849 protein-coding genes, 3 tRNA genes, 2 other RNA genes, 9 pseudogenes and 1 riboswitch (1 of these 864 only partly in view) are annotated in these 922,746 nt (G+C 30.0%); of the genes and pseudogenes, 448 read left to right on the top strand and 415 right to left on the bottom strand.

Annotated elements, in window-relative coordinates; all coding sequences use genetic code 11:
* Positions 1-401: the 3' end of a low specificity L-threonine aldolase gene (locus tag BTO04_RS04250; protein ID WP_087563314.1), read on the top strand. 619 nt of this gene lie to the left of the window's left edge; only the last 401 of its 1,020 coding nucleotides appear in the window; the start codon falls outside the window, past its left edge; it ends in the stop codon at positions 399-401.
* Here the strand turns inward: BTO04_RS04250 and BTO04_RS04245 are convergent.
* Genes BTO04_RS04245 through BTO04_RS04235 form a run of 3 tightly spaced genes read right to left on the bottom strand, consistent with a single transcriptional unit; the run spans position 398 to position 2,009 of the window.
* On the bottom strand, positions 398-889 hold the full coding sequence (locus BTO04_RS04245; RefSeq protein ID WP_087563313.1) for a hypothetical protein: 492 nt from the start codon (positions 887-889) through the stop codon (positions 398-400). The two genes, BTO04_RS04250 and BTO04_RS04245, sit on opposite strands and share 4 nt — an antisense overlap.
* 8 nt (positions 890-897) lie before the next feature.
* On the bottom strand, positions 898-1,512 hold the full coding sequence (locus tag BTO04_RS04240; RefSeq protein ID WP_087563312.1) for a hypothetical protein: 615 nt from the start codon (positions 1,510-1,512) through the stop codon (positions 898-900).
* A 2-nt stretch (positions 1,513-1,514) separates the two neighbouring features.
* A complete protein-coding gene (locus BTO04_RS04235) occupies positions 1,515-2,009 on the bottom strand; it encodes an RNA polymerase sigma factor (RefSeq protein WP_087563311.1) in 495 nt (164 codons plus the stop codon).
* A 123-nt stretch (positions 2,010-2,132) separates the two neighbouring features.
* Between BTO04_RS04235 and BTO04_RS04230 the strand changes: the two genes are divergently transcribed.
* From BTO04_RS04230 to BTO04_RS04205, 6 genes are all read left to right on the top strand, one after another.
* A complete protein-coding gene (locus BTO04_RS04230; protein ID WP_198342111.1) occupies positions 2,133-3,026 on the top strand; it encodes a MerR family transcriptional regulator in 894 nt (297 codons plus the stop codon).
* 62 nt (positions 3,027-3,088) lie between these two features.
* Complete coding sequence (locus BTO04_RS04225) at positions 3,089-4,552, top strand: NAD(P)/FAD-dependent oxidoreductase (protein WP_087563309.1); 1,464 nt, start codon at positions 3,089-3,091, stop codon at positions 4,550-4,552.
* Between the two features lie 4 nt (positions 4,553-4,556).
* Positions 4,557-5,402, top strand: coding sequence for a phytoene/squalene synthase family protein (locus tag BTO04_RS04220; RefSeq protein WP_087563308.1), 846 nt, complete (start codon positions 4,557-4,559; stop codon positions 5,400-5,402).
* Positions 5,402-5,845: a sterol desaturase family protein gene (locus BTO04_RS04215; protein ID WP_198342110.1), complete on the top strand. Its 444-nt coding sequence runs from the start codon at positions 5,402-5,404 to the stop codon at positions 5,843-5,845. Before BTO04_RS04220 ends, BTO04_RS04215 begins: the two co-directional genes overlap by 1 nt.
* Positions 5,845-6,519 carry a lycopene cyclase domain-containing protein gene (locus BTO04_RS04210; RefSeq protein WP_087563306.1) on the top strand — a complete coding sequence of 225 codons (675 nt, stop codon included), beginning with the start codon at positions 5,845-5,847 and terminating at the stop codon, positions 6,517-6,519. Before BTO04_RS04215 ends, BTO04_RS04210 begins: the two co-directional genes overlap by 1 nt.
* 87 nt (positions 6,520-6,606) lie before the next feature.
* The gene (locus tag BTO04_RS04205) at positions 6,607-7,401 is read left to right on the top strand and encodes a DUF3050 domain-containing protein (RefSeq protein WP_087563305.1); all 795 of its coding nucleotides are present in this window, start codon (positions 6,607-6,609) and stop codon (positions 7,399-7,401) included.
* A gap of 1,396 nt (positions 7,402-8,797) precedes the next feature.
* On the opposite strand, the gene BTO04_RS04200 is transcribed toward BTO04_RS04205, so the two are convergent.
* Positions 8,798-9,769 carry an IS110 family transposase gene (locus BTO04_RS04200; RefSeq protein WP_087565331.1) on the bottom strand — a complete coding sequence of 324 codons (972 nt, stop codon included), beginning with the start codon at positions 9,767-9,769 and terminating at the stop codon, positions 8,798-8,800.
* A 353-nt stretch (positions 9,770-10,122) separates the two neighbouring features.
* On the opposite strand from BTO04_RS04200, the gene BTO04_RS04195 reads away from it, so the two are divergent.
* The 6 genes from BTO04_RS04195 to hchA all read left to right on the top strand — a co-directional run bounded on the left by BTO04_RS04195 (position 10,123) and on the right by hchA (position 15,559).
* Positions 10,123-10,635, top strand: coding sequence for a hypothetical protein (locus BTO04_RS04195; protein ID WP_087563304.1), 513 nt, complete (start codon positions 10,123-10,125; stop codon positions 10,633-10,635).
* A gap of 855 nt (positions 10,636-11,490) precedes the next feature.
* Positions 11,491-13,212 (top strand): hypothetical protein, encoded by a 1,722-nt coding sequence (locus tag BTO04_RS04190; protein WP_087563303.1) that lies wholly within the window; start codon positions 11,491-11,493, stop codon positions 13,210-13,212.
* Positions 13,213-13,223: 11 nt separating this feature from the next.
* The gene (locus tag BTO04_RS04185) at positions 13,224-13,616 is read left to right on the top strand and encodes a hypothetical protein (RefSeq protein ID WP_087563302.1); all 393 of its coding nucleotides are present in this window, start codon (positions 13,224-13,226) and stop codon (positions 13,614-13,616) included.
* A gap of 186 nt (positions 13,617-13,802) precedes the next feature.
* Positions 13,803-13,898 carry a lycopene cyclase domain-containing protein gene (locus BTO04_RS15720; protein ID WP_368356375.1) on the top strand — a complete coding sequence of 32 codons (96 nt, stop codon included), beginning with the start codon at positions 13,803-13,805 and terminating at the stop codon, positions 13,896-13,898.
* Between the two features lie 109 nt (positions 13,899-14,007).
* On the top strand, positions 14,008-14,583 hold the full coding sequence (locus BTO04_RS04180; protein ID WP_087563301.1) for a Crp/Fnr family transcriptional regulator: 576 nt from the start codon (positions 14,008-14,010) through the stop codon (positions 14,581-14,583).
* Between the two features lie 73 nt (positions 14,584-14,656).
* The gene (hchA, locus tag BTO04_RS04175; protein WP_198342109.1) at positions 14,657-15,559 is read left to right on the top strand and encodes a glyoxalase III HchA; all 903 of its coding nucleotides are present in this window, start codon (positions 14,657-14,659) and stop codon (positions 15,557-15,559) included.
* 290 nt (positions 15,560-15,849) lie between these two features.
* On the opposite strand, the gene BTO04_RS04170 is transcribed toward hchA, so the two are convergent.
* From BTO04_RS04170 to BTO04_RS04115, 12 genes are all read right to left on the bottom strand, one after another.
* Positions 15,850-16,272, bottom strand: a complete 423-nt coding sequence (locus BTO04_RS04170) for a VOC family protein (protein ID WP_198342108.1) — start codon at positions 16,270-16,272, stop codon at positions 15,850-15,852.
* Between the two features lie 90 nt (positions 16,273-16,362).
* On the bottom strand, positions 16,363-17,637 hold the full coding sequence (argH, locus tag BTO04_RS04165; RefSeq protein WP_087563300.1) for an argininosuccinate lyase: 1,275 nt from the start codon (positions 17,635-17,637) through the stop codon (positions 16,363-16,365).
* A gap of 107 nt (positions 17,638-17,744) precedes the next feature.
* Positions 17,745-18,812, bottom strand: a complete 1,068-nt coding sequence (locus tag BTO04_RS04160; protein ID WP_087563299.1) for a M20 family metallo-hydrolase — start codon at positions 18,810-18,812, stop codon at positions 17,745-17,747.
* Positions 18,813-18,814: 2 nt separating this feature from the next.
* Entirely contained in the window at positions 18,815-19,591 is a 777-nt protein-coding gene (gene argB, locus BTO04_RS04155; RefSeq protein ID WP_087563298.1) for an acetylglutamate kinase, read from the bottom strand.
* Between the two features lie 96 nt (positions 19,592-19,687).
* The gene (locus tag BTO04_RS04150; protein ID WP_087563297.1) at positions 19,688-20,623 is read right to left on the bottom strand and encodes an acetylornithine carbamoyltransferase; all 936 of its coding nucleotides are present in this window, start codon (positions 20,621-20,623) and stop codon (positions 19,688-19,690) included.
* A 3-nt stretch (positions 20,624-20,626) separates the two neighbouring features.
* A complete protein-coding gene (proB, locus tag BTO04_RS04145) occupies positions 20,627-21,427 on the bottom strand; it encodes a glutamate 5-kinase (protein ID WP_087563296.1) in 801 nt (266 codons plus the stop codon).
* A 116-nt stretch (positions 21,428-21,543) separates the two neighbouring features.
* Positions 21,544-22,740, bottom strand: coding sequence for a glutamate-5-semialdehyde dehydrogenase (locus BTO04_RS04140; protein ID WP_087563295.1), 1,197 nt, complete (start codon positions 22,738-22,740; stop codon positions 21,544-21,546).
* Between the two features lie 17 nt (positions 22,741-22,757).
* Entirely contained in the window at positions 22,758-23,888 is a 1,131-nt protein-coding gene (locus BTO04_RS04135) for an aspartate aminotransferase family protein (RefSeq protein WP_087563294.1), read from the bottom strand.
* Positions 23,889-23,892: 4 nt separating this feature from the next.
* The gene (proC, locus tag BTO04_RS04130; RefSeq protein WP_302849210.1) at positions 23,893-24,717 is read right to left on the bottom strand and encodes a pyrroline-5-carboxylate reductase; all 825 of its coding nucleotides are present in this window, start codon (positions 24,715-24,717) and stop codon (positions 23,893-23,895) included.
* Positions 24,718-24,872: 155 nt separating this feature from the next.
* Positions 24,873-25,856 (bottom strand): N-acetyl-gamma-glutamyl-phosphate reductase, encoded by a 984-nt coding sequence (gene argC / locus BTO04_RS04125; protein WP_087563292.1) that lies wholly within the window; start codon positions 25,854-25,856, stop codon positions 24,873-24,875.
* Between the two features lie 87 nt (positions 25,857-25,943).
* Positions 25,944-27,119 (bottom strand): argininosuccinate synthase, encoded by a 1,176-nt coding sequence (locus BTO04_RS04120; RefSeq protein ID WP_087563291.1) that lies wholly within the window; start codon positions 27,117-27,119, stop codon positions 25,944-25,946.
* A complete protein-coding gene (locus BTO04_RS04115) occupies positions 27,116-27,733 on the bottom strand; it encodes a GNAT family N-acetyltransferase (protein ID WP_087563290.1) in 618 nt (205 codons plus the stop codon). Before BTO04_RS04115 ends, BTO04_RS04120 begins: the two co-directional genes overlap by 4 nt.
* A gap of 615 nt (positions 27,734-28,348) precedes the next feature.
* Between BTO04_RS04115 and BTO04_RS04110 the strand changes: the two genes are divergently transcribed.
* From BTO04_RS04110 to BTO04_RS04050, 15 genes and pseudogenes are all read left to right on the top strand, one after another.
* Positions 28,349-28,765 carry a DUF2141 domain-containing protein gene (locus tag BTO04_RS04110; RefSeq protein ID WP_087563289.1) on the top strand — a complete coding sequence of 139 codons (417 nt, stop codon included), beginning with the start codon at positions 28,349-28,351 and terminating at the stop codon, positions 28,763-28,765.
* 28 nt (positions 28,766-28,793) lie between these two features.
* Positions 28,794-30,158, top strand: coding sequence for a 2TM domain-containing protein (locus tag BTO04_RS04105; RefSeq protein ID WP_087563288.1), 1,365 nt, complete (start codon positions 28,794-28,796; stop codon positions 30,156-30,158).
* A complete protein-coding gene (locus BTO04_RS04100) occupies positions 30,158-30,481 on the top strand; it encodes a 2TM domain-containing protein (protein WP_087563287.1) in 324 nt (107 codons plus the stop codon). The genes BTO04_RS04105 and BTO04_RS04100 overlap by 1 nt, the downstream gene beginning before the upstream one ends.
* Positions 30,482-30,483: 2 nt before the next feature.
* Entirely contained in the window at positions 30,484-30,771 is a 288-nt protein-coding gene (locus BTO04_RS04095) for a 2TM domain-containing protein (RefSeq protein ID WP_087563286.1), read from the top strand.
* Between the two features lie 4 nt (positions 30,772-30,775).
* Positions 30,776-31,087 (top strand): 2TM domain-containing protein, encoded by a 312-nt coding sequence (locus BTO04_RS04090; protein WP_087563285.1) that lies wholly within the window; start codon positions 30,776-30,778, stop codon positions 31,085-31,087.
* A complete protein-coding gene (locus BTO04_RS04085; protein ID WP_087563284.1) occupies positions 31,077-31,412 on the top strand; it encodes a 2TM domain-containing protein in 336 nt (111 codons plus the stop codon). The genes BTO04_RS04090 and BTO04_RS04085 overlap by 11 nt, the downstream gene beginning before the upstream one ends.
* Before the next feature lie 4 nt (positions 31,413-31,416).
* Positions 31,417-31,728, top strand: a complete 312-nt coding sequence (locus BTO04_RS04080; RefSeq protein ID WP_087563283.1) for a 2TM domain-containing protein — start codon at positions 31,417-31,419, stop codon at positions 31,726-31,728.
* Between the two features lie 186 nt (positions 31,729-31,914).
* Positions 31,915-32,670 carry a LytTR family DNA-binding domain-containing protein gene (locus tag BTO04_RS04075; protein ID WP_087563282.1) on the top strand — a complete coding sequence of 252 codons (756 nt, stop codon included), beginning with the start codon at positions 31,915-31,917 and terminating at the stop codon, positions 32,668-32,670.
* 177 nt (positions 32,671-32,847) lie between these two features.
* Positions 32,848-33,222, top strand: coding sequence for a VF530 family DNA-binding protein (locus BTO04_RS04070; protein ID WP_368356304.1), 375 nt, complete (start codon positions 32,848-32,850; stop codon positions 33,220-33,222).
* 500 nt (positions 33,223-33,722) lie between these two features.
* Entirely contained in the window at positions 33,723-33,899 is a 177-nt protein-coding gene (locus BTO04_RS15305; RefSeq protein ID WP_198342107.1) for a hypothetical protein, read from the top strand.
* A gap of 251 nt (positions 33,900-34,150) precedes the next feature.
* On the top strand, positions 34,151-35,155 hold the full coding sequence (locus BTO04_RS04065; RefSeq protein WP_087563281.1) for a bifunctional oligoribonuclease/PAP phosphatase NrnA: 1,005 nt from the start codon (positions 34,151-34,153) through the stop codon (positions 35,153-35,155).
* A 329-nt stretch (positions 35,156-35,484) separates the two neighbouring features.
* Positions 35,485-35,541 (top strand): annotated as a pseudogene (locus tag BTO04_RS15715) (hypothetical protein); the annotation flags it as partial.
* An 18-nt stretch (positions 35,542-35,559) separates the two neighbouring features.
* Positions 35,560-35,733 carry a helicase HerA-like domain-containing protein gene (locus BTO04_RS04060; protein ID WP_157662428.1) on the top strand — a complete coding sequence of 58 codons (174 nt, stop codon included), beginning with the start codon at positions 35,560-35,562 and terminating at the stop codon, positions 35,731-35,733.
* Positions 35,734-35,941: 208 nt separating this feature from the next.
* Positions 35,942-36,502 (top strand): hypothetical protein, encoded by a 561-nt coding sequence (locus tag BTO04_RS04055; protein WP_087563279.1) that lies wholly within the window; start codon positions 35,942-35,944, stop codon positions 36,500-36,502.
* A gap of 206 nt (positions 36,503-36,708) precedes the next feature.
* A complete protein-coding gene (locus BTO04_RS04050; RefSeq protein ID WP_087563278.1) occupies positions 36,709-37,077 on the top strand; it encodes a cupin domain-containing protein in 369 nt (122 codons plus the stop codon).
* 72 nt (positions 37,078-37,149) lie between these two features.
* On the opposite strand, the gene folD is transcribed toward BTO04_RS04050, so the two are convergent.
* The 3 genes from folD to ffh are packed head-to-tail and all read right to left on the bottom strand — an operon-like array spanning position 37,150 to position 40,832.
* Entirely contained in the window at positions 37,150-38,031 is an 882-nt protein-coding gene (folD, locus tag BTO04_RS04045; protein ID WP_087563277.1) for a bifunctional methylenetetrahydrofolate dehydrogenase/methenyltetrahydrofolate cyclohydrolase FolD, read from the bottom strand.
* Positions 38,028-39,458, bottom strand: coding sequence for a hypothetical protein (locus BTO04_RS04040; RefSeq protein ID WP_087563276.1), 1,431 nt, complete (start codon positions 39,456-39,458; stop codon positions 38,028-38,030). Before BTO04_RS04040 ends, folD begins: the two co-directional genes overlap by 4 nt.
* Before the next feature lie 45 nt (positions 39,459-39,503).
* Positions 39,504-40,832 (bottom strand): signal recognition particle protein, encoded by a 1,329-nt coding sequence (gene ffh / locus BTO04_RS04035; RefSeq protein ID WP_087563275.1) that lies wholly within the window; start codon positions 40,830-40,832, stop codon positions 39,504-39,506.
* Positions 40,833-41,029: 197 nt separating this feature from the next.
* On the opposite strand from ffh, the gene BTO04_RS04030 reads away from it, so the two are divergent.
* On the top strand, positions 41,030-41,245 hold the full coding sequence (locus BTO04_RS04030) for a YwbE family protein (RefSeq protein WP_368356301.1): 216 nt from the start codon (positions 41,030-41,032) through the stop codon (positions 41,243-41,245).
* Position 41,246: 1 nt separating this feature from the next.
* Here the strand turns inward: BTO04_RS04030 and BTO04_RS04025 are convergent, their stop codons facing one another.
* The 4 genes from BTO04_RS04025 to mtaB are packed head-to-tail and all read right to left on the bottom strand — an operon-like array spanning position 41,247 to position 44,936.
* Positions 41,247-42,158 carry a lytic transglycosylase domain-containing protein gene (locus tag BTO04_RS04025; RefSeq protein WP_087563273.1) on the bottom strand — a complete coding sequence of 304 codons (912 nt, stop codon included), beginning with the start codon at positions 42,156-42,158 and terminating at the stop codon, positions 41,247-41,249.
* A 44-nt stretch (positions 42,159-42,202) separates the two neighbouring features.
* A complete protein-coding gene (locus BTO04_RS04020; protein ID WP_087563272.1) occupies positions 42,203-42,862 on the bottom strand; it encodes an alpha/beta hydrolase in 660 nt (219 codons plus the stop codon).
* On the bottom strand, positions 42,862-43,596 hold the full coding sequence (locus BTO04_RS04015) for a DUF6438 domain-containing protein (RefSeq protein ID WP_087563271.1): 735 nt from the start codon (positions 43,594-43,596) through the stop codon (positions 42,862-42,864). Before BTO04_RS04015 ends, BTO04_RS04020 begins: the two co-directional genes overlap by 1 nt.
* A gap of 5 nt (positions 43,597-43,601) precedes the next feature.
* The gene (mtaB, locus tag BTO04_RS04010) at positions 43,602-44,936 is read right to left on the bottom strand and encodes a tRNA (N(6)-L-threonylcarbamoyladenosine(37)-C(2))-methylthiotransferase MtaB (protein ID WP_087563270.1); all 1,335 of its coding nucleotides are present in this window, start codon (positions 44,934-44,936) and stop codon (positions 43,602-43,604) included.
* A 124-nt stretch (positions 44,937-45,060) separates the two neighbouring features.
* Here mtaB and BTO04_RS04005 point away from each other — a divergent pair, with 124 nt between their 5' ends.
* Entirely contained in the window at positions 45,061-45,558 is a 498-nt protein-coding gene (locus BTO04_RS04005; RefSeq protein ID WP_087563269.1) for a GNAT family N-acetyltransferase, read from the top strand.
* On the top strand, positions 45,555-45,872 hold the full coding sequence (locus BTO04_RS04000) for an antibiotic biosynthesis monooxygenase (RefSeq protein WP_087563268.1): 318 nt from the start codon (positions 45,555-45,557) through the stop codon (positions 45,870-45,872). Before BTO04_RS04005 ends, BTO04_RS04000 begins: the two co-directional genes overlap by 4 nt.
* Before the next feature lies 1 nt (position 45,873).
* Here the strand turns inward: BTO04_RS04000 and BTO04_RS03995 are convergent, their stop codons facing one another.
* From BTO04_RS03995 to BTO04_RS03960, 8 genes are all read right to left on the bottom strand, one after another.
* A complete protein-coding gene (locus tag BTO04_RS03995; RefSeq protein ID WP_087563267.1) occupies positions 45,874-47,016 on the bottom strand; it encodes a geranylgeranyl reductase family protein in 1,143 nt (380 codons plus the stop codon).
* Positions 47,017-47,047: 31 nt separating this feature from the next.
* Entirely contained in the window at positions 47,048-48,055 is a 1,008-nt protein-coding gene (locus tag BTO04_RS03990; RefSeq protein ID WP_087563266.1) for an endonuclease/exonuclease/phosphatase family protein, read from the bottom strand.
* A 2-nt stretch (positions 48,056-48,057) separates the two neighbouring features.
* Positions 48,058-48,906 (bottom strand): rhomboid family intramembrane serine protease, encoded by an 849-nt coding sequence (locus tag BTO04_RS03985; protein WP_087565327.1) that lies wholly within the window; start codon positions 48,904-48,906, stop codon positions 48,058-48,060.
* A 7-nt stretch (positions 48,907-48,913) separates the two neighbouring features.
* A complete protein-coding gene (locus tag BTO04_RS03980; protein ID WP_087563265.1) occupies positions 48,914-49,693 on the bottom strand; it encodes a rhomboid family intramembrane serine protease in 780 nt (259 codons plus the stop codon).
* Between the two features lie 2 nt (positions 49,694-49,695).
* Positions 49,696-51,510, bottom strand: coding sequence for a DNA mismatch repair endonuclease MutL (mutL, locus tag BTO04_RS03975; protein WP_087563264.1), 1,815 nt, complete (start codon positions 51,508-51,510; stop codon positions 49,696-49,698).
* Positions 51,510-51,785 carry a riboflavin synthase subunit beta gene (locus tag BTO04_RS03970; RefSeq protein WP_087563263.1) on the bottom strand — a complete coding sequence of 92 codons (276 nt, stop codon included), beginning with the start codon at positions 51,783-51,785 and terminating at the stop codon, positions 51,510-51,512. The genes mutL and BTO04_RS03970 overlap by 1 nt, the downstream gene beginning before the upstream one ends.
* 144 nt (positions 51,786-51,929) lie before the next feature.
* Positions 51,930-52,436 (bottom strand): 6,7-dimethyl-8-ribityllumazine synthase, encoded by a 507-nt coding sequence (ribH, locus tag BTO04_RS03965; RefSeq protein ID WP_087565326.1) that lies wholly within the window; start codon positions 52,434-52,436, stop codon positions 51,930-51,932.
* A 66-nt stretch (positions 52,437-52,502) separates the two neighbouring features.
* Positions 52,503-53,267: a tetratricopeptide repeat protein gene (locus BTO04_RS03960; protein WP_087563262.1), complete on the bottom strand. Its 765-nt coding sequence runs from the start codon at positions 53,265-53,267 to the stop codon at positions 52,503-52,505.
* A 114-nt stretch (positions 53,268-53,381) separates the two neighbouring features.
* On the opposite strand from BTO04_RS03960, the gene BTO04_RS03955 reads away from it, so the two are divergent.
* A complete protein-coding gene (locus BTO04_RS03955; RefSeq protein WP_087563261.1) occupies positions 53,382-54,461 on the top strand; it encodes a DNA replication/repair protein RecF in 1,080 nt (359 codons plus the stop codon).
* A 150-nt stretch (positions 54,462-54,611) separates the two neighbouring features.
* Positions 54,612-54,908 (top strand): DUF721 domain-containing protein, encoded by a 297-nt coding sequence (locus tag BTO04_RS03950; protein WP_087563260.1) that lies wholly within the window; start codon positions 54,612-54,614, stop codon positions 54,906-54,908.
* 205 nt (positions 54,909-55,113) lie between these two features.
* Here the strand turns inward: BTO04_RS03950 and BTO04_RS03945 are convergent, their stop codons facing one another.
* Positions 55,114-55,533, bottom strand: coding sequence for a nucleoside-diphosphate kinase (locus tag BTO04_RS03945; protein WP_087563259.1), 420 nt, complete (start codon positions 55,531-55,533; stop codon positions 55,114-55,116).
* Positions 55,534-55,611: 78 nt separating this feature from the next.
* On the opposite strand from BTO04_RS03945, the gene BTO04_RS03940 reads away from it, so the two are divergent.
* From BTO04_RS03940 to BTO04_RS03920, 5 genes are read left to right on the top strand one after another with little or no spacing between them, the layout of a single operon-like run.
* On the top strand, positions 55,612-56,640 hold the full coding sequence (locus BTO04_RS03940; protein ID WP_087563258.1) for a bifunctional oligoribonuclease/PAP phosphatase NrnA: 1,029 nt from the start codon (positions 55,612-55,614) through the stop codon (positions 56,638-56,640).
* The gene (gene gldI / locus BTO04_RS03935) at positions 56,630-57,160 is read left to right on the top strand and encodes a gliding motility-associated peptidyl-prolyl isomerase GldI (protein ID WP_087563257.1); all 531 of its coding nucleotides are present in this window, start codon (positions 56,630-56,632) and stop codon (positions 57,158-57,160) included. Before BTO04_RS03940 ends, gldI begins: the two co-directional genes overlap by 11 nt.
* 8 nt (positions 57,161-57,168) lie before the next feature.
* On the top strand, positions 57,169-57,870 hold the full coding sequence (locus BTO04_RS03930) for an FKBP-type peptidyl-prolyl cis-trans isomerase (protein ID WP_087563256.1): 702 nt from the start codon (positions 57,169-57,171) through the stop codon (positions 57,868-57,870).
* A 23-nt stretch (positions 57,871-57,893) separates the two neighbouring features.
* Entirely contained in the window at positions 57,894-59,051 is a 1,158-nt protein-coding gene (locus tag BTO04_RS03925; protein WP_087563255.1) for a peptidylprolyl isomerase, read from the top strand.
* Positions 59,051-59,611 (top strand): phosphatase PAP2 family protein, encoded by a 561-nt coding sequence (locus BTO04_RS03920; RefSeq protein WP_198342106.1) that lies wholly within the window; start codon positions 59,051-59,053, stop codon positions 59,609-59,611. The genes BTO04_RS03925 and BTO04_RS03920 overlap by 1 nt, the downstream gene beginning before the upstream one ends.
* On the opposite strand, the gene BTO04_RS03915 is transcribed toward BTO04_RS03920, so the two are convergent.
* Positions 59,600-61,603, bottom strand: coding sequence for an LTA synthase family protein (locus BTO04_RS03915; RefSeq protein ID WP_087563254.1), 2,004 nt, complete (start codon positions 61,601-61,603; stop codon positions 59,600-59,602). The two genes, BTO04_RS03920 and BTO04_RS03915, sit on opposite strands and share 12 nt — an antisense overlap.
* A gap of 168 nt (positions 61,604-61,771) precedes the next feature.
* Between BTO04_RS03915 and pheT the strand changes: the two genes are divergently transcribed.
* The 3 genes from pheT (at position 61,772) to BTO04_RS03900 (ending at position 65,967) form a co-directional block, all read left to right on the top strand.
* Entirely contained in the window at positions 61,772-64,198 is a 2,427-nt protein-coding gene (gene pheT / locus BTO04_RS03910) for a phenylalanine--tRNA ligase subunit beta (RefSeq protein ID WP_087563253.1), read from the top strand.
* Between the two features lie 45 nt (positions 64,199-64,243).
* Positions 64,244-65,275, top strand: a complete 1,032-nt coding sequence (locus BTO04_RS03905) for a quinone-dependent dihydroorotate dehydrogenase (protein WP_087565324.1) — start codon at positions 64,244-64,246, stop codon at positions 65,273-65,275.
* 65 nt (positions 65,276-65,340) lie between these two features.
* Entirely contained in the window at positions 65,341-65,967 is a 627-nt protein-coding gene (locus BTO04_RS03900; RefSeq protein ID WP_087563252.1) for a LysE family translocator, read from the top strand.
* Here the strand turns inward: BTO04_RS03900 and BTO04_RS03895 are convergent.
* From BTO04_RS03895 to BTO04_RS03885, 3 genes are read right to left on the bottom strand one after another with little or no spacing between them, the layout of a single operon-like run.
* The gene (locus BTO04_RS03895) at positions 65,952-67,142 is read right to left on the bottom strand and encodes a TIGR03862 family flavoprotein (protein ID WP_087563251.1); all 1,191 of its coding nucleotides are present in this window, start codon (positions 67,140-67,142) and stop codon (positions 65,952-65,954) included. The two genes, BTO04_RS03900 and BTO04_RS03895, sit on opposite strands and share 16 nt — an antisense overlap.
* 58 nt (positions 67,143-67,200) lie before the next feature.
* Positions 67,201-68,382, bottom strand: coding sequence for an aspartate aminotransferase family protein (locus tag BTO04_RS03890; RefSeq protein ID WP_087563250.1), 1,182 nt, complete (start codon positions 68,380-68,382; stop codon positions 67,201-67,203).
* Positions 68,383-68,384: 2 nt separating this feature from the next.
* Complete coding sequence (locus tag BTO04_RS03885) at positions 68,385-70,040, bottom strand: OstA-like protein (protein WP_232455948.1); 1,656 nt, start codon at positions 70,038-70,040, stop codon at positions 68,385-68,387.
* 227 nt (positions 70,041-70,267) lie between these two features.
* On the opposite strand from BTO04_RS03885, the gene BTO04_RS03880 reads away from it, so the two are divergent.
* Positions 70,268-71,704 carry an aminotransferase class V-fold PLP-dependent enzyme gene (locus tag BTO04_RS03880; protein WP_087563249.1) on the top strand — a complete coding sequence of 479 codons (1,437 nt, stop codon included), beginning with the start codon at positions 70,268-70,270 and terminating at the stop codon, positions 71,702-71,704.
* A gap of 382 nt (positions 71,705-72,086) precedes the next feature.
* Positions 72,087-73,883, top strand: coding sequence for a hypothetical protein (locus BTO04_RS03875; protein WP_087563248.1), 1,797 nt, complete (start codon positions 72,087-72,089; stop codon positions 73,881-73,883).
* 73 nt (positions 73,884-73,956) lie between these two features.
* Here BTO04_RS03875 and BTO04_RS03870 read toward each other — a convergent pair whose 3' ends face one another.
* The 6 genes from BTO04_RS03870 to BTO04_RS03845 all read right to left on the bottom strand — a co-directional run bounded on the left by BTO04_RS03870 (position 73,957) and on the right by BTO04_RS03845 (position 80,866).
* On the bottom strand, positions 73,957-75,228 hold the full coding sequence (locus BTO04_RS03870) for an adenylosuccinate synthase (protein WP_087563247.1): 1,272 nt from the start codon (positions 75,226-75,228) through the stop codon (positions 73,957-73,959).
* 40 nt (positions 75,229-75,268) lie between these two features.
* Positions 75,269-75,721, bottom strand: a complete 453-nt coding sequence (locus tag BTO04_RS03865) for a Fur family transcriptional regulator (RefSeq protein ID WP_087563246.1) — start codon at positions 75,719-75,721, stop codon at positions 75,269-75,271.
* Positions 75,722-75,793: 72 nt separating this feature from the next.
* On the bottom strand, positions 75,794-78,013 hold the full coding sequence (locus BTO04_RS03860) for a bifunctional (p)ppGpp synthetase/guanosine-3',5'-bis(diphosphate) 3'-pyrophosphohydrolase (RefSeq protein ID WP_087563245.1): 2,220 nt from the start codon (positions 78,011-78,013) through the stop codon (positions 75,794-75,796).
* A gap of 71 nt (positions 78,014-78,084) precedes the next feature.
* Positions 78,085-79,317, bottom strand: a complete 1,233-nt coding sequence (locus tag BTO04_RS03855; protein ID WP_087563244.1) for a M48 family metallopeptidase — start codon at positions 79,315-79,317, stop codon at positions 78,085-78,087.
* On the bottom strand, positions 79,318-80,064 hold the full coding sequence (gene ppgK, locus BTO04_RS03850; protein WP_087563243.1) for a polyphosphate--glucose phosphotransferase: 747 nt from the start codon (positions 80,062-80,064) through the stop codon (positions 79,318-79,320).
* 4 nt (positions 80,065-80,068) lie between these two features.
* Positions 80,069-80,866: an RNA methyltransferase gene (locus tag BTO04_RS03845; protein WP_087563242.1), complete on the bottom strand. Its 798-nt coding sequence runs from the start codon at positions 80,864-80,866 to the stop codon at positions 80,069-80,071.
* 155 nt (positions 80,867-81,021) lie between these two features.
* On the opposite strand from BTO04_RS03845, the gene BTO04_RS03840 reads away from it, so the two are divergent.
* Positions 81,022-81,222 carry a hypothetical protein gene (locus BTO04_RS03840; RefSeq protein WP_087563241.1) on the top strand — a complete coding sequence of 67 codons (201 nt, stop codon included), beginning with the start codon at positions 81,022-81,024 and terminating at the stop codon, positions 81,220-81,222.
* Between the two features lie 216 nt (positions 81,223-81,438).
* On the opposite strand, the gene BTO04_RS03835 is transcribed toward BTO04_RS03840, so the two are convergent.
* The 3 genes from BTO04_RS03835 to BTO04_RS03825 all read right to left on the bottom strand — a co-directional run bounded on the left by BTO04_RS03835 (position 81,439) and on the right by BTO04_RS03825 (position 86,874).
* Positions 81,439-82,734 carry an amidohydrolase family protein gene (locus BTO04_RS03835; protein ID WP_087563240.1) on the bottom strand — a complete coding sequence of 432 codons (1,296 nt, stop codon included), beginning with the start codon at positions 82,732-82,734 and terminating at the stop codon, positions 81,439-81,441.
* Positions 82,735-82,745: 11 nt separating this feature from the next.
* The gene (locus BTO04_RS03830) at positions 82,746-85,700 is read right to left on the bottom strand and encodes an amidohydrolase family protein (protein WP_198342105.1); all 2,955 of its coding nucleotides are present in this window, start codon (positions 85,698-85,700) and stop codon (positions 82,746-82,748) included.
* Positions 85,701-85,797: 97 nt separating this feature from the next.
* Complete coding sequence (locus tag BTO04_RS03825; RefSeq protein ID WP_087563238.1) at positions 85,798-86,874, bottom strand: DUF3810 domain-containing protein; 1,077 nt, start codon at positions 86,872-86,874, stop codon at positions 85,798-85,800.
* Positions 86,875-87,012: 138 nt separating this feature from the next.
* Between BTO04_RS03825 and dnaB the strand changes: the two genes are divergently transcribed.
* Together dnaB and BTO04_RS03815 are read left to right on the top strand one after the other, a co-directional pair.
* Positions 87,013-88,527: a replicative DNA helicase gene (dnaB, locus tag BTO04_RS03820; RefSeq protein ID WP_087563237.1), complete on the top strand. Its 1,515-nt coding sequence runs from the start codon at positions 87,013-87,015 to the stop codon at positions 88,525-88,527.
* A gap of 17 nt (positions 88,528-88,544) precedes the next feature.
* Positions 88,545-89,348, top strand: a complete 804-nt coding sequence (locus tag BTO04_RS03815) for a hypothetical protein (RefSeq protein ID WP_087563236.1) — start codon at positions 88,545-88,547, stop codon at positions 89,346-89,348.
* A gap of 162 nt (positions 89,349-89,510) precedes the next feature.
* On the opposite strand, the gene BTO04_RS03810 is transcribed toward BTO04_RS03815, so the two are convergent.
* Positions 89,511-90,476: a Gfo/Idh/MocA family protein gene (locus BTO04_RS03810; RefSeq protein WP_087563235.1), complete on the bottom strand. Its 966-nt coding sequence runs from the start codon at positions 90,474-90,476 to the stop codon at positions 89,511-89,513.
* Between the two features lie 199 nt (positions 90,477-90,675).
* Between BTO04_RS03810 and BTO04_RS03805 the strand changes: the two genes are divergently transcribed.
* From BTO04_RS03805 to BTO04_RS03780, 6 genes are all read left to right on the top strand, one after another.
* On the top strand, positions 90,676-91,860 hold the full coding sequence (locus tag BTO04_RS03805) for an asparagine synthetase B (RefSeq protein ID WP_087563234.1): 1,185 nt from the start codon (positions 90,676-90,678) through the stop codon (positions 91,858-91,860).
* Positions 91,861-91,956: 96 nt separating this feature from the next.
* Entirely contained in the window at positions 91,957-92,802 is an 846-nt protein-coding gene (locus tag BTO04_RS03800; RefSeq protein ID WP_087563233.1) for a transketolase, read from the top strand.
* 151 nt (positions 92,803-92,953) lie between these two features.
* Complete coding sequence (gene bshA / locus BTO04_RS03795; protein ID WP_087563232.1) at positions 92,954-94,090, top strand: N-acetyl-alpha-D-glucosaminyl L-malate synthase BshA; 1,137 nt, start codon at positions 92,954-92,956, stop codon at positions 94,088-94,090.
* 530 nt (positions 94,091-94,620) lie between these two features.
* Positions 94,621-95,946, top strand: a complete 1,326-nt coding sequence (locus tag BTO04_RS03790) for a dicarboxylate/amino acid:cation symporter (protein ID WP_087563231.1) — start codon at positions 94,621-94,623, stop codon at positions 95,944-95,946.
* Between the two features lie 16 nt (positions 95,947-95,962).
* Positions 95,963-96,799: a sulfurtransferase gene (locus tag BTO04_RS03785; protein ID WP_087563230.1), complete on the top strand. Its 837-nt coding sequence runs from the start codon at positions 95,963-95,965 to the stop codon at positions 96,797-96,799.
* 2 nt (positions 96,800-96,801) lie between these two features.
* Entirely contained in the window at positions 96,802-97,128 is a 327-nt protein-coding gene (locus BTO04_RS03780) for a hypothetical protein (protein WP_087563229.1), read from the top strand.
* 121 nt (positions 97,129-97,249) lie between these two features.
* Here the strand turns inward: BTO04_RS03780 and BTO04_RS03775 are convergent, their stop codons facing one another.
* From BTO04_RS03775 to BTO04_RS03760, 4 genes are all read right to left on the bottom strand, one after another.
* A complete protein-coding gene (locus BTO04_RS03775; protein WP_087563228.1) occupies positions 97,250-98,050 on the bottom strand; it encodes a type 1 glutamine amidotransferase domain-containing protein in 801 nt (266 codons plus the stop codon).
* Positions 98,051-98,124: 74 nt separating this feature from the next.
* Positions 98,125-98,709 (bottom strand): Crp/Fnr family transcriptional regulator, encoded by a 585-nt coding sequence (locus BTO04_RS03770; RefSeq protein WP_087563227.1) that lies wholly within the window; start codon positions 98,707-98,709, stop codon positions 98,125-98,127.
* 104 nt (positions 98,710-98,813) lie between these two features.
* On the bottom strand, positions 98,814-99,470 hold the full coding sequence (locus BTO04_RS03765; RefSeq protein WP_087563226.1) for an HAD family phosphatase: 657 nt from the start codon (positions 99,468-99,470) through the stop codon (positions 98,814-98,816).
* A 13-nt stretch (positions 99,471-99,483) separates the two neighbouring features.
* On the bottom strand, positions 99,484-99,900 hold the full coding sequence (locus BTO04_RS03760; RefSeq protein WP_087563225.1) for a thiol-disulfide oxidoreductase DCC family protein: 417 nt from the start codon (positions 99,898-99,900) through the stop codon (positions 99,484-99,486).
* Between the two features lie 181 nt (positions 99,901-100,081).
* Between BTO04_RS03760 and BTO04_RS03755 the strand changes: the two genes are divergently transcribed.
* Genes BTO04_RS03755 through BTO04_RS03740 form a run of 4 tightly spaced genes read left to right on the top strand, consistent with a single transcriptional unit; the run spans position 100,082 to position 104,369 of the window.
* Positions 100,082-100,774: an ABC transporter ATP-binding protein gene (locus tag BTO04_RS03755; RefSeq protein WP_087563224.1), complete on the top strand. Its 693-nt coding sequence runs from the start codon at positions 100,082-100,084 to the stop codon at positions 100,772-100,774.
* Between the two features lie 2 nt (positions 100,775-100,776).
* On the top strand, positions 100,777-102,006 hold the full coding sequence (locus BTO04_RS03750; RefSeq protein WP_087563223.1) for an ABC transporter permease: 1,230 nt from the start codon (positions 100,777-100,779) through the stop codon (positions 102,004-102,006).
* Positions 102,007-102,008: 2 nt separating this feature from the next.
* On the top strand, positions 102,009-103,226 hold the full coding sequence (locus tag BTO04_RS03745; RefSeq protein ID WP_087563222.1) for an ABC transporter permease: 1,218 nt from the start codon (positions 102,009-102,011) through the stop codon (positions 103,224-103,226).
* A 33-nt stretch (positions 103,227-103,259) separates the two neighbouring features.
* Positions 103,260-104,369 (top strand): efflux RND transporter periplasmic adaptor subunit, encoded by a 1,110-nt coding sequence (locus BTO04_RS03740; RefSeq protein WP_087563221.1) that lies wholly within the window; start codon positions 103,260-103,262, stop codon positions 104,367-104,369.
* Positions 104,370-104,421: 52 nt separating this feature from the next.
* On the opposite strand, the gene BTO04_RS03735 is transcribed toward BTO04_RS03740, so the two are convergent.
* Positions 104,422-105,234: a DUF1853 family protein gene (locus BTO04_RS03735; protein WP_087563220.1), complete on the bottom strand. Its 813-nt coding sequence runs from the start codon at positions 105,232-105,234 to the stop codon at positions 104,422-104,424.
* Positions 105,235-105,314: 80 nt separating this feature from the next.
* Here BTO04_RS03735 and BTO04_RS03730 point away from each other — a divergent pair, with 80 nt between their 5' ends.
* Positions 105,315-105,986, top strand: a complete 672-nt coding sequence (locus tag BTO04_RS03730; protein ID WP_087563219.1) for a DUF2461 domain-containing protein — start codon at positions 105,315-105,317, stop codon at positions 105,984-105,986.
* Positions 105,987-106,107: 121 nt separating this feature from the next.
* Here BTO04_RS03730 and BTO04_RS03725 read toward each other — a convergent pair whose 3' ends face one another.
* The gene (locus BTO04_RS03725; protein WP_087563218.1) at positions 106,108-107,445 is read right to left on the bottom strand and encodes an MATE family efflux transporter; all 1,338 of its coding nucleotides are present in this window, start codon (positions 107,443-107,445) and stop codon (positions 106,108-106,110) included.
* A gap of 104 nt (positions 107,446-107,549) precedes the next feature.
* On the opposite strand from BTO04_RS03725, the gene BTO04_RS03720 reads away from it, so the two are divergent.
* The 4 genes from BTO04_RS03720 to BTO04_RS03705 are packed head-to-tail and all read left to right on the top strand — an operon-like array spanning position 107,550 to position 110,192.
* Positions 107,550-107,945, top strand: a complete 396-nt coding sequence (locus tag BTO04_RS03720) for a thioesterase family protein (RefSeq protein WP_087563217.1) — start codon at positions 107,550-107,552, stop codon at positions 107,943-107,945.
* Positions 107,946-107,976: 31 nt separating this feature from the next.
* Entirely contained in the window at positions 107,977-109,098 is a 1,122-nt protein-coding gene (locus BTO04_RS03715; protein WP_087563216.1) for a DEAD/DEAH box helicase, read from the top strand.
* Position 109,099: 1 nt separating this feature from the next.
* The gene (locus tag BTO04_RS03710) at positions 109,100-109,723 is read left to right on the top strand and encodes a trimeric intracellular cation channel family protein (protein WP_087563215.1); all 624 of its coding nucleotides are present in this window, start codon (positions 109,100-109,102) and stop codon (positions 109,721-109,723) included.
* A gap of 4 nt (positions 109,724-109,727) precedes the next feature.
* The gene (locus BTO04_RS03705) at positions 109,728-110,192 is read left to right on the top strand and encodes a MaoC family dehydratase (protein WP_087565322.1); all 465 of its coding nucleotides are present in this window, start codon (positions 109,728-109,730) and stop codon (positions 110,190-110,192) included.
* Positions 110,193-110,231: 39 nt separating this feature from the next.
* Here BTO04_RS03705 and BTO04_RS03700 read toward each other — a convergent pair whose 3' ends face one another.
* Positions 110,232-110,666 (bottom strand): hypothetical protein, encoded by a 435-nt coding sequence (locus tag BTO04_RS03700; protein WP_087563214.1) that lies wholly within the window; start codon positions 110,664-110,666, stop codon positions 110,232-110,234.
* A gap of 168 nt (positions 110,667-110,834) precedes the next feature.
* On the opposite strand from BTO04_RS03700, the gene BTO04_RS03695 reads away from it, so the two are divergent.
* Both BTO04_RS03695 and BTO04_RS03690 read left to right on the top strand, forming a co-directional pair.
* Positions 110,835-111,230, top strand: a complete 396-nt coding sequence (locus BTO04_RS03695) for a hypothetical protein (RefSeq protein ID WP_157662427.1) — start codon at positions 110,835-110,837, stop codon at positions 111,228-111,230.
* Position 111,231: 1 nt separating this feature from the next.
* Entirely contained in the window at positions 111,232-111,432 is a 201-nt protein-coding gene (locus tag BTO04_RS03690; RefSeq protein ID WP_087563212.1) for a helix-turn-helix transcriptional regulator, read from the top strand.
* 40 nt (positions 111,433-111,472) lie between these two features.
* Here BTO04_RS03690 and BTO04_RS03685 read toward each other — a convergent pair whose 3' ends face one another.
* From BTO04_RS03685 to BTO04_RS03670, 4 genes are read right to left on the bottom strand one after another with little or no spacing between them, the layout of a single operon-like run.
* Positions 111,473-112,873: a TolC family protein gene (locus BTO04_RS03685; protein WP_198342104.1), complete on the bottom strand. Its 1,401-nt coding sequence runs from the start codon at positions 112,871-112,873 to the stop codon at positions 111,473-111,475.
* Positions 112,874-112,890: 17 nt separating this feature from the next.
* Positions 112,891-114,249, bottom strand: a complete 1,359-nt coding sequence (locus tag BTO04_RS03680) for an HlyD family secretion protein (RefSeq protein ID WP_087563211.1) — start codon at positions 114,247-114,249, stop codon at positions 112,891-112,893.
* Between the two features lie 5 nt (positions 114,250-114,254).
* Positions 114,255-115,919, bottom strand: coding sequence for a peptidase domain-containing ABC transporter (locus tag BTO04_RS03675; protein WP_087563210.1), 1,665 nt, complete (start codon positions 115,917-115,919; stop codon positions 114,255-114,257).
* 2 nt (positions 115,920-115,921) lie between these two features.
* Complete coding sequence (locus BTO04_RS03670; RefSeq protein ID WP_087563209.1) at positions 115,922-116,593, bottom strand: TetR/AcrR family transcriptional regulator; 672 nt, start codon at positions 116,591-116,593, stop codon at positions 115,922-115,924.
* A 245-nt stretch (positions 116,594-116,838) separates the two neighbouring features.
* On the opposite strand from BTO04_RS03670, the gene BTO04_RS03665 reads away from it, so the two are divergent.
* Positions 116,839-117,297, top strand: coding sequence for a cold-shock protein (locus tag BTO04_RS03665; protein WP_087563208.1), 459 nt, complete (start codon positions 116,839-116,841; stop codon positions 117,295-117,297).
* A 96-nt stretch (positions 117,298-117,393) separates the two neighbouring features.
* Here the strand turns inward: BTO04_RS03665 and aroB are convergent, their stop codons facing one another.
* Entirely contained in the window at positions 117,394-118,452 is a 1,059-nt protein-coding gene (gene aroB / locus BTO04_RS03660) for a 3-dehydroquinate synthase (protein ID WP_087563207.1), read from the bottom strand.
* An 88-nt stretch (positions 118,453-118,540) separates the two neighbouring features.
* On the opposite strand from aroB, the gene BTO04_RS03655 reads away from it, so the two are divergent.
* The 3 genes from BTO04_RS03655 (at position 118,541) to BTO04_RS03645 (ending at position 124,427) form a co-directional block, all read left to right on the top strand.
* Positions 118,541-119,701, top strand: coding sequence for a proline dehydrogenase family protein (locus BTO04_RS03655; protein WP_087563206.1), 1,161 nt, complete (start codon positions 118,541-118,543; stop codon positions 119,699-119,701).
* Positions 119,701-119,982, top strand: coding sequence for an LETM1 domain-containing protein (locus BTO04_RS03650; protein WP_087563205.1), 282 nt, complete (start codon positions 119,701-119,703; stop codon positions 119,980-119,982). The genes BTO04_RS03655 and BTO04_RS03650 overlap by 1 nt, the downstream gene beginning before the upstream one ends.
* Positions 119,983-120,509: 527 nt before the next feature.
* The gene (locus BTO04_RS03645; RefSeq protein ID WP_198342103.1) at positions 120,510-124,427 is read left to right on the top strand and encodes a M36 family metallopeptidase; all 3,918 of its coding nucleotides are present in this window, start codon (positions 120,510-120,512) and stop codon (positions 124,425-124,427) included.
* Between the two features lie 301 nt (positions 124,428-124,728).
* Here BTO04_RS03645 and BTO04_RS15175 read toward each other — a convergent pair whose 3' ends face one another.
* A complete protein-coding gene (locus tag BTO04_RS15175; RefSeq protein ID WP_157662426.1) occupies positions 124,729-124,878 on the bottom strand; it encodes a hypothetical protein in 150 nt (49 codons plus the stop codon).
* A gap of 353 nt (positions 124,879-125,231) precedes the next feature.
* On the opposite strand from BTO04_RS15175, the gene typA reads away from it, so the two are divergent.
* Positions 125,232-127,001 (top strand): translational GTPase TypA, encoded by a 1,770-nt coding sequence (gene typA / locus BTO04_RS03640; protein ID WP_087563203.1) that lies wholly within the window; start codon positions 125,232-125,234, stop codon positions 126,999-127,001.
* Positions 127,002-127,155: 154 nt separating this feature from the next.
* On the opposite strand, the gene BTO04_RS03635 is transcribed toward typA, so the two are convergent.
* Complete coding sequence (locus tag BTO04_RS03635; RefSeq protein ID WP_087563202.1) at positions 127,156-128,694, bottom strand: sodium/proline symporter; 1,539 nt, start codon at positions 128,692-128,694, stop codon at positions 127,156-127,158.
* Positions 128,695-128,984: 290 nt separating this feature from the next.
* On the opposite strand from BTO04_RS03635, the gene BTO04_RS03630 reads away from it, so the two are divergent.
* The 3 genes from BTO04_RS03630 (at position 128,985) to BTO04_RS03620 (ending at position 131,411) form a co-directional block, all read left to right on the top strand.
* Entirely contained in the window at positions 128,985-129,521 is a 537-nt protein-coding gene (locus tag BTO04_RS03630; protein WP_232455947.1) for a cysteine dioxygenase family protein, read from the top strand.
* A gap of 27 nt (positions 129,522-129,548) precedes the next feature.
* The gene (locus BTO04_RS03625; RefSeq protein WP_087563200.1) at positions 129,549-130,946 is read left to right on the top strand and encodes an aminotransferase class V-fold PLP-dependent enzyme; all 1,398 of its coding nucleotides are present in this window, start codon (positions 129,549-129,551) and stop codon (positions 130,944-130,946) included.
* A gap of 84 nt (positions 130,947-131,030) precedes the next feature.
* Positions 131,031-131,411 carry a hypothetical protein gene (locus BTO04_RS03620; protein WP_087563199.1) on the top strand — a complete coding sequence of 127 codons (381 nt, stop codon included), beginning with the start codon at positions 131,031-131,033 and terminating at the stop codon, positions 131,409-131,411.
* 216 nt (positions 131,412-131,627) lie between these two features.
* Here the strand turns inward: BTO04_RS03620 and BTO04_RS03615 are convergent, their stop codons facing one another.
* From BTO04_RS03615 to BTO04_RS03600, 4 genes are all read right to left on the bottom strand, one after another.
* Positions 131,628-132,275, bottom strand: a complete 648-nt coding sequence (locus BTO04_RS03615) for a bifunctional 2-polyprenyl-6-hydroxyphenol methylase/3-demethylubiquinol 3-O-methyltransferase UbiG (protein WP_087563198.1) — start codon at positions 132,273-132,275, stop codon at positions 131,628-131,630.
* Positions 132,276-132,580: 305 nt separating this feature from the next.
* On the bottom strand, positions 132,581-132,955 hold the full coding sequence (locus tag BTO04_RS03610) for a hypothetical protein (protein ID WP_087563197.1): 375 nt from the start codon (positions 132,953-132,955) through the stop codon (positions 132,581-132,583).
* A 63-nt stretch (positions 132,956-133,018) separates the two neighbouring features.
* Entirely contained in the window at positions 133,019-133,525 is a 507-nt protein-coding gene (locus tag BTO04_RS03605; RefSeq protein WP_087563196.1) for a hypothetical protein, read from the bottom strand.
* A 181-nt stretch (positions 133,526-133,706) separates the two neighbouring features.
* Entirely contained in the window at positions 133,707-134,078 is a 372-nt protein-coding gene (locus tag BTO04_RS03600; protein WP_087563195.1) for a transposase, read from the bottom strand.
* Positions 134,079-134,330: 252 nt separating this feature from the next.
* Between BTO04_RS03600 and BTO04_RS03595 the strand changes: the two genes are divergently transcribed.
* Positions 134,331-135,323, top strand: a complete 993-nt coding sequence (locus BTO04_RS03595) for an IS110 family transposase (protein WP_087562932.1) — start codon at positions 134,331-134,333, stop codon at positions 135,321-135,323.
* 335 nt (positions 135,324-135,658) lie between these two features.
* Here BTO04_RS03595 and BTO04_RS03590 read toward each other — a convergent pair whose 3' ends face one another.
* From BTO04_RS03590 to BTO04_RS03495, 22 genes are all read right to left on the bottom strand, one after another.
* Positions 135,659-135,922: a hypothetical protein gene (locus BTO04_RS03590; protein ID WP_087563194.1), complete on the bottom strand. Its 264-nt coding sequence runs from the start codon at positions 135,920-135,922 to the stop codon at positions 135,659-135,661.
* Positions 135,923-135,982: 60 nt separating this feature from the next.
* Complete coding sequence (locus BTO04_RS03585) at positions 135,983-136,279, bottom strand: hypothetical protein (RefSeq protein ID WP_157662425.1); 297 nt, start codon at positions 136,277-136,279, stop codon at positions 135,983-135,985.
* 143 nt (positions 136,280-136,422) lie between these two features.
* Positions 136,423-136,815, bottom strand: coding sequence for a nuclear transport factor 2 family protein (locus tag BTO04_RS03580; protein WP_087563192.1), 393 nt, complete (start codon positions 136,813-136,815; stop codon positions 136,423-136,425).
* A 327-nt stretch (positions 136,816-137,142) separates the two neighbouring features.
* Positions 137,143-138,720: an amidase gene (locus tag BTO04_RS03575; RefSeq protein WP_087563191.1), complete on the bottom strand. Its 1,578-nt coding sequence runs from the start codon at positions 138,718-138,720 to the stop codon at positions 137,143-137,145.
* A gap of 66 nt (positions 138,721-138,786) precedes the next feature.
* Positions 138,787-139,758, bottom strand: coding sequence for a prolyl oligopeptidase family serine peptidase (locus BTO04_RS03570; protein ID WP_087563190.1), 972 nt, complete (start codon positions 139,756-139,758; stop codon positions 138,787-138,789).
* Between the two features lie 52 nt (positions 139,759-139,810).
* A complete protein-coding gene (locus BTO04_RS03565) occupies positions 139,811-140,740 on the bottom strand; it encodes an MBL fold metallo-hydrolase (protein ID WP_087563189.1) in 930 nt (309 codons plus the stop codon).
* An 18-nt stretch (positions 140,741-140,758) separates the two neighbouring features.
* Positions 140,759-141,271: a hypothetical protein gene (locus tag BTO04_RS03560; protein ID WP_087563188.1), complete on the bottom strand. Its 513-nt coding sequence runs from the start codon at positions 141,269-141,271 to the stop codon at positions 140,759-140,761.
* 63 nt (positions 141,272-141,334) lie between these two features.
* Entirely contained in the window at positions 141,335-142,858 is a 1,524-nt protein-coding gene (locus tag BTO04_RS03555; protein ID WP_087563187.1) for a DUF3500 domain-containing protein, read from the bottom strand.
* A 176-nt stretch (positions 142,859-143,034) separates the two neighbouring features.
* The gene (locus BTO04_RS03550) at positions 143,035-144,054 is read right to left on the bottom strand and encodes a peptidyl-alpha-hydroxyglycine alpha-amidating lyase family protein (RefSeq protein WP_157662424.1); all 1,020 of its coding nucleotides are present in this window, start codon (positions 144,052-144,054) and stop codon (positions 143,035-143,037) included.
* Positions 144,055-144,199: 145 nt separating this feature from the next.
* Entirely contained in the window at positions 144,200-144,640 is a 441-nt protein-coding gene (locus tag BTO04_RS03545; RefSeq protein WP_157662423.1) for an alpha/beta fold hydrolase, read from the bottom strand.
* A 27-nt stretch (positions 144,641-144,667) separates the two neighbouring features.
* Complete coding sequence (locus BTO04_RS03540) at positions 144,668-145,048, bottom strand: alpha/beta fold hydrolase (protein ID WP_198342102.1); 381 nt, start codon at positions 145,046-145,048, stop codon at positions 144,668-144,670.
* A gap of 154 nt (positions 145,049-145,202) precedes the next feature.
* A complete protein-coding gene (locus BTO04_RS03535; RefSeq protein ID WP_087563183.1) occupies positions 145,203-147,425 on the bottom strand; it encodes a hypothetical protein in 2,223 nt (740 codons plus the stop codon).
* Positions 147,426-147,552: 127 nt separating this feature from the next.
* Positions 147,553-148,731 (bottom strand): DUF1624 domain-containing protein, encoded by a 1,179-nt coding sequence (locus tag BTO04_RS03530; RefSeq protein ID WP_087563182.1) that lies wholly within the window; start codon positions 148,729-148,731, stop codon positions 147,553-147,555.
* 679 nt (positions 148,732-149,410) lie between these two features.
* Entirely contained in the window at positions 149,411-149,890 is a 480-nt protein-coding gene (locus BTO04_RS03525; protein ID WP_087563181.1) for a hypothetical protein, read from the bottom strand.
* 263 nt (positions 149,891-150,153) lie between these two features.
* On the bottom strand, positions 150,154-150,306 hold the full coding sequence (locus tag BTO04_RS15170) for a hypothetical protein (RefSeq protein ID WP_157662422.1): 153 nt from the start codon (positions 150,304-150,306) through the stop codon (positions 150,154-150,156).
* Between the two features lie 281 nt (positions 150,307-150,587).
* On the bottom strand, positions 150,588-151,256 hold the full coding sequence (locus BTO04_RS03520; protein ID WP_087563180.1) for a response regulator transcription factor: 669 nt from the start codon (positions 151,254-151,256) through the stop codon (positions 150,588-150,590).
* Positions 151,253-152,005 (bottom strand): sensor histidine kinase, encoded by a 753-nt coding sequence (locus BTO04_RS03515; RefSeq protein ID WP_232455946.1) that lies wholly within the window; start codon positions 152,003-152,005, stop codon positions 151,253-151,255. Before BTO04_RS03515 ends, BTO04_RS03520 begins: the two co-directional genes overlap by 4 nt.
* Positions 152,002-152,625: a hypothetical protein gene (locus tag BTO04_RS03510; RefSeq protein WP_087563179.1), complete on the bottom strand. Its 624-nt coding sequence runs from the start codon at positions 152,623-152,625 to the stop codon at positions 152,002-152,004. Before BTO04_RS03510 ends, BTO04_RS03515 begins: the two co-directional genes overlap by 4 nt.
* On the bottom strand, positions 152,626-153,393 hold the full coding sequence (locus BTO04_RS03505) for a hypothetical protein (protein ID WP_087563178.1): 768 nt from the start codon (positions 153,391-153,393) through the stop codon (positions 152,626-152,628).
* Between the two features lie 108 nt (positions 153,394-153,501).
* Entirely contained in the window at positions 153,502-153,660 is a 159-nt protein-coding gene (locus tag BTO04_RS15165; RefSeq protein WP_157662421.1) for a hypothetical protein, read from the bottom strand.
* 797 nt (positions 153,661-154,457) lie between these two features.
* Positions 154,458-155,402 (bottom strand): carboxylesterase, encoded by a 945-nt coding sequence (locus BTO04_RS03500; RefSeq protein ID WP_087563177.1) that lies wholly within the window; start codon positions 155,400-155,402, stop codon positions 154,458-154,460.
* Between the two features lies 1 nt (position 155,403).
* Positions 155,404-155,967, bottom strand: coding sequence for a hypothetical protein (locus tag BTO04_RS03495; protein ID WP_157662420.1), 564 nt, complete (start codon positions 155,965-155,967; stop codon positions 155,404-155,406).
* Between the two features lie 544 nt (positions 155,968-156,511).
* Between BTO04_RS03495 and hisG the strand changes: the two genes are divergently transcribed.
* From hisG to hisIE, 9 genes are all read left to right on the top strand, one after another.
* On the top strand, positions 156,512-157,369 hold the full coding sequence (gene hisG / locus BTO04_RS03490) for an ATP phosphoribosyltransferase (protein ID WP_087563175.1): 858 nt from the start codon (positions 156,512-156,514) through the stop codon (positions 157,367-157,369).
* A gap of 62 nt (positions 157,370-157,431) precedes the next feature.
* Positions 157,432-158,715 carry a histidinol dehydrogenase gene (hisD, locus tag BTO04_RS03485; protein WP_087563174.1) on the top strand — a complete coding sequence of 428 codons (1,284 nt, stop codon included), beginning with the start codon at positions 157,432-157,434 and terminating at the stop codon, positions 158,713-158,715.
* A gap of 104 nt (positions 158,716-158,819) precedes the next feature.
* Positions 158,820-159,872: a histidinol-phosphate transaminase gene (gene hisC, locus BTO04_RS03480; RefSeq protein WP_087565319.1), complete on the top strand. Its 1,053-nt coding sequence runs from the start codon at positions 158,820-158,822 to the stop codon at positions 159,870-159,872.
* Between the two features lie 150 nt (positions 159,873-160,022).
* Entirely contained in the window at positions 160,023-161,159 is a 1,137-nt protein-coding gene (gene hisB, locus BTO04_RS03475; protein WP_087563173.1) for a bifunctional histidinol-phosphatase/imidazoleglycerol-phosphate dehydratase HisB, read from the top strand.
* Positions 161,160-161,234: 75 nt separating this feature from the next.
* Positions 161,235-161,828 (top strand): imidazole glycerol phosphate synthase subunit HisH, encoded by a 594-nt coding sequence (hisH, locus tag BTO04_RS03470; protein ID WP_087563172.1) that lies wholly within the window; start codon positions 161,235-161,237, stop codon positions 161,826-161,828.
* A 15-nt stretch (positions 161,829-161,843) separates the two neighbouring features.
* Complete coding sequence (gene hisA, locus BTO04_RS03465) at positions 161,844-162,581, top strand: 1-(5-phosphoribosyl)-5-[(5-phosphoribosylamino)methylideneamino]imidazole-4-carboxamide isomerase (RefSeq protein WP_087563171.1); 738 nt, start codon at positions 161,844-161,846, stop codon at positions 162,579-162,581.
* A 65-nt stretch (positions 162,582-162,646) separates the two neighbouring features.
* The gene (gene hisF / locus BTO04_RS03460) at positions 162,647-163,402 is read left to right on the top strand and encodes an imidazole glycerol phosphate synthase subunit HisF (RefSeq protein WP_087563170.1); all 756 of its coding nucleotides are present in this window, start codon (positions 162,647-162,649) and stop codon (positions 163,400-163,402) included.
* Between the two features lie 242 nt (positions 163,403-163,644).
* Complete coding sequence (locus tag BTO04_RS03455; protein WP_087563169.1) at positions 163,645-164,106, top strand: GNAT family N-acetyltransferase; 462 nt, start codon at positions 163,645-163,647, stop codon at positions 164,104-164,106.
* Positions 164,106-164,705, top strand: coding sequence for a bifunctional phosphoribosyl-AMP cyclohydrolase/phosphoribosyl-ATP diphosphatase HisIE (gene hisIE / locus BTO04_RS03450; protein ID WP_087563168.1), 600 nt, complete (start codon positions 164,106-164,108; stop codon positions 164,703-164,705). Before BTO04_RS03455 ends, hisIE begins: the two co-directional genes overlap by 1 nt.
* 1 nt (position 164,706) lies before the next feature.
* On the opposite strand, the gene BTO04_RS03445 is transcribed toward hisIE, so the two are convergent.
* The gene (locus tag BTO04_RS03445) at positions 164,707-166,203 is read right to left on the bottom strand and encodes a hypothetical protein (RefSeq protein WP_087563167.1); all 1,497 of its coding nucleotides are present in this window, start codon (positions 166,201-166,203) and stop codon (positions 164,707-164,709) included.
* Between the two features lie 150 nt (positions 166,204-166,353).
* On the opposite strand from BTO04_RS03445, the gene yiaA reads away from it, so the two are divergent.
* The 17 genes from yiaA (at position 166,354) to BTO04_RS03350 (ending at position 189,782) form a co-directional block, all read left to right on the top strand.
* Positions 166,354-166,839, top strand: coding sequence for an inner membrane protein YiaA (gene yiaA / locus BTO04_RS03440; protein WP_087563166.1), 486 nt, complete (start codon positions 166,354-166,356; stop codon positions 166,837-166,839).
* Between the two features lie 615 nt (positions 166,840-167,454).
* Complete coding sequence (locus tag BTO04_RS03435) at positions 167,455-168,378, top strand: EamA family transporter (protein ID WP_087563165.1); 924 nt, start codon at positions 167,455-167,457, stop codon at positions 168,376-168,378.
* Between the two features lie 142 nt (positions 168,379-168,520).
* Complete coding sequence (locus BTO04_RS03430) at positions 168,521-169,831, top strand: DEAD/DEAH box helicase (protein ID WP_087563164.1); 1,311 nt, start codon at positions 168,521-168,523, stop codon at positions 169,829-169,831.
* A 468-nt stretch (positions 169,832-170,299) separates the two neighbouring features.
* Entirely contained in the window at positions 170,300-171,517 is a 1,218-nt protein-coding gene (locus BTO04_RS03425; RefSeq protein WP_087563163.1) for an efflux RND transporter periplasmic adaptor subunit, read from the top strand.
* Between the two features lie 8 nt (positions 171,518-171,525).
* Positions 171,526-172,269: an ABC transporter ATP-binding protein gene (locus BTO04_RS03420; protein ID WP_087563162.1), complete on the top strand. Its 744-nt coding sequence runs from the start codon at positions 171,526-171,528 to the stop codon at positions 172,267-172,269.
* A gap of 9 nt (positions 172,270-172,278) precedes the next feature.
* Entirely contained in the window at positions 172,279-173,496 is a 1,218-nt protein-coding gene (locus tag BTO04_RS03415) for an ABC transporter permease (RefSeq protein WP_087563161.1), read from the top strand.
* Between the two features lie 160 nt (positions 173,497-173,656).
* The gene (locus BTO04_RS03410; RefSeq protein WP_087565318.1) at positions 173,657-173,959 is read left to right on the top strand and encodes a helix-turn-helix transcriptional regulator; all 303 of its coding nucleotides are present in this window, start codon (positions 173,657-173,659) and stop codon (positions 173,957-173,959) included.
* A 50-nt stretch (positions 173,960-174,009) separates the two neighbouring features.
* On the top strand, positions 174,010-174,249 hold the full coding sequence (locus BTO04_RS03405; RefSeq protein ID WP_232455945.1) for a thioredoxin family protein: 240 nt from the start codon (positions 174,010-174,012) through the stop codon (positions 174,247-174,249).
* Positions 174,250-174,321: 72 nt separating this feature from the next.
* The gene (locus BTO04_RS03400) at positions 174,322-175,299 is read left to right on the top strand and encodes a permease (protein ID WP_087563159.1); all 978 of its coding nucleotides are present in this window, start codon (positions 174,322-174,324) and stop codon (positions 175,297-175,299) included.
* Positions 175,300-176,887: 1,588 nt separating this feature from the next.
* A complete protein-coding gene (locus BTO04_RS03395) occupies positions 176,888-177,925 on the top strand; it encodes an OmpA family protein (protein ID WP_157662419.1) in 1,038 nt (345 codons plus the stop codon).
* Between the two features lie 86 nt (positions 177,926-178,011).
* Positions 178,012-178,578: a DUF6512 family protein gene (locus tag BTO04_RS15710; protein WP_087563157.1), complete on the top strand. Its 567-nt coding sequence runs from the start codon at positions 178,012-178,014 to the stop codon at positions 178,576-178,578.
* A 1,670-nt stretch (positions 178,579-180,248) separates the two neighbouring features.
* The gene (locus BTO04_RS03380; protein WP_087563155.1) at positions 180,249-181,808 is read left to right on the top strand and encodes a type I restriction-modification system subunit M; all 1,560 of its coding nucleotides are present in this window, start codon (positions 180,249-180,251) and stop codon (positions 181,806-181,808) included.
* Positions 181,808-183,106 (top strand): restriction endonuclease subunit S, encoded by a 1,299-nt coding sequence (locus BTO04_RS03375; protein ID WP_087563154.1) that lies wholly within the window; start codon positions 181,808-181,810, stop codon positions 183,104-183,106. Before BTO04_RS03380 ends, BTO04_RS03375 begins: the two co-directional genes overlap by 1 nt.
* A 144-nt stretch (positions 183,107-183,250) precedes the next feature.
* Positions 183,251-184,150: an Abi family protein gene (locus BTO04_RS03370; RefSeq protein ID WP_087563153.1), complete on the top strand. Its 900-nt coding sequence runs from the start codon at positions 183,251-183,253 to the stop codon at positions 184,148-184,150.
* A gap of 2 nt (positions 184,151-184,152) precedes the next feature.
* On the top strand, positions 184,153-187,056 hold the full coding sequence (locus BTO04_RS03365; protein ID WP_087563152.1) for a type I restriction endonuclease subunit R: 2,904 nt from the start codon (positions 184,153-184,155) through the stop codon (positions 187,054-187,056).
* A 1,910-nt stretch (positions 187,057-188,966) separates the two neighbouring features.
* A complete protein-coding gene (locus tag BTO04_RS03355; RefSeq protein ID WP_087563150.1) occupies positions 188,967-189,332 on the top strand; it encodes a GerW family sporulation protein in 366 nt (121 codons plus the stop codon).
* Positions 189,333-189,437: 105 nt separating this feature from the next.
* Positions 189,438-189,782 (top strand): carboxymuconolactone decarboxylase family protein, encoded by a 345-nt coding sequence (locus tag BTO04_RS03350; protein ID WP_198342101.1) that lies wholly within the window; start codon positions 189,438-189,440, stop codon positions 189,780-189,782.
* A 137-nt stretch (positions 189,783-189,919) separates the two neighbouring features.
* Here BTO04_RS03350 and BTO04_RS03345 read toward each other — a convergent pair.
* Positions 189,920-190,198, bottom strand: a pseudogene (locus BTO04_RS03345) (ABC transporter permease); the annotation flags it as partial.
* Between the two features lie 79 nt (positions 190,199-190,277).
* Between BTO04_RS03345 and BTO04_RS03340 the strand changes: the two are divergent.
* Positions 190,278-190,853: a Crp/Fnr family transcriptional regulator gene (locus BTO04_RS03340; protein WP_087563148.1), complete on the top strand. Its 576-nt coding sequence runs from the start codon at positions 190,278-190,280 to the stop codon at positions 190,851-190,853.
* Positions 190,854-190,914: 61 nt separating this feature from the next.
* Positions 190,915-193,239 carry a glycoside hydrolase family 3 N-terminal domain-containing protein gene (locus BTO04_RS03335; protein WP_087563147.1) on the top strand — a complete coding sequence of 775 codons (2,325 nt, stop codon included), beginning with the start codon at positions 190,915-190,917 and terminating at the stop codon, positions 193,237-193,239.
* A gap of 410 nt (positions 193,240-193,649) precedes the next feature.
* Here BTO04_RS03335 and BTO04_RS03330 read toward each other — a convergent pair whose 3' ends face one another.
* From BTO04_RS03330 to BTO04_RS03300, 7 genes are all read right to left on the bottom strand, one after another.
* The gene (locus tag BTO04_RS03330) at positions 193,650-194,771 is read right to left on the bottom strand and encodes an ABC transporter permease (RefSeq protein ID WP_087563146.1); all 1,122 of its coding nucleotides are present in this window, start codon (positions 194,769-194,771) and stop codon (positions 193,650-193,652) included.
* 83 nt (positions 194,772-194,854) lie between these two features.
* Positions 194,855-195,961, bottom strand: coding sequence for an ABC transporter permease (locus BTO04_RS03325; protein ID WP_087563145.1), 1,107 nt, complete (start codon positions 195,959-195,961; stop codon positions 194,855-194,857).
* A 109-nt stretch (positions 195,962-196,070) separates the two neighbouring features.
* Entirely contained in the window at positions 196,071-196,799 is a 729-nt protein-coding gene (locus BTO04_RS03320) for an ABC transporter ATP-binding protein (protein ID WP_087563144.1), read from the bottom strand.
* A complete protein-coding gene (locus BTO04_RS03315; protein ID WP_087563143.1) occupies positions 196,799-197,701 on the bottom strand; it encodes an ABC transporter ATP-binding protein in 903 nt (300 codons plus the stop codon). The genes BTO04_RS03320 and BTO04_RS03315 overlap by 1 nt, the downstream gene beginning before the upstream one ends.
* Positions 197,702-198,598, bottom strand: coding sequence for an HlyD family secretion protein (locus BTO04_RS03310; RefSeq protein ID WP_087563142.1), 897 nt, complete (start codon positions 198,596-198,598; stop codon positions 197,702-197,704).
* A gap of 8 nt (positions 198,599-198,606) precedes the next feature.
* The gene (locus BTO04_RS03305) at positions 198,607-199,857 is read right to left on the bottom strand and encodes a TolC family protein (protein WP_087563141.1); all 1,251 of its coding nucleotides are present in this window, start codon (positions 199,855-199,857) and stop codon (positions 198,607-198,609) included.
* 2 nt (positions 199,858-199,859) lie between these two features.
* The gene (locus BTO04_RS03300) at positions 199,860-200,474 is read right to left on the bottom strand and encodes a TetR/AcrR family transcriptional regulator (RefSeq protein ID WP_087563140.1); all 615 of its coding nucleotides are present in this window, start codon (positions 200,472-200,474) and stop codon (positions 199,860-199,862) included.
* Between the two features lie 180 nt (positions 200,475-200,654).
* Between BTO04_RS03300 and BTO04_RS03295 the strand changes: the two genes are divergently transcribed.
* Positions 200,655-201,995 (top strand): DEAD/DEAH box helicase, encoded by a 1,341-nt coding sequence (locus BTO04_RS03295; RefSeq protein ID WP_087563139.1) that lies wholly within the window; start codon positions 200,655-200,657, stop codon positions 201,993-201,995.
* A 50-nt stretch (positions 201,996-202,045) separates the two neighbouring features.
* Here BTO04_RS03295 and BTO04_RS03290 read toward each other — a convergent pair whose 3' ends face one another.
* The gene (locus BTO04_RS03290; protein WP_087563138.1) at positions 202,046-202,792 is read right to left on the bottom strand and encodes an arylesterase; all 747 of its coding nucleotides are present in this window, start codon (positions 202,790-202,792) and stop codon (positions 202,046-202,048) included.
* A gap of 31 nt (positions 202,793-202,823) precedes the next feature.
* On the opposite strand from BTO04_RS03290, the gene BTO04_RS03285 reads away from it, so the two are divergent.
* The 14 genes from BTO04_RS03285 (at position 202,824) to BTO04_RS03220 (ending at position 216,307) form a co-directional block, all read left to right on the top strand.
* On the top strand, positions 202,824-203,513 hold the full coding sequence (locus BTO04_RS03285; RefSeq protein ID WP_087565316.1) for an ABC transporter ATP-binding protein: 690 nt from the start codon (positions 202,824-202,826) through the stop codon (positions 203,511-203,513).
* Between the two features lie 45 nt (positions 203,514-203,558).
* Complete coding sequence (locus BTO04_RS03280; RefSeq protein ID WP_087563137.1) at positions 203,559-206,054, top strand: ABC transporter permease; 2,496 nt, start codon at positions 203,559-203,561, stop codon at positions 206,052-206,054.
* A gap of 214 nt (positions 206,055-206,268) precedes the next feature.
* Positions 206,269-207,804 (top strand): SDR family NAD(P)-dependent oxidoreductase, encoded by a 1,536-nt coding sequence (locus BTO04_RS03275; RefSeq protein ID WP_087563136.1) that lies wholly within the window; start codon positions 206,269-206,271, stop codon positions 207,802-207,804.
* A 66-nt stretch (positions 207,805-207,870) separates the two neighbouring features.
* Positions 207,871-208,065, top strand: coding sequence for a cold-shock protein (locus tag BTO04_RS03270; protein WP_087563135.1), 195 nt, complete (start codon positions 207,871-207,873; stop codon positions 208,063-208,065).
* 162 nt (positions 208,066-208,227) lie between these two features.
* On the top strand, positions 208,228-208,707 hold the full coding sequence (locus BTO04_RS03265) for a TspO/MBR family protein (protein WP_198342100.1): 480 nt from the start codon (positions 208,228-208,230) through the stop codon (positions 208,705-208,707).
* Positions 208,708-208,717: 10 nt separating this feature from the next.
* On the top strand, positions 208,718-209,377 hold the full coding sequence (locus BTO04_RS03260; protein ID WP_087563134.1) for a TetR family transcriptional regulator C-terminal domain-containing protein: 660 nt from the start codon (positions 208,718-208,720) through the stop codon (positions 209,375-209,377).
* Positions 209,374-210,684 (top strand): AarF/ABC1/UbiB kinase family protein, encoded by a 1,311-nt coding sequence (locus BTO04_RS03255; RefSeq protein ID WP_087563133.1) that lies wholly within the window; start codon positions 209,374-209,376, stop codon positions 210,682-210,684. Before BTO04_RS03260 ends, BTO04_RS03255 begins: the two co-directional genes overlap by 4 nt.
* The gene (locus BTO04_RS03250) at positions 210,685-211,302 is read left to right on the top strand and encodes a flavin reductase family protein (protein ID WP_087563132.1); all 618 of its coding nucleotides are present in this window, start codon (positions 210,685-210,687) and stop codon (positions 211,300-211,302) included.
* Positions 211,303-211,332: 30 nt separating this feature from the next.
* The gene (locus tag BTO04_RS03245) at positions 211,333-212,754 is read left to right on the top strand and encodes an SDR family oxidoreductase (protein ID WP_087563131.1); all 1,422 of its coding nucleotides are present in this window, start codon (positions 211,333-211,335) and stop codon (positions 212,752-212,754) included.
* A gap of 3 nt (positions 212,755-212,757) precedes the next feature.
* Complete coding sequence (locus BTO04_RS03240; protein WP_087563130.1) at positions 212,758-213,435, top strand: SDR family NAD(P)-dependent oxidoreductase; 678 nt, start codon at positions 212,758-212,760, stop codon at positions 213,433-213,435.
* 1 nt (position 213,436) lies between these two features.
* On the top strand, positions 213,437-213,967 hold the full coding sequence (locus tag BTO04_RS03235; RefSeq protein ID WP_232455944.1) for a CIA30 family protein: 531 nt from the start codon (positions 213,437-213,439) through the stop codon (positions 213,965-213,967).
* A gap of 25 nt (positions 213,968-213,992) precedes the next feature.
* Positions 213,993-214,535, top strand: coding sequence for a glutathione peroxidase (locus tag BTO04_RS03230; RefSeq protein ID WP_087563128.1), 543 nt, complete (start codon positions 213,993-213,995; stop codon positions 214,533-214,535).
* Position 214,536: 1 nt separating this feature from the next.
* Positions 214,537-215,022, top strand: coding sequence for an SRPBCC family protein (locus BTO04_RS03225; protein ID WP_087563127.1), 486 nt, complete (start codon positions 214,537-214,539; stop codon positions 215,020-215,022).
* Positions 215,012-216,307, top strand: a complete 1,296-nt coding sequence (locus BTO04_RS03220) for a deoxyribodipyrimidine photo-lyase (RefSeq protein ID WP_087563126.1) — start codon at positions 215,012-215,014, stop codon at positions 216,305-216,307. The genes BTO04_RS03225 and BTO04_RS03220 overlap by 11 nt, the downstream gene beginning before the upstream one ends.
* 112 nt (positions 216,308-216,419) lie before the next feature.
* Here BTO04_RS03220 and BTO04_RS03215 read toward each other — a convergent pair whose 3' ends face one another.
* From BTO04_RS03215 to BTO04_RS03195, 5 genes are all read right to left on the bottom strand, one after another.
* Positions 216,420-217,580 carry an iron-containing alcohol dehydrogenase gene (locus BTO04_RS03215; RefSeq protein WP_087563125.1) on the bottom strand — a complete coding sequence of 387 codons (1,161 nt, stop codon included), beginning with the start codon at positions 217,578-217,580 and terminating at the stop codon, positions 216,420-216,422.
* A 24-nt stretch (positions 217,581-217,604) separates the two neighbouring features.
* A complete protein-coding gene (locus BTO04_RS03210; protein WP_087563124.1) occupies positions 217,605-218,237 on the bottom strand; it encodes a nitroreductase family protein in 633 nt (210 codons plus the stop codon).
* Positions 218,238-218,247: 10 nt separating this feature from the next.
* A complete protein-coding gene (locus BTO04_RS03205; RefSeq protein WP_087563123.1) occupies positions 218,248-218,913 on the bottom strand; it encodes an NAD(P)H-binding protein in 666 nt (221 codons plus the stop codon).
* Between the two features lies 1 nt (position 218,914).
* On the bottom strand, positions 218,915-219,499 hold the full coding sequence (locus tag BTO04_RS03200; RefSeq protein WP_087563122.1) for a TetR/AcrR family transcriptional regulator: 585 nt from the start codon (positions 219,497-219,499) through the stop codon (positions 218,915-218,917).
* Positions 219,500-219,625: 126 nt separating this feature from the next.
* Entirely contained in the window at positions 219,626-220,525 is a 900-nt protein-coding gene (locus BTO04_RS03195) for an EamA family transporter (RefSeq protein WP_087563121.1), read from the bottom strand.
* A gap of 402 nt (positions 220,526-220,927) precedes the next feature.
* Here BTO04_RS03195 and BTO04_RS03190 point away from each other — a divergent pair, with 402 nt between their 5' ends.
* The 5 genes from BTO04_RS03190 (at position 220,928) to BTO04_RS03170 (ending at position 226,525) form a co-directional block, all read left to right on the top strand.
* Entirely contained in the window at positions 220,928-221,551 is a 624-nt protein-coding gene (locus BTO04_RS03190) for a MarC family protein (protein ID WP_087563120.1), read from the top strand.
* A gap of 358 nt (positions 221,552-221,909) precedes the next feature.
* Positions 221,910-222,101, top strand: a complete 192-nt coding sequence (locus BTO04_RS03185; protein WP_087563119.1) for a cold-shock protein — start codon at positions 221,910-221,912, stop codon at positions 222,099-222,101.
* A 163-nt stretch (positions 222,102-222,264) separates the two neighbouring features.
* The gene (locus BTO04_RS03180; protein WP_087563118.1) at positions 222,265-223,635 is read left to right on the top strand and encodes a CotH kinase family protein; all 1,371 of its coding nucleotides are present in this window, start codon (positions 222,265-222,267) and stop codon (positions 223,633-223,635) included.
* A 684-nt stretch (positions 223,636-224,319) separates the two neighbouring features.
* Positions 224,320-225,303 carry an acyl-CoA desaturase gene (locus tag BTO04_RS03175; RefSeq protein ID WP_232455943.1) on the top strand — a complete coding sequence of 328 codons (984 nt, stop codon included), beginning with the start codon at positions 224,320-224,322 and terminating at the stop codon, positions 225,301-225,303.
* 82 nt (positions 225,304-225,385) lie between these two features.
* On the top strand, positions 225,386-226,525 hold the full coding sequence (locus BTO04_RS03170; RefSeq protein ID WP_087563116.1) for an MFS transporter: 1,140 nt from the start codon (positions 225,386-225,388) through the stop codon (positions 226,523-226,525).
* A gap of 53 nt (positions 226,526-226,578) precedes the next feature.
* Here the strand turns inward: BTO04_RS03170 and BTO04_RS03165 are convergent, their stop codons facing one another.
* The 21 genes from BTO04_RS03165 to BTO04_RS03065 all read right to left on the bottom strand — a co-directional run bounded on the left by BTO04_RS03165 (position 226,579) and on the right by BTO04_RS03065 (position 249,100).
* A complete protein-coding gene (locus BTO04_RS03165) occupies positions 226,579-227,217 on the bottom strand; it encodes a thiamine phosphate synthase (protein WP_087565314.1) in 639 nt (212 codons plus the stop codon).
* Positions 227,218-227,239: 22 nt separating this feature from the next.
* The gene (locus tag BTO04_RS03160; protein WP_087563115.1) at positions 227,240-227,686 is read right to left on the bottom strand and encodes a redoxin domain-containing protein; all 447 of its coding nucleotides are present in this window, start codon (positions 227,684-227,686) and stop codon (positions 227,240-227,242) included.
* Positions 227,687-227,967: 281 nt separating this feature from the next.
* Positions 227,968-228,408 (bottom strand): heavy-metal-associated domain-containing protein, encoded by a 441-nt coding sequence (locus BTO04_RS03155; protein WP_087563114.1) that lies wholly within the window; start codon positions 228,406-228,408, stop codon positions 227,968-227,970.
* A gap of 20 nt (positions 228,409-228,428) precedes the next feature.
* A complete protein-coding gene (locus BTO04_RS03150) occupies positions 228,429-230,201 on the bottom strand; it encodes an efflux RND transporter periplasmic adaptor subunit (protein ID WP_087563113.1) in 1,773 nt (590 codons plus the stop codon).
* Position 230,202: 1 nt separating this feature from the next.
* Complete coding sequence (locus BTO04_RS03145) at positions 230,203-230,940, bottom strand: MauE/DoxX family redox-associated membrane protein (protein ID WP_087563112.1); 738 nt, start codon at positions 230,938-230,940, stop codon at positions 230,203-230,205.
* 3 nt (positions 230,941-230,943) lie between these two features.
* Entirely contained in the window at positions 230,944-232,212 is a 1,269-nt protein-coding gene (locus tag BTO04_RS03140) for a TolC family protein (protein WP_232455942.1), read from the bottom strand.
* Positions 232,202-235,957: an efflux RND transporter permease subunit gene (locus BTO04_RS03135; protein ID WP_087563111.1), complete on the bottom strand. Its 3,756-nt coding sequence runs from the start codon at positions 235,955-235,957 to the stop codon at positions 232,202-232,204. The genes BTO04_RS03140 and BTO04_RS03135 overlap by 11 nt, the downstream gene beginning before the upstream one ends.
* Before the next feature lie 108 nt (positions 235,958-236,065).
* On the bottom strand, positions 236,066-236,476 hold the full coding sequence (locus tag BTO04_RS03130) for a hypothetical protein (RefSeq protein ID WP_087563110.1): 411 nt from the start codon (positions 236,474-236,476) through the stop codon (positions 236,066-236,068).
* A gap of 42 nt (positions 236,477-236,518) precedes the next feature.
* Entirely contained in the window at positions 236,519-237,145 is a 627-nt protein-coding gene (locus BTO04_RS03125; protein WP_232455941.1) for a DEAD/DEAH box helicase, read from the bottom strand.
* Between the two features lie 112 nt (positions 237,146-237,257).
* Positions 237,258-237,893: a hypothetical protein gene (locus BTO04_RS03120; protein WP_087563109.1), complete on the bottom strand. Its 636-nt coding sequence runs from the start codon at positions 237,891-237,893 to the stop codon at positions 237,258-237,260.
* A gap of 511 nt (positions 237,894-238,404) precedes the next feature.
* On the bottom strand, positions 238,405-239,208 hold the full coding sequence (locus BTO04_RS03115) for a DNA/RNA non-specific endonuclease (protein WP_087563108.1): 804 nt from the start codon (positions 239,206-239,208) through the stop codon (positions 238,405-238,407).
* 9 nt (positions 239,209-239,217) lie between these two features.
* Complete coding sequence (locus BTO04_RS03110; RefSeq protein ID WP_087563107.1) at positions 239,218-240,162, bottom strand: hypothetical protein; 945 nt, start codon at positions 240,160-240,162, stop codon at positions 239,218-239,220.
* Positions 240,162-241,442, bottom strand: a complete 1,281-nt coding sequence (locus tag BTO04_RS03105; RefSeq protein WP_157662418.1) for a beta-carotene 15,15'-monooxygenase — start codon at positions 241,440-241,442, stop codon at positions 240,162-240,164. Before BTO04_RS03105 ends, BTO04_RS03110 begins: the two co-directional genes overlap by 1 nt.
* A gap of 4 nt (positions 241,443-241,446) precedes the next feature.
* A complete protein-coding gene (locus BTO04_RS03100) occupies positions 241,447-241,842 on the bottom strand; it encodes a hypothetical protein (RefSeq protein ID WP_232455940.1) in 396 nt (131 codons plus the stop codon).
* Between the two features lie 702 nt (positions 241,843-242,544).
* A complete protein-coding gene (locus BTO04_RS03095; protein WP_087563104.1) occupies positions 242,545-243,111 on the bottom strand; it encodes a type 1 periplasmic binding fold superfamily protein in 567 nt (188 codons plus the stop codon).
* Positions 243,112-243,121: 10 nt separating this feature from the next.
* Entirely contained in the window at positions 243,122-245,527 is a 2,406-nt protein-coding gene (locus BTO04_RS03090) for a TonB-dependent receptor (RefSeq protein ID WP_087563103.1), read from the bottom strand.
* A 27-nt stretch (positions 245,528-245,554) separates the two neighbouring features.
* A complete protein-coding gene (locus BTO04_RS03085) occupies positions 245,555-245,836 on the bottom strand; it encodes a hypothetical protein (protein WP_087563102.1) in 282 nt (93 codons plus the stop codon).
* Positions 245,837-245,876: 40 nt separating this feature from the next.
* A complete protein-coding gene (locus tag BTO04_RS03080; RefSeq protein WP_087563101.1) occupies positions 245,877-246,641 on the bottom strand; it encodes a TerC family protein in 765 nt (254 codons plus the stop codon).
* A 1-nt stretch (position 246,642) separates the two neighbouring features.
* The gene (locus BTO04_RS03075; RefSeq protein WP_232455939.1) at positions 246,643-247,122 is read right to left on the bottom strand and encodes a hypothetical protein; all 480 of its coding nucleotides are present in this window, start codon (positions 247,120-247,122) and stop codon (positions 246,643-246,645) included.
* A 2-nt stretch (positions 247,123-247,124) separates the two neighbouring features.
* Positions 247,125-248,468 (bottom strand): adenylosuccinate lyase, encoded by a 1,344-nt coding sequence (gene purB / locus BTO04_RS03070; protein WP_087563100.1) that lies wholly within the window; start codon positions 248,466-248,468, stop codon positions 247,125-247,127.
* 44 nt (positions 248,469-248,512) lie between these two features.
* Positions 248,513-249,100 (bottom strand): adenylosuccinate lyase, encoded by a 588-nt coding sequence (locus tag BTO04_RS03065; protein ID WP_157662417.1) that lies wholly within the window; start codon positions 249,098-249,100, stop codon positions 248,513-248,515.
* A gap of 109 nt (positions 249,101-249,209) precedes the next feature.
* Between BTO04_RS03065 and BTO04_RS03060 the strand changes: the two genes are divergently transcribed.
* Complete coding sequence (locus tag BTO04_RS03060) at positions 249,210-249,854, top strand: toxin-antitoxin system YwqK family antitoxin (protein WP_232455938.1); 645 nt, start codon at positions 249,210-249,212, stop codon at positions 249,852-249,854.
* Between the two features lie 52 nt (positions 249,855-249,906).
* Here the strand turns inward: BTO04_RS03060 and BTO04_RS03055 are convergent, their stop codons facing one another.
* Complete coding sequence (locus BTO04_RS03055; protein ID WP_087563097.1) at positions 249,907-250,899, bottom strand: fasciclin domain-containing protein; 993 nt, start codon at positions 250,897-250,899, stop codon at positions 249,907-249,909.
* Between the two features lie 187 nt (positions 250,900-251,086).
* Here BTO04_RS03055 and mnmA point away from each other — a divergent pair, with 187 nt between their 5' ends.
* The 4 genes from mnmA to BTO04_RS03035 all read left to right on the top strand — a co-directional run bounded on the left by mnmA (position 251,087) and on the right by BTO04_RS03035 (position 255,221).
* Complete coding sequence (mnmA, locus tag BTO04_RS03050) at positions 251,087-252,274, top strand: tRNA 2-thiouridine(34) synthase MnmA (protein WP_087563096.1); 1,188 nt, start codon at positions 251,087-251,089, stop codon at positions 252,272-252,274.
* A gap of 73 nt (positions 252,275-252,347) precedes the next feature.
* The gene (locus BTO04_RS03045) at positions 252,348-253,973 is read left to right on the top strand and encodes a S8 family serine peptidase (RefSeq protein ID WP_087563095.1); all 1,626 of its coding nucleotides are present in this window, start codon (positions 252,348-252,350) and stop codon (positions 253,971-253,973) included.
* A complete protein-coding gene (locus BTO04_RS03040) occupies positions 253,974-254,915 on the top strand; it encodes a nitronate monooxygenase family protein (RefSeq protein WP_087563094.1) in 942 nt (313 codons plus the stop codon).
* Positions 254,916-255,029: 114 nt separating this feature from the next.
* Positions 255,030-255,221 carry a cold-shock protein gene (locus BTO04_RS03035; RefSeq protein WP_087565310.1) on the top strand — a complete coding sequence of 64 codons (192 nt, stop codon included), beginning with the start codon at positions 255,030-255,032 and terminating at the stop codon, positions 255,219-255,221.
* Between the two features lie 174 nt (positions 255,222-255,395).
* Here BTO04_RS03035 and BTO04_RS03030 read toward each other — a convergent pair whose 3' ends face one another.
* From BTO04_RS03030 to BTO04_RS03010, 5 genes are all read right to left on the bottom strand, one after another.
* Positions 255,396-257,615 (bottom strand): M1 family metallopeptidase, encoded by a 2,220-nt coding sequence (locus tag BTO04_RS03030; protein WP_087563093.1) that lies wholly within the window; start codon positions 257,613-257,615, stop codon positions 255,396-255,398.
* A gap of 142 nt (positions 257,616-257,757) precedes the next feature.
* Entirely contained in the window at positions 257,758-259,887 is a 2,130-nt protein-coding gene (locus BTO04_RS03025; RefSeq protein ID WP_087563092.1) for a M1 family metallopeptidase, read from the bottom strand.
* Positions 259,888-259,948: 61 nt separating this feature from the next.
* Positions 259,949-260,446 carry a DUF6702 family protein gene (locus BTO04_RS03020; protein ID WP_087563091.1) on the bottom strand — a complete coding sequence of 166 codons (498 nt, stop codon included), beginning with the start codon at positions 260,444-260,446 and terminating at the stop codon, positions 259,949-259,951.
* A 29-nt stretch (positions 260,447-260,475) separates the two neighbouring features.
* A complete protein-coding gene (locus tag BTO04_RS03015) occupies positions 260,476-261,276 on the bottom strand; it encodes a hypothetical protein (RefSeq protein WP_087563090.1) in 801 nt (266 codons plus the stop codon).
* Between the two features lie 16 nt (positions 261,277-261,292).
* The gene (locus BTO04_RS03010) at positions 261,293-262,075 is read right to left on the bottom strand and encodes a carboxypeptidase-like regulatory domain-containing protein (RefSeq protein WP_087563089.1); all 783 of its coding nucleotides are present in this window, start codon (positions 262,073-262,075) and stop codon (positions 261,293-261,295) included.
* Positions 262,076-262,178: 103 nt separating this feature from the next.
* Between BTO04_RS03010 and pepE the strand changes: the two genes are divergently transcribed.
* A complete protein-coding gene (pepE, locus tag BTO04_RS03005; RefSeq protein WP_087563088.1) occupies positions 262,179-262,880 on the top strand; it encodes a dipeptidase PepE in 702 nt (233 codons plus the stop codon).
* A gap of 28 nt (positions 262,881-262,908) precedes the next feature.
* Here the strand turns inward: pepE and ribB are convergent, their stop codons facing one another.
* The 6 genes from ribB to tpx form a co-directional block, all read right to left on the bottom strand.
* A complete protein-coding gene (gene ribB / locus BTO04_RS03000; RefSeq protein WP_087563087.1) occupies positions 262,909-264,054 on the bottom strand; it encodes a 3,4-dihydroxy-2-butanone-4-phosphate synthase in 1,146 nt (381 codons plus the stop codon).
* Positions 264,055-264,057: 3 nt separating this feature from the next.
* Positions 264,058-265,503 carry an LptF/LptG family permease gene (locus tag BTO04_RS02995; protein WP_087563086.1) on the bottom strand — a complete coding sequence of 482 codons (1,446 nt, stop codon included), beginning with the start codon at positions 265,501-265,503 and terminating at the stop codon, positions 264,058-264,060.
* A gap of 61 nt (positions 265,504-265,564) precedes the next feature.
* Positions 265,565-266,221, bottom strand: a complete 657-nt coding sequence (locus BTO04_RS02990) for an outer membrane lipoprotein carrier protein LolA (RefSeq protein WP_087563085.1) — start codon at positions 266,219-266,221, stop codon at positions 265,565-265,567.
* A 1-nt stretch (position 266,222) separates the two neighbouring features.
* The gene (locus BTO04_RS02985) at positions 266,223-268,691 is read right to left on the bottom strand and encodes a DNA translocase FtsK (RefSeq protein ID WP_087563084.1); all 2,469 of its coding nucleotides are present in this window, start codon (positions 268,689-268,691) and stop codon (positions 266,223-266,225) included.
* A 43-nt stretch (positions 268,692-268,734) separates the two neighbouring features.
* A complete protein-coding gene (locus BTO04_RS02980) occupies positions 268,735-269,115 on the bottom strand; it encodes a diacylglycerol kinase family protein (RefSeq protein ID WP_087563083.1) in 381 nt (126 codons plus the stop codon).
* A 4-nt stretch (positions 269,116-269,119) separates the two neighbouring features.
* Positions 269,120-269,617 carry a thiol peroxidase gene (tpx, locus tag BTO04_RS02975; protein ID WP_087563082.1) on the bottom strand — a complete coding sequence of 166 codons (498 nt, stop codon included), beginning with the start codon at positions 269,615-269,617 and terminating at the stop codon, positions 269,120-269,122.
* Between the two features lie 129 nt (positions 269,618-269,746).
* Between tpx and BTO04_RS02970 the strand changes: the two genes are divergently transcribed.
* Complete coding sequence (locus BTO04_RS02970) at positions 269,747-271,126, top strand: MATE family efflux transporter (RefSeq protein ID WP_198342099.1); 1,380 nt, start codon at positions 269,747-269,749, stop codon at positions 271,124-271,126.
* A gap of 6 nt (positions 271,127-271,132) precedes the next feature.
* Positions 271,133-271,357, top strand: a complete 225-nt coding sequence (locus BTO04_RS02965; RefSeq protein WP_087563081.1) for a hypothetical protein — start codon at positions 271,133-271,135, stop codon at positions 271,355-271,357.
* A gap of 201 nt (positions 271,358-271,558) precedes the next feature.
* Here BTO04_RS02965 and BTO04_RS02960 read toward each other — a convergent pair whose 3' ends face one another.
* Positions 271,559-273,766, bottom strand: coding sequence for a DNA mismatch repair protein MutS (locus tag BTO04_RS02960; RefSeq protein ID WP_087563080.1), 2,208 nt, complete (start codon positions 273,764-273,766; stop codon positions 271,559-271,561).
* A 38-nt stretch (positions 273,767-273,804) separates the two neighbouring features.
* Between BTO04_RS02960 and BTO04_RS02955 the strand changes: the two genes are divergently transcribed.
* Complete coding sequence (locus BTO04_RS02955; protein ID WP_087563079.1) at positions 273,805-274,467, top strand: uracil-DNA glycosylase; 663 nt, start codon at positions 273,805-273,807, stop codon at positions 274,465-274,467.
* A 243-nt stretch (positions 274,468-274,710) separates the two neighbouring features.
* Here the strand turns inward: BTO04_RS02955 and BTO04_RS15160 are convergent, their stop codons facing one another.
* From BTO04_RS15160 to BTO04_RS02895, 13 genes are all read right to left on the bottom strand, one after another.
* The gene (locus tag BTO04_RS15160) at positions 274,711-274,851 is read right to left on the bottom strand and encodes a hypothetical protein (RefSeq protein WP_157662416.1); all 141 of its coding nucleotides are present in this window, start codon (positions 274,849-274,851) and stop codon (positions 274,711-274,713) included.
* An 18-nt stretch (positions 274,852-274,869) separates the two neighbouring features.
* Positions 274,870-275,730, bottom strand: a complete 861-nt coding sequence (locus tag BTO04_RS02950; protein WP_087563078.1) for a substrate-binding domain-containing protein — start codon at positions 275,728-275,730, stop codon at positions 274,870-274,872.
* Positions 275,731-276,600 (bottom strand): nucleoside phosphorylase, encoded by an 870-nt coding sequence (locus BTO04_RS02945; protein WP_087563077.1) that lies wholly within the window; start codon positions 276,598-276,600, stop codon positions 275,731-275,733.
* 1 nt (position 276,601) lies between these two features.
* On the bottom strand, positions 276,602-277,546 hold the full coding sequence (locus BTO04_RS02940; protein WP_087563076.1) for a DUF1835 domain-containing protein: 945 nt from the start codon (positions 277,544-277,546) through the stop codon (positions 276,602-276,604).
* Positions 277,547-277,595: 49 nt separating this feature from the next.
* Positions 277,596-277,919, bottom strand: coding sequence for a translation initiation factor (locus tag BTO04_RS02935; protein ID WP_087563075.1), 324 nt, complete (start codon positions 277,917-277,919; stop codon positions 277,596-277,598).
* 55 nt (positions 277,920-277,974) lie between these two features.
* Positions 277,975-278,922, bottom strand: coding sequence for an isopenicillin N synthase family oxygenase (locus tag BTO04_RS02930; RefSeq protein WP_087563074.1), 948 nt, complete (start codon positions 278,920-278,922; stop codon positions 277,975-277,977).
* A gap of 70 nt (positions 278,923-278,992) precedes the next feature.
* Positions 278,993-279,697, bottom strand: coding sequence for a DUF6048 family protein (locus BTO04_RS02925; RefSeq protein WP_087563073.1), 705 nt, complete (start codon positions 279,695-279,697; stop codon positions 278,993-278,995).
* Positions 279,678-280,136, bottom strand: coding sequence for a DUF6452 family protein (locus BTO04_RS02920; RefSeq protein ID WP_087563072.1), 459 nt, complete (start codon positions 280,134-280,136; stop codon positions 279,678-279,680). The genes BTO04_RS02925 and BTO04_RS02920 overlap by 20 nt, the downstream gene beginning before the upstream one ends.
* A 7-nt stretch (positions 280,137-280,143) precedes the next feature.
* Entirely contained in the window at positions 280,144-280,434 is a 291-nt protein-coding gene (locus BTO04_RS02915) for a 4a-hydroxytetrahydrobiopterin dehydratase (RefSeq protein WP_087563071.1), read from the bottom strand.
* A gap of 34 nt (positions 280,435-280,468) precedes the next feature.
* Positions 280,469-280,714 carry a hypothetical protein gene (locus BTO04_RS02910; RefSeq protein ID WP_087563070.1) on the bottom strand — a complete coding sequence of 82 codons (246 nt, stop codon included), beginning with the start codon at positions 280,712-280,714 and terminating at the stop codon, positions 280,469-280,471.
* A 37-nt stretch (positions 280,715-280,751) separates the two neighbouring features.
* A complete protein-coding gene (rlmD, locus tag BTO04_RS02905; protein WP_087563069.1) occupies positions 280,752-282,206 on the bottom strand; it encodes a 23S rRNA (uracil(1939)-C(5))-methyltransferase RlmD in 1,455 nt (484 codons plus the stop codon).
* A gap of 101 nt (positions 282,207-282,307) precedes the next feature.
* Entirely contained in the window at positions 282,308-283,000 is a 693-nt protein-coding gene (locus BTO04_RS02900) for an OmpA family protein (RefSeq protein ID WP_087565307.1), read from the bottom strand.
* Between the two features lie 16 nt (positions 283,001-283,016).
* On the bottom strand, positions 283,017-283,427 hold the full coding sequence (locus BTO04_RS02895; protein WP_232455937.1) for a hypothetical protein: 411 nt from the start codon (positions 283,425-283,427) through the stop codon (positions 283,017-283,019).
* Positions 283,428-283,707: 280 nt separating this feature from the next.
* Between BTO04_RS02895 and BTO04_RS15705 the strand changes: the two genes are divergently transcribed.
* The 3 genes from BTO04_RS15705 to BTO04_RS02885 all read left to right on the top strand — a co-directional run bounded on the left by BTO04_RS15705 (position 283,708) and on the right by BTO04_RS02885 (position 286,065).
* A complete protein-coding gene (locus BTO04_RS15705) occupies positions 283,708-283,893 on the top strand; it encodes a DUF6768 family protein (protein WP_368356373.1) in 186 nt (61 codons plus the stop codon).
* Positions 283,894-284,245: 352 nt separating this feature from the next.
* A complete protein-coding gene (rocD, locus tag BTO04_RS02890) occupies positions 284,246-285,526 on the top strand; it encodes an ornithine--oxo-acid transaminase (RefSeq protein WP_087563068.1) in 1,281 nt (426 codons plus the stop codon).
* Positions 285,527-285,627: 101 nt separating this feature from the next.
* Complete coding sequence (locus BTO04_RS02885; protein ID WP_087563067.1) at positions 285,628-286,065, top strand: DUF5362 family protein; 438 nt, start codon at positions 285,628-285,630, stop codon at positions 286,063-286,065.
* A gap of 71 nt (positions 286,066-286,136) precedes the next feature.
* Here BTO04_RS02885 and BTO04_RS02880 read toward each other — a convergent pair whose 3' ends face one another.
* Positions 286,137-288,725, bottom strand: coding sequence for an AsmA-like C-terminal region-containing protein (locus tag BTO04_RS02880; RefSeq protein WP_087563066.1), 2,589 nt, complete (start codon positions 288,723-288,725; stop codon positions 286,137-286,139).
* Positions 288,726-288,798: 73 nt separating this feature from the next.
* Positions 288,799-289,122 carry a YbaB/EbfC family nucleoid-associated protein gene (locus BTO04_RS02875; protein ID WP_087563065.1) on the bottom strand — a complete coding sequence of 108 codons (324 nt, stop codon included), beginning with the start codon at positions 289,120-289,122 and terminating at the stop codon, positions 288,799-288,801.
* A gap of 138 nt (positions 289,123-289,260) precedes the next feature.
* Here BTO04_RS02875 and BTO04_RS02870 point away from each other — a divergent pair, with 138 nt between their 5' ends.
* The 3 genes from BTO04_RS02870 (at position 289,261) to BTO04_RS02860 (ending at position 293,744) form a co-directional block, all read left to right on the top strand.
* Positions 289,261-291,360 (top strand): S9 family peptidase, encoded by a 2,100-nt coding sequence (locus BTO04_RS02870; protein WP_087563064.1) that lies wholly within the window; start codon positions 289,261-289,263, stop codon positions 291,358-291,360.
* A 62-nt stretch (positions 291,361-291,422) separates the two neighbouring features.
* Positions 291,423-292,418: a PLP-dependent cysteine synthase family protein gene (locus tag BTO04_RS02865; RefSeq protein WP_087563063.1), complete on the top strand. Its 996-nt coding sequence runs from the start codon at positions 291,423-291,425 to the stop codon at positions 292,416-292,418.
* Positions 292,419-292,496: 78 nt separating this feature from the next.
* Positions 292,497-293,744 carry a pyridoxal phosphate-dependent aminotransferase family protein gene (locus tag BTO04_RS02860; protein ID WP_087563062.1) on the top strand — a complete coding sequence of 416 codons (1,248 nt, stop codon included), beginning with the start codon at positions 292,497-292,499 and terminating at the stop codon, positions 293,742-293,744.
* 68 nt (positions 293,745-293,812) lie between these two features.
* Here the strand turns inward: BTO04_RS02860 and gcvT are convergent, their stop codons facing one another.
* The gene (gene gcvT / locus BTO04_RS02855; protein WP_087563061.1) at positions 293,813-294,898 is read right to left on the bottom strand and encodes a glycine cleavage system aminomethyltransferase GcvT; all 1,086 of its coding nucleotides are present in this window, start codon (positions 294,896-294,898) and stop codon (positions 293,813-293,815) included.
* Between the two features lie 291 nt (positions 294,899-295,189).
* Here gcvT and BTO04_RS02850 point away from each other — a divergent pair, with 291 nt between their 5' ends.
* From BTO04_RS02850 to ald, 6 genes are all read left to right on the top strand, one after another.
* Positions 295,190-295,414 carry a VF530 family DNA-binding protein gene (locus tag BTO04_RS02850; RefSeq protein WP_087563060.1) on the top strand — a complete coding sequence of 75 codons (225 nt, stop codon included), beginning with the start codon at positions 295,190-295,192 and terminating at the stop codon, positions 295,412-295,414.
* Between the two features lie 309 nt (positions 295,415-295,723).
* The gene (priA, locus tag BTO04_RS02845; RefSeq protein WP_087563059.1) at positions 295,724-298,165 is read left to right on the top strand and encodes a primosomal protein N'; all 2,442 of its coding nucleotides are present in this window, start codon (positions 295,724-295,726) and stop codon (positions 298,163-298,165) included.
* A gap of 403 nt (positions 298,166-298,568) precedes the next feature.
* Positions 298,569-299,129, top strand: coding sequence for an RNA polymerase sigma factor (locus tag BTO04_RS02840; RefSeq protein ID WP_087563058.1), 561 nt, complete (start codon positions 298,569-298,571; stop codon positions 299,127-299,129).
* On the top strand, positions 299,116-300,048 hold the full coding sequence (locus BTO04_RS02835; RefSeq protein ID WP_087563057.1) for a hypothetical protein: 933 nt from the start codon (positions 299,116-299,118) through the stop codon (positions 300,046-300,048). The genes BTO04_RS02840 and BTO04_RS02835 overlap by 14 nt, the downstream gene beginning before the upstream one ends.
* A gap of 47 nt (positions 300,049-300,095) precedes the next feature.
* On the top strand, positions 300,096-301,199 hold the full coding sequence (locus BTO04_RS02830) for a hypothetical protein (protein ID WP_087563056.1): 1,104 nt from the start codon (positions 300,096-300,098) through the stop codon (positions 301,197-301,199).
* Positions 301,200-301,405: 206 nt separating this feature from the next.
* Entirely contained in the window at positions 301,406-302,506 is a 1,101-nt protein-coding gene (gene ald / locus BTO04_RS02825; protein WP_087563055.1) for an alanine dehydrogenase, read from the top strand.
* 76 nt (positions 302,507-302,582) lie between these two features.
* Here the strand turns inward: ald and BTO04_RS02820 are convergent, their stop codons facing one another.
* On the bottom strand, positions 302,583-302,930 hold the full coding sequence (locus tag BTO04_RS02820) for a helix-turn-helix domain-containing protein (RefSeq protein ID WP_087563054.1): 348 nt from the start codon (positions 302,928-302,930) through the stop codon (positions 302,583-302,585).
* A 349-nt stretch (positions 302,931-303,279) separates the two neighbouring features.
* On the opposite strand from BTO04_RS02820, the gene BTO04_RS02815 reads away from it, so the two are divergent.
* The 5 genes from BTO04_RS02815 (at position 303,280) to BTO04_RS02795 (ending at position 308,225) form a co-directional block, all read left to right on the top strand.
* Positions 303,280-304,338 carry a M14 metallopeptidase family protein gene (locus tag BTO04_RS02815; RefSeq protein WP_087563053.1) on the top strand — a complete coding sequence of 353 codons (1,059 nt, stop codon included), beginning with the start codon at positions 303,280-303,282 and terminating at the stop codon, positions 304,336-304,338.
* 77 nt (positions 304,339-304,415) lie between these two features.
* Positions 304,416-304,895 carry an Lrp/AsnC family transcriptional regulator gene (locus BTO04_RS02810; protein WP_087563052.1) on the top strand — a complete coding sequence of 160 codons (480 nt, stop codon included), beginning with the start codon at positions 304,416-304,418 and terminating at the stop codon, positions 304,893-304,895.
* A gap of 116 nt (positions 304,896-305,011) precedes the next feature.
* Complete coding sequence (locus BTO04_RS02805; protein ID WP_087563051.1) at positions 305,012-307,000, top strand: thiamine pyrophosphate-dependent enzyme; 1,989 nt, start codon at positions 305,012-305,014, stop codon at positions 306,998-307,000.
* A 32-nt stretch (positions 307,001-307,032) separates the two neighbouring features.
* The gene (locus BTO04_RS02800; protein ID WP_087563050.1) at positions 307,033-308,040 is read left to right on the top strand and encodes an NADP-dependent oxidoreductase; all 1,008 of its coding nucleotides are present in this window, start codon (positions 307,033-307,035) and stop codon (positions 308,038-308,040) included.
* Positions 308,040-308,225, top strand: coding sequence for a CPXCG motif-containing cysteine-rich protein (locus tag BTO04_RS02795; protein ID WP_232455936.1), 186 nt, complete (start codon positions 308,040-308,042; stop codon positions 308,223-308,225). The genes BTO04_RS02800 and BTO04_RS02795 overlap by 1 nt, the downstream gene beginning before the upstream one ends.
* 309 nt (positions 308,226-308,534) lie before the next feature.
* Here BTO04_RS02795 and BTO04_RS02790 read toward each other — a convergent pair whose 3' ends face one another.
* The 3 genes from BTO04_RS02790 to BTO04_RS02780 form a co-directional block, all read right to left on the bottom strand.
* Positions 308,535-309,239 (bottom strand): pseudouridine synthase, encoded by a 705-nt coding sequence (locus BTO04_RS02790; RefSeq protein ID WP_087563048.1) that lies wholly within the window; start codon positions 309,237-309,239, stop codon positions 308,535-308,537.
* A complete protein-coding gene (locus BTO04_RS02785) occupies positions 309,236-310,432 on the bottom strand; it encodes a multidrug effflux MFS transporter (RefSeq protein WP_087563047.1) in 1,197 nt (398 codons plus the stop codon). Before BTO04_RS02785 ends, BTO04_RS02790 begins: the two co-directional genes overlap by 4 nt.
* 98 nt (positions 310,433-310,530) lie before the next feature.
* Positions 310,531-310,902 carry a DUF805 domain-containing protein gene (locus tag BTO04_RS02780; RefSeq protein WP_087563046.1) on the bottom strand — a complete coding sequence of 124 codons (372 nt, stop codon included), beginning with the start codon at positions 310,900-310,902 and terminating at the stop codon, positions 310,531-310,533.
* Between the two features lie 92 nt (positions 310,903-310,994).
* Here BTO04_RS02780 and BTO04_RS02775 point away from each other — a divergent pair, with 92 nt between their 5' ends.
* The 5 genes from BTO04_RS02775 to BTO04_RS02755 all read left to right on the top strand — a co-directional run bounded on the left by BTO04_RS02775 (position 310,995) and on the right by BTO04_RS02755 (position 315,653).
* Positions 310,995-311,252: a hypothetical protein gene (locus BTO04_RS02775; RefSeq protein WP_087563045.1), complete on the top strand. Its 258-nt coding sequence runs from the start codon at positions 310,995-310,997 to the stop codon at positions 311,250-311,252.
* Between the two features lie 85 nt (positions 311,253-311,337).
* The gene (locus BTO04_RS02770) at positions 311,338-313,440 is read left to right on the top strand and encodes a translation factor GTPase family protein (protein WP_087563044.1); all 2,103 of its coding nucleotides are present in this window, start codon (positions 311,338-311,340) and stop codon (positions 313,438-313,440) included.
* Between the two features lie 26 nt (positions 313,441-313,466).
* Complete coding sequence (locus BTO04_RS02765) at positions 313,467-313,850, top strand: hypothetical protein (protein ID WP_087563043.1); 384 nt, start codon at positions 313,467-313,469, stop codon at positions 313,848-313,850.
* Between the two features lie 181 nt (positions 313,851-314,031).
* Positions 314,032-315,285, top strand: a complete 1,254-nt coding sequence (locus tag BTO04_RS02760) for an ammonium transporter (RefSeq protein ID WP_198342098.1) — start codon at positions 314,032-314,034, stop codon at positions 315,283-315,285.
* Positions 315,286-315,311: 26 nt separating this feature from the next.
* Positions 315,312-315,653: a P-II family nitrogen regulator gene (locus BTO04_RS02755; protein WP_087563042.1), complete on the top strand. Its 342-nt coding sequence runs from the start codon at positions 315,312-315,314 to the stop codon at positions 315,651-315,653.
* A gap of 807 nt (positions 315,654-316,460) precedes the next feature.
* Here the strand turns inward: BTO04_RS02755 and BTO04_RS02750 are convergent.
* From BTO04_RS02750 to BTO04_RS02740, 3 genes are all read right to left on the bottom strand, one after another.
* Positions 316,461-318,140, bottom strand: a complete 1,680-nt coding sequence (locus BTO04_RS02750) for a PhoX family phosphatase (protein ID WP_087563041.1) — start codon at positions 318,138-318,140, stop codon at positions 316,461-316,463.
* An 82-nt stretch (positions 318,141-318,222) separates the two neighbouring features.
* Complete coding sequence (locus tag BTO04_RS02745; RefSeq protein WP_087563040.1) at positions 318,223-319,236, bottom strand: phytase; 1,014 nt, start codon at positions 319,234-319,236, stop codon at positions 318,223-318,225.
* A 2-nt stretch (positions 319,237-319,238) separates the two neighbouring features.
* Entirely contained in the window at positions 319,239-322,160 is a 2,922-nt protein-coding gene (locus BTO04_RS02740; RefSeq protein ID WP_198342097.1) for a TonB-dependent receptor, read from the bottom strand.
* 1,215 nt (positions 322,161-323,375) lie between these two features.
* Between BTO04_RS02740 and BTO04_RS02735 the strand changes: the two genes are divergently transcribed.
* The 4 genes from BTO04_RS02735 to BTO04_RS02720 all read left to right on the top strand — a co-directional run bounded on the left by BTO04_RS02735 (position 323,376) and on the right by BTO04_RS02720 (position 327,069).
* A complete protein-coding gene (locus BTO04_RS02735; RefSeq protein WP_157662415.1) occupies positions 323,376-324,701 on the top strand; it encodes an AAA family ATPase in 1,326 nt (441 codons plus the stop codon).
* A gap of 3 nt (positions 324,702-324,704) precedes the next feature.
* Positions 324,705-325,580 carry a DUF4435 domain-containing protein gene (locus BTO04_RS02730; RefSeq protein ID WP_087563038.1) on the top strand — a complete coding sequence of 292 codons (876 nt, stop codon included), beginning with the start codon at positions 324,705-324,707 and terminating at the stop codon, positions 325,578-325,580.
* 321 nt (positions 325,581-325,901) lie between these two features.
* On the top strand, positions 325,902-326,201 hold the full coding sequence (locus BTO04_RS15155; RefSeq protein WP_157662414.1) for a hypothetical protein: 300 nt from the start codon (positions 325,902-325,904) through the stop codon (positions 326,199-326,201).
* 151 nt (positions 326,202-326,352) lie between these two features.
* Positions 326,353-327,069, top strand: coding sequence for a T9SS type A sorting domain-containing protein (locus tag BTO04_RS02720; protein ID WP_087563036.1), 717 nt, complete (start codon positions 326,353-326,355; stop codon positions 327,067-327,069).
* Between the two features lie 169 nt (positions 327,070-327,238).
* Here BTO04_RS02720 and BTO04_RS02715 read toward each other — a convergent pair whose 3' ends face one another.
* The gene (locus BTO04_RS02715; RefSeq protein ID WP_087563035.1) at positions 327,239-328,231 is read right to left on the bottom strand and encodes an IS110 family transposase; all 993 of its coding nucleotides are present in this window, start codon (positions 328,229-328,231) and stop codon (positions 327,239-327,241) included.
* Positions 328,232-328,504: 273 nt separating this feature from the next.
* On the opposite strand from BTO04_RS02715, the gene BTO04_RS02710 reads away from it, so the two are divergent.
* The gene (locus BTO04_RS02710) at positions 328,505-329,098 is read left to right on the top strand and encodes a hypothetical protein (protein ID WP_087563034.1); all 594 of its coding nucleotides are present in this window, start codon (positions 328,505-328,507) and stop codon (positions 329,096-329,098) included.
* A gap of 131 nt (positions 329,099-329,229) precedes the next feature.
* Here the strand turns inward: BTO04_RS02710 and BTO04_RS15460 are convergent.
* Positions 329,230-329,454 (bottom strand): annotated as a pseudogene (locus tag BTO04_RS15460) (IS110 family transposase); the annotation flags it as partial.
* 391 nt (positions 329,455-329,845) lie between these two features.
* Here BTO04_RS15460 and BTO04_RS02700 point away from each other — a divergent pair.
* Complete coding sequence (locus BTO04_RS02700) at positions 329,846-330,487, top strand: DUF6266 family protein (RefSeq protein ID WP_087563033.1); 642 nt, start codon at positions 329,846-329,848, stop codon at positions 330,485-330,487.
* A gap of 156 nt (positions 330,488-330,643) precedes the next feature.
* On the opposite strand, the gene BTO04_RS02695 is transcribed toward BTO04_RS02700, so the two are convergent.
* Positions 330,644-330,913 (bottom strand): helix-turn-helix domain-containing protein, encoded by a 270-nt coding sequence (locus tag BTO04_RS02695; RefSeq protein WP_087563032.1) that lies wholly within the window; start codon positions 330,911-330,913, stop codon positions 330,644-330,646.
* A gap of 799 nt (positions 330,914-331,712) precedes the next feature.
* Between BTO04_RS02695 and BTO04_RS02690 the strand changes: the two genes are divergently transcribed.
* From BTO04_RS02690 to BTO04_RS02680, 3 genes are read left to right on the top strand one after another with little or no spacing between them, the layout of a single operon-like run.
* Positions 331,713-332,510, top strand: coding sequence for an alpha/beta fold hydrolase (locus tag BTO04_RS02690; RefSeq protein ID WP_087563031.1), 798 nt, complete (start codon positions 331,713-331,715; stop codon positions 332,508-332,510).
* A 1-nt stretch (position 332,511) separates the two neighbouring features.
* A complete protein-coding gene (locus BTO04_RS02685; protein ID WP_232455935.1) occupies positions 332,512-333,729 on the top strand; it encodes an ATP-binding protein in 1,218 nt (405 codons plus the stop codon).
* Positions 333,722-334,135 carry a response regulator gene (locus tag BTO04_RS02680; protein WP_087563029.1) on the top strand — a complete coding sequence of 138 codons (414 nt, stop codon included), beginning with the start codon at positions 333,722-333,724 and terminating at the stop codon, positions 334,133-334,135. The genes BTO04_RS02685 and BTO04_RS02680 overlap by 8 nt, the downstream gene beginning before the upstream one ends.
* A 235-nt stretch (positions 334,136-334,370) precedes the next feature.
* Here BTO04_RS02680 and BTO04_RS15455 read toward each other — a convergent pair whose 3' ends face one another.
* From BTO04_RS15455 to BTO04_RS02655, 5 genes are all read right to left on the bottom strand, one after another.
* On the bottom strand, positions 334,371-334,577 hold the full coding sequence (locus BTO04_RS15455; RefSeq protein ID WP_087563028.1) for a GDCCVxC domain-containing (seleno)protein: 207 nt from the start codon (positions 334,575-334,577) through the stop codon (positions 334,371-334,373).
* Entirely contained in the window at positions 334,577-335,164 is a 588-nt protein-coding gene (merTP, locus tag BTO04_RS02670) for a mercuric transport protein MerTP (RefSeq protein WP_087563027.1), read from the bottom strand. Before merTP ends, BTO04_RS15455 begins: the two co-directional genes overlap by 1 nt.
* On the bottom strand, positions 335,161-335,538 hold the full coding sequence (locus BTO04_RS02665; RefSeq protein WP_087563026.1) for a metalloregulator ArsR/SmtB family transcription factor: 378 nt from the start codon (positions 335,536-335,538) through the stop codon (positions 335,161-335,163). Before BTO04_RS02665 ends, merTP begins: the two co-directional genes overlap by 4 nt.
* A gap of 336 nt (positions 335,539-335,874) precedes the next feature.
* Complete coding sequence (locus tag BTO04_RS02660; protein WP_087563025.1) at positions 335,875-336,474, bottom strand: DUF6642 family protein; 600 nt, start codon at positions 336,472-336,474, stop codon at positions 335,875-335,877.
* A 357-nt stretch (positions 336,475-336,831) separates the two neighbouring features.
* Positions 336,832-338,145, bottom strand: a complete 1,314-nt coding sequence (locus BTO04_RS02655) for a T9SS type A sorting domain-containing protein (RefSeq protein ID WP_157662413.1) — start codon at positions 338,143-338,145, stop codon at positions 336,832-336,834.
* A gap of 1,128 nt (positions 338,146-339,273) precedes the next feature.
* Here BTO04_RS02655 and BTO04_RS02650 point away from each other — a divergent pair.
* Entirely contained in the window at positions 339,274-340,827 is a 1,554-nt protein-coding gene (locus BTO04_RS02650) for a hypothetical protein (protein ID WP_157662412.1), read from the top strand.
* A 499-nt stretch (positions 340,828-341,326) separates the two neighbouring features.
* On the opposite strand, the gene BTO04_RS02645 is transcribed toward BTO04_RS02650, so the two are convergent.
* The 3 genes from BTO04_RS02645 to BTO04_RS02640 all read right to left on the bottom strand — a co-directional run bounded on the left by BTO04_RS02645 (position 341,327) and on the right by BTO04_RS02640 (position 347,274).
* Positions 341,327-342,331, bottom strand: coding sequence for a BspA family leucine-rich repeat surface protein (locus BTO04_RS02645; protein ID WP_087563022.1), 1,005 nt, complete (start codon positions 342,329-342,331; stop codon positions 341,327-341,329).
* Between the two features lie 312 nt (positions 342,332-342,643).
* Complete coding sequence (locus BTO04_RS15300; protein WP_198342096.1) at positions 342,644-342,805, bottom strand: hypothetical protein; 162 nt, start codon at positions 342,803-342,805, stop codon at positions 342,644-342,646.
* 14 nt (positions 342,806-342,819) lie between these two features.
* Positions 342,820-347,274, bottom strand: coding sequence for a BspA family leucine-rich repeat surface protein (locus BTO04_RS02640; protein ID WP_087563021.1), 4,455 nt, complete (start codon positions 347,272-347,274; stop codon positions 342,820-342,822).
* Between the two features lie 431 nt (positions 347,275-347,705).
* Between BTO04_RS02640 and BTO04_RS15150 the strand changes: the two genes are divergently transcribed.
* From BTO04_RS15150 to BTO04_RS02595, 10 genes are all read left to right on the top strand, one after another.
* Entirely contained in the window at positions 347,706-347,870 is a 165-nt protein-coding gene (locus tag BTO04_RS15150) for a Lacal_2735 family protein (RefSeq protein WP_157662411.1), read from the top strand.
* Position 347,871: 1 nt separating this feature from the next.
* On the top strand, positions 347,872-348,276 hold the full coding sequence (locus BTO04_RS02635; RefSeq protein ID WP_087563020.1) for a DUF2452 domain-containing protein: 405 nt from the start codon (positions 347,872-347,874) through the stop codon (positions 348,274-348,276).
* The gene (locus BTO04_RS02630; RefSeq protein WP_087563019.1) at positions 348,258-348,566 is read left to right on the top strand and encodes a TIGR03643 family protein; all 309 of its coding nucleotides are present in this window, start codon (positions 348,258-348,260) and stop codon (positions 348,564-348,566) included. The genes BTO04_RS02635 and BTO04_RS02630 overlap by 19 nt, the downstream gene beginning before the upstream one ends.
* Before the next feature lie 23 nt (positions 348,567-348,589).
* A complete protein-coding gene (locus BTO04_RS02625; protein WP_087563018.1) occupies positions 348,590-349,681 on the top strand; it encodes an FAD-binding domain-containing protein in 1,092 nt (363 codons plus the stop codon).
* A complete protein-coding gene (locus BTO04_RS02620; RefSeq protein ID WP_087563017.1) occupies positions 349,678-351,138 on the top strand; it encodes a cryptochrome/deoxyribodipyrimidine photo-lyase family protein in 1,461 nt (486 codons plus the stop codon). Before BTO04_RS02625 ends, BTO04_RS02620 begins: the two co-directional genes overlap by 4 nt.
* Positions 351,135-351,266 carry a DUF2256 domain-containing protein gene (locus tag BTO04_RS02615; RefSeq protein ID WP_087563016.1) on the top strand — a complete coding sequence of 44 codons (132 nt, stop codon included), beginning with the start codon at positions 351,135-351,137 and terminating at the stop codon, positions 351,264-351,266. Before BTO04_RS02620 ends, BTO04_RS02615 begins: the two co-directional genes overlap by 4 nt.
* On the top strand, positions 351,267-352,751 hold the full coding sequence (locus BTO04_RS02610) for a cryptochrome/photolyase family protein (RefSeq protein WP_087563015.1): 1,485 nt from the start codon (positions 351,267-351,269) through the stop codon (positions 352,749-352,751).
* Positions 352,752-352,761: 10 nt separating this feature from the next.
* Positions 352,762-353,187 carry a hypothetical protein gene (locus tag BTO04_RS02605; protein WP_087563014.1) on the top strand — a complete coding sequence of 142 codons (426 nt, stop codon included), beginning with the start codon at positions 352,762-352,764 and terminating at the stop codon, positions 353,185-353,187.
* 68 nt (positions 353,188-353,255) lie between these two features.
* A complete protein-coding gene (locus BTO04_RS02600; RefSeq protein ID WP_087563013.1) occupies positions 353,256-354,515 on the top strand; it encodes an NAD(P)/FAD-dependent oxidoreductase in 1,260 nt (419 codons plus the stop codon).
* Between the two features lie 174 nt (positions 354,516-354,689).
* On the top strand, positions 354,690-354,944 hold the full coding sequence (locus tag BTO04_RS02595; protein WP_232455933.1) for a DoxX family protein: 255 nt from the start codon (positions 354,690-354,692) through the stop codon (positions 354,942-354,944).
* Between the two features lies 1 nt (position 354,945).
* Here the strand turns inward: BTO04_RS02595 and BTO04_RS02590 are convergent, their stop codons facing one another.
* From BTO04_RS02590 to BTO04_RS02555, 8 genes are all read right to left on the bottom strand, one after another.
* On the bottom strand, positions 354,946-355,299 hold the full coding sequence (locus BTO04_RS02590) for a DoxX family protein (protein ID WP_087563011.1): 354 nt from the start codon (positions 355,297-355,299) through the stop codon (positions 354,946-354,948).
* 332 nt (positions 355,300-355,631) lie between these two features.
* Positions 355,632-355,859, bottom strand: a complete 228-nt coding sequence (locus tag BTO04_RS02585; RefSeq protein ID WP_087563010.1) for a hypothetical protein — start codon at positions 355,857-355,859, stop codon at positions 355,632-355,634.
* A gap of 275 nt (positions 355,860-356,134) precedes the next feature.
* Positions 356,135-356,911: a glutamate 5-kinase gene (gene proB / locus BTO04_RS02580; RefSeq protein ID WP_087563009.1), complete on the bottom strand. Its 777-nt coding sequence runs from the start codon at positions 356,909-356,911 to the stop codon at positions 356,135-356,137.
* Position 356,912: 1 nt separating this feature from the next.
* Positions 356,913-357,719, bottom strand: a complete 807-nt coding sequence (gene proC, locus BTO04_RS02575; protein WP_087563008.1) for a pyrroline-5-carboxylate reductase — start codon at positions 357,717-357,719, stop codon at positions 356,913-356,915.
* Between the two features lie 58 nt (positions 357,720-357,777).
* Complete coding sequence (locus BTO04_RS02570; protein WP_087563007.1) at positions 357,778-357,969, bottom strand: hypothetical protein; 192 nt, start codon at positions 357,967-357,969, stop codon at positions 357,778-357,780.
* A gap of 40 nt (positions 357,970-358,009) precedes the next feature.
* A complete protein-coding gene (gene rpsU / locus BTO04_RS02565) occupies positions 358,010-358,207 on the bottom strand; it encodes a 30S ribosomal protein S21 (protein WP_087563006.1) in 198 nt (65 codons plus the stop codon).
* A gap of 78 nt (positions 358,208-358,285) precedes the next feature.
* Positions 358,286-358,474, bottom strand: a complete 189-nt coding sequence (locus tag BTO04_RS02560) for a hypothetical protein (protein WP_087563005.1) — start codon at positions 358,472-358,474, stop codon at positions 358,286-358,288.
* A gap of 662 nt (positions 358,475-359,136) precedes the next feature.
* Positions 359,137-359,619: a MarR family winged helix-turn-helix transcriptional regulator gene (locus tag BTO04_RS02555; RefSeq protein WP_087563004.1), complete on the bottom strand. Its 483-nt coding sequence runs from the start codon at positions 359,617-359,619 to the stop codon at positions 359,137-359,139.
* Positions 359,620-359,839: 220 nt separating this feature from the next.
* On the opposite strand from BTO04_RS02555, the gene BTO04_RS15700 reads away from it, so the two are divergent.
* The 10 genes from BTO04_RS15700 to BTO04_RS02505 all read left to right on the top strand — a co-directional run bounded on the left by BTO04_RS15700 (position 359,840) and on the right by BTO04_RS02505 (position 367,357).
* On the top strand, positions 359,840-359,995 hold the full coding sequence (locus tag BTO04_RS15700; protein WP_087563003.1) for a hypothetical protein: 156 nt from the start codon (positions 359,840-359,842) through the stop codon (positions 359,993-359,995).
* 58 nt (positions 359,996-360,053) lie between these two features.
* Positions 360,054-360,431: a hypothetical protein gene (locus BTO04_RS02545; protein WP_087563002.1), complete on the top strand. Its 378-nt coding sequence runs from the start codon at positions 360,054-360,056 to the stop codon at positions 360,429-360,431.
* Positions 360,432-360,595: 164 nt separating this feature from the next.
* On the top strand, positions 360,596-361,318 hold the full coding sequence (locus BTO04_RS02540) for a hypothetical protein (RefSeq protein ID WP_087563001.1): 723 nt from the start codon (positions 360,596-360,598) through the stop codon (positions 361,316-361,318).
* Positions 361,319-361,722: 404 nt separating this feature from the next.
* Positions 361,723-362,382 (top strand): ATP-binding cassette domain-containing protein, encoded by a 660-nt coding sequence (locus BTO04_RS02535; protein WP_087563000.1) that lies wholly within the window; start codon positions 361,723-361,725, stop codon positions 362,380-362,382.
* A 183-nt stretch (positions 362,383-362,565) separates the two neighbouring features.
* A complete protein-coding gene (locus BTO04_RS02530; RefSeq protein WP_232455931.1) occupies positions 362,566-362,853 on the top strand; it encodes a hypothetical protein in 288 nt (95 codons plus the stop codon).
* A 129-nt stretch (positions 362,854-362,982) separates the two neighbouring features.
* Positions 362,983-363,204: a PLDc N-terminal domain-containing protein gene (locus tag BTO04_RS02525; RefSeq protein WP_087562999.1), complete on the top strand. Its 222-nt coding sequence runs from the start codon at positions 362,983-362,985 to the stop codon at positions 363,202-363,204.
* A 181-nt stretch (positions 363,205-363,385) separates the two neighbouring features.
* Complete coding sequence (locus BTO04_RS02520) at positions 363,386-363,958, top strand: hypothetical protein (protein WP_087565303.1); 573 nt, start codon at positions 363,386-363,388, stop codon at positions 363,956-363,958.
* Between the two features lie 183 nt (positions 363,959-364,141).
* Positions 364,142-365,602, top strand: coding sequence for a choice-of-anchor tandem repeat GloVer-containing protein (locus BTO04_RS02515; RefSeq protein WP_087562998.1), 1,461 nt, complete (start codon positions 364,142-364,144; stop codon positions 365,600-365,602).
* A gap of 159 nt (positions 365,603-365,761) precedes the next feature.
* Positions 365,762-366,880 (top strand): alpha/beta fold hydrolase, encoded by a 1,119-nt coding sequence (locus tag BTO04_RS02510; protein WP_087562997.1) that lies wholly within the window; start codon positions 365,762-365,764, stop codon positions 366,878-366,880.
* A complete protein-coding gene (locus tag BTO04_RS02505) occupies positions 366,881-367,357 on the top strand; it encodes a cupin domain-containing protein (RefSeq protein WP_087562996.1) in 477 nt (158 codons plus the stop codon).
* A 129-nt stretch (positions 367,358-367,486) separates the two neighbouring features.
* Here BTO04_RS02505 and BTO04_RS02500 read toward each other — a convergent pair whose 3' ends face one another.
* Positions 367,487-367,906 carry a helix-turn-helix domain-containing protein gene (locus tag BTO04_RS02500; protein WP_087562995.1) on the bottom strand — a complete coding sequence of 140 codons (420 nt, stop codon included), beginning with the start codon at positions 367,904-367,906 and terminating at the stop codon, positions 367,487-367,489.
* Positions 367,907-367,994: 88 nt separating this feature from the next.
* Here BTO04_RS02500 and BTO04_RS02495 point away from each other — a divergent pair, with 88 nt between their 5' ends.
* The 6 genes from BTO04_RS02495 to BTO04_RS02470 all read left to right on the top strand — a co-directional run bounded on the left by BTO04_RS02495 (position 367,995) and on the right by BTO04_RS02470 (position 373,659).
* Positions 367,995-368,696, top strand: coding sequence for a hypothetical protein (locus tag BTO04_RS02495; RefSeq protein ID WP_087562994.1), 702 nt, complete (start codon positions 367,995-367,997; stop codon positions 368,694-368,696).
* A gap of 4 nt (positions 368,697-368,700) precedes the next feature.
* Positions 368,701-369,501, top strand: a complete 801-nt coding sequence (locus tag BTO04_RS02490; protein WP_087565302.1) for a hypothetical protein — start codon at positions 368,701-368,703, stop codon at positions 369,499-369,501.
* A 391-nt stretch (positions 369,502-369,892) separates the two neighbouring features.
* Positions 369,893-370,342 (top strand): GNAT family N-acetyltransferase, encoded by a 450-nt coding sequence (locus tag BTO04_RS02485; RefSeq protein WP_087565301.1) that lies wholly within the window; start codon positions 369,893-369,895, stop codon positions 370,340-370,342.
* 179 nt (positions 370,343-370,521) lie between these two features.
* On the top strand, positions 370,522-371,199 hold the full coding sequence (locus tag BTO04_RS02480) for a YiiX/YebB-like N1pC/P60 family cysteine hydrolase (RefSeq protein WP_232455930.1): 678 nt from the start codon (positions 370,522-370,524) through the stop codon (positions 371,197-371,199).
* Between the two features lie 296 nt (positions 371,200-371,495).
* A complete protein-coding gene (locus BTO04_RS02475; RefSeq protein WP_087562992.1) occupies positions 371,496-372,659 on the top strand; it encodes a DUF3095 family protein in 1,164 nt (387 codons plus the stop codon).
* Positions 372,660-373,122: 463 nt separating this feature from the next.
* Complete coding sequence (locus BTO04_RS02470) at positions 373,123-373,659, top strand: hypothetical protein (protein ID WP_157662410.1); 537 nt, start codon at positions 373,123-373,125, stop codon at positions 373,657-373,659.
* Between the two features lie 544 nt (positions 373,660-374,203).
* Here the strand turns inward: BTO04_RS02470 and BTO04_RS02465 are convergent.
* Positions 374,204-376,942, bottom strand: coding sequence for an outer membrane beta-barrel protein (locus BTO04_RS02465; RefSeq protein WP_087562990.1), 2,739 nt, complete (start codon positions 376,940-376,942; stop codon positions 374,204-374,206).
* A 228-nt stretch (positions 376,943-377,170) separates the two neighbouring features.
* Between BTO04_RS02465 and BTO04_RS02460 the strand changes: the two genes are divergently transcribed.
* Both BTO04_RS02460 and BTO04_RS15695 read left to right on the top strand, forming a co-directional pair.
* The gene (locus tag BTO04_RS02460) at positions 377,171-377,356 is read left to right on the top strand and encodes a hypothetical protein (protein WP_087562989.1); all 186 of its coding nucleotides are present in this window, start codon (positions 377,171-377,173) and stop codon (positions 377,354-377,356) included.
* A gap of 8 nt (positions 377,357-377,364) precedes the next feature.
* Positions 377,365-377,589 (top strand): NAD-dependent epimerase/dehydratase family protein, encoded by a 225-nt coding sequence (locus tag BTO04_RS15695; protein WP_368356371.1) that lies wholly within the window; start codon positions 377,365-377,367, stop codon positions 377,587-377,589.
* Positions 377,590-378,052: 463 nt separating this feature from the next.
* On the opposite strand, the gene BTO04_RS02455 is transcribed toward BTO04_RS15695, so the two are convergent.
* Positions 378,053-378,253 carry a hypothetical protein gene (locus BTO04_RS02455; RefSeq protein WP_087562988.1) on the bottom strand — a complete coding sequence of 67 codons (201 nt, stop codon included), beginning with the start codon at positions 378,251-378,253 and terminating at the stop codon, positions 378,053-378,055.
* 645 nt (positions 378,254-378,898) lie between these two features.
* On the opposite strand from BTO04_RS02455, the gene BTO04_RS02450 reads away from it, so the two are divergent.
* The 9 genes from BTO04_RS02450 to BTO04_RS02420 all read left to right on the top strand — a co-directional run bounded on the left by BTO04_RS02450 (position 378,899) and on the right by BTO04_RS02420 (position 385,630).
* Positions 378,899-380,119, top strand: a complete 1,221-nt coding sequence (locus tag BTO04_RS02450; protein ID WP_087562987.1) for a T9SS type A sorting domain-containing protein — start codon at positions 378,899-378,901, stop codon at positions 380,117-380,119.
* Between the two features lie 386 nt (positions 380,120-380,505).
* Positions 380,506-380,703, top strand: a complete 198-nt coding sequence (locus tag BTO04_RS15145) for a hypothetical protein (protein ID WP_157662409.1) — start codon at positions 380,506-380,508, stop codon at positions 380,701-380,703.
* 85 nt (positions 380,704-380,788) lie between these two features.
* Positions 380,789-381,481 (top strand): dGTP triphosphohydrolase, encoded by a 693-nt coding sequence (gene dgt / locus BTO04_RS02445; RefSeq protein ID WP_157662485.1) that lies wholly within the window; start codon positions 380,789-380,791, stop codon positions 381,479-381,481.
* Between the two features lie 12 nt (positions 381,482-381,493).
* Positions 381,494-381,724: a hypothetical protein gene (locus BTO04_RS15140; RefSeq protein ID WP_157662484.1), complete on the top strand. Its 231-nt coding sequence runs from the start codon at positions 381,494-381,496 to the stop codon at positions 381,722-381,724.
* 174 nt (positions 381,725-381,898) lie between these two features.
* Entirely contained in the window at positions 381,899-382,630 is a 732-nt protein-coding gene (locus BTO04_RS02440) for an NAD(P)-dependent oxidoreductase (RefSeq protein WP_087562986.1), read from the top strand.
* 244 nt (positions 382,631-382,874) lie between these two features.
* Positions 382,875-383,438 carry a TetR/AcrR family transcriptional regulator gene (locus BTO04_RS02435; protein WP_087562985.1) on the top strand — a complete coding sequence of 188 codons (564 nt, stop codon included), beginning with the start codon at positions 382,875-382,877 and terminating at the stop codon, positions 383,436-383,438.
* A 67-nt stretch (positions 383,439-383,505) separates the two neighbouring features.
* Positions 383,506-384,069: a carboxymuconolactone decarboxylase family protein gene (locus tag BTO04_RS02430; protein WP_087562984.1), complete on the top strand. Its 564-nt coding sequence runs from the start codon at positions 383,506-383,508 to the stop codon at positions 384,067-384,069.
* 68 nt (positions 384,070-384,137) lie between these two features.
* Positions 384,138-384,785, top strand: a complete 648-nt coding sequence (locus BTO04_RS02425; protein WP_087562983.1) for a DsbA family protein — start codon at positions 384,138-384,140, stop codon at positions 384,783-384,785.
* 131 nt (positions 384,786-384,916) lie between these two features.
* Entirely contained in the window at positions 384,917-385,630 is a 714-nt protein-coding gene (locus BTO04_RS02420; RefSeq protein ID WP_087562982.1) for a 3-ketoacyl-ACP reductase, read from the top strand.
* Positions 385,631-385,894: 264 nt separating this feature from the next.
* Here the strand turns inward: BTO04_RS02420 and BTO04_RS02415 are convergent, their stop codons facing one another.
* Both BTO04_RS02415 and BTO04_RS02410 read right to left on the bottom strand, forming a co-directional pair.
* The gene (locus tag BTO04_RS02415; protein WP_087562981.1) at positions 385,895-387,190 is read right to left on the bottom strand and encodes an MFS transporter; all 1,296 of its coding nucleotides are present in this window, start codon (positions 387,188-387,190) and stop codon (positions 385,895-385,897) included.
* A gap of 76 nt (positions 387,191-387,266) precedes the next feature.
* Positions 387,267-388,091 carry a M48 family metallopeptidase gene (locus tag BTO04_RS02410; RefSeq protein ID WP_087562980.1) on the bottom strand — a complete coding sequence of 275 codons (825 nt, stop codon included), beginning with the start codon at positions 388,089-388,091 and terminating at the stop codon, positions 387,267-387,269.
* Between the two features lie 127 nt (positions 388,092-388,218).
* Between BTO04_RS02410 and BTO04_RS02405 the strand changes: the two genes are divergently transcribed.
* The 3 genes from BTO04_RS02405 to BTO04_RS02395 all read left to right on the top strand — a co-directional run bounded on the left by BTO04_RS02405 (position 388,219) and on the right by BTO04_RS02395 (position 390,241).
* Positions 388,219-389,094, top strand: a complete 876-nt coding sequence (locus BTO04_RS02405) for a S9 family peptidase (RefSeq protein ID WP_087562979.1) — start codon at positions 388,219-388,221, stop codon at positions 389,092-389,094.
* Entirely contained in the window at positions 389,091-389,567 is a 477-nt protein-coding gene (gene msrB, locus BTO04_RS02400; RefSeq protein WP_087562978.1) for a peptide-methionine (R)-S-oxide reductase MsrB, read from the top strand. Before BTO04_RS02405 ends, msrB begins: the two co-directional genes overlap by 4 nt.
* A 131-nt stretch (positions 389,568-389,698) precedes the next feature.
* Entirely contained in the window at positions 389,699-390,241 is a 543-nt protein-coding gene (locus BTO04_RS02395; protein ID WP_087562977.1) for a DinB family protein, read from the top strand.
* Positions 390,242-390,351: 110 nt separating this feature from the next.
* Here the strand turns inward: BTO04_RS02395 and BTO04_RS02390 are convergent, their stop codons facing one another.
* From BTO04_RS02390 to BTO04_RS02370, 5 genes are all read right to left on the bottom strand, one after another.
* Positions 390,352-392,793 (bottom strand): M1 family aminopeptidase, encoded by a 2,442-nt coding sequence (locus tag BTO04_RS02390; RefSeq protein ID WP_087562976.1) that lies wholly within the window; start codon positions 392,791-392,793, stop codon positions 390,352-390,354.
* 170 nt (positions 392,794-392,963) lie between these two features.
* Positions 392,964-393,506 (bottom strand): DUF4252 domain-containing protein, encoded by a 543-nt coding sequence (locus tag BTO04_RS02385; protein ID WP_087562975.1) that lies wholly within the window; start codon positions 393,504-393,506, stop codon positions 392,964-392,966.
* A 60-nt stretch (positions 393,507-393,566) separates the two neighbouring features.
* Positions 393,567-394,100 (bottom strand): DUF4252 domain-containing protein, encoded by a 534-nt coding sequence (locus tag BTO04_RS02380; protein WP_087562974.1) that lies wholly within the window; start codon positions 394,098-394,100, stop codon positions 393,567-393,569.
* 43 nt (positions 394,101-394,143) lie between these two features.
* Positions 394,144-394,566: a hypothetical protein gene (locus tag BTO04_RS02375; protein WP_087562973.1), complete on the bottom strand. Its 423-nt coding sequence runs from the start codon at positions 394,564-394,566 to the stop codon at positions 394,144-394,146.
* Positions 394,553-395,062: an RNA polymerase sigma factor gene (locus BTO04_RS02370; RefSeq protein ID WP_087562972.1), complete on the bottom strand. Its 510-nt coding sequence runs from the start codon at positions 395,060-395,062 to the stop codon at positions 394,553-394,555. The genes BTO04_RS02375 and BTO04_RS02370 overlap by 14 nt, the downstream gene beginning before the upstream one ends.
* Before the next feature lie 159 nt (positions 395,063-395,221).
* Here BTO04_RS02370 and BTO04_RS02365 point away from each other — a divergent pair, with 159 nt between their 5' ends.
* A complete protein-coding gene (locus tag BTO04_RS02365; protein ID WP_087562971.1) occupies positions 395,222-396,673 on the top strand; it encodes a S41 family peptidase in 1,452 nt (483 codons plus the stop codon).
* Positions 396,674-396,731: 58 nt separating this feature from the next.
* On the opposite strand, the gene BTO04_RS02360 is transcribed toward BTO04_RS02365, so the two are convergent.
* The gene (locus tag BTO04_RS02360; protein WP_087562970.1) at positions 396,732-397,724 is read right to left on the bottom strand and encodes a patatin family protein; all 993 of its coding nucleotides are present in this window, start codon (positions 397,722-397,724) and stop codon (positions 396,732-396,734) included.
* Positions 397,725-397,770: 46 nt separating this feature from the next.
* On the opposite strand from BTO04_RS02360, the gene BTO04_RS02355 reads away from it, so the two are divergent.
* The 3 genes from BTO04_RS02355 to pepT are packed head-to-tail and all read left to right on the top strand — an operon-like array spanning position 397,771 to position 400,620.
* A complete protein-coding gene (locus tag BTO04_RS02355; RefSeq protein ID WP_087562969.1) occupies positions 397,771-398,814 on the top strand; it encodes an oxidoreductase in 1,044 nt (347 codons plus the stop codon).
* A gap of 4 nt (positions 398,815-398,818) precedes the next feature.
* On the top strand, positions 398,819-399,376 hold the full coding sequence (locus BTO04_RS02350; protein WP_087562968.1) for a hypothetical protein: 558 nt from the start codon (positions 398,819-398,821) through the stop codon (positions 399,374-399,376).
* 2 nt (positions 399,377-399,378) lie between these two features.
* Entirely contained in the window at positions 399,379-400,620 is a 1,242-nt protein-coding gene (gene pepT / locus BTO04_RS02345; protein ID WP_087562967.1) for a peptidase T, read from the top strand.
* Positions 400,621-400,767: 147 nt separating this feature from the next.
* On the opposite strand, the gene BTO04_RS02340 is transcribed toward pepT, so the two are convergent.
* On the bottom strand, positions 400,768-401,307 hold the full coding sequence (locus tag BTO04_RS02340; RefSeq protein ID WP_087562966.1) for a 1-acyl-sn-glycerol-3-phosphate acyltransferase: 540 nt from the start codon (positions 401,305-401,307) through the stop codon (positions 400,768-400,770).
* A gap of 46 nt (positions 401,308-401,353) precedes the next feature.
* Between BTO04_RS02340 and rmuC the strand changes: the two genes are divergently transcribed.
* Positions 401,354-402,676: a DNA recombination protein RmuC gene (rmuC, locus tag BTO04_RS02335; RefSeq protein ID WP_087562965.1), complete on the top strand. Its 1,323-nt coding sequence runs from the start codon at positions 401,354-401,356 to the stop codon at positions 402,674-402,676.
* A 365-nt stretch (positions 402,677-403,041) separates the two neighbouring features.
* Here rmuC and glyA read toward each other — a convergent pair whose 3' ends face one another.
* On the bottom strand, positions 403,042-404,316 hold the full coding sequence (glyA, locus tag BTO04_RS02330) for a serine hydroxymethyltransferase (protein WP_087562964.1): 1,275 nt from the start codon (positions 404,314-404,316) through the stop codon (positions 403,042-403,044).
* 195 nt (positions 404,317-404,511) lie between these two features.
* Between glyA and fahA the strand changes: the two genes are divergently transcribed.
* The 3 genes from fahA (at position 404,512) to BTO04_RS02315 (ending at position 408,086) form a co-directional block, all read left to right on the top strand.
* Positions 404,512-405,792: a fumarylacetoacetase gene (gene fahA, locus BTO04_RS02325; protein ID WP_087562963.1), complete on the top strand. Its 1,281-nt coding sequence runs from the start codon at positions 404,512-404,514 to the stop codon at positions 405,790-405,792.
* A gap of 240 nt (positions 405,793-406,032) precedes the next feature.
* Positions 406,033-406,563 (top strand): PspC domain-containing protein, encoded by a 531-nt coding sequence (locus tag BTO04_RS02320; protein WP_087562962.1) that lies wholly within the window; start codon positions 406,033-406,035, stop codon positions 406,561-406,563.
* 335 nt (positions 406,564-406,898) lie between these two features.
* Positions 406,899-408,086 carry a nitrate/nitrite transporter gene (locus tag BTO04_RS02315; protein WP_087562961.1) on the top strand — a complete coding sequence of 396 codons (1,188 nt, stop codon included), beginning with the start codon at positions 406,899-406,901 and terminating at the stop codon, positions 408,084-408,086.
* Positions 408,087-408,139: 53 nt separating this feature from the next.
* Here BTO04_RS02315 and BTO04_RS02310 read toward each other — a convergent pair whose 3' ends face one another.
* From BTO04_RS02310 to ytxJ, 8 genes are all read right to left on the bottom strand, one after another.
* Complete coding sequence (locus tag BTO04_RS02310; RefSeq protein WP_087562960.1) at positions 408,140-408,427, bottom strand: hypothetical protein; 288 nt, start codon at positions 408,425-408,427, stop codon at positions 408,140-408,142.
* A 112-nt stretch (positions 408,428-408,539) separates the two neighbouring features.
* Positions 408,540-409,508 carry a deoxyhypusine synthase family protein gene (locus tag BTO04_RS02305; RefSeq protein WP_087562959.1) on the bottom strand — a complete coding sequence of 323 codons (969 nt, stop codon included), beginning with the start codon at positions 409,506-409,508 and terminating at the stop codon, positions 408,540-408,542.
* Between the two features lie 9 nt (positions 409,509-409,517).
* Complete coding sequence (locus tag BTO04_RS02300; RefSeq protein ID WP_087562958.1) at positions 409,518-411,050, bottom strand: carbon-nitrogen hydrolase family protein; 1,533 nt, start codon at positions 411,048-411,050, stop codon at positions 409,518-409,520.
* A gap of 6 nt (positions 411,051-411,056) precedes the next feature.
* The gene (gene speB / locus BTO04_RS02295; RefSeq protein WP_087562957.1) at positions 411,057-411,998 is read right to left on the bottom strand and encodes an agmatinase; all 942 of its coding nucleotides are present in this window, start codon (positions 411,996-411,998) and stop codon (positions 411,057-411,059) included.
* Positions 411,999-412,014: 16 nt separating this feature from the next.
* Positions 412,015-413,463 carry an arginine decarboxylase gene (locus tag BTO04_RS02290; protein WP_087562956.1) on the bottom strand — a complete coding sequence of 483 codons (1,449 nt, stop codon included), beginning with the start codon at positions 413,461-413,463 and terminating at the stop codon, positions 412,015-412,017.
* 523 nt (positions 413,464-413,986) lie between these two features.
* A complete protein-coding gene (locus BTO04_RS02285) occupies positions 413,987-414,796 on the bottom strand; it encodes a sugar phosphate nucleotidyltransferase (protein ID WP_087562955.1) in 810 nt (269 codons plus the stop codon).
* A 296-nt stretch (positions 414,797-415,092) separates the two neighbouring features.
* A complete protein-coding gene (locus BTO04_RS02280) occupies positions 415,093-416,643 on the bottom strand; it encodes a DEAD/DEAH box helicase (RefSeq protein WP_087562954.1) in 1,551 nt (516 codons plus the stop codon).
* A gap of 54 nt (positions 416,644-416,697) precedes the next feature.
* Positions 416,698-417,102: a bacillithiol system redox-active protein YtxJ gene (ytxJ, locus tag BTO04_RS02275; RefSeq protein ID WP_087562953.1), complete on the bottom strand. Its 405-nt coding sequence runs from the start codon at positions 417,100-417,102 to the stop codon at positions 416,698-416,700.
* A 158-nt stretch (positions 417,103-417,260) separates the two neighbouring features.
* Here ytxJ and clpB point away from each other — a divergent pair, with 158 nt between their 5' ends.
* Positions 417,261-419,870, top strand: coding sequence for an ATP-dependent chaperone ClpB (clpB, locus tag BTO04_RS02270; protein ID WP_087562952.1), 2,610 nt, complete (start codon positions 417,261-417,263; stop codon positions 419,868-419,870).
* 125 nt (positions 419,871-419,995) lie between these two features.
* The gene (locus BTO04_RS02265) at positions 419,996-420,496 is read left to right on the top strand and encodes a histidine phosphatase family protein (protein WP_087562951.1); all 501 of its coding nucleotides are present in this window, start codon (positions 419,996-419,998) and stop codon (positions 420,494-420,496) included.
* Positions 420,497-420,633: 137 nt separating this feature from the next.
* On the opposite strand, the gene BTO04_RS02260 is transcribed toward BTO04_RS02265, so the two are convergent.
* Entirely contained in the window at positions 420,634-421,362 is a 729-nt protein-coding gene (locus BTO04_RS02260) for a DUF6503 family protein (protein ID WP_087562950.1), read from the bottom strand.
* 103 nt (positions 421,363-421,465) lie between these two features.
* Here BTO04_RS02260 and smpB point away from each other — a divergent pair, with 103 nt between their 5' ends.
* From smpB to BTO04_RS02235, 5 genes are read left to right on the top strand one after another with little or no spacing between them, the layout of a single operon-like run.
* The gene (gene smpB / locus BTO04_RS02255; protein WP_087562949.1) at positions 421,466-421,930 is read left to right on the top strand and encodes an SsrA-binding protein SmpB; all 465 of its coding nucleotides are present in this window, start codon (positions 421,466-421,468) and stop codon (positions 421,928-421,930) included.
* Positions 421,931-421,971: 41 nt separating this feature from the next.
* Positions 421,972-422,850: a geranylgeranylglycerol-phosphate geranylgeranyltransferase gene (locus BTO04_RS02250; protein ID WP_157662408.1), complete on the top strand. Its 879-nt coding sequence runs from the start codon at positions 421,972-421,974 to the stop codon at positions 422,848-422,850.
* Entirely contained in the window at positions 422,851-423,429 is a 579-nt protein-coding gene (locus BTO04_RS02245; RefSeq protein WP_087562947.1) for a Maf family nucleotide pyrophosphatase, read from the top strand.
* A 45-nt stretch (positions 423,430-423,474) separates the two neighbouring features.
* The gene (locus tag BTO04_RS02240) at positions 423,475-424,434 is read left to right on the top strand and encodes a transketolase family protein (RefSeq protein ID WP_087562946.1); all 960 of its coding nucleotides are present in this window, start codon (positions 423,475-423,477) and stop codon (positions 424,432-424,434) included.
* 46 nt (positions 424,435-424,480) lie between these two features.
* Entirely contained in the window at positions 424,481-425,092 is a 612-nt protein-coding gene (locus BTO04_RS02235) for a porin family protein (RefSeq protein WP_087562945.1), read from the top strand.
* Between the two features lie 75 nt (positions 425,093-425,167).
* On the opposite strand, the gene BTO04_RS02230 is transcribed toward BTO04_RS02235, so the two are convergent.
* Positions 425,168-425,971 (bottom strand): FKBP-type peptidyl-prolyl cis-trans isomerase, encoded by an 804-nt coding sequence (locus BTO04_RS02230; RefSeq protein WP_087562944.1) that lies wholly within the window; start codon positions 425,969-425,971, stop codon positions 425,168-425,170.
* Positions 425,972-426,050: 79 nt separating this feature from the next.
* On the opposite strand from BTO04_RS02230, the gene BTO04_RS02225 reads away from it, so the two are divergent.
* Together BTO04_RS02225 and BTO04_RS02220 are read left to right on the top strand one after the other, a co-directional pair.
* Positions 426,051-426,431, top strand: coding sequence for an RNA-binding S4 domain-containing protein (locus BTO04_RS02225; protein ID WP_087562943.1), 381 nt, complete (start codon positions 426,051-426,053; stop codon positions 426,429-426,431).
* On the top strand, positions 426,428-426,931 hold the full coding sequence (locus tag BTO04_RS02220) for a phosphoribosyltransferase domain-containing protein (RefSeq protein ID WP_087562942.1): 504 nt from the start codon (positions 426,428-426,430) through the stop codon (positions 426,929-426,931). The genes BTO04_RS02225 and BTO04_RS02220 overlap by 4 nt, the downstream gene beginning before the upstream one ends.
* On the opposite strand, the gene BTO04_RS02215 is transcribed toward BTO04_RS02220, so the two are convergent.
* Complete coding sequence (locus tag BTO04_RS02215) at positions 426,923-427,438, bottom strand: shikimate kinase (protein ID WP_087562941.1); 516 nt, start codon at positions 427,436-427,438, stop codon at positions 426,923-426,925. The two genes, BTO04_RS02220 and BTO04_RS02215, sit on opposite strands and share 9 nt — an antisense overlap.
* 95 nt (positions 427,439-427,533) lie before the next feature.
* Here BTO04_RS02215 and BTO04_RS02210 point away from each other — a divergent pair.
* The 3 genes from BTO04_RS02210 (at position 427,534) to BTO04_RS02200 (ending at position 429,093) form a co-directional block, all read left to right on the top strand.
* Positions 427,534-427,606, top strand: a tRNA-Lys gene (locus BTO04_RS02210).
* A gap of 48 nt (positions 427,607-427,654) precedes the next feature.
* A tRNA-Leu gene (locus BTO04_RS02205) sits at positions 427,655-427,738 on the top strand.
* A 62-nt stretch (positions 427,739-427,800) separates the two neighbouring features.
* Positions 427,801-429,093, top strand: a complete 1,293-nt coding sequence (locus tag BTO04_RS02200; RefSeq protein WP_087562940.1) for a site-specific integrase — start codon at positions 427,801-427,803, stop codon at positions 429,091-429,093.
* A 531-nt stretch (positions 429,094-429,624) separates the two neighbouring features.
* Here the strand turns inward: BTO04_RS02200 and BTO04_RS02195 are convergent.
* Entirely contained in the window at positions 429,625-429,981 is a 357-nt protein-coding gene (locus BTO04_RS02195; protein WP_087562939.1) for a hypothetical protein, read from the bottom strand.
* Between the two features lie 131 nt (positions 429,982-430,112).
* On the opposite strand from BTO04_RS02195, the gene BTO04_RS02190 reads away from it, so the two are divergent.
* The 6 genes from BTO04_RS02190 to BTO04_RS02165 all read left to right on the top strand — a co-directional run bounded on the left by BTO04_RS02190 (position 430,113) and on the right by BTO04_RS02165 (position 436,854).
* Positions 430,113-431,225 carry a tyrosine-type recombinase/integrase gene (locus tag BTO04_RS02190; RefSeq protein ID WP_087562938.1) on the top strand — a complete coding sequence of 371 codons (1,113 nt, stop codon included), beginning with the start codon at positions 430,113-430,115 and terminating at the stop codon, positions 431,223-431,225.
* Positions 431,226-431,373: 148 nt separating this feature from the next.
* Positions 431,374-432,489, top strand: a complete 1,116-nt coding sequence (locus tag BTO04_RS02185; protein WP_087562937.1) for a helix-turn-helix domain-containing protein — start codon at positions 431,374-431,376, stop codon at positions 432,487-432,489.
* Between the two features lie 95 nt (positions 432,490-432,584).
* Entirely contained in the window at positions 432,585-434,960 is a 2,376-nt protein-coding gene (locus BTO04_RS02180; RefSeq protein ID WP_087562936.1) for a TonB-dependent receptor, read from the top strand.
* Between the two features lie 61 nt (positions 434,961-435,021).
* On the top strand, positions 435,022-435,927 hold the full coding sequence (locus BTO04_RS02175; RefSeq protein ID WP_087562935.1) for a PHB depolymerase family esterase: 906 nt from the start codon (positions 435,022-435,024) through the stop codon (positions 435,925-435,927).
* A 181-nt stretch (positions 435,928-436,108) separates the two neighbouring features.
* Positions 436,109-436,642, top strand: coding sequence for a hypothetical protein (locus tag BTO04_RS02170; RefSeq protein ID WP_087562934.1), 534 nt, complete (start codon positions 436,109-436,111; stop codon positions 436,640-436,642).
* A 29-nt stretch (positions 436,643-436,671) separates the two neighbouring features.
* A complete protein-coding gene (locus tag BTO04_RS02165; RefSeq protein ID WP_087562933.1) occupies positions 436,672-436,854 on the top strand; it encodes a hypothetical protein in 183 nt (60 codons plus the stop codon).
* A gap of 285 nt (positions 436,855-437,139) precedes the next feature.
* Here BTO04_RS02165 and BTO04_RS02160 read toward each other — a convergent pair whose 3' ends face one another.
* A complete protein-coding gene (locus BTO04_RS02160) occupies positions 437,140-438,132 on the bottom strand; it encodes an IS110 family transposase (RefSeq protein WP_087562932.1) in 993 nt (330 codons plus the stop codon).
* 270 nt (positions 438,133-438,402) lie between these two features.
* Between BTO04_RS02160 and BTO04_RS02155 the strand changes: the two genes are divergently transcribed.
* The 9 genes from BTO04_RS02155 to BTO04_RS02115 all read left to right on the top strand — a co-directional run bounded on the left by BTO04_RS02155 (position 438,403) and on the right by BTO04_RS02115 (position 445,289).
* A complete protein-coding gene (locus BTO04_RS02155; RefSeq protein ID WP_087562931.1) occupies positions 438,403-438,930 on the top strand; it encodes a hypothetical protein in 528 nt (175 codons plus the stop codon).
* Positions 438,931-438,954: 24 nt separating this feature from the next.
* On the top strand, positions 438,955-439,509 hold the full coding sequence (locus BTO04_RS02150; RefSeq protein ID WP_087562930.1) for a hypothetical protein: 555 nt from the start codon (positions 438,955-438,957) through the stop codon (positions 439,507-439,509).
* 469 nt (positions 439,510-439,978) lie between these two features.
* A complete protein-coding gene (locus tag BTO04_RS02145) occupies positions 439,979-440,200 on the top strand; it encodes a helix-turn-helix domain-containing protein (protein ID WP_087562929.1) in 222 nt (73 codons plus the stop codon).
* Complete coding sequence (locus BTO04_RS02140) at positions 440,178-441,014, top strand: EcoRI family type II restriction endonuclease (protein ID WP_087562928.1); 837 nt, start codon at positions 440,178-440,180, stop codon at positions 441,012-441,014. Before BTO04_RS02145 ends, BTO04_RS02140 begins: the two co-directional genes overlap by 23 nt.
* Positions 441,015-441,050: 36 nt before the next feature.
* Positions 441,051-442,046, top strand: coding sequence for an adenine-specific methyltransferase EcoRI family protein (locus BTO04_RS02135; protein ID WP_087562927.1), 996 nt, complete (start codon positions 441,051-441,053; stop codon positions 442,044-442,046).
* Positions 442,047-442,103: 57 nt separating this feature from the next.
* Entirely contained in the window at positions 442,104-443,048 is a 945-nt protein-coding gene (locus BTO04_RS02130; RefSeq protein WP_087562926.1) for a site-specific DNA-methyltransferase, read from the top strand.
* A gap of 229 nt (positions 443,049-443,277) precedes the next feature.
* Positions 443,278-443,991, top strand: a complete 714-nt coding sequence (locus BTO04_RS15295) for a DUF6090 family protein (RefSeq protein WP_198342095.1) — start codon at positions 443,278-443,280, stop codon at positions 443,989-443,991.
* Positions 443,992-444,175: 184 nt separating this feature from the next.
* The gene (locus tag BTO04_RS02120) at positions 444,176-444,652 is read left to right on the top strand and encodes a cupin domain-containing protein (RefSeq protein ID WP_087565300.1); all 477 of its coding nucleotides are present in this window, start codon (positions 444,176-444,178) and stop codon (positions 444,650-444,652) included.
* Between the two features lie 130 nt (positions 444,653-444,782).
* Positions 444,783-445,289, top strand: coding sequence for a hypothetical protein (locus BTO04_RS02115; protein WP_087562925.1), 507 nt, complete (start codon positions 444,783-444,785; stop codon positions 445,287-445,289).
* 167 nt (positions 445,290-445,456) lie between these two features.
* Here BTO04_RS02115 and BTO04_RS02110 read toward each other — a convergent pair whose 3' ends face one another.
* Positions 445,457-446,449 carry an IS110 family transposase gene (locus BTO04_RS02110; RefSeq protein ID WP_087562924.1) on the bottom strand — a complete coding sequence of 331 codons (993 nt, stop codon included), beginning with the start codon at positions 446,447-446,449 and terminating at the stop codon, positions 445,457-445,459.
* 259 nt (positions 446,450-446,708) lie between these two features.
* Here BTO04_RS02110 and BTO04_RS02105 point away from each other — a divergent pair, with 259 nt between their 5' ends.
* On the top strand, positions 446,709-447,593 hold the full coding sequence (locus BTO04_RS02105) for a hypothetical protein (RefSeq protein ID WP_087562923.1): 885 nt from the start codon (positions 446,709-446,711) through the stop codon (positions 447,591-447,593).
* Positions 447,594-447,719: 126 nt separating this feature from the next.
* On the opposite strand, the pseudogene BTO04_RS15450 reads toward BTO04_RS02105, so the two are convergent.
* The 3 genes and pseudogenes from BTO04_RS15450 to BTO04_RS02090 form a co-directional block, all read right to left on the bottom strand.
* Positions 447,720-447,970, bottom strand: a pseudogene (locus BTO04_RS15450) (IS110 family transposase); the annotation flags it as partial.
* A 794-nt stretch (positions 447,971-448,764) separates the two neighbouring features.
* Positions 448,765-448,983, bottom strand: a complete 219-nt coding sequence (locus tag BTO04_RS02095; RefSeq protein WP_087562922.1) for a hypothetical protein — start codon at positions 448,981-448,983, stop codon at positions 448,765-448,767.
* A 346-nt stretch (positions 448,984-449,329) separates the two neighbouring features.
* On the bottom strand, positions 449,330-449,683 hold the full coding sequence (locus BTO04_RS02090; RefSeq protein ID WP_087562921.1) for a DUF4373 domain-containing protein: 354 nt from the start codon (positions 449,681-449,683) through the stop codon (positions 449,330-449,332).
* 1,748 nt (positions 449,684-451,431) lie between these two features.
* On the opposite strand from BTO04_RS02090, the gene BTO04_RS02085 reads away from it, so the two are divergent.
* Entirely contained in the window at positions 451,432-451,653 is a 222-nt protein-coding gene (locus BTO04_RS02085) for a helix-turn-helix transcriptional regulator (protein ID WP_157662406.1), read from the top strand.
* A 992-nt stretch (positions 451,654-452,645) separates the two neighbouring features.
* The gene (locus BTO04_RS02080) at positions 452,646-453,452 is read left to right on the top strand and encodes a carboxypeptidase-like regulatory domain-containing protein (protein WP_087562919.1); all 807 of its coding nucleotides are present in this window, start codon (positions 452,646-452,648) and stop codon (positions 453,450-453,452) included.
* Positions 453,453-453,541: 89 nt separating this feature from the next.
* On the opposite strand, the gene BTO04_RS15620 is transcribed toward BTO04_RS02080, so the two are convergent.
* The 10 genes from BTO04_RS15620 to BTO04_RS02035 all read right to left on the bottom strand — a co-directional run bounded on the left by BTO04_RS15620 (position 453,542) and on the right by BTO04_RS02035 (position 466,905).
* Complete coding sequence (locus BTO04_RS15620) at positions 453,542-453,670, bottom strand: hypothetical protein (RefSeq protein ID WP_302849205.1); 129 nt, start codon at positions 453,668-453,670, stop codon at positions 453,542-453,544.
* A 165-nt stretch (positions 453,671-453,835) separates the two neighbouring features.
* Positions 453,836-454,525: a peptidoglycan DD-metalloendopeptidase family protein gene (locus tag BTO04_RS02075; RefSeq protein ID WP_087562918.1), complete on the bottom strand. Its 690-nt coding sequence runs from the start codon at positions 454,523-454,525 to the stop codon at positions 453,836-453,838.
* A 60-nt stretch (positions 454,526-454,585) separates the two neighbouring features.
* The gene (locus BTO04_RS02070; RefSeq protein WP_087562917.1) at positions 454,586-456,853 is read right to left on the bottom strand and encodes an aconitate hydratase; all 2,268 of its coding nucleotides are present in this window, start codon (positions 456,851-456,853) and stop codon (positions 454,586-454,588) included.
* A 224-nt stretch (positions 456,854-457,077) separates the two neighbouring features.
* Entirely contained in the window at positions 457,078-459,855 is a 2,778-nt protein-coding gene (locus tag BTO04_RS02065; RefSeq protein WP_087562916.1) for a bifunctional aconitate hydratase 2/2-methylisocitrate dehydratase, read from the bottom strand.
* Positions 459,856-460,079: 224 nt separating this feature from the next.
* Positions 460,080-460,383: RNase P RNA component class A (gene rnpB / locus BTO04_RS02060), an RNA gene on the bottom strand.
* A gap of 188 nt (positions 460,384-460,571) precedes the next feature.
* Positions 460,572-461,714, bottom strand: coding sequence for a molecular chaperone DnaJ (gene dnaJ / locus BTO04_RS02055; protein ID WP_087562915.1), 1,143 nt, complete (start codon positions 461,712-461,714; stop codon positions 460,572-460,574).
* Between the two features lie 81 nt (positions 461,715-461,795).
* On the bottom strand, positions 461,796-462,344 hold the full coding sequence (locus tag BTO04_RS02050; protein WP_087562914.1) for a nucleotide exchange factor GrpE: 549 nt from the start codon (positions 462,342-462,344) through the stop codon (positions 461,796-461,798).
* Positions 462,345-462,449: 105 nt separating this feature from the next.
* The gene (murA, locus tag BTO04_RS02045; protein WP_087562913.1) at positions 462,450-463,763 is read right to left on the bottom strand and encodes a UDP-N-acetylglucosamine 1-carboxyvinyltransferase; all 1,314 of its coding nucleotides are present in this window, start codon (positions 463,761-463,763) and stop codon (positions 462,450-462,452) included.
* A 6-nt stretch (positions 463,764-463,769) separates the two neighbouring features.
* Positions 463,770-464,423 carry a DUF4290 domain-containing protein gene (locus tag BTO04_RS02040; protein WP_087562912.1) on the bottom strand — a complete coding sequence of 218 codons (654 nt, stop codon included), beginning with the start codon at positions 464,421-464,423 and terminating at the stop codon, positions 463,770-463,772.
* Between the two features lie 160 nt (positions 464,424-464,583).
* Positions 464,584-466,905 carry an ATP-dependent helicase gene (locus BTO04_RS02035; RefSeq protein WP_087562911.1) on the bottom strand — a complete coding sequence of 774 codons (2,322 nt, stop codon included), beginning with the start codon at positions 466,903-466,905 and terminating at the stop codon, positions 464,584-464,586.
* Between the two features lie 230 nt (positions 466,906-467,135).
* Here BTO04_RS02035 and BTO04_RS02030 point away from each other — a divergent pair, with 230 nt between their 5' ends.
* From BTO04_RS02030 to BTO04_RS02020, 3 genes are read left to right on the top strand one after another with little or no spacing between them, the layout of a single operon-like run.
* Positions 467,136-467,741 carry a SatD family protein gene (locus BTO04_RS02030; protein WP_087562910.1) on the top strand — a complete coding sequence of 202 codons (606 nt, stop codon included), beginning with the start codon at positions 467,136-467,138 and terminating at the stop codon, positions 467,739-467,741.
* Positions 467,741-468,460: a DUF3307 domain-containing protein gene (locus BTO04_RS02025; protein ID WP_087562909.1), complete on the top strand. Its 720-nt coding sequence runs from the start codon at positions 467,741-467,743 to the stop codon at positions 468,458-468,460. Before BTO04_RS02030 ends, BTO04_RS02025 begins: the two co-directional genes overlap by 1 nt.
* A gap of 3 nt (positions 468,461-468,463) precedes the next feature.
* Positions 468,464-468,976, top strand: a complete 513-nt coding sequence (locus BTO04_RS02020) for a hypothetical protein (protein ID WP_087562908.1) — start codon at positions 468,464-468,466, stop codon at positions 468,974-468,976.
* A gap of 52 nt (positions 468,977-469,028) precedes the next feature.
* On the opposite strand, the gene BTO04_RS02015 is transcribed toward BTO04_RS02020, so the two are convergent.
* Positions 469,029-470,978: a TonB-dependent siderophore receptor gene (locus BTO04_RS02015; protein WP_087562907.1), complete on the bottom strand. Its 1,950-nt coding sequence runs from the start codon at positions 470,976-470,978 to the stop codon at positions 469,029-469,031.
* A 78-nt stretch (positions 470,979-471,056) separates the two neighbouring features.
* Positions 471,057-471,282, bottom strand: a riboswitch (cobalamin riboswitch).
* A 74-nt stretch (positions 471,283-471,356) separates the two neighbouring features.
* Here BTO04_RS02015 and BTO04_RS02010 point away from each other — a divergent pair.
* The gene (locus tag BTO04_RS02010) at positions 471,357-472,397 is read left to right on the top strand and encodes a GMP reductase (protein ID WP_087562906.1); all 1,041 of its coding nucleotides are present in this window, start codon (positions 471,357-471,359) and stop codon (positions 472,395-472,397) included.
* Positions 472,394-473,530 carry an ABC transporter substrate-binding protein gene (locus BTO04_RS02005; protein WP_087562905.1) on the top strand — a complete coding sequence of 379 codons (1,137 nt, stop codon included), beginning with the start codon at positions 472,394-472,396 and terminating at the stop codon, positions 473,528-473,530. Before BTO04_RS02010 ends, BTO04_RS02005 begins: the two co-directional genes overlap by 4 nt.
* On the opposite strand, the gene BTO04_RS02000 is transcribed toward BTO04_RS02005, so the two are convergent.
* The 5 genes from BTO04_RS02000 to BTO04_RS01980 all read right to left on the bottom strand — a co-directional run bounded on the left by BTO04_RS02000 (position 473,527) and on the right by BTO04_RS01980 (position 480,370).
* Positions 473,527-474,216, bottom strand: a complete 690-nt coding sequence (locus BTO04_RS02000; protein ID WP_087562904.1) for an aspartate/glutamate racemase family protein — start codon at positions 474,214-474,216, stop codon at positions 473,527-473,529. The genes BTO04_RS02005 and BTO04_RS02000 overlap by 4 nt on opposite strands.
* Positions 474,217-474,436: 220 nt before the next feature.
* The gene (locus tag BTO04_RS01995) at positions 474,437-475,006 is read right to left on the bottom strand and encodes a hypothetical protein (RefSeq protein WP_087562903.1); all 570 of its coding nucleotides are present in this window, start codon (positions 475,004-475,006) and stop codon (positions 474,437-474,439) included.
* A 21-nt stretch (positions 475,007-475,027) separates the two neighbouring features.
* Complete coding sequence (locus tag BTO04_RS01990) at positions 475,028-477,766, bottom strand: DNA gyrase/topoisomerase IV subunit A (RefSeq protein ID WP_087562902.1); 2,739 nt, start codon at positions 477,764-477,766, stop codon at positions 475,028-475,030.
* A gap of 181 nt (positions 477,767-477,947) precedes the next feature.
* Positions 477,948-478,412: an ORF6N domain-containing protein gene (locus BTO04_RS01985; protein WP_087562901.1), complete on the bottom strand. Its 465-nt coding sequence runs from the start codon at positions 478,410-478,412 to the stop codon at positions 477,948-477,950.
* A gap of 101 nt (positions 478,413-478,513) precedes the next feature.
* On the bottom strand, positions 478,514-480,370 hold the full coding sequence (locus tag BTO04_RS01980; protein WP_087562900.1) for a DNA topoisomerase IV subunit B: 1,857 nt from the start codon (positions 480,368-480,370) through the stop codon (positions 478,514-478,516).
* A gap of 302 nt (positions 480,371-480,672) precedes the next feature.
* Between BTO04_RS01980 and lysA the strand changes: the two genes are divergently transcribed.
* From lysA to BTO04_RS01950, 6 genes are all read left to right on the top strand, one after another.
* Positions 480,673-481,929 carry a diaminopimelate decarboxylase gene (gene lysA, locus BTO04_RS01975; RefSeq protein ID WP_087562899.1) on the top strand — a complete coding sequence of 419 codons (1,257 nt, stop codon included), beginning with the start codon at positions 480,673-480,675 and terminating at the stop codon, positions 481,927-481,929.
* A gap of 98 nt (positions 481,930-482,027) precedes the next feature.
* Positions 482,028-482,642 (top strand): fumarylacetoacetate hydrolase family protein, encoded by a 615-nt coding sequence (locus tag BTO04_RS01970; RefSeq protein WP_087562898.1) that lies wholly within the window; start codon positions 482,028-482,030, stop codon positions 482,640-482,642.
* 9 nt (positions 482,643-482,651) lie between these two features.
* Entirely contained in the window at positions 482,652-483,164 is a 513-nt protein-coding gene (locus tag BTO04_RS01965) for a GNAT family N-acetyltransferase (RefSeq protein ID WP_087562897.1), read from the top strand.
* A 267-nt stretch (positions 483,165-483,431) separates the two neighbouring features.
* The gene (locus BTO04_RS01960) at positions 483,432-485,555 is read left to right on the top strand and encodes a Tex family protein (RefSeq protein ID WP_087562896.1); all 2,124 of its coding nucleotides are present in this window, start codon (positions 483,432-483,434) and stop codon (positions 485,553-485,555) included.
* Positions 485,556-485,572: 17 nt separating this feature from the next.
* Complete coding sequence (locus tag BTO04_RS01955) at positions 485,573-486,325, top strand: hypothetical protein (RefSeq protein ID WP_087562895.1); 753 nt, start codon at positions 485,573-485,575, stop codon at positions 486,323-486,325.
* 42 nt (positions 486,326-486,367) lie between these two features.
* A complete protein-coding gene (locus BTO04_RS01950) occupies positions 486,368-488,734 on the top strand; it encodes a type IA DNA topoisomerase (RefSeq protein ID WP_087562894.1) in 2,367 nt (788 codons plus the stop codon).
* 334 nt (positions 488,735-489,068) lie between these two features.
* Here the strand turns inward: BTO04_RS01950 and BTO04_RS01945 are convergent, their stop codons facing one another.
* A complete protein-coding gene (locus tag BTO04_RS01945; protein WP_087562893.1) occupies positions 489,069-490,271 on the bottom strand; it encodes a class I SAM-dependent RNA methyltransferase in 1,203 nt (400 codons plus the stop codon).
* A gap of 111 nt (positions 490,272-490,382) precedes the next feature.
* Between BTO04_RS01945 and BTO04_RS01940 the strand changes: the two genes are divergently transcribed.
* Positions 490,383-491,108: a class I SAM-dependent methyltransferase gene (locus BTO04_RS01940; RefSeq protein WP_087562892.1), complete on the top strand. Its 726-nt coding sequence runs from the start codon at positions 490,383-490,385 to the stop codon at positions 491,106-491,108.
* A complete protein-coding gene (locus tag BTO04_RS01935; protein WP_087562891.1) occupies positions 491,105-491,782 on the top strand; it encodes a ZIP family metal transporter in 678 nt (225 codons plus the stop codon). Before BTO04_RS01940 ends, BTO04_RS01935 begins: the two co-directional genes overlap by 4 nt.
* 128 nt (positions 491,783-491,910) lie before the next feature.
* Here BTO04_RS01935 and BTO04_RS01930 read toward each other — a convergent pair whose 3' ends face one another.
* Positions 491,911-494,094, bottom strand: a complete 2,184-nt coding sequence (locus BTO04_RS01930; protein ID WP_087562890.1) for a RecQ family ATP-dependent DNA helicase — start codon at positions 494,092-494,094, stop codon at positions 491,911-491,913.
* A gap of 143 nt (positions 494,095-494,237) precedes the next feature.
* Here BTO04_RS01930 and BTO04_RS01925 point away from each other — a divergent pair, with 143 nt between their 5' ends.
* The 4 genes from BTO04_RS01925 (at position 494,238) to lptB (ending at position 497,231) form a co-directional block, all read left to right on the top strand.
* Positions 494,238-495,206, top strand: coding sequence for an SIS domain-containing protein (locus BTO04_RS01925; protein WP_087562889.1), 969 nt, complete (start codon positions 494,238-494,240; stop codon positions 495,204-495,206).
* Positions 495,206-496,033 carry a twin-arginine translocase subunit TatC gene (tatC, locus tag BTO04_RS01920; protein WP_087562888.1) on the top strand — a complete coding sequence of 276 codons (828 nt, stop codon included), beginning with the start codon at positions 495,206-495,208 and terminating at the stop codon, positions 496,031-496,033. The genes BTO04_RS01925 and tatC overlap by 1 nt, the downstream gene beginning before the upstream one ends.
* Positions 496,008-496,349 carry a carboxymuconolactone decarboxylase family protein gene (locus tag BTO04_RS01915; RefSeq protein WP_087562887.1) on the top strand — a complete coding sequence of 114 codons (342 nt, stop codon included), beginning with the start codon at positions 496,008-496,010 and terminating at the stop codon, positions 496,347-496,349. Before tatC ends, BTO04_RS01915 begins: the two co-directional genes overlap by 26 nt.
* A 144-nt stretch (positions 496,350-496,493) precedes the next feature.
* Positions 496,494-497,231, top strand: a complete 738-nt coding sequence (gene lptB / locus BTO04_RS01910) for an LPS export ABC transporter ATP-binding protein (protein WP_087562886.1) — start codon at positions 496,494-496,496, stop codon at positions 497,229-497,231.
* Here lptB and BTO04_RS01905 read toward each other — a convergent pair.
* The gene (locus BTO04_RS01905; RefSeq protein WP_087562885.1) at positions 497,228-498,427 is read right to left on the bottom strand and encodes an ATP-binding protein; all 1,200 of its coding nucleotides are present in this window, start codon (positions 498,425-498,427) and stop codon (positions 497,228-497,230) included. The genes lptB and BTO04_RS01905 overlap by 4 nt on opposite strands.
* Positions 498,424-499,161 (bottom strand): phosphatidylcholine/phosphatidylserine synthase, encoded by a 738-nt coding sequence (locus BTO04_RS01900; protein ID WP_087562884.1) that lies wholly within the window; start codon positions 499,159-499,161, stop codon positions 498,424-498,426. The genes BTO04_RS01905 and BTO04_RS01900 overlap by 4 nt, the downstream gene beginning before the upstream one ends.
* Before the next feature lie 97 nt (positions 499,162-499,258).
* On the opposite strand from BTO04_RS01900, the gene BTO04_RS01895 reads away from it, so the two are divergent.
* The 3 genes from BTO04_RS01895 (at position 499,259) to BTO04_RS01885 (ending at position 502,553) form a co-directional block, all read left to right on the top strand.
* On the top strand, positions 499,259-500,242 hold the full coding sequence (locus tag BTO04_RS01895) for a YheT family hydrolase (RefSeq protein ID WP_087562883.1): 984 nt from the start codon (positions 499,259-499,261) through the stop codon (positions 500,240-500,242).
* 71 nt (positions 500,243-500,313) lie between these two features.
* Positions 500,314-501,384 (top strand): PorV/PorQ family protein, encoded by a 1,071-nt coding sequence (locus BTO04_RS01890; RefSeq protein WP_198342094.1) that lies wholly within the window; start codon positions 500,314-500,316, stop codon positions 501,382-501,384.
* 5 nt (positions 501,385-501,389) lie between these two features.
* Positions 501,390-502,553 carry a DUF4105 domain-containing protein gene (locus tag BTO04_RS01885; RefSeq protein ID WP_087562881.1) on the top strand — a complete coding sequence of 388 codons (1,164 nt, stop codon included), beginning with the start codon at positions 501,390-501,392 and terminating at the stop codon, positions 502,551-502,553.
* Position 502,554: 1 nt separating this feature from the next.
* Here the strand turns inward: BTO04_RS01885 and BTO04_RS01880 are convergent, their stop codons facing one another.
* The 25 genes from BTO04_RS01880 to BTO04_RS01760 form a co-directional block, all read right to left on the bottom strand.
* Positions 502,555-503,868, bottom strand: a complete 1,314-nt coding sequence (locus BTO04_RS01880) for an exopolysaccharide biosynthesis polyprenyl glycosylphosphotransferase (protein WP_232455972.1) — start codon at positions 503,866-503,868, stop codon at positions 502,555-502,557.
* A 65-nt stretch (positions 503,869-503,933) separates the two neighbouring features.
* A complete protein-coding gene (locus tag BTO04_RS01875) occupies positions 503,934-504,677 on the bottom strand; it encodes a glycosyltransferase family 2 protein (RefSeq protein ID WP_087562879.1) in 744 nt (247 codons plus the stop codon).
* Positions 504,670-505,959: a phenylacetate--CoA ligase family protein gene (locus BTO04_RS01870; protein ID WP_198342093.1), complete on the bottom strand. Its 1,290-nt coding sequence runs from the start codon at positions 505,957-505,959 to the stop codon at positions 504,670-504,672. Before BTO04_RS01870 ends, BTO04_RS01875 begins: the two co-directional genes overlap by 8 nt.
* The gene (locus tag BTO04_RS01865) at positions 505,959-506,969 is read right to left on the bottom strand and encodes a glycosyltransferase family 4 protein (protein ID WP_087562878.1); all 1,011 of its coding nucleotides are present in this window, start codon (positions 506,967-506,969) and stop codon (positions 505,959-505,961) included. Before BTO04_RS01865 ends, BTO04_RS01870 begins: the two co-directional genes overlap by 1 nt.
* Positions 506,962-508,284, bottom strand: a complete 1,323-nt coding sequence (locus BTO04_RS01860; protein ID WP_087562877.1) for an O-antigen ligase family protein — start codon at positions 508,282-508,284, stop codon at positions 506,962-506,964. Before BTO04_RS01860 ends, BTO04_RS01865 begins: the two co-directional genes overlap by 8 nt.
* Before the next feature lies 1 nt (position 508,285).
* Positions 508,286-509,362 (bottom strand): glycosyltransferase, encoded by a 1,077-nt coding sequence (locus BTO04_RS01855; protein WP_087562876.1) that lies wholly within the window; start codon positions 509,360-509,362, stop codon positions 508,286-508,288.
* Complete coding sequence (locus BTO04_RS01850) at positions 509,355-510,479, bottom strand: glycosyltransferase (RefSeq protein WP_087562875.1); 1,125 nt, start codon at positions 510,477-510,479, stop codon at positions 509,355-509,357. Before BTO04_RS01850 ends, BTO04_RS01855 begins: the two co-directional genes overlap by 8 nt.
* The gene (locus tag BTO04_RS01845) at positions 510,476-511,474 is read right to left on the bottom strand and encodes a glycosyltransferase family 2 protein (RefSeq protein ID WP_087562874.1); all 999 of its coding nucleotides are present in this window, start codon (positions 511,472-511,474) and stop codon (positions 510,476-510,478) included. Before BTO04_RS01845 ends, BTO04_RS01850 begins: the two co-directional genes overlap by 4 nt.
* Positions 511,464-513,014 carry a glycosyltransferase family 2 protein gene (locus tag BTO04_RS01840; protein ID WP_087562873.1) on the bottom strand — a complete coding sequence of 517 codons (1,551 nt, stop codon included), beginning with the start codon at positions 513,012-513,014 and terminating at the stop codon, positions 511,464-511,466. The genes BTO04_RS01845 and BTO04_RS01840 overlap by 11 nt, the downstream gene beginning before the upstream one ends.
* On the bottom strand, positions 513,011-514,150 hold the full coding sequence (locus BTO04_RS01835; RefSeq protein WP_087562872.1) for a glycosyltransferase family 4 protein: 1,140 nt from the start codon (positions 514,148-514,150) through the stop codon (positions 513,011-513,013). Before BTO04_RS01835 ends, BTO04_RS01840 begins: the two co-directional genes overlap by 4 nt.
* A 5-nt stretch (positions 514,151-514,155) precedes the next feature.
* A complete protein-coding gene (locus tag BTO04_RS01830) occupies positions 514,156-515,562 on the bottom strand; it encodes a hypothetical protein (protein WP_087562871.1) in 1,407 nt (468 codons plus the stop codon).
* Positions 515,563-515,574: 12 nt separating this feature from the next.
* Positions 515,575-516,411: a GNAT family N-acetyltransferase gene (locus tag BTO04_RS01825; protein WP_087562870.1), complete on the bottom strand. Its 837-nt coding sequence runs from the start codon at positions 516,409-516,411 to the stop codon at positions 515,575-515,577.
* Positions 516,401-517,315: a polysaccharide deacetylase family protein gene (locus tag BTO04_RS01820; protein ID WP_087562869.1), complete on the bottom strand. Its 915-nt coding sequence runs from the start codon at positions 517,313-517,315 to the stop codon at positions 516,401-516,403. Before BTO04_RS01820 ends, BTO04_RS01825 begins: the two co-directional genes overlap by 11 nt.
* A 6-nt stretch (positions 517,316-517,321) precedes the next feature.
* Entirely contained in the window at positions 517,322-517,978 is a 657-nt protein-coding gene (locus BTO04_RS01815; protein WP_087562868.1) for an acylneuraminate cytidylyltransferase family protein, read from the bottom strand.
* Positions 517,979-519,109, bottom strand: coding sequence for a UDP-N-acetylglucosamine 2-epimerase (gene neuC / locus BTO04_RS01810; protein WP_232455928.1), 1,131 nt, complete (start codon positions 519,107-519,109; stop codon positions 517,979-517,981).
* Positions 519,102-520,142 carry an N-acetylneuraminate synthase gene (gene neuB / locus BTO04_RS01805; RefSeq protein ID WP_087562866.1) on the bottom strand — a complete coding sequence of 347 codons (1,041 nt, stop codon included), beginning with the start codon at positions 520,140-520,142 and terminating at the stop codon, positions 519,102-519,104. Before neuB ends, neuC begins: the two co-directional genes overlap by 8 nt.
* 9 nt (positions 520,143-520,151) lie before the next feature.
* Positions 520,152-521,054, bottom strand: coding sequence for a glycosyltransferase family 2 protein (locus BTO04_RS01800; protein ID WP_087562865.1), 903 nt, complete (start codon positions 521,052-521,054; stop codon positions 520,152-520,154).
* A gap of 1 nt (position 521,055) precedes the next feature.
* The gene (locus BTO04_RS01795) at positions 521,056-522,075 is read right to left on the bottom strand and encodes a glycosyltransferase family A protein (RefSeq protein WP_087562864.1); all 1,020 of its coding nucleotides are present in this window, start codon (positions 522,073-522,075) and stop codon (positions 521,056-521,058) included.
* Positions 522,072-523,004: a glycosyltransferase family 2 protein gene (locus BTO04_RS01790; protein ID WP_087562863.1), complete on the bottom strand. Its 933-nt coding sequence runs from the start codon at positions 523,002-523,004 to the stop codon at positions 522,072-522,074. Before BTO04_RS01790 ends, BTO04_RS01795 begins: the two co-directional genes overlap by 4 nt.
* 22 nt (positions 523,005-523,026) lie before the next feature.
* Positions 523,027-523,947, bottom strand: coding sequence for a glycosyltransferase family 2 protein (locus tag BTO04_RS01785; protein WP_087562862.1), 921 nt, complete (start codon positions 523,945-523,947; stop codon positions 523,027-523,029).
* Positions 523,948-523,955: 8 nt separating this feature from the next.
* Entirely contained in the window at positions 523,956-524,846 is an 891-nt protein-coding gene (locus BTO04_RS01780) for a glycosyltransferase family 2 protein (RefSeq protein WP_087562861.1), read from the bottom strand.
* On the bottom strand, positions 524,843-525,745 hold the full coding sequence (locus BTO04_RS01775) for a glycosyltransferase (RefSeq protein ID WP_087562860.1): 903 nt from the start codon (positions 525,743-525,745) through the stop codon (positions 524,843-524,845). The genes BTO04_RS01780 and BTO04_RS01775 overlap by 4 nt, the downstream gene beginning before the upstream one ends.
* Positions 525,745-526,566: a class I SAM-dependent methyltransferase gene (locus BTO04_RS01770; RefSeq protein WP_157662405.1), complete on the bottom strand. Its 822-nt coding sequence runs from the start codon at positions 526,564-526,566 to the stop codon at positions 525,745-525,747. The genes BTO04_RS01775 and BTO04_RS01770 overlap by 1 nt, the downstream gene beginning before the upstream one ends.
* Positions 526,566-527,849: an ABC transporter ATP-binding protein gene (locus BTO04_RS01765; RefSeq protein ID WP_087562858.1), complete on the bottom strand. Its 1,284-nt coding sequence runs from the start codon at positions 527,847-527,849 to the stop codon at positions 526,566-526,568. Before BTO04_RS01765 ends, BTO04_RS01770 begins: the two co-directional genes overlap by 1 nt.
* Before the next feature lie 2 nt (positions 527,850-527,851).
* Positions 527,852-528,724, bottom strand: a complete 873-nt coding sequence (locus tag BTO04_RS01760) for an ABC transporter permease (RefSeq protein WP_087562857.1) — start codon at positions 528,722-528,724, stop codon at positions 527,852-527,854.
* A gap of 101 nt (positions 528,725-528,825) precedes the next feature.
* Here BTO04_RS01760 and ftcD point away from each other — a divergent pair, with 101 nt between their 5' ends.
* Entirely contained in the window at positions 528,826-530,508 is a 1,683-nt protein-coding gene (gene ftcD, locus BTO04_RS01755) for a glutamate formimidoyltransferase (protein ID WP_087562856.1), read from the top strand.
* A 248-nt stretch (positions 530,509-530,756) separates the two neighbouring features.
* Positions 530,757-531,227, top strand: a complete 471-nt coding sequence (locus BTO04_RS01750; protein ID WP_087562855.1) for a GNAT family N-acetyltransferase — start codon at positions 530,757-530,759, stop codon at positions 531,225-531,227.
* A 24-nt stretch (positions 531,228-531,251) separates the two neighbouring features.
* On the opposite strand, the gene BTO04_RS01745 is transcribed toward BTO04_RS01750, so the two are convergent.
* The 3 genes from BTO04_RS01745 to BTO04_RS01735 form a co-directional block, all read right to left on the bottom strand.
* A complete protein-coding gene (locus BTO04_RS01745; protein ID WP_087562854.1) occupies positions 531,252-531,740 on the bottom strand; it encodes a hypothetical protein in 489 nt (162 codons plus the stop codon).
* A 45-nt stretch (positions 531,741-531,785) separates the two neighbouring features.
* Positions 531,786-532,199, bottom strand: a complete 414-nt coding sequence (gene aroQ, locus BTO04_RS01740; protein ID WP_087562853.1) for a type II 3-dehydroquinate dehydratase — start codon at positions 532,197-532,199, stop codon at positions 531,786-531,788.
* A 72-nt stretch (positions 532,200-532,271) separates the two neighbouring features.
* Positions 532,272-532,796: a porin family protein gene (locus BTO04_RS01735; protein WP_087562852.1), complete on the bottom strand. Its 525-nt coding sequence runs from the start codon at positions 532,794-532,796 to the stop codon at positions 532,272-532,274.
* 167 nt (positions 532,797-532,963) lie between these two features.
* Between BTO04_RS01735 and xerD the strand changes: the two genes are divergently transcribed.
* A complete protein-coding gene (gene xerD / locus BTO04_RS01730) occupies positions 532,964-533,860 on the top strand; it encodes a site-specific tyrosine recombinase XerD (RefSeq protein ID WP_087562851.1) in 897 nt (298 codons plus the stop codon).
* 47 nt (positions 533,861-533,907) lie between these two features.
* Here the strand turns inward: xerD and BTO04_RS01725 are convergent, their stop codons facing one another.
* From BTO04_RS01725 to BTO04_RS01670, 12 genes are all read right to left on the bottom strand, one after another.
* Entirely contained in the window at positions 533,908-534,741 is an 834-nt protein-coding gene (locus BTO04_RS01725; RefSeq protein ID WP_087562850.1) for a prohibitin family protein, read from the bottom strand.
* Between the two features lie 498 nt (positions 534,742-535,239).
* The gene (locus BTO04_RS01720; protein WP_087562849.1) at positions 535,240-535,632 is read right to left on the bottom strand and encodes an acyl-CoA thioesterase; all 393 of its coding nucleotides are present in this window, start codon (positions 535,630-535,632) and stop codon (positions 535,240-535,242) included.
* Between the two features lie 72 nt (positions 535,633-535,704).
* The gene (locus BTO04_RS01715) at positions 535,705-537,732 is read right to left on the bottom strand and encodes a VWA domain-containing protein (RefSeq protein WP_232455927.1); all 2,028 of its coding nucleotides are present in this window, start codon (positions 537,730-537,732) and stop codon (positions 535,705-535,707) included.
* Between the two features lie 103 nt (positions 537,733-537,835).
* The gene (gene fabG, locus BTO04_RS01710) at positions 537,836-538,582 is read right to left on the bottom strand and encodes a 3-oxoacyl-[acyl-carrier-protein] reductase (protein WP_087562848.1); all 747 of its coding nucleotides are present in this window, start codon (positions 538,580-538,582) and stop codon (positions 537,836-537,838) included.
* Positions 538,583-538,679: 97 nt separating this feature from the next.
* Entirely contained in the window at positions 538,680-539,555 is an 876-nt protein-coding gene (gene sucD, locus BTO04_RS01705) for a succinate--CoA ligase subunit alpha (protein WP_087562847.1), read from the bottom strand.
* Positions 539,556-539,616: 61 nt separating this feature from the next.
* The gene (locus BTO04_RS01700) at positions 539,617-540,543 is read right to left on the bottom strand and encodes a UDP-3-O-(3-hydroxymyristoyl)glucosamine N-acyltransferase (RefSeq protein ID WP_087562846.1); all 927 of its coding nucleotides are present in this window, start codon (positions 540,541-540,543) and stop codon (positions 539,617-539,619) included.
* 6 nt (positions 540,544-540,549) lie between these two features.
* Positions 540,550-541,314 carry a class I SAM-dependent methyltransferase gene (locus BTO04_RS01695; protein WP_087562845.1) on the bottom strand — a complete coding sequence of 255 codons (765 nt, stop codon included), beginning with the start codon at positions 541,312-541,314 and terminating at the stop codon, positions 540,550-540,552.
* A gap of 8 nt (positions 541,315-541,322) precedes the next feature.
* Positions 541,323-541,889: an elongation factor P gene (gene efp / locus BTO04_RS01690; RefSeq protein ID WP_087562844.1), complete on the bottom strand. Its 567-nt coding sequence runs from the start codon at positions 541,887-541,889 to the stop codon at positions 541,323-541,325.
* An 83-nt stretch (positions 541,890-541,972) separates the two neighbouring features.
* Complete coding sequence (gene lpxA, locus BTO04_RS01685; protein ID WP_087562843.1) at positions 541,973-542,758, bottom strand: acyl-ACP--UDP-N-acetylglucosamine O-acyltransferase; 786 nt, start codon at positions 542,756-542,758, stop codon at positions 541,973-541,975.
* 3 nt (positions 542,759-542,761) lie between these two features.
* The gene (locus BTO04_RS01680; RefSeq protein ID WP_087562842.1) at positions 542,762-544,153 is read right to left on the bottom strand and encodes a bifunctional UDP-3-O-[3-hydroxymyristoyl] N-acetylglucosamine deacetylase/3-hydroxyacyl-ACP dehydratase; all 1,392 of its coding nucleotides are present in this window, start codon (positions 544,151-544,153) and stop codon (positions 542,762-542,764) included.
* A complete protein-coding gene (lpxD, locus tag BTO04_RS01675) occupies positions 544,153-545,187 on the bottom strand; it encodes a UDP-3-O-(3-hydroxymyristoyl)glucosamine N-acyltransferase (protein ID WP_087562841.1) in 1,035 nt (344 codons plus the stop codon). The genes BTO04_RS01680 and lpxD overlap by 1 nt, the downstream gene beginning before the upstream one ends.
* Positions 545,188-545,233: 46 nt before the next feature.
* Positions 545,234-546,457, bottom strand: a complete 1,224-nt coding sequence (locus BTO04_RS01670) for an HD domain-containing protein (protein ID WP_198342092.1) — start codon at positions 546,455-546,457, stop codon at positions 545,234-545,236.
* A 325-nt stretch (positions 546,458-546,782) separates the two neighbouring features.
* Here BTO04_RS01670 and BTO04_RS01665 point away from each other — a divergent pair, with 325 nt between their 5' ends.
* The 4 genes from BTO04_RS01665 (at position 546,783) to BTO04_RS01650 (ending at position 550,431) form a co-directional block, all read left to right on the top strand.
* Positions 546,783-548,330: a bifunctional response regulator/alkaline phosphatase family protein gene (locus BTO04_RS01665; RefSeq protein WP_087562839.1), complete on the top strand. Its 1,548-nt coding sequence runs from the start codon at positions 546,783-546,785 to the stop codon at positions 548,328-548,330.
* Positions 548,331-548,405: 75 nt separating this feature from the next.
* Complete coding sequence (gene tsaE, locus BTO04_RS01660) at positions 548,406-548,813, top strand: tRNA (adenosine(37)-N6)-threonylcarbamoyltransferase complex ATPase subunit type 1 TsaE (protein WP_087562838.1); 408 nt, start codon at positions 548,406-548,408, stop codon at positions 548,811-548,813.
* A 5-nt stretch (positions 548,814-548,818) separates the two neighbouring features.
* A complete protein-coding gene (locus tag BTO04_RS01655; protein ID WP_087562837.1) occupies positions 548,819-550,015 on the top strand; it encodes an alanine dehydrogenase in 1,197 nt (398 codons plus the stop codon).
* Between the two features lie 47 nt (positions 550,016-550,062).
* Positions 550,063-550,431 carry a DUF4258 domain-containing protein gene (locus tag BTO04_RS01650; RefSeq protein ID WP_087562836.1) on the top strand — a complete coding sequence of 123 codons (369 nt, stop codon included), beginning with the start codon at positions 550,063-550,065 and terminating at the stop codon, positions 550,429-550,431.
* A 27-nt stretch (positions 550,432-550,458) separates the two neighbouring features.
* On the opposite strand, the gene BTO04_RS01645 is transcribed toward BTO04_RS01650, so the two are convergent.
* Positions 550,459-550,743: a YdeI/OmpD-associated family protein gene (locus BTO04_RS01645; protein ID WP_087562835.1), complete on the bottom strand. Its 285-nt coding sequence runs from the start codon at positions 550,741-550,743 to the stop codon at positions 550,459-550,461.
* The gene (locus tag BTO04_RS01640) at positions 550,691-551,371 is read right to left on the bottom strand and encodes an RNA methyltransferase (RefSeq protein WP_087562834.1); all 681 of its coding nucleotides are present in this window, start codon (positions 551,369-551,371) and stop codon (positions 550,691-550,693) included. The genes BTO04_RS01645 and BTO04_RS01640 overlap by 53 nt, the downstream gene beginning before the upstream one ends.
* Positions 551,372-551,405: 34 nt before the next feature.
* Between BTO04_RS01640 and BTO04_RS01635 the strand changes: the two genes are divergently transcribed.
* Positions 551,406-552,089, top strand: a complete 684-nt coding sequence (locus BTO04_RS01635) for an NAD-dependent deacylase (protein ID WP_087562833.1) — start codon at positions 551,406-551,408, stop codon at positions 552,087-552,089.
* On the opposite strand, the gene BTO04_RS01630 is transcribed toward BTO04_RS01635, so the two are convergent.
* Together BTO04_RS01630 and BTO04_RS01625 are read right to left on the bottom strand one after the other, a co-directional pair.
* Positions 552,078-552,506: a glycosyltransferase gene (locus BTO04_RS01630; protein WP_087562832.1), complete on the bottom strand. Its 429-nt coding sequence runs from the start codon at positions 552,504-552,506 to the stop codon at positions 552,078-552,080. The two genes, BTO04_RS01635 and BTO04_RS01630, sit on opposite strands and share 12 nt — an antisense overlap.
* A gap of 58 nt (positions 552,507-552,564) precedes the next feature.
* Entirely contained in the window at positions 552,565-553,710 is a 1,146-nt protein-coding gene (locus BTO04_RS01625) for a response regulator (protein WP_087562831.1), read from the bottom strand.
* Between the two features lie 181 nt (positions 553,711-553,891).
* Here BTO04_RS01625 and BTO04_RS01620 point away from each other — a divergent pair, with 181 nt between their 5' ends.
* Genes BTO04_RS01620 through BTO04_RS01610 form a run of 3 tightly spaced genes read left to right on the top strand, consistent with a single transcriptional unit; the run spans position 553,892 to position 559,706 of the window.
* Entirely contained in the window at positions 553,892-556,981 is a 3,090-nt protein-coding gene (locus tag BTO04_RS01620) for a hypothetical protein (RefSeq protein ID WP_087562830.1), read from the top strand.
* Positions 556,981-558,195 carry a hypothetical protein gene (locus BTO04_RS01615; protein WP_087562829.1) on the top strand — a complete coding sequence of 405 codons (1,215 nt, stop codon included), beginning with the start codon at positions 556,981-556,983 and terminating at the stop codon, positions 558,193-558,195. Before BTO04_RS01620 ends, BTO04_RS01615 begins: the two co-directional genes overlap by 1 nt.
* Positions 558,189-559,706, top strand: coding sequence for a glycoside hydrolase family 2 TIM barrel-domain containing protein (locus BTO04_RS01610; RefSeq protein ID WP_087562828.1), 1,518 nt, complete (start codon positions 558,189-558,191; stop codon positions 559,704-559,706). The genes BTO04_RS01615 and BTO04_RS01610 overlap by 7 nt, the downstream gene beginning before the upstream one ends.
* Positions 559,707-559,722: 16 nt before the next feature.
* On the opposite strand, the gene BTO04_RS01605 is transcribed toward BTO04_RS01610, so the two are convergent.
* The 3 genes from BTO04_RS01605 to BTO04_RS01595 all read right to left on the bottom strand — a co-directional run bounded on the left by BTO04_RS01605 (position 559,723) and on the right by BTO04_RS01595 (position 562,497).
* Positions 559,723-560,904 carry a glycosyltransferase gene (locus BTO04_RS01605; protein ID WP_087562827.1) on the bottom strand — a complete coding sequence of 394 codons (1,182 nt, stop codon included), beginning with the start codon at positions 560,902-560,904 and terminating at the stop codon, positions 559,723-559,725.
* 44 nt (positions 560,905-560,948) lie between these two features.
* Complete coding sequence (locus BTO04_RS01600; protein WP_087562826.1) at positions 560,949-562,193, bottom strand: oligosaccharide flippase family protein; 1,245 nt, start codon at positions 562,191-562,193, stop codon at positions 560,949-560,951.
* Positions 562,194-562,296: 103 nt separating this feature from the next.
* Entirely contained in the window at positions 562,297-562,497 is a 201-nt protein-coding gene (locus tag BTO04_RS01595; RefSeq protein ID WP_087562825.1) for a hypothetical protein, read from the bottom strand.
* Positions 562,498-562,639: 142 nt separating this feature from the next.
* On the opposite strand from BTO04_RS01595, the gene BTO04_RS01590 reads away from it, so the two are divergent.
* Both BTO04_RS01590 and BTO04_RS01585 read left to right on the top strand, forming a co-directional pair.
* Positions 562,640-564,715, top strand: a complete 2,076-nt coding sequence (locus tag BTO04_RS01590; RefSeq protein WP_087562824.1) for a lipopolysaccharide assembly protein LapB — start codon at positions 562,640-562,642, stop codon at positions 564,713-564,715.
* Between the two features lie 386 nt (positions 564,716-565,101).
* On the top strand, positions 565,102-565,284 hold the full coding sequence (locus tag BTO04_RS01585; RefSeq protein WP_087562823.1) for a hypothetical protein: 183 nt from the start codon (positions 565,102-565,104) through the stop codon (positions 565,282-565,284).
* An 85-nt stretch (positions 565,285-565,369) separates the two neighbouring features.
* On the opposite strand, the gene BTO04_RS01580 is transcribed toward BTO04_RS01585, so the two are convergent.
* The 12 genes from BTO04_RS01580 to rpsF form a co-directional block, all read right to left on the bottom strand.
* Entirely contained in the window at positions 565,370-568,492 is a 3,123-nt protein-coding gene (locus BTO04_RS01580) for an ice-binding family protein (protein WP_087562822.1), read from the bottom strand.
* Between the two features lie 121 nt (positions 568,493-568,613).
* Complete coding sequence (locus BTO04_RS01575; protein WP_087562821.1) at positions 568,614-569,321, bottom strand: LytTR family DNA-binding domain-containing protein; 708 nt, start codon at positions 569,319-569,321, stop codon at positions 568,614-568,616.
* A 5-nt stretch (positions 569,322-569,326) separates the two neighbouring features.
* A complete protein-coding gene (locus BTO04_RS01570) occupies positions 569,327-569,644 on the bottom strand; it encodes a histidine kinase (RefSeq protein WP_087562820.1) in 318 nt (105 codons plus the stop codon).
* Between the two features lie 2 nt (positions 569,645-569,646).
* On the bottom strand, positions 569,647-570,690 hold the full coding sequence (locus BTO04_RS01565; protein ID WP_087562819.1) for an ATP-binding protein: 1,044 nt from the start codon (positions 570,688-570,690) through the stop codon (positions 569,647-569,649).
* Positions 570,690-571,835 (bottom strand): FIST signal transduction protein, encoded by a 1,146-nt coding sequence (locus BTO04_RS01560; protein ID WP_087562818.1) that lies wholly within the window; start codon positions 571,833-571,835, stop codon positions 570,690-570,692. Before BTO04_RS01560 ends, BTO04_RS01565 begins: the two co-directional genes overlap by 1 nt.
* Positions 571,832-573,817 carry a PAS domain S-box protein gene (locus BTO04_RS01555; protein ID WP_087562817.1) on the bottom strand — a complete coding sequence of 662 codons (1,986 nt, stop codon included), beginning with the start codon at positions 573,815-573,817 and terminating at the stop codon, positions 571,832-571,834. Before BTO04_RS01555 ends, BTO04_RS01560 begins: the two co-directional genes overlap by 4 nt.
* A 13-nt stretch (positions 573,818-573,830) precedes the next feature.
* Positions 573,831-574,370, bottom strand: coding sequence for a heme NO-binding domain-containing protein (locus BTO04_RS01550; protein ID WP_087562816.1), 540 nt, complete (start codon positions 574,368-574,370; stop codon positions 573,831-573,833).
* A 1-nt stretch (position 574,371) separates the two neighbouring features.
* Entirely contained in the window at positions 574,372-574,785 is a 414-nt protein-coding gene (locus tag BTO04_RS01545) for a response regulator (protein WP_087562815.1), read from the bottom strand.
* A gap of 146 nt (positions 574,786-574,931) precedes the next feature.
* Positions 574,932-575,399: a DUF6495 family protein gene (locus tag BTO04_RS01540; protein ID WP_087562814.1), complete on the bottom strand. Its 468-nt coding sequence runs from the start codon at positions 575,397-575,399 to the stop codon at positions 574,932-574,934.
* A gap of 72 nt (positions 575,400-575,471) precedes the next feature.
* Positions 575,472-575,918, bottom strand: a complete 447-nt coding sequence (gene rplI / locus BTO04_RS01535) for a 50S ribosomal protein L9 (protein ID WP_087562813.1) — start codon at positions 575,916-575,918, stop codon at positions 575,472-575,474.
* Between the two features lie 15 nt (positions 575,919-575,933).
* Entirely contained in the window at positions 575,934-576,236 is a 303-nt protein-coding gene (gene rpsR / locus BTO04_RS01530) for a 30S ribosomal protein S18 (protein WP_087562812.1), read from the bottom strand.
* Between the two features lie 3 nt (positions 576,237-576,239).
* Entirely contained in the window at positions 576,240-576,581 is a 342-nt protein-coding gene (gene rpsF, locus BTO04_RS01525) for a 30S ribosomal protein S6 (protein ID WP_087562811.1), read from the bottom strand.
* Between the two features lie 701 nt (positions 576,582-577,282).
* Here rpsF and BTO04_RS01520 point away from each other — a divergent pair.
* Positions 577,283-577,819, top strand: coding sequence for a hypothetical protein (locus tag BTO04_RS01520; protein ID WP_157662404.1), 537 nt, complete (start codon positions 577,283-577,285; stop codon positions 577,817-577,819).
* Positions 577,820-577,822: 3 nt separating this feature from the next.
* Here BTO04_RS01520 and BTO04_RS01515 read toward each other — a convergent pair whose 3' ends face one another.
* Both BTO04_RS01515 and BTO04_RS01510 read right to left on the bottom strand, forming a co-directional pair.
* A complete protein-coding gene (locus BTO04_RS01515; protein WP_087562809.1) occupies positions 577,823-578,638 on the bottom strand; it encodes a 1-acyl-sn-glycerol-3-phosphate acyltransferase in 816 nt (271 codons plus the stop codon).
* A 56-nt stretch (positions 578,639-578,694) separates the two neighbouring features.
* Positions 578,695-579,321 carry a CoA pyrophosphatase gene (locus BTO04_RS01510; RefSeq protein ID WP_087562808.1) on the bottom strand — a complete coding sequence of 209 codons (627 nt, stop codon included), beginning with the start codon at positions 579,319-579,321 and terminating at the stop codon, positions 578,695-578,697.
* 92 nt (positions 579,322-579,413) lie between these two features.
* Between BTO04_RS01510 and BTO04_RS01505 the strand changes: the two genes are divergently transcribed.
* Complete coding sequence (locus BTO04_RS01505; RefSeq protein ID WP_087562807.1) at positions 579,414-579,680, top strand: hypothetical protein; 267 nt, start codon at positions 579,414-579,416, stop codon at positions 579,678-579,680.
* Here the strand turns inward: BTO04_RS01505 and BTO04_RS01500 are convergent.
* The 4 genes from BTO04_RS01500 to cysS all read right to left on the bottom strand — a co-directional run bounded on the left by BTO04_RS01500 (position 579,677) and on the right by cysS (position 582,668).
* Positions 579,677-579,988, bottom strand: coding sequence for a DUF6787 family protein (locus BTO04_RS01500; protein WP_087562806.1), 312 nt, complete (start codon positions 579,986-579,988; stop codon positions 579,677-579,679). The genes BTO04_RS01505 and BTO04_RS01500 overlap by 4 nt on opposite strands.
* A gap of 14 nt (positions 579,989-580,002) precedes the next feature.
* Positions 580,003-580,857, bottom strand: a complete 855-nt coding sequence (lgt, locus tag BTO04_RS01495; protein WP_087562805.1) for a prolipoprotein diacylglyceryl transferase — start codon at positions 580,855-580,857, stop codon at positions 580,003-580,005.
* Between the two features lie 97 nt (positions 580,858-580,954).
* Positions 580,955-581,224, bottom strand: coding sequence for a membrane protein insertion efficiency factor YidD (gene yidD, locus BTO04_RS01490; protein WP_198342091.1), 270 nt, complete (start codon positions 581,222-581,224; stop codon positions 580,955-580,957).
* On the bottom strand, positions 581,190-582,668 hold the full coding sequence (cysS, locus tag BTO04_RS01485) for a cysteine--tRNA ligase (protein ID WP_087562804.1): 1,479 nt from the start codon (positions 582,666-582,668) through the stop codon (positions 581,190-581,192). Before cysS ends, yidD begins: the two co-directional genes overlap by 35 nt.
* 452 nt (positions 582,669-583,120) lie before the next feature.
* Between cysS and meaB the strand changes: the two genes are divergently transcribed.
* From meaB to BTO04_RS01470, 3 genes and pseudogenes are all read left to right on the top strand, one after another.
* Positions 583,121-584,188 carry a methylmalonyl Co-A mutase-associated GTPase MeaB gene (gene meaB / locus BTO04_RS01480; protein ID WP_087562803.1) on the top strand — a complete coding sequence of 356 codons (1,068 nt, stop codon included), beginning with the start codon at positions 583,121-583,123 and terminating at the stop codon, positions 584,186-584,188.
* A gap of 26 nt (positions 584,189-584,214) precedes the next feature.
* Entirely contained in the window at positions 584,215-584,634 is a 420-nt protein-coding gene (locus BTO04_RS01475) for a BLUF domain-containing protein (RefSeq protein WP_087562802.1), read from the top strand.
* 94 nt (positions 584,635-584,728) lie between these two features.
* Positions 584,729-584,917 (top strand): annotated as a pseudogene (locus tag BTO04_RS01470) (hypothetical protein); the annotation flags it as partial.
* Between the two features lie 122 nt (positions 584,918-585,039).
* Here BTO04_RS01470 and BTO04_RS01465 read toward each other — a convergent pair.
* Positions 585,040-587,571 (bottom strand): DUF559 domain-containing protein, encoded by a 2,532-nt coding sequence (locus BTO04_RS01465; RefSeq protein ID WP_087562801.1) that lies wholly within the window; start codon positions 587,569-587,571, stop codon positions 585,040-585,042.
* Between the two features lie 268 nt (positions 587,572-587,839).
* On the opposite strand from BTO04_RS01465, the gene BTO04_RS01460 reads away from it, so the two are divergent.
* Positions 587,840-594,175 (top strand): T9SS type A sorting domain-containing protein, encoded by a 6,336-nt coding sequence (locus BTO04_RS01460; protein ID WP_087562800.1) that lies wholly within the window; start codon positions 587,840-587,842, stop codon positions 594,173-594,175.
* A gap of 357 nt (positions 594,176-594,532) precedes the next feature.
* Here BTO04_RS01460 and rny read toward each other — a convergent pair whose 3' ends face one another.
* The 3 genes from rny to BTO04_RS01445 all read right to left on the bottom strand — a co-directional run bounded on the left by rny (position 594,533) and on the right by BTO04_RS01445 (position 596,926).
* Entirely contained in the window at positions 594,533-596,101 is a 1,569-nt protein-coding gene (gene rny / locus BTO04_RS01455) for a ribonuclease Y (RefSeq protein ID WP_087562799.1), read from the bottom strand.
* A 230-nt stretch (positions 596,102-596,331) separates the two neighbouring features.
* Positions 596,332-596,622 carry a cell division protein ZapA gene (locus tag BTO04_RS01450; protein ID WP_087562798.1) on the bottom strand — a complete coding sequence of 97 codons (291 nt, stop codon included), beginning with the start codon at positions 596,620-596,622 and terminating at the stop codon, positions 596,332-596,334.
* 13 nt (positions 596,623-596,635) lie between these two features.
* Positions 596,636-596,926 (bottom strand): hypothetical protein, encoded by a 291-nt coding sequence (locus BTO04_RS01445; RefSeq protein ID WP_087562797.1) that lies wholly within the window; start codon positions 596,924-596,926, stop codon positions 596,636-596,638.
* 166 nt (positions 596,927-597,092) lie between these two features.
* Here BTO04_RS01445 and BTO04_RS01440 point away from each other — a divergent pair, with 166 nt between their 5' ends.
* From BTO04_RS01440 to BTO04_RS01420, 5 genes are all read left to right on the top strand, one after another.
* Positions 597,093-598,775 (top strand): M23 family metallopeptidase, encoded by a 1,683-nt coding sequence (locus BTO04_RS01440; protein ID WP_087562796.1) that lies wholly within the window; start codon positions 597,093-597,095, stop codon positions 598,773-598,775.
* Between the two features lie 6 nt (positions 598,776-598,781).
* Positions 598,782-601,229, top strand: coding sequence for a TonB-dependent receptor (locus tag BTO04_RS01435; RefSeq protein WP_087562795.1), 2,448 nt, complete (start codon positions 598,782-598,784; stop codon positions 601,227-601,229).
* A 205-nt stretch (positions 601,230-601,434) separates the two neighbouring features.
* Positions 601,435-602,304 (top strand): RNA polymerase sigma factor, encoded by an 870-nt coding sequence (locus tag BTO04_RS01430; protein WP_087562794.1) that lies wholly within the window; start codon positions 601,435-601,437, stop codon positions 602,302-602,304.
* Between the two features lie 160 nt (positions 602,305-602,464).
* Positions 602,465-603,019: an SRPBCC family protein gene (locus tag BTO04_RS01425; protein ID WP_157662403.1), complete on the top strand. Its 555-nt coding sequence runs from the start codon at positions 602,465-602,467 to the stop codon at positions 603,017-603,019.
* A gap of 11 nt (positions 603,020-603,030) precedes the next feature.
* Positions 603,031-603,915, top strand: a complete 885-nt coding sequence (locus BTO04_RS01420; protein ID WP_087562792.1) for a haloalkane dehalogenase — start codon at positions 603,031-603,033, stop codon at positions 603,913-603,915.
* 222 nt (positions 603,916-604,137) lie between these two features.
* Here the strand turns inward: BTO04_RS01420 and guaB are convergent, their stop codons facing one another.
* On the bottom strand, positions 604,138-605,613 hold the full coding sequence (gene guaB / locus BTO04_RS01415) for an IMP dehydrogenase (RefSeq protein WP_087562791.1): 1,476 nt from the start codon (positions 605,611-605,613) through the stop codon (positions 604,138-604,140).
* Positions 605,614-605,866: 253 nt separating this feature from the next.
* Between guaB and BTO04_RS01410 the strand changes: the two genes are divergently transcribed.
* Positions 605,867-608,098: a TonB-dependent receptor gene (locus BTO04_RS01410; protein ID WP_087562790.1), complete on the top strand. Its 2,232-nt coding sequence runs from the start codon at positions 605,867-605,869 to the stop codon at positions 608,096-608,098.
* A 48-nt stretch (positions 608,099-608,146) separates the two neighbouring features.
* On the opposite strand, the gene BTO04_RS01405 is transcribed toward BTO04_RS01410, so the two are convergent.
* From BTO04_RS01405 to holA, 3 genes are read right to left on the bottom strand one after another with little or no spacing between them, the layout of a single operon-like run.
* The gene (locus tag BTO04_RS01405) at positions 608,147-609,673 is read right to left on the bottom strand and encodes a bifunctional UDP-sugar hydrolase/5'-nucleotidase (RefSeq protein WP_087562789.1); all 1,527 of its coding nucleotides are present in this window, start codon (positions 609,671-609,673) and stop codon (positions 608,147-608,149) included.
* Between the two features lie 9 nt (positions 609,674-609,682).
* Positions 609,683-610,540, bottom strand: coding sequence for a hydroxymethylglutaryl-CoA lyase (locus BTO04_RS01400; protein ID WP_087562788.1), 858 nt, complete (start codon positions 610,538-610,540; stop codon positions 609,683-609,685).
* 54 nt (positions 610,541-610,594) lie between these two features.
* A complete protein-coding gene (gene holA / locus BTO04_RS01395) occupies positions 610,595-611,596 on the bottom strand; it encodes a DNA polymerase III subunit delta (protein WP_087562787.1) in 1,002 nt (333 codons plus the stop codon).
* A 17-nt stretch (positions 611,597-611,613) separates the two neighbouring features.
* Here holA and BTO04_RS01390 point away from each other — a divergent pair, with 17 nt between their 5' ends.
* Positions 611,614-612,057, top strand: coding sequence for a type I restriction enzyme HsdR N-terminal domain-containing protein (locus BTO04_RS01390; RefSeq protein ID WP_087562786.1), 444 nt, complete (start codon positions 611,614-611,616; stop codon positions 612,055-612,057).
* A gap of 199 nt (positions 612,058-612,256) precedes the next feature.
* On the top strand, positions 612,257-613,255 hold the full coding sequence (locus BTO04_RS01385) for a glycosyltransferase family 2 protein (protein WP_087562785.1): 999 nt from the start codon (positions 612,257-612,259) through the stop codon (positions 613,253-613,255).
* Here the strand turns inward: BTO04_RS01385 and BTO04_RS01380 are convergent, their stop codons facing one another.
* From BTO04_RS01380 to nusB, 8 genes are all read right to left on the bottom strand, one after another.
* The gene (locus BTO04_RS01380; protein ID WP_087562784.1) at positions 613,256-613,876 is read right to left on the bottom strand and encodes an L-threonylcarbamoyladenylate synthase; all 621 of its coding nucleotides are present in this window, start codon (positions 613,874-613,876) and stop codon (positions 613,256-613,258) included.
* Positions 613,877-613,970: 94 nt separating this feature from the next.
* On the bottom strand, positions 613,971-614,672 hold the full coding sequence (locus tag BTO04_RS01375) for a response regulator transcription factor (protein WP_087562783.1): 702 nt from the start codon (positions 614,670-614,672) through the stop codon (positions 613,971-613,973).
* Positions 614,673-614,683: 11 nt separating this feature from the next.
* Entirely contained in the window at positions 614,684-616,252 is a 1,569-nt protein-coding gene (locus BTO04_RS01370) for a sensor histidine kinase KdpD (protein WP_087562782.1), read from the bottom strand.
* Positions 616,253-616,362: 110 nt separating this feature from the next.
* Positions 616,363-616,953 carry a dephospho-CoA kinase gene (gene coaE, locus BTO04_RS01365; protein ID WP_087562781.1) on the bottom strand — a complete coding sequence of 197 codons (591 nt, stop codon included), beginning with the start codon at positions 616,951-616,953 and terminating at the stop codon, positions 616,363-616,365.
* On the bottom strand, positions 616,954-617,892 hold the full coding sequence (locus tag BTO04_RS01360; RefSeq protein WP_087562780.1) for a CdaR family protein: 939 nt from the start codon (positions 617,890-617,892) through the stop codon (positions 616,954-616,956).
* Between the two features lie 104 nt (positions 617,893-617,996).
* Positions 617,997-618,314: a preprotein translocase subunit YajC gene (gene yajC / locus BTO04_RS01355; protein WP_087562779.1), complete on the bottom strand. Its 318-nt coding sequence runs from the start codon at positions 618,312-618,314 to the stop codon at positions 617,997-617,999.
* Between the two features lies 1 nt (position 618,315).
* Positions 618,316-618,780, bottom strand: a complete 465-nt coding sequence (locus tag BTO04_RS01350; RefSeq protein WP_087562778.1) for a DUF1573 domain-containing protein — start codon at positions 618,778-618,780, stop codon at positions 618,316-618,318.
* A gap of 53 nt (positions 618,781-618,833) precedes the next feature.
* Positions 618,834-619,772: a transcription antitermination factor NusB gene (nusB, locus tag BTO04_RS01345; protein WP_087562777.1), complete on the bottom strand. Its 939-nt coding sequence runs from the start codon at positions 619,770-619,772 to the stop codon at positions 618,834-618,836.
* A 272-nt stretch (positions 619,773-620,044) separates the two neighbouring features.
* Between nusB and BTO04_RS01340 the strand changes: the two genes are divergently transcribed.
* Positions 620,045-621,793, top strand: coding sequence for an ABC transporter ATP-binding protein (locus BTO04_RS01340; RefSeq protein WP_087562776.1), 1,749 nt, complete (start codon positions 620,045-620,047; stop codon positions 621,791-621,793).
* 86 nt (positions 621,794-621,879) lie between these two features.
* Positions 621,880-622,251, top strand: coding sequence for a PUR family DNA/RNA-binding protein (locus BTO04_RS01335; RefSeq protein ID WP_087565297.1), 372 nt, complete (start codon positions 621,880-621,882; stop codon positions 622,249-622,251).
* A gap of 137 nt (positions 622,252-622,388) precedes the next feature.
* Here BTO04_RS01335 and BTO04_RS01330 read toward each other — a convergent pair whose 3' ends face one another.
* Together BTO04_RS01330 and BTO04_RS01325 are read right to left on the bottom strand one after the other, a co-directional pair.
* Positions 622,389-623,441, bottom strand: coding sequence for an isochorismate synthase (locus BTO04_RS01330; protein WP_087562775.1), 1,053 nt, complete (start codon positions 623,439-623,441; stop codon positions 622,389-622,391).
* Between the two features lies 1 nt (position 623,442).
* Positions 623,443-623,859, bottom strand: coding sequence for a PaaI family thioesterase (locus BTO04_RS01325; RefSeq protein WP_087562774.1), 417 nt, complete (start codon positions 623,857-623,859; stop codon positions 623,443-623,445).
* 71 nt (positions 623,860-623,930) lie between these two features.
* On the opposite strand from BTO04_RS01325, the gene BTO04_RS01320 reads away from it, so the two are divergent.
* The 6 genes from BTO04_RS01320 to BTO04_RS01295 all read left to right on the top strand — a co-directional run bounded on the left by BTO04_RS01320 (position 623,931) and on the right by BTO04_RS01295 (position 635,169).
* Positions 623,931-624,431: a hypothetical protein gene (locus BTO04_RS01320; protein ID WP_087562773.1), complete on the top strand. Its 501-nt coding sequence runs from the start codon at positions 623,931-623,933 to the stop codon at positions 624,429-624,431.
* A gap of 168 nt (positions 624,432-624,599) precedes the next feature.
* Positions 624,600-625,499, top strand: a complete 900-nt coding sequence (locus BTO04_RS01315; RefSeq protein WP_087562772.1) for an ABC transporter ATP-binding protein — start codon at positions 624,600-624,602, stop codon at positions 625,497-625,499.
* 76 nt (positions 625,500-625,575) lie between these two features.
* Positions 625,576-626,421 (top strand): ABC transporter permease, encoded by an 846-nt coding sequence (locus BTO04_RS01310; RefSeq protein ID WP_087562771.1) that lies wholly within the window; start codon positions 625,576-625,578, stop codon positions 626,419-626,421.
* Between the two features lie 45 nt (positions 626,422-626,466).
* Positions 626,467-632,031 carry a T9SS type B sorting domain-containing protein gene (locus BTO04_RS01305; RefSeq protein WP_087562770.1) on the top strand — a complete coding sequence of 1,855 codons (5,565 nt, stop codon included), beginning with the start codon at positions 626,467-626,469 and terminating at the stop codon, positions 632,029-632,031.
* A 66-nt stretch (positions 632,032-632,097) separates the two neighbouring features.
* The gene (uvrB, locus tag BTO04_RS01300) at positions 632,098-634,086 is read left to right on the top strand and encodes an excinuclease ABC subunit UvrB (protein ID WP_087562769.1); all 1,989 of its coding nucleotides are present in this window, start codon (positions 632,098-632,100) and stop codon (positions 634,084-634,086) included.
* 192 nt (positions 634,087-634,278) lie between these two features.
* Positions 634,279-635,169, top strand: coding sequence for a DUF2971 domain-containing protein (locus BTO04_RS01295; protein ID WP_087562768.1), 891 nt, complete (start codon positions 634,279-634,281; stop codon positions 635,167-635,169).
* 173 nt (positions 635,170-635,342) lie between these two features.
* Here the strand turns inward: BTO04_RS01295 and BTO04_RS01290 are convergent, their stop codons facing one another.
* On the bottom strand, positions 635,343-635,906 hold the full coding sequence (locus tag BTO04_RS01290; protein ID WP_087562767.1) for a hypothetical protein: 564 nt from the start codon (positions 635,904-635,906) through the stop codon (positions 635,343-635,345).
* Between the two features lie 169 nt (positions 635,907-636,075).
* Between BTO04_RS01290 and BTO04_RS01285 the strand changes: the two genes are divergently transcribed.
* Positions 636,076-636,648: a Crp/Fnr family transcriptional regulator gene (locus BTO04_RS01285; protein WP_087562766.1), complete on the top strand. Its 573-nt coding sequence runs from the start codon at positions 636,076-636,078 to the stop codon at positions 636,646-636,648.
* Between the two features lie 60 nt (positions 636,649-636,708).
* Positions 636,709-637,437: an acyl-CoA desaturase gene (locus BTO04_RS01280; protein WP_087562765.1), complete on the top strand. Its 729-nt coding sequence runs from the start codon at positions 636,709-636,711 to the stop codon at positions 637,435-637,437.
* Between the two features lie 102 nt (positions 637,438-637,539).
* On the opposite strand, the gene sucC is transcribed toward BTO04_RS01280, so the two are convergent.
* The gene (gene sucC / locus BTO04_RS01275) at positions 637,540-638,739 is read right to left on the bottom strand and encodes an ADP-forming succinate--CoA ligase subunit beta (RefSeq protein ID WP_087562764.1); all 1,200 of its coding nucleotides are present in this window, start codon (positions 638,737-638,739) and stop codon (positions 637,540-637,542) included.
* Between the two features lie 319 nt (positions 638,740-639,058).
* Between sucC and BTO04_RS01270 the strand changes: the two genes are divergently transcribed.
* The 8 genes from BTO04_RS01270 to BTO04_RS01235 all read left to right on the top strand — a co-directional run bounded on the left by BTO04_RS01270 (position 639,059) and on the right by BTO04_RS01235 (position 648,831).
* Positions 639,059-641,545, top strand: a complete 2,487-nt coding sequence (locus tag BTO04_RS01270; protein ID WP_087562763.1) for a DUF5916 domain-containing protein — start codon at positions 639,059-639,061, stop codon at positions 641,543-641,545.
* A 96-nt stretch (positions 641,546-641,641) separates the two neighbouring features.
* Complete coding sequence (locus tag BTO04_RS01265; protein WP_087562762.1) at positions 641,642-642,310, top strand: ABC transporter ATP-binding protein; 669 nt, start codon at positions 641,642-641,644, stop codon at positions 642,308-642,310.
* Positions 642,311-642,315: 5 nt separating this feature from the next.
* Positions 642,316-643,080: a TIGR02757 family protein gene (locus BTO04_RS01260; RefSeq protein ID WP_087562761.1), complete on the top strand. Its 765-nt coding sequence runs from the start codon at positions 642,316-642,318 to the stop codon at positions 643,078-643,080.
* Positions 643,081-643,150: 70 nt separating this feature from the next.
* A complete protein-coding gene (locus BTO04_RS01255; RefSeq protein ID WP_087562760.1) occupies positions 643,151-644,635 on the top strand; it encodes a S10 family peptidase in 1,485 nt (494 codons plus the stop codon).
* 11 nt (positions 644,636-644,646) lie between these two features.
* Complete coding sequence (locus tag BTO04_RS01250) at positions 644,647-646,596, top strand: BatA domain-containing protein (RefSeq protein ID WP_087562759.1); 1,950 nt, start codon at positions 644,647-644,649, stop codon at positions 646,594-646,596.
* Positions 646,593-647,852 (top strand): dihydroorotase family protein, encoded by a 1,260-nt coding sequence (locus BTO04_RS01245; protein WP_087562758.1) that lies wholly within the window; start codon positions 646,593-646,595, stop codon positions 647,850-647,852. Before BTO04_RS01250 ends, BTO04_RS01245 begins: the two co-directional genes overlap by 4 nt.
* Before the next feature lie 4 nt (positions 647,853-647,856).
* On the top strand, positions 647,857-648,183 hold the full coding sequence (locus tag BTO04_RS01240) for a hypothetical protein (protein WP_087562757.1): 327 nt from the start codon (positions 647,857-647,859) through the stop codon (positions 648,181-648,183).
* 6 nt (positions 648,184-648,189) lie between these two features.
* The gene (locus BTO04_RS01235) at positions 648,190-648,831 is read left to right on the top strand and encodes an alpha/beta hydrolase (RefSeq protein ID WP_087562756.1); all 642 of its coding nucleotides are present in this window, start codon (positions 648,190-648,192) and stop codon (positions 648,829-648,831) included.
* A gap of 116 nt (positions 648,832-648,947) precedes the next feature.
* Here BTO04_RS01235 and BTO04_RS01230 read toward each other — a convergent pair whose 3' ends face one another.
* A complete protein-coding gene (locus tag BTO04_RS01230; RefSeq protein WP_087562755.1) occupies positions 648,948-649,223 on the bottom strand; it encodes a helix-turn-helix domain-containing protein in 276 nt (91 codons plus the stop codon).
* A gap of 156 nt (positions 649,224-649,379) precedes the next feature.
* Here BTO04_RS01230 and BTO04_RS01225 point away from each other — a divergent pair, with 156 nt between their 5' ends.
* Together BTO04_RS01225 and BTO04_RS01220 are read left to right on the top strand one after the other, a co-directional pair.
* Entirely contained in the window at positions 649,380-649,892 is a 513-nt protein-coding gene (locus BTO04_RS01225; protein WP_087562754.1) for a VOC family protein, read from the top strand.
* A gap of 227 nt (positions 649,893-650,119) precedes the next feature.
* On the top strand, positions 650,120-651,355 hold the full coding sequence (locus BTO04_RS01220; RefSeq protein ID WP_087562753.1) for a DEAD/DEAH box helicase: 1,236 nt from the start codon (positions 650,120-650,122) through the stop codon (positions 651,353-651,355).
* Between the two features lie 87 nt (positions 651,356-651,442).
* Here BTO04_RS01220 and BTO04_RS01215 read toward each other — a convergent pair whose 3' ends face one another.
* Positions 651,443-652,225, bottom strand: a complete 783-nt coding sequence (locus BTO04_RS01215) for an MBL fold metallo-hydrolase (protein WP_087562752.1) — start codon at positions 652,223-652,225, stop codon at positions 651,443-651,445.
* Between the two features lie 77 nt (positions 652,226-652,302).
* Here BTO04_RS01215 and BTO04_RS01210 point away from each other — a divergent pair, with 77 nt between their 5' ends.
* Genes BTO04_RS01210 through BTO04_RS01195 form a run of 4 tightly spaced genes read left to right on the top strand, consistent with a single transcriptional unit; the run spans position 652,303 to position 655,394 of the window.
* Positions 652,303-653,751, top strand: a complete 1,449-nt coding sequence (locus BTO04_RS01210; protein WP_087562751.1) for a nicotinate-nucleotide adenylyltransferase — start codon at positions 652,303-652,305, stop codon at positions 653,749-653,751.
* A 56-nt stretch (positions 653,752-653,807) separates the two neighbouring features.
* Positions 653,808-654,356: an RNA polymerase sigma factor gene (locus BTO04_RS01205; RefSeq protein ID WP_087562750.1), complete on the top strand. Its 549-nt coding sequence runs from the start codon at positions 653,808-653,810 to the stop codon at positions 654,354-654,356.
* Between the two features lie 32 nt (positions 654,357-654,388).
* Positions 654,389-654,928 carry a hypothetical protein gene (locus BTO04_RS01200; protein ID WP_087562749.1) on the top strand — a complete coding sequence of 180 codons (540 nt, stop codon included), beginning with the start codon at positions 654,389-654,391 and terminating at the stop codon, positions 654,926-654,928.
* A gap of 4 nt (positions 654,929-654,932) precedes the next feature.
* The gene (locus BTO04_RS01195; RefSeq protein ID WP_157662402.1) at positions 654,933-655,394 is read left to right on the top strand and encodes a sensor of ECF-type sigma factor; all 462 of its coding nucleotides are present in this window, start codon (positions 654,933-654,935) and stop codon (positions 655,392-655,394) included.
* Between the two features lie 36 nt (positions 655,395-655,430).
* Here BTO04_RS01195 and BTO04_RS01190 read toward each other — a convergent pair whose 3' ends face one another.
* The 7 genes from BTO04_RS01190 to idi all read right to left on the bottom strand — a co-directional run bounded on the left by BTO04_RS01190 (position 655,431) and on the right by idi (position 659,401).
* Complete coding sequence (locus BTO04_RS01190) at positions 655,431-655,625, bottom strand: hypothetical protein (protein WP_087562747.1); 195 nt, start codon at positions 655,623-655,625, stop codon at positions 655,431-655,433.
* Between the two features lie 121 nt (positions 655,626-655,746).
* Complete coding sequence (locus BTO04_RS01185; protein WP_087562746.1) at positions 655,747-656,007, bottom strand: hypothetical protein; 261 nt, start codon at positions 656,005-656,007, stop codon at positions 655,747-655,749.
* Positions 656,008-656,047: 40 nt separating this feature from the next.
* On the bottom strand, positions 656,048-656,740 hold the full coding sequence (locus tag BTO04_RS01180; protein WP_087562745.1) for an HAD family hydrolase: 693 nt from the start codon (positions 656,738-656,740) through the stop codon (positions 656,048-656,050).
* A 10-nt stretch (positions 656,741-656,750) separates the two neighbouring features.
* On the bottom strand, positions 656,751-657,482 hold the full coding sequence (gene kdsB / locus BTO04_RS01175; protein ID WP_087562744.1) for a 3-deoxy-manno-octulosonate cytidylyltransferase: 732 nt from the start codon (positions 657,480-657,482) through the stop codon (positions 656,751-656,753).
* Between the two features lie 10 nt (positions 657,483-657,492).
* Positions 657,493-658,464 (bottom strand): type I phosphomannose isomerase catalytic subunit, encoded by a 972-nt coding sequence (locus BTO04_RS01170; protein WP_368356255.1) that lies wholly within the window; start codon positions 658,462-658,464, stop codon positions 657,493-657,495.
* Positions 658,465-658,476: 12 nt separating this feature from the next.
* Positions 658,477-658,890: a 6-carboxytetrahydropterin synthase gene (locus BTO04_RS01165; RefSeq protein ID WP_087562742.1), complete on the bottom strand. Its 414-nt coding sequence runs from the start codon at positions 658,888-658,890 to the stop codon at positions 658,477-658,479.
* Positions 658,883-659,401, bottom strand: coding sequence for an isopentenyl-diphosphate Delta-isomerase (gene idi / locus BTO04_RS01160; RefSeq protein ID WP_087562741.1), 519 nt, complete (start codon positions 659,399-659,401; stop codon positions 658,883-658,885). The genes BTO04_RS01165 and idi overlap by 8 nt, the downstream gene beginning before the upstream one ends.
* A 109-nt stretch (positions 659,402-659,510) precedes the next feature.
* On the opposite strand from idi, the gene BTO04_RS01155 reads away from it, so the two are divergent.
* Positions 659,511-660,200 (top strand): peptidylprolyl isomerase, encoded by a 690-nt coding sequence (locus BTO04_RS01155; protein ID WP_087562740.1) that lies wholly within the window; start codon positions 659,511-659,513, stop codon positions 660,198-660,200.
* A 9-nt stretch (positions 660,201-660,209) separates the two neighbouring features.
* Here the strand turns inward: BTO04_RS01155 and BTO04_RS01150 are convergent, their stop codons facing one another.
* On the bottom strand, positions 660,210-661,409 hold the full coding sequence (locus tag BTO04_RS01150; RefSeq protein ID WP_232455926.1) for a sialidase: 1,200 nt from the start codon (positions 661,407-661,409) through the stop codon (positions 660,210-660,212).
* A gap of 1 nt (position 661,410) precedes the next feature.
* Positions 661,411-661,893: a TlpA disulfide reductase family protein gene (locus BTO04_RS01145; protein WP_087562739.1), complete on the bottom strand. Its 483-nt coding sequence runs from the start codon at positions 661,891-661,893 to the stop codon at positions 661,411-661,413.
* Positions 661,894-662,020: 127 nt separating this feature from the next.
* Between BTO04_RS01145 and BTO04_RS01140 the strand changes: the two genes are divergently transcribed.
* The 5 genes from BTO04_RS01140 to BTO04_RS01120 all read left to right on the top strand — a co-directional run bounded on the left by BTO04_RS01140 (position 662,021) and on the right by BTO04_RS01120 (position 667,781).
* Positions 662,021-663,613, top strand: a complete 1,593-nt coding sequence (locus tag BTO04_RS01140; protein WP_087562738.1) for a peptide chain release factor 3 — start codon at positions 662,021-662,023, stop codon at positions 663,611-663,613.
* A 7-nt stretch (positions 663,614-663,620) separates the two neighbouring features.
* A complete protein-coding gene (locus BTO04_RS01135; protein ID WP_087565295.1) occupies positions 663,621-665,177 on the top strand; it encodes a hypothetical protein in 1,557 nt (518 codons plus the stop codon).
* 70 nt (positions 665,178-665,247) lie between these two features.
* Positions 665,248-666,180, top strand: coding sequence for a peptidylprolyl isomerase (locus BTO04_RS01130; RefSeq protein WP_087562737.1), 933 nt, complete (start codon positions 665,248-665,250; stop codon positions 666,178-666,180).
* Between the two features lie 216 nt (positions 666,181-666,396).
* On the top strand, positions 666,397-667,263 hold the full coding sequence (locus tag BTO04_RS01125) for a YkgJ family cysteine cluster protein (RefSeq protein ID WP_087562736.1): 867 nt from the start codon (positions 666,397-666,399) through the stop codon (positions 667,261-667,263).
* Positions 667,264-667,427: 164 nt separating this feature from the next.
* Entirely contained in the window at positions 667,428-667,781 is a 354-nt protein-coding gene (locus BTO04_RS01120; RefSeq protein ID WP_087562735.1) for a response regulator, read from the top strand.
* Positions 667,782-667,905: 124 nt separating this feature from the next.
* On the opposite strand, the gene BTO04_RS01115 is transcribed toward BTO04_RS01120, so the two are convergent.
* Complete coding sequence (locus BTO04_RS01115; RefSeq protein ID WP_087562734.1) at positions 667,906-668,781, bottom strand: hypothetical protein; 876 nt, start codon at positions 668,779-668,781, stop codon at positions 667,906-667,908.
* Between the two features lie 142 nt (positions 668,782-668,923).
* Between BTO04_RS01115 and BTO04_RS01110 the strand changes: the two genes are divergently transcribed.
* Positions 668,924-670,450, top strand: coding sequence for a T9SS type A sorting domain-containing protein (locus tag BTO04_RS01110; protein ID WP_087562733.1), 1,527 nt, complete (start codon positions 668,924-668,926; stop codon positions 670,448-670,450).
* A 157-nt stretch (positions 670,451-670,607) separates the two neighbouring features.
* Here the strand turns inward: BTO04_RS01110 and BTO04_RS01105 are convergent, their stop codons facing one another.
* The 7 genes from BTO04_RS01105 to leuC all read right to left on the bottom strand — a co-directional run bounded on the left by BTO04_RS01105 (position 670,608) and on the right by leuC (position 681,665).
* The gene (locus BTO04_RS01105; protein ID WP_087562732.1) at positions 670,608-673,907 is read right to left on the bottom strand and encodes a reprolysin-like metallopeptidase; all 3,300 of its coding nucleotides are present in this window, start codon (positions 673,905-673,907) and stop codon (positions 670,608-670,610) included.
* Between the two features lie 85 nt (positions 673,908-673,992).
* On the bottom strand, positions 673,993-675,690 hold the full coding sequence (locus tag BTO04_RS15135) for a T9SS type A sorting domain-containing protein (protein ID WP_157662401.1): 1,698 nt from the start codon (positions 675,688-675,690) through the stop codon (positions 673,993-673,995).
* Between the two features lie 458 nt (positions 675,691-676,148).
* On the bottom strand, positions 676,149-677,204 hold the full coding sequence (gene leuB / locus BTO04_RS01095; protein ID WP_087562731.1) for a 3-isopropylmalate dehydrogenase: 1,056 nt from the start codon (positions 677,202-677,204) through the stop codon (positions 676,149-676,151).
* 99 nt (positions 677,205-677,303) lie between these two features.
* Positions 677,304-678,824, bottom strand: coding sequence for an alpha-isopropylmalate synthase regulatory domain-containing protein (locus BTO04_RS01090; RefSeq protein WP_087562730.1), 1,521 nt, complete (start codon positions 678,822-678,824; stop codon positions 677,304-677,306).
* A gap of 316 nt (positions 678,825-679,140) precedes the next feature.
* Positions 679,141-679,740 (bottom strand): 3-isopropylmalate dehydratase small subunit, encoded by a 600-nt coding sequence (gene leuD, locus BTO04_RS01085; protein WP_087562729.1) that lies wholly within the window; start codon positions 679,738-679,740, stop codon positions 679,141-679,143.
* Positions 679,741-679,810: 70 nt separating this feature from the next.
* Positions 679,811-680,116, bottom strand: a complete 306-nt coding sequence (locus BTO04_RS01080) for a four helix bundle protein (RefSeq protein ID WP_232455971.1) — start codon at positions 680,114-680,116, stop codon at positions 679,811-679,813.
* 148 nt (positions 680,117-680,264) lie between these two features.
* The gene (gene leuC / locus BTO04_RS01075; protein ID WP_087562728.1) at positions 680,265-681,665 is read right to left on the bottom strand and encodes a 3-isopropylmalate dehydratase large subunit; all 1,401 of its coding nucleotides are present in this window, start codon (positions 681,663-681,665) and stop codon (positions 680,265-680,267) included.
* 514 nt (positions 681,666-682,179) lie between these two features.
* Here leuC and BTO04_RS15615 point away from each other — a divergent pair.
* The 20 genes from BTO04_RS15615 to BTO04_RS00970 all read left to right on the top strand — a co-directional run bounded on the left by BTO04_RS15615 (position 682,180) and on the right by BTO04_RS00970 (position 709,656).
* Positions 682,180-682,314: a hypothetical protein gene (locus tag BTO04_RS15615; RefSeq protein ID WP_302849216.1), complete on the top strand. Its 135-nt coding sequence runs from the start codon at positions 682,180-682,182 to the stop codon at positions 682,312-682,314.
* A 48-nt stretch (positions 682,315-682,362) separates the two neighbouring features.
* Complete coding sequence (locus BTO04_RS01070; protein WP_087562727.1) at positions 682,363-682,572, top strand: hypothetical protein; 210 nt, start codon at positions 682,363-682,365, stop codon at positions 682,570-682,572.
* 30 nt (positions 682,573-682,602) lie between these two features.
* Positions 682,603-682,806 (top strand): hypothetical protein, encoded by a 204-nt coding sequence (locus BTO04_RS01065; protein ID WP_087562726.1) that lies wholly within the window; start codon positions 682,603-682,605, stop codon positions 682,804-682,806.
* A gap of 837 nt (positions 682,807-683,643) precedes the next feature.
* Entirely contained in the window at positions 683,644-684,372 is a 729-nt protein-coding gene (locus BTO04_RS01060) for a tRNA-uridine aminocarboxypropyltransferase (RefSeq protein ID WP_302849204.1), read from the top strand.
* A 237-nt stretch (positions 684,373-684,609) separates the two neighbouring features.
* A complete protein-coding gene (locus tag BTO04_RS01055; RefSeq protein WP_087562724.1) occupies positions 684,610-685,158 on the top strand; it encodes a GNAT family N-acetyltransferase in 549 nt (182 codons plus the stop codon).
* Positions 685,159-685,235: 77 nt separating this feature from the next.
* Positions 685,236-685,484 (top strand): hypothetical protein, encoded by a 249-nt coding sequence (locus tag BTO04_RS01050; RefSeq protein ID WP_087562723.1) that lies wholly within the window; start codon positions 685,236-685,238, stop codon positions 685,482-685,484.
* A gap of 110 nt (positions 685,485-685,594) precedes the next feature.
* Positions 685,595-686,545, top strand: a complete 951-nt coding sequence (locus BTO04_RS01045) for a DUF2157 domain-containing protein (protein ID WP_087562722.1) — start codon at positions 685,595-685,597, stop codon at positions 686,543-686,545.
* Positions 686,533-687,609, top strand: a complete 1,077-nt coding sequence (locus BTO04_RS01040; protein WP_087562721.1) for a DUF4401 domain-containing protein — start codon at positions 686,533-686,535, stop codon at positions 687,607-687,609. Before BTO04_RS01045 ends, BTO04_RS01040 begins: the two co-directional genes overlap by 13 nt.
* Positions 687,596-688,087 carry a GDYXXLXY domain-containing protein gene (locus BTO04_RS01035; RefSeq protein WP_087562720.1) on the top strand — a complete coding sequence of 164 codons (492 nt, stop codon included), beginning with the start codon at positions 687,596-687,598 and terminating at the stop codon, positions 688,085-688,087. The genes BTO04_RS01040 and BTO04_RS01035 overlap by 14 nt, the downstream gene beginning before the upstream one ends.
* 17 nt (positions 688,088-688,104) lie before the next feature.
* Positions 688,105-688,560: an N-acetyltransferase gene (locus BTO04_RS01030; RefSeq protein ID WP_087562719.1), complete on the top strand. Its 456-nt coding sequence runs from the start codon at positions 688,105-688,107 to the stop codon at positions 688,558-688,560.
* 927 nt (positions 688,561-689,487) lie between these two features.
* Complete coding sequence (locus BTO04_RS01020; RefSeq protein ID WP_087562718.1) at positions 689,488-691,002, top strand: 7TM diverse intracellular signaling domain-containing protein; 1,515 nt, start codon at positions 689,488-689,490, stop codon at positions 691,000-691,002.
* Between the two features lie 346 nt (positions 691,003-691,348).
* Complete coding sequence (locus BTO04_RS01015; RefSeq protein WP_157662400.1) at positions 691,349-691,768, top strand: hypothetical protein; 420 nt, start codon at positions 691,349-691,351, stop codon at positions 691,766-691,768.
* Positions 691,765-697,422 carry an FG-GAP-like repeat-containing protein gene (locus BTO04_RS01010; RefSeq protein ID WP_087562716.1) on the top strand — a complete coding sequence of 1,886 codons (5,658 nt, stop codon included), beginning with the start codon at positions 691,765-691,767 and terminating at the stop codon, positions 697,420-697,422. The genes BTO04_RS01015 and BTO04_RS01010 overlap by 4 nt, the downstream gene beginning before the upstream one ends.
* A gap of 975 nt (positions 697,423-698,397) precedes the next feature.
* The gene (locus BTO04_RS01000; RefSeq protein WP_087562715.1) at positions 698,398-698,598 is read left to right on the top strand and encodes a hypothetical protein; all 201 of its coding nucleotides are present in this window, start codon (positions 698,398-698,400) and stop codon (positions 698,596-698,598) included.
* On the top strand, positions 698,592-704,597 hold the full coding sequence (locus BTO04_RS00995; RefSeq protein WP_087562714.1) for a BspA family leucine-rich repeat surface protein: 6,006 nt from the start codon (positions 698,592-698,594) through the stop codon (positions 704,595-704,597). The genes BTO04_RS01000 and BTO04_RS00995 overlap by 7 nt, the downstream gene beginning before the upstream one ends.
* A gap of 125 nt (positions 704,598-704,722) precedes the next feature.
* Positions 704,723-706,279 carry an NAD(P)/FAD-dependent oxidoreductase gene (locus BTO04_RS00990; RefSeq protein ID WP_087562713.1) on the top strand — a complete coding sequence of 519 codons (1,557 nt, stop codon included), beginning with the start codon at positions 704,723-704,725 and terminating at the stop codon, positions 706,277-706,279.
* Positions 706,280-706,348: 69 nt separating this feature from the next.
* Entirely contained in the window at positions 706,349-706,786 is a 438-nt protein-coding gene (locus BTO04_RS00985; RefSeq protein WP_087562712.1) for a RimK/LysX family protein, read from the top strand.
* Positions 706,786-707,661, top strand: coding sequence for a 30S ribosomal protein S6--L-glutamate ligase (rimK, locus tag BTO04_RS00980; protein ID WP_087562711.1), 876 nt, complete (start codon positions 706,786-706,788; stop codon positions 707,659-707,661). Before BTO04_RS00985 ends, rimK begins: the two co-directional genes overlap by 1 nt.
* A complete protein-coding gene (locus BTO04_RS00975) occupies positions 707,651-708,601 on the top strand; it encodes a succinylglutamate desuccinylase/aspartoacylase family protein (protein ID WP_087562710.1) in 951 nt (316 codons plus the stop codon). Before rimK ends, BTO04_RS00975 begins: the two co-directional genes overlap by 11 nt.
* A 146-nt stretch (positions 708,602-708,747) precedes the next feature.
* A complete protein-coding gene (locus BTO04_RS00970) occupies positions 708,748-709,656 on the top strand; it encodes a hypothetical protein (RefSeq protein ID WP_087562709.1) in 909 nt (302 codons plus the stop codon).
* Here BTO04_RS00970 and BTO04_RS00965 read toward each other — a convergent pair.
* Both BTO04_RS00965 and BTO04_RS00960 read right to left on the bottom strand, forming a co-directional pair.
* On the bottom strand, positions 709,649-711,544 hold the full coding sequence (locus tag BTO04_RS00965) for an adenylate/guanylate cyclase domain-containing protein (protein ID WP_232455924.1): 1,896 nt from the start codon (positions 711,542-711,544) through the stop codon (positions 709,649-709,651). The genes BTO04_RS00970 and BTO04_RS00965 overlap by 8 nt on opposite strands.
* A gap of 18 nt (positions 711,545-711,562) precedes the next feature.
* Positions 711,563-712,039, bottom strand: coding sequence for a hypothetical protein (locus BTO04_RS00960; protein ID WP_087562708.1), 477 nt, complete (start codon positions 712,037-712,039; stop codon positions 711,563-711,565).
* A 407-nt stretch (positions 712,040-712,446) separates the two neighbouring features.
* On the opposite strand from BTO04_RS00960, the gene trmD reads away from it, so the two are divergent.
* The 9 genes from trmD (at position 712,447) to BTO04_RS00915 (ending at position 723,645) form a co-directional block, all read left to right on the top strand.
* On the top strand, positions 712,447-713,124 hold the full coding sequence (gene trmD, locus BTO04_RS00955) for a tRNA (guanosine(37)-N1)-methyltransferase TrmD (RefSeq protein WP_087562707.1): 678 nt from the start codon (positions 712,447-712,449) through the stop codon (positions 713,122-713,124).
* Entirely contained in the window at positions 713,117-714,595 is a 1,479-nt protein-coding gene (locus BTO04_RS00950) for a glycosyltransferase family 39 protein (RefSeq protein WP_087562706.1), read from the top strand. The genes trmD and BTO04_RS00950 overlap by 8 nt, the downstream gene beginning before the upstream one ends.
* A 107-nt stretch (positions 714,596-714,702) precedes the next feature.
* Positions 714,703-715,056, top strand: coding sequence for a 50S ribosomal protein L19 (gene rplS, locus BTO04_RS00945; RefSeq protein ID WP_087562705.1), 354 nt, complete (start codon positions 714,703-714,705; stop codon positions 715,054-715,056).
* A 765-nt stretch (positions 715,057-715,821) separates the two neighbouring features.
* The gene (locus BTO04_RS00940; RefSeq protein ID WP_087562704.1) at positions 715,822-718,047 is read left to right on the top strand and encodes an NADP-dependent isocitrate dehydrogenase; all 2,226 of its coding nucleotides are present in this window, start codon (positions 715,822-715,824) and stop codon (positions 718,045-718,047) included.
* Between the two features lie 162 nt (positions 718,048-718,209).
* Positions 718,210-720,588 carry a TonB-dependent receptor gene (locus tag BTO04_RS00935; RefSeq protein ID WP_087562703.1) on the top strand — a complete coding sequence of 793 codons (2,379 nt, stop codon included), beginning with the start codon at positions 718,210-718,212 and terminating at the stop codon, positions 720,586-720,588.
* Between the two features lie 4 nt (positions 720,589-720,592).
* Positions 720,593-721,423, top strand: coding sequence for a DUF4249 family protein (locus BTO04_RS00930; RefSeq protein WP_087565293.1), 831 nt, complete (start codon positions 720,593-720,595; stop codon positions 721,421-721,423).
* A gap of 166 nt (positions 721,424-721,589) precedes the next feature.
* Positions 721,590-722,402, top strand: a complete 813-nt coding sequence (murQ, locus tag BTO04_RS00925; RefSeq protein WP_087562702.1) for an N-acetylmuramic acid 6-phosphate etherase — start codon at positions 721,590-721,592, stop codon at positions 722,400-722,402.
* Entirely contained in the window at positions 722,399-722,641 is a 243-nt protein-coding gene (locus tag BTO04_RS00920; protein ID WP_087562701.1) for a DUF6095 family protein, read from the top strand. The genes murQ and BTO04_RS00920 overlap by 4 nt, the downstream gene beginning before the upstream one ends.
* Positions 722,642-722,646: 5 nt before the next feature.
* Positions 722,647-723,645, top strand: a complete 999-nt coding sequence (locus BTO04_RS00915) for a DUF6695 family protein (protein ID WP_087562700.1) — start codon at positions 722,647-722,649, stop codon at positions 723,643-723,645.
* A 6-nt stretch (positions 723,646-723,651) separates the two neighbouring features.
* Here the strand turns inward: BTO04_RS00915 and BTO04_RS00910 are convergent, their stop codons facing one another.
* Entirely contained in the window at positions 723,652-723,936 is a 285-nt protein-coding gene (locus BTO04_RS00910) for a hypothetical protein (protein ID WP_087562699.1), read from the bottom strand.
* A 473-nt stretch (positions 723,937-724,409) separates the two neighbouring features.
* Here BTO04_RS00910 and BTO04_RS00905 point away from each other — a divergent pair, with 473 nt between their 5' ends.
* A complete protein-coding gene (locus BTO04_RS00905) occupies positions 724,410-725,231 on the top strand; it encodes a hypothetical protein (RefSeq protein ID WP_087562698.1) in 822 nt (273 codons plus the stop codon).
* 174 nt (positions 725,232-725,405) lie between these two features.
* On the opposite strand, the gene BTO04_RS00900 is transcribed toward BTO04_RS00905, so the two are convergent.
* The 4 genes from BTO04_RS00900 to BTO04_RS00885 form a co-directional block, all read right to left on the bottom strand.
* Positions 725,406-726,752, bottom strand: coding sequence for an OmpP1/FadL family transporter (locus BTO04_RS00900; RefSeq protein WP_087562697.1), 1,347 nt, complete (start codon positions 726,750-726,752; stop codon positions 725,406-725,408).
* A gap of 129 nt (positions 726,753-726,881) precedes the next feature.
* A complete protein-coding gene (ettA, locus tag BTO04_RS00895; RefSeq protein ID WP_087562696.1) occupies positions 726,882-728,573 on the bottom strand; it encodes an energy-dependent translational throttle protein EttA in 1,692 nt (563 codons plus the stop codon).
* Positions 728,574-728,629: 56 nt separating this feature from the next.
* Complete coding sequence (locus BTO04_RS00890) at positions 728,630-728,812, bottom strand: CAL67264 family membrane protein (RefSeq protein ID WP_087562695.1); 183 nt, start codon at positions 728,810-728,812, stop codon at positions 728,630-728,632.
* A gap of 127 nt (positions 728,813-728,939) precedes the next feature.
* Complete coding sequence (locus tag BTO04_RS00885) at positions 728,940-731,576, bottom strand: valine--tRNA ligase (RefSeq protein WP_087562694.1); 2,637 nt, start codon at positions 731,574-731,576, stop codon at positions 728,940-728,942.
* Positions 731,577-731,899: 323 nt separating this feature from the next.
* On the opposite strand from BTO04_RS00885, the gene BTO04_RS00880 reads away from it, so the two are divergent.
* A complete protein-coding gene (locus BTO04_RS00880; RefSeq protein WP_087565292.1) occupies positions 731,900-732,304 on the top strand; it encodes a DUF1573 domain-containing protein in 405 nt (134 codons plus the stop codon).
* On the opposite strand, the gene BTO04_RS00875 is transcribed toward BTO04_RS00880, so the two are convergent.
* Positions 732,305-733,645 (bottom strand): aspartyl protease family protein, encoded by a 1,341-nt coding sequence (locus BTO04_RS00875; RefSeq protein WP_232455923.1) that lies wholly within the window; start codon positions 733,643-733,645, stop codon positions 732,305-732,307.
* Between the two features lie 147 nt (positions 733,646-733,792).
* On the opposite strand from BTO04_RS00875, the gene BTO04_RS00870 reads away from it, so the two are divergent.
* Together BTO04_RS00870 and murB are read left to right on the top strand one after the other, a co-directional pair.
* Positions 733,793-734,983: a pyridoxal phosphate-dependent aminotransferase gene (locus tag BTO04_RS00870; protein WP_087562692.1), complete on the top strand. Its 1,191-nt coding sequence runs from the start codon at positions 733,793-733,795 to the stop codon at positions 734,981-734,983.
* The gene (gene murB, locus BTO04_RS00865) at positions 734,984-735,994 is read left to right on the top strand and encodes a UDP-N-acetylmuramate dehydrogenase (RefSeq protein ID WP_087562691.1); all 1,011 of its coding nucleotides are present in this window, start codon (positions 734,984-734,986) and stop codon (positions 735,992-735,994) included. It abuts the gene before it with no gap.
* Between the two features lie 97 nt (positions 735,995-736,091).
* On the opposite strand, the gene BTO04_RS00860 is transcribed toward murB, so the two are convergent.
* The 9 genes from BTO04_RS00860 to BTO04_RS00825 form a co-directional block, all read right to left on the bottom strand.
* Positions 736,092-737,543, bottom strand: coding sequence for a CotH kinase family protein (locus BTO04_RS00860; RefSeq protein ID WP_087562690.1), 1,452 nt, complete (start codon positions 737,541-737,543; stop codon positions 736,092-736,094).
* Between the two features lie 27 nt (positions 737,544-737,570).
* Positions 737,571-737,744: a hypothetical protein gene (locus tag BTO04_RS15130; protein ID WP_157662399.1), complete on the bottom strand. Its 174-nt coding sequence runs from the start codon at positions 737,742-737,744 to the stop codon at positions 737,571-737,573.
* 273 nt (positions 737,745-738,017) lie between these two features.
* Complete coding sequence (locus BTO04_RS00855) at positions 738,018-738,311, bottom strand: hypothetical protein (RefSeq protein WP_087562689.1); 294 nt, start codon at positions 738,309-738,311, stop codon at positions 738,018-738,020.
* 149 nt (positions 738,312-738,460) lie between these two features.
* Positions 738,461-739,153: an SCO family protein gene (locus tag BTO04_RS00850; RefSeq protein WP_087562688.1), complete on the bottom strand. Its 693-nt coding sequence runs from the start codon at positions 739,151-739,153 to the stop codon at positions 738,461-738,463.
* Positions 739,131-739,754, bottom strand: coding sequence for a toxin-antitoxin system YwqK family antitoxin (locus tag BTO04_RS00845; RefSeq protein WP_087562687.1), 624 nt, complete (start codon positions 739,752-739,754; stop codon positions 739,131-739,133). Before BTO04_RS00845 ends, BTO04_RS00850 begins: the two co-directional genes overlap by 23 nt.
* Before the next feature lie 2 nt (positions 739,755-739,756).
* Complete coding sequence (locus tag BTO04_RS00840; RefSeq protein ID WP_087562686.1) at positions 739,757-740,488, bottom strand: YHYH protein; 732 nt, start codon at positions 740,486-740,488, stop codon at positions 739,757-739,759.
* Between the two features lie 170 nt (positions 740,489-740,658).
* The gene (locus BTO04_RS00835; protein WP_087562685.1) at positions 740,659-741,147 is read right to left on the bottom strand and encodes a hypothetical protein; all 489 of its coding nucleotides are present in this window, start codon (positions 741,145-741,147) and stop codon (positions 740,659-740,661) included.
* A gap of 5 nt (positions 741,148-741,152) precedes the next feature.
* Entirely contained in the window at positions 741,153-741,461 is a 309-nt protein-coding gene (locus tag BTO04_RS00830; protein ID WP_087562684.1) for a hypothetical protein, read from the bottom strand.
* A 63-nt stretch (positions 741,462-741,524) separates the two neighbouring features.
* Positions 741,525-742,103 carry an RNA polymerase sigma factor gene (locus tag BTO04_RS00825; protein WP_087562683.1) on the bottom strand — a complete coding sequence of 193 codons (579 nt, stop codon included), beginning with the start codon at positions 742,101-742,103 and terminating at the stop codon, positions 741,525-741,527.
* 200 nt (positions 742,104-742,303) lie between these two features.
* Between BTO04_RS00825 and BTO04_RS00820 the strand changes: the two genes are divergently transcribed.
* The 5 genes from BTO04_RS00820 to lipA are packed head-to-tail and all read left to right on the top strand — an operon-like array spanning position 742,304 to position 746,307.
* Positions 742,304-742,507, top strand: coding sequence for a membrane or secreted protein (locus BTO04_RS00820; protein WP_087562682.1), 204 nt, complete (start codon positions 742,304-742,306; stop codon positions 742,505-742,507).
* A gap of 13 nt (positions 742,508-742,520) precedes the next feature.
* Positions 742,521-743,624 (top strand): glycosyltransferase, encoded by a 1,104-nt coding sequence (locus tag BTO04_RS00815; RefSeq protein ID WP_198342089.1) that lies wholly within the window; start codon positions 742,521-742,523, stop codon positions 743,622-743,624.
* Entirely contained in the window at positions 743,615-744,181 is a 567-nt protein-coding gene (locus tag BTO04_RS00810) for an RNA polymerase sigma factor (protein WP_087562681.1), read from the top strand. The genes BTO04_RS00815 and BTO04_RS00810 overlap by 10 nt, the downstream gene beginning before the upstream one ends.
* Positions 744,178-745,398: an Nramp family divalent metal transporter gene (locus BTO04_RS00805; RefSeq protein WP_087562680.1), complete on the top strand. Its 1,221-nt coding sequence runs from the start codon at positions 744,178-744,180 to the stop codon at positions 745,396-745,398. The genes BTO04_RS00810 and BTO04_RS00805 overlap by 4 nt, the downstream gene beginning before the upstream one ends.
* 39 nt (positions 745,399-745,437) lie before the next feature.
* Positions 745,438-746,307, top strand: coding sequence for a lipoyl synthase (lipA, locus tag BTO04_RS00800; protein WP_087562679.1), 870 nt, complete (start codon positions 745,438-745,440; stop codon positions 746,305-746,307).
* A gap of 49 nt (positions 746,308-746,356) precedes the next feature.
* Here lipA and BTO04_RS00795 read toward each other — a convergent pair whose 3' ends face one another.
* From BTO04_RS00795 to BTO04_RS00750, 10 genes are all read right to left on the bottom strand, one after another.
* Positions 746,357-747,199: a DMT family transporter gene (locus BTO04_RS00795; protein ID WP_302849203.1), complete on the bottom strand. Its 843-nt coding sequence runs from the start codon at positions 747,197-747,199 to the stop codon at positions 746,357-746,359.
* A gap of 178 nt (positions 747,200-747,377) precedes the next feature.
* Positions 747,378-749,036: an alpha-amylase family glycosyl hydrolase gene (locus BTO04_RS00790; RefSeq protein ID WP_087562678.1), complete on the bottom strand. Its 1,659-nt coding sequence runs from the start codon at positions 749,034-749,036 to the stop codon at positions 747,378-747,380.
* A gap of 16 nt (positions 749,037-749,052) precedes the next feature.
* Positions 749,053-750,930, bottom strand: coding sequence for an alpha-amylase family glycosyl hydrolase (locus BTO04_RS00785; protein ID WP_087562677.1), 1,878 nt, complete (start codon positions 750,928-750,930; stop codon positions 749,053-749,055).
* A 9-nt stretch (positions 750,931-750,939) separates the two neighbouring features.
* Positions 750,940-753,360, bottom strand: coding sequence for a TIM-barrel domain-containing protein (locus BTO04_RS00780; RefSeq protein ID WP_087562676.1), 2,421 nt, complete (start codon positions 753,358-753,360; stop codon positions 750,940-750,942).
* A 2-nt stretch (positions 753,361-753,362) separates the two neighbouring features.
* Positions 753,363-754,322, bottom strand: a complete 960-nt coding sequence (locus tag BTO04_RS00775) for an alpha/beta hydrolase (RefSeq protein ID WP_087565289.1) — start codon at positions 754,320-754,322, stop codon at positions 753,363-753,365.
* Positions 754,323-754,406: 84 nt separating this feature from the next.
* Positions 754,407-756,338 carry a glycoside hydrolase family 13 protein gene (locus BTO04_RS00770; protein ID WP_087562675.1) on the bottom strand — a complete coding sequence of 644 codons (1,932 nt, stop codon included), beginning with the start codon at positions 756,336-756,338 and terminating at the stop codon, positions 754,407-754,409.
* 10 nt (positions 756,339-756,348) lie between these two features.
* Positions 756,349-758,655: a glycoside hydrolase family 65 protein gene (locus tag BTO04_RS00765; RefSeq protein WP_087562674.1), complete on the bottom strand. Its 2,307-nt coding sequence runs from the start codon at positions 758,653-758,655 to the stop codon at positions 756,349-756,351.
* 85 nt (positions 758,656-758,740) lie between these two features.
* The gene (gene pgmB / locus BTO04_RS00760) at positions 758,741-759,391 is read right to left on the bottom strand and encodes a beta-phosphoglucomutase (protein ID WP_087562673.1); all 651 of its coding nucleotides are present in this window, start codon (positions 759,389-759,391) and stop codon (positions 758,741-758,743) included.
* Positions 759,392-759,400: 9 nt separating this feature from the next.
* Positions 759,401-760,771, bottom strand: coding sequence for an MFS transporter (locus tag BTO04_RS00755; RefSeq protein WP_087562672.1), 1,371 nt, complete (start codon positions 760,769-760,771; stop codon positions 759,401-759,403).
* Positions 760,772-760,914: 143 nt separating this feature from the next.
* On the bottom strand, positions 760,915-761,937 hold the full coding sequence (locus tag BTO04_RS00750) for a LacI family DNA-binding transcriptional regulator (RefSeq protein ID WP_087562671.1): 1,023 nt from the start codon (positions 761,935-761,937) through the stop codon (positions 760,915-760,917).
* Between the two features lie 199 nt (positions 761,938-762,136).
* Between BTO04_RS00750 and BTO04_RS00745 the strand changes: the two genes are divergently transcribed.
* From BTO04_RS00745 to BTO04_RS00730, 4 genes are all read left to right on the top strand, one after another.
* Positions 762,137-765,049 (top strand): SusC/RagA family TonB-linked outer membrane protein, encoded by a 2,913-nt coding sequence (locus tag BTO04_RS00745; RefSeq protein ID WP_087562670.1) that lies wholly within the window; start codon positions 762,137-762,139, stop codon positions 765,047-765,049.
* A gap of 14 nt (positions 765,050-765,063) precedes the next feature.
* A complete protein-coding gene (locus BTO04_RS00740) occupies positions 765,064-766,953 on the top strand; it encodes a RagB/SusD family nutrient uptake outer membrane protein (RefSeq protein ID WP_087562669.1) in 1,890 nt (629 codons plus the stop codon).
* Between the two features lie 11 nt (positions 766,954-766,964).
* On the top strand, positions 766,965-768,287 hold the full coding sequence (locus BTO04_RS00735; RefSeq protein ID WP_087562668.1) for a SusE domain-containing protein: 1,323 nt from the start codon (positions 766,965-766,967) through the stop codon (positions 768,285-768,287).
* Between the two features lie 65 nt (positions 768,288-768,352).
* On the top strand, positions 768,353-771,136 hold the full coding sequence (locus BTO04_RS00730) for an alpha-amylase family glycosyl hydrolase (protein ID WP_087562667.1): 2,784 nt from the start codon (positions 768,353-768,355) through the stop codon (positions 771,134-771,136).
* Positions 771,137-771,582: 446 nt separating this feature from the next.
* On the opposite strand, the gene BTO04_RS00725 is transcribed toward BTO04_RS00730, so the two are convergent.
* Together BTO04_RS00725 and BTO04_RS00720 are read right to left on the bottom strand one after the other, a co-directional pair.
* On the bottom strand, positions 771,583-772,941 hold the full coding sequence (locus tag BTO04_RS00725) for a pyridoxal-phosphate dependent enzyme (protein WP_087562666.1): 1,359 nt from the start codon (positions 772,939-772,941) through the stop codon (positions 771,583-771,585).
* Between the two features lie 334 nt (positions 772,942-773,275).
* Positions 773,276-774,511, bottom strand: a complete 1,236-nt coding sequence (locus BTO04_RS00720; protein ID WP_087562665.1) for an ABC transporter permease — start codon at positions 774,509-774,511, stop codon at positions 773,276-773,278.
* A gap of 4 nt (positions 774,512-774,515) precedes the next feature.
* Here BTO04_RS00720 and BTO04_RS00715 point away from each other — a divergent pair, with 4 nt between their 5' ends.
* From BTO04_RS00715 to BTO04_RS00660, 12 genes are all read left to right on the top strand, one after another.
* Positions 774,516-775,775 (top strand): exo-beta-N-acetylmuramidase NamZ domain-containing protein, encoded by a 1,260-nt coding sequence (locus BTO04_RS00715; protein WP_087562664.1) that lies wholly within the window; start codon positions 774,516-774,518, stop codon positions 775,773-775,775.
* 434 nt (positions 775,776-776,209) lie between these two features.
* Positions 776,210-777,238, top strand: coding sequence for a DUF4200 domain-containing protein (locus BTO04_RS00710; protein ID WP_087562663.1), 1,029 nt, complete (start codon positions 776,210-776,212; stop codon positions 777,236-777,238).
* Positions 777,239-777,403: 165 nt separating this feature from the next.
* Positions 777,404-778,000: a hypothetical protein gene (locus BTO04_RS00705; RefSeq protein WP_087562662.1), complete on the top strand. Its 597-nt coding sequence runs from the start codon at positions 777,404-777,406 to the stop codon at positions 777,998-778,000.
* Positions 778,001-778,002: 2 nt separating this feature from the next.
* Positions 778,003-778,509: a TIR domain-containing protein gene (locus BTO04_RS00700; RefSeq protein WP_087562661.1), complete on the top strand. Its 507-nt coding sequence runs from the start codon at positions 778,003-778,005 to the stop codon at positions 778,507-778,509.
* Positions 778,510-778,680: 171 nt separating this feature from the next.
* Positions 778,681-780,606 carry an AAA family ATPase gene (locus tag BTO04_RS00695; RefSeq protein WP_198342088.1) on the top strand — a complete coding sequence of 642 codons (1,926 nt, stop codon included), beginning with the start codon at positions 778,681-778,683 and terminating at the stop codon, positions 780,604-780,606.
* 11 nt (positions 780,607-780,617) lie between these two features.
* The gene (locus BTO04_RS00690) at positions 780,618-781,106 is read left to right on the top strand and encodes a hypothetical protein (protein ID WP_087562660.1); all 489 of its coding nucleotides are present in this window, start codon (positions 780,618-780,620) and stop codon (positions 781,104-781,106) included.
* A complete protein-coding gene (locus BTO04_RS00685; protein ID WP_087562659.1) occupies positions 781,103-781,474 on the top strand; it encodes a TIR domain-containing protein in 372 nt (123 codons plus the stop codon). The genes BTO04_RS00690 and BTO04_RS00685 overlap by 4 nt, the downstream gene beginning before the upstream one ends.
* Before the next feature lie 520 nt (positions 781,475-781,994).
* Entirely contained in the window at positions 781,995-784,253 is a 2,259-nt protein-coding gene (locus BTO04_RS00680; RefSeq protein ID WP_087562658.1) for a lipopolysaccharide assembly protein LapB, read from the top strand.
* Between the two features lie 235 nt (positions 784,254-784,488).
* Positions 784,489-785,445, top strand: coding sequence for a ferritin-like domain-containing protein (locus BTO04_RS00675; RefSeq protein ID WP_087562657.1), 957 nt, complete (start codon positions 784,489-784,491; stop codon positions 785,443-785,445).
* 31 nt (positions 785,446-785,476) lie between these two features.
* Complete coding sequence (locus BTO04_RS00670) at positions 785,477-787,570, top strand: LodA/GoxA family CTQ-dependent oxidase (protein WP_087562656.1); 2,094 nt, start codon at positions 785,477-785,479, stop codon at positions 787,568-787,570.
* Complete coding sequence (locus BTO04_RS00665) at positions 787,567-788,706, top strand: FAD-dependent monooxygenase (RefSeq protein ID WP_087562655.1); 1,140 nt, start codon at positions 787,567-787,569, stop codon at positions 788,704-788,706. The genes BTO04_RS00670 and BTO04_RS00665 overlap by 4 nt, the downstream gene beginning before the upstream one ends.
* 163 nt (positions 788,707-788,869) lie before the next feature.
* Positions 788,870-789,691, top strand: coding sequence for a hypothetical protein (locus BTO04_RS00660; protein WP_087562654.1), 822 nt, complete (start codon positions 788,870-788,872; stop codon positions 789,689-789,691).
* Between the two features lie 536 nt (positions 789,692-790,227).
* Here BTO04_RS00660 and BTO04_RS00655 read toward each other — a convergent pair.
* Both BTO04_RS00655 and BTO04_RS00650 read right to left on the bottom strand, forming a co-directional pair.
* On the bottom strand, positions 790,228-790,428 hold the full coding sequence (locus BTO04_RS00655) for a hypothetical protein (protein ID WP_087562653.1): 201 nt from the start codon (positions 790,426-790,428) through the stop codon (positions 790,228-790,230).
* A 156-nt stretch (positions 790,429-790,584) separates the two neighbouring features.
* Positions 790,585-790,869 carry a hypothetical protein gene (locus BTO04_RS00650; protein ID WP_087562652.1) on the bottom strand — a complete coding sequence of 95 codons (285 nt, stop codon included), beginning with the start codon at positions 790,867-790,869 and terminating at the stop codon, positions 790,585-790,587.
* A gap of 144 nt (positions 790,870-791,013) precedes the next feature.
* On the opposite strand from BTO04_RS00650, the gene BTO04_RS00645 reads away from it, so the two are divergent.
* Positions 791,014-791,424 carry a TIR domain-containing protein gene (locus BTO04_RS00645; protein WP_087562651.1) on the top strand — a complete coding sequence of 137 codons (411 nt, stop codon included), beginning with the start codon at positions 791,014-791,016 and terminating at the stop codon, positions 791,422-791,424.
* Entirely contained in the window at positions 791,414-792,298 is an 885-nt protein-coding gene (locus BTO04_RS00640; RefSeq protein ID WP_087562650.1) for a DUF4231 domain-containing protein, read from the top strand. Before BTO04_RS00645 ends, BTO04_RS00640 begins: the two co-directional genes overlap by 11 nt.
* A 309-nt stretch (positions 792,299-792,607) precedes the next feature.
* Here BTO04_RS00640 and BTO04_RS00635 read toward each other — a convergent pair whose 3' ends face one another.
* Entirely contained in the window at positions 792,608-793,258 is a 651-nt protein-coding gene (locus BTO04_RS00635; protein WP_087562649.1) for a hypothetical protein, read from the bottom strand.
* 19 nt (positions 793,259-793,277) lie between these two features.
* The gene (locus BTO04_RS00630; protein WP_087562648.1) at positions 793,278-793,556 is read right to left on the bottom strand and encodes a hypothetical protein; all 279 of its coding nucleotides are present in this window, start codon (positions 793,554-793,556) and stop codon (positions 793,278-793,280) included.
* Positions 793,557-794,622: 1,066 nt separating this feature from the next.
* Here BTO04_RS00630 and BTO04_RS00625 point away from each other — a divergent pair.
* The 4 genes from BTO04_RS00625 (at position 794,623) to BTO04_RS00610 (ending at position 797,147) form a co-directional block, all read left to right on the top strand.
* Entirely contained in the window at positions 794,623-795,105 is a 483-nt protein-coding gene (locus BTO04_RS00625; RefSeq protein ID WP_087562647.1) for a hypothetical protein, read from the top strand.
* Positions 795,106-795,278: 173 nt separating this feature from the next.
* A complete protein-coding gene (locus BTO04_RS00620) occupies positions 795,279-795,626 on the top strand; it encodes a hypothetical protein (RefSeq protein WP_087562646.1) in 348 nt (115 codons plus the stop codon).
* Positions 795,627-795,704: 78 nt separating this feature from the next.
* Positions 795,705-796,031, top strand: coding sequence for a hypothetical protein (locus BTO04_RS00615; RefSeq protein WP_087562645.1), 327 nt, complete (start codon positions 795,705-795,707; stop codon positions 796,029-796,031).
* Between the two features lie 90 nt (positions 796,032-796,121).
* On the top strand, positions 796,122-797,147 hold the full coding sequence (locus BTO04_RS00610; RefSeq protein ID WP_232455922.1) for a proline iminopeptidase-family hydrolase: 1,026 nt from the start codon (positions 796,122-796,124) through the stop codon (positions 797,145-797,147).
* Positions 797,148-797,445: 298 nt separating this feature from the next.
* Here the strand turns inward: BTO04_RS00610 and BTO04_RS00605 are convergent, their stop codons facing one another.
* Positions 797,446-797,958, bottom strand: a complete 513-nt coding sequence (locus tag BTO04_RS00605; protein WP_087562644.1) for a fasciclin domain-containing protein — start codon at positions 797,956-797,958, stop codon at positions 797,446-797,448.
* Positions 797,959-798,251: 293 nt separating this feature from the next.
* Here BTO04_RS00605 and BTO04_RS00600 point away from each other — a divergent pair, with 293 nt between their 5' ends.
* Entirely contained in the window at positions 798,252-798,464 is a 213-nt protein-coding gene (locus BTO04_RS00600; RefSeq protein ID WP_087562643.1) for a hypothetical protein, read from the top strand.
* A gap of 231 nt (positions 798,465-798,695) precedes the next feature.
* Entirely contained in the window at positions 798,696-799,592 is an 897-nt protein-coding gene (locus tag BTO04_RS00595) for a hypothetical protein (protein ID WP_198342087.1), read from the top strand.
* 120 nt (positions 799,593-799,712) lie between these two features.
* Here BTO04_RS00595 and BTO04_RS00590 read toward each other — a convergent pair whose 3' ends face one another.
* Together BTO04_RS00590 and BTO04_RS15115 are read right to left on the bottom strand one after the other, a co-directional pair.
* A complete protein-coding gene (locus BTO04_RS00590) occupies positions 799,713-800,171 on the bottom strand; it encodes a helix-turn-helix domain-containing protein (RefSeq protein WP_087562641.1) in 459 nt (152 codons plus the stop codon).
* Between the two features lie 304 nt (positions 800,172-800,475).
* The gene (locus tag BTO04_RS15115) at positions 800,476-800,661 is read right to left on the bottom strand and encodes a hypothetical protein (RefSeq protein WP_157662398.1); all 186 of its coding nucleotides are present in this window, start codon (positions 800,659-800,661) and stop codon (positions 800,476-800,478) included.
* A 581-nt stretch (positions 800,662-801,242) separates the two neighbouring features.
* Between BTO04_RS15115 and BTO04_RS00585 the strand changes: the two genes are divergently transcribed.
* From BTO04_RS00585 to BTO04_RS00560, 6 genes are all read left to right on the top strand, one after another.
* Entirely contained in the window at positions 801,243-801,824 is a 582-nt protein-coding gene (locus BTO04_RS00585) for a DUF975 family protein (protein WP_087562640.1), read from the top strand.
* Positions 801,825-801,964: 140 nt separating this feature from the next.
* Positions 801,965-803,992, top strand: coding sequence for an alkaline phosphatase family protein (locus tag BTO04_RS00580; RefSeq protein WP_087562639.1), 2,028 nt, complete (start codon positions 801,965-801,967; stop codon positions 803,990-803,992).
* Positions 803,993-804,522: 530 nt separating this feature from the next.
* A complete protein-coding gene (locus tag BTO04_RS00575) occupies positions 804,523-805,617 on the top strand; it encodes an acyltransferase (protein ID WP_087562638.1) in 1,095 nt (364 codons plus the stop codon).
* A gap of 537 nt (positions 805,618-806,154) precedes the next feature.
* Entirely contained in the window at positions 806,155-806,490 is a 336-nt protein-coding gene (locus BTO04_RS00570) for a hypothetical protein (RefSeq protein ID WP_087562637.1), read from the top strand.
* 4 nt (positions 806,491-806,494) lie between these two features.
* Positions 806,495-806,929, top strand: a complete 435-nt coding sequence (locus BTO04_RS00565) for a hypothetical protein (RefSeq protein ID WP_157662397.1) — start codon at positions 806,495-806,497, stop codon at positions 806,927-806,929.
* 157 nt (positions 806,930-807,086) lie between these two features.
* A complete protein-coding gene (locus tag BTO04_RS00560) occupies positions 807,087-808,691 on the top strand; it encodes a T9SS type A sorting domain-containing protein (RefSeq protein WP_087562635.1) in 1,605 nt (534 codons plus the stop codon).
* Positions 808,692-808,968: 277 nt separating this feature from the next.
* Here the strand turns inward: BTO04_RS00560 and BTO04_RS00555 are convergent.
* Together BTO04_RS00555 and BTO04_RS00550 are read right to left on the bottom strand one after the other, a co-directional pair.
* Positions 808,969-809,310 (bottom strand): annotated as a pseudogene (locus tag BTO04_RS00555) (transposase); the annotation flags it as partial.
* 58 nt (positions 809,311-809,368) lie between these two features.
* The gene (locus BTO04_RS00550; RefSeq protein WP_087562634.1) at positions 809,369-809,569 is read right to left on the bottom strand and encodes a hypothetical protein; all 201 of its coding nucleotides are present in this window, start codon (positions 809,567-809,569) and stop codon (positions 809,369-809,371) included.
* Positions 809,570-809,973: 404 nt separating this feature from the next.
* Here BTO04_RS00550 and BTO04_RS00545 point away from each other — a divergent pair, with 404 nt between their 5' ends.
* Complete coding sequence (locus tag BTO04_RS00545; RefSeq protein WP_087562633.1) at positions 809,974-810,225, top strand: type II toxin-antitoxin system ParD family antitoxin; 252 nt, start codon at positions 809,974-809,976, stop codon at positions 810,223-810,225.
* Complete coding sequence (locus tag BTO04_RS00540; RefSeq protein WP_087562632.1) at positions 810,218-810,517, top strand: type II toxin-antitoxin system RelE/ParE family toxin; 300 nt, start codon at positions 810,218-810,220, stop codon at positions 810,515-810,517. Before BTO04_RS00545 ends, BTO04_RS00540 begins: the two co-directional genes overlap by 8 nt.
* A gap of 242 nt (positions 810,518-810,759) precedes the next feature.
* On the opposite strand, the gene BTO04_RS00535 is transcribed toward BTO04_RS00540, so the two are convergent.
* Together BTO04_RS00535 and BTO04_RS00530 are read right to left on the bottom strand one after the other, a co-directional pair.
* The gene (locus BTO04_RS00535) at positions 810,760-811,596 is read right to left on the bottom strand and encodes a sterol desaturase family protein (protein WP_087562631.1); all 837 of its coding nucleotides are present in this window, start codon (positions 811,594-811,596) and stop codon (positions 810,760-810,762) included.
* A gap of 408 nt (positions 811,597-812,004) precedes the next feature.
* Positions 812,005-812,529 (bottom strand): YkgJ family cysteine cluster protein, encoded by a 525-nt coding sequence (locus BTO04_RS00530; protein ID WP_087562630.1) that lies wholly within the window; start codon positions 812,527-812,529, stop codon positions 812,005-812,007.
* A gap of 88 nt (positions 812,530-812,617) precedes the next feature.
* On the opposite strand from BTO04_RS00530, the gene argS reads away from it, so the two are divergent.
* The 3 genes from argS to BTO04_RS00515 all read left to right on the top strand — a co-directional run bounded on the left by argS (position 812,618) and on the right by BTO04_RS00515 (position 816,982).
* On the top strand, positions 812,618-814,393 hold the full coding sequence (argS, locus tag BTO04_RS00525) for an arginine--tRNA ligase (RefSeq protein WP_087562629.1): 1,776 nt from the start codon (positions 812,618-812,620) through the stop codon (positions 814,391-814,393).
* Between the two features lie 224 nt (positions 814,394-814,617).
* A complete protein-coding gene (lpdA, locus tag BTO04_RS00520) occupies positions 814,618-816,006 on the top strand; it encodes a dihydrolipoyl dehydrogenase (RefSeq protein ID WP_087565286.1) in 1,389 nt (462 codons plus the stop codon).
* Positions 816,007-816,379: 373 nt separating this feature from the next.
* The gene (locus tag BTO04_RS00515) at positions 816,380-816,982 is read left to right on the top strand and encodes a hypothetical protein (RefSeq protein WP_087562628.1); all 603 of its coding nucleotides are present in this window, start codon (positions 816,380-816,382) and stop codon (positions 816,980-816,982) included.
* Between the two features lie 352 nt (positions 816,983-817,334).
* Here BTO04_RS00515 and rlmF read toward each other — a convergent pair whose 3' ends face one another.
* The 3 genes from rlmF to BTO04_RS00500 are packed head-to-tail and all read right to left on the bottom strand — an operon-like array spanning position 817,335 to position 820,518.
* Positions 817,335-818,204, bottom strand: a complete 870-nt coding sequence (gene rlmF / locus BTO04_RS00510; RefSeq protein WP_087562627.1) for a 23S rRNA (adenine(1618)-N(6))-methyltransferase RlmF — start codon at positions 818,202-818,204, stop codon at positions 817,335-817,337.
* Positions 818,205-818,260: 56 nt separating this feature from the next.
* Positions 818,261-819,853: a bacillithiol biosynthesis cysteine-adding enzyme BshC gene (gene bshC / locus BTO04_RS00505; protein ID WP_087562626.1), complete on the bottom strand. Its 1,593-nt coding sequence runs from the start codon at positions 819,851-819,853 to the stop codon at positions 818,261-818,263.
* 2 nt (positions 819,854-819,855) lie between these two features.
* Positions 819,856-820,518, bottom strand: coding sequence for a class I SAM-dependent methyltransferase (locus BTO04_RS00500; RefSeq protein WP_087562625.1), 663 nt, complete (start codon positions 820,516-820,518; stop codon positions 819,856-819,858).
* Positions 820,519-820,655: 137 nt separating this feature from the next.
* Between BTO04_RS00500 and BTO04_RS00495 the strand changes: the two genes are divergently transcribed.
* Positions 820,656-823,133 carry a M14 family metallopeptidase gene (locus tag BTO04_RS00495; RefSeq protein ID WP_087562624.1) on the top strand — a complete coding sequence of 826 codons (2,478 nt, stop codon included), beginning with the start codon at positions 820,656-820,658 and terminating at the stop codon, positions 823,131-823,133.
* A gap of 52 nt (positions 823,134-823,185) precedes the next feature.
* On the opposite strand, the gene rimO is transcribed toward BTO04_RS00495, so the two are convergent.
* Together rimO and BTO04_RS00485 are read right to left on the bottom strand one after the other, a co-directional pair.
* A complete protein-coding gene (rimO, locus tag BTO04_RS00490) occupies positions 823,186-824,544 on the bottom strand; it encodes a 30S ribosomal protein S12 methylthiotransferase RimO (protein ID WP_087562623.1) in 1,359 nt (452 codons plus the stop codon).
* A 124-nt stretch (positions 824,545-824,668) separates the two neighbouring features.
* On the bottom strand, positions 824,669-826,312 hold the full coding sequence (locus tag BTO04_RS00485) for an amidase family protein (protein WP_087562622.1): 1,644 nt from the start codon (positions 826,310-826,312) through the stop codon (positions 824,669-824,671).
* Between the two features lie 847 nt (positions 826,313-827,159).
* On the opposite strand from BTO04_RS00485, the gene BTO04_RS00480 reads away from it, so the two are divergent.
* From BTO04_RS00480 to BTO04_RS00405, 16 genes and pseudogenes are all read left to right on the top strand, one after another.
* Positions 827,160-827,954: a carbonic anhydrase gene (locus BTO04_RS00480; protein ID WP_087562621.1), complete on the top strand. Its 795-nt coding sequence runs from the start codon at positions 827,160-827,162 to the stop codon at positions 827,952-827,954.
* 161 nt (positions 827,955-828,115) lie between these two features.
* On the top strand, positions 828,116-828,541 hold the full coding sequence (locus tag BTO04_RS00475) for a hypothetical protein (RefSeq protein WP_087562620.1): 426 nt from the start codon (positions 828,116-828,118) through the stop codon (positions 828,539-828,541).
* Between the two features lie 216 nt (positions 828,542-828,757).
* Complete coding sequence (locus BTO04_RS00470; protein ID WP_087562619.1) at positions 828,758-829,138, top strand: carbonic anhydrase family protein; 381 nt, start codon at positions 828,758-828,760, stop codon at positions 829,136-829,138.
* Positions 829,139-829,436: 298 nt separating this feature from the next.
* Positions 829,437-831,536: an ATP-binding protein gene (locus BTO04_RS00465; protein WP_087562618.1), complete on the top strand. Its 2,100-nt coding sequence runs from the start codon at positions 829,437-829,439 to the stop codon at positions 831,534-831,536.
* Between the two features lie 161 nt (positions 831,537-831,697).
* Complete coding sequence (locus tag BTO04_RS00460; protein ID WP_087562617.1) at positions 831,698-832,489, top strand: TIGR02391 family protein; 792 nt, start codon at positions 831,698-831,700, stop codon at positions 832,487-832,489.
* Between the two features lie 11 nt (positions 832,490-832,500).
* Positions 832,501-832,761 carry a hypothetical protein gene (locus tag BTO04_RS00455; RefSeq protein WP_087562616.1) on the top strand — a complete coding sequence of 87 codons (261 nt, stop codon included), beginning with the start codon at positions 832,501-832,503 and terminating at the stop codon, positions 832,759-832,761.
* Positions 832,762-833,544: 783 nt separating this feature from the next.
* Positions 833,545-835,590 (top strand): hypothetical protein, encoded by a 2,046-nt coding sequence (locus tag BTO04_RS00450; protein WP_087562615.1) that lies wholly within the window; start codon positions 833,545-833,547, stop codon positions 835,588-835,590.
* Entirely contained in the window at positions 835,587-835,928 is a 342-nt protein-coding gene (locus BTO04_RS00445; protein ID WP_087562614.1) for a hypothetical protein, read from the top strand. Before BTO04_RS00450 ends, BTO04_RS00445 begins: the two co-directional genes overlap by 4 nt.
* Before the next feature lie 766 nt (positions 835,929-836,694).
* On the top strand, positions 836,695-837,222 hold the full coding sequence (locus BTO04_RS00440) for a hypothetical protein (RefSeq protein WP_157662396.1): 528 nt from the start codon (positions 836,695-836,697) through the stop codon (positions 837,220-837,222).
* Positions 837,223-837,372: 150 nt separating this feature from the next.
* The gene (locus BTO04_RS00435) at positions 837,373-837,882 is read left to right on the top strand and encodes a hypothetical protein (protein ID WP_157662395.1); all 510 of its coding nucleotides are present in this window, start codon (positions 837,373-837,375) and stop codon (positions 837,880-837,882) included.
* 20 nt (positions 837,883-837,902) lie between these two features.
* A complete protein-coding gene (locus BTO04_RS00430; protein ID WP_157662394.1) occupies positions 837,903-838,370 on the top strand; it encodes a hypothetical protein in 468 nt (155 codons plus the stop codon).
* Positions 838,371-838,561: 191 nt separating this feature from the next.
* Positions 838,562-840,088: a hypothetical protein gene (locus BTO04_RS00425; RefSeq protein ID WP_087562610.1), complete on the top strand. Its 1,527-nt coding sequence runs from the start codon at positions 838,562-838,564 to the stop codon at positions 840,086-840,088.
* Positions 840,060-840,755, top strand: coding sequence for a hypothetical protein (locus BTO04_RS00420; RefSeq protein ID WP_157662393.1), 696 nt, complete (start codon positions 840,060-840,062; stop codon positions 840,753-840,755). The genes BTO04_RS00425 and BTO04_RS00420 overlap by 29 nt, the downstream gene beginning before the upstream one ends.
* 238 nt (positions 840,756-840,993) lie before the next feature.
* Positions 840,994-841,296 carry a hypothetical protein gene (locus BTO04_RS00415; protein ID WP_087562608.1) on the top strand — a complete coding sequence of 101 codons (303 nt, stop codon included), beginning with the start codon at positions 840,994-840,996 and terminating at the stop codon, positions 841,294-841,296.
* Between the two features lie 456 nt (positions 841,297-841,752).
* Entirely contained in the window at positions 841,753-841,974 is a 222-nt protein-coding gene (locus BTO04_RS00410; RefSeq protein ID WP_087562607.1) for a PLD nuclease N-terminal domain-containing protein, read from the top strand.
* Between the two features lie 430 nt (positions 841,975-842,404).
* Positions 842,405-842,653, top strand: a pseudogene (locus BTO04_RS00405) (integrase core domain-containing protein); the annotation flags it as partial.
* A gap of 1,156 nt (positions 842,654-843,809) precedes the next feature.
* Here BTO04_RS00405 and BTO04_RS00395 read toward each other — a convergent pair.
* From BTO04_RS00395 to BTO04_RS00380, 4 genes and pseudogenes are all read right to left on the bottom strand, one after another.
* A complete protein-coding gene (locus BTO04_RS00395; protein ID WP_087562604.1) occupies positions 843,810-844,019 on the bottom strand; it encodes a hypothetical protein in 210 nt (69 codons plus the stop codon).
* A gap of 39 nt (positions 844,020-844,058) precedes the next feature.
* Complete coding sequence (locus tag BTO04_RS00390; RefSeq protein ID WP_157662392.1) at positions 844,059-845,381, bottom strand: hypothetical protein; 1,323 nt, start codon at positions 845,379-845,381, stop codon at positions 844,059-844,061.
* Positions 845,382-845,446: 65 nt separating this feature from the next.
* On the bottom strand, positions 845,447-846,799 hold the full coding sequence (locus tag BTO04_RS00385) for a hypothetical protein (RefSeq protein WP_087562602.1): 1,353 nt from the start codon (positions 846,797-846,799) through the stop codon (positions 845,447-845,449).
* A gap of 431 nt (positions 846,800-847,230) precedes the next feature.
* Positions 847,231-847,587 (bottom strand): annotated as a pseudogene (locus BTO04_RS00380) (transposase); the annotation flags it as partial.
* Between the two features lie 435 nt (positions 847,588-848,022).
* On the opposite strand from BTO04_RS00380, the gene BTO04_RS00375 reads away from it, so the two are divergent.
* From BTO04_RS00375 to BTO04_RS00345, 10 genes and pseudogenes are all read left to right on the top strand, one after another.
* Positions 848,023-848,730: a hypothetical protein gene (locus BTO04_RS00375; RefSeq protein ID WP_087562601.1), complete on the top strand. Its 708-nt coding sequence runs from the start codon at positions 848,023-848,025 to the stop codon at positions 848,728-848,730.
* Between the two features lie 5 nt (positions 848,731-848,735).
* Positions 848,736-849,011 carry a hypothetical protein gene (locus BTO04_RS00370; protein ID WP_087562600.1) on the top strand — a complete coding sequence of 92 codons (276 nt, stop codon included), beginning with the start codon at positions 848,736-848,738 and terminating at the stop codon, positions 849,009-849,011.
* A gap of 118 nt (positions 849,012-849,129) precedes the next feature.
* Complete coding sequence (locus BTO04_RS00365; protein WP_087562599.1) at positions 849,130-850,191, top strand: patatin-like phospholipase family protein; 1,062 nt, start codon at positions 849,130-849,132, stop codon at positions 850,189-850,191.
* Between the two features lie 19 nt (positions 850,192-850,210).
* Positions 850,211-850,981, top strand: coding sequence for a hypothetical protein (locus tag BTO04_RS00360; RefSeq protein ID WP_087562598.1), 771 nt, complete (start codon positions 850,211-850,213; stop codon positions 850,979-850,981).
* 606 nt (positions 850,982-851,587) lie between these two features.
* Positions 851,588-851,758 carry a hypothetical protein gene (locus BTO04_RS15110; protein WP_157662391.1) on the top strand — a complete coding sequence of 57 codons (171 nt, stop codon included), beginning with the start codon at positions 851,588-851,590 and terminating at the stop codon, positions 851,756-851,758.
* A 485-nt stretch (positions 851,759-852,243) separates the two neighbouring features.
* On the top strand, positions 852,244-853,413 hold the full coding sequence (lodA, locus tag BTO04_RS15445; protein WP_232455921.1) for a CTQ-dependent lysine 6-oxidase LodA: 1,170 nt from the start codon (positions 852,244-852,246) through the stop codon (positions 853,411-853,413).
* A 15-nt stretch (positions 853,414-853,428) separates the two neighbouring features.
* Positions 853,429-853,776: pseudogene (locus tag BTO04_RS15690) on the top strand (LodA/GoxA family CTQ-dependent oxidase); the annotation flags it as partial.
* A 78-nt stretch (positions 853,777-853,854) separates the two neighbouring features.
* Positions 853,855-854,376 carry a LodA/GoxA family CTQ-dependent oxidase gene (locus BTO04_RS15685; RefSeq protein WP_368356368.1) on the top strand — a complete coding sequence of 174 codons (522 nt, stop codon included), beginning with the start codon at positions 853,855-853,857 and terminating at the stop codon, positions 854,374-854,376.
* Positions 854,376-855,497 (top strand): lysine-epsilon-oxidase maturase LodB, encoded by a 1,122-nt coding sequence (gene lodB / locus BTO04_RS00350; protein WP_087562597.1) that lies wholly within the window; start codon positions 854,376-854,378, stop codon positions 855,495-855,497. Before BTO04_RS15685 ends, lodB begins: the two co-directional genes overlap by 1 nt.
* Before the next feature lie 53 nt (positions 855,498-855,550).
* Positions 855,551-856,351: a hypothetical protein gene (locus BTO04_RS00345; RefSeq protein ID WP_087562596.1), complete on the top strand. Its 801-nt coding sequence runs from the start codon at positions 855,551-855,553 to the stop codon at positions 856,349-856,351.
* 759 nt (positions 856,352-857,110) lie between these two features.
* Here BTO04_RS00345 and BTO04_RS00340 read toward each other — a convergent pair.
* Positions 857,111-858,037 (bottom strand): LysR substrate-binding domain-containing protein, encoded by a 927-nt coding sequence (locus BTO04_RS00340; RefSeq protein ID WP_087562595.1) that lies wholly within the window; start codon positions 858,035-858,037, stop codon positions 857,111-857,113.
* 369 nt (positions 858,038-858,406) lie between these two features.
* On the opposite strand from BTO04_RS00340, the gene BTO04_RS00330 reads away from it, so the two are divergent.
* The 5 genes from BTO04_RS00330 (at position 858,407) to BTO04_RS00305 (ending at position 863,518) form a co-directional block, all read left to right on the top strand.
* Positions 858,407-859,375, top strand: coding sequence for a sodium-dependent bicarbonate transport family permease (locus BTO04_RS00330; RefSeq protein ID WP_087562593.1), 969 nt, complete (start codon positions 858,407-858,409; stop codon positions 859,373-859,375).
* Positions 859,376-859,471: 96 nt separating this feature from the next.
* On the top strand, positions 859,472-859,771 hold the full coding sequence (locus tag BTO04_RS00325) for a hypothetical protein (RefSeq protein ID WP_087562592.1): 300 nt from the start codon (positions 859,472-859,474) through the stop codon (positions 859,769-859,771).
* Between the two features lie 164 nt (positions 859,772-859,935).
* Positions 859,936-861,282, top strand: coding sequence for a dihydroorotase (locus BTO04_RS00320; protein WP_087565285.1), 1,347 nt, complete (start codon positions 859,936-859,938; stop codon positions 861,280-861,282).
* A gap of 8 nt (positions 861,283-861,290) precedes the next feature.
* Positions 861,291-862,247 carry an L-threonylcarbamoyladenylate synthase gene (locus BTO04_RS00315; protein WP_087562591.1) on the top strand — a complete coding sequence of 319 codons (957 nt, stop codon included), beginning with the start codon at positions 861,291-861,293 and terminating at the stop codon, positions 862,245-862,247.
* A gap of 641 nt (positions 862,248-862,888) precedes the next feature.
* Positions 862,889-863,518, top strand: a complete 630-nt coding sequence (locus tag BTO04_RS00305; protein ID WP_232455919.1) for a heme-binding protein — start codon at positions 862,889-862,891, stop codon at positions 863,516-863,518.
* 81 nt (positions 863,519-863,599) lie between these two features.
* Here BTO04_RS00305 and ftsY read toward each other — a convergent pair whose 3' ends face one another.
* The 5 genes from ftsY to BTO04_RS00280 form a co-directional block, all read right to left on the bottom strand.
* Positions 863,600-864,574 carry a signal recognition particle-docking protein FtsY gene (gene ftsY / locus BTO04_RS00300; RefSeq protein WP_087562589.1) on the bottom strand — a complete coding sequence of 325 codons (975 nt, stop codon included), beginning with the start codon at positions 864,572-864,574 and terminating at the stop codon, positions 863,600-863,602.
* Positions 864,575-864,920: 346 nt separating this feature from the next.
* Entirely contained in the window at positions 864,921-865,073 is a 153-nt protein-coding gene (locus tag BTO04_RS00295) for a DUF4295 family protein (protein WP_087562588.1), read from the bottom strand.
* Positions 865,074-865,124: 51 nt separating this feature from the next.
* Complete coding sequence (gene rpmG / locus BTO04_RS00290) at positions 865,125-865,307, bottom strand: 50S ribosomal protein L33 (protein ID WP_087562587.1); 183 nt, start codon at positions 865,305-865,307, stop codon at positions 865,125-865,127.
* 27 nt (positions 865,308-865,334) lie between these two features.
* The gene (gene rpmB, locus BTO04_RS00285) at positions 865,335-865,574 is read right to left on the bottom strand and encodes a 50S ribosomal protein L28 (RefSeq protein ID WP_087562586.1); all 240 of its coding nucleotides are present in this window, start codon (positions 865,572-865,574) and stop codon (positions 865,335-865,337) included.
* An 88-nt stretch (positions 865,575-865,662) separates the two neighbouring features.
* Positions 865,663-866,904, bottom strand: a complete 1,242-nt coding sequence (locus BTO04_RS00280) for a competence/damage-inducible protein A (RefSeq protein ID WP_087562585.1) — start codon at positions 866,902-866,904, stop codon at positions 865,663-865,665.
* A gap of 105 nt (positions 866,905-867,009) precedes the next feature.
* On the opposite strand from BTO04_RS00280, the gene BTO04_RS00275 reads away from it, so the two are divergent.
* Positions 867,010-867,903, top strand: a complete 894-nt coding sequence (locus tag BTO04_RS00275) for a prolyl oligopeptidase family serine peptidase (protein ID WP_087562584.1) — start codon at positions 867,010-867,012, stop codon at positions 867,901-867,903.
* Between the two features lie 103 nt (positions 867,904-868,006).
* Here BTO04_RS00275 and BTO04_RS00270 read toward each other — a convergent pair whose 3' ends face one another.
* From BTO04_RS00270 to BTO04_RS00260, 3 genes are all read right to left on the bottom strand, one after another.
* Positions 868,007-868,615, bottom strand: a complete 609-nt coding sequence (locus BTO04_RS00270; protein ID WP_087562583.1) for a fumarylacetoacetate hydrolase family protein — start codon at positions 868,613-868,615, stop codon at positions 868,007-868,009.
* A gap of 137 nt (positions 868,616-868,752) precedes the next feature.
* Positions 868,753-869,622 carry a formyltetrahydrofolate deformylase gene (gene purU, locus BTO04_RS00265; protein ID WP_087562582.1) on the bottom strand — a complete coding sequence of 290 codons (870 nt, stop codon included), beginning with the start codon at positions 869,620-869,622 and terminating at the stop codon, positions 868,753-868,755.
* Positions 869,623-869,782: 160 nt separating this feature from the next.
* Positions 869,783-870,622, bottom strand: a complete 840-nt coding sequence (locus BTO04_RS00260; RefSeq protein ID WP_087562581.1) for a 1,4-dihydroxy-2-naphthoyl-CoA synthase — start codon at positions 870,620-870,622, stop codon at positions 869,783-869,785.
* Positions 870,623-870,691: 69 nt separating this feature from the next.
* Here BTO04_RS00260 and BTO04_RS00255 point away from each other — a divergent pair, with 69 nt between their 5' ends.
* Complete coding sequence (locus BTO04_RS00255) at positions 870,692-871,849, top strand: alpha/beta hydrolase-fold protein (RefSeq protein ID WP_087562580.1); 1,158 nt, start codon at positions 870,692-870,694, stop codon at positions 871,847-871,849.
* Between the two features lie 161 nt (positions 871,850-872,010).
* Here the strand turns inward: BTO04_RS00255 and BTO04_RS00250 are convergent, their stop codons facing one another.
* The 5 genes from BTO04_RS00250 to ffs form a co-directional block, all read right to left on the bottom strand.
* Positions 872,011-872,508, bottom strand: coding sequence for a DNA-binding protein (locus BTO04_RS00250; protein ID WP_232455918.1), 498 nt, complete (start codon positions 872,506-872,508; stop codon positions 872,011-872,013).
* Positions 872,508-874,163, bottom strand: a complete 1,656-nt coding sequence (menD, locus tag BTO04_RS00245; RefSeq protein WP_087562579.1) for a 2-succinyl-5-enolpyruvyl-6-hydroxy-3-cyclohexene-1-carboxylic-acid synthase — start codon at positions 874,161-874,163, stop codon at positions 872,508-872,510. The genes BTO04_RS00250 and menD overlap by 1 nt, the downstream gene beginning before the upstream one ends.
* A gap of 116 nt (positions 874,164-874,279) precedes the next feature.
* Positions 874,280-874,933: a fructose-6-phosphate aldolase gene (fsa, locus tag BTO04_RS00240; protein WP_087562578.1), complete on the bottom strand. Its 654-nt coding sequence runs from the start codon at positions 874,931-874,933 to the stop codon at positions 874,280-874,282.
* A gap of 199 nt (positions 874,934-875,132) precedes the next feature.
* Positions 875,133-875,936, bottom strand: coding sequence for an SDR family oxidoreductase (locus tag BTO04_RS00235; RefSeq protein WP_087562577.1), 804 nt, complete (start codon positions 875,934-875,936; stop codon positions 875,133-875,135).
* Between the two features lie 165 nt (positions 875,937-876,101).
* Positions 876,102-876,200, bottom strand: an RNA gene (gene ffs, locus BTO04_RS00230) — signal recognition particle sRNA small type.
* A gap of 175 nt (positions 876,201-876,375) precedes the next feature.
* On the opposite strand from ffs, the gene BTO04_RS00225 reads away from it, so the two are divergent.
* The 5 genes from BTO04_RS00225 to BTO04_RS00205 are packed head-to-tail and all read left to right on the top strand — an operon-like array spanning position 876,376 to position 882,804.
* Positions 876,376-876,897: a DUF4199 domain-containing protein gene (locus BTO04_RS00225; protein ID WP_087562576.1), complete on the top strand. Its 522-nt coding sequence runs from the start codon at positions 876,376-876,378 to the stop codon at positions 876,895-876,897.
* Positions 876,898-876,949: 52 nt separating this feature from the next.
* Positions 876,950-877,906 (top strand): glycosyltransferase family 2 protein, encoded by a 957-nt coding sequence (locus tag BTO04_RS00220; RefSeq protein WP_087562575.1) that lies wholly within the window; start codon positions 876,950-876,952, stop codon positions 877,904-877,906.
* 46 nt (positions 877,907-877,952) lie between these two features.
* Positions 877,953-879,221: a YncE family protein gene (locus BTO04_RS00215; protein WP_087562574.1), complete on the top strand. Its 1,269-nt coding sequence runs from the start codon at positions 877,953-877,955 to the stop codon at positions 879,219-879,221.
* Between the two features lie 38 nt (positions 879,222-879,259).
* On the top strand, positions 879,260-880,975 hold the full coding sequence (locus tag BTO04_RS00210; protein ID WP_087562573.1) for a phospho-sugar mutase: 1,716 nt from the start codon (positions 879,260-879,262) through the stop codon (positions 880,973-880,975).
* On the top strand, positions 880,975-882,804 hold the full coding sequence (locus BTO04_RS00205) for an ABC transporter ATP-binding protein (RefSeq protein WP_087562572.1): 1,830 nt from the start codon (positions 880,975-880,977) through the stop codon (positions 882,802-882,804). Before BTO04_RS00210 ends, BTO04_RS00205 begins: the two co-directional genes overlap by 1 nt.
* An 85-nt stretch (positions 882,805-882,889) precedes the next feature.
* Here BTO04_RS00205 and BTO04_RS00200 read toward each other — a convergent pair whose 3' ends face one another.
* Both BTO04_RS00200 and BTO04_RS00195 read right to left on the bottom strand, forming a co-directional pair.
* Positions 882,890-884,317 (bottom strand): CCA tRNA nucleotidyltransferase, encoded by a 1,428-nt coding sequence (locus BTO04_RS00200; protein WP_087562571.1) that lies wholly within the window; start codon positions 884,315-884,317, stop codon positions 882,890-882,892.
* Between the two features lie 4 nt (positions 884,318-884,321).
* Positions 884,322-884,882 (bottom strand): L-threonylcarbamoyladenylate synthase, encoded by a 561-nt coding sequence (locus BTO04_RS00195; protein WP_232455917.1) that lies wholly within the window; start codon positions 884,880-884,882, stop codon positions 884,322-884,324.
* A 93-nt stretch (positions 884,883-884,975) separates the two neighbouring features.
* Here BTO04_RS00195 and BTO04_RS00190 point away from each other — a divergent pair, with 93 nt between their 5' ends.
* Positions 884,976-885,779, top strand: a complete 804-nt coding sequence (locus tag BTO04_RS00190; RefSeq protein ID WP_087562570.1) for an alpha-1,2-fucosyltransferase — start codon at positions 884,976-884,978, stop codon at positions 885,777-885,779.
* Entirely contained in the window at positions 885,776-886,522 is a 747-nt protein-coding gene (locus tag BTO04_RS00185) for a glycosyltransferase family 25 protein (RefSeq protein ID WP_232455916.1), read from the top strand. The genes BTO04_RS00190 and BTO04_RS00185 overlap by 4 nt, the downstream gene beginning before the upstream one ends.
* Positions 886,523-886,529: 7 nt before the next feature.
* On the opposite strand, the gene BTO04_RS00180 is transcribed toward BTO04_RS00185, so the two are convergent.
* Entirely contained in the window at positions 886,530-887,282 is a 753-nt protein-coding gene (locus tag BTO04_RS00180) for a glycosyltransferase family 2 protein (RefSeq protein WP_087562568.1), read from the bottom strand.
* Positions 887,283-887,297: 15 nt separating this feature from the next.
* Positions 887,298-888,113, bottom strand: a complete 816-nt coding sequence (locus BTO04_RS00175) for a 2,3,4,5-tetrahydropyridine-2,6-dicarboxylate N-succinyltransferase (protein WP_087562567.1) — start codon at positions 888,111-888,113, stop codon at positions 887,298-887,300.
* A gap of 117 nt (positions 888,114-888,230) precedes the next feature.
* Here BTO04_RS00175 and ruvX point away from each other — a divergent pair, with 117 nt between their 5' ends.
* The 5 genes from ruvX to BTO04_RS00150 all read left to right on the top strand — a co-directional run bounded on the left by ruvX (position 888,231) and on the right by BTO04_RS00150 (position 891,512).
* Complete coding sequence (gene ruvX / locus BTO04_RS00170) at positions 888,231-888,641, top strand: Holliday junction resolvase RuvX (RefSeq protein WP_087562566.1); 411 nt, start codon at positions 888,231-888,233, stop codon at positions 888,639-888,641.
* 154 nt (positions 888,642-888,795) lie between these two features.
* Complete coding sequence (def, locus tag BTO04_RS00165; RefSeq protein WP_087562565.1) at positions 888,796-889,386, top strand: peptide deformylase; 591 nt, start codon at positions 888,796-888,798, stop codon at positions 889,384-889,386.
* 30 nt (positions 889,387-889,416) lie between these two features.
* Entirely contained in the window at positions 889,417-889,839 is a 423-nt protein-coding gene (locus BTO04_RS00160) for a DUF5606 domain-containing protein (RefSeq protein ID WP_087562564.1), read from the top strand.
* 61 nt (positions 889,840-889,900) lie between these two features.
* Positions 889,901-890,680, top strand: a complete 780-nt coding sequence (gene mazG, locus BTO04_RS00155) for a nucleoside triphosphate pyrophosphohydrolase (RefSeq protein WP_087562563.1) — start codon at positions 889,901-889,903, stop codon at positions 890,678-890,680.
* 106 nt (positions 890,681-890,786) lie between these two features.
* Positions 890,787-891,512: a (S)-benzoin forming benzil reductase gene (locus BTO04_RS00150; RefSeq protein ID WP_087562562.1), complete on the top strand. Its 726-nt coding sequence runs from the start codon at positions 890,787-890,789 to the stop codon at positions 891,510-891,512.
* Positions 891,513-891,604: 92 nt separating this feature from the next.
* On the opposite strand, the gene lon is transcribed toward BTO04_RS00150, so the two are convergent.
* Positions 891,605-894,079 carry an endopeptidase La gene (gene lon / locus BTO04_RS00145; RefSeq protein ID WP_087562561.1) on the bottom strand — a complete coding sequence of 825 codons (2,475 nt, stop codon included), beginning with the start codon at positions 894,077-894,079 and terminating at the stop codon, positions 891,605-891,607.
* A 186-nt stretch (positions 894,080-894,265) separates the two neighbouring features.
* On the opposite strand from lon, the gene BTO04_RS00140 reads away from it, so the two are divergent.
* The 5 genes from BTO04_RS00140 (at position 894,266) to BTO04_RS00120 (ending at position 898,224) form a co-directional block, all read left to right on the top strand.
* Positions 894,266-895,219, top strand: a complete 954-nt coding sequence (locus tag BTO04_RS00140) for a hypothetical protein (RefSeq protein WP_087562560.1) — start codon at positions 894,266-894,268, stop codon at positions 895,217-895,219.
* A gap of 101 nt (positions 895,220-895,320) precedes the next feature.
* Positions 895,321-895,887, top strand: a complete 567-nt coding sequence (locus BTO04_RS00135) for an RNA polymerase sigma factor (RefSeq protein WP_087562559.1) — start codon at positions 895,321-895,323, stop codon at positions 895,885-895,887.
* Positions 895,877-896,401, top strand: coding sequence for a hypothetical protein (locus tag BTO04_RS00130; protein WP_087562558.1), 525 nt, complete (start codon positions 895,877-895,879; stop codon positions 896,399-896,401). The genes BTO04_RS00135 and BTO04_RS00130 overlap by 11 nt, the downstream gene beginning before the upstream one ends.
* Positions 896,385-897,467 (top strand): hypothetical protein, encoded by a 1,083-nt coding sequence (locus BTO04_RS00125; RefSeq protein ID WP_087562557.1) that lies wholly within the window; start codon positions 896,385-896,387, stop codon positions 897,465-897,467. Before BTO04_RS00130 ends, BTO04_RS00125 begins: the two co-directional genes overlap by 17 nt.
* A gap of 22 nt (positions 897,468-897,489) precedes the next feature.
* A complete protein-coding gene (locus BTO04_RS00120; RefSeq protein ID WP_087562556.1) occupies positions 897,490-898,224 on the top strand; it encodes a head GIN domain-containing protein in 735 nt (244 codons plus the stop codon).
* 97 nt (positions 898,225-898,321) lie between these two features.
* Here the strand turns inward: BTO04_RS00120 and BTO04_RS00115 are convergent, their stop codons facing one another.
* Positions 898,322-899,497: a GlmU family protein gene (locus tag BTO04_RS00115; protein WP_087562555.1), complete on the bottom strand. Its 1,176-nt coding sequence runs from the start codon at positions 899,495-899,497 to the stop codon at positions 898,322-898,324.
* A 101-nt stretch (positions 899,498-899,598) separates the two neighbouring features.
* Positions 899,599-900,369, bottom strand: coding sequence for a choice-of-anchor V domain-containing protein (locus BTO04_RS00110; protein WP_087562554.1), 771 nt, complete (start codon positions 900,367-900,369; stop codon positions 899,599-899,601).
* Positions 900,370-900,623: 254 nt separating this feature from the next.
* Here BTO04_RS00110 and BTO04_RS00105 point away from each other — a divergent pair, with 254 nt between their 5' ends.
* Positions 900,624-901,190: an acyl-CoA thioesterase gene (locus BTO04_RS00105; protein WP_198342086.1), complete on the top strand. Its 567-nt coding sequence runs from the start codon at positions 900,624-900,626 to the stop codon at positions 901,188-901,190.
* A gap of 164 nt (positions 901,191-901,354) precedes the next feature.
* Here BTO04_RS00105 and BTO04_RS00100 read toward each other — a convergent pair whose 3' ends face one another.
* The 7 genes from BTO04_RS00100 to BTO04_RS00070 all read right to left on the bottom strand — a co-directional run bounded on the left by BTO04_RS00100 (position 901,355) and on the right by BTO04_RS00070 (position 907,796).
* Positions 901,355-902,224 carry a DUF5777 family beta-barrel protein gene (locus BTO04_RS00100; protein ID WP_087562553.1) on the bottom strand — a complete coding sequence of 290 codons (870 nt, stop codon included), beginning with the start codon at positions 902,222-902,224 and terminating at the stop codon, positions 901,355-901,357.
* Between the two features lie 4 nt (positions 902,225-902,228).
* Positions 902,229-902,774: a YceI family protein gene (locus tag BTO04_RS00095; protein ID WP_087562552.1), complete on the bottom strand. Its 546-nt coding sequence runs from the start codon at positions 902,772-902,774 to the stop codon at positions 902,229-902,231.
* A gap of 12 nt (positions 902,775-902,786) precedes the next feature.
* Positions 902,787-903,200 (bottom strand): hypothetical protein, encoded by a 414-nt coding sequence (locus BTO04_RS00090; RefSeq protein ID WP_198342085.1) that lies wholly within the window; start codon positions 903,198-903,200, stop codon positions 902,787-902,789.
* An 11-nt stretch (positions 903,201-903,211) separates the two neighbouring features.
* Complete coding sequence (locus BTO04_RS00085) at positions 903,212-903,565, bottom strand: cytochrome c (protein ID WP_087562550.1); 354 nt, start codon at positions 903,563-903,565, stop codon at positions 903,212-903,214.
* Positions 903,566-903,888: 323 nt separating this feature from the next.
* Positions 903,889-906,744, bottom strand: a complete 2,856-nt coding sequence (gene carB, locus BTO04_RS00080; RefSeq protein WP_087562549.1) for a carbamoyl-phosphate synthase large subunit — start codon at positions 906,742-906,744, stop codon at positions 903,889-903,891.
* Between the two features lie 105 nt (positions 906,745-906,849).
* Positions 906,850-907,011, bottom strand: coding sequence for a 50S ribosomal protein L34 (rpmH, locus tag BTO04_RS00075; RefSeq protein WP_087562548.1), 162 nt, complete (start codon positions 907,009-907,011; stop codon positions 906,850-906,852).
* 128 nt (positions 907,012-907,139) lie between these two features.
* Positions 907,140-907,796 (bottom strand): hypothetical protein, encoded by a 657-nt coding sequence (locus tag BTO04_RS00070; protein WP_087562547.1) that lies wholly within the window; start codon positions 907,794-907,796, stop codon positions 907,140-907,142.
* Positions 907,797-907,946: 150 nt separating this feature from the next.
* On the opposite strand from BTO04_RS00070, the gene BTO04_RS00065 reads away from it, so the two are divergent.
* The 4 genes from BTO04_RS00065 to BTO04_RS00050 all read left to right on the top strand — a co-directional run bounded on the left by BTO04_RS00065 (position 907,947) and on the right by BTO04_RS00050 (position 912,368).
* Entirely contained in the window at positions 907,947-909,560 is a 1,614-nt protein-coding gene (locus BTO04_RS00065) for a CTP synthase (RefSeq protein ID WP_087565280.1), read from the top strand.
* Between the two features lie 139 nt (positions 909,561-909,699).
* Positions 909,700-911,589, top strand: a complete 1,890-nt coding sequence (gene yidC, locus BTO04_RS00060; RefSeq protein ID WP_087562546.1) for a membrane protein insertase YidC — start codon at positions 909,700-909,702, stop codon at positions 911,587-911,589.
* Positions 911,590-911,785: 196 nt separating this feature from the next.
* Entirely contained in the window at positions 911,786-912,232 is a 447-nt protein-coding gene (locus tag BTO04_RS00055) for a GNAT family N-acetyltransferase (RefSeq protein ID WP_087562545.1), read from the top strand.
* A 63-nt stretch (positions 912,233-912,295) separates the two neighbouring features.
* A tRNA-Gly gene (locus BTO04_RS00050) sits at positions 912,296-912,368 on the top strand.
* A 38-nt stretch (positions 912,369-912,406) separates the two neighbouring features.
* Here the strand turns inward: BTO04_RS00050 and BTO04_RS00045 are convergent.
* The gene (locus tag BTO04_RS00045) at positions 912,407-913,063 is read right to left on the bottom strand and encodes a rhomboid family intramembrane serine protease (protein ID WP_087562544.1); all 657 of its coding nucleotides are present in this window, start codon (positions 913,061-913,063) and stop codon (positions 912,407-912,409) included.
* Positions 913,064-913,149: 86 nt separating this feature from the next.
* On the opposite strand from BTO04_RS00045, the gene BTO04_RS00040 reads away from it, so the two are divergent.
* A complete protein-coding gene (locus tag BTO04_RS00040) occupies positions 913,150-914,040 on the top strand; it encodes a lysophospholipid acyltransferase family protein (RefSeq protein WP_087562543.1) in 891 nt (296 codons plus the stop codon).
* Here the strand turns inward: BTO04_RS00040 and BTO04_RS00035 are convergent, their stop codons facing one another.
* The 4 genes from BTO04_RS00035 to rpsA form a co-directional block, all read right to left on the bottom strand.
* Positions 914,041-915,507, bottom strand: a complete 1,467-nt coding sequence (locus tag BTO04_RS00035) for an aminotransferase class V-fold PLP-dependent enzyme (protein WP_087562542.1) — start codon at positions 915,505-915,507, stop codon at positions 914,041-914,043.
* Between the two features lie 11 nt (positions 915,508-915,518).
* The gene (locus BTO04_RS00030) at positions 915,519-916,367 is read right to left on the bottom strand and encodes a hypothetical protein (RefSeq protein ID WP_232455915.1); all 849 of its coding nucleotides are present in this window, start codon (positions 916,365-916,367) and stop codon (positions 915,519-915,521) included.
* A 9-nt stretch (positions 916,368-916,376) separates the two neighbouring features.
* Entirely contained in the window at positions 916,377-917,768 is a 1,392-nt protein-coding gene (glmM, locus tag BTO04_RS00025) for a phosphoglucosamine mutase (protein ID WP_087562541.1), read from the bottom strand.
* 337 nt (positions 917,769-918,105) lie between these two features.
* A complete protein-coding gene (rpsA, locus tag BTO04_RS00020) occupies positions 918,106-919,926 on the bottom strand; it encodes a 30S ribosomal protein S1 (RefSeq protein ID WP_087562540.1) in 1,821 nt (606 codons plus the stop codon).
* Positions 919,927-920,167: 241 nt separating this feature from the next.
* Between rpsA and BTO04_RS00015 the strand changes: the two genes are divergently transcribed.
* Positions 920,168-920,797 carry a 7-carboxy-7-deazaguanine synthase QueE gene (locus BTO04_RS00015; RefSeq protein ID WP_087562539.1) on the top strand — a complete coding sequence of 210 codons (630 nt, stop codon included), beginning with the start codon at positions 920,168-920,170 and terminating at the stop codon, positions 920,795-920,797.
* Positions 920,798-920,948: 151 nt separating this feature from the next.
* Here BTO04_RS00015 and cmk read toward each other — a convergent pair whose 3' ends face one another.
* Entirely contained in the window at positions 920,949-921,638 is a 690-nt protein-coding gene (gene cmk, locus BTO04_RS00010) for a (d)CMP kinase (RefSeq protein WP_087562538.1), read from the bottom strand.
* A gap of 3 nt (positions 921,639-921,641) precedes the next feature.
* On the bottom strand, positions 921,642-922,667 hold the full coding sequence (gene porQ / locus BTO04_RS00005; RefSeq protein WP_087562537.1) for a type IX secretion system protein PorQ: 1,026 nt from the start codon (positions 922,665-922,667) through the stop codon (positions 921,642-921,644).
* Positions 922,668-922,746: the final 79 nt, after the last annotated feature.

Raw genomic sequence — 922,746 nt, 5'->3', positions numbered from 1 at the left:
TTGGCTCAATTTTATTAGGTTCTAAAGAACATATTGCAAAAGCGTTAAGAATTAGAAAATTGTTAGGCGGAGCAATGAGACAAGTTGGTTTTTTAGCAGCGGCAGGAATTTATGCTTTAGAAAATCAAGTTGAAAGATTGGCAGAAGATCACCAAAAAGCACAGTTAATTGGTGCCGTTTTATCTTCTTGTAATTATGTTACTAAAGTTGAAGAAATAGAAACTAATATTATTATCTTTTATGTTGATGAAAAAGTTGGAGACATGAATTTTATCAATAAAATGAAAGCAAAAAATATTTTATTAACACCAATGGGAGATGGGAAAATAAGAATTGTAACGCATCATGATTTCACAGATGTTATGTTAGAAAAACTATTATTAGAATTAAAAAATTTCTAGAAGTAAAAACGTACTATTGGTGAAATTGGAGATCCATACACACTTTTATTTTCATCATATAAAACATCATATCTTAACCCAAATGAAAACCTTCCTTTATTGTAGGCAGCTCCTAAATACAATGCAGGAAAATTAGTATTTATAGCACTAGAATTTGAAGCATCTTTTTGTTTTGCGAAAGAATGTTCAAATTCACCAGAAAGTTGTACTCCAATTACAGGAACTTGATATAGAGAAATAATACTTCCTCCGTATAAACTTGTAGATATTGTACCAAACTCGCTATAAATATAATTTAAACCAGCTCCTAAAGAAAAACCGTTATTAAAATCATAAACTGCACTTGGTGAAATACCTATGGTTGTTCTTGTTCCAAAACCAAGAGAAAATCCTCCTCCATAACGTACATTTTTCCAGAAATCAGTTTTTTGTTGAGCGCATGTTAACAATGATACACTTAAAAATAAAAGAAGAAGAATTTTTTTCATAAGGACCCTTAGTTTTTGCTGTCTAATTTAGCTAATTCTTTATAATTTCTGTTTAATTTTTTTAATAAAATTCCATATAGTAATTGATAAAACAACCATAAAAGACCTAAAATTAGTGCTGTTACAATAATTGTTAAAAGAATAATAAGTAGAATTTGTTTTGTATTTAAATCATCAAATTTTAAATTTATTGAAGCAATAGTAACCGTAAACATGATTAGTACCATATAACCTAGATTAAATAATACATAGTTTCTTACCGTTTTTCTAGTTTTAATAATTTTAGTCATTAATTTTCTTGTAGAATCCACTGCAGATATTCTTTTGTAATTCATATAAAACATCCACAAAAAGTAAAAAAGAATTATATATGCTATAATTTGAGAGTAGAAAATAAAACTTTCTAAGCCCATTTTTTCATATTCAGCATAAGCTTCATCCATATCTATTAAGAAATAGAGCGAGTTTAAAACTACAAACTCTAAGAGACCAATAATAAATATCCATTTTACAATTGATGACGATTTAGATTGTGCCATTTTATAGATTTCAACTGCAGAAAGCTTGTTCGCTTCTTCAGGTTGATTCTCCCAAGCTTTTTTATATTTATCTAATAAATCCATTTTTATGGGGTTAAAAATTTTTTTAATTTTTCTTTTGCTCTGGTCATTTTTACTCTTGCATTTACACTAGATATACCAAGTGTTTCAGAAATTTCCTTATAAGGTTTGTTTTCTAAGTATAATAAAATGAGCGCTTTATCAATATCGTTTAATTTATGAATTGCTTTATACAATGCTGCTAATTGTCTTTCTTCTGTATCATCATAATCAGTAGACTTTATTTTGTAAACTACGTCATTTATATCTTGTGTCTTTATAGTTCTTGTAGATTTTCTATATAATGAAATCGCTGTGTTTAAAGCAACTCTATACATCCAAGTACTAAATTTAGAATCCCCTCTAAATTTGGAATAATTTTTCCAAACTTGTATGGTGATTTCCTGGAACAAATCATTATGTGCATCTTGATTTGTAGTGTAAATCCTACAAATTTTATGAGCTATATTCTGATTTTTCTCAAAGTCCGATAAAAATTTAGCTTCTAAATCTTTTTGCACTTTTTCGTTTTAGTTAGTTTTCTTTATGAGTAGCTCAAAAGTATAAAATGTTACAATTCTTTTTAAAATATATTTTTATTTAAAAAAAAACATTTAGATTTGTTGAATAATAAATCAAATACATTGAACAATATTAAGCAAGATTTCACAATCAAAGACCTTGAAAATATTTCTGGCATAAAAGCACATACAATTCGTATTTGGGAGAAACGATATAATTTGTTAATTCCAAAAAGAACTGAAACTAATATTAGATTTTACACCCCGGAAGACTTAACTAAACTTTTAAATATTGTTTTATTAAACAATAATAATTTTAAGGTTTCTAAGATTGCAAAGATGTCTGATGAAGCTATTACGCTTCAGTCAAGAGAGTTGGCTTTTAAAACAGCAGTTAATGATGAGGCTATAAACGCTTTTAAGTTGTCTATGTTTCAATTTGATAAAGTGCTATTTAATAATTCTTACAACACATTATTACACAAAAAAACATTTCGAGAAATCTTTAAAGATGTTTTTATCCCTTTTTTAGAGAATATTGGTTTATTGTGGCATACTGAGACTTTACTCCCCGCACACGAACATTTCATTTCGAATCTAATTGCCCAAAAAATTCAATCGAATACAGAAAAACTGCAATACAATATTAATAATACAAATAAAACGTATGTATTGTTTTTACCTGAAAATGAAATACATGAATTAGGGCTTTTGTACTTGAATTATGAATTAGTTCTTAGAGGATTTCACACAGTTTATCTTGGGCAAAGTTTACCTTTAAATAATTTAAATTATTTTTTAGAGAGCGACAGAGAAATATGTTTTATAACATCTTTAACGATACAACCTTACGACGATAAAATTGAAAATTATTTCCAAGAGATTAATGAAATTATGAGTATTTCTAAAAATCAATTTATTGCAACAGGAAGAAAAGTTAATAAAGTTAAACATCTTAAATTAAATTCGAACATTCAATTTTATGATTCTATTCCAGACTTGTTAAAAGTATTATAATTAAATTCTTTCTTCTGTTATTTTGTTTGGTTATTTACTATCTTTGTTAAACAAAATAAAAAATGAATAAAAAGGTACATATTATTGGTTCTGGGTTTTCTGCATTATCAGCTTCTTGTTATTTAGCAAAAGAGGGGTTTGAAGTTATTGTTTTAGAGAAAAATAATACTTTAGGAGGTAGAGCAAGGCAGTATAAAAAAGAGGGTTTTACTTTTGACATTGGTCCTTCTTGGTATTGGATGCCAGATGTATTTGAACGTTTTTTTGCCGATTTTGGTAAAAAACCTTCAGATTATTATACATTGGATAAATTAAATCCTGGTTATGAAGTTTATTTTGGAGAAAATGATTCCGTTAAAATTTCTAGTGAATTAAAAGAGATTTACGATTTATTCGAAGAAACAGAAAAAGGAAGCGCAAAACACTTGAAGACTTTTTTAGATTCTGCAAAATCTAATTACGATACCGCTATTAAAGACTTAGTGTATAAACCGGGAGTTTCGCCCTTAGAATTAGTTAATACAACTACTATAGCAAGAGTTTCTCAGTTTTTTTCAACAATAAGAAAGCAAGTTAGAAAAAATATTAAGAGCAATAAATTAATCAAAATATTAGAATTTCCTGTTTTGTTTTTAGGAGCTAAACCCAACAATACTCCCGCATTTTATAATTTTATGAATTATGCAGATTTTGGTTTAGGAACTTGGCACCCAAGAGGGGGAATGTACACCGTTATTGAAGGAATGGTTTCTTTAGCAAAAAGTTTAGGAGTAACCTTTAAAACGAATGCTAATGTTGAAAAAATTATTACAGATACCGCTAATAATTTAACTGCTTTATTGGTAAATGGAGAAGAAATTAAAACAAACCTTGTTTTAAGTGGCGCAGATTATCATCATACAGAAACCTTGTTAGATAAAAATTTACGTCAGTATTCAGAAAAATATTGGGATAAAAAGACCTTTGCTCCTTCATCATTACTATTTTATGTTGGTTTTGATAAAAAAGTAAAAAATGTAAGCCATCATACCTTGTTTTTTGATACAGATTTTGATGCGCATGCAAAAGAAATTTATGACAATCCACAATGGCCAACAGACCCTTTGTTTTATGCAAACTTTACATCAATAACAGATAAAACTTCTGCTCCTGAAGGAAAGGAAGCTGGATTTTTCTTAATACCTTTAGCTCCAGGAATTGAAGATACAGAAGCCTTAAGAGAAGAGTATTTTCATAAAATTATAGATCGATTTGAGAAATTAACAAATCAAGAAGTAAAAAAACACGTTTTATTTAAGAAGTCTTTTTGTGTAAAGGATTTTAAAGAAGAATACAACTCATACAAAGGAAATGCTTACGGAATGGCAAATACGCTTTTACAAACAGCATTTTTAAGACCAAAAATAAAAAGTAGTAAAGCAAATAATTTGTATTTTACAGGGCAATTAACAGTTCCGGGACCTGGAGTTCCACCAGCATTAATTTCTGGAAAAATAGCATCAGAATTAATCATTAATAATCAATAATAAAATGAAAGAGTTATTTGATAGCGTTTCTAATGATTGTAGTAAACTAGTTACAAAAAGTTATAGTACCTCTTTTTCTTTAGCGGTAAAGATGTTGTCTCCCGTTATTAGAGCAGACATTTATAATATTTATGGTTTTGTTCGTTTTGCAGACGAGATTGTAGATACTTTTCATGAGTACGACAAAGAAAAATTAATGGCGCATTTTGAAAGAGATTATTATCTTTCAAAAGAGTTGGGTATTAGTTTAAATCCCATTTTAAATTCATTTCAGCAAACAGTAAGTAAGTATAATATTCCTGATGAAATGGTGCAAGCTTTTTTAAAAAGTATGAAAGCTGATTTATTTAAAACTGAATATGAAACCAAAGAAGAATATGACGAATATATTTATGGTTCTGCAGATGTTGTAGGGTTAATGTGTTTAAAAGTATTTGTGAATGGAAATGACGAAATGTATGATGAATTAAAAGATGCCGCAATGCGTTTAGGATCTGCTTTTCAAAAAGTGAATTTTTTACGTGATTTAAAAGATGATTATGAGGTTTTAAATCGTTCTTATTTTCCGAATATAAATTTAGGGGAATTAAATGCAGCTTCAAAACAACTTATTATTGATGAGATTGAGGCCGATTTCGATTTTGCTTATAAAAACGGAATTCTTAAACTGCCTGTTGAAGCAAAATTTGGAGTGTATATGGCGTATAGATACTACAGACGTTTATTAAAAAAATTAAAAGCCGTACCATCAGAAAGAATTATGGATACTCGTATTCGTATTTCAGACCCAATGAAAATAAATTTATTGGCAAGAAGCTACGTGAAATATAAATTAAATATTATAAAATAATGTTCGGACTAATTACTTTTGCTGTTTTTTTATTAATGGAAGGCATCACTTGGTGTACACATAAATTTGTAATGCATGGTTTTGGATGGTATTTGCATGAAGATCATCATCAACCAAAATACCAAGGTTTTGAGAAAAATGATGCTTTTTTTGTTGTTTTTGCCATTCCAAGTATTGCTCTATTCTATTACGGAACCTATACAGAGCACACCTATTTATTTTTTATAGGATTGGGTATTTTATGTTACGGATTGGCCTATTTTTTAGTGCATGACGTATTAATTCATCAACGTTTTAAATGGTTTAAAAACACCAATAACTTTTATTTAAAAGGATTAAGAAAGGCGCATAAAATTCATCATAAAAATATGAGGAAAGAAGATAGCCAATGTTTTGGAATGTTGTTTGTACCTTTTAAATACTTTAAAAAACCAAAAATTTAGTGTTTTTATACCTTCTTTTAAATTTAGGATCTTTTAGTATTCCATTTTTATATTCTTTCGAGAAAAAAATGAAATTCATAAAACATTGGAAAGCCGTGTTTCTTTCATTAACAATGGTTGCCACTGTTTTTTTAATTTGGGATGCTATTTTTACAGCAAATGGCGTTTGGGGTTTTAATGCGGATTATCATATGAATTTGTTGCTTTTTGGAATGCCAATAGAGGAGTGGATGTTCTTTTTTTGTATTCCGTATGCAAGCATATTTATACATTATTCTTTAGCCTATTTTAAACCAAACTTACTTTTATCAAATAAAGCAACACGTTTTATAACCTTGTTTTTTATCTTGATTTTAGTGCCAGTAATTATTCTAAATACAGATAAAGCATACACATTTGTAAATTACAGTTTTGTGGTTTTTGTTTTGTTGATGGGTTTCTTTTACGGAATAAAATACCTACAAAGATTCTATATTTCTTTTCTAATAATTTTAGTTCCGTTTTTTATTGTAAACGGAATTCTTACAGGAACAGGACTTGAAGAACCTGTTGTTTGGTATAACAATGCAGAAAATTTAGGAATCCGTTTAGCAACCATACCTATAGAAGATATTGGGTATGCTTTTACGATGATTTTTGGGAATGTTTTTTTGATTGAAAAATTTAAAAAATAGTTTATAATAAAAAATAATACCACCTAACTAGGTTTATAAAACATCAAATAAACCTATTAATTTTATACAAGTTTAATAAAAAAATAAATGAATAGAATATCCCACATTGAAAACGAAATAGCTGAATTAAGAAGTCAATTGCAGCGTCATAAGATTTATGGAAACTTTCAGCACATCAATGATATTAAAACCTTTATGGAAAATCATGTTTTTGCCGTTTGGGATTTTATGTCTCTTTTAAAAAATCTTCAAATAAACCTTACAACTGTTAAGACACCATGGACTCCTTCTAAGAATCCAACATTATCAAGGTTTATTAATGAAATTGTTCATGGCGAGGAAAGTGATATTAATGAATTAGGAGCCCCTAAAAGTCACTTTGAAATGTATTTAGAAGCAATGTTACAAGTAGGCGCAAATACAGATAAAATAAATTTTTTCATAAAACTGATTGAATCTGGACAATCCGTTAAACACGCATTAAAAGAAATAAATATTGATACTAGAGTAGCAGATTTTGTTAATTTTACATTTTCAGTGTTAGAAACCAACAAGCCACACCTTACTGCTGCTGCTTTTACTTTTGGAAGGGAAGATGTTATACCAGATATGTTTATTGAAATTCTGAATAAATTTGACACTAATAACGAAACTTATAACAAGCTAAAATACTACCTTGAAAGGCATATAGAACTTGATGGAGATGAACACGGCCCTCTTTCTCTTAAAATGGTGTCAGAGCTTTGTGGTACTGATGACCAGAAGTGGACAGAAACGTTAATGGTTGCAAAACAATCCTTAGAGAAAAGAATTGCACTTTGGGATGCCATTGATGATTTAATAAAAAAAGAAAAGCTAGCATACAAAACTGTAGGTATCTAATATTATAGATTACTTACTGTACCTAAATTGCTGCTTTTAAATTTAGGACCTTTTAGTATTCCATTTTTATATTCATTCGAGAAAAAAATGAGATTCATAAAGTAGTGGAAAGCCGTTTTTCTTTCATTAACAATAGTTTACACCTTTTTTTTTAATTTGGGATGCTATTTTTACAGCAAATTACGTTTGGGTTTTTAATGCGGATTATCATTTAAATTTGGTACCTTTTAGAATACCAATTTAGTAGTATATGTTCTTTTTTTTGCACGCTGTATGCAAGCATATTTATACATTATTCTTTAGCCTATTTTAAATAAAACTTACTTTTATCAAATAAAGCAACACGTTTCATAACCTTGTTTTTTATCTTGATTTTATTACCAATAATTATTCTAAATACTAGAAAAGCACACACATTTGTAAATTATGCTTTTCTAGTTTTTGTTTTGTTGATGGGTTTCTTCTACGGAATAAAATACCTACAAACATGCTATATACCTATTAAAGAAGCTAAAAAAAAGAAATACACCCATCTTTAGATGTAACAACCTATTAATGACAGATTTTTTTTTAAATGACATCACTAAAAAAACGGGTATTTATACGGTATATTTAGATACTTAAAGAGAGTAACTTCGCTCATTGTATTTTTAAGTATAAACAGCTCCATTTAGAACTCGAGCATATAGTACTGTAAAAAAAAACAGGAGTATTTTCGGAAATCTAAAGGTATAATTACGGTTTACCGCAAAGCTTATATTTACTTGAATAAAACAAATTGTTATAAAGCGTCAGTATATTCTACCATGCAGGTAAAATATAGGGTCATAAAATGTATAAATGAAAAAAAAAACAACTTTATCAATTCTAGGTATAATTTTATTGCTAATAGTTTCAATTAAACTCAATATTAATAATTCCAATAATAACATAATTAAAAGAAATAACTCAATTGTATATTTGTATAAGACAGGTACAAACACAGATTTAACTATTTTTATTTTCATGATTGTCTTATTTATTTACATTTTCATAAAGCTTATCAAAAAGTAAAACTTAACTCTATATGATTCTAGAAAATTCATTCGAATAAATAACTTGATAAAAAATCAAGTAAATAATTAGTAAAACAAACCTGAACAAATCAACAAATGTGTTTAGGAATTTGAGCAAGTTTGCTGAATTGAAAGACTCTGAAATATACTCGAACTCTAAAAATATAAATTGCGTAATGAAAAATCTTAATGAAGCATACAACCGAAATTAAAGAACTAAAAGCCAACAAAGAACTGAGCTAAAAAACAACGCTGTTCTTCATTAATTTTGTACACTATTATTCTAGGCTTAATTTTATAATTAAGCTTTTTTTGTTCATTTTTTTTTTAGATTTTATTTACTATTTAGCCACAAATACCGACACAAAAGTTGGATCATACCGATGCCCTGATTTTGCGATAGCAAAAGCCTGTTTTAATAGTTTATTAGAAACTGCTATCAGTGCTAGTTTTTTGGGCTGTCCTTTGTTTACAATTCGCTCGTAAATTTCTCTACACCCCTTGTTTTGCTTGCATGCTGTAAAAGAACACGGAAACAAAAGGTTTCGCAACTTTCTATTGCCAACCTTACTTATTCGGCTTCTACCTCTTACACTGCTACCAGATTCCCGTATTGTAGGCGTGATGCCTACATAACTATACAACTGTTTTGCATTCTCAAACTTATCAAAACCATCTGTTATTACAATCATAAATAAGGCGGTTTTAAGTCCTATTCCTGGAATGCTTGGCAACAATGTTAATTGTACTTGCTGTTCTTGTTTCACTAAAGATAGCAGCTTCTTTTCTATTCCTAAAATCTCTTTGTCTAAATACTTTTTAATTCGGACTAATGACCGGTAAACATATTTAGAAGGGATTCCTAAAACATCTTCTCCATGGATTTTATTCTTAGTGGCAGTTCGTTTCTTGATACAACTATCCATCAATCGAAACAATTGTAAGTATTCACTTTGAACATCTGTAAGTGCTTTATACAAAGGCACTTCATTAATTTTACCATATTCACAAATTGCTTTTGCATCACTTTTATCTGTTTTTACTTTTGCTAATTTCATCTGGATAAAACGCTTTACTGATAAAAGGTTTACTACCGAAACTAAAACACCTTGTTTAAATAAAAACTGAGCTAACCGATAATGATAGTAACCTGTTGCCTCCATTAAAACTAATGATTCTTTAGGAAGGCTTTTTAGAAAGGATTTAAAACCCGATAGATTATTTTTAAATTGATCATGGCCGCTTTTACTTCCATGAATATCAAATACATCTTTGCTAATGTCAACTCCAAAAATTTCCTTATATTTATTCATAAGAACTGATTTATGAAAGAATAACCTACTTTTACTCACAACAACTTGAAAACGAGATCTAGGTCTCACAGAACTGAACGTGATTTTTTAGTAGAAAAGAGAGCGGATTATCAATGTTGTCGAAGTCTAGGCTTCACCGTATATATTAACCTTAATGCGCTCTTTTATTCTTTCAGGTTATTTGCTTAAATTTATAAAATGTAAACTTAAGCCGTGTAAAAAAAAATGCTCGTAAAAGCCAGTTTACGAAAGTCCTCGCAGACTTTATCTAGTTTTTATTTGCTAAATTCGCTGCTTAAACACGCCACTATCCATACAGTAATATGTTAGCAAAAATTTAAAAACCAATAGATATGAACAAAATAATACTTACATCAATTAGCATAATTTTCGCTTGTAATTTAGTCTTCGGACAAACGAACAAAGAAAAATACGCAGAAGACGTAAAATCTGTAGATGCAATCATAAAAGCATATTATGATGTTGCTTCTGGTTCGAGTAGTGATCCTTGGGAATTTGAAAGAGATACATATATGCATTCTAAAAATGCACATATAATCTTCATACACGAAAATGGGAAAGCTGAATTTGTTGCATTGGAAGTATTACAAAACGAATTAAGGCTGTCCGAGAGAAAAGATTTCTATGAAAAAGAACTAAAAAGAAAGGTTAGTCAATTTGGAAATATCGTTCAAGTTTGGAGCGCATATGAAATAAGATACGAACCTGAAACTACTACAGGTGTTAGAGGACTGGTTAGTATTCAACTTCATTATGAAAATGGCAGATGGTGGATAGATGGTTGGACTAACGAAATGGAATCTGATAAAAATTCGTTAGTATCCGATTTTTTGAAGAAACAATAAATTAACCTTAATGCGCTCTTTTATTCTTTCTGATTATTTATCAAAAGTATTAAAAGACAAACTTAAGCCGTATAAAATTAAGCGCTTCCATGGTCTTTTTTAAAGGTTAATATTTATCTATTAAATTCATTTCTTATTCGTTGGTAAGTCTCTATTTACACGCACCTAATCTTATACAACACGTTATGCCATATAAAATAAGACAACTGAAAAAAGAGATGACCTTTTAAAATATTAAAACTGAGACCTAAGTAAAATTAAAATGAGACGAATAATTAAGTTCGTTTTGGTTTCTATCCGTTTTTTTTATAATCACTATTCTTAGCGTACATTTAATCTCATTGAACCTCACAAGACTTCTTCTTTAAATATTGTTATTACCTTTTTTTGGTTAACTGAAAACAGTGAGAAAACTAACGGTTTTCAGTGAGGAAAAAATTTCACCGTTTTCAGGGATTGACATGTTGTTGTTTTTGCTTTATGTTTGTAAAATGATTACAATGTTGGTCATAGAGCTATGAATGACTTAAAAGAAATCATTAAAATAACAACTTACTAAATGCTTTAAAAAATGATAAATATTATACTATTTATAGTTATGTTAATTTTAAAATGAAAGAATTATAGTTAAATCAGATGAAAAAAAGTACAGGCAAAAGAGAGCTGCAAAAAATGCAATTAATTTATACAATGAAGTAAGATTACATTTATCTTTAGACTATAAAATACCAAATAGGGTATATAAATTATCAGCTTAATTCAATTTTAACCTGTAGCCATATTTCAGGACAAGACATATTTTGCCAGTTTACTGGCTGAATTGAAAACTCAAAAATTATAGCTTAATTTATAAATATGAAAAAGAAGCAAAAAAGTAAAAATTTTCTAATATTCAGGCTTTTTCTCTTTGGAGTAACATTATTCTTATGGAATTGTACTTTAGAAGATAATGCTATTAAACCAGAAAGTATTGATTTCAATAATGTAAAAACAGTTTCCTTTAAAGATGCAATTGCACTCTTTAACTCTAAAAAAGAAAAAATTAAACTAGAAAGGGTTTATGCAAAAGGAACTAAAGATGAACTTGAAGTTACTCCAGATTGGAATACTTTGGAGTATAATGAGATTGCATATACTAATGCTCAACTTACAACTGCAAACTCTGAAATAAACAGAAATGGTCAATATAATAGTCAAATTTATTTTATTAGTGTTAACAATCATATACGAAACGTAGTTTTTACTATATGGAAAGATGATGTTGATAAAGATGGTAGTATTATAAATGGTCGTATCTATTTTAATGATTTAAAAGGTAAATTTATTGACGGATATCGTATTGAAAAAGGTGTTTTCACTAAACGTTTTGTTGTAAAAACACAAACTCAACAAGCTAGTTTCTTACCACTTTTATTTTTTCAAAGTTTAACAACAGAAGGAGATTGTTGGAACTCAGATACTCTAGGTGATTTTGATGAAGGTGTTTTAGATGAAGTAACTATTACAGCTTCAGGTGTTGGAAATAGTGATGGTAGCAGTACTGGGTCAGGCTATAGTAATAGTTATAATTGGTATTACACCTCTGGACCAGGAAGTACAGGATATGGTAATTATGTAAATGGAGCTACATCAAATGGTATTCCTACTGGTGGCAGTGGTGGAACTAGTTTATCTTCTGGTCAAGTAACCTCTGCTGCTGCTGCAATTTTAATGGCTAGTCCTGTTGACCCTGATGAAGAAGGAAAATGCCCTGAGGGTTATAAGAAAAACCCTACTACTGGAAAATGCGACTCTATTTGTTCTGGTGGGAAAATTTATGATACAGCCACTAAAGAATGTAATTGCCCTGAAGGAAAAAAAGAAGATGAAAATGGAAATTGTGTTGATGATTGCGATACTTCTAAAGAAGATTTAAAGAAAGTATTTCCAAATATGCCTGATAGTAAAGCTGAAACTCTTGCTAAAATTATAAATGATAAAGGTAGAGACTTTGGCATAGATAGTGATGAAGATTTATGGCATTTTCTAGCACAAGCAGGCCACGAAACAGGAGGTTTTAATAAATTAAGCGTTACTGAAAGTACTTATTGGACTACTGCAAGTAAACTAGCTATAACTTATTCCAAATTTACTATGGATTCTTTAAAAGCTAAATCTGATAAAAATCTTTATTATGCACCTGATTATTTAAAAAATTCATCTGGAGTTGCTAATATTGCAATGTGCTGTAAATTTGGAAATGGAAATGTAGCTAGTGGTGATGGTTATAAATATAGAGGTAGAGGAATATTTCAGTTAACATGGAAAGATAATTATAAAGCATTTAAAACTTGGTATAATAATAAATATGACCCAGATATTGATCCCGTTTCAAATCCTAATATTATAGCATCCAATGATACTTTAGCAGTTTTAAGTGGTCTCTGGTACTATAAAAAAAGAGTTGTTGATAAAATTATAATAAGTAGTTTAACCTCTGTTAGTAAAGTAACAAAACCAATAAACCCTAAATTGAAAGGATTAAAAGATAGAAAAAAGAAATTTCAAAAAGCAAAGGATTCAATTAATTGTAAATAAAATTAGAAATTATGAAAAATTTAAAAATAATATTAATAATAACTTTAGGTTTGACATTTGGGTGTAAAGCACAATCTCAAGAAGAACGATTTAAGACTTACAAATCTTTAATTATTGGAACTTGGGTTTCAGAAGAGGATTCATCCAATAAGATTGAGTTTTCATCGGATAATAAACTGAAAATATACATTGATAATACTTTAGAGGACACTACTGAATACGAAGTGACTTTAACTTGTAGCACAAGTTCAAATAATGCGTACGATGTTTTTTTGAAAATTCAAATAGATACAACAAGTTTCAATTGCGATATAATTAATAATATCATTACTGATTCTTTAGGTAAAACTACTCTATCAATAACAAATGAGAGAGGTCAGTTGGAAAAATACTTGAAACAATAAATACAAATCACAACAAAGAACTGAGCTAAAAAATAACGCTGTTCTTCATTAAATTTATTGCTAGTATAAGCCTATTTAAGATAATCCTTTCGGGCTTTCTATTCCATTCTTATTTGCTAAATTAGCTACTTAAACACGCAACTTTTCCATAAACAACAAGGTTAGCAAAATTTCTATTATTTAGAAATCCGTTTAGCAACAATACCTATAGAAGATATTAGGTATGCCTTTACAATGGTTTTGGGTAATCTATTGTTGATTGAAAAGTTTAAGAAGAAGTAGGGTTTGTTTCTAAAAGAATAATTCGCGAACTTCGCTAACTACGTTTATAAAATATTAAAATGTTTAATATTCATGTTAACGTTGTAAGTAATTATCCTAAAGACTAAAATTGGAAGCCTTAATCAATAAAATAAAAAGTAGTATAATTCTTAGCTCAAAGGCCGAAGAATATGTTGTTTCTATTGCAATAGAAAAGTCGGCTTCTAAAGGGGATGTTTTGATTCGACAAGGACAAGCTGTGAAGAATACATATTTTGTTAAAGACGGCTGCTTAAGAGCTTATTGTATTAATAAAAATGGGAAAGAGTACACCTTACAATTTGCGATCAAAAATTGGTGGATTAGTGATTTTATGGCTATCTACAATAATGAACTATCTACATTAACAATAGAGTGCATTACTGATTCAAATATAATCGAATTTAATGCTAAAAAATTGGATGGGATATATTCAATATTCCCTGAATTTGAAGCTTTCCAACGGAAAAACTTAGAGCGTCATGTAGTCAGTTTGCATAAAAGAATCTTAAATCAATTGCAACTAACTGCTACGGAGAGATACGATTTGTTTCTGAAACAATATCCCGATATTGAACAATACACTCCAAACTATCACATCGCATCTTATTTAGGCATTACACAACAAAGCTTAAGTCGTATAAGAATAGAAAATGCTAAAAAATAGTTTTCTTACCATAGGGTAAATTTTATCTTATACCAGCACTATACTTTTGTTTCAAATACTAAAAACAAAAATTATGATTAAGAAAATATTAATTGGATTAGCAAGTGTTATTCTACTTGCATTTATTGTAATCTATTTTATGGCTCAACCTAAACTAGAAGCGGATGGCTCGTATAGCCCTTCAAGTTTAGCTTTATCATTAGGAACAGTTTCTAAAACGGATTTTGAGGACATCAAGTACACAAAATACCAAGGAGACAAATCCAAGATTTTGGTGATTTTCACTGAGAAAAAAAACTTGGAGATGAAAAACGGTAAATTCTTTTCTACAGGAAATCACCCAATAGAAGCACTTGTGCCCATGTTACACCTTAAAAATGCAGGATTTGATTTTGAAATAGCTACGCCTACTGGTAAACCTGTTGTATTTGAAATGTGGGCTTTTCCTGAAGAAGACGCAAATGTAAAAGCAATTTACAACGAGTACAAATCGAGTTTTGAGCAGCCTAAAAAGTTAGCTGATTTTATTACGAATTCATTTGTAAATGATAGTTCTTATGCTGCTGTATTTGTACCAGGTGGCCACGGAGCAATGATTGGAATTCCAGAAGATAGAAACGTAGGGAAGGTATTGAATTGGGCATATCAAAGTGACTTGTTTACAATTACACTTTGTCATGGTCCAGGTGCATTATTATCTACTACACTTGATAATCAAAAATTTATTTACGATGGATATAAGATGGCTGTATTTCCGGACGCTGTGGATGAAATGACACCAATGATTGGTTATTTACCAGGACACATGAAAAACGGTGTGAGTGAAAGATTGAAAAAGTTAGGTGCTACTATTGTTAATACAGAATCTGATAAAACCGTTTGTGTTGACAGAAAATTAATCACAGGTGCAAGTCCTTTAGCTTCTAATGAATTGGGTAAACTTGCAGCCAATACATTATTGAAAGAATTGAAGTAAAAACCACTTATAAAATGGCGAAAAAGCAATATCGGTTTGGGTGTATACTCAAACCGTTTTTGCATTAAATTAAAAATTTTGCTGTCCACAAGGAACGTTCATTTAATCCGCTACTATTCTTATACTAGACCGTTAGCAAAATTTCTATTATTTAGGATATTTCTCTGCAATTTTATCCAAACTCAAATTAGGTATACTTCCTAAGTGAAAATGTTGTTTACCTAAATCTGGTTTATATGTTCCTGTTTGCGCTTGTCCACCAATTTTTTGGAAGGCTTCTCTAAAAGTTATTACTCATACAAAAATTTATCTTCAGTATTTTTTGATGAATATTCTACCAATTCCCATTCAAAACCTGCGTTATCATAATAATAAATTCTTTTTCTGAACTTCTCTATTGGAGTATCAATTCCTTTGTTATATCTAGCTTTAATTAGCTTTTTTTCAATGGCATCAATATTATTTACGACCAAACCAATATGATTACATCCGTAATTAATATAGGTTTGATTTTGCTTTTTTGGATTAGCACCTAAATGTGCTTCTTGCAAAGCAAAATAATATTCATTATTACCAATATGCATCCACCTTTTATCATTTAAAGGTTTTTCATCTTTCATTATTTTGAAGTCTGGAGCAACAATTTTAAGAAAAGATACAGCAGCGTCAATATCAGGAACTGTTATATTTACGTGTTCAATTTTGGTTATCATAATTAATATTTTATAGCAATATAAAAAATATTAAAACCGAATTGGTTTGTAAGTGATTGTAATTTTTGATGTTTCTATTTGTGATTTCTATTATTTAGGATATTTTTCTGCAATTTTATCCAAACTTAAATTATGAATACTTCCTACGTGAGAATGTTGTTTTCCTAAATCTGGTGTATACGTTCCTGCTTGTACTTGTCCACCAATTTTTTGGTAGGCTTCTCTAAAAGACATGCCTTCAACCACTAAATTATTAATGCTATCTACAGTAAATAAGTATTGATATTTCTCGTCATTCAAATCGATATCTTTTACAATAACTTGCTGAATAGAATAATTAAAGATGTCTAAAATGTCTTTTACATCTTCAAAAGCATTGATGATATTTTCTTTTAACAATTGATAATCTCTGTGATAACCTGTTGGTAAATTGTTGGTTATTAGTACCATTTCTGTATGTAAAGCTTGAATTTTATTACATTTTCCACGGATTAATTCAAAGACATCAGGGTTTTTCTTGTGTGGCATAATGCTACTTCCTGTAGTTAATTCATCAGGAAATGTGATAAAGTTAAAATTCTGACTCATGTACAAACAAACATCCATTGCAAAACGAGACATTGTGTTACACAAACCGCCTAAAGCAGAAGCAATAGAGCGTTCGCTTTTTCCTCTACTTAATTGTGCAGCAACCACATTGTATTTTAGCGTAGCAAAGTCTAATTCTTTTGTTGTTAATTCTCTGTCGATAGGAAATGAGCTTCCATAACCAGCAGCAGAACCCAAAGGATTTTGATCTACCACTTTAGCAACTGCATTTAGCATATAAACATCGTCAATTAATAGTTCTGCATACGCAGAAAACCACAATCCGAATGATGAAGGCATTGCAACTTGTAAATGTGTATACCCAGGTAATAAGCTTTCTTTATGCGTTTCTGCTAAACCTAAAAGTGTGTCAAAAAGTGTTTTTGTTTTATCATTTATAATTGATAAATTCTCTTTGTAATACAATTGAAGTGCAACTAAAACTTGATCATTTCTAGAACGTGCAGTATGAATTTTCTTACCAACTTCTCCTAATTTATTGGTTAATTCCCACTCAATTTTAGAATGTACATCTTCAAAAGAGGCTTCAATAACAAATGTTCCATTTTCAATATCAGCAGCTAATTCTTGTAATCCTCTTTTTAAATCTTTCAATTCATCAGCAGTTATAATACCAATAGATGCTAGCATTATTGCATGTGCTAAAGAAGCTTGGACATCATATTTTGCAATATGCATATCAATTTCTCTATCATTACCAACTGTAAAAAGTTCTATTTGTTTGTCTATTGAAAATCCTTTATCCCAAAGTTTCATAATTTCTATATTTTGTTGTCATTGCGAAGAATGAAGCAATCTCTTTTATTTAAAGTGAGATAACTTCGTCATATCTCCCTCTTTATGACGTTTTGTTATATTTTTTGTTAAACAATTACACGATTCAAGAGTTGAACATATATCTTTATTCCTTCTTCAATTTCTGCAAGATAAATAAATTCATTTGCAGAATGCGAACGCGTACTATCTCCAGGGCCTAATTTTAATGATTGACAACTTAATACGGCTTGATCTGAAAGGGTAGGAGAACCATACGTTTCTCTTCCCATTGCAATTCCTGCTTTTACTAAATCATGTTCTGTAGAAATAGAAGAGGAGTTTAATCGTAAACTTCTTGGTGTAATTTTAGTACAAGGAGATTGTTCTTGTAAAATGTCTGCAATTTCTTGATTTGAATAGGCATCATTTACACGAACATCAACAACTAAATCTACATGTGCAGGAACTACATTGTGTTGTTTACCAGCATTAATTTGAGTAACCGTCATTTTTACATCACCCAAAGCTACAGAAGGTTTTTCAAATTTGAAATCTTTAAACCATTGTAAAACTGCTATCGAATTGTAAATTGAATTGTTATTATTTGGATGTGCAGCATGACTTGGAGTTCCTTCTACAACGGCATCAAAAACAACCAAACCTTTTTCTGCAACAGCTAAATTCATTAACGTTGGTTCACCAACAATAGCAACATCAATAGGAGGAATGATTGATAACATACTGTTTAATCCATTGGGTCCACTGTTTTCTTCTTCTGCAGAAGCCACAATTACCAAATTATATTTCAAATTTTCTTGTGCATAAAAATTGGTAAAAGTGGCCATTAAAGAAACCAAACATCCACCAGCATCATTACTTCCTAAACCATATAATTTGCCATCTTCAACAATTGCTTTTAACGGATCTTTTGTATAAGCAGTGTTTGGATGCACAGTATCATGATGAGAGTTTAGCAACATTGTTGGTTTGCTTTCATCAAAATATTTATTGGTTGCCCAAATATTATTTTTTGTTCTTTTAAAAGGGATTTCATTTTCATTAAACCATCCTTCAATAAGTTTTGCTGTCTTTTCTTCTTCTTGTGAAAATGATTGTGTTTCAATCAAATTTTTTAAAAGAGAAATTGCATTTTCTGTTAATTTTTCGATGATCATTTTTATAATGTAATAGTTGTAAAATTATCGTTTTCTTGTGTTAACATAGACGTATTTCCAATATGTACTCTTGAGACACCGTTGTTTAAAGCATCAAAGCAATTGTCTAATTTAGGAATCATTCCATCAGTAATAATTTCATCCTCTAATAACACTTTATAAGTCTTAGAGTTGATGAGTTTTACCACTGAATTTTTATCATTAAAATCTCTTAAAACACCATTCAATTCAAAACAATAATAAATGGATGTTTCATAGATTTCGCTCATTCCAACTGCAATTGTACTTGCAATTGTATCCGCATTAGTATTTAATAATTGTCCGTTTCCATCGTGCGTTATTGCACAAAAAACAGGCGTAAAATCAGCTTTAATTAATTTATCAATAGCATTAGAAGCAACTTCTTTTACATCACCAACAAAACCAAAATCGACTTCTTTTACAGGTCTTTTTTCTGATTTTATACTGTTGATATCTGCACCTGTTAAACCAATGGCATCAATATGTAAAGCTTGTAATTTAGCAACCATATTTTTGTTTACCAAACCACCATAAACCATGGTAATAACCTCTAACGTTTCTGCATCTGTAACACGTCTACCATTTACCATTTTAGACTCAATTCCTAATTTAGATGCCATGTGAGTCGCTCTTTTTCCACCTCCGTGAACTAAAATTTTCTTCCCTTCTAAATTCGAAAATAGTTTTAGAAAATCATTTAAAGCGTTTTCATCTTCAATAATATTTCCCCCTATTTTTATGATTGATAGTTTTTCCATTGAGCTGAACTTATTTTGTTGCGTCATTGCGAGGAAGAATGACGAAGTAATCTGTTTTTAAATTATGAGATTGCTTCGTTCCTCGCAATGACGTTACTAATCTTCTAATATTTTTTTCAAAGCCAATTGTGCAGCATAGGTTCTGTTGTTTGCTTGCTCAATCACTAAAGAACTGTCGCTATCTAAAACAGCATCTTCAACAACTACATTTCTTCTAACCGGTAAACAATGCATAAATTTTGCAGTACCAATTTTTTCTTTGGTAATCATCCAATTAGGATCTGTATTTAGAACTTTCCCATAATCGTCATAAGAACTCCAGTTTTTTGTGTACACAAAATCGGCATCTTTAAAAGCTTCCTCTTGATTGTGATAAATTGGTGTGTCTTTTGTTATTTCTGGATTTAAATTATATCCTTCAGGATTTGCAATTACAAACTCAACATCCATTTTTTGCATTGCTTGTACAAAACTATTTCCAACAGCATGAGGTAACGCTTTAATATGTGGTGCCCAACTTAATACTACTTTAGGTCTTTTTTTGGTTGTATTTTCTGAAATAGTAATTGCATCTGTTAAACCTTGTAAAGGATGGCCAGTAGAACTTTCCATATTTATTACAGGAACGGAAGCAAACTTTACAAAAGAATTTAAAACCTGCTCAGATTCGTCTTTTGCTTTGTCTGTTAATGTAGGAAATGCTCTTACAGCAATTACATCACAATATTGAGAAACCACAGCTGCAGCCTCTTTAATATGTTCTGCAGTATTTCCATTCATAATCGTTCCATCGCCAAATTCAATTCCCCAAGCATCACCAGAAACATTCATAACAATAGGATTCATGCCTAAGTTTAAAGCTGCTTTTTGAGTACTTAAACGGGTCCGTAAACTTGAATTAAAGAAGAACAAGCCTAAAGTTTTGTTTTTTCCTAATTCGATATTTTTTAAAGGGTTTGCTTTAATTTCTTTGGCTTCTTCAATCCAAGAATTTATATTGTCAATGTCTTTTATGGATGTGTAATTTTTCATTTCTTACTGTTTATTAGCTGCTGAAATAAATTCAGCAGTACTTTTTATTTTTGTAAACGGAACCTTGTTTTCAAAAGCATTTGTGATAAAATTATCTTCTAAACCGTTCACAATCCACGTTTCTATATGTGCGTTTTTACTTATTTCTGCGGCTTCAATTTTAGATGCCATTCCACCACTTCCATGAGAAGATTTAGAATTGACAACTTCATTTTTTAAATCTTCAAAATTGAGGACTTCTTCAATGGTTTTTGGTGCATTATTTTTAATAGAGGCCTTGGTGTAAATTCCGTTGGTATTTGTCGCAATTATCAACAAATCTACCTTTAATAAAGTAGCCGTTAAAGCCGCTAATTTATCATTATCACCAAACTGAATTTCATCTGTTGCAACCGTATCGTTTTCGTTGATAATAGGAATGTAATTATTGTTTACTAAAACATTTATGGTATTTACAATATTGGTTTTACTTTGCTGTTTTTCAAAATCTGAATAAGAGAGTAGGCATTGAGAACTTAACAAACCATATTCTCTAAAAATTTCTTGATAAATTCTAATTAAATGAGGCTGACCAATAGAAGCCAAGGCTTGTTTTACAAAAATGGCTGATTGTTTGCTTTCTAATTTTACAAATTGTTTTGCAACTGCAATTGCACCAGAACTTACAATAATAAACTCACAAGTATCTTTGAGTTTTGCAATCTGATTTGCAATATCTTCAATTTTTCCTCTTGAAATATTATCCGTTTCTTTTGTAAGTGTATTAGAACCTACTTTTAGTAAAATGCGTTTCTTTTTAAGCATTATATTTAATTACATGTTTTGCTTCCTAATTTTCTATTTATTTTATGCTCGCAAAGTCGCAAAGGCGCAAAGTTTTTTACTACCAACTGCGACTAAAAAACTGCCAACTAAAAGAGTTAACTTCTAGTTTGGCCATTTCCATGAACGTACCATTTATTTGTTACCAAATGCTGTAAACCAATGGGTCCACGTTGGTGTAATTTGTCTGTACTTATTGCCAATTCGCCACCCAAACCTAATTGACTTCCATCTGTAAAACGAGTAGACGCATTATGATAAACAACGCCGGTATCTACGTTTTCCATAAATACTTTTGCTTTGTCACTATCTTTTGTAATAATTACAGAAGAATGACCACCAGCATACTTATTTATCATTGTAATTGCAGCTTCATTTGAAGCAATTTCTCCAACCACAATTTTATAATCTAAGAATTCTTCATACCAAACTTCGTTTGAAGCAATTTCTTCTAATTGATGATTTTTAGAAACGATTGCATCTCCTAAAACCTGAATTTTAGCTGTATTTAATTTTGATATTAATTTGTTGATGAATGCTTCTTTATTCGGTAAGTTTTCATCAATTAAAACTTTATCAACAGCGTTACAAGCGGATATTTTTGATTTTCCATTTAAAATAATAGCAATTGCAATCTCTAAATCTGCTTCTTTATCAACATACACAAAGTTATTTCCACGTCCACTAATAATAACAGGACAAGTAGCGTGCTGCTTTACAAAAGCAATTAAACGTTCTCCTCCTCTTGGTACAATTAAATCTACTTTTTGAGTTGGTTTTTCTAAAAATGCCTGCGTTTCAGTTCTGTTAAATTGTAAATATTCTACCCAATCTGTAGAAGCATTATTTTGTAGTAAAGCTTTGTGCCATAATTCAACAATTTTTAAGTTGGAATTTAAGGACTCTTTACCCCCTTTTAATAAAATCTTATTTCCAGATTTAAAAGTAATTCCTGCAGCTTCAACAGTAACATCTGGTCTAGATTCATAAATGATTAAAATCGTACCAAAAGAGGCTGTTTTATTATAAACTTGCATTCCATTATCATGTTTAAAACGAAAGCGTTCTACACCAACAGGATCTTCTTGTGAAGCCAAATGTTTAGCAGCAGCAATCATTTCATCAACCTTAGAATTATCAACTTTTAAACGATCAAACATCGAAATATCATCTCCTTTATACGCTTCTAAATCCTTTTTGTTGATGCTAATAATTGCGGCTCTTTCTTTCTCAAGAAGTTGCGCCATTGTTAGTAAAACATTGTTTCTTGTTTTTATGGATAATAATGTATTCATATATTTTATTGTCTTTTTTATTTATCTAAAGCTTTAATTAAAGCTTCAAAAAACTGATTGATATGTTCTTTTTTTACAGTTAAAGGAGGTAAGATTCTTAATAAATTTTTGTTTGCTGCTCCTCCAGTAAAAATATGATACTCATAAATTAATTTTTTACGTAAATCTCCTACTTCAAAGTCGAACTCTAGACCTAGCATTAATCCTCTTCCTTTAATATTTTTAATTTGAGGAATTGTTTTTGCAATTTTTATAAAGTATGCAGAGGTTTCATTCACATTGTCTATCAAGTTTTGTTCCTCAATTGCATTTAAAACCGATAAACCCGCAGCACAAGCCAAGTGATTTCCACCAAAAGTGGTTCCTAACAGTCCAAATTTAGCTTCAATAGAGGGATGAATTAAAATTCCTCCAATAGGAAAGCCATTTCCCATTCCTTTTGCAATAGAAATAATATCTGGCGTTACATTATAATGTTGAAAAGCAAAAAACTTTCCAGATCTTCCATAACCAGACTGCACTTCATCGGCAATAAAAAAAGTATTATTTGCTTTACACAACACATCAACTTCTTCAAAGAATTCTTTAGTTGCTTCATCTAAACCTCCAACACCCTGAATAAATTCAAGAATAACAGCACAAACATCTCCTTTTTTAAGTTCTCTTTTTACGCCTTCAATATCGTTTAAATTTAAAATAGTTACTTTTTGTTGCGCGTTAATTGGTGCAATTATATTTTTATTATCCGTTGCAGCAACAGCAGCAGAAGTACGACCGTGAAAACCATTTTTAAAAGCAATTACTCTAGATTTTCCAGTTTTAAAAGAAGCTAGTTTTAATGCATTTTCATTTGCTTCTGCACCAGAATTACATAAAAATAATTCGTAATCTTTACAACCAGAAAGTGCTTCTAATTTATCTGCTAACTCTTTTTGTAACGGATTCTGAATCGCATTTGAATAAAAACCCAATTTTGCAACCTGACTGGTAATTGCTTCTACATATTTTGGATGTCCATGACCAATAGAAATTACAGCATGACCGCCATATAAATCTAAATATTCAGTATTATTTTCATCATAAACAAATACACCTTTTGCAGAAACAGGTGTAACATCGTAAAGAGGATAAACGTTAAATAATGGCATTTTGTTAGTTTTTTATTTGGTTGATTTTATCAAATGATTTATTGATTCCTTTAATTAAAGAAGAGCTTAAACCTTGGTGTTCCATTTCATTTAAACCTTCTATTGTGCAACCTCCAGGAGTTGTTACTCTGTCTATTTCTGCTTCTGGATGATTGCCAGATTCTTTTAATAATGTAGCAGCTCCAAAACAAGTTTGCATTGCTAATTCATGCGCTTCATGCGCTTCAAAACCTAACTGAATTGCACCTTGCGTTGTTGCTCTAATTAAACGCATCCAAAACGCAATTCCGCTTGCACAAATTACAGTTGCGGCTTGTAATTGTTCTTCCGGAATTTCCATTGAAACGCCTAAACTGTTAAAAATAGTTTTTGCTAATTCAACTTTTTCTTTCCCTTTTGCATTTGGTGAAAGGCAGGTCATAGATTGTCCAACAGCAGCAGCAGTATTTGGCATAGAACGAATAATAAAAGTATCAGCACCTACAATAGCTTCAATTTTAGCAATTGAAAACCCAGTAATTACAGAAACTAAAACATGGTTTTTCTTTAAAAGTGGCTTTACACTTGTTAAAATATTTTCTAAATGTCTTGGTTGAATAGCAAAAATTAGAATGTCAGCATTTTTTACGGCTTCAGCGTTATCCGAAGTTAAAACAACTTCATTATATTCATTAAATGGACTTAAAGAATTGGTATTTCTTTTTGTTAAATACAAAGAGCTCACAACGTTATTTTTTAATAAACCTTTGGCTATTGATTGTCCTAAACTTCCTGCCCCAATAATTGCTACTTTCATGCTATTACTATTTTCAAAGTTAAAAAACTTGATCTTTATTTTGTCTGTCCTACAAAAGCAGGAATTTTATTTTTTGTGCGTTACTTTATCCTGAAGATATTCAGAACCAAGTTGCGCTTTACACGATGTTTTTTCATGCCGAATAGTTTAGCACAAAAAGGATGCCATTTAAATAGCGCACGCAACTACTAAAAATAATTCGCTTTTAAATTTAAACCTAAAGTTTCTTCAAACCCGTACATTAAATTCATATTCTGAATTGCTGTTCCAGAAGCGCCTTTTAATAAGTTGTCTATTGTACTTGTAATTAGTAATTTATTACCGTGTTTTTCTAAACCAATTATACATTTATTTGTATTCACCACTTGTTTCATATGAATGTCTGTATCAGAAACAAATGTAAAAGCTGCATCTTTATAATATTCTTTATACATTTTTTTTGCAGCATCAATAGAACCATCAAATTTGGTGTAGGTTGTTGCAAAAATTCCTCTAGAGAAATTTCCTCTATTTGGCATAAAATTAATTTCAGAATCAAAACGATCTTGTAATAGGTTTACTGTCTGATTAATCTCACCTAAATGTTGATGATTAAAAGCTTTATAGTGTGAGAAATTATTATCTCTATAGGTAAAATGTGTTGTTTCAGATAAAGAAGTTCCTGCACCAGTTGCACCTGTAACGGCATTTATATGAATATCATTATTCAATAAATGATTTGCAGCCAAAGGTAAAATTGCCAATTGCAAAGCAGTTGCAAAACAACCCGGATTTGCAATATGTTTAGCTGTTTTAATTTCCTCTTTATTCATTTCTGGTAAACCATAAACAAATTCTTTTCCATTAAAATTTTTATCTGCAATTAATCTGAAATCGTTACTTAAATCAATAATTTTTGTGTTCTCAGAAAAACTATTCTTTTCTAAAAAAGAAGTTGAGTTTCCATGACCTAAACATAAAAATAAGACATCAATATCCGCATTAATTTCATTGGTAAAACTAATTTCTGTAGCACCAATTAAATCTTGATGCACTTTGTACAATTTGTTGCCAGCATTAGAAGTACTGTACACAAAATTAATATTTGTTTCTGGGTGATTTAGCAACAATCTAATTAATTCTCCTGCTGTATAACCTGCACCACCTATAATTCCTACTTCTAAATTTTTCATTCTTAAAAATTGTTTAAAAGTTTAATTCTTTAATCGTGTAAAAGTCTGTTCTAAAATTTAACAGTTACACAGTTCAACAATTACACATTAATTATTTACTTGTCTATATATTTTATTCTGATTTCCTAAAATCTTAATAAATCCTTTAGCATCATCAGCAGTCCAAGCTTTATTTTCTTCACCATACGTGCTAAATTTACTAGACATTAAATCGTGATCAGAAATAATTCCATCCAAAGAAAAATGATATGGTTTTAGAGTTACAATAACATCACCAGAAACCATTTTTTGAGAACTTTGTAAAAAAGCTTCTGTATCTCTCATTACAGGATCTAAATATTGACCTTCATGTAAATGCATTCCGTAAAAACTAGACAAATATTCTTTGTGTTGTAATTGCCATTTTGTTAAGGTATGTTTTTCTAATAAATGATGTGCTTTTACCGTAATTAAAGCAGCAGCAGCTTCAAAACCAACTCTTCCTTTAGTACCAACAATTGTATCTCCAACATGAATGTCTCTACCAATGGCATATTTTGAAGCACTATTATTTAGATTTTCGATATTAACTTCTGGTTTGTTTTCTTGTCCGTTTAAAGCAACAAATTCACCATTTTTAAAAGTAAGTGTTACTTTTTCTTCACCTTCTTTTTCTAATTGAGAAGGATATGCTTCACTTGGTAAAGGTTTTTCAGATTTCAACGTTTCAACGCCTCCAACACTTGTTCCCCACAGTCCTTTGTTTACAGAATATTTAGATTTTTCCCAAGGCATATCAATTCCTTCAGATTTTAAATAATCTATTTCTTCTTGTCTTGTTAATTTCCCATCTCTAATTGGCGTAATAATTTTAATTCCAGGTGCTAATGTTTGAAAAATCATATCAAAACGTACTTGGTCATTTCCTGCGCCAGTGCTTCCATGAGCAATATATTCTGCACCAATACTCTTTGCATATTCTACAATTTCAATTGCCTGAATAATTCTTTCTGCACTTACAGAAAGCGGATATGTACTATTTTTTAATACGTTACCAAAAATTAAATACTTTACTACTTTGTTGTAAAAAGTGGCAATAGCATCAATATTTTTATAAGTTGAAACGCCCATTTTGTATGCGTTACTTTCAATATGAGAAATTTCTTCATCAGAAAAACCTCCCGTATTTACACTAACTGCATGCACATCATATTCTTTTGATAAACTTACTGCACAGTATGAAGTATCTAATCCACCACTATACGCAATTACTAATTTTTTCATTTTTTATCTTTTTTTAAAAACAATTGCTGTCTAAATTTTTTTAATTTTTCAAATCGGGTTTCTTTAACCTCTTTTGTTTCTTCTTTATTTTGTTTATTAGGATCATATAACATACCCGTACACAAACACATTTTTTGTTTTGTACGCGTTAAAACATCATAGTTTATACATGTTTGGCAACCTTTCCAAAAAGTTTGATCATCTGTTAATTCAGAAAAAGTTACAGGCTTATAGCCTAAATCGCTATTCAGTTTCATTACAGCCAAACCAGTGGTGATACTAAACACTTTTGCATCAGGAAATTTAGTTCTAGAATGCTTAAAAACTATTTGTTTTATCTGTTTTGCAAGTCCTATATTTCTATAATCTGGGTGTACAATTAAACCTGAATTGGCAACAAATTTTCCATGTCCCCATTGTTCTATGTAACAAAATCCAGCAAATTTACCATCGTCTAAAGCTATAACAGCATTACCGTTTTCCATTTTAGAAATAACGTATTCTGGTTTTCGCTTTGCAATTCCTGTTCCTCTATCTTGGGCAGCAACTTCAATAGTTTTGCAAATAATTTCTGCGTAAATACTATGTGTTTCGTTTGCAATTACAATTTCCATTGTATTGGTCTTTTAATCGTTATGTTAATTTGAAAATATCTTTGTTTAAATGCGAAATTGGACTCACCTAATTTCATAAAAGTCTAAGCACCCAAAGGGCGATAATTAAACCTACGTCGTACAATTTTATTGCTATTGTTTAAAATAACTGAGGATTGTAAGTAAGTTTTGTAAGAAAGATTCACGATAAAAAAATAAATGGTTAACTACTGTAATAGATGGCGTTGTTGCTATAGTAGACTCTTAGCGACGGCGGTTGCGTAAGCGCAAACTGGGACCTATTGTAGTACATAATTTATTTCTTCTTGAAGTAATCATGGTACGAAAGTATATAATTTTTCAAATGTATTAACATAAATGTATCGCTTTTTTATAAGTTTTATTAAATTTAAACAAAATTGCATTTTGAGTTGAATATTTATCAATATATATTCTAAATAATCCTTTATTGATAATTTATAAAACCTTAGAGGTGAAAAACCTTTACTATATATTGTCTTATTATATATAAATATTACAATTCATCCTAAAAAAAATACAGTTCGGTATTCTTTAATTTCAAAAATGTGCCTTCTGTTGCATCTTTGTACCATCAATAACCAATAAAAAAAAATCATGAAATTTTTAGCAGCAATTATTACCGTAATTATTTTATTTATTACAAATTCGATCTCGGCACAAAACAAAACAATTACGGCAACTGTAATAAATAGTACTTCAGATGAGGGTAAAGTGGGATTTGCTTTATACAATAAAGAAAATTTTAGAATGGAACCATTGCAAGCAAAACAATCTAAAATTTTAGATGGAAAAAGTATCGTTATTTTTGAAAACGTAAAAGCTGGAGAATATGCAGTTATTTGTTATCATGATAAAAATGAAAATAATAAAATGGATTTTCAAGCTAATGGAATGCCTTTAGAAGATTATGGCGCTTCTAATAATAAAATGAATTTTTTTGGCCCTCCAAGTTATGAGGATGCAAAATTTGTAGTTACTAATAAAAGTATTAAATTAGATATTAAATTTTAATAAATAGCACACAAATTAAAAAGGTAAAATGAGCGCTCAAAAAAATACATTTTCACTAATAGAATTAAAAAAAGGGCTTTTACTAACTGTAAAAATGACTTTAATTTTTGCAGCTTTCTTTTTTTTAATAAACGGAAATTATACGATAAAATCATTTTTTATGACGTTAGGTATTTCTGCAATGCATTCTTTTAGTTTGGGTTTAGGACAAGGTTTATTAAATGATTATTTAACAACTAAATGGGATTGGGTAACGCAAACCAATACTAGAGTTTGGGCAGGCATAATTGCTACGGTTTCTTATACAGTGCCTGTTATACTTATTATTCATTATGTTTTATATGTAAAAATATTTGGAAATAGTTTTGAGTCGCTTTTTAGTGAACGAATGATATGGAATCATTTATTCTGGATGATATTTACCTTTGCAATTTCAGCTTTTTTACATGCCCGAGGGTTTATGATAGAATGGAAAAAATCTGTAAGTAAAGAAACTACAAAACAAGAGATTGTCGCTAAAACAGAAACAGCAAAATTTGAGTCTTTAAAAAATCAATTAGATCCACATTTTTTGTTTAATAGTTTAAATGTATTAACGAGTTTAATTGGTGAAAACCCAAATCAGGCAGAAAAATTTACCACAAAATTATCTAAAGTATACAGATATGTTTTAGAACAAAGAAATAAAGATTTAGTACCAATTGAAGAAGAATTAAAGTTTGCAAAAACGTATATGGAATTGTTAGGAATGCGTTTTGAAGATGCGGTTCAATTTAATATTCCAGATGCTATAAGTAATAATGAGTTAAAAATTGTGCCTTTATCATTGCAACTTTTGTTAGAGAATGCAGTAAAGCACAATGTGGTTTCTACTTCTAAGCCACTAACAATTACAATTTATGAAGAAGATAATTATTTAATTATAGAAAACAATGTAAATCCTAAAGAAACAATAGGTAAAAGCACTAAAGTTGGTTTGCAGAATATTGCTGATAGATATGGATTAATCACTCTAAAAGGAGTGAAAATAGAAAATAACAACAAAACTTTTAAGGTGAGTTTACCGCTCCTTTATAAAATGAACGATATTATGTATACAGAAGATTTAGAAAATAGCAACTATGTAAAAGCAGTAGAAAGAGTAGAGAAATTGAAAGAGTTTTATCAAAATTTAGCTTCATACTGTTTAGTAATTCCTTTTTTAATTTTTATCAATTTAAAATTTTCACCAGGTTTTCACTGGTTCTGGTTTCCAATATTTGGATGGGGATTGGGATTAACTTTTCACTTTTTAGAAGTAAATAATTACACTATTTTCTTAGGAAAAAATTGGGAAGAGAGAAAAATTAAAGAAATGATGGATAAAGAGAACCAACATAACAGAACAAGATAATGGAAAAGGAATTCACTAAAGAACAGCAATATGTTCTGGCTCGTAAAAAAGTAGAAAAAATCAGTAAATTTTACAAGCATTTAGCAACGTATGTTATTGTAAATACATTTCTAAGTGCAATCTTTATTGTAGGAGATATAAATGATGGAGATACTTTTATAGAAGCTCTTTCTGATTACCATAATTATAAAATTTGTTTGTATTGGGGAATAGGAATCGCTTTTCAAGCATTAAATACTTTTGGTTTGAATCTGTTTATGAGCAAAGATTGGGAAGAGAAAAAAATTAAAAAATACATGGACGAACAAAATAATAGAAGATAGATATGGAATCTGGTTTTACAAAAGAACAGCGTTATTATAAAGCTCAAAAAAGAGTAAAAGACATTAAAGGATTTTATACGCATTTAACAGTTTACTGTATAATTATACCCGTAATTATTTTTATGAATCTAAAGTTTGAACCTCATTTTCATTGGTTTTGGTTTTCTGTTTTTGGTTGGGGATCAGGACTTTTAGTTCATTGGTTAACCGTTTTTGGGTTTAGGCTTTTAGGAATCGGAAAAAACTGGGAAGAGAAAAAGATTAAAGAATTTATGAACGAGAATACATAAAGTTATGCAACAAGGTTTTACTAAAGAACAAGAATACATCAAAGCAAAAAAGAGAGTGAAAGAAATAAAAGGATTCTATATTCACTTTTCTCTTTATGTTTTAATAATGCCAATTATAATTACAGTAAATCTGCTGTTTTCACCAGGATTTCATTGGTTCTGGTTTTCGTTATTAGGTTGGGGAGTTGGTGTTTTTTTTCATTGGATGGCTGTTTTTGGATTTAGAAAAATAGGTTTTGGAAAAGATTGGGAAGAAAAAAAGATTAAAGAGTTAATGGAAGAACAAAGTAAAAAAAATAGAAATCATGGACAATAATTTTACACAAGAAGCAAGTTATATAAGAGCCAAAAAAAGAGTGAAAGCTATAAAAGGATTTTATATTCACTTCATTGTTTATGTTTTAACAAACATTTTTTTAAGTGGAATTATCATATGGGGATTAATGAAAAGTGGCTATCGTTTTGAAGATACTCTTTCTAACTTCGGCGTTTATTCTACTTGGATTTTTTGGGGAATAGGAATGTTTTTTCACTGGTTAGGCGTTTTTGGTTTTAAATCTTTAGGTTTTGGAAGTGATTGGGAAGAAAAGAAAATTAAAGAATTGATGGATAAAGAAGAGCAACGAAGTAAAAATATCTAAAGCGATGGAAAACCTAAGTGAGAAAAAGTTATTAAGAGCAAAACGAAAAGTAGAAGAAATTAAAAAATTCTACAAGCACGTAGTTACTTATATATTGGTAAATTTGTTTTTAGCTTTTGTTTGGAATTTCTCGTTTAAAATAGTTGGAGATTTTAAAGTAAGTAATCAATTTGATGGCGATGGTTTTACGCAGGTTCCTATTTGGTTCATTTGGGGTTTTTTCTTGTTGTTTCATGCTTTAAAAACGTTTGGATATCTTAATCTATTTGGAAAAGATTGGGAAGAAAGAAAAATTAACGAATTTATGGAAGCGTAAAATAAGTTCCTCTTTATGTCATTCAGTAATGAGCTTTTTTAAGCGATTGAGGAATCTCAAAAGTTGATAAAATCTATTAAAAATTACAAATGTCAGACTGAGATTGTCGAAGTCCAACAATCCAACAATCCAACAATCCAAATATCTAAAAATCTAAAAATCAAAAATCCAATAATCTTTTAAAAAATGAACGTATTAATAATTGAAGATGAAAAGCCAGCAGCAAGGAGGCTAAACAGAATGTTGGCAGCATTAAGTATTGATGTTCAACAAATGTTGCATTCTGTAGAAGAGTCTTTAAATTGGTTGCAAAATAATGAACATCCAGATTTAATATTTTTAGATATACAGCTTTCAGACGGATTATCATTTGAAATTTTTGAAGAAATTGAAGTGAAATCTGCTATCATTTTTACAACTGCTTATGATGAATATGCATTAAAAGCTTTCAAATTAAATAGTATAGATTATTTACTAAAACCTTTAGATGAAGATGAATTAATAGTTGCAGTAGATAAATTTAAAACCTATCAGCATAAACATTCAGATGTTCAGGTAAATATTAATGACATACGTAAATTATTAATCAATCCTCTTGACCGGAAATTTAAGAAACGTTTTACAATTAAAATTGGCCAGCATTTAAAAATTATTCATGTAGATGAAATTGAATGTTTTTATAGCGAAAACAAAGCAACCTTTATTCATACAAAAGAAAATAGAAATTACTTGTTAGATAATTCTTTAGAATATTGGCAAGAACAATTAGATCCAGAACATTTTTTTAGAGTAAATAGAACTTTTATAGTACATATAAATGCTATAAAAGACATTATTACCTATTCTAACTCTCGTTTAAAACTCGTTTTACACTCTTATAATGAAACCGAAATTATTGTAAGTAGAGAACGTGTAAAAGAGTTTAAAAATTGGATTGACTGACGCAGTTAGTTGATTGCTAAAAGAATAAAACTTGTACTTAGCTAACTTGAATATAAAACATTAAAAATGAAGAAAATACAATTTCAACTTTATTTGATTTTTAATAATTGTTGGTTTATATTTTTATCGATTGAGTCATTTAATACTTAGAATTAATTAACAAACGATTTGCCAACAATGCACATAAAAACGAATCATCAGAACGAGTCTACTGATAAAAAGAATCAATCAGATCAACTTTTGGATACAGTATCCAATCCCGAGATGAATGAAGAACTGAATGAAGATAAACTAGTAAAAAGAAAGAGGAAACAAGCCACTGAAGAACAGCTAAACAACCCGTTTCACGGAGTGAAACTAGTCCAGGTTTTAGAACGTCTGGTAGCGCATTATGGTTGGGAGTATTTAGGGGAACGTGTAAATATTCGCTGTTTCAATAACAACCCTACTATGAAATCAAGTCTCGGTTTTTTAAGAAGAACAGCTTGGGCTCGAGAGCATGTTGAGGACGTCTATCTGGATATGTTAGAAGAAAAAATAGCCCCAAATTGAATAGTGAAAAAGTAAACGATTTTTCAACAATGTCTAAAAAAAGACTAAATAAAATGATTAGAGAAATCTAACAAACTCATAAACGAGATGACAAACATTGTGACATTGTGAATAATCAACCGTAACTTATTTTATAGCAGTGTATTCAGGTTTACCTCCAAAAAAACTTCAAATAATTTCATTTCCTACTCAATAATAAACCTAACTTTTGTGTTTTAAAAAAAAGAATGAAAGACAATATTACGTATTCTAATTCACTTTTAAAACCCGCTCTACATTCATTCAATAAAACTGAAATTATTGTAAGTAGAGAATGTGTAAAATAGTTTAAAAAATTGGATAGATTGATGACAGTCAGATTTATAATTTAGTTTGTTTCTAAAAGAATAAAACTCGAACTTCGTTAACAAAGACTATAAAACATTTAAACGTTGCATATTTGTGTTAATGTTACAATTTATTAAGGATTATATTTAAATATTAATTTAATACGAAAGAAAATGACAAATAAAAAAGAAGACAAGAGTACTTGGGCTATTGGAGGAGGAGTAATTATTGGTATTGGAGTTGGATTCTTTTTCTTGGAAAAATCACCTCTAGCATTTGTTGGATCTATACTTATAGGATTAGGAATTGGTCTATTAATAACTTCTATTATTTCTAGCAAAAACGGATAATTTTCTCAAAGTCATGAATTTCAATATCATTTAACCAATTACAATTTGCACTATATAATTTAGAACAATAGCAGAATTTAAAATATGTAACAGATCTACAAACATTCTAAACTTTCACAAGCATTAAACTGCTTAAAAAATTCACAGATTAGGTTAAAAACTTCAATTTTCTCGCCAATTTTAAAGTTACCTTTACGAGCTCTAAAAAAAATACAATTGCTATCGTATTAGCAATTGGCAAAATACACTACATGAATATTTACAAACAAATAGAGGCAGAAATTCAAGCTGCTTCAAATATCGTTATTACTGCACATAAATCGGCAGATGGAGACTCAATTGGGTCTTCTTTAGGTTTACTTCATTTTATAGAAAAATTAGGTAAAAAAGCCATTGTTTGTCATCCAGATAAAGCACCTGGTTTTTTAGATTGGTTAGATACTTCGGCTATTCTTTTAATGGATGAAAACCCTGAAGAAGTAACAGTAGAAATGCAAAAAGCAGATTTAATTTTCTGTTTAGATTACAATGCTACAAATAGAGTAGGACCAGAAATGCAAGTTTTGTTAGAAGAAGCAACTTGTAAGAAAATTATGATAGATCATCATTTAAACCCTGAAGATTTCCCTACAATAACTGTTTCTGAAACTACTGCTTCATCTACGTCTCAATTAATTGTAGATTTAATTGAACAATCTGGACATATAGATTTGTTAGACGAAAAAATAGGGACCCCTTTATACTTAGGTATTTTAACAGATACGGGTAGCTTTAGATTTAATTCTGTAAAACCACGGACACATGAGGTTTTAGCTAAAATTTTAGCAGCAGGAGTAGCGCATCATTTAATTCATGAAAAATTAAGTGATAATAATACAGAAAGTCGTTTACGTTTGCAAGGGTATGCAATGAGCGAAAAGCTAGATATTTTATATGAGCACAATGTTGCTATTATTTCTTTATCTAAAGAAGAATTGGCGAAGTACAATTACAAAAAAGGAGATACAGATAGTTTAGCAAATTTAGTTTTATCAATAAAAGGAATGAAAGCTGCCATTGTTTTTACTGAAAGAGATGGAATTATGAAAATTTCTTTCCGTTCTAAAGGAGCAGAAAACCCTGTAAATGTTTTAGCAAAAGAACATTTTAATGGTGGTGGACATGCAAATGCTTCTGGTGGAATGAGTGAGTTATCTGTAACAGAAACATTAGAAAAATTAAAAGGATTGATTCCAAAGTATTTTCAAAAAGACTAAAAATCATCTTTTAAAAAGACATTAAAAATTGCAAGAGGTTTTAGCTTAGTTCAAAAGTTAAAACCTCTTTTAATTCTGTCGAATTTGCATTTTGTTCCTTTGGGTAAATCAAAAGTTATCTTAATGCTAACTTTATCTAAAACTATTTCAAACTAAATCTTCAAATAATTTCTTAACTCTTAAACTTTCATTATTTTTATCAAAATTATGCGAATGGGGAAAAAGGAAGAATTTTTTGAATACATTAATAATGGTTACAAAACTAAAGGTGATTTTATTTCTTTAGGAGCAGCAATGTTAGGTAAAGAAACGATTATTCATTTGTAAAAATTCCTTTAAAAGCCTTAAACAGAGATGGTTTAATTGCTGTATCAACAGGAACTGGGGGAACCAAAACATTGCAAGTGTTAGCTGGAAATTTATCAGAAAAAGGAATTCCAACACCTTTGACAAGAACAATGTTTAGTGCGCCAATGAGTAGAGTGGATATTTTAACAAGTAAAGAGATAAAACAAGTTTTAGATACCTTTAGATTAATGCTAAAATATAATCAAGATTTAGATAGAGATAGCACTTAAAAAGGAAAAAGAAGAAAAAGAAAAGGAAAGATCTAGCAGCAGAAGAGCTACTACAACAAGAAGAAGTACAGCGCAAAACCCAATAATAAAAGTTTTAACAAGTGCAACTTTTATTAGAAGTGTTTTTGGGATCTTAAAAAAAGTAATGAAATAACATTTTAAAAAAAAGAACGTTTAATAAACGTGACTAAACTAAAAATAAAAAAGAATGATTAAAAAGAATGTTTTAGCAATTATATTATTTTCTCTAATTATTGTTGGTTGTACTAACAATAACAAGTTTAAAATTGAAAAAGGAAAAGTTGGCCAGATTACAACAAAAACAACAGTTTTAGACTTAGAAAATATCTTTAAAAACGATTCTATTATTAAAAATTTAAGCGAAGGAGCTTTAGGAGATAATTATTTTCAAGATGATGATGAATACTTAATTTTCGAAAAAGGAGGGAAGCACTTGCTAACAATTGTACCAAAAGAACAATTAGATTCAACTTCTACCATAAAAAGTTTAGAAATTCATGATTCACGTTTTAAAACTGATTCTGGAATTACATTAAACTCTAATTTTTCAGAAATAAATGCAAACAATAACATTAATAGAATAGAATCTACATTTTCATCAGCAACGTTATTTTTAGATGATTTAAACACAACAATAGCAATAGATAAGGAAGAATTAGGTTTAAAGGAATTTAGTACGCAAAAAGTTTCTTTAGAGCAAATTCCAGATTTAGCAAAGATGAAAACTTTTATTGTTTGGTTTAATTAAGGCCTATTTTGCGCAATTTTATTGAATGTTAAAACCGCGTTTTTCGCTATCTCTTTTATCACTGTGTCATTGCGAAGTTTACTTTTTTGTAAACTTTGGCAATCTCATTATTAGAAAGAGATTACTTCGTTTCACTCGTAATAACGCTTAGTTAGTAAAGTAATAAAAAGAATGCCATTTCAGTCGCTTACGTAAAACCTTTTAAGATGAAAAAAAAGTATACAATTCAAAAATCACCTTTTATAGTTCCAACAATTGATGGTAAACTGATAGAAGAACATTTTGGGAATGCAACAGATAAAAATTCTCAGATAAGTATTGCACATATGGTTGCGCCTTCTGGTTGGAATGAACCTTATCAAACGCCAAAATTTGATGAATATACATATATTATAAAAGGGAGGAAACAATTTATTATTGATGGAGAAACGGTAGTTTTAGAAGCAGGCCAATCAATAAAAATTGAAAAGAATACGAGGGTTCAATATTCGAATCCTTTTGATAATGAGTGTGAATATTTGGCAATTTGTTTACCTGCTTTTTCTATGGATTTGGTAAATAGAGAAGAAGAGTAAATTAGAAATTAAAATAAATAAAAACGAGCTAATAAAAATTAGCTCGTTTTTATTTATAAAGTAAGCGTAAAATTATTTTTCACTATTTCTTTTACATGCTAATAGCGTATTCTTAAGTAACATAGCAATTGTCATTGGTCCAACACCTCCAGGAACAGGAGTTATAAAATCTGCTTTTTTAGACACTTCTTCAAAAGCAACATCACCAACTAATCTAAATCCGCTTTTCTTAGAAGAATCTGCTAAACGAGTAATACCAACATCAATAACAGTTACGTTGTCTTTTACCATATCCGCTTTTAAAAACTCTGGAATTCCAATAGCCGCAACAATAATATCTGCTTGTAAAGTAAATTCTTTTAAGTTTTTTGTTCTACTATGACACATGGTAACAGTGGCATTACCAACTTTTCTTTTTTGTGATAATAAAATACTCATTGGGCTACCAACAATATGACTTCTTCCTAAAACAACAACATGTTTTCCTGAAGTCTCAACATTATATCTGTCTAGTAATTCTAAAATTCCAAATGGAGTTGCAGAAATAAAAGTAGGTAAGTTTAATGCCATTTTACCAACATTTGTTGGATGAAAACCATCTACATCTTTATCAGGGTTAACAGCCATTAAGATTTTCTGTTCATCTATATGTTTAGGCAAAGGTAGTTGTACAATAAAACCATCTATGTCTTTGTCTATATTCAAAATAGCAATCTCATTTAATAAATCTTCTTCTGTAGTATCTTCTGATAATCTAATTAAAGTAGAGTTAAAACCTACACGTTCACAAGCTTTTACTTTTGCATTTACATACGTAATACTTGCTCCATCATTTCCAATAATTATGGCTGCTAAATGTGGTGTTTCTTTACCTTCATTTTGAAGCACTCTAACTTCAAGAGCAATTTCTTCTTTAATATCGGCTGCTGTTTTTTTTCCGTCTAATAAGATCATTTTTTATCTAAAATATATATTGTAATAGTTATGTTTAAATTTTTGAATTCTTTTAATATAATATAATTTTTATCTAAAATATTCAATTCTTCATCAGATAAATTATAAACTGTGGAATTGAGTACATATTTGTTTTTTCCTGTAAATTTAGTAAAAGATTTTTTATCACCACTAAAATCGATAAAGTCTAAGGTTGTAAGGTTTGGAAAAAAACTTGCTACATTAGAGACATCTAGTTGTTCTCTCTTTAAATAATCTATAGCTTTAATTCTTAAAGAATGGTATGGAACATGTGCTAAAGTTGCATCCCAACCTTGAGATATACTCTTTGGATATATCCAAAAGTTTCCTGAAATTAAGCCAAAGAATAATAAACCGTATATGAGTTTTTTCTTTGTGTAATATTTTTTAATAACGCGCAATGTTAATAAATTAAGACAGATAAATGAAACAATAAAATATCTATGTCCAAAGGCATTTGTAGAAAATAAAACAGCTATAATTATAAAAAATACTGCAGTAATTGAAAGCAATAAAAGTTGTTTGTTTTTTGTTGATTTAATTATTTTTCTTCCAAAGACAAATAAACTCACAAGTAAAAAGAGCATCATAAATATTCTACCAAAATCTAAATATCTATGAATTAATGTAATAGTATTTTTAAAAAATATTTTTGGAGTAGCAACTTTCCATAAACTTGCCCAAGGAGAATCAGGATGTGTTTGTAGCCATCCTTTTGTTAATAGTCTCCAAATAACGAACGTAACTCCTGGTAAACTTCCTAAAAAATAGAATAATAAAAACTTTAAATTGAAAATTGATTTTATTGTCTTCTTTTCAATATATAATTTATTTAATATATCATATAAGAATATACCACCAAAAAGCATCATACTTCTAAAAGAGACAATACTTAGAAAAAATAGGCCAATAAATTTAAAATTATTGTTTTTGAATAGAATGCCATTCAATGTTAGTAAAAAGAAGAATACAATAATAACTTCAGGATTCACTAAAACTAGTTGAGTAGATAATGTAGGATCTATTATTACTAATAAGAAAGCTAATATTTGATGTTTTCTATCTTCAACAAAATGAAATATAAATTTATATAATTGATAGAAGACACCAATTTTAAACGGTAACATTAATAAATGACTAACCCATAATTTATGACCCAAAGCTTTCCATGATAGTGCTAAAAGAAACCCTAAAAAAGGAGGGTGACCAGGGTCAAATTCATTAGGGATGGTCCAGTTAAAAACAGAATTATGGAATAAATGATTTCCCATTTTTGAAGCAAACAGAACATTGTCCCAAAACATCCCATTATTATTGGAAACAAAAAAAACAGAAAAGCCTAAAAGAATAAAAATAAAGTTCTTTATTTTTTCAAACTTAGATGTGCTCAAAATATTATTAATCATTCCTTAAATTAAAAAAGGCTACTTTTTAAAGCAGCCTAAAATATATTATTTCATTCCTTGCATCATTTCCATCATTTTTTTACCACCACCACCTTGCATCATCTTCATCATTTTGCTCATCTGGTTAAATTGTTTCATTAATTGATTAACTTCATTTACAGAAGTTCCAGAACCTTTTGCAATTCTCTTTTTTCTACTAGCATTGATAGCCGTTGGTGTGCTTCTTTCTAAAGGTGTCATAGAATGAATGATAGCTTCGATTCCTTTAAAAGCATCATCATCTATATCTACATCTTTCATTGCTTTTCCAGCTCCAGGAATCATTCCCATTAAATCTTTCATGCTTCCCATCTTTTTGATTTGTTGAATCTGACTTAAAAAGTCATCAAAACCAAACTGATTTTTAGCAATTTTCTTTTGTAGTTTTCTAGCTTCTTCTTCATCGTATTGATCTTGAGCACGCTCTACAAGAGAAATAACATCTCCCATTCCTAAAATACGATCTGCCATTCTATCTGGATGGAATACATCAATAGCATCCATTTTCTCTCCAGTACCAATAAACTTAATTGGTTTATCTACAACAGATTTAATTGATAATGCGGCTCCACCACGTGTATCTCCATCTAATTTTGTAAGAACAACTCCATCAAAATTTAAAATATCATTAAAAGCTTTTGCAGTATTTACAGCATCTTGCCCAGTCATAGAATCTACAACAAACAATGTTTCTTGTGGGCTTACAGCTTTATGAATATTAGAAATTTCATTCATCATTTCTTTATCCACAGCCAAACGACCAGCAGTATCAATAATAACTACATTTTTACCAGTTGCTTTTGCGTGTTTAATTGCATTTTGAGAAATTTCTACAGGATTATTATTTCCAACTTCTGCATACACTTCAACGCCAATTTGTTCTCCAACAACTTGTAATTGATTTATTGCTGCGGGTCTGTAAACATCACAACCAACTAATAAAACTTGTTTTGCTTTTTTATCTTTAAGATAGTTTGCTAATTTTCCAGAAAAAGTAGTTTTACCAGAACCTTGTAAACCAGACATTAAAATTACTGTTGGTGAGCCACCAAGATTAACACCTACAGTTTCTCCACCCATTAATTCAGTTAGTTCATCTTTTACTAACTTTATCATTAATTGTCCAGGGTTTAACGTTGTTAAAACGTCTTGACCTAATGCTTTGGTTTGAACCTTTTTGGTAAATTCTTTGGCAATTTTAAAGTTTACATCGGCATCTAATAAAGCTCTACGAACTTCCTTTAATGTCTCTGCAACATTTACTTCTGTAATTTTACCATGTCCTTTTAAGGTGTGTAAGGCTTTATCTAATTTATCGCTTAAATTACTAAACATAATTTTGTGTTCTTTTTTTGGAAACACAAATATAATAATTGTGCTTGTTTTTATAGATAAGATTAATGAAAATCATAAAGAATAATTGATAACTTACTTTTTTTTGTATAATTTCAATATTTTGATAGCTAAATGGTGTTTATTTATCAAAATTAAATAGAGAAAAAGGAGAAATTAATTCTTCTCTACTTATTTTTGTGAAAAATATTAGAATAATGATTGATGCAAGAAAACTTTCAAATATTAAAATTGGATTATTTGTAGAAATAGTACAAAAACCACATCAAAGAACAGGGGAGTTAACAGAAGGTGTAGTTGGTAAAATACTTACAAAATCTACGTATCATCCTCATGGAATAAAAGTTCAACTTGAATCTGGAATTGTTGGTAGGGTTAAAAATAGTATAGAATAAATTATTCTACAGGTATTTTAATCTCATACAACCTTCTGCTTTTATTATTTAGTTTATTTTCTCTTAACCACGGGTTTTGAAGCTTTAACTGTTTGTAATTTGTTCCAAATTTCTTTGCAAAAGAAGCAATATTAGAAATTACAGTATCAACTTTAACCGTTCTTGTTTTTATTGAAGTATATAAATCCTCTTTTTCAAAAACAAAACCATACTTTTCTGGATTAGATAAAACTTCCTTTAAAGCAACAATTCTAAAAACATATCTTTCCGTTTCATCAGGCAAAAGGGCATCGTAATAACTCGTTACTTGTTGTGCGCTTAATCTTTCAAAAATTCTTCTATTTCCTGCATTGTAAGCAGCAGCAGCTAATGTCCAAGAACCAAATTTTTCTTTGGCATATTTTAGATAAATTGCAGCAGCTCTTGTAGATTTTTCTATATGAAAACGCTCATCTACATTGTCATTTATTTCTAATCCGAATTTTTTTTCTTTAGCTGTATTTGGTAGAAAATGCCAAAGTCCAGAAGCACTAGCAGAAGAAGGGTTGTCCATTAATAAACCACTTTCTGCAACTGCTAAATATTTAAAATCATCTGGTAAACCATATTCTTCTAACAAAGGTTCGAGAATAGGGAAATATTTATTAGCACGTTTTAATAATAATAATCCATTAGATTGCCAATAGGTGTTTACAAGTAACTCTCTATCCATTCTTTCTCTAATATTAGGTTTATGAACAGGGACTATTTCTCCAGAAAAATTTAAATTAGCAGGAAGTTTTAGCGCTTTTACTTTATAGTTTTCATGTGTATTAGATTCTGGATCTACATCAGATTTATTAATAGCATTAATAAATAAAATAGTAAGAAAAGTAATACTTAGTAATGATAATATACGTTGTGGGTTATTCATATCGTTGCAATTTTATAGTATAAAAGTATGGAAATAGACTGGTTTTAAAAAGTTAAAACGTCATCAATAATTTTTGATATCTTTTTAGCCTTTGTAAGAATCATAATATGTGTTCCTCCTTTTACTTCTATTGATTTATTAATGTTTTTTATTGGAAAAACAGTGTCTTTTGTTCCATGAATATGGATAATTTCTTCCAATGATTTTTTTTGTTCCCATTTTAAAACATTGTAAATAGACCAATTTAGATATGTTTCACCTCTAACATAAAGGTATTTTTTATAGGTTTCTGATTTTTTTTTAAGAGATTTTCCTAAGAAATATTGTGCATACTCTTCAAAATTAGTAATAATTTTAGTCGGAAAAAATTTATAAATTTTAGTAAATTTTGCCATTTTAAATCTTTTAGGCAACTCTTTACTAGTCTTAACACTAGATATGATAATAATTTTTTTTGTATCTAAGAACTTACTCATTTCTTGTACCATAATTCCGCCAAAAGATACACCAACTAAAACAGGTTTTTCTGCTTTAACATCACTGCTCATTCTCATCGCATAATTAGTAATATCTTCTTCTAAAGCTAAAGGACTTTTCCAAGAAAGATAATGCAATTCATACTTTTCTTCAGATAATTTTAAGTTTTTAAAAATTTCTGGTCCAGCAGCTAAACCAGGGATAAAATAAATAGCGATTTTTGTCATTATAGAATCAATTCTTTTTTTATTAAAATTTCTTCTAAATATTTATATGCATAAATTAATTCATCTGGCACATTTTTCCAAATTTTTATTTCTACCTGCTTCTTTTTATAGGTAATAAATGTACTTGGAAGATCTGCAATAGTTTTGTCTATAAATGCATCGGAATAGGTATTGAATGATGTTTGAGAAAACAGTCGCTCAACTTTTTTCAATTGCTTTTCTGTTAAAGTGAATTCGTGTTTTCCTTTTGTTGGCACATTTTCAATACCATTAAAAATTACTTTTCCGTCTTTAAAAAAAGTAATATCATACACTGAGCAATTTCGATAACAATGCGTTTTTCTTAATTTAACTAAAGTATTTTCTATTAAATATTTTGCCTTTTCTAAAGCTTCATTTGAGCTTATTTCTACAGTTGAAAAAACATTTGATTCTTTTAGTCTCTGTAACCAAAAATCTTCTTTATCTATAGGTACATTTATTGTGGCAGCTTTAAAGTATTGGTCATTAATAACTAATTCGTTCCAAATTAAACCACTATTTTCAATTAAAGATTTTGCATCTATAACATTTTTAGGGTTTTTAAGTACAATAAAAAGTTCTTGATACAATTTTTTTACTTCTTTAATAATTTCTTTTTTGACTTCTTTTTCTTGAAGTTGTTTTTCAATTTTTTGCTTTGGTAGATTACAGCTTAAAGCCAAAACAAAAAAGAATAATAGAAAAAGTTTCATATTTTTTATAAAGTTACAACATCTTCAATAAAATCAAATCGTACCAAACCATCTTCATCAATGTTTGTTAGTGCAATTTTGTGTATTGTATTTATTAATTCTGGGTTCCAAGGAGATTTAACTTTTACATAATTCTCTGTAAACCCGTTTATATAACCTTCTTTATTTTCACTTTCAAATAAGACATTTAATGTATTTCCTAGTTGGCTTTCATAAAAAGATCTACGCTTTTTTGCAGATAAACCACGCAACATTTTACTTCGTTTTGCTCTCACTTTTTTTGCGATAACGCCATCTATTTCTACAGCCTCTGTATTTGGTCTTTCAGAATATGTAAAAACATGTAAGTAAGAAATATCTAAATCATTTAGATAATTGTAAGTTTCTAAAAATAATTCATCAGTTTCTCCAGGGAAACCAACAATAACATCAACACCAATACATGCATTTGGCATCATTTCTTTTATTCTAGAAACTCTATTTGTATAAGTGCTTTTCATATAACGACGTTTCATCTTTTTCAATAATTCGTCGCTACCACTTTGTAAAGGAATATGAAAATGCGGAACAAAAGTGTTTGATTTTGAAACAAACGCTATCGTTTCATCTTCTAAAAGATTAGGCTCTATAGAAGATATTCTTAAACGATGAATTCCTTCAACTTTATCTAGTTCTTTAACCAATTCTAAAAAAGTATGCTCGTGTTTTTTGTTACCAAATTCACCTTTTCCATAATCCCCAATATTTACACCCGTTAAAACAATTTCTTTAATCCCTTTTTCTGATATTTCTTTCGCATTTTTAAGTACATTTTCTACGGTATCACTTCTAGAGATTCCTCTAGCCAAAGGAATTGTACAATAAGTACATTTATAATCGCAACCATCTTGTACTTTTAAAAAAGCACGAGTTCTATCTCCAATAGAATAAGAACCTACATAAAAATCGGCTTCAGATATTTCACAAGAATGGACTTCACCAATGTTATTTTTGGTTAAGTCATTTATATAACTGGTAACATTAAATTTTTCTGTTGCTCCTAAAACTAAGTCAACACCATCTACAGCAGCTAATTCTTCTGGCTTTAATTGTGCATAACAACCAACAGCAATTAAAAAAGCTTCGTCGTTTTTCTTTAAAGCAGATTTTACAATCGATTTAAAACGTTTATCAGCATTATCTGTAACAGAGCAAGTATTTATTACATAGATATCTGCTTTCTCTTCAAATTCAACCCTATTAAAACCTTCGCTTACAAAATTACGAGCAATGGTAGAAGTTTCAGAGAAATTTAATTTACATCCTAAAGTGTAAAATGCTACTTTTTTATCTGTGTTCATTTTTCCTGTTTTTTAACCTAAAAATAGAAACTTTAAATGAATAAATAATTTTTTAAAGTTCTTATAGTATATTTACAAAAGCTGTCTTAGACAGTTTAAGGAGTGCGAAAATACGATATTATTCATGATTTTTGAAACTGAAAAACTAATTGTTAGAAAACTAATTTTAGAAGATTTACTTGCTTTTCATGAGCTTGAAAGTAATCGCTTAGTCTTGAAATATGCAACAGGAGAGGTGAAAACTTTGGATGAAAATAAAATAGAACTTAATAAATTGACTGCTAAATATGATTTAGAGAATAATGATTTTTGGATTTATGCTATTGAAAGGAAATCTGACAGGAATTTTGTTGGTACTGTGGCATTCGTAAAAGATGGAGAAGATGATGAAATAGGGTACCGATTTCTACAAAAATATTGGGGAAATGGTTTTGGAACAGAGATCTGTGAGGGGGTAATTTTGTATTGTAAACAATTAGGAATGCCTAAAATAATAGGATATGTTGTTGATAAAAATATTGCTTCAGTTAAAATTTTAAAAACTTTTAATTTTAGAGTAGTCAACCATTTTATTAGTGATGATATTAAATTGCCAGAAACAAAATACGAATTAATTTTATGATAATAGATAAATTAACAACACCATATTACGCTGTAATTTTTTCTACAATTGTATCAGAAGATTTAGATGGGTATTTAGAAACAGCAGAAAGAATGGAAGAACTGGCTAAAGAGCAAAAAGGATATTTAGGAATTGAGTCTGCAAGAAATAAAATAGGAATTACAGTTTCTTACTGGCAAACTCTAGATGATATTGTTTTATGGAAAAACAATATAGAGCACACAGAAGCCAGAAATCTAGGAAGAGAAAAATGGTATAAAAAATACCAATTACGAATTTGTAAAGTTGAAAGTGAATATGGGTTTGAAAAATAAACTAAAAAAGTTTCTCTTTAATTTTTGCATTTAATTTCTCTGAAACATTTGTAGGAAAAGGTCTATCTCCATGTAAAATATCAACCATAACATCACTAAAATGTTGGCCATATTTTTTTAGTATAAAGTTTCTAATAGGATTATTATGATAAAAGAATTTAGACAAAGTAGCACCAGATTTTAATTCTGGTAATAATTTAATATTCAACTTTTCTAAATATTTTTTTTTTGCTAATTCTTTATTTAAACTACTTTCTATAATTGCTTCAGCTACATATTTTCCGCTTAAAATAGCATTAGATATTCCTTCTGCAGTAACTGGTTCTGCAAAACCAGCAGCATCACCAATTAAAAATACATTATTTTTTACAAATCCATCAGTTCTTGGTGCAATCGGAATTTGAAACCCATGTGCATCTTCCTTTATAATGTTTTTAATACCAAGTGTTTGTAAATACTTTTTGTAATAATCTTTAAGGTTAATTTTTCCTTTTTTTGTAGTTAACACTCCTAAAGATAAATGATTTTTCTTAGGAAAACTCCATGCATAACCATAAGGAACAGCATCAATATCAAAACGAACAGTTTTAGATAAACGTTTAAAATCTTCTTCAGAAACTTCTACTTCATATTCTAAAGCGGGTATTAATTTACGTGTATCTTCTTTCCAACCTGCCATTTTTGCTGTCGGACTTAAAACACCATCAGCTGCAATAATAAAATTTGCAGAAATATCTCCTTGAGAGGTTTTTAAAATAGATTTTTCATTTTTAAAATCAATACTTTTTAGCGTATGATTTTCTAATAAAGTGACGCCAAATTCTTTTGCTTTTTCAACAATTAAATTATCAAAAGCGTCTCTCATAATCATTGTTATGATAGGCTTTTTTTTAGTAGATTGATACTGAATTTTATTATTATTAAAGTAACTATTTACAGCAAAAAATTCACGTTCAATTACGTTGTCAATTTCAAAAGGCATGTTCTTTCTTCCTCTATTAACAAAACCACCACCACATGTTTTATATCTTGGTAAGGTCTCTTTTTCTATGATAACAGTAGAAATTCCCTGTTTACCTAAGTAAAAAGCTGTAGATGCTCCTGAAGGTCCACTACCAATTATTGCAACATCAAAGTGATTCATTTTCTATAATTTTAATGTGAAGGTAATGATTTTACCAATTAATTTTGGCTTGAACAGCGTAGTGGTCAGAAAATTTTTCTGAGAATGTAGAAAACTGATTTATAATAGCATTAGTGTCTGTTAAAATAAAATCTATTCTCAAAGGAAATTTATATTCAAATGTTTTTCCAAAACCTTTTCCAGCTTCAATAAAAGCATCTTTCTTGTCCTTAGAAATTTTATTGTAGACCCAAGAATATGCAGTATTATTAAAATCACCACAAACAACTTTTTTCCCTTTCCATTGTTGTTCGTGCTCTAAAAATTTAGCAGTTTGAGATCCTTGTTTTTGAAATGAATTGGTCACTCTTTTTAATAATTTTTCTGAATTTTCTTGTCCAAAATTTTCTTCATTTGGCCTTATTTTTAAAGACTGTAAATGCAAATTATAAAGCCTAATCGTATCTTTTTGCTTTACAATATCGACAAATATAATGTTATTAGCGGTTTCTTTAAAATTGAAAGATCCGGAATTTATAATTTTAAATTTCGAATAAATTGCCAATCCGAATTTACTTTTAGCATTTTTAGTTTTAATATATTTGTAAGGAAATGTAAGATTTATTTTCTTTTTTTGATAAAACTCTTGTAGTACTAAAACATCAGGATTCTGATACTTAATAAAAGCAAAACCATTTTTTTCTAAGGTATCTTTTTTATTGTCGAATAAATCGAATGTTTTTACGTTATAACTCATCACTTTTAAATCATTGTTTAAAGACGAATTTTTACCAGACATTTTGTAGAAGGGAGGTAAAAAGAACCAACCAATAACTAAAATAATAATGGAGAGAAAAAACTGTTTTTTTAGTGTAATTAACCAATAAATAACAAAAAGAAGATTTAAAATAATTAAAAACGGCACAAAAAGGCTTAAAACAGCAAAAATAGGAATTGTATTTGGAGATACAAAAGGCAGGAAATAAGAAAGTAACAACACTGTTGCTAAAAGCGAATTTACTAAGTATAAAATCTTGTCAACAAAAGATAAATTCTTCATATTTATTTTCCTTGTTTAAACAAAAAATCTTTTTCTGATTTGGTTAATGTATCGTAACCAGATTTACTTATTTTATCTAAAATAACGTCTATTTGTTGTTGATTTATAGAAGTGTGTTTTGTGCTTTGCTTCTTCTTTGGCGACTTGTAAACTGTTTTTAAAGGCTTTCTTTTCGTTTTAAATAATGATGAAATTTTGCTAAACAAGTTTAATCCTTTATTACTAGATTGATTTACATATAAATAGCCAAAAACACTTCCTCCTAAATGAGCAAAATGGCCACCAGCATTATTTCCTGCAATTCCTAAAACATCTAATAATATCCAAATTGCTGCCAAATGCCATAATTTTACAAAACCAATAAAGCGTATGTTTAGTTGATAATTAGGTATGTAGGTTGCTATTCCAATAAATATTCCTGAAATTCCTGCGGAAGCACCAACTAATACAGATGATTTACCTTCAAATAAAGGAAAATAATTTTGACTTAATAAATACAAAATTCCACCAAAGAAAGTACCTAATAAGTAAAATGTAAGTAATTGTTTTTGAGTGAAATATTCAATAAATAAATTACCAATAAAGTACAATGTAATTAGGTTAAATAAGACGTGTAAAAATCCGTCATGTAAAAACCCGTAAGAAATAATGGTCCATGGTTTTGTAAAAAAAACTGCATATTCTGCATCTAAAGAAAACCAATTTATAAGCCAATTTATTTCTCCTTTATACAAACCTTGAAAAACACTAAAAAGCAGTGTAGCGGCAAACACAGCAAGATTAATGTAAATTAGCTTTTCTACAATAGTGCCTTTTTTAAAGCGCGATTTTATGTCTTCTATAAAACTCATTTTATTATTAATTCCAACGTTTATTATCTGTTTTTTTCCAATACCAAGCAATTAAAAAACCAATTAAAGCCCCACCAACATGCGCAAAATGTGCTATGTTTCCAACAGAATATTTTGTCATTCCAAAGAATAAATCAAAAGCAATAATTATTGGAATAAAGTATTTTGCAGCGATAGGTATAGGTAAAAAGATCAATGCTAGTTTTGCATCTTTAAAATAGATTCCAAAGGCTACTAAAACTCCATAAACAGCACCAGAAGCACCCACTGCTTTTGTATCATAATAATTGCTAGCTTGTATTAAATCGTCTCCCAAACCAGGATAAACATTTAAGCTATTATTTGTAGATAATACGTTATTCGCTTTTTCAATAAATTCTGATGTAGTACTTCCAGAAAAGTCAAAAATTCGAGTAAGTTCACCATCTGTTATTCCAGCATTAATCAGTTGTTCATATAAACCGTTAAATTGATAATAATTAACCAAAGTATAAATTAACCCAGCTCCTAATCCTGCAGAAAAATAAAAGAAAATAAACTTCTTTTTTCCCCACATTTGTTCCAATGGTGTTCCAAATGCCCATAAACCATACATGTTAAAAAGTATATGTGCAAAACTACCATGCATAAACATGTGGGTAATATATTGCCAAAAACCAAAATGTTCATTTTGAGGAAAATGTAATGCTAAAATATTAGTAAGATCTAATTTTAAAAGTTGTGGAACAACAAATAAAATTACATTTATGATTATTAAGTGCTTTATTGCATCTGTAAGTTTATTCATTTCTAGCTATTAAATAATGAATCTATTTCGTTTAATGTTAGTGTTTTAAAAGTAGCTTTACCAAAAGGTGAAACTGTTGGCTCTTTGCAAGAGAACAAATTATTTACTAAACTTTCTTGTTCTTTTTCAGAAAGTAGCGTTCCTGTTTTTATGGATAAAGTTCTTGCAAATGATTTTGCCATTACATCAAAATGACTAAAACTTGCATCTGGCACTTCTAAATTAATATCGTTTAATAATTCTTCTAAAATAATGGTAATTTTACTTTCTGTTACAGAAACCGGTATTCCTTTTATAATAACACTGTCTTTGGTAAATTCATCAAAAGAAAAACCAGCATTTTCTAATTCTGTTTTAATTGTATAAATCATTTCTATTTCTGCTGATGAAAAAGAAATTTTTACGGGAAATAATAATTGCTGACTATTAGCTTCTTTAACGGTTATACTTTCTAAAAATTGTTCATATAAAATACGTTGATGCGCCAAAGATTGATTGATTAAAACGACTCCAGATTTTATAGAACTTAACAAGTATTTTCTTTGAATTTGAAATGTCTTCTGTGTTTTTATTTCTTGTTGATTTTCAAATAATTCTTCTTGTTTTTGCTCATCCGTAATGGCAACAGAAGTATATAACGATTCCCAACTTTCTGTTTGTTTTTCTCTTCTGTATGGAAAAGTAATTTCTTTTTGTTCTAATTCTTTAAACGGATTAAAATCTGGATCAACAGAAATTTGTGGTGTTTTTGTAGATTTTCTATTTGTGTTTAAATGATAAGAAGTATCTAGGTTAGCATCTCTATTAAAATCTAAAAGAGGCGCAACATTATATTGCCCTAAACTATGTTTAACAGTTGCGCGCAACATTGCGTACAATGCCTTTTCATTATCAAACTTTATCTCTGTTTTTGTTGGATGAATATTTATATCAATTGTGTTTGCAGGGACTTTTAAATACAAAAAATAGGAGGGATGAGAACCTTGTTCTAACAACCCATCAAAAGCATTTACAACAGCATGATTTAAATACGAACTTTTTATAAAACGATCATTTACAAAAAAGAATTGTTCCCCACGTTTTCTTTTAGAGAACTCTGGTTTTGCAACAAAACCTTCAATAGTTAAAATATCTGTTTGTTCTTGTATTGGAACTAATTTTTCATTCATTTTAGTACCAAAAATAGCAACAATTCGTTTTCTTAAATTACTACTTTTTAAATGATAAACTTCATTGTTATTATGATGTAATAAAAAAGAAATATTTGAGTGTGCTAAAGCTACTCGTTGAAATTCATCAATAATATGACGCGTTTCTATAGTATCTGATTTTAAAAAATTTCTTCTTGCAGGAATATTGTAAAACAGATTTTTTACAGACAAGCTTGTTCCTTTTCCTGTAGAAATAAAATCTTGAGAAATAATTTTACTTCCTTCAATTTTTAATTGTGCACCAAGTTCCTCGTTTTCTTGTTTTGTTTTTAACTCTACATGCGCAATTGCAGCAATAGAAGCTAAAGCTTCACCACGAAAGCCTTTGGTATTTAAGTTAAATAAATCTTCTGCTTTTTTTATTTTTGAAGTTGCATGACGCTCAAAACACATTCTTGAGTCTGTTGTACTCATGCCTTTTCCGTCATCAATTACTTGAATTAACGTTTTTCCTGCGTCTTTTAAAAGTAATTTTATATTAGTTGCTCCAGCATCAATAGCGTTTTCTAATAATTCTTTTACAACAGAAGCTGGGCGCTGAACGACTTCTCCTGCAGCAATTTGATTCGCAACATGATCTGGTAAAAGTTGAATAATATCAGACATTAATTCCTTTTAAATATAGATAAATCGAAATCTATGATGTACAAAAAGATGAAGACTAAGACTGCAATGATGATTAAGAGTGTTTTATTAACGCTTTTATCTGAGTTTTTTAAATCATCAATAGCATCACCGAATTTCCCTTTAATACCTTTGTTTTTACCAGCAGTTTTTCTAAACTGATCTAGTTTATGCTCTATTTTATAAGGACTTCCTTCTCCTTTATAATAACGAGGTTGGTAGTCAAATTTGTTATGTGTGCGTTTTAAAAATCCCATAGTTTTAGAAATAATTGATGAATATTGATTTAAATAAAATCAAATATGATACCAATTTTATAGTATTTCAAATTTACAGAATTAAAAGTAATTCCTCGAAAAATGAAGTTAAAAGTATTCTTAATTTTCTAAAAGTGTTTTTATTTAAAAACCAATACTTTCACTTTTGTTGTCTATATTTTTTATAGCAGCCATTTTTACAGCAGCAACAGCACATTCAATCCCTTTATTACCCAGTTTACCACCAGATCTATCTAAAGATTGTTGTTTTGTATTGTCTGTAAGGACACAAAAAATAACAGGAACATTGTATTTAATATTTAAATCTACAATTCCTTGTGTTACTCCTTCGCAAACAAAGTCGAAATGTTTTGTTTCTCCTTGAATTACGTTTCCTATGGCAATTATTGCATCAACTTGTTGAGATTCAATCATTTTTTTGCAACCAAAGACAAGTTCAAAACTCCCTGGAACATCCCAAGAAATAATGTTCTCTTTTTTTGCACCACAATCAATTAAAGCTTCAATTGCACCTTTTTGTAAGTTTTTTGTAATTTCTGGATTCCATTCAGAAACAACAATCCCAAATCGAAAAGATTTCGCATTTGGGATTGTAGCTGTATCGTAATAAGACAAATTAGTTGTTGCCATTTTTATTTCAATATTTGGTATTGAGTAATCAGTAAGCATTTGCTAACTGCAACTTTTTACTGAGAACTAGTTAGCGTATTTTGCTGCTGCAATAAACTTCTCTATATCTTTACCTTGGTCAGATTTAGAATAGTTCTCTTTAATTTGAGTAAATAATTTTTCAGCTTTATCAAATTCTTTTAAATGCATTGCCGTTTGACCCGCTTTGTATAAAAATAAAGGAGTAGTAAACTCATTTGATTTTTTATTTGCTGCTTTTTCGTAATAATTTAAAGCATCTTCCTGTTGATCGATATCTGAAAAAGCATCTCCAATTGCACCTAATGCAGTTGGGCCTAATAGTTCATCATCAGAATCAAATTTACTTAAATATTCAATTGCTTTATCATATTGCTTCATTTGTAAATATGAAATACCAGCATAATAGTTTGCTAAATTACCAGCATCAGTTCCACTATAAGAATCTGCAATATCTAAAAAACCATAATTACCATCTGCACCTTCTAAACTTAAAGTAAGTAAAGAATCGATACCAGAACCAGCAGTTGCAGCTTCATCAAAATAATTTCTTGGAAAAGCTAATTCATTAGAAGCAGCTAATTCATTTGGCTCAACTACATATTTATTATATCCTAAATAGGCTAAAAAGATAACAACAACAGTTATTAGAGAATAAAATAACGGTTTGCTATTTTTCTCTATCCATTGTTCAGATCTAGAAGCAGTTTCTTCTAAAGTGTTTAATACTCCAGCAGTTTCAAATTCTGATTCATCAATTTGATTTTCTTCTTTTTTACCTTCTGGTTTATATTTTTTCTTGTATGTAGCCATATTTCCTTAAAAATTAGTGGCGACAAAAATAGTTTTTTTAATTGGATTTTAAAAGCGGATAATTCGCAAAATTTTCAATAATTTGCAATTCCTTTTTAAAGCCATCATTTATTCATGTATTTACAGAAGATATCTTTAGTTAATTTTAAGAATATAGCATCGCAATCTTTTGATTTTCAGCAGAAAATTAATTGTTTTGTTGGAGATAATGGTGTTGGTAAAACCAATGTTTTAGACGCTATTTATTACTTGTCTTTTGCAAAAAGTTACTTTAATTCGGTTGCTGGACAAAATATTAAGCATGGAGAAGGTTTTTTTATGGTGGAAGGAGATTACCTTTTAAGCGATAGAAGCGAGAAAATTGTTTGTAGTTTAAAACGGGGTCAGAAAAAAGTATTAAAAAGAAATGGGAAGAGTTATGAGAAATTTTCTGAACATATTGGTCAACTACCTTTAGTTATTATTTCTCCTGCAGATAGAGATTTGGTAACAGAAGGAAGTGATACGAGAAGAAAATTTATAGATGGTGTAATTTCTCAACAAGATAAAAGGTATTTACAAGATTTAATTTCGTATAATAAGGTGTTAAGTCAAAGAAATGCGTTGTTAAAATATTTTGCTGCAAATAGAACTTTTGACGCCTTAAACTTAAGTGTTTATGATGATCAGTTAAGCGAATATGGTACGCGTATTTACGAAGTTAGGAAAGCTTTTTTAGAGAAGTTTATTCCTATTTTTAATGAAAAATATCAAATTATTTCTAATGATAAGGAAAGTGTTAATTTAGTATATAAGAGTCAGTTAAATGATTTTTCTATAAAAGAATTGTTGCAAAAATCATTAGAAAAAGATAAGATTATTCAATATACAACGTCAGGAATTCATAAAGATGATTTAAGTTTTGAAATTGGTGAGTATCCAATTAAGAAATTTGGCTCTCAAGGGCAGCAGAAATCATATTTAATTGCATTGAAATTTGCTCAGTTTGAGTTTATTAAACAACAATCTAGTGTAGTTCCTATTTTATTGTTAGATGATATTTTTGATAAATTAGATGAAGGTAGAGTGTCTCAAATTATAGATTTGGTAAATAATGATGAATTTGGACAAATATTTATAACAGATACACATCATGATAGAACAGAGAATATTTTAAAACAGAGTAACAAACCATACCAGATTTTTAAATTATAATGGCATTACGAGGAAGAATGACGAAGTAATGTGTTAATCAATAAAGAGATTGCCACATCATGCCCAAAAAGCATGATTCGGGATGACAAGTTAGAAAAAATACAAATAATTGGCGAATGGCCAAAAGCCAAAAGCTAAAAGCGAATAACAATGGCAAAAAGAGAAAACGATTCCTTTTCAGTAAAAGATTTAATGCAAAGTTTTATCAAAGAAAATAATTTGACGAAAGGAATGCAGAAATTAAAAATTGAAGAAACTTGGACTCAAATGATGGGGCCAGGAGTTGCAACGCATACAAGTTCTGTTAAACTACAAAATAAAACGTTAATAATTAGCCTTACATCGTCTGTTTTACGTGAAGAATTAAGTTACGGAAAAGAAAAAATCATTAAAATGATGAATGAAGAAATTGGAGATAACGTAATTTCTAAATTGATTTTGGTGTAAGTTTTAAGGATGCGCTAATATTAACATCAATATGGAACGTTTCAATGTTTATTTTGGTAGTTAGGGAAGTTTGAGTTTTTTTCTTTTACAAACAAACTAAATTCTCTACTATTTTTATCGTTTTAAATTATAAAAAAAAACTCGTAAACAATTAAGTTACGAGTTTTTACTAAATATATTTTAGACTAAGAGCTTCTAAAAATTCTTAGAATTTATCTCTACCAGAAAAATGGAAGTTACCTTCAATTTCTGCATTTTCGTCAGAATCAGAACCATGAACAGCATTTTCTCCCATAGAAGTTGCATATAATTTTCTAATAGTTCCTTCAGCAGCATCAGCAGGGTTTGTAGCACCAATTAAAGTTCTAAAATCTTCTACTGCATTTTCTTTCTCTAAGATTGCAGCTACAACGGGTCCTCTTGTCATGAACTCAACTAATTCTCCAAAAAACGGACGCTCATTATGCACTGCATAAAAAGCTTCAGCATCAGTTTTTGTCATTTGAGTTTTCTTTAAAGCTACAATTCTAAATCCTGCAGCATTCATTTTTTCTAATATTGCGCCAGTATGTCCGTTTTCTACAGCATCTGGTTTAAGCATTGTAAATGTTCTATTTGTTGCCATTATAAATGTTTTTTAAGTTTTCTTAAAATCGGCGCGAAATTACACAATTTTTTTAATTAAAGTGTATATTCGCAACTTATGATTTTAAAGGAATTAGACAGTTTAAAAACATTTCTAGAAAAACCAAGAAATATTGTTGTCATAGGACATAGAAATCCAGATGGAGATGCTATGGGTTCTACTTTAGCATTGTACCATTATTTTAATAAGAAAGGGCACAATACAACGGTTGTAGTTCCTAATGAATACCCAGATTTTTTACACTGGTTGCCAGGTTCTGATACTACATGTCGTTTTGATTGGCAAAACACACAATCTAAAAAAGCGATTGATACTTCTGATATTATTTTTCTGTTAGATTTTAATGCATTGCACAGAGTTGGTCATGATATGCAAAAGACATTAGAGAAGTACCCAAATGATTTTGCAATGATAGATCATCATCAACAACCAGATGATGTAAAATATATGTATTCTGATGTTACTATTTGTTCTACGTGTCAAATGGTATATCAATTTATTGAAATGAATAACGATTTAGATTTAATTGATAAAGACATTGCTACTTGTTTGTATACAGGAATTATGACTGATACAGGTTCTTTTCGCTTTCGTTCTACAACTAGTAAAACACATAGAATTATTGGTGATTTAATTGATAAAGGAGCAGAAAATGATAGAATTCATAATAACGTTTATGATTCTAATTCTTATGGAAGGCTTTTGTTGTTGGGACAAGCATTAAGTAACTTACAAATTTTACCAGAATACAAAACGGCTTTTATCACTTTAACAGATGAAGAAAAAAAGAAGTTTGATTTTCAAAAAGGAGATACAGAAGGTGTTGTAAATTATGCACTTTCTTTAAAAGGAATTATTTTTGCAGCTATTTTTATTGAAGATAACGATCAGAATAGTATAAAAATATCTTTTAGATCAAAAGGAAAATTTTCTGTAAATCAATTTGCAAGAAATCATTTTGAAGGTGGTGGACATGATAATGCAGCTGGAGGGAAATTTGATGGCTCAATAGAAGAAATAGTAACAAAGTTTAAAGCTTTATTACCTGAATATAAAATAGAATTAGAATTGTCTTATGAAAGTTAAAATACTATTTTTTCTTACTATTTTGTGTTTTGGTTGTTCTAAAGTAACACCTAGAAAACCAATAAACCCAAAACCATCAACTACGCTGTTAACTGAAACAATAGAAGAATCTAAAGTGTTAAATAAAATGGAGGACGAAAAAATTCTTCAATTAATAAAAAGAGATTCAACTAAAGCTTATACCGTTTCTTCAAATGGATTTTGGTATACATATATTACTAAAATAGAAGAGGAATTAAAAACTCCTAAAGCAGGAGATGAAGTAAGTTTCACCTATAATATTACAGATTTAAATGATGCTATAATTTATAGTAAAGAAGAGTTAGGTGTTAAAATTTATAAAGTAGACAAAGAAGATTTTATTTCTGCAATTCAGAAAGGAATAAAGTTGATGAAAGTGGGAGAAATTATTACATTTGTCATTCCTTCTTATTCTGCTTTTGGTATTTCTGGAGATGGAAATAAAATAGGAATAAATCAATCAATAAAAAGTACAGTAACATTAATAAGTATAAAATAAATTAAAAAATGAGAATTATTAAAAGTTTAGTAGCCATAACAATTGTAGCATCAATTTTTTCATGTGCAAATCAAAAAGCAGATGTTAAATCTTTAGAATCAGAAATAGATTCTGTTAGTTATGCAATTGGTTTAACAATGTCAGATCAATTAAAAAATGGGTTTGAAGATGTTAACAAAGATGTTTTAACACAAGCTATTAGAAATGGTTTAGATTCAACTAATTTATTACTAGAATCTAAAGAGATACAAAATGTTATAAAAAATTATTTTACAAAGAAAGCAGCATTACAAAAGAAAGAAGATTTACTGAAATCTGAGGTTTATAAAAAAGAAGGAGTTGCTTTTTTAGAAGCTAATAAAACAAAAGAAGGTGTTGTAACTACAGAAAGTGGTTTACAATATATTATCTTAAAAGAAGGAAAAGGAAAGAAACCAGTAGCAACCAGTAATATAAAAATTCATTACCACGGTATGTTAACTGATGGGACTGTTTTTGATAGTTCTGTAGATAGAAAAAAACCTTATGATTCAACAGCAAATCAATTTATAAAAGGGTTTAATGAAGGTTTACTTTTAATGAAAGAAGGAGCAAAATACAGATTTTTTATTCCTCAAGAATTAGCGTATGGACCATCACCAAGACCTGGAGTAATTAAACCTTATATGGCTTTAATTTTTGAAGTAGAGTTGTTAGAAATTAAAAAATAAGTAGCGTAATTAGCTAAAGAAAGATGAAACAAATTAAATATATACTTGCATTAACCGTTTTGTTTTCAGCATGTAAGTCTGCAAAATATGACGATTTAAATGATGGTCTTTACGCAGAAATACAAACAAGTAAAGGAAATATTTTATTAGAGTTATATGCAGAAAATACACCTTTAACTGTTAGTAATTTTGTTTCTTTAGCGGAAGGAAATAATCCTAAGTTACCAGATTCTATAAAAGGAAAATCATATTATGACGGTATTCGTTTTCATAGAGTCGTTAATAATTTTATTATCCAAGGAGGAGATCCTACAGAAACAGGAAGAGGAACGCCAGGTTATAGATTTGGAGATGAATTTCCTAGAGATACTGTAGGAGAATTATTATACAAACATAATGATGCTGGTATTTTGTCTATGGCTAATCCAGGACCAAATTCTAATGGAAGTCAGTTTTTTATAACTCATAAACCAATACCTCACTTAGATGGTAAACATGCTGTTTTTGGAAAAACAATTGTAAATTCTGCTGTTTTAAAAGGGTTAAAAAGTACAATTAAAGATTCCTTAAAGTTAGTTAAGTCTATTGATTCTATAAGAATGGCTGTTGTAAATAGCATTGTAAAAAATGATACAATACTCACTATTAAAATTATTAGAGTAGGCTCAAAAGCTGAAAATTTTAAAGCAGATAAAGTTTTTGAAGAAGAGTTTGTTAAATTTAATGAGTCTGAAAAAGAAAGAAACGCTGGTGTTCTTGAAGCTGAAAAAACTAGATATACTAAGTATTTAGAAGATAAAAAGGAATTTTTATCTGAAATGGGTGAAGCAAAAGCTACTAAAACAGCATCTGGTTTAAGAATTTTAAAATTAAAAAGTACTTCTGGTAAAAAAACGAATGCATATACACCACTTACTGCAAATTATATTTTGCATATAGCAAATGGTGAAAAAATTCAATCTACTTATGACACCGGAGGAAAACCATTTACTTTTCAGTTAGACGATGCGAAAAGACCTATGATTGCAGGTTTTAAAGAAGGTGTTTTAAAAATGAGAGAAGGAGAGAAAGCTAGATTATTTATTCCGTATTATATTGCATATGGAGAAAATAAGTTTGGACCTTTCCCACCAAAAGCTGATATTGTTTTTGAGGTAGAAATATTAAAAGTTGGTAAATAATGATTGAAAATATCCTAAATAAAGACAAAGAATTACTCATTTTTTTAAACAATTTAGGAACAGAACAATGGGATCCATTTTGGTTAGCAATTACGAACCAATTTCATTGGAGCCCATTGTTTATTTTAATTTTCTATTTGGTCATAAAGTCTTTTGGATGGAAAAGAGGTGGTTTTATGATTGTTTCTATGATATTGTTGGTTGCTTTTTCAGATCAATTTACAAACCTTATTAAGAATTCTGTACAGCGATTAAGGCCAAATAATGATCCAGAAATAAAACCCTTTTTAAGACATTTAATAAACCCACAGAGCTATAGTTTTACATCTGGACATGCAACTACATCTACCTTCTTTTCTGTTTTTGTAATTCTATTATTTAAACAAAAATACAAGCTTATTTACTTAATTTTATTATTCCCACTAATTTTTGCTTATAGTAGATTGTATTTGGGAGTACATTATCCAATAGATATTACAGTAGGAATTATTATAGGAGTTACTTTTGCAAACGGCTACTATTATCTATTTAAAAAAGTGGATAAAATATTATTCACTTAATTTTTTATTGTTAAAGTATAAGTACTTTGTAGAGTGATAGTAAGCAGATAATAAACTATCCATTTTCTGAGTTATAATAGGGTATTTACCTTTAATGTCTATTAACCCTTTTTTCTTTAAATTATACAAACCAGCAGTTTTTGTAATGTTAGTTTTAGAATAATATAAACTATCTTGAATTAGACCAGTTGCTGGCTCTCCGTTAATTTTTAAGTAAACAAAAGAAGCAGGTTTTGTAATCGTTGAATCCATTAAATTACTTCCTAACGTATAATTTGTATGATTAATTTTAGCCAAATTGGCTACAGTAGGAAATAAATCAATCAATTTTCCATTTTTAGAAATTGATTTTGGTTTTACAAATTTTGGTGCATGAATAAAAAACGGAACGTGTTGTAATTCAATGTTTAAATCAAATTCTTTAGCGTATTTATCTGTTCTTTTCATAGCCGTATTATGATCGCCAAAAAAGGCGAAAATTGTATTATCATAATACCCCGCTTTTTTAGCTCTTTTTAAAAACCGATTAATATTAAAATCTAAATAACGTAAGGCGTTTAATTGTGCAATAGATTTAAAACCAGAAGATGCCAAAAGTGGGGCAGAAATTTCATTTTCAGGAAGCGGTTTATACCCTTCTTTTTCATCCGGAACCGTAAAAGGCATATGATTAGATGCTGTTTGTATATAAGCAACAAAAGGTTTTTCTTGATGGTGTAATTTTACTAATTCTTTATCTGCTTCTTTAAAAAGTTCATAATCATCAATTCCCCAAACATCAGCTCTATTTTCTGTTTTATAACTTCCTTCTTCAAATATTTTTAATCCATTAATATTAGCTTGAAAAATTCCTCTAATATTTGCCCAGTTTGCACTCCCTCCTAAAAAATATAACTTCTCATAACCTTTAAATTGATCAAAAATAATTCGTTGATCAATTACCATAGGATTTCTAGATGCAGTTCTTACATTTTCAATATCTGGTAATCCTGTAATACTAGAAAAAACACTTGCTGCTGTTCCAGATTTATGAACATAAAAGTTAGAAAAATTAAGACTGGTTTTAATAATTGAATCCATTTTTGGAGTACTATTTATTGTGTTTCCATAAAAACTCATTGGTTTTACACCAACAGATTCCATCATTACAATTACAATGTTAGGCTTTTCTGTAAAAGTAGTATCAAAAACTACCTTTCTTTCAAATGAGATATTCTCTTTTGATAAACCAAATTGTTTCGCAATTACCGGATAATAATTTTTAAATTCTTTCATATTTACACCTTCACTTCTATAAGCAAAACTATCAAAGAAATAAATAACCGGATTTAAAGCAAACTGATTTACAGCGTTTTGTTTAGAAAAAAAAGCTTGACTCCAACGCAAAGGATAATGTGTAAAACTATTATAAACTCCAAAGGATAAGATTAAAAAAGTACTAATAAAATAGAATGCTTTTAGTTTTTTAGAAATCAAAACTTCAAAAGAACTATCAAACTGTTTATAGATGTACTTTGCAAAGAAATAGAGTATGAACCCAAGAATAATTAAGCTTAATAAACCTTTGTAAACGGGGTAACTTTCAACCAAAACTTGACCAGAAATCTTTAAATTAGTTAGAAAACGTAGCGAAGAAGCATCTAAACGAATGTTTAAATAATCGTAATAGCCAAAATCAATAAGATAGAATACAGTTAATATTAAAAAGGCCAAAACGGAGTATATGGCAGCTACTTTTTTATAAATACTTCTTTTAAAAAAATTATAATTAGCAATTATAATTAAAATTGCCATCGGAAAAAAAGTAAGAATTGCTAATTTTAAATCAAATCTAATTCCCAATAAAAAAGCTTTTCTAATTTCAATTGAAGAAGCCGTATTTAATTCTGCAAAAAAAAGATAAAAAATAACTCTAAATACAACAGCAAAAATAAATAAGAATAACACATTAGTAAAAATATACTTTATATAATTGGGAATTTTTTTTAACATCAAATATTTATTATTATCTGCAAAGATATTTATTTTATAACTATTAAAAATTGGTGTTAACACATTATTAACTCTTGTAAAAGAAACTTGTAATTTTTTTAGATTAATTAAGGGTTAAAAAAGGAGAATTTCAGTAAATTTGCATGCTAAAATCTTCAAGAAGAAAGAATGAAAATATCATATAACTGGTTAAAACAATTTTTACAAACAAATTGGGACGCTACTAAAACAGGTGAGTTATTAACTGATTTAGGTTTAGAGGTAGAAGGAATTGAAACCAAAGAATCTATTAAAGGGAGTTTGGAAGGAATCGTTGTAGGAGAAGTTTTAACGTGTGTTCAGCACCCTAATGCAGATAGATTAAAAATTACCACAGTAGATTTAGGAAATGGAGAACCTATACAAATTGTATGTGGAGCACCAAATGTAGCAGCGGGTCAGAAAGTACCGGTAGCAACAATTGGTACTGTTTTGTATGATGAAAATGGAGAAGGCTTTAAAATTAAGAAAGGAAAAATTAGAGGTGAAGAAAGTCATGGTATGATTTGCGCTGAAGATGAACTTGGCTTAGGAAAAGGTCATGATGGAATTCTAGTTTTAGATGCAGCATTGAAATCTGGAACAAAAGCAGCAGCTGTTTTTAATATAGAAATAGATTATGTTTTTGAAATTGGTTTGACTCCAAATAGAGCAGATGCCATGAGTCATTTTGGTGTTGCCAGAGATTTACGAGCTGGTTTAATGCAAAATGATATTAATTTAGAGTTAATATCTCCTTCAGTAGGTAATTTTCATGTTGATGAAAGAACGTTAAGAATTGACATAGATGTAGAAAATAGAGAATTAGCGCCGCGTTATTGTGGAATTACAATTACAGACGTTGAAGTAAAAGATTCACCAGAATGGATTCAAAATCGTCTAAAAGCAATTGGAATTACGCCAAAAAATAATATTGTAGATATTACAAATTATGTATTGCATGAATTAGGGCAACCTTTACATGCTTTTGATGCTCAGAAAATAAAAGGAAATAAAATTCTTGTAAAAACCTTAGAAGAAGGGACAAAGTTTACAACCTTAGATGAAGTTGAAAGAACATTAAGTGCAGAAGATATAATGATTTGTGATGCAGAATCTAATCCTTTATGTATTGCAGGAGTTTTTGGAGGAATTAAATCTGGAGTTACAGAACACACAACTTCAATCTTCTTAGAAAGTGCTTATTTTAATCCGGTTTCTGTAAGAAAAACAGCAAAACGTCATGCATTAAATACAGATGCTTCTTTTAGATTTGAAAGAGGAATTGATGTTAATTTTGCTGAATATGCGTTAAAACGTGCCGCGTTATTAATAGAAGAATATGCAGGAGGAAAAATGTCTTCAGATGTATTAGATTATTATCCAGAAAAACTAGAAGATTTTCAAGTTTTCTTATCCTATAAAAATGCAGATCGATTAATTGGACAAGAAATTCCAAGAGAAACAATTAAGAAAATTTTAGCTTCTTTAGAGATTAAAATTTCTAGTGAAACAGAAGGTGGTTTAGGTTTAACAATTCCTTCTTATAGAGCAGATGTTCAGCGTGAAGCAGATATTATTGAAGAGGTTTTAAGAGTTTATGGATATAATAATATTGAGTTTTCTCATAAATTAAATACATCAATTTCTTTTGATTCTACGAATGATGTAAAAATTGAAAATATTGTTGCAAATCAATTAACTTCTTTAGGTTTTAATGAAACAATGGCTAATTCGCTTACAAAAGCAGATTATATCAATTTATCAGAAAATTTAAATGAAGAACATAACGTAGAAATGTTAAATCCTTTAAGTAGCGATTTAAAAGTGATGCGTCAATCTTTACTGTTTAGTGGTTTAGAATCTGTGGTATACAATATCAATAGAAAGAATAATTCATTAAAGTTTTACGAGTTTGGTAAAACGTATCATAAATATGATGCAAAATACCAAGAAGATAAACATTTAACCCTTTTTGTAACTGGAAACAGAACTAAAGAAAATTGGAAAGTAGCGAATCAAAATTCAGATTTCTTTTATTTAAAAGGAATTGTAACTACTGTATTAAGTAGATTAGGAATAGATAACTTAAAAACGACGCCAACAAAATCAGATGTTTTTTCAGAAGGAATTTCATTGAGCTTAGGGAAGATTAAGTTGGTTGATTTTGGTGTTGTTAAGAGGTCAATTTTAAAAGAATTTAGCATAAAACAAGAAGTTTTATTTGCCGATTTTAATTGGGATACTATTTTGAAATTAGTTGGTAAAAAGAACGTTAAAGTATCTGAGTTGTCGAAGTTTCAAGCAGTAAAAAGAGATTTAGCTTTGTTGTTAGATGCTACAGTAGCATTTAAAGAAGTCTATAATTTAGCTTTTCAATCAGAAAAAAAATTACTGAAAAATGTAGATTTATTTGATGTTTACGAAGGAGATAAATTACCAGAAGGAAAAAAATCGTATGCAGTTAGCTTTTTATTACAAGACGAAACAAAAACGTTAGAAGACAAGCAAATTGATAAAATAATGCAAAAATTACAGCAAACATTCGAAAAGAATTTAGAAGCTGTTTTAAGATAATTTAGAAGCTCCATTTATTTGGGGCTTTTTTTATATTTAATGATTATGTATAAACTAATAATTCGCCCAATATTATTCTTATTCGACCCAGAAAAGGTTCATTATTTTACTTTTTCTTTGATTCGTTTTCTATGTAAAATTCCATTTGTTTCTGGAATCATAAGAAGCATGTATCAAATTAATGATGACAAACTAGCACGTACTTTATTCGGAATAACATTTAAAAACCCAGTTGGTTTAGCCGCTGGTTTTGATAAAAATGCAGTTTTATATAATGAATTGGCAAATTTTGGTTTCGGTTTTATAGAAATAGGAACTGTAACTCCAAAAGGACAAGTTGGTAATCCTACCAAAAGATTATTTCGTTTAAAAGATGATAAAGGAATTATTAATAGAATGGGTTTTAACAATGATGGTGTAGAAGCCGCAATAAAAAACCTAAAGAAGAATAAAGGTGAAATAATTATTGGTGGAAACTTAGGGAAAAACACATCTACTTTACCAGAATCCTATACAAATGATTATTGTGAAGTTTTTACAGAATTGCATCCTTATGTAGATTACTTTGTACTGAATGTTAGTTGTCCAAATGTTGGTAGTCATGCAAAATTAGATGATGTAGCCTATTTAAAAGAACTAATTACAGAAGTTCAAAAGCTGAATAATAAACAAGAAAAACAAAAACCAATCTTATTAAAAATTGCTCCCGATTTAAATAATCAGCAATTAGATGAAATTGTGGCATTGGTTGCAGAAACTAAAATTGATGGTGTAATTGCATCCAATACCTCTGTAAATAGAGAGGGTTTAAAGGTTTCTAAAGAACGTTTACAAGAAATTGGTAATGGAGGTTTAAGCGGACAACCAGTTAAAGATAGAAGCACAAAAGTGATTAAATATTTATCTGAGAAAAGTAATAAATCTTTTCCAATTATTGGAGTAGGAGGAATTCACTCTGCAGCAGATGCTTTAGAAAAACTGAATGCAGGTGCAGATTTGGTTCAGATTTACACAGGTTTTATTTATGAAGGTCCTAGCTTAATTAAGAAAATAAATAAAGCTATTTTAAATCAATAATTAGGTGACTTAATTTTTGTTAAGTTTACTATTTCTATATTGATAGGAATGAATATATATATTAAATGATAGAAACCTTATTCTCTTTTGTAATAGCTACTACTGTTTTGGCTTTTTCTCCAGGACCAGATAATGTTTTTGTACTTACACAAAGCATTGTAAATGGTAAGAAGTTTGGTTTAGCTACTGTTTTTGGATTGATGACAGGTTGTTTAATTCATACAACTTTAGTTGCATTTGGAGTTTCTGCTATTATTAAAGAAAATGATAATTTATTTTTTGCAATTAAACTCTTTGGATCAATTTACTTATTGTATTTGGCATATCAAGTTTTTAAAAGTGATGACAAAATTTTAATTTCTACAGAGAACGTTCAAGAAAAAACGACAAAACAATTATTTAAAACAGGATTTTTAATGAATGTTTTAAATCCGAAAGTTACTATTTTCTTTTTGGCTTTTTTTCCTAGGTTTTTGTTTTCAGAAACAATTTCAACTGTAATTCAGTTTTATATTTTAGGACTTCTCTTTATACTTGTTTCATTTACCGTTTTCTCTACAATAGCAATTCTTGCAGGTGCTATTTCATCTTATTTAAAACAACATAAAAAAGTTGGTTTTTATTTAAAATGGGGGCAAATAATTGTTTTTGTAGCAATTGCAATTTTCATATTGATTCAGTCTTCCAATTGATTTAAGTGTTTTGCCAATACAAAACCCATGCTAAAGCTACCTTGTAACAAATATCCTCCTGTGGGAGCATACCAATCTAACATTTCTCCAATTGCATAACAATTAGGTATCTTTTTACATTGAAAATTCTCATCAATTTCATCTAAAGAAATTCCGCCTAAAGTTGAAATCGCTTTATCAATTTTTTCTGAAGACTTTAGAAGAATGGGAAGCGATTTAATACTTTCTGCAAGTAAATCAAGATCTGAAAATGTTTCTTTATTTGTGAACTGTTTTAACAATCCAATGGAAGTTCTGTCTAGTTTTAAAACCTTTTTTAAAACATCAGTTACTTTAGATCGTTTAGCGTTTTTGTATTTAGCTTTTATTTGATCAACAGTCATTGTTGGTTTTAAATCTAAATGAATAACAACACTTTCTTCTGTAAGTAGTTTATCTTGAATTTTTTGACTTAAAGCATACATTGCATTTCCTTCAAGACCAAATTTAGAAATAACCAATTCTCCTTTAGAAAAATGATGATTAAAAGTCAAAGCAATATTCTTTAATGGTTTTCCTTCATGGGTAGTTATAAAATCGGTATTCCAATCTACTTCAAAAGCACAATTAGCGGCTCTAAATGGTACCACTTTTACACCACGCTCTTCAAAAGGTTTACTCCATTCTCCATCAGAACCAGTCACTTTCCAGCTTCCTCCTCCTAAAGCAAAAACAACAATATCAGTGTCAATATTTTCTGGATTTTCAAATTGTAGATCTCCTTTTTCATTCCAACCAATCCAATTTGTGTTTAGTTTAAATTCTATTCCTTTAGTTGCTATATGTTTTTTTATTTTATTGAGAACTTCAATTGGTTTCTGGTCTAAATCAGGAAAAACTCTGTTACTTGAGCCAATAAATGTTGGTATTTCAAGACGATTAAGCCATTTTATTAAATCTTCATTGGTAAATTGACGAAGTATAGAATCCATAAAATCACTTGGAAAATATTGATTTATAAATTCATCTATAGGAGCACTAAAAGTTAAATTCAATCCACCTTCACCAGCTACCAAAAACTTACTACCTACTATCTTCTTTTTTTCAAAAAGTGTCACTTTATACTTCTCTGTGTCTATTTGTGAAGCTAACATTAATGCTGCAGCACCACCTCCAATAATTGTCACGTTTTTCATAAAAATAAGGAGTTTTATTTAGGCTAAGTTATTAGAATAAGATTAAAAATGAAGGAAACTAGTTTAAAACTTCATCAATAGATTTTAAAAGTATTTTACAGCCTTCTATAATCTCTTCATCAGAAATTGTTAGTGGAGGCGTTATTCTCATTGCTTTTCCTTCAAACAATAAAAAGAAAAGAATTAATCCGTTTTCTAAACACTTATGAATGATTTTAGCAGCCAATTCTGGCGTTTCTACAATGGCAGCAAGCATTAAACCTTTGCCTCTAATTTCTTTAATAGCAGGATGTTGTAAATGCTTTTTTATAAGTTGTTCTTTTAATAGAGCTTGCGTAATTAAATCTTCAGCAATTATTTCATTTACAGTAGCTAAACCTGCTGCTGCAATTACAGGATGTCCTGCAAATGTAGAAATATGACCTAATTTTGGGTTGTCTTTTAACAAGCTCATCTTATCAAAAGAGGCAATAAAAGCACCAATGGGCATTCCGCCACCTAAACCTTTACCTGTAATTATAATATCCGGAATTACATTGTAATTTTCAAATCCCCAAAATTTACCTGTTCTTCCAATTCCTGTCTGTATTTCATCTAAAATTAATAACGCTCCAACTTCTTCACAACGTTTTTTTACTTTCGTCAAATAACCATTTTGTGGTTCTATAAAACCCGCGCCACCTTGTATTGTTTCTAAAATAACAGCAGCCGTTTTAGATGTTATTTTTGATAAGTCAGCTTCATTATTAAATGCAATAAAACGTATTCCAGGAATTAAAGGCCTAAAAGCTTGGTTTTGTCTTTCTACACCAGAAACACTCATAGCACCTTGCGTGTTTCCATGATAAGAATGTTTCGCAGCAATAATTTCTGTTCTTTCTGTAACCCTTTTTGCTAATTTTAAAGCACCTTCTGTTGCTTCAGTTCCTGAGTTTGTAATATAAACAGACGAAGAAGTTTCAGGTAAAGTAGCAGCTAATAATTTACATAACTCTACTTGAGGTTTTTGAATAAATTCTCCATAAACCATTACGTGAGAATAAGTGTCTAATTGATTTTTAATCGCTTCAGTTACCTTTGGATGATTGTGTCCTAAACTATTTACAGAAACTCCGGCAACAAAATCTAAGTATTTTTTTTCGGAAGTATTATAAATATAGCTTCCTTTTGCATGAGAAACTTCTATTGCAAGTGGGTGAGGAGAAGTTTGTGCTTGATATTTAAAAAAATCAGATTTCATAACTATTGCTTTTTAGTAGAGAAACCTAACTTTTCTTTTATCTCAGGTTTTGTTTTACCTGCTTTTTGCTTCAATTTTGATTTTTTTTCAACAATTGCAGAAGTGTTTTTTAAATCCTCTTTTTTAGTGGGCTCTTTTTCATTTTCATCATCTCTAATAAAAATATCTTCCCTCTTTTTAGGTTGTTCATTTTCGCGCCAAATAAAACCTTCAAGTACTCTTATGTCATCTGGTAATTTAGAAGGAGGATATGTTTTTCCATCAGAAGTATTTAAATATTTTATTGTTTCTATTACTCCTTTTTCTAAAGTGAACTCTATATTACTAGAAATTTCTTTGGTGATTGTTTCTAAAATATTTGTTTCTTCACTTCTATTAAAATAAACAGATTCTGCATTTCCTTTTACGAAAAGTAATCGGAGTTTATTCTTCTCAAATTTACCAAACATATTTCTACCTTTAATTTGATTGAAATCGTTTTCTGATAACGAATCTTTAGAAATAATAAAAGCATTATTTAATACTTTTAACGAATCTAATTTTTCTGTTTCTACATTAGAAAGTAAATGAATTGTATCTCCTGTAATTTGGTTTCTATCAGACCATAAAACAGGATTTTTAAACATTTTTGTTAACCCTGTAGCTTGGTTTGTATGAATAGAATCGCATTTTCCTTGCAAGTCAGACTTAAATATTTTTACGTTGTGGTACGTTCTTACAATTCGACTTTCAGCTTTACCTGTTACTAACAAAGTATCTCCATGAACAAACATAGAATCTTTATCTACAATTGAAATTGCAACTGCTTTTTTGATGATAAAAAGTGAATCTTTTAGTTCAAAAATTTCTGCATAATTTCCTTTTGTAATAAAATTCTGAATCGTATCAATGATGCTAATATTGTTGGTTGCTGATGCAAAACCTCTTTTTTTATCATAATACAAACTATCTCCTTCTACCGTTCTTTCTTTTAAATACAATTTTGCATTTTTAACAAAGTGAGAAATGTCTGTTTTTGTATTATAGAAACCTCTTTCGCAATAAATTCTATTCTCGTTTTCTGTATTTGTAATGGTTGATGGGCCATACAAATAAGTAAGACCAGATTCTGTATAATAATCTAAATGATTAGAAACTAAATTATGTTCAGGGTTTACAACAGTTACTCTTGTCGTTGCAGTAAATTTTTTATTTTCAAGGTAATAATTCCCTTTTTTACTTTTTAAAGTATTTGTAGTATCTTTTATAGTGGCAAAACTGTTGTAAAATAATTTCTGATTTAATCGATCAAAGTGAAGTGTATCAGAAGTCAACGTCATTGTTGGGTCTTTTAAAACAACATTTCCCCAAGAAAGTGCTTGTTTAGAATTTGCGTCATAATCAGAGTAATCACTGGTTTGTGTAATGGTATCACCTTGCTTAATTAATACGTTACCAATAGCTTTAAAGAAGTTTTTTTCTTTGAAAAAAAATGCTTTTTGACATGTTAGAATAATTCCGTCATGTTTAATTTTTACTTTTCCTAGCAGAACAGTTGCTCCCGGATATTTCTCTTCATCTGCAAATTGATATTCAGAATTTTCTATGATAATCTTTCTTGTTTGTGAAGAAAGAACGCATGTAGAAAATAAGAAAAATAAAAAAAATATTCTTTTCAAGATTTTGATTTTGAGACAAAAATAATGAAAAGAATATGGCTATCTGCTAAAGAAAAGTGAAATTTAATTGTAATCGAAATTTCATTATTTATTTACTAAAATAGATAAAGTGTTGAAATTTACATTTTCATAAAAATTAACCTATATTTTTAATAATTTTGTAAAAACATAATTTACTTTTACACAAAAATTAACCTGATTATTATAACTTTATAAAAAACAACATAATGAAATCACCTTTTGATTTATCTATTGAAGAAATGAAATCTTATGGTTATAAAATAGTAGATCTAATTGTAGCTCATTATTCTGAAGTTGAAAATAAAAAACCAGTGAGTAAAGCTTCTAGAGAAGAAATGGATACCATTTTTTTACAAGAAGCGCCAGAAAATGGAATGCCAGCAGATGAAGTTTTAGATTTTGTTATGGATAATGTGATGCCAAATAGTAATATTTCTACGCATCCAAAAGCTTTTTCTTTTGTGCCTGGTCCAAGTAATTTTATAAGCACAATGGCAGATTCTTTGGCAACAGGTTTTAATATTTTTTCTGGTGGATGGATTGTTTCTCCTTCTGCTGCAGAATTAGAAATTGTTACCATGAATTGGTTATTAAAAATGTTTAATTTTCCTGTAACCAAAGGAGGAGGAATCTTTACTAGTGGTGGCTCTATGGCGAATTTAACTGCTTTGGTAACAGCAAGAAGAATAAAATGTGGAAGTGATTTTTCTAAAGCAGTTATTTATTTATCAGATCAGGCGCATTCATCAAACATTAAAGCAATTAGAGTTATCGGTTTTAAAGAAGAACAAGTTAGAATAATTCCTACAGATTTAGAATTCAGGTTTAGCATCAATAAACTAAAAAATGAAATAGCAAAAGATAAGTTAGAAGGAAAATTGCCTTTCTGTATTATTGCTACTGCCGGAACCACAAATACTGGAACTGTAGACCCTTTAGATGCAATTGCAGATATTTGTGAAAAAGAGAATTTATGGTTTCATATTGATGGAGCTTATGGAGGTGCAGCAATTTTATCTAAAAAAGGAAGTAGGACTTTAAGAGGAATTGAACGTGCAGATTCTTTAACTGTAGATCCTCATAAATGGTTCTTTCAACCTTATGAAATTGGCTGTTTATTAGTGAAAGATGCTTCTTGGTTAAGCAATACTTTTAGTGAAAAACCTGAGTATTTAAGAGATATTGAAGGAAATGAATCTGAAATTAATTTTTATGATTATGGAATTCAACTAACAAGAAGATTTAGAGCATTAAAATTTTATATGTCTATTAAAACATACGGATTAAAGACATTTAAAAAAGCCATTTCTTATAATATTGATTTAGCAGAAGAGACAGAAGATTTCTTAAGAAAAAGTAAAAATTGGGAAATTGTATCTCCAGCAACTTTAGCGATTATCAACTTTAGATACAATCCTTTAGGTCTTAATTTGTCTGAGAAAGAATTAGATACCTTAAATCAGCAAATATCTGCTAAAGTAGTAGCCTCTAAGGAAGCTTTGTTGGTTACTACAGTTTTGCAAAATCAAATTGTGATTAGAATGTGTTTAATCAACCCAAAAACTACCATAAATCATATTAAAGAAACTTTAGAACAATGTAATTCGTTTGGTAAAGAGATTTTAAAGGAGTGGAAAAAATAGTTTTAAAATAAGGAATAACAGTTAATAATTATAATACAATTTTTGTAAAGAAAAGAAGTGAAATTAACTTTAACGACCTCACAATATTAAGCGATAAGTTTTTAATTATTTGCCTTTATTGGTTGATATAATTTGATCTGTTTTTATGAAAGAAACTAATTGAAGTATACTTACTAAGCAATCAAAAAAGTAGATTATAGTTTTTGGTTTTGTTCATAAAAAAGATAATAATAGAGTAAGTATTTAACTTGTAACCATCAACTTATAAAACAAAGCAATTAATGAAGTTTCATCGTTTCCGTATTTCTTTTTTAGTGTGATAAAAGTCATGTTTTTCAACTGTAAATATGAATACATTGCGTGCTTAAAAATAAATTAAATAATGAAAAACGCGCATTCATTCCATATTCCTGTAATGGGAATTGGATTCACAATAGATTCTCCATTAAAAGTAGCTCAATATGGTATAGACTCTGTAGTTTCTTTGGTTGATGACATTCTTATTGAGAAATTAAGAAAAATTTATAGCGAAAAATTAGAAGTTCCTTATAAAGAAATTTCAGACAAAGTAGATGATTTTAGAGCAAAAAGAATTACCTCTTATTTAAATTTTATCCAAGAACAAGCAGAAAAGAAATTTAATGCTTTAAAAAATGTAACTACAGAAACTACGGAAGCATTAAAAGATTATTTAGAAATGCTTCCAGAAAGTTCTATTCTTAGAAAAGAATTTACAAAACTTACCACTAAAGATTATTCTCCTTCAAAATTGAAAGATTGGGCACATGAGAATTTAACAATGGGAAGTATTGATGTAAATATCATGACTAAAATTGATAAAGAAAATTTTTTAAATAAAGAACAATTACCGGTAGAATATAATGATGCTCATGCAGCTCTTAGAGGGTATGCACAAAGTTCATTATCATCTTCATTGGTTTTATCTGCAGGATTAAATTCTCGTTTGTATTCTTACATTAGTAATTTTAGTGACTTTTATCCTGATGAAAATGGAATTATAAAAAAGAAAATTATTTTAAAAGTTAGTGATTATCGTTCTGCATTTATCCAAGGAAAAATTTTAGCAAAAAAAGGTTTATGGGTTTCTGAATACCGAATAGAATCGGGTTTAAATTGTGGAGGGCATGCTTTTGCAACAGATGGTTTTCTATTAGGACCTGTTTTAAAAGAATTTAAAGAAAAGAGAAGTGAACTAAAAAGTCAAATTCAAGAATTCGTATTTTCAAATATTAAAGCTGAAGGTAAAACGTTACCAAATACAGATTTAAAGTTAAAGATAACTGCACAAGGAGGTGTAGGAACAGAGGAGGAGCAAACTTTTTTATTGGAAGAATATAATATTGATTCTGTAGGTTGGGGAACTCCATTCTTGTTAGTACCTGAAGCTACAACGGTAGATGATGATACTTTAGAAAAATTAACAAAAGCCAAAGAAGAAGATTTGTATTTAAGTAATACATCTCCTTTAGGCGTGCCTTTTAATACGTTAAAAGGGAATACAAAAGATGTACAAAAAAAAATAAATATTGATAAAAATAGACCAGGAAGTTCTTGTCCTAGCAAGTTTATTGCTTTAAACAAAGAGTTTAAAGAGGCTGGTTTGTGCACTGCATCAAGAGAATATCAATATTTAAAAATAAACGAGTTAGAAACTTTAGAGTTTTCTAAAGAAGAAAAAACTAAAAAATACAATCAAATTATAGAGAAATCTTGTATTTGTGTTGGTTTAGGAACTTCAGCTTTAATTGTAAATAATGCGAGTACAGCCAAAACAGGTGCTGGTGTTTCTGTTTGTCCTGGTCCAAATATGGCTTATTATTCTAAAATTATGAGCTTAAAAAACATGACAGACCATATTTATGGAAGAGGGAATGTAATTGATAGAACAGACAGGCCTAATATGTTTATAAAAGAACTAAACCTTTATTTTGATTATCTAGAAAATAAATTAGAAGAAGTAAAGACTTCTATGGATAAAAAACAAAAGCGTTATTTAGTTAAATTTAATAAGAACCTTCAAGAAGGTATTGCTTATTATACTGAATTATTTTTAACTCAAAAAGAACGTTTTGTTGATACTAAAGAGATACTACTTGAAACTTTGGAAGTAAAAGGGAAACAATTACAGTGTATCAGTTTAGAAATAGAGAACTTATAACTATTAGGGTAAATTTAAAAAGCATCTTTTAATTTCTTAAAAGATGCTTTTTAATATATAAGATAGTGTAGAATTATCTTGTAATTGTTTGTTTTCTATCTGGACCAACAGAAACAATTTTTACGGGTACTCCCGTTTCTTTTTCTATAAAAGCAACATAATCCATTAAATTTTTAGGAAGTTGATCTGCAGAAGTCATTTTTGTTAAATCTTCATCCCAACCTTTAAATTCAGTGTAGTTTACAGAAACATTTTCTGGTTCAATATTATATGGAAAATGAGAAATCTCTTTACCTTTATAATTATAAGTCGTACATACTTTTAAAGTATCAAAACCAGAAAGTACATCACCTTTCATCATCATTAATTGTGTAACACCATTAACATCTACAGCGTATTTTAAAGCTACTAAATCTAACCAACCACAGCGTCTTGGTCTTCCAGTAGTTGCTCCAAATTCATGACCAATTCTTGCCATTTCTGCTCCATCATTATCAAATAATTCAGTAGGAAAAGGACCAGAACCAACACGAGTTGTGTAGGCTTTAAATATTCCAAAAACATCTCCAATTCTATTAGGTGCAACTCCTAAACCAGTACAAGCACCAGCGGCAGTTGTATTAGAAGAAGTTACAAAAGGATAGGTACCAAAATCAATATCTAACAAAGAACCTTGCGCTCCTTCTGCTAAAATTGTTTTTTTATCTTTTATGGCTTGGTTTAAAAAGGCTTCACTATCAATAAATTGTAAAGTTCTTAATTTATCAATTCCTTTACAAAATTCTGCTTCTAATTCTTTTAAATCATATTCTACTTTAACATCAAAGAATTCTAACATTTTAATGTGCTTTTCTGTTAAAGCATCATATTTTTCTTTCCAGTTGTCCATTTCTAAATCTCCAACACGCATTCCGTTTCTGCCAGTCTTGTCCATATAAGTTGGACCAATTCCTTTTAATGTAGAACCAATTTTTGCTTTTCCTTTAGAAGTTTCTGATGCTGCATCTAACAACCTGTGTGTTGGTAAAATTAAATGTGCTTTTCTAGAAATTAATAATCTAGAAGTATAATCTATATTATGTTTGTCTAAATTTTCTAATTCTTTTTTAAAAATTACGGGATCTATAACAACACCATTGCCAACAACATTTAAAGCTGTTTTATGAAAAATTCCAGAAGGAATTGTATGTAAAACGTGTTTGAATCCATCAAAAATTAATGTATGACCTGCATTTGGCCCACCTTGAAAACGTGCAATTATATCGTAATTTCTTGTAAGAACATCTACAATTTTACCTTTTCCTTCATCTCCCCATTGTAACCCTAGTAATAAATCTACTGCCATTAGTTGTGTTAATTTGTTGTTTGTGTTGTTGTATTATTGTTTAAGATTTGTCCTTTTTTGTTGTTCCGTAAAAATAAAGTGAATGATTAAGAATGTCAATATCAAAAACGTCTTCTATCGTTTTTTTAATAATTTGTATTCTAGGATCACAAAACTCTTTCACTTCTCCTGTATCTGTAAAAATTACATGATCGTGATTTTTATCAAAATAACTTTTTTCATAACGTGCCATAGATTGTCCATCAAACTGATGTTTTCTCACCAAACCGCAATCTAAAAGTAAATCTATTGTGTTGTAAAGAGTAGCTCTACTAACACGATAGTTTTTATTTTTCATTTTAATATACAAAGATTCTATATCAAAATGTTCTTCAGCCACATAGATTTCTTGAAGTATAGCATACCTTTCAGGTGTTTTTCTGTGTTTGTTATCTTCTAAATATGTAGTAAAAACTTTTTTAACTATTTCTTGATTCTCAAGAGCATTACCCATGTGCTTAATTTTTACGAAAAAACAAATTTACAGTTATTTCTGAACAAAATTCACTTTTTAAAAGAATGATATTTACAAAGTATTAACACGTTCTACTTTTTTAACACCTTCCAGTTGTTTTATGCTTTTAATTAACTTGTTTAGCTGCGGTGAATTCTTAACACTTAAAGACAGTTTTCCTTCAAAAACCCCTTCATCTCCAGCAATATTTATACTATGTATAAGAACGCCCATATTATTAGAAATGACACGTGTTAAATTGTTAATAATTCCTTGGTCATCTACTCCGTTAATATGTAAAATAGCTTTAAAATCTTGTTTTGTAGAGTCTATCCATTTTGCAAGTATTATTCTGTAAGCATAATGAGACTGCAAAGAAATTGCATTTGGACAGTTTTGTTTATGTACTTTAATTCCTTCATTTATTGTTAAGAAACCAAATACTTTATCTCCAGGAATTGGATTACAACATTTAGATAATTTATAATCTAATTTACCTTCCTCTTTTCCAAAAACTAAGGCATCATATTTGTCTGTAACTTCTTCTATATGGTGCTCTTGTTTGTTACTAGGGTTTCTTCTTAATTTTGTTTTAAAAAAGTTTAAAATAGTACTATTTCTTTGTGATACAAATGCTTTTAATTGTGTGTTATCAATTGCTCCGTTCCCAATTCTGTAAAACAAATCAAAACTTGTTCTTAATTTAAAATAATTAACTAATTCATTTACTGTTTTATCATTAAACGTAATTTTTAAATGACGAAGTTTACGTTGTAAAATTGCTTTTCCTTCTTCTGCAATTTTTTTCTCTTCATCTTTTAAAGCTGCCCTAATTTTGGTTTTTGCTCTTGCTGTAATAACAAAATCTAACCATCTAGCATTGGGCTTATTTGTAGAAGTTGTAATAACCTCTATTTGATCTCCACTTTTTAAGGTATGACTTAGCGGAACCAATTTTCCGTTTACTTTTGCACCTCTACATTTTAAACCAACATCTGTATGAATTGAAAAAGCAAAATCTAATGTTGAAGCATTTTTTGGAAGCGATATTAAATCACCTTTTGGTGTAAATACATAAATTTCTTTGGCATATAGGTTTAGCTTAAAGTCTTCTACAAAATCAACAGCATTTAAACTTTGAGTCTCTAACGTTTCCTTTAATCTATTTAACCAGCCTTCTAGACCTTCTTCTTTTGTTTCTACTTGTTTGTACTTAAAATGTGCGGCATATCCTTTTTCTGCTATTTCATTCATTCTTTCAGAGCGAATTTGTACTTCTACCCATTTTGCATCAGGGCCAACAACAGTAATATGTAAAGCTTCATAACCCGTAGATTTTGGTTGAGAAATCCAATCTCTTAAACGAGAAGGGTTGGGTTTAAAGTAGTCTGTTACAATAGAATAAATTTTCCAAGCATCAAATTTTTCATCAGTAGAAGTTGGGGTAAATATAATTCTTATAGCATATTTATCATACACTTCATCAAAAGTAACATTTTGACTTCTCATTTTTTTTCTGATGGAATAAATGGATTTGAATCGTCCTTTTATATCATATGAAAAATCTTCTTTGTCTAGGCCTTTTTTTAGTGTATCTGTAAATGTATCTAAATATTTTTTCTGATCTTCTTTACTTTCTTTAATTTTAGTTACAATATCATTAAAAACTTCTGGTTCTGTATATTTTAAACCTAAATCTTCTAGCTCTGTTTTAATATTATATAAACCTAATCTATGTGCTAATGGAGCATAAATATATAAGGTTTCTGAGGCAATTTTTACTTGTTTGTGTGCTGGCATTGCATCCATAGTTTGCATATTGTGCAATCTGTCTGCAATTTTTATTAAAATAACTCTTACATCATCATTTAATGTAAGCAGCATTTTTCTAAAATTCTCTGCCTGTATAGAGGCATCTTGTTCTTTATTTAAACGAGATATTTTAGTTAATCCGTTTACAATTCTTGCAATAGTTTCACCAAACAATTGCTCCATATCATCTAGCGTGTATTCTGTATCTTCTACAACATCATGTAATAAAGCTGCAGCAATAGAGGTAGCGCCTAAACCAATTTCCATCGCAACAATTTTTGCTACTGCAATTGGATGAAAAATATAAGGTTCACCAGTTCTTCTTCGTTGTTTAGAATGTGCATCTACGGCAATATCAAAAGCTTTTCTTATTAGTTCTTTATCTTCTTTTGATAAAACCTCATAAGTACCTTTTAACAAATTTTTGTAACGATTTGCTATTTCTTTATTTTCTTCTTCTATAGTTGCTGTATATGCCATAAATCCCGCTCTTAGATTTGTTTTATAAATCTAAAGTGAAATTAGGATAAAGAATTTTAACAAACAAGTAATTACTTTTCTAAATTTTTAATTCTTTCTAATAAAGTTGGATGAGAATAATGCATAAAAACATAGGCTGGATGTGGAGTTAAATTACTCAAACTATTCTTTGATAGTTTCTTAAGTGATGTAATTAATGGAGTCGCTCCAAAAGTTTCTTTCGCAAAATTATCTGCTTGATATTCAAATTTACGTGAAACATAATTCATGAATAAACCCGTAATTTCTGAAATTGGAGAATACAAAACCCCAAAAGCAATTAAACCGATATGAAAACTGGGTAGTGAAACTCCTAAAGCTTCAGATAAGACGGGTGATTTAATAAATAAGGATAAAATATACAAGGTAAAACCTGTGAGTAGGATAGAAGTAGTTAAATTAAAAAGGATGTGTTTTCTTTTATAATGTCCTACTTCATGCGCTAAAACTGCTACAATTTCATCAGTTTCTAAGTCGTTTATTAAGGTGTCAAAAAGTGTAACTCTTTTCTGAGAACCAAATCCAGAAAAATAAGCATTTGCCTTTGTAGAACGCTTTGAGCCATCAATTACAAAAACATTATCAAGTTTAAAACCAACATTTTTTGCATAATTCTCTATGGCTGATTTTAATTCTCCTTCTTCTAATGGAGTTTGTTTGTTAAATAAAGGAACAATCAATTTTGCGTAAAACATATTCATAAATATTGAAAAAACGGCGACTAATATCCATGCGTAAATCCAAAAATCTTTTCCTGCAAGTTGATAAAACCAAATAATAAGCGATATAATTCCTCCACCTAAAATAATACTCATAAACAAACCTTTTAATTTATCTAACCAAAATAATTTTCTAGTAGATGTATTAAAACCAAATTTTTCTTCAATCACAAAAGTCTTATAGTAAGAAAAAGGTGTTGTTAAAATATCTGAGCCTATCATTATAATTCCAAAGAAAATAAGCGCAACCAAAATTGAATTTTGAGAATAACTTCTTGCAAAATTATCTACTAATTTAAAACCATCAAAAAAGAAAAAAGCCAATGATAACAGTAATGAAAACAAAGAAGTAAATTTAGAAAACGTATAATTTGTCTTTTTATAAGCTTGTGATTTTTTGTATTCATCTTCATTATAGATGTCTGCTAATTTCTCCGAAATTTTGTCATCAAAATGTTTGGCATTTAAAGTATCTAAAATTTTATCGATGATAAAACTGATAATTAATATTGCTATTAAAATGTAGAATAAAGTAGTAGGATTCATTTATTTTGAGTGTTTTTGTTTGGCATAAATTGAAGCTCCAATAATACCTGCATTATTCCTGAATTCTGCTACTTTAACAGGAACATCTGTTGTTAAATGTTGTTTAAATTCATCGTGTTTTTTACTAATTCCGCCACCTAAAATTATTAAACTAGGAGAAAAAACAATTCTTATATATTCTAAAAGTTCATCAAATCGTAAAGCCCATTGTTTCAGTGTTAAACCTTCTTTTTTCCTTATTGAATCTGCTGTGTAAAACTCAATAATTTCGCCATTAGTATGTAGCATTTTTCCAATTTCTAAATTGGGAATTAACTTTCCTTCATAAAAAAAACCAGAACCAATTCCTGTTCCAATAGTAACAACAATAGTCACTCCTTTTTCATTTTTTCCTGCACCTAAACTTAATTCTGCAAGACCTGCTAAATCTGCATCATTACTTACATAAAAAGGAAGTTTACATTCTTTTTTAAAAAGCTTATCAACTTTAACGCCTAACCATTCTTTACTTAAGTTTCCTGGATGAATGCATTTACCATTAACAATGGTGGTAGGAAAACTACAGCCAACTGCTTTTTTCCAATTAAAATGTTCTACCATTTCTTTTACAACTTTAGAAATAGCCTCTGGTGTAGCCGGTTTTGGGGTTGGAATTCGATGTCTTTCAGAAATTAAATCTCCTGTTTTTGTATCTATTATGGCAGCTTTAATTCCTGATCCTCCAATGTCTATTCCTAGTGCTTTCATAAATTTAGTTTTTAAAGTCTCGTTGTCTTTTTGCTTCAAAAAGAATAATAGCAGCAGAAACAGAAACATTCATAGAATCTATTTGTCCTTGCATGGGTATCTTAATATTTTGAGTAGCTTTTTCTCTCCAGATTTCTGTTAAACCAGTTGCTTCTGTACCAACAACAATTGCAGCTGCTTTTGTGTAATTTTCTGTGTGATATTCGTTAGAGTTTTGCAAAGTTGCAGCATATATATTGATGTTGTTTTCTTGCAGAAAATCAATAATTTCTTCTGAAGTTCCTATTGCAATTTGATTGGTGAAAACACAACCAACACTCGATCTTATTATATTAGAATTATATAAATCACTTTTAGGATCTGCTATAAAAACGGCATCAATATTTGCAGCATCTGCAGTTCTTAATAATGCACCAATATTTCCTGGTTTTTCTAATCCTTCAGCAATTAAAATTAATGGTTTTTCATTCTTAAACTGAATGCTATTCAAGGAGAAATCTTTCGCTTTTGTAACCGCTATAATTCCTTCAGTAGAACCTCTATACGCTAATTTTTGATAGACTTCCTTCGCTATTTTTATTCTATTAATGTTGCTATTAAACAAGTGTAAAATTTCATCTTCAGAAATTACATCCTCTAAAAATAAAACAGTTTCGAAGTCATATTTTGCTGCTATTGCCAAAGAAATTTCTCTTTTTCCTTCAATAACAAACAAACGTTGTTTTTTACGTTCACGAGATTTCTCTTGCAGTTTTAGTAAGTCTTTAATATACTGATTGTGAATGCTTGTAATTTCTTTCAATGTTATTTTTTTAAAAAACAAATATACCTAATTGTAGGTATTGTTCATCTTCTCTTTTAAACAAATATTTGTAACATATTAATTGTAAAAACCACAAGATGAAATAAGTTAACTTATTATTACTTTTTGTTTCTATTACTTTTTTAAGTTTAGAAATGACAGCGCAAAGTGTAGAACGGTATACATATCATAGTACTGATGGTAATGTTTCCTTATATTATAAACAAAGTGAATATGGAGTAACTTTTAGAGCTTTAAACAAAAGAAATAAAGCTGTTTATGTTAAAGTTAATAATGTGAAAAGTACTTGGTCTAATGGTCAGAATCGTAAAAGACAGTACATATTGGTTTTGTGAAATCTGGAGTAGCTTCTAATTTAGATAATTATGCTAAAATAAAAGGATGGAGATTTTCTGGATGGGAATGGTCTGAAAAATCTTTTAAACGTTATTAAACAATACGATTTGTAAAGCAGTATTAAATGTATTTAAAATTCTATGAAAAGGAAAATGTAGTTTATTGTTAACTTTTTTTGATTAAAAAGGCTCGCAATTGCGAGCCTTTTTTTGTGATTATTTAGATTTATATTTATTGGAATAACGTTTCCAGAGTTTAGTTTGATGTGTTTCTAAACTAATTTTTCTCCCTTGAATAAAAGCTTCGGTTAAAATATTTCCTCTCATATCTAAGGCATCACCTTCAGAAATAAATAAGGTAGCATCTTTACCTGTTTCTAAAGTTCCAACAAGATTATCAATACCTAAAATTTTAGCTGTATTAGAAGTCAATAATTGTAAAGCAACTTCTTTATCTAAACCATGAGCAGCAAAAGTACCTGCATAAAAAGGCAAGTTTCTTGTATTCATACGTTCCATTTGACCTTCCATTCCTAAACTCACTAAAACACCTTTATCAGTTAAAACTTTAGCAATTGTGTAGGTATAATCATACGCATCATCTTCACTATTTGGATTTCTGTGAGGTCTATCTAGAATTACAGGAATATTATTTTTTACTAATAAATCTGCAACTTTTTCTGCTCCTTCACCATGAACTAGCACAATATCATCAATACCTAATTCTTTACTAATACGTATCGCATCTGTAATTTCTCTTTGTCCACTTGCATGAATAAAAAGTTTTTGAGAACCATTAAATAAACCAACTGTAGCTGTAAAAGGCAGGTTTTTTATTGATTTATCTCCAGCTAAATAGTTTTTAGCGTTGTTAAAATAAGATTTAATATTATCAATATTTTTCACATATTTTTTGTCCGGTTTTAAAGCAGGATCTTCTCCAAGCCACCAACGACCTCTGGTAAAACTACTTGGCCAATCTATATGAATTGCATCATCGGTTTTAATGCTTGCATCTTCCCAGTTCCAGGCATCCAATTGTACAATTGATGATGTTCCAGAAATTGTTCCTCCTCTTGGCGTAATTTGTGCCATTAAAACACCATTTGGGCGCATAGATTCTACAACTTTACTTTCTGCATTATAGGCTATTAAACTTCTAATATGCGGATTCATAGCTCCTGTTTCGCTTTCATCTGATGAAGCTTTTACAGCATCAATTTCTACCAAACCTAAAGATGCATTTGCAGCAATAAAACCTGGGTACACATGTTTTCCATTTGCTTTAATTATTTTTCCCATTCGTGCAATCTTTGTCATTGCACTGCCAACAAAAGCAATTTTACCCTCTTTAAACATGATTAAGGAGTTTGTAATTACTTTTCCATTTCCTAAATGAGCAGTTGCTCCTTCAATAGAAATTGCTTCTACTTGTTTATTTGCTGGTGTTTGTTGTGCTAAGATATTTCCTGATAAGAAGAAAAATAGCAGACTATATATAATTTTTTTCATAATTTTAGTTTTTATATTTCTTCAGTATCACAGTGAAAATCTCTGTCTTTTCTTTTCATAGGAACTTGTGTTTTACCACCGCTCATTTTTTCTTTTAACATCATGTTAATTAGCTTACTTTTTTCTGATTTCATTGCTGAACGTTTTTCTAAATCTTTAGCCAAATCAAAATAAACTTTTCCTTCGATAATTGTTTTTTCTACTTTTGCATAAATTGATAAAGGATGTGCATTCCAAAGAACAACATCTGCATCTTTACCAACTTTAATACTACCAACTTTATCATCTAAATGTAATAATTTAGCAGGATTAATAGTAATCATTTTCCAAGCTTCAAGCTCAGTCATTCCACCATATTTAATGGTTTTAGCAGCTTCTTGATTTAATCTTCTAGACATTTCTCTGTCATCAGAATTAATTGCAACTGTAATTCCTAAGTTTGCCATAATTGCAGCATTATAAGGAATCGCGTCATTTACTTCGTACTTATAAGCCCACCAATCTGAAAAAGTTGAAGCGCCAACGCCATGTTCTTTCATTTTATCAGCAACTTTATACCCTTCTAAAATATGCGTAAAAGTGTTGATTGTAAAGTTAAATTGATCTGCAACCTTCATTAACATATTAATTTCTGATTGTACATAAGAGTGACAAGAAATAAAACGTTCTTTATTTAAAATTTCGGCCAAAGTTTCTAATTCTAAATCTTTTCTATACGGGTTTCCGCTTTTCTTTAAAGCATCATATTCTTTAGCTCTTTGAAAATAATCTACATACACCTGTTCAACTCCCATTCTTGTTTGAGGAAATCTAAAACTGCTGTTTGAACGAGATTGTTTTACATTTTCACCTAAAGCAAATTTTATAAATTTAGGGGTGTTTTTGTAAATCATTTCATTGGCATTTTCTCCCCATTTTAGCTTTATAATTGCAGAACGACCTCCAATTGGATTTGCAGAACCGTGTAAAATTTGTACAGAAGTTACTCCTCCAGAAAGATTTCTGTATATATTAATATCTGTTGGGTCTACAACATCTTCAATAGTTACTTCTGCGGTAGAATTATGACCTCCTTCATTAATTGCAGAAGCTGCAATGTGTGAATGTTCATCTACAATTCCTGCTGTTAAATGTTTACCAGTTCCATCAATAATAGTTGCTCTTCTTGCTTTTAAGTTTTTACCTATTTCAGCAATTTTACCATCCTTTATTAAAACGTCTGTGTTTTCAAGTATTCCCTCATTTTCACTAGTCCAAACAGTCGTATTTTTCACTAAAATAGTTTCTTGTTTTGGTTGTGTAAAGTTTCCAAATCCTGAATTAGGATAACTAACAGTTTGTAAAACGATAGCATCGTCTTTAGCTTTTTTATCCTCTTTTTTCTTAGTTTCTTTTTTAACAATTTTTGCTGCTGACCAATTGGTTTCATTTCCTGCACTGTCAAAAGCAGTTCCTTGCATTACATTAAAATCGTTAACTGTTTGACCAAGCATTCTTGTAAATTCGTTTTCTTCATTTAAAGTGATAGAAATCCAATCCTCTTTATAAGAGAATTTCGATGTTACTTTTTTATCACCCATTTTTATAGCCCCCTTTTGTTTAGCTCCTTTTCCTGTGATAGATAAATCGTAGTTTTTGTTATTTACAGATAATTTATAATCACCAGAAATGTCTTTAATATCCATGGAGTTGATTACGTTTTTATCACCTTGAACCCAATTTTCATGAATTGTTGTCTTCGTGTCAAAAATAGCACCAGAAGTAATAATAAAATTCGCGTAACTTCCTATATTTAAGTTTCCAATTTTATCGTTTCCAATAATTTTAGCAGGTGTAGAAGTTAATGCTTCTAAAGCTTTCTCTTTGTCAAAACCATATTTTATTGCTTTTTGCAAGTTTTTATGAAAATCCTCTAACTTTTTTAACTTGTGAGTTGTTAAAGCAAATGTTACTCCGTTTTTAGAAAGTAAACTTAAGTTTGATGGCTCTTGGTTCCATCTACGCATATCACCTAAATCTACATTTTGTGCCAATAAAGGATTCGAAACATCATACGCAGCTCTATAATTAATAGGAATTATAAAGTTTGCGTTTGTTGCTTTAATATCGTTAATTCTTTCAAATTCATCACCAGAACCAACAATTGTATATTGAATACCAAATTCATCTCCAACTTTATCTGCTCTTAAGGCATCTAAATGACTTCCAGTTTCAAAAATTTGCAAAGCATTTTTATTACTATTTAAAGCTTCTAAAGACAAATCTTTATTTTTCATGTTTCCGGTAGCATACCAATCTGCATCTAAATAAGTTTGGCGTAATAAAGCCATTGCACCCATTCTAGATGTTGGATAACCTTGACGAGATAATGCACTTTTACTAAAAGATAAATATTGAGCAGATTTGCTGTCTAAAATCCTGTAAGCATCTGTAGAATTAGGGTTTAAAGCAACTAACATTCCACTTCCTCTCATAATTCCGTCTTGTAAATGAGTATTTACAACACCAAAACCAGCTTTTAAATAATCATTTGCTGTTTTGTTTTCAAATTTAAAAGAATTTGTAGCTTCAGTTTCCGGTCTAATATGATCGTTCCAATAATACCCTTTTCTCTCAGCATCATATTGAGGTTTACTACTTCTATTGGATCTAGTTCTTTTTGGTTTTGTAATTCCGAAGTTTGAATAGAGGTCAATAAAAGAAGGATACATTGTTTTTCCTTTTAAATCAATTGTTTTTGTTCCTGCAGGAATAGAAACAGATTTACCAACATTAAGAATTTTACCATCTTTAATAAGTAAAGTTCCTTTTTTTATGACTTTTTGAGGAGTTACATAAATAGTAGCATTGGTAAATGCAACTGTGGTGTTTTTGGATGTTTTTACGCCAGTATTTATTGGAAAATAATCTTGCGCTTGCAAAGAAATTGCCAATAAAAACGAGAATAATAAGAGTAGTTTTCTCATATAAGTTTGAATTAATTATTTGGATTAATTTCTAAATTTAATTAGAAGGAATTTGTAATATGTTAAAGTAATTTACTTTAACATAATTTTAAGAAGTCTAAATGTCTTTTTTAGACTCAAAATAAGAGATTAATAAATCCACAACATAATTGTAAGACTGCACACCTTTATCTTGGTTATTGGCTTTTAAATATGCATTATACCCTTTTTTAACAAGCGGTTCAAACGGATTTTTATAGTGTTGCCAAAACAAATAACTGGCATTAAAATCTTTAGCAATTCCTTTGTTTACTGTTTTCCAAAGTTCTTTTGATAAATTTTTGTCACGTTTTCTAATTTCTGAAATACAATACCCAAAAGCCATTCTATAACTTGCATATTTAAAAAACACATCATCATTATAATTAGCCGCTAAAAAACCAACAAAATTTGCTTCATTTTCTGCAGCAAACCCAATTTGATGCGCCATTTCATGACACGTTGTGGTTGGGTAACTTGTTTTGGGCATTTTATCATTTACTTGTGCTTCTCCTGTGAGCGGATTTAAATAACCAGAAGTCCCATTATAGGTTTGTAATAAACTCATTAAAGAGCTTTTTACCGATTTGTGTTTATATTTTAATTGCGGAAAATCATTTGATAAATGATCATAACCATAAACTGCCATTTCATACATTTCCTTTTCAGAATAGGGGTTTTCTACTTTTAAAGAAGCCTCTTTTGCAATTTCTAATTGATAATAATTTAGCTTTTCAATAATGTGTTCAGTAACTTTTTTTAATTGTTCAGTTGTATATTTAGTTTGCTCATAGCCTAAGTTTTTAGCCAAAGGTTCTCTGTAGTAATTTAATCCCCAAAAAAGATAAAAACAGCAATAAATAATTGATAAGATTGCTGTAAAATGAATAAACTTGTGAATCCCATTTTTAAAACGACTTTTAATCAATCTATATATAAAGCGAATAAAAATATATAGGAGGAATGCTAATAACAGATCTCCAACTGAAAAAGGTATCCAACCTAAAAGGATTCTAAAAAACGATGAAATGTAAGGGTAGATTCCGTTGGAATAATAACGTTCAATAAATTCAGGATTTCTTGCCACAACTTGCATTAAAAGCATTTGTATTGGCAGAAATAGTGTTAAAATTAGATGTTTTTTATTCCATTTCATTAGGGTAAAAATAGTGAATCAATTTAGAAGTTGACTGGTTATTAACAAGATAATAACATTTTTGTTTACAATAATTGTGCACAAATAAAAGTTAGAATTTAGAAAGAGCATCCAACCTAAAAAATTATATTTGTGTCCATGGAAAAAACGAATGCACTCGAAGGGAAAAAAATAGATAAATCAAGAATTATTAGTCTTGAGAAAGGTAAAATTCCACCACAAGCAGTAGAATTAGAAGAAGCTGTGTTGGGTGCAATGATGATTGATAAGAAAGGAATTGATGATGTTATTGATGTCTTAAGTGCAGATGCTTTTTATGATCAAAAACACCATGAAGTTTATGCAGCAATTTATGAATTGTTTCAAAATTCTGAACCAATTGACCTACTAACGGTTTCGAATCTATTAAAGAAGAACGGAAAGTTAGAGTTTGTTGGTGGTGATTTCTTTTTAATTCGTTTAACTCAAAAAGTAGCCTCTTCTGCCCACATTGAGTTCCATGCTAGAATCATTTTACAAAAATATATTCAACGTAAATTAATCTCAATTTCATCAGAAATTATAGAAAATGCGTATGATGAAAGTACAGATGTTTTCGAATTATTAGATGATGCTGAAGCAAAACTTTTTGAAGTTACCCAAGGGAATTTAAAGAAGAGTTCAGAAGCGGCAGGTTCACTTGTAAAACAAGCTTTAAAAAAGATTCAAGAAATTGGTAATTCGGAAGGAATGTCTGGTTTAGAGACCGGTTTTACCAAATTAGATGCATTAACTTCTGGTTGGCAACCATCAGATTTAGTAATTATAGCCGCACGTCCTGGTATGGGAAAAACGGCATTTGTAATTTCGATGGCAAAAAATATGGCAATCGACTTTAATCATGGTGTTGCAGTATTTTCATTAGAGATGTCTTCTGTACAGTTAATTACTCGTATGATTTCTTCGGAAACGGGTTTAACATCAGAAAAACTAAGAAAAGGAAATTTAGAACCACATGAATGGGAGCAATTAAACGTAAAAGTTAAGAAATTATCTGATGCGCCTATTTTTATTGATGATACACCCTCTCTTTCTGTTTTCGATTTACGTGCAAAAGCACGAAGGTTAGTATCACAACATGGTGTTAAAATTATTGTAATTGATTATTTACAATTAATGACAGCAGGTGGAAAAGCAGGTGGAAATCGTGAACAAGAAATCTCTATGATTTCGAGAAACTTAAAGGCTTTAGCAAAAGAATTAGAAGTTCCTGTAATTGCATTATCACAATTATCACGTGCTGTAGAAACACGTGGAGGATCTAAAAGACCTTTACTTTCAGATTTACGTGAATCTGGTGCAATTGAGCAAGATGCAGATATTGTATCGTTCATTTTTAGACCAGAATATTATGGAATGACAGAATGGGATGATGATGAACATACGCCATGTGAAGGACAAGGAGAATTTATTGTTGCAAAACACAGAAATGGTGGTTTGGATAATATTCGTTTGAAATTTACAGGACATTTAGCAAAATTCTCTGATTTAGAAGAAGGCTTTAGTTCAGAATTTCAATCTTCTATGAATGCAGATTTTCCAGATGATGTTTTTCCGGATCAAAGAATAGAAGCAAAAGATGCTTTTGGTGATGAAGATGAAATGCCGTTTTAATTTCATATTTTTATGAAATGAATGAAAAAAAAGGAAGTTTAAAAAAATGGATTTTAAGAAATGGTTATCCATTTGAAATGAAAGTTGCTAATTTATTTCAAAAGAAGGACTTTAAAATTACACAATCAATTCTCTATAAAGATATTGATACCAATAAATATAGGGAATTAGATATCATAGCATATTATGGTAAAATTGTAAATGGTGTTTCTTTTAATTTTTCCTTTGTTATAGAATGTAAAAAGTCAACTGATAAACCTTGGTTAGTTTTTAAGAATGATAAGTTAATAAATTCTAAGTTAGACCGTTTTAAGCCTTTTGCTACTAGAAATGCAGAAATTCTTTTTAATAATTCAAAAGTCAATGAAAACCAACAGTTAAACAATATATTTCCAGATATAAATAGTGCTGGTTATAATGTTGTTATTGCATATAGAGATAACAAAGATATAGCCTATAACTCTTCATTAAGCCTATTAAAAGCTTGTAGTTATATAAAGGATAAATTTAATGGTTCAGTTCTAAAACAGTGTAACTTTTATATTCCTTTAATCGTTATTGAAGGAGAATTATATGATGCAAGACTTAATGTTGAAGAAGAAATTGATTTTGAATTAGTTAATTTTTCAACGTTTATGAATACTAAAATTTTTAATGAAGAAGATTCTACAACTATTACAATTGCTTCATCAAAAAATCTTAATTATTTTATTGATGATTTAAAGCATAGTGTTGATTTGTTTTTTGAAAAATATAAAAATGAAATTGAGGAAGTTTCAAAATCTAATCCAACAAATGAAAAAACACCCTTTTTTGGGTGATTTATGAAAAAAAACCTAACAATACTTATATTTTTCTTAGTCTAAAACTAAATTTAGGCGTCTTTTTATATTTGTATCTATGAGTCATGGTCATCAGAAAAGCCATTTAAAAGCATGTAGAATTGTTTACTTTTATGGTTTATAGTATAACTGTTTAATCTTTTATTTAGTAAAAAGCTCCATTATTTTAATTACAGTTAAACCTTCTTTTATAGAGCAAGGGTTTTTATCTGTACCTAAAAAGTAGTTTACAGTTTGTGCAATCATTGGTTGTTGAATGTGTTTTGGATTTGTAAAATTAAATACTTCTTCATGTTCATCTGTTGATAAAAATACTTTTTCATTATAAAAAGAAAAAGTAATTGTTCCTTTTTCGCCATAAACTTTGCACTCATCTTTAATGTCTTTTTCAGCAGCATTAAAGTTCCAAATTCCTCTAAATTGAATTCCGTTTTTAAATTCGATAATTCCGTTTACAATATCATCAACATTGGTATTAGTTAATGAAGTAGCATAGCCTTTAGCGCTTTTAATTTCTCCAAAATAATGATACATTAAATCTATTTGATGTGGAGCAATATCATGAAAATAACCACCACCAGATATTTCTGGTTTTAATCTCCAATTTGTTTCTGTTTTAGCAATTATGTTGTTATTTTTAGATTGAAGAATTTGTATATCAGCAAACACTATTTTACCAATACTATTTGAATCTAGTAACTCTTTTACTTTTTCAAAAGCAGGCAATCTTCTCCTATAATGAGCAATTACTACTTTATCATTTTTAGTAACAATTTCATCCAATTCTTCTGCTTCAGAAAAATTTAATGTCATCGGTTTTTCTAAATACACAAATTTTTTAACAAGCAAACATTTTTTAACCATCTCTAAATGAGTTGATGGAGGTGTAGCAATGTAAACAGCATTTATTGTTGGATTATTTAATAATTCATCTACAGAATTATACCAAAAAGGAACCTGATGTCTTTTTGCAAAATCTTTTGCTTTTTCAGCATTTCTTCTCATCACTGCAATTAGTTTTGAGTTTTTTACTTTCTGAAATGCGGGTCCGCTTTTTATTTCGGCAACATCACCACAACCAATAATTCCCCAATTAACTGTATTCATTTTTTTATATAGATATTAAACTAGTAATTATTAAAATCAAAGATATAAACTTCATTTCTTTATAACATATAAAAAAAAATGTTAAAGAAATTATTGATGACAAGCTTTTTATTACATTTGAGAAATGAAAAATTTTCTATTAACTTTATTACTAATATTTTTATCAAACTCAATCTGGGCATCTTTTATATATGTACCTATGAGTCATGATAATCAGAAAAACCATTTAAAAGCATATGGAATTGTTTACTTTTCTTTAGAAGCAGGTTTAAAATCAAAATGGTTATTAAATTATGATGGAGGCGCATTTTTAATAGAAAATAATAAATTGGTAGAAAACGAATGTAAAATTCGGGGTGTTTCTTATCAAGTTATTTCTGATGCAAAGGCACAAATTATATTACAAGAAATTGCTGCTCCTTCTGCAAATCAAGATGCTGTAACCTTAGAAAAAGCACCTAAAATTGCGGTGTATTCTCCAAAAGATAAAATGCCTTGGGATGATGCTGTAACCATGGTTTTAACTTATGCAGAAATTCCTTTTGATGTAATTTATGATAAAGAAGTTTTGGAAGATAAGTTACTTTTATATGAATGGTTGCATTTGCATCATGAAGATTTTACAGGACAATATGGACGATTTTATGGTGCATTTAGAACTGCTCCTTGGTATATTGAAGGAAAACAACGTTCAGAAAAATTAGCAAAGGAATTAGGTTATGATAAAGTTTCTGAAGAAAAATTAGCAGTTGCAAAAAAGATAAGAGATTATGTTGTTGGTGGCGGATTTATGTTTGCCATGTGTTCTGCTACAGATAGTTTTGATATTGCACTTTCTACTGAAGGAGTTGATATTGCAGAAGCAATGTTTGATGGAGATGCCTCAGATTTTAATTATCAATCTAAAATTAATTATAATAAAACATTAGCCTTTAAAGATTTTCAGTTAATTAAAAACCCAACAACGTATGAGTTTTCTACGATAGATATGACTCGTAAACGTAAAATTCCAAAAACATCAGATTACTTTTCTTTAGGAGAGTTTTCTGCAAAATGGGATCCTGTTCCAACAATGTTAACGCAAAATCATACCGTTTTAGTAAAAGGTTTTATGGGACAAACTACTTCTTTTGATAGAAATATGGTAAAATCCAATGTGTTAGTTTTAGGTGAAAACAAAGTAAATAGAGAAGCACGCTATATTCATGGTACAAAAGGAAAAGGAATGTTTACATTTTATGGAGGTCATGATCCTGAAGATTACACACACAGAATAGGAGATCCAAAAACGGAGTTAGATTTACATCCAACTTCACCAGGATATCGATTAATTTTGAACAATGTCTTATTTCCAGCGGCTAAAAAGAAGAAACAAAAAACCTAGATTTTTTTACTGTTAATAATTTTTTAATAAAACTAACATAAAGCGAATACAAATCCAATCACTTTTGTATTTTTGCGAGCGTTAAAACAACAACAAATGCCAGCAACACAACAATTACAAGATTTTACACAACAAGTTAGAAGAGATATTTTAAGAATGGTACATGCCGTGAATTCTGGACATCCAGGAGGTTCTTTAGGCTGTGCAGAATTTATTACTTGTTTATATCAAGAAGTAATGGAATATTCTACAGACTTTACTATGGATGGTAATAATGAAGATTTATTCTTTTTATCAAACGGGCACATTTCTCCAGTTTTTTATAGTGTTTTGGCACATAGTGGATTTTTCCCTGTAGAAGAATTAGCAACATTTAGATTGTTAAACTCTCGTTTACAAGGCCATCCAACAACACACGAAGGTTTACCAGGAATTAGAATTGCTTCTGGTTCTTTAGGTCAAGGATTGTCTGTTGGTATTGGTGCTGCACAAGCTAAAAAGTTAAATGGCGATGATAAAATTATTTATACTTTACATGGTGATGGTGAATTGCAAGAAGGTCAAAACTGGGAAGCAATTATGTATGCATCAGCAAAAAAAGTTGATAATTTAATTGCTACTGTAGATTTAAACGGAAAACAAATTGATGGTGCTACTGACGATGTTTTACCAATGGGAAGCATCAGAGCAAAATTTGAAGCTTTTGGTTGGGATGTTTTAGATGTTGAAAAAGGAAATAATATAGATGCTATTTTAGCAGGTTTAGCAGCAGCTAAATCATTAACAGGAAAAGGAAAGCCAGTTTGTATTTTATTACACACAGAAATGGGTAATGGAGTAGATTTTATGATGCATACGCATGCTTGGCATGGTAAAGCACCAAGTGATGACCAATTAGAAAATGCTTTAGCTCAAAACCCTGCAACTTTAGGAGATTATTAATACTGAACGTGTTTCAGTATCTTTTCATATAAACCTACAATTTAATTTGTAGGTTTTTTTTATGCTTTTATTTAGATTTAAAATGTAAGATTACCTTTATCTTTACAACTAACAAATTAGAATTTAAATCATTTAATCTTTTCAATAATTTATGAAAATAGGAATTGTTTGTTATCCAACATTTGGAGGTAGTGGAGTAGTTGCAACTGAATTAGGAATGGCTTTGGCAGATAAAGGTCATGAAGTTCATTTTATTACTTATAATCAACCTGTTAGGTTAGATTTTATTTCACATCATTTACATTTTCATCAAGTAATTTTGGAAGAATACCCGTTGTTTCAGTATCAACCTTATGAATTAGCATTGTCTAGTAAAATGGTAGAAATTGTAGAAAAACACCAACTTGAAGTTTTACATGTTCATTATGCAATTCCTCATGCATATGCTGCTTACATGGCAAAACAAATGTTGAAAGAAAAAGGAATAGAGATTAAAGTAGTTACAACATTACATGGTACAGATATTACTCTTGTAGGAAGTCATCCAACCTATAAAACAGCTGTAGAATTTAGTATTAATAATTCAGATGTTGTTACCGCAGTTTCTAATAATTTAAAAGAGACTACAAACAGACTTTTTAATATTAAAAATGACATTAAAGTTATTTATAATTTTATTGATATAGAAAAGTATGATAAAGCGCAACATCAAGAATGTAAACGTTTAGCTTTAGCAAAACCAGAAGAACGTATTTTAACACATGTTAGTAATTTTAGGCCTGTAAAAAGAGTAGAAGATGTTATTAAAATATTTTATGAAATAAACAAAGAAATCCCTTCTAAACTTTTATTAATTGGAGACGGACCAGACAGGTTAAAAGCCGAAAATTTAGCAAATAAATTAAAAATTTCTGATGCTGTTTTGTTTTTAGGAAATAGTACAGAAGTTGCTAAAATTTTATGTTATTCTGATGTGTTTTTATTACCCTCTCAAACAGAGAGTTTTGGTTTAGCGGCATTGGAAGCAATGGCTGCTGAAACTGCTGTTATATCTACAAATACAGGTGGTTTGCCAGAGGTAAATATACATGGACAAACTGGATTTTTAAGCAATTTAGGTGATGTTAATGATATGGCTAAAAATGCAATTTCTATTTTAAAGGATGATGTAATTTTAGCGCGTTTTAAGAGTAATGCTAAAAAACACGCTAAAAAGTTTTCTATAGATAATATTTTACCCGTTTATGAAGAAATTTATACCTCTTGTTATAAAACGATTGCTAAATAAAAGAAAGCTCAAACTTAATGTTTGAGCTTTCTTTTATAATATAAGTAAGTAATTTATTTTCAAAAAAACTACTTCATATACTATTAAATCGGTTTTTTTTCTTAGTTCCTTCTAAAACCATACCAGCAACATTATCAATACTACTTCCATTTAGATCTTCATCTAATATTTTTTCTTAAAAGTGCTGTTTGTTTTTAGTTTTATTTCCACCTAATAAAACTACTAACCCAGAAGAATCAGTAACTTTATTTTTACGAGATTATTTTCCTAAAACTCCCATTAAAATTGAAGCTGCTATTTTAGTATGTTAGCAACATAATTCGCATTGAAACCTCATTTTTGCCCAATAACTTGTTAAACTCCTTGTTGCTTATTTCCTGAAATAGGAGCAATAATTCCCGACATTTTAATTTTTTTATAGTTAATAATTATAGTTAACTTAAAAATTAGACACAATATACAAATAAAGTCACTCAGAGTTTTAAATATTTTTTTACCTTTCAAGTTCTTAAATAATTTTAAACTACTGAATGAAAAAACTAGCATTACACTGGAAAATTTTAATAGGAATGGTATTGGGTATCATTTTTGGTTTTATAATGAATTCTGTTGATGGAGGAAAAGGCTTCGTAACAGATTGGATAAAACCTTTTGGAACAATTTTCATCAACTTATTAAAATTAATTGCAGTACCATTAATATTAGCTTCTTTAATTAAAGGAATATCAGATTTAAAAGATATTTCTAAGATTAAAAAAATGGGTTTAAGGACGATGGTGATTTATATGATGACTACTTTAGTAGCAATTGTTATTGGCCTTGGAATTGTAAATATTGTGAAACCAGGAGCTGGTATGTCTGCTGAAACAATAGAGAAAATTAAAGTTAAATATGAATCTTCTAATGAAGTTGTAGATAAGCTGGCAAAAGCATCTGCACAAAATGATGCAGGCCCGTTACAAGCACTAATTGATATCTTTCCAAGCAATATTTTTCAGTCATTGGGTAATGCAAGTATGCTTCAAATTATCTTTTTTGCTTTGTTTGTAGGAATTTCATTATTATTAATTCCAGAAAAAAAGGCAAAACCATTAATGGATTTTTTCGATTCATTAAATGAAGTAGTAATGAAAATGGTAGATTTAATTATGCTTTTTGCTCCTTATGCCGTTTTTGCACTATTAGCAAATGTTATAATTGCCTTTGATGATACAGAAATACTCTTAAAACTATTAGTTTATGCATTATGTGTAGTGGGTGGATTATTATTAATGATTGGTTTTTATTTAATATTAGTAAGTGTTTATACAAAAAAATCGCCTTTATGGTTTTTAAAACAAATAAGTCCTGCACAATTATTAGCATTTTCTACAAGTTCTAGTGCCGCTACCTTGCCAGTTACAATGGAAAGAGTAGAAGAGCATTTGGGAGTAGATAAAGAGGTTTCTGGTTTTGTTTTACCCGTTGGAGCAACTATAAATATGGATGGTACAAGCTTATACCAAGCAATTGCAGCAGTATTTATTATGCAAGTTATTTGGCCAGAGGGATTAACTTTTTCTAATCAATTAGTAATTGTTGCAACCGCATTATTAGCCTCTATTGGTTCTGCAGCAGTGCCAAGTGCAGGTATGGTTATGTTAGTTATTGTTTTAGAATCTATTGGTTTTCCAGAAGAATTATTACCAATTGGTTTGGCATTAATATTTGCTGTAGACAGACCTTTAGATATGTGTAGAACTACTGTAAATGTTACTGGTGATGCTACTGTTTCTATGATTATTGCAAAATCTTTAGGAAAATTACACGATCCAAAACCTAAAGAATGGGACGATAATTATGATAAAGTAAAATAATAGAACTTTAAATAAAATGTTTAATAAACCACTTGTTTCTGTAGATTGGTTGTACAGTAATTTAGATACTAATAAGTTAATTATTTTAGATTGTACAATTCCAAAAGTTACTGAAAAGACTAAATTAGAAGAGGTTAAAGAACAAATAAAAGGAGCTATTTTTTTTGATATAAAAAAGATTTTTTCCGATGTAAATTCACCTTTTCCAAATACAATTTTATCTCCGGATAAATTTGAAGAGAAAGCACAACAATTAGGACTAAATTCTGATAGTATACTTGTAGTTTACGATGATTTAGGTATTTATTCAAGTCCTAGAGTTTGGTGGATGTTTCAATTAATGGGGTTTAAGAATATTGCCGTTTTAAATGGTGGTTTACCTTTATGGAAATCAAAAAATTACCCTATAGAAACCCCAAAGAAACTTCAATTAAAAAAAGGAAATTTTAAGGTAGATTATCAACCAGGAAAAATAAAATTTACAAAAAATGTACTTTTAGCTATTGAAAATGATAAAATTCTAATTGCGGATGCCCGATCTAAAGACAGGTTTTATGCAAGAGAACTAGAACCAAGAAAAGAGATAAGAAACGGACATATACCAAATTCTGTTTCTTTACCTTTTAATGAAATTCTAGAAAATGGATTAATGAAATCAGTAGAAGAATTAACAGAAGCTTTTAGTAAAATAAATCAAAATAAAGAACAAATTATTTTTACTTGCGGAACAGGAGTTACCGCTTCAATTTTAGCTTTAGGCGCAGAATTAGCCGGAATTAAAAACTACTCAGTTTATGATGGTTCTTGGACAGAGTGGGGAAGTACAGACAATTTACCAATAGAAATAGATTAATTATGAATTTAGATTGGACCAAAAAAGAATTTGAAGCATATGTGCTTTTATACGCAGCTCATTGTAATTTTTTAGAAACAGAAGAAGAGCAAAATTATATACTTTCTAAAGTTGATGAACAGACGTTTCATAAGATTCATACAGAAGTTGTAGTAGATTCTGATAAAATGAATTTAGATAAAATTCAACAATATTTATCAGAAAATAAATTTTCAGAAAAAGAAAAAGAAGATTTACTAAGAGATATTAAAAATGTATTTTTTGCTGACGGTACTGTGGATGTTTTAGAGCGAAAAGTATTTTTTATTTTAAAGAAAATTATAAGTTAAAGTGTTCTCTTATACGTTTCTTAAGAAAATTATTTATTTTTTTATTACAAAATAAAAAAGAATAGCGACTTGAATTAAAACTCAAGTCGCTATTTCTTTTACATGTTGTTGTGAGTATTTTTTACTTTAATTTTTTTAATAATAATTCAGCAACTAATTCTGAAGACGCTGGATTTTGTCCAGTAATTAATAAGCCATCTTCTACAGCATAAGGATTCCAGTCTGCTTTTTTAGAGTAAATTCCGCCATTACTTTTTAGCATATCTTCTACCAAAAATGGTACTACTGATGTTAATTGTACAGCATCTTCTTCTCCGTTTGTAAATCCAGTTACTTTTTTTCCATTAACTAAAGAGGTTCCGTCTGTATTTTTTGTGTGTTTAAAAATAGCTGGAGCGTGACACACCGCAGCAACGGGTTTGTTATTTCTATAAAAACTTTCTATTAAAGCAATTGAGTTTTTGTCTTCAGCTAAATCCCATAAAGGTCCGTGTCCACCAGGATAAAATACCGCATCATAATCTGCTTCATTTACGGTTTCCAATTTTACTGTTTTAGACAAGATTTCTTGGGTTTCTTTATCACCATTAAATCTTACTGTTGCTGGAGTTTGAAAATCTGGAGAGGTACTTTTTGGGTCAATTGGAGGTTGCCCACCTTTTGGAGATGCTAAGGTGACTTCAACTCCATTATCTTTCATTACATAATAAGGTGTTGCAAATTCTTCTATCCAAAATCCTGTTTTTTCTCCTGTATTTCCTAAATCTTCATGGCTTGTTAATACAAATAATACTTTTTTCATTGCTGTGTTTTTTTCTGAGTTCGTGTTAAGTTTTTGTTCAGTAGCATTGCTTTCCTTTGTATTTTTACCACAAGATAAAATCAAAACTAGAGTCATTATCAATAGCGTTATTCTTTTCATTTTTAATAATTTTATATATGAAGTACAAAGCTATAAAGAAAATAACACCTAAAAATTGATGTATGATAATAAACTTACTCGTGCGCTAATTCTTTTCTAATTCTGCTTAAGCTTTCTGTTGTAATCCCTAGATAAGAAGCTATGTGGTAGTTTTTAACACTCTGTTCAATGTTTGGGTAAGTACTTATAAAAGATACATATCTTTCTTTTGCTGATTGTGCTAAACTTGCTAATATCCTTTTTTGAAAACTAGCAAATGCTTTTTCCATTTTTTTTCTAAAAAAGGTTTCTAATTGTGGAATTTTGCTATACAAAGCTTCCATATCTTTTTTGGAAATTTTATATAAAGCTGCATCCTGAATAGTTTCAATATTCATGAGCGCTTTCGTAGTTGTGAAAAATGCGGTATAATCACTTATCCACCAATCATTAATAGCGAATTGTAAGGTATGTTCTTTACCAGAATTGTCAATAAAATAGGTTCTTAAGCATCCACTATAAACAAAGTATTGGTTGCTTACAAGTTCCCCCGCATTCAGGAGTGCTGTGCCTTTTTTTAAATTGAGTTTTTCAAATTTACTTTCAATACTATTTACTTCTTCTTGCGAAAAAGAAATGTCTTTAAAAATTTCTGGTATTATTGATTTCTCGATGTTCATTTTAATTACTCACAACTTTAACGCTGAGATAATGTTCATTTTAATGACGTATATCTGAAGTTCGTTTTTTTGAATTAATAAATCAGTAGGGAAAACACCTGTTTTTAGAGGAGCTTTAGTAGTCTTTTAAAATTATTAATAATAAAATCTGCCTTTTCTAAAGTTTGATCATCAGCCATTGGGTTTTTAAATCCAAAAACAAAAATCCTTGCATCATTTGCAGCTTTAACACCGTTATCTGAATCTTCTATAACAATACAATTTTCTTTAGGAGTTTTTCCTAAAATAGCAGCTTTTTCAAATATCTCTGGATGTGGTTTTGAGGCAGTTAAATCGGCACCAGAAATTTTAGCTGTAAAAAATTCTTGTAAATGAAATCTATCAAAAACTCTATCAATATTTACCATTGCAGAAGAAGAAGCTAAAACTAAAGTTAACCCTTTATTATAGCAATGTTTTATAAGTTCTTCTATCCCTTTTACTAAATGTAAAGTAGGGTCATTTTCAAAGAAATTTACATATCTTTTTCTTTTATCTAAAACTAACTCTTCAGGATTTAAATCTAAATTAAAATGAGCAACTAATTTCTGAAAAGCATTAATGGTAGATGAACCAGTAAGGGTTTTATATAATTCATCAGAAACATTTACACCAATAGAAGTAAAGGTTTCATAATAGGCTTTTTTATGAATATCTTCTGAATCTATAATTACTCCATCCATGTCAAAAATGACACATTTTATATCTTTTGGTACTTTCATTTTTTATAATAAATTAGGATAAAAATTTAGCTTTTAATTTTGGTGATGGTATCATACAGTTTTCTTTTTTTCCAAACCATTTGTACCTGTTTTTTGCAATATAATCGTAAATAAAATCTCTAAAAGCTTCTGGGAATATCCAAAACAATTGTGTGACTTGCCAAAAACCGCCAAAATCATTCATAATTTTTAAAGCAGCAGTAGATTTTATATCGTAAGAAATACCTGGTTCATATAAAATAATAGAATCCATTTTAGAAATATCAATTTTTAATTGATCCAAAATTTGTTGTCCAGTTTCAGACTGTAAAGCAGTAAAAACGAAGGTGTTTTTTTTATCATTATCAATAACTTTAGTAACAGAAGTGTTACATAAATTACAAACTCCATCAAATAAAATTAACTTCTTATTTTTAGGTAAATCAACCATTTAAACCATTTTAAAATTAAGATTACAAATGTACTTTAACTTTTTTTAAATTTCTTGTAACATTTTTATTAATAAGACGTCTTATGTTCGTATTTGAAGTTTAAACTATTATTGTTTTTAACAAAAAATTAATAATAGTAGTTAATCTCTTTAGGTACTTTAGACTCAAATTAACTAACAAATGATTAGAATAGAAAAACTACATAAATCTTACCCAATTGGTAAAGATTCACTTCATGTTTTAAAAGGAATTGATTTACACATAAAAGAAGGGGAGTTTGTTTCTATTATGGGCTCTTCAGGTTCAGGGAAATCTACTTTATTGAATATTGTTGGCCTTTTAGATGAACACGATGCAGGTGATTATTTTTTAGATGGACAATTAATTAAAAATTTAAATGAAAAGAAAGCAGCAATTTTAAGAAATAAGTTTTTAGGTTTTGTTTTTCAGTCATTTAATTTAATATCATACAAAACAGCATTAGAAAATGTTGCTTTACCATTATATTATAAAGGAATTGCAAGGAAAGAGCGTTTAGAAATTGCGTTAGAATATTTAGATAAAGTAGGTATTAAAGATTGGGCAAATCATTTACCAAATGAACTTTCTGGAGGTCAGAAACAGCGTGTTGCAATTGCAAGAGCATTGGTTACCAAACCTAAAGTTGTATTAGCAGATGAGCCAACAGGGGCATTAGATTCTACAACTACAGATTCTGTAATGGACTTATTAAAGGACATTAATGATGAAGGAATGACCGTTTTTGTAATTACCCATGAAGAAGAAGTAGCAGATCAAACAAAAAGAATAGTTCGTTTAAAAGATGGTGTAATTATTAGTGATGAATTAGTGAAAAAACCTCAAGCCGTTTAATTATGTTTGATTTAGATCGTTGGAGAGAAATATTTCAAAGTATCAGTAAAAACAAATTGCGTTCAGCATTATCTGGTTTTACGGTAGCGTTTGCAATTTTACTTTTCACCCTGTTATTTGGAATTGGTAATGGACTTCAAAATACCTTTAAAAATGAGTTTGCAAAAGATGCAATGAACTCTATTTACATCTGGTCTAATTATACAACAAAAGCTTATAAAGGAAATCAAATAGGAAGAAGGGTTCAATTTAAAAATGATGATTTCACCTTTCTTAAAGAAAAGTTTGGAGATAAAATTCAAACTATTAGTCCAAGAATTCAAAGATCTTCAGAAGTAGTTTATAAAAATAAAAAAGATACTTATTCTGTTAGAGGAGTTTACCCAGAATATTATGTTTTAGAATCTGCAGAAGTAACAGAAGGTAGGTTTTTAAATTATAGAGATATACATGAAAGAGGTAAAGTAGTTGTTATTGGTAGAATGGTTGAAAAAGATTTATTCGGTCAATTAAGTGCATTTGGAAAACAGATTAATATTGGCGGAATTATCTATAAAATAATTGGTGTTTTTTCTGATCCGGGAGGAGATAGTGATGAAAGACATATTTATACTCCATTTTCTACAATGCAAAGACTATATGGTAATAATGATTATTTAGATGAATTTGGTATTACATATAACCCAGACTTAAGTATAGATGAGGCTATTGCATTTGGAAGTAAAATGCAAAGAGAACTTAAAAAGAAACATAATGTTTCACCTAATGATCAACGTGGTATTGGTTTAAATAATTATGCTTCAGGTAATAAAGAAGTTTCTGGAATGATGGTTGGTTTAGGTATTTTAATATTAGTAATTGGTTTTGGAACTTTAATTGCTGGTGTTGTGGGGATCAGTAATATTATGGTATACATTGTTAAAGAAAGAACAAAAGAACTAGGAATTAGAAAAGCTGTTGGAGCAACCCCTAAAGCAATTGTTGCAATGATAATGCAGGAAGCTATTTTTATTACTGCAATTTCTGGTTATGTTGGTTTAATGATAGGAGTAGGAATATTAGAATTATTAGGTCCAAGTTTAGAAAAGTATTTTATTTTAAATCCAGGCGTATCACAACCTGTAGTTATTGGAGCTACAGTAACCCTAATTTTAGCGGGTGTGATTGCAGGATATTTACCAGCAAAAAAAGCAGCAAGAATTAAACCAGTTATAGCATTAAGTGCAGATTAGATATGAGATTTTTATTTGAAAAAGATACATGGCAAGAAATTTATGATAGTATTCGTAAGAATAAGGGTAGAACAGCTATTACTATTTTTGGCGCGTTTTGGGGTATTCTTTTATTAGTAGGTCTTTTAGGAGCTGCAAAAGGAATTGAAAATAGCTTTAATAGTATGTTTGGTGATTTTGCTACAAATAGTGTATTTATGACCGGAAGTAGAACTTCTATGCCATTTAAAGGTTTTCAAGAAGGAAGACAAATAAATTTAAGGCTTGGTGATGTAGATAAAATTCGTTCAGAAATAGATGGAGTTCAATTTGTAGTGCCAAGAAATGCAACAGGAGGTCAAGTAATTCATGGTTTAAAAACAGGTAATTTTACAGTTTTTGGCGATTTTCCTTTATTAGATGAAGTACAAAAAAAGAACTTAATTGAAGGAAGGTTTATCAACCAAAATGACATTAATGAGAATAAAAAAATATGCATAATTAGTGAAGGAGTTTACAAAGAATTATATGATAAAAATGAACAATCTATAGGTACTTACATCAAAATAAGTGGTATAAATTATATAGTTGTAGGCGTTTATAAAACAAGTAGGTTTGAAGGGAAAAATAACATACATATTCCATTTAGCACTTTTAAATTAGTTTATAATAAAGGTGATAAATTTAGTTGGATGGTTGTTACTGGAAAAAAAGAGTTTGATATTGTTCAAGTAGAAGCAGATGTAAAACTTTTATTAAAAAACTTACATAAGATTCACCCAGAAGATAATAGAGCATTTAGAGGTTTTAATTTAGGTAAAGAAATATCTAAAGTTACTGATTTTTTAACAGGACTGAAAGCGTTAACTTGGATCGTTGGTGTTGCAACTTTAATTGCTGGAGTTTTTGCAATTGGTAATATTTTATTAATTACAGTAAAAGAACGTACTAAAGAAATTGGTATAAGAAGAGCCTTAGGAGCAACACCAAATAAAGTGAGACAACAAATTATTTTAGAGTCATTATTTTTAACATTATTAGCAGGATCTTTAGGTATTATTGCTGGAGGAGGAGTTTTAATGTTAATAGATAAATTTGATTTATTAGTAAACCCAACAGTAGATATTCCAATAGTATTAATAGCTTACTCAGTATTAGTAATACTAGGAACTTTAATAGGTTTTATACCAGCATATATGGCTACTGTAGTGAAACCAATAGACGCATTAAGAGAAGAATAAAAACCAAGTAATAAGAATAAATAGTCAACAAAAATGAAAAAAATAATAATCTTTGGAGGTATTGCATTAGCATTAATTGCTGTATTAGTATGGTTTGGCAAGAAAAATAGTGCTTCACCTATAGAATACGAAACAGAGAAAGCATTTAAAGCTACTATAATTAAAAAAAGCATTGCTACAGGTAAAGTTACTCCTTTAGAAGAAATTGAAATTAAACCACAAATTACAGGTATAATTGATAAAATTTTATTGTTAGAAGGAACAAAAGTTAAAAAAGGAGATTTAATTGCAACTGTAAGAGTTGTACCTAATGAGCAATCTTTAATTAGCGCTAAAGGTAGAGTAGATAATATTAAAATTGGACTGAATAATTCAAATGTTTCTTATAAAAGAAATAAAAATTTATTTGAAAAAGGTGTAATATCTAGAGCAGAATATGAAGCTATAGAGTTAACTTATAACCAAGCAAAACAAAATTTAACCAATGCTCAAAATGATTATTTAATCATTAAAAAAGGGTCTTCTGGTTCTGGAGCGTCTGCAAATACCAATATTATTGCACAAATGTCTGGTACAATTTTAGAAATCCCTGTAAAAGAAGGAGATCAAGTAATACAGTCTAACAATTTTAATGCAGGAACTACTATTGCATCTATTGCAGACATGAGTAAAATGATTTTTGAAGGAAAAGTTGATGAATCTGAAGTAGGGAAATTAGTAAATGGAACCAAAATAGAAATATCTTTAGGTGCGATAGAAAATAAAAAATTCCCAGCAGTTTTAAATTTCATTGCTCCTAAAGGAACAGAAGAAGCAGGAGCAGTTCAATTTAAAATAAAAGCAGATGTTTTATTAGATGATGAATATTTTATTAGAGCAGGTTATAGCGCTAATGCTGAAATTGTTTTAGAGAGAAAAGACAGCGTTTTATCAATTAAAGAATCTTTATTACAGTTTGATAGAAAAACTGAAAAGCCTTTCGTAGAAATAAAAAATGTTGAAGGAAAATTTGATAAAAAAGATGTGAAGTTGGGAACTTCTGACGGAGTAAATGTTGAAATTTTAGAAGGCGTTACAAAAGAAGATGAAATTAAAATTTGGAATAAAACTTCTAAAGAAGATGATGAGAAAGAAGATAACTAGCATATAGATTATCTTATAAAAAAAAGGAACTCAATTTTGAGTTCCTTTTTTTTTACCACCAAATTAAAAAGAATTTAGAAACTTCTCCATTTTGCTTTTTTATCCAACAAAGTGGCGAAAATTCTCTTTCTAAAATTAAGTTAGTTGCTTCTTTAAATTGATGAAAATTTAGCCAATCTACATTTTCATGCGGAATAATTAACCAATCTTTTTTTATAGGAACGTAAAATTTACAGTTTTTAAATTGCTCAATTTCTTTTTGATTCATGTAAAAACCAACAATACAATCCGTATTTATTTTTTCTAAATTAATTTTCTCTTTGGATAAAGGAACAAACAATTGTGCTTTAAAATATACTTGCTGTTTAATTTCTGAAGATTCTAATTTAATAGATTTTAAATAGTCAGAACATTCATTGGAGTAGAGAAGTGGTAATTGCTTTTCTTTAAGTTTGTTTAGTTTTTCTACCAGAGAATCTTTTCTATTTGGACCAATAAAACGCTCAATTTCAGTCACTCCAACATCAGCATCATATAGATAAAACTTGTAAATAACTTCTAAATGAATTGGTTTGTTATTCCTTGAAATAATTAAATCTAATTCTCCTAAAGTGATTTTATTTTGCTGAATTTGAACATTCTCACATAAAATAGAAATAGATTTCTCTTGCTTAAATTCAAAAGAAACAAAGCGTTCTATATATTTTCCAAGACGTAATTTCTCATCAATTTCTAAATCTATTTTTGTATAATTTACATCAATTTTAAACTGATGTAAATTATAAATAGCACTTTCATTCCACAAACAAGTTGTTTGTAGAAAGCCATCATATCTTTTTTGAATGTCTTTTGTTTTTTGATACATCTTAATTTTTCAAATTTACGAATTTATAATTTCCATTTATAGAATAATTTGTAAATTGAAAATCTAAAAAATTCATTACAATGCAATTTCAAAAAAACAGTTTTCAGTTTTTAAAGGATTTACAAAAAAATAATAATAGAGAATGGTTTACAGAATACAAACCCACCTTTACAGAGATTCAGAAACATGTAAAAGAAGTGTTTTTAGAAATACAGGAAAACTTAGAAAAACATGATGAAATAGATAAAATGAAGATCTATAGAATTTATAGAGATGTACGTTTTTCAAAAGATAAAACACCTTATAACCCAAGATTAGCAGTTTCTTACTCTCGATTAGGAAAACAATTACGTGGTGGTTACTTTTTTCAAGTAAAACCAGGTGAAACCTTATTAGGTGGCGGATTTTGGCAACCAGAAAAAGAAGATTTATTAAGAATTAGAAAAGAAATTGAACAAGATGCTTCAGAATTTCGAGCTATTTTAGAGGACAAAGACTTCTTAAAATATTTTGGAGGAGAATTTGGAGGAGATGAATTAAAATCAGCTCCAAGAGGTTTTGATAAAGAGCATAAAGACATCGATTTATTACGTAAAAAAGGATTTATTGCTACTAGACATTTTACGGATGCAGAAGTACTATCTCCCAACTTTTTAGAAGAATTAGATAATAGTTTTAAAGCTTTACGTCCGTTTTTTAATTTATTTAGTGATGTTTTAACTACTAATTTAAATGGAGAATCATTGGTGTAGTTTGAAAGTATCAAAGTTAAAAGTTTTTCATTTTTGCTAACAGCTAACAGCTAACAGCTAACAGCTAATAGCTAACAGCTAATAGCTAACAGCTAACAATGATCTATCTACTGCTAAAAAATCAATTTAAATTCTTCTTCATTTCTCTTTTTAAAACGATATATGTTATAATAGTTGCTAAAACATCACCAATAGCAAACGAATACCAAACACCATCAACTCCAAAATATAAAGGTAAAATATAGGCTAAAGGAATTAAGAAAACACCTTGTTTTAAAAGTGTTAAAAATAAAGCTGGCATTGCTTTTCCTGCTGCTTGAAAATAAGCAGACCCAACTAATTGAATGGCAATGATTGGAGAAACTAGAAATACTAAAATCATAGCTCTTGGCGTTTCTTCTAGCAACCTTGCATCCGTGGTGAAAATGCTTATAATTTCTTGAGAGAATGTGATGATTAAAATATAGATTGCTGCTGCAATTAAACATCCATAAATAATAGCTTTATTAATAGTTTCTTTTACTCTGTCGTACTTTTTTGCGCCGTAATTATAACCAGCAATAGGTAAAAAACCTTGTGTAATTCCCATAATTGGAAACAATGCAAACATCATAACTCTATTAATAATTCCAAAAATTGAAATAGAAATTTCACCTCCATATTTATAAAGCGAATAATTTAAAACAATCATTAAAACACTAATTGTTCCTTGTCTTACTATAGAAACTCCTCCTAACTCTACAATTTCACGCACTATTTTAAAGTCTAATTTAAAGTTCTTTGGAATAATTTTCAATTCACTTTTAGAAGAAATAAAGAAATATAAAATATACAAACCACAACTTGCATAAGCTATAGAAGTTGCTAAACCTGCGCCAAACATTCCTAAATTCATGTATTTAATAAAGATAATATCTAAAACAATATTTGCAACAGCAGGAACCATCATTGCATACATTGCAAACTTTGGTTTTCCTTCTGCTCTAATTACAGGGTTTCCCATCATAGCAAAAGCTAAAAAAGGAACACCATAAATAATTACATCAAAATATTCTTTTCCTGGAGTTAAAATGGCTCCTTTTGCCCCAAATAAAGTTAAAATTTCTGTGCTAAAAATATTCCCTAAAACAACAAATAAAATTGCTAAAACGGTTGTTAAACTAACTTGATTACCAAAAGTTAAAAGTGCTTTTTTACTATCGTTTTTTCCTAGAGCTCTAGAGATTATAGAACTTCCTCCAATACCAATTCCCATTCCTATAGAGGATATTAAAAATGCAATAGGCAAAACCACTGTAATTGCAGCAATTGCCAAAACACCAATCCATTGACCTACAAAAATAGTATCAACAATCATGTTTAAAGACATTACAAGAATTCCTATTGAAGCAGGACCCGCTTGTTTTATCAATAATTTACTAATTTTTTCTGTACCTAATTCTCCTGCTAATTGTTTCATAAGATTTGACAAATATCACCATAAATAAGAACTTCTTTGTAAATCCATTATCAAAAATTGTTATAGATATATTAAAATTTTTATGTTTGCTAAAATGAGTAGAAATGAATTCAGTTTTTAGTGTAAAATTTAAAGTACAAACATCTGATATTGATGACTTAAACCATGTAAATAATGTGGTTTATGTAAAATGGATGGATGAAGTTGCCTTTGAGCATTGGTCTTTTTTAACAAAAGATACTCCTTTACCAGAATATATTTGGGTTGTTGTAAGGCATGAAATAGATTATTTGAAACAGGCTGTTTTGGGAGATGAAATTACTGTAAAAACGTGGGTTGGCGAAACAAGAGGTTTTACATCTGCACGTTTAATGGAGTTTTACAAAAACGATGTTTTATTAGTAAAAGCCAAAACAGTTTGGGCAATGTTAGACGTAAAAACGTACAAGCCAACAAGAATTAGAGAAAATGTTTTAAAAATATTACAACGTCCTAAATAAAAGTATCTTTGCATAAAATTAGTAAGATACAATGTCAACATTTTCAGCTTTAGGAATAAGTCAAGAATATATAAAATCGATTAAAGAATTAGGGATTTCTACACCTTCAGAAATTCAAGAAAAAGGAATTCCGATTTTATTAAACTCTAAAACCGATTTTATTGGTTTAGCACAAACGGGTACTGGTAAAACAGCCGCTTTTGGTTTGCCAATATTACACCATATAGATTCAACATCAGATCATATACAAGCTTTAATTTTATCGCCAACTAGAGAGTTGGTGCAACAAATAAAAAAGCAACTTTTTAAGTTTACAAAATATAATGAAGATAAGATTTTTATAGAAGCCGTTTTTGGAGGAGAAAAAATTGACAGACAAATAGGGAATCTTAAAAGAACTACACATATAGTGGTTGCAACTCCTGGTAGATTAATAGATTTAATAGAACGTGGAGATATAGATATTAGTCATGTAAAAACAGTAGTTTTAGATGAGGCTGATGAAATGTTAAGCATGGGTTTTAAGCAAGATCTAAATAGAATCTTAAAATTCACAACAGAAAGTGATAGAAATACGTGGTTATTTTCTGCGACAATGCCAGAAGAGATAAAGAAAATTATTAAAACGTATATGGATGCAAATGCACCCAGAGTTGAAATAAGTAGAGACGCTATGGTAAATGCAAATATTAGACACCATTATGCGAAAACGACCATTAAAGAAAAAGCAGGCCATATTATTTCTTTTCTAGAAAAAAGACAATCTCAAAGAGGAATTATTTTCTGTAGAACAAAAGCTGGAGCTCAAAACTTAGCAAAACAATTAATTGAAGAAGGTTTTTCTACAGCTGCCTTAGAAGGAGATATGCAACAAAAAGAACGCGATAAAGTTATGCGTGCTTTTAAAAATGAAAGTTTGCAATATTTAATTTCTACAGATGTTTCTGCTCGTGGAATTGATGTTCGTGGATTAGAATTTGTAATTCATCATCAATTACCAGAACAATTAGAATACTATACGCATAGAAGTGGTAGAACAGCAAGAGCTGGAAAAACAGGAATTTCACTTGCTTTTATTTTACCCTATGAATTAGAACGAATTCATGAAATTCAAAAAGAATTAAATATCAAATTTACAGAAGTTACTATTTAATATGAATCTTATTTACGTTTTAGATATACTTGGAACGTTTGCTTTTGCAATTAGTGGAGCTTTAGTAGCTTCAAATAAAAAATTTGATTTATTTGGCGTACTAATTATTGCTTTTGTAACGGCAGTTGGAGGAGGAATGTTACGTGACGTTCTTATAAATGCGCATCCTATAAATTGGATTGGAGATTTAAATTATATCTGGACTATCTTTAGTGCTGTGATTTTTACTTTCTTATTTAAAAGTAAAATAGCTCCATTAAGTAAAACCATGTTTTTATTTGATACCGTTGGTTTAGGTGTTTTTACATTATTAGGTTTACAAAAAGGCTTGTCTTTTAATTTACATCCTTTTGTCTCATTAATAATGGGAATGATTTCTGCAGTTTTTGGCGGCGTTTTACGAGATGTTTTAACAAATCAAGTTCCATTAATTTTTCATAAGGAAATTTATGCTTCTGCTTGTTTAGCAGGAGGAATTACTTATTTAGTTTTAAATTATTTTGGATTGTCAGAAACCATAAATTTTGTTATTTCTGCTTCAGTAATTGTTTTAATTAGGGTGATTGCAATTAAATTTCAATTACAATTACCAAAAATTAAAGACGATTTATTCAGTAAAAACTAAAAAGATGAAAGCATTAGAATTTGAAAATTTTTCAGCATTTAAGTTAATGAAAGGAAAACAATTGCCTATTGGTAATTGGTATACTGTAACTCAAGAAATGATTAATGATTTTGCAAATGCAACTTTAGACAAACAATGGATTCATGTTGATGAAAAAAGAGCAGAGAAGGAGAGTCCGTTTAAAAGTACGGTTGCCCATGGATTTATGTCTGTTGCTATGATTTCTAAACTTTTAGAAGATTCATTTTCTATTAAAAGTGTAAAAATGGGTTTAAACTATGGATTAAATAAAGTTCGTTTTCCAAATCCTGTTCCAGTAAATAGCCAATTAAGAATGCTATCTGAAGTAAAAGAAATAGAAATGCTTTCAAATAACGGAATAAAAGTAACTTTCTCCTGTTATATAGAAATTAAAGGACAAGAAAAACCAGCTTGTGTAGCTGAGTTTATTGCTGCCTTATTTGAATAAAAAAAAGCTGCAATTTGCAGCTTTTTAAATTTTTAAGAATTAAGATAAAATTCCATCATCTACACATTTTTTAGAATACCAGAATAAGAAGAATCCAAGTATTACTACCATTAAAGGCATAATCATTCCTCCAGGACCATAAACATCCATTGCCTCACTAATAAAGAAGTTGTGAACCATTTGTACTACTATTCCTATTAAAGAAACAAGGAATAATTTTTTAGCAAGTTTTTTTCGCATCAATAATAAAATACAAGCAAAAAGACCTCCCCAAACAGCTAAAGCAAATGCAGCTGTTGCCCAAACAGGTACATTTTCATACAAAGGCTGTTGTTCTTTGGGTAAAGCAGCTTTCATTTCATCTGTCATAAAAGCTTGCCCTAAATACGCTAATACGCCCATTAAGTTCCATATTAAAGCGATTACACCAATCACCCAAAAAGAAGTAGCTGGCTTATTAGAATTATCTGTCATAATATTTAGTTTAATTGTTTGATATATTAAAAGTACTAAAAAAACTTGTATAAATTCTAAATGTAAAGTATATTTGTCATTATATAAAATAAACTTGTCTAATTGTAAAATAAAAAGATCATGTCTAAAATGTCTATTTGTGAAAGAGAAAGAAGTCAACTAGAAAAAATGAATAAATTTCAATTGGGTAATCAATATAAAAGAATAGGATATATTGTTGCAATTGGAAGTTTCATTTTAATGATTGCTAGAAAGTATTTTGAAGATTCTGAATGGATAAGACCAATTTTACACGGAATACTATTAATAGGTCTATTGCTAGTCTCGGTATCAAAAGAAAAAATAGAAGACGAGCTTATAGATAGTTTACGTTCACAATCTTATAGATTGGCTTTTATTTTGGCAATTGTGTATTCTTTAGTTCAGCCTTTGGTAAATTTTGGTGTTGGAACTTTGTTAAATCAAGATGATAAATTACAAGGATTTGATTATTTTCAAGTATTATTTTTTATGCTAATTGTGCAACTTATGTATTTTTGGAAACTTAAGAGAATGAATAATTAAGATGAAAAACACACTTAAAGTTCAGCGTGCTATTTTAGACTTAACACAAGAAAATTTGGCAAAAGCAATTGGTGTTTCTAGACAAACTATTAATTCTATTGAAAAGAATAGATATGTGCCTTCAACCGTATTAGCGTTAAAATTATCAGCAATTTTTAAAATTTCTGTAAATGAGTTCTTTACTTTAGAAGTAGAAGATTAAATCAATTTATGTGCTTATTTTATCCGCTTTAAAACGATAACTATTCTGCTATAGTTAGTACTACAGTTTTAAATAAATTAGCTTTTGTTTTAAGGAATGAATTTTCTAAATCGATTGCTTTTAATCTAGTTTCTATTAATTTAACCTCTCTATAATTTACTAAAAATAAAGAACTTTCACCTAAGAAAAATTTACGATCCTCTGCTTTTAATAACGTGGTATAATCTGCAACAATATTTTCTGTTAATGTATTTTGTAAAATGTAAGAATCTAGTTCTTGCTGAATGGCATTTATCTTATTTTTTATACTAATTTTTACAACTTCATTTTCAAATTTCTGGTCACTTAATTTAATTTTCGCCAATTTTAAATCCCCTCTTTCTTTTCTTAAAAATAAAGGTAATTTAAAGTTGATTCCTGCTTTATAATTTTGAGTATTTAAAGAATTAAATTGATTCCTATTTTGAGTTAAAAAATTATACTGAACATCTAGTTTGGGAAGTAAGTTGTTTAATTTTAAGTTTTTATCAATAGTCAAACTTTCAATTTTAAATCCTAAAGATTTTATTTTTGGGTGCTTATTAATGTCAAAATTAGCAGTATTAAACAGCGCAATTTTAAAAGTACTATTAATAGTATTTACTGTTTTAGTTTCTGGAATGATATTGTCTTGTAATTCTACAGGTGTATTATTTTTTAACCATAAAAAGTTAGAAAGTTCTAAAGAAGATTTTACAAACTTTATTCTAGATTTTTCTACATTTAACTTTCTTGTATTTAAATTTATTTTAGCTTCTGTAGTATCAATTGCTGGCTTTTCACCTTCAAAAAAAGCTCTTTTTGTGGCTTTAAACCGTATTTCAGCATTCTTTAAGAATTCTTGATAAACCCTTTTTTCATTATACGTTTTTAACCAGTTAAAATAAGAGATAGAAGCGTTATACAAAATTTCATTTACCAAAATTTGTTGTTCTTCTTTAGCCTGATTTATAAAAAATTTAGCCTGTTTTAAAGAAGCCATTCTTTTATTTATGAGCAATCCTTTTAATAATGAAACAGCAACTCCAGCACTGTACAATCCATCAGTTGGTACACTTGCCTCTGGGTTTAAATAAACACCTTCATTATTCTCAAAATTTGCTTTAAATTCAATTCCATAATATGTTGGTATTTTAAAAGCAGCATTTAATTTGTTATAATATTCTTTTTCTTTAAATTGTTTTTTATCGAAATCTACTTCAATTTTAGGATCAAAAGCACCTCTTGCTTTTAAAAGCTTTGCTTCACTTTTATTTATAACAAGATTTGCTTGTTTTACTATAGGGTGATAGTTTTTAACATACCCTAAATATTCAGATAAAGTCATTACGGATTCCACTTTATCTTGTGTAAAACCCATTGAACTAATACTTAAAAATGTAATTAAAATATACTTTTTCATATTATAATGAATTGATCTTATTTCTTTTTATCAGATGTACCTTTTTTACCATTTTCTGGTTGGTAATAGTTAGGAGGGAAGCTGTTAAGTTGTCTCCAAAGTTCAAACCAAATTGGCACATCTTCTAAAAGTGCAATAGTTCTAGCACCAGAACCAACTCTAATAGCTTTTGGCCAAGTGTGAACAGTATTGTCTGGAGCTAATAAAATTCTATATTTTCCGTTTTTACTAATAAAATTCTCTATAGCAACAACTTTTGCACCATAAGTACCATAGGAAGCATTTGGCCAACCACTAAATACAATTGCAGGCCAACCATCAAACTGAACACGAACTTTTTCACCAATATGTAATAAAGGTAAATCTATAGGTCTAACAAAGGTTTCAACAGCTAAATCATACTTTTCTGGCATTATCCCCACTAGATCTTCACCTGCTTTAAACGTGCCTCCAATACCCCCTTTTATTGCTTTATTTATAAACCCGTTTTGTGGAGCAGTAATATATAACAGGCTGTTTCTAACACTGTAATTACTTTTGCTATTTTCTAATTTAGATACTTGTGCTTTGGCATCAAAACCACTAGATTTTGCAGTAAACATTTCACTTTGAGCTTTAGATATTTTATCCGTATACGTTGCGTTAATTCTAGATAGTTCTAATTTTGCATTTAAAATATTGTTTCTACTCATTAATAACTTGTTCTCTTGTGAAATCAGTTTTGCCTGAGTAGACTGAAGTTTTAATCTTTTTTCTTCAACATCTTTTACCGCTTTTAAACCTTCGTCTTGTAATGTTTTGGTTCTATCGTATTGACTTTTAGCTATTGATATATTTGTTTTTGCAGCTTCAAAATCAATACTATCACTTTTTACTTTTAATTTAGACTGTAGTAATTTGTTTTTTGCTTGCTCATTTTTTAATTTTTGTTCTTGTTTTAACGCTACAATTTGCCTTTTTAAGGCATCAACTTTTCCTTTATACGCAATTACTGAAGAAGATTTTGCGCTAATTTGTTCACTTGTTCTTTCAATTAATTTACTATCAAAATACTCGCTTTTTACTTCAGAAATTCTTAAGATACGATCTCCTTTTTTTACAAAATCACCTTCCTGTACAAACCACTCTTCAATTCTTCCAGGAATTTGAGATTGAATTGTTTGTGGTCTTTGATTTGGATATAAAGTTGTGACTAGACCTTGGCCAGTAATATTTTGTGTCCAAGGTAAAAAAAGTGCAATTATACCAAGTACTGCAAAGACGAATAGAAATTTATTAAATGCTTTGTAATATTCTTTGGTGAAAATTATCTTACCAGATTTAAATTCTTTTAAATCAACAGTTTTATGCAATTGGTTGTTAGATATATTTAACATAGGGCCTAGTTTGTTGCTTTAATTTCACCTTTTTCTAAGGTAATTATTTGATTACATTGAGTTCTCCAACTCTTTTTACTACTTACAACAATTAATGCCCAAGGTCTTATAGGGTCTGTTAAATAGTTAATTATTTTTATAGTTTCATCCAAATTAAATTGATCTAAAGGATCTTCTAAAATCATTATTTTTGGTTGTTTTATAATAGCTCTTGCTAAGATTATTTTCTTTGCAATTGTAAAGGACATCTGTTTTCCTTCTGGATACAAAACAGTGTTTAAACCATTAGGTTGTTCTTTTAAAAACTTTGTTAATCCAACAATTTCCAGGGCATTATAAATAACTTCATCTTTAATATCCTTATTCGCAAAAACTAAGTTATCTCTTATGCTTCCTTCAAAAGGAGTTTCCTCAGAAAGTAATAAACCTAATTGAGATCGATAATGATTTAAATATAAACTTTTTAATGACAAATTATTGATATAGATATTTCCAGAAGTAGGTTCTATTACACCAGAAATTAAACGCAATAAGCTAGATTTTCCTGCTCCACTTTCACCTATTACTAAAATTCTGCTTTTAGGATTTAATGTTAAAGACACATTTTTAATAATATGTTTTTCTTTATTTTCAACACCATAATTAACCTCCTCTAATTCTACAGTTAACCCCTCCTTAAATAAAGGTCTTTCACCTTCTTGAGACTCTAATTCTTTGTCTACTACTTGGCCTATTTTTTCTATGGATGTAAGCACGTCATAAAAAGATTCTAAACCTATAATTAGTTTTTCTACAGAAGCAATTACTAAAAGAATAATAATTTCTGCAGCAACAAACTGACCAATATTCATTTCTTGATTTAGTACTAAAGCTCCACCAATCAATAATAAACTAGCTGTTACAATCACTTTAAAACCAATCATTTGAGTGAATTGTAAAATAAGTATTTTAAAATGATTTTCTCTTGCTTCTAAATATTTCTCTACTAAATCATCATTTTTTTGCAGTGCTAAACTGGTGTGTCCAGACAATTTAAAACTTACAACAGTTCTTGCTACTTCCTGAATCCAATGTGCAACTTTGTATTTTATTTTAGATTCTATTAAGCTCGTTTCTAAACCTTTTTGGGCAGTAAACTTAAAAACAATATAAATTAGAAGTAATAAAAGAATACCAAAAATGATAAAAAATGGATGGTAAAAAGAAAGTAGAATCAGGGCAAAAATAATTTGCAATAATGCTGTTGGTACATCAATTAATATTTTTGATAATCCTTTCTGAATTGTTAAGGTATCAAAGAACCTATTTGCTAATTCTGGAGGATAATAATTTCTTAATTCAGTCATTTTTATCTTCGGAAATCGATAACTTAATTCAAAAGAAGCTCTTGTGAAAATTCTTTGCTGAATCGTTTCTATGATTCTTAATTGCATTAATTGCAATGCTCCAGAAAAAATGACCCCTATAGTTACTATAATTACCAATACTACCCAAGAAGTAGAAATTTGAGCACCTTGTATTAAATTAATAATTGCTTGTATACCTAATGGTAGTGAAAGTGCTACGATACCTCCAAAAATTGCATAATAGAATATTTGAAAAATATCTTTTTTCTCTAATTTTAATAAACCAACAAATCTTTGCCATGGAGTTAATTGTTTGTTTTCCATATTTATTTGAGCGTGCTTTTAACTATTTGAATAAAAAAATTGGTAGGTGCTTGTTCTGTTTTACAGTTACTAATTAATGGAAAGTGTTCTCTTAAATAATGCTGGTGTAATGCACCTTCAATAACGGTACTTGCTAAACTTAAGGCAAAAGAATATTCTTTATCAACACTTAAAATCATATCACTAACTCTACATATTATTCTTTTGTATACTTCAAAGTATCCTTCTTTATTTTCTATGTCAACTTCTTTTGTTAAAAAAGATTTTGAGCTTTCATTTACAATAATTCTATATAAGATGGTTTCATTGATATGTGAAAAATTACTGTCTTCTTCTACCGTTCTAGTAACCACTGTTATTGCTCTTTCTAATTTTTCATTTACATCTAAAATACTATATGTTTCTATAACTAATTGATATTCTATCCAAGCCCAATACCATGAAGATAAGTAGAGTAGTAGTTTATGTTTACTTTCAAAATATCTATAAATAGAACTTTCATTAGAACTAATTTTGAGACCTAATTTTTTAAATGTAAAGTTTTCGAATCCAATTTCATTAATTAATAAAATACTATCCTCTATTATCCTTTTTCCTAATTTAGAGGTTTCTGGATCTTTGATAAAAATTTTATCTGATACAGAGATTTTTAATACAGATAATAAATTCTTCATATTTGTTTTATTTACTGCAAATATAATAGTATTACTATTAATGTATAATAGTTTTACTTTTTTTAATATAATTTTAACATCAATACGAAAACATTTTAATAATAATTCCCTAATAAATAGTATATTTGCACGATAAGACAGAATACACTCCAGTCATTACACTAGTTAGCGTTAGTTTAATTTTGAATTTCCAGTTAAGTATTTTTTCTTATCAGAAACAATAATTTAAAACTCTTATATTTTTAATGGCAAAGTCGCAACAAACATTTAGTAAAAGTGAAAAAGAAAAAAAACGTTTAAAAAAGCGTTTAGATAAGCAAAAGAAAATGGACGCTAGAAAAGCGACCAAAGATGAACATGGGTCAACTGGTATACAGTTTGCTTATGTAGATCATAATGGAAACTTAACAGATACTCCACCAGATCCAGATTTAAAAGTAGAAGTTGAGTTGGAAGATATTATGATTTCTGTGACTAAAAAAGAGGACTTGCCAGAGGAAGATCCTGTTAGAAAAGGTAAAGTATCCTTTTTTGATACTTCTAAGGGTTTTGGTTTTATTATAGACACGTTAAGTAATGAAAAGTATTTTACACACGTAAGTGGGTTAATAGATGAAATTGCTGAAAACGACAAAGTTTCTTTTGAATTAGAAAAAGGAATGCGCGGTATGAATGCTGTAAAAGTAAAGCAAATTAAAGCTTAAATTTAATTAAACATATAAGAAAAATCCTTTTCAATTTTGAAAAGGATTTTTCTTTGTATATAAAGGTTTCGTACTAATATAGTGTTCTCTTTAATGCTATTTATTATAAAAATATAAACTATCTACAATTAATTCTTCGCTTACTTTACAGTCTAATTTATGATTTTCAAAATCAGTAAGAAGCACAAAGTTTACTTGTCCATTAACATTTTTCTTATCATGTTTAAGTAGATCCATAATAGAAGAAAAATCATTTTTATCAAGTATTGTTCTATCGTAAATAGATAAAATAGTCTCTTTTAAAATGTTTAATTTATCTTCTGGAAAGTTTAAAAGTTTAGAAGAAATATAACTTTCACAAACCATTCCAATAGCAATTGCTTCACCATGAGTTAGGTTTTCTTTTGTGTTAGATTCTAAATAAAAAGACTCAATAGCATGCCCAATTGTATGACCAAAATTTAATATTTTTCGTAAGTTTTGTTCTTTAGGATCTTTTAAAACAACTTCGTTTTTTATTTCAATAGACCTATGTATTAAATCATTGATATTTAAATTTTTATTGTCTTTTATCTCGTTAAAGAGAGTAACATCATAGGTCACTCCGTATTTAATTATTTCGGCCATTCCAGATTTAATTTCTCTGGCTGTAACAGTCTCTAAATAATTAGTATCAATAAGTACCATTTCAGGATTAGAAAATAAACCAATTTGGTTTTTTAAGACGCCTAAATCAATACCTGTTTTTCCACCAACAGAAGCGTCAACAATACTTAATAAAGTAGTTGGAATATTTACAAAATCAATTCCACGTTTAAAAGTAGAAGCAACAAAGCCACCTAAATCTGTAATAACGCCACCACCTAAAGTAATTAATAAACTTTTTCTATCGCCACCTAACTCTGTAATAGCATTCCAAACTCCAATACAGGTTTCTATGTTTTTATTTACTTCACCGGCTTCAATTTCAATCACTTCAATACGAATGTCTGTAGCTAAATTTGGAATAAATTTAGGGTAACAATGCTCAAAAGTATTCTCATCAACCAAAATAAAGAGTGAAGAATAGCTTTTACTGGCTATTAAGTTAGAAAGTTTTGAATAGGCATTCTCTTGAAAAAGAACAGGATACGTTGCTGCTTGAATAGATTTCATCTAAAAAAATATTTAGTTGCAAATTAAAAAGAAAAAATTGAATAATTACGAGTCTATACATATCTTTGTTTTAATTAAAATTTAAATTATGAACCTTTTTGATAACACAGAAATAGCGTTTTCTTTAAAATCTGACTCAGAACTAGAACGTGCTTATTTTTTATTTAGAATGATACAAAACCAACCAATGGTAAGAATTGGTGCTGCAGTTACAAATTTTGCTTTAAAAGCGCATTTGCCCGTAGAAGGTTTAATTAGATCTACCGTTTTCGATCATTTTTGTGGAGGAGTTAATGAAGAGGACTGTTTGCCAATAATAGATAAAATGTTTACAAAAAACGTTCATGCTGTTTTAGATTACTCTGTAGAAGGTAAAGATCAAGAAGTTAGTTTTGATGGTGCTTTAGAAAAGGTTTTAAAAATTCTTAACTTTTGTGAAGAAAAAAAATCAATTCCGTTTGCTGTTTTTAAACCAACAGGATTTGGGCGATTTGCTTTGTACGAAAAAGTATCCGCAGGAAAATCATTAACGGATGATGAGCAAGCAGAGTGGAAAAGATTAGTTGCACGCTATCATAAAGTTTGTCAAGTAGCTGTAGAAAAAGATGTTCCTTTATTAATTGATGGAGAAGAAAGCTGGATGCAACTATCTGCGGATGTGTTGATTGAAGAGTTAATGGAAACGTATAATAAAGAAAAAGCCATTGTTTTTAACACGCTTCAAATGTACAGACATGACAGAATGGAGTATCTAAAAACGTTGCATGAAAAAGCAAAAGTAAAAGGATTTCATATCGGTATGAAACTTGTTAGGGGCGCTTATATGGAAAAAGAAAGAGCTAGAGCTAAAGAAAAAGGGTATCCTTCTCCTATTTGTGAAAACAAAGAGGCAACAGACAAAAATTACGATACTGCTACAAGATATATGATGGAAAATCCTAAAATGGCATTGTTTGTTGGCACACACAACGAAGATAGTTCTTATTTAGTGATGGAACTGGCAAAAAAATACGATATAAAAAAAGACAATAGTAATCTTTGGTTTGGTCAGTTATTTGGCATGAGTGATCATATAAGTTACAATTTGGCAAGTGAAGGTTATAATGTAGCAAAATATTTGCCATTTGGTCCTGTAAGAGATGTAATGCCGTATTTAATTAGAAGAGCAGAAGAGAACACATCTGTAGCAGGACAAACAAGTAGAGAGTTAAATTTAATAAAAACGGAGCGTAAACGTAGAAAAATATAATGACTTCGGTAGAGGAAATAAAAACGCTGCTGCTTAAAAATAAGTTAAGATTAGCTCAAGAATTAAAACAAAGCAAAGAAGCCGTTTATTTAATAAAAAAATCAACACATTCTCATCTAACAGAAGAAGAGAAAAAGAAAATTAAAATTCAATTGTTAGATATTAGCAAAGCAATACCCGCTTTTGCAGTTTTTATGTTGCCTGGAGGTGCACTTTTATTACCAATTTTAATAAAATTAATTCCAGATATTTTACCATCAGCATTTAAAGAAGATCTATAATTTAGGCGTTTCCTTTTCCTTAAAGCATCTAGGATAAAGGTCGCGCTTTCATACGATTATTGCCTTAGGTAAGAATAATTTCAAATTAAGAAATCTATAGTCTATCCTGTTAAGAACTCTGAGAAATAAAAAGAGGGAGGCTTTTGTTGATTTATATGCCGATTTTTTGATAAACTCAAGTTCCTTTAGCGCATCTAGAAGTATTGCTTCATTACTTTTCGTAAAAACACGCTCAAATAGTGTCTAAGTTTTGGTGGCAGTTCATAATAGCTGAGGTTTCTCTTTGGCACATAAATGGAGAATAGAACCCGCACTTCTGAAAAAAAAAACTAACTTTTTAATCCATTGTAATAAGTTTTACAAACATAAAAAATTAAGTTAAACCACATTCTGTAGTACTTATGTTGTGTTCTAAAACATTAAAAATCAAATTAAACCACATTTTGTTGTATCGATGTTGTAGTTAAATGTATATCTTTGGAAATATAAAACATAAACCATGTTTTAACTTAATCAAATTTTTAATTATGAAAAAAAATTTCCCCCGCATTTTATTAATACTTTTTATTCCTTGGCTTGGTTTTTCTCAAACCAATAAAGATGTTTCAGCAGAAACACTTATTCAAGAACATTTATCAACTTCGGCTAATAAGAGCCAAGTCCAGTCAATATCATACCAAATAAACAGAGATTTTGTAGAACCAGACACTAAAATTCGTAGAATTTATGCCGAGCAACAAGTAAATGGTATTAGTGTTAAAGGAGCAGTATTAAACCTTAATTATGCTGTTAATGGTAAAAAGGCAATAGTAGATTCATTTAAAAAAATGAATGTTAATACTAGTAGTCCTTCAATTAACGCAGAACGCGCCTTGCGTAATGCGATGATTAATTTAGGTGATTTTAACTCCAATAGTACATTGGTTAAAAAGGATGTTTCTAATAACCCTCAACAAGAAATAACGTTTGAAAAAGGGAACATAGCTGCAGACGATTTTAAAGCACGTTTAATTTACTTATCAGATGAAACAAATTCTGATAAAGTTAAGTTAACTTGGGAGACACAACTATATACAAAAGACCGTCAAAATTATTGGTTAGTTTATGTAGATGCAACCAATGGCGAAATAATAAGCAAGCAAGATTTGGTATTACATTGTTCTTTTGGAGGACTAGAATACGATTTCTCTGAGGCAGAATCTAAATTACACAAGCAGCATGAGCAACAAAGACACCTACATTCTGCTTTAGAGACGGAAAACAAAATTGAGGCTATAAAAAACAAAAATACATTTGGTTCTTTAAAAGAGTCTATGTTAGCTGTTGCAGTAGATCATAAATTCAAGGTGTTAGCATTGCCTGCTGAATCACCTATAGATGTAGATTTTAATGGAGAAAGCACACAAACTATGGTGTCCGTATCAGAAGCTGGTGATGCTGTTGCTTCGCCTTATGGGTGGACTAAATCTACAGGTGCTGAATTTCAAGATACTAAAGGGAATAATGTGTATTCTTTTTACGATCCCTCTCCTGGAATATTAGGAGGAGCTCCAATAGGTGTAACACCTCCAACAATTGCAGGTGGCGCTGGTGCTTCTACTTGGGATTATGTCTGGGATTTAACCAAAGAACCTGAATTTAATTCTCCAGGAACTCCCGACAATGCATTTCCAAATAGAGCTGCGGCAATTGTAAATCTTTTCTATATGAATAACATGATGCATGATATTTTTTATGGATTTGGTTTTAATGAAGAAAATCTAAATTTTCAAGAAGTTAATAGTTTTCCTGAAGAAAACATTGGAGATCGAGGAGGTCAGGGTAATGACGGTATTATAGCACAAGCGCAAGACGGTGGAGGTACTAATAATGCGAACATGTTAACGCTTAGTGATGGCGTTAATGGTCAAATGCAAATGTATCTATGGACACCTGCTGTTTTAGCAGACATGGTTTATATTTATCAAAATACATATGATGAAGATTATAATGTCGATGGAGGAATTCAATATGCAGCCGTACAAGGTTCTTTTCCCGGAGGTCCACAAGCGGATACTGATTTAGCTAAAGAAAGAGTAGGTAATTATGTTATTGTAGAAGGTAATAGTGCAGGAAGCACACCAGGAGGTTCTGAAGGATGTGGAGCTTCAGAAGCTTCAGGAACAGGGTTACCATATGATAATCAAGTTGAAGTAAATGGTAATATTGCAGTAATAGATAGAGGGTCTTGTTCTTTTGTAGAAAAAGTGGTAAGCGCACAAGAAAGTGGTGCAATTGCAGCTATTGTTATTAATAATGTACCTGGATCAGGTCCCGCAGGAATGGGAGGATCTGACACTACATCTTATTCAATAGACATACCAGCTGTAATGATTGGGTATGCTGATGGTAAGGAATTAAGAGAAGCAATTAGGGCAGCAAATGAAAATGGTGAAACTATTTCGGGAAAATTATTTTTAGATAGTGCAGTACCTCCTAAACGAGATGGTTCTTTTGATAATGGCGTTATTGCACATGAATATGGGCATGGTATTTCTACAAGATTAAGTGTTAGAGGCGGTACAGGATTAGGAACATTAAGTGGCGATGAAAAAGGTGGTGAAGGTTGGTCTGATTTTTGGGGACTTTATACAACACTTAGAGCAAATGATTTAGATGATGCAACTGCTAAGCACCCTAATGGAGTGTTGCCATCAAGAGGTATTGGTAATTATGTTACCTACAAAGATCCAACAGCGAGTGGTATTAGACCAAGGCCTTATAGTATAGATCCTAACATAAATGAATATACGTACGCAGGTTCAGTAAATGGTTTAGGTATAGCAGGTCCTGAAATTTCTGTTCCACATGGAGTCGGTTTTGTTTGGTGTAGTATGTTATATGAAGTATTTCAGGAGTTTGTAGACGTTTACGGATTTAACGATGATATTAAGGAGACTGGTTTAAATATAGATCTTACTGATGCAGCTCATTCAGGAGGAAATAATGTTTTTAATCGTTTAGTATTAGAGGGTTTAAAAATACAACCCGGTAGTGCAACATTTGCAGACAAAAGAGATGCTATATTAGCAGCCGATGCTTTGCTGTTTGGATCTGATGATGAATGTGGAGGAAGTGTGCATTCTAAAATAATTTGGAAAGGTTTTGCTAAAAGAGGTTTAGGTTTTCAAGAAGATGGTAATTACGGAACAAACGTTAGAGGAGATGAAAGAGATAGTTTTGTAATTCCACCTGCTTGTGGAGGTACAACTATTCCTACTATATCTGTAACACATTCTGCTCCATATTTAATAGCTTCTGGAGAAAATATTCAATATGAATTTACTGTTTTGGTTACTGATGGTATGGCAACAGATCTTGTTATTGTAAACCAATTGCCAACTGGAGATAATTTTACTTTTGTATCTGCAACAGATGGTGTTGAGCCAAATGCTTCAAATGAATTAATTTGGAATTTTGGAGATGTGCTAAGTGGTACTTCATTTGTTAAAACTGTAACTATTAAAACCAGTGAGACACCATTTACAACAATAAGTACATTATTTGAAATGGAATCTGAAAGTGGTGACGGTGTTGCTAGTTCAGGAGCAGGAGTATTTGAAGGATCTGCGGAAGATAAATGGGCTTTAAATACAGAGTCCTCTTATGGTGGAAATAAATCTTGGTTTGTGAAAAATCCAGATTTTTTCAGTGAACAATATTTAACATTTACTTTAAATGAAGCAACAGTTGCAGATGAAGAATTAGTGTTCTTTCATAAATACGCGACAGAGGAAGGCTACGATGGTGGTGACTTAGAATATACAACCAATGGTGTTGTATGGACTAAGATTGCTAAAGATGATTTCACAAAAAATGGATACAACGACATTGCTGATGACCAAAATACGCAAATGGTAGGTGCTATGTTTGGAGGGATTTCTAAAGGTTATATTCAATCTATTGCAAACTTACCTGCAGGAGTTACCGCTGTACGTTTTCATTTCGCTTCAGATGGTGGAACAGGCGCAACTGGATGGTGGATTGATGACTTAATGGTTGGTAGTACACCTACTTATGCACTTAGTGATGTTAAAGCTAGGAATTCTTTAGCTGCGCAATCTAGTTCATTTGGAAATGCAGTTGTAGCAGGTGATTATGCTACTTCGTTAATTATTAATAGTAATGCTTTAGCGGTAGATGATATTGAAGACTTGTTAACGTCAAAAGTTTCTCTAATTCCAAACCCTGCTCATGGTAAAGTAAGTATTGTTTGGTCTGATAATATTAGACAACCTTTTAAAGTAGAAATGGTAACTTTAGATGGTAAACTAATTAATGTATGGAACGTTAAAGAAAATACTGAAAAATTTAATATTAATTTAGATCAATATGCTAATGGTTTTTATATTCTAAAAATACAGCGTAATGATAGCGTCACGTTTAAAAAATTAATTGTTAACTAGTATATTATTAAATAGCAAGTTCTAAATAATCGATACAGATTATTAAAGGATTAAAATGAATTAGACCTGAACAATAAATTTATTGTTCAGGTTTTTTTTATTTATAAGTTTTACTTTTAACCGTATTTTGTGCATTCATTTTTTCAAGTGATAGCATATACTTAGATAAATGCGGTCTTTTTGTGGTGTAAATTTTAATAGCATTTTTTATTAAAGTTGGCTTTATGCAGATGGCATATTTAGCTATTTTAAAATAGCGTTTACTTGCTTTCTTTGCACTAAGGTTTTAGTATGTGGCTGTTTAAGTATGTAATAATCTTGTTTCGTTTAAAACAACACCTCTTATTGTTCCATTAATAAATGTAAAGGTTGCTAAATGATCACATGCTCCTTTTTCATAGTCTATTATAACTCTAAAAATTGCACGTTCAACATCTATAAAACCACGCAAGTAACTTTAATAATGTATTCACACATTACCAGAAGCCTACAGTGTTCCTGTTCTTTTGTATAGAAGTGCTCGCAGTTTACAAGCGATAACTATTTTAATTCAAAACAATTTACTAACTGCGCTATTAAATTTAAAAGAAGATTGTTTTCAATAGCATTTTTATAAAAATTTTTAATAAAATGATTGCATTAAAAGCTATTATTTTTTTAAAGTAATAGAATAATGAGTTGTTAAATTAGCATCTAACTTACAAATAATTGGGTTTCATTCTTTAATAATGAAAAATAAACACTTAGAGTTCGTATAAATTACATAGAAACAACTACTTTTGCACGAAATTTAAGAAATTAAGCATGCAAATCAGAAACATCGCTATTATAGCTCACGTTGATCACGGGAAAACAACATTGGTTGATAAAATTATAGATCAAGCAAAAATCTTAGACGATCGTAAAGAACGTACAGACTTATTGTTAGACAATAATGATTTAGAACGTGAAAGAGGAATTACAATTCTTTCTAAGAACGTTTCAGTTCAATATAAAGGAACAAAAATTAACGTAATTGACACTCCTGGTCACGCCGATTTTGGTGGTGAAGTAGAGCGTGTATTAAAAATGGCTGATGGTGTTTTATTATTAGTTGATGCATTTGAAGGGCCAATGCCACAAACTCGTTTTGTATTAGGTAAGGCTTTAGACTTAGGTTTAACTCCTATAGTTGTTGTAAATAAAGTAGACAAAGAAAACTGTACTCCAGACATCGTTCACGAAAAAGTTTTCGATTTAATGTTTGCATTAGAAGCAACTGAAGAGCAATTAGATTTTGCAACTGTTTACGGTTCTGCAAAAAACAATTGGATGAGTACAGATTGGAGAAACGAAACAGATAATATTATCCCTTTATTAGATGCGGTTTTAGAGTCTATTCCAGCAACTACTTACAATGAAGGTACACCACAAATGCAAATTACTTCTTTAGATTTTTCTGCTTTTACAGGTAGAATAGCTATTGGACGTGTATTTAGAGGAGATTTAGAAGTAGCTAAAGATTACATGTTATGTAAAGCGGATGGTTCTACTAAGAAAGTAAGAATTAAAGAATTACACGTATTCGAAGGAATGGGTAAAGTTCAAGTAGATAAAGTTCCTTGTGGAGATATTTGTGCAATTACAGGTATTGACGGATTTGAAATTGGTGATACCATTGCAGATTTAGAAAACCCAGAAGCATTACCAAGAACAGAGATTGATCAGCCTACTATGAGTATGTTGTTTACAATTAACAATTCTCCTTTCTTTGGTAAAGAAGGAAAATTTGTAACATCTCGTCACTTACGTGATCGTTTGTTTAAAGAATTAGAAAAAAACTTAGCATTAAAAGTAGAAACTACTGATAGTGAAGATAAATTTAACGTTTTCGGACGTGGAGTTTTACACTTATCTGTATTGATTGAAACAATGCGTAGAGAAGGTTATGAATTACAAGTGGGAAGACCACAAGTAATTCTTAAAATGGTTGACGGTAAGAAACATGAGCCAATGGAAACATTGTCTATTGATGTACCTGAAGAAATGGCTTCTAAAGCTATTAATTTAGTATCTCTTAGAAAAGGAGATATGTTAATTATGGAGCCTAAAGGAGATTTACAGCACTTAGAATTTTCAATCCCATCTCGTGGATTGATCGGTTTAAGAAATAGAATCTTAACAGCAACAGCTGGTTCAGCAATTATTAACCACAGATTTAGTGAATATGGTCCTTATAAAGGAGATTTTACCGAAGAAGTAAAAGGAGCTATTGTTTCTTCTGCAGCAGGTAAAGCAACAGCATATGCATTAAACCGTTTACAAGACAGAGGTCGTTTCTTTATCGATATTAACCAAGAGATTTATATTGGTCAAGTAATTGGTGAAAACTCTAAGTCTGATGAGATGGCTGTGAACTTAATTAAAGGAAAGCAATTAACAAACATGCGTAAATCTGGTACAGATGAAGCTATGAAAATTGCACCGAAAGTAGATTTCTCTTTAGAGGAAAATATGGAATACATTAAAGCGGATGAGTACTTAGAGGTAACTCCAGAAAGCTTACGTATGCGTAAGATTGTATTTAAAGGATAATTTACATTGTTTTTTACAAGTTTGATACTTTTGTAGTCAAAAGTGATTTTGATTGAATATGAATATCAAAATGAATAAATAGAAACAGTATATAAAATTAAAAAGCTCAAGTTTTAAACTTGAGCTTTTTTTATGAATTTTAGTCAAAATTATTCTAATCAGTTGTAGCATCAATTTCTTCAAGCATTTTAATGGCTGCTGCTCTAGGAGGATATTTTTTAGAGACCATATAACCAACAATGATTGCTACTGCAAAAGATGGGGCAAGCACATCAAGTGCTACAAAGTATTTGCCAACTGAAGCCATTTCTTTAAATACAAAATTAAATAGCATTACAGAGACAAACCCAGAAATCATAGAAGCTATAGCTCCTTTTTCTGAATAGCCTTTCCAAAAAAGTGTCAAAATAATTACAGGACAAAAAGTAGCAGCAATGCCAGACCAACCAAATAGTATTACCCAAAATATTTGCCGATCAGGAGATACGTAATTCATAATCATGGCAATTATTAATGCAGTAAAAGCCATAATAACTGTAGAAATTCTAGAAATTTTTGTTAAGCTTTCATCTTTTATATCGGGTCTAAATATTTTCTGATAAAAATCTCTGGTAATTGCGCTAGATGCTAATATCAGTAAAGAATCTATGGTTGACATAATTGCAGACAACACGATGGCAACAAATATTGCAACTAAAATTGTGGGTAAAAATTCTTCAGTAATCATGCTTAAAACATTATTACCATCATTTCCTAAAACTACCTCAGGATCTTGACCTTCTTTGGTAAAATAAATTCGAGCAAGAATTCCAATAGTAACCGCAGCAGCATCCGTAAGTAAGGTAAATGCAGTTGCTACCCATTTTCCTTTATCAACCTCTTTTTCATTTTTTATCGACATAAATCGAACATACACTTGCGGCGAACCTAAAAATCCAAGTCCAATCATAGAAAAACCTAATAGGGTAAAAAGATTCATCCAACCATCTGTACTTCTTCCCATTACTTGGGTTAAAGTTGGGTCTATTGCATTTAATCCTGCCGTAACACCAGCTCCATGGTCCATAGAAAACCAAACAACTATTGGTAAAAGTACTAAACCGAAAAACATGAGTAATCCTTGAAATAAATCTGACCATACTGCAGCTACAAAGCCACCAATAAAGATATAGGCTAACACAATAAAAAAGCCAATAAGAGCACCAATTTTATAGTCTATTCCTAGCATCGATTTAAAAGCAACGCCGGTAACGTCTATTTGAGAAGCTACATAAATTACAATAAAAACGACAAGAATAGACGCTGCTATAATTCTAAGGGTATGTGTAGAAGTTTTAAAATGACTTTGTAAATAATCTGGTATGGTAATAGCACCAAAAGCATCAGATCTTTTTTTGAAACGTTTCGCCATAAATTGCCATGATATAAAAACGCCAAGCAATTCACCAACAACAACCCAGTAACCAGAATATCCTGCCATTGCGCCCATTCCTGTCAAGCCTATTAAAAGCCAACCAGATTCTCCTGTAGCTCTTGCTGAAAATGCAACTGCCCAAAAGCCCATTTTTTTTCCACCAACATAATAATCACTCATGCCTTTAATGCGTTGCGAGGCTAAAATTCCGATTAGAAACAAAATACCTACATAAACTGTTAGCACAGCTATTTTAATCATAAAATTTTCGTCTTGCATAGTGGTATAATAGTTGTAGTTAATTGTTAGCGATTTGATATTCTCAAAATCTTTAATAATTCGGAATAAATGAATTTTCAAGATATTGAAAAATAGTCAAAAAAATAGGGATTTGATAAATTTTGGATTAAATAATTTAATAAATAGTTTAAAACTGAATAAAAAGAGTGAATATGCCTTATATTTGTAATAAGGAGTTTTTACTATTTATAAACTCAATTATTTAGTGAAATTTAGGGAATACCCTTGGATTTGTACAAGAATTGAACAAAAAAAAGACATACATTATCTTGAATTCTAACGAAAATAACACCACACCACTTCAAACTTTAAATGATTTAACAACAGCACTTTCCGAAGGAGAGAGGACGACTTACAATCACATTATACATTCCACTAAATTTAAAAAAGATACGTTTGATGCATATGTTTCTTGGTCTGATGAGTGTTATACCCGAAATTGTATTATAGATTCAGAAAAGTATGAATTAATTTTAATCTGCTGGTGTGAAGGTCATAAAACGGCAATTCATGATCATGGTGGTGAAGAATGTTGGGTAAAAGTTATTGAGGGTGAATTTGAAGAAACTATTTATAAGAAAGATGAAAATGGCGATTTAAAACTTTTTAAAACGGCTGTTTCAAAAGCGAATCAAATTACCTACATGAAAGATTTTATGGGTTTTCATCGTTTAGAAAACATCTCTAAAAAGAGAAGTATATCCCTCCATTTATACGCAAAACCAATTAGAACTTGTAATATGTTTGATGAAGCTTCAAAAACATTTATTAGTAAAAATTTGTGCTACACTACAATTGCAGAATAAATAACAATATAAAAAGAGAAAAACAGCATGTCTACTATAAAGAATGATTTAGCTTTATTTAATGAACTTGTAGAAGTTTTAATAAAAGAAGAAAAAATAAACCCGGTAGCAGAAAGAATAGATTCGAGTGAATTATACGAAACGATTGATCTTTCTTTAAATGATGGGGCAATGATTGATGACGATTTTAAAACGCTACTATCTGATGTTCTTATTGCTACCCCAAAAACAGCAACAAACTTATTTTTTAATCAGCTTTTTGGTGGTAGACAATCTAAAGCAATTTTAGGAGATTTATTAGCAGTCATGCTAAATAATAGCATGTATACTTATAAAGTTGCGGGCCCACAAGTAGGTATTGAACAAGAAATAATTAGACAATCTTGTGATTTAATTGGTTATGGTAAAAACAGTAATGGAACTTTTCCAACTGGGGGTTCTATGAGTAATTATATGGGTTTAATTATGGGGAGAGATGCTAAAGACCCTTCTTGTAGATTAAACGGAATGACAAAACCTTTGATTATTTATACGTCAAAAGAATGTCATTATTCAAATTCTAAAAACGCAAGTTTTGCAGGTATTGGTAGAAATAATATTCGTTATATAAAAGCAGATTCAAAAGGTAGAATGATTCCAGAACTCTTGGAAGCACAAATTTTAGAAGATATAGAAAATGGCGGAGTACCTACTTATGTAAATGCAACTGCAGGAACAACTGTTTTAGGGGCTTTTGACCCAATTGATAAAATTGCTGATATTACAGAAAAATATAAAATTTGGTTGCACGTAGATGGTGCATATTGTGGAAGTGTAATTTTTAGTGAGAAGTATAAACATCTTGTAAAAGGAGTAGAGAGATCTAACTCTTTTAGTTATAATGCGCATAAAATGCTTGGAACACCCTTAACATGTTCTATTATTTTAGTGAATGATAAAAAACATTTGCACGCTTCTTTTAGCAATGATGCAAGTTATTTATACCAAACAGACGGAGACGATTTTAATTTAGGAAAAACTTCTTTTCAATGCGGAAGAAGAAATGATGCTTTAAAATTTTGGACGCTATGGAAATCCATAGGAACAAACGGTTTAAAGCAAATTGTAGAACAACAATTTAAGTTGGCAGATGTTGCATTAGCGTATATTAGAAAGAACCCCGATTATACATTATATAGTTTTGATGATTCTATTTCTATTTGTTTCAATTATAAAAATATAGATCCAATGGCGCTTTGCACTGCTTTGTATGAGCATCAAGAAACCGTAGTTGGTTTTGGTTCTTTTGAAGAAGATACTTTTGTTAGATTGGTAACTATTAATGCAAATAATGGCAAAGAAGATATCTTAAACTTTTTTAAAGTTTTAGAGGCTTTTGTTGAGAAAAATCCAAATTTAGAAAAAGTGGCAGCATTTACTGTTTAACTCGTTTCAGAAAATTAAAATAAATAATACAAATACCTCACTTTTAGTGGTATTTTTTGTTGATAAACATTTTACCTTTGCAGTATGAGTGAATTTAAGCAACTTTTTGAAACATTACAACAAAGCCTTACAAATGATGAGTTTGTAAAACTAACGCTAAGCAAACCGCTTAGAAAGAGTGAAGGCTTGTTAAATGTATATATGCGTTTGTTTGTAATTGATGGTAAAGAAGTTTTCGAATTTAAACATAGATATGCTGAGGAATATAAATATAAGAAATTTACTCTTAGCGAAGCAACTGTTGAAATAGAAAAATTACTACTAGCAACTTTTAGAGCCGCTACTTTATTTACATTACGTGAAGATTTATTAGTAATGGTTTCTAAAAAGAAATTAGTTTCTTATAGAGAAAATGCACCAAGTTTTAAAAATAAATTACCAGAACTTCCTCCACAAGCAGAATAATTGTAATTTTACTCCTACATTAGAAAAACTACTCTAAGTAACAGTCTTTTATTACTATTTTGTGTAGTTATTTAGGTGATTTTACATCTAGTAAAATTATCATTTTTGTCTTTCTTAATGAGGAATGATCAGGTATCTTTATAAAACAAAAAAAGCTAAGTTTTAACTTGGCTTTTTTATTTCGGCTTATTTTCTAAGGTGTTGTAAACAGTTTTTTTATGATCTCTGAAAAATGGAAAGGTGAATTTCTTCTCCTCTTTTAGATGCATTATTCGTTGTATGAGAAATTTGTTTTAAACCATTTCTTTCAAACGATTTCATATAGTCATTATTCAAGAGCCAAGGCGGACCAATTTCATACCTTCTTTTTTCAGATTGTACTTCTGCGATAACAATTAGTTGACCATTAGAAGACACAAAGCTTGCTATGTTTTTTATTAATAATTCTTCATATTTTGGTGGTAGTGCTTGAATGGTAAAGATTTCTAAAACAAGATCAAATTTCAGAGACCAGTCAGAAATTCCTTCTAGTAAATCTGCTGTTATGAAGTCAACCTTAGATTTTGGGAATCTCTTTTTGCAGAGTGCTATGGCACTTTCTGAAACATCAAAAGCGGTAACTTTATATCCTTTAGCCTCCAATTCGATAGCGTCATCACCTAAACCGCATCCAACTACCAAAGCAGTCTTTTCATTTTCTGAAGGAAGCGTTTTATCTATCCAGCTTTTAAAAATTGGATGTGGAGCCATATTGGCCCAGGGAACTCCATTTCCTAATTTATTTGATTCGGCATAAAGAGTCTCAAACCAATCATTGGGTTTATTTTCTTCAACACCCAGCATATTTCTTATTTCTTCATTCATCTTTTCGTATGTTGTCTTTATTGTTTACAACGATTTTGTTGCTGATTTGTTGCGATTAAAAGTGCGATACACTTTTTGCCGTTGCGGAAAGATAATTAATTCGCGTAAATTCCGATTAAGGAATTCCCAAGTAATTAATTATACACGGCTTAAGTTTATCTTTTATACTTTTCGATAAATAATCAGAAAGAATAAAAGAGAGCATTAAAAAAGCTTAAATTCTTATTTAAGCTTATAGTAGTAGTGAGCAAAATTAATGAAGAAAAGAGTTGTTTTTTAACTCAGTACTTTATTGGCAAACGTTGTTATTTTAGTTTTTCCATTTCAAAGTTCAAATTAATTCCTGGCATGCCTTCAACAGTAGCTGTGCAGATAGCTTTTTGTCCTTCTATTTTGATTATTTCAACGCTAACTTTTTGCCCTTTCATATCTGGAGAGCCATTTAAATAAATCAATTCATAATTGCATTCGGACTTCCATTCGATTGTTGCTTCCAACGTTTCAAGACCATCAGCTGATTCTTTTTGAGTTTTTTTAGATCGACTTACAGTCGTAGTAGGGAGTTTATAGTTAATTCCTTCTGCTTTAAATGTTCCAATTTTAAAATCAACACAGGTTAAATTTTGTGATTGTACACAACTCGAAATCAACACAAGCGTAAAAAGATAGAGTGTTTTCATGTTTTTTGTTTAGTTTGTTTGTAATATTTGCTAGAGGTAATGTATTGTTAGGAAACGTTTTTTTTACTCCTTCATTAAAAACGCTGTTACTAATGAGTTTTTATCAGATTCCATTTGGTTAGTCCAGCTATCTATCCACCATCTCCCTTTTTCATAATGAAGTTGAATACTAGCCAATCCTCTATTATTTGTAATGGTTTCAGGTTTGTATCTTACTTCATATGCGCTCCAAACTTGAACGATATTTCCAAATTGACTAACATTTCTTTTTAGTTCCTTTTCATAGAAATATTTTCTCTCAGACATCCTTAATTCGTTTTGTAATGCCTCCAATGTGACTAATTCAACTCTCCCATTTTCGTCTAAAAAGATTATATGAGCATTTTTAGAATGCATATATGTATCTCTTTCAAATTCCCAAGGATCACTACTCGAACCAGAAGCAACATCATAATATGCTTTCATTATTGCATCTACAGATTTTACGTCTTCTGAGTATTTTTCATCGGTAGTTTGTCCTAAAATTGAAGAACAAATCATTAATGCAATAGCGAGTAGTATATTTTTCATAGTAGTTTAATGTCTTGTCCTGAAATACGGCTACAGGTTAAAATGGATATAATCTGTTATTCTAGGATTAAACGTTTATCGGCTCTTTTTTTATGCTTGTAATAAGCAGTACGTTTAAGTCCAAAACAATTAGATATGGTAGTTAAAGAAGCAAATCCCTTAGATTTCTCTTTAGCTTTGATTAGGGCTTTATCTTTAGCTTTTTTTTTAGTTCGGCAATAGATTTGTAGCCTAAATCTTCTGCAGCTACTTCTAGATAGGATTCTTCTATCATAGTATCGAGATCCTTTTTTAATAGTAGTTTTTTTAGCTGTTCAATTTCTTTTTGAAGCGTTTTAATTCTAGATATTTCGTCTTTAGTTTCCACTTTTACTCTGGTATTCATTAAGTCTTTACGATTGTACTTTTTAATCCATTCATTAACCGTTGTAGGTGCAATAGAATAGAGTTTGCAAAGTTCACTTTTTGTGTATTTTCCAGTACTACGTTCGGCTAAAATTTTTAATTTAAAAGGTTCACTGTAACGTCTAATTACTTTGTCATTTCTGTACATAATGTTTAAAATTACGCAGCCTTTATTCAGGACGGGTCAAAATGTGGTATAACGTGTTTCTTTAGTTTGTATTAAATATCTTTAGATAGAAAAAGAGGAGAACTATAACGTGTTTTAGATTTGAAGCTCCAGTACACGTACGAGTCCTCTCTTTCTATAAAGTTGCCAAGAACCATTTGGAATACCAGGAGTTAAATCTCCCGATAAAGGAAGTAGTTAAAGCAACATATTTATTCACTTAAATGTAAAAATATGAAAAATTACAAAGAAGTCGTAGGAATTGATGTATCAAAAAAAACAATTGATGCTTATTGTTATCAAGCTCAAGTTCACAAGGAGTTTAAGAATGATATTGTAGGTTATAAAAGCTTATTAAACTGGGTTTTAAAATCAACAAAAGGGGTTAGTGTTTTTTATTGTTTTGAGAATACGGGATATTATTCTTTAAAATTAGCACTTTATCTAAATAGTCAGAAGATTGTTTATGTAGAAGAAAGCCCATTGAAAATTAAGCGTTCCTCAGGTATTGTAAAAGAGAAAACAGATCGTTTGGATGCAAGTTTAATTGCTAGATATGGGTGGATTTATAGAGAAGAATTAATTCCAAGTACAGTTAAAAGTACAACCCATTTAGAACTTGGTAGATTATTAGCGTTAAGAGATCAACTAGTTAGAAACAATGCTGGTTTGAAAGGTACTTTAAAAGAGATGAAAGTATTTTTAACAAGTTCTACCACAGATGCAGGTTGTATCAGTTTAAAAAGAAGTATTGATTACTTATCTAAACAAGTAAAGGCAATAGAGATTAGAATAGAAGAGCTCATCTTTGATGATGTTTCAATGCAAAAAAATTATGAATTATTATCAAGTTTAAAGGGAGTTGGTTTTGTGGTTGCTTGTCAATTAATTTACCATACAGGTAATTTTACAAGATTTGATAATTGGCGTTCTTTCTCGAGTTATTGTGGAACAGCACCTTTTGCACATGAGTCGGGTACTAGTATAAAAAGAAGAAAGCAATGTCATTATTTAGGAGATAGAAAGATGAAAAGTTTATTAAGTATGGCAAGTATTTCTGCCATTCAACATGATAGTGAATTACGAATCTATTATAAGAGAAAGTTAGCGGAAGGAAAAGATAAAATGCTAGCGATAAATAATGTTAGAAATAAACTCATAGCTAGAGCATTTGCAGTAGTAAAAAGAGGAACTCCTTATGTAGTTCTTCAAAATTATGCAGCATAAAAAAAATAGTAACTTCTATTAGGATTTGATCTTGGAATACGTGCATGATTAGTTGTGTGTTTTGAGCATTGGATTTACTAAGTAAAGCACGAACGGCGAAATACCGAAGGAATTTTCCAACTGAGCTAAAACCAGCAATTAATTATAGATGGTGTTACCATTTCGTTGTTTTTTGTTTTCCAGCGTTTTAAAATTCAGAGTTTCAGTAAGTCATTCAGAAAGGTTTATTACAATAGTAAATATTCCGTTATTTGCTAAATTCAGAATATAATTCATTTCATAAATACTTCTCAATTCTGTGTTTTATTAACCTTTTAATTAGCGAGAGACTGTTCCTAAATTTTGGTGTTTTTTTTATTTTTAAAGTTTAGTATTAGTTCTTTTTTTTCATTCAAAGTAAACTCAGATACACTTTTGGTTATTCCATTGACATCACAAGGAAAATCTTGAAAATTATCCTCAAATATTTGTTCTTCTTCATTCCAAATAGGAATATTAACCTCTTTTGTACAAATATCTTCTTTTGTACAACTATTAAGGAATAAGAATGTTATTAAAACTCCAATTAAATGATGTAAAGTAAATTTTCCTAAATTCATTTTTTTTTTTTGAAAAAACTTATATCAAATCTCTGTTTAATATAAGTGGTTAATATTATGTTATTTTTGGTTTCCGTAGAACTTCTCACCAATGAATGGCAACTTATTTATATGAGTTACTTTTGCTCGTTTATCGTTCTTCTTTGACCGGATAAACGGAAGTTTTATGCTTTTATAACAATTTGTTTTATTAAAGTAAATATAAAATTTAGTACCATTGATCTCAACATGTTTAACAACGGCTTTATTTTCTCCATAAGGTGTATCAAAGGTAAAGATCGCTTGCATTTGAGCATTCGCTATTCCGCATATTGAAAAGCTGAAAAGTAGAATTAATGATGTGAAAATGTTTTTCATGATAATTGATTTTAATTATAATTAATGTTCCGGCTTTATGTACAGTGCCACTTTTCAGTTTACTGGTTTCCAAAATTTAAATGTACAAGTTTTATAGTAAAAATCTAAACTATAAATAACCCCATGCTATACACGGTAACCTTTTATTTCATTGGAGTGGAGTGAATAAATTCAATTTTCCAAAGCCCTTTTTCTTTGATAAATGAAGCACTTTCTAGGAATTTTACTTTAACCGTTTTGTCAGGTAATTCGAACTTACCAATGTTAATGTATTTTGTTCTTGCAGAGTTACAATCAACCTTTGTGTCAAAATTCATCAATTGAAATGATATTTCTGCAACACCACTAAAAGCTTGTACTAGACTGTCATTATTCCATATTGATCCATCCTCATAAATAACTAAGTCCGTTGTAGATATACTTTCAAGTTTTTCAAACTCTCTATCAGATAAGGCTTTAATAAAATCCTGAAGAATTCGTTCAACTACTTTCGGGTCATCTTTTTTACATTGTTTCGGTGAGCATCCTAAGAACAATAGGAAAGCAAAAATTATTTATAAATTTTTCATAATAAAATAGTTTAATTTGGTTGTTGTATTTTAACATAACATGGCAGTTATATTATATAACTCTGCAACTTACTCTATTTCGGAAATACAGAGGTGGCTTCGCTCTTTATCTAATTCATTATTAGAAAGATGGCTGTATCTATAAAAAAAACTTATTTACAACAGCACGTAAAATAAATATTTGGATGTACGCATAGTTAAATTTTGTTGACTGCAACAGCTAGCTAAATAGAGTAAGAATCCTATTTGCAAGAAATCTCAATATTTGATTCATTATTACTTTTTGTAAAGTGCTCAGTTCACATTTTTATTTTTAGCATCTGTTACCTCTTTTTTATTAAGTATTGGTGGTTTTCTATGCTTTGTTCCTTGCTCATATGAATAAGCAAGTTTAATTAAAGTTGGTTCTGCGTACATGCGTCCTAAAAATTGAAGTCCCGCAGGTAAATTACCAGGGCTAAAACCCATTGGAACCGTAAAGGCCGGTTGACCTGTATGTGGCGCAATTATTTGGTTGTTGTCACCTTTGTGCTCCTTTTCAAAATGTGCGATTCTTGCTGGTTTATTATTCCAAGTAGGGTATACAATGGCGTCTAGGTTTAAAGAGTCCATAACCACTTCTATGGCTTCTCTAAAAGCAATTCGTTTTATATCGTGGTAGGCATCTGAACATTTTATACTAGGTTCTTCCCATCGGCCAGAGGACTTGGCTTCTTCTGCTAAAACTTTCTTTGCAAACTCAGATTTGGTGCCAATTCTAATAATGTCTTCTAAGGTTTTTACCGTATCCCTTTTGACGTAGGTCGCTAAAAAAGATTCAACATCAGTTTTAAAGGTTGCGCACCATTGGTTTTTTCTTAAGTTCGCAAAATTAGGAATGTCAACTGGATCAACAACTGTAGCGCCAAGTGAATCTAAATCTAAAAGTGCTTTTTCAAATAACTTTTTAATATCTGGGTCTGTTTTATAATCACTTAGTTCTCTTAACACCCCTATTCTAGACCCTTTCAATCCGTTTTTTATTAAAAATTGTGTGTAATTTTTAGGTGTTTTGTTTATTGAATTTTTAGTGATGGAATCCTTTAGGTCGTATCCCACCATCACTTGCATTATTTTAGTTGCATCTTCTACCGTTCGGCACATCGGACCAACCACATCATTTCTTAAATATAACGGCACAATGCCTTCTCTACTAATCAAGCCCAAGGTTGTTCTGAATCCTACTAAATCACAATGCGAAGAGGGACCGCGAATGGAGTTACCCGTATCAGTACCCAAACCACCCAGTGCAAGATTGGAAGCCACAGCAGCGGCGGTTCCGCCACTAGAACCCGCAGGAACATAGGCTAGATTATATGGGTTATGGGTGGTTCCCATTGTAGAACTCTTTGTATGCTTAGCAGAAAAGGCCCATTCGGCCATATTAGATTTTGCAATAATAATAGCTCCGGCTGCAACTAATTTATTGATGACAAAAGCATTTTCTTTGGGGATATAATCATGAAGTGCTAATGATCCGGCAGTTGTTAGAAGGCCAACAGCATTGATATTATCTTTTATGACGATTGGTATACCATGAAGTGGAAGTAGCTTTTTTGTTTTTTGATAATCTGTGTCAAGTGCTTTGGCAATTGATAGTGCCTGAGGATTTATGATAGAAATGGCGTTAACAGCTTTATTTTTTTCTTTAATAGCAGTGAGATATGCTGCTACTAAATCTTGACTATTATAAGTACCAACTTTATAGGCCTTGTGAATGTCGGTTATCGTTATCTCTTCTAAGTTTATTTTTTTTGGTGGCTGATTTTTTTTACAACCAGCGATGCTAAAAACTAATAGCATCAAAATTGAAAGGGTTTTTAGTTTGGGCATTTTAATTTAATTTTTATTTTGTTCTAATAATAGCAAATTAATTATACAGGGTGTTATCTCGCTTTATTATTTGCTCAAATACGTATCAAACCAAGCCAAGGCTTCATCAACTCCTTTTGACGCATTCTTAAGTGTTGGGGAATGGTTTGTCTTTTCGAATTCAATAAAATTAGAGCGTACTCCTGCTTCTTGAAGTTTAGAATACATTAATTCACCTTGAATAAATGGTACTGTTGTATCTATATCGCCATGCATTATTAAAGTTGGCGGATCGTTTTTTGAGGCGTAATTAACTGGTGAAAATTCTTGATACTGTTCTGTAGATAGTTTCAAAAAATCCGCTTTACCCCATGTTTTTTGGTCATCTAAAACCATTTTACCTAAATCGCTAGGTGCTGCGAAAACTGCAATTGCAGCCACATCAGCATGATTCTTTTCCCAATCCAATTTGGCATCAAATAAGGGTACTTCAGGAGACAGACCAATAAGTAATGATAGATGGCCACTGGCACTGCCACCCCATAACCCTAAACGGGTTTTATCAACTCCATAATCTGAGGAATTATGCTTAATAAATCGAACGGCTCTTCTAACATGTGATACTATTTCAGACATTTCAAATTTCCGTCGACTTCCATGTCGTACTTCAAAAACAGTATATCCATTTAATACTAATTTTTTTGGACTTAAAATATGATACGTTTTTGATTTGGTCATTTCTTCATCTGTTGCAAATCTATAGGTACCGTTATCCTGTATTTTGAATGTGTCATATGGTGATTCCCAACCACCACTGTTTGTTAAAATCACACCAGCACCATTTGGTTTTGATGGGATATAAATATCAAAAGTCATTGCCATACCAAATTCGTGGCCATATACGACATCTTTGATTAATTTAAAATCGGGAATTACTGATTTTTCAATTGTAACTTGCTTTGATTTATTACGATCACAACCTACAGCAATAATGGCAAAAGTTAGAAGCAGGAATGTGATGATTTTTTTGGAGGAGAATTGATTGGTAGTTTTTGTCATAATTTTTTTTATTTTGAGTCCTCAAATGAGGCTGTAGTTTATAATTTTATAGCTAATGATTAATAGGCGATATTATGAAGTTTTTATGAACTTCGTTCGTTGGTGTATTTCCCAAATTAGTAAGCGCAAGTTGAAGTTCTTTTAAATCCTTGATAGTTAAGGGCAGTTTGTATTCTTGTGGATGGTAGGTAGATCCCATCGGATAGTCTATCCCATCAGTAGTTGACATTTCAATATGATTGCCTAGAATATAAGATATTTCATGATGTTCAGTAAAATTAACAAGCCTATTTATGCTCTTACCAAATGAATCCCAATCATCAACATACAATCGCCCTGGATAAAAAGTATCTCCAGTTAGCAATATCTTAGAAGAGGTGTCGTACACTGCTATAGAAGCTTTTTGATGGCCCGGAATAGGGATGATTTTTATTATTCTATTTCCAAGGTCGAGTTCAACAATATCTTCGGGCCAATTAAGAAACTGAAAAAAGTTCTTTACATATTCAATTCGTATTGGTACGACAGTTGTATTTGGTTTCCCCATAAACTGTCTGTCTGCTGCATAGTGATCATTATGGTTATGTGTATGGGCTACGATCAATTCAAGCTCTCCGTTTTTTTCAGACCAATCGTTAAGTATTCCATTTACTGTTTCATATAGTGGGAAAACATCCTCTTCTTGTGTTGCTCCTGTATCCATTAACAACGCCTTGTTGCCTCCAATAAAAAGGAACATGAAAGGTGCTTCGAAATGGGTGCATATGTTTTGACGCAGTATCCATGTATTGCTGTTGTATTGAACAACTTGAATAGGAGGGTTGGTGTTTTCTTTACAGTTTTCAGAGCCGTGATACCAATGTTGCGCATTTAGGTCAACGGTATTTTCCACTTCTTGTGTAAAGCTTAAAGTATAAGTAAACGCACAAATTATAACTAAATTTATCTTTTTAAACGTGAGCAAAGAGGTTTTTGTAATCATGGTATTTATTTTTCTTTACTATTTTTTTGTTAGGCTATCTGTTTTTTCACTTTGTGTCAACCAAGAAAGAATCCACCATCTATTACCATCGTGATATAATTGAACACTACTTATACCTTTCGCTTTAAAAGTTCCATCAACTTTCTCTTTTACTCCAAAAGTACTCCAAACGTTTGCGATGTTGCCATATTGATGTGTATCCCTTTCAATTTCATACTCCCAAATCCCTGGTTTAGTTTTTGCTGAGTTTTTATGAAAATCAAATACGTTTACTATATCATTATAGATTTTGTCGTTATCAGTGCCAGAAAATAGGATCAAAGCATTTTCATAATGTAAAGACTTATCTCTTTGAAAATTTATTGGTTCGCCAGCGGGGCCCGAAATAATTTCATAATATGCTTTAATAATACCATCAATGGTTTCTACATCTGCTTTTAGAGGGTAGTCCTTTTTATCTGACTCTTGCGCATTAGTTAGAAAGCATGAAAAAAGAAATACGGTCAGTAGTTTAATGAGTTTATTGCTCATGATAATTTTAATTAAATATTAATATTCGTGTTTACATTATTTTTTTGGCTAAAGAATAAGCATTTAATGCTTTTCATGTTTATGCTCTTTTTCTAAATGTTCTTTCAACAAATCCTTTCCATAATCATTGCCATTTGGTGTACGAACAACGGTGTGTACATGTGTTTTAACTGGCCCTGGTTTGGGTTTCGAATGATCATATAGGAATACAGGCGACTGATGGTCAAATTCAATTAAAATTACAGGACTGTGAATGCGGTAATAAAACGGACTGTTGATATGGCTACCTTGAATCCAAGTAAAATTGGTTTGGTTTAAATGATGTTTTACCGCTGCCATTTTAACCTTGGCCTGGCCGTCTTTTACATTATTCACATATTCTGCAATCAAATCAAGCAACAGCTCTTTTTGTTTTTTTGATAAATCATTGGCAGAAATCCCTGTTATAGGAACAATTTGATTGTCTCTAAAAGCTTCAGTTTGGTTAAGATCAAACTCTTTTTTGTTAAAAATTGTGGCTTTTTCCTTTTGTTTGTTATTGAGCGATAAATAAAAATCCAAGCCTTTTTGCTCTTCCATTTCAAAAGTGCGCAGCCCTTTATGATCTCCTGTTTCGACTAAATTTGGCTCAGAACCCATAAATGTGGGTGTCATTACAACTTGGTCACCTAGCACAAAGTAGTTAATGACCAGATGATGCCCTTCCATTTGCCAACCCCAAGGCTCCGTGTCAGAAGGCGTTCCCATGAAAGTAAACCAATATTTTTCACCTCCTAAATCTTTGCTTTCTGGTTCCAAGCTTGCTAAATAGACCTCCATTGTCATAATGTTTTTTGCTTTTTGTAGTCCTTGGGTACTTAAACTCTCTTTTAAAAAAGCAAGAGCGAGTTTTTTTTGTAGTGCATTTAAGTCTTCATAACAAACACCTGCTCTTTGCCAGTCATCTATATTGTGCCATCTTCTCCATTCATTTGATGCTATCGGGAACGTGCTTGCTGATTTTTGTTCTTTAGTAAGCGATGCAACAAAGGCGATGACCGCATTTTTAATAGGAGTTGTGGAGGAGCCTGTTTTTTTAATCGGGTATAGGTCTTCTAAGGGCTTTCCGTCTGTAGTAATACCTACATAGGGTTCAGTAAACATAGTGTTCTCTTCATCTGAATTGGGTTCTACAAAAAGCATTTTAGTCCCTTTTATTTTACCTTTTAAACCGTCAACAAAACCCCAGCTTTCAATTCTTTCTTGGATTTTATTTTTTTCCAGCACAAACGACCGTTCAAAATCAGACCTGCCTTGAGTGGTTGCATACCAATATGTAATAGTTTTACCCATCAAAGAGTCTGGGAAAGAGATGGTTTGTTGATAAAGCCCACCTGTGTTTGGGGATTTGGGAAATAGAGACCGTTGAATTTTTTGATCATCTGCATAAGGCCCAATAAACCATCCTATACCCACTGAGTATTTAATTGGTAGACTCGTTATTTTTAGTTTGAAAGTCACTTCATGACTTGAATTGACAACACTTTCTTGTGCATTTACAGTATTAAAAAATAGAAATGGGATCAGAATTAAGATTACTTTGTTCATTTATTTGAATTTTGTTGTACGATTGTTTGTTTTAATAATTATTTTTAATTCTTAAATCCGCCTAATATGCGTCGAATTACCGTTAAGATCTCTGCTATGAGTAGTTTCAAGGAGTTTTAGAAGTAGGCGAGAACAAGCTACTGAATTTAAGCCGTGTTGTGCATTCGTTAATTTTTTTAATCAGCTTTTTTTAATCGAAATTTTTGAATTTTATTCCCTAAAATATCACCAACATAAATACTCTCTTCATCATCAATTACAATGTCGTGATATCTAGATATTGGGCCATCATAAAAACTTGATCTACCAAATTGTAATTCTAGGTTGGTATTTAAATCAAAGCGAAAAATATCAGAGCCTTTTACTATAGTATCATTTACGAACATATAATCTATTCCGAACAGATAATCATTTTTACTGTCAATAGCAACAGAATATAGTTGTTCAGTGGTTTCATTCTGCCAAAGTGTAATAAAATTTCCTTTTGCATCAAATTTTTGAATTCTATTATTTTCACGATCTGCGACATAAATATTTCCATTCTTATCCAAATCAATTGCGTGTGGAATGTTAAACTCTCCTTCTTTATTTCCAAATTCCCCCCATTCAAAAAGGTACTTCCCGTCTTTAGAGAATTTTATAACTCTACTATTACCATAACCGTCACTAACATAAAATGAACCATCATCTGCAACAGCGACGTCTGTTGGAAGATAAAAATGAGATGTATCATTTCCAAAAAATCTAGCCTTACCTAATGTTAAAAGTAGAACTCCATCCGAACTGAATTTAAAAACTTGATGCAGACCAACATCTGTGACCCAGATATTGTTTTCATTATCAATCTCTAATCCATGGGGCATAACAAATAAATCAGCCCCCCAACTCTTTAAGATTTTCCCAGTTTTTTGGTCAAGAGTAAGGATCGTGTTTTCTTGAATTTTATCATCTGGAAAAGGTTCTTCCCAAACTCTACTTCCCCTATGAAAAACCATAATATTATTGTTAGAATTAATTGCCAGCCCGGTCGGATTTCCTAAAACGAGGTCTTCAGGTAAGTTTGGCCAATCTTTTACCAACTCATAAGAATCAGAGTGTATAACCTCTTTGGTTAGTTTGTTTTTTTTTGAATACTTACATCCGATAGTTAGAAGAATTGTTAGTAAGCACAAAAATTTTTTTGCTTTATTTTTCATTTTATTTGAAATTTTTATTTGATTTACCACCTTTATTGATTGTAAGATTTTCCGCTGTTGTACTATTTATTTTGAATACTTGATACTTAATTGTTTGCTTTATTTGTGAGCATAATTTTTATAGCTGGCTAACAAGAGTAGTCTCTTAAAACCTGCGAAAATCTTTCTTAAATGGTTTTGATAAAAAATTATTTACAACAGCATTAAATTTTATTGGGTCTGATGCTGGTGTAAAGAGTGTTTCTACCGGCATTATGTATAATTGATCTTGCGCTATATTTTTATATAGTTCTAAACTATGTTCCCCTTTAACAACATCTTTATCTCCAGCGATTATTAATACTTGTGCTTTAATTTTTGATAAGGCTGAGGTAGATATATTTGTTTCTTCTAGCACCTGATTATGACGCTGATTCTCTAAATTCCAATTTCTAGTGCTATCTTTTTGAATAAGTTTAGATTCAACAGTTTCTTTACCATTGATAAAGCGATCCATATAAGAAGCGTGCAAAGCTGTTGAATCAAAACGTAAATACGCACTTTTTGCTACAATATTTTTTACCTGTGATCTATTATTGATACCCATTTTTAATGCCATCGTACCGCCATCACCTCATCCGTATATAGATAAAGAATGTACTAAGCCCCCTAAATATTTTACAACAAGATCATAGGTCAACGAAGTTGTTTTTAATTTTGTTTTTCCATAAGCTCTATTATCAGCAATAATTACACGATATTTTTTTTTAAAATATTCAATCTGATTTCCTAACCATTTAATACTTCCATATTGTCCGTGTATTAGGAGCAAGGGTTCTCCTTTTACATATTCTTCATAATAAGTTTCAGTTCCGTTTAATTCAACATAGTTACCCACAGATTGGTTGTCTCCATAAGGAGTATCAAATTTAAAGTTCATTTTAACTTGAGTATTTGCTTTTGAAGAGCTTGAAAAGGTGAGCAGTAGTAGTAATAGTTTTATGGAGCTTTTCATAATAATATGTGTTATTAGTTGTTTGTTATATTTGTGCAACGGTGTGAAATGATTTTATTCATCATAATTTCTAATTAATTAAAAAATAGACTTAGAAATTCTAATTTTCTTGATAGTTTTTTGTGTCTTTTGTTTGAGGCAAGCAGAAAAACCCTCATTCATTTATTTTGTTAATAGGCCAATCGCCTTCCCTTTTTAAGAATAGGATGGATTTATCACGCATGATTTTAATGTCTTTGGCTATTTTGGTCTCTATGACTTTAAATTCTGGGGCTTTTGAAATAAGATCTGTTGTAATTCTATGTAAATCAAAATATACATTCGCTTTATCCTTTCTATTAAAATAAATTTCTTCCATACTATTTGAAGCCAATTTAGCATCACCAGACAAGCTGGCCCACTCTTTATAAGAATAAAGGAGCTTTGTTTTTTCTTTTTTTAGATCACCATTATATTCAAATTTAGACCTCAGTGCATTACCGTAAATCTCGGTTAAACGACTTGCTTGTTCAAGGTCTCCCGAATGCTTTAAAATTGCTGCTATCGAAGCAAGTCCATACATATTTTGATATGGAACAGTAGAGATTGTATCTGATAGGTAGATAGGATGGTATGTTTTAAGATAATTAAGGGCCTCTTTTGTTTTTCCCAAGTAATAAAAATTACTTATCCTATCATAAATAGGATCATATTTATCTCGTTTTATATTACGTTTTAGCAGTAGTTTATTTATTGTTTTGGCAGAGTTTGCTGCTTCATTTTGATGGAGAAAATTTTCTGCCTTTATCATATCAGCCTCAATATTCTCAGGATACAGGAGCATTATCTTTTCGGATAATTCGTCTACAAAATTAAAGAACTTTAAATCCATTGAAGTATATGCTAATATACTAATGACATTTAAATTTTCAGGAAATTGTTGATAGGCTTTATACGCAGTTATAAAAGCTTCATCTAATTTTCCATTAGGTTCAGCCCTTAGTAACCATACTAAATTTCCATGGGCTCTAATATAATTAGGATTAATTGCCACATTTTTTTCTGCAAATTCTAGGGCTTTTAAATAGTTTTCGTTGTCATAATAAATACCCTCCATATTCTCTATGACTGAAGGAGACAATGGATCGATGCGATAGGCTTTTTCTATTAATTCTGTTTTCAACGCAAGGTTGTCTTCTCCGGCAATATCAGCATAATATACTAGTATCTCAGGATTATTAGGTTCTAGGGCATAGGCTTTTTTTAATGCCTCTTTCCCCTTATCAAATTTTCTTTGAGTCCAAAAAGAATGGGCAACGGCAAGATGCGCTATCCCGCTTGTTTTATCTAGCAATAGGGCTTTCTCTGCATTGCTCTTAATGGCACTAATAGCTTCTTGATGATCAAGACTTCCAAAATCTTCTAACCGCGAATACGCCAATGCCAGATGACTATAGGCTAAGGAAAACTTTGGATCCAAGGTAATGGCATTTTTAAAATAGATGATGGCTTTTTCTAAATCTTTCGGTTGTTTGTTTCTACTTAATTGCAGGCCTTTAAGATAGGCTTCATAAGCTTCTGTATTTTTTGTAAGCGCTTTTTTTGTTTTAGATGCTGCCTCCTTACCTAGTAATTTTACTTTTAATTCCTTGAGAACTTCGTTCGAAATTTCGTCTTGAATTTTAAAGATACTTTCAGCCGAATAAGTTCTGTCATAGGTTTCAGACCACATATGGAAACCATCTGCCACTTTAATAAGCTGCGCAGTGATACGCATACTATTTCCAGATTTTCGAACACTTCCTTCTAAAATATGATCTACACGTAACTCGCTTCCTATTTTAACAAGATCGTCGTTTAGGCCTTTGTACTTAAAAGAAGAGGTACGCCCAGCAACTTTTAGGTCTTTTACTTTTGCTAGCACATTGAGTAATTCTTCAGACAAACCGTCGGAAAAATACGATTGATCTTGTTGCGGAGACATGTCTACAAAAGGTAATACTGCAATGGAAGCAGTACTCGTATCAACTTCATCGGCCACTTTTACATAAAAGACTCTATTAATGACTAAAAAAACAACCGCCAATGCTAAAACAGTAATCAGCAGTCTATTCAGTTTTTTACCTGTAGATTTATTTACAGCGGTGGTGATTGCGATACCTTCCGATTTTTTAATGCCTTCTGGAGTCAGCTCCAAAGCCCATGCAATAATAAGCGCAATAGGAAAGCCTATAAAGACTACCACAATAATAGTGGTAGCAAACCATCCGGGCAATGATAATGGTTCATCAATGGCGGTAACAATTTGAATGATTAACCATCCCGCAATGGCATAGGTTGTAGCTACCTTAAAAATATTACGTCGTTTTAATTCTGAAAGAAACTTGTTAAAATCCATACATACTAATTCTTTAATGCTTCAACATACATTGAAGTAATTAATTACCTAATAGCCTCTATGGTGTTAGGTTCTATTTGTATTCTACTTTAGCAAAAGAGATCATCTATCTGCTAATTATTTAGGTTTATAAATAGCTCAACCACCACTTGTCTTTATTATTGGCTTTATAAATCATATATTTTTTACTTAAAGGATATAGTAGTAGTACAACCCCTATCCAAACGAGACAGACTTTCCAAAGAGCGTAACCATAAGAATCCCTTAATCCTTCATCATCACCCGTTAAAATCATATCATGCCAATCACCACCAATAATCAATAAAACTAGAATTGCTAATAGGTGTAGTACAAAAATGTGTATAAAATAATAAAACAAAGGCACACGACCAAAGACCAAAAAGAAATTGGTTATTTTATTTTTTGTGTTTTCAAAAAGATATAAAAATAACATTGCTGGTCCCATAGTAATGCAAACGAATAACAACGATGGTGGATACTTGGTAACATTAAAAAAAGATAAAATTGTTTTTGTAGTCGTATTTTGGCTGCTCCACGGATATAAATCACCATAAAAATTCATGTACCTTAGAATAAAAAAAAGTGCAAGTAAACCAATACCTATGCGTAAAAGCCATTTTCTTCTTAGACTTACCTCGTATTCTTTTTGATAGAAGGTGCCAAATAAATAACCCAGAGCCATTAAACCAATCCAGGGAATCAATGGATAATTGACTAAAATTATATGACCTGGAATTGTTAGAATCTCTTTCTGCTTCATGAAGTACCAAATAATATTCTGAAAACTTTGACCTTCCATGACAATAAAATCTAATGCATTGTGACCAACAATTAAAAGGGTTCCAAGGGCTAAAAGCACTTTTTTTGGCAAAAAGATTAAAAAGGACAGGCATATCATACTAAAACCAATAGCCCAGATAACTTGAAGGTTTATAATACTATAGCTGAAATCGAAAAACCAGATAAAATTATTAACCACGATTTCTAGAAAAATCAACCATATTCCTCTTATTAAAAGAAATTTAAATAATTCAAATTTTGATTTTTTACTTCCATATAAAAATGCCGAAGTTCCTGCTAAGAATACAAATACTGGCGCACAATAATGCGTAATAAATCGGGTGAAAAACAGCAAGGGTGTTGTGGAGTCTATATCGGTAGGATGACTAAGAAATGAGTCATAATGAAAATAACCTCTTGTGTGGTCTAGTGCCATCAGTACCATAACAACCCCTCTTAAAATGTCTATAGATTCTATTCGATTAGATTTAATTTTAATTTGCATTTGAGCTCTGTTTAGGTTTGTAAGCACCAGTTTTTAACTCTTTTTTTTGCGGGGGTAACTAAAGTGTTAATTAAGGGCGAATATAGACACTTATAAAGCAATATTAGAAGATAGTAATAATTTCTTGAAATTGTTTGTGTTGGGTTAAGGGGAGAATCGTTTTAATTGGTAGTTGTTTTTACATGATAAGAAAGGCTAATTAAAAAAACGAAGCCATCTGAAAAATAAATAAAGTAGGTTTCTGTTTTTTTGAAAGCTTTACTAAATACGTTAATTTAGAGCTCTTATTTTATTCGAATTAATTGTGAATTACCATTTTTACTCATCTTTTCAGGGTTGTAAATTTCTCCTAATCGTTCTTTTTCTAATCTGATATTTAATAGTTCTTAATTTATTTCAATATCATTATTTATTTCCTACGAGGTGGTTTTTTAAAAAATAAAATTTTTTTATTCCGGCATCTAAAGAGTGATTGCTATTGAATTCCGTGTAAGCATCAATATTTTAAATAAAATTTATAGTTTGAATAAAATATAAATTCCCAATTTTCAGAGTTTTGAAGAGAGTTACAAATGCTCCAAATGTTGAAAATTTAAACCATACTTTAATTAGCTCCAGTGTTTTAGTGCCAAAACTTAACGAAGAGTTTACTTGTTTTTTAACTCAGTTCTTCTTAAGATTATTTCTTATAAATTACCCCGTCTTGCGAAATGGTTTGCCCTTCGCTTGTTCTCATTGCAGCGGTATAGTACAAGCAATTATTTTCAATTTTTGTTTTAGAGACTACAATTCCTTTATTTTCATTTACCCACTTTTTTTCTTTGCTCAATTCTGCTTTTGACGCGTCATAAGTCAGTCGATAAGTACAATCGTCAATCCATTCAATAATTTCATATTCAGGTTTTCCATTTCCGATTCCGTTTTTCCATTCGATTTGGGTCTTTTTTTCTCGGATTATAATATATTTCTGAATAGTAGTATCTCTTTCTGATTTTATTTCCGAAATACTGTCATTTTTAACAACGGTATATTTAGCCATTTCTTTCGTTTCGGGAATATAGAATTGTCCATGTTTAAAGTCAGCACAAGTCAAATCTTGAGCACATAAATTCAATCCAATTAAGCTCAATGCTATAAATAGTAATTTTGTTTTTTTCATATTATGTATACTTGTTTTTTATAAGGAAAGTGCGGTCTTGTGTGCGAGCATTTTCATTAAGGAAATTAGATGTAACACAAAAGCACTAGTCTTTGGCTTTAGCACTACCTAATGCATTTTTTATACCATGTTAGTAAATATTATTATTTATTTTTTTATAAATTTAATTGAATTTCCATTTTTTAACTTCATAAAGTAAAGCTCTCAATTTCAATTTTCTCATTATTCATTATCGTATCTTTTATAATTTCAGAATCTATCATTTAAACAGCAATAGTAGTTCCATCACTATTTTTAAGTCCTTTGTAAATAAGAACAGCTCTTACAGCATCTGCAGTATCATCTTTAATTGCTTTAGATGCTTTTAGTTGAGTTCCTGTTGGTAATTGGTATCCTTTTTGTAAATATTTACGCACTTTATCTATTAGATTTAATAATTGGTTTAATGTTTTTTGTGGTCTAAAATAATTCTAGTAATTTTCTTCTGTAGTGGTATTTATTGCTTCAAAATAGCCAATCATTGTAAGGAATTGGCTACTCTTTTCACTCTGTTGTCTTGGTTTTTTAGAACCCGCCAGCGGTCATTTATTTTTGAAACATCATTAATTTAACAATATGAATAGACAGAATTACCTTAGAATATTTGAGCGTATAAAATACTAAATTGAATTTTTCGCATTTATACTGTATGTAGCTTTTATGGAAGTGGGTGTATTTGATGTGCTATTGCATAAACAACTAATCCTACCGTGTTTTTAGCACTAGTTTTTTCTAAAACTCTTTGTCTATGCCCTTCTATGGTGCGTTTACTTAGAAATAATTGATCTGCAATTTCTTGGTTTGTATGTTCTAGACAAATTAATTTTAAAACTTCAATTTCCCTACCAGACAATTCTTCATTATTGCTTAATGCTAATTTTTTAGATTTGCTCTTCATGAATTTCATGAGCATTTCTTGATCCGTCTCCGTAAAATACACACCCGATTTACTAACAGATTCAATAGCGGTAAAAAGCATTTCTTTATTGGAGTTTTTAGGAATAAAAGCAGAAACGCCTAACTGAATCATATGCCCTAAAACGTTACTTTTGTAAAGAGAAGAAAGTATAATGATTTTTAAATCTGGATATTTTTCCTTCAAAGTTTCAGTCAATTCAAATCCATCCATGGGCTTCATTTGTATATCCACCAAAGCGATGTCTGGAAAATTTGACTCTGAAGTTTTTTCAAGTTCATTAAGAAATTCTAAACCATTATTGGAGGTTTTTATAACGTTTATGTGTGCCACATTAGAAAGTAAAAGAGAAATACCTTCGACGAACAAAGCCTCATCATCTACTAATGCTATATTAATAATTTTACTCATTGTGTTAAAACTTTAAGAATTAATAGTGAACCCTTGTCTTTTTTACTTTTCCATTTGCTATGTGCATTAAGTGATTGAATTCTACTGTTAATGTTTTTAAGACCCATACCTGTTTGGAGGCGGGAGTTGTCAAAACCGATACCATTATCAGACAAAATAATAACAAGTGAAGCATCTGTATCTCTAATATGAATCAGCATTTTAGTTGCTTTGGCATGTTTAATCACATTGCTCAAAAACTCTTGTATGATGCGATAGATTTGTACTTCAAAAGCGATAGATCTTTTTTTATACGTATGTTTAAATATTAATTGAACACAGAGGGATTGGTTTATGTTTGAAATTAAAGCTTCAATAGTAAGTATTAAACCAAATTTTTCTAAATTAATGGGGTACAAAGAATGAGAAATAGTTCTGGTAGTTTCAATTAATACTGGAATTTGTTGGGCAATTATTTCCTTTGATCGTTTGTTGTTCCATGTTTCTTCATTACTAATCCAAAGAGAGAGAATATTTAATTTGTTGCCTATATCATCATGCAGCGCTTCTGCAATCCGTTTTCGCTCATTTTCCTGAACATTCGTATATTGTATGGAGATTTCTTTTTGATGTTCCAATTCAAGTTGATGCTGCCGAGACTTTTCCCTTAATATTTTTTGAACAAAGGCTCTGTATGCGGCAAAAGAAGTTATTATGAGTATCGATAGTACGATAATCATAATAACTATATATTGGATGTTTACTATCATTTCTTTAATTTATAAAAGGTGAATATGAAACTACCATATAAGATGGAAGAAAGAATGTTGTTTATAATCCAAATATTAATGTTCATTTCTGTTAATTGATTAATCAATAAAAATAAAAACAAAGAGACCCCATAATACAGAAATAAAGCGATGTAAATAATAGAGAAGTGATTGTTTTCCTCAAGCTCTTTTAAATTTTTAATTAAAAGAATCGCTAATAAACAAAGAATGGTTAAATGAGAGATTATTTTACCATATCCGTTAGATGCATCATCATTAATAAACCATAAAATAGCAGACTCAATAAAGATGTAACCAGCAACCAATCCCTTTATAATTTTCCATTTTTTAGGTGCTTTTAACTCTTTTAAAAATATGCTCATTAATATCAAAAACTCTCCAACAAAGTATAAAGGGTAAAGGTAATGTGTGGTTTTGGTCTCTAAAATCGTAATTGAGAAATGATTAATTGCTTCTATTACAAGAATAAAACCTAAATAGATAACAACCCATTTACTTAGTTCATTATTCCGTATTTGTTTGCTGCTACAGCCGTATATAAATGCGGTAATCAATAAAAAATAAGATAAAATTATAGAAGTTAAAATATAATTATTCATCTAATCTAATAGAGTGAAGTTTGATTTCTCTTTACATAAAGGAGGACAAGGGCGTGCCAGATCTTCTGTGTTTGTTTCAGATGTTCCTTCGTTATTTTTTGCACGCATAATTTCTGTAGTACCCGCCTTATCAGCTATCGCTACAAAAATTAATATAGGTATCTGTGTTTGATAAATAGAAGAATGTTTAAAACCAAATAAGGCAACTACTTCACCTTGTTTTTGACCTTCTCTTGCTAAATCTGCAAAAGGTACTGTAAATACTCTAAATATGTTTTTACCACCAGCTTTATTACATTCATAATAAAACCAATCTAAACATTCATTTTTCCATTTTTCTATGTCTTTTACAGAAGCTCTTTCTGTAATAGTAGGCTCGTTGTAAGTTGGTAAATCAACTTCTTTCCAGTGTTTAGTAATTTCTAAATTTTTAGATAATGTTGTTTTTGATACAGTGGTTACCACATCTGTTTCTATTAATGTGATATCCTCTTTTAAATCTGTTAATTTTGTTGTTAGGTAGCTATCAAGGTCAATCTCTTTTCCTTTCTTATCTAACGGTACAACAATTAGAATAAATTTATCATTGTGTACACCAACATAAGTATGGAAATTACTGTTTTCATTGTTTCCTTTTATCCAGTCACAATCATCTTGTGTAAAATTAAATACAGCAGTAGGATCAATTATTTTTTTGACCTTTGAGAAGTCAGTTCTAGTTTCTTTCCATACATTAATTGCATGGGTACATTTTTGTTTTGAGAGCATAGTTTTACATTTTAATTTATTCTTTATTTGTAATGGTTTACAACGGTTTGTATAAACTGCGTTTTAATTCAGCTTATGCAGTGTTGTAGCCTGTTTATTTGTCTCTTTTCAATGAATCTCTATAAATTGGCCCGAAGCTAATATTGGTGGCATTGGAAAAACTGTAATAGGTGTAAAAGCATCAACTTTTTCTTCTTTTTTACTTTTTTGAGGATTACAAGCAAGCAACATTAAGACTGCACCTACATAAATAAAATAATTTTTCATTTTTTTTTTGTCATTATTAAATTGCTTGCAACGTATTATATAAAAACAAAAGCAAGTGTTATCAGTTAAACATCTCCAGATAGCACATCTTTTTTTTTGTTATTCTTTATTTTACAAACTTAACTATAGTTGGAAGGTTAAGTCTGCGGTTAACCGCAGTTATATATGTGACCTTCTACATTTAGACCTTCAAAGTCTCTTTTTTATTTCCAGATGTTGTTGTTAAATGGCATCCATTACTATATTTTTCTATGGTACGTATTTTGTATGAGTGCTTTCTTCTAACAATTTCCTACGAATACTATCTGTTCTTAATTTTTTTAAATCGTTAAAAATATTTTTTTATGGGGTTTGGAGAACGTGAGATAGCGTTTATTAAATCAAAATCTAAAGTTTTTAAGATAGCTTCGTTAATCCTATTCCATTCGTATGTAATAGTAGTTAAACCTCTTAAAACTTATAATATATATAAACCGTTGTCTGTTCTAAAACGACATAAATAGTATTTGTAAAAACGGCACTTTTATTATAATCTAGAAACTATTGTTAGCTTTTACTATTTATATATTTGTAACTAAAAACACTGAGGATTTATTTAATACAGGTTTTTAGAACATTTAGTAAAGTTATCTTTTTATAATTATTAAACAGTAGGTATCGATACCCGTTTTTTTAAATATAATTTTATTATATTAGCATTTTAGTTATCGCATAAATAGCTGATTTTCATTTAAATGAAAAAGCCCAAGATTTAAACTTGAGCTTTTTTTTATTTTGATAATTCTTTAGCGTTTCCTTTATTGCATAAGAAGCATAAGCATATTGTCAAAAACTTGTTTCTGTGTATCTCTATCTTTTTGAGTAATAGTATCTCGGCCTTCTAATCTGGTAACTACATGTAGTTCAGAGTCTATCATTTGAACATCAATAGTAGACCCATCACTGTTCTTAAGTCCTTTGTAAATAAGAACTGCACTTACAGCATCTGCAGTATCATCTTTTATTGATTTATACACTTTTAGTTGAGTTCCTGCTGGTAATTGGTACCCTTTTTGCAAATATTTACGTACTATATCTATTAGGTCTAATAATTCGTTTAATGTTTCTTGTGGTCTAAAATGATACCAGTAATTATCTTCTGTAGCGGTATTTGTTGCTTCAAAATAACCTATCATTGGGCCAACAAGTCCTATAAGAGTTAGTAATTTATCAGAAGGTATCACTATAGGGTCAATTAGAAAGATGTTTTTCATGCCGTTATCGGCTATTTTTCCACTTTTAATTAATTCTAATACCAACGGACATGCAGTAGAAGATCCTGCAAAGTTTATATTGGTATATCCTTTTTCACGAAGCGCGTTGTACTCTGTCATAATTGGTGTTTGCCAGTTTTTCCAAGTAGAATTTTTAAATTCTTTATACGTACGGCCATGTCCTCCTAAAAGTACTTGTGAAATTAAAATATTGGCATTCGCATCTGCATAAGTTCTAAATTCATCCCATTCAAAAGTAGTTGCAGAATACCCATGAACAGCAATAACAACGGGTGTGTTTTTTTGATCAGTAGTAGGATTGTTAATCGCTTTTGATACTAAGTATTTAGTAGGATTGTAAAGCGATGCATCAAAAATTTGATCTCCGTCTAACATGGTTGCATTATCAATTTCTGGATCACTAGAACAGCCAGTAAGTATCAATAATGAAATAACAAATAGTTTTAAAAGTATATTTTTAGTTTTCATATTATTTCTTTTTTAATAAGGTATAGTAAACACTCATTTGGTAAAAAACAGGATATAAAGTTCCTGGTCCAGAAGATCCATTTCCTGTATTTAAATTATAGCCTGCACTTAAATTAATTGTAAATGGCGCATCAAACTCATAAGAGATTCCTGCGTCTATTGAAAAAAGGAAAGCTGTGTTAGGGATTTCATCAAAAACATCAGCTTCATAATCAGCATAAAAATACCCAGTGTTTAATCTTGTAAAAGGTTGTAGTTTTTTTTGATACCGAAAATAATACCCCATATTTAGTAAGAAGTTATCTTGCTTAATAGCGTTTGTGCCCATTGCACTTCCAAGCCTTGTGGTTACATAACTAAACCCAAGATGAATGTGTTTATTCGAAATTTTAGGACTTGTAAAATCAACAGTAAATCCATTTTCCCAATAGAGTTTTTGGGTTTTTTGAGCACGGATACCTACTTTTACTTCTCCAAGCCAATCCCTTTTTTTATCTGGCGTTTGAGCTTGTAAACTGATAATAGAGGTCATAAAAATAAAGGCGAATACATGTTTCTTTATCATTTTAGTAATTTATAGGTTATAGTGGTATGTGAAAGTAATTGAAATGATTTTATTTTCGTAATTTTAATGCTATTTTTTTTAAAAAAATTATGTAAAAAATAGTTTTAATTAAGAAGTCTATATAGTGACCTAATTTTTATTTAATAGTTGTCAATTTACACTTTGTATTTATTAAAATAATACGTTTAAAGCCCTGTTTTATTAAATGAAAACTAAAAAAATTAAACAGATACTAAGAATTTGATAAATATTTCTATGAATCCTCTTTTTTATACAAATCAGTTGGTTTATTAATAATTTAATTTGGATATTTGCATAGAAATAAACAAGAACATGAACTTTATTCAAGTACATCATCATCATTTTTACAATTGCAGTCAAGCGATTTAAAAATGTATTGAATAAAAATCAAAATATTTATAAACCCGTTTGAGCAAATCAAACGGGTTTTTCTATTTCTAATAATAGAAATAGTTCCGATTTGATATCGGAATCTAATAAAATAGTAAGAGCCGTATTTGTTCAAGCATCAAACAAAAACAAAATGAATAAATTAAGAATTGCAGTACAGAAATCAGGAAGATTAAATGAAGATTCAATGAGAATCTTAAAAGACATTGGTATTTCTATAGACAATGGTAAAGATCAATTAAAAGCGGCTGCTAGAAATTTTCCAGTAGAAGTTTTTTACCTTAGAAATGGCGATATTCCTCAGTATTTAAGAGATGGAGTAGTAGATGCAGCCATTATTGGTGAGAATGTTTTAATAGAAAAAGGAAATGATATTGAGTTTATAGAACGTTTAGGGTTTTCTAAATGTAAAGTTTCTATTGCGGTGCCAAAAGAATCTGAAGCGAATTCGCTACAAGATTTAGACGGAAAAAGAATTGCAACTTCGTATCCAGAAACGGTTAAAAAATATTTAAAGGAATACAATATTGATGCACAATTACACATTATTAGTGGTTCTGTAGAAATTGCACCAAATATTGGTTTAGCAGACGGAATTTGTGATATTGTGTCTAGTGGAAGTACCTTATTCAAAAACGGATTAAAAGAGATTGAAGTTTTATTAAAATCGGAAGCAGTTTTGGCTGTTTCACCTTTAATTTCTGAAGAAGGAAAAGCTATTTTAGAGAAAATTCAGTTTAGAATTCAGGCTGTTTTAAAAGGACAAGCCTCTAAATATGTGTTATTAAATGCACCAAATGATAAATTAGAAAACATTCTAAAATTATTACCAGGTATGAGAAGCCCTACTGTTTTGCCTTTGGCAGAAGAAGGTTGGAGTTCTGTGCACACAGTAATTAGCAAAAATGAATTTTGGGAAATTATAGATGAGTTAAAAGAAAATGGAGCAGAAGGTATTTTAGTATGCCCTATTGAAAAAATGGTGCTGTAATTTTAAAAAACAATAAAATAAAAGACCCTGAATCAAGTTTAGGGTTGATTAACAAGCTCGTTATGAAAACAATTCTAAATCCACTTAAAAAAGAGTGGAAAAAAATATTAGAAAGACCTACAAAAACGGTTGATGATATTGAAAAAACAGTCAATCAAATTTTTGATGATGTAAAAAGAAATGGAGATCCCGCTGTACATAAATATACAGCACTCTTTGATGGTGTTTCTTTAGTAAATACCGTTGTTTCTGAACAAGAAGTTAAAGAAGCTATTGGTTTCGTTTCAGAAGAATTAAAAGAAGCTATTCAGTTAGCAAAAGCGAATATAACCAAATTTCATACGGCACAAAAGACAGAAAAAATACATGTAGAAACTGCAGAAGGAGTTTCTTGTTGGCAAGAAAAAAGACCAATTAATAAAGTTGGTTTATACATTCCTGGAGGAACAGCGCCTTTATTTTCTACCGTTTTAATGTTAGCAGTGCCTGCACAAATAGCAGGTTGTAAGGAAATTGTACTATGTTCACCACCAAATAAAGAAGGAAAAATTCACCCAGCAATTTTATACACTGCCAATTTATGTGGCGTTACAAAAATTATAAAAGTTGGCGGAATTCAAGCAATTGCAGGGTATACTTTTGGTACAGAAACCATTCCGCAAGTTTATAAAATATTTGGCCCAGGAAATCAGTTTGTAACGGTTGCAAAACAATTAGCAACCAAACATGGAGTTGCTATTGATATGCCTGCTGGTCCAAGTGAATTATTAGTAGTTGCAGATGATACTGCAAATGCGAGTTATGTAGCATCAGATTTATTAAGTCAAGCAGAACATGGAGCAGATAGTCAAGTTATTTTAGTTTCTACTTCTAAGAATTTAATTGATGAAGTGTCGAGTGAGATTCAAAAGCAACTTTTAGCGCTACCAAGAGTAGAAATTGCTACAAAAGCGATTGATAATTCGAAATCAATTCTTGTTGAAAATGATGAAGAAGCGCTAGATTTAATTAATGAATATGGACCAGAACATTTTATTGTTTGTACAAATAATAATGATTATTTCATTGATAATATAGAAAATGCAGGTTCTGTTTTTATTGGCAATTATACGCCAGAAAGTGCAGGAGATTATGCTTCAGGAACCAATCATACATTACCAACAAACGGATTTTCGAAAGCGTATTCTGGTGTAAATTTAGATAGTTTTACAAAAAGTATTACGTTTCAAGAAATATCTAAAAAAGGGATACAAACAATTGGGAATGCAATTGAGTTGATGGCAGAAGCAGAAGGGTTACAAGCCCATAAAAATGCAGTATCTATTCGTTTAAAAGATTTAAAATAGGTTATAAGATGTCTTTTTTGCGGAGGAAGAAATCCAAAGAAATGCGATGGCATAAAAATAAGTACGTATAGCTTCTCGTTTTTACGGGAATGACAAAAGTAGAAATGAAAGCAACATTCAATATCAATAATTTAGTAAGAGAAAACATTAAGTCTCTAAAACCGTATTCGTCTGCAAGAGATGAGTATAAAGATGTGAATATAAAAGAAATGATTTTCTTGGACGCCAATGAAAATCCTTTTGAAAATGGTGTAAATCGATATCCAGATCCGCAACAAAATAATGTAAAAGACGCGTTGTCTAAAATGAAAGGAGTTAATAAAAAAAACATCTTATTAGGTAATGGAAGTGATGAGGTTTTAGATTTGATTTACAGAGCTTTTTGTGAACCCAATAAAGATAATATCATCACATTACCTCCAACATATGGCATGTATTCTGTTTTGGCTAATATTAATGCAATTGAGAATAGAAAAGTTTTATTAACGGATGATTTTCAGCCACAAGTAAAACAGATTTTAAAAGCTGCAGATGCGAATAGTAAAATTTTGTTTTTATGTTCACCAAATAATCCTACTGGAAATAGTTTTACTGTTGAAACAATAAGAGAATTACTAATAAGATTTAAAGGATTAATAGTACTAGATGAGGCGTATATTGATTTTTCAGAGCAAGAAAGTTGGTTACATAAATTAAATAAATATCCTAATTTAATAATCACTCAAACGTTGTCTAAAGCTTATGGTTTAGCAGGAATAAGGTTAGGCGTTTGTTATGCTTCAGAAGAAATAATAGCAATATTAAATAACATAAAACCTCCTTATAACGTAAACGAGTTAACACAACAGAGAGCGTTAGTAAGATTGCAGAATTTAGACGAATTTAAAAATGAAGTTGCGCAATTAGTTAGCGAAAGAAAACGCTTAAAAAAGGAATTAGAGTGTTGTGTCTCTTTTATTGAAAAAGTATATCCTTCTGATGGAAATTTCTTATTGATAAAAGTAGATGATGCAACAAAACGTTATAACCAATTAATAAAATTAGGCGTTGTAATAAGAAATAGAACCAACCAACCTTTGTGTGAAAATTGTTTGCGAATAAGCGTTGGTGTGTGTGAAGAGAATCAACAATTATTAAGAAGCTTAAAGTCGCTTTAAAAATAAAAATAAAGTGTTGTTCGGAATGTGAATGAAATCAAAATTAGATTTCTTAATCGCTTAAAAAAGCTCATTTCGAAATGACAAAGAACGAATAGAAATATATTAAAAGATCCTAAAATAAGTTTAGGGTTGATTAAAAAGTGAATCATGAAGAAAGTATTATTTATAGACAGAGATGGAACCTTGGTGTTAGAGCCGCCTGTAGATTATCAATTAGATAGTTTAGAAAAGTTAGAATTTTACCCTAAAGTATTTCAATACATGGCAAAAATTGCTTCAGAATTGGACTATGAATTGGTAATGGTTACAAACCAAGATGGTTTAGGTACCGCTTCTTTTCCTGAAGCTACTTTTTGGCCAGCTCAAAATAAAGTAATGACAGCTTTTGAAAAAGAAGGCGTTGTTTTTACTGATGTTCATATAGATAAAACGTTTCCGCATGAAAATGCTGCAACAAGAAAGCCAAGAACAGGACTTTTAACAAAGTACTTTTCTGAGGAATATGATTTAGAAAATTCATATGTTTTAGGGGATCGTATTACAGACATGGAATTGGCTAAAAATTTAGGTGCAAAAGGTATTTACTTATCTGAAAATCCAGAACTAGGAGCAGATGAAATAGCAGCTTCTGAACAAGAAATTTTAGATTGTATTGCATTGACAAGTACAGATTGGTCTGAAATTTATGAGTTTTTAAAACTGAAAGATAGAGTTGCTGAAATTACTAGAAATACTAATGAAACTAAGATTTACATCAAAGTAAACTTAGATGGTTCTGGTAAGAATGATATTTCTACAGGTTTGTCATTTTTTGATCATATGTTAGATCAAATTGGTAGACATGGTGCGATGGATTTAACCATTAAAGTTGATGGAGATTTAGAAGTAGATGAACACCATACAATAGAAGATACAATGATTGCTTTTGGTGAATTGTTTAACAAAGCATTAGGAAATAAATTAGGGATAGAAAGATATGGTTTTTGTTTACCAATGGATGATTGTTTAGCGCAAGTTGCAGTAGATTTTGGAGGCAGAAATTGGTTAGAATGGGAGGCAGATTTTAAGCGTGAAAAAATTGGTGACATGCCAACAGAAATGTTTTTTCATTTGTTTAAATCTTTTACAGATGGCGCAAAATGTAATTTAAATATTAAAGCGGAAGGTATAAACGAACATCATAAAATTGAAGGTATTTTTAAAGCGTTTGCAAAAGCAATGAAAATGGCAGTGAAAAGAGATTCAAATAAGATGTTTTTACCCTCTACAAAAGGAATGCTTTAAAAAGTGTTGAATTATAAATTTTTAGTTTTGAGTGATTTTAACTTAAAACTAAACACTAAAAATTAAAAACTAATTATGAAACTCATAATTATAGATTACGGTGCAGGTAATATTAAAAGTATTCAGTTTGCCTTTAATAGGTTAGGAGTTGAAGCTGTTTTATCTAATAATATTGATGAAATTAGAGCTGCTGATAAAGTTATTTTCCCTGGAGTTGGAGAAGCAAGTTCTGCAATGAAAATGCTACAGGAAAGTGGCTTAGACAAAATAATACCTACTTTAAAACAACCTGTTTTGGGTATTTGTTTAGGGATGCAATTAATGTGTAATTCATCTGAAGAAGGAAACACAAAAGGCTTAGGTATTTTTAATACTACTGTAAAAAAGTTTTCAAGTGAGCTGAAAGTTCCTCAAATGGGATGGAATGTTATTAAAGACTTAAAATCTAGTTTATTTTCTGGAATTAAAGAAAATGAATTTATGTATTTAATACACAGTTATTATGCAGAACACTGTAAAGAAACTATTGCAGCTACAGATTATGGATTAAATTATGCTTCGGCATTACAACATAATAATTTTTACGGAGTACAATTTCACCCCGAAAAAAGTGGCGTTAAAGGGGCAGAAATTCTAGAAAATTTTTTGGAACTAAAAACCAACAACTAAAAACTAAAAACTATTTTGAGAATAATTCCAGCCATAGATATTATTGACGGAAAGTGTGTTCGTTTAACAAAAGGCGATTATAGCACTAAGAAAATTTATAATGAAAGTCCGTTAGAAGTTGCAAAAGAGTTTGAAGCAGCAGGAATCGAATATTTACATGTTGTTGATTTAGATGGTGCAAAAGCGAGTCAGATTATCAATCATAAAGTATTAGAGCAAATTGCTAGTAAAACCAATTTAAAGATTGATTTTGGTGGTGGTTTAAAATCTGATAAAGATTTAGAAATTGCATTTAATTCTGGTGCGAATCAAATTACTGGAGGAAGTATTGCTGTTAAAAATAGTGCCATTTTTGAAAGTTGGATTGAAAAATATGGCGCTCAAAAGATAATTTTAGGCGCTGATTTCTATCCAGACAATTCTGGAGGAAAGATTGCAACGAATGGTTGGCAAGAAGAAAGTTCTTTAGAGTTGATTCCGTTTATTAATGAGTATCAACAAAAAGGAATTCAATATATAATTTGTACAGACATCTCTAAAGATGGTATGTTACAAGGACCAAGTTTTGATATGTATCAACAGATTTTATCTGAAGTAAGTAACGTAAAGCTAATTGCTTCTGGTGGAATTTCAACTTTTGATGAATTGCCTAAGTTAGCAGAAATTGGTTGTGAAGGAGTAATTATAGGAAAAGCGATTTATGAAAATAAAATTAGCTTAAAACAGTTAGAACAATTTATATTAAACAAATAGCCTTTAGCTATTAGCGGTTAGCAATTTGCTAAAAGCTAAAAAGCCAAAAGCGAAAAGCTATAAGAATGTTAACAAAAAGAATAATACCTTGTTTAGATATTAAAAACGGAAGAACTGTAAAAGGGGTTAATTTCGTGAATTTAATAGACGCTGGAGATCCTGTAGTTTTAGCAAAGCAATATGCAGATTTAGGCGCAGATGAATTGGTTTTTTTAGATATTTCTGCAACATTAGAAGGTAGAAAAACCATGATAGAAATGGTACATCAAATTGCCGAACAAGTAAATATACCATTTACAGTAGGTGGAGGAATTTCTTCTGTTGAGAATGTAAATGAGCTATTAAAATGGGGCGCAGATAAAGTATCTATTAATTCATCTGCAGTAAAAAGACCCGATTTAATTAATGAGTTAGCAGAAAAATTTGGGAGTCAATGTGTGGTAGTTGCTATAGATGCAAAACAAATTGACGGAGAATGGTTTGTACATTTGGCGGGGGGAACAATTCCTACAGAAATTAAATTATTTGATTGGGCAAAAGAAGTTGAAGAACGTGGCGCAGGAGAGATTTTATTCACTTCTATGAATCATGATGGAACAAAAGCTGGTTTTGCAAATGAAGCTTTGGCACATTTATCAGGATTGTTAAATATTCCAATCATTGCTTCTGGTGGCGCAGGAACGATGCAACATTTTGTAGATACCTTTAAAGAAGGAAAGGCAGACGCAGCTTTGGCAGCAAGTGTTTTTCACTTTGGAGAAATTCCTATTTTAGAATTAAAACAAGAGTTAAAGAAAAATAATATTCCGGTGAGACTTTAGTCGAAATACTGAACTTGTTTTAGTATCTCATAAATAAAAAGCTCTCGATACAATTTCGATAAAAAATCGAAATCACTCGAACTGACAGAAATTAATAAAATAAAGATGTCATTCTGAATAGTACTGAAATCAAAATCTATTTTGATTCAAAGTAAATTGCGATGCAAATGAGGAGGAATCTCAAAAATAGATTTCTCAATCACTTAAAAAAGCTCATTTCGAAATGACATTTAAAATAAAAAATGAAAGAGTTACAACTTAGAAAATACGAAGACAAATATCATAAACAATTTAAAGACATCTCTTTAGATTGGCTGAATAAATATGACTTGTATGAAAAAGCGGATGATGATTTATTAGACAACCCTAATAAATATTTAGAAAAAGGGAGTTCAATTTTTTTAGCACACTTTAATGATAAAGTTGTAGGTACAATTAGTTTAATTCCTATTGATAAATATAAGTACGAAATATTAAAACTAGGGGTTGTTGACGGTTATAAAGGTTTAGGAATAGGTGCTAAATTAATGCAATTTTGTATCGATATTTGTATCGAGAAAAAGGTAAAGACAATTACATTAGAATCTAGTAGTCGATTAAAGGGTGCTTTAAAATTATATGAAAAACTAGGCTTTAAACATATAGAAATAGTAGATGCTCATTTTGAATCTGCTGACGTAAAAATGGAGTTAAAATTAAGATAATGGAGATAGATTTCAATAAAAATAATGACGGATTAGTACCAGCAATCATTCAAGATGCAACAACAAAAAATGTTTTGATGTTGGGCTATATGAATGAAGAAGCGTTTACTAAAACTAAAGAAACAAAATTAGTAACTTTTTTCAGCAGAACAAAAAATCGTCTTTGGACAAAAGGGGAAGAAAGTGGAAATGTATTGAATTTAGTTGATCTAAAACTAGATTGTGATAACGATACGTTATTGATTCAAGTAAACCCAAATGGACCAACGTGCCATAAAGGTTCTGATACCTGCTGGAATGAAGAAAACAAACCAAATTATGGTTTCTTTTCTACTTTAGAAGAGGTGATTACAGAGCGAGTTGCAAACAAAGACACTCAAAAATCGTATGTAGCCAGCTTATTTGCAAAAGGAATTAATAAAGTTGCTCAGAAAGTAGGTGAGGAAGCAGTTGAAACTGTTATTGAGGCCATGGATACTAATGATGAATTATTCTTATATGAATCTGCAGATTTGCTATTCCATTATTTAATGCTTTTACAGGCCAAAGGTTTCACTTTAAAAGATATTGAAGCTGAGTTAAAGAAAAGACATAAATAAATTAATTTTTTACCAAATCTAAAATGACCAAATACATCTCTTGTTTGGTCATTTTTGCTTTTAACCAAGCAAAGAAACTCATTATAAAAATATCTTCTTTGTCTTTTTCAATCCAGTCAAAAGAAGTTTTTACCTTTTCAAAAAAACTACTATTATTTACTATTTCGGGGTTTTTATAATAGATTTCTACTAGTTTTATAAATGAAATCACCCTATTTTGATTGATGTTTTCTAAATAATCGAAATATGACCTTTTAAAACTTAACAACCTTGAATCTACAATGTCCACGTTTCCTAAATCAATTTGAAGTAAAATTTCAATAATATTCTTTTTTATCAACCAATCAATTCCAATTTTATCTATATACCATTTGTCTGTATGATAAAATTTAGAAAACAATTTAGACGCAGCTTTAATATCTGCTTTTTGAAAATAAAATACGATTAAAGCCGTGGTTAATTTTATTTCTGAAAATAAATCGACACCTTTCTTTTGGTTTAAATTTTCTAATAAAAGAATCGCTTTTTCTGGATTATTGGTGTAATTCAAATTATAGGCTAATAACAATATGTATTTATTTTTAAAATTAGAATAATACTGTTTGTTATTTGCTTCCATGAAGAATAGCATTTTTTCTAAATACTTAAAAGATTCACAGAATTTTTTATTTCTAAAAAGCATATTAGCAATTAAATATAAGATTTCAATATGATAAAAATTTTGCTCTTTAATCGATTTATGATTTGAAACAATGTCATATGTTTCTAGAAGAAAAGATTCAGTATACCAATAATCGTAACTTTGTGAAGAAGATATATTTGTTATTTGTATTAATTGATACAAGGATTTAAATGATAAATCGTTAGAAATAGTAATATTTTCATCTTCTAATGATTTACCTATGAGTAACTTAATGTCAATTATTTTTTTTTGTTTATCAACTTCAAATAATACTTTTCTAATTTTTGCATACACAATATTTAATGATTCTTCTAGTTGATGTTGTTTTAGATTCTTTTTTTGTTCTAGTACCAACTCATCAATATTTATGGAAGGAATCTCATATGCATATTGAATCTTTGTGTGATAAATTTCATTTATAATTGTAAATAATTGATGTTCTTTTGCTATAATTATTGCTTTATCTAATATTTGATACCCTATTTTAATCTGTCCTTTTTTAAGAAAATTTCTTGCTGATAGAACCTGTTTTATCAATTGAATACCTAAAGAGTTTTCTTCTTTCATGCTCATATTCGCTGTAAAGTCTATCAAAGATTGAAACAGGCGCTTTCTTAAAGCATGCAATGCTACTTTATTTTGTTTCCTATATAATTCTACAGAGATTTCACTAGATGAAAGGTCTCCAGATAATAAGAGCTCAACTAATTGAATGTTTTTAGTATCCTTTCTTTTGTTTTTCTTTTCTAAATATACTATGAATTCTTGCTGTTTTTCTTTAGTTAAAGTAAATAATATTTCTCTTAAATTTATCATTATATCGTCAGTAAATATTGTTTAAAGGTACTAAATATAATAATACTGTTTTATTTATAATATTTTAAATCGTCAGTAATTTGATAAAGTAATATTTATAGAACTCAAAAAGGGTTGCAGTTTTGTGGTATACTTATAAAATTAAAAATTATGAATTATCAAACATCAGTTTCATCTAATGAAGAAACTAAAAAACAGTCAAAAAGAAATAAATTACAAAAAGAAGTAAATGAAAAACCAACTTCTGCTTATGTAGGCGCAACCTGGGGAGTTGTAATTATAGGATTGCTCTCTTATTGTATTGGTTTATGGAATGCAAGTATGGAGTTAAATGAGAAAGGGTACTATTTTGCGATCCTTTTAATGGGAATATATGCAGTAATATCGCTTCAAAAAGTAGTAAGAGATAAAGCTGAAAACATTAAAGTGAGTGATATGTATTATGGAATTAGTTGGGTTGTTGTAATTACCTCTTTGTTGCTGTTAATTATTGGGTTAAGAAATGCAGATTTAGAGTTAAGTGAAAAAGGATTCTATGCAATGTCTTATTTACTTAGTTTATTTGGCGCAATAACGGTTCAAAAAAACACGAGAGATATTGATTTTATCAACACTAAAACTGAAGAAGAAAAGTAGGTAGTTTGATACTGGATTTTTTAACAAAACCTCATAAGTTTAGGCTTGTGAGGTTTAAAAAATTCTAACTTTATGAAGAGATAAAATAAGATGAGTTCAAAATTTATAAATAATTTTGATACTATTAAGACATGGAGGCTGAATTAAAGGGAGGACATAAATAATTTGTTATATTTTATAGAGTCTAAGAAGTAATTTCAATTAAGATGTTTAACGTCAAAACAATCTTTCGTGTTTTTTTATTAATTTTAATTTTCACAAATTGTTCAAAATAAGAACCTGTACTAAAGAGCTTTATCGTTGAAGATAAAATAGAAGAAAAATTTACAATTAAACTTCGTGTTAAAGAGGGTAAGCTAGCATCTGGTTTAATTTGTGAACCTAAAAGTCTAGATATAGATTATACGGTATTATATAATTACGTAAGCAATGGTTCTAATTTTGATAATTACTTTAAATAGAATTCTGATGATACAAAAGCTTCCAAAGTAGTGGTGTATGGTATTAAAACAAATTATTATTAATTTGGTTCACTAATCATTTAAAATAATTTGTAATTAACAGTTGATTGATTAAAAATAATGCTTAAGATTGTATACGTAAACTTAAGTGTTAATGAAGAACTCAAAACTATTAATAATCATTTCTTTTTTATCAATTTATTTGGTTTGGGGATCCACCTATTTGTTTAATAAAATTGCGGTTACAGAACTGCCTCCATTTTTCTTAGCTTCTATACGTTTTACCATTGCAGGGATTCTAATAATGATAATTTCTAAATTATTGAAATTTAAACTAGCAATCACAAAAAAGCAATTCATCAATTCACTTATTGCCAGTTTTCTTTTTCTAGTTTATGGAAATGGGGTTTTTGTTTGGGCATTAAAATATGTTGATAGTGGTTTTGCCGCACTTTTAGCTTCAACACAGCCCTTATTCGTGCTGTTTTTAATGCGTTTAATTGATAGGAAACCAATGCAAAAAAAATCGATGATTGGTGTTGGTTTAGGTATTTTTGGAATGTATTTATTAGTGAGTCAGCAAGATATTACTGCTTCTGAAGGTAGTCTTTTAGGAATTTTTATGATTTTTACCTGTGTTTTAAGCTGGAGTTATGGAAGTGTTTTTGTTTCTAAAGCAGATTTGCCAAAAAACTTCTTTGTAACTACAGGATATCAAATGTTAATAGCGGGTTTACTCCTAGGTATTTCTAGTTTTGCCTTCAATGAAAATTGGATTTCTCCTTTAGCGTGGAGTTATAAAGTAAAGGTTGCTATGGTATTATTAATTGTATTTGGTGGTATCGTTGCTTTTACAGCTTTTAACTATTTACTTAAAGTAGTCTCAACAGAAAAAGTTGCAACTTCTGCCTATATAAATCCTGTGGTCGCTATAGGAATGGGTTGGTACTTTTTAGATGAAGTAATTACGTTACAATCTATTATTGCATCAATTGTTTTGTTAACGGGAGTCTATTTTATTAATTCTAGAAAAAGAAGACCTATTGCAAAGAAAGTAAATGCATCTCCAAAAGCTTAATCTTCTGTTATCTATAAATATATTCTGTTTATCAAAGCGTAATTTATTGATAACAAATAGCTGTTAATTATAGCGATAGTCAATAAAACTGTAACTATCTTTGCCGCTTTAAAAGAATTAATAGACTGATAAACTTTAAGCAATGGCAAATCAATTAAAAGATCAAGAAGAAATACTACATAAATTAAAGATTCAGGAATTAAATGCCATGCAAAAAGAGGCAATTTCTACTATTAATTCTAGTGAAAATACAATTTTATTATCACCTACAGGAACAGGTAAAACATTAGCTTTTGCTTTGCCTTTATTAAATACTTTAGATCCAGATCTTAATGAAGTGCAAGCATTAATATTAGTGCCTTCTAGAGAATTAGCAATACAGATAGAACAAGTAATTAGATCTATGGGTTCTGGGTATAAAGTAAATGCTGTCTATGGTGGTAGACCAATGTCTAAAGATAAGATTGAATTAAAACATACGCCTGCAATTTTAATAGGAACTCCAGGTAGAGTTTCAGATCATTTTACTAATGATCGTTTTTCTAAAGAATTTATAAAAACATTAATTTTAGATGAATTTGATAAGTCTTTAGAGGTTGGTTTTGAGTATGAAATGAGAGGAATCATTAATCAATTAAATTCGTTAACTAAACGTATACTAACCTCTGCAACACAGGGTGTTGAGGTTTCTGATTTTGTTGGTTTTACAAACCCAGTAGAAGTTAATTTTTTAGGTTCTAAAAAATCGAAACTAAACATAAAGATTGTTGTATCTCCTTCTAAAAATAAGTTGAACACGTTGTTGCATTTACTAAATCATATTGGTAATCAACAGGGAATAATTTTTTGTAATTTAAAAGATAGCATTCATACCGTAAGTTCTTTTTTAGAAACTAAAAACATTAGCCACGGTTGCTTTAGTGGAGGTATGGAGCAAAAAGATAGAGAACGTTCTTTAATAAAATTTAGAAACGGAACCAATCAAATTTTAATTGCTACAGATTTAGCTGCAAGAGGTATTGATGTGCCAGAAATGGAATATATAATTCACTACGAATTGCCTTCATTTAAAGAAGATTTTACACATAGAAATGGACGAACTGCAAGAGTTTCTTCAAAAGGAACTGCCTATGTATTAAAATGGAAAGATGAGCGTTTACCAGATTTTATAAAAAACATCAACATAGAAGATATTAGTAAACAAGCGGAAAGAAAACCTGTTTTTTGGGAAACTTTATTTATCTCAGGAGGAAGAAAAGATAAAATATCTAAAGGAGATATTGCTGGTTTATTCTTAAAACAAGGAAATTTAACAAAAGATCAATTGGGTACCATAGAGCTAAAGCAAGATTGTGCTTTTGTGGCTGTTCCTGTTACCATTGCTAAAGATTTAGTTACTAAACTAAATAATACACGTTTAAAAAAGAAAAAGGTAAGAGTTACAGTAATCTAAATTGAGAAGAACGAGTCTTCTTTTTTATTTTGAAATAATGTAAAGTGTAAAGTAGTTTCTTTTTCTACTGTTGAAGTTATCCAAACTTCAACAGTATACTATTTTACGATTCTTTCCATAATAGCCAACCCAATACCCGCATTTTTTGAGTTAAATTTTTACTTTTCAAAAGGTGAAAATATTTTTTATCAACGCCAATTTCATGCGCTGCATTTAAGCACTCAAAAAAGGTTTTACAAACAATCTTAGTATTAAAAAATAAGGAATGTCTTTAAAATAGATAAACCCCTTTTTAGAATAGCAATACGTCTACTATCAGTGCTGTTTCTGTTTTTAATTTTGAGTTACCAAGGCCTTTTTCTAATTATTTCAACTTTAGAATACTGATTTAAGTCATAGTTATTTTAGGTTCTTCAACCTACTTTTACTCTAAAATATGATATCATTTTTAAGTAAAAAAATTTAATTATGAAAAAATTAAAATGGATTCTTCCTATAGTTTTAATACTTGCTCTAATCGCTTATTTTTTTATAAAACCTCAGATTGATGCAAAAAACATTGCATATGTTTTTACGCCTTTAGAAAAAGGAAATATTGAACTGGCAGTATCTAGTACCGGAACTTTAGAGGCAATAAATACCGTAGAAATTGGAACTCAAATTTCTGGAACTATCAAAAAAATCTATGTAGATTATAATGATAAAGTGAAAGCGGGTGAGGTTTTAGCCGAAATGGATTTAAAATTATTAAAAACCAATTTAACAAGTGCTCAAGCTAATTTAGCAGTAAGTACGGTGCAACTAAACCAATGTACAGAAGAGTACAATAGAAGTAAAGCTTTGTATGAAAAAGGGGTCATCTCACAACAAGAATTTAGCAACTCTAAATATATCTATGAACAAGCTTTAAGTGCTAAAAAAGCTTCTTCAGCGGCTGTAAAAAACATACAAGTAAGTATTAACTATGCACACATTACATCTCCTATTAGCGGTACAGTAACAGAAAGAAGTGTAGAAGAGGGGCAAACCGTTGCAGCATCATTTTCAACACCAAAAATGTTTATCATCGCAGAAGATTTATCAAAAATGCAAATCTTAGCAGATGTAGATGAAAGTGATATTGGTTATATTATTAATAATATGCCCGTTCGTTTTAGTGTGCAAACCTATCCAGAGAAAAAATTTAAAGGAAAAGTGAGCCAAATTAGATTACAACCCCTTGAGATTAACAATGTAGTTAATTACCAGGTTGTTGTAGATGTAGATAATGATAAAGGGCTGCTGTTACCAGGAATGACAACCAATCTTGATTTTATAACAAGTACTGCAGAAGGTGTTTTTCTTATTAATAATTCGGCTTTTAGATTTAGACCTACTGAGAAAATGCTTAAAGAAGTAAAATCAATATTAGTATCAAAAAGTAAAACAGTACTTTTAGATTCTATACAAAAGCAGTTTATAAAAGCCATAAACACATCAGAAACATATACTCCTGCAAACTTTAAAAAAACATTACCAACCAATATTGATGGTTTTTTCTATCTAAATAATCTAAAAAAAATAGATTTTATGTTTGTTGAAATTGGAATAAAAACAGGCTTACAATCGGAAATTAGAAAACTCTTAGATGGTTCTGAATTGACGGAAGAACTAAAAGCGATTAATGGTATTAAATCAAAAAAATAATACTAAAAATGGCTTTAAAAAAAGTAATAGAAACGAAGAATTTAGGTCGTGTTTTTAAAAATGGCGACATAGAAGTCTACGCGCTTTCTGAAATTGATATTACCATAGAAGAAGGAGAATTTGTAGCAATTATGGGGTCTTCAGGTTCTGGGAAATCAACCTTATTACATATTTTAGGCTGTTTAGATACGCCAACTTCTGGACAATATTTTTTAGATGGTGTATATGTTAATGACTTGAATAAAAATGAATTAGCAGATATTAGAAATCAAAAAATAGGATTCATTTTTCAAAGTTACAATCTCTTATCAAGAACAACAGCTTTAGAAAATGTAGAATTACCATTGGTTTATGATAGAACTGGGCGTTTTTCAAATTCAAAAGAACTTGCAAAAAAAGCCTTAGAACAAGTAGGTTTGGGAAATCGTATTTATCATAAAACAAATGAACTTTCTGGAGGACAACAACAAAGAGTTGCAATTGCAAGAGCTTTGGTAAATAACCCGGCACTTATTTTATCTGATGAAGCAACAGGAAATTTAGATAGTAGCACCAGTATAGATATTGCCGATTTATTTGTGCATTTAAACAATGAAGGGAAAACGATTTTAATGATTACCCATGAACCAGAAATAGCACAATTTGCAAAACGAATGATTTACTTAAGAGATGGGCGTGTTTTAACAGATGAACTCATTAAGGAGAGAAGCACCAAAGAAAGTGCACTAAAAGAGTTAGAATTAAACGGATAATGAACGAGTATGAAACAATTGCTAAAAACATTTAAAGTAGCGTTTCAATCTATAAATAAAAACAGGACACGTAGTTTATTAACTGCACTTGGAATTATTATTGGAGTAGCCGCTGTTATAATGACAATTTCTGCAGGAGAAGGCGCAACACAAGCAGTACAAAATCAAATATCTGGTTTGGGTACGAACTTATTAATGATAAGTACCAAATCTGAACATAGAGCGGGAATAGAAGTAAGAATGGGAAGGCGAATAGATCAAAAGGATTTTGAAATTATACAAAAAAATTCAGTTTGGTTATCTAAACTATCTCCTTTAGTAGCGAATGGGGTAAAAGCAATTGGACCTAGTGGTAATAAGTCTACAACAATTTATGGGGTAGCTTCAGATTATTTTGATATTCTAAGTAGAGAAATTATTTCTGGAAGTGGTTTTACAAATGAAGATGTAAAAATTGCCCGTAAAGTGTGTGTCATTGGGAATACGATTAAGAAAGAACTCTATGATAATTTAGATCCAGTAGGGCAGCAAATAAGAATAAATAAAGTTCCTTTTACAATTGTAGGTCTTTTAAAAGAAGAAGGACAAGGCACCATTGGGCAAGATCAAGACAACATGTTAATTGCACCTTACACTACCATTCAGAACAGATTGTACGGACATGGAAGAGGGTATAATATGATTATGGCAAGTGCAATAAGCGAAGATCATATTTTAGATGCAGAAACTGAAATTACAGCGCTTTTAAGAGAATCTCATCGTATTTTAGAGGGGGAAGAAGATGATTTTGAAGTGACCACTCAAATAGAATTACAGGAAATTACAGGAAATGTAACCGGTATTTTAACCTTAATATTAGGGGCAATCGCTAGTATTTCACTTCTTGTTGGTGGCATTGGTATTATGAATATTATGCTCGTTTCAGTTACAGAACGTACAAGAGAAATTGGCACCAGATTAGCAATTGGCGCAAGAGAAACAGATATTTTAACGCAATTTTTAATTGAAGCGATTGTGCTGAGTTTAGCAGGTGGTTTTATAGGAATTTTACTGGGAATTGCAGGGAATCAAATTATTTATAAAGCCACCAATTTTTACATACCAACCGCTGTAAATTCTATTTTAATAGGGTTTGGTTTTTCTGTATTAGTTGGTGTCGTTTTTGGGTATTTCCCTGCAAGAAAAGCAGCAAAACTAAATCCTATAGATGCTTTAAGGTATGAGTAATCAAATTCATTTACAGGTGTAAGGTTTTTAAAAAATCTACTCCATATAATATAGAATTTACCAAAAATAAAGTAGTTGTTTCTTTCTATAAAATAAATTTCAAATATGATTTTTATCACATATCAACTTAAATACCTATCGTAAATTTACGATGGGTACTATGAAAAGAAATGGAGCATATATCGTTAATAAAACAGGAATTGAAGATTTAGCAAAATTTTCAAAAGCAGTAGAACATCCTACACGTATTGCCATTCTAAAACATCTTGATAACCATACGTGCTGTTTTACTGGAGATTTAGTTGGTTTATTGCCCATTTCTCAATCAACAATTTCTCAACATCTTAAAGAATTAAAAAAAGCGGGCCTTATTCAAGGAGAACTAAGACCACCAAAAATAAAGTATTGTATTCATCAAGACAATTGGAAAATTGCGAAAGCATTATTTAAACATTTTTTTTGATAGCTGTTTTTTAACAATTATAGCGTCTAATGGCGATAAACAAACATAATATGATGACCAAAATAATTAAAATATTAGGAACCGGGTGTCCAAAATGTCAATCAATGGCAAGTGTTGTAAAAGAAGTAGTTTCAGAAAATAATATTGATGCGTCTATTGAAAAAGTAGAGGACATTATGGAGATTATGAAATTTAATGTAATGGCTACACCCGCTTTGGTTCTAAATGATGTAATTCTAATAAAAGGCCGAGTGCCCTCTAAAGAAGAAGTATTGACTCTTTTAAATTAATTAAAACGACAATGCAGTATCATAAGGCATTGTCTACTTCAAATCAAAGTTGTTCAATAAATAAGCTAAAAAATGTTTGATTGGGTACAAAATATAGCAGATTGGTTGGTCTTTGATGTGTTGCATTTAAACAGAGGACAACATTTAGCAGCCGCCTTAAATTTTTTTATCTATGACACCACAAAGATTTTACTACTTCTTCTTATAGTCATCTTTTTTATGGGTATTGTTAATAGTTACTTTCCCATAGAAAAAGTTAAAAACTATCTATCAAGAAATAAATTATATGGCTTGCAATACCTTATGGCAAGTCTTTTTGGTGTGGTAACTCCTTTTTGTTCTTGTTCTTCTGTTCCGCTATTTATAGGTTTTGTAAGAGGCGGAATTCCGTTAGGTGTAACCTTTGCTTTTTTAATTACTTCACCTTTAGTTAATGAAGTCGCAATCGGACTTTTTATTGGCTTATTTGGTTTAAAAACCACAGTTATTTATGTCATTAGTGGTGTGCTTTTGGGTACAATATCTGGTAGTATCCTTCAATATTTAAAATTAGAACGCTATCTAACACCTTGGGTTAAAGAAGTATTAGCAAATGCACAAAGAGATCAAGATTTATTTAAAGCAGAAAAACAAACCCTACTGCAACGTTTGCCAATTATTTGGACAGAAGTGCTAAAAATTCTTAAAGGCATTATTTGGTATGTAATTATTGGAATTGCTATAGGAGGCGTAATGCACGGTTACATTCCAGAAGATTTTTTTCAAAAATATATGGATAAAGACAATCTCTTTGCTGTACCTATTGCTACTATTTTGGCGGTTCCAATGTATTCAAATGCATCAGGCATTCTACCAGTAGTGCAAGTATTAGTAGCCAAAGGAATTCCGTTAGGAACTGCTATTGCTTTTATGATGGGCGTTGTTGGCTTATCGCTACCAGAAGCAATGCTTTTAAAAAAAGTAATGACGCTAAAACTCATTGCTATCTTTTTTGGAGTGGTTACACTTTGCATTATTATTTCAGGTTATTTATTTAATATGCTATTATAAACGGTAAATGAATAGCAATATAAACGAACACTGTTTTAGTAATTGATGAATACAAACGTATTGGATTTTACACCAGTAAAAATTGAAGTAATCTCATAAGTTATAGTCAGAATCTAAACCCGACCTACTTTATTTTTTGTTAGAATTCAATTTCTATAGAACGGCAAGAATCCAAAGCATGTCCTCAACTTGATTGGGGAACCAGATAAAATGTCTGGATTCGTTAGTGGAATAGAAAGTAGAATTTTAGAAAAATAAAAGTAAGTCTAGATTTTTGTTTCTTTTCATCAATGGAAAAGAAAGTGAATAAAAACAGTTAAAGAGATTTCTCAATCGTTTTTAGTGTCACTCATTTCGAAATGACATTTTGGTATATTTAGTGTTTACTAGAAATGAACTACGAACCCTCATTGCGAGTGAGTTTACGACGATGAATCTCATAAATTATAGTTAGAATCTAAACCCGACCTATTTTATTTTTTGTTAGAATTCAATTTCTATAGAACGGCAAGAATCCAAAGAGTTTACGGTCTGGATTCGTTAGTGAAATAGAAAGTAGAATTTCAGAAAAATAAAAGTAAGTCTAGATTTTTGTTTCTTTTCATCAATGGAAAAGAAAGTGAATAAAGCAGTTAAAAAGATTTCTCAATCATTCCTAGCGTCACTCATTTCGAAATGACATTTTGGTATATTTAGTGTTTACTAGAAATGAACTACGAACCCTCATTGCGAGTGAGTTTACGACGATGAATCTCATAAATTATAGTTAGAATCTAAACCCGACCTATTTTATTTTTTACAAAAATTCAATTTTTAAGGAATGGAAAGTGTCCAAATAGCTTGCGGTCTGGACACGATAATGGATTAAAAGGTAGGATTTCAGAAAAATAAAATAAGTCTAGATTTTTTTGGTTCTTTTTTCATCAATGGAAAAAAGAATATAATACAACTTTTTTAAGTTGCCATAAATTGAAAATAATACGTCTGTGCTGAACTAGATTCAGTATGCATCAATGGAAAAGAAAGTGAATGAAAACAGTTAAAGAGATTTCTCAATCGTTCCTAGGGTCACTCATTTCGAAATGACATTTTGGTATATTTTGTGATTAATAGAAATTAAATACTAACTGTCATTGCGAGGACGCAGGACGCGGCAATCTCATGAAATAAGAACTACAGACAAACAGATTGCTTCGTGCGTCGCAATGACGATAGCGATAAACAGATTATTTTATTTCGACTGCTCTTAGTAGTGGCTAACTTCGCAATGATCTTAAGGTTTTGTGATTAAAATAGCAAAAGGTGCTTTAATAAACTACTTAATAAAAAGAAATATCTACTAAATACAAAATAAGCCTTAAAGATGTGTTTTAGGCCTTTTCTTAAGCCCTATAAAATTAATTATAAATTTATCTAAAATTTTGGGTGTAGTCTATTTTCTATCTGTAATTTATTTATTAACTTTAGTTTTTGAACTGCGCAACTAATCTTATACAAACCGTTGTTACACATTCTCTAATAGGTTATGTCAAATAAATTAACTTCAATTATTAAAATATGTTTCGGGCTATTATTTACATGCAGTAATTTGTATTCTCAAAATTTAGTACGCAATGGCAGCTTTGAGGAATCCAAGGTGTGTCCACCATTAAAAAATGCACCAATAATAGCAGATGGTTGGAAAAATGCTGGTCTTGGCTCTAGTGATCGCTACACAAAAAAATGTCTCGACAATAATAAACCCAATCCCCTTTTCGGTGTGCCTAAAAATGGGCATGGTATCTCAGAACCCAAAGAGGGTATTTCCTATGCTGGATTATTTCTTTACACTCAACCACAGGTTTGGAGAGAATATATTCAAACAGCATTAAAGCGTCCTTTGATATCCAAAACAAACTACTTGATTTCATTCTATTATAGATTAAGTTCTAAATCTGCATACGCTTGCGAAAACTTATCTATGGCGCTCACCACAAATGCAATACGGCAGGTTAAAACAATGCCAATTTCTTTTAAACCTCAGATAAACATAACAAAAGGGAACGCATCAAATCATAACAAAGGGTGGCAATATTACGAAGAGATATATGAAGCAAATGGTGGAGAAAGATTTATTACAATTGGTAATTTTGAAAGTAGAAATGCAATAGAAATACAAAAAATAAATCGCAGTACATTCCCCAAAGACGTTCTAAAAAATGGCCTAATTAAAGGTGCCTATTATTATTTTGATGATGTTGTAATTCAACGTATCCAAGAGGCAGTAGCTTCGAGCTTTGAAATTAATAAAGTGCTAAAATTTGAATGGGTCTATTTTAAGACAGACAAATCTGTGATAAATGAAAAAGGAACAAATGAATTGAAGGTATTGAGCAATTATCTTTCTGCGAATCCTCAATTAAAAATTAAAATAATGGCACATACAGATAATGTTGGGTCAGACAATTACAATTTAGAATTATCACAGAAGCGCGCTATGATAGTAGTCCATTTCCTAATTGCAAGTGGCATCTCTAAAAACAGAATAATTTCGGAATATTATGGAGAAAGTAAACCCATTGAATCAAATAATTCAGGTAAGGGAAAAGCTCTTAACAGACGAACAGAATATATTTTACATTACTAGATAACAAGTAGCACATCAACTAAAATAAAGAGTTGCCCCACAGAGAACATTACGTATTTAAGTTTGGCGTTGTAATCAATTAAAGGATGATGGTTAGCAATACAAATAAAGTTAAAAGATGGAGCATAGGAGGATTTTTTTTTATTGTTCTTCTTGGGGTTCTTTATCATTACCTATATGAATGGTCACATAAATGCGTACTTATTGGTGCGATTACTCCCGTAAATGAAAGTGTATGGGAGCACCTAAAATTAGGTCTTTGGGCAGTAATCTCATTTTCTGTAGTAGAATATTTTGCACTAGGTAAAGAAATAAATAATTATTTTTTTTCTAAAGCAGTGGGTGTGTTGCTTATTTCTTGCACCATTCTACTCATTTTTTACACGTACACAACGTTCCTAAATAGAACAATTCTTTGGGTAGACATTTCTTCCTATATAATTGGAGTACTAGTTTGCCAATTGTTTTGCTATAAAGTGTTTCAGTTAAAACACTCAAACAGGCTGAACATATGGGGGGTACTCTTATTAATTACCTTTTGTGTACTTTTTGCGGTGTACACATTTTACCCACCTCGCTTGGAGATCTTTAAAGACCATAATTCTAATACCTACGGAATAGAGACCAAAACAACGGATTACAATAAAAAATAAAGTACATTTTGATGTGCTTTATTCAAAACCGTTGAGCTTAATGAGACAAAAAGTGCTAAGATTATAATACATGTACTTTCTTTTGTGTTTTTGGTGCATATTATAAAAATATAAGACATAATGTACCCAATAAGAAAACTTGATAAACTTCCCTCTAAAAGAGAAAAAGTAGCCTTCTAGAAAAATAAAAGAAAGTCTATATATTTTATTGAATCCTATACTGAACTTGATTAAGTATTTATCAATGGAAAAGAAATTAAATAAAAGCAGTTAAAGAGATTTCTCAATCGTTCCTAGCGTCACTCATTTCGAAATGACATTTTGATATATTTGGTGATTACTAGAAATTAAATACTAACTGTCATTGCGAGGACGTAGGACGCGGCAATCTCATGAGTAGGAACACGGATGAAACAGATTGCTTCGTGCCTCGCAATGACGGTAAGGAGAAACAGATTGCTTCGTGCCGCAATGACGTTAAGTAGTTAAAATGACTTAAAACCTCAATAACCATGTGTTATTGAGGTTTTTTTATGCCTTTTTTTTACTTTTTCAGTAAAATTACGTCCGCATGTAACTTTCATCGCGTACGCATGCGATGTAAATTGCATGCTGATTGGGTAAAAGTTGCGTCCAAGTAACATAAATGACCCCTGTTATTGCGAGTGAACTTGTGCTGAGCGGAGTAGAAGTAAGGCAATCTTATTGCTTGAAGCTACAGATAAACAGATTACTTCGTCCTAAAATTCCTAGTAATGGCCTTTTTTTAAGGCACGAATACACGGGAAATAAACATGGATTTGTACATTTTTTTTTAAAAGTGGGTACTATTTTGGTGCTTGGCACGTAATTATTTGCGGTAATCCACATTTGTAACTGCGGTTTCCCGCAAGAGCGCACTGTTTTACCAAACTATCTTTGGTGGACACCTTAAAAAGTAAGGTATTCAATTACGGAATAAAAAAAATAGTTAAAGTTTAAAACACCTCATAAATACTAAGGCCACATGAAAAAAAGCATAATTAAATTTTTAATAACAGCTGTTTTTTCTTGAAAATTAATACACGTTTATATGCATATCCAACAGACAGGCATCAATAAATGGATGAAATTTCTATTTATAAATACGTGTAAATGTATAAACAAATAAACCTGTTTTTTTAAAAATGGGTATTAATACGCAAGGAGTTGCTAAAATTTAATGCTAATTTCACTAAGTTTTAACGTAAAAAAAATGGAAAAGTTTCGGTTGAAGCCGCTATTAATCGATAGTGTAAAAGTGGTTAAACTGTTTACTATTACTAGGATCAATATCCTAAAATAGATTTATAGTAGTGATTATTATGAAACGTGAATTTTAAAAAAAAAGATAACGATGAAAACAAAGACCAAGTCTATAAAAGTACTGATAGAAAACTCAATAACATTAGTAAAATAAATGCTATAGTTTTTGTGATTAGATGTATTCCTATTAATTTATTATAAAATTATTGATGATAAAAAAAATGAAAATTCTCGCACACAAAACCATTAGTCACAATTTAAACAAATCGAAAAATATACACAAACACAAGAAGCAAGCGCTTTAAAAAATAACATCCTTTTTTTCTTTCGCCTCCTTCAAAAGATTACCACACTTAAAGTTTTACAAAAAAAATGCTATTCCCCCCATGACCGAGCAAAAAGCACAACTAGAGCAACAACTTTGGATTATCGCCAATACCCTACGTGGTAAAATGGATGCCGATGATTTTAGGGATTACATATTAGGCTTCATTTTCTACAAGTACCTGAGTACTAAAATGGAACTCTATGCCAACGAAATACTAGCACCAGACCATCTTAATTTTAACCAAGTAGAAGGCCATGCGCAAGAAGCCGCTTTTATAGAAGCCATTAAAGATGCCGCACTAGACAAGCTAGGGTACTTCTTATTGCCATCAGAGCTGTTTAGTGAACTCGCAAAAAGAGGAAATGCAGGCGGAAAAAACGAATTTATATTGGGTGACCTTGCCAAAGTGCTCGCGCACATAGAGCAAAGCACCATGGGATCTGAAAGTGAAGAAGACTTTGGAAACCTATTTGAAGACTTAGATTTAACCAGCTCTAAATTGGGGAAATCTGAAAACGACAAAAACGAACTCATTGTAAAAGTACTCTCGCATTTAGACGAAATCGATTTTGACATTGCCAATACCGAAAGCGATATCTTGGGTGATGCGTACGAATACCTCATCGGGAAATTTGCCTCTGGTGCAGGAAAAAAAGCAGGCGAGTTTTATACCCCGCAACAAGTATCCAATGTGTTGGCGCAATTGGTAACCGTGGGTAAAGACAGACTAAAATCGGTGTACGATCCTACTTGTGGTTCAGGTTCTTTGTTATTGCGCGTTGCCAAACAAGTAAAAGAAGTAAGTGCGTTTTACGGACAAGAAATGAACCCAACCACGTACAACTTGTGCCGCATGAACATGATTATGCACGATGTGCATTACAAACGTTTCGATATTAAAAATGAAGATACCCTAGAGCGGCCACAACATACAGACCAACGTTTTGAAGCTATTGTAGCCAACCCGCCATTCTCTGCCAAGTGGAGCGCAAGCCCCTTGTTTATGAGTGACGACCGTTTTTCTAACTATGGAAAATTAGCACCAAGCTCTAAGGCCGATTTTGCCTTTGTGCAACACATGGTGCATCAGTTGGCCGATAACGGAACCATGGCGCTAGTGCTGCCACACGGTGTATTGTTTAGAGGAGGTGCCGAAGGGCACATTCGTAAGTACCTCATCCAAGACCGCAACTATTTAGATGCCGTAATCGGTTTGCCAGCGAACATCTTTTACGGAACTAGTATTCCTACCTGTATTTTAGTGCTAAAAAAAGAACGGTCCGAGGCGGACAACCTTTTATTTATTGATGCGAGTCAACATTTCGAGAAAATAAAAACGCAGAACTACTTGCGTGCCGAAGACATTGCTAAAATCATTGATACCTACAAAAACCGAACAGCCGAAGATAAATACAGCCATGTAGCCAAACTAACAGAAGTAGCAGAAAACGACTACAACCTCAACATACCACGTTATGTAGATACCTTTGAAGAAGAAGAACCTGTAGATCTGGCAACCGTTTCTAACGCCCTCAAAGCCATAGATACAGATATGACCACTACCGACGCCACCATAGCCGATTACTGTAAACAATTAGACATAGACACGCCTTTTTAATGAGTACCGCAACAACACATATGGATAACAAACCGTCATTGCAAGCCAGTCATTGCGAGGACGAAGAACGAAGCAAACGCAAGCAATCGCATCCTCTCGTTCCCGCATTAAGATTTAGTGAGTTTGATGGAGACTGGGAGAAAAAGAAATTAGGGGATGTAGGTAAAATAAGGATGTGCAAGAGAATTTTTAGCAGTGATACTACAGAAATTGGAGATATTCCTTTCTACAAAATAGGAACTTTCGGAAAACAGGCAGATGCTTATATATCTAATGAACTGTATTTGGATTATAGGGAAAGGTTTTCCTTTCCAAAAATTGATGATATATTAATGTCAGCCTCTGGCACTTTAGGAAGAACTGTTATTTATGACGGCAGCCCTTCTTATTATCAAGATTCAAATATTGTTTGGATAGACAATGAAGAAGAATTGATAACAAATTCATTTTTGTTTTATATATATCAAATAGTAAGATACGATTCTGAAGGAGGTACCATTCAAAGACTTTATAATAGTATTATTAATAATGCAAAATTTTCGAAGCCCTCCCTCCCCGAACAACAAAAAATAGCTTCCTTTTTATCTGCGGTAGATGAAAAAATACAGCAGCTCACCAAAAAGAAGGCATTGTTGGAGGACTACAAAAAAGGGGTCATGCAACAACTCTTCTCTGGCCAGTTGCGGTTTAAAGATGAGAATGGGAAGGACTATCCGGATTGGGAGGAGCAAAGATTTACTGAAGTTAAAAACTTAGTACATGGTGATGGAGATTGGATTCTATCTGAAAATTTAGGGAAAAATGAAAAATATTCAATAATTCAGTTAGGTAATATAGGGCTTGGAGAATTTATTGATAAAAAATTAAAAACATTATCAGAAGAGAATTTTGATGCAGTTAAAGGAACATTAATTAAAAAAGGAGATATACTTATTAATAGAATGGTCGATAATGATTTGAATGTTTGTTTATTTCCATATTCTGGTGATTATATAACAAGTGTTGATGTTTGTTGGATAAGAAGTGGTGAAGAAATTGATAATTCATTCATTTCGTTCTTAATTCAAACAAGAGAAAATCAAAAGAAACTATTAAGTCTTTCAAGTGGTTCAGGTCGAGTAAGAATTAGTAAGAAAAATCTTTTTGAACGATTTAAATTCCAATTGCCTTTACTTGAAGAACAACAAAAAATCGCTAGGTATTTATCGAGTATCGATACCAAAATAGAAGCAGTAACTCATCAAATAACCCAAACCCAAGCCTTTAAAAAAGGGCTGTTGCAGCAAATGTTTGTGTAGATATTTATTTGATAAGAAATAGTTAAAATTGATAAAACATGGAAAAAATTAATGAAAACTGTTATAATATTTGTACTTTTGTCGTAACAGTACTCGTGCTGCATACCGTAAGATCTGCTCACGAGTCATTTTTTTTATATAGCTATGGCAATTAAACCAGCCTTTACCATAGCGCAACAAGTACAACAACTCAAAACTAGAGGAATGTTGTTTCATAATGAGCAAGATGCTACTCATTATTTTTCTACAATTAGTTATTATCGTTTAAAAGGTTATTGGTGGGATACACAAAACGATAGGGTAAATCATACTTTTAAACCAAATACTTATTTCGAAACTATCATTGAAAGATATAATTTTGATAGACACTTACGTCTAATATTGTTTGATGCTATAGAACGTGTTGAAATAGCTTTACGTACCAAAATGATTTATCATATGTCATTAAAATATGGCGCATTATGGTATATAGATTGTAATTTATTTAATGACAATGTAAAACATGCATCGCATCTTACTCATATTTTTAGAGAATTTGATTATAGCCAAGAAATATTTAAAAAAGAGCATAAAAGGAAACATCCGCATCAAGACCCTGAAGCTTGGAAAATATTAGAAGTTGTTTCTATGGGCACGCTTTCTAAACTATATAAAAACTTAGCGCATCAAATACCAGAGAAAACAATAATTGCAAAAGAGATGGGTTTGCATATACACAGTGAATTATCTAGTTGGCTTGAAGCCATCGTTTATGTTAGGAATATTATTGCGCATCATTCAAGATTATGGAGTAGAAACATGGTTAAAAGGCCAAAGGATGATATTGCAACTCCAATGTTTGATTGGTTAGATCAGCCGTTAACAGATGTACAAAAAAAGAAACCTTTTTTAATAATTTCTACTTTAGTTTATCTAACAAACAAAGTAACACCAGGACATCATATAAAAGACAAATTATTAGAATTGTTCAATAACCATCCAGACGTACCAATCTATAAACTAGGCTTTTTAAATAATTGGAATAATCAATCAATTTGGAAATAAATATGACTCATCAATCAGAAGCCATCTTAGAAAATAACCTAATCAAACAATTAATTGGTTTAGGATACGCATCCGCCAAAATAATGGATGGTGCTGCCTTGGTTTCTAATTTAAAGAGGCAGTTAGAAGTATTTAATACAGCTAGTTACACTGATAAAGAATTTGATGGCATTCTCAACCATTTGGCCAAAGGCAATGTATTTGAAAAAGCCAAAACCCTAAGAGACCGCTTTAGCTTTACACAAGAAAACGGAGACATCGCCTATGTGCAATTCTTTGATTCAGAAAACTGGAACAACAACTTGTTTCAAGTAACCAATCAAGTCACCCAAGAAGGTTCGTTTAAAAACAGATATGATGTTACTTTGCTCGTCAATGGGTTGCCATTGGTACAAATAGAGTTAAAACGCAGAGGTTTAGAAATTAAAGAAGCTTTTAATCAAATTAATAGGTATCAAAAACATTCCTTTTGGAGCAATCATGGGCTGTTTCAATATGTACAGTTGTTTGTAATTAGCAATGGTGGCAACACCAAGTATTTGGCCAATAACGCGCTGCAATCGGTAAAACAAACCTTTTATTGGGCAGACGCCAACAATAAGAACGTTACCGAGCTTGTAGATTTTACTATTACTTTTTTAAACCCAGACCATTTGGGTAAAATGATTGCCAATTATATTGTTATTAACCAAACCCATAAAATATTAATGGTGTTTCGCCCCTACCAATACTTTGCTACCGAGGCGCTTATTAAACACGTAAAAACCAATACAGACAATGCCTATATATGGCATACCACGGGTTCGGGTAAAACCTTAACTTCCTTTAAAACGAGTCAGATTCTAATGGATTTGCCAGAAGTGTATAAAGTGGTGTTTGTATTAGATCGTAAAGATTTAGATTACCAAACCATGCAAGAATTCAATTCTTTTAAGGATGGAAGTGTAGATTCTACTGATAATACCAATAGTTTGGTCAATCAGTTTTTAGGAAAATTTAAAGATAAAAAAGGAGTAGCAAAAGATTCAGACCTCATTATAACCACCATACAAAAGCTAAACAATGCCATTTCGGGGAAGTACCGCAAGCAATTAGAGCCTTTAAAAAAGGAACGTTTTGTGTTTATTTTTGATGAATGTCATCGAAGTCAGTTTGGAGAAACACACGGAAGAATAACAGAATTCTTTGCTGAAAGTCAGTTATTTGGCTTTACAGGCACCCCCATATTTGCAGAAAATGCTTCTAAAAACGATTTAGGAAAACGGACCACCAAAGATTTGTTTGGCAACTGTTTACACAAGTATGTCATTACCGATGCCATTAGAGATCAAAATGTATTAAAATTTGGTATTGAGTATTACAGTGTTTTTAAACACAAAAACAAACCACAGTTTGATGAAATGGTAGAGGATATTAATAAAGAAGAAGTCTTTAATGATCCTCAATACATAGAAGGCGTTGCTAATTATATTATTGCAAACCACAAACGAAAAACATTTAATAAGGAATACTCTGCCCTATTTGCGGTAAGTAGTATAGATGCAGCTATAGCCTATTATGAGTTGTTTCAACAAAAGAAATTAGCAGGCGATCACGATTTACGCATCGCAACAATCTTTACCTATGGCGCCAATGAAGATGGTAAAGAAGCGCAAGATTATTTGCCTGAAGATACTTTAAAAATCGCTGCAGAAACGGAGCTTACCTATCAATCAAGTCATACACGTGATAAGCTAGAAGGTTTTATTGCTGATTATAATACGATGTTCGGCACCAGTTACACCACAAAAGATAGCACGCTGTTTGAGGGCTATTTTAAAGACATCAGCAAGCGTTTAAAAGAAAGAGAAAAACAAAACTTCAATGATGAGAAAGATCGATTAGACATTGTGATTGTTGTTGGTATGATGTTGACTGGTTTTGATGCAAAAAAGGTAAACACCTTGTATGTAGATAAGAACTTAAAGCAGCATGGTTTAATACAAGCCTTTTCGCGTACCAATAGAATATTAGGAGAACAGAAATCACAAGGAAACATCTTGTGCTTTAGAAACCTTAAAAAAGCGACTGATGATGCAATTACCTTGTTCTCGAACAAAGACGCCATAGAGGTCGTTGTGATGCCTGAATATGAAGACATCGCAAAGAAGTTTGACGCGGCTTTTAAAGAATTGAAAGAAATAACACCAACGTATCAAAGTGTAAACGATTTAGAAAGCGAAGATGAAGAGGCCGCTTTTGTACAAGCGTTTAGAAAACTAATGCGCACCTTGAATGTATTGCAATCTTACACCGATTTTGATTGGGATGCTTTACCGCTTAATGCACAAGAGTTTGAAGATTATAAAGGAAAATACCTGGATATCTATGAAAAAGTACAAAAAGAAGCCCAAAAAGAAAAGATTTCCATCTTAGACGCTATTGATTTTGAATTAGAATTGATTCACAGAGATCGTATTGATAGAAACTATATCCTAAAACTACTGAAAGACTTTAAAGAAGAAAAAGAGCCAAGTAAATCCGAAGCGCAGAAAAAAGCAATTATTGATTTATTAGGAGGCGATATTACCCTGAGAAGTAAGCGAGAACTCATCGAAAAATTCATTGAAGAGAACTTACCTCACATTCATGATGCCGATAAAATAGAGGACGAATTTGAACAGTATTGGCAAGATCAAAAAGTACAAGCGTTGCACAAACTTTGCGAAGAAGAGAACTTAGACGCAAAACAATTCAACGCATTAATAGAAAGTTATATCTACAATGGTCAAGAACCTATACGAGACGATATTTTTAAATGTTTAGGCAACAGACCAAGTATACTGCAAGCCAGATCAATTGGAGAACGTATTCTAGATAAAATGAAAGATTTTGTAGATGTGTTTGTGAATGGAATGATGGCGTAGTATTTTAGAAAAATAAAAGAAAGTCTATATATTTTATTGAAGCCTGTACTGAACTTGATTCAGTATTCATCAATGGGAAAGAAAGTGCATAAAAACAGTTAAAGAGATTTCTCAATCGCTCCTAGCGTCACTCATTTCGAAATGACATTTTGGTGTATTTCGTGATTACTAGAAATTAAATACTAACTGTCAATGCGAGGACAGTCGACGAAGCAATCTCATTAAATAAGAACTACAGACAAACAGATTGCTTCGTGCCTCGCAATGACGTTAAGATTTTATCATTACGATTGAGTTTACGACGATGAATCTCATGAATTATAGTTAGAATCTAAACCCGTCCTACTTTTATTTTTTACAAAAATTCAATTTTTAAGGAATGGAAAGTGTCTAAATAGCTTGCGGTCTGGACACGATAATGGATTAAAAAGTAGGCTTTCAGAAAAATAAAATAAGTCTCGGTTTTTTTGGTTCTTTTTTCATCAATGGAAAAAAGAATATAATATAACTTTTTTAAGTTGCCATAAATTGAAAATAATACGTCTATATTTTTTGATGAAGTCTGTGCTGAACTTGATTCAGTACGCATTAATGGAAAAGAAAGTGCATAAAAACAGTTAAAGAGATTTCTCAATCGCTCCTAGCGTCACTCATTTCGAAATGACATTTTGGTGTATTTCGTGATTACTAGAAATTAAATACTAACTGTCAATGCGAGGACAGTCGACGAAGCAATCTCATTAAATAAGAACTACAGACAAACAGATTGCTTCGTGCCTCGCAATGACGTTAAGATTTTATCATTACGAGTGAGTTTACGACGATGAATCTAATGACTTAAAGTTAGAATCTAAACCCGTCCTACTTTTATTTTTTACAAAAATTCAATTTTTAAGGAATGGAAAGTGTCTAAATAGCTTGCGGTCTGGACACGATAATGGATTAAAAAGTAGGCTTTCAGAAAAATAAAATAAGTCTCGGTTTTTTTGGTTCTTTTTTCATCAATGGAAAAAAGAATATAATATAACTTTTTTAAGTTGCCATAAATTGAAAATAATACGTCTATATTTTTTGATGAAGTCTGTGCTGAACTTGATTCAGTACGCATTAATGGAAAAGAAAGTGCATAAAAACAGTTAAAGAGATTTCTCAATCGTTCCTAGCGTCACTCATTTCGAAATGACCTTTTGGTATATTTCGTGATTACTAGAAATTAAATACTAACTGTCATTGCGAGGGCAGCCGACGAAGCAATCAAAACATCAACTAACTGCAATTTTAAAATGATTGTACTTATTTATTAATTCTAATTTAATAGGAGTATACTTTTTTTTGTAAACTGATATACGTCATTGCGTTAACGCTAAATTTTAGGTTCCTTTAGCTGAAAATAAAACAATGGTTTTCGCTATTATTCTAATTCTTTTCTTGATGCTGGTACTTTACTTATTATTTGTGCCTGCTGTATTGTACATCAATACAAGTACACATACGTATTACTTTTCATTAAAGGGAATTTTGAAACTAAGTTTGGAAAGCCATAAAGAAGAACTCTTACAAGTTAAATTGAATGTTTTTTTTTGACTTTTAATTTCTTTCCTCTTAAAGAAAAAACAGCGAAAGCAATTAGCCCTAAAAAGCAAAAGCAGGCTAAAAAACGGAAATCCCCTATAAGGCCTAAAACCTTATTTAAATTATTAAAATCATTTAAAGTAACACAATTTAGATTAGAGGTAGATACTGGCAATTGTATTTTAAATGCCAAGTTATTTCCTGTAATGGCACTGTTAAATTATTACAAACAAGGTTTTAATGTAAATTTTGAAAACAGAAATAAATTGGTCTTACAAATACAAAATAGACCTATCTATATAATTAAATCATTTATTAACAGTTAAAAACAAAAAATTATGGAATTACATTTTGAAGAATTATTAGGAAAGATTACAGATTTTATTAAATCTGAAGCAAAAACGGAAACTATTGTTGGTTCTCAGTTTGAATTAGGAGAGTTTAAATGTGTACCTGTGATTAAAGTAGGTATGGGATTTGGATCTGGAGGCGGAGAAGGCACAGATACAAAAGCAAAAGGACAAGGAATGGGCGCAGGAGCTGGAATTGGTATTGAGCCTATTGGTTTTTTAGTAAGTAGAGCTGATGAAATTTCTTTTTTAGCCGCAGGAAAAACAAGTGGTCTTGCTGCTGTATTTGATAAAGTACCTGGCTTAATTGAAAAATTGACTAAAAACAAATCTAAGGAAGAACAACCCGCTTAAAACAATAGGTATTTAAAGTCATTATGTTTCTTTAAATACGATAGTTGTTTTACGATGTGTTTACTTTTAAAATAAGGGTATCATTTATAAAATAAAAAAAAGGTTATGAAAGATTTTATGAAACACTATGAAGAAATTTCTTTGGGAATGGAAGCGATGGGGTTAAAAATACCAGCAACGATGACTGCTTTTGGTAAGCTGCATGAAACAGCTGTTACAGAAGGGGTGTTAACAACAAAAACAAAAGAGCTAATAGCGTTAGGAATTGCAATAACGGTGCGTTGTGACGGTTGTGTTGCTTTTCATGTACATGATGCGTTAAGAGCTGGAGCAACAGATGATGAAATAATGGAAACCATTGGTGTTGCTATTTTAATGGGTGGTGGACCGGCTGTTGTTTATGGTTGTGAAGCGATGGAGGCATTAAAACAATTTAAAGTGCTTGCTTAATTTACCTATTTTATCTCTAAATAATTAGTTATGAGATAGGTATTCATTATAAGAATATCTTATTTGCAATATCTTTCCTAAATTGTATGGTTTCAATTTAGGTTCCCCTAAATTTATTGCGTTAAAAGTCCAATCTTTTATGGTTGGGCTTTTTTCATACCTACGTTGGTTTTGTATGAACTTATAACAATGGCATCTAAAAGCGTTTTTAATTGTTGAGGTGGCCTGTTCTTAAAATCAGCTCTATGGAGCAGTACCATTCTCATTACTTCTATAAAATTACGTATTGGATTAAACACTGTAATTATTTGCGTCCATTTTGGCCTACTTTCAATTGGCGTGAATACGCTACGCATCAGCATAAAAAGAACCGTAAAAAACCAAGAAATAAAAATCGCTTGTTGTTGTGTTGCTGTAACGTTAGAAGTAGCGTTGTAATTTTTTGCAAGTTAGACTTCTTTATATCACGTATATTTGTATTATTATACTAGTAATATGTTTGATGACTATCTTAATAGATTAAATGAAATAAGCCCTTTAAGTGAAGAAACAAGAGTTTTACTTACAGAAAATATTAAATCACAACAGTTTAAAAAAGGGGAATTTATTTTAAATTACGGAGAAACGTGTAAGCACATCTATTTTGTAAATAAAGGCTTTATTCGTATTTTTTATTATAAAAACGGCGTAGATATTACAGAGTGGTTTGCAAGTGAAAAACATTTCTTTTTTTCAATTTCTAGTTATTTTAATGAAACACCCAGTAAGTTAATTATAGAAGTTATTGAAGATTCAGAAATTATTATGCACTCTAAAGCGGGTTTCGAAAAGTTAAGAAACAGCAATATAGAAATCACGAATCTTTATATCGAATTATTCTCTAAATCGTTAATGGGCTCTCAAAAACGAATGGAATCCATGCAATTTGAAACAGCAAAGGAACGGTACAAATCTTTATTAGAACAGAAACCATCAATACTTAAAAAAGTACCCTTACAATTTATTGCTACCTTTTTAGGAATCACAAAAGAAACTTTAAGTAGAATTAGAACAAAAAACCTCTTCTTTTGACATATGTCAATTGTCATCTCTAGATTGATATTTATTTTTGAGGAAACTAAATAATCTCAATATGAAAATAAGTATCATTCAACTATTTTTTTTAGCATTTACACTATCACTAAGTGCGCAGGTATCAGAAGAAAAAATAGATCAAATAATAGACGGTTTATCTTTAGAAGAAAAAGTGTATTTAGTACGTGGTACAGGAATGAACTTTGGAGGTAGAGAAGAAAAAAATGAAGCTCCAACAGCTACTGTTGGTTTAAATAATAATAAAATACCAGGTGCCGCAGGTACAAGTTATATTAATAAGAGAAACCAGTTTCCAGCCGTTGTTTTTGCAGACGGACCTGCAGGAATAAGAATTAGCCCTTTAAGAGAAAAACAACCAGATAATACCTTTTATGCTACTGCATTTCCTATTGGAACAAACCTTGCTTCTAGTTGGAATGTAGCACTGGTAAAGAGTATTGGACATGCTTTTGGGAAGGAAGGAAAAGAGTATGGAGTCGATTTTTTATTAGCCCCAGCTTTAAATATTCAGCGTAATCCATTAGGGGGAAGAAACTTTGAGTATTATTCTGAAGATCCAGTTCTTGGAGGTAAAATTACAGCAGCATTTGTTAATGGAGTTCAAGAAGAAGGTATTGGTGCAACGATTAAACACTTTGTAGCAAACAACTCAGAAACGAACCGTACAGAATTAAATACAGTTGTAAGTGAGCGTGCTTTGAGAGAAATTTATTTAAAAGGTTTCGAAATTGCAATAAAAGAAAGTCAACCTTGGTCTGTGATGTCTTCTTACAATAAAATTAATGGCGTTTATGCATCAGAAAGTGAAGCGTTATTAACTAATATTTTAAGAAATGAATGGGGATTTAATGGCTTTGTAATGACAGATTGGTTTGGTGGTAAAGATGCAGTAGCCCAAATGAAAGCAGGTAATGATTTATTAATGCCAGGTACAAATGCTCAATCTAACGCGATACTAGAAGCTGTTAAAAATGGAAGGTTAGACGAGAACATCTTGGATAGAAATATTAAAAGTATTTTAATTCAGTATTTTAAAACACCGTCATTTAAAAGCTATAAACCCTCTAGCAAACCAAATTTAGAAGCACATAAAACGTTAGCTAGAAATGCAGCTTCAGAAGGGATGATCTTGGTAAAAAACAACAATGCTTTGCCTATAAATAATAAGGTAAAAATTGCTTTAATGGGTATTACTTCTTATGAGTCTATAGCTGGAGGAACAGGAAGTGGAGATGTAAATAAAGCTTATATGGTTTCTGTTTTAGAAGGATTAGAAAATGCAGGTTTTAAAACTGACAAAAACCTATCTACAAAATATGAACACTATATTAAAACAGAGAAAGCAAAAATTCCGCCTAAAAAATTCTTTTTTGAATCAGATGTATTAGTGCCAGAAAAAATATGGACTAAAGAAGAAATAGAAGACATTGCAAATAAAAATGATATTGCTATTTTTACTTTAGGCAGAACATCTGGTGAGTTTAAAGATAGAGTAGTAGAAGCTGATTATAATTTAACAGCAAAAGAAGTAACGTTACTAGAAATCATCAGTACCGTTTTTAAGGCAAAAAATAAAAAGTTTGTTGTTGTTTTAAATATTGGTGGTGTTATCCAAACTGAGAACTGGAAGCATTTGCCAGACGCTATTTTACTTTCATGGCAAGCAGGGCAAGAACAAGGTAACGCAATTGCAGATATTATTTCTGGTAAAGTAACGCCATCTGGTAAACTGACTGTTACATTTCCAAAAACATTAGAAGATGTACCTTCAAGTAAAAATTTCCCTGGTCAAGTGTTAGATCCTAATGCACCTAAATCTAATAATCCTTTAGCAGGTATGCCATCAGAAGAGGTATATGAAGAAGGAATCTATGTTGGGTATCGTTATTTTGATACTTTTAATATAGAAACATCGTATCCTTTTGGATTTGGGTTATCCTATACAACTTTTGACTATTCTAACTTAAATGTTATTCAAAATGGAGATGATATAACACTAGAATGTACTGTTACAAACACTGGTAAAGTTAAAGGTAAAGAAGTAGTGCAATTGTATGTTGCAAGTCCTAAAAGCGCTACAAATAAGCCTTTAAAAGAGTTAAAAGGTTTTGCAAAAACGAAGGTTTTAGAACCTGGTGAAGCACAAACAATAATTATTAAAACAACTGTTGCTAATTTGGGGTATTATGATACCGCTTCTCATGCTTGGAAACTAGATAAAGGTACTTACCAATTGATAATGGCAAGTAATGTAAGTACTGTTAAGTTATCAAAAACAATTGAGTTAGACGCTAAAGTTATAGAAAAGACAGAAGCTTTATTAGCTCCAGTTGTACCAATAAATACATTTATTAATAAATAAAACACTAGCATTTTGCATTCTTTTATTCTATATAATTAATAGTACTATCTATTATTTAAAGGCCAGGTTATGGTACTTGGTCCTTTTTTTTTGTAGTCTGAATATATAGTTTTTAATGATTTATATCATATTTGTTTATTTTAGTTATTTCTACCTTTATAATGTAAAGCTAAAAAACCGCTATTATGAAGAGTTTTACGAAGTGTTAGGAAGCTATAGAAGCATTAAATTAATTTAAGAAATAGTATGTACATATGTTTTGCATACTATAAATACAATCCCTCCCCAACTCGAGTGTTAAAAGCCGAATCTAATTAAAGATTGGGCTTTTTTTTATACCTTAGTTGGTGTTGTATCAACTTATTACAGGAAGTCTGAATTAGATAATTAGGGTCTTTTTAGGTAGAAAATTAAGTTGTTTTTTTATAACTCCATACAGCCAAACCATTCATAACAATTGCATATAAAAGCGTTTTTAATCCTTGAGGTAGCACGTCATAAAAACCAGCTCCTTTAAGCATTACCATTCTCATTACTTCTATAAAATAACGTATTGGATTAAATTCTGTAATTACTTGCGCCCATTTTGGCATACTTTCAATTGGGGTAAACAAGCCACTCATCAGAATAAAAATAACCGTAAAAAACCAAGAAATAAACATGGCTTGTTGTTGTGTTTCTGTAAAGTTTGAAATAAACAAACCAATACCTAATATTACTAAAATATAGATAGAAGTATAGAGGTACATTAAAGGCAAACTCCCTAACATTGGTACATTAAAAATAAGTTTTGCAAGAATTAAACCAATAGTTAATAAAGCGATTCCTATTCCCCAAAAAGGAAATAATTTTCCAATTATAAATTGATGTTTTTTAATAGGAGTTACATTAATTTGCTCTAAGGTTCCTATTTCTTTCTCACGTACAATGTTCATTCCAGATAAAAACAACGTAATCATTGTTACCAATAAAACGAGTATTCCTGGTACCATAAAGGTTTTATAATTCAGGGTTTTATTATACCAAAAAGACGGAATGGTTGAAATACTTGTAGGCTTCAAAATCATGTCTGAAGGTTGCATTAAATTTGCGCTCACTTTTTTATTAAAATGCTGTAGAATTTGATTAATGTATACATTTTCTACACCTGCGGCTGCACCATCAATTGCATTAATTTTTACACCAATAGTTGTTCGTTTTTCTTTTACCAAATCTCGTTCAAAATAACGTGGAATCTCTAAAATTACATCTACATCACCTTTTAACATAGCATCATCTGCTATTTCTGTTGATGAGAAATGGGTAATTATATTAAAATAAGACGAAGCATCAAACTTTTCTATTAATGCTCTAGAAGTTGAGGTATGGTCATTGTCAATATAAGAAAACTTAATGTTCTTTACTTCAAAAGTAGCAGCATTAGATAATATAATAAGCTGAATTATAGGCAGTATAAAAATGATAGGAAGCATGCTTTTATTTCTAAAAATCTGCTTGAATTCCTTTTGTATAATGTATCCAATTGTTTTCATGGTTAATTCTTAATGCTTTCTAAATTTCTTTTTTCTATTCACTTTTTCTGACTTCCTACCGAGACTTAAAACGGAATACGATTTTACTCCAACCTAATTTTATATTTCTTAATACTTACACCGATAAAAAACAAGGTCATTCCTATTAAAATGAAGGTTTCTTTCCAAATAAAAGTAATTCCTACACCTTTTAGCATCACGCCTTTTAAAATGATGATAAACCATTTTGCAGGCACTATATTACTTATTATTTGTAAGGGTACAGGCATGCTAGAAATAGGAAAAACAAAGCCAGATAATAAAATTGTAGGCAGCATTAACCCCATTAAAGAAATCATCATTGCTGTTTGTTGCGTGTTTGAAATTGTTGAAATTAAAATACCCAATGATAAAGAAGTGATAATAAATAAAACACTTTCTACACCTAATAAAAACAGGCTTCCTTGAACGGGCATTTTAAAAATAAAGATGCCCAATAAAATAATAACGGCTGCATTAATTATTGATAAAAAAATATAAGGAACCACTTTACCAATAATTACTTGAAAAGGTGTTAAAGGGGATACCAATAGAATTTCCATAGTTCCTAATTCTTTTTCTTTAGTGATAGAAATTGAAGTCATCATTGCAGAAACCAGCATTAAAATAATGGTCATTACACCAGGTACAAACATAAAAACACTTTTTAATTCAGGATTATAAATCATATGTGTTTGTGCGAGTATCTGATAAGGAATAGGGTTGTTTTTATTTATTTCTTGCTGATATTTATGTAGAATAGCATTTGTAAAATTACTAATAGTATTGGCTGTATTTGGGTCTGTAGCGTCTGTTAACACTTGTATTGTAGCGTTACCCTCTTTTATTAGGTTTTTACTAAAATCTTTTTCGAAATTTAAAACAGCTTTTATTTTTCCTTTTTTAAAAGCAGCTTCAATATCCGCTTCACGCTCAATAAATTGATTGACACTAAAGTATTTTGAAGCAGCAATTTTATTGATAATTTCTTGTGTAGTTGCATCTTTAGAATGATCTAAAATAGCGATATCAACATTGTTAATTTCATTTGTAATAGCAAAACCAAATAATAAAATCTGAGCAATTGGCATTCCAAATAAAATAAATAATGAGCGTCTATCTCTAAAGATATGATAAAACTCTTTTATTATAAAACCTTTAAATCTTTTCATTTTTAATTGTTTCTCTCCGGTTTTGTTGATTTCCGAAGCTCTTTTTTAATTTTTTTTTTAACTGCAACTGCAACTGAATACTAATTACTGAATTCTGATTGTTCTTTTCTCAGCCTCTCGCTAATTTTAAAAACACCTCATTCATATTATCAGCATTAAACTGTTCTTTCAGTTTTGTAGGGGTATCTAAAGCTTCAATCTTTCCATTTACCATGATAGAAACACGATCGCAATATTCCGCTTCGTCCATATAATGTGTAGTTACAAAAATGGTGGTTCCATTATTTGCAGATTTGTAAATCATTTCCCAAAACTGTCTTCTTGTAATAGGATCTACACCACCTGTTGGTTCATCTAAAAAAACAATTTTAGGATTGTGTAATAAGGCAACTGAAAAAGATATTTTTTGTTTCCAACCCAAAGGCAAAGAGCCTACTAGTTGATTTACCACTTCTTCTAAACCTAATTCTTCTACTAATTGTTTTGTTTTTTCTTTAATATTTACGCGAGACAATCCATAAATACCGCCAAAAAAAGTAATGTTTTCTTTTACTGTTAAATCGTCATACAAGGCAAATTTCTGACTCATATAGCCAATGTTTTTCTTTATGCTTTCAGCTTGAGAATACACATCAAATCCTGCCACTTTTGCGTTACCAGAAGTAGGGGTAGAGATGCCAATTAGCATTTTCATCGCTGTCGTTTTTCCGGCACCATTTGCGCCTAAAAATCCAAATATTTCTCCTTTTTTTACTTCAAAAGAAATAGCATTTACAGCAGTAAAATCACCAAACATTTTGGTTAAACCTTGTACTTCTATGACGTTTTCTTGTTTCATTATTTTGCTAATTCCATAAAAGTATCTTCTATGGTTGCTTGTGTTTTGTTAATGGTACTATTTTCAAGTCCTTTTTCTTTTAAATACTGATGTAATTCATCTCTATTAAAATGAGTTCTTTGATCTGTATAATGCACAAATTCGCCAAAAGGATAAACGCTATATTGATGCTCGTAATTTTTAAGACTCACTATCAATTTATACATATTGTTAGCGCTTACATTATAAATCTGTTTAGGGTAATGTTTTACAATTTCTTGTGGTGTATCAATTTCTAAGATTTTACCATCTTGTATTAAGGCAATTCTATCACACAAAGCAGCTTCATCCATATAAGGCGTAGATACTAGAATTGTAATTCCTTTTTGTTGCAATCTTTTTAGCATTTCCCAGAATTCTTTTCTAGAAACAGGATCTACACCTGTTGTTGGTTCATCTAAAAACAACACTTTTGGTTTGTGAATTAAAGCACAACACAATGCTAGTTTTTGTTTCATTCCGCCAGACAACTTACCCGCTCTTCTATTTTTAAAAGGTGCTATCTGAATATAAATATCTTTGATTAAATCGTAATTTTCTTCAATAGTTGTTCCAAAAATAGTAGCAAAAAACTTGAGGTTTTCTTCAACTGTTAAATCTTGATATAATGAGAATTTCCCTGGCATATAACCAACATTTTGCCTAATCTCTTTATAGCTGTCTATCACATCAAAATCAGCAACAGTTGCGGTACCATTATCAGCAATTAAAAGCGTGGTTAAAATTCTAAACAAAGTTGTTTTTCCAGCGCCATCAGGACCAATCAGTCCAAATAATTCACCAGATTTCACATTAAAAGTAATGTCTTCTAATGCCTTTACTTCTTTATACCATTTAGATATATTTGTAACAGTAATACTCATTTAATTTTCTTCTGATAGCCACATTTCTGCAGGCATTCCTATTTTAAGACTTCCATCATTTACAACATCAATTTTTGCTGCATAAACTAAGGCAACACGTTCTTCTTTGGTCTGAATTATTTTTGGTGTAAACTCAGCTTCAGAAGAAACCCAAGTAATGATTCCTTTATAGTTTTTCATTGCTTCATTGTCATCAATTTTAACGGTAACTTCTTGGTTAATTTTTATTAAATAAAGTTGCGTTTCACTTATATAAACCCGCAATCTCATGGTACTTAAATCTGCTATTTTATAGAGTGGTTTTGCAAATGAAGCAATTTCATTAGGTTCAGCATATTTTACTAATACGGTTCCATTTATAGGGTTGATTATTTTACTTTTTTCAATTTTATTTTCAATTAGTTTAAGCTGTATATCAATACTTTTTAGTTCATTTATAACAGTAGCATTTTGAGTTTCTATGCTTCTAATTTGTTGCTTAATCACATTCATTTGTCCAATGATATCATCTAATTGTTTTTGAGTTCCTGCGTTGTCTTTTAGTAATTTTTCTGTTCTTTTTTTATTAATATCAGCAATTTTTAATTGTGCTTTTAATACATTTATTTGAGACAATACACCCCTGTATTTTGATCCAATTACACTTTTAGAAATCACTAATTGTTGGCGTTTTAATGTTAAAGTAATGGTGTCAATAAAACCTACAAAGTCTTCTTTTTTAAGTTGTTGACCTTCTTCTATAGAGAAAGACAATAGTTTGCCATTGCTTTCTGCTGACACTGTTATTTCAGTCGCTTCAAAATTTCCATAACCATCTGCTTTATGGTCTCCTTTTCTACAAGAAAACAGGGTGGTAGTTGCAATGGTTAAAACTGCTATTATTTTTATATATTTCATGATATTAATTATTGTCCTTTTATTGTTTTGTAATTTGCTCTAGCTAGTAAAAGTTTAATTTTATGTGTGCTTAAAGTGTTTTCATCTTCATATAAATTTGTTAATTCTGTAATATATTCTGAAGTAGAAATAACCCCATTTTTTAACTGAGATTCAGTTGATTTTAGCACCTTTTTTCTTAATTCAATGATTTCAATATCCGAGGTTATAAATTGCTCGATTTTATTAATTTCAATTTGTTGTTGTTGTAATTCTATATTGGTGTTTAGATTAAAAATTGCTGCTTCATTATCAATAATATCTTTATTAATTAATAAAGATTCACGTTGTTTTTTATTGGCATTCCAATCAAAAGGATTCCAATTTAACTTTACACCCACCACATAAAATGGTTGAAAAGAATTGTCTAGCATATTTAATCCTGGGTTTCCATAACCAGCATTCGCAAAACCAAATAATTTAGGAGCAGTTTTCTTAGAAATTAATCTTTCTGAAACTGTTATTTCTTCTTTTTTAAGTTGAAATAAATCCAATTCAGGGCGTATAATACTTGCTTGTAAATCAGTTGTTATTTCAGGATTTGTGAGTGTTAAATTTGTGTCGATATTTTTTCCAATAATAGAAGATAGCGTTTGTAATAAACTGCTTTTATTTAATTCTAATACTGTGAATTGTTGTTTTATTTTTAACAATTCAGCTTCTAAAACAAAAAGAGAACTGGGTAAAATAATTCCGTTTTTAACACCAGATTTTACTTCATTTAGTTTTGCTTTTAACTGCTCGTTTTTTGCGTTTAAAAGTGCGCTATTTTCTTGTAATAGTAAAACCGAAAAATAGAGTTGATTAATTTGCTTTTTTAGTTGATATAAATGAACATCAACTTGCTTTTGTTTTGTTTTTAAAGACGCTTTTTTTGCACTTAAAGAAGCATCAATTAAACCATCTCCAAATATGAACTGATTTGCAGAAAGTGTTGCTCTGTATTGATCTTTATTTAAAGGTGTTATTGTAGCATTTGGAATTGGCACTTCTATAACATCAGATTGATAGGTTGCTTGCGCAGAAAAATCTAATTGAGGTAGTCTTTCTGTAGCAATCACCTCTAAATCAATAGCATTTTGTTTTGCTAATAAATCATTTTGTTTTGCCAAAGGGTAATTCGTTTTCACTAAATTATAACATTCTTCTAATGTCAATTTTTCTTGTGAAAAAGAGCCAATTGACATCAACAAAAAAGTAAATAAAACTATTTTTTTCATTGTTACACTTTTATGGAATTAATAATAAAGTCTGCTACTTCCGTTTTACGGTCTTTTATAATTTGTTTAAACCTTGCATCATCTACATCTGTTAAAGCTTTAATTAAGGGTTTAGCTACAAAGGGAAAAATACTTAACGAAAGAATATTGATAAATAATTGTTCTGCATTAATGGGTTTTAAAATTCCTTTTTCGATATCAAAATCAACTTGTTTTTTGAACTTATCTAGATTAGGAAAACTGCTATTGTTCTCTTTCATGTTAATAATAAACGCTGGATTTCTATTTATTTCTTGAATAACAAAAGTTGGGATATATGGGTGTTTACTTATAAATGTGATGTAATTAGATGTAAAATTTCTAACTTTTTCTATTACTGAAGAATCATCATTTAAAATTTTATTAAGTTGTGGTGCTAACAAAGAAAAAGCATTTTTAAATACCGCTTCAAAAAGTAGTTGTTTACTTCTAAAATAATAATGCAACATTGCTTTATTGATGCCCGCTTCATTGGCAATCTCTTGCATTCTAGAACCATCCATTCCTTTTTGTTGAAAAACATTTTTTGCAGCTTCTAATATCTGGCCTTCCGTGTTTTCGTTCTTCTTTTTTGTCATAAATTAACTATATAGTTTAACCAAATGGTTAGTAAATGTATTAAATATTATTAACATGCTATTATCGTATTAATGATATCTCATTAAATACTAAAAAAAAGAAGTATAAATAGGTGAATAATATCTACTTGATAGTACATCCTATAAAAGTGTGGTTATCTTTGCAAAAAATATTTTTTCATGTCAAAACAGTTTTCAGATTTAGGAATTAGTACAGAATTACAACAAAGTTTATCCGCTTTAAAAATTACTGTACCTACAAGTATCCAAGAAAAGGTAATTCCGGTACTCTTAAATCAAAAAGAAGACGTGGTTGCTTTGGCAAAAACAGGAACCGGTAAAACCGCAGCTTTTGGCTTGCCTTTATTGCAATTAATTGATGTAGAAAACCCAGCAATACAAGCTGTAATTTTAACACCAACAAGAGAACTTGGGCAACAGATTTTTAATAATTTAACCTCTTTTGCAACAAACAGTCCTAAAATTTCGATGGCAGTTGTTTGTGGAGGAATTCCTATAAAACCTCAAATAGACCGTTTAAAAGAACCGACTCATATTGTTGTTGCTACTCCAGGTAGATTGGCAGATTTGGTAAAACGTGAAGCCATTAATATTAAAAACATTGCGTATTTTATTTTAGACGAAGCAGATGAAATGGTAACTGCTTTAAAAGAAGGATTGGATACTATTATTGCTGAAATTCCTAAAAAGAGAAGAACTTTATTATTTACTGCAACCCTGCCAGGAGCCATCAAACAAATGGTGAATAACTATATGTCTGCTGTTATTGTGCAGATTGAAGCAGATATGGAAACTGTGGGTCATCAAGGTATAGACCATCAATATGTAGTGGTAGAACCAATAGAAAAATTAAACGTATTACTTCATTTTTTAAATTCTAAAGAAGGCGAAAGAGGCATTATCTTTTGTAAAACAAAAGCAGCTGTTAACAAGCTTGCAAAGAATTTAGCGATTAACAAATTCTCATCGGGTGCTTTGCATGGAAGTTTAACACAGGGAATACGTGATCGTATTATGGGGCAATTTAGAGAAGGAAATATTGATATTTTGGTTGCTACCGACTTGGCAGCTAGAGGTATAGATGTAAAAGAGATTTCTTATGTTGTAAATTATCATTTACCAGATACATTTGAAGCCTATGTTCATAGAAGTGGACGTACAGCTAGAGCGGGAGCGAGTGGAGTATCATTATCTATTATTCAACAAGAAGAATTGGTTGATATTCCAGAATTTGAAGCTGCTTTAGATATTACTTTTAAACACTTTAAAAAGGCTGATGCTAAAAGTATTGAAGAAAACAATGGACTTTTATGGGCTAAGAAAATATTTAAAACAAAGCCAAATCGTACTGTTTCTGAAGATTTTAAAGCGAAGATAAAAACGATATTTCATCATCTAACAAAAGAAGAGTTAGTAGATAAAATTTTGTCTAATTATATTGCTGAAAACATTAAAACGGATGATACCTCAGTAGTTGTAAAGAAGAAAAAAAAGAAATAGATAGCTCATCAACTTTTTGTACTACTAGAAAGTTATGAATTAAAACCTCTTTATAAAGTAAGAATTGGTTCTAAAACTGTCCAAACATTATTCGCAAGAATTTTTTGTCCTTCAACTGTGGGATGAATCCCATCAGCTTGATTTAATGAAGGAATACCACCAACATCTTTTAGTAAAAACGGAATCAAATACAGTTTGTTTTTTTGAGCTAATTCAGGAAAAATAGTTCGAAACGCAGAGGTATAATCCTTTCCTATGTTTGGTGGAAGTTGCATGCCTGCCAAAATAATTTTAGTTGCCGCATTTTTTTTCAAAACAGCATTTATTATTGCTTGTAAGTTTTCTCTTGTTTCTTTTAAAGGAACACCACGTAAACCATCATTTGCGCCTAATTCTAGTACAAAAATATCTATCTTTTGATTGAGTACCCAATCAATTCTATTTTTTCCTCCAGCAGTAGTTTCACCGCTTAATCCAGAATTTATAACCGTATAATCTAACGAAAGTGAATCTATTTTAGCCTGAATAACAGCTGGAAATGAATCATTTATATCCTCCAATCCATAGCCCGCAGACAAACTATCTCCAAAAAATAAAATAGTTTTGGTGGTATTATTTTCTGACTCTTTAGTTTTAGATTCAATTGGGGTCTTTTTCATGGTCTCTTTCTGTTTTGCTGTATCGGATCCACAAGAGAGTATAAGTAGTAAAAATGAGAAATAACAAAACTTTAAGAAAATCTTCTTTATACGAGCATTCAAAATCAAAATCAATTGTTTATTTTTCAGTTTCAGCATTATTTGGCAGCATAAATATTAAATGAGTACTATGACAAAGATATTAAAGATAAGTGAACTAGAGAAAACATATACGAGTGGTTCAAAAAAACTAACGGTATTAACAGGTATTTCCTTTGATGTAGAAAAAGGAAGTATTTTTTCTATTGTTGGTCCTTCTGGAAGCGGTAAAACTACTTTGCTTGGTTTGTGTGCAGGCTTAGATTACCCAAGTGCAGGTACTATAGAATTGTGTGGAAGTAATTTAGAAGACTTAGATGAAGATGAACGTGCTCAATTACGGAACAAAGAAGTTGGTTTTATCTTTCAAAATTTTCAGCTATTGCCAACACTCACCGCTTTAGAAAATGTAATTGTACCCTTAGAATTACAAGGTCAAAAAAATGCAGCTAACGTAGGAATGGATTTGTTAAAAAAAGTAGGATTGGAAGATCGTTTTCATCATTATCCATCGCAATTGTCTGGCGGAGAGCAGCAACGCGTCGCCTTAGCGAGAGCGTTCTCTAACAATCCTTCTATCTTATTTGCAGATGAACCAACCGGGAATTTAGATGAAGAAACAGGAGAAAAAGTGATTCAATTACTTTTCGAATTAAATAAAGAAGCCGGTACTACCTTAGTCATTATCACGCATGATTTAGACTTGGCAAACAGAACACAACAAATATTAAGGTTAAAAGGAGGAAAGATCATGTCTAACGAAAAAACAACGGCCAATTAAATGCGCAATAAATCTTCTAAAACGTCAGTACAATGGCTCTTTAAAATGGCTTGGAGAGACGGTAAGGCAAGCCTTTCTAGATTGCTGCTCTTTATGGCCTCTATTATTTTGGGTATTGCTGCTGTGGTTTCCATTCAGTTGTTTAGTGAAAACTTAAAGGATAATATTAAAAATCAATCGAAGGCCCTAATGGGGGCTGATTTTATTATTGATAGTGAACAGCTTCCGTCTAAAAAAGTACAATCTATTATAGATTCTTTAGGTGTAGCAGCTTCTGAAGTGAATTTTGTTTCGATGGCTGCTTTTCCAAATAATGAGGGTACAAAATTAGTTAAAGTACGTGCCATAGAAGGTCCTTTTCCTTTATATGGAACGATAGATACAGCTCCAAAAAGTGCGGCATTACAGTATCAAGAATTAGGTGGCGCTTTGGTAGATGCAACATTAATGCTGCAGTTTAATTTAAAACCTGGTGATTCTATAAAACTAGGAGTACGAACATTTCCAATTATAGGATCTTTAAAATCGATACCTGGTAGCACCGCTATTTCTGGCGCTGTTGCACCACCCGTGTTAATTCCTTTACAATTTATAGAAGAAACCCAATTGCTACAAGTGGGAAGTAGAAAAGAGTATCAATACTTTTTTAAAGCACCACCAACAATGGATTTAGAGTTGTTGGATAAAAAAATAGACCCTATTTTAGATGCTGAAAATGCCGATTTAGATACACATACAAGCACGAGTGAACGCTTGGGAAGAAGATATGATAACGTAAGTAGATTTTTAAATTTAGCGGCTTTTATTGCACTTTTATTAGGTTGTGTTGGTATTGCAAGTTCTGTACATATTTATATCAAAGAAAAATTAAAGAATGTTGCCGTATTAAAATGTTTAGGAGCTACAAGAAAACAAACATTTTTAATCTACTTGCTACAAATTATAGGAATTGGGTTAATAGGCGGTATTTTAGGTGCTGTAATTGGTATTGGTTTGCAATATGCTTTTCCCTACATTTTACAAGGATTTTTACCCTTTGATGTAGAAATAGCTATTAGCGCACAGCCATTAATTATAGGAATTACATTGGGACTTTTAATGTCTGTATTATTTGCTTTGTTGCCTTTATTAGGAACTTGGTATGTTTCTCCGTTAGAAGTGTTGAGAGGAACTGATGAGAATTTGGTAAAACCAAGAAAAGCACGACTTTTAACCTTAGGAGCAATCGTTCTTTTTATCTTTTTATTTTCATTTTGGTTGTTAAAAAGTGCTTTAAATGGTTTCGTTTTTACCCTCGGTATATTGATTACGTTTTCTATTATGGCAGGAATTGCAAGCCTGTCTATGAAGGTCATTAAAAAATACTTTCCTACCAATTGGGGGTTTACAAAGCGCCAAAGCTTGTTAAACCTATACCGCCCAAACAACCAGACTATGGTACTCATTTTAGCCATAGGTTTTGGTACCTTTTTAATAAGCACCTTATACTTTACAAAAGATATTTTATTAGAAAAAACAGCCATTGAGAATACTTCTGACACGGCAAATGTTATTTTAATGGATGTTCAAACAGGCCAAAAAGAAGCCGTTATAAATACCATTATTCCTAAAGGTTTAGAGGTAATTGATAACATTCCCATTGTAACGATGAGAATGCATCGTATTAAAGGAGAATTGGTAAATGATATGCGTAAAGATTCTACGTTAAAAATGAATCGTTGGATTTTAAATCATGAGTTTAGAACAACGTATCGCCCGTCATTAATCGCTACTGAATCTCTTTTAGAAGGAACTTTTACCAACAAAGTAGCACAAGGTGAGTCTGTTTCAATTTCTATTGCAGACAACATTGCTAAAGATGCTGACTTAAAAATAGGAGATCAGGTTGTTTTTAATATTCAAGGAGTATTAATGGAAACAATAATAGGAAGTATAAGAAAAGTAGATTGGGGAAGCATGCAGTTAAATTTCTCTATTGTATTTCCAACGGGTGTTTTAGAAAATGCGCCACAGTTTAATGTATTAACCACGAATGTGCCAAATGCAGCAAGTTCTGCCGATTTACAAAGAGACTTGGTTAAAAGCTTTCCAAATATTTCAATTTTAGATTTACGCCAGATATATACGATCATTGAAGATATTTTAAGTAAAATTTCATGGATTATTAATTTTATGGCCTTCTTTAGTATTTTTACAGGTATTATTGTTTTAATAGGTTCTGTAAGAAATAGTAAATATCAGCGAATTAAAGAAAGCGTGTTGCTGAGAACATTAGGAGCAAAGAGTAAACAAATTTTGCAAATTACAGCGCTAGAATATGTGTATTTAGGAATCTTGGGTAGTTTGGTAGGTATTTTATTGTCTCTTATTAGTAGTCAATTATTAGCCGCTTTCTTATTTAAAGAACCTTTTATACCCTCTGCGGTTCCGTTTTTGGTGTTTCTACCAGGAATTACGTTACTAGTTGTATTCATTGGACTGAGTAATATTAGAAGCGTTTTAAAAAGTCCGCCGTTAGAAGTTTTAAGAAAAGAGGTGTAACTATTTTAATGGATGCGATACCCATATGAATTACAGCATTAAAAGTTGTGAATTCATGACGCAGCACATAAAAGTGTTATTATATTTGCCTAAAAATTATTTTAGTTTTAAAGACAGCGTGTTTCCTTTCTTAAATTAGGAATGGCGCTATTAACTCTAAACGATTTCAGTACACATTAAAAACAAGATACTTCGTTAAGCGGTTGTATCCCTTATGAGCGATAAAAAAACAAACTTAGATATAGAAAATTGTATTCTTACAATACAAAATCTATTAGACGATACCAATCAGCTTTTTGAATTACCAGAAGCGCAAAGAGTCGCACTTTTTAAAGTTGCTGGAGAATTGTCTAGACCAAATCGTGATGAATTTCAGCGACGAAGAAAAGACGCAAAAAAAGCGGCAAAACGTAAAATGATTGCTAAAGATACGCATGCTAGAAAATCTACAGGAATTAGATCTGCACGTGAATCAGCCTTATTTGTTGCACCAAAATTATTGGCAGCGGCAGAAATTACTGAAGAAACACCAGAATTAGAATCACCAAGAAACTGTTACGTTTGTAAAACCGTTTTTACAAAATTGCACCACTTTTATGATACCATGTGTACAGAATGTGGCGATTTAAATTATGCAAAACGTTTTCAAACGACAGACTTAAAAGATCAAGTAGCTGTAATTACAGGTTCTCGTTTAAAAATTGGGTATCATATTACATTAATGTTATTGCGTTCTGGAGCTACCGTTGTTGCTACAACACGTTTTCCTGCAGATTCTGCTATTCGATTTTCTAAAGAAGAAGATTACAAACAATGGAGTGATCGTTTGCATATTCATGGTTTAGATTTAAGACACATACCAAGTGTAGAGATTTTTTGTAATTACATAGAACAAAAATATGAGCGTTTAGATATTTTAATTAATAATGCAGCGCAAACGGTAAGAAGGCCTTCAGGTTTTTATTTCCATTTAATGGAAAATGAGAAATTACCTATTGATCAACTTCCAAAGTTGGCACAAACTTTATTAAAGGAGCACACGCACTGTTTACAAGAGTTATCAGATTTAAGTGTTCCTACTTCAAAGACAAGTAAAAATAATGTGCTTCCAGTAACTTGGCACGGACCAGAACCAGGAATTGGATTGCGAAATTCTGCAGCACTTTCTCAAATTCCGTATAGTTTTGACAATTCGTTACAAACTGCAGAGGTTTTTCCTGAAGGAAAATTAGATGCCGATTTACAACAAGTAGATTTGCGAAAAACAAACAGTTGGCGTTTAAAATTAGGTGAAATTGAAACTACAGAAATGGTAGAAGTACAATTGGTAAATGCAGTTGCGCCTTTTGTATTATGCAATCGTTTGTCTAATTTAATGATGAAAGAAAATACAGGTAAGAAACATATTATTAACGTTTCTGCTATGGAAGGGAAGTTTCATCGATTTAAAAAAGTAGATAGACACCCACATACAAACATGGCAAAAGCAGCCTTAAACATGCTTACACATACTTCTGCATCCACTTTTGCGAAGGCGGGTATTTATATGAATGCCGTTGATACAGGTTGGGTTACAGATGAAGATCCTGCAGAATTATCTAAAAAGAAAGTAGCAATACATGATTTTCAGCCACCATTAGATATTGTAGATGGAGCTGCTAGAGTTATGGATCCTTTAATTGATGGAATTAATACAGGAAAACATTGGTCTGGGAAATTTTTAAAAGATTACTTTCCTATAGATTGGTAGCCTTTTTATAATTTCTGGTACCATTATTTGAATAAAAATTAGTAGTATTAAATTATAGATAGATTTATATTTAATAAAGGAAACGTAAAATTTTTCAACGAGACCAAAGGGTTTGGATTTATAACTGAAGAAGGATCAAACGAAGAACATTTTGTGCATGTGTCTGGTTTAATCGATGCGATTAGAGAAGGAGACGAAGTAGAATTTGACCTTGCAGAAGGAAAAAAAGGATTAAATGCCATAAACGTAAAAGTTATTTAATACATATCATTACTGTTTAAAAGAAAAGTCCATCAATTTATTTGATGGGTTTTTCGTTTTATTTAGTGTAGCTTTACTAATCTACTGTTAAATAGCGCTACTAATTAATATTTTGTTCAACAATTACTGCTACTAGTTAAACAAAAAATCGTAAATTTGCATATGGAATTGAAACACAATAAAATAATTCGATTTTTAACTTTTATTATTTTCAACTTTTTAGCTTTAGCAATAGGAGTTGTATTAATGAAAGACGGACCACAAACAGATTGGTATTTATCTTTGAATAAAGCACCTTGGACTCCTGAAGGCTGGGTTTTTGGCGCTGCTTGGACAACAATTATGTTTTTATTTTCATTTTACATGACAAAATTGAGTTTTCTATTTAAATTTTTAGATAAAAAACTACTGACACTTTATACACTGCAATGGGTTTTAAATGTGAGTTGGAATTTAGCTTTCTTCAACCTACATTATACAAAGGTTGGACTTGTAGTGATTGTATTATTATGGTTGTTAATTGGTTATTTTACTTTTAAACATATCAAATCACTTAAATTATTCACTTTATTAATTGTCCCTTATTTAATATGGATGACAATAGCAACAAGCCTTAACGCTTATATCGTTTTAAATAATTAAAAATAAAAACATGGCTAGTAAAAAAAATATTACAGCAGAGAATATCATAGAATTATACATGGATGAAGTTTTGATGGAAGCACATGCCTCAAAATCTGTCTATGCATTTAGTAAGAAAAACAACTTTGAAGAAAATCAGTTTTATCAATTTTTTAGTGATTTTGAAGCATTAGAAAAACATATTTTCGCTGTTTTTTGTACAAAAACAATTGAATTATTATTAAAAAATGATGACTATAAAACGTATGATACTAAAAGTAAGCTCTTAAGCTTTTATTATACATTTTTTGAATTGTTAACTGCAAATAGGTCTTATGTTCACTTAAAATTAAAAGGAAATAAGAATAAATTAGAATCTCTAAAACAGCTTTCAAGTTTAAGAACAGCGTTTATTGCCTTTGTTTCTAAAGAGATTCATACAGATAACATGGATTTTAAAAATAAAACGATTAACAAAATTCAAGATAAAACGGTAACAGAAGCTGCTTGGTTGCATTTATTATTTACGTTGCAATTTTGGTTAGAAGACAGTTCTGAAAATTTTGAAAAAACAGATATTTTTATTGAAAAATCTGTAAAAGCAAGCTTCGATTTAAGAGATTTAACGCCACTGCAAAGTGTATTTGATTTTGCAAAATTTTTGTGGAAAGAAAAAAAGCCTACCGTATGAAAAATATAGACAGTATACCAACATCAAAAATACAACGTGCATCAAGGTTAGTTTCTACAGGGTTAAAAGTAGGAGTGAACTATGTAAAATACTATGGAGAAAAAATAGTTAAAACAGAAGAACAGGCAAAAGAAAAATTGAACGAGTCAAATGCAACTGATATTTATGATGGATTAAAAACCATGAAAGGTTCTGCTTTAAAGGTAGCTCAAATGCTAAGTATGGAAAAGAACATATTACCAAGAGCTTATGTAGATAAATTCTCGTTATCACAATTTTCGGTTCCACCTTTATCTCCACCTTTAGTGGTAAAAACGTTTAAAAAGTATTTTAAGAAAAACCCTTCAGAAGTATTTGATACTTTTTCTACACAATCTATAAATGCAGCAAGTATTGGGCAAGTGCATAAAGCAACAAAAAACGGCAAAAAATTAGCTGTAAAAATACAATATCCAGGTATAGCAGATAGTATTTCAACAGATTTGGCAATGGTGAAACCTATTGCTATGAAAATGTTTAATATTAGAGGTGAAGGCTCTGATGCGTATTTTAAAGAAGTTGAAAATAAGCTTACTGAGGAAACTAATTACATTTTAGAACTGGAACAAAGTAATGAGGTATCAGATAAATGTAGTAATATTCCCAATTTAAAATTTCCTAATTATTATCCAGAATATTCAACAAAGAGAATTTTAACGATGGATTGGATGGAAGGTGTCCATTTATCAGAATTTGTACAACAAGACAATTCATTAGAAGATTTAACTAAAATAGGGCAGGCGCTTTGGGATTTTTATATGTATCAATTACATATTTTAAGGAAAGTACATGCAGATCCTCACCCTGGAAATTTTTTAGTTTCTGATAAAACAGAGCTTATTGCCATTGATTTTGGTTGCATGAAAGAAGTTCCAGATAGTTTCTACATTCCTTATTTTGAATTGGCGATTAAAGAAAATATAGAAAATCCAGCCTTTTTTGAAGCAAAGTTATATGAATTGGAAATTTTAAGAGCAGACGACAACGCAGAAGAGAAAAAGTTCTTTACAACCCTTTTTCACGAAATGTTATCACTTTTCACACAACCTTTTCATGAAGAAGAATTTGATTTTTCAGATGGTATTTTCTTTGACAAAATAAGTGCATTAGGACAAAAATATGCCAAAAGTACAGAGTTAAGAAAAATGAATGGTAACAGAGGTTCTAAACATTTTATTTATATGAACAGAACCTTTTTTGGATTGTATAATTTAATGCACGATTTAAAAGCTACAAATATTCAAATCAATAATTTTAAAAATATTTAAATGTATTTAACTTTAGATGATATTAATAAATTAGACTATTTATATAAAATTAATTTAATCAATAGTGTCTCTGGTTTTAAATCGGCGAACTTAATTGCAACCAAATCAAAAGAGAATATAGCGAATGTTGCCGTTTTTAGTTCTGTTGTTCATTACGGTTCTAATCCACCTATTTTAGGTTTTGTATTAAGACCAAGTACTGTTATTAGAAATACCTATGATAATTTAAAAGAAACCGGTTACTATACGATTAATCATATACATGAAGGGATTTTAGAAGATGCACACCATACATCAGCAAAATATCCGTCAGAAATATCAGAATTTGATAAATCAAATTTAGAAGAGGAATATTTAGATGCTTTTCAAGCACCTTATGTAAAAGGTTGTGCTGTAAGAATGGGATTAAAGTATTTAGAAGAATACCATATAAAAGCGAATGACACTTTATTAGTTTTAGGTGAAATTGTACATTTATATATTGATGATCATTTAATTGAAGAAGATGGTTTTGTAAATTTATCAAAAGGAAAAACAGCAGCAATTAATGGGTTAGATGGATATTTTATTCCAGAAAACCATACTAGAATGACATACCAAAGACCCAAAAAGGATTAGAATTATTTAAAAATTTCTTAATTATATAATATGAAAATACTCATCACAGGTACAACAGGCTATATTGCTAAGCGACTAGCTTTAAAATTGTTAGAAAGCAACCATGAATTAGTATGTTGTGTCCGTGATTTGGATAGAATACCAGATGAAATTGAAAATCAAAAAAACGTTACGTTTTTAAAAGTCGATTTTTTAGATTTAGAAAACATTGAACTTCCAAAAGATATTGATGCTGCCTATTATTTAATTCATTCTATGGCAACAGATGCCAATAATTTTGAAGAATTAGAAAAACAATGTGCATTAAATTTTAAAAAAATAGTTGAAGAAACTAATTGTAAGCAAGTACTCTATTTAAGTGGAATTGTAAATGACGATTCACTTTCTAAACATTTAAGATCACGTTTTGAAGTAGAAAAAACGTTGCAATCAGAAAAGTATGGTTTAACAACATTTAGAGCAGGAATTGTAGTGGGAAGTGGTAGTGCCTCTTTTGAAATTATAAGAGACATTGTAGAGAAATTACCTTTAATGATTACGCCTAGGTGGTTAAATACAAAAACACAACCTATAGCAGTAAGAGATGTTTTATGTTATTTAGAATACGCTTTAAATAAAGCAGAATTATATAATAAATCTTTTGATATTGGAGGTCCAGAAGTATTAACGTACAAAGAAATGCTTTTGCAGTTTGGAGAAGTTAGAGGTTTTAAAAGATATATTTATACACTGCCTTTCTTAAGTCCAAAATTATCATCTTACTGGTTGTATTTTGTAACATCAACATCGTTTAACTTAGCGCAAGCCTTGGTTGATAGTATGAAAATTGAAGTGATTGCAAAACCAAATGATATCAATAAAATATTAAATATTGAACCAATAACGTACAAAGAATCTGTAGCACTCGCGTTTCAAAGAATAGAACAAAATGATGTAGTTTCTAGTTGGAAAGACGCAATGAGTAGTGGCGTTTTTAACGACCAATTATCAAAACATATTCAATTACCAGAATTTGGTTGTTTTAAGGATGAAAGAGTAAAAACAATTAAAGATGAAAATTATACTTTAGACAGAATTTGGTCTATTGGAGGTGAAAATGGTTGGTATAGTTTTAATTGGTTATGGAAAATACGAGGTTATATTGATAAAATTTTTGGAGGCGTAGGCTTAAGAAGAGGAAGAAGACACAATACACATTTAGAAGCTGGAGATCCGTTAGATTTTTGGCGTGTTTTATTAGCGGATAAAAAAGAAAAACGTTTGTTATTATTTGCTGAAATGAAATTGCCAGGAGAAGCTTGGTTAGAGTTTAAGATTATAAAAGGAAAACTACATCAACGTGCAGTTTTTAGACCTAAAGGAGTTTTAGGCCGTCTGTATTGGTATGCTGTTTTACCATTTCATGCCTTTATATTTAAAGGAATGATAAATTCACTAATAGATAAAAAATAAAGTATGAAAACAATTTTAATAATTGGAGGAAGTAAAGGTATTGGTAAAGCTTTGGCAGATTTACTTAAAGAAAGCCATAAGGTTATAACGATGAGTCGTTCTGAAATAGAAAACCAAGAAAGCAATACTCATTATGCGTTGGATATTTTAAAAGATGAACTTCCAGACATAGAAGAATTAGACGGATTGGCATATTGCCCTGGAAGCATCAACCTAAAATCTTTAACCCGTTTAAAGATTGAAGATTTTCAAAATGATTTCAACATCAACGTTTTAGGAGCTATAAAAGCAATTCAGAAATATGAAAAAGCATTAAGTAATAACAATGGTAGCGTTGTTTTATTTAGCACAGTTGCTACAAAGTTAGGGATGCCATTTCATGCAAGTATTGCAGTAAGTAAAGCAGGAGTAGAAGGCTTGGCAAAATCGTTGGCAGCAGAATATGCTACAAAAATTAGGTTTAATGTAATTGCACCAACAGTAACCAATACCAGTTTAGCAGCTCGTTTATTAAGAAATGAAAAACAGCAAGAAACGATGAAAGAACGTCATCCGTTAAAGAATTATTTAGAACCAAGTGAAGTAGCTTCTTTGGCTAATTATTTGCTTTCTGATGATGCAAAGTCCATTTCCGGACAAGTATTTCCTATAGATGCAGGGATTGTGAGTTTAAAGCTTTAAAATGAAAAATTTACTATTTATATTTTTTTTTATGATGATAAATAATGAGATTATAATTGCTGATTTTAATAAAAATACAGACACTAATTCTTGGTACATCACAAACGATAGCGTTATGGGAGGTCTTTCTACATCAAAAATGATATTAGATGAAGATGGAAATGGGGTGTTTACAGGCAGTGTGTCTACAGAAAATAATGGAGGATTTGCCATGATACGTTTACCTATAGATATTAATATTACAGAAAATTTAAAAGATGTTGTTTTAAAGGTTAAAGGCGATGGAAAAAAATACCAGCTTAGAATAAAATCAAATAGAAGTCAACAACATTGGTTTATTCAAACGTTTCAAACATCAACAAAAATGGAAGTCATAAAAATTCCTTTAAAAGATTTTTTTCCTTCATTTAGAGGCTATAAATTAAATATGGATAATTTTTCAGCCAATGAAATAAAAGAAATTGCAATTTTAATTGGAAATAAAAAAGACGAAAACTTTGAATTGACAATTGATAAAATTTCTTTGAATTAAAGAATTATACTATAATAGATTAATAATGAATATTTTTAAATTAGTACTTATAATGACACTTTTTAGCACAACAATAAAAGCACAAACATTAGAACCAAAAACACCAATTTATAACATTGAAATTAATGATATAAGTGGAGAACCAATACATCTAACAGACTACAAAGGCAAGAAAATACTATTTGTAAATGTAGCTTCAGAATGTGGTTTTACTGGGCAATATAAAGGTTTACAAGAATTGTATGACAAATACAAGGAGCAATTAATAGTTATTGGAGTTCCTTGTAATCAATTTGGTGGTCAAGAGCCAGGGAGTTCATCAGAAATTCAATCTTTTTGCTCTTTAAAATACGGAGTTACTTTTTTAATGACAGAGAAAATAGATGTGAAGGGAGATACTCAACATCCTTTATATACATGGTTAACAAAAAAGGATTTGAACGGAAAATCGAATTCAACTGTAAAATGGAATTTTCAAAAATATATTGTAGATGAAAAAGGACGATTTGTTGAATATTTTTATTCAATAACAAAACCTATGAGTTCTAAAATAACTAAATTATTATAAAATGGTTACTATAAAAAAACATTCTGGTATTTATACACTCACCACAAAACAAACTGTAAATGTGCCAATAACAGAGGCTTGGGATTTTTTTAGTTCACCACAGAATTTAGAAAAAATTACGCCAGAAGAAATGGGGTTTACAATAACATCAGAGGTAGATAAGAAAGCATACGAAGGGCAAATTATTACTTATAGAGTAGGAATTTTACCAGGGATAAAACAAAACTGGGTTACAGAAATTACAACGGTTAAAAAGAATGTTTTTTTTATTGATGAACAACGTTTTGGTCCTTATAAAATGTGGCATCATGAGCATTGGTTTGAAGAATTGCCTAATGGTAAAACATTAATGAGTGATAAAATATCATATAAACTTCCTTTTGGTTTTTTAGGAACAATTGCTCAAAAGTTATTTATAAAAAAGCAATTGACAACAATTTTTGAGCATCGTTTTAAAACCTTAGAAGACTTTTTTAATGAAAAATAAAGTTGCTATTTTTTGGTTTCGAAGGGACTTACGATTAGAGGATAATGTTGCTTTGTACAAGGCTTTAAATTCTGGGAACTTAGTACTACCACTTTTTATTTTTGATAGTGAAATACTAGACACTTTGCCTAAAAGTGATGCTAGACTTTCATTTATTTATAATTCTCTAAAAAACATAGACATTGAGTTAAAGGAAAATGAGTCTAGTTTGTTGATTAAAAAAGGGAATCCATTTCAAATTTGGAAGAAATTAGCTGAAGAATATACGATAGAATCCGTCTTTTTCAACAAAGATTATGAGCCTTATGCAATTCAAAGAGATAAAGAAATAGCAGCGTTTTTAGAATCAAAAAATATAAAAGTACAGCCTTATAAAGATCAAGTTATTTTTGAGGAAAATGATGTTTTAAAAAACGATAATACCCCATACACCGTATTTACACCTTATAAAAATAAGTGGTTAAAAAACTTTGATAGAGAAGTACATACTACCTTTTATGAGAGTGAAAATTGTAAGCATAATTTTTTTAAAGGAATTATTAATTTTCCAAGTATTGCTAGCTTAGGTTTTGAAGAAAGTACCATTAAAGTAAAACCATTTAACCTTTCTGATTTATCAAATTATGATGAAATAAGAAATTTTCCAGCGCTGTATAAAACCTCTAACTTATCTCCATATTTAAGATTTGGTTTAGTAAGTGCTCGTAAAATGGTAGTGGTTGGTTTAAGATCAAATGCAACTTTTTTAAGTGAATTGATTTGGAGAGAATTTTTTATGCAAATTTTGTATCACTTTCCTAAAGTAGTTACCCATAATTTTAAACAAAAGTACGATGTAATTCCTTGGAGAAACAATGAAGAGGAATTCTTAAAATGGTGTAAAGGAGAAACAGGCTATCCATTAGTGGATGCAGGTATGAGAGAGTTAAACAAAACAGGGTATATGCACAATAGAGTTCGTATGGTTGTTGCAGGTTTTTTATGTAAACATTTGCTTATTGATTGGAGATGGGGAGAAGCTTATTTTGCAGAGAAACTACTAGATTATGATTTATCAGCAAATAACGGAAATTGGCAATGGAGCGCAGGAACGGGTAGTGATTCTGCTCCTTATTTTAGGGTGTTTAATCCTTCTGAGCAATTAAAAAAGTTTGATAAAGACTTACAGTATACTAGAAAATGGGTAGAAGATTTTGATGAATTAACCTATCCACAACCAATGGTAGAACATAAGTTAGCAAGAGAAAGAGCGATAAAAACCTACAAAGAGGCTTTAAGTAATTAAATTATTTTTAAAAAGAGTACAAGAAAAATAATTTTAATATCTTATTAAAGATAAAAAGGTTGCGCTAATTAGCGCAACCTTTTTTTGTAAATAAATATTCTTGGTCTAAAAGTTAATAGGCCATTTTTACTATTTTTTCAACTTTATCAGGTGATAAAGATTTATGTTCCCCTAAAGCTATCCAACCACGTGTTGTAAAACGTTTTGCAATTTCTTCCGCAGTTCCTTTGTGCTCGTCAGTATAATCAGATAACTTAGTATCGATTCCTAATTTGTGAAAGAATGCTTCTGTTTTATCTATTGCATCATAGGCTTTCTCATCTTTACTACCTTCTTTAATTTTCCAAACACGTTCTCCATATTGTGCTAACTTTTGCTTTTTAGTTTCAAAATTAAACTTGTAATGACTTGGTATTATTACAGCTAATGTACGTGCATGATCAATACCATATAAAGCGGTTAATTCATGTCCTATTGCATGAACAGCCCAATCTGTTGGTACTCCTTTTTGAATTAATCCATTTAAAGCCATCGTACAACACCACATAAAATTAGAAGCAGCTTTATAATCTGTTGGATCTTTTAAAACTTTTGGTGCTATTTCTATAAGTGTTTGTAAAATACTTTCAGCAAAACGATCTTGCAATAAAGCACCTATTGGGTAGGTCATATATTGCTCTAAAACATGTGTAAAAGCATCTGCAATTCCGTTTGCTAATTGACGTTGTGGAATGGAAGCAATAACTTGAGGATCTAATATTGAGAATTCAGGAAATAAACCTGGTCCTCCCATAGATAATTTTTCTTTCGTTTCTGCTCTTGTAATTACGGCTCCAGAATTCATTTCAGACCCTGTAGCTGGTAATGTTAAAACAGTACCAAAAGGCATTCCTTTTTCAGTTCTAATATTTTTACTTAAAATATCCCAAGGTGTATCTCCTTCAAACAATGCAGCAGCAGATAAAAATTTAGTTCCATCAATTACAGAACCACCACCAACAGCTAATAAATAAGTAATATTTTCGTTCTTAATTACTTCTAAAGCTTCCGTTAATACTGCATATTCTGGATTCGCAGGAATTCCACCAAATTCAACAAGTTCTATATTCGCTAAAGCAGCTTTTACTTGCTCGTATATTCCGTTTTTCTTAATACTTCCTCCACCATAAAGTAGTAATACTTTGGCATTTTTAGGTATTTCGTTTTCTAATTTCTCTATTGTGTCCTTTCCAAAAATTATTTTGGTTGGGTTTTTAAATTCAAAATTGTTCATATTTTTTGATTTTTTATATTAAAACTATTCAATAACAGTCACTAAATCTTTCATAGGTTTTCTAACCTTTACAAGATTTACCAACCAATCTGCATCTTCTTTTCTATACCCTATTGGTAATAAAACGGTACTACGTAATCCTTTTTCGCGTAATCCTAATATTTCGTCTACTGCAGCAGGATCAAAACCTTCTAATGGCGTCGTATCTACTTCTTCATAAGCAGCAGCAATAATAGCAGCTGAAAAAGCAATGTATGCTTGTTTTGCTGCGTGATTAAAGTTTTCTTCTGCATCTTTCTGCGGATAAGAACCTAATAACATTTGGCGGTAATTTTCCCAACCTTCATTTTTAAAACCACGTATTTCGTTTGTTAAATCAAACATGTAGTTAATTCTATCTTCAGTATATGTATCCCAAGCAGCAAAAACGAGTAGGTGAGAGCAGTCTGTAATTACAGATTGGTTCCAAGCTATCGGTTTAATTTTTTCTTTAATTTCTTGATTCGTTATAACAATGATTTCAAAAGGTTGCAATCCACTAGATGTTGGCGCTAAACGTGCAGCTTCTAAAATACGTTCTATTTTATCTTCTGCTACTTTTTTACCATTCATTGCTTTTGCAGCATATCTCCAATTTAATTTGTCTAATAATTCCATATAATTTTTTTTAATTGTTTTTTGCGATTCTTTTTATCTCATTTGAAGTAATAATGACTTCTTCACTATTGTTGTTATTTGCTAAATTGAGCATTGCCTGTGCAATACTTTCAGCATTAATAATTTTGTATTGATTTAACTTTACAATAAATAAAGGTTGAATTATTTTAAAGACTACCAAACCTATCTTTTCTAGTATTCTACGTTCTTTACGATCGCCACCAATTAAAGAAGGTCTTAAAATAAAAGTATTTTTAACTTGTTTTTTTAGAACATCTTGTTCCATTTCTCCTTTTGTCTTGTTATAAAACACGGTACTATTTTTATTGGCTCCCAATGCTGAAACAACCAAAAAAGTAGGAATATTATTTTCTTTTGATAGTTGTGCAGCTGCCACAGGAATACCATAATCGATCTCTTTATAGCGTTTTTTATCTGGTGTTTTCTTAGAAGTTGTACCAATACAACAATACACTTCATCTGCTGTAAAATCTGCTTTAAATTGATCTAATTTTAAAAGATCACCTATAAACTGAATTACTTTATCTGGAAGTCCTTCAATTTTAGAACGAGAAAACAACTTGATACTTTCATACCTATCATCTTCTATTAATTTTTGAAGTAAAATAGCTCCTGTTAAGCCTGTAGCTCCTAATATAATTGCTGTTTTTTTCATATTATTTACACGTTTTTATACTACTCCAAGCAGATTGATATGCTTCTTCTAGATGAGTTTTATCTAAAGTAAAAGCACCACGTTCTTGCGTAATCATTAAAAAAGATAATGGATTTATAGAATATGCATACAACAAGTAATCTGAGATTGGTTTTATAATTCCTTCTTTTTTACCACGAGCCCAAAGGTTTAGTAGTGGTTGTAAATGCTTAATACCTGCTTGTCTACTTTCTTCATCAATCATAGGAGTATTGTCACATTGTGCTAAAAACATCGCATTTTCGCATTCTTTAAGTTTAAAATGTGCGATCCGTTTCCATATCAACTCAAAACCAGCTTCAACAGCCATATTTTCATCATAAGTTTCAAAAGCATAAGCTGTATAGGCTGCTTTTACTTCTATATATGTTTTGTTAACCAAGTCTTGTTTGTTTTCAAAATAGATATAAATAGTTGCAGGAGATACCTTCGCCATTTTAGCAATTTTACTCATAGGTGTTGCATGAAAACCATTATTGTTTACCAACTCTATAGTTGCTTTTATAAGTGCGTTCCGTTTGTCTATGCTTTTTTGAAGTATTGCCATATTTTTTGAAATCCTATGTAAAGATATCTAAAAATGAACGTTCATTCTTTTTTTTAACAAATATTTAATGATATCAAAATAAGAAAAATTGATGAGGGTAGAGCATCGGTTTTATAATGAATTATTTTAAGAATAGAGGATAAGAAAAACACCCAGTAGAATTCCAAAAAGAGGGACTAATTTTTTTCGTTTATTTCTTTCTTTAAAAATAAGTCCACCAATAACTACTGCAATAATAAGTTGACTTCTTTTTATTGCAGAAAGAAGCATAATTAAAGCTTCTGGGTCTTGGAGTGCTTTGAAATAAAAATAATCTGCAGCTTGTAATAATACACCAACAGCAATTATAGACCAACGAAATTTAAAATTATTTCTTTTTTCTTTATTCGGAAAAAAGGTAATTGATAAAATTATTAATAAGATAATAATCGTGTACCAACAGAACCAAAATTGAAGTGTTTGTGGCGTTAATGTTAACGTTTGAATTAAAAATTTATCATAAAGTCCAGAAGAAGCTCCAAGAAATGTAGCCCCAATTATAGCATAAATCCATTTGTTCTTTTTAAATACAATTCCTTCTTTTTTTCCTATTTTAGAATATAGAAATACAGAGAATATAATGAGGAAAAAACCAATCCATTGAAAAGGTGTTGGTTTTTCATTATAAATAAAAATAGCTCCTATAAATGTAAAAAAAGGTCCTGCAGATCTTATGGGAGTTACTATCGTTATAGGAAGGTTTTTTAAGGCTTGGTAAGCAAGAATCCAAGAGGCTGCCATAATCATTGATTTTATCATAATAAAACCATGATATTGCCAAGAAATATCATTAATGAAAAAACCAAGTTCTTTTAGGTATTCAGGAAAATAGTGGGAACCAATATAAAAAGGTAAAAAGACTAAAAAACCAGCAATCAATGTTCCTAATAATACAGGGAAAACTTCATTGTTATTTACTGCATGTTTTTTACATAAATTATGTAATCCTAAAAATAAAGCTGACAAAAGTCCTAAATACATCCACATGGCGGCAAATATAGACCATTTGTGGATTTTAAACTGTCAATTTTAACGATATAAATTAGGCGAATTTTAACAAAAAAAAGAAGGCAATTAAGGTGTTGAAAATCTGGTGATTATTCTTCTATTATTTCTCCTTTTTCTTCAACAATAATCTTTCCTCATTCTTTAATAGCAATTAAAACGGGCGCTAAATTTTTTACAAAATATCTTAAATAATTAGGTCCCGTAAATAGTTGTTTTTTAGCTAAAAATCTCCAATAATTTTTAATTCAATTATTTTTTCATAAAACGAAGATTAATTTAGAATTAATCACATAATTTGTTATATTGATAAAGCATCAAAAAAAATATTTTGGATGTAAAGAATGAATTCAATTTCTTTAAAAATTAATAATTTAACAATAAATGGATAACTTACTTACCTTTTCAATTACCGTGTTTACTGCTTTTTTTGCAATGACGAACCCAATATCAAACATGACTGTTTTTGTGTCCTTAACACAAGGTGCAGATAAAAAAACAAAAAGGGCGATCAATAAAAAATCTAATATCATAGCATTTATCATTGTAACTTTTTTTATTCTTTTAGGTAAATATATTTTTGAATTATTTAATATTAGTATTCCTGCCTTTAAAATTACGGGTGGTATTTTAATATTTTTTATTGGTTTTGATATGTTACAATCAAAACAATCTAATGTAAAAAGTATTAATCATGTAAATGTTGATGAAGATATTGCCGTTTCACCTTTGGCTATTCCTATTTTAGCAGGCCCAGGAACTATTGTTACTGCCATGAATTTTGTATCTAATGCAGCTCCTTTACAGATGTTCTTGGTAATTGCTATTTTTGGATCTATGAGTTTATTAACTTTTTACACCTTTAAATTAAGCGATCTTATTGTTAAAATAGTTGGTAATAATGTAATCTCTGTAATTGGTAAGATAATGGGGTTAATTATTGCAATAATTGGTACTGGTATGATTATTCAAGGGGTTAAAATTTCATTTAATTTAATCTCTCAATAAATTGAATCGCTTTAAATTAAGAAATCATATCATTTTTTGAGACAAAATTAGATTCAAGTATAAAGCGTTTGAGAACGTATCTATTATAAAGTCTTCTGAAAATTGTTTGCCAAGATTGGCTAAAGAATCTAAGCGAGATGATAATTAGATTTTTAAAAGTGGTTTTATTTTATATAGTTATTGTTAAATGTGCTAAAAAAGCAGGAAGTTTTTATTTATTATTAAGCCTCTTTTTTAGAGGTTATTTATTGTGTTTCGTAACATAAATTGAAAATAAGAAAATTTATATGTTATATTTTTAATAAATAGTATTATATTTGCAAATCAATATATTATAATTAAATTAAATTACATTAAGATGAGTAAAGGAACAGTAAAATTTTTCAATGAATCTAAAGGATTTGGATTTATCACTGAAGAAGGAGTAGAAAAAGATCATTTTGTACACATTTCAGGATTAGTAGACGAAATTCGTGAAGGCGATACAGTTGAATTTGATCTTCAAGAAGGAAACAAAGGATTAAATGCAGTTAACGTAAAAGTTATCTAAATATATACTTTAAGTTTTATAAAAACCCATCAATTTTATTGATGGGTTTTTTTTTGTCATTTTTTTAAGGTTTCAATTTAGCTTCTTGCTTTAGCCTTTAGAATTATTTATTGCCTGAATTAATTTATATAGTATATTTGAATTCATTTTTAGCTTTACTACAATGAAAACGATTACAAATAGTATACTATATAGTTTTATAATCCTTATTTTCTTCTCTTGTAATAAGGAATCTGATACTTTAAACGGACTCGTCATAGAAGAACCTCCTGTAGAAATAAAATTACCACATGTATTTATAAATACCAATGGAGCAAAAATTGTAGATGAACCTAAAGTTAATGCTGAAATGACTATTATTGTTGCTGACCAAATAGATTATACAGGAGCTATTGGTATAGAAATAAGAGGCTCTTCTTCACAAGGGTTTCCTAAAAAACAATTTGGTTTTGAAACCAGAGATGCTGCCAACGAAGATATTAATGTGTCTTTACTTGGCTTCCCAGAAGAAGAAGATTGGATATTATATGCGCCTTATAGTGATAAATCATTAATGCGAAACATGCTAATGTATGATTTGTCTAGAGAAATTGGACGCTATGCGAGTAGATCAAAATTTGTTTATGTTACTATAAACGATGCTTATAATGGAGTTTATATATTATTAGAAAAGTTAAAAAGAGATAAAAATCGGATTGATATTAATAAGTTAAAAGAAGATGAAAACAGTGGAGAATATCTTACTGGAGGATACATTTTAAAGGTGGATAAAGCAGGTGGTTCAAATGAAATGTTATATACAGATTACAATGCTATAACATCTTTATATCCTCCTAAAAATGCAACTGATGGACAAAAAATTCACTTAGTTTATGATACTCCAGATGAAGATGATATTACAACAGCGCAAAAAACCTACATAAGTGATTATATTGCTTCTTTTGAAAATGCATTAGCTAGTACCGATTTTGCTGACCCAGATAAAGGCTATAATGCTTATATTGATAGCCAGAGTTTTATTGAATTCTTTTTATTAAATGAATTATCAAACAATGTAGATGGGTATCGATTAAGTACATGGCTTACAAAAGATAAAAATGAGAAGCTTAAAATGGGACCTATTTGGGACTTTAATTTAGCTTTTGGAAATGCAGATTATTGTGGTGGTGGTGAAACTAATGTATGGGCATATAAATTTAATGAACGTTGTTCAAGAGATTTTTGGCAAGTTCCTTTTTGGTGGAGTCGTTTATTGGAAGATCCAGCATTTGTATTGCAATTAAAAGAGCGTTGGTTAGCATTGCGTAGTAATGAGTTTTCTAATCTTGCTATTTCTCAAAAAATTAATAGTTATATAGAAACGCTAACTTCCTCTGGTGCAATAGAAGAAAACTATGAAAAATGGCCCGTTTTAGGAGAATATGTTTGGCCCAATAACTTTGTAGGGAATACCTATTCAGAAGAAAAGGAATATCTTGTAAATTGGATTAATAATAGACTAAGTTGGTTAGACAAAGAAATTTATGGGCTGTAAGCGGCTTCATTTGAATTTGATAGTCAATAAGGAAACAAAGGATTAAACATATTTAACGTAAAAGTTGTCTAAATCGATACTTAAAGTTTTATAAAAGCCCATCAATAAAATTGATGGGATTTTTTTTTGTCATTTTTTAAGGAGTAGCTTCTTTTTAATATAAAAACGATTAGATCAATAATAAAGAACCTAGAGGTTTTAAAAGAGTTTCAATACTATTTCAAGTAAGTTCTATTGTAACGCTGTTTTCCTATTTTGAAGTATTTCAATTAAGGCATGCTTATTTTATAGCTTCATTTTACTAGGTATTATGTATGTGATTCTTGATTGGGAAATAATTTTTAAGTGAAATTCATTGTTATTTTTTTATCACTATAAATTTAATAATCACTAATTAAAGCATTATCTAAAAGTAGGAGTGTTATTTAACCTATATTTACAATATTAGTTGTTAAAGAGCTTTTTTATTTTTCCCCTTTGATTAATTCTTTGTTTTTTTCAATTTTTAAAATTCGTAATTCAGTTTAAAATTCTGATGCGTTGCAAAATTCTAATTAAAAAATTAATAGTATCGAAACTCCACAATTTTCAAGAGACATAAACCCCGACTTTTCTAAAACATTAAGAAAAAGGGTAAATACTTATTTTAAAACCAATAAAAAAAGCAGAAATGCCAATGCAACTATGGTAACAAAAACGGTTATCATGCTTTCTTTGTTTTTTGGGCCCTTAATATTACTAGGTACTGGTTCTATAACAGATATAAGGTTACTTTTTTTACTTTATATTATTAGTGGTTTTGGAATGTCTGGAATAGGAATGGGCGTAATGCATGATGCAATACATGGATCCTATGCTAAAAATATAACAATCAATACTCTTTTAAGCTATTCGTTTAATCTTATTGGTGGAAATGCAAGCGTTTGGAGAATACAGCACAATGTTTTACATCATACGTATACCAATATAGATCATGCAGATGACGATTTAAATGCACCTTATTTTTTGCGTTTTTCACCAAATGCAAAACACTATTGGATGCACCAATACCAACATATTTATATTTGGTTTTTTTATAGCTTATCTACTATTTCTTGGATTACTACAAAAGATTTTGTGCGCTTAAAGCGCTTTAGAGATATGGGGTTTTTAAACAAGAAAAACGAGTATAAAAAAACATTAATAGCCATGACGGCATGGAAAATATTTTATTACTCTTATGCATTAATTCTACCAATGATTATGCTTCCATTTTCATGGTATCTTATTTTATTGGCTTTTTTATGTATGCATTTTGTAACCGGACTTTTAGTAAGTATTGTTTTTCAAATAGCACATATAATGCCAGATACTACTTTTCCATTACCAGATGAACAAGGAATGATGAATAACAATTGGTATGGCCATCAGTTTGCAACAACAACAAATTTTTCTCCAAAAAGCAACATCCTATTTTGGTTAATTGGGGGCTTAAATTACCAGGTAGAACATCATGTTTTACCAGATGTGTGTCATGTACATTATAAAAAACTAACAAAAATTGTAGCAGATACTGCAGAAGAGTTTGGGATGCCTTACCATGTTAAAAAATCAATGTTACAAGCCATTATAGATCACACAAAAATGCTTAAACAATTAGGTGAAAAAGAAATAGTTGGTGTTGCTTAGATAAAATAACTTAAAAAATTAAATTTAAAATACCTTTCAATTCTTGGAAAGAATTATTTTTGCATTTAAATGTTTTTTATAAATGCAAGAAAGAAGTTTACAGCGCATTTCACTTTCAACCTATTTTTTATTATCAGGTATTTGTTTTTCTTCTTGGGCATCACGTATTCCAACAATAAAAGACAATTTTAATTTTAGTGAAGAACAATTAGGTAATATGTTAATGATAATGCCTGCGAGTGCTGTTATTGGTATTCCACTTTCTGGTTGGTTGGTGTCAAAATATGATAGTAGAATACCACAACAATTTTCCTATATATTCTTTTCTATATCACTTTTTTTAATTGGTATTGCTACCAGTTTACCCTTACTTATTTTCGCTTTATTTCTGTTTGCAATAAGTATAAGAATTATAAATATAGCGATCAATACACAATCTATTTCTTTACAAGAAAAATTTGAAAAACGGATTATTGGTTCTTTCCATGGTTTATGGAGCATTGGTGGAATAATAGGCGTTTTATTTACAACCTTAATGCTTAAACTAAACATTTCTATTCAAGCACATTTCTTAATGGTTGCTATTTTTACATTGATTACTATTTTTATTGCATATCCTTATTTAATAAAAAATGATAAGGCTAAAGATGGAAATAAATTTAAGTTAGGAAAGCCCAACAAGTACATTATGCTTTTAGGGTTAATGGTGTTTTTTGCTGCTGTTTGTGAAGGTGGAATGTACGATTGGAATGGTGTTTACTTTAAAGATGTAATAAAAGAAGAAGTTTTTACCTACGGATATTTACTTTTTATGATTTGTATGTCTATTTATAGATTAAGTATAGATAAGCTTATCGATTATTTTGGAATGAAAAAATTATATTTTTTAAGTTCCGTTTTAATAATGAGTGGAGTTTCAATTGCCGTAATTGTTCCTGCATTTTGGCCTGCACTAATTGGTTTTTGTTTGGTAGGTATAGGTGTTTCAGGTCTTTTTCCTATGACATTTATATTGGCAGGTAAAGCAAAAAAATATTCTATAGGAATCGTTATTTCAATCGTAGGAACTTATTCTACAATTGGTATGTTTTTAGGCCCTCCTTTAATTGGGTATTTAGCAGCGTCTTTTGGGTTGCAAAAAGCGTTTATCGTATTTATAATTGGTGGATTTATGTTTATTCCTTTAACGATAAGTGTATTTAATCATTTAAAAAAGATTTAAAACAACCTCAATAATTAGAACTAAAAATAATCTTTATACTAACGATTGATTCATTAAAACGTATGACGCTTCTCTTCGGTAGAAGATGCATTTAACAATTGATTAAATGTTTTTATGATATCAAAGTTTTTGGTAATTTCTTCAGATACTGCAACTCCAGAAACACCTGTTTCTAAAATACCTTTAACATCTTCTGTGGTAATGCCTCCAAAACCAATAATAGGTGTTTCGCTTTTTAAGGCTTCAGTAATTTCTTTATAACCATTTAAACCTAAAACAGGAGAAGTATTATTTTTATCTATAGCTCTAAAAGGACTTAAACTAATATAATCTACTTGTTTTTCAAGCAATGTTTCACAATCTTGTACCGTATTTGCTGTACCGCCAATAATTTGCCAAGTGAATACATGTATTCTAGCAATCGTAGGGCAGGTGTCTGTTTTTTCTAAATGTACACCATCTGCTTTTACTTCTTTTGCTATTTTATAATGCGAATTAATAATTAATCTTGTTTGAAAATGAGCTGTGATTTCTCTCGCTTCTTTTGCTAATTTTAAAAATATTTCGTCGGAAACACTTTTAAAATTTAATTGCACTAATTCTGCACCAGCTGAACACGCTTTTTGTATGTTCTCTATTTGCTCTTCTGCTGTGTTTCCTTGAGATATATAATGTAATTTAGATATAACCATGTTTTTGTTTCTATTATTGTGCTTATTCGTTATTATTTTTAACAAGACTTTCTAGCGCATAAAATAAACGATTTTGTGCATTATCTTGCGATCCAAAAAATGAACGAAACAGTTCTCCTTTTTCTGAAATTAGTACCCAATGTGGTGTCCCTTCTGCATTAAATTGGTCAAAAACCTTGTGATGTTCATCTATATAAATAGGAAACGGATTCTCGCCACTAGTAAAAACACTTTTAATAGTCGCTTTTGTTGCTTCTCTATTTACAAAATTAGCATGAATACCTAAAACTTGAATGGATGGATATTGTTGCTGAAATTCATAAGCCAAAGGAATTGCGCGTCCTGTACACCCCAAACAATCATTGTTATAAATAATTAGTAGCAACACTTTATTAGCATATACTTTCATTAAATCTATAGCAAAGCCATCTAAATCTAAAACAGGTATCGCTTGTATTATAGTATTCATTTTAAGGTTTATCTGTTTTACATATGTTTGCAAATTTAGGGATTTAATACGTTGAGTCGTTTTATTTATGAAGTTTCTTCTACCCTGTAAGGAAATCTAACTTTTTTGTGAGATGTATAAAATTCTTCAAAAAAAATAATAGCAGTCTTGTGAATACCTATTTTTTATGAATCTTAATATAGGAGGGGAGTTTACTCTTTTTAAATGGAATTTGTTTACTCGAATTTTAAAATAAAACCTATTAAAATGAACACATTTTAATAGGTTTTATTATTTTACTTTTAATGATTGTGAGTTGAATGATCTTTCTCTTTCATTTCACCAGCTAGATTCATCATCATTTCGTGGTCGTATTTACAACAACCAGGTAAATCTTTATAAGCTTCTTCACTTCCTGCAACTTTTTCTGTATCATAACCAGAGGCAGCAATTGCTTTATGAACTGACATTGCATCTGTTTTTGTAGCATCAAAAGATACATCAATTTTCTTTTTATCTACATCCCAAGTTGCAGTTCCTACACCTTCAACACCATTCGCTGCTTTTTCAATAGTGCTTTTACACATTCCGCAGTTTCCTCTTACACCAAAACTAATAGCGGTCATTGCAACCTCTTTTGAGACTTCAGTAGTTACCGTTTTTGTTTCTTTTTTGGCTTCATTTTTACAACTACTAAAACACATTGCAGTTATTAAAGCGACACTTAAAATTACTTTCTTCATTGTTTAAAATTTAATTGTTATTATTCTATTATTTGTTTTACTTCTCCACAGGTAAGCATTGCATTGCCAAAATAGGGGTTCACTACTTTTTCTTCCTTGCTTAACCAATAGGCACCTTTATTATTATCTGCCATAGGACAAAATTGATGATACACCTTTTCATTTATTCCAAATACTTCAATTGCATTTGTTATATAGGATGATACATGTTTAAAATGATTTCTTTGCTCTTTTATATTTGATGTTTTTGAAATTGAATTTGTTGCACTTTTTATTTCTTTTTCTAAGGTCATCCAATGCGTATGAGCCTTATTATCTGTTAATAGTTTAATATCAACTTTTACAAGATTCTCCAATAGTTTTTTTGCTTCTTTTATTACGTTTTTTGAATCATCTTTTACCAAAGCATCTTTTAGAAAAATATAGTCATTAAAAACAACTTTTAATTGATTTTGAAAGTCTACTGAAACTTTAATCCTTTCATTTTTATTAGACTGCTTCTCATTATTTAATGAAGCAGTCTCTTTCATTCCAAGATGTCCTTCATGACCAGTAGTTGTTTTACCACCTTCTTTATTCATCATTGATTTTTTACCTTGTAATTGTGCAGCCGCATCAACGGTGAACGTTCCATTTGTTACTATTTCATCACCATTATTCAAGCCTTCTAATACCTCATAATTATCAACAACTTTATTTCCTAAGGTGATTTCTTGCATTTCAAAAATAGGTTCATTAGGATTTGATTTCAAATATACTACAGAGCGTTTACCAGTCCATAAAATAGCTGAAGACGGTATTGTTACTACTTTTTCTTTGTTGGAAGAGATTCCTTTAATTTTTCCTTCAACAAACATTCCTGGTTTAAACTTGTTATGCTTATTATTTAATACAACTCTTACTGTTACTGTTCTTGTTTTAGTATTTAAAACGGGGTCTATAAAATCTACGTTCCCCTTAAACTCTTCATTTGCATAAGCATTTGTTGTTACTAAAATTTCTTGCCCTTTTTTGAACTTGTTTATTTGATTTTCATACACATCAAAATTACCCCAAACCGTATTTAAATTTGTAATTTTCAATAAGGATTGCCCTTGTTTGACATAATCACCTTGTGCTACTAATTTTTCAGTAACTGTGCCGGAAACTGTAGCATAAACCGGGAAATTTTCTATTACTTTACGAGATGTTTCAATTTGGTTTATTTGTTTTTCAGAAAGCTTCCATAATTTCAATTTATTACGAACTGCTTTATACAAGGCCGGTTGAGATTCCTTTAAAGAACTTGCAGTAATAAGTTCTTGTTGCCCAGCATATAATTCTGGTGAATAGATCGTTGCTAAAAGTTGCCCTTTACTAATTTTTTCTCCAGTAAAACTGATATTTAATTTCTCAATTCGTCCAGAGAAATAACTTACTTGAACAGCATTAGATTCTTCATTTTTAACAATTTTACCAGATAATTTTACAAAATTGTCCTTTTGATTGCTATTACCAACAACGGATGTTTGAATGTTAGCTAAAGACAAAGCATTTTCTGTTAACTTAAATTGATCTGCTGCCAAACCATCAGCACTCGTTTCTGCAGGAATTAAATCCATACCACAAATAGGACAATCTCCTGCTTCTGGTTGCATAATTTGTGGATGCATAGAGCAGGTCCATTTTTGGTTTTTTTCTGATACTTTATCGTGATTGTGTTCTGTTTCTTTACTTGATGAGTTGCCAAATAAGACCCAACCTAGTAGTAATCCAGCAGTTAATATTCCTATATAAACTATATATTTTTTCATTTTAAAAGATGTTTAATAACATTAGTACTGCCATGATTATCATAATAGCATTTTCAATAAATGTAGCTTCTGTCATTGGTAATTTTAAAGCTGTACCTAAGCAGGCACATTTAATCGATTTTTTATCTAATAAAGTTTTTGTGACACCAACAGTTGTAATTCCTAAAATAATCAAGGTTACAATTAACGCTATTTCAATTTCAAATCGCATTAAAAATAGTATTCCCAAAGCTGTTTCAATAAATGGATAGATCCAACCATAGATTGGAATTCTTTTAGCCAAAGGATCGTACATTTTAAAAGATTCTGGAAAGCCTTTTAAATCCAACATCTTAAAGAAGCTAAATACAATGTAAAATAAACCCATAAAATCGAGCATAAATTCGCTCCAACTCCAATCTTTATAATGCAAAAGAATACTTGCTATTCCTATATAAAAAATGATAAGTAAAAGCGGTTTTAATTGTTGTAGTTTGCTTTTTTCTGCTTCTATGGTAGCACTTGATGCACTCGATGGTGCAAACACGTTTTTTTCTAGCTTCTCTAGAAGTGTATATTTCTCTGGCAATGCTTTTTGTAGCACTTCTGTTGTAATATTTTTATCCATTGTAACTTCTGCTTCTCCTTTCTCAAGATGAATAGAAACATTGGTAACGTGTTCTATTTCGTTTAAATATTTTTCAACGGACGCTTTGCAACCTCCGCAAGTCATGCCTTCTATCGTATATGTATGTTTCATTTTTTACTGAGTTAAATAATTAATAATTGTGCTTTGCACATAGTAGGTTTTTACCGATTCTACTTGCTTCATTTGAAACTTCAATTGCAATTCCTGAATGTCTAAAACATCCTTAAAATCTATTGTTTCAGTTTCATAGCTTTTTATTAAAATGTCTTGTGCATTTTTAGCCTTTTTTAAGTTTTTGGATTGTGTTTTATGACTTATACGTGCAGAAATTCTATTATTAACAGCTTCGTCTAAGCGAGTTGTTAATTTGTTTAAACGTTCTTGTTTTTGAGATAAAATCTCTTGTTGTTGTAACTCGTTTTGTTTCGTTTTAGATTTGTATTTGTTGTTGAAAATTGGAATTGATATAGAAACCATAGGCATTATTATATCCTTACCATTGTCGCTAAAATCTAAATTTGGACGCTTCTCAACATTTATATAATCCAAACCAAAACCAATCATAGGACTGCTCTCTTTTTGGTTCAACAATTCAGATTGTTCTACTGAATAATAAAGCTTATCAAATTTTAGTAACTCAGGATGTAATGCTAAGTTTCCAGAATTGACTTCAAAATATTCTGAAGGAATTAACAACGCTGTAATCACATCAACCTTAATCTCTTTATCACGATTTAAAAGTTTATTAAAATTAGTTTGTTCGGCGAAATATTGTTGACGCAAAATAGCTGATAATTGTTGCATTTCATTTTGACGCATTTGTAAACGTAAAACATCTACTAAGGATGCTTTACCAACTTCGACAGATGTTAATGCTAAAGTCTCATAAGTTTTTAATAATTCAATATTTTCTACGAATACTTTTTGTTTTGCTTTGTTAGCATACAAATTGTAATACGATTGAGAAATTGAAGCCATTAGTTTTCTTTTGGCAATTGTAATATCTTCATATTTAGCATCTGCTAAGGAAGAAACGTAATTTTCTCTAGCCGTAATGTTTCCAAACCAAGGTAACATTTGTTTAGCAGATACTTTAAAGCGTTGCGCTCCTGTTCGTGTTTCTGGTGCACTCACAAAATAACCTACGCCAATTTCGGTATTTGGTAACGTATTTACTTCCTTCACTTTTTCAGAAGCTATAGTATATTGCAATTCAAACTTTTGAATTTCTGGGTTATTTATGAACGCTTCTTGTATGTAGGTATCTAATTCTTGACTTTCTGCTGAAAGAACAAAGAATAAAGAACAAAAAGCAAAAACTGTTTTTAGGATATTTTCTGTTTTATAGTTTTCCATGGTGCTAATTATTAATCTATATTCCATTCTCTTTTTTCTTTATTCTTTTTAAAATAAATTCTTCTCTCCAGCTAAATAAAACCGGGACAATAAAATAGGAGGTGATATCTATAATCATTCCTCCAAAAATTGGAATCGCCATAGGGATCATGATATCACTACCTCTTCCTGTAGATGTTAATACTGGAAGTAGTGCTAAAACGGTTGTAACGGTTGTCATTAAACAAGGTCTAATACGTTTTCCTGCAGCTTCTAATGTTGCCAAACGGATTCCTTTTTTATCAGAAGGTGTTTCTTTTTCAAAAGTTTGTGTTAAATAAGTGGCCATCACCACACCATCATCTGTTGCAATGCCAAATAAGGCTATAAAACCAACCCAAACTGCCACACTTAAATTAATGGTCTTCATATTAAATAGCACTCTTAAATTTTCTCCAAACAGGTTAAAATTCATAAACCATTCTTGACCATATAACCAGATCATTATAAAACCACCAGCAAACGCAACTGTAATACCCGTAAATATCATTAATGATGTTGAAACGGAACGAAATTGGAAATACAGAATTAAAAAGATAATAAGCAGTGCTAAAGGAACTACTACAGATAAGGTTTTTTCTGCACGCAATTGATTTTCGTAGGTTCCTGTAAATTGATAATTAATTCCTTTTGGAACCACTAATTGTCCTGAGTCGATTTTTTGCTGAATAAGTGCTTGCGCACTTTCAACCACATTTACTTCTGCAAAACCATCCAATTTATCAAAAAGTACATAGCCTACTAAAAAGGTGTCTTCACTTTTAATGACTTGCGGACCTTTTTCGTAACGAATAGTTGCCAATTCACTCAGTGGAACAGGATTTCCTTTTGAAACAGGTACATAAATACTTTTTAAATCGGCTGGATTACCACGTAATTCTCGTGGGTAACGTACACGAATTCCATAACGTTCTCTTCCTTCTACGGTTTGGGTTAAAACCATACCACCAACAGCTACTTTTAGTACATCTTGTACATCTTGTATAGAAATACCATATCTGGCAATTTTTTCTCTATCAATATCTATTAATAAATACGGTTTACCAACAATTCGGTCTGCAAAAACAGCTTCAACTTTAACGCCTTCAGATTGTTTTAAGATAGTTTCTAACTGCACACCAAAAGCTTCAATTTCTTTTAAATCTTGTCCTTTTACTTTAATTCCCATTGGTGCTCGCATACCTGTTTGCAGCATCACTAATCGTGTTTCAATAGGTTGTAGTTTTGGTGCAGAAGTAACTCCTGGTAATTTAGTAACGCTTACGATCTCATTCCAAATATCGTTTGGAGAATTAATTTTTGGTCGCCAATTGCGGTAGAACTTACCCTCGTTGTCTTCTATTAATTGAGAACGATGCACTTTAGTTAGTACAATATTTTTAGAGGAATTTGGATTTGCAATAAAGCGCCCATCTTTCAATTCAAATAAACCATCAGTATTCACTTTATAACGTTGACGCTCTCGATGTGCATTTAACATATATTCAGGTTTGTACTGAATCATGTTTTCATACATAGATAGTGGTGCAGGATCTAAAGGCGATTCTGTTCTACCCGCTTTACCAACTACCGTTTCAATTTCAGGAATACTCGCTACAGCCATATCCAGCTGTTGTAATACCCGTTTATTTTCTTCTACACCAGCATGAGGCATAGAAGTAGGCATTAGAAGAAATGAACCTTCATTTAAGGATGGCATAAATTCTTTTCCTGTATTTTTTAGAATATAAAAACCAAAAACAACTAGGGTAGTAGGTATCGTTAAAAACAATAACCGGTTATGCAATGCCCAATTTAAAATAGGTTTATAAAATTTTTGGAACAACATAAAAACACCTAACAACCCAAAACAAATAACACCTACAAACAACAGATTAAAGAAGATACTTTTATCAACTCCTAAAGGTCTCCAATACTCCGCTAAAAGAAAAACAATAGCGAATACTGAAATTATAATGTTAATAAGATTCTTATTAAGTGAAAAGGGAACGTTGAAAAGTGAAAAATTATAGGAATCCACTTTGACCTTTAAAAACCACAGCGCAACACAACCATAACCGATTAATAAAACCCCAATCCAATACCCAGAAATCATTATAATAAGTCCTAGAATTATAAGCATACTATTTAAAAGATAGCTTGTTGTTTTTCTAATAGTTACTTTTTTAAAGATCGCTGCAGCAAATGGTGGTATTAAAAATAATGCGATTATCAGTGCCGCAATTAGCGCAAAAGTCTTCGTAAAAGCTAAGGGTCTAAATAGTTTTCCTTCAGCACCAATCATTGTAAATACTGGCAGAAAACTGATAATGGTTGTTGCTACTGCTGTAACAATTGCTCCAGAAACTTCTGTTGTTGCATTATAAACAACTGTATTTATTGGTAAGCTTTCGGTATCTTCATCTATATGTCTTATGATGTTTTCCGATAGAATAACACCAACATCAACCATGGTTCCAATAGCAATTGCAATTCCTGATAGCGCTACAATATTAGCATCTACACCAAATAATTTCATCGCTACAAATACCATTAAAATAGCTACTGGTAATAAGCCTGATATTAAAATGGAAGCTCTTAAATTAAATACCATAACAATAATGACCAAAAGGGTAATCAAAATCTCTAAGGTTAAAGCTTCGTTGAGCGTGCCTAGTGTTTCTTGAATTAATTCTGATCTATCATAAAAAGGAACAATGGTAACTTGTGATGTGCTGCCATCCTTTAATACCTTAGTAGGTAAACCTGCACTTAATTGGCTAATCTTGCCTTTTACATTATTGATAACTTCCATTGGGTTTGCTCCATAACGAGCCACCACAACAGCGCCAACAACTTCAGCACCTTCTTTATCTAAAATTCCACGACGTGCTGCAGGACCTAAGGATACTTTACCAATATCTTTAATTCTAATGGACGTGTACTCTTCAGAAGTAACGACTGCATTTTCTATATCTTCAATAGATTTTACATACCCTAAACCACGCACTAAGTATTCAGCTTGGTTAATTTCTAAGGTTTGTGCGCCAATATCTTTATTACTTTCTTTAACAGCTTTTACAACTTGCTGTAAACTGATGTTGTATTGACGCATTAACTCTGGGTTCACATCTACTTGATATTCTTTAACATACCCGCCAATAGAAGCTACTTCAGATACACCGCTTGCAGATGACAAAGCATATTTTACATAGTAATCTTGTATACTTCTTAGTTCTTGTAAATCCCAACCGCCCGTTACATTTCCGTTTTCATCACGACCTTCCAACGTGTACCAGAATATTTGGCCTAATCCTGTGGCATCTGGACCTAAAGCAGGATTCACTTCTTCTGGTAGTAAGCCGTTTGGTAATGAGTTTAGTTTTTCTAATATTCGACTTCTGCTCCAATAAAACTCAATGTCTTCTTCAAAAATGAGATAGATACTTGAAAAACCAAACATAGATGAACTACGAATCGTTTTAACACCGGGAATTCCTAATAGTGAAGTGGTTAAAGGGTATGTAATTTGGTCTTCAATATCTTGTGGAGAACGACCCTCCCATTTGGTGAAAATAATTTGTTGATTTTCTCCTATATCAGGAATCGCATCTACGGATACAGGATTGCTTGGTAAAAAACCAGTATCCCAATTAAAAGGTGCGTTGATAGTTCCCCATCCTACAAAAAGAATAAGCATTAAAACTGCAACGAGTTTATTTTCTATTAAAAATTTGATGCTTCTATTTAGCATTAGCTTTGATAATTAAACAGTTAGACATTGATGTTCAAAAAACACCGAATACAAGAAATTATCCATATGAAATACATTCACTGGATAAAAAAGTCTATTGTTTAAAAATTAAATTAAATAGGTCTCGTCAAGTTTAAAGATTGGCCTAATAACGAGGGGCGGGTCATATTCTTCGTAAGAAACTCTATTTTCTAAAACTTCAAAAAGGGTATTGTAAGAGTATAAAAATGAAGCTATAAATAGTTGTTGTTCAAAAGAAATTTGATGAACCTGTACTTGTAATTCGTCTTGACCATCCACTACTAATTGCCTATCACTACAGCAATTCTTTTTTTTAATAGCACAGTCTTTAGTAGAAGAGTTTTCCATTTCCATGCCACATCCTTTTGCTTTCTGCAAAATGGCAGTTTCTACTAAAGTATCGCCACAATAATGCATATTTATAGCAAACGACATTGTAGAGAATAACACTACAAAAGCCATTACTAAGGACATTATTTTATGGAATACTTTTTTCATAATTAAACACGAAGTTATAAAAAATTTTATAAATTATAGTATCTAAAGGGCAACTGTTTTAGCGTATTGCATAAAATAAGACTCAAAACGTTTTAACGTTGGGTGCATTTTTTCTGAATAAATCACAAACTGACATTTATGAATACTTTGTGTAATAGCCATTATATCTGCAGAAGAAGCTGTTCTTGTTAAAAAGTCTGCATCATCAATACTAAAAATCTTTAATTGCGTGGTATTTAAACCTTCTAATAAAAGTAATTTGCTGGCTACTTTAGGTGTAGAAATCAAAATATCTATCCCTTCAAATATTTCTGATTTCAGCAATTCAATATGCTGCTTTTCATCACCAAAATAAACACGTAAAGTAGTACTTCTGGTATATTTATAAAAGGCATCATATAATTCTAATGCTGTTTGATTATCCTTTACAAGAACGAGGGCTCTTGGCGCAGTGCCAACTTCCTCACACTTTAACTTGTTTAAGGTAGTTAATATTAACGTGGTTGTTTTTCCACTATTTTCCGGAGCTGTACAATAGATATTAGCACCACTTTTTATTACAGGAATACTCTTTATTTGAAATGGAGTAGGTGTTGTAATTTCAAAATCTTCTAATTTCTCTTTTATTTGCGGATGTAATTTTTTGAAAGGCATCGGTAATACTAACATAACTGTATCGTCTAATTTTCTTATATAAGAGCGGCAAATATACAACTAAATACACGTACTTATTTTTTTCTATTACCCCTTTTTTAGTCAACAAAATTATGGAAATTAGCGTCTAAATAGTATTTAAATGTCTATAAATTATACTGTTTAGAATCGTAAACCAACTTAAAAAAAGAATAAAAGTAATTTTTTGAATTATAGGTAGCAGGTATAATAGTAACGCTAATTCATACAAAAAGTAGTTCATTAAAAATAATAAGAAACTGAAAACACCAAAGAGCGTAAGTTTAAAATAACCTATTTTATAGAGTTCATATAAAGCAATTAAATGGGCTATGGTTCCAAAAAAACCAGCAATACGAATAATTATATCATGATTTCCAGAAACCAAAAAAAGCAAAACCAACATAGAAAGAATACCCATAATTTGCATGAGCACTTGTAACTTGCTTTTTCTTGGGAATAACTTTATAAATAAAGTCCAAAATAATAGAATACTGAAACAGATTACTACTAAGGCAATACGTGCAAAAAGACGTGCTTGGTTTAGAGTTCCATCAATTTGATAGGTTTCTAACAGATCACATAAATAATTGTTTTTTAAACTGAAATTAAGATGGTCTGGTGCTACAAAAGATCCTCCAGTATATTGCAAGCTGGCAATAATATAAAAACATACAAAAAGAAATAGCCCCACAAAAGGTAGTATTACTAAGATCTTGTGTAGCTTCTTTATTGATTTAGCCATTATGTTAACCTTTATAGAATGTAAGTGACAAACAAATAAAGTTAAATGAAAAGTAGGAGGGCTGCTATGACATTAATCAGGTAGGTTTAGAATCAATTTATTAGAAAGAAATCCTTTTAAAAAAAACGTCATTGCGAAAGAGGAGCGACTGAAGTAATCTCTTTATACAACCTTAAATTACAACCCGACATGTTAGAATTCAATAAAAGATAAGAAGTCTAAATTTTTATTGAAATCTGTGCTGAATTTGATTCAGTATTTATCAATGAAATAATCATTATGAAAAGTGCTTGGTTTTAGAATACTTCATTACGATACTCGATATTAAAAGACCAAAGCATAATTAGTATAAGGCATCGGTATGATGCAACTTTTGTTTTGGTACTTGTGGTTAAATAGTAAATGAAATTTAAGAATAAAAGCTTAATTCTAAAATTAAGCCTAGCATAATAGTGTACAAAATTAATGAAGAACAGCGTTGTTTTTTAGCTCAGTTCTTTGTTATGGAAAATTATTTGTTATTTTTAGCCCCTGTGTGAGTTCGGCCAGTATTTAACCTCGTGAAAATTTTTAAATTATCATTTGCTTCGGCTCTAACTTGAATTGTATTATCTAATTTTTGATAAAAATCAATTCCTGTTCTTTCTTCTACTTCATTTATTGAAACAGCAAATGAATATATACTTTTATCTGATTTTTGATTTGGCATTATAAATGCAATACCTGTAATTTTATTGCCTTTAAAACTCAATAATGTTTTATAATATGCTCTGGGTACGGTAACATCATTATCACCTATTATATCAATTGGTCTTTGTAGAATAGGACCCGTAACTACTAATAACGAATCATTCATACTAGCCCAATAGCGCACTTTTTCTTCTAGCTTTTTCCATATACCACGATTAAATCCAGGGTTTTGCGGACTTATATTACTCATATAAAAACTTTCACTCATCGAATTTTTATTTTGAGACATTGTTTTTGCCGGTGCTAAATGACCTCTGTCATAGCCGCTGCCTTGATAATCATAAACCTGAGAAGAACCAGTTTGAACATAAGGATCTTCTTTAAAATTATTAGTTCGACTGATATTGTTCAATTTAGTACTAATTATTTTATAGGCTACCCATTCCGCTTGTTCATCTTCTTCACTATATGAAAGTGAATAATATTTGTGATTTATAACCACGCCGGTTGTAGAAGTTGGATAATATGTTACCAACTCTTTGGATAATGAATTTTTATCATTTTTCTTACCCTTATTACATGCAAAAGAGATAAAAAGAAAAAAAACTACAAATGATAATTTCATAATGAAGACTTAATTACTTAAAATAAATTCTTTAATAGAACTCTCTATATTACTTGGTAGTTCTGCTCCATAAACTTCAAACTTTTTAACTCCCATATTTCCCAACCAATCTTTCCAATATTTTTCAATTATATCTTTACCATATGGATTTCTTTTTCTGTCGTGGTTTTCAACCCCTAGTACAAGTACTTCTAAATCATTTAAACCATCTGTAGCCTGAATAAATCCAAATTTTTTTTCTTCAATAATTTCTTTCCATTTACTATTGTTCAAGCCATATTTCCTTAACTGTGAGGGGGTAATGTATGAGGTGAAATTTTCTTCTTTTAATTTGGTTTCTTCGTGATACACGTAACCATCTGTTATAATTATTAAAATATTTCGATTACATTCTTCTATGCAATATCTTTTAACTTTATCTTTAAAAAACCTCCAGATATCAGAACCTACATATTTATTATCTTTTTGGGCTAAACTATAAATTTCTTTAGGAAGAACATTATAATCAACTTTCATTTGTTCAATTACTTTTTTAGATAAATTTCTATCAAAATATTCTTTTAATTGTTTAGACTTTATATTTATCGTCTCGTCTAAAGGTGCTGGCTCAAAATAAAGTTGAATCTTGTCATTCATTAGAACAAGTCTTTTTTTCTCTATGTGTTGAATAAAGCTTTTAGAAATTACTTCTATATAACCTAAATCCCGATCTGAATATGACATTGTTTGGTTCGAGTATTTTTCATCACTTATCCTATCAGACAAATCAAGTAAAAGACTAATATTCAAATTATTATATTTATTTTTTAACAGATAATCTGGACACCCAATATTGGCTATATTTTTTGGTGCTTGTATTTCTTTTTTTACTTCACCTTTCTCAGCTTTACAAGAAATTAATATAATAACTGAGCTTACGAATACCAAATATGTTTTTGTTTTTAAAAATTTCATTATGATTCTGATAAAAATATTTTGTTTTGAACTTCTTGATTAGACCCTACTTCCTCAGCGTGTAACATATAAGTTTCATTACAACTATGGATTAATTCTTGTTTTTTTAAAGCTGAACCATGCAAATTTTGATTTATTGATGTAACCCAACCTTGCATATATTCTGATGCGTAAAGCTGATACTCCTTTACAGGAATAATTATTCCGTTTATTAATCTCTTCAATTCTTCAACCTTGCCTTTTAATTTTTCTAAATATTCTTTAATTGCATGAGTATTGGAAACTAACTTTTCAACTTCTTGCCTTTCAATTTTAATATTTGCTTTTCGTTGATTTAATGCTACGTTAATTTTATCCTTTTCTGCATGCTCTTTCATAAGAAAATCAAATACTAAACCCCAAATAATATAAACTAAAAAACCAGCAAAAATAATTCCCCAAAAAGCGACTGCCTGAAATGCCAACGACAAATCAAAATCTGGAGAATTTATTCCTTTTGATAATTCATATAAATTACTTTCTATTAAATACGCAAGTATTGCATCAAAAATAAATGTAACAACAAAAAGTGCGAATATTTTAAAACCATTAACTAAACTTTTCTTTTCTCCAAATATGTGTATTAAAAAACCTAATCCCATAAATACAAAAGGGATAAACGTTACAAACATTCCCTCTAGAGGTCCATCACTCCATGATTTTGTAAAAGCATTAGCATCTAAAATAGATTGAATTACACCGTCTCCAATTTCAAATTTCTTAAAAAAAGCAGAATAAGATGTAGATACATAGAATGTTATTAAATATAATGTAATAGGGATAAGTAATAAAACTCCAATCCAAAACTTAACTGAAGCACCTTTTTTAGCATCTATCCCATAATTTTCAGGATTTAAAGGAATATTAGTAATTTCTTGTTTTAAATTTTCAATTTTCACTCTTCTTTCCTCAATTTTTTCAGAAAGATTATCTAAAACAACTGATTTAGTTTTAATTTCAGTCTCTATCTCTGATTTTTCTAATAAATAAGGTTCATTATATTTAATTTGTTTAGATTCATTTTCTTTTTCTTCATTTTGAAATTTAGCATAAATAGCTTTCAAACTAATATTTAAAGCTATTCTATCTCCAAAATTTCTAGTGCTTTCCCTAAATCCGGATTCATGATAAGTTTGTTTTCTATCTCTTTCATCTAATTCAATTACTTTAGATTTTTTTTGAGTTATTTCTTTATCTTCTTTTTTGTAGACCTGAGTTAAATCTTTTAATTTTTTCATCATAGCATTATAATTCTTTTAAAACATCATCTAAACTAATTTTATTTTCAACTGCAGATAATAAGTATTCTGACAAATCAGTGACATTCTCGTCCTTAAAACCAAACATTTTAACATACTTAATTAATGTAGTTCTTTCATTTTCATCCACTTTACCATCTGCCCAAATCATCTGGCTTAATTGGTATAAATAAGTGATTTTTTCAACTACAGAGTCAGGAATTTTTGGTTGAACCAAAGTTGGGTTAAGTAGTAATTCATCTAATTTTGAGTTTAAAACACCCCTTTCTTCAGCAAAATCATAAAGCATTTTTAGCTCTAATGGATGGAAATTGTCGTCTGTAAAGGCCATACTATATAGTCTCAAGAAATGAGATTTTAAATCTTCTGAAATAGCAATCATAATTTTTATTTTATTAAACTATTTTTCATTCAAATGCGAATGTTTCTTTAGCTCAATTAGGTTTATACTAAAAATATTGGTGAAATTATTTGTAGTAGCAGTAACAAAATCATAGACTTACGTCATTAAAAGTACTTTTTTAAAAAATATTACATGTTTTTCTGTTTTTTTGGTTATTATATTCTGTTTTGTTTGTTTTTGTATAAAACAGTTAAAACTTACTCTTTAATTATCTTTTAGTATTCGCTTTTTCATAGTTTATTTTTTTTTAATATATATAAGAGAACAAAATTCTCAATTATTCTACTAAGAAAAGAAATAGTAGGCTCTTTTCACTAAGTATAAATACCTGTTTTGTAAATTGATGCTTTGTTTTTATCCTCTTGTTACGGTAAACCGCAGTTTAAACTGCAGATTTCCGCAATAAAAAAAGCGTTGCAGAAGCAACGCTTTAATAATAGTAATAGTAGAAATTTCAAATGTTAAAAAACACTCATTTTAGAATGACACTTTGTTAAATTTCAAAATTAATACCTAACACAATATTTCTTCCTTGGTCTTAAATACTTTAAAGAAAACAAAATATGTGCGATAATCTATTTTTGAAATATGAATTTAATCTAAAGCATTCATATAACAGAGTTGATTAAAATAAAAAAACAGCTAATAAATAGCTGCTTTTTTATTGAATATAGTAAAGTTTTATTGCACCGTGATATTAAAAACAACTTCTACATCTGTACTTCCTCCAGCATCTGCAGAGGTGTCATTATTTGGTTTTTTAGGTTCGTGCTTTAAGATAACGGTTAATGTTCCAGAACCTGCACTACCAGTTGTTAAAGAAGTTTCAATTCCTAAAGGGTTACCATTACCATCTGTATCAGTTTTAGTAATTGCTAATCCAGACACATTAGAATTATAGAAAAACTCATGTTCATCTGCTTCTGCTTTCACTTCTTCAGTAATATCTTCTGCTGGAGATTCTGTTTCATTTAATAATTCTATAACACCTGTATACGTCAGGTTAGTAGTTAAATTTCCAGAAACTGTGTATGTTCCATCATTTCCACCTTCACCATCAGGGTCACTAAAAGTTAACGTAACGATATTATTACCATTGGTTAAGGTGTATCTAACGGTAGTAATTAATTCTTCTTCACTGTCATAACCGTGGTCATCGTCATCATCAGAACAAGCTGTAAATGTTAAGACAGAGATGAATAATAAAGCTAATAATCTAGTTGTTTTTATTGCATTTGTAATTTTCATAATTGTTTGTTTAATAATTTATTTTAAGTTTTAGGTTATAGTTTCTTCCTAAATCATCCGTAAAATATCGTAATCTATTTAAATGTTCTCTGTACGATACATTGAACATATTTTCTATATTGAATTCTAATTTTAAACTCCCTTTGTTAAAAAGTTTAAATACTGCAGATGTATGTAAACCAAATAACGAATAGCTAGGAGGTGTTGAACTAATGTCCACAAAAACATTTTCTTGCAGTGTGGCATTATATGTAAAAAAGTTATAATCTGGATAGCTGTTTTGCTGTAAAATGGTTTTTTGACTTAAACGAATCGTTAACTGATTCAAATTAGCATTTATGTAGGATACACGATTACTGAAATTAGCAGCGGGCATGTGAATTAAAGGAATGTCATCTGTTAAGTTATCTCCTTGTAAAAGACTTAAACTACCTGAATAACTAAAATTAGTACTAATTTTCTTATTCACATCAATATCAATTCCAAAAATTTGCGCGGCAACTTGATTATATTCCCAAACTGGAAAAGCACCACGAATTGTGGTCGTAATTCCAATTGGAATCAACTGAGTAAAACCATTGATATGTTTGTAATAAGGACTAATTATAAATCCAAAATCGTTATTGTTTTTTTCTAAAGACAGCACAAATTTGTTAGCTATTTCTTTGCCAATCGTCAATAAACCTGTTTCAATTCTTGCAGCACTATGATGCAACCCATCACTAAATAATTCAGATGGATTAGGTACTCTAGATGCCAATCCATAATTAGCTAGTAACTGCATATTATTATCAAATTTCTTCGACAATCCTAAACTTGCAGATATGTTATGATATGTAAATCTTGGATTGGTAGGAATATCTGTACCACTAATATCACCATTTTCAAATTCTGGAAATAATTCGTCATAATTATAGGTTTCTTGCCAATCTGTAACATTGTATTCTTTTCTGGCATTTATATCAGAAAAATCATAACGAAAACCAGCACTTATTTCAGTGGTTTCACTTAAATTGTAATTTCCAATAGCATAGATACCAGCATCAAATTTATCAAAATCTGGAATTAACGGACTTGTGCCTGTCCCAGAAATTGCATCATTTTGCTGATAACGAAATAACAAACCTGTATTTATTTTTAAATCATCAAAATAATCTATTTGTAAATTGGGTTGAATGCTTGTGGTAAATAACCTTAAGTCAATAACGGGTGTGTTTTTTAAACCTCCTCTTCGTAAATCAAATTCTTTACGTCTATTAATTTGAAAATCGTACTGAACAGTTAATTTTCCAAAACCTTTGTACCGTTTGTAGGCTTCAATTTTTGCTAAATGATGCACAATTGACTGTTTTGGAGCATTAATAGTATAAGAAAAATCTTCAATAATCCTTGGTTGCTCGCTGTTTATTGCATTTACCAGATCGTTTACGTTACCAATATGAGAAGACTGTAAAATTCCAAACTCATTATTTACATAACTATAGTAAGCATCAAAACCTTTTTCAAAACTATTGTAACCAAACTGAACGGAACCATTTAAGCTTTTTATACCACTATTGGTTAGGTTATAATTGGGTGCTTCAAAGTCTCCAAATTGCTTGTAATTCATTTGAATTTTTGTGTAATATCCTGACTTATAAGTTTTAATTATTTCAGAATTTAAATTACCTCCCAAACCATTTGAATTAAAGGATGTTAAAGTACTCCCAAACAAACTGTCTTTAATAGCGTATTTTTTTGGCCTTAAAAGGATTAATCCACCTATAGCATCACTACCGTATTTTAATGTATTCGCTCCTTTTATGACATCAATCCTATCACTAGCATTAATATCGATATTGGGTGCGTGTTCATCTCCCCATTCTTGGTCATACATCCTTACATTGTTGTTAATAATTAAAAGTCTGCTGCTGTGTAAGCCATGAATCATAGGTTTTACAATAGAGTTACCTGTACTTAAGGCGGAAACACCACTAATCGTTTTTAACGCATCACCTAAAGATTTATCAGTAAACTGTTCTATTACTGCCTTTTTAATAGATTGTTCTACACTAGATTGTTCGGTTTTTGTACTTGCTTTAAGAATAACTTCATTTAATTCTTCTAAATGATGCTCTAAAAAAATGTCTTCGCTAATGTTCTTATTAATATCGATTGTAATTTGCTTTGTATCGCAAGAAAGATGTTTAATTTCTATAATAATTCTCCCTTTACATAAATTATTAATTTCGAAAACACCATCAATATCTGATGTTGTATATCTATTTAAATTTAGGACAAAAATTGATGCACCATATATTGGTGTTTTGTCGTGGAAATCGATAATTCTACCTTTAAAGGTAATGTTACAATCTTGTGCAGTTGTATTTGTACTTATACAATACAAAAATGCACACAAAAAAAATAGTCTTTGCATTTTAGTCTTTTATGTTCAAAAAAAAGTTTAAGCTTGAACATAAAGAGGTGGTCCTCTTAAATAAAACGATAATTGATAATGATTTTTTAAGAAACTATATTGTGAACTATTATTAGAAATTATAAAGTTTGTAATAATATTATAATCAGTAGTAGCTATAAAATAATCGCTTTGTTTTATAAGATGTAAATTACAATCGATATCTTTTTCGTGAATATGTTGTTCAATTTTAGAGTTACAAACAGCGTGTTCATGATTTAAAAAATCGTGAACAGAATTTATAGCTATTGGTAATAAGAATATTACCAATAAAAAGGTACCTATATGTTTTTTAAACTGCTTAATAATATTATTTTTTTCTCATTTTTAAATTCAACATTTCTACACCTAAAGAAAAGGCAATCGCAAAATACAAATATCCTTTAGGAATAACACCAACAGTTTTGTTAAATATTTCTGTGTGCGATAAATGAGCGCCTTCTGTAATTAACATAAAACCAATTAAAATTAAAAAAGAAAGTGCCAACATTTGAATCGTTGGATTTCTATTTACAAAATTACTAATGGGTTTAGAAAAAATCATCATAATGATAATAGAAATAATTACAGCAATTACCATAATTGTTAAAGCACCATTAACACCATTTGTCATACCAACCGCCGTTAAAATACTATCAAAAGAAAAAACAATATCAATTAAAACAATCTGAATAATCACATTTTTAAAAGAAATTACTTTAGGCGATTTTAGCACTTCTTCTTCATTGGTCTTTTCTACTTTTTGACGAATTTCATGCGTACTTTTATAGAGTAAAAACAAACCTCCTAGAAATAAAATAATACTTTGTCCGGTTAGTGCTGTTTTAAACCAACCATAATCTACTGCTAAAAAAGGTGCTTTTAATGCAATTAAATAAGAAACACTAAAAAGCAATAGTATTCTAGTTACCATTGCTAAAACTAATCCTAAAAGTGTTGCTTTTCTTACTTTGTCTTCTGGTAATTTATTTGCAGAAATAGAAATAAAAATGATATTATCTATTCCTAAAATAATTTCAAGAAAAGTTAGTGTTAATAGTGCAACCCAAGTATCTGCATGAGAAAATATTTCCATTTTATTTTACTTTATAAACGGTACCATCTTGTTTAAACTTACTAAAACCTATTTTAGCGGAAAAGCTATAAGAACTATCTGTAATTTTTGTTATTTGAACATAAATAGGATCTTTGTCTAATTCCCTTCTTGGCGATTTCATTCTTAGTGTATAGAAAAAATTATTTTTCCATTTGATGTATAACGTATCAATATGTTTTATTCTTTTTTCTGCTGAAACACTATCATTAGAAATGCTTACAATTTTATCATATTCTTCAATTTGAATGCTGTCAATTCTAGTAATAATTGTTTTACTATACCCTTTGCCAGCAGGAATTTCAAAAACTCCTTTTTTAAATTTATCTGAATTGTCTTTAATATCTGAATTACAAGATAAAAGAACAAAGAGCAAGGCAAAAAGAGATAAAATCACTTTACTTTTTGTTAGATTAAAAACAGCAATTTGTTTATTCTTTATTCTCTTATCTATATTTTTCATAATTATATTCCTGTATAATTTGCTGGTGTAATTGCTTTTAATTCTTGTTTAATTTCAGAAGAAACTTCTAAAGTATTAATAAAATTAGCAATGGATTTCTGATTAATTTTTTCGTTCGTTCTTGTTAATCCTTTTAATGCTTCATAAGGATTAGGATATGCTTCACGTCTTAAAATGGTTTGAATTGCCTCTGCAACAACAGCCCAATTATTCTCTAAATCTTGCTCAAATTTTTGTTTGTTTAACAATAATTTATTCAATCCTTTTATGGTAGATGTAAAAGCAATAATTGTATGTCCAAAAGGAACACCAACATTACGTAAAACAGTACTATCTGTTAAATCACGTTGTAAACGAGAAACAGGTAATTTAGCAGAAAGATGTTCGAAAATTGCATTTGCTAATCCTAAGTTTCCTTCAGAATTTTCAAAATCGATAGGATTTACTTTGTGTGGCATTGCAGAAGAACCTACTTCACCTGCTTTAATTTTTTGCTTAAAATAATCCATAGAAACATAGGTCCAGAAATCTCTGTCTAAATCTATAACGATTGTATTGATACGTTTTAAAGTATCAAACAAGGCAGCCATATGATCATAATGTTCTATTTGCGTTGTTGGAAAAGAATGTTGTAAGCCTAATTTTTCTTTCACAAAAGTACTTCCAAACGCTCTCCAATCTATTGTTGGATACGCAACTTTATGGGCATTAAAATTACCCGTTGCTCCACCAAATTTAGCTGCATTTGGTATGTCCTTTAATAATTTGAATTGTTCTTTTAAACGAACAACAAAAACATCTATTTCTTTTCCTAAACGAGTAGGAGATGCCGGCTGACCATGAGTTCTTGCCAACATAGAAATATCTTTCCAATCAATAACTAATTCTTGTAAACGCTCTAAAAGCTCAAAATAATGTGGCACATAAACGTCATTCATTGCTTCTTTAATAGAAAGCGGAATTGCCGTATTGTTTATGTCTTGAGAAGTTAATCCAAAATGGATAAACTCTTTGTGTTTCTGTAAACCTAAAACATCAAATTTTTCTTTGATAAAATATTCAACAGCTTTTACATCATGATTTGTAATACTTTCAATATCTTTTATTTTCTGAGCATCTTCTGCATTAAAATCGATATAAATCTTACGTAATTCATCAAATAAAGTAGTATCAAAATCTACTAATTGAGGTAAAGGAATTTCACAAAGCGCAATAAAATATTCTATTTCTACACGAACTCTGTATTTAATTAAAGCTTCTTCAGAAAAATAATCTGCTAATTTTGATATTTTACTTCTGTAACGACCATCAATAGGAGAGATGGCATTTAATTGTGTTAAATTCATTTTCAGTTATGTTGTTAACTGCAAAAATAAGGTTTTCAGCACATTTATAAAGTGGATTTTTGATGTTTTTCTATGAAAGCTAAAATCTGTTTTCCTCGGGCTTTACACCCTTTGCTTTCATGCATGATTTTTGTACTAATTAAATTTGAAAGTTCTGGATGAATCCACTCTTTTTCTAAACCAAATAAATATAAAAAAGTCATTGTATATGCTCTTACAGCAATTTTTTGAGGCGTAATTAACCAATCAAATCCTGTTTCTATAATAATATCTATCTGTGTAGAAGTAAGGTTTTTTTTGATTTGGTTTTCATTTTTAGAATAATATGCCGTTGCTAAATGCGCACAGATTTTTGCACAAGGTCTAATTGCACTATCAAATTTTACGGTAGTAATTTTTGCTGAAAATTCATCTAAATGAGGAAGTATCCATTCTAAGTGATGATGTGTGCAAATCCATTCTAAAATCCAGGCAGCTTTTATAGAAACTTTATTTTCAACATCAAAAGTGATTGCAACCAAATCTTTAAATAAATGCGAATCTTCTAACACAAAATTTGCTACTCTTTGACGGTTTACCCTTTTAGGGTTTTCCATATTATGGAGTTGCGTTGTTAAAAAATTAGGTTTCATTTTTAGTACGATTAATGTATATTTACTCTAAAATTCTATTTCAATGATAAAGATAAAAAGACTTGGTTTTATTTTTGTGTTTTTTGTTTGTTTTTTTGCAACGGGTAAGATGAATTCACAGACAGTCAATAAGTTTGATGGGAATAAAAAAAGAACAGGCGTCTGGAAAAAATACTATCCAAATAAAAGAATACGTTATGTTGGTCAATTTAAAGACGGAAATGAAGTAGGTGTTTTTAAGTTTTATGACATTACAAACTCTGACCATCCTGTTATCATAAAGTCATTTTCTGAATCTAGTGATTCCGTTTTTGTACAATTTTATACTATTTCTGGTACGTTACAAACAGAAGGTTTTTTAGATGATAGAAAAAGAATAGGGAATTGGAAATATTTTTATCCTGATGGAACCTTATTATCGGAAGAAAATTATGAAAACGGAAAACTTCATGGAGAACAATTAAATTATTATCCAAAAGGACAAGTAACTGAATTTGCTGTTTATAAAAATGGATTATTGCATGGAATTACTAGTAAATATTCTAGCAAAGGAATCTTAATTGAAGAAGTAGACTACAAAAACGGAAAACCTAATGGCATTGCTAAATACTTTGAATTGAATGGTAATTTAAAAGAAACAGGTGTTTACAAAGACGGAAAAAGAGTAGGAGAGTGGAACTATTATTTAGATGGAGAAATAGCTTCGGAAGAGGAACTAAAAAAAAATAAAAGAAAGGTTTATAAAAAACAGTAAACCCTCAAGGATGAACTTGAAGGTTTATGTTTAAAATAATTTTACCACGTAGTTATTTTAAAATAACTTTATCAATTGCGTGAATTACACCGTTACTTGCTTGCACATCTACCGCTATTATAGTACTAACTCTATCATTTGCATCTGTTAAAGTAGCTCCATCAGTTACATTCGCAGTAATGTCTCCTCCTAAGGTAGTAATGGTCAAACCATCACTAAGACTAGCTGCTAAAACATTTGCACCAGCAACAGCATGCATTTTTAAAGTTGCATTTAATGTTGTCTCATCGATATCGTCTAAAGAATCTACACCCAACTCTTCAAGCAAATCTATAAAAGCTTGATCTATTGGAGCAAATACAGTGAATGGAGCTGGGGCCGTTCCATTTGCTGTTGAAAGTGTTCCTACAAAATCAAAGGTTAAATCTGATCTAGTTAAGGCCGTTACTAAAACAGAAAAATTAGGATCTGCTGTTGCAAATGTAACTACTGTTGGTAAACCAATAACTGCATCAACGGCATGTATAGTTCCATTATCCACAGATACATCTGCAGTAGTTACTGAAGAAACTCCGTTAATAACAACACCGTCTGCTGTATTAATGTACAAACTCATACTGTTACCATTTGGTGTTGCTGTAGATAAGCTGCTTACATCATATCCAGTGGTTAAAGTAGAAGATACTGCATTTCCACTAACTACATGATTCAGTAATACTTGCGATAAAATATCGGTTGGTATATCACTTAAAGCATCAAAATTATTATCAGATAAAAAAGCTGTAAAAGCTGCATTGTTTGGGGCAAACACCGTGAAAGGTCCGTCACCAGATAAAACAACATCTAAGTTACCATCTGCAATTTGCAGAGCCTCTAAAAGAATACTATAATCTTCATTATTACTTACAAAATCTGCTATGGTATTGGTTGGTTCAATAACGGGCGGTGCTGGTGTATTTGTATCATTATTACTACAACTAACAAGAGTTATACATAATACCGTTAAAAAAAGTACCGTTTTTACTAAATTTTTAAATAATTTCATATCGAGGGTTTTTATGTTGTTTAACAAATATAGGTTTTTATTAAACAAAATAAATTAAATAGTTAACAATCTAATTAATTTTAACAAAAATTTAGTATTTTAAAAATTAAATTTCATGTTGATTCCTATTGTTATATCTTAATAAATAAAAATCTAATTCGTAACTTTGCATCTTCAAAATTAAGGAATGAAAAGAGTAGTTGTAGGTCTTTCTGGAGGTGTAGATAGTAGCGTAACCGCACATTTATTAAAAGAACAAGGATATGAGGTTATTGGCCTTTTTATGAAGAATTGGCATGATGACTCTGTTACTATTTCTAATGAATGTCCTTGGTTAGAAGATAGTAATGATGCAATGATTGTTGCAGAAAAACTAGGCATTCCGTTTCAAGTAGTAGATTTAAGCAATCAATACAAAGAACGTATTGTAGATTATATGTTTGATGAATACTCTAAAGGAAGAACGCCAAACCCTGATGTGCTTTGTAACCGAGAAATAAAGTTTGATGTTTTTATGGACATCGCTTTAAAGTTAGGTGCAGATTATGTTGCTACTGGTCATTATTGTAGAAAAGGTGAAGAAATTATTGATGGAAAACCAGTCTATAAGTTACTAGCGGGAAAAGATACTAATAAAGATCAATCTTATTTTTTATGTCAATTATCTCAACAACAACTTGTAAAAGCGTTGTTTCCAATTGGCGAATTAACAAAACCAGAGGTTAGAGAAATTGCAAAAGAAGCCGATTTAATTACCGCAGAAAAGAAAGATTCTCAAGGTTTGTGTTTTATAGGAAAGGTTAGATTGCCAGAGTTTTTACAACAAAAGTTACAACCAAAAGAAGGCGTAATTGTTACAATTCCTTCTGATTTTGAGCAGTATACTAAATCTGTTCCAAAATTTGAAAATAAAGAAGCCGAATTAAAATATTTTTCAACCAAGTTTTCTTACACAAAAGAAGACGGGAAAATAGTTGCGAAACATCAAGGAGCACATTATTTTACAAAAGGGCAACGTAAAGGATTAAATGTTGGTGGAACAAAAGAAGCGCTTTATGTTATAGAAACAGATGTTATAGAAAATGTAATTTATACAGGTGAAGGTAAAAATCACCAAGGTTTATATAGAAATGTATTGTTTGTTTCTAATGAAGAAATTCATTGGATTCGTGAGGACTTAACTTTAAAAGTTGGAGAAACAATGCAGGTTGAAGCAAGAATTAGATACAGACAAGCCTTAGAAAAAGCGACTTTACATAAAGTTGAAAGTGGTTTATATGTAGCGTTTACAAACAAACAATCTGCCATACAAGAAGGGCAATTTGTTGCTTGGTATCAGGATGAAGAATTGTTAGGTTCTGGAGTAATTTCTTAAAAATTCGCTATACTGTTTAAAAAAGTAGTAATTTGGACATGAATATTTAACTTAATAAAAAAATTAGACCCCCATGAAAAAATTATTACTCTTATTTACTTTTTTAATTTCATCACAATTTTTTGCACAAGAAGATGCTTGGGTCTATTTAAAAGACAAACCAAGTTTTGAAGCTTATTTAGCAACTCCCTTAAACATGCTGTCACAGCGTGCTTTAGACAGGAGGTCACGTCAAAATATTGCAGTAGATGTGATAGATGTTCCCGTAGATGATACTTACTACTCTCAGGTAAAAAGTGCTAGTGGAATTACGGTATTGGCAAAATCAAAATGGTTAAATGCAATACATGTATTTGGACAAGAAGTAGACATCAATAACCTAATCTCTAACTTTTCTTTTATTGAAAGTATAGAGTTTGCTGATGATGGTTTAAATGCAAATGGCAAAACAACGAAGCGCTCTTCAAAGACCAAACACAAAAATAAGTTTGCTGAAATGAAAGCGGATTATAATTACGGTGTAGCTGAAACTCAAATCACAATGCTGAAAGGCGATTTTTTGCATCAAGAGGGTTTTACAGGAAGTGGTATGCATATTGCCGTGATAGATGCGGGTTTTCCAAATGTAAATCAGTTACAAGCATTTCAAAAAATACGTGATAATAATCAGATTTTAGGAGGCTATGACTTTGTAAATAGAAATGAAAACTTTTATGCTGGTAGCAATCACGGAACAAATGTGTTATCTGATATTGCGGGTTATATAGATGGTGTATTTGTGGGTACGGCTCCTGATGCTTCATTTTATTTATTTATAACAGAAGATACCGCTAATGAAGTTCCTCTTGAAGAGAGCTTATGGGTAGAGGCGGCAGAGCGCGCAGATAGCTTGGGTGTCGATGTAATTAATACCTCTTTAGGATACACTACTTTTGATGACCCAAATTACAATTATTCATATGAAGATATGGACGGAAAGACGGCCTTTATTTCGCGTGGAGCAGACATTATAGCTTCTCGTGGAATGATATTGGTGACTTCTGCAGGAAACTCTGGAAGTGACTCTTGGAAATATATTGGAGCTCCAGGCGATGCAGCTTCTGTTTTTACAGTGGGTGCTGTAGATGCTGTCGAAGATATAGCATCTTTTAGTTCTTTTGGTCCGACTTCGGATGGTCGTGTAAAGCCTGATGTGCTAGCACACGGTGAAAATGTTTTTGTAATTGATCATCAAACGGGTACACCAAAGCCTTCTAATGGAACTTCTTTTTCTTCTCCAGTGATGACTGGTGTTGTAGCCTGTTTTTGGCAAGCGACTCCCCAACTAACAAGTACGCAAGTTATGCAGAAAATTCGGGAATCTGCAGACAGATATACCAATCCAGACGAACAATATGGGTATGGAATACCTGATTTTAAAACTGCATATGAAGCTGTTTTGAATGTTGATAAGCAAAACTTCATAAACACAACTACAATATATCCCAATCCTGTGAGCACTAGTTTTACACTAAAAATGAAAAGGAATGATTTAAATGGCGTAAATGTTAAAATTTACAATTTGCTTGGTAAGAAGGTATATGAAGAAGGAAATTTAAAAAGTAATGTACTGAATGTTTCAGTTTTGAATTCTGGAATTTATATTCTTAAAATTACAAGCGGAAAGTCACAAAAAACAATAAAGTTAGTAAAAAACTAAATGCAGCACAACATCACTAAACTATTCAATATACAATATCCTATCGTTCAAGGTGGAATGATTTGGGTTTCTGGTTACAAATTAGCTTCCGCAGTTTCAAATGCAGGAGGTTTAGGTTTAATTGGTGCAGGTTCTATGTATCCTGATATATTAAGAGCGCATATTCAAAAATGTAAAAAAGCAACTGATAAACCTTTTGGAGTAAATGTACCAATGCTGTATCCTGATATAGAAAAAATAATGGATATTATTGTTGAAGAAGAAGTAAAGATTGTTTTTACATCTGCTGGAAATCCAAAAACTTGGACTTCATTTTTAAAAGAAAAAGGAATTACTGTTGTACATGTAGTAAGTTCTGTAAAGTTTGCTTTAAAAGCGGAAGCAGCAGGAGTGGATGCTGTTGTTTGTGAAGGTTTTGAGGCTGGAGGACATAATGGGAGAGAGGAAACTACCACTTTTACATTAATTCCAATGGTAAAAGAGCAGCTTAAAATACCTGTTATTGCTGCTGGAGGAATTGGTACAGGTAGAGGAATGTTGGCAGCGATGGTTTTAGGTGCAGATGGTGTACAAATTGGAAGTAGGTTTGCAGCAACAGAAGAATCTTCTGCACATCAAAATTTTAAGAATACAATTGTAAATGTAAAAGATGGTGATACACAATTAACATTAAAAGAATTGGCACCTGTACGTTTGGTGAAAAATAAATTTTATCAAGACATACAAGCATTATATCAAAGAAATCCTTCAATTGAAGAAATTAAAGAATTGTTGGGAAGAGCAAGAGCAAAAAAAGGAATGTTTGAAGGTGACTTAGACAATGGCGAATTAGAAATTGGTCAAGTTGCAGGATTAATTCATGAAATAAAACCAGCTAAAATTGTTTTAAATGATATTGTTGAAGAGTTTAATCATGTTAAATCACTAGTAAACAGTCTTTAAGGTTTATTTTAAAATATATATAATATATTCTTGGTTTTACAAAAATTGGTATTATATTTGCACCTCTATAAAACGTTGTTAGTAATTAAATTAACAACACAATATTTTTTTATTATGAATAAAGGTACCGTAAAATTTTTCAATGAATCTAAAGGATTTGGATTTATCACTGAAGAAGGATCAGAAAAAGAACATTTTGTACATGTGTCAGGATTAATTGACGAAGTTCGTGAAAACGACGAAGTTGAATTTGACTTACAAGATGGTAAAAAAGGATTAAACGCAGTAAACGTAAGAGTATTATAATATATATCTATTACTAGTTAATTTTTTATCTAAAAGCCTATCAAATTTGATAGGCTTTTTTTTTATTCCTACTATTTAACAATTAGGAACTTAAATAAAAAAACCAGAGAAGTATATTTCTCTGGTTTAATTTAAATTAGTCTACCACTTTAAGATAGGCTTATAATAAAAGGTTTAGTTTTTAACTTTGCTTTTAAATTTATCAAATTGGTCAGCTTCTTTCTTTGGCCAGCTATTATTTGAAGTATCAATATCTGCAGTTTCTATATTTGGATCTACTTTAATACTCTTAATTTCTTGAGTAGAAGCAAAAACTCTAGTTACTTTGCCATCATCTTTCATCCAAATTTGTGCAGGGTATGTAACTTCTTTAGTTGTACCATCTGCATAGGTAAGTTCAACAATAATAGGCATTATTAAACCTCCTGGTTTTTCAAATTCTACAGAGTACATATATGAAGGCACCTCAGAAGTGTCATCTACATATTTATCCATAACACTAGGGTTGGCATCTTCTTTTTTATCAGTAATATATACTAAATCTCCTAAACCCTCAAAATAAGCTTTTGCTCTTGGGTTATTTTTAATCATTTCTGTAATTCTCTGGCTAGGTTTATCTGTAATATATAATGGTTTCACTTTTGCGATACCAATATCAGAAACATCTGTGGTGTAGAACCAACCTCTCCAGAACCAATCTAAATCCATACCAGAAGCATCTTCCATAGATCTAAAGAAATCTGCAGGAGTTGGGTGTTTAAACATCCAACGTTTAGAATACGTTCTAAAAGCATGGTCAAATAATTCTGGTCCCATAATAGTTTGTCTCAACATATATAAACCAGCAGCAGGTTTTGTGTATGCATTTGGTCCAAATTGTTTAACATAATCTCCTTGAGACATAATTGGCGATAAATTACTTTGATCACCACTCATATATTTTGTAATCTCTTTTGCAGGATTAGTAGCAAATAATTCTGGATCGTATTTTAATTCTGCTAAAATCTCTACAAATGAATTTAAACCTTCATCCATCCAAGTCCATTGTCTTTCATCAGAATTTACAATCATTGGAAAAAAGTTATGCCCAACTTCATGTATAATTACACCAAGCATCCCTTTTTTTGTTCTGTCAGAATAAGTTCCATCAGGATTTGGACGTCCAAAGTTGAAACAAATCATAGGATATTCCATTCCTTGATTTTTAGCATGAACAGAGATTGCTTTAGAATAAGGATAATCAAAAGTTAATTTTGAATATTCTATAAGTGTAGTCGCAACTGCTCTTGTAGAATGCTCTTCCCATAAAGGGTTTCCTTCTTTAGGATATAAAGAAACAGCCATTACTGATTTCCCGTTTACATTGGTAGCCATAGCATCCCAAATGTATTTTCTTGAAGAAGCAAATGCAAAATCACGAACTCTTTTTGCTTTAAATTTCCATGTTTTTGTATTTGTTGCACGCCCTTTTTCTGCTTTTTCAGCTTCTTCTTGAGTAACAATCATTACAGGGTTGTCATATGTTTTTCTAGCTTTTTCCCAACGTTTGCGTTGTGTTTTTGTTAAAACATCTTTCTCATTTTGTAACTCTCCAGTTGCATCTACAATGTGATCTGCGGGTACCGTTAAGTTTACTTCATAATCTCCAAATTCTAAAGCCCATTCACTTCGTCCCCAGAATTGCATATTTTGCCATCCTTCAACATTATTATAAACCGCTAATCTTGGAAAGAATTGAGCAATAGTATAGTTGTTATTTCCATCAGGGAAATCTTCAAAACCAGACCTACCGCCATCTTTAACAGAGTTATTGATTTTATAGTTCCATTTAATTCTGAATTTAAAAGTTTCACCAGGAGCTAATGCATTTGGTAAATTTATTCTCATCATTGTTTTATTAATAAAATGAGAAAGAGGTTTTCCATCAGTTTCAACTTTTTCTATATTAAAACCAAAACCATTTTTTCCTTTCATATAAGTACTCTGAAAGTTATCTGGAGTAATAAAAGCAGATGCGCCTGTAGATTTTGCTAAAGGAGTTTGAGAGTCGTCTGCTCTCATGTTTTGATCTAATTGCACCCATAAATATTCTAAATTATCTTTAGAATTGTTATGATATGTAATTTTTTCATCACCATACATATGGTTTGAATTTTCGTCTAAACGAATGTTCATCAAATAATCAACTTTCTGTTGAGAATATTGATGACCTGGAGCTCCTGATGCAGTATGCTGATCATTAGGAGTTGCCAAAACATCTTTCATTTGTCTGAATTTGTTTTGATCAATGTGTCCTTTTGGTGCTTCTTGTTTTTCTTCAGTTTTTTTGTCTTGTGCAAAAGCTGAAACAGCTACAAAAAAAATAGAAAGCACTAATAAAGTGAATTTTTTCATTTGTCTTAAGTTATTTTGAATTTGGGACCTAAATTAAGAATTAGTTAGGAATTATGTTAATGGATGTTAAAAATTTAACAAACCTTTACCAAAAAAAGCGATATGAATAACATATCGCTTTTTTTTTTAATATAAATTAAATTTAGTTTTTAAGTTTACTTTTAAATTTCTCAAACTTATTTGCTTCCTCTTTAGGCCAACTATTATTAGTAGTGTCTACATCTGCAGTTTCTAAATCTGGATCTATAACAATACTTTGTATTTCTTTAGTTGCAGAAAATACTTTAGTTACTTCTTTATCATTATATCTCCAAATTTGAGCAGGATATGTTTTTCTCTCTTTTGTTCCGTCTTTATAAGTAAACTCAACAATAATAGGCATCACTAAACCTCCTGGTTTGTTATAAGTAATTTCATAATGATATTTAGAATCTTCATTTTTTTCAGTTCCAAAACCTAAACCATTTGTAGTGTCTTCTGTAAAATTAACAGATCCATCTTCATTTTTATTTGTATAAAATTTCTTAACACTATCTATACCAATATCAGTTACATCGGTTGTATAGAACCAACCTCTCCAAAACCAATCTAAATCCATTGCAGAGGCATCTTCCATAGATCTAAAGAAATCTGCAGGAGTTGGATGTTTAAATTTCCATCTTTGAGAATACGTTTTAAAAGCATGATCAAATAACTCTTTGCCCATAATCGTTTCTCTTAAAATCCATAAAGCTGTTGCTGGTTTTCCATATGCATTGTTACCAAAACTGTAAACATTATCTCCTTTTGTCATAATAGGAGCAATTCTAGATTGATCTCCAGCCATATAATTCACTATATTTTTTGGATATCCTCTAGTTATTGGAAAATCTTTATCATAATCTAATTCTGCTAACATTTCCATATAAGAGTTTAAACCTTCATCCATCCAAGTCCATTGTCTTTCATCAGAATTTACGATCATTGGAAAAAAGTTATGTCCAACTTCATGTATGGTTACTTTTATCATTCTGTATTTTGTTCTATCAGAATACGTTCCATCAGCATTTGGTCTTCCAGGATTAAAACAAATCTGAGGATATTCCATTCCCATTTGTCCATCTACAGAAATTGCTTTGTGATACGGATAATCAAAAGTATATTTAGAATATGTTTTTAATGTTTGCGCTACAGCTTTTGTAGAGTGATCACCATATAATGGGTTTGCTTCTTTAGAATATAAAGAATATGCCATTACTGATTTGCCATTAATATCAACAGCCATTCCATCCCAAATAAATTTTCTAGAAGTTGCAAAAGCGTAATCTCTAACATTTTTAGCTTGAAACTTCCAAGTTTTAGTTTGTGTAGCGCTCGTTTTTTCAATCTTTTCAGCTTCTTCTTGAGTTCTAATAATTACAGGATTATCAAAAGTTTTTCTAGCTTTAGTTAACCTTTTTAACTCTTTTTTTGATAAAACTTCTTTTTCATTCATTAAAACACCTGTTGCTCCTAACATATGATCTTCGGGAGTTGTAATGTTTACTGTATAATCTCCAAATTCTAAAGCAAATTCACTTCTTCCCCAAAATTGATCATTTTGCCAACCTTCAACATTATCATAAACACATAGTCTTGGAAAAAATTGAGCAATTACATAGTTGTTATTTCCATCTTCTGGGAAATGCTCAAAACCAGATCTACCACCTTGCGTTCTATGGTTATTGATGTTATACCACCATTTAATTTTAAATGAAAATGTTTTACCAGAAGCTAAAGGTTTAGGTAAATTAATTCTCATCATCGTTTGGTTTATAGTATGAGACAAATTTTCACCATCTATATTTGTAACGCTCATTATTTTAAAACCACCATCAAAAGGTTTGTCAGAAAAAGTTCTATTATACCTGCTTTCGCTTATTTTTTCAGGAACTTTACTAGATTGAATATCAGGAGTTTTAGAGTCTGATGCACGCATATTTTGATCTAATTGTAACCATAAATAGGTTAATGCATCATCAGAATTATTATGATATGTAATTGTTTCATTCCCAGAAATTTTTTGATTATCATCATCTAAGACAATATCCATTACATAATCAACTTTTTGATGCGTATATTTTTTTCCTGGAGCTCCAGAAGCTGTATGCTGATTATTAGGCGTTGCTAATACATCTTTAAGTTGCTTAAACTTATTTTGATTTGTGTGTCCTTGTTTTGTTTCTTTTTGCTGTGCAAATACTGATGCAACTACAAAAAAAAGAGAAAGTACTAATACCGTAATTTTTTTCATTTGTTCTTGAATTAAAAGAGCGAACAAATTAAGGATAACTTATGGAAAAAGTTAAAAAGAGTTAAAATTTTAACAAACCTTTATCATTTTTAGCTGTAAGAAGAATACTTTTATGTTTTTTCCCAACTTTAGATTTAATTAAGTTTTGTTGTTTTGGGAAATAATCAATTAAAATTTTGTTTGTAATACCAATAGATTTTACGTGTTCTATATTTTCTATTTCTAGATAAAAATAAACCAAATCTCCATCATATTCTTTTCCTAAGTAGTTGAATTCCTTAGAAATATCATCAATTTTAAAGTGTAGTTTTTCATTTAGATATTTTTCAAAATAAATATCATTATCCTTTAATTCCTTTTCTGTAGTTAAATTTAAATCAATGGCGTATTTTTTATTTAAAGCCACTTCAATATCATCCATAAAAACATTAATTATTACTTGTACAGATTTAGCTTCAGGCTTATAAGTTATTTGCGTTAAACTTAAATAGTATTTATGAGCAGAGAACGAGAGAAGTGGAATAATTAATAAAAGAAAAAGTGTTTTTTTAATTGTCATGTTTTAAATAAATCAAATATTAAGCCAAATTACTCTTTTTTAATGATTTTTAAATAGCTAGCACTTTCATTATTTAAAATTTTTATTAGTTCTAGATTTTTTCCTTCTTTATGTAGTTTTTCAATTCCTAAAGGATTGCAGTATTCTAAAAAATGAAAATAATTATCTACAGGAATTTTTAATTTTTCAAAGAAAAATTTTTCTCCTAACTCTGATAATATTTTATATGGAAAGGCCTTTTTATATGCGAAATCTCTTCTTAAAGCCCATAATTTTTCAGAATACTTAAAAGGCATATTTATTGAAGCTCCTGCACCAATAAAGTTCATATTTGGATCTGTTTCTACCAAATGTGGTCTTACTCTTTTGTCTATATAATCATCTCCCTCTACAATTTTCATGTTTATTTCAGAAAAATCCATGAGTTTATTTAGCAAAGAATCTTTTTTATTAATAGGAACACTCTTAGAGTCAATGCCTAATCTACCAGCTAAGTGATGCCTTTTTAACTCAAAGGCATCTAGTTTATATACATTCAATTTTAAATAAACGGTTACAATGCTGTTATCAATATTATATTTATTTACAAATATTTTTTTTGACAAATGTTGTACAGAAGAGATGCTTAGAGAATCTCCAATAGAAACGAACATTCTAAATGTACCCTTGTCAGAAGAAAAAGTACCCTGATTGGTTCTTAAATTAATAATGTTTGCATTTTTAACAACACCCAAAGAATCTAAAATTTTACCATTAATAAGTACTCTTCTTTCTTGAGAAGAAATAGAAATTGGTATTAATAAAAAAATAAGAAGTAGTTTTTTTACCATACAGAAATCTTTTGACTTAGTTGTTCGTTAAATATAAATCCTCATTTTCTATTTTGTGAGGAAAACCTTTACTTTCAACCATTAATAGTCTTGTTAATTTTATAAAGTTATTTTTATTAAAAGTAGCAATTATATTTTTATCAATACAATAATTTAAGAAAGGATTTATATATTGTTTTTTTATTTTTAAATCAGTTATAAAAAAATCATCCGTAAAATAGCTTCTAATTTTTAAAAGAGTAGCATCTTCTTTTACAACTTTATTTAATTGTTTTTTACGGGTACTACTTCCGTTTAAACTATTTAATAAATTATCTAAACTCACAACAGCTCCCGATCTAATTTTTAAAATAGCATCCTCTTTTTTAACTTTTGTATTCGCATAAGGTAAATTCAATGTTTTTGCATTTACTACAGGTCCATTATTAGGCATAATGTCTTTATCTACATAAAAAATACTTCTTGGTTTTTCTAGTATAAATGCATCTAGAGCAACTGTATTTTCATTTAATTGAATCCTAAAATCAGTTTTTAAAATTACTTCTTTTGTTATTAAAATAAGTTTACCTTTTAAATTTAAGTGAGAAAAGTAAAGGCGATCACCAACTTTTATTGGAATTTCAAAAAAGCCATTATCATTGGTTATTGTACCAATATTTGTATCTTTATTAATGACATGAACATTAGATATAGGATTGTTTTCTAATACCACTTTACCTTGTTTCAGTGTTCTTTTTTCTTGTCCAAAAACATAAAAAGTACTAAAAAATAAAGTACATATAATAAGTAGTTTTTTCATGTCTACAAAGAAAAGCGCAGGTACTCTTAAAAATGTATTAATGGAATTGTAAACTTATGTTAAAGTAAAAAACCGTGTCTATAATTTTACTTATTTTTGAAATATGAAAAAAATGATTATTGCAAGTACGTCAACTATTCATGGAAGTGGATATTTAGAATATTTATTACCAACATTAAAAGTATTTTTTGTAGATGTAAAAACAATTCTTTTTATTCCTTTTGCAAGACCTGGAGGAATTTCTTATGATGAATATACAGAAATTGCTAAAAATGCTTTTTCAAAAATAGGTTTAGATGTAAAAGGAATTCATGAATTTGAAAACCCAAAAGAAGCTTTACAGAATGCTGAAGCAATTTTTACAGGAGGAGGAAATACTTTTGAACTTGTAAATCAAATCTATAAGACAGCTATTTTAGAAGAATTTAAAGCTGTTATAAATAGCGGAACCCCTTATTTAGGCACGAGTGCCGGAAGCAATATTTGCGGAGTTAATATAAAGAATACGAACGATATGCCAATTGTATACCCACCAAGTTTTAATACGTTTAAAAGTATTCCTTTTAATATCAATGCACATTATTTAGATCCTGTTGAAGGTTCTAAACATATGGGAGAAACAAGAGAAACACGTATTAAAGAGTTCCATGTTTTTAATGAAACTCCTGTATTAGGTTTACGAGAAGGTAGTTGGTTAGAAGTTCTTGACAATAAAATTACCTTAAAAGGAAAACTTACAGCAAGATTATTTCAGCAAAATAAAAAACCAATAGAGTTAGAAAGTGGAGTAGAAGTAAAAATTTAAAAGATTTACCAAAAAACCAAAAACGAATCTAGTAATTTACATAATCTACAATTTCTAAACCATAACCAATCATACCAACACGTTTGGTTTGTTTTGTGTTTGTAATTAATTTTAATTTACTGATGTTAATATCATGTAATATTTGAGCTCCAATTCCAAAATCTCTATTATCCATTCCAATTGAAGGAGCTTTCATTTCTCCATTTTCTTGGCTTTCTTTTAATAAATTTAAACGTTTTAATAAATTTTGAGATTGATTTTGTTGGTTAACAAACAAAATTGCACCTTTTCCTTCTTCATTAACAACTTGAAACATTTGGTCTAATTTCTTATCTGCATTATTTGTTAAAGTACCAAGAATGTCATTATTTACTAATGTTGAATTTACACGAGTTAAAACGGCATCATTTTTAGTCCAAACTCCTTTAGTTAATGCTAAATGGATTTGATTATTTGTTGTCTGTTGATACGCTCTTAACCTAAACTCTCCAAATCTTGTGGTAATAGTAAAGTCTTCTTTTTTCTCAATTAAAGAATCATGTTCCATTCTATAGGCAACTAAATCTTCAATAGAAACTATTTTTATATCAAACTTTTTAGCAACTTTTAATAATTGAGGTAAACGTGCCATTGTTCCATCTTCATTCATTATTTCTACAATAACACCTGCAGGCTGTAAACCAGCTAAACGAGCAAAATCTATTGCAGCTTCTGTATGACCAGTTCTACGTAAAACACCACCTTCTTTTGCTTTTAATGGAAAAATATGACCAGGTCTAGCTAAATCAAAAGGTTTTGTTTCTTTGGTTATTAATGCTTGTATCGTTAAAGCTCTATCTGCTGCAGAAATACCAGTGGTAACACCTTTACCACGTAAATCTACAGAAACAGTAAACGCAGTTTCCAAAGGATCTGTGTTATTGTTTACCATCATTTCTAGATCTAATTCTTTACAACGAGTTTCTGTTAATGGAGCACATATTAATCCACGACCATGCGTTGCCATAAAATTAATCATTTCTGGAGTTGCTTTTTCTGCTGCCGCTAAAAAATCGCCTTCATTTTCTCTATTTTCATCATCTACTACAATAATAATTTTACCATCTTTAATGTCTTGAATAGCATCTGCAATAGTATTTAATTTTGTGTTTTTTTGATTTTGTTGTATTGTCATAATTTAAGCGTCTTTTTTAGACATCAAATTTTTAAAGAAGTTTGTAATAGGTTGTGTAAAAGCATTAATATTAAAAAGGCCTTTGTCTCTTGTTGCTCTTCTTGTTAATAGAATTCCAATTGGTACCATTATAATAACGGCTATCCAAGAACCTAAAAATGCTGAAATAGAACTTTCTTCTGCTAAGTTTCTTCCAAAAGTATTTCCGAAAAAATAAACTACATAAACAGCAATCGCTAATATCATAGGCATTCCAAAACCACCTTTTCTAATGATGGAACCTAAAGGAGCTCCTATAAAAAAGAGAGTTAAGCAGGATAATGAAAATGCAATTCTATTATAAAACTCGGTATCGAAAAAATTTAAAGTTTTTCTTTTCCACTTTATAGTAGTCATGTTATTTTTTATGGAAGTTAAGGCTCTACTTGTTTTTGTTGTTGCAGAATTTAAAATTCTTATTTTATTTTGTAGATCAAAATTTTCTAAAACATTTAAGTCTGAATCTTTTGTTTTTAGTGAATCTGGATATTTATATAACTCTTTAGCAGAAACGCTAGAATATATATTTTTAGATTTTAATTTAAGAATTTCATCATAACTAGATTTTAAATCAGGAATTGTATCTTTTAACTGACTTAAGCTTAGCATCATATGGTTTTTTGTATGATTTTCTTTATCTAAATCACCATCACCTGAAACAGCAGAAATATCAATATTAAACTCATATTCATCAAAAGTAGCATTAGATGCTGCCATTTTTTTTCTTTTTACGGTAGATCTTGCAGATTTTACATGTTCTTCGTAGTAATAACCATTATATAAAATAAAGGTCATATACCTACTTCCTTCTTCTGAAATAATTTTTCCTCTTTCTGCAGTAATTACTTTTTGATTTCCTTTATTTCCTGTTAAATCATAAATTAAAACCTTTCTAAGAAGATTTTTTTCTTCACCGTATTTTTCTTCAAATTTTATTTGATAACCAGGGATATCACTATTAAAACTACCAGCAACCAAAGCCATTGCAGGCTTCTTCTTTTTTATATTTAAATATAAATTTTTTTGTTTTAATGTTGCGTATGGAAAAACATTATTTAAAAACAAAAAATTAATTCCGCTTAAAATAAGAGTTAGAAAAACTAAGGGTCTAACTAAACGTTGTAATGAAATTCCTGCAGATTTTGCTGCAGCAAATTCATAGTTTTCTCCTAAACTACCTAATGCCATAATTGATGATAACAAAACAGCAATTGGTAAAGCTTGTGGGGTAATTATTAAGGTAGTGTAATAAAGAAATTTTAAGATAAAAGGCAAGCTAATTCCTTTACCAGCAATGTTTTCAAACGTTTGCCAGAGAATTTGCATTACCAAAACAAAGAGCACAATAAGAAACGTTGCAACAAACGGGGTTAAAAACGTTTTTAAAATGTATTTATCTAAAATTTTCATTGTAGCAAAAGTAGTTTCTTAAAAGGAAAGATGCTACTAAATTTCTATTAATTGAAAAGTACTAGTCTATTGTGTAATTTTGGCTTAAATATTTAGTTTTATCAAAAGAGAAAAAACTTTCTGATAACATTTGATTACTTTTAAATTTAGTAATTGTAAATGTTGTTTTTGAACCATTACTTCCTGTCTGAATTAAATTATAAATGTGATGTGTTTTTGCATCTATACCTAATTCTACTTTAATAATATCAGAATTACTATCGATAGGATTTAACGTTACAAATTGAATTTTTCTACCATTTAAGTTTTTTAGTTTTCCCATTTCAAAATTATAACCTTCTTTGTAAAAAGTTAATAATTTTGAAGGATAAATAAAACCATCATCACCTCCTAAGTCTCCGTTAGTAATAGAAATTTCCTTTTCGTCATTATTAATTACATAGAGTTTTGTGCCATCGTAAATAAAATTATTACCTAGATAGTTTAAACTATACTTTTCTCCTTTTAAATTAATTTCTCCTCTAATTGGTGGTTCGTCTCCATCTTTAATTCCTGCATCTTCATTGCTTAAAGTTTGGCTAAAACCTATTAACATATTTTCATAAGCGCCCATTTTTGAAGAAACTTCGTCTAAAATAGATTTCGCTTTTTCTGCTTCTTGAGAAAAAGTAATTGTAGTAATAAATAAACTTAAAAATAAGATTCCTATTTTTTTCATTCTATGTGTTCTTTTCGTTTTCTAATAATTGTTCTAATGCGGTAAAATCTGTTACTAATACTTGTCTTGCTTTGCTTCCTTCAAAACCTCCAACAATTCCTGCAGCTTCTAATTGATCTATCAATCTACCTGCTCTATTATATCCTAATTTTAATTTTCTCTGTAAAAGTGATGCAGAACCTTGTTGCGCTATAACAATTATTTCTGCAGCTTCTTTAAACAGTTTATCTCTGTCTGCGATATCAATATCAATACTTGTGCCACTTTCTTCATCTACATATTCAGGCAATAAATAAGCTTCTGCATACGCTCTTTGTGATCCAATAAAATCGGTAATTTTTTCTACTTCTGGAGTATCTACAAAAGCACACTGAATTCTAACAATATCATTTCCGTTTGTATACAATAAATCTCCTCTACCAATTAATTGATCTGCACCACCAGCATCTAAAATGGTTCTGGAGTCTATTTTTGAAGTTACTCTAAACGCAATTCTTGCAGGAAAATTTGCTTTAATTATTCCTGTAATTACGTTTACAGAAGGTCTTTGAGTAGCCACAATTAAATGAATACCTATGGCTCTAGCTAACTGAGCCAAACGTGCAATTGGTGTTTCTACTTCTTTACCAGCAGTCATAATTAAATCTGCAAATTCATCAATAACTAAAACAATATAAGGCAAAAATTTATGTCCATCATTAGGATTTAATTTTCTAGCTTTAAATTTTGTGTTGTATTCTTTAATATTACGAACCATTGCATTCTTTAGCAAATCGTACCGATTGTCCATTTCTATACAAAGTGAATTTAAAGTATGAACAACCTTTGTTGTATCTGTAATAATTGCTTCTTCACTATCTGGTAATTTTGCTAAATAATGACGCTCAATTTTATTGAATAATGTTAATTCTACTTTCTTTGGATCTACTAAAATAAATTTAACTTCCGCAGGATGTTTTTTATATAAAAGTGATGTTAAAACCGCATTTAAACCAACAGATTTTCCTTGTCCTGTTGCACCAGCCATTAATAAGTGAGGCATTTTTGCTAAATCTACCACAAAGGTTTCATTAGAAATTGTTTTACCCAAAGCAATAGGCAATTCCATTGGAGATTCCTGAAACCTCTTTGATGAAATAACAGAATGCATAGAAACAATGGTAGATTTTTTATTAGGAACCTCAATACCAATGGTCCCTTTTCCTGGAATAGGAGCAATAATTCTAATTCCTAAAGCAGATAATGATAATGCAATATCATCTTCTAAGTTTTTAATTTTTGAAATTCTAATTCCTGCTTCTGGAACAATTTCATATAAAGTAATTGTTGGTCCAACAGTTGCTTTAATTTCTGCAATACCAATTTTATAATTTTTAAGTGTTTCTACAATTCTATCTTTATTGGCTTCAAGTTCTTCTGGATCAATTGAAATAGTTTCGTTATACTCTTTTAAGAGATTAAAAGTTGGGAATTTGAAATTACCCAATTCTAAAGTTGGATCAAATTCACCAAAATCTTTTACTAATTTATCTGATAAGTTTTGAGTAGAATGTTCTTCTTCTCTACCAATAGCAATATCAATTCCTATGTCATTAATATCAGCTACAGTTTCTTCTTTATTAATAGTAATAGGTTGTTCAACTTTTAATTCTGGTTTAGGTTCTTTTTCAATTTTTAAAGTTAGTTCTTCTTTTTTATTCGTAACATCAGAATGCTTAGCAATAGTAGGTTTTAAATTTTCAAGAGATAATTCAACGCCCGATTTTTCTTTTTTGTTAGAAGATACTGTTATTGGTTTTGTAGTTTCAGTTTTTACATCTTCAACAATACCATTTTCTGCTTTCTCTAATTCCTTCGCTTCTTTTTCTGCTCTTCGTTGTTTTATTTTTTCTATAAATTGATCAAAAGTTACTTTGTATTTAATAACTATGTAAGCAATAAAAAAGAATGCCAATACAATAGCTAAACCCGTTTTACCTATAAATGCTTGTAAAAAATCATTTATTTCAAAACCAATAATACCAGAAAAAAGCGCATATTTCTTATGTAAAAAACCAAATGTTATAGAAATCCATAACATGGCTAATAAAGCCCAATTCCAAGAGATAATTATCTTTGCTAATTTCTTTTGAATCAAAGAATACATCCCTGTTAAAAAAACTTGAAAAGCAATAATAAAAGCAGCAATACCAAATCCTTTATATATAAAAAAGTGACTTAAATTTGCACCAATTTTGCCTAATAAATTTTCACTTCTAACAGTTTTATCTGTCAGTTTTGTAAGTGTACTTTGGTCTTCTTGCCAGTTAAAGAAAAATGAGATAAAAGCAATTGCTAAAAAAAGTGAAAACAAGATTAAAAAAGAACCTAAAATAGTTTGAGCTTGTCTTGTTTTTAGAAACGAAAAAACACTCGGTTTTTTATCCGAAGAAATAGTTGTTTTTTTTGTGCTTTGTATTCTTTTAGCCATTAAAAGGATGGATGATTTTTAAAAAGTAAATATACGTATTTGCCTAAAATAATAAATTGATTTTAGGAATGTAAATAAAACCTACAATAATTAATGAAGTAAATGCAGCAAAGCTAGGTGCGCCAGCCGCAATATCTTTAATAAAACCAATTTTTTTATGATAATCTGGATGTATAAAATCTGCTATTTTTTCTATAGCAGTATTTAATGCTTCAGCAGTTAAAACTAACCCAATAACTAAAGATTGAAGCATCCATTCAATATTAGAAATATTAAAATAAAAGCCAAGAATAACTGCAATTAGCGCAAAAAATAATTGTGCTTTTATGCTGTCTTCAGTCTTAGCTAATAACCACATTCCTCTAACAGCAAACTTTATACTACGAAGTCTTCCTCTAATAAAACTATCTTTTGGGTTTTTCATGAAATTATATAGCCTTTAAAGCAGCTTCATAATTTGGTTCATCAACAATATCAGAAACTTGTTCTGTATATGTTACACTTCCATCTTTATCAATAATAACAATTGCTCTAGAATGTAAGTGGGCTAGTGGTCCGTTTGTAATTTCTAACGCATAGTCTTTACCAAAACTTCCGGTTGTAAAGTCTGATAACATTACTACATTTTCAATGCCTTCTGCACCACAAAAACGAGCTTGAGCAAATGGTAAGTCTTTAGAAATACATAAAACAGTTGTGTTTTCTAAATTTGCAGCTTTTTTATTAAACTCTCTTACAGAAGTTGCACAAGTTCCTGTATCTATACTTGGAAAAATGTTTAAAATTAATTTTTTACCAGCAAAATCTGATAAACTTTTTGGTGACAAATCTACAGCTGTTAAAATAAAATCTGGAGCTTTTGTTCCAACTTTAGGTAAATTTCCTACTGTATTTATTGCATTTCCTTTTAATGTGATATTTGCCATTTTATGTTGTTTTTTATAAATTCAAAAGTAACTAATTTTATCGGAATTACTCAATGAAAATTTGGGAACTTCGTACTTAATGATTCTTGCTTTAATATGTATCTTTGCACTCTGAAAATTAGAATTTAAGTGAATATTTCTCAATATACATCCGAGTTTAAATACAACTGGAAACTTGCAGCTCCTGTAATGTTAGGAATGTTAGGGCATACTTTTGTAAGTTTTGTAGATAATATTATGGTTGGCCAATTAGGAACCGCAGAATTAGCAGCCGTTTCTTTAGGTAACAGTTTTATGTTTATTGCCCTGTCTATTGGTATTGGTTTTTCTACTGCAATTACACCTTTAATTGCTGAAGCAGATTCATCAGATAATTTTGAACAAGCAAAATCTACCTATAAACATGGGTTATTTTTATGTACCACGTTAGGTATTTTATTATTCTTATTGGTTTTTTTCTCAAAACCTTTAATGTATTTAATGCAACAGCCAGAAGAAGTAGTAGCATTGGCAATTCCGTATTTAGATTTGGTTGCTTTTTCATTGATTCCGTTAATTATTTTTCAGGCAATAAAACAATTTAGTGACGGTATGTCTATGACAAGATATCCTATGTATGCTACATTAATTGCAAATATTCTAAACGTAATTTTAAACTATTTATTAATTTTTGGAAAGTTTGGTTTTCCAGAAATGGGAATTGTTGGAGCAGCTTATGGTACGTTAATTTCTCGTGTAATAATGGTAATTTACTTATGGTTACTTTTAAGAAATAAAGAACGCTCTAAACAAATTGTGAGAAATATAAAATTCTTTGTATTAGATGTTTTAATGATAAAAAGAATTATTAATTTAGGATCATTAAGTGCCATGCAAATGTTTTTTGAAGTAGCAATTTTTACGGCTGCAATTTGGTTAAGTGGTTTATTGGGAAAAAATCCGCAAGCAGCAAATCAAATTGCGTTAAATTTATCTTCTATGGCGTTTATGGTTGCCATGGGATTAAGTGTTGCTTGTATGATTAGAGTTGGTAACCAAAAAGGATTAGGAAATTATAAAGAACTACGTAGAATTACATTTTCTATCTTCTTGTTAGGCGTTTTACTCGCAATTTTCTTTGCATTATTATTCTTTTTATTTCATAAAAGTTTACCAAATTTATATGTAGATTTAAGTGACACAAAAAACTATGTAGATAATATGGAAGTAGTATCTATTGCTTCTAAGTTATTAATAGCAGCTGCTTTCTTTCAAATATCAGACAGCATACAAGTGCTTGTTTTAGGAGCCTTACGTGGATTGCAAGATGTTAAAATACCAACGATACTTACTTTTATTTCTTATTGGGTGGTAGGTTTTCCTGTTTCTTATTTTTTAGGAAAAGAAGATATGTATGGTAGTTTTGGTATTTGGTTAGGTTTATTAGCGGGCTTAACTACAGCATCTATTTTATTATTTATCAGATTTAATTCGCTAACTTTAAAATTAATAAAACAAAAACATAATTAAAATACAATGAACTTACCTAAATTTTTATTAGCAGATAACAGCCTTTTCCCTGAAGATATTTTTGTTTTACATACAGAATTTCCTCGTTTTATGATTAATTTAAAAGATGATGAAATTGAGTGGTTTGAAGACTTAACAGGAGAAAACGAAGAAGATATTACATCAGAATTAGCAGATTTAATGGATAAAGCTGGTGAATTCTATGACAAAGAAATGAAGGAGTTTGAATAATTCTATTTAGGAATAACAAACTTTTCTAACTCATTTTTTATTTCAAGTATTGTTATAAATTTTTGCTCTAAACAAAATAGGTGTAAAATTTGTATTTGACAGGTTCGCTAATAACTCGATTATAACGTCCGTTTTAATGACTTATAATCGCTGTTAGCGAAGTTATATTTTTTTGAGGGTAAAGTCAATACGTATAAATACCTACTTTTTAGCTCTTTCTACCAATTCTAAATTTAAGATAGATGTTTTAGTTGTAAAAAAACCATAGTTTATTACTACATTTTTCTTGTCAATTTTATCAATTGTACCTACAGAATTAGAATCTATAATACGTACTCTATCATTTATTTTATAATTGTATTCAGATTTTTCTTTTGCAACTTTTGCAGCTTCAATTTTTTTCTCCTTTCTAACTTCAACCACTTTTTCTAAAACTTCTTTTTCAACCTTTTTTATAACTTCTTTTATTTGTTTTTCTACAACTTTTGCTTTTTGTTTCTCAGATTTCGTTTTAGGATTTTCTGGGCTTTTCATTAAATGCTTTGTTTTTTCAGCAGTAACCCATTTATTAAAATTGGCATTAAATTCCTTTTTGTTATTAGTCTGAAAGTATTTATTAAGTAGCTCGTTTGTTTTTCTTCCTAACGAAAGCATTTTTTGGTTCTTATCATATAATTCTTGAAAACCAGCTAATTTCATTTGTACTTTATCTTCTTTTTCTTGTAAACTATCTAAATGTTCTTGTCCTTTAAATTTTTGTTGTTCAAGTTTATCAGAGTTTTTCTGTAGCCTATTTCTTTCTTTTTGAAGATTAGAAATGGTTTTATCTAATCTAATTTTTTCAGTTTCTACTCTCTTTTTCGCTTTGTTAATTAAGCTAAAAGGAATTCCGTTTTTCTGAGCAACTTCAAAAGTAAAAGAACTACCTGCTTGCCCAATAAATAATCTATATAAAGGCTCTAAAGTACGTTCATCAAATTGCATATTGGCATTGGTAACATTCTCTAATTCGTTTGCTAATACTTTTAAATTGGAGTAGTGGGTTGTAATAATTCCAAACGCTTTTTTATGATAAAACTCTTCTAAGAAAATTTCTGCCAAAGCGCCACCTAATTCAGGATCTGAACCAGTACCAAATTCATCAATTAAAAAAAGTGTGTTTTCATTACACTTGCGTAAAAAATAACGCATGTTTTTTAATCGGTAACTATAAGTACTTAATTGATTTTCAATTGATTGATTGTCTCCAATATCTGTTAGTACAGTGTCAAAAATATAGGTTTGACTGCGTTCATCAACAGGAATTAAAATACCACTTTGCAACATTATCTGTAATAAGCCAATGGTTTTTAAAGTGATGCTTTTTCCACCGGCATTGGGTCCAGAAATAACAATAACTTGCTGCCTTTCATTTAACTCAATACTTTGAGAAATGGTTTTTACATTCTGCTGTTTATTCTTTTTCCATAAAATGGGATGGTAAGCATCTTTAAAGTAAATCTTTTTTTCTTTCGATATTTTTGGTAAAATAGCATCCATTTCTTGTGCATATTTTGCTTTTGCACCAACAACATCAATATGAATTAAAAAAGTAAAATACGCTTTTAAAAGAGTAACCATAGGACGAATACTTTCTGATAAAACACGTAAAACTTTTACAACTTCTTGTTTTTCTTCATACACTAAATTTTGAAATTCTCTAGCGTATGCAAGTGTTGCTTGTGGAGCTATATAAACAATGTTACCAGATTTGGAAGAACCCAATAAACTACCAGGAACTTTTTTTCTGTACATTGCAGAAACGGCTAAAACGCGCTGATTATCTACAACCGTTTCTTTAATATCATCTAAATGACCAGCAGAAATTGCTCTAGACAAAGCACTTGAGAAACTAGCGCCAATTTTTCCACGTATATTATTTATATCTTTTCTTATTTGTTTTAAAGCTGGTGAAGCGTTATTTTTTACTTCTCCAGAAATATCAATGATTTGCTTTATTTCATCATCTACAAATGTTGTGAATTCAATTTGTTGAGATAATTCAAAAAAAGTTGGAAATTGAGTATTCAACTTTTTAAAAAATTTAATTAACTCATTAACAGTAAGAGAAGTAGTTGCTATTTTTAAAAAAGCATCTGTTTCTATAAAACTATTTTCTATCGCTAACCTTTTTACGCTTTCTAAAATATTGTCAAAACCATGATTAGGAATTCTGTTTTCACTCTGAAAAGAAGAAAGGTATTCATTTACTAAATGAAGTTCGTTAAAAAGAGATTTTCTATTTTCAATGGGTTTAATTTGAGCAACTTCTTCTTTGCCTAAACCAGAAATACAATGTTCTGCAACATGCTGTAAAACGGTTGTAAATTCTAAATCTTGTAATGTCTTTTCTGATATGTTTTTGCTCAAAATGGTATCTTTGATGATAAGTACAAAAATAATAAACAATGCAACAAAAAATGGCTGATAGTTGGAAAAATATTTTGCAATCAGAACTTGAGAAGCCTTATTATAAAGAATTATCAAATTTTGTAGTTTCAGAATACAAAAATCAGACTTGTTATCCGAAAGAACAGCATATTTTTGCCGCCTTTGATTATTGTGATTTTAATGATTTAAAAGTGGTAATTATTGGTCAGGATCCATATCATGGAGAAAACCAAGCAAATGGTTTGTGTTTTTCTGTACAAGATAATGTGAAGCATCCACCTTCATTAGTAAATATTTTTAAAGAACTTGCTACCGATTTGGGAAATGAATACCCACAAAGTGGGCATCTAGAAAATTGGGCAAAACAAGGTGTTTTATTACTAAATGCAACCTTAACAGTAAGAGCTCATGAAGCAGGAAGTCATCAGAAAAAAGGATGGGAAACTTTTACAGACCAAGTGATTTCACAAATTTCTAAAGAAAAAGAAAATGTGGTTTTTCTACTTTGGGGTAAATTTGCTGAAAGTAAAGCTAAATTGATAAACGGTAGTAAACACAAGATATATACAGCTCCACATCCATCACCTTTAGGTGCTTGGAGAGGTTGGTTTGGTAGTAAACATTTTTCTAAAACAAACGTTTACTTAAAATCAATAAATAAAACAGAAATTAATTGGTAGTTTTTTGACGAAGAATACATCAACTTCATCTAAATATCTTTTGATTGAAAGTAACTTTAGAGTTAAAAATGGATTCGAAAAACTTACTTATTTGTTTGAATTACTATAGTTTCTTCACAAGGTTTAAATGACAAGTTCTTTTATTTTTTTTTGGAAAATGTAGTGCTAAAACAAGTTCTGCATACAAAAAAAACCCGCTAAAAGGCGGATTCATTGAATTTGAAAATTAAGAAACAAACTGATTTATATTAAATCTGCTTGCTTTAGTGTTGTTTGAATAGTTGTTGAGCTATCTGCTAAGCCACAAGATTTACTTGTACTTCTACATGAAGAAAAGCTTAAGAGTCCTAAAATACAAATTGCAATAAATACTAATTTTTTCATTATTAATTGTTTTATAGGCTAAATGTACATGTTTTTTATGAACTCACCCGAATTTTTCTTCTTTTCAATAACGTTAAATGTTACCATCTTATTTTGAATGCGTGTAATTAAATTTTTAGTTATCGGCTTACCATCATTCCAGTCCGTAATTTTTAACCATTCTTGTATATCTTCCAATTTCTGCTCATACCTTACAGCTAAAGTGTTATCAATTTCACTAATTTTTTTAAAGTCTTTTGTTTGGTTATTAATAACATCCAACACTTTTTTAACTTCATCAAAATTATTTTCTAAAACTTCATTTCTAACAGCAACAACAAAACAAGGCCAAGGAGTGGGGCAGTCGTCAATTCTTCTTAAAGTTCCATTATCTACTAATGGTTTTGTTGTAAAATGTTCCCACATAAAATAATCTACTTCACCATTTGTAAGTGCATCAATTCCTCCTTGTAAATTATCAATAACTTTAAATTTAAGGTTTTTCACACTCCAGCCTTGATTATATGCATTTACAATTGCCATTAAATGAGAGCCAGAACCATATCTACTAATTGCAATCGTTGCGTGTTCTAAGTCTTCAATTTTTTTGAAAGAAGATTTTGCATCCACATGAATCCCCCATATTAATGGAGTGTTTACAAAAGTTTGTACAATTTTAGATGGATTACCAGCAGAAATATCTTTAATGATTCCTTCTGTTAAAACAATAGCGATATCAACTTCTCCATTACGCAATGCTTTACACATTTGACCTGTTCCTCCAGGAAAATCTTGCCAACGAAGGTTAATGTTGTGCTTTGTGTATTCTTTGTTTTTTAATGTTAAATACCAAGGGTAATTAAAGTGTTCTGGGACACCTCCAACTTTTAGGTTTGTCATTTACTCAACTAATTTCTCTAATGTATATTCAATTAATTCTGCAACAACGTTACCTGGGTTTTTACTAAACATACCATTTGCTCTATTCGCGATAATTGCATTTATAGAACACGCATTATGACCTAATAATTTAGACAAACCATAAATGGCAGAAGTTTCCATTTCTAAGTTCGTTATTCTATACTCTTTAAATTTGAAAGTATCAATTTTGTGATTTAAATTATTGTCTTGCAACGCTAATCTTAAAACTCTTCCTTGTGGTCCATAAAAACCTCCAGCAGTTGCTGTAATTCCTTGAAATGTCTGATCAGATTTTAAGATTTTTTCTAATTCTTTACTGTTAGAAATTAGTATTGGATATGCTTTTTTCTCACTCCAGTTGGTGTGTTTTACAAAAGCATTTTCTACTTCTGGGTTAGAAATTTCATGAACTTGATAGGAGTGAAGTAACCCATTTAAATCTAAACCATGAGAACCAATTACAAAAGAATCTACAGGAATATCATCCTGTAAAGAACCAGAAGTACCTATTCTAACAATATTTAAAGAAGTTAAGTGCTCTTTTGGTTTTCTTGTTTCTAAATCTATATTTACAAGTGCGTCTAACTCATTTAATACAATATCTATATTATCAGGTCCAATTCCTGTTGAAATTACAGAAAAACGTTTGTTTTTATAAGTTCCGGTTGTTGTTTTAAACTCCCGTTTTTGGGTAGTAAACTCTATTGTATCAAAGTGTTTGGAGATTTTATTAACTCGATCTTGATCGCCAACAAAAATAATATCTGTCGCAATATTTTCTGGTCTTAAATTTAAATGATAAACACTACCATCTGGATTTAAGATTAATTCAGATTCTCTTATACTCATTTTAAGATGTTATTTGTAACAATTTTTTGGATTCATCATTATACAAAAAACTGTATTTTTTTGAGCCTCCAAGATAAGAAATATCATTACGTAATTGTCCGTAAAAATTAATTTGATTCTCTAAAACTTGTTTTCCATTTTTAGAGAGTTTTACAGGGTTAAATGAAGAAAATAAATTTTGTAAACTATCAATTTTATTTTCATATTGTAAATCTCCAAAACCTAAATTTTTTTGATCTCTTAAAAGTTGGTTAACAAGTTGGTCTTTAGATGTTAATTTATTTTTTTGTACTGTTGTTAAAATAGTATTTTCTACATTGTTTAGACCATTTTTTATGGAAGGAAAACGTTGTAAATGAGCTTCTATAGCAGCAGCTAAATATTTAAATGGAGACATTGGATTGAATTGATTTACCGTTTCTAAACGAAGCGGACTCTCTGAACAATACAATTGCCAAATATAATCTGCATACTCAATATCATCTTCATTTAATACAATTCTATTTTTAAAATGATTATTTATTTGTTCTGGGTTTAACTGAGAAAGACCTAATAAGTCTTTAGACTTTTGAACTTTTCCGCTACAAACTAATGAAATATGATAGCCTTTTCTATAACGTTTTAACCAACTTATAACTGCAAGCATATTAATTTGACAAAATAAATCATGCTCAAACCATAAAACAATTTCTGATGCTTCTTTTTTATTACAAAGGTTTCTGTATTCTTTTAAAGTATAATCTATAAATTTTTTCTTAGAGACTTTATAGGATGTTTTGAAGAAATTAAATCTACTTTTCCAGAAAGTTTCACTACCAACATCTGTAATTGTTTGGCCTTCGCATAACATTTCTCTCCATGTTATAAAATCACCCGAAAAGTGTAGCTTTTTAAGATAATTTGTTGTAGAATCTCCGTTTGTAATATGTAAAATTGAAGTGCTCATAATTTTAAAAAACGTTTAGTATACTATTTTATTGTATTAAGAATACAAATTATCCTCCCACGCGTTTCACTTTAAAGCCTTTAGCTTTCAACATCGTCATTATTTTATCTCTATAATCTCCTTGTATAATAATTTTATCATCCTTAAAACTACCTCCAACACTCAGTTTTGTTTTAATTTCCTTTGCGAGGGTTTTAAAATCTGATGTTGCGCCAGTATATCCTTCTAAAATTGTAATTGGCTTTCCTTTACGTTTTTCGTATTTGCAAATTATTGGGTCATCTTGTAACCAAATAGTTGATTTTTCTTGAACAGCTTCAACGGTTTCTTCATGTTCTGGAAATAAGTTTTTTAATTGATCTTTGAAATCCATTTTTCTAGTATACAGTATTCAGTCGGCTTGTTACAGCCAATTGTTTAACTAAATATTATTTTTTAAGTCCTAATTCTTTTAAACGTTGATCTAAAAATTCACCAGCAGTAATATCTTCAAATTGTTTTGGATGCTCTGCATCGATGCAGTTTTCTAAAACATCAAGCTTCATTTCTGAAATAGGATGCATAAAGAAAGGAATTGAATAACGAGAAGTTCCCCACATTTCTTTTGGTGGATTTGTTACTCTGTGAATTGTAGATTTTAGTTTGTTATTACTATGGCGTGATAACATATCTCCAACATTAATCATCAATTCATTTGGTTCTGCAACGGCATCAATCCATTCTCCTTTATGATTTTTAACCTGCAAACCTTTTCCTTGCGCTCCCATTAATAAAGTAATTAAATTAATGTCTCCATGCGCTGCAGCTCTTTCTGCTCCTTTAGGTTCTGTTTGTATTGGTGGGTAGTGAATAGGACGTAAAATACTGTTCCCGTTTTTGATGTAATTATCAAAATACGTTTCTTCTAAACCTAAATGCAATGCTAAAGAACGCAATACATATTTAGCTGTTTTTTCTAACATTTGGTACGTTTCTTTACCAACTGCATTAAACTTGGCTAATTCGTTTACAGTAACGTTTTCTGGATATTCTTTTGCGTATTTTGAATCTGCACCTACATATTGTCCAAAATGCCAGAATTCTTTTAAATCTCCTTCTTTTTTACCTTTTGCAGATTCTTTACCAAAAGAAACATAACCTCTTTGACCTCCAATTCCTGGAATTTCATAGTTTTCTTTAACTTCTACGGGTAAGTCAAAGAAGTTTTTAATTTCTGAATATAAATCTTCAACAAGTTTATCATCTAAAAAATGACCTTTTAAAGCTACAAAACCAATGTTTTCGTATGCATGACCAATTTCATCTATAAATTTTTGTTTTCTATTTTTATCACTTGATAAAAAGTCGGCTAAATTTACACTAGGTATTTTATTCATATTCTGTAAGTTTTAATAAAACGAGGGCTAAAGTTACTAAAAATGGCTAAAATCAAAGAGGAATCGTCTTTTATTTATTAACAAAAGGAATTAAATAGGTAAGTGTATAATTGAAACCAAAACCAGTGTTACTTTCAAATATTCTATTAAACCCAGGTGCATAGAGTGTTTTAAAGTTTTCAGGGTCTTTTACACTCATTAGTATTTTATAAGAAACACTAAAGCTTACAAATAAATTATTGAGGGTTTCTACTTTTAAACCAAATACAAATTCAGACCAATGTGCATTTAAGCTAGTTGCTGTTTGTGGAACTGTAATTGTATTTGCTGGAAAATAGAGGCTATTTACATTGGGTGTGTAACTATTTAATGTTTGATCAAAAAGACTAAACCCATATCTATAACCTGCAATTATTTCATTATTCATATCTAACCAATTCTCATACGCATTAAAGTTGAAACCAATTCTTGCGTAACTTCCTTTTACTGTTGAGTTTGTGTAATCTTCTTTTGTTGTGTTTTCTTCAAAACCAACTTCTGCTGCGATAAAAAAACGTTTATTTACCCTATAGTCTCCAACAATTTCAAAACCACTATAAGAAGCATCAAATAGTGCTTTTATGGGTTTGCTGATATCCATTCCTAAACGAAATCCGTAAGCAGATTTATATACTATTGTGTCTTTTTCGGTTTCTTTTACTTCAGATTTTTTGTCTTGAGAAAACCCATCAACAAAAACAAAAAGAAGTGAAAAACTAATGAAATATTTGTACATGAGCTTCAGTTTGGTTTTCTATTGTTGTTAATGTTTCTGGTGTAAAACTTATAATCCAAGTAGTATCTGATGAAAAAGTAACTTCATTAAAATTAACTTTATAACCACAAGATCTAGATACATATTCTTCTTCTGTGGTGTAGTTAATGGTAAACTGATTTACAACATTTTCTTTTGAAAAATTATAGACAATTTCTGTGGCAAGACTATTTAAAGGTATAGTAATCGAGTTTATAGTCTGGTTTATATAAATACTGTCTGTTTTTCCTTCTGCCCAAACATATAATTCTCTAACATTTTTTAAAGTTTCTTTGTTTGTATCATCATAAAAATTGATAACTAAACTTGGTGTTACAGGATTTTTAAGACAAAAATCATCTTTTTCGCAAGCGGAAATAACGATGATTAAGAATAAAAGAGATAATATTGTTTTTTTCATAAATAGATTACTCTTCAACTTCTACAATAATATTAATAGCTTCTGCTAATTTAAAATCTAATTCTGTGACACCTTCAGCGTCATGAGTTGTTAATGAAATATCTAATGTATTATAGTTATTTGTCCATTCTGGATGATGGTTTAAAGCCTCACATTCAAAAGCAATTCTATTCATTGCAGACATACAATCTTTAAAATTATCAAACTCAAAATCTGTATGAAGCGCGTCATCATAATAATCCCAATCTGTTAAATTTTCTAATTTTTTATTTATTTCGAAATCTGTAAGTTTTTTCATCTTAATTTTTTTTAACAAATTATTAAATATATTTTTAATTCTCTTCAATTTGATCTATAACTTCTAAATCTTTAGGCGTATTCTTTAATAACTTCAACCCTAATTTAAAAAAAATTAGTGCAATTACTAAAGAGATAAAGGATCCAATAGTATAGCCAATTAAATAACCAAAACTATCAGATGTGAATGCACCTATAATTTCTGTTAATTGTTGTAAGAAGCCAAGACAAAAAATAAAAGATATAATAATAAAAATAACTCCTAAAATTCTTTTAATCATATCGTAAATATATTAAAACCAATATCTAAATTCCTTTTTAACTTTTCTCAAACAAAACCACCGTCTCAATATGAGAAGTATGAGGAAATTGATCTACCAAACTAATCTTTTTAATAGCATAACCAGCTTCAGCTAACAATTCTGTATCTCTTGCTTGTGTTGCAGGGTTACAAGAAACATACACCATTCTGTCTGCATTTAAATCGATAATTTTTTGCAAGGTTTTTGGTGCAATTCCTGCTCTTGCAGGATCTAAAATAATGGTTTTTATTTTGTCTTTATATTGTGGATGTGCTGTTAAGAATTTACCAACATCTGCAGCATAAAATTGTAAACCTTCTATGTTGTTTCTTTTTGCATTTTTCTCAGCATCTTTTACTGCAGAAGCCACAATATCTACACCTACTATTTTTACGTTTTCACTTCTAGAAGCAACAATTTGACCAATAGTACCTGTTCCACAGAATAAATCCATAACCACCGTATTGTCTACTTTAGATTTGTCTTCTAAAACATATTCTACAACTTTATTATATAATTTTTCTGCACATTTAGGGTTTGTTTGAAAGAAGCTTTTCATACTAATTTCAAAGTTTAAACCTAAAAGTTCTTCAACAATTTTGTCTTTTCCATAAATTAAATCAATACTTCCAGAAGTCGCAATTGTTCTATCTCCAGTTTCATCATTAATCGTATGCAATAATCCTGCAACTCTATCTCCAAATAATTCAACTAAATAGTTTGCAAATTTTTGTAAATCAAACCTATCTAATTCTGGTGATGTTGTTACTAGATTAAATAAAAGCTCATCTGTTTTGTATGATTTTCTTACAACAAAGTACCTGAAAAAACCTTCTTTTTTAGGACCATGCCAAGGTGCTAAACCAGTATCTATACAGTATTGTCTAATATTTTTTAGATTGTCTTCCATTTGTTTATCAAACAAACCAGAATCTTTCTCTAAATTATCTCCCATCCACCAAACGCCACGTCTTTTAAAACCTAAGGTAAATTCATCTTTATCGGTTTTGTTTACTCTGTCATAACCAATTGCAGAAAATCCATATTCCATTTTATTTCTATAATGAAAAACGTTTGGAGAAGCGATTAATTCATCAAATAAATCATCTATATTTTCAACTTTACCAATTCTTTTGAAAAGTGATAAAGTGCTCTCTTTTTTATATTTATGTTGTAAATCTACAGGTAATTGAATGTAAGGTGCTCCAGGAATATCTTGAAAAGGAACTTCAACTTCATCTTCAGACGGTTCTAAAACATCAATTAATTTAGCTTCCGCATAGTTTTTACTCGATTTATTAATTTGAGCCTTCACTAATTGTCCAGGTAACGTATTAGGAACAAAGATTACAAAACTACCTTCTTCAGACTTAATTCTTGCAATTCCTTTTCCTCCAAAAGCGTAATCCTCAATTTTTAATTCTAAAACCTGATTCTTCTTTACAAATTTATTTCGTTCTCTACGTGGCATTCTTAATTGTTTATGAGTTGCAAAATTAGGCAAAATATGGTATGATGAAACAAAAAAGACTACTCATTTGAGTAGTCTTTTTTATAATGTAATAATTTTATTTATTGTCCGGCTTCTTTTTCAGCTTGTTTTACCATTTCTTCATTTGCTACAATAGCAAACTCTACACGTCTATTTTTACTTCTTCCTTCAGCTGTTTCGTTAGAAGCGATAGGGTCATTTACACCTAAACCTTTGGTTTCAATTCTTGCAATGTCTATTCCTTTATCAGTTAAATAATTTTTTACAGAACTCGCTCTTTTTGCAGAAAGTGCTTGGTTATATTCAACGCTACCACTGCTATCTGTATACCCGTAAATAACAATATTTGTATTTTCATAATTATTAAGAACAGGAATTAATTTTTCTAAATTTGTTTTTGCAGTTGCTGATAAAGTAGCTTTATTAGTGTCAAATCGAACCGCATTTTCACCTAAAGTTAACATAATACCTTCACCAACTCTTTCTACTTCAGCACCAGGTAATGCTTCTTTAATTTCTCGTGCTTGTTTATCCATTTTGTTACCAATAACTCCACCAGTGACTCCACCAATAACTCCACCTAAAACGGCACCTAATTCAGAATTTTTTCCATTTCCTAAATTATTACCAATTACAGCACCTAAAATTGCTCCTGCAGCTGTACCAATACTTGCACCTTTTTGAGTATTACTTGCGTTTTTAACAGCTTCACAAGAAATAATACTTGTAGATATAAGTAGTACAGATAAACTATAAATTATTGTTTTTTTCATTGTATTTTTTTTATGATTATTTTCTTTTAAATGAGTAGGTAATATTTTTTGTTTCTCCTGCAACGTTAATTTTATCAATTAAATCGAAACTTGTTTCTGTTATATTGTTGATGCCTAAAACAAAACCATTGTTAACTTCTTTAGCCTTGTAATTATTGATAAACTTTAAAACAAAATTTCCATTTTTATTAATATACCAAGTAATTGGTGAACTAAAATCTTTACAAGTAGCAGCTGGATTGTTCATTTTCATTTCACCTTTATTATTGTTAGAAATAAAGCTCCATTCACTTCCAATAAGGCATTTAGAATCACCTAAATTAAAAGAAGTTACTTTTAAATAATCTGATCCAGGGAAGTTTATAGAAGTAATTGTAAAACTTCCTTTTAACATTCTTTCTTTTTTATTGTCTAATTTCGTATTCACTATCGAAGTGGATTTGCATCCAATTATGGCCGTTAAAAAGAAGAGAATATATACCGTTTTTTTCATAACTTATAAATTGTTTTTAAATGCAAAGTTACAGAAACTATAACATAATATTTTGTTTTTTAAAATACAAAAAACATTTTATATTCACTATTATTTTCGTGATTTATAGTACTTGTTTAATTGACTGTAAGTTGCTGTAAAATAAGTTGTTAATTGTGCTAGTTTTGAATATTATTTTTTTTTTAAAAGAAAATTAAACCTTTTTATTTAGGGCATCATTCAGTTTTTTAAAGTAGAAATCACAAAAGAGTTAATTACATGGAGTGTAGGAAGTATCCTCTTCTTTTTAGCTGTTCGTATGTTAAAAATAGTTGCTTGGATGCAAATGGATAAAAGTGCTTTGTTAGGAGAAATAAAAAGGTTACCGTTATTCGTTTTTTTATCTGCAAAAAAAGAGTAATTAAAAATGTATTTTGGGGTTTCCTGTGCGCATTAGCGATTGAAACGGTATCTTTTTTTTAAAAAATTGGGCTGTCAGGGTCAGTAACAAAGCAATCTCTCTTTTATTAATGAGATTACCACAGAAAGTAAAAATACTTTCTGTGCAATCATAAAACCAAAAAAAGGGATAGTGTAAAGCACTCCTTTTTTTTAGGGAATGCTCAAATAATTTTTATTTCACGTTATTATTTTACTACTTTTGTAAAACTACGAGGATGATTTCTTTCCCACGCTGAATTTTCGAAACTTTCGAAAGGATAAAGGTAGAACAGGAATGGTTATTTAATTATAAACATTTTAAAAAAATACAAATGGCTGTTTTAGCAAAATTAACTTCGCAAGAAGTAATCGAATTAGAAAACAAACACGGAGCACACAACTATCATCCACTTCCAGTGGTTTTGAGCAAAGGAGAAGGTGTTTATGTTTGGGATGTTGAAGGAAAAAAATATTATGATTTTTTATCTGCATATTCTGCAGTAAATCAAGGACATTGTCACCCAAAAATTGTGGATGCAATGGTAAATCAAGCAAAAACATTGACCTTAACTTCTAGAGCATTTTATAATGATATGCTTGGGAAATATGAGAAATTTGCAACCGAGCTTTTTGGTTTTGACAAATTATTACCAATGAATACTGGTGCTGAAGCTGTAGAAACTGCTTTAAAATTAGCAAGAAAATGGGCATATGAAGTTAAAGGAATACCTGAAAATAAAGCAGAAATTATAGTTTGTGAAAATAATTTTCATGGTAGAACAACTACTATTATTTCATTTTCTAATGATCCTGTTGCAAGAAAAAACTTTGGTCCCTACACAAAAGGGTTTATCAAAATAGAATATGATAATTTACAGGAATTACAAGAAACTTTAGAAAGTAGTAATAATATTGCTGCATTTTTGGTAGAACCAATACAAGGTGAAGCTGGAGTTTATGTGCCTTCTGAAGGATATTTAGCGACTGCTAAAAAAATGTGTGAAGAGTATAACGTTTTGTTTATTGCAGATGAAGTACAAACAGGAATTGCTAGAACAGGTCGTTTATTAGCAACTTGTGGTAACTGTTCTTGTGAAAATAAAAATTGTGAAGGAACACCAGAGATAAAACCAGATATTTTAATTCTTGGAAAAGCTTTGTCTGGAGGTGCTTACCCTGTGTCTGCTGTTTTGGCAAATGATAACGTTATGAATGTTATAAGACCAGGAAACCATGGTTCTACATTTGGTGGAAATCCAATTGCTGCTGCTGTTGCAATTGCTGCTTTAGAAGTTGTTGCTGATGATAAATTAGCGATAAATGCAGATAATTTAGGTGAAATTTTTAGAAAAGAATTATCTGATTTTGCAGAAATTAATAGTTTGGTGAAATCTGTAAGAGGAAAAGGTTTACTAAATGCTGTATTAATAAATGATACAGAAGATAGTTCTACAGCTTGGGATATTTGTATGAAATTACGTGATAACGGTTTATTAGCAAAACCAACACATGGAAATATTATTCGTTTTGCACCACCTTTGGTAATAAATGAAGCACAATTAATGGATTGTATCTCAATTATTAAGAATACAATTACAGAATTTAAGAAGTAATATTTTTTATTTTATAATATTTAGCCACAAATTAACAAATTTGTGGCTATTTTTTTTTTGCTATTTTTGATAAACTATTTATAAAGCAAACTAAAATTATTATGGAAAACCCGATTACACAATTAGAGCAATTAACTTTAACAAGTCAAGCTAAAAATTTTTTAAAAGAAACTGCAAGTTGGGCTAGATTTTTATCTATAATAGGTTTTATTGGTATTGGTTTAATGATTGTTTTGGCACTTTTTGCAACTACAATTTTTAATAATCTACCAAACATGCAAACGGTACCTTTTAATTTAGGTATTGCAATGACAATTACATATTTAATTTTTGCCGTTATTTATTTTTTTCCTGTGTATTATTTATTTCAGTTTTCTAAGAAGATGCAAAAAGCATTATCCACAAAAAATGATGCTACTTTATCTGATGCTTTTGAAATTTTAAAGTCTCATTATAAGTTTATGGGTGTTTTTACAATTATAGTATTATCCTTATATGTTTTAATAGTTTTAGTGTCTATGCTAGGATTTTTAGGTTAGAATAATGAGCGTACACCAAATAAAAAAAGGAAGCTATTTAGCTTCCTTTTTTTATTTTCAATACCCAAAAATTAATTATTTTTTTTCTTCTTAAATAAGTTTAAAACATCTTTTATTTTATCTGAAGTATCTTTTTTTGTTTTGGTAGAGTCGGCTTCTGTTGCCTTCTTGTTTAAAAGATTTGAAAGTGCGTCTTTTCCTTTGTCTAATAAACTTTCTTTTTGTTGCTGAATGAACTGATTCACCAGATTTGTTGTAGCTTGTTTTACATCGGTTTTTAAAGTAGGATTTCCAAAACTACCCGTTAACGTTGCATTTATAGGAACACTTTTAATTTTTTCAGCATCTTTTGGAGATAATTTTTGAATGTAATTTGTGATTTCTGTTCCTAAATATTTTGCAGGAACATCAAATTTTATAGTGTAATTCATAGCTTGGTCAAAACCATGAGTTCCTCCAATTTCCATCCTAATATCTTCATAACGTATTTGAAAAGGTTTTACGATAACTTCTCCATTATTAAAAGATAAATTGGCACTAGCTTCATTTAAATCTAATTTACCAACATCAAAAAAACCAACCTGGTTGTCTAAAAGAGAAAGTACTTTAGAATTACTTGCTTTTAATTTTGTATTTAATAATTGACCTAATAAATTACCAGAAATTGTTTTCAAATCAGGCGTCATTTCATCCGTCAAATTACCAGATAAATTAATTGTTGAATTTATTTTTCCTTCAATTGTTTTTGCAATAGGAGCAATAGACTTTAGCATTTCTAACTGAGAAAAAGACTCAGAAATGTTCAACTCTTTCAAATTCAAAGCCATTGTGAAATTAGACACTTTTTGTTTTGTAGAAACCAATCCATTCATGCCAATATTACCACCAAAGACATCCATTTTTAAGTTCTGCAAACGAACAGTTTCCTCTTTTACAATTAAAACTCCAGTAACATTTGATACGTCCATAGTATCATAAACTACTTTTTTTGCATTCGCAGAAAACGTACAATCTAAAAAGGAAGGGATTTTTAAAGCGTCACCTTTTTTAGTGTCATCATTTGTAGCGTTATCAGACATAAAATCTGACATTTTAAAAAGATTAGAATTTAATGTAAAATCTCCTTTTAAAACCTGATTTTTAAATAAGAACCCATAGAAATTATCAAGATTTCCTTTAATATCAAGATCAGAATCACCAGTTTTTGCTGTAAATTCTTTCAATTTTATTTGATTCGGATTAAAAATAATAGAAGTATTATCAATAAAAAAAGGTTTAGAAAATTCAATTCCTTCATATTTAAAATTACTCAAACTCATGTTCCCAGAATTTTTAATATTCTGATAGTTTCCTTTTTCAATAGAATTCATATCAAAAGCTGTAATTACAGCTACTTTTAAAATTCCAGTAAGCTTTTTATCTAAAGAAATTGGATACACTTTTGAAACATTTTCTAAATTAACATTTCCTTTAGCTTCTAAATTTATCTGTGGATTTTCAGCAATATTAAAAACCTTTCCGTTTGCGCTAAAAACGTCTTTATCAATTGTAAATGTTAGCTTTTCTATATTTACATACGTGTCATTTAAAAGCCCTGTTTTATTAACTATGTTGTAATTTATGTTAATATTTTGAACCGATTTTGGTAAATCAGCATATTTGAACATTGCTTTTTTTGATGCAAAAGAAATATCAAAAGCTGGAATTGTTTTTTCTGAAAGTGTTCCTTTTACAACACCGTTTATATTAAAATCACCTTCCGTTTTAATCGAATTTAGATTGCCAGCATATTCAGCAGGAATCAAAGCCAATAAGTTTTTAAATGAGGAAGTTGGTGTTTTAAAACTCAAATCATATAATTGATTTTCATCAACTAATTGTATAGAACCATTAAATTCTAAAGGTAATTGATTAATAAAGCCTGTGTTTTCTTTAAAAGTATATTTGCTATTTTTTAAATCGATTGCAATAATTGCATCTAAAGAAATAGCAAGGTTATTCATAAATTTTGTTCCGTCTTTTTCAAATGAAAGATTTGCCTTAGATTCTGTGTCTATTTCAAAAATGTCATCTTTAAAATTCCCTTTTCCAGAATGATAAATATTATCTAAACTCATTTTCATTTTTGAGTTTACATCAAAATAAGTAAATTTTAAATTTTCTGCCGAATATTCTTCAATATCAAAAGAAAAAGAATCACTTTTTGCAGAAGAAGCTGCCGTTTCATTTTTAATAGCAATATCATAATTACCCAAATCTTCTTTATTGAAAATGATATTTACGGTACTATTTTTTACAGAAATACTTTTTAATTTAATTGTTTCATCTGCTTTTTTAAAGAGTTCAGAAATTTTCATTTTTAAATTCACTTCTTCAGAAAAGAACAGCGTATCACCTTCAAAAGGTTTTTTATTGATAACAGAAATTTTGTCAATCGTTAAATTAGCTAATGGAAAACTTTTTAAAAGACTTACATCAATTTCTTTAAAAGTAACCGTTGCATTTATATTGTCGTTTATAGTTTTGGTAACTATTGCTTTAATTTTGTCTTTAAAGAAAAAAGGAGCAATAATAAGTAAAACTAATAAAGCTAAAATTGTGATTGAAAACCATTTTAATATTTTTTTAAAAGCTGGGGTATTCTCTATTTTTTTATTCATAAAAGTGAGATTAATTTTATAGGTGAAGTTACTATTAACATAAGAAAAAAATATTCAATAAATATTAAATCATTTATTGAAACAGCTCCATTCCAGGAATATTTGGCATTCCGCTTTTTGCAGCAGCAGCCATTTCTTGTTCGTTAATTGCCGTAGCTTTTTTAATAGCACTATTAAGTGTTAGAATTAAATAATCTTCTAATTCTTCCTTATCTGTAAGCAATTCATTAGCAATAGAAATAGATTTTATCTCTCTATTAGCTGTAACCGTAATTTTAATATTACCGTCTTTTGACGTTTCGTTAATTAAAACAGAATTCAATCTAGTCTTTGTTTCTTCTACTTTTTGTTGTGCTTCTTTCAGCTTTCCCATCATCCCAGAAATGTCTCCAAACATAATTTATAATTTAATATTAATACAACTGCAAAATTAGTACTTTAACATGAATTTAAAATCATAAAAAAAATGAGAAAGATATTCTTCACTGCCATGGTATTAAGCCTTATTTTTGCAACCGCATGTAAAAATAAATCAATGAAAAATACTGATGCAATAGCACCAGTTGCTGAAAAGCAACCTTATAAATTAGAGAAACACGGAGACGAAAGAATAGATGATTATTTTTGGATGCGTTTGTCTGATGAACAAAAAAATGCAGAAAATAAAGATGCACAAACTCAAAAAGTGTATGATTATTTAAATGCAGAAAATAAATATTACGAAGAGAATATAGGATATACAGACGATTTTCAAGAAAGCTTATTTCAAGAAATGAAAGGTCGTATTAAAGAAGATGACCAATCTGTACCTTATAAAGATAACGGTTATTTTTATATTACTCGTTATGAAAAAGGCAGTCAGTATCCAATTTACTCACGTAAAAAAGGAACTTTAGAAGCAGAAGAAGAAATCTTATTCAATGTAAATAATGAGGCAAAAGGATACGATTACTTTCAGTTAGGAGGTTTAAATATTTCAACAGACAATAAACTAATTGCTTTTGCAACTGATACGGTTAGTAGAAGGCAATATTTTCTCCGAATTAAAAATTTAGAAACAGGGAAAATCTATAAAGATATCATTGAAAATACAACTGGTGGTTCTGTTTGGGCAAATGATAATAAAACATTGTTCTACACAAAAAAAGACCCAGTAACTTTACGTAGCGAGAAAATTTTTAAACACGTTTTAGGTACAGATGCTTCAGAAGATGTTGAAGTTTACCATGAAAAAGATGACACTTTTGGAACCTATGTTTACAAAACAAAATCTGATAAATATATCGTTATAGGTTCTTACAGCACGGTTTCTACAGAATATCAATTTTTAGATGCTGATACTCCAAATGGAGAATTTAAAATGGTGCAACAAAGAGAAAGAGATTTAGAATATAGTCTTGCTCATTTTGGTGATGATTTTTATATTCTTACTAATAAGGATGAAGCAAAGAACTTTAAACTGATGAAAACATCTGTAAACAAACCTTCTAAAGAGAATTGGGTTGATGTTGTTCCTCATAGAGAAGATACTTTATTAGAGGATGTTTCAATATTTAAAGACTATTTAGTTTTAGAAGAAAGAAATAATGGATTAAATAAAGTAAGAATTAAACGTTGGGACGGAACAAAAGATGAGTATTTGCCTTTTGATGAAGAAACGTATTCTGCAACAGTGTATAGTAATCCTGATTTTGATACAGATATTTTAAGATATTCATATAATTCAATGACAACACCAAGTTCTATTGTCGATTATAATATGAAAGATAAAACTAAGGATGTTAAAAAAGAACAGGACGTATTAGGAGGGAAGTTTAAAAAAGAAAACTACATCAGTAAACGCGTTTGGGTAACTGCAAGAGATGGAGAAAAAGTAGCCGTTTCTTTAGTGTATCATAAAGATACTAAATTAGGCAAAGAGACTCCTTTATTACAATACGCTTATGGCTCTTATGGTTATACAATTCCAGACGGATTTTCTACAACGCGTTTAAGCTTGTTAGACAGAGGTTTTGTGTATGCTTTAGCACACATTAGAGGAAGCCAATATTTAGGAAGAGATTGGTATGATGATGGAAAAATGTTGAACAAGAAAAACACCTTTACAGATTTTATAGATTGTTCTAAATATTTAATTGAAAATAAGTATACTTCCGCAGATCATTTATATGCAATGGGAGGTTCTGCAGGTGGTTTATTAATGGGAGCAATTGTGAATATGAATCCAGAATTGTACAACGGTATTATTGCAGCTGTTCCATTTGTTGATGTAATTTCTACAATGTTAGATGATAGTATTCCTTTAACAACAGGAGAATATGACGAATGGGGAAATCCTAATGAAGAAGAATATTATAACTATATAAAATCATATTCGCCTTACGATCAAGTAGCACCAAAAAAATATCCTAACATGTTAGTAACAACTGGTTTGCATGATTCTCAAGTACAATATTGGGAACCAGCAAAATGGGTTGCTAAATTACGTGAGTTAAAAACTGACAATAATTTATTAATGTTACGCACAAATATGGAAGCTGGACATGGAGGGGCATCAGGTAGGTTTGATGCTTTAAAAGAAACGGCTAAAGACTACACTTTCTTCCTTGCTTTAGAAAATAAGTTAGAAAAATAAACTATTTTTGCACTCGATTCAAAGTAACCAATTTTGTTGGTTACTTTGAAAAAAGTGATAGAATGGTCAGACATCAAGGAATTAACAATACAATATTAGAATTAGTAGGAGAAACGCCGCTAGTTAAGCTTCAAAAAATCACAAAGAACCTTAAAGGATCTTATTATGCTAAATTAGAAGCATTTAATCCTGGGCATTCTGCAAAAGATAGAATTGCACTACATATTGTAGAAAATGCAGAAAAGAAAGGAATCCTTAAAAAAGGTGCAACAATTGTAGAAACTACTTCTGGTAATACAGGTTTTAGTTTAGCAATGATTAGCATTGTAAAAGGGTATAAATGTATTTTAGCTGTTAGCGATAAATCATCACAGGATAAAATAGATATGTTAAAGTCTATGGGAGCAGAAGTACATGTTTGTCCTGCAAATGTTGCTCCAAATGATCCAAGATCTTATTATGAAGTAGCAAAAACAATTCATAGAAAAACAAAGAACTCTGTTTATATAAATCAATATTTTAATGAGTTAAATATAGAAGCTCATTACAGAACTACTGGCCCAGAAATTTGGAAACAAACAGAAGGGAAAATCACACATTTAGTTGTTGCAAGTGGAACTGGAGGAACAATATCTGGAACAGGAAAATACCTAAAAGAACAAAATAAAAATGTTAAAATATTAGGGGTTGATGCTGTTGGGTCTGTTTTAAAGAAATACCACGAAACTAGAGAGTTTGATGAAAAAGAAATAAGTCCCTATAAAATTGAAGGGTTAGGGAAAAACTTAATTCCTACTGCTACAGATTTTGATGTAATTGATATCTATGAAAAAGTTACAGATAAAGAAGCAGCATTAAAATCTAGAGAAATAGTTAAAACGGAAGGAATCTTCCCTGGATACACTAGTGGTGCAGTAATGCAGGCTACAGAACAGTATGAAAAACTAGGTATGTTTGATGAAAACAGTTTTGTTGTACTTATTTTTCCAGATCATGGTTCACGTTATATGAATAAAATTTACAGTGATTCTTGGATGAAAGAACAAGGATTTATATAAGTTGATTGCATTATTAACAATTTGATAAACTGCAAAAAAAGGGTTACTTTGCAATTCGTAAAAAAACAAAAAGAGAAAATGACGACAGATTTATTTGCAAGAATAATAGAAGACAAAGGTCCTTTAGGTAATTGGGCAGAAAAAGCGGAAGGGTACTATGTTTTTCCTAAGCTAGAAGGTCCAATATCTAATAGAATGTCTTTCAATGGCAAAAAAGTAATTACATGGAGTATTAATGACTATTTAGGTTTAGCAAATCATCCTGATGTAATAAAAGCAGATGGTGAAGCAGCATCAGAACATGGAATGGCCTTTCCTATGGGGGCAAGAATGATGTCTGGGCACACGCCAATTCATGAGCAATTAGAGGAAGAATGTGCCGAGTTTGTAGATAAAGAAAAGGCATACTTATTAAACTTTGGTTATCAAGGTATTATGTCTGCAATAGATGCCTTAGTGACCAAAAATGATATTATAGTCTATGATATGGATACACATGCTTGTATTATAGATGGTGTCCGTTTGCATTCAGGAAAGCGTTTTGTATATCGTCACAACGATATGGAAAGTTTTGAAAAAAACATAAAACGAGCTAAAAGAATGGCAGAAAAAACGGGTGGAGGAATTCTTGTAATTTCTGAAGGTGTTTTTGGAATGCGCGGAGAACAAGGTCGTTTAAAAGAAATTGTAGCATTTAAAAAAGAATATAATTTTAGATTATTAGTAGATGACGCACATGGATTTGGAACTTTAGGTGAAGGAGGAAGAGGTACCGGTTTTGAACAAGGAGTACAAAATGATATCGATGTTTATTTTGCAACTTTTGCAAAATCTATGGCTGGTATTGGTGCTTTTTTAGCTGGAGACAAAGATGTAATTCAGTATTTACAATATAATATGCGTTCTCAAATGTTTGCAAAGTCATTGCCAATGGCAATGGTTAAAGGGGCATTAAAACGTTTAGATATGTTGCGTACAATGCCAGAATTAAAAGAAAGATTGTGGAAAAATACAAATGCTTTACAATCTGGATTGCGTACTTCTGGTTTCGATTTAGGAACTACACAAACTTGTATAACACCTGTATTCTTAAAAGGAGAAATTCCTGAAGCAATGGCAATGGTAAATGACTTACGTGAAAACCATGGAATATTTTGCTCTATTGTTGTGTATCCAGTAATTCCAAAAGGATTAATTATTTTAAGATTAATACCTACAGCAACACATACACAAGAAGATATTGATGAAACAATTGTAGCTTTTTCTGCAATCAGAGAAAACTTAGAAAATGGTAGTTATAAAAAAGTTGCCGCTTCAATGATGTAATTTTAAAGAAATTAAAAGCACAAAAAAAAACGAGCAATTTGCTCGTTTTTTTTATGTGCTCTATTTTCTTATCCTTTATAAAAAGGTAATTTTATAATTGTGGCTGGAATTGCTTTTTTACGAACTTGTATGTAAATACGAGTTCCAGATTTAGAGCCTATTCTTGGTACATACCCCATTCCAATTCCTTTTTGTAAAGAAGGACTCATCGTTCCAGAAGTAACATTTCCAATAATATTTCCATTTTCATCAACAATATCATAGCCATGTCTTGGAATTCCTCTTTCATCCAATTCAAAAGCAACTAAACGTCTTTCTGGTTTGTGTTCTTTCTCTTTCGCTAAAGCTTCACTATTTACAAAATTTTTGGTAAACTTAGTGATCCAGCCTAAGCCAGCTTCAATAGGAGAGGTTGTGTCGTTAATATCATTTCCATATAAACAATACCCCATTTCTAAACGTAATGTATCACGTGCTGCTAAACCAATTGGTTTAATTCCAAAAGCAGCACCAGCTTCAAAAACTTTGTTCCAAATTTGTACAGCTTCTTCATTCTTACAGTAAATTTCAAATCCACCAGAACCTGTATAACCAGTTGCAGAAATAATTACGTTTTCAACTCCTGCAAAATCATTTATCTTAAACGTATAAAATTTTATTGCAGATAAATTTTCTGAAGTTAAAGATTGCATCGCTTCAATTGCTTTGGGACCTTGAATTGCTAATAGCGAATAACCTTCCGATAAATCTTTTAATTCCGCTTTAAATTCTTCGTTGTATTTGCTAATCCAGTTCCAATCTTTTTCAATATTAGAAGCATTTACAACTAATAAATAGGTGTTTTCTTTAATTCTATAACAAATTAAATCATCTACAATACCATTATCTTCATTAGGAAAACAACTGTATTGTGCATCTCCAATTGCTAATTTAGAAGCATCATTAGATGTTACTTTTTGAATTAAAGCCAACGCATTTTCTCCTTCAACCAAAAATTCTCCCATATGACTGACATCAAAAACACCTAGAGATTCTCTTACTGTTAAGTGTTCTGCTGTAACTCCTTCATATTGTACAGGCATATTATAACCTGCAAAAGGAACCATTTTTGCTCCAAGAGCTTCATGAATTTTATGTAATGCAATATTTTTCATCTATAGATTTCTTAAATTTCATGCTAAATTATTGAAAAATTCGCAATTATCAATGACTATTTTTTTGTTAATATTTATAATCTAAAAACAAATAATATTACATTTGTTTTCTAAACTGATATATCCACTCAAATGAGAATTTATAAGTTTCTAATTTTGGCGATTTTATTTATTTCTGTAAACGGATTTTCGCAAACGCCTACTGATTTTCTATCCAATTAGAAATAGAGTAAATGATGGCTAAAGAAAGTGTATTAGATATTTACTTTTACCAAATTTAGATAAATAATTATGACAGAACAACAACCAAATAATCCGTTACACGGAATAAAATTAGCAACTATTTTAGAACAATTATTCTTAGAATATGGCTGGGAAGAATTAGGCGATATTTTAAATATAAATGCTTTTAAGAACAATCCAACATATAAATCTAGTCTTAAGTTTTTAAGAACTACACCTTGGGCAAGAGAAAAAGTTGAAAACCTGTATCTAAAGACCATCATTAATAAATAGACTAAAATTCAGTATTATTTTTTTGAAGCTATTTCCTGCTTTTCGCACTCGCTTTTTTTCTCCCGTTTTCACGGGGCCAAAAAGAGCTCAAACAATTGCTGCAATCAGGGCTAAACCAATCTGCTAACTTTTTCAACTGAATAAAAGTAATGTAGCTAATTTTATGTAGTTTTGGATTATAATAAATTGTTAGAATGTCAGTTCGAGTGATTTCGAATTTTTATCGAAATTGTATCGAAAAATTTTAAAGATGTTAGACTTCTCAATACAATTTTTTTCATTTCAATCGTAAAATCACTCGAAGTGACAATGCATTTTATAGACGTTATCTTACCAATTCCCATTCAGAAAACTTTTACGTATTCTGTAACTGAAGACGAAGCCAATTTTCTTAAAAAGGGAATGCGTGTTGCTGTCTCTTTTGGTAAAACAAAAATGTATTCTGCATTGGTTTTAAACATCCATCAAAATGCACCAACATTATATGAAGCCAAAGAAATTCATCAAATTTTAGATGAACAACCCTTGGTAAATGAATTGCAAATTAAACATTGGCAATGGATTTCTAAATATTACATGTGTTCTTTAGGAGATGTTTACAGAGCCTCTTTGCCATCTGCATTTTTGTTAGAAAGTGAAACTGTTATTTATAAAAATGAAGCTGATATTGATACATCTATCTTATTAGATGATGAGTTTTTAATTTATGAAGCTTTACATCATCAATCTCAATTAACTATACATCAAGTCGCAGATATTTTAGGCAAGAAAAAAGTAATGCCTACAATTAACGAGTTAATTAAAAAATCTGCAATCACAATTCATGAAGAAATCTACGAACAATACAAACCTAAATTGGTAAAATATGTTCGTTTACATCAAAACTATACAAGTGATGCATCTTTAAATTCTTTGCTAGAAGAACTATCTAGAGCTAAAAAACAACGAGAAGCTGTATTAGCTTTTTTTCAGTTATCAACTTCTAAAAAACCTATAAAAGCAAAAGATTTAGAGGAAAAAGCAAGTGTTTCATCTTCTATTTTAAAATCGTTGGTAGATAAAAATATCTTTGAATTTTATCATATAAAAACAGATAGAATTCATTTTGAAGGAGGCACAAATGATTTAAAAAACTTAAACGAATTTCAAGAAGTTGCGCTGGCAGAAATTAAAGAGGCTTTCAAAGAAAAGGAGGTTACACTTTTACACGGAATTACAAGTTCTGGTAAAACAGAAGTGTATACAAAATTGATACAAGAAGTTTTAGATGAAGGCAAACAAGTCTTATTTTTATTGCCAGAAATTGCATTAACAACACAAATTATTACACGTTTAGAGGTTTATTTTGGAAATCAGATTTCTGTATTTCATTCTAAATATTCTATGAATGAAAGGGTAGAAGTGTGGAACAATGTTTTGGATAACAAACCAAAAGCACAAATAATTTTAGGCGCTCGTTCGTCTGTATTTTTACCTTTTTCTAATTTAGGATTAATTGTGGTTGATGAAGAACATGAAACTTCATACAAACAATTTGAACCTTCACCAAGATACAATGCGCGTGATTCTGCCATTGTTTTAGCAAATATTCATAAAGCAAAAATTTTATTAGGTTCTGCAACTCCTTCTTTAGAAAGTTATTATAATGCAGCACAAAAAAAATATGGTTTTGTTGAATTAAATAGACGTCATGGAAATGTTCAATTACCAAAAATTGAATTGATAGACGTTAAAGAAAAACAGCGTAAAAAGGAAATGAAAGGTCATTTTTCTGACAGGATGCTTAAGCTAATTCAAGAAGCGTTAGACGAAAAAGAACAAGTTATCTTGTTTCAAAACAGACGTGGATATTCTCCAGTGGTAGAGTGTAAAACCTGTGGGGTTTCACCAGAATGCCCAAATTGCGATGTTACGCTAACGTTTCATAAGTTTAAACACGAATTGCGTTGTCATTACTGTAATTACCAACGTGCAATGCCAAATAGTTGTGGCGCTTGTGGTAGTAATACTTTAGACACAAAAGGGTTTGGTACAGAACAAATTGAGTTAGAATTAAAGGATTTATTTCCAGATTTCAAAATAGGAAGAATGGATTTAGATACCACTCGTGGAAAACATGGCTATCAAAAAATAATTGGTGCTTTTGAAGCGAGAGAAATAGATGTTTTAGTAGGAACACAAATGTTATCAAAGGGTTTAGATTTTGATAATGTTTCTTTAGTTGGAATTTTAAATGCAGATACGATGCTTAATTTTCCAGATTTTAGAGCCCATGAACGTGGTTATCAAATGATGGTACAAGTTTCTGGAAGAGCAGGAAGAAGTAAAAAACAAGGAAATGTTGCTATTCAAACCTACAATCCTTTTCATAAAATATTACAGCAAGTTTCTACCACAAATTATACAGAAATGTATAAAGAACAGTTGCAAGAACGTTGGCAATATAAATATCCACCTTATTTTAGGTTGATAAAAATAACACTAAAACACAGAGATTATAATAAAGTTGATATTGGTGTGAATTGGTTGTTTAAAGCTTTGTATAGTTCATTTGGTGAAAATGTTTTAGGTCCAACTGCACCTGCAGTTTCTAGAATTAGGAATCAATATATTAAGAATATTGTGATTAAAATTCCGCCAAAACAAAATTTAGCAAATACTAAAAATCAGATTACTAAAATTAGAAATACGTTTGAAGCTGTAAAAGATTTTAGACCAATAAGATTTATTATTGATGTAGATGCTTATTAATTTAGTAGGTAGTTGATAGATAAAATTTCAGTTTGGCATTATCAAATTTAAAAGATATTTTGAATGAAGATAACAAACGATGTTATTTGAAAAATAAAAAGTATATAAAATACGATTTAATTTGTATTGGTGATAGTATTATAAGCGCAAACTAGGCGTTAATCATCCAATTATTAAATCTGGATTTAGATACTTTAATTCGATAACACTTTCATAAAGTAAAAGAAATTACACCATTTAGAAATAAGCACTTTCTTTCATTTTTTAGTTTGATAAAACTAAAAACGAATCACTTAGAACTCATAGCTAAAAAAAGTTTAAAAACTTTTTTTCTTCCAAGCAACCTTTTTTAAACATCTGTAGTCTATATATTTGTAAGGCATTAAAAACAGAATAGAGAGGCTTGAAAATTATCAACTTGCATAACAAACAAAAATCGCTCATTAAAAAAGCGATACACAACAATAGAGAAGCGCAACAACAATTGTTTGAGCAGTTTTCGCCTAAAATGTTGGGAGTTTGCAGGCAATATGTAAAAGATTTACATCACGCAGAAGATTTAATGTTGCAAGGTTTTTTAAAAGTTTTTACCAACTTACAGAAGTTCAAAAACGAAGGTAGTTTTGAAGGTTGGATACGTAGAATTATGGTAAATACCTGTCTTTCGTATCTCCGTAAGAGAAACTTGATTGACTTTACAGATGAAGTGTATGTTTTTAATGGAGAAGCTACAGAGAATTTAGAAAACAGCGCTGTTGAAGACATTCAAAAACTGATTGATAAATTACCAGACGGTTACAAAATGGTGTTTAATTTATTCGCCATAGAAGGTTATAAGCATTCAGAAATTGCAGAAAAACTAGGCGTTTCTGAAAGTACATCAAAATCGCAATTGTTTAAAGCACGTAAATTATTGCAAGAAAATTATTATAAAATGAATAACATAATTCATGAAAACAAATAAGGTAGACACTAACATAAAAGAGAAGTTCGGGAATAGAACATTTAAACCTTCTGCTTCTGCTTGGGAGCGTTTATCTGCACAATTAGATGAGCAAGAGCAGAAAAAGAAAAAAGGTTGGTTTTTTTATATAGGCTATGCAGCAAGTCTTGTAGTCTTGATTTCAGTAAGTTTTTGGTTTTTTTCTGATAATGATAAGCCAGTAATTCTAGAAAATAGCATTGTAAAAACTCCTATTGACACCCTTTTAATTGATAAAAAAACAGACAGGTTTATAAATGAAATTCCTGTTGAAGAAGCAATTGTAAATAATGAAAAAGTAGAAGAAGCGAAAAAAACTAATAAAAATAGCAATGCTATTGCTAACAAAGTGAAGCAATCTGATTTTAATAAAAAGCTTACTTTATTAAAAACCCCTAGTAATTACAAAGATGAAATTACCAACGTAGATCATAAACAAAAGATCATTCCTACAAAGAAGGAATCTAAATTAAAAAAAGAAAGCTTTAAACAAGATGCTAATAGTACTATAAAAATAAATAGTGACGATTTATTATATGCTGTAACGCACGATAAAGAAAAAGGAATAAGTACTGAGAATAAATTAGAAATCAAAAAAGAAAGCTTTATCCAAGCCCCTAATAGTATCATAAAAATAAATAGTGCCGATTTATTATATGCCGTAACACACAGTAAAGAAGAAGTCAAAACATATTATGCTAAGTATACTATTAATAGGAATGAAGTTTTAAAAACGATTCGAAATCAGCTGAAAGAATCGAATTTAAAAGTGAATCCTACTATTATTCTTGCAGAAGTAGAGCGCAATATAGATGAGGCTGCTTTTCAGAATAATTTCATGAAATCATTAAAGAAAAGAGTAACAGATATTGCGTCTGCAATTGCAAGTAGAAACGATTAAAAAGGTTAATCAAAAAAAACAAAAACATAAATTATAAAACATTAAAGATGAAAAGAGTACTGCTAATTTTAGTGTTGTTTAGTACAACTATTGCCTTATCTCAGCAAAAAACATTTGAGAAAGAAGTAAGTAAAATATCAAAAAGGATAGAAAATATTACCAAAATACAGAAAGATTCTCTGAAGACAAAGGTGATGAATATCAATAAGAGATTAGAAAAAGGAGAAATTACTACAACAACAGCAGCATCTTTAAAAAAGGAAGTTGCTAGGTATCACGCAAGACAAATTGAAGAAAAGGTTGGAGAACAAGAACGTTTGTTGCAATTATTAGTTCAGGATAAAACGAATGGAAAAATAGCAAGTTCAGATGAAATTGGCAATGATGATGAAGTAAATACGTTTTCTATTGGTCATAAAACATTTAAATTCACCGTAAATGATGAAGATGACAAATATGATAACAAAAGAAGAGAAGCAAGGAGGAAGACGAAGAATAAAAAAAATAGAAGTACAACAACTCAGTTTGTATTTGCTATGGGAGTTAATAATGTGATAAATAATGGCGAATTAGCATCTTTAGAAGATTCTGAATATAAGTTTTGGCAATCGCATTTTTATGAATTAGGTTGGACTTGGAAAACACGTTTTGCAAAAGAAGCATCACAATTATATTTTAAATACGGAGCATCTTTTCTTTGGAATAATTTACGATTAGATGAGGATAGATACCATGTTAAAAATGTAGATATGACAGAATTAGAGACCTTTTCTAGTCAACTAAAAGAAAGCAGACTGCGTCATGTTCAAATGATATTTCCAATGCATTTGGAATGGGATTTTTCTAGAAATAAAAAATATGAAGATGGTTTTGTAAGAGATAGAACAAATAGATCTGTACGTTTTGGGGTTGGTGGTTTTGTAGGTTTTAAATTAGGAACAAGACAGTATTTAGAGTTTAAAAATGCGCAAGGTGTGGATGTAGAAGAAGTGCAGAAAGATAGTTTTAATATGAATACTATAAATTATGGTTTGAGTGCTTATTTAGGCTATAGATCTACAAGTTTATATGTGAAATATGATTTAAACCCACTGTTTAAAAACACGGAGACTAGGAATATTTCGATAGGAATTCGCTTAGATTTGGATTAAAAGATTGCAGTACATCTAATTAATTTTAATTTTTTAGGCTAATAATTCAATTTTTGATAAAATAAGATATCAAAATATAGGATTCAATTATTCTAAAACAGAAAAAATATCACTTTCATAAAAATAACAGTTTAAAATCTTTTTGTTAAATTCCGAACAAAAAGGTTTTAAATTTACTTGCTTATAATAACTAATTCTAAGCAAAAATGAAAATAGGAATTCCTAAAGAAATTAAAAACAATGAAAATAGAGTAGGTATGATTCCTGCTGGTGTTTTTGAATTAACCAAAAGAAATCACGTTGTTTATATTCAGTCTAATGCTGGAGAAGGAAGTGGTTTTTTTGATGAAGATTATAGTAAAGTTGGAGCAATAATTTTAGACACGATTGAAGAAGTTTACAATCAAAGTGAAATGATTGTAAAAGTAAAAGAACCCATTGCATCTGAATATCCTTTAATAAAAGAAAATCAAATTGTATTTACATATTTTCATTTTGCATCTAGTGCGCCATTAACCAAAGCTATGGTTGCAAGTAACTCTATTTGTATCGCTTATGAAACGGTAGAAGATGAAGAAGGTACGTTGCCTTTATTAACGCCAATGTCTGAAGTTGCAGGTAGAATGGCAATTCAGCAAGGAGCAAAGTATCTAGAAAAACCAATTAAAGGAAGAGGAATCCTTTTAGGAGGAGTACCGGGAGTTGCACCAGGAAAAGTTTTGATTTTAGGAGCTGGAGTTGTAGGTGTTCAAGCCGCAAAAATGGCCGCAGGTTTAGGAGCACATGTTACAATTATGGATGTTAACATGAAGCAACTACGTTATGTAAATGATGTTTTACCAAATCATGTTGTTACAGAGTTTTCAAATGAATACAGTATTAGAAAGCATATAAAGTCTCATGATTTAATTATTGGAGGTGTTTTATTAAAAGGAGCAAAGGCACCAAAATTAATTACAAAAGATATGTTAAAAGAAATGCGTCCAGGAACTGTTGTTGTAGATGTAGCGGTAGATCAAGGAGGTTGTTTTGAAACTACAAAAGCAACTACGCATGAAGACCCAACTTATATTATAGATGATGTTGTACATTATTGTGTAGCAAACATGCCGGGAGCTGTTCCTTACACATCTACCATGGCACTTACTAATGTAACTTTGCCTTATGTAATCAAACTTGCAGATTTAGGTTGGAGAGAAGCATGTGCAAAAGATACATCTTTAGAAAAAGGGTTAAATATTATTAATGGTAAAATTGTTTATAAAGAAATTAATGAAGCTTTTAATTTAGAAGCTTTTGTCCTTTAATTTTCAGTTCTTTTATTAAACAAAAAAAGCGAGAAATTAATAATTTCTCGCTTTTTTTGTGTTTACTATTTTTTTCTTATTTCTGATATTCTGCAAAAGTACCATCATCAAAAAAGACAACAATTCTTTGAATCGTTTTTCCATCACTACTATTTGGTGTAGATAATGGAGGAGGGGCTTTTGTGCTTTTTTCTGCATTATTAGGAAAAACTCCTTTTCCATTTAGCAACCATTGTATATCAACATCTGTAAGTTCTGATGTTACTTTTAAAATAAAATCGAGGCTAGGTTTATTTCTTCCAGATAAAATATGGGAGATGCTAGAACGCTGAACACCTATTTTATCTGCAAACATAGAAGCAGATAATTGATGAAAATCCATCACTTTTTTTAAACGAGAAGTAAGTTCGAGTACGTTTACCATTGTAACTGTTTAGTTATATACAAATGTAAATCATCTGAAATTAATAACAAAACAAAGAACTATAAAACTTAAAAAATAATAGAATAGTATTCAACTATAACTTTAAGTAAACTATGTAAATTACTGATTTAATGTATGCTAATTATTTAATCAAGTCGCTGTAAAGTAACAGTAACTGTTGTCTATCTATTTCTTCATACTATTTAAATATTTGTTTACAAAAGTAACTATCTTTGCGCAAACATCTATTTACATTTGTAACATTTACGCAATTTACAATTGTAACATTTTAGTTTGTGGTTTTTATCTAATGATGTATTTTTGAAGTTCATAAATGAGTAGCCACAACATGAGTACTGTACCAATAGAATTTTTAGAGAACATTTACAAGGTCCAAAAGGAAACTTCACTTTTTGGAAAATGGATTACATATAGTGATATAGAAAAATTATTTTCGAAATATGAAGCTACTTTTAAAGTTTCTCAGATAGGTTCATCAGAAGAAAATAGACCTATATTTCAATTGAAAATTGGAAATGGTAAAAAGAAGATTTTGATTTGGTCTCAAATGCATGGAAATGAAAGTACAGGTACAAAAGCTGTTTTCGATTTATTTAATTGCTTTTTAAATTCATCTGAAAAAGAGTTTTCTCAAATATTAGAAACATGTACACTTGTATTTATCCCAATGTTAAATCCAGATGGTGCGCAAGCATATACAAGAGTAAATGCCAGTAACGTAGATTTAAACAGAGACGCTGTAAATAGAGTTGCTAAAGAAAGTAAGTTGTTGAGAAAAATAGTGGAAGATTTTAATCCACAGTTTTGCTTCAATCTACATGATCAAAGAACAATTTTTGGAGTAGAAGGAACAAAAAATCCGGCAACAATATCGTTTTTAGCTCCTTCAGAGGAGGAAACCCGAGAAATTACTGAGGGTAGAAAGAAAACCATGAATGTTATTGTAGCAATGAATAAAATGCTACAAAACATAATACCTAACTATGTAGGGAGGTATACAGATGAATTTTACCCAACAGCAACAGGAGATAATTTTCAAAAATTAGGATACAATACTATTTTAATTGAATCTGGTCATTATCCAGAAGACTATAAAAGAGAGGAATCTAGAAAATATACTTTCTTTTCTCTGTTGCAAGGAATTCATCATATTGCAACAGCATCAGGTTTTAATGAATTTTCAGCATATTTTGATATCCCGAATAATGATAAAATATTTTATGATGTTCTTCATCGATTTTCAAACAGTAAAAATGATGTCGCTTTTCAATTTGAAGATAAAATTATAGACGGAAAATTGGTTTCAAATTTAAACAAAGTTGATGAAAATGACTTAAAATCTAAACTTGGACATAACGAAATCGTTTTCGAAAGTGATTTTAATTAGATATTTCTTAAATTTATGGTTATTTAGTTAAATTTAATTCATAAATTTGCAACGTAAATTGAATAATACGCAAAAATATGAAAAAATATATTTTAGATGAAATTGATCATCAAATCTTAGACGTCTTAATAGAAAACGCAAGAACACCTTTTACTGATATTGCAAAACAATTATTAGTATCTGCGGGTACAATTCACGTTCGTGTAAAAAAGATGGAAGATGAAGGTATTATTCAAGGTTCTACTTTAACACTTAACTATGAAAAAATGGGGTATTCTTTTATAGCTCATGTTGGTGTTTTTCTAGAAAAAACTTCGATGACTCAATCGGTTATTGAAAACTTAAGAAAGATTCCTAATGTAACTGTTGCTTATGTAACAGCAGGTAAATACAATATTTTCTGTAAAGTAAGAGCAAAAGGAACTAATGATGCAAAAGATATTATTTATGAAATTGATGATATTCCTGGTGTAAACAGAACAGAAACGATGATTGCTTTAGAAGAAAGCATCAACGATAAAAAGAGAATGATGCACGCAATTTTTAAAGACTTATAATAAGAATATTCAATTTATAAATTAAAAAAAATCCTTATCAATAAAATGATAGGGATTTTTTTATGCATTATACTTATTTATTATTATGTTTGTTCGTGTTACGAAATCAATAATTTATGTCAATTAAAATTGAATTTAATGCAAATTCTATAAAGAAAGAGTCTCTTTTGTATTTGTACAAGTGCATGTTAAAACCTCGTTTAATAGAGGAGAAAATGCTTATTTTACTTCGTCAAGGAAAAATATCTAAATGGTTTTCTGGTATTGGTCAAGAAGCAATTTCTGTTGGTGTAACTGCCGCATTGCAAAAAGACGAATATATTTTACCTATGCATAGAAATTTAGGGGTTTTCACAACAAGAGAAATTCCTTTATATCGATTATTTTCTCAATGGCAAGGTAAAATGAATGGCTTTACAAAAGGTAGAGATAGAAGTTTTCATTTTGGAACTCAAGAATATAATATTGTGGGTATGATTTCTCATCTAGGACCACAGTTAGGAATTGCAGATGGTATTGCTTTGGCAAATAAATTAAAAGGAAATAATAAAATTTGCGCTGTTTTTTCTGGTGAAGGAGGAACTAGTGAAGGGGATTTCCATGAAGCTTTAAACGTTGCTTCGGTTTGGGATTTACCTGTTTTGTTTTGTATAGAAAACAATGGATACGGGTTATCGACACCAACTTCAGAGCAATTTAAATGTAAAAATATTGCAGACAAAGGAATTGGTTACGGAATGGAAAGCCATATAATTGATGGAAATAACATTCTAGAAGTCTACACAAAAGTTAGTGAAATTGCAGAAAGCGTTCGTAAAAAACCAAGGCCTATTTTAATTGAGTTTAAAACCTTTAGAATGCGTGGTCACGAAGAAGCAAGTGGTACAAAATATGTTCCGCAAGAAACATTAGATTTTTGGGCAGCGAAAGATCCTCTAGAAAATTACGAAGAATTTTTAATAAATAAAGAAATTCTTACTGATAAAACTATAGTTAGTTATAAAAGTGAAATTGTACAAGAAATAAACGAGCACTTACAAACTGCTTTTGATGAAGAAAAAATTACTCCGAATTTAGAAACTGAAATCAATGATGTTTTTAAAGCTCATAAACATGAAGCTATTAATCCATCAACAGAGAAAAAGCGAATTCGTTTAATAGATGCCATTTCAGACGGATTAAAGCAATCTATGGAGAAATATGATGACTTAGTTATCATGGGTCAAGATGTTGCAGAATATGGTGGTGTTTTTAAAATTACTGATGGTTTTGTAGAAAAATTTGGTAAAGAACGCGTTCGAAATACACCAATTTGCGAATCGGCAATTGTTTCTGCAGCGTATGGATTATCTGTAAATGGAATAAAAGCTGTTGTAGAAATGCAATTTGCAGACTTTGTTTCATCAGGATTTAATCCCATTGTAAATTTATTGGCAAAATCTCATTATCGTTGGCAACAAAATGCAGATGTTGTTGTGAGAATGCCTTGTGGAGCAGGAGTTGGAGCAGGACCATTTCATAGTCAAACTAATGAAGCTTGGTTTACAAAAGTACCTGGTTTAAAAGTTATTTATCCCGCATTTCCTCAAGATGCAAAAGGCTTATTAATTGAAGCGATTAATGATCCTAACCCTATTTTGTTTTTTGAACACAAAGCATTGTATAGATCGGTTTATCAAGATGTTTCTGAGAATTATTTTACAACAGAAATTGGTAAAGCAGCAATTTTAAAAGAAGGAAATCATCTTACTATTATTAGTTACGGAGCAGGAATTCATTGGGTTTTAGAGGTTTTAGAAAAATTACCTGAGATTTCTGCAGAAGTGATCGATTTAAGAACACTGCAACCTTTAGATGTAGCAACTATATATGAATCTGTAAAAAACACAGGAAAAGCAATTATAGTACAAGAAGATTCACTTTTTGGCGGAATTGCAAGTGATATTTCTGCATTAATTACAGAAAATTGTTTTAAGTTTTTAGATGCGCCTGTAAAAAGAATAGCAAGTTTAGAAACACCAATTCCTTTTCAGCCAGATTTAGAACAACAATATTTAGGAAAATCAAACTTAGAAAAAGCAATACAAGATTTACATAATTATTAAGTATATTTAGCATCTTACTAAAAATAGTATTCATGAATAACAAGCAAATAATCTTTAAAAAACGCCCTTCTGGAGTTCCAGAAGCAGCTACTTGGCAATTAGAAACAAATCCTCTTCCAGAATTACAAGAAGGAGAAATCTTAATACAGCACCATTATATTTCTTTAGATCCTGCAATGCGTGGCTGGATGAATGATACAAAATCTTACATTCCTCCAATTGCTATAGATGATGTTATGAGAGCTGGTTCTATTGGAAAAGTGATTAAAAATAATGGAAATTCGAAGTTTGAAGTTGGCGACTGTGTAACAAGTTGGGGTGGCGTACAACAATATGCGATTACAAATGGTGATGGTTGGTATAAAGTTGACGAACGTTTAGCGCCAATGCCAATGTATTTAGGAACTTTAGGAATGCCTGGAATGACTGCATATTTTGGAATTACAGAAGTTGGAAAAATTAAAGAAGGAGATATTGTATTGGTTTCTGGAGCTGCAGGTGCTGTTGGAAGCATCGTTGGGCAGATTGCAAAAATAAAAGGGTGCACTGTAATTGGAATTGCTGGAGGAAAAGAAAAATGCGATTACCTAATTAACGAGTTAGGTTTTGATGAAGCAATAGATTATAAATCTGAAAACATTTATTCCGCTTTAAAAAAGAAATGCCCAAAAGGAATTGATGTGTATTTTGATAATGTTGGTGGCGTTATTTTAGATGCTGCTTTAAGCAAGTTAAGAATGCATGCAAGAGTAGTAATTTGTGGTGCAATTTCTCAATATAATAACAAAACTAAAATTAACGGACCCAGTAATTATTTATCCTTATTAGTAACCCGTTCTACAATGCAAGGTATGGTAGTTATGGATTATATAAAAGAGTATGGAGTTGCTGCCAAACAAATGGGAACATGGTTGCAACAGGGAAAACTAAAGTCTAGAGAAGATATTTATGAAGGCATAGAAAACTTTCAAGAAACCTATAAAAGATTATTTTCTGGAGAAAAGAATGGAAAACTAATTTTAAAAGTTATTGAAGATTAGTGGAAAATGAACACTTTTTTCAGTGCCCACATTGTTGGGAAGAAATCTCTATGATCTTAGATTCAAGTATTCATCAACAAACCTATATTGAAGATTGCGAAGTCTGTTGTAATCCTATCGAAATTACACCTGTTTTTGAAGAAAATGAATTAATAAGTTTTCACGCTGAATCTTTAGAACAATAAAATTAAAATACTGCTTCGGTAGGATTTTTTTTATTTACAGGTATTTCCTACTTTCTACTATTCTCTTTTTATAACGGTCATTGCTAAGTTTACCTTTTTGTAAACTATGGCAATCTCATTTAAATAAACAGATTACTTGGTAAACTCTTAATACCGCTTATTTATAAATAGTAAAAAAGGATGCCACTTTTAATGCGAAGTATTCAACAACTCAATAAAATTATAGGTGCTCAGTTAATCATTGCTAACCTTTTTTTTGTTCCCTTTTTGTCATTCCTAACGAAGGCAGGAATTTATATTTAGTTGATTTTAATCTAATGGATTTTTCCAAGAAAACTCTTTAAATAGCGTGTTCCAATCTTCTGGAAAAGAAGCTTTTAAAATTAATTCTTCGGAAGAAAAAGGATGTTTAAATGCTAGTTTTCCTGCGTGTAGAAAAAGGTTTTTCCAACCAAAATTTTCATCAAACATTATATCATGGTTTTTATCACCATATTTTGCATCACCAATTAATGGGTGACTAATTTTAAGAGTATGTACTCGTAATTGATGCATTCTTCCTGTTTTTGGAGACAATTCAACCAAACTATAGCGGGAAGAATCATATGGTTTTACAGGAATATCTAAGGTAATATTTTCTAATGTCTTTAAATGCGTCAATGCTTCTTTATGTACATTGGCGTCTTTACCTTTTACAGGAGAATCTATAATTTTAGTTTCTGGAGAATGACCACGAACTACACCAAAATAGGTTTTTTGAATTTCATCCGCAGTAAATAATTCTTGAAATTTAGAAACGTGTTCCGTCTTTTTAGCTAATAAAATAAGTCCAGATGTTTTTCTATCTAATCGGTGTATTGGATATACTTTTAACCCTGTTTCCTCTATAATAAATTGCAAAAGAGAAGTTTCATCAGCAAGATTTCTAGAAAGATACGCATGATGTACCAACATATTATTTGGTTTATTTACACAAATAATATATTCGTCTTCAAAAATAATATCTAAATTCATTTTTTATCAGAAAATTTTAAATACTGAATTAATAAAAGAGCGAAAGTTCCACAAACAAAAAAACCTGCAAACAAAGGTAAAGCAGTTGTGTTTATAAAACTACCAATATAAGTTGCAATAGGAACTGCCATAATAGTAGAAACAAATCCATTTATAGCTGCGCCAATTCCTGCAATATGACCAATTGGTTCCATTGCCAATGCTCTGGTGTTTCCAAATAAAAACCCTAAAGCAAAAAACTCTAAAACAAAGAATGCTATTAGAACCGTACTACTAGGATTTGGTTCTCCGTAATACAAAAGTACATATACAAGAGGAATTATAGTAAACAGTGTTGTAAAGATAGAGACCAGTTTAAACATGCCTAATCGCATTACAAAGGTTCCGTTTAAAAATGTGGCTAAACCAACACCAATTGCTAAACCTGCAAAAATAAAAGGAAACTCTTCAACTAAATTATATTGTTCTTGAAAAATTTGCTGACTAGCGCTTAAATAAACCATAAAAGAACCTGTGATAAAACCTGAAAATAAGGTAAAAACAACAGCGTATTTGTGTTTTAAAAACTCTTTTATTCCATCAACAAAAAGGGAAGCTGTCACTTTTTTTCTATTTTCTATTTTTAATGTTTCTGGCTGGCGTTTCCAAACCCAAAGCATTACAAAAAAACCAAATAATAATTGACTGTAAAAAATAAATTTCCATCCATATAAATCGAGCATTATTTTACCAATTGCAGGTGCAACTACAGGAACAAGAATAAAAATTACGACAACAAAAGACATTACTTTTGCCATATGATTTCCGCTAAAACGATCTCTAATCATAGCGATACTTATAGTTCTAGGTGCAGAAAGTCCAATTCCTTGTAAAATTCTTCCAAAAACCATCATTTCTATACTCGTTGAAAAAACACAAACTAAACTGGCAAAGGCAAAAACTATAAAACCAACATAAATTACAGGCTTTCTACCAAAACTATCTGATAATGGCCCAGAAATTAATTGTCCAAATCCTAAGCCTAAAAAAATCATGGTAACTAATAACTGATTATTTTTAGAATCTATAATTCCTACAGAAATACCGATATCATTTAATGCAGGCAGTAAAGCATCTATAGATAATGCCACCAAAGACATTAAAGACGCCATTACTATAATAAATTCTATTTCAGATTTCTTTTTAATTTGCATTTGGCAAAAGTAGTTTTTATAGAATTGATTTTAGGTTTTATAAAGCACAAAAAAGGTTGCTAAATAAGCAACCTTCTTGTTTATTTATATACAAAATTTTATTCTCTTCCAATAGAATTAATTTCATCATCATTTCCGTTTCCTTTAGGGTTTTCTCCCCATTTATTTGATTCTGGCTCACTATCTGTGCACGCCAAAATTAGATTGTAAATAGGTATTAAAGCGTACCAACCACTTTTTCCAACATCATGCATTCTTCTAATTGCTACTGCAATAGATGGAACTAATAAAACAATTGCATATCCAACTTCTATAATTGAAGTTTCTTCAGAAATTATTGTTCCATGCATAATTAGAGACAACATACTATTTATAACAAAATTTATAAGAGTAAACATCCAATATTCTTTCCTTCTAGATCTTCCTGTAAAATCTGTAAGGTCTCTTAATACCTTTAAATACCAATTCATTTTTTTAATTTTTAGCGTTCACTTTTATAGCGCACGAAAGTAGCTAAAATTTCTAAAGAAGCCCTCTAGATTTTAGCTCTAAATATTTATTGATGGTGTCTCCGTTAAAACGGATTGTATTCTGTGTTTCTTTAATTCGGATACAATACGTTATAAAATTATCTGATAATGGTTTACGTATTATAAAAGATACTTTTAAAACTGCTAGAAAGTTTACTGATTCTAAAACCTTGATTAAACGCTGTTCTAAAATTGAAGAAGTAGCAGGCATAAACACAAAAGTACAAACTGATAAAGAATTTAGTACTACTGTTTTAAAAAATTACACGTTTTATACACAGAATATGTAATCTATTTTAAAAACTAATAAAAATCATATTTTGACCATTTTAAAGTCTTTAAATTTATAGGATAATCTCATAAATCGACTTTAATATGAAAATGTATGATGAAAAACACATTAAAAATGTGGTGTTTGTAGGAGCCCATAACAGTGGTAAAACTACTTTAGCAGAAACCATGCTTTATGAAGCAGGAATTATTAACAGAAGAGGAAGTATAGAAGCTAAAAATACAGTTTCAGATTATCATGAAATAGAACATGAAAGACAAGCTTCTGTTTTTGCAACACCTTTACATACAGCGTGGAGAAATTACAAAATTAATATTATAGACACCCCTGGTTTAGATGATTATATTGGCGAAATCATTTCTTCAATAAAAGTTTCAGATACAATTACTACCGTGATAAATGCAAAAAATGGAGTAGAAATTGGAACAGAAATTATATGGAATTATATAGATAAATACCACAAACCAACGCTGTTTGTAATCAATCAAATAGATCATAAAGATGCCGATTTTGAAAACAGTTTTAACAGCATAAAAAAACTCGTTGGTAATAATGCTATAAAAATTCATTATCCTTTAGTTGTTGATGGAAGTCAATGTATTATTGATGTTTTAAAGATGAAAATGTACAAGTTTGGTGCGCAAGGAGGGAAGCCAGAAAAATTGAAAATTCCAGAAAACCAAAAAGAAATTGCAAATCAATTACACAATGAGCTGGTAGAAAAAGCGGCAGAAAATGACGAAGAATTAATGGAACTTTATTTTGATAAAGGCACCTTAAATGAAGATGAAATGAGAGCAGGAATAAAAGCAGGGATGTTAAATCATGATGTTTTTCCTGTGTTTTGTGTTTCTGCATTAAAGGATATGGGTACAGGTAGGTTAATGGGTTTTATAGACAATGTTGCGCCATCAGCTGCAGATTTAAAACCAGAACAAAGTGTAGAAGGAAATGAAATAAAACGGAACAAAGATGCGGAACCTGTTTTGTTTGTTTTTAAATCTATCTACCAACCAAATCTAGGACAAATTACCTTTTTTAAAGTAAAAGCTGGAGAAGTTAGCGTGAATGATAAATTGATTAATAGTAGAACAGGAGAAACAGAAACTATTAACCAGTTATACATTATGGATGGTAAAAATAAAGAAGCAGTAGATACATTAACTACAGGAGATATTGGTGCAACCACCAAATTAAAAGCGACAAAAACCAATGATACTTTGGCAACTAAAAAAGAAGGATTTACAATCAAACCCATTGTGTATCCAGATTCTAGAGTTGTAAAAGCGGTATCTGCTGAAAACGCGAATCAAGAAGAGAAATTAAGTGAATCTTTAAAGCGATTACAATCTCAAGATCCAACAATTGTTATGAAGTACTCTAATGAAACAAAAGAAACACTTTTGGGCTGTCAGGGAGAATTGCATTTGGCCACTATAACTTGGACATTAGAAAATGTTTATGGTGTAAAAGCAATTTTTAAAAAACCTAAAATTCAATATAGAGAAACAATACAACGTTCTGCAACAGCAAATTACAGACATAAAAAACAATCTGGAGGTTCTGGTCAGTTTGCACAAGTACATCTAAAAATTGAACCTTGGTATGAAGGCATTCAAGAACCAGAAGGGTTTAATATTAGAGGTAAAGAGGTTGTAGATTTAACTTGGGGAGGAAAATTAGTATTCTATAATTGTATTGTTGGTGGCGCAATAGACACCCGTTATTTACCTTCTGTTGTAAAGGGAATTTTAGAAGTTATGGAATCTGGACCTTTAACAGATTCGTATGTTAGAGATATAAGAGTACTGCTTTTTGATGGAAAAATGCACGCTGTAGATTCTAATGATATTTCTTTTAAAATAGCTGCTGCACATGCGTTTAAAGAAGCTTTTTTAAATGCAAACCCTAAGTTGTTAGAGCCAACACAAGAAATAGCTGTAAAAGTACCAGAAGAAATGGTTGGTAATGTTATGACAGAGTTACAATCTCGAAGAGCTATGATTTTAGGAATTGAGAACCAAGATAATTATCAAATTTTAAAATGTATCACACCCGCCGCAGAACTGTTTGGTTTTTCTACTGTATTGCGTTCTATAACACAAGGAAAAGCAACCTTTAATTCAAAGTTTTCTGCATACCAAACAGTACCTACTGCTATTCAAAGAGAATTAGTAGCATCCTAAATAAATTTAATTAAAAAATAAAAAACATGAGCACTAAAGTATCACATTTAAGCGATCTAAAATTTAATTTAGAAACATGGAAAAGAGAGTTGTGTTTTCATTTTGATGAAATGGATACATTTGAAGACAAATTAGAAGAAATAGCTGCTAGAGCGTATGATAAAAATGCTGCGATACAAATAGAACAGTTTCAAAATAGAATACTTATTGAGAAAGATGTAATTTCTAAATTAAAACATCGGTGTAAAAATAAAATGACGACTTTACATTCATTGTATAATGATAAAGATGAAAACATAAAATATCAAACAGCACAAACGCCGTTAATGGATGATATGAGAACGTATATAAAAATGCATTATGAACTAAAAGAAGAGATGATGACTTTTTTCTTGAATTGGTTAGCCTAGTTTATGTAGTGTCATTAAAGAGTTGAGAATAGCTTAAAAAACACATATTATGTAATTTACGTTGTTCTTATACAATTTTTATAGTTATCATAATTTTACACTTCTGGTTTTATCATATCTCTAATATTTAAAACCCCTAACGATAGTATCTTTATTTTTTAAAAATATTAGATATAGGTTTATGAGTGTAGTAGCAACAGTAACAATAGAACAACCAGAATTAATAAGTGCAATAGACACTATTTGGGTAGCAATTTGTGCTGCAATTATCTTCTTTATGGAAGGTGGTTTTGCCTTATTAGAAGCAGGTTTTGTAAGATCAAAAAATGCAATGAGTATTATTGCAAAGGTAATTATAGACATCACTTTTGGAGGAATTGCTTTTTATATGGTCGGCTTCGGAATTGCATATGGAAATTCTAATGGTTGGTTTGCTTTTGATATGGGAATTACAACTGAAGATTTAGGCTTGGGGTTAACAGTATCCAATAAGCTATTCTGGTTTATACAGTTAGGTTTTGCCATTGCAGCCATTTCTATTGTATCTGGTGCTGTAGCAGAACGTATGAAGATTTGGACGTATGCGGTATATGTATTTATTTTCTGTGCAATAATGTATCCTTTAGTAGCAAATTGGGTTTGGAATCCTAATGGATGGTTAGCTGTAAGAGGTTTTAATGATTTTGCCGGTTCTGCAGCTGTACATGCTATGGGTGGTTTTTCTGCTTTAGCAGCAGCAATTGTTTTAGGACCAAGAATAGGAAAATATTCAAAAGATGGTGAAGCAAATGCCATTCCAGGACATAATTTACCTTTAGCGGCAGTAGGTGCTTTTATTTTATGGTTTGGTTGGTTTGCATTTAATCCTGGTTCTACTTTAGGAGCTGTTGGTAATTGGGAGTTGATTGGTACCGTTGCAGCAAATACATTTTTAGCGTCTGCAGCAGGTGGAATTTCAACCATGTTTTATACCTATTTTAGATATGGTCAGATAGACATTACAATGACAATTAACGGAGTATTAGCTGGTTTAGTAGCTATTACAGCGGGTTGTAATGTTGTAGATACCAATTCTGCAATTATAATAGGCCTCTTTGCGGGTGTTCTAGTAGATATTGCTGTATTATATATTGATAAATTAAAAATTGATGATCCTGTTGGAGCAATTGCTGTACATGGTGTAAATGGTTTATTTGGCGCGTTAGCGGTAGGTTTATTTGCAACAGATGGTGGGTTGTTTTTTGGCGGTGGAGCAGCAATGTTAGGTACACAAGCATTAGGTGTTCTGGTAATAGGAGCTTTTTCTTTTACAGTAACTTTTGTATTGATGAAAATTATGAAAAAAACAATTGGTATTCGAATTTCTAAACAAGAAGAAGCTGCAGGAATTGATGCTGTATCATTTGGTGTAGAAGCATATTCAACTTTTGAGTAATTATCTAATCAACTAAAACGAAAGACATGAAAAAAATAGAAGCAATTATAAGACCCTCAAAATTAAAAGCAGTTCAATTAGGTTTAAAGGCTGCTGGAATACCATGTAACACTGTGATTCCTGTAAAAGGTAGTGGTTTGCAAAAAACATATACAGAACGGTATCGTGGTACAGAACAATCTATGATTCTACAAACTAGAATTATGTTGATTAGCATAGTTAGTGATGATAATTTAGAAACTGCTATTGAAGTAATTCTAGATAATGCATCTGAAAACTTAGTGGGTGATGGAAAAATATTTGTGTACCATGTAGAAGATGCTATTCGTATCCGAACAAGAACTAGTGGTATTGAAGCCATTAAATAATAAGACTTTATAATAGTAAGAGTGTATTTCTATACATTCTAAAAAATCCTATTTAACATAATATAAATTATAGTACAAATAGTGAGTGATTTCTGTATAGCCGTTTTTAAGGCTATTTACACATAATTGTATATATAGTGCCTTTAGGTCTATATCGTCAACAATTATGTTAAAAGAAATCGATTTTATGAGATTCACGAATACCAAAGAAAATAGAAACGCATGAGCTAAATTACGGCTTTAAGTTCTAGATTTTATTTGATAGCTATAATTCTATTATGTAAAATATCCCAATTACGGCTTATGAGATTTACAAACTTCAAAAATAAAATATAAAAGCTTCCTTAAACCATCGCCGTTTTTCAGGCTATTTAATCATAATATCAGAAATGACTTCTTTAGAATCATATCGTTAGATATTATGTTAAAAGAAATCGATTTTATGAGATTCACGAATACCAAAGAAAATAGAAACGCATGAGCTAAATTACACTTATGAGATTTACAAACTCCAAAAATAAAATATAAAAGCTTCCTTAAACCATCGCCGTATTTCACGGCTATTTACACATAATAAGAGTCTAAAATTTAAGAAAAATAAATTTCTATAAATTTGTTATATATAGAGTTTCAATTTAACTTTCTTTTGTTTAGCGTTTTTAATATTAAGTAAAATAGCATTTTAGTTTACTTATTTTTTTGCGTTTAGGTGGTTTTAATGATGGTGTATTGCCAGGTGTGTCTTTGTTATCTTGCGCACGTTTATCTGGTTTTCTAGTTGAAATACCTGTTATAAATTAATGAAAATTAGCTACTTTCAATTTGTTTTAAAAAGTTCATTTTCTCAATTAAATCACCTTGAATAGCAACAACAGTTGGTTTTGGTATGCCATCAGCATCAAAGGGAAATTTACTGGTTGGGTTTTTAATATCTTTTGTTTCGTCTCCAGGATGCTGAACGCTTAAAAATAGGGTTTTACCATCTGGTGAAAACCAAGGTCCTGTTAATTCTGCATCGGTTGGTGCTGATGCTACTCGAATTACTTTTCCTGCATCTTCCCCGTATCTTGGTATTACAAACAAACTGTTGTTCTTAAAAGGCATATACGGTTTATCCGGTTTATTCATTGCACTACTAGATATATCTGACGTCATCCAAAGGTTGCCTGCCATATCAAATGCTAAATTATCAGGGCAAGAAAACCCGTTTTCTTCGCCACCGGCTTTGTAGATTGATGCTTTAAAAGTGAGGGCGTCAAATGCACCGTTAGTTTCTTCTATTTTTAAAATAGAACCGTTGTAATCGTTTTTAGGCTTGTTATTTGTTAATGTGATAAAAATATGCCCAGTAATAGGATCTATTTCAATATCTTCTGGACGATTTAATGGTGTAGCTCCTACTAATTTAGAAGCTTCTCGTGCTCTAATTAATACTTCGGTTTGGTCTTTAAATTTATCTTTTAAAGCTGGTTGTGTTTCCCAATCTAATGGAAGCCATTTTCCGTTTATTGTGTCAGCAACATAAAGGGTACCTTCTTTTAATGAATTGGGTTTTGATGAAATGAACTTATACAAATGCTCATCATTGCTATCATCTCCTGAATAGGCAACTACGCGTTGGTCTGCTAATTCATATAACGTACAACACTCGTGTGAAAATCTACCCAAAGCGACGTGTTTTTGAGCTGTACCGTCTTTTGGATTTATTTCTACCACCCAACCATAATGTTCTGGCGGTGCATTATAAAAATGTTCCCATCCGTGGTCGCTTGGTATATGAGTTGCTGTATTATTTTCATCGTATCTGGTTTCTCCCCAAAATCCGTCATAGTTTTCTTCACAAGATATAAATGTATTCCACGGTGTAATGCCGCCCGAACAATTACTATTAGTACCCATTACAGTAGATTCACCTTTTATAGTTGTATCCCAATTTAGTTTTATAGGTGTTTTTCCTGTAATTCGCCTGTTATGAGGGTCATTATGTACAACTTGCCATCGTCCGTTTATTTCTGTTATACGAATAATACTTCCGCCAACATTATACAATTCTAAGTCTACTTGTTTTTTTGTACGTTGCTTTTCGGGGTTATCGTATTTGTTCTCATCAAAATCACACACAAAAAGTGAATTTACCGATTCATGATTTACCCATAATAAACCATCTTTTGGATTGTTTTTATCTAACGGAATAAAACAAGTAAAATCATTATTAAAGCCAAAAGTATCATTGTCGCTTATGCTATCGCCCCATTTTATGATGGTGTGATAATTAAGCCCTTTTGTTAAAACCAAATCGTCTTTAGTTGTTGGGGCTAAGTTTTCTAGTGCAATATTTTTTAAGCGTTTAAACGTTTCATCTGTTATTTGCTTATTTTTAATTGGCGTTGTTGTATTACCACAGCTAACCAAAAAAGGAGGTATTATTAAAGTGCCTAAACTTGCTTTACCTAAAAACTCAATAAATTTTCTTCTATCGTATTTCATATTTTTTTTGTTGATTAAAACAATAAAACCCTACCCGATTTCGCATCAAGTAGAGTTTTAAAAAAAGAATTCTTTTAGTTATCTACTCAATAATTTTTTTAAAATCATAAAAATAAAACTCCTTATTGTCATTCATCGCAACGAATAACCCGTTAGGAAATTTAGCTCCTAAAGGTACTGTTACAACATCACATCCGTCTGATGCAGTAGTCGTTAAATTTACGGCTTTAATAAATTCATTTGTTTGACGGTCAAAGATATTAAACTCACCTAATTGCTGATTTGAAACAATAATATATCCATTATTTTCATCGATTTTTGCAATCGCAATTCCTTCAATATCCTCTAAAAATTTATCGCCACCAAAGCACGCAATTTCTTCGCTAGAAGCAGAAGGTTCTGCAAGGTACTTTCTGATGCAATGTTGTTCATCTGAATAATATACATATCCTAACTCGTTATCAACAGCTATAGCTTCAATTTCTTTTTTTCCGCTGAACTCACCAAACTTTCTAACCAATTTAGAGTGAGTTCCTGTTGAATCAGCATATATTTCATATTGATATAAATAGTTTTCTAACGGACCTGTTTTACGGCTTACAATTGCATATAACTTTTCTGTTTTTGGCGATTTGTATAGCGCAATACCCATTGGTAAATTAAATTCTGGCTCGGTTGTATCTGTAAATACTTTAAATCCACCATTATCTAATGGTTTCATATCTGGCACAGAAAACAATCGAATTTGTTGTTTTTCACGTTCGGTAAAAGCGATTACATCAACTTTTATGCTATCGTTTAGGTTAAAACCATATGCTAAATCTACATTGTTTGGTCGCTTTATATTTCTAATGGTTTTCTCTTCAATAATCTTTCCATCTAAATCGAATGCGTAAATAGCCCCGTTTGTTTTTTTATCTGTACCAAAAACAATACTTTTTGATGCGTCTTTAGGATTTACCCAAATAGCAGGGTCATCTGTATCATTAATGGTTTGTTCTGTAATTACATCGGGGTTTATTGGTGGTAATTTACTTCCATTTTTACAAGAAATAATTACTATTGATGCTATCGTTAATAGGATTTGTTTTTTCATTTTTAGTTGCTTTTTGATTCTTTTGATTTTTTGAATATGTCATATTTTAAACCAAAAGTTAATCTTTTACCATAATACTCAGCTTGCATAGTACGATTTTTTGCTCCTTGGTAGTAGCGTAATGGTTGGTCTGTTAAATTGGTTAAGTCTGCATAAACTCTCAATTGCTTAGTAATTGCATATCCAACATTTATATCTAAAAAGAATTGCTTATCGTAGTATCTATCTGTAAATTCATTTGAACCTATTTCATCTAAATACGCATCAGCGAAATTACTAGAAATACGTGCTGTGAATTTTCCATCGTCATAGCCTAACGAACCGTTAAACATATTTGGTGAAGTGTTTGGCAATGTCATATCGGTTCTTTCATCTCCATCTTCGTTATTAATACCATTAGCATGAGATGTTAAGTAGGTATAATTTAAGTAAATGTTTAGGTTTTTAGCAAAACTTGGTAAGAAATCTAGTTTACGTTGAAAAGCTAATTCAATACCAAAAACGGAAGCATCCTCACCATTTTTAGGTCTAAATACATCAAATCCGTTTGTATCTGCACCTAAACTATTATCAGTTGCTTCTGTAACGGATACGTACGCAAAATCTTTAATGTTTTTATAGAATAAACCACCCGACACTATACCTACGTTTGAGAAATAATGTTCTGCCATTAAATCAAAGTTCAATGATTTTGCAGGGTCTAAATTTGAATTACCAATACTTATTTCTTCATCTTCTCTAACTATATTTCTAAATGGAACTAAATCTATATAATTAGGTCTTGCAATAGTGTTGGTGTATGCAAAACGCAAAATGGTATTTCTATTAAAATTATATTTTAAATGAAGCCCCGGTAAAACATTTGTATATGTATTTTCTTCTGTAGTAGGTGTATGAGAATCGTAATCGCCATCTTCGTTATACTCTATAATATTTCCGGTTGTTTTGTTGTTGGTGTTTTCAATACGAACACCTACCAAAGCTGTTAACTTATCTAACAGTTTTTGTTCTGTCATTATATAAGCTGCGTATACATTTTCTTTGGCTTTAAAGTTTTCACCTAAAAACTCATCATACACAATTTCTCCGTCTGCTGTGCTTAAGGGCGCATTACCCAACCACTCTGGGGTTGCAAATATTCCTGCTTGATATTGACTTCCTGCCAAAAAATCGTTTTGTGAATAATCTCTTGTATTAACTATACTCAGATTAGAATACGTATCTTCAAACGCATCTTTAAATTCATAGAAATTATTATTACGTTGCTTGTCTTTTAAACGAGCTCTAAATCCGAATTTTAAGAATCCGTTTTCACTATTAAACACCTGTAAAGGCAGTTTAAAGTTCGTGAAAATGTTAAAATCTTTTTCATCGGTATATTGATTTTGTTCTGAAAGTTCATCTAAAACAAAATCGTTTAAATTATTTGCCACTTGCTGGTTTACAGGTGTGTAATTTGGGGATTTTAAATTAGAAACATCGTTGTTTACAATAATTGGGTCATCTCCGTCATACTCAAAAGTAACATAACGTTCGTTTAAACGCTCTTCTGATGCTTTAGCAAAAGATGCCATCCAATCTATTTCTACATTGCCAAATAAATGATCTCCACCAAGCGTATAATTTTGCATACGTTGATCTTCTAAACGACGATTTTTATTTCTACTGTTGTTAATTCCTCCTTTTGTTTCTCTTTTAACATCTACAGGAAAACTTACAAGGTTATTATTTGTAATTGTAAACTCATCGGCAGCAATATCTTCACCGTCTTTAATTTCTTGCTTTAAACGGAAACGGTTTTCACGGTCATCACGCCAATTGTACATTGACTTAAAGTACAAGTGGTTGCTACTGTTTAACTGATAATCTAAGTTTGCAGAAAAACTACGACGAATACGTTGCACCAAGTACTTTCTAATTTGAAATTCTTTTGCATACGGATTAACATCTACTTTCTCTAAAATATCTTCTGCGTCTGTATCTTGAACTCCAGTATTGTATTCGAACTTATTATCCCAATCTGCTTCAAAGTTATCTGAACCGAAATCCGAATCGTTTACCGATGCAGAAATCATCCAACCAAATTTACCGTTTTTACTTCTGTCACCTAATAATAAAGATCCGTTTAAAATTCTTTTGTCATTAATAAAGTTTAAACCAGAACCACCAGTTGCCGATAGTCTAAAGTTTTGAGGTGCTGTACGAGTTACTAAATTTACCGAACCACCAATCGCATCTGCATCCATATCTGGCGTTACGGCTTTGTTTACCTCGATGGACTGTATCATATCAGACGGAATTAAATCCATTTGTATATTTCTATTATCTCCTTCGGCAGATGGAATACGACTACCATTTAGCGTTACCGAGTTTAATTGTGGTGATAAACCACGAACAATTATGTTACGAGCTTCACCTTGGTCTAGTTGCATCGTAATACCTGGTATACGTTTTATTGCATCACCTATATTAGCATCAGGAAATTTACCAATTTGATCGGTAGAAATTACATTGGTAATATTTAAATTTGATTTTTGTTTGTTCAAAGCTTTTGCTTCTCCACCCGTACTTGTTGAAATAATTACTTCTTCTAAAACATTATTGTCTGTCTTCATTACAAATTTTAATGCTGTAGTTTTACCTTTAATTACTTCAACTGTTTCCACTACATCTGTATAACCAAGGTATGTAATTTTCAAGTCTTGATTTCCAATAGGTACTTGCACTAAAGTAAATCGTCCATTAAAGTCAGAAACTGTTCCTTTTTTAATACTTTCAATATAAAGGTTTGCTCCTGGCATATACAAGCCGTAATCATCAGTAATAACACCACTAATAGTTCCTGTTTGAGCAGTCGACTTCACATAACATAAGGCAAAGAATACCGTTACAATAATTAATTTCAGATAGTTTTTTTGTTTCATTTTAATTTGATTAAATTTTCTCCAAAACTACATCAGTATTCAGTTTATTTGTTTTTTGTGACATTAACAAAAGGAAAACTTTTTATATTGTTTAGGGTAACAATAAGGCGGTAAATAACCTTTATCTAACATTACATTAAAATGAATGTAATATTTCAAGGGGAATATTATTTTAATGTTAAAAAGATATAATAAGACCGCTGCAGATGGGGCTCAAATTTGAACTTGAAATAATAAATTGAATATATAGTTAGTTTTTTATTGTTTGGTAAAATGCTAAATAATGTAAATGTGTAATATAATTTTTAATGACAATAATTATGAAACAATGATTACTCCTTAGTTACTGCATGGATACTTCATAGTAAAGCCATAGCTAGTGCACCTCAATTCACCAGAGTTAAACAAACTATTCCACACATTACGCTTCCCTCCTACGTCGTTTTGTAAAAAGTCTATTCCATTAAGATTTTAAAGAAAGATTTGAGAAGAAAAAAATAAAAGAAAATTTGAAGTAATAATGGCGCTTTAACCCAAAGCAAAGTAATCGCGAATCAAGTTCGGGACAGGCTCTACGCAGCACATTATAATACATTTTTAATGATGGATTATCCGGTGAATGATTCATTATTAAAAGCTTCCTTAAACCATCGCCGTATTTCACGGCTATTTATATATCATATCAGACATAAGTATTTTAATCTGTACGCAACTTTCCTTGAATTTGAGATACTACAGTTACAAACCAAATCCCTACGCGACCAGAAACAATATGTAATCGGTATACAAAAAACGCTATTCTTATAATAGTTCTTTAACAACGTCTACTTTTTCTGAAAACCCAATTATTGTTTTTTTAGATCTACCTCATTAAAAAAGGGTATTAATACGCTATATTTTTATACTTAAAACAAGTAGATTGGCACATTGTATTTTTAAGTATACACAGCTTCAGTTAGAACTAGAGTATAAATTACTGTAAAAAAACAAGAATCTTTGCGGTAATCCACATGTATAATTGTGGTAAACCGCAAAATTTATAGGTACCAACAGATATCTTTTGCTCTAATAAAACAAATTATTATAAAACATAAACTTCCGTTTATCCGGACAAAAAAGAACGATAAGCGAATAAAAGTTAATTTTAAAACGTACAACATATATGTGATATATCAACAATACGCATATACAATTGTTAGGCACAAACTAAAAAAAATGACAGAAATAAATACAGGAATAGGAATAAAAGCAATAAAAGTCAACAAGTTATTTGGACATTACAACTATGACCTTCCTAAGAAAGGTGATATTAAAGAGTTGAATAAGCTCTTTATTCTTTACGGAGATAATGGTGCAGGTAAAACAACTGTTTTAAATCTAATTTTTTATCTTTTATCAACAAAAGACAGAAGTGGTTATAAGACTAAACTAGCACAAACTAAATTTGAATTATTTTCAATAAAGCTTACAAATGGAATTGAAATCGGAGCGTCAAGAACAAAATCTGTTATTGGTTCATACACTTATTATATTAAGAAAGGTGGTCGTTTTCTTAGAAAAATTGAGTTAAAAGCAGCAAAAAATACTCACGAAATTCAAGTTGAACCTTTTACTCCTGAAGATATTGAATTCAGAAAATTTCTTGACTTTATTCAGGACTTAAATATTTCAATTTATTTTCTTTCAGAGGATCGAAAAACTTTAAGTAGTCAAGACTCAAGTGACCACGATGACGAAATAGGGTTTTTATCCAACACATCAGACATTGAACTTTCAAATAGGTATGAAAAAATAAGAACTAAGAAATATCTTAACGAAAAAAGATTATCACTTGAATTAACTGTTGAAAGATTTATAGATTGGATTAGAAAACAAGTTATTCAAAGTTCAAAAGTGGGAGAAACTAATACTCTGCATATTTATAGTGAATTAATAAAAAACGTTGATAAACCTAAAGAAAAAATACCACCTCTAAATCAGTTGATAAAGAAAATAAATGTTTTAGAAAAACAAAGCGAAAAACTTTCAGAAATAGGGTTAATTGATTCATTAGATTTTAAAGAACTAAAAAGTTCTATTTCATCAATTAGTATCGAAAATAAAGGATCTCTACCAGGTATTATCCAATTATTTGTTAATAGTACAAATGCAAGATTAGATGCTCTTCAAGGTCTATATGACGTAATTAATGATTTTATAAATGCTATAAACGATTTCTATACTAATAAAACATTGTCTTTCAATCTAACTAGAGGATTTTCTATCAAGCATAAGTCAGGAGAACCACTTCACCTTCAAATGTTATCTTCGGGTGAAAAGCAATTATTACTTTTATTTATAAATACGATAACTGCAACAGACAAAGCGACAATTTTTATTATAGATGAACCTGAAATTTCTTTAAATATTAAATGGCAAAGAATGCTTTTAAAGACATTATTAAAATTTAGTTCAAAAAACAATGTTCAATTCATAATTGCAACTCATTCTATTGAACTATTAGCACCAAATACTAATAATGTTGTAAAATTAGAAGATTAAACTATGGCAGGAAATTACAAAAGAAAATTAAGTGAACATTTAGCCTTGCTTGAACTAGAACCTAAGAGTAAAGATTTATTTATAGAAGGTCCTGAAGATGCCAATATTTTTGAATTATTCCTTGAATGTCATTCAATTAACGATGTCCAAATTTACCCAATAGATATTATTGACTTTTCTGATGTAGGTATAAATCTCTTATCAAATCGCGAAAAAGTATTATTTCTATCAAAAAAAATACACGAAAAATTTAACGATTCACTTAAAAATGTTACCTGCATTATAGATAAAGATTTTGAAACGTTAAAAGAAGACGCTGACTCTAATCCATATCTATCCTATACTGATTTCGCAAATTTAGAAATGTACTTATTTAATGAAAAAAGTTTGAATAAAATTCTAAAAATTGGATTAAAAAACTTCCCATTATCTTCTGTAGAAGTCATTAAAACATTAACACCCATTTTAGTTGACAACTTTTGTTTAAGATATGCACGTGAAAAAATTAATTGTAGCTATCAATTAATCCAACCTGAAAAAGTTTTTCAATATTCACAGGGTTCTATGTCATACAATCAAGTAGAGGTTTTGCATAAATTCCTTAACAAGAATAACTGTTTAAATAAAAAAATAGAATTTGAAGAAGAAATCAAATTTGTTAAGGAAAAATATAAAGAGCTAAATGAATCTAGATTATTTATACACGGAAAAGACTTTTTAGAATTTTTCTTTAATTTAATAAAAAAGATAAAAAACACATACAGTTTTACTTTGAAAACTTTCACTAGAGCTGTATTCTTATCAATTGAAAATGAGATTTTAAGACCATATAATTTATTTACCGAATTGGAATTAAAATACAGAAAAGTCAGTGCCTAACACCGTGTATAGTGCATAGCACCCTTCGGGATGCTACGACACCATACACAAACCGTTAGCAACAATTACAAAAAAAAACGACCAACTTTGCATTTAAAACATAAATATAGAACTCTAATTATAGGCGGAATTGTCACAGTCCTATATCTATTGTTGACGTTTATCGGAGAAAAAACGAACGATGGACTGTTTATCTTAATGCTATACTTTCCTGGATTATTCTTCGGAATTGGAATTGCAATTGCCTTGAAAAAGGCATTAAAGGAAAAAACTGGGCTATTACTTGTAGTATGTCTATGTATATCATTCTATTTAACACTTATGTACGCAACTAAAAACTCTGAAATCTTATTAGAGTTTAGAAGTAGAACTCTTGGTGGATTTGGAGGATTACTTTCTTTAATAATTATTCAACTAAATGCGAAATTAAGATTCAAACCCATAGATTATATTCTTGGAATTATTATCGGAATTATTGCGACATATAAGGAGGTTTTATCTGGTTTAGAGATTTATCCTTTATTCATTGCAATTGGATTATGGCAGTTTGGAATCTTATTTATTATAAATAGACGTCAAATAATCGAGAATAAAACAGTTGCTAACACCGTACAAAATTAATTGCTTGCTTTTTGCTCACTTACGAAAATCCTCGCGGATTTTCTTTGTCAGTAATTATTTAGTAAATATATTGCTTAACCAACGCAACTAATCTTGTACAACAACGTTAGCAAACATTAAAACCAAATATTAATAATTAAACTTTAACCCAATGAAAAAAATTTACTTTAAAACAATTTTAACTTTCTGTATTTTATTAACAAGCTTCTCACAAGCTCAAACCTACATCATTGATGCATCAGGTTCAGGTAATTGCTCTGCAAATACAGGAATAGACAATCCATTTCTTTGCATCTCAGCAGGTGCTGCAATTAATGTCGGAACCTTTACTGACACAAATACTTCAGGGACACTTACTGCAATCGACATGGACGTATATGATGCTTGTAATGGGGATTTTGAAGTTTTTCTTAACAATGTTTCTGTTGGTACTGGAACAACTACAGGAACCAATTGTGCTTGTGAGTCAATTGCATCTAACCCAAATATTACAAAAAATATTTCTATTACGGTTACACCAGCAATTGCTGGAGCTTATGTAGTTGGAGGAGTTAACACGATATCAATATCAACTTCAACGCAACAATGTTTCTATGGTGTTGAGATTACTGCTGTAATAGGTACTCTAGGAGTTGAAAATTTTAACAGCAATAATGCAATAAAAATATACCCAAATCCAGCTTCAGATTTTATAACTATTTCTGGTCTAAAAAATAGAGAAAACTTTAGAGTATACGATGTTTTAGGGACTGAAATTATTAAAGGAAAAATAATTGATAATGGAGAAATTGCAATAAAAAACTTCTCTAACGGAATTTACTTTTTGAAATTTGATAACGGAAATACAATTAAATTTATAAAAGAATAAAAATAACGTTTGCTAACATAGTATATAAAAAATAGCAGTTAATGGCTTAACTTAAAGTTTAGTTTATTTCTGCTATTTTTTTCATAACCTGAAAATTAACAGCATTTCTATCTGCTACTTTTCATATACGTATTCCAAGGTCAAATCCTAATTAAATAAAATATTTTTTTTAAGCTACAAATTTTTGTAATACGACATAAGGAGTTCCTCTTTTTACTACTGCAAAAGCTCTTGATAAAATCTTATTTCTAACATTATTGATAGCAACCATTTTTGGTTTTCCTTCTGAAACTTTTTTATTATAATATTGTTTTAATTCTTGGTCGCATTGTATCGCACTAACACTGGCTAGTGTTAACAGTGTTTTCATCTTCCTATCTCCTATGTGATGAATTCTATTTTTTCGATGTATGCTAGTTCCAGAACTGTGCTCAAAAGGAGCTACACCACAATAACTTGAAAACTGACGCCAACTATCAAATCGTTTAAAGTTACTCGTGTGATATAACAGCTGACAAGAAAGCACTAATCCAACGCCTTTTAAGGTATTTAAAAGCTCATAATTCTTTTGTAATGATTCATCCTTACTCATTAGGTTTTTTATATGGTTCTCTAATGCTATAATTTGTTTTGTAAGATAATGAATGGTTTTTTTGATAATGTTACAGCAATCATCAGTTGATGGACTGCTAAGCAAGGTTTGCATTTCTTTGAGACTACTCATTTTACCCGTGCGGTCTCTTACCAACTGATCTCTAAAGGATAACAGGCGTCCTAATTCTTGAATATCTTGTTCTTTTGGACTACTTAAAACAAGTTCTTCTTTGTAAAGCCAAGCATATCTAGCAATCATAGCTGAATCAAGCTTATCTGTTTTTCCTCTAACAACACCTGACGAGCGGTTAATTGCTAAAGGGCTTTCTTCAACGTAATCTAAATCATTTTCTGACAGATAAACACTAAGGTTTGTAGAGTAATGTCCTGTATTCTCAAAACAGAAAAAATAAACCTGTTCTTTTAAGTACGTTTCTGTCCAAGACAAAAGTGCTTTGTACCCTTTAGGCGTATTTGAAAATACGCGGTGTACCACCCTGTTGTGAATATGTGCATCTAAGGTTAATTTAGATACATCAATACCAATAACATCTGAATAATTTTTCATATTTTTAAATATTATTTCTTGTAAATAAGAAATTGTTAATAAATGTTGCAATGACTATCACCTTTAATAGAAAGTAATTCCTGGTATTCCAAATGGTCCTAAAGCAACCTAAGAAGAACAAGAGGACTGATACGTGTAAAGGAACTGATATTCAAAACAACGTTTTAGTTCTCCTCTTGTTTCTTAGTAAATATAATAACTACTTTATTGATGAGGTAAAGTAAAGAACAACGTTAGCAACAATAAATTAACACAGAAAATATATTACTAGAAATGTTTAATAAAGAACCTAAAGTCCCAAGACAAACTAATATTCTGCCAATTAAATTTGACGATACAAATACTGAGAAATTTCTTCTTGATTCACTTTTTGGTATAGAAACATTTAAAACTAATCCAGAACGTGCATGGTTAATGAACTTGTCTCGGCTCTCAGACAAAGCAAGACATGAATATAATCTTACGTGTGGAATAATGCAGTCATTTACTAATGAAAAATCAGAAAAACATCTGAATACATTTTTATATCAAGACGCAATTAATCATATGGAAAATGCTTTAAATGCTTTAACCAGAGGTGTTAAGTATTATGATAGATTAAGAAAATCTAGAAACAACACAGAGAAATACGAAAAGCTAAAACCGAGAGAAAACTTTAATACGGTAATACTTCTTAGAAACGCAATAGAACATACAGATGAACATATATTGAAAGGTAAAATTATTGAAGGACAGGCTCACAGTTTATTCATAAATGAAGACGGGATATTATTAGGAGCTTTTTTTATCGACTTCGACACGATTTCAAAAATAATCAGTGAGTTACACAAAAGGACTTTAGACATTGTTGGAGTAAATAAATCCTAACATATATACTAATGCCAGCAAAGAACTGAGCAAAAAAACAACGCTTTTCTTCATTATTTTTTTTTACTATTATTCTAGGCTTAATTTTATAATTAAGCTTTTTTTGTCCATTTTTTTTTAGCTTTTATTTACTATTTAGACACAAATACCAACACAAAAGTTAGATCATACCGCTGCCCTGATTTCGCAATAGCAAATGCCTGTTTTAGCAGTTTATTAGAAACTGCTATTTGTGCTAGTTTTTTGCTCTTGCCTTTTGCTACTCAGCGCTCATAAAGATCTCACCAAGCTTTGTTTTATTTACAAGCATTAAAACTGCACATAAATAATAAATTCCTGAGTTTTTGGTTGCCTATTTACAACACCGCAAAAATTATTAACTAGTACTCCCCTACTTTCAAAAACCTACTTCACTTTCTATTCAGTTTTTATTTGCTAAATTAACCTTTCCACAAGTCTGCCTCGGGTTTGCTCCCAAAAAAGTCCATTTTTAAAAAATAATGCCTTCCCGCTCCCGAACCAAGTCCGAACCAAGCCCGAGCAAACCACTATAAAAAAGGTGTTTCTGTGTCATAACGTGTCAATACAGGTCATCTTGTTTTATGCGGTGTCAAAACGGGTCAGTAGCGGTCAGGAGCGTTTACAAACCGTCAGTTTGTGTCAATACGTGTCAGAACGTGTCAAGTATTTGGTTCCCTGTATTTTAGGTTTTATGTTTGGCATCTATTAATCATAAAATTAATTATTATGGCAACATTTGAAAAAGGCATCCTTGGCGGATTTTCTGGCAAAGTAGGTAATGTAGTAGGAGCGAGATGGAGAGGGAAAAATGTAATGCGTAGTTTACCACAGCGTGGTAATTACACCGCTACCGCAAAACAAGAAGAACAACGTTTAAAATTTAAAACCGTTATTGGTTTTTTAAGTCCTATTGTAGACGTTTTAAACAGTTATTATGGGAGTGCACAGGGCGATAAATCGCGTGCTAACTTGGCAACTTCGTATCATCTTAAAAACGCAGTACTTAGCACCCCTACCGGCGCGGTAATGGAGTACGCCAAAGTAGTAATAAGCAAAGGCGATTTAAGAGGTATTGATGGGGGCACCGTTGCAGCTGCAGCTGAACAAACCCTAAATTTTGGTTGGCAAGACAATAGCGGACAAGGAAAAGCAACTGCCACCGATGCATTCATGGTTGTGGTCTATGCACCTGAGCTAAATTTGTTTTATACCAACATAGCAGTTGCTACCAGAGATGCTACAACGGCAACCGTAACGCTACCTAATTTTATGGCAAGTTTTGAGGTAGAAGTTTGGGTTTCTTTTAGCAAGCCAGAAACCAATTTAGCAGCCATTAGCACCTATATGGGGGCTATTACAGTACTGTAAGGAACGCGTTGTAAAATGCAAACCCTAAACAGGTTAGCGTGTTTGCAGGTACCATTAGAAATGGGATCTGTGAACACGTTTTTTTGTGCATATTGGTCTCAATACTTTTTAAAAAAAATCGACTAATAGTCAACTATTTGTTCCTACAATTTTAACCTAAAAAAGGGGTTCTGTTTTATTTACATTGCCAAGTGCCTTACGCATAAATAACTTGTTTAATAAGTGTTTTGGATACATGGGGCTATGGCCTAGTTTAAAACTAGGAATGTTGTGTTGTTTGCGCAATCGGTACATGGTACTGCGGCTAACATTTAAATGTACCATGGCTTGTTCTGTAGTTAGCCATACTTCATTTTCTGTTAAATGGGGGTCAAATTCTAAATGGGTATTTTGTAATACTGGTTTGTACTTTTTTTCTTTTTTCATAATCTCTTTTTCTTAATAATATATTCTATTGAAATAGAGTATATTACCTCTAATATAATCGTTTTTTTATGAAGTATCTTTATTTTAGGTACAAATGCAGTACTTCGTTCCTTGTAATAACAGGATTATGGATTCCTGCCTAGGCAGAAATGACACCTAAAAAGGTATTTAAAATTTTAATTGAAAAAGTAAGAATGTCATTCTGAGCTTGTAAAAGAGTTGTTTCTTTTTCTTTTTTCCATTGATAAAAAGACATTTTTACCATAGAATAGCTGTTTCCATGCGATACACATTCCCACTTTACTCCTATTACTGCTTTGAAAAAAAGTGTATGTATGCGTCCCTTTTTCTATTTGATAAAAAGGAACTCGTGAAGGTTAAAAGGTTTCATTCCATTTTTAATTAATTAAAAAAGAGTTAATGAAACTGCCAACTTAAAAATACTTAGAAGAATTAAAGAATGTCGATGCTCTCTTTTTAATATTTATTTTACTATGCTTCTATCTACACTTATTTGTATTTCATCTACAATTAGTCTCCTTTAATCAAATTTATAAATTTAATGATCTTTAATACTTTACTATTGTTCTGGATAAAAGCATGAAAATTTATTTATAAAAAAAGCTTCTTAACGTATTATAAGAGAAATATGAAAAAATAAATTTTTAAAAGAGTACATTATGAGTGGTTTATAATAGATATAAAGTTCTCAATTTAAATTAGTGTATTTATTAAATATGTTTTTCGAAAAAGTAGGCCCCACATAAAACTCAAATTACATCCTACTAAAAGCAATCATATGTTAGAAAATCTAATAAAAAATAATAATGTAACAATTCACGGCACCGGTAGCAAAGTTCTGTTCTTTGTTCACGGATATGGATGTGATCAAAATATGTGGAGGTTTATTACTCCTCATTTCAAAGACACTTACAAAATAGTTCTTATAGACCTTGTTGGCTCAGGTAAATCTGATGAAAATGCCTATGATTATGACAAATACAATTCGCTTGAAGGTCATGCAGATGATATCATCAATATTTGTGATGCGCTAAATTTACAAGACGTTTGTATTGTTGCGCATTCTGTGAGCGCTATGATAGCCACACTTGCAGCTATAAAAAGACCAGCGCTCTTTAAAAAATTAATTATGATTGGGCCATCTCCCAGATATATTAATGATGCTGATTATGTTGGTGGGTTTTCTCAGAAAGATATTGCCGAACTTTTAGAAACTTTAGATTCTAATTACTTAGGTTGGTCTAGTGCGATGGCGCCTGTTATTATGGATAATCTTGACAGACCAGCGTTAGCAGCAGAATTAGAAGCCAGTTTTTGTCAAAATAATCCAGAAATAGCATCCCATTTTGCAAGAGTCACCTTTTTAGGAGACAACAGAAATGACCTTAAAAAACTTGCTACAGATACACTAATCCTACAATCTAAAACAGATGCTATAGCTTCCGTTGAGGTAGGACAATTTGTAAATAACAACATCTCTAACAGCAAACTTGTCGTATTAGAAACAATAGGTCATTGCCCTCATATGAGTGCACCCAATAAAACGATTGAAGCAATGAAAAACTATTTATTATAGTTTGATAAAAGAAGCAAAATTAATGGATTATAATATAAATTATAAAGAATTTTATGAAACCTTTCCTAGTGGTTTTTTTAGTTCCTTACCTAATGGTACCATCATTAATTCAAATAAGAATTTCTTAGCACTCATTAACTATTCGCGAGAAGAAGTCATTGGTAAAAAAAAGTTCACAGATTTTCTTTCTCTTGGAGAAAAAATATATTTTGAAAATGTGTTTGCTCCTGCTTTAAAGTTAAGTGGCAGTATAGAAGAAGTGAATTTCAATTTTACAAAAAAAGGGGGTACTAGATTCCCTGTCTTAGTAAACTCCGTAGAAATAAAAGATATCTCGGAAACCCATTTATACACACATTCTGTAGTATTTAATATTGAACAAAGAAAAAAATATGAGCAGGAACTTTTAAAGTCCAAAAAAAATGCAAATGAGCTCTCTAATAAATTAACAGCGGTCAATAAAGAATTACGAAGTCGGACTGAATTAATTTCAAAACAAAAATTACAATTAGAGGAATTCAACCAAAATTTAGAAAATAAAAACAGTCAGCTTTCTAGTTTCGCACATATTGCATCACATAACTTAAGAGCACCTGTTAGTAATCTTATGGTATTAAAGGATTTCTATAAAGAAAATACAGATGTAAAGGATAAAGCGATGCTCTTTTCTAAAGTTGAAATCGTTATTGATCGTCTTAGTGAAACATTAAATGAATTAATCGAGTCTTTAATAGTACAAGAGAATAAAGATATTATGTACGACGCTGTTAATTTTGATACTACTTTTGCGAAGACACTCGCAGTTTTAGATATTCAAATATTAGATTCAAAAGCAGTAGTAACCTCTAACTTTAGTGAAGCTCCTACTATCGAATACCCAAAACTGTATATGGAAAGTATACTACTAAATCTAATATCTAACTCTATTAGATATCGTGCACCTGATCGCGTAGCACAGATTCACTTCCACACAGAAATTATCAATAATGAAATCTTACTTATTGCATCAGATAATGGATTGGGCATGGATTTAAAAAAATACGGGCACAAACTTTTTGGGCTTAATAACACATTTCATAGGCACCCAGATTCTAAAGGAGTTGGCCTTTTTATGACTAAAGCTCAAATAGAAGCTGTAGGCGGCTCTGTAACTGTAGAAAGTGAAGTGGACAAAGGAACTACTTTCAAAATAATTTTAAAGAAAAAAAATAATGATTAAAAAAATTCCGCTAATTGGGATTATCGATGATGATACAATTTATCAATTTATATTAACTAGCATTATCAACAAAAATAAATTAGCTGAAAATATTCTTAGTTTTTTTGATGGAGAAAAAGCCATTCAATATTTTGTGAATAACAAAATGAATAGTGAAAAAATACCAGATATCCTTTTTCTTGATGTAAATATGCCAATCATGGATGGGTGGATGTTTATAGAAGAATATGCGCGAATAAAAAAAGAGATGATAAAAAAAACCGCCATCTTTATGTTAAGCTCTTCGGTAAACCCAATTGATATTGAAAGAGCAGGTAAAATAAGTGAAATTTCCGCCTATATCATAAAACCAATAAAACTTGAGGAAGTGAAAAGAATTTTTGACAACCACGAAATCTTCTCATAAAATTTTAAGGATATAGCCGCACATAAGAAAACCAGACTTTTAAATATTTAATCAATAATTCTTCTGAATTCTAATTTTTATCTATTAATTAAAAGTGCCCTAATTTGTAACGAGCCCTTTTCTAGTATTTCTAAACCTCTCAAATAAATTTCTTTATAAATGCAATTCATTAGCTATCGATGGCTTATACTTTGATATTAAAATTAAGTATAGAAATTATATTTTACATAATAATTTAGCAACAACTATTATTCTCTTGAATTGGCGGACAAGCAACTGTGCCGTAAGAACAATAAACGCAACAATCTCCTTCTTTAGGTTTAAGTACTTCTTTGCAGTTGTTACATTCGTAAAAGAATTGACAAGCGTTTGTTGGCATTTCTTCTTCTTTTTTATGACTACATTTTGGGCATGTTATTGTTGATTTTAATTGTACTTCCATTATTCTATAATTTTATATCCAGTTTTTCCAACAGCATCTTCAATTTCTTTATTGGTAACTTTTGTTTTATCGTATTTAACAATTGTATTCCCTTTTTCGTGATTTGCCTTAACTTCAATGATTCCATCAAGTTGATGCACTTCACTTTCTATATGTACTTCGCATCCAGTACAAGTCATTCCTTTAATACGATATTCAACTTTATTGAGATCAGATTCTGATACATAAACTACTTTCTTATTTGTATTTGGGTAAAATATTTGAGTGTAATATGGAAAAGCAAGCATTAATCCTGCAAACAACGTAACTAAAAACAGCAACTTTTTTGAGTTCATGAATTTTGGTTTTTCGTCTTCACATTCACAATCAATTTCTTGTTTTTTTGGCTTCAATTTTTGGTACCAAGCAATTGCTAATATTAAAATTGTAAGCGCAATTAAGTAGGGTCTAAACGGTTCAATCCAAGAAAATGTTGCTGTTACTCCGCTTGTTCCTGCTATTAAGGCTAAAACGGGTGTAACACAACATAATGAAGCCGCTATTGCAGTAATAATTGTGGTGCCTACTAACTTCTTTTCTGAACTCATAGTTTAACTTCTAAAAGGTTACTATCTGCTACTATTTTAAAAAATGGCGTTAATAGTGATATTTTATCTTTCTTAATGGAATAAAAGATAGTTTGTGCTTCCTTTTGAGAGTAAATAAGTTTTCTGTCTTTTAGTTTTCTTAGATGTTGTGAAATTGCTGAAACATTCATTTCTAAAATATCACTTAAATCACAAACACAAAGACGTCCTTCTTGATTTAATAAATACAATATCTTTAATCGAACAGGGTTTCCCGTTAAACTTAAAATATTAGAAAGATCCTCAAAAGAAGTTTCTAATTCTTGAACAACTTCCCTACAGTTTATTATTTGTTTAGCGTATGCTTTTAACCTTATACAAATGGCTTTTTCCATAGTTCAAATATATACTTATTATATGTATTTAAGCAAATACTTAAATACAGATAAAAGTAGTAGTATTTTAATCCACTACATACATATTTCGTTACTCTGCTATTCGTATAAAAAGAGTGTTTTTTAATGGAGTTCATAAATCTCGCAAAAAGCTCGATTTTATTCTAATTGTAGAAGTACATTTTGTAAAGAAAAAAAACAATAAAAATGTAAGAAGTAAAAGCCATTCACCAAAGCAAAATACCATAATGCAGTGCAATATGGTTCAACGATAGCTAACGAGTACAAAGCTTAATGTAGCCCTATTTTACAAAATTAAATTATATAAATATTGGTTTAATAATACAATCTAAAATCAAGTAATTTACAGACATTGTAATGTTTTTGATGCAACGCTTCTACAACCTCTATGATATTCTCATCCTTTTTAAATAAGTTAAAGAATGCTTTATCAAGATTTGAGCTCGTTATTCCATTAAATTCATTGCCGTACCCAGAAACACCTTTTGCGCCAGTGATATCTAAAAAATATTGTGCTTCTTCTTCGTCTAAATCCAGCACTTTTGCATTTGAAAAATGTAAAATCTTTCCTTTTAACCTTCCTTCAAAAATTTCTGCAATTTCTTGTAAACTATAGTAGTAGTCATTTAAACAAATACTATTTGCTTCACCCGTAATCACCAAGTAGATGATCTCATAGTCTTTAAAGTTATGATCATCCAAGACCAATGCGTTTATGCTATCTTCTAGCCCTTCAATAGTGTCGCATGTTTTATAAATACTGGCTATGCCATATTGCATGGTCAATTGCTCTAGACTTTTATGTGCCTCGGTTACTTTGACCGTTTCTATATTAGGAACTGCTTCTAAACAGTAAATAAAATAATCTGTATCTATCAATTGTTCTTGGGGTAATTGCGGTCTTTTCTTTAACAAATTTTAGCTTTTTTAAAAGAGATATAAAGTACAAAATTAAGGTAACTTTTTTATCTTTTTCTGTGATTTTATATAAAATATACACAATTTTAAACCTTTAAATATACACAAAGTAGTTCCTTTAATAAAAAGACATTGTGAGCCTAGAATAACTATTTCCTTGCAATACACATAAACACTCTACTCCTATCATTGTTTTGGGAAAAGTGGATGTACGCGCCCCCTTTCTTATTTGATAAATAAGTACTCGTGAAGTCTAAAGGGTTTCTAATAAACAGTATTTAATAGTTGTTTAAATAGAAAAAACCTCTCTTTTAAGAGAGGTTCTTTGTTTCATAGATAGTGTATTTCTAAAGATTAGTTCTTTATAAACTTGCGAGTTGTTTCTTTTTGTTGGTCCATAATTTTTACAATATAGATACCACTTTGTAAGCCCTCCAAATCTACTTCACTTGAAGTTGTTTCAGAGAACACTAATTTACCTAACACATTGTAGATTGAAACTTTTGAAGGCTTTGACACTCCTTGAATACATAGTTTGTCTTTTACTGGATTTGGATACACAGCAATGGCTTTCGGCAATTTTTCATCATCAATGCTTAATACATTTGTGTAATCAGAATAAAAAAATAGCATTTTCATGTTATCTTCCCAAACCTGGTTCACATATTCATATCCTCTGTAACCAATAACCATGTTATTAAAATAAACGGAAGTATCATCAATTTCTTCCTCATAATTAAAGGGTGCTATTAAGTCACTAAAACTATAATTGAGATCAAAAATAAATGCATCCTTATAATATTGAGCCCATTCTCCGGGAGTTTCAATCCATTCATAATAAGTTCCTAAAGATCGATTACCATGGTTGTCATATTGATATTCATCCTTATAATAGTTTTGCCAATAGTCCTTTTCTGTATCCCAAATAAAGGCTGTTTCAATGGTTAAGATAGGCATCGCATCGAGACCTATTCCATATTCATACACAAATCTAGATTCCTGAACCCAATCGTTGGTAAGATCTGTATCCCACCAGTATTGAATTTCTTCATTTATTTTGAAACTGTCTCTAAAATAGTCCCATTTAGCATATGGTTCCCATTTGTTGTCGTCATTATTCCATAAAGAATTTATTATAGAAGATAATAAGCCACTTGTATAGTCATAATCATCTGAATACATATTTGTCCATTTATTCTCTCCAGCATCCCATTCATAAACAATCTCCTGAACTACCATTGTTTCAAATTCATCATAAGACAATTCAAATTTATATGTATTAATCCATTGAGGATTAACAGTATAGTTTGCAAAGTTTTCCTCAATCAATAATTTATAAACACCATCTTTGTTAAGAAAGTAGGTATAATCAGTTTTCTGGTGTAATGTCCAATCGAGTGTCAAGCCTGCAATGGATTGAATTTCTGAAATTAGATTTCCATTGGCATCAAATGTGTATTCGCTTTTTAGAATTGGTGTCAATTCTGATTCTGCCCCATTCCATGTATAAACTGTTTCTGTTTTTATTCTGTCATTTTCATAGATAAATTCCTGTTTAGTTGTAAATCTCCATGTGTTAAAGTCGGTATCCCATTCCTGGTATATTAAACTATCCAGGTACCTTTTTTCTAAAAGACTGGTTGTAAGTCTCTCTGTCTTTTTTTGCACCCTGATGTCTCGGGATTTAAAGTCTTTATCTCTTTTATGTTTTTTGACCAAAGGATGAAAGAAGTTAGTGGTCATCTCAAATTCTGATTCCTGATCTTTCTGATTAAACGCTTGCCCGCTAACCGGAATTGAAACAAGAATAATTAACAGTAGCGTAATAAATTTCTTCATGATACATCGTTTTTAATTTCATTTTTAACTATTTTTTTTTAATACATCAAGTTCAATAATGTATATAAAACAGGCAATGATATTGGTCATTACTGCATTAAATTCATCAACTTTTAAAAGCTAAAAGGATTTTATCAGGTAAATTTAAAACAAGTCAATAATTTTTTGAATACTATAAAAAGAGAAGCATACTTAAAGAAAGTAACCTACTCACTTGTCTGTCATTCCACACACATTATGCTTCCCTCCTTTCGTCAGTCAGTATAATAAGTGTTTATTCGCAAGGTTTTTATTGTTTTATTGGAGTTCCTGAATCTCGCAAAAAGCTCGATTTCATTAAAATTGCAGCAGAAACTTTTGAGAAGAACTTTTGAGAAGAACTTTTTTAAAGAAATTTAAGTAATAATCTCGCTTTTTAGACAAATCGACAAAGGAGATTCATGAATACCAAAGAAAATAAAAACGCATAAGTAAAGTTAAGGCTATCTCAAATCAAGTTTAGAACAGGCTCCAAGCACCAAATTATACTACATTTTTGATGAGAGGTTTTACTTTGAGTGATGCATAGTTAGAAGCTCTTTAAAGCAAACTTCATATATATTAGTCTGTAATTATAATTCTCTATTATCTTAAATATCCTATAAAATCTCTTATGTACCATAAACATTGTTATTAGGATGCTTTAAAAGCAGCAAACAAGTGTAAATTAAACTTGCTTAAAAGCTATTTACAACAAGCTATACAGTCCTTTAGATTTATATTAATAGCTATTATTTTAAAAGAAATAGTACGTATTTATGAATTAAATAAAAAAAAATACTACACAAGAGTATCAAACACCAAAAAGCATAATATTTTAAGATGCCTTAAAAATCAGGTATTTATACTCTTTTAGGAGAGGAATAAATAAATTAATTTTAAAACTCTAATAATTAATTAAAATAAACTCACAAAAATATGAAAAAAACAGTTTTAAAATTTTCAGAAATTCTGGTACTTTTCTTACTAATCATGACTTCATGCAATAAAGATAATAAAGTAATATCTTCAGGTTATACAACACTAGATTATACTAAACTTCCAACCGATGTTGAAAAAATTCCTTATTTAAAATTGAATAATTGGTTTGTGCATGCAAATGTTATTTTAAATGGCGAAGTACTTCCAGCTAACAGTGTAGCTTTTAATAACGGTACTAATATTGATTTCTATGAATGGTCAGAACAAATGTTTCTTTGGATAACCTCTCCTCAAGACAGTACAATTGTTCTTGAAACCCGTGAATTTTATACGGTGTCTCCGCCAGATTCACTTAAAAAAAGAAATTTAATACCTCATCATTCCACAAAAACTTTGTCTGCCTCTGTTAATATCATGAAGTTAGATTCTGAAGAGGGTCAAGCAGGAGATGGTGATGTTCTAATGTCTAAAGAGGGTTCTCTAATCTACTATATTACCTTTGTGAATGACGTATATGCTCAATTTTTAACAGCAGGCAAACAAGATTCAATAAAATACCCAAACAAGAAGTTCCCAACAACTCAAACTGAATTAGACGCTATTAAAGCTTTTGCCAAAGGCAACGGAGAAACTTTAAAAAGCCCTAATACCCTATCAATGGAGCTTAAAACCTCATGGGTAGATCTCGCTACCATTCCAACTGTTAATAAAACGGACTATATTACGGTTAAGGCAAATGTACCTATTTACGACAAAAAAATAGATACTATTTGGACACCAACAGGTAATACCGAAACCAAAACATTAGCCTTGATAGGAATGCATGTTGTTGGAAGTGTTAACGGACATCCTGAGATGATATGGGCAACATTTGAACATCAACATAATTCACCAAGTTTAGGCTATAAATACATAGATGCGAATAAGCAAACAAGAACAATAGCGGCTGACACAGGAGACAATTGGTTATTAAATAAAAAAAGTACCGATACTGTTTTTAATATAGTAAATATGAAATATGGTAAAACAGACAATGCAATAGAAGCTAAAGCAGGAAAAACTATTACAGCCAGTAATACAAAAAGAATTAATGCTTTTGGAGTAGCATATGATAATGACTATGCTCCAAATAATGAAAATAATTCTACAGCTGCGTCTAATAGCCAGATAATAGCGATAAATAATACTGTGCGTAATCAATTAATAAAGGGTGACGTCCGTAAAAATTATATCTTTATTGGTGCTACTTGGACACAAAAGGGTGCAGCACCAACTGGAAAAAGTTATTCTGTTGAGAGAAAACAAACAAGCCCGGGTGTAGCTGTTGGTGCTAGTCAACTAGCAAATAGTACCATGGAAACTTATTTTCAATATGGAGCAAAAAAATTTAATACTTCTAACGCAAGTTGTTTTGCTTGTCATTCTAATAGTTTACATCAAAATACTCCTAATGCTTTAAGCCATATTTATTCCGAATTAAAATTAGGCACAATAATTACGGCTAATTCGCCAATAGATTCTAAAGCACTAGCAACAATAAGTTACAAATAAGCATAGTTACTTATAAATAGATAAGAAAAACCTATCATTTTTATAAAGATTGATAGGTTTTTATATGCTTTTAAATCAGCGCTAATCTTCGCCTGTTTTATATGATAACAGGAAAATAATCAAAAATACAATCTTCTTTTATTTTTAAATATTCCCTTAAAAAAAGGATTCCAAATAGTATCGTAATTTCAAAGGTTATAAAATAAATGGCTGTTTAACAATTGATCATGTGGCTATTTATTACAAAATAGGATTTTCAATGATTAAAATAATTGGTTCATTCCACACACACATACTACCACTTTAATCCTATCATTGCTTTGTAAAAAGAGTGTTTACGTACCCCTTTCCTCTTTGATCAATAAGGCCTCTTGAAGCCTAAAGGGTTTCATTACATTTTTGAAAGAGAATTAGAGGAGAAAAGATTTTAAAACAATCTATATAGTACTTTAGACTTGTATCAATAGCTATGATTTAATAGATATTGTATCTCTAAAGATTAGTTCTTAATAAACTTGCGGGTTGTTTCCTTTTGTTGGTCCATAATTTTTATAATATAAACACCACTTTGTAATCCCTCTAAATCTACTTCACTTGAAGTTGTTTTAGAGAGGACTAATTTACCTAACACATTGTAGATTGAAACTTTTGCTGGGTTTGATACTCCTTGAATAAATAGTTTGTCTTTTACTGGGTTTGGATATATTGAAATAGCGATTCGGTTTTGGTCTTCTAAACCAAGTGAAGTGCAGTCTAAACCACCATCTGTAAATGTCCATCCATAAGTATCTATCAATTTCTGTCTTGCGTCTTGTCCATTGCAGTATGCAACACCAGCTGCACCAAATGCTATATTTTGTTGAACGGTTTGTTGAGACCATCCATTTAAAAGCACATCATAATTAGTTGTAGAGAGACCAGAGTCATCAAACATAGCATTCATAACAGTAACAGAAGTCACATCCCAGGAACTAATATCCTGATTAAATTCCAATGCTTGATAAAACATATACGTCATATTAATAACAGTACGCACATCCCAAGAACCTATATCTTGATTAAATGAGAGTGCTGCATTAAACATATAGAACATTGTAATAGCACTACTCACGTCCCAAGAACCTATATCTTGATTAAATGAGAGTGCTTGATAAAACATAGCACCAATATTAGTAACACTACTCACATCCCAAGTACTAATATCTTGGTTAAATGCAGATGCTTTGAAAAACATACCAAACATATTAGTTACACTACTCACATTCCAATTTGAAATATCTCCATTGAAAGATGATCTATCATTAAAAGCGTCTCGCATAGTAGTTACACTACTTACATTCCAATCTGGCATTGCACCGTATTCACTATCACTACACATTCCATCGGCTGGATTTGTAGATAAACAAATATTTATAGCTTGTTGGAAGTTGGTATCGTCTATGGGGGTTTGTGCTTTTATTAAAATCGACGAGAATAATAATAAAACTAGAATGGGGGTTCTCATAATTATATTTATGTTTTTGATAAAAATAGGTTATCGTATTAGATAAAAAACGCGTATTAATACCCATTCTTCTAATAATTTAAAAGCAGAAAATTAATCCTTTCCACACGTATTATGTTTCCCTACTAAGCAGTCGCATAAAAAGTGTTTACTGCCCCCCTTTCCTATTTGATAAATAAGCCTCTACCCCCTTTGAACCGCACCGTACTTTTTAGCAAACTAACGTCTTTAAAGAAGTTTAAAAGTAATATGAATGTTACTACTAATTTATTAAAGTAACAATACACGCTTCTTTAATTGTGTCGCTTATAATTAAAAAGGATTATCACCCGTTTCTGGGGGAGGTGAACTTGCCTGTGCTTTTTGAGGGCTTAATATAATAAACGTACCTAATGCGGTTAACGCTGCATATTTACCCATTTTTTTCACAGCTTCTTTACGCGTAATATTTGATTTATTTGTGAGGTCTTTCATTTAAATACGTTTTATTACTTAATAATTACTTTTTGAGTTTTTAAGAGCTGATTATTCTCCAATTTTACTACATATACACCATCACTAATAGTACTAACATCTATGGTATTAGATGTGCGTGATGCATCTAGGTTTTGACGTTTTACTAAAAGACCTTTCATATCATATACAGTGACGCTAGTAGCACCTTGTAACAAACCTTTTATAACAATTTGTTTTAATGATTTTACGGTGTATATCTGCAAATAATCTTTGGTTGTTAAATCTGTAGATAAAGTTGTACCTGTAATCTTTAAAAAGAAACGTCCTGTGCCTTTTAGGTTGTTTTCTGGAGTTACTATATAATTTGAACTAGTTAATAATGTTGTTGTATTGTATAAAGCATCTTCAAGGTAAACAGCTACGCCTGCTGGTAAATTAGATTCACTAATACTAAAGGTTAAGGGTACATCTGCCTTGGCGTTTACGCCAATAGGAATGGTAATATTAGATACATCGCTACTACCTAAAGCTTGTAAGGCTATTGGTACACCGGTATTTTCTTCAACCAAATGAGAGTACAAAGCAAAGTATGGTGCATACCCTCCCATAATTACCGCATCATAACCTGCGTCTAATCCTTTACTAGCATTGTCATTAAAATAAAATGCTGTTTTATAACTAGTATCCGTTGTACTGGCCTTCAGTTTTAAAAACAGCAGTGTATTGGCAGAACGCCCTGATATAAAATCATCATTATTACCCATTCTTCTCATAGAAGGTGTAAATAATAAGTTATAATCTTCAACATAATTGGCATCTGCGGCAACAAAAAAGCCTTGTCCTGGGGCTAATAAACGAGACCCAACATTAGCTAATGTAATAATATCCCAACCATCAGTACCATCACCATCATAGCCGTAAATACCAGATGCGTTTTCTAGTAGCGATAAATTTGTAACACCTGTTGCAACTTCATGATTTAAAAAATCAGATGCACTTACATAAGACGGGTAAGGATTCCCTATAAGGTTCCAAGCTGCATAATTAGGGCCAGCATCTTGTATATCAACAGCTACTTCTCCTGTTTGTACTTCTCCTGTAAAGGTAACCGTAGCACCATCATTTGTAGCAATACGATACCCTGTACCTGCTGTAATACTACTACCACTATTAATGGAAGTGTCATAATTTGTATAGCTTCCTGTAGTCTTATCAAAAGGTGCAAAGGCGCGCAGGCTACCAGAGGCTAAAAGATTAGCATTAGCTGCTGCAAAACTACCAAAACTTTCTCCTGTTAAAGGCGCACTAACAAGATCGTTATCATTATTAACTGCATCATTGGTATATGAATTTACAAAGCGTTTGTAGTATACCGTACCGTCTATAGTACCATTTAGTAGTAAACTTGAATAACTTGTAGAAGTAGACTCTAAAGTAATAGATGTAGAAGACGTTATTCTTACTCCTGCAGCTACTGTTAAAGAGGTTCCTGGTGCCACTGTTAAAGTATTAAAATTGGTGTTGCTTGCTAAGGTAGCATCGCCTGCTGCTATAATAATGTTGTCACATAACACTGCAATACCTGTGGGGTCGCCTGATGGCGACCAACCGTTGTTATAAGTGTAGGTGGTAGGGGTATATACATAAAGCTTAGTATTTGAAGTAACTCCGCAACTATTAATTACTGCAATAGCACCACCACATGTATTAGGTGGTAATGTCACTTCAATACTTGTTTCGGTTGCACTATTAACCGCCATAGAAACACCTCCTATAGTTACTGTAGGTAAAGATGAGTCACTAAAACCAGTACCGTTTATTGTAACGGTATCACCAGATTTTCCATTGTTAGGGGAAACAGCATTAATAGTTGGTGAGGTATATTCATAAGGAATACTACCTGAAGTAACTCCGCAACTATTGGTCACTGTAATAGCACCACCACATGTATCCGCTGGTAATGTCACTTCAATACTTGTTTCGGTTGCACTATTAACCGCCATAAACACACCTCCTATAGTTACTGTAGGTAAAGATGAGCCTCCAAAATTAGTACCGTTTATTGTAACTATATCACCAGATTTTCCATTGTTAGGTGACACGGTATTAATTGCTGGTTTTTGTGTTACTGTAACTGTTTGTTCAGAAGTTTCTGTTAACCCAGCACCGTCTGTTACTGTCCAAGTTACTGTATTCTCCCCTAAAACTAAACTTGTAGGTGAAGCTACCACACTTGCCACACTACAATTATCATCTGCTGTTGGTTTTATTAATTGTGAACTTGCATAGGTACAAACACCTGTATCTGCATTTACGCTTATAGCTGTTAAGGTTGCAATCGTTGGATTTATATTGTCTACAACAGTCACAGTTGCAATAGCAGTTGCACTGTTACCATTTGCATCGGTTACAGTAAGTGTAACTGAAACGGGAGCGGTACCTGAAGGTGAAGGTGAATATACAAATGACCCAACCGGAACAGGTGTATGAGCAGAAGCATTTGTAGTTTCTCCATCCAAAGCGTTCGTTCCTGAAAAAGACCAGTTTCCTAATTGGAAAGTCGTTCTATCAGATGCAATGGTGTTATTTCTATAAGCCCAACCATCTAGATATTCCCATGGTTGACCATTTCCGTCTACATTAATATCTCCAAAAACATCAATTACAGATCCTGTAAAGAAAAGTTCTATAGCATCATCACCATTTATGGTCACCGCACCCGTTGTATAATCTGGTGTAAATCCAAAGAAGTTATTAAATTCTGATGATTCTGAAGCAACATGAATAAACTGTCCTGCTGTTGCTGCACCTGGAGGAAATGTAAATTCTTGGTCATCTGTTCCGCCGCCATTGTTTGCAGAGCCTAATCCATATTGAGCCAAATCAGGGATGTTGTTTACTACGTATAATTCAACTCCCTTTGGTAACCCACCTGGAAGTGGTCCATCGTAAACACCTGTAATGATTATATCATTTGCTACTATTGGATTAAGATCTGAACAAGAGAATGCGGTTTGCGATGCACTTAAAGCAACAATACCACAATTATCAGTTGAACCTCCGTCGATATCCGCCGCTACGATTGTTCCGTTACCTGATCCGTCTAAGTAAACATCAATATTTTTGGCAACAATTGTTGGCGCACTATTATCTACCAAGGTGACATTAAAAGTGGTACTATCAGAATTTCCATTGAGATCGGATGCAGTTAATGTAACGAGTTGAGTTGTTCCGTGACCGTTAATTACATTGCCTACAATAGGGTCTTGTGTTACTGTAATAGTTCCGCAATCACCAGAGGAAGTTGTTAAACTTGTATAATCAACAATGGTGAAATTACAGTCGATATCCAGGTTTTCATTAATATCTTCTTCTACAGCTGTTAATGTTGGCGGATTTAAAATACCACCATCACTAATAGTCCATCCAAAATCATTCTTTATGGCTGCTCTTGCATCTGAGCCAGCACAGTATTTGCTATTACCACCACTAAAAGTAACTCCATACTTCAATATTAACTTGCTCCAACCATTTAAAAGTTTATCATAATTAGCTGTAGACAAAGCAGAATTATTAAACATACTTCTCATATGAGTAACATTACTCACATCCCAATTTGAAATATCTCCATTAAAATTTGATCTTCCAAGAAAAGCTTCTGACATATCAGTTACAGCACTTACATCCCAATCTGGCATCGCTCCGTATTCACTAGTACTACACATTCCATCGGCTGGATTTGTTGTTAAGCACGTATTTATAGCTTGTTGGAAGTTTGTATTGTTTATGGCTGTTGAAGCGTTTGTACAATCAAAACCTTCATCATTAATTGTCCAACCATACGTACTTATAATGCTTTGTCTTGCAGCTGTGCTGTTACAATAATTAATACCTGACGCTCCAAGAGTTACACCTGTTTGTAAACTTAGTGTTGACCATTTATTTAAAAGTTTATCATAGTTATCTGTAGACAAATCACTATGCATAAACATATGTATCATATTAGCAACACTACTCACATCCCAACGACTTACATCCCCATCAAAATTTAAAGTATATGAAAACGCATGCTCCATATTAGAAACACTACTTACATCCCAATTACTTACATCTCCATTAAAATTTAAAGCATATTGAAACGCATGCTCCATATTAGAAACACTACTTACATCCCAATTACTTATATCCCCACTAAACTTCTCAGCCCAATAAAACATCCCAGACATATTAGTAACACTACTCACATCCCAATTTGAAATATCTCCATTGAAATCGTTTTTAAAAGCAAAAGCTTCATGCATAGTATTTACGTTACTTACATCCCAATCTGGCATCGCTCCGTATTCACTATCGCTACACATTCCATCTTCTGGATTTGTAGATAAACACGTATTTATAGCTTGTTGGAAGTTATCATCGCTTATGGGTGTTTGTGCTTTTATTAAAAGTGATGTGAATAATAATAAAACTAGAATGGGGGTTCTCATAATTATATTTATGTTTTTGATAAAAATAGGTTATCGCATTAGATAAAAAACGCGTATTAATACCCATTCTTCTACTAATTTAAAAGCAGAAAATTAATCCTTTCCACACGTATTATGCTTCCCTGCTATCTAGTTGTGTAAAAAGTGTTTACGCGCCCCTTTTCCTATTTGATAAATAAGGCCTCGTGCACCCTAAAGGGTTTCATTATGTTTTTTAAGAAACTTTTTATAAGAAAAAAAACAGATTTAAAGTAATAAGACAACTTTTTACCAAAGCATTATAGGGCATTTTTAATTAGGGGTTATCCATTAGATAAAGCTATTTAATTTAGAGATTGTTTTTTCTGTTTAAGTATAATGATTAAAAGTTAAACATATTGTATCTTTGCATTATAATTAATTGATAGAAACTTAACTTAAAACAGACTATTATGTTCGGATTATTTAAAAAGAAATCAGAAAAAGACAAGTTGTACGAGAAATATCAAAAGCTAACCAAAGAAGCACATAGCCTTTCTACAACCAATAGAAAACTAAGTGATAAAAAGGTTTATGAAGCTGAAGAGGTTATGAAAGAATTTGAGAAGCTAAAGTAAAATGATCAAAGAAAAGAAACCTGATAATGTTGTTTATAATACGGAGACTCAAAAATATGATGCGTATTTAAAACCCTATGCAACAAGTGTTGGCGCTCCTGTTATTACCACTACAGATACTATTGCTTGGAAAAACAGAAGTGTTAATAAATTGAATCATAAAGTTCAAACGAAGTTTAAAGAAATCAAAGAACAATATGAGCAGTTAATGCAGGAGTTTGAGGATAATAAATTAATACACAACGCAAAATTCACTTTTGAACCTATAATAGGTCAACATTATCATTTATATCTTCGTGAGAATGGTGATCATTTTTTATCTATTATCGCACCAAACGAATGTCGTTTTAATGCACTCGGAAGTTTCTATTTAAACGCAGATCAAATATGGGAAAAAGTAGTTTAGAAATTATACAAGAAAATAGCTTTACAGAAAGACAATTAGACCGCATTATAGAAATGGCTTGGGAAGACAGAACCCCTTTTGAAGCGATAAAATTTCAGTTTGCTATTCCAGAAAAAGAGGTGATTAAGTTAATGCGTGGTAATCTAAAAGAGGCTAGTTTTAAACGTTGGAGAAAACGTGTAAATAGTGGTGTAAGCACAAAACATTTAGCAAAACGAAGCCAAGATATTACTCGTTTTAAATGCACAAGACAACGCGCTATTTCTGGTAATAAAATTAGCAAACGTTAACACAAAATGAGACAAATAAAAAAATGTATTTTCCAACAGAATTTGATGAGATATTAGATAGAATAGCAACTATAGACCCTGTTGGTTATGGCAAATCTAGAAATTATATAGATGGTGCTGTAAGTTACTTATCGCCGTATATTTCTCGTGGTGTTATTTCTACAAAATTTGTTTACCAAGAATTATTAAAACGTAATTTTCATCCAAGTACTATCTTAAAATTTATTCAAGAGCTCGCGTGGCGAGATTATTGGCAACAGGTTTGGATTGCTAAAGGAGATGCTATAAATCAAGATATAAAACATACTCAAACTCCAGTTGTAACCAACGGAATTTCCAGAAATTTAGCAAATGCGAATACGGGTATTATAGCCATAGACAATAGCATTGAACAGTTTTACAAAACAGGCTACCTTCATAATCATTTAAGAATGTACATGGCTTCTATTGCTTGTAACATTGGTCAAAATCACTGGAAACATCCAGCAAAATGGATGTACTATCATTTATTAGATGCAGATTGGGCTAGCAATGCGTTAAGCTGGCAATGGGTTGCAGGAGCAAATAGCAATAAAAAGTATTATGCAAATCAAGAAAACATTAATACCTTTTGTTATAGTGACCAAACGGGCACTTTTTTAGATGTATCTTATGATGATTTTGAAAACTTAACAATACCTACTGTATTGTTACCTTCAGAAACATTAGAATTAAAAACGCCGCTTCCAGCACCAAAACCGATACGTATAAATAAAGAGCTACCTACGCTTATTTATAATTTCTACAACTTAGACCCAAATTGGAAAAAAGAACAAACAGCAAATCGCGTTCTTTTATTAGCCCCTTCGCATTTTGAAGACTATCCAGTATCTCAAAACACGATTAATTTTATAATTGGTCTTTCAAAAAATATAGAAAATATCCAACTATTTGTGGGAGAATTCGATGCGCTTAAAACCACCTATGATTTAGAAAGTATCTATTACAAAGAACATCCTTTAAACAAACATTACCAAGGTATTGAGACGCAAAGAGATTGGCTATTTTCTGTAAAAGGCTACTCCCCTTCTTTCTTTTCTTTTTGGAAAAAGTGTAAAAAGGAAATTACATTTTGAACACAAAACCCATAAATATAGTTTGGTTAAAACGGGACTTGCGATTGCAAGATCACGAACCTTTACATAAAGCAGAACAAGCAGGCATTCCGTATCTTATTATCTACCTTTTTGAACCCAGTATTATAGCATATCCCGATACAAGTCCAAGGCATTTACAGTTTGTATATCATTCTATACAATCACTTAATAACCGCTTAAAAGAGTATAATCGTTGTGTTGATGTCTTTTATGGAGAAGCCATAGAGATCTTTACTTTTCTGAATAAAAATTACACTATTCAACAACTTTTTAGCTATCAAGAAAGTGGTACAAAAACCACTTGGAAACGGGATAAACAAATCAAACAATTTTGTGATAATAGGAACATTGTTTGGAAAGAAAGTCAGCGCGATGGTATTATAAGAGGACTTAAAAACAGAGATACTTGGAATAAGCGATGGCACGCTACCATGCACGCGCCTATTATAAAAAACAGCTATTCAGTTTCAGAACTAAATACACTAGAACATTCCTATGTAGTACCTTCCCAATTAGTTTCTAAATTAGAAAACTATCCCAAACACTATCAACCTGCAGGAGAAGAAAATGCATGGCGTTATCTGAAGTCTTTTGCTCAAAAAAGAGGCTTTAATTATCATAGGCATATTTCTAAACCTACAGAAAGTAGAATCGCTTGTAGTAGATTGTCTCCCTATTTTGCTTGGGGAAATATAAGTATCAAGCAAGTGTTTCATTTTGTAGGCACACATCCAAATGGAACAGCAAACAATCGCGCCTTTTCTGGAATGCTAACTCGTTTGCATTGGCATTGTCATTTTATTCAAAAATTTGAAGTAGCATGCAGCTATGAAACGTTATGTATTAATAAAGGGTACGAATTGTTAGCGCACAAAAAGAACGAAACAGATATTAAAGCTTGGAAAACAGGACAAACAGGTTATCCCTTAATAGATGCTTGTATGCGTGCTGTTGAACAAACAGGTTGGATTAATTTTAGAATGCGTGCCATGGTTGTTTCTTTTTTAACTTTAAATTTAGATCAAGATTGGCGAGAGGGTGTGTATCATTTAGCACGTCAGTTTTTAGATTATGAACCTGGTATTCACTATCCACAATTTCAAATGCAAGCAGGAACCACAGGCATTAACACCGTACGACTTTATAATCCTGTAAAAAATTCTGAAGAGCACGATGCTAAAGGGCTATTCATTAAAAAATGGATTCCTGAATTAGAGAATGTTCCAGAAAGGTATATTCATGAACCTTGGACAATGAGTGATATGGAACAAACCTTTTGTGGTGTAACCATTGGTGTAGATTACCCATTGCCAATAGTTGATCTTAAAGCAAGTGCTAAAATGGCAAGAGATAAAATTTGGGGACATAAAAAGCATCCGGCAGTTAACGCTGAAAAAAAGAGCATTTTAGCAACACACGTAAATAAAAGACGATGAAAAAAGCCAATTTACCACAAAAGATATGTGTGGTCTGCGACAGACCTTTTACATGGCGTAAAAAATGGGAAAAGAATTGGGAAGAAGTAAAATATTGCAGTGAACGTTGTAGAAGACATAAAACATAAATGAAAAAAGTAAATCTAATTTTTCCGCATCAACTTTTTGAAGCCTCTCCACTTTTAGAGAATGGTTTTCCTGTATATATTATTGAAGAATTTTTATTCTTTAAGCAATTTAACTTTCACAAACAGAAAATAGCCTATCATAGAGCCACAATGAAACATTACGAAGCTTTTTTAGCTTCTAAAAATAGTGAAGTTGTCTATGTAGAATCAATAGATACTGTTTCAGATGTGCGAGAGCTAATTCCGTTTTTAAAATCGAAAGGCATTACCCATATTAACTATATAGATCCTGTAGATAATTGGCTTCAGAAAAGAATTGAGAAAGGTTGTACTGCTAATACTATTGAAAGAACCGTCTTTGATTCGCCATTATTCTTAAATACGAAAGAAGATTTACAGCCTTTTTTCAGAAGTGATAAAAAGAAATACCATCAAACGTCTTTTTATACAGATCAAAGAAATAAAAGACATATTCTTATTGATTCAGACGGAAAGCCAACTGGCGGAAAATGGACTTTTGATACTGAAAATAGAAAAAAATATCCTGCAAAAAAGATACCACCAGCAATTCAGTTTCCAGATGTTGATTCCTTTTACAAAGAAGCGCTTGATTATGTAAATAAAAACTTCTCAAAAAATATTGGCCAACTCAGTGAGAACTCTTTATATCCAACAAATTTTAAGACCTCTAAACAATGGTTTCAGCAGTTTTTAGAACAACGTTTCTTAGAATTTGGGACCTATGAAGATGCTATTATAGCAGAGAATTCTATATTAAATCATAGTGTATTAACACCAATGATAAATGTGGGATTAATAACTCCGAAAGAAATCATTGAACAAAGTATCACTTTTGCGAAAGCAAATAATATCCCTATCAATTCATTAGAAGGTTTTGTGCGTCAAATAATAGGTTGGCGCGAGTTTATACGTGGTATGTATGAAAGCAGAGGAAGCGATGAACGGACTCGTAATTTTTGGGGATTCACTAAAAAAATTCCGAAGTCATTTTATGATGGAACAACAGGGATTTACCCAATAGATCAAACCATTAAAAAAACACTAGAAACAGGTTATTGCCATCACATAGAACGCTTAATGGTGTTGGGCAATTTTATGATGCTTTGCGAATTTGATCCAGACGAAGTATACCGTTGGTTTATGGAACTTTTTATAGATAGTTATGATTGGGTAATGGTGCCAAATGTATATGGAATGAGTCAGTTTGCAGATGGCGGATTAATGGCTTCGAAACCCTATATAAGTGGTAGTAACTACTTAATGAAAATGAGCAATTATAAGAAAGGCGAATGGCAGGTCGTTTGGGATGGATTATTTTGGCGATTTATGGATACACACCGCGATTTCTTTAAGAAAAATCCAAGATTAGGTATGTTGGTTTCTATGTTTGATAAAATGCCACAAGAAAAAAGACAACAGCATATTGAAAATGGTGAAAAATATTTACAAAGTTTAACCCTCTAAATAAAAAACAATGGTATTTGATACAACCTATAAAAATGAAGATTATAATCAACAGAGTCTATTGCTTGTAGGAAAATCGTTTCGCTTTATAGAACGAATAAAACAAGGAGGAATTGGCTCAAGTAGATTAATTATTAAATCAAAAAGTCCAAAATTAGATCTTGGAAAATTAAAATTTGGAGAAATAGATTACGGCAATATAGAACTTCGCCCAAGAGGTATTATTGTACATTATACAAGTAAGTTAGAGCGTTTCTCTTGGATTATTCCATACTACCGATTGGTTATTTACAACTCTCAATTTTTTAGTATTCATGCCAATGGAAATTGTATCCAATTTTTAAAAAACAAGAACTACAGTACTAATAAAAAATTTATTGATAAAATGATTGCTATAAAAAATGAATATTTAAATCTTTCTTATTATGATTCATAAAATAAAAAACCAATAGAAAAAAACTTAAATTAGCTAAAGCATTTTTATTTATTATTAATCAATTACGTATGAATAAAAAAGAATATAAAATACATATTATAGGCGCTGGAGTAAGCGGACTAATAGCCGCAAAAGTCTTAGAAGATAATGGGTACAAACCCACTATCATTGAAGCAACAGATCGTGTTGGTGGAAGAGTTAAAACAGATGTTATTAATGGCTATCAATTAGATCACGGATTTCAAGTATTGCTTACCGCCTACCCAAGTGCTCAAAAATATTTAAATTTTGAAGCTTTGGAATTACAACATTTTCTTCCTGGTGCTACTATATTTAGTAATGGTAACCAAAAAACTATTGGAGATCCCTTACGAAATATAGCCTTACTTTTTCCAACCTTATTATCTGGGATAGGAAATTTTTCAGATAAATTAAAAATATTGAAGCTAAATCATCTTTTAAAGAAAACAACACTTGCGGAAATTTTTGATAAAACTGAAAAAACGACACTTCAATATTTATTAGATTTTGGTTTTTCTGAAGAAATGATTTCTCAATTCTTTACCCCTTTCTTTAGTGGTATCTTTTTAGAACCAGAATTAGAAACATCAAGTAGGATGTTTGAATTTGTCTATAAAATGTTTGGAGAAGGATTTGCGACAGTACCTAAAGGTGGTATTGAAGCCATTCCGAAGCAATTAAAAGCGAATTTGAAACAAACTACATTTCAGTTTAACACAAAAGTAAAGTCTGTAGAAGAGGGTAAAATAATACTTGAAGATGGCACTGAACTAAAAAGTCATTTTACAATTATTGCAACAGAAGCTAGCCAACTTATAGCAAATCTAAAAAACCAAGAGACGGAATGGAAATCTTGTGATACGCTCTATTTTGAAACCAATACCAGAACGATTACAAAACCGCTTATTGGATTGATAGCAGACAGTGATGCGCTTATAAATAACATATTCTACCACACGAGTATTTTATCAAACTCAGTAGGAAAAAAGGAATTATTATCTGTTACCGTTGTAAAGGAACATGGTTTATCTCAGGAAGTATTAAAAATACGTGTTCAAAAAGAATTAGAACACTATTGTGGAATAGATTCGTGTAGCTTTATAAAGCAGTACGCAATACCAAAAGCATTGCCCAAATTAAATGGATTAAAATATGAAATGCTTCCCTCTGAAACTAAAATAACTAATCGTATCTTTCTTGCGGGAGACACCCAATTAAATGGGTCATTAAATGCAGCAATGATTTCAGGTGAAAAAGCTGCTTTAAATATCATACAAACCATAGCATCTGAAGTAAAAATTAACTAATTTAGTAAAGAAGATTCAGAATTAATAAACTGAAAATAACAATTAACTTATTTAAATAATAGTATGGAATATCTTATTAGTATAATTAAAATTATTATAGCCGGGAGTATTATAAACGTATGGCTTTTTCGTTTCAAACAAGCTACTGCGTGGCGAGGAAACAATGCGGATAATATGAAAGAAGAATTTGAATCTTATGGTTTACCAGAATGGGTTATGTATTTTGTTGGTAGCTTAAAAGTAATTTTATCATTAGGGCTTTTGGCATCAATTTATTATGATAAACTAGAAGTTCCTTCAGCATTTGGAATCGCATTTTTAATGTTTGTAGCAATACTGATGCATCTAAAGATAAGTGACCCAATTAAAAAGTCTTTACCCGCATTTATATTTTTTACATTGTCTCTAATAGTTGCACTAGTGCAATAGACTAAAGATAAATTTTTAAGAAATAGCTAAAAAGGTAGCCATTAAAAATCATAAAGGCAAATGATGGTAATGAAAGTAAAATAGCATCTTTAATTTTTAGCCTAACTATAAAGCCTAGTAACATTTGTATGGTAAGTCCTGCGGTAGCAATCATTCCTAATAAAGGATAAGATATACCTAACAATAGCGTGATTGACCCTATTATTTGAAGACTACCTGTTATTTTTCGCTGTAGTTCACTCAATTTAAAACGACGAAATTCGTGCTTCATTTTATCAGAAGACAGACAGCTGTAACCATAAAATAAAAAAGAAATTGCCGAAAAAATAATTAAAATAATGTTTAGCGTTTCCAAATTACAATTAGTAGATGTTAGTTTCGATTAGCATACAGTTTTATAAGCTTTCAACAGGAAACTATTCTTAAAACCAAAATTACACTCTTTTATGGTAATTATTGATACTATATTCAATTTTATATATTTATATTAAATATACTGCCAACAAAATTTTAATTGAAGATAACTTCATATCGCTTTAAAAGGGCTAAAGAAGTATATTCTAATTCTTATTAAATCATAGCTTCACGAAAGATATGGAAACAATAACCATCTCTAAAACATCCTGTTGGGGGGATTTTTTACAACAGGGCTATAATTGTATACTTAATAACATTTAATTCCATAATCTAAAAAGCAGGTTCAGGCCTTCCTTTTAAACGCTTTTCAATTCTTTTCTTCTTTACTGTTAAACGTTTCATTATATCCATTAAACTAGTGTCTTTAGACTCTTTATAAATCTCGTTCAAGGCTAGTATTAGACGCTTTGCTTCTCTTGATGCAACCACTCTATCACTTGTAGACATATTGCTCATTTTTGCATTTTCAAACTCTAGTGCTTCGTTTACTAATTCCATAACTTTACGTTTTGTTTATATTTATATAAATATAATTAAACAACATATATATTTAATCATTATATAATTGATTCTAATTATTTAAGTATTGATTTCAGTTATGCGAAACATCAAAACAAATTATTTACTTCCATTTATAGCCTTTATTTTTATTTATAAAATTCCTTAAATGGCTTGTTATATATCTACTATGGCTAAAATAAAGGATTTCATATGATAAATAATTCAAACATTATTTGGTCATTTACACTACATTTGTGTAACTAATTTTTTGATTAAAGCGACACCTTCGTTCCAATATTTTTTCCATCAATAATATCAATAATTGTATTATCTCTCTTACCATTTGCAATAAAAGTTGGAATATTATGAGCAGCAGTCTGTTGAGCATAAATAAGTTTTGATCCCATACCGCCACGGCCTTCTCCTTCCTTTTTATCATTATTATTATCCTTAATATATTTTTCTAAATCTTCTTTAGGAGTAACATTATGAATAAGATTACTACTCTCTACATCAGGATGTCCAGTATATAACCCATCAATATCTGTAAGAATGATAAGCCTATCGGCATTGATTAATTTGGCAATAAGACTCGCCAATTCATCATTATCTGAAAACATAGACATTGTTAATGATACAGCATCATCCTCATTTGCAATAGGAATAACGCCTTCTGATAACAATCCTTCACAACAGCTAATCATATTTTCTCGATGTATTCCTGGACTAAAATCTCGTTTGGTAGGAAGTACTTGTGCGCACCTCATTCCATGGTCTTTAAAGATTTTATAATAAAGGCTCATCAATCTAGGTTGTCCTATAGCAGAATACACTTGTCTTTTCTGTGTTTTATTTTGTATACTAGAATCTCCAAGCACTTCTTTCCCTGCAATTACAGACCCTGATGATACTAAGATGGTAATAATACCACGTTCATAGAGCTCAGCAATCTGTTTAACCAATCTTGTTAATACAGGTCTTACAATTCTATTATCTTTATTTGTCATTACATTGGTTCCCACCTTAATAACAATTATTTCTTTATACATATTAATTTTCTTTTCCTAATTCAACAGCTCTGGTGAAAGCTGCAAATGCTGCTTCTTTAATTAATTCACTTACATTATTATCATCCATTGAATCTAGTGCTGCTTGTGTAGTTCCTCCTTTTGATGCAACTTTTTCCATCCAGGAATTAGGTGATAAATTAGATTGATTGAAAAGTTCTATCGCACCAGTAAAAGTCTGACTAACTAAAACCTTAGAGTCATTTTTTGAAAACCCCATTTGTAATGCCGCTTCCATCATACTTTGCATAAAGTAAAATACATAGGCAGGACCACTACCAGAAATTCCAGTAGAAGCATCAATTAAGCTTTCATTACTTACGCGAATAGATTTTCCAGTGGTATTTAATAAACTCTCTATGGTTAATAATTCTATTCGTGAGGTATCTGATGAAGCTACATAAGAAGTTACTCCCATTCCTACTTGTGCAGGTAAGTTTGGCATTGCGCGTATCACTTTATTTAAACCTGTTAATTGCTGTATAACATCTAAAGTAACTCCCGCCATTATAGAAACAAGAACTTGTCCGGGTGTAACCAATGAATGCATCTTTTTAAATAAGTCTTCCGCATGATGGGGCTTAACAGCAATAAAAATAATATCTGCTTTTGGCACACAATCTTCTAGCTCTTTAAAGGCATCGAAGTGTGAAATTTGATGAAGCTTTTCTAATTTTTCATCAGAGGTATCCAACACCATTATATTTTTTTTCTTGAGCAGGTTTGATTTAGACATTCCTTGTGCATAGGTTAGTCCCATATTTCCTGCGCCGATAACTAGTACTTTCATAAATATTTAAAATGTAAATTAATGTGATGTATAAATGATGTATTTTGGCCTTGTTTAATTACGCAAGAGGCATACAATCCTCACAACTTTTCACTTCACCATAATACGTTTCACGATACTTATGTACCGTTTTTATGGGCAAGCCTAAGAAGTGTTTTTTTATATAGGTAACTTTAGTGGTAAGTTCTCCCATTTTTATACTAAAACGTTTTTCTATTTTTGTTTGTCTTTTAATCTTAATAATTCTCATAAACTAAGTTTTTTTTGTGGTTAACAAATTTGATCCTTTTTTATAACTCACGATCTTTTCTTAAATACTGTTCTTTATATTGGGCTTTCTTCATTTTTTCCCTCTTTTTAACAGACTTCTTAGTGTGATGCTTTCGATCTCTGACTTCCTTTAACTGCTTGACATTTCTATGCTTTCTTTTGTAACGTTTTATAGCTCTGTCTATTGATTCACCTTCTACTACTTTTATTTTTAACATTATTCTTTTATTTATTTAATTATTCTAAATAGGTCTTTATTATTTTTTTAATAATATAATTAACCAATTAATTTTTATCTATTTAATTAACATTAATCGTTCACTGGTAATCCCAACTATTTTAACAATTTCCTTAAAACTAATGGACCTAAAAGAACCAATACCAAAATATAACCGAATGCTATTTGCTTCTTTATTTATTAAGTTCTCATTTGTACTTTCCACATCCGATTGAAACAATCCTTGCATTAAATTTTGAAACTTCATTTTGCCTTATGAGCGTAACTATAGAAACATACCTAACTAGGTAACAGAGACATCTAACTTTTTTTTGGAGGATCTTGTACTAACTGTTTTACACTATGAAATTTTGAATCTAAAGCAAGTGAATCATGGAACTTATGCTAAAGTGTGCTATCATTTTTTAAGTAAAGACGCTATGGATTTTGGGAACTGATAAATTGAGTTTCCCTCGTTTCATTGAATATAGGAAGTTTTCTGTTTAGCAACCTTTCTTTTCATTATCATCTTTTAAGACACTTCAGAATAAAGTTTAACACCACCGTTAGTTATAAATAACAAACCGGTCTGTGTTTCTTACTTAGTAGATTAACTAACAATTATTTTAGAATTTTTATATCCTTTAGGTATTGCTTTCATTGAAACTGTGGATTTTTTATTTACCCATATAATTGCTTTTTCAAAATATTCTTCTTTTATTATCTAATTAGTTTTTAGAGAAACAATACTTATAAAAAGCTTTATAATAGTAATTATAATGCAAATGTACGATAAATAGTTCGTATAGAAACTATTTATCTGTTATAACATGATTTACCACCCAAGAACAGCGCTTAGGAGCTTGTAAAAAAGATTGTGTGTGTTTTTAAGGAGAGTGATGATATTAAGGTCTCAAAATATTGGTTTTACTAATTAGGAGTGTCAGACATCTCTTTAATAGTAAGTAACGGAGCTGCATCTAAATCTTCAACCTCCATTATAGAAGTTAGTAATTCTATATTCCTATTCAATTCTTCAATCTGCATAGGGGTTAACTTTTTTAGCCTTTTTGATAATTTTTCTTGAAGCGTTATTGGAGATTTCTGAAGTAGCTCAGCACCTTTGGCAGTTAACGTAATAAAAACAGCTCTTTTATCATTGGGTTCTGGCACTTTAGCCACCAGCCCTTTACTTACTAATCTAGAAATAAGACCAGAAACTGTACTCGCATTTAAATTGATGTAACTTTTTATATCTTTAGCAAAGGCACGATAGTCTTGCTGGTCAGATAAATACTGAAGTACTAAAAGTTGTGGAATACTAACACCTAATTCTTTTTCTACCTTTTTACTTTCAAGATTTATAGAACGAATTATTTTACGAAGCTTTATTAGGATTTCAATATATTTCAAAACGTATACATTTATAATTTAATTCAAAGGAAACCATTTAAATTTTAAAACTGATTTTTTTTATAAAAAATAATCATTAGTTTCTTTGAGCACTTAGTTTTTTACTCAATAATTAGTCTACATATAGACATAATTGATACATTTTTATTTCCACATACATTACACGCTACTCCTACCCTAGGCTCGCACACCATTTTGTCATTCGTTTGCTACACATTGCATAGAAAACAATGTAAATTTAAGGTATTTACAGAATATGCTAGGGCATAACTCTCCGAAAACTACAGAAATCTATACCAAAACAATTTATATTAATAATAAAAATATCGAAAGTCCTTTGGACAATATGCTGAAAAACGTTAAGTTTATGACATAAAACATATATGCGATATATCAACAATACGCATATACAATTGTTGTGGTGCATTTGAGAAATGACGTATAAATTTCAAAATAAGGAACTTAAAATCGGCGAAAAATTGCTTGAATTTGACAATGAAATAAAAGAAGTGATTGACTTTGACGGGTTTTTAGTCGTGCGAACTGATTATTATGAATCAACTACGAATGAAAATGTTTACGGAATAAATACTGACGGAAAAATAGAATGGCAGATTGAGAAACTGACTAAATTCACTCACAACGGAATTGAATATAATGGAATTTCAGAACCGTATACCTCAATAATAAAACTGACTGACAAAACTCTGAAATTAATGAATTGGGATAGTACAAGTTTTGAGGTTTATGCACATACTGGCGAATTAAAAACTAACCCAATGGAATCACGAATTGGAAAAAGACCGTGGTAAAAAAAACGCACCACAACAATGTATAAAAATAATCGCTCAATTTTGGGTTTAACCAAAGGTCGTTGCAAGTTTACTACGTCTGATTTTCCTGCGGAAAATCCTCGCACGTAAACCCGCAACTATTCTTATACTAACCGTTACCTGCAAGCTAAAACAACGAGCGAATGAACATTTTACAGAAAATAGCAAGAAGAATAATTAAGGTTTCATTTGATACTTCTGTTTCGACAATTGAGTATTTCAGTAAAATGGACAAGTACCACCAACAAGTTGAAGAATTAAGAAAACTTGAAAACGGGACATTGGGCAAGGAAATCGCAAATTGCTTGGACGACCACCGATTGACTCTTGTGCCAAAATATGAAAGTCACGACTTAAAGCACGTATTGCTTGATTACAAAATGACAGCGGAAGACGAAATTCGAATGCAAGCATTTATGATTGGAAATGGAAACTATTCAATTCCTTCATTCACAATTTTCTTTTTCGGTGCTCTTCTTCTTCCTGACTTGTGGTTGACTTTCTATTCGGACTTTAAAAAAGGAAGACAAACTATTCCAATATCAAAATGGACAATTAACGACTTTTCATACAAGCAAATTAGTGAATTAAGAACTGAATTGGCTAAAACAAAGCGACAAAAAATGAAACTAATGAATATGAAACAATTGACTCAATTTGCTGCAATAGCAACAGTTTTGACAGGAGTATTTGGAATGCTATTTTGCTTACCGTTTTTGTTCTCTTCTAATGTGGCGGACTTAGTTGGAGCGGGATTCCCATTTGTGGGCGGAGCAATATTGGTGGTAGGTGGACTTCTCACTCTATCGAACTTAACGAAAGAAAAAAATAAAAGCCAGCAGGTAACAATGTATATGAAATCATAGCCGCCTATCGGCAGGCTACACTTCATATACTAACCGTTAGCTACAATTCCACTCATTTCCAAAAATGAGTAATTAATAATAGATAAATTAAAAAAAAGCTATTCTGAAAAGTGAAAAAGATACATTTAATATTTTATTTTTATAAGTCATTTGCATTAGCAAGTATCATAATATCTGGATTTTTATGTTATTTAATAAATCTTTGGGAAAGAAATGGATTAATAATTTCAATACTAATATTCTTTAAAATAATTACATTAGGAATTATCTACTATTTTATAAATGACTCATATAAAGACGAATTTATTTTTTACAAGAACCTTGGTTTATCTGAAAAATACTTATGGATTTCAACTATTAGTTTTGACTTTATGATTTATTTTATAATGATAATATTAACTTAAATGAGAAAAAATAAATTAGAAATTGATAGTGTTTTATTTGAAGTTAAAAATAATCAAATATTAAACAATGTCTATTTAAAACTTGAAACAGGAACTATTACAGCTGTATTAGGAAGAAATGGTTCGGGAAAATCCTCTTTGTTCAAAATAATTATGGGAACTCTCAAACCAAGAGAAAAATCCTTACGAATTAACGAAGTTTCTTTTTTCAATAAAAATCCTTCAAATAAAGATATCTTATATTTATCACAAAACAATTTTATTCCAAAAAAACTAAAAATAAAAACAGTATTCAATTTTTTTAAATTAGATTTTTTTGATTTTGCAGAATATTTTCCAGAATTTAAAAACATATCAAAGAATTGTTTAGGAACATTATCTGGAGGAGAAAGAAGAATTATTGAAACATATCTCATTTTAAAATCGGAATCAAAATTTGCAATACTTGATGAGCCTTTTTCTCAAATTATGCCTGTTCACGTTCAAAAAATCAAGAATTTAATTATTCAATCTAAAGAAAAAAAAGGAATATTAATTTCAGACCATTTATATGAACATATCAAGGATATAAGTGATGAAATTTACTTGGTAGCTAATAAAAAGGTTTATTTAACAAAAGAAAAAACTAATTTAATTAGGTTAGGCTACTTGAGAAAATAACTGTAGCTAACACCGTATAAACTTTATTGCTGGCTTTGGCTCACTTGGGAAATTCCTTCGGAATTTCGCTGTTCGTGTTTTATTTAGTAAATTCATTGCTTAAACAACGCAACAAAGCTTATACAACAACGTTAGCTTTAATGCATTAGCAAGTTTGCGAAATCGGAATTCTAAAACAAAAAAATGAATTTTAAATTAAGAAAAACAGACAATAAAAATAAAAAAATGAAAACAGTTAAAAGAAATTTCATAAAAAATCCAACGATAAAGAATTTGATTTTATTTACATTATTGTGGTTTGTAGGATTATTATTATTGACATTAAGCACAACTGATTTATTTACTGAAAGTTTTTTTCAAAAAAAATATGTAATGATTTACTTTTTAATGATAGGTTCAACAATAGCAGCAGGAAAACTTTACTTTAATTATTGGAAAAATACGCTGAATTATCACTCAAACGGACAATAAAATATAACTTTGGAATTGCACTATAAAAACTGACTGAATTACTGTTCAGAATTTGACAAAACTGCGAAATAGAAAATCGGAACTGAATAAAATAAAATTTGAATTTGAATACCAAAAAAAGCTAAAAATATGGATAATCTAATTAATGACTTCTCAATCGGACTTTTTGTGTGGCAAACTTTAATACTTTTATCAATTGGACTTTGGATTTATTGTTTGATTGATATTTTAAAAAATAAGTTCTTACAAAATGACAAGCTAATATGGATATTAGTAGTAATATTTATACCTTTTATAGGTTCTTTAATGTACTTATTCATTGGAAAAAACAAGAAACTGAAATTAGAGTAATATAAAGCACTAAAAGCTAGCACCGTATATGATTTATTGCTGGCTTATTGCCTACTTGCGAAAGTCCTCGCGGACTTTCTTTGTCCGTAATTATTTACTAAATTAGTTGCTTGAAACACGCAACAAATTATATACAACAACGTTAGAAGCCATTAAGGCCAAACCAAAAAACATTAAAACAATGAAGAAAATATTTTACTTATCTATTCTAATATTTATTGGATGTAAAAATCGAACTAACTCTGAAATTAATATTCACCAAAACGATAATGTTGTAATAGCAAATAAGTTTATTGATGCATTTTATTCATTTAATAAAGATTCTTTGAAATTATCGCTATCATATGCTAAAAAATCACATCCTTCTATTTTGTATTATCAGAAATGGGCAGAATGTGGAAATTACGAAGTATTAAATCGTGCTGACTGTGTAGAAAAAAATGATTCTCTAGTTATATGTCCTGTTACAGTAAAAGATGATCTAATGAAAGCACTTCAATTAGATTTAAATGTTACAGACACTTTTCATATTATCATAAAAGATAGAAAAATCAGATCTGTTCAAACATCGTCAAATGATCCTGACGTATACTATGAAGCAAAGGATTGGATAAAACAGAATCGGCCAGAAATAATTGAAAAGCCTTGTGAAGATGCCTGGGAAGGAGGACCAACACCTTGTGAATGTATTAAAGGAACTATACAAGGTCTCGCTGAATTTAAGGCTAATGAAGTATCTCAAAAAACTCAATAACGGCTTCTAACAATGTATAAAAATAATCACTCAATTTTGGGCTTAACCAAAGGTCGTTGCAAGTTTACTACGTCTGATTTTCCTGCGGAAAATCCTCGCACGTAAACACGCTACTATTCTTATACTAACCGTTGGTATTAATTAAAAAAAACTAAACTTATTAATATTAAAAAATCTACAAACATGAAAAAACTAACACTGGCAATTATTTTTAGTCTATTGGCTTGCGTAATTGTAAACGCACAACAATACATGTATGGCACCACATTCGCAGGGGGAGCAAATGGTCTAGGAACTATTTACAGAGTTGACCAAAATGGTCAAAACATTCAGAAACTGTTTGATTTCACTACCACAACTGGAGGTAATCCCACGGCAGGTTTAACATTAGCTGGTAATGGTAAGCTTTACGGATTTACAAACTCTGATGGACAAATTGTTAATGCTGGAGCAGTATTTGCGGCAGGTTCTTTTTATGAATTTGATCCTCTAACAAATAATTTGCAAGTAATACAATACTTCGATGATTTATCTCCGACAGGGTATTTGCAGAATATCAGCCCATTACTTCACACTAATGGTTTATTGTATTCCACTAGTGAAATAACAGGTATGGGTAATGATGGAAAAATTTGGTCTTATGATATAAATACGGGTACAATTTCAATTTTAGACACTTTAGATGCCAACATATATGGTCCAAATAAAAGTAAATTAATGGAGGCATCTGACGCTCATATATACTTCACAACGGCTAGCGGCTCAACAAACGGTTATGGTGCAATAATTAGATTTAACACCGCTACAGACTCACTTGAGGTAGTTTATGCATCGCCTGGAGGTTTTCCCAACAGTAATCAATTTGAAGGGGCTAGCAATAATCCATTATTTGAAGCTTCAGATGGCTACCTTTATGGTGCTTCAAAATTAGGTGGAGCTAATAATAAAGGAAACCTTTTTAAAATTGAAAAAAATGGCAATAACTATCAAAACCTTTGGAGTTTTGAATGGATTGTAGCAATTGAAGGTTGGGATCCACAAGGTGGTTTTATAGAAAAAAATGGTTTCTTATATTCTGCTACTGCACAACACAATCAACAAGATGTCAATTCAGGTACGTTTTATAAGGTAGAGCTGGCAACAGGAAATCTTACATTTACTAACTTCCTAGATTTTGAAGGGTATAGACCAATAGGAACATTTATAGAATCATCAAACGGAAGGTTTTATATAACCTGTTCTGGTGGTACTATTACCAATGGTAGCATTGTTGAATATAATCCCTTAAATGGCAATATAACTCAAAGACATGATTTTAATATAGGGAATAATGGAGTAAACCCACTGCGAAACTCTCTATGCCTTGTAGACTTTTCAGCTTTGAGTATTAATGAAGCTTCTTTATTAGATAATGTTGTTAAAACATACCCGAATCCTTTTCAGGACATCGTTAATATTAAAGTAGAAGGATCATATCAAATTGAAACTATTAAAATATTAGATATGGAAGGTTCTGAATTATATATTGATAATTCTAAGTCAAATGAATCTAATGTGAATACATCTTTTCTATCATCAGGTATTTATTTATTATACATCCAAACAGATTCAGGTAGTACAACAAGAAAGATTATTAAAGAATAACTAATGCCAACAAGGTATAAAAGCAATAGCGGTTTAGGTGTAAACTCAAACCGCTATTGCTTTTAATTAGAATATTGTAAACCGATAGTTAGTGCGTTTTAATCCGCTACTGCTGTTATACTAAACGTACGCAAGCTAAAAAAACGAAGTAGCAAGAAAATGACATATAAAATTGAAAATTGGAGAATTGCCTCAGCATTATTATTCGCTATCTTATACGTAGCCTGTAATAACGAAGAAAAAGTTGCCTCAGAAAATATTGACATTATCGAAATTAGTGAGCAAGGAAGTTTTTCAGTCGGAGGGGAAGTGTTACAAAGTTCTGGAAATTTCGACCCTGTAGCTCACGGTTTTTTTAATCCAACGAATCAAAACACAGAAGGACAGACAATTCACGGAGACCACGCTACTGTTTTTTATCAAATACCATCTCAATCAAAGAAATTACCTTTGGTGTTTTGGCACGGTTATGGTCAATCAATGAGAACTTGGCAAACTACGCCTGACGGTAGAGAAGGATTCCAATCCATTTTCTTAAAAAAGAAATATTCTGTTTATTTAGTTGACCAGCCAAGACGTGGACTATCAGGAAGAAGCACAAAGCCTATGACAATGACAGCAAATACTGATGACCAACTTTGGTTTGGGATTTTCAGACTAGGAATAAACAATGAATTTTATCCTGATGTTCAATTCTCTAAAGAATCCGAAGCTCTTAATCAATTCTTTCGCCAAATAACACCTGATACAGGACCCTTAGATATCGAATTAAATATAAATACAATGTCAACCTTATTTGACAAGATTGGTGATGGCATATTGGTTACTCACTCTCATAGTGGTGGACAAGGTTGGCTTACTGCCTTAAAAAATGAAAGTATCAAGGCTATTGTCAGTTTTGAGCCAGGGAGCAACTTTGTTTTTCCAGAAAATGAAGTTCCAAATTCAATCTCATATTTTGGAGGCACTCTATCTGCTCGTGGTGTATCAAAGGAAATCTTCAAAAGATTGACTGAAATACCTATAGTTATTTACTATGGCGATTATATTCCAAAAGAAAAAGTATTTGATAATCCGGGTCAAGAGCAATGGCGTGCCGCATTAGAAATGGCAAAACATTGGACAAACGTAGTTAATGAATATGGTGGAGATGTTACTCTTATACATTTACCTGAAAAAGGAATAAAAGGCAATACTCATTTCCCGATGTCAGATTTAAACAACAAAATAATAGCCGATTTAATGAATCGATGGTTAATAACTAAAAACTTAAATTAAATGAAAAATTCAATTTTATTCTTGCTAGTACTAGTCTCTTTATCAGCCTATTCTCAAAAGACTGAATACGAGGTTGCTTCATATCTGACAGAAGGTAATAAAGCACCCAATACTCATTACATCGGAGAAGCTTGGTTGAACGCTATTATCCACGATGATAAAGAATTAGGTTATAACATCACAAAAGCAACTTTTAAAGCAAACTCAACCTTGGATTGGCATAAACATGGAACAGCGCAAGTCTTGATAATTGTAGATGGAGAAGCCTATTATCAGGAGAGAGGAAATGAGCCTGTAATTTTGAAAGAAGGAGATCTAATTAAATGTGAGAAAGATACGGAACATTGGCATTCCTCCTCAAAGCTTAGTGATGTAACATATTTGGCTTTATATGGCGGTGGACAACCAACTACTTGGACTGAAGTAGTAACACAGGAATACTATGATGAAGTAGCCGAAAAACTAAAAAGCAATTAACCCTCTAAAACTAATCAAGAGAATAGCAAAAAAAAATAGCCAGCGTACAACACTGTATATGAAATCATAGCCGCCTATCGGCAGGCTGCGCTTCATATACTAACCGTGGTATGCCATTTGAGAGCAACATTATCGGAAATTAAGCAACATAGCATTATAACTATCTTGAACAGTTTGAATAATTAAAGTCTTATCTGCATTCAAGCCTTCAATATCATCTATTTCATTAAATTCTCGCATATTGGAATTTCCCCACAAACTGAATTCAATAATTATTGGAGTTAAACGAATCCCCTTTTCCGTTAACAAATAAATATTTTCTTTTTTATTTTCGGGCATTTTCGTTCTGAATATCAGTTTATACGATTCTAACAATTTTAATCGTGCAGATAAAATGCTCGGAGCAATTCTTTCGTCTGAATCAGAAATTTCCTTGAAAGTCTTTTTATGCTTAACAAGCATATCTCTAATAATTAACAAAGACCATTTATCACCTACAACATCGAGTGTAGAAGAGATTGGACATCCAGAACGAAATTCTTTTTTCATTTTTTAGAAATTATTACTATTAATTCGATAGTAATTTATATTTTTGCTTTCAATTCGATAGCAATATTACAAAAATTAAACAAGAATTATGTTAGCAGGACATTTTACAACGGCATTAATTGCAAAACAAAAATTCCCAAAAGGAACGTTACTTTATTTTTTAATTATATCTCAATTGCAAGATTTTTTGTGGTTTACCTTTCACTATTTAGGTATTGAACCAACCAATCCAAGTGACGCCTTTGATGCCACTTTAAGTAATATGGTAGTCGATATGTTATACAGTCATGATTTGTTACCTCAATTATTTTGGTTGGCTACTGTTTTCTTACTTGGGAGATTCCTATTTAAAAGTACTAAAATAGGCTTAGTAAGTGTGGCTTTAGTCTCTATCCATTTTGTTTTAGATTTATTTTCAGGTCATATGCACCACATTTTTGGAGCGGACACAATAGAAGTAGGTCTTGGACTGTATGCGTCTAATCCTTATGTAGCTATTTTAATAGAAGCCTTATTTAGTATTGGGGCTCTATGGTATTTCTTTAGAGAAGAAGCAAAAAAAGGAATTATTAGAACTACAAAAAATAGAATTGCAATTATTTCTGTTTTCGCTTATGGAATTATTTTTATGCTACTAATTGCAACAAAATCTTTTAGAGAGTTATTTGGTATTCCAGAATTTGATTTAGGATTTAATACCAATATGCCTACGCTCATTTTCACATACGGTGCAATGCTTTATTGCTTGAATTATTTTGTACCGAAGTTTACGCTTGACAAAAAACACTAAGGCAATGATTGAAGGAATATTAAATTTTATTAAGGAATTAAAAATTCGGAACGAATCCTTGTTTTATTTTGGTTTGTTCTGCTTATGTCTTACAATAATTTTTATCGTTTTAACTAAACTTACAACTACACAAGTTCACGGAGTAAACGCTTGGTTTAAGCCTTTCAAATTTGCTGTTTCAATAGGAGTATTCGCTTGGACAATGGCATGGTATTGCCATTATTTGGCAAATTTTAATATAACACCTTTTAATTGGGTAGTCATTATTTTGTTTGGTTTTGAACTTTTATACATCACTTTTCAAGCCTCACAAGGACAGATGTCTCATTTCAATGTAAGTACATCCACGTATTCAATGTTGTATTCATTAATGGGTTTAGCGGCTACAATCGTAACACTATATACAGCATACATTGGCTTATTGTTTTTTACACAGACTTTTCCTGATTTACCAAATTACTATGTTTGGGCAATTCGTTTTGGAATACTCATTTTTGTAGTTTTTTCTTTCGAAGGTGCTTTAATGGGTTCACGAATGAACCATAGCGTAGGAGCAATCAATGATAATTCTAACTGGTTTATTGTAGGTTGGAGTAAAACGGTAGGTGATTTAAGAGTATCTCACTTCATAGGAATGCACGCTTTACAAATACTTCCACTGCTTTCATTCTTTATCTTTAAAAACACAAAAGCAACAATTATAATTTCAATATTCTACGGACTTCTAGCAACGACAACACTAGTACAAGCATTAAAAGGAAAACCTATTTTTCAGAAAACTGAAACAACTCAAATAAAAGAATAAAAACGGCACACAACAAAGAACTGAGCTAAAAAACAAGGCTTTTCTTCATTAATTTTGTACACTATTATGCTAGGCTTAATTTTATAATTAAGCTTTTTTTGTTCATTTTTTTTTAGATTTCATTTACTATTTAGCCACAAATACCGTCACAAAAGTTGAATTATGAGGATGCCCTGATTTTGCAATTGCGAAAGCCTGTTTTAATAGTTTATTAGAAACTGGCTATCAATGCTAATTTTTAACACGCTATAAAAATGTTGCTATTTAAATATTAACTACTTCAATATCAGTAAATTTTTTATTCAGTTTGTATTTACTAAATTAGGTGCTTAAAACACGTGAAAAACGATATGGAAAACCCGTTGGGCGTCATTTTAGCTTACTCCAAAATATGATAGAAATAATAAGAACAAACTCTCAAAACCCGGAATTTGAAAAACTTGTTCAATTACTAAATTCTGATCTTGCAAATAGAGATGGAAAAACTCATCCTCTATCTCAATTTAATAAAATATCTAGTATTAAGTATGTTGTTTTGATACTGAAAAAAGACATAGCCATTGGTTGCGGAGCTATTTCTAAATACGACAATAATTCTATGGAGATCAAAAGAATGTATGTTTCTCCTGAAGCAAGGGGACAAAGAATTGGAGAAAAGATTTTATCAGCATTAGAAAATTGGTCTCGAGAATTAGGACATACTAAATGTTTACTCTTTATGGGCTCAAAACAACCAGAAGCAAATAAACTTTATCAACGAAATCATTATAATTTAATTGAAAAATATGGTGAACTAAAAGACATTAAAGACTGTATATGTCTTGCAAAAGATTTGTACTAAAAGACAAACTTAAGATGTCTAAAATTAATTACTAGTGCAAGTTTACTTATGAAATTCCGAAGGAGTTTCGCCGATCTTTCTTAATTTAGTAGATTGGGCGTTTAAAACACACAACAAACCATATTACAAAGATGTTGGCAGTAATTTTGTCCCGTTCTTAAATTAACAACAAGAAACTAATGAATAAGACCTTAAAGCAAACTTGCACCCTACTTATATTCTCCTTTGTTTTGCTCAGTTGCAATAACAATCAAAAAAACAATAATTTTGAAATAAAACAAGGAGATTTACTGTTTCAAAATACGGGAACAGGCGAAATAGATAATGCGATTAAAGATGTAACGGCAACTTCATTTTCTAAAAACTATTCGCATGTTGGTATGGCAATGCAAAAAGATGAAAAATGGTTTGTAGTGGAGGCGGTTCCAAAAGAAGGAATTTGCCAAACTCCTTTAATAAAATTTCTGAACAGGAATAAAAATAAATTCAGCAAATCTCAAACCAGGGTTGCAAGACTAGATAGCTATTACCAGCCTTATATTTCTAAAGCAATAGCGTATGGAATCGATAGAATAAATACGCCTTATGATGAAATTTTTTTATGGGATGACGCTTCTTATTATTGCTCAGAATTAGTTTATAAAATGTTTTCTTCTCAAGATTTACCTACAGATTCTATTCCTTTTCTTACTCACCCAATGACCTTTAACGATAGCACGGGAAACCCAATGCCTAGTTGGGTAACTTATTACAAAACACGCAACCAGCCAATTCCTGAGGGAATTGAAGGAACAAATCCTAACTTGATGGCCAGCAGTCCTCATATCAGATTTGTTCATGATTATGAGAATGAATAAAGGGTACATGTATTTTATATAAACTACTGCTAACAATGGCTGTAATTAATGCGGGTTTTGTTGGATAACCAAAAGCTTAATGTGTCCACCAAATCTTTTTGATTTGGCTTTAGAGCAAAAAAGAGATAACAAAATAAAAAGTTTTGGTGAAGTACTTAATCGAAATATAGTGTATTTTTATACACTACGTTTCCTATGTATTGAAACGTTGGACACAATTAAAAGTGAAGGTTTCTTAAAAAAAAATCTATGAACAAAGTATTTTTTTGCACTAATGGTTCTTATATAAATATATTATGAAAAACACTTTATTTTATACAAACCTTGAAAACCACAAAGAGCCAGTAAATGAAATACTTTCAAAAACTGACCTATTCCAACAAATCCCTGATGATTGGTATATTGTTGTTACAGATATAAAAGGTTCCACTACAGCTGTAGAAAATGGATTTTCTGAAAGAGTAAATCTAATAGCAACAGGAAGTATAATTGCTGCGTTAAATATTGCTTCAAAATATGTTATCGATATTCCTTTTTTCTTTGGTGGAGATGGAGCTACATTATTAATTCCACCTATTTTACTACCAGAAATAATGGAAGCTTTGACGTTACATAAAGAAAATATTCAAAAAGAATTTGATATTTATTTAAGAGTTGGAAATATTTCCGTTTCTAATGTTTACAAAAATAATCAAGAATTAAAAATTGCCAAGGCAAGTATTAATAAGTTGCACACAATTCCAATAGTTTTAGGCAATGGGCTACACTTTGCTGAAAAAGTAATAAAATCTAAAGATAAAATTCTTGAGAAACCAAACACAAAAAAGACTCATTTAGATTTAGAAGGAATGGAATGTAGGTGGAATAAAATTGCCCCACCAGAAAACTCAAATGAGGTGGTTTCATTATTAGTTAACGTCTTAAGTGAATCAAAACAAGCTTCTATCTTTCAAGAAATTTTAGAAAAAACAGATAAAATATATGGTTCATTAAGTGATAGAAACCCTATTTCTGTTCCTAAATTAAAATTAAATTTTAATTATCAGAAGATTAGAACAGAACTGAAAGCTAGTAATAAGAAGTTTGGAGTTATAAACTTTTTGAAGGTATGGATAACTGGAGTACTTGGTAAATATTATTATTTGCCCAATTCAAAAGGTAGAAAATATCTAAATGAATTAACGCAATTATCTGATATCCTTGTAATTGATGGACGTATTAATATGGTTATCTCTGGTACTGCAAAGCAAAGACAATTGTTAACTGAATATCTAGATGATTTAGAAAAAAATGAGCTAATTATTTATGGTATTCATGTTAGTAATACCAGTATAATGTCTTGTTATGTTCGAAATAGAAATGCAAAACACATCCATTTTGTTGATGGTGGTAGCAGCGGGTACACCAGAGCTGCCAAGGTATTAAAAGAAAAAACACACAATAGACAATTAAGTATTTAAAAGCGTACGAATAATTTAAATACAAATACATATAACAAAAGCTACATCATACCGATGCCCTGATTTCATGATTGCAAAAGCCTGTTTTATTAGTTTATTAGAAATGGCTATCAATGCTTATTTTTTAGCTTTTCTTTTGTTTATAGTTCGCTCGTAAATGTCTCAAAACCCTTGTTTTGCATTCAGTAAATGAATATAAGAACAGGAGTAACAATGTTAACTGGAAAGAAAATTTAGCATTTTGAATTAAATACAGGTGTTTTCTCAAAGATAGAGATTGATAATTAAAATTCTGTTACTTTGCCATTACTTTATGTAAGGTATCGTTACTAAAAACCCAACGGAGGATTTGTTTTTAAAGCAAAATATGTATTTTTGGTATTGGTATTGGTATTGGTCTAGGATATGCATCTTAATATAATAATTAAAAAATAACAAACACCATTTGGCAAAAACAATAATTATGAAAAAAATACTATTACTAATTTTTACATTACTACTCCTAAATACTGTGAAAGCACAAAATGGATTTGAAACACAAGTAAGTTTAGGTCTTCCAAGCAACACTTTAAGTAAGGAAACATCTTCATTCAATGCAGCATTAAATCTGGGCTATATGTTTTCTACAAAAAAAGAGAATAGTGAAATTGAAAACTTGCCTTTAAATTCACCAACTTCATTTCAGTATGGTGTTTCTGTTGGCTACTCGTATACAATCAGAGATAAAACTTATAATGATTTACAGTTATTACCAATCTCAGCTGTTGTACGAATGTACTATCTTGGAATTTTTTCGCTTGGTTTAGGAGCGGGGTATGCTGTAGACTTAAAACCTAATACTGAAGATAGCGGAATGTTTGCAGAAGCTACGCTAGGTATAGGTGTTCCTCAGGGTTCAATATTTTTTGCCGTAAGAGGAGTGAACTCGGATGATAGCCCAGAATTTGAATGGTCGACAATGTCTATTGGTTTAAGGTTATTACTTGGAAAAAAAAAATGATTGATATATAGAATATGATTACTCTAAAATAATTATTTATCAACTAAGATTTGAGACGAAAGTTAAAAAAACACTAAAAAACATGATAAAAACCGAATGGCTATTATATGCGAATTAATGTAAATTAAAAAACCCGAAGGTTTCTTTGATATTAATTTGACTTATGAAAGTTATAATTGACAAATAAAACTATTTCCCGCAATGAATTAAGCTAAAAACAACGCTGTTCTTCATTAGTTTTGTATACTATTGTACTAGACTTCATTTTATAATTAAGCTCTTATTGTTTATTATTTTTATATTTTATTTACTATTTAACCACAAATACAAAAGTGGCATCATAGTAGTGCTCTGATTTTGCGTTTGCAAAAGCCTGTTTTAAGAGTTTATTAGAAACGGCTATCAATGCATATTTCTCATCTTTTCCTTTGTTTACAATTCACTCATAAATATCTCAAAACCCTTGTTTTGCATTCAGTAAAGGAACATAAAAAAAGGAGTAACAAAATTTGTTTTATACTTTCTGTTCGTTTAAAAGGAGGTGTTAATGGTAACTTCTTCTACTTGAAGGTTCAAATTTTTTGCCTGCACTACCTAGGCTGTTAAATTTCCAAGTAAATGATAACATTGCATATTGGTTTAAAACAGTACTAGATGAGTCTTCAATATAATCTTCAGAAGCAATTCTTCTTGCATTTGTATTTTGGTTTAAGGCATCATACACCCTTAAACTAATTGCACCTTGGTCTTTTAATATCGAATATCGTAATGAAGTATTCCAAAACCAAGCACTTTTTTGAAAACCATCGGCAATATTTGGGTTGTAATTGTATTTTATATCATTTCTCCATTCAAATTTCTTCGGAAGAAAAGTAGCTGTTTGAATCGTTATATCATGACTTATAAAGTTTCTGTTTTCAAACTGATCAATATCATAAATAGTATTACTAAAAGAGACTGCATATTCTGGTCTAATTTGTAACACTTTATCCCAATTAAAATCAAACCCGATTCTAGGAGAAATTGCTGCTATTTTACTTGAATATTGAACACCATTATTAAAGTTGATGTTTTTGTCATAATTACCAAAAACAGTAAGTTCAGCTTTTAAACTACCAAAGTCTTCCCATTTTTTTAATGAACTGTAACTTCCACCAGCTCTAAAGTTAAAGAAGCCATCAACATTTGCATAGGTTGTTTCTCTAATTAAAGTATTTGTATCAATAATAGTTTTTGATACGACTCTGTCATTTGTAATAGAGAGGTTTGCAAAAGACCAAAAACCAGTTCTTTTTTGCCAATTAAAATCAGAAGCACCAAAACGAATATTATGCGTTTTAGAAGGTGTTAAAGCAGGGTTTCCTGTAACAATGTTAAGAGGGTTAGATTCATCTCTAAAGGGCTGTAATTGCGATAAACTTGGTGTGCTGTTTCTAAAGTTATATCGAACTCTAAAGCTATTACTTCTACTTTTTCTAAATCGCACTCCAAAACCGTATTCTAAATTATTAAAATCTCTTTCAAGGTTTGTTTCTGGTCTTAAAAAATCTTTGTTTTCTAAAGTTCTGTTAACGTAGGCAATTTCAGCAGAAGCAGACCATTTTTCATTTCTAAATTCGAGTTCTGCACTTGGTCTTTTTGTTCTGTTTAAATACTCAAAATCGGTACTCAATAAGTTACTAAAATCTGTATAATCGTTTGTAGTTGTATTAAAATCGAATGTGTTACGTATTGTTTTTGTTTTTGTATTAACATATTCATAGGCAACATCTAAAAATAATTTATTAGCCAAAAGCGGTAAACGATAGGTAATCTCACTACCAATTTGCTCTCTATCCGAACTACCATCTGAATATTGATCTCTTATAATTTGATCTGGATCTGTACCATAAATATTGGTTTCAGATTTTACAAAATCTTCAGTTTCATTCTGACTAAAATTAGCTGTAATTTCTGCTCTTATAAATGCGCCTCTATTACCAAATTTCTTAGAAAAATTTATTTCATTATCAAATTGGTTTCTATCAGAGTCGGCTATAGAATTTGTTTTAGAATCATTTGTAAGCGTTTGATTATTGTTTAAACTTTCTGAAGTACTATTAAAAGCATTTCTGTTTACATCTTTATTAAAGTCCGTTTCTATATCGATTCTAAAGGTACTATCTATTTCCATTTCAAAATCTACGCTTGCATCATGGCTATCACTTTCATTAAATGAATTGCTTTTAGAGTTCCTAAAAAAACTATCTCCGTTAGATAAAAAAGTTTCTTTATTGCTAGTAGATGCATTGTCTGATTCACTGTTTTTGTAGAAATAATCTCCAGAAAATTCAACTATTTTTTTAAATGTATTAATATAATTTACCCCATAATTGTTAGAAGTAATAATTCCTTGTCCCCCACCAAAACTTCTATTATTTCCACCATACTGTGATCGTTGGTTTCCAAAACTAAAACCAGGTGAGTTCACATTATTTCCTCCAGCAAGCAAACCAATTCTTTCGCTTTGTTTAAAACGAGTTGCTAAACCAGCATATTCATATCTATCATCGGTTCCTTTCCCTGCAGCTACTTTACCAAAATATCCTTTATTGTTTTCTTTTTTAATAGTTAAGTTAATCGTTTTGTTTTCTCCATCAGAATCTTCACCAGAGAAAGCTTGTGCATTTGTTTTAGTGTCTAAAATCTGTATTTTTTCAATAATATCTTTTGTTAAATTTCTTGTTGTAATTGTAGGGTCATTTCCAAAAAAAGGTTTTCCGTTTACTAAAATTTTATTCACGGGCTTTCCATTTACGGTAATAGCACCTTCTGCATCCACTTCAACTCCGGGTAATTTTTTAAGTAAATCTTCAACATTTGCATCTGCTTTTGTCTTAAAAGATTTTACATTAAATTCTACCGTATCTTTTTTAATGATGATTGGTGCAGCAGATCGAATAACAATAGCGTCTAATGTGTTTGCTGTTTTTAAATATATAGTACCAATATTTTGGTTTTTTACCGCTATAATTTTAGAGTATGGTTTAAAACCTATAAAAGAAACGATTAGTTTCGTTTTAGAATCAGCAGTATTAGCAGCAATTTTAAAATTTCCTTTTGCATCTGTAATCGTATATGCTACAATGCTGCTATCTTTTAATCTTTCTAGATGAACAGTAGCAGATTCCAATATTTCTTTATTATCAGTAGATTTAATGATTCCTGTTATTTCAAAATCTTTTGTTTGAGAATACGTAAAAGAGGTTAAAAAAAAACTAAGTAGAATTAAAATTTTTTTCATTTATTTTTTAGGTGTTATTTTTTATAAAAAAATAGGACTAATTTCGATGACAAAGGTTTAATTTTAAAAAACAAAAAACGACCCTTTTAACAAAACTTTAAGACAACTAAAAGCATGTTTTTTTTAGAACTTCACCAAGTAGCTTATGCGATGTGAAGAGGACATTGCATCTCAATATTTACAAGAGGAAAAACTGAGCCATCGCTTCATAAAAATTTATTTAAAAATGTGGAACACCTAATTGGTGACAGAAAAAATAATTTAACTGCCTTAGAAAATCGCAAATGGGATGTTGCAATTGATAATTCTGGGCATGATGCTGAATGGACTAAAAAATCTGCCAAATTATTAAAAGAAAATTACCACCTCTATCTGTATGCATCCTCTACAGGAGTATATAATACCCCTATTTAAAAAGGGATATTAAAGAAAGTGCAGAACTAATCTTAAAAAAACCTGGAGCCATTAACCAATTTGGAGAAGACAGAACCATAATAGTACGCCCCACTTATATGTTTGGACCCGCTGATAAATCAAACAGATTTATACATTGGCCAATCAGATTGAGTAAAGGTGACGAAGTTTTAGTGCCAGGCAAAAGGAATGAGATAGTGCAATATATTGATGTAAGAGATGTGGCAGAATGAATGATCTGCTTAAGTGAAGATAAAAAAGTTGGAACTTACAAAGCCGTTGGGCCTAAAAAAAATAAAGCATTCATGAATTTGTAGAAAAAGCAAAACAAGTATTCCCAGTTAAAAATACTTTTGTAAAAGTTGATGATTATGAGTTCTTAATGGAGCCTAAAATTTATACTATTGTGCCTTAGATTTTACCTACAGGTAACAACGGCCGATTTGCTAAAATAAATAATGAAAAAGGCTTAGCCAATGGATTAAAAATAACGCCATTAGTAAAGTCAATAAAAGATACTTAAGAATGGTGAGTTTTTAAGCTCTCCCAAAATTTTGTATTTCTTTATTGTGTTCATTATTCCTATTTGACTATTTTTAATTGGACAAAGAAAAAACATAAAATAAATATAACCTTAGTAGTTCGGTTACCAATCTGTGGATTATTAAACTTGTAAAAATACATTGTAAAACATGCTTATATACCCGCATACCAAGCCCATCCAGAGTCGCCATTATCAACGTATTTCTCTGAGACAATAATTTTCTGCAAGTATTTCATGCTTTTATAACCAACAGTATCATTCTTACACTCCTTGCTAACTTGAACTTGATAACAATAAGCATCAATTGTTTTTTTTGATACATCAATTTCTACGACTTCTTTGTAATTTTTCATGTTTTGACATTTAATTGAATAAATATGTTGCTTTAACTACTTCCTTTATGGTTAGATTTAACTCCTAGAATTCCAAATAGTTCTTGGTAACTTTATAGAAAGAGAGGACTTGCACGTGCACTGGAGCTTCAAATCTAAAACACATTATAGTTCTCCTCTTTTTCTATCTAAAGATATTTAATACAAACTAAAGAAACATGTTGTTTGTAAACGTTTTAAAATTCTATTAATAAAAATAGCTATCAGAAAATTACAAAAAACAACTCTTTTATTCTTTCAGGTTTTTTAACAAACTGAAGCCGCATATAAAAAACTGCTAAATAAGTGCTTAAAACTCACAAATTTTCCTGACACAAACACATTGGCCGTAATTAAAAAAACACCTCTAAGTGAACAAAGAGAACAATGAGCTACACCTACAAGAACACAGTAATAAATATCTAGAGTAAACGCTCAATATGCGCAGTAATTAACAAATAAATTATATAAAAAATAACTGTGGGAGGCAAATCTATATTGTCTTTTCAGTAAGATTAAATAGAGATACTTATTCTAAAAAAATAGGGTATTAATACGCTATTTAAAAGGGTCGTATTGTCGTAACATTGTTGTCATTTAAACATTAACAATTAAATTATTTAACAAATGAAACAAATTTACATTCTATTAATTATTCTTTTTAGCGTAAACACCTATTCTCAAAATTGCAATATTGGGAATGAAACTACATCAGATGATTTTTTAGCTGATGATCTAAGTAAAGATTTCTTATTAGGCGTTAAATTTACGCTTGCGGAAGAAGGTACATTAACATCTATGAATTTAGTAGGAAATGATTCTGGATCAGGAGTACAAATGGCTGTTTATGAGGATCTTAATAATGTTCCTAATAACTTAATAGCATCTAGTGATTTAGGTACAGTTGCTAGTGGGGTTACATCTCTTCCTGTAGCTGCAACTTTGCTTCCGGCAGGTGATTATTGGATTATGGCGGTGTATGAAGATACTGGAGCCCATTCAAACTTCTCCCTAACTGCAACAGGAAATCCTGGTTTTTATAAATCTGTAACATATGGATCTGCAATACCAACTAATGGTTCTGATTTTACAGGCTATTCAGGAATAGATTTTTTATATTTTTTAGAAATAGATTGTGGTAATTCTCAAAATTGCAATATTGGGAATGAAACTACATCAGATGATTTTTTAGCTGATGATCTAAGTAAAGATTTCTTATTAGGCGTTAAATTTACGCTTGCGGAAGAAGGTACATTAACATCTATGAATTTAGTAGGAAATGATTCTGGATCAGGAGTGCAAATGGCTGTTTATGAAGATCTTAATAATGTTCCTAATAACTTAATAGCATCTAGTGATTTAGGTACAGTTGCTAGTGGGGTTACATCTCTTCCTGTAGCTGCTACTTTGCTTCCGGCAGGTGATTATTGGATTATGGCGGTGTATGAAGATACTGGAGCCCATTCAAACTTCTCCCTAACTGCAACAGGAAATCCCGGTTTTTATAAATCTGTAACATATGGATCTGCAATACCAACTAATGGTTCTGATTTTACAGGCTATTCAGGAATAGATTTTTTATATTTTTTAGAAATAGATTGTGGCGGTAGTACTCTTTCTATTAATAGTTATAATACAGAAGTTTCAATATTTCCGAACCCTGCATCTGACTTTATTACCATTTCAAACCAAGAAAACATAGAGAGTTTCATAATTATAAATCAATTAGGGCAAAAAGTTCTAAAAGGAATTAATAATAATGAAGAAATAGATGTTAGAAGTTTAAAAAGTGGTTTATATTTCTTAAAATTTGAAAACGGAAATGCAATCAAATTTATAAAAAAATAAATAAAAATAACGTTTACTAACAAAGAGCTGAGCTAAAAAAAAACTCTTTTTTTTATTAGTTCTGTACACTTATCATTCAAGGCTTAATTATATAATTAAGTCTTTTTTGTTCATTATTTTTAGATTTCAATTACTTTTTAACCACAAATAAAGATGCAAAAGTAGGATCATAAAAATGCCCTGATTTTGTGATTGCAAAAGCCCGCTTTAACAGTCTATTAGAAACTGATATCAATGCTCATTTTTAACACCGTATAAAAATACTTTTTAAATCTTAACTACTTTAATATCAGTAAATTTTATATCAAGTTTGTATTTACTAAATTAGGTGTTTAACCACGTAACTTTCTATGCACAAAAAAGAACTCTTCTAAAAATAAATAAGCATGAACAACAGAAAACTTATATTATATATAAGTATGAGCCTAGACGGATTTTTAGCCACAAAAGAAGATGATCTTTCTTGGCTTTCTATCGCAGAAAAAGAAGGTGAAGATTGTGGATATGTTGCGTTTAACAAAACAGTTGACACCTACATTGTTGGAAGCGCGGTTACAAGGAAAAATGCAGCTACTCGTACCTAAAAGTCAAGTATTTTATCGAAATCGACTAACTCATAGTTTAGAAGTTGCTCAAATTGCGAAAACAATTGCTAAATAACTTAGATTAATTGACACTCAAACTGTTCAAGTCTGTTCATTAGCTCATGATTTAGGAAACCCTCCTTTTGGTCATGCAGGAGAAATATTTTTAGGAGATTGTTCGGAAGAAACATATGAAGGAAATGCTCAAACGTTTAGAATATTAAGAAGTATAGAGAAAAGACACCACAATTTCAATGGTTTAAATTTGACAGTAAGAACAATGCTTGGCACTGTCAAGTATTATAAAAAACATAAAGAAGATAAAGAAATCAAAAACACAAAATTCTTATATGACAAGGATTTTGAATTAGTTAAAAGTTGGCTTGAAGAATATAATATAAAACATAAAACAATTGATTGCGAAATAATGGATATAACTGATGAAATAGCTTATGCTTTTCATGATTTAGAAGATTCATTGAAATTAAAGTCCTTTAGTATTGATGAACTTTTACATGAGTTTAGTATTAGTGATAAATTTAAGGATGTGACTACTATTTTCTCAAAAATGATTGAGAATGCTAAAGGATTTGCATCAAAATCAAAGGATAATAAAACATCTGAAGAATATGCTATGTTATTTAGAAAAGAGCTTAGCTCTATATTAGCTGCTGCATTAATTAAAGATATAGGATTAACATCTAATAATATTTTAGGGTATAAAAGTTTAGCAAAATTAGCAAATTGTTTAAAAAAACTAACTTTTAAAACAATATAAAGACAGTCTGATATTATTGAATATGAACAGTTAGGTAAACATGTATTAACTCGATTATTTGAATTATACACAGACAAAGACTACAATAAAGACATGAAGTTATTGCCAGCAAATTACAGGTCTATTAAAAAATGGGATAGAAGAGTTTTAGATTATGTAGGTGGTATGATGGATATTTACGCTCTTCAACAGTATGAAAAATACTTTGGGAAGCTGGAGAGTAAAGGATTGTATTTCAAATAACATCAATTACTATTGCCAATACCTTATAAAATTAACTACTAGTGCAGGCCTCCTTATTAAAAATATTTACAAACTTTTTATTCGGCTTGTATTTATTTAATTTTAGTCCATAAAACCAGCAACTAATCATATAAAAGCACACTGTAGCCAATTTAGGGAAACAACCAAAAATCAATGAAAAAAATTCTAATGACTGGAGGGTTTGGAAAAATAGGTACCTATTTTGTCCAAAACTTCGAACATAAATATAAAATAACCGTTGCAGATATTGCAACACCTAGCGGTGTTTTTACCGATAAAGTGAGCATCAAAAAAGCAGATTTAATGAACGTATCAGTTTGCTTAAAACTATGCGAAGGAATTGATACAGTAATCCATTTGGCGGGAATAGTAGACCCGATTTCCGAATCGGACGAAATTTTGGAGACGAATATAAAAACAACCCAAAATATATTTAAAGCAGCCGTAAAAGCAAAGTGCAAAAGGTTAATTTTTGCTAGTAGTGCCCAAACTATTGAAAGTTATCCCACCGATATTCAGGTAAACAAGAACATGCTTGTAAAACCCAAAAACATGTATGGAGTATCAAAATGTTTCGGAGAAGATTTAGCCGCTTATCATGCACATAATAACGGAATTTCTGCAATATGTTTACGAATTGGAGCCTACGAATTTCCAAAGGATTTTACAGAAATGAACGCAAGAGATTTAAGTGCTTTTCTAAACCCAGACGACTTTAATCAATTATTGATTGGATGCATTGAAACAGAAAATATACACTATGAAGTTCTAAAAGCTATTTCAGATAACAGATACAAACGATTAGACATAACAGAATCAAAAGAAAAAGTAGGATATCAACCAAAAGCAGATACTTTTAAGTTATTTAAACTGAAAAAGGAATAAAAAGGGGATACAACACGCTATAAAATTAATTGGTAGTACAAGTCTACTTTCTAGTAGGCATTTAAACATGTAATAATCCATATTACATTTCGAAAACAGAAATATTAGTAAATAATAATTTTACAAAAAAAAAAAGCTAATAATCAAGTACTTACCTCCTGATTTATTTCTTAAATTAAAATAAATAGCCTATTATTTTTTCATAACTAACCGATTGTTTAGTTTTGTACTGTACTTTGAAATAATGGCAAGAAAAAAAGAATATATTGAGGATGAAGTAATCGATAAAGCAATGAACTTGTTTTGGCAAAACGGTTATGAAAACACGTCTATGCAAATGCTTGAAAAAGAAATGGGTATAAACAAATTCTCTATATACGCTAGTTTTGGTAATAAGCATGGTGTTTTTATTAAGAGCTTAAAAGCGTACAAAACAAAATCTAACGTGTTCTTCAATAAGTTTAAGAACGCTTCTAATGGTGTTGAAGATATTAAGCAATTTTTCTATGACTCCGTGAGCGCGCTGTATAAAGAAGAAAACCAAAAAGGATGTTTTGTTACCAATACCTATAATGAATTTTCTGAAAGTGAAGACCCCATTATAAAAGAACAGATGTCTTTATTTATGGATGATCTTAAGAGTTTAATTATAGAAAAATTAAGCATTGAGAGCTCTAAAGATGAAGAAACAATATTGAAGCATGCCAACTATTTGTTGTTAGCAAAACATGGTTTGGCCGCAGCTGCTAGAGTTAATAGCAGAAAAGAAATTGAAGATTATATAGAAATGACGTTCAATAATATATAATCCTTTTTTTAACGAATAACTAAACAGTCGTTTAGTTATTTAAATATAAACATTAAAAATAAAAATGATGACAACTTTAAAAATACAAACAATTAAAACTGCTCCAGAAGCAAGTAAAGCATTATTAGAAAAATCTTTGAAAAATAACGGAATGATTCCTGGTTTACATGGTGTTTTGGCCTCTTCTCCTCAAACCTATGAAGCGTATGGGAAATTACATGAACTTTTTATGAACTCTTCATTTAACGCAGAAGAATTAACAGTAGTTTGGCAAACTATTAATGTAGAAAACGGATGTAATTATTGTGTTCCTGCGCATACAGCAATAGCAAATATGATGAAAGTAGACAGCGCGTTATCTGAGGCTTTAAGAAATGATGCCGCAATGCCAAATGAAAAATTGCAAGCCTTAAAAGACATGACTTTAAAGATTGTTAGAAATCGTGGTTATGTTTCTCAAGAAGATTTAACAGCATTTTATGCGGTTGGTTATGGAGAGCAACAAATTTTAGAAATCATTTTAGGATTGGCTCAAAAAACAATTAGTAACTATACAAACCATATTGCAAATACGCCTGTAGATGCACCTTTTCAAAAATTTGCTTGGAAAAAAGAAAATGTAGTATCATAAATACTACAGATTAATTAATAACATTCAATCTTCCGTTTTTTAAGCGGGAGATTTTTAAACATAAAAAAATGAAAGAAAAACTAAAAATAGATATCGTTTCTGATGTTGTTTGTCCCTGGTGTACCATTGGTTACAAACGTTTAGAAAAAGCAATAAACGAATTAGGAATTCAAGATCAAGTAGAAATAGAATGGCAACCTTTTGAGTTAAATCCCAATATGCCTGTTGAAGGTCAAAATGTACAAGAACATATTTCAGAAAAATATGGTGCTACTTTAGAACAGCAAAAAGAGTCTCAACAAGAAATGGTAGCTGCTGGTGCAGCACTCGGTTTTACATTTGATTATTTTGATGAAATGAGAATGTCTAACACTTTTGATGCGCATATTTTGTTAGAATATGCCAAAGAATTTGGAAAACAAACGGAACTGAAAATGACCTTGACAAAAGCCTTTTTTAGTGATAGAAAAGATGTTTCAAAAAAAGAAGTTTTAAAACAAGCTTTACTAGATGTAGGTTTAAATGTAGAAGAAGCGCTCTCTAAATTAGACAATGCCGCTGCACGTTCTGAAGTGACCAAAAAAGAAACGTATTGGAAAGATTTAGGTGTAAATTCTGTACCAACTGTTGTATTTAATAGAAAAAGTGCCGTGACAGGAGCACAACCTGTAGCTACTTTTAAACAAGTACTTTCTGAGTTAATTAAAAAGCAATAATCAGTTTAGTATCAGTCCTATTTTTATTAATAAAGACTAACATCATTAAATATGCCTTTTTAGATACAGATTATAGGAGCTTTAAAAAGACTAACACAAGAATAATATTCATAAGAAATAATTTAAATAAAATGGAATTAAGAAATAAAAAAGCCATTATAACTGGTGGCAGCAGAGGATTAGGAAAAGCAACAGCAATAGCATTTGCAAAACTAGGTATAGATGTTGCTATTACAGGACGCAACGAAGAAAAGCTAAAGGAAACAGTTTCTGAATTAAAGGAACTAGGTGTAAATGCGTATTATGAAGTATTTGATGTAGCTAGTTATGAAGAAGTTAAAATCGGAATAAAAAATAGTATTTCAAACTTAGGAACTGTAGATATTTTAGTAAATAATGCTGGTATTGCCGCTTTTGGAACTTTAAATGAAATGGAACCTAAATTATGGGAAGACATTATTAAAGTGAATGTATTAGGCATGTATTATGTTACTAAAGAAGTACTCCCCTATTTAATTGATAAAAATGAAGGCGATATAATAAATATTTCATCAACTGCAGGGTTAAGTGGAAATGCAAGTACTTCTGCTTATTCTGCTTCTAAATTTGCTGTTATCGGATTGTCACAATCATTAATGAAAGAAGTTCGTAAAAATAACATTCGAGTAAACACTTTAACACCAAGCACCATAGCTACAGATATGGCTAAATATTTAGGAATTACAGATGGTAATCCTGAAAGTGTATTACAACCAGAAGATTTTGCACAATTAATTATTGCAGGCTTACAATTGCCCAGACGTGCAATGATGATTAGCGGATCTTTATGGTCTACAAATCCATAAAAACTTTAAAAGAGTCATTAAATCCATATTTAATAGTAAAATAAAGTAGAAAAGGAAAAGATGTATTATTCAAGATTAATTATTGTAATTATCTTGAATATGTTATTAACTGCCTATGGAAATAAAAAGTAGCATAAATTGTGGGGTTTATAATGCTTATGTCAGGTTTATCAAAATTTACAACCTCATTTAAAACATTATAGATTTCCCTTTTACAGATGTGATACAATAGATTATTAAACTTAGTAAAATTGATGTTGGCTTTTATCTTACGTATTTTGTTTTCTTTAAAGTACTCAGAATAATAAAAGAAGCTAAAAAGAAAATGGCCATACAAAGGACACTCCATTGCATAGAATCTGTTATGGAATATAGAAATCCATAAACAAAAGTTCCTAAGACAATAGCAATTTTTTCAGTAACATCATAAAAACTAAAATACGTTGCATGATCTTCTGTTTCTGGTAATAATTTAGAGTATGTAGAACGTGTTAAAGATTGTATTGCTCCTTGTACAAAGCCTAATAGAACTCCTAATCCATAAAAATAATAAGCCACATTTTCTTGATTTTTATCTAATAAAAATGCCGAAAAACAAACCAGCATCCAAATTAAAATAGTAACCTTTAAAGCTTTAATATTTCCCCATTTTTCTGATAATCTAGAAAACACAAATGCACCAACTATTGCTACTATTTGTACCAATAGAATAGTTACTATTAAATTAATTGCGGGTAAACCTAATTCACTAGCTCCAAATATTGCAGCCATTAAAATAATGGTTTGTACACCAATACTTAAAAGAAAAAATGAAATTAAGAATTTTTTTAATGTATCATATTCTTGAATTTCTTTAAAGACAATTTTTAGTTCTCTAAAGCCTTTCCATATATAATCTTTTTTAGGTTTTTTATGATAAACATTACTTGGTAATCTACTAAATGTTATTTGAGCAAAACCAATCCACCAAAGACCAACCATTAAAAAAGAAATACGAGAAGCCATACCAGCAGTTATACCAAAAACATCTGGCATTTGTATCATTATTAAATTAACTATTAATAAGATAACAGAACCTGTATAACCATAAATAAACCCTTTTGCACTTGCTCTATCTTGTTGTTCTGGATGTGCAACTTCTGGTAAATACGCATTGTAAAACACCAAACTTGCCCAAAAACCAATACTTGCTAACACGGTAAAGACAATTCCTATCCAAACAGTATCTATTCCTTCAAAAAAATACAGACTCATTACAGATAAACCACCAAGCCAACAGAAAAATTTCATAAATTTTTTCTTACTTCCAGTATAATCTGCAATACCAGATAAAATAGGAGATAGTAAGGCAACTACTAAAAATGAAAAAGACAATGCATAACTATATAAACTATCTGGATGGCTCCAATCCATCCAAAGAAAAGAAACTGTTTTTCCGTCTGTAATTGCACTATAATAAAGCGGGAAAACGGCTGTACTAATTACTAAAGAATACACAGAGTTTGCCCAATCATAAAAAGCCCAACCCTTAATTAATTTTTTATCTCCAATTTTTAACATCGCATCTATTTTATAAAAAAAACCGTTCAAAAATTAATTTTTGAACGGCTACAATATAAGAAATCTATTTTTTATACTAATTTTTTATTTCGCTGTTTGCTATCGCATTATATTGGGCAGCATATTTATTAGCAGTTGGCAAATAAGTTCTTAAATCTTGAATTCTTGAAGCATTTGAAGGGTGTGTACTTAAAATTTCTGGCTGAGAACCTCCTTTAGATAATTTACTCATTCTTACCCAAACTTCTGCAGCTTCTGTACCTTTATAACCTGCCATTAACATAAAAATCAACCCTAATCTATCCGCTTCTTGTTCATGTACTCTACTAAATTTTAATATTCCTAAACCAGAACTAACACCAAACGCAGTATTCCACATTTGTTTTGTTTTTTCATCTTTATTAGAAGTTCCTAATGCCACCGCTAAACCACCAAGTTGTTGTAACTGTCCTTGAGACATTCTCTCTTGTCCGTGTTTGGCAAATGCATGTGCAACTTCATGACCCATAACTGCCGCTACTCCATCTTCATTCTCACAAATTGGCATTATACCTGTATAGAAAACAACTTTCCCTCCTGGCATACACCAAGCATTTACAGTTTTATCTTCTATTAAATTGAATTCCCATTTATAAGAATTTGCTTCTGAACTCATGTTATTTGCTCGCATGAAGCGATCAACAGCTGCAGAAATATTTTTACCAACACTTTTAATTTGATTGGTCATTTCTTTATTAGAAGATAATTTATTTTCTTCTAAAAAACCTTTGTATTGTGCAAAACTTGCCGGTAACACCTGAGCATCACTAACAAAATTAACTCTTTTTCTACCCGTAATTGGTACCGTACTACATGCACTAAAAAGGAAAACTGCAATTAATAAAACAACTATTTTTTTCATCTACTTTATATTTAAATTCGGTTATTTTTAAGATAGAATTTCATTTATTTATCACTAAAAAAACGAATTATTTTTATTTTTCATAAAATTACATATTCTATCTTTATCAAAAAAATATAATTCATTAATGCATTTATTTTCTTCAAATAAAGTTGTACCTCCTAGTTTACTAATTCCGAAACCTGTTCAATATTTAGCAAAAATACTACAGTTTATTTCACATAAGTTGGTTGTGCTGTTTGCTACAAAATTGTTTACCACCCCTTTTACCTTTTCAACACCAAAAAGAGAAATTGCCATGGAAGAAAGTTCTCAAAACAAGAAACTATTTGTGAACTCTATAAAGAAAGAAATACATGTATTGTCTTATGGTTTTTCAGACAAAAAAGTTTTACTTTCTCATGGTTGGGCAGGAAGAAGTACGCAACTTTTTATGATTGCTAATAAACTATTAGAAAAAGGTTTTATGGTGATTTCTTTTGATGCTCCTGCTCATGGAAAATCATTAGGAAGAACTACAAATATGATTGAGTATATTGAAACTATAAAAGCAATAAATAATGAATTTGGACCTTTTGAAGCTGCAATTGGTCATTCTTTTGGGGCAATGGCACTTTTAAATGCATCTGCTGAAAAAGAATTATTCAAATGTTTGGTAACTGTTGGTTCTGGTGATAAAGTTTCTGATATTATTTCTAATTATATTAAAAATTTAGGGCTAAAAGAGCCTATCAGTAAAAAAATGAAAGCTCATTTTGAGAAAAAATTGAGTAGAAGTTTAGAGGATTTTACAACAAGTGAAGCTGCAAAAAAAGTAAAAACACCAACTTTAGTAATTCATGACTTAATTGATGGTGATGTTGCTGTAAGTTGTGCACTAAATATCCGTCAAAGTTTACAGAATGGTTCATTATTAATTACAAATGGTTTAGGTCATACAAAAATCCTTCGTGATAAAGATGTTACCAATAAAATTATAAATTTTATACTTATAAATACATGAAAAAAATACTATCCATTTTAGTTTTAGTCCTTTTAGTTAGTTGCAATGGAAAAGCACAAACCACATCCAAAGAAAAAAAAACATATAAAATTGTAAAGTCAGATGTACAATGGAAAAAAGAATTGACAAAATTACAATATGATGTTTTAAGAGAAGCGGGAACAGAAAGAGCATTTTCTAGCGCTTTTAATGAGAACAAAAAAACAGGAGTTTATATTTGTGCAGCTTGTAAAACTGCATTGTATGAATCTAAACATAAATACGATTCTGGTTCTGGATGGCCTTCTTTTGATAGGTCTATTAAAGGAAATGTGGAATTAGATGTAGATTATAAAATTGGGTATGCAAGAACAGAGTTAAAATGCAATACCTGTGGTAGTCATTTAGGCCATTCTTTTGATGATGGACCAAAAACTACTGGAAAAAGACATTGTATAAATGGTGTTGCTTTGGAGTTTATTTCTGAAAAGTAATATTTTAAACTGATAATTAATTTTCTTTAAAGCACAATTAAAAAAGCAGAAATGAATTACATTATATAGTCTGCTAACGGTTTTTTCGATTAAGTTTTGTATATTTCTGTTTCAAAATTTTAATAACAAAAATGGACAAAATTGCAATTGCTGATTTATTAGAAGAAAAACATCAAAAATTGTTTGATTGGCTAGAAAAACAACCTGAAGACATTTGGGATAAAGGACCTGATAGAAAATGGACTACTGGTCAGCAAATTTTACATTTAACAAATAGTTTACAACTGTTAAACAATGCATTAAGTTATCCACGATTTTTTTTAAAATATAAATTTGGTACTTGCAATAGAGAAACGAGAAGTTATGAAATTGTTGCTAAAAATTATCAAAAAAAATTACTAGAAAATAAAGAGAGCGTCAGCGTTTTTAATCAAAATTTAAAGAAACCATTATTAAAAGATAGAGCGCGTTTAATTACAAGACTTCATATACAAAATAAAAAACTCCAATATAAAACAAGAAAAATTAGCGATATAAACTTAGATTCATTAGTAATTCCACATCCTTTAATGGGTAAAATGACTCTTAGAGAGATTATTATGTGGACAGCACATCACACAGAACATCATACAGAAACTTTAACAATGACCTATGGTGAAGAAAATTATAGCTAGACCTTCTATTTTTTCTTAAGATTTAGTCATTATTATTAAAAAATATAACATACAAAAAGAGGAAAATCATAGCATTGATTTTCCTCTTTTTTTTGTACTTTAAATAAACTTTATAACAACTTCGCCATTGCTGTTTTAATAACTTCTGTATTTCTGTCTCTATTTGCTGTGTTTTCAGTTTTCTGACTCTGTATCATATTTCTCATTAAGTTAATTACAACTTTGTCAAAATTAAACTGTTTATACTGATTTCCTTTTACAACCATATCATCTACCAAATTTTTTATAGCTTCTGTATTATTGCTTTCAGAAATTTGTTTAAATGCTTTTTGATATAAAACCTTTGTTGCATCATCTCCTGTTAAAAACATTCCAGACAATGTGTTTTTAGCTATAAAAGGCAGTTCTTTTTCATCTTTTTCTTCAATAAAAATACGTGTTAAAGGTGTTGCTAAAATTTGTCTTACTTCATCTGGAAACTCTTTAGACTTATTAATTGCCAATTGTTTATCTATATAATACATAGCAACCACTCCTTTTCCTAAAACAGAATAAGACTTACTTTCTAATGCTTTTTCAAAAATAGATTTCAACTCAGGATCTGTTAATTTCCCTAAAGTTTCTATTGCTGCTGCTTGAACTAGTGTTTTTTTATCTGAATTAGCAACTTCCATAATTTTTTGAATTGCTTCTTTTTTAGAAAATTTATTAATTAAATCGATATTCTGTAAAGCGAGGATTCTAATTTTATACGAAGGATCACTCAATGCATTCTCAATGGCACTAAAAGCATTTTTATCCTCTTGCTTTTTTGCTACTTCTAACAACGCTTCTCTTCTGTGAGAAAAGTTTGTAGCATTTTTCAATTGAAAAATATAATCACTTAAAACCTTGTTTTCACTGATTTCACATAGTAAAACGCCATCTGAATTTAACTGAATTAAAGTAGGTTGTTTTGTATAAGGAAATTTAAATGATGCATCTTTTCCATCAACAAAAACAGTATGACGTGTTCTTTTATCATTTTCAAAAATATCTAAAGAAATAGGAAATTGAAATGTACTTTCTTGAACTTGTAAAATATTTACAGTTACTGTTTTTTGTAATGTATTATAGTCATAAGAGATTTCAAGTTTTGGATGTCCTGCACCAAAATACCACTGATTAAAAAACCAATTAAGGTCTTTTCCTGTTACTTTTTCTAAGATTAAACGCAATTGATGTACTTCTGCAGATTTGTATTTAAACGCTGTTAAATATGCTTGTAAACTTTCAAAAAAAGCGTCATCACCAATATAATTACGCAACATGTGTAAAATAGCACCACCTTTATTATAGCTCACCAAATCAAACATATCCTCTTTGTCATCATAATTAAAACGAACTAAATGTTTGTCAAAATTCTGACCATTCATATATGCTTGTACATCTTCATGCAAATGCATATCGGCATTTAATTTCCCATATTTATGTTCTCTCCATAAATACTCGCTATAATTAGCAAAAGATTCATTTAAAGTTAAATTAGACCAACTTTCTGTTGTTACTAAGTCTCCAAACCAATGATGAAACAATTCATGTGCAATTGTATTTTCTTGTACATTTTCATCTATTAATTGTCCTGGTTTTTGATATGCTTTTTCTCCATGGATGACTGCAGTTGTGTTTTCCATAGCGCCAGAAACATAATCTCTACCAACAATCTGGCTGTATTTATTCCAAGGATATTCTACTCCCAAAATTGTAGAAAAGAATTCCATCATTTCTGGCGTTAACCCAAAAATATCTTTTGCATAAGGTGCATATTCTTTTTCTACATAGTAGTTTACAGGAATCTCTTTGTACTTATCTTCTACGATTTCATATTCACCAATTCCCATAAAAAATAAATAGGGAGCGTGTTTTTGATCTAATTTCCAGTAATCTGTTCTGTTTATTCCATTTTTTATTTGGTTAATTAACTTACCATTAGAAAGTGTTACAAACTTATCTGGAACTGTAATATAAATTTCTTGTGATGTTTTTTGATTTGGAGAATCTATTGTTGGAAACCAACAACTACTAGCTTCTGTTTCTCCTTGAGTCCAAATTTGAGTTGGCTTATTTTTGTCTAAACCATCTGCATTTATAAAGTATAATCCTTTTGCACCTGTAATTGCTGCACTTCCTTTTTGATTTACTTTTTCTGGACGCGCTGTATATTTAATGTAAAGCGTAAAATCTTCATTTCTTGAGTATTCTTCTGGTAAATCGATAATCAACTTATAATCATCATAATTATAATCTAATTTCTTATTATCTATAGAAACTTGATGAATAATCATCGCTTTTGCATCTAATGTAATTTTATTAGTTGCGTAAAAATGGGCTTTTGCAGTAACCCAAGCTTCACCATTTAATTGTTTTTCTTTAAAATTAAAATCGACTTTTAATTTTGTGTGTACTAAATCGTGAATTTTGTCTCTTTCTGGTTTATAAGTTGAAGTGTTTTGTGAAAAACCAACAAAAGTTAGCAGCACAAAAAGAAATAATACGCATTTTTTAATCTTCATAAACATGATTTTCTTAAAGCACCAAAAATAAGAAATTAATACATTGTAGGTGTTAATGCGCAGTTAATATTCATTTAGCAGTTTTAGTAAGAAGTTTACCGTTACAAATTACAGAAAAAGCCTAAAATTTCTTTAGAAATTTTAGGCTTTTAAAATCGTATAATTAAATATTATTTTCCTTTAAAAATTGCGCTAAATTGCTTTAAATCAAAATTATCTCCATCTACTTTAATGTTGTTCATCATTTCTATAATTTTTGCAGGGTTCATGTTATCTCCTAACAATCTTGCAACACCTACTCCAGCTTCTTTACCATAACCAAAAGCAATTACTTCATCTATAGAATCTGTATCTCCTGTATAATAAAAGTTCACTTTCATTCCTTTTGCTTTCATAGACATTAAAGTTTTATACTCTTTATTGTCTGTAAAAATATTTTTTAGTGTTGTTTTTTCAACTTCATAAGCTGCTTCATTTCCTTTTATAGGCAAGGCAACAACGTTTACTTTTCTAATGCTTTTTAAAGTAGCTTTTACTTCTTCTGAAACATCATCAGATTTTAATTGTAAAAAACTTGTAGGAATATCTACAGTAATAAATCCATTTTTTTCTTGACTTTCTACTAAATACCCTTGCAATGATTTTTCATTTTTACATGAAGTAATCATTAAAACTAAAAGTAATAGTGAAAGTATTTTGGTTGTTTTTTTCATTTTATCTATTTTTTTTGATAAGCAAAGTCAGAATGTTACTCTGACTTTGCTTATTTAAATTTAGTTGCTACTAACTTTTACTTTTACTCCATTCTCTTTTGTAAAAGTATCTGCAATTTTAGAAAGCTTATTAATGTCTATTAAACCTGTTAAAGATATAATTACAGACTCTACGTTTCCTTGAGTTTTCTTATCGATACCCTTTACAAACATTAAAACTTCACTTACGTAATCTTTTTTACCACCCGTTTTAACATAGATTTTTACACGAGAATCGTCTTCTTTAATTCTCATTAGTTCTGTTAGTTTAGAACTTTTTACAGCAGATCTTACCATAGCATCCATTTTATCTGCTATTGCTGATTTATCTGTAGAAAATATTTTCAATTCTTTTAAATCATTAATCATCTCAAAAACTTCCATGGCTTCACTTCCATTACCTTGAGGTTTAAAGTTCTTTAAAATTTCAAAAGCATCTTTGCTTACTATTACAGATGAAACGCCATCCATATCTTCTAATTTGTCAAAAAACGACTGTGCATTTGTTACCATTGGAGTAACTATTAACGCTATTAATACTATTATTTTTTTCATAATTTCTGTCTTTACTTGGGGTTCCTAATTATTTTACTTGGTTTTATTTTAAAATTTTATTTACGGTGTTTTCATACGTATATAAATGTTCAAAAGCTTTATCTCCTTTTTTAAGATTTGTAGATAACATTTTTAAAGCATTTGTTACGTGTGCATATGTTTTTTTTGCTTGGTATTTTTCATATTGTTGTTTACCTACAAATACACTTACTAATAAAGCAACGGATGCTGCTACAGATAACCATTTTAAGTTTCTTCTTTTAGATTTCTTAGGTTCTAACTGAATGGTTTTTGTAAAAATTTCATCTTTTGCTTTTACAAAATAATTAAACATATATTCATATTCTTGCAAGTGTGGTGCTACATTACCTTCTATAAAATAGTTTTTTAAGGTTGTTTCCTCTTGCAAAGATGTTTCTGCGTTTAAGTATTTTTCTACTAATATTTCTATGTTAGCTAACTCCATAGTTGTGTTTTTTAATTAATGCTTCTCTTATTGTTTTTCTTGCTCTAGACAAGGCTACTCTTACTGCTGTTGGCTTCATATCTACCATTTTGCAAATTTCATCAAAATCATATTGCTCAATATCTCTTAATTGAATAATAATTTTTTGTTGTTCTGGTAAGCTTTCAATCAATTTGTGTACTTGGTTTACACTATCTCGATGTTCAATTTTCTTATCTAAACTTGTATCTTTTTCTTTATAATTACTGTGTACTAATGTTAAATTACTTGCTTGTTTGGATTTTAAACGATCATAACAATAGTTCTTAGTCATTGTCATTGCAAATGCTTCAACATTTTTATAGTCAGCAATCTTATCTTTACTTTTCCATAATTTAAATAATAGTTCTTGTGTAGCATCTTCAGCTTCTTCCCTAGAAACTAAAAGTCTTTTTGCTAAACGAAAGACCTTATCTTTAAATGGTAAAACAACTTTTAAAAAGTCTGACTGGTTCATTTGGTTTTGTTAATTTTCCTTGCAAAAACCTCATAAATACAACGCTTTATAACAGGTTTACATAATTAAGACGAGGAACAATATATTTTGTTACAAGATATATTAAAATAATACTAATTCTCTTTATATTGCGTTTCTTTACTATAAAACAAAAAATTTATGAAGTTTAAATTTCTTTCTAAAACAGTTATTATATTACTAACAACTGTTCTTTTTTTTAATTGCTCATCTAAATTAGAGGATGTGCCTGCTGATTTAGAAATTAATGACTTTGTTTGGAAAGGTTTAAACGCTTATTATTTATGGCAAAGTTCAATAGCTGATTTAGCAGACACTCGTTTTAGTAATCAAAATGAATTAAATGGGTTTTTATCTGGATATGCTACTCCAGAAAATTTATTTGAAAATTTATTAAACAGACCAGCAGATCGTTTTTCTTGGATTGTTGATGATTATATTGCTTTAGAAAATTCTTTTCAAGGGATTACATTAAATAATGGAATGGAGTTTAAGTTATTTAGAAATGAATCAAATCAATCAAATGTGCATGGAATCGTATATTATATAGTTCCTAACTCTGATGCTGACACAAAAGGTGTTTTAAGAGGAATGGTTTTTAATGCTATAGATGGAAATCAAATTACAGAAAGTAACTACAGAAGTTTGTTGTTTGGAACCAATACTAATTATAGTATTAATCTAGCAGATTTTAACGCAGGAAACCCTATTTCTAACGGAAATTCTATTTCTTTAACAAAATCTGAATTACAAGAAAATCCTGTTTCAATTGTAAAAACTTTTGATGAAGGTGCTCATAAAATTGGTTATTTATTATACAATCAATTTGCCAGTTCTTATGATGGCGAATTAAATACTGCTTTTGGAGATTTTAAAGCAAACGGAATTACAGATTTAATAATAGATTTACGTTATAATGGTGGAGGAAGTGTTAGAACAGCTACTTACTTAGGCAGTATGATTGCTACAAAATCTAATGAAACGTTGTTTTCCCAACAAGTTTGGAATGAAAAAGTAATGGAAGCCATTGATGCTAGTAATTTTTTAAATTATTTTACCGATGAAATTGATAACGGAACCGTAAATGAGCCAATTAATAGTTTAGGTTTACAAAGCGTTTATTTTATTGTTACAGAAGACACAGCATCCGCATCAGAATTAGTAATAAATGCATTAAGCGCTTATATTGATGTAAATTTAGTGGGTACACAGACAGTTGGTAAACAAGTTGGATCTATTACCTTATATGATTCTGATAATTTACAAAGAACAGGTACTAACTTAAATCCAAATCATGCTTATGCAATGCAGCCAATTGTAATGGAAATAAAAAATTCTGATGGTGAAAACAATCCAGAAGGGTATCTTCCAGAAATTGAATTACCTGAAGATTTTGGACAAATTTCTGGAGATGTAAATATTGGTGTTTTAGGAGAAAAATCAGACCCTTTATTAGATAGGACTATTTCTTATATTACAAACGGAGCAAAATTTTCTGGAAAAGCAGTGAATTTCAACAAAAAGGAACAGATTACAAACTCTAAACTACAAAGACCTTTTGCAAATGAAATGTATGTAGATTTTAAAAAATAAAGGACAAAATATAATAGCTAAAAAAGTCCAGCTAATTGCTGGACTTTTTTTTATATAATCAATTATTTTTTTGTTTCTTTTTTAATAATATCATTTCTTCTACATCACTTACACCATCATCTAACTCTTGATCTGTTAAAATATCTGGTCTAAACTCACTCATTAATTCTTCTTTTTTAGTTTTCGCATATTTATACCCAGATTTCCACCATTTACGCATTAAGTTCTTGTCAAATACTAATGAGTTTGTCGTTAAAACAGTTGGCGTGTAATACAAGTTTAGTTTTACATCTTTATTTTTTGCTGCAAGTTTACCAATAGTAATATTATGTCTTTCTACATGAGTAAGCATAAAGTCAAACACATCAAACAATAAAGAAAATGGATTTTTAGAGGGCATTCTATTAAATTGAGTAATTTCAGTTTCTAAAATAATTGCATCAATTTCTGTTGCTCCTCTTAAAATTGCTTCTCTAATTGGTACTAAAGAACCAAAACCACCATCTGCATACTGACAATTGTTTTTTTCTAACAAACTCATAAAAGGTACATAATTACAAGAACCCCAAATCCAATCACAAAAATCTTCATAAGTACAATCATTAATAGATTTATACTCTATTTGATTTGCTGTTAAATTAGAAAGCGTAACAACAACTTCTTTGTTTTTTATTTTAATTTCATCATACATTTCCCTAGTAACTTTCTTTTTTATTAGAGAACGTAAATTCTTGCTCTCACCAAAAGTTTTTCTTCCATTTAAGAAATTCCAAAAAGTATTTAAGTGATTAATGCTAACCACTTTTTCTCCTGCAACTTTACGTATTGTAAAAGGATTGTTACTAAAAATTGTTTCTTGGTTTACATTGGTATATAATTCTTTTAATTCATCTAACATTCCTAACGCCAAGTGAGAAACCATTAAACTTCCTGTAGAAGTTCCTAAAAACAAATCATATTCTTTTCCTTCATTCTTCATTAAATATTGTGCAACTCCACCTGCAAATGCACCTTTGCTACCACCACCAGAAATTACTAACGCTTTTTTCATTAACTACAAATGATTTGTTTAATTTAGTGCTATAAAAATATTAAAAATGAAAAGAATAACCGTAATTATTTTTGTTATACTTTTTTATGCTTCTTGCAAACAAGAATATACACCAAGAAAAATAGAAAAAATTAGCATTAAAGAATTTAAAATAGATAGCACAAGTATTAGAGCTATTCAATCTATTGATAATCATACAGTTTATTATGCAGGTTCTCGTGGCGATATTGGTTTTACAAATGATAACGGAAAATCTTGGACAACAGAATATATTACATATCAAGATACCATTGTACCACATTTTAGAAGTTTAGCCAAAAACAAAAATCACTTTTTTGCTCTTTCAATAGCAAATCCTGCTTTATTGTATAAAATTTCTGATAAAAAAACTACCTTAGTTTACACAGAAAATCATGAGAAAGTCTTTTATGATGCGCTCTTTTTTTTTGATGATAATAAACACGGAATTGCAGTTGGAGATCCAACAGAAGATTGTGCTTCAATAATTATTACGGAAGATGCTGGAAATACTTGGCAAAAAATTGCTTGTTGTAATTTGCCAGAATTTGAAGATGGCGAAGCTTTTTTTGCAGCAAGTAACACCAATATTAAAACGATTGGTAAAACTGTATGGATTGCTTCTGGTGGTAAAAAAGCAAGAGTTTTAAAATCTGAAGATTATGGACAAACTTGGACCATTTATAATACACCAATTATTCAAGGAAATGGCCCACAAGGAATTTATTCTATTGATTTTGCTGATAAAAACAACGGAATTATTATAGGCGGAGACTATTCTAAACCTAAAGAAAACAACGCCAACAAAGCAATTACAACAGATGGTGGAAAAACTTGGAAGTTAGTTTCTGATGGACAAAACCCAAACTATAAAAGTTGTGTACAATATGTACCAAATACGCAAGGAAAAGAAATTTTTGCGGTTGGAAAAACGGGAGTGTCTTTTTCTAATAATGGAGGTATTTCTTGGAAAGAAGTTTCTAAAGACAGTTATTATGCAATTCAATTTGTAGATAAAAATACGGCATGGCTATCTGGAAATAATAAAATAGGAAAACTTATTTTAAAATAATTCTATGAGGTTTTCTATTCTTATTTTTATTGCTCCTCTCCTATTCTTTTCATGTAAACAACAATCAGAGATTTCCTCAGATTTTAATTGTACAACAACAGCATTTAATAATTTAGAAGAGATTGTAGACGTAAAAAAAACGTTTTCTGTAAAATTTCCAAAAACATGGAAAACAAAATTATTTTATGATGCTGCACAGTCATCAATCTTTACAGCAGATAGTGCAAAACAATTAACAGAAACATTACTTTTAGACATTACATATATTAATAAAAGCATTAATTTTGATAATGTTTTTAAATTAAAACAAGAACAAGAAAGTTTATCAAAAAATTTAATTCAAACAACCTCTAAAGAAATTAAACTCCTTAATTCCCCTTCTTATTATACCGTTTCAAAAGGAAAAAAAAGAACGTTTACCTATCAAGTTTGCAATGTATTTATCAAATTAAATAAAAATAATTTTATACTTGCTAAAACAGACATTTATGGAGATTCTTTAGTACAAGAAAGAATGTGTGAAGCATTTTCATTAATAGAAAAAATTAAAATAACTCAGTAAAAATGATTGATAAAGAACATATTATAAACAGATTTATAAAATACGTAACTATAGACACAGAGTCAGACCCTGAAAACCCTGCTTTTCCAAGTACAGAAAAACAGTGGGATTTAGCAAAGGTTTTAGTTGAAGAATTAAACCATATTGGTTTACAAGATGTAGATTTAGATGAAAACTGTTATGTAATGGCAACTTTACCAAGTAATTTAGACTATGAAGTGCCAACTATTGGCTTTGTTTCTCATATTGATACGAGTCCAGATTTTACAGGAAAAAATGTAAAACCACAAATTCATCATAATTATGATGGAAAAGATATTGTTTTAAATAAAGATAAAAATATTGTTTTATCTCCAGATTATTTTGATGACTTACTACAATATAAAGGTCAAACTATAATAACAACTGATGGAACAACACTTTTAGGAGCAGATGATAAAGCAGGAATTACAGAAATTGTTTCTGCTTTGGAATACCTAATTAATCATCCAGAAATTAAACACGGAAAAATTAGAATTTGTTTTACACCCGATGAAGAAGTTGGTAAAGGAGCACATTTATTTGATGTTAAAAAGTTTGGCGCAGAATGGGCATATACAATGGATGGAAGCCAAATTGGAGAATTAGAATATGAAAATTTTAATGCTGCTGGGGCAAAGGTTACGATAACTGGTAAAATTGTTCATCCTGGTTATGCAAAAGGAAAAATGATAAATTCTATGTTAATTGCTAACGATTTTATTGATGCACTTCCTGCAAATGAAGTTCCTGAAAAAACTACAGATTATGAAGGTTTTTTTCATTTACATGACATGAATGGAAATGTAGAGAAAACAGTTTTGCAATATATAATAAGAGATCATGATTTAGAGTTATTTGAAAAAAGAAAAACTTTAATGCAAAAAATTGCAGTTGATTTTAATAAGCGTTTAAAACAAGACATAATCGCTGTAGAAATTAAAGATCAATATTTTAATATGAAGGAAAAAGTTGTTCCTGTAATGCATATTGTAGATATTGCGGAAGAAGTAATGAAAGATATTGGGATTGTTCCTTTAATTAAACCTATTCGAGGAGGAACAGATGGTTCTCAGCTTTCATACAAAGGTTTACCTTGTCCAAATATTTTTGCAGGCGGACATAATTTTCATGGTCGTTTTGAATATGTTCCTGTAGAATCTATGATAAAAGCAACAGCCGTTATTGTAGGAATTGCAGAAAAAATATCAAAAAAATTTAAGTAAAAAAAAAAGTCTCCAGTAAACTGGAGACTTAATATCATAGCATATGCTATTTATAAACTCTTTGCTAATAAAGCCCCTAATCTCTATTCATCAAGTCTGCTTATTACTATAAATTTAAGCATTTTTAGTGAAAGTTATAGTCAAAGTTTAAAATAATTCAGGATTTCTTCCTTTAACGCCTTTAAAAAATGAGTAAAATACCTCAAAATCAGCTTCTTTATCCTCTGTAATATAATAAGGTCTAGAAGCTCTTATTTCTTTATTTTCAAAATCTAAAGTAGCCAAAACAATAGGTACATTTGCTCCTTTTGCTATGTAGTAAAACCCTGTTTTCCATTCATCTACTTTTTTTCTTGTTCCTTCTGGAGACAATCCTAACCTAAATTCTTCTTTAGAATTAAATATCTCTACAATTGCATCTACCAAGTTATTACTCTTACTTCTGTCTACTGGTGTACCACCTAAAGCTCTAAAGAAAAAACCAAAAGGGCCTTTAAAAAGTGAATCCTTTCCTATAAAATTAATCATAATTCCGGAACTCAATCGAGCTAAAATTGCTATTGGAAAATCGATCCAACTTGTATGTGGTGCAACAACAACAATGTATTTTTTTACATCTTTAGGGAAGTCTTGTGTTAATTTCCATCCTAAAATTGTAAATAATATAAATCTTGAAATTCTCTTCATGTTGTGTTTTAAAAGTGATAAATTTAAGGACTTATAATTTGATATGATGAACGATTTGATTATTTACTTACTTATTGCCATTTTATTTGGTGTAATTGGCTTATTTATAGGCAAGTTGCTTACTAAATTAAATTCAGAAAAAGAAAAAGCTACTTTAGAAGAACGCAGTTCTTTATTGCTTCAATCTAAAGAAATTGCCGATAATAACATTATAGAATTACAAAGAGAGCTAAAATCTATTCAACAAGAAAAAGAACAGCTTAGTAATGTAAATACCAGGCAAGATTCAGATTTAAAAAATTTGCAACTAAAGTTGGAGGAAAATAAAGGTGAAGTTGAAAAATTACAAGAAAAATTTACAAAAGAATTTGAAAATTTAGCCAACAAAATTCTAGATGAAAAATCTAGCAAATTTACAGAGCAGAATAAAGTAAACATGAATACTATTTTAAATCCTCTACAAGAAAAAATTAAGGTTTTTGAAGATAAAGTAGATAAAACACATAAAGAAAGTATTGATTACCATGCCGCTTTACGTCAGCAAATTATTGGATTAAAAGAGTTGAACATCCAAATGAGTAAAGAAACTATCAACCTAACAAAAGCCTTAAAAGGAGATAGTAAGACACAAGGTAATTGGGGTGAATTAGTTTTAGAAAGAGTTTTAGAAAAGTCTGGCTTAGAGAAAGATAGAGAGTATTTTGTGCAACAAAGTTTTACAAATGATGAAGGTAAACGTGTTTTGCCAGATGTTGTAATTCATTTGCCAGACAACAAAAAAATGATTGTAGATTCTAAAGTTTCTTTAACTGCTTATGAGCAATTTGTAAATGCAGATGATGCTATTTTAAAAGAACGTTTTCTGAAAGAACATATAGCTTCTTTAAGACGTCATGTAGAGCAATTAAGTGAAAAGAAATATGAAGATATTTATAAAATAGAATCTCCAGATTTTGTATTGCTATTTATACCTATTGAACCTGCATTTGCTGTAGCAATTAATACAGATAATAGTTTGTATAATAAAGCTTTTGAGAAAAACATTGTAATTGTTACACCTTCTACCCTTTTGGCTACTTTACGTACAATAGATACCATGTGGAATAACGAGAAACAACAAAAAAATGCAATTGAAATTGCTAGACAAGCAGGTGCTTTGTATGATAAGTTTCATGGTCTTTTAGCTGACTTAATAGGAGTTGGTAAAAAAATTGACGCTTCAAAAACAGATTATAATTTAGCAATGAATAAACTTGTTGAAGGAAAAGGAAACCTTATTACAAGTGTAGAAAAGTTAAAGAAAATGGGTGCAAAAGCAAAAAAATCTTTACCAGAAAATATTATAGAAAGAGCCAAAAATGAAGATTAATGAAACAAAACTGATTATTTTTTTGTTTCTTTTTGTAAAATAGGGTTTATTATTCTTATCTAAAACACATAATTATTTTTGGGCTCCTAATTCGTTATAATGTCTTTTCCGAACAAATTATTGTTCATCATAAACTAAATTTCTCACTATCATTTAATAGATAACCGACAAAATTTTTACGCTCTTTTAGTAAATTTATTGCTATTACATATTGAGAGAACCCATAGTTTAAATATTGACAATTAGATAAATACGAAAAAAAACGCTTTTAACTATCACAAATCATACTACAAGAATAATTTTCGCATAAAAAAAGCATCAAGTATTAACTTGATGCTTTTTAAAAATAACCTTATAAAGGTTGCTTACATTACAAACAATCTTCTATAACGCATCATTTCTGATACTTGTTCTGATATATTTTCTAAAACTGTTTCCTTATCTGCATTCATAATTGCTTCATCAATAAAAGCAACTACTTGTTCCATGTCTTCTTCTTTTAAACCACGTGTTGTAATTGCAGCAGTTCCTACACGAATACCAGAAGTAACAAATGGAGATTTATCATCAAAAGGAACCATGTTTTTATTTACTGTAATATCTGCTTTACCTAATGTGATTTCTGCATCTTTTCCAGAAATATTTTTATTACGTAAATCAATTAACATACAGTGGTTATCTGTTCCTCCAGAAATAATATCATAACCTCTAGCTAAAAATGCTTTAGCCATTGCTGCTGCATTTTCTTTTACTTGTATTTGATAATCTAAAAACTCATCTGTTAACGCTTCTCCAAAAGCAATTGCTTTAGCAGCAATAACATGCTCTAAAGGGCCTCCTTGATTTCCAGGGAAGACAGAAGAGTTAATTAAAGTAGACATCTTTTTAAGATTTCCATTCTTTAATTTTTGTCCAAAAGGATTGTCAAAATCTTTTCCAATCATAATAATTCCACCTCTTGGTCCACGTAACGTTTTATGCGTAGTTGAAGTAACAATATGACAATGAGGTAAAGGATCATTTAAAATTCCTTTCGCAATTAAACCAGCAGGATGAGAAATATCTGCCATTAAAATTGCTCCAACACTATCTGCAATTTCTCTAAATTTTTCAAAATCTATATCTCTAGAATATGCAGAAGCACCCGCAATAATTAATTTTGGCTTGTGCTCTTTAGCTTGCTGCGCTACATGATTATAATCAATTCTTCCCGTTTCTTTAACAACTCCATAAAAAACAGGATTGTATAATTTACCTGAAAAATTTACAGGAGAACCGTGCGTTAAGTGTCCTCCATGAGATAAATCGAAACCTAAAACTGTATCTCCAGGATTTAAACAAGCAGCAAATACAGCTGTGTTTGCTTGAGAACCAGAATGAGGCTGAACATTTACATATTCTGCACCAAATAATTCTTTTGCTCTATCAATAGCTATTTGTTCAACAATATCAACAATTTCACATCCTCCATAATATCTTTTACCAGGATATCCTTCCGCATATTTATTTGTTAAAATAGAACCTTGAGCTCTCATTACTTGATCACTTACAAAGTTTTCTGAAGCAATTAACTCTAAACCATTAAGTTGTCTTTCTTTTTCTTCCTCTATAAGGTCAAAAATTTGATTATCTAGTTGCATTTTGTTGTTTTTTATAAAAAACAAAAGTAACAAAAATCAGTTTCTGAAAAAACAAGTTTTAACAATATTTTAAAGATTCAAGTTAGAATTGTATTATTAAGAAAAAAGTGATGTTAAAATTATATTTTTCTTGATTTTTTTATTTTGAAATGAAAAAAAAATGTGTAGGTTTGATGAATATTAAAATAAAATAGAATGATAATTACAGCTAATGATCCGAATAGAAAATCTTGGTTAAAAGTTAATGAAGACTCAGATTTTCCTATACAAAACATTCCCTTTGGTGTTTTTATTACTAGAGATGATATTATTACAATTGGTAGTAGAATTGGCGATTTTGCAATAGATTTAGGTGCTTTCCATCAATTAGGCTATTTTGAAGGCATTCCTCTTACAGACGATATTTTTTTGCAAGACAATTTAAATGATTTTATTGCTGATGGTAGAAAAACATGGCGATTAGTAAGAAATAGAATTGCAGATGTTTTTGATGCAAATAATGGAAAATTACGTAACAATGCAAAGCATAAAGAAAACATAATCTTTAGAGTTGATGAAGTAGAAATGCTTTTACCTGTTTCCATTGGTGATTATACAGATTTTTATGCAAGTAAAGAACACGCTACAAATGTAGGTTCATTATTTAGAGATCCAGAAAATGCGTTATTGCCAAATTGGTTACACATTCCTATAGGTTATCATGGTAGAAGTTCTTCTATTATTCCTTCTGGAACACCAGTTAGAAGACCTTATGGACAAACAAAACCTTCTGAAGGTGCTACTACTCCAAATTTTGGACCAAGCAAATTATTAGATTTTGAGCTAGAAATGGCATTTATAACTACAGATGCAAATGTTTTAGGAGAAAGAATTCCTATTAAAGAAGCAGAAGAGTATATTTTTGGATTGGTTCAATTTAACGATTGGTCTGCAAGAGATATTCAAGGTTGGGAATATGTGCCTTTAGGCCCATTTTTAGGAAAGAGCTTTGCTTCTACTATTTCTCCTTGGATTGTAACTTTAGATGCTTTAGAGCCTTTTAGAGTTGATAATCCAAAACAAGTTCACGAACCTTTACCTTATTTAAAACAAGAAGGAAAAGGAAGTTATGATATTAAATTACAAGTGGGGATTAAACCAGAAAATGGCGAAGAAACTGTAGTTGCAAATTCTAACTTTAAATATATGTATTGGACAATGGCACAACAATTAGCACATCATACTGTTAATGGTTGCCCTGTTGAAGCTGGAGATATGATGGGAAGTGGAACAATTTCTGGACCAACAAAAGATAGTTATGGTTCTATGTTAGAACTTACTTGGCGGGGACAAAACCCAATAAAGTTAAAAGATGGTACAGAACGTAAATTTATAAACGATAACGATACTGTAATTATGCGTGCTCATTGTAAAAATGAAAAAGTAAGAATCGGTTTTGGAGAATGTGTTGGTAAAATTTTACCTGCAAAAGAATAACATTATCATTCTTTAACTTATAATGAACCTGTTTCAGTAAAATTAAAATAATATATAAAAAGCTTCACAAAACTGTGAAGCTTTTTTAGTTAATAAAGAGTTGCTTATGCGCTATATTTTATTTCTAAAAAAAAAGCTAACTTGGCTAACGCCGATTATAAGTTACTTGTGCTGAGATTCATTCCTTATTAAAATGAAGCATAATTGTCTTAATTTGTACTTAATAAAACAAAACCTTAAATGAATAACCAAAACAAAGATGATATTGAATTAATATCGAACAATAAATCTGATTTAGATTTAAAACAAAAAAAATACAATTCAAATAAAAAGTTTTATAGAAGTACCAATAAAAAAGTCTTTGGTGGTGTTTGCTCAGGTTTAGCAGATAATTTTGATGTTTCAGTATTATTAGTACGTATTCTTTGGTTAATTTTATCCTTATTTTTCGTCATCGGATTTATCATTTATAGTATCCTCTGGATTACAATTCCAAATAAAAAAAAATTAGAATCTGATTTAGATACAGCTAATATCGATTCTAATCAAGATAAATCCAAGGCTACTATTGGAGTTGTTAAAAATATATTTTCGCTTTTAGGCTTAATTATAGCAGGATGTTTACTTGGATTATGGGGAGGATGGGAATATGGACAAACTTTACAATCTAAAGGCTCTATTATTACTTTAATGATCGCGATATCTAGCTCTGTTGTTGGTGGCATTATTGGTGCTATTGTTGGGACAATAATTGTAAGTAAAAATAATTAACTAAGTTTAAAATATATGCTTCCAAACATTGAATAATCGATTTTATACGTCTGAAAAACCGTTGCTTTTGCAACCGCAAAAATCTTATAAAAACTGGTTGTCTACATGTTGAAAAATTAAAAAGAATTAACTTCAATAGATACTCGTAGTTTTAATTAAAATGGACGTCATATAAGTGTTAACATTGGGTACAATTCATTCAAGTAAGAAAACTGATTAATTTCTATTGCGAACAATAATGTAAGAAAAAATAAAATGGGTGAGTTTTATTAAATTTTAACCTGATGAATATAAATACTAAATTTGACATCAATCAGCATTGAATAAAACTATAAATGAAAAAGTATACGTTGATACTACCTGTAATTGTAATCTCTCAGTTTTGTTGTACATCACTTTGGTTTGCTGGTAATGGTGTAATGAATGATCTTGTATTAAATTTTGACCTAAACAGTAATTCTTTAGGACACTTAACTTCAGCAGTACAATTTGGATTTATTTTAGGGACTCTAATCTTCGCTATTTTGACAATTGCTGACAGATTTTCTCCATCAAAAGTATTTTTAATCAGTGCGATACTCGGCTCGTTGTTTAATGTTGGCATAATATGGGAAGGCAACAGTTTTGCCAGTATACTTTCACTACGTTTTTTTACCGGTTTTTTTCTTGCTGGTATTTACCCGGTTGGAATGAAAATAGCTGCAGATTATTATGAAAAAGGTCTTGGTAAATCACTTGGCTTTTTAGTTGGTGCATTGGTGGTTGGTACTGCATTTCCACATTTATTAAAGGAAATAACAAATACATTTCCATGGAAATATGTACTGATTACAACTTCATCCCTAGCCGTTTTTGGTGGCTTATTAATGGTAATTATGGTTCCTGATGGTCCCTTCAGAAAACCTAGTAAACGCACAGATCTATCCGCATTTTTTAGCGTATTTAAAAATTACAATTTTCGTGCTGCCGCTTTCGGTTATTTTGGTCATATGTGGGAGTTGTATGCATTTTGGGTATTTGTACCTATCATGCTAAAAGCATATAGTATTCAACATCCTCAAGTAGAATTTAATATTCCATTATTATCATTTATTATTATCGGTATCGGAGGATTTTCTTGCGTTCTTGGTGGCTATCTTGCACAAATAGTAGGTGCCAAAAGAATAGCTTTCTTAGCGCTACTCTTATCCTGTGGTTGTTGTCTCATTTCTCCATTGATCTTTGCTATTGAATTTGAAAATTTATTTATTGGTTTTCTTATTTTTTGGGGATTCGTTGTTATTATGGACTCACCTCTTTTCTCAACCCTAATCGCTCAAAATGCATCTGCAGAAATAAAAGGGACTGCACTTACAATTGTGAATAGCATTGGTTTTTTAATAACGATAATCAGTATTCAATTAATTAATGGAATAAAAGAATTGACAGATTCAAATAGTATTTATGTGATTTTGGCTTTAGGTCCTATTTTTGGCTTAATAGCGTTGCGGAAAGAAATTAAAATAACCGTTGGAAAAGCTTAAAAAAAATCTCTTTTCAGTTAAGAAAAGAGATTTTTTTATTTTAGAAAAGGCGTTTATTTATCATTATCCTCAGCTTCTAAATCATTAACATCAAAATCAGCATTGTCATCAAAAGAAGCTTCATCTTCTGCATAATCTTCCATAACTTGTTCTAACTTAAAACTAATTTTAACTAAATACACCGTATCTTCAGTTTTAACTTCTACCGCTTTTATAGTTTCTCCTTTGGCATTTTTAAAGGAAATAATATCGCTATAATCATATCCATCAGGATATTTATCTACCAACATATCTAATATATCAGTTGTCAATTTTGCGTACTCTACGATTACTCTTTTCATTTTTTGTGTTTTTATTAAATGTCATTTCAAAAGAGTGAAAAATCAACAAAGAGCACTCTTTTTTAGATCCTCAATCGTTAAAAAAAACTCATTTCGGAATGACATTCATCATTTACATTTCTAATAAATAAGCAAATAGTAATGGAGCAACAATCGTTGCATCACTTTCTATAATAAACTTAGGGGTATCTATATCTAACTTACCCCAAGTAATTTTTTCATTTGGTACTGCTCCAGAATAGGAACCATAACTGGTTGTAGAGTCAGAAATCTGACAGAAATAACTCCAAAAAGGTGTTTCTGGTCTTTCCATATCTTGGTATAACATTGGTACTACACAGATAGGGAAATCTCCTGCAATCCCACCTCCTATTTGGAAAAAGCCAATTCCGTTTTCTGAATTATCTGTATACCAGTCTGCTAAAAAAGTCATGTATTCAATTCCAGATTTTACAGTACTTGCTTTCAATTCGCCTTTTAAAACATAAGAAGCAAAAATGTTACCCATTGTAGAATCTTCCCAACCTGGAACAACCATTGGTAGGTTTTTTTCTGCAGCAGCATACATCCAAGAATCTTTTAAATCAATTTCATAATACTCTTCTAAAACGCCAGAAAGTAATAATTTGTACATGTATTCATGCGGTAAAAAACGCTCGTTATTCGCTTCTGCATCTTTCCATATTTTTACAATATGTTTTTGCAAACGTCTAAATGCTTCTTCTTCTGGTATGCACGTATCTGTAACTCTATTTAAGCCTTTTTCTAATAAATCCCATTCGTCTTGAGGCGTTAAATCTCTATAATTAGGAACACGTTTGTAGTGAGAATGTGCCACTAAATTCATAACATCTTCTTCTAAATTTGCACCTGTACAAGAAATAATATGCACTTTATCTTGACGAATCATTTCAGCAAAAATTTTCCCTAATTCAGCAGTACTCATAGCACCTGCTAGAGAAACTAACATTTTAGATCCTTTATTTAATTGTACTTCATATCCTTTTGCTGCATCTACTAAACTAGCGGCATTAAAGTGAAGGAAATATTTTTCTATAAAATTGGTAATTGGTTTGTTCATTTTTAACACTTATTTTTTAATCTTTTTTAATTCAAAAAGATCTATTCTTCTATCTTTTAAGTTACGTACACTTCCAAATTGATTTAAATCTTTTAGTAAGTCTAAATCTACATCAGCAATTAAAATCATTTCTGTATTTGTAGTTGCTTCTGCTTTTATACCATTTGCAGGAAATGAAAAATCACACGGTGTAAACACTATAGATTGTGCAAACTGAATGTCCATATTATTTACTTTTGGTAAATTACCTACACTTCCAGCAATGGCAACATAACATTCATTTTCTATAGCTCTTGCTTGTGCACAATGTCTAACTCTAGAGTATCCGTTTTGTGTATCCGTTAAAAACGGGATAAACAAAATATCCATTCCTTCTTCTGCCAAGATTCTACTTAATTCAGGAAACTCTGAATCATAACAAATTAAAACGCCAATTTTACCACAATCAGTATCAAAAGTTTTTAACTCATTTCCTCCTTGCATTCCCCAAACTTTTGCTTCATCTGGCGTTACATGCAGTTTTTCATATCTGTCTGTAGTTCCGTCTCGTCTGCATAAATAACCAACATTGTATAACAAACCCTCTTTTAATTCTGGCATGCTACCCGTTATAATATTAATGTTATAGGTAATTGCCAACTCAGAAAATTTCTGAACAATTATAGCGGTATATTTTGCCAATTCTCTAATTGCCTCAGATTCTGGAAGATGATTATTATCTGCCATTAAAGGCGCATTAAAAAACTCTGGAAACAAGGCAAAATCAGATCTATAAGCAGAAACTGCATCCACAAAATATTCTGCTTGCTGCATTAATTCTTCTAAATCTTTGTACAAACGCATTTGCCATTGTATTAAACCTAGACGAACAACTTTTTTCTTTATAACTGCTTTTACTGTTTCTTTCTTATAATAAACGTTGTCCCATTCCAATAAAACGGCAAAGTCATTAGAATCTGCATCTCCTTCTATATAGCCTTTCATCACTTTTGATGGATGAAAATCATTAGAGATTTGAAAATTTAATACAGGGTCCTGAATTTCTTTACGCTTTACCTTTTCTATATATTCTTTAGGTGAAATTAAATCTGAATGTTTGTGATAATTAGGAATTCTACCTCCAAAGGCAATTCCTCTTAAATTCAATTTTTCACATAATTCTTTTCTATAATCATACAACCTCCGTCCTAAACGTAAACCTCTAAATTCAGGTTTTATAAAAACATCTATTCCATATAAAACATCACCAACACTGCTGTGTGTGCTAAAGGTATAATCTCCTGTAATCTCTTTATAAGTATGATGGTCATCAAACTTATCATAATCAACTATTAAAGACAAAGCACATCCTGCGAGTTGGTTATTAATTTTTATAACAACTTGTCCTTCAGGAAATTTATTGATTAATGCTTCTATTTGAGATTCTTCCCAATATGTATTTTGCATATTAGAATACACCTCAATCATTGCTTGTTTTAACTCTTGATAATCATGAATTGTTAAATACTGTAATTCTATATTTTCTATGTTTTCTATTTTCATCAGTAATTAATAATCTTCATTATTATCATCTTTAAATTTTGATAATTTACTAAATGCAGTATTAGACTCCTCATAATCTTCTTTATCCTCCATTTTTGAAGAAAATTTATAACTTAACATTTTGTAATATAATTTTGCTGCTAAAAAATCTGAAGATTTTTCTTCTGGATTAGGGCAAAGCTCAACCATATCAAAACCTACAACATTACGTTCTGTAAATACTTTTTTTAAGAACTCTAATGTTTCATAATATAATAAGCCTCCTGGTTCTGGAGTTCCTGTGCTTGGCATAATTGATGGATCTAAGGCATCTAAATCAAACGTAATAAAAACATTTCCAGTAAGTTGATCTAAAACATCATCCATCCAATCTTCGTTTACAGCCATATCTTGTGCAAAAAATACTTTATCAGGATTCATAACTCTTTTCTCAGAAATATCCATACTTCTAATACCAACTTGTACTAAATTAGTATTCAGATTCGCTTCATACACTGCACAAGCATGATTGCAAGAAGAACCTTCATACTCTTTTCTTAAATCTGCATGCGCATCTATATGTAACACAGATATATTATTAAAACATTCATTAAAAGCTCTAATAGTACCTATAGAAACTGAATGTTCCCCACCAAAAACGGTAACAAACTTACTTCTATTAATGTATTTTTTAGTTTCTTTATGAACAGCTTCTACCATGGCTTCTGGCGAAGAATTTTCTGTAATTGCATCTGCTAAATACACACCTTCTTTATACACTTCAGAGTCTGTTTCTATATCATAAAGCTCCATATTTTCTGAAGCCTCTAAAAAAGCTTGTGGCCCTTTATCCGCACCTTTTTTCCAAGTACTTGTTCCGTCATAAGGAACAGGTATTAATACTATTTTTGATGTTGGTAGGTTTCCATATTCTTGTGAAATTCCTGCGTATGTTTTATTTGTTGTCATTTTATTTTTTGATGTGCTATAACACTTCTTGTTTTGTTAATTCTACTGTATTTGTTTCTTCTTTTACCGCTTCTCCATACCCTAAAATGGAAAGTAATTCGCTGCTTTTTTGTTGCTCTTTAAATATTTTAGTAGTGATATTACCGTTTTCATCTTTGTCTATTAAAAGATGTTTTGGATGTGGAATTAAACAATGTTGTAATCCTCCAAAACCTCCAATAGATTCTTGATAAGCACCTGTGTTAAAAAAACCAATATATAATGGTTTTTCTTTTTCATAAATAGGTAAATAAATTGCATTTATATGTTGTTCTGAATTGTAATAATCATCGCTATCACAAGTTAAACCGCCTAATAAAACACGTTCATATTTATGATTCCATTTATTAATTGGCAACATAATAAAACGTTTATTTATTGCCCAAGAATCTGGTAATGTTGTTATAAATGAAGAGTTTATCATGTTCCAACGCTCTCTATCGTTTTGTTTTTTCTGATATAAAACTTCATAAATTGCGCCAGCAGATTCACCAACAGTAAAGCTTCCAAATTCTGTAAATATATTTGGTACATCTACACCAGCTTCTTTACAAGCTTCATTGATTTGATTTATAATTTCATCAATCATATATTGATAATCATACTCAAATGCTAATGAATTTTTAATAGGAAATCCCCCTCCAATATTTAAGCTGTCTAATGTTGGACAAGCCTTTTTTAGGTTGATATATACAGTAATACATTTTGATAATTCGTTCCAATAATAGGCATTGTCTTTTATACCTGTATTAATAAAAAAGTGTAACATTTTTAGATCAACTTGTTTATTATCAGCAATTTCACGTTCATAAAAAGAGACAATATTTTTATATCCAATTCCTAATCTAGAAGTGTAAAACTCAAATTTAGGCTCTTCTTCAGAAGCGATTCTGATACCAGCATTAAATTTTTTATCCGTTTCATTCATCAACAGATTTAACTCTTCATAATTATCAATAATTGGAATACAATTTTGATGTCCAGAATTAATTAGTTCCCCAATATTTTTAATGTATTGATCGCGTTTGAAACCGTTACAAATTATAAAAGTATTCTCTTTTATTTTGCCTTCTTTTTTTAGGTTTTTAACAATATCTAAATCAAAAGCAGAAGATGTTTCTATATGAATATCGTTCTTTAAAGCTTCATGTAAAACATGTTTAAAATGAGAGCTTTTGGTACAATAACTATAAAAATAATCACCTTTATAATTGTGTTTTTCGATACTATTTTTAAACCAACCTTTTGCTTTGTTTATGTTTTCAGATATTTTTGGTAAATAGGTAAATTTTAATGGAGAACCATATTGTTCTATTAATTCCATTAAGTTTATACCATGCCAAAAAAGTTTATTATTTTCTGTTCTAAATTCTTCTTGAGGAAAATCGAACGTTTGTTCTACTAAATCTCTGTATTTTGTGTTCACTTTTATTTTTAAATTAACTGTATGATAAATCTGTCCAAACTAAAACAATATCAATGTTTTAGGATAGAAATTATAACTCTAGAAAAGAGTTTTTATCACTGTAATATTTGTAAGTAAACAACATGCAACTTTGAGAAAAGATGCAATTCTTGAAGAATTGAAAATGGAGATACCTTAATTTTTTCGTTGCATTTCCAAAATGCCATGTAACTATCATTCTCCGATTGAGAGTTACTTCCGAAATAAGAAAAACGTAACATTTGACTTAAATAAGTTAGTCAAATGTAAATTATTTTTTAATATAAAAAACAAAAGCAAAAAAAAAAGTGAAAATATTTTCACTTTTAGTTTTTCCGTTAAAATACTACTCTTTTGATAGGTAACTAGACATTTTTTTGGAGTCTAAATCAAATTTCACTCATGAAAAAGGATTTAATTTCTTCCTGTAAGCGTCTTTTAACCAAGCAACAAAGTTGTATTAATGTCTATCAAATTACCAATATCTTAATTTTTTAGCACTTTATTATACAATTGCATAAGTAGATGGTATTGTTGTAACTTCTTCATGAAATTCTTTTTCAGGAAATAACTTCATCGCTTCAATTAAATCTTGTAAAGTATCTATTTCATACCATGCTTTATGATCAAAAGAAACAGCTTCTAACAAAAGAAGATCTTCCTCTACTAATTCAGAAAAAACAGTTTCATAATATCCATTTACTTTTTCTTGCTTAATATGTGCATCTAATCTTTCTGTAATAAGGTTCCAGGAAGCTAGAGAAAAACTATATATATTAACCGTTTTGTATTTGATATTCTCTTTACAAAACGTTGTGTCTTTTTTAAAACCTATAACTTTTTTATCATTATTAATAATTACAGTAGTTCCGTTCATCCAGTCTTTTATTTCTGCAACTGCCATTCTATCTGGGTACATCATTTCTATTAAAAGAGAAACATCAAAAACAAGATCACTTTCTATAAGAATAAATGGTTCTTTCATTATTTCTCTCGCCATCCAAAGAGAATAAATATTATTTGTTGTTTTATAAAGCTTACTATGAACATATTCTACAGAAATACCTTTGCAGGAATCTCCAAGAAAATCTCTTATAGAACTACTTAAATGACCTGTAACTATAACTAATTTTTTGATTCCTTGTAATACTAAGTTTTCAAGAAGTCTATCTAATATTGAAACTTCATTTACAAGTGTTAAACATTTAGGAGAATCATTTGTAAGTGGTAAAAGCCTACTACCTGTTCCTGCTGCTAATAATAAAGCTGTAGTAATACGATTTTCACGCTGTAGATTGTCTCTATTAATCTTCATATTTACATAAAATAAAATACTAAATAATTTTAATAAACTATTTAGCGTTAGGGGTTTAATTTTTTGTTTTGGAGAATCTGAGTCAATTATAAATATAAAATCTGCTTTTAAAATTCATCAAAAAAAAGAGCGTATATAATTGATTTTTTAAGTGTGTAAAGATACTTTATATTACTAATTATAATAGCTAAGATGAACTATATTTTGAATAGGAATTAACTATCTTTTTTATAAAAACAGTAAATTAATCTCATAAAAAAAGCTCAAGTTTAAAAACTTGAGCTTTTTTATATAATTTATTCTTCTATTGGTGGATGACCATGAATTTTCTCAAAGTCTTCATCAAAATTAGATCTTAAATAAGCATTTAATTTTTTACGATAATCATCTTTTAACCACGTAACAAAGTTGTGTGTACTTTTAGAAATACATTTAGCGTATCTATTAATTCTATCATCAATTTCCTCCCCTATTTTTTTTGCTAAAATTAAAGCGTCAAAAACATCTTCACTGTTTTCAATACACATTTTTGCATGGTGAACTATCGATTTTTCTAGTACTTTTTTTGATGATTCTCCTGCTCTTATAGTATCTATGTAGACATTTTTCATGTCAAAATAAGTGTCTTTAGATTTTGCAAATTCCTTTTTAACTTCCGCAGGTAATTCATATCTAAAAGTACTTTCTATATCTTCATCAGAAAGAATGGTATCTAAATAATAATCTGGTGATTTAAACATTTTCTGCCAGTCTAAATCTGCGCCCCAAGCTCCAAATCTATGAAAATTGTTTCCTAAATCAATTACATCAAAAGTAGACTTATTATTTAAAACCCTAGAACCACGACCAATCATTTGGTAGTATAATGTTAAAGATTTTGTTGCTCTATTTAAAATAATAGCTTCAATTGTTGGCTCATCAAAACCAGTTGTTAAAATACTTACAGAAGATATAATTGCATTTGGTGTTTTCTTAAACCATTTTAAAATAAAATCGCGCTCTTTTCTTGTATTTGTATTGTCTAAATGAGCAATAGGATATCCTGCCTTTTTAAACGCATGGTACACTTGTATAGAAGTGTTAATACCGTTATTAAAAATTAATGTTTTTTTACCTTTTGCTGTTTCTTCATATGCACTTACCAATTTTGTAAGCATGTCTGAATTTGTATATAAATCTTCAGAAGATTTAACTGTATAATCTCCATTTGCTCCAACCTCTAATGAAGTTAAACCAACATTACAAGAATATAAGTTAGCACTTGCTAAATACTCATTATCTATTAAATGCTGAATAGTTTCACCTACAAATAATTCTTGATAGTTCTCATACATAGGTAATTTTATGTTAGAACTTAAAGGTGTTGCAGTTACTCCTAAAATAAAAGCTTCATCAAAAAACTTAAATATTTTTGTAAATGAATTATAGTGCGCCTCATCTACAATTACCAAACCAATATCAGAAATATCTAATTTCTCATCATTTAACCTGTTTTTTAAGGTTTCAACCATGGCAACAAAACAACTATAACTGTCTTGATCATCTAATTGAGCAGTACTATTTATTATCTTGTTTTTAACCTGAAATTCATCAAGCATTTTAGATGTTTGCTTGCTTAACTCAATTCTATGCGTTAATACTAAAACCTTCTTTTGGTAGGTTTTTAAATAACGTCTAACAATTTCTGAGAAAATAACAGTTTTTCCACCTCCAGTTGGTAATTGATATAATAAGTGATAATTTGGAGCTGCATCTTCAAATCTTCTAAAGATTTCTTGAAGTGCATCTTTTTGATATCCGTATAATTCTTTACCTGATGTAATTTCTGAAGTGTTAATATCTGTCAAAGGAATATAAATTTGAGCTGCAAAAATAAGACTTAAAATAGGTTTATCACAAGTTTAAATCATATAACTTGTTAAATTAACCTGAGAAATATCATAATGTGATGCATTAAACACAGAAACTTCATTTTTAATTACTAATAATTGGGGAGATTGATGCATTACTTGAAAAGTAGCCCCTACTTCATCAGAAATATCTCTATAATTTAATAAATCTAAATAATAGACTTTTAAATTTTGATGCTCTTCTGTAAAAAGTGCTTCAAATCTTTTTATAACCATACTACTAATTGTACAACGTGTAGAATGTTTAAATATTAAAACTGATTCCGTTTTAGATGCTCTTTTAATTTCTTCTAATTGTGCTAAGGAAGTAAGAGGAATCCAATTTAAATATGACTTTTTTTCCTCTTTTGAAGATTGTTCTCCTTTTCCTCCAAAAATATTCTTTAATATACCCATGCTTTGTTTTTTGTTGTTTGTCGGTGCAAATATAGGAAACTTTCATCAGCCAAAAAGTCAGTATAAGTAAGGTTTCACAAGACAATCTGACTTGTTTTTATTCAAAATTGTACATGGTATTAAAATTGATTTAAACATACCAAAAAAAAAGATAGAAAATGAACTTTAATAATTACACAACAAAATCGCAAGAGACCATACAAATGGCGCAACAAATTGCGCAAGGTTTTGGTCATAATCAAATAGAAAATGAGCATATATTTAAAGCATTAACACAAGTTGATGAAAATGTATTGCCTTTTTTATTGAAAAAACTGAACATCAATTTAAATATTGTAGAGCAAATTTTAGATAAACAATTGGAAAGTTTACCTAAAGTTTCTGGTGCCGAATTACTACTTTCTAGAGAGGCAAGTAAAACCTTAACAGAAGCAGCCGTTATTGCTAAAAAAATGAAGGATGATTATGTTTCAATCGAACATTTAATTTTAGCCATTTTTAAATCGAAAAGTAATATCTCACAGGTTTTAAAAGATCAAGGAGTTACAGAAAAAGATTTAAAAGCTTCTATTGAAGAATTAAGAAAAGGGGAAAGAGTAACTTCTCAAAGTGCCGAAGAAACCTACAATTCTTTAAACAAATTTGCGAAAAATTTAAATAAATTAGCAGAAGATGGAAAGTTAGATCCTGTAATTGGTAGAGATGAAGAAATTAGAAGATTATTGCAAATTTTATCTCGTAGAACAAAGAACAATCCGCTTTTAGTTGGTGAACCAGGAACTGGTAAAACAGCTATTGCAGAAGGTTTGGCACACAGAATTGTTGATGGAGATGTGCCCGAAAACCTCAAAAACAAATTAATTTTCTCTTTGGATATGGGAGCGTTAATTGCAGGTGCAAAATATAAAGGTGAATTTGAAGAACGTTTGAAAGCGGTTATTAAAGAAGTAACAGATTCTGAAGGAGATATTGTACTTTTTATTGATGAAATTCACACTTTAGTTGGTGCTGGAGGTGGACAAGGTGCAATGGATGCAGCAAATATTTTAAAACCTGCTTTGGCGCGTGGAGAGTTGCGTGCAATTGGTGCCACTACGTTGGATGAATATCAAAAATATTTTGAAAAAGACAAAGCTTTAGAACGTCGTTTTCAAAAGGTTGTAGTGAATGAACCAGATACAGAAAGTGCAATTTCTATTTTAAGAGGAATTAAAGAAAAGTACGAAACACACCATAAAGTTCGTATTAAAGATGAAGCAATAATTGGTGCTGTAGAATTATCGCAACGTTATATTACCAATCGTTTTTTACCAGATAAAGCAATTGATTTAATGGATGAAGCCATGGCTAAACTACGTATGGAAATCAACTCTAAACCAGAAGAATTAGATGTTTTGGATAGAAAAGTGATGCAGTTAGAAATTGAAATTGAAGCAATTAAACGAGAAAAAGACGAAACGAAGCTAAAATCTTTACGATCTGATTTAGCAAATCTAAAAGAAGAACGTAATGAAATGAATGCAAAATGGAAATCTGAAAAAGAAGTTGTAGATAATATTCAGAATGCAAAGTCAGCCATCGAAGATTTTAAAATGGAAGCTGAAAGAGCAGAACGTGAAGGTGATTATGGTAAAGTTGCAGAAATCCGTTACGGAAAAATTCAAAAAGCACAAGAAGATTTAGACTTATTGCAAAAAGAATTGGAGGAAAATCAGTCTGAAAACCCTTTAATCAAAGAAGAAGTAACCTATGATGATATTGCCGAAGTTGTAGCTAAATGGACAGGAATTCCGGTTACAAAAATGATTCAATCTGAGCGTGAAAAATTATTAAAATTAGAAGATCAATTACATAAAAGAGTTGTTGGACAAGAAGAAGCAATTGTTGCTGTTTCAGATGCAGTTAGACGTTCTAGAGCTGGGTTACAAAACCCTAATAAACCAATTGGCTCTTTCCTTTTCTTAGGAACAACTGGGGTTGGAAAAACAGAACTTGCAAAAGCATTGGCAGAGTATTTATTTGATGATGAAAACGCAATGACACGTATAGATATGAGTGAATATCAAGAGCGTCATTCTGTAAGTAGATTGGTTGGTGCGCCTCCAGGATATGTTGGTTATGATGAAGGTGGGCAGTTAACAGAAGCTGTTAGAAGAAGACCTTATTCCGTAGTACTTTTAGATGAAATTGAAAAAGCGCATCCAGATACTTTTAATGTGTTGTTACAGGTTTTAGATGAAGGAAGATTAACAGATAATAAAGGACGTGTTGCCGATTTTAAAAACACAATTATTATCATGACTTCAAACATGGGAAGTCAAATAATTCAAGAGAAATTTGAGAACTTAAAAGGTGATATTGAAACTACAATGGAACTGGCTAAAGTTGAAGTTTTAGGATTGTTAAAACAATCTGTAAGACCTGAGTTTCTAAATAGAATTGATGATATTATTATGTTTGCTCCATTATCTAAAGAAAACATTCAGGAAATTGTAAAATTACAATTAAAGGGTGTCAAAAAAATGGTAGCTGAACAAAACATAACATTAAACGCTACAGATGAAGCAATTGCTTATTTAGCAATAAAAGGGTATCAACCAGAATTTGGAGCAAGACCTGTAAAAAGAGTGATTCAGAAAGATGTTTTAAATCAGCTTTCTAAAGAAATTTTATCAGGAAAAATAACAACAGATAGTAGTATACTTTTAGATGCTTTTGATGATAAATTGGTTTTTAGAAATCAATCTGAAATGGTAGAAAGTAATTAATAATTAACGTCATTGCGAGGTACGAAGCAATCTCTTATTTAATAAACAGATTGCTTCTTGCCTCGCAATGACATTTTTAATCACTTTTTCTTTTTTAACTATATTCGTGCTTTAAATCTTTTATTATGAAAAAATTTCTATTCCTTTTTGTATTCGTTTTTAGTCTATTCAGTTCTTGTATTTCAGATGAAACCACAACGTATTATTTAATTCGTCATGCAGAAAAAGAGAGAACAGACGAAAAAGATAGAAATCCTAATTTGAATGAAAAAGGCTTGGAAAGAGCAAAAAAATGGGCCGTATATTTTAAAGATATTGAATTAGATGCTGTGTATTCTACAAATTATAATAGAACTCAACAAACTGCAAAACGAACTGCAGAAAGTAAAAATCTAAAAATTAAAAGTTACGACCCTAGAAATATGTATGATTCCATTTTTAAAAATGATACAAAAGGAAAAACTGTTTTAGTTGTTGGTCATAGCAATACAACTCCTGTTTTTGCAAATAAAATTCTGGATAATAATGAATACCCAAATATGGATGATCATGACAATTATAGTCTTTATATAATTACTTTAAAAGGTGATAAAAAAACAAGTATTGTAAAGAAAATAAATAGGTAATTATTTTCTTATATAAAACGAGATCGGTAAACAAATTTAGCCCTTATTGAAACCATTGTTTGCCCTCTTTTTTATTTTTTTTTAATAAAAAAACGAGTGTGTAACCCAGGAAATGGCTTCTAAAAATTAAATTATTTTTACTCTATAATGATAACTTCTATATCCTTTAAAACAATTTCAGATACTTTCTTAAGTTGATTATTTTCAAAAGCTTTGTCTGCATCAATTAATTTAGTTGAAGCTGATAATGGCTTGTAATTATGATAATCTACAAAACGAATTCCGTTTTTTACACATTGTTCTTTTAAGACTCTAAAACGTTTTCCACCACCATTTGTGTGATAAGAATACGCTAAATAATCAACTAAAAAATCCTCTTTTCCAACCCAATAAATAAAAACATCTTCAAAGTCTTCTCCTCCTCCATTTTCAGAAAAGGTAACTTCAATTTTATAATACTCTTTTCCTTTTATGGTTGATGATGGTAATAATTTTTTAATAACAGCTTCATCATTTAAACCAAAAGGCAAAACAGAAAAATAATGTACAGAATTTACTGAATTTGAAAAGCTAGAAATCTCTTTTTCTGATAAGTTTTGTTCTTTTAAATTAACAAATCTCCTAAAACCATCGTTTGTTAAACCATCAATTACAGAATCAAATTCTCTAATCAATTTATAGGCTCCGTTTTCACGGTATGCAAAATATTCTTTATCTCTAAATTTGAATGTAATTTCAGAATTAGCTACTTTGTCTGCACCAGAATACAAAATACTTTTATCTATAATTTGTTGGGCTGTTAATTTAGCTTCAGAAGGTTTGCATGAAAGAAAAAATAGTAGTGAAAAGAGTAAAATATGTCGCATCTTGTTTTGTTTATTTTGTTTGGTTAACTCGATGTAAAATTACACTTCTTTATCTTAATCAAAAATGTATCTTTGTTAAAATTATTTAAATTAAAACCAGTCTATGACTGTTCAGAAAAAAATAAACATAAAGAATAAAAAGGCACGTTTCGAATTTGAAATTCTAGACAAATTTGTTGCTGGAATTCAATTAACTGGAACAGAAATAAAATCTATAAGACTAAGTCAAGCTAGAATTACAGAAAGTTTTTGTGAGTTTAATGATCGTGGAGAATTATTTATAGTAAATATGTACATTCAAGAGTATATGTTTGGCCATCATTTTAATCACAAGCCAAAAAGTGAACGTAGATTATTGATGAATAAACGCGAACTACGTAGCTTAAAAAAAGATGTTGAAGCAAAAGGAAATACGATTGTTCCTTTACGATTGTTTATAAATGATAACGGTTTTGCAAAATTAGAAATTGCATTAGCAAAAGGTAAACAGACTCATGATAAACGTGAAGTTATAAAAGACCGAGATAATAAACGTGATTTAGCCAGAATAAAAAAGGACTTTAACTAATGCTTTCTTTTTTAAAACTGATTCGTTACAAAAACCTCTTAATGGTTTTCTTAACAATGGTTTTAACTAAATATGCGTTGATTCACTCAATTACAACAAATAGTTATCTATCTAACTTTGAGTTTCTTATATTAGTTTTATCAGTTATTTCAATTACTGCTGGAGGTTATATTGTTAATGATATTTTTGATATTGAAACAGATAAAATAAACAAACCTGCTAACGTTTTTATTGATGCAACTTTATCTAAAAAAAATGCTTGGATATGTTACTTTTTACTCACTTTTTTAGGAATAATTTTAGGGATTTATAGTTCATTCTTAAATGAAAATTTATTTTTTTCATTCATTTTTATAGGGAGTATACTTGGTTTATTCTTTTATTCAAAATATTTTAAAAAGCAACTCCTTTTTGGAAACCTTTTAGTTTCAGTTTTTGTTGGGCTATCAATTTTTATTCTGATATTGTTTGAATTTGATACACAAACTAACAGTTCTACAGCTAATGTTAAGAATGCTTTTAAACTCTTGTTTCCTTTTTTGTTTGTATCCGGATATTCTTTTTTCGCATTTCTAACAACTCTTGTAAGAGAAATTATAAAAGACATAGAAGATATTAAAGGCGATTTAAAAATAAAAGCAAGAACATTGCCTATAGTTATTGGTAGAAAAAGAGCTTCTAAAGTCGCTTTTTTCTTTTCAAGTATTTTACTCGTTTTCCTTTTAATTGTTTTACAATTTCTAAAAAATGAGCTTCTATTCTTATCTTATGGAATTGTCTTTATCTTATTACCACTGCTCTATTTCATGTATGAATTATGGTTTTCAGAAACTAAAAAAGAGTATTCAAAACTTAGTCATATTCTAAAAATTATAATGCTATTAGGTATTTTATCAATGCTATTATTCAAAATTAATTAAATGTTAAGAGAAAAATTAAAAAACTACAACGTAATTTTAGCTTCAAAATCACCAAGAAGACAACAATTTTTTAAAGAATTAGATTTAGATTTTTCTATTCAATTAAAAGAAGTAGAAGAAATTTATCCAAAAGAATTAAAAGGTACAGAAATCACAGACTTTTTAGCTGATTTAAAGTCGCAACCTTTTTTAAGTTTACAAGATACTGATTTGTTAATTACTTCAGATACTATTGTTTGGTTAAATAATAAAGCGCTAGGAAAACCCAAAGATGAGCAAGAAGCTTTTTTAATGTTAAGAGAATTATCGGGAAAAAAGCACGAAGTAATTACATCCATAAGTATTAAAAGTAAAAGTTTTCAAAAGATCATTAATGATACTACAGCTGTCTATTTTAAAGAATTATCTGATGAAGAAATAAATTATTACATTAAAAATTACCATCCTTTAGATAAAGCTGGAGCCTATGGAATTCAAGAATGGATAGGTTTTATAGCAATAAATAAAATGGAAGGAAGTTACTTTAATGTTGCTGGGTTACCTGTTCATAAACTCTATAAAGAATTGATGAATTTATAAATAAAAGTTTATTTTTACACAAATTTTACAACACAACAAATTATAATGAAAAAATACACGTACACAGAAAAAAAAGATACTCGTTCTGGTTTTGGAGACGGATTAACTGAATTAGGAAGAACAAACCCAAATGTAGTTGCTTTATGTGCCGATTTAATTGGTTCTTTAAAAATGAACCAATTTATTAAAGAACATCCAGAAAGATTTTTCCAAATTGGAATTGCAGAAGCAAACATGATGGGAATTGCTGCAGGATTAACAATTGGAGGTAAAATTCCTTTTACGGGTACATTTGCAAACTTTTCTACAGGTAGAGTGTATGACCAAATTCGCCAATCAATTGCTTATTCTGGTAAAAATGTTAAAATTTGTGCTTCTCATGCAGGTTTAACTTTAGGAGAAGATGGAGCTACACACCAAATTTTAGAAGATATTGGTTTAATGAAAATGTTACCAGGTATGACTGTAATAAACACATGTGATTACAACCAAACAAAAGCTGCTACAATTGCAATTGCAGATTTTGATGGACCTGTTTATTTACGTTTTGGAAGACCCGTAGTTCCTGTTTTTATGCCTGATTACAAAGAAGAAAAATTTGAAATTGGAAAAGGAATTCAATTAACTGAAGGAACTGATGTAACTATTGTTGCAACAGGACATTTAGTTTGGGAAGCTTTACAAGCAGCAGAAAAATTAGAAGAACAAGGAATTTCTGCTGAAGTAATAAATATTCATACAATTAAACCTTTAGATGAAGAAATTATCTTGAAATCTGTTGCAAAAACGGGTTGTATTGTTACTGCAGAAGAGCATAATATTTTAGGTGGTTTAGGAGAAAGTGTTGCAAGATGTTTAGCTACTAATACCCCAACTCCTCAAGAGTTTATAGGAACCAATGATACTTTTGGAGAATCTGGAACACCTGCTCAATTAATGGAAAAATATGGTTTAACTGCAGATGCAGTTGTTGTTGCTGTTAAAAAAGTGATTGCAAGAAAGTAATAAAGTTTTATTATTTTAAATCGATATTAAATTAAAAACATAAATAATGAAAAAAGTATTTTTAATGATGTGTTTGGCTATTGGATTTAGCCAAATATCAAATGCTCAGGCGGCTTTTGGTGTAAAAGGTGGTATTAATTATAACTCAAATTCTATTGAAAACGTAAGTGAAGATGTTTTTGATGGAGCTGAAAGTAAAACGGGTTATCATGCTGGTATTTGGTTACGTTTTAAAATTCCTGTAATTGGTTTTTATATAAGACCTGAATTAGTATATACTAATTTAGAAAATGAATTAACTTATGATAATGGAACTTCTAATGCAAAAACAACTACATATAGTTTTCAGAAAATTGATATTCCTGTATTATTAGGAAAAAAGATTTTTGGAGTTGGTAACATTTATGCAGGTCCTTCTTTTCAATACATTCTTGATTCTGATTTTAGTATTAATGATATTTCTGATGTTAAAAGTGATGGTTTTACTGTTGGACTACAATTTGGTGGAGGAATAGAATTAGGGAAATTAGGAATTGATGTTCGTTGGGAAAGAGCTTTCTCTGGGATAGAATCTACTTTCTTACGTGAAACAGGAACTAATGTTAGTTTTGATACAAGAGTAAATCAAGTCATTCTAGGTTTATCTTATAAGTTATAATTAATACTATTTATTTCATAAAAAAGGCTCTTCAAATATTTGAAGAGCCTTTTTTATGATTAAAATTTATTGTTATTATATATTCGGATTTAAATAATCTGGGATAGTTGGATTGTCTAAATCACTAAAATCATTTGAAGGGTCTCCATCGCCATCAGCATCTTCCATTATAGAAGGTATGCCATCATTATCATGATCAGTATCAGCAACAAAATCTAACAAGTCTATATAAAAAATTATATTTTGATTAATCAAAGGATTAGAAAAATTATTGGGATTACTTGAAGGATAAGCTAATCCTGAAGGTATAAATAAAATACCTTTACCTACATTTAAATATGTTATTGGTCCATTAAAAACATCTCCATTTGGTTCTTTTTTTAAACTACCACCTTTAAGTTTTGTATAGCCATAACTCCATCCTTTAATTACATTGTTTAATGTAAGCCAAATACCACTTGTATTAAAATCAAAAGCAGTATCTAAAGATTTAGTAGTTAAAATTTGTTGTCCATAATATTTTACAAATACAGAATCTACAATAGAAGGGTTTCCTTTATCTGGGTTAGGTGATGGATCTCCCATTTCAGCAACATATACAAACAATTCATAATCTATATCATTTTCAGAAACATTCATAGTTACTAATTTATCATCATCAAAAAGAGATGTTTTTCCAGAAACTAATAGCACAATAGAGTCTTTACTTTCATCAAAATAATGATTCTTTAGAAAATTAGTTAAAGTATCATTATCAATTAATGCTTGCGCTTCATAATCAAAATCAGCATAAGGATTAACTATTCCATTACTATTACCACATGAGTAAAGAACAATACTTAATACAATTAGTCCTATAATATTTTTTATTTTATTCATTTAACCTTAAAATTTGAGCGCGCAATTTACCATTTTTATACCTTTGTAAAAAGACAAACGTTATATTTTAACTTTTTTTATGAGAATTGATAAATATTTATGGTGTATTCGAGTTTTTAAAACTCGAAGTTTAGCCACAGCAGCCTGTAAGAAAGGACAAGTGAAAATTGAATTAAAAAATATAAAACCTTCTAAAGAAGTTTTTGGTAATGAATTAATTATTGTTAGAAAAAACCAAATTAATTATCAAATAAAAGTTTTAGATTTACCAGAAAGTAGAGTTGGCGCAAAACTGGTTAGTATTTATAGAAAAGATGTTACTCCAAAAGAAGAGTTTGAAAAAACTGAGCTTTTAAAGTATTCTAAAGATTATTACAGGAAAAAAGGTGCTGGAAGACCAACAAAAAAAGACAGAAGAGATATTGATGATTATCAAGAAGATACAACTACAGAGATATGACAACAACAAATAATATAATATTAAGTTCAATACAAATTGAGCAAAAAATTAAACGAATTGCTTTTCAAATTTATGAAAATAATAGTTCAGAAAAAGAGGTTGTAATAGCTGGTATTATTGGTAATGGATATGTTTTTGCAAAAAAAATTGTTACTGCTCTTCAGAAAATTTCACCTTTAGAAGTATCTTTATGTGAAGTAAGGATAGATAAAAAAAATCCTTTAAGTGAAATTACTACTTCACTTGAAGTTAAAGAATATAAAAATAAACCTTTGGTTTTAGTTGATGATGTACTAAACTCTGGAACAACATTAATTTATGGTATTAAGCATTTTTTGAATGTTCCTTTAAAAAGATTTAATACCGCCGTATTAGTGAATAGAAATCATAAAAAATATCCTGTAAAAGCAGATTTTAAAGGTATTTCATTATCTACATCTATAAAAGAGCATGTACAAGTAGAATTTTCTAATAATAAAGCAATTGCCTATTTAGTTTAATAACATTCTAATTTCTGTTATAATTTGGGTTTTTGTTTTATCGTCAATAGTAATGATAAATTTAGATTGCTCATAAAAAGAACTTCTCTCAAATAAATGTTTAGCTACAAATTCGTATATATTTTCGTCTTCTAAATTTGCAATTAAAGGTCTTTTACTTTTTTTTTTTATCAATCTACCAACTAACGTTTTTATACTTGTTTTTAAATATATAGAAACTCCATTAGATGAATTAATTAAATTTATATTATCCGCATAACAAGGAGTACCACCTCCTAAAGAAAGAACAAATTTACCTTCAGAATCTAAAATTTCTTTTAAATATTTACTTTCTATCAACCTAAAATAGATTTCTCCTTTTATTTTAAAAATATCTGAAATGGACATTTTTTCTTTATCAATTATATAATCGTCTAAATCTATAAATGGAATAAATAGCTCTTTAGCCAATTGTATTCCAATGGTAGACTTACCAGATCCCATATATCCTAATAAAACTATTTTCATTTTTAAATATTTTAGCAAATATCGAGAAAAATAAATCAATTTTATACCAATAATTCCAATGTTTGATATTATATTTGCACTCGATTTAAGAAACTGACCTGGTAGCTCAGTTGGTAGAGCATCTCCCTTTTAAGGAGAGGGTCCTGGGTTCGAGCCCCAGCCCGGTCACAAAAAAAAGTTAAGCAATCGCTTAACTTTTTTGCATTATTATAAAAAGCGCGTATGGCGGAATTGGTAGACGTGCAAGCTTGAGGGGTTTGTGTTCGCAAGAACGTGCTGGTTCGACTCCAGTTACGCGCACTTTTATAATTATTTGGTTTTCAGAGTTTTATTTTTATTTAAATATAAATATAAAATTAATTATGAACTTCAAAAATCCATTCGTACCTAAACTCGTACCTAAAACAGAAACCTATTTTAACATTAAAAATGTGTTTACAAAACCAAAAATTGTTATACCAAAAGTAAGGAATGAACAAGGTAAATTGGTTCCTACTATTGCTACTGGTAAATATTGGTATGTAAAATATTTTTATAGAGATCCAGAAACAGGTAAACTAAAAGAATTTAGAGAAAAAAAAGGAATCAACAGGATCAATTCTATTTCGCTAAGAACAAAAGCAATAAAAAACTTACAGAAAGCAGTGGTAAGATACCTACAGCTTGGGTATTCTCCATTTGATACAGTGCAGGGTTCAGTGAAAACCACTTTAGATAAAACTTTTTACAGTGCAAAAGATGCACTTGAACTGGCTATTGAGCAAAAAAGTAAAATATGGAGTGCTTCAACAAAAAATATATGTGTTATTTCTATTAATGTATTTATTCGTTTTTTAAAAAAGAATAATTTATACGAATCCGATATTAAAGCAATTACAAAAAGGCATATTATTATTTTCTTAAATGAACTTGGCAAAGATAAAAACATAACCATAAATTCTACAACTAGAAATAATTACAGAAAAAATTTGTGTTCTATTTTTGGTCAAATTGCAGATGATGAAATTATAGTTACCAATTTTATTGAAAAAATACCCATCCTAAAAGAGAAACCACAAAAGAACAAACCATTTACTAAGCAACAAATTAAAGAGATTAAAGAACATTTACTAACGCATGATCCGTATTTGTATCTTTTTATAAAGTTTGTAATGTATGGATTTTTTAGACCAGTAGAAGTTGTAAGAATTAAAGTAAAAGATATCAATTTAGATAGAAATACAATATCGGTAAAAAGTAAAACCGAAGAAAGTATTGCAAATGTTGTTTACATAACAAAACAATTAAAGGAAACTATTTTACAAATGGATCTGCAGCACGTAAATTTAGAATACAATTTGTTTACCGTAAATTCTACACCTGCTATCTGGAATGTTTCTGATACAAGAAAAAGAACATGGTTTGGAACCCGGTTTTTAAAAGTAAAAAGAAAACTAAATTTAAACGAAAATTACGGAATTTACTCATTCAGGCATACAGCAGCAATAGATTTGTTTACTACCTATCAAAAACAAGGATTAACAGACTTAGAAGCCAAACATAAAATGCTGCCAATTACAAGGCATAAGAGCATAGATAGTTTAAATAAGTATTTACGTGATATTGGTGCCAGTTTACCAAAGGATTATTCAGATGATTATAGTTTGGATTTTTAAGCAGTTTAAAGAAACTTGTTTTATCTATTAATTACACCCCAATATAGCAAATAACGGTTGTTATTTAAATAGGTAACACATTGCCGAAAAAAAATAACTCGAAAAAGAAATGATTCAAAATTGAGAAAAAATATTTTTCCAAAAAATTAAAGAAGTCATCTTAATAAAAGTTGAGAATAGTTATTCTTAGAACCCGAGTGCATTTAGCATTACAGACCTTTGGGTACTGAGTTTAACGAAATAATTAAAAAACCTGTTTATAGATTAGATACACAAAAACCTTTACGATAGTTTTTATGGCTCTTTATAATAAATTGCTATTGGAATAGAAAGTATCTCGTAGTATAAAAAAGCGGACTAATAATATCATTATTCAGATTTAATTAATAGGGTAAATTTACCCTTATTTTATACTGATTCGTTAGAAATTGACATCTAGGTAATCCCTTTTCGAACAAAGAACTGAGATAAAAAAGACTTTTAAATGGAGGTCCTTTAAAAGTTGAAGTTAGGAGAAAACAGGCACCAGTATTAAGACATTGTTCTTTTTCTAACAATCAATATTTCATCATCGGAGAAAGACATCCAACCAAAATCATATACCCAAAAAAAGGTTTTATTTTTGCTATTAATATGCCAATGTGTATTGTACTTAAAATTAAATTTCTTTTTTTCTAGTAGTATTCTAGGTACTTTTTTTTGTAATAAATTTTTACCCAAAACCTCTAATAATATGGATCGATTTCTATGTAAAATGATATCGATCTCTTTGACAGCAATGGCCGTTACTTTTCGTAAATTAACATGATAATAATTTTTACAACGCTGCGAACAAAATTTCTTATCGCTTCGTCCTTTTACTACGTTATTACATATTTTACATTTCATATACCTAACAAAGGTACGTTTTATCTGTCTTTACACACTATTCGTTATTAACGGTTAGTACACACCTATATTTAAATCAACTTTATAATGCTACTATTATCTTTTATATTTGAGCTATAAATAGTAACACTATGGATAATACACCAATTATTTATCAGCCTTTAAAGAATGCAAAACGCATTAAAATTCATATCCCTTATGAACTAAAGGAACTACGCGATGTTTTTAAGAAAATTAACACCACTTTTTGGCATCCCAATCAAAAATTATGGTCTATTATGTATACAGAAGAAAACCTGGCACTGATACAAAACCTTTTTGGTAAAAACTATAAAACAGTAAATGCGGTAACACCTACCCCTATTGAAAAAAGACCTCTTAACCAATATGCAATCGAACAGCTTTTTAGATTGGAAAAAGCGTTAGTTTTAAAGAAGTATAGTGCCTCGAGCGTGCGAACCTACAAGAATATGTTTAGTATTTTTTTAATCAAATTTTCTAACAAAGATATTAGCCTAATAACCAAAGAGGAAATAGAAGGTTTTGTTTATGAATTAATTACAAAAAATAAAATTGGAGAGAGTTATCAAAATCAACTTATAAACGCTATTAAAGCGTATTATGAACACGTTTTAAAACTCCCTAGAGAGTATTATGAAATACAACGTCCCAAAAAAGCGGTAAGCATACCAAACGTATTAAGTAAAGAAGAAGTTTTAAAAATTATTCAGCATCCTAAAAACATTAAGCACAAAGCCATTTTATGGACTATTTATAGTGCTGGACTTCGAATTTCTGAGGTCTTAAATTTGAGAATTATAGATATTCATTCTAAAGAAGGATACTTGTTTGTAAAGGATAGTAAAGGAAAAAAAGATCGAAAAACTATTTTATCAAATCATTTAGTAGTGTTATTACGTACCTATTTTAAGAAAGAAAAACCATCTTACTGGTTGTTTGAAGGACAAACAGGCGGAAAATACAGTACTACAAGTGTACGCGCTATTTTTAGAAAAGCAGTAGCAGAAACTAACTCTAATCCTTGGGCAACGGTGCATACCTTGCGTCATTCGTTTGCTACACATTGTATAGAAAACAATGTAAATTTAAGGTATTTACAGAATATGCTAGGGCATAACTCTCCGAAAACTACAGAAATCTATACCAAAACAATTCATATTAATAATAAAAATATCGAAAGTCCTTTGGACAATATGCTGAAAAACGTTAATTTTAAAACATAAAACATATATGTGATATATCAACAATACGCATATACAATTGTTGTAACACATACAAAACATCCCGTTATTAAACAAGGTGCCAAAAACAATATTGAAAAAAATTTGACGTTGAATTGTTTGAAAACCCTGATGGTCTCACAAAAATAAAATGGATTTATACTTATCTCTTATACGAATAGGTGCTTCGTTAATGCTAACTTTTGTAGCCTTTTCTCAAAGTTACAGAATTAATAAAAATGCAAACAGCTACTTAGCTACGCTTTTTGGTGTTTTAACTATCCTTTTTATTTCCACAGATGTTGGAGAATATATTTCAGAAAAATGGATTTGGTTATATGCAATTAATATATTAGAAAACAACACAATCCTAATTCCTTCATTCCTTTATATAGCAGTATATCATTTTGTACATGCGCCTGCCAATTTCTTAAAAAAGCATTATTTACTATTTCTACCATTTCTTTTTGTAGCTATCTTTGAGACGTTTTCAATTTGGGCAGAAACTCACTCTTTAGCGTTAGAAGATTTTATTGATACTTTGGATTTTATATTTCTTATTGGCTTGTGGATATTTTCTCTAATTGTATTTTATTGGGTCGTAAAAATGCTTGCCAATCATCATAAAAATGTTTTAAAGTTTCACGCAAATACTCAAGGTGTAGATTTGAACTGGTTGTATAAGTTAATGTTTATTTTCCCAATATATTTTATTCCTCAAGTTGTCTTCTATTTTATCTCAAATCAATACTACTTAACCAATATTTCAGATATCACTTTATTTTTCATGTTATTTTATAGTGGTTTCCATATCGTACAGCAAAGAGAAATATTCGATCTAACAATGCAAGGCAAAGTTTTGGCAGAAAAAGAAATTCCTGAACAAATTGACGTTGAAAAAGAAGGACTTATTGATGAACATTTAATGCTTGAAATAGTCAATAATTTAGAAAAGGTAATGAAAGAGGATAAGCCATATTTAAACAAAAATCTTTCTCTAAATCTATTAGCAGATAAATTAAATAGTAGAACACACATATTATCATATGTTATAAATTCACATTATAATATAAATTTTTACAACTACATCAATAATTTTAGATTTGACTATTGTAAAGCCCTTTTAAAAAACCCCAAAAAGCAACATTTAAGCATAGAAGGTATCGCACTTGAAGGCGGTTTTGGTTCTAAAAGCACCTTTAATACACTCTTTAAAAAGCAATCTGGAATGACACCTACACAATATAAAAATACTAATAATCAGTAAGTTGTAATTTTTTAAGAAATCTTAGTTGTTCAACTTTATCCAGTTGAACACTAATAAATAACATTGTGCGTTTTTTTTGCCAAACAATAAAACTTATGATGTTCAGATTTTTTTTAAATGCTTTATTCCTTACGTTACCAATGGCGCTCTTAGCGCAACAAACCGTTAGAGGAACAATTACCGACAAAGATTCAAAACAAGCCATTCCTTTTGCTAATATTCTTCTTAAAGATAGCAATCCACCCATTGGCACAACCTCTGATGAAAATGGAAAGTTTACTTTAAGTGACGTCCCTATTGGTAAACAAACACTTGTCCTTTCGTTTTTAGGTTATGAAACTTTTACGTTGCCCAATATTAATGTAACCGCAGGAAAAGAAGTGGTCTTAGAAATTAATTTAGTAGAAAATTTTGCAGCGCTAGATGAAGTTGTGATTGTAGCCGAAAAACGCAAAGAAATAACCGTCAATGAGTTTGTTACCGTTAGCGCACGCACCTTAAACCCAGAACAAGCTAATCTATATGCTGCATCTATAGGCGACCCAGCAAGGCAAGTTCAAAATTTTGCAGGCGTTACAGGAGGTGGTGACGATTTAAACAATGAAATTGTAATTAGAGGTAACTCGCCTAATACCTTATTATGGAGATTAGAAGGCGTAGAAGTGCCAAATCCAAATCATTTCACCCGGTTAACTGGAGGCTCTGTAAGTATGTTAAGTGCTAACGTGTTAGCTAAAACTGATTTTTTCACTTCTGCTTTTCCTGCCGAATATGGTAATGGTATTGCTGGGGTTTTTGATTTACGCTTTCGTAAAGGTAATAATCAAAAAAGAGAAACTACAATTGATGTTGGTGTGCTAGGTCTAGGGTTTTCAACTGAAGGGTATTTTAGTAAAAAAAGCAAAGCCTCTTACCTTGTTAATTACAGGTATTCTACTTTAGGTATTTTAGAAAAATTAGGCTTAAACTTAACAGATGGTTTTAACCCTACTTTTCAAGATTTAAATTATAACATAAATCTGCCTACTACAAAATTTGGAACCTTTAATCTCTATGGATTATTGGGCAAAAACAAATCAAATTCTAGTGAAACGGAGGATGAAAATATCAACGGAAACCCGAGTACTGACAATTTTACAAATAAAACAGAAAGTGATGAAAGCACTTTTATTACGGGTTTAGGACACCGGGTTTTTATAAAAGACCAAACCTATTTAAAAACAAATATCACGTATTCGTCAAATGATGCAAAGAAAAACGATGTATTCCAAAACAGTGGTGTTGTTGGCCCTTTAGAATCGGAATCATTTGATTCAAAAAGTGAAGCCTTTCGTTTATCCTCTTTTATAAACCATAAATTTAATTCTAAACACACCTTACGAAGTGGGTTTACGCTAAGCCATCTCAAAGAGAAAAACACTTTAAGTTTTACAGACAAAAATGATGACGGTACGCTTTCAACGTCAAAAGATGAAATAAATGGAACAGCGAATGTATTTCAGAGTTATGTGCAATGGAAATATAGAATGACAGAAAACTTTACCTTAAATTCAGGGCTTCATTTTTTACACTTTGGCAAAACCAACAGCAGTGCCATTGAGCCAAGATTAGGTCTTAATTACAAGCTAAATAATGTCCATTCACTTAGTTTTGGCGCAGGTTTACATAGTAGAGCTGAGCAATTACCTCTCTATCTCACAAAAGACGCCACTAACACAAATTTTCTGAACACCAATTTAAAATTATCTAAAGCGTTGCATTATGTAGTAGGTTACAACTGGCGCATAAATAAAAACACGCTTTTTAAGGCAGAAACCTACTATCAACATTTATTTGACATACCTGTTGATAATAGCGGAGAAACTGGTTATAACGCAATAAATGCACAATCATTTGATATTTTTGAAATTGCAGAAACACCTTTAACTAATGATGGTAAAGGACGTAATTACGGAATAGAATTTACCTTAGAACGTTTTTTAAATAAGGGCTTTTATTATTTATCTACACTATCATTATACGATTCTAAATACAAAGTGGGCAACGGCAACTATTTAAACACGAGATTTAATGGAAATTATGTATTTAATTTGTTGAGCGGAAAAGATTTTGCAGTTGGCACAAAAGGCAATAAAACCTTTGGCATAAACGCTAAATTTGTATTAGCTGGCGGCCAACGTTTTACAGGAATTGATGAAGCGGCTTCTATAGCTGGCCAAACCGAAGTTTTCTCAACCACACCTTTTACAGAAAAAGTAAAAGCTTACTATCGTTTTGATTTGGGCATTAATTACCAATGGAATAAAACAAAAACCACACACAATTTAAGTCTCAATATCCAAAATATAACAAGTAGAATAAATACAACTGAGCTAGACTACTTCTTTGACGAAGTAACCAACAGAATAGTAACCATCAAAAGCGAACAAAATGGGTTGATTCCAGTTTTAAAGTATAGCATTAATTTTTAAACACATATTTTGCCGCAACGAATCATACACCAAACGTTATAACATAAAAAAAGGACATAAAATGAAAAAAATAATTATCATAGCTTTTTGTATTACCTTAATTCAAAGCTGTAACAAAGACGACAAGATAACAGATATCGTAGATACAACAGGTATTTTAAATTTAACAGGTGGAACAAATCAAGTGACGATTAATCAAACAATTGACGGAAATTCTGTTCCAAGATTAGTGTATATAAAAACACCACAAAATTTAAATAGTTCATTATCTTATCCAATTGTGTTCTTTTTTCATGGAGCAGAAGGTTCTGGACAAGATTTTTTGCAAAATAACAACATAATTGAACTAATAAATTCTGAAGAATTTATTGGGGTTTTTCCCAATGGACATTCAAATAATGGAAGTAATGGCGGGTTTTGGAATTTAGGCTCTGAACCTACTAATGCTGATGATGTAGAATTTGTAGATTTAATTATCGACCAATTAGTAACCTCTCCATTAATAGACACATCCAAAGCGTACGCCATAGGCTTTTCAAATGGTTCGGGGATGGTAAACCTGTTAGGGAAATCTACAAGTCATTTCAATGCTATAGCTCCTCTTTTTAGCCAACAAATCTTAAGTACAGGAGATCTAACACCTACTAAAGCAATGTCTGTTTTTCAGGTTAACGGTGAAGTTGATGGCATAATTCCCTTAAATGGAGGGGTAAGTTCTGTTGGAACATTTATGTCAGCGCAGAATAGTGCTCTTAATTGGGCTAATCATTTCAACTGCAATTCAACTGCAATTCAAGAAGATCTTAATTGGGGAAATACCGTTTTAAATTCATTCACATTCTCTAATTGTGATGATAATCATGAAATAAAATATCTGATAGCATTAAATACTGGTCATGGCTTTACCGACGAACAAACAGAGAGTGTTGCTTATAATCAAATATGGGAATTTTTTAAGCAATATTAAGAAGTTAAAATACGTGTTACAACACCGTATATAATTTATTGCTAGTTTTAGCCTACTTATGAAAGTCCTCGCGGATTTTATATTCGGTTTTTATTTACTAAATTAATCGCTTGAAAACGCAACAAACCATATACAAGACCGTTGTGTTTAATACAACACGATAACTAAGTAAGAAGAAGGAATGAGTGAAAAGGAAAAAAGGGAATTAAATATAAAGGATTTTAAATATTCATTTAATAAGTATCATAAAATATATCGTGTAGAAATATTTCAACACGGAAAATGGGAAGATTGTAAGTACGGAATAGATACATTTAAAAATGTAATTAACCTTAAATTAAAGACAAGAGAAAATTTAAGAAATAAAAAACATACACCTTATTTATATTTTGTAGTAAAATGGAGATTAATGTTTATTAGAGATTATTTTAATAAAGAATCAACAAGAAAAGAAATGAAATTTTGGGGCGGAATTTTAACCCCTATAATAGCAACTTTTATTGCTCTTTTATCTGTAATTGACAATAAAATTAACCGAAAAGAATCTATCGAAATTTTAGAGAAAAATATAACAAAAAACCAAGAATTAACAAAAGCAAAACATAAGGTATTAGAAGGAAAAATATTTCTATTAACACAGAAAATAGACTCGGTTCATTTGGATCACCTTGAAAATATCCTTGTTTTAGAAAAAATGATTGAAAAAAAGAAATAAAGTTTTTAAACATAAATAAAAATTAAACTATGAAAACAATTGAATTAAGGTCTTTAAGAAATAAAAAAGTAATTGTGTTTTTAAATAGTATAAACTACATTATAGAACGTGATTTAGAAACATCAATTATTAATTTTGGTAAAGAAAATATTGTTGTAGTTAATTATAACTACGAACTTTTGATAGATAAAATCAATTCAGAATTGAATTAAGTTTTATTGTTTCCAACAAATTTTTAAGCAAATCTTTAGATTCGGAATATGTTTTGCCTTTTAAAATTTCTAATATTTTATTAGATTTTATTTCAAAATCTGAAACATCGTCTGCCATAAGTACTAAACACAACACCGTGTATAATTAATAGGGGCGGTATTGTTCACTTTAAAGTTATTATTATTTTTTATCATTTCGAATTTCTGAACAATTAGACTATACTTAGCCCCTACTAATCATACACGTATTCCAAGATCAAATCCTAATAGAAGTTACTATTTTTTTTATGCTGCATAATTTTGAAGAACTACATAAGGAGTTCCTCTTTTTACTACTGCAAATGCTCTAGCTATGAGTTTATTTCTAACATTATTTATCGCTAGCATTTTATCTTTTCCTTCCGCTAACTTTCTCTTATAATAGATTCGTAATTCACTATCATGTTGAATGGCAGAAATACTTGCCATACTTAATAAACTTTTCATCTTTCTATCTCCTAAATAATGACATTGCTTTCTTCTTTTTATACTAGTACCCGACTCATGTGCAAAAGGTGCTGTTCCACAATAACTCGAGAAAGAACGCCAATTATCAAATCTTGTAAAATTACCTGTATGGTAAATTAATTGACAAGCAACCACAAAACCAACTCCCTTTAAACTTGATAATAATTCATAATTTTTTTGCATTGAAACATCATCAAAGATGAGCTCTTCTATTCTAATCTCTATTGCCTTTACTTGTTTAGATAAGTAATCAATACTTCTTTTTAAACTGATACAACCTGCATCTGTGGTAGAACTTGTTAAAAATACTTTCATCTCTTTTAAAGTACCTTTCAAACCAGCATTGTTTCTAACTAGTTGATCTCTTAACGCTAATAATCTACCAAGTTCTAAATGGGTTGTACTTTTAACTGTACTTGGAATTAATTCTTCTCTATAAATCCACCCATATCTAGCAATTAAACTTGCATCCAAACGATCTGTTTTCTCTTTTACAATACCTGAGGAACGCTTAATTTTCAATGGGCTTTCTTCTACATAAACAATCTTCTGACTATTTAGATAAAGTGCTAATTTTAAAGAATAATATCCCGTATTCTCAAAACAATAAAAAACACTAACCCCTTTTGTTGATTTTAAAACCCAGTTTAATAAGCTTTTATAACCTACAATATCATTCTTAAACTCCTTGTGAACTTGAGCTTGATAACAATAAGCATCAATTGTTTTTTTTGATACATCAATTCCTACGACTTCTTTGTAATTTTTCATATTTTTACATTTAAGTGAATAAATATGTTGCTTTAACTACTTCCTTTATCGGGAGATTTAACTCCTGGTATTCCAAATGGTTCTTGGCAACTTTATAGAAAGAGAGGACTCGTACGTGTACTGGAGCTTCAAATCTAAAACACGTTATAGTTCTCCTCTTTTTCTATCTAAAGATATTTAATACAAACTAAAGAAACACGTTGTGTTTAATACAAGACGAAGTAACTAAGTAAGAAGAAGGAATGAGTGAAAAAGGAAATTGAATGAAATATGAAAAACTTATTTTGGTTACTAAATATAAGCTACAAGAGACATAGACTTTTAAAGTATTTAGCATTAAGAAATATTGAATATTGGCAAAAGCAAAAAGGATTTACTAATCCTTATATGTCTTTTGATGAAATATGTGAAAAATTAAAATGGAATAAAACTGAGTTAGATATTATTTACATACAACTTGAAAAAGAATTAGAAATAAAACAGTCAGTTGAAAAGGCAGATAACATTTTAACCATCACAGCAAAAGGAATTTTATCTTACTCTAATAGAAAATATTTTAATTTTTACAGTAAATCAATTATTGTAGGAATTAAGGATTTGGCTCAAATATTTATTCCTGTTGCTTCTCTAATTATAGCTTTCTTAGCATTAACATATAGCAATCCTAAAATCCAAAAAATAGAATATAAAAAGGAATTAAACAATATAGAAATAAACATAGATAGCTTAAAAACACAAATGAAAGAAATAAAAGAGGGAATAATTCCTCTTCAAAAAAATAATTTAACCAAGAAATAAATTTTTTAAACATAAATAAAAAATATGAAAACAGAAGAAAAGTATAAATTAAAAAATGAATGGGAATTAGATTATTCTGAATTAAATTCAAAACTTCAATATGAATTATTAAAACATTTTGAAGGGAAAAAAGTAAATAATGAATTATTAAAAGAAGCGTTAAATATAATTAACATTCAGAAAGAAAATTATTATACCGAAAAGGAAAAAGAACGAAAAAATAAGATTAAAAAAGGTGTTCTCACAGATAAAATAATTAACAATCAAGAGGCGTGTTCAAAGAAACATCTTGCTGAAAAATTTCTTAGATATGGTTATAATTTAGAGTATTTAAAATCATATTTACATTTAATTAATTTAGGTTATTTAGTTAGAGTTAAAGAATTTATTCAAATGAAAGATGGTGGTTATCTTGAAAAAGAATTATCAGATATAATTATTTATAAAGACATTATTCAAGACTTTTTAAACGTAATTGATAAGTCAATTATAGATGAATATAAAAAAACTAATTATGCTCCTGAAAAACAACTTTATCCTCTAACAATGAACGAGTATATGACACCCAAGAAGAAATAAAAGGAATTATACTATTTTTTTCTTCGTTATTAAGTAATTCATGATTTGACTTTATGTTTTCTAAATCACTTACGAATTGAGGGATTTTTTTTAATAAATCATCTATATTGTAGTAATTTTCGGAAATATTTGAAACATCGTTTGCCATAAGTACTAAACACAACACTATATAAAAACAATAGCCTGTGTTGTGCTTGTTTTAAGGCTATTATCGGTTAATTAATTTATTTCAATGCCCAAAATAACTGCTATTTAAGGCTACTATTCTTATACTAATCGTTGTATGCCATTGAAAAAAAGAAAAGCCCACCGCACGTTCAAGCACATTTGTCGCTTCGTGCCTCAGCACCAAAAGAGCTTTCACCTCCCCACCGCCACCCACACATAAATACGAGAATAAAACCCACAGTTTTTTGAGATATAAAATGAATAATAGCTATCTTGGTGGCTGAATAAACAACGTCTGAAAATGAACAGAATTAAGGAAGTGTTGGAGGAAAAAGGCATTAAACAAATTTGGCTTGCCGAGAAATTGGGAAAAAGCTACAATATGGTAAATGCTTATGTGCAGAACAGACAACAACCTAGACTAGAAATACTAATGAGTATTGCTGAAATCTTGGACATAGACGTGAAAGAATTGATAATATCTAATAAAGAGAAAAAAAATGGCAAAAAAGAATCAATCTAAACGTTTGACTAATCAACATAAAGAGTCCCAAGGTGTAGTAGGGATTTTTGGGGAAAACGCAAAATCACATGATCTAACTGTAGGAAGCATATCTCTGCTTGTAATTGAACACCTCCAAAAGGAATATCCTCAACTATCATTTAGTCACAGGACAAGTATTTCTAAAGAAGAAATCAATGTAGCATTACAGAAAGCTCATGCCGAATTAGGACAAACACTTTTTGTCACAAATTCAAGTATTAGACCTGATGGAGGAATTATCGAGGTTAAAGACGATAACGGAGATAAGAGAATCGTATTGGTATCTGAAGCTAAACATCAAGGCAAAGACATTGAAAATATCAAACAGGGTAAGCTTGTTGGTACGAAAAACAATCAGGATTTAATGGCAGCTGGAAATGCTATTGAAAGATCGCATAAAAATATATCTGAAATTGCTAATTTCATGCTGTCAGAATCTCATTTTCCTTATGTTTTGTTTCTAGAGGGTTCAAACTTTCTAACAGAAACTTTATCCATAACGAGACCTGATGGTAGAGTTGTGCAACTTGTATACAACTCAGGAATGCTTAATAGATTGGATAGATTGACATCGGCTAATTATGGAATGCCAATTAATACCAATCTGTGCACCAACAAATTCATTAAACCTAAAGACAAAACAATTATGCTTCAAGCCACCTCCATATATACACAAGGTGACGGAGAGAAATGGGACAGTCAAAACATGTTTGACATAATGTTAGACATTTCTAAAACATCTCTTCAAATATTAGGAAGCGAATTATTTAATCAATTGACTAAGAAAAATTAGCATTTATATTTTTAGGTCAAAAAAAAGGAATCAAGTATGGCAAGAAATGCAACAAATAAACTATTGCAGAAAGCGAAAAAATCCAAAAGTGATGAGTTTTACACACAACTTTGTGATATTGAAAGTGAATTAGAACACTACAAAATACATTTTAGAAATAAAGTGGTTTTTTGTAACTGCGATGATCCTCTTATTAGTAATTTCTTCAACTATTTTGCATCAAACTTCGAGGAGCTGGGTCTTAAAAAATTGATAGCAGCTTGTTACAAGGAACCAATAGAAAATTCTATAAACTCAATTGACAAGGAGAGTGGATATTACTATGAGTATAATGGCCATTTAGATGAAAAATGTAAACCCACTTTATCTGACATTGTTTACTTTAATGGGGATGGTGATTTCAGAAATGATGAAAGTATAGAATTATTAAAACAGTCTGACATCATTGTTACGAACCCTCCTTTCTCATTATTTAGAGAGTATTTAGCACAATTAGTAAGCTATAAAAAGAAATTCCTTATCATAGGTAATGTTAACGCGATTACCTACAAAGAAGTTTTCAAACTAATACAGGCCGACAGTGCTTGGTTAGGCATAAATCTAGGGAGAGGAGTTTCAGGTTTTATTGTTCCTGAACACTATGAACTATACGGCACTGAAGCGAGAATTGATGAATTCGGGAATAGGATTGTATCTCCAAACAATTGTCTCTGGCTAACAAATTTAGATACTTCTTATCGTCATGAAGATATTAATCTTAAAAAAGAGTACTACGGTAATGAATCTGAATACCCTCAATATGATAACTATAATGGAATTAATGTCAATAAAACCAAGGATATACCTAAAGACTATATGGGATATATTGGTGTTCCAATAACATTTTTACATAAATACAACCCTGAGCAATTTGACTTAATTAAGTTTAGAAAAGGAGATAACGACAAAGATTTGTCAATAAATGGGAAATGTCCATATTTTAGAATATTGATAAAAAGAAAAGTAAAGTCTGAGTCAAAAAAAACAGCTTAACACCGCATCAAATGTCATCTAAATCTAACAATAAGAACAAAACTCAATAGACTATGTATGCCAAATAAATCACATTTTAATAGCGGACTAAAAGCCCTCAATAAGCAGAATAAAGAAGGTAAAAAACATAGTGCAGATATTGACAACATTGATGTTCAAAAGACAATTCATGCATTTTTCATTGAAGATGCAGTTAGCATTTTAGAAAGGATTCCTGATAATTCTATTCAATTAATTCTGGTTGACCCTCCTTACAATTTGGATTTAGCAACATGGGATACTTTTGATAATTATTTGCAATGGGCGAGGCAATGGTTAGATCAAGTCTACAGGGTATTATCACCATCAGGAAATTGCGTCATCTTTGGAGGCTTTCAGTATCAGGATTTGAAGAAAGGTGACCTACTTGAGATTTTACATTACACTAGGCATAATACCGATTTAAGGTTTACGAATTTGATTATTTGGTATTATAAGAACGGCATGAGTGCCCATCGCTTCTTTGCAAATAGACATGAAGAGGCTGTTTGGCTAACCAAAACAAAAAAATACTATTTCGATTTAGATTCAGTTCGCGTGCAATATTCACCTGAACAGAAAAAAGCTGCACTCAGAGACAAAAGACTTATACCAGAGAATATAAATAAAGGCAAAAACCCAACGAACGTATGGGAAATAGGTCGTTTAAATGGCAATTCAAAGGAACGTGTAGGCCACCCAACTCAAAAGCCTCTTGAAATAATAAGACGATTCGTAAGAAGTTTATCGTACGAGGGATCAACCGTGCTTGACTTTTTTGCTGGTTCAGGTACAACAGCAAGAGTTTGTATTGAAGAAAATCGCCACTCAATTATGGTAGATTCAGACAAAAAGACTTTAGATTACTTTGAAGAACATATAAAAAACAAAGGGGAAAAACTATTTCATAAACCCTATGAACAGCATGTAAATATGGAATTGGAAAGAATCTTTGATTTAATTAAGGATGCAAATAGAAAATAATGCCTGAACAGTGGTCAAGCACATTGCAATCCTCGTTCCTGCGGTTGCAAAGAGCTTTCTCGCCAACACTATAAACGAAATGAATAAAATAAAAACGGCATACAACAATGTGTATAGTGCATAGCACCCTGCGGGATGCTACGACACCATACACGGAACGTTGTGCTTCATTATGACAAACCGCTAACCAATGATAAAATTCTTTAGAAAAATTCGCCAAAATATGCTTATGGAAAATAAAACTGGAACGTACTTTAAATATGCTATTGGAGAAATTATTCTTGTGGTAATCGGAATTTTGATTGCGCTTTCAATAAACAATTGGAATGAGAACCGAAAAAACAGCAATGAAGAAATAGCAATACTTCAAAGTTTAGATAAAAATTTAATTCTAGCCAAAAAACAATCAGAATCTTTAGTTTCCACTGAAAAGGATTCTAAAGCTGTTCTATTATTAGTTCTAGGAATAGATACAATTACTGATAAGAATTCTATTTCGGATAACATTTTCAAAGATGCATTTTGGAGTTTAGAAAATAATATACCTGTTATAAACACCTATGCAGACCTTAAAAACAGTAATAAATTAGGCCTTATAAAGAATCAAAAAATAAAAGAAAAATTCACAAGTTTAGAGGTGAATTTAAATAAATTAAAGGGTTTTCTAGATGACAGATTACATGTTCAACAGATTCGCATAGATGATGTATCTGAAAATGAAATCAACTTTATTCCTCTTATCAAATCTTCCATACCAACAATAAACATTACAAATGAAAAGCAAAATAACTACGAGCAAATAATTAATAATCAACGAATAAGAAATCTTTTAGGAATAAAATTGAATATGACACAGGACGTATTGAACTATAGAGAAAATTTAGACAAAGAGATTAAAGAGTTAATAATGCTCATTGAATCAGAATTACATAAATATAAATAACGAAAGCACAACACCGTGTATAATTAATGGCTCGTTTTAGCTTGCTTACGAAAATCCTCGCGGATTTTCTATTCGGTAATTATTTACTAAATTAGGTGCTTAAACACGCCACTAATCATACACAAATACGTTGTACGCAAGCATTAAAATCGGAACAAACAAGAAATATATGAACCTCAAGAAAATGAAAAAATCAATTTCCCTCTTATTAATTTTAACCTCTGTATCTGTATTTTCCCAAAACTCAGATTACAAGGTATCCTCATATCTAACGGAGGGAACAAAAGCACCAAATACACATTATATTGGAGAAGCTTGGTTGAATGCTATTATTCACGATGATGAGGAGTTGGGCTATAACATTACAAAGGCAACTTTTAAAGCAAACTCAACCTTGGATTGGCATAAACATGGAACAGCGCAAGTCTTGATAATTGTAGATGGAGAAGCCTATTATCAGGAGAGAGGAAATGAGCCTGTAATTTTGAAAGAAGGAGATCTAATTAAATGTGAGAAAGATACGGAACATTGGCATTCCTCCTCAAAGCTTAGTGATGTAACATATTTGGCTTTATATGGCGGTGGACAACCAACTACTTGGACTGAAGTAGTAACACAGGAATACTATGATGAAGTAGCCGAAAAACTAAAAAGCAATTAACCCTCTAAAACTAATCAAGAGAATAGCAAAAAAAAATAGCCAGCGTACAACACTGTATATGAAATCATAGCCGCCTATCGGCAGGCTGCGCTTCATATACTAACCGTTGTACGCAAGCTAAAAAAACATTATGCTGGAAAGTTTACTATTCATATTATTAATTTTTATTGGTGGAATATTTCTGTTAATTTCTCTGATTGTATTATTATTTGGAATATTTAAGAAATCTCAAAAACTGAAAAAAATTGCATTCGGAATTGGAACAGTTCCAATAATGTGTTTTGGTTTAATTGCATTTTGGTATTTAATAGCAGTTCCTTCTTTTAATAAAAGTGAAATGGAGGAATTTTCTGGAACTTATGAAATTCAAACTGTTGAAAAAGGAAAAGAAAAAACTAACTCTGAATTGAATTTATTTGCGGACGGAACTTATAAATTTAATGGAAAAGAAAATGTTGGAATTGCAAAAAGCGGAACTTGGAAAACTGGAGGAATTGATGGACAATTTGAATTTTATCACGAGAATGGAAATTTAATTGAATATGCTTCACAATTTGGAGGAAATGGAAACGAAAAAATAATATTTAATCTTTACGACTCGAATGAAATTAGATTTATAAAAATAAAGAATGAATAAAAGCCTGCGTACAACACCGTATATAATTTATTGCTAGTTCTAGCCTACTTACGAAAATCCTCGCGGATTTTCTATTTGGTTTGTACTTGCTAAATTAGGTGCTTAAAACACGCAACAAACCATATACGTATTCCAAGGTCAAATACTAATTAAATAAAATATTTTTTTTAAGCTACAAATTTTTGTAATACGACATAAGGAGTTCCTCTTTTTACTACTGCAAAAGCTCTTGATAAAATCTTATTTCTAACATTATTGATAGCAACCATTTTTGGTTTTCCTTCTGAAACTTTTTTATTATAATATTGTTTTAATTCTTGGTCGCATTGTATCGCACTAACACTGGCTAGTGTTAACAGTGTTTTCATCTTCCTATCTCCTATGTGATGAATTCTATTTTTTCGATGTATGCTAGTTCCAGAACTGTGCTCAAAAGGAGCTACACCACAATAACTTGAAAACTGACGCCAACTATCAAATCGTTTAAAGTTACTCGTGTGATATAACAGCTGACAAGAAAGCACTAATCCAACGCCTTTTAAGGTATTTAAAAGCTCATAATTCTTTTGTAATGATTCATCCTTACTCATTAGGTTTTTTATATGGTTCTCTAATGCTATAATTTGTTTTGTAAGATAATGAATGGTTTTTTTGATAATGTTACAGCAATCATCAGTTGATGGACTGCTAAGCAAGGTTTGCATTTCTTTGAGACTACTCATTTTACCCGTGCGGTCTCTTACCAACTGATCTCTAAAGGATAACAGGCGTCCTAATTCTTGAATATCTTGTTCTTTTGGACTGCTTAAAACAAGTTCTTCTTTGTAAAGCCAAGCATATCTAGCAATCATAGCTGAATCAAGCTTATCTGTTTTTCCTCTAACAACACCTGACGAGCGGTTAATTGCTAATGGGCTTTCTTCAAAGTAATCTAAATCATTTTCTGACAGATAAACACTAAGGTTTGTAGAGTAATGTCCTGTATTCTCAAAACAGAAAAAATAAACCTGTTCTTTTAAGTACGTTTCTGTCCAAGACAAAAGTGCTTTGTACCCTTTAGGCGTATTTGAAAATACGCGGTGTACCACTCTGTTGTGAATATGTGCATCTAAGGTTAATTTAGATACATCAATACCAATAACATCTGAATAATTTTTCATATTTTTAAATATTATTTCTTGTAAATAAGAAATTGTTAATAAATGTTGCAATGACTATCACCTTTAATAGAAAGTAATTCCTGGTATTCCAAATGGTCCTAAAGCAACCTAAGAAGAACAAGAGGACTGATACGTGTAAAGGAACTGATATTCAAAACAACGTTTTAGTTCTCCTCTTGTTTCTTAGTAAATATAATAACTACTTTATTGATGAGGTAAAGTAAAGAACAACGTTGGCAGTAATAAAAAACAGAACGAATTGTCCATAATCATTGCAAAAATACAGAACAAGGAATGTTTCTTTTTTTCAGACACAAAAGTATCAATCGAAAGTGACGATTCAACAGTTTTTGGAGAACAAAAATTAAGACTAGCACCTGAAGAAGGTAGTTTAAAAGTTCATATTTTACAGAGAAGAATGTCTATCGCATTTGCAGGAACTGTTGCTATTTGCGAGGAGATAATTCAAAGCCTTTTTAAGAAACAACCTAATAAAATACCTGAATACCTTCAAGAAGAATTAATTAGAAAAAATGATGATTCTGAATTTATCCTTGCTCTAGTTGATAAAGATTTTAATCCAAGATTATTCAAAATAGACCAGAAAAAATGTGAAGAAGGAAATTCATTCTGGATTGGAAACCAAAATGCATTCTCGGAATTTCAAAGTTTTTTTGTCGAGTCTGACATTAGTGATTTAATGGAAAAAACTAGTAGGGCTTTTCAACAAATGTTAGAAAACACTAAAATCCCTACCATTGGAGACTTTGTAATTGGATGCCATTTTACAGAGAAATATTCTTCTTTTATTTATGAAGATTCAATTTCATTTGCAGGAAGTTTAAAACCAATAACAATATCAGCAAACGAATGGACACAAATTGGAAATGAAACAAATGAAGATGGAGCTTTTATAGTATCAAATTTAATCTCTGATCAAGTTCAGAGACCTGCAGTATGCCTGTTTTTTGAATATGGAAATGTTGCTTTTTTATACTTTCCAATAACCGAAAGCCATAGAGAAACAAGACCAATAGTTATAAAAACACAAAGCCGAAATCAACTACAAAATTATGTCTTAGAAAATTTTGGATTGAATTTAATTGGATTGACATTTAAAGGAGGAAAAATAAACTATAAATAAATACTACTACCAACAAAGAACTGAGCTAAAAAACAACGCTTTTCTTCATTAATTTTGTACACTATTATTCTAGACTTAATTTTATAATTAAGCTTTTTTTGTTAATTTTTTTTTAGATTTTATTTACTATTTAACCACAAATACCGATACAAAAGTTGAATCATAAGGGTGCCCTGATTTGGCGATAGCAAAAACCTGTTTTAATAGTTTATTAGAAACTACTATCAATGCTAATTTCTTGCTCTTACCCTTGTTTACAATTCGCTCGTAAATTTCTCTTCATCCCTTTCATTATGTTTACAAATTGTAAAAGAACACAGAAATAAAAGGTTTCACAGCTTTCTATTGCCAACTATAATCAAAGCAGCTTTCTCTTGTTTTATATTGGTGATTATCATTTAATTTTTAGGGTTTCTAATGTTTATTTTAGGATCCAAAACCGAATGCTTTTTCGTGTTCAAGTTTTGATTTTTCATTTTTTATCTCGCTTTCCAGCGACCGCTATTTATTTTAAAGTATCTTTTAGATTTGTGTGCAAATAAACACCTGTTTTCTAGTTGTTTTATTTCATTTTCTAAATTCATTTAATCGTTCTTCTTTTTAATTTTAGCATAGTCACATGATTTTTTAACTCCTCGTTTTTGTTCCATGTATTTATTGTATCTTTTATGATTTTTCTGTAAAAAATTTCTAAATCTTCCATGGATATATTATTTTTAGTTTTAGAGTTTTCTTTAAAATCATTGTGATTTTTCTCTCTTAATTCAGGTTTTTTAGTTGGGTGTATTGGATACCATTTACCAAGAATTAAATTTGATTCACCTACCCATGCTTGCTTATTTAAACCTACCTCTTTTTAACCGTTTTAAGAAACAATACAACACACCGATGTATACAGTGTTAAAAACAACCCAAAGTATCAATTAAAGATACTTAAAACCAATCCTTAGTTATTATTATACTAAACCCAAAAGAGTTCATGTATCTTACAATTAAAATTTTGACTACAGGGAACCTAACCTAACTTGACCTAATTCGCCTTTAAAAACAGATCTCATGGTGCATTTAGAAAAAGTATTTTGCAGGGTTAATCCTCCTTCTAACATGGCTATATTGGTGTTTCCATTTACAATACTTCTACTTAAAAACAAAGTATTTTGCTGTATCTGACTTAAACATCTCTTGCGATTTCTGCGTTAGTTTTTATTTCTTGGGTTGAATTTCCATTTTTTGACTGTGATTTTAATAAAAGTTGGGTAAATTTTTCTCTTAATTTTGAAGTTGAAAGAATATTTGTTTTCCAAGAAAAACTAGCATTTTCGCATTTGCTTGAATTCTGATAATTAAACACTTTTGTAATTTGATTTTGGGTAATATTTTCATTTTGCATTATCAACCGAATTGGTGTTACATAATTTTTATATTTTGCATTTTCTTGTGTTTTAAAAGGCGCAAATTTTTCTTTTAAATTTTTTATAAATAATTACTGAAAAGCAGATGCAATTTCAAAGTATATAATTTTCCGTTTTTTTTACATTTTTTTTATTCTGCATTTCGAATAAATTAAAATCAAAATTAAAGGTTTTTAAAAAAGTGAGTGCATCTCTCTCAGTAAGGTACTTTACTTTACTTTACTTTACTTTACTTTACTTTACTTTACTTTGTTTCTCAAATTCCGCTGCTACTGTTTTAAATTCCGCTTTGAGTGGTTTAAATTCCGCTTTGAGTGGTTCATATTACGTTTTTACTAAAAAGTCAGAAATTACCGCTTGATTTTTTCTTTTTACGATTTTTGCCACTTTTGCCCAAAATTCTTGTATGTTTTTAGTAGTAATTATGTTTTTTTCTTCCCATAATTCTTGGTTAAAAAGACCAATTAAACAACTATAATTCACTACCTCATTTACTAAGTTTTCAGATATATTTAAGGCCTCAAAAATATCAAAATCAGCGTCATTATCCCACTCTAAAAAGTAGCCTTTATCTCTGTAAATTTCTGTTAAAATGAATGAGTAAATTAAGAATCCGTTACCGCTAAAGTTTTTTATCAAACGTTTAATTTTCCTATTCAAAAATATAGTTGTGTCTATATTGTAATAGTCTAAACCAGTTCTTTATTTTTTAGCCATTGTGTCTAGTTTTAGTTAATAGAATAATCAAACGTTAACCATTGTGTAGGTGCAATCTTAATCCATACTGTGCCTACATAAATAGTGTTTACGCAGGTTTTTTTCCATACATTGCTAATAGCATATTTACTAGGCTTCTTATAAGCATCATTAGGTGGTGTAGTTGTAATTTTATAGGAATGAGAATTAGAAAAGCTTTTACCAATTTCAATTTATCCATCCTAAAAAAAAAGAATCATCAACCAGTGCCTTTAATTTTTGTAAGGTCATTTCAGTGTTTTAACATATTCGGTATAAATGATGCTAATTCCTATTAGCTTAATTTTTGAAATTTATGGTTTTGGTGGATTTTCAACTGGTTTAATTTTCTGATCCTCTATTAAAACCAGCATTGCACTTTCTAAATATTTTATTTCATTTTCAAAAGAAATAATAACTTTTTTATATGTTTTAATTGTAAACTTTATTTGTTCAATGTTTTTTTAAGTTCTCGCAACGCTTTGTGATGTTTCATAATATGCAAGTGCTTTTTTATAATTAAACTCAGTGTAAAAATCTTTTACAATAACTAAAGAAACCTTTGTTGTACTTTCTGTTAATTAAAACTATAAGAAATAGGGTTTCTTTAAATCTGTAAACTTGTCTTTATCAGTAGTTCTAAAAACTAAAACAAAATCTGTAGTGAATGTGTCATTTTTCTAATCCACAAGAAATACACTTTTCTCTTCACTATAATAGACGTTTTCTATAAAACAATTTTGGGAGTTTGCAATGATGGGGTGTTTTGTGGTTTGATGCATAATTTTAATATTTAAGTGTTGTTAGTTATATTAATTTAACGGTAATACATTTTGCAGTGAGATTAAATTCGTTAGCACTGCAGCTTGTTTTGGTGATAATTTTAATGGCCGTAAATTAACTCACTACTTCAACATCTAACCAAACTATTTTATCTAACATAATTTAATGTTCTTTTATAAAGTCCAACAGATGTGTCTGCAAGTTTATCAGAAATGGCAATTATTAATCTATATTTTAACAAAGAAGAGTTGACACGTCTTAGTCTAATAAAATAAAATCTTAATCATATGATTATCAGTTTATTTTCTCGTTTTAAAAACTTCGTATGTCGGTATTTGTGTGGGTAATATTTTATTCTCTACTTTTTATAAATTGACTATTTCTTTGATTAAAAGAGATTTAAATAAAATTAACTTTATTAGAAGTGCTTAAATTGTAATTCAATGATGAAATTAATTAGCGTATTTAATCGTTTTCGAAGACAAAATAGAATTAGTTTACTATTCGTATATTTAACTCATTTAAAGTCAATCGTAGACTTTTACGTAGCATTTTTTTACCCACCTATCAACGATGTGGGTTTCTTTTTTAAATAAACTATTTTGTAATTGAATGTCATATGTTAAGCAATAGAAAATGAATCTTGTGTAATAAGAAAAGAAACCAATTCTTGATTGCTTTTGTAGTAAATTGGGTTTTGGGATGTAACGATATTATTTATAAAGTTAAGAACATAATCCTTTTAAATAAAAACACAATCCTGTAAGACAAATAATTATAGGAAAATACAGAAGACATATTGTAATAGAAAAAAACACTTTAAAAATACATGTAGTCATTTGCAGTGCTGCTGCAGTGGTGTTCAGGTAATATTGCAGTGCAGTTACAGTGCTGCTGCAGTTGTATTTTTGATTAATAAGAATATACTTAATAACATTAAGTTTGGTGAAATTATAGGAGTTAAATATAGTGTGATTATAACCTATGTAACTGGTAAAGTAAATCCAAAAAATAATACGCTAATTTTAATATCAGAAAAATTTAATGTAAGTTGTGATGCACTGTTAAAAACAGATTTAAGCACTGCAAAGAATTTAGCAGATTATGTAGGTAAGTTTGGTGTAATATAAGAAGTCGTTTTAAAAGTTACTTTACCTGAAGAAACACCAGGATATAAAAGAGTAATTACAAAACAATTAGAATATAATGACACTGTAATACCAGATCATTTGATTATAGAATATCTTGCAGAAAATAATGTTAGACTAATTGAAACAAGTAGAACATTAATTTTATGGTTAAAAACAAAAGTGCAAGAAGCGGTTATAAAAGTGCTACGTGATAACTAAACATTCTGTATCATAATTTTTTATCATTTCTTTTTTTATTTTTGTATAATTACTAAAAACTTCTTTTTCTGGTCTACCCTCTACTGAGATAATAATTTCTTTAGGTTGGTTGGTTGGTTAACAATCCTTTTTCTTTTAAGTCCACTATTTGATTTGCTATTTTTTGATCCAAAAACTTAAATTTATTAAATTACGGAAAGTAATAATACGTTTTTTACTGGGTATTTTTTTCTAACCACTGTTCTAGCACTAGATAAAGATTGTCTTTGGACAGTCATTTTATGTTTTTTTAATAATTTATTTACAGTTTCATCCCATTTTATTATGTGAAATTTAAAATACTTTTTTTTGTTGCCATAAGTACTGTTTTTAGTTGATTGTTATTAATGCAATTTTCAAGATTATATCTCTTATTATTTATAGTATATGTGTTAATATCATTGCTACTGAAAAGCTTACCAGTAATGGTGTAAGATTGTTTTTAATATATTCTTTAATAATTTTTATTATCTTCGCTAAGTAATCAGAAATAGCATTAAAAATTCGTACTTGTATTCGTACCTATTTTTTCTATAATATTTTTTAAAATTAAAGTATAAATATCTAAAAATCAAAGTAATACGTTTTAATAAAAACGCATTACATAATTGAGGGGTTTGTGTTCGCAAGAACGTGCTGGTTCGACTCCAGTTACGCGCACTTTTTATAGTTTTTTTCAACTTCTTTCACAAAATTTTAACCATACTATATACTATTATTACTATTATTGCAGTATGCAAAGAATTATATTTACTTTGTGCTTATTAGTGGTTTCTATAAGTACATTTTCTCAGAATGACAGTATACGTGTAACTAATTTAAAAGGGCAAATTATTCATGCAGGTAATAAGCGTGCTTTAAGTGCTGCTCATATTTTGAATTTGAACTCTGTTCAAGGATCAATAACTAATGACAGAGGTTTTTTTCAGCTTCCAGCAAGAACAAATGACACTATTTTAGTTTCTTATTTAGGATATGCTTCTATTAAATTAAAAGTTACTAATGATTTATTAAAAGGAAATGAATTAGTAATTGGTTTATATGAAAAACCAGAAGAAATAAAAGAAGTTGTTATTAGATCTACGAAACTTATTGGAGTTTTAGAAGTTGACGTAAAACAAGTTCCTAAGGATAGATTTACTAGAATCCATATAAATGGGTTACCTCAAACTTATGAAGTTGGAAAACCAAAAGGAAAAGACTTCTCCTCTCCTATTGCTGCACTATTTCAACCTGTAGATTTTTTATATAATCTCTTTGGAAAAAAACCAAAACAACTTAAAAAATTACAGAAATTAAAAAAAGAAGACAATTTACGTAAAATGCTTGCTGGTAAATTTGATAGAGAAGTAATGATGGAGTATTTAGAAATGGATAGACAAGAACTTTCTGAGTTATTGACTGACTGTAATTACTCTGAGTATTTTATAAAAAAAGCTTCCGATTTACAAATGATTGAAGCTGTACTTGACTGCTATGAGAATTATAAAGCGCTAAAAATTGGAAAAATTGAGCGTAATAAAATTCCAGTTAAAAATTAAATAGAATAAAAGGGTCAAAAGCAAAGCTCTTGACCCTAATCAACTATTAAAAACTAACTAACTAACTAACTAACTAACTAACTAACTAACTAAAATACAGTGGTTACGTATTTATAGTTATACTTTCTCCTTGTGTTCCAAGTATGTCTTTTGGATTGAATAATTTCTGATGAATTATTATTTTTATCTTCTTTTGTAATCTTATTAATTGATGTCATTTTATTTATTTTAATCATATTTAAGACGACATTAAATAGAATTAGTTACAACCTAATTTTAGTTTAACAGAACTTTAAGAAAAGTAGTATATCAAAAAAAGTACAACCAAATTAATGAGTGCACTTTCCAATTTTTACTTTTAAGCATTACATTTTTTAAAAGAATTATAATTTCAATAGTAAATTAGGATTTGGACAATTATTCTTATAAAAATCTATATTTTCTGAGGAAGAAACTCCAGGATAATCACCACAATTATCTTGTAAGTCTTTAATAATTTGAAAATGTAAGTGTGGAGCATAATCACCATTTACAGAAGAATCACCTAAAAAAGCTAAAACGTCTCCTTGCAGTATTTTATCACCAACATTTATATTTTGAATAGATTCTTTAGATAAATGACCATAAAGTGTATAAAAAGTGATTTTGTTGATTTCATGTTTTAAAATAATAGTTGGACCATAATCGCCATAATTATTGTTGAATTTAAAACTGTGAATTTCACCCTCTAAAACCGCAAGAACTTTAGTATTTTCTTTGCACCATAAATCGATACCTAAGTGAATATTTCGCTTTTCATTTTCTAATTGATTCTTAAAATAATCACTTCTATCATATAAGTTTCTTTTTTCTAAATATCCTCCAAAAGCTATTTCAGCATTGCTCTTTTCTAAAAATGAAGTAATGTATTTTTCCCATTCTTCCGATGAAGAAGTATTGAAACTCATTAAATCATTATTGCTTTCAGAAAGACTAATATCAATATAGCTGTTAAAAGAAATTTCAACATCAATTACTGGTAAAGGTTTTTCTGAAATTTCATTTAAAAAAATATTGTAGTTTTCTGTATTCATAAGTTATAAAATAAAAAACTCTCGAATTTATCGAGAGTTTTTAAATAAAATTAAACCCTATTAGGCGTTTTCTTTTTTGATTAAATTCAACGCAGAACCTTCATTATACCATTCGATTTGACTGTGGTTATATGTGTGGTTTGTAACAATTATATCTTTACTTCCATCAGCATGAACAACTTCAATCGTTAAAGGTTTATCAGGAGTAAACTCATTTAAATCTAAAAAGTTGAAGGTATCATCTTCTTGAATTAAATCATAATCAGCTTCGTTAGCAAAAGTTAAACCTAGCATTCCTTGTTTTTTAAGGTTTGTTTCATGTATTCTAGCAAAAGATTTTACTAAAACAGCAGCAACACCTAAATGACGTGGTTCCATAGCAGCATGTTCTCTAGAAGAACCCTCACCATAATTATGATCTCCAATAACGATTGTTCTAATTCCTGCAGCTTTGTATGCTCGTGCAGTATCTGGTACACCACCAAATTCTCCTGTCAATTGATTTTTAACAAAATTTGTTTTCATACCATAAGCATTTACAGCTCCAATTAAACAGTTGTTAGAAATATTATCTAAATGACCTCTATAACGCAACCATGGGCCTGCCATAGAAATATGATCTGTTGTACATTTTCCATGTGCTTTTATTAATAACTTTACACCTGTTAAGTTAGTACCTAAAGGAGTAAAAGGTTCTAATAATTGCAATCTTTCTGAAGAAGAATCAACAGTAATTTGCACATGACTACCATCTATTTCTGGTGCTAAATATCCATCGTCTTTTACTTCAAAACCTTTTGGAGGTAATTCCCAACCAGTTGGTTCATCAAGCATTACTTCTTCCCCATTTTCATTAATTAATGAATCTGTCATTGGGTTAAAATCTAAGCGCCCAGCAATTGCAACTGCTGCAACCATTTCTGGTGATGCAACAAAAGCGTGTGTATTGGGATTACCATCTGCACGTTTCGCAAAATTTCTATTAAACGAATGAATTATAGAATTCTTAGGTGCATTTTTTGGATCATCATAACGTGCCCATTGACCAATACAAGGTCCACAAGCATTTGTAAATATCTTAGCATCTAATTTTTCAAAAATCCATATAATACCATCTCTATCTGCAGTATATCTTACTTTTTCAGAACCTGGATTAATCCCTAATTCTGATTTCATTTTTAATCCTTTATCAATAGCTTGCTGCGCAATTGAAGCTGCCCTAGACAAATCTTCATAAGATGAATTTGTACAAGAACCTATTAAACCCCACTCCACCTTTAATGGCCAATCGTTCTTATTTGCAATTGCTGTCATATCTGAACCTACTTTTGTAGATAAGTCTGGTGTAAAAGGTCCGTTTAATAAAGGACTTAATTCTGATAAGTTAATTTCTATAACCTGATCAAAATATTGCTCTGGATTTGCATATACTTCAGCATCACCAGTTAAATAATCTTTTACTTTGTTTGCAGCATCTGCAACATCACTTCTATCAGTAGCACGTAAATAACGTTCCATAGATTCGTCATATCCAAAAGTTGACGTTGTTGCTCCTATTTCTGCACCCATGTTACAGATTGTACCTTTACCTGTACAAGACATTCCTGTAGCTCCTTCTCCAAAATATTCAACAATTGCACCAGTTCCTCCTTTTGCAGTAAGAATTCCGGCAACTTTTAATATTACATCTTTTGGTGCTGTCCAACCAGATAGTTTTCCCGTTAATTTAACTCCAATAAGTTTTGGAAACTTTAATTCCCAAGCCATACCTGCCATTACATCTACAGCATCTGCTCCACCAACTCCAATAGCAACCATTCCTAATCCGCCTGCATTTACGGTGTGAGAATCAGTTCCAATCATCATTCCACCTGGAAATGCATAATTTTCTAATACCACTTGATGAATAATTCCAGCTCCTGGTTTCCAGAAACCTAATCCGTATTTATTAGAAACAGATTCTAAAAAATTAAAAACTTCATTACTTGTATTTAGAGCACTTTGTAAATCTGTACTTGCTCCATTTTTAGCTTGAATTAAATGATCACAATGTGTAGTAGTAGGAACTGCAACTTTATTTTTACCAGCTTGCATAAATTGCAATAATGCCATTTGGGCAGTTGCATCTTGTAAAGCGATTCTATCTGGTGCAAAATCTACATAGTCTTTACCTCTTACAAATACTTTATTAGAAGTTCCATCCCATAAATGGGAATACAATATTTTTTCTGCTAAAGTTAAAGGTTTACCTGTAAGTTCACGAGCAGCATCAACACGTTCTGCAACGTTTGCATACACTTTTTTTATCATATCAATATCAAAAGCCATATTATATCTAATTTTAAATGTTCTTATTATACTTTTTTAAGTACCACAATATACAAAAATATAGAATGGCTATTAAAAATATTTTCTACTTCAAAAGGAATTTATATTGTTAAAATTATAACTAAATAAAATCTGTGAATATTAAAAAAAGCTTCGCACAAGAGTATAAAAAAAGCCCAAGTTTTAAACTTGGGCTTATAAAATTATAATATTACTAACTCTTTTTAGCTAACTAATTCCTTTTGAGATGGCTTAAAGTTTGTTAATAGAATACCATCAACAGCAGCTTCATATTCTTTCATAGTTGGAGTTCTACCTAAAATTGTAGATAATACTACTACTGGTGTAGATGATAATAAAGATTCTCCTTTTTTCTCATTAGAATCTTTAACAACTCTTCCTTGAAATAAACGAGTAGAAGTAGCTATTACAGTATCACCTGGCTCTGCTTTTTCTTGATTACCCATACAAAGATTACAACCTGGACGCTCTAAATACAACATGTTTTCATATTTAGTACGTGCTAACCCTTTTGGTGCGTTATCATCAAACTCAAATCCTGAGTACTTTTTTAACACTTCCCAATCACCTTCTTCTTTTAACTCATCAACAATGTTATAGGTTGGAGGAGCAACTACTAACGGTGCCTTAAATTCAACCTTACCATATTGTGTTTCAATATTCTTTAACATTTGAGCTAAAATTTTCATATCTCCTTTGTGAACCATACAAGATCCTATGAATCCTAAATCTACTTTTTTAGTCCCGCCATAGAAAGATAATGGTCTAATAGTATCGTGTGTATAACGTTTAGAAACATCTTCGTTATTTACATCTGGATCCGCAATCATTGGCTCAGAAATCTTATCTAAATCAATAACAACTTCTGCGTAGTATTTTGCATTTGCATCTGGAGCCAAAGCAGGTTTCTCACCTGATTTAATTTCTGCAATTCTATTATTAGCAATGTCAATCAATCCTTGAAGAACTTGTAACTTATTGTCCATTCCCTTATCAATCATGATCTGGATTCTACCTTTTGCAATCTCTAAAGATTCAATTAAAGTATCATCTTCAGAAATACAGATAGAAGCTTTCGCTTTCATTTCTGCAGTCCAGTCTGTAAACGTAAATGCTTGATCTGCAGTAAGTGTTCCTAAATGTACTTCAATAATTCTACCTTGAAATACATTATCTCCACCATATTGAGAAAGCATTTGCTCTTGAGTAGCATGAACAACATCACGGAAATCCATGTAGCTCTTCATTTCTCCTTTAAAGGTCACTTTTACGGATTCTGGAATAGGCATTGTAGCTTCACCTGTAGCAAGTGCAAGTGCAACGGTACCTGAATCTGCTCCAAAAGCAACACCTTTAGACATTCTTGTATGAGAATCTCCCCCTATGATAATTGCCCAATCATCAATAGTAATATCATTTAAAACCTTGTGAATTACATCGGTCATTGCATGGTATTTCCCTTTAGGATCACGAGCTGTAATTAAACCAAAATCATTCATAAACTTCATCAATCTAGGAATATTTGCTTTCGATTTATCATCCCATACAGAAGCTGTATGACATCCTGATTGGTATGCACCATCAACAATAGGAGAAATAACTGTGGCAGCCATCATCTCTAATTCTTGAGAAGTCATTAAACCTGTAGTATCTTGAGAACCTACAATATTTACTTCAACACGAGTATCAGAACCCGCATGTAAAATTTTTCCTGGAGTATTTCCTACTGCATTTTTATTGAATATTTTTTCAACAGCTGTAAGGCCTTGTCCTTCAATAGAAATTTCTTTTGAAGTTGCGTATACTGGTAACACATCAATAGCTAATATTTTTGAAGCTAATGTTTGTAATTTTTTACCAAATACAACAGCATAAGATCCTCCTGCTTTAATAAATTCTTTTTTCTGAGGTGTTAATGCCGTAGAGATATCTTTCAATTCGGTATTACCATAATACAATTTCTTAGTCTTCGTATTAATTGTAAGTACGGTTCCTGTTTCTACAGAGTACTCTTGCTTTAAAACGGCATCTCCTTCTTTGTCTACAATTGTATTTCCTTCAGCATCTTTTTGTTTCACCCAGTTTTTAAGGTCAATACCAATACCTCCTGTTACTCCAACAGTAGTTAAGAAAATTGGAGAAATTCCGTTTGTTCCTGCAATTACAGGAGCTATATTAATAAATGGTACGAATGGGCTAGCTTTAACACCTGTCCATAATGCAACGTTGTTTACACCAGACATTCTAGATGAACCAACTCCCATTGTTCCTTTTTCAGCAATTAACATCACACGTTTATTAGGATGTTTTTTTTGTAATGCTAAAAGCTCATTTTGCATTTCTTTGTTGTGCTCAAATAAACACTGACCATGTAATTCACGATCTGACCTAGAGTGCGCATCACCTCCTGGAGATAATAAATCTGTAGAAATATCTCCTACACCAGCAATAAAAGTTACTACTTCAATTTCTTCATCAATCTCAGGCAATTTTGTAAAAAATTCAGCCTTAGCATAACTCACTAAAAGATCTTTGGCAATTTCATTACCACTTTTATATGCATTCTCTAAACGCTCTGCATCTGCTTCATAAAGAAAAACTTGTGTTTTTAAAACATCCGCAGCTTTTTTAGTAGTAGCAGCATCATCTCCTAATGCTAAATCTAACAACACCTCAATTGAAGGACCACCCTTCATATGTGATAGTTGCTCAAAAGCATAAGAAGGTGTAATTTCTTTTACTACCGCATCACCTATAATAATCTCCTTTAAAAATTTTGCTTTTACACCAGCTGCACTAGTAGTCCCAGGTAAAACATTATAAATGAAAAAGTTAAGAGAAGCATCTCTGTACTCGTTATTTAAATCCTTAATTTGCTCAATAATTTCGCTTAATAATTCAGCACCATCAATTGGCTTTGGGTGAAGTCCTAGAACCTTTCGTTCTTCGATCTCTTTGATGTAATTTTTATAAGTGTTCATGAAGTAAATCTTTAGTTACTATAAGCCTTGTTTTAAAGCTATATTGTATAAGTTTTTATTAATTTCAGTATGACAAACTTACATTTTTTATCTTAATTTTGAAAGATAAATAATAGATTGAAGTAATTAATGAATAAATAAAAATTATTTTGGAAAAAGATGAATTTTAATCAATAAAAAAGGTGAATTTTAATATTTTTATGAATATATCATAAAATCATAATAGAAAAAACAGACTAATAAGCCGAATTCTGTTCCTTAAAAAGGCTCTTATCATTTATCTAGTTCTAAAATTACTTTTAGAATCAATCTGCCTACCCTTTAGAATCGAGCGAGTAGCCCTCAATCTCTAATATACATGGCATTGCACCGCATTGAGTTTACCTGGTTTCACTACAGCCGAACTGTACTTGCTTTCTGTTGCACTTGTCCTCAACTCACGTTGGACGGATGTTATCCGCAATGCTTACTCTTTGGTGTCCGGACTTTCCTACTTGTTTAAACAAGTCGATAAGATAAGCCTGTTCTTTTCTATTATTTGTAAATATACCTTCTTTAAACATAAAAAAACCCACTCATAAATGAGTGGGAAAAATTGCTATGAAAAAGAAAAAGTGTTGCTGATTTCTCAACAACAATACAAATATATATTAAAAATTATTATAAAAAAATATTTTTATAAAATAATATATACTTTTTGCTTTCTTTTAACATTTTTAAGAAAACATGTCTTTCACTTTTTCAAAAAATGATTTGTCATATTTATTTGGACTCGGTTTAAAGTTTTCATTATCAGCCATTTGCTCAAAAAACTGTTTTTGTTCTTTATTTAATTCTTGTGGTGTCCAAACATTAATATGAATTAAGAAATCACCTGTTCCATATCGCTCTATGCTAGGTAATCCTTTTCCTTTTAGTCTTAATATTTTTCCTGACTGTGTACCTGCATCAATCTTAATCTTTACTTTGCCTGTTACAGTTTCAACTTCTTTGCTTATTCCTAAAACAGCTTCAGACAAATTCACATATAAATCATAATGAATATTTGTTCCTTCTCTTTTTAAAGTTTCATGCTGAACTTCTTCAATTAAAACTAATAAATCACCTGCAATAGAATTTTTACCTGGTGCTTCATTCCCTTTTCCTCCTACTTTTAATTGAACTCCTTCTGTAACTCCTGCAGGAATATTAATTGAAACAGTCTCTTCTTTAATAATTAAACCTTGAGAATCTGCTCCATTAGCATTACTACTCATTATTTCTCCTGCCCCAGAACAAGTACCACACGTAGTAGCTGTTTGCATTCTACCTAAAATAGTATTGGTTACACGCATTTGCTGACCAGAACCATTACAAGTTGTACACGTTTTATAAGTTACTCCTTCTGCTTGTACTTTTCTTCTAACTTTTACTTTCTTCTCTACTCCATTAGCAATTTCTTCTAAAGTAAGTTTTACACGAATACGCATATTACTTCCTTTAACTCTAGCTTGACGTTGGCCTCCGCCACCACCAAAACCACCTCCAAAACCGCCGCCTCCGCCGCCGCCGAATATATCTCCGAATTGACTAAAAATGTCATCCATATCCATACCGCCGCCGCCAAAACCACCACGACCGCCACCTTGAGGACCATCAAGACCTGCATGACCATATTGATCATAACGTGCTTTCTTATTGTCATCACTTAGGATTTCATAAGCTTCCGCTGCTTTTTTAAAGTTTTCTTCAGCATTTTTATCATCTGGATTTTTATCCGGATGATATTTAATTGCCATTTTTCTGTACCCTTTTTTTATTTCTGCTTGTGAGGCAGCTTTAGAAACTCCTAATATTTCGTAAAAATCTTGTTTTGCCATTCTATTTAGTTTGCAGTTTGCAGTTTTCAGTTAGCAGTCAGTTAATCACTGGCTACTGCTTACTGTATACTGATTACTAATTTACTGTCCTATTACTACTTTTGGATAACGTATAACTTTATCACCTAGCTTATACCCTTTTTCTACACAGTCTATAACTTTTCCTTTTAAATCGTCTGAAGGAGCTGGAATTTGTGTAATTGCTTCATGAATTTCTGCATCAAAAGTATCACCTTGATTCGTTTCAATTTTAGTTAACCCTTTTTGCTCAAGTGTATTATACAATTTTTGAGAAATTAATAAGACTCCCTTTCTTAATTCTTCCGTTTCTTTGTCTTCTTCTATATGTGTCAGAGCACGCTCAAAATCATCAATAATTGGCAGTAAAGATGTCATTAATTCTTGCCCAGCAGTTTTAAACAACTCAACTCTTTCTCTTGTTGTTCTCTTTTTATAGTTTTCAAATTCAGCAAATAAACGTAAAAACTTATCTTTTTCTGCTTGTATTAATTCTTCTGCTGTAGGTTCTTCTTTAACAACTTCTACTTCAACTTCTTGATTTTCTTCAATTTGTGAAGTTTCTTCTGCACTATTTATTTCTTCTTCTTTTATATCTTCTTTCTTACTCATTTCTTTGTAATCGTTATATTATCTCCACATATTAGACAAAAATGTTGCCAATAAAAAAATAGTGTCAAACTGACACTATTTTTTTATAATTATATTTATTTAATATTAATTTTCTATTCTTTCAATCTTTGCTCCAATAGATTTTAGACGAGCTTCAATGTTTTCATACCCTCTATCAATTTGCTCAATATTGTTAATAATACTTGTACCCTTTGCAGATAATGCTGCAATTAATAAAGAAATTCCTGCTCTAATATCTGGAGAAGTCATCTTAGTTGCTTTTAGTGAACTTTCAAAATTCATCCCAATTACTGTTGCTCTGTGCGGATCACACAAAATAACTTTGGCGCCCATGTCAATCAATTTATCAACAAAAAACAAACGACTTTCAAACATTTTTTGATGTATTAAAACAGTTCCTTTTGCTTGTGTAGCAATTACCAAAACAATACTCAATAAATCTGGTGTAAATCCAGGCCAAGGAGCGTCCGCAACTGTTAAAACAGAACCATCTATGTAGTTTTGAATTTCGTAACTTTCTTGTTCTGGAATGTAAATATCATCTCCTCTTTTTTCTAATTGAATTCCTAGCTTTCTAAATACATTTGGTATTTGTCCTAAGTTTTCCCAACTCACATCTTTTATGGTTAGTTCAGATCGTGTCATAACAGCAACACCAATCCAAGAACCAATTTCAATCATATCCGGTAAAACGGTGTGCTCACAACCACCTAAAGATTTTACTCCTTCAACAGTTAATAAATTTGAACCTACTCCAGAGATTTTTGCTCCCATAGAATTCAACATTTTTGATAATTGTTGAATATAAGGTTCACAAGCTGCATTATATATTTTTGTTGTTCCTTTTGCTAAAACGGATGCCATTAAAATATTAGCAGTACCAGTAACAGAAGCTTCATCTAACAACATATCTACTCCTGTTAAACCTTCTGTTGCTTCAACTCCGTAAAAATATTCTTCTTTATTATATCTAAATTTTGCCCCTAATCTAATAAAACCTTCAAAATGCGTATCTAATCTTCTTCTACCAATTTTATCTCCTCCAGGACGTGGAATATAACCACGACCAAAACGTGCTAATAACGGACCTACAATCATAATAGAACCACGTAAAGAGCTTCCGTCTCTTTTAAAATCTGCAGATTCTAAATAATTTAAATTTACTTCATCCGCTTGAAAAGCATACGAATTTCTAGATAATTTTTCAACTTTAACACCTAATTCTCCAAGAATAAAAATAAGTTTGTTTACATCAATAATATCAGGAACATTATTTACTACTACTCTTTCTGATGTTAATAAAACGGCACACAAAATTTGTAACACTTCGTTTTTAGCTCCTTGCGGAGTTATTGTTCCGCTTAGTTTATGTCCGCCTTCAATTTTAAATGATGCCATTAACTCTTATCTTTTTTTGTATTTACTCTGATTACTATGCTGTGGTTTTTTATAAGTAGTCTTTGTGCTACTCTGACCCTGAGTCGTTCTTTTTCTAAGTAAGTTTTTACTTTCAGAAAGCGCTTCCTCTGTTTCTCTTAAATCTAATTTACCATCAGATAAATCAAATAAATGTTTAAAAATAACAGCATCATCTACAGTATCTTTATTCCAATTCAAATAACATTTTTTCATGTGATTTGCAATTGTAAAAACCAATGCTTCTTTTTTATCACCTTCTTCCCAACTTAAAGCAATATCTATCATGGTTTGAATATTATTACCATAATAACGATATCTAGATGCAGATTTTGGATAAGGTAAACCTTCTGGTTTTTCTTGTAACTCTTCTTTTGAAGGCTGTGGATAAGGAGATTCTGCATCTAATTTAAAATCTGCCATGATATATAGCTGATCCCATAATTTGTGCTTAAAATCTGGAACATCACGTAAATGAGGTTGTAAATTCCCCATTACATCTACAATAGCTTTGGCCATTTTATCTCGTTCTTCTTTAGTTTCTAAAGCTACACAATGGTCTATTAATTTTTGTATATGTCTGCCGTATTCTGGAATTATCATTAACGGTCTTTCTGAATTGTATTCTAAATCGAATGTCATTTTATGTTTTTTGAAGTGTTTTCGACACATTTTCTTTTTCATTTTTATCAAAAGAAAATACTCGAACTTACAAGTTACTATTTGTAGTTATTAAACGTTGCAAAATAGTAATTTATTTTTAGTTTTTTTTGAAGATTTTAAAAGAATTAAAAAAAGGCTATCAACCAATAATTTTCAACTTAACAAAACGCAATAAAAGGTTTTTCTTTCCTGCGGTACCAAACTGAATCATCGCTTTTTTATCTGGTCCTTTTCCCTCTAAAGAAAGTACTTCTCCTCTACCAAAACGCTCATGCTCTATAATATTACCTACAGCAATATCATTATCAAATAAATTTGAGGATGAAGTTGCTTGTGTTACTTTTTTTAAGTTTTTAGGAACAACAATTTCTTTCTTTTTTGCTAAATCACGTTCTACTTTTTTACGTTGAATAGGTTTTTGAAAACGAATTCCCTTTGGCGCATCATCAAACAAACTTTTATCTACAAATTTATTTATAGAAGGTTCTGGAACCTTTGGAGTAATATAATGTAAATATTGATCATCAATTTCTTCTAAAAACCTACTTGGTTCTGCATCTACCAATTTACCCCATCTGTAACGTGTTTGTGCATAACTTAAATAAGCAACTTTCTCTGCTCTTGTTAGTGCCACATAAAATAATCTGCGTTCTTCTTCAAGTTCACTTCTTGTACTCATACTCATTGCAGAAGGAAATAAATTTTCTTCTAAACCAACAACATAAACATGAGAATATTCTAATCCTTTAGATTGATGAATGGTCATTAAAGAAACACTTGGCTTGTCATCTTCTTTATTAGAATCAAAATCTGTAGCCAATGCAACATCTTCTAAAAACGTAGTTAAAGATGCATCTTCTCCTTGTTCTATTTTATCTGTAATAAAATCTTTTATTCCGTTTAATAATTCTTGAACATTTTCTACTTTACTAACGGCTTCTGGTGTTCCCTCTTTTTCTAAATCTTTAATCAATTGTGTTTGTTTCACAACAATTTCAGAAATTTCGAAGGCATTTTTTGTTTGGCTTTCAATTTGTAAACGCAACATCATGTTTACAAAATTCTGCAGTTTTGTTTTTGTTCCTGAATTTATTTTTAAATCGATTTTATCAATATATTTTAAAATATCAAAAATTGATTTTTTATAATGATTTGCAGCTATAGTAAGTTTATCTATAGTTGTTGCACCAATTCCACGTGCTGGATAATTTATAATTCTCTTTAACGCTTCTTCATCATTTGGATTAATTAGAATACGCAAATAAGAAAGAATATCTTTTATTTCTTTTCGCTGATAAAAGGAAATTCCTCCATAAATTTTATATTCTATGCTCTTTTTTCGTAACGCATCTTCAATGGCTCTAGATTGCGAATTTGTTCGATACAAAACTGCAAATTGATCATTTTTTAATTGATGATTCATTTTGTTCTCCCAAATAGATTGCGCTACAAAACGTCCTTCTTCACCATCAGAGATTGTACGCATTACATTAATGCTTTCACCGGCATCATTACTGGTCCAAACTTCTTTGTCTAATTTGGTTTTATTTCTTGCTATAACAGAGTTTGCAGCATTTACAATCGTACTTGTAGATCTATAATTTTGTTCTAACTTAAAGGTTTTAACTTCTGGATAATCTTTTTGAAAGCTTAAAATATTCTGAATATTTGCACCTCTAAAACTATAAATACTCTGAGAATCATCTCCAACAACACAAATATTCTGAAAACGATCTGCTAAAGCCTTTACAATAAGATATTGTGAGTGATTTGTATCTTGATACTCATCTACCATTATATATCTAAATCGGTTTTGATATTTTGCCAAAGATTCTGGAAAACGAGCCAACAATTCATTGGTTCTTAACAGTAAATCATCAAAATCCATTGCACCAGCTTTAAAACACCTGTCTACATATTCTTTATAAATATTCCCTACTTCTGGCCTGCTTGCATGTAAATCTGCTTCTTTTAAATCAGAATTATTAAAATAGGCTCTAACTGTAATTAAACTATTTTTAAACGATGAAATTCTATTTAAAATCTGTTTTGGCTTATAACGCTCTTTGTCTAAATTCATTTCTTTAATGATAGACGAAATTAGCCTTACAGAATCTTGTGAATCATAAATTGTAAAGTTTGATGGAAAACCTAACTTGTCTGCTTCTGAACGTAAAATACGTGCAAAAACGGAGTGAAAAGTTCCCATCCAAAGGTTTTTTGCTTCACTAGCACCCACAACGCTTGCAATTCTTTCTTTCATTTCTTTTGCCGCTTTATTTGTAAATGTGAGCGATAAAATATTAAAAGAATCTACGCCTTGTTTCATTAAGTGAGCAATTCTATAGGTTAACACACGTGTTTTACCAGAACCTGCACCAGCAATAATTATCATTGGTCCGTCTTTCTGTAAAACAGCTTGTTTTTGAGCTTCGTTTAAAGAGTCTAAATAGTTATTCAATATATTTTTTCTTAGAAGAATTTTAAAATGTGAAATTAACCAAACTATTCCTTTTTTACATGATAGATTTAGAAATTTTATTCACAGACTTATTACAACAATCTTCGCCTTAAAACCCGATAATATGATAATTCGGCTCAAGACCCGATATATTAATAATTCGGGTTAAAACCCGATATTTTTGGTTATTTCCAACTTTAGGACTATATTTACTTAAATTATATCATTTTATGACAAGTGTAATTACAGGAGACGTTATTAATTCTAGAAATACTTCTAATGAAGTTTGGCTGAAACCTTTAAAATCAATTTTCAAGAAATTAAACGCGGGTCAAATTTATAGAGGAGATAGTTTTCAAATAGAAATTGAAGATGCTTCAACAGCACTTTTAACTGCTATCTATATAAAGTCTAGTCTTAAAGTAATTAAAGAAATTGATGTTAGAATGGCAATTGGAATTGGTTCTAAAAATTTTGAAGCTGATACCGTTAATGAAGCAAATGGAGAAGCTTTTATAAATTCTGGTTTTGCTTTTGATAACTTACTCAAAAAACAAACCTTGGCTGTAAAATCTCCTTGGAATGATCTCAATGAAGAAATAAACATTGGTTTAGGTCTTGGTTTATTAGTTATGGATAATTGGACACAAAATTCTGCAGAGTTTGTAAAAACGTTTTTAGAAAAAATAGATTTTACACAAAAAGAAATTGCAGCGCATTTACATATTTCGCAAAGTAGTGCAAGCGAACGTAGAAAACGTGCAGGTTTAGATGAAATTATGAAGTTAGAAAAGCGTTTTAGAAAATTAATTCAACAAAAAAATAATCTGCAATAATGATGCTCTTTCTAAAACTTTTTTTGGCACATTTATTAGGTGATTTTTTATTGCAACCAGAAAGTTGGGTAAAAGACAAAGAAGAAAACAAAATAAAATCTAGCAAACTATATTTTCATATTGCAATCCATTTTGCACTTTTAGTTCTTTTTCTTCAATTTGATTTCTCAAAATATTGGTTTGCAATAGTCCTAATTATTGTTTCTCATTATAGTTTTGATCTGCTAAAAATATATCTTCAAAATAAAAAAAGTAAACGGATTTGGTTTTTTATAGATCAGTTTTTACATGTTTTAATATTAAGTCTAGCCTCAGTGTTTTACACTGATTTTTTTTTCTCTTTTAATGATTTTTTTACAGACAAAATACTTTTATTATTAATTGCAACACTTTTAGTAACCTACGTTTCTGCAATTATCATTAAAATAATTATTACGCAATGGAATCCAGAAAGTAAAAAAGAAAATGATGACTCATTAGCAAAAGCTGGCCGTTACATTGGTATTTTAGAACGTTTATTTGTGTTCATTTTTGTAATTACAAATCACTGGGAAGCGATTGGTTTTTTATTAGCAGCAAAATCTGTTTTTAGGTTTGGAGATTTAACTTCATCAAAAGACAGAAAATTGACGGAATATATTTTAATAGGTACTTTATTAAGTTTTGGATTGGCAATCTTAATTGGAGTTCTATATTTGTATACTTTAAATTTACTTTAACTTATGGAAGATAAAATCTTAGAAAGCATTGCGTATATTTTACCTGCTGTTGTAACAGGAACTGTTGCGTATTATATGTTTAACGGATTCATAAAACAACAGAATTCTGAAAAGAAGCTTGAATTATTAGCACAAAAAAAGAAAGAATCTTTACCTATAAAATTACAGGCTTATGAACGTATGATATTGTTTTGTGAACGAATTAATCCTGTTAAAATGTTGATACGAATTAAACCTCTATCAGAAAACACTCATGAATACTTACAACTATTAATTGCAAGTATAGAACAAGAATTCGAACATAATTTAGTACAACAAATCTATATTTCTAATGATTCTTGGACAGCTATTGTTGCTTCTAAAAGCGCAATAATGAATAAATTAAAATTAGTTGCAGAAAGTTCTAAATCTGCAAATGAATTAAGAGAAACTGTTTTAATAGATTACTCTAAAAACTTACCGCCAACAGAAACTGCTATTTCATTTATAAAAAATGAAGTGAAAAAATTATTATAAAAAAAGACTGTCTTTTAAGACAGTCTTTTTTTCTTCTTTTTTTTCAATACTTTTAAAATTGTAATCGTACTCCTACTTTATAGTTTCTACCACGTGTAGCATATCCTAAAACATCATCATAATCTTCATCTAAAATATTAGTTACAGCGCCAAAAATTGTTACTGTTTCATCTAATAATTTATAATTAGCGGATACATCTAAAACTTGGTAACTTGGTAAAACTACATCTAAACCTGCTGTTCCAAAACTACCATATCTATCATAAATAGTTCTTTCACTTACATTTCTGTAGGTAAGATTAAAAAAAGCATTCTTTACTGCCGTAATATCGATTCCTGCAACAATTTTATTCTCAGGAATGTAATCGTTAAAATCTTCTAAAGCTTTTTTATCAACAAACGTATAAGAAAGGTTTAGTTTTAAAAAATCTGTGGGTATTACTGAAGAGTTTATCTCAAATCCATTTGCTTCAGAAGAACCATTTGCATATTTATAAGTTGAATTATTATAGATAATTGCATCTTCTTCACTTCTATTAAAGTAGACCGCATCAATTTTTAACCAATCTTGATAATTTGCATCAAAACCAATTTCTAATGTTTTATTTGATTCTGGTTTTAAATCAATATTACCTCCATAACCATCATATAATTGATACAAACTTGGTGTAATAAATGCCTTGCTATAAGAAGATAATAATTTTATAGTAGTAGTCTCATTATTTAAAACATTGTACGCTAAATTAGCGTCATACACAAAATGATTTCCATACACATTATGAATATTTAATCTTCCTCCTGCATTTACACTTAATCCAAAAGTTGAAATATAAACCAAACTCGCATAAGGATCTATTGTGTTAAAATTAGCTATAGCCTTATCAATTCCACCAAAAGGAGTTACCGTATTATTACTATGATTTTGATAATTTAGACCTGTAATTAACTGAATATTAGATTTTTTAAAATCATATCTATTTACTAAATCTACAAATACACTTCTACCAACAAATTGATAATTATCTAAAGTACCACTAAAAGAATTATATTGGTTAACACCTCTTTCTATAGCATTTGCAGAAGCTAATAAATAAACTTGACCGTTTTCATAATTATAAGTAGGCTTAATTCCGATTCTAAATTGCTCTTGATTTCCTGTATTTACATCGCTATCAGAAAATGCACCAGCATCAAAATCATAATCAAATTCATCATAATTTAAAAAGGCTTCAATAGCTATTTTTTTATTGATGTTGTACCCTACTTTTAACAATCCATTTCTGCTATAAAAAGAATCATCTTCAAAAAGGGAATTCGTTTTACTTTTTGCTGATGACATTCCATCAACACCCGTTAAACTAAAAGTTCCTAAGAAATTAAATTTACCAATAGTACCATTAATAGCAACGTTTTGGCTTTTATCTGAAAGGTTACTATTTGAAGTATTTGCGGTATTATTTGTTCCTAAACTTGTTTCAAAAGAACCAGAAATTTTATCTTTAGATGCTTTCTTTAAAATAACATTAATTACCGCAGTTGCAGCACCAGAACCATACAAAGTTGATGAAGCTCCTTTTAAAACTTCTATCTTTTCAATTTGACTAACAGCCAATAAACGTAAATCAAATTCTTGATTAATTCCAGATTGATCTGTAACAGGAACACCATCAATCAATATTAAAACTTGCCTACTTCTTCCTCCTCTAATATTAATACTCCTAGGTTCTGAAGCATTAGAATTTACACCTCTAACATCAATACCTACAACAGTATTTAAAATTTCAATTACAGATTTACCTGTATTTTGTTGAAGTTGTTTTTGGGTAATTACTTGAATAACTTTCCCTGTATTTTCTTTTTTAAGTTTAAATTTTGTTGCTGTAATAACAACCTCATCTAACTTTTCTACCTTTTCTTTTTGCGCTTCATTTTTTTGAGCAAAAAGATTTGTGCTGACAAAACTACATGCCAAAACACCAACAATTAATAATTGTTTTTTCATTTTTAATAAATTTGATTTATACAATAAATCAGGATAAATTGAGTACGAAATGTAAGTACACTAACTTTTCTCCCGAAAGTTTTTACACGTGACTTAGGCAGGTCTCCTGACTTGTTCTTATGTTACTTTGCCTTCCCAATAAATTTATCAGTGACAAAAGTTTAAGTAACATCCTCTAAAGAGGTGCTGAATAAATTTCAGCATAAACTTACAGTTGCGGGAACAGCTCTGGAGTTTAACCAGATTCCCTTTTAATTGGATGTAAAATGACTTCTACATCAAAACCAAAATCGGGGCAAATATATATCCATTCTTATTAACAATCTAAAAAAAACAACAGAAGATTTAATATCTTCGAAACTTAATAATACTTGAAGAATGAGAATAGAAAATGAATTGAAACTTGGTTTTAAAGATGTGATGATTCGTCCAAAACGATCTACTTTAAAATCTCGCTCACAAGTTAGTTTAGAAAGAGAATTTAAGTTTCTACACAGTACTATTATTTGGAAAGGAATTCCAATAATGGCAGCAAATATGGATACAGTTGGTACTTTTGAAATGGCAAAAGCATTGGCAGAACAAAATATTTTCACTGCAATACATAAACACTATAGCATTAAAGAGTGGCAAGAATTTGCATCAAATGCAGATGAAAGTGTTTTAAGAAACATTGCAATAAGTACAGGAACTGGTAAAAAAGATGCAGAGAAAGTTACACTAATTTTAAATGAATTTTCTCAAATAAATTTTATTTGTATTGATGTTGCAAATGGATATTCTGAACATTTTGTAGAATTTGTAAAGAAAATGCGTAAAAATCATCCAAATAAAATAATTCTTGCAGGAAATGTTGTTACTGGTGAAATGGTTGAAGAATTACTTTTGGCTGGAGCAGATATTATAAAAGTTGGTATTGGACCAGGTTCTGTATGTACTACTCGTATTAAAACAGGTGTTGGTTATCCACAATTATCTGCAATTATTGAATGTGCAGATGCTGCTCACGGAATGGGTGGCCAAATAATCTCTGATGGTGGATGTAAAGTTCCTGGTGATGTTGCTAAAGCTTTTGGTGGTGGCGCAGATTTTGTAATGCTTGGAGGAATGTTGGCAGGACATGAAGAAAGTGGAGGAAATCTTATGGAGAGAAATGGAGAGAAGTTTAAAATTTTCTACGGAATGAGTTCCGAAACTGCAATGAACAAACATGTTGGTGGCGTTGCTAATTATAGAGCTTCTGAAGGTAAAACTGTTGAAATTCCTTTTAGAGGAAATGTAAATGAAACAATTACAGATATTTTAGGAGGAGTGCGTTCTACATGCACATATGTTGGGGCAAGTAGATTAAAAGAATTGACCAAAAGAACTACTTTCATAAGAGTTCAAGAACAAGAAAATCAAGTATATTCTAAATGAAAAAGTTAAATTTAATTTCAGTTTTATTATTCTTATTGATTTCAATTTCATGTAAAAAAGAAGTTATAAAAGTTAATAAAAAAACGAAATCAGAAAGCAACATTAAATATGCAAAAGGCTTTGATATTATTGATGATAATGGAGTGAAAAAATTGATTATTAAATCTGCTTATCAAAATTCTGATGCTACTTATGAATACATAATTAGGAAAAAAACTGATTCGAAAATTAAAAAATTTGAATCATTAATGATTTCAACTCCAATAGAAAGAATAGTAGTTACCTCAACAACACATGTACCAATGGTTGAGTTGTTAAATGAAGAAACTTCTATTGTTGGTTTTCCTTACTCTAAGTATGTTTCATCAGAAAAAACAAGACAATTAATTAATGAAGGAAAAATCAAAGAAATTGGAAAAGAGAGTTCTTTAAATACAGAAATACTCTTGGATTTACAGCCAGAATTAGTTGTTGGTTACAGCGTAACATCTGCTGATAAAAGTTTAACTACAGTTAAAAAAGCAGGAATTAATGTTATTTATAATGGAGATTGGTTAGAAGAAACTCCTTTAGGAAGAGCAGAATGGATTAAATTCTTTGGCGTTTTATTTGATAAAGAAAAAAAAGCAGACAGTATTTTTAAAGTGATAGAAGCTAATTATTTAACAGCTAAAAACATCGCCTTAAAATCAGATAAAAAACCTACTATTCTTTCTGGTGCAATTATGAGTAAAGATATTTGGAATTTACCTGCTGGAGAAAGCTTTGTAGCACAATTTTTAAAAGATGCAAACGTAAATTATCTTTGGAAAAACACGAAAGGAAAAGGTAGTTTATCTTTAAGTTTTGAAAGTGTTTATGATAAAGGTGAAAGTGCCGATTTTTGGATTGCTCCTGGCTATTTTTACTCAAAAGAACAAATGCTAAAAAGCAATGAATTATTTTCAAAATTTAAGGCTTTTAAAAATGACAATATCTATACACCATCAACCAAAAAAGGAAAAACTGGAGGCGTAATTTATTATGAGTTAGCGCCAACAAGACCCGATTTAGTTTTAAAAGATATCATTAAAATTACAAATCCTCATTTGTTACCAAATTACGAGTTTACTTTTTTCGAAAAAATGAATTAAGGTTTAGAAAAACTAAATGCTGCATTTGCATGAATTGTAGTTGTATCAAAAACAGGAACAGAAACATCTTTTTGTGCTATTAATAACGGAATTTCTGTGCATCCTAAAATAACACCTTCTGCGCCACTTTTAATAAGTCTATTTATAATTTCTAGATATTTTTCTTTTGAAGCTGGATTTATATTTCCTGCAGAAAGTTCATCATAAATAACGTTATGAATTATTTCTCTTTCTTCTAATTTAGGAATGATAGTTTCGATACCAAAAGAGGTTAAAATATCTTTAAAGAAATCTTTTTCCATTGTATACTTTGTTCCTAATAAGGCAACTTTATTCAACTTCTTTTCAACAATCATTTTAGAAGTTGCTTCAGCAATATGAATTACAGGAATATTAACCACATCTCTAACAGCATCAATACATAAATGCATGGTGTTAGCACAAATTAAAATACAAGTTGCACCTGCCTTTTCTAAATTCTTACCAGCTTCAGCCATTAATTTATCTAACTTTTTCCAGTTACCTACTGCTTGAAGTTTAGAAATTTCACCAAAGTCAAAAGAATTCATAACTACTTTTGCAGAATGTGGTTTCCCAAAATTATCCGAATTTAATTGATTTAAAATTCGATAATATAAAATGGTAGACTCTGGAGTTATTCCTCCTATTAAACCTATTTTTTTCATAATTTTTTATTTTTTTTTAATCTATTACCTCTTAAATTTTAAAAAAAAGAAAGTGTAAAAGGAATTGTTTTTAAAAATATGGGAAGAATTAAAATATATCAAAACTTAATTTTACGCATTATAGAATCATAACCACAATAAAGATTAAAATTCCAACTTTAAAATAAGCAACAAAAGATTTCATTGAAAATAAGATAATATTTATTTATGAAAATTATAATTAAATTTTCAAAGTATAATCGGCCAATTTCTCTAATTCAACTAAAATAAAACCTTCCCATTTTTTTTGAATTTTAGTGCTTAAAGAATATTCGGTTTCTAAATCATATTTATTTTGGAAAGCCAAGTATTCTTTAAAAAATTTTCGGTGAATTCTTCTGTAATCTGACTCTTTAACTATTTTTCTATCTGATTTAACCAATGCTATTTCTTTTCTCATTTTTCTAGCATACAATTCAGCGATATCAAAATGTAATTGTTCATGTTTTAAAATAGACAGACTTTTAGTTTGTGTCCAAGATTTATTCTTATAAAATTTACTTAATACTTTATAATCATATTTCTTGTTTTTGTTTCTAAATGGTTTTATTTCAATACTTGCACCGGTTTGAGCTACACCAATATTTTTTCTTTTTTCTTTACTTTTAAAATCTTGCCAATTTAATTTTCTATAAGTGGTCCAAATAATATAATCTTTAGTTTCTGCTTTATTCTTCTTAATTTTATTTTGTGAATAAGAGCCAAAATTTATATTTAAAAATAGCATAAAAAAAAGTAATTGCGTTTTCATAAATCCAAAAGTAAGGTGTTTCTAAAATAACTGCGTTTGATTTTCATCATCTCTCTTCTTCTCCTCTGCTTTCTTCTTTGCTATCGCTTTTTGCAATGCTATTTTTGCTTTATCATCAGCAGAAAATTCTTCATCTACAGGTTTTACAATTGCTACTTCAGGAGTTCCAATTGGCAATTTATCTTCAATAATTTCTTCATCAATTACTTCAATTTCTTCGAATGTTGGTTCTTCAGGTTCCTCAAAAGGAAGAGATTCTAATAGATTAACTTGCTTTATTTTTTCTGTCGTTAATTGATTTCCTTGTGCTTTAATTCCTTTAATAGAAATAAACTCTTCAAAATTTACTTCTTCATTTTCTAAACTTCTTTTAGAATAGAAAATTTCAGCAACGGGTCTATAATCTGTAGCTACAATTTCTAATTGAGATTTTGGATGTTCAGAAATTATTACTTCTTCTTTCTCTGGATGCTCAATTAAAAAACGTTTTACATAATATCTTTCTTTTTCTCCATCAAAATAAATAGCAGAAATTGGTTTGTTAGGTTTCCATTTTTCTAAGACAATCATATCATCTTCAAAATGCATTGCTAAATTTGGCTTCACCGCTTTTACTTTTCCACTTTGCGTAATAATTAACAACTTATCTTCTGCTTTAAATTCGCCTAACAGTTCTCCTCTTCCATCAACATTTAAACGTTGAACAGCGTCATCAAACCAAATTTTTCTAGGTTTTAATGTAGAAACTCCTTCAGATTTAAAATCTACACTTTTTATAGTATACTTGGTAATAATATTACCTCTTACAGCTCTTCCTTTTAGAGCTAAATCTGCAAAATCGATATCCCATTTCAATTTTTTTACACTTCCAGCAGCACGCAAATTAATCGTGACCACTTCTGCCTCACCATTAGGATTTGCAGTGAAATATAAAACTTTTGAACCTTTACTTCCGTTTGTTAAATCGTATTCCTTATCTCTAGTAACAGAAGTAACATTAAAACGTTTCATATAAGAAGCACCTTTTGCACCATCTTTATACATAAAATTATAAACCGTTCTTTTATCTTTCTTTTTAAAGACGGCAACATGAATAATATCTTTACCAACAAAAGTTTTAGAATCTATTTTTGTTACAGTCATTATACCATCTCTTCTAAAGATAATAATATCATCAATATCTGAACATTCTGTTACAAATTCGTCTCTTTTTAGAGAAGTACCAATAAAACCTTCTTCTCTATTTACATATAGTTTTGCGTTATTCATTGCTACTTTAGATGCAACGATATCATCAAAAATTCTGATTTCAGTTTTACGCTCTTTCCCTTTTCCGTATTTATCTTTTAAATTTTTGAAGTAATTGATTGCAAACTCAATAAGGTTGTTTAAATGATCTTTTACAACCGCAATTTTATCTTCTAAGCCTTCTATGAATTGTTTTGCTTTATCAATATCAAATTTTGAAATTTTCTTGATTCTAATTTCGGTCAAACGAACAATATCTTCTTCAGTAATTGCACGTTTTAAATGTTTAATATAAGGCTTTAAACCTTTATCTATAGCTTTAATAACGCCTTCCCAAGTTTCTTCTTCTTCAATATCTCGATAGATTCTATTTTCTATAAAAATTCTTTCTAAAGATGAAAAATGCCATTGTTCCTCTAATTCATTTAACTGAATTTCTAATTCCTTCTTCAACAAATCTACCGTTAGATCTGTAGAATGTTTTAACATTTCTGAAACTCCTACAAAAACAGGTTTGTTATTTTCAATAGTACACGCTAAAGGTGAAATTGAATTTTCACAGCTTGTAAAGGCATACAAAGCATCAATGGTTTTATCTGGAGAAACATTGGGTGGTAAATGCACTAAAATCTCTACTTCTGCAGCTGTATTATCTTCAATCTTTTTAATCTTGATTTTCCCTTTTTCATTGGCTTTTATAATACTATCAATCAGTGTAGTTGTTGTTGTACCAAAAGGAATTTCATTAATAACTAATGTTTTTTTATCAAGTTGCGCAATTTTTGCTCTAACTCTAACTTTTCCTCCACGTATTCCATCATTATAATTAGTAAAATCTGCAATTCCGCCAGTTAAAAAATCTGGAATAATTTTAAAACTTCTTCCTTTTAAATATTTGATAGAAGCATCTATAAGTTCAATAAAATTATGTGGTAATATTTTTGTTGATAAACCAACTGCAATTCCTTCTGCTCCTTGTGCTAATAACAATGGGAATTTTACGGGTAAATCAATTGGTTCTTTTCTTCTACCATCGTAAGACATTTTCCAATCGGTTGTTTTTGGATTAAAAACAACATCAAGAGCAAACTTAGATAAACGAGCCTCAATATATCTAGAAGCTGCTGCACGATCTCCTGTTAGGATATTCCCCCAGTTTCCTTGCATATCAATCAGTAATTCTTTCTGACCAATTTGCACCATTGCATCTGCAATAGAAGCATCTCCATGAGGATGGTATTGCATTGTATGACCAACAATATTTGCTACTTTATTGTAACGTCCATCGTCTAAATCTTTCATAGAATGCATAATTCTACGCTGCACTGGTTTTAATCCATCTTCTAAAGATGGCACTGCTCTTTCTAAAATCACATACGAAGCATAATCTAAAAACCATTCCTTATACATTCCTGTAATTTTGGTAATGGTTTCTTCTTGTGGCGAATCTAACTCCTCATTCTGATTGGTTAATTCTTCTTCGTGTTCGTTTTCGTTTATTTCTTCACTCATTCTTTTTAAACGTTTAATTGTTTAATCGTTTAACGATGTAATTGTTTATTTGGGCGTTCCCTAAAAAGGTCGGGCTTTACGTTGCAATCTTTTTTTTGTCTCTCATTGCAAAGAAAGTTTTTTCATTTTCTGTGACAATCTTAATTTTAATAAGAGATTGCTTCGTTCCTCGCAATGACAATTAATAAGAAAACACTAATTCTATATTTTTACTTTGATGGGTTACTTTCTTTTTAATTTCTTCTATTTCTAAACTTAAATTATCACTCAATAATTCTCGCATTTTGCTAAAAATTCTAATGATTTTTATATTTACCGCAATTGCTCTATCGCTATTTAATAAACTAGATAACATGGCAACTCCTTGTTCTGTAAAAACCATTGGTGCGTAACGCAAACCCATCTTCTCTGAATTGGAGGTGCCAAATTGACTCCTCCAATTTTCAAACTCATTTTTAGTTAATTCAAACATAAAATCATCTGGAAAACGATTTAAGTTTCTACGAACTTGCCTTTTTAATTGTTTTGTCTCTACTTGATATAATTCTGCTAAATCTCTATCTAACATTACTTTTTGATTCCGAATCAAATAAATTTTGTTCGTAATAATTTCATCAGGAATTAATAAATGTTCTTCTTCTTTCATCTTTTTATAATCTTGATGAGGCCATGTTACACCTCTAATTTCTCAAACTTGCTAAAGCCCCTATATTCAGCATAGACAAAATGGAAAGGGTTTAAAATAAGCTACTCCTCATCTATATAATCCAACTCAACCTTTAAATTCTCAATGATAAACTTCTGTCTATCAGGCGTATTTTTCCCCATATAGAACTGTAACATTGCTTCAATTGACATTTCTTTGTCTAACATTACAGGGTCTAAACGAATATCATCCCCAATAAAATGAACAAACTCATTTGGTGAGATTTCACCCAAACCTTTAAATCGAGTTATTTCTGGTTTTCCTCTTAATTTTCCTATGGCTGTTCGTTTTTCTTCATCAGAATAACAATAAAAAGTTTCTTTCTTATTTCTGACTCTAAACAACGGAGTTTCTAAAATATATAAATGCCCTTCTTTTATCAATTCTGGAAAAAACTGCAAGAAAAATGTTATTAATAATAAACGAATGTGCATTCCATCTACATCGGCATCTGTTGCAATTACAATATTGTTATAACGCAAATCCTCTAAACCATCTTCTATATTTAAAGCTGCTTGTAAAAGGTTAAACTCTTCATTTTCGTACACTATTTTTTTACTTAATCCGTAAGAATTAAGCGGCTTTCCTTTTAAACTAAAAACGGCTTGTGTATTTACATTTCTAGACTTTGTGATAGAACCAGAAGCAGAATCTCCCTCTGTAATAAACAAGGTAGATTCTAAATAATTATCTTTTTTAATATCACTTAAATGCACTCTACAATCACGTAATTTTTTATTGTGTAAACTCGATTTTTTAGCTCTATCTTTTGCTAATTTCCGTATTCCAGAAAGCTCTTTTCTTTCTTTTTCTGCCTGTATTATCTTTCTTTGAAGTTTGTCTGCAACATCTGTATTTTTATGAAGATAATTATCAAGTTTAGTTTTTAAGAAATCATTTATATACGTTCTTACAGTTGGTAGATTTCCTCCCATATCTGTAGAGCCTAACTTTGTTTTTGTCTGACTTTCAAAAATAGGTTCCATTACCTTTATGGCAATTGCAGAAATAATTGATTTTCTAATATCTGAAGCTTCAAAATTCTTACCGTAAAATTCTCTGATTGTTTTTACAATAGCTTCTCTAAATGCTGCTTGGTGTGTTCCTCCTTGTGTTGTATACTGTCCATTTACAAAAGAATGATATTCTTCTGAATATTGTGTTTTACTATGCGTTATAGCAACTTCTATATCATCTCCTTTTAAATGAATTATTGGATATAACATATCATCTAGATTGTTATTATCTTCCAATAAATCTTTTAATCCATTTTCTGAAAAGAATTTTTCTCCATTAAAAATAATGGTCAATCCAGGGTTCAAGTACACATAATACTTTAGCATTTTCGCTACATATTCATTTCTGTATTTGTATTTCTTAAAAATTTCTTCATCAGGAATAAAAGAAACTTTCGTTCCTTTTCTTCGAGAAGTTTCTTCTAAAAACTCTTGATCTGTAAGATTTCCTTGGCTAAATTCTGCTGAAGCAGATTTTCCATCTCTTGAAGATTCTACTCTAAAAAATGACGAAAGCGCATTTACCGCTTTTGTACCAACACCATTTAAACCAACAGATTTTTTAAAGGCTTTAGAATCATACTTACCTCCAGTATTCATTTTAGAAACAACATCAACCACTTTTCCTAAAGGAATTCCACGACCATAATCTCGAACCATTACTTTATTTCCTTGAATAGAAATTTCAATGGTTTTACCTGCTCCCATTACATATTCATCAATAGAATTATCCAGAACTTCCTTAACAAGGATGTAAATTCCATCATCAGGCGAAGATCCGTCACCTAATTTACCAATGTACATTCCTGGACGCATTCTAATATGCTCTTTCCAATCTAATGATCGAATATTATCTTCTGTATATTTTGTTTCTTGACTCATAAATACGCGTACTGCAATTAATTCTGAAGTACTCGCTAAATTAACATTTAAGAATATAAAAAAAAATGGGTTTCTTAATTAGTTATCAACAGGATTTCAACGAAAAAAAAGCCTGATTTTAATCGTTAAAATTGATACCCGTTTGTCCGATAATGACAATTTTTAGAAAACCCCAAAGCAAAAACGTTAGAAGTATTTTTAATGTAAAAATCACAATAAAAAACAATTTGTTATATTTTTAAACAAATCATAATTTATTAAACAATTTAATTACTTTTGGCATCACAAATAAATATTTTACATTGGAAAACACACAACTTACAGCGTTAGCAAATAAATACGGAAGTCCTTTATATGTTTACGATACAGATAAAATTGAATCGCAATACAACAGATTAACAAATGCTTTTAGCAGCGTTAAAAGTTTAAAGTTGAATTATGCTGTAAAAGCACTTTCTAACATCAATATTTTAAAGTTCTTTAAAGATTTAGGTGCTGGTTTAGATACTGTTTCTTATCAAGAAGTACAATTGTGTTTAACAACTGGTATTGAACCTCATGACATTATTTATACACCAAACGGAGTTTCTTTAACAGAGATTGAAGAAGTAGCTAAATTGGGTGTTCAAATTAATATTGATAACCTTTCTATTTTAGAACAATTTGGACAAAAACATCCAGATATTCCTGTTTGTGTGCGTATAAATCCACATATTATGGCTGGTGGAAATTCTAAAATATCTGTTGGTCATATCGATTCTAAATTCGGAATTTCAATTCACCAAGTTCCACATATTAAACGTGTTGTAGAAAACACGGGGATGAATATTAATGGTATTCACATGCATACAGGTTCTGATATTTTAGATATCGATACTTTTTTGCGTGCTACAGAAATTTTGTTTGATGTTGCAAAACAGTTTGATAATATTGACTTTATCGATTTTGGAAGTGGTTTTAAGGTCCCTTATAAAGAAGGAGATATTTCTACAGATATTGAGCAATTAGGTTTGCAATTAACAGAAAGGTTCAACGAATTTTGTGTAGAATATGGTAAAGACATTACTTTAATGTTTGAGCCTGGTAAATTTTTGGTTTCTGAAGCGGGTTCTTTTCTTGCAAAAGTAAATGTTGTTAAACAAACAACGTCAACTGTTTTTGCACATGTAGATTCTGGTTTTAATCACTTAGTAAGACCAATGATGTATGATTCTTATCACCATATTACAAACATCTCAAATCCAACAGGAAGAGATCGTTATTACTCCGTTGTAGGTTATATTTGTGAAACGGATACATTTGCTTCTAACAGAAGAATTGCTGAAATCTCTGAAGAAGATGTTTTGTGTTTTCATAATGCAGGAGCGTATTGTTTCTCTATGGCTTCTAACTATAACTCACGTTATATACCTGCAGAAGTTATGGTACATCAAGGAAAAGGTTATTTAATTAGAAAAAGACAGACAATTGAAGATATTTTGCACAACCAAGTAGTTGTTGATTTCTCTAATGATAAAACAGCAAAAAAAGTTTCTCTAAAAGAAAAGATAGAAGTTTAAAAAATTAAATAGTAACACTATTAAATCCATTAAGAAACTGCTGTTTTTTGGTGGATTTTTTTTTACATTTACTCGTAAAGTAAAAAAAAAATTAAAAAATGAAAATACTAGGAATAGGAAGTAATTATCTTACTGATTTAAAAGATATTGAAGAAAAAAAGAAAGCTAAAAAATTCATCTTTTCAAAACCTGAATCTAGTTTAGCTATTAATTGTGATGTTGAATATCCTAGCAACATTACTAACGAATTAGTTTACGAGGTAGAATTAGTGATTAAAATAGGTAAAGAAGGAAAAAACATTTCTAAAGCAGCTGCAAATTCTTTTATTTCTGAAATTGCAATTGGTATTGATTATACGGCAACAGATATTCTAAAAAACGCAAGAGAAACTAACCACCCTTGGGAGTTTTCAAAAGGCTTTGATGGTGCTGCGCCAATTTCTAGCTTTAAATCGATTGCTGAATATCCTAATTTAGGGAATATTAATTTTGATTTAAAAGTTAACGGAGAAGAAAAACAAAAAAGTAACACCGCTTTTATGGTGAACGATTTTGCTGATATTATTGTGTTTATTTCTAAATATATGACGTTACAACCTGGAGATTTAATTTTTACGGGAACGCCAGCGGTTGGTAAAGGAGAAATATTTAAAGGAGATCAACTACAATGTTCTATTAATGGTGAATTGATGCTAGATTTTAAAATGATATAATTTTTTTTGATGATAATAAGACTTTCTAAAATTGAAGATGTTCCGGGGATCATGACCATTATTGATGATGCTAAAGCCTATTTAGCTTCTCTTAATATTGATCAATGGCAAAACGGATATCCAAATACGGAACAAGTAAAAAATGATGTTTTAAATGGTGAAAGTTATGTGGTTATAAGTGATGAAAATCAAGTAATGGCAACTTCTATGTTTACCACAAATCCTGAACCAACGTATAAAGTTATAGATGGAAATTGGATTGTTGATGAAACTAAAACTTATGGCGTTATCCATAGAATGGCCATCAAAAAAGAATTCAGGAAATTTGGTTTGGCTACTTTTATGTTTCATGAATTTCATTTACAATTATTAGAAAAAAACATAGAAAGTTTAAAGATTGATACGCATGAAGACAATATCGGAATGCAATCTCTAATAAAGAAATTGGGGTACACATATTGTGGCGTTATTTATACAGGTTACAACGCTAAGAGACTGGCTTTTGAGAAAGTAATTTCTTAATAAAAAATAATTTCTAAAGAATATCTCGATACAAAATTCTTGAAAAAAGAATTTCACTCGATGTGACAGTACGTGTTATTTTATGAATACAAATACGAGAAACAGTAAGAACATGCTGTCACTTCGAGTAATTTTTTGACGAAGGAAGAAAAATTGTATCGAGAAGTTTTATTTTCATCATATCCAAACATAAAATAAAAGTATATTTACAACCTCATGAAATTATTTTTATGAGGTTTCTTTTTTTAGTTTAAATTCAATCGAAAAATGCACTTACTTCAATATATAATTCAACAAACACAGCTCTCAGAAAAATCTATTCAAAATACCATTTCATTATTAAATGAAGATGCTACAATTCCTTTTATATCAAGATATAGAAAGGAAATGACGGGTAATTTAGACGAAGTTCAAATTGGTGACATTGTAAAATTTAAAGAAGTTTTTGAAGCGTTAGAAAAACGTAAAAAAGCCATTTTAAAAGCGTTAGAAGAACAAAATGTTTTAACGGATGAATTAACTCAGAAAGTAAACATCTCTAGAGATTTAACTTCTCTAGAAGATTTGTATTTACCTTTTAAAAAGAAGCGAAAAACAAAAGCAGAAACTGCACGTTTACAAGGCTTAGAACCGTTGGCTAAGATGATGATGAATCAGCGTGTAAATGATTTAGAACACACAGCGTCAAAATACACATCCAACGAAGTTGAAACCATTGAAGATGCCTTAGAAGGCGCCCGTTTTATCATTGCAGAATGGATTAATGAACGTACAGATATCAGAAATAACATTCGAAGAGAATTAGAACGTTATTCTACGATTTCATCTAAAGTAATTAAAACAAAAACGGCTGAGGAGAAAGCACAAAAATTTAAAGATTATTTTGATTGGAGCGAATCTTTAAGTAGAATTCCTTCTCACAGATTATTAGCCATTTTAAGAGCAGAAAACGAAGGTTTTATTCGTGTTAAAATAGAAATTGATAAAGAGAGCGTCCTTCAAAAAATGGAAGCTAGCATTATTCGTTCTCAAAACGAATGTGCAGAACAAATACAATTGGCAATTGCTGATACTTATAAACGTTTGTTATTTCCTTCTTTATCAAACGAAGCAATGTCAATTGCAAAAGAAAAAGCAGACGAAGCAGCAATTTTAGTTTTCGCGAAAAATTTAAAACAATTATTGTTAGGCGCTCCTTTGGGCGAAAAAAGAATTTTAGCAATCGATCCTGGTTTTAGATCTGGTTGCAAAGTGGTCTGTTTAAACGAGCAAGGAGATTTAGTACATAATGAAAATATTTATCCGCACGCTCCACAAAATCAAACGATAGAAGCCATTAAAAAGATTAGTTCCTTAGCAGATACTTATAAAATTGAAGCAATTGCAATTGGAAATGGAACAGCATCTAGAGAAACAGAACAATTAGTTAAGAAAATTCAGTTTAAAAATAAAATTGAAGTTTTTGTGGTGAGTGAAGCTGGCGCATCCATTTATTCGGCTTCTAAAATTGCAAGAGATGAATTTCCTAATTACGATGTTACAGTGCGTGGTTCTGTTTCTATTGGAAGAAGATTGGCAGATCCTTTGGCAGAATTGGTAAAGATTGATGCAAAATCGATTGGAGTTGGCCAATATCAGCATGATGTTGATCAATCTAAATTAAAGAAATCTTTAGATACTGTTGTAGAAAGTTGTGTAAATACAGTAGGCGTAAACATAAATACGGCTAGCGAATCGTTATTGAGTTATGTTTCTGGAATTGGACCAAAAATTGCAGTAAATATTGTGAATTATAGAAATGAAAACGGTTCTTTTACTTCTAGAACTGCCATAAAAAAAGTACCTCGTTTAGGCGGAAAAGCATTTGAACAAGCTGCTGGTTTTTTACGAATTAAGAATGCTAAGAATCCGTTAGATGATTCTGGAGTGCACCCAGAAAGTTATAGTTTGGTTGATAAAATAGCGAAAGACTACAAAAAGAAAGTTGCCGATTTTATTGGGAATAAAGAAATTCTTCAACAGATTTCTTTGAAAAATTATATTTCTGAAACCATTGGTTTGCCTACATTAGAAGATATTATTAAAGAATTAGAAAAACCTGGAGTAGATCCAAGAGCGAAAGCAAAAATGTTTTCTTTTGATCAAAATATAAAAACAATTTCAGATTTAAGAACAGGTCAAATTGTACCCGGAATTGTAAATAATATCACCAATTTTGGTTGTTTTGTAGATATCGGAATTAAAGAAAGCGGTTTAATTCATGTTTCTAATTTATCAGATACTTTTGTAAAAGATGTAAATGCAATTGTGGCTTTAAATCAGCAAATACTTGTAAAAGTGTTGGAAGTTGATGTTGTAAGAAAGCGTATTCAATTGGCTTTGGTGAAATAAAAAAGGAGAAAGCTATAATGAATAAAATTATAATTTTAGATTGTGAAAACTTTGATTCTATTTTAGATTCTTTATCAAATATATTTAATACTGATAAATCTGAAATTTTATCATATTTAAATGATGTCAGTCTTGATGAAATTTGGGAGAAAAGTATAAAAGAAAGGTATGCATATGAATATTTATTTGAACATTTTAAGCAACAATTCAAAATTAATAAATCAATAATAATAAAAGCATATTGGTTTCATAACACTAGGGTGCTAAAAGGTACGGATTTTATAGAAGGTATTTTACCTTTGGAAAAAGCTATTATAAAAATAGAAGAAATTATAAAAAAAGTTATTCAAAATTTAGATAAATCAATAAAAATTGACAAGTTAACTCATAGCACAGCCACTATACACAAATTAAATTCAGATTATGATCAAGGACCTTGGGGATTTTTAATTAAAGAATTTGCATTTGAAAAAGCAAATGGAATTCATAACTATTTAAATGTACCTGAATTAGTTGAAGATATTTTAAGGTTTAGATACCCTAAAAAGTATGATTTAATTCTAAATGAATATCAAAAAATCACAACTAAGTGTATCGTGAAATTTAAATCTGATAGAGATTTTCACCCTGACACATTAGCATATGTTATAAACTACTTATATCACAAAATAAATAATCTTGAAATGAATTATCAATGTAATACAAACATTAGTAATTTTCGAAAAACTATACCTAATATTAATATTTTAGAGATAAATTATTATCAATAATATACTTTAAATTCACTATTTTCGAATTCACAAAAAGCATAAATGAAAGTCTGTATTGCTGAGAAACCAAGTGTAGCAAGAGAAATTGCTAATATTCTAGGAGCCAACACAAAACGTGATGGTTTCTACGAAGGCAATGGCTATGCAGTAACCTATACATTTGGACATTTATGCACACTTTTAGAACCTAAAGATTACAAACCTCATTGGAAAAGTTGGGATTTAAACAACTTACCAATGCTTCCAGAACGTTTTGACACCAAGGTTACTGGCGATGCAGGAATTAGAAAACAATTTAATATTGTAAAATCTTTATTTGATAAAGCAACTGTTGTTATCAATTGTGGGGATGCAGGAACAGAAGGAGAACTCATTCAGCGTTGGGTAATTAATCAAGCAGGTTACAAAGGAAAAGTGCAACGTTTATGGATTTCATCTCTTACAGAAGAAGCGATTAAAGAAGGATTTAAAAATTTAAAACCTTCAGAACAATATGATAATTTATATTATGCAGGGTATTCTAGAGCTATTGGAGATTGGCTTTTAGGGTTGAATGCTACACGTTTATACACCGTAAAATATGGCGGATTTAAACAAGTTTTGTCTGTAGGTAGAGTGCAAACTCCTACCCTAGCCATGTTGGTAAATCGTTTTGTTGAAATTCAGAATTTTAAACCACAACCTTATTGGGAATTACAAACTACCTATAGAAATACACTTTTCAATTATGAAGAGGGTCGTTTTCTAAAACAAGAGGACGGACAAGTTTTAGCTAATAAAGTAAAAGAATCTGATTTTGAAATTGTTTCTGTCACCAAGAAGAAAGGAAAAGAATACGCTCCAAAACTGTTCGATTTAACAGGTTTACAAGTGTATTGTAATAATAAATTTGGATTTTCTGCAGATGAAACCTTAAAAATGGTTCAGAAATTATATGAAATGAAAGTAGTTACCTACCCAAGAGTTGATACTACTTTTTTACCAAATGATGTATATCCTAAAATTGCAGGAATATTATCAAAACTAACAAATTATAGCGCATTAACGCATCCACTTTTAGGGCAGAAAATAAAGAAATCGAAACGTGTTTTTGATGATAAAAAAGTAACAGATCACCATGCTATTATTCCTACAGGAATTCAAGGAAATTTACAATACAATCAGCAACAAGTATATGATATAATTACACGTAGATTTATTGGTGTTTTTTATCCAGATTCTGATGTTTCTAATACGTCTGTAATTGGTAAAGCTGCCGATGTTCCTTTTAAAACAACAGGAAAAGAAATTCTAACCAAAGGTTGGCGAGTTGCTTTTGAAACAGAAGAAAGCAAAATTAAAAAGGAATTAAACGAACAATTAACGCTTCCATCTTTTGTAAAAGGTGAAAAAGGAACACACGAACCTTCCTTTTTAGAAAAGGAAACAAAACCACCAAGAAACTTTACAGAAGCAAGTTTATTACGTGCCATGGAAACTGCTGGAAAGCAAGTTGATGATGATGATTTGCGTGAATTAATGAAAGAAAACGGAATTGGAAGACCTTCTACCAGAGCAAGTATAATTGAGACTCTTTTCCGAAGAAAATATATTGAACGTAAAAAGAAATTAGTATTACCTACTCAAACAGGAATCGATTTAATAAATATCATTGATAACGAATTATTAAAATCGGCAGAATTAACTGGAAGATGGGAAAAACGTTTAAAGGAAATTGAACGTGGAGAATTTAACGCCGGAACTTTCATAAACAATATGAAAAAAATGGTAGATGAATTGGTGTATGAAGTGCGTTCTAATACTTCTGTAAAACGAATTTCTTCTAACACACCTGTCATTGCGGCTGAAACGAAGCAACCTGCTGTTTCAAAGTCAAAAACAAAAAAAGAAGTTGTTGGTAAAACCTGTCCGAAATGTAAAAAAGGAAATTTGATAAAAGGTACTTCTGCTTATGGATGTTCTGAATATAAAAATAATTGTGATTTTAAAATTCCGTTTGAAATTTACGGTAAGAAAATTTCTGAAAATCAATTGATTCGATTGATTGACAAAGGCTGTACAACTAATTTAAAAGGTTTTAAAACTGATGCTGGTGCTGTTGAAGGATTGATACGTTTTGATGAAAGATTTAGCTTAAAATTAGAACCAAAACAAGCTATCATTGCGAACGAAGTGAAGCAATCTGCTAATTATAATGAGATTACTTCGTCGAAAACTCATGGTAATGACAAGGATAAAATTACATGTCCGAAATGTAAAAAAGGAACTATTTTAAAAGGGAAAACTGCTTACGGTTGTTCTAATTATAAATTAGGTTGCGATTTTGTTTTTACGTTTGAAAATATAAAAAAAGTAGCGAATGGTAGACCTTTGACGAAAGAATTAGTTATTGATATAATTAGTAAATAATATTTTATAACGTTTGTCATTCTATAAAAACAAGAAGCTATACTTTAATCTTTAAAAGTCTAAAAGCTAATTTTAGATACCTGCATTCGCAGCTATAACAAAAGAGATTCTTCCTCATTATTCCTTCGGAATGACAACAAAATTAACTGAATAAAATAGGTAAAACTTAAAGTTAACAAACAAGCATAGCCCTGATTGAAGTGACATCCTTTTTTATGCTGAACTTGTTGCAGTAACTTCTATTAATATACTATTCGTATTAAATGAAGAGATCCTGAACTAAATTCAGCATAAAAAAGATATAACGGAAAGCAGGAAATAGCTTCTAAAAAAACTAATCTTCAGAAGTGGTTTCTATATCAGCATCTAAAGTGTCTTCTTTAGGTTCTTTAAACTTACGTGTTCCTTCATACAATTCGTACTTTACAAACTTACAGTTTAAATCTCCGTTTTTAAGCGCAATTCTTTTAGATGTTCTAAGACCTACAGCTTTTAAAGCATCTGTATCTGAAGTAATTAACCAAGCTGAAGAACCTGGATAATTGTTTTTAAGTGTATCGCCAATTTTTTTATAAAACTCTTCTGTATCAATATTTAAACGCTCCCCATAAGGTGGATTAAATAAGATTGTTGTGTTTCCAAAAACCTCTTTTTTAGAATTGAAAAAGTTGACGTGATGCACACCAATAAATTCATCTAGATTCGCATTTTCTATATTTGCTTGTGCTTTTTGAACTGCAGAAGGCGCTTTATCAAACCCCATTATTTTAAAATGAGAAGAACGAATTTTCTTTAATAATGATTCTTGAATGGTAAAATATAAATCTTCATCATAATCTTTCCAATTTTCGAAAGCAAAGAGTTTTCTGTTGATATTGGCAGGAATATGATTGGCAATCATAGCTGCTTCAATTAATATTGTACCAGAACCACACATTGGATCAATGAAGTTTTCTTCACCTGTATAACCAGACAATAAAACCATACCAGCAGCCAAAACTTCGTTAATTGGTGCAATATTTGTAGCGGTTCTATATCCTCTTTTATGAAGTGAATCTCCTGAAGAATCTAGAGAAACTGTTAACCAATCTTTGTGAATATGAATATGAATTTTTAAATCTGGAAAATCTAAATCTACATTTGGTCTTTTACTATATTTATGACGAAAATAATCTGCAATTGCATCCTTAGATTTTAATGATATATAGTGTGAATTAGAAGTGAAATTCTTAGAATTTACAACTGCTCCTATTGCAAAAGTACCTTCTACTTCTAAAAAATTTTCCCACTTTATTTTCTGAATCGCTTCATATAAATCTTCTTCATCGTAAATTTTACAAACTTTTATGGGTTTTAAAATACGAACAGCAGTTCTTAAAGCAATATTTGCTTTGTACATAAAACCTGTATCACCTCTAAAAGTAACACTTCTTATGCCTTCCTTAACGTCTTGTGCACCTAAATTTTTAAGCTCTTCTGCCAACACACCTTCTAAACCGAAAAGTGTTGTTGCCGTCATTTTAAAATCTTTTTCCATACTTGTAAAATTGTCTGCAAAAATACATTTTATAAATAGGAAAAATTAGTATTTGAAAAATTCATTTTATGAAAGATAAGATTTGGTTACTTTTACAAACTGAAAGAAATTATGAAGACAAAAGATTGGTTTACAGATTGGTTTAATACAAGTTATTATCATATTTTATATAAAGACAGAAATGATGCTGATGCACAGTTATTTATGAAAAATATAACGGTACTTTTAAACCTACCGAAAACAGCACATATTTTAGATTTACCTTGTGGAAAAGGGCGTCATTCTGTATTTTTAAATTCCTTAGGTTACAAGGTTACTGGTACAGATTTATCTGAAAACAGTATTTTGCATGCAAAAAGGTACGAAAATGACACGCTACATTTTGATGTTGCAGACATGAGAAAACCTTTAGTAGATAAATATGATGCAATTTTTAATTTATTTACTAGTTTTGGTTATTTTGAAGATGATTCTGAAGATCTTTTAATTTTACAGAACATAAAAAACGGATTACAAAAAGAGGGATCTTTTGTATTTGATTTCTTAAATGCTGAAAACGTAAAATTAAATTTAGTGAAAGAAGAAACTAAAATTGTAGACGGAATTTCTTTTAATATTACCAGAGAAATTAAAAACGGATTTATTCTAAAAAATATTTCTTTTGAAGCTGATAATGAACTTCACTCCTTTTCTGAACGTGTAAAGTATTTAGACGCTAATAAAATTAAAGAATATTTTAAAAGTGTTGGTTTTACGATTACTAATACTTTTGGCGATTATAATTTAACTGAATTTAATTCAAAAACATCTAAACGATTAATTCTTATAGCAAAGTGAATTATATCTTACTAATCTTATCTGTTCTTATTGGTTCTTCATTGGTTTTCTTATTAAAACCAAGTAATAAAATAGTCCGCTTATTATTAGCTTTTAGTGGTGCCTATTTATTAGCTGTAACCATTCTTCATTTATTACCAGAAGTTTACACCGACGCAACAGATTATAAAAAAATAGGGATTTTTATACTTATAGGAATTATTCTACAATCAGTTTTAGAATCCTTTTCTAAAGGAGCTGAACATGGGCATATTCACATTCATACGGATGGAAAAAAATTTCCAACGTTGTTATTTGTAAGTTTATGTTTACATGCTTTATCTGAAGGCTTACCAATACACAATGGAAATGAAAACTTAATTTGGGCAATTGTTGTGCATAAAATTCCTATCGCCATTGTATTAACAACCTTTTTATTACATACAAAATACTCGAAATCTACAATTTTTATTTTCTTAACTTTCTTTGGATTAATGAGTCCTATAGGAATTTATCTTGCAAATAAAGTTGCTTTTTTCACGGAATATCAATCGGAAATTACAGCACTAATTATTGGTGTTTTCTTACACATTTCTACTATTATTCTTTTTGAAAGTTCTGAAAATCACAAGTTTAATCTTCAGAAATTTACAGCTATTCTATTAGGAATATTACTAACTATTTTTACTTTATAGTTTTTACTTTTACGTAGGTAGATATTTAAAATAATGATCTAAGTTATATAACCACACTCATTATAAACAATAAAAAAGCATTATTTGGAGATTATAGGTTTGAATTAAGTGATGATATAAGATAAAGTTTAATTTCCTACTTCATTTATAAATTTAATACGCATTAATCGGAGTTCCTCCTCATCATAATCACCATCAAATTCATCTAAAGCATCTTGAATTTTATCTGTATCAGCTTCCATAAAATAATCATGAATTTCTTCTTGCTGGTCTTCATCTAACAAATCATCTATAGAATAATCTATATTTAATTTTGTTCCAGAAAAAATAATAGCTTCCATTTCCTTAATTAAATCACTCATTTCCAACCCTTTAGATTTAGATATATCAATTAAAGGTAATTTTCTATCAGTATTCTGAATAATATATAATTTTAAGCCTGAGTTTACACCTGTGCTCTTAACAATTAAATCATCTGGTCTTAAAATATCATTTTCATCAACATAATCTGTGATAAGTTTTACAAAATCCTTACCAAATTTACGTGCTTTACCTTCTCCTACTCCATGAACTTTAGAAAGTTCATCTAAATTAATCGGATATTTTAATGCCATATCATCTAAAGATGGATCTTGAAAAACAGCAAAAGGAGGAACTCCTGCTTTAATAGCTACTTTTTTACGCAAGTCTTTTAATAGTATAACTAATTTCTCATCGGCTGCACCACCAGAGGATTTGGCATTTGTAATAATAGAATTATCAATTTCTTGAGTATAAGAGTGATCTTCTGTCATCATAAATGATGAAGGTTTTTCTCTAAAATTTTGACCAATTTCTGTCAGTTTTAAAACACCATATTGTTCAATTTCTTTTCTGATAAAATTAACAACCAAAATCTGACGAATTAATGCCATCCAATAAGCAGCAGGTTTGTCTTTACCAATACCAAAATGAGGTTGTAAATGTGTTTTATGAGAAGTTAAAAGTGCGTTTTCTCTACCAATAATTGTATTAACTACTTCTTTAGATTTGTATTGTTGTAATGTACTCTTAATTACAGATAATATTTTTACAACATCATCTTTTGCTTCGTTCTTTACCTTAGGGTTTCTAGAATTATCATTCATATCTGCACCTAATCCATTTATTGCATCATACTCTTCACCAAAATAATGTAAAAGATATTTACGCCTATTCATTGAAGTTTCTGCATAACCAACAACTTCCTGTAATAGTGCATGTCCTATTTCTTGTTCTGCAATAGGCTTACTTGCCATAAATTTTTCTAACTTTTCTATGTCTTTGTAGGCATAAAAAGCTAAACAATACCCTTCTCCATCATCACGTCCTGCTCTACCGGTTTCTTGGTAATAACTTTCTAAACTTTTAGGAATATCATGGTGAATTACAAAACGAACATCTGGTTTATCAATTCCCATTCCAAAAGCAATGGTTGCAACTACAACATCTGTATCTTCCATCAAAAACATATCTTGATGTTTTACACGTGTTTTTGCATCTAAACCTGCATGATAAGGAACCGCTTTAATACCATTTACCTGTAAAATCTGGGCAACTTCTTCTACTTTCTTTCTACTTAAACAATAGATAATTCCAGATTTACCCATTCTTTGTTTTACAAAACGAATAATATCTTTTTCTACATCTTTTGTTTTTGGTCTTACTTCATAAAATAAATTTGGCCTATTAAAAGAAGCTTTAAACCTATTTGCATCTGTAATTCCTAAAGTTTTTAAGATGTCTTCTTGTACCTTTTCTGTAGCAGTTGCCGTTAAACAAATTACAGGAACATTATCTATGGCTTTTATAATGTTTTTTAAATTTCTATATTCAGGTCTAAAATCATGTCCCCATTCAGAGATACAATGCGCTTCATCAATAGCAACAAAAGAAATTTTCTGTGTTCTTAAAAAAGTCACATATTCTTCTTTTATTAGAGATTCTGGTGCTACGTATAATAATTTTGTAATTCCGTTAGCAATATCTTCTTTAACTTGATTTACATCCGTTTTATTTAATGAAGAATTTAAAACGTGTGCAATACCATGATGCTCAGAAATACCTCTAATTGCATCAACCTGATTTTTCATCAAGGCAATTAAAGGAGAAACAACAATTGCTGTTCCCTCTTTCATTAATGCGGGTAATTGGTAACAAAGAGATTTTCCTCCACCAGTTGGCATTATTACAAAAGTATTCTCATTATTCGAAATACTTTCAATTACTTGCTCTTGTAAGCCTTTAAATTTATTAAAACCAAAAAACTTTTTTAGAGGACTATGTAAATCCATTTATATAATAATATTTGTTTAACATTAAAAAAATAAATTACAAACATCTTTATATGTTTGATGTAACTATTTTTTGTAGTAAATTTGCCTTGTTTCTACATATAAAGATATAACTTTTTTTTATTCTGATAAAATACTAAAACTTGAAAAATTACAACACAATTATTGATACTGCCAAAAAAACTATTTTAATAGAAAGCAACGCTATTGCTAATTTAGCTAATTTAATTGATGTTAATTTTGAAAACGCAATTAAATTCATATTAAATTCTAACGGAAGAGTAATTGTTACTGGAATTGGAAAAAGTGCAAATATAGCTACTAAGATAGTAGCTACTTTTAACTCTACAGGAACTCCCGCTATTTTTATGCATGCTGCAGACGCAATTCATGGAGATTTAGGAAATGTTCAAAAAGAAGATGTAGTAATCTGTATTTCTAAAAGTGGTAACACACCAGAAATTAAAGTTTTAGTTCCGTTAATTAAAAACTACGGAAATAAAATTATTGCAATTACAGGAAATATAGACTCTTTTTTAGGAAAGAATGCTGATTTTCCTTTAAACACTTTTGTAGAAAAAGAAGCTTGTCCTAATAATTTAGCGCCAACAACAAGTACAACAGCACAACTTGTTATGGGAGATGCTTTAGCTGTTTGTTTGTTGGATTTAAAAGGATTTTCAAGTAAAGATTTTGCAAAATATCATCCGGGAGGAGCGTTAGGTAAGCGTTTATATTTAAGGGCTTCAGATTTAATTAAAAACAATCAATTACCAAAAGTTGAAGAAAATGACAGTATTGTTAAGGTAATTGTAGAAATTTCTGAAAAAAGATTAGGAGTTACAGCTGTTTTAAAAGATGAAAAAATAATTGGTATTATTACAGATGGAGACATTAGAAGAATGCTAAATAAAACAACAGATATCAATCATTTTACAGCAAAAGATATAATGGGTAAAAACCCAAAAACATTACACCAAGATTCAATGGCTATTGAGGCTTTAGACACTTTAGAAAATAATAGTATTACTCAAATATTAGTTGTTGATGATGCTAAAAAATATGTTGGTGTAGTTCATTTACATGATTTAATTAAAGAAGGAATTTTCTAATGGCAGAACAAAAAAACGAAATGTCCTTTTTAGGTCATCTAGAAGAATTAAGGTGGCACTTAGTAAGAAGTGCAGCAGCAATTTTTATCATCGCAATTTTATTATTTGTATTTCAAAAAGAAGTTTATGATAACTTTTTACTAGCACATAGAAGAGCTGATTTTGTTACCTATCAGTTTTTTTGCGATTTTTTTACTTTTTTTGGCTTTGATAGTACATTCTGTAATGTAGAATTTAAAGATAACCTTATTAGTTTAAAACCAACTCAGCAATTAATGAACGCTATTTGGTCTTCGTTAATTTTAGGTATTATTATTTCATTCCCTTACTTATTATGGGAAATCTGGAGGTTTATTTCTCCTGGTTTAACATCAAAAGAAGTTAATAAATCTAGAGGTTTTATTTTTATAGCCTCCTTTTTATTTTTCTGCGGAATTGCGTTTAGTTTTTATGTAATTGCACCAATTTCAATTCACTTTTTATATAATTATCAAATTACAGATTTAATTCAGAATAACTTTACAATGGACTCTCATATAGGTTTAGTTACCAATATGTTATTAGGAGTTTCTATTCTTTTTGAATTGCCTGTTTTAGTTTTCTTTTTAACAAAAATAGGATTAGTTACTCCTGAGTTTTTAAAGAAATATAGAAAACATTCATTAGTAGTTGTATTAATATTAGCAGCTATTATAACACCACCAGATATTGCAAGTCAAATAATTGTAGCAATTCCTATTCTTATTTTATATGAAATAAGTATTAAAGTATCGAAAATGGTGATTAAAAAACAACAAAAAAATGAACAAAAAAACACAAGAGTTTAATGATTATCGTCAGAAAATGAACGATAAGATTTTATCTTCTGATAATAAAATTATAAAAAGAATATTTAATTTAGATACTAACGCATTTGCAGAAGGTCATTTACCTAGTAAAACAAAAGAGCTTCTAGGTTTAGTGGCTTCTGCAGTTTTACGTTGTGATGATTGTATTGCATATCATTTAGAAACGGCACATAAAAATGGAGTAACGAAAGAAGAAATGATGGAAACGATGTCTATTGCTACTTTAGTTGGAGGAACTATTTTAATTCCTCATTTAAGAAGAGCTGTAGAATTTTGGGATGCTTTAGAAGAATAGGGTTTAATCGTTTGTTTGATTAATCATATAATTATGAGCAAGTTTGTTAACAAATTAAGAAGTAACCTATTTTAAATTTTTACTTTTACCCTTTTAGACTATTACAAATAAACAATTACCCATTTTAACAGTTACACGTAATAAATGATATTAAGAGCAGAAAATATTCAAAAAATATATGGAAGCAGAAAAGTTGTACAAGGCATTTCTTTGGAAGTTAAGCAAGGTGAAATTATTGGACTTTTAGGTCCAAATGGAGCTGGAAAAACTACATCTTTCTATATGATTGTTGGTATGATTAAACCAAATGCTGGTAAAATCTTCTTAAATGAAGAAGAAATTACTGATGATGCCATGTACAAGCGTGCGCAAAAAGGAATTGGTTATTTGGCTCAAGAAGCATCTGTTTTTAGAAAACTATCTGTAGAAGAAAACATTATGTCTGTTTTACAATTCACAGATTTATCAAAAAAAGAACAGAAGGTTAAACTAGAATCTTTAATTGAAGAGTTTAATATAGGTCATGTTCGTAAAAATAGAGGAGATTTATTATCTGGTGGAGAAAGAAGAAGAACAGAAATTGCACGTTGTTTAGCTTCTGATCCAAAATTTATTTTATTAGATGAACCTTTTGCAGGTGTAGATCCTATTGCTGTTGAAGATATACAAAGTATTGTAGCCCATTTAAAAGACAGAAATATTGGTATTTTAATTACAGATCATGATGTACAAGCTACTTTAGCTATTACAGATAAAACCTATTTAATGTATAATGGAAGTATCTTAAAAGAAGGAACTCCAGAAGAATTAGCTGCAGATGAAATGGTTAGAAAGGTATACTTAGGTAAAGATTTTGAGCTAAAAAAGAAAAAATATTTTTAATCTTTAATTATAGGAACTTTTATACAAAATTCTACTCCTAAATTTTCGTCTTTTAAATTTACTATTTTAATACTTCCTCCTAGTCTTTCTATAATTGAACCTATAGTAGACAAACCAATTCCTACACCTTTTTTCTTGTCTAGTGTTTCAAAAAGTTCAAATACTTTTTTATGATATTTATCCTCTATTACTGGGCTATTATTTTTATAAGATATTTTATAAAAATCAGATTCAATTTCTAAAGAAATAGAGATAATTGATTCACCAACTTCTACAAACTTTATGCTATTAGATAGCAAGTTTTGAAAAATTTGAATAAAACCTATTTTTGATTGTTTTATAGAAATATCACAATCAATATAATTAATTACATATTTATTCTCCCAATTATTTAAATGTTTAATATTTTCTAATACTACTTTTAGATTAAAGTTTTCGTAAACTATTTCTTTATTTGTAGCTGTAGTGAAATTCAATATTCCTTCAACTAGAGAATACAAATAAGTACTGTTAGAAGAAATTAAATTAAGTGAAGTTTTTCCTTCATTATCTAATTTATCTGAATAATCTTCCACTATTATTTCAGAAAGAAATTTTATGCCACTTATTGCCGATTTGATGTCATGTGTTAACCTATAAGCAAATTCACTTAGCTGCTTATTTAATCTTAAATTTTCATTATTTGCTTCAGACAATTGCCTGTTTCTTAGTCTTGTTTCAAACTGACTAATGACTAGACTTGAAAGCGATTTAAGTGATTCTTTCTGACCGTCTGTTAATGTTCTTGGCTTATTATCTATAACACATAAAGTTCCTAAAGAAAAACCCTCTTTTGTATTTAAAGGAGCACCCGCATAAAAAATCACATTTGGGTTCCCTGTTGAGAGTGGATTATCCTTAAAACGTTCATCTTTACTCGTATCAGGAATAATAAATAACTCATCTGGAGTGTTAATTGCATGAGCACAGAATGCTACATTTCTTGGCGTTTCTGTTGCATCTAATCCATGATGCGATTTAAACCATTGTCTTTTAGTATCTACTAAAGAAACTAAAGCAATTGGAGTTTCACAAATTTCTGATGCTATTCTTGTAATATCATCATACTCTTTTTCTGATATAGTATCTAAAACCTGATATCGTTTTAAAGCTTCAATTCTTTCATTTTCATTATCAGGAATTGGTCCTTCAATCATAATTTTCTTTTAACTTGATAATTACTTATTACTGATAGCAATACATAAAACACAATTATTAACGGAATTGAAATGTATTTTAATATAATAATTAAAACGATAGCTGTTATTAAAAAAAAGTATTTCATTACGTTGTTTTTAAAACTATAGTCCTTAAATTTTAAAGAAAATAAAGGCAATTCCGCATTCATTAAATAAGTTAGAATAAGTGTTACAGTAATTAAAAAATAATTATTCTGTACCAGATCTGTAATTATAGAATAGTTAGAGTACGCCACAATTAAAGGCAAAGAAATAACAAACAAACTCATTGCAGGTGTTGGTAAACCAATAAAAGAATCCGATTGCCTTGTATCAATATTAAATTTTGCCAATCTGTAACAAGCTGCTAAAGTTAATAGTAAACCCAAATATGGTAGATAGTGTTGTAAGTTCAAATCACTAGAAAAATCACCAATTTCTTCCGTTCTATTTTTTAACAATTGAAACATTATAATTCCTGGAACAACACCACTTGTTACCATATCTGCTAAAGAATCTAATTGTTTTCCTAGTTCTCCAGAAACTTTTAATATTCGTGCAACAAATCCATCTAAAAAATCAAAAATTATACCTAAAACCACAAAAAGTCCTGCAAAAACAAAATCTCCTTCTACAGCAAAAATAGTTGCAATTGTTCCGCTTAAAAGGTTTCCTAGCGTTAATAAATTAGGAATGTGTTTTTTGATATTCATTTTATTAGTTAATTAAAAAGCTAAAATAAGGAATCAATGTTTATGAATTTTCTAAATCATTAAATTTTTATCATATTTGTATCAATAAGATATTTATATGCCTTTATTTAACTCAGATTTCTCTCCTACTTTACCTTTCAAAAATGGTCACTTTAACACAATGTACAGACCACTTTTTATGAAAGATACTACAAATTATCAGAGAAAAAGAATTACAACTTGGGATCATGATTTTTTAGATTTAGATTTCTCTTTAATCGGTTCTAAAACATTAGCCATATTAATTCATGGTTTAGAAGGAAGCTCAGCATCTAAGTACATGACCTCTACATGCAACCACTTAAATTCTAAAGGATTAGACACCGTGTGTTTTAATTTAAGAAGTTGTAGTGGAGAAGATAATTTATTGCTTTCTACTTATCATAGTGGAAAAACTGAAGATGTTAGTTTTGTAATAAACCACTTATTAGAAAATTATGACTATGAAAATATTATTATAATCGGATTTAGTTTAGGTGGAAATTTAACACTGAAATATTTAGGTGAGTATAAGGATCGTTTGTCTTCAAAAATAAAAGGTGGAATTTCAATTTCAGTTCCTGTAGATATTGCTTCTTCGGAAAAAGAAATGGACAAATTGAAAAATAAATTATATATAGAAATGTTTTTTAAAACTCTAAAAAACAAAATTTTAGAGAAGTCTCATAAATTTCCTGAATATAATTTAGATAAAGATCAATTATTTAAAGCTACTAAATTTAAACACCTAGAATATTTATATACTGCACCTGTTTTTGGTTTTAAAAGTCCAGAAGATTATTGGGAAAAAGCTAGCTCTAAACCTTATCTTTTAAGTATTGATAGACCAACACTTTTAATTAACGCAAAAGATGATACCTTTTTAGCAGAAGAATGTTACCCAATTGAAGAAGCAAAAGAGTCTAAATTCTTTCATCTAGAAATGCCTAATTATGGTGGTCATGTTGGTTTTATGTCATCATTTAAACCCTTAGAAAATACTTGGCTAGAAAACAGAATTTCACGTTTTATTAAAGAAAATATTCAGATTGATATTTTATAAACAATATCTTAAGAAAACAACAGTTATTTTAGTATGTTTTTAGATATTTGTTATTAATAATTTTACACCTTTTGAAATATAAAATTTTACTTTTTTTATTCATCTCTCCAATTCTTTTAAATGCCCAAGCATTTAGAAGTTATTCAAATGAATTTTTAACAATTGGCGTAGATGCAGCAGCTTTAGGAATGAGTAAATCTGTTGTTGCTACAAGTAAAGGAGTAAATTCGATTTACTGGAACCCTGCAGGATTAATTGGTATAAAAGACTACCAAGGTTCACTAATGCATGCTTCTTATTTTGCTGGTATTGCAAACTATAATCATGCTGCTTTTGCCATGCCTATTGATGCAGAAAGTGCTCTTGGAATCTCAATTATACGTTTTGGGGTTGATGATATCTTAAATACAACTGAGCTAATAGATAGTCAAGGAAATATCGATTTTAATAGAATTAGTCTTTTTTCATCTGTTGATTATGCTTTTAACGTTGCCTATGCTAAAAATTTAATTTTTAAAGATTTAAAATTCGGAGTAAACGCAAAAATTGTAAGAAGAATTATTGGAGATTTTGCTTCTTCTTGGGGTTTTGGTTTTGATGTTGGAATTCAGTTTGATAGAAATGATTGGAAATTTGGATTAATGGCAAGAGACATTACAACAACATTTAATAGTTGGGCAATTAATGAAGATGAATTCAATAAAATTAAAGATGCTATTCCTGGACAAAATCAAGAATTACCAGAAACAACAGAAATTACAAAACCAAAATTACAAATAGGAGTTGCTAGAAATTGGCGAATAGGACGTTTTTTTAATCTATTAACTGAAGTAGATTTAAATATGCGATTTGCAAAAACAAATGATATTTTTTCTTCGGATGCTGTTAGTATTGATCCAGCTGCTGGTTTTCAATTAGATTTTGATGAGATTGTTTACCTAAGAGCTGGTGTTGGTAATTTTCAGCATATAACTCAGTTTGATAATACAAAATCTCTTTCATTACAACCAAATTTTGGTGTAGGTTTTAATTATAATGGTATTCAAGTAGATTACGCATTAACAAATATTGGTAGTGTTGGTAACGCTTTATATTCAAATATTTTTTCAATAACTTTTGATTATAGTTTTTTTAGACCCTAGTATTTATGATAAAAAAATACCTTCTTTTACTCTTTCTAATTTCTTTTATTACCCCAATTAAAGCCCAGCTTCAACTTTCTGTTTACTCTGAAGTAAGCATTGTTACTGCTGGTCCTGGAACAGAATTGTATGAAGCCTTTGGTCATTCTGCAATTAGAATTAAAGATCCTGTTTTAAACTTAGATTTAATTTATAATTATGGAATGTTTGATTTTAATGCTCCAAATTTTTACACAAATTTTGCAAAAGGGAAACTAATATATAGTTTAGCACGTTATGATTTCAAATATTTTATAGCAAGCTACAACAGAGATAAACGCTGGTTAAAACAACAAGTTTTAGATTTAACTCAAGAAGAAAAACAAAAATATTTTACGTTTTTAGAAAATAATGCAAACCCACAAAACGCTAATTATTTATATGACCCATATTATGATAATTGCGCAACAAAATTACGAGATATTACTTCTTTAATATTAGGCGATAAAGTTGTTTTTAAAAATGATTCTTTAGAAAAAAACTTAACTCTTAGAGCGTTAATGGATAAAGAAATTTATTGGAATACATGGGGAAGCTTTGGAATAAATTTAATTGCAGGTACTAAACTAGATAAAAAAGCGACTTCATTAGAATATATGTACTTGCCAGATTATGTGTATTTGGGGTTTAAAGAAGCCTCATTATTTGTAAAAAATCAACCAAAAAAATTAATTAAAAGAGAAGATATACTCTTAGATTATAAAGAAAATAAGCCGAAAATTAGGTTATTTAATCCTTTTTTAATGTTTAGTCTTTTTGCTGTTATAGGTTTATTTATTACTTATAACGATTTTAAAAAAGGTAAAAGAACTAAATGGTTAGATTTTGCACTATTTTTTATTACTGGCTTAATAGGGAGTGTTGTTATTTTCTTATGGTTTTTTTCAACCCACTCTACAGCTCCAAATAATTATAATTTTTTATGGGCATTTGCACCAAATTTAATTATTGCTTTTGTACTACTTAAAGATAGTAAGTACAAATGGATTAAAAAGTACTTTCAAGTACTATCTGTTTTAATAATAATTATACCAATTATTTGGTTTACTAAAGTTCAACAATTTCCAATAGCAATAATTCCATTATTATTTTTACTCTTTACAAGGTATTTATTTTTGTCAAAAAGATAGATTACTGACCTCTATATAACAAGACTGTAGTTATTGTTTTTATTAAGATTTTGAAATCTAAAAAAGCACTCCTTTCTTTTATATAATACAAATCATATCGCAATTTAATTTCCTGCTCTTCAATTGTATTTGCATAAGGGTAATTAACTTGAGCCCATCCTGTTAAACCAGGTCTAATAACGTTTCTAATAGCATAAAATGGAATTTTTTCTTCTAAATCTTTTACAAATTCGGGTCTCTCTGGTCTTGGTCCTATAATACTCATTTCACCTTTTAAAATATTAAAAAATTGAGGTGTTTCATCTAACCTGGTATTTCTTAAAAACTTACCAAAAGATGTAATTCTAGTATCATTTTTTTTTGCCCAAATAGCACCGTTAACTTCAGCATTAGTTATCATGGATCTAAGTTTATAAATCTTAAAAATTTTACCATTTTTACCCACTCTTTCTTGATTATAAAACAATGAACCACGGTTAGCAAATAAATTTCCAATGAATAAAAATGGAATTAAAACGATAAGTACTAAAACCCCCAAAAGAGAAACAACGATATCAATAAACCGTAAACCAAAAAGATAAAACCTACTACTATTACTTTTACTGAAATTTAAATATTTGTAAAAATTATGACTTAAATATTCCTTTGGTACTCTAGATGTTACTTCTTCATAAAAATTTTCATAACTAATAATATTAACTCCTTGTTTAAACAATAAAATAAGTTCTTTATTCAAAGAATTAATAGTACTTAATGATAATTCACTTTTAGAAACAACAACTTCTGTAATATAACTAGGAGTAATAATAGAAGATAATTTTGTAGTTAAAATATCATTAAAACCTGTTATACCATTTATTTCTTTATCTGAAATATAGGCTATTATATTATGATAATTATCTTTATTTATTTTATGAATTATTTTTTTTATTCTTTCTGAACTACCTATAAATACAACATTTTTAAAATACTTTGGAGAAAAAATAAGCCACATATAAATAAATCTCCAAATTATTATTGGCAAAGAAAGTAGTAGAAAAAAATAAATTATTTGTAACCTATTTGTAGGTAATATCGGCGATATAAATGGGGTGAAAATATAAAATATAGTTGTTGAAAATGCTGTTAGAATAATACTTCTAACGACCAAATACCTATTATTAGATACATTTAAATTATATGATTGAAATATTTCACCAAAGATTAAATAATAAAAATAAAGTAGAAATAGCCAATAAGAGATAAACTGATTATTAAAACTTATATAATTAAAATTTAGAAAATTTGAAGCTAAAAACAATGACGTTGTCAACATAAGAACATCAACTATTCTTAATAGAATTTTTCTTTCAGATAAGTTGTAATATGATTTTGACATTATTATTTTAGCAATTTATTTATAATATTACAGACAGTGTAATAGGTAGCCCTAAAATAAGATAATTTTTCAATTTCTTTATATAAACTCCAATTCCATTTTAACATTTCTATTTTATTATTAGATATCGAATTACTTCTATCTCTATAACTAGCTAAAGCATCTGGAAACCCATAAGCAAAGCTTTCAATTTTTAAAATTTTAAGCCATAAAGCATAATCTTGTCTTTTTCTTATTTCAGGCATATAAATCTTACCTAAAATAGCTGTATTATAAATTGCCGTTAAACATCCTATTTTATTTGAAGATAACATTTGATGATAATCTAATTTAGATTCACAAAAAATAGTCTTTTTTAAATCTTCACCTCGTTCATTAATAACTTTATAAGAAGTATGTGTTAAATTATAATTGTTATCAATCATAAATTTAATTTGAAGTTCTAATTTATTTGGGAACCATAAATCGTCACTATCTAAAAAAGCAATAAAATCACCTTTTGCTAAATCTATCGCTTTATTTCTAGCAATACCTGCTCCTGAATTTACAGAAAGTTTATGAAGCTTAATACGCTTATCATTATCCATAAATGATTGAATAATTTCCACACTATTATCCGTAGAAAGATCATCAACAATTATCATTTCCCAATTTTGATATGTTTGTGCTTTAACACTGAAAATTGTTAATGATATAAATTCTGATGAATTATAACTTGGTGTAATTATTGAAACTAGATTATTCATTTATAGTAGATATAAAGTTTTTCAACTTCCCTTTTGATGTAATTAATTTAGAATTTGGTTTTATTGTATAACTTACATCAAGATTAAAATAATTATCAATTTCACTTTTTAATTTTTCTTCATTATTAGGCGCTAGTTCTTGTTCTATTAAAAAAATTAAAATACCTTTTTCATCTTGAACAACTTGATAATTTAAATATAGTTTTTCATTTTTTGATAAATTTTTAAAAATATAATAAAAATATAAACTCGGATACATATTTTTAAAACCATAAACCCGCTCACCTACTCTACCTGTAACTTCATCAATAATTAAATGCGCTTTACCACATAAACACTTTTTATTTCTTGGCGCTAATGAAACATAATCACCTAGTTTATAACGAATTATTGGAAATGATGTCATTTGAAGATTGGTAACTAAAATTTCATTATCAATTTCTTCAACCAAAACACCTTCCATATTTATATGCATATTTCCTTCTTTACATTCAAAAGCTATAATTCCAGATTCAGTTGCACCATATTCACCAACTATTTTAACGCCAAAAGCTTTTTTTATTTCATTTTGATAACTATCAAATATTTTTTCTGAAGTACCTTTTACCATTTTAATGTTTTTAGGTTTCGGTAAGTCAAGTTTATTTAATACTACTGCTGCTTGATAAATCATAGAAGAATATCCATGAATGTATTTAGCTTTCTGGGTTTTCTTAATAAACCTTTTTAACGACTTCTCTTCAAAACTAAAAATTCTAAATCTATTTTGTAAGCTGTCTAAAAAGTTGTTTTTTATTTTAGAAATAAATGAAAAATCAAACCCCCAAAAATATCCATTTCTATCCCAAGGATTAATAGTATACCAAGAATAACCTCTTTGAATCGCTGCTCTATTAAAAGAATCTGCACTTTCTTCTCTAAAGAATTTTAAAGATTGACCTGAAGTACCTGAAGTTGTTGCTGAAAATTTTTTTTTATGCTGAATTTTTGTATGAATTCCTGTAGAATTTGTAATTAATTCTTCTTTTGTAAGAATAGGAATTAATTTTATATCACTTAATTTTTTAATAGTATTGATATCAATATTTAATTCAGTAAACTTTTTTTTATAAAAAGGTGAATTACTATTTGCTGTTTTTAAAATTTCTTTTAATTTTTTAAGTTGATAATCTTCTAGTCTATTTAAAGACCAATTCTCAGAAATTTTTAAAAACTTATAAATCTTACCAAGTGATGGATTTCTATATTTTTGACCAATAAGGTAAATTAGTTTATGAAACATTATTTAAGAATTTCTAACCATTTTTCTTTATTATTTCCCCAACTAAACCCTTCAACTTTTTGTCTTGCATTAAAAGCCAAATTTGGATATTTATTATTTAAAATAGCTTTAATAGCATTAGTCATTTCGTCTACATTTTCTTTATCAACTAATAAACCATCTATTTTATTTTCAACTAAAAAAGGAAGTCCTCCAACATTTGTACTTACAATAGGAAGTCCTAAAGCCATTGCTTCCATTACACTTACTGGTGTATTATCAAAATTTGTAGTATTAATAAAAATATCATAATCTTTAGATTTCTCATGCCATTCTTCTTTCAAAAGGACATTTGTAAGTTCTATAGAATCTTCCAAACCTAATGTTTTAAATAATTCTAAAGACTTTTTGTATGAATCGTCTACAAATGGACCAACCATACAGAGACTTGCTGTAGAATATTCTTTCTTTAATTTATTTAAAACTTCAATAGCAAGTGTTGGATTATAAATTTCTTTAAAAGCCCTTACCCAAAATAATCTTGGTTTAATCGTTTTTCTTGTTTTAAACTTATAATCATCAATTTCTAAAATATTAGGTATAAATTGAGTTTCAAAACCTTTTTTCTCAAATTCATTTTTCAAATAAAAAGAAGGTGCTATATTTTTATATGAATAATTAAAAATTAATTTTGATAGAAATATGTTTTTAGCAATCCTTTCTGGTAAGCTTCCTCCGTGTAAAATTGGAATGTATTTTACTTTAAATATTCTTGCAATTTGAGAAACTATTAAAGCATAATAAAAGTTGATAGTACTAAAAGTATCAATTAATATATAATCTACTGAATTTCTTTTTAAAAACGTAGTAAAGCACATGTCTAACAACCTCAAGACCTTATTTGTTTTATCTGAAGAAAGAATTATTGAATAACCTTCACTTTCTAATAACTTAGATAATACAGCCATTGTTGAATTATACTTAGTTTTTTTGGTTAGATTATTACCAATATACAGAATTTTTCTATTCATCTATTTTAGTAATAATAATTAAACTCAAACCATATATAAACCCAGGTAATGCAATTCTCATTGCAGAATGATTAATCGTTAAAAACCAAAAGATATAAAAAGAAATAATAAATGCTTTTTGGTAGTAATTACCCCTGAAAAAATTAAAAAATGGAACAAAAATTAATAATAAAAGTAATAATAACCCAATATAACCATGTTCTTCCAATAATCTACCAACTTCATTATGAGATGCCCCTGTTATATTACTTTCTTTTTTAAGTCTTTCATATTTTCCATTTCCTACACCAATTCCTAAAGGGCTATCTAAAAAATTAATTGCCTGTACTTCTAAAATATCTACTCTTCCTGTTGTTATATCTTTTTGAACACCTCTCACATTTTTACCTGTATATCTATTATTCAGCATTCCTCCAGTTATTCCTGAAGTATATATCCAAATTGAAAAAATGAAAAATCCAGATATAACAATATATTTAAAAAGAACTTGAATAGATACTTTTTTATAAAGTAAGAAAAAGAACGAAAATAAAATTAAGGTAATTGCAGCTGTAATGATACCTCCTCTAGAAAAAGTTAATAAACCTCTGTAAGTGAAATATATCAGAAATATGGCGTCTAAAAATAAATACCCAGACAATTTTTCTTTTGAAAGAATAAATACTGTTAAAATAAACATTCCTAAACCTATTGCTGTGGCAACTTGATTAGGTCCAAAACCTCCTGAAGTTAAAAAATTTGCTTCACCTCCAAAAGTAATTTCTTTTAAATCCGGAGTTCTAAAATACAAATAAGTTATCATTGAAAACAACGGAAGAACCATAAAGAAAAGACCGTCTAATAACTTTTTTTTATCAATTGGTCTTTGATAAAAATATAAAGCAGAAATACCTAAAACAATAGGTCCGCTTAAGTTAAATAAAATATTATTTCGTATAGACTCACCTTCAGGAACTTGAGTAAAAACAATTCCAAGTAATAAAAGTAAAATGTAAAATAGGTATTGTATAGAAAACACCTGTTTAAACCTTCCTACAAAAATACCTAAAAGTAAGAATAAAATTACACCATATTTACCCGTTTCATATAACACAGAACCACCTATCATTCTAATAAATACTTCTCCTCCTGCCAAATAAGCAGCAAATAAAAAAGCTTCTTCATTTTCATTTTTTGAAGAAAAAATAAAAAAAAGAGGAATCGTTAATGATAATAATCCATATATTTTAGGAAATAAAGGAAACGTACCTAAGAAACCAAATGCAATATGTATAAGTATAACTGTTAATTTATTATGTAGTATTTTTTCTATCAAACTATATTGTATATATTTTTATAAGTTGATTTAAAAAACTTTCTTTTGAATAATTTTTTACAACATTCTTATGGAGTAATTCAGAAAACCCTCTTCTTTTTTCTATTGAATTAGCTAAAACTACCATTGCTTTAGATAAATCACACCAGTGATTTGGTTTAACTACAATTCCAGACTTATTATTTTCAACTACGTTACTACATTCTCCTACATTAGTAACGATAACAGGGAGTTTCGCTAAACCATATTCTAATAATGCTATTGGTAAACCTTCAGATTTTGATGATAAAACACCAATAGTAGCTTGACTAAGAATATTTGAAATATCTAAACAAGCGCCATAAACAAATATATGCTTTTGTAATCCTTTAGTTTTAATTAAATCTAAAATTTCTTTAGTATAACTATCTTTATTAATTTTCCCCACTAAATGTAAAGACCAATCATTCTTCTTTTTAATAAAATATTCAAATCCATTTATTAAATTTTCATGATCTTTTTGATCTCTAAAAGCAGCTAAGTGAACAATTTTTTTATTCTCATTTCCTTTCAATACTGTTATTTTATCTAAACAATTAAAAGTAGGAAAGTTATTTAAAAAATATACTTCCTTACAATATAAAATTTCTTTAGACCAAGTTTTTAAATTTGTGTTAACAGAAATAATTGTATTTAAAAAAAAAGAAATAAAATTTAAAGGAAATATTTTTCTTTTATATAATTCTTCACTTTTCCCATAATGATCATGCCAAATAATTTTAATTCCTGAAGAAATTATTTTAATAAAAAAAGCAAAGAAAACAGAAGTTGAGTGTGCATGAATTATATTTATATTATTCTTTGTTAAATAGTTTTTAAATTTAATTATAGCGTTTAAATCAAAAACCTTTTTTTTGTTTAAAAATAAATACCCAACACCTTCATCAATATTACTCAATAAAAGCCCTTCCTTTCTTGTTGTACATAAATGAGAGTTGATTCCTTTTTCATGTAAACCATTCGCAATATTTACTGCAAGAACTTCTGCTCCTCCAGTATTTAATGAATCGATTATTTGAATAACACCAGGCTTATTCATTTAATATTTTTTTAATTTCTAAAGAAAATCGATCTAAAGTATATTTACGAGACCATTTCTGGGCATTTAAAATCTGTTCTTGATAAAGAGCATCATTCTCTATATAATTAACAATAATTGATACAAGATCATCTACTAAGACATTTGATTCAACTACTGTCCCTCTTACTCCTTTGCCTAACATATATTCAACACAAGAAACATTGGATGAAATTGGTAAACATCGCCAAAACATTGCTTCAGCTACAACTTTAGGCCAGCCTTCAGATTTAGAAATAAAAATTAAAAAATTTGATTCTTGATACGCTTTTTTAACAATTTCTTTTATTTGATTACCATGAAGGAATATATTATTTTCTAATTTATGATCAATAATGTATTTTTTAATTTCATTAAACTTATCACCTTCACCATACATATCTAATTGAACTTTATAATCTCTAAAAAGTAAATTCTGAATCGTTTTAACACTCAGTAAAGGTTGTTTTCCTTCTGAAAATGTTCCTACAAATATAAATTTAATTACTGGGTGTAAATTTTTCTTTGGTATTTCAATAATTTCTCCTTTTTTATAAGAAGCTGTAAAAAATGGAATGATATTTTTAGATTGGTTTTTCCATTTACCATAAACCAAAACTTTACAATTTCTTGTTAAAAAGCTATTAGATAAAATCCATTTTTGAATTCGATAACTTAAAGGTTGTTTGCTTTTATGATCCCAATTTCCAGCATATTTAACAGTTTTAGATTTATAAGGAAACAGTATTTGTACAAAGCAACCCAATAAACCAATATTACCTGGACAACGTAAATGAATATGGTTACTTTGTTTCATTACTTTAAATATAAGTATACAAATTTTAGGGATTACTAAAATTGATCTGATTATATTTTTAACAGAAGTAATATTAAAATCGGGTATTTCTATCAGCTTAATTTTTGAATGTAAATATGCTGTTTCTATACTTGTTAATTTATCTTTAGAAATGGGAGCTAACACAATAATTTCATCTACATTTTTTGCCCACAAATTCATTTCTCTTACATAGGGTTCATAAGCATATATTTTACCATCTTTACTTTTGTGAATGGCATGTGTAATAATTCCAAAAATCATTTTTCTATCTTGGGTTTATTAAAAATCAAACTTAACACCCCATAACACCTTCCTAATGCCTCTGTAAAAGCCTCTCTTCTTTTATGGGTAGTAAATACATTTACAAATCTTAATGAAATTAATACAAGGGCAATAGCATACCATTTAGTTATAGCAACTAGAGTCGGTTTTTTATATTTTACTCTCCAAACATACCAACCGTTTCTTGTGACCATTTTACCATATTTTAATTTATTGGGTCTCCCTGCCGCATCATGATGATGTGCTAATAAAACATTAGTAGCCAATACATTTTTACCATATTTAAGAGCTCTTAAAGAATAATCAGCATCCTCATACAAACCATAACCTTCAAAATAGGTTGAAAATTTTATATTATCAACTATTCTTCTTCTAAAAGACATAGACATTCCAATCAATAAATCAACTTCATAATATTTTCCTGTTAAAGGATACCCGCAAGATAAGCCATTAGAAAACTCAGGCATCACCCCTGGTAATTCATTACTTCCTATTCTTAAATAGTTTCTTAAAACATGTCTTTGTCCTAATTTTAAGTGATAACCGTCTATTGTAATATATTTTTTAGAAGGATAATAATCTCTTTTATTCTTTATCCAATTATTTTCATTAGTTGCTATTCCTCCTACTCCCGTAATGTTATCATCTGATTTAAAAACATCAACTAGGTTCTTAAAATAATCTTGTTCTAAAACGGTATCATCATCTAAAAAACAAACAACTTCTGTGTTTTTATCTATTTGTTCTATTCCAAAATTACGTTGTTTGGTTAATCCTCTATTTTGTTCTATTACTTGATGATAAATTAAGTTCTTAAAAACATTATGCTTTAATACTTTTTTGGTTTCATTATTATTAGAACCATCAATAATTAAAATTTCATTAGGATACAATGTTTGTATAGACACAGATTCTAAAAGTGTTAACAACGCTAATGGTCGCATATAGGTACAAATAATAAGGCTAAGCTTCATAATTCATCATTTTTTTTGCCCATACTAAACTCACATTCCAACGTTGATTAAATATTTTAATGTATAAAAATGGATTCTTAATAGCTTGTTTATTATAAAATTTTATAAAAAGTAGCATTTTATAACCTTTTAATTGTTCTAACGTTAAATGCTTTAAGTTATAAGCCGTTACTGTTGGTGAAGGTTTTGGCTGAATTTCATCATTACTCCATTCAGGATTAAACTTAAAACGAAAACCTCCTATTGGAGCTTTTAAATGAAGCATTTTAATTGAAGGTAAATACACATTATCACATCCTATATTCTTCAATTGCATACCAAAATCATTGTCTTCCCCATAACCAAATTCATGTTCTAACTTAAAACTACATCCATTTATAAACTTACTTTCAACAATAGAAGCATTTGTACCAAAACCACTCCATTGATAAAAATAATTATTTTTATCAACCTCATTTTTCTGCAGACAACTAAATGTAAAACTTGACAATCCTAATTTGTCAACAGCTTCATAAGCTTTTTCTAATAAATCAATACCAAACCTTACATCATCATCAGCAAAAAAAACCCAATTTCCGGTTACCTTAGACAATGCCATATTTCTAGCATTACAGGCTCCTAGTTGATGTATAAAAGTATGATCAATTACAAATGGCCAATCATTGTTTAAATAATCTAAATCAGAAACACTGTTTTCATCTCTATTTTGTTCTATAATAATTACCTTTTGAGGTAAAATTGTCTGTTTTGATAAATCTTTTAAAACATGATGCAAATGTTCTTTTCTACCCAGTGTTGGTATTAATACATCTACATTAAAGTTTTGTATTGCAATCGTTTGTTTAGTTGATTTTGAAATTAAATCAGTAAAATCCGAAGAAAAATTAATTTTTTTAACAAAAAAACTTTTAAGGAAAGCCGCTAAAGAAAACTGTTTATTATAAATAACTTTATTTAACAATAAAATAAAAATCCATTGAATTTTATAATGCCTTTTTACAAATTTAAATAAAGTTGAATTATTATTTTCTCTATTTAACAACAAATTTATAGGTAACTTTAAAAGCAATTTTGGTTCAGAGTAACATAGTAGTCCTTTAGGCATATTTAATTTTGCTAGACTACATAAAAACTCATCAAAAGACTGTTTTATATAGATTAATTCTTTTGATTTTATTATTACGTTTGTATTTATACCCCCTATATCGGAAGACATCAACCATGTTGGATATGTAACATCTCTTTTTACATTTATAAAACAATGTTGATCTACAAAACCAATATCTCTAGAGATAATATAGTTCCCATTAATACTATAACTAGCTAAAATTAATTGATGATGAAATACAATGCTTAGATTCTTTTTATTAATAAAATCTTTTAAAGTATGATGACACCAAATAAGTAGCGTATTTGTATACTCTTTAGACAATGAGAATACACATTTTTGAATATTAGTTTCAGAACAACTTAAAATTATATTTGTTTCTGAATCCTCATAATCAATAGCCTGAAACCCGTCGTGATATAAAACAATCATTGTATACTCATATATAATTTGATATTTTCTTCTATCGATTTTTTTATATCAAATTTATTTATAATTCTTTGTCTAGCATTTTTAGCCAATTCTTCTCCTTCTTCTTTATTTTCTAATAAATAAAGAATCTTATCGGCAAATTCGGAATGGTTTTTAGGATTTTCTACAAAACCGGTATTTCCATCAATCATTAGTTCTTTAGACCAACCAATATTAGATGTTACCAACTTTTTTTGCATAGACATTGCTTCTAACCATGTCATAGGAAATGCTTCTGCAAAACTAGGTAAAACGATAACTTCTGAAGTTGAAATGTGATTTTGTACTTCATTATAACTTACTTCAGAAAAATAAACAACATTTTCTTTACTTTGGTTTGTTAACTTGTCTTTAAATAAAGTTAAAGTTGATTTATTTTCTTTAATATCTATTACATCTTTACCTAATAAAATAAGTTTTGCTGAAGGTATCTTCTCAATTATTTTATTAAAAATTGATGCAAGTTCTAAAACGCCTTTTTTCCTGATTAAAGTACCAAAATATAAAATTGTTTTTTCTTTAATTTTTATACTAACATTTGGTTTAAATATATTAGAATCAATAGTATTATATATTACAGAAATACGTTTTTTATAACAAAACAGCTCCTTCGTTTTACTTGCTACAAAATTGCTTACACCAACAACATGATTTGCACCAAAAATTGCTTTCTTTTCAAAAAAGTAATTTTTCTTTTTTTGTTTTCTTTTTTCTAAATGACAAAAATAGGTGTCAGAACCATGAAGTCTAATAATTAAAGGGCATTTAAATTTCATAAAAGCAGTAATTCCAGTCCAATCTGGAGCTTCTAAAACTTCAATACCTTTAGATAAAACAACTTTATTTATGTAATTTTCAATGTACTTTCTATTAAACCACCAAGTAAAAGCTCTTACTTTTTTTTGTTTAATTAAATGAATCTCTACCCCTTTATCTAATAAGATTTCTTCTACAGTTTGACTGTATAAAAAAACAGTAACTTGATGACCTCTACTTACCAATTGTTCTGCAAAATTACTTAGAAAAGAACCAATACCACCAACATTTAGTTTTAGCTTTTTATGAGGATATTCTGAAGTGATAAAGGCAATATTCATGTATATTATTTAGTGTTTAATTCTTTAGAAATTGAATGAAATGCTTTTACAAATCTTTTACTTGTATCTTTTAATGGTAAAAGTGTTTGTAACTTTAAAAATGCTTTTCTTTCTTCTATTTTATCATCTTTTCCTAATAATATATAATTTATAGATTCTATATACTCTTTTTCATTTTTTACAATTATTGAAGAATTTGATTCAACCAATCTTTCTAAATGTAGATATTTTAAAAACTTTTGATCATCAAATAAGGTATTATTCTCATTACCAAATACAGGATTAATTACTGGCTTATCAAAAATAAAAGAATCTAAAGTAATTGTTGATAATACATTAATTACTAAATCTGAATACATTAAAAGACTTTTCAAATCACTAAGGTCAGTTATACTTGGAACTCTCTGTGTCCAAAGTTCACAGTGACTCCTTGCTAATTTCCAATCTGGAAAATTCCATTTTATAAAATCATATTTTAAAATTAGTTCTTTAAATCTCTCCGCACCTTCAGCAGGAGAAGTTCTAACAATTAAATTTACACCACTAACTAATTTATCTTTTTTAATTGCTTCTGCTAAGATTTCTAAATAAAGTGGGTCATTTTCACTACTTGAATCATTACAAGTAAAAAGAATTGTTTTATAATTAGTATTTAAATTAAATTTCTTACAGAATTCTATATTATCATAACCAAAAGAAGTCATTACATAAGGCTCAAATTGAGGGGTACCAACAACATGTATCTTTTCTTTTTTTATAGATTTATAAAAATAAAGTAATTCCTCTCTCATTAAATCATTCCAAACAAAATAATTATTAAAATTACCCGCCATTCTACCTTTAGAGGCTAAATTATCCCAACTAAAAATAAATGTCCCAGTTTTAATTTTTAATTTTTCTGAAGCATAAATGATTGGAGCAATGAAAGATGGTCTTTGATGTGTGAAAAAAAGAATATCTACTCTATTATTTTTTAAAATTTTTAAATAATCTTTTACTATTAATTTGTTTTTAAAAGTTAACTGCTGTAATTTATTAAACAATAACACATATTTTTCTTTAGCTATAAACCTTGTTAACCAATAAATAAACCTAACCATTCTTGCTCTATTTGAACGACCTTTTGAATAGTTACTTTTTAAATTATCATTTACACCAAAATTACTTTTAGCAAACATTCTTAAATGTATAACTTCTTTTACTTTTTTTAAACTCCAAGTAACAAAACCTTCTTCAAAAACATTTAATTCAATTATTAAAATATTGTCAGGTAATTTAGGGTAAATATTTTTGGGAATACAAGAGAAAATTATGATTTTATTAAAGCTATAAGAAGCTTCATTTAAAAAATTACTTAAAATAAAATTTCTGTAACCTACACCATCTGTTATAACTAAACCTAATTTTTTCATATTATAAAATAACTAAATACTTCCTATTCTTCCATGATCAGAATATGATCTATTAACTATAAATTTATTATCCAATGGTTTTTCTGAAAGAAAAGTTATATCACAAAAATAATCTTTTTCAATTGGGTTTAATCTCCAAGGAACTACGCTTTTATAATCTAATACCCAATTATTCTTTTCAAATTCTTTTATCTTTAAATCATTCCAAGAAGTAATATAATCTATCCAAAGAAAACCTAATTCCCATGCTTTTTTTTCAGTTAATTTTATTTCCTCTACATCTATATCTACCAACCTTAACCCTCCAACTTTTAATTGAGCAACTCCTGTTGAATTATTAATTTTCACACCATTCATTCTTGGTTGATTAAAATAATGACCTTCATTATATGAAATAGAATATAATTCAAGTTCGATAGGCAAACAAATATTTTCAGTTGTTGGGCTTTTAACTTTAGGATTAATTTTCACGTATCTCACTAAGTCATAATATCTAATCCACTTCATATTTCTATACAAACCTAAGCCTGCGTCATTTGCAGCAGTTGCTGCTAAAGGATAATATTCTCTTGCTAAATCATAAAGTTGTCTTAATACACCTTTACCTCTAAACTCTAAATCTAAATACACATTAATTATCCAAGCAATATTATTTCCAAAATTAGCCCCAACATGTCCAACTACTTCACCTATATCATTTAAGCATATAAAGGCTTTTCCTTGTTTTACATTACCATATTGCCAAACCCAAAATTTTTTATTTTGTAACGGATGATTCTCTCTATAAATTCTTTTATAAAATTTATATAATTCACCCCAATCTTCTATTGTAGCTTCTCTAATTTTCATAATTTTTCCCACCTTGTAAGTCATTACAATCAAACCTCTTTAATTTCAATAGATTATCATCTTTTAAATTTTTTCCTTTTACAGTTGTAAAACCAAATTTATGATCGGTTTCTTTTGAACAATTTATAACTTTTTTAGTAAATACTTCTTCTGAACCATAAGGATATGAAATGGTGTTTATATTTCTATTTATTATACTTTCTAAATAATTTTTTGATTCATTAATTTCATAAAACAATTCATCTTCATTAAGTTTCCCTAAATGTTTATGATTAAATGTATGATTTCCAATCATTCCTTTTTTAGACAATTCAATGATTTGATTAACATTCATATATAAATTTTCTACAACTTCTTTTTCATTAAAATAGGTGTTAAATAACTCATTAATTAGAAACTCTTTTTTTGCTTCTGAAATCAGGAAATTTAAAATATATTTTACTTCTGCCGAAGCTTTATCATCAAACCTATATATCTTATGACTCCTTTTTTTTTCTTCGTTAGAAAAAATAAATTCTAACTTATTATAAATAATTTTTAATAGTTTTTTTGGATCTATTTCAGACCTTAATAAATGAATTTCATGAATTAAAGTTACTTTTTTATTTTTAAAATTAACAGCATTTAAAAAAAAATATCCTTCTAAATCTAATTCATTTAAAATTGAATATCCATTTGTAAATTGTTCTTTTAAACCATCATCGAAAGTAATAAGATAGAAATTATCTTTTGATACTAAAATTGATTCATAATTGTTATTAAAATCAGAAATATTTAAAAAATCACCTTGACCTTTAAGTAAAACTAATTGTTTTTTAAATTGACTATTTGTCATACCAAAAATACTAGGATATTTAGTATCAAATGATTCTCTTATATAATGATAATTAACTACACTTAACATTTATTTCTATTGTTTAATATCATCAAGAGTATCTATATCTAAACTACTTTCAGTAGACATTTCAAAATGTGTTGTTTTATTTGTTAAAAGAGTTTTTTTCTTTATAAACTCCTCCTCTTCAATTATATAGATTGCACCATTTGCTTTATACGTTTTAGGCAACTCTTGTCTTGGATAAAATGGGTAGTTATTGTTTATGATTCCTTGTAAATAACCTTTCTCATCTACTTTAAATGATTTATAAGGATGATGTTCTAATTCACAAACACTTATTAATGATGTAGCTTCAGAGCTTAGTAATTTTTTAAAAGCTAAATCGATATCTTTAGATGTTCTTAAAGGAGATGTTGGTTGTAAAAGAATTAAATAATCAAATTTTATTTCTTTTAAACTTTCTAAGACATGTGTTAAAACAGGTACTGTTTTAGAGTTGTCTTGCGCTAATTCAAATGGTCTTTTTATAACTAAAACTTCTTTGTTTTTTTTAGCTTCTTTTAAAATCTCATCGTCATCTGAAGAAACAACAACATCTGTAATATATTTTGATTTTAAAGCCGCTTCAATAGTCCATTGAATTAATGGTTTTCCTAAAAAATTAATTATATTTTTTCTTGGAATCCCTTTAGATCCACCTCTTGCTGGTATAATTGCTATTACCTTCATTTATAAATCTTGAAATTGTTTTTGACAGTTCACTTGCCAAATTACATCTGATTCTAATAAATCTAAGAAAAGTTCATTACTATTTCCTTCTCCAAACTCTGTTATATCGAGATCATGTTCTGTTCTTTTAAGGTTATTGATAGTTAACAAAATTTTATCTAAATTATAGTCTACATTAATAATAGAATTTGCTCGTCCTCTATTGTTTTGTCTTGTACCAATATCTATTGTTGGTACTTTATAATAAGGTGCTTCTCTAACACCTGCGCTAGAATTACCAATTATAAACTTGGTTTCTTTTAAAAGTCTTAAAAAATATTCAAATCTTAAAGATGGGTATATTTTAAATTTAGAATTATTTTTTAACCTTTTATATTCTTCAAGAATTTCTTCTGTTCCTAAATCGTTATTTGGATAAATAACCACATAATTTTCTTCAGATTTTAATAAAGAATCTACAAATATCTTAGCACTTTTCCTTATATTTTTATAATCAGTTGTTACAGGGTGAAACATAACTATTGCGAAGTTATCAAACGGAATTTCGTAGTATTTTTTTACTATATCTAGTTTTGGTAATGAATTAGGGTTCATTAAATCTAAATCTGGTGATCCAATTACATAAATAGAGCTTTCTAACTCTCCCATTTGAATTAGTCTTTTTTTAGCTTCATAATTAGAAACCAAATGTAAATGAGATAATTTACTTACTGAATGTCTTATTAATTCATCAATTGTTCCAGAAATTTCACCTCCTTCAATATGTGCAACTAAAATGTTATTCAAACTACCAACAATTGCACCTGCAAGAGCCTCTACTCTATCTCCATGAACTAAAATTAAATCTGGTTTTTGCTCTGCAATATATTCAGAAAAACCTTGTATAGTTTTTGCTAAAGTCCTGTCCATAAATTCAGCACCAGCATGGTTTTTAAAAGTATGAATATTTTTGAATCCACTTTTGTAAATTTCATTTACAGTAGAACCATATTTTTCATCCAAATGCATTCCTGTTGCAAATATTTGAACATTAAAATGAGAGTTCTCTTGTGTAATTTTTATTAAGGATTTAAATTTCCCAAAATCTGCACGAGTTCCTGTAAGAAATACTATTTTTTTTTGATTACTCAATATCCGACCAATTTAAATGAGTGTCTGTTTCAATGTTATTTACTGCTTTTTTTCCTAAAATTTCATTATAACTTTCAGCTAAAATATTACCTGTCCCGGGTCTTTTTACCCATAAATTTTCTTTGGTAAATATTTCACCTTTTTTAATTGGATTTATAGTTACAACAGTTGCAAATGCAAAATCAATAGTAACTTGTTCTTCTTTTGCAGGTTCTTTAGTTCCTCCTCTCATTTGCCAAATTAAATCACTTCCAGTAATTAATTCCTTACAATCATTTTCATCCATGGAACAAACAATATCTGGTCCTGTTCTTTGTTTATGATCCGTAAAGTGACGTTCTAAAATTGATGCTCCTAAAGCAACAGCACCTAAGCAAGCATGATTAGTTAGTGTGTGATCTGATAAACCAAAAACATGAGTTGGAAATGCTTCTGACAATTCTTTCATTGCTCCAAAACGAACCAAATGAACAGGTGTTGGGTATAAGTTGGTTGTATGTAATAATGCTAAAGGAACATTTGCTTTTTCAAATATTTTTACGGCTACGGCAACACTTTCAATCGTATTCATACCTGTACTTAAAATTACAGGTTTTCCAAAAGTTGCAATGTGTTCTAACAATGGATAATTATTACATTCTCCCGAACCAATTTTATAGGCTGCAACATTCATTTTTTCTAATCTTTCTGATGCTGCTCGTGAGAATGGCGTAGATATAAAAATCATTCCTTTACTCTCTACATATTCTTTTAATTCAATTTCGTCTTCTTTATTTAAAGCACAACGTTTCATAATTTCATAAATTGAAACATCTGCATTACCAGGAATTACTTTTTTTGCAGCTCCACTCATCTCATCATCTACAATATGAGTTTGATGCTTTACACATTCTGCTCCTGCTCTATAAGCTGCATCAACCATTTCTTTTGCAACTTTTAAAGAACCTTCATGGTTAATACCAATCTCTGCAATTACAAATGGAGGATAATCAATTCCTATTTTTCTTCCTTGTATTTCTATATATTTATTCAATTTTTGTGTTTATTCTTCTGGTTTCCAATAAATATTCACCTCTGGTAAACGTCTAAATTTTTTATATTGACTATCTGTTAATCTTGACGAATTTCTTAAAATTTTTGGCATATGAATTATAACATCTAATATAGCTTTAAAAATTGAAAATAAAGCTTTAAAATCACCTTTAAAAACCTTGGTTTTAAGTTGAATCCATAATGTATAAAAAAATAATTTCGGTATTCTTATTATTGGATAAAACAAAAAATAAAGATACCAACCATTTCTTAATGATTTTCTATATCTAAAATAGTAATCATTATTTTTCTTTCTTTCAATTAAATCTACTCTATGATGTATTAAAATAGTTGGCAGATAATGAACTTCTAACTGGTTTTTAAATACTTGTAAAGATGCAAAGTTTTCTTCTCCGTAAAAATCAAAAAAAATTGGATAATTAGGAATACTATTCCAATTTTTTCTTCTCCAAGCATGACCGCAACCCACAAAAGAATTTACGATTTTATTTTTTTCTGAAGTTAAAGTCTTGACGGGTAATTGTTTTCCCCAAAAAATTCTAAAGGCAATTATTGCACATTTAGCATTTTTATTAAAATAATCTTCTATTTGTTCTAATGGGTTTTGACTTATAAAACTTGCATCATCATCTAGAGAAATAATAAAATTTCCTTGGGCTGTATTATTAAGTAAATTTCTATTATATAAATATCCTTTACTGGACTTATTAAAAAATAAAATATAATTGCTGTAATTTTTCCTTAAATAATCTGTAGTTCCATCAATCGAACCATCATCACAAATAATTAGCTCAACATCATCTCTTTTAATTAAAATATCTAAAGAATTTAAATTTATTATTAAATCGTTTAGTCTATTTTTTGTTGTAATTACAATTGAAAACTTAATCATATTAATAATTCTTTGTTATATCTTTAGGTAACCCTTTAAATCTTAAAAAAATTCTAAAAAAATAGGTGTTTTGAAAAATATTTCTAAATATATGATTTTTTAAATAGTGACTTAGTATTTTATTTTTTTTTGAATTATTAAAATTATATTCTAAGTTTCCGCTTTCACTTTGTATTTTATCTAATTGATTATGCATCCAATGCTCTTTAATATTCCCCATATGAAATGCTAAATTTTCATTAGTAGTTAAACGCCACAAATCTAGTTTAAGACTTGGTTTGTCTAATAATTCTCTGTCGTATTTAGGACTTAATCCATTTTCTATAATTCCATTAAAACCAATATCAATTGCTTGCTTTTTATAAGTGGCAACAAAATGCCCTGAGCCAACGACAGCTCTTAATCCGTTCTTAGAAGTTAATGTTAAAATATATTTTAAATAATTTTTATTATAATCATTTTCCCAACCAATGCTTTTATAAAAAAGCGCTAAAGATTTAGGATTTTTAACTTTTGTGAATTTTAGTTTTTTAGAGAAAAAATTATCATAAATTAAATTGAAGCTTAAACCTTTAAAAATATTAAACTGAGGCACTAAACCAACAACCGAGGCTTTAGGAAACTCATTAAAAATTTTTAGGGTTTCTTTTTGCCAATTTGACAAGAAAAGGACATCGCTATCTGCAATTGTTATTAATTTGAAATTATGTCCAGAAACTCCTTTTATAATAGCTTTATTCTTACCAATATTGCTTGTGTGAATTAACTCTTGTATTATATGCTTACTTAACATGTCGTTTAAATACGATGAAACTTCTGAGCAACTTCCATTATTTACAATGGTAATAAATGTGTTTTTTGAAGTGGTTTTTTCTAAAGAATTCAAACAAATTTTTAAAATAGAAAATACATCTTTAAAATATCCGTCAAAATTAGGAATATAGACTGGAATTACAACCTGATGATTGTATTTATCTAAATCTAACGTTTGATGTAAGGTTGGATTTTTTCCAATTCTCATTTTTTAAAAATATTAATTATAACTAATGGATTCTTAAAAAAGTTTTTAAAAATCTCAACAAATAATTTAGTGTTTACTACTATTAAAAAACCATTAATAATATAAAAAAAGGAGGCATAATTTTTATTAGAAATCATTAATTTAAAATTATAAACATACTTATTAAAAAAATGTTTTCTCAAGAACTCATTGTTTTTTAAAAAATCCTTTTTATTTTTTAAATTTATAAAAACTAAATTATTTGCTCTAATTCTAGAGTTTAAAGTCTTGTTTGAATTCTCTCCATTAATACTATTACTGTGAATTCGAAAATAATACAATATTTTTTTTAAAGGATAATAATTTGTTGAAAACATCAAAAGTCTAGAATAAAACTCCCATTCTTGCTTTCTTTGCAAAGTTTCATCAAAAAGATTCTTCTTCATTAAAAAACTTCTTCTAAATAAAGGACCGTTTGTATGAAAATTAACTTTACCTGTAATATGATCAAGTAATGGTGTTTTAGATTCGATTTGATTCCAAATAGTAAATGTATTTTCAAGTTTATTTTCAAATTCAATTCCTTCACAAACTACAAAATCAAAATCTTTGTTGGTTAGTACATTTATTTTTTCCTCTAATTTGTTAGGATGCATAACGTCATCACTGTCAAACCATTGAATGAATTCACCTTTAGAGATTTCAAAACCATAATTTCTGCAAGAATTTGCGCCTTTCTTTTTATTAGCAGGTCTAGAAACTATTTGGATTCTTTTATCTGTAAGCTGGTATTGTTTTACTACAGCTAATGTGTTATCTGTAGAACCATCATCAACAATAATACATTCCCAATTTTTATATTTTTGAACTAAAATTGAATCCAATGTCTGCTCTATTATAGCAGATCTATTAAACGAAGGCATAATAATTGACACTAAATTTTCTATCATTTCAATCAGGTTGGCTTTTCGTTTACTTTAATAAACGTAAGATAGGAAAATACTTATAAGTAAATACACTTTTCAATAAGATTGGATGTTTGGATACTATTTTTATCCAATATTTCATTCTATTTGCAAAACTTGTTTTATTAATTATATTTTGAGTCCAAATTTTTTTCCAAATTAAAATTATTCTTTTAAAAGGTATTTTTTTATAAAACATCCAATCTAATAAAGATTGGTACATAATTAAATTATTTTGTTTGTAAAGGTCTTCATCATTAAAAGAAGTATTTTTTTCATGCACACCTCTTAACGAAACTGGTGTATTAATTATGCCAGGACATAATTTTAGAACTAAAGACATTTTTAACCATAATTCTGTATCTTCAGCTACTTTTAAATTTTCATTAAATAAATTAGTTTTTAAAAGTGCATCTTTTTTAATGGTTAAGCCGATACCAGAAAAATAGCCAAAGTGTCCCATTGGCCCCATTTTTTCAAATAATTCTTCTGGGGATATTCGTTCAGAAATTGTAGTTATACTTAATTTCCTTTTATCAATTTCACTTGATTCTCTGTAAAAATGACTTCCTATTGCATTGTAAACACCATCAATTGTTTCATCCGCTGTAAATAATTTTAAATCATTTTTAAATCTGTTTGGAAGGTAAAAGTCATCTGCATCTAGAAAAGCAATATATTTAGAAGTTGTTTTTTTTATGCCAAGATTTCTGCTGGCAGATCTACCAAGATTCTTGTTTTTTTGATGACAATAGAGTTTTATACGGGAATTAGATTTCTCTTTTTCTAAACAAATATTCCTAGAATTATCAGTAGAACCGTCATCAATTAAAATAATTTCTCTTACCTCTTTTTGAATTAATGCAGAACTAATTGCTTTTTTAAGATGTTTTTCTGCATTATATATAGGTATAATAACTGAAATCATAATTTATATTATTTATTGCTTTTTAACTTTCTCACTATTCTGTAAATAATAGCCTCTTTAAAAAAAGAAAAGTTTTTTACTACAAACCAAGTATATTCTTTTTTAATTTGTAAAAAAATCCTTCTTTTAGCATTTCTTACATAAATATTAAATTGATCTTTATACATATAATTCATATGATTTTCTATTAATTTCCAACTTAATAAAAGGCTTGGTAATTTATTATAATTATATGAACTTAAACTATTTCCAGTTTTCCTATAATAAGTTAAAGTATTTCTAGTAAATTTTATTTTATTAGATTTCAAAAAAATCCTGGTAAAAAATTCGCCATCATCATTCAACGTTAATGACTCATTCCACATTCCTGCAATATCAATTAAATTTCTATTTATCATTACACACATTAGCGGTATAAAAGAATTACTTTCACCTAAATTTTCTAGTAGTCGCAAACCAGAAGTAAAGTCTTTATAGTAAGTCATATTTTTTTTAATATCGGAGTTATGTATAGATTCAGAGAATACTGCCCATTTACAAATACTACATGCGTAGGAATACTCTTTATTTAAATCTTCATATTGAGCTTTTACATTATTTTTATCAATAATATCGTCAGAATCTAAAAACTTAATAAAGCTACCTTTAGATTTTAAAATTCCTATATTTCTAGCTGAACTAGCTCCTTTTTTATCACCTTTTTTTTTTTTTATTAATTTAAATCTTGAGTCTATTTTACAATATTCTAAAACTATTTTAGAAGTATTATCTGTTGAAAAATCATCAATAATTATACACTCCCAATTTTTATATGTTTGTTTTAATACACAATCTAGAGTTTCACTAATCAAATGACCTCTATTGTATGTTGGTATAATTATAGAAACTAAGCTATTCATTGGCGATAAAAACTTATTAAAAATCTTCTAAAAAATTTAATTATGGGTAACAATTTCTTATTATTAATATATAAATTAAATAACAATTTCCATTCAGAAAATGTTAACTTTCTGTTTTTTTTTATTAAAGTTTCATAGGTCATCAATAATTCTAATTTTTGATTATTTTTTAATGACACTATTTTCTCTTTTATAAGGTAGCAATAAAATAAAATTGAAGCTTTATTTTTTAAAGTAATATTGTCCGTTTTACCTGAAATATTTATAAGCGAAGTACGAACGATCACCTTTGATTCGTTAATTGAGAAAATTTTTTTATCCTTCGAGAAATCAATCCACATTCTATCATCGCTATGCCATGCTAATGGATAATCATAAATTCCATACTTATTATAAACTTCAAAAGAAAAAATATATTCAGATAAAGTACTTCTAATTTCTTTTTTATATCTTCTATAATATGAATCAATCCCATTTTCCCAAGTTGGATGTTTTGATGGTTCTGTGAAAGTATTTTTCATTTCATTCTTTGATATAGTCGAAAAACGAATTACGTTAGATTTATTTTGAAATAAATTAAAATGTTTATACCAAGACTCTACTACTGTCTTTTCTAAATAATCATCATCTCCTAAAATCATTATCCATTCTTCATCTTCTATTAAATCAATACATCTATCCCACTGTTTTACAAGAGAGCTACTTCCTAGATTTGTCTCAAATTTCTTGTAAATTATATTTAATTTTAATGAATATTTATTTAATAGTGTTTCTGGATTTTCTGGACTAGCATCATTACCTATGTATACATTAAATTGTTGATTTCTTTGTTCTACTAAAGACTTTAATGTCTCTTCAAAAAAAGTAAGTTTATAAAATGGTATTACTATTGCCAACATTATTTGAAAAATTTTTTAAAAAAACGAAATGGTAGCATAAATATATAACCAATTCTAAATGTCAAGCTATTTTTAATATTTAATGCTAATTGTTCTTTGCTTATTTTTGTCAATTCAGATTCATGAAAAATAGATTTATGTTGTAATTTAAAATTATTATCAGAGGAAATAGATATTAAATACATAGGTGTGGCATTTTCTTCAAAAATTTTCAAATAAGAACCATTATAGAACTTGATTTCATCATCCATTTTTTCATTTTGAACAATAGAATTACCTCTTACATTTTTTTGGTTTAATAATTGCATTTTTGAAAAATTTTTAGAGATAAGCGCCTTAAATTCATCTTTATACAATTCTTTTTTATGAAATTCATTTTTAAAATTCCTAATATCTGAATAATAGTATTTATCCGGTGTAGAAATAATTGTGATGCCATCAGGTTTTAAAACTCTTTTTATTTCTATCATCATTCTATTATGCTCATCATGATGCTCTATTGTTTCAAAACTTACAACAACATCTACACTATTGTCCTCCAATGGAATCGCACTTGTAGATCCTTGCTGAAAATATAAATTACTCTTTTTATATTTTATTTTTGCTTTTTCAATAGTTTCTGTATCAATATCAACACCAAAAACATACTTAGCTTCTTCACTTAATAAGTTACTTCCATAACCTTCTCCACTTGCAATATCTAAAACTTTTTTATTTTTTACATATGTTTTAGCAATTGCATATCTATGCAAATGATCAACTGCATCTCTTGTCAAAATAAATGTCTCTAATCGTTCTCCTGTCCACTTTTTTCTATTCATTATTTCCATTTTAGCAGAGGTCTAACTAAACCTGGGAAACCACCTGAATAGTTACCTCTTGCTGAGTTGTCATTTATTTCGTCAATCACATTAAAACTAAGTATTTCCATTTTATGAAACTCTACATGAAATGGATTGTATCTCATAATTGCAAAACTACAAGTATAACTACCTTCAGCTAGAAAATTACCTGGAATTACAATTGTTTTTTTATAAATGCCTTTTTTCAGTGGCTCTTTTCTTGTTTTAGAATTTTTATCATGAGAACTAAGAATATGTATATTGTGTCCATTAAACAGATTAAAACCGCACACAAATAATTCATTCTCCTTTAAAATTTGATAAGAAAATTCAATTTGAATGTCGTTTGTTATCATATGGTTTAATGAAATTTTATTATCTATATTCAAAACTTTTGCTTCCCTTAGCTTTAAAAAGTCAGTTTTGGGACCATCTACAACGTCCCATTTTTGATTTGCAAATTGGTTATGATTTTTTAAATACTCATTAATAACTTCATCAATAACACCTTCAAATTTAGTTTCTCCGTTTTCCAAAATAACCCCTCGTGAACATAAACTTTTAACAGCAGCCATATTATGACTAACAAAAAGAACAGTTCTTCCATCTGAACTAGAAATGTCTTGCATTTTACCAATTGCTTTCTTTTGAAATTCTGCATCACCTACAGCTAAAACTTCATCTACAATTAAGATATCTGGTTCTAAATGAGCTGCAACAGCAAAAGCCAAACGAACTTTCATTCCGCTAGAATACCGTTTAACGGGTGTATCTATATAACGTGCACAACCAGAAAATTCAACAATCTCATCTAATTTAGATGAAATTTCTTTTTTTGACATTCCTAAAATAGCTCCATTTAAAAAGATATTCTCTTTCCCAGTCATTTCTGGATGAAAACCAGTACCAACTTCTAATAAAGAAGCAATCCTACCTTTAGATTTTATTGAACCTGTTGTTGGTCCTGTAACTTTAGAAAGAATTTTTAAAAGTGTTGATTTTCCTGCTCCATTTTTACCAATAATCCCTAAAACTTCTCCCCTTTTTACCTCAAAATTTATATCTTTTAAAGCCCAAACATATTCAGATTCTCCTTTAGCCCCTCTATCATTAGATTCTCCAATTTTTAAATACGGATCTTCTTTCCCACGAATTCTTGCTAAAAAACGATTAAAATCGTGACTAATTGTTCCTGTACCTACAGTTCCTAAACGATATTGTTTAGACAAATTTTCAACCTTTAAGATAACTTCTTTTTCCATATCTAAATTGTGTCTATAAAGGTTTTTTCAGTTTTATTAAAAATCAATAACCCTAAAAAGAAAACTATAATTGTAAATATAGATGTATAAAATATTCCAAAAGTTGAATAATTACCATCATTTAAAAGTATAAATCTACTAAATTCTATTAAGTGAGCTATTGGGTTTATATCAACAACCCAAGAATAATCTGTTCCTTCTTCTAAATTAATTAGCTTTTCTCTCATTAAATCTAAAGGATACATTACTGCTGACAAATACATCAATAATTGGACTCCAAAAGATACTAGAAAAGTTAAATCTCTATATTTAGTAACCATAGATGAAATTATCATCCCTAAACCTAACCCAATCATTCCCATTGCAATAATTAATAAAGGAAAAACCAAAATATATTTATTAGGCAATACATTAAATCCATTAAAATAATAATAAATATAAAAACAGATAAATATAAATATCTGAATACCAAATTTTAATAAATTAGAAACTACTATAGACATTGGCATTATTACTCTTGGAAAATATACTTTACCAAAAATTGCTTCATTCTTTTTAAAAGTGTCTGATGTTGCTATTAAACATTCCTTAAAATAATTCCAAATAGTAATACCTGCTAAATTGAATAGAAAAGGAGGCACTGAACCTGTTGATATTCCTGCAATAATATTGAAAACTAATGTGAATATTACGGAAGTGAATAAAGGCTGAATTAAATACCACAAAGGACCTAAAATTGTTTGCTTGTACAATGTAACTACATCCCTTTTTACAAATAAAAACAACAAATCTTTATATTGCCAAACTTCTTTTAAGTTTAAATCGAATAAATTATTCTTAGGCGTGATTTCAAAAAGCCACTTTTCTTTGTTCATCTATACGTATTACTGAGATAAACAAATATAAATTATTTTAAACGAATTTTTATTATTTTTCGTTGAATCCTCCTATTTTTACGTTGAATAAAATCAACATTATGAATAAGCAACTTATAGAGTGTGTTCCAAATATTAGTGAAGGAAGAGATTTACAGAAAATAAATACAATTGCAAATATTGTAAAAACTGTTGAAGGGGTTAAATTATTAGATATTGATCCTGGTAAAGCAACAAATAGAACTGTAATTACATTTGTTGGTGAGCCAAAAAATGTAATTGAAGCTGCTTTTTTATTGATTAAAAAAGCTTCAGAGTTAATAGATATGAGTAAGCAAACTGGTGAACATCCAAGATTTGGTGCAACAGATGTTTGTCCTTTAGTGCCAATTGCAAATATTTCTATGGAAGAAACGGCAGCTTATGCACATCAATTAGGAAAAAGGGTTGGAGAAGAATTAGGTATTTCTGGTTATTTCTATGAAAATGCTGCAACTTCTGCTGAAAGAAAAAACTTAGCTACCGTTCGTTCAGGCGAATATGAAGGATTAAAAGAAAAACTATCAAACTCTAATTGGAAACCAGATTTTGGCCCAACAGAATATAATAATCAGGTTTTAAAATCTGGCGTTACAGCAGTTTCTGCACGCGATTTTTTAATCGCTTATAATGTAAACCTAAACTCAACATCTACAAGACGTGCAAACGCAATTGCTTTTGATATCCGTGAAAACGGGAGATCAAAATTAGTTAATGGTAAAAAAGTAGTAGATAAAAACGGTGATCCAGAAAGAATTCCAGGAAAATTAAAAGCCGTAAAAGGAATTGGTTGGTTTATTGAAGAATATGGAATTGCACAAATTTCCTACAACTTAACAAACATTACAATCACATCAATGCACGAAGCTTTTTATGAAACTGATTTGGCAGCTACAAAACGTGGTTTACGTGTAACAGGTTCAGAATTGGTTGGTTTAGTTCCTTTACAAGCAATGTTAGATGCTGCAGATTTTTATCTAAAAAAACAAGAACGTTCATTAGGTATTAGCGAAAGTGAGAAAATAAAAATCGCTATAAAATCTTTAGGTTTAGATGATTTAAAGCCATTTAATCCACAAGAAAGAATCATTGAATATGTAATGAATTCTGAAGCTGATAAAAAGTTAATCGATTTTACTGTTAAAGATTTTGCAGAAGAAACAGCATCAGAATCTATGGCTCCAGGAGGTGGAAGTATCGCTGCTTATGTTGGTGCTTTAGGCGTTTCTCTAGGTACAATGGTGGCTAATCTTTCTGCTCATAAAACAGGTTGGGATTCTAAATGGGAATATTTTTCTAATTGGGCACAAAAAGGTCAGAAATATAAAAATGATTTACTGTTTTTAGTAGATGAAGACACCAATGCGTTTAATAAAATTATTGACGGGTTTAGAATGCCAAAATCTAATAACGAAGAAATTGAAACTAGAAAATTAGCAATTGAAAACGCAACAAAATACGCAACAGAAATTCCTTTTAAAGTAATGGAAACTGCTCATAATTCTATTGAAGTCATGTTAGAAATGATGAAAAATGGATTGCAAAATTCGCTTTCAGACGGTGGTGTTGGTGTTTTATGCGCCAAAACCGCAGTTACTGGCGCTTATTTTAATGTACGTATCAATGCAAAAGACATTAAAGACAGAGAATTTGCAGAAGATATTTTAGCAAAATCTGAAGCTATTTATCAAAAAACGATTGTTTTAGAAAATGAAATGATGGAAATTATTAATGCTAATATTTAATTTATTTTGGGCATTTTTTACTAGACTAAAACAGAAAAAGTTTTAGTCTAGTAAAATCGCGTTTTACACTATATATTTTTAAAGTACTGTCATTGCTAAGTTTACTTTTTTGTAAACTTAGCAATCTCATAATTAAGAAACAGATTGCTTCGTTCCTAGCAATGACGCTTGTTTAAAAAGACTATAAAAAGGTTAAGAATATCATCAGTTATTCGAATGGTTTCAATCCTTAATGCAACTTACTTATTATGGAAATAGAAAATTTAGAAATTATAGCGTATCAACCTAAGTTTGCTAAAGACTTTTACAATTTAAATGTTGAATGGTTAGAAAAATATTTTTATGTAGAACCTTATGATGAAAAGGTTTTAAGCAATCCGCAGAAATATGTAATTGATTCTGGAGGCTTCATTTTCTTTGCAAAATATAACAATGAAATTGTTGGCGTTGTTTCACTGATCAACCAAAAAATATTTTTTGAACTGAGTAAAATGGCCGTTTCACCAAAATATCAAGGTTTAAAAATAGGTTTAAAACTAATGAATTTCTGTATCGATTTTGCAAGAAATAAAAAATGGAAAAGTATCACAATATACTCTCACAGATCATTAGTGCCTGCTATTAACTTATATAAAAAAACAGGTTTTAAAGAAATTGAATTAGAAAAAGAATCTCATTATGAGCGTTCTGATATTAAAATGCTTTTAAAATTAAGCTAATTAAAAGTTTCGATTTTATAAAATTTACATTTTGAACATTACTCCAAGTGATAAATTAGAAACTAAATCTCCATTTTCTTGTCCCATTATACTATAAGTTAATTGTAACACAGCCCTCTCACTTATATTATAACCATACATTGGCCTAAAATAAGACGCTCCTTCAGTATCACCAATTCCAATAGAATAGCCAAAATCAAATCCTAAAATAGATTTTTTTGTTAATTCATAACGAAATGCCATTGCAGCTGGTAAAAAAGTAGACGTATTATTTGTTTCATCTATTAAATTATCAAGACCACCAAAATAATGAAGTAATGAAATAGAGGGTCCTAATTTAAATTTTTCTGAAATTTTAAATAAGTAGTTACTTTCTATGGATAAAGCTAGACCACCAATTGCATCAACTGAAGTTAGTCCTAAACCACCTCCTAAATTCAACTTACTTTCTTGAGCAGTAACTTTTGTTAACACAAAAATCAACATAAAAGTAATGATTAATATCTTTTTCATATTTATTTATTTTTTTGCTAAAAATAAGACAAATATTTATCATTATTAAAGAAAACTCTGAATTGCTAATTCATATCCTTTCAAACCAAAGCCAAATAAAACACCTTTTGCTGCAGGAGCAATAAAACTATGATGCCTAAATTCTTCTCTAGCGTGCACATTTGAAATATGTAATTCTACAACAGGTGTTGTGATTCCTTTTACAGCATCACCAATACCAACAGAAGTATGTGTATAAGCAGCTGCATTTAGAATAATGCCATCATAATCAAAACCAACTTCATGTAATTTATCAATAATTTCACCTTCTATATTAGATTGAAAATAAGATAATTCCACTTCTTTAAATTTAAGCTGAATTTCACTAAAAAAATCTTCAAAAGTTTTAGAACCGTAAATTTCTGGTTCTCTTTTTCCTAATAAATTTAAATTGGGACCGTTTATAATAATTAGTTTCATATAGCTAAAATAAGACAAATAAAAAACGGAAGCAAAAATGCTTCCGTTTTTATATTCTTTAAAGTTTATAAATTAGAACTTATAGCCTAATCCTACTTGAAAAGTGTTAGTTTTTAATGAATAATCAGACGGCGCATCTTCAATTCTGTTTGTTAAACCAAATGCATATCTACTGCTAATATAAAAATTTTTACTAATATCATATCCTGCTCCAACAGCTAAGCCTAAACCAAAAACATTAGCCCCCTCAGAGTCTGACACGATAAAATCTAATTGAGGTCCAGCTTGTAAACTAAATTCTTCTGAAACATAGTATTTTGCCAATATTGGGAAAACGATTAAATCAATAGATTCATCATCTTGAGATGCACTTGCATATTGTAATTCAGTTTGCAAGTTTAAAGTTTCAGACAGTTTAAATTCCCCTGAAACACCAATATAAAAACCATTGATATCCATAGAAACTGAAGCCCCCTCTGCACTTAGTTTCTGGCTTAAATTGTGATAACCTGCAATGGCTCCAAACTTAGCATCTTGAGCATTTACATTTCCCAAACCCAATAATGCCAATACAGCAATAAGTAATACTTTTTTCATAATTATATTTTAATTAATTTATATAATCAAATGTAGGGAAAATGTAGGGAAAATGTAGGGAAAATGCATACATAGATTCATATTAAAAGAACCTTTCATCTAGTCTCTTATAATTCTTTATAAACAGATATACTAACTTTGACTGTTTAGTTTATTATCTTTATAACATGAAATGGCAAAATGCAATTAGAGATTATCAATTATTCTTAAAAATTGAAAGAGGTTTATCGCAAAATACCCTAGAAAGCTATTCTAGAGATTTAAAAAAACTTACTTTTTTTCTTGAGCAAAATGAAATCGACATCGCTCCTATTTCTATTAATGAAACTATAATTCAACAATTTATATATAAGATTGCTAAAGAAGTAAATCCAAGAAGTCAAGCAAGAATTATTTCTGGGTTACGTAGTTTTTTTGATTATTTAATTTTCGAAGATTACAGAAAGACAAATCCTACAGATTTAATTGAAGCTCCAAAAATTGGAAGAAAATTACCAGATACATTGTCTGAAGATGAAATAAACGAACTGATTTCATCTATAGATTTAAGTCATTCACAAGGAGAAAGAAACAGAACTATTTTAGAAACTATGTATAGTTGTGGTTTGCGTGTAAGCGAACTGATTACCTTAAAAATTTCTGATTTATTTTTTGAAGAAGGTTTTATACGTGTTATTGGTAAAGGAAATAAGCAACGTTTTGTTCCTATACATTATAATGCACAAAAATATATTTTAACCTATATAAAAAACATTAGAACGCACTTAAATCCTAAAAAAGGATTTGAAGATACCGTCTTTTTAAACAGACGTGGAAATGCACTTACAAGGCAAATGATTTTTATCATTTTAAAAGAATTGGCTATCAAAATAGACTTAAACAAGAAAATAAGTCCTCATACATTACGTCATTCTTTTGCAACTCATTTACTAAAAAATGGTGCAGATTTAAGAGCAATACAACAAATGTTAGGGCATGAAAGTATTACTACAACAGAAGTTTATGTGCATCTAGACAAAAGCTACTTAAAAGAAGTTGTAGAAACATTTCACCCTAGAAAATAAAAAACCCAGCTTAAAGCTGGATTTTAAAATTTATAAAAGTATGCTTTTTATTGATTTCCTAAAATAATTGGCATTCCAGATTTACCAGAACCAATAACAATTACTTTACTATTAGGAGATTCAGACAACTTAATAGTTGCTTCGATTCCTTTATCTTGTAAAATTTTATCAGTAATAGAAGCACTTAAAATCCTATTTGCATCTGCTTTACCTTGTGCTTCGATAATTTGTTTTTCAGCTTCTTTTTTTGCCGTAACTAATCTAAACTCATATTCTAAAGATTCTTGCTCTTGCTTTAACTTACGCTCAATTGCAGTTTTAATAGTTGATGGTAAAGTAACATCTCTAACCAATATTTCATTTAACTGAATGTACTGCTTGTCTAAAATCTTTTTTGTTTCTACAAATATTTCAGTTTGTATTACATCTCTCTTACTAGAATATAATTGTTCTGGAGTATAACGCCCAACAACACTTCTTGCAGCAGATCTAATTGCTGGTTGTATAACTCTAGAAATATAGTTTTCTCCTTTTTCTTGGTGTAAAGAACCTATTTTTTCTGAGTGTGGTTGAAACCATGCAGAAGCTTCTAATTGAATTTCTAAACCGTTTGAAGATAATACTTGCATTTTTTCAAAAAGTTCTTGCTGTCTTACTTCATAAATGAAAACTTTATTCCATGGTGCAACAATTTGAAAACCTTCACCTAAAGCTGCTTCGTCTGTTACAACTCCACCGTCAAAAGTTTTATATAAAACACCCGCTTGACCCGATTTTATAGTTACTGTAGATTTCGAAAATAAAATAATTACTGCTACTGCTAATATGATAAAAAAGATTCCTCCTTTTGGAAATTTAATATCTAATTGTTGATTGCTCATTTTTTGTATTTAAAGTTCTTTCAAATTTACAATTTATGTTGCTCACACACAATCTATATACCCACAATCTTCTTTATAAGTCGAAAAATCTAATGTTACATCTTCTAAATGAAAATCATCATGTACTATTTTTCTGTTCCTTTTTTTTAAGAACCCTAAATCACTGAAAGACAATTTATTTATTACAATTAAATGTATTGTAACCACATTACATTTTACACCCTTTGTCCATAAATGGAAATCATGAACTACCTCTATTTCTTTAAACTGGAGTATTCTATTAAAAATTCATCTGTAGAAGCTCCTAAATCATAGATTAAATATGAAGTTATTGCTAAGCTATTTGTATAAAAGCCACCAATAACCGTTATTATTGTAAAGAATATATTCAGAAAAAAAGCAATACTTATAATTTTTGTTGCGCTATAATGATGAGTATGATTATGGTGATGTCCCCTATTTTCCTATAACGGACTTCTACAAAATTAAAAAGAGGCACTATTTATCACCTAATCTATCTTTAACATACTCAATCTTTGTTTTTCCATGACTTTTAGGGCTGCCATTTTCATCCAAAGAAACCATCACAATTTTATCTATTACTATAATCGTTTTATGCGTTAATTTATTTCTTACACTACACTTTAGGGTTATAGACGAATTACCGAAAGCTAAAACTTTAATCCCAATTTCTACAATATCTCCTTGTTTTGCAGAACTAACAAAATCTATTTCAGACATGTATTTAGTAACTGTTCTAGGTATTTCTAATTGAATAATGGCATAAATACCCAACTCTTCATCAATCCATTCTAATAACCTGCCTCCAAACAAAGTTCCATTCGGATTTAAATCTTGAGGTTTTACCCATTTTCTTGTGTGAAAATTCATAAATGTTTTCTTGTTTTATTCTGCAAATTTCTAGCTATTTATAAGGAAAACCTAATAATACTGATTGAGTTTTTAAATCTTCCCATAATATTTTCTAATAAACCATTCTGCAGTAAATAAACCAATTACAATAAATAAAATCCATTTCCAATCTATCAAATTTTGTTCTTTAATCGTTGATTTTTGGGTTGTATAAAATGCTGTGTTTTCTAAAAGTTCTTTTGATAAATCATCAATTTGATTTTTATAAAACAATATTCCTCCAGAATTTTTTGCTAATTTTTCTAGTTTCTCTGAATTTGCATTGGTAAACTGTTCTTCAATTTGATAAGTAGTGATTTTAAATTTTCCATATTTATTAATATCCTGACCAATTACAGCAACTTTATACGTGTAATCACCTGAAATAAGATTCTCAATTTCAATCTGATAAGAAGTATTCACTAAAGAAAACGGAAGTTTTGTAATTTCTCTAGTTTCTGAATTTGTAATTGTAATTTCTAATGAAGCTCTCGCATCGAATTTATAATTTTTATCTGTATAAAAAGCGGATAAATTAATAGTTGAATTAGCCGAATACAAGCTTTCTGAATTTACTTCTAAACGGTTTCTTTTTTTATCTGAAGCTAAATATTGAACTAAATTCCCTATAAATTCATCAAAATCTTGAAATGAATTATTACTCAAAAAACTTGCAGACCGCCATTTCCAAATCCCTTCACCAAACAAAACTGCCCATTTTTTATTGTTCTGCTCAAAAGTGGCTAATAAAGGTTGTTCAGTTTCAACTCCATTTATATTTTGCGCCAATAATTTTTGATGTTCTTTAGAAAGAACCACTTCTCCAAACTTATCTTTTAGAGGAGGAAACTGATCAAAACCAATGTTTTTTTGCTGATAAATTAAAAAAGAATCATTAAAAATTGCACCATAGCTTTCTGTTTCATTAATTGCTTTTTTAGTAAAACCAAGCTGTTGCTTATTAATGAATTTCCAATCTGTATTTACACCAGAAACAATAAAGTAATTACTATTAGCTTTTTTTAAATCATTTAAAATAGAAATAAATTTAGCGGTTGGTTGATTTAAAATAACTAATTGATAATTAATTAAATTCCCTTTAAATTTATCTATTAAAAAAACATCTACAGAACGCTGCTTATTACTTTCTATGGATTTTGTTAAAGTACCAATATCTGGATGTAAAACGGATGTCAAAATCAACACTTTTGTCTGTTCATTTATAACTTCTACCGAGAAGTTTTTAGTGTTATTTTTGGTGTTTTTTTCATCAGCAATTTTTCTAACAGAAGCTGTATAATATTGTAAACCTTCTTTTGTAGATGTTAAATTAGCAGTAATTGTTTTCGATTTTTCTGATGAAGAAAACTGTACTTTTTGAGTAAAAATACTTTTTCCGTTTTTATAAATTGAAAACGTTGTATTTACCTTTTCTTTTCCATCATAATTTAATAAAACTTCTACAGGAAATTTATTTTTAATGTAACTGTATTTGTTTACATTTAATTGACTTATTCTTAGATCTCTGTACTTAATTGTATCTCCAACTACTAGAGGGTAAATTGGTTGTTTAGAGTTGATAAACTCATAATCATTACCAATGGTTTGATTTCCATCAGTAATTAAAATTATTGGTGCTATTTTATCTTTATTCAATTCATTTACAGCTAAAATAGCTTCAGAAATATTGGTTTCACTTTCATTAAATGAAACACTATCTAAAACCCTTAAAGAACTTCCAAAAGTGAATTCATTTATTAAAAACTTTTCGTTTAAAGACTTATTATTATTTAGTGCTTCAATAAAATTTTCAACATTTTTTTCTTCTTTAAAAAAAGGAATAGATTTAGAATTATCAACCAAAACAGCTAAAACTGGGATACTGTTTTTTAACTCAGTATTTTTAATTGTAGGGTTTATCAGTAATAACAGCAATAAAAACAAACTAAATGTTTTTAAAACAAAAAGTAAAGTATTAATTCTTGTCTTACTTTTTACGCTATAAAAATATTGAAAGAATGCCACTGAAATACTCAGTAATAAGGCAATAATTATATATAAAATGGTTGTTATCTGCAAATTATTCTATTTATTTGGAAAGATAACAAAGAACTATCTAAAAAAGAAAAACCTGCAACGTTAATTGTTACAGGTCCTATTTTTTTTTATGAAAAATAAAATTCTAAGTCAACATACCTCCATCTACAGATAATGTTTGACCTGTAATGTAAGAACTCATGTCTGAGGCTAAAAATACACATGCATTTGCAATATCTATTGGTTGTCCTCCTCTTTTTAAAGGAATTCCATCTCTCCAACCTTGTACAGTCGCTTCATCTAATTTCGCAGTCATTTCTGTTTCTATAAAACCAGGAGCAACAACGTTACTTCTAATGTTTCTAGAGCCTAACTCTAAAGCTACAGACTTAGAAAACCCAACAATACCAGCTTTTGATGCCGCATAATTAGACTGACCTGCATTTCCTTTTAAACCTACAACAGAACTCATATTAATAATAGCGCCATTACGTTGTTTCATCATTGGTCTAATAACTGCTTTCGTTAAATTAAAAACAGATTTTAAGTTTACTTCAATGACTTTATCAAAATCATCTTCAGAAATACGCATTAACAAATTATCTTTTGTAATTCCTGCGTTGTTTACCAAAATATCTATTGAACCAAACTCTTCTAATACATTTTTAGCCAACGCTTGCGCTGCATCAAAGTTTGCTGCGTTAGATTGATATCCTTTTGCTGAAACTCCCAAAGCTTTTAATTCCTCTTCTAAAGCATTAGCTGCATCTACAGAAGAACTATATGTAAAAGCTACATGTGCTCCCTGTTTAGCGAATTCAATGGCAATTTCACGACCAATTCCTCTTGTTGCTCCTGTAATAATAGCCGTTTTATTATCTAGTAATTTCATATTGTAGTATTTAGTTGATATTCAAATATAAAATAAAAATTCCCGATTTATCGGGAATTTTTATTTTTTTGAGAATCTTAAAAAAAAGATTTAACTATTATTTTTTTAAAACTTTTGCTACCATTTCTCCAATTTTAGCTGGAGAACTAACAACGTGTATTCCATTATCTGCTAAAATTTTCATTTTTGCTTGTGCTGTATCATCTTCTCCTCCAACAATAGCACCTGCATGTCCCATTGTTCTTCCTGCTGGCGCAGTTTGTCCTGCTATAAAACCAACAACTGGTTTTCTATTACCATCAGCTTTAATCCATTTTGCAGCTTCAGCTTCTAGATTTCCACCAATTTCACCAATCATAACAATTGCTTCAGTTTCTGGATCGTTCATTAATAATTCAACAGCTTCTTTTGTTGTAGTTCCAATAATTGGATCTCCACCAATACCAATTGCTGTTGTAATTCCAAATCCTTGTTTTACAACTTGATCAGCAGCTTCATATGTTAACGTTCCTGATTTAGAAACGATACCAACATTCCCTTTTTTGAAAATAAAACCTGGCATAATACCAACTTTAGCTTCATCTGGAGTAATTACTCCTGGACAGTTAGGCCCCACTAATCTACACTCTTTACCATCAATATAAGCTTTTACTTTTACCATATCAGCAGTAGGAATTCCTTCAGTAATACAAATGATTACTTTAATTCCTGCATCAGCAGATTCCATTATTGCATCAGCAGCAAATGCTGGTGGTACAAAAATAATTGAAGTATCTGCTCCAACTTTTTCTACAGATTCTGCAACCGTATTAAAAACTGGTTTTCCTAAGTGCTTTTGACCGCCTTTTCCTGGAGTTACACCACCTACAACATTAGTACCATAATCAATCATTTGACCTGCATGAAAAGTACCTTCACTACCAGTAAAACCTTGTACAATAATTTTTGAATCTTTATTTACTAAAACGCTCATTGGTTATTTAATTTTATTCGTTATGCAAAAATAGTTTATTGAAAGTTTTTATAAAAGAAAATTAAGAATTCTTTCTCTCTTTTATCATTTGTTTTATTTCTGCTAATTCTTTTAATTTTACTCTTGATTCTGAGATTGGAGTTCCAAAATAACTTTTTCCTCCCGCAACAGATTTTGTTACCCCAGTTTGACCTAATATTATTGCTCCTTTACCAATTGTAATTCCACTATTTGTACCAACTTGTCCCCAAATTGTTACTTCATCTTCAATAATAACACAACCTGCAATTCCTGTTTGTGAAGCAATCAAACATTTTTTTCCGATAATTGTATCATGTCCAACATGGACTTGATTATCAATTTTTGTTCCTTCTCCAATCGTTGTATCTCCAGTAACTCCCTTATCTATTGTACAAGAAGCTCCTAAATCTACATTATCTTCAAGAACAACTCTACCTCCAGAAATTAATTTATCAAATCCTTCTGGGCGATTTTTGTAATAAAAAGCATCTGCTCCTAAAACTGTGTTTGCGTGAATTGTAACATTGTTTCCAATAATTGAATGGTCATAAATAGCAACATTTGGATGAATTACACAGTGCTTACCAATAATAACATTATTTCCAATAAAAACATTGGGTTGTATAATTGTTCCTTCACCAATAATTGCAGATTCAGAAATACTTACTTTAGAGGCTATAAAAGGATTAAAATGTTTCGTAATTTTATTAAAATCACGAAAAGGATCTTCAGAAATTAATAATGATTTTCCAACAGGACAATCAACTTTTTTATTGATTAAAATCGTTGTAGCTGCAGAATTTAATGCTTTATCATAATATTTTGGGTGGTCTACAAAAACAATATCTCCTTTTTCTACAACATGAATTTCATTGATTCCTAAAATTTCGAAATCAGTTTTACCAATAAAATCTACTTCTAATAATAAAGCTATTTGTTGTAAGGTTTGTGGATTTTTAAATTTCATTAAAGCTTATTTTTTACTTCCATAGATAATTACTCTTGCAAAAAGTGAGTGAAAAAATGGAATTTTAGAAAAGAATACATCTAAATTATATCCTAATTTATTTATCCAATTATCATAATTTTTATCTCCAAAAATTTTTAATGATATAAAACCAAATACAACACTGAAAAAATCGAAAAAATAATGATTAAACGAAAATTTTTGTCTTATAATTTTAAAATCTGAAGAAACCAAAGCGTGCTCATCTGGGGTTCTTTCTTGTGGATTCATTTTTCTATAAATCCTATATAAAGGGTTCATATTTAATGGCTCAAGAAAAACAATCTTTCCTCCTGGTTTTAATACTCTATGAATATGGCCAATAGATTTTTCTATATCTAAATGATGTAAAATAGCACCTCCAAAAACAATATCGAATGTTTCATCTTCAAAAGTTAAATTATTAGCATCCATTATATGGTGTTTGACAGGAAAAGGTTTTGTTGCAGCATTTTTTTTTCCATTCTCTAACTCTACTTCAGAAATATTTATACAAGATAAACTTTTAGGCTTTATGTTTTCATTAAACCAAGCAGCCCAAACATAAGAACCAATTTCTAAAACATTCTTATCATTAAAATCTTCTAGCAATTTATTTAAAATTTTCTTTTCTCTTTTATAAGAATAGAAAAAGGCATGTCTTCTTAACTTTTTAATCTTACTTCTTTGAAGTTTACCTTCATTCCAGTAATCTTTTTCAGTTTGATTAATTTCTTCTCTTGTTTTAGACATCAGGAAATTTACTCTTTAATTCTTTCTTGATAAGTCCCTTTTGTAGTTTCAACTTTAATTTTATCCCCTTCATTAATAAATAAAGGAACATTAACTGTTGCACCACTTTCTACGGTTGCAGGTTTTGTTGCATTTGTTGCTGTATTACCTTTAACCCCAGGTTCTGTATGCGTTACCAACAAAACAACACTTGCAGGTAAATCAACTGATAAAGGCATGTCATCTTCAGCATTAATTATAATAGTTACAACCTCACCTTCCTTCATTAATTCTGGAGAATCTAAAGCCGTTTTTTGCAATTGAATTTGAGTATAATCTTGTTCATTCATAAAATGAAATGTATCTCCATCATTATATAAATACTGAAACTTATGAGTTTCTACACGAACATCTTCAATTTTTCTACCAGCAGGAAACGTGTTATCAATAACTTTACCATTTGTAACACTTTTTAACTTAGTTCTTACAAAGGCAGGACCTTTACCTGGTTTTACATGTAAAAATTCGATTACTTTATAAATATCGTTATTGTATTTAATACACAGTCCGTTTCTAATATCTGATGTTGTTGCCATTTCTCGTGTTTCTATTTTTAGTATAATAATTGTATTGTAAGTATTTATTTTTTACTTTTTTTTAAGGTATTTTACTTTAAAATCTAGTTTGATTTAAAATACCCTTTCATAATTCCTCTATGAGAATCTTTTATGAATTGAATGATTTCATCTCTCTCTGTAGTAGCTTCCATTTCAGCTTCAATAATATCAATTGCTTGCGTATAATTGTAATTTTTTTGAAATAGAATTCTATATATATTCTGGATTTCTCTAATTTTTTCGGTTGAATATCCACGTCTTCTTAATCCCACAGAATTAATACCTACATAAGACAAAGGTTCACGTGCCGCCTTTACATAGGGAGGAACGTCTTTTCTAACCAAAGACCCCCCTGTAACAAATGCATGTTTACCAACAGAAGCAAATTGATGCACTGCAACCATACCTGCCAAAACTACATTGTCTCCAATCGTAACATGACCTGCAAGTGTTGTATTGTTTGAAAAAATACAATTGTCGCCAACAAAAGAATCGTGCGCAACGTGGCAATAAGCCATAATCAAACAGTTGTCACCAATTTTGGTTTTCATTCTATCTGAAGTTCCTCTATTAATCGTAACACATTCTCGTATGGTAACATTATCGCCAATTTCTACCGTAGTTTCTTCATCATCAAATTTTAAATCTTGAGGAATTCCTGAAATTACTGCTCCTGGAAAAATTCTACAATTTTTACCAATTCTAGCACCTTCCATGATGGTTACATTAGAACCAATCCATGTTCCAGAACCAATGGTTACATTGTTATGAATTGTAGTAAAAGGCTCTATGACTACATTTCTTGCTATTTTTGCTTGCGGATGAACATACGCTAATGGTTGATTCATAGTTTATTTTTTTCTAGCAATTTGAGCCATTAGTTCTGCTTCAGCAACTAATTTACCGTTTGCATACGCATATGCTTGCATGTGACAAATTCCTCTTCTTATTGGTGCAATTAATTCACATTTAAAAATTAAAGTATCTCCAGGTAATACTTTTTGTTTGAACTTTACTTTGTCCATTTTCATGAAATAAGTAAGATAATTTTCTGGATCTGGAACGGTATTTAAGACTAAAACGCCTCCACATTGTGCCATGGCTTCAACTTGTAAAACACCCGGCATTACTGGCGCTCCTGGAAAATGGCCTACAAAGAAATTTTCGTTCATTGTAACATTTTTCATACCAACTACATGTGTTTCTGAAAGTTCAATAATTCTATCAATCAACAAAAAAGGAGGTCTGTGAGGTAGAATATCCATAATTTGATGAATATCCAATAATGGAGGTAAGTTCAAATCGTAGGAAGGAACATTGTTTCTTTTTTCTGCCTTGATAATCTTAGCTAATTTTTTTGCAAAATTAGTATTTACACCGTGGCCAGGTTTATTCGCAATTATTTTACCTTTTATTCTTGTACCTACTAAAGCTAAGTCTCCAATAACATCTAATAACTTATGCCTTGCAGCTTCATTTGCCCAATGTAAAGTTAAGTTATCTAAAATTCCATTTGATTTTACAGTAATGTTATCTTTATTAAAGGCTTTCTTTAATTTTTGCATGGTACTTTCAGACAATTCTTTGTCTACATATACAATGGCATTGTTTAAATCGCCTCCTTTAATTAAGTCGTTTTCTAACAACATTTCAATTTCATGTAAAAAACTGAACGTTCTAGCATCTGCAATTTCTGCTTTAAAATCAGATATTTTATTTAATGTTGCATTTTGAGTCCCTAAAATTTTGGTCCCAAAATCTACCATGGTTGTTACTTGATATTCGTCTGAAGGCATTAAAATAATTTCACTTCCAGATTCTTCATCTTTAAAAGAAATAATTTCTTTTACGATATACTCTTCAATATCTGCATCTTGTTCTTTAATACCAGCTTTCTCTAAAGCAGCTATAAAAAACTTGGAAGAACCATCCATAATTGGAGGCTCAGAAGCATCAATTTCAATTAGTAAATTATCTATATCTAAACCAACAGCAGCCGCTAAAACATGCTCTGAAGTCTGAATTTGAACTCCGTTTTTCTCTAAATTTGTTCCTCTTTGAGTATTTGTAACATATTCTGCTCTTGCTTGTATTGTTGGAGCACCTTCTAGGTCTACTCTACTAAATGCAAAACCATGATTTACTGGCGCTGGCTTTAACGTCATGGTTACTTTTTTTCCTGTATGTAAACCTACACCAGATAAACTTACTTCTTTTTGTATTGTTTTTTGTTTCTTACTCATTACTTTAAATTTTGAGCCGTCAACTCTTTTTCTAAATTAGTTATTTTTGATACTATCTTTGGTAAATTTTTAAAGTACACATAACTTCTATTAAAATCTCTAGAATTTAATGCTGGGGTTCCGTATACCATTTCATTGTCTTTTAAACTTTTTGTAACACCGGTCTGACCTAAAACTTTTACATTATTGCCAATTTTAATATGTCCATTAATACCTACTTGCCCACCAATCATACAATTTTCTCCAATTTTTGTTGAACCAGAAACACCTGTTTGAGAAGCGATTACAGTATTTCTACCAACTTCTACATTGTGTGCAATTTGAACTTGATTGTCTAATTTAACACCTTTTCTAATAATAGTAGACCCCATAGTAGCTCTATCTATAGTACATGCAGCACCTATATCTACATTATCTTCAATAATTACATTTCCTATTTGAGGAATCGTTTTATACTCTCCATTTTCATCAGGAGCAAAACCAAAACCATCTGAGCCTATTACAGCTCCTGAATGAATTTTACAATTATTTCCTATTTGTGTTTCTGAATAAATTTTAACACCAGAAAAAATAACACTATTATCACCAATTACTGTATTATCACCTATATAAGAATTTGGATAAATTTTTACATTTTCTCCAATTTTTACATTTTCTCCAATATATGCAAATGCACCAATATATTCATTAGCACCAATTTTTGCAGAATTTGAGATGAAATGAGGTTGCTCTCTTCCTGTTTTATTATTTTTTACTTCATTATAGAATTCCAATAACTTCGAAAAAGATTTATATGGATTATCTACTTCAATTAACGTAGTATTAATTTCTTTTTCAACAATAAAACCTTTACTAACAATAGTAATAGAGGCTTTTGTGGTATATAAAAAAGAATTATATTTTGGATTAGATAAAAAAGTTAAAGAACCTACTTTTCCTTCTTCAATTTTAGAAACAGTAGAAACTTCTTCATTAGGGTTCCCCACCACATCACCTTCTAAAATGTCTGCTATTTGTTGTGCTGTAAATTTCATTAAAGGCAAAAATATAAAAATTATAACGATTTGGCTAATATCATTCTTATTTTGGATAACAAATAAAGTGTTTTACAACAGGATTTGTTAAAGCTTGTAAATTTAATTGGTCTGAAGCTTTTGCTATATCCAATAAGTTTCCGTTTTTATTTAAAATATAAATTGGTTTTCCTGAACTATAAGCTTGATTGCTTATTCTTTGAGAAAAAACAAAAAAGGTTGCTTCTTCAGTAGTGATATCAAACTTTTTTGAAACTTTCTTTCTCCTTTTATTGATATAATTTTCTTCAAATTTATCTTGTTGAATTTCTACACGTAGCAATTTTCTATCAACAATCATTTTTGATAAAAGTGATAATATCTTATCCTCATGATTTGTCCATTCTTTTATTGCAGACAACACATCATAATCATCTAATTTAGAGAACATTTCTAATGTTTTACCTGTAAAATTATCTTGTGATATTTCATTATATAAAAAATATTTTAAAGATGAAGTAGCAAACAGTTCTACTCCTTTTTCGGCTAATTCTTTGGCTCTTTTTAAAACATTTACCAACATGTTTTCTGCAACCAAACCCGTTTTATGCAAATACACTTGCCAATACATTAATCTTCTTGCAATTAAGAATTTTTCAACAGAATAAATTCCTTTTTTTTCGATTACTAATTCATCCTCTTTTACATTCATCATAGCAATTAATCTGTCTGATGAAATATTCCCTTCTGTAACTCCTGTATAAAAACTATCGCGTTTTAAATAATCTAATCGATCTATATCTAACTGACTAGAAATAAGTTTGCAAAGAAATTTTCTATGATATTTTCCTTCAAAAATTTCTATAGCTAACTTTAGTTTCCCATCAAATTCATCATTTAATTTCTTCATAAATTTTAAAGAAATTTCTTCATGTGAGATTCCATTTACAATGCTATGTTCTAGTGCATGAGAAAAAGCTCCGTGACCAATATCATGTAATAAAATAGCAATATAAAGCGCATTTTCTTCTTCATTAGAGATTTCTATTTGTTTAAAACGTAAAACTCTAACTGCTTTTTGCATTAAATGCATACAACCAATTGCATGGTGAAAACGTGTGTGATTTGCTCCTGGATATACTAAATTAGAAAACCCCATTTGAGTTATCCTTCTTAAACGCTGAAAATAAGGATGTTCTATGATGTCAAAAATTAACGTATTTGGTATTTGAATAAATCCATAAATAGGATCATTTAAAATCTTTAGTTTATTCGGTTTTGTTTTCTTCAAAAGTGATTTTATTATGCTATCAAATGCAAAATACGACTTAATGCCACAAATTCACAAATTTTTTAATTAGAGTTCTATCATAAACTATTATTTTTAGAATGAGTTTAAGAGTTTTTAATCTAAACTCAAATTGAACATCCTCTTTAAACTATAAATTATAAAATGAAAATCCTTGGTTTTCTAAACACCTAATTTTAGTCCGTTCGTTAAAGATAATTCGTGAATTTGTAGCAAAAGAAAATTGGCAATATTTTATCATTTTAAAACTTCAAAAAACATAACAAAAGGTTAATTTTATCGTTAGAGATAAAAATCAATATAATATATGAGCAGCATACAAATTTTATGGGTTGATGATGAAATTGAATTATTAAAACCACACATTATTTTCTTAGAGCGTAAAAACTATAAAGTAACCACTTGTACAAATGGTGCGGATGCTATAGATTTAGTAGATGAAGAAAATTTTGATATTGTTTTTTTAGATGAAAATATGCCCGGTTTGTCTGGCTTAGATACACTTGCTGAAATTAAACAGAAGCAAGCCAATTTACCTGTGGTAATGATTACCAAAAGTGAAGAGGAATATATTATGGAAGAAGCAATTGGCTCTAAAATTGCAGATTATTTGATTAAACCTGTAAACCCAAGTCAGATTTTGTTGAGTTTAAAGAAAAACTTAGATCATTCTCGTTTGGTTTCTGAAAAAACGACTTCTAGTTACCAACAAGAATTCAGAAAAATCTCTATGGATTTGGCAATGGTAAATTCTTATGAAGATTGGATCGAACTTTATAAAAAATTGGTTCATTGGGAATTAGAATTAGAAAACATTAGCGATCCGGGAATGTTAGGTATTTTAAAAAGTCAGAAACAAGAAGCTAATTCACAGTTTTTTAAGTTTATTAAAAAGAATTACGAAGATTTTTTAACGGCTCATGATAAACCTACATTTTCACATACTTTATTTAAGGATTATGTAGTTCCACAATTAAGTAAAGACCAAGGAGTTTTATGGGTTATTATTGATAATTTACGTTATGATCAATACAGAATTTTAGAACCTTTTATCAACAATTACTACAAAAAAGAAGAGGAATATTCTTATTTTTCAATATTACCTACTGCAACTCAATATGCTAGAAATGCAATATTTTCTGGATTAATGCCTTCTGAAATGGAAAAACGTCATCCAAATTTTTGGAAAAACGATACAGATGAAGGTGGAATGAATTTATATGAAAATGATTTTTTAACGGCTCAAATAAAACGTTTAGGATTAGATATAAAACATGAATATTATAAAATTACGAACTTAAAAAACGGAAAAGAGTTAGCTGATAATTTTAACGGTACAAAACAAAACGATTTAACTGCTGTGGTTTATAATTTTGTTGATATGTTATCGCATTCTAAAACAGAAATGGAAGTGATAAAAGAATTAGCTGGGGATGATAAAGCTTATAGAAGTTTAACATTAAGCTGGTTTAAAAATTCACCTTTGTTTGAAATCATACAAAAAGCACAACAATTAGGTCAGAAATTAATTATTACAACAGATCATGGAACAATTAATTGTAAACATCCAACAAAAGTAATAGGCGATAAAAACATTAGTGCAAACCTGCGTTATAAAACAGGTAGAAGCCTTTCTTATGAAGAGAAAGATGTATATGCTGTTAGAAATCCTAAAGACATATTTTTACCAACTGTTGCAATGAATAGTCCGTTTATATTTGCCAAAGAAGATTTATTTTTTGCGTATCCAAATAACTTCAATCATTTTGTAAAATACTATAAAAACACCTATCAACATGGAGGCGTTTCTCTTGAAGAAATGATTATTCCTTGTGCCGTTTATAGTCCGAAGTAATTATAATAAACATAACTATAGTAATTTATAAAAATAGTAAAGAATTAATTTAAATTCTTTACTATTTTTGTCTTTATGAATAAAAACTATTCTTTAGAAGACTTACACGATATCGCAAAAAAAATCATTAGTTCTGTAGAAAATAAAACATTATTATTTTACGGAGAAATGGGTGTTGGAAAAACAACACTCATAAAAGAAATCTGTAATCAACTAAATGTTTTAGATCGTATCTCCTCTCCTACTTTTTCATTGGTAAACGAATATCAAACTTCAAAAAATGAGAAAGTTTTTCATTTTGATTTTTACAGGATTGCCCATGAAGAAGAAGCTTTAGATATGGGAATTGAAGACTATTTATACGATAATAATTGGTGTTTGATAGAATGGCCAGAAAACATTGAAAATTTACTACCTTTAGATGCTGTTCAGATACATCTATCTACTTTAGAAAACGGAACGCGCAATATTCAACTAAAATAAAACCTATGAGTTCATTTTCTCCTTTTAGCAAAGAAGAGTTATTACCCCAAGCAGAAATGCTAGAAATAAAAAAACGAAAGGGAGAATTATTTATTGGTTTACCTAAAGAAACTTATTTAAGTGAGAAACGTGTTTGCTTAACACCAGATGCTGTTGCAGCTTTAACAGCTCATGGACATCGAATTGTTATAGAAACTGGAGCTGGAGATGGCGCAAATTATACAGATAAAGAATATTCTGAAGCTGGTGCTAAAATTTCTTATAATATTGAAGAAGCTTTTAAGTGTAATATTGTTTTAAAAGTGGCGCCACCAATAGAAAAAGAAATCGAATACTTAAATCCACAAGCAATTTTAATTTCTTCTTTACAATTAAAAACACAATCTAAAAAATATTTTGAATGTTTAGCAAAAAAGAGAATTACAGCTGTTGCTTTCGATTTTATAAAAGATGAACATGACACCTATCCTATTGTAAAATCTTTAAGTGAAATTGCGGGTACTGCTTCTGTATTAATTGCTGGCGAATTAATGAGTGGCGTTAATAAAGGAAATGGATTATTGTTTGGAAACATTGGTGGGGTTCCACCAACAAGCGTTGTAATTTTAGGCGCAGGAACTGTTGGTGAATTTGCTGCAAGAACTGCAATTGGTTTGGGTGCAAGAGTAAAAGTTTTTGATAATTCTATTACAAAACTTAGAAAACTACAACGTTGTTTAAACGCTCCTATTTACACATCTACTATTCAACCAAAATCTTTAGCAAAAGCTTTAATGCGATGCGATGTTGCTATTGGAGCCATTAGAGGTAAAAATAGATCTCCTGTTGTAGCTTCAGAAGAGATGGTAGAAAAAATGAAAGAAGGCGCCATTATTGTTGATGTTAGTATAGATAGAGGTGGTTGTTTTGAAACTTCTAATGTTACAACTCATAATACTCCTACTTTTGTAAAACATGGTGTAATTCATTACTGCGTTCCAAATATTCCTGCTCGTTATGCAAGAACAGCTTCTGTTTCTATCAGTAATATTTTTACTTCTTACTTATTGCATATTGCAGAAGAAGGAGGGTTTGAAAATACAGCAAGGTTTGATAAAAGCCTTAGAAATGGAATGTATTTTTATCACGGAATTTTAACCAACAGAACTGTGGCAGATTGGTTCGACTTACCTTTTAGAGATATTAATTTGTTAATTTTATAGATATATTTTCTATCAAAAAAAGTACCTTTGCTACTCAAAATTTAACAATGCTCGTAAAAAGAATTTTTTATTATTTAGTAGGATTATCTCTAGGTTCTATTGCTGTTTACTTCTTTTGGCAAAAGAAAAATGCTTCTTTTGATTATGGAATGGATGCAAGAACTCTAAAAACAATTAGAATTAAGGAAAGAATTTTTTCTGATGAAGCAAAAAGAGCAATGCTTCAATACGATATTGATACACTAAAAATTTCTACAATTTTGTATAAAGGTGATGTTGATTTTTCAAAAAGTAATCAAAGAATAAAACCTTGTCCTGAATACTATATTACAGGTAATGGAGATTTAAAATCTGTTAGTTTATATGTAAAACGTTGTGATTCTATAGCTACTATAGAGAAAGTAATTGTAGAATAAACCTACCTTTTAATAATAAATGTAATGCTAGTGTAGACAAAAATCTATGCTACTTTTAATGCTTACTATTGATTCCTGCCTTCGTAATAATGACAAATGAAGCTTGACAATTCTGATATTAACGTGAAGTACTATTCCATTTAATATCATTGCAATCATTTTTTCGAATCTTTTTCGCTTTATCAGTTCCCTTTTAGCTCCAGAAATATAATCTGTGTATTCTCTTTGTTTAGTTAAAGAAAAATGATCCAAATTTACTTTAAGATTCTTCTTTTTGTTTTTGATAATAATGTGCTTCAATTTTATCAACATTTTTTATTGTTTTCTTTACCCAATCAAAATACAAAATTTCTTTTTCTTCTTTTGATAAACGCCAATCTAAATCAGAATTTCTAAGTTTTGTAGTTACATCTTGAAGGATAATTGCAGCTGCAACAGAGATATTTAGGCTTTCAGTAAAACCAACCATAGGTATTTTTAAAAAACCATCTGCTTGTTCTTTCACGGTTTCAGACACCCCTTCTGCTTCCACACCAAATACAAATGCAGATTTTTTAGTAACATCAAAATCTTGTAGTAAACAAGAATCGTTATGAGGAGTTGTAGCAATAATTTGATATCCTTTTTTGCGTAAATTATCTAAGCATTCCTTGGTATTATCACCATCTGTTCTATATCTATATTGATTTAACCACTTTTGCGAACCTTTTGCAACATGTCTAGAAACTTTATTTGTATATTTATTTTCTATGGCATGCACATCTTGTACCCCAAAAATATCACAAGTTCTTACCACAGCACTCGCATTATGAGCCTGATAAATATCTTCTAAAACAACTGTAAAATGTCTTGTTCTATCGTCTAAAATTTTTCTAAAAAGGTTTTTTCTTTTATCCGTTAAATAGCCTTCAAAATATTCAAGTAATTTCTCATCAATCATAAAACAAACTTAAAAAATATTATTTTAGCTGAAGATGAAAAAACTTGTAATTTTAACTGGAGCAGGAATTTCTGCAGAAAGCGGCATAAAAACTTTTAGAGATTCTGATGGTTTATGGGAAGGACATGATGTAATGGAAGTAGCTTCTCCTGAAGGATTTGCTGCAAACTCAGAATTAGTTTTGGATTTTTATAATCAAAGAAGAAAGCAGTTATTAGCCGTTTCCCCTAATAAAGGTCATTTCAACTTAGTAGCATTAGAAAAATATTTTGATGTTGAAATTATTACTCAAAATGTAGATGACTTGCACGAAAGAGCTAAAAGCACTAAAATTACTCATTTACATGGAGAACTTTTAAAGGTTAGAAGTTCTGACGATGAAAATATTGTTTTAGATTGGAAAAAAGATTTGAATTTAGGACATTTATGTACAAAAGGAAGCCAATTAAGACCACATGTTGTTTGGTTTGGAGAAATGGTACCAATGTTAGATAAAGCAATAGAAATTACAAGGAAAGCTAATATTCTAGTAATTATAGGTACTTCTATGCAAGTCTATCCTGCAGCTAGTTTAATTAATCATATTAAACCAAATATTCCTATTTATTTTATAGACCCTAAACCATCAGTATCTAAAAATGAATTTAATAATTTAACGATTATTAAGGATGTAGCAAGTACTGGTACAGATAAATTAATAGCGCTATTAAATAGCTAAAAGATCATCATAAGAGTATACTTCTTTTAATGTTTTTCTTTTAGTATTCCTTTTTAACTTACTTTTGAAAGTGTCTTCTGTTTTTTTTAGAATTTCTAATTGATTTTCTAAATCATTAAAATCAGTTAACATATTTGGCTTTATTAAAAGAATAAATTTTAAATCTTTAATACTAAATAAAAACCTAGCTCCAGCCTTTACTGCCGCATTTGTACCATTATCTTTCTTTATATCTAAAATAGATATATCTGTATTAATTTCACTTTTAACAGCCTCTAAGACTTCTAAAGTATTGTCTTTACTTCCGTTATTTACAAGACAAATCTTAACATCATCCTGAATAAATAAATTTATAAATTGATCTTGGTCAATTTTATTTTCATCGTTTGAAAACACTATTATTATTCCTTTTTTCATCTTTAATTAAATTAAAAATTAGGTAATAATAATAAAGTCCCCACTTTATTAAATATCTTTATTTTTTTCTTCTATAATGCCAAGCAATTTGTCCTAACTGACCAACAATTTTAACAGAATCTTTCATAGATAGTTTAGAACCATCTGCATGAATCCATCTTTTTAAAGGTTGCTCACATAGAATTTCTTTTGCTTTTTTTAAGCCAAAATGATGCGTTATTCTTCTAAATATTTCAACATCAAAAATCCATTGCGTTATAAATTTGTCTCCAAAAGAGATTTCAATTACATCTTTATGAAAGATTTTAGCTCCACATTGTGTGTCATTAAAATCCATTTTTAAAATCTTTCTAATAATAAAATTAATGGTTAGACTTATTATTTTTCTAGCAGATTCTTTTGTAATATCTGCGCCCATTCTACTAATTCTAGAACCACTTACTATTTTAAATTCTGATTTTTCTATCGTTTTTACTAAATCATCAAAATCTGCTAAATCTGTAGATAAATCTGCATCTAAAAAACCAATGTAATCTAAATCTTCTTTTTGAGCCATAAACAACATTCCTTGTCTAACAGCTTCTGCTTTACCTCCATTTTTTTCACAATCATAAACAGTAATAAATTCCTCTCTACCCTTTCTTAAGTCATTTAAGACTTGTAAGGTATTATCTTTACTTCCATCGTTTACAAAACATAAATGGTAACCAGAATTTTTCTTAATATAATCTGTAAACTCTGCACTAGACAGCCTTTTCTCTTCATCATAACAAGGAATTACAACTCCAACACATCTTTGTTGAATAATAACATTATTTTTCTTTAAATCTTTATTTGAATTTTCTGGAACACCTATTAACTTCTTTACTCTTGCACAAACCTCTGTTAAACTTAAAGGCTTTTTCATATAATCATTTACCCCTAAATCAAAACTTTCAGTAATAATTTCATCATCAGTATTTCCTGATAAAATCATGATTGGGGTCTCTAACTTTTTAGTTTCTCTAATATGTTTTACAACTTCAATACCAGAAACTTCTGGCATATTTAAATCTACAATTACCAAATCTGGTTGAAAAGAATCAAATAACTCTATTCCTTTTAAAGCATTTACTCCTGTTAAGACTTCATAACCTAATTCTTTTAACCTACTCTCTAAAGGTATTAAAACTAATCTTTGATCATCTATGGCTAATACTTTCATATATAAATTTTAAAAATCTAAATATACATCAAAAGTAGTTTTGTTTATTTAAAAAAAATAACATTATTTCATTAAATACATTTTTATATAGATGAACGGTAATTTTCCAAAGTCAAATAAAGTTTTAACCATCATTTAAAAGATTTATATTTACCCTATTGAAAAAGACCTAATTATTAAAATGAAAGAAACCTCCAATAAATATCTAATTACCGCATTACTTTTAGGGGTTATATTTCATGGAACTACTATTTTTTTTACTTTAGAAACAACTTATGATGCATTAATACATTTATTTTTTGCAGATCATTATGCGAATAGTTGGTTTGAACCTTGGAATTATAAGTGGTACACAGGTTTTACCGTACAAAGTTATCCTCCTTTAGTACATCAATCTATTGCAGCACTGTCTTTGATTGGTGGTTTAAAATTTGGAATGTTTACAGTTGCCTTAATTGCAATTATACTGTTTATTACAGGTGCTTATCGGTATTCATTATTAATAACATCTAACAGAACTGTTGCTGGTTATGCTGCAATTTTAGCTGTTTTTTCTTCTTCTTTTGTAGAAACACTTCATATTTTTGGTCAGTTACCTAGTATTATTGGTGTTTCTATCTTAATGCATTCTTTGCCTGAAATTTATTTATGGCTTAAAACAGGTAAGTTTAAATTCTTTTTTACATCTCTTTCTTTAATAGCTGTTACAGTTACGTCTCATCATGTTACTCCTATTTTTGGAATGTTATTTTTTATTTTCCCATTAATTGGTACTGTAATTATGGATGTTGCTAGAGAAAAAGTAGACTCCTACAAAGAAGTCACCTTTTCATTATTTATAAAAACATTTGTTAAACAGTTAAAACGAAACTTAGCTTTTGGTTTTTCTTCATTATTCCTTATCATATTTTGCATTTTTCCTTATTGGATGAATTCGAAATTAAATCCAATTACACAAGTTCCAATTCCTCATGGATCTAGAGATGATTTTTTAGATGTAACTTCTTCAGGCTTAGTTTTTTTTACAATTCCTTGGGGACTTCTTTTGTTTATTCTACCCTATATTTTTTATAGATATTTTAGTAAAAGATATTTATTTTTTGGTCTCTCTTTTACAATGTTAGTTATTTTAGGAACTGGTGGCACAACACCGATACCTAGAATGATTTTAGGTGAAACTGCCTTTAATATATTAACCTTAGATAGATTTACGCTTTGGGGTTCTATCATGTCGATTCCTATATTTGGTGAATTTATGTACCGATTTGTAGAGGGAGATTTAAAGACTTTAATTCAAGAAAAATTTGGTGCAGTTTACCATCGTTTATTAGGTGGCCTTTTGGCCACATTATATATTTCTATGGTAATATTTACAATGAGTTTAGGGCATTTTAGACCCTCTCAACCTCAAAAAATAAAAATGCTTCCTATTGTTAATTTTTTGAGTCAAGATTCTCATGACCAATGGAGATATTTAACATTAGGTTTTGGTGATCAAATGGCTTGGTTAGCAGCACAAACTAATGCAATGAGTGTAGATGGTAATTACCACTCTGCAAGACGTTTACCAGAATTAACTACAAGACCTATAGAGCGTTTAGAGAACTCAAAATTTAAAGGAGTTGCAGGTATTGGTTCTTTACAGCAATTTCTAACAACACCAGAAAAGTATAATTTAAAGTATATTTTTTCTAATGATAAATTTTATGATCCCGTTTTATTTTTCTGTGGATGGCAACGTTTATCTCAATTAGAAAATGGTATTATGGTTTGGGAAAAATTAAACGTCCCTCCTCTTTCTTCTATTTTACCTAAAGAAGATGTACCTCTTTGGGTAAAAATTATATGGGGAACAATTCCGTTTTTAACCGTACTAATTGCTTTTATTTTAAATATACAATCCTTATTTGTTCATAGTTTAAAAACAAAAGTAAAAGTAAAACCTGCCTATTTTAAATTTCAAAATGATTACAGTAAATTTCCTAGACCTGTTTTAAGGGCATTTCATATATGGGCAGTGCTATTAATTATAACTATTGGGTATGCTTGTTATCTATTTTATATTAAGAATGAAACACAAAGATCACCAGAAAACGTAGTGAAAGCATATTATGATGCCGTCGATTTTAAAGAATTAAATAAGAGTTACAGTTATATAGATCCTAAAAGTGATGTTTCTCGTGCTCAATATTTATTAGAAATATCGGTTACAGATGGTTTATTGAGTTCGTATGCAAAGTTAGATGCTATTACTACAGAAATACTAAAAAAAACCGACAGTTTAGCTACTTTAAAAGTAGAAACTAAATGGATTACTCCACTTGAAAAGTTATCAAAAACAGAATTTAAAACTACTGTTCAAAGAAATGGAAAATGGTATTTAAAGCCTACAAGAAAATCGATAGATTTACCACCAGATCAATTATACTCTAAGAACTCTATAGGTTATTTTAACCAAGGTAGAAGAAGAATTACAACAGAACAAACACATCATGAAGATGTTTTAAAGCAACCTGTTTTAGAAATTGTTTCTGCTAAATTAATAAAATTTAATAAACGATATTCTATTATTGGAGAAGTACAAAATATAGATAATGTGCCTGCAGACGTCGTTTTAAAAGGAACACTTTACAATGATGATAATAAAGAGTTAGCAACTTATAATGCAAAACACATTTTAAAACATAAGTTAATGCCTAAAGAAATTAGTGCTTTTAGAATTAATTTTGAAGGCATTGCATGGTCTAAAACAAAAGATTCTATTCCTAAAACATTTAATCCAGATGAATTTACTCCTGTAGAATTGAGTGAGCAACCCACAAAGTTTAATTTACAGGCAGCAGGAAACACCACTAATTCAGATTTATTTAAAGACATTGTTTTAAGTGAAATTAATATAGCACCTAATAATGTAAGTGGAACCCTATTTAATAGTGGAATTCATGAAATAACTGTACCACAATTGATTATTACTTTTTACAACGAAGACAAAGATATGATTTGGGTAGACAAGTTATTTTTAAAAGAAGGAATTAGACAAGAACGAAAATTACGTTTTAAGTATGCAATACCTTTAAATCCATCAATAAAAATTGTTAATGATGATATGGCCTTCTGTTTTGTAAATGGTTTACCAAATAAAGATATTGCATTTAAAATAATACCAGATAGAATAAAAAACCATACAAATAATAAGTTACAAAAAGTGAATCATCCACTATTTAGTTATATTAGAATAGAATTAAATAGTTATATCGGTAATCCAAAATAATGAAGTTAAAACAATACTTTTTTCTGCTTTTTTTTCAACTAGTAATTGTTTCTTTTCTCGCTCAAGAAACTTCTACCAGTTCTTCTATTTCTTTACTTTCTGCACAAAACGAATTTGTTGTAGGTGATAAAATTACACTCGAATTTAAAGTGAAAAAAGAAACTTATTTTCAATTATATTGTTCTAATAGTTATGGTTCTACTGTTGTAAACCCTAAAGTTATAGATAAAAAAATGCGCTTTGAAATTCCTAGTTTTTTATCAAAAAAAAGAGGAACATTATCTTGGAAAATTATAAATGCTCCTGATGAAATTTCTGGGAATATTTTCATTCTTTCTCAACAACAACCAAAAACAATAGAAACTTATTTAGGGCCACCAAGTATGGATGCTGGTGGGTTAGATTACACAATGCTAGTGGTAATACCAACAGATAGTTTAGACAATCCTATTAGAGATAATAGTAAAGTTGCAGTGAAACATCAGTTTTTAAAATCAGAGAAATCAGCAACTATTTTAACAGATAAATTAATTGGATACAAAAAAATTTTTTCGCCTAAAAAAAGTGGCAGAATGATTATATCATCAGAATCATTTGGTTTAAATTCTAAAGAATTTGATGTAAATATTATGCCAGCAATTGGTACAAATTTTGAAATTTTTATACATAGAAATCATGAATATGCAGATGGAAATCAAATTACAACCTTTTTTACATCAACCATAACAGACAGAAATAAAAATATTGTTAGCGATGGTAGTTATATTGAATTTTACATTACCAATAAAAAAGGAGGAATTTTAAAAACTGCTGGAATTACTTTAAATGGTGTTGCACATTCAAAAATTGTGCATCCAGATTTTGAAGAAACATGGAAAGTAAAAGCTTACTTTATTGGTATTTCAGAAAGTAATACAATAACAGTTAACTACAAAAAAGTAATTGAAGAGTATCGTGTTTCTTTTAGTGAGCAAAATCGCAGCATAAAAATTGGACCTTTAAAAAGTTTTATGGAACAAATTATTCCTGATGGATTATCTATAAAACTATCTATTTACCAAAACGATGTACTAATTAAAGAGCTTTATAAAGAATCTGAAAATGGTTTTTCAACCTTTTATTTAGACCCAAATATTTTTGAAAATAATTTGTACAAAATTATTATTGAAACAGCAGGAATTAAGAAAGAATTTAAAAGTTTAAAACTATGGTAAAAACGAATAGAAAAATTCTTAGAGGTATTTTAATGGGTACTTACCTTTTTATAATTGGTATTCTTTTATTCTTAGTAAGTTCTTTGTACGGTTTTTTAAATACAGGTGCAGATAGAAGTAAAATGTTGCACACAGAAGTTAAAAAAGTAGAGCAATATTTACCGAAAATTTCTTGGAAGAATGATGGAAATGAAGGGAGAAATATAAGTCAGCAAAAAATAAATGCTGTTGAAAACGATTATTTAGATGCTTGGTACGTAAAACAAGTTGCCTACAAAACAAATACAAGAGCTGGTATAAAAGATTATTTTACTAAAAATGCAAGAAAAAATATTTACAATATATTAGATTTTAACAAATCTAATAAGATTTCGGTAGAATCTACTACCCTACAGCATAACTTAGATATTGAGTTTTTTAGTGAAGACGGACAATTAATAATCTTAAAAGACACAAATGTTTTAGAGTATAAAAAAGTATTTAAAGACACTAAATTAATTTTAGAAGCTACAGAAGTTTCAACCTATAGATTTGTTTTATTGCTAGAAGATGGTTTTTGGCGAATTAGACATATGGTAAAAGAGGCTTCAGAAAAATATAAAGAAACACCTCAAAAAACAACAATTGCTACTACTGATATAAAAGGTATAAACTATTATCCACAGGCAACACCTTGGAATATGTATGGTGATGAATTTGATATTCATATTATTGAAACCGATTTTAAAATTATTAAAGAAGCTAATTTAAATTCAATTAGAATCTTTGTGCCTTATGAAGATTTTGGAAAAGCTAATGTAAAATTTGATAAGATAGAAAAACTACAGAAAGTTTTAGATGCAGCAAAAGAAGAGGAGTTAAAAGTTGTTATCACTTTATTCGATTTTTACGGTAATTATGATGTTTTAGATTGGACATTAAACCATAGACATGCAGAAATAATTGTTGAAAAATTTAAAGATCATGAAGCTATTTTAGCTTGGGATGTTAAAAATGAACCTAACTTAGATTTTGATTCTAGAGGAAAAGAAAATGTAACTGCTTGGTTAGATTTTATGATTATTTTAATAAAATCTATAGATAAAAAACACCCTGTAACTATTGGTTGGTCTAACACAAGAAGTGCTACTATTTTACAAGATAAGGTAGATGTAGTTTCTTTTCATTATTATGATAAACTTGCTGATTTTGATGTAGAATATCACAAATTAAAAAATAAAATTAAAAATAACAAACCTATCATTTTACAAGAATTTGGATTGTCTTCTTATGGTGGTTTATGGAGACCTTTTGTTGGCTCTGAAGAAAAACAAGCCAACTATTATAAAGAAATACAAAAAATCCTGACAAAAGATGCTATCCCCTTTATTTCATGGACTTTGTATGATTTTGATAAAGTGCCAAAAGAAGTCTTAGGAAGACTTCCTTGGCGAACAAATCCTCAAAAAAAATTCGGATTTATTTCTAATACGGGTAAGAAAAAATTATCTTATAAATATATTTCTAAGTAATACATTCTTTAATTAATTATTTATTTTTAGCTATAATCTTATCAAATTCGTCTAAATAAATACCGGTAATTCTTTCCATAGGAAAAGCAGTTGCAGCTTTATAATTGGCTTCACCTAATTGAATTCTATACGTGTCATTAGTAACAATTGCTTTAATTGCATTTGCTAAACTAGTTACACTTTCTGGCTCAAAAAACTCACCTCTATAACCTTCATCTTCAATTAAAGTTGCTAAATCACCTAAATTTGGCATTACTACTGCTCTACCATAACTTCCTGCTTGGTGTAAAACTCCAGAACTTCCTGTTGTAGAAGTATAAGGAAAAACAACCACAGCACTTTCAGTAAACAATGGCGCTACTTCTACTTCTTCTACATAACCTGTAAAAGTAAGTTGTGGTACATTTTTATAGGTTTCTTTAGCATTTGCTAAATAACCTGGTACATTTGGGTTGTCTGTTCCTGCAATTACAATTTCTAAATCTAAACCCGTTTCTTTTCTTACAATTTCTACAGCTTCAATCATAGACTCCACTTTTTTGTAAGTTCCAAATTTCCCAAAAGTCATCACTTTTAAAGGTCCTTCTGGTAATTTTTGTGATGGATTTTCTGGTATTTCAAAAGTTCCATGAGGAATCATTTTAACATTATCAACTTTATATTTATTCTCTAAAGTTGTAACATATTTATCCATAGTTACAGCAACTAAATCTGCCTTTAAAATTAGCTTTGTTAATGATGTTCCTATCAAATTGTACACTTTTTGGGCCAATTTATTAGATGTAAAACCAGCACTATCTAAGTCTACTTGTTCTAAAATATTATGTAATAAAACAATTGTTGGAATCCCTTTCATTTTACAAATTAAAGGCAAGGTTAAACCTAGTGCAGCAACCACTTTTTTATCTCCAAACTTCATAAACTGTAAGTTAAACAGAATGGCATCTGGTTTTGTTTGATTAACGGCTTTTATAACGCCTCTAGTATTTGAGTAGCTATTAAACTTCCAACATTCTTTTACCGTAATTTTACATCCATTTTCAGTGAAATTAATATCTTTTCCTTCTGGAGTTTCATCCGTTAACAAAATTAATTCTGTTACTTTTTTACTTTGTCTAAAGCTTTTTACTAAATGATATGCATACTCATTTAAAGTAACTTTACTTGGTGGATATGCTGTTACAATTGCTAATTTCATACTGTTTTATTTATAATATAAATTTGGTGTTATTTTTTTTAATTTTAGTTTACTTCTTTTAAATTCTTAAAAAAGAAGAAACTTAATTGCACAAATAACAATAAAAACATTGCTATAATTTGAACATGAACAACTTGTTCTAAAGAGTCATGAAATAGAATAATTAGTCCTATTTGTAGCATTCCAAAAATACCAGATAATACAACTGGAATATATTTATCTAAAGACAAATAATAATATGCAAATATGTTTGAGATGGCAAATATTCCTGTAGCTAAGGCATATTTCCATAATAATGGAGTAATCGCTAAATAGCTGTCACCAAATAAAACTTTAATAATTTGAATTGGAAAAAAATAACAGCCCAAAATGATTGTGGTAGCTATTATGGCAATATAACTTACATATTTTAATAAAATTGGTAATGTAGGTTTTCCATCTTTTTTTAGTTGAACAACTGTTGGTAATAAAAGCATTACAAACATCCAAGCTATAAAATAAACAACTCTACCAATTAATGCTAAAGATGCATATAAACCCGCTTCGTAAGATTCAAAATAATGTTTTACCAAAAGGATATCACTATTATTAATAATAATCTGAGTGAACTCATAAAATGCAGTAATAATGAAAAAATTACGAACGAGTTTAGACTCAGAAACATCTAATTTAATATTCTTTAAAAGAGAGAACTTATGAAATTTAAAAGGGAATAGACCAATTATAAATGAGCATAAAATTCCTATTGCAATTAATAATGAGGATTCTACATCTAGAAAATATAATAAACCAAAGGTGATTAGTAAACGACTAATCATTTCTAATTGATACGTAATAGACAAAGATGTTAACTGTTTATTACCTTGAAAAACACCTCTATTTACACTCATTAAAAAGTAAAAAGGAATACCAACCCCAAAAATAACAAACATATTAGAAGTTGTTGTTTTAAAGAAAACTTGTAATTGTGAAGAAAATAAAACAACTACTATTCCTAAAATCACTCCAACAATAGAAGCATTTTTATAAACTCTAGAAATAAAGGTTTTAAAAATAGTGTCTTCAAAAATTACTGAAAACTTTGCTGTTACTAATTGAAAAGTCATTGCTACAAAAGAGAGTACTAATAAAAAAGTAACCATAATAGCAGCGTCTGCAAATTTTTCTGGCCCTAAAAATCTACCTAAAATTAAATTGTATAAATAATTTCCTCCATTAACAATTAAAACACTTAACATGAATATTTGTTCTGGAGAAATTTTATTTTTAAAAGGTAAAGAAATTGCCATTATAATCTATTCTGTTTGGTCGTTAATTAAGCTACTTTGGTTTTATTAAAATAATCCTAAATTTCTTTACATTCTTAGCCAAATATAGAAAATATTTTTTCTTTTAAAATTGCAATTTGTATAAAATTTTCATTGCTGCCAAACTTTCTCTATCAATCTCAATCACATTAACAATATTTACAATTCTATTTTTTTTCTTTATTAAATTACATTTAAAATAAGAACTAAGCGATTTTAACGTTGAAGTATTTAATTTTCCATTTAAATAAAATGTTCCGTTACTTTCTAAGATTTTTAAAGACATTTTGTTATATATTTATGGTTAATATCATTACAAATATCCAATCACAAAAGATAACTCTTTTAATTTTTCGATGAAAAACAATTTACATTAGATAAATGATCAAACGCTATTGCTTAAGTAGCAATTAATAAAAAAAAATATTATGAAATTGAAGTATCTTGTATATATATCATTCCTTTTTTCTACATTTTGTGTGCTTTCACAAGATATGAAAGAAGGCTTTACGTATTTAGAAACTGGTAAATACAAACAAGCAGAAACCTTTTTTAAAGAAATTTTAAAAACATACCCAACAAATAAAACAGCAAGACTTTGTTACGGAAGAGCTATTGGTTTAAATGGTAAGGCAAAAAAAGCGGTAACTCTTTTTACAAATCTTCTAAAAGATTTTCCGTCCGATTTTGAAGTTAAATTAAATTACGCAGAGTCCATGCTTTGGGATAAAAATTATCCTGATGCAAAAGTCTATTATCAAACACTACTAAAAGAGAACGATAAAAGTTTTGCTGCACTATTAGGGTATGCAAATACGTTGTCTAATTTAAAAGAGTTTGAAGATGCTTTAATTACTGTAGATAAGGCGTTGGTTGTTTTACCAGGGAATCCAAATGCATTGGTTTCTAAAAAATATATGAGATTAGGTTTGGCGAGTACAAAAGTAACCGATCAAAAATATGATGAAGCTGAAACAATTTTAAAAGAAAATTTCACCTCTTTTAAAGAGGATAAAGAAACATTATTAAACCTTGCAAATTTGTATTTAATTTCTAAACAGATAGATAAAGCATTAAAAACATATGATGTAATAGGAAAAATACCTGGAAATAAAATAAGTTCATTAATAGGAATCTCTTTAGTGCATCATTTAAATGCTGATGATAAAACGGCTTTAGAGTACAGTAAAAAAGCCTTAGAAAGTGTTCATAAAGAGACTCCTAAAGCTATAAATGATCAAGCTATAGAAAGATATGTTCAAGCTTTAATTTGGAATAAAAAGTATTCTTTAGCAGATGCAGAAATTAATAAATTATTTGATACTCGTAAAGAACTTGAAAATTGGATGCTTTCTTTAAGAGCAACGCTGAATGTTTATAAAAGCGACTTTAAAAAAAGTTTGAAGGATTACAACTTAATCTTAGAAAAAGACAGTGCTTCTTTTGATGGTAATCTTGGAAAAGCAAATGTTTTAAAAGCTTCTGGTTATATTAATGAAGCTTATAAAAGTGCTGAAAACACTTTAGTTTTTTATAAGAAACAAAAAGATGCAACGAACTTTATAAAACAATTAGATTTAAGTTTTACTCCTTTTGTAGAAACAAAATTTTCTCACTCTTTTGATAACGGAAACAATGAAGCAGATGCATACGATGTAAAAACAGAAATTCCTTTTTCAACTAAATTTAAACTTTTAGCTACTTATAATTATAGAACAACATCTAATAGTACTACTGGTTTAAAGGCTACAACAAATAACTTATTACTAGGTGCTTCTTATCAATTAAAAAATAATTTAACCCTAAAAGGAAGTTTTGGAGTTACGTCTTCTGATTCTGATGAAAGTAAATACAGTCAACTCTTAACAGACATTTCTCTTAACATAAAACCATTTAAACTTCAGAATTTAGAGTTAGGTTATAAAAGAGATATTCAAAATTTTAACGCTGCATTATTAGATGAACAAATTGTACAAAACAACCTTATTCTAAATTACAGCCTAAATACTAACTTTAATTTAGGTTGGTTTACGCAGTATTATTATACATGGCAAAGTGATGAAAATGCAAGGAATTTGTTGTTTACTTCTTTGTATTATAACATCTTAGCAAAACCGTCAATAAAAGGTGGTATTAATTATCAAAATTTATCTTTTAAACTACAGGTACCAAATACTTATTTTAGTCCTAGTAAATTTAACGCTGTAGAAATATTTATTAATCTTATAAAACCTGTAGCTGCTGCTAAAAATAAAGAATGGTTTTATGGATTAACAGCTGCTACAGGTTTGCAATATATAGAAGATGATGATGGTTTAAGTACTTATAGAGTTCAAGCTAATTTAGGATATAAGTTTTCTGAAAGAGCGCTCATAAATTTATACGGACTTCAAAGTAACATTGCTTCTGCAGTTGCCAATGCAGGTTCAAATGGTTTTACATATACAGAATTTGGCTTCCGATTTAAATGGTATTTTTTAAGTAAACCTTTATATAAAAAATAAAAGGCAAAAGAATTAACTTTTGCCTTCTACTTTCTTTTTAAGGGACTTAGGGATTAGGGGGACTAATTAATGATAAAGGTTCCAGAATACAATTTGTTTTTATCGTCTTTTAAAATGTATTTATAAATACCACTTTTTAATTACGGAGCATTGTATTGAATTTTTGTAATTTCTATATTATTTACTTCTCTCTACTATAACATCTTAGCAAATCCCTCTATAAAAGGTACTATTAATTATCAAAACCTTTCTTTTAAACTACTAGTAACAAGTACTTATTTTAGTCCTAGTCAATTTAATGCTGTAAAAGTATTTGTTACTCTAATAAAAATGAATCTGCTGCTAAAAATAAAGAAGGGTTCTATGGATTAACAGCTGCTATAGGTTTGCAATATATAGAAGATCAAGACGGACAAAGTACCTATAGCGTTCATACAAAATTAGGATACAAACTCTCTGAACGTGCACTGATAAATATTTACGACTTAAAAAGGATTATAGCTTCTGCTGTTGCAACTGCAGTAGATACAAGTTTTACATATACAGCGTTAGGCTTCCAATTTAAATGAGTAATAGTAAGTAAAACTTTATATAAAAAATAAAAGACAAAAGAATTAACTTTTGCCTTCTACTTTCCTTTTAAGGGATTAGGGGCTAATTAATAATAAAAGTTCCAGAATACGATTTGTTAGTATCGTCTTTTAAAATGTATTTATAAATACCACTTTTTAATTGTGGCGCATTGTATTGTATTTTTCTTTTTGTGTTTTCTGTAGATATCTTTTTAAAATCTACCGTTCTTCCTAATAAATCAAATACTTTGATTTGAGCAAATTCAGAGTTCATTGGTAATCTTATTGTTGTAGAATTTGAAAATGGATTTGGATAATTAGATAACTTTAAGTTCTCCTCTGTTTCAAAATCCTCAACATCTAAAGCATTACTAGCTTTAAAAGCCATGTCTTTTATTTGAACACTATAAGGTATATAGTTTGTGTAATCTCCAATTACTGAAAAAACAATTGTCTTAATATTTGTAATTTCTATAGTATTTCCTTCTCCATCTAAAAAATCATTAAAAGAGATCGTGTATTCTTTTTCTTCTGTATTAGCTGGCACTGTGTAACGTATTCTGTTTTCCCATTCTCTTTCTCCTTCTTGCATTATAACAATTTCTACAGCTTCATTATTTGTGATTAAGAAATTTAAAAAGCTATAATCTAATACATCTAAAGTTTGATCTCCTGGTAAAAGATGTCTAAATAAGTTGATGTTTCCTTTTACCTCTCCAGATACACTTGCATTTCTATCTACTTCATAAATATTTTCATCATATTGTCTTTCAGAAATATCTACACTAAACTCACTTACAGAAGCAAATTCTTTTAAGTAATCTAATCCCCAAGGTCCATCTGCTAGATATAATGCATCTTTTTGAGGTGAAGAAGCTGTTTGTAGAGAGAAACCTATATCAAATAAAACGCCTGTTTGTATTGATAAAACTTCATTGTAAGCACCAGACAATGTAAAAGTATTTGATACTTGGTTATGATCAGAAACTTCTGTTTCTGCAATATTCCCTACAAAATCAACTGATTTTTCTTGCGTTTTATTTACCAAATTTAAATTAATAACTCCGTTAGAATAACTACCAGATTTCACAAATACATTTGGTAAAACACCTTCTATTATTGTACTGTTTAATCCATTTAAAATTGTATGCTTATCTAAAATAAAATTAGCAATTGAAAATACTTGAGAAAAAGAACTTCCCCAAATTTGATAGTTTTGGTAATCTCCTGTTGGATATTGGTCTATATTCCAAAAACTAAACAGTTCATTTTCTATTCCATCCATTTTAATAGAAAAACTTAAAGTATATTCTATTTCTCCTGTTGCTCTTTTAATTTTAGAACTTATTATTTGATGACCTCTAGTACTTACAGTTCTTACATCTTCTAAACTAGAATTATTTAATCTATCACAAATAACTTTTGAATGATCATATATAGAACCTTCTGTAGAAGTCGCTAATACAGCAGAAATTCTATCATCTCCTTGGTAATAATCTATTGAAAATATTTCTTTAGCATTCGTTATTGCTAATAAATCACTTGGACTAGAAACTGTAGAAGTTTCTGTTTTATACATACCTGTTTCAGGTAAATATCCTATTAATGAGTTTGTGTTTGTATTCCTTTTTAATTGCGTCTTGTTAAAATTAGATTGCTGCTCTTTTTTATTTATATTATTACCTTCCTTTTTTCTTGTAAAATTTCTCTTTGCAATTAAATTAGCTAAATCACCATTACTTTCTAAACCACCATCATTCCCTGAAGTAACTTCCGAAGTCTGTGTCATATCGGCAAAGTTATTTGTATTAATTGCTTCATAAGGACTTGCAGTTATATAAAAAACGGCATCATTAAAATCTTGGCTATTATCAACATCATCTCTTCTTGAATCTTCAAACCCAAGAATAATTCTTTCGTCAGTTAAATCGTTTAATAAAACGTTGTGGGTTCTTAAAGTTTCATCGGTTTCTGGATTAAAATTAATATCAGAATATAAATCTAATACAGTATCTCCAACACTTCCTTCATTTGAACTCCAAGCATCATTAAGCAGCACCCATCCAATTCCAGTTCCTGCTTTAAAAGATCCTATTTTTACTTTATCTCCTATTTGTAACCCCCCTCCACTATTTAAAGCAGAGACATTTGGAAAAATAATAGTAACATCATCTTTTGACGGCACTGATACAATAGGGTTACTTAAATCATATGTATAAAAACCTAAAACATTGCTGTAATCAGAACTTTCACTTACAAAAGTTACCCAAACATCACCATCTTCATTCAATTTTAAATCTGTATCATATCCAGAGGTAATATATTGAGGATTATATTCTGGTACCGGGTAGCTTTCTGGCAAAGAATTGCTAATCATTTCTTGAGTTTCTATAGAAACCACATCACTTTGTGCTTCTAAATAAAGAGGAGTACCATTTGAAGTATATTCTCCAAGATAGTTATAAGAAGGAATGGCTATTGGTATTGCACCTAATGTACTATCAATTGCTATAGCACCAACCGTAGAATACAATCTACCATCTAAAGAACCTCCAGCTCCTAATGAAACTGCCCCTGGATATCCTATTGCAGTGCCAATCATTGTTGTATTAGCCCCCAAAGCAACAGCACCAACAGCGATCCAATAAACATTATCAGAGGAAGCTCCATTAGCCAATATAACTTCAGTACCAGCTACTGAGGTAAGCGCCCCAGTAATTTTAAAAATAAACATCGCATCAGGATCTCCTTGAGCGTCTAATGTTAAAGTTCCTGTAAGAGCTACAGCTGCTGCAACAGCATAAACCCCTGGGAAAATGGTTTCCCCAATTATGCTGCCAAAAATTGCACTGTGATCTGTTATTGTTGCTGGTATATTTTGAAGTTGAACGCACGCTGCAGCTAAATCTGTTTGAGCTTGTAAAGTAATTGCGTTGGCGCTTTCTACAGTTCCGTTTAAAATTGAAGGGGCTCCAAAACCAGCAATCGCTCCCACATGAGATCCAACATCGCCTGTAAATGTAGAAATACCAGTATTGGCTACTGCTCCAGCTCCTGTAAAGAGTATAAAATTAGCCGCTGAACCAAAATCAATTTCAACTGCTTCTAAAGTACTTCGATGATTGGTGTTTTCAAATGATTGGTTCTTTTGAGCATTTATTGTTGTAAATACTGTTGAGAGAAAAATAAGTAATAATTTTTTCATGATATGAGGTTTATACCTCAAAAGTAAATACAACGTCTATATGAAATATTGACTATTCGTTATTTACATTTTAACTATAGACGAATTGTAGTTTACATGTAGTTTAAATGGAAACCAAATATTAAAGTAAGTCTAATCTTTTCATTAACTCTGGTCTTTTAGACCTACTAACAGGTACAACATCTTTCATTATTAAGACACTGTTATCTTCAATATCTATAATTTTCTTAATATTTATGATAAATGAACGATGTACTTTTAAGAACAAAGAATCTGGTAGTTTTTCTTCAATTTTTTTAAGTGTAGAATGTACTATGTAATCTTTATTCTCTGTCTTTATTTTAATATAATCTCCTTTAGCTTCAATTAAATAAACACTAGGTAGATCTATTTTAATTAAACGACGATCTATATTTACATAAAAATCATTCTCTTTTTCTATTTTATTAAAACTGGTATTTTTAGCTGAAGTATTTATTGCTGCTTTTTCTGCCTTTTGTATTGCTTTTTTAAAACGAGGAAGCTGTATTGGTTTTAATAAATAATCAACAATAAAATCATACTCAAAAGCTTCAATTGCAAACTTAGGGTCTGAGGTAGTAAAAATTATTTTTGGTGGGTTTTTTAAAGTTTTAATAAAGTCTAAGCCCGTAAAGTCTGGCATATGTATGTCTAAAAAAATTAGATCAACTTCATGTTCATTTAAATATTTTATAGCATGAATTGCACTACTAAACTGTTCTAAAATGGCTAATGTTTCTATTTCATCGCAAAGAGTTTTGACAATAACTCTTGCCATTTTTTCATCATCAATTATAATACAATTCATAAAATTTATATAGTTTTCAGGAATGCTGAGATAACTAATAAAATTTTTTCAAAATCTTGAATTCCTTCTAAACTATGCTTTCTAAGATTATGTTCAAATTCATTAGCCCTTTTGTAACTCTTTTGAAGTCCTAAAATACTAATTTTATGTTTAAGTCGATGAACATTTCCTTCTATTTTTTTAAATTCTTTGTTTTTTACACTTTTGTTATAATCACTTCTCTCTTCTGGAAACTCTGTTTTTATAACATCTATTAGTGTTTTTCTTATAGATTCATCTCCTCTAGCTAATTGATCTACATACTCTAAATTAGGTTGTTCCATATTTATTTTTTTATGCTAAAGTAAAAAGTTGACCCCACATTTAACTTAGATTCTAACCAAATTTTCCCTTTAAATGATTCAACTATTTTTTTAACAATAGCTAACCCTATTCCTGTTGATTTATAATCATTTTCTAATTTTTGAAATGCAATAAAAATTTTATCAAAATACTGTTCCTCAATTCCTTTACCGTTATCTTTAATATAAAATTTCCAGAAATTAGTTTCTTCAGTAAAACCAATTTCTATAATACCTTTTTCTTTATCATTAAATTTAATGGCATTCTCTATTAATTGTGAAAATAATTGTTCTATTCTAGAACGGTTTCCTTTAATTATTGGTAACTTATTTGGAATAATATATTTTATATCTTTTGTTTTCTTACTATTAATCAAGATTTCATTTACAATAGCTTCTAAATTTAGATCATACTTTTCTCTCTCAACTTTACCAATTGTAGAATATTCTAAAATACCTTTTACTAAAGTATCCATTTTTTCTACATTTTCTCTAATAAGTAGTAAATGTTCTTTACAAGTACTGTCTAAAACACCTTTATAATCTTCTTCAATCAAAGTAGTTAAAAAATCTATACTTTGTATAGGCGACTTTAAATCATGAGAAACCATATGGGTATAATCATTTAGTTCTTGATTTTGAAGTTTTAAATTTCTTAAAAGGGTATCTTTTTGCTTATTTATTTTAATAATTTCTTTGGTTTGATTATCAATAAAATCAACCAATTTTAAAGTATCAAAATTTTCAATTGTATTGTCCTCTTCTAAATCATAAAACTTTAAAGTATCTACTAAATCTCTAAGCTTGTCAATTATTATTTTCTGTGAATTTGATTCTTCCTTTAATTTTCTATTGGCGTTAAAAAGTTCTTCAGAGCTAATAGTTGTTGCTCTTTGTAGCATTAAAAACTGTTCTCCTGAAGTAGTATAAGATCTATCTATAGCATCTAAAAACTTCTCTAAATCTTTATTAGAGTGAAGCTCTTGAGGTAGCAACTTTCTTATTTGTCTTTTTAACAGAGAATTCATTATTCGCTAATTAATGTAACGGTCATTGTTTGATTGTGAAGTTGACAACTTTTTTCTCCTATAAAAGGAGCAATTTCACCATAAGAATATAACCCCGTTATTGTTGTTGTATTTCCAACAATCGCTATTACTTCTTCTACTTCTTCTTCTACTCTTTGATCTAGCACAAGTTTTCTTCCAATACAACTTACTAAAATGGCAAGTTCTGCTTTAGCAACTCTAGATTCTGCTGCATTTTGTGCTGCAATTTCAGCTGCATTAACAATACTATCTACATTCGTCATCATTAATTGAACTACAGAGTTTTCAAAAATATCTCCAGCCAAAATCATAGAATTATCTTCTTCATTTATGTTTAAAATAGTTCTAACTATTGATTGTTTTTCATTTGAAGACTTCACTTTTAAAGGATACAATAATGCTGCACTAGGTAATTCTTTTGCTTTATCTCCTAAATATTGCTTATATAAATCTAAAGCAGGTAAATTATCTAATTCATACAATACATTTCCTTTAGACTTTGTAACCATTCTTTCTGGCCCAAAAGGTGTCCAACCTCCATTAATAGAAAAAGTTACTTCTAAAGATGCTCCATATAAACCAATGGCAACTATTTCTCCTGGTTTTGGGTTTTCATTATAAGAAGCAATGGTTTTTTCAAACCTTGCTGCATCCCCACATAATGCACCTGTTATTAATAAATTATCATCAGTTGTAGCATTCATCCCTTTTGTTAATTGACTTCCGTTTACAAAACTTCCTTCAGAAAGCACAAAAACATATTTTAAGCCTTCTTGTGGTAATTGACTAATTAATTCTTTACCAATAGAGAAACTATCTATTTTAGCTTCTAAAGCTCCTTTTAAAACATTAGCTGTCTTGATTATAAAATTACTTTTTTCAAATTCTACTGCAGTAATCGTTATACTATCATCATTAACAGATTCTGAAGAAATATCTCCAGAAGAAGAGCCAAATACAATATGCCCCTCTTTAAAAAGTGTTCTTACTTCTTCAAAAATAGCTTCATCTTCCAATAAAAATCTATTTCCGAAAACTAAAACTAAAGGTTTTTTTAAGTTAAGTTTTTTAGATAAATATTTCCAACCTGAGTTTTTACTTCTTTTAAGTTGTACCGTTTTCATTTTATTTTTTTTATTGTAAAATAGAAAGTAGTTCCTTTATTTGGCTCACTTTCTAACCAAATATCTCCTCCATATAAAGTAATTATTTTCTTAACAATGGCTAAGCCAATTCCCGTAGAATCATCTCTTTTATCTAATGCATGAAATATTTTAAAAATTTTATCATGATATTTTTTTTCAATCCCAATACCATTATCCTTTATAGAAAATTGATAAAAAGTTTTATTATCTATATAATCTATATCTACAACCCCTACTTCTTTATCACAAAACTTAATGGCATTACTAATAAAGTTTTGAAACAACTGTTGAAACTTAGTTTGGTCTCCTTTTATAATAGGTAAACTTTTTAATACATTAACAGATATATTCTTAGGAATAAATAAAACCTTTTTTAAATTACTTAAAGTGTCATTTAAATCTACATCTATAGCCTCATGTTTATTTGTACCCGCACTAGAATATTCTAAAACGTTAGAAATCAACTTTTCCATTGTTTCTAGTGTAGTTTCTATTAGACCTAAGTTTTGAAGTGTTGCTTCATCAATTTTACCCTCATTGTCTGCTTTTACCCATGAAACTAATGCGTCTATACTTCTTAAAGGTGATTTTAAGTCATGTGAAACAATATGTGCATATTCAGACAATTCATTGTTTCTATTTTCTAATTCTTTTAAAATATTTTCTTTCTGTAGTTGAAGCTTTTTAAGTTCAGTAATGTCTAAATGTATTCCTATAGAACCTATTACTTTACCAAATAAATCATAGTTTGGAGCACCACTTACAAGCCAATGTCTAATTTTTCCTTTTTTGTTTTTTATTTTTAATTCATATGAACTAGATACATCTTTAAGGCGTCTAAAGTGTTCGTTTTCACTAACTTTAACAGCATTTTCTAATGAAAAAAAATCTCCTTCAATTTTACCTAATAATTCTTTTTCACTATAACCAGACATTTCTATAAAACTTTGATTTACCATCAAAATTTCTTTTTCTTTGTTTACTTCTACCAATCCTAAATTCATATTAGCAATAATGCTACTATACTTTTCTTTTTGTGCTTCTAGACTTAAATTATATTTTTTTTCAAGAGAAATATCCCTAAAAGTCCATAAATAGCCATTTAATTTTCCTCCAACTATTATTGGCATATAATTTCTTTCTAGCACCTTACCATCTAGCATCTCCAACTGGTCTCCAAACACGGCTACTTTAGCCGCATCTATTTCATTTATTCTCTTTACAAAAGACAATGGCTCTTTAAATTGCACTTTGTTTTGTTCTGAGGCAAGTTTGCAATCCATCCCAATTAAATCATTAGGTTGAGCATCAATATTTAATAATTCACAAAATTTTGTATTAGATAAAACTATTTTTCTGTTTTCGTCTTCTAAAATAACACCACTATTTAGATTTAAAACAAGAGCAGAGAGTCTGTTTTTAGATTCCATAAGTAAATCTCCAGCTTCTTTGTCTTTGGTGATATCTCTAACAATACCTTGAGCTGCTATTGGCTTCTTATTTTTATCATAAATAAGTGTACCATTTATTTGCAACCATTTAACCTGTTTATTTTTAGTAATAATTCTAGCTGTATACCCATTAAAAAATCCTTGCTCATTTAATTGAGAAAAAGAATTATAAGCATATTCTAAATCATCTTTATAGATAATATCTGTAACATTAAATTTTTCATTTTCTATATTATATCCAAAAAGATTGATGGCAACTTCATTCATTTTTAAAACATTACCATGCAAATCCATCACTAAATAGGCATCATTAATGTTTTCAAATATCCCTTTTAGAGTAGAAGATTTTTCATCTAGTAAGTCTTCTAACTTACTATTGGTATCCTTTAATTCTTCAGAAAGAAGATATAATTTTCTAGATTTATCTTCAAGAATTTTTTCCGCAGATTTTCTAGCAGCTTTTTCACGTTTTAGAGCACGTTCTAATATGTCTACTTTATTTTGGCTCATTAATTTTGGGTAATTAATTTTTATTTACAATAAACCTCACTTCTGTACCATCTTCTTTAATTTTTTCAAGAACTATAGAGGCAGTGCTATTAAAATGTTCGAAGGTTTTATTCATTAATCCTAATCCAAAATGATGCATTGCTCTACTAGATTTGTATATCATTACGATAGAGTTTTTAGTTTTTTCTTCTACAATAAAAGTTGGTAGTTCTGCATCTGGATATATTTTCTGAACTTCTACATGTATATGATCTTCAATAGATGCTAACATCTCTATTGGGTCATTATAGGTATTCAAAAGACCAGGGTAGTTTGTTTCTATTACAGAAAAGAAATGTTCTGCATATACTAATAGTAATTGATCTATAGAGACACCTGTATTATTACTTAAGTTTTCTAGTAATTGTAACATTTCAGAAAAGCTATATGTACCTACAGCTGTATATACTCCTTCTGACTTTAATTTAGATTGAGTAATAATTTTATCTACCATTTCTAACCCAAATTTTTCTTCAACTAAATCTAAAAATTCCGTAAAAATTATACCTTTCATTTTATAGTACTTTTAATTCATTAACGCTCCAATAGGCCAATACAATTTTAATCTTATTAACATAATCTTCATATTTTAAAGGTTTTAAAATATAACCTGAAGCACCTAATCGATAACACTCAAACAAATCTTTTTGATTATCAGAAGTAGTTAATATTATTGTAGGTATATGTTTTAAGTATTCATCATTTCTCAATAAAGTTAAAAATTCTATGCCGCTAATCTTTGGCATGTTTAAGTCTAATAAAATAATATCAGGTAAGTTACTTTTATCTTCTAAAATTTTTAACGCTTCTACTCCATTTTTTGCTTCTTGTATTGAATGGTCTAATTCTAAAAATGAAATAGTTCTTTTCATTTTCATAATCTCTATTAAGTTATCCTCAATAAGTAATATACGAAGTTTTTTAGGCATTATATGTGGGTATTATAAATTAAATTTAGTATGCAAAGTACAAAATAAAAACAATCTATTAATTGCTATAAATGACAAAAAAACGTAAAATAAAGACGAAATACACAAAAGTGTCGACAAAGCGTTTTGACAAAAACTTAAATATATTAAGAAATTAGCTGGTTAAAATACTCGAAAATTTCTCCTTTAGAGATAGCGCTTCCTTTTTCAATTAAATCAAAAACCTCTGTATTTCTTTCTGAACGATAAGGTTTAGTACCTTTAAAAACATCTACAGAATTGTCCATTGGGTTTTTCATTAACCACTCAAAACCTTCTTGTTTTAAAAGATTAATATCCCAATTTATTTTAATTGCTATTCTATGAATTTCTTCATCGTTACATTTAAAAAGGTTTACAGAAGTTTCAGAAAAGTGTTCTATATATTGTGTTTTTGTAATAACATCATCCCAAACAACATCAGAAAAAACATTCATTTCTTCTTCCGCTACTTGAGGTTTTTCTTCCTTAATCTGCTTCCACTCTATTACATCTATACTTTGCGATGCTAAAAAGCGGGCAAATTCTTCGTGTAAATTTTCAAATTGTTCTTTAGTAAGTTGTCTATATTTCATAATTGTGTAAAACTAAAAAAAGCTCGTTATTTCTAACGAGCTTTTTATAAAATTATTAAAGTTATTTACTATTTATTCAGCAACAACTTCAAAAGTAATATCTGCAACTACTGCTCTGTGTAAACGAACAGCTGCTTCATATTTACCTAATCTTTTTACAGAACCACCAACAACTTTGATAAATTTCTTATCTAAATCTGTTCCTGCTTTTGCTAAAGCTACAGCTAAATCTATGTTGTTTACAGAACCAAATAATTTGTCTCCTGAACCAACTTTAGATGTAATCTTAATTTCATATCCTTTAATTGCTTCTGCTAACACATTTGCATCTTCAATTAATTTAGCTTCTTTATAAGCTCTTTGTTTTAAATTCTCTGCTAAAACTTTCTTTGCAGATGAAGTAGCTAAAACTGCTTGTCCTGTAGGGATTAAAAAGTTTCTACCATAACCGTTTTTCACAGCTACAACATCATCTTTAAATCCTAAATTATCTACGTCTTGTTTTAATATCAATTCCATATCTCTACCTCTAAATTATTTTAACATATCTCCAACGTAAGGCATTAACGCTAAATGACGCGCTCTTTTAATTGCTTGCGCAACTTTACGTTGATATTTTAATGAAGTTCCTGTTAAACGTCTTGGTAAAATTTTACCTTGTTCGTTTACTAAATACATTAAGAAGTCTGCATCTTTATAATCGATGTATTTAAAACCTTTCTTTTTAAATCTACAGTATTTTGCTTCTTTCTTTGTGTCTATATCAAGAGGAGTTAAGTATCTTACTTCACCGGTCTTGCTACCTTTAGATTGTTGCTCTATTGTTGTTGATGCCATACCTTATTTTTTAGTAGATTTAACACGTTCACTTCTTTTTTCTGCCCAAGCTGCAGCATGTTTATCTAGTCTTACAGAAAGATAACGCATAACGCTATCATCTCTTCTAAATTCTAATTCAAATGCTGTAATTTCTTGTCCAGAAACTTTGTACTCTAATAAGTGATAAAAACCACTTTTCTTTTTTTGTATTGGATAAGCTAATTTTTTTAAGCCCCAATCTTCTTTAGAAATCATTTCGGCACCTCTAGAAACCAAATAGTCCTCAAACTTTTGTACTGTTTCCTTTACCTGAGTATCAGATAAAACGGGATTCAAAATGAAAACAGTTTCGTAATGATTCATAATTAAATATTTATTGTTTATTTTTAAGGCTGCAAATATACAATGTTTTTATATAAAATTACTATATTATAACGACTAATAAGTATAGATAAATTTATTTAAGTTTGAAACTCTAAAATAAAGAACATAGCAAGGACAAGAAATGCCTAATTTAATTCATTATGTCGTTCCTTTTTTCATTCTCATAGGTATCATTGAAATCATTCTTACCGTTAAAGTAAAAATAAAAGAGTCTAAATATAAAAGATGCTACAATATCTATAATTATAGGACTTGGAAACGTGTTTATAAGTTTGCTAACAGAAGGATTAACTTTAAGTTCTCTTTATTTAGTTTATGCTACTAATCCTTTTTTTTAAGATTCCTTTTTCTTGGCGGGCTTGGTTTCTATTATTCTTTGCAGAAGATTTAGCATATTATTGGAATCATAGAGTACGATATGAAAGTAGGTTATTTTAAACAAGTCATATTGTACACCATTCTTATCAAAAATATAATTTAAGTACTGCTTTAAGACAGACTTGGTCTAGTAATTTTTATACATTTATATATTGGCTGTCGATATGCAAAAAAAAAAAGATAGAAAAAATTAATTTTCAGTAGCTTTTTATTTTAATGGTTAAAAAAACAGGGTGTTAACAGCTTGTTTTTATACTTATAAAACACTAAATTTATGAAATATTTACAATCAGTTATTTTTTATGATCAGAAAGAAAAATTTCCCTTATTTTTTCTTGCTATTTTTTATGGGTAGTATTTTATGTTATTCACAAAACGCTATTAAAGTATCTTTTCACCAAGATTTAAAGTTAATGGCTTTTGGAGATAACCTTGGAAACAGAGCGGGTACTATAGATATTATTACTAGGTTAGAATATGAAAGTAAAGAGAAAAAATTAGGCTTTTTCGTATTTGGCTTGGAGTACGAAAGAGCTCTTATAGCAAAAGGATATACAAGGTATGGTGCTATTTTTGGTTACACTTTTAACAACCAATTAAGTGACCCTAAGCTATATTTAACTCCTGCAATAGGAATTGGAAATATTGCAAGAGATGACAATAATACTTTAAGCTTTTCGGGATCTTTACAGTTAGCTTATAAATTAGGTAATCGTATTAAATTAAGTTCTATAGTACAATTTACAGAAAGAACAGATTTAGAAAAAATGTATGGTAAAAAAGAAATAAGATTTAGCCTCTTCTTTGGGCTTGAAATAAATTTATTTAAAATCAAATAATTATTAAGACCAGAACTCTCGTTTTTTATTAAGTTCCTCTTCTTCTTTAGCTAATTCTTCAATTTGTTTTACAGACAGCACTTTTAAAAATGAAGGATGCTGTTCAATCGCATATTCAATTTTTGTAATTATATCTGCAATTTCATCATTTTCATAATCAATTTCTAAAGGCTCTTTTATAACCATAGATTGTAAAACATTTCGTTTTTTAATATTTAATCCTTTTTTATCAAAAGAACGCCTAAAGCCATCTATTACAATAGGTACTACAACTGGTTTATATGTTTTTATAATATGAGCAGTACCTCTTCTAATTGGTTTAAAAGGTGTTGTTGTTCCCTGAGGAAACGTAATTACCCACCCATCTTTTATTGCTTTACCTATATTAGAAATATCAGAATTTTTTACCTGCCTGTTTACATTCTTACCATCACTTCTCCAGGTTCTATCAATAGAAACAGAGCCTCCATAAGCCATCAATTTAGGTAAAATTCCAGCACGCATCGTTTCTCCTGCTGCAACAAAGTAAATGTTTAATTTAGGATTCCAAATATATCCAACATTTTTAATGCTATCATCTCTACCTTTTAAAGAAGCATTAAAGACATGAAACATTGCAGCTACATCTGCAAAATAAGTTTGATGATTAGAGATAAATAAAACATTTCTATCTGGTAAATTTCTTAAAATTTCTGACCCTTCTATTTGTAAACTATTAAATTTACGATATCTACTGTGAGAAATAAGTCCGAAAATTCTTATTATTATTTTTTTTAGAAATAAAATTTGACCAAATATATTCCTTTTAAATAAAGGCATTCTCTTTAATTTTTAGTTGATAAAAAACAAACTTACAAAAACAATTAATAAAGACACTATTTTAAGAGTTCTTTAATTTCAGAAAGCATCATTGCTGTTGCTCCCCAAACAATATAATCATTTAACTTAAAGCAGGGTACCTCAGTATTTTTCATATATGATGTATTCAGAGTTACTTTGGTACTATTAATATCATTTAATAAATCATTTACTAAAACCTCTATAATATTTTCTACTTCTAAATTTAAAATGAACTCTGGTTTTTTATCAATAAAACCTATAAAAGGGGTTGCTAAAAAATTACTTGGTGGTATGTAAACATCTGTAAGTTCTCTAATTATTTTTATTGATGATTGTTTTACTCCTACTTCTTCAAAAGTTTCTCTTAATGCCGTTTCTTCTAAACTTAAATCCGATTTTTCTATTTTTCCTCCAGGAAAACTTATTTGAGCAGAATGTGTTCCTTTATACGTTGCTCTTTCTGTAAGTAAAAAGCAGGTTTCATTTTTATCATTTGGATAAAACAATGCCAAAACAGCTGCTTTTCTTGGGTTATTCGCTTTTATTTTATTTTCATCATACCTCAAACGTAGTTGTGGCGCTAATTTAAATTGCGCTTCTAAACCGCCTAATTCTAGCGTTTTAAATGAATCTATTTTTTTTTTGAAATCTTGAAAAATCACAACTAATTATTACTTTTAACAAACATAAAAATTTCTACTTTAAAACAATATTTTTTGGCAAGAATTTTGATTTATATAAATTAAAATAAAATATGAATAAAAAATATAAAAAATTAGCACTAAGTATTGTTTTAGATATTATTGGTTTTGTACCGATTCCTTTTTTAGATATTGCCTGGGCACCTTTATCTGGATACCTAATGACTAAAATGTATAAAGGAAAGGCAGGTAAAATTGCAGGTATTGTTAGTTTTATAGAGGAAATATTACCTTTAGATATCATACCAACGTTTACAATTATGTGGATGTATACCTACTTAATTCATAAAGAAAAAGTTGAAACTATTATTGATCATTAATTTCTATTTTTAAACAGAAAACCCAAACCTAATCTTCCTAAAAACTTTTTTTCAAAAGCCCAAAAGAATTTAAACTGACCAAATAACCAACCTACAACAGGTAAAGTTAGTTGATAAATAGGAAAAATAAGCAAAATTCTTAATGGCCAAAATAACCAAGGAGAGAGGGTCTCTTGAGACAACCCTAAGAATATTGTAACAGGTTTTGCAACCCAAGCGGCAAAGGATCCATTTATTGCAAAAACAATAAATATTGCAATTACTGACCAATTATTTTCGATCCCCCAACGTTGTTTTAATTTTTCCATAATCTTCTTTAATATTATTTTTTTGATACTTTTCTAAACATTAACCAAAAACCTATTAGTACTAATGGAATACTTAAAACCTGACCGGTATTTAAAGAATTAAAAACCCAATCCTCTCTACTTTCTACTTGTGCTTCTTTTAAGAACTCTATAAAGAAACGTAAAGACCACAAAACAACCATAAACAAACCAAAAATGTATCCAACTTGTTCTTTTTTAGTTGTTTTCCAGTATAAATGCCATAAAACAAAAAACAAGATTAAATAACTAAATGCTTCGTATAATTGTGTTGGGTGTCTAGCAACTGTTTCTCCTGCTGCTTTAAAAATTACTCCAAAGCTAGAACCTGTTTCTTTTCCGTAAATTTCTGAATTAAAAAAGTTTCCAAAACGGATAAAAAACCCTGCCAAAGCAACCATAATTCCTAACCTGTCTAAAATAAATAACCAAGGTTTATCTAAATGCTTTTTAGCATAAAAATACATTGTTAAAATAATAGAAATTGCTGCTCCATGACTTGCAAAACCAGTAAAACCAGTAAATTTCCAGTCTTTTATTAATCCGAAAATAGCATCCGCTCCTACTTGCTTTTTAAAAGGTAAAATTATTTCTAGTAAATGATGTTGGTAATAATCCCAACTATAGAAAAATACATCTCCTAAACGCATACCAATTAACATAGAAACAAAAGTGTACATAAATAATACATCTAGTTTTTCTAACGGAATTTTATCTTCAATATATATTTTCTTCATTAAGTGCAAACCCAATAAAAATGCTGTTACAAACATTAAACTATACCAACGAATAACAAAAAAACCTAAATCTATTCCTAATGAAGGGTTCCACTCTATTGCTAAAAAACTCATATTTTATCTTATTTTTTTGTCATTGCAAATGTAATGAAGCAACCGCTATTTAAAAACAGATTGCTTCGTCATTCTTCCTTTTAATGACCGCTTTTATTTATTCTTTCTTTTCTGGAACAGGATCATAACCACTTCCTCCCCAAGGATGACAACTAAATATTCTTTTTATAGACAACCAACCTCCCGCAAATAAACCATGTTTTTGCAAAGCTTCAACCGTGTAATGTGAACACGTTGGACTGTACCTACAAGCGGATGGTGTATAAGGTGAAATCGCGGTTTGATAAAACCGTACTAATAAAATAAATGGATATGTTATAATTTTCTTCAACTTAATTGACTGAAAAAGTTGTTCCTTCTTTTCCATCTTTTAACTGAATTCCCAAGGCTATTAGTTCATCTCTAATTTGATCAGACAATGCCCAATCTTTGTTTTCTCTTGCTTCTTTTCTTAATTTAATCAACAAAGCAACAACACCATTTATTTTTTCTGAATTGTCTTGAGAACTTTCACTCATCAATCCTAAAATATCAAAAACAAATGCAGTCATTGTTTCTTTAAATGCTATTAAATCTTCTGCAGTTAAACTTGCATTATGTTCTTTTATTTGATTGATAACTTTTACAGCTTCAAACAAATGTGAAATTAAAACAGGTGTATTAAAATCATCATTCATAGCAGAATAACACGCTGTTTTCCATTTTTGAACATCAAAAGTTGATGTTTTTCCAGCTTCAATTTTATTCAAGAAATTAACAGCTTCCATTAATTTAGCATGTCCTTTTTCTGATGCCTCTAAAGCTTCACCAGAGAAATCTAAAATACTTCTATAATTGGCTTGCATATTAAAGAAACGAACTACACTTGCTGAAAATGGTTTTGGTAAAATTTCATTTTCTCCTGATAAAATCTCATTTGGTAAAATAAAATTACCGGTAGATTTTGCCATTTTCTGGCTATTTAATAACAGCATATTTGTGTGCAGCCAATAACTAACTGGTTTTACACCACTACACGTTTGCGATTGTGCTATTTCACACTCATGATGCGGAAATTTTAAATCCATTCCTCCTCCATGAATATCAAATTGTTCACCTAAATATTTTGTACTCATTACAGAACATTCTAAATGCCAACCAGGAAAACCATCACTCCAAGGAGAAGGCCAACGCATAATGTGTCTTTCATCAGCTTTTTTCCAAAGTGCAAAGTCTTGTGGATTTTTCTTATCTGATTGTCCATCTAAAGAACGTGTATTATGTATTAAATCTTCCACTTTTCTTCCTGAAAGAATTCCATAATGATTATTTTTATTGTATTCTAAAACATCAAAATACACAGAACCATTAACCTCATACGCAAAACCTTTTTCTATGATTTCTTTAATCATTTCTATCTGTTCTACAATATGCCCTGTTGCTGTTGGCTCTATACTTGGTGGTAAAAAGTTGTAATTTTTTAGAACATCATGAAAGTCTACAGTATAACGCTGCACCACTTCCATTGGTTCAATTTCTTCTAATCTTGCTCTTTTTGCAATCCTATCCTCACCTTCATCTGCATCATTTTCTAAATGCCCCGCATCTGTAATATTACGCACATAACGTACTTTATACCCCAAATGAAGTAAATATCTATACACAACATCAAAGAACATAAACGTTCTTACATTACCTAAATGTGCGTTGCTATAAACAGTAGGTCCACAAACGTACATACCTACATATCCGTCTGTTAAAGGTTTAAAGTCCTCTTTTGTTTTAGATAAAGAGTTATATACTTTAAGTTTATTTTCTTTGTATAATTCCATTAAAATAGTGCCTAATTTCAGTTGCTAAATATAGGCACTTTATAGAGAATGGCGAAATTGAATTTGTTAGAAATTTGGTAAAATTAAAAGTAGTTTTTTATTGATAAATAAAACATTTTTTAATAGTAATTTATCTATACTTTGGTTGATAACAATTAGTTTTCATAAGTATTACTACTCTTAACCCCCTTCATAAAAGCACCTTGCATTACATCTTCAGCCAAAAACCTTCTTTTAAATATCTAAATGCAACTTGTAACATTGCATTACAATACAAATTACACAACAGCAGCTGCGCTTTGGCGTTGTTCTTTCTGCATTGATCAATGATTGGTTGATGTAACTGTTTGGTTGATTTTATTAAAACTTTCTTACCCTATAGACGACACATTTTTTGAAGTGTTGCCTTAAGCTCGATAATTATTTATAGATTTACATGAATTACATGTACTATGAATAAAAAACCTTCTGCAATCCATGAAAATGATGGTGTTTCTAAACCTGAAACTACCAGTAAATCTGCTGCAGAAAAAATAAAAATTAATAGAGCCAAGCAAAATTCTGTAAAAGAATTTGTTACTAAAATTTTAGAAGGAAATATTACATTTTTAAGTAGAGCAATAACTTTGGTTGAAAGTACTAACCCCAAACATCAACAAAAAGCAAACGAAATTTTGGACCAATGTTTGCCTTATGCTAATAATTCTGTTAGAATTGGAATTACAGGAGTTCCTGGTGTAGGTAAAAGCACTTTTATTGAAGCTTTTGGAAAACATTTAACCTCACAAGGGAAAAAAATTGCTGTTTTAGCAGTAGACCCAAGTAGCTCAATTAACAAAGGTTCTATTTTAGGCGATAAAACTCGTATGGAAGAATTAGTAACCAATATAAATGCTTATATTAGGCCTTCACCGTCTGGAACTTCTTTAGGTGGCGTTGCACAAAAAACACGCGAAAGTATTATTCTTTGTGAAGCTGCTGGTTTTGATACTATTATTATTGAAACTGTTGGTGTTGGTCAATCTGAAACTGTAGTACATTCTATGGTAGATTTCTTTTTACTGTTAAAATTAGCTGGTGCAGGTGATGAATTACAAGGAATAAAACGCGGAATTATAGAAATGGCAGATGCTATTGTAATTAATAAAGCTGATGGTGACAATAAAAAAAATGCAAAAATCGCAAAAATTGAATTCAATAGAGCGTTGCATTTATATCCTTTAAAAGAAAGTAATTGGCAACCCAAAGTTTTAACTGCAAGTGCCTTAAATAACAAAGGAATTGAAAAAATTAATACAATGATTACCAATTATATTTCTTTAACAAAAGAGAATAATTATTTTAACAAAAGAAGAAACGAGCAAAATAAATTCTGGTTATTATCTACCATTGATCAACAATTAAAAGATAATTTTTATCAAAATCCAAAAATTAAAAAAGCGCTATCAAAAGAAATAAAAAATTTAGAAAACGGGAAAACAACTCCCTTTAATGCTGCAAAGAAGCTATTGGAACTCTAATAGTTTATTTAAAATATATTTACAAGATGATGAAACTACGCAGAATTATCTATACAAGTAAAGCTACGAAAGAATTGAGTAAACGCAATTTACTGGATCTTTTACATGAAGCACGTGCATTCAATAAGATGGATAACATCACTGGTGTACTTATCTACAAACAAGGGTGTTTTCTTCAGGTTCTCGAAGGAAAAACTAAGGTTATAGATAATCTTATTGAACGCCTTATTAGAGATTCGCGTCATAAAAACTTCAAAATAATCCAAGATAATTTTATAAAGAATCGCCTCTTTAAGGACTGGAAAATGGGTTGTGCAGATTTTGATGATCCTACATTAATTTTTATCCCTGGGATTAGTACAGATTTTAGCGGCTTAAAAGTTATTAATGAATTAATAATTCACCTCCCTGAAATTGCTATATTCCTACAAGATAAAACACATTAATTAGTACATCTGGGAGAATAAAAAAAGTTTTTTTTAATTATAAAATCGTAAAATAACTCATTTTAATACAGCAAGTTAAACCTCTTCTTGCCCAACTAATTTAGGAACAGCTATGAGGGCAAGTGTTCACATCTCTTTGCCACAAATAAGCAACAACAAAAATAAACTAGAAGAAATTACAAAAAAATACTATTTACAAATAAGAGGTATTCATGGTGAACATTCTGCTAGTGAAAATGCGCTATCTGATATTAGCAACCGAAGACGTTTAGGTATTACATAAATTGAAGCCCTAAAGGACTTATATAACGGAGAGGTTCAATTAATAAAAGAAGAAAAACAATTAGAACTTTAGGCTTCAATAAAAAAAGGAGCTAAAATATTTAGTTAGCATATTATAAGTACTTAACTAATTTCACTCCAAATTTTAGAAGTTTTAGACAATTCTAAATACGCATTTTTAATATTTTGGTTTTCTGGTTTTGATAAATTGCCATCTTCTTGCAAAATTGAAATTGCAGTATTTCTTGCTTTTACTAAAATTTGAGTATCTTTTACTACATCAGCAATTTTTAAATTTAAAACGCCACTTTGTTGTGTTCCCATTAAATTACCTGGTCCTCGTAACTTTAAATCTACTTCTGCAATTTTAAATCCGTCAGAAGTTTCTACCATGGTTTTTAAACGTGTTTTAGCTTCTGGTGACAATTTATAACTAGAGAGTAAAATACAATAACTTTGGTCTGCTCCTCGCCCAACTCTTCCTCTTAATTGATGCAATTGCGAAAGTCCAAAACGTTCTGAACTCTCAATAATCATAACACTTGCATTTGGCACATTTACACCCACTTCTATTACAGTTGTGGCAACCATAATTTGGGATTCACCCTTTACAAAACGCTGCATTTCATATTCTTTATCAGCGGGTTTCATTTGTCCATGAACAATACTTATTTGATATTTTGGCGTTGGAAAATCACGAGAAATACTTTCATAACCATCCATTAAATCTTTATAATCCATCGCTTCAGATTCCTGAATTAAAGGATACACAACATACACTTGTCTTCCTTTTTTAATTTCATCTCTCATAAATTTAAAGACCGACAAACGATTGCTATCAAAACGATGCACCGTTTTTACTTCTTTTCTTCCAGGAGGTAATTCATCAATTACAGAAATATCTAAATCGCCATAAACAGACATTGCCAATGTTCTTGGTATTGGTGTTGCTGTCATTACTAAAATATGGGGCGGAGAAACCCCTTCAACCTCTACCAAAGGAAGACTTTCTAACGCTTGCGATATTTTGTTTATTACATTTTCTGAATTTCCAATAACTTCTTCATTAGTAAAACGAATCACTTTAAAACCTAATTCTTGTAAAATTTCAGTTCTTAAATTATCTGCTTCTTGTTGTTCTTTTTTGTTGTGATATTTTCCATCAACTTCTATAATTAGTTTTTTAGAAATACAGATAAAATCAACAATAAACTCATCTACAACATGTTGCCTTCTAAATTTAATATCTAATTTTTTCGTTTTTAATTGTTCCCACAGAACTTTTTCTGCTTCAGTAGTTTGTTGTTTTCTCTCTTTTTGTAATTCCTTCATCAATTTATAAACTGATGGAAGCGCAGTTTCATAACGATTCCGAACTTCAGTTCCCTTCCCCTTGGGAAGGGTTAGGGATGGGCTTCCTTTTTTCCACAATTTCGCTCTCTGAGCAACTCCAAATCGGTGTTGTTCATCAATAATTGCAATTCCTAGATTTTTAAACTTCACTTTATCTTCTAACAAAGCATGCGTACCAATTAAAATATGTAATGTTCCGTCTTCTAAATTTTGATGAATGATTCTCCGTTTTTTTATTTTTACAGAACCCGTTAATAAATCTACATTTATATCCATGTCTTTCAACAACTCAGAAATTGCGTGGTAATGTTGTGTTGCTAAAATTTCTGTTGGCGCCATTATTGTTGCCTGAAAACCATTATCTATTGCCAAAAGCATTGCTAACAAAGCAACAATGGTTTTTCCAGAACCAACATCACCTTGTAAAAGACGGTTCATATGAGCACCAGAAGCAACATCTTTTCTAATTTCTTTTAACACTCTTTTTTGAGCATTTGTTAAATCGAATGGTAAATGGTTTTTATAAAATGTATTAAAAGAATCGCCTACATTTCCAAAAACAAACCCTTTTATCTTTGTTTTATTGATGAGTTTTTTTCTGAGTAACTGCAACTGAATAAAAAACAATTCTTCAAATTTTAACCTGTATTCAGCTTTGGCTAAATTTTCTTGGCTTTTAGGAAAATGCAAATTCAACAGCGCATCTCGTTTACCCATCAATTTAAAATCATCCATAATTTCTTTGGATAGACTTTCTGTAATTGTTTCAAAAAACTGTTGTAATAAATTCTGAACATACGTTCTCATCAACTTATTACTAACTCCTGAATTTGTTAATTTTTCTGTGGATGGATATACAGGTTGCATTTTTGTTTGCAACTTTTTCTTGTACTCTTTTACCAATTCCATTTCTGGGTGTGGAATACTAAAATTACCATTATAATGATTCAACTTACCATAAGCCACATAAGGTTCGTTAATTTTTAGTGCATCTTTAATCCATTTTTGACCTTTAAACCAAACCAACTCCATAGTTCCTGTAGTATCTTGAAAAGTTGCCACTAACCTACTTCCTCTTTTCTGAGCAATAGATTTTACACTTGTTATTTTACCAACAACTTGAACTTCAGAAGAATTTGGCTGTAAATCTTTTATAGCATAAAAGGCAGTTTTATCAATATATCTAAATGGGAAAAAGTGTAATAAATCATTACATGTTTTTATACCTAATTCTGTATACAGAAGAGAAGCTCTTTGCACACTAATTCCATTAATATAAGTAATTGGGTAATTTAAATTCACTTTATAAATAATATGAGTAACGAAAATACAGAAAAATTTTCTTCATTGATGCAATTATAATAGCACTTAATTTATTTTATACTTTACAACATAACATTCATCTATATAAATATCCCTTAAAGAATATAAAACCAGAAAATTACACCTTAAGGGTGGGAAAAACTACCCATGTGTTTTTAGGAAGTTATGAATTATTACATAATATTTAACCACAAAATTAAAGATGTATTCTTTCAAGAAAAGAAGCAATGAAAAGCTATGAAAAACTATGAAAAAAAATAATTCCATACTTAGGTATATTGGTTTTATAATACCACTATATCTACTTTTTAATTCCTATAATATTACTGCACAAACACCTGGGGTAATTTTTCAAGGAACCCCTAACACTGTTCTAGATCCTAATGGGGATGGCTATGTATCTTTACCACCATCAGAAACACCTAGTCAGTATACAAATATTGGTTTTCCTTCAAATATAAATGATACTGATGTTTTTGATGTTTTATATAGTGAAATTGCGTATGCTGGTATACCAGAAATAACTCCAGAACCTACATCAGATTTAAATAAAGGACCAAGTTGTGCTTTTACAGATTTAGTACAAGATGCAAACAGCAGGTCTTCTTATTACAACACAGACGGTACAAATATGCGCTTTCGATTTCGATTAGGTGGCGCTGCATCTAACTCTAAAGGATACTCTATACTTATAGATACTGATGAAAAATTTGGTTTTACAGGACCCAACAAAGACCCAAATGCAGTAGTTGGGAACCCTGGTTTTGAAGTTGAAATAGTTTTAAGAACCAATTTTACTGTTGATGCTTATAGTATTGATGGTACTACAAATCCTACAATCATAACAACGCAACCATACACAACCCACGCTATTAAATCTCTGGCATTAACCACTGTTTGTGATGACCCAGATTATTTTTATGATTTTTATCTTTCTTTTTCAGATTTAACAGGTTATATAAATAATGCTACAAAATTAAGAATGATTTCTGTTACTTCTATCAACCCCAAGGGTATTATGGGTAATAATGGAACTTCTGATGTTGCAGGAGTAGATGATTCATCTAATACAACAGATAATTTATATGAAGAAGCTATTGATACCCAAACACCAACCAATGGAGACCCTTTAGAAAGAGCGGCTTGCCCACTAATAAATGGCACTATTCCAACGGGTTCTAGTGTACCCATTACAGGTACAACTAATGCGGTAGCAGCTGGTGAAGAAACAGAAATTGAGGTCTTTGTAAATGGTGCTTCTGTAGGTACATCTACAACTAGTACAACTACTTGGGGTTTTACAATTCCTGGGCCTATTAATGAAGAAGATAAGATTACAGCTACAGCAACCGTAAAAAAAAGTACTGAAATTATAAAAGGTACTTCTGTAGCTAATTGTGACACAAAAACGGTAACAGACACAAGTTGTATACCTTTAGCAACACCTGTCTTTGTTAATTTTGCTAACGGAGGAAAAACTTTGACTCTTACTTATCCTATAGGAGAAGTACCCGTAGGTACAAGTTTTTTTTTAAATTTTTATGATTCTTCTACGGGTACCAAAATAACTACTATAGATGGAACTAATGTTCAAAATTACGCATCTTCATCACCAACAAGTATAGGTCTTGGAGGAGGTAATAAATTCACAGATGATAGTGTTAACTTTTTTGTAACTATAGATACTGTTAGCGATACTAACCCCGCAAGTTGCCCATCATTAGGCAGTGAACCAATTTCAACATGTAGTTCAGGTACAGTTTCTGCCACCCCTTTCTTAGATCCATTTGAATTAGGTGACACCTCAATTACCGGTAATTTTGGAGGAATTCCGCCTACATCAGCAACCTTAAGGTTAATTATTAATGGTTCATCAACAGATTATATAACCACAACTACAGGGAGTTCTAATACTTTTTCAATTGATATTACTGGGTTAACTTTATTAACTACAGATGCTATTAAAGTTTCAAATAGAAATTTTGGGACCGCTTGTTTAAGTACACCTTCTGCTGTTGTTAGCCCTATAATTACATCTTTAACACCAATAATAGATGTAGATTTTTGTACTACAACTAACATTTCAACTGTTTCGGGTACTTCTAGTGAATTAGGAGGAACGATAAGAGTATATTCCGGACCAAATCAAGGCATTTCTAAATTAAGCGCATTAGATACAAATACAGCTACAGTATTATCAAATGGTACTTGGTCATTAACATTAGCCGCATCTATTACTCCTGGAAATTGGATTGGAGCCACTGTTCAAAATACTAATGAAATAGAAAGTGATATTTCTGATGATGTTCAAATTAACACAAAAACCGTTGCTACTAGTTTAGTAATAACCTCAGACCCAATTAAAGAAGGAGATATAAGTATAATAGGTACAAGTTCAGGCTTAGCAACAGGTTCTATAATACAACTCTATTTAGATGGTTCTTTAATAGATGGGAAATTTACAACAACAGACGGTGCTGGAAACTGGACTATTAATGATTTAGATAATAGTAGTTTAGGAAGCAGTTCTTTTGATGAATTATACTCAGATGCAGTAGTTACCGTAACAGCTACATCTACTGCAGCAGGTAGTTGTGAGAGTGACCAATCTTCTTCTAAAGTAGTAATTTGCAATCCACCTACTGTACCTACTATTTCAACTACTTCATCTCCTATTTGTGAAAACGGTATCTTTATGGTAACAGTTACAGATGCACAACCAGGTTTACTATATCAATTATTAGATCAAGATAATAATTCTGTAGGGCCAAGTTTTTTAGGACCAAATATAGCGGCAGATAAAATCATAGATTCAGACCCTTTACCATTTGGTACTAATTCTCTTAAAGTAAGAGCATCTAAAATTTTTGGAACCTGTACAAGTGTAGAATCTAATTCGGTAAGTGTTACTGTATATCCATCACCTACCATTACTTTTGGACCAAATCCATCTGCAACCTTTGATAATAGTACTGCTAATCAACAATTAGTAGTAACTTTTTCTAGTGCTGCAAATCAACCTTCTCTTTATAGTATCGATTTTGATGATGCTGCAAACGCAGCATCTTTATTAGATGTTTCAAGTACTGCTTTGTCTGGATCTCAAATAGATATAGATATTCCTACTGGTTTGCCAATAGGAGTTTATAATGGAAGTATTACAATTCAAGAAGTTCTTGTTAATAGTTGTTCTAAAAGTTACCCTATTACCATTACAATTTTAGCCCCATCTGCTCCAACATTTACGAACCTTATAGAAAATGAAAATATTTGTGCTGGAACAACATTAGTAAATTTCACATATGATGGAACAACGAATGCTCCAACTAATTATAGCATAGATTTTAGTGATGCTGCAAATTTACAAGGTTTTACAGATTTAGTAGATGTAGATGCTACATTTTCAGGATCTGGTTCTATTACAGTAGCGGTTCCTACAAACCCTGCTGAAGGAACTTATACAGGTGTTATTCGATTAAAAAACACTACAACAGGATTCATAAGTCAAGAATACCCAATAGAAATAGAAATAGAAAAAACAACCGCTGGTGTGATCGCTGGAAACCAAATAATTCTGAGTACTACTGATGTAGTAGCATTTACATCTACAGAAGATGCTTCAGGTTTAGGCGGTGTTACGTATCAATGGCAAAAAAGCACAACAAGTGCTACTATAGGTTTTTCTAATATTTCTGGAGCTACAAGTGCTACTTTTAATGAAGGAACAATAACGCAAGCTACTTACTATAAAAGAATTGCCACTAGTGTTACCAATAGCTGTACAGCAGAAAGCAATGTAATTACGGTTACTATTTTAACTCTTAGTGGTATCCCTATGATAACACAGGTTTATCAATTTGGAAATGAAAAATGGATAGAAATAACTAATATTAGCTCAAATACAATTAATGCTAACGAAATTAAAGTAATACTCTTTAAGGATAAAATAAGAGATCAAACTGATAAACTACCAGATGCAACCTATTCTGTTACTTCAGTTTTGGCTCCTGGGCAATCCGTTTTAATAAAAAATACATTAAGCACAAATATTACAAATATAAATGGCGCACCACTTATTGACGATAATTTGACTGATATTGATGGAGGTAATGATATGATTTCCTTATCTACAACCACAGACGCAACTGCTTGGGCTAATAGATATGATATTGTTGCTAACATCCCTAATAAAACTTCTTTAGTAAGAATAGATGAAACATTTACACCAAATACTACTTATACAGCTAGTGAATGGGTAGTATTTATAGATGATACATTAGACCCTTACAGATTATTAGCAGCTGGTGGTGCTCAAAGACACCCTCATGATCCACTTATTTCTGAAATTGAAAGTGCCAATACAGATGCAAATACTTTATTAGGATTACACCGAGTAGATATTACAACTAGAAATGGTGCTGCTTGGGATAATGGATATCCAGATAGATCTCGTTTTGTGGTGATTGATGAAAATTACAATCATACAACGGCAAGATTAAGCGCTAGAAAATTAACCGTAGATGCTTCTAAAAAACTGTCTGTTACAGATAACCTTTTGGCAGTTACTAATACTATTGTACTTAATGGAGATATTCGTTTAATTGGAACTTCTCAATTAATACAAACACACACAACAGCTTCTTTAGTAACAGGTACCGGGCAATTATTGGTAGACCAAAACTCTACGGTACCTAGCATTTACAGATATAATTATATGGGATCTCCCGTAATAAATACTGCTGGTGCAAGTAATTATACTGTCGCTACTATTTTTAAAGATGGTACTACTCCTACAAATCATACAGGTGTTGTAAATACAGATATTGCTAAAGATATTAATTGGATTTCTGGCTATAATGGTGACACTTCTGATCCTATCTCTCTTGCTCAATACTGGATCTACACCTATGCTGCCAATGCAGGAACAAGAGCTAGTTGGTCGCAAAAACTTAGCAGCGGTACTATTCCAAATACAGATGGTTTTATATTTAAAGGTCCTGGTAGACCTCAAAATTATACATTTGTAGGAATTCCTAAAGATGGAGAAATTACAACTGCAATTGGTGGTAATGAATCTTATTTAGTGGGTAATCCATTTGCATCTGCTTTAAGTGTAAAAGAATTTATAGAAGATAATAAATCATCTACGAGCGGAGTACTTTATTTTTGGGAGCATGCAAGTGAAAAAACAACTTCTGAAAGTTCAAGTATTGGCCATAATTTTGCAGGGTATATTGGTGGATATGCTACCAGAACAATAGCAATGGGAGTAACAGCAAAAGATGCAACTGGTGCTGTAGATGTAATAATTGAATCTGAAGATAGTTCTGTTACCATAAACGGGACTTCAGAAGAGCAAACAGAAAATAGTTTACCAATTAATGTTGTAAAATTGGAAACTATTGCAAATTTCATAAAATTTTCGACAATCTCAAAAGGTGCAGATACATTAAGAATCAAATATAAGTCAGAAATAGATAAAAGTATTATTATAAAAGTAAATGACATAGATAGATTAGAAGTTACACTTCCCGTTTCTGTTGGAACTTCTTATGCTATTTTTGAGGTTGCATTATGTGTAGAAGCTGGTAATAATATTACACTTCAATCTAATGACACTAACATTGCTTTTATTGATTATTTAAATCTTATTGATGCTGATGGCCAACTTACTTGTGCTCCTAGTACAGGTGGAAGTGCTATTACCTATACAGAACCAGAGCCTTATGTAGCTATTGGTCAAGGTTTCTTTATACAAGGAGATATTGATGGTGGTGCTGTTGTATTTAACAATAGTCAACGTGAATATAAATTAGAAGAAGCTGGTTCTTCTGTCTTCTTCAAATCGGCAACTAAATCAAAAAGTGATAGTAACTCTCTTTTGAATACCCCTGCAATTAAATTAGGAATGAACTTTAAAAGTACGGATGACAACAAAGAATATCATAGACAAATTGGTGTTTCTTTTAGCCAGTATACTTCTTTTAATTATGATAAAGGATACGATGCTGAAATGTATGATTTAGGCAATACAGACATCTATTGGAAGTTTCCTAATGATAATAGAAATTATATAATCTCTGGAGTTCAACAAATTTCTGATGATTTAGAAGTTCCGTTAGAAATTACAATGGGATACTCTGGTGATATAAATATTACAATTGATGAAATGAAAAATATAAATGAGAACGTTTATATTAGAGATAAAGTGGCAGATATTTCTTATGATATTAAAAATGGTAAAGCGAATATAACACTTGATAAAGGAACTTATTCAGATAGATTTGTGTTAGCTTTTGTAGAAAATAAAGTGCTGGGTACAGAAGATGAGAACCTTATAAAAGATATAACTATTTTTACTGATAAGACAAGTCAAAATTTAATCATTTCTAAAAATGAAGAAATTACTATTAAAAAAGTTGTTTTGTATACCATTCTTGGTAAAAAAGTAGGTCTTTGGAATATCAATGAGCAAACTCAAAAAACAGCATTACCTTTTAATAAAAAATTATCTACCGGACTCTACATTGTTAAGATGAAAACAGCGAATGGAAATATCTCAAAGAAAATTATTATTCAATAATAATAATAATAATAATAATCAAAAAGCGCATACTTTTAAGTATGCGCTTTTTGATTTAAATAGAGTTGTTACTCTTAGCTATATAAAGATTGTAGTATTAAATAAACGCTTCTAATAAGTAGTTAAACCCTGTATGAATAGATTACTAAATCATTTTTAAAGTAACTATTTAAGTTCTTAATTTTAAAGTAGCTTTTACGCTATTTCACACTTTTTAGACCTCCTTTTTAGATATAAATATCATATGCTTTTCATATTGATTTAAATATAAAAAGTAATTTCAAAAATAAATAGCTTGATTAAAAACCAAGCTATTTATTATAACATGTAACTCTATTCAATTAGAGCTGACTCGTATTACTTTGCAACATTTACGGCTCTAGTTTCTCTAATTACAGTAACCTTTACCTGACCTGGATAGGTCATGTCATTTTGAATTTTTTGAGAAATACTAAATGATAATTCCGCTGCCTTTGTATCGTTTACTTTTCCACTTTCTACCATTACACGTAATTCACGTCCTGCTTGAATTGCATAGGCCTTTTGAACACCTGTAAAACCAAAAGCTATTTCTTCTAAATCTTTTAATCGTTGTATATATGAATCTAATACTTGACGTCTTGCTCCTGGTCTTGCTCCTGAAATTGCATCACAAACTTGAACAATTGGAGAAATCATACTCTTCATTTCTATTTCATCATGGTGAGCTCCAATAGCATTACATACTTCTGGTTTTTCACCATATTTTTCTGCCCATTGCATTCCTAAAAGTGCATGAGGAAGTTCGCTCTCTGTATCTGGCACTTTACCAATATCATGTAATAAACCTGCTCGTTTTGCCATCTTAGCATTTAAGCCCATTTCTGCAGCCATTATTCCACATAAGTTAGCAACTTCACGCGAGTGTTGTAATAAATTTTGACCATAAGAAGAACGATACTTCATTCTCCCTACTGTTTTTATTAATTCTGGGTGTAATCCATGAATTCCTAAATCAATAACAGTTCTTTTACCAACTTCAATAATTTCTTGGGTAATTTGTTTTTCTGTTTTTAGAACCACCTCTTCAATTCTTGCTGGGTGAATTCTTCCATCAGTAACTAATTTATGCATTGCTAAACGTGCAATTTCTCTACGGACAGGATCAAAACAAGAAAGAATAATTGCTTCTGGAGTATCGTCTACAATAATCTCTACACCTGTTGCAGCTTCTAAAGCTCTAATATTTCTTCCTTCTCTACCAATAATTCTACCTTTTACATCATCAGATTCTAAGTTAAAAACAGAAACACAGTTTTCTACTGCTTGCTCTACTCCAACTCTTTGAATTGTACCTAAAACTACTTTTCTTGCTTCTTGTTCTGCAGAAAGTTTTGCCTCTTCAATAGAAGTTTGAATAAATGCCATTGCTTCTGATTTAGCCTCATCTTTTAAAGAAGTAACTAATTCTTTTTTAGCTTCATCTGCAGATAAACCAGAAATTTGCTCTAACATATCTACATGACGCTTGTGCATTACATCTAAGTCACCTTCTTTTTTCTCTAAAAAGTCTAATTTAAAAATGTAATCTTTTTCTTTTTGCTCAACAGATTTATTAAGTTTTTTATTTTTATCAACTTCAGATGCAACTTGAGACTCTCTATCTCTAATTCTTTTTTCTACATCAGAAATCTTTTTTTCTCTTCCTAAAATTACTTTTTCGTGCTCAGATTTTAATTCAATAAATTTTTCTTTAGCTTGTAGTATTTTCTCTTTTTTAATAGAATCGGCATCAATCTTTGCTTCTTTTATAATAGTAGCGGCTTCCTTTCTAGTAACGTTAAGAAGTTTCTTTCCTTTTGCTTTTTCCATAGCTTTTGCAACAATAAAACCAATTGCAATACCTATTAAAACTCCCATAATAATGGGAAGTATCATTCCATCCATAGTTTAAATTTAGTATATAAAAAAAGCCTACATTAGCTTGGTTTTTTAAACTCCATTATGGGTACTTATAGGACTAACTAATTGATCAAGGATCCTATTTGGTACTAAAAAAATTCAGTAGCTAAGGCATGCTTTTACAATTAAGACTCATCCTTCATAATTGAATCGTGTTGAGTTTAATAAACAATTTACTAACGTAGGCAGTGTGTTGTTAATGTATTTTAAAGAACTTATTCTAAATGAGAGTTCACCAATTTAGTTAACTCTTTTATTTTTTCTATTGCTTCTGTACTAGTAGAATCTTTTTCAATTGATGCTATTTCCATTTTTGATGCAAACTGTAATGCACACATAGCTAAAACATCTTGTTTATCACTAACTGCATAATTTTGCTCATACATAGAAATTAATTTATTTATAGCGTTTGCTGCTTTACGCATACCTTCTTCTTCTTGTGTATTATTTACACTTAAAGGATACGTTCTACCTGCTATAACAACATTAATTTTTAATTTTCCCACAATTTAAAGAACTTTATTCTTGTAATTCCATTATACATTTATCAATTTCTCTAATTAACGTATTAATTTTGAGCTTTGTATCTTTTTTATTTGCACTACTGCCTTCAATAGTTTTTGCAATTTTAAGCAAATCATATTCTTTTTTTTGACTTACCAGTAATTGTTCTTTTTCTAAAAGTTTATTTTGTAATATGGTTGTACTTTGAAGCAATATTTCATTTTCATTTTTTAAAAACTCATAGTTAGAAAGTAAGTTTTGTAACTTATCTTCCAGTAAATGAATTGCTTCTATTGTATTACTCATTTATCTATTAGAATAAAACTATATGTACAAAGTTAACGTTCTGTTTTAAATTTTACAACATTTAATTGCTTTTTTAATAATATCCTGAATTATAAACCATTATACAAAAATGATTTTTAGTATTTTTACAGAAAATAATTGCAATTTGAAAAGATACCTGTTGTTGATGTTACTTTTTGTAACATTTATAAATTTTTCACAAAAAAAGTACCCAAAAAAATATTTTAGAAATCCTTTAAATATACCCATTGTTTTAGCCGGCACTTTTGGCGAATTAAGAAACAACCACTTTCATTCTGGTGTAGATATTAAAACCCAAAACAAAGAAGGTTTAAATGTGTATGCTGCTGCAGATGGTTATATTTCTAGAATTAAAGTTTCTCAGTATGGTTTTGGTAAAGCGATTTACATTACGCACCCAAATGGTTTTACAACTGTATATGCGCATTTAAGTAAATATGCTGATAAAATTGAAAAATATGTAAAAACGATTCAATATAAAAAAGAGAAGTACGAAACAGGAAATATTTATTTAAAAAATGATAAATTTCCTCTAAAAAAAGGAGAAATTATTGCTTTTTCTGGTGATACTGGAGGTTCTGGAGCACCACATTTACATTATGAATTTAGAAATACAAAAACAGAAAAAATTATTAATCCTTTGTATTTTGGATTGCTTCCTGAGGACACAAAATTACCAACTTTTAAATCATTAATAGCCTACCCTTTAAATACTGATTCTAGAATAAATCAACAAAAAAACAGAACGTCTATCCCATTTAAAAATAGTGGAAATGGAAACTATGTAGCAGACAAAATTTCTGCAAGTGGAGTTGTTGGTTTTGGGGTACATGTCTTTGATAAACTTGATAAAGCAACTAATAAAAATGGAATTTTTAGTTTAGAAATGTTAGTAAATGGTAAGCGTTTTTATTATCATGATGCAGAAACTTTTTCATTTTCTAAAAGTAAATTTATTAATTTACATATTGATTATGAGTATTATAAAAAATATAAAAGTAGAATTCAAAAGACTTATAAAGTAACAAAAAATAAGCTTTCTATTTATGAAAACCTTGTTAATAACGGAAAGTTAACTATTAAAAATGGTTTAAATTATTCTGTAAAAATTATTGCAAAAGATTTTAAAGGAAATACAAGCACTATTAAAATACCTATTGTAGGTAAAGAAAGTAATGCGTTATTTTCTCAAACAAAGGATACTACAGCTTATAAAATAATTGCTAAAAACTTTAATAAATTTCAAAAAGAAAATGTAACAATTGCTTTTCCTAAAAACACCTTTTATAACGATGTGTTTTTAGATTTTAAAGTAGAAAATGGAATTGCAGAAATTCACAAACCAACGATTCCTTTAGATAAAAACTTTACACTAACTTTTAATGTTTCTAAATATTCTGAAGCAGAAAAGCAACAATTATATATTGCCAATGTAGCGTATCCCAAATATCCATATTATAAAAATACAAGGAAAAAAGACAGTACTTTTTATACAACTACAAAGACGTTGGGTAAATACGCTTTAGTTTCCGATAAAGAAAAACCTAAAATTAAATTACTATATATAAAAGACAATCAATGGATTTCAAAATTCAAAACTTTAAAAGTTGAGATTTCTGATATTGGCTCTGGAATAAAAAATTATAGCGCAACAATTGATGGAAAATGGATTTTAATGGAATACAATCATAAAAAAAGAGTACTTACTTATAAATTTAGTGATAAAAAATTGGTGGGTAGCAAACATATCTTTAAAATTGTAGTCTCGGACAATGTTGGAAATACCAAAGAGCTTTCTACTTCGTTCTATAAAAAACAAGCAAACTAACCTTACGTGAAAAATATAGTATTCTTTTTGTTTCTAATCCCAAGTCTTCTTGTTGCTCAAAAAACGACAATATTAAAAGGAACAGTAAAAAACAATAAAAAAGAGCCAATAATAAATGTATCTATTAAATATAATAATAAAGGTATAGCTACAGATAAAAACGGTAATTATCAAATTAGAATTCCTGTTAACGAAGAAATTACCTTAACATTTAGTCATGTTTCTTACAGGTCTTTTATAAAAAAAATTACCGCTAAAAGTAGAAATGCAATTAGATATTCTCCTATTTTATATTTAAATACAGAAAAACTAGATGAAATTATTATCAAAGACAATAACAAACAAGCAGAAGGAATTATAAAAATTGATTCAAAAAAAGTTAATAATTTAATTGGTGCAAATGCAGGAGTAGAAAATGTTTTAATGACATTGCCCGGTGTAAGTAATAATAATGAGTTAAGTACGCAGTACAATGTACGTGGTGGTAATTTTGATGAAAACCTTGTTTATGTAAACGGTATTGAAATCTATAGACCTTTTTTAATTAGATCTGGGCAACAAGAAGGTTTGAGTTTTATCAATCCTAGTATGGTTCAAAATATTAATTTTTCTGCAGGTGGATTTCAAGCAAAATATGGTGATAAACTTTCTTCTGTTTTAGATATTACGTATAGAAAACCTAAGGAATTAGGTGTTGCCGTAGATTTTAGTTTACTAGGAGGAAGTGCAACTTTTGAAAATCAATTTTTAGATAAAAAATTAAGTGCAATTACAGGAATAAGATATAGAGATAACAGTCTTTTTGTGAACAGCAAACAGATAGAAACTAATTTTAAACCAAAATTTACAGATGTTCAAACCTTTATATCTTATGAAGCATCAGACTTTCTAACTTTTAATTTTTTAGGAAATTTCTCATTAAACAACTACAACTACACTCCTATTTCTAGAAGAACTCGTTTTGGAACTATTGCAGCTCCTTTAGAATTAAATGTTTTTTATAACGGACAAGAAGAAGATAATTATTTAACGTTATTTGGAGCATTATCTACTAACTATAAAGCAAATGAATATTTAACTTTTACAGGAACTGTTTCTAGATATAATACACAAGAAGAAGAACATTTTGATATTGCTGCTTCCTATAATTTAGGTGAAGTTGATACGAATGTTGGTTCAGAAAGTTTTGGTGATGTTGAGTTTTCACAAGGAATTGGGTCTCAATTAAATCATGCAAGAAATGATTTAGATGCTTTAATAACAAACGTGCAACTAAAAGGAGCACATAAAAAAGATAGAAAACAATGGGATTTTGGTGTAAAATATCAAAAAGAAGATATAAGAGATAGAATAAGAGAATGGGAAGTTATAGATTCTCTTGGCTTTTCTATTAGACCTCCAAATCATGTTGGAAATAACCAACCTTATACACCTTTTGAAGGCGCAATTACTCCGTATCAAAATATAAGAGCAGATAATAATGTTGAAATAAATCGTCTTTCAGGATTTGTTCAATATTCTGAACGTCTTTTTTGGAATGACAATGAAATTTGGTATAACTTTGGAGTAAGAGCTCATAATTGGACAGTAAAATCTGAAGGAGAAACCTCTAAAAGTCAATTAACAATAAGTCCAAGAGCACAATTTGCAATCAAACCAAATTGGCAAAAAGACATGTTATTTAGAGTTTCTGGCGGTTGGTATTCTCAACCTCCATCTTATAGAGAATTAAAAGATTATGATGGAAATATTAATATAGATGTAAAAGCGCAACAATCTATTCACCTTGTTGCAGGAATGGATTATAGTTTTGATATGTGGGGAAGACCCTTTAAATTGACTACAGAACTTTATCACAAAGATTTATCTAATGTAAATGCTTATACAATAGATAATGTTAGAATTAGATACAGAGCAGATAATTTAACTACTGCTTATGCTAATGGAGTTGATGTTCGTTTAAATGGAGAGTTTGTTCCTGGTAGTGAAAGTTGGGTAAGTTTAGGGTATTTAAAAACTGAAGAAAACATAGATAACAGAGGTACTATTTCTAGACCTTCTGATCAACGCATTAAATTTGGAATTCTTTTTCAAGATTATGTTCCTAATTTACCAAATTTAAAAGCCTATTTAAATCTAGTTTATAATTCTGGTGTTCCTGGAGGTTCTCCTTCTTATGCAGATGTATATCAATTTCAAGGAAGGTTAAGAGATTACAAGCGTGCAGACTTAGGTATATCTTATGTTTTTACGGATGCGAATAGACAATATAAAACTGGTTTTTTATCAAAATTTAAAGAATTAACTGCTGGTTTAGAGTTGTTTAACATGTTTGATATCCAAAATTCAATTACCAATACTTGGGTAAGAGATGTGTATTCTAAAACGCAATTTGGAATACCTAATTACATGACAGGTAGAGTTTTAAACATTAAAGTTGGCATAAAGTTTTAGAAACTATATACTGGTTAAAAGGGTGTTTTCTCCTATTTGTTTTCTGCTCAAAAAAAAATAAATTCGCTAAACACTGATTACAAGTCACTTGTCCTGAACTTGATTTAGTATTAAAACGATACATAATCGTATTAAGTTGTGTTTAATTAAAAAATATCTTTTGTAACACATATCTCGATTTTGTATCTAATTAAAAAACAGAATTATGACAAACCCACTTTCGTCAAACTTTTCAGACACCGCTAGCATTGAGTTGGTTCAAAAATCCTTAGCAGGAGATAAAAAGGCTCTCAACCAGCTGATTAAAATACATGAACCATTTATCTATAATGTTGCTTGGAAATACACCAACAATCCTGAAGAGGCCAAAGACTTAACACAAGAAGTGTTAATTAAGGTAGTTACCAAGCTTTCTACTTTCAAAGGAAAGAGTGCTTTTAAAACTTGGGTGTATCGAATTGTAGTTAATCAATTTTTACAAACCAAAAGAAAGCCCATGGAAGATCGATGGGAAAGTTTTGATGCTTTTTCCAGTGAACTAAACTCCATCCCAAGTCCAGAAGTATCCGCTGAAGAAGAAATAGAACACGAATTAAGGACAAAAACAGCGCGTACCAGGTGTATGTCTGGAATGTTAATGTGTTTAACTCGCGAACAACGATTAATATACATTCTTGGTGATGTTTTTAATATAGATCACAACATAGGTGCCGAGGTATTTGGGCTTTCAAAACAAAACTATCGTGTAAAGTTATCGCGCACCAGAAAAGAGTTTCATGCATTTATGAACCAGCAATGTGGGTTGGTAAATACAGAAAACCCGTGTAGGTGTTCTAAGAAAGCAAAAGCAATGGAGGCTGCAGGTAAAATGAAGATAAATGAAAAAATTTTTGACCCTAAATACAGTTCCACTATTGCCATTTATTCAGAAGGTATTGCAGATGAAGTAGCCGATATTGTAGATAAAAAATACATCGATTTTTTTCAAAAACATCCTACCAAAGAAGATTTTGATACCGATACTGTCATAAATGAAATTGTAAACGATAAGGACTTACACAAGTACTTCGAATAAATAAATTACAAAAATCAGCACACGAAAAGGCTTTTTATACAGTATGAAAGGCCTTTTTTCTTTTTATTCTATGAGTTGTAGTGAGTTTTGTAACACATGACACCTTTTTGTATCTAACCTTAAAAAGAACATGAGTTCACTTACAAAAACAACTAAAATTATGATAGCAACAGTTTTAATTATTGCAATACCACTAATTATTTTAAGCATAATTGGTCAAAAAAAAATACACGTTAAAAGAGAGTTAATTATTAATAAAAATAGCGATGAAATATGGGAGGTTGTGGGCAAAAAATTCGGTGATGTTCATCTATGGTCAAGTAATTTTAAAGATTCAAAACCAGGAGGCGATAAGCAATTTGAGGGAATTGATTATTCCTATAGAGCTACCTTAACAGATAGAGGAGAAACCATTCAACTATTGGATGCTTTTGATGCTAAAAACTACAGTTTGGCATATCATATAACGAAAGGAATGCCGGGAATTGCAAAGAGCGCAAGTGGACTATGGTCACTAAAACCAATAAAAAGTAATCAAACAACTGTCGTTATAGAATTTGAAATGGAAGTCAAAAACCTGCTAGGTTATTTATTATCGCCTCTCGTTAAATTAAAAATTGGAAAAGCTGCAGAAGAAATCGCAGAAGAATTAAAATACTATATGGAAACTGGAAAAGCGCATCCCAGAAATAAGGAACTAAATACGAACAATTAATACGAGATAGTATGAGTAAGCATATTTCATCAGAATTCCCTTTTGAATCAAAATACCTGAATGTAAAAGGAAGTAAAGTTCATTATATAGATGAAGGAGAAGGTGACCCTATCTTGTTTCTTCACGGAAACCCTATGTCAAATTATTTATGGCGGAATATCATTCCTTACCTTACCAAACAAGGTAGATGTATTGCTCCTGATTTAATAGGAATGGGAAAATCCGACAAACCTGATATAAACTATGGTTTTCAAGATTCATATGACTACTTGAATTCGTTTATAGATCAACTTGGGTTAAAGAATGTTACACTTGTACTTCACGATTGGGGTTCAGGCTTAGGATTTCATTATGCAAATACGCATCAGGAAAACATCAAAGCCATTGTCTTTATGGAAGCTATGTATGATGCTCCTACAACTCATGATATGCCAGCATCAATTCGTGTGGCTTTGAAAATGATGAGAACACCTGTTTTAGGGTGGTTTATGGTACAAGTATCGAATATCTTTATTCATAAAATGATACCAGACATGATTTTAAGAACAATGACGAAACCTGAAATGGATTATTACGCGAGTCCTTATTCCACTGTAAAAAGCAGAAAACCCTTATTAAAATGGCCATTAGATGTTCCATTTAATAATGGTCACCCAAAAGAAGTAGCTAATACAGTTGCATCTTGGCATAAGTGGTTAATGAGTTCTGAAATTCCTAAACTATTCTTTTATGTTTCTCCAGGCGTAGCCATTAAAAAGAAAGATGTTAAAATAATTAAGGAAGGGATGAAGAACTTAACATCAATTCACCTTGGAGAAGGGCTACATTTTATACAAGAAGATTATCCCTATGAAATTGGAAGCGAAATTTCTAAATGGTATAACCAAATAAAATAATTTTTAGGGTGTAAGAAAAACTAAATATAGCATATAAAAAATACATAGTTAAGAAAGTAGTAAATTCAATGGCTAAATCCCCTTCAACTTCATCTTATGTTGAAAAGGTTATACTTCCCTAACAGACTACTATTTAAATAGTAACCTTCAGAAAATTTCAAATATATTCCACAAAAAAACCGAGCAAAAGCTCGGTTTTTTATTTTTTAAATATGTAAAATATTATCTTCTACTATAATTAGGTGCTTCTTTAGTAATTGCAACATCGTGTGGGTGACTTTCGTTAATTCCACTTGCAGTAATTCTAATAAACTGCCCAGTTTCTTTTAAAGTTTCAACATCTTTTGCTCCACAATACCCCATTCCTGCGCGTAAACCACCAATAAATTGATGAATACTTTCATCTAAATCTCCTTTATAAGGAACACGACCTACAATTCCTTCTGGAACTAACTTTTTAATATCCGCTTCAACATCTTGAAAATATCTGTCTTTAGAACCTTCTTTCATAGCTTCCACAGAACCCATTCCTCTATAAGATTTAAATTTTCTACCTTCATAGATAATTGTTTCTCCAGGAGATTCTTTTGTTCCTGCTAATAAAGAACCTAACATAACACAATCTGCTCCAGCAGCAATTGCTTTTGGTATGTCTCCTGTATATCTAATTCCTCCATCTGCAATTACAGGAACTCCACTTCCTTTTATAGCTGCTGCTACTTCTAAAACTGCAGAGAATTGAGGAAAACCAACTCCAGCTACAATTCTTGTTGTACAAATAGAACCAGGTCCAATTCCTACTTTTACTGCATCGGCTCCAGCTTCAACTAAATATTTAGCGGCAGCTCCTGTTGCAATATTACCCACTACCACATCTAAATTTGGAAACTTAGCTTTTACTTGTTTTAAAACAGTAACTACTCCTTTTGTATGCCCATGAGCTGTATCTATAATTACAGCATCTACACCTGCATTTACCAAAGCTTCTGCTCTTTCAACTGCGTCTGAAGTAACACCTAAAGCAGCTGCAACTCTTAATCTACCAAAAGTATCTTTATTTGCAATTGGTTTCTGAGTAACTTTTGTAATATCTCTAAATGTAATTAATCCTTTTAACTTATAATCTTCATCAACAATTAAAAGTTTTTCAATTTTATAATTCTGAAGAATTTTTTCTGCATCATTTAAAGAAGTTCCAACAGCAGCAGTAACTAGATTTTCGCTAGTCATTACTTCTACAATTGGTCTTTGGTTATTATGCTCAAAACGTAAATCTCTATTGGTAACAATACCTTTTAAAATTCCTTTATCATCAACAATAGGAATTCCTCCAATACTATGCTCCTTCATATTTGCTTTCGCATCAAACACTACTGCTGTTAAAGGTAAAGTTACAGGATCTAAAATCATTCCACTTTCTGCACGTTTCACTTTTCTAACTTCTCGAGCTTGTTGCTCAATCGTCATATTTTTATGTAGAACTCCAATACCACCTTCTCTTGCCATAGCAATTGCTAAAGCAGATTCTGTAACAGTATCCATAGCTGCGGAAACTATTGGAACGTTAATAGTAATATTTCTAGTAAATTTTGTTTGAATACTTACTTCTCTTGGAAGTACATCTGAAAAAGCGGGGATTAATAAAACATCATCGTATGTTAATCCTTCACCTATAATTTTGTTGTTGTGTGCTGTCATGTTGCAATTAAAGTATAATTGCATGCAAATTTACAATTTATATATGAATTTATTGTGTTTTATTTATAGTCATTGTGAATCAATAAAAAAAGATTTATTAAATAATTTTAAATGTTAAAATTTATTTATAACAATTTAATAATTAGTTACTTATGATTTTATTTTTATTTATTCTAAATAAGCTTTGAATTTATACAAAAGAGGTTGTATTTTTGCACTCGAAAATAAATCTATTTATAATTATTCTAAATAAATGAACAAGCAAATTCTAGCAGTAACTGCTTTATTCACCAGCTTATTAAGCGCACAACAGACAGATAAACAACAAGGAGCTCTAGACTCTATTCAAAAATTAGATGAAATTATTATTTCAACAAATGTGATTTTTGGAAATAAATATGTAGCCAAACACAGAACAGGTTCCGCGTACTATCTTTCTCCAAAAGAATTACAGAAATTTAGTTTTACAGATGTAAATCGTATTTTAGGTACTGTTCCTGGAGTTAGTATTTATGAAGAAGATGGTTTTGGACTGCGACCAAATATCAGCTTAAGAGGAACCTCTCCTGAAAGAAGTTCTAAAATTACATTAATGGAAGACGGCATATTAATTGCACCTGCGCCCTACTCTGCTTCAGCAGCGTATTACTTTCCTACCATTGCAAGAATGGAAGCTATAGAGGTTTTAAAAGGAAGTAGCCAAGTACAATATGGCCCCTCTACAACTGGTGGTGCTATTAATATGATATCAGCACAAATACCATCGGAGTTTGGTGGAAAGGTACGTGCAAGTTATGGTAGTTTTAATTCGAATCAGTTACATGCTAAAATTGGTGGCGAAAACAGCACATTTGGCTATGTATTAGAGTACTTAAACTATGGTTCTGACGGATTCAAAACACTACCTAGTGGAAAAAATACCGGCTTTAATAAAAATGACGTTGTTGCAAAATTCAAAGTGAATTTATTCCCTTCAGCTGCGATACAACAATCTTTGACTTTTAAATTTCAATATTCAGACGAAGTGGGTAATGAAACCTATTTAGGGCTGTCTGAAGCAGATTTTAACAGCAATCCATTTGATCGATATGCTGCTTCGAATAATGATAAAATGACTACAGATCACACACAGTACGTGCTAAGTCACTCGTTAGAATTCACAAAAAACTTGCACATTACTACCACGGCTTATCAGAATAATTTTTCTAGAAATTGGTACAAATTAAATGATGTTACTTTTGATGGAAACAAGAAATCTATTGCAGCTATCTTAAGCGATCCAACTACCCTAGCAGATCATTTCTCTATCGTAAATGGATCCGTAAATTCGGATGCAGATGCTTTGGGTATAAAGGCTAACAATAGAAAGTATTATGCGCAAGGGATTCAAACAAAATTAGACTATCACTGGTATAAAGGCGATGCTTTTCATGATTTAGAAATTGGTTTTCGCGCACATTATGACGAGGAAGATCGCTTTCAATGGGTAGATAAGTACCGTATCTCAAACAATAGTACCCTTGACTTAACCACAGCAGGAGTTCCCGGAACAGATGCAAATAGAATTGCAAGTGCTACCGCCTTTGCATCTTACCTGACCTATAAATTAAAATACAATAACTGGACGTTTACACCGGGAGTTAGATATGAGAACATCACCTTAAAGAGAGAAGATTTTGGGAAGAATGATGTAAAAAGAGGAGGTATTAATTTAGCGACAAGAGAGAATTCAGTGGCTATTTTTATTCCTGGAATGGGCACAAACTACAAATTTAATAATGATTTCTCTTTATTTGGTGGAATACACAAAGGATTCTCTCCTCCTGGAAATCAAAACGGGCAAGAACCGGAAGAAAGTATCAATTATGAGTTTGGTACTCGTTTTAATCTCGGAAAATTAAAAGGAGAAGTTGTTGGTTTTTTTAATGACTATTCAAACCTTTTGGGAAGTGATTTAGCAGCAACTGGAGGAACAGGCTCTTTAGAGTTGTTTAATGCAGGTGAGGTTAATGTAAACGGAATTGAAGTGTTATTAAATTACAATATCGCTTCAGAAAATTCAAAACTATCTATCCCTCTTTCTTTTGGATACACTTTTACCAACTCAGCATTTCAAAATAGTTTTGGAAGTGATGATGGCTTGTGGGGTACTGTCTCTAAAGGTGACCAAATGCCATACCTTCCAAGACACCAACTAAATACTACGATTTCACTTGAGCACAATGACTTTGAAATAAATTTATCCGGAAGATATAATGGTGAATTTAGAACGCTGGCAGGAACTGGAACGATTGCCAAAACTGAAAAAGTAGCTTCTAACTTCATCGCAGATTTCTCTGCTAAATATTTTGTAAATAAAAAGCTGAATATAACAGCGAATATCATCAATCTATTAGACAATACCTACGCCGTTTCAAGGGTTCCTGCTGGTTTAAGACCAGGACATCCATTTGGAATTTATGGAGGATTAGAATTTAAATTCTAGTAAATTCTTCTTATAATTATAAAGAGCACTTAAATAAGTGCTCTTTTTTTATTTCGTTTTTAAATAAGCAATTACTGCTTTTCTAATATCAAAAGCTAACTCGGTTTCTCTTGGGGTATAGATTTTAAAAACTCCATCACTTTTATCAGATAAAAAAGGAATATCAAAACCTTTTAAAAGATAATCTGAAAAAGCAACTGTATACACTTTATCAAGATTAATATCTTGATTATTAATTTTCCAAACTCCGTTATCTAAAGAAATATTATGTCTTTGCAAGTATGCTCCTGTTCCTGCTGCTTTTAATCCAAAATCTAAAACTCTTTTTAATAAACTTCCTTTTAATTCTGTCTTTAAAATTGCACCTCCATAAGGCAAAACTCTAAAAATATCTACAGCATTAATAGCACCTTCCAATTGATCATCAATTCTAATAGAACCACCATTTACCAAAGCACAATCTACTTTATCATCAAAAGCAAAAGACATTGATGCTGTTATAAGTTTTCCCATATTTGTTTGTATACTTCTAATTGGAGTATCTCTTGCGTCTAAAGGAATCTTTGCTGTGTAAATTATTTCATCTGGATTTGGAATAATATTTTTTATCTGAGTTTTTAAGATTGTTTGCCATTTATCAACAATTGCTCCTACTTTTTCATCAGACTTTATATTTTCATTTATTACTTTCAATTCTGATGCTACAATTGCTTTTTTTGTTTTTGTATCAAATGAAATTCTATGAATATAAACGGTCTTTGCATTTGCATCTGCTTTTGCTACAAAAGAGTTACCAACAGGAATTAGCATGTTTGTATGTTCATGTCCTCCCATAATTAAAGGTACATTTGGTAATATTTTTGCAATTTTTATATCGGTAGAAACTTTTACATGTGTTAAACCAATAACAACATCAACCTTCTCTTTTAAAGCATTATAGGATGTTTTTGCTTTAATTAATGTGTTCCCATATTCTACATATTCTTTTGGGTTTGAAGAAATACAAACATTTATAAAACCTACTTTTATTTTTGTCCCATCAGCATCTGTAAACTCTTTAATATATGTTTCTGGAATTGGGAATTGTTTACCATTTTTTTCTTTATAAAAAGGGACTGATTTTTCTTTTGTTTTCAGTTTTGTATTTCCTGCAACCCAATTAAAGTTACTTTCATTTAATCGCTTTTGTAAATCGTTTTTACCTAAATCAAATTCATGATTACCAAACACAGCTAAATCAAAATTCATTGCATTCATTACTTCAATCATTTGTTTACCACGAATTCTTTCTCCATTATATTTGACCGTTCCTAATAAAGACGGATTCAAAAAATCACCAGCAATTACCAACATTGTATTTGGGTTCTCTTTTAATAATTCTTTATGAACCTTTTCTACTCTTGCCATTCCACCAAACTTACCTCCTTGTATTGGGGCAATTTCATACACATCATTTACCTGTAAAAAAGTGAAGTTAATTTTTCCATCATCTTGTTTATCAACTTTTTTTGTAGTTGAACAAGAAATTAGCAATGCTACTAATAATAGATATAAAAGTGATTTAAAATTTTTCATTTTTTTGATTTAAAAAACCTCCAAAGCTTTGTTGTAAGCGCTTTCAAAACTCATCGGCTTTATTCCAGTCTCTACTTTTTGCGCTGTAAAATAGGATACTAATTTTTCGGTTGGCATATTACCAGTTAAGTCGTCTTTTGCCATTGGGCAACCTCCATACCCTTTTATTGCTCCATCAAAACGCAAACAACCTGCTTTATAAGCTGCATCCACTTTTTCGTGCCATTTATCTGGAGTTGTATGCAAATGTGCACCAAATTCTATCTCTGGATACTGTGAAATTAAATTAGAAAATAAATAATCTATTACTTTTGGTGTAGAACTTCCAACGGTATCTGAAAGTGATAATATTTTTACACCCATTTTAGACAATTTTTCTGTCCACTCACCTACTATTTCCACATTCCAAGGATCTCCATAAGGATTTCCAAATCCCATAGATAAATAGGCAACAACTTCTTTGTTCGTTTTATCTGCAATTGTTAAAATTTGATCTAAAGCTTCTATAGATTCTTTTATTGTTTTGTGCGTATTACGCATTTGAAAATTCTCTGAAATAGAAAAAGGATACCCTAAATAATCGATTTCTTCAAATTTAGAAGCATCATTTGCGCCACGAACATTTGCTATAATTGCTAACAATTTACTGTTCGTTCTAGATAAGTCTAGTTTTGCTAAAACATCTGCTGTATCTCGCATTTGCGGAATTGCCTTTGGCGATACAAAACTGCCAAAATCAATGGTATCAAAACCAACTTTTAATAAAGAATTTATGTACAACGCTTTTTTTTCTGTAGAAATAAAATGAGATTTTATTCCTTGCATTGCATCACGGGGGCATTCTATAATTTTGACTTTTTTGTTCATTGTCATCAAAGATAGATAAAGCGTTGGGTTTGTAGAACAATTTTAAGTTTGATTCTAATGTAAAATTTTAAATAATAATTCTTTTAAAATATCTTCATCAGATTGGCTTGCTCCAACACCTTTACTTTTAACATCTGCATCTCGTAAAAAAGCAATTACTTGTGCAACTTTACGCATCGGGTAATTTCTTCCTGCTAAAAAATATTCATCAACAAAATAAGGGTTAACACCTAACGCTTTTACTACAGAGCTTTTAGATTTATCTTTTAAACCATGAAACATTAGTAATTGTGTAAAAAAACTATTCAATAAAGAAATAGTCATTACCAACGGATTATTCTTAGGGTTTTCTGCAAAATAGTTAATAATTCTATTCGATTTTAAAATATTCTTCTCTCCTACTGCTTTTCTTAATTCAAAATTATTAAAATCTTTAGAAATTCCAATATTATCTTCTATATGATGATCATTTATAATAGTTTCCTTTGGTAGAATCAGCATTAATTTGTCTAATTCATTGCTGATTTTACTTAAGTCAGTTCCTAAAAATTCTACTAACATTTGAGCTGCTTTTGGCTCAATTTGATATTTTTTACCGCCTAAAACTCTTCTAATCCAATCAGAAACCTGATTTTCATATAGTTTTTTACTTTCAAAAATTAAACCCGTTTTAGCAATTGCTTTATGCAATTTTTTGCGCTTGTCTAATTTCTTGTATTTATAGTTTAAAACGAGTACAGTTGTTGGTTGTGGGTTTTCTGCATAAGCAACTAACTGCTCTATATTTCTACTTAAATCTTGTGCTTCTTTAACAATAAGAACCTGTCTTTCTGCCATCATTGGATACCGTTTAGCAGAAGAAACAATATCTTCAATTGTAGCATCTCTACCATACATTACTTGTTGATTAAAGCCTTTTTCTGCTTCATCTAAGATGTTTTCTTCAATAAAATCAGATATTTTATCAATGTAATATGCTTCTTCACCCATTAAAAAATAAATAGGTTTTATATTTCCACTTTTAATATCTGAAACAATCGTTCTTATTTCGTTCATTTTCTTACTTTTGATTGATGCTAAAACTCAATCTACCAACATATAATTTCAAACTCAAAAGTAACGAAAATAAGACGCTTATTTTTGATATAATTAGAAAAAAATATATGGTTTTAACTCCAGAAGAATGGGTTCGTCAGCATTTTGTACTCTTTTTAATGGATAAAAAAAAATATCCATCGTCATTAATCGCTATAGAAAAGCAACTTACAGTAAATAATTTAAAAAAAAGAAGTGATATTTTAGTTTTTAATTCTGAAGGAAAACCAGAAATATTAGTAGAATGCAAGGCGCCTAAAGTTAAAATAACGCAAGATACTTTTGATCAAATTGCACGGTATAATTTAGAACTGAAAGCTAATTTTATTATTGTTACCAATGGTTTAGAACATTTTTATTGTAAAATGGATTTTAAAAATGAAACCTATATTTTCTTAAAAGAAGTTCCTAATTATAAATAATAATTGTCATTCCAGTGAAAACAGAAATCATTTTTTGAAGTAGTCTTCTTTTTTAATAGAAATCATAAACTCTAAATCAGTTCTCAATACAAAATTCTTAAAAAAGAACTTGTCTTGAACTGACAATATTTAAAAAACTTCATTTATTATTAAGAAAAAATTATAAGAGAATAATTTATTAAAATGTAAATTCGCACCCTTGAAAACAGCCATTGTCATATTAAATTGGAACGGACAAAAACTCTTAGAACAGTTTTTGCCTTCAATCGTGAATTTCACTTTGCAAGAAGCAGAAATTTATGTTGCTGATAATGCGTCTACAGACACCTCTATAAAGTACGTTAAAGAATTTTTTCCTTCAGTAAAAATTATAGAGAATACAATTAATGGTGGTTATGCAAAAGGTTATAATGATGCTTTACAACAGATAGAAGCAGATATTTTTTGCCTTATAAATTCTGATGTTGAAGTAACAAAAAATTGGTTAAAACCAATTTTAGATACTTTTAAGAATGATGACAAAACGGCTATTATTCAACCAAAAATATTAGATTATAAAGACAAAACCAAATTTGAATATGCTGGTGCTGCTGGTGGTTTTGTAGATTTATTTGGGTATCCTTATTGTAGGGGACGTGTTTTTAATCATTTAGAAAAAGACAACGGACAATTTGATGATATTGCTGAAATTTTCTGGGCTTCTGGCGCTTGTTTTTTTATTAGATCAAAAGTATTTCATCAATTAGCAGGTTTTGATGAAGATTATTTTGCGCATCAAGAAGAAATTGATTTGTGCTGGAGAGTTCAAAATACAGGTTATAAAATAAAATATGTTGGCTTATCAACAGTTTTTCATGTTGGTGGTGCAACTTTACAAGAGACTAATCCTCAAAAAACATTTTTAAATTTTAGAAATAGTTTATTAAATGTGGTGAAAAACGTTCCAAAACAATGGTTTTTATTCGTGATTTTTTCTCGTTTAATTTTAGATGGAATCGCTGGTTTAAAGTTCTTACTAGAGTTTAGACCAATTCATACTTGGGCTATTCTAAAAGCACATTTTAGTTTTTACAAAAACTTTTATAAGTTTCTAAAAAAACGCAGAAATTTACAAAAAAGACAAGATTACAATCTGCACACAAGCATTGTTTGGCAATATTTTGTTTTGGGTAGAAAAAAGTTTAAAGAGTTAAGATAATTAAAGAATATCTAAAGCTCCTTTTCCTTCTCTAATAACTTCCGGCTCATTCGTTGTTAAATCTATAACAGTAGAAGCATGATTATCTCCATATCCTCCATCAATTACAATATCAACTAACTTATTCCATTTTTCAAAAATTAATTCTGGATCTGTTGTATATTCTAAAACATCATCTTCATCATGTATAGAAGTAGATACAATTGGGTTTCCTAAAGTTGCTACTAATTTTCGTGCAATATTATTATCTGGAATTCTAATTCCAACCGTTTTTCTTTTCTTAAAAGCTTTTGGTAAATTATTACTACCGGGTAAAATAAAAGTATAAGGCCCTGGTAATGCTCTTTTTAAGATTTTAAAAGTTGACGAATCTATTTGTTTCACATAATCTGACAAGTGGCTTAAATCATTACAAACAAAAGAAAAATTAGCTTTGTCTAATTTTAACCCTTTAATTTTTGCAATTTTCTCTAAAGCTTTTGTGTTCGTTATATCACATCCTAGGCCATAAACAGTATCTGTGGGATAAATAACTAAACCTCCATTTTGTAAGACTTTTACAACTTTATCAATGGCTGTTTGATTTGGGTTTTCATTGTAAATTTTTATAAATTCTGCCATTTTATACTTTTTTATTTATACAAAAATACAAAAAAAGAAAACCTGATAGCATGATTACTATCAGGTTAAAATTTTTGGGGGAAGTATTTATAAATTATGCCTTTTCTACTAATCGAAATCCTTCTCCATGAATATTTAGAATTTCAACATTTTCATCTTTCTTTAAATACTTACGTAATTTTGCAATATAAACATCCATACTTCTAGAAGTAAAGTAGTTGTCATCTCTCCAAATTTTAGTTAATGCTAATTCTCTTGGCATTAAATCATTTTTATGAATCGCTAACATTCTTAACAATTTACTCTCTTTTGGAGATAGCTTTATTGGTTCTCCATCTTTACCTACAGATAAATGACGTAGTTTAGAATTAAAAAACAAACTTCCTATTGTAAATTCAAATTGCTCAGATTCTGCTGATTTATCTGTATCTTTTCTTTGCAAAATTGCTTTGATTTTATGCAATAGTACTTCAGAATCAAAAGGTTTATTTAGATAATCATCTGCACCAACAGCGTATCCTCTTAATACATCTTCTTTTAACGTTTTTGCTGTTAAGAAAATAATTGGCACTTCTTTGTTTGTTGTTCTGATATCTTGAGCTAAAGAAAAACCATCTTTTCTTGGCATCATTACATCTAAAATACACAAATCATAATCGCTATTTTTAAACATAATTAAACCCTCTATTCCATCTTTAGCATGCGTTACATTATAATCATTTAATGCTAAATAATCTTTAAGAACGGTTCCAAAATTTGGATCGTCCTCTACTAATAAAATTTTTTTACTTCCCATTTTATATTTTTTTAAATTAAAGGTAATTTTACTGTAAATATGCTTCCTTTTCCTTTTTCACTTTCAACAAAAACTGTTCCATGATGTTTTTCAACAATTTCTTTTACATAAGCCAATCCTAAACCATGACCTTTTACATCATGAATGTTTCCTTTTTGTTCTCTATAAAATTTATCGAAAACATTTTTTTGAACAGCCTTACTCATTCCTATTCCTTCATCTTTTATTTTTAAAATGAAGAATTTACCAACACTTTCTGTATACACATCTATCTTTGGAGCGCCTTCAGAATATTTTAATGCATTTTCTAACATATTTACTACAACATTGGTAAGGTGAAATTCATTACCTGGTAATTCTGCTACAACTGATTTAAAATGTGTTTCTACACTACCATTTCTATCATCTATTAACAAACTAATATGCGTAATTGCATCTTCTATTATGTCGTGCATATCAATAGTTTCCTTACTAATATCTATTTGATTTTTTTCTAACCTAGAAATTCGTAAAACATTTTCAACTTGAGAATGCATTCTTTTATTCTCATCTCTAATCATTTTCACATAACGCAACACTTTCTCTTTATCATCTATAATTTTAGGATTCTTAATAGAATCTAACGCTAAATTGATGGTAGCAATGGGTGTTTTAAACTCATGTGTCATATTATTGATGAAATCCGTTTTTATTTCTGAAATTTTCTTCTGCCTAGTTAATTGATATAACGAACTAGAAAAAGCGATAATAATTATAAAAATAAAAAATAACGACAGTAATAATATATTAGAAATTTCTGATAAAATATGATCATTTTTAGAAGGAAATGTTATGTATAATATATAATCTACTTCATTCTCTGAATTAAAAAAAAGCGGATAGGGATAACTCTCTTTTTTATTAATTGTATAATAACCAGATTTTAATTTGGTTGCCAAACCATCATTACTATAAACACCGTATTTAAAATTTAAATAAATATTTCTTTTCTCTAATTCTTCTTCTATAATAGTTTTTAACTCACTATTACTAATTCTTTGGTTTATTGGCTTTCTACTTCTTATGTCTCCATAAACATTAGAGAAAAATGTTTTTTCTATATTATAAAATCTTTTGGTTGTAGAAAATCTTGATTCATCATAAACAGAAGGTTCATTATCTACACCTTTGATTAATTTTGTGCTAAAAAAATCTTTTTTTCCAGAAACTCTTTTATAAATGATAGAATCATTATTTAAAAAATCGGTTGGAAGTTTAAAGTTTTCTTCTAAAAAAGTAGCTCCAAAAGTAATTCTCTCTTTTGTTGTTGTATCAATTTCTTGAAAAAGATAATTTCTAATTTGAGCATTATTAGCTAAACCCGTATTTTCAATGAAATTTTCAATCTTTTTTTCAAGAATATATTCTTCATTTTTATTAATTTTTTCTGAAATTCTTCCTAAAGATTTTTGAACATCATTCTTAAATTGCTCCTTTTTACTTTCAACGGCATTATTAATCCAATAGACTTGCACAGCAATAATCCCTATTAAAGAAATGCTCATTAAAACTACAATAAGAACAAACATTTTCTTACCCATAAATCAAAGTTAATACATTAAAAAAACCTATTTAGAATTTTTGATATAAAATATGGAATACAGTTAAATTTTTAAGTCTTTTTTAACATAAACGTTGAACTTTCTTAAACCTATGTTTTATTTTTTGTTAAAATATTATGAATTTTTGCAACTTGATTTTTAGTGTCTTCAAGCTTTATATTGCAAATTATATAGTTAGATTGGAGTAATTTTTTAGCTTCTAACCATTGGTTTTTCATTCGTTGTAATACGGCAGATTCAGAAGTGTTATCTCTAGAAATAACTCTTTGAATTCTTACCTTTAAAGGTACAAAAACAGAGATAATCACATCGCAAAAAGAAGTATTATTACTTTCAAATAGAATTGCATTTTCATATAAAATGTAATCTCTTTTGGTATTTTTTAAAACAAATTTTTGAAAATGTTTTTTTACTTCTGGATGCACAATTGAGTTTAATATTGTTAGTTTTTCTTTATCATTAAAAACAATATTAGCTATAAATTCTCTATTTAGTTGATTATCTTTATAAGCTTCTTCACCAAACTCTTTAATAATTTTAGACTTCATTATTATTGAAGAATTCATTAATTTTTTAGCTTCAATATCAGCAATATAAACGGCAACATTTTTATACTCAGAAAAGAGTTTTGCTACTGTAGTTTTACCACTTCCTATTCCTCCTGTTAAACCAACAATCATTTATTTTTGAATTAAGAAATCTATTATAATAGGAACAACTTTAACACTTTTAATAAAATTAGGTCTGCTTATAACTTTAGGTATTAGGTATCTTAAATTGTTTTTTTCTGCATTTTTATAATCACATTCTACAATAAAAGAGTCTTTATTAATTTTGTTAAAATTAGATAAACCAACTACAAAAATTACTTCTACCGTTTTAGAAAGTGTTTTTAATTCTAAATTTTCAGGTAAATTTACTATTGTAAAAGGAATTTGAAAACTACCTTCTGTAAATTTCTCTACAACTCCAGAAATTGTAATAGATTCTTTTTTAAAATGAATATTTTTCTCGTTTTTTGGCATTAAAATTTCAACTTTTTCTTTAAAATCAGACTTTACGTCATCCAATTTTAAAATAGTTGTTTCAAAAAAATTAATTTTATTAATGATACTTTCTGGGCCAGAAATTATAATACTATCTGGTTTTATATTTATCTTTTTAGATATATCATATCCAACATGATAATTAATATCTAAAATTGGTTTAATTGCAATTTTTTTAGACGCTAATGTACCTAAATCTAAAAACAGTGTATCTTGTACAATTTGCTGCAACTGTATACCAGAAAGCAACTGTTTTTGAATATTAATTAGCTGATTTTTAGTTAAAAAATAATATTTAGTACTACTTTTTCTAATTAAACTGTTTGCTGTTAATACTATTGGTTTTTTCTTAAATTTAGTAGTAATTATTTTAAATCCTGAAGCCTTTATAACAATATCTATTTCCTCTTTTGGTGTTGATTGTAAAAGTTTGTCTTGAGGTATTTTTATATATGAAACCGGATAAGCTATTGTTGTTGTATACTCTTTAGAAAGTGTTATCAACAACCAAATTAGCACAGAAGCTACTAAAAATCCGATAAAATTTTTTGATACTTTTTTAGTTCCTTTCAATTTTTGAATAAATTATATTGCAATTTACATAAAAGCTATTAAACAAAAAAAGTGAGCAACATCTAAATAGATAAAGCTCACTTTATAATACTATTAATTGAAAATTACTTTTTTTCTGGAGCTAAGTATTTTTTACTTAATTCCATAGAAATAGCAGAACGTTCAAATTTAATTTTTCCTGCACCAGTTTCTATTGTTACAGTATTATCTGTAGCATTAACTTCTGCAATTTTACCATGAATACCACTTGAAGTAATCACTTTTGCACCTTTTTTAATTTCTGATTGAAAAGACTTTTCTTTTTTCTGACGATTCATTTGAGGTCTTATCATAAAGAAATATAAGACTAAAATCATTGCTAAAAAAGGCAACATACTTGTTAAACTTCCTGCATCAAATTGTAAAAACATTGTTGTAAACATCTTATTGTTTTGCTTTTGGTATTACAGAACCTTTTAAGGTAAGAACTTCTCTACCTGCTTCTGTATTCGTTGTTAATGTAACCGTTTTTAATTGTCTATTTGGTTTTCCTGAAGTATTAAATTTCACTGCAATCTCACCTGTTTCTCCTGGTTTTATTGGATCTTTAGGCCAAACAGGAACTGTACAACCACAAGAACCTACTGCTTTTGTAATTACTAAATCAGTTTCACCAATGTTAGTAACATTAAATACTGTTTCTACAATAACCCCTTCATCTACAGTACCAAAATCATACTCTTTTTTATCAAGTGAAATTAATGCTGTTCCTTTTTTAATTTCTACATCTCTAGAAATTGCTTTGTTTAAATTTTCTTTATTAATTTTTGCTGATGGATTTGCGTCTTTACAAGAAGTAAATCCAATCACAGAAACTATAAATGCTAATAAAATTGTTACTTTTTTCATTGTGATTAATATTTTGTGTAAAAATAACAAATTAATGCTCTAAAACAATTAAGTTACAGTAAACCTCTCCCTATTTTAACAATTCTTTTATTTTCTATAAAATCTCTTGAGATTTTATCTAAAACTCCATTTATAAAATAACTACTCTTTTCTGTAGAATAATCTTTAGAGATTTCTATATATTCATTAATTGTAACTCTTGTTGGTATCGATGGAAAATTCATAAACTCTGTTAAAGACATTTTAATAAGAATCATATCTATATCTGCAATTCTATCTGTTTCCCAGTTTGGTGTCTTTTCAGTAATATCTTGCTCGTACTCTTTATGTTTTAAAACAGTTTTTCTAAACAATTGAGATACAAAATCTTCATCATCTTTATCTTTATAAAGACTGCTTAAGAAAAAAGTACTGTTCTCTTTTTGCTTACTTAAAGTTTTTACAACCCAAGTATTTACAAAAGGAATATCATCTACCCAAGAAATCATTGTATCTTCAAAAAATGCTCCTAACTTATCATTTGGAGCAATAATTTCTTTGAAAAAATCAATAACAAAAGCTTTATCTGCTTTAAAAGACTCCTCTTCTGTTTCTAAATAGTTTTTGTACAAATCGCTTTTTTGCAATTCCTCAAAAATAATTCTTACATATTCTTTATCTAATTCCCAGTTGTTTAAATTGTTTAGTTCAATATAACCTTCAACACTTATGCTTTCTGCAATTGTGTTTATAATTTTATTGTCTATAAATTTAGTGTTTGGCCTTAAATCTTCTTTAGTAGCAAGAATTTTCTTTTTTGAAAGCGCCATTTTTTTAGCTGCCAGTTTCTGTACTTCAACCAATAATTGAAGATTTAAAACATACAAATCGTACATTTTTAAGATACTATGTTTTAAAAATTTTTCTTCTCTAATGATATCATCATTATGAGACTGCAACATAGCGTACACAGATTGCATTACTTTAACTCGAATATGTCTTCTGTTAATCATTTTCTAAAGAACTTATTTTAAAAAAATGCGAAAGAATTTTCTTACGCGATGCAAAAATAGTACTATTTTATTTTTATTCTCTTATGATTCCTGTTCTTTTTTATGTTTTGTTTTTACTTTTTTTCAAGTGCATCAAATATTACTGTATTACTTTTAAACGTGTATCTTCGTACTTGTATATAAAATATAAAATTCTACTTATTATTTAACATAATAATAAGTTACTTTATTCATATTAATAGTAATTTTATTTCCTTAAAATTTAGTTCTCATTGAAGGCATTACACTACTTAAATAAATATTTTTCTAAATACAAATGGCGATTAATAGTCGGTATTTTAATTACAATTCTTTCTAAGCTTTTAGCATTGAAAATTCCACAAATTATTAGAGACTCTCTAAATGTGGTTGAAGATTATCAAAATGGAAAAATTACAGACTTAGAAGAAGTTAAGCATCAATTATTAATAAATGTACTTATTATTATTGGTGTTGCATTGGTTGCAGGTTTCTTTACCTTTTTAATGAGACAAACAATAATTGTAACTTCTAGATTAATAGAGTTTGATTTAAAAAACGAGATCTACCAGCAATATCAAAAATTATCCCTCAATTTTTACAAAAAAAATAGAACTGGTGATTTAATGAACAGAATAAGTGAAGACGTTTCTAAAGTAAGAATGTACGTTGGACCTGCAATTATGTACACAATGAACATGATTGTACTTTTTGTAGTAGGTTTTACACAAATGATTAATGTAGATGTAAAACTAACCTTGTATACACTTTTACCATTTCCTATATTATCAGTTTCAATATTTATATTGAGTAAAGTAATTCATAAAAGAAGTGCAATTGTGCAAGAGTATTTATCTAAATTAACCACATTTAATCAAGAATTTTTCTCTGGAATTAATGTGGTTAAGTCGTATGGAATTGAACCTTCAATCATTAAAGATTTTGATGAAATTGCAGATGAAAGCAAAGAGAAAAATATAGACTTACACAAAGCGAATGCATTATTTTTCCCTTTAATGGTTTTCTTAATTGGTATTAGTAATTTACTGGTAATTTATGTTGGAGGAAAACAATATATAAATGGAGAAATTCAAATAGGAATTATTATAGAATTTATGCTTTATGTTAACATTCTTACATGGCCAGTTGCAGTTGTTGGCTGGGTAACTTCTATGGTTCAGCAAGCTGAAGCTTCTCAAATGAGAATTAATGAGTTTTTAGAACAAGTTCCAGAAATTCAAAGTACAAATACTTCTACAACAAATCTAGAAGGAAATGTTACTTTTAAAGAGGTTACTTTTACGTATGATGATACAAATATTACCGCTTTAAAAAATATTAGTTTTTCTGTAAAAACAGGAGAAACACTCGCTATTTTAGGAAAAACGGGTTCAGGGAAATCTACAATTATAGAGTTAATTTCTAGATTGTATGACACTAAAATAGGAACCGTTTTTTTAGATAATACACCAATTAAAGAAGCTAATTTAGATAACGTAAGAAGTCAAATTGGTTTTGTTCCTCAAGATCCGTTCTTATTTTCTGATACCATTGAAAACAATATAAAATTTGGAAAAGAAGACGCTACTGAAGAAGAAATAATAAATGCTGCTAAAAATGCAGCGGTACATGATAATATTATTGAATTTACAAATGGATATAAAACTATTTTAGGAGAACGTGGAGTAACTTTATCTGGTGGACAAAAACAACGTGTTTCTATTGCTAGAGCAATTATTAAGAACCCTAAAATTCTAATTTTTGACGATTGTTTGTCTGCTGTAGACACAGAAACTGAAGAAAAAATATTATCAAACTTAGAAAAAGTATCTAAAAATAAGACTACTTTTATTATTAGTCACAGAGTTTCATCTGCAAAAAATGCAGATAAAATTATTGTTTTAGATCAAGGAGAAATTATACAACAAGGAACTCACAATCAACTAATAAAGCAAGAAGGGTACTATAAAAACTTGTATGAACAACAACTTTTAGAAAAATAAATTTAATCTTTAACATTGCTACGTAAAATATTTTGTTAGATTTGTTGAGTAAAAAAAATTATTATAACTACTATTTAAAAAAAATTATGGCCGATAGAGTTGAACAGGAGGAGATTTTTTCTCAAGTATTGAGAGCAGGAAGAAGAACTTATTTTTTTGATGTTAGAGCAACAAAAGCAGATGATTATTACTTAACTGTTACAGAAAGTAAGAAATTTACACATGATGATGGTACTTTTCATTATCAAAAACACAAAATTTATTTGTACAAAGAAGATTTTTCAGATTTTCAAGAAATGCTAACAAAAGCAACAGATTATATCGTTGCAGAAAAAGGAGATGAAGTAATTAGTGAACGTCATCAAAAAGATTTTAAGAAAGAAGAAACTACAGAAGATGCTGCAGACGAAGTTAAGTCTACAGAAAGCTTTACAGACGTTTCTTTTGACGATATATAACAGTCTTACACTGTATAAAGTTTAGTTTTTTTTGAGTTATGAAACTCTTTATAAAAAATAATTAATTCAAATGCAATTTACAAAGAAAAAAGCGCAAACAATACTGTTTGCGCTTTTTAATTTTATCATTTAAACTATTACAAAACTCGTTTCATAACTTTACTTTTTGCAACGGTTTCCTCCCATTCTTTCTTAGCATTACTATCTTTTGTAATTCCTCCTCCAATAAAAATTGATGCTGTATTATTTTCAATATGCATGCATCGTAAATTCACAAAAAGGGTTGAATTTTGAGTTTCTTTATTCTTAAAATTAAGTTCTCCTAAAAAACCAGTATAAAAACTTCTATTATAGTTTTCATTTTTAAGAATAAACTCTCTTGCTTTTTCTCTGGGCAAACCACAAACAGCGGGTGTTGGATGCAATGCTCTAATTAATTTTTTTAATGTAGACTTTCCATTTATCTCGCCTTCTACTTTTGTTCGCAAATGCAACAAACTACCTGCTTTTATCGTTTCTATTTTATCAATTTTTAAATTAAATGCAATACCTTTAAGTTGATACACTATAAAATTGGTAACTAGTTGCTGCTCTTCTAGCTCTTTGTTTTTCCAAACAACATTTTCTTCACCACTAAAAACCTGGGTTCCGGCTAAAGACATTGTTTTAAAAGAAGTGTTTTCTAAATTTAAAAGTGTTTCTGGAGTAGCGCCAAGCCACAACCCTACTTTTGGATGATACCAAACATAAACAAAAGCATTTTGATACGTTTGTAGTAATTTCTTGTAAATTTTAAGTACATCAAAATCAGTAATTTCTACAGTCTCTTTTCTTGAAACAACTACTTTTTCTAGTTCTTTATCATTAATAACATCGATTGCTTTTTCTACAAGATGAATATGACTCTTTTTTGATGATTCATCAATTTCAAAATCATTATTGTAGAGAAAACTATCTTCTAAATGAAGATTTTCTTTAATAAATTCTGATTTTGATAATGGCATTAAAATGGATTTTTCTTCACCATTAAAAGGCGAAAATACAAAACCGCTTTCTTTAAAATCATCTGTATAATAAAGAGTTTCATCTTCTAAAAATACCCCGGAGATTTCATTAGAATTTGGTTTTCTATAAACTACAAAAGGAAGTTTTTTTTCGTAGCAATTTTCTATTTTTTTAAAAATATTCATATTACCTTCTTTCTAAAACAATATTTGTCATTTTGGCTACAGAAATTAAATTATCTTCTTCATCAACAATTGTAACCTCCCATAAATGAGTAGATTTTCCTTTATGAATATTTTTAGCAGTAGCAAAAACAACTCCTTCTCGTTTACTTTTAATATGATTTATAGAAAGCTGAATTCCGTTTATAAATTGCGTTTTACTATCAATAAAAAAATTTGAAGCCGCGCTGCCAACACTTTCAGCTAAAGCAGCAGTTGCGCCACCATGAAGCTGTCCATAAGGTTGATGAACGCTAGAGTTTACTGGCATTTTTGCTATTAAAAAATCATCACCAACAGCAATATATTCAATATCAAGCGTTTCCATTAATGTATGTTTAGAACGCTCATTAAATGCTTTTAATATCGCTTTTTTATCCATGTCTTTTTATTTATAATGTAAAAGTACATATAAAAAATTGTATTTTTGCAGTTAAGAAATTAAACCATTTCATGTACAAAATACGCGTAATTCTAGACATCAAAGAAGATATAATTAGAACTATTTTAGTTGATAACATTATAAATCTTGAAACTTTACATTTAACTATTGCAAAATCTTTTGGTTTTAAAGGGCAAGAAATGGCTTCCTTTTATAAAACTGATGAAGAGTGGAATCAAGGGGAAGAAATTCCGTTATTTAACATGGAAGAAATTGGTGAAGGTATTTCTATGCAAACGTGCCTATTAAATGAAACCTTACCTGAAGAGAACAATAAACTTATTTATGTTTATGATTTTTTAAAGATGTGGACATTTTATGTTGAAGTTATTGAAATTTCTGATGAAAAGAAAGAAGGCTTACCTCAAATTATTCTTACTGTGGGCGAAATACCTAGTGAAGCTCCAGAAAAAGAATTTGTTGCAGATAAAACAGAAGATCTATTTGATGAAGAAGGAGATATTGATGATGAATTTGGCAATTTTGATGATTATGATTTTAATGAATATTAACAAAAACGTATACCTGTTTAAGCTGTTAATTGTGTAAATATCTGTGCAAAAACCTTAATTTGTGGTTTTAACGATTAAACAATTACACTTTTTAACAATATCACTTTTTTCAGTAACAAAATTGTAAATTAGTCGTCTTACTTTATATAACTGACTAAAACAATTTCTTTGGAAACTATCTTATCACTTAAAAACCTCGATAAAAAATACGGACACGTTCATGCTGTAAATAATCTTTCTTTTGATATACAAAAAGGAAATGTTTATGGGATTCTAGGTCCAAATGGAAGTGGAAAATCTACTACTTTAGGTATTATTTTAAATGTTGTTAACAGAACTTCTGGTGAATTTTCCTGGTTTAACGGAAAATTATCTACACATGAAGCCTTAAAAAAAGTTGGAGCAATTATTGAGCGACCAAATTTTTATCCTTACATGACAGCAGATCAAAACCTGAAGCTAATCTGTAAAATTAAAGGAATATCAACAGACAAAATCGACGAGAAACTAAAAACTGTAAATCTTTTTGAAAGAAAAAACAGTAAGTTTAAAACGTTTTCTTTAGGTATGAAACAGCGTTTAGCAATTGCATCTGCTTTGTTAAATGATCCAGAAATTTTAATATTAGATGAACCTACAAATGGATTAGATCCTCAAGGAATTCATGAAATTCGTCAAATTATAAAAGATATTGCAAGTAACGGAACAACAATTCTATTAGCTTCTCACCTATTAGATGAAGTAGAAAAAGTGTGTTCTCATGTAGTTGTTATTAGAAAAGGAGTAAAACTATATAGTGGTACTGTTGATGAAATGACCGCTTCTAATGGTTTATTTGAATTAAAAGTTGATGAAAATGAAGATAAATTAATTAGTCTTTTACAAGAACACCCTTCAATTGACAAAATAACAAAAGAGCATGAAACTATAATTGCTACTTTAAAAAGTGAGATTTCATCTACAGAAATCAATAAATACTTGTTTGATAAAGGTTTTATTTTATCTCATTTGGTAAAACGTAAACCAAGTTTAGAACAACAATTTTTAGATTTAACAAACAACAACTAATCCACTGAATAGCAGTTCGAGTGATTTCATTTTTACGAAATTTTATCGAAAACAAATTCACAAAAGATACCACATCATGTTTAGACTACTAACTATAGAATTTCATAAATTAAGACACAATACCGCTAGTAAAGTACTGTCAATCATCTATTTTGCCTTATTAACTTCCATTGCATTAATTGCTGCAATAAAGTTTGATATTGGGCCAATAAAGTTTCATTTAGCAGAAATGGGGATTTTTAATTTTCCTTATATCTGGCACTTTAATACATATATGGCTGCTATTTTAAAGTTCTTTTTATTACTTGTTATTGTTTCTATGATCGCAAATGAATACAGTTATAAAACATTAAAACAGAATTTAATAGATGGCTTGAGTAAAAAGGAATTCATTTTATCAAAATTCTATGCTGTAATTGCTTTTGCGTTAATATCAACCGTATTTGTTTTTGTGGTTTCATTAATTTTAGGATTCTCATATTCAGATTACAATGAACTGTCAATTATAACTTCAGATTTAGAATATATTTTAGCCTTTTTTATTAAGCTAGTAGGTTTTTTCTCTTTCGGGTTATTTTTAGGTATTCTTGTAAAAAGATCTGCTTTTGCGGTTGGCGCAATGTTGGTTTGGTTAATTGGAGAAAGCATGTTTAAAGGATATTTATTTTGGACTTTTAAAAGTGCTGAAAACACTTCAGAAAAAGTGGATAGCATTATGCAATTTTTGCCTTTAGAGGCAATGACAAACTTAATAAAAGAACCTTTTTCTAGATTAGGTGCAGTTAGATCTGCTGCAAATTCAATGGGAGAAACAATTAACAAAAGTTATGCCGTAGACTTTAGCACAATCATTATTGTAAGTGTTTGGACATTCATTTTTATCTATTTGTCTTACGCTTTATTAAAAAAGAGAGATTTGTAATACTATTTAAATAAATTTGACGTTTGTTATGTTATAAATAGTCAAATGAAAAAAGTAACCCCTATATTACTCTTCTTCATGGCATTAAATTTATTCTCTCAAAAAGAGGCTAATTTTTGGTACTTTGGAAAAAATGCTGGTGTAAATTTTAACACAACTCCTCCTACAGGAGTTACTAATGGAAAAATAAATACAGACGAAGGTTGTTCCTCCTTTTCTGACTTTAATGGTAATTTATTATTTTACTCTGATGGTATTTCTGTTTTCAACAAAAACCATGTTGTTATGAATTATAGCAATGGAAATCCTGGAAATGATTTACAAGGAAACCCAACAAGTACTCAATCTGGTATGATTATTCCTAAGCCAGGGTCTGCAACAATTTACTATTTATTTACGGTTGGAACAGATGCTGTTTTAAGTACAGAGCCTGAAAACCCAGGTTTCAATTTTTACACCATAGATATTTCTAAAAACAACAATTTAGGAGAAATTATAGAAGGACCAATAAATTTGGCTATAGACCCAAATACGAATTCTGATTTAAGTGAAAATTGGTCAGAAAAAGTAGCTGCTGTTCAAGGAAAAGAGTGTAATACTTTTTGGGTGGTATCTTTTGTACAAAACACATTTTTTGCATATAAAATAGATGTTTCTGGAGTTAGAGTTTCAGATGTGGTTACTAGTAGAGTAAACTTTACTGCGAAAGATAAAAGAGGGTATTTAAACATATCACCAGATGGAACTAAAATTGCCTTTGCAGACTATAATCAAATTAGCATATCTAAAATTGGAAGTTTATTATTATTTGATTTTAATAATGAAAGTGGAGTTGTTAGCCTAAATCCAGAAGTTTTAATTCCTAATTTTTCAAACAATTCTCCTTATGGCGTTAGTTTTTCTAGAAATAGTAAAAAATTATATGCCTCAACTTATGATGACAAATTTAATATCTATCAATTTGACTTAAATCAAACAGATATCGCTTCTAGCAGAACTAAAATTATAACTAAGAATGGGTATAGAGGTGCACTTCAATTGGGACCAGATGGAAAAATTTATATTTCTATTCCAGATAAAAATCATTTAGATGCTATTGAAAACCCTAATGCTGCTGCAAATAAAATTATATACACGAACAATGCAATTAATTTAGGAGGAAAACTAACAGGCCAAGGTTTACCTCCATTTATTTCCTCTTTACTAATTCCTATAGAAATTACAGAAGAAGTTTCAAATCAAGTAGTAAACGATGAAAATTTGCAGTTTTGTACTGGAGATAACAAAACATTTATTCCAGAACCTCTTACAGGTACAAATATTATGTACCAATGGTTTTTTAATGATGAAACCATTCCAATAGACACAAATCCTAATTTAACTCTTAATAATTTATCAAAAGCGAATAGTGGAAAATATACTTTAATTGTTAATCTTACTAATGAATGTGGTATTTCAACTCAACGTGAAGGCGCTTTTAATATTGAGGTTTTTGATGCGGCTAGTGCAAAAAAACCAACAGATATTATCTTTTGTAATACTGATTTAACACAAGCATATAGTTTTGATTTAGAAGCACTAAAAAATACAGAAATTTTAGACGGATTAGATTCAACAGTTTTTAATGTTTTATATTTTGATACTTTAGAAAAAGCGAATGACAATATTGTGGGCACAAATTTAACGATCCCTTATCTAGTTAGTGAGGCAAGTTCTCAGGTAATTTATGTAAGAGTTGTTAATAAAATTGTACCCAATACTTGTTTTGCCTTTACAAGTTTTACTCTTGAAGTAACAAGTGAACCAAAACCAATACAACCAACAGATTACAGATTGTGTGATGACGCAGCAAGTACAGGTGGAGATACAGATGGTGTTACTAATAGCTTTAGATTAAGCACAAAGGATGCTGAAATTTTAGGAACACTTAGTGCATTACAATACACTGTTTCTTATCATACTGCAATTGCAGATGCCCAAACGAGCAGCACAACAAATGCTATTGATAAAAATGCTGACTATCAAGTTACCAATACTCAAACAATATATGTAAGAGTTGAAAATAAAGTGAATGTTGATTGTTATATAGTTTCAGATGATACAGCAGGAAGTTCATTTACTTCTTTTCAATTAATTGTAGATCCTTTGCCGGTTATTAAAACAAACCCTGTAATTATTAAACAATGTAATGACAACCCTGATTTAATAGCCACATTTAACCTAACTGAAGCTGAAATTAGTATCTCAGACAATAGAGCAAATGAAACTTTTGAATATTATAACACAGAAGCTGAAGCAATTGCAGGTACGCCACAAGTTGCTAATAAATTAATGTACTTCGTTAATAATACTGGTGAAGCTTGGGTTAGAACAATCTCTAAACAAGGATGTTATAAAATTTCTAAATTAGAATTAATTGTTTCTTTTGCTAGTGATGTTGATTATAATAGAACTTTTATAGCTTGTGATGATTTTTTAGATGCTGATGGTAATAATACTGCAGCTAATTCAAATACAGATGGAATTACTTTTTTCGATTTTAGTGAAGCTGAACAAGAAGTTATGAACTTGTTCCCTGCATTAATTCAACCAAGTTTAGAAATATTATTTTATGAAACAATTGCAGATAGAAATGCTTCTGTCAATGAAATTCCTGACATTTCTAATCATAGAAATAATAATGATCCTTCATACGTTAATAGCCAAATAATCTACATCAAAATAAAAAATAAAGTAAATAATAATTGTTCTAGTATTGGGCAATTTACTTTAACAATACAACCGTTTCCATTAATAAATAAACCTTCAGATTTCAATCTTTGTGATGATGCTCTTTCTGGCAGCACAACAGATGGCATTACAAATAGCTTTAGATTAAGTACTAAGGATGCTGAAATTTTAGGAACACTTAATCCATTACAATACACTATTTCTTATCATACTGCAATTGCAGATGCCCAAACGAGCAGCACAACGAATGCTATTGATAAAAATGCTGACTATCAAGTTACCAACACTCAAACAATATATGTAAGAGTTGAAAATAAAGTGAATGTTAATTGTTATATAGTTTCAGATGATACAGCAGGAAGTTCATTTACTTCTTTTCAATTAATTGTAGATCCTTTGCCTGTTATTAAAGCAAACCCTGTAATTATTAAACAATGTGATGACAACCCTGATTTAATAGCCACATTTAACCTAAGTGAAGCTGAAATTAGTATCTCAGACAATAGAGCAAATGAAACTTTTGAATATTATAACACAGAAGCTGAAGCAATTGCAGGTACGCCTCAAGTTGCTAATAAATTAATGTATTTTGTTAATAATACTGGTGAAGCTTGGGTTAGGACAATCTCTAATCAAGGATGTTATAAAATATCTAAATTAGAATTAATTGTTTCTTTTGCTAGTGATGTTGATTATAACAGAAATTTTATTGCTTGTGATGATTTTTTAGATGCTGATGGTAATAATACTATAGCTAATTCAGATACAGATGGAATTACTTTTTTCGATTTTAGTGAAGCTGAACAAGAAGTTATGAACTTGTTCCCTACATTAATTCAACCAAGTTTAGAAATATTATTTTATGAAACAATTGCAGATAGAAATGCTTCTGTAAATGAAATTCCTGATATTTCTAATCATAGAAATAATAATGATCCTTCTTACATTAATAGCCAAATAATCTACATCAAAATAAAGAATAAAGTAAATAATAATTGCAGTGGTATTGGACAACTTACTTTAACAGTACAACCGTTTCCATTAGCAAATAAACCTTCAGATTTTAATCTTTGTGATGATGCACTATCTGGCAGCACAACAGATGGCCGTAATTCAAATATTAATCTTAGAAACAACGTTAGTGATATCTTAGGAGCAACGCAAACTGAAACAGATTATATTGTTTCTTTTCATACTACTGCAATTGGTGTAAATACAAATGCAGATCTTATTACAAACGATACTAATTTCACAAACACTGTTCCTATAAGTTTTACTTTAGGTGATATTAGTGAACAGATTATTTATGTTCGTGTACAAGACAGAAATGGAAATACACAATGTTTTAACAACAACGTGTCTTTTAAAATAATTGTAAATCCTAATCCTTTAGTTTCTACAACAATCACACCTCTTGCAGTATGTGATGTTGCCACTCCTTCAGATAGTAACACTAGAAATAGAATTGCTCAAAACATTGATTTAACGTCGAAAGACACTGAAATCTTAGCTGGTAGAACAAGTCGAGTTGCTTATTATCTAACGCAACAAGATGCTGAAAATGGAAACGAAATAACGAATTCTACTGATTTTGAAAACACAACAAGTGAAACTATTTTTCCTGCTAATTTTAATACAGATGACCCAGGAATTGAAACAATTTTCTTTAAAGTAATTGATTTAGTTGGAAATACGTGTGAATCTGATATTTCTACTTTCGAGCTTTTAGTGTATCCAGAATCAAACATCCCTATTAATATTTCTGATTATTCTGATTGTGACAACACTTCTGATCGTTTTGAAGATGATAACAATGGAATTAATGGAGATATTACTTTAAAAAATAAAATACCAGAAATTCTTGCCAACTACCAACCAAGTGAATTTACAGATTTCACTATTACTTTTTACACTTCTTTAGCAGATGCTGAAGCTGGAAATTTGGCACTAGCGATTGATGAAAATACGTTTGAAAACAAACGTAACAATCAAACTATTTATGTACGTGTTGAAAACACAAAAAACGCTCCTACTATTTGTGCACATACACGCTTATCTTTTAACCTAAATATTACTCCTTTACCAGATTTTAGGGTTACCCCTCAAGTTTTGTGCTTAAACTACACAGATCCTCATATCCTTGAAGCTGAAAATCCTGCTGGTGAATATAATTATGAATGGATAGATAAAAATGGAACTACTTTAGGTACAGACCAAACTTTAATTATAAAAGAAGGTGGAGAATATACGTTAACAGCAACAGATAAAACAACTACATGTAGCAGCACTAAAACTATGTATGTAAAAGAATCTGAAAAAGCGACCTTATTAGAAGAGTATGTAACCATTATTGAAGAATCTATCAGTATTAATTCTCAAGATAATATATCAATATTTATAGATACTCTTAAAAATTCTTTAGGAAAAGGCGACTATCAATTTGCTTTAAGAAACGAAGATAATGGTGAAAGAATTCCTATAATTGGTTTTCAAGATGCCCCTCTTTTCGAAAATCTGAAAGGTGGAATTTACACCATTATCGTACATGATAAAAATGGATGTATCGCAGATGAAGAATTAATAATTTCTGTAATTCAATACCCAAAATTCTTTACACCAAATGATGATGGAATTAAGGATACTTGGATGGTAATAGGTGTTGGAAAAATTATTTATAGCCTTAATAGTAGTATCAATATTTTTAATAGATATGGAAAATTAATTGCCCAATTACCAATTGATGGACCCGGTTGGGATGGTACTTATAATGGCAAACTAATGCCTTCGAATGATTATTGGTTTAATGTTCAACTAATTCCTATAGATCCTCGTAAATCTATTATATTTAAAAAAGGACATTTCTCATTACTGAGAAAGTAAATCTCACTTTTTAAAACTTTAAAAAAATGCGGATATTTTACAAAAAAGTATCCGTATTTTTACATTATGGAATTTAAATTGGTGTCAGAATTTTCTCCAACAGGAGATCAACCACAAGCAATAAAGCAACTTTCTACAGGAATTTTAGCCGGAGAAAGGTTTCAAACACTTTTAGGGGTAACAGGTTCTGGAAAAACATTTTCTGTGGCAAATGTTGTACAAGAAGTGCAAAAACCAACCTTAGTTTTAGCTCATAATAAAACATTAGCAGCTCAATTATATTCAGAATTTAAACAGTTTTTCCCAGAAAATGCTGTAGAATATTTTGTTTCCTATTATGATTATTATCAACCTGAAGCCTACATTCCAGTAACTGGAACTTATATAGAAAAAGATTTATCTATTAATGAAGATATTGAGCGTTTACGTTTAAGTACCACTTCTTCCCTACTTTCTGGTAGAAGAGATGTGATTGTTGTTGCCTCGGTTTCTTGTTTATACGGAATTGGAAATCCCATAGAATTTAAGAAAAATGTGATTCCGGTAGCAGTTGGACAACAAATTGCAAGAACAAAATTTTTACATCAATTAGTACAGAGTTTATATTCTAGAACAGAACACGAAATAAAAAGTGGCACCTTCAAAGTAAAAGGAGATGTGGTAACTATTTATCCGTCTTATGGAGATAATGGCTATAGAGTTCACTTTTTTGGCGATGAAATTGAAGAAATAGAATCCTTTGATTTAGAAAGTAATACGGTGCTAGAAAAATTTGAAGAACTCACCATTTATCCTGCAAACTTGTTTGTAACATCACCAGATGTACTTCAAAATGCCATTCATCAAATTCAGGAAGATATGATGAAGCAAGTAGATTATTTTAAAGAAATTGGCAAACATCTAGAAGCAAAACGATTAAAAGAAAGAACAGAATTCGATTTAGAAATGATACGTGAATTAGGGTATTGTTCTGGAATTGAAAATTATTCTCGTTATTTAGACGGGCGAGAACCAGGAACAAGACCTTTCTGTTTGTTAGATTATTTTCCAGATGATTATTTAATGGTGATTGATGAAAGTCATGTTACAATTCCGCAAACACATGCAATGTATGGTGGAGATAGAAGTAGAAAAGAAAACTTAGTAGAATATGGTTTTAGATTAGCAGCTGCCATGGACAATCGTCCTTTAAAATTTGAAGAATTTGAAGAAATTCAGAATCAAGTAATCTATGTTTCTGCAACTCCTGCAGATTATGAACTTCAAAAAACAGAAGGTGTTTTTGTAGAACAAGTTATTAGACCCACAGGTTTATTAGATCCAATTATAGAAATAAGACCAAGTTTAAATCAGATAGATGATTTAATTGAAGAAATACAAATACGAGTAGAAAAAGACGAACGTACTTTGGTGACCACATTAACCAAAAGAATGGCAGAAGAACTCACCAAATATTTAACTAGAGTTGCAATACGTTGTAGATATATTCATTCTGATGTAGATACATTAGAGCGTGTAGAGATAATGCAAGATTTACGTAAAGGTTTGTTTGATGTTTTAATTGGAGTCAACCTTTTACGTGAAGGTTTAGATTTACCAGAAGTTTCTTTGGTTGCTATTTTAGATGCAGATAAAGAAGGTTTTTTAAGAAGCCACAGATCTATAACACAAACTGTTGGTAGAGCAGCAAGAAACGTAAATGGTTTGGCTATTTTGTATGCTGATAAAATTACCAAGAGTATGCAAAAAACCATGGATGAGACAGACCGAAGAAGAGAAAAACAAATTGCATATAATACAAAACACAACATCACTCCTACTCAGATTAATAAAAGAATTGATGATACGTTATCTAAATCTGCCGTTTCTAGTTATCATTATGACAACGCAAAACAAGTTGCTGCTGAACAAGATTTACAATACTTACCAAAAGAAGAAATAGAAAAACGAATTAGGCAAAAACGCAAACATATGGAAGCTGCTGCCAAATCTTTAGATTTTATTGTTGCTGCACAATTACGTGATGAAATTGCTGTTTTAAAAGAAAAACTATAAATTACTTAAGAAAAAACAGGTGTTTACATGCACTATTTTCTCCTTCCAAAAAGCGAACTTGGCTAACGCCGATTATAAGTCACTTGTACTGAAATTGATTCAGTATTAAAACGACATATAATTGTCTTAAATTGTGCGTAATTATTTAACTGAACTAAACAAAATTTGCCGTATACATTTAAAACTAATTCTATGAGTAAAAGTTATGCCTTCGGGTTTTTAAAACCTAAAGTGGAAAGAACTCAATATGATAATAAACTTTATAGTCAAGTATTACTTCTTTCTTGTTCAGACAACACTAGCTCTCCCGATATTTTATACAAATATTTCCCATTAGGAGTAAATGGTAATGAGGACTATACAGCTAGATTTTTAAGTACTTTAAACGAAGGTACCTTTTGGTTCTCTACAAAAAGATACTTAAATGACCCTTGTGAAATGTCATATGTAAAAGATTCAGCGGCTACATTTCCACCTTCAAATCCAAATGTTTTTACGTTTAAACCATTAAGCAAGGAGGTGGCTGAGAATTTTAATAAGTGTCGAATTTGTTGTTTTTCAGAATCTTGGAGAGAGGGACCAATGTGGGACAGATATTCGAACGGACAAAGTGGAGTTTGCGTAGGTTTCGACATCTCAAAGTTCAAGGAATATCTTTTTCCCGTAATATATCAGAATGATATTAATAAAAGGTTATTAGATGGAGAAGAAGGTTTGGTAACTGCATTTTCATTGAAAGAAGAATCTTGGTCATATGAAAAAGAGTGGAGAATGATTTATCCTTGGGCACCTTTCCTAATCCCCGAAAATATATCTAAAGAACCTTTGGGTTTATTACAATCTTTGGATATAGATATAAAAGAAATAGTATTTGGAAATAATATTGACAGTTCACAAATTGAAAGAATAATTCAGGAACATAATATCAATGACGATGTTAAACTATTTCAAACATTAATTGATAAAAAAATTGAAAGGACTGAAATTACATTACCAAAGATAAAACAGTTTTCTAAAAAGAAAATAGACTTGAAAGAGCTACACAATCTTCCTAAAATAAAGCTTTTCGGAAAAAGACAATAAGTAGATTTCAATAATATAAGCTTAAAACAACTTTGCATAAAAATGGCTAAAAAGATTGCTTAATTCAGTAAAATAGAATGTTTCTAAAACTTAAAAATACGGTTTCTAAACCGCTACTTTTCCTAGCCAAACCGTTAGCTAAACTCAAAAAATGGTATTAACTAAAAAATAACTTACTCCTTTTGTCCCCAAGGTGCACTTGGAGTTTCTATTTCTTTTGTTAAGTCAAATTTTACAGAAAAGAACCTATCTGTTCCAATTCTTCTTAGATTGTATGTAAAACTTGTTTTATCAACAGTAACCCACCAAACATTATTAGAAGCATACGGAATTAAACTAGCAGTTTCTTGGTCTGCTGGAAAAAACTGAATTCCTGCTAAACCCGTATTTGGGTTAGAACCTCCATATTGAGTAATTTTATCTTCAGAACCATCTTTGTGTCTATGATCGTGTTTTAATGTCATTAAATTGTTTTTACTCATTGTAAAAACCCAAGTTCTAGATTTATCATCACCAACAAAAAACGGAATTTTAATCGTATTTTCTTCACAAGAGCGAACATGCATTACTAATTTTTCGCCAGTAAAACCATCTCCAACTTTAGCTCCTGCAACAATTTCGCCTTGATAAGCTTTTCCACAATGTTCTTTTAAAGTATTCCAAAACACTACTGAATTAGGTAAATCTTGTGCTATTATTTGCAATGGAAATAGCATTAAAAATAGAATTTTCTTCATTTTTTTTGTTATAAACTAATATGAAGTAACAATATATATCAAAAAAACGTAATAAATAGTTAAGTTCTTTTTAAATAAGGAGATGCTAAAAGCTAACTAATATATTAAGTTGAATAAAAAATATTTTCTATCTAAAAATCAGCTATTTTTATCCGTGGAAAAATCGATAATGCAGAAATTTAGAAAATACATAGAATCTATTGCTACTATTAACGATGAGGATTGGTTGTTTTTTTCTTCTCTTTTAAAAAAGAGAGAATTTTCAAAGAAAAGTTCATTTCTAAAAAAAGGGGAAATAGAAAATAGTATTTCTTTTATAGAAAAAGGAGAGGTACGTTTGTTTATCCCTAAAGAAGACGAAGAAAAAGAAATAACTTTCGGTTTTAGTTTTCAGGGTGAATTTGTGAGCGCTTATGATTCATTTATAACACAAACACCATCACTTTACCAATTAGAAACGTTAACAGACACTGTACTTTGGAGCATCTCTTATACCGACTTACAGAAGGTTTATAAAACGACTAAAGTAGGAAATACGATAGGTCGTTATGTTTCTGAAAGATTATTTTTAATCAAATCTAAAAGAGAACAATCCTTATTAAATGACACACCAGAAGAACGCTATTTGAAGCTCTTTAAAGAGCGACCTAATGTTATAAAACAAATTCCTTTAAAATATATTGCATCTTATATTGGTGTAACTCCACAAGCTTTAAGTAGAATTAGAAAACGAATTTCTTAACTCAGGTTCATTGCACCAACTAATAGTACTCTCTAAATTTGCAGTATAATTTATACGCAAATGGAAGTAATATTATTATTTATTGTTTTATGGTATGGAGGTTTGTTTTTTCAAACTTTTTTTCTTCATAGATATGCTGCACATCAATCGTTTACGATGTCTAAAACTGCGGAAAAAATAACCTATTTTTTAACATGGTTGTTTCAAGGCGCTAATTATTTAAGTGCTTATGGTTATGGCGTAATGCACAGAATGCACCATGCATATGCAGATACAGAAAAAGATCCTCATTCACCTAAATATGATGAAAATGTGTTTGCGATGATGTGGAGAACAAAATCTACGTATCAAAATATTAATAAGAAAAAAATAGCAATTGATGATAAATTCACAAAGAATGTTCCTCAATGGTTTCGTTTTGATGCATTTGCTAGTTCTTATTATTCAAGAATTTTTTGGACAGTTTTATATATTTTATTTTTTATGAAATTTGCAACAACTTGGTGGCTTTGGTTGTTTTTACCACTAATTATATTAATGGCGCCTATACATGGAGTAATTATAAATTGGTATGCACACATTTATGGCTACGTTAACTTTAAAGTAAAAGATACCTCTAAAAACTTATTGCCTTTTGATTTTTTAATGATGGGAGAAGCATATCATAATAATCATCACAAACATGGTAGTAATGCTAATTTTGGTGGTGTAAGATGGCATGAAATTGACCCAACGTATGTGATAATGAAAGTACTTAATAAGTTACAACTTATTAAAATAAAATCTTAACTAAAATTATTTACAATCTTTATACAAGAGAGTAAATAGTAACTCATAAAAAAAAGCCTCACAAATTGTGAGGCTTTTTTACTAAATATATTTTCTAAGAAACTAAGAAGCTTCTAAAACTTCTTGAACTTTATCAGCAGCTTCTTGAAATTCTGTAGCAGAAATAATTTTCATTCCAGAATTGTCTATCAATTCTTTTGCTTCTTTAGCATTTGTTCCTTGTAATCTACAAATAATAGGCACATTAATTCTATCTCCCATACTTTTGTAAGCATCTACAACACCTTGTGCAACTCTGTCACAACGTACAATACCACCAAAAATATTTACTAAAATTGCTTTTACGTTAGGATCTTTTAAAATAATTCCAAAAGCAGTTTCAACTCTAGCTGCATCCGCAGTACCACCAACATCTAAAAAGTTAGCAGGTTCTCCTCCAGACTCTTTAATTAAATCCATAGTTCCCATTGCTAAACCAGCTCCATTTACCATACAACCAACATTTCCATCTAAATCTACATAGTTTAAACCTGCAGCTTTAGCTTCAACCTCAATAGGGTTTTCTTCACGTAAATCACGCATTTCTGCATAATCTTTATGTCTGTATAATGCGTTTTCATCTAAAGAAACTTTAGCATCAACTGCCATAATTTTATCATCAGATGTTTTTAAAACCGGATTAATTTCAAACATTGCAGAATCTGAACCAATGTATGCTTTGTATAAATTGGTAACAAATTTCACCATTTCTTTTAAAGCTCCTCCAGATAAACCTAAGTTAAAAGCAATTTTACGTGCTTGAAAAGGCATAATTCCTAATAAAGGATCTATTTCTTCAGTAAAAATTAAATGCGGAGTTTCTTCTGCAACAGTTTCAATATCCATTCCACCTTCTGTAGAATACATAATCATATTTCTACCAGTAGCTCTGTTTAATAAGACTGACATATAATATTCTTCTGGCTCAGAATCTCCAGGATAATATACATCCTCGCAAATTAAAACTTGGTTTACTTTTTTACCTTCAGCAGAAGTTTGTGGCGTAATTAACATCATACCTATAATGTCATTAGCAATACTTTCTACTTCTTGTAAATTTTTAGCCAATTTAACTCCTCCTCCTTTTCCACGACCACCTGCATGAACCTGAGCTTTAATAACGTGCCAACCTTTACCAGTTTCCGCAGTTAATTGTTTTGCTGCATCAACAGCTTCTTTATGATTGTGAGCAACAATTCCACGTTGAATTCTAACGCCAAAACTGCTTAAAATCTCTTTTCCTTGATATTCGTGTAAGTTCATTTGTAAATGTTTAAAACGGAGACAAAAATACAAATTCAAAGATGAAAGTTTATAAATTATTCAAGAAATTATAAAATAAAAAATTATTAACTCTTATATGGCTTTTTCCCTAATTGAAATCTACATCATCTCATATTAATATTTTTAATAATAGCTTACAAATTACACAAACATCTTATTTAAGATATATGTAATATTTACCTCTTGTAACAATCTGAATTTTGTGATGTCTTTTAAACAAATTAACATGATTTTATGATTTCCCCACCAAAAGGACCAATACTTTTGCATTGTGTTTATGTACAATCGACGAATTAATATGACAAATAAGTTATTATTATTATTTATTCTTGTTTTTTTTTCCACTAAATTATCTAGTCAAAATGAACAAAATAGAAAAACAATTAAAACTACAAGAGTTAAAAAAGCACCAAAAATTGATGGAATTTTAGATGATAATGTTTGGAAAAATGCAATAGTTTGTACAAATTTTGTTGTTTTTAGACCTGCCAACGGAGAACTTGTTTCTGATGAGTATCAAACTACCGCAAAAGTTATTTATGATGATGATGCAATATATATTTCTGCAATGATGTTAGATCCAGATCCTATAGGCATTCCAAGAGAATTTGCTACTAGAGATAATTTTAGTCAAGCAGATTTCTTTTTAGTGACTATTAATCCGAATGATGATGGTCAAAATCCTTTTGAATTTGTTGTTCAGAGCACAGGAAACCAAGCAGATGCAAAAATATCAAATGGTCGTGAAGACTTTAATTGGAGCGCTGTTTGGAAAAGTGCCGCCAAAATAACAGAGAAAGGTTGGAATGTAGAAATGAAAATTCCATATAGAGCAATTCGTTTTGCAAATGAACCGATACAATCTTGGGGTTTTAATTTTCATAGAAGACTAGAAAAATTAAACGAGAAACATAGTTGGACGCATATTGATAATTCTGTTGGAAGATGGACACAATATGATGGCTTAATAACAAATTTTAGAGACATTAAACCACCAACAAGATTAAATTTATATCCTTATGCATCTGCAGCATCTACAACTTTTGAAGGAAATACAGATTTTAATTGGAGTGCAGGTATGGATATAAAATATGGTTTAACAGAAAGTTTTACATTAGATGCTACTTTGATACCGGATTTTAGTCAAGTTGGTTTTGATGATGTGGTTTTAAACCTTGGTCCTTTTGAACAGCGTTTTACAGAGCAAAGACAGTTTTTTACTGAAGGAACAGAACTTTTTAATATTGGTAGATTGTTTTACTCTAGAAGAATTGGTGCCGCTCCAATTGATCAATTCGATGTGTCTTCAACATTAGTAGAACAAACTAACTTTGATACAGATGGTAAAAGAGTTACAGAAGAAATTATAGATTACCCTGGTAAAGTTTCTATGTTAAATGCCGTAAAAATTTCTGGAAGAACAAAAAAAGGTTTAGGTATCGGTTTTTTCAATGCAATTACAGAGAAGACAGATGCTACCATTAGAACTAAAACTGAGCAAATAAATGGAAGTACAACCAATGAGACTATTACAAACAGAAAAGAAGTTATTAGTCCTTTTACAAATTACAATATTTTAGTCTTAGATCAACAGTTTAATCAAAACTCTACAGTTTCTTTAATCAATACAAATGTTACGCGTGATGGGCGCTTTAGAGATGCTAATGCAACAGCTTTAGATTGGCATATAGAAACTAAAGATAGCAAATACAATGTAGATGGATCATTTAAAATGACCGCTATTTCTGATGATAAAGAGAACCCAAACAATGGTTATAATTATGACACCAGTATTGGTTATAATTCCGGACACTGGAACTGGGAAGCAGGATATTACGCCGTAAGTAAAGATTACAACCCAAATGATTTTGGGATTCAATTTAGAAATAACAGACAAACAATCTACGGAAAAGCGGGATGGAGAACTTTACAGCCGACAAAAAAATACAATAGATATAGCATTAATTTTACGAATCGATTAAATTTTCAACATTTCTCAGGAACATTTACTGGTTATAATATTAGAACAAACTTTGACGCCCAAACAAAAAAACGTTTTTCATTTGGTGGAAATTTAAACTACGAATCAGAAGAAAAAGATTTCTTTGAACCAAGACAAGGCTCCACAAGTGGTATCTATTTTTTACAGCCTGAAAGAAAAAATATTAGCGGATATATTTCTACAAATTCTCAAAAGAAATTAGAATTAAATGCAAATGCTTATTATACAAGTTATAGTAACAACCCAAAGTCTGGTTATGGTTTTAGCTTTGCTCCTCGTTTTCGATTTACAAATAAAATTTCTTTACGTTACAGGTTAAATTTCAATAAAACAAAGGATGATCAAGGTTATGTTGATGAGGATGCTACAAACATCATTTTTGGAATGAGAGATCGTAAAAATTATACAAATTCAATTTCAGGAAAGTATAACTTTAGTACAAACTCCTCTTTATCATTAAGTTTTAGACATTATTGGGGCGCTGTTAAGTACAACAGTTACCACAACTTAAATGCAGACGGAAACTTAGATACAAATAATGATTATACAGGTGAAGACATCAACTTTAATAGTTGGAATATCGACTTGAATTACATTTGGCAATTTGCTCCTGGAAGTCAGTTAATTGCATTTTATAGAAACTCAATATTTAATGAAGACTCCAATTCTAACTTAGATTTTTTCAACAATTTAAATAATCTCTTTGAACAATCACAAAGCCATATATTTTCTGTAAGGCTTGTATATTTCATAGACTATAATAAAATTAAAAAAATATTCTAATTTTTTTAATGGCTATTTAATAATTTGAGTTGAAATCAGAAGTACAGCAATGTATTTCTGATTTCTTTTTTATACTTTTGGTTCAAAGTTTTATATATGATTATTGGTAAAAATATTCACAAATATTATGGTGATGTAGAGGTTTTAAAAGGAGTTGATTTACACATCAAAAAAGGTGAAATTGTTGCTATTGTTGGTCCATCAGGCGCAGGAAAAACAACATTACTTCAAATTTTGGGTACTTTAGACAAACCTCTAAAAGAACAAAACTTCGAATTATCCATTAATCAAATGTCTTTAAAAGACTTGTCAGACAAAGAGCTCTCTTCGTTTAGAAATAATCACATTGGTTTTATCTTTCAATTTCATCAATTATTACCAGAATTTACAGCATTAGAAAACGTATGTATTCCTGCATTTATTGGTAAAAAACCAAAACAAGAAACCGAAAAAAGAGCTAAAGAGATTCTTGATTTTCTGGGCTTATCGCACAGAATGAACCACAAACCAAATGAACTTTCTGGAGGAGAGCAACAACGTGTTGCAGTAGCTAGAGCATTAATTAATAATCCAGCAGTAATTTTAGCCGATGAACCAAGTGGAAATTTAGATAGTGAATCTGCAAAAAACTTACATGAACTATTTTTTAAACTTCGTGATGAATTTGGACAAACATTTGTACTTGTTACGCACAATGAAGAACTTGCAGAAATGGCAGACAGAAAATTAATAATGAAAGATGGAAAAATTCTTGAAAACAATTAATATTGATGACAAAAAAAGAACTCAAAGAATTCTTAGACGAAAAAGTTGTTTTATATAACAATCCAAAATTTATTGAGTCAGATCCAATTCAAATTCCACATCGTTTTTCTTTAAAAGAAGATATTGAAATAGCGGCTTTTTTAACAGCTATTATTTCTTGGGGAAACAGAACCATGATTATTAAAAATGCGTCTAAAATGATGGATTTATTAGACAATTCTCCTTATGATTTTGTTTTAAACCATCAAGAAAAAGATTTAGAAACTCTAAACAACTTTGTTCACAGAACTTTTAATAATATAGATTTACAACAGTTTATTAAATCATTACAACATATCTATAAAAACCATGATGGTCTAGAAAGTATTCTTTCCATTAAAGACAATTCAACTACATATCAAACAACAATTTCTGAATTCAAAAATGTTTTTTTTGAAGTTCTACACCAACAAAGAACACAAAAACATATTTCTGATCCATTAAAAAATTCTGCCGCTAAACGTATAAATATGTTTTTACGTTGGATGGTTAGAAGCGATAAAGCTGGTGTAGATTTTGGTCTTTGGCAAAAACACAATCCAGCAAACTTATCTTGTCCTTTAGATGTACATTCTGGCAATGTAGCTAGAAAATTAAAACTACTTTTAAGAACTCAAAATGATTGGAAAGCTGTTGCTGAATTAGACAAAAACTTACGTAATTTAGACAAAAAAGATCCTGTGAAATACGATTTTGCATTATTTGGTTTAGGCGTTTTTGAAAAGTTTTAATAAGAAATTAACAACTGTTTTAAATATTGCTTTAATTGTAATAAATTGGTCTATCTAAAATTTTTACAAAATGAAAATATACACCTATTTTATTCTTTTTTTTCTTAGCTTTTCTTCCAGTGCTCAAGACAACAGAATTCCATTAGACACAACAATTGTTACTTTAAATTCAGTTACAATTAAAGGAAAAAAAATTCCATATAAAGCGATAACCGGTATGCAACCTGTTTGGAACAGTACTGGAAAAATTGTTGCCTCTTTATATTATACTTATTATTCAAGAACTGACATTAAAGATAAATCTAAAAGGCCGATTATAATGTCTTTTAATGGAGGTCCAGGATCTGCCTCTGTTTGGATGCATATTGCATATACTGGTCCCAAAATTTTAAAAATTGATGACGAAGGAAATCCAATACAACCTTATGGAATAAAGGACAACCCATATTCTATTTTAGACGAAGCAGATATTGTTTTTATAAACCCAGTTAATACTGGTTATTCGCGTCCTGTGATAGAAAAAGGAGAAAAAATAGATGAGAAATACTTCTTTGGTGTAAATGCTGATGCAAAATATTTAGCAGATTGGTTAACCACCTTTATGACACGAAATAATCGTTGGTTATCACCTAAATATATTATTGGAGAAAGCTATGGAGGTACCCGTGTTATGCAGCTAGCAAATGAATTACAGAGCAGACAATGGATGTATTTAAACGGAGTAATTATGGTTTCACCTGCAGATTATAAAATTATTAGATCTAGTGGTTCAGAAGATATTGCTATGAATTTACCATATTTTACAGCAACTGCCTGGTATCATAAAATGTTACCTGAAGATCTTCAGCAGAAAGATTTAGAAGAAATTTTACCAATGGCAGAACTTTTTTCTTATAATGAACTTCTTCCAGCAGTATCAAAAGGAGGGAACATTTCTGATGCAGAAAGAAATCGTGTTGCTGAGAAAATGGCTCGATTTACAGGAATTAAAAAAGGTGTTTTATTACAGCAGAATTTAGAAATGAAACCAAGCTTCTTCTGGAAAGAACTTTTACGTGATACCAATGGAAAAACTATTGGACGATTAGACAGTAGATATTTAGGAATTGATAGACAAGAAATTGGCACAAGGCCAGATTATAGTCCAGAACTAACCTCTTGGCTGCATTCTTTTACGCCGGCAATAAACTACTACACACAAAATATTCTAAAGTTTAAAACGGATGTAAAATACAATATGTTTGGCCCTGTTGGTACTTGGGATTTTGAAAATGAAGATGCGCGTGAAAGCTTGCGAAAAGCGATGGCTAGTAATCCGTACTTGCACCTTTTAGTGCAGTCTGGATACTATGATGGTGCAACTACATATTCTGTTGCAAAATACACCATGGGAAAAATTGATCCTAGTGGAAAAATGAAAAACAGAATGAGTTTTAAAGGCTACAGAAGTGGACATATGATGTATTTGCGTAAAGAAGATTTAGAAAAATCGAACGAAGATTTACGTGTTTTTATTAAAAAAAGTTCAAGAAATATTGGACCGGCTAAATATTAATTTATTTTTTGATGCAGTTTAAAAACCCAGAAATTCTATACTTTTTAGCACTACTAATCATCCCTGTTCTAGTGCATCTTTTTCAATTGCAAAAGTTTGTAAAAACACCTTTTACAAACGTTGCTTTTTTACAGAAATTGGCTCAAGAAACGCGCAAAAGTTCTCGCATAAAAAAATGGTTAATTTTAGCCACAAGACTACTCTTATTTACAGCGATACTTTTTGCTTTTTCTCAACCTTATTTTAGCGACAAAAAAACAAATAAAAAACAACACACTTACATCTATTTAGACAATTCTTTAAGTACAAACACCAAAGGAGAGAAAGGTAATTTATTACAAGTTTCAGCAAAAGAAATTATAGAAAATGCTGCTGATCAAGATACTTATTCTTTGCAAACTAACTCAGAATATTACTCAGAAATCAATAAAAAAGAGCTTAAAAATATTCTTATAAAGGTAAAGAACACCTCAAAACATTTAGATATATCAACGGTTTTTCTTAAAATTAATAATCAAAATAAAAGTAAAATAAATACTTTAACTAAAAATATATTAATATCTGATTTTCAGAATACTTACATTAATAAGTTTACAAATGTAACACTTCCTTTTTCAGCTATTAAACTAGCAGCTTCACAAAAAAACAACATTTCTATAGATAGTGTATTTATTAGCAATACGAACACAACCAATTTCACAGTAAATGTTATTATAAAAAATCAAGGAGCTGCTAAAAACAACATACCTATTGCAATTTTTAATAAAGAAAATTTAACAAGTAAACAATCCTTCTCTATCGACGAAGATAGAAAAAAAATAATTCAATTTACGATTCAAAATCAAGGTAATTTTTTAGGGAAAATTAAAATAACTTTAAACGATACTTTCTCTTTTGACAACACCTTTTATTTCAATCTAAATTCCACCCAAAAAATCGTCATTCTATCCATAGGAAAAGAAGCCAATTTTTTACCTAAAATTTACAACAAAAAAGAATTTAATTTCACTAGTTCAACAATACAAAATGTAAACTATAATGACATCCCAAAACAGCAATTAATTATTTTAAATGAACTAGAATATATTCCTGAAATCATTTCTAAAAGCTTAGTAAATTTCTCTGAAAATGGAGGAAATTTAGTAATAATTCCAAGTGAGATTTCTAACATAAATTCGTACAATTCATTTCTCAAAAAAATAGTTACAGCAGAAATCAAATCAAAAAAGAAAGACACTTTAAAAATCACCAATATTAATTACAGTCATCCATTATTTAATAATGTATTTTCTAAAAAAGTTACTAATTTTCAATATCCTAAAGTAGAAAGCTACTACCCTATTTCTTCAAAAAATAGTAGTAATATTGTATCTTTTGAAAACGGCAGTTCATTTATATCTCAAATTAAAACCAGTAAAAGTAGTATTTATTGGATCTCTAGTTCGCTTAACAAAAAGAATAGCAACTTCTTTAAATCACCTTTAATAGTGCCCGTTTTTTATAATTTTGGGAAATTAAGCTTCAAACACACGCAACTATACTATATAATAAATGAAGAAAACAAAATTGACATTGAGACTAAATTAGTCAAAGATGAAATTTTAACCATTTCTAATTCAGAAAATTCATTTATCCCGCTTCAACAAAATTTTCAAAACAAAGTAAGCATCACTATAAGAGACCAGCATTTAACTTCAGGGTTTTACACTATTTTAAAAGACAAAGAAACTATTAATACACTTGCTTTTAATTATCCAAAAGAGGAAAGCTTATTAACCTTTATGGATATTAATAAACTACAGAAAACAAATAAGAACATTACAATTTCTTCATCCATAAAAGATGTCTTTCAAGAAATAAACAAAAAAAATGAAGTTCATTCAATTTGGAAATGGTTTTTAGCTTTGGCAATTGTATCTTTGTTCTTAGAAATTTTGATTTTAAAATTCTATAAACCATGACCACGCTTATAAAATCGGCAACGATTATAGACTCTTCAAGCCCATATCACAATCAAAAAAAAGACATTTTAATTATTGACGGTAAAATCAATAAAATTGAAAATTCTATTTCAGAAAAGAAAGATTATCAAATTGTAGCACAAGAAAATTTACATGTTTCTTGTGGCTGGTTTGACACAAGTGTTTCTTTTGGAGAACCCGGTTATGAAGAAAGAGAAACTATTAAAAACGGGTTAAATGTTGCTGCAAAAAGCGGTTTTACTGCTGTTGCTGTAAATGCAAACTCAAATCCTGTAATAGATAACAAATCTGCTGTAGAATTCCTAATTAACAAAGCGAATGGTTTTGCTACAAAATTATACCCAATTGCAGCTTTAACAAAAGGTAGCAAAGGAGTTGAAATGGCAGAATTGTATGACATGCAACAATCTGGCGCAATTGCTTTTGGTGATTACAATAAACCAATTGCAAATGACAACTTGATGAAAATTGCACTTTTATACGCGCAAAATTTTAACGGCTTAGTCTTAAGCTTCCCAAAAAATAATTCTATTGCTGGAGAAGGAATTGCAAACGAAGGAATTAATAGCACAAAATTAGGGCTAAAAGGAAATCCTGCTTTGGCAGAACATTTACAAATTGCTAGCCATTTATTTCTACTAGAATATACGGGAGGTAAATTACATATTCCAACAATTTCTACTGCAAAATCTGCTAAATTAATTAAAGATGCAAAAAAGAAAGGTTTACAAGTTACTTGTAGCGTTTCTGCGCATCATTTAGTTTTAACGGATGATGAATTACATGGTTTTGATAGCAACTTTAAAACAAACCCACCACTAAGAACAGCATTAGACATTAAGGCTTTGCAAAAAGCAGTTAAAACTGGCGTAATTGATATAATTACATCAGATCACAACCCAATTGATGTAGAACATAAAAAAGTAGAATTTAGTCAAGCTAAAAACGGAACAATTGGTTTAGAAAGTGCTTTTGGCGCAATAAATTCAGTTTTAGCTTTAGACCATTTTATCGAAAGTATCACTTCTAAACCAAGAGCAGTTTTTGGCCTAGAACCAATTTCTATTGCAGAAGGAAAAATAGCTGATATTTCACTTTTCAATCCTGAAAAACAATATACGTTCACTAAAGAACACGCCATATCTACCTCTAAAAATAGTGCCTTTTTTAATAAAAAAATGAAAGGAAAAGCATACGGTATTTTCTCAAACAAACAACTGATTTTAAATTCATAATACATTGGAAAACCATACTATAAAAGAAGGTAAAACTGCTGCACTTATAAGTTACATACCAGTTATTGGAGCGCCAATTGCTTTCTTTTTAAATAAGAATAAACGAAATTATTTTGCTAGTTTTCATATTAGACAGACGTTTGGCTTAAACATTCTATACTTCATAAATAAATGGATTGTTTATGAATATTTTGGATTAACAGCTTTCAATATTGGAAAAGGTGGGGTTTTAGTACTTTTTATATTGGGTGGTTTAGGTGCCCTCAGAGAACAGCAAAAACTAGTACCATTACTAGGAGATAAGTTTCAAGAATGGTTTAAAAATATTTAATTTTTTATGAGTGATTTACATTATCTGGTTAGAAAACCAAAAAAAACAATAGCACAACCGCCACTTTTAATTTTATTGCATGGTTACGGAAGTAATGAGCAAGATTTATTTTCATTTGCAGAAGAATTACCAGATGATTTTTTAATCATTAGCGCACAAGCACCTTTTTCTATGGGTTTTAATGCATATGCTTGGTATTCCATTAATTTTGATGATAAAAACGGGAAGTTTTCAGATTTAGAACAAGCAAAAGAATCTATAGATAAAATTGCTGTTTTTATTGATGACATAAAGAAAAAGTACAATACAAACCCTGATAAAACATTTTTATTAGGCTTTAGTCAAGGTGCAATTTTAAGTTATTCGTTAAGTTTTTTCTACCCAAACAAAGTGCAAAATGTTATTGCTTTAAGCGGTTATATTAATACTGAGTTATTACCAGAAACTATTTCTAAAGATATTACAACAAGTTATTATTCTTCTCATGGTTCTGTAGATCAAGTTTTACCTGTAGAATGGGCAAGAAAATCGAAACCTTTTTTAGATAATTTAAATTTAAAAAGTAGTTATTCTGAATACCCTGTTGGCCATGGAGTTGCTCCACAAAACTTTTATAGTTTTAAAACTTGGATTGAAGAACGCTTATAGTTTAGTTTTTCACTAAACTTATTTTCATAGAACTTTGCTAACTAACTTTATGAAACATTAAAACGTTAAATAAACGCTTTAACGTTGCTAACAATTTTGAAATCGAGCCAATTTAATTAATTCTGATAATCTTCAGAACCCCATTTATCCAAACTTCTTAAAATACCCTCAAGTGATTCGCCTCTATTCGTTAAGCTGTATTCCACTTTAGGAGGTACTACAGGAAAAATTTTTCTGGAAATAAGCCCATCTTTTTCTAAATCTCTTACTGTTTGGGTAAACATTTTATTTGAAATACCTGGAATTTTCTTCTGTAATATTCCTGAACGCAAGTCGCCTTCTAATAAATGAAATAAAATTAAAGGTTTCCATTTTGTCCCTATTAAATTCATTGTATAATTTAATGGACAATTATTATCTTTATTCAAAATTAACTTTTATATTATTGATTATCATTATTTTACTCGTTTGGGTAACTATACCACTTTTTAGTAAGTTATTGCCAATTAAACAAATATAGATTAATTTTACAATCTAAAATACAACTTATGACAACTAATAAAAATTATCCAAAATCATTTTCACATATCGGTATAACAGTTCCAAATATAAAAGAAGCAGTAAAATTCTATTCAGAAGTAATGGGCTGGTACATAATTATGGAACCCTCAAGAGTCAAAAAGGAAAAGGAAACTGCCATTGGTCAAATGTGTATTGACGTTTTTGGAAACGATTGGACTGAATTTGAAATTGCTCATTTAGCAACTTCAGATGGAATTGGAATCGAATTATTTTCCTTTCCGAACGGAATTAAAGAAGCACCTGAATTTAACCCTTTCAATACTGGCCTATTTCATTTTTGTGTGCAAGACCCAAATATTGAAGAACTCATTGATAAAATTCTGTCCTATGGAGGAAAACAAAGAATGCCAATCAGAGAGTACTATCCGAATGACAAGCCTTTTAAAATGTGCTATGTTGAAGACCCATTTGGAATTGTTTTTGAAATCTACACACATAGTTATGAACTGACATATTCTTCAGGTGCTTATTCAAAATAAAAACCAGTTAGCAACCAGGTATATAAAAAATAGCGAAGAAACTGCAAGCCTGAAAAGGTTGTACTTTTTTTTTGTAGATTTAGTTTAACTGAAAAATCTATGATTATTAATCGCTACATTTCATAAACAAACCGTTAGAAAAAAACCCAAAAATATACTTTTTAAAATATTCAATTCACTAAAAACTATACTTTCATTTAAACTACCTTTGCAAAAAAAAATATTCAATGCAGTTTTCTGACTTACATTTAAATAAATCTATCTTAAAAGCAGTTAAAGAAGAAAGGTTTCACATACCAACTTTAGTGCAACAAAAAGCAATTCCTTTAGTTTTAGCTAAAAAGAATGTAATTGTTGCTGCACAAACAGGTACAGGAAAAACGGCTGCATTTGCTTTACCTATTATTCACCTTTTGTCTGAAAAACCAGCAACTGAAAATAAAGAAAAAAAGATAAAGTCAGTAATTGTTACACCAACTCGTGAATTGGCACAACAAATTCTAGAAAACTTTAATAGCTTTTGTAAATATTCCGATTTAATAGCAACTGCTGTTTATGGTGGTGTATCTCTAGAGCCTCAAAAAGAAATACTTGCAAATGGTATAGATATTTTAATTGCAACTCCTGGTAGACTTATAGATTTAAACCTACAAGGGCATATAGACTTAAGCGCTATTGAAATATTTGTTTTAGATGAAGCAGATTTAATGTTAGACATGGGTTTTATAAACGATGTTAAGAAAATAGAACGTTTATGTCCATCAAAAAAACAAACACTTCTTTTTTCTGCTACGATGCCAGAAAAAATAGTAGAACTCGCAAAATCTACATTAAAAAACCCTGTAAAAGTTGAAATTAACCCAGAAGAAACTTCTTCAAAAAATATAGGACAACTACTTTATTATGTTCCTAAAAAGAATAAAACCGATTTATGTTTACATCTTTTAAGAAATACAATTAATGGTAAAATTATTATTTTTAGAAGAACAAAAATTGGTGTTGACAAATTAGAACAAACGCTTCTTAAAAATAATTATAAAGTAGCGAGTATTCATGGAGATAAGTCTCAAGCAATACGTAACAAAGCAATTGAACAATTTAAAGACAAAAAAGCAACTATTTTAATTGCTACAGACGTTGCTGCTCGTGGAATTGATATTAATAATGTAGATGCAATTATTAATTTTGATATTTCTAATGTTCCTGAAACGTATATTCATAGAATAGGAAGAACTGGTAGAGCAGGAAAATCTGGAATTGCATTTTCTTTCTGTAGTCCAGATGAAAACGCCTATATTAAAATGATTGAAGCACTTTTACAAAGACCTATAAAAGTAATTGAAGAGCATCCTTACCCCGTTTCAAAACCAAAACATAAGAAAAAGCAACCAAACACTGTTAGTCCAAACAAAAAAGGAAGAAAATCTGAAGCTTCTAAAAAGAATAAGAAACGCTGGTATTAATTTAGGCTAAATACAACTAAGAATGATTAAAAATTCATAGCTATAACTGCAGCTAAAAACTTATATTAAAATAAATTTAATAAAAATCTATACTTCAATTTTTAAACCATCAAATGCTAAAAATACATTTTCTGGTAATTGATTAGAAACAGCTGCATGAAAACCTAACTTATGACTTATGTGGGTAAAATACGTTCTTTTGGGTTTTAACTCTTTCACAAAATCTAATGCTTCTTGAAGATTAAAATGTGTAGGATGTTCCTCTATTCTAAGTGCATTTACAATTAAAACATCTAAGTTTTTTAGTTTTTCCTTTTCTTCTTTTTCAACAGTTTTAACATCTGTTAAATAAGCAAAATTTTGAATTCTGTATCCCGTAATTGGTAAATTACCATGTGAAATACGAATAGGCATTACTTCTCTTTCATTGATAAAAAAAGAAGCTGTGTCAACCAAAATCGGCTTTACACTTGGTGCACCAGGATATCTATTCTCTTTTGAAAAAATATATTGAAACCGTTCTTCTAAACTTAACAACGTTTTTTTATTTAAATAAATTGGCATCTCTCCTATTTGATAACAAAAAGGACGTAAATCATCTAAACCAGCAGTATGATCTGCATGTTCATGTGTAAATAAAACACCATTTAAAGAATGTACATTTTCACGTAACATTTGCTGTCTAAAATCGGGCCCACAATCAATTACATAATTTAAACCATTTAATGATATTAAAATAGAAGAACGAAGACGTTTATCTTTTAAATCTTTAGATAAACAAACAGGGTGATTACTTGCAATCATAGGAATGCCTTGAGAAGTTCCTGTACCTAAAAAAGTAATCTTAATTTTTGTCTCTTCTATATTCATTGAAACAAAAATAGCATAAAAATTGACTGATAGCACTCTATTTTAGTACATTTGTTTCCACTAACAAAAAAAGAACTATGGCAATTTCTTTAAAAGGAGATCAAGAGATTAGTAGTGCACCAACTACTAAAAGTAAGGCACTTAGAATTAATTTAAATTCAGATATTTACGGAACGTTTGCAGAAATTGGCGCAGGTCAAGAAACAGCGCGTAATTTCTTTAGATCTGGTGCTGCTTCTGGTACAATTGCAAAAGCAATGAGTGCGTATGATAAAGATTTTTCTGATGCTATTTATGGCATGGAAGAAGATAAACGTTACGTGTCACAACCGCGTTTACAAAGAATGCTAGGTCATGAAATAGATTTGATGGAAGATCGTTTAAGCCGTCAAAAACATCCAGATAAATTATTTTTTAGTTACGCAAATACAGTAACAACCATAGATTTTGCTAGAAAATTTAAAGGACATGGCTGGGTTGGTATCCGTTTTCAATTAGATCCTTTAGAAGGCTATAATGAAATTATTTTACATCTTAGGTTTAAAGAAACAGACGCTCGTTTACAGCAAGAAACTCTAGGTATTTTAGGAGTAAACTTAATTTATGGTGCTTTTTATTTAAATGATAATCCTAAAGAACTTGTAAAATCTTTTTATCATAATTTAAATGATGACCAATTAGAAATTGATATGATTAATTTCTCCGGACCTCGTTTTATGTATGTAGACAACCGTTTAATGAGTTTACAATTACTTAAAAACAAAATGACAAATGCAGTAATGTTTGGTTCTGATGGCAACAACTTATTACCTGCACAAGTTTTATACAAAAAGAACATTTTAGCTTTACGTGGTAGCTTTAGACCTGTTACGAAAGTGAATATGGAGATGTATAAAAAATCCAAAAAACTCTTTCTAGCAGAAAATAAAGTAAAGGAAGAAAATACTCAAGTTATTTTTGAAATAACATTAAGTAACTTGACTTCTGAAGGTAAAATTAATGAACGAGATTTTCTTGACAGAGCAGAATTACTTTGTTCTCTTGGACAAAATGTAATGATCACTAATTTTCAGCAATACTTTAAATTAGTAGAATATTTTAGTGAATTTACAAAAGAAAGAATGGGATTAGCAATGGGAGTTAATAACCTTATTCAAATTTTTGACGAAAAATACTACCGTAATTTAAGTGGTGGTATTTTAGAAGCTTTTGGAAAACTTTTCTATAGAGACTTAAAAGTTTATATGTATCCATATCACGACCAAGAATCTGGAGAATATATTAACAGTGAAAACCTTAAAGTTCATCCAAGAATGAAAGAACTGTATAAGTTCTTTAAAAATAACGGAAAGCTTGTAGACATTGATGATTTTGATAAAGAAATTTTAGATATTTTTTCTAGAAAAGTCTTGAAAATGATCGTGAACGGAGAAGAAGGTTGGGAAGAAATGTTGCCAGAAGGGATTTCTGAAACAATAAAACAAAAAAGATTATTTGGGTATTCAAGATCTAGAGTAAAAAAATAATTTTATTTTAAATTAAACCTTTTAGTTAAAACTACGTCTTAATAAAAAATGCTTAATTGACAGATGAAATAATTTTAATAGAAGAGCTTAAAAATGTTCAAACTAGAGAAAAAGCGTTTCGGAAATTAATTTCGACATATAAAGAACGTTTATATTGGCACATCCGTAAAATTGTGATTTCTCATGATGATGCAGATGATGTTTTACAGAACACTTTTATTAAAGTTTTTAAAAATATTGATAAATTCAAACAAAATAGCAAGCTCTATTCTTGGATGTACAGAATCGCTACAAATGAAGCTATTACTTTTATCAATAAAAGAGCAAAAGAAAGAAATATTGATATTTCTGAGCTACAACAAGAATTGGTTTCAAATTTAGAAAGTGATGCTTGGTTTTCTGGAGATGAAATTCAGATTATTCTACAAAAAGCGATTGCAACCTTACCTCAGAAACAACAACTTGTTTTTAATATGAAATATTTTGATGCGTTAAAATATAATCAAATGTCAGAGATATTAGAAACTTCTGTTGGAGCATTAAAAGCATCTTACTTTCATGCTGTAAAAAAGATAGAAAAATATATTAAGACAACAGTAAATTAAACCTTTACTAAAATTAAATGTCTAAAGAATAGATGAATACAGAATTGAAAAATAGCATTGATTACATTACCAAAAAAATTGGTAAAAATACTTGTTTTACAACACCAACAAATTATTTTGATGGCATAGAAACTCGTTTTTCAAATCAAATATTAGAAGATAAGCTTCCTAAAAAGGAAAACTTTTCTGTTCCTAATAACTATTTTAATTCACTAGAAGACAATATCTTAGATAAAGTTTCATCACTTAAAAAAGAAACAAAAATAATTACATTACGTTCAAGAATTATACGCTTTGCTCCTTTTGCAGCTGCCGCTGCTATACTTTTATTTATTGGTATTAATAATTTTACTTTTAACACAGTAGAGAATGTAAATTTTGATTCTATTTCAGATTCTGATATAGAAAATTGGTTAGTAAACAATGCTAATAATGTAAATAATGATGATTTAACATTTGTTGCAGAAACAATAGATTTAGATGATAGTGAGTTTTTATCAAACTCAATTAATGATTCTGATTTAGAAGAATATTTAAATTCTTTTGAAACTACATCACTTTTAAATGAATAAAAAAATGAAAAAAAGAACATACATACTTATCCTTGCTTTTTTTAGCTTTAGTATTTCTACATTTTCTCAGATAAATAAAGAAAGTAAAGAAAAATTAAGAGCTTTAAAAATTTCTCATATTACAGAGCAATTAGAATTATCTGAAAAAGAAGCAGAAAAATTTTGGCCAATTTATAATGCTTATAATCATAAATTGTATGATTTAAGAATGACTGATAAATTTGATATTAAAAAACAAATAGAAAGTTCTGGAGGCATTGACAATATTAGTAATAAAGAAGCTAAAATAATTACTGATAAAATATTAGACATTGATAAACAAATGTATACAGCTAAAGTAGCGCTTTTTTCTAAGTTGAGTAAAATAATATCTTATAAGAAAATTATTAAGCTTCAAAAAGCAGAAAGAGATTTTCACAGAAAACTTCTTAAGAAATACAAAGAAAGAAGAAACAGAAATAAATAAAAAAAAGGAAGCATACTATATGCTTCCTTTTTTTTATTATTTAACCAATGCTAAACAAACATATAACTCTGGTTTGTTTGCTGTAAATTGTTTTAACCAAATTGTTAACTCATCAATCTCATAAGGCAACAATCTATTTAACGCTTTCTCTAATTCTTTGCAAAATAAATCTGAATTAAAGCTCACTTTTTTTAGTACAGTTTTAGTGTACTCAAACATTGCTCTAGCCATTTATAATAACGTTTATATTAATTTAACGTAAACTATTACGTTTTAGTATAAACAAATTTAATAAAAAAGACCATCATTTAAAAAATGATGGTCTTAAATTTTTGTTTAATAAATGTTAAGATTATAAATTACTAATCTTTTCTACTAAACCTTTAGCTTTCGCTTCTAATTCTTCATTAAGTGCTTTAAAATGTGCTTTTTTGTTCTCAACATTTTTAGCATTTACTTTTGCTACTAAATTATCAAACGTTTCAATAGCCTCATCTATAATAGCATCTCCTTTTTTAGGTTCGCTTTTTAAAGCAGAAACATCTAATGCATACTCAATAACATCACCTAAAACGTAATTAATATCTTTTTTTAAGTTTTTTATACTTGCCATAATCTTCTTTATTTTAAAAGTGCAAATTTAGTGTTTTTATTTAAAAAAGCGTTAAAACTTCTTTTATATTTATAACTGTTTTATATTCTGTAGTAGATTCTTGGTCATTTGAGACTTCTTCATGTGCCCAAGTTGTATGAAAAGGAACATGAATTGCAGAAGCTCCTACCTTAACAAGCGGCAAAACATCTGATTTTAAAGAATTACCAATCATTAAAAGTTCTGAAGGTTTTATATCTAAATGCTTTATTAGTTTTTTGTAATCTTTTGGTTTTTTATCGCTCATCACTTCTATATGATGAAAATATTGTAACAAATTAGATTTTTCTAACTTTCTTTCTTGATCTAATAAATCGCCTTTTGTTGCTAAAATTAATTTATATTTTCCTTGTAAAGATTGTAAAACTTCTTCTACTCCTTCTAACAATTCAATGGGCTTATCTAACATCTCTTTACCAATGTTTAAAATGGCTTCAATTTTATCTTGAGGTATTTTATTATTAGATAATTCTAAAGCACTTTCTACCATAGAAAGCACAAAACCCTTAACTCCATAGCCATACAAAGAAAGGTTCTTTATTTCCGTCTTAAAAAGCTCTTGATCTATTTTGTTTTCTGTTTCATATTTAGAAAGTAGTTTTGCAAATTTGCCTTCTGCTTCTCTAAAGTACGTTTCATTCACCCAAAGAGTGTCATCAGCATCAAAAGAAATTACTTTTATATCTTTATACATACCTGTAAGGTTAAAGTTTTAAAAATTGTTTTGCTTTTTCTAAATCTTCAGGAGTATCAATTCCAACAGCTTCAACATCAGTTTCTACCATTTTAATTTTTTTTCCAATTTCCTGATATCGAATCGCTTCAATTTTTTCTGCAGCTTCTAGAGGCGTTATAGGTGTATGATAAAAATCTATTAATGCTTGCTTTCTAAAGGCATAAACTCCTTTATGTTTAAAATATTTAACAGCTACATCTTTATCTCTATAAAAAGGAATTACGCTTCTAGAAAAATAAATTGCCAAATTATTTATATCAGTAATTACCTTAACATTATTTGGGTTTTCTATATCTTCTTTATTGGTAATCTGAACTTTTAAAGATGCTAAATCTATTTCTTTTTTAACATCTTTTTTAAAAACATCTATTAATTTTGATAAAGAAACTTCATCGATAAAAGGTTCATCTCCTTGTACATTAATTACAATATCTGCATCAATATTTTCTACAGCTTCTGCAATTCTATCAGAACCACATTCGTGCTCTTTCGTACTCATTACTACTTTTCCTCCAGCTTCAGAAATATTTTTAAAAATCGCATCAGAATCTGTAACTACATAAACTTCATCAAATAAATTAGTATGTAAAGCAGCTTCATAAGTCCTTAATATAACTGATTTTCCGCCTAAATCTTTCATCAACTTTCCAGGGAAACGAGAAGCACTGTAACGTGCAGGAATCATAGCTATTATTTTCATTTATTTCATTTTATTTAATGTAAACTTCTAATAATTCTGATTTTCCTTCTGAAGAAATAGAAATATCTTTAATACAAGCAGGAACTAAAATAGTTTCTCCCATCTCTAATTTTTCTGATTGATTGTTGTACTTAAATACGACACTGCCTTCTACACACAAATAAATCACAAAACTATCTTTGTCTGAGTGATTTATAGATATTTCACCTTTTATTGGCAGAACATTGGTTGTAAAATACGGACAAGAAACAATTTCTGAAGATGTATTTTCCGTTTTAGAATAGGCTGTTTTATAATTTTCTTTTGCAGAATAATCTATTGCATCAATTGCTTCTTCTGTATGTAAATCTCTAAAGGTTCCATCTGGGTTTGGTCTGTCCCAATCATAAATTCTATAAGTAATATCTGATGTTTGCTGAATTTCTGCCAACAAAACTCCTGCTCCAATTGCATGAACTCTACCTGTAGGAATAAAATAAACATCTCCTTTTTCTACTTCATCAACATTTAAAATATCAATTAACTTTTTATTTTCTAAGTGCTTAATATATTCTTCTGAAGTAACTTCTTTCTGAAAACCAACAATTAAATTTGCTTTTTCATCAGCTTGCATTACATACCACATTTCTGTTTTTCCAAAAGAGTTATGACGTTTTTTAGCCAAATCATCATGCGGATGTAACTGTATACTTAATGCTTCTTTTGCATCAATAAATTTGATTAAAAGTGGAAACTTCTCACCAAAATGTTTGTAGATTTTTTCTCCTACTAAATCACTTCTATAATCTAAAATTAATTGCTTTAAATCTTTACCAGCTAATTTACCATTAGAAACTATTGACGTATCTCCTTCAACATCAGAAATCTCCCAACTTTCTCCAATATCCTTTCTATCCGATTTTTTGTTTAATAAAGTAGCTAATTTTTCTCCACCCCAAATTTTATCTTTTAAAATTGGTTCAAATTTTAATAATTGATTCATTTTCATCTAATTTTATTCACCACAGTAACTCACAAAATTTCTTGGAGTCTCATACAATATAACTTTTAAATCTAATTTTTCTGGAATTCTTACTCTCAATTTATTATAAATCACCACAGAAATATTTTCTGCAGTAGGATTTAAATCTTTAAATTCTGGCACTTCAACATTTAAATTTTTATGATCTAAATATTCCTCAATTTCTGTATTTATAATTTTTCTTAGCACGCCTAAATCAAACACAAAACCTGTTTCTCCATCAATTTCTCCTGTTAAAGAAACTGTTAATTCATAGTTATGCCCATGATAATTAGGGTTACTACATTTACCAAAAACTTCTAGGTTTTTATCATCAGACCATTCTTTTCTGAATAATCTATGTGCAGCATTAAAATGTGCTTTTCTATTAACGGTAACTCTAGACATCTAAAATTTTTTGATACGATTCCTTAAAGATAATTTTAAACCATTCTGTATAAATTTCAGGGCTATTTTCAATGTCTTTTTTCACATCCTCTAAAGTCATCCATTCATAAGATGCTGCTTCCTCTTTATTAATAATTGGAGCCTCATCATAATAACCAATCATAACATGATCTAACTCGTGTTCTGTTAAGCCGTTATCAAAAGGTGCTTTATAAATAAATGAAAAAACTTCTTTCATCTCTGTCACAAAACCCATTTCTTCAAACAACCTTCTCTTGCCAGCTTCAATATTACTTTCTCCATCTCGTTGATGAGAACAGCAAGTGTTTGTCCATAATAATGGCGAATGATATTTGTCTGCGGCTCTTTGCTGCAGCATTAACTCTCCTTTTTTATTAAAAATAAATACTGAAAAAGCTCTGTGTAAAACTGCTTTTTCATGCGCTTCCATTTTTGGCATCAAACCTAATTGATTATCATTTTCATCTACCAAAATTACTTGTTCTTCCATATTTACAAATGTAAGAAAATCACGTATTAATTAAAACATAAAATTATAAGTCTTCTCTATTGTTCTATTTTGATGATTTATCTTTACATTTTAAAAATACCTTTTATTAATGAAAAACTACCATATAATATTCCTTTTACTTCTTTTAACCTCATTTTATCAATGTGATAACAATAAAAAACCAACACAAAAATCAGTTGTTTTAAGTAAAGAAAAGAAAGTAAAAAAGGAAGTAATCACAAAAGCTTGGGACAGTTTAAACAGACATAACACAGAAGCTTTTCTTACTGAATATGGCAAACAAAACACGGAAAATAAAGTAATTATCAAGACCGATTTTGGCGATATTAAAATCCGTTTATATAATGATACTCCAGTGCATAGAGCTAATTTTATTTTCTTAACAAAAATCAATTATTTTAATACGACCGTGTTTTACAGAATTGCTAAAAACTTTGTACTTCAAGGAGGAAATTCTGATGAAATGTATACGATGAAGCAACGAAGAAAATATGGTAATTATTTAATGAAACCTGAGTTCAGAAAAAACAGAAAACATAAATACGGCGCTTTGGCAGCTGCCAGACAATGGGAAAAAAACCCTGATAAATTATCTAGTCCATTTGAGTTTTACATTGTTCAAAAAAGAAGTGGCGCGCATCATTTAGATGGAGAACACACTGTTTTTGGTGAAGTAATTTCTGGTTTTTCTGTAATGGATAAAATGTCTAAAGTAAAAGTTGGTGTAGATGAATGGCCTGTTGATGATGTGAAAATGAAAGTAGCAATCATTGAATAAAACCTGCTTTTAAATTCCTTCTAATTGAAATTTTACCGATTTTATTTGTTGCTTTTTATTCACAGAAATGGTCCAAACTACATAGGCTACATTTTCTATAATTTCTAATTGAGGAACACCTGTACTTCTACTAGAATCTATTTCTGAAATGGTAAAAGCTTTAGAGGTTTCACCTGATAAAGAAACTTTTTTACATCTTAAATATGTAGTTGTTTCATCTGTTTCTATATAAGTAACTAAAACTTCTTCTTCATTTATAAACGCAACATCTACTCTACCAATTGCATCTACATCATTTAGGATTATTGGGGCCTTAAAATTCGCTTTAGCACCTGTAGAAAAAGCGATTTTTACTTTCGGGTCTCCTTCAGCAGCTGTAAACCAAGCTACAGCGATTGTTTTATTTTTTGCAACAACTTTTGGTCCGTTTACCGGACAACCATTGATTTTCCAATTATCATTAAAAACAGGTTTGGGTTCGTTCCAAATTCCATTAATTTGCTCTGAATAATAAATGTCTCTTATTTCTGTATTACTTCGATCCCTGTATACAATTAATGGCCCGTTTTCTGTTACAGTTATTGATGTTTGACAACAGTCACAAGTTCTACCATCCACTTGTGTTTCATTAAAAATTGTTCCTTCTTTTGAAACTTCTGCAGTTCTAATAGTCATTGCTTTGTGATGACTTACTTTCATGTCCATCACTGTTTTTCTACCATCCAACCAAGTAACAAAAAAACCCTCTTTTAAATTTGGAATAATACTAACAAAACCATGTTCCGCTTTCATTCCATCAGTATTCAATAAAAAATTCTCTTTGATGATTTCTCCATTCAGTTTACGAAGATTAAGAACAACATCATAGGTGTATGTTCCTGAAGCTGACTTTTGCAAATGACTTGTTAATAAAACATCTCCATTAGTAGCATTTGCTGGAAAATCTGCCCAATTTACAAACCAATCAGCGCCTGATGTTATAGTAGTTGGCTTCTTCCAAGTATCATTTTCTAATTGACTGTATAATAAAGTTGCTTTTTCTCCTCTAATAGAATTCACCCAAGAAAGAGACAACATACCGTCTTGTTCAACTAAGTTTGGCTCAGCATTATTAATTCCAAATTCAAAAGGAATTTCACTTACAATAATTTCTTTTTTTGCGCAACTAATAATTAATAGCACTAAAACTAATACACTAAAATTCTTCATTTTAAAGTTCTTTAAGTTTTGTAATCATTTCTTCAGAGTCCCAAGTTACTGCACCTATAATCTGCTCTACTTTTTCTCCTTTTTCATTATAAATAAATGTAGTTGGTAAAGCATAAATACCTAAGGAGGCATTAAATGCTGTTGACTTCAAAAATGTAAAATTATAATTTGTAGTTTTTTTAAAATCAGAAATCAATTCTAAAGATTCATCAGAAACTAATAAAAAAACATAATTTTCTTTAGCTAATATTTTTTGAGCTTCTAATAAATTAGGCATTTCTTTCCTACAAGGTGCACACCATGTAGCCCAATAATTTATTAATACTTTTTTGCCTATTAGTTTTGACGTATTATATGTATTCCCATCCAAATCAACAAGACTAGAGATGTTTTTTATCGTGTTTTCATTTTTATTAACCTTCTTCCCTGAGTCTTTACAACTAAAAATTAGGATTAATAAACTAAAAAAAAATGCTTTTTTCATACTTCAAATCTAACTAAAAAAAAAGGAAAACCCTTATTTTTGCTGAGTAAAAACAGCACTATTTAAACTAAGGGAATTAAAAAAAAATTCTATAATAAAACGTATCTTTGCACCTCAAATTTTGTAGATGAGCTTTTTAGAGGAAATTAAACGCAGAAGAACTTTTGGTATTATATCGCATCCAGATGCAGGTAAAACAACTTTAACAGAAAAGTTATTACTTTTTGGTGGTGCAATTCAAGAAGCAGGTGCTGTAAAAAATAATAAAATTAAGAAAGGTGCAACTTCCGATTTTATGGAAATTGAGCGTCAGCGTGGTATTTCTGTTGCCACTTCTGTGTTAGCTTTTATCTACAAAGACAAAAAAATAAATATTCTAGACACTCCAGGTCACAAAGATTTTGCGGAAGATACTTTTAGAACTTTAACTGCTGTAGACAGTGTTATTGTAGTAATTGATGTTGCAAAAGGTGTTGAACCTCAAACAGAAAAACTGGTTGAAGTTTGTAGAATGCGTAGTATTCCGATGTTAGTTTTTATCAATAAATTAGATAGAGAAGGAAAAGATGCTTTTGATTTATTAGATGAAGTAGAACAAAAACTAGGGTTGCGTGTTACACCAATGAGTTTTCCTATTGGAATGGGATATGATTTTAAAGGAATCTATAATATTTGGGAGAAAAAATTAAACCTTTTCTCTGGCGATAATAAAACTTCAATTTCTGAAGGGCTAGAATTTGATGACTTATCAAACCCAGAATTAGATAAAATTATAGGAGAAAAGGCTGCTGAAACATTAAGAGAAGATATAGAATTAATTGAAGAAGTCTATCCAGATTTTAATAGAGAAGAATATTTAGAAGGAAAACTACAACCTGTATTTTTTGGTTCTGCCTTAAATAATTTCGGAGTAAAAGAATTATTAGATGCATTTATAGAAATTGCGCCTTCCCCTCAACCTAAAAAAGCTGAAGAACGTTTAGTAGATTCTAAAGAAGAAAAATTAACAGGTTTTGTCTTTAAAATCCATGCAAATATGGATCCTAAACACAGAGATAGATTAGCATTTATAAAAATTGTTTCTGGTGTATTTAGAAGAAATGCTCCTTACTTGCATGTAAGAAACGGTAAAAAAGTAAAGTTTTCTAGTCCAAATGCATTTTTTGCAGAGAAAAAAGAAATTGTAGAAGAATCTTTTCCAGGAGATATTGTAGGAATACATGATACTGGTAACTTTAAAATTGGAGACACATTAACAGAAGGAGAAATTTTAAACTTTAAAGGAATTCCAAGTTTTTCTCCAGAACATTTCCGTTATGTAAATAATGCAGATCCAATGAAATCTAAACAATTATACAAAGGTTTAGACCAATTGATGGATGAAGGTGTTGCCCAATTATTTACAATGGACATGAATGGACGTAAAATTATTGGAACTGTTGGAGCACTACAATACGAAGTAATTCAATACCGTTTAGAACATGAATATGGTGCAAAATGTACGTATGAAAACATTGCTGTACACAAAGCTTGTTGGGTTGAACCAGAAGATATTAAAAATGATGAATTCAAAGAATTTAAACGCGTAAAACAACGTTATTTAGCAAAGGACAAACAAGGTCAATTGGTCTTTTTAGCAGACTCTTCATTTACAATTCAAATGACTCAGAGTAAATACCCATCAGTAAAACTACATTTTGTAAGTGAGTTTAAAAACTAAAAAAACGATGAAAAAGGTGTTTTTTTTATTTTTTATAGTAATTAGTTTCCAAGGATTTTCTCAAACAGAAAGTTCCTTTTCTTCTCTTAAAGGAAAAAAATTACATAATAAAATTAGACTAAATTACATTTTAGTTCATCAACCAAATGAACAGGTAGGTTCTGATATAAAACCAACTATGGGTTTTATAGGTCTAAACTATAATATTCCTTTAAATGATTGGTTATATACTGGTTTTGGTTTTCATACAGCAATTACAGGAGATCAAGGTGGTTTATTTACGTTAGGTGTTAATCTAGGTGTAAATAAAAAAATTTATAAAAATTTATATTTTGATGCGAATGTGCACTTTGGTGGCGGTGGTGGTTATCGATTTCTTGTAAATGGTGGTGGAATTTTATATCCTAATGTTGGCTTGCAATACAAGAAAAATGATTTTTCTTTTGGAGTTCAATATGGTTATGTAAACTTTTTTACGGGTATCCAAAAAAATGATAATATTTCATTTTTTATTGAAATACCTACTTTGTTAAGAACAACATCCTATGCAAATGCTCAAAAATCTTTTTCAATTAATAACACCTCTAAAAATGAATTTTGGCAAAAACCTGCTGTAAAAAGTGTGCAACAAATAACTTTTGATTACTTTTTTCCTTTTGGAGATACAAGAACAGATTCTTATCAAGGAAATAAACTAATTAATAATACATTGTCTATATTAGGCTTTGAATATCAAAGATACTTAACAAGAAATACTTTTATTTATGCACATGTAGATGCCATGTATAGTGGTTTAATTTCTGGTTTTATGGACTTATTTTTTGGTGTAGGTAAAAATTTCATAGAAACTAAATATATAAACTTCTTTGGTAAAATGGGAGTTGGTGCAGCTGGTGGTAGAATTTATCCTGAAAACGGATTAACAATGTACCCAAATATTGGAGCAGACATTAAAATTACAGATAAATTTGGGGTAAGTGCTCACGGAGGGTATCACAGATCTATAGGTGGTACTTTTGAAGCATATACTGCTGGGTTTAGTTTAAAATATTATGGTTTAAGCGGTGGAACTTCACATCCTTTTACGGGAGAGAAAGTAACTAAAATTAAAACGCAAGGAATACAAACTAGTGTTCAAAATCAAACCTATTTCGATGTTGCCAAATTTGGAATTCCTGATAGTAATTTACAATTAATTGCATTAAAAGTAAATTACGATTTAACACATCGATTTTATATTGCTAGTGAAGCTTCTTTTGCTTATGAAGGAGAGTCTGGTGGTTATGCACATGGAATCTTTGGTTTAGGAGTAAAGAGTAGTAAATTTTTAAATGATACTTTTTCTACATTTCTAGAACTTGCTGCTGGTGTTGCTGGTGGTGGAAGAGTAGATTCTGGTGGGGGTGTTTTAATAAGACCTACGGCTGGCATTAACTATCATGTTAATGATGATTTTTCTTTCAATATTGCTGGAGGAAAAATGTGGTCTCCTTTTGGTAATGTAAATTCAACAAATATAAATATTGGATTAACTTATAGTTTATCCATTTTAAATGCAAAATAAATTCACTGAACTTGTTTCAGAAACTCATAAATAAGAATAATTAATAATAAGAATAATTAATAATAAGAATATGAATAACGGAATATACGCAAAATTCACTACTTCAAAAGGTGACGTTTTAGTAAACTTAGAATTTGAAAAAACTCCTGGAACAGTTGGTAACTTTGTTGCTTTAGCTGAAGGAAATTTAGAAAACTCAGTAAAAGGTCAAGGAACTCCTTATTATAATGGATTAAAATTCCACAGAGTAATTCCTGATTTTATGATTCAAGGAGGTTGCCCACAAGGAACTGGAACAGGAGATCCTGGTTATAAATTTGATGATGAGTTTCATCCTGATTTGAAACATAACAAACCTGGTATTTTAGCAATGGCAAACTCTGGGCCAGCATCAAACGGAAGTCAATTTTACATCACACACATTCCTACTCCTTGGTTAGACAACAAGCACACTGTTTTTGGTGCTGTAGTGGAAGGACAAGACATTGTTGATGCGGTTGCTCAAGGTGATGAATTAACTTCTATAGAAATTATTAGAGTTGGTGAAGCTGCAGAAAAATTTAATGCAATTGAAGCTTTTAGAACTTTTGAAGGTTCTAGAGAAAACCGTGAAGCTGAAGAAAAAGCGAAGCAAAAAGAATTATTAGATTCTGTTGCTATTGGTTATGATGAAACTGCAAGCGGATTACGTTACCAAATTTTACAAAAAGGTGATGGAAAAAAAGCGACAAAAGGCGCAGGAGTTTCTGTACATTATAAAGGTCAATTATTAGATGGTACTGTTTTCGATTCTTCATACAAGAGAAAAGAGCCAATCGATTTTAATGTTGGTTTAGGACAAGTAATTGCTGGTTGGGATGAAGGAATTCTATTATTACAAGTTGGTGATAAAGCCCGCTTTGTAATTCCTTCTAATTTAGCATATGGTTCTGCAGGAGCTGGAGGAGTAATTCCACCAGATGCAACACTTATTTTTGATGTTGAATTGATGGCTGTAAAATAAAAAATTACAACATAAATTAAAAATCCCAAACGAATTCGTTTGGGATTTTTTGGTTTTAAACCAATTGCTTTAAATCTTGACTTTTTGATTCAAAAAATATAACTTCGCTATATGTCTTTCATTGAATTTATTAGATACTTTTATTATTCATTAAAGCAACACTAAATTAACTTAAGCACCTATACTTAAACAAGCTATCATAAATTAACTAAAACAATGCAAACAACTAAATTAAGTACTGATAGTATATTACCGCTTACATGCTCTAGATCTGGAACCTGCTGTTTTGGTAAATCTGTAATGCTTAACCCATGGGAGTTGTTAAGTTTTAGCAAAGAAAAAAAAATTAGTACAAGAGAATTTCGTGATCTTTATTGCGAGTTTGGTGGTATTCGATTACGCTTTAACGGAAAAATAGATAAAAAAGGACAACAAGCATGTAGCCAATATATAGATACTATTGGTTGTAGTGTTCATCTAGGTCGCCCATTAGCGTGCAGACTATATCCTTTAGGACGTAAAATACAATTTGATAAAGCACATTATATTTATGAAGGCACCAAATTTCCTTGTTTAAATGATTGTGCTGAAGTTTTAGAATTACCTAAGCTTAGTGTAGGTGAATATATTAAAGGACAAGAAGCGGAACAATTTGAAAAGGCACAAGATGAATATCTAATCGTAATGCAAAATATAGCTGATATTGGTTTTGAGTTGTTTTTAGAATCAGGTTTATCTGAATCTGGAGATACAAAAACACTCGCATTATGGAGAGTCATGGGGAACGAGCTTCCTGAATTATTAGCAGAAAGAATAGGGAAAGAATGGATAGATTATTTGATGTTACCAGCAATAACTGATACCATCCAAAACCCTGTTACTTTTGCTAAAAAACACAATGAATTGTTACTATTAAAAGCACAAGAAAAATTTGGAGCAATAAAAACGAATCAAGAACTTCATAAAGCTGCTGTTTTAATGATTGGGTTAGCGCTACATTTGTCTAGAGCCTTGGGAGCAGACCCAAAATCAATTTCCGAACATTGGATAACAATAGCGAAAAGCCATGGAGCTAAAGAGTAGTATCTAAAAATCTAAACTACAAAAAATCTAATCCTAACTTCAAATTACCAACAACTAAAAACACTTTTTTTTATAAAAAACAATTTGGCTTGATGTTTCTTTTGAAAAAGACTACTTTCGTTAGCAACTTATAAAAGTTGAAATTAACCCCCAATAATTAAATTATGAAAGTTTTATATCTTGATGACGATACAATTAGCAGGTTCTTAGTTTGCCAAGCAGTAAAAGATAAATATGAAATAGATGCAGTTGAAAAAGCCGAAGAGGCTTTTGAGTTGGCTAAAAATAATGACTATGAAATTTTACTAATTGATATAAATTTAAATGACCCTAATATTGATGGTTTTGGAGTCTTAGAAAAATTAAAAACCTTTTCACACTTGAAAGATTCAACTTACATTGCTCATACCAATTATTTTGGTGAAGAATGGAAATTAAAATGTATTGACGGTGGATTTCATTATTATAATCCTAAACCATTTATGTTAAGTGAATTTGAAAAGCTCATTAAAAAATAGATTCCACAATAATGTACGCTGTATAATATTTTTAATATATTAAAAATATTGTAACAACAATTTAAAAAGCGCTATTTAAAGCGGCTCTAATTGCTTTTCCTTCTTCTTGTAAAGTTTATCGCCATCATCTAGATGTTTCTAAAACATGAGATTTATTATTTAGTAATAATAGGCCTAAAACAGGTAGTAAGCCATGAGGTAAACGATAGCACATTTCGTATGCGGTTTGATGTAAAGATCGAAATAAAAAATCTGAATAAAAATTACCAACAACTCGAGCTATTGCAGTAGAGAATCCCCAAATTACTGCCCATATTAAACAATATTTAACAACGTTTTTATTCGGTAGAAAAAGACCAATAGCTATAACCATATCTAAAATACCAGCAATTATAAGAAAGAATCTTGCAAAGCTTTCAGAGCATTTGAAAATACGTATGACCATGTCTACGAAATACCCAGGAACAGGATAATATCCAATTGCATATAAACCATGACCTACAAAAGTAAATGCTATTAATAGCTTCAGAATAAAAAGCAGATTTTGTTGTATCCATTTATATTTTATAAAACTTAATAATAAAAAAGAGGATGTAAATTGAATACTATATTCAATAAACTGACCGAGCTTATAATTTTTTGTAATGGTTAATAACACCGTAAGAAAAACAAGTCCGATTCCTGACGCTAATATTGGAAGCTGAAACCACGTATAATTTTTCTTTTTTAAAAAAAGAATACATGGGATAGTGATTAAGAATAAACCTCCAATACCACAGATTATAGCTTTCGTATAATTATCTATCTCAGGAAGAGAGAGAAAATCGTGCCATAACATACCTGTTTTTTCTTCTACATAAGGCTTCAAAAAATCTGCATAGTAATACAAACTCATAAACGGAATAGAAAAAAATAAGTATTGATATCCACGTCCTACTAAGACAAGTATTACAGAAATTTTTAAAAATGTTTGGGTTGATACGTTTTTTGGTCGTGTCATGATGCTACAAAAATAAAGGAATTAAACACCTCTTTTTTGACTTAACTATTTAATGACATTTTGGTAAACTAAATGCATTCATAAGATAACATACAGCGGCTAGTTTTGTTAAATAATTTAATAATCCCTCAATGCTAACACTATGAAAATAATTACATTACTTTTAATTTTTGTCACTTTATCCGCAAGTGCACAAACAGAAAAATACCGTTTAATTTTAAATGACGATCCTGCAACTACAGGAACTGTTGCTTGGAATCAAACAGCGGCCTCCATAGGAACTGCAACCATATATTATGGTACTAATGATTTTGGAGACGATTGGGCTTCTTATCCGCTCTCTCAGACATCAGATCGCACATCCGCAGCCCAAGGCATGAACACACAATTTGCAAGATTAAAAAATTTAGTTCCCAACACTGCTTACTATTTTGTTCTTCGGAACCCTTTAACAAATATTAGAAGTGCGCGTTATTTTTTTAAGACCTTACCAAACGATCAAAGTAGATTGTCTTTTGTAGCTGGTGGTGACTCCAGAACAGATGGAACGCCAGATGTAATTGCAAATCGTCAAGCCCGATTAAATGCAAACATTACGGTTTCTAAATTGAAACCACATGCAGTATTATTTGGTGGCGATTTTACTTTTGGTGATACCCCGAACGAATGGGATTATTGGTTAAATGATTGGCAATTGACAATTTCGGAAGAAGGTCAATTATTTGGAATTGTCGCTGCAAGAGGAAATCATGAATATGTTCCATCTACAGTATATGATTTATTCGATGTTCCTTCAGCAGATGCATATTACGCAATGACTTTTGGAAGTGATTTGGTAAGAGTCTACACACTAAATTCCGAAATTTCTGTCGCTGGAGACCAAGCGGAGTGGCTAAAAAATGATTTAGAAATGAATAGTTCAAAAAACTGTTGGACTTTTGCACAATACCATACACCTATAAGACCGCATCAATCGGGTAAATCTGAAAATGACGACCAGTATGACGCTTGGGCAGGTTTATTTTATAAACATGGAATGGATCTTGTCTTTGAATCTGATTCTCACATGGTGAAAACAACGAAAGCTTTAAAACCAGACGTAAATGGCGAATTAGGCTTTAGCGAAGATGCTTTAAATGGAACCTATTTTGTTGGTGAAGGTTGTTGGGGTGCTCCTACTCGTAATAATGACGACGATAAGAGCTGGACATTGGCTTCTGCATCTTTTAATCAAGTAAAATGGGTATTTGTAAGCTGTGAAAGAATCGAACTTCGTACAGTGATGACCGACGCTATTGCTGAAGTTGCGCCCTTAGAAAATCAATTTGAGGTTCCTTCCAATATGCCTTTGTGGAATCCTACTGAAATAGGTGATGTGCTTATAATCGAAAAACAAGTGTTGTCTTCTTCTTTAGTAGTAGAAAATAAAATATCTATGTTTCCAAATCCACTTGGTAAAGTATTGAACTTTATTGTACCACCTCTACTAAATGAAGCAATGATAACAATTTTAGATGTAAATGGTCGTGTTGTATTAAAAGAAGAAAAAAAGATAGAAAAAGGACGTTTTACAATAAACACAGCTGCTATAAAAAGTGGTATTTACATCCTTACGATATCCAACATGAAAAATGAGGTCTTAATTACTAAAAAACTATTAAGGGAATAACGTTAGTGTACTTTATGAATTAAATTCATAGCAATGTATTCACTACTTTTGTAATGCAAAAAAAAATTAATAGTTAATTTTATTATTTAAGAACAAAAAAAACCACCTTTCGGTGGTTCTTTTATTTATTAAGGTTTTAGATACTTTTTAAAATAACTTATTCAATAATTAAGTTTTTAATAATTTTTTCATTGTTTTCATTTTTCATTTGAACAATGTAGGTTCCTGCAACTAATTTTGAGACATCAATATCATTGTTGTCCTTTTGTAACATCTTAGATACTACTTTTCTACCTAATACATCAAAAAGTGTTACCTCTAGTTGCGGAGTATTATTAAATTTAATTGAAACAACACCTTTAGCAGGATTTGGATACATCACAATGCCTAAGCTATTAAATGTCTGTGTTTCTAATACTGCTCCTTCTGTAATACCACAGTATTGAATGCTCCAAGAGTTTAACTGTCCATCATCCCCTGGATATGAATCGGTTATAGTAAGTGTCCATGTACCTATGCTACTTTCTTCATTAAAAGCTGATAACAAACTTGCAGGTATTACTATTCCTGAAATGGCAGGGCTTCCTTCTAAACAAGATAAAGCCTCTCCTGAATCGTCAAAAGTTACTTCCATATCATCCGATGTTGCACATACCTCTTCTACTAAGGTTACTGTGGTACCTGACGGACTCACTAACGCTATAGTTAAGTCACCCAAATACGTATGTGTTAAACTTATAGTAACATTTATATCTGAAATTGGGATGTCCTTAGTTATTTCAATTGAACTAGATACAGGTAACAAAGTTATCGTCTCAACGGGTGTATTGTTTTCCCCAATAAAACAATCGATTACTCCAGTTGAAAAACTGTTTCCTAAGGTAAATACACCATCTCCACATTCGTTTTTAGGTTTTATGCGCCAATAATAAGCAGTAGATACAGATAACCCTGTACTTTGAGTATAACTATTTATAGTAGTTGTGCCTGTTTCAACAATTTCTTGGAAATCAGCATCTTTAGCTACTTCTATATCATAAGAACTAGTTAGACCACTCGTGTCTTCAGACCATGCATATGTTGGAAATGTTGATTGAGGAGCACTCTCATTATCTGGGCTATTAAGAACAGGAACTTCAAAGTTTGTTCCCTTTATGGTTAAAATAACATCTATCGTTTTATTTTCAGTTGCCGAAGTTCCCTGTATAGAAATCGTATAATCTTGGGGCGTAGCTGCTGTAAAGCCACTAACAGTCATTGTTACTGTTTCTTGTTCTGTTTCTACAATTGAAGGACTAAAAGTAGCTGTAGCGCCAGCCGGCAGTCCTGTGGCATTAAATGATACTTCGCCGCTATAATCCGCAGAGAATGAGTAATCAAAAGTGAATGTTACATCAGTAATTGTGTTTTCACATATTTTTTTTATCGATTCTATAGCTGTTAAGAAGAATGTTGGAGTTCCAACTTCTGCTATAATAATAGTTGCATTACTGACATCTAAAAAGACATTATCCGCTGCTGCTATCATTAATCTACCAGTAGTCGTTAAACTAATTGGTACAATAATATCTTCCGAACCGTCATTTGATGTGTTTCCTATTAGCGTAACTGTATCCGTAAAGTCACCAAGTGAAGAAAATAAAATATCTACAGTTTGACAATTAACCGTTGCTTTATTGTCTGTACCAGCAACATTCCAAGTAATCGTTTCAGTATCTCCTTGTATCCAGGTAGTGTTAATGTTTTGACTAGTTACAATAAAAGGTCCAGCATCAGAATTAGAGGTAATCTGTATCAAGTCATCCGCTGTTTGACCTCCATACAAAACATTATCTCTTACCGTTAATGCGAATTCAAAATCACGCGTAACTTCTGGAAGAACTTCCCAAGTTGTTACTAAATTGTTGTCTAAAATAGCACTCAATTGCGGAAAATAACGGCTTGGAGATATTGTTCCTCTTCGAGATCTAAACATAGGTCCAGCATCAGCTGTAGCAATTGGTAATAACGGAGTTTGCATGTCTTCATTATCATTTTGTTCCCAAGTATAGGTCAATACATCATCACTATCTGGGTCTGTTCCCACTCCCGTTAATTTAAAAGCAGTACCTACCGGAATAATATAATCGGCTCCTGCATTTGCTGTAGGTGGTAAATTTGCCACTATAATTTCATCAAAACATTCAGAACTAACTCCTTTTTGAATATTAGCGCTAATGTCTCTAATATTTACATAATTAAAATAATCATCAGACTGATCTGCTACGTCTTGACCAGGACAAATTCCTGCATATCCCATAATTGAAGAACCACTTCCTGGCTCTACTTCAGTATTATTTCCACTTTTACCACAAAGACCTACTCCGTTATGCGTATGATAACCACCCATTTGATGGCCAATTTCATGGGCTACATAATCTACATCAAATTTATCTCCTGTTGGATTTTCTCGACCAGTATGTCCGCTTCCTTTGTTACCTGAGTTGCATACACAACCAATACAACCTGCATTACCACCACCAGATGTATTAAAGTTGTGTCCAATGTCATAATTATCGTCACCGATTAATTCGTCAATTACCTCTTGTGTTTTATCATTATATTCACCATCAAAAGGATCTGTTTCTGCATCAAAGAAAATGATGTTAAAATTTTCTGGAACAAGTTGAAAAGTAATTCCTAACTCTTTTTCATAAATACCATTTACACGCGTCATAGTAACTATCATTTGCGCCATGATATTTGCTTTTTTATCTTCATCCGTTGCTGCATCTCCAATAAATAAAGCACCATATTCACCAGTACAAGACATGGCTAATTCATACAATCTTATAGTACTATCGTCTGTTGCTTTAAAAGATTTATTTGCAGGAGCATTTTTAGCCTTTTCATATATTGTATTGTCAGTTTCACATGAAAAAATATCAGAAGAAGTATTTACTAAATCAGCTGCACTGTATGCAATATATACTGATTTGTCTTTTGTATAAGGATCTATATAATAGGTTGCTTTCCCTGGTTCAGAAATCTGACCATGAAATCCTGCCTGTGACACACTAAAGCGAATAAACTTTCCAGTATTATCAATAGACCTACCCACATAACTTTTAATATTTGGTAGTTTTGCAGCCAATTCAGGATGTAAAATCTGAGTATCGTAAACGCGGTAATTCTCTATGGTACCGTCTGCATTTGGAACAGCAATGATATTTGAAGATTTCCCTAAAAAAACACTTCTAATAGGAGCGTTTTGAAGTTTGCTTTTAATGCCTTCGATATTTACAGAATATAAATTAAATTCTGTGGGCATTTTATCTTTATTGAAACTAATAGTATTGATTTCACTTTGAGCACTTGCCGAAACTGAAATCCATTCACTTTTTTGTTGCTGTGCAAAAGAGGCACTAAATATTAAACAAAAAAGCAAGAGTAAGTAAAAAGTGTTTTTTTTATTCATTTTTTTTAGATTGAGGGTTGTGAGAAATAGGGTGCAAAAAAAAAACTCTATTACACTGAAGTAATAGAGATTTTTTTTTAATTAATTATTTCACAATAAATTTATGGGTATTGGACCTGTCTTTATTTATGTTCAAGAAATACATTCCTGATGATAATTTAGACATCGTAATTTCTACATTATATTTGCTATTAAAATCAAAAGACTTCACAAGTTTTCCATTAATACTATATATATCTACCTTTTCAATAAATGTTTCTGAATTTGTAATATTTACACTTTCAGAATTATTTATTAAAGTAGGAAAAACATTAAACTGAGATACATTCGAACTTGTAGTAGCTAATGTTTCTTGAGAAATTAAAGCAAAAATACCATTACCTCCTGTAAATGTGCCTTTAAAAGATCTGTACTCTTTTTCTGTATTTTCCAATGACAAAGCACCAGCTATCAAATAGTTGGGTGCAGCATCATTAATTGCATCATTAATGTTGTCACTATTTACTTTTATAATTGCTGCATTATTAGGATTTGTAAAATCATTTAACTCAGTATTTGTAAAATACAACGTTATATCATAAGTTGCTGTTGCCGCATCTGCACCATCTGCAGTAATTTTTAGTACTTTACCAGAATGATTTCCCGCAATATTAGTAAAGCTTTTAGCAACTCCTACTTCTTCAAGCAGTAAGGTAACACATCCTAAATCTGCAGATGCATTTTCAACAAAACCAATTAATCCAGCGTCTTGGTCACTTATAAAATATACTTGATCTGCAGCTTTAACATTTTCACTATCAGCATGTGCGAGGTCACTTTCTACGATGGTATCATTTCCTGTTACTACAACATTTCCAAAAGAAAAACTATAAGATCCTGCAAGTAATTCATCATTGTGCCATTTCCATATTAAAACAAATTTACTATGATCTAAGGCTGGTATTGGCATATTAAATGTTCCTACTCCGTTTGGTCCGAATGGCTCTGTTTCAGTTCCAAATTTTTCTAGTGAGGTATATATATTTCCGTCAAGTGTATATAAAAACTCCCCATAATCAAGAAGTGCTCCTCCTTCTCTTTCACCACCAGCTTCCCAATCAAAAGAAACGGTTACATTGGTTACTCCACTCGCATCAATCTCTTTACTAAACAACAAAATAGTACCCTGTTCATACCTACTGCCCTCATATGTTGGTTCTGCTGTACTTAAAGCAGCAGGAACAACAAAAGCTCTTTCCGATGCTGAATTTATTCCGTTAAACGCCCATGAATTTATATCTGGAGAACTTGCAGTCCAACCTTCTGGAGGTTCTGAAGTCGTAAACTTTTGATTCAATAATTCAACGGTTCCAGACCCTAGTCTTGGCAGGTAATCGTTATCCTTGATTGTAATCTTTCTTTCTCTAGTCTGAGAATTGTTTTCGAAATTCATTTGAATGGTTTCAATCCCTTCAATAATTGCGTCATTGTAAATAGTAAGGGTAACTTCCTGGGTAACTTCAGTATCTGAAACACCAAATGTTAAACTTGAAGGAGAAATGTCAAAATCTTCGCCTAAAGTAGCTGTGGATAGGTCAAAAGTAAAAGCTGCAATTTGTTCTGCAGTTACAAAAGAAGCTCTCACTGATACAATAAATGTGTTAAATTCATTACAGCCATTATTTGTCGTTTCTTCCAACGTTTCATTAATACTTGAAGAGGGATAAAAAAGAACATTTTCGTTTTGTGCTGATAGATAACTTGAAAAAACTAGGCAAAAGCCGTAAAGTAAAATTTTTCTCATTTGTGGGGGGGTATTTGAGTTTATAAAATAATGTATTATGGTAAAAGTAATTAATATATAAAGAACAATTACAAATTTCACTTTTATTTTATATACATAAAATCAATAACTTAATTGTGTTTAGTACATTAGTGCCATCTGATAAATAGTTGGATATTCATTACAGCTACTGATCTCATTAATAAAATGATATGTTTATGTTTCAGTAAAATTGGACTTTATAATTGTATTATAAGTTTTAAATATTTTTTCTTTACGATCTTCTCTTGAAAGGAAAAAATGCTGCAAACACTTCAAATAGGTTTTTTAACTTTTATCTAAGTATAGTTAGTTCTAAAAATAAATCACTTTCGTATTTGAGAGGTTTTATTTTTTTTGGAGTTAGCACTTTAGAAAATAAAAAAGCACCCCGTTCGGAGTGCTTTTTAAAAATATATTCAAATAAAACTCTAAAAACATTAGATATTCTTTGCTAACCAGTCACCTACTTCCTTGGTTCCGTAAGATTTACCACCATCTGCTAAGTCTTCAGTTACAAAACCTGCATCTAAAGCACTATTTACAGCGGCTCTAATTGCTTTTCCTTCCTCTTGTAAACCAAAGTGTTCAAACAGCATTGCTGCAGATAAAACGGTAGCCATTGGATTTGCAATATTTAACCCCGTTGCTTGCGGATACGAACCATGTATTGGCTCAAACAAAGCATTCTCAGTCCCTACAGACGCTGAAGGCATTAACCCCATAGAACCAGAAATTACAGAAGCTTCGTCCGTTAAAATATCTCCGAATAAGTTTTCTGTAATTAAGACATCATAACTATTTGGCCATTGTACCAAACGCATTGCAACTGCATCTACAAACTCATAAGAAACCTCAACCTCTGGATACTCTTTCTCCATTGCTTGTACAGTTTCTCTCCATAATCTTGATGTTTCTAAAACATTTGCTTTATCAACACAACATAATTTCTTACCACGTGTCATTGCCAATTCAAAACCTTTTACAGCTAAACGTTGTACCTCAGCTCTTGTATATACACAATTGTCAAAGGCAGTTTCTCCTCCATCTCTTCTCCCCTTTTCACCAAAGTAAATACCTCCAGTTAATTCACGTAAAAAAACCAAATCAGTTCCTTCTATTCTTTCTCTTTTTAAAGGCGATTTATCTAATAAAGAAGGAAACGTAAATGTTGGTCTTACATTTGCAAATAAACCTAATTTCTTACGCATTTTTAACAATCCCTGTTCTGGACGAACAGTAGCTAAAGGATCGTTATCATATTTTGGATGTCCAATTGCACCAAATAAGACAGCATCTGAAGCTACACAAATATCATGTGTTGCATCCGGATAAGGTTCTCCAACGGCATCAATAGCTGCTGCACCTGTTAAAGCTGGTTTCCAATTAATTTCATGCCCAAACTTGTTTGCAATTGCGTCAGATACTTTTACTGCTTGGTCTATAACCTCAGGGCCAATTCCATCTCCTGCTAATAATGCGATATTTAATTTCATGTTTTTTATTGTTTGTTATGTCATTGCGAGTTTACGAAGCAATCTTTTGAATATAAAGAGATTCCCTCAGTCATACTTCCTTCGGAATGACAGATTATTTTATATAATATTCAACATTTTCTCTGTGGCTTTAATTGCAGATACTGTTTGATCTGAATCTAAACCACGTGTTATAAATTCTTTTTTTTCTAATTGCCAAGTAATAATCGTTTCACATAATGCATCAGAATTACTTCCTGGTGGAATTCTTACTGCATAATCAATTAATTTAGGCAAGTCTATTTTACTATGCGTTTTGTACAACTTTTTTAAAGCATTCATAAAAGCATCAAACTGTCCGTCTCCTTGCGCATGTGCTTCATATTTTACACCCTCAACCTGTAACTGTAAAGTAGTAGATGGTTTCATCCCTTTTGCGTGACCCAATACATAGTTTTCTACAACCACACGTTTTTCTATGGTATCACTATCTAAAACATCAGAAATAATATACGGTAAATCTTCTTGAGAGACTACTTCTTTCTTGTCTCCTAATTCAATAATTCTCTGAGTAACTTTTTTAAGCTCTTCATCATTTAAACTCAAGCCTAAATCTTGTAAGTTCTTTTGAATATTTGCTTTTCCAGAAGTTTTTCCTAATGCATACTTCCGTTTTCTACCAAAACGCTCTGGCATTAAATCATTAAAATAAAGATTGTTTTTATGATCTCCATCTGCATGAATACCTGCAGTTTGTGTAAAAACATTTGCACCTACAACAGGTTTGTTTACAGGAATTCTAAATCCTGAAAATGTTTCTACTAACTTACTTACTTTATTTAAAGCAGTTTCATCTACAGTAATGTTTACCTCTTTTAAAAAGTCGTTAATTACTGCAATTACACTTGCCATTGGTGCATTTCCTGCACGTTCCCCCATTCCATTAATGGTTAAATGCAACCCATTTACACCCGCTTTTACAGCTTCCATTACATTGGCAACTCCTAAATCATAATCATTATGGCCATGAAAGTCTAAATGTATTGTTGGGTATTTTTTGCGAACCTCATCTATAAACTCAAAAGTCTCATATGGCGTTAAAACTCCTAACGTATCTGGCAATAAAACACGTTCTATATTCTGACTCGTTAAGAAATCTAAATAGTCAAAAACATATGCTTTAGAATTACGCATTCCGTTAGACCAATCTTCTAAATACACATTGGTTTTAATATCATTTTTAACTGCTAATTCTATCGTAGCTTTAATATCTGAAAAATGTTGTGCTGGTGTTTTTTTAAGTTGATGTGTTAAGTGATTTAAAGAACCTTTGGTTAATAAATTCTGAACTTTCGCACCAGATTCTATCATCCAATCTATAGATTTTCCACCATCAACAAAGGTTAAAACCTCTATTCTATCTAAAAAATTATGTTCACCAGCCCAAGAAGTTATTTTTTTAACCGCTTTTAATTCTCCTTCAGAAACTCTTGCAGATGCTATTTCTAGACGATCTACTTTTAATTCTTCGAGTAATAATTTTGCTATTGTTAATTTTTCAGAAACTGAAAACGACACTCCTGATGTTTGCTCTCCATCACGCAGTGTCGTATCCATTATTTCAATCTTTCTACTTACCATTTAATCAATTTTGAAAAATAAGTGATTTTTCATTTATACCAGTATTAAGTTTAAATAAGCTTGCAAAAATGAGTTTAGTTTTGTGGGGACGCTACCAAGAATTACAGTTAAAGATAAAAAATAAAAAATCTTTAAAAAATCATTTATATGCAAGCCGTTATCTCTTTTTATTCAATTATTATTTTATTATTTACCTCAACTATACGTGTGTTTATTATAACAATATACACTCCAGCAGATAGTTGGTTTCCCGTTTTGACAAGAATGAACGTTTCAACCGAAACTTCGAAAAAAAATCTCGAAGAATTATTTTCAATTAAAAGGGTCTCGTTTTAGCAAAAGCAGTAATCTCGTCTTCGATGTTTTTTAAGTAATCTATATCATCAAAACCATTTAACATATTGTCTTTTTTGTAAGTATTAATTACAAAAGATTCTGATTCGCCAGTAGCCACTAATGTAACTTTCTGGTTTGGTAAATCAACTTTAATTACTGTCTTAGAATCTGCCATAATTGCTGCAAACAAAGTATCTGCAAATTCTGGCGAAACTTGCACTGGTAATACACCAACATTTAAACAGTTTCCTTTAAAGATATCTGCAAAAGCAGAAGAAATTACACAACGTAAACCAAAATCATACACAGACCAAGCTGCATGTTCTCTAGAAGAACCAGAACCAAAGTTTCTACCTCCTACTAATATTTTAGAACCTGCATAAACCTCTTTATTTAAAGGAAAATCTACTTTTGGGGTTCCATCTTGGTTGTATCTCCAATCACGAAAAAAGTTGACATCAAAATCTACACGCTCAGTTGCTTTTAAGAAACGAGCAGGAATGATTTGATCTGTATCTACATTCTCTATTGGTAATGGATATGCTGTACTTGTTAATACTTCAAATTTATCGTAAGCCATTTTATTATGCTTTTTGCTTGTTCGCTTTGGACTTTTCGCTAAGTGCGAATGAGCAAAGGACGAACCGCCATTATACTAATTTACTTATTAATCGGTTTAAACTTCTTTTTAACTGATCTACTTTCTCAATTAACTTTTCTATAGATTCTATTTCGACTAATTTTAAATCTTTTATCAAAATTAAAAAATATTCTAATTCTGTAGCCGATCCATTAGCGATGATTAAAAATCGTTTAAACTCTTTTTCTGACTCCCTTCCACATCCTTCTGCAATATTTGCTGGGACTGAAGAAGAACATCTTCTCATTTGACTCGTTAATCCAAATAATTCTTCTTTAGGAAATTGCTTAGAAAGTTTATAGACATCTAATGTAATCTCATGCCCTAACTCCTAAACTTGATATTTTCTAAAGTTTCTCATTTTTTTAGGCTATTCAATAATTAGCTGTTTGATTCTCGCAACTTACTCTGTTTTCAATATGGTAAGCTAAAAGCAAACTTGCCAACAGCTAAAAGCCAAATAACTAACCTGCCATTAGCGTTCTAGGATCTGTAACAACTCCCTGAACGGCAGATGCTGCTGCTACTAAAGGGGATGCTAATAATGTTCTAGATCCGGGTCCTTGTCTTCCTTCAAAGTTTCTGTTTGATGTTGAAACTGATAATTTTCCTGCTGGAACTTTATCATCATTCATTGCCAAACAAGCAGAACAGCCTGGTTCTCTTAATACAAAACCTGCATCCGTTATAATTTTATCTAAACCTTCTGCTTTTATTTGATCTACTACTTTATGTGAACCTGGTACTAACCAAGCAGTAACATTTTCTGCCTTCTGTCTTCCTTCAACAATAGAACAAAATCCTCTAAAGTCTTCTATACGTCCGTTTGTACAGGAACCTAAGAATACAAAATCTATTTCTTTACCAATCATAGAATCTCCTTCATAGAAATCCATATATCCTAAAGATTTTTTATACGTTTCAGAACCTCCTTCTACATTTTCTGCAAGTGGAATCGATTTTGTTACGCCCATTCCCATTCCTGGGTTTGTACCGTAGGTAATCATTGGCTCAATATCTGATGCTTCGTACGTAAACTCAACATCAAATTCTGCTCCTTCATCTGTAGATAGCGTTTCCCAATATTTCATTGCGGTGTCCCAATCTGCTCCTTTAGGCGTTTGAGAACGCCCTTTAAGATATTCATACGTTTTTGCATCTGGAGCAATCATACCTCCACGTGCGCCCATCTCTATAGATAAGTTACAGACAGTCATACGACCTTCCATAGACATATCTTCAAAAACACCTCCGGCATATTCTACAAAATAACCTGTAGCACCAGAGGTTGTTTGTTTTGCAATAATATACAAAGCAACATCTTTAGGTGTTACTCCTAAGCCTAATTTACCATTTACGTTAATACGCATTTTCTTAGGTTTTGGCTGCATAATACATTGTGTAGACAATACCATTTCTACTTCAGAGGTACCAATACCAAACGCAATTGCACCAAAAGCACCATGCGTAGAGGTATGTGAATCTCCACAAACAATAGTTGCTCCAGGTAATGTAATTCCGTTTTCCGGACCTACAACATGTACAATTCCATTGTTTACATCTCCTAATCCCCAATGAGAAATACCGTATTTTGCAGCATTTCTTTCTAAAGCATCTAATTGATTTGCAGACAAAGGATCTGCTACTGGTAAATGTTGATTTATAGTTGGTGTGTTATGATCTGCAGTTGCGAATGTACGCGCAGGATAAACCACACTGTTTCCTCTACTTTCCAATCCTAAGAATGCTACAGGGCTTGTAACTTCATGGATGAAATGACGGTCTATAAAAAACACATCTGGTCCGTCTTTTACACTTCGTACCACGTGCGAATCCCATACTTTGTCAAATAATGTTTTTGCCATTGCTTTTTTGATATTTATTTACTAATTATTGTATCAGTTACCAAAAATACATTTTTTAATGAGTTCTCTTTTGCTATAAAGGATTTACAACATTATACCCAACTGCAAACAAATAACATATACTATTGATAAACAATTAATTAAACCATATTTAAATACGATGTCTATTTATTTTGTAGGGTATTTTTTTATCTCCTTGTTCTTTTTCATTAATGAATAGAGAAGCAAGTTCAGCACAGGCTTTAACAGAAATATAATTCGTTGTCATTTCGATAGAATGACAAAGGAGTGATGAGAAATCTTACTCTTATTTACTTCTTTTTCTTTTTTCCATTGATTGTCTCATCCTAAATAAAGGCTACATACTTCTTATAAGCTCTTTTCTGAACAACATCGTTATTATTAATTACAACGACCCCATCAAATAAAAACTTTAGACTTTAACACAGTATTAGCAATGTTTAAGGAATAAAGCTTTATACTAAGAATTAACATTAAAATAACAAATATGGGAATGATTCAAAATAGAAAGAGATTCAAAATAACAAAAGAACAGACGCATCCAACAAATCCAACTGGTAATATTAACCAATTAACGAACCATTTTGATTTTGAATGGACAACAATAAAAAAACAACAAAATAAATAATAACAAACACTGAAAATAATATTAAAACAAAGATATCTAGCAATCCCATTGACAAAAAACATAAATGGGATTAAAAGCCACAGAAAAACAACAGGATATTTGCAGGTTTCTGCAAAAAAGCATCTAGAAGCAGCTATGCACTACCAAGAGGGAAATCATGAAAAAGCAGTCCAAAGCGCAATAGTTGCACATCCAAATTTTAATCTTGTTTATAAAGCACAAAGAAAAGATATGAATCAACATGCTATTGACGGTTAATCTGTATAGCATTTATTAAAAGCATAGAAAATGGAATCTCAAAATGACCTTAATGATAAAATCCGATTGACAACCATAAAAATTCAAGAGGAACATCCAGAACTGATTAAATACATAAATGAAATACCAAGAAACTTCCTATCCAATTCGGAAAAAGGAATAAATAACAAAGAACTAAAAGGCTATTTAGATTCCCTAAATAACTTATTAGAAACGTATGCAAAAAAGCATTAAAAAACGGTAAAACATGACTACCAAATAAATACCAACAAAACCCTTACTGGAGAAAAAAGAAGTGGTAATTTTTTTGCTTCTCACATTGCAGAAGCATTACAAAGGTTGGAATCACAAATTGTTTTGCCCCCTATAAACTAAAAGTTACTTTATTAATTTGACCCTATTCACAAATAGCTCTGCCATCACTTTTATCTGTTTTTACTTTTGCTAATTTTACCTGGACAAAATGCTTTACTGACAACCCATTTACCACTGAAACCACACCATTTTTCTTGTATAAAAAATATGCAAATCTTTAATGATTATAGCCTGTGGCTGCCATAACTACCAAACTATTTTTTGATATAATTTCTTAAAACTTTTTGAATCCTGTTTCATTATTCTTAAACGGTACATGCCCCTATGTATTGTCATAACAATCAAAAATAACTGTACTAATTTCAATTCCAAAAGTTTCCTTATACTTATTCATAAGAACTGATTTATGAAAGAAGAACCTACTTCTACTCACAACAACCTGAAAACGAGACCTAAGTTTCACAGAACTCAACGTATTTTTTAATAGAAAAGAGAGCCGATTATCAATGTTGTCGAAGTCTAGACTTTACTATATATTAACCTTAATGCGCTCTTTTATTCTTTCTGATTATTTACCAAATTTAATAAAAAACAAACTTAAGCGATGTATAATTAATTGCTATATTTAAAGAAAAATTGTAAAACAAAAACAATCAATAAACATTTGTAATAGGCGGAAAATCCTACCGATTTTAAGCTGCACAAATCTTGTACAATACCGTTATATCCAATTAGAAAAATAAAAAAATATTCACCTTGCACCTAGAAATAAAAAATCCAAGTACTAAATGTTATAAATGCATGAGGCCTTCAAGCACATGTATTTGTAAACACATTAGTCCTTTCCAGACTAAGACCCGTTTTATTATTCTTATGCACCCAAAAGAGTACAAAAAAGAAAAAAACGGAACGGGACATATGACGAAGCTTCAACTTGAAAATTCTGAAATCATAGTTGGTGTCGATTTTACCAATAATAATCGTGTAAATGAAATACTGACTAAAGAAAAAAGTTGTTCTTTTTTACTTTATCCGGGAAAAGATAATTTCAACTTATCGATAAGAAAAAGTTCAGAAATAAACTCATTTATGGGTACTAATCCGCACATTTTCATTCTCGATGGCACATGGCCCTGCGCCCGTAAAATGCTTAAACTAAGTAAGAACTTACAAAAACTAAAAAGAGTGAGTTTTGATAATAAAATAAAATCAAAATTTATTATCAAGCAGCAGCCAGACTCCCTTTGTCTTAGTACGATAGAGTCCGTCTACACTGTCTTAAATTTACTTAAGGAAGGTGACTTAGAACAATGCGAGACGAAGGATTTCCTTATTCCTTTTGAAAAAATGATTGAGCATCAACTTGAATATATTCTAAACCCAAAAAGTAAACACTATCGTTCAAATGCGAACAAAGAGATTGCTCCTAAGAACATGTATAAGATAAATCCGGAAAGAAGTATTATTTTTGAACAAGAAAGTTAGATGTCTTTTTTGTGAATGTTCGTTGTTAAGCATATTGTTGTTCAATTAAACGTATTAAACACCAAATGCGGATCTGAACTTAATAAAACTAATCAAAAAAAACCTCCATTCAATAGTTAGTTTCAGCCTTTTCACGAAAGTCCTTGTAGACTTTCTATTCCGTTTTTATTTATTAAATTAGGTGCTTAAAACACGTGAAAAATTATAGACAACGTTATAAGCAATAAAGTAAAAACATTGATAGAAACGGAAAGATTATTGTTAAGGGAAATTACTCTGGATGACAAAGAGAATATGCTTCGGTTGTATTCTAATCCAGATGTGCAAAAGTATACTGGGGAACCAGTGATTGAATCTATAGAAGAAATTGAAAAGGCAATACTGATAAGAATTAACAACTATGAGAAGTATGGCTATGGCAGATGGGCTACTTTTCTAAAGAATGGGATGCAATTTGTAGGGTGGGCTGGTTTAGCGTATCTACCAGAATTTGATGAAATTGACCTTGGTTATAGATTCTTGCCAGAATTTTGGGGATTAGGAATAGCAACGGAAGCCTCTCATGCAATTTTGACTTACGGGTTTGATAAACTCGAATTAAGAAAGATAATTGCAATTGCAATGAAGGAAAATAAATCCTCAATAAGAGTGATGGAAAAAGTTGGGATGGAATTTGACAAAATTGCCCCCTATGAACTTGGGAATGAAGATGCGGTTTGGTATTGGTGTGACCAAAAGCTGATAACAAAAAAAGGAATAAGAACACCTACTTTTAGAAATATATAAAACCTCTCAATTACAAAACACTTTATTAGTATGTTTTTACCCGTTAATTTAATAACTAATCAGAATAAAAACAGCACATGAATACAATAGATTGGCTTGGTTTTATTGGCGTTTCCTTACTTTTATTAGCCTACCTATTACAAGTAGTTGGTAAGTTAAAAAGTAAAAGTTTGGTTTTTATTTTATTAAATTTAATTGGCGCTCTTTTGGCGTGTTTCGCTTCTATATTAATGGAGTATCTTCCTTTTGTGATATTAGAAGGCGCTTGGTCTCTTGTATCTTTTATTTCACTTTTAAAGTATAAAAAAGAGGATTTAGATTTATAAAATAAGGTTGCTTCGTAAATTCGCAATGACAGTTTTTAGAGAGTGCTTGGTAAATTTATATTTACTAAATTAGATGTTTAAACAACGTAATTAAACTTACCTACTTCTGAATGACCAAAATTGATAGAGAGGATATTCATATTATAAACAGGCACAGTAATTGGTCTGAAAAAAGTATAGACAACCTACTTAAAAAGGAAATTTACACTACTGCAACTTCTTGGGGGAAATTTCTGAGACTCTTTTTTATCACGTTAGGTATTGGTTTTACAACTACTGGTGTCCTATTTTTCTTTGCATATAATTGGGCAGACTTGCATAAATTTATTAAAATAGGAATTATAGAAACCCTAATTGTAAGTTTAATAGCTGTTGTCTTATTTTCAAAAATAAATATAGATATTAAAAATATTTTACTCACAGGTGCTTCTATTTTAGTTGGTGTTTTGTTTGCTGTTTTTGGACAAATTTATCAAACAGGCGCAAATGCCTATGACTTTTTCTTAGGTTGGACGCTCTTTATAACACTGTGGGTGTTAATTTCAAATTATGCGCCTTTGTGGCTTGTCTTTATCATATTAATAAACACAACACTCATTTTATATACGCAACAAGTTGCTCATAACTGGTCAGAAATTTTTGTTTTTACCTTACTTTTTAGCATTAATATAGTATTCTTAATTGCTGCTTTGGCAGGAAAACGTTTTATCCCAAAATTAAACACACCAACTTGGTTTTCTAATATAATAGCATTAACAGCTGTTTCTTTTAGTACTATTGGTATTTGTTTTGGAATTTTTGATAAATTAGAAACCACGTTTATGGTCTTATTAATAGCAACTATACTTTTGTATCTTCTTGGTATTAAATATGGATTAAAAGTAAAAAGTAGTTTTTATCTTTCTATCATTTTTTTTAGTGTTATCATTACTATTACCGCTTTCTTTATCAAATTATCTCATGATGCAGGTATGTTTTTATTCATCAGTTTATTTGTTATTGCCAGTGTAACGTATGTAATCAAAACCTTAATAAATCTTCAGAAAAAATGGAAAAACTAACCAACAAAAAGGCTTTTTTAGATACCATTCGTTTCTCTGAAGGAGCAGAATTTGAATGCGACGAAAATGCGATTCTTAAAGAATATGAAGTGAACCATGAAAATACGTCTAGTTTAGCGATTAAAATACTTTCTATTTTTGGAGGCTTTTTAGCATCGCTTACTTTTCTTGGTTTTTTAGCACTTGTAGGTTTTTATGAATCAGAATTTGCCTTTTTAATCTTCGGAATTAGTTTTATAACTTCGGCTATTTGGATTAATAAAAAATATGACAAATTACTGATAGACACCTTTAGTATTTCTATCTATGTTATAGGGTTTGTGTTGTTTTTTTACGGACTTACACTGTTTAAAGTTGATGAAAATATTGGGCTACTATTGGTGATTTCAATTGCTTTAAGCTCACTATTCATCACACAAAATTATATTTTATCATTTATTTCTATACTTCTTATTAGTGCTAGCTTTCTTAAGTTAATACTCTCTAATAATGCTTACAACTTAATTCCTATTTACATTGCAATTAACGGGTTCCTTATTACCTATTTATTTTTAAATGAAGCAAAAATAATATCCTCTTATAAAAGGTTATCTAAACTATATAATCCGGCTAGAATTGGTTTGATATTTTCATTATTATTTGGCTTGTTTACTATTGGTAAAAGAGGTTTAGTTCCTATTTCAGAAAATTATATTTGGCTGGCATCAATCGCATTATTTTTTGTGATATTCTATATTGTAAAAACCATTATTACCATTAACAATATAACGGTTTCCAAAAAGAAAATAATTATTTACCTTTTAACAGCTTTGGTACTATTACCTACGCTATTTTCTCCTGCCATTTCTGGCGCTATTGTAATTATTTTATTAAGCTTTTTAGTCAATTATAAAACCGGTTTTGTTATTGGAATTCTTTCCCTTATTTATTTTATTTCGCAATATTATTATGATTTAAATTTCACATTATTAACCAAATCAATACTGCTATTTTTATCAGGAATAGTATTTATTGCACTCTATATATTCACTTCTAAAAACAAAACTATCAATGAAAAAATATAAGTGGATACTCATTCTTATAAACCTTATTCTTTTACTTGGTTTGTCTACAAATTCAATACTAAAGAAAGAGAAACTATTATCTGACGGACAACTTATTTTATTGGAATTAGCACCTGTAGATCCTCGTTCTTTGCTACAAGGAGATTATATGCGTTTGCGTTATGCAATCTCTAATACTTCTAGAAACGACCACGTTGTTTTTAAAAGAGGATTTTGTGTTGTTAAATTAGACGCAATGGGTATTGCTCAAAAAGTTAGAATTCAAGAAAACAGCACACCTCTTAATGAAAATGAATTTTTAATAAACTTTACTTCTAAAAAATGGAATGGTATTAATATAGGAGCAGAATCTTTTTTCTTTCAAGAAGGTGAAGGTGAAAAATATGAAAAAGCTAAATTTGGAGGTTTAAAAGTAGATTTAAATGGAAATAGTCTTTTAATAGGTTTATATGATGAAAATCTACAAAAAATAGAATAGTAAAAAGATTATAAATAATGATTCAAAAACTTGACAACACCAATATAGAGGTCACTAAAAAAATACAATTCGTTTTTAAAGCTTCTTATGCTGTAGAGGCTAAATTGTTAAAAGCCATAGATTTCCCACCATTAAAAAGGCCACTTGAAAGTTATGTAAATAGTACTACTGCTTTTTTTGGATACTTTATAGATAAAGAAATTGCTGGAATCATAGACATTGATGCTACTAGTAAAAGAACACATATAAATAGTTTAGTGGTACATCCTAAATTTTTTAAAAATGGTGTTGCAAGTAATTTAATGGAATTTGTTTTTACTACTTTTAATTCAGAACTCTTTACTGTTGAAACAGGATTAGAAAATGGACCTGCATCTAATTTATACAAAAAATTTGGTTTTATAGAAGTAAAACAATGGGATACAGATCATGGTATTCGAAAAGTGAAATTTGAAAGAAAAGAGCGCTTGTAAAAATTAAATTATAAAAACATCTCCAGTACATAATGAACGTATCGCAAAAATGACGTTTTTTTCTGTATCTCTTCACTATGTTACAAAAGTGATTAAAAAAGGCAGAAAAAAAGAATAAAGACGCATAAAATAGTACGATAATAGTATTGATAAATACTCTTTATTTTTTTATAAATAATTTAAGATACCTATTTATATAAAATTAAAAAAAGATCAAAATTTTCAGAAAATGATTCAATAGTAAACTTTTAGTTTAACCTCTTTTCATTCTTAACATAATAAAATATACTCCTCTTTTAATGAGTTCTCTTAACTTTTAAAAATCAATAATTTTTTACTTTTATAGTTCGTTTATTTTAACTATTAAAAGTGAATAATAGCAGGACTTAAAATTGGTTATATAAATCCAATTATCATAACAAATATTCATGTTTTTACTGAGACACCTCTTTTTTCATATAAAAAAAAGAGTACTAATACTGACTTCTATATTTTATTAAAACTAAATTTTCTAAAAAAAATTAGATTACGAAGTTACTATAGAAGTTGTGCAAGTATTTATGAACCCACCCCCTAAACTAAGTACAAATACCTACTAAACAGAGTGTAATTTACTTTAGTCCTACTTCATTTACAAAACAGAAGTGGGTTATATTTAACTTAAAACATACATAGAAACACTTTAAAAAACCTAAACACCACTAAGTAAGTGTTTTATGTATTTAAAATATTTATTAAGTTAAAAATTAACTAATTATACAAAATATTATTATTTTTAAGTATTTTTACGGAGCTAAAAAGAAAAAGTATAATGAAAATCTACAACAACTATCAAATAATTAAAGTTTACGCCACCCCAATAAAGAACTTCATTATTACATATTTTTATTAGCCTTCTGTATTCATCTATTTTAATATTAATATTTCATGAATAGCAACCATAGAAAGTTAACGTTTATAATTGCACTTATTAGTCTTCTTTTTTTTCAAAAAAATTATGCTAATGATGATGCTGTTCTTGCTTTAAAAAAGAACAACTTACAAATAGATTTTAGTCTTTTATATTATAAAATAAATACAAATACTTTAGATCTAAATATTGTTTCTAAAAAATTCAAAAAAATGCCAACTAGTAATAGTTTTGGTGTTTTAAATGGTACATATTGGTTTAAATTAACACTTAATAATACACAAGAAAGTAAAAACTTAATTGCATTTATACCAACACATAATATCGAAAAAATTGATATTTATAAAAATATAAATAATGAACTAAACTTTATTTCATCAACAGGAAACACTGTTAATAGAGAACAAATTCCTGTAGATTATAAGTTTCCTGCCTTTAAAATTAATAGTGAAAATGAATCTATATTTTACTTAAAAGTCAAATTTCCAAAAGAGGCAAATTTTCCTTTAAAAATTACTACAGAAAGAGAATTTGTATCATATACATCAAAAAAACTAGTAATTAATAGCATCTATTATGGAACGGCTATTATAATTATACTAATAAATTTATTATTCTTTTTAAAGTTTAAAAATAAAAGCTATCTCTATTACCTTCTTTTTCTTACTTCATTAATAATTAATTTTTTATTATACGATGGATCATTAATTCATGTTTTTAGAGGAAATCCGTTTTATTATAAGTTAGAACTTTTTGTTCATTTATTTGGTGAAATTTGGTTTATACTATTTTCTATTAAGTTTTTAAATATTAAAGATAAGCACCCCTATTTTACTAAATTACTTTTCTTATCCCCTATAATAATTGCATTTTTATACACCTTGTATTTAGCAACTAATTCTTATATATATGTGGCAATAGGAGATGCAATAGGAGTTTCAATTTTACCTGTTTTATGGTTATTTGGTATTTATTACCTAAAGCAAATACCATCTGCTAAGTTTTATGTATTTGGGTATTTATTATTAATACCATTTGCCGTTTATTTTATTCTAGGCTTCCCTTTTGGTTTATGGAATGTAAACGGAGAAATGTTAATTATGAAAATTGCAAGTTGGTTAGATATTATTGTTTTCACCTATGCAATAAGCTATAGAATGAAAATGAAAATTGTAGGAAGAGAAGAAAATAGTATAGAAAACACCGAACATACACAAATGAAACCTATTTTAATGCCATTAGTTCATAAAACAGAATTAGTTAACCCTTTTTACACTTTATTAAAAGAGAACATATTAGATATTGAGCCTTTAACATTAAGAGAATTGGATATACTAGAATCTATCTGTGAAGGTCTAAACAATGTTGAAATTGGCAATAAGCTATTTATTTCTATTAATACAGTAAAGTATCATATTAGAAACATTTACAATAAAGCTGGAGTTAATAGTAGAGCCGACTTAAAAGAAAAACTCTCTTTAATAAATTCTTACAAAAATACTAATAATCAACCACTTACACGCCAAGGGTAGGGAAAACTACCCTTATTTTTTTAGGAAACTATAAATTATTACACAATATTTACACCTAAGTTTAAAGGTGTTCTCTTTCAAAAAAAAGAAGCAATGCGTTAAGACTACGTATTAATAATCGCTTTTTAACATTAAAAAAAACCTAACCAAAAGTAACCCTGCATACTTTATAAAAAGTCTATTTATGATGTATAAACGACCCTACTGATTTATATTCTTTAATTAAATTTAGAAACTTATTTTTTACACTCAATTTGTCTAAAACTTTATTAGCCAAAATGTAATTGTATACCTATACAATTAAAAATTAATGCAACCAAAAATCACTAACCAAACCTAAATTATTATGAACAAAACAAAAACTTTAAAAAATGTCCTTTTTATAATGACATTATTTTTTTCAATTACACTATCTGCTCAATCAGAACCAGAAGTGTTAAAAAACTGGACAGCTTTAGAAGAAGCTGAATTCCATTATGATGTTTCTTATAGCATCGTAAAATGCAGTACAACTTCTAAAGCAACGGTTTTAATAAATGCTTTTAATGAAGATGGTACAAATCCTAAAGTAGGATTTACACTTAATTTTTCTGATGACAATAGTAATACTGCTCAAGTAGTTATTACTCCTTTTTCTTCTAATTTAGGAGATATGTTTATCGCTAATTGTAATTCAGATGCTCATTCAAATTTAAAATTTGAATGTCCTGAAAACATCGATTTAGCTAGTGTAAAAGTTGAAATAACGTATCAAACAGCATTATGAAAAATATAATATCAATAATAGTAATAATTTTCTGCTTGGGAGTAAGTGGACAATTAAACGCGCAATGTACAGATAGACCAATCATAAATGACTTTTCACCTCAAACTGGTTTTATAGGTAGTACTGTAACAATAACTGGAGCAAATTTTAGTGCAATACCTAGTGAGAATCAAGTGTTTTTTGGTGCTACTCAAGCTACAATTGTATCTTCATCTTTTGGAACCTTAGAAGTTAGAGTTCCTGAAGGAAGTACTACAGCATTATTAAGTGTTAAAAATAAATGCAATTTATCTGCGTATTCAAAAACACACTTTAATGGTGTTTTTTGCCCTACACCTTTAACAGCAACTTCATACCAAAATACAGCACAAGAACTTGCGGGTGTTTCTGGAGCATACAATATGCTTTCTCAAGACATGGATAATGATGGGAAACCAGAAGTTATCTCTGCTTTAAGAGGAATAACAATTGCTCAAAATTACAGTACACCTGGTAACATTAACTTTGTTGCAAGAAATTTTGGAGGAAGTTTTTCTTCATTAACAACAGCAGATTTTGATGGTGATGGCCTTAAAGATATCGCTTCAAATGGCGGAGTTTTTCAAAATACATCTACAGGTCCTGGAAATATAGGCTTAGTATTTGCTACTGATTCTAAATTAGTATCTAGTTACCAAATAGGTTCTGGAGATTTTAACAATGATGGAAAAATTGATATCATTGGAGAAAATGGAGGAAGTGTTTGGGTTGCCTTTAACACAAGTACAGGTCCAGGAAACTTTAGTTTTTCTACAAGACAACTCGTTGCTAGTGGTGTTGGTAGATGTACTGGAATACAAATTGCAGATGTAGATGGAGACGGAAGGGCTGACTTTTTAGGTTCTCAAGGACAATCTAATAGAGCAATTTCTATAAGAAACACAACAGCTACAGGTAGTACAACTTCTTCTTTTGAAGGTCCAGAATATTGGGCTTCAGATTCTAATGCTGCAGATGGTACAGGAACATTCCCATACAGATCTATGATTGCAGATTTTGACAAAGATGGAAGAATTGATTTTACGTCTTGTAATTACTTAGGAAATACAAATGTGGCAATCTGGAGAAATACATCTACACCTGGAGACATTGTTTTTGCTCCAGCAGTAAACATCCCTTCTCCAACAAGAAATTATAGAATTGGCGTTGGTGATGTTGACGGTGATGGATATCCAGATATTGTAACAAAATCTTTAGGAGTAAATGTATTTTCTGTTTACAGAAATACAACTTCAGCAGCTGGTGCACCAAGTTTTGCGCCAAGATTCGATTATACTTCTTCTAACAGAGCAGAAGTATCAGGAATTGCTATTGGTGATTTAGATGGTGATTTTGTGCCAGATATTGCTACATCAGGTATTAGCAGTAATACAATTCGTTTTCATAGAAATACAGGAGCACAAAATGATGTAACTCCACCAACAGTTTCATGTAAAAATATTGTTGTTGCTTTAAGTCCTGCTGGGACAGTAACAATTACACCAGAAATGATAGACAATGGTTCTGGAGATGCTTGTGGTATTGAATCTTTAGTAGTATCTCAAACTACTTTTACATGTACTAATATTGGAGAAAACACGGTTACTTTAACGGCAACTGATGGTGCTGGAAACAGCTCTACATGTACAGCAACAGTAAATGTACAACCTGCGGCAATTATTGTGGCTGGGCAAAGTACTGTTTGTCAAGGTGAAACTGTTAATATGAACGCAAATGACGGTGATTCTTATCAATGGAAAAAAGATGGAACATCAATAACTGGTGCAACAACTCAGAATTATGTAGCTACTACTTCCGGTGCTTATACTGTAGAAGTAACCAATGCAGGTGGTTGTTCTGGTGAATCTTTAGCAACAGATGTTGTTGTAAATGATAATCCAACAGTAGATATTTCTCCTGCTGGAAATGCATTTTTATGCCCTCCAAATGGTTCTTCAACTTTAACAGCTACTCAATCTTCTATTTATCAATGGATGAAAGATGGCGTTGATATTGCAAATGCTACTCAGCAAACATATGAAGCAACTACAGTTGGTAGTTATAGCGTAAGAGTTATCGATTTATTTGGTTGTTCTGCAATTTCTGAAGCAACTGTTGTAAGTCAATTCGCTGCAGAAATTGATGTAACTAATAATGGTAGTAACGTAACAAACGGTCCTACGGTAGTTTCTGATGGGTTTAATCTTGATTATGGAAATGTTTTACCTAACAATTCTTATGACACATTAATAACAATAGACAATCCAAGTAATATAGCAGACAACGCAATTTTAGATGTGGATGTTGTTATTTCTGGACCAGATGCTCAATACTTAAGTATTGCAGATTTAACCTTACCAGTTGGAATTTCTCCTGGAACTCAAGCTAATTTTGCATTAGTTTTTAACGGACCAGACATTAGAGCTTATAATGCAACGGTTACTATTCTAAGTAATGATTGTGATGAAAGTTCTATTACTATAAATGTAACAGCAGAAATAACATGTGAAGCAGCTGCATTTAGTGCTGTTCCTTCAACTATTTCTGTAAATAATGATGCTGGTATTTGTGGAGCTACTGTAAATTATACCGCAGAAGCTACAGGAAATCCAACCTCAACTTTAACTTATACTTTTAGTGGTGCAACTTCTGGAAACGGAAATGGAACAGGAACAAGTTCTTTATTTGGTATTGGTACAACTACTGTAACTTTAAACGCTACAAACCCTTGTGGAAATGTAACAGAAAGTTTTGATGTTACCGTAACAGACAACGAAGCACCCGTAATTGAAGGTCAAAATTCAAATCTTGATATGAACTTTAATGCTGGAAATGGAAGCCCAGCTTCTTATTCAGAGAATGGTATCACTTTCTTATCTCTTTATGGAAGTAGTTCTCATGTTCATTTAGGTGATAATGATGGAGATGGTTCTAATGACATACTAAATCATGCAAATTGCTGTTCAACTCCTTATAGACTAACTGTTGGTAGTGGAACTGAATTTACACTTAAAAGCATGAATGTAAAACAAGTAAGTGGTAATCCAACTTTTTCTGTATTCCCATCAGGAGCAAGTGTAACAATTTCTTCTACAGGAACATTTACTTTTCCTGCAGGTTTTGAAAATGTTACAGAAGTTAGATGGAATCAGTATTCAGGAACAATGATAATAGATGACATGGTGGTTTCAACTAAAACTTCTGGTCAATGTCCAACGGATATAACTGTTAGTTCAGATCCTGGAGCTTGTGGTACAAATGTTAGCTATAGTGCAAATGCAACAGATAATTGTGATGCATCAGTTTCATTTAGTCCTTCTTCTGGAAGTTTCTTTAACGTTGGTGTAACAGCAGTTACCGCAACTGCGACAGATTCATCTGGAAACACCTCTAACTGTACTTTTGATGTAATTGTTGAAGATAATACTCTTCCAACAGTTACCTCCCAAGGAACTACAATTCAACTAGATGCTTCTGGTAATGCAACAATAACGACTAATGATATTGATAATGGATCAAATGATGCTTGTGGTATTAAGTCACTTGCTTTAGACACCACTTCTTTCAGTTGTGCTAATGTTGGTTTGAATACAGTAACATTAACCGTAACGGATAACAATGATAATGTTTCTATACAAACAGCAACTGTAACCGTAGAAGACAATGTAGATCCGATAGCAATCACGCAGAGCGCAACAGTGCAGTTAGATGCTGCTGGAAACGGAACGATAACCGCCACTGATATTGATAATGGTAGTAATGATGCTTGTGGAATCAAGTCTTTAGAATTAGATACCACTTCTTTTAGTTGTGAAAATGTTGGTTTGAACACAGTAACATTAACCGTAACGGATAACAATGATAATGTTTCTATACAAACAGCAACTGTAACTGTAGAAGACAATGTAGACCCGATAGCAATCACACAGAGCGCAACAGTGCAGTTAGATGCTTTTGGAAACGGAACGATAACCGCCACTGATATTGATAATGGTAGTAATGATGCTTGTGGAATCAAGTCTTTAGAATTAGATACCACTTCTTTTAGTTGTGAAAATGTTGGTTTGAATACAGTAACATTAACCGTAACGGATAACAACAATAATGTCTCTATACAAACAGCAACTGTAACTGTAGAAGACAATGTAGATCCGATAGCAATCACGCAGAGCGCAACAGTGCAGTTAGATGCTTTTGGAAATGGAACGATAACCGCCACTGATATTGATAATGGTAGTAATGATGCTTGTGGAATCAAGTCTTTAGAATTAGATACCACTTCTTTTAGTTGTGAAAATGTTGGTTTGAATACAGTAACATTAACCGTAACGGATAACAATGATAATGTCTCTATACAAACAGCAACTGTAACTGTAGAAGACAATGTAGACCCGATAGCAATCACGCAGAGCGCAACAGTGCAGTTAGATGCTTTTGGAAACGGAACGATAACCGCCACTGATATTGATAATGGTAGTAATGATACTTGTGGAATTAAGTCACTTGCTTTAGACACTACTTCTTTTAGTTGTGAAAATGTTGGTTTGAATACAGTAACATTAACCGTAACGGATAACAATGATAATGTTTCTACACAAACAGCAACTGTAACTGTAGAAGACACTACTGCTCCAACTGTAATAACAAAAACGTATTCTATTGATTTAACGAATGGAGTTGCAGATATAACACCAAACAATATAGATGGTGGTACTTTCGATAATTGTGATTTTACACTTTCTATTGATAAAGACCATTTTACTTGTAACGATATAGGTGACCATGTTGTTACTTTAACTGCAACAGATGCTTCTAATAATACAACTTCAAGTACTGCAATTGTTTCTGTTCTTGGTGATGTACCAACGATTAGCATTAATGATTTTAATGCCGTTAACACTCAAAAGAAAAATACTGTTTTCTTAGGCTTTGGACCTCAAAGTATAAATCTAACTACTGCTGTAACTGGTGGAAGTGGATTTACATACGAGTGGACCACCTCATCAGGTGAATTAGTTTCTAATGAAGCAAATCCTAGTATCAGTCCAGAAGTAAGTACAACTTATAATGTAACTGTTACCAACTCTAATGGGTGTACTGCTTCAACTTCAATGTATGTATGTGTGATAGACGCTAGAGCTTTTGATAAAAAAGGAAAGTACAAAGGAAAGGTTACTGTTTGTCATCATACAAATGGTAAAAAAGGAACGAAACATGTTCAAATTAACATTAGTTCAGATGCTGTAATGACACACTTAACCAAACATGGTGTTGGTACTGATCATGCAGATACTTTAGGTGCTTGTAATGCTGTTTGTGTAGATAACACAAATGCTAGAGCTACTAGTAAGACAAGTTTTACAACTACTTCTATTGAAGATAACCTACTGATCTACCCTAATCCATCAAATGGTATTTTTGATATTAAATTAACAAGTGTTAATTTACAAACTGAGTTATTCCTTTTTGATACTACTGGTAAACTAATAGAACGTACATCTATTACCAAAGAAAACAGTGCTGAAAACATTATTACAATGGGTAATCATAATTTAGCTTCTGGATTTTATTTATTAAAAATAATTACTGAAAATGAATCAGTAACTAAAAAGTTAATTATAGAAAAAAGCAAGTAATTAAAAACAATTTGATAGATGTAGAAATTTATCAAGTATAACAGAAACAGGCTAAGATTATTCTTAGCCTGTTTCTACTTTTATATAAGTATTATAAATCTTAAGGAGTTAATAGCAATCTACTAACCCAAAAACGCACAAACTTCTTCATAAAAATCCTCTGGATTTTCTGCATGAAACCAATGACCCGCATTTGCAATTTCTACAACTTTGTTGTTAGAAAATAATTGTCTATAATTATTTGTTCTGATAAAATAACATAACCAGATTTCTCTCCTTTTAAAAACAAGGTTGGTTTTTTAAAATTAAATCAACAGACCATTTTTATACCATTTTATCAGAAAATAAATTAGCAATTGAACCTTTAAACTTAAGAGAAATTGATATTTTAAAATTAATGTGTCAGAATCTAAATAATATAAAAATAAGTATTCAGTTGTTTATTTCTAAAAAATACTGTAAAATATCATATTCGAAATATCTATGCAAAAGCAAGCGTAAAGAATCGAGAAGAATTAAAAGAAAAACTCTCCATAACAAACATTTGTCAAGAATATAAAAATCAATTAGTTACAACTTAAGGTGGGAAAAACTACCCTCCTTTTTTTTGGAAAGTGATTTTTCTTTATAGATATTTGATTTAGATTATTATTTAAGTAGATTTTTTAAAAAGACACCCATTTGTAAGAATGCGCGTAAATACCTGTTTTTTATGAAAAACATCTATTAAAAATTACTCTTAAATATACAAAACTAACTAAACTTTAACCAAAAGTGACCACTGATGCCTTGTAAAAACGCAATTTTATGACGGAAATTCTTCTATTCTAATTCAGGTATTAAATTTACTAAACTTTTTTTTTGACCTTACATTTATCAAAAGTACTTTCTACTTTTTTTTATAAAATGGATATTGTTATATGATAACAATTTTAAAAAAACAACAACAAATATTATTAAACAAACTTAATTATTATGAACAAAAAAACTTTTTTTAAAAATGCCATATTTACAATGGTATTATTTTTATCAATGACACTTTCTGCGCAATCAGAAACTAAAGAACCCATAGATATGGTATTAGCTGAATCAGCACCTCTTCTTTCATGGATTCAAAGATCAAATAACTCAGAAAATGTATTTCAAGGAGAGAAATTTAAATATTTATTATGTTAAAAAAAATACTATTAAGCTGTCTATTATTAATAACAGCAATCAACACACAATCCCAAATTTGGAGTAAATACACTGAAATTATAGGTTTTGAGGTAAATAAAAAGTTTGGGTCCTTAGTTGCTACAGATGGTGATTTTACAATTATTTCTGATGGTGAAGAGAAGGCATATATATTTTCAGAGAATGGTATTTCTTATTATAATCCTTTTAGAAATAAAATTAACTCAAATTATGGTAGCTCACTCGGGCTTGATGGTGGTATTATTCGCGTCCCTCCGGGACCAGATTTGCATAAACCAGAAAATATTATCAAAGTAGCTGTAAGTGGTGATAATTATCTTGTAGCCACTAGAAGTGCTATTCGCATGTATGAGAAAGGAGCATCAACAACATATAATACATTGGCTCCTCCTAATGGGTCTAGTTTCAATGGTCCTATAGCTATAGATGGTAGTAACGTTATTGCTGGTGCTGCAAATGGTACTTACATTTATACAAAAAATGGTGGTGGGTATAATAGCCCTATACATTTAAATATACAAGAACAAAATTCTTTTGCTACTTCTGTAGATATTCATGGTAATTTTGCTATTGTTGGAGGTAGTTCAGGGTTTGCCTATATTTTTGAAAAAATAGGTGGTTTATGGATACAAACAGAAAAATTATTTATTCACAGCCCAGTAGCAGGAGCATTTTATAATCCTAATTCTCCTTCTATTTCTGTTTCTATACATGGGTCTAATGCAGTAGTTAGTTCTAATGAAGGTATACTTGTTTTTAATAATAGTAATGGGAGTTGGAGCCAAACAGCAAAGCTTATAATTGATGCACCTTCTATTTTTTTTGGTTTTGGTAATAGATTTTCTAACATTGCAATTAATAAAGCAACTATAACAATTGGAGTAGCGAGCTATCTTTACATTTTTAATAACTACGGTAATAATACTTGGATAGAAACTAAAAAAGTAAGATTACCTTCTTCTTCTTCTTCTTCTGGTATTGGTCTAAGTGGTGGAGGTATAATCTCTTTAGCCTTAAGCGACAACAAAGTAATTTTAGGCTCTAATGTTCAAAATTCTGCTTATGATATAGGAGCAGCATATATACTACCTTATGATGATTCTTACATTAATAATTCCAATTTTTCTCTAGCTTCAAATGGACAAACTTGCTTGTGTGAAAATGCTGTAGATGGAGAATCTGGGACTTTAATTATAGATGGTATTGCTAAAAACTTTACGAAAAGAAACCTAAGGCAATTAACAGATTTACAAAATAGAGATACTGATTACAATCGCTATTCACTAGGAGAAACTCCTGAAACAAGTTTAACATGCACAAGTGGAATAACAGACCTCAGGGGTATTTTTGCTAGCGGACCTTATACAGAGCATCGATATCAACCTGATGAAGCACAATCCTATTTAGGTCATTGGGATGTTAGTAATGTTACAAATATGATGTCAATGTTTTCAACAATTGGCGTTAGTAAAGGGCGAATTACAGAAGTAGATCAAGGATTCGAATATTGGGATACTAGTAATGTTACAAATATGAGGTTTATGTTTGCAAATACTCAATTTGGCATTAGACTTGCTGGTTTTAGTAACTGGGATACTAGTAATGTTACTGATATGAACGGTATGTTTATGAATTCTAGAGCTATCGGTTTAGATCTTAGCAACTGGAATACTAGTAATGTTAAAGATATGAGTGGAATGTTTTCTTACGCAGCTGCGTATATTAATATTAGTAACTGGGATACTAGTAATGTTACAAATATGAGTCAAATGTTTGTATACTCTGGAGTTCATGGAGATATTAGTAACTGGGATGTTAGTAAGGTTACAAATATGTCAGAAATGTTTCGAAGAGCAGAAAGTTTTAATCAAGATATTAGTAACTGGGATGTTAGTAAGGTTACAAATATGACAAAAATGTTTAGTGTAGCAACCAGTTTTAAATATGACATTAGTAATTGGTGTGTTTCTAAAATTCCTTATGAGCCTACAGAATTTGCAAATGGAACTTATCAGTTTCCTGCTAATTTCAGACCAGTTTGGGGCACATGTCCTAGCGAATGTAATGTAGAGGCTTTAGTAAAAGATATTACTATTAATTTAGACAATAATGGAAACGCAATTTTAAATGCTTCTGATATTGATAATGGTTCTTCTGCAACTTGTGGCATTGCAACTATTTCAACAGATAAATCAACTTTCAATTGCTCTAATTTAGGTGTAAACATAGTAAATTTAACCGCTACAGATGTAAATGGAAATCAATCTATTACCACAGCAAATGTTACTGTTGAAGATAAAATTGCACCTACTGTGATTACTAAAGACATTACAGTTCAATTAGATGCTAACGGAAATGCTTTTATAACACCTGATATGATTAATGACGGATCTAATGATGCTTGTGGTATTGCTTCACTAGAATTCTTATCGGCAGCAACAGGTGGAGAATTAATCATTAATGGAGGTTTCGATAACGCTACAAATGACTGGACTAGAGTGGGTGGTTATATTGAATATAGAACAACAGGAGGTAATCCAGGTGCATATGTAGTTTTAAATGATGTAGGTGGGTCTTCTGACCCTGGCTTAAATCAAGTTATAAATGGCCTAACTATTGGACAAACATACATCATTATAGGCGATTACAGGAACGCATATAATTGTTGTGGTGCATTTATTGGGCAGACTGCTTTTGGTGTTGACGTTGACGGGAATCAAATTGCCGCATTGCCTAACCCAGGGACAAACTGGAGTCCATTCAGTGTGACTTTTACAGCTACAAGTTCTACACATACTGTAGGTTTTAGGGGTGAAATTAATGGTACAGATACAGATATAGCAATTGATAATGTAAGTATTGTCGCGCCTACTGGAAACACAACTACAACACTTATTAATTATAGCTGTGCAGATGTTATTGCGAATGAAGTTACTCTTGTTGTAACCGATGTGAACGGAAACATAAGCAACAAAACAGCACTAGTTACTGTTATAGATAAAATTTCACCAGAAATTACTGCTCCTGCTAACATTAGTGTTTTTGCTACAAGTGCTGCTGGTGCTGTAGTAGATTATATTACACCTGTTGGAACTGATAATTGTGCTGCAACAACCATATTAACAGAAGGTTTAGCTGATGGCGCAACTTTCCCTATAGGAGTTACAACTGTTACGTATACAGCAACTGACGCATCTGGCAACAGAGCTGTTGCTTCATTTAATGTAGAAGTAGTTGGTATTGCACCAGAAATTTTAGTTCCTACTAATATTTCTGTAAGTAACGACTCAGGTATATGTGGTGCTGTAATTAATTATACTGCTACAGAAACTACAGGTATTCCTGCTTCAACCATTACTTATGACATACAACCAGGTTCTTTATTTACTATTGGTTCAGTTACAGTAACGGCAACTGCTACAAACGCAATTGGTACATCTACAAAAACTTTTACAGTTAATGTAAACGATAATGAGGCTCCAACAGCAATAGCAAAAGACATTTCTATAGATTTAGATGCTAATGGGTTTGCTTCAATTACACCATCAATGATTGATAATGCTTCTTTTGATGCTTGTGGTATAGAAAGTATTCTTTTTGCTGGATCTGGCACTTTCAATGCAACTACTAATGAAGGTAACAACCTTGTTCTACAAGCTCCTTTAGGAAGTGTTATTGATGGTATTACTTTCGCAAGTTATGGAACACCTAATAATAATAATGCAGGTACATTTACAATTGGATCTTGTCATGCAAGTAACAGTTTATCAATAGTAGAAAGCTATGCTCTAGGTAAAAATTCTGTAACAATACCAGCTGTTAATGGTCTTTTTGGAGATCCTTGTGGCGGAACTTACAAAAGGTTATACGTTACAGCAACATATAGTGCAGAAACTACGACAGCAGGTTTTACATGTGCAAATGTTGGTAATAATCAAGTGACTCTTTTAGTTACAGATATTAATGGAAATATAGCTACAGCAACTGCAAATGTTACAGTTAAAGATAATATTGCCCCTAATGTAATCACGCAAAATATTACTGTTGAGTTAGATGCAAATGGAGTCGCTTCTATTACTACATCAATGATTGATGATGGTTCTAATGATGCTTGTGGTATTAAATCTTATACTTTAGATATTGATAACTTTACTTGCGCTAATGTTGGAGCAAATAATGTAATCTTATCTGTTGAAGATAATAACGGAAATGTGGCTTCTTTAAATGCTACTGTTACTGTTCAAGATAATATTGCACCAAATGTAATCACTCAAAATATCACTGTTGAGTTAGATGCAAATGGAGTCGCTTCTATTACACCTTTAATGATTAACAATGGCTCTTCTGATGCTTGTGGTATTAAATCTTATACTTTAGATATTGATAACTTTACTTGCGCAAATGTTGGAGCAAATAATGTAATCTTATCTGTTGAAGATAATAACGGAAATGTGGCTTCTTTAAATGCTGCTGTTACTGTTCAAGATAACATTGCACCAAATGTAATCACGCAAAATATTACTATTGAATTAGATGCAAATGGAGTCGCTTCTATTACTACATCAATGATTGATGATGGTTCTGCTGATGCTTGTGGTATTAAATCTTACACTTTAGATATTGATAACTTTACTTGCGCAAATGTTGGAGCAAATACTGTAATCTTAACTGTAACGGATAACAACAATAATATTTCTACCCAAACAGCAACTGTAACGGTTAAAGACAATGTAGATCCGATAGCAATCACACAGAGTGCAACTGTTCAATTAGATGCTTCTGGAAACGGAATGATAACTGCAGATGATATTGACAATGGTAGTAATGATGCTTGTGGAATCAAGTCTTTAGAATTAGATACCACTTCTTTTAGTTGTGAAAATGTTGGTTTGAATACAGTAACATTAACCGTAACCGATAACAATGATAATGTTTCTACACAAACAGCAACTGTAACTGTAGAAGACACTACTGCTCCAATTGTAATAACACAAAGTTATTCAATTGATTTAACGAATGGTGTTGCAGATATAACACCAAGTGATATTGATGGTGGTACTTTTGATAATTGTGATTTCACACTTTCTATTGATAAAGACCATTTTACTTGTGATGATATTGGAGACCATGTAGTAACTTTAACTGCTACAGATGCTTCTAATAATACAACTTCAAGTACTGCAATTGTTTCTGTTCTTGGTGATGTACCAACAATTGCAATAAATGATTTTAATGCAGTAGACACTCAGAAAGAAAATACTATTTTCTTAGGCTTTGCAGATACTGTTAATTTAACAACTACTGTTTCTGGTGGAAGTGGATTTACTTACGAATGGACCACCTCTTCTGGTGAAATAGTTTCTAATGAAGCAAATCCTAGTATCAGTCCAGAAGTAAGTACAACTTATAATGTAACTGTTACCAACTCTAATGGGTGTAATGCTTCAACTTCAATTTATGTATGTGTGATAGACGCTAGAGCTTTTGATAAAAAAGGAAAGTACAAAGGAAAGGTTACTGTTTGTCATCATACAAATGGTAAAAAAGGAACGAATCATGTTCAAATTAACATTAGTTCAGATGGTGTAATGACACACTTAACCAAACATGGTGTTGGTACTGATTATGCAGATACTTTAGGTGCTTGTAATGCTGTTTGTGTAGATAACACAAATGCTAGATCTGCTAGTAAGACAAGTTTTACAACTACTTCTATTGAAGATAACCTATTGATCTACCCTAATCCATCAAATGGTATTTTTGATATTAAATTAACAAGTGTTAATTTACAAACTGAGTTATTCCTTTTTGATACTACTGGTAAACTAATAGAACGTACATCTATTTCCAAAGAAAACAGTGCTGAAAACATTATTACAATAGGTAATCATAATTTAGCTTCTGGAATCTATCTATTAAAAATAATAAACAAAGAAGAAACAATTACTAAAAAACTAATAATAGAAAAAAGTAATTAATCTTTTAAACCTTTTTGATAAACTTTAGGGGTTTATTAAAACCAAAAACAGGCTAAGAATTTTCTTAGCCTGTTTTATTTTTTTATAAAGTGAAATAAAACACACTATTTAAGTACTTTTGCATCATGATTAAAGAGATTCAACTTAGAGTAAATTTAGTAGAAGAACACAAAGAAAATATACTTTTATACAAAGCATCTAAACAATTAGGAGTTGATAAAAGTGAAATCTCGGCTGTAAAAGTTTTAAGAAAATCTATTGACGCTCGTAAAAAAGACATCATCTTTAATTATAAAGTTGCTGTTTATATTAATGAACAAGTTCCAGAAAAATCTGACTATATATTTGAATATAAAGATGTTTCTAAAGCAAAAGAAGTACATATTATTGGTTTTGGCCCTGCAGGAATGTACGCAGCATTGCGTTGTATAGAATTAGGTTTTAAACCAATTGTATTAGAACGTGGTAAAAATGTAAAAGATAGAAGAAGAGATTTAAAAGCCATAAATCAAGATCATATTGTAAATGAAGATTCTAATTATTGTTTTGGAGAAGGGGGCGCAGGAACGTATTCTGATGGTAAATTGTATACCAGAAGTTTAAAGCGGGGAGATGTAAGACGTATTTTTGAAAACCTTGTTTTTCATGGTGCAACAGAACAAATTTTAGTTGATGCACATCCTCATATCGGAACAAATAAATTGCCGAAAATAATTGAAAACATTAGAGAGAATATCTTGAAATTTGGTGGTGAAATTCATTTTGAAACGCGTGTCATAGATTTTACGATTTCCAATAATAAACTTCAAGCAATTCAGCTGCAAAACGGACAAGAAATGGCTGTAAAATCTGTCATATTAGCAACAGGTCATTCTGCAAGAGATATTTATGAATTGTTACATAAAAAAGAAATTGCTTTAAAAGCAAAATCTTTTGCAATGGGCGTTCGTGTAGAACATCCTCAAGAAATTATAGATCAAATTCAATATCATTGTTCTGGTCAAAGAGATGAACTTTTACCAGCAGCAGCTTATAGTTTGGTACATCAAGTAAATAACAGAGGTGTGTATTCTTTTTGCATGTGCCCTGGAGGATTTATTGTACCTGCTGCAACTGCAAGTGGTGAAGTTGTTGTAAACGGAATGTCACCAAGTAGAAGAAATAACCGATTTGCAAATTCTGGAATTGTAGTAGAATTAGATATTGATAAAGATTTTGCTAAATATGAAAAATTTGGTCCTTTAAAAGGGTTAGAATTTCAAAAAGATTTAGAAAAAATAGCTTTTTTTGCAGGAGGAAGAACGCAAACCGCTCCAGCACAAAGATTGGTAGATTTTGTTGATGGAAAATTATCTACAGATTTAAATGATACTTCGTATCAACCAGGTTTAAAATCGGCTCCACTACATTCTTTATTGCCAAAAATTATTGGCGGAAGGTTGCGTAAAGGTTTTGCTGCTTTTGGTCAAAAAATGCACGGTTATTATACAAATGAAGCAAATGTTGTTGGTGTAGAATCTAGAACTTCATCACCTGTAAACATTCCAAGAAAAGAAAATTTAGAACATACAGAAATAGAAGGTTTATTTCCTTGTGGAGAAGGTGGTGGTTATGCAGGAGGAATTGTTTCTGCAGCAATGGATGGAGAAAGATGTGCAGAAGCAGCAACTTCTAAACTATAATTTTTTTTAATAAAAATTAAAAATAAGTCAATAAGTATCTGTAATTTTACTCTCTTTTAATTGAAAAAAATGAAAATAACAATTGGTCGTGTAGATAAAGCTGATTTTCCAGAATTATCACTTGCAGACATCGATTTAAAAATTGATTCTGGCGCCTACACTTCATCTATACATTGTTCAAATATTGAAGAATTTAAAGTAAATGGGGAAAGTTTAATTAAGTTCACATTATTAGATCCAGAGCATTCTTTTTATAACAATAAAGAGTTTACTTCAAAAAATTATTCTTCAAAAATTGTAAAAAGTTCTAATGGTATTTCTGAAAAACGTTTTATGGTTCAAACAGAAATCATCATTTTCAATACCTCTTTTCCAATTTATTTAACATTAAGTGAGCGAAAAGACATGAAATTTCCCATATTATTGGGGAGAAAATTTTTAAACAAAAAATTTGTGATAGATACAGCTAAAACAAATTTATCACACAAATTAAAACATAAAAAATAATGAAAATTGTAATTTTATCTAGAAATCCAAAATTGTATTCTACAAGAAGGTTGTTGGAAGCTGCTGAAAAAAGAGGCCACGAAGTTATGGTTGTAGATCATTTAAAATGCAATATCGAAATAGAAAAAAAATCACCTAAAATATTTTACAAAGGGGAATACTTAGAGAATGTAGATGCTATTATTCCAAGAATTGGTGCTTCTGTTACTTTTTATGGTACAGCAGTAATAAGACAATTTGAAATGATGAAAGTATTTTCTGCTGTTTCCTCACAAGCATTAGTAAAGTCTAGAGATAAATTAAGCAGTTTACAGATTTTAGCAAGAGCTGGTGTTGGCTTACCAAAAACGGTATTTACAAACTACACAAAAGACGTAGAACACGTAGTAGAGTCTGTTGGTGGTGCTCCATTAATTTTAAAACTTTTAGAAGGAACACAAGGTTTAGGTGTTGTTTTAGCAGAAACAAAAAATGCAGCAACTTCCGTTTTAGAAGCTTTTAATGGTTTAGGAGCAAGAGTTATTGCACAAGAATTTATTAAAGAAGCTGGTGGTGCAGATATTAGAGCTTTTGTAGTTGATGGAAAAATAGTTGGTGCAATGAAACGCCAAGGAAAAGAAGGAGAATTCCGTTCTAACTTGCATAGAGGTGGAAATGCAACTATAATAGAATTAACGGACGAAGAAGAAAAAACGGCTTTAAAAGCAACGAAAGCTTTAGGCTTAGGTGTTGCAGGTGTAGATATGTTACAATCTTCTAAAGGCCCATTGGTTTTAGAAGTAAATTCTTCTCCTGGTTTAGAAGGAATTGAAGTTGCAACAGGAAAAAACATTGCCAAAGAAATTATTAGATATTTAGAAATTCATGTCGAGTAAACCATTTATCCTTTTAGGAAAAGAAATTCCTGAAGGAAAACGTACTGTTTTAGATTTAGAGGTTGCAAAATTACACACAAGAACAACTGTAAAAGTTCCTGTAATTATAGAACGTTCTAAAAAACCTGGGCCTGTTGTGTTATTATTAGCAGGTATTCATGGTGATGAAACAAATGGAGTTGGAATTATTAGAGAAATTATCTCTCAAAAAATAAATATACCCGTTAACGGAACTATTATCTGTATCCCTGTTTTTAATATCTTTGGATATTTAATTCATACAAGAGAATTTCCTGACGGACGTGATTTAAATAGAATGTTTCCTGGCTCTGCAAATGGTTCTTTAGCGAGTCAGTTTGCGTATCAATTTACAAAAGAAATTGCACCTCATGTAGATTATGTTATCGATTTTCATACAGGTGGCGGCAAACGTGACAATATTGCTCAAATTAGATGTAACAAAGACGATGAAAAAGCATTGGAGTTAGCAAAAGTTTTTAACCCTCCAATGATTGTTTTTTCAGAAAACATCACAAAATCTTTAAGAGAAACGTTGCATAAAATGGGTAAAACTATTTTATTATTTGAAGGTGGAAAATCGAATGAATTAAATCCAACAATTATTAACGAAGGATTAAACGGAACTAAGAATGTTCTGATTCGCTTAGGTTTAATAGAAGGAAAAATTACAGTAAAAGAAACACCTATTTTTGTAAACAAAGCAAAATGGATAAGAGCCTCTCATTCTGGAATGTTTATAATTATGGTTACCAATGGAATTTTTGTTAAGAAAAAAGAAGTTTTAGGCATTATACAAGACCCTTTTGGTGATTTTAAAAAGAAAGTTTATGCTCCTTTTGATGGACATATTTTTTGCATTAATAAAACACCTATTGTAAATAAAGGTGAAGCTTTGTTTCATATTAGTTTTGAAGAATAAACTTTAGTTAAAAAAAAAAAGGAACTTAAATAAAATATCATAATTATAATTATAATTAAAACCTTATTTTATAACTACTTACACTATATAGTTCTCCAAAAACATCATCAAAAAAAGCATCTAAAACAACCATCTAATTACTACGTGTGAAACATTCTAAAGAAGAGCTATTAAAAACACCAAAAGCGGATGTTCATAATCACTTTCATTTAGGGGGTTCTCAAAAGAGACTTCAAGGAAAATACCCAAATTCTACCATTATATTTCCACAAAAACACAATGGCCTACCTGGTATGATCGACTTTATTTACGGTCATTTAAATATAATAATGGTTACCAAAGAAGATGTTGTTTACTTTATGGAAAATGCCATAGAAAGCAGCATAGATGATAACGTTACCCTTTTAGAAGCTAGTGTAGATGTTGGTCTGACTCGTTTTTTTGATAACTCTATCAACACTGTGATATCTGAAGTAAAAAGAATAAAAAAGAAATATAAAACCCAAATTGACTTTAAACCTGATATTGGTATCAACAAAGATTTACCCTTAGAAAAAGTAAATACTTATGGAAATTCTTGTATAGAAAGTGGCGTTTTTAACGGAATTGATATTTATGGAAAAGAAGCGAATCAAAATTTAAACTCTTTTAAAGATTTGTTTGAACAAGCAAAGAAAAACAAACTTAAAACAAAAGTTCATATTGGCGAGTTCTCTGATTCTAAATCAATTGAAGAAACAATAAACATTTTAAATCCCGATGAATTACAACATGGTATAAATGCTGTAAATTCAGAAAAAACAATGGATTTAATTTTAGAGAGAAACATCAGATTAAATATTTGTTTACAGAGTAATATTTCTTTAGGGGCTGTTTCTAATTTGAAAACACATCCTATTAGAAAACTATTTGACAAAGGAATAAAAGTAACGGTAAATACAGATGATTTACTATTATTTAATGCAACTATTACAGATGAGCTCTATTCCCTTTACTCAAATAACATTTTTACTTTTGATGAATTAGAAATCATCAGAAAAAATGCTTTTAACTAACTTTATCTACAAAATACATCTTAATTTTTCCTTTTCCTTTTGCCTCAATAGCTCCTCTTGCTTCAAATTTAAACTCTGTTTTGTCTTTAAGTAAATTGTATGTAGACTCACTTATATTAACCCTATTCACTGCTCCAGAACTTTCCATTCTACTAGCTACATTAACCGTATCTCCCCAAATATCGTAAGCAAATTTCTTTGTTCCTACAACCCCAGCAACAACAGAACCTGTATTAATACCTACTCTAATATCTAGTTTTGGTTTTTCAAGAGAAGCAGTATTCATTGTTTTTTTTACAAAATCTACAATTTCTAACGCTGCCAATGTAATCTTATAAGAATGATCTTCTGTAGGAAAAGGCAAACCGCCTGCACACATATAAGCATCACCTACCGTTTTTATTTTTTCTAAATCGTATTTTTCAATTATTTTATCAAAATTTGAAAAATAAAAATCGATATTTTCTACCAATTCCTCTGGAGATAAGCCTTCAGAAAACTGTGTAAACCCTTTAAAATCAGTAAAAAGAACAGATACAGAGTTGAACCTTTTTGCAGCTACACTTCCCTTTTCTTTCAATTCTTCTGCAGTTTCATCAGGCAAAATATTCTTTAATAAAATATCTGAACGTTCTTTTTCTTTTTGGATAATCTTACCAGTTTTTACAACAAATTTATTTCTTCTAAAAAGTAAAAAAGCTAAAAAACCGAGTAATATTAACGCGATAACAACTGCAATAACAATTATATTTTGAGTTTTTTTCTGCTCATTTAATAAATCTACTTCCGTCTGTTTCTTTTCTACTTCAAATCTAGCTTTTTCATTTGCCAAAGTAATTTCATACTTTGATTTTTCATTTGCAATTTTTTGAGCACCAGAAACACTTTTTACACTATCTCTATAAACAATATGTTTTTTGTAGAGTTCAAAAGATTTTTTGTAATTCTTCTCTTTTTCATAAATAAAAGATAATTTTAAATAACCATCACCTATTTGCTCTTTTAAACCATACTCTTTTGCTAAATAGATACTTCTATTTGCATATAATAATGCTTTTTTCGTCTGCTTTTTTTCATAATAAATATCTGCTATTGCATTCAAATACACACAAATAGGATAATAGTCTTCGTTGGCAACTAGAACTTTAATAGCTTCATTTAACTTTTCTTCAGCCACTATATTCTCTCCTTTTTCTGCATATACTAGACCAACATTTCCTAAATTATAAGCCACTCCAATTTCATATTTTGTCGCTTTAAATAATTTACCAGATTTATTAAAATGATACAATGCAGCATCTAATTTATTTTGATTGTAATATTCATCACCTAAATTTAATTGTGCTGATGCTAAATTGATGGAATCTAAATATTTTACTTCTTTTGATTTTAACCTTTCACCAAGTAACTGTATACTGCTTTTATAGTAATTTTCTGCATTTTTACTGTCTCCCAAGATAGAATATACATCTGCAATTGTAATTTTTATAGTTCCTTGTTCAGAAAACAAATTATTATCGACAGCAATTTTAGAAGCTATAAAGTAATTTTCTAATGCTTTTGTCAAGTCACTTTTTAGGCGATATGCATTTCCCAATTGTAAATGCCCTGCATAAACAAATTTTATAGAATCTACTTCTTTTGCATTTTTGATAAGTTCGTTACTATAAATTATAATTTCATCTGTATTGGTTTCATTTGCTGCAATTTCACGAAGCGTTTTTAATTTTTCTGATTTTGAATACTTCTTTGTTTTTAAAACTAGTTTTAAACTATCGCTAATTTTTTGATCTTGAGAAAAAATATTTATAGAATACAAACAAAAAAAGCCTACAATAAAATAGGCTTTTAGTTTATAGGTATTTGTTATGATAATTTTATTTTTCACAAATAATAATAATTAACTTTAAGATCTAACTCTAATTTTTGGGTCTACAATATAAGTAGTGTTAAAATCAATTACACCATCTGTTTTTAATACAAAAGTGAAACCGAATTTCACTTCATCACCAACAGCACCCCTTAAAACCTTTAAAGATGCAGTTGCTGGGCTAGATTCTATTTCTATAGTTCTTTCTATACCTGTTTTCCAAAATTCTTGATTACCTGAAGTATAGAAAAAATTAATTATCACAATTTCAACGTTTGATAAAGAGGTCTTTATTTCATAAGAGATTTCATCACCAATTAACGCTTCAGAAGTAAAAGTTCTTGCTGACTCACCATTTAAAGTTACTAATGCTGTTGCATCATTACCCACAAGGTCTGCCAGTAAACTTGTATCTATAGCCCCTGAAACATCATTTTCTAGTATAAAGTCACAATCTGATGAACCACAAGAAGCAGTAAGCAAAATAGCCACAAGAAGAAATAGTTTTTTCATTTTTTACGATTTTTTACTTTTTTTTTTACAAATATATATTATATATATGCAATGTACAGAAGTGAAAATTATTTTGCTTTTATAAATTAAACCTATTTTAGCTAAAGTCTTTCAAAAAAAACTTTATTTTATCGAGGTTCTAAATAATGATTATAAATTTTATCTAAAGTAAAAAAATAATCTTCAAGTTATAAAAAAAAGCTATTCATGTCAAAAAAACTTAAATCACAAATAAAAATCACTGAATTAATACTTCATTAAAGGTAGTTATTTTTTGCCAACTTCTAAATTTCTATTAAAAATTACTCTTTCATAGAACCAAAATTTTCCATTATACAATAACATTAGCTAACTTTTTCAAAAAAAACATATTCCAAAGCGATATAAAAACTTGTACATTTGCAAACATGCGAATAGACATCATTACAGTATCTCCAGAATTATTAAAAAGTCCGTTTAATCATTCTATTATAAAACGTGCACAAGACAAAGGTTTAGCAAAAATCTATTTGCATGATTTACGTGAATATGGTTTAGGTAATTATCGTCAAATAGATGATACACAATTTGGCGGTGGCGCTGGTATGGTTTTAATGATAGCACCTATTTCTAATTGCATTAAAAAGTTACAAGCAGAACGTGTTTATGATGAAATTATTTATATGACACCAGATGCAAAAACATTAAATCAATCTGTGGCAAATACGCTTTCATTAAAAGAAAATATTCTAATTTTAACAGGGCATTACAAAGGTGTAGATCAAAGAATTAGAGATTTATTCATCACTAAAGAAATATCTATTGGAGATTATGTTTTAACAGGCGGAGAGCTAGCTGCTGCAGTTTTAGTAGATGCTGTTGTTCGATTAATTCCTGGTGTAATTGGCGATGAACAATCTGCTTTAACAGATTCTTTTCAAGACAACTTATTATCCCCTCCTGTTTATACCAGACCAGCAGATTTTGAAGGAAATAAAGTACCTGATATTTTATTATCTGGAAACTTTCCAAAAATAGATGAATGGAGAAGTGAAAAAGCATACGAAAGAACTGCACAAATAAGACCAGACCTTTTAGATGAATAAGCTTTTAAAATTCATAGAAAAAAACAAAGCCATTTCTTGGGTTTTAGGGTTTCAATTGTTTAGGCTGATTTTGTTACCTTTTATGGGCTTAATGCCACAAGACGCTTATTATTACTTATACGGTCAGAATTTATCTTTATCTTATTTTGATCATCCAGGAATGATTGGTTACATTTTAAGAATCTTTACAGATGTTTTAGGACATTCAATTTTTGCTGTAAAATTTGCTGATTTTGTAATCACATCATTAACAATTCTTAGTTTTTATAAATTAGCTTCTTACTTTTTATCAAAGCAAAAACTAGAAAGAGCTTTTGTTTTATTAGCTTCTACCATATTTATTTCAATATTATCCTTTAATTCTACTCCAGATGTTCCTTTATTACTATTCTGGACATTGAGTTTAATATGCCTTTACAAAGCAATTTTTGAAGAAAAAAAATGGTTTTGGATTCTTGGTGGAATTGCAATGGGATTAGCCTTTAACAGCAAATACACTGCACTAGTTTTACAAATTGGGTTGATTGCATTTCTAATATTTTCTAACAAATACAGAAAATTATTACTCTCTCCTTGGTTTTGGAGCTGTCTTATTATTTCTGCAACAGTAACGTTTCCTGTTTGGTACTGGAATTATCAAAATGATTTTGCTTCTTTTGTTTTTCAATCATCAGAAAGAACGAGCTCGATAACAAAATTTGAAATTTCACCTAAAAATTTCTTTGGTGCAATTGGGCATCAAATGTTCTTATTATTACCTGTTTTATTTTTGATTATCGTTACTTTCACATATAAATATATAAAAAGAGCTTTATTAAAATTTAAAATTCCACAAGCTAAAACCTTGTTTTTATTAGCTTTTTTCATTCCTACTTTTGTTGGATTTTTTGCCATTACTCCTATTTACTGGGTAAAATTAAATTGGATGATGCCTTCCTATATTACGGGTATTATTTTGGCAGGAATGTTTATCAGTAAAAAATTATTGAAAACTCAAATTATAATTTCTATTATTTTTCATGTTTTGGTTAGTATACAAATCTTGTTTTTTCTTGCCCCTATTAAAAGTGATGATACTTGGGTAGGCTGGAAAGAATTGGCTACTGAAGTAGAACTTTTACAGAAAGAATACCCAAATACATTTATATTTTCTGATGATAACTATAAAACATCTGCTTGTTTAAACTTTTTTATGGATGATAAGATATATGCACAAAATATTATTGGTAAAAACGCATTACATTTCGATTATTTAGGAGACGATTTATCAACCTTAAACACTAAAAATGCTATTTTTATTGATTCAGATAAGCGTTTTAAAGATAAAGAAAAGAAAGGTGAACTTAATCCTGAATTACAAAACTACTTTACACAAATTACTGAATTGAAGCCTATTATAATTAAAATCAATAATAAAGAGGAGAGAAAGTTCTGGGTTTTCTATTGCACTAATTATCAAACTAAAAAATAATAGAATTTAGTTTTATCAACAAAAAATAATTATTACTTTTGCAACTGCTAAAATAACCTCTGACGAAAAAATCGTGAATGTTGCTTTACAAAACATAAACATTAAATATGGAAGCTTTAATAAAATTTGTTCAAGACGAATTTGTAACAAAAAAAGAATTTGCAGAATTTGCTGCTGGAGATACAATTACTGTATACTACGAAATTAAAGAAGGGGAAAAAGTAAGAACTCAGTTTTTTAAAGGAGTTGTTATTCAGAGAAAAGGAACGGGTCTTTCTGAAACTTTTACAATCAGAAAAATGTCTAGTACAGTTGGTGTAGAACGTATTTTCCCTGTGAACTTACCTTCTATTCAAAAAATTGAAGTAAATAAAAGAGGAAAAGTACGTAGAGCACGTATATTCTACTTTAGAGGTCTTACTGGTAAAAAAGCTAGAATTACTGAAAAAAGAAGAAAATAATCTTTTTCAAATAAAAGTATTAAAAAAGCGTTGTGAAATTCACAACGCTTTTTTTTATGAACAAATGTTAACAAAACCGGTTGATATTATGTTGATTAGTAATTGGTTAATTTCTTTTCAATACTCAAAAACATAGTTATATTTGAATAGAATTACAAGAGATTTTAATAAAGGGAATCGACAGATGAACTTTTTACTTTCTTGAGTAGTTTTTGTAAAGTAACGTTCTTTATATATTGTTTTTTTAATGAAATCTATAAATTGGATGTTTTACTTGAAAAAGTAAAAAGAAGAAATTCTTTAAAAAGAGAGAAGTTATGCAAGTAATGGATTAATTTTTAAAATGTATAGTTGTATAATTATGCAAAGATGAATTAAAAAGCAATTGAAACATTCATAAAACTTTAAAGGTAGAATGCTTTTAAAGAAAGGATGTTTCAAAACTGAAATAGTGAAAATGTAATTTTTTCTAAGGAAAAAATATAAGACTCCGTCTTATTTGATTTTGTAGCAATACAAGTCAGTATTAATAATACTATTTCAAAGAAGCCATATCACTGCAAGAAATTGTATGATATGGCTTTTATTTTTTATATAATTTAGTAGTCACGTAAAAATATTATTAAATAACCAAAAAAGCATCTAATTAATAGCAATTTACCATTATAAGTCTCGTCTTTAATTCATAAGTTTGCTTCGCTTAAATACGAAAAGGATTTCGTATTAAGTATTATTAAAAATCCTACAATAACTTAATATATTTTTATGAGCAAAATAGCTAAAATCGTATATACAAAAACTGATGAAGCACCTGCTTTAGCAACGCGTTCTTTTTTACCAATAGTAAAAGCTTTTACAAAATCTTCTAATATAGAAATTGAAGTTAAAGATATTTCTTTAGCCGCAAGAATTCTTGCAAATTTTTCTGATTACCTAAAAGAAGATCAAAAGGTAGAAGATGCATTAACAGAATTGGGAGTTTTAGCAAAAAGCCCAGAAGCTAATATTATAAAGTTACCAAATATTAGTGCTTCTGTACCACAACTTTCTGCGGCAATAAAAGAATTACAAGAATTAGGTTTTGCGATACCAAATTTCCCAGAAGAAGTTAAAAGCGAAGAAGATAAAGCAATTTTAGCTAGATATAATAAAATTAAAGGTTCTGCAGTAAATCCGGTTTTAAGAGAAGGAAACTCTGACAGAAGAGCTCCAAAAGCTGTAAAAAATTATGCGCGTAAAAACCCTCATTCTATGGGAGTTTGGAGTTCAGACTCTAAAACTCATGTAGCAACAATGACAACTGGTGATTTTGCACACAATGAAAAGTCTATTACTTTATCTGATGCAACAAATATTAGTATTCAGCATATTTCATCAAACGGAACAAAAACAGTTTTAAAAGAATCTTTCCCATTATTAAAAGGAGAAATTATTGACGCTACTGTTATGAGTAAGAAAGCATTACTTTCTTTTTTAGAAACTGAAATTTCAGATGCTAAAAAGCAAGGTGTTTTACTTTCATTTCATATGAAAGCAACAATGATGAAAGTTTCTGATCCAATTATTTTTGGTCATGCTGTACGTGTTTTCTTTAAAGATTTATTTAAAAAATACAATGATGTTTTTGATGAAATTGGTGTTGATGTAAATAATGGGTTTGGAAACTTATTAAGTAATCTTGATGAAGTTTCTGCCGAAAAGAAAGCTGAAATAGTAGCTGATATTAATACTATTTTTGAAAACAACCCAGCAGTAGCAATGGTAAATTCCGATAAAGGAATTACTAACTTACATGTCCCTTCTGATGTAATTATAGATGCTTCTATGCCAGCAATGATTAGAACTTCTGGTCAAATGTGGAATGCGGAAGGAAAATTACAAGATACCAAAGCTATTATTCCAGATAGTTCTTATGCAGGAATTTATGCTGCAACTATCGATTTCTGTAAAAAACATGGCGCTTTTGATCCTACAACGATGGGAACTGTTCCTAATGTTGGTTTAATGGCTCAAAAAGCTGAAGAATATGGTTCTCATGATAAAACATTTGAAATTTCTTCTGAAGGAAAAGTAATTGTTGTTGATAAAAACGGAAATACTTTAATTGAACACACAGTAGAAACCGGTGATATTTGGAGAATGTGTCAAGTTAAAGATGCACCAATTCAAGATTGGGTAAAATTAGCAGTTACAAGAGCAAGAGCTTCTAAAACTCCAGCTGTTTTTTGGCTAGATGAGAATAGAGCACATGATGCAGAAATTATTAAAAAAGTAACTACTTATTTACCAGAACATGATACTTCTGGTTTAGATATTAGAATTTTATCTCCATTAAAAGCTACAGAATTTACATTAGAAAGAATCATAAAAGGAGAAGACACGATCTCTGTTTCTGGAAATGTTTTACGTGATTATTTAACAGATTTATTCCCGATTTTAGAATTAGGTACTTCTGCAAAAATGTTATCAATTGTTCCTTTAATGAATGGTGGTGGTTTGTTTGAAACTGGTGCTGGAGGCTCTGCTCCAAAACATGTTGAACAATTTATAGAAGAAAATCATTTACGTTGGGATTCTTTAGGAGAATTTTTAGCCTTAGCTGTTTCCTTAGAGCATTTAGGTACAACTAACAATAATAATAAAGCACTAATTTTAGCTGAAACATTAGATGATGCTACAGATAAATTATTAGAGAATAAAAAAGGGCCTTCTAGAAAAGTTGGTGAAATAGATAATAGAGGAAGTCATTTTTATATCGCATTATATTGGGCAGAAGCTTTAGCCAATCAAAGTAAAAATGAAGACTTAAAGAATTCTTTTACAAAGATTGCTAAAGAATTAGCAAAAAATGAAGATAAAATTATCTCTGAGCTAAATGAAATTCAAGGTGCTGCAGTAAATATTGGTGGTTATTACAAACCAAATGAAAATCTTGCTGATAACGCTATGAGACCTAACTCTAAGCTAAATGCTATTTTAAATACGATCTAAATTAGCACTATATAATAACAATTACAAAAAAGAGTGCTTTATAGCACTTTTTTTTTGTTCTATTTATTTAACTTTATAAAAAAAAATACTAATTTTTATCAAAATATAGGATTAAGAGATGTATTTTTGTTTAACAAAATAAATTTTTAATTAAACAATAAAATGATACAGACTAAAAAATTATTCTTACTTTTTTTACTCTTTTCAATTAGTATTTATGGTCAAGAGAAAATCACCATTAGTGGTTCTGTTTATGATCAAAGTAATAATGAAACTCTAATAGGTGTATCTATTTATTTTACAGAGTTAAATACAGGTACAACAACAAATGAGTATGGTTTTTACTCAATTACCATTCCAAAGGGAACTTATAAAGTTCAAGTTAATTACTTAGGTTTTACAAGTAGTATAGAAACAATAAACCTTCAAGAAAAAACCACAAAAAATTTTAGTCTTTTTGAAGAAACAGAAAGTTTAGATGAAATTATAATTGAAGGAAATATAGAAAAATTAAATGTTAGAACACCTCAAATGAGTGTTAACAGATTAACATCTGCAACGATTAAACAAATACCTGTGGTGCTTGGTGAGGCAGATATTATTAAATCTCTAATTTTATTACCTGGTGTTACAAGTGCTGGTGAAGGTGCTTCTGGCTTTAATGTGAGAGGTGGTGCTGCAGATCAAAATTTAATTTTATTAGACGAGGCCACTGTATTTAATTCATCGCATTTATTTGGTTTTTTCTCTGTATTTAATCCTGATGTTATAAAAGATGTAAAATTGTATAAAGGAGGAATTCCTGCAAAATACGGAGGAAGATTGTCTTCTGTATTAGATATTTATCAAAAAGAAGGAAATAGTAAAGAGTTTAAAGCTACTGGAGGAATTGGATTGGTTTCATCTAGGTTATTGATTGAAGGTCCTATAAAAAAAGAGAAAATTTCTTTTTTAGTTGGTGGTAGGTCCTCTTATGCTCATCTATTTTTACCGCTTTTTGACAATGATAATAAAGCTTATTTTTACGATTTAAATGCAAAAGTAAACTTTAGAATTAACGACAGAAATAGCATTTTCTTTTCTGGTTATTTTGGGGAAGATGTGTTTGGTATTAGTGATAATTTTGTAAACACTTATGGGAACAAAGTTGGTAATTTACGTTGGAATCATCTTTTTTCTGATAAATTATTTTCTAACTTATCTTTAATTTATTCTGATTATTTCTATGGATTAACCTTAGATTTTGTAGGTTTCGAATGGGACTCTGGTATTACAAACTACAATCTTAAATACGATTTTAAACATTATTTGAGTAGTAAAATTAAATTGAGTTACGGTTTAAATAATATCTACAGTAAATTTAATCCGGGAGAAATAGGTCCTAACAGAGACGACTCTGGAATTGTTGCTGAAAAATTAACCGACAAATATGCCAACGAATTTGCTGCGTACATTGATGCTGAACATAAAATTAGCGATAAACTTCAATTACAATACGGAATTCGTTTTAGCAATTTCACAAGATTAGGACAAGATGAATTAAATATTTATACAAATGATGAAGCGGTAATCTATAATAGTGAATTCAAAAAATATGAATCCGCGGATGCAATTGTAACAGAATCTTTTAAAAGAAGTGATGTTATTAGTAATTTTAACAACTTTGAACCTAGAGTTGCTGTTTCTTATCTTCTAGATGATAATACTTCAATAAAAGCCAGTTATAACAGAATGGCTCAGTACTTGCACTTATTATCTAACACGGCTTCTCCTACTCCATTAGACGTTTGGGCGCCAAGTGGAAAATACATAAAACCTCAATTATTAGATCAATTTGCTATTGGATATTTTAAAACCCTAAAAGAGGGAGATTACTCTTTAGAAACTGAAGCTTTTTACAAAGATATTCAGAACAGAATTGATTACATCAACGGAGCAAATTTAGTAGCAAACAACCAAATTGAAACTGTTATTTTAAATGGAAAAGCAAGAGCTTATGGTTTAGAAGTATTATTTAAGAAAAACGAAGGGAAATTAAAAGGTTGGATAGCCTATACATTATCTAGATCAGAGCAATTAACAGCTGGTAGAACTGCAAATGAACCAGGTATAAATCAAGGCAATTGGTATAGCACACCTTATGATAAAACCCATGATTTTTCTATAAATGGGAGTTATGAGTTAAATGAAAAATGGAAATTCAATACAAATTTTGTTTTTCAAACTGGCCAACCCACAAATTACCCCGTTGGGCAATATGAAGTGCAAGGTTTAAACATACCTATTTATGATGATGATAGAAGAAATGCAGATCGGTTACCAACATATCACAGATTAGATATTTCTGCCACTTTAACACCAAAAAAGAATAAAAACAGAAAATTACAAGGAGAATGGGTTTTTGGTATTTACAATTTATATGGGCGCCAAAATGCTGCTTCTATAAGCTTTACACAAAACAGAGAAACCAATAGAAATGAAGCCATACAAACTTCTATTTTTGGAATGGTACCTTCTGTTACTTATAATTTTAAATTTTAAACCGATGAAAAAGATATATTTATTTCCAATTTTAGCAATACTCTTTTTTACCAGTTGTGAGAAAGTAATAGATGTTGATGTTCCTTCAATTGAACCTAAACTAATTATAGATGCTTCTTTTGAAGTATTGTTTGATGAAGATCCTGTAGTTGCAAATACAGTTGTAAAACTAAGTTTGTCTGCAGATTATTTTGATGATACAATTCCAGCAGTTACAAATGCAACTGTATTTGTAACCAATTTATTAGACAACACTATTATTAATTTTTCTAATGCAAATGCTGATGGAAATTACACACCCATAAATTCGTTTGTTCCTGCTGATGATGAGGAATATGAACTGACGATCATTCATGACAATGAAATTTATAAAGGAAGAGCCACAAAAGTAAAATCAACTCCTTTTACAGAAGTTATTCAGGGTGATGAAACCTTGTTTTCTGGAGAAGAAATAGAATTAAAAATATCATTTTCAGATAACTTTAATACTGAGAATTATTATTTATTTAATATAGACATTTATAATTTTATTACAATTGAAGATCGTTTTTTTAACGGAACAGACTATAATTTTTCTTATTTTTATGAAGATGAAAATATTGAATTTCCAAAAAATATAGAAATTAAACTATTTGGTATTTCTAAAGAGTATTATAATTATTTTAGAATACTTCAAGGACAAAGTGGACAGAATTCTGGTGGTCCATTTCAGACTATACCATCATCCTTATTAGGAAATATGATTAATATTACTAATGAAACTAATTTTCCTTTAGGTTATTTTCATATTTCAGAAACCGATACTTTTACAATAGATTTAGTAGATAAAAACTAAAACACCTTTTTTAAACTGACTTTTGCGTTAGGGCTTCAAACCGTTCGAATATCTGTTGATATTCTTAACCTTTTTTATTTTTTATAAAAAAAGGTCTCGTGTAAAGCCCGTTAAAACGTCTAAAATATAATTACGTTTATAACATAGAATTCTGTATTTTTGATTGATGAATTTCACAAAAACCACAGAACAAGATTCTAAATACAATCATCTAGAAAAGATGTCTGTATCAGATTTGTTATTAAATATTAATAATGAAGATAAAACGGTTCCTTTAGCCGTAGAAAAATCTTTACCTCAAATTGAAAGTCTTACACAACAAATTATAAATAAGTTAAAACAAGGTGGAAGACTGTTTTATATTGGTGCTGGAACAAGTGGAAGATTAGGTGTTTTAGATGCTTCGGAATGTCCACCAACTTTTGGTGTTCCTCATGAACTTGTTGTTGGTATAATTGCTGGTGGAGACATTGCTATTAGAGAAGCAGTTGAATTTGCAGAAGATTCTAAAAACCAAGGTTGGATAGATTTACAAAGCCATCAAGTTTCAGAAAAAGATGTAGTAGTTGGCATTGCTGCATCAGGTACAACGCCTTATGTAATTTCTGCTTTAGAAAAATGCAATGAAAATAATATTATTACAGGTTGTATTACATGCAATAAAAACAGTCCATTATCACATGTTTCTAAGTTTCCTATAGAAGTTGTTGTTGGGCCAGAATTTGTTACTGGAAGTTCTAGAATGAAAGCTGGAACAGCTCAAAAGCTAGTTTTAAATATGATTTCTACTGCAACTATGATTCAATTAGGAAAAATTAAAGGGAATAAAATGATTGACATGCAGCTTTCTAATAAAAAATTAGTAGAAAGAGGTGAAAAAATGTTAGTTAAAGAATTAAATATAAACGTGTCTGAAGCAAGTGAATTATTAGTTCAATTTGGAAATGTTAGAAATGCGATTAAAAATTATAAGAAATGAGTACTGATTTAAATTTATTAGGAAAAGGGTTAAAGTACTTAGGTGTTTTATTATTGCTATTTATTGCTGCACCAATAACACTTACAATGAGCTTTAAAGCTTTAAAGAAGTTTGAAAATACTCCTAAAGAATTTCTATCTTATATTTTTTTATTGGTTGCAGGAGTTTTAGTAATCTTCACCATTTATTTCGCTTTTAAAACTTTTCAAATAGTACTAAAAGCACTCTTTAATAATTAATAAGGATGCAAAACTCAGATGGAATCATCATTATACTATCTTATCCTGATACAATTGTAAGACCTGCATATTGGGAACTTTCAAGTAAAATATGGCCTCTAGTTGGTATTGGAAGTAAACACGGTGTACAAGCTGGTCATGCTGCATTATTATTGATAAAAAAAGAGCATTCTGAGATTAATTATTTCGATTTTGGAAGATACATCACTACTTATGGAAATGGCCGAGTTCGCTGTAAAGAAACAGATCCTGATATTTTTATATCGATAAAAGCAGAATTTGAAAAAGGAAAACTAATCAACTTAAAAGAAATTTTACTTTGGGTAGAAAATTACCCAGAAAAAACACATGGAGATGGCAGATTGATAGCAAGTATTCATGATGAAATCGATTATAATAAAGCGCACAATTTTATACATCAATTAATAGATAAAAAAGAAATTCCTTACGGAGTTTTTATAAAAAACGGAACTAATTGTGCTCGATTTGTTGCAGATACCATAATTGCTTCTTCCGTAAATAGAAAGATTGTTAAGCAATTTAAAAAATCGAATTTATTGACGCCTAGTCCTATTGGAAATGTCATTAAGGGAAGTACAAATAATAACATATACACTATTTATAATCAGAAATTTAATGATTATAAAAATAGATCTATTGTTAAAGAATATAGCGCATTTTTTTTAAATAAATTTGAAGGAGAACCTAATTTAATTGGAACAGAATTACCAAACAAAAAAGCTTTTGAATTAGAAAACGGAACTTGGTTAGGTGGAATTGGAAGTGGAGCTTGGTTTAAAATTGAAGAACAAATTAAGACAGAAACGTATAAAGTTTCAAGATATAATACTCAAGGAATAAAAGATTTTGAAGCTAATTTTACGATTGATAAAACATGCTTTAATCATCAAAATGAACATCAATTTCTACACCCTACAAATTGTAAAGAAGCCATCGTGAATCAAAATAATAAGGTTTATAATTTACAAATAAGCGATAAGTAATCGTTTTTAATTTTTCTGCATATTAATATTTGGAATCGTTAGATTAAAACCAAAACCTGAATCTGAATCTGAATCTGAATCTGATAACGCAATACCAAATTTATAAATAATATAACTAATACTTGCAAAATGATGAATTGCATGACTTTGTGCGTGCATTAATACACTTTCTATTTTAGAGTTCACTATTACTTTCCTTAAACCTAAATCATCAATAACTTTAATTTTAGTATTAAAACCTTCTTCTGTTAAGTTTTTAAGTTGATGAATTATTACATTAAAATAGTCCAATCCTATTTCAATTTTAAATTCTGTTAATTCGTTTTATTTCTCTCGTAGAAAAATCTAAATTTTTTGTTTCTAAGCCCTTAAAAACACACGAAAAAACATCTAAGACATGACGCATATGACAACCAATACTGCAGAGGTAAAGAGGAATTGAAGAATTACTATACTCTTCATCAGAAATAGAATTTAATACCTTTTTATAAATTATTTTCAATTTCTTTTATCATAAAATACGGTTTTCAATATTTTTGGTCGTTAAAAATTCACCCAAGTTACAAGTTCTTTCTCTTATTTTAAACAGTATTTAAAAAATTTATAAATAGTTAACACACAACAATTTAAAAACACAATATTCATCAATAAACATATAAAAAATCCAATTTTACATTTTTATGGCACGTTCTTTGAAAATATGATACTCAAATGCAGAAGCCGAAAAGCAATTAGAGTAGGCAAAACCCTTAAATCCATAAATTATGAAAAAAGGTGTACTTATTATAGTAGGAATGTTCATGATTATTTCTACTGTTGAAGCCAGAAGCAATAATGAATTATCAAATAATATTGGGGTAAAGGACTCTTACAATAACGCTATAAATTTTATAGAAAGAGGTGTTGATTTTTTTATCTTCACCAATGGCGAATTTGATTTTAACACAAATCACAATATGACTTATTATGATTATAACGGAAGAAGAGTTACAGATAGAGGCATAAAAATTAAAAGAGATTATAGCGGAAGAGTAAGACGTATTGGTCATGTTTTTGTAAACTATGATGCTTTTGGTAATGTTACTAGAATTGGTAATGTTCATATGAGATATTACAGAGGTAAATTAACAAATGTTGGTCATCTAAAAGTAAAATATGATCGATGGGGAAATCCTAATTATTATGGTAAGGTAAAACACAATGATAGATTTAATCTCAATCTCAACTTTAGACGTATTTTCGATTATAATGATACTTATTTTTATAGAAATAACTTTAGACATAACTACTCTAAAATAAGAGAAGACAATAATTACTATTATTACAAAGCAAAACCAAATGCTAAAATTGGTACTCATAGTAAAATGGTAAAAAGAAGAAAACCCTCTTCAACTATTACAAAGAGAAACTCTACAATAGATACAAGGAGAAGTAATAACTCTTATAGAAAGGCTGTTTCTGTAGATAAAAAAAGAAAAAAATCAGTAGAAAAAAGAAGCAATACATTTTCTAACAGAAGAACAGATAACAATAAAACAAAAAATACAGATACTAAAAATAAGAATGCTAGAAAGAAAAGAGGTTAAAAACGGGTATTTATACTTAGTTCTCTTTGAAATATAATCAGTAAATTTGAAGACTTGGACATCACCTCCAAGAATTTTAATTATTTGAGAAATAATTGTGATAGAAAAAGTAGAAGTTGAAAGCCTCATTTCCTAAAAGAAATGAGGCTTTTTAATTGATAAAACTATACTTTTTTATTTTTTATTAAATGTATAGCTAACGCCAAACATCACCATACTCGTTGTCATTTCATAACCAACTTTGGATCCTGAAATTGCTCCATAAGGATTTGTTGGAGATGCCATCCTAGGATTCATTATTTCACCTTCAGTTTTACCATCACTTGCTCCGTAGTGATATACCCCGTTCAACCTTAAGTTATCCGTTAATGGGTAACTAAAACCAAATTGAAAAGCATTCGCAATAACTGCTGTTGCTGGTGATGAGAAGAAAGCCAATTCATCATCAATTGGATTACTACTATATGTATAACCAAATCTTAAAGGTAATTTTTCAATTCCTTTGTATTGGAGTCCAACAGAAAGTATATTAATACTTTTCCATCCAAAACCTGCAACTGAACCAGTTTGGGTCCAACCTTTAGCTTCAAAACCATCCGTATTTTCATAATCAACATATCTGTAATCCATTGCAAAATCGATATCTCCTTTAGAATACCCTAGACCAAATGATAATATTGAAGGATAATCCATATTAAATGCATTTTCAGAAACTGAATCATCTAAATGCGTATTTTTAAATTCTAAATCGCTAAATGATTGTGCTGTTTTATATGATGCACCTAACTTTATACCTCCTGGTGCATTGTAAAAAGCACCAAATTGCGCTCCAAAACCAATTGCAGAAGCTTTATCACTGATACCGTATCCAGCATCATTAGGACTTGCTGTTGGGTTTGGTGCTAATTCTAAGGCTGCATAATTAAAAGTTGGCTGTACACCAATTGAAAAATTATCAGTAACCTCATAAGCCCAAGCTAAACCAACTTGTAATAACATATAATCTGATTCTAAATGTCCAAAACCTCCTGCTGCTTGAGGATAATTCATTGGGTTAGAATTAAGATTAGGATTAAATGTTGAACTCATAGGATTATTAGCTTCTTCAGGAAATGTAACTCCAAAACCACTAATTCCAAATGCTGATGCACCAAAAGTATGTTTACTATCTTCTTTTCCCCAAACCATAGCTAAAGCGGGCATAGGAGAAGCACCTCTATCATCTTTTGTGATTCCTGAAACAGCTGGAGAACCTTGTCCCATAGCTCCTTCTGGTAAACTCCCACTTAGTTCTGGAGATGAAAAGAAAGCTCCAATATTAAAATCTAATATTTTATTATCAAAGACAGATATAGCTGCAGGATTCCATTGAAGTGCTCCAGAAATATCTAATGGCTGTGCAGTTGCTGCTCCACCCATAGACATATTAACGGATCCAACTCCTTGCATAACATGCCCTGCCTGTCCGTAAGCTAATGCTGATAGCATTAGAAACGCAAATTTTAAGAAATTTTTATTCATAATATTAAGATTAAATTAGTACTGTAAAACTGTAAGTTACACTATAGGTTAAAAGTAAATATAACCCCATATTATAACTATGATATTAATCATAAAAAACAGTACTAATTCAATAAAAATATTTAAAAACTATCTAATTAATTTTCTATATTTAATTCGTTTTGGCATTAAATCTCCACCTAAACGGTTCTTCTTATTTTCTTCATATTCAGAAAAACCTCCTTCAAAAAAGTAAACTTCACTATTCCCTTCAAAAGCTAAAATATGAGTACAAACTCTATCTAAAAACCATCTATCATGCGAAATAACTACAGCACAACCTGCAAAATTTTCTAAACCTTCTTCTAAAGCTCTTAATGTATTTACATCTAAATCATTTGTTGGCTCATCTAAAAGTAAAACATTACCTTCTTCTTTTAAGGTCATTGCTAAATGCAATCTGTTACGCTCTCCTCCAGAAAGTGTATTTACTTTTTTGTTTTGCTCGCTTCCAGAAAAGTTAAAACGACTTAAGTAAGCACGAGAGTTTACTTGCTTTCCTCCCATCATAACTAAGTCTTGACCGTCTGAAAAGTTTTCCCAAATGGTTTTTTCAGGATCAATATTTGAATGTGCTTGATCAACATAAGCAATCTTTGCAGTTTCACCTACATTAAAACTACCTGAATCAGGAGTTTCTTCTCCCATTATCATTTTAAAAATAGTCGTTTTTCCTGCTCCATTGGGTCCAATAATCCCAACAATTCCTGCTTGCGGAAGATTAAATTCTAAATTATCATATAATAATTTATCTCCATAAGCTTTAGAAACACCCGTTGCTTCAATTACATTTGTTCCTAAACGTGGTCCATTAGGAATGTAAATTTCTAATTTCTCATCAACTTGTTTCTGGTCTTGACTCATTAATTTGTCATAGTTTTTCAAACGTGCTTTTTGCTTTGTTTGACGACCTTTTGCTCCTTGACGAACCCAATCTAACTCACGTTCTAATGTTTTTTGACGCTTAGAAGCCGTTTTGCTTTCTTGTGCCATTCTTTGAGACTTTTGATCTAACCAAGAAGAGTAGTTTCCTTTCCAAGGAATTCCTTCACCTCTATCTAATTCTAAAATCCAACCAGCAACATTGTCTAAGAAATATCTATCATGCGTTACAGCAATAACAGTTCCTTTATATTGTGCTAAATGGTGCTCTAACCAATGTACAGATTCTGCATCCAAGTGATTGGTAGGCTCATCTAATAATAAAATTTCTGGTTCTTGTAATAACAATCTACATAAAGCAACACGTCTTTTTTCACCACCAGAAAGAACACCAATCTTCTTATCAGAATCTGGAGTTCTTAAAGCATCCATTGCTATTTCTAGTTTGGTATCTAATTCCCAGGCATTTGCAGCATCAATTTTATCTTGAAGTTCTGCTTGTTGCGCCATTAATTTATCCATTTTGTCTGCATCAGAATAGACTTCTTCTAAACCAAACATGTCATTTATCTTATTGTACTCATCTAAAATTGCAACCGTTTCTGCAACTCCTTCTTTTACAATTTCTAAAACGGTTTTCTCTGGATCTAATTGAGGTTCTTGTTCTAAATAACCTACATTATAACCTGGTGAAAAAGTAACATCACCTTGAAAATTCTTTTCTACACCTGCAATGATTTTTAATAAGGTTGATTTTCCTGATCCGTTTAAACCAAGAATACCAATTTTTGCTCCATAGAAAAAACTTAAATAAATGTCTTTTAAAACTTGTTTTCCTGTTGATTGATAAGTTTTAGACAACTTATTCATCGAAAAGATTACTTTCTTATCGTCGCTCATTATATTTTATATTTTAAATTTTATGTAAAAACTACTATTGAAAACTATAGCCTTTTTTATACTCTTCCTTTTAATGCATTAAAAACCCAGGCTACAGCAAAAAAACCAACACCAACAGCAGCAAATCCCCAACCTGAAACATCTCTATATCTAAAAGCTCCTAGAGCAATTAAACTTAATCCTACAAGTATCATAATAAAAGTTGCCCAGCCCAAAACTGTATTCTTGTTCATTCCCATAATTCTTCCTTATTTGTTAGTTTGATGGCAAATATCGGTATTTATTTGATTCTTTCAAATTATAAGAAAACCTAAAAAAAAAAACCTCGCTATAAAGCGAGGTTAAATTCTATTTATTTTGTATTCGTTATTGTAAACTAGCTAAACTACTTTTTATCGTTTCTATTTTAGCGAACGTATCTGCTTGTTTTTTACGTTCTAATTCTAATACTTTTTCTGGGGCATTAGAGACAAAACGCTCGTTAGATAACTTCTTTGTAATTCCGAATAAGAAACCTTCTGCTCTTTTTAATTCGCCTTCTAACTTCTTAACTTCTGCTTCTACATCTATATTTTCGATAGAAATAGGTACAAAATATTCATTAGATTTTACTCTAAATGAAGCTCCTTCAACTTTTTCTGAAACATAATTAATTGCGGATGCATTTGTTAATTTCTGAATAACTTTATCGAAATCTTTGGTATACTTATCATTATTTACAACAAATAGTTCAACAGTTTCTTTAAACGAAATATTTTTATCTTTTCTTATCGTTCTAATTCCTGATACAATTCCTGTGGCAGTTTCAAACTCATTAATTAAAGATTCATTTATTGTTTTTTGTGTTGGAAATTTTGCAATTACCAATGCTTCTTCTGGAGTTCTTTCAGAAATAAATTGCCAAATTTCTTCTGTTAAAAATGGCATAAATGGATGTAAAATCTTTAAATTATTTTCTAAAACCTCAATTATTGATTTGTATGTTTTAGCATCTATTGGTTCTTGATACCCTGGCTTTACTATTTCTAATAACCAAGAAGAAAAATCATCATTTATTAATTTATAAATCGTCATTAGAGCATCTGATAAACGATATTTAGAAAAATGATCATCTATTTCTGCAAGTGCTTTATTAAATTTAGCTTCGTACCATTCTAAACCAATTTTTGAAGTTTCTGGTTGTTCTAAAGTTTCACTTACCTCCCAACCTGTTATCAAACGGAAAGTATTCCAAATTTTATTTGCAAATCCTTTTCCTTGCTGGCATAATTCTTCTTCGAACATTAAATCGTTTCCAGCAGCAGAGCTCAATAATAACCCTACTCTAACTCCATCTGCTCCATATTCTTCAATTAATTTAAGCGCATCTGGCGAGTTCCCTAAAGATTTAGACATTTTTCTTCTTTGTTTATCTCTAACTAAACCTGTTAAATAAACATTCTGAAAAGGTTTTTCGTCCTTATATTCATATCCTGCCACAATCATTCTAGCTACCCAGAAGAATAAAATATCCGGACCTGTAACTAAATCATTTGTTGGATAATAATATTTAATTTCTTCATTCTCAGGATTTCTAATTCCGTCAAAAACACTCATTGGCCATAACCAAGAAGAAAACCAAGTATCTAAAGCATCTTCATCTTGACGTAAGTCTGTTGTTAATAAAGATGGGTTTTGGGTCTTTTCTTTTGCTAAAACTAAAGCATCTTCAATATTTTCTGCAACAACAAAATCTTCTTTTCCATCTCCGTAGAAATAAGCAGGAATTTGTTGTCCCCACCACAATTGACGAGAAATATTCCAGTCACGCACATTTTCCATCCAATGACGGTACGTGTTTTCGAATTTCTTTGGATATAAGTTAATTTCTGCATCTTCACCTAAAACAGCATCAATAGCAGGTTTAGCTAAATCTTTCATTTTTAAAAACCATTGATCTGATAATCTTGGCTCAATAACTGCTTTTGTTCTTTCTGAGGTTCCAACTTTGTTCATATGAACTTCCGTCTTTACCAAAAAGCCTTTTTCTTCTAATTCTTTTGTAATTTCTTTACGAACAACAAAACGATCTTTTCCTTGATAATGTAATCCGAAAGAATTTAAAGAAGCATCATCATTAAAAATATCAATTACTTCTAATTTATGTTTATCTCCTAAAGCTTTATCATTTTCATCATGTGCAGGTGTCACTTTTAAACAACCTGTTCCAAATTCTATATCTACATATTCATCTTCTATAATAGGAATCACTCTATTACAAAGTGGCACAATTGCTTTTTTCCCTTTTAAATGTGAAAAACGTTCATCATTTGGGTTGATACAAATTGCGGTATCTCCAAAAATTGTTTCTGGTCTTGTTGTAGCAATTGTTAAAGTATCTTCAGAACCTTCAATTTTATATTCTAAATAATATAAATTTCCTTGTCTTTCTTCATGAATTACTTCTTCATCAGAAAGTGTAGTTTTTGCTTCGGGATCCCAGTTTACCATTCTGTAACCTCTATAAATTAAACCTTTGTTGTATAAATCAACAAAGACCTTAATTACAGATTCAGACATTTCTGGATCCATTGTAAAAGCAGTTCTTTCCCAATCACAAGAAGCACCTAACTTCTTTAATTGTTCTAAAATAATACCTCCATATTCATCTTTCCATTCAAAAGCATGTTGTAAAAAGGCTTCACGAGTTAAATCGCTTTTATTAATTCCTTGTTCTTTTAATTTTGCAACAACTTTAGCTTCAGTAGCAATTGAAGCGTGATCCGTACCAGGAACCCAACAAGCATTTTTACCTTGTAAACGCGCTCTACGAATTAATACATCTTGAATTGTATTATTTAACATATGCCCCATATGTAATACTCCAGTTACATTTGGCGGCGGAATGACAATAGTATAAGGCTCTCTTTCATCTACTTCAGAATGAAAATAATTATGTTTCATCCAGTAGTCATACCACTTACTTTCTACTTTACTTGCATCATATTTAGATGGAATTGTCATACTTTGGAATAGTTTTTGAAATATAGTTTGCAAAAATACAATTATCTGTGATGAACAGAAAAAAACTGTTGATTTTTTAATCATAAAAAATAACCGTAAATTTGATTTTTTGAAAAACGTATTCGTTTTTACATTATTTATTTTATTTTCAATTGAAACATCTGCACAAGAATTTTAATTAAAAACTAGAACACACAATTATGCCAAACGAAGAAGCTAGCAGTACTGTTTCTTCTGAAATTTCTAAAAATGGAGGTTTTTCTAACACGAAAAAATCAATAAAAAGAAGTAAAATAAAAAGTATATTCAATAATAAAAAGAAAATGAAAAAATTATTTATAGTATGTTTATTAGCATTTGGAAGTTTTACTTTAAATGCACAAGAATTTAAGTTTGAAAAAGAAACTATTGACTATGGAAAAATTGCTAAAAGCTCTAACGGAGTAAGAACTTTTGTTTTTACCAATGTAGGAGACAAACCATTAACTATAAATAAAATACAATCTACTTGTGGCTGCACTGTTCCTAAAAAACCAGAACACCCAATAATGCCTGGTGATAAAGGTGAAATTAAAGTTTCTTATGATACTAAAAGACTTGGTGGTTTTTCTAAATCTATTACGATATACTCAAACGCAAAAAAGACTAGAAAAGTTATTAAAATTAAAGGTTTAGTTGAAAAAGGAGTTTCTTTAGAAAAAGAAAAAAGCATCCTTTCTGATAGTTAACTATGCTTTTTTCTCTAAACGGAATTCAAATTTCATTTTAACGCCATTTCTTTCAATTTGCATTTTTATTTTCTTTTTATCTCTTTCTTGAAATTTAGAAAAGATTTCACTTAGTGTAAAATTATGTGCCGGTTTACCATTAATTTTTAATAGTATATCATTTTTTAACAACCCTGCTTTATCTGCAGAAGAGTTTTTAACAACCTTATTAATTTTGTAAGAATGCTGAAATTTAAATGAGTAACTCGTAATAAAAAACACAGAATTATTATTGTCTAATTTTTGACTGTAATTACTTTTTACCTCTTTTTCTATTTTTTCTTTCACTAATTGCTTTCCATTATAAACAACATCTAACCCACTCATATTATAGTTAAAACCATTTTTAAAAGAACCATTCTTTTTTAATGTAATTTTCTTATTTGGATAATCAACCCAAACTTTAAAACGTTTTAAAAGACCTCCTCCTATACTTCCATTCCTCTTTTTAAATGTTCTTGCTCTATGAGTTGATACAGTATCTAAAAAGGAAGCTGTTGGATTTTTAATTTCAAATCTACCTAATGAAATCTTAGGTATTCTACTCCTATTTCCAAAGATAATTCCACTTAAGCCTTCACCCAAAATATCATTAAAAAACCTTTTTGGAGTCTTAATTTCTTCCTTAGAATCTTCAAATAGCCAAATAGCATCACTTCCTCCAGAATCCACCAACATTTTTACTTTTGTTGTAGAAGAACCAATTGTATCTAATTGAATTTCAGCATTTATATAAGGTTTCTTTCTATAAAAACTTACTGTAAATTCTTCACATTTTCTGCATTTTTTATACGTATATGTTTTCGGATTATATAGATCTATTTTTTTTGACTTATAATTTATTTTTACAATAAAATCCTTAAAGATGTTATATCCAATAATTCCATGAATTGTGGTGCCCATTTTACTAGACAAATCAAAATAATCTTTTAAAATAACATAAATAGTTTCATTAGTACTAGTAGTATTTTTTATTTTAAGTGTATTGTTTTCTGACATAAATGCTTTTACAGATTCTCCTGCACCTAAGCCTTGTAGTGTTATTTTTTTTATATCATTAAGACCTATACTATCATTTTGTGATAAATTAAAAAGGATTGTTTTATTAACACCCGTATCTAAAATAAATGAAAGTTTTTTGCCATTAATTTCTAAAGGAAAAACAATTAAATTATTAATTAATTTAAACTTAATCTGCTCTCTATTCTTATTAGGGCCATTAAACTGAAAACCTGTTTGTGAATTTATTTTTATAGAAATACTCATAAAAATAAAGACGAGAAGTATAACTCTTTTTTTCAATAAATATAATTTTATAATCAAGATACAAATTAAGTTTTAGTTAGATAAATTTTTAGGAAAAAATTAACCTTTAAACTTTATGCAATAAAACATTACATATAAAATATATTTTGCAAATTTGCATAGCTAATTTTAAAATATTAAAAAATGCCATCAATATCAAAAAAAGGTATTAAAATGCCACAATCACCAATAAGAAAATTGGTGCCATTTGCAGAAGACGCAAAAAAAAGAGGAACCAAAGTTTTTCATTTAAATATTGGTCAACCTGATATTAAAACCCCTCAGATAGCTTTAGATGCAGTAAAAAATAATACAATAAAAACATTAGCGTATGCACGTTCTGAAGGTTCTGAAGAATACAGAACAAAGCTTGCAAAATACTATGTTAAAAATGACATAAACGTTTCTGCTAATAATATAATTGCAACAACTGGTGGCTCTGAAGCCTTACTTTTTACAATAGGTAGTATTACAGATCCTGGTGATGAAATTATTATTCCAGAACCATTTTACGCTAATTACAATGGTTTCTCAACAGCTTCTGGTGTTAAAGTTGTACCTGTAATTTCTAAAATTGAAGATAATTTTGCACTTCCTAAAATTGAAGATTTTGAGAAGTTAATCACAAAAAAAACAAAAGCAATTTTAATTTGTAATCCTGGTAATCCTACTGGATATTTATATTCTAGAGAAGAAATACAAAAATTAAAAAAAATTGTATTAAAACACGATTTATTTTTAATTGCTGATGAAGTTTATAGAGAATTTACTTATGATGGTTTAAAACATACATCAGTAATGTCTTTAGATGGTTTAGAACAAAACTCTATAGTTATAGACTCTGTTTCTAAACGCTATAGTATGTGTGGTGCTAGAATTGGTTGTATTGTTTCTAAAAATGATGAATTTATTGCTACTGCAATTAAATTTGCTCAAGCAAGATTAAGTCCGCCAACATATGCTCTAATTGCAAGTGAAGCAGCTTTAGAAACGCCACAAAGTTATTTTGATGAAGTTATTGAAGAATATGTAGAAAGAAGAAATACATTAATTTCTGAATTAAAGAAAATTGATGGTGTTAAAGTTGCAAATCCTAAAGGAGCCTTTTATTGTGTAGCAGAATTACCAGTAAAAGATTCTGATGATTTTGCACAATGGCTTTTAGAAGAATTTAATGATAACAATGAAACTATTATGGTAGCTCCTGCTAGTGGATTCTACTCTACAGAAGGTGAGGGAAAAAACCAAGTAAGAATTGCATACGTTTTAAATAAAAAAGACTTAATTAGGTCTGTAGAAATATTAGGTAAAGCGCTAGAACAATACAATAAGTAATTGAATCTTTTACAAAACATATCACTTAAAAGCTATAATACGTTTGGGGTTTCTGTAAACGCCAAACGTTTTATTGCTGTTACTTCTTTTTATGAATTACAACAATTACTAAAAACAGAAAAAGAATTATTTTTACTTTCTGGAGGTAGTAATATGCTCCTTACTACAGATATTGAAAAACTGGTTGTTTTTCTAAATATTAAAGGAATTTCTATTGATAAAGAAGATGATAATTTTGCTTATTTAACAGTAAATGCTGGCGAAAACTGGCATGAATTTGTTCTTTGGTGTATTTCTCAAAATTATGGTGGAATTGAAAATTTATCTCTAATTCCTGGTAATGTTGGTACGTGTCCTATTCAAAATATTGGTGCTTATGGCGTTGAAGTAAAAGATGTTATTACAAAAGTTGAAGGGCTAACGATTGATGCAGAAAAGAGCGTTCAATTTTCTAATTCAGCATGTAAATTTGGATACAGAAATTCAATTTTCAAAAACGAGCAAAAAGGTAAAGTTATACTTACTTCTGTAAGTTTTAAGCTAACAAAAAATAAACACCATTTAAATACTTCTTATGGTGCAATTGATGCTGAATTAACTTCTAAAAACATATTAGAACCAACAATAAAAAACATTTCTGATGCTGTAATTGCAATTAGAAAATCAAAATTACCAGACCCTAAAGAGATTGGAAATAGTGGTAGTTTCTTTAAAAACCCTGTAATTACTAAAACGCAATTTGAACAATTACAAAAAGAATTTCCAACAGTTCCTAGTTACACAATTTCTGAAACTGAAGTAAAAGTTCCTGCTGGCTGGTTAGTAGAACAAGCTGGGTATAAAGGAAAACGTTTTGGTGATGCTGGTGTGCATGCAAAACAAGCGTTAGTTTTAGTTAATTATGGAGATGCAACTGGACAAGAGATTTACAAACTTGCACAGGATATTCAAAAAAAAGTATTTAAAATATTTGGAATCCCATTAGAGATTGAGGTAAATATTATTGAATAAAAAAATTCAAATAGCGTGTTTAAACTTCATTTTTAAATATTAAAAAAAGCCTCGTAATTTCTTACGAAGCTTTAACTTAACCATACCCAAAACTTTTTTAATCTAAATAATTTTTTGCTGCAGTATTTCTTGAAATAACGTGCGATTTTAATTCACTAACTGCTGATTGAAAATCTGAACCACTATTTAAAAAAGTATATCCAGATATTTCAGAAGTAGCAGATTCTTCTACCAAAGTAGCATACGTTGTATATAAATCTTGTATTGTAGTTTCATTAAAGGCACCATCAATTACTTCTTGAACGTATGTATCATATTTTGCTTTATACACATCATCATTATATAAATAACCAATTAACGGCCAGCTAGAAGCATTTAATCCTGAAAAATCTAAACGATAAGACCCTCCCATTTTACCAGTTTCAAGTGCTTCATTATTATCCCAAGGAATCCATGTTAATTTACTTGTATCTGGATTATTATATAGAAAATAATTATGTGTCATTCTTCCATAAGTATCCCAATTTTGAATTACTGTATTCACTGCTAAATATTTTAAAAATATATCTGTATCTAAAACAGCTTCTAAATTTGTTCTCCAAGTTGCAGCATCTGAAGTTCTAGAACCATCGTGCAAGATTGATAATAAACTTGAAACATCTGAAAAATCTGCTTCATCTTCATTTGTTTTCTTTACATATTCATCTTCATCAAAAGTCCCGTTTGCAAAAGATGCAGCATCCCCATCTGGTTTGTATAAATTACCATCATCACTTGTAAATTGGGTATCAATTACTGTATCATCAACTTCTTCAACTAACGTATATAATCCAAAGTAAATTGGTCCATTTCCATGATCTACATAAACAGTATAAAAAGCTGTATGGGAAGCTGCTAAACCAGCATTTCTAAACACATCTGTTGCTACTTTTTCGCGCAACATTGATTTATCATTATAATTATTTTTAAGACTTAACTTCTTAAATCCATAAAAACGCTGATTTTTAATTTGAGGATACTCATCTTCAAATTCATCAAAATCTAATTTAAATGATAATTTTAAAATTCCAGAACCCCAACTAGATTGTAAACTAGAATTCCCTTTAAAACGGATTCCTACTTTATACCATTCTATACCTTCATAAAATATTTCACTCGGAACAAAAATTGGGTTTTCATCAGAATCAACCAAACCACCTCCTCCACCTCCAGGTCCTCCAGATGAAGAAGAGCCAAATGTGCCATAGGTAGTTGTCATATCATTTAACATAGCACTCCAATTATCTTCAGAAATAACAACATCTAATCTCTTAACTTCATTATTTGGAAATATTTCATCAAAATTTGGAGTTGCATCTTTACTATGTGTATCTGTTGTCCAATCGGTTGCCACTAAATCTGTATCTTCAATAACAACTTCTCCATCACCTTCCTCTTCTGTTTCTATATCTGCAACAGCATCACTACTACAACTATTAATAGCAACTATTGAGGCGCTAAAGATTAATGCAACAAAAAATAAACTTAAACTATTCTTAATTTTCTTCATCTGTTTTAATTTTATATAATAATTATTTTAATTTTTAAATCTGTACGTATATTTTAAACCTACAATATTTGTTACATCAGGAAAATCTATATTTAACTCTTTTTCCATTCTATACAACACCCCTACTTTACCAAAATTCTTTATTTTACAGGAAAGATTGAAGTCTAAAGTTACCCGTTCTTTAGACTTTAAATTTACCAATGTAATTCTCTTAAAACCACTCCATAAACTAGGTTCTAGATTAAAGTTTTCTTTTGTTGTTTTTGAAATAAAATCAGTAAAGAATCTGACAGATTTGTTTCAATGTCATTTAAAGAAGTACTACATATTTACGTTGTCGAATCTATGTTCTAAAAGGCTTTCCTTTATTCTAGTATCATTAACTTCAAATACTCTATAATGAATATCTAGATTTTGTATCTGTACGTTTCATTAATGCAATACTTTTTATTTATTTAAAAAAATAGCAGGAAATTAATTTCTTGGTCTTTCTTTTCTTTCAGGTTTTGGTGCATTTTTAAGCTCTTTTTTTGAAATAAAACCATCTTCATTGGTATCTATTATTTTGAAATCTTTTTTTAAAGGACCTTTAGCTTCTTTTAAAGAAATTTGCCCATCTTCATTAGCGTCTAAATCTTTTAGAATTTGTTTAACTGAAGGTGGACCTTGAGGTCTTTCTCCTTTACCACCTACCTGGGCAAAAGCAGTTGAAGAAATTAATAAACTAAGACCTAAAACTCCTATTACTTTTTTTGTTGATTTTTTCATCATTTCTATTTTTAATGTTTATAGAAGTTTAGATGCGTACTTTTTAAAAAACTTGTTTACATAACTTCTCTTTAACTTTAGTTTAACAAAAAAGCCCTGTTAACCAATTAACAGAGCTCTTATTTTTTATTCCCCCGAATAAAATATTTTTATATTTCTTTTTGAAGTGATTTAATATCAACAATTAATTGAGCTATTGAAGCTCTATTTAAACCATTATAAATACCTCTTATATGCTTTTCTTTATCAATCAATAAAAAGTTTTCTGTGTGTAAAAAATCATTTATATCTTTTGGAGTAAGGCTAAGTTCATTTTCTACAAAATAATGATTTCTTCCTAAGTTATAAATTTCCTTTTTATCACCTGTAACTAAATGCCATTTCCCATTAATTATACTATTTCTTTCTGCATATTCTTTAAGAACCGGAACAGAATCTTTAGTTGGAGTTACGGAATGAGATAATAGCAATATTTCTGAATCTTCTTTAAATTCTTCCTGAATTTTAAGCATGTTCTCAGTCATTTTAGGACAAATACCTGGGCATGTTGCAAAAAAGAAATCGGTTACATATATTTTGTTTTCAAATGTTTTTTGTGAAATTGTATCTCCTAATTGATTTATTAGTTTAAAATCTGGAATTCTATGAAAACTTTTCTCTTCTTTACTATTGGGTTTTATCCAATTTGGTTCAAAAGTTTCTTCATTAAAATAAGGCAAATACAATACTCTACTCGTTTCTTCTACTTTTAGATTTTCTTTTTTCAGTTGTTTAGAACAATTTAAAAAAAGAAAAATAGCGAAAATTAATACTAGAAATTTATTTTGTAATAACTTTTTCATCTTCTAATTTATAACATGAATTTGCTCGTTTCAACCCAAAAATACGTCCATTTTTTGCTTCGTAATTAACATACAATTTCCCGTTTTCTAACCAAGCTTGTTGTTTACCACTCTCTTTACCATCAACTATATTTCTAAGTTTAGCGAATACACCTGTTGGATACCATTTTTTTTGTACGCCTTGCATAACGCCTTTAACATAGGTAGATTCCTCTGCTAAAACACCATTTTCCCACCACGTTTTATAAGTGCCTTCAAAACGATTATTCTTAAAACTAAGTTGTAAACGAAGTTGACCTTTCTCTGACCATTTTTTAGAAACTCCTTCTCTCTTGCCTTTTGAAAAACCCGTTTTTTCTGCTAAAGAATCATTTGGATAATATTTTACAGCATACCCCGAAAAAGGTACTTCTTTGTAATACCAAGTTCCTTCAATCTGATTTAAAATTATTTCTTCTTTTAGTACTTCAACATCAGTAATTACAATTTGATTTTCAGTACTATTTTTTGATATTATTTTTTTAGTATTTAAAACATTTTTCTTGCAGCTAAGTAAACTAGCTGTAAGAAAAAGTATTAAAAAAAATCTAAATTTTATCATTCTTAGTAACCTTGATAAGGTCCTTCAAATGCAATATAAGAACCTGTATTAGAATACAATTCATTAATTATATGGTAATGATATTCTGCTTCCGTAGTATGTTGTGTTGTAGTTGTATGACCACCAGAAGCATCTAAACCTGATGGATAAGTGCCTGTTGAATTACATTTTCTTCCGTATAAAAATACACCATCTAATAAAACACCAACTAAGTTTTCATCGTCATCTGTAAATGCTTTTGGTTCTAAATGATAATGATATACTCCTGGTCCAATATGAGCTCCAGTCCAATCTAAACTTGCAGCAGCAGCATCTAAAGCTCCTCCTCCTTCTTGATCGTTAAAAATAGATGCTCCACTTACGGCAATACCAATAGTATTAAAATCTGTAGAAATAGTATTTCCTGTTAAATTAGGAGTCGCATCTACAGTAATTGTTACTGCATTATTATTACTACTCATTATACTTGGTGTTTCATCAATATCTTCTTCAATATACCCATCATTTCCTACACCCCAATAAGACGTATCATGATCTGGTAAACCTGTAGTTTCTATGACAACATTAGAACCATCTATATAAATAGTAGTTGCTTCCGCATTAAACGATGCATAAGCAGCATGTAAAGTTGTTGTTACCTCTTCTTCTATTTCTGTTTCTGAGGAACTACAAGAATAGGTAATTGATAAAATAAGTATCCCTATAAAAGATGCTTTTAATAAATTAATTTTCATTGATTTTATTTTTTAATTAGTCTTTAATCTTTAGATGCTCGTTTTTAATAAAACTTGCGTTTTATTTTTTTTTAAAATTCAGTTATTGCTTTTTAGTACTATTTTCAATAAACAAAAAAGCTCTTTTAATGAATTAAAAGAGCTTTTGTACTGCTATAAAATGAGAACACCTATCTTGGTGAATGATGTACCCCTTCTTTAGGTGGAGGTGGCATATTACCTCCATTGGGCGGTCTACCTTCTCCTCCTCTTAAAGCATTTATAATAATTTCATCAAACTTTTGGGCTTGATCTGAAGTACATAATTTTCTTACTTTATAGAAAAAACGAAATAACTCTGCTTCTTTTGTCCCTTCTAAAAACCCAATCTTATTTGTTAAAGAATCTGAATTAAAATTTTCTTTATAAAAAGAACTAAATAAAACATCTTTTTGCTCTTTTATTTTTTCTTCAATAGCTATCATAGCATCTCTATGCTTAATGTCTAATTTTAAAAACTGTTCTTTTTGAGCATCAGAAAATTGCAACTGTGCTGTTAAAAAATTTCTTTCTGGATGTTGTCTTTGTTTTTCGTGTGGTTTATTAATTAACATAAAAATTAAAACACCATTTAATACGACTAAAAGAATAAGTAAAATTGGTAGTAATTTTGATTTCATACCTTTTAATTTAAAATAGAATTTGTTTCTGTGTATAGACTATATTCTTGAGCAAAAGTTTCTAAACTTGTATCTGTAGTATTTATTGAAAATGCGTATAATATCGCACTTACATTTAAAAACACTACCATACCTAAAGTTGCTAATTGTAATTGCGGAGACAACCAGCTAAATGTAATTTTATACGCTTCTTTTTCTTGTAATTTCTGTAATACTTTGTGCTTAAAAAAGTGATTTACATCAACTTTTTCAATGGTATCTAACACTTTAAAAGTGCCTTCTACTTGTTGGTTTATATATTCTTTGTTCTTCATTTTTATTTTGTTCTAAAAACAATCTATAGTTATATAGATGCAAATTCTTTTAAAAACTTGTGTCTAATTTTCATTTTTATAAAAATCTTCTAACTTCTCTTGCAAATTTTTCTTAGCTCTAAACATCAAAGACTCTACAGATGATAAACTTCTACCAGTAATTTCAACTATTTCTTGGTAGCTCTTTCCATCTACTTTAGCTAACGTAAAAACCACTCTTTGACTTTCTGATAAAGTGTTTATCGCTTTAAAAATTATTGTAGATTTTTCTTTATTCTCTAATAAAACTCCTGGATGATTTACTTCTGTAAAATAACTTGTTTTATCTATAGGAATTTCATTCCCAAAGATAGTTTGCATAAACGCAAAACGTTTTTTTGAGTTCTTTTTTCTAATAAATTCTAAACATTTATTAGTCGCAATTTTATAAATCCAAGTAGATAGTTTTGAATCTCCTTTAAACTTTTTTATAGATTTAAAAATTTCTAAGAAAACTTCTTGTGCTACATCTTCTGCATCTTCCTTATTAGGAATAAAAGAAATACAGGTACCAAAAACTTTCTGCTGATAGTCCTCTAAAAGTTGACTATAGGCAGCTTGTTTCCCTTTAATTAATTCGTCTATAAAATGTTGTTCTTTCAAGTATTATTTTAAAAAAGTAAACATACGAAAAAAAGCAGATGAACAAAATATTTAACTAGTTTACAAAATATATTAGGTGCTTTTTCTTTTAAAGACTTCACTTATATTACACTAAAAAAAAAAAGTTGCTATGCAAATATTTCAAGGAGATTTCTCTTAAAACAATAGGAATTTGTATCTTTGTATTCTAATTTTTAAATATGAAATTATTACTTCTTACAATAGGTTTATTAGCACTTGGTGTAGCCGGAATTGCTATTAAAATTTGGGCAAAAAAAGATGGAAAATTTGCTGGTACTTGTGCAAGTCAAAATCCTATGTTAAATGAAACTGGTGAGTCTTGTGGTTTTTGTGGAAAATCACCAGAACAGTTTGATTCTTGTGCAGAACCTGAACATAAATAATTTTTCTTACTGAATGATTTTATCTGTTCTCTTCTACTCTTTTGTAGTTTTTACGGTAATTCAGACACTATATTCTCTTGTTTTCTCTGCCTTTCTTTTTGATAAAAAAAAGTCTAAGACAGAAGAGGTTCAACACCCTATTTCTGTAATTGTTTGTGCAAAAAATGAAGCACAAAACCTGAAAAAATTTATTCCTTCAATACTAAAACAAGACTACTACAATTTCGAAATAGTTTTAATAAATGACGCATCTTCTGATAATACATTAGAAGTTATGAAAAATTTTCAGAAGAAAAATTCGAACATAAAAATTATTGATGTAAAAAATATTGAAGCTTTCTGGGGAAACAAAAAATACGCACTTAGCTTAGGAATAAAGGGTGCTAAAAACGAGCATCTTCTTTTTACTGATGCAGATTGCAAACCTGTTTCTAAATCTTGGATTGCTGAAATCAACAATAAATTCTCTCAAGAAAAAACAATTATTCTTGGATATGGAAAATACAAGAAAGAAAATAAGCTTGTTAATTTATTTGTACGTTTTGAAACCTTGTTAACGGCAATTCAATATTTTAGTTATGCTAAAATAGGGTCTCCTTATATGGCAGTTGGTAGAAATTTAGCGTATAAAAAATCAGAATTTTTTAATGTAAAAGGTTTTATAAATCACATGCATATAAAATCTGGTGATGATGATTTATTTATACAAGATGCAGCAAATAATAAAAACACTACAATTTGTACTTCAGAAAATAGTTTTACAGTTTCAGAAGCTCCAAAATCTTTTAATGAGTGGTTTAGACAAAAAAGAAGACATATTTCTACAGCCAATCATTACAAATTTAAGCATCAACTCTTTTTAGGATTATTTTTTATTTCTAAAGTATTATTCTACCTTTTATCAACTATATTATTTTTCTTGTATCCTTGGAAAATAATGTTACCCATAGTTTTAGCTTACTTTTTAGTTCAATTTCTAGTAATCGGTTTTTCAACTAGAAAACTAAAAGAACCTCAACTTATTTATTATTTACCTTTTTTAGAAATTGGGTTATTATTGTTTCAGTTTACTATATTTATAGTTAATTTGTACTCAAAACCTAATCATTGGAAATAAGCGATAAAAAACTTGAAATAAATATTAGTAAAGCAAAAAGTGGAAATCAATCTGCTTTTCGTTTTTTGTTAAGTACTTTTTGGGGAGATGTTTATAATTATCAACTTAAAAAAACAAAAAGCGAGAACGATGCTGAAGATATTACTATTCAAACATTTTCTAAAGCTTTTGATAAAATTAATTCTTTTGATGAAAAGTATGTTTTCAAAACTTGGTTAATTGCAATTTCTAAAAATGTTCATATCGATTTATTACGAAAAAAAAATGCTTCTATTTCTTTTGAAACTTCAAGAGAACAAGAAGATAAAGTTTATTTGGTCATAGATGAAAGCCCCACGCCTGAAGATAAAATTATTACAGAACAAAACTTAGCTAAATTATTACGAGACATTAAGCAGTTAAAACCTAAATATCAAGAAGTGATACAGTTACGCTATTTTCAAGAATTGAGTTACAAAGAAATCTCTACTCAAATAAATGAGCCTATGAGTAACGTAAAAGTAAAATTATTACGGGCAAAAAAATTATTAGCAGAAATAATTAAAAAGTCTTCATGAAAAGATCATTACTTCATTCTTTAGGTCCAGGATTATTATTTGCAGGAGCAGCCATTGGTGTTTCACACTTGGTGCAATCTACAAGAGCTGGAGCAGAGTTTGGTTTTGGATTAATTTGGGCGTTATTATTAGTACATTTATTTAAGTATCCATTTTTTCAATTTGGGCCACGTTATGCAGCTGCAACAGGAGAAACATTATTAGATGGTTATAGAAAACTAGGCAAAGGTGTTTTAATAACCTATTATATTTTAAATTTTGCCACAATGTTTACCATACAAGCTGCAGTTACAATTGTTACTGCTGGTTTGGCTTCGCAACTTTTTGGTTTTACAGATGACTTGGTAATCTGGTCTATAATTATACTAATTATTAGCGTTATTATTTTATTGATTGGAAAATATAAATTGTTAGATAATTTAATGAAGTACATTATTATTACCTTAACAATTACTACAGTAATTGCAGTTTCTGTAGCTTTATTTAGCACAAAAGAAGCTTTTGATGTTACTCAAATACTACCATCTGGTGCAGTAGAACTTACTTTTTTAATTGCTTTTTTAGGGTGGATGCCTGCTCCTTTAGATATTTCTATTTGGCATTCTATTTGGACAGTAGAAAAAAACAAAAATACTTTTCAGAAAATAAAACCAAAAGAGGCTCTTTTCGATTTTAATATTGGCTATGTAGGTACATTGTTTTTGGGACTTTGTTTTGTTCTTTTAGGTGCATTTGTAATGTATAACTCTGGAGAAACATTCTCTAATAAAGGGGGTGTTTTTGCATCACAACTTGTAAATTTATACACCAAAAATTTAGGGGAATTTTCTTACATTTTTATAGCTGTTGCAGCTTTTACAACGATGTTTAGCACTACAATAACAACTCTTGATGCTTCTCCAAGAGCAATGACAAAAACTACAAATCTATTATTTGATAAAAAAACAAAATTTAATTATTGGTTTTGGATTATTTTCTTATTTATTGGCACAGTTATTATTCTACAATATTTTATGAATGATATGGGAATCATGATTAAAATTGCTACAATTTTATCTTTTTTAACAGCACCTTTTTACGCGATTCTAAATTATAGTTTAATCACCGGAAAACATACTCCTAAAGAGCATCAACCAGGAATTTACTTGAAAACTTTAAGTATCGTTGGTATTTTATTTCTTTTTGGTTTTAGTGTTTGGTTTTTAACAAGTATTTAAATCTTTCCTTTGTATCTTTGCACTTTAATTTAGTGAACAATGGCAATAGAAACTTTAGTACTTCCTGAAAGACCAAAAAAACCAAAATGGTTGCGTGTAAAATTACCTGTGGGTAAAAAATATACAGAACTTAGAAGTTTGGTAGATAAATATAAATTAAACACTATTTGCGCAAGTGGTAGTTGTCCTAATATGGGTGAATGTTGGGGAGAAGGAACTGCAACATTTATGATTCTTGGTAACATTTGTACACGTTCTTGTGGTTTTTGTGGTGTAAAAACAGGTAGACCAGAAACGGTTGAATGGGATGAACCAGAAAAAGTAGCACGTTCTATAAAACTGATGAGCATTAAGCATGCTGTAATTACTTCTGTAGATAGAGATGATTTAAAAGATGGTGGTTCTATTATCTGGGCAGAAACTGTAGATGCAATTCGAAGAGCAAACCCAACCACAACTTTAGAGACTTTAATTCCAGATTTTCAAGGAAACACCAAGCAAATAGATAGAGTAATAGCAGTGCACCCAGAAGTAGTTTCTCATAATATGGAAACTGTAAGAAGATTAACGCGAGAGGTTAGAATTCAAGCAAAATACGATAGAAGTTTAGGCGTTTTAAAATACCTAAAAGAAAACGGAATGAGAACTAAAACTGGTTTGATGCTAGGTTTGGGAGAGACAGAAGAAGAAGTACTGCAAACAATGAAAGATTTACGTGAAGTAAATTGCGATATCATTACAATTGGGCAATATTTACAGCCCTCTAAGAAACATTTACCTTTGAAGGAATTTGTAACACCAGAACAGTTTAAAAAATATGAAACCATAGGCTTAGAAATGGGCTTTATGTATGTAGAAAGTGGCCCTTTAGTGCGCTCTTCTTATAAAGCACATAAACATGCAAAATAATTTTTAATGAAGTAAAAAAGTCTTTTTTACTTCATTAAAAATACTATTATTATCCCTTTTTTCTTTTTAAATAGATATTATAAATTAACCCTAATAGAATAAGGAATACTCCTAACAAAGTCCATAGATTATATATTTCACCAAACCAAGTTGCGCCAATAATAATCATAAAAACAACTTCTAAGTATTTAAGTGGCGCAATAACATTTGTTTCATGTAGTTGAAAAGCTTTTGTCATATATAACTGACCTATATAGCCAAATACCCCCAAACTTGATAACAATAACCATTCTAATAAAGTAGGATTTTTCCAGTAATTGATAGACATAAATCCTCCAAAAACAAAAGCCATCACCATAAAATAATTAATAATAACTAATGGATGTTCTTTGTTGCCAATCTTACGAATAACTACAAATATTAAACCTAAAAAAAGAGCAGATATAATTACTAATAAAAGACCTATTGTATTTACATCTATTCCAAATCCTTTTATAATTAAAACCCCAATAAAAGCGAAAACAAATAGCAGCCATTGTATAGGTTTAATCTTTTCTTTTAAGAAAATTAAAGAAAAAATAGCAGCAAATATTGGTGATGTGTATCTTAAAGAAACAGCGGTACCAACTGCTAAATAATTTAAGGACTCAAAAAAGCAGGTTAAAGAAATAACACCAATTAAACCCCTAATAAATAACAACTTTTTATGTGTTCCTAAAATGGGTATTCTATATTTTAAAATTAATGGAATTGTAAAAGCAAGTGTACCAACAGATCTAAAAAAAACAATCTGATACACATTAAATGCTGTTAAATATTTTACGAATGCATTCATAATAGCAAATGCCATTACGCTAAAAATCATATAAAAAATTGCCTTATTGTTTTTCATAGAAAAAAGAAACCCCTCAATAAAAAATATTGAAAGGTTTTGTATATTTTTTGTTAAAAATAATACTATTTCAGAGACTTAATAAGGTCTAAAGCATTTTTTGTCTGACTTTCAATTTTATCATAATCAAAAGTAACATCAGCTTCAGACATAATATTTACATCTAAAAGATTGAAATCTACAGTAATCTCTTTTCTAACAAAACAACAGTATCTTTTGACATAAAAGTTACTTTACCATTTTTAACTTCTATCGTTTGATTCGAGTAAAAGTCATTTACTTTATCACCATTCTTAAAGATTGAAGAAACATTAATTTCTTTATTTCCTTTTGGCAAATTAAGACCGATTACTACTTTATCAATATTTCTAACTCTAGAGAAAACCAATCCATTCTCTTCAGAAATTAATTGATGTTTTCCAGCTCCAACAGCCATATGATTTGCTCTAAACTGCCCTAATTTTTGCCAATAATTTAGAATATTTTTTGTTTTAGTATTATTCTGAATATCATCCCAATTCATAAAAGAACGTAAAGTTGCATCACCAACTGATCCTTTAATTGTTAAATCTCTTGCAGATTCATCTCCATAATATACTTGTGAAGCTCCTGGAGTTAATAACAGCATCGTTGCCGTTTTATAAGGCATTTTTCTCTGTTTATCAAAAGGCTGCCCATCATCATGAGACGTCATATAGTTTAATACTCCATATCCTTTTAAATCGTTTTGAAGAATGGTATCATATTTATAAAACACCTCTTTTTCAGTCATTTGTTTTGCATTCCATTTAATTTCAAAATTTATTAAACTATTAAATGCTTTATCAAAATAATTAACTTTCTTGTTCCCAAAATCATATGCTTTTCCATGAGAAATCTCATAATTATACACTTCGCCAACCAAGTAAAAATTGTTATTATCTAACACTTTATCAGCGTTATTTTTTTTGTATTCTGCAAAAGAAAAATCACATTCTTGCTTAAATTCTTGCCACACAAATTCTTCTGTATGTTTCACCGTATCAACTCTATAACCATCAATTCCGAATTCTGTAATATAATCAGTCAACCATTTCATAATGTAAAAACGTGGCGCTCTAGGGTGTCCTGTTCTTTCAAAAAAGGCATCTAACTCTTTTACTTCTTGCTCATAACGTCCTTCTGCTTTCCATTTTTTAATTAATTGAGGTGGCAATGCTACATTTTCATTGCTTTCTGTTTTAATATCTGGTAAGTTTTTTACAAGTGTACATTTAATTGTATTTTCATAATTATCATATTTACACTGAGGCCCAGTTCTAACCCAATCACTAGGCCAAACAGGGTCTTTTTCTGTAACAGGGCCTGTATGGTTTATAACAGCATCTAACAGAACTCTAATTCCATTTTTATGTGCAATTGCAACCAATTCTTTTAAGTCTTCTTTAGTACCGTAATTTGGGTCAATATTTGTCCAATCTTTTGTCCAATAACCATGATACCCATAAGATAAGCCAGTTCCTTCATCCGTTTCACCATGAATTTGCTCTACAATTGGCGTCATCCAAATGGCATTAATTCCTAATTTAGTAAAATATCCTTCTTTTATTTTATGAGTAATTCCTTTAATATCTCCACCTTCAAAACCACGTAATTTACCTGCTTCTTTAGTTCTATCAAAATTGATATCATTAGAGGTGTCTCCGTTATTAAAACGATCTGTTAGCAAGAAATAGATATTTGCTCCTTCCCAAACAAACTCTTTAGCTTCCATCTTTTTTACTATTTTTTTTGTTGATGTTTTTTCTTGACAGCTAATAAAAGCTATTAAACTGATAATAAAAATGATATTTTTCATATGAAATACTTTTTTTTTAATTCTGAATTTTTAAGATGAAAGATTCTAATGGTTTAATATCTACTCTAAATTTTGCTTGCTTATTTTTAACAATCAACGTTGTAGAATACTCTTTATATAATTGATCTTCTAATACATACTCACCCTCTTTTAAATCCAATTTTTCAATGATATCTTCTGGTAAACTTAAATCAAAACCATATGTATTACCTGCATTAAAGTTAGATATGACAATTAATTTTTCATCTTCAGACCAACGTACATAAGACAAAACTTTATCATTATACCATTCAGAATTTTGACGATTATAATGATGTATATCTTGATACTCTCCCATTAAAGCTTCAGAAGAAATTGTAAAATTTAACAAACGCTTGTAAAAATCTCTTAAAGCCAATTCCTCTGTGGTAGATTGTCCGCCATCAAATTGCTTATTGTTTACCCATCTTTGAAAGGAAGGAACACCAATATAATCAAAAATTGAAGTTCTTGAAGGAGCTCCAAAACCTGCATTTTCAGATCCATCTTCACCCAATTCTTGACCAAAATAAATCATCGTTGGTGCAGTAGAAATTGTTGCAGAAACTACCATTGCTGGTTTCGCTTTAGCTGCATTTCCTGCAAATTCTGGGCTTGCAATTCTTTGTTCATCATGATTTTCTAAAAAATGCAACATATTATGTTCTATGTCTTTTAAATCTTCTAGAATTGGAGGAATATTATCTGTTAATCCATGACCTTGCATTACATGTTTAATCGTATCATATAACTGAACTTTGTCATACAAATAATCCATTTTTCCTTTTTTAATGTAATCTCTATACATTTGAGGATTGTATACTTCTGCTAATAAAAAAGCATCTGGATTTTTCATTTTAATAGCTGAATTCATGAAACTCCAGAACTCTACTGGAACCATTTCTGCCATGTCATATCTAAAACCATCAACACCTTTTTCTATCCAATACAATGCAATATCTCTAAATTTTACCCAAGAATTTGGCACCGTTTTATCTTGCCAAAATTCAAAATGTTTTTTGTAATCTTCGTTTGCAAAACCTGCTGGTAATTCATCAAAATCTTTTTTCCCTTCTGGTGAAATACCATAGTTAACTTTTACAGTTTCATACCAATCATAAAAATCAGGTTTTGTAGAACGCGAACCGTTACCTGTCCATTTTGCTGGATTTTCATCAAACCTACCATCAGATAAAGGAGTTTTTTCTCCTCCTAAAGGTGCATAATTATTTAAAAAATCTGGAACTTCAAAAGCTTCATTTGGAGTGTAATAAAAATTATTATTTACATCATATATAACAGAGGTAGTATCATCTTCTCCAAAACTTTTTACGCCTTCCGGATTAGAAATACTTTTATAATTTCTTGCAACATGGTTTGGAACAATATCAATAATTACTTTTAATCCGGTTTTATGAGAACGCTTAATTAAAGCTTCAAATTCTTCTAATCGATTTTCAACATTTACAGCCAAATCAGGATTTACGTTATAGTAATCTTTTACAGCATAAGGAGAACCTGCTCTTCCTTTAACAACATCTGGATCGTCATTTGAAATGCCATATTTTGTGTAATCTCTAATTACATCGTGATGTGGAACTCCTGTATACCAAATATGCGTAATTCCTAAATTTTTAATTTCTGATAACGCTTTATCAGTAAAGTCATTAAACTTTCCAACGCCATTTTCTTCAATAGTTCCCCAAGGTTTATTCGTGGTATTTGTATTCCCAAACAAACGAGTAAAAACCTGATAAACGACAACTTTACCTACTTTTTCTTGTTCCAACATTTTCTTTTCTGATACTTTTTTTGGTGTACAACCAACTATTATTGATAAAATGGCTGCAACTATAAGAGATTGTTTTTTATTCATAATCGACAGTTATTTTAATGATACTTTAATTTTTAATTCTTTTTTTGTATTCCAATTTAAAGGAATTCTAAGTGTATTATTTTTTGATAAAATTGGTGCTCTTTTACCATTTACTTTTATTTTTTTAGGGGTCCAGTTTATATTGTGAATTATCAATTGTATTTCTTTTTCTGATGATTTCCAATTATCACCAAATTCAGTATTAAAATTAATTTCTAAATAACGTTTTGTTACTTCTGATTCAAATTCTAAAATTTCAAATTCTTCTTTTTCAAAAGCATTTGCTGTTAAACCATTATCATTATAAAATTCTCTTTCACTTTTTTTGATAGAAGCATCATAATAATAATGAATTTCTAATTTATCTGCTTTATAATTGTCTGTGGTTTGTACTAAATCTGACATTAAAATAAAAGTGCCTCCTCTTACGTAGGTTGGAATAGAATTTTCTTTAACTTTTACAGTTTTTGTTTTTCCTCCTTCAACTTTTTCATCCGTATAAAAATTGAACCAATTTGCTGTTTTAGGGAAATATATTTCTTTCGTTTTTACAGAATCTTTTAAAATTGGCGTGATTAAAAAATCTTTACCCCAAAGATATGTAGATGAATTACTCATTAGTTTTTCATCCTCTTCTTCAAAGAATATTGGACGCATTAAAGGCGTTCCTTTTTGATTATTTTCGAATGCTAAATTGTAATTATAAGGCAATAATTTATAACGTAATTCAATAGATTCTTTCGCTAATTTCTTTGCTTTTTCACTTCTAAAAACAGGCTCACTTGGTACATCATCTTGTGCATGAGGTCTAAAAATTGGTTGAAAAACACCATATTGCAACCAACGTGTATATAAATTATCATCTAAATTTGCACCTGCAAACCCACCTAAATCAGAATGCATATACCCCAAACCTTGCATTCCCATTTGTAATGCTATTTCTGGCTGAGACTGTAAACCTCCCCAACTTCTACTAACATCTCCAGACCAAGGAATCATACCAAAACGCTGAGAACCAGAATATCCAGCTCTCATTAAAATAAAAGGTCTTTCGTTTGGAAGCTCTTTTTGATATCCTTCAAAAATTAAACGTGCCCAATCATGACCATAAATATTATGAACTTCATCTGCTTTATTACTCTCAAAATTCACCCAAGAAGGCAGTACTTCTGGCTCTCCTAAATCTCCCCAAAGTCCTTTTACACCAAGGTTTAAAATCTCTTTATAAATATTCCAAAACCAATCTTTTCCTTCCTTTTTGTAAAGATCTACAATACCTGTATTTCCAAAATAGAAATCATATTTAGCAGGGTTTCCAACAGAATCTTTTGCTAAAACGTTTTTTTCTACAGCTTCATTCCATTTTTTAGAATTCGACAAAATAAAAGGTTCAGTAATTAAAACAGTTTTAACTCCTTTTTCTTTTAAACGAGAAACCATTCCTTTTATATCTGGGAAAGAACCTTTGTCTACTTCTAAATTCCCCATAGTTCCTTGAATGGTTTTTCCAAACCAATACAAGTCTAAAACAATAGCATCCACAGGAATTTTCTCTTCTTTAAATTTATCAATTGTTTCTTCTGTTTCTTTTTGAGAATGATACCCAAATCTACTTGAAAAATTACCTAAAGTCCATCTTGGTGGTAAAGGTTGTTTCCCTGTTAAATCTGTATAATTATCAATTAAATCAACCCAAGAATCACCAACTATAACTTGATATGTTTTGCGTCCAGAAATTGTTTCATACGTCAATGAATTGTCTTTTTTGCTATCTAAATCTAAGTAACCAATTGGTGCATTATCAAAATGAATCATATATTTTTTAGAGGAAATCACAATTGGTAGCGTAAAATTCATCAACTCAGAATACGTTTCATAACCATAATGTGCTCTGTTGTATAAAGCTAAACGATGACCCCTTCTGTTCATTCCTAAAGCTCTTGCTCCTGCTCCATATAAAACCTCATCAGAAGTTAAATTGAATTCAATTTTTTCTGTTTCTTCATTAGTAATATTACCTTTTACATTTTCTAAAGGAAGGTGTTTAGATTTGTAATAGCCTTGTTTTTCTGAAGTGATTAATTCATTTTTATATGTATAGCTAATTTGAAAAGGGTTATGTTGAATATGAATTGATATTCCTTCTGAAGAAAATATACTTTCGCTTTGAGTTAAAATTGAAATTACATCTAAATCTTTCTTGTTTAAAACCACTGCATGAGAATTATTTTGTAATTCTTCACCTTTAGGAACAAATGAGGTTTCAATTATTTTTTCATTATAAAAAGTAATATAATAGGTGCCATCATTTACATTAATTTCTAATCCGTTTTTTGTTTCAGTTACATTTTTAAAAATTCGAGTTGAATTTTGAGCAATAGAAAATGAAGAGATTAGAACAAATAAATAAAGAAATTTAATATGTTTCATGTTTATTTTTTAAGTAAAAAAGTTAACGGAATACTTACTCTTCTCTGCCAAGAAAGCTCTGAATGATCTGTTCCTTCAAAAAATAGATTTTTAAAATTTTCTGATGTATAATCATTCTTCAGAAAAATAGAATCTACTCTTGGTGCATATTGAGGATAAAATTGATCTAATGTTTTATTGCCATAATCAAAATACATTTTATGATTTTCTGCACTTGGTAAATTACTTTCTAAGTACTTAAAAACTGCATCTGGTAAAGGGTTATTCTCTTTTGGAGACCCTCCAACCCAATGAGTAGAAACACAAGCTGCACCTGCAAAAACTTCTGGATATTCTGCTACTGCATACATAGACATTAAGCCTCCCATAGAAGAACCTGCAACAAATGTATTTTCTTTATTTGTGTAAACAGCATATGTTGCATCTATATATGGTTTTAACTCTTCAATAATAAATTTTAGATATTCATCACCAAATAAATTAGTCCTAGCATTATTTTTTGCAGCTTCTTTGTACATTTTATCTTTATCTTCTTTTGAAAGAAAATTCATTGCTTTTTCTGGGTATAAATCTTGCCATCTAATTGCAGGAATATTATGAATACCAACAACTATAAAATTTTTAGTGATTTCATCTTTCATTAATTTTGTAGCAACCTCATCAATCATCCATTCTTGCTGGTTCCAAGTAGTGGTTGCATCAAACAAATTTTGTCCATCATGCATATACAAAACAGCATATTTTTTTTCTGACGAATAATTTTCTGGCAACCAGACATCAACAGGTCTCGCTGTAATATTTTTTGAAGAAAAACTATCTATTCTTATTAATTGACCACCTGCTAAAATGGCATCCTTTAAAACCAAAGCAGATATATTATCATAATTACTTTCTACTTCTTTAGTTTCTGATTTACAAGAAAAAATGATTAGCGTTAAACAAATAATAATTAGATTTTTCATGTTTTGTTCTTTAAAAAGTTCTCCATACAATTCTGATAAAAATCAGAATCAATCGAACTGACAGGTTCTTAATTATATAGTCTCTTACTTTGTAGTTAAAATAACACTTCCTTTTTCTGATAAATGAATTTCATCTCCCCAATTAAATGCTTCTCCTGTTAGGATATTTTTTAGCGTTTTCCCTTTTAACCCAACTTCACTATAACGTTTTAAATCGATTGTAATAGGGGTGTCATTTTTATTAATAATATGAACAACTGTTTCATTATCTTTCGTTCTGAACAAAAAGTAAGTTCCCCTAAATGGAGCAAAATGAATGGTCTTTCCATTATGAATTGCCTCACTATTTTTACGATAATTTAAAATTTTAGTTACAAAAGACTGCATCGTTTTTTGAGCTTCAGATAAACCTTCTTTTGTAAATGCATTCCTTTTATCACCTTTAAAACCTCCAGGGAAATCGGTTCTAATCAAACCGTGATCTCCAGGTTTTGCGGTATCATCCATTAAAATTTCTGTTCCGTAATAAACTTGTGGAATTCTTGGTAACATTAACATGTAACTCAACGCCATTTTAGCTTTTGTAACATCTTCATTAACTTCTGTATACAACCTACTTTTATCATGATTGTCTAAGAAAACCATAATGTCTTTTGGTGTTGCATACTGAAAATCGTTGGCCAATCCTTCGTAAATTTTTACTAAACCAGTATCCCAAGATTCTTCTTCATTGATTCCGTCAATAATAGATTTTTGCATCGGAAAATCCATTGTAGATTTTAAGTTAGATTCATATCCATCTTTATTTTGTGCCCCTTTTTGCCAATAACCAACTAATAACGGATTGTAACTCCATTCTTCTCCAACAATAGAAAAATTAGGGTATTCGTTCATAATTGTACCTGCCCAATTTGCCATAAAATCTTTATCAGGATAAGGATAAGTGTCTTGTCTAATTCCGCCTAAACCTAAAGTTTCTATCCACCAAATACTATTCTGAATAATATATTTTGCCATAAAAGGATTGCGTTGATTTAAATCTGGCATTTCGGCAACAAACCAACCTTCATTATTTTCTTTTCTATCAATTTCAGAAGCGTATAAATCTTGATTTGTAGTTCTTCTATGGTTAGAATTTATATTTGTTTTATAAGTCCAATTTTCAATATTGACTTCGTAATTTTTTTGATTATTTACCCAATCTTTAAAAGGCAAATCTTTCATCCACCAATGTTCCAAACCACAATGATTTGCAATTTGATCCATGATTAATTTCATTTCTTTTTCTCTTAACTTATCTGCCAAATTTTTATAATCATCTAGAGTTCCAAAACGAGGATCCACTTGATAATAATCTGTAATTGCATACCCATGATATGACCCTTTAGGCATGTCATTTGTTAATACTGGAGTTGGCCAAACCGTTGTAAAACCTAAGTCTGAGATATAATCTACATTATTTATTATTCCTTGTAAATCACCTCCATGACGTTTATAACCATCCGTTCTGTCTAAAGAAGTATCTTTTAAATCTTTGTTGATATCATTTGTTTCATCCCCATTTGAAAAACGATCTGGAGTAATTAAATAAATTGCATCAGAACTATTAAAACCTACATATTTATCAGCAGATTTTTCTCTTGCTTTAAGTTCATAGGTATGCGCTTTTTTTGTTCCATCTTCAAATGTAAAAACAATATCAAATTTTCCTGCTTTGGTTGATTTATCAATCTCTAAATCGATAAATAAATAGTTTTCACTTCTCGCTTTGTTTACTTTTTTAATAGAAACTCCAGCATAAGAAATTGATGGTTTTGATTTGCCAATATTGTCTTCTTTTACTAATAATTGTAATGAAGTATTTTTAAAACCAATCCACCAATTTGTTGGTTCTACTCTTTCTAAACTGGTATTTGAAATTGAAACCTCAGAAACATTTTTAGTGGATTCAACATTACTACATGCTATAAAAAACAATATTGTTAATGAAATAAAAATACTCCTGTAAAGTTTCATAATTTCAATTTTAAACAGTTACTAAATTATTTGGAGTTATCGTTACAAGTTCTCCATTCACTAAAATACTTATTTCATTTTTCCCTTCTAATTCAAAATGAGTTCTATTTTGAGTCACATTTACAGTAATTACTTGATTTCTAAAGTTTACTTTAAATGAATACGATTTCCATCCTTTGGGAATTTTTGGTGAAAAAGAAAGGGTGTTATTTAGCACTCTCATTCCTCCAAAACCTTCAACGATACTCATCCAGGTTCCTGCCATAGAAGTAATGTGTAACCCTTCTTCTACTTCGTGATTATAATCGTCTAAATCTAAACGTGAAGTTCTTAAATAAAATTCGTACGCCTGATCCATTCTACCTAACTTTGCTGCTTGAATACTATGTACACAAGGAGACAATGAACTTTCATGAACTGTAAATGGTTCGTAAAAATCGAAATGACGTTCTAATTCTTCCGTAGAAAAATCTTCTTCAAACATATAGAAACCTTGTAAAGTATCTGCTTGTTTTATATAAGGAGAACGTAAAATTCTATCCCAACTCCATTTTTGATTAATAGGTCTTTGGCTTTTATCTAAATCTGCAACAGAGATTAATTCTTTGTCTAAAAAACCATCTTGTTGTAAGAAAACATTGTATTTTTCTGAAAATGGGAAATACATATTATCAGCAACATTTTTCCATTTAGATAATTCATCATCAGAAAATTTTACTTTTTCTTTAATCCTGATGTAATCAGAAATATAGTCCGTTTTTACAGTATTTATATTTTCTAAGGCATAATTAATACACCATTTTGCAATGTAATTTGTGTACCAATTATTGTTTATATTGTTTTCATATTCATTTGGACCGGTTACTCCCAAAATCATGAATTTGTTTTTATCCGAAGAAAAAGTAGCTCTTTGTTGCCAAAAACGTGCAATACCAATTAGAACTTCCAATCCTTTTTCTGGAATGTAAGAATAGTCGCCTGTAAATCTAAAATAATTAAAAATAGCAAAAGCGATAGCGCCATTTCTATGAATTTCTTCAAAAGTAATTTCCCATTCATTATGGCATTCTTCACCGTTCATAGTAACCATTGGATACAATGCTGCTCCGTTTGTAAAACCAAGTTTCTCTGCATTTTCAATGGCTTTATCTAAATGATAATACCTGTATTCTAATAACTTTCTTGCAACAGATTGATCTTTTGTAGCCATGTAAAAAGGAATACAATATGCTTCTGTATCCCAATACGTACTTCCTCCATATTTTTCTCCTGTAAAACCTTTTGGACCGATATTTAAAGTAGCATCAGTTCCTAAATAGGTTTGATTTAGTTGAAAAATATTAAAACGAATTCCTTGTTGTGCCTTCACATCACCTTCTATCGTAATGTCAGACATTTTCCAGATTTGTGCCCAAGATTGTTTTTGCATTTCTAATAAAGCATCAAAACCAAAACCTACAGCTTTGTCTAAAGCTTCTTTTGCAGCAGTAACTAATTCATCTTTATGATGATTTCTATCAACCACATAACCACCAAATTTGTGAATGGTAAATGTTTGGTTTTGCTTAACCTCTTGTTGATACGTGAAAGAAGTATATTTCTCTAATTGTTTATTATTACATCCTGTAATAACCTCTTTATTATCTACAAATAATCTAGATTCCATAAACGTACACGTGTAAAAATGTGTTTTCATGGTTCTTGCCTGAATGTAAGATTGCTGATTGTTTTGAGAAACTTCTAAAACATCCCAAAATTGGTCATCCCAATTGGTGTCTTCATTCGTAATTCCTGCATCTATATAAGGAATATAGGTGATTTTTGCATCAGAATTTAAAGGAGTTACATTGTAATTAATGGCGCCAACAGCATCTATATCTAAACTTAAAAAACGTTTGGTATCAACTTTAATTTTGATTCCGTTTTGTAAAACAGCTTCAAAATTTCTAGACAACCAACCTTCTTTCATGTTAAGCTCTCGTTTAAACTTTGAGACTTCTTTACATGTATGTAAATCTAGTTTTTCATCGTTAATTAAAACGTTAATTCCTATCCAATTTGGTGCATTTAAAACTTTCGCAAAATATTCTGGATAACCGTTTTTCCACCATCCAACACGTGTTTTATCAGGGTAATAAACACCTCCAATATAACTTCCTTGAAACGTATCTCCTGTATATTGTTCTTCAAAATTAGCACGCTGTCCCATGACACCATTACCAATACTAAATAAACTTTCTGAAGATTTTACCGTTGCAGCATCAAATCCTTCTTCTAGGATAGACCATTCATTTGGTTTTATATAATCTTGATTCATTTTATGCTTTTTTGAGAGAAAAGAATAGAGAGAAAAAAATAAAGAATTGTTTCATCTTTTCTCGTTTCTAACTTTTCTTTTTAATCTATTTTAATAAATCTTTAATAAAATTGGTGCTAATTTCTGTAAAATCATTAAAGTTCAATTGCGCTTCAGAAAGCACTTTTTCATCTCCAATACCTATACTTATCATTTTAGCAGCATTTGCCGCTTCTACTCCTGCAACTGCATCTTCAAAAACAACACAATCATCAGGATTGACTCCTAATTGCCTTGCAGCAAGCAGAAATACTTCTGGATCTGGTTTTGCTTTTGTAACATTATTACCATCTACAATTGTATCGAAATAATGTAATAAACCCACTTTTTCTAAAATAGGTTGTGCGTTTTTACTTGCGGATCCTAAAGCAATAGGAATATTATTGTTTTTCAAAAATTCTAATACCCTAGGAACATCTGGAAGAATCTCAGATGCATCCATGTTTTTGATATACTCTAAATAATCAACATTTTTTTCTACCATCCAAGTATCAAATTCTTCTTGTGTTGCTTCTCTATTACCAATTTCTAACAAAATTTCTAAACAACGTTTTCTACTAACACCTTTAAATAATTCATTTTGTTCTTTGGTAAATTCGAAACCTAAATGATTCGCTAATTTTTTCCAAGCTAAGTAATGATATTTGGCAGTGTCAACTATAACACCATCCAAATCAAATATAAATCCTTTTTTCATTCTAATTTTTTAATTCTCTCCTTGATAACTAATTGCGTTCTTATTGGTGATTAGTAAGTTACAAAAACCTGCAATTATTAAGCTAATTCCTGCAACAGTCATTGCATTTATCGCTTCTTTACCTAATAAACCTGATACATAATTGATTCCTCCCAACGCAGCAATAATCTGCGGAATTACAATAAACATATTAAAAATACCCATAATTACGCCCATTTTCTTTGGGTCTACAGAACTTGATAACATTGCATATGGCATTGACAAAATACTACCCCAGGCAAAACCTATTAATACAAAACAGTATTTTAAGTTTTCTGGTGAAGCATAGCTCATCAATAAAAAACCGATACCTCCAATAATCAAAGAAAACAGGTGTACATATTTTCTGTTAATGTTTCTTTTTGAAGTGTACAACGTTAATAATAAAGCAAATACCATTGACGATAAACCATAAATACCCATAGCAGAACCTACTGAATTAGAAGATTCTTGAAACTTAGTATTTGCAATTTTAAATGCTTCTGCTTGAAGTGAGTCTGCCATATTAAAAGCAGATTCTAGTGGAGCTGGAGTATTAAAAACATGTTCTGTTAAGGCAGGATTTGCTAAACTCCACATTGTAAAAAATGCAAACCAAGAAAAGAACTGAATAACACCCAATTTTTTCATTGTTGTTGGCATACTTCCAATATTTTCTAGAATATCTGGAATAAAATTGTTTCTCTTTGCTTTTTCTCGCTCAAATTCTTCCATGTCTTCTGGCGGATATTCATCTGTTGTAAAAACGGTATAAAGAATACTCGCTAAAAACACAAAAGCACCAATTCCAAATGCTACTTTAACAGACATTGGCACTACACCAGATGCTGCTTCATTACTAACACCAAGTTTAGAAACCATCCAAGGTAAATTACTTGCAATCCAAGTTCCTATTCCTATAATTAATGTTTGAACAACAAAACCATAAGATCTTTGAGATTGAGGTAATTTATCTGCAACTAAAGCTCTAAATGGCTCCATAGAGATATTTATAGAAGCATCTAGAATCCAAAGAAAACCAGCTGCAACCCATAATACAGGTGAATGAGGAATAAAAAACAGCGCTAATGAACTTAAGATAGCACCTACTAAAAAATAAGGTCTTCTTCTACCCCATTTTATGCTCCAAGTTCTGTCACTCATATAACCAATAATTGGTTGTACAAGTAAACCTGTTAAAGGTGCTGCAATCCATAGTAAAGGAATCTCTTCCTTTCCTGCTCCTAAAGTTTGAAAAATTCTTGACATAAATCCACCTTGTAAGGCGAATCCAAATTGTATCCCCAGAAACCCAAAACTCATGTTCCAAATTTGCCAGAAGCTTAACTTACGCTTTTCCATTATCGAATATTATAAATGAATATTACGATAAGTGTTTAGACTTATCAATTAATAAATTTTGTGGAATATAATTTATTGAAAAATCGATTAATAATACAAAGATATTTTTATTTTCTCTTATTGATAGAAATTAAATATAATTTTTACGACGACGGTTTCGTGGATTCTCGTAGTTTTAAATCACTAGAAATTACAATCTTTTTTGGGCTATAGGTTTCAGATTCTTTTTCTATTCTTTCAATTAAAAGTTCTACAGCCTGCTTACCCATAGTAAAACCATGTTGTGCTACTGTTGTAATTGAAGGTGATGAATACCTAGAAATCAAACCATCAGTAAAACCAATGATAGAGATGTCTTCAGGTACTTTTAAACCTCTTTTTTTAGCAACTCTTATTGCCTTAGCTGCATAAATTTCGTTTACACCAAAAACACCATCAATATCTTGTTTAAAAACCTCTTCTATTTGTGCTATTATATCCTTTTTTTCATCAATTTCTATAATTAAATTTTTGTCAGTTTTAATATAATTTTCTATCAGCGCTTTTTCATAACCTTGTCTTCTTAAAGCACCTACATTAACATGGTTTGGGGTTGTAATTAAAGCGATCTTTTTTCTACCATTATCTAACAAATGTTTCGTTGCTTTATACCCTGCTCCTACATCATCAACCACAACTTTATCACAGAATATTTCATCAACTACTCTATCAAACAAGACCAAAGGAATCTCTTCTGAAACCAACTCTTTAAAGTGATCAAAATCCTTATTTTCTAGTGTTTCATTAGCTACAGACACAATAATTCCATCTACACTTCCATTAGACAAAACCTTTAAAGTTTCCACTTCTTTCTTATACGATTCATTAGAAAAACAAACCATAATATGATACCCTTTTTCACTTGCTCCTTCTTCTATTCCTTTTATTACAGTAGAAAAGAAGTGATGCACAATTTTAGGTAAAATTACTCCGATTACTTTTGTCTTTTGATTGCGAAGTTGAAGCGCTAGACTATTAGGCTTATAATTATAATGTTTTGCATAAGCTTGAATCCTTTCTTTGGTTTCAATACTAATCTCATGACTATCCTTTAATGCCTTAGAGACTGTAGATGTAGAAACACCTAATTCTTTAGCAATTGTTTTTATGGTAATTTTTTGCTTCATTTATTTATAAAAATGCAAATTTTAGTATTATTTATTATTAATATGATGATTTTTTAAAAAAAAAGTTGTTAACACGAAAACGGTTTCGTGATATTTATCATATTTAAAATGATCAACAAGTAACTATATTTACTGTGTGGAATGTAAATTTATTGTTAATACAAAATCAAATTTACAGTTATTATTTAACAACTTATACATGAAAAAATTTAAATTATTGTTAATTGGTATTCTTTTAAGCTCATCATTTACCATGTTTGCACAACAAACGGTTAATGGTGTAGTAAAAGAAAAAGCAACAGGCGAACCCTTACCTGGTGTGAGTGTAGTGGTTAAGGGCACAATAAAAGGTGCTGAAACCGATTTTGATGGAAACTTTAGTATTGAAAAAGTAAAAACTGGCGATGTGTTAGTTTTTAGATACTTAGGGTATTCTGATAAAGAAATTACAATTGAATCTAACTTTAACTTAACAGTTGAATTAGATGAATCTGCAGAACAACTAGAAGAAATTGTTGTTGTGGGTTATGGATCTGTAAGAAAAGAAGATTTAACGGGTACAACAGATCTTTTAACAAGTAAAGACTTTAACAAAGGCCCTATTGTATCTGCACAATCACTTATTAGTGGTAAAGTTGCAGGTGTAAATGTAATTGCGGGATCTGGTGCTCCTGGTGATGGCCAATCTATTAATATTCGTGGAACAGGTTCTTTATCATTAACAAGCCAACCATTATATGTAATAGATGGTATTCCTTTAGATAATGGAGGTGTTGGAGGCTCAAGAAACCCATTAAACTTTATCAATCCAAATGACATTGAAACATTTGTAGTTTTAAAAGATGCATCTTCTACTGCCATTTATGGTTCTAGAGCAGCAAATGGGGTAATATTAATTACGACTAAAAAAGGAAAAGATAAAGACTTTAAATTCAATATTAGTTCACAAACTACGGTATATACTTTAAGAGATAAAGTAGATGTTTTGTCTGCAGATCAATTTACAAGCTTAATAAATAATATTGGCACGACAACTCAAATTGGGTTATTAGGGAACTCTAATACAGATTGGCAAGAAGAAATTTATACTACTGCAATTGGTCAAGATCATAACTTTAGTGCACTGGGTAACCTTTATGGTGTGCCAATGAGAGCTTCTTTAGGATATTCTGAACATGGTGGAATTTTAAATGGAGATAACTTACAACGTACTACAGGTTCTGTTAGCTTATCACCAACTTTATTTGATAAGCATTTAAAAATTGAATTAAATGCAAAAGGAATGTATACAGAAAACAAATTTGCTGATAGAGGAGCTATAGGAGGTGCTGTATCTTTTGATCCAACACAAGCTGTTTATGATGCTAACTCACAATATGGAGGTTACTTTGCTTGGCTAGATGCTGGTACAGGGAATCAAAATAACTTAGCACCAACAAATCCTTTAGCGCTATTAAACCTAATAGATGATACCGCTGAAGTTAGACGTTTTGTAGGAAATGTAAAGTTTGATTATAAAATACATGGTTTCGAAGACTTTACTGCTACTGTTAACTTAGGTTATGACACTTCTAATAGTCATGGTAGAAAAGTTACTTCTGCATCAATTCCAACTTCAGATGCAACATTTAATGGATCTTTAACAAGTTATGTTCAAAATTCTGACAACAAAGTTTTTGATGCTTATTTAACGTATCAGAAAACATTTAATGAAGCACACAATTTAACGGTTGTTGGAGGACATGCTTATCAGTCATTTGAATATGACAATTATAGTTATGATAGTGAAGCTGAAGAAGATGGTAATACTTATGAATTTATTGATAAGTCTAAAAATGTATTATTATCTTATTTTGGAAGAGCAAATTACGATTACAATGGTAAATACTATTTAACAGCAACGGTAAGAGCAGATGCTTCTTCTAAATTAAATCCTGATGATCGTTGGGGAATCTTCCCTTCATTTGCAGCTGCATGGAGTATTCATAAAGAAGCTTTCATGGAAGACTCGTTCTTTAATGAGTTAAAATTAAGAGTTGGTTATGGAGAAATAGGAAACATTAATGGATTAGGTGATTACCAGTTTTTAACAAGATACCAAGGAAGTACAGATACTGCAAATTATCAATTTGGTAATGCTTTTTACCAAACATTTAGACCAGAACCTATTAATAAAGATTTGCGATGGGAAGTAGGTAAAACGTTTAATGTTGGTGTAGATTTTGCTTTATTTGGTAGTAGGATTTCTGGTTCTGTAAATGCGTACCTAAAACAGACAAACGACCTAATTGCAAGTTCAATTGTAGATCCTTTTACAAATTTTGGAAATAGAATAAATGCAAATATTGGTAATATGGAAAATAGAGGTATTGAATTTAACATAAATGCATCTCCTATTAAAACTAAAGATTTAGAATGGTCTGTTAATTATAACATTTCTTTAAATGATAATAAAATTACTGAATTATCTGTAGATCAGCCTCAAGGAGGAATCTCTACAGGTGTTGGTAATAATGTACAAGTGCATAGAGAAGGTGAAACAGCAAATAGTTTTTATGTTTTTCAACAAGTTTATGATACTTCAGGAATGCCAATAGAAGGCGTGTTTGTAGATAGAAATAGTGATAATATTATTAATGACGATGATAAATACATTAATGAGGATCCTTTTGGTGATGTATTAATGGGTTTTAACTCAAATTTTAGTTATAAAAACTGGGATGTATCAATACAAACTAGAGCTAGTTTTGGAAATTACATGTATAATGATATTGCTGCTAATAAGGGTGTTCAAGTAAATGCCACGAATAACAATATTTTATCAAACTTACATTCAGACTATTACAATAGTGGTTTTACAATTATTAGTGATAAAACTGCTTTAAGTGATCATTTTGTTCAAGATGCTTCTTTCTTTAAAATAGACAATATAGCAATTGGCTATACTTTAGAAAAGGTAGAAAATACAACATTTCGTTTTTACGGATCACTACAGAATGTTTTAACAATAACTGATTATGATGGTTTAGATCCAGAAATCAGTTTAGGTATCGATAATAATTTTTACCCAAGACCTAGATCATTTGTTTTAGGTGTAAATGTTAACTTTTAATTAAAAAGAAAAAAATGCAACAAAAATTTAAATATTTAATTGTAATCATGTTATTCTCTCTAGGAGCTATATCATGTCACGAAGATCTGAATCAATCTCCTATTGATCCAGATAGTTTTACAGAAGAAGATGTGTTTTCAAGTGCAACAGAAGCACAAGGAGCACTTGCTAAATTATATGCTAGTTTAGCGTTAACAGGACAACAAGGTCCTGCAGGACAAGCAGACATACAAGATATTGATGAAGGTTTTTCACAATATTCAAGAATGTTATTTAACTTAAATGAATTAACAACAGACCACGCAGTAGTAGGTTGGGGAGATGCCGGTTTACCTGATTTACATGGTTTATATTGGTCTGGTAGTAATGACTTTTCTGAGGCAATGTATTATAGATTGGCGCAAGAAGTATCTTTTTGTAATTCTTTTATAGCGAACGCAGAAGCATTAGCAGACACAGAAATAGCTAGTTATATAGCAGAAGCTCGTTTTTTAAGAGCATTTACGTACTATAATTTATTAGATTTATATGGTAATGTTCCTTTAGTAACTTCTGTAACTACAGAATTACCATCACAGGCAACAAGAACAGATTTATTTAATTTTATAGAAACTGAATTATTAGAAATTCAAGATCAATTAAAAGCTAGTGGTGCTAATGAATATGGTAGAGTAGATAAAGTTGCTGCTTGGGCACTATTATCTAAACTATATTTAAATGCAGAAGTTTGGACGGGTACTGCTAAGTACAATGAATCAGTTACATTTTCTAATAATGTGATGTCATCTAGTTATTCAATAAACACAACAGATGCTAATGGAAACGGAAGTGCATATGACGAGTTGTTTTTAGCTGACAATAACACAAATGGTGCGCAAAACGAGTTTATTTTTGCTTTAAACTTTGATGGTCTTAGATCTCAAACTTATGGTGGTTCTACATTTTTAGTACATGCTGCAATAGGTGGAAATATGAATGCTACTGATTTTGGAGTTAATGGTGGCTGGGGAGGCTTAAGAACCACAAAAAACTTAGTTAATAAATTTAATGTAGATGTTACAAAACTTAATAATAATTTAGGAACAATTTCTAAATGGGGATTAGTAGGAGATGCTACACTTAACTCATGGGATGGACCAGACATGGAAATGTATGAAACAGGTAATAATACCTATGCATTGTATGCTGATTTAACTAGTGGAGAAATGAAGTTTAGGTTTGATGAAGATTGGGGTAATAATTATGGTGATGATACTACAGATGGTACATTAGAGTCTGGTGGTTCAAATATTCCTATAACTACAGCAGGAACTTATTTTATCACTTTAGATTTAAATACATTAACCTATACAATTATGCCTTTTGTTGGAGATAGTAGAGGTATGTTTCATAAAGACGGTCAAACACTAGAAATAGAAGAAATTCCATCTTTTGAAAATGGTTATGCTGTTACTAAATTTAAAAACATTGATTCTAATGGGAATCAAGGATCTGATGCTGCTGGTGATTTTGTAGATACAGATTTACCATTAATTAGATTAGCCGAAATTTATTTAAACTATGCAGAAGCAACACTTAGAGGTGGTGCTGGAGACTTAGGTTTAGCAGTTACTAAAATAAATGAATTAAGAGAAAGAGCTTTTGGAAATTCTAATGGAAATATTGGTAGCGGAGACTTAACTTTAGACTATGTATTAGACGAAAGATCTCGTGAATTATATTGGGAAGGTCAAAGAAGAACAGATCTAATAAGATATAATTATTTTACATCAGATACTTATTTATGGCCTTTTAAAGGAGATTCTAAAGACGGTGTTGGTACTGACAGTTTTAGAAATATATTTCCATTACCAAATAATATTATAACAACTAATCCTAATTTAATTCAAAATCCAGGATACTAATAAATAAAGACATGAGAAAAATAATAAATTCGTTATTCGCTCTAATTGTTGTATCAATTGGCTTTACCAGTTGTGAAGATATTAGTGATAGAATAGTATTAAATACGAATGTAGAAGCTTCTACAGAACTTATCATTCAAGAAAATACGCCAATTGTGCTTTTAGAAGCCAATCAAACTGAAATAGCTTTAAATACTAGTTGGGCTGAACCTGATTTTGGTTTTGATGCAGCACCTACCTACAAATTACTTGTAGATTTAGCTACAGGAGATTTTAGTGGTGCAGTAACACTAGATATTGGAGATAATTTAGAAAAAACTTTTACTACTGTAGAATTAAACTCAATTGCATTAGGTTTAGGCGCAGAGGCAGATACTGCTTCAGACTTAGCTCTAAAGCTACAAGGTTTTGTTGGTGGGCAATTACTTATTGATTCTAGCTCAAAAGCGATTAATGTAACTCCATATTCAAGTATTTTAGATTTAACTACAAGATGGGGTGTTGTAGGTTCTGGAGCAAATGATTGGGGAGCAACCCCAGATTTACCTTTCTTTACTACAAGTACAGCAGGAATTTTAGCTGCTTATGTAACTTTAATTGATGGAGAAATTAAATTTAGAGAAGATAACCTTTGGACCAATAATTATGGTGATACAGGTGTAGACGGAACATTAGATGCAGGTGGGGATAATATTACGGTAACTGCTGGATCCTATAAGATTCTAATGAACTTAAATGATTTAACATATACTATGGAAAGTTTTTCTATTGGTATTGTGGGTTCTGCTTATAATGATTGGGGAGCAACTCCAGATTTCGCCCTTACTTATGATTCTTATTCAGATCAATTTAGAGGAATTGTAAAATTATTAGATGGCGAAATGAAACTAAGAATGAATAATGAATGGACTACAGACTATGGAGATACTGGTGCAGATGGTGTTCTAGATTTGGGAGGAGATAATATTGCTACCTCAGCAGGTAGGTATATTATTACTGTAAACTTAAATGATTTTTCGTACTCTTTACAAGCAATAGATCATATTTGGGGACTTGTAGGTTCTGCGTATAATGATTGGGGAGCAACTTCTGATGCATTGTTTACAAGAGATTGGTCTCAACCTAATGATAATATTTGGGTTTTAAATAACGTTACACTTTTAGAAGGTGAATATAAATTCAGATCTAATGAAGCATGGGCTCTTAATTATGGAGATACTGGTGCAGATGGTACTTTAGATGATGGAGGAGATAATATAATTTCTGTTGCAGGAACGTATTCTTTTGTTTTAGATTTTACAGATCCTGATACCCCAACATATACAATAAACTAAATTTTGTATCAACTTTTCAAAGGCTACTTTCTAAAAGTAGCCTTTGTTTTTAAAACACTATATGTATGAAAAAAATTGCTTTCTTATTTATTCTATTTATAACTTCAATAGGTTTTAGCCAAGTTACAATTACTCCAAATCCTTTTGACATAACAGCATCTATAACAATAAGTTTAGATGCAAATAGTTCTGCTACAGATTGCAACGGACTCAATAATCCTACAAAAGTTTATATGCACTCTGGCGTTGGTACAGATGCAGATGCTTTTAATACAAGTGTAGTTGGTAATTGGGGATTAGACAATGGTGTTGGTGAAATGACACTAAACGCATCTAACAATCTTTGGGAAATTACTTTTGTTCCAAAAACATATTATAATTTAACAGATGCACAAGCTGCTAGTGTTACTAAGATGGGAATTGTTTTTAGAAATGCAAATGGTTCTCAAGAATTGAAAGACAATGGTTGTAACGATTTTATTTTTAATGTTGGTTCATTTCAATTAACATTAAATTCACCTTCAACAGCAACAACAGTTTTAAACTCCGGAGAAAGTTTATCTATAAATGCTTCCGCATCACTAACGGCTAGTTTTGTTTTAAAAGCAAATGGTACAATCGTAAATCAAAACTCTGGGTTAACGTATACCTTCTCTCCTACCGTTTCACAAAACACAACCTTTTTATTAGAAGCTACAAATAACGGAGAAACAAAAAGTACCACTTTTCAAGCAATTGTAAAACCAACTGTTACAGAAGCTGCTGTTCCTTCTGGAATGAAAGATGGAATTAACTTAAACCCATCAGATACTACAAAAGCTACCTTAGTTTTTTATGCGCCAGAAAAAGAGTTTGTTCATTTAATTGGTAACTTTAATAACTGGGAATTAAATGACACTTACCTTCTTAAAAAAGATAGTTCTAATGATCGTTTTTGGATAGAACTTACAGGTTTAACTGCGCAAACAGATTATACGTATCAATATATAATTGATGCAGATTTAAGAGTTGCAGACCCTTATTCTACAGTAATTTTAAGTGAGTATAATGATCAATATATAAACGCTACAACATATCCTAATTTACCTAATTATCCTTCAGGAAAAACAAATCATGCAGTTACATTATTAAGAACTGGTGATGTAGCTTACAATTGGCAAGTAACAAACTTTCAAAAACCAGCAAAAACAGATTTAGTAATTTATGAACTTCTTATTAGAGATTTTGATGAATTACATAGTTTTGATGCAGTAAAAGATAGATTAGACTATTTGCAAAATTTAGGGATAAATGCCATTGAATTTATGCCAGTTATGGAATTTGATGGTAATGAATCTTGGGGATATAATCCTTCTTTTCATATGGCTTTAGATAAATATTATGGTAATACTAAAGCTTTTAAGCAGTTAGTTGATGAATGCCATAGAAGAGGAATGGCTGTTATTATTGATGTTGCTTTTAATCACGCAAGTGGGCAAAACCCTTATTATAGAATGTATAATACAGACAATGGTGGTTATGGTGGTCAAGCAAGTACAGACAGTCCTTTTTTCAACCCAATTGCAAGACATTCTTACAGTGTTTTTAACGATTTTAATCACTCTAAACAAGCAACTCAAGATTACGTAAAAAGAGTTTCTCAATATTGGATTGATGAATATAAAATTGATGGTTTTAGATGGGATTTAACAAAAGGTTTTACACAAAACTGTACCGGTAGCGATGCTTGTACAAACGCATACCAACAAGATAGAGTTACTGTTTTAAAAGAATATGCAGATTACCAATGGAATATTGACCCTAATTTTTATGTAATATTTGAGCACTTAGGTGGAAATACCGAAGAAACTGAATGGGTAAATTACCGTTTAAGTGAAGGAAAAGGAATTATGCTATGGGGAAATCATAATTCTCAATACAATCAAGCAACTATGGGGTATGGTGCTAGTTCTGATTTTTCTTGGATTTCGTATAAAAACAGAGGTTGGTCTGTACCTGCAAATGTAAGTTATATGGAAAGTCATGATGAAGAACGTTTAATGTATAAAAATTTACAATTTGGAAATTTTAGCGGGAGTTATAATGTTAAAAATTTAGCAACTGCTTTAGATAGACAAAAAATTGGAGGGGCTTTTTATTTTACCATTCCTGGCCCCAAAATGATATGGCAATTTGGAGAATTAGGCTATGATATTTCTATAGATCAAAACGGAAGAATAGGTAACAAACCAATTCTATGGAATTATTTTGACAATCAAGAGAGAAAAAACCTTTATAATACTTGGTCTAAAATTATTCAATTAAAATTGAAATATGATATTTTTGAAACTGAAGATTTTTCTTTAGATGTTGCTAATACAAATGGATTAAAAAAGATTCACTTAACAAATCCATCTGCTACAGGTATTCAAAACATTGTTGTTATAGGAAATTTTGGAGTTACAACTCAAAGTATTAATCCGATTTTTCAAAAAACAGGAACTTGGTATAATTTGTTAAATGAAAATTCTACCATAAATGTTACGAATACATCAGCTCTAATATCTTTAGCGCCTGGAGAATTTAAAATCTATGCAGATAATCCAGCAGCACTTTCTACTGAAGATGTTGCTTTAGAAAACAATATTTTTAAAATATACCCAAACCCTGCTTCTAATACTTTTTCCTTAACAAATGAAGCTCTAATAGTAAGTATTTATGATGTTACAGGTAAACAAGTAAAAACATATTCAAAAGAGAGTATTAAAAATAATTTATATGAAGTGTCTGATTTAAATAAAGGAATTTATTTTATTCGTATTAAGAATATAAAAAATCAACTATTAACAAAGAAATTAATTATTAATTAGAATTTAAAAACAAGGAATTTCTGTAAACATGCTACTTTAAGAGCAATAGGAATTAGCTCATATTAAATCCACAAAAAGCGCAGAATTAAAGCACAGAAGCTCCAGAAACTGGATTTTAAATAAAAAAACTAAAATATCATTAAAGAATAAAAGGAATACATGAATTAAAGCCACATTAAAAGGAATAAAACGAAACATTCAGTAGTAAAAACATCTTTAATGTTCATAAACTGTAAAAGTTACGTGTATAGAATAAATAAATTCCTAGAAATAAACTTCGGCACGAAGCTTGTATAGTATAAAAATGAAGAGACGTTGTAAACCTCTTCTTTGTAAATTATTTGAATTAGTTGAATTAGTTAGTTAGTTAATAAAAAAAACCACCTCTTTTGAGATGGTTTTTTTTTGTGTTATGTAAGTTCTAATTCAGTTGAAAACAAAACCTATTACATCGCACTAATAATATCAGACTTTGTAATAATATGATGATTCCCGTTTTCTAAATCAACCAAAACAGCTTGATTCTCTTTGGTTATCAATTTAGAAATTTCATCTAATTTAGCAGATTTCTTTACTATTGGATATGATTTTCCCATAATACCTTTAATTGGTTTGTCTGCAATATTTTTATCGTCAATAAAATTGTGTAATAAAACAGCATCATCAATAGACCCTACAAAACCATTACTGTCTTTTACCGGAATTTGACTTATTTTATAATCGCGCATTCTCTCAATTGCATGAGAAACTAACTCTTCAGTTTGTACCGTAACCAAAGGTGCATCACCATGAATTTTAACCAAATCTGCAGCCGTTTTAATTTCCTCTTCTAAGAAACCTCTATCACGCATCCAATCATCATTAAACATCTTACCAACATACCTACTTCCATGATCGTGAAATAACACAACCACAACATCGTCTTTTGTAAAATGTTCTTTTAATTGCAACAATCCTTTTATTGCAGAACCAGCAGAATTACCAACAAAAATACCTTCTTCTTTGGCAATTTTACGCGTATAAACTGCCGCATCCTTATCGGTTACTTTCGTAAAACCATCAATCAAAGAAAAATCCACATTTTTTGGTAAAATATCTTCTCCAATTCCTTCTGTAATGTAAGGGTAAATTTCATTCTCATCAAAAATACCCGTTTCATGGTATTTCTTAAACACAGAACCATAGGTATCAATTCCCCAAACTTTAATATTAGGATTTTGCTCTTTCAAGAATTTTGCAGTTCCAGAAATGGTTCCTCCCGTTCCTACTCCAACAACAAAATGAGTGATTTTACCATCTGTTTGTTCCCAAATTTCTGGTCCCGTTTGCTCATAATGTGTAAGCGCGTTACTTGGATTGTCATATTGATTTACATACCAAGAATTTGGTGTTTCTGCTCCTAAACGTTTAGAAACCGAGTAATAAGATCTAGGATCTTCTGGTTCTACATTTGTTGGACACACAATTACTTCTGCACCAACCGCACGTAAGATATCCATTTTCTCTTTAGACTGCTTGTCTGATAATACAAAAATACATTTGTAACCTTTTATAATTGCTGCCAACGCCAACCCCATTCCTGTGTTTCCAGAAGTACCTTCTATAATGGTTCCTCCGGGTTTTAAACGTCCATCTGCTTCTGCATCTTCAACCATTTTTAACGCCATTCTATCTTTTATAGAATTTCCTGGGTTAAAAGTTTCTACCTTTGCCAACACCAAAGCAGCTACTTCTTTAGTAACAACGTTTAGTTGTACCAAAGGTGTATTACCAATGGTTTCTAATATGTTTTTTGCGTATTTCATTTATTAATTTTCGACTGCAAAGGTAAAATATTTTTTTGGCGTTCCCAAAAGGGTCGCGCTTTCATTACTCGCTTTTTTTAGTTTTGTTCTCGATACAAATTTGCAAAAAAGCAAATTAAAGCGAACTGACAACTAAAAAAGAGCTCAAACACGCCATTCAATCGCTAACGCAAATAAGCTGCAAACAAATAGCAACACTAAAAATAGATAGATTACTTGCGTTAGCGATTGAAACGACATCCTTTTTTGAGTAACGAAAAAAAGATACAGTGAAAAGCGCGACCTTTAGGGAACGCCCAAAAACAGCTATGTATGCTATGTGGTAAAAATAAATTTAAGCAAATTTAATTGACTTAGACGGATTAATTTTAGTGATGATATAAGATGGAATTATCAACATTAAAAAACACAATAAAAGTGTTCCTAAATTAAGTAATATCAATTGTTTAAAAGAAATATAAACGGGCATTACGGCCACATAATACGTTTCTGGATTTAAGGTAATTACCTCGAAATAATACTGAATAAAAACAAGCAACAACCCTATAATATTCCCCCAAAAAAGTCCTTTTAAAATTAGGTACGTAGCGTTGTATAAAAACACTTTTCTAATGCTAGAATTAGAACTTCCTAAGGCTTTTAAAATACCAATCATTTGTACGCGTTCTAAAATTAAAACCAACAAAGCAGTCACCATATTTATACCTGCAACAAGAATCATTATGGCAATGATAAACCATACATTATTATCAAAAAGTTTGATCCATTCAAAAACAGTTGCATAACTATCTACAATGGTTTTACTATTTAAAGTTGCCCCAATTGCACTGTAAATTTCTTCTCCTTTTTCTTCAATATTATCAAAATTATCTAAAATCACTTCAAAGCCGCCAACTTCATTTTCTGTCCATTTGTTTAAATTCTGAACCTCTCTAATATCACCAATCATCATGTTTTTATCAAACTGAGCAAAACCAGAACTGTAAATACCCGTTATTACATATTTTCTATTTGAGGGTAATTTGCTAGTAGCCGTTTTTAGAAAAGTGGCTAAAATGGTGTCGTTTAGTTGTAATCGCAAACGATTCATAACCGTTTTAGACAATAAAACATCTCTAGTTCTTGCTTTATTTAAATCGGGTACTTTTCCTGCTACTAAATATTCATTAAAAAAAGACCAATCGTACTCTGTAGAAACCCCTTTAAAAATAATCCCTTCAAAATCGGTTTTTGTTCTTAAAATTCCGGCTTTATTTGCAAAAACTTGTACATTTTTTACCCCAGAAATAGTGGTGAATTTTGGATAAAAATCTTGGTTCTTATCTATAGGTGTTGTAGAAATATCTGAGTTATTATTATCATAATTTAAGATTTGAACATGCCCTTTAAAACCCGCCATTTTATCGCGAATTTTATATTGCAATCCACTACCCGTTGCCACAGCAATTATCATAATAATAATTCCTAATGCAATTGCTGTAATTGCAATTTTTATTATTGGAGATGAAATGCTATTTTTATACTTTTTGCCAGCAATAATGCGTTTTGCAATAAATAACTCGTAATTCAAATTGATGATAGATTTTAAACCTTTCAAAAGTACATATTTATTCTTGTTTTTTCTGCTGAATTTTCAGCTGATTTCTTGTGCTCAAAAACCGAATCCTATTATAAAAAAGGAAGAAAAGAACCCACTAATTATAAAAACGGGTGCAGAAAGAACCCATTTATATTTAAAGGTACTAAAAGACAAAAATGTTGCTATTGTTGCAAACCAAACTTCTGTTTTGTCTGTTTTACAACCTGTAGAAGGTACACCTAATACTATGGGTTCTAAAAAAGTGACGCACCATTTGGTAGATTTTTTACATAATTACAACGGAATTACTATTAAAAAAGTTTTCTCTCCAGAACATGGTTTTAGAGGAAAAGCTGATGCTGCTGAAGCCGTTGCAGATGGAGTAGACAAAAAAACCAATATTCCTATTGTATCTCTTTACGGAAAAAACAAAAAACCTTCTGCCAAACAATTAGAAGGAATTGATGTTGTAGTTTTTGACATACAAGATGTTGGTGCGCGTTTTTACACTTATATTTCTTCTTTACATTATGTAATGGAAGCGTGTGCAGAAGCTGGAATTCCTGTAATTATTTTAGACAGACCAAACCCAAACGGACATTATATTGATGGTCCTGTTTTAGAATTGGAACACACCTCTTTTGTTGGTAAACATCCTGTTCCGGTTGTTTATGGTATGACAATTGGCGAATACGGACAAATGATTAATGGAGAAAAGTGGTTAAAAAAAGGTGTTAAATGTGATTTAACAGTGATTCCTTTAGAAAATTATTCTCATAATTCAGAATACAGTTTAACCCTAAGACCTTCTCCTAATTTACCAAATGATACAGCTATAAATCTGTATCCAAGTTTAGGTTTTTTTGAAGGAACCATAATTAATGCTGGTAGAGGAACAGAATTTCAGTTTCAAAGATATGGCGCCTCCTTTTTTCCAAAAAGTAATTTTAGCTACACACCAAAACCAAATTTTGGTTCTAAATATCCAAAGCATGAAGGCAAACTTTGTTATGGTGTTGACTTAAGTACTACTAAAAAACTGAGTTCTTTAAACTTAGAATGGCTGCTTGATGCGTATCAAAAAACGCCAAAAACAGAAAAATTCTTTGGGAAAACATTTACCATTCATGCCGGTACAAAAAAACTACAGCAACAAATAGAACAGGGTTTGTCTGAACCAGCAATTAGAAAAACTTGGCAAAAAGATTTGGTGGTGTTTAAGAAAATTAGGAAAAAATATTTGATTTATAACTAGTTGGCATTCCTGCGAAGACAGGAAGCCATACTAATTTTTTAAAAAAATATAAAAGCCAACTTTTAAAAGAAGTACTTATTTAACTGAGTTTTAAAGAGCTGTTTTAGATATCAATTATAGATTCCTGCCTACGCAGGAATGACAAAAAGCTAGGGACATTCTAATTCCTTTAATTTTGAAGTTAGAAATGCTATACAATAACACGGCGCTACCTATCATTTATCTCAAATTCATTTTTAGGAACCTTCAGCACACACTATAAATGGCATTCTACATCCGTTAGAAATGCACTGAGTGCATAAAAGCAAAAAACAGGTATTAATACGTGTAGATAGGATTACTTTTTCCTTTAAATTTGATAGTACACATATTGTGTATATCAGCAATGATAATATACAATTGTTACCACAAATATAACTAACTAACTAACAATTATGAAATTAAAACTCACACTACTACTTTTAACAATTAGTCTTTTAAGTAATGCTCAATCTTTTAAGATTTTAGACAATCCAACCTTAGGGAAAAATTATGAAGAAAATGATGAAGGTGAATATGAGACTTTAAACTTTAAAGTTGTTGATAAACTAGATTTAGAAATAACTGCTAAAAAGAAAAAATATCAAGATTTACTTGATAGTATTGATTTTGGAACTGGAAGTTTAGCGGATAAAAAAATTAAAGAAAAACAAGAAGAATTAGATGCGATAAAATCAGAAATTAAAGACTTGAAAGAACGCAGAATGCTGTATAGAAATGAATATGTAAAAGAATATTTGAATTATAGTAATTTTACTTTTGGTTTTTGGAACGAAAGGTCTCACGCATTTTCAGAAATACTTTATGATACAAAAGGAAAAACTTTTAATCTAATAAATAATTCAGGATTCAACATAGGTAGTAATTCGGGTTCTGTATATACTGAATTAGTTAGTGGTCAACTATATATTTTTAGAGTAAGTTTAGGAACACTAGTTTCAAGCAGTTCTGATGAAAATATTGAAACAGCAACTATAGATGAAGCATATCAACGATTAGTGACAACTGGAGGTAATACTGTATTGAAATTCGAATACCCATTATTATACTCTCATGCTAGTAATAATCAATGGACTATAATTTCACGTTTAATTGGAAAAGGAACAGCCGATTTTGCTGAATTTGGAACAAAGACAGATGATTGGGCAGGTAGTGGTTCTTTTGGTTTGGATATTTACGCAGACGTAGCAACTAGCAATAATAATATTAGGTTTTATATGAATTACAACATCAATAAAATTTTCGGAACTGATTCTTATATTGATAATTTAGGAATTGAGAATAGTGACTTTTCATTTGGACAACTTAAACTCGGATTGGTTTTTAATAAAAACATTAGTCTTTCTTTTGTAGTAGCTACTTTCAGCTCTGAAGATTCACTAAGAAATAGAAATGTTATAGCTGGAGGACAAATTTTAAGGTAGAAATAAAAATACTTGTGGTAACACCGTATATAATTTATTGCTAGTTCTAGCCTATTTACGAAAATCCTCACGGATTTTCAATTCGGTTTGTATTTGCTAAATTAGGTGCTTAAAACACGCAACAAACCATATACAAGACCGTTGTGAGTAATTTTACCAATCACTATGAAGAAAGGAATAATATATATAATTATAAATGCAATAATTGAAAATCTTAAATATTTCAATCTAGTTGAATTACCAAAGTATGTTTTTAAGAAATTCTTTTTTTCAGATTCAATAACTGCAACAAGATGCGCTGTTGATTTATTTATTATTTCGAAATGGACTTTCGTAATGCTTTTATGGTATTTTAATGTTAAAAATCAAATAATAAATTTTGCAGTTTACTATCTCATTTTTACAAATATATATACTTATTTCTACTACCACGTTTGGACAAAAGATTTAGAAAATCCTTTTTATGATTCCGAAAGAATAAAAAGACGGTTTTTAAAATTAATCCTTTCTATTGCATTCAATATTGTGGCTTTCGCTTATTTAATAGCTCAGCCATTTTCAGATAATTTCAAGTGGAAAAATGGTTATTCTGAATTTAATGACGCTTTGTTTTTTAGCATTTCTAATTCACTAACGACGAGCTATCAAAATGTAAATATAATAACGGAATTTGGACATTCATTATCATTAATTGAAACGGTTACATCTTTCATTTTTTTAACAATAATATTAGCGAATTCAATCCCTCAAATGAAAGAATAAATATGGCATATAGAAATAAAACATACGTCTGCTTTGATGCTGATAGTGATATAGATTATTACAAAGCAATGCAAAGTTGGAAAGCGACTGACCACATTGATTTTAACTTTTATGACGCTCACGACCTAAATAACATTCGAGAAACGAGCAATGAAGACACAATCAAAAGAAGATTACGAGAAAGATTTAGAGACACCAAATTATTAATTGTATTAGTTGGTAACCAAACAAAATTTCATTATAAATATGTACGTTGGGAAATTGAAGTTGCACTTAAACTTGAAATACCAATAATTGCAGTAAATATTATAAACAGTGAAACAAGAGTTTATGATAAGTATCCACCTATTTTGCGTGATGAGTTAGTGCTAAATATTCAATATAACAGAACTTTAATTAAATACTCAATAGATAATTGGATAGACACATATAACAGTCTAAAATCTAAAGAAGATATTTCAAATAAAGTTTGGAATGAGCAAGTTTACAGAAATTTAAGTCTGAAATAAACTACTCACTTAAGACGTGTATAATTAATGGCTAGTCCTCGCCTACTTTCGAAATTCCTTGCTGATTTTCTATTTGGTTTGTATTTGCTAAATTATGTGCTTAAACACGCCACTAATCATACACAATCACGTTAGCCACAAGCTGAAAAACAACATTACAATCGAGAAAATATGATGATAAAACTAAAGACAGTAACCGTTAATAAATATAAGAGCATCCAACAAAGTCAAATAGTTTATATTGAACCTGATATTACTACAGTTGTTGGAATGAACGAGTCTGGTAAAACGTCTTTTTTGACTGCAATAGCAAAAACCAACTATTTCAATTCGGACGAAGATTTCAAGTTTGACATTACACAAGATTATCCACGAAACGAATTGATTGATTTTCAGCACGAGGAAGAGGATTGTGATATTATTAATTGCACCTATTCAATTTCTGATGAACTGTTAAAAGAGATTGAGCATGAATTTGGAAAGGGTGTTTTTAATGTCAAAGAATTCACATATACAGTGCGTTACAAAAGCGAAACCACTTCTTTTACTGGTCTTAAAGCTGATACTAAAAAATTTTTAGAATTAGAAGTTAACGATGGTTATACATTGAGTAAAGCGACTAAAGATGCTATAATCGCTTGTAAGGATTTAAAGGATGTAGCAGATATTGTAGGCACAGAAGAAGATGAAGATTTATCAGTACTTAAAACTAAAATTAAAAAACTTGTAGATGAGGGCTATAAGTTTACTAATTCACTTACAGGTTATATTGCAAAGGCTTGGATAGATCCAAAAATGCCGAAATTCTGGTATTTCGATGACTATTATCCGCTAAAAGGTAAAATAAACATAAATGAGTTACATAACAATCCACCAACTGATGAAAAGGACAAAACATCAAAAGCTCTTTTTGAACTTGCAAGAATAAATCCGAAAGAAATTCTAGATTCAACAGAGGAAGAATATGAGAAATACATAGCTTTATTAGAGGCTTCTTCTAATAAAATTACCAATGAGATTTTTAAATATTGGACTACTAATCAAAATTTAGATATTGAATTTAAGATTCAAAATATAAAAAACAAGCAAAACCAACCAGAGAAGGTTCTTGACATTAGGGTAAAAAGTCAACGACATAAAATTACGTTGCCACTTGACAGAAGAAGTAAGGGCTTTAATTGGTTCTTCTCATTTATTATTTGGTTTAGTAAAATTCAAGCAGATAAAAATTCTGACTACATTTTACTATTAGATGAGCCTGGATTAAATCTTCACGCTTCGGCACAAGCTGACTTGATGAAGTTTTTTGAAGACTTATCTAAAAAGTATCAAATAATTTATACAACTCACTCGCCATTTATGGTTGATACTGAACACTTAAATAGAGTAAGAACTTGCTTTGAAACTGACAATGGGACTATTATTTCTGATACTATCCAAGAAAAAGACCCAAATACATTATTTCCTTTACAAGCAGCCTTGGGATATGACATAGCTCAAAATCTATTTGTCTCAAATAATAACTTGTTAGTAGAAGGTCCAGCAGACCTAATTTATTTAACTCTTTTATCATCACTTTTAGAAGCCAACAAAAGAGTTGGTTTGAAACAAGAATTTACAATAGTTCCTGTTGGCGGACTTGATAAAGTATCAACTTTTATTTCATTACTTCGAGGTTCTAAACTAAATGTGGTTTGTATGTTAGATACTTTTACAGACCAAAAGGGCAAACAAAAAGTAGACGATTTAGTAAGATATAAAATCATAAAGGAAAAAAATCTACACTTTTTTGATGAATTTGCCAGCAACGGAAATAAAACCGCTGATATTGAAGATTTATTTACGAAAAAAGATTATTTAAAAATATTTAACGCAGCTTTTAAAGATGATTATGATAAAGTAAATCTAAAGGATTTAGATAAAGATTTAGAAACCATCCTCAAGCAAATAAATAAAGTTATTGGAGTAAAAAGATTCAATCATTATCGTCCTGCAAGCAAGCTAAATCAAATGGGAGTTGATATAAGCTTCTTTGACGAAGCAACTTTGGGTAATTTTGAGAATATGTTCAAAGAGATTAATAAACATATAAAATAATGTCAACCTGAATGGAACAATCAGAATATAAAAAATCATTTGAAGATGAAGTTGATTGGGTCATAATTGACCAACTTCATTCTGCTACTTCAAGGTTTAGTACTGCAAGTATTGAACTTAAAAAAATGTTCATTATTCTGATAGGAATATCAATTCCAGCAATAATAAAACTGACTGATTCTAAAATTGATGCATCTCTCTTTGTAACTATTTATGTATTAACTTTTACCTTTTGGTATTTAGATGGTTTTACATATTTCTATCAAGAGAATTTAAGAGCTAAAATGGATGAAAGATTTGAAAAACTAAAACGTAAAAACACAATTAGCGAAACTGAAGATGAAAATTCGGAAACTGACGAATATACATTACCTGATGACCGCAAAAAATCGGATAGATGGTCAAGAGCCTTTTTAAATTCATCTGTAAGAATTTACCAAATATTTTTTATTCTTAACACGATAGCCTTTGTGCTTTTCATAAAAGGGATTGTCGGATGAAAATTTTTGTTAGCTATACTACTCGCGATAGAAATATCACAAGAGAACTTTTATTAAAGTTATATAATGAACTTTCCGAATTTGAAACTGTATATATTGATTTGATTCACAATGATTCAGAAAATAAACAAAAAAGAGTTTTTGATGAATTAGAATCTGCCGACCAAGTTGTATTAATAGAAACAGAAAGTGTTTATGATTCAGGTTGGGTTAAAATAGAATTAGAAAGTGCGAAAATTTTGAAAAAAGATATCATCAAAATTCCGTACAATGAACTAATTGAATTTCTAAAAGCGGAAAAAAGTCAGTGGCTAACAATGTATATAGAAAATAGGCGAAATAGTAATAAATTCAAGGCTTTTGGCTAATATCAAAGTTTGTGTTTAACCGAAAGTTTAGTACTTCTAAATCGCCTACTTTTCGTACAAAAACACGTTACCACTTTCACCGGAACAACAAAAAACTAAACTCCTTCAATTTCTGATGATTTTCTGTATCCTAGAAAAGGTTGTTTTAGTAATTCTTTTAAAGAAGAATTTTTCACTTCATCCGGAAACGAATCTACTCCGTACACAATTTTCTCTCTGTCTAAGTGCAAATAAGTATGGCAATAAATAACGGATATTCAATTTAATTTTAACGTTGGAGATGCTATTCAATAGCATGGAGCTACGTATTATTTAACTCAAATTCATTTTTAGGAACCTTCAGCACACACTATAAATGGCATTCTATATCCATTAGAAATTCATTGAGTGCGTAGAAACGTAAAAAACACGTATAAATACGCATAGATAGTATTACTTTTTCCTTTAAATTTGATATTATACATATTGTGTATATCAGCAATGATGATATACAATTGTTAGCTGCAACCACAAAACAATAATGAAAAAATACGAAAAAATAATACTCATCATTTTTGGTGTTGCACTGGCACTTCAATTATTAGCATTCCCAGGTAAAAGTGCATTACTTGCTCTTACGACTTGGGGCTTATCCGCTTCTTATCTTATTGGTGGTTATTGGCTCTTTGGAACAAAAGAAAATAAAAGAATAGCTATTTCCATAATAGCTGGGATAGCATTTTCGTCTTCGCTTTTCAACTTGCCTTTTTTAATATGGGTCAATAAAGAATCTTATTACTATTTTCTCCCTATTGCAAATGGACTACTATTTTTGTTCCTATTAGGGTACTTATTTCTTCAAAGAAAGTCCGAAACGAATCTTAGAAATATCAAATTAATATTTATACGCTCGTTAATTGTTTTAATAGTAACCTCCTTTTTTACTTATACTCCAATATCATTCAAACCATATAGAGCTATTCTCTACTCACTTAACAATGGACGTGATTATATTCAAGCTAACTTAAGAATGTTTGATTATACCGAGGAATGTGAAGATGCTCTTGAAAAAGGCGAATGCGATAGAGCAATTCAATTCGCTTTACAAGCGAATGATGCAGGAAAGACTTGGCTTGGTGTTCCATTAGAAAGTCAAAATGACTCATTAAATATTGATGGAGACAATATAGTTCAAGATTATTCAAACGAAAGTCAACTTTGGCAAATAAGTGGGACATTTAGTAATTTATATAAAGCTTATAAATGTAAAGCTGATGAACATTATGAAAACAAACAATATGAACAAGCTTTAAATTATTACATTAAGTCAGATGTAGGACTCACTAATTATGAGCGTAAATCTGAATATTGGAAGATTGAACAGACGTACTCAAAAAACCGACTTGCTCTCTGCTACAAAAAACTATACAACTATGAATATGCAGATTCTCTTTTTGTCGAAGCGATAGAACAATATGAAGCTATTAAGGACACAACTGATAGAAATGTAGCTATCTTTTATAGTAATCTTGCCGAATCAATGTCTGACCAAGTAGAGTTCGGATATTCTAATTTATTTTATAAAACAGCGATTATAATTCTTCAAAAAGACAGTTCAAACAAAGAAAACAAAAAAGATATAATTGAAAATTATCATAACCTAATAAAAAATCATATACGAACTGACAGCTTAGAACAAGCTAAATTGTATATTGAAAAAACCTTTAAAGTCGCTGATATGGCGACTGTATATTTTTGTAATACAAAATTATATGAAGGTCTTTATTTTTACAAAAAAAGTCAATATAAGAAGGCTGATGAAATTCTCACTGAAAGCCTAGATTGTTCTATAAGCATTCTTGAACCAACAAATCAAAACATTGCAGAAAACTATCTAGTATTAGCTCAGGTAAAAATTGCACTTGCTGAATATGAAAAGGCAAGAAATATATTAAACAAAGGAATAGAAATAACAGTAAAAAACTATGGAGAAAATAGTGAACGATTAGCCAATTATATTAAAGTAGATGCCCATCTCGATAAAGAGCTTGGGAATTACCAAAAATCCGAAAAAAAGTATTATCAAATACTCGAAATATATAACAAGGAACTAGGGGGGGGGAATTCAAAAATGCCCGAAATTCTTTCAAGTCTAGCTGACCTTGAAATAATACTTGCAAAATTTGGTAAAGCAAAGACCCATTCTGATAGCTCAATATCTATTGCCAATTTCTTTGTTGACCTTGATAATCCAGCTGTAACTGTCTTAATAAATAATGCTGCATATGTCAATTACTATATTGGCAATTACAATATATCTGACTCTCTTTACCAAAAGACAATAAAAATTAATAAAGACTTTGAATTACAAACAACAGCTACTTCTGCTCTTGCATTAAACGGACTTGGACTTATAATGACTGCAAAAAAGGAATACAAAAAAGCAGATTCTTTATTCGTTCAAACACTTAAACTACACAAAGAAATATTTACAGAGAATCATCCTTTTACAGCAGTAGTGTATTTAAACTATGCCAGTCTGAAAATAGAGCAAAAAAAGATTAATGAAGCTAAAGAAATGCTAACTAAATCATTGGACATCAATAAACAGTTTTTTGACATTAGACACGATATTTTTGCAGACATTTATTCAGCTTTTGGTGATTTAGCTAAAAAAGAAAAACAACCAAATATCGCTAAAGACTTTTATCAAAAAGCACTTGATATTTACCTTGAAAAATTTGAAGCTAATCATATAAAAGTAATATCTATAAAAGAAAAATTAAAAGGCAGCAGCTAACAATGGCTAAAAAACATAGGGGGTTTTGGTGGTGAATTGGAAGTTCAGAGCTTCGTTTGAAACCCGCCAAACCAAAATTTTGATAACGAAAAAAGAAAAATAATTATAAAAATATTTGGCTTGGCTAAGTACTAAACTGAAAGGGCAGCGTTTCAAACTCCCCTACGATTTCTTAGCCTAAGCGTTAGCATACATTTTATTAATAGAATAATTAGTAACCAAAAAAAGAAAACAAATGAAACTAACACAAAACGATTGGAATCTTGAACATTTAAAGGTTCATTTACAAAGTGCCGTCGATCTCGAATTCTGGACGATTCCTTTCTACATGTCTGCAATGTATTCGATTAAAGATAAGTCGTCAGAATCTTATCAATTAATAAGAACCATTGTAAACCAAGAAATGCTGCATTTGCAATGTGCTTCCAATATTGCTAATGCCTATGGTTTATCACCGAGTATTGACGCACCAGTATATGAAGGAACCACCATTCCACATCTCGATTTCTCGTTAGACAATCAGGAGGTTATTAAACCTTACTTGCCCTATACAGCAGAGATTGGGCCTTTAGATTTAAATCACATCAATGCGATGTGTCTAATAGAGATCCCAGATTATGAAACGAGGGAAAAAGTACCACTTTTTAGCAAAGTAGAAGAGTATGGTAGTATTGGTGCTTTTTACGAAGCCCTTCGTTTAGGTGCTTCACACTTAAAAAAGGATATCAAAGGAGGTGTAAGACAGGTCGATTTTTTCTCTGCCTTTTACAGAAATATGCCAGAAATGAAAATCACAGAATCCAAAGATGTTGGATTTAACCAAGTAGATTTACTAATAGATTTAATTACAGAACAAGGAGAAGGACAATCTAAAGTAAATCAAACTATTCCAGAGACTTTCCAAAACACAGCGGATGATACCGAGCCGGAAGACGATCATTTTGAGAAGTTCAATGAGATTAAGAATTCACAACCTTTTCCAGAGACTTTCCCAGTAAAAAAAGTATCAGACTATACCGCAGAAGACAAAGAACTAGAAGCCATACTAATAGAGCAATTCACTGAGTTGCGTGAAACTCTGCAACGATTGTTCAGTGGAGAGAACCCAGAGAAATTCTTTGCAATTATGGCCAGCGTTGGCGGTGCCATTCGTAACTGCTGGGAGCATGGAGTGACTCCAAAATATAGTTAAACTACTAGTCTAAAATTTAACAATTAGAACCATGAAAAATAAAACCATATTTAGAGTACATCCGACCATTAATTTTGCGCGTTTTGGAACAAGTGATGATTATATATTATCTCCTGAAGATAGCGCTGGAATGCCTCAAGAAGGAACCGACACTACTGGAGGATTGCCTATCAAAAAAGGAACAGAAAAAACAACCATTACCAGTAAAGATCTTCGAGATGAAGACGGAAATTTAAAGAAGCAAGCTGCGAGATTTCGTATTTATACTTACGATCATAATGGCAAAGCAAGTTATCCAGAAGGTGGCGGAATAGAAGTAACAATAGGAGCAAAGTTGCCCGATGGAAGAGTGGTAAGAGACCTTGTCTGGTCAAGTCATCTAGCCAATAAAAAGGCGGCTGCCTATAACGTAGTAAACAACAAAGGGATCTTGGCATATGCAGACAATCAAGTACCGCAACTGCGAAACCCTGAAACCCATGGAGATATTGATTCGGACTATCGTTTAAACAGGTTGATGATCGACCCAGGGCCAAGAACCATAAGTGCTTTAAGTAAGGAGCGCGCAAAGTTTGATGATTGTACGATACCTACCTGTTTAAATGATAAAGGAGAAATAGAAAAATTGCCAGCCTATCCAGTTCGTTTTCCTGCAGATTCGAACGAAGAGCTTTTTGAACCTAACGGTCCGCTAGACACCTTGGGAGAAATTCTAACGGATGATAAAGGACGCCTACTGGTGTTGCCCAGTACAGGAAACGCTGTTGGGCAATATGATGAATACGGCGTGCCCATTCAAATGACGGGCGATTTAAATAATGTTGGATGGTTTGATTCTGCTGCAGACGGACCGGTTTCAGTAACCATTCAATTTGCAGACGGTTCGAGCGAAGAAGCTTTTGGTGCTTGGGTAGTTTGTGGCGACCCTGCCTACGCTCCTCAAATTCGTAATGTTGTTTCTGTATGGGATGATGTGTATGATACCTTTGTACGTGAATTAGACTTGCAACCCGAATTATTCCGTCAAACAGGGGAATCCGAAAATGGAGACGATGGTGAAGGTGTTTATCGCTTAGATTATCTACCAAATTTTGCGAATGACATCAAGCCTACGTTTATTGCCTGTACCTTACAACGTTGGACAGCCAATTTACCAGAGATGGCTTTGCGTGCACATACAGCAGTGGATGCTATTAGCGAAAACGATGATCCAAACAGGACCATCATGGCGGCCTTAAATTTCTTACGAAACCCGAATAACGAAGAAACCAATATTGGAGCACCTTTAATGCCTTTGTCATTAGGGGCTGCTGGGACTTCTTTCATGACTGTAACCAAAACCCAATATTTCTTTCTAGAACAATGGTCTAAGAAAAGGTTTACCAAAGGAAACGAAACCAAGCTAGGACCAGGAGAGTTATTGGATATGGCATCCTTAGCCAATTGTTTGGGCGGACGTTACGTACCAGGTATTGAAGTAAGTTATACCGTTCGTTGCAAAGACATGTACATTCAAGATTGGAAAATATCTGGTGCAGGGCCTTTCCGTATAAAACACTTTCCATTGAAGTATGAAAACCTAGATAAATCCACTCCATTTCTAAAAAGCGGATGGATTCCATTACACGATATGACCGATGGTATTGAACCAGGAGATATCTCAAAATTCATGGCAACTCCGTGGCAAACAGACTATAATTCCTGTTCCATTCACCAAACCGCTATTAATACCGATGGTGTAAACGAAAGTAACGGTGCCGAAACAACCCTATATTGGTCGTGGCCATCACAAAGACCAGATGCAGTGTATGTAGCAGAAGAAGTAGTGAACAATGTTCTACCAAAACAAAAATGGTCTATTCGTGGCCCAGGAACTTATGCAGTGAATCCTGCACAAGCCGCTACTTTTCAAGACCCTCTGGATGCAGTAAATGAATGGCATAAAATAGGAATAATCATACAGGGAACTAATGTAGATATTGAGGGGAGGGAGTTTTCGCCAGAATTGTATTTAGAGGTACAGGGGAAATTAACCAATCCAGGAGATGCTACAGATCCTGTAGCAGAATGGCCATTTAACGCCAATCCGCCGAAAAAGAAGTCTAAAAAAGACTGTCCTTTTTGAAAACAACAGTCACATATGATGTAGTAATTATAGGAGGTGGGCCTGCTGGATTAAGCGCGGCCATCTCTCTTCTCCAAAAGCAAGAACTTTCAGTACTTGTCATTGAAGGGCAGGCTATTGGTGATGAGCTTATAGGAGAGAACTGTCCGCCCAATACCATCTTGCTTTTAAAACAGCTGAGAGTAGCAAAAGCATTTTACAAAGGAAATCATGCACCCTGTCCGGGGTACGCTTCCGTATGGGGAAGAGCAGATGTAGGGTACAACGATTTTATAGTGAACCCATTGGGACCATCATGGCGTTTAGATCGTAAAGCATTTGATAGCATGTTGGCAGATGAAGCTCGAAGGCTAAGTGCTCAAATACACTGGTCCACCCAGTTTTTAGATGCTGTAAAAGTAGAAAAAGGCTATGCCTTACGCTTAAGGGATAGGATCGCAAATGCAGAATATAAAGTAAATGCACGCTTTGTTGTAGATGCCTCTGGTGCCAACTCGCGATTTGCCAAAGCTATTGGAATTAGTAAAATTATTGAAGATCGCTTATTTGCTTCCATACGTATAGCAAGCATTGCAGAAGGAAAACCCTCGAAACAAATACAGATCGAAGCCGTACCTGAAGGTTGGTGGTATAATGCCGCTTTGCCAGATAATCGTATTATTACCATGATGCTTTCAGAAAAAGAAAACATAGCAGCGCTGCAAGATTCGCAACATGAAGGTTTTGAGGCACAATTAGCCAATACCAATTTTATAGCAGAACGATTAAAGAAACTAAAACTAAAAGAACACCAATACTATACTCGGCCTGTTTATTCAGGGATTTTACCTGTTATAGAAGGAAAAGACTGGGTAGCAATAGGTGATGCAGCGTCTAGTTATGATCCTATAGCTGCTCATGGTATTCATAAAGGAATAAGCGATGGTATAAGAGTAACTTCTAAAATTCTTGCTTTTTTCAATGGGGAAGAAGAACTCAATTCGTTTTCTGCTTTTGTCAATGAACGTTATGTCAACTATAAGAAAAACAGAGATTATGTTTATGCTATAGAGCAGCGTTGGTATGACGCTCCGTTTTGGAATAAAAGAATTATGAATCCATTGGAAATCACGTATGCTAACAATGGCTATAAGTAATTGCTTGTTCTCGCCCACTTCTGAAAATCCGCGAGGATTTTCAGTTTTGTGTGTACTTGCAAAATTAACTGCTAAACCACGCAACTACTCATAGCCGAGACCGTTGGCAACAATTAATTAAAATCATCATAAAAGAATATTAAAATCAACTAAATAATTACATATGAATAATACTTATATTCCTAATACCAACGTGAAAGCTAAGGTGTTAGACCCTAACCCTATGAATCGTTATGTTTCTCTATTTTTAAAAAACAATGAAACAGACAATGGTAAAAATTCTGGCTCTGTAAATGCTGGAACTAGTAATACAGGATACTTATTTTCTGTTGGTCTTGGTGGTATTAATCGTGCTTTTAAAAAGTCTTTAAAAAATGCTGGTCAAAATACGAATACGTATCAGAAGATTCATCAAAGCCTTTATGACGAGTTATCAGGCTCAAATTTATCAGCATACAACTCTAAATTTAGCTCCGCCGACCCAGTACAATTCTCTATTATCCGAAAGCCAGACCCTAAAATTAAATTACAGGGAGACGATGGTATCGTATTTATTGACATATTCAATCCAAAAGAATTCCCTAATGGTAACCCTTTAAATTATAGCATGATTTATGTCGTTCCACCTAATCGAGAAAACTACACGGATAACAAAACCTTTCTCAATGCAGTTGAAGCTTCATGCGTAAATATGATTGAAGCACTGCATTTGTATAATTCAGAACATGCCAAACCTGGTAACTCTTCAGGCCTGGAGACAATAGAGAACATAAGAATGTGCCTATTCAGTGGAGGCCTATATCGAGGAAACACTCCGCAAAATGATGTCGCTCGCCACAACTTATTGGGCATAGAGGGTGGCTTAAGCAATATAGGAGGTAAAAAGAGCTCAATAGAACTTGTGATTTTTGAAAATTCTTATGATAAAGATACCATGCAAAATGTTTTTCAATCGATCAAAAGTAAACTTTCAACAAAGAGTTGAATTTTGGTTTCACTAATCTTGAATTAAACCTGTTATAATAAAAGTCGCCAACAAAAAATAAACGCCATTAAAACGGGTGTTTATTCAAACACGGCACCACTTTCACCGGAACAACAAAAAACTAAACTCCTTCAATTTCTGATGGTTTTCTGTACCCTAGAAAAGGTTGTTTTAGTAATTCTTTTAAAGAAGAATTTGTCACTTCATCCGGAAACGGATCTACACCGTACACAGTTTTATCGCTGTATAAGTGCAAATAAATCTGGCAATAAATAACGGACATTCTAATTCATTTAATTTTGAAGTTGGAGATGCTATTCAATAGCACGGCGCTAACTATCATTTATTGCAAATTCATTTTCAGGAACCTTCAGCACACACTATAAATGGCATTCGGTATCCATAAGAAATGCACTGAGTGCATAAAAGCAAAAAACAGGTATTAATACGTATAGATAGGATTACTTTTTCCTTTAAATTTGATAGTACACATATTGTGTATATCAGCAATGATGATATACAATTGTTGTAGTGCATTAAACATCTGCTTCACGCTCAGCCACACCAATAAACGGATTCCCAAATTTATCTGAATGTATATGCTCAACAACAGTCCAAGTAGTCCCAATTATTCTGCCATCATCAAAAACCCATCCATGAGAATCCCAACCTGTTTTAGAGTATTCAGTTTCGTACCATTCCTGAGTTACGATTCTACGCTCTGTTACTTTTGCCATAATAAAAATAACGCACTACAACAATTTGTATAAGTAATAGCCGTTGCAGTGCTTGTTTTAAGGCTATTACCCTTTATTAAGTTACTTTTAAATTCGATACTTATGTGCTTTCAATCGGCTACTACTCATACAATAGCCGTTGGCATTAACTAAAAATCAACTCATTAACCTTTTTGTTAAATCTTTTTTTTGTTTAAAGCTTAGCTTGTTTTTTGGTTTTGGGTAAACAGATATCCATCTTTTATTATAAGAATAAATCTCTTTAAATATATTACCTATTTCTAAAAACAAATTAATAAAAGTTCTGTAAAATAGAATAGGTATAAATAATAAAAACCAAGCTGTTTTTCTTTTATGTAGGTAATACCCGTTATCACTACCTGTTAAATAAACCACTTTATATAAAATCATTAATAAAAGTGTAAAAATATTTTTAATCATAATGTAAATTTTATGTGTTAATACTGTACTAAATCGCTAATGCCAACAACGGCTATAATTAACCTTTCAGGTCGCTACGCTTAACCATAGCCACGTACCGTTGTGCCTAATGTCAAAATGAACTTAAACTTAAAAAAATAACAAATGCCAGAATTACACCGTTACAGAATTTTCGCAAGCCATGCTTGGCACCGAGATGAAGCCTATAAAAGATTGTTTCAATTCTTAGATGCTGCTCCACTATTTATTTATTCAAATTACAGCGTTCCACAAGACAAAGCTTTTGTAGGGATGAATAATACTCAACTCATAGAACAACTAAAAAGACAAGTTAGACCTGTTGAAGCAGTAATAATACTTGGTGGCATGTATGTTTCGCATAGTGGATGGATACAAGCAGAAATTAATTTTGCAAAATCCATTGGAAAGCCAATCATTGGCGTAATGCCTTGGGGTGCTCAAAGAATGCCTCAAGCAGTAACAAATGCAGCTGATATTGTTGTTGGTTGGAATACTTCGTCAATTGTAAACGCAATAAGAAAATATGCCATCTAATACTAATAGACCAGACTATCCTGCACTTTATGACTCAGCAAATAATGCTTCATTGACAAGTCAAAAGTATTACATGCTTGGAATGAAATGGTATATTGGATTGTCTATTACTGCAGCATTTCTATCAATTTATATTAAGGAATCAACATTTGCTGGGATATTGGCCACAATTATGTTTTTTGCAATTATGTTTTTGACCATTTTTCAGGCAGTAAAGAGGTATGACAGAACTTGGTACAATGGAAGAGCTGTTGCCGAATCTGTCAAAACTAGAACTTGGCGTTTTATCACAAGAGCAGAACCCTACTTTAACAACGAAAATGTAAATAATGTTAGAGAAGAATTCTGCAATGACTTAAAGGATATTCTTGACCAGAATCGTGAACTTGGTAGCTTTTTAAGCCATGAAAGTGTAACAAAAGACACAATTACCCAATCTATGTTGGAAATTCGAAAGTTTAGTTTAACGGATAGATTGAATTATTACGTAAGTAATCGAATCAATGAACAGAGAAATTGGTATCACACAAAGGCGAGTTATAACAGAGCAATGGCTAAAAAATGGTTCATTGGTTTAATCGTTATTAACTCGATAATTATCCTACTGCTTTTGATTGAAGTTGGTTACGACATTTATAATTTGCCAACACCAGCATTGATTGTAGTTGGTTCAAGTATCGTTTCATGGTCTCAAATTAAAAAATATCAGGATTTAGCGACTTCTTATGGTCTTACTGCACATGAGATTGGAATAATAAAAGACCAAAGTTTTAAAGTTCAGGGAGAAAAAGAGTTATCGGACTTTGTCAAAGATGCAGAAAATGCGTTTTCAAGAGAGCATACTCAATGGGTGGCAAGAAAAGATAAACCATGAGAAAATAAAAACACTAGGCACAACAATGGCTATAGTTAATACGGGATTTGGTGCTTGAACAAAAGTTTGTACCTCTTTATTAATTCCGCCAAATCTTTTGATTTGGCTTTAGTACAAAAAAGATAAAACAAAATAAAAAGTTTTGGCTAAGTGCTAATTCGAAAGTTCACTACTTTTAATTCCCGTACTAACCATAGCCTAGACGTTATACCCAATTTAAAATTAAATACAGCAAAGTTAAAACCCCAAAATAAGTCAAATTGACTTTTTCGAGGTTTTATAATTTTAATAGAAATCTAATCCCCTAGGCTATTGAAAGAACTCCTTTAAGAAAATTGCTGGCTTTCCTCCTGTAATTACAGTATATCCTGTTTGAGAAAATGTATCTCCATTTTTAGTTTTACCTGAGATCATAATATTTTTAGATCCTGCTAAAATAGTACCGAACCAGTCACCAGTATCTACTTGTACACCCATTTCGTGTGGAGTACCCAGTTTTGTAGCAATAATATTTCCTGTTCCATTAGTTATTAATGTACGTTGCCCAATAGCTGGAGGCGGAAAAAATTGAGAAACAGTAATATTCGTTAATGCTCCAAGTGTTATAAAACCTGATTCATTGGCTACATTTACACCTATATCATTTGTATCTGCTGCAACCATATGAATAGTCCTACCGAACTCAGGATTGTCTGAATTGTCTAGACAATACATCCAAGGCGTAGTAGATATGTGTCCCGATTCTGTTTCAAATGTTGCATAATACTTAACATGAACATTTAATGGATTCGTTACTTTTCCTTCATTATCTAAAGTTAAATTATAAAAAGCATTAAGCCCTAATGTGCCCAAAGAATAAGTGCCAGTACCATCAGTTAAAATCACTTCTGTTAAAGGTTCAAGTGGATTAAAATATTGATAAATTGTTACATTTTTTACTTTTATTGGAATAGGTTGCATAATTTAAGTTTTATAAATATTAATTAATTTCTTTAATATTAATAATGTGAGCATCACCTTTTAAAGGCTTGTAAACACTTACAATCACAGCTCCAATTACAGGGTGTCTTGTTACAGATTCTGTATTACAGAAAAAATGATAATTCATACCTGCTACTACTTGCTGAGACACTGCTACTGGCGTATATATCACACCCAAAAGTCCTTTAATAGCTTCATCAAAAGCTGTTTTACTATCATTATTAATTTCACATGAATACGGTGAAAACGCTCCTAACATATTAGTTTTATTTGACATTTTATTTTTATTTAAGTTCTCCTACTCTATTTAAAACAGGCTTTTCGGATTTCGCCTTTGTAATCAAAAACGAATTGTAGCTACTCCAATCGAATCACTTGTTTTTGATTACGTAAATTTATAATAATACCGTAGCATATTTTAGAGTATAAATACCACATTTTTAAAATAGGTGTTTATACCTAAACTTATTATTCCCTAACGTTTGACAATTCAAAATTGAGGAATTAATGTAATGAATTATGAAAAAATATAATAGGCATTTGATATTTGTATACGAATGCATGAATTTGGGGTATAACAGAAAAAAGGGAATAACACGGTATATAAAAAATAGCAGAAAATTGCAATATGAAAAGTTTGAGCTTTTCAACTATCTTTGCTTCTAAACGGAGAGTAATTGCATTTCTAATCCGCTACTTTTCATATACAAACCGTTACCACTTTCACCGGAACAACAAAAAACTAAACTTCTTCAATTCCTGATGGTTTTCTGTACCCTAGAAAAGGTTGTTTTAGTAATTCTTTTAAAGAAGAATTTTTCACTTCATCCGAAAACGGATCTACTCCGTACACAATTTTATCGCTGTATAAGTGCAAATAAACCTAGCAATAAATAACGGACATTCTAATTCATCTAATTTTGAAGTTGGAGATGCTATTCAATAGCACGGCGCTAACTATCATTTATTGCAAATTCATTTTTAGGAAGCTTCAGCACACACTATAAATGGCATTCGGTATCCATTAGAAATGCACTGAGTGCATAAAAGTAAAAAACGGGTATTAATACGTATAGATAGGATTACTTTTTCCTTTAAATTTGATAGTACACATATTGTGTATATCAGCAATGATAATATACAACCGTTGGTAGCCATTTGACAGAAACATTGCAGAAAAAATCAACGGTTCAGAGAAAGAAAGTTGTAATTTAAAACAACAAAAGTCACGCACTATAAAGTGATTGAATCAAAAGAGCTAAAAAACATGTAAAATTAAATGATTATTTTAGGTCGAAAACCGAACCGCTTAAGACCTTAATGGGGCATTATATTTTAAAATTATGAAAAATTTATTTATTCTATTTCTAACTATTGTTCTTGTATCCTGTGGTAATAAAGATGACACTAGTAAAATTAAAAGTACAATTTCTTCTGAATTTTCACCTGAAAAGTTTGTAGGTTCTACTATTGCATATAAACTCAATGATGAAATTAAATTAGGAATAATTGAAAAAAAATTAATTACTTCTTTTAATAAATATTCTAAAAAAATAGAATTAGGAAAAAAAGCACTTTCTTATGAAATATTCAAAATTGAAGAAAGTGGTTATATTAGGTTTTATAATGAAGATGGGTCTGCTTCGACCATAGCTTTAATAGAAAGTGAAAATAAATCACAAAATAGACACTATCTCATGCAAGTAGGAGAAACGGTTTGTACTACAACAAATTGTGCAAATTGTTGTAGTTGTGTTCCGAATGGCGATTATTGTACTCATTGTGATCTTAATAGTTATGACTGCAAAAGAACAACATCTGGTTAATTTCAAAAACGGCTATCAACATGTTATATAAAAAATAGCAGTAAAGCATTAAAAATAAACAAATAATAATAATAATAATAATAATAATATCCCATCCTCTAGACTATTTAATCGGTTTATTTTATAGTAGACCATTCAATATCAATTTAACACTCATTTAACTAAAACTAACTATGGCACTTATTAAGAATATTGGATTACAAGGCGTTGATATATACGTATCAACCCATACATCACGCCAGTGGAAACGCACTGGATTTTTAGGCATTAATAGAAAATTGGCTTGGCCCAATATGGGGAAATCGGGTGGTACAATACAGCCTGGCACTAGCCGATACAGTCAAGCGCAAAGAATTGAAAAAAGTAATGAAACTGTTTACGCATTGATTATCTCTCCTTCTTCGAATAAACTGATCTCTAAATGTATAATCACGCCACACGACCTTGCTGTTTTTGATGGAACCACTGTAAAGGTTGAGAGTAATTATACAGGCTTAACGGAACCACGTGAGGGATATTAATACGCAGCTTAGGATTTCTATTTACCTCAACAACAGAATACTTAAACCACTATCCAGCTTCTGAAACAACAGAAGTTTATGACCAAAGAAAACAGCTTCACAGCTTTGCCCCAAATAAAATTAAACGATTTTCTAAATGGTCAAGGTAAAATAACTCATTCTGCGGGAGAAAAAGAAAGTTATGCCTTTTTCGAAATGTTGTTTTGCCCAATAGACTCAAAAGAAAATATTGAAGTACTTGTAACATTAGAAGAAAACATAGCTACCGAATATCGAAAAAATGAGAAGGGTAAATTAAAATTGGAGTATATTGTTGAGCCATCTTCAATAGGTAATTTCCAAAAGGAACTTCATTCGTTCGTGGTAAATGAAGATGGAAAAGCTCAATTAATAGGCCTAAAATAAAAACGCTTAACAACAAAAGCTAAAATGCATGCCCAACCAACCTAACATTTTAGCCATCCGTTGTAAAACATTATCAGAAACCACTAACCAATGATAAAATTATTTAGAAAAATACAAGCCAACTTTATGACGAATAACAAAACTAGAAAACACTTTAAATTTACCTTTGAGAAAACTCCCATTGTTGTTATTGGCCTTTTAATTCTCTTTATTTCTGGTTGCGCTCCTTTTGAGAAACCAACAAATCCTTATTTAAAGGCTAAAAATGGATTTATACAAGTAGAGGGCGGAAAAATTTGGTATGCAATAACTGGAGGGGGCGACAACACCCCGTTACTACATCTTCATGGAGGACCTGGTGGCACAAGTAATTTTAACTTGTCAGAAATTGCCGATGAACGACCAGTAATAGTATTTGATCAATTAGGAAATGGACGGTCTGACCACCATAAAGATACTACGCTACTAAAAGTGCATAAGCTTGTTGAACAAGTACGTGCCATTAAAACTTCATTGAAATTGAATGAATTTTATTTATCTGGAGGATCTTGGGGTACTGCCTTGGCGCTCGAATACTATAATAAATATCCTGAAGGCATAAAAGGGCTTATATTTAATAGCCCCTATTTTAGCACTAAGATCTGGACTGACGATGCCGACATACTTGTAGCTGCATTGCCTGATTCTATTCAGTCTGCCATCCAAATTGCTGAAGCGGACAGCATTTTCAATACAGATTCATACGCCAACGCCAACAGCGTATTTGCAAAAAAACATGGAATGAGAACTGCATATAAACTACATCCATATGATACCTTAAAATACAAACGCGACTCATTTATATACAACTATATGTGGGGTCCGAGTGAGTTCACTTCAACTGGAACACTAAGAAATTACGACATACATCAAACCCTTAAAGACATAAGGGTGCCTGTATTATTTACTACTGGAGAATTTGATGAGGCTCGGCCACAGACTGTAAAGAAATTCAGTGATTTGGTGTCAAACTCTACAATGGTAGTAATTGAAGAAGCTGGGCATTTTACTTCTAATGATAATCGACCAGCGCTGATATTTGCCATAAAACAATTTTTGAAGAGTCAAAAGAAATAGAATTAAAAGAAAAATAACGAAAGTACAACACCATATAAAATTTACACTAACTTTAAATATAAATTGTAAAGCCAAAACAATCAATTAACATTTATGCTAAACTGAAAACCCTACTTATTTTAAGCCACACAAATCTTATACAATACCGTTGTGCTTCATTAAGACTAACCGCTGCCTAATGATAAGATTCTTTAGTAAAATTCATTGATGAAAAGAAATAGGAATTCTAGAAAAAAATAGAGCAATAAAAAGCCTCGAATTATCGAGGCTTTCATTTTTTATAACAAATAATTTGCACTTACTTAGGCATCGCTACAGTGTTTATTACATGAATTACACCATTACTACCCATCACATCTGTTGCAACAATTTCACTATAATTTCCATTTACGTCTTTCAACCAAATTTTTTCATCTTTTTGAATTACAGTCAACACTTGACCATTTAACGCTTTTAATTCTACCGTTCCATTACCTTTCTTTAAAGCATCTACAACATCAGTTGCAGTTATCTTACCAGATATTACATGATATGTTAAGATATTAGCTAATGCTTTTTGATTTTTTGCTTCTAATAGAGAACTTAATGCCTTCGAATCAATTTTTGCGAAAGCATCGTTGGTTGGAGCAAAAACCGTAAATGGTCCATCTCCTTGCAAAGCACCAACTAAATCTGCTGCTTTTAAAGCAGTTACTAATGTTGAAAAATCTTCGTTTCCAACCGCCACATCTACTATTGTTTCTTGTGCAGTAGCATTTTTAGATAAGGCTAAAGACATTGTAATTGTTAATAAAAGAACTAATTTTTTCATAATTTATTGTTTTTTTTAAGTTTTAATACTTCGTAAAGATAGCGAATATTTAATTATGTTTAACTTATTTAACTTTTTATTAAACAATTTTAACAATACTTCAATACACTAGACAAGAAATAACGAAACCACAATAGCGTGTATAACTAATTACTTGCTGTGGCTAAGGCAAAAGTCCTTCCCTGCTTTACACCATATAGTATTGCGGAAAAAGAAGCGTGTACTTTCATACAACTAGTTCTGCATAAACCGTTGTTGTAAATAATTTAGGAAAACCAAGAAACCAATAAAAAATGGCAAAATTTTTAGACACTACAGGTGTTTCATATCATTTAGAACAATTAAAAAAGAACACAGAAGGCCAACTGATTTTAATAAGGCCCTATTTTAAATTTCATAAAAGAGTAAAAGGTAATTTAGAGCATTTACATGTTCCAAAAAAAAATATCAGAATTATTTACCGAGAGAGTTTGCTTCAAGTAGAAGAAAAAAATTTGCGGAATTAAAAAAAGTAGTCCATATGGAAAATTTGTTGTTTGACCAGAAGATATTTCAAAACACATTTTGGAATAAAACTGTTTACAACAATGGCTATAAGTAATTGCTAGTTCTCGCCCACTTCTTTAAATTCTCGTGAACCTTCCTAGTTTGTGTTTTATTTACTAACTTTAGTGCTTAAGCCCATCCATTTTTCTTACACATAAGGATGTTAGGAAAATATATTAGAATGAATGTATATGAATTTATTAAATAAAATTTATCAAATTTTTCTATCTGAGTTCGCCAAAAGACGGATTGAAAAAACAATACTCTACGTTGCGTTATTTGGATTTTTTGTCCACTTAATTTTAATTTACTTATCAAAATTCAGCATCATTAATATTCTTCCAGAATCAGAATTATTTAATGATCCGGTATCTGCAATATACACCCCATTCTCTTTTATACTTATCTATGAAGTTTACTTGCTAATATATTATTTACCAAAATCTTTTACCACCTACATAACCAAACAATATGAAATAATAACACTTATTATTATTAGAAAGTTGTTTAAGGATTTATCTACAATTGAACTGTCGTCTGATTGGTTTGAAATTAAAGGTGATTTACAATTTACGTATGATATTTTGGCATCAATCATTCTTTTCTATCTAATTTTTCAGTTTCAAAAACAAGGAATGCTCAAATCACAGCAACAAAACCCTAATAAACCAAAAATTGTAAGATTCATTAATAGAAAAAAAATAATTGCCGTTGTTTTAGTTCCAATATTTTTTATAATGGCTTTAATTACACTTTTTAATTGGACATCAGGTGTTTCTTTTGCTTCAAATGTTTACCCTAGTTTTGAAATAATTAACAATCTATTCTTTGACGAATTTTTTACCGTTCTGATTTTAGTAGATGTTGTTCTACTATTAATTTCCTTCTTTTACACCGATAAATTTCATAAAATAATAAGAAATTCTGGATTTGTCGTTTCAACGATTTTAATCCGTATGTCATTCGGCGTAAACGGAATCATAAGTACAATTTTAATTGTATCAGCTGTTCTTTTTGGATTGGCAATAATAATAATTCACAACAAATATGAAAAAAATATTTTATCTAACAACGTATATGAAAAATAGAGATTTAGTTGCTTAACCAATAGAAAATAGATAAATTAAAGGTCAATGTAAAACCGAAAAACTAGTAAGTAAAACTGGCTACTTTTCAGATACAAGAACGTTGTAACTCATTAAAAATTCTTACTTATTTTTAAATTTCTTATAAATCATTTTTCTTTTCCATTCTTCTCCAAAAAAATCAAAAACATTAAGAGAGTAGATGCCCAATATTACTCCCCAAGAAAGCAGTATCCATAAAAAAATGATCCAATTGGATGCATCATTAATTGCAATAATAAAGGGAGCTACCAAACTTAAAACTGCAATTACAAGAAGTTTATAAAAGCCCTTAACATTTTGAACATATTCTTCTTCTTTTCTAATCTGCTCTATTTCCTGAGTCTTATCTGAATCAGTAATATTGATTTCAAAAACCGCTGCTAAAGATTTCAATGATTCTAAACCTGCATTCTCTCCATTTTCAATTCGCTGAATAGTTCTTATACTTAATCCACTCATTTCTGACAATTGATCTTGTGACCAATGTCTTTCCAATCTCATTTTTTTAATATCTCTTAAATTAATTGTTTTAGGGTTCATTATTTTAAAGGTTTTCAGTAGTATTTATTGTACAAAGATAGGTATATAACCTTTCTTTAGTTTGCAATTGATAAGACACCATTATGACGGCAATGTGACATTAATCTGACTCTAATATGAACAAAGTACAACACCGTAAATAATTTATGGTTGTGCTGCCCTACTTAAGAAAATCTTCGCGGATTCTCTTGTTGGTTTTTATTTAATAAATTAAGTGCTTACACGCGCAATAAACAATACCGCATGACATCATCACTACTTTGGCAGGAATGGCAAAAAATTTAGTACAATAGTAGATTTAAAACTAGTTGGCAGTAATTGCCCAGAACCCCAACTGAATTAATGACTGAGAAACAGCTTGTAATGGTAAAAAACAAGCGCCAATTAAGAGTGCAGCTATACATACAAAACCTACACCGCATAAAGAAAATTCGTTAGCCATTTTATATTCTTCTACAACAAAATAAGTCTGGCAATAAATAACGGACATTCTAATTCATTTAATTTTGAAGTTAGAGATGCTATGCAATAGCATGAAACTACATATTATTTATCTCAAATTCATTTTCAGGAACCTTCAGCACAAACCATATATGGTGTTCTATATCCATTAGAAATTCATTGAGTGCATAAAAGCAAAAAAAGGGTATAAATACGGTATATTTTAATACTTAAAACGAGTAAATTAGTACATTACCTTTTTAAAGAAAAAAGCTACTTTATTTAGGTATAAATAGTTCCATTTGGAACGCGAACATACTTTACTGTGAAAAAAAAAAGGAATATTTGCGGTAAACCTTATATCTAACTGCGATAACCCGCAAAATTTATATTTATCAACAATTATCTTTGCTTTCATAAAACAAATTGTTGTAAAGAATAAAACATCAATATATCCTACCAAATAGGTAAAATATATTGACATAAGCATATAAACACATTGGGGGCAAGTTAAAAACAAAAAATAGGTCTGAGAAAGCCCAAGGGCTAACCACTCAATGTGACAAAAAAAAAGGTGTATCTGAAAAACCATAAGAGTAGGAATAATAATAATAATAATAACAATATAGTATGAAAACAGAGAATCTAGTATTAATGCAAATGGCACGTGAATCTTTAAAGGAGAAATGGGGTCTTGCAATTGGAACATTCGTTGTATATATGTTAGTAATTGGTGCTATTCAGGCAACGACTGAATTTTTCCCACTTGCAGGTTTACTGTCATTAATTATCTCAGGTCCTATGGCGGTTGGAATTGCTATATTTTCAATAAATATTTCAAGGAATCAAGACGCAAGATTAGAGCAAATATTTCAAGGGTTTAATAATTTTGGCACTTCTTTAGGAGCTTACTTACTGATGCTTTTATTTATATTATTATGGACTCTTTTGTTAATAATCCCTGGTATTATTGCTGCATTATCTTATTCTATGACTTTTTATATTCTTGCTGATGATAATTCAATTGGGGCAATGGAAGCAATCGATAAAAGCAAAAAAATGATGGACGGATATAAATGGAAGTATTTCTGTTTAGGACTAAGGTTTATTGGATGGTCTTTACTTTGCATCCTCACATTAGGTATTGGTTTCCTTTGGTTATTACCTTATATGCAAGTAAGTATGGTGAAGTTCTATGATGATATAAAATAAAATCATATTATGCCTAAAAAAATATAAAACCAGGCAAAAATAATAGTCGTTTAATCGCAAAAACGAAAGTTAGTAAATATAAAAAAGGTCTGTGTTTAACCGAAAAATTAGTGCGTAAAAACCCGCTAACTTATTATTTTATGAAAAAACCATTTAATCGCATTATTACCATAATGTTTGAGAATCAGTACAGAAACTACGTGATTTCAAATCCTTTCTTAAAAAAGCTAGCTTCTGCTGGAGCAGATATGACCAATTACTTTGGTGCATTTCATCCTTCTCAAACAAATTATTTAGCTTCTTTGGCTGGTGAAGTATGTGGTGTTACCAATGACACACCACCCTCCTCACCGCTCTTGCAAGAAACTTTAGTAGATTTATTAGAAGAAAAAAACGTGAGCTGGAAAGCGTATATGGAAGCTTACCCAAACGAACCATGGAATCCCGCTTGGCAAAGCCCGAAGTATCCAGCCCAAGATCAACCCATTACTCAAAATCCTCCTGCTGGTGCTAAAGATCTATCAAGGTATTATCGCAAACACAATGCATTTGCTTCGTTTCATAACGTTCAAAAAAAGGAAGCGCGATGGAATAAAATCGTAAGTGACGTGGATTTCTGGAAAGATGTTGCTAATGATTCTCTTCCTGAATATAGCTGGTTTACACCAGACATTTGGAACGATGGCCATTACCTTTACAATACGCATATCGATACCAACCCACGTACACAACTGGTTTCACAATTATCTACTTGGTTAGAGCATGTTTTTCTAGGAAACATTGCAACTACAAAAATCCAAGGAGGTTCAGAAACAGGTTTAAATAATATTGGCCTTAATTTAGATGTGGATTTGTTATTAAGCGATCCGAAAAAAGCTTGGGCACAATCTAATGTACCTAAGGGAACGCTAATTGTTGTCACATTTGATGAGGCCGATTATGATGCTATAGGGTATGACACCAGTTACGATGGTCCAAACCAAGTATACACGGTTCTTTTAGGAGATATGATTGAACCTGGAACTATTATTTCAACTCCATATAATCACTATAACCTTATTAAGACTGTTGAAGAAAATTATCAATTAGGCTCTTTAAATAAGAATGACCACGGTGCAAATTGGTTTCGTTTCTTATGGAACGAAGCCTTTGCTTGGAATGCTCCAGTAAACACCGGTTTCTCTGTGGGAAATGCGCTTGCCATTACCAATGAAACAGAAGGTGAACATATGGTATTTTCCAATGCTAGTGGACAATTATTTAGTAGTATCCTCAGCGCTTCAGGCTGGAACAACCCTAATAAACTAGGCATTATCACCCAAGGGAAAATTGCTCTAGCAACCATTGAAAACAAAACAATATTGGTACATATTGGCCCAAATGGAGAATTAATGAAGACCACTTACAACACGGTAAAAAAACAATGGTCTGAAACACGTTCTTTGCAACAAACCACATTAGGAAGTATTGCCTTAGCAACGTATTTAGACGTGGATACTGCGACAAATAAATGGATGCTATGTTGGGTAGCTGCGGATGGATTTATGCAATCAATGGAAGGGGGTTTTAATGGTTTTTCAGGGACAGTTGTCCCAGTAAATCAGCTAACAGACGGAGACATAACATTAGGACAAGTAGGGGCTGCTTTGTTACTAGTTTACAAAGAACGGAACACGCGTAAAATGAGAATAACCTCTTTTAATACTGCCTCATTTAATGCTATTGATGCCGTTGACTTCGATGGCAATCCTGCTCCAGAAAATAATACTACTTTGGCTCAGTGGTCAGTAACAGATTACACGGTAGGTCATTTTTCAAAGAAAATGGCAGCATTGGCCGATGAATATCAAAATTTGGGCCATATGGCGATGGCAACGTTGTCTGGAGAAATGCACCTGGTGCACCGCGGAGGGTATAAAGACCTATCGAATGCTTACACTGAAAAATTTGGGCTCACAGGTATTTACGCTGCAGCTAATGAATTATCCAATGGCTATGGCACACTAGACCAAGCTGGATGGACAAAAGAAGAGAAAATGACTGATGTAGCTATTCATACAAATAGTCCTGTTGCAATGTGTTCTAATGGAGCAGCGCTTACTTTAGTTTGGGCTGATGCTAATAGCAATACCATTAAACACATACAAGGAGCATATACAAACACTTAAACACTAAGGTGTAATTATATTGTAGTACACGTTCAAAGCAATCAAAAAAAGCCGCTAGCAAAAAATAACGGACATTCAATTTAATTTTGACGTTGGAGATGCTATGCAATAGCATGGAGCTACGTATTATTTAACTCAAATTCATTTTCAGGAACCTTCAGCACACACTATAAATGGTATTCTATATCCATTAGAAATTCACTGAGTGCATAAAAGCAAAAAAAAAGATATTAATACGCTATATTTTTATACTTAAAACAAGTACATTAGACCATTATTTTTTTAAAAAAAGAAGTTAATTTATTTAGGTATAAACATTTCCATTTGGAACCCGAGTATAAGTTACTATGAAAAAAAAAAAAACAGGAATATTTGAGGAAACCCACATGTATAATTGCGGTTTAACACAAAATTTATATTTACCAACAATTATCTTTGCTTTCATAAAACAAATTGTTAAAAAGCATAAAACTTCTGTTTATCCTGTTATTGTCCACAAGCTGAAAAGCGCCTGAACTAAAAAATAAAATATGACTGATAATAATAAAATATATTGGCTTAATAACCTTAAGTCTTTCATGGTCTTTTTAGTAGTCGTATTTCATGCTGGTGTTACGTATGACAAAGTTTCTATGTACTCTACGTTTTGGATAGTTTCTGATCCATTAAACAATGATTATCTTGGCATATTGCTCTTTATATTAGATATTTTTGTAATGTATACGTTTTTCTTTGTATCTGGATTTTTAGTGCCATTATCACTAAAAAATAAGACATATAAAAAATTTATAACATTGAAATTTAAACGGTTAATCATTCCTTGGTCAATAGCTGTTCTGACATTAATACCTCTCTACAAGATTATATATTTATATTCACGTAACATGCCCCAGGAAGATTGGACCACTTATTTTCATTGGAATTCAATATGGAATCAATCTTGGTTATGGTTTTTGCCTGTTTTATTCTTATTCAATATCATATACCTTATTTTCTCTAAAATAGACACTTCAAAAATTGAACTTAGCAAATTTCTTTTCTTTGTTCTTATTCTAGGTATGATATATTTGCTTGTAGTGCGTTATTTTAATCTTAGTACTTGGACAACATCAGCAATATTAACTTTTCAGAATAAGAGAATATTTATATTTTTTTTAGCTTTTTTAGTAGGATCACAAACTTTTAAGTTAAATACATTTAAATCAGATATAAGAAATAAGAAAATTGAGATGATTTGCCATATTATAGGATGGATAGCTATAACTATATATAGCGGAGTAGAAATATATAATTTAACAATCCCAGGTGATTCCCTACTTAGTAAATCAATAGATATACTGATAAATAGAGCAAGCTTTTTACTATCATTATCGTACCTGGTTTATTCTATGATTATTATTTTTAAACATTACTTAAACAGTAAAAGTAAAATATGGGATGAGCTTAATCGTAACTCCTATGGTATATACATAATTCATTTTATTATAATGGGTATAATAGCCTTGGGTTTGAAAGACATTGAAATGCCGGCAATAATTAAGTTTTTAACTTTGACAGTATCTACTTTTTTTACAAGTTACCTTATTGTTTATTCTTATAAAAAATTAAACAAGAAGATTAAATAATTAAACGCTAGAATTAAAACAATGTATTGATGGAAGAAAAACAAATTAGGAAGGAATTAGAAAGAACCTTAGCCAATGATCCTAGCAATTACAGTAAAATTCTAGATATAATCAAAACTAGCTGGTTTTGACTCAGAAACAGCTTGTGAAGGTGAAAAAAACGCCAAGTAAGAGTATCGCTATACATACAAAACCTACACAGCAAAAAGAAAATCCGTTAGTCATTTTATATTCTTCTACCACAAATAAGTATGGCAATAAATAACGGATATTCAATTTAATTTTAACGTTGGAGATGCTATTCAATAGCATGGAGCTCCGTATTATTTAACTCAAATTCATTTTTAGGAACCTTCAGTACACCCTATAAATGGCATTCTATGTCCATTAGAAATTCATTGAGTGCATAGAAACGTAAAAAACACGTATAAATACGCATAGATAGTATTACTTTTTCCTTTAAATTTGACATTATACATATTGTGTATATCAGCAATGATGATATACAATTGTTGTGTGTCATTAAAAACGAATTCTATGAAAATTGAAAAAGTAAAGAATTATAATAAATATAAAGATGCAAAATTTCAACCTTCTCAACACCATAGTACTATGGCAGATTTATATATAAATCAAATGAGAGATGCTTTAAAAAGTTATCACAAAAATGTATTGGTTGGAGATTATAATTATTTAACTGATAATGGAGCAAATCCAATTGAGGATGATTTTTATGAAGCATTAGCTTGGCAAGGTTTAAAAGACCAAAACGTTAAAGCATATATAGATTTATCTGACGCAAAAAAACTAGCTTTGAAAACAAGTTTAGAACAACATTACTCCTCAACAACTACAAACTGCCCAAATAATTAATATTATGAAAAAAATATTTATAAATATCTATTTGATTTTTATTACTATAAGTTGCTCAGCTCAAAATACGGTTAAAGACTCCTTATTTTTTGTTGACAACAATAATTATTTAGAGTTAAAAATTAATTATGAAAATAATCATAGATTTTTTTTTAAAAACGAAAAATTTATTACTTCAGCTTTTGAAGCAGGAATAAACAATGAAACAATGAATCATTTTGCACAATCTTATAAAACAAAAATTTTAAAGAAATTTAAGCCTAAAAAAACTTATGATATTAAAGAGTACTTAAATAATAATAGAAAAGAGTTAATTGATAGTACATCAAAAAAATATGATTCTTATAAATTATTATTACACTTTAATGAATTCAATGTATTCATTAAAAAAAATGAATCTTTTATAAAAGTTAAATATAGTACATCTTTATCGGAATAAATACAAACCACAACACGGTATATAAAAAATAGCAGTTAAGTGCAAACTACAAAGTTTGTGCTTTTCTACTATTTTTGTTCAAAGACTGAAAGTAATAGTATTTTTAATCTGCTACTTTTCATATACCAAGACGTTAGCAAAAATTAAAGCAAACATTATGAAAAGAAAATTACTTTTTTTAACATTATTGACTATTTATTTTAATTTAAAGGCACAAATACAAGTTTCAAATTTCACATACAACAGTGTTCAAAGTTCTAGTCCTGCATATCTTCAAGAGTTTAATAACGAAATTTTCTTTCCAGCAAGAAATGATGGTTCTGGTAGAGAATTATGGTCAAGTGATGGCACATCATCAAACACAAATTTAGTTATAGATATTGAGCCTGGTGAAACTGATGGTTTGACTACTTTTTATTCAACTGAACTTAATAATGAATTATTTTTTGTTGCAAAAAATAACTATGATTATTCTGGAGGTGAAATATGGAAGACTAATGGAACTGAAGTAGGCTCATCATTAGTAACTACTTACAATGGAAGACTATTTGGAATGACTTCGGTTGGAAATGATTTTTTTATGACAATAAAAACGGATGGCAATACCTTACAAATCTGGAAATCAGATGGTACGAGCTCAGGCACAGTATTAGTTAAAGATAACATCGCTTTAATGAATGTACCTACATTTCAAGGAAGTGTGAATAATATATTTTTTTTTACTATTCAAGTACCATCATCTAGTGACTCAAGAGTATGGAGAAGTGACGGTACTGATGCTGGAACTTTTGCGCTAACTGGAGAAATAGATGGTAATGGTTCTACAGGAAGTACTTCAGACTTGAGTCAGTATATAGAATACAACAACAAATTGTACTTTATTACTCGTTATTTTTTATATGAAACAGATGGAACAACTGGTGGAACAAACCAAGTTACAAGTGTGTGGAATGCTCAGAATAATCTTGTAACTTTTGGTGATGCAATCGAGTTAAATAATAAAATGTATTTTTCATTTTTCTCTAAAGGTTTAAAAAAATTATCTATTTATGAATCTGATGGCACTTCTTTTGGAACTTCAGAGATTTACACAGTAACTAATAGTCAATATTTCTATCCTTCATATTTAAATACATTTGGTGATAATTTAATTTTTTCTTCTGTTAATTCTAGTAATGGCACTTCACTTTTCTACCTAAATAGTAATACTAATTTGGTTTCTGAAGTCGTTGAAATAGATCAAAACCCTCAAGAACCAAGTATCAATCTAAGTAATTATATAGCGTTATCTATGGACCAGCTAAATGGTAATCTTTTTTTTGTTAGCTCACCTAAAGATACTAACTGGGAAAAAAAAGGTTGGATATTAGACATTACTTCTTCGACTCTAAATCCTATAGAAGAATTGGATAATTTAATTCATCTAGCATTTGGTCAAAAAATTGTTTACAATAATCACTTATATTATTCTAAAGATTATCAACTATGGAAATTTGACACTAATAGTTTGAGCATATCTTCACTTAATGGTATTGAAGAAATACAATTCTATCCAAACCCTGTATTAGAGTCTATTTCCTTTAATAAGCCAAATGATATTTCTCAAATTAAAATCTATGATTTAAATGGAAAGCTAGTTCTCAGAGAAAATATATACTCAAATAATAGTATAAATATAGAGAACTTAACTTCTGGAATTTATATCATTAAAATCTTTGGTAAGAATGGTAGTATAATGAACAGAAAACTAATAAAAAAATAACTTTTGCTAATAACTAAGCATATGGCGTGCCGATAAGCTAACGCTATATGCCTTGTTGACTGATCCATTGCTAAGGATAAGGGGGAAAACGTCAGTTTGGGCTTGGGTTTTAAAAGAAGTGTGACTGGGCAAAGGAGAGCGTTTTCAATATTTCTATTGCATACGAGCTATTTATGATCTATTTTTTTTAACTTTTAGTCCTTTTAGAGGGCATTTTAGGGGTCATTTTTTGAGTTTAGGCAGTAATATCCTGTATGGGCACATTGCCATTTCTTTATTACCTGTATTTCAATGATTTACGTCTTGCTATCTTTTTATACTCTTTTGGAGGACCTCTACTATCGAATGTTAACAGCGTGATTAAGACTCCTTTTTTACAACTTGGACAGCAACGATGTACCGATTTTTCTACCAAGACATACGCGTCTATCACATCTAAATCTTTATCGGCTAATTGAACCTGGAGTTGTGGTAACTTTTCCTTTTTCCAACTGCTACTTAAAAAACCGTAGTGCCGTATTCTTGTAAATCCTTTGGGTAAAATATGATTTTGAAAACGCTTTATAAAATCTTTTGTAGATAATGTCTGTGTTGTCTTTTTTCCTTGATTACGATACTGACCCGTCCTGAATAAAGGCTACATAATTTTAAACATTATTTACAGCAACAACAAAAAACTAAACTTCTTCAATTTCTGATGGCTTTTTATACCCTTGAAAAGGTTGTTTTAATAATTCTTTTAAAGAAGAATTTTTTATTTCATCCGTAAACGTATCCACTCCGTACACAATTTTCTCTCTGTCTAAGTGTAAATAATTGATTAAGGTACTTGTTGCTTTTCCGTTAATTGAAAAACTTTTTGTAAGTTTATAAATCAAAACTTGAAACTCAGGAACCCTTTCTAGCGCCGTTTCAACAATCGTTTTACTTTTTTTTGATACATAATAGTGAATTTTTAAATTTGTACCTTAAATTTAATGTATTTTGATATGCCGTGCAAAGCTTCCGAGGAACGAGGATTAGTTCAACAATGGCTATAATTAATACGGGTTTTGGTGCTTAATTCAAAGTTTAGGCATATTTACGTAATCGCCAAATCTTTTTGATTTGGCTTTATAATAAAAAAGATAAAACAAAATAAAAGGTTTTGGCTAAGTGCTTAATCGGAAATTAATCGCTTTTTAATTCCCGTACTAACTATAGCCGAGACGTTCTACGCAATTTGAGAAAAATTTTGCATTTATACCAATTTTTGGTATATTTGAATTAAATTAATCTTAAAATGAGCAAAAACACATCAATATCACTCGGGAATTATTTTGACCATTTCGTACAAAGTAGCATTAGTGAAGGACGATTTAAAAATGTTAGCGAAGTTATTCGTGCTGGATTAAGACTTTTAGAAGAGGAAGAAAGTAAAGTGATTGCTTTGAAAAATGCAATTCAAGAAGGAATTGACAGCGGAATTGCTCACGATTTTGACCCAAAAAAACATCTTGAATCATTAAAAGCGAAAAAACACTCGAATGCCTAATTATAAATTAACGAACAAAGCTGTTGCTGATTTATCTAAAATTTGGGAATACACATTTGAAGTTTGGTCGGAAAAACAAGCCGACAAATATTACGATGAACTAATTTCAAACTGTGAGGAAATTGCAGAAAACCAAGATTTAGGAAAGATTTATAAAGGAATTTCAAAGAAACTTTTGGGAATAAAATCAAATCGACATATAATATTCTACAGAACTCTAAACAAAGATTATGTTGAGATAACAAGAATATTGCACGAAAGAATGGATTTAAAAAAAAAAATAACTGAATAAAAACTGTGTAGAATAACTAAGCATATGACGTGCCGATAGGCTAACGTTATATGCCTTGTTGACTGATCCATTGCTAAGGATAAGGGGGAAAACGGCAGTTTAGGTTTGGGTTTTAAAATAGAAAAGGTAAAACAAAATGTAAAAATGTGGCTAAGTGCTAAACCGAAAATTAGTACTTTTAAATACGCTACGTTTCATACACTAACCGTTATCATCACTAATTTCACAGCAACAACAAAAAACTAAACCTCTTCAATTCCTGTTGGTTTTTTATATCCTTGAAAAGGTTGTTTTAATAATTCTTTTAAAGAAGAATTTTTTACTTCATCCGGAAACGTATCCACTCCGTACACAATTTTCTCTCTGTCTAAGTGCAAATAAGTTCCAAAAATACGATCCCAAATAGAAAAGATATTTCCATAATTAGAATCTGTATACGGCAACCTATTATGATGATGTACTTTGTGCATATCTGGAGAAATAATTACATAACTTAAAAGTTTATCCACCTTTGGTGCTATTTTAATATTTGCATGTGTAAACTGTGTTGCCACCAAAGACAGTGATTGGTATAAAAAGATAATGGCAATTGGCGTTCCTACTAAAAAAACACCTGCTAATGTAAATACAAAACGGATAACACTTTCTATTGGATGGTGTCTGTTTGCTGTTGTTGTATCTACCTTATGATCTGAGTGATGCACCAAATGAACCATCCAAAGTGGTTTTACTTTGTGCTCTGTATAATGTGCCAAATACGCGCCAAAAAAATCTAATAATAAAACACCTAAAACTACATACAACCACAACGGCATTTCTGGCAACCAATTTATAATTCCGAAGTTATTTTCTTGAACCCAATCAGCTGTATTTAACAATAAAAAAGCCAATCCGAAATTAATAATTACAGTTGTTAACGTAAAAAACAAATTAGGAAATGCATGCTTAAATTTTTTATAATCGAATTTAAATAACGGAATGGCACCTTCTAAAAGCCAAAAAAAAGTGATTCCGCCTACTAAAATTAAACTTCTATGCGAAGAAGGAATCGTTTCAAAATAGTTAATGATTGTTTCCAAGTTGATTTTATTTTCTACTAAAATAGTGAAATAAAATTACTCTTCTATTTATAGCAAAATCTCAAAAGATAAAATAACTACAGAAAAAGAAGGAACCAAGAAGTAGGCACTATCAATAAATTATGGATTCCTGTTAGTGTTTATATTGATTGCAATAGAAAGCTAGGAACGATAAAAGCATCTACTATAAATTTGTGTTTTGTTCAAAAATTTGACCGAAAAGATAGCTCATGGGTACCAACGCAATGTCACTTCGAGTGATTTTCGATTTTTTGAGAAAATTGTATCGAGAAGTTGTATCGAGAAAATTGTATCAAGAAGTTATTCGGCCCTAAAAATAGTTTTTTAAAACCTACTTTTCATTGGCTGATAAAATGCTACGATTAAGAAAAAGAATGTTTTTGGATTTTAACTTCTTACTTTTTTCTTATTATATTCATAAGGAATTCGCTTTTTTAAGGCTTCAACAATATTATATGCAGCAGGACAAACGGTGGTATTGTCTAACGTTAAATCTGTAATTTGAATAAATTTCTTACGATTTGTATGCGGATATTCTGCACATGCTTTTGGCCTAACATCATAAATAAAACACGTATTATCAGTTTCGTCAAAGAAAGTACACGGCGCTGTTTTTAGTACCATAAAATCATCTGAGTCTCTTAGTAAATATTGACTCTTAAAATCGACAACCTTCATTTTTAATTTCTTAGAAATACGCTCTGTATCTTTCTCTGTAAAGATCGGACTCGTAGTTTTACAACAATTACCACAGGTTAAACAATCTGTTTTTGCAAATTCTTTATCGTGCAATTCTTGCATTACATAATCCAAATTTTTTGGAGTCCTCTTTTTTAAATTCGCAAAATATTTTTTACTTTCTTTTTTTGCTTCTTCTGCTAATTCTGGGAGTTGTTCCAATCGTTTTTCCATGTTGCAAAAATACAATTAATAAGCTCCAAAAAGGGGCTATAAAAATAAATAAAAATGTGTAATTTTGCATTTCAATTTTTGAAACTAAATGAACATCCAAAACACCATAGAATCCAAAGTAAAAGAGGGATTTTTAGCGCTATATAATATTGAAATTCCAACGGTAGAATTTCAAGCAACAAGAAAAGAATTTGAAGGAGATATCACAGTAGTTGTATTCCCTTTGTTACGTTACAAAAAAGGAAATCCTGTTCAGATTGGTGAAGATTTAGGGAAATATGTTGTTGAAAACATACCCCAAATAACAAATTACAATGTTGTAAAAGGTTTTTTAAATTTAGTAATTGAGGATGCTTTTTATACCAATTTCTTCAATTCAGTTTTAGAGAACGCTTATTACGGATTTGTTGCTCCTTCTGCTGATGAAAAAGCAATGATGGTAGAATATTCATCGCCAAATACAAACAAGCCTTTGCATTTAGGGCATGTTCGTAATAATTTATTAGGATATTCTGTTGCAGAAATTATGAAAGCTTCAGGAAAAAAAGTCTATAAAACTCAGATTATTAACGATCGTGGAATTCATATCTGTAAATCGATGTTGGCTTGGGAAACCTATGGAAACGGAGAAACTCCGGAATCTACTGGCTTAAAAGGCGACAAATTAGTTGGTAATTATTATGTAAAATTTGACCAAGAATATAAAAAGGAGATTGCACAATTAATAGCTAAAGGAAAAACAGAAGAAGAAGCTAAAAAACAAGCACCTCTTTTAGTAGCAGCACAACAAATGCTTTTAAAATGGGAAGCTGGAGATGAAAAAGTTGTTGCACTTTGGAAAGAAATGAACGCTTGGGTTTATAGTGGTTTTGAGGTTACCTATAAAAATATGGGTGTAGATTTTGACACTCTATATTATGAAAGTAATACCTACTTATTAGGAAAAGATGTAGTTGCACAAGGGATAGAAAAAGGTGTTTTCTATAAAAAAGAAGATGGTTCTGTTTGGTGTGATTTAACAGCTGATGGTTTGGATGAAAAAATTGTGTTGCGTTCAGACGGAACAGCAGTTTATATGACGCAAGATATTGGTACCGCTATACAACGTGTAAAAGATTTTCCGGATGTTGGAGGAATGGTCTACACGGTTGGTAATGAGCAAGATTATCATTTTCAGGTATTGTTTTTAATCTTGAAAAAATTAGGTTTTGATTGGGCAAAACAATTGCATCATTTAAGTTACGGAATGGTAGATTTACCTTCTGGAAAAATGAAATCTAGAGAAGGAACGGTTGTAGATGCTGATGAATTAATGCTAGAAATGACAGCTACTGCTAAAGAGATTTCTGAGGAACTAGGAAAATTAGACGGGTATTCTGAAGAAGAGAAAAACGAATTGTATAAAACGATTGGTTTAGGTGCTTTAAAGTATTTTATTCTTAAAGTAGATCCTAAAAAGAGAATTTTATTCGATCCAAAATCTTCGGTAGATTTTCAAGGAAACACAGGTCCTTTTATACAGTATACCTATGCAAGAATTCAATCTATTATAAGAAAGGCAGCATTTGATTATTCAAAACCTGTTGTAATTGATTTACACGAAAAGGAGAAAGAATTATTAAAACAATTAGAGATTTATCCTGAAGCAATACAACAAGCTGCAACTAATTATTCGCCAGCAATTATTGCAAATTACACCTATGATTTGGTAAAAGAATTCAATTCTTTTTATCAGAATGTATCTATTTTAGGTGAAGAAGATCAAGATAAAAAAATATTTAGAGTACAGTTAGCTAAGAAAGTTGCTGACACCATAAAATCGGCATTTTCATTGTTAGGAATTCAGGTTCCAGAGAGAATGTAGAAATTGGTGAACAGTTACAGTATGTAGTTGGCAGTACGCATAAAAGTTAGTAGATTTGCTTGCGTTAGGGATTGAACGGTATGTTTGAGCTCTTTTTTAGTTGTTTGTTCGAGTACATTTGCTTTTTAGCAAATTTATATAGAGAACAAGACTAAAAAAAGCGAGTAGTGAAAGCCCGCTCGAACGCCCAAATTATAGAAACAAGAAAGACAAAAAACACAATTATGAAATACGACATTATTATTATTGGTAGTGGTCCTGGAGGATATGTTACAGGAATTAGAGCTTCTCAACTAGGCTTTAAAGTTGCCATTGTAGAAAAAGAAAGCTTAGGCGGAATTTGCTTAAACTGGGGATGTATTCCTACAAAAGCATTGTTAAAATCTGCGCAAGTTTATGATTACTTAAAACATGTTGATCAATATGGTTTAAAGGCAGAAGCAATTGATAAAGATTTTGACGCTGTTATAAAACGTAGTCGTGGTATTGCCAATGGAATGAGTAAAGGTGTTTCTTTCTTAATGAAGAAAAACAAAATTGATATTATTAACGGTTTTGGAAAAATAAAAACTGGTAAAAAAGTTGATGTTACCGCAGAAGATGGAACCGTAACTGAATATGCTGCTGATAACATAATTATTGCAACGGGTGCACGTTCTAGAGAATTACCAAACTTACCACAAGATGGTAAAAAAGTAATTGGTTATAGACAAGCAATGACATTGCCAAAACAACCAAAATCTATTATTATTGTAGGTTCTGGTGCTATTGGAGTTGAGTTTGCGCATTTTTATAATGCAATGGGAACAGCGGTTACTATTGTAGAGTTTATGCCAAACGTAGTTCCTGTAGAAGATATTGATGTTTCTAAACAATTTGAAAAATCAATTAAAAAAGCAGGAATTAAAGTAATGACAAATTCTTCTGTAGAGTCTGTTGATACTTCTGGTAAAGGTGTTGTTGCCACTGTAAAAACGAAAAAAGGAGAAATAAAATTAGAAGCAGATATCTTATTATCAGCCGTTGGAATTAAATCGAACATAGAAAATATAGGGTTAGAAGATGTTGGAATTATTGTTGACAGAGATAAAATCTTAGTAAGCGATTTTTACCAAACAAATATTCCTGGTTATTATGCAATTGGAGATATTGTTCCTGGACAAGCTTTAGCACATGTTGCTTCTGCAGAAGGAATTACTTGTGTTGAAAAATTAGCGGGTTTACATACAGAACCAATTGATTACGGAAACGTTCCTGGTTGTACGTATGCAACTCCAGAAATTGCATCTGTTGGTATGACAGAAGCAAAAGCCAAAGAAGCTGGTTACGAATTAAAAATTGGTAAATTTCCTTTTTCTGCATCTGGTAAAGCAACAGCAGCAGGAACTACTGATGGTTTTGTAAAAGTGATTTTTGATGCAAAATATGGTGAATGGTTAGGTTGCCATATGATTGGTGCTGGAGTTACAGATATGATTGCGGAAGCAGTTTTAGGACGTAAATTAGAAACTACAGGTCATGAAGTTTTAAAAACAATTCATCCACACCCAACAATGAGTGAAGCGGTTATGGAAGCAGTTGCAGCTGCTTATGATGAAGTAATTCATTTATAATCATTAGATTATTTTATTAAATATAATTAAATTTTTAACGATACAAATAGTTCGTTTATCTAAAACCGAAGCAAGTTGCTTCGGTTTTTTTTTTCTTTAAATTCAAAAAAGTAGGTGTCAATTTTCTTACTCCTTTTCTTATTTTAGTAGTAAAGAAAACTTAAACAGTAACTGACCGTCTAAAAAGAGATCGAAAATAACACTTGACTAGAAAATATTGATGTAGTTAAAAATCGAAAATAGAAGAGAAAAAGCAGGCAATTCTAAGTATAAAAAAACTGATAAATTGGTTTTAAAGACTGATGAATCTTTATTTGTGCTTATCAAGTAAGATTAAATAAATACCTTATTTTTAGCATCTATAAATACACCAATGATTACCAACAAAAAGTTATTCTTAAAAGAAATTCTAAAAGCACTTGTTAAATTAATTATTGCAGGAATTCTAATTGGGGTTTTAAAAAAACAGGATGCTATAATTGCTGTTCTTTTAATACTTAAAATAATTCACAATATTTATAAAGAAATCATACAACCAAAAACGAATAAGAATTGGTTGTTATTAGCTGGTATGTTATTAACTGGTTTTGGCGGCATTGTAGGTGAAACTTGGGGAGTTGCAAACGGTTATTGGGAATATCATGAAGTAACAAGAGAATTGCCTTTATGGTTGCCTTTTGCGTGGATGCTAGCATTCCATTATTTATATAAACTTGAGCGTAATTTAATTCCGTTATTAGTTAAACAAACACAAAAGAACAAAATTTTATTAGCTATACTTTTAGCCTTAATACTACCTGCTTTTGGAGAAGTAATTACAATTTACTTAGGCGTTTGGACGTATTATTGGCCTTACCAAATATTGGGAGTTCCTTTATATGCGTTTATTTGCTTGGTGTTTGTACACATGCTAGTCTACACCATTTTACACTTTATTTGTAAAAAGTATAAAATAAACGATATCGTTTTTAATTAGTCTCCTTTTTGTTATTGTAAATAATGAAGTACTCTTTTAATAAAAACTCAAACAATTTGTTATTCCTGCTTAGGTAGGAATCCATAAAAAACAAATAGTTATGAAAAAAAAGGGTGTAATTTATTTATAAGTGAAATTTAAATGCTGAAATAGCGGTGTTTAAACAAATGGAGTTTAGATTTCTGCCTTCGCAAGAATAACAATTTCAACGAAAACCCATTATCAGAAAATACTTTTAAAACGAATAAAAAAATAGACACATAAAAAACAGAAATACTGTTTTCTATGTGCCTATATATTAAATTTTATTGTGCAGTAATTCGCAATTGAAAAATCTAAAAAAAATAGCTTTTTAAAACCTCCAAGCAACAATTCTAGTTACTTTGTTCCCTTGGCTCATCGGAATAACTTTAAACTCCTTAGCACCTAACTTCTTAGAAGATTTTTCTAAACTTTTTACATTTTCTTTCTTAGAAACTAAACTTGTAAACCATTTACTACTTTTAGGAAACAAAGAGCTTTCATATAAATAGTTATGTAAGAATGCTTTTTCTCCACCAATGTACCAAAGTTCATTATTGTTTCCAGCAAAATTTCTAACAGCGTTATTCCCTAAATTTCTAGACTTTCTGCTATTTGCTCCTTGTGCTTCTTCTGCCGATTTATAGAATGGCGGATTACACATGGTTGCAGAAAAAGAATCTTTCTCGTTAATAATACCTTTTAAAATTAGCATCTCATCTTTTTGATGACGCAATTCAATTTTAGATTCAAATTTATTATCGTCTACAATATCTTGTGCCGAATCTAAAGACTCTAAATCGATATCCGTTCCTACAAAACTCCAATCATATTCAGAAACCCCTAACAAAGGATAAATACAACTAGCTCCTACGCCAATATCTAAGATTTTGATATCTTCTTTACTTTCTGATTCAGAAAGTAAGTCTGATAAATAATGAATATAATCTACTCTCCCAGGAATTGGAGGACATAAATTTTTATCAGGAAAATTCCAAGATGTAATCTTATAATGAGCAAGCAAAAGTGCTTTATTCAATTCCTTTACCCCTTTTGGATCAGAAAAATCAATAGACCTATTTCCATGAGAATTATCAATAATGAATTCCTTTAATGCAGGATTCGCTTTTACTAATTCTGGAAAATTGTAACCATTATTATGCTTACTATTTTTATGGAAAGTTTTATTTGTAGAATTCATAGCTGCAAAACTAATCTAAAAAGAACCAATTGTACTATTTAATTGAAAAATAACGCCTATAATTCTAAGATTGTAAATTCTAATTGCAAAGGTTTTAATACAGTTTTTAAAGAAGTGATAAATGAAGGTCCGTATTCTAAATAATATTCAGAAAAATTACGCTGCCTTTCCTCTAAACTTTGATTTGGCAATAACAGATTTTGAAGCTCCGTAATTCTTTCTACCAACTCTTTTTGTCTTCTTTTTTCTGCTTTCAACAAACGTTTTTCAAGGTTTTTTAATCCTTTTAACTGTTTTACTTCTTGTGCTTTTACAGCATTTCCAAAAGAAACATCTGTTTTTTCTGCAACAACTTTTAAATCTGAAAATTGTTGTTCTAAAAAAGTTGACTTTTCTTTAAAATTAATTTCTATACCCGAATTTTCTATTACTTTTTTAGATAATAAATCATGTTGTTTTAAAAATAGTTCTTCTAATGTAACCTCTAATTTATCTAATTTTTTCTGTTGCTTTTCTGAGATCACTTGCACAGAATTACGTAATAATAAAATAGGAAAAGGAATCTTTACTTTCTCAAAATAGGCTTTCAATTCAAACCAATACGCTATTTCTCCTCCTCCACCAACATAACAAAGGTTTGGCAAAATCACCTCTTGATACAATGGCCTCATAATTACATTTGGCGAAAAGGCTTTTGGGTTTTCATCTACTTCACGTAAAATTTCATCTTTAGAAAAAGTGATTTCTGTATTATTTACTTTGTAAATTCCGTTTTCTAAAAGGATGCGTTCTCTACTTTCATCAGTAAGATAAAACAAGTTAATTTCTCTGGGATTTACTTGAATTTTATAGTCTTTTTCTAATGCTGCTATTGTTTTAGAAACTTCATTAAATGAAGTTCCGTTTTCTAACTCATCTTTTACAATTGGCGCAAATAATTGCTTTAGTTTAGCATCATCACCATCAACAATTACCAAACCATATTCACCAAATAATTCATTTGCAATATAGCGTGTTGCTGCTGCTAAATTGTTGTGTTTTAAATAGGCCTCTGAAAATAATTGCTTCATAAAAGCTGCATTTTTAGAATTCCCTAAATGGTTAGAAAAAACGTCAAAAACGTCTTGTAATCCGTCTGTAGAAAAGCGTCCAACGGCTCCTCCATCTTCTCGATTCCAACGTACTTTTTTTCCATCAAAATTAAAATAATTGATTTCATCAAAATCATGATCTTCTGTTGCCATCCAATACACAGGAACAAAATTTTGTTCAGGAAATTTCTCTGATAATTCTTCGCTTAAATTAATAACAGAAATTATTTTATACAAAAAATACAAAGGTCCGGTAAACAAATTTAATTGATGCCCCGTTGTAATTGTAAATGTATTCTGCTGCTTTAAAGAGGCTAAATTAGCACTCGTTTTTTCAGATTTATGTACGTCTTGGTATTGCTTTTTTAAGGCATCAACTAAGGGTAATCTAGCTTGTAAACGAAACGATTTTTGTTTCTCTTCTATTTGGTTATGAAAACCAGTAATGTCTGGAAAGTTATTATAAAATGGCTGTATAACATCTTTTTTCTCTAAATAATGAAGCATTGTTTTAGAGAAAAATCCGGTTTTTTGAAATGGAATATGTGTTACTTTCATTCTTAATTTTTTCTTTGAAACAGAGTGTAAATATAAGGTCTTTCTCCTCCAAAAGGATTCACAAAAGTGTAATTAAAACTTTTTATAAGTTTAAAATTAGCACCTAACTCTTTTTGTAACATTTCTACATCATACCTTTTAAGTGTTAAGCCACAACATTTTTCTGCTCCATCTTTTGAAAAAACAGCAATAATTACAAACCCATTTAGAGACATCACTTTTTTAAGTAAATTAAAATAAGCATCTATTTCTTCCTTTTTTTTGAAGAAATGCAATACAGCTCTATCATTCCATAAATCTATATTCTTTAGTTTATTTAATTTTAATGGATGTAATAAATCATCAACTACAAACTGAACATTATTATTATTCCCTATTCTTTTTTTTAAACTCTCTAAAGATTCTTCCGCTAAATCATTCGCAATAATATTAGAAAAACCTTCTTTTAATAAAGCATCTATTAACGTTGAAGAACCTGAACCAACATTTAAAATAGTTGCATTTTTTGGTAGTTTAGTTTCCTTAATTAGGGCTAACGTTTTTTCTGAGTTTCCTTCAAACCACCCCAATTTTTCTGGAGCATTATTTAAATATGCAGCATTCCAATGCGTTTTGTAATCTATTTTCTCTTTAGAAATTTTACGGTCTTCTTCGTTTGTAATCATAACTCAAAAATACTGTTTTTTTACGCTAAGTAGTAAAGACAAAACCAATCTAACAAAGTTTTAACATCATAAAGATTCAATCTAATGAAAAACAAAAAAATATATTCATTACTTTTGAATATCAAACTACATTTTTTATGAAAATTAAATTATTCTTACTCTTAACTGTACTTTCTTTTAGCAGTTATTATGCTCAAAAACTACAATCTCCTTCCGAATTTTTAGGGTATGAAATTGGTGCTCGTTTTACAAGACATCATAAAGTTGTAGATTATTTTAAATATGTTAGCAGCACATTATCTACTGTAAAATTAGAGAAATATGGAGAAACAAATGAACACAGACCTTTGTATGTAAGTTATATCTCTTCACAAGAAAATATTACTAATTTAGAGACTATTAGAAAAGCAAACCTTGCTCAAACAGGACTTATTTCTGGAAATTCAGATTCTAAAACTGCTATTGTTTGGTTAAGTTACAACGTTCATGGTAATGAAGCTTCAAGTACAGAAGCAGCGATGTTAACTTTGTATGAATTAGTTACAACAAAAAAAGCTTGGTTAGAAAATACGGTTGTCATTATAGATCCGTGTATAAATCCTGACGGAAGAGACCGTTATGTAAACTGGTTTAATCAAGTAAAAAGTACACCTTACAACATTAATCAAGAAGCAAAAGAACATTCAGAACCATGGCCTGGAGGAAGACCAAATCATTATTTATTCGATTTAAATAGAGACTGGGCTTGGGTAACACAAGTAGAATCTGTGCAGCGAATTGCTATTTACAATAAATGGATGCCACATATTCATGTAGATTTTCACGAACAATATATTAACAATCCGTATTATTTTGCACCAGCTGCAGCACCTTTTCATGAAATAATTTCTGATTGGCAACATGATTTTCAAACAGAAATAGGAAAAAATCACGCTAAATATTTCGACAAAGAAGGTTGGTTGTATTTTACAAAAGAAAGTTTCGATTTACTATATCCCAGTTATGGAGATACGTATCCAACTTTTATGGGCGCAATTGGTATGACCTACGAACAAGCGGGTCACGGAATGGCAGGTTTAGGTATTAAAACTGATGAAGGAGAAATTTTAACCTTAACAGACAGAGCAATACATCATACAACAACAGGTTTATCTACTGTAGAAATTTCTTCTAAAAATGCTTCAAAATTAAATACTGAATTCAGAAAATTCTTTGAGAACTCTAATTTCAAATACAAAAGTTTTGTACTAAAAAATGAGAATCAAGATAAAACAAACCGTTTAAAAAGATTGCTAGATACGCATGAAATTAGATATGAACAAGCTGAAAAAGGCACTACAAAAGGATATCATTTCAACACCCAAAAGGAAGGTAAATTTACGATCTCAGATAACGACTTGGTCATTCATACAGATCAGCCAAAAGGAAAAATGGTAAAAGTGTTGTTTGAGCCAATTACAAAACTTGTAGATTCTTTAACCTATGACATTACTGCTTGGTCTTTGCCATACGCACATGGTTTTGATGCAATTGCTTCTAAAACGAAAGTAAATTCCACTGTAAATACAAACTTCAAAAAAGTAACTAATACCATTGATAAAAATGCATACGCATACATTTCTAAATGGAACAGTTTAGAAGATGCTACTTTTTTAAGTGCTTTATTACAACATAATATTGTACCAAGGTTTACTGAAAAAGATTTTTCTGTTGAAGGAAAATCATTTAAAAAAGGAACGCTAATCATTTTAAGAAATGATAATAGAAACGATGCCTTTGATGCTAAAATAGTTGAAATCGCAAATAAACACCAACGTGAATTAACACCATCACCAACAGGCTTTGTAAGTTCTGGTGCAGATTTTGGTTCTTATTCTGTAAAACCAATCAACAAACAAAAAGTAGCTGTTTTATCTGGACAAGGAACTTCTTCTTTAAGTTTTGGTGAAATCTGGCACTTCTTTGAAACGCAATTACACTACCCAATTACAAACATAAATTCTGATGATTTTTCTTCTGTAGATTTTTCAAATTATGATGTTATTATTTTACCAAACGGTTATTACAGTAAAGTTTTAAATAAAAATACTTTAGAGAAACTAAAAAAATGGACGCGTTCTGGCGGAACTGTAATTGCTATTGGAGGCGCTTTAGAAAGTTTTGCTGATAAGGATGGATTTTCTTTAGAACAAAGAAAAGCAAAGAAAGATTCTATAAACGCAAACTTAGTTCCATATGCAGATACAGAGCGTAAAAGTGTAGCGAATTTAATTACAGGTAGTGTTTTTAAAAGTACGCTAGACACTACACACCCTTTGGCTTTTGGGTATGACAAAACCTATTTTTCATTAAAATTAAGCGGAACCTCTTACACGTATTTAAAAGAAGGGAACAATGTAGCTTATTTTGATAAAGCGGCTAAAAACGTTGCTGGTTATGCGGGTAGTAAAGCTGTAAAAAACATTCCAGAATCTTTGTTATTTGGTGAAGATCAAATAGGAAGTGGAAGTATCATTTATATGGTAGACAACCCGCTTTTTAGATCTTTTTGGGAGAACGGAAAGCTCTTTGTAGCAAATGCAGTTTTTCTCTTAAATTCTGATAAATTAAAGTAAATAACATTTCTATAAATAAAAAATTCCGCTCAAATGAGCGGAATTTTTTGTTTTAATTTTTACCTTTTTTTTGATTTAAAGGAATTGGTTTTTCTTGCTTCACAACTGGCGTTCCGTACAAATCGTAATCTCCAGCTTCGTGAATTTCTATGTCTATAAATTCACCTATTTTAATATAGTGTTCTTTAGCATCTACAATCACATCATTATCTACATCTGGCGAATCAGATTCTGTTCTTCCGTAAAAATATTCTCCGTCTTTTCTATCAAACAAACATCTAAATGTTTGTCCTATTTTTTGTTGATTCAATTCCCAAGAAATTTGAGACTGAACTTCCATAATTTCATTTAATCTTTTAAACTTTACCTCTGCAGGAACATCATCTTCTAACACATAAGCACCCGTATTTTCTTCATGAGAATACTCAAAAGCACCCAAACGCTCAAAACGCATTTCTTCTACCCAATCTTTTAATTCTTGAAACATTGCTTCTGTTTCTCCGGGGTATCCAACAATTAACGTAGTTCTAATTGCCATTTCTGGCACTGCTTCTCTAAACTTATGAATTAACGCAGTTGTTTTTTCATGCGTTGTACCACGTTTCATAGATTTTAACAACTCAGTATTTATGTGTTGTAAAGGAATATCTAAGTAATTACACACTTTAGGCTCGCGTTTCATCACGTCTAAAACATCCATAGGAAAACCTGATGGAAAAGCATAATGCATTCTAATCCATTCAATTCCCTCTACTTTTGCTAGTGCTTCTAGTAAATCTGCTAATGCACGTTTTTTATAAATATCTAATCCGTAATAGGTTAAATCTTGTGCAATTAACATTACTTCTTTAATTCCTTTTTCTGCTAATTTTGTAGCTTCAGTAATTATATCTTCAATGGGTGTAGAAACATGTTTTCCTCTCATTAAAGGAATTGCACAAAAAGAACAAGGTCTATCACATCCTTCTGCAATTTTTAAATAGGCATAATGTTTTGGCGTTGTAGTTAAACGCTCGCCAATTAATTCGTGTTTATAATCTGCTTCTAAAACCTTTAATAAATTAGGCAAATCATGTGTCCCAAAATATTGATCTACATTAGGTATCTGCTCTTCTAAATCGGGTTTATAACGCTCACTTAAACATCCAGTAACAAAAACTTTGTCTATTTCACCAGCTTCTTTTCTGTTTGCGTAGTGCAAAATAGTATCAATACTTTCTTCTTTTGCTTTCCCTATAAACCCACATGTATTTATAACAACAATATTTCCATCATCTTCAGGATCTTCATGAACAACGTCTTTGCCATTGGCTTTTAACTGTCCCATTAAAACTTCAGAGTCATAAATATTCTTTGAACAACCTAAAGTAACAACGTTAATCTTATTTTTTTTGATGGTTTTCGTGCGCATGTTTATAGCTTTTTGCCTTTCGCCATTTGGCTTTAAGCAGTAAATCTTTATAAGTTATATTTCAATTTTATTAAAAAATAAAATGAGTGCAAAAATAGTGATTTTTAAATGATTGGTATTACTTCTATTGATAGTTTTTAGGCATCCTTCTAATTTTTGTTAATTGCTCAAAAGCATACCCAATTTCTAATAATTTTCTTTCAGAGAAAGGAGCCCCAATAAATGTTAAGCTAATTGGCTCTCCAGACTCTTTATACCCCATAGGAACGGTAAATGTTGGGTGATTTGCAACTGCAGCAATTCCTGAATGGTAATTATTAATAGACAAAATAGCATCTAACTTTTCTTCTTCTAGCGGTTGTAAATATTTTTTCCCCTCTGAATTTAAATGTTGTTTTACAACCTCTAACTGTTTTAAAGTAGTAGTATCTTTTACAATTCCTTCAAATAATTGTTGCCCATAAGGAGCTCTTAAAAGAGAATCTTTTTTATTAAAAGCAATAATCTCTTTCACATTTTTTATATACAGAGATTTGTTTGCATTGTGCTTTAAATATTTTGGTAAATCATGTTTCATATCAATATTTAGTAACGTTATAAAACCTTTAAAAGAAATTTCTGATGGTGTAATTTCTACAACCTCTACTCCTACTTTTTTCAGTTTCTCTATACTAATTAAATAAATAGAATCTGTTAGTAATGGTTTTAAAACGCCCACCTTTTTTCCTTTAAACTTAGATCTAAAACCGTTTTGAACGTACTCTTCTTTTAAATTTTTAGAAGCACTATCAGTCTCATCAAAGCCTTTCATTGCATTTAATAAGATGGCAGTATCAACCACATTTTTAGTCATTGGTCCAGGCGTATCTAAAGTTGATGAAATTGGTACAATACCTGTTCTACTTAAAACACCAATTGTAGGTTTTAACCCCACAACTGAATTCTGACTTGATGGCGATGTAATTGAGCCCGAAGTTTCTGTGCCCACAGCCGCAACCGCATAATTTGCTGCCACGGCAACCGCACTTCCTGCTGAACTTCCTCCTGTTTCAAACATTTTTCTTCCATACGGATTTAAGGTTTGTCCGCCAATGGCAGAATACCCTAAAGGACAACCAGAACAGAAGAAATAAGCCCATTCACTTAAATTTACTTTCCCTAAAATTAAAGCGCCATTTTCTTTCAATTTATCAACAATAAAAGCATCTGTTTTAGTAAAATTTCTTTCTAAAGCAATTGCTCCTGCTGTAGTTGGCATTTCTTTGGTATTTATATTGTCTTTTAGTAAAATTGGCATTCCGTAAACGGAATAATCAGACGAAGGCAGTTCTAAATTTTTATCTTTTTCTCTTGCTTCTTTAACCACATTAGGGTTTAAAGCAATAATAGCATTTAAAGATTTGGTGCTATCACTTTCAAACTTTCTAATTCTATATAAGTAAAAGAGTGTTAGTTTCTCATACGTAAGCTTTCCTTCTTTAATACTTTTTTGAAGAGTGGGAATATCTTGCTCTAAAATTAAAGGCTTTAAATTTATATAATTTTCTTCTGAGAAATAAGCCAAATCTTCTTGAAATGGTTTAAAAACCTCATTCATATCTAAATATTTAGACTGAATTAATTTAAATTTCATCCTTTTTTTCTCATGATTCTGCTGTGTTTCTAACTCAGCAGTTTCATCGTATTTTTTAAAAATAAGTTTAGATTGTTGTTTTTTACAAGAAGTTATTAAAAAAATAAAGGTGAAAATAAAAATAAAATTTCTCATTAGAATACAAATTGGTTCGCGTTATATAAATAAATTTATCAAGAATAGATTCTCCAGTAATTAACTATTTTTCACCTCTTAATAAAAATTAAGTGTGAGGATATTTAGTAAACTCACTTAGTCCTTTATGTGCATAAAAAGAATTTAGCTTTAAATGTGTACTTAAAAATAATAAAGGCATTTTAAAAGTTTGGTATTCAAATATATAAAAAATAAAATGAGAACAATTTTAACAAGCCCAATTCTTAACATTAATGAGAGCAGCTATCAATTTTGAGCTGTCTAATTTTGATGCTGATTTATGCCAAAAACTGAACCTTTTAATGGATTAAAAAGGGGCTAAAAACCGAATAAAAAAACAAATTATAAAAAATTGACTTACAGGTAGTTACAAGTGCTTAAATTTCATACGTACGCAATAGACACTCCACCCTGATGCAATGTGAGTTGCATGCGTACGCAATAAAAGTTGCGTACGCATGCAATTTTGCTACTGTTAGAAAACTAGAAAAATTCCGCTTTTATTTGTGATTAAAATAAGAGCCATTAATGGCTTTATAATCATATATAAATGAAGCTAAATAGATGTTGTTCCCAGTAAAAAATTAGTAATTATTAGAATGTAAGAATTTGCTTAAAGTTGAAGCGGTGCATTTACCTAATTTTGATGCTGATTTATAAGGTAAAATTAATAACATAATTGACTAAAACCCTTTCTAAAAAACCTAATTTACAAATCATTAGAACACAGAAACCGTTTTCTAATATTCTTTAAAAGCATGATAAATATCAGAAAATAATTTTTAGTTTTTCACGTACTTTGTTGCTTTAATAAAACAAATAAACAATGAAAAAATTAGGGTTATTAATAGCTATAATTGTAGCAGTTACTAGTACTTCTTGTAAAAATAGCACTACAAAAAAAGAAAGTCATAACTCAGAAAAAAAAGTACATTGGACGTATGATGGAGAAACATCACCAGCACATTGGGCAGAAATTGAAAAAAACTCAGATTGCGATGGTAAAAAACAATCGCCAATTAATATTATAGATATTAATACAAAACCTACACAGCAAAAAGAAAACCCGCTAGCCATTTTATATTCTCCTACAACAGCAATAAGTATGGCAATAAATAATGGCCATTCCATTCAGTTTAATTTTGAAGTTGGAGATTCTATTCAATATCATGGAGCTACCTATCATTTATCTCAAATTCATTTTCATGAACCTTCAGAACACACTATAGACGGTATTAGATATCCGTTAGAAATTCACTTAGTACATAAAAGCAAACAAAACGGTTTTACTGTAATGAGTGTGTTGGCAAAAGAAGGACAAGAAAGTCAGTTATTTGAGTTTTTAGAAAGCTTTTTACCTATTGAAGCAGCTAAAACAAAAGAAATACACCAATCTTTAGATTTAACAACCTTGTTTCCTGAAAACAAAAATTTCTATTCTTATAATGGTTCTTTAACAACGCCTCCTTGTACAGAAAACGTAAACTGGATCATTTTTAAAGACCCAATTATTGTTTCTTTAGAGGAAGTTTTAAAATTAAAAAACAACATGCCGTTAGACAATTATAGAAATGAACAACCTATTAATGATAGAAGTGTTTCTTTAAATGTACATCATTAAAAAAACGGGTGTTTTATTTAGTAGAAAGAAATACCTTAATTATCTTCTGATATAAGTTACTTGTGCTGAACTTTATTCAGTATCAAACAACGTCATATCAATAGTAAGTTGTAAGTAATTATTTAGACATTATCATTCATAATAAAATTAAAATAAACGATATGAAAAAAATTCAGAGAAAAGAAAGATTTCTAATTATCGCAACAAGAATTTTATTGCTCTCCATACTGTTGATGATCATAGTTATTCCCGGAGTTTATGCTAAAACATTATCAAATGAAAACAATCTAGGTGCTGTAATTGGAATATCATTAGCAATTATAATTCGCGTAGTAATAATTATTTGGTACAAATTAATAATTAAAAAAATTAGAAGTGATGGCGAAAAAAGAAAAACAGGGTACATCGTCATCGGAATTCTTCTAATTATATTTGGATTAATCTATTTAGATGGTGCTTTTGCATTCCTAGATAATAAGGATATCCTTTACGTTTCCTATTTGATGTTTACAAGTGTTTTTTGCGACTTCATTGCCACTACACTAACTTTCATAGCACTCTTTTTAAAGTCTCAAAAAGTAAATTAAAACTATGAGATATTAAAAATAATTAAATACTAAAACGGTGCACAACAGTAACTATAATTAATTACGGCTGAATTTCCTATCAAAAATCCCTATGTATTGGCTAACTTTAGTTTACGACGGAATATTAGGTAAAAGCATTTAAAATCTTAGACAATAATTTTTAACGAAATGAATTCTAAAAGACGCAATAAATATCTTTGAAATTGGTCTTGGGGCTTGGCAATTAGAATAGAACGTTGGTTAGAGAAGCAAACAAACAGTTTTACAGTACTAAGTGTGTTGGCAAAAGAAGGACAAGAAAGTCAGTTATTTGAGTTTTTAGAAAGCTTTTTACCTATTGAAGCAGCTAAAACAAAAGAGATACACCAATCTTTAGATGTAACAACCTTGTTTCCTGAAAACAAAAATTTCTATTCTTATAATGGTTCTTTAACAATGCCTCCTTGTACAGAAAACGTAAACTGGATCATTTTTAAAGACCCAATTATTGTTTCTTTAGAGGAAGTTTTAAAATTAAAAAACAACATGCCGTTAGACAATTATAGCAATGAACAACCTATTAATGATAGCAGTATTTCTTTAAATGTACATCATTAAAAACAGGTATTAATACGGTATGTTTTCATACTTAAAGCGAGTAACTTGGTACATTAATTTTTTAAATATAATCAGCGCCATTTAAAACTCGAGCATATAGTACTCTGAAAAAAAATAAGACTATTTGCTTTAATAAAACAAATTGTTATAAAGTATAAAACTTCCGTTTATCCGGTCAAAAAAGAACGATAAGCGGACAAAAGTTCCGCATATAAACAAGTTGTGCTTCATGCGGAAAACCGAACAAACTACGACTGAAAACGATATAAATAGAATTGATTAATGAATCAAACAATAAATGGATAAAATAAAATTTTATATAACGAATAGATTCATTCTTCTATTAGCCAGTTCAGCATTATTTATATTAATTCATTACCTGCTTACTGACTCTATTTTACCTGACACTTCGACTAGGAACATTTGGTTTTATTCAGGACTCTTTATGTTATTTTTCTCAATTCTGTTTATTGAGCCTTATTATTCATCTCCAAAAAATGTAATTACAAATTCAATTCCTTTACTGCTTGTCTATATATCAATAAAAGAGTCATTTACTAATGATATTCTTTGGTACTCTACAATTTCTATAATCGGATTTTTAATTATCCTCTCTATTATAGCTATTACACTTAAAGCTGATAACGAAAGTCCCGATTCATTTAGAAACAAAATATCTAATAGCATCAAGAATATTACAGTATTTGTTGGACGAGGGAAAGTTATTTATTCTTTTGTTTTTATCTCTGTCCTCATCCTTTACAAGGCAGAGATTGTGGCAGAAGTAAGCGACAGTTATCTTTTTACAATGGTAATCCTATGGGGTCTTATTTTAATAATTGATTCTAAAGCACTTCATAATTCGTTTGTTAGGAAACAAAATAAAATCCAGTCAAATGCAATTGGAGAAATTTTTGGGGTTCAATCAAAGAAAATATTTTTAGTTAAGCTTTATGAGGATAGAAACAAAAGCATCAAACGATTTGATATTTTAAATTTCAAATATTCAATGCAGGACTCAGATGCTTATTCGATTTCTGGAATTGTATTCGACACTTATCTGTTAAATCAAGAAAAATGGATTAAGGTACTTCAGTTAGGAACTACCAAGAATGATTTATCAAATTTAAAGAGAAATGTAGTCTACAAAGTTAGTGAACCTAAAGAAATAGAGGAATTATCTATTTCACTTAAAATAAAAGATTTTGTTGGCGTGGTAATTGAAAAATCAACTATCGGTTCTATAAAATTTGAGTATTCAAAACAAACTGACGATATACAGGAAGGAGATTTATTGGAACTTTCAATAGGTAGTCGTAGACTATTTTATCAAGTTATAGCTGGAACAACAGAACTTGAAAAGTTAGAAAGTAAAAACGAGTCAGGATTTATTGAAGGGGAAGCAATTCAATTAGGAGAATGGCAAAATGACCTTCTTTCTTTCCAAAAGTTCGGATGGGTTCCATCAATAAATACTCCTATTTTTAAAGCTGATACAAGTAATACCAAGATTCCAGAATTTGAATATCCTGAATTTCAGTTAGGCACTATTCCCAACACAAATCTACCTTCAATCATCAACTTAAAAGAAGCAGTTAGCCATCATTTAGCGTTATTAGGAATTACAGGTTCTGGAAAGTCATTCCTAGCAAGAGAAATAATTAAATCATTGAAAACAGATACAAATGTAATTTGTATTGATTTTACAGGTGAATATAAGACTGACTTAGAAGGTTTAAATCCAATTGAATTAATAAAAGTAAATGGATTAACTTCTCTCGAAGAGAAATTTGCGGAAAAACATGAAAAGGCTTTAAACCGTAGACCCGCAGAAGAACTTGCATTAAAGAAAAAGATTCAAAGTCAACTTGACGACTATGTAAAAGATTTTATTGAAGGAGACGAAAACCTTGGGTTATTTGAACTACCTGCATTATCGAACACTTCGTTCATATTAGAGTTTACTCAATTTTTTATTGAGAGTGTTTTTAATTACGCAAAAGCAAATAAAGGTAGTCGGATGTGTTTGGTATTAGAAGAAGCACACACTATAGTTCCAGAGACAAATTTTTTAGGAGATTTGGGAGATTATGGTAGCTCTAAGGCGCTAGTAAATAAAATGTCTCAAATTGCATTACAAGGAAGAAAGTATGGCGTTGGTTTAATGGTTATCGCTCAAAGAACAGCTAATGTTTCAAAGACAGTACTTACTCAATGTAATTCAATTATTTGTTTTCAAGCTTTTGACGAAACTAGTTTTACTTTTTTAGGCAATTATATTGGTAAAGATTTGGTGCAAGCATTGCCTAATTTGAAACGTTATCATGCAATAGTTACAGGAAAAGCGATACGTTCAAACTTACCAATGATAGTAAATCTAGAAAGAGAAATTGAATAAAAAAGCACGAAAGCACAACAATGTATAAAAATAATAGTGGGTTTATTGCTAAAACGAAAGTAAGAAAATATAAAAAAGATCTGTGTTTAACAGAAAAGTTAGTGCAAGAAAATCCACTACTATTCTTATACTAGACCGTTGTAGCCAATTTAAACAAACCGATGGGAGTTAAAACATATCCAGCAATTGAAGGAAGTATTTTAGAAGGTTTAAGCCGAATTTTGGGAGATACACATTATGGTTTAACTGGAACTGAAATCGGTAAATTCCTTCCCGAAGTTGGAATTAAAGATGTTGACCTAACAAACACAAAATGGAAAAGAATTTATAATGCTTTCGTAGCATATCAAAATGAAAAGAGGATTTCAAATAATATTTTGAAATTTATTGTTAAGTCAATCAGTCCTGCTCGATATTTAGGAAAAAATGAACAATTTGAGCATATAAGAGAGGAATTAAATAAACGCCTTTCATTTATTGGATTGGAATATAAAGCAAATGGAAAATTTACAAGTGCGACAAAATCGAACACTATTTCGGAAGCAGAACAAAAAGCAAATCGATTAAAAAGTAAACTTGAAAATAGAAACGCTCATTCAGAAATATTTAAATATTGTAAAGCGGAATTACTCGTTGAAAACTACTTTCATACAGTCTTTGAAGCAGTCAAAAGTGTAGCTGACAAAATCCGACAAAAAACTGGATTGACTGGTGATGGAGCGGAATTAGTTGAAAAAGCATTTTCAATAAAAAGTCCTTTAATTACTATAAATGACTTATCGACTGAAACCAAAGAAAGTGAACATAAAGGATTTGCAAATTTAATAAAAGGTGTGTTTGGAATGTTTCGGAATACAATAGCACACGCACCAAAAATAACTTGGGAAATTAATGAACAAGATGCTTTAGATATTTTATCGACTATTTCATTAATTCACAGAAAATTAGAATAAACCTATATATTATGATTGAGTTAAACCCATTAGTATCAATATCTAAAGAAGTAAGAGCTTGGTTTGAAACCAATAAGAATGTTGAAAACCAAAAGAAGAACGAAATGAAGCTTGCTATAAAAGTACTTAGTAAAGCTATTTTAGAAACAAAATCGTACGTTCGAAATGGATTCGAAAATCGAATTCCAGAAAGAGAGAATGAACTCAGGGAACTTTGGAATAATGCTCATATTGAACTACGACAAATAGATGCTAACTTAAGCCGTATATAATTTATTGCTGGCTTATTGCCTACTTACGAAAGTCCTCGCGGACTTTCTTGGTTGGTAATTATTTACTAAATTAGTTGCTTGAAACACGCAACATTTCATATACATAAACGTTATGCCACATAATGACCCGTCCTGAAAAAAGGGATGACCTTTTAAAATATTAAAACTGAAACCTAAGTAAAATTAAAATGAGACGAATAATTAAGTTCGTTTTGGTTTCTATCCGTTTTTTTTATAATCACTATTCTTAACGTACATTTAATCTCACAAGACTTCTTCTTTAAATATTGTTATTACCTTTTTTTGGTTAACTGAAAACAGTGAGAAAACTAACGGTTTTCAGTGAGGAAAAAATCTCACTGTTTTCAGGGATTGACATGTTGTTGTTTTTGCTTTATGTTTGTAAAATGATTACAATGTTGGCCATAGAGCTATGAATGACTTAAAAGAAATTATTAAAATAACAACTTACTAAATGCTTTAAAAAATGATAAATATTATACTATTTATAGTTATGTTAATTTTAAAATGAAAGAATTATAGTTAAATCAGATGAAAAAAAGTACAGGCAAAAGAGAGCTGCAAAAAATGCTTAAATAATTTTTATAACATTTAGCCGTAATTGAGAACAAAATAACCTTAAACAATATTATGACGTATATCAACAATACGCATATACAATTGTTGTGGTTTATATGGCTCGTCAAACAGCTAAATTGATTACCTAAAATTACAGCTTGTTTAAACTAAAAAATTGAATATTAATTACTAAGTTTAAACATTATGAAAAAGAAAAAAAACAAATTATATAACTTCTTAAAAACTGGAATTCTATTCTTAGGAATTTCTTTATTACTATGGAGTTGTGAAAAAGATGAATTTATAAGACCAGAAAATAATAGTGAATTTAAAATAGTAGACAAAAAATTTAAAGAATTTCTTCATAAAACAAAATTTGTTAGAGCATTAGAAGAAATAAAGCCATCAAAAACAAAACAATTAGCAAAATCAAATGAAGATTTATATAACTTTACTATTGATTCTACAAATGTTAGAGAAATAAATATTGGTAATCAAACTTCTTATACTTTTTTAATAAAAAGAGAAAAAAAAGATTCTACTTCTTTTGAGAATATTTTTATAAAAATAGATTCTTTAAATAATACAAAAGCATTTCTTATTAAATATTTACCGAAAGAAAGTGTTATATTTTTTAAAAATCATAATTCCTTAAACTTTAAAGGAAATGTTCAGATTACTAAATTAAATATAAAAAAGTTAGGTTTTTTAGCAAAAGAAGTATGTATACCAACGGCTACAACTTATTGTAGTAACTTAGGAAAAGATCCCGATGGAACTGTATATAATAATATTCATCTTGCAAATGGCACATGTACTTATCAAGATTATTTATTTACTGTTTATAGGAATGTTTGTTTTGATGATGGAACTGGTAGTGGTGGTGGTGAGTTACTTGATTTTGATTATGAAAATGATACCCCTTCTACAGGTGGAGCCACAGATGTTGGAGGAGTTAATTTATCTCCTATAACAGAGCCTTCAGATGCAATTTTAATTGCTAAAAGAATTGCAGGTATATTAAGACTTAATATTACCGAAAGAGATTGGTTAAATAAGCAAAACGAAATTATTATCTTTGATTTTGAAAGGTTTTTAGATGAAAATAATACAAGTGTTGAATCTAAAAATTTTGTTAAAGGACAAATAGAATTAGAAATATTAACACAAAACATTCCTTGGAGAGCAAGTATAGGAATTGTTGCTGGTTTAAAACATACCCACGTTTACCATGATAAAAATAAATCATATTATAAATTAGATGATGGTTCTACACTTATAGCAACATCTTTTGAACAAAAACTATCTAAATCTGGTGATTTAACAGATAAATATAGAGATAATTCAGGGATTTCTCTTAATGAAAGCTATTACTATATAAAGTTAGCAGGAGATATCACTTGGGCAGAAATGTTATTCAATCCAGATAATTTAGCAGATGGTTTAAAAAACCTTTTTAAACTTGCTGGCATAGATTTAGGAAAAAATATCGGAAGATATGTTTTACCTATAGAAGATATAATGATATTGATTAATGGAAAAGATTTTGATGGTCAAGAAGTTTCTCGTTTAAAAGCGGCTGGATTTTTATTATTAGCAATTGTTCCTGGAAGTAAAACTCTGAAAATTGTTGGAAAAGTTACTGATGCTGTTTTTGTTGCTGTAAGATTAGGAGGTGGCACATTGCTTATTGATACGATTAAATATGGGTTAAAAGTAGTTACAGATAATAATTTTATAAAAATTTTAAGTAGAACAACAGGTGATGAAATTGCAAGAATTGTAAATGGAATAATGACATTTAAATATGCTGGTTTTGTTAGTAATATTATAACTAATGCTAATAAAACGACAACTCTTATTGGAAAGTGGGGAAATCAACTTGAAAATATTTGGAAAACAGGATTAGCAAAACACGGAAAAAACACAGGTGGTTTAAATATTTTAGGAGAACCTTATGGCAATAGTATTGCGGAAATATGGGCGAATAACAAAAAATGGTTAGACCTTGCTATTTCTAGAGGCGATAACATTAGAGTTACTGCTAATCCACTTGATATTAATAATGTGTTTCATATTAAAACAGGTATTGACCCTTCAAAATTTTCGAATATAAACTCTCTTAAAGATTATTTACTTGGTTTAAGTTCTACTAGAGTTGAACAATTAGGCTACTATGGTCTAGAAATAAGGCATTTATTTCAAAATGGATATAATTTTGATAGTGTAACTAAACAATTTATAAAATGATACGATTTGACGGATATTATATTTTTGAACCAGTTTTATATCAAGAAAGAAAAGAGCACCCCCCCAATTATTTGAATATGGCTTATTCATTTAATAAAAATGGAATTGTTAGATACACTAATAAATGGTCTACTGAAAAAAGTGAAATTCTTTTTACAGAAAAAGATTTTAATGACAATTCTGACAAGAATTGTTACAAGATAAATGGTCAGGAAATCTATTTTATAGATAACTGTAAAAAAAATGAATATAAATTTTTTTATGATATAATTTCAGAAAATGAAATAAAATACAGGGAATCGGGAGATATAATGAAATTTGTACCTTGGAAAAAATAACAATACAAACCACAACACCGTGTAAAAAAAAATGCTGGTAAAAGCCAATTTACGAAAGTCCTCGCAGACTTTCTATTTGGCTTTTATTTGCTAACTTCAATATTTAAAAAACGCAACTTTTCTTACACATCAACGTTATGCCACATATTGACCCGTCCTAAAAAAAGAGATGACCTTTTAAAATATTAAAACTGAGACCTAAGTAAAATTAAAATGAGACGAATAATTAAGTTCGTTTTGGTTTCTATCCGTTTTTTTTATAATCACTATTCTTAACGTACATTTAATCTCACAAGACTTCTTCTTTAAATATTGTTATTACCTTTTTTTGGTTAACTGAAAACAGTGAGAAAACTAACGGTTTTCAGTGAGGAAAAAATCTCACTGTTTTCAGGGATTGACATGTTGTTGTTTTTGCTTTATGTTTGTAAAATGATTACAATGTTGGCCATAGAGCTATGAATGACTTAAAAGAAATTATTAAAATAACAACTTACTAAATGCTTTAAAAAATGATAAATATTATACTATTTATAGTTATGTTAATTTTAAAATGAAAGAATTATAGTTAAATCAGATGAAAAAAAGTACGGGCAAAAGAGAGCTGCAAAAAATGATTAAATAATTTTTATAACATTTAGCCGTAATTGAGAACAAAACAACCTTAAACCATATATGACGTATATCAACAATACGCATATACAATTGTTGGGCATAATTTAAACGAATGAACTTAAATCGAATTTTTAGTTTAATTTTTACACTTGTGATTTTGACAAGTTGCGCAGACGATTATGAAAATCGGAAATTTCAGGAATCTGATAAGAAAAAACTGATTTTACAAGAAAATATTCTTTCCAACGAATACCTGAAAACAGCTGAATACAAAAACCATATTTATTCAAAAGCATTTGACACTATAAGTTTGGAAACAAAATATGAATATGAATCAGAACTTTGGAAAAAGAATAGAATTATTGGCGGATTTGTTGCCTCAACTTATGTTTATCCAAAATCTGAATTAAAAAATATGAATGAATATTTTATGAGTTATATAGCAGGTCATAATTTTGAGGAATTTATTTCACCGAATTTCAAATATGAAAGAACTTACGAATTTAAACTACCTTATGAAAAATACCGAATTTACAAAATGATTGCAAATGACACTTTGAATATGGGGTTTGCCTTTAATATTTTGAAAGAGAACAAAATAATATTCACTTCTATTGTAACAAATGAAAATCCTGAATTAAAAATTGAGGAATTAATTAATAAAGTGAGTAAAATATAAAAAACTATGCCCAACACCGTATAAAAAAAATTGCTAGTAAAAGCCAATTTACGAAAGCCCTCGCGGACTTTCTATCTGTGTTTATTTACTAACTTTAGTCCTTTAAATACGCAACTTTCCTTATACAAAAACGTTGTGCAACATATGAAAATGAAGTTTACAATTAACATATTATTTCTATTCATCTTTACGTTTTCATTTTCACAAAATGAAATTACGTATGAAAAAACTCTTTCTGATATTAAAAGCTCTTCAAAAATTTTAACTACTACATTAATAATTCCAGATGTTGAATTTTACATTGGAATATTTACGACAGATTGGATAGTTGAGGATTTAACAGAAGAACAATGTGGAGACATTAAAACTGATTCGTTAAAGAACTCAAAAATCATTAAAATTCTTGAATCAAAAAAACTGTTAGAAAAGTTATATGTAGAAATGGAAAACAATAATTATGAAAGTATAAACTCATCTGAAAAATTTGAATGGAAAGACGCAAAACTTGTAATTAATATGAATTTCTCGGACGAATCTGATGTATTCAATCAAGTATATATCCCAATAATGAATAAAAAGAAAGCGAAAGAATTGATCAAATCAATTAGTCCAATATTTGAATCTGACTTTTGTTTTAAAAAATTAAAAAGGAAATTATAAATACGTAGTAAAACATAATCATGAAAACGAAAATAATCAAAATATTGACTTTTTTATTTACAATTATTTTGTTTTTAAGTTGCAATGGAATAAAAGAGAAAAAGAATATTTATGGAAACTGGTATTCAAGTAATTCTGAAAAACTTGAAGACAATACAATTGACTATACAGAAGTTTTTATAAAAAATGACACTGTTCATATTTGCTCTGAATATATATTAAGAATGTTACCGAGAAAAATGATTTTAAAAAACGACTCTTTATTTTTTCACTCAAAAACCGACTCAAATTTTGTTGGAAATATTTTAAAGCAATCAAAAAATAGTTTTGACTTAGGAATAGATAGTAAAAATAAAAGAACCTATTATAAATTGGAAAGTGTTAAGAATCTTGAAAGTCTAATCAATGGAGAGATAACGGAAAAAGATTATCAAGATGAATTTATAAAACGAATGAATATTAGATATAATAAATTGAAAAATGAATAAAAATACGTTGCACAACACCGTGTATAATTCATTGCTAGTACTCGCCTACTTACGAAAATCCTCGCGGATTTTCTATTCAGTTTGTATTTAATAAATTAGGTGTTTAATCAACGCAAAAAATCATACACAAAACCGTTATGGTTTATATGAATGACCAATAATCATTCTAATAATTTAAAATAACGTATATTATGAAAAGTAAAAAAAACAAATTAACGAACCTTTTAAAAACCGGAATTTTATTCTTTACCATCTCTCTTCTGTTTTGGAATTGTAATGATGAAAGTATCAATGAATTTAATGAAAATGTTGCTGTAGAGCAAGTAAGTAATTTTCAACCTATAGAAATAGATGAAGCTAAAAGTTTTATGAACAACCTTATCTCTAAAAATAAAAAACAACTACGAAAAGGTGGATTTTCGGTTACTATAGACGAAAACTCTTTAAGTTTTAAAGAAGTAAAAAAAACAAATCTAACAGTTCCCACATTTTCTGCATCTGTAAAACCGAATATCAGCTCAAAAGTTTTTATGGTAAAAAAACAAGACAGCATTTACACTTGTTTATATAACTATATCCCTTTTGAAAACGAAGATTCTAGTCTTAACGTTTTATCAGGTAAAATAATTATATCAACTATTGACGGCGCGTTTATAAATGGATATAAAGTTTTAGATGGTGTATTTGTTTCTCAATATAAGCAGAAAACTGAAAGTGAAACCGCTTCTAAAACTTTTAGAAAGGATGCAGAACCCGATGACGATTATTGGTGGGATTTAGGTAGTTTAGATGAAATTAGTATTACATCAACAGGAGCAGGTGGTGGTGGTTATATATTTATATATTCAAATCCTGTGTCTTCTCAAGGGTGGATGAATTTGAATTTATCTGGGAATACTTCATCTGGTGGTGGAGGTAGTTCTAATGGTGGTAATGGAGGAAATTCTAACAGTGGAGAAATGCCCTTATTCCCTTGTGATAACCCTACTCCTAATGGTTGCGAAGAAGAGGAAGAGGACCAAATCTTTAATGAACTTACTGACCCTTGTGCTAAAGATATTTTCACAGAATTAGAAAATGGTGTTTTTGAAGACCATCCTTTAAAACCAGAAGTACAAGTAACAGTAAGTAATCCTCTTACACTAAATTTTTCTGAATCAATTTTAAAGTTGTTTAATGATAGTGATTATACACATTTAATAATTCAAAATGGAAATGCAGGAAACTCAAATGCATTTACGGTAGGTGCGACTATAACCATTGGAGATACTTATTTAGAAAATGCTACCCAATTGTCTATAGCTAGAACTATGATACATGAATCGGTGCATGCGTATTTAAATGGGATTTATTATAGTTATCCAGACTTCGAAAATAAACCTTTTAAAGATAAAATGAGAAAATATGCACAAGATAATGGGTTTACAGATATGAATACATTTAATCACAATTTTATGGGACAATACATAGATGCAATGGCTTATTCTTTATACGATTGGGACAAAGAATATGGAACTGGAGGTAATTTAGGTTGGGAATATTATAAATCTATGGTTTATTCAGGGATGTTTCAAGTTGACCCAAGTGGAAATATTGCTACAGAAATAGATACTTTTAAAGAGTTAGTTCCCAACGCAAGTGATAGACAGGCTATAGCAGATATAATAATGAACGAACAAAATGGAAATAATGATGCACAAGGAACAAAATGTGATTAAAATTTTATTAACAGTAGTTGTTTTCTGTTTATCAAGTAATCTTTACTGCCAAAAAAAAATTATTGGAAGATACAGTAGTTTAATGGCTTATCAAGAACATTATAACTACTTTGATTTTAATGAGAATGGAATATTTGAATATCATTCAGGAGCGAGTTTAGGAGATGATGAGTACGGCAAAGGTCAGTACACAATTAAAAATGACAGTTTAATTTTAAATTATAATTTAACAGAGTTAAAATATGAAAGTTATTTTAAAGCAAAAAAATATTATAACTCGAAAGATTCAATAAAGGTAAACATGAAAGTTTATAACTTTAACATAGAACCGCTAGACAATATAATGGTTTATTCGTTTCCTAATTATAAATCTACAGAATCTAATAAACAGGGAAAAACATTTTTAAAATTTAAAAAAGGTTCACATAAAGACAAAATTAAGCTTCATATAGAAGGAGCCTTTTGGGCAAAGCAAGTTTTATATTTAGACGGAGATTCTAATTATAATTTAGAAATTTTTATGAATAAATCTGATATTATTGGTTTTGGTCATCCAAGAGCGATAAAAAATCAAATTATAAAATATAAAATAGTTGAGCAAACAGATGATTTTATAAAACTTAAGAAAAATAGTGGAATTATTAAGCTAGTTAAACAATCTGAATAAAATACAAACCACAACACGTTATATAAAAAATAGCAGTTAAGTGCAAACTACAAAGTTTGTGCTTTTCTACTATTTTTATTTTTAAACTGAAAGTAATTACCTTTTTACTCTGCTACTTTTCATATAACAACCGTACTGGAGCTTCAAATCTAAAACACGTTATAGTTCTCCTCTTTTTCTATCTAAAGATATTTAATACAAACTAAAGAAACACGTTGGCAACTATAAAAATTGAAAAATGGAATTAAAATTTGAAATTGGACAAAAAGAGAAAACTGAATTAATTATAAAGCGAAATTCGTTTAATGGAAAATTCACATACTCTGAAAATGGAATACAACAAGAATTACGAAGTTCTTTAAAGATTGGAACTCACATAAATTTGAAACTAACCAATAATTATGAATTTGAAGTTGGAAATAAAGAAAAACATAAAATTGAAATTAAACACAAAAGACCTTTATTCCTTGCAGGATTTAGACCACAATACTTTGAAATAAAAATTAATAATAAACTTGAAAAAAAATATAAAGGATACTAATTTTTGTAAATAATAATTTGGGTTTGGTAAATCATCCAACTCTTGAGAAAATAAAAAAAAAGTATTCTTAAAATAAAATGTTGAAAAATATTTTTGGAAAAATGAAAAAGAAGGAATAGAAAAAATTACAGTTGCCAACACCTTGTATAAAAAATTGCTGTGTTTAGCTTAATTTAAAACTTGTTGCTTTTTTGCCAACTTCTGAATTTCCGCCGGAAATTCCTCGTTCACAAAAACTAAACTTCCCATACACAAAACCGTTGGCTTTAATGCCCTACAAATAAAAATTGAAACAAAAATATTAATTTAAAAAGCAGAGAAAGATAAATTATTTAGAAATCGCATTATCCGGGAGAACAATGATGTTACTTGGAGTGCTTTCAATGGTTACTATTATTTTGATAGCAATTTTGGGAGCAAAAAAATATAATACTAAAATAAATAAATTAGAAAAAGATGACATATTTAGGAATGATTGGACCTTGGCAGATAATACTATTAGCATTTGTTTTACTTGGAATTATCCCAACAATAATAGCACTGATTGATCTCTTAAAAAGTAAATTCAATGGAAATGATAAAATTGTTTGGGTTTTAGTGGTACTATTTTTTAATTTGTTTGGAGCAATTTTATATTTTGTAATTGGACGAAAACAGAAAGTAGAAAGTAGAAAGTAAAAAGTAAACTAAGCAAAGAATAACAACGGATTTTGAGCAATAATTACGTATTGATTCTTCTGTATTTCAGAGTAAATCAAATTGAGTGATTGAGATAAGAAAGACAAATTACAAATTGCCTTCTACTCTATCGGATTAGAAATTAAGTTTGATTGATTGGTGTAATGATTGTAAAAGCACTCAAAGCCAACAATGGGTAAAAAATTGCTGCATTTAATGATTAGAATAATCCGACAAAAATTGAAACAATATAACATACATCGGGAAACTACGTTCTACCTACCGCAACTTTCCTTACCCTAAACCGTTGGCAACTATAATGACCCGTCCTGAATAAAGGCTACATAATTTTAAACATTATGTACAGAAATGACAAAGTAATTAGACGTTACAGCGAACCTTTTAAATTAAAAATTTTAGCCGAACTTAGTATTGGCAAATACTCAAAATAAAAAAGATTGATATAAGTATGACTGAGGAAAATCATTGCTACGAAAATGCAATGGCCGAAAGAGTTAACGGGATACTAAAAGACGAGTTTTATTTCGATCAAATCTTTGCAAACATAGCCCACGCCAAAAGAGCGGCAAAAAGTGCCATTAAATTATGTAATGAGGTAAGATTACACTTATCTTTAGACTTTAAAACACCAAATAGGGTATATCAATTATCAGCGTAAATTCAATTTTAACCTTTAGCCGTATTTCAGGACAAGACATTGAATGTATGTACTTTCCTGAAATAGGTTAACCTTTTCTTTATTCTCATAATTCCTTTTCTTATAACCAAATATCTAACGCTTATAGTGTTTTTCTATTAGTAGAGTGTATTGCCCCGCAACTGCCACTTGAAGGATTTGGAAATGTGTCTTGAAATTTCCCACTTCTATCAAATCATTGTATATTACTGTTTCTTATGCATTGAAAATAATTATTGTAAAAGTGCCCTATAATGAGAGAAGTATCTACAGTAACGTTCCATTTGTTATCGTAAATCGAGTTTGCGTTATGATCTTGACATAGGATAAGATCGTTAGTTAATTTAATTCTGTCAAAAACCTTATCAATTACTCGCATAAGTCACTTTGTATTTACCGTTATTTGATCGGTTATGAGAGCTAGTTGTTCTTATTACAACCGTTTGACCGAACCTCCAATAACATAAACCATGTATTTTAAAGAACCTGTATTTGGTAGGGTAGGATGCGGATCGAAATGAACGGTGAACCCCGATGTATTTTCTTTAATGCTTGAGGAATAAACATATGCTTTAGGTAAGCCAAGTAAACTTAAATCCCGTTTTTCTTTGATGACAGGAAAGGCATTTCGGAAGGCATCTATATCCCCTTCTTTGTGGTAAATTTGTCTGATTGGGAATTGGCAAATTTCCAGGTGCATTAACTGACCGCTACTACTTGTAATTATAAGTGTAATCTTATATCTATTCCCTCTATCCAAAGAGACAGTGCTTTTCTTATTTCGCTTAAAAGATCGTTTGGTGAGTTAATCCTTGTTTCGAGCCCACGACTTCTGATTTATTCATAAAAGTAAAAGCCTCTATCTCTCCAGATCTTATTCAGCATATTTTCCCATTGATTATTGGTGACTTGCGTCCACAAATTGTCTATTATTACCTAATAAGACAAAACGGCTGTTGTAAATTCATAAGTTCTAGTCGTTAAATGCGTCTTCAATTCCAATTACATTTACACCAAAAATTTTCCGATTACTGATATTAGATTTGATGGTAATTGTAAAATTATCTCCGGAATCATAATTGTTATACATAAGTTTAATCCTTAATTTTTTCAATTATTGGAATCCGGGTCAAACGTACTAAATGCTATCTGGCTTTGGAATATCAGTTGCATCTCCCCAAGCTCTCTCTAGCTGTGCAGATGCCCATTTATTGCTTGAATCAGGCTTGCCAATATTTACAGATTTTTCTCCGTTTCGAATATTGTAATTTCCGTTTTTAAGTTGTACCAGTGTCCCTCCATATTGAGTGATATAGGTTTCTAAATCTTTCTTTTTTACTTTTGACATATTTTCAGGGTTTTAAATTGTTAAAAAAAACATATTGGTTTATGATGATATGCAATTCCAGCCATTGCCAGAATTCTCTATATAATTGCTTACTTTTCTTGAGTATACCCCTACCAAATTGGGTGTTTTTAGCTGTTGTGTATCCAAAACTATAGTGTTGGTTTTGGGAACTGGGGTAATGTTAAAATTTTGCTGCTTCCCTTGCGGAAATATACCTATGGAACCCAGAGAAAGTTCAAAACCCTCCTTTTTTTTAGTTTTTGCAAGAGCATCGTTAAACGTATCGAATCCACCTTTGGTAAACTCTATTTTGATTTGTACATTATAAGCGAGTATTATTGAAGTTGGTATATTTTCAAGGATACCGTCTACACCAAAATATTTTGGAGAGGATGATATTAATTCATATCCATTCTGTAAGAAGAACTCAGGATGAAACCATTCGATAGGATATAAGTCTGCTTTATCTAACCCTGAAAATTTAGCTTCAATTTGATATGTCTCCATAGTAATCCGCTCGCCCTTAGTCTTTCGCCTGAATGACTGTGATGATTCTGAGGTATCGTAATTGATATACATTGGCTCTTCACTTGAAGCCTTTATAACACAAGGGAAAATATTATTATTTGCATTATAGATCCATTCATCATAGAGACCTGCAGGAACATTCGCTCCGAATTTAGCGGAATAAGTACAATCTTTTTTAGGAGGATCAGAATTGACTTTCATATTGTACGAATTAAGATGTTCAATATTTCTTGCGCCTGTTATAAAACTTACCTCTGACATCGCTTCACTCAATGTTGGTAATTGAATAGATTGGGCTAAACTAGAAAATGCAGATCTTTTAACTATCGGTTTATAATTCTTAAGTACGTTATAAACCGCATTTTCCCACTGTTCTATATTCTGAACTAGGTTTTGATTTTGAACCTTAAAATCGTTTGACCTAGAGGAACTAGAACCAGGTTTTTTGAATATTGATTTGTCTGAAGATATATTTTTAAGTTCTATAAATGCTTTTTCAGAAGCCACTTTTTCCAATACCGCTTTTTGATAGCTTTCTTTCACATCAGAAGGCAAATCTGTTGGGATTAAATTATTCAAAAACAAGCTATAACTAGTTATTAAATCGCCATTGGGTATATAGGATAGATTATCTTCAGGTAGTGAATTTCCAATATCAAATATTTCTTGATTTACGATCGGCTTTTGATCATTGAGTAAATTGACATTCATTAAAAATCCACTTTGAGCTAAATCATATGCGTCCATATTGACATCTTCCAATTTTAGAAAGTCTATAATTCCAGAATATAATTGATCCATTGATTTTTTGGTGAAACTATTTGATGCTGGCATAATTTGATTAGTTTATAAGGACCATAAGGAAGAATAATTCCTCCTTATGATCCATAAATTGAGGTTTAGTACTTATTACTCAGTACTCCTAACAAGAATGGTATATTCGTATTCTCTGGCTCGATTATCAATGTGCTAGAATTATCATCATAACTGAATTCTGACTTATAGTTATGAGAAGACTCAGATACACTTAGATTGAACGGTCCTACACCTACTGAAAGAGAAGCTGATTGTTGGAAAGCTGTTTTCAAAGAAGAATAACTTGCATTATCAATTTTGATTTTGATTTTCAAACCATAACCTAATAATACTGAAGAAGGAATTACATTCAGACTTCCACCCTCTCCAAAAAACTGAGGGCTAGTTGAAAGTAGCTTATCTTTGTAATTCTGAATCATTCCTGGGCTAAACCAATTTGCATCAGGAGTAATAGGAAACTGTTGCATCCCATTGAATGAAATCTCACAATCGAAAGATGATTGATCCCAATTTTGACTTACTGCTGAGTAAGATGCTTGCTGATCCAATTTTACAGAAAACCATGATCTATATGATGCTTGAACTGATTCTGACCATCCAAAATCACTATAGTTTCCTGAAGAAAAATTGCCCGATAATTTAACAGATACAGGGAATTTTTTAGCAACACTAGCTGTCTGCCAAGAAGTAAACGTGCCAGGTAATCCACCTCCTATGTTGTAAGCTGGTCTGAAAGTAGACTTTAATTCAGTGGGTAAAACTGGGTTTTCTTGTCCAGGTAATACAGTAACACTTCCTGCAGGAGCTACAGATCCTACTTTTACTCCCATATTGTAAGGATTAGAAGCAACTAAACTCTTCGCACCTGTAATAGCACTGACCGCTGCCTGTGAAGCTTGAAGAGTAGCATATCCCGCTCCATATCTTTGAGTCATAAGGCCGTCATACGCTGCCATTGCTCCATTTAAGTTTGATTTTGCTGCGCCATAAGTAGGATAATTTGTGTTAGCCCAAGTATCAAAATCTCCAGCATAGGTTGGATTGATAACGGTCTTATAAGTACCATATTGCGTATAAGCTTTTCCTTGAACTGTAGAAAAGTTTTCCTGACTTGCATTTAGATTAGTCGCTGCAATATTAATTTGATTTTCTAAAGCTGGATTAGAGTCTCCCCCCAAATCAATATTCTGTAAAAACAATGAGTAAGAAGTAATCAAATCTCCACCTGGCGAGTAAGTAGGACTTGCCGCTGGTAATAAGTTTCCAATATCAAAGATATTACTATTACTAATGCCGGGGTCTGCGTTGATTACATCTGCATTCAGAGTTGTTCCAGCTATTGATATAACTTGTTTGTTCTTATCAAAATTAGGAACTACAACTTCTGTAATTTGCTCATAAAATTTTGACCATATTTGGTCTGAATTGATTGCCATAAAACTGTGATTTTATAATTTTCTTACTCTATTTAAAACAGGCTTTTCGGATTCCACCTTGGTAATTAAAAACTGATAGTAGCTACTTAATAGGATATTTTTTTAATTACATTACAAATATCTAACGTAAGTTCAGTAATTACTAGAGTATAAATACTGGTTTTAAAAATTGAGTATTTATACTTAACCCTGTTACCTCATACTATTAGGCAATTCAAAGTTGAAGAATTAATGAATTGAATTCTAAAAAAATGCCATAGACACTTGATATTTGTATACGAAAGAACGGATTTGGGGTGTAGAAGAAAAAGGGCACAACAAAGAACTGAGTTAAAAAACAACGCTTTTCTTCATTAATTTTGTACACTATTATTTTAGGCTTAATTTTATAATTAAACATTTTTTGTTCATTTTTTTTTAGATTTTATTTACTATTTAGCCACAAATACCGACACAAAAGTTGGATCATACCGATGCCCTGATTTTGCGATAGCAAAAGCCTGTTTTAATAGTTTATTAGAAACTGCTATCAGTACTATTTTTTTGGGCTGTCCTTTGTTTACAATTCGCTCGTAAATTTCTCTACACCCCTTGTTGTGTTTGCTAGCGGTAGATGAACATAAGAAAAGTAGATTCCGTTATTTCTTGTTACCTATTTCACAAATTCTTGCACTAATTCTTACACTACTTCCATATTCTCTTATTGCAGACGTTATACCTACATAACTGCATAACTGTGAAGAGTTCTCAAACTTCTTAACCCCATCTGTAACCACAATTAAAAATAATGTGTTTTCATACAGATATCGATGCTATCTCAAAATTTAAAGCTTAATTAACCCCATTTACAGCTCTATTTCTTATCGTTTACAGGGAGATAAAATCATCCTATTTATTTAGATTACCCCCCTTTATCTGTAGGTGTTCGGTTAGCATTTAATCAGTAAGCAAAACAAACTAAAGAAACACGTTAGCAGCAATTGTAAGATATAAACGATTTGCTTTAGTGCCTCAGGTTTAAAATTGTACGTTCCACCAGGCCAAGTATAAATACCTAATCTAAAAAACAGGTATTTATACTCAATTAAAAATGATTTTCTTCCTGTATGTTTGAGTAATAATTAAAATTTTGGTAAGCCAATTGTTGGCTAATATTCTTTTTAGTAGACATACAGCGCTTATCCACAAAAAAAAAACATTTATCAAAATATAAAACAAAACACATGAAATTAAGAGTTTTAGTCACATTCGCCATCGTCTTTCTTTTAAACTCTTGTGTTTCTGTACCAAAAGAAACCGTTCAGCTTTCTAAATTAATAGGAAAGGATTTAATAGTATTACAGAGGTCTCATAAAACAATGGTTGAATTATTTTATAAAGAAATCATTAATAATATCGATGGTTTTATTGAAGACGTTTATGCTCCGTTTATTATTCATTATGTTCTTAAAGGCGAACTAGACAGTTTTAATAATCAAAGGCCTTCAATTTTTGGTGCAATTGAAGACGCTGGAAAAATTGGAGGAAAAGCAGAAACTGAAAAAGCCTTTAATGAAATGACAGATTTCCTAAAGGCTGCTAATACTCAGATAAAGAAAAAAACAAACGAATTATTAGACCCAATACAAAAACAGAAAGATTCTGTTATTCGTAATATAAATACCTCATACGAAAACACGAGGCGTGCAAATTCTTCAGTTACAAACTATTTACAATCTATCTTGAATTTGAAAGAAAGCCAGAAAGAAGTATTGTCTATTGTAGGGCTTCAAGGTAAAGACGAAGAACTTAATAACACCTTATTAAAGGTGTCAGAATTCACAAAATCACTTTTAACAGAAGGAAGGAAAATTGATATCAAAAGCGATGATGCATTTGATAAGATGAAAACAATATCAGATAAAATTAAAAGTATCACCAATAAAAAATAAATAAAATGGGAAGGTTTGATGAATTATTTACTGAAGCAGATGGGGCATTTAACGCTAATGAAAAGTATAAAGTAGAAATAGACCAACTTAAAGGCCTTTCAAAAGAAGAAATTGCATCTATTACTCCTAATACAGAAGATCACGCAGCGATTATTAAAGTTGTTGAACAAGCTTCAAAAGATAACATATCAAGAGCAGAATTAGTAGGTAATATAAAAGCATTGGGTGATGTTGCGGTTAAGATTGCAAAAAAAATACCTGAGTTTGCAGCGTTACTTTAAAGCTAAAAAAATAAATAACGCGTTTTTTACTAAGCTTAAATAAAACAATAATTGTTCTAAAAAGAAGGGTGTAATAGGTCTATTTTATTAAACCTCATCTGCCTACAAAAAACACATTATGGAAAATAAGAAAAAAGTTAGAATTTTATCATTAGATGGCGGAGGTATTAGAGGCATTATCCCTGCAACTATTATCAAATACGCTGAAAATTACCTTCAGGAAAGAAGACCCGGAACAACCATTGCAGATCACTTTGACCTTATTGCAGGAACGAGTACTGGTGGAATTTTAACGGGTATCTATTTAACTCCTCAAGAAGAAAATAAAAATAAAGCCAAGTATTCTGCTACAGATGCTTTTAATTTTTATGTTGACAATGGGCACGCTATTTTTAATGCATCAAAAATTAACGGTATAAAACGATTATGGGGTTTAGGATCTGCTGTAAAGTTTAACCCACAAAACCTTGAAAAATTACTGAAAGAAAAAGTTGGAGACCTTAAAATAAGCGAGCTCATGAAGCCATGTCTAATTACTACTTATGATATGAATCGGAAATCTTCTTTCTTTTTTACAAGCACAGAAGACACCGCTAAAAGAGAGTTTCTTGTGCGTGATATTTTAAGATCAACATCTGCAGCACCTACTTATTTTCCTCCTGCAAAAATTAAAAACCTGGCTTCTGGTCCTCAAAAAGATACTAGGTGTAATAATATGGTAAATTTAGATGGCGGAGTCTTTGCAAATAACCCTACAATGTGTGCATACGCAGAGGCTAGAAATACAAATTTTAAAGACAGGGCTAATAATGAACCCTCTGCTAGTGGTATGCATATTTTATCTATAGGCACAGGTGGTGGTGGTTTTAAAATTGAGAATAAAGAAAAAAGTGACCGTTGGAGTTTACTGAAATGGGCACAATTAATCCCCGAAATAATGATGGATGGGAATATCGACACAGTAGCATTTCAAATGAATGAAATCTTTCAAGTACAACAAGCTAATAATGAAGAGTCTTATTTAAGAATTGATACTCCACAGAAAGATCGCACGTACGCTTCAGACATGTCTAATGCTTCCCCTGAAAACATTAATAATTTAAAAAAGGCAGGAGAAAAAACACTTGAATACGCAATATCTAAAGGGTTAGACAAGTTTTTAGACGCACTCTTAGATTAGGTAATAAAAAAATAACAATATGGATAAGACATCAAACCCTGAGGTAAAACCTCCGATAGAAAAATCAAAAGATCAAAAATTGTTGGTTAACGGTTCACCAGGGATTTCTCAAGAGGTATTAGATGAACTTAGCGAAGAGATAAACAACATGCTTTCTTATGCCGTACATAATGGCATTATAATCAAAACAGAAGTTAATTCATTAATTCAAAATAGCAATGTAAATGATTTGATTAACGCCCATAATTTACTCTGTAAAAATATAGCTCCAGCGACTCCAAAATCTATTTTCTTTTTAAAAGGACTGACAAGAAATAGCAGTAAGAAAATGTTTATAAGTAGGCTACCAGGTATTAGAAACTTACTCATATTAGCATTGTTTTTTTTAATTATGTTTATTGCTTCTGGGATGTCTGTAGAGGTGAATTCTGTAAATTTATCCAAAGGTATTCTAGGAAATGACGGATTTCAATTATTAAAAATAATTATTTATTTAGCCAGTATCTCAGGAATGGGCGTCTTATTTTTTTTGCTCAAAAACATAATTACTTCTCTTAAAGAAGGAACATTAATTCCTGAGGATTCAGTAGAGTATTCAATTCAAATACTGTTAGGCATTATAGCAGGTATCATTATGACTGAAATCGTTCCACCAGGCCTTTTAAGTAATAGTAGCTTTGACAAACCCGTTTTAGCACTCCTTGGTGGTTTTTCATCAGATGCTATATTTAGCATACTAAAAGGGATTATAGATAAATTAAAAAATATATTTATTACATCAAAAAATTGAAATAGATCGGGTATTGTTTTTTGATTAAAGATCCAACTTAGAAGACAATGGACAGCAAGTTTTTATCAATTCTAAAGATGTACTTACGTTACTTAATTTTAGTCTTTAAATGAACTATAAGCATATAGAGAAGTTACCCAACATTAAAAACCAAAACATTAAAAAAACTAATCACATTAACATTTCTAGTACTATTTACATCAGCATTCGTTATCAGACAAGAGCAAAATCAAAATTCTGATAAACCATTAGGATTAAGAGTTAAGAAAAATGGAAATGATTATTTTAATTTATGCTGACGAAGGATTAAGTCCAAATTTTGATAATTACCGAAAAATAAATTATCAAGTCTATTTTAGGAAAGTTGATTTTCCTTTAAAAGATGTTAGCGGAGTAAAATACTAACTCATTACTATTTCTGGAAATAGTAAAAAACAAGAACAAAACGCTGTTAAAATATTAGCAGATGGTTCTAAATTCTATCCCAGAGCTGGAAAAACTATCAATACACCTGATTATGAAGAAAATTTTTGGATTAAAGAAGAAGGTATTTAAAAGAATACTAAAACTGAATATTATAAATATGCAAATGATGTATTCTCTGGTTTGCTAACAGCTCCTTTTAAATATCGTTTAAAAGTTGGAAATGCTTCAGAAGCCATAATTGATGGAGACTTTAATATAGCACCTTTTATTGGTTGGAAATGGAGAGTTTCTTCAGAAAAACAATTTTATGTTGCCCCTTTTGGATTTTCGGGTGTTACTTCTTTGAATTAGAATTCGGCAAACAACGAAAATATTATAGATGCAGGGAAACTTGAGAATGCACTTGGATTAACATATTGATTAGGAATTTCTTTCAAGTTCGGAACTGTTTCTCCGGGATTTATAGTCGGCTGGGACAAAGGATTTGGTAATTTAGGTAGCGGATTTAAATACAACGATAAAGCCTGGATAAGTTTTAGTGTAAATTATGACTTCTTTAAATCAACTAAAACTGCCAAAGGAAAACAATAAAAACGTTGAGTAACAAAGCTTATAAAACATAGTTTCTAAGTGCTAAACCCAATGTTTATATTTACTTGCAAAGTTCCGCCAAATTTTTAATTTGGCTTTTAAAATAGAAAAGATAAAAACAAAATATAAAAATTTGTCTCTGTGTTTATACGAAAAATCAGCGTCTTTTTAAACGCTACGTTTCACACACAAACCGTTAGACATAAAATAAATTAACCTTTTAAATAAATAAATAAATAAATACTATGAAATTAAAAATTAGCCCTTCTGTGGGGATTGCAAGATTAGGTAACAGTAATAAGCAATTTTGTCTTTCTCCAGACGAAATTGGTGGACTTCCTTATGAAGCTGATGCAAATGGCAACAAATTAGGACCAATTAAAAACTTTAAAGATGATGAAAGTCAAGTAAGAAGACAAGGACAACTATTTAAGGTATTTGACGCAAATGGTGAAGAATTAACAGCGAATTCGCCAAATATCACTTCAATGGAATGGACCGTGCATTTAGCAAATAAAAAAGCTGCTTGGTACCAATACAGCGAGATGAAAGGAAATCTTCTTTATGGAAAGGAAAATAGTTATACAAATAAAAAAGTAGAATTTAGAAACCCATCTTTAAGAACAGAAAAAAGAAGACAAACATTAATTATTGATCCAGGTCCAAGAAGTATAAGCGGGCCAAATAAAGAAATAGGTTTTGATCAACGCAATGTACCATCTGGGTATCCTGCCCAATATCCTCCAAAAAAAGTTAGCTCGGGAACAGCAATTAAAACATTAGGAGACCTTAAAACAGATAATGACGGAAGGCTTATTGTTTTAGGAGGTTTTGGAAACGCAGGAGGAAATGAACCTCTTACTAGTTATGGAGGATCAGATACTTGGCATGATGATACGGCTGATGGTCCGGTTTATTGTACTATCATTTTTAATGATGTTACAGCCACTATTACTTTAGAAGCATGGGTAGTTGTTGGTTCTCCAGATTTTGCTCCAGAAATAGTAAACATTTCTAATTTGAGCGACAGTATGTTTGATGTTGGTGTAAGAAGTTTCAATCTTGTTCCTGATATGTGTCAAACTGGTATATTCAACACTTCATATAATGTGAATTATCAGAGAGATATTTTACCAATTATCAAACGATTTGCTGGATATCAATGGGTAGCAAATGTACAATCAATGATCGCATTTTCTTCTAATGTTTTTGATTTTTCAGACCCCAGTAGAGAAAATAAGGCTAACAGAGAAAACTATTTCTCCTATTTTAGACGTCCAAATAATAAAGCTAATCCAGTTGCAGATGAACCACAATCGCAATTATTCAAAACTAATGGAGAAGATACTTTCCCTATGATGCCCTTGAATTCAGGAAGTAATTCGGTAAGTAATGAAACTATTGTGAAGTTTTAATCACTAAGCGATACACAATATTTTATGCTACAACAATGGGCGAATGGGAATTTTGAGAGCAATCCTAATTATGTACCGTTTCCAATTAGTAAGGAAGATCAAGCAAGTATAGGAAATTGTGTTGGTTTGCCAATGTGTCCAGGTATTGAAGTTACTTGGAGTGTACAAAATTCAAAGATATATTCTGCTCCGTATGTAATATCAAATCAAACAGGTATTGGAGGATATAAGGATACAGGTCTTACACCTTCAAGAGATGAATGTGGAGGAGGAGGTTGTGAACCAGGTGACTTAACAAAAAGAATGGCCTGTCCTTGGCAAGCAGATTTTTTCCAATGCACTGTTCAACCAGTTAATTTTACGAATCCAAATTTTAATAAAGACAAAAGAATAACAACGACTATAGAAAAGACTGAAGATGTTTGGTTAAAGTCTAAGACTATGTCTAAAGATGACCAAACTGTAATAAAAGCACCTGTTAACGAGCCTTTACCACCAACTTATTATTCATATTGGTGGCCGCCACAAAGCCCGTGGGACGTATTAACGGGAGAAACAACGTTAGAGGACCAAATGCATTCACATTTACCTGCAGGTCAACAAATGAACTATGCTCGTGGAATTAATAGTTTTGTTCAAATGGTAGAACATTGGTCTTCTATGGCTTTTATTAGAAATACCAACTCGCAAGATAAAGGATTCCCTTATTTCTCAGAAACAGAGCGTACGAATGAACTATTTTCATTTGTAGAGTTTGGTATAGGACAAGTAAGTGGTAATGGAGACGATAATGAAACTACGATTCCTGTATTTTACATCGAAGATGATTTAAAACGTATAGGAGCAAAAAATGAGAGAGCAAAAAAGTTAGTTTCTTTCCTTGAGAAACGTGCTTTTAAGAAAATTAGTGTGAGTAAAGATGGCTTAGGGAAGCCTCGTTCAGGAACAAGAATGAGACGTTAATGTCAAATTCAATAAAACATACAGATGTACTTATTGTTGGTGGAGGCCCCAGTGGAGCTTCTGCCGCATTAAGTTTATTAAACTACTCTAAATGTGATGTTACTCTTATTGAGCAATCCGATTTTAATAAAACAAGAATAGGTGAGCATGTTTCTGCAAGTATTTTTAATTTAATTGACTATTTAAAACTAAGTAAAAGTGATTTCGAAGAAGACAGTTTCGTCCCCGCATATGCAAGTAAATCCTATTGGGGAAGTGATAAAGTAAGCACTACGAATTCTATTTTTACTACAGATGAAGCTACTTTTCAATTGGATAGGGAAAAGTTTGATTTTAAATTAATTGAAACAGCTGCGGAAAGAGGGGCTACCATTTATCCAAGAACAAAATGTTTGGATTACGAGCAGTTAGAGGATAAAAGCTGGATAGTATTTCTCAGTCATCCTACAGAAGGAAAATTCACAATAAAAACTAATTATTTGGTAGATGCTTCCGGTAGGTCAGCTAATGTTTGCAGAAAAGTTGGAGGAAGTTCAAAAAAGCACGACTCATTAATTGGGGTCGGTTTGTTTTTGGAACTGAATAGTACATCTAATAAATTTGAACAAACCTTAGAATCAGTTGAGTTAGGCTGGTGGTATACTGCTTGTTTACCTAATAACAAAATGGTAATAACATTTTTCTCTGATGCTGATATTATTTCTGAGCATAAACTCAATAAACTAGAGGTTTGGAAAAGTTTGTTACAAAAAACGAATCACATAAAGTGTCTTCTCAATAATACTGAAACTCTTACAGATAAATTATGGGTAAAAAATGCTCACACACAGATAAGTGATGTTAAAAATTTAGAGAATTTTATTGCGATTGGTGATGCTGCTGTTTCGTTTGACCCTATTTCCTCTATGGGAATCGGTTTTTCAATTAGTTCTGCATGTTTTGCAGCGAAATACATAGCGCATAATATTGAAAAAGGTTTTTCAAAAACTGATGTGTATCAAGAAGATATTTTAAAGAATTACAAACAATATCATGACATAAAAACTAGGTATTACCAAGAAGAAAAAAGATGGCCTACTTCAATTTTTTGGCAACGGAGAAACCAACCTAACAATCTGTAAAATGCATTGAAAACCCATTTAACAATAACCTTTATATCTAATTTAAGAAAAGAATGAAAATAAAAAAAACGTTACAATTATTAATTGGTTTGCTATTTATTACAATCCATTTTTCGACTTTTAGTCAAAAAGAACAAAATGTAACAGATTTAATTGAAACTAAGGAGTTACCCAATGATCTAAGGCAGTTGGAAAAAGAAAGGCTTCATCTTATTGCAGAAATGTACGGAATGATGTATGAAATTAGTAGCCTCTTTACAGAACTAGAAAGGTCAACAAGCCTTGAGCAATTTTTGGTTGAGACAGCAGATTATGCCAATAATGCAAAACATTCGGATTCCTTATCGATAAAGCGAACCCAATCAATAAAGCGATTGAGCGAGATCAAATCACAAATCATTTTTCCAGAGCTAAAAACAATTAGTGGTAAATCCTTTGATATTATGCAATCAATGAGTGCTACGGAAGGATTTCGAAGAATTATAGAGATTAAAGTTCAGGAAATTTTAAAGAAAACTGACAAGCTTTCAGGCATAGGTGCTAAGGTAACAGAACTTAATAATACTTCTTATGTGAGTCAAAATTTTAAAAAACAGATTAGTTGGTCTTTTGCCTTTTTGGTTGGTCTTGTAATTATTGGGTTTTTTATTATTGCTGCTAAGGATGATAAAATTCGGGAATCAATTTTTTCTGGTGATAAGGGACTGCAATTCATAACCATATTCTCAATTATTATAGCAATTATTTTGTTTGGAATTACCGGGGTTTTGGGCGGTAAAGAAATTTCGGCTCTTATTGGTGGTATTTCTGGTTACATTTTAGGAAGAAGTAGTAATGCCAAAAGCACAAATTAAAAAGAAAAATTAGTAAAATAGAACTCTATTAAGAGGCTAGTAATAAACAAAAAAAGCGTTTTTTAGTTAGTACCCCAAGTTTAAATTTTAGTAAATAAGATGAGGTATTACTACCTGTTTTTAAAAAAATAGTTATAAACACTTAGAAAAAAACGTGTTTAGACTCTATCAAAAGAAGTTGTATTGCTTTAACTTTGAATAAAAATTATAAGATTGGTAAGCAAATTGGTAGCTGACGCTATTTTTAAAAGAATAAAAGGGCTTAGATGAATATAAATAGTTAGACCTAGAAAAAGAATACCCCGATGTTTACAACTCAATAAATGTTAATGAGTTTTTTGTTGATGATAGGCCAGAATTTTCCATACCTAATAGAAACCAAACAACTCTTACTCTTATGGAAACGTTTAATAAGACATACCATTAGATCGCTAGAAGTTCAGACAATTCCTATTTTAATCGCTTCGTAACTTTTATACAGGAAATCAACATGGTAGAGTTGGAGCTATATGGTCAATGATACCTTATATTGATTTTGGACTAATTATTTTGCTTTCTGAAAAAGAAAAATGGAGTATGTTTTTATTTAAATTAATAGCAAATTATTAAATTAAAACTATTTACAACAAGGCATAAATGCACAGCCAACTTACAACACGATGGCAACGATATTTTATACAATCAAGTTAGCGGTAATATAAGAAACTACAGACTATTTTTTTTATGATTAAAAGAGGTTAAATAACCTAAAATTGAAACCTAAAGATACTCATCAAACCACTTAAAGTGAATCTTCATCACCTCATTTTTATTTTCATTAATATTATCGATAAAACCTTTAGCTATTGATGATAGATTTTTTGATTTCAACCAGATTAAATTCCATTCAGTTGTCATTGGGAGTTTCTTAACGGGAATAATTTGTAAGTCGCCATTTTTAAGTTCATTTTTAATTCCAATTAAGGGCATTATGGAGTAACCTAAACCAGCTATCACAGCCTGTTTTAGAGCTTCGTTAGATTTCAATTCCATTTTCTTATAAGTTGAAATTTTATTGGAAGCTATAAAATATTCCATTTTATTGCGTGTGGCAGAACCTTGCTCTCTATAAATGAGTGGGAGTTGCTCAAATTCAGTATTAGAAATGTACTTTTCAGTATTTTTATATTGTTTACCTCCAATCAAGTAAAGTTTATTGTCCATGAGTTGAATGCGATTAATTTTTAGGTGCTTTGGTATGGTAGATACCAAAGCAAAATCGACCTCGTTATTCTCTAAAGACCTTACAACTTCTGCCTTATTAGTTACGTCCATAGAAAGATCTACACCTTTATGCCGGTTGATAAAATCAGTTAAAAAATAAGGCATAACATACTTTGCGGTAGACACAATAGCAATTTTAAGCATTCCTGCTAATTCACCTTGAAACGACAAAGCTTTGTAGTTTATAGCATTCACTTCACCTAAAATTTTTTCGGCTGCTAGTGTTATTTCTTTTCCAAACTCAGTGATATAAATTTTTCTACCTACAACTTCAAATAATGGTATTTGAAATTGGTCTTGAAAATTTTTTAACTGAATAGACACTGCAGGTTGGGTTAGAAACAATGCTTCTGATGCTTTTGTAACACTCTGAAGCTTACTAACCTTATAAAAAATTTCTAGTTGGTGCAATGTATATCGCATAAATATATTTTATATAATCTATAACAAAAATAAATAAAAATAAATGAATAATACACATGATATTTGCTGAAATATTTAAACTTTCTATTCTATGAGTAATTTTACAGTTAGAAAAATGGAAAAGACAGCACCTAAGCTGAAGTCATTTTTACCTAAACAAACTACCAAAAAAGACTTGAGCCTTGTACTGAAGCTCTCTATATTTTTGATATTATTTCTTGTACTTATTTACCTGTCAATTAATAATAATGATTTAATGCTTTCTGAGATATTAAAGGTTGGAGGTATTTTGTTTTTAGTGTTTTTGTTTCACATCTCATTAAATAGATAAGTTAGAGTTTAAAGTTAAAAAATATCCCTAAATATAATATGGACTTACATTTATTATTTGATAATTTAACCAATCCTGCATTACTCTTTTTCTTTTTAGGCATTATTGCAGTCCAGTTAAAAAGTGATCTCTGCATTCCTGAAAATTCTTCAAAATTCATTTCGTTATATCTTTTATTGTCTATTGGTTTTAAAGGAGGTCAAGAGTTAGCTCATAGTGATTTTTCTATGGAGATACTTTGGTCACTACTCTTTGGCTTTGCCTTAGCTATAGTAGTTCCGCTATACACTTATTTTATTCTTAGAAGAAAGTTTAGTATAGAAAATGCAGGTGCTATCGCCGCAGCATACGGCTCGGTAAGTGCGGTGACATTTGTGACTGCAATTTCGTATCTAGAGCTAGAGCAAATCACTTTTAGTGGTCATATGATTGCTGTTATGGCGCTTATGGAAGCGCCATCTATTATGGTAGGCTTGATGCTTATGACTTTTTTTAAGAAGAATACAAAAAAGGAAGAAAAAGTGCCAATGAAAAAAGTAATCCATCATGCGCTTACAAACGGAAGCGTGCTTATAATTATAGGAAGTCTATTTATAGGGTTTATGGCCAGTGATGCTCAGGCACAGGGCATCAAACCATTTACTACTGATATCTTTAAGGGGTTTCTTGCAGTATTTTTATTAGACATGGGAATAACGAGTGGAAAAAAATTATCTGATTTTATCAAAAAAGGATGGTTTGCATTAATTTTTGCAATCGTAATTCCTGTTATAAACGGAAGTTTGGTAGCGGCTATAAGTAGTGTTTTAACAGAAAGTGTTGGTAATAGATTGCTTTTTACTATTCTGGCAGCTAGTGCTTCTTATATAGCGGTTCCAGCAGCAATGAAAATTGCAGCACCAAAAGCCAATCCGAGCTTATACATACCAATGGCTTTGGCTATTACATTTCCTTTCAATATTACTTTAGGCATGCCATTGTATTTATACATCATACATTTATTATAAATATAATTAATGAATACTATAAAATATATAAATAAAAATACATCAAATTAATTATGGAATTTTGCATTCACAATACACTAAACCAATTTTAACATTATGGAAACATTAGAACAACCAAAAGCAACTCAGAAAATAAATTTAATTGATGGCGTTTTTACGGCTTCAGAAGCTTCAGATATTATCAATTCTGTTTTAAAAGTAAAAATTAATTTTCACAAATTAAGTCGCATATCAATTACCGAAGGTAATGATAAAGAAGAATGCACTTTTGATACTGGAAGAATCACTGAGCTTATAGATGAACAACAAATAGCTAAAGAATTTTTCTCTCAAGCACGATTAAATGGTAAAAAGTTAAAAATACGCAGTGTTATTCAAATTGAAATAGAAGATTAAAAGTTCTCACAACCAATTCTATAATTTAATCCTAATTTCATTTAAATTCATTTTTTATTGGCTATTAGGATTTTAAATAACTTTTAAACAAATCGGTATCCATCAATTTGTTTTCTTTTTTAAAAGTAGAAATTAAAAATGGTAATAGTCTTAGAAAAAAAAATATGAATAAGAGTATTGTAATTAAGAATTCTACGATTGTCAATGAAGGAGAAGTATTTGTTGCAGATGTACTTTTGTCGAATGGGAAAATTGAAAAAATTGGACGGATTGACAGCAATCCAAATCACACAATAATTGACGGAACAGGCAAACACCTATTCCCAGGTATTATTGACGGACAAGTCCATTTTAGAGACCCAGGACTTACTCACAAAGGTGATTTATATACCGAAAGTAAAGCTGCCATAGCAGGTGGCGTGACATCATTTATTGACATGCCTAATACGGTACCAAATATTTTAACCGTTGAAAACCTAAACGAAAAATATGAGATTGCTTCTAAAAAATCTTTAGCAAATTATTCATTTTTTCTTGGTGTAAATGGCGACAATATTGATGATGTAATCAAGATGGATACCAGTAAATTTATTGGTGTTTCTGATGACGGCTTATATTTTACAAAAAAAGGAAACCTCTTGGCTGATAGCCCTGACACAATGGAAAAACTTTTTGCGAACTGCAAATCAATTATCGCTATTCATTCAGAAAAAGAAGAAATTATTGAAGCCAATGAACAGATTTTTAGAGAAAAGTACGGAGAAGATATTCCTGCAAAGTTTCATCCTATTATACGAAGTGCTGAAGGTTGCTTTCAAGCCACCAAACGCGCCATTGAATTAGCAAAAAAACACAATGCTAGATTGCATATTCTTCACTTAACTACTGAAGTAGAAACACATCTTTTTCAGAATAACATTCCATTAAAACAGAAAAAAATAACAACCGAAGTTTCGGTACACCATTTATGGTTTTCAGATACAGATTATGACCGCCTTGGAATGCTTATTAAGTGGAATCCTGCAATTAAAACAGAAAAAGACAAGCAAGGTTTGTTAAAAGCATTACTTGATGATAGAATTGATATTATCACTACCGATCACGCACCACATACTTTAGAAGAAAAGCAACAACCCTATTTTCAATCTATGTCTGGAGCACCAATGGTGCAACACACGTTAAATTGTATGTTGGAGTTTTACAAACAAGGGTTGATTTCGCTAGAAAAAATAGTGGAAAAAATGTGCCACAATCCAGCAATTTTATACAATATGACCAACAGAGGATTTATCCGAGAAGGTTATTATGCTGATTTAACTTTGGTCGACTTAGATAGCCCATGGACAGTTTCTAAAGACAATCTTTTGTACAAATGTAATTGGTCTCCATTAGAAGGAACTACATTTCAAACAGCAATCAAACAGACATTTGTCAACGGAAATTTGGTGTATGACCACGGTACTTTTAATGAAAATAGCGTTGGAATGCCTATTGAATTTATCAATAACTAGCTGCAATTATGACCATCATTTCAAATAACATGAGTAAGGCTGTTAAAATCTTAAACAATGAAGATATAGTAGCCATACCAACGGAGACTATTTATGGGTTGGCAGGGAATATTTACAGTGACAAAGCCATTCGTAAAATATTTGAAGTAAAACAAAGACCCTTGTTCAATCCCTTAATTGTACACCTTCATTCTGTTGAACAATTGGATGAAATAGTAAGTGAGTTTCCACCTAAAGCGAAATTACTTGCAGACGCTTTTTGGCCTGGTTCGTTAACTTTAGTCTTAAAGAAAAAATCTACGATTCCAGATGTAATAACAGCGGGTAAAGAAACTGTTGCTGTCAGAATCCCTAATCATCCAGTGGCTTTAGCGTTATTAAAAGAATTATCATTTCCGCTAGCGGCGCCTAGTGCAAATCCGTTTAATAGAATTAGTCCAACGAAGGCTTTACATGTTGAAAGCTATTTTAAAAATGCTATACAAATGGTGCTGGAAGGCGGAGAATGTAAAAACGGATTAGAGTCTACCATCATTGGTTTTGCAAATAATGAACCGATACTTTATAGATTAGGTGCTATCTCTATTGAAGAAATTGAAAATGTAGTGGGGAAAATTAATGTAAAAAATAAAAAAGAAAAAACTCCTAACGCACCAGGTATGTTAGCCAAACACTACGCACCTAAAACAAAAACATACCTCGTAAACAACATTGATAAATTTATTACAGATTATGAGGATAGCACAATTGGTTTGTTAAGTTTTTCAGAAGTCATAACGGCTTCTAATATTAAACACATAGAAATTTTATCAAAGTCCGGGGATTTAAAAGAAGCTGCTTCAAATTTATACAGTTCACTTCACCTACTAGACAGCCTACATTTGGATATGATTGTTGCACAAAGGTTTCCAGATATTGGATTAGGTAAATCCATTAACGACAGACTAGAAAGAGCAACAAAATAATTACTATTATTTATACGAGCACTTCATTATTTAAAAATAGAAAGCTTGTAATTGCTACTAAAAATAAAAAGGAAAAAGTAATTGCCCCCTTGCTAGAAAAAAATCTAGGAGTAACCTGTTTTACAAATAAAAGTTTTAACACAGCTACCTTAGGAACTTTTTCAGGAGAAATTAAAAGAGAAATTGCCCCAATTTCAACCGTTAGCAAAAATGCCTTTCAGCTATAAAAGCATTTGCTTTCATAGAAGCAGAGTTAATGTTCTGAGCGTGCCCGCTAACCATGTCTTTAGAAATACAAAGTACCAACAATTTGGTAAAGACCTCTTCAAAGAGGCTTTCGGAAAACAACTGACGCACAGGACTAATCATTGAATGTCAAGGCACTTCATCCTCTATGTTATTGAAATAGAGAATATACATCCGCATACTGCAGTGGGCAATCAACTTACGATCACTAATTATGCTTTCTTTTTTTGAAGTAGTATTTAAAAATAAAAAAAAGCTGCTAACGTTGTTTATCATTAATTTATAGTTCTCCCCTACTTGAAAAAATCCTCGCGAATTTTCATAGTTTGTGTTTTATTCACTAAATTAGTTACTTAAACCAGATATAACAGCGTTGGTGCTCATTAAAAATTAAAATGGCTAAATACATAAAAAAAACAAAAATGCAGGTATTATTAATCTTACTTGGGGTGCTACTGATGACCTTTTTAGTTATACAGCTTTTTGCGCTCAACAGCCAAAGGAATATTGAAAACTACCCTTATGTAGTTGATAAAAAATATGACACATTTGAAATAAGAAGTTATGAAGCTACTTTATTTACCTCTGTAAAACTATCAACCAAAGGATATAAGAATTCTTCAAGTAAAGGGTTTTCCATTTTAGCGGGATATATTTTTGGAAATAATGAAAGGAATGAAAAAATAGCGATGACCTCTCCAGTAACTATGGCATTAGAAGATTCTATGACTATGATGTTTATGGTTCCAAAGGAATTAAAAAAAGAAATGCTTCCTAAGCCTAATCAATCCGGTATAGAATTTAAGGAAGAGCCTGCAAAAACGGTTGCTGCAATAAACTTTAACGGTTGGGCTAATGATAAAAAAATAGAAAAGTTTAAACAGCAATTAAAATTAGCTTTGGATGCTGAAGGTATACCTTATTATGACCGATTTTACTTTTTGGGTTACAATGCTCCTTATGAATTTTTTAATCGCAAAAATGAAGTTATCGTTGAATTGCAGTCAGATACTCTTGACTATTAATAAAGCTTCCAATTTAAAATAAAATAAAACCTCCTTTTACAATTTGTAAAGGAGGTTTTATTTATATTAATTTTCAGTATTCTACTTAAAGAAAGAATCTACAAACTCATGTTTATTAAAAACTTGTAAATCGTCTATTCCTTCTCCCACTCCAATATACTTTACCGGTATTTTAAATTGATCTGAAATACCAATTACAACACCACCTTTTGCGGTACCGTCTAATTTTGTAACTGCTAAAGAAGTAACTTCTGTTGCTAAAGTAAATTGTTTTGCTTGTTCAAAAGCATTTTGCCCTGTAGAACCATCTAAAACTAGTAAAACATCATGAGGAGAATTGTCTACCACTTTTTGCATTACGCGTTTTATCTTGGTTAACTCATTCATTAAATTAACCTTGTTGTGCAATCTACCAGCCGTATCTATGATTACAACATCTGCACCTTGTGTAACTGCAGATTTTAAGGTATCAAACGCTACAGAAGCTGGATCAGAACCCATTTCTTGCCTTACAATTGGCACATCAGTTCTGTCTGCCCAAATTTGTAATTGATCTATTGCTGCTGCTCTAAATGTATCTGCCGCACCTAAAACAACTTTTAATCCTTGTTTTTTAAACTGAGAAGCTAATTTACCAATGGTTGTTGTTTTACCAACGCCATTTACACCAACTACCATTAAAACATAGGGCATTTTCTTGCCATCCTTATCAACAGGAATGGCTGGTATTGTAAATTCAGTTTCATTACCAACATTGGTTTCAGAAAGTAAACCTGCAATTTCTTCTCTAAGAATTTTGTTTAACTCATCTGTACCAACGTATTTATCTTCAGAAACCCTAGCTTCTATTCTATCAATAATTTTAAGCGTTGTAGCTACACCAACATCAGAAGCTACTAAAACCTCTTCTAAATTATCTAAAACATCATCATCTACTTTAGATTTTCCTGCAACAGCTTTAGATAACTTGTCAAAGAAATTAGTTTTTGTTTTCTCTAATCCTTTGTCTAATGTTTCCTTTTTTTCTTTTGAAAATATTTTTTTTAAAAAACTCATATTTATTATATTCAATAAACAGATACGTTAAAAAACGTGCCATTTATCAGGGTTTGGTCAAATTGTCATTAAATTACCTTTGCGCTAGGGATTGAAGCAATATCCTATTCTACCTAACAATACCATTACGAGTAAAACGAAGTAACCTCTCTATAAATTAAGAGATTGCCACAGAAAGTAAAAACTTTCTTCGCAAAGAGAGTAAAAAAATAGTTAGCGCAAAGCCCAACTTAGTCCTGAATGCTTTCAGGATAAAGTAACGCCCAAAAATACGTAATTCTAATGCATAAAAAAAGCTACTTTCTAAATTAGAAAGTAGCTTTTAAATATTTTATGTAGTAAATGCTTACTTTTTTGCTAAAAAAGCATCTACTTTAGAAGGATCCATAATTGATTCTACAAAAGTGTAAGCTCCTGATTTTGGAGATTTTACCATTTTTATAGCTTTACATAACCTTTTTGCTGATGTCTGTAAGGACGCTACTGTTTTTTTTGCCATTGTCTAAATGTTTTTATCTATATGCTCTATACTGAGTTCTAGATGTTTAAATTATTTAATTTCTTTGTGAACAGTCATTTTCTTTAAGATAGGATTGAATTTTTTAATTTCCATTCTATCTGGAGTGTTCTTTTTGTTCTTAGTTGTAATGTATCTAGAAGTACCTCTTTCTCCTGTAGCTTTATGCTCTGTACATTCTAAAATTACCTGAACTCTATTTCCTTTTTTTGCCATCTGTATATAATTTTAAATCGCTTGAGCTTATTTAGTTAAAAATCCGTTAGCTCTCGCTTCTTTTAAAACTGCAGAAATTCCTTTCTTGTTAATATTTTTTAAAGCAGAAGCAGATACTTTTAAAGTAATCCATTTATCTTCTTCTGGAATGAAAAAACGCTTTACCATTAAGTTAGCGTCAAACTTTCTCTTAGTTCTATTCATTGCATGAGAAACATTGTTCCCAACCATTGCTTTTTTTCCTGTTAATTCACAAACTCTAGACATCTTTTCGACAGTATTTATAGTGTTATCTCTAAACGAGGTGCAAATCTACAAATAATTACAATATTGAACAAAACTATTTTAGTAATTTTTACAATATTTCTTTCAATAAAATTTCTAACGCCTTACTTACTGTTCTATTTATTACTTTCTCCCTTGGTTGCCCAAAATTAAACTCTTCTACAATCTCTTTATTATCAGTAACTAATGCAATAAAAACAACACCAACACTCTTATCATTATTATCTGTTGTTGGCCCCGCATTTCCTGTTACTGCAATTGCATAATTGGTCTGTAATTTCTCTTTTGCGGCCTTTGCCATTTCTAAAGCCACTTCTTTACTTACCACAGTGTGCTTTTTTAGGGTCTCTTTTGCAACGCCTAACAAATTTATTTTTGTTTCTGCAGAATACGTTATAAAGCTACCTTTAAAATAAGAAGATGCTCCTGGAACAGAAACTAAAGTTGCTGCAATTTTTCCGCCTGTTAAACTCTCTGCTGTACCAATTGTTTTATTACTCTTCTTTAATAATTCTCCTACTTTTTTTTCTAAAGAACTATCATCTTCTGTACCTGCAATAATTTCTGGTATTAATAAATACAACGCATCTACTTCCTTTTCTAAAGCTTCTTCTAGTAGTATTTTACTTTCGCCTTTGGCAGATAAACGCAGTCTTACTTTACCAAATGACGGTAAATAAGCTAATTTAATACATGAAGGTAAATTGTTTTCGAAATCTTCAATGCGTTCTGCTATCATACTTTCCCCTTGCCCAAATGTGTTAATTGTTCTATGGATGATAAAAGGCAATTTAAATTGTTCTTGTATTCTAGGAAGTACTTCATTGATAATTAATCCTTTCATCTCATAAGGAACACCTGGTAATGATATAAATACGGTATTATTCTCATAAAACCACATTCCTGGAGCGGTACCAAAAGTATTTTTTAAATAGGTTGCTTTTGATGGTAATTGTGCTTGATAGCGTTGTATGTCTTTAAATGGATGGTTTATCTTTTTAAATAATCCTTTTATATGTGCTATTACTTCTGGGTATTCTACAATTTTATCATCATTAAAATAGGCTGCAATTGTTTTTTTGGTAATATCATCTTTTGTTGGCCCAAGTCCGCCAGTTAAAATAACAATATCTGCTCTTGATTCTGCTTCTTTTAAAGCGTCTAAAATATGCTCTCTATTATCTTGTACAGATGAAATCTGATAAACAGAAACGCCTATTTTATTTAATTCGATAGCTATCCATTGAGAATTTGTATCTACAATTTGCCCTATTAAAATTTCGTCTCCAATAGTGATTATTTCTGCGTTCATGGTATATTATTGTCGCACAAAAATAGGTACAAGAATCAATCTTTTTAAGTAAATTTGAGAATAAATAAAATTAAAATGAAAGTCTCTTGTAGTTTACTCATCATTATGTTAGTTATTATAACTTCTTGTGCTACAATTAATATAAAAAAATCTGAAGAACAATTAATACGGGTTCCTTACACAAGTTCTTTAGACAATACAGCGCGAGAATATTTTTTATACCTACCAAAAGGATATAAAGAATCAACTAAAAATTGGCCTGTTTTACTATTCCTACATGGTAATGGTGAGCGTGGAAATGGTAAAAGTGAATTAGATTATGTACAAATACACGGACCTTTATATGAAGCTTGGGTTCAGAAAAGAGATTTGCCTTTTATTATGATTGTACCTCAACTACATTTATTTGATATGGATAAATTAGGAATCGACTATATTACGAATAGAACGACAGCATCTATTCCTAAACGACTAGAAGTTGGCGTTCCTAAAAGACCTGAACCTCTATTTACAACTAAAAAAATGCATAGTGTTGTGAATGATTCTATACCAGAAATCACTATAAATTACATTAATAAATATGGTTGGAATAATGTACAGGAAGATTTAATGAACATGATAGACACGACTCTAAAAGAGTATAAAACGGATGAAAAACGCCTGTATTTATCTGGTTTAAGTTTTGGTGGGTTTGGTACTTGGCATACAGCCAGTAAGCATCCTAATAAGTTTGCTGCTATAAATCCCGTCGTAGGATACGGATTTCCTGAATTGATGCAACCAATTGCTGAAGCTAATCTACCAATTTGGAATATTGCTGGCGGAAAAGACGCTGCTGTGCCTTCAGAATATTTTTACATCGGAATTAATAAATTAAAAGAATTTGGTCATCATAAAGTTAGACTAACTGTACATGAAGATACAGATCATGTAGAAACTTGGAGAAGAATTTATGGTGGACAAGATATTTATGATTGGCTATTAAGTCATTCTAAATAGCGTGTTTTTTTTCTTTTTTTTTATAGTATCAAAACAACAAAGTTTCAGCGTATAGAGCCCAACTCTAAAGGTCCAAAAATCTAGAGATCGAGAGATCTAAACCTTATTTCACCCTAATATTAAAAGCTTCTTCTCCTTCAATAATCCCTTTTAAAACATCATTTTCCACAACTTTTCCAACTCCTGCTGGTGTTCCTGTAAAAATGATATCGCCTTTTTTAAGTGTGAAGTATTGTGAAACATAAGAAATTAATTCGTCTGTTTTCCACAACATTGCATTTGTGTTTCCATCTTGAACAATTTCATCATTCTTTACTAATTGAAATTTTAAATTGGCTAAATCGAATTGTTCTTTCGGATAAAACGCTCCAACAACTGCACTTCCATCAAAAGCTTTTGCTTTTTCCCAAGGCAACCCTTTTTCTTTACATTTTGCTTGTACATCTCTTGCAGTAAAATCGATTCCTAAACCAATTTCATCATAATATTTATGTGCAAACTTTGCATCAATATGTTTACCTACCTTATTAATCTTCACCAAAACCTCAACTTCATAATGAACATCATCTGAAAAAGGGGGAATAAAAAATGGATTTTTTCTTGGTAAAATTGCTGAATCTGGCTTTAGAAAAACAACAGGACTTTCTGGTTTTTCATTTTTTAATTCTTCAATATGTTTTGCGTAATTGCGCCCAATACAGATTATTTTCATAAAAAAGCCCCTTTTAATTTCCCCGAAGGGGAAAATACTCAAACTTAAATTTTATACTTCTAAAAATTGAATCTCAGAAATAAGACTACTTTTTACCCAACAGTTTCTTCCCTTTGGGAATATTAAGATGGGCTTATTTACTCTCCTGCTTCTGGGAAAACAATTGCTCTATTTCCAGAAACGATTATTTGATGGTTTAAATGGTTTTTAACCGCTCTTGCCAACACCAGTTTCTCTATATCTGCACCAATTATTTTTAAAGTTGTTGGTGTACTCTCATGTGTTACAGGTTTTACATCTTGCTCAATAATAGGACCTTCATCTAAATCTACTGTTGCATAATGGGCTGTCGCTCCTATTAGCTTTACACCTCTTTCATAAGCCTTTTTATAAGGATTTGCTCCTTGAAAAGCGGGTAAAAATGAATGATGAATATTGATAATTCGCTCTGGGTAATGGTTAATGAAATCGGCAGATAAAATCTGCATATACCTTGCCATAATGACCAAATCAACTTCATTTGTGTCTAGCAGTTCTTTTACCTGAGCTTCTTGTGCTAATTTTGTGTCTTTTGTAACGGGCAAATGATAAAAAGGTACATTAAACATCTCTGCAATGTGTCTTAATTTATTATGATTACTAATAATCATGGTCACATTACAATTTAAACGCCCTTCTTTAGATCGCTCTAACAAATCGTATAAATTATGACTTGTGTGCGAAACCATAATGGCTACATGCTGTTTTTTATCTCCATAGTTTACAGACCAATCAAAATTTAAAGGTGTTGCCAACTCTAAAAAATTATGTTCTAGTGCTTCTTTAGAGATATTTGTTCCTTCAGCATTTAAACGAACTCTCATAAAATAAGTATCTTCGATCGAATTTACATATTGCTGACAACTTAAAATATTGAATCCTTTATCATAAAAAAAACTAGTAATTTTTGCCACCAACCCTTTTTGATCTGGACATTTTATTAAAAAAGTAACTACTTGTGATTTCATGCTTTTTGAAAAGATTTAGAAATTAAAAAAACCTCACTAATGTTCTCGATACAAATTTATTCATTCTTCATAAATTCACTCGAACTGACAGCTTACAAACTGCCACTGCAACTGCCAACTGATCACTGATTACTGATTACTGATTACTGCAAACTGAAACCTATGGTATCCATTTTTTAGGAAAGTTTGGTTTTCTTTTTTCAAGAAAAGCATCTCTTCCTTCTTTTGCTTCTTCAGTCATATAAGCCAAACGCGTTGCTTCACCTGCAAAAACTTGCTGACCAACCATTCCGTCATCTGTTAAATTCATTGCGAATTTTAACATTTTAATAGAGGTTGGAGATTTTTCTAAAATTTCTTGTGCCCATTGATAAGCAGTAGATTCTAATTCATCATGAGGAATAACAGCATTTACCATTCCCATATCATACGCTTCTTGCGCTGAATAATTTCTTCCTAAAAAGAAAATTTCTCTCGCTCTTTTTTGTCCAACCATTTTTGCCAAATAAGCAGAACCATAACCTCCATCAAAAGAAGTTACATCTGCATCTGTTTGTTTAAAAATAGCATGTTCTTTAGAAGCTAACGTTAAATCGCAAACAACATGTAAACTATGTCCACCTCCAACTGCCCAACCAGGAACCACAGCAATTACTGCTTTTGGCATAAACCTAATTAAACGCTGAACTTCTAATATGTTTAATCTGTGATAGCCATCATCTCCAACATAACCTTGATGACCACGTGCTTTTTGATCTCCACCAGAACAGAAAGAGTACACTCCGTCTTTTGTACTTGGTCCTTCCGCAGAAAGCAGTACAACGCCAATATTTACATCTTCTCCAGCATCATAAAAAGCATCATATAGTTCTTTAGTAGTTTTAGGCCTAAAAGCATTTCTAACATTAGGTCTATTAAATGCAATTCTTGCAACGCCATTACTCTTTTTATAAGTAATGTCATCGTATTCTTTAACAGTTTTCCACTCGGGTTGTATCATAATTTTGTATTTTGGACGTTCTTGTAGAAGAACAAAATAATTGGTTACAAAAATAAAAGAGTCAAATTTATGATAAAGAAATCGTTCACCCTAATATGTATACTTTTTTTCTTTAGTGGATTTTCACAAAAAATTATCAACAAAAAAATTAATTCTGAAATACTTGGAACTGCAAGAAATATAAAAATTTATATTCCTGAAGGCTATGAAAAAGAGGCTAATAATAATTATCCTTTAGCAGTTGTTTTAGATGCTGAATATTTATTTGATGCTTATGTAGGAAATTCTGTGCTTTTTGCAGCAAAAGACAAAGCACCTAAACAAATTATTGTTGGTATTTCTATGAAGGATTCAAGAAAAAGAGATACTTATATTAATATTAATACAGGGAAATTAACACAAGAAAACATCGCTTTTTATGAATTTATTAATGATGACGTAATTTTTTATATGGAAAGTAATTATAGAACTTCTCCTTTTATTTCTTTGATTGGCGAAGGAACTTCTGCAAATATGATAACACATTTTTTAAAAGAACCTGCACCCTTTATTAATTCTTATATCTGTATAAATCCTACTTTTCCAGACTTTATTGGAAGCCAATTTCAAGCGTATAATTTAGAACGCTTTCAAAAAGAAGACAACACCTTTTATTTATATACCAATAATTCGACTTCATTTTCAATAAAAAAACAGGTTAAAATTGGAGAACTTCAAAAAGGATTATCTTCTCTAAAGTTAAAAAATGTCAATTTCATTAATGATACCATTTTTACTGTAAATAGTGTTTCAGCTATGAGTGAAGCAATACCAAGAGCGTTAACTAAGGTTTTTGAAATTTATTCGGCTATTTCTAAAGAAGAATATGATGAAAATGTAAAAGAATTATCTCCTAGTGATGCAATTGCCTACTTAGAAAACAAATATTTAGAAATCGAATTTCTTTTTGGTAGCAACTTAGGAATAAGAGAACAAGATATTTACGCAATTGAAAACATTGTTATCGAAAAAGAAAACGGAGATCAATTAAAAGAATTTGGTAGAATGATTTTAAAGCTTTTCCCCACTTCTCCTTTGGGAGATTATTATATTGGAAGATATTACGAAAGTGGAAAACGTATAAAAAAAGCACTATATCATTACAAAATTGGTTACGGAAAAATGGATCCTTCAGATCCAAATTCTGATGCATTTTATGAAAACATTTTAAGAATTAGCGGACAATAAAAAAGTTAGCAGTTAGCAGTTAGCAGTTAGCAGTTAGCAGTTAGCAGTTAGCAAAATGTAATTTATAAAAATTAGAAAAACAATTATTATAATACGTTTAAATAACTGACTGAAAACTGCCTGCTGAATAATACTGTTCACTGAAGACTGAACACTCAAAACTATTTCTTCACCAACACAATTCTATCAGACTCAATGTCAATTAGTTTTTGTTTATAAAGATTTCCAACTGCTTTTTTAAACGCTTTTTTACTCATTTTCATATGAAAACGAATAGAATCTGGCGAACTTTTATCAGTTATTAAAATAAAACCGTCTCTACTATCTTTTAATCTCTTCATCACTTTTTCCACATCGGAATCAATAACATTTCTAAAACCTTGAGGACGAAGTGAAACATCTATTTTACCATCTTCACGTATGTTTTTAACATAACCGGTAACTTCCATGTTTTCTTCTAATTCCTGAAAAACCTCACTTCTAAAAAGCAAACCATCAAACTCTTCATTAATTAAGACAGTATACCCTAAACCAGTTTCTGTTTCAATTACTAAGCTTACCTTATCTCCTTCTTTCAAGTACATTTCTTGCTCTTGAGAAGTAGCTTCTCCTTCTTCTAAATTATCTTCTCCTTCTTTAAAATCTTCTTGTAAATCCATTACTGTATATGTTTAAAATATGCTGATAAAATTAAATTATTTTCTTCACTTGGCGTAAAGATTTCTAATATTTTTGGTTTTTCTGATGTTTCATAAAAACCTTTTAATTGGGCTGCTACTGTTGTTGTAGAATGTGCTTGTAAATAATCTAGCTCGTACATTTTACACAAATGTTCTGCTGTTAAACAATGTGGAGTTTCAAAATATTTAGCTGCATTTGTCGTTGCTGGACCCGGAATAATCTTAAAAATTCCTCCACCAGAATTATTAATTAAAATAATTCTAAAATCATTAGGAATATTATTGTTCCACAATGCATTACTATCATAGAAAAAACTTAAATCTCCCGTAATAAAAACAGTTTGCTTTTTTGATGCAAATGCAGCTCCGATTGCTGTACTTGTACTTCCATCAATTCCACTTGTTCCTCTATTGCAAAAGACCTTCAATGTTTCCTTGATACTAAATAATTGCGCATATCTAATAATAGAACTATTACTAATTTGCAACTGAGAATTAGTAGGAATACTTTCTAAAACCTGCTCAAAAACTTTAAAATCAGAATGTGGTGCTTTCTCTAAAAATTGTTGCTGTTTTTTCCGTTTTTCATCACGAACTTGCAACCATTTTTGTTGATAATCGTTCTCTTTTTTTGAAATGTATTTACTAAAATTTAAAAAGAAGTCTACAGGTTTTGTTTTTATAAATTCCGACAAGCAAAAAAAGGTATTTGTTGCTTTTTTCTCATCAATATTCCAATGATGCTTTGGTTGAAAGTTTCTTAAAAATTGTTTTATTTTTTTAGAAATAATCATTCCTCCAAAAGTGATTAAAACCTCTGGTTGTAACTCTTTAAATTGTGCTTCATCTAAAGAAAAAATTAACTGATCTATAGAATTTACTCCTTTTTTAAGGTGTAAATTAGAAGTAGTTTCAGTTAAAATTAAAACAGCTGCATCTTCTGTAAAATGGTTAATTAATTGCTGTAATTCAGTATCTGGATAATGCACTCCAACCAAAATCATTTTTTTAGTTGATGAATTCCAAATTTTAGACAATTCTTTATAATTAACAGATTGCTTCGTTTCACGCGCAATGACATCTGAGAAATCAAAATTCTCTAGCACTGCTGCTGTTTCATACAAAGGCTCATCAAAAGGAACATTTATATGAATAGGCCCTTTTTGAGAAACGGCTATTTGTAAAGCTTTACTTATAAGTTGTAAATTTTCAGTTTTAAGTTTAGAATCTTCAATCAAGTTTGCAGAAAACAGTATATGATTTTCAAACACATTTTCTTGACGAATTGTTTGTCCATCTCCAATATCAATCAAATGTTTTGGTCTGTCTGCAGAAATTACAACTAACGGAATATCACTATAAAAAGCTTCTGCAATTGCAGGATAATAATTTAACAACGCAGAGCCAGAAGTACAAACAATTGCAACAGGTTTCTGAGTTTGTTGCGCAATTCCTAAAGCAAAAAAAGCAGCACAACGCTCATCAACTACACTTAAAACTTCAATTTCTGGATGATTGGAAAAACCAATAGTTAAAGGAGCATTACGTGAACCTGGAGAAACAACAACCGTATCAATATTAAATTGATAACAAGCTGAAATTACGATTTGTGCGAGTTCTTTTCTTGGATACATAGGTTTTAACCTTTTACAAAAGATTAAAAAATTATGAGTTATTAATTTTAAGTTTTGAGTGCGTACTAAAAACTAACAACTCACAACTAATAATTAAAAGAAGCTATTAACTTCTTTTAGTTCCCTTTTTTATAATCTGCTAAAAACGTAGCCAAACCACTATCTGTTAAAGGGTGTTTTAACAAACCTTCAATTGCACTTAAAGGTCCAGTCATAACGTCAGATCCTAATTTTGCACAATTAATAATATGCATTGTATTACGCACAGAAGCTGCTAAAATTTGAGTTTCAAAACCATAATTATCATAAATCAAACGAATCTCAGAAATTAAGTTCATTCCGTCTGTAGAAATATCGTCTAAACGTCCAATAAATGGAGAAACATATGTTGCACCTGCTTTTGCAGCTAATAAAGCTTGTCCTGCAGAAAACACTAATGTCACGTTTGTTTTTATTCCTTTAGAAGAGAAATATTTACATGCTTTTACACCATCTTTAATCATAGGTAATTTTACAACAATCTGAGGATTTAAAGCTGCTAAAGCCTCTCCTTCTCTAACCATTCCATCAAAATCTGTAGAAATAACTTCCGCAGAAACATCACCATCAACCAACTCACAAATTTCTTTGTAATGGTTAATAATATTTGCTTCTCCAGTAATTCCTTCTTTTGCCATTAAAGACGGATTTGTAGTTACACCATCCAAAATTCCTAAAGCTTGCGCTTCTTTAATCTGATCTAAATTTGCTGTGTCAATAAAAAATTTCATTTTGTATCTATTTATGTTGTGTTATTAATAATTTGGGCGTTACTTTATCCTGAAAGCGTTCAGGACCAAGTCGGGCTTTTTGTTATATCTTTTTTATTTGTTCTCGGTACTTTTTTATTTTTCCATTATCATTTCAAAACAAAAAAACTAAAACTGACATAAAAAAGGATGCCACTTCAATCCCTAACGCAAGGCAACTTTATAATTTATAATGATTCATTAATAATTTTTCGTACATTTTATCTGGTAAAATTCTTTTTAAAACAATAGAGAATTTCTCCATAAATCCGCCAACTTTGTAATGTACTTTCGGGTTTTTAGTATTTATAATCTTAAAAACAGTTTTTGCCATTTCTATAGGATCCATTCCATGAACTACATGGCTATCCATTAAATCTAAATTCTCTTGGTATTTCTCTTTGTATGCAGATTTTTCAAAAACGGGTGTATGGTAACGTCCTGCTGCAATATTGGTTGCAAAATCTCCAGGAGCAACATTAACAATATTAATTCCAAAACTTTTCACTTCCATTCTTGCTGATTCAGTAACTAACTCTAAAGCTCCTTTTGTTGCAGAATACAAACCTCTAAAAGGTAAACCCATATAACCCGCAATAGAAGTTACATTTATAATTGTTCCAGATTTTTGTTTACGCATTTGTGGTAAAATAGCTTTCATTACATCAATAGCACCAAAGAAATTTGTATTAAAAACTGCACGCATTTCTTCTGTAGGTGTATCTTCTATTGGACCTGTAATTCCCATTCCAGCATTATTTACTAAAACATCTAACCTTCCTTCTTTTTCAATAATAAATGCTGTTGCCTTTTTAATTGTCTCAATATTTAAAACATCTAAGGCAATCAATTCAAAATTAAAACTTTCTATTTCTTTAGGATTTCTACTTGTGCCATAAACTTTACATCCTTTTTTAGATAAAAAAGTAGCAATCGATTTTCCTATTCCTGAAGAAGCACCAGTAACTAAAACAACTTTAGACATTGATTATTAAATGATTGAATGGTTAAGTAACTCAAAATTAAATTTTTAAATATTCAATTTTAGAATTCTTTAATAGTTCTGCAAATATCATAAAAGTTAACCAAGGAATCTAAATTTTAAGAAGTAAATTTAGCGTTATTCTGAACGAGACTTCAGAACAAAAAAAAATGGCAAGCTACCTACATCACACCGCTACAACCTAATACCTTTGCTGCGTTCCCGCCCTGGAGGATTCAAAGGGAGCTAGTTGTGTAGGACTTGCCGCTGCAAATTTACAACAGATTTTTATTTTAACAATTAAAAAATTATTAAAATTTTTGTAACTTTTTTAAAAGCCTGACTACTAATAAATTGTTTTGATGGTTTATAAAGTTTAACAAAAAACAAAAACTATCAAAATGAAATGAATATATTTGTATAATCAACTAAACTTTTAAAAATGGAAAATCAAGCGAATAGTAAAAATCTTATAATAAACAACGGTGTAATTCTAGGGGTTGCAAGTGTGTTACTTAGTTTAACTTTATATGCTATGGGTATGCATTTAGATCCACATTGGTCTACATCCGTTATCTCTGGAGCTTTATTTATAGGACTTATAGTTTTTGGAATTAAAAAATTTAAAGAAGTAAATGGCGGTTTTTTATCTTGGGGACAAGGAGTTAAGATAGGTGTAGGAATTGCAATAGTAGCAGCATTAATTGGTGTTATATATAATTATGTTTTCATGAACTTTATAGAACCAGAATTTATGAGTCAAATAATGGAAGTTCAAAATCAAAAATTTTTAGATCAAGGGATGACTGAAGAGCAAATTGAAAATGCGAATGAAATTGGTAAAAAGTTTCAATCTCCAGGAATTATGGCAGCAATGGGAATAATTGGTAGTGCTATTGGTGGATTTATCGTTTCTGCAATTGCAGCTGCAATAATGAAAAAAACTGAAGAGGAAAATTATTAATAAAATTATAAAGTTTTAAATTTACACGTTTTAAAACTTCAAATAATACTACATGGATATTTCAGTGGTTATACCGCTTCTAAATGAAGAGGAATCATTACAAGAATTACACGATTGGATTGCAAAAGTTATGCAATCCAATCGTTATTTATATGAAATAATTTTTATTGATGATGGCAGTACAGATACCTCTTGGAAAGTTATTGAAGAACTCTCCGAAGAAAACAAACCTGTAAAAGGAATTCGTTTTCAAAAAAACTATGGAAAAAGTCAAGCATTAGATGCTGGTTTTAGTCTTGCTCAAGGACGTGTTGTAATAACAATGGATGCAGATCTACAAGACAATCCAGAAGAAATTCCTGAACTTTACAATTTAATTATTGATAAAAATTTTGATCTTATTTCTGGTTGGAAAAAGAAGCGTTATGATAATGTTATCACTAAAAATATTCCATCAAAATTATTTAATGCTGCGGCAAGAAAAACTTCAGGATTAAAATTACACGATTTTAATTGTGGTTTAAAAGCCTACAAGAACGAAGTAATTAAAACTGTAAAAGTTAGTGGAGAAATGCACAGGTATATTCCTGTTCTAGCTAAAAACGAAGGTTTTACTAAAATTGGTGAAAAAATTGTTCAGCATCAAGCTAGAAAATATGGCGAAACTAAATTTGGAATGGACCGTTTTGTAAATGGTTTCTTAGATTTAATTACGATTTCGTTTTTATCCAAATTCGGAAAAAGACCGATGCACATTTTTGGACTTTGGGGAACATTAATGTTTCTATTTGGAATCATATCTGCATTTTATATTGGAGTTTACAAACTCTACAATGTTTTTAATGGTGTAAAAACAATTTTAGTTACTAATAATCCTTGGTTTTATATAGCACTTACTTCTATGATATTAGGTACTTTGTTATTTTTGGCAGGTTTTATTGGAGAACTTATAATAAAAACAAAAAACAACGAAAAACATTATACCATTAAAGAAAAAATTAATTTCTAAAAAAATATTTTTATTTATTTTTTACAACCATTTAATAATAAATTTTATGAGGTTTTTTTTATTAAGCATTTTTTTACTAAAAAGTATATTTTCTTTTTCTCAATTTCAAATATCTTCTATAAATATTCATACAAATGACTTAGTGTATGACTCAAATACTGATAGAATATATGTTTCTATCCCAAGTTCAAATGGATCAAATGGAAATAGTATTGGAATTATAAATCCGTCTACAAATGAATTAGAAAAAACTATTTTTATAGGAAGTGAACCAACTGTTTTAGCGATTGCTGATAATGGTGAATATATTTACAGTGGTTTTAGTGGCGCTTCTCTTGTAAGGAGGTTTATTGTCTCTACACAGACTGCCGGACTGCAATTTAGCTTAGGTACAGATTCTTTTTCAGGGTCTTATTATGCAGAAGATATTGAAGTTATGCCAAATAAGTCAACAACAATAGCAGTTTCTAGAAAGAACATTGGTTTCTCACCACGACATGAAGGAATTGCTATATATGATGATAATAAATTACGTTCTATTACAACACCAGATCATAGTGGAAGTAATAAAATAGAATTTGATTCCCAAAATTCTTTAATAGGTTTTAATAATGAAAGTACAGAGTTTGGCCTTAGAAGACATGCTATTGATAATTCGGGTATTACAAATACAAGTGTAACTCAAAATGTTTTATCGGGATTTGGTGTTGATTTTATTTACCATGGAAGCAGTTCTAATTCTAAAAGTAATAATAATAATAATCGAATATACTCTGACAACGGTAAAGTGGTAGATATTACTAGCGCCCCATTTGTAATCGGAAGTTTTTCAAACATAGATGGTCCAATAACTTATGACTCACTAAATAACTTAGTTTGTTTTGCTAACTTCGAATCTGGCACTATCAATTTTAAACGATTTAATCCAAACACATTTTTACTTTTTGACAACTTAACAGTTCATCAAACTACTGAGGAAGCTAAAAATTTAATTACCTGTGGAAATAATTGTTATGCATTTAATACTAATGACAATAAAATTATAATCATTAAAGATTCTAGTTTAGGAGTAGCTAACATAAAAACTAATAACAGTATAAGTATCTCCCCAAACCCTGTAATAGATCACATTACAATAAAAAATAATGAATTAATAAGTGAAATTGCTATTTTAGATATTTCAGGAAGACTAGTTTTTAATAAATTTAATAGTTTTAATAAAATTTATTTAGGTAATTTGTCAAGTGGTGTTTATATTATAAAAGCTAAGTACACTAACAATAAAATTTCTACAGATAAAATAATAATAAAATAAGAACAACTTTTATACCAATCATCTAATTTTCAATAAATATGACGGATTTTTTAGACAAAGCAAAACAATGGCTTACATCAACATTTGATGTAGAAACTCAAACTGAAGTAAATGAATTAATTAACAATAACCCGGATGCCTTAGCAGATAGATTCTACAAAGACATGGAGTTTGGAACTGGTGGAATGCGCGGAGTAATGGGCGCAGGAACCAATAGAATTAATAAATATACATTAGGTAGAGCAACGCAAGGTTTATCTAATTACTTAATAGAGAATGTAAAAAAAGAACAACTAAGTGTTGTAATTGCTTTTGACTGTAGACATAATAGTAAAAAGTTTGCTAAAATTGTAGCGGATGTTTTATCAGCAAATAATATAAAAGTTTTTCTTTTTGAAGATTTACGTGCAACTCCAGAGTTATCATTCGCAGTTCGTCATTTAGGTTGTGATGCTGGTATTGTTTTAACAGCTTCTCATAATCCGCCAGAATATAATGGCTATAAAGTATATTGGGCAGATGGAGGACAAATTGTACCTCCTCATGATGGTAGAATTATAGGGAATGTAAATTCGTTAGATTTTTCTGAAATTAAATTTACTGCAAATGAAGATTTAATTGAAGTTATTGGTAAAGATGTAGATGATGCCTTTATTAATGGCGCTGTAAAAAATGGTTGCTTATCTGATAAAATAGATAGAAAAAAATTAAAAATTGTTTTCACTTCTTTACACGGAACATCTATTGTTTCTGTGCCGGATGCATTAGATAAAGCAGGATATTCTGATGTTCATATTGTTGAAGAACAAAGAATTCCAGATGGAAATTTCCCAACTGTTAAATCTCCAAATCCAGAAGAACCAGAGGCATTAAAAATGGCTACAGAATTAGCTAATAAAATTGGAGCTGATATTGTTATTGGTACAGATCCAGATTGCGATAGATTAGGCGTTGCTGTAAGAGATCTAAATGGAAACATGAAGTTGATGAACGGTAATCAAACAATGGTTGTTATGACTGAATTTTTACTAAAAAAATGGAAAGAAGAAGGTAAAATTAACGGCAATCAGTTTATAGGTTCTACAATTGTTTCTACAGAATTGGTAAATAAAGCTGCAGCAAGTTATGGCGTAGAAACTAAAGTTGGTTTAACTGGTTTTAAGTGGATTGCCAAAATGATTAGAGACCATGAATCTATGGATTTTATTGGTGGTGGTGAAGAAAGCTTTGGGTATATGATTGGAGATTTCGTAAGAGACAAAGATGCAGTTACTGCAACCTTGTTAGCTTGTGAAGTTGCTGCCTATGCAAAACAAAATGGTAGTTCTTTTTATGAAGAGCTACTAAACATTTATGTCAGAAATAACTTTTACAAAGAACATTTAATTTCTATCGTTAAGAAAGGGATGAATGGTGCTGAAGAAATTGAGCAAATGCTGAGTGATATGAGAAACAACCCATTAACTGAAATTGATGGAGAAAAAGTAGAAACACTCTCAGATTATGAAGCTTCAACAAGGAAGAACTTAATAACTGGTGAAATAACAAACATTGATTTACCAAAATCTAATGTTTTAATTTATCAAACGGAATCAGGAACAAGAATTGCAGCGAGACCAAGTGGTACAGAACCAAAAATAAAATTTTATTTTAGTGTAAACGCTCCATTAAATTTGAAAGAAAATGCGGTTACAGTTGAAGCAGCATTAGATGCTAAAATTCAGAGAATTATTAAAGAAATGGAATTGAATTAATGAGTTATTTTAAGGACATTTTAAAATATGAAAAGAAATATAGAAAATTTACGCTTTTAAATATTGTATTTAATATTTTTTATGCACTCTTTAATGTGCTATCTGTATTAGCGTTTATACCTGTTCTTAATATATTATTTGGTAAAGAAAAAAAGGTAATAATAAAACCTATTTATGAAGGTTTAACTAGTTTAGGTAGTTATGCTGAAAATAGTTTCAACTATTTTATTTATCAAAAGATTTTAGATGAAGGAGAAATTAGTGTTTTATTATTCATTTGTATATTATCACTTTCACTTTTCTTTTTTAAAAATTTTTTTAGATACTTAGCCTCTTATGTAATTACATTTTTAAGAACTGGTATTGTAAAAGATTTAAGAGACAAGTTATATCATAAAATTGTAGAATTACCAGTGTCTTATTTTACAGAAAAGAAAAAAGGAGATATTATTGCAAGAATGACATCTGATGTACAAGAAGTAGAAAACTCAATTTTAACCTCTATAGAAGTAATTGTTAGAGAACCATTAACAGTTATTATTTCAATAACTATTATGCTTTTTATGAGTATTAAATTAACACTTTTTGTTTTTATTTTGTTACCCGTTTCTGGGTTTATTATTTCATCTATCAGTAAAAAATTAAAAGCAAATTCAGTTAAAGCTCAAAAAGAAACCGGTAATTTTTTATCTTTTATTGAAGAGACACTTACAGGTTTAAGAATTATTAAAGGTTTTAATGCCGAAAAAGTAATTGAAACAAAATTTAATAATTCTACCTCTAGTTTTAAACAATTGATGACAAGTGTTTTTCACAGACAAACATTAGCATCACCAATGAGTGAGTTCTTAGGATCTGCAACTATTATTGCCATTCTTTGGTATGGAGGTGTGGAAGTTATAAATAAAACAAGCGCTTTAGATTCCAGTAAATTTCTAGGTTATATTTTGTTGTTTTACACTGTTTTAAACCCAATAAAACTAATAACAACTACATTTTACAATATTCAAAAAGGAGAAGCTTCCGCAGAAAGAATTATGCAAATTTTAAATACTGAAAACAGTATTAAAGATATACAAAATGCTACTGTAAAAGAAGATTTCAATACAAAGATTGAGTTTAAAAATATTTCTTTCAAATACAAGAAAGAGTATGTTTTAAAAGACTTTTCTCTTACAATTAATAAAGGGGAAACCGTTGCATTAGTTGGACAGTCTGGTAGTGGGAAATCTACGCTAGCCAATTTAATTACTCGTTTTTACGATGTAAATAAAGGTGACATATTAATTGATGGAGAGAACATTAAAGACATTACTAAAAAATCTTTGCGAGATTTAATGGGCATTGTTTCTCAAGAATCAATCTTATTTAATGATACAATTGCAAATAATATTAAATTAGGAGCTCAAAATGCAAATCCGGAATCCGTTTTAGAAGCTTCAGAAATTGCAAATGCATATGAGTTTATAAAAGAATTGCCAGCGCAATTTGAAACGAATATTGGAGATAGTGGAAATACACTTTCTGGAGGACAAAAACAGCGGTTATCTATTGCAAGAGCGGTTTTAAAAAACCCACCAATAATGATTTTAGATGAAGCAACTTCTGCTTTAGATACAGAGTCTGAACAATTGGTACAAATTGCCTTAGAAAAAATGATGCAGAACAGAACTTCTTTAGTAATTGCGCATAGGCTTTCTACAATTCAAAAAGCAGACAAAATTTTGGTGCTAAAAAAAGGAAAAGTTGTAGAACAAGGAAAACACGAAGAATTACTTGCTAAAAAAGGTGAATACTTTAAGTTGGTAACCATGCAGTCTTTAAGCTAAAATATTAATTATATCAACTAAAAAAGACCAATACTATAATCGTATTGGTCTTTTTTAATTTGGTATTTTCCCTAAAGAGAGTTACCTATAGCAAACTTTGTTTCAAACCTAATTCCACACCTTTTTCAATCATAAAATCATAAGAAGCTTTCTGTTCATTAGGAATTTTACCATCTAAAATTGCTTCTTTTATGGCTTCTTTTATCTGACCAATTTCTCTACAAGGTTTTAAATTGAATGCTTTCATAATTTCCTCTCCAGAAACTGGAGGCTGAAAATCACGAACTCTATCTCTCTCTTCTACTTCCTTAATTTTAGAACGTACCAAATCAAAATTTTGATGATAGCGTTTAAATTTCTTAGGGTTTTTAGTTGTAATATCAGCTTCACAAAGTGTCATTAGATAATCGATATCTTCACCAGCATCAAAAACCAATCTTCTTACTGCAGAATCTGTAACTTCTGTAGCCAAAACAATTGGTCTAGAACTTAATAAAACCATTTTTTGAACAAGTTTCATCTTATTATTCAAAGGCATTTTTAATCGTTTAAATAATTTATAAACCATTTTAGACCCTACAAATTCATGTGCATGAAATGTCCAACCCACTTTTTTACTAAACTTTTTTGTTGGCGCTTTTCCAATATCATGCAATAGAGCGGCCCAACGTAACCAAACATCATTTGTGTTTTCAGAAATATTATCCACCACTTCTAAAGTGTGATAAAAATTATCTTTATGCTTTTGTCCTTCAACTTCCTCTACTCCTTTTAAATCAATTAACTCTGGAAGAATTTGTGGTAATAACCCTGTTTTATCTAATAATAAAAACCCTTTTGAAGGTTTTTCTGAAAGCATTATTTTATTGAGTTCATCAATAATTCTTTCTCTGGTAATTATTTTAAGTCGATCTGCATTTTCTGAAATTGCTAAAAGTGAATTTTCTTCAATCTTAAAATGTAACTGAGAAGCAAATCGTATTGCTCTCATCATTCTTAAAGGATCATCAGAATACGTAATGTCAGGATTTAAAGGCGTTCTTATTATCTTATTTTCTAAATCGCTTACTCCGTTAAACGGATCTAATATTTCGCCAAAATTATCTTCATTTAAACTTAATGCCAATGCATTAATTGTAAAATCTCTTCTATTTTGATCGTCTTGTAAAGTCCCTTCAGAAACTTCAGGGTTTCTACTTTCTTCTGTATAAGATTCTTTTCTTGCTCCAACAAACTCAATCTCAATATCATTAAAACGTAACATTGCTGTACCGTATGTTTTAAAAACCTGGACTTTTGGTTTGTTTGGTAATAATGATGCTACTTTTTCCGCGAGTTCTATTCCGCTTCCAATTGCAACAATATCAATATCTTTTGCGGTTCCTCTTTTTAATAAAAAATCACGAACAAAACCTCCAATTACATAGGATTCTATCTTTAATTCTTTGGATGCTTTTGATATTATACTAAAAATTTCTGATGAAATTGCTTCTTTATAGAATTGCTTCTGCATGTATTTACGCTCTTATTACCTGAATTGTATTCCCATCAATTTTTAATATCGTTGATGATTTTATATTTACTTTATTTTGGTGCAAATTTACTACATAATCTACACCATCCAAAATTGGTTTACTTATTTCTGAAAATGATTTTGGAGTTGGTTCTTCACTTATATTTGACGATGTAGAAACAATAGGCTTTCCAAATCTTTTAATTAATTTTCTACAAAACTCATCTTGTACAATTCTAATTGCAATGGTATTATTACTTGCAATTGTGTTTTTTGCAAATCCTTTTGGATTTTGATAAATAATTGTTGTTGGTTTCTGTGTAGATTTTAAAATACTTAGCGCTTTACCTGGTAATGAAACATATTTTTTAAGCATATGTATAGAACTTACCAAAACAATTAAACTTTTACTTTCTGCTCTGTTTTTAAGTTGAAAAATCTTTGAAACAGCTTTAAGGTTTGTCGCATCACAACCAATTCCCCAAACAGTATCCGTTGGGTACAAAATTATTTTACCTTTTAATAAATATTGATTCGTATTTGAAATTTCTGATAACATTTTCATTTATCAAACTTTAAGTTTGTTTAAGTATTGCTATTTATTTGTATTTTTGCGATGAGCACAAAAATACTATATTTTTAAAGAAAAAAACTAAAAATGATTACTGTAAGAATAGTTGGTGGTCTAGGAAATCAAATGTTTCAATATGCATATGCAAAAGCTTTAGAGCAAAAAGGATATGCTGTTAAAATTGATACAACTAAATTTAAAAAATACAAATTACATGGCGGATATCAATTAGATAAATTCAACATCGATTTAAATTCAACTTCATCACTACCAAGTATTTTATCTAAAATTGGAATTGTAAAATCAATAAAAGAAAAAAATTTATTATTTGATAAACAACTAACATCTTTAAGGGGAAATAAATATGTTAAAGGATATTTTCAAACAGAAAAATATTTCAATGAAATAAGAGCCGTTTTATTAAATCAATTTATAATAAAAAACAGTATTTCAGAGGATACTAATAAAGTAGCAAAAACTATTTTTTCTTCCATAAATAGCTGTTCACTGCACATTAGAAGAGGAGATTATATTTCTGATAAAAAAGCAAATAGTGTTCATGGAACATGCGCTTTAGAATACTATGAAGGTGCCATTAAAATAATGAATGACACTTATAAAAATAGCACCTTTTTTGTGTTTTCTGATGATATTCCTTGGACCAAAGAAAACTTAAAAATAGAAAATGCCTTTTATGTTGATACTAAAACCATACCACATGAAGATATGTATTTAATGAGTTTATGCAAAAACAACATTACTGCTAATAGTAGTTTTTCTTGGTGGGGAGCTTGGTTAAATAAAAATCATACTAAAACTGTAATAGCACCAAAAAACTGGTTTGTAAATAAAGAAAATGAAGTGGCTTGCGAAAATTGGATAAAATTATGATATCATACGAAGTATATTACATAAATCTAGACAAAAGCGTTAATCGTAAGAACTTCATGGAAGATCAATTTAAAAAATTGAATATTCCAATTACAAGAATACCTGCTGTTTATGGTAAGGAATTAGACGAAAATTATTTAAAAAAAGAAAAAAGTAAACACAATGTTTTAGCCCACTTTCCCTTTCCAAATGATGGAGAAATTGGTATTTGCTTAACACATTTTAAACTTTGGAATTTTCTCTCGACACAACCTGAAGACTTTTCTATTGTTTTAGAAGATGATGCTTTAGTTCATGAAGATTTTTTTAAAGATTTAAACGCGCTTTTAGATGAGATTAACGTTGATGATTTTTTAGATATTTCAGGCAAAAAAGGTTTTTATTCATTAGAAAAAAATGAATTGCTAAATACATTTTTAATTCCTCCAGTTTTAATGATTGGTCAAATCATTGGTAAAAATGCGGCTAAAAATTTATCAAAAAATTTAAGTGCTTATTATGCTCCAATAGATGTAATGAAACAGGATGTTTACAAACATAAAGTGAAATTATATTCTACAAATAAACAATATGTTGTTAGTATTGATAAAGAAATGGGAGGAAGTACCATTCAACAAAATAATATGATTATTTGGAAGAAAGTAATTAGAGAAATTATTCGTCCGTTTTGGCAAATAGTTACACTTTTCACCTTTAAATTAAATAGAGGTATTAGAAATTATGCTTTTTATAAAAGAAATTAACTTTCCTTTATTCCTTTATTCCTTTATTCAATAACCATAACTTAATATATCTGGTTAAAACACCATAAGCTTGTGTTTTTGCAACCAAAAAACCAGTAAATCCATCTAAAAATCCAAGGCGTATTATATAATGGATAAAAAATCTTGCAGCTGGCTTTATCATTACATGGTAAATATTTACTTTATTTCCTTTTTCATGTAATTCACTTGCTCTTATAGTAGCATAATGATTCATTTTAGAAATATAATGATCATAATTTCTATAAGAAAAATGGTCTATTTTATGCTTAAAGAACCCTAATTTACCTTTGGTTAAAATTCTTTCATGTACTAGTCCTGTATATTTACAATGCTCTCTTAAAAATAAACGAATTACCTTATCTCTTTGAAAACCACTATAATCAACTCGTTTTCCGCAGAAATAAAAAGTTCTTCTTACAAAGAAGCCAACAAATTCTTTTGGGTCTTTTACAGCTTCTAATATTTCTTTTTCAACTTCTGTTGTTACACGCTCATCCGCATCTAATATATAGATCCAAGAATGTTTGGCCTGATCTATTGCAAAGTTTTTTTGAGAAGAAAAATCATCAAACTTACGTTTGATGATTTTCACATTATAATTACTTGCTATTTCTAGCGTTTTATCTGTACTATAAGAGTCTATAACAATAATTTCATCTGCAAATTTAACAGATTCGATGGCTTCCTTAATATGGATTTCTTCATTTAAGGTAGGTATAATAGCAGTAATTTTTGTCATAGTATACTAAAAATATTAAACAGCTACATCGTACTCACGAAGTGCATCATTTAAAGATGTTTTTTTGTTAGTACTTTCTTTTCTTTTCCCAATAATTAATGCACAAGGAACATTGTATTCACCCGCTGCAAATTTCTTAGTGTAACTCCCAGGAATCACTACAGATCTTGCAGGAACTCTTCCTTTCATTTCTATAGGTTCATCACCTGTTACATCAATAATTTTTGTACTCATAGTAAGCACAACATTTGCACCAAGTACTGCTTCTTTTTCTATTCTAACTCCCTCTACAACAATACACCTAGACCCAATAAAGGCACCATCTTCAATAATTACTGGTGCTGCTTGTAAAGGTTCTAAAACTCCACCAATTCCAACGCCTCCAGAAAGGTGAACATTTTTACCAATTTGAGCACAACTACCTACAGTTGCCCAAGTATCTACCATTGTTCCTTCATCTACATAAGCACCAATATTTACATAACTTGGCATTAAAATAGTTCCTGGTGCTATATATGCTCCATGCCTTGCAACTGCATTTGGCACAACTCTAATTCCTCTTTCTGCAAAGTTTCTTTTTAGTGGAATTTTATCATGATATTCAAAAATACCAGCTTCTAAAGTTTCCATTTTCTGAATTGGGAAATATAGAACCACTGCTTTCTTAATCCATTCATTAACTTGCCAACCATCTGCTGTTGGCTCAGCAACCCTTAATGCTCCTTTATCTAGTAAATCTACTACTTTTCTAATCGTGTTAATCGTTTTTTCTTCTTTTAATAAATCACGATTATCCCAAGCAGACTCTATAATTTCTCTAATATCTTTCATCTTAATTATTTAATTCCTGCAAATATAAATCTAACATTAAATATGAAGGCGAATATACGTTTTTTAAACAGATTACAACTTGTTGTTTAATTTCGTATTTTTGCAAAAAAAAATAATTTGGGAAGAGTTTTAGCTATTGATTTTGGAAAAAAAAGAACAGGAATTGCCGTTACTGATGAAATGCAAATTATTGCATCTGGTTTAACAACAATAGGCACAGATGAATTACTTCCTTTCTTAAAGGATTATATCTCAAAAGAAAAGGTTGATTTATTTTTAGTTGGAAAACCTAAACAAATGGATAATTCTGATAGCGAAAGTGAAGCTTTAATTATTCCTTTTTTAAAAAAATTAGCCAAAGCGATTCCTCACATACCTATGCAAAGAGTTGATGAACGTTTTACTTCTAAAATGGCTTTTCAAACAATGATTGATAGTGGTTTGGGAAAAAATAAACGAAAAAATAAAGCATTAGTTGATGAAATTAGTGCCACAATTATTTTACAGTCGTATTTATACAATCAATAACTTGTGTAATTGTTTAAAAATTTAATTATGTAAGCTTGCTTTTTCAACTTTAAAAAGTCAAAAAATTAATATACACTCAATTAAATTCCTAATTTTAAATTCGTAATTCATATTTCTAAATTGTATTTTTGCAATCGTTTTTAAATAAAAATAAATGATTTTACCTATTATTGCTTATGGAGATCCTGTTTTACGTAAAGTAGGCGTGGAAATCGATGCAGATTACCCTGAATTAGAAAAGTTGATTACCAACATGAAAGAAACCATGTACAATGCTTCTGGTGTTGGTTTGGCTGCTCCTCAAATTGGAAAAGCAATTCGTTTATTTATTATAGATGCTTCGCCTTTTGCTGAAGATGAAGAATTATCTGAAAAAGATAGAGAAGCTTTAAAAAACTTTAATAAAGTTTTTATTAATGCTCAAATAGTTGAAGAAGAAGGTGATGAATGGGTTTTTAATGAAGGGTGCTTAAGTATTCCTGATGTTAGAGAAGATGTTTTTCGTCAACCAAAAATAACAATAGAATATCAAGATGAAGATTTTAAAATTCATACTGAAATTTTAGATGGTTTAGCAGCAAGAGTATTTCAGCACGAATATGATCATATTGAAGGAATTTTATTTACAGATAAACTTTCAACTCTTAAGAAGAGAATCATAAAAAAGAAATTAGAAAATATATCTAAAGGGAAAATTAATGCAGATTACAGAATGCGTTTCCCTAATTTAAAAAAAGGAAAATAAGTCTACATAAGAACTTAAAAACATACTAAAATGGAATTTAATAAAATTATATCAGTTACGGGTAAACCTGGTTTATACCAAGTAGTTTCTCAATCTAAAAACGCAATTATTGTTGAGTCTTTAATTGACAATAAAAGACTAGCAATTAACACTACACAAAACGTAAGTTTGTTAGAAAATATTGCAATTTACACCTATGAAGAAGATGTGCCTTTATTAAACATCTTTAAATCTATGTTTGAAAAAACAGAAGGTAAAGAAGCAATTTCTCATAAAGAAAGTGCTAAAAAATTAGAAGCATTTTTCACTGAAGTTTTACCAGATTATGACGCTGAAAGAGTTTATACTTCTAATATTAAGAAAGTAATACAATGGTATAACTCTTTAGTAAAATCTGGAATGGATTTTTCAAAAATTGAAGCTACAACAGAAGAAGTAGAAAGTGAACAGTAACAGTTTGCAGTTTGCAGTTTGCAAAATAAATACTCTTCAACTTTAAAACTTCAAAAAAAAAATGAATTCTAGAGAAAATCAGCTAAAAGCTTTTAATCGGTTATTGGATATTATGGACGAACTCCGTGAAAAATGTCCATGGGATAAAAAGCAAACCTTAGAATCTTTGCGTCATTTAACGATAGAAGAAACTTATGAATTAGCCGATGCAATCTTAGAAAACGATTTACAAGAAATAAAGAAAGAATTAGGCGATGTGCTTTTGCACATCGTTTTTTATTCTAAAATTGGTGCTGAAAAAAATGCTTTTGACATTGCGGATGTTGCCAATTCTATTTGTGATAAATTAATTCATAGACATCCACATATTTATGGAGATGTTGTTGTAAAAGACGAAGCTGAAGTAAAACGTAATTGGGAACAACTAAAGTTGAAAGAAGGAAAAACTTCTGTTTTAGAAGGCGTTCCTATAAGCTTACCTGCTGTTGTAAAAGCTAGTAGAATACAAGAAAAAGTTGCTGGCGTTGGTTTTGATTGGGAAGAACCTCAACAAGTTTGGGGAAAAGTTCAAGAAGAACTTTCTGAGCTAAATGAAGAAATTAAAGCTGGTAATATAGAAAACACCGAAAAAGAATTTGGTGATGTACTTTTTTCTATGATTAATTATGCTCGTTTTATTGGTGTAAATCCAGAAAATGCTTTAGAAAAAACAAATAAAAAATTTATCAATCGCTTTCAATATTTAGAAAAAGAAGCAAAAAAAGAAGGCAAAGAACTTTCTGATATGTCTTTAACTGAAATGGATGTTCATTGGGAGAATTCGAAAAAATTCTTTAAATAAGTTTTCTTTCATTTAAAAATGAGCTTTTTTAAGCGATTTAGAAATCTCCTTTTCACTAATAACTTTCACACTTTGTACTAAAATGACATTTTAGTATCTTTACTTAATGAATATCTTAATTATTACTGGAGGAAGTAAAGGAATTGGTAAAGCTTTGGCTGAAAAATATACTTCAGAAAAGTACCATGTTTTTTCGATTGCCAGAAGCCTTTCTAATTCAGAAAAATTTACAGAAATTAAAGCAGATTTAAGTGCTATTAAAGAAGTACCAAAAGCACTGAAAAGCATATTTAATCAAATTGATAAAGAGCGTATTTCTTCAATTACGTTACTAAATAATGCAGGAAGATTAGGCGAAATTTCCACTTTAGAAAACTTAGATCCAGAAGATATTGCTAAATCTATTCAATTAAATACCACTACTCCACTTGTTTTATCTAATCTGTTTATAAAAGAGACTCAAAACTGGAATTGCAAAAAACAAATTATTAATATTTCATCTGGCGCAGCAACAAAACCTTATGAAGGCTGGAGTGTTTATTGTACATCTAAAGCGGCGTTAGACATGACAACAAAAGCAATTGCAGCAGAACAAAGTGAAATTGAGAATGGTGTAAAATGTGTAGCAATTTATCCTGGAGTTGTAGACACTAATATGCAGAATCAGATTAGAAAAACTAATAAAGCTGATTTCAAAAATGTACAACGTTTTAAAGATTTAAAAGAAAATAACGAATTATATTCTTCCGAATTTGTTGCAGAAAAGATCTACAGTATTGATATTGAGAATCAATTACAAAGTGGAGATATCATTGATATTAGAAATTTTTAAAGACAGCTAAAGGCAAGTTTAAACTTACCAAACTGTGTTTATTGCAATTAAAAAAAGCAGCCAATTGGCTGCTTTTTTTTTAAAAAACTTACTTACACTAATTTCTTAGCTTTTTTTACTTTTTGCTTTGTTACAGCAAGATCAATAACTTCACTCATTTCAGAAACATAATGAAATGTTAATCCTTTTAGGTAACTTTCTTTAATTTCTTCAATATCTTTTTTGTTATCAATACACAAAATTATTTCTTTAATATTTGCTCTTTTAGCAGCCAATATTTTTTCTTTAATTCCACCAACTGGTAATACTTTTCCTCTTAGCGTAATTTCACCTGTCATTGCTAAATTACTTTTCACTCTTCTCTGTGTATATAAAGAGACTAAAGACGTTAACATTGTAATACCTGCACTTGGCCCATCTTTTGGAGTTGCGCCTTCTGGTACGTGAATATGAACATTGTACTTATTTAAAATGTCACCATCAATTCCAAATTCATCTGCATTTGCTTTAATGTATTCCATTGCAATGGTTGCAGATTCTTTCATCACCTTACCTAAATTACCGGTAATTGTTAAAGTACCTTTTCCTTTAGATAAAATTGATTCAATAAACAAAATATCTCCTCCAACTTGTGTCCATGCTAAACCTGTAACAACACCTGCTACACCATTATTTTCATATTTATCTCTTTCTAATCTTGGAGCTCCTAGAATTGTTTCAATCATTTCTGATGAAATTTTTACATCATATTCTTCTTCTAATGCAATAGATTTTGCTGCAAAACGAACCACTTTAGCAATTTGTTTTTCTAAACCTCTAACACCAGATTCTCTTGTATAACCTTCAACAATTTTTTCTAGTTGTGGTTTTCCTATTTTTATATGAGCAGAAGTTAAACCGTGTTCTTTTATTTGTTTTGGTAATAAATGTCTTTTGGCTATTTCTATTTTTTCTTCAATTGTATACCCAGATACATTAATAATTTCCATTCTATCACGCAGCGCCCAAGGAATTTCTCCTAAATTATTTGCTGTTGCAATAAAAAGCACTTTAGATAAATCATAACCAACTTCTAAGTAATTATCATAAAACTCAGTATTTTGCTCTGGATCTAACACTTCTAACATTGCAGAAGAAGGATCTCCTTGATGGCTTTGTCCTAATTTATCAATTTCATCTAAAACAAAAACTGGATTTGAACTTCCTGCTTTTTTCAAATTCTGAATTAATCTACCAGGCATTGCACCAATGTATGTTTTTCTATGTCCTCTAATTTCTGCTTCATCACGTAAACCTCCTAAAGACATACGTACATATTTACGTCCTAAAGATTCTGCAACAGATTTTCCTAAAGAAGTTTTACCAACTCCTGGAGGTCCATATAAACATATAATTGGAGATTTCATATCGCCTTTTAGCTTTAAAACTGCTAAATGCTCTATAATCCTTTCTTTTACTTTTTCTAATCCAAAATGATCTCTGTCAAGAATTTTTACAGCACGTTTTAAATCGAACTTATCTTTGGTATATTCTCCCCAAGGAAGCTCTAGCATTAACTCTAAATAACTTCTTTGAACTCCATATTCTGCAGCTTGTGGATTCATTCTTTTTAAGCGAGACAATTCTTTTACAAAAGTGTCTCCAACTTCTTTCGTCCACTTTTTTGTTATTGCCTTCTGGCGCATTTCTTCTAACTCTTCGTCATTAGAAACACCTCCTAATTCTTCTTGAATTGTTTTTAATTGCTGATTTAAATAATATTCTCTTTGTTGTTGGTCTAAATCTTCTCTTGTTTTAGACTGAATATCATTTCGCAATTGTAATTTCTGAAGCTCTTTATTTAAATTTTTTAATGCTAATAAAGCACGTTCTTTTAAATTATCCTTTTCTAAAATTAATTGCTTTTGAGCAACAGATAAATCCATGTTTGATGAAATAAAATTCACCAAGAAAGAATCTGATTGAATGTTTTTAATTGCAAATGAAGCCTCTGAAGGTAACATTGGGTTTTCTTTAATAACCTCTAATGCTTGCTCTTTTATAGAATCTATAATTGCTCTAAATTCCTTTTCATCATCTACTGTTTTATCATCTACCGCTTCTTTTACAGTTGCTTTTAAATAAGGTTCGTCTTGAATAACATTTTCAATTTGGAAACGTTTTTTACCTTGAATAATAACAGTTGTATTACCATCGGGCATTTTTAAAACACGTAATATTTGAGCTACAACACCTGTTGTGTGAATATCCTTTAAACCAGGTTCTTCTACATCTTCATTCTTTTGTGCAACTACACCAATTACTTTATCTCCTTTGTTTGCATCTTTTATTAACTGAATAGATTTATCTCTACCAGCTGTAATAGGAATTACAACTCCAGGAAATAAAACGGTATTTCTTAAAGGTAAGATTGATAATGTTTCAGGAACACTTTCCTTGTTTATTATCTCCTCATCTTCTGGCGTCATTAATGGAATTAACTCCGAATCTTCGTTTAACATATTTTGAAGCGACAAATTGTCCATATGCAATACTTTTGGTTTACTCATTTTCTTTATATCTGTCATACTGACATTTAATTTCAAAAAACTGAAATTAACATCAATTATTATATTTTTAATTCACTGATAGTCAATTTAATAAAACCTACCTAACAAACTATCTACTATAAGAAACCAATAGTTGTGCCATTGATAATTAGATTGTAAATACTTCATTTTTTTTTATCATTTTTGCAATTGAAAATAAAAAGTATGTCTAAAATTAAAATTCTTAGTTTACAGTATAAAGGTTGGAAAAATACCATTGAAATTTCAAATCTGGATATTAAAATTCTGGTAGTTCCTGAAATAGGGAGAATTATATATTATGGTTTTACAACGGGTGAAAATATATTTTACGAAAACCAAGAACTAGAAGGAACTATATTTAATACTGGAGCCTATTTTAAAAAAGACCATAAAATTCAGGCTCCAAATGTAGGTGGAAACAGAGTTTTACCTTGCTCTGAAGAGTATTTTAATACTATAACAGGTAGCAGACATGTGCCAGATCCTTATATAAATGCGAGTCCATATAAAGTTTCATACTTAAAAAATGGCGTTATTTTAGAAAGCCCAATAAGTAAAATACTTGGTATACAAATAAAAAGAACGATTACCATCTCTGAAACTGGAACTGCTGTTAAGATTGAACAAGAATTGACTAAAATTAAATCTGCAAAAAACACAGCCTTAGAAAAAATACCGCTTACAATCTGGAGCTTATCAAAAATTAAAACACCTAATATTAGTTATTTACCAATTGATAAAAAAAGTATTTTTAATAATGGGTATTTAATACCTGTATGGCCCGATGCTAAAAATTATGCAGCGATAAATGTGACTGTAAAAAATTCTATTTTAGAATTAAAATCAACAGATAATTCGCCTCAAAAAGTAGGCTCAGATTCTAAAAAATGGGTTGCTGGTTACTTAGAAGAATCACTATTTATAGAAGAATTTAATTTTGAAACTATTTATAAAAATTCATACCCAGACAAGGGTACTTCTGTAACTATTTTTGGAAATGATTTATTTACTGAATTAGAATGTTTAAGTCCAGAAAAAACATTGAAAATTGGAGAAAAAATAAATTATGATTTGAATTGGAGCTTGCATAAAGTAGCTAATAAAAATGAAGCTTTTAAAATATTACGCAGTCTTTAAAAGAGCTCATTTTTTTATTTCATATTTAAAAAGTGTATTTTTATTATTAGAAAAGTGTCACAAATTAAAAAGTAATTTGTCTCTAGTATAGAAACGTTTTATTGGAAACTAATCAACCACATATAACCAAACTTATAGAACGCTGCAAAAAGTCAGATAAAAACGCGCAGTTAGCTATCTACAAAGCTTATTACAAAGCAATGTATAACACTGCATATCGTATTTTAAAAGATAATTTTGAAGCAGAAGACATTATGCAAGAAGCGTTTTTAACAGTTTTTACAAAAATGAATACCTATAAAGGTGAAGTCACTTTTGGTGCGTGGTTAAAAAGAATAGTAATCAATAAAAGCTTAACACAGTTAAAAAAGAATAATAGATATCAAGAAGTAAAAATGGAAGTGATTACTAATGATGAAGTTGAAGAAGAAGCTATTGATTATTCTGGTTTAAAAGCCAATAATGTGTTGCGTTGTTTACAAGGTTTAAAAGAAAATTACAGACTGGTTTTGAACTTACATTTAATAGAAGGGTATGATTATGAAGAAATTGCTCAGATTTTAGAGTATACAAACGAAAATGTTAGAACAACTGTTTCTAGAGCAAAAAAGAAATTAAAGCAAATTTTACTTGCACAAAATATACAAACACAAGAATATGGAAGATAAATTACAACAATTTTTCTCTAAAAATGAGTTCGACTTTCAAGAACCTAATTCTAGACATTTAGAGCATTTTGAGCGCAAGTTAAATCATCCTAAGAAAATAAATAAAACTTCTTGGAAATGGCTAAGTGTAGCAGCATCTGTAGTTTTAATCTTTGGTTTTTGGCTGGGTAGTAAGCATCAAAAGAGTCAAATGGATTTAGCAGATGTTTCTCCAAAAATGGAAGAAGTTCAAAGTTATTTTGTTTCAACGATTCATCAAGAGTTAAAAAATTTAGAAAAAAATAGAAATTTAGATACAGAAAATGTTATCGAAAATGCTTTAGAGGAGTTAGAGGAATTAGAAGATAACTATAAAACATTTGTAACAGAACTTACAAATAACGGCAAACAAAGAAAAATTATAAATGCAATGATAAAAAACTATCAAAGACGTTTAGAAGTTTTAGAAAACACAGTAAAACAAATTGAACAAATAAAAAACCCTAACCTTTTAAACGATGAAATCTATATATAAAATTATACTTTTTGCGCTATTTATTCCTTTAGTAGCTTTTGCTAATAAAGATAAAAAGAAGCATGAAAAAAGCAGAACAATAAAAAAAGAATTCTCTGTAAATAAAGATGCAAAAGTATCTTTAAATAACAGATATGGAAATTTAAACATTACTACTTGGGATAAAAACCGTGTAGAAATTGAAGTTACAATTACTGTAAAAGGGAATGATTTAGATGCTATTGAAGACAAAATTTCTAGTATAAATATCGAGTTTAATGCCAGTGCTTCTTATGTTGAAGCCAAAACTATTTTTGGTGAAAAAAAAAGCAATTGGTCTTGGTGGGGGAAAAGTAAAAACACCAACTATCAAATTAATTATGTTGTTAAAATGCCAGTAACTAATTCTGTAGACTTAGATAATGACTATGGAAGTATTTATTTAGATAATTTATCTGGGAAAGCTGATATTAATTGCGATTATGGAAAAATTTCAATTGGAGATTTATCTGCTTCCGATAATAATATCAATTTAGATTATTGCTCAACTTCAAATATAAATTATATGAAAAGTGGAGATCTAAATCTAGATTACTCTAAACTTACAATAGAAACTTCTCAAGAAATAAGTATAAATGCAGATTATTCAACTATAAAATTAGAAAAAACAAAAAATGTAGCTTTTAATACTGATTATGGTTCTATAGATATTGGTGATGCAAATTCAGTTAGAGGGAATTCTGATTATGTAAGCATGAAATTTGGTACGATTAGAAAAAATTTAAATATAGACGCAGATTATGGATCTATAGCTATTAAAGAGTTAGTAAAAGGCTTCGAAAATATTACTATTTCTACTCAATATACAGGCATTAGAATTGAAGTAGCATCGGATGTGGTTTTTAATTTTGAAATAGATTTACAATATGCAGGTTTTAAAAGAGATGATGATAAAATGGCTATTTTTAAAAGCATTACTAAATCTACAAAGAAATATTACGAGGGTAAATATGGTAAAGGAAACACGAACTCAACTTTAAAAATTAAATCTCAATATGGTGGCGTAAGCATTAAAGAGAAGTACTAATAGTCAATCAAAAACTAATATTATGAATAAGAAAATACTTTTAACTGGCTTAATTTTAACAATCACATTTGCAGTAAATGCACAAGATTGGTGGGGAAATAGTGAAAAAATAAAAGGGAACGGAAAAGTTGTTACTGTCAAAAGAACAACTTCAGATTATGAGGGTATAACTGCAGGTGGTTCTTTTGATGTTATTCTTATAAAAGGAAAAGAAGGTGAAATTTCTATTGAAGGTGAAGAGAATATTATTCCTTTTATAGAAACTGAAGTTTCTGGAAATAAACTTAAGATTAACTACAAAAAAAACACAAATATTAGAACTACAAAAAGAGTAACTGTTACTGTTACCTTTTCTGATATTAGAAGCATAAGTTTAGGTGGTTCTGGTAATATTTCAAGTGAAGACCTTATAAAAAGCACCGATTTTAATGTACGTTTAGGAGGTTCTGGTAATATTACTTTAAAAGTAGATTCAGACTCTTTAAGAGCTTCTATTGGTGGGTCTGGTAATATTGACTTGTCTGGTAACACAAATGAATTAAATTGTACTATTGCTGGCTCTGGAGGAATTAAAGCCTATGAATTAAAAACAAATGAAGTTCGTGCAAATGTTGCAGGTTCTGGAAGCATTAAAACGACTGTAAAAACTAAAATAAAAGCAAATTTAGTTGGCTCTGGAAATATTTATTACAAAGGAAATCCTAAACATATAGACAGTAAATCTGTTGGTTCTGGAAGTGTTGTAGACAGAAATTAAAAAGTCTTCTACTTTATCACAAAAAGAAAAGTAAAAAAACCTTAAAATGAAAATTCATTTTAAGGTTTTTTTACTTTTAAAAGTTTGTTTCTAAGACTTAATAATTTCTATATTGTTTTGTTTCTTCAAAAATGTGTTCAAGAATTTTTTGTTCTTTTTCGTCAAAAATGATACTCCTACGTTTCATAACTACAGTAGCAACTTCAAAAACTTTATCGGTTTTATATTCTGTAAAACCAGAAGCTCCTCCCCAACTATAAGAAGGGACAAAATTACGTGGAAATCCACTACCAAAAATATTGGCACTTACACCAATAACAGTTCCTGTATTAAACATGGTATTAATTCCACATTTAGAATGATCTCCCATCATTAAACCACAAAACTGCAAACCCGTTTTTGCAAAACGACCTGTTTCATAATCCCATAGTTTTACTTCAGCATAATTATTTTTAAGATTAGAAATGTTTGTATCTGCTCCTAAGTTACACCATTCTCCTATCACAGAATTCCCTAAATAGCCATCATGTCCTTTATTAGAAAATGCAAATAAAACAGAATTACTCACTTCTCCTCCTACCTTACAATGAGGTCCTAAAGTTGTAGCTCCGTATACTTTTGCGCCCATTTTTAAAACTGAATTTTCACACATTGCAAACGGACCTCTAACAGATGAGTTTTCCATAACTAAGGCATCTTTACCTATATAAATAGGGCCCGTAGAAGCATTTAAATTTGCAAAAACAACTTCAGCACCTTCTTCTATAAAAATATTCTCTTTGTTAATACATCTTGTTCCTTCAGGTATAGGTTGAGATGTTCTTCCTTCTGTAAGAAAGTTAAAATCTTCCTGAATTGCTTTATCATTTAAAGAAAAAATATCCCAAGTGTTTTTAATTTGAATCAATTCTTCTTCAAACTCAATCTGAGTATATTCATCAAAATTTACTTCCTCTTGAGAATCAGTAGTAAAAAAAGCAATAACATCTTCCCCTTTAAAAATAGCTTCGTTTTCTGATAAGTTTTTAACCTTTTCTACCAAATTTTCAGTTGGACAGAATGAAGCATTAATTAAAATATTTTCTTCCAATTCTACCATTGGATATTTTTCTTCTAAATATTCTTCTGTAACTGTTGTAGTTGTTAAGCCTAAATGTTTTTCCCATTTTTCTCTTATGGTTAAAATACCTACTCTAATATCTGCAACAGGTTTTGTGTATGTAAAAGGTAATAACGAATTTCTAACATCGCCATCAAATAATATATAGTTCATTTTCGTGTATTTTGTAGCATTACAAATTTACTTTAAATAGTGCATAAAAAAAACCGATTGCTACAAATACAATCGGTTTTAGAAAAATTTGAATTAAAAATTTATTTTTTGATAAACTTTTGGCTTCCTATTTTATCATCCGTAAGGACTTTTATAATATAAACACCAGAACTTAAGTCTTGTACATTAATTTTACTATTAGAAATTGATACTTTATCAGATAATGACAATCTTCCTAAATAATCATAAAATTCTACTGTAGCTCTCTCTGAACCAGAAGGTAACTGAAATGTTACGTTTTCTGATGATGGGTTTGGATACACATCAAAGTCTAAACGTTTTACATCTGAAATGCCTAAAACTCCAACAGCCGTATTTGCAAGAACAACTTGATCACCAGAAGTCCCTCCATTACCATTTGTTGCATTTACTGCTGTATAAAATGTAACACTTCCTTCATTTGTTGCTGGCGATTTCCAAGTAAAAGACCAATCTCCAGTAGTTGAAGGACTAGATTGTGTAATTCTTTGTCCAGTTACTCTAGATCCAGAACCAGCCACAAAAGAACCTACTTTAGTGTCAGAACCATTTTCAGCAGTTAGTTGAAATCCTAATTTTGAAGAAGATGAAGTTGAGTTTACTGTTATTGTATAATCAGTATTTAAATCATACCCAGCTGCAGGTATATTTGTTGTAATTGATGCTGAAGCCCCAAGGTCTGCGTTACCAGCATGACAAGCTGTACAACTAGCACCTCCATCACCAGGAGAGCCAGAGCGGCCATCATCTCTACCACCCGAACTTGAAATTAATAAAAATGCTGAAAAAGGAATCATCAATAATAATAATTTAAAAAAGTAATGTTTTTTCATAAGTCTTGATTTTATTTTTTTTAGTTAAGATTCTTTTTTATTGATAAATTCTTAATATTTATTATAAAAGTTTAAATTTAATGAAATAATCTATCAATTTCAAAACAAATAAAACAAATATTAATGCTTTATTAAAATAAAAAGGTGGTAAAAACGGAAATAATGAATTTTTAAAAGAAATATTTTTAGTTAAAAACTATTCCTTTTTAGTGATTTTTAAACTCATCGAAAAAAAAGAATTGTATTTTTGAATTATGGATGAAATAAAAAATAAATTTAAAAATATTCGTGAATCTCAAGTTACAATCACCCAGTTAATGTTACCATCACATTCTAATTTTAGCGGAAAAATACATGGAGGTCATATTTTAAATTTAATGGATCAAATTGCATTTGCTTGTGCTTCTAAACATTCTGGCAATTATTGTGTAACAGCTTCTGTAAACAAAGTAGATTTCTTAAACCCCATAGAAGTAGGTGAATTAGTTACTATGAGTGCCTCTATAAACTACACAGGAAGAACCTCTATGGTTGTTGGTTTAAGAGTAGAGTCTGAAAATATTAGAACTGGTGAAAAAAAACATTGTAATTCTTCTTATTTTACGATGGTTGCAAAAGATGAAAATGGAAAAAGTGCTCCAGTTCCGGGAATTATTTTAACTTCTAAAAATGAAATTAGAAGATTTGCAAGAAGTATTAAAAGGCAAGAAGAAGGAAGAAATAGAACCTCTCGATTTAGTAGTAAAATATTTAAAGCTGATGATTATCTTCATTTATTTGAAAACAGTAATTCTAAAATCATTCTTTTAGATAAACACTAAATAATCAAAATTCAATCGTTATATTTAAACAGTCACACATAAAATAATGACATGCTGAATAAATATTACAAAAATGAATAATTATAAAAGTATTATTTATCGCTTATTGGCTTTTATTTTCTAAAAAACAATCTTCAATCTTCATCAAAATTATATTTTAAGAATTAAAAAGTTCTTGAAATATTAAATCCAAAGTGGATATCTCCACCAAAGAAATTACCTGTAGTTTCTGAAATAAAACTTTTTTCAATCATAGTAATTGCATTCGATAAAATAAGTTGAAAAACATGTCCTCCGGTTTCTATATCTATACCAAAAGCCAAAGAATTTCTTGCATTAATAGATTTAGACTCATCAAAAGCATAATAATACTCGCCGTTTATAGAGACTCTTTTACTTACTTTTATGCGGCTTCCAAAGCCAACTGCAAAAATATCATGAGGATCTGCATCAATTTTTACAGTATTTCTGTGAATATAAGTAGGTGTTATTTGATATGAAAAAGATTGACTAACTTTTCTGGCAATTAGCACCTGCCCAACATAAAATAAACTTTCAGCAAATGTTCTTTTGTCTGCTGGATCATAATCTTTTAAAGTTTTTACCGCCATACTTCCAAAAAGTGATACCGCAAAAGGAAATGATTTTTCTCCTTTCTTTTGTTTTAACCAACTGTATTTTAAAAAACTATCATACGTTTTTTCAAAACTAGATCTACCAAAACCAGCGGTTAAATTATCATTTAAACCATATTCTAGAGAAAACCGAATGTTAGATTGATCTAACCCAAAAAGCTCATCAAAACCTAAGTTTATTCTTCCGAATCTATGAGAGATAATAAACTCTAACTCTTTGTCTTTTCTATTTTCAATTGAATGGCCGTTTATAATTCGTGTTCCTTTAAAAGTTGCAGTAACAATATCTTCTGCTTTATTTTCGGATGTTTCATTGTCTAAAATATCTAACAAATCATCCTGAGAAAAGATATGAGAACTTATAGAAATTAAAAAAATGGCTAGTAGTAACTTTTTCATAATATTATTTCTTGTAAGGTTTGTGATTAAAATTAAAACTCACTTTTATTTTTTTGGCAATATTTTTAGCCACCACAGCAGGAATTTCTATATTAAATTCATCTAAGGCAATAATAAAATCTCCATCTACCAATATCGTTTCTTTTGTTTTCATAAAACTTGCATCAATTGTTATTTCTTTTGAAACTCCATGAATTGTTAAAACTCCCTTTACTTCCTGTTTTGTTGTAGCTTCTTTAATTGCATTAAAATTTAAAATAGTTCCTTTAAAAGTTGCTTTTGGAAACTTGTCTGATTCCACATAATTCTCGTTAAAGTGTTCTTGCATTAATGCTTTCTTAAACATAAATGATTTCATTAAAATAGAAATTGCCATTTTTCCAGAAGAAGCATCAATAATACTTAAAACTTGATTATTATCTGCTTTAATATCTTCCAATGGCATTTTTGAATAAAAAGTAATGCCTCCATTTTTAGTTAAATATCTTTCTTGACTATTAGATACTGTTACAAATATAAAACAGCAAAAGAATGTTATTAGAGTTTTCATAGTTGATTGATTTTATTGATTAATAAATTCGCATTTCACTAGAATTACGTCCATTAAATAGCCTGTACAAATTCCTTTTACCACAATTATTTGTAATTCTTGTAATCTACTAATTTTTCTACTAGCCTCTTCGGATAGGTGACAAAGTACACTACCAAAATCGTCATTTGTTTCTATAGTAATAATTCCTTTTTCAATATTTATTTCAGAAACAACTCCTTTTACTTCAATAATTTTGTCTAAATATTTTAAATTTGCTGAATTTTCATCCGAAGAAAAATCGTTTAAAATTTTATCTGCAGTAATAGAAATATCAGCTGATGCTTCTTCAACATTTACATGTGGTTTGTTATATATTTTATAGGCAATAAAAGCTCCAATAATTACTAAAGCAAGAATTCCAATGATGATTTTTTTAACCTTCATAATTTCTAATATTAGTTGTTTAATGCTCCATTATCAACCCAACAGCTAATCGCATTAATTTCATCATTAGTTATTGCGCTTCCTTGTGGCATTCTTCTACTAGATACTTCTGCTTTTACAATACTAGCATTTGCACTGATACCATTATAGGTGGTTAAATTAGGGGAATTACCTGCTGAACTATGACATTGAACACAATTATTATCTATTATAGGTTTTATACTTAAAGTATACGTAATCGTTTCGCAAGGAGAATAACCTCCATCATCTATAATTTCTTCTTCAACATTTGTTAAACAAGCACTACATAAAATACTTATTAATAGTATAAAAAAATAATTTGTAAATTTTAAATTGCTTTTCATAAACGTTCAATTTCTATTTGTTCTCTAAAGTAAGTAAAATAAAAAGTTTGACAAACTATGAACCTCTATAAAAGGGAGTAAAACTGATTAAAAAGAAAAAAAAGAATTGAAAAGTAACTCAGTTTGTCTCTTTTATTAACAAAAATGAAACTACATATTTAACCATTATTTAAATTCTGAAGTCTTATTTTTAGTTATAATTATTTCATCTGAAGCTTTAGATTGCAACAATATTTTAAGTTGACTATTGCCATATTTTATTTTCCTATAACAAAAAAAAGCGACCAATTTGGTCGCTTTTTTAATCCTATATAAATTGTATACTATTTATTCAAGTACATTTTTCTTCTTGAATATAAATTGTAGAACTCATCATCTTTTAAACTATCTATAAATAAGATACTTTCTCCTGTAGATTTCATTTCTGGTCCTAATTTTTTATCAACATTAGGAAACTTATTAAAAGAAAATACAGGTTGCTTAATTGCATACCCTTCTAACTGAGGATTAAAGTTAAAGTCTGTTACTTTATTATGACCTAACATTACTTTCGTTGCATAATTTACATACGGTTCTTTGTATGCTTTTGCAATAAAAGGCACTGTTCTAGAAGCTCTAGGATTTGCTTCAATAATATATACGATATCATGTTTTATCGCAAACTGAACATTAATCAACCCAACCGTTTTTAATTCTCTTGCAATTGTATGTGTATGATCTTTAATTTGTTGCATTACTAAATCACCTAAATTAAATACAGGTAACATCGCATTAGAATCTCCTGAGTGAATTCCACAAGGCTCTATATGTTCCATAATTCCGATAATATACACATTTCCATCAGCATCACATATTGCATCTGCTTCGGCCTCTATGGCGCCATCTAAATAATGATCTAACAATAATTTATTACCTGGCATTCTCCCTAATAAATCAACAACATGTTCAACAAGTTCTTCTTTATTTATCACAATTTTCATTCCTTGTCCTCCTAAAACATAAGAAGGTCTAACTAAAATCGGGAAATCTAATTCATCTGCTAACACCAAAGCTTCATCTGCAGTTTCTGCAATTCCGAATTCTGGATATGGAATATTGTTGTCTTTTAAAAGCGTAGAAAAACTACCTCTATCTTCAGCTAAATCTAAAGCTTCAAAGGAAGTTCCTATAATTTTAATGCCGTATTTAGTTAATTTTTCCGCTAATTTCAATGCAGTTTGTCCTCCTAATTGAACAATAACTCCTTCTGGTTTTTCATGACGAATAATATCATAAATATGTTCCCAAAAAATAGGTTCAAAGTATAATTTATCAGCAGTATCAAAATCTGTAGAAACCGTTTCAGGATTACAGTTAATCATAATTGTTTCATAACCACATTCTGCAGCTGCTAAAACTCCATGAACACAACAATAATCGAACTCAATTCCTTGTCCTATTCTATTTGGGCCAGAACCTAAAACAACTATTTTCTTTTTAGGGGTAACAATACTTTCGTTTGCAATAATAATTTCGCCGTCTGCAGTTTCAATTTCATTTTCGAAAGTTGAATAATAATAAGGCGTTTTTGCTTTAAATTCAGCAGCACACGTGTCTACCAATTTAAAAACACGTTGTACTTTTAATTCTTCTCTCTTTGTATATACCTGACTTTCTAAACAACGCAACATGTGCGCTATTTGTCTATCTCCGTATCCTTTTTGTTTCGCCTCTAACAATAAGTCTCTTTCTATGGTATCAATTGTATATTTAGAAATTTCTTTCTGCAATTGAAATAATTCTTCATATTGCTTTAAATACCACATATCAATTTTTGTGATATCATGAATCTTGCTCAAAGGAATACCGATAGCAATGGCATCATAAATAGCAAAAACACGGTCCCAACTTGCATTGGTTAACTTCTCTATAATTTGGTTGTAATCTGTGTAGCCTTTTCCATCTGCACCTAAACCATTTCTCTTAATTTCTAGAGACTGTGTTGCTTTGTGCAATGCTTCCTGGAAACAACGTCCAATTCCCATTACCTCACCAACAGATTTCATTTGCAATCCTAAAGTTCTATCTGATCCTTCGAATTTGTCAAAATTCCAACGAGGAATTTTTACAATCACATAATCTAACGTTGGCTCAAATAAAGCGGATGTAGATTTTGTAATTCCGTTTTCTAATTCATCTAATGTATAACCAATTGCTAATTTTGTAGCTACTTTAGCAATAGGATATCCTGTTGCTTTAGACGCTAAAGCGGATGAACGAGAAACACGTGGATTAATTTCGATAGCAATAATATCTTCTTTTTCATCTGGTGAAACTGCAAACTGAACGTTACATCCACCTTCAAAATCTCCAATAGAACGCATCATGTGAATTGCCATATCACGCATTTTCTGAAACGTTTTATCAGAAAGTGTCATTGCTGGGGCAACTGTTATAGAATCTCCAGTATGAATTCCCATCGGATCCATATTTTCGATAGAACAGATAATTACAACATTGTCGTTTTTATCTCTTAATAATTCTAATTCGTATTCTTTCCATCCCATCATTGCTTTATCAATCATCACCTCATGTATTGGCGATGCTTCTAAACCGAAACTTAATAACTGGTCAAAATCTTCTGGCTTGTAAACAATAGATGCTCCTGCACCTCCTAAAGTATAAGAAGATCTAATAACTAATGGAAAACCAAATTCTTGGGCAATTTCTTTACCCTTTAAAAATGATGTTGCTGTTGCTTGAGGTGCCATTGGCACACCAATTTTTAACATTAGTTCTCTAAACTGTTCTCTATCTTCAGTAACATTAATAGCGTCTATATCTACACCTATTAATTTTACATTAAAATCTTCCCAAATTCCCTTTGCATCTGCTTCAATACATAAATTTAATGCAGTTTGCCCACCCATTGTTGGCAAAACAGCGTCAATTTGTGGATGCTCTTTTAAAATTTGAATAATAGATTTTGTTGTTAAAGGCAGCAAATAAATATGATCAGCCATTGAAGGGTCTGTCATAATAGTTGCAGGATTTGAGTTAATTAGAACAGTTTCGATTCCATCTTCTCTTAAAGAACGTAAGGATTGTGAACCCGAATAATCAAATTCACAGGCTTGTCCGATTACTATAGGTCCTGAACCAATAATTAAAACGGAGTTAAGGTCTTTTCTTTTTGGCATGTCTAGTTGTGTGTTATATTAGTTTACAAAAATAGTTAGTGCTTGGGTATAAAAAAAGGTGTTACTTAAAAAAGTAACACCTAATATATTAACAATTGTTAATCATTATCTTTTATGTCTAGTTTCTGAAGAAACAGAAACTTTTGTTCTTCCTTTTGCTCTTCTACGTGCTAAGACTTTTCTACCGTTAGCAGAAGCCATTCTTTCTCTGAAACCGTGTTTGTTTCTTCTCTTTCTCTTTGATGGTTGGTAAGTTCTTTTCGGCATTATATGTATTTTTAAAAGTCTTGTGTATTAATATTTATTACTTAACAATTTTCACCTTGTTAAAAGCGTGTGCAAATATACAACTGTTTTTATTTTTGACAAACACTATTTCAAAAAAAAATAAAAAATTATTCAATTCTGCTAAAAATTCTTTTAAAACACTTTTTGACCAACTGTTCTTCACTTTTATAAGTTGATATTTTTGTGTCTTTTTCATAACTATTTGTATCAAAATTAAAGTTCTCCTTGTCATAAACAGCACTTTTACATCTCATATCTATTAAAACATTGTGATTTTTAATATCAAAAATTTTAAGAAAGACAACAGAACCGGCTAATAAACCTGATCTATATTTTAATGATTCATATTTTGGATTATTATTAATTTGATTAGGAATCAATATTTTAGATAAAATAATATAATCTAAATCTGTTGTTTTTTGTAAAAGCTCAATATTCTCTTTTGTAAGATCATATTCTATTGTGAAAGGAAAGATTACTTTATGATCTGTAGTTTTATAATTTTCTCTAGTCAACGTATTATGCCCAACCTTCTTAGAGAAAAAATTTAATAAATGTTCATTATAACCATCGCTATTTAACGCATTATAGTTTAGTTGAGTCGTATTTAGTAAATAGCGGGAACTATTATTATAATCTAATTGTGTATTAAACCATAAATTCTCTAAACTAAAATTTGCTGGTTTACGTTGAAATACTTTTGGAAAAATAATAGCACAGCTTGATAACATTAAAACACTTAATAAAAGTAATTTTTTTTTCAAAATTATATTTTTTATTTTGTCTCGTCCAAAACCATGCCACTTATATTAACTTTAAAATTGAAGTAACTTTTGAAGTTATAAAAAATAAATACCTCTTTTTATTTGACAGAAAATTTAGAGTTAGTACTTTTGCCCAAACCTAATAATAGCATGCACAACACTAAATACGTTTTTGTAACTGGAGGCGTAACTTCATCACTAGGAAAAGGAATTATTGCCGCTTCTTTAGCTAAACTATTGCAAGAAAGAGGATTTTCTGTAACTATCCAAAAATTAGATCCGTATATTAATATAGATCCAGGTACGCTAAACCCTTATGAACACGGAGAATGTTATGTAACGGATGATGGTGCAGAAACAGATTTAGATCTTGGGCATTATGAGCGTTACTTAAACATTCCAACCAGTCAAGCTAACAATGTTACTACGGGTAGAATCTATCAATCTGTAATAAATAAAGAGCGAAAAGGAGAGTTTTTAGGAAAAACGGTTCAAGTTATCCCTCATATTACTGATGAAATTAAGCGTAGAATTCAGATTTTAGGAGAAACTGGAGATTATGATATTGTAATTACTGAAATTGGTGGAACTGTTGGAGATATAGAATCTTTACCTTATGTAGAGTCTGTTCGTCAATTATTATGGGAAAAAGGTCAAGAAAATGCAATTGTTATTCATTTAACTTTAGTTCCTTATTTAGCTGCTGCAGGAGAATTAAAAACAAAACCTACACAGCACTCTGTAAAAATGTTAATGCAAAGTGGTGTGAGTCCAGATATTTTAGTGTGTAGAACAGAACATGAAATTTCTGATGATATTAAACGTAAACTAGCATTATTTTGTAATGTTAAAAAAGAAGACGTTATACAATCTATAGATGCAGAAACAATTTACGATGTTCCTAACTTAATGTTAGAACAAGGTTTAGATACTGTTGTCTTAAATAAATTAAAGCTTTCTTCTAAAGGTGAACCAGAACTTAAAGTTTGGAATAACTTTTTAAGAAAACATAAAAATCCTAAACATGAAGTAGAGATTGCCTTAATTGGTAAATATATAGAACTACATGATTCTTATAAATCTATAACAGAAGCTTTTATTCATGCAGGTTCTACACATGAAACCAAAGTAAAAGTACGTTGGGTACATTCAGAAAGCTTGACTCCTAAAAATGCTGAGAAAAAACTAAAAGGTGTAAATGGAATTTTAGTGGCGCCTGGTTTTGGAGATAGAGGTATTGAAGGAAAAATTAGAGCTGTAAGATATGCAAGAGAAAATAACATTCCTTTCTTAGGAATTTGTTTAGGAATGCAAATGGCTGTTATTGAATATGCTAGAAATGTTTTAGGCTTAGAGAGTGCGAATTCAACAGAAATGAATAAAAGCGCAAAAGATCCTGTTATTAACTTAATGGAAAGCCAGAAAAATGTTACAGAAAAAGGTGGAACGATGCGTTTAGGTGCTTGGGATTGTACAATTTATAAAAATTCTAAAGCATATAAAGCATATAACCAAGAGTTAATTAGCGAAAGACACAGACATCGATTTGAATTTAATAATGATTATTTATCTCAAATTGAAGCTGCAGGAATGAAAGCTACAGGAATAAACCCTAAAACTGGTTTAGTTGAAGTTGTAGAAATAACTTCTCATCCTTGGTTTATTGGTGTACAATATCATCCAGAATATAAAAGTACGGTGTTAAAACCTCACCCTTTATTTGTCGATTTTATTAAAGCAGCATTGAAACAGTCTAAGAAATAACTAGAATACTAATTGGAATACCTTACAATATAAACTTTAAAGCAGTAAAAACATTAAAAAAACTGCTTTTTCATTACATTTGTCACGTTTTTTAGCAAGATTATTTCTTGAACAGACGACAAATTGACACTATAAAAATATGGAACAAAAAAAATTCGATCTTACTTCCTTTATTGGAATGATTTTATTAGGAGGTATTTTATTATACTGGATGAATACCAACAAACCAGATGAAGAAATTCTAGAAACGACTACAACAGAGCAAATTACAGATTCTTCAAAAGCTTCAAACACTCAAAATACGGTAACAGTAAACAAGCCAGTTTTTGAGAACGATTCTCTTAAACAAGTTGCTTTTACTAATAAATTAGGCGCATTTGCACAAAGTGCAATTAACGGAAAAGAGGGTGTTACGGTATTAGAAAACGACGTTGTAAAATTAACCATAGATAATAAAGGAGGACAAATTGTAGAAGCCTTAATTAAGAATTATAAAACACATGACTCTTTACCTTTATATATGATAAAAGATAAAAATTCTTCTTTTAACATCAATTTCGGAACAACAGATAACAGAATTTTAAATACAAAAGATTTATTTTTTGAAGCTTCTACATCTAAAAACGGAGAGAACAACATTCTTTCTATGAAATTAAAAGTTTCTGATAATCAGTTTTTAGAATACAGATATGAAATGAAACCAAAAGATTACATGGTTAATTTTTCTATTCGTTCTCAAGGTTTAAGTAGTGTTATTAACTCTTCAAATACAATTAATTTAGATTGGTCTTTAGATGGTTACAGACATGAAAAAAGTTTAAAAACAGAGAATACAATGTATTCTTGGTTGTATTATAAAGCAGATAGTGAAGTAGATTATATTAGCCCTGGTAATTCTGAAGTTATAAATGATTTAAACTGGGTTTCTTACAAACAACACTTTTTTAGTTCAAATTTATTAAGTGATACTCCATTCAATAGCGCAACAATTACTTCTACAGATTTAGTTAAAAATGAAGAAATAGATACGGTATTCACAAAACGTTTTGAGTTAAAAACTCCTCTAGCTTTAACAAACGGAGAATTAAATTATAACATGAAATGGTTTTACGGACCAAGTGATTATAATTTACTAAAGACGTATGAAGGAACTGGTTTAGATGAAACTGCAGATTTAGGTTGGGGAATTTTTGGTTTCTTAAACAGAACTGTATTTTACCCTGTATTTAATTTCTTAAAAGGACTTTTATCAAACTACGGATTAATTATTATCTTAATGACCATTGTTGTTCGTTTAATAATGTCTCCACTCGTTTATAAATCTTATTTATCTAGTGCAAAAATGAAGGTGATAAGACCTGAATTAACAGCATTAAATGAAAAATATCCTGGTAAAGACAACGCAATGAAGCGTCAGCAAGAAACCATGGCTATTCAGCGAAAAGCTGGTGTTAGTATGATGTCTGGCTGTATACCTGCAGTATTACAAATGCCTGTATTCTTTGCATTGTTTAAGTTCTTTCCAACAAACTTAGCGTTAAGACAAGAAAGCTTTTTATGGGCGCCAGATTTATCTTCTTATGATACCATCTTTACATTGCCATTTAAGATTCCTTTCTATGGAGATCACGTAAGTTTATTTCCAATTTTAGCTTCTATTGCTATCTTCTTTTACATGAAGATGAACCAAAGTCAGCAAGCAAACATGCAAGCGCCAACACAAGAAGGAATGCCAGATATGGGGAAAATGATGAAGTATATGATTTACTTTTCTCCTATTATGATGTTGTTTTTCTTTAACAACTATGCAAGTAGTTTAAGTTTGTATTACTTTATATCTAATTTATTAACGATAGCAATTATGTTAGTTATTAAAAACTATGTAATTGATGAAGATAAAATTCATGCGCAAATAGAAGAAAACAAAAAACGTCCTGAAAAAACGAAGAGTAAATTCCGTCAAAAAATTGACTCTGCTATGAAACAAGCGCAAGAACAACAAGCGCAACAAAAGAAAGGAAAAAAATAGCAAGTAGCACTTCCTAGTAAATTATAAAAAAAACCGAAACTTTGTTGTTTCGGTTTTTTTATGTTTGAGAGCTATTGTCCTAATATAGTGTTAGAATCAATACGATATATTTTCATTGCTATTCCAGTGTTAAAATCACTATTTCAACTTAAAATATTAAGATACAAACAATATCTTTGCTGAAAATAATTTTGTAATGACAACTACAATTCAGCTTATAAAAAAAGAAGAAATACTTTCTATAATTCCTCTTTTATCAGAATTAAATCAAAAAACACCAAAGGATTTACTTGAAAAACGTGTTCTAGAAATGTCTGAACACACAAATTATGAATGTGTAGGCATGTTTGTTGATGGCACCTTAGTTGGCATTACTGGTCTTTGGTATACAACAAGACATTATATTGGAAAATCTGCAGAGCCAGATCATGTAATTATAGATGATAATTTTCGCGGACAAAACCTTGGTAAACAATTTTTTAGATGGATTGATAAACATGTAAAAAATAATGGTTGCGAAGCAATTGAACTAAATGCATATCTGAGCAACCCAAAATCTCATAAATTTTATTATAATGAAGGCTATAATATTTACGGATTTCACTTTTTAAAAGTGCTAAGAGATGATGAAAAATTTTATTAATTTTTTCATGAAAAAATTGTTGTAGAACTAAAAAATGATATTATATTTGCAGCTCTTTACCACGCGAAAGTAGCTCAGTTGGTAGAGCGTCAGCCTTCCAAGCTGAATGTCGCCAGTTCGAACCTGGTCTTTCGCTCAAAAAAAACCGAAACAATTTGTTTCGGTTTTTTTTATTTATATACTTTTCAATTTATCGCCAAAAAGCAGTAATAAAATAATGGGTATTGCTAAAATTATAACCAACATTTTATTATTAGAAAATACCATTGGGTTTAATAATAATGTAAATATAAAACCGCCCATTGCTCCTCCTAAATGGGCTGCATGACCAACGTTTCCTAATTGCTTTTTCATACCATAAATAGAATATAGTAAATACCCTACACCAAAAATATAACCAGGAATAGGTATTGGAATAAAAAAGAGATAAAGCTCCATTTCTGGATATAATAAAATAGAAGCATAAATAATACCTGAAACGGCCCCTGAAGCTCCTACAGAACTATAATAAGGTTCTTTTTTATGGTAATATAAAGTAAACAAACTACCTGCTAATAAGCTTCCAAAATAGATGATTAAAAAATCTGGAATCCCTAAAATTGAAGCAACAATATTTCCAAATAAATATAAAGCATACATATTAAAACCAAGATGCATCCAATCTACATGTAAAAAACCAGAGGTAATTGCTCTTAACTTTTCCCCTGATAAAATTTTACTTACTTGAAACTTATAGGTATCCAAAAAAGAATAATCATTAAACCCTTTCATAGAAACCAATACATTGGCTATAATTATTATTAAAACTGCTTGATTAATATTTTCTATCATCTAACAAACATAACAAAAAAAACAGTTTAGTAATACGATTACATTTTAAATTTATATACGATATTTGCATCACTAAAAACAACTATATGGCATTTGTAGTTTTCGCGCTTACCTATCCCTTTATCTGGATATTTTCTAGACTTCCAATGAGGATTTTATATATAAAATCTGACTTTTTTTATTTCTTAATCTACTACGTATTTGGATATAGAAAAAAAGTTGTCTTTGATAATTTAAAACTTTCTTTTCCAGAAAAATCTGATGAAGAGCTAAAACTAATTTCTAAGAAATTTTTTAAACATTTTACAGATTTATTTATGGAAAGTGTAAAAGCTTTTTCTATCTCTGAAAAAGAAATTTTAAAACGTTATAAATACAGAAACCCAGAACTGGTTAATGAGTTTGCTAAGCAAGGAAGAAATATTGCTTTAGTTGGAGCACATCAAGCAAATTGGGAATGGTCTATAAGTTTATCTTTAGTATTAGATTTACCAGTTTATGGCGCTTATACAAAACTAAATAACAAGTATTTTGAAAAGGCTGTTAGAGAATCTAGAGAAAAATTCGGAATAAATGGTTATAAAACTTCAGATACTGTTAGAGGTATGCAGCAAAATTTTAACAATAAAAAACAAGGAGCCTATATTTTATTAAGTGACCAATCTCCACAACCTCATAAAACGTATTATTGGAAAGAGTTTTTTGGCATAAAAGTTCCTATTCATACTGGTGCAGAAATGTTATCTAAAAGGTTTGATTTAGTTGTTATTAACTATGTAACCAGAAAAATTAAAAGAGGCTATTATGAAACAGAATTTCAGCTAATAACAGATAAGCCCAAAGAGTTTGATAACTATAAAATAACTGACCAATATTTGACCCTCACAGAAGAAAATATAAAAATGCAACCAGAACTGTATTTATGGTCTCATAAGCGTTTTAAGCACAGAGACAAAGTGCCAAAAGAGTTTCAATAATTACAGTTGAAACCAAGAATCTACCAAGTCTTTTTCTATTGACTTTACTGTTTTATGAGTATAATCATTCTTTATAGAATTATATTCATAATCAGTAGACCATTCTTCTATATTTTCTGATAATTCTTTTAGCGATTTACAAATAAATTCTAATTCTTCAGAACTAATTGTTGGATGAATTGATAAACGAACCCAACCTGGTTTTTCTGTATTGCAACCATGTAAGATTTCATTTTTTATTCTATTTGAAGTTTCTTGATCTACATTTAATAAAAAGTGACCATAAGTTCCTGCACAAGAACATCCTCCTCTTGTTTGAATTCCAAATCGATCATTTAATAATTTTACAACTAAATTAAAATGATATTTTTTAAAATAGAAAGAAAAAATACTTAATCTTTCTTTATGATCTGGAGCTAAAATATTTACATCTGGTAAACTTTCTAGTGTTTTAAATATTATTTTATTTATTTCTTCTTCTCTTTTTCTGATATTTTCTACACCCATTTTCTCTTTTAACTGAATAGCTAAAGCAATTTTTATGGTCTGTAAAAAAGCAGGAGTTCCTCCATCCTCTCTAGTTTCAACATCATCAAAATAATCATGTCCACCCCAAGGGTTTGTGTAACTTACAGTTCCTCCTCCAGGATTATCTGGTACAATATTTTTGTATAATTTCTTATTAAAAATTAACACTCCAGAACTACCTGGTCCTCCTAAAAATTTATGTGGAGAAAAGAAAATTGCATCTAAATATTCATCTTCTTCCTTTGGGTGCATATCAATAGCTACATAAGGAGCGCAACAAGCAAAATCTACAAAACACAAACCATTATATTTATGAATTAATTTTGCAACTTTATGATACGCTGTTTCTATACCTGTAACATTAGAACAAGAAGTGATAGAAACTATTTTTAATTTTCTATGTTCATGTTTTTTAATACTCTTTTCAAAGTTTTTTAAACAGAGTAAACCTTCTTCATTACAGGGAACAATTTCTACATCTGCAATGGTTTCTAACCATGAAGTTTGGTTAGAATGATGTTCCATATGAGAAATAAAAACAATAGGCTTTAATTCATCAGGAACATTGGTGTATTCTTTTAAGCTATCACAAATTTTTAATCCAAGAATACGCTGAAACTTATTTACAACACCAGTCATTCCTGAACCAGCAGAAATTAAAACATCATTGTTATTTGCATTAACATGTTGTTTAATAATATTTCTAGCTTTATGATAAGCAAGTGTCATGGCAGCTCCAGAAGTTGACGTTTCTGTATGTGTATTTGCAACAAAAGGGCCGAATTTATTTACTAATTTATCTTCAATTGGTCCATATAATCTTCCACTTGCTGTCCAATCTGTATAAACCATTTTTTGCTCTCCATAAGGAGATAAAAATGTTTGATTTATACCAACTATATTTTCTCTAAATTGATTAAAATATTTTTCTAAACTCATTCTTATTTTATTTAAAAGAATCTAAATTTTCCTCCTATTAAAATATTATTTTGGAAAAAATAAAAACTTTGTGATGCTGAATCAGCAGAACTTAACGATGTTTTGATATCTGGCATATTAATATAACCTATTTTATAATCTGTTTGAATATAAAAATGCTTTAAAAAAGTAATATTTAATCCTGCTCCTACAGATATTCCCCATCCAGATAAATGAAAATCATCATGTCTTTCTTTTCCTAATAATGAAGTGTCTGTTCTTGGGTACAAAACCCCTGTACCAAAACCTTCTGTCAAATTTAATTGTAAATTTTCTAGGTCTAAACCAAACCAATGATCAATATTATCAAAACGTTTTACTTCTACATTTAAGTAGTTTAAACCGTCTGTATGTTCAAACCTAAGAAAATCAGCGGCTAATTGAATCTCTTGACCGGTATAAGTGCCATCGTATTTAGTATTTCCAATATTAATAGCACCATTAATAGTTACGTTTTGATCTGCAATCATTACATATTTCATATGGTCTACACCAATAGAAACCGTATAGTTTTCTTTAAAAAAATAACCAATTCTATAATTGGTTTGCGGAATAGATATATTAGAAGGTTTAAAATAATTAGTGAAGGAAAATTTTGTTTGTCGATCTTGAGCTCTTACTTCAGATAACGTAAAATCATAGTCTTCTCCTTTAAACCGAATGTCTGAATTGGTGTAACTTGCCCAATTCCATCCCCAATAAAGAAAAAACTTTCCTTTATTTATTACTTTCTTCTTTTGATGTATTGCATCTTTTTCTTGCCCAATTATGGATAAAATGCTAAAAATAAAAATCAGTAGAAATAGTATTCTTGTTTTCAATGGTTCTAATTACTTAATTATTTGTTTAATTTCTCCAATAAACCTTACTGCCAAATCATCTGCTGCTTTTTGAGATTTTGCTTCTGTATAAATTCTGATAATTGGTTCTGTATTTGATTTACGTAAGTGAATCCATTCATCTGCAAAATCAATTTTTACACCATCAATAGTATTCACATCTTCATTTTTATATTTAGAAGCCATGGTTTCTAAAATATTGTCAACATCTATTTCTGGAGTTAATTGAATCTTATTTTTGCTCATAAAATAACTTGGATAAGAAGCCCTTAATGCTGCACAAGATATTTTTTTATTTGCTAAGTGCGATAAAAATAAAGCGACACCAACTAAAGAATCTCTACCATAATGCGATGCTGGATATATAATTCCGCCATTTCCTTCTCCACCAATTACAGTATTGGTTTCTTTCATTTTAATCACCACATTTACTTCACCAACTGCACTTGCAGTGTAAGTACCACCATGTTTTTGTGTAACATCTCTTAATGCCCTTGAAGAAGATAGGTTTGAAACTGTATTTCCACCACCCAATTTTCCTAAAACATAATCTGCACAAGCAACTAAAGTATATTCTTCACCAAACATAGAACCGTCTTCAGAAACTAAAGCAAGTCTATCTACATCTGGGTCAACTACAATTCCTAAATCTGCTTTTTCTTTAACAACTAATTCAGAAATATCTGTTAAGTGTTCTTTTAAAGGTTCTGGATTATGAGGAAACTCACCATTTGGAGTGCAATATAATTCTACACATGCTACATTTAATTCTTTTAATAAAGCAGGAATAAAAATTCCTCCTGTAGAATTTACACCATCTACAACAACTTTAAAATTTGCTTTTTTAATTGCTTCAACATCTACTAATTCTAAATTTAAAACTGCTTGAACATGCTTTTCTAAATAAGTAGCATCTTTTGTATAAGAACCTAAATCATCTACATCTGCAAAAGAGAAATCTTCACTTTCTGCTAATTCAAGTATTAACTCACCTTCTGCTCCATTTAAAAACTCTCCTTTTTCATTTAATAACTTCAATGCATTCCATTGTTTAGGATTGTGTGAAGCTGTTATAATAATTCCTCCATGGGCATTTTCTAAAGGCACAGCAACTTCTACTGTTGGTGTTGTAGACAAGCCTAAATCAACAACATGTATACCTAAACCAACCAATGTATTAGCAACCAAACTACTTATCATTTTACCAGAAATACGAGCATCTCTACCTATAACAACTGTTACATTATCCTTTCCTTTATTTCTATCTAGAATAAAAGCGCCATAAGCAGAAGCAAACTTTACAGCATCTATTGGTGTTAAGTTATCACCTGTGTTTCCTCCAATGGTTCCTCTAATTCCTGATATTGATTTTATTAATGTCATATGTCTTTTTATAATAAGAGCAAATATAATTTATTGAATTGTAAAATCAATTAAAAATAAAATATTACTAAATTTAAGCACTAATTTGCGTTAGGGATTGAAGTGGAAATCCTTTTTATGCTGAACTTGTTTCAGCTTAAAAAGATTGAAACAAAAAGCCCGACCTTTAGGGAACGCCCAAATAGTAAAATTTAAAATTTAATAATATAAAAAACGTAAAGAAAACTTCTTATCGTAGTAAAAGAAAGATTCTGAAATAAATTCAGAACAAGAAAAAGCCGATGCAAATAGCATCGGCTTTTAAGATATTATAAATATCGACTTGTTTTAAAAAGAATTATTTCTTCTTAGTACCAGCTTCCATTTTCTTTTTAAGATCTGCAAGACCACCAATATCACCTAAAGTAGTTTTTTCTGCTTCAGCTGCTTTTTTAGTAGCTACTTTTACATTTCTCTTTTCTTCTGCTCTAAAGATAGAAGTATGAGAAACTACAACTCTTCTGTATTCTTTAGAAAATTCTAAAACTACAAATTCTACTGTATCTCCTTTATCTAATTTAGAAGCGTCTTCTTTTTCTAAGAAACGAGTTGGTGCAAATCCTTCTACTCCATTAGCAAAAGTTACTACTGCTCCTTTATCGTTTTTCTCTTTAATCGTTCCTTCATGCTTAGAATCGATTGCAAATGTAGTTTCATGCTCATCCCAAGGGTTATCTTGAGTTTGTTTATGACCTAAATTTAACTTTCTGTTCTCAACATCTAATTCTAAAACTTGAACTTCTAATTTATCACCAACAGATACAAAATCTGAAGGATGCTTAATTTTCTTAGTCCAAGATAAATCAGAAATATAAACTAAACCATCAATTCCTTCTTCTAATTCTACAAATACACCAAAGTTTGTGTAATTTCTTACAGTACCAGTGTGCGTAGAACCTACAGGATATTTAGTTATAATATCTGTCCAAGGATCTGGATGTAATTGTTTAATACCTAAAGACATTTTTCTGTCTTCTCTGTCTAAAGTTAAAATTTGAGCTTCAACTTTATCTCCAACTTTTACGAAATCTTGTGCAGAACGTAAATGCGTAGACCAAGACATTTCAGAAACGTGAATTAACCCTTCTACTCCTTGTTCAACTTCTACAAATGCTCCATAATCAGCTAAAACAACAACTTCACCAGTTACTTTATCACCAACTTTTAAATCAGTATTTAAAGCTTCCCAAGGATGCGCAGATAATTGTTTTAATCCTAATTGAATTCTAGATTTATTATCATCAAAGTCTAAAATTACAACGTTTAATTTTTGATCTAATTCTACAACTTCGTTTGGATGATTAATTCTTGACCAAGATAAATCTGTGATATGAACTAATCCATCAACTCCACCTAAATCAACAAATACACCGTAAGAAGTAATATTTTTAACAATACCTTCTAATACTTGTCCTTTTTCTAATTGACCAATAATTTCTTTTTTCTGTAATTCAATATCAGCTTCAATAAGAGCTTTATGAGATACAACAACGTTTTTAAATTCGTGGTTGATTTTAACAACTTTGAATTCCATTGTTTTCTCAACATATTGATCGTAATCTCTAATTGGTTTAACATCAATTTGAGAACCTGGTAAGAATGCTTCGATTCCGAAAACATCTACAATCATACCACCTCTAGTTCTACATTTAACAAAACCATTAACTACTTCACCAGTTTCATGAGCATTGTTAACACGTTCCCATGCTTTAATTACTCTTGCTTTTTTGTGAGATAATACTAATTGACCAGAAGAATCTTCTCTTTTGTCTACTAATACTTCTACTTTATCACCTTCTGCTAAAGCTGGATTGTAACGAAATTCGTTTAAAGAAATAACTCCTTCAGACTTAGAGTTGATATCGATGATTGCATCTCTATCACTAATTCTGATGATTGTTCCTTCGATAACATCACGTTCGTTTACAAAACCTACAGTTCCTTCTAACGCTTTTTCGAATTCTACTAATTTAGTTTCATCAACAGCGTCAATACCTTCTTCGTATCTGTGCCAGTTAAAATCAGCTAAAAATTGTTCTGGATTTACAGTTTCTACAACTGTTTCTTGTACTTCAGCAGCAACTACTTGCTCTTCAGTGTTTTTTGTTTCTTCAGACATTTCTGAAAATAATTTTGTATCTCATTGTTTTACAGATTTTTAACGAATAAAACGCAAAGAGTTGTTTTTATAAATTGTTTTATCAAAATCCTTTCTTAAATCTGTTATCGTAAAAAGGAGTGCAAATCTACAAAAATCATTTGATTATTAAGTAATTAGAATTAATTAATTATTCTTTTTTAGTTGATTTACAAAAAACTACCTTTGCACTCGAAAATTTCTATAGGTAGATAAAATAATGATGGATAACAAGACAAGAAATTTAGTAGATAAAGGTATTATGCTTCCTTTAATGGAAGAGTTTTATACAATTCAAGGTGAAGGGGCTCACACAGGAACTGCTGCTTATTTTATTAGAGTTGGTGGTTGTGATGTTGGTTGTCACTGGTGCGACGTTAAAGAAAGTTGGAATGCAGATTTACATCCACCAACATTGACAGAAACTATTGTAGATAATGTAAAGAAATATGCTACAACTGTTGTTATTACTGGTGGAGAGCCTTTAATGTGGTCTATGGATTATATTACAAATTTACTTCAAGAAAATAATATAAAAACGCATATAGAAACTTCTGGAGCCTATTCCTTTTCAGGAAAATGGGATTGGTTTTGTCTTTCTCCAAAGAAAAATAAATTGCCTTTAGACGAAGTTTATAGAGAAGCAAATGAACTAAAAATGATTATTCATAATCAATCTGACTTTATTTTTGCAGAAGAGCAAGCTGCCAAAGTAGGTGAAAAATGTCAACTTTTTTTACAACCAGAATGGAGTAAAAAAGAGAAAATGACAGCCCAAATAGTTGGTTATGTAATGGAAAATCCAAAATGGAAAATATCACTTCAGACACATAAGTATTTAAATATACCTTAATGGTATAGTCTCTTATTTTCTTTGTAGCTATTTCCTGCTTTACACTATATATTTTAATGCTGAATTTAGTTCAGCATTAAAAGGTTAAAAATATCAACAGATATTTGAATGGTTCCAATCAGAGCTAAGCATATTTATAAATTTTCGACAATTAAGTTATTCTTCTTTCTACTAAAGCACAAATTCTATCAAACTGTTCTTTAATTCCCATATCAGAATTATCAAACTCAATGGCATCATCAGCTTTAACTAAAGGAGAATCTTCTCTTGTAGAGTCAATTCTATCTCGTTCTTGAACATTAAAAAGAATATCATCAAAACTAATATTATCTCCTCTATCAATCAATTCTTTATACCTTCTTGTAGCTCTTTTATCGGCAGAAGCTGTCATAAATAATTTAAGTTCAGCGTTAGGAAAAACTACAGTTCCAATATCTCTTCCGTCCATTACAATTCCACTTTTATTTCCCATTAATTGTTGTTCAGCAACAAGTTTTTTTCTGATTTCAGATATTTCAGAAACTTTACTTACTAATTGAGAAACTTCAAGAGTTCTAATTTCTTTTTCAACATTAAGGTTATTCAAAAACATTTCGGCAAAGCCCAATTTTTTATTAATTTTAAACGAAAGTGAAATGTTTTTTAAACTTGAAACAAGCAATTCTTTTTCTAAAAAGTCTTTACCAACAAGATTGTTATTCATTGCAAATAACGTAACAGCTCTATACATAGCACCAGTATCTACATAAATATAATTGTATGTATTAGCTAATAATTTAGCAATAGTACTTTTACCTGTTGATGAAAACCCATCAATTGCAATAATAATTTTTTTTTTCATATATTAATATCTTCTATCTAAATCTATTTGTAAACTAAAAGTACTCACGTTTGCTGCAGAATGAAATTTAGAATATGCATAATTCAATTTAAGTTTATTCATTTTTAGACCAAAACCAAAAGAAATTCCACTAAAAGTTCTAACATTTTGTAACTTTAATTCTGCGGCTCTTCTAAAATTATAACCTAACCTTAAATTAATAGCACTTTCAGGAAATAATTCTGCTCCAACAACAAAATGTCTGAATGCATTCCCTATAAAACCAATACGTTCTTCTGTAACATTTCCTTCTAAATCTGTAGTTTCATCTGAAGGGTTAGGTACAGAAACATTCCATTGCTGTAAATTATCTAAAGTCAAATACCATTTTAAAGGAACATGTTCTAATTGATATGATGCGCCCAATGCCAATTTAAAGGGCAGCTTTTCAACTTCACCATTAAAAGATTTTATTTGAGTTCCAGCATTTCGTGCTACCAAAGTAAAAGAAAATGTTTTGTAAGGATTGTAATACATAATTCCGATATCTGTAGCAATACCAATTGAGGAATAATTACTAATATTTGAATTTATGAACTTCATATTGGTCCCTAAATAGAAGTGTTTCCAAGGAAGATTAAAAGAATATCCTATGGAAATCGCAATATCATTGGCACTAAAATTACCATTTTCATTTCCCTGCTCATCCGCACCAACTAGAGTACCATAATCTAAATATTTTATACTCCCATGTAAAGTTCCAAATCTTCTTGTAAGCTGTTTTGCAAAAGAAATAGATCCCACATTAATACCTGCTAAAAAACTAGCATAATTAACAGATATTTTATTATCAATATCTTGATTAATAGTAGCAGGATTCCAAATTGGTTGATTTACATCATCCATAAGCGTTAATACTTCACCCCCTAGAGCAATTTGTCTAGCAGAAGTAGATAAATTTAAAAATTGATATATACTTTCACCACCAACTTGCGCATTATTACAAATTGAGTAGAGAGAAAATATAATAAACCAATAATTTTTTTTCATATTATTACAAATTAACAAAGTATAACTGAATAACGAAAATTAAACAGAATATTTCATTTTACAATATTCTTTTTAAAAA

Origin of the sequence: Polaribacter sp. SA4-10 (assembly GCF_002163835.1) — a bacterium.
Classification (GTDB): Bacteria; Bacteroidota; Bacteroidia; order Flavobacteriales; family Flavobacteriaceae; genus Polaribacter.
Note: the sequence above shows the minus strand (reverse complement) of the source record. Positions and strands in the feature narration are given on the sequence as shown.

What these genes read in the sequence shown, in the direction of transcription:
- BTO04_RS01230 (WP_087562755.1), bottom strand. Translation starts at nt 649,223, where the DNA reads ATGAATTTAATAGGGACAAAATGGAAACCTTTAATTTTATTTCATTTA.
- typA (WP_087563203.1), top strand. Translation starts at nt 125,232, where the DNA reads ATGCAAATCAGAAACATCGCTATTATAGCTCACGTTGATCACGGGAAA.
- BTO04_RS02830 (WP_087563056.1), top strand. Translation starts at nt 300,096, where the DNA reads ATGAAAAGAGTACTGCTAATTTTAGTGTTGTTTAGTACAACTATTGCC.
- mnmA (WP_087563096.1), top strand. Translation starts at nt 251,087, where the DNA reads ATGAAAAGAGTAGTTGTAGGTCTTTCTGGAGGTGTAGATAGTAGCGTA.
- BTO04_RS02250 (WP_157662408.1), top strand. Translation starts at nt 421,972, where the DNA reads ATGGTTTTCTTAACAATGGTTTTAACTAAATATGCGTTGATTCACTCA.
- BTO04_RS00905 (WP_087562698.1), top strand. Translation starts at nt 724,410, where the DNA reads ATGAAAAAAGGTGTACTTATTATAGTAGGAATGTTCATGATTATTTCT.
- fabG (WP_087562848.1), bottom strand. Translation starts at nt 538,582, where the DNA reads ATGAAATTACTAGATAATAAAACGGCTATTATTACAGGAGCAACAAGA.
- BTO04_RS02410 (WP_087562980.1), bottom strand. Translation starts at nt 388,091, where the DNA reads ATGAAAAAAATAGTTGTTTTATTAATTGCAGTTTTCCTTTTTAGTGCA.
- BTO04_RS03670 (WP_087563209.1), bottom strand. Translation starts at nt 116,593, where the DNA reads ATGAAGAATTTATTATCTGTATTAAAAATCTCTGTATCAGATAAAATT.
- cmk (WP_087562538.1), bottom strand. Translation starts at nt 921,638, where the DNA reads ATGAAAAAAAAAATTATTATTGCAATTGATGGGTTTTCATCAACAGGT.
- BTO04_RS02480 (WP_232455930.1), top strand. Translation starts at nt 370,522, where the DNA reads ATGAATAAGACCTTAAAGCAAACTTGCACCCTACTTATATTCTCCTTT.
- BTO04_RS02630 (WP_087563019.1), top strand. Translation starts at nt 348,258, where the DNA reads ATGGGAAAAAGTAGTTTAGAAATTATACAAGAAAATAGCTTTACAGAA.
- BTO04_RS01995 (WP_087562903.1), bottom strand. Translation starts at nt 475,006, where the DNA reads ATGAAAACGCAATTACTTTTTTTTATGCTATTTTTAAATATAAATTTT.
- BTO04_RS03445 (WP_087563167.1), bottom strand. Translation starts at nt 166,203, where the DNA reads ATGATAAATTTAAGAGAAATATTATTTACTTTAACTAAAGAAAAACAG.
- BTO04_RS03800 (WP_087563233.1), top strand. Translation starts at nt 91,957, where the DNA reads ATGCCAGCAACACAACAATTACAAGATTTTACACAACAAGTTAGAAGA.
- BTO04_RS02745 (WP_087563040.1), bottom strand. Translation starts at nt 319,236, where the DNA reads ATGAAAAAACAAATCCTATTAACGATAGCATCAATAGTAATTATTTCT.
- rlmF (WP_087562627.1), bottom strand. Translation starts at nt 818,204, where the DNA reads ATGAATTCTACAAATAAAACTTTCCATAAAAATAGTAAGCATAATAAT.
- dnaJ (WP_087562915.1), bottom strand. Translation starts at nt 461,714, where the DNA reads ATGGCAAAACAAGATTTTTACGAAATATTAGGAGTTTCTAAAGCTGCC.
- pgmB (WP_087562673.1), bottom strand. Translation starts at nt 759,391, where the DNA reads ATGAAAAAAGGATTTATATTTGATTTGGATGGTGTTATAGTTGACACT.
- BTO04_RS03690 (WP_087563212.1), top strand. Translation starts at nt 111,232, where the DNA reads ATGAAAAACACACTTAAAGTTCAGCGTGCTATTTTAGACTTAACACAA.
- BTO04_RS02020 (WP_087562908.1), top strand. Translation starts at nt 468,464, where the DNA reads ATGGAAGATAAAATCTTAGAAAGCATTGCGTATATTTTACCTGCTGTT.
- BTO04_RS00850 (WP_087562688.1), bottom strand. Translation starts at nt 739,153, where the DNA reads ATGAAAAAGTTATTACAAAATAAATTTCTAGTATTAATTTTCGCTATT.
- BTO04_RS02870 (WP_087563064.1), top strand. Translation starts at nt 289,261, where the DNA reads ATGAAAAATACTGATGCAATAGCACCAGTTGCTGAAAAGCAACCTTAT.
- BTO04_RS00035 (WP_087562542.1), bottom strand. Translation starts at nt 915,507, where the DNA reads ATGAGTTTAGAAAAATATTTTAATCAATTTAGAGAAAATATAGTTGGT.
- BTO04_RS04075 (WP_087563282.1), top strand. Translation starts at nt 31,915, where the DNA reads ATGAACGTATTAATAATTGAAGATGAAAAGCCAGCAGCAAGGAGGCTA.
- holA (WP_087562787.1), bottom strand. Translation starts at nt 611,596, where the DNA reads ATGAACGAAATAAGAACGATTGTTTCAGATATTAAAAGTGGAAATATA.
- BTO04_RS02780 (WP_087563046.1), bottom strand. Translation starts at nt 310,902, where the DNA reads ATGAATTGGTATTTAAAGGTATTAAGAGACCTTACAGATTTTACAGGA.
- BTO04_RS03025 (WP_087563092.1), bottom strand. Translation starts at nt 259,887, where the DNA reads ATGAAAAAAATTACGGTATTAGTACTTTCTCTTTTTTTTGTAGTTGCA.
- BTO04_RS03210 (WP_087563124.1), bottom strand. Translation starts at nt 218,237, where the DNA reads ATGGAATTATTAGACAAATTAAATTGGAGATATGCTGCAAAAGCAATG.
- BTO04_RS02865 (WP_087563063.1), top strand. Translation starts at nt 291,423, where the DNA reads ATGGTCAGACATCAAGGAATTAACAATACAATATTAGAATTAGTAGGA.
- BTO04_RS00100 (WP_087562553.1), bottom strand. Translation starts at nt 902,224, where the DNA reads ATGAAAAAGTTACTACTAGCCATTTTTTTAATTTCTATAAGTTCTCAT.
- BTO04_RS01460 (WP_087562800.1), top strand. Translation starts at nt 587,840, where the DNA reads ATGAAAAAAAATAATTCCATACTTAGGTATATTGGTTTTATAATACCA.
- BTO04_RS02235 (WP_087562945.1), top strand. Translation starts at nt 424,481, where the DNA reads ATGAAAAAAGTATTTTTAATGATGTGTTTGGCTATTGGATTTAGCCAA.
- BTO04_RS01620 (WP_087562830.1), top strand. Translation starts at nt 553,892, where the DNA reads ATGAAAGAAACCTCCAATAAATATCTAATTACCGCATTACTTTTAGGG.
- BTO04_RS00120 (WP_087562556.1), top strand. Translation starts at nt 897,490, where the DNA reads ATGAATAAGAAAATACTTTTAACTGGCTTAATTTTAACAATCACATTT.
- BTO04_RS03240 (WP_087563130.1), top strand. Translation starts at nt 212,758, where the DNA reads ATGAAAACAATTTTAATAATTGGAGGAAGTAAAGGTATTGGTAAAGCT.
- BTO04_RS01215 (WP_087562752.1), bottom strand. Translation starts at nt 652,225, where the DNA reads ATGAATATAGAAGAGACAAAAATTAAGATTACTTTTTTAGGTACAGGA.
- hisB (WP_087563173.1), top strand. Translation starts at nt 160,023, where the DNA reads ATGAAGAAAGTATTATTTATAGACAGAGATGGAACCTTGGTGTTAGAG.
- BTO04_RS02440 (WP_087562986.1), top strand. Translation starts at nt 381,899, where the DNA reads ATGAAAAAAATTCTAATGACTGGAGGGTTTGGAAAAATAGGTACCTAT.
- tsaE (WP_087562838.1), top strand. Translation starts at nt 548,406, where the DNA reads ATGAATAAAAACTATTCTTTAGAAGACTTACACGATATCGCAAAAAAA.
- BTO04_RS03895 (WP_087563251.1), bottom strand. Translation starts at nt 67,142, where the DNA reads ATGAAAAACGTGACAATTATTGGAGGTGGTGCTGCAGCATTAATGTTA.
- BTO04_RS00205 (WP_087562572.1), top strand. Translation starts at nt 880,975, where the DNA reads ATGAGTTATTTTAAGGACATTTTAAAATATGAAAAGAAATATAGAAAA.
- BTO04_RS02765 (WP_087563043.1), top strand. Translation starts at nt 313,467, where the DNA reads ATGAGCACTAAAGTATCACATTTAAGCGATCTAAAATTTAATTTAGAA.
- BTO04_RS00785 (WP_087562677.1), bottom strand. Translation starts at nt 750,930, where the DNA reads ATGAATAAAAAACAATCTCTTATAGTTGCAGCCATTTTATCAATAATA.
- purU (WP_087562582.1), bottom strand. Translation starts at nt 869,622, where the DNA reads ATGAAATCACAAGTAGTTACTTTTTTAATAAAATGTCCAGATCAAAAA.
- BTO04_RS02415 (WP_087562981.1), bottom strand. Translation starts at nt 387,190, where the DNA reads ATGTTAAAAATTGGAGATAAAAAATTAATTAAGGGTTGGGCTTTTTAT.
- BTO04_RS01840 (WP_087562873.1), bottom strand. Translation starts at nt 513,014, where the DNA reads ATGATTGTTTTATATCACGACGGGTTTCAGGCTATTGATTATGAGGAT.
- BTO04_RS00465 (WP_087562618.1), top strand. Translation starts at nt 829,437, where the DNA reads ATGGATAAAATAAAATTTTATATAACGAATAGATTCATTCTTCTATTA.
- argS (WP_087562629.1), top strand. Translation starts at nt 812,618, where the DNA reads ATGAACATCCAAAACACCATAGAATCCAAAGTAAAAGAGGGATTTTTA.
- BTO04_RS00680 (WP_087562658.1), top strand. Translation starts at nt 781,995, where the DNA reads ATGAAAAAATACGAAAAAATAATACTCATCATTTTTGGTGTTGCACTG.
- BTO04_RS02495 (WP_087562994.1), top strand. Translation starts at nt 367,995, where the DNA reads ATGTTAGCAGGACATTTTACAACGGCATTAATTGCAAAACAAAAATTC.
- BTO04_RS02420 (WP_087562982.1), top strand. Translation starts at nt 384,917, where the DNA reads ATGGAATTAAGAAATAAAAAAGCCATTATAACTGGTGGCAGCAGAGGA.
- BTO04_RS00815 (WP_198342089.1), top strand. Translation starts at nt 742,521, where the DNA reads ATGATTTTATCTGTTCTCTTCTACTCTTTTGTAGTTTTTACGGTAATT.
- BTO04_RS03550 (WP_157662424.1), bottom strand. Translation starts at nt 144,054, where the DNA reads ATGAAAAATAAAGCAAAAAAATTTTTGTGCTTACTAACAATTCTTCTA.
- BTO04_RS03135 (WP_087563111.1), bottom strand. Translation starts at nt 235,957, where the DNA reads ATGCTAAATAGAAGCATCAAATTTTTAATAGAAAATAAACTCGTTGCA.
- BTO04_RS00445 (WP_087562614.1), top strand. Translation starts at nt 835,587, where the DNA reads ATGATACGATTTGACGGATATTATATTTTTGAACCAGTTTTATATCAA.
- BTO04_RS03420 (WP_087563162.1), top strand. Translation starts at nt 171,526, where the DNA reads ATGGCTTTAAAAAAAGTAATAGAAACGAAGAATTTAGGTCGTGTTTTT.
- BTO04_RS00560 (WP_087562635.1), top strand. Translation starts at nt 807,087, where the DNA reads ATGAAAAGAAAATTACTTTTTTTAACATTATTGACTATTTATTTTAAT.
- BTO04_RS02915 (WP_087563071.1), bottom strand. Translation starts at nt 280,434, where the DNA reads ATGAAAAAACTTACAGATTTCGAAATAAATAAAAAATTAGAAAATTTA.
- BTO04_RS00150 (WP_087562562.1), top strand. Translation starts at nt 890,787, where the DNA reads ATGAATATCTTAATTATTACTGGAGGAAGTAAAGGAATTGGTAAAGCT.
- BTO04_RS03020 (WP_087563091.1), bottom strand. Translation starts at nt 260,446, where the DNA reads ATGACAATTAAAAAAACACTTTTTCTTTTATTAATTATTCCACTTCTC.
- BTO04_RS03510 (WP_087563179.1), bottom strand. Translation starts at nt 152,625, where the DNA reads ATGAATAATTATATTTTAACTTCTATAATTTTATCTTATTTTTTATTG.
- BTO04_RS00740 (WP_087562669.1), top strand. Translation starts at nt 765,064, where the DNA reads ATGCAACAAAAATTTAAATATTTAATTGTAATCATGTTATTCTCTCTA.
- glmM (WP_087562541.1), bottom strand. Translation starts at nt 917,768, where the DNA reads ATGACATTAATAAAATCAATATCAGGAATTAGAGGAACCATTGGAGGA.
- BTO04_RS03725 (WP_087563218.1), bottom strand. Translation starts at nt 107,445, where the DNA reads ATGAAACAATTAGCAGGAGAATTAGGTACAGAAAAAATTAGTAAATTA.
- BTO04_RS01370 (WP_087562782.1), bottom strand. Translation starts at nt 616,252, where the DNA reads ATGGGTAAGAAAATGTTTGTTCTTATTGTAGTTTTAATGAGCATTTCT.
- BTO04_RS03520 (WP_087563180.1), bottom strand. Translation starts at nt 151,256, where the DNA reads ATGAGTAAAATTATTAATATAGCATTAGTAGATGATGAGGCTTTGTTC.
- BTO04_RS00940 (WP_087562704.1), top strand. Translation starts at nt 715,822, where the DNA reads ATGAGCAAAATAGCTAAAATCGTATATACAAAAACTGATGAAGCACCT.
- BTO04_RS02625 (WP_087563018.1), top strand. Translation starts at nt 348,590, where the DNA reads ATGTATTTTCCAACAGAATTTGATGAGATATTAGATAGAATAGCAACT.
- BTO04_RS01445 (WP_087562797.1), bottom strand. Translation starts at nt 596,926, where the DNA reads ATGAGTAATACAATAGAAGCAATTCATTTACTGGAAGATAAGTTACAA.
- BTO04_RS00410 (WP_087562607.1), top strand. Translation starts at nt 841,753, where the DNA reads ATGACATATTTAGGAATGATTGGACCTTGGCAGATAATACTATTAGCA.
- ytxJ (WP_087562953.1), bottom strand. Translation starts at nt 417,102, where the DNA reads ATGGGTATATTAAAGAATATTTTTGGAGGAAAAGGAGAACAATCTTCA.
- BTO04_RS02910 (WP_087563070.1), bottom strand. Translation starts at nt 280,714, where the DNA reads ATGATTAAAAGAATTTTAGGAGTTATTTTTATTATTATATCTTTTATT.
- BTO04_RS02425 (WP_087562983.1), top strand. Translation starts at nt 384,138, where the DNA reads ATGAAAGAAAAACTAAAAATAGATATCGTTTCTGATGTTGTTTGTCCC.
- BTO04_RS00675 (WP_087562657.1), top strand. Translation starts at nt 784,489, where the DNA reads ATGAAACTAACACAAAACGATTGGAATCTTGAACATTTAAAGGTTCAT.
- BTO04_RS01940 (WP_087562892.1), top strand. Translation starts at nt 490,383, where the DNA reads ATGAAGACAAAAGATTGGTTTACAGATTGGTTTAATACAAGTTATTAT.
- BTO04_RS01155 (WP_087562740.1), top strand. Translation starts at nt 659,511, where the DNA reads ATGAAAAACTACCATATAATATTCCTTTTACTTCTTTTAACCTCATTT.
- BTO04_RS15295 (WP_198342095.1), top strand. Translation starts at nt 443,278, where the DNA reads ATGGAAAATAAAACTGGAACGTACTTTAAATATGCTATTGGAGAAATT.
- BTO04_RS02215 (WP_087562941.1), bottom strand. Translation starts at nt 427,438, where the DNA reads ATGAAAATAGTTTTATTAGGATATATGGGATCTGGTAAGTCTACCATT.
- BTO04_RS02485 (WP_087565301.1), top strand. Translation starts at nt 369,893, where the DNA reads ATGATAGAAATAATAAGAACAAACTCTCAAAACCCGGAATTTGAAAAA.
- BTO04_RS15710 (WP_087563157.1), top strand. Translation starts at nt 178,012, where the DNA reads ATGATGGTTAGCAATACAAATAAAGTTAAAAGATGGAGCATAGGAGGA.
- BTO04_RS03775 (WP_087563228.1), bottom strand. Translation starts at nt 98,050, where the DNA reads ATGAAAAGAATAACGCTATTGATAATGACTCTAGTTTTGATTTTATCT.
- BTO04_RS00635 (WP_087562649.1), bottom strand. Translation starts at nt 793,258, where the DNA reads ATGCAACCTATTCCAATAAAAGTAAAAAATGTAACAATTTATCAATAT.
- BTO04_RS01235 (WP_087562756.1), top strand. Translation starts at nt 648,190, where the DNA reads ATGAGTGATTTACATTATCTGGTTAGAAAACCAAAAAAAACAATAGCA.
- BTO04_RS03735 (WP_087563220.1), bottom strand. Translation starts at nt 105,234, where the DNA reads ATGTATCAAAAAACAAAAGACATTCAAAAAAGATATGATGGCTTTCTA.
- BTO04_RS00655 (WP_087562653.1), bottom strand. Translation starts at nt 790,428, where the DNA reads ATGGCAAAAGTAACAGAGCGTAGAATCGTAACTCAGGAATGGTACGAA.
- BTO04_RS02200 (WP_087562940.1), top strand. Translation starts at nt 427,801, where the DNA reads ATGAACTTCAAAAATCCATTCGTACCTAAACTCGTACCTAAAACAGAA.
- BTO04_RS00105 (WP_198342086.1), top strand. Translation starts at nt 900,624, where the DNA reads ATGGATGAAATAAAAAATAAATTTAAAAATATTCGTGAATCTCAAGTT.
- BTO04_RS03675 (WP_087563210.1), bottom strand. Translation starts at nt 115,919, where the DNA reads ATGGAAAACAAACAATTAACTCCATGGCAAAGATTTGTTGGTTTATTA.
- BTO04_RS03970 (WP_087563263.1), bottom strand. Translation starts at nt 51,785, where the DNA reads ATGGGATTTTTAAAACGCACACATAACAAATTTGACTACCAACCTCGT.
- BTO04_RS01930 (WP_087562890.1), bottom strand. Translation starts at nt 494,094, where the DNA reads ATGGATTTACATAGTCCTCTAAAAAAGTTTTTTGGTTTTAATAAATTT.
- BTO04_RS03680 (WP_087563211.1), bottom strand. Translation starts at nt 114,249, where the DNA reads ATGTTAAATATATCTAACAACCAATTGCATAAAACTGTTGATTTAAAA.
- BTO04_RS02170 (WP_087562934.1), top strand. Translation starts at nt 436,109, where the DNA reads ATGAGTGAAAAGGAAAAAAGGGAATTAAATATAAAGGATTTTAAATAT.
- BTO04_RS02510 (WP_087562997.1), top strand. Translation starts at nt 365,762, where the DNA reads ATGACATATAAAATTGAAAATTGGAGAATTGCCTCAGCATTATTATTC.
- BTO04_RS00735 (WP_087562668.1), top strand. Translation starts at nt 766,965, where the DNA reads ATGAGAAAAATAATAAATTCGTTATTCGCTCTAATTGTTGTATCAATT.
- argC (WP_087563292.1), bottom strand. Translation starts at nt 25,856, where the DNA reads ATGAAAAATTTAGAAGTAGGAATTATAGGTGGTGCAGGTTATACAGCA.
- BTO04_RS02140 (WP_087562928.1), top strand. Translation starts at nt 440,178, where the DNA reads ATGGCAAAAAAGAATCAATCTAAACGTTTGACTAATCAACATAAAGAG.
- BTO04_RS01830 (WP_087562871.1), bottom strand. Translation starts at nt 515,562, where the DNA reads ATGAAAAAATTAGGTTTAGTTATAACAGATGGTGTAGGTTACAGAAAT.
- BTO04_RS02240 (WP_087562946.1), top strand. Translation starts at nt 423,475, where the DNA reads ATGAAAAAATACACGTACACAGAAAAAAAAGATACTCGTTCTGGTTTT.
- ribH (WP_087565326.1), bottom strand. Translation starts at nt 52,436, where the DNA reads ATGGCAACAACTAATTTGTCTTATTACGATACAGCTACAATCCCAAAT.
- BTO04_RS02365 (WP_087562971.1), top strand. Translation starts at nt 395,222, where the DNA reads ATGAAGTTTAAATTTCTTTCTAAAACAGTTATTATATTACTAACAACT.
- BTO04_RS03235 (WP_232455944.1), top strand. Translation starts at nt 213,437, where the DNA reads ATGAAAAATTTACTATTTATATTTTTTTTTATGATGATAAATAATGAG.
- BTO04_RS01015 (WP_157662400.1), top strand. Translation starts at nt 691,349, where the DNA reads ATGAACAAAACAAAAACTTTAAAAAATGTCCTTTTTATAATGACATTA.
- BTO04_RS00620 (WP_087562646.1), top strand. Translation starts at nt 795,279, where the DNA reads ATGGCACTTATTAAGAATATTGGATTACAAGGCGTTGATATATACGTA.
- BTO04_RS03415 (WP_087563161.1), top strand. Translation starts at nt 172,279, where the DNA reads ATGAAACAATTGCTAAAAACATTTAAAGTAGCGTTTCAATCTATAAAT.
- BTO04_RS04170 (WP_198342108.1), bottom strand. Translation starts at nt 16,272, where the DNA reads ATGATAACCAAAATTGAACACGTAAATATAACAGTTCCTGATATTGAC.
- BTO04_RS01550 (WP_087562816.1), bottom strand. Translation starts at nt 574,370, where the DNA reads ATGAAAGGTATAATTTTTACGGAATTTTTAGATTTAGTTGAAGAAAAA.
- BTO04_RS01640 (WP_087562834.1), bottom strand. Translation starts at nt 551,371, where the DNA reads ATGATTGATGAGAAATTACTTGAATATTTTGAAGGCTATTTAACGGAT.
- BTO04_RS00045 (WP_087562544.1), bottom strand. Translation starts at nt 913,063, where the DNA reads ATGATAGAAAATATTAATCAAGCAGTTTTAATAATAATTATAGCCAAT.
- BTO04_RS00590 (WP_087562641.1), bottom strand. Translation starts at nt 800,171, where the DNA reads ATGAACCCTAAAACAATTAATTTAAGAGATATTAAAAAAATGAGATTG.
- BTO04_RS02945 (WP_087563077.1), bottom strand. Translation starts at nt 276,600, where the DNA reads ATGAGTATAAGAGAATCTGAATTAATCTTAAATCCAGATGGTAGTGTT.
- BTO04_RS15150 (WP_157662411.1), top strand. Translation starts at nt 347,706, where the DNA reads ATGTTCGGATTATTTAAAAAGAAATCAGAAAAAGACAAGTTGTACGAG.
- BTO04_RS02195 (WP_087562939.1), bottom strand. Translation starts at nt 429,981, where the DNA reads ATGAAATGTAAAATATGTAATAACGTAGTAAAAGGACGAAGCGATAAG.
- BTO04_RS04090 (WP_087563285.1), top strand. Translation starts at nt 30,776, where the DNA reads ATGCAACAAGGTTTTACTAAAGAACAAGAATACATCAAAGCAAAAAAG.
- BTO04_RS04005 (WP_087563269.1), top strand. Translation starts at nt 45,061, where the DNA reads ATGATTTTTGAAACTGAAAAACTAATTGTTAGAAAACTAATTTTAGAA.
- BTO04_RS01195 (WP_157662402.1), top strand. Translation starts at nt 654,933, where the DNA reads ATGAAAAAAAGAACATACATACTTATCCTTGCTTTTTTTAGCTTTAGT.
- BTO04_RS01200 (WP_087562749.1), top strand. Translation starts at nt 654,389, where the DNA reads ATGAATACAGAATTGAAAAATAGCATTGATTACATTACCAAAAAAATT.
- leuD (WP_087562729.1), bottom strand. Translation starts at nt 679,740, where the DNA reads ATGGCTTACGATAAATTTGAAGTATTAACAAGTACAGCATATCCATTA.
- BTO04_RS02310 (WP_087562960.1), bottom strand. Translation starts at nt 408,427, where the DNA reads ATGAAAAGAGTAATCGTAGAGTACGCAAAATTGACAACTGATATATTA.
- BTO04_RS03840 (WP_087563241.1), top strand. Translation starts at nt 81,022, where the DNA reads ATGACAGCGCAAAGTGTAGAACGGTATACATATCATAGTACTGATGGT.
- BTO04_RS02110 (WP_087562924.1), bottom strand. Translation starts at nt 446,449, where the DNA reads ATGAAAAATTATTCAGATGTTATTGGTATTGATGTATCTAAATTAACC.
- BTO04_RS00845 (WP_087562687.1), bottom strand. Translation starts at nt 739,754, where the DNA reads ATGATAAAATTTAGATTTTTTTTAATACTTTTTCTTACAGCTAGTTTA.
- BTO04_RS00880 (WP_087565292.1), top strand. Translation starts at nt 731,900, where the DNA reads ATGAAAAAATTATTTATAGTATGTTTATTAGCATTTGGAAGTTTTACT.
- BTO04_RS02770 (WP_087563044.1), top strand. Translation starts at nt 311,338, where the DNA reads ATGAAAATGTATGATGAAAAACACATTAAAAATGTGGTGTTTGTAGGA.
- BTO04_RS03375 (WP_087563154.1), top strand. Translation starts at nt 181,808, where the DNA reads ATGAGTACCGCAACAACACATATGGATAACAAACCGTCATTGCAAGCC.
- gldI (WP_087563257.1), top strand. Translation starts at nt 56,630, where the DNA reads ATGAAAGTTAAAATACTATTTTTTCTTACTATTTTGTGTTTTGGTTGT.
- BTO04_RS01115 (WP_087562734.1), bottom strand. Translation starts at nt 668,781, where the DNA reads ATGACACGACCAAAAAACGTATCAACCCAAACATTTTTAAAAATTTCT.
- BTO04_RS01515 (WP_087562809.1), bottom strand. Translation starts at nt 578,638, where the DNA reads ATGCCTTTATTTAAAAGGAATATATTTGGTCAAATTTTATTTCTAAAA.
- BTO04_RS04015 (WP_087563271.1), bottom strand. Translation starts at nt 43,596, where the DNA reads ATGAAACTTTTTCTATTATTCTTTTTTGTTTTGGCTTTAAGCTGTAAT.
- BTO04_RS02135 (WP_087562927.1), top strand. Translation starts at nt 441,051, where the DNA reads ATGGCAAGAAATGCAACAAATAAACTATTGCAGAAAGCGAAAAAATCC.
- lipA (WP_087562679.1), top strand. Translation starts at nt 745,438, where the DNA reads ATGGCAATAGAAACTTTAGTACTTCCTGAAAGACCAAAAAAACCAAAA.
- merTP (WP_087563027.1), bottom strand. Translation starts at nt 335,164, where the DNA reads ATGAGTTCAGAAAAGAAGTTAGTAGGCACCACAATTATTACTGCAATA.
- BTO04_RS04135 (WP_087563294.1), bottom strand. Translation starts at nt 23,888, where the DNA reads ATGCCATTATTTAACGTTTATCCTCTTTACGATGTTACACCTGTTTCT.
- BTO04_RS01105 (WP_087562732.1), bottom strand. Translation starts at nt 673,907, where the DNA reads ATGAATAAAAAAAACACTTTTTACTTACTCTTGCTTTTTTGTTTAATA.
- BTO04_RS03100 (WP_232455940.1), bottom strand. Translation starts at nt 241,842, where the DNA reads ATGATTGCTATTTCAGAAGATTTAAAATCTCATTTCTTGAGACTATAT.
- BTO04_RS01135 (WP_087565295.1), top strand. Translation starts at nt 663,621, where the DNA reads ATGAAAAAGGTGTTTTTTTTATTTTTTATAGTAATTAGTTTCCAAGGA.
- BTO04_RS03145 (WP_087563112.1), bottom strand. Translation starts at nt 230,940, where the DNA reads ATGAAACATACATATACGATAGAAGGCATGACTTGCGGAGGTTGCAAA.
- BTO04_RS01430 (WP_087562794.1), top strand. Translation starts at nt 601,435, where the DNA reads ATGACAAACCCACTTTCGTCAAACTTTTCAGACACCGCTAGCATTGAG.
- BTO04_RS00695 (WP_198342088.1), top strand. Translation starts at nt 778,681, where the DNA reads ATGATGATAAAACTAAAGACAGTAACCGTTAATAAATATAAGAGCATC.
- BTO04_RS03705 (WP_087565322.1), top strand. Translation starts at nt 109,728, where the DNA reads ATGAAAGCATTAGAATTTGAAAATTTTTCAGCATTTAAGTTAATGAAA.
- BTO04_RS01725 (WP_087562850.1), bottom strand. Translation starts at nt 534,741, where the DNA reads ATGAGCAATCAACAATTAGATATTAAATTTCCAAAAGGAGGAATCTTT.
- BTO04_RS01900 (WP_087562884.1), bottom strand. Translation starts at nt 499,161, where the DNA reads ATGAATATCAAAAAACACATTCCTAATTTATTAACGCTAGGAAACCTT.
- BTO04_RS00280 (WP_087562585.1), bottom strand. Translation starts at nt 866,904, where the DNA reads ATGAACGCAGAAATAATCACTATTGGAGACGAAATTTTAATAGGGCAA.
- tpx (WP_087563082.1), bottom strand. Translation starts at nt 269,617, where the DNA reads ATGGCAAATATCACATTAAAAGGAAATGCAATAAATACAGTAGGAAAT.
- BTO04_RS01795 (WP_087562864.1), bottom strand. Translation starts at nt 522,075, where the DNA reads ATGAGAATTGGAAAAAATCCAACCTTACATCAAACGTTAGATTTAGAT.
- BTO04_RS00305 (WP_232455919.1), top strand. Translation starts at nt 862,889, where the DNA reads ATGGCTAAATACATAAAAAAAACAAAAATGCAGGTATTATTAATCTTA.
- BTO04_RS02320 (WP_087562962.1), top strand. Translation starts at nt 406,033, where the DNA reads ATGAATAACCAAAACAAAGATGATATTGAATTAATATCGAACAATAAA.
- BTO04_RS00575 (WP_087562638.1), top strand. Translation starts at nt 804,523, where the DNA reads ATGACTGATAATAATAAAATATATTGGCTTAATAACCTTAAGTCTTTC.
- BTO04_RS02880 (WP_087563066.1), bottom strand. Translation starts at nt 288,725, where the DNA reads ATGAATAAAAAAATAGAGAATACCCCAGCTTTTAAAAAAATATTAAAA.
- BTO04_RS03730 (WP_087563219.1), top strand. Translation starts at nt 105,315, where the DNA reads ATGCAATTTCAAAAAAACAGTTTTCAGTTTTTAAAGGATTTACAAAAA.
- BTO04_RS01425 (WP_157662403.1), top strand. Translation starts at nt 602,465, where the DNA reads ATGATAGCAACAGTTTTAATTATTGCAATACCACTAATTATTTTAAGC.
- lodA (WP_232455921.1), top strand. Translation starts at nt 852,244, where the DNA reads ATGAAATTAAAAATTAGCCCTTCTGTGGGGATTGCAAGATTAGGTAAC.
- BTO04_RS00570 (WP_087562637.1), top strand. Translation starts at nt 806,155, where the DNA reads ATGAAAATTGAAAAAGTAAAGAATTATAATAAATATAAAGATGCAAAA.
- BTO04_RS02605 (WP_087563014.1), top strand. Translation starts at nt 352,762, where the DNA reads ATGGTATTTGATACAACCTATAAAAATGAAGATTATAATCAACAGAGT.
- BTO04_RS00040 (WP_087562543.1), top strand. Translation starts at nt 913,150, where the DNA reads ATGGCATTTGTAGTTTTCGCGCTTACCTATCCCTTTATCTGGATATTT.
- BTO04_RS01665 (WP_087562839.1), top strand. Translation starts at nt 546,783, where the DNA reads ATGAGCAGCATACAAATTTTATGGGTTGATGATGAAATTGAATTATTA.
- BTO04_RS00515 (WP_087562628.1), top strand. Translation starts at nt 816,380, where the DNA reads ATGATTACCAACAAAAAGTTATTCTTAAAAGAAATTCTAAAAGCACTT.
- BTO04_RS03065 (WP_157662417.1), bottom strand. Translation starts at nt 249,100, where the DNA reads ATGAAACCTAATTTTTTAACAACGCAACTCCATAATATGGAAAACCCT.
- BTO04_RS01210 (WP_087562751.1), top strand. Translation starts at nt 652,303, where the DNA reads ATGGCAATTTCTTTAAAAGGAGATCAAGAGATTAGTAGTGCACCAACT.
- BTO04_RS03610 (WP_087563197.1), bottom strand. Translation starts at nt 132,955, where the DNA reads ATGAAAACACTCTATCTTTTTACGCTTGTGTTGATTTCGAGTTGTGTA.
- idi (WP_087562741.1), bottom strand. Translation starts at nt 659,401, where the DNA reads ATGGAAGAACAAGTAATTTTGGTAGATGAAAATGATAATCAATTAGGT.
- BTO04_RS02680 (WP_087563029.1), top strand. Translation starts at nt 333,722, where the DNA reads ATGATTAAAAAAATTCCGCTAATTGGGATTATCGATGATGATACAATT.
- BTO04_RS01265 (WP_087562762.1), top strand. Translation starts at nt 641,642, where the DNA reads ATGATTATTGGTAAAAATATTCACAAATATTATGGTGATGTAGAGGTT.
- argH (WP_087563300.1), bottom strand. Translation starts at nt 17,637, where the DNA reads ATGAAACTTTGGGATAAAGGATTTTCAATAGACAAACAAATAGAACTT.
- BTO04_RS03075 (WP_232455939.1), bottom strand. Translation starts at nt 247,122, where the DNA reads ATGAAAAATATAGATAAGAGAATAAAGAATAAACAAATTGCTGTTTTT.
- BTO04_RS03810 (WP_087563235.1), bottom strand. Translation starts at nt 90,476, where the DNA reads ATGAATACAGTTAATTGGGGAATTATTGGTTGTGGTGATGTTGCCGAA.
- BTO04_RS01320 (WP_087562773.1), top strand. Translation starts at nt 623,931, where the DNA reads ATGTACAAAATACGCGTAATTCTAGACATCAAAGAAGATATAATTAGA.
- BTO04_RS01565 (WP_087562819.1), bottom strand. Translation starts at nt 570,690, where the DNA reads ATGAATTCTCTGTTAAAAAGACAAATAAGAAAGTTGCTACCTCAAGAG.
- BTO04_RS03405 (WP_232455945.1), top strand. Translation starts at nt 174,010, where the DNA reads ATGATGACCAAAATAATTAAAATATTAGGAACCGGGTGTCCAAAATGT.
- BTO04_RS01280 (WP_087562765.1), top strand. Translation starts at nt 636,709, where the DNA reads ATGGAAGTAATATTATTATTTATTGTTTTATGGTATGGAGGTTTGTTT.
- BTO04_RS01130 (WP_087562737.1), top strand. Translation starts at nt 665,248, where the DNA reads ATGAATAACGGAATATACGCAAAATTCACTACTTCAAAAGGTGACGTT.
- BTO04_RS03620 (WP_087563199.1), top strand. Translation starts at nt 131,031, where the DNA reads ATGAGTGAATTTAAGCAACTTTTTGAAACATTACAACAAAGCCTTACA.
- BTO04_RS04110 (WP_087563289.1), top strand. Translation starts at nt 28,349, where the DNA reads ATGAAATTTTTAGCAGCAATTATTACCGTAATTATTTTATTTATTACA.
- BTO04_RS01225 (WP_087562754.1), top strand. Translation starts at nt 649,380, where the DNA reads ATGACAACTAATAAAAATTATCCAAAATCATTTTCACATATCGGTATA.
- BTO04_RS03525 (WP_087563181.1), bottom strand. Translation starts at nt 149,890, where the DNA reads ATGAAAAAAACAAAATTACTATTTATAGCATTGAGCTTAATTGGATTG.
- rpmG (WP_087562587.1), bottom strand. Translation starts at nt 865,307, where the DNA reads ATGGCAAAAAAAGGAAATAGAGTTCAGGTAATTTTAGAATGTACAGAG.
- BTO04_RS04100 (WP_087563287.1), top strand. Translation starts at nt 30,158, where the DNA reads ATGGAAAAGGAATTCACTAAAGAACAGCAATATGTTCTGGCTCGTAAA.
- BTO04_RS03555 (WP_087563187.1), bottom strand. Translation starts at nt 142,858, where the DNA reads ATGAACAAAGTAATCTTAATTCTGATCCCATTTCTATTTTTTAATACT.
- BTO04_RS00215 (WP_087562574.1), top strand. Translation starts at nt 877,953, where the DNA reads ATGAGGTTTTTTTTATTAAGCATTTTTTTACTAAAAAGTATATTTTCT.
- BTO04_RS01405 (WP_087562789.1), bottom strand. Translation starts at nt 609,673, where the DNA reads ATGAAAAATTTTAAATCACTTTTATATCTATTATTAGTAGCATTGCTA.
- BTO04_RS00805 (WP_087562680.1), top strand. Translation starts at nt 744,178, where the DNA reads ATGAAAAGATCATTACTTCATTCTTTAGGTCCAGGATTATTATTTGCA.
- BTO04_RS02955 (WP_087563079.1), top strand. Translation starts at nt 273,805, where the DNA reads ATGCAACAAAAAATGGCTGATAGTTGGAAAAATATTTTGCAATCAGAA.
- BTO04_RS03615 (WP_087563198.1), bottom strand. Translation starts at nt 132,275, where the DNA reads ATGAATGAAGAAATAAGAAATATGCTGGGTGTTGAAGAAAATAAACCC.
- BTO04_RS03140 (WP_232455942.1), bottom strand. Translation starts at nt 232,212, where the DNA reads ATGGAATATAGATTAATAATTAGCACCATGGAAAACTATAAAACAGAA.
- ald (WP_087563055.1), top strand. Translation starts at nt 301,406, where the DNA reads ATGAAAATAGGAATTCCTAAAGAAATTAAAAACAATGAAAATAGAGTA.
- BTO04_RS03280 (WP_087563137.1), top strand. Translation starts at nt 203,559, where the DNA reads ATGGCTTGGAGAGACGGTAAGGCAAGCCTTTCTAGATTGCTGCTCTTT.
- BTO04_RS01835 (WP_087562872.1), bottom strand. Translation starts at nt 514,150, where the DNA reads ATGAATATTGCCTTTATCACTTCAGAATATCCTCATAAAAAGCTAAAA.
- BTO04_RS02115 (WP_087562925.1), top strand. Translation starts at nt 444,783, where the DNA reads ATGCTGGAAAGTTTACTATTCATATTATTAATTTTTATTGGTGGAATA.
- BTO04_RS01050 (WP_087562723.1), top strand. Translation starts at nt 685,236, where the DNA reads ATGAATACAATAGATTGGCTTGGTTTTATTGGCGTTTCCTTACTTTTA.
- BTO04_RS02380 (WP_087562974.1), bottom strand. Translation starts at nt 394,100, where the DNA reads ATGAAAAAAATAATAGTATTAATAGCGTTAATAGTTACTCCAATGGTA.
- BTO04_RS03635 (WP_087563202.1), bottom strand. Translation starts at nt 128,694, where the DNA reads ATGCAAGACGAAAATTTTATGATTAAAATAGCTGTGCTAACAGTTTAT.
- BTO04_RS00125 (WP_087562557.1), top strand. Translation starts at nt 896,385, where the DNA reads ATGAAATCTATATATAAAATTATACTTTTTGCGCTATTTATTCCTTTA.
- BTO04_RS03105 (WP_157662418.1), bottom strand. Translation starts at nt 241,442, where the DNA reads ATGATGAAAAAATTAAAAGATTTAACTCAGGTCTACAAAAAAGAAGAT.
- BTO04_RS15155 (WP_157662414.1), top strand. Translation starts at nt 325,902, where the DNA reads ATGTACGCAACTAAAAACTCTGAAATCTTATTAGAGTTTAGAAGTAGA.
- BTO04_RS02315 (WP_087562961.1), top strand. Translation starts at nt 406,899, where the DNA reads ATGAAAAAGTATACGTTGATACTACCTGTAATTGTAATCTCTCAGTTT.
- BTO04_RS03875 (WP_087563248.1), top strand. Translation starts at nt 72,087, where the DNA reads ATGAAAAACGCGCATTCATTCCATATTCCTGTAATGGGAATTGGATTC.
- BTO04_RS01410 (WP_087562790.1), top strand. Translation starts at nt 605,867, where the DNA reads ATGAACAAGCAAATTCTAGCAGTAACTGCTTTATTCACCAGCTTATTA.
- BTO04_RS02520 (WP_087565303.1), top strand. Translation starts at nt 363,386, where the DNA reads ATGAAGAAAATATTTTACTTATCTATTCTAATATTTATTGGATGTAAA.
- BTO04_RS03120 (WP_087563109.1), bottom strand. Translation starts at nt 237,893, where the DNA reads ATGGCTAAATCAATAAAGAAGCTACACAAGATCTTAGTAATACTACCT.
- BTO04_RS03990 (WP_087563266.1), bottom strand. Translation starts at nt 48,055, where the DNA reads ATGAAGAATTTATCTTTTGTTGACAAGATTTTATACTTAGTAAATTCG.
- BTO04_RS00730 (WP_087562667.1), top strand. Translation starts at nt 768,353, where the DNA reads ATGAAAAAAATTGCTTTCTTATTTATTCTATTTATAACTTCAATAGGT.
- BTO04_RS15305 (WP_198342107.1), top strand. Translation starts at nt 33,723, where the DNA reads ATGACAAATAAAAAAGAAGACAAGAGTACTTGGGCTATTGGAGGAGGA.
- priA (WP_087563059.1), top strand. Translation starts at nt 295,724, where the DNA reads ATGCATTTTATAGACGTTATCTTACCAATTCCCATTCAGAAAACTTTT.
- hisF (WP_087563170.1), top strand. Translation starts at nt 162,647, where the DNA reads ATGTTAACAAAAAGAATAATACCTTGTTTAGATATTAAAAACGGAAGA.
- hisG (WP_087563175.1), top strand. Translation starts at nt 156,512, where the DNA reads ATGAATAAATTAAGAATTGCAGTACAGAAATCAGGAAGATTAAATGAA.
- BTO04_RS03595 (WP_087562932.1), top strand. Translation starts at nt 134,331, where the DNA reads ATGAAAAATTACAAAGAAGTCGTAGGAATTGATGTATCAAAAAAAACA.
- BTO04_RS00390 (WP_157662392.1), bottom strand. Translation starts at nt 845,381, where the DNA reads ATGCCAGCATCAAATAGTTTCACCAAAAAATCAATGGATCAATTATAT.
- mazG (WP_087562563.1), top strand. Translation starts at nt 889,901, where the DNA reads ATGAATTCTAGAGAAAATCAGCTAAAAGCTTTTAATCGGTTATTGGAT.
- BTO04_RS02885 (WP_087563067.1), top strand. Translation starts at nt 285,628, where the DNA reads ATGGAAAACCCGATTACACAATTAGAGCAATTAACTTTAACAAGTCAA.
- rpsU (WP_087563006.1), bottom strand. Translation starts at nt 358,207, where the DNA reads ATGTTAAAAATAAAAGTAGTAGAAGGTGAATCAATAGACAGAGCTATA.
- BTO04_RS04085 (WP_087563284.1), top strand. Translation starts at nt 31,077, where the DNA reads ATGGACAATAATTTTACACAAGAAGCAAGTTATATAAGAGCCAAAAAA.
- BTO04_RS00565 (WP_157662397.1), top strand. Translation starts at nt 806,495, where the DNA reads ATGAAAAAAATATTTATAAATATCTATTTGATTTTTATTACTATAAGT.
- lon (WP_087562561.1), bottom strand. Translation starts at nt 894,079, where the DNA reads ATGACAGATATAAAGAAAATGAGTAAACCAAAAGTATTGCATATGGAC.
- BTO04_RS01985 (WP_087562901.1), bottom strand. Translation starts at nt 478,412, where the DNA reads ATGAAAGAAGAAGAACATTTATTAATTCCTGATGAAATTATTACGAAC.
- BTO04_RS00580 (WP_087562639.1), top strand. Translation starts at nt 801,965, where the DNA reads ATGAAAAAACCATTTAATCGCATTATTACCATAATGTTTGAGAATCAG.
- bshA (WP_087563232.1), top strand. Translation starts at nt 92,954, where the DNA reads ATGAAAATAGGAATTGTTTGTTATCCAACATTTGGAGGTAGTGGAGTA.
- BTO04_RS02050 (WP_087562914.1), bottom strand. Translation starts at nt 462,344, where the DNA reads ATGAGTAAGAAAGAAGATATAAAAGAAGAAGAAATAAATAGTGCAGAA.
- BTO04_RS02805 (WP_087563051.1), top strand. Translation starts at nt 305,012, where the DNA reads ATGTCAATTAAAATTGAATTTAATGCAAATTCTATAAAGAAAGAGTCT.
- BTO04_RS00360 (WP_087562598.1), top strand. Translation starts at nt 850,211, where the DNA reads ATGGATAAGACATCAAACCCTGAGGTAAAACCTCCGATAGAAAAATCA.
- pepT (WP_087562967.1), top strand. Translation starts at nt 399,379, where the DNA reads ATGATTGATAAAGAACATATTATAAACAGATTTATAAAATACGTAACT.
- BTO04_RS03010 (WP_087563089.1), bottom strand. Translation starts at nt 262,075, where the DNA reads ATGAAAAAACTACTTATTATATGTACTTTATTTTTTAGTACTTTTTAT.
- BTO04_RS00885 (WP_087562694.1), bottom strand. Translation starts at nt 731,576, where the DNA reads ATGACAATTCCATCTAAATATGATGCAAGTAAAGTAGAAAGTAAGTGG.
- BTO04_RS03860 (WP_087563245.1), bottom strand. Translation starts at nt 78,013, where the DNA reads ATGGCATATACAGCAACTATAGAAGAAGAAAATAAAGAAATAGCAAAT.
- BTO04_RS01570 (WP_087562820.1), bottom strand. Translation starts at nt 569,644, where the DNA reads ATGGAACAACCTAATTTAGAGTATGTAGATCAATTAGCTAGAGGAGAT.
- BTO04_RS03500 (WP_087563177.1), bottom strand. Translation starts at nt 155,402, where the DNA reads ATGAAAACTAAAAATATACTTTTAAAACTATTTGTTATTTCATTATTG.
- BTO04_RS03160 (WP_087563115.1), bottom strand. Translation starts at nt 227,686, where the DNA reads ATGAATACTATAATACAAGCGATACCTGTTTTAGATTTAGATGGCTTT.
- BTO04_RS02815 (WP_087563053.1), top strand. Translation starts at nt 303,280, where the DNA reads ATGAGTACTGTACCAATAGAATTTTTAGAGAACATTTACAAGGTCCAA.
- BTO04_RS00840 (WP_087562686.1), bottom strand. Translation starts at nt 740,488, where the DNA reads ATGAAAATTAATTTATTAAAAGCATCTTTTATAGGGATACTTATTTTA.
- BTO04_RS01590 (WP_087562824.1), top strand. Translation starts at nt 562,640, where the DNA reads ATGAAATTGAAGTATCTTGTATATATATCATTCCTTTTTTCTACATTT.
- BTO04_RS01575 (WP_087562821.1), bottom strand. Translation starts at nt 569,321, where the DNA reads ATGAATTGTATTATAATTGATGATGAAAAAATGGCAAGAGTTATTGTC.
- BTO04_RS04195 (WP_087563304.1), top strand. Translation starts at nt 10,123, where the DNA reads ATGAACAAAATAATACTTACATCAATTAGCATAATTTTCGCTTGTAAT.
- BTO04_RS00325 (WP_087562592.1), top strand. Translation starts at nt 859,472, where the DNA reads ATGGAAACATTAGAACAACCAAAAGCAACTCAGAAAATAAATTTAATT.
- BTO04_RS01855 (WP_087562876.1), bottom strand. Translation starts at nt 509,362, where the DNA reads ATGAATAAGCCTGGTGTTATTCAAATAATCGATTCATTAAATACTGGA.
- BTO04_RS01695 (WP_087562845.1), bottom strand. Translation starts at nt 541,314, where the DNA reads ATGTCTAAAACAAGAGAAGAAATTAATCAAACTGAAAAAGATTACTGG.
- BTO04_RS00260 (WP_087562581.1), bottom strand. Translation starts at nt 870,622, where the DNA reads ATGATACAACCCGAGTGGAAAACTGTTAAAGAATACGATGACATTACT.
- BTO04_RS01140 (WP_087562738.1), top strand. Translation starts at nt 662,021, where the DNA reads ATGAGCTTTTTAGAGGAAATTAAACGCAGAAGAACTTTTGGTATTATA.
- BTO04_RS01800 (WP_087562865.1), bottom strand. Translation starts at nt 521,054, where the DNA reads ATGATTAAGTTTTCAATTGTAATTACAACAAAAAATAGACTAAACGAT.
- BTO04_RS02735 (WP_157662415.1), top strand. Translation starts at nt 323,376, where the DNA reads ATGACAGAAATAAATACAGGAATAGGAATAAAAGCAATAAAAGTCAAC.
- BTO04_RS00180 (WP_087562568.1), bottom strand. Translation starts at nt 887,282, where the DNA reads ATGACAAAAATTACTGCTATTATACCTACCTTAAATGAAGAAATCCAT.
- BTO04_RS15165 (WP_157662421.1), bottom strand. Translation starts at nt 153,660, where the DNA reads ATGAAAAATTATTTTATTTATGTAGGTGCAGTCTTAATGTTGCTTGCT.
- BTO04_RS00960 (WP_087562708.1), bottom strand. Translation starts at nt 712,039, where the DNA reads ATGAAAAAACTATTTCTTCTTGTGGCTATTTTGCTTACTGCTTCTTGT.
- BTO04_RS03295 (WP_087563139.1), top strand. Translation starts at nt 200,655, where the DNA reads ATGTCAAAACAGTTTTCAGATTTAGGAATTAGTACAGAATTACAACAA.
- BTO04_RS00375 (WP_087562601.1), top strand. Translation starts at nt 848,023, where the DNA reads ATGAAATTAAGAGTTTTAGTCACATTCGCCATCGTCTTTCTTTTAAAC.
- BTO04_RS00315 (WP_087562591.1), top strand. Translation starts at nt 861,291, where the DNA reads ATGACCATCATTTCAAATAACATGAGTAAGGCTGTTAAAATCTTAAAC.
- BTO04_RS03170 (WP_087563116.1), top strand. Translation starts at nt 225,386, where the DNA reads ATGCAAGAAAGAAGTTTACAGCGCATTTCACTTTCAACCTATTTTTTA.
- BTO04_RS00670 (WP_087562656.1), top strand. Translation starts at nt 785,477, where the DNA reads ATGAAAAATAAAACCATATTTAGAGTACATCCGACCATTAATTTTGCG.
- BTO04_RS00420 (WP_157662393.1), top strand. Translation starts at nt 840,060, where the DNA reads ATGATGCACAAGGAACAAAATGTGATTAAAATTTTATTAACAGTAGTT.
- BTO04_RS00345 (WP_087562596.1), top strand. Translation starts at nt 855,551, where the DNA reads ATGAAAATAAAAAAAACGTTACAATTATTAATTGGTTTGCTATTTATT.
- BTO04_RS00545 (WP_087562633.1), top strand. Translation starts at nt 809,974, where the DNA reads ATGAGCAAAAACACATCAATATCACTCGGGAATTATTTTGACCATTTC.
- BTO04_RS03825 (WP_087563238.1), bottom strand. Translation starts at nt 86,874, where the DNA reads ATGAAATGGAATAAAAAACATCTAATTTTAACACTATTTCTGCCAATA.
- BTO04_RS03545 (WP_157662423.1), bottom strand. Translation starts at nt 144,640, where the DNA reads ATGGGTATCAATAATAGATCACAGGTAAAAAATATTGTAGCAAAAAGT.
- BTO04_RS03265 (WP_198342100.1), top strand. Translation starts at nt 208,228, where the DNA reads ATGGAATTGAAACACAATAAAATAATTCGATTTTTAACTTTTATTATT.
- BTO04_RS03695 (WP_157662427.1), top strand. Translation starts at nt 110,835, where the DNA reads ATGAATAAATTTCAATTGGGTAATCAATATAAAAGAATAGGATATATT.
- BTO04_RS00725 (WP_087562666.1), bottom strand. Translation starts at nt 772,941, where the DNA reads ATGAAATACGCAAAAAACATATTAGAAACCATTGGTAATACACCTTTG.
- BTO04_RS02900 (WP_087565307.1), bottom strand. Translation starts at nt 283,000, where the DNA reads ATGAAAAAAACAATAATTTATAGTTTATCTGTACTACTTATATCTACA.
- BTO04_RS00660 (WP_087562654.1), top strand. Translation starts at nt 788,870, where the DNA reads ATGAATAATACTTATATTCCTAATACCAACGTGAAAGCTAAGGTGTTA.
- BTO04_RS03125 (WP_232455941.1), bottom strand. Translation starts at nt 237,145, where the DNA reads ATGTTAGTATTACCGATGCCTTTCAAAAAATTACATCCGCAAATAAAA.
- lgt (WP_087562805.1), bottom strand. Translation starts at nt 580,857, where the DNA reads ATGAGTTTTTTAGCAATAGAGTGGAACCCTTCATTAGGAATAGATTTA.
- BTO04_RS01290 (WP_087562767.1), bottom strand. Translation starts at nt 635,906, where the DNA reads ATGAAGAAAATTCTATTTTTAATGCTATTTCCATTGCAAATAATAGCA.
- BTO04_RS03080 (WP_087563101.1), bottom strand. Translation starts at nt 246,641, where the DNA reads ATGGAAATATTTTCTCATGCAGATACTTGGGTTGCACTATTAACACTA.
- BTO04_RS02430 (WP_087562984.1), top strand. Translation starts at nt 383,506, where the DNA reads ATGACAACTTTAAAAATACAAACAATTAAAACTGCTCCAGAAGCAAGT.
- BTO04_RS00765 (WP_087562674.1), bottom strand. Translation starts at nt 758,655, where the DNA reads ATGAATCAAGATTATATAAAACCAAATGAATGGTCTATCCTAGAAGAA.
- sucC (WP_087562764.1), bottom strand. Translation starts at nt 638,739, where the DNA reads ATGAACTTACACGAATATCAAGGAAAAGAGATTTTAAGCAGTTTTGGC.
- BTO04_RS01970 (WP_087562898.1), top strand. Translation starts at nt 482,028, where the DNA reads ATGAAAATACTAGGAATAGGAAGTAATTATCTTACTGATTTAAAAGAT.
- BTO04_RS04040 (WP_087563276.1), bottom strand. Translation starts at nt 39,458, where the DNA reads ATGATTAATAATATTTTGAGCACATCTAAGTTTGAAAAAATAAAGAAC.
- BTO04_RS02150 (WP_087562930.1), top strand. Translation starts at nt 438,955, where the DNA reads ATGAAAACAGAAGAAAAGTATAAATTAAAAAATGAATGGGAATTAGAT.
- BTO04_RS00630 (WP_087562648.1), bottom strand. Translation starts at nt 793,556, where the DNA reads ATGTCAAATAAAACTAATATGTTAGGAGCGTTTTCACCGTATTCATGT.
- rimK (WP_087562711.1), top strand. Translation starts at nt 706,786, where the DNA reads ATGAAAATTGTAATTTTATCTAGAAATCCAAAATTGTATTCTACAAGA.
- BTO04_RS01035 (WP_087562720.1), top strand. Translation starts at nt 687,596, where the DNA reads ATGAAAAAATATAAGTGGATACTCATTCTTATAAACCTTATTCTTTTA.
- pheT (WP_087563253.1), top strand. Translation starts at nt 61,772, where the DNA reads ATGAAAATATCATATAACTGGTTAAAACAATTTTTACAAACAAATTGG.
- BTO04_RS03890 (WP_087563250.1), bottom strand. Translation starts at nt 68,382, where the DNA reads ATGAAATCTGATTTTTTTAAATATCAAGCACAAACTTCTCCTCACCCA.
- BTO04_RS00415 (WP_087562608.1), top strand. Translation starts at nt 840,994, where the DNA reads ATGGAATTAAAATTTGAAATTGGACAAAAAGAGAAAACTGAATTAATT.
- BTO04_RS00015 (WP_087562539.1), top strand. Translation starts at nt 920,168, where the DNA reads ATGGATAACAAGACAAGAAATTTAGTAGATAAAGGTATTATGCTTCCT.
- BTO04_RS02860 (WP_087563062.1), top strand. Translation starts at nt 292,497, where the DNA reads ATGACGACAGATTTATTTGCAAGAATAATAGAAGACAAAGGTCCTTTA.
- BTO04_RS00295 (WP_087562588.1), bottom strand. Translation starts at nt 865,073, where the DNA reads ATGGCAAAAAAAACAGTAGCGTCCTTACAGACATCAGCAAAAAGGTTA.
- BTO04_RS02225 (WP_087562943.1), top strand. Translation starts at nt 426,051, where the DNA reads ATGAGAATTGATAAATATTTATGGTGTATTCGAGTTTTTAAAACTCGA.
- BTO04_RS01180 (WP_087562745.1), bottom strand. Translation starts at nt 656,740, where the DNA reads ATGTATAAAGATATAAAAGTAATTTCTTTTGATGCTGATGACACTCTT.
- BTO04_RS02990 (WP_087563085.1), bottom strand. Translation starts at nt 266,221, where the DNA reads ATGAAAAAAATAGGAATCTTATTTTTAAGTTTATTTATTACTACAATT.
- BTO04_RS03205 (WP_087563123.1), bottom strand. Translation starts at nt 218,913, where the DNA reads ATGAAAAAAACAGCAATTATATTAGGAGCTACAGGCTTAACAGGAGCT.
- BTO04_RS01145 (WP_087562739.1), bottom strand. Translation starts at nt 661,893, where the DNA reads ATGAAAAAAGCATTTTTTTTTAGTTTATTAATCCTAATTTTTAGTTGT.
- BTO04_RS02935 (WP_087563075.1), bottom strand. Translation starts at nt 277,919, where the DNA reads ATGGATTTCAAAGATCAATTAAAAAACTTATTTCCAGAACATGAAGAA.
- lpxA (WP_087562843.1), bottom strand. Translation starts at nt 542,758, where the DNA reads ATGAATCAACCATTAGCGTATGTTCATCCGCAAGCAAAAATAGCAAGA.
- BTO04_RS02540 (WP_087563001.1), top strand. Translation starts at nt 360,596, where the DNA reads ATGAACATTTTACAGAAAATAGCAAGAAGAATAATTAAGGTTTCATTT.
- BTO04_RS02755 (WP_087563042.1), top strand. Translation starts at nt 315,312, where the DNA reads ATGAAAAAAATAGAAGCAATTATAAGACCCTCAAAATTAAAAGCAGTT.
- BTO04_RS03740 (WP_087563221.1), top strand. Translation starts at nt 103,260, where the DNA reads ATGAAAAAAATAATAATCTTTGGAGGTATTGCATTAGCATTAATTGCT.
- ppgK (WP_087563243.1), bottom strand. Translation starts at nt 80,064, where the DNA reads ATGAAAGCACTAGGAATAGACATTGGAGGATCAGGAATTAAAGCTGCC.
- BTO04_RS01580 (WP_087562822.1), bottom strand. Translation starts at nt 568,492, where the DNA reads ATGAAAAAATTATTACTTATTTTTCTCTCAACAGTATTTACAACAATA.
- BTO04_RS00500 (WP_087562625.1), bottom strand. Translation starts at nt 820,518, where the DNA reads ATGATTACAAACGAAGAAGACCGTAAAATTTCTAAAGAGAAAATAGAT.
- BTO04_RS02395 (WP_087562977.1), top strand. Translation starts at nt 389,699, where the DNA reads ATGGACAAAATTGCAATTGCTGATTTATTAGAAGAAAAACATCAAAAA.
- BTO04_RS03340 (WP_087563148.1), top strand. Translation starts at nt 190,278, where the DNA reads ATGTTTGATGACTATCTTAATAGATTAAATGAAATAAGCCCTTTAAGT.
- BTO04_RS03560 (WP_087563188.1), bottom strand. Translation starts at nt 141,271, where the DNA reads ATGAGCAATAAACTCATTAAACTACTGACCGTATTTCTTTTTTCATGC.
- BTO04_RS03805 (WP_087563234.1), top strand. Translation starts at nt 90,676, where the DNA reads ATGAGTCATGATAATCAGAAAAACCATTTAAAAGCATATGGAATTGTT.
- BTO04_RS03325 (WP_087563145.1), bottom strand. Translation starts at nt 195,961, where the DNA reads ATGAAAAGATTTAAAGGTTTTATAATAAAAGAGTTTTATCATATCTTT.
- BTO04_RS01955 (WP_087562895.1), top strand. Translation starts at nt 485,573, where the DNA reads ATGAATAAAATTATAATTTTAGATTGTGAAAACTTTGATTCTATTTTA.
- BTO04_RS04160 (WP_087563299.1), bottom strand. Translation starts at nt 18,812, where the DNA reads ATGATCATCGAAAAATTAACAGAAAATGCAATTTCTCTTTTAAAAAAT.
- yajC (WP_087562779.1), bottom strand. Translation starts at nt 618,314, where the DNA reads ATGTTTACAACAATGTTTTTACAATTTGATGCAGGAAGTTTAACAAGT.
- BTO04_RS03310 (WP_087563142.1), bottom strand. Translation starts at nt 198,598, where the DNA reads ATGAAATATATAAAAATAATAGCAGTTTTAACCATTGCAACTACCACC.
- BTO04_RS01505 (WP_087562807.1), top strand. Translation starts at nt 579,414, where the DNA reads ATGAATAAAAAATATAAAAAATTAGCACTAAGTATTGTTTTAGATATT.
- BTO04_RS03780 (WP_087563229.1), top strand. Translation starts at nt 96,802, where the DNA reads ATGAATTTAGATTGGACCAAAAAAGAATTTGAAGCATATGTGCTTTTA.
- BTO04_RS01020 (WP_087562718.1), top strand. Translation starts at nt 689,488, where the DNA reads ATGAATAGCAACCATAGAAAGTTAACGTTTATAATTGCACTTATTAGT.
- BTO04_RS03980 (WP_087563265.1), bottom strand. Translation starts at nt 49,693, where the DNA reads ATGAATAAACTTACAGATGCAATAAAGCACTTAATAATCATAAATGTA.
- BTO04_RS00495 (WP_087562624.1), top strand. Translation starts at nt 820,656, where the DNA reads ATGAAAATTAAATTATTCTTACTCTTAACTGTACTTTCTTTTAGCAGT.
- BTO04_RS01845 (WP_087562874.1), bottom strand. Translation starts at nt 511,474, where the DNA reads ATGAAGCTTAGCCTTATTATTTGTACCTATATGCGACCATTAGCGTTG.
- BTO04_RS03040 (WP_087563094.1), top strand. Translation starts at nt 253,974, where the DNA reads ATGCAGCACAACATCACTAAACTATTCAATATACAATATCCTATCGTT.
- menD (WP_087562579.1), bottom strand. Translation starts at nt 874,163, where the DNA reads ATGTATCCAAGAAAAGAACTCGCACAAATCGTAATTTCAGCTTGTTAT.
- BTO04_RS15685 (WP_368356368.1), top strand. Translation starts at nt 853,855, where the DNA reads ATGTCTAAAGATGACCAAACTGTAATAAAAGCACCTGTTAACGAGCCT.
- BTO04_RS00485 (WP_087562622.1), bottom strand. Translation starts at nt 826,312, where the DNA reads ATGAGAAATTTTATTTTTATTTTCACCTTTATTTTTTTAATAACTTCT.
- BTO04_RS02005 (WP_087562905.1), top strand. Translation starts at nt 472,394, where the DNA reads ATGAAAAAGTTAAATTTAATTTCAGTTTTATTATTCTTATTGATTTCA.
- uvrB (WP_087562769.1), top strand. Translation starts at nt 632,098, where the DNA reads ATGGAATTTAAATTGGTGTCAGAATTTTCTCCAACAGGAGATCAACCA.
- nusB (WP_087562777.1), bottom strand. Translation starts at nt 619,772, where the DNA reads ATGATTAACAGAAGACATATTCGAGTTAAAGTAATGCAATCTGTGTAC.
- BTO04_RS02730 (WP_087563038.1), top strand. Translation starts at nt 324,705, where the DNA reads ATGGCAGGAAATTACAAAAGAAAATTAAGTGAACATTTAGCCTTGCTT.
- BTO04_RS03600 (WP_087563195.1), bottom strand. Translation starts at nt 134,078, where the DNA reads ATGTACAGAAATGACAAAGTAATTAGACGTTACAGTGAACCTTTTAAA.
- BTO04_RS02875 (WP_087563065.1), bottom strand. Translation starts at nt 289,122, where the DNA reads ATGTTTGGAGACATTTCTGGGATGATGGGAAAGCTGAAAGAAGCACAA.
- BTO04_RS00780 (WP_087562676.1), bottom strand. Translation starts at nt 753,360, where the DNA reads ATGAAACATATTAAATTTCTTTATTTATTTGTTCTAATCTCTTCATTT.
- BTO04_RS04050 (WP_087563278.1), top strand. Translation starts at nt 36,709, where the DNA reads ATGAAAAAAAAGTATACAATTCAAAAATCACCTTTTATAGTTCCAACA.
- lpdA (WP_087565286.1), top strand. Translation starts at nt 814,618, where the DNA reads ATGAAATACGACATTATTATTATTGGTAGTGGTCCTGGAGGATATGTT.
- BTO04_RS03030 (WP_087563093.1), bottom strand. Translation starts at nt 257,615, where the DNA reads ATGAAAAAATTCACTTTATTAGTGCTTTCTATTTTTTTTGTAGCTGTT.
- BTO04_RS00985 (WP_087562712.1), top strand. Translation starts at nt 706,349, where the DNA reads ATGAAAATAACAATTGGTCGTGTAGATAAAGCTGATTTTCCAGAATTA.
- BTO04_RS01255 (WP_087562760.1), top strand. Translation starts at nt 643,151, where the DNA reads ATGAAAATATACACCTATTTTATTCTTTTTTTTCTTAGCTTTTCTTCC.
- BTO04_RS00750 (WP_087562671.1), bottom strand. Translation starts at nt 761,937, where the DNA reads ATGAAGCAAAAAATTACCATAAAAACAATTGCTAAAGAATTAGGTGTT.
- cysS (WP_087562804.1), bottom strand. Translation starts at nt 582,668, where the DNA reads ATGGAATTATACAAAGAAAATAAACTTAAAGTATATAACTCTTTATCT.
- guaB (WP_087562791.1), bottom strand. Translation starts at nt 605,613, where the DNA reads ATGACAGCACACAACAACAAAATTATAGGTGAAGGATTAACATACGAT.
- BTO04_RS02595 (WP_232455933.1), top strand. Translation starts at nt 354,690, where the DNA reads ATGAAAGAAGAATTTGAATCTTATGGTTTACCAGAATGGGTTATGTAT.
- BTO04_RS01110 (WP_087562733.1), top strand. Translation starts at nt 668,924, where the DNA reads ATGAAAATAATTACATTACTTTTAATTTTTGTCACTTTATCCGCAAGT.
- BTO04_RS03060 (WP_232455938.1), top strand. Translation starts at nt 249,210, where the DNA reads ATGAATTCACAGACAGTCAATAAGTTTGATGGGAATAAAAAAAGAACA.
- BTO04_RS00235 (WP_087562577.1), bottom strand. Translation starts at nt 875,936, where the DNA reads ATGTCTAAAGTTGTTTTAGTTACTGGTGCTTCTTCAGGAATAGGAAAA.
- ettA (WP_087562696.1), bottom strand. Translation starts at nt 728,573, where the DNA reads ATGAGCGACGATAAGAAAGTAATCTTTTCGATGAATAAGTTGTCTAAA.
- BTO04_RS01045 (WP_087562722.1), top strand. Translation starts at nt 685,595, where the DNA reads ATGACCAAAATTGATAGAGAGGATATTCATATTATAAACAGGCACAGT.
- BTO04_RS01150 (WP_232455926.1), bottom strand. Translation starts at nt 661,409, where the DNA reads ATGAAGAATTTTAGTGTATTAGTTTTAGTGCTATTAATTATTAGTTGC.
- BTO04_RS01790 (WP_087562863.1), bottom strand. Translation starts at nt 523,004, where the DNA reads ATGATAGAAAATTTAGTGTCAATTATTATGCCTTCGTTTAATAGATCT.
- BTO04_RS04150 (WP_087563297.1), bottom strand. Translation starts at nt 20,623, where the DNA reads ATGAAAAATTACACATCCATAAAAGACATTGACAATATAAATTCTTGG.
- BTO04_RS02790 (WP_087563048.1), bottom strand. Translation starts at nt 309,239, where the DNA reads ATGAATTTAGATATTATTTTTGAAGACGAATATATTATTTGTGTAAAT.
- BTO04_RS01330 (WP_087562775.1), bottom strand. Translation starts at nt 623,441, where the DNA reads ATGAATATTTTTAAAAAAATAGAAAATTGCTACGAAAAAAAACTTCCT.
- BTO04_RS03095 (WP_087563104.1), bottom strand. Translation starts at nt 243,111, where the DNA reads ATGAAAATTACAAATGCAATAAAAACAACTAGATTATTAGCTTTATTA.
- BTO04_RS00835 (WP_087562685.1), bottom strand. Translation starts at nt 741,147, where the DNA reads ATGAAATCAAAATTACTACCAATTTTACTTATTCTTTTAGTCGTATTA.
- BTO04_RS02560 (WP_087563005.1), bottom strand. Translation starts at nt 358,474, where the DNA reads ATGAAGTTTCAAAATTTAATGCAAGGATTGTTTCAATCGGATGTGGAA.
- BTO04_RS02635 (WP_087563020.1), top strand. Translation starts at nt 347,872, where the DNA reads ATGATCAAAGAAAAGAAACCTGATAATGTTGTTTATAATACGGAGACT.
- BTO04_RS02570 (WP_087563007.1), bottom strand. Translation starts at nt 357,969, where the DNA reads ATGAGAATTATTAAGATTAAAAGACAAACAAAAATAGAAAAACGTTTT.
- BTO04_RS02065 (WP_087562916.1), bottom strand. Translation starts at nt 459,855, where the DNA reads ATGAACACTTATAAAAATTACATCAAAGAGATCGAAGAACGAAAGGTT.
- dnaB (WP_087563237.1), top strand. Translation starts at nt 87,013, where the DNA reads ATGGAAAAAACGAATGCACTCGAAGGGAAAAAAATAGATAAATCAAGA.
- BTO04_RS03180 (WP_087563118.1), top strand. Translation starts at nt 222,265, where the DNA reads ATGAAAACGATTACAAATAGTATACTATATAGTTTTATAATCCTTATT.
- BTO04_RS03535 (WP_087563183.1), bottom strand. Translation starts at nt 147,425, where the DNA reads ATGGATTTTAACAAGTTTCTTTCAGAATTAAAACGACGTAATATTTTT.
- BTO04_RS04190 (WP_087563303.1), top strand. Translation starts at nt 11,491, where the DNA reads ATGAAAAAGAAGCAAAAAAGTAAAAATTTTCTAATATTCAGGCTTTTT.
- BTO04_RS02470 (WP_157662410.1), top strand. Translation starts at nt 373,123, where the DNA reads ATGAAAAAAATACTATTACTAATTTTTACATTACTACTCCTAAATACT.
- yiaA (WP_087563166.1), top strand. Translation starts at nt 166,354, where the DNA reads ATGAATTATCAAACATCAGTTTCATCTAATGAAGAAACTAAAAAACAG.
- BTO04_RS03760 (WP_087563225.1), bottom strand. Translation starts at nt 99,900, where the DNA reads ATGGTTGATTTACCTAAAAATAAGAAGTTAATTTTATTTGATGGAGTT.
- BTO04_RS02800 (WP_087563050.1), top strand. Translation starts at nt 307,033, where the DNA reads ATGAATAACAAGCAAATAATCTTTAAAAAACGCCCTTCTGGAGTTCCA.
- rpmB (WP_087562586.1), bottom strand. Translation starts at nt 865,574, where the DNA reads ATGTCTAGAGTTTGTGAATTAACAGGAAAAAAAGCAATGGTTGGGAAC.
- BTO04_RS03565 (WP_087563189.1), bottom strand. Translation starts at nt 140,740, where the DNA reads ATGATTACAAAAACCTCTTTGCTCACGTTTAAAAAGATAAATTTAGTT.
- BTO04_RS01350 (WP_087562778.1), bottom strand. Translation starts at nt 618,780, where the DNA reads ATGAAAAAAGTAACAATTTTATTAGCATTTATAGTTTCTGTGATTGGA.
- BTO04_RS03285 (WP_087565316.1), top strand. Translation starts at nt 202,824, where the DNA reads ATGACAAAGATATTAAAGATAAGTGAACTAGAGAAAACATATACGAGT.
- BTO04_RS03315 (WP_087563143.1), bottom strand. Translation starts at nt 197,701, where the DNA reads ATGAGTATTACTGTTACAAATATATCTAAATGGTATAAAGAAGTAAAG.
- BTO04_RS02375 (WP_087562973.1), bottom strand. Translation starts at nt 394,566, where the DNA reads ATGGAGTTAGCTAACATAGAAATATTAGTAGAAAAATACTTAAACGCA.
- clpB (WP_087562952.1), top strand. Translation starts at nt 417,261, where the DNA reads ATGAACTTTAATAATTACACAACAAAATCGCAAGAGACCATACAAATG.
- BTO04_RS03165 (WP_087565314.1), bottom strand. Translation starts at nt 227,217, where the DNA reads ATGGTTATATCTAAATTACATTATATATCTCAAGGAAACACAGCAGAA.
- BTO04_RS03540 (WP_198342102.1), bottom strand. Translation starts at nt 145,048, where the DNA reads ATGAAAAGCTCCATAAAACTATTACTACTACTGCTCACCTTTTCAAGC.
- BTO04_RS02390 (WP_087562976.1), bottom strand. Translation starts at nt 392,793, where the DNA reads ATGAAGATTAAAAAATGCGTATTATTTCTTTTTGTGCTGCTAACTTTT.
- BTO04_RS01815 (WP_087562868.1), bottom strand. Translation starts at nt 517,978, where the DNA reads ATGAAGGTAATAGCAATTATACCAGCAAGAGGTGGATCTAAAGGGATT.
- BTO04_RS00705 (WP_087562662.1), top strand. Translation starts at nt 777,404, where the DNA reads ATGAAGAAAGGAATAATATATATAATTATAAATGCAATAATTGAAAAT.
- BTO04_RS00330 (WP_087562593.1), top strand. Translation starts at nt 858,407, where the DNA reads ATGGACTTACATTTATTATTTGATAATTTAACCAATCCTGCATTACTC.
- BTO04_RS03515 (WP_232455946.1), bottom strand. Translation starts at nt 152,005, where the DNA reads ATGATAGTAAACATCCAATATATAGTTATTATGATTATCGTACTATCG.
- BTO04_RS03365 (WP_087563152.1), top strand. Translation starts at nt 184,153, where the DNA reads ATGACTCATCAATCAGAAGCCATCTTAGAAAATAACCTAATCAAACAA.
- BTO04_RS03495 (WP_157662420.1), bottom strand. Translation starts at nt 155,967, where the DNA reads ATGATAAAGAAACATGTATTCGCCTTTATTTTTATGACCTCTATTATC.
- BTO04_RS02190 (WP_087562938.1), top strand. Translation starts at nt 430,113, where the DNA reads ATGGATAATACACCAATTATTTATCAGCCTTTAAAGAATGCAAAACGC.
- BTO04_RS03015 (WP_087563090.1), bottom strand. Translation starts at nt 261,276, where the DNA reads ATGGTAAAAAAACTACTTCTTATTTTTTTATTAATACCAATTTCTATT.
- BTO04_RS02360 (WP_087562970.1), bottom strand. Translation starts at nt 397,724, where the DNA reads ATGAAAAAAGCGTTAGTAATTTCTGGTGGTGGTAGCAAAGGTGCATTT.
- BTO04_RS02985 (WP_087563084.1), bottom strand. Translation starts at nt 268,691, where the DNA reads ATGGCTAAAAGAATACAAAGCACAAAAAAAACAACTATTTCTTCGGAT.
- BTO04_RS03505 (WP_087563178.1), bottom strand. Translation starts at nt 153,393, where the DNA reads ATGCTCTCAAAACAAAAATGTACCCATGCAATTAATGTATGGAAAGAA.
- BTO04_RS01885 (WP_087562881.1), top strand. Translation starts at nt 501,390, where the DNA reads ATGATAAAAAAATACCTTCTTTTACTCTTTCTAATTTCTTTTATTACC.
- BTO04_RS01310 (WP_087562771.1), top strand. Translation starts at nt 625,576, where the DNA reads ATGTTTAGACTACTAACTATAGAATTTCATAAATTAAGACACAATACC.
- BTO04_RS03720 (WP_087563217.1), top strand. Translation starts at nt 107,550, where the DNA reads ATGAATTCAGTTTTTAGTGTAAAATTTAAAGTACAAACATCTGATATT.
- BTO04_RS03245 (WP_087563131.1), top strand. Translation starts at nt 211,333, where the DNA reads ATGAAAATACTCATCACAGGTACAACAGGCTATATTGCTAAGCGACTA.
- BTO04_RS01090 (WP_087562730.1), bottom strand. Translation starts at nt 678,824, where the DNA reads ATGGTAAGTAGAAAGATTGAAATAATGGATACGACACTGCGTGATGGA.
- BTO04_RS01120 (WP_087562735.1), top strand. Translation starts at nt 667,428, where the DNA reads ATGAAAGTTTTATATCTTGATGACGATACAATTAGCAGGTTCTTAGTT.
- BTO04_RS02405 (WP_087562979.1), top strand. Translation starts at nt 388,219, where the DNA reads ATGCATTTATTTTCTTCAAATAAAGTTGTACCTCCTAGTTTACTAATT.
- BTO04_RS02500 (WP_087562995.1), bottom strand. Translation starts at nt 367,906, where the DNA reads ATGAAAAAAGAATTTCGTTCTGGATGTCCAATCTCTTCTACACTCGAT.
- BTO04_RS01770 (WP_157662405.1), bottom strand. Translation starts at nt 526,566, where the DNA reads ATGAATAGAAAAAAGTGGACAGGAGAACGATTAGAGACATTTATTTTG.
- BTO04_RS00595 (WP_198342087.1), top strand. Translation starts at nt 798,696, where the DNA reads ATGAATTTATTAAATAAAATTTATCAAATTTTTCTATCTGAGTTCGCC.
- BTO04_RS01440 (WP_087562796.1), top strand. Translation starts at nt 597,093, where the DNA reads ATGTTACTTTTTGTAACATTTATAAATTTTTCACAAAAAAAGTACCCA.
- mtaB (WP_087563270.1), bottom strand. Translation starts at nt 44,936, where the DNA reads ATGAACACAGATAAAAAAGTAGCATTTTACACTTTAGGATGTAAATTA.
- aroQ (WP_087562853.1), bottom strand. Translation starts at nt 532,199, where the DNA reads ATGAAACTAATTATTATAAACGGTCCCAATTTAAATTTATTAGGAAAA.
- BTO04_RS03305 (WP_087563141.1), bottom strand. Translation starts at nt 199,857, where the DNA reads ATGAAAAAAATAGTTTTATTTACTTTTTTGTTGATGTCAATTGGCTCT.
- BTO04_RS01680 (WP_087562842.1), bottom strand. Translation starts at nt 544,153, where the DNA reads ATGAGTAAGAAACAAAAAACAATACAAAAAGAAGTAAGTTTATCTGGT.
- BTO04_RS00855 (WP_087562689.1), bottom strand. Translation starts at nt 738,311, where the DNA reads ATGAAAAAATCAACAAAAAAAGTAATAGGAGTTTTAGGTCTTAGTTTA.
- BTO04_RS03750 (WP_087563223.1), top strand. Translation starts at nt 100,777, where the DNA reads ATGTTTGATTTAGATCGTTGGAGAGAAATATTTCAAAGTATCAGTAAA.
- BTO04_RS02155 (WP_087562931.1), top strand. Translation starts at nt 438,403, where the DNA reads ATGAAAAACTTATTTTGGTTACTAAATATAAGCTACAAGAGACATAGA.
- xerD (WP_087562851.1), top strand. Translation starts at nt 532,964, where the DNA reads ATGAAATGGCAAAATGCAATTAGAGATTATCAATTATTCTTAAAAATT.
- speB (WP_087562957.1), bottom strand. Translation starts at nt 411,998, where the DNA reads ATGACAACAAATAAAACATACGCAGGAATTTCACAAGAATATGGAAAC.
- BTO04_RS00685 (WP_087562659.1), top strand. Translation starts at nt 781,103, where the DNA reads ATGAAAATTTTTGTTAGCTATACTACTCGCGATAGAAATATCACAAGA.
- BTO04_RS03925 (WP_087563255.1), top strand. Translation starts at nt 57,894, where the DNA reads ATGAAACAAATTAAATATATACTTGCATTAACCGTTTTGTTTTCAGCA.
- BTO04_RS02080 (WP_087562919.1), top strand. Translation starts at nt 452,646, where the DNA reads ATGCAAAGAATTATATTTACTTTGTGCTTATTAGTGGTTTCTATAAGT.
- BTO04_RS03430 (WP_087563164.1), top strand. Translation starts at nt 168,521, where the DNA reads ATGGCAAATCAATTAAAAGATCAAGAAGAAATACTACATAAATTAAAG.
- BTO04_RS00640 (WP_087562650.1), top strand. Translation starts at nt 791,414, where the DNA reads ATGCCATCTAATACTAATAGACCAGACTATCCTGCACTTTATGACTCA.
- BTO04_RS00255 (WP_087562580.1), top strand. Translation starts at nt 870,692, where the DNA reads ATGATAAAGAAATCGTTCACCCTAATATGTATACTTTTTTTCTTTAGT.
- BTO04_RS00220 (WP_087562575.1), top strand. Translation starts at nt 876,950, where the DNA reads ATGGATATTTCAGTGGTTATACCGCTTCTAAATGAAGAGGAATCATTA.
- BTO04_RS02615 (WP_087563016.1), top strand. Translation starts at nt 351,135, where the DNA reads ATGAAAAAAGCCAATTTACCACAAAAGATATGTGTGGTCTGCGACAGA.
- BTO04_RS01400 (WP_087562788.1), bottom strand. Translation starts at nt 610,540, where the DNA reads ATGAACAAAAAAGTCAAAATTATAGAATGCCCCCGTGATGCAATGCAA.
- yidC (WP_087562546.1), top strand. Translation starts at nt 909,700, where the DNA reads ATGGAACAAAAAAAATTCGATCTTACTTCCTTTATTGGAATGATTTTA.
- BTO04_RS02690 (WP_087563031.1), top strand. Translation starts at nt 331,713, where the DNA reads ATGTTAGAAAATCTAATAAAAAATAATAATGTAACAATTCACGGCACC.
- BTO04_RS03930 (WP_087563256.1), top strand. Translation starts at nt 57,169, where the DNA reads ATGAGAATTATTAAAAGTTTAGTAGCCATAACAATTGTAGCATCAATT.
- BTO04_RS01780 (WP_087562861.1), bottom strand. Translation starts at nt 524,846, where the DNA reads ATGAATAGCTTAGTTTCTATAATTATACCAACATACAATAGAGGTCAT.
- rpsR (WP_087562812.1), bottom strand. Translation starts at nt 576,236, where the DNA reads ATGGCATCAACAACAATAGAGCAACAATCTAAAGGTAGCAAGACCGGT.
- BTO04_RS01220 (WP_087562753.1), top strand. Translation starts at nt 650,120, where the DNA reads ATGCAGTTTTCTGACTTACATTTAAATAAATCTATCTTAAAAGCAGTT.
- BTO04_RS03575 (WP_087563191.1), bottom strand. Translation starts at nt 138,720, where the DNA reads ATGCCCAAACTAAAAACCCTTTCAATTTTGATGCTATTAGTTTTTAGC.
- folD (WP_087563277.1), bottom strand. Translation starts at nt 38,031, where the DNA reads ATGATCTTATTAGACGGAAAAAAAACAGCAGCCGATATTAAAGAAGAA.
- purB (WP_087563100.1), bottom strand. Translation starts at nt 248,468, where the DNA reads ATGAATTTAACACAATTAAATGCCATCTCTCCTATTGATGGTCGTTAC.
- BTO04_RS00530 (WP_087562630.1), bottom strand. Translation starts at nt 812,529, where the DNA reads ATGGAAAAACGATTGGAACAACTCCCAGAATTAGCAGAAGAAGCAAAA.
- lptB (WP_087562886.1), top strand. Translation starts at nt 496,494, where the DNA reads ATGATATTAAGAGCAGAAAATATTCAAAAAATATATGGAAGCAGAAAA.
- BTO04_RS01965 (WP_087562897.1), top strand. Translation starts at nt 482,652, where the DNA reads ATGATAATAAGACTTTCTAAAATTGAAGATGTTCCGGGGATCATGACC.
- BTO04_RS03380 (WP_087563155.1), top strand. Translation starts at nt 180,249, where the DNA reads ATGACCGAGCAAAAAGCACAACTAGAGCAACAACTTTGGATTATCGCC.
- trmD (WP_087562707.1), top strand. Translation starts at nt 712,447, where the DNA reads ATGCGAATAGACATCATTACAGTATCTCCAGAATTATTAAAAAGTCCG.
- BTO04_RS04065 (WP_087563281.1), top strand. Translation starts at nt 34,151, where the DNA reads ATGAATATTTACAAACAAATAGAGGCAGAAATTCAAGCTGCTTCAAAT.
- BTO04_RS02585 (WP_087563010.1), bottom strand. Translation starts at nt 355,859, where the DNA reads ATGGAATTAGTAAACGAAGCACTAGAGTTTGAAAATGCAAAAATGAGC.
- BTO04_RS00860 (WP_087562690.1), bottom strand. Translation starts at nt 737,543, where the DNA reads ATGAAGAAAATTAAGAATAGTTTAAGTTTATTTTTTGTTGCATTAATC.
- rmuC (WP_087562965.1), top strand. Translation starts at nt 401,354, where the DNA reads ATGAACGATTTGATTATTTACTTACTTATTGCCATTTTATTTGGTGTA.
- BTO04_RS01775 (WP_087562860.1), bottom strand. Translation starts at nt 525,745, where the DNA reads ATGTTGGCAATAGTAATACCATTTTATAAACTTACTTTTTTTGAAGAG.
- rplI (WP_087562813.1), bottom strand. Translation starts at nt 575,918, where the DNA reads ATGGAATTGATATTAAAACAAGACGTAGATAATTTAGGATTTAAAGAT.
- BTO04_RS02640 (WP_087563021.1), bottom strand. Translation starts at nt 347,274, where the DNA reads ATGAGAACCCCCATTCTAGTTTTATTATTATTCACATCACTTTTAATA.
- BTO04_RS01785 (WP_087562862.1), bottom strand. Translation starts at nt 523,947, where the DNA reads ATGATTTCAGTTATTATACCTATATATAATGCAGAAAAACATCTTAAA.
- BTO04_RS02475 (WP_087562992.1), top strand. Translation starts at nt 371,496, where the DNA reads ATGAAAAACACTTTATTTTATACAAACCTTGAAAACCACAAAGAGCCA.
- BTO04_RS02530 (WP_232455931.1), top strand. Translation starts at nt 362,566, where the DNA reads ATGAATTTTAAATTAAGAAAAACAGACAATAAAAATAAAAAAATGAAA.
- BTO04_RS00585 (WP_087562640.1), top strand. Translation starts at nt 801,243, where the DNA reads ATGAAAACAGAGAATCTAGTATTAATGCAAATGGCACGTGAATCTTTA.
- BTO04_RS00915 (WP_087562700.1), top strand. Translation starts at nt 722,647, where the DNA reads ATGCAAAACTCAGATGGAATCATCATTATACTATCTTATCCTGATACA.
- BTO04_RS00460 (WP_087562617.1), top strand. Translation starts at nt 831,698, where the DNA reads ATGGGAGTTAAAACATATCCAGCAATTGAAGGAAGTATTTTAGAAGGT.
- BTO04_RS00900 (WP_087562697.1), bottom strand. Translation starts at nt 726,752, where the DNA reads ATGAATAAAAATTTCTTAAAATTTGCGTTTCTAATGCTATCAGCATTA.
- BTO04_RS01000 (WP_087562715.1), top strand. Translation starts at nt 698,398, where the DNA reads ATGAACAAAAAAACTTTTTTTAAAAATGCCATATTTACAATGGTATTA.
- BTO04_RS00770 (WP_087562675.1), bottom strand. Translation starts at nt 756,338, where the DNA reads ATGAAACTTTACAGGAGTATTTTTATTTCATTAACAATATTGTTTTTT.
- BTO04_RS02230 (WP_087562944.1), bottom strand. Translation starts at nt 425,971, where the DNA reads ATGAATAAAATAAAAAATATTATAGGACTAATTGTATTAAGTATTGTT.
- BTO04_RS15615 (WP_302849216.1), top strand. Translation starts at nt 682,180, where the DNA reads ATGATTCAAAATAGAAAGAGATTCAAAATAACAAAAGAACAGACGCAT.
- BTO04_RS02775 (WP_087563045.1), top strand. Translation starts at nt 310,995, where the DNA reads ATGGTGTCTCCGTTAAAACGGATTGTATTCTGTGTTTCTTTAATTCGG.
- BTO04_RS03590 (WP_087563194.1), bottom strand. Translation starts at nt 135,922, where the DNA reads ATGAATTTAGGAAAATTTACTTTACATCATTTAATTGGAGTTTTAATA.
- BTO04_RS03755 (WP_087563224.1), top strand. Translation starts at nt 100,082, where the DNA reads ATGATTAGAATAGAAAAACTACATAAATCTTACCCAATTGGTAAAGAT.
- BTO04_RS02940 (WP_087563076.1), bottom strand. Translation starts at nt 277,546, where the DNA reads ATGAGCACTTCAATTTTACATATTACAAACGGAGATTCTACAACAAAT.
- BTO04_RS02965 (WP_087563081.1), top strand. Translation starts at nt 271,133, where the DNA reads ATGAACTTACCTAAATTTTTATTAGCAGATAACAGCCTTTTCCCTGAA.
- BTO04_RS00690 (WP_087562660.1), top strand. Translation starts at nt 780,618, where the DNA reads ATGGAACAATCAGAATATAAAAAATCATTTGAAGATGAAGTTGATTGG.
- BTO04_RS03055 (WP_087563097.1), bottom strand. Translation starts at nt 250,899, where the DNA reads ATGAAATTATTTAAAAATTTAGTAAAAACGGTACTTTTTTTAACGGTA.
- BTO04_RS01625 (WP_087562831.1), bottom strand. Translation starts at nt 553,710, where the DNA reads ATGAAAGTATTAGCCATAGATGATCAAAGATTAGTTTTAATACCTTTA.
- BTO04_RS04025 (WP_087563273.1), bottom strand. Translation starts at nt 42,158, where the DNA reads ATGAATAACCCACAACGTATATTATCATTACTAAGTATTACTTTTCTT.
- rpsF (WP_087562811.1), bottom strand. Translation starts at nt 576,581, where the DNA reads ATGAATCATTACGAAACTGTTTTCATTTTGAATCCCGTTTTATCTGAT.
- lodB (WP_087562597.1), top strand. Translation starts at nt 854,376, where the DNA reads ATGTCAAATTCAATAAAACATACAGATGTACTTATTGTTGGTGGAGGC.
- BTO04_RS01185 (WP_087562746.1), bottom strand. Translation starts at nt 656,007, where the DNA reads ATGGCAAGTATAAAAAACTTAAAAAAAGATATTAATTACGTTTTAGGT.
- rpmH (WP_087562548.1), bottom strand. Translation starts at nt 907,011, where the DNA reads ATGCCGAAAAGAACTTACCAACCATCAAAGAGAAAGAGAAGAAACAAA.
- BTO04_RS01700 (WP_087562846.1), bottom strand. Translation starts at nt 540,543, where the DNA reads ATGAAATTTAAAAATCCACAAACCTTACAACAAATAGCTTTATTATTA.
- BTO04_RS01865 (WP_087562878.1), bottom strand. Translation starts at nt 506,969, where the DNA reads ATGAATAGAAAAATTCTGTATATTGGTAATAATCTAACCAAAAAAACT.
- BTO04_RS03300 (WP_087563140.1), bottom strand. Translation starts at nt 200,474, where the DNA reads ATGACAAAAAAGAAGAACGAAAACACGGAAGGCCAGATATTAGAAGCT.
- BTO04_RS00990 (WP_087562713.1), top strand. Translation starts at nt 704,723, where the DNA reads ATGATTAAAGAGATTCAACTTAGAGTAAATTTAGTAGAAGAACACAAA.
- BTO04_RS02355 (WP_087562969.1), top strand. Translation starts at nt 397,771, where the DNA reads ATGAAAAGAATAACCGTAATTATTTTTGTTATACTTTTTTATGCTTCT.
- BTO04_RS01870 (WP_198342093.1), bottom strand. Translation starts at nt 505,959, where the DNA reads ATGTTTCATAAACTAATTTACCTTATTGGTCAAAAATATAGAAATCCA.
- BTO04_RS15620 (WP_302849205.1), bottom strand. Translation starts at nt 453,670, where the DNA reads ATGACATCAATTAATAAGATTACAAAAGAAGATAAAAATAATAATTCA.
- BTO04_RS02995 (WP_087563086.1), bottom strand. Translation starts at nt 265,503, where the DNA reads ATGAAAATTTTAGATAAATACATTTTAAAAACGTTTTTAACCCCGTTT.
- BTO04_RS01650 (WP_087562836.1), top strand. Translation starts at nt 550,063, where the DNA reads ATGCTCGTAAAAAGAATTTTTTATTATTTAGTAGGATTATCTCTAGGT.
- lpxD (WP_087562841.1), bottom strand. Translation starts at nt 545,187, where the DNA reads ATGAAATTTACAGCACAACAAATAGCAGACATTTTAGAAGGTGATGTG.
- BTO04_RS03865 (WP_087563246.1), bottom strand. Translation starts at nt 75,721, where the DNA reads ATGGGTAATGCTCTTGAGAATCAAGAAATAGTTAAAAAAGTTTTTACT.
- BTO04_RS00160 (WP_087562564.1), top strand. Translation starts at nt 889,417, where the DNA reads ATGGAATTTAATAAAATTATATCAGTTACGGGTAAACCTGGTTTATAC.
- BTO04_RS00995 (WP_087562714.1), top strand. Translation starts at nt 698,592, where the DNA reads ATGTTAAAAAAAATACTATTAAGCTGTCTATTATTAATAACAGCAATC.
- BTO04_RS00715 (WP_087562664.1), top strand. Translation starts at nt 774,516, where the DNA reads ATGATAGATTTTAAACCTTTCAAAAGTACATATTTATTCTTGTTTTTT.
- BTO04_RS02515 (WP_087562998.1), top strand. Translation starts at nt 364,142, where the DNA reads ATGAAAAAACTAACACTGGCAATTATTTTTAGTCTATTGGCTTGCGTA.
- BTO04_RS03650 (WP_087563205.1), top strand. Translation starts at nt 119,701, where the DNA reads ATGACTTCGGTAGAGGAAATAAAAACGCTGCTGCTTAAAAATAAGTTA.
- BTO04_RS02490 (WP_087565302.1), top strand. Translation starts at nt 368,701, where the DNA reads ATGATTGAAGGAATATTAAATTTTATTAAGGAATTAAAAATTCGGAAC.
- BTO04_RS01655 (WP_087562837.1), top strand. Translation starts at nt 548,819, where the DNA reads ATGAGTTCATTTTCTCCTTTTAGCAAAGAAGAGTTATTACCCCAAGCA.
- BTO04_RS02455 (WP_087562988.1), bottom strand. Translation starts at nt 378,253, where the DNA reads ATGAAAAATTACAAAGAAGTCGTAGAAATTGATGTATCAAAAAAAACA.
- BTO04_RS01875 (WP_087562879.1), bottom strand. Translation starts at nt 504,677, where the DNA reads ATGAATAATCTAGTTTCAATAATTACACCAAGTTATAATTCATCAGAA.
- gcvT (WP_087563061.1), bottom strand. Translation starts at nt 294,898, where the DNA reads ATGAAAAATATTGCATTACATAAAATTCATGAAGCTCTTGGAGCAAAA.
- BTO04_RS02750 (WP_087563041.1), bottom strand. Translation starts at nt 318,140, where the DNA reads ATGAAATACGATAGAAGAAAATTTATTGAGTTTTTAGGTAAAGCAAGT.
- BTO04_RS01125 (WP_087562736.1), top strand. Translation starts at nt 666,397, where the DNA reads ATGCAAACAACTAAATTAAGTACTGATAGTATATTACCGCTTACATGC.
- BTO04_RS01260 (WP_087562761.1), top strand. Translation starts at nt 642,316, where the DNA reads ATGACAAAAAAAGAACTCAAAGAATTCTTAGACGAAAAAGTTGTTTTA.
- BTO04_RS00775 (WP_087565289.1), bottom strand. Translation starts at nt 754,322, where the DNA reads ATGAAAAATCTAATTATTATTTGTTTAACGCTAATCATTTTTTCTTGT.
- def (WP_087562565.1), top strand. Translation starts at nt 888,796, where the DNA reads ATGATTTTACCTATTATTGCTTATGGAGATCCTGTTTTACGTAAAGTA.
- BTO04_RS03130 (WP_087563110.1), bottom strand. Translation starts at nt 236,476, where the DNA reads ATGAAAAAAGTATTCCATAAAATAATGTCCTTAGTAATGGCTTTTGTA.
- BTO04_RS03320 (WP_087563144.1), bottom strand. Translation starts at nt 196,799, where the DNA reads ATGAAACAAGAAAACGTCATAGAAGTACAAGGTTTAACCAAAATGTTT.
- BTO04_RS15145 (WP_157662409.1), top strand. Translation starts at nt 380,506, where the DNA reads ATGAACAACAGAAAACTTATATTATATATAAGTATGAGCCTAGACGGA.
- BTO04_RS02015 (WP_087562907.1), bottom strand. Translation starts at nt 470,978, where the DNA reads ATGAAAAAACAATTATTAATTGTTGGTGTTTTGGCATGTAGTTTTGTC.
- BTO04_RS04115 (WP_087563290.1), bottom strand. Translation starts at nt 27,733, where the DNA reads ATGGAAATTGTAATTGCAAACGAAACACATAGTATTTACGCAGAAATT.
- BTO04_RS01560 (WP_087562818.1), bottom strand. Translation starts at nt 571,835, where the DNA reads ATGAAAACGGTACAACTTAAAAGAAGTAAAAACTCAGGTTGGAAATAT.
- BTO04_RS00320 (WP_087565285.1), top strand. Translation starts at nt 859,936, where the DNA reads ATGAATAAGAGTATTGTAATTAAGAATTCTACGATTGTCAATGAAGGA.
- BTO04_RS03190 (WP_087563120.1), top strand. Translation starts at nt 220,928, where the DNA reads ATGGATAACTTACTTACCTTTTCAATTACCGTGTTTACTGCTTTTTTT.
- BTO04_RS03530 (WP_087563182.1), bottom strand. Translation starts at nt 148,731, where the DNA reads ATGCAAATTAAAATTAAATCTAATCGAATAGAATCTATAGACATTTTA.
- BTO04_RS00130 (WP_087562558.1), top strand. Translation starts at nt 895,877, where the DNA reads ATGGAAGATAAATTACAACAATTTTTCTCTAAAAATGAGTTCGACTTT.
- BTO04_RS00395 (WP_087562604.1), bottom strand. Translation starts at nt 844,019, where the DNA reads ATGTCAAAAGTAAAAAAGAAAGATTTAGAAACCTATATCACTCAATAT.
- BTO04_RS01040 (WP_087562721.1), top strand. Translation starts at nt 686,533, where the DNA reads ATGGAAAAACTAACCAACAAAAAGGCTTTTTTAGATACCATTCGTTTC.
- BTO04_RS03370 (WP_087563153.1), top strand. Translation starts at nt 183,251, where the DNA reads ATGGCAATTAAACCAGCCTTTACCATAGCGCAACAAGTACAACAACTC.
- BTO04_RS00975 (WP_087562710.1), top strand. Translation starts at nt 707,651, where the DNA reads ATGTCGAGTAAACCATTTATCCTTTTAGGAAAAGAAATTCCTGAAGGA.
- BTO04_RS03400 (WP_087563159.1), top strand. Translation starts at nt 174,322, where the DNA reads ATGTTTGATTGGGTACAAAATATAGCAGATTGGTTGGTCTTTGATGTG.
- BTO04_RS00085 (WP_087562550.1), bottom strand. Translation starts at nt 903,565, where the DNA reads ATGAAAAGCAATTTAAAATTTACAAATTATTTTTTTATACTATTAATA.
- BTO04_RS02300 (WP_087562958.1), bottom strand. Translation starts at nt 411,050, where the DNA reads ATGAAAATAGAAAACATAGAAAATATAGAATTACAGTATTTAACAATT.
- ftcD (WP_087562856.1), top strand. Translation starts at nt 528,826, where the DNA reads ATGAATAAGCAACTTATAGAGTGTGTTCCAAATATTAGTGAAGGAAGA.
- BTO04_RS01630 (WP_087562832.1), bottom strand. Translation starts at nt 552,506, where the DNA reads ATGAAAAAAGGAATAATAATAGTGTTTTCAAACGATGAAAATAAAATT.
- BTO04_RS00090 (WP_198342085.1), bottom strand. Translation starts at nt 903,200, where the DNA reads ATGAAGGTTAAAAAAATCATCATTGGAATTCTTGCTTTAGTAATTATT.
- BTO04_RS02025 (WP_087562909.1), top strand. Translation starts at nt 467,741, where the DNA reads ATGATGCTCTTTCTAAAACTTTTTTTGGCACATTTATTAGGTGATTTT.
- BTO04_RS15115 (WP_157662398.1), bottom strand. Translation starts at nt 800,661, where the DNA reads ATGTCCGTTATTTATTGCCAGACTTATTTTGTTGTAGAAGAATATAAA.
- BTO04_RS01605 (WP_087562827.1), bottom strand. Translation starts at nt 560,904, where the DNA reads ATGAAATTAGCAATTGTAACAGCATATCCACCAAGTAAAGTTACTTTA.
- smpB (WP_087562949.1), top strand. Translation starts at nt 421,466, where the DNA reads ATGACTGTTCAGAAAAAAATAAACATAAAGAATAAAAAGGCACGTTTC.
- BTO04_RS02010 (WP_087562906.1), top strand. Translation starts at nt 471,357, where the DNA reads ATGAGAATAGAAAATGAATTGAAACTTGGTTTTAAAGATGTGATGATT.
- hchA (WP_198342109.1), top strand. Translation starts at nt 14,657, where the DNA reads ATGATTAAGAAAATATTAATTGGATTAGCAAGTGTTATTCTACTTGCA.
- BTO04_RS00140 (WP_087562560.1), top strand. Translation starts at nt 894,266, where the DNA reads ATGTCTAAAATTAAAATTCTTAGTTTACAGTATAAAGGTTGGAAAAAT.
- murA (WP_087562913.1), bottom strand. Translation starts at nt 463,763, where the DNA reads ATGGCATCATTTAAAATTGAAGGCGGACATAAACTAAGCGGAACAATA.
- BTO04_RS02265 (WP_087562951.1), top strand. Translation starts at nt 419,996, where the DNA reads ATGAAAAAATTTCTATTCCTTTTTGTATTCGTTTTTAGTCTATTCAGT.
- yidD (WP_198342091.1), bottom strand. Translation starts at nt 581,224, where the DNA reads ATGGAAAAGAAGGAACAACTTTTTCAGTCAATTAAGTTGAAGAAAATT.
- BTO04_RS04215 (WP_198342110.1), top strand. Translation starts at nt 5,402, where the DNA reads ATGTTCGGACTAATTACTTTTGCTGTTTTTTTATTAATGGAAGGCATC.
- BTO04_RS01765 (WP_087562858.1), bottom strand. Translation starts at nt 527,849, where the DNA reads ATGGAAAAAGAAGTTATCTTAAAGGTTGAAAATTTGTCTAAACAATAT.
- BTO04_RS04245 (WP_087563313.1), bottom strand. Translation starts at nt 889, where the DNA reads ATGAAAAAAATTCTTCTTCTTTTATTTTTAAGTGTATCATTGTTAACA.
- BTO04_RS02720 (WP_087563036.1), top strand. Translation starts at nt 326,353, where the DNA reads ATGAAAAAAATTTACTTTAAAACAATTTTAACTTTCTGTATTTTATTA.
- BTO04_RS00935 (WP_087562703.1), top strand. Translation starts at nt 718,210, where the DNA reads ATGATACAGACTAAAAAATTATTCTTACTTTTTTTACTCTTTTCAATT.
- BTO04_RS03940 (WP_087563258.1), top strand. Translation starts at nt 55,612, where the DNA reads ATGATTTTAAAGGAATTAGACAGTTTAAAAACATTTCTAGAAAAACCA.
- BTO04_RS04120 (WP_087563291.1), bottom strand. Translation starts at nt 27,119, where the DNA reads ATGAAAAAATTAGTAATTGCGTATAGTGGTGGATTAGATACTTCATAC.
- BTO04_RS01880 (WP_232455972.1), bottom strand. Translation starts at nt 503,868, where the DNA reads ATGTTGACAACGTCATTGTTTTTAGCTTCAAATTTTCTAAATTTTAAT.
- BTO04_RS03225 (WP_087563127.1), top strand. Translation starts at nt 214,537, where the DNA reads ATGGTTACTATAAAAAAACATTCTGGTATTTATACACTCACCACAAAA.
- BTO04_RS03435 (WP_087563165.1), top strand. Translation starts at nt 167,455, where the DNA reads ATGAAGAACTCAAAACTATTAATAATCATTTCTTTTTTATCAATTTAT.
- BTO04_RS02130 (WP_087562926.1), top strand. Translation starts at nt 442,104, where the DNA reads ATGCCAAATAAATCACATTTTAATAGCGGACTAAAAGCCCTCAATAAG.
- BTO04_RS02465 (WP_087562990.1), bottom strand. Translation starts at nt 376,942, where the DNA reads ATGAAAAAAATTTTAATTCTACTTAGTTTTTTTTTAACCTCTTTTACG.
- BTO04_RS01600 (WP_087562826.1), bottom strand. Translation starts at nt 562,193, where the DNA reads ATGGCAATTTCTTTACCTTTTAAAAATAAAATTTCTCCAGAACAAATA.
- meaB (WP_087562803.1), top strand. Translation starts at nt 583,121, where the DNA reads ATGAATAAAAAACCTTCTGCAATCCATGAAAATGATGGTGTTTCTAAA.
- BTO04_RS02835 (WP_087563057.1), top strand. Translation starts at nt 299,116, where the DNA reads ATGAAAACAAATAAGGTAGACACTAACATAAAAGAGAAGTTCGGGAAT.
- BTO04_RS01820 (WP_087562869.1), bottom strand. Translation starts at nt 517,315, where the DNA reads ATGTTAAGTGTAGTTAATTATCATTATATAAGAGAATCATTTGATACT.
- BTO04_RS00625 (WP_087562647.1), top strand. Translation starts at nt 794,623, where the DNA reads ATGAAAAATTTATTTATTCTATTTCTAACTATTGTTCTTGTATCCTGT.
- BTO04_RS00870 (WP_087562692.1), top strand. Translation starts at nt 733,793, where the DNA reads ATGCCATCAATATCAAAAAAAGGTATTAAAATGCCACAATCACCAATA.
- BTO04_RS01335 (WP_087565297.1), top strand. Translation starts at nt 621,880, where the DNA reads ATGGCCGATAGAGTTGAACAGGAGGAGATTTTTTCTCAAGTATTGAGA.
- BTO04_RS03035 (WP_087565310.1), top strand. Translation starts at nt 255,030, where the DNA reads ATGAATAAAGGTACCGTAAAATTTTTCAATGAATCTAAAGGATTTGGA.
- BTO04_RS02385 (WP_087562975.1), bottom strand. Translation starts at nt 393,506, where the DNA reads ATGAAAAAAACAACCAAAATACTTTCACTATTACTTTTAGTTTTAATG.
- BTO04_RS01540 (WP_087562814.1), bottom strand. Translation starts at nt 575,399, where the DNA reads ATGAAATATAGACAACTTACTAAAGAACAATTTGAAAATTTACACGAA.
- BTO04_RS03045 (WP_087563095.1), top strand. Translation starts at nt 252,348, where the DNA reads ATGAAAAAATTATTACTCTTATTTACTTTTTTAATTTCATCACAATTT.
- BTO04_RS01305 (WP_087562770.1), top strand. Translation starts at nt 626,467, where the DNA reads ATGAAAAAAGTAACCCCTATATTACTCTTCTTCATGGCATTAAATTTA.
- BTO04_RS02850 (WP_087563060.1), top strand. Translation starts at nt 295,190, where the DNA reads ATGACAGAACAACAACCAAATAATCCGTTACACGGAATAAAATTAGCA.
- BTO04_RS03335 (WP_087563147.1), top strand. Translation starts at nt 190,915, where the DNA reads ATGAAAATAAGTATCATTCAACTATTTTTTTTAGCATTTACACTATCA.
- BTO04_RS00650 (WP_087562652.1), bottom strand. Translation starts at nt 790,869, where the DNA reads ATGATTAAAAATATTTTTACACTTTTATTAATGATTTTATATAAAGTG.
- BTO04_RS03275 (WP_087563136.1), top strand. Translation starts at nt 206,269, where the DNA reads ATGAGCGATAAAAAAACAAACTTAGATATAGAAAATTGTATTCTTACA.
- BTO04_RS03230 (WP_087563128.1), top strand. Translation starts at nt 213,993, where the DNA reads ATGAATATTTTTAAATTAGTACTTATAATGACACTTTTTAGCACAACA.
- BTO04_RS03955 (WP_087563261.1), top strand. Translation starts at nt 53,382, where the DNA reads ATGTATTTACAGAAGATATCTTTAGTTAATTTTAAGAATATAGCATCG.
- BTO04_RS03625 (WP_087563200.1), top strand. Translation starts at nt 129,549, where the DNA reads ATGTCTACTATAAAGAATGATTTAGCTTTATTTAATGAACTTGTAGAA.
- BTO04_RS00340 (WP_087562595.1), bottom strand. Translation starts at nt 858,037, where the DNA reads ATGCGATATACATTGCACCAACTAGAAATTTTTTATAAGGTTAGTAAG.
- BTO04_RS04105 (WP_087563288.1), top strand. Translation starts at nt 28,794, where the DNA reads ATGAGCGCTCAAAAAAATACATTTTCACTAATAGAATTAAAAAAAGGG.
- BTO04_RS02645 (WP_087563022.1), bottom strand. Translation starts at nt 342,331, where the DNA reads ATGAGAACCCCCATTCTAGTTTTATTATTATTCTCGTCGATTTTAATA.
- BTO04_RS03830 (WP_198342105.1), bottom strand. Translation starts at nt 85,700, where the DNA reads ATGAGAAAACTACTCTTATTATTCTCGTTTTTATTGGCAATTTCTTTG.
- BTO04_RS04070 (WP_368356304.1), top strand. Translation starts at nt 32,848, where the DNA reads ATGCACATAAAAACGAATCATCAGAACGAGTCTACTGATAAAAAGAAT.
- BTO04_RS02950 (WP_087563078.1), bottom strand. Translation starts at nt 275,730, where the DNA reads ATGACAAACCTAAAAGTTGGAGGTGTCCCAGAACACTTTAATTACCCT.
- BTO04_RS03960 (WP_087563262.1), bottom strand. Translation starts at nt 53,267, where the DNA reads ATGGCTACATACAAGAAAAAATATAAACCAGAAGGTAAAAAAGAAGAA.
- BTO04_RS03155 (WP_087563114.1), bottom strand. Translation starts at nt 228,408, where the DNA reads ATGAAGAAAGTAATTTTAAGTGTCGCTTTAATAACTGCAATGTGTTTT.
- rimO (WP_087562623.1), bottom strand. Translation starts at nt 824,544, where the DNA reads ATGCGCACGAAAACCATCAAAAAAAATAAGATTAACGTTGTTACTTTA.
- BTO04_RS00175 (WP_087562567.1), bottom strand. Translation starts at nt 888,113, where the DNA reads ATGAAAGATATTAGAGAAATTATAGAGTCTGCTTGGGATAATCGTGAT.
- BTO04_RS02760 (WP_198342098.1), top strand. Translation starts at nt 314,032, where the DNA reads ATGAGTGTAGTAGCAACAGTAACAATAGAACAACCAGAATTAATAAGT.
- BTO04_RS00435 (WP_157662395.1), top strand. Translation starts at nt 837,373, where the DNA reads ATGAAGTTTACAATTAACATATTATTTCTATTCATCTTTACGTTTTCA.
- proB (WP_087563009.1), bottom strand. Translation starts at nt 356,911, where the DNA reads ATGTATAAAGAAATAATTGTTATTAAGGTGGGAACCAATGTAATGACA.
- BTO04_RS03645 (WP_198342103.1), top strand. Translation starts at nt 120,510, where the DNA reads ATGAAAAAAAATTTCCCCCGCATTTTATTAATACTTTTTATTCCTTGG.
- rplS (WP_087562705.1), top strand. Translation starts at nt 714,703, where the DNA reads ATGGAAGCTTTAATAAAATTTGTTCAAGACGAATTTGTAACAAAAAAA.
- BTO04_RS00795 (WP_302849203.1), bottom strand. Translation starts at nt 747,199, where the DNA reads ATGAAAAACAATAAGGCAATTTTTTATATGATTTTTAGCGTAATGGCA.
- BTO04_RS00610 (WP_232455922.1), top strand. Translation starts at nt 796,122, where the DNA reads ATGATAAAATTATTTAGAAAAATACAAGCCAACTTTATGACGAATAAC.
- BTO04_RS03765 (WP_087563226.1), bottom strand. Translation starts at nt 99,470, where the DNA reads ATGAAAGTACCAAAAGATATAAAATGTGTCATTTTTGACATGGATGGA.
- BTO04_RS03995 (WP_087563267.1), bottom strand. Translation starts at nt 47,016, where the DNA reads ATGAATCACTTTGATGTTGCAATAATTGGTAGTGGACCTTCAGGAGCA.
- BTO04_RS03790 (WP_087563231.1), top strand. Translation starts at nt 94,621, where the DNA reads ATGAAAAAACTAGCATTACACTGGAAAATTTTAATAGGAATGGTATTG.
- BTO04_RS03855 (WP_087563244.1), bottom strand. Translation starts at nt 79,317, where the DNA reads ATGAATCCTACTACTTTATTCTACATTTTAATAGCAATATTAATTATC.
- BTO04_RS01645 (WP_087562835.1), bottom strand. Translation starts at nt 550,743, where the DNA reads ATGTTGATAAAATTGAAGCACATTATTATCAAAAACAAAAAGAAGAAT.
- BTO04_RS00450 (WP_087562615.1), top strand. Translation starts at nt 833,545, where the DNA reads ATGAAAAAGAAAAAAAACAAATTATATAACTTCTTAAAAACTGGAATT.
- BTO04_RS04055 (WP_087563279.1), top strand. Translation starts at nt 35,942, where the DNA reads ATGATTAAAAAGAATGTTTTAGCAATTATATTATTTTCTCTAATTATT.
- BTO04_RS03115 (WP_087563108.1), bottom strand. Translation starts at nt 239,208, where the DNA reads ATGAAATTATCATTTGTAGTTTTTTTTCTTTTTATCTCTTTTGCATGT.
- BTO04_RS00605 (WP_087562644.1), bottom strand. Translation starts at nt 797,958, where the DNA reads ATGAAAAAATTAGTTCTTTTATTAACAATTACAATGTCTTTAGCCTTA.
- BTO04_RS02930 (WP_087563074.1), bottom strand. Translation starts at nt 278,922, where the DNA reads ATGAATAAAATACCTAGTGTAAATTTAGCCGACTTTTTATCAAGTGAT.
- BTO04_RS03195 (WP_087563121.1), bottom strand. Translation starts at nt 220,525, where the DNA reads ATGTGGATGTATTTAGGACTTTTGTCAGCTTTATTTTTAGGATTACAT.
- BTO04_RS02340 (WP_087562966.1), bottom strand. Translation starts at nt 401,307, where the DNA reads ATGAAGAGAATTTCAAGATTTATATTATTTACAATTTTAGGATGGAAA.
- BTO04_RS03455 (WP_087563169.1), top strand. Translation starts at nt 163,645, where the DNA reads ATGAAAGAGTTACAACTTAGAAAATACGAAGACAAATATCATAAACAA.
- BTO04_RS01960 (WP_087562896.1), top strand. Translation starts at nt 483,432, where the DNA reads ATGCACTTACTTCAATATATAATTCAACAAACACAGCTCTCAGAAAAA.
- BTO04_RS01555 (WP_087562817.1), bottom strand. Translation starts at nt 573,817, where the DNA reads ATGAGCCAAAATAAAGTAGACATATTAGAACGTGCTCTAAAACGTGAA.
- BTO04_RS03255 (WP_087563133.1), top strand. Translation starts at nt 209,374, where the DNA reads ATGAAAAATATAGACAGTATACCAACATCAAAAATACAACGTGCATCA.
- BTO04_RS00190 (WP_087562570.1), top strand. Translation starts at nt 884,976, where the DNA reads ATGATTACTGTAAGAATAGTTGGTGGTCTAGGAAATCAAATGTTTCAA.
- BTO04_RS02175 (WP_087562935.1), top strand. Translation starts at nt 435,022, where the DNA reads ATGAAAAAAATAATTATCATAGCTTTTTGTATTACCTTAATTCAAAGC.
- BTO04_RS01380 (WP_087562784.1), bottom strand. Translation starts at nt 613,876, where the DNA reads ATGGCAGAATTTATAAAAATTTACAATGAAAACCCAAATCAAACAGCC.
- fsa (WP_087562578.1), bottom strand. Translation starts at nt 874,933, where the DNA reads ATGAAATTTTTTATTGACACAGCAAATTTAGATCAGATTAAAGAAGCG.
- BTO04_RS00250 (WP_232455918.1), bottom strand. Translation starts at nt 872,508, where the DNA reads ATGGATTTACAAGAAGATTTTAAAGAAGGAGAAGATAATTTAGAAGAA.
- BTO04_RS03880 (WP_087563249.1), top strand. Translation starts at nt 70,268, where the DNA reads ATGAAATCACCTTTTGATTTATCTATTGAAGAAATGAAATCTTATGGT.
- BTO04_RS01375 (WP_087562783.1), bottom strand. Translation starts at nt 614,672, where the DNA reads ATGGGAAGTAAAAAAATTTTATTAGTAGAGGACGATCCAAATTTTGGA.
- BTO04_RS01285 (WP_087562766.1), top strand. Translation starts at nt 636,076, where the DNA reads ATGCAGAAATTTAGAAAATACATAGAATCTATTGCTACTATTAACGAT.
- BTO04_RS01610 (WP_087562828.1), top strand. Translation starts at nt 558,189, where the DNA reads ATGGTAAAAACGAATAGAAAAATTCTTAGAGGTATTTTAATGGGTACT.
- BTO04_RS00225 (WP_087562576.1), top strand. Translation starts at nt 876,376, where the DNA reads ATGGAAAATCAAGCGAATAGTAAAAATCTTATAATAAACAACGGTGTA.
- rocD (WP_087563068.1), top strand. Translation starts at nt 284,246, where the DNA reads ATGGCTGTTTTAGCAAAATTAACTTCGCAAGAAGTAATCGAATTAGAA.
- BTO04_RS01720 (WP_087562849.1), bottom strand. Translation starts at nt 535,632, where the DNA reads ATGAATTTTCACACAAGAAAATGGGTAAAACCTCAAGATTTAAATCCG.
- BTO04_RS03425 (WP_087563163.1), top strand. Translation starts at nt 170,300, where the DNA reads ATGAAAAAATTAAAATGGATTCTTCCTATAGTTTTAATACTTGCTCTA.
- aroB (WP_087563207.1), bottom strand. Translation starts at nt 118,452, where the DNA reads ATGAAATCTATTCAAGCAGCAACGTATCCTGTTCTTTTTCAAGAGAAT.
- BTO04_RS03655 (WP_087563206.1), top strand. Translation starts at nt 118,541, where the DNA reads ATGAACCTTTTTGATAACACAGAAATAGCGTTTTCTTTAAAATCTGAC.
- BTO04_RS02450 (WP_087562987.1), top strand. Translation starts at nt 378,899, where the DNA reads ATGAAACAAATTTACATTCTATTAATTATTCTTTTTAGCGTAAACACC.
- BTO04_RS00095 (WP_087562552.1), bottom strand. Translation starts at nt 902,774, where the DNA reads ATGAAAACTCTAATAACATTCTTTTGCTGTTTTATATTTGTAACAGTA.
- BTO04_RS01895 (WP_087562883.1), top strand. Translation starts at nt 499,259, where the DNA reads ATGCCTTTATTTAACTCAGATTTCTCTCCTACTTTACCTTTCAAAAAT.
- BTO04_RS00745 (WP_087562670.1), top strand. Translation starts at nt 762,137, where the DNA reads ATGAAAAAATTTAAATTATTGTTAATTGGTATTCTTTTAAGCTCATCA.
- BTO04_RS15300 (WP_198342096.1), bottom strand. Translation starts at nt 342,805, where the DNA reads ATGAAAGACCTCACAAATAAATCAAATATTACGCGTAAAGAAGCTGTG.
- BTO04_RS00115 (WP_087562555.1), bottom strand. Translation starts at nt 899,497, where the DNA reads ATGAACTATATATTATTTGATGGCGATGTTAGAAATTCGTTATTACCT.
- BTO04_RS02820 (WP_087563054.1), bottom strand. Translation starts at nt 302,930, where the DNA reads ATGGTAAACGTACTCGAACTTACTTCTCGTTTAAAAAAAGTGATGGAT.
- BTO04_RS03770 (WP_087563227.1), bottom strand. Translation starts at nt 98,709, where the DNA reads ATGAACATCGAGAAATCAATAATACCAGAAATTTTTAAAGACATTTCT.
- BTO04_RS00600 (WP_087562643.1), top strand. Translation starts at nt 798,252, where the DNA reads ATGGCAAAATTTTTAGACACTACAGGTGTTTCATATCATTTAGAACAA.
- BTO04_RS02785 (WP_087563047.1), bottom strand. Translation starts at nt 310,432, where the DNA reads ATGCAAATTAAAAAGAAATCTGAAATAGAATTTATTATAGTAATGGCG.
- BTO04_RS00055 (WP_087562545.1), top strand. Translation starts at nt 911,786, where the DNA reads ATGACAACTACAATTCAGCTTATAAAAAAAGAAGAAATACTTTCTATA.
- BTO04_RS03350 (WP_198342101.1), top strand. Translation starts at nt 189,438, where the DNA reads ATGAAAGATTTTATGAAACACTATGAAGAAATTTCTTTGGGAATGGAA.
- proB (WP_087563296.1), bottom strand. Translation starts at nt 21,427, where the DNA reads ATGCTTAAAAAGAAACGCATTTTACTAAAAGTAGGTTCTAATACACTT.
- BTO04_RS02700 (WP_087563033.1), top strand. Translation starts at nt 329,846, where the DNA reads ATGGCAACATTTGAAAAAGGCATCCTTGGCGGATTTTCTGGCAAAGTA.
- BTO04_RS00270 (WP_087562583.1), bottom strand. Translation starts at nt 868,615, where the DNA reads ATGAAAATAATCTGTATTGGGCGCAATTACGCAAAACATATTGAAGAA.
- BTO04_RS01825 (WP_087562870.1), bottom strand. Translation starts at nt 516,411, where the DNA reads ATGAAAATTAGAGAAGCTACAATAGAAGATTGGGGTGAATTATATAAA.
- BTO04_RS03185 (WP_087563119.1), top strand. Translation starts at nt 221,910, where the DNA reads ATGAGTAAAGGAACAGTAAAATTTTTCAATGAATCTAAAGGATTTGGA.
- BTO04_RS00700 (WP_087562661.1), top strand. Translation starts at nt 778,003, where the DNA reads ATGGCATATAGAAATAAAACATACGTCTGCTTTGATGCTGATAGTGAT.
- sucD (WP_087562847.1), bottom strand. Translation starts at nt 539,555, where the DNA reads ATGAGCGTTTTAGTAAATAAAGATTCAAAAATTATTGTACAAGGTTTT.
- BTO04_RS01325 (WP_087562774.1), bottom strand. Translation starts at nt 623,859, where the DNA reads ATGGATAAAAAAGCGATATTAAAAGCATTTAATGAGCGTTCTAAACAT.
- BTO04_RS04225 (WP_087563309.1), top strand. Translation starts at nt 3,089, where the DNA reads ATGAATAAAAAGGTACATATTATTGGTTCTGGGTTTTCTGCATTATCA.
- BTO04_RS00540 (WP_087562632.1), top strand. Translation starts at nt 810,218, where the DNA reads ATGCCTAATTATAAATTAACGAACAAAGCTGTTGCTGATTTATCTAAA.
- BTO04_RS02715 (WP_087563035.1), bottom strand. Translation starts at nt 328,231, where the DNA reads ATGAAAAATTATTCAGATGTTATTGGTATTGATGTATCTAAATTAACC.
- BTO04_RS02695 (WP_087563032.1), bottom strand. Translation starts at nt 330,913, where the DNA reads ATGAAAAAAGAAAAAAAGTACAAACCAGTATTACAAAATACCCATTTA.
- BTO04_RS01065 (WP_087562726.1), top strand. Translation starts at nt 682,603, where the DNA reads ATGGAATCTCAAAATGACCTTAATGATAAAATCCGATTGACAACCATA.
- BTO04_RS03685 (WP_198342104.1), bottom strand. Translation starts at nt 112,873, where the DNA reads ATGAAAAAGTATATTTTAATTACATTTTTAAGTATTAGTTCAATGGGT.
- BTO04_RS00200 (WP_087562571.1), bottom strand. Translation starts at nt 884,317, where the DNA reads ATGCAGAAGCAATTCTATAAAGAAGCAATTTCATCAGAAATTTTTAGT.
- BTO04_RS03745 (WP_087563222.1), top strand. Translation starts at nt 102,009, where the DNA reads ATGAGATTTTTATTTGAAAAAGATACATGGCAAGAAATTTATGATAGT.
- BTO04_RS01750 (WP_087562855.1), top strand. Translation starts at nt 530,757, where the DNA reads ATGGAAATAGAAAATTTAGAAATTATAGCGTATCAACCTAAGTTTGCT.
- rlmD (WP_087563069.1), bottom strand. Translation starts at nt 282,206, where the DNA reads ATGCCACGTAGAGAACGAAATAAATTTGTAAAGAAGAATCAGGTTTTA.
- BTO04_RS02740 (WP_198342097.1), bottom strand. Translation starts at nt 322,160, where the DNA reads ATGAAACAAAAAAACTATCTGAAATTAATTATTGTAACGGTATTCTTT.
- BTO04_RS03175 (WP_232455943.1), top strand. Translation starts at nt 224,320, where the DNA reads ATGGTAACAAAAACGGTTATCATGCTTTCTTTGTTTTTTGGGCCCTTA.
- BTO04_RS00210 (WP_087562573.1), top strand. Translation starts at nt 879,260, where the DNA reads ATGACGGATTTTTTAGACAAAGCAAAACAATGGCTTACATCAACATTT.
- BTO04_RS15455 (WP_087563028.1), bottom strand. Translation starts at nt 334,577, where the DNA reads ATGGAAGTACAATTAAAATCAACAATAACATGCCCAAAATGTAGTCAT.
- BTO04_RS04140 (WP_087563295.1), bottom strand. Translation starts at nt 22,740, where the DNA reads ATGAATACATTATTATCCATAAAAACAAGAAACAATGTTTTACTAACA.
- BTO04_RS00195 (WP_232455917.1), bottom strand. Translation starts at nt 884,882, where the DNA reads ATGAAAATGTTATCAGAAATTTCAAATACGAATCAATATTTATTAAAA.
- BTO04_RS01945 (WP_087562893.1), bottom strand. Translation starts at nt 490,271, where the DNA reads ATGGAAAAAGATTTTAAAATGACGGCAACAACACTTTTCGGTTTAGAA.
- BTO04_RS00110 (WP_087562554.1), bottom strand. Translation starts at nt 900,369, where the DNA reads ATGAAAAAACATTACTTTTTTAAATTATTATTATTGATGATTCCTTTT.
- BTO04_RS00425 (WP_087562610.1), top strand. Translation starts at nt 838,562, where the DNA reads ATGAAAAGTAAAAAAAACAAATTAACGAACCTTTTAAAAACCGGAATT.
- BTO04_RS03605 (WP_087563196.1), bottom strand. Translation starts at nt 133,525, where the DNA reads ATGAAAAATATACTACTCGCTATTGCATTAATGATTTGTTCTTCAATT.
- BTO04_RS01905 (WP_087562885.1), bottom strand. Translation starts at nt 498,427, where the DNA reads ATGATTGAAGGACCAATTCCTGATAATGAAAATGAAAGAATTGAAGCT.
- BTO04_RS02525 (WP_087562999.1), top strand. Translation starts at nt 362,983, where the DNA reads ATGGATAATCTAATTAATGACTTCTCAATCGGACTTTTTGTGTGGCAA.
- rny (WP_087562799.1), bottom strand. Translation starts at nt 596,101, where the DNA reads ATGGATGGAATGATACTTCCCATTATTATGGGAGTTTTAATAGGTATT.
- BTO04_RS03250 (WP_087563132.1), top strand. Translation starts at nt 210,685, where the DNA reads ATGTATTTAACTTTAGATGATATTAATAAATTAGACTATTTATATAAA.
- argB (WP_087563298.1), bottom strand. Translation starts at nt 19,591, where the DNA reads ATGGAAAAACTATCAATCATAAAAATAGGGGGAAATATTATTGAAGAT.
- BTO04_RS01295 (WP_087562768.1), top strand. Translation starts at nt 634,279, where the DNA reads ATGAGTAAAAGTTATGCCTTCGGGTTTTTAAAACCTAAAGTGGAAAGA.
- murQ (WP_087562702.1), top strand. Translation starts at nt 721,590, where the DNA reads ATGAATTTCACAAAAACCACAGAACAAGATTCTAAATACAATCATCTA.
- BTO04_RS03570 (WP_087563190.1), bottom strand. Translation starts at nt 139,758, where the DNA reads ATGACAAAAACTACCAATCAATTCTCCTCCAAAAAAATCATCACATTC.
- BTO04_RS02165 (WP_087562933.1), top strand. Translation starts at nt 436,672, where the DNA reads ATGAAAACAATTGAATTAAGGTCTTTAAGAAATAAAAAAGTAATTGTG.
- BTO04_RS02120 (WP_087565300.1), top strand. Translation starts at nt 444,176, where the DNA reads ATGAAAAAATCAATTTCCCTCTTATTAATTTTAACCTCTGTATCTGTA.
- BTO04_RS03870 (WP_087563247.1), bottom strand. Translation starts at nt 75,228, where the DNA reads ATGGCAGTAGATTTATTACTAGGGTTACAATGGGGAGATGAAGGAAAA.
- BTO04_RS01950 (WP_087562894.1), top strand. Translation starts at nt 486,368, where the DNA reads ATGAAAGTCTGTATTGCTGAGAAACCAAGTGTAGCAAGAGAAATTGCT.
- BTO04_RS02260 (WP_087562950.1), bottom strand. Translation starts at nt 421,362, where the DNA reads ATGCGACATATTTTACTCTTTTCACTACTATTTTTTCTTTCATGCAAA.
- BTO04_RS03090 (WP_087563103.1), bottom strand. Translation starts at nt 245,527, where the DNA reads ATGCAAAGACTATTTTTTTTGTGTGCATTTTTGTATTGTATAAGTACA.
- BTO04_RS01270 (WP_087562763.1), top strand. Translation starts at nt 639,059, where the DNA reads ATGACAAATAAGTTATTATTATTATTTATTCTTGTTTTTTTTTCCACT.
- BTO04_RS00185 (WP_232455916.1), top strand. Translation starts at nt 885,776, where the DNA reads ATGATATCATACGAAGTATATTACATAAATCTAGACAAAAGCGTTAAT.
- BTO04_RS03215 (WP_087563125.1), bottom strand. Translation starts at nt 217,580, where the DNA reads ATGAACAATTTTGAATTTAAAAACCCAACCAAAATAATTTTTGGAAAG.
- BTO04_RS02505 (WP_087562996.1), top strand. Translation starts at nt 366,881, where the DNA reads ATGAAAAATTCAATTTTATTCTTGCTAGTACTAGTCTCTTTATCAGCC.
- ffh (WP_087563275.1), bottom strand. Translation starts at nt 40,832, where the DNA reads ATGTTTAGTAATTTAAGCGATAAATTAGATAAAGCCTTACACACCTTA.
- BTO04_RS01850 (WP_087562875.1), bottom strand. Translation starts at nt 510,479, where the DNA reads ATGATTTTTGGAATTATTACACATGCCATTCACAAAAGTAAAGATGGT.
- BTO04_RS01390 (WP_087562786.1), top strand. Translation starts at nt 611,614, where the DNA reads ATGCTAAAACTCAATCTACCAACATATAATTTCAAACTCAAAAGTAAC.
- proC (WP_087563008.1), bottom strand. Translation starts at nt 357,719, where the DNA reads ATGAAAGTACTAGTTATCGGCGCAGGAAATATGGGACTAACCTATGCA.
- BTO04_RS03700 (WP_087563214.1), bottom strand. Translation starts at nt 110,666, where the DNA reads ATGACAGATAATTCTAATAAGCCAGCTACTTCTTTTTGGGTGATTGGT.
- BTO04_RS02920 (WP_087563072.1), bottom strand. Translation starts at nt 280,136, where the DNA reads ATGAAAAAAACAATATTATCTCTTTTATTCTTAATCATCGTTATTTCC.
- BTO04_RS03290 (WP_087563138.1), bottom strand. Translation starts at nt 202,792, where the DNA reads ATGCTGAAACTGAAAAATAAACAATTGATTTTGATTTTGAATGCTCGT.
- BTO04_RS03945 (WP_087563259.1), bottom strand. Translation starts at nt 55,533, where the DNA reads ATGGCAACAAATAGAACATTTACAATGCTTAAACCAGATGCTGTAGAA.
- BTO04_RS00480 (WP_087562621.1), top strand. Translation starts at nt 827,160, where the DNA reads ATGAAAAAATTAGGGTTATTAATAGCTATAATTGTAGCAGTTACTAGT.
- fahA (WP_087562963.1), top strand. Translation starts at nt 404,512, where the DNA reads ATGATAATTACAGCTAATGATCCGAATAGAAAATCTTGGTTAAAAGTT.
- BTO04_RS04205 (WP_087563305.1), top strand. Translation starts at nt 6,607, where the DNA reads ATGAATAGAATATCCCACATTGAAAACGAAATAGCTGAATTAAGAAGT.
- BTO04_RS03110 (WP_087563107.1), bottom strand. Translation starts at nt 240,162, where the DNA reads ATGAAATTTTTAAAAACAAAAACATATTTGGTATTCGTAAGCTCAGTT.
- BTO04_RS02435 (WP_087562985.1), top strand. Translation starts at nt 382,875, where the DNA reads ATGGCAAGAAAAAAAGAATATATTGAGGATGAAGTAATCGATAAAGCA.
- BTO04_RS00275 (WP_087562584.1), top strand. Translation starts at nt 867,010, where the DNA reads ATGTTAGTTATTATAACTTCTTGTGCTACAATTAATATAAAAAAATCT.
- BTO04_RS00365 (WP_087562599.1), top strand. Translation starts at nt 849,130, where the DNA reads ATGGAAAATAAGAAAAAAGTTAGAATTTTATCATTAGATGGCGGAGGT.
- BTO04_RS02710 (WP_087563034.1), top strand. Translation starts at nt 328,505, where the DNA reads ATGTTTAATAAAGAACCTAAAGTCCCAAGACAAACTAATATTCTGCCA.
- BTO04_RS02650 (WP_157662412.1), top strand. Translation starts at nt 339,274, where the DNA reads ATGAAAAAAACAGTTTTAAAATTTTCAGAAATTCTGGTACTTTTCTTA.
- BTO04_RS02030 (WP_087562910.1), top strand. Translation starts at nt 467,136, where the DNA reads ATGACAAGTGTAATTACAGGAGACGTTATTAATTCTAGAAATACTTCT.
- BTO04_RS03150 (WP_087563113.1), bottom strand. Translation starts at nt 230,201, where the DNA reads ATGAAAAAATATATAGTTTATATAGGAATATTAACTGCTGGATTACTA.
- BTO04_RS03260 (WP_087563134.1), top strand. Translation starts at nt 208,718, where the DNA reads ATGGCTAGTAAAAAAAATATTACAGCAGAGAATATCATAGAATTATAC.
- hisIE (WP_087563168.1), top strand. Translation starts at nt 164,106, where the DNA reads ATGGAGATAGATTTCAATAAAAATAATGACGGATTAGTACCAGCAATC.
- BTO04_RS04240 (WP_087563312.1), bottom strand. Translation starts at nt 1,512, where the DNA reads ATGGATTTATTAGATAAATATAAAAAAGCTTGGGAGAATCAACCTGAA.
- BTO04_RS00790 (WP_087562678.1), bottom strand. Translation starts at nt 749,036, where the DNA reads ATGAAAAATATCATTTTTATTATCAGTTTAATAGCTTTTATTAGCTGT.
- BTO04_RS00615 (WP_087562645.1), top strand. Translation starts at nt 795,705, where the DNA reads ATGACCAAAGAAAACAGCTTCACAGCTTTGCCCCAAATAAAATTAAAC.
- BTO04_RS01250 (WP_087562759.1), top strand. Translation starts at nt 644,647, where the DNA reads ATGCAGTTTAAAAACCCAGAAATTCTATACTTTTTAGCACTACTAATC.
- carB (WP_087562549.1), bottom strand. Translation starts at nt 906,744, where the DNA reads ATGCCAAAAAGAAAAGACCTTAACTCCGTTTTAATTATTGGTTCAGGA.
- BTO04_RS01190 (WP_087562747.1), bottom strand. Translation starts at nt 655,625, where the DNA reads ATGGCTAGAGCAATGTTTGAGTACACTAAAACTGTACTAAAAAAAGTG.
- BTO04_RS01635 (WP_087562833.1), top strand. Translation starts at nt 551,406, where the DNA reads ATGAAAAAACTTGTAATTTTAACTGGAGCAGGAATTTCTGCAGAAAGC.
- glyA (WP_087562964.1), bottom strand. Translation starts at nt 404,316, where the DNA reads ATGCAACTAGATAATCAAATTTTTGACCTTATAGAGGAAGAAAAAGAA.
- BTO04_RS00385 (WP_087562602.1), bottom strand. Translation starts at nt 846,799, where the DNA reads ATGGCAATCAATTCAGACCAAATATGGTCAAAATTTTATGAGCAAATT.
- BTO04_RS04220 (WP_087563308.1), top strand. Translation starts at nt 4,557, where the DNA reads ATGAAAGAGTTATTTGATAGCGTTTCTAATGATTGTAGTAAACTAGTT.
- BTO04_RS01980 (WP_087562900.1), bottom strand. Translation starts at nt 480,370, where the DNA reads ATGAGTCAAGAAACAAAATATACAGAAGATAATATTCGATCATTAGAT.
- BTO04_RS01915 (WP_087562887.1), top strand. Translation starts at nt 496,008, where the DNA reads ATGAACAAAAAAACACAAGAGTTTAATGATTATCGTCAGAAAATGAAC.
- hisH (WP_087563172.1), top strand. Translation starts at nt 161,235, where the DNA reads ATGAAACTCATAATTATAGATTACGGTGCAGGTAATATTAAAAGTATT.
- BTO04_RS00455 (WP_087562616.1), top strand. Translation starts at nt 832,501, where the DNA reads ATGATTGAGTTAAACCCATTAGTATCAATATCTAAAGAAGTAAGAGCT.
- BTO04_RS15160 (WP_157662416.1), bottom strand. Translation starts at nt 274,851, where the DNA reads ATGAAAAAATTAGTATTTATTGCAATTTGTATTTTAGGACTCTTAAGC.
- BTO04_RS01165 (WP_087562742.1), bottom strand. Translation starts at nt 658,890, where the DNA reads ATGTCTAGAGTTACCGTTAATAGAAAAGCACATTTTAATGCTGCACAT.
- hisD (WP_087563174.1), top strand. Translation starts at nt 157,432, where the DNA reads ATGAAAACAATTCTAAATCCACTTAAAAAAGAGTGGAAAAAAATATTA.
- BTO04_RS00710 (WP_087562663.1), top strand. Translation starts at nt 776,210, where the DNA reads ATGAAATTAAAACTCACACTACTACTTTTAACAATTAGTCTTTTAAGT.
- BTO04_RS03330 (WP_087563146.1), bottom strand. Translation starts at nt 194,771, where the DNA reads ATGAAAACAATTGGATACATTATACAAAAGGAATTCAAGCAGATTTTT.
- BTO04_RS00950 (WP_087562706.1), top strand. Translation starts at nt 713,117, where the DNA reads ATGAATAAGCTTTTAAAATTCATAGAAAAAAACAAAGCCATTTCTTGG.
- BTO04_RS03920 (WP_198342106.1), top strand. Translation starts at nt 59,051, where the DNA reads ATGATTGAAAATATCCTAAATAAAGACAAAGAATTACTCATTTTTTTA.
- BTO04_RS01545 (WP_087562815.1), bottom strand. Translation starts at nt 574,785, where the DNA reads ATGCCTAAAAAACTTCGTATATTACTTATTGAGGATAACTTAATAGAG.
- BTO04_RS02180 (WP_087562936.1), top strand. Translation starts at nt 432,585, where the DNA reads ATGATGTTCAGATTTTTTTTAAATGCTTTATTCCTTACGTTACCAATG.
- BTO04_RS04200 (WP_087565331.1), bottom strand. Translation starts at nt 9,769, where the DNA reads ATGAATAAATATAAGGAAATTTTTGGAGTTGACATTAGCAAAGATGTA.
- BTO04_RS03915 (WP_087563254.1), bottom strand. Translation starts at nt 61,603, where the DNA reads ATGTTAAAAAAAATTCCCAATTATATAAAGTATATTTTTACTAATGTG.
- BTO04_RS15135 (WP_157662401.1), bottom strand. Translation starts at nt 675,690, where the DNA reads ATGAGAAAAATTTTACTTTACGGCTTTTGCCTAGTTTTTTCAAGTTAT.
- BTO04_RS02000 (WP_087562904.1), bottom strand. Translation starts at nt 474,216, where the DNA reads ATGAAAAAAATAGGTTTAATAGGAGGAATAACTCCAGAGTCTACCATT.
- BTO04_RS03585 (WP_157662425.1), bottom strand. Translation starts at nt 136,279, where the DNA reads ATGAAAAACATTTTCACATCATTAATTCTACTTTTCAGCTTTTCAATA.
- BTO04_RS02185 (WP_087562937.1), top strand. Translation starts at nt 431,374, where the DNA reads ATGGATTTATACTTATCTCTTATACGAATAGGTGCTTCGTTAATGCTA.
- BTO04_RS00755 (WP_087562672.1), bottom strand. Translation starts at nt 760,771, where the DNA reads ATGGAAAAGCGTAAGTTAAGCTTCTGGCAAATTTGGAACATGAGTTTT.
- BTO04_RS02285 (WP_087562955.1), bottom strand. Translation starts at nt 414,796, where the DNA reads ATGAAGATTAATAGAGACAATCTACAGCGTGAAAATCGTATTACTACA.
- BTO04_RS02040 (WP_087562912.1), bottom strand. Translation starts at nt 464,423, where the DNA reads ATGACATTCGATTTAGAATACAATTCAGAAAGACCGTTAATGATAATT.
- BTO04_RS03900 (WP_087563252.1), top strand. Translation starts at nt 65,341, where the DNA reads ATGATAGAAACCTTATTCTCTTTTGTAATAGCTACTACTGTTTTGGCT.
- hisC (WP_087565319.1), top strand. Translation starts at nt 158,820, where the DNA reads ATGAAAGCAACATTCAATATCAATAATTTAGTAAGAGAAAACATTAAG.
- BTO04_RS00830 (WP_087562684.1), bottom strand. Translation starts at nt 741,461, where the DNA reads ATGAAGAACAAAGAATATATAAACCAACAAGTAGAAGGCACTTTTAAA.
- ftsY (WP_087562589.1), bottom strand. Translation starts at nt 864,574, where the DNA reads ATGAGTTTTTTAAAAAAAATATTTTCAAAAGAAAAAAAGGAAACATTA.
- BTO04_RS02305 (WP_087562959.1), bottom strand. Translation starts at nt 409,508, where the DNA reads ATGAACAAACCAATTACCAATTTTATAGAAAAATATTTCCTTCACTTT.
- kdsB (WP_087562744.1), bottom strand. Translation starts at nt 657,482, where the DNA reads ATGAAAATAATAGCTATGATTCCTGCACGTTACAGTGCTTCTCGTTTC.
- BTO04_RS01615 (WP_087562829.1), top strand. Translation starts at nt 556,981, where the DNA reads ATGAAGTTAAAACAATACTTTTTTCTGCTTTTTTTTCAACTAGTAATT.
- BTO04_RS03200 (WP_087563122.1), bottom strand. Translation starts at nt 219,499, where the DNA reads ATGGCAATACTTCAAAAAAGCATAGACAAACGGAACGCACTTATAAAA.
- BTO04_RS04020 (WP_087563272.1), bottom strand. Translation starts at nt 42,862, where the DNA reads ATGACAAAAATCGCTATTTATTTTATCCCTGGTTTAGCTGCTGGACCA.
- BTO04_RS02070 (WP_087562917.1), bottom strand. Translation starts at nt 456,853, where the DNA reads ATGGCTTTTGATATTGATATGATAAAAAAAGTGTATGCAAACGTTGCA.
- BTO04_RS04000 (WP_087563268.1), top strand. Translation starts at nt 45,555, where the DNA reads ATGATAATAGATAAATTAACAACACCATATTACGCTGTAATTTTTTCT.
- BTO04_RS03410 (WP_087565318.1), top strand. Translation starts at nt 173,657, where the DNA reads ATGAAAAGAAATGGAGCATATATCGTTAATAAAACAGGAATTGAAGAT.
- BTO04_RS01760 (WP_087562857.1), bottom strand. Translation starts at nt 528,724, where the DNA reads ATGAACAAAGAAAAGTGGCTTTTTGAAATCACGCCTAAGAATAATTTA.
- BTO04_RS03355 (WP_087563150.1), top strand. Translation starts at nt 188,967, where the DNA reads ATGGAATTACATTTTGAAGAATTATTAGGAAAGATTACAGATTTTATT.
- BTO04_RS02610 (WP_087563015.1), top strand. Translation starts at nt 351,267, where the DNA reads ATGAAAAAAGTAAATCTAATTTTTCCGCATCAACTTTTTGAAGCCTCT.
- leuC (WP_087562728.1), bottom strand. Translation starts at nt 681,665, where the DNA reads ATGGCAAAAACATTATTTGACAAAGTATGGGATTCGCACGTGGTACGA.
- BTO04_RS01245 (WP_087562758.1), top strand. Translation starts at nt 646,593, where the DNA reads ATGACCACGCTTATAAAATCGGCAACGATTATAGACTCTTCAAGCCCA.
- BTO04_RS00475 (WP_087562620.1), top strand. Translation starts at nt 828,116, where the DNA reads ATGAAAAAAATTCAGAGAAAAGAAAGATTTCTAATTATCGCAACAAGA.
- BTO04_RS01745 (WP_087562854.1), bottom strand. Translation starts at nt 531,740, where the DNA reads ATGAAAAAGATATTAATCATTACTTTTATGTTGATTTTTGTGTTAACA.
- BTO04_RS02600 (WP_087563013.1), top strand. Translation starts at nt 353,256, where the DNA reads ATGAATAAAAAAGAATATAAAATACATATTATAGGCGCTGGAGTAAGC.
- BTO04_RS02160 (WP_087562932.1), bottom strand. Translation starts at nt 438,132, where the DNA reads ATGAAAAATTACAAAGAAGTCGTAGGAATTGATGTATCAAAAAAAACA.
- BTO04_RS03950 (WP_087563260.1), top strand. Translation starts at nt 54,612, where the DNA reads ATGGCAAAAAGAGAAAACGATTCCTTTTCAGTAAAAGATTTAATGCAA.
- BTO04_RS02075 (WP_087562918.1), bottom strand. Translation starts at nt 454,525, where the DNA reads ATGAATACAGAAAACTACAATATTTTTTTAAATGAAATTTCAGAAAAA.
- BTO04_RS01475 (WP_087562802.1), top strand. Translation starts at nt 584,215, where the DNA reads ATGATGAAACTACGCAGAATTATCTATACAAGTAAAGCTACGAAAGAA.
- BTO04_RS00430 (WP_157662394.1), top strand. Translation starts at nt 837,903, where the DNA reads ATGAAAACGAAAATAATCAAAATATTGACTTTTTTATTTACAATTATT.
- BTO04_RS01030 (WP_087562719.1), top strand. Translation starts at nt 688,105, where the DNA reads ATGATTCAAAAACTTGACAACACCAATATAGAGGTCACTAAAAAAATA.
- BTO04_RS01595 (WP_087562825.1), bottom strand. Translation starts at nt 562,497, where the DNA reads ATGTCTTTAAAAATCTTAGAAAGTAACGGAACATTTTATTTAAATGGA.
- BTO04_RS01990 (WP_087562902.1), bottom strand. Translation starts at nt 477,766, where the DNA reads ATGAGTGAAGAAATAAACGAAAACGAACACGAAGAAGAATTAACCAAT.
- BTO04_RS01170 (WP_368356255.1), bottom strand. Translation starts at nt 658,464, where the DNA reads ATGAATCAATTATTAAAATTTGAACCAATTTTAAAAGATAAAATTTGG.
- ribB (WP_087563087.1), bottom strand. Translation starts at nt 264,054, where the DNA reads ATGACAATACAACAAAATCAAAAAAACACAAAATTAAATACTATTGCA.
- rpsA (WP_087562540.1), bottom strand. Translation starts at nt 919,926, where the DNA reads ATGTCTGAAGAAACAAAAAACACTGAAGAGCAAGTAGTTGCTGCTGAA.
- BTO04_RS00645 (WP_087562651.1), top strand. Translation starts at nt 791,014, where the DNA reads ATGCCAGAATTACACCGTTACAGAATTTTCGCAAGCCATGCTTGGCAC.
- leuB (WP_087562731.1), bottom strand. Translation starts at nt 677,204, where the DNA reads ATGAAATTAAATATCGCATTATTAGCAGGAGATGGAATTGGCCCTGAG.
- efp (WP_087562844.1), bottom strand. Translation starts at nt 541,889, where the DNA reads ATGGCAACAACATCAGATATTAGAAACGGACTGTGTATTAAATACAAT.
- BTO04_RS00820 (WP_087562682.1), top strand. Translation starts at nt 742,304, where the DNA reads ATGAAATTATTACTTCTTACAATAGGTTTATTAGCACTTGGTGTAGCC.
- BTO04_RS03710 (WP_087563215.1), top strand. Translation starts at nt 109,100, where the DNA reads ATGAATCTTATTTACGTTTTAGATATACTTGGAACGTTTGCTTTTGCA.
- coaE (WP_087562781.1), bottom strand. Translation starts at nt 616,953, where the DNA reads ATGATTGTTGGTTTAACAGGAGGAATAGGAAGTGGTAAAACTACAGTA.
- BTO04_RS02535 (WP_087563000.1), top strand. Translation starts at nt 361,723, where the DNA reads ATGAGAAAAAATAAATTAGAAATTGATAGTGTTTTATTTGAAGTTAAA.
- BTO04_RS03815 (WP_087563236.1), top strand. Translation starts at nt 88,545, where the DNA reads ATGAATGAAAAAAAAGGAAGTTTAAAAAAATGGATTTTAAGAAATGGT.
- BTO04_RS02665 (WP_087563026.1), bottom strand. Translation starts at nt 335,538, where the DNA reads ATGGAAAAAGCCATTTGTATAAGGTTAAAAGCATACGCTAAACAAATA.
- BTO04_RS00930 (WP_087565293.1), top strand. Translation starts at nt 720,593, where the DNA reads ATGAAAAAGATATATTTATTTCCAATTTTAGCAATACTCTTTTTTACC.
- BTO04_RS01420 (WP_087562792.1), top strand. Translation starts at nt 603,031, where the DNA reads ATGAGTAAGCATATTTCATCAGAATTCCCTTTTGAATCAAAATACCTG.
- BTO04_RS02925 (WP_087563073.1), bottom strand. Translation starts at nt 279,697, where the DNA reads ATGTACAAATATTTCATTAGTTTTTCACTTCTTTTTGTTTTTGTTGAT.
- BTO04_RS03785 (WP_087563230.1), top strand. Translation starts at nt 95,963, where the DNA reads ATGTTTAATAAACCACTTGTTTCTGTAGATTGGTTGTACAGTAATTTA.
- BTO04_RS02810 (WP_087563052.1), top strand. Translation starts at nt 304,416, where the DNA reads ATGAAAAAATATATTTTAGATGAAATTGATCATCAAATCTTAGACGTC.
- BTO04_RS02545 (WP_087563002.1), top strand. Translation starts at nt 360,054, where the DNA reads ATGACGTATAAATTTCAAAATAAGGAACTTAAAATCGGCGAAAAATTG.
- BTO04_RS04095 (WP_087563286.1), top strand. Translation starts at nt 30,484, where the DNA reads ATGGAATCTGGTTTTACAAAAGAACAGCGTTATTATAAAGCTCAAAAA.
- BTO04_RS02370 (WP_087562972.1), bottom strand. Translation starts at nt 395,062, where the DNA reads ATGAACCAGTCAGACTTTTTAAAAGTTGTTTTACCATTTAAAGATAAG.
- BTO04_RS01735 (WP_087562852.1), bottom strand. Translation starts at nt 532,796, where the DNA reads ATGAAAAAAGTATTACTTATTGCTGTATTGGCATTATTGGGTTTGGGA.
- BTO04_RS03665 (WP_087563208.1), top strand. Translation starts at nt 116,839, where the DNA reads ATGGCAAAGTCGCAACAAACATTTAGTAAAAGTGAAAAAGAAAAAAAA.
- BTO04_RS02245 (WP_087562947.1), top strand. Translation starts at nt 422,851, where the DNA reads ATGTTAAGAGAAAAATTAAAAAACTACAACGTAATTTTAGCTTCAAAA.
- BTO04_RS02095 (WP_087562922.1), bottom strand. Translation starts at nt 448,983, where the DNA reads ATGCAAAATGAAAATATTACCCAAAATCAAATTACAAAAGTGTTTAAT.
- BTO04_RS02220 (WP_087562942.1), top strand. Translation starts at nt 426,428, where the DNA reads ATGACAACAACAAATAATATAATATTAAGTTCAATACAAATTGAGCAA.
- mutL (WP_087563264.1), bottom strand. Translation starts at nt 51,510, where the DNA reads ATGTCTGATATTATTCAACTTTTACCAGATCATGTTGCGAATCAAATT.
- BTO04_RS01520 (WP_157662404.1), top strand. Translation starts at nt 577,283, where the DNA reads ATGATCAGAAAGAAAAATTTCCCTTATTTTTTCTTGCTATTTTTTATG.
- BTO04_RS03905 (WP_087565324.1), top strand. Translation starts at nt 64,244, where the DNA reads ATGTATAAACTAATAATTCGCCCAATATTATTCTTATTCGACCCAGAA.
- BTO04_RS02350 (WP_087562968.1), top strand. Translation starts at nt 398,819, where the DNA reads ATGAGGTTTTCTATTCTTATTTTTATTGCTCCTCTCCTATTCTTTTCA.
- BTO04_RS03985 (WP_087565327.1), bottom strand. Translation starts at nt 48,906, where the DNA reads ATGAGTTTTATAGAAGACATAAAATCGCGCTTTAAAAAAGGCACTATT.
- BTO04_RS04185 (WP_087563302.1), top strand. Translation starts at nt 13,224, where the DNA reads ATGAAAAATTTAAAAATAATATTAATAATAACTTTAGGTTTGACATTT.
- porQ (WP_087562537.1), bottom strand. Translation starts at nt 922,667, where the DNA reads ATGAAAAAAAATTATTGGTTTATTATATTTTCTCTCTACTCAATTTGT.
- BTO04_RS01010 (WP_087562716.1), top strand. Translation starts at nt 691,765, where the DNA reads ATGAAAAATATAATATCAATAATAGTAATAATTTTCTGCTTGGGAGTA.
- bshC (WP_087562626.1), bottom strand. Translation starts at nt 819,853, where the DNA reads ATGAAAGTAACACATATTCCATTTCAAAAAACCGGATTTTTCTCTAAA.
- BTO04_RS00920 (WP_087562701.1), top strand. Translation starts at nt 722,399, where the DNA reads ATGAGTACTGATTTAAATTTATTAGGAAAAGGGTTAAAGTACTTAGGT.
- BTO04_RS00065 (WP_087565280.1), top strand. Translation starts at nt 907,947, where the DNA reads ATGCACAACACTAAATACGTTTTTGTAACTGGAGGCGTAACTTCATCA.
- pepE (WP_087563088.1), top strand. Translation starts at nt 262,179, where the DNA reads ATGAAAAAAATGATTATTGCAAGTACGTCAACTATTCATGGAAGTGGA.
- BTO04_RS02980 (WP_087563083.1), bottom strand. Translation starts at nt 269,115, where the DNA reads ATGAAAAACCCAAAAGATAGTTTTATTAGAGGAAGACTTCGTAGTATA.
- BTO04_RS00890 (WP_087562695.1), bottom strand. Translation starts at nt 728,812, where the DNA reads ATGGGAATGAACAAGAATACAGTTTTGGGCTGGGCAACTTTTATTATG.
- msrB (WP_087562978.1), top strand. Translation starts at nt 389,091, where the DNA reads ATGAAAAAAATACTATCCATTTTAGTTTTAGTCCTTTTAGTTAGTTGC.
- BTO04_RS02145 (WP_087562929.1), top strand. Translation starts at nt 439,979, where the DNA reads ATGAACAGAATTAAGGAAGTGTTGGAGGAAAAAGGCATTAAACAAATT.
- BTO04_RS03220 (WP_087563126.1), top strand. Translation starts at nt 215,012, where the DNA reads ATGAAAAATAAAGTTGCTATTTTTTGGTTTCGAAGGGACTTACGATTA.
- tatC (WP_087562888.1), top strand. Translation starts at nt 495,206, where the DNA reads ATGGCAGAACAAAAAAACGAAATGTCCTTTTTAGGTCATCTAGAAGAA.
- BTO04_RS01500 (WP_087562806.1), bottom strand. Translation starts at nt 579,988, where the DNA reads ATGGAAAAATTAAAACAACGTTGGGGGATCGAAAATAATTGGTCAGTA.
- BTO04_RS00370 (WP_087562600.1), top strand. Translation starts at nt 848,736, where the DNA reads ATGGGAAGGTTTGATGAATTATTTACTGAAGCAGATGGGGCATTTAAC.
- BTO04_RS03835 (WP_087563240.1), bottom strand. Translation starts at nt 82,734, where the DNA reads ATGAAAAAAATTATATATAGTCTGCTATTTTTCTTCTTATCAGGAAAT.
- BTO04_RS04080 (WP_087563283.1), top strand. Translation starts at nt 31,417, where the DNA reads ATGGAAAACCTAAGTGAGAAAAAGTTATTAAGAGCAAAACGAAAAGTA.
- BTO04_RS03715 (WP_087563216.1), top strand. Translation starts at nt 107,977, where the DNA reads ATGTCAACATTTTCAGCTTTAGGAATAAGTCAAGAATATATAAAATCG.